The 916,103-nt window shown below is 70.7% G+C and carries 797 protein-coding genes, 8 tRNA genes, 16 pseudogenes and 2 riboswitches (2 of these 823 cut by a window edge); of the genes and pseudogenes, 476 read left to right on the top strand and 345 right to left on the bottom strand.

Going from position 1 to position 916,103, the window contains the following annotated elements:
• Together OG510_RS13760 and OG510_RS13755 are read right to left on the bottom strand one after the other, a co-directional pair.
• Window positions 1-128, bottom strand: partial view of an ATP-binding protein gene (locus OG510_RS13760; RefSeq protein WP_406137052.1) — the start only. Its footprint begins 1,399 nt before the window's first position; only the first 128 of its 1,527 coding nucleotides appear in the window; it begins with the start codon at window positions 126-128; its stop codon lies off the left edge, out of view.
• Window positions 129-221: 93 nt separating this feature from the next.
• Window positions 222-809, bottom strand: coding sequence for a signal peptidase II (locus OG510_RS13755; protein ID WP_406137051.1), 588 nt, complete (start codon window positions 807-809; stop codon window positions 222-224).
• A 257-nt stretch (window positions 810-1,066) separates the two neighbouring features.
• Between OG510_RS13755 and OG510_RS13750 the strand changes: the two genes are divergently transcribed.
• The 11 genes from OG510_RS13750 (at window position 1,067) to OG510_RS13700 (ending at window position 13,442) form a co-directional block, all read left to right on the top strand.
• Window positions 1,067-2,461, top strand: coding sequence for an amidohydrolase (locus OG510_RS13750; protein ID WP_406142387.1), 1,395 nt, complete (start codon window positions 1,067-1,069; stop codon window positions 2,459-2,461).
• A gap of 152 nt (window positions 2,462-2,613) precedes the next feature.
• Entirely contained in the window at window positions 2,614-3,672 is a 1,059-nt protein-coding gene (locus OG510_RS13745) for a BMP family protein (protein WP_406137050.1), read from the top strand.
• A 170-nt stretch (window positions 3,673-3,842) separates the two neighbouring features.
• Window positions 3,843-5,570, top strand: a complete 1,728-nt coding sequence (locus tag OG510_RS13740) for an ATP-binding cassette domain-containing protein (RefSeq protein ID WP_406142386.1) — start codon at window positions 3,843-3,845, stop codon at window positions 5,568-5,570.
• Window positions 5,567-6,697: an ABC transporter permease gene (locus tag OG510_RS13735; protein ID WP_406137049.1), complete on the top strand. Its 1,131-nt coding sequence runs from the start codon at window positions 5,567-5,569 to the stop codon at window positions 6,695-6,697. The genes OG510_RS13740 and OG510_RS13735 overlap by 4 nt, the downstream gene beginning before the upstream one ends.
• A complete protein-coding gene (locus OG510_RS13730; RefSeq protein ID WP_164258447.1) occupies window positions 6,694-7,983 on the top strand; it encodes an ABC transporter permease in 1,290 nt (429 codons plus the stop codon). Before OG510_RS13735 ends, OG510_RS13730 begins: the two co-directional genes overlap by 4 nt.
• A complete protein-coding gene (locus tag OG510_RS13725) occupies window positions 7,980-8,369 on the top strand; it encodes a cytidine deaminase (RefSeq protein ID WP_406137048.1) in 390 nt (129 codons plus the stop codon). The genes OG510_RS13730 and OG510_RS13725 overlap by 4 nt, the downstream gene beginning before the upstream one ends.
• A gap of 129 nt (window positions 8,370-8,498) precedes the next feature.
• Window positions 8,499-9,776 (top strand): thymidine phosphorylase, encoded by a 1,278-nt coding sequence (locus OG510_RS13720; RefSeq protein ID WP_406137047.1) that lies wholly within the window; start codon window positions 8,499-8,501, stop codon window positions 9,774-9,776.
• A 62-nt stretch (window positions 9,777-9,838) separates the two neighbouring features.
• Window positions 9,839-10,168: an STAS domain-containing protein gene (locus OG510_RS13715; RefSeq protein ID WP_406137046.1), complete on the top strand. Its 330-nt coding sequence runs from the start codon at window positions 9,839-9,841 to the stop codon at window positions 10,166-10,168.
• 203 nt (window positions 10,169-10,371) lie between these two features.
• Window positions 10,372-10,956, top strand: coding sequence for a GNAT family N-acetyltransferase (locus tag OG510_RS13710; protein WP_406137045.1), 585 nt, complete (start codon window positions 10,372-10,374; stop codon window positions 10,954-10,956).
• Between the two features lie 159 nt (window positions 10,957-11,115).
• Window positions 11,116-12,129 (top strand): hypothetical protein, encoded by a 1,014-nt coding sequence (locus OG510_RS13705; protein WP_406137044.1) that lies wholly within the window; start codon window positions 11,116-11,118, stop codon window positions 12,127-12,129.
• Window positions 12,126-13,442, top strand: coding sequence for an MFS transporter (locus OG510_RS13700; RefSeq protein WP_406137043.1), 1,317 nt, complete (start codon window positions 12,126-12,128; stop codon window positions 13,440-13,442). The genes OG510_RS13705 and OG510_RS13700 overlap by 4 nt, the downstream gene beginning before the upstream one ends.
• Window positions 13,443-13,474: 32 nt before the next feature.
• Here the strand turns inward: OG510_RS13700 and OG510_RS13695 are convergent, their stop codons facing one another.
• Together OG510_RS13695 and OG510_RS13690 are read right to left on the bottom strand one after the other, a co-directional pair.
• A complete protein-coding gene (locus OG510_RS13695; protein WP_406137042.1) occupies window positions 13,475-14,449 on the bottom strand; it encodes a sigma-70 family RNA polymerase sigma factor in 975 nt (324 codons plus the stop codon).
• Window positions 14,450-14,577: 128 nt separating this feature from the next.
• A complete protein-coding gene (locus OG510_RS13690; protein ID WP_406137041.1) occupies window positions 14,578-15,840 on the bottom strand; it encodes an MFS transporter in 1,263 nt (420 codons plus the stop codon).
• 62 nt (window positions 15,841-15,902) lie between these two features.
• Here OG510_RS13690 and OG510_RS13685 point away from each other — a divergent pair, with 62 nt between their 5' ends.
• The gene (locus tag OG510_RS13685; protein WP_406137040.1) at window positions 15,903-16,856 is read left to right on the top strand and encodes a LysR family transcriptional regulator; all 954 of its coding nucleotides are present in this window, start codon (window positions 15,903-15,905) and stop codon (window positions 16,854-16,856) included.
• Between the two features lie 75 nt (window positions 16,857-16,931).
• Here OG510_RS13685 and OG510_RS13680 read toward each other — a convergent pair.
• Window positions 16,932-17,642 (bottom strand): annotated as a pseudogene (locus tag OG510_RS13680) (nuclear transport factor 2 family protein); the annotation flags it as partial.
• Between OG510_RS13680 and OG510_RS13675 the strand changes: the two are divergent.
• Window positions 17,615-18,160, top strand: a pseudogene (locus OG510_RS13675) (LysR substrate-binding domain-containing protein); the annotation flags it as partial. The pseudogenes OG510_RS13680 and OG510_RS13675 overlap by 28 nt on opposite strands.
• Window positions 18,161-18,306: 146 nt before the next feature.
• Here OG510_RS13675 and OG510_RS13670 read toward each other — a convergent pair.
• A complete protein-coding gene (locus OG510_RS13670) occupies window positions 18,307-19,068 on the bottom strand; it encodes an alpha/beta hydrolase (RefSeq protein ID WP_406137039.1) in 762 nt (253 codons plus the stop codon).
• Between the two features lie 103 nt (window positions 19,069-19,171).
• Here OG510_RS13670 and OG510_RS13665 point away from each other — a divergent pair, with 103 nt between their 5' ends.
• Together OG510_RS13665 and OG510_RS13660 are read left to right on the top strand one after the other, a co-directional pair.
• A complete protein-coding gene (locus tag OG510_RS13665; RefSeq protein WP_406137038.1) occupies window positions 19,172-20,326 on the top strand; it encodes an adenosine deaminase in 1,155 nt (384 codons plus the stop codon).
• Window positions 20,327-20,463: 137 nt separating this feature from the next.
• A complete protein-coding gene (locus OG510_RS13660; protein WP_164258418.1) occupies window positions 20,464-20,793 on the top strand; it encodes an ATP-binding protein in 330 nt (109 codons plus the stop codon).
• A gap of 198 nt (window positions 20,794-20,991) precedes the next feature.
• Here the strand turns inward: OG510_RS13660 and OG510_RS13655 are convergent, their stop codons facing one another.
• The 5 genes from OG510_RS13655 to afsQ1 all read right to left on the bottom strand — a co-directional run bounded on the left by OG510_RS13655 (window position 20,992) and on the right by afsQ1 (window position 24,756).
• Window positions 20,992-21,192: a PspC domain-containing protein gene (locus tag OG510_RS13655; protein ID WP_164258416.1), complete on the bottom strand. Its 201-nt coding sequence runs from the start codon at window positions 21,190-21,192 to the stop codon at window positions 20,992-20,994.
• A 91-nt stretch (window positions 21,193-21,283) separates the two neighbouring features.
• Complete coding sequence (locus OG510_RS13650) at window positions 21,284-21,832, bottom strand: VanZ family protein (protein WP_406137037.1); 549 nt, start codon at window positions 21,830-21,832, stop codon at window positions 21,284-21,286.
• A 133-nt stretch (window positions 21,833-21,965) separates the two neighbouring features.
• A complete protein-coding gene (locus OG510_RS13645; RefSeq protein ID WP_406137036.1) occupies window positions 21,966-22,550 on the bottom strand; it encodes a hypothetical protein in 585 nt (194 codons plus the stop codon).
• 23 nt (window positions 22,551-22,573) lie between these two features.
• Window positions 22,574-24,082, bottom strand: a complete 1,509-nt coding sequence (locus OG510_RS13640; protein WP_406137035.1) for an ATP-binding protein — start codon at window positions 24,080-24,082, stop codon at window positions 22,574-22,576.
• Entirely contained in the window at window positions 24,079-24,756 is a 678-nt protein-coding gene (gene afsQ1 / locus OG510_RS13635; RefSeq protein WP_343234946.1) for a two-component system response regulator AfsQ1, read from the bottom strand. The genes OG510_RS13640 and afsQ1 overlap by 4 nt, the downstream gene beginning before the upstream one ends.
• 306 nt (window positions 24,757-25,062) lie before the next feature.
• Here afsQ1 and OG510_RS13630 point away from each other — a divergent pair, with 306 nt between their 5' ends.
• Window positions 25,063-25,821, top strand: coding sequence for a SigE family RNA polymerase sigma factor (locus tag OG510_RS13630; RefSeq protein WP_406137034.1), 759 nt, complete (start codon window positions 25,063-25,065; stop codon window positions 25,819-25,821).
• Between the two features lie 218 nt (window positions 25,822-26,039).
• Here the strand turns inward: OG510_RS13630 and OG510_RS13625 are convergent, their stop codons facing one another.
• Complete coding sequence (locus tag OG510_RS13625; RefSeq protein ID WP_406137033.1) at window positions 26,040-26,951, bottom strand: DUF5753 domain-containing protein; 912 nt, start codon at window positions 26,949-26,951, stop codon at window positions 26,040-26,042.
• A 101-nt stretch (window positions 26,952-27,052) separates the two neighbouring features.
• Window positions 27,053-27,289, bottom strand: coding sequence for a DUF397 domain-containing protein (locus OG510_RS13620; RefSeq protein WP_406137032.1), 237 nt, complete (start codon window positions 27,287-27,289; stop codon window positions 27,053-27,055).
• A 263-nt stretch (window positions 27,290-27,552) separates the two neighbouring features.
• Between OG510_RS13620 and OG510_RS13615 the strand changes: the two genes are divergently transcribed.
• The 4 genes from OG510_RS13615 (at window position 27,553) to OG510_RS13600 (ending at window position 30,806) form a co-directional block, all read left to right on the top strand.
• Window positions 27,553-28,101, top strand: a complete 549-nt coding sequence (locus OG510_RS13615) for an ATP-binding protein (protein WP_406137031.1) — start codon at window positions 27,553-27,555, stop codon at window positions 28,099-28,101.
• 59 nt (window positions 28,102-28,160) lie between these two features.
• Entirely contained in the window at window positions 28,161-29,120 is a 960-nt protein-coding gene (locus tag OG510_RS13610) for an SAM-dependent methyltransferase (RefSeq protein WP_406137030.1), read from the top strand.
• A gap of 146 nt (window positions 29,121-29,266) precedes the next feature.
• Entirely contained in the window at window positions 29,267-30,262 is a 996-nt protein-coding gene (locus tag OG510_RS13605) for a zinc-binding alcohol dehydrogenase family protein (RefSeq protein WP_406137029.1), read from the top strand.
• A 127-nt stretch (window positions 30,263-30,389) separates the two neighbouring features.
• Entirely contained in the window at window positions 30,390-30,806 is a 417-nt protein-coding gene (locus OG510_RS13600; RefSeq protein WP_406137028.1) for a maleylpyruvate isomerase N-terminal domain-containing protein, read from the top strand.
• Window positions 30,807-32,036: 1,230 nt separating this feature from the next.
• Here the strand turns inward: OG510_RS13600 and OG510_RS13595 are convergent.
• A complete protein-coding gene (locus tag OG510_RS13595) occupies window positions 32,037-32,693 on the bottom strand; it encodes a uridine kinase (protein ID WP_406137027.1) in 657 nt (218 codons plus the stop codon).
• 137 nt (window positions 32,694-32,830) lie between these two features.
• Here OG510_RS13595 and OG510_RS13590 point away from each other — a divergent pair, with 137 nt between their 5' ends.
• Window positions 32,831-33,211 (top strand): hypothetical protein, encoded by a 381-nt coding sequence (locus tag OG510_RS13590; protein WP_406137026.1) that lies wholly within the window; start codon window positions 32,831-32,833, stop codon window positions 33,209-33,211.
• A 103-nt stretch (window positions 33,212-33,314) separates the two neighbouring features.
• On the opposite strand, the gene OG510_RS13585 is transcribed toward OG510_RS13590, so the two are convergent.
• From OG510_RS13585 to OG510_RS13570, 4 genes are all read right to left on the bottom strand, one after another.
• The gene (locus tag OG510_RS13585; protein ID WP_406137025.1) at window positions 33,315-34,211 is read right to left on the bottom strand and encodes an aldehyde dehydrogenase family protein; all 897 of its coding nucleotides are present in this window, start codon (window positions 34,209-34,211) and stop codon (window positions 33,315-33,317) included.
• Complete coding sequence (locus OG510_RS13580; protein ID WP_406137024.1) at window positions 34,211-35,689, bottom strand: aldehyde dehydrogenase family protein; 1,479 nt, start codon at window positions 35,687-35,689, stop codon at window positions 34,211-34,213. The genes OG510_RS13585 and OG510_RS13580 overlap by 1 nt, the downstream gene beginning before the upstream one ends.
• Window positions 35,690-35,694: 5 nt before the next feature.
• Window positions 35,695-36,717, bottom strand: a complete 1,023-nt coding sequence (deoC, locus tag OG510_RS13575; RefSeq protein WP_406142385.1) for a deoxyribose-phosphate aldolase — start codon at window positions 36,715-36,717, stop codon at window positions 35,695-35,697.
• Between the two features lie 163 nt (window positions 36,718-36,880).
• Window positions 36,881-37,834: a LysR family transcriptional regulator gene (locus OG510_RS13570; protein WP_406142384.1), complete on the bottom strand. Its 954-nt coding sequence runs from the start codon at window positions 37,832-37,834 to the stop codon at window positions 36,881-36,883.
• Window positions 37,835-37,937: 103 nt separating this feature from the next.
• Between OG510_RS13570 and OG510_RS13565 the strand changes: the two genes are divergently transcribed.
• Window positions 37,938-38,831 (top strand): NAD(P)H-binding protein, encoded by an 894-nt coding sequence (locus tag OG510_RS13565; protein WP_406137023.1) that lies wholly within the window; start codon window positions 37,938-37,940, stop codon window positions 38,829-38,831.
• Window positions 38,832-38,947: 116 nt separating this feature from the next.
• Complete coding sequence (locus OG510_RS13560) at window positions 38,948-39,313, top strand: darcynin family protein (RefSeq protein ID WP_406137022.1); 366 nt, start codon at window positions 38,948-38,950, stop codon at window positions 39,311-39,313.
• 68 nt (window positions 39,314-39,381) lie between these two features.
• Here the strand turns inward: OG510_RS13560 and OG510_RS13555 are convergent, their stop codons facing one another.
• Window positions 39,382-40,029, bottom strand: coding sequence for a PH domain-containing protein (locus tag OG510_RS13555; protein WP_406137021.1), 648 nt, complete (start codon window positions 40,027-40,029; stop codon window positions 39,382-39,384).
• A gap of 169 nt (window positions 40,030-40,198) precedes the next feature.
• On the opposite strand from OG510_RS13555, the gene OG510_RS13550 reads away from it, so the two are divergent.
• On the top strand, window positions 40,199-41,473 hold the full coding sequence (locus tag OG510_RS13550; protein ID WP_406137020.1) for an amidohydrolase: 1,275 nt from the start codon (window positions 40,199-40,201) through the stop codon (window positions 41,471-41,473).
• Between the two features lie 219 nt (window positions 41,474-41,692).
• Window positions 41,693-43,351 (top strand): hypothetical protein, encoded by a 1,659-nt coding sequence (locus OG510_RS13545; protein ID WP_406137019.1) that lies wholly within the window; start codon window positions 41,693-41,695, stop codon window positions 43,349-43,351.
• A 16-nt stretch (window positions 43,352-43,367) separates the two neighbouring features.
• On the opposite strand, the gene OG510_RS13540 is transcribed toward OG510_RS13545, so the two are convergent.
• Both OG510_RS13540 and OG510_RS13535 read right to left on the bottom strand, forming a co-directional pair.
• Entirely contained in the window at window positions 43,368-44,828 is a 1,461-nt protein-coding gene (locus OG510_RS13540) for a carboxylesterase/lipase family protein (RefSeq protein WP_406137018.1), read from the bottom strand.
• A 78-nt stretch (window positions 44,829-44,906) separates the two neighbouring features.
• Entirely contained in the window at window positions 44,907-45,860 is a 954-nt protein-coding gene (locus OG510_RS13535; protein WP_406137017.1) for an MBL fold metallo-hydrolase, read from the bottom strand.
• A gap of 155 nt (window positions 45,861-46,015) precedes the next feature.
• Here OG510_RS13535 and OG510_RS13530 point away from each other — a divergent pair, with 155 nt between their 5' ends.
• Window positions 46,016-46,873 (top strand): helix-turn-helix domain-containing protein, encoded by an 858-nt coding sequence (locus OG510_RS13530; protein ID WP_406137016.1) that lies wholly within the window; start codon window positions 46,016-46,018, stop codon window positions 46,871-46,873.
• Here OG510_RS13530 and OG510_RS13525 read toward each other — a convergent pair.
• Window positions 46,864-47,742, bottom strand: a complete 879-nt coding sequence (locus tag OG510_RS13525; RefSeq protein WP_406137015.1) for an SDR family oxidoreductase — start codon at window positions 47,740-47,742, stop codon at window positions 46,864-46,866. The genes OG510_RS13530 and OG510_RS13525 overlap by 10 nt on opposite strands.
• Before the next feature lie 144 nt (window positions 47,743-47,886).
• On the opposite strand from OG510_RS13525, the gene OG510_RS13520 reads away from it, so the two are divergent.
• The gene (locus OG510_RS13520) at window positions 47,887-48,291 is read left to right on the top strand and encodes a winged helix-turn-helix transcriptional regulator (protein ID WP_406137014.1); all 405 of its coding nucleotides are present in this window, start codon (window positions 47,887-47,889) and stop codon (window positions 48,289-48,291) included.
• An 86-nt stretch (window positions 48,292-48,377) separates the two neighbouring features.
• Here the strand turns inward: OG510_RS13520 and OG510_RS13515 are convergent, their stop codons facing one another.
• The 4 genes from OG510_RS13515 to OG510_RS13500 are packed head-to-tail and all read right to left on the bottom strand — an operon-like array spanning window position 48,378 to window position 49,622.
• Window positions 48,378-48,833 (bottom strand): VOC family protein, encoded by a 456-nt coding sequence (locus OG510_RS13515; RefSeq protein ID WP_406137013.1) that lies wholly within the window; start codon window positions 48,831-48,833, stop codon window positions 48,378-48,380.
• A gap of 44 nt (window positions 48,834-48,877) precedes the next feature.
• Window positions 48,878-49,186, bottom strand: coding sequence for a hypothetical protein (locus OG510_RS13510; RefSeq protein WP_406137012.1), 309 nt, complete (start codon window positions 49,184-49,186; stop codon window positions 48,878-48,880).
• Window positions 49,183-49,365 (bottom strand): hypothetical protein, encoded by a 183-nt coding sequence (locus OG510_RS13505; RefSeq protein ID WP_406137011.1) that lies wholly within the window; start codon window positions 49,363-49,365, stop codon window positions 49,183-49,185. The genes OG510_RS13510 and OG510_RS13505 overlap by 4 nt, the downstream gene beginning before the upstream one ends.
• Window positions 49,359-49,622 (bottom strand): hypothetical protein, encoded by a 264-nt coding sequence (locus OG510_RS13500; protein WP_406137010.1) that lies wholly within the window; start codon window positions 49,620-49,622, stop codon window positions 49,359-49,361. The genes OG510_RS13505 and OG510_RS13500 overlap by 7 nt, the downstream gene beginning before the upstream one ends.
• Window positions 49,623-49,725: 103 nt before the next feature.
• On the opposite strand from OG510_RS13500, the gene OG510_RS13495 reads away from it, so the two are divergent.
• From OG510_RS13495 to OG510_RS13480, 4 genes and pseudogenes are all read left to right on the top strand, one after another.
• Window positions 49,726-50,556 (top strand): helix-turn-helix transcriptional regulator, encoded by an 831-nt coding sequence (locus OG510_RS13495; protein ID WP_406137009.1) that lies wholly within the window; start codon window positions 49,726-49,728, stop codon window positions 50,554-50,556.
• Window positions 50,553-50,762 (top strand): DUF397 domain-containing protein, encoded by a 210-nt coding sequence (locus OG510_RS13490; protein WP_406137008.1) that lies wholly within the window; start codon window positions 50,553-50,555, stop codon window positions 50,760-50,762. The genes OG510_RS13495 and OG510_RS13490 overlap by 4 nt, the downstream gene beginning before the upstream one ends.
• Before the next feature lie 34 nt (window positions 50,763-50,796).
• Window positions 50,797-51,006, top strand: a complete 210-nt coding sequence (locus tag OG510_RS13485; RefSeq protein ID WP_406137007.1) for a DUF397 domain-containing protein — start codon at window positions 50,797-50,799, stop codon at window positions 51,004-51,006.
• Window positions 51,007-51,085: 79 nt separating this feature from the next.
• Window positions 51,086-51,413 (top strand): annotated as a pseudogene (locus OG510_RS13480) (GNAT family N-acetyltransferase; N-acetyltransferase); the annotation flags it as partial.
• A 23-nt stretch (window positions 51,414-51,436) separates the two neighbouring features.
• On the opposite strand, the gene OG510_RS13475 reads toward OG510_RS13480, so the two are convergent.
• Window positions 51,437-52,288 (bottom strand): hypothetical protein, encoded by an 852-nt coding sequence (locus OG510_RS13475; protein ID WP_406137006.1) that lies wholly within the window; start codon window positions 52,286-52,288, stop codon window positions 51,437-51,439.
• Between the two features lie 267 nt (window positions 52,289-52,555).
• Here OG510_RS13475 and OG510_RS13470 point away from each other — a divergent pair, with 267 nt between their 5' ends.
• Both OG510_RS13470 and OG510_RS13465 read left to right on the top strand, forming a co-directional pair.
• Complete coding sequence (locus tag OG510_RS13470) at window positions 52,556-53,134, top strand: RNA polymerase sigma factor (protein ID WP_406137005.1); 579 nt, start codon at window positions 52,556-52,558, stop codon at window positions 53,132-53,134.
• The gene (locus OG510_RS13465) at window positions 53,131-53,781 is read left to right on the top strand and encodes a hypothetical protein (protein WP_406137004.1); all 651 of its coding nucleotides are present in this window, start codon (window positions 53,131-53,133) and stop codon (window positions 53,779-53,781) included. Before OG510_RS13470 ends, OG510_RS13465 begins: the two co-directional genes overlap by 4 nt.
• 60 nt (window positions 53,782-53,841) lie before the next feature.
• Here OG510_RS13465 and OG510_RS13460 read toward each other — a convergent pair.
• Window positions 53,842-54,188, bottom strand: a pseudogene (locus OG510_RS13460) (hypothetical protein); the annotation flags it as partial.
• A 250-nt stretch (window positions 54,189-54,438) separates the two neighbouring features.
• Between OG510_RS13460 and OG510_RS13455 the strand changes: the two are divergent.
• Genes OG510_RS13455 through OG510_RS13445 form a run of 3 tightly spaced genes read left to right on the top strand, consistent with a single transcriptional unit; the run spans window position 54,439 to window position 58,017 of the window.
• Window positions 54,439-55,740 (top strand): hypothetical protein, encoded by a 1,302-nt coding sequence (locus OG510_RS13455; protein ID WP_406137003.1) that lies wholly within the window; start codon window positions 54,439-54,441, stop codon window positions 55,738-55,740.
• Window positions 55,737-57,359: a histidine kinase gene (locus OG510_RS13450; RefSeq protein ID WP_406137002.1), complete on the top strand. Its 1,623-nt coding sequence runs from the start codon at window positions 55,737-55,739 to the stop codon at window positions 57,357-57,359. Before OG510_RS13455 ends, OG510_RS13450 begins: the two co-directional genes overlap by 4 nt.
• Window positions 57,360-57,363: 4 nt before the next feature.
• Window positions 57,364-58,017 (top strand): response regulator, encoded by a 654-nt coding sequence (locus tag OG510_RS13445; RefSeq protein ID WP_406137001.1) that lies wholly within the window; start codon window positions 57,364-57,366, stop codon window positions 58,015-58,017.
• Between the two features lie 93 nt (window positions 58,018-58,110).
• On the opposite strand, the gene OG510_RS13440 is transcribed toward OG510_RS13445, so the two are convergent.
• The gene (locus OG510_RS13440; RefSeq protein WP_406137000.1) at window positions 58,111-58,941 is read right to left on the bottom strand and encodes a helix-turn-helix transcriptional regulator; all 831 of its coding nucleotides are present in this window, start codon (window positions 58,939-58,941) and stop codon (window positions 58,111-58,113) included.
• 101 nt (window positions 58,942-59,042) lie between these two features.
• Here OG510_RS13440 and OG510_RS13435 point away from each other — a divergent pair, with 101 nt between their 5' ends.
• Complete coding sequence (locus tag OG510_RS13435) at window positions 59,043-59,750, top strand: SDR family NAD(P)-dependent oxidoreductase (protein WP_406136999.1); 708 nt, start codon at window positions 59,043-59,045, stop codon at window positions 59,748-59,750.
• Window positions 59,751-59,793: 43 nt separating this feature from the next.
• Here OG510_RS13435 and OG510_RS13430 read toward each other — a convergent pair whose 3' ends face one another.
• The 3 genes from OG510_RS13430 to OG510_RS13420 all read right to left on the bottom strand — a co-directional run bounded on the left by OG510_RS13430 (window position 59,794) and on the right by OG510_RS13420 (window position 62,957).
• Window positions 59,794-61,437: a phospho-sugar mutase gene (locus tag OG510_RS13430; protein ID WP_406136998.1), complete on the bottom strand. Its 1,644-nt coding sequence runs from the start codon at window positions 61,435-61,437 to the stop codon at window positions 59,794-59,796.
• Between the two features lie 138 nt (window positions 61,438-61,575).
• Window positions 61,576-62,406: a purine-nucleoside phosphorylase gene (locus tag OG510_RS13425; protein ID WP_406136997.1), complete on the bottom strand. Its 831-nt coding sequence runs from the start codon at window positions 62,404-62,406 to the stop codon at window positions 61,576-61,578.
• 113 nt (window positions 62,407-62,519) lie between these two features.
• Window positions 62,520-62,957, bottom strand: coding sequence for a gamma-glutamylcyclotransferase (locus OG510_RS13420; protein WP_164266553.1), 438 nt, complete (start codon window positions 62,955-62,957; stop codon window positions 62,520-62,522).
• Between the two features lie 271 nt (window positions 62,958-63,228).
• Here OG510_RS13420 and OG510_RS13415 point away from each other — a divergent pair, with 271 nt between their 5' ends.
• Entirely contained in the window at window positions 63,229-64,668 is a 1,440-nt protein-coding gene (locus OG510_RS13415) for an NAD(P)H-quinone dehydrogenase (RefSeq protein WP_406136996.1), read from the top strand.
• A gap of 168 nt (window positions 64,669-64,836) precedes the next feature.
• Entirely contained in the window at window positions 64,837-65,805 is a 969-nt protein-coding gene (locus OG510_RS13410; RefSeq protein ID WP_406136995.1) for a DeoR/GlpR family DNA-binding transcription regulator, read from the top strand.
• A gap of 122 nt (window positions 65,806-65,927) precedes the next feature.
• On the opposite strand, the gene OG510_RS13405 is transcribed toward OG510_RS13410, so the two are convergent.
• Window positions 65,928-67,682 (bottom strand): acetyl/propionyl/methylcrotonyl-CoA carboxylase subunit alpha, encoded by a 1,755-nt coding sequence (locus OG510_RS13405; RefSeq protein WP_406136994.1) that lies wholly within the window; start codon window positions 67,680-67,682, stop codon window positions 65,928-65,930.
• A 477-nt stretch (window positions 67,683-68,159) separates the two neighbouring features.
• On the opposite strand from OG510_RS13405, the gene OG510_RS13400 reads away from it, so the two are divergent.
• Complete coding sequence (locus tag OG510_RS13400; protein ID WP_406136993.1) at window positions 68,160-68,594, top strand: hypothetical protein; 435 nt, start codon at window positions 68,160-68,162, stop codon at window positions 68,592-68,594.
• Between the two features lie 37 nt (window positions 68,595-68,631).
• Window positions 68,632-69,594: a LysR substrate-binding domain-containing protein gene (locus OG510_RS13395; RefSeq protein ID WP_406136992.1), complete on the top strand. Its 963-nt coding sequence runs from the start codon at window positions 68,632-68,634 to the stop codon at window positions 69,592-69,594.
• Between the two features lie 9 nt (window positions 69,595-69,603).
• Here OG510_RS13395 and OG510_RS13390 read toward each other — a convergent pair whose 3' ends face one another.
• The 6 genes and pseudogenes from OG510_RS13390 to OG510_RS13365 form a co-directional block, all read right to left on the bottom strand.
• On the bottom strand, window positions 69,604-70,632 hold the full coding sequence (locus OG510_RS13390; RefSeq protein ID WP_406136991.1) for an amidohydrolase family protein: 1,029 nt from the start codon (window positions 70,630-70,632) through the stop codon (window positions 69,604-69,606).
• A 2-nt stretch (window positions 70,633-70,634) separates the two neighbouring features.
• Window positions 70,635-71,156 carry a 3-hydroxyanthranilate 3,4-dioxygenase gene (locus tag OG510_RS13385; RefSeq protein ID WP_406136990.1) on the bottom strand — a complete coding sequence of 174 codons (522 nt, stop codon included), beginning with the start codon at window positions 71,154-71,156 and terminating at the stop codon, window positions 70,635-70,637.
• Window positions 71,153-71,629, bottom strand: a complete 477-nt coding sequence (locus tag OG510_RS13380) for a RidA family protein (protein WP_406136989.1) — start codon at window positions 71,627-71,629, stop codon at window positions 71,153-71,155. The genes OG510_RS13385 and OG510_RS13380 overlap by 4 nt, the downstream gene beginning before the upstream one ends.
• A complete protein-coding gene (locus OG510_RS13375) occupies window positions 71,626-72,390 on the bottom strand; it encodes a 2-keto-4-pentenoate hydratase (protein ID WP_406142383.1) in 765 nt (254 codons plus the stop codon). Before OG510_RS13375 ends, OG510_RS13380 begins: the two co-directional genes overlap by 4 nt.
• A gap of 141 nt (window positions 72,391-72,531) precedes the next feature.
• Window positions 72,532-73,335: pseudogene (locus OG510_RS13370) on the bottom strand (2-keto-4-pentenoate hydratase); the annotation flags it as partial.
• 44 nt (window positions 73,336-73,379) lie between these two features.
• Window positions 73,380-74,885 carry a 2-hydroxymuconic semialdehyde dehydrogenase gene (locus OG510_RS13365; protein ID WP_406136988.1) on the bottom strand — a complete coding sequence of 502 codons (1,506 nt, stop codon included), beginning with the start codon at window positions 74,883-74,885 and terminating at the stop codon, window positions 73,380-73,382.
• A gap of 205 nt (window positions 74,886-75,090) precedes the next feature.
• Here OG510_RS13365 and OG510_RS13360 point away from each other — a divergent pair, with 205 nt between their 5' ends.
• Window positions 75,091-76,347 carry a carboxylesterase family protein gene (locus OG510_RS13360; RefSeq protein ID WP_406136987.1) on the top strand — a complete coding sequence of 419 codons (1,257 nt, stop codon included), beginning with the start codon at window positions 75,091-75,093 and terminating at the stop codon, window positions 76,345-76,347.
• A 62-nt stretch (window positions 76,348-76,409) separates the two neighbouring features.
• Here OG510_RS13360 and OG510_RS13355 read toward each other — a convergent pair whose 3' ends face one another.
• Together OG510_RS13355 and mmpB are read right to left on the bottom strand one after the other, a co-directional pair.
• A complete protein-coding gene (locus tag OG510_RS13355; protein ID WP_406136986.1) occupies window positions 76,410-77,012 on the bottom strand; it encodes a nucleoside triphosphate pyrophosphatase in 603 nt (200 codons plus the stop codon).
• A gap of 64 nt (window positions 77,013-77,076) precedes the next feature.
• Window positions 77,077-77,205, bottom strand: coding sequence for a morphogenic membrane protein MmpB (gene mmpB / locus OG510_RS13350; RefSeq protein WP_275402786.1), 129 nt, complete (start codon window positions 77,203-77,205; stop codon window positions 77,077-77,079).
• A 168-nt stretch (window positions 77,206-77,373) separates the two neighbouring features.
• Here mmpB and OG510_RS13345 point away from each other — a divergent pair, with 168 nt between their 5' ends.
• A complete protein-coding gene (locus tag OG510_RS13345) occupies window positions 77,374-78,771 on the top strand; it encodes an amidohydrolase family protein (protein WP_406136985.1) in 1,398 nt (465 codons plus the stop codon).
• Between the two features lie 19 nt (window positions 78,772-78,790).
• Here OG510_RS13345 and OG510_RS13340 read toward each other — a convergent pair whose 3' ends face one another.
• A complete protein-coding gene (locus OG510_RS13340; protein ID WP_406136984.1) occupies window positions 78,791-78,997 on the bottom strand; it encodes an acyl-CoA carboxylase epsilon subunit in 207 nt (68 codons plus the stop codon).
• A gap of 56 nt (window positions 78,998-79,053) precedes the next feature.
• Entirely contained in the window at window positions 79,054-80,637 is a 1,584-nt protein-coding gene (locus OG510_RS13335; RefSeq protein ID WP_406136983.1) for an acyl-CoA carboxylase subunit beta, read from the bottom strand.
• Window positions 80,638-80,756: 119 nt separating this feature from the next.
• Between OG510_RS13335 and OG510_RS13330 the strand changes: the two genes are divergently transcribed.
• The 4 genes from OG510_RS13330 to OG510_RS13315 all read left to right on the top strand — a co-directional run bounded on the left by OG510_RS13330 (window position 80,757) and on the right by OG510_RS13315 (window position 85,215).
• Window positions 80,757-81,608, top strand: coding sequence for a biotin--[acetyl-CoA-carboxylase] ligase (locus tag OG510_RS13330; RefSeq protein WP_406136982.1), 852 nt, complete (start codon window positions 80,757-80,759; stop codon window positions 81,606-81,608).
• Between the two features lie 198 nt (window positions 81,609-81,806).
• A complete protein-coding gene (locus OG510_RS13325; protein WP_203599741.1) occupies window positions 81,807-82,970 on the top strand; it encodes an adenylate/guanylate cyclase domain-containing protein in 1,164 nt (387 codons plus the stop codon).
• A gap of 186 nt (window positions 82,971-83,156) precedes the next feature.
• A complete protein-coding gene (locus tag OG510_RS13320; protein WP_406136981.1) occupies window positions 83,157-83,981 on the top strand; it encodes an enoyl-CoA hydratase/isomerase family protein in 825 nt (274 codons plus the stop codon).
• Window positions 83,982-84,072: 91 nt separating this feature from the next.
• Complete coding sequence (locus OG510_RS13315) at window positions 84,073-85,215, top strand: diguanylate cyclase domain-containing protein (protein ID WP_406136980.1); 1,143 nt, start codon at window positions 84,073-84,075, stop codon at window positions 85,213-85,215.
• Window positions 85,216-85,289: 74 nt separating this feature from the next.
• On the opposite strand, the gene OG510_RS13310 is transcribed toward OG510_RS13315, so the two are convergent.
• On the bottom strand, window positions 85,290-85,547 hold the full coding sequence (locus OG510_RS13310; protein WP_406136979.1) for a hypothetical protein: 258 nt from the start codon (window positions 85,545-85,547) through the stop codon (window positions 85,290-85,292).
• Between the two features lie 132 nt (window positions 85,548-85,679).
• On the opposite strand from OG510_RS13310, the gene OG510_RS13305 reads away from it, so the two are divergent.
• The 5 genes from OG510_RS13305 to OG510_RS13285 all read left to right on the top strand — a co-directional run bounded on the left by OG510_RS13305 (window position 85,680) and on the right by OG510_RS13285 (window position 90,707).
• On the top strand, window positions 85,680-86,042 hold the full coding sequence (locus OG510_RS13305) for a hypothetical protein (RefSeq protein WP_164264721.1): 363 nt from the start codon (window positions 85,680-85,682) through the stop codon (window positions 86,040-86,042).
• A gap of 225 nt (window positions 86,043-86,267) precedes the next feature.
• Window positions 86,268-87,536, top strand: coding sequence for an Ig-like domain-containing protein (locus OG510_RS13300; protein WP_406136978.1), 1,269 nt, complete (start codon window positions 86,268-86,270; stop codon window positions 87,534-87,536).
• A 194-nt stretch (window positions 87,537-87,730) separates the two neighbouring features.
• On the top strand, window positions 87,731-88,288 hold the full coding sequence (locus OG510_RS13295; RefSeq protein WP_406136977.1) for a DinB family protein: 558 nt from the start codon (window positions 87,731-87,733) through the stop codon (window positions 88,286-88,288).
• Window positions 88,289-88,452: 164 nt separating this feature from the next.
• Entirely contained in the window at window positions 88,453-89,937 is a 1,485-nt protein-coding gene (locus OG510_RS13290) for an ABC transporter permease (RefSeq protein WP_406136976.1), read from the top strand.
• An 83-nt stretch (window positions 89,938-90,020) separates the two neighbouring features.
• A complete protein-coding gene (locus OG510_RS13285; protein ID WP_406136975.1) occupies window positions 90,021-90,707 on the top strand; it encodes an ABC transporter ATP-binding protein in 687 nt (228 codons plus the stop codon).
• 86 nt (window positions 90,708-90,793) lie between these two features.
• Here OG510_RS13285 and OG510_RS13280 read toward each other — a convergent pair whose 3' ends face one another.
• Window positions 90,794-91,654, bottom strand: coding sequence for a helix-turn-helix domain-containing protein (locus OG510_RS13280; protein ID WP_406136974.1), 861 nt, complete (start codon window positions 91,652-91,654; stop codon window positions 90,794-90,796).
• Window positions 91,655-91,811: 157 nt separating this feature from the next.
• Here OG510_RS13280 and OG510_RS13275 point away from each other — a divergent pair, with 157 nt between their 5' ends.
• Window positions 91,812-92,858, top strand: coding sequence for an NAD(P)-dependent alcohol dehydrogenase (locus tag OG510_RS13275; RefSeq protein ID WP_406136973.1), 1,047 nt, complete (start codon window positions 91,812-91,814; stop codon window positions 92,856-92,858).
• A 31-nt stretch (window positions 92,859-92,889) separates the two neighbouring features.
• Here OG510_RS13275 and OG510_RS13270 read toward each other — a convergent pair whose 3' ends face one another.
• A complete protein-coding gene (locus OG510_RS13270; protein WP_406142382.1) occupies window positions 92,890-94,392 on the bottom strand; it encodes a hypothetical protein in 1,503 nt (500 codons plus the stop codon).
• Window positions 94,393-94,479: 87 nt separating this feature from the next.
• Window positions 94,480-95,685 carry a PucR family transcriptional regulator gene (locus OG510_RS13265; protein ID WP_406136972.1) on the bottom strand — a complete coding sequence of 402 codons (1,206 nt, stop codon included), beginning with the start codon at window positions 95,683-95,685 and terminating at the stop codon, window positions 94,480-94,482.
• Between the two features lie 108 nt (window positions 95,686-95,793).
• Between OG510_RS13265 and lysA (OG510_RS13260) the strand changes: the two genes are divergently transcribed.
• Genes lysA (OG510_RS13260) through OG510_RS13250 form a run of 3 tightly spaced genes read left to right on the top strand, consistent with a single transcriptional unit; the run spans window position 95,794 to window position 99,799 of the window.
• The gene (gene lysA, locus OG510_RS13260; protein WP_406136971.1) at window positions 95,794-97,047 is read left to right on the top strand and encodes a diaminopimelate decarboxylase; all 1,254 of its coding nucleotides are present in this window, start codon (window positions 95,794-95,796) and stop codon (window positions 97,045-97,047) included.
• A gap of 41 nt (window positions 97,048-97,088) precedes the next feature.
• Window positions 97,089-98,528 (top strand): amino acid permease, encoded by a 1,440-nt coding sequence (locus OG510_RS13255; protein WP_406136970.1) that lies wholly within the window; start codon window positions 97,089-97,091, stop codon window positions 98,526-98,528.
• An 8-nt stretch (window positions 98,529-98,536) separates the two neighbouring features.
• Entirely contained in the window at window positions 98,537-99,799 is a 1,263-nt protein-coding gene (locus OG510_RS13250; protein ID WP_406136969.1) for a serine hydrolase domain-containing protein, read from the top strand.
• Between the two features lie 79 nt (window positions 99,800-99,878).
• Here the strand turns inward: OG510_RS13250 and OG510_RS13245 are convergent, their stop codons facing one another.
• Window positions 99,879-101,111, bottom strand: a complete 1,233-nt coding sequence (locus tag OG510_RS13245) for an Ig-like domain-containing protein (protein ID WP_406136968.1) — start codon at window positions 101,109-101,111, stop codon at window positions 99,879-99,881.
• 277 nt (window positions 101,112-101,388) lie between these two features.
• On the opposite strand from OG510_RS13245, the gene OG510_RS13240 reads away from it, so the two are divergent.
• Together OG510_RS13240 and OG510_RS13235 are read left to right on the top strand one after the other, a co-directional pair.
• Complete coding sequence (locus OG510_RS13240; protein ID WP_406136967.1) at window positions 101,389-102,045, top strand: hypothetical protein; 657 nt, start codon at window positions 101,389-101,391, stop codon at window positions 102,043-102,045.
• Window positions 102,046-102,145: 100 nt separating this feature from the next.
• The gene (locus OG510_RS13235; protein ID WP_406136966.1) at window positions 102,146-102,325 is read left to right on the top strand and encodes a hypothetical protein; all 180 of its coding nucleotides are present in this window, start codon (window positions 102,146-102,148) and stop codon (window positions 102,323-102,325) included.
• A gap of 601 nt (window positions 102,326-102,926) precedes the next feature.
• Here the strand turns inward: OG510_RS13235 and OG510_RS13230 are convergent.
• A complete protein-coding gene (locus OG510_RS13230) occupies window positions 102,927-104,207 on the bottom strand; it encodes a Shedu anti-phage system protein SduA domain-containing protein (RefSeq protein ID WP_406136965.1) in 1,281 nt (426 codons plus the stop codon).
• 43 nt (window positions 104,208-104,250) lie between these two features.
• Between OG510_RS13230 and OG510_RS13225 the strand changes: the two genes are divergently transcribed.
• Entirely contained in the window at window positions 104,251-105,735 is a 1,485-nt protein-coding gene (locus OG510_RS13225; protein ID WP_406136964.1) for a recombinase family protein, read from the top strand.
• A gap of 90 nt (window positions 105,736-105,825) precedes the next feature.
• On the opposite strand, the gene msrA is transcribed toward OG510_RS13225, so the two are convergent.
• From msrA to OG510_RS13210, 3 genes are all read right to left on the bottom strand, one after another.
• Window positions 105,826-106,491, bottom strand: coding sequence for a peptide-methionine (S)-S-oxide reductase MsrA (msrA, locus tag OG510_RS13220; protein ID WP_406136963.1), 666 nt, complete (start codon window positions 106,489-106,491; stop codon window positions 105,826-105,828).
• A 55-nt stretch (window positions 106,492-106,546) separates the two neighbouring features.
• The gene (locus OG510_RS13215) at window positions 106,547-106,669 is read right to left on the bottom strand and encodes a hypothetical protein (protein ID WP_406136962.1); all 123 of its coding nucleotides are present in this window, start codon (window positions 106,667-106,669) and stop codon (window positions 106,547-106,549) included.
• Between the two features lie 69 nt (window positions 106,670-106,738).
• Window positions 106,739-107,851 carry a hypothetical protein gene (locus OG510_RS13210; protein WP_406136961.1) on the bottom strand — a complete coding sequence of 371 codons (1,113 nt, stop codon included), beginning with the start codon at window positions 107,849-107,851 and terminating at the stop codon, window positions 106,739-106,741.
• A gap of 60 nt (window positions 107,852-107,911) precedes the next feature.
• On the opposite strand from OG510_RS13210, the gene OG510_RS13205 reads away from it, so the two are divergent.
• Window positions 107,912-109,069 (top strand): cystathionine gamma-synthase, encoded by a 1,158-nt coding sequence (locus tag OG510_RS13205; protein WP_406136960.1) that lies wholly within the window; start codon window positions 107,912-107,914, stop codon window positions 109,067-109,069.
• Window positions 109,070-109,104: 35 nt separating this feature from the next.
• Here the strand turns inward: OG510_RS13205 and OG510_RS13200 are convergent, their stop codons facing one another.
• The 3 genes from OG510_RS13200 to OG510_RS13190 are packed head-to-tail and all read right to left on the bottom strand — an operon-like array spanning window position 109,105 to window position 110,516.
• On the bottom strand, window positions 109,105-109,356 hold the full coding sequence (locus OG510_RS13200) for a hypothetical protein (protein WP_406136959.1): 252 nt from the start codon (window positions 109,354-109,356) through the stop codon (window positions 109,105-109,107).
• Window positions 109,353-109,970: a sigma factor-like helix-turn-helix DNA-binding protein gene (locus OG510_RS13195; protein ID WP_406136958.1), complete on the bottom strand. Its 618-nt coding sequence runs from the start codon at window positions 109,968-109,970 to the stop codon at window positions 109,353-109,355. Before OG510_RS13195 ends, OG510_RS13200 begins: the two co-directional genes overlap by 4 nt.
• Window positions 109,971-110,012: 42 nt before the next feature.
• Entirely contained in the window at window positions 110,013-110,516 is a 504-nt protein-coding gene (locus OG510_RS13190) for a MarR family winged helix-turn-helix transcriptional regulator (RefSeq protein WP_203600737.1), read from the bottom strand.
• Window positions 110,517-110,684: 168 nt separating this feature from the next.
• On the opposite strand from OG510_RS13190, the gene ilvA reads away from it, so the two are divergent.
• The 3 genes from ilvA to OG510_RS13175 all read left to right on the top strand — a co-directional run bounded on the left by ilvA (window position 110,685) and on the right by OG510_RS13175 (window position 114,082).
• Window positions 110,685-111,914 carry a threonine ammonia-lyase gene (gene ilvA / locus OG510_RS13185; RefSeq protein ID WP_406136957.1) on the top strand — a complete coding sequence of 410 codons (1,230 nt, stop codon included), beginning with the start codon at window positions 110,685-110,687 and terminating at the stop codon, window positions 111,912-111,914.
• 219 nt (window positions 111,915-112,133) lie between these two features.
• Window positions 112,134-113,231: an ATP-binding cassette domain-containing protein gene (locus OG510_RS13180; protein ID WP_406136956.1), complete on the top strand. Its 1,098-nt coding sequence runs from the start codon at window positions 112,134-112,136 to the stop codon at window positions 113,229-113,231.
• Complete coding sequence (locus OG510_RS13175) at window positions 113,228-114,082, top strand: ABC transporter permease (RefSeq protein ID WP_406136955.1); 855 nt, start codon at window positions 113,228-113,230, stop codon at window positions 114,080-114,082. The genes OG510_RS13180 and OG510_RS13175 overlap by 4 nt, the downstream gene beginning before the upstream one ends.
• Before the next feature lie 108 nt (window positions 114,083-114,190).
• Here the strand turns inward: OG510_RS13175 and greA are convergent, their stop codons facing one another.
• Both greA and OG510_RS13165 read right to left on the bottom strand, forming a co-directional pair.
• Window positions 114,191-114,688, bottom strand: a complete 498-nt coding sequence (gene greA, locus OG510_RS13170; RefSeq protein ID WP_406136954.1) for a transcription elongation factor GreA — start codon at window positions 114,686-114,688, stop codon at window positions 114,191-114,193.
• A 259-nt stretch (window positions 114,689-114,947) separates the two neighbouring features.
• The gene (locus OG510_RS13165; RefSeq protein ID WP_406136953.1) at window positions 114,948-115,352 is read right to left on the bottom strand and encodes a DUF4307 domain-containing protein; all 405 of its coding nucleotides are present in this window, start codon (window positions 115,350-115,352) and stop codon (window positions 114,948-114,950) included.
• A 97-nt stretch (window positions 115,353-115,449) separates the two neighbouring features.
• Here OG510_RS13165 and mca point away from each other — a divergent pair, with 97 nt between their 5' ends.
• Both mca and OG510_RS13155 read left to right on the top strand, forming a co-directional pair.
• Window positions 115,450-116,331, top strand: coding sequence for a mycothiol conjugate amidase Mca (mca, locus tag OG510_RS13160; protein WP_164267106.1), 882 nt, complete (start codon window positions 115,450-115,452; stop codon window positions 116,329-116,331).
• Between the two features lie 2 nt (window positions 116,332-116,333).
• Window positions 116,334-116,561: a hypothetical protein gene (locus OG510_RS13155; RefSeq protein ID WP_406136952.1), complete on the top strand. Its 228-nt coding sequence runs from the start codon at window positions 116,334-116,336 to the stop codon at window positions 116,559-116,561.
• A 182-nt stretch (window positions 116,562-116,743) separates the two neighbouring features.
• Here OG510_RS13155 and OG510_RS13150 read toward each other — a convergent pair whose 3' ends face one another.
• A complete protein-coding gene (locus OG510_RS13150) occupies window positions 116,744-119,953 on the bottom strand; it encodes a tetratricopeptide repeat protein (RefSeq protein ID WP_406136951.1) in 3,210 nt (1,069 codons plus the stop codon).
• A 302-nt stretch (window positions 119,954-120,255) separates the two neighbouring features.
• Between OG510_RS13150 and OG510_RS13145 the strand changes: the two genes are divergently transcribed.
• Window positions 120,256-122,283 (top strand): thioredoxin domain-containing protein, encoded by a 2,028-nt coding sequence (locus OG510_RS13145; protein ID WP_406136950.1) that lies wholly within the window; start codon window positions 120,256-120,258, stop codon window positions 122,281-122,283.
• Window positions 122,284-122,308: 25 nt separating this feature from the next.
• Here the strand turns inward: OG510_RS13145 and OG510_RS13140 are convergent, their stop codons facing one another.
• Complete coding sequence (locus OG510_RS13140; RefSeq protein WP_406136949.1) at window positions 122,309-124,846, bottom strand: CBM35 domain-containing protein; 2,538 nt, start codon at window positions 124,844-124,846, stop codon at window positions 122,309-122,311.
• Window positions 124,847-125,191: 345 nt separating this feature from the next.
• Window positions 125,192-125,860, bottom strand: coding sequence for a hemolysin III family protein (locus OG510_RS13135; protein WP_406136948.1), 669 nt, complete (start codon window positions 125,858-125,860; stop codon window positions 125,192-125,194).
• A gap of 259 nt (window positions 125,861-126,119) precedes the next feature.
• Between OG510_RS13135 and OG510_RS13130 the strand changes: the two genes are divergently transcribed.
• Window positions 126,120-127,973: a phosphoenolpyruvate carboxykinase (GTP) gene (locus tag OG510_RS13130; RefSeq protein ID WP_406136947.1), complete on the top strand. Its 1,854-nt coding sequence runs from the start codon at window positions 126,120-126,122 to the stop codon at window positions 127,971-127,973.
• 272 nt (window positions 127,974-128,245) lie between these two features.
• Here OG510_RS13130 and OG510_RS13125 read toward each other — a convergent pair whose 3' ends face one another.
• The 4 genes from OG510_RS13125 to OG510_RS13110 all read right to left on the bottom strand — a co-directional run bounded on the left by OG510_RS13125 (window position 128,246) and on the right by OG510_RS13110 (window position 133,026).
• Window positions 128,246-128,632 (bottom strand): hypothetical protein, encoded by a 387-nt coding sequence (locus tag OG510_RS13125; protein WP_406136946.1) that lies wholly within the window; start codon window positions 128,630-128,632, stop codon window positions 128,246-128,248.
• Window positions 128,633-128,725: 93 nt separating this feature from the next.
• On the bottom strand, window positions 128,726-129,937 hold the full coding sequence (locus OG510_RS13120; RefSeq protein WP_164262923.1) for a pyridoxal phosphate-dependent aminotransferase: 1,212 nt from the start codon (window positions 129,935-129,937) through the stop codon (window positions 128,726-128,728).
• A gap of 117 nt (window positions 129,938-130,054) precedes the next feature.
• Entirely contained in the window at window positions 130,055-131,659 is a 1,605-nt protein-coding gene (locus OG510_RS13115; protein ID WP_406136945.1) for an amidohydrolase family protein, read from the bottom strand.
• 62 nt (window positions 131,660-131,721) lie between these two features.
• Window positions 131,722-133,026, bottom strand: a complete 1,305-nt coding sequence (locus tag OG510_RS13110) for an amino acid deaminase (RefSeq protein ID WP_406136944.1) — start codon at window positions 133,024-133,026, stop codon at window positions 131,722-131,724.
• A gap of 191 nt (window positions 133,027-133,217) precedes the next feature.
• On the opposite strand from OG510_RS13110, the gene OG510_RS13105 reads away from it, so the two are divergent.
• The 5 genes from OG510_RS13105 (at window position 133,218) to OG510_RS13085 (ending at window position 137,776) form a co-directional block, all read left to right on the top strand.
• Window positions 133,218-134,339, top strand: a complete 1,122-nt coding sequence (locus OG510_RS13105) for a sugar kinase (RefSeq protein ID WP_406142381.1) — start codon at window positions 133,218-133,220, stop codon at window positions 134,337-134,339.
• Window positions 134,336-135,130, top strand: a complete 795-nt coding sequence (locus OG510_RS13100) for an IclR family transcriptional regulator (RefSeq protein WP_164262931.1) — start codon at window positions 134,336-134,338, stop codon at window positions 135,128-135,130. Before OG510_RS13105 ends, OG510_RS13100 begins: the two co-directional genes overlap by 4 nt.
• Entirely contained in the window at window positions 135,127-135,537 is a 411-nt protein-coding gene (locus OG510_RS13095; protein ID WP_164262933.1) for a RidA family protein, read from the top strand. The genes OG510_RS13100 and OG510_RS13095 overlap by 4 nt, the downstream gene beginning before the upstream one ends.
• A 206-nt stretch (window positions 135,538-135,743) precedes the next feature.
• Window positions 135,744-137,213: a GntP family permease gene (locus tag OG510_RS13090; protein ID WP_406136943.1), complete on the top strand. Its 1,470-nt coding sequence runs from the start codon at window positions 135,744-135,746 to the stop codon at window positions 137,211-137,213.
• Window positions 137,214-137,338: 125 nt separating this feature from the next.
• Window positions 137,339-137,776, top strand: coding sequence for a cytidine deaminase (locus OG510_RS13085; RefSeq protein WP_406136942.1), 438 nt, complete (start codon window positions 137,339-137,341; stop codon window positions 137,774-137,776).
• Window positions 137,777-137,845: 69 nt separating this feature from the next.
• Here OG510_RS13085 and OG510_RS13080 read toward each other — a convergent pair whose 3' ends face one another.
• The 7 genes from OG510_RS13080 to OG510_RS13050 form a co-directional block, all read right to left on the bottom strand.
• Complete coding sequence (locus tag OG510_RS13080) at window positions 137,846-138,346, bottom strand: hypothetical protein (protein WP_406136941.1); 501 nt, start codon at window positions 138,344-138,346, stop codon at window positions 137,846-137,848.
• The gene (locus OG510_RS13075) at window positions 138,343-138,642 is read right to left on the bottom strand and encodes a hypothetical protein (RefSeq protein WP_406136940.1); all 300 of its coding nucleotides are present in this window, start codon (window positions 138,640-138,642) and stop codon (window positions 138,343-138,345) included. The genes OG510_RS13080 and OG510_RS13075 overlap by 4 nt, the downstream gene beginning before the upstream one ends.
• Before the next feature lie 42 nt (window positions 138,643-138,684).
• Entirely contained in the window at window positions 138,685-141,558 is a 2,874-nt protein-coding gene (locus tag OG510_RS13070; protein ID WP_406136939.1) for an NHLP bacteriocin export ABC transporter permease/ATPase subunit, read from the bottom strand.
• 1 nt (window position 141,559) lies between these two features.
• On the bottom strand, window positions 141,560-143,953 hold the full coding sequence (locus OG510_RS13065; protein ID WP_406136938.1) for an NHLP family bacteriocin export ABC transporter peptidase/permease/ATPase subunit: 2,394 nt from the start codon (window positions 143,951-143,953) through the stop codon (window positions 141,560-141,562).
• Complete coding sequence (locus OG510_RS13060) at window positions 143,950-144,756, bottom strand: HlyD family efflux transporter periplasmic adaptor subunit (protein ID WP_406136937.1); 807 nt, start codon at window positions 144,754-144,756, stop codon at window positions 143,950-143,952. Before OG510_RS13060 ends, OG510_RS13065 begins: the two co-directional genes overlap by 4 nt.
• A gap of 106 nt (window positions 144,757-144,862) precedes the next feature.
• Complete coding sequence (locus tag OG510_RS13055; protein ID WP_164262946.1) at window positions 144,863-145,078, bottom strand: type A2 lantipeptide; 216 nt, start codon at window positions 145,076-145,078, stop codon at window positions 144,863-144,865.
• A 391-nt stretch (window positions 145,079-145,469) separates the two neighbouring features.
• Window positions 145,470-146,453, bottom strand: coding sequence for a LuxR family transcriptional regulator (locus OG510_RS13050; RefSeq protein WP_406136936.1), 984 nt, complete (start codon window positions 146,451-146,453; stop codon window positions 145,470-145,472).
• A 159-nt stretch (window positions 146,454-146,612) separates the two neighbouring features.
• Between OG510_RS13050 and OG510_RS13045 the strand changes: the two genes are divergently transcribed.
• From OG510_RS13045 to OG510_RS13035, 3 genes are all read left to right on the top strand, one after another.
• Window positions 146,613-148,025 (top strand): aminopeptidase P family protein, encoded by a 1,413-nt coding sequence (locus tag OG510_RS13045; protein WP_406136935.1) that lies wholly within the window; start codon window positions 146,613-146,615, stop codon window positions 148,023-148,025.
• Between the two features lie 171 nt (window positions 148,026-148,196).
• The gene (locus tag OG510_RS13040; RefSeq protein WP_406136934.1) at window positions 148,197-149,024 is read left to right on the top strand and encodes a trypsin-like serine peptidase; all 828 of its coding nucleotides are present in this window, start codon (window positions 148,197-148,199) and stop codon (window positions 149,022-149,024) included.
• A gap of 125 nt (window positions 149,025-149,149) precedes the next feature.
• The gene (locus tag OG510_RS13035) at window positions 149,150-149,662 is read left to right on the top strand and encodes a hypothetical protein (protein ID WP_406136933.1); all 513 of its coding nucleotides are present in this window, start codon (window positions 149,150-149,152) and stop codon (window positions 149,660-149,662) included.
• An 87-nt stretch (window positions 149,663-149,749) separates the two neighbouring features.
• On the opposite strand, the pseudogene OG510_RS13030 reads toward OG510_RS13035, so the two are convergent.
• Window positions 149,750-150,631 (bottom strand): annotated as a pseudogene (locus OG510_RS13030) (chitinase); the annotation flags it as partial.
• Window positions 150,632-151,099: 468 nt separating this feature from the next.
• On the opposite strand from OG510_RS13030, the gene OG510_RS13025 reads away from it, so the two are divergent.
• From OG510_RS13025 to OG510_RS12970, 12 genes are all read left to right on the top strand, one after another.
• The gene (locus OG510_RS13025) at window positions 151,100-151,957 is read left to right on the top strand and encodes a hypothetical protein (RefSeq protein WP_406136932.1); all 858 of its coding nucleotides are present in this window, start codon (window positions 151,100-151,102) and stop codon (window positions 151,955-151,957) included.
• On the top strand, window positions 151,954-152,667 hold the full coding sequence (cpaB, locus tag OG510_RS13020; RefSeq protein WP_406136931.1) for a Flp pilus assembly protein CpaB: 714 nt from the start codon (window positions 151,954-151,956) through the stop codon (window positions 152,665-152,667). The genes OG510_RS13025 and cpaB overlap by 4 nt, the downstream gene beginning before the upstream one ends.
• Before the next feature lie 7 nt (window positions 152,668-152,674).
• Window positions 152,675-154,285, top strand: a complete 1,611-nt coding sequence (locus OG510_RS13015; protein WP_406136930.1) for a CpaE family protein — start codon at window positions 152,675-152,677, stop codon at window positions 154,283-154,285.
• Window positions 154,286-154,515: 230 nt separating this feature from the next.
• Window positions 154,516-154,875: a TadE/TadG family type IV pilus assembly protein gene (locus OG510_RS13010; RefSeq protein ID WP_406136929.1), complete on the top strand. Its 360-nt coding sequence runs from the start codon at window positions 154,516-154,518 to the stop codon at window positions 154,873-154,875.
• Window positions 154,872-156,209: a CpaF family protein gene (locus OG510_RS13005; RefSeq protein ID WP_406136928.1), complete on the top strand. Its 1,338-nt coding sequence runs from the start codon at window positions 154,872-154,874 to the stop codon at window positions 156,207-156,209. The genes OG510_RS13010 and OG510_RS13005 overlap by 4 nt, the downstream gene beginning before the upstream one ends.
• Before the next feature lie 9 nt (window positions 156,210-156,218).
• A complete protein-coding gene (locus OG510_RS13000; RefSeq protein WP_406136927.1) occupies window positions 156,219-157,157 on the top strand; it encodes a type II secretion system F family protein in 939 nt (312 codons plus the stop codon).
• Between the two features lie 17 nt (window positions 157,158-157,174).
• Window positions 157,175-158,065, top strand: a complete 891-nt coding sequence (locus tag OG510_RS12995) for a DUF5936 domain-containing protein (protein ID WP_406136926.1) — start codon at window positions 157,175-157,177, stop codon at window positions 158,063-158,065.
• 343 nt (window positions 158,066-158,408) lie between these two features.
• Window positions 158,409-158,636 carry a hypothetical protein gene (locus OG510_RS12990; RefSeq protein WP_406142380.1) on the top strand — a complete coding sequence of 76 codons (228 nt, stop codon included), beginning with the start codon at window positions 158,409-158,411 and terminating at the stop codon, window positions 158,634-158,636.
• On the top strand, window positions 158,633-159,235 hold the full coding sequence (locus OG510_RS12985) for a pilus assembly protein TadG-related protein (protein ID WP_406142379.1): 603 nt from the start codon (window positions 158,633-158,635) through the stop codon (window positions 159,233-159,235). Before OG510_RS12990 ends, OG510_RS12985 begins: the two co-directional genes overlap by 4 nt.
• Window positions 159,236-159,248: 13 nt before the next feature.
• A complete protein-coding gene (locus OG510_RS12980) occupies window positions 159,249-159,842 on the top strand; it encodes a hypothetical protein (protein WP_406136925.1) in 594 nt (197 codons plus the stop codon).
• 3 nt (window positions 159,843-159,845) lie between these two features.
• Window positions 159,846-160,484, top strand: a complete 639-nt coding sequence (locus OG510_RS12975; RefSeq protein ID WP_406136924.1) for an OmpA family protein — start codon at window positions 159,846-159,848, stop codon at window positions 160,482-160,484.
• A 78-nt stretch (window positions 160,485-160,562) separates the two neighbouring features.
• The gene (locus tag OG510_RS12970; protein ID WP_406136923.1) at window positions 160,563-161,435 is read left to right on the top strand and encodes a DMT family transporter; all 873 of its coding nucleotides are present in this window, start codon (window positions 160,563-160,565) and stop codon (window positions 161,433-161,435) included.
• A gap of 19 nt (window positions 161,436-161,454) precedes the next feature.
• Here OG510_RS12970 and OG510_RS12965 read toward each other — a convergent pair whose 3' ends face one another.
• The 10 genes from OG510_RS12965 to eccD all read right to left on the bottom strand — a co-directional run bounded on the left by OG510_RS12965 (window position 161,455) and on the right by eccD (window position 186,508).
• Window positions 161,455-162,990 carry a hypothetical protein gene (locus tag OG510_RS12965; RefSeq protein WP_406136922.1) on the bottom strand — a complete coding sequence of 512 codons (1,536 nt, stop codon included), beginning with the start codon at window positions 162,988-162,990 and terminating at the stop codon, window positions 161,455-161,457.
• A 124-nt stretch (window positions 162,991-163,114) separates the two neighbouring features.
• Entirely contained in the window at window positions 163,115-179,134 is a 16,020-nt protein-coding gene (locus tag OG510_RS12960; protein ID WP_406136921.1) for an EndoU domain-containing protein, read from the bottom strand.
• Window positions 179,135-179,147: 13 nt separating this feature from the next.
• A complete protein-coding gene (locus OG510_RS12955) occupies window positions 179,148-179,474 on the bottom strand; it encodes a hypothetical protein (RefSeq protein WP_406136920.1) in 327 nt (108 codons plus the stop codon).
• On the bottom strand, window positions 179,467-179,988 hold the full coding sequence (locus OG510_RS12950; protein WP_406136919.1) for a YbaB/EbfC family nucleoid-associated protein: 522 nt from the start codon (window positions 179,986-179,988) through the stop codon (window positions 179,467-179,469). Before OG510_RS12950 ends, OG510_RS12955 begins: the two co-directional genes overlap by 8 nt.
• Entirely contained in the window at window positions 179,988-182,069 is a 2,082-nt protein-coding gene (locus tag OG510_RS12945) for a hypothetical protein (protein WP_406136918.1), read from the bottom strand. Before OG510_RS12945 ends, OG510_RS12950 begins: the two co-directional genes overlap by 1 nt.
• 183 nt (window positions 182,070-182,252) lie before the next feature.
• Window positions 182,253-182,684, bottom strand: a complete 432-nt coding sequence (locus tag OG510_RS12940; protein WP_406136917.1) for a hypothetical protein — start codon at window positions 182,682-182,684, stop codon at window positions 182,253-182,255.
• 2 nt (window positions 182,685-182,686) lie between these two features.
• The gene (locus tag OG510_RS12935; protein ID WP_406136916.1) at window positions 182,687-182,971 is read right to left on the bottom strand and encodes a hypothetical protein; all 285 of its coding nucleotides are present in this window, start codon (window positions 182,969-182,971) and stop codon (window positions 182,687-182,689) included.
• A gap of 99 nt (window positions 182,972-183,070) precedes the next feature.
• Window positions 183,071-183,421: a hypothetical protein gene (locus OG510_RS12930; protein ID WP_406136915.1), complete on the bottom strand. Its 351-nt coding sequence runs from the start codon at window positions 183,419-183,421 to the stop codon at window positions 183,071-183,073.
• A gap of 107 nt (window positions 183,422-183,528) precedes the next feature.
• Window positions 183,529-185,031, bottom strand: coding sequence for a type VII secretion protein EccB (eccB, locus tag OG510_RS12925; RefSeq protein ID WP_406136914.1), 1,503 nt, complete (start codon window positions 185,029-185,031; stop codon window positions 183,529-183,531).
• A gap of 88 nt (window positions 185,032-185,119) precedes the next feature.
• The gene (gene eccD, locus OG510_RS12920) at window positions 185,120-186,508 is read right to left on the bottom strand and encodes a type VII secretion integral membrane protein EccD (protein ID WP_406136913.1); all 1,389 of its coding nucleotides are present in this window, start codon (window positions 186,506-186,508) and stop codon (window positions 185,120-185,122) included.
• Window positions 186,509-186,726: 218 nt separating this feature from the next.
• On the opposite strand from eccD, the gene eccCa reads away from it, so the two are divergent.
• Window positions 186,727-190,881, top strand: coding sequence for a type VII secretion protein EccCa (gene eccCa, locus OG510_RS12915; protein WP_406136912.1), 4,155 nt, complete (start codon window positions 186,727-186,729; stop codon window positions 190,879-190,881).
• Window positions 190,882-190,894: 13 nt separating this feature from the next.
• On the opposite strand, the gene OG510_RS12910 is transcribed toward eccCa, so the two are convergent.
• From OG510_RS12910 to OG510_RS12895, 4 genes are all read right to left on the bottom strand, one after another.
• Window positions 190,895-191,305, bottom strand: coding sequence for a DUF3592 domain-containing protein (locus tag OG510_RS12910; protein ID WP_406136911.1), 411 nt, complete (start codon window positions 191,303-191,305; stop codon window positions 190,895-190,897).
• 144 nt (window positions 191,306-191,449) lie between these two features.
• Window positions 191,450-192,664, bottom strand: coding sequence for a S8 family serine peptidase (locus tag OG510_RS12905; protein ID WP_406136910.1), 1,215 nt, complete (start codon window positions 192,662-192,664; stop codon window positions 191,450-191,452).
• Window positions 192,665-192,884: 220 nt separating this feature from the next.
• Window positions 192,885-196,181, bottom strand: a complete 3,297-nt coding sequence (locus OG510_RS12900; protein ID WP_406136909.1) for a right-handed parallel beta-helix repeat-containing protein — start codon at window positions 196,179-196,181, stop codon at window positions 192,885-192,887.
• Between the two features lie 136 nt (window positions 196,182-196,317).
• Window positions 196,318-196,695 carry a VOC family protein gene (locus tag OG510_RS12895; RefSeq protein WP_406142378.1) on the bottom strand — a complete coding sequence of 126 codons (378 nt, stop codon included), beginning with the start codon at window positions 196,693-196,695 and terminating at the stop codon, window positions 196,318-196,320.
• Window positions 196,696-197,258: 563 nt separating this feature from the next.
• On the opposite strand from OG510_RS12895, the gene OG510_RS12890 reads away from it, so the two are divergent.
• The 3 genes from OG510_RS12890 (at window position 197,259) to OG510_RS12880 (ending at window position 199,353) form a co-directional block, all read left to right on the top strand.
• Window positions 197,259-197,636, top strand: coding sequence for an STAS domain-containing protein (locus OG510_RS12890; protein WP_406136908.1), 378 nt, complete (start codon window positions 197,259-197,261; stop codon window positions 197,634-197,636).
• 152 nt (window positions 197,637-197,788) lie between these two features.
• Complete coding sequence (locus tag OG510_RS12885; protein ID WP_406136907.1) at window positions 197,789-198,547, top strand: class I SAM-dependent methyltransferase; 759 nt, start codon at window positions 197,789-197,791, stop codon at window positions 198,545-198,547.
• A gap of 86 nt (window positions 198,548-198,633) precedes the next feature.
• Window positions 198,634-199,353 carry a prepilin peptidase gene (locus OG510_RS12880; RefSeq protein ID WP_406136906.1) on the top strand — a complete coding sequence of 240 codons (720 nt, stop codon included), beginning with the start codon at window positions 198,634-198,636 and terminating at the stop codon, window positions 199,351-199,353.
• 170 nt (window positions 199,354-199,523) lie between these two features.
• On the opposite strand, the gene mgrA is transcribed toward OG510_RS12880, so the two are convergent.
• Window positions 199,524-200,609 carry an L-glyceraldehyde 3-phosphate reductase gene (gene mgrA, locus OG510_RS12875; protein WP_406136905.1) on the bottom strand — a complete coding sequence of 362 codons (1,086 nt, stop codon included), beginning with the start codon at window positions 200,607-200,609 and terminating at the stop codon, window positions 199,524-199,526.
• 168 nt (window positions 200,610-200,777) lie between these two features.
• Between mgrA and OG510_RS12870 the strand changes: the two genes are divergently transcribed.
• The 4 genes from OG510_RS12870 (at window position 200,778) to OG510_RS12855 (ending at window position 206,047) form a co-directional block, all read left to right on the top strand.
• Complete coding sequence (locus OG510_RS12870) at window positions 200,778-201,539, top strand: isoprenyl transferase (protein WP_164264530.1); 762 nt, start codon at window positions 200,778-200,780, stop codon at window positions 201,537-201,539.
• A 456-nt stretch (window positions 201,540-201,995) separates the two neighbouring features.
• A complete protein-coding gene (locus tag OG510_RS12865) occupies window positions 201,996-203,318 on the top strand; it encodes a PhoH family protein (protein WP_406136904.1) in 1,323 nt (440 codons plus the stop codon).
• A 494-nt stretch (window positions 203,319-203,812) separates the two neighbouring features.
• Entirely contained in the window at window positions 203,813-204,523 is a 711-nt protein-coding gene (locus OG510_RS12860) for a transglycosylase SLT domain-containing protein (protein WP_164264528.1), read from the top strand.
• 111 nt (window positions 204,524-204,634) lie between these two features.
• The gene (locus tag OG510_RS12855) at window positions 204,635-206,047 is read left to right on the top strand and encodes an AI-2E family transporter (RefSeq protein ID WP_406136903.1); all 1,413 of its coding nucleotides are present in this window, start codon (window positions 204,635-204,637) and stop codon (window positions 206,045-206,047) included.
• Window positions 206,048-206,125: 78 nt separating this feature from the next.
• Here OG510_RS12855 and OG510_RS12850 read toward each other — a convergent pair whose 3' ends face one another.
• Together OG510_RS12850 and OG510_RS12845 are read right to left on the bottom strand one after the other, a co-directional pair.
• Complete coding sequence (locus OG510_RS12850) at window positions 206,126-206,662, bottom strand: alkyl hydroperoxide reductase (protein WP_164264526.1); 537 nt, start codon at window positions 206,660-206,662, stop codon at window positions 206,126-206,128.
• Window positions 206,663-206,674: 12 nt separating this feature from the next.
• Window positions 206,675-207,229: a peroxiredoxin gene (locus tag OG510_RS12845; RefSeq protein WP_164264525.1), complete on the bottom strand. Its 555-nt coding sequence runs from the start codon at window positions 207,227-207,229 to the stop codon at window positions 206,675-206,677.
• A 131-nt stretch (window positions 207,230-207,360) separates the two neighbouring features.
• Here OG510_RS12845 and OG510_RS12840 point away from each other — a divergent pair, with 131 nt between their 5' ends.
• Window positions 207,361-208,320: a hydrogen peroxide-inducible genes activator gene (locus OG510_RS12840; protein ID WP_406136902.1), complete on the top strand. Its 960-nt coding sequence runs from the start codon at window positions 207,361-207,363 to the stop codon at window positions 208,318-208,320.
• Between the two features lie 49 nt (window positions 208,321-208,369).
• Here the strand turns inward: OG510_RS12840 and OG510_RS12835 are convergent, their stop codons facing one another.
• From OG510_RS12835 to OG510_RS12815, 5 genes are all read right to left on the bottom strand, one after another.
• The gene (locus OG510_RS12835) at window positions 208,370-210,673 is read right to left on the bottom strand and encodes an ABC transporter permease (RefSeq protein WP_406136901.1); all 2,304 of its coding nucleotides are present in this window, start codon (window positions 210,671-210,673) and stop codon (window positions 208,370-208,372) included.
• On the bottom strand, window positions 210,670-211,356 hold the full coding sequence (locus OG510_RS12830) for an ABC transporter ATP-binding protein (protein WP_406136900.1): 687 nt from the start codon (window positions 211,354-211,356) through the stop codon (window positions 210,670-210,672). The genes OG510_RS12835 and OG510_RS12830 overlap by 4 nt, the downstream gene beginning before the upstream one ends.
• The gene (locus tag OG510_RS12825) at window positions 211,353-211,877 is read right to left on the bottom strand and encodes a PadR family transcriptional regulator (RefSeq protein ID WP_406136899.1); all 525 of its coding nucleotides are present in this window, start codon (window positions 211,875-211,877) and stop codon (window positions 211,353-211,355) included. Before OG510_RS12825 ends, OG510_RS12830 begins: the two co-directional genes overlap by 4 nt.
• Before the next feature lie 128 nt (window positions 211,878-212,005).
• On the bottom strand, window positions 212,006-214,330 hold the full coding sequence (locus OG510_RS12820; protein ID WP_406136898.1) for an FtsX-like permease family protein: 2,325 nt from the start codon (window positions 214,328-214,330) through the stop codon (window positions 212,006-212,008).
• On the bottom strand, window positions 214,327-215,019 hold the full coding sequence (locus OG510_RS12815; RefSeq protein WP_406136897.1) for an ABC transporter ATP-binding protein: 693 nt from the start codon (window positions 215,017-215,019) through the stop codon (window positions 214,327-214,329). Before OG510_RS12815 ends, OG510_RS12820 begins: the two co-directional genes overlap by 4 nt.
• Before the next feature lie 278 nt (window positions 215,020-215,297).
• Here OG510_RS12815 and OG510_RS12810 point away from each other — a divergent pair, with 278 nt between their 5' ends.
• Complete coding sequence (locus tag OG510_RS12810) at window positions 215,298-217,661, top strand: transglycosylase domain-containing protein (RefSeq protein ID WP_406136896.1); 2,364 nt, start codon at window positions 215,298-215,300, stop codon at window positions 217,659-217,661.
• Window positions 217,662-217,751: 90 nt separating this feature from the next.
• Here the strand turns inward: OG510_RS12810 and OG510_RS12805 are convergent, their stop codons facing one another.
• The 4 genes from OG510_RS12805 to OG510_RS12790 are packed head-to-tail and all read right to left on the bottom strand — an operon-like array spanning window position 217,752 to window position 222,655.
• Complete coding sequence (locus tag OG510_RS12805) at window positions 217,752-218,867, bottom strand: XdhC family protein (protein ID WP_406136895.1); 1,116 nt, start codon at window positions 218,865-218,867, stop codon at window positions 217,752-217,754.
• On the bottom strand, window positions 218,860-221,034 hold the full coding sequence (locus OG510_RS12800; RefSeq protein WP_406136894.1) for a xanthine dehydrogenase family protein molybdopterin-binding subunit: 2,175 nt from the start codon (window positions 221,032-221,034) through the stop codon (window positions 218,860-218,862). The genes OG510_RS12805 and OG510_RS12800 overlap by 8 nt, the downstream gene beginning before the upstream one ends.
• Window positions 221,031-222,023, bottom strand: coding sequence for an FAD binding domain-containing protein (locus OG510_RS12795; RefSeq protein ID WP_406136893.1), 993 nt, complete (start codon window positions 222,021-222,023; stop codon window positions 221,031-221,033). The genes OG510_RS12800 and OG510_RS12795 overlap by 4 nt, the downstream gene beginning before the upstream one ends.
• Complete coding sequence (locus OG510_RS12790) at window positions 222,020-222,655, bottom strand: (2Fe-2S)-binding protein (RefSeq protein ID WP_406136892.1); 636 nt, start codon at window positions 222,653-222,655, stop codon at window positions 222,020-222,022. The genes OG510_RS12795 and OG510_RS12790 overlap by 4 nt, the downstream gene beginning before the upstream one ends.
• A 196-nt stretch (window positions 222,656-222,851) precedes the next feature.
• Between OG510_RS12790 and OG510_RS12785 the strand changes: the two genes are divergently transcribed.
• Entirely contained in the window at window positions 222,852-223,448 is a 597-nt protein-coding gene (locus OG510_RS12785; protein WP_406136891.1) for a TetR/AcrR family transcriptional regulator, read from the top strand.
• Window positions 223,449-223,669: 221 nt separating this feature from the next.
• Here OG510_RS12785 and OG510_RS12780 read toward each other — a convergent pair whose 3' ends face one another.
• The 5 genes from OG510_RS12780 to OG510_RS12760 form a co-directional block, all read right to left on the bottom strand.
• Complete coding sequence (locus OG510_RS12780; protein WP_406136890.1) at window positions 223,670-225,136, bottom strand: catalase; 1,467 nt, start codon at window positions 225,134-225,136, stop codon at window positions 223,670-223,672.
• Window positions 225,137-225,340: 204 nt separating this feature from the next.
• On the bottom strand, window positions 225,341-227,173 hold the full coding sequence (locus OG510_RS12775; RefSeq protein WP_406136889.1) for a SpoIIE family protein phosphatase: 1,833 nt from the start codon (window positions 227,171-227,173) through the stop codon (window positions 225,341-225,343).
• 187 nt (window positions 227,174-227,360) lie between these two features.
• Window positions 227,361-228,026, bottom strand: coding sequence for a DUF402 domain-containing protein (locus OG510_RS12770; protein WP_406136888.1), 666 nt, complete (start codon window positions 228,024-228,026; stop codon window positions 227,361-227,363).
• A gap of 112 nt (window positions 228,027-228,138) precedes the next feature.
• Entirely contained in the window at window positions 228,139-229,527 is a 1,389-nt protein-coding gene (locus tag OG510_RS12765; RefSeq protein ID WP_406136887.1) for a class II fumarate hydratase, read from the bottom strand.
• A 118-nt stretch (window positions 229,528-229,645) separates the two neighbouring features.
• Window positions 229,646-231,310: a fumarate hydratase gene (locus OG510_RS12760; RefSeq protein ID WP_406136886.1), complete on the bottom strand. Its 1,665-nt coding sequence runs from the start codon at window positions 231,308-231,310 to the stop codon at window positions 229,646-229,648.
• Between the two features lie 268 nt (window positions 231,311-231,578).
• Here OG510_RS12760 and OG510_RS12755 point away from each other — a divergent pair, with 268 nt between their 5' ends.
• Both OG510_RS12755 and OG510_RS12750 read left to right on the top strand, forming a co-directional pair.
• Window positions 231,579-232,247 carry a DUF1707 domain-containing protein gene (locus OG510_RS12755; RefSeq protein WP_406136885.1) on the top strand — a complete coding sequence of 223 codons (669 nt, stop codon included), beginning with the start codon at window positions 231,579-231,581 and terminating at the stop codon, window positions 232,245-232,247.
• 94 nt (window positions 232,248-232,341) lie between these two features.
• Window positions 232,342-232,710 (top strand): WhiB family transcriptional regulator, encoded by a 369-nt coding sequence (locus tag OG510_RS12750; RefSeq protein WP_164265645.1) that lies wholly within the window; start codon window positions 232,342-232,344, stop codon window positions 232,708-232,710.
• Between the two features lie 174 nt (window positions 232,711-232,884).
• Here OG510_RS12750 and glpX read toward each other — a convergent pair whose 3' ends face one another.
• A complete protein-coding gene (gene glpX / locus OG510_RS12745; RefSeq protein WP_164265644.1) occupies window positions 232,885-233,916 on the bottom strand; it encodes a class II fructose-bisphosphatase in 1,032 nt (343 codons plus the stop codon).
• A gap of 126 nt (window positions 233,917-234,042) precedes the next feature.
• Here glpX and OG510_RS12740 point away from each other — a divergent pair, with 126 nt between their 5' ends.
• Window positions 234,043-234,621 carry a DUF4245 domain-containing protein gene (locus tag OG510_RS12740; protein ID WP_406136884.1) on the top strand — a complete coding sequence of 193 codons (579 nt, stop codon included), beginning with the start codon at window positions 234,043-234,045 and terminating at the stop codon, window positions 234,619-234,621.
• A 70-nt stretch (window positions 234,622-234,691) separates the two neighbouring features.
• On the opposite strand, the gene OG510_RS12735 is transcribed toward OG510_RS12740, so the two are convergent.
• From OG510_RS12735 to OG510_RS12720, 4 genes are all read right to left on the bottom strand, one after another.
• Window positions 234,692-235,282: a malonic semialdehyde reductase gene (locus OG510_RS12735; protein WP_406136883.1), complete on the bottom strand. Its 591-nt coding sequence runs from the start codon at window positions 235,280-235,282 to the stop codon at window positions 234,692-234,694.
• A 305-nt stretch (window positions 235,283-235,587) separates the two neighbouring features.
• The gene (locus OG510_RS12730) at window positions 235,588-235,824 is read right to left on the bottom strand and encodes an exodeoxyribonuclease VII small subunit (RefSeq protein WP_406136882.1); all 237 of its coding nucleotides are present in this window, start codon (window positions 235,822-235,824) and stop codon (window positions 235,588-235,590) included.
• A gap of 251 nt (window positions 235,825-236,075) precedes the next feature.
• Window positions 236,076-237,305, bottom strand: coding sequence for an exodeoxyribonuclease VII large subunit (gene xseA, locus OG510_RS12725; RefSeq protein ID WP_406136881.1), 1,230 nt, complete (start codon window positions 237,303-237,305; stop codon window positions 236,076-236,078).
• A 228-nt stretch (window positions 237,306-237,533) separates the two neighbouring features.
• Complete coding sequence (locus tag OG510_RS12720; protein WP_406136880.1) at window positions 237,534-238,952, bottom strand: APC family permease; 1,419 nt, start codon at window positions 238,950-238,952, stop codon at window positions 237,534-237,536.
• Between the two features lie 165 nt (window positions 238,953-239,117).
• Between OG510_RS12720 and OG510_RS12715 the strand changes: the two genes are divergently transcribed.
• Window positions 239,118-240,149, top strand: a complete 1,032-nt coding sequence (locus OG510_RS12715) for a 4-hydroxy-3-methylbut-2-enyl diphosphate reductase (RefSeq protein ID WP_406136879.1) — start codon at window positions 239,118-239,120, stop codon at window positions 240,147-240,149.
• A gap of 137 nt (window positions 240,150-240,286) precedes the next feature.
• On the top strand, window positions 240,287-241,024 hold the full coding sequence (gene ppgK, locus OG510_RS12710) for a polyphosphate--glucose phosphotransferase (RefSeq protein ID WP_406136878.1): 738 nt from the start codon (window positions 240,287-240,289) through the stop codon (window positions 241,022-241,024).
• A 121-nt stretch (window positions 241,025-241,145) separates the two neighbouring features.
• Here the strand turns inward: ppgK and OG510_RS12705 are convergent, their stop codons facing one another.
• A complete protein-coding gene (locus OG510_RS12705) occupies window positions 241,146-241,664 on the bottom strand; it encodes a DUF6542 domain-containing protein (RefSeq protein ID WP_406136877.1) in 519 nt (172 codons plus the stop codon).
• A gap of 191 nt (window positions 241,665-241,855) precedes the next feature.
• Between OG510_RS12705 and ychF the strand changes: the two genes are divergently transcribed.
• The 11 genes from ychF (at window position 241,856) to OG510_RS12650 (ending at window position 255,444) form a co-directional block, all read left to right on the top strand.
• Window positions 241,856-242,944, top strand: coding sequence for a redox-regulated ATPase YchF (gene ychF / locus OG510_RS12700; protein WP_406136876.1), 1,089 nt, complete (start codon window positions 241,856-241,858; stop codon window positions 242,942-242,944).
• Between the two features lie 279 nt (window positions 242,945-243,223).
• Window positions 243,224-243,508 (top strand): hypothetical protein, encoded by a 285-nt coding sequence (locus OG510_RS12695; protein ID WP_382465301.1) that lies wholly within the window; start codon window positions 243,224-243,226, stop codon window positions 243,506-243,508.
• Complete coding sequence (locus OG510_RS12690; RefSeq protein ID WP_406136875.1) at window positions 243,490-243,903, top strand: DNA-binding protein; 414 nt, start codon at window positions 243,490-243,492, stop codon at window positions 243,901-243,903. Before OG510_RS12695 ends, OG510_RS12690 begins: the two co-directional genes overlap by 19 nt.
• A 376-nt stretch (window positions 243,904-244,279) precedes the next feature.
• The gene (locus OG510_RS12685) at window positions 244,280-247,348 is read left to right on the top strand and encodes an AAA domain-containing protein (RefSeq protein ID WP_406136874.1); all 3,069 of its coding nucleotides are present in this window, start codon (window positions 244,280-244,282) and stop codon (window positions 247,346-247,348) included.
• Window positions 247,349-248,373: 1,025 nt separating this feature from the next.
• Window positions 248,374-249,663, top strand: a complete 1,290-nt coding sequence (locus OG510_RS12680; protein WP_406136873.1) for a flavin-containing monooxygenase — start codon at window positions 248,374-248,376, stop codon at window positions 249,661-249,663.
• 18 nt (window positions 249,664-249,681) lie between these two features.
• Entirely contained in the window at window positions 249,682-250,164 is a 483-nt protein-coding gene (locus OG510_RS12675; protein ID WP_406136872.1) for a RidA family protein, read from the top strand.
• A complete protein-coding gene (locus OG510_RS12670; RefSeq protein WP_406136871.1) occupies window positions 250,161-250,835 on the top strand; it encodes a DUF1028 domain-containing protein in 675 nt (224 codons plus the stop codon). The genes OG510_RS12675 and OG510_RS12670 overlap by 4 nt, the downstream gene beginning before the upstream one ends.
• A gap of 59 nt (window positions 250,836-250,894) precedes the next feature.
• Window positions 250,895-252,043: a M20 family metallopeptidase gene (locus OG510_RS12665; RefSeq protein WP_406136870.1), complete on the top strand. Its 1,149-nt coding sequence runs from the start codon at window positions 250,895-250,897 to the stop codon at window positions 252,041-252,043.
• Window positions 252,044-252,267: 224 nt separating this feature from the next.
• Entirely contained in the window at window positions 252,268-253,638 is a 1,371-nt protein-coding gene (locus OG510_RS12660; RefSeq protein WP_406136869.1) for an MFS transporter, read from the top strand.
• 129 nt (window positions 253,639-253,767) lie between these two features.
• Window positions 253,768-254,724 carry a LysR family transcriptional regulator gene (locus OG510_RS12655; RefSeq protein WP_406136868.1) on the top strand — a complete coding sequence of 319 codons (957 nt, stop codon included), beginning with the start codon at window positions 253,768-253,770 and terminating at the stop codon, window positions 254,722-254,724.
• Window positions 254,725-254,898: 174 nt separating this feature from the next.
• Entirely contained in the window at window positions 254,899-255,444 is a 546-nt protein-coding gene (locus tag OG510_RS12650) for a YciI family protein (RefSeq protein WP_406136867.1), read from the top strand.
• Window positions 255,445-255,469: 25 nt separating this feature from the next.
• Here the strand turns inward: OG510_RS12650 and OG510_RS12645 are convergent, their stop codons facing one another.
• Window positions 255,470-256,510, bottom strand: a complete 1,041-nt coding sequence (locus tag OG510_RS12645) for a transmembrane transport protein (RefSeq protein ID WP_406136866.1) — start codon at window positions 256,508-256,510, stop codon at window positions 255,470-255,472.
• The gene (locus OG510_RS12640; protein ID WP_406142377.1) at window positions 256,507-257,478 is read right to left on the bottom strand and encodes an ABC transporter ATP-binding protein; all 972 of its coding nucleotides are present in this window, start codon (window positions 257,476-257,478) and stop codon (window positions 256,507-256,509) included. The genes OG510_RS12645 and OG510_RS12640 overlap by 4 nt, the downstream gene beginning before the upstream one ends.
• A gap of 344 nt (window positions 257,479-257,822) precedes the next feature.
• Between OG510_RS12640 and OG510_RS12635 the strand changes: the two genes are divergently transcribed.
• Complete coding sequence (locus OG510_RS12635; protein ID WP_406136865.1) at window positions 257,823-259,001, top strand: sensor histidine kinase; 1,179 nt, start codon at window positions 257,823-257,825, stop codon at window positions 258,999-259,001.
• Complete coding sequence (locus OG510_RS12630; RefSeq protein WP_164264121.1) at window positions 258,998-259,654, top strand: response regulator transcription factor; 657 nt, start codon at window positions 258,998-259,000, stop codon at window positions 259,652-259,654. The genes OG510_RS12635 and OG510_RS12630 overlap by 4 nt, the downstream gene beginning before the upstream one ends.
• 2 nt (window positions 259,655-259,656) lie before the next feature.
• On the opposite strand, the gene OG510_RS12625 is transcribed toward OG510_RS12630, so the two are convergent.
• Window positions 259,657-260,619 carry a TRIC cation channel family protein gene (locus OG510_RS12625; RefSeq protein ID WP_406136864.1) on the bottom strand — a complete coding sequence of 321 codons (963 nt, stop codon included), beginning with the start codon at window positions 260,617-260,619 and terminating at the stop codon, window positions 259,657-259,659.
• A 166-nt stretch (window positions 260,620-260,785) separates the two neighbouring features.
• The gene (locus OG510_RS12620) at window positions 260,786-261,703 is read right to left on the bottom strand and encodes a cyclase family protein (protein ID WP_406136863.1); all 918 of its coding nucleotides are present in this window, start codon (window positions 261,701-261,703) and stop codon (window positions 260,786-260,788) included.
• A gap of 229 nt (window positions 261,704-261,932) precedes the next feature.
• Between OG510_RS12620 and OG510_RS12615 the strand changes: the two genes are divergently transcribed.
• A complete protein-coding gene (locus tag OG510_RS12615; RefSeq protein ID WP_406136862.1) occupies window positions 261,933-262,538 on the top strand; it encodes a TetR/AcrR family transcriptional regulator in 606 nt (201 codons plus the stop codon).
• Between the two features lie 90 nt (window positions 262,539-262,628).
• Here the strand turns inward: OG510_RS12615 and OG510_RS12610 are convergent, their stop codons facing one another.
• Window positions 262,629-262,985, bottom strand: coding sequence for a MerR family transcriptional regulator (locus OG510_RS12610; RefSeq protein WP_406136861.1), 357 nt, complete (start codon window positions 262,983-262,985; stop codon window positions 262,629-262,631).
• Between the two features lie 237 nt (window positions 262,986-263,222).
• On the opposite strand from OG510_RS12610, the gene OG510_RS12605 reads away from it, so the two are divergent.
• Entirely contained in the window at window positions 263,223-264,128 is a 906-nt protein-coding gene (locus OG510_RS12605; protein ID WP_406136860.1) for an NADP-dependent oxidoreductase, read from the top strand.
• A 75-nt stretch (window positions 264,129-264,203) separates the two neighbouring features.
• On the opposite strand, the gene OG510_RS12600 is transcribed toward OG510_RS12605, so the two are convergent.
• Together OG510_RS12600 and OG510_RS12595 are read right to left on the bottom strand one after the other, a co-directional pair.
• Entirely contained in the window at window positions 264,204-265,124 is a 921-nt protein-coding gene (locus OG510_RS12600; RefSeq protein WP_406136859.1) for a transglutaminase-like domain-containing protein, read from the bottom strand.
• A gap of 36 nt (window positions 265,125-265,160) precedes the next feature.
• A pseudogene (locus OG510_RS12595) lies at window positions 265,161-265,492 on the bottom strand (YkvA family protein).
• Between the two features lie 141 nt (window positions 265,493-265,633).
• Between OG510_RS12595 and OG510_RS12590 the strand changes: the two are divergent.
• The 8 genes from OG510_RS12590 to OG510_RS12555 all read left to right on the top strand — a co-directional run bounded on the left by OG510_RS12590 (window position 265,634) and on the right by OG510_RS12555 (window position 273,618).
• Window positions 265,634-266,095, top strand: coding sequence for a MarR family winged helix-turn-helix transcriptional regulator (locus OG510_RS12590; RefSeq protein ID WP_406136858.1), 462 nt, complete (start codon window positions 265,634-265,636; stop codon window positions 266,093-266,095).
• 98 nt (window positions 266,096-266,193) lie between these two features.
• Complete coding sequence (locus OG510_RS12585; protein ID WP_406136857.1) at window positions 266,194-267,705, top strand: MFS transporter; 1,512 nt, start codon at window positions 266,194-266,196, stop codon at window positions 267,703-267,705.
• An 8-nt stretch (window positions 267,706-267,713) separates the two neighbouring features.
• Window positions 267,714-268,265, top strand: coding sequence for an isochorismatase family protein (locus tag OG510_RS12580; protein WP_406136856.1), 552 nt, complete (start codon window positions 267,714-267,716; stop codon window positions 268,263-268,265).
• Between the two features lie 314 nt (window positions 268,266-268,579).
• Window positions 268,580-269,332 (top strand): GntR family transcriptional regulator, encoded by a 753-nt coding sequence (locus OG510_RS12575; RefSeq protein ID WP_406136855.1) that lies wholly within the window; start codon window positions 268,580-268,582, stop codon window positions 269,330-269,332.
• Window positions 269,333-269,631: 299 nt separating this feature from the next.
• Window positions 269,632-269,814 (top strand): SPOR domain-containing protein, encoded by a 183-nt coding sequence (locus OG510_RS12570; protein WP_164264130.1) that lies wholly within the window; start codon window positions 269,632-269,634, stop codon window positions 269,812-269,814.
• A 122-nt stretch (window positions 269,815-269,936) separates the two neighbouring features.
• Entirely contained in the window at window positions 269,937-270,341 is a 405-nt protein-coding gene (locus OG510_RS12565) for a (deoxy)nucleoside triphosphate pyrophosphohydrolase (protein WP_406136854.1), read from the top strand.
• A 203-nt stretch (window positions 270,342-270,544) separates the two neighbouring features.
• Window positions 270,545-270,949 carry an ATP-binding protein gene (locus tag OG510_RS12560; protein WP_406136853.1) on the top strand — a complete coding sequence of 135 codons (405 nt, stop codon included), beginning with the start codon at window positions 270,545-270,547 and terminating at the stop codon, window positions 270,947-270,949.
• Between the two features lie 155 nt (window positions 270,950-271,104).
• Window positions 271,105-273,618 (top strand): SpoIIE family protein phosphatase, encoded by a 2,514-nt coding sequence (locus OG510_RS12555; protein WP_406136852.1) that lies wholly within the window; start codon window positions 271,105-271,107, stop codon window positions 273,616-273,618.
• 285 nt (window positions 273,619-273,903) lie between these two features.
• On the opposite strand, the gene OG510_RS12550 is transcribed toward OG510_RS12555, so the two are convergent.
• Complete coding sequence (locus tag OG510_RS12550; protein WP_406136851.1) at window positions 273,904-275,385, bottom strand: MFS transporter; 1,482 nt, start codon at window positions 275,383-275,385, stop codon at window positions 273,904-273,906.
• A 129-nt stretch (window positions 275,386-275,514) separates the two neighbouring features.
• Here OG510_RS12550 and OG510_RS12545 point away from each other — a divergent pair, with 129 nt between their 5' ends.
• Window positions 275,515-276,078, top strand: coding sequence for a TetR/AcrR family transcriptional regulator (locus tag OG510_RS12545; protein WP_406136850.1), 564 nt, complete (start codon window positions 275,515-275,517; stop codon window positions 276,076-276,078).
• Window positions 276,079-276,151: 73 nt separating this feature from the next.
• Here OG510_RS12545 and OG510_RS12540 read toward each other — a convergent pair whose 3' ends face one another.
• The gene (locus OG510_RS12540; protein ID WP_406136849.1) at window positions 276,152-277,033 is read right to left on the bottom strand and encodes a LysR family transcriptional regulator; all 882 of its coding nucleotides are present in this window, start codon (window positions 277,031-277,033) and stop codon (window positions 276,152-276,154) included.
• 152 nt (window positions 277,034-277,185) lie between these two features.
• On the opposite strand from OG510_RS12540, the gene OG510_RS12535 reads away from it, so the two are divergent.
• The 3 genes and pseudogenes from OG510_RS12535 (at window position 277,186) to OG510_RS12525 (ending at window position 279,693) form a co-directional block, all read left to right on the top strand.
• Window positions 277,186-278,532 carry an MFS transporter gene (locus OG510_RS12535; RefSeq protein ID WP_406136848.1) on the top strand — a complete coding sequence of 449 codons (1,347 nt, stop codon included), beginning with the start codon at window positions 277,186-277,188 and terminating at the stop codon, window positions 278,530-278,532.
• 123 nt (window positions 278,533-278,655) lie between these two features.
• Window positions 278,656-279,502: pseudogene (locus tag OG510_RS12530) on the top strand (helix-turn-helix domain-containing protein).
• Window positions 279,484-279,693, top strand: coding sequence for a DUF397 domain-containing protein (locus OG510_RS12525; protein ID WP_406136847.1), 210 nt, complete (start codon window positions 279,484-279,486; stop codon window positions 279,691-279,693). The pseudogene OG510_RS12530 and the gene OG510_RS12525 overlap by 19 nt, the downstream one beginning before the upstream one ends.
• On the opposite strand, the gene OG510_RS12520 is transcribed toward OG510_RS12525, so the two are convergent.
• Window positions 279,694-281,301, bottom strand: a complete 1,608-nt coding sequence (locus tag OG510_RS12520) for a TPM domain-containing protein (protein WP_406136846.1) — start codon at window positions 281,299-281,301, stop codon at window positions 279,694-279,696.
• Between the two features lie 163 nt (window positions 281,302-281,464).
• Here OG510_RS12520 and OG510_RS12515 point away from each other — a divergent pair, with 163 nt between their 5' ends.
• Window positions 281,465-282,556, top strand: coding sequence for a hypothetical protein (locus tag OG510_RS12515; RefSeq protein WP_406142376.1), 1,092 nt, complete (start codon window positions 281,465-281,467; stop codon window positions 282,554-282,556).
• Window positions 282,557-282,729: 173 nt separating this feature from the next.
• Window positions 282,730-283,101, top strand: a complete 372-nt coding sequence (locus OG510_RS12510; protein ID WP_406136845.1) for a hypothetical protein — start codon at window positions 282,730-282,732, stop codon at window positions 283,099-283,101.
• A gap of 17 nt (window positions 283,102-283,118) precedes the next feature.
• Here OG510_RS12510 and OG510_RS12505 read toward each other — a convergent pair.
• Window positions 283,119-283,265, bottom strand: a pseudogene (locus tag OG510_RS12505) (ATP-binding protein); the annotation flags it as partial.
• A gap of 405 nt (window positions 283,266-283,670) precedes the next feature.
• Here OG510_RS12505 and OG510_RS12500 point away from each other — a divergent pair.
• The 3 genes from OG510_RS12500 to OG510_RS12490 all read left to right on the top strand — a co-directional run bounded on the left by OG510_RS12500 (window position 283,671) and on the right by OG510_RS12490 (window position 286,037).
• Window positions 283,671-284,198, top strand: coding sequence for a hypothetical protein (locus OG510_RS12500; protein ID WP_406136844.1), 528 nt, complete (start codon window positions 283,671-283,673; stop codon window positions 284,196-284,198).
• Between the two features lie 68 nt (window positions 284,199-284,266).
• Window positions 284,267-284,923, top strand: coding sequence for a hypothetical protein (locus OG510_RS12495; protein WP_406136843.1), 657 nt, complete (start codon window positions 284,267-284,269; stop codon window positions 284,921-284,923).
• 400 nt (window positions 284,924-285,323) lie between these two features.
• Window positions 285,324-286,037: a phosphotransferase gene (locus OG510_RS12490; RefSeq protein WP_406142375.1), complete on the top strand. Its 714-nt coding sequence runs from the start codon at window positions 285,324-285,326 to the stop codon at window positions 286,035-286,037.
• A 123-nt stretch (window positions 286,038-286,160) separates the two neighbouring features.
• Here OG510_RS12490 and OG510_RS12485 read toward each other — a convergent pair.
• The 3 genes and pseudogenes from OG510_RS12485 to OG510_RS12475 all read right to left on the bottom strand — a co-directional run.
• A pseudogene (locus OG510_RS12485) lies at window positions 286,161-286,460 on the bottom strand (Mu transposase domain-containing protein); the annotation flags it as partial.
• 511 nt (window positions 286,461-286,971) lie between these two features.
• Window positions 286,972-287,244 (bottom strand): hypothetical protein, encoded by a 273-nt coding sequence (locus tag OG510_RS12480; RefSeq protein WP_406136842.1) that lies wholly within the window; start codon window positions 287,242-287,244, stop codon window positions 286,972-286,974.
• The gene (locus OG510_RS12475) at window positions 287,237-287,644 is read right to left on the bottom strand and encodes a hypothetical protein (protein WP_406136841.1); all 408 of its coding nucleotides are present in this window, start codon (window positions 287,642-287,644) and stop codon (window positions 287,237-287,239) included. The genes OG510_RS12480 and OG510_RS12475 overlap by 8 nt, the downstream gene beginning before the upstream one ends.
• 122 nt (window positions 287,645-287,766) lie before the next feature.
• Here OG510_RS12475 and OG510_RS12470 point away from each other — a divergent pair, with 122 nt between their 5' ends.
• A complete protein-coding gene (locus OG510_RS12470; protein ID WP_406136840.1) occupies window positions 287,767-288,360 on the top strand; it encodes an ArsR/SmtB family transcription factor in 594 nt (197 codons plus the stop codon).
• A gap of 34 nt (window positions 288,361-288,394) precedes the next feature.
• Here the strand turns inward: OG510_RS12470 and OG510_RS12465 are convergent, their stop codons facing one another.
• Both OG510_RS12465 and def (OG510_RS12460) read right to left on the bottom strand, forming a co-directional pair.
• On the bottom strand, window positions 288,395-288,607 hold the full coding sequence (locus OG510_RS12465; protein ID WP_406136839.1) for a hypothetical protein: 213 nt from the start codon (window positions 288,605-288,607) through the stop codon (window positions 288,395-288,397).
• 286 nt (window positions 288,608-288,893) lie between these two features.
• The gene (def, locus tag OG510_RS12460) at window positions 288,894-289,553 is read right to left on the bottom strand and encodes a peptide deformylase (protein ID WP_406136838.1); all 660 of its coding nucleotides are present in this window, start codon (window positions 289,551-289,553) and stop codon (window positions 288,894-288,896) included.
• Between the two features lie 107 nt (window positions 289,554-289,660).
• Between def (OG510_RS12460) and OG510_RS12455 the strand changes: the two genes are divergently transcribed.
• Window positions 289,661-290,224, top strand: a complete 564-nt coding sequence (locus OG510_RS12455) for a helix-turn-helix domain-containing protein (protein ID WP_406136837.1) — start codon at window positions 289,661-289,663, stop codon at window positions 290,222-290,224.
• Here the strand turns inward: OG510_RS12455 and OG510_RS12450 are convergent.
• From OG510_RS12450 to OG510_RS12390, 13 genes and pseudogenes are all read right to left on the bottom strand, one after another.
• Window positions 290,193-292,460 (bottom strand): tyrosine-type recombinase/integrase, encoded by a 2,268-nt coding sequence (locus OG510_RS12450; protein WP_406136836.1) that lies wholly within the window; start codon window positions 292,458-292,460, stop codon window positions 290,193-290,195. The genes OG510_RS12455 and OG510_RS12450 overlap by 32 nt on opposite strands.
• A 255-nt stretch (window positions 292,461-292,715) precedes the next feature.
• Entirely contained in the window at window positions 292,716-293,861 is a 1,146-nt protein-coding gene (locus OG510_RS12445) for a tyrosine-type recombinase/integrase (protein ID WP_406136835.1), read from the bottom strand.
• 110 nt (window positions 293,862-293,971) lie between these two features.
• Window positions 293,972-294,511 (bottom strand): tyrosine-type recombinase/integrase, encoded by a 540-nt coding sequence (locus OG510_RS12440; RefSeq protein WP_406136834.1) that lies wholly within the window; start codon window positions 294,509-294,511, stop codon window positions 293,972-293,974.
• Window positions 294,499-294,852 (bottom strand): hypothetical protein, encoded by a 354-nt coding sequence (locus tag OG510_RS12435; protein ID WP_406136833.1) that lies wholly within the window; start codon window positions 294,850-294,852, stop codon window positions 294,499-294,501. Before OG510_RS12435 ends, OG510_RS12440 begins: the two co-directional genes overlap by 13 nt.
• Window positions 294,773-296,116: a hypothetical protein gene (locus OG510_RS12430; RefSeq protein ID WP_406136832.1), complete on the bottom strand. Its 1,344-nt coding sequence runs from the start codon at window positions 296,114-296,116 to the stop codon at window positions 294,773-294,775. The genes OG510_RS12435 and OG510_RS12430 overlap by 80 nt, the downstream gene beginning before the upstream one ends.
• On the bottom strand, window positions 296,116-296,403 hold the full coding sequence (locus OG510_RS12425; RefSeq protein ID WP_406136831.1) for a hypothetical protein: 288 nt from the start codon (window positions 296,401-296,403) through the stop codon (window positions 296,116-296,118). The genes OG510_RS12430 and OG510_RS12425 overlap by 1 nt, the downstream gene beginning before the upstream one ends.
• 20 nt (window positions 296,404-296,423) lie before the next feature.
• Window positions 296,424-297,347, bottom strand: coding sequence for a tyrosine-type recombinase/integrase (locus tag OG510_RS12420; RefSeq protein ID WP_406136830.1), 924 nt, complete (start codon window positions 297,345-297,347; stop codon window positions 296,424-296,426).
• Window positions 297,348-297,660: 313 nt separating this feature from the next.
• Window positions 297,661-297,952, bottom strand: a pseudogene (locus tag OG510_RS12415) (IS21 family transposase); the annotation flags it as partial.
• Window positions 297,953-298,264: 312 nt separating this feature from the next.
• On the bottom strand, window positions 298,265-299,464 hold the full coding sequence (locus tag OG510_RS12410; RefSeq protein WP_406136829.1) for a glycoside hydrolase family 1 protein: 1,200 nt from the start codon (window positions 299,462-299,464) through the stop codon (window positions 298,265-298,267).
• A 66-nt stretch (window positions 299,465-299,530) separates the two neighbouring features.
• On the bottom strand, window positions 299,531-300,379 hold the full coding sequence (locus tag OG510_RS12405) for a carbohydrate ABC transporter permease (protein ID WP_406136828.1): 849 nt from the start codon (window positions 300,377-300,379) through the stop codon (window positions 299,531-299,533).
• Window positions 300,376-301,377 carry a carbohydrate ABC transporter permease gene (locus tag OG510_RS12400; RefSeq protein ID WP_406136827.1) on the bottom strand — a complete coding sequence of 334 codons (1,002 nt, stop codon included), beginning with the start codon at window positions 301,375-301,377 and terminating at the stop codon, window positions 300,376-300,378. Before OG510_RS12400 ends, OG510_RS12405 begins: the two co-directional genes overlap by 4 nt.
• Window positions 301,378-301,382: 5 nt before the next feature.
• Complete coding sequence (locus OG510_RS12395) at window positions 301,383-302,627, bottom strand: sugar ABC transporter substrate-binding protein (protein WP_406136826.1); 1,245 nt, start codon at window positions 302,625-302,627, stop codon at window positions 301,383-301,385.
• Between the two features lie 312 nt (window positions 302,628-302,939).
• Complete coding sequence (locus OG510_RS12390) at window positions 302,940-304,157, bottom strand: IS110 family transposase (RefSeq protein ID WP_406136825.1); 1,218 nt, start codon at window positions 304,155-304,157, stop codon at window positions 302,940-302,942.
• Window positions 304,158-304,481: 324 nt separating this feature from the next.
• Here OG510_RS12390 and OG510_RS12385 point away from each other — a divergent pair, with 324 nt between their 5' ends.
• Entirely contained in the window at window positions 304,482-305,564 is a 1,083-nt protein-coding gene (locus OG510_RS12385; protein ID WP_406136824.1) for an acetylxylan esterase, read from the top strand.
• A 113-nt stretch (window positions 305,565-305,677) separates the two neighbouring features.
• On the opposite strand, the pseudogene OG510_RS12380 reads toward OG510_RS12385, so the two are convergent.
• From OG510_RS12380 to OG510_RS12360, 5 genes and pseudogenes are all read right to left on the bottom strand, one after another.
• Window positions 305,678-306,718, bottom strand: a pseudogene (locus OG510_RS12380) (LacI family DNA-binding transcriptional regulator); the annotation flags it as partial.
• 259 nt (window positions 306,719-306,977) lie between these two features.
• Complete coding sequence (locus OG510_RS12375) at window positions 306,978-307,748, bottom strand: succinate dehydrogenase/fumarate reductase iron-sulfur subunit (RefSeq protein WP_406136823.1); 771 nt, start codon at window positions 307,746-307,748, stop codon at window positions 306,978-306,980.
• The gene (locus OG510_RS12370; protein ID WP_406136822.1) at window positions 307,745-309,991 is read right to left on the bottom strand and encodes a fumarate reductase/succinate dehydrogenase flavoprotein subunit; all 2,247 of its coding nucleotides are present in this window, start codon (window positions 309,989-309,991) and stop codon (window positions 307,745-307,747) included. Before OG510_RS12370 ends, OG510_RS12375 begins: the two co-directional genes overlap by 4 nt.
• A 14-nt stretch (window positions 309,992-310,005) precedes the next feature.
• On the bottom strand, window positions 310,006-310,830 hold the full coding sequence (locus OG510_RS12365; RefSeq protein WP_406136821.1) for a hypothetical protein: 825 nt from the start codon (window positions 310,828-310,830) through the stop codon (window positions 310,006-310,008).
• Window positions 310,831-310,861: 31 nt separating this feature from the next.
• The gene (locus OG510_RS12360) at window positions 310,862-311,179 is read right to left on the bottom strand and encodes a hypothetical protein (protein WP_406136820.1); all 318 of its coding nucleotides are present in this window, start codon (window positions 311,177-311,179) and stop codon (window positions 310,862-310,864) included.
• A 343-nt stretch (window positions 311,180-311,522) separates the two neighbouring features.
• Here OG510_RS12360 and OG510_RS12355 point away from each other — a divergent pair, with 343 nt between their 5' ends.
• A complete protein-coding gene (locus OG510_RS12355; protein WP_406136819.1) occupies window positions 311,523-313,823 on the top strand; it encodes an ABC transporter substrate-binding protein in 2,301 nt (766 codons plus the stop codon).
• Between the two features lie 340 nt (window positions 313,824-314,163).
• Entirely contained in the window at window positions 314,164-316,035 is a 1,872-nt protein-coding gene (gene typA / locus OG510_RS12350) for a translational GTPase TypA (RefSeq protein ID WP_164263001.1), read from the top strand.
• 71 nt (window positions 316,036-316,106) lie between these two features.
• Here the strand turns inward: typA and OG510_RS12345 are convergent, their stop codons facing one another.
• Both OG510_RS12345 and OG510_RS12340 read right to left on the bottom strand, forming a co-directional pair.
• Window positions 316,107-316,310, bottom strand: a complete 204-nt coding sequence (locus OG510_RS12345; protein ID WP_406136818.1) for a hypothetical protein — start codon at window positions 316,308-316,310, stop codon at window positions 316,107-316,109.
• 57 nt (window positions 316,311-316,367) lie between these two features.
• On the bottom strand, window positions 316,368-316,829 hold the full coding sequence (locus OG510_RS12340) for a GNAT family N-acetyltransferase (RefSeq protein WP_406136817.1): 462 nt from the start codon (window positions 316,827-316,829) through the stop codon (window positions 316,368-316,370).
• Window positions 316,830-316,888: 59 nt separating this feature from the next.
• Here OG510_RS12340 and OG510_RS12335 point away from each other — a divergent pair, with 59 nt between their 5' ends.
• A complete protein-coding gene (locus tag OG510_RS12335) occupies window positions 316,889-317,503 on the top strand; it encodes an AAA family ATPase (protein WP_406136816.1) in 615 nt (204 codons plus the stop codon).
• Window positions 317,504-317,595: 92 nt separating this feature from the next.
• Here the strand turns inward: OG510_RS12335 and OG510_RS12330 are convergent, their stop codons facing one another.
• The 5 genes from OG510_RS12330 to OG510_RS12310 all read right to left on the bottom strand — a co-directional run bounded on the left by OG510_RS12330 (window position 317,596) and on the right by OG510_RS12310 (window position 323,708).
• Window positions 317,596-318,615, bottom strand: a complete 1,020-nt coding sequence (locus OG510_RS12330; protein WP_406136815.1) for an ABC transporter ATP-binding protein — start codon at window positions 318,613-318,615, stop codon at window positions 317,596-317,598.
• Between the two features lie 27 nt (window positions 318,616-318,642).
• Complete coding sequence (locus OG510_RS12325; protein ID WP_406136814.1) at window positions 318,643-319,680, bottom strand: ABC transporter ATP-binding protein; 1,038 nt, start codon at window positions 319,678-319,680, stop codon at window positions 318,643-318,645.
• A gap of 58 nt (window positions 319,681-319,738) precedes the next feature.
• Complete coding sequence (locus OG510_RS12320; protein WP_406136813.1) at window positions 319,739-320,719, bottom strand: ABC transporter permease; 981 nt, start codon at window positions 320,717-320,719, stop codon at window positions 319,739-319,741.
• 108 nt (window positions 320,720-320,827) lie between these two features.
• Window positions 320,828-322,594, bottom strand: a complete 1,767-nt coding sequence (locus tag OG510_RS12315) for an ABC transporter substrate-binding protein (RefSeq protein ID WP_406136812.1) — start codon at window positions 322,592-322,594, stop codon at window positions 320,828-320,830.
• A gap of 79 nt (window positions 322,595-322,673) precedes the next feature.
• Window positions 322,674-323,708: an ABC transporter permease gene (locus OG510_RS12310; protein ID WP_406136811.1), complete on the bottom strand. Its 1,035-nt coding sequence runs from the start codon at window positions 323,706-323,708 to the stop codon at window positions 322,674-322,676.
• Window positions 323,709-324,076: 368 nt separating this feature from the next.
• Here OG510_RS12310 and OG510_RS12305 point away from each other — a divergent pair, with 368 nt between their 5' ends.
• The 5 genes from OG510_RS12305 (at window position 324,077) to OG510_RS12285 (ending at window position 330,034) form a co-directional block, all read left to right on the top strand.
• Entirely contained in the window at window positions 324,077-325,708 is a 1,632-nt protein-coding gene (locus OG510_RS12305; RefSeq protein ID WP_406136810.1) for an ABC transporter substrate-binding protein, read from the top strand.
• An 82-nt stretch (window positions 325,709-325,790) separates the two neighbouring features.
• Entirely contained in the window at window positions 325,791-326,714 is a 924-nt protein-coding gene (locus OG510_RS12300; protein ID WP_406136809.1) for an ABC transporter permease, read from the top strand.
• Window positions 326,707-327,681: an ABC transporter permease gene (locus OG510_RS12295; RefSeq protein ID WP_406136808.1), complete on the top strand. Its 975-nt coding sequence runs from the start codon at window positions 326,707-326,709 to the stop codon at window positions 327,679-327,681. Before OG510_RS12300 ends, OG510_RS12295 begins: the two co-directional genes overlap by 8 nt.
• Before the next feature lie 12 nt (window positions 327,682-327,693).
• On the top strand, window positions 327,694-328,671 hold the full coding sequence (locus tag OG510_RS12290; protein ID WP_406136807.1) for an ABC transporter ATP-binding protein: 978 nt from the start codon (window positions 327,694-327,696) through the stop codon (window positions 328,669-328,671).
• Window positions 328,661-330,034 carry an ABC transporter ATP-binding protein gene (locus OG510_RS12285; RefSeq protein ID WP_406136806.1) on the top strand — a complete coding sequence of 458 codons (1,374 nt, stop codon included), beginning with the start codon at window positions 328,661-328,663 and terminating at the stop codon, window positions 330,032-330,034. Before OG510_RS12290 ends, OG510_RS12285 begins: the two co-directional genes overlap by 11 nt.
• Window positions 330,035-330,056: 22 nt before the next feature.
• On the opposite strand, the gene OG510_RS12280 is transcribed toward OG510_RS12285, so the two are convergent.
• Entirely contained in the window at window positions 330,057-331,202 is a 1,146-nt protein-coding gene (locus OG510_RS12280; protein ID WP_406142374.1) for an ABC transporter ATP-binding protein, read from the bottom strand.
• Between the two features lie 342 nt (window positions 331,203-331,544).
• Complete coding sequence (locus OG510_RS12275; protein ID WP_406136805.1) at window positions 331,545-333,680, bottom strand: prolyl oligopeptidase family serine peptidase; 2,136 nt, start codon at window positions 333,678-333,680, stop codon at window positions 331,545-331,547.
• Window positions 333,681-333,908: 228 nt separating this feature from the next.
• On the opposite strand from OG510_RS12275, the gene OG510_RS12270 reads away from it, so the two are divergent.
• From OG510_RS12270 to OG510_RS12235, 8 genes are all read left to right on the top strand, one after another.
• Complete coding sequence (locus tag OG510_RS12270) at window positions 333,909-334,103, top strand: hypothetical protein (RefSeq protein WP_164263029.1); 195 nt, start codon at window positions 333,909-333,911, stop codon at window positions 334,101-334,103.
• Between the two features lie 130 nt (window positions 334,104-334,233).
• A complete protein-coding gene (gene mshB / locus OG510_RS12265; RefSeq protein WP_406136804.1) occupies window positions 334,234-335,190 on the top strand; it encodes an N-acetyl-1-D-myo-inositol-2-amino-2-deoxy-alpha-D-glucopyranoside deacetylase in 957 nt (318 codons plus the stop codon).
• Window positions 335,187-335,612 (top strand): DUF6113 family protein, encoded by a 426-nt coding sequence (locus OG510_RS12260; protein WP_406136803.1) that lies wholly within the window; start codon window positions 335,187-335,189, stop codon window positions 335,610-335,612. The genes mshB and OG510_RS12260 overlap by 4 nt, the downstream gene beginning before the upstream one ends.
• Window positions 335,613-335,776: 164 nt before the next feature.
• Complete coding sequence (locus OG510_RS12255; protein WP_406136802.1) at window positions 335,777-337,864, top strand: hypothetical protein; 2,088 nt, start codon at window positions 335,777-335,779, stop codon at window positions 337,862-337,864.
• 164 nt (window positions 337,865-338,028) lie between these two features.
• Window positions 338,029-338,952 (top strand): ABC transporter ATP-binding protein, encoded by a 924-nt coding sequence (locus OG510_RS12250; protein WP_406136801.1) that lies wholly within the window; start codon window positions 338,029-338,031, stop codon window positions 338,950-338,952.
• Window positions 338,949-339,689: an ABC transporter permease gene (locus tag OG510_RS12245; protein ID WP_406136800.1), complete on the top strand. Its 741-nt coding sequence runs from the start codon at window positions 338,949-338,951 to the stop codon at window positions 339,687-339,689. Before OG510_RS12250 ends, OG510_RS12245 begins: the two co-directional genes overlap by 4 nt.
• A complete protein-coding gene (locus OG510_RS12240) occupies window positions 339,686-340,852 on the top strand; it encodes a sensor histidine kinase (protein WP_406136799.1) in 1,167 nt (388 codons plus the stop codon). Before OG510_RS12245 ends, OG510_RS12240 begins: the two co-directional genes overlap by 4 nt.
• A complete protein-coding gene (locus OG510_RS12235; protein WP_406136798.1) occupies window positions 340,849-341,454 on the top strand; it encodes a response regulator transcription factor in 606 nt (201 codons plus the stop codon). Before OG510_RS12240 ends, OG510_RS12235 begins: the two co-directional genes overlap by 4 nt.
• Window positions 341,455-341,540: 86 nt before the next feature.
• Here the strand turns inward: OG510_RS12235 and OG510_RS12230 are convergent, their stop codons facing one another.
• Window positions 341,541-342,020 carry a DUF2000 family protein gene (locus tag OG510_RS12230; RefSeq protein ID WP_406136797.1) on the bottom strand — a complete coding sequence of 160 codons (480 nt, stop codon included), beginning with the start codon at window positions 342,018-342,020 and terminating at the stop codon, window positions 341,541-341,543.
• 49 nt (window positions 342,021-342,069) lie between these two features.
• Between OG510_RS12230 and OG510_RS12225 the strand changes: the two genes are divergently transcribed.
• A complete protein-coding gene (locus tag OG510_RS12225; RefSeq protein WP_406136796.1) occupies window positions 342,070-342,903 on the top strand; it encodes an AraC family transcriptional regulator in 834 nt (277 codons plus the stop codon).
• On the opposite strand, the gene OG510_RS12220 is transcribed toward OG510_RS12225, so the two are convergent.
• Together OG510_RS12220 and OG510_RS12215 are read right to left on the bottom strand one after the other, a co-directional pair.
• Entirely contained in the window at window positions 342,896-343,738 is an 843-nt protein-coding gene (locus OG510_RS12220) for a transglutaminase-like domain-containing protein (protein ID WP_406136795.1), read from the bottom strand. The two genes, OG510_RS12225 and OG510_RS12220, sit on opposite strands and share 8 nt — an antisense overlap.
• Window positions 343,739-343,755: 17 nt before the next feature.
• Window positions 343,756-344,775, bottom strand: coding sequence for a GNAT family N-acetyltransferase (locus tag OG510_RS12215; RefSeq protein WP_406136794.1), 1,020 nt, complete (start codon window positions 344,773-344,775; stop codon window positions 343,756-343,758).
• 113 nt (window positions 344,776-344,888) lie between these two features.
• On the opposite strand from OG510_RS12215, the gene fdxA reads away from it, so the two are divergent.
• Both fdxA and dapC read left to right on the top strand, forming a co-directional pair.
• The gene (gene fdxA, locus OG510_RS12210; protein ID WP_164267011.1) at window positions 344,889-345,209 is read left to right on the top strand and encodes a ferredoxin; all 321 of its coding nucleotides are present in this window, start codon (window positions 344,889-344,891) and stop codon (window positions 345,207-345,209) included.
• 91 nt (window positions 345,210-345,300) lie between these two features.
• On the top strand, window positions 345,301-346,401 hold the full coding sequence (gene dapC / locus OG510_RS12205; RefSeq protein WP_406136793.1) for a succinyldiaminopimelate transaminase: 1,101 nt from the start codon (window positions 345,301-345,303) through the stop codon (window positions 346,399-346,401).
• A gap of 100 nt (window positions 346,402-346,501) precedes the next feature.
• Here dapC and OG510_RS12200 read toward each other — a convergent pair whose 3' ends face one another.
• Entirely contained in the window at window positions 346,502-346,918 is a 417-nt protein-coding gene (locus OG510_RS12200; protein WP_406136792.1) for an ATP-binding protein, read from the bottom strand.
• A gap of 423 nt (window positions 346,919-347,341) precedes the next feature.
• On the bottom strand, window positions 347,342-348,283 hold the full coding sequence (locus OG510_RS12195; RefSeq protein WP_406136791.1) for a hypothetical protein: 942 nt from the start codon (window positions 348,281-348,283) through the stop codon (window positions 347,342-347,344).
• Window positions 348,284-348,321: 38 nt separating this feature from the next.
• Between OG510_RS12195 and dapE the strand changes: the two genes are divergently transcribed.
• Both dapE and OG510_RS12185 read left to right on the top strand, forming a co-directional pair.
• Complete coding sequence (dapE, locus tag OG510_RS12190) at window positions 348,322-349,401, top strand: succinyl-diaminopimelate desuccinylase (RefSeq protein WP_406136790.1); 1,080 nt, start codon at window positions 348,322-348,324, stop codon at window positions 349,399-349,401.
• A gap of 66 nt (window positions 349,402-349,467) precedes the next feature.
• Window positions 349,468-350,223, top strand: coding sequence for a TIGR00730 family Rossman fold protein (locus tag OG510_RS12185; RefSeq protein ID WP_406136789.1), 756 nt, complete (start codon window positions 349,468-349,470; stop codon window positions 350,221-350,223).
• A 120-nt stretch (window positions 350,224-350,343) separates the two neighbouring features.
• On the opposite strand, the gene folP is transcribed toward OG510_RS12185, so the two are convergent.
• Complete coding sequence (gene folP / locus OG510_RS12180; RefSeq protein ID WP_164267083.1) at window positions 350,344-351,204, bottom strand: dihydropteroate synthase; 861 nt, start codon at window positions 351,202-351,204, stop codon at window positions 350,344-350,346.
• 115 nt (window positions 351,205-351,319) lie between these two features.
• On the opposite strand from folP, the gene OG510_RS12175 reads away from it, so the two are divergent.
• Together OG510_RS12175 and OG510_RS12170 are read left to right on the top strand one after the other, a co-directional pair.
• Complete coding sequence (locus tag OG510_RS12175; protein ID WP_406136788.1) at window positions 351,320-351,649, top strand: DivIVA domain-containing protein; 330 nt, start codon at window positions 351,320-351,322, stop codon at window positions 351,647-351,649.
• Window positions 351,646-352,287 (top strand): DNA-3-methyladenine glycosylase I, encoded by a 642-nt coding sequence (locus tag OG510_RS12170; protein WP_406136787.1) that lies wholly within the window; start codon window positions 351,646-351,648, stop codon window positions 352,285-352,287. Before OG510_RS12175 ends, OG510_RS12170 begins: the two co-directional genes overlap by 4 nt.
• Window positions 352,288-352,309: 22 nt before the next feature.
• On the opposite strand, the gene OG510_RS12165 is transcribed toward OG510_RS12170, so the two are convergent.
• Entirely contained in the window at window positions 352,310-353,110 is an 801-nt protein-coding gene (locus OG510_RS12165) for an enoyl-CoA hydratase/isomerase family protein (RefSeq protein WP_406136786.1), read from the bottom strand.
• Between the two features lie 318 nt (window positions 353,111-353,428).
• Here OG510_RS12165 and OG510_RS12160 point away from each other — a divergent pair, with 318 nt between their 5' ends.
• Window positions 353,429-353,596, top strand: a complete 168-nt coding sequence (locus OG510_RS12160; RefSeq protein ID WP_003966491.1) for a DUF3117 domain-containing protein — start codon at window positions 353,429-353,431, stop codon at window positions 353,594-353,596.
• Between the two features lie 82 nt (window positions 353,597-353,678).
• On the opposite strand, the gene OG510_RS12155 is transcribed toward OG510_RS12160, so the two are convergent.
• A complete protein-coding gene (locus OG510_RS12155) occupies window positions 353,679-354,344 on the bottom strand; it encodes an O-methyltransferase (RefSeq protein WP_164267087.1) in 666 nt (221 codons plus the stop codon).
• A gap of 127 nt (window positions 354,345-354,471) precedes the next feature.
• Between OG510_RS12155 and sigE the strand changes: the two genes are divergently transcribed.
• The 5 genes from sigE to OG510_RS12130 all read left to right on the top strand — a co-directional run bounded on the left by sigE (window position 354,472) and on the right by OG510_RS12130 (window position 359,523).
• On the top strand, window positions 354,472-355,245 hold the full coding sequence (gene sigE, locus OG510_RS12150; RefSeq protein ID WP_203600723.1) for an RNA polymerase sigma factor SigE: 774 nt from the start codon (window positions 354,472-354,474) through the stop codon (window positions 355,243-355,245).
• The gene (locus tag OG510_RS12145) at window positions 355,242-356,204 is read left to right on the top strand and encodes an anti-sigma factor family protein (protein WP_406136785.1); all 963 of its coding nucleotides are present in this window, start codon (window positions 355,242-355,244) and stop codon (window positions 356,202-356,204) included. The genes sigE and OG510_RS12145 overlap by 4 nt, the downstream gene beginning before the upstream one ends.
• Before the next feature lie 933 nt (window positions 356,205-357,137).
• On the top strand, window positions 357,138-358,229 hold the full coding sequence (locus OG510_RS12140) for a S1C family serine protease (RefSeq protein ID WP_406142373.1): 1,092 nt from the start codon (window positions 357,138-357,140) through the stop codon (window positions 358,227-358,229).
• Window positions 358,230-358,331: 102 nt separating this feature from the next.
• Window positions 358,332-358,829 (top strand): sec-independent translocase, encoded by a 498-nt coding sequence (locus OG510_RS12135; protein ID WP_164265909.1) that lies wholly within the window; start codon window positions 358,332-358,334, stop codon window positions 358,827-358,829.
• Window positions 358,830-358,911: 82 nt separating this feature from the next.
• On the top strand, window positions 358,912-359,523 hold the full coding sequence (locus OG510_RS12130; protein WP_406136784.1) for a hypothetical protein: 612 nt from the start codon (window positions 358,912-358,914) through the stop codon (window positions 359,521-359,523).
• A 160-nt stretch (window positions 359,524-359,683) separates the two neighbouring features.
• Here OG510_RS12130 and OG510_RS12125 read toward each other — a convergent pair whose 3' ends face one another.
• The 3 genes from OG510_RS12125 to OG510_RS12115 are packed head-to-tail and all read right to left on the bottom strand — an operon-like array spanning window position 359,684 to window position 362,760.
• Complete coding sequence (locus tag OG510_RS12125; protein WP_406136783.1) at window positions 359,684-360,817, bottom strand: Mrp/NBP35 family ATP-binding protein; 1,134 nt, start codon at window positions 360,815-360,817, stop codon at window positions 359,684-359,686.
• A gap of 43 nt (window positions 360,818-360,860) precedes the next feature.
• Window positions 360,861-361,379 carry a DUF1003 domain-containing protein gene (locus tag OG510_RS12120; RefSeq protein ID WP_164265912.1) on the bottom strand — a complete coding sequence of 173 codons (519 nt, stop codon included), beginning with the start codon at window positions 361,377-361,379 and terminating at the stop codon, window positions 360,861-360,863.
• Entirely contained in the window at window positions 361,369-362,760 is a 1,392-nt protein-coding gene (locus OG510_RS12115) for a magnesium transporter MgtE N-terminal domain-containing protein (RefSeq protein ID WP_406136782.1), read from the bottom strand. The genes OG510_RS12120 and OG510_RS12115 overlap by 11 nt, the downstream gene beginning before the upstream one ends.
• Before the next feature lie 174 nt (window positions 362,761-362,934).
• On the opposite strand from OG510_RS12115, the gene OG510_RS12110 reads away from it, so the two are divergent.
• Complete coding sequence (locus tag OG510_RS12110) at window positions 362,935-363,672, top strand: hypothetical protein (RefSeq protein ID WP_406136781.1); 738 nt, start codon at window positions 362,935-362,937, stop codon at window positions 363,670-363,672.
• Between the two features lie 115 nt (window positions 363,673-363,787).
• Here the strand turns inward: OG510_RS12110 and OG510_RS12105 are convergent, their stop codons facing one another.
• Window positions 363,788-364,297, bottom strand: coding sequence for a hypothetical protein (locus OG510_RS12105; protein ID WP_406136780.1), 510 nt, complete (start codon window positions 364,295-364,297; stop codon window positions 363,788-363,790).
• A gap of 58 nt (window positions 364,298-364,355) precedes the next feature.
• The gene (locus tag OG510_RS12100) at window positions 364,356-365,471 is read right to left on the bottom strand and encodes a magnesium and cobalt transport protein CorA (RefSeq protein WP_164265916.1); all 1,116 of its coding nucleotides are present in this window, start codon (window positions 365,469-365,471) and stop codon (window positions 364,356-364,358) included.
• Window positions 365,472-365,905: 434 nt separating this feature from the next.
• Between OG510_RS12100 and OG510_RS12095 the strand changes: the two genes are divergently transcribed.
• The gene (locus OG510_RS12095; protein WP_406136779.1) at window positions 365,906-366,511 is read left to right on the top strand and encodes a suppressor of fused domain protein; all 606 of its coding nucleotides are present in this window, start codon (window positions 365,906-365,908) and stop codon (window positions 366,509-366,511) included.
• A gap of 22 nt (window positions 366,512-366,533) precedes the next feature.
• Here the strand turns inward: OG510_RS12095 and OG510_RS12090 are convergent, their stop codons facing one another.
• Window positions 366,534-367,766 (bottom strand): MFS transporter, encoded by a 1,233-nt coding sequence (locus OG510_RS12090; RefSeq protein ID WP_406136778.1) that lies wholly within the window; start codon window positions 367,764-367,766, stop codon window positions 366,534-366,536.
• A 181-nt stretch (window positions 367,767-367,947) separates the two neighbouring features.
• On the opposite strand from OG510_RS12090, the gene OG510_RS12085 reads away from it, so the two are divergent.
• The 3 genes from OG510_RS12085 (at window position 367,948) to OG510_RS12075 (ending at window position 370,530) form a co-directional block, all read left to right on the top strand.
• Window positions 367,948-368,583 (top strand): DUF6758 family protein, encoded by a 636-nt coding sequence (locus OG510_RS12085; RefSeq protein WP_406136777.1) that lies wholly within the window; start codon window positions 367,948-367,950, stop codon window positions 368,581-368,583.
• Between the two features lie 192 nt (window positions 368,584-368,775).
• On the top strand, window positions 368,776-369,657 hold the full coding sequence (locus tag OG510_RS12080) for a PHP domain-containing protein (protein ID WP_406136776.1): 882 nt from the start codon (window positions 368,776-368,778) through the stop codon (window positions 369,655-369,657).
• A gap of 267 nt (window positions 369,658-369,924) precedes the next feature.
• Complete coding sequence (locus tag OG510_RS12075; RefSeq protein WP_164265921.1) at window positions 369,925-370,530, top strand: MarC family protein; 606 nt, start codon at window positions 369,925-369,927, stop codon at window positions 370,528-370,530.
• 125 nt (window positions 370,531-370,655) lie between these two features.
• Here the strand turns inward: OG510_RS12075 and OG510_RS12070 are convergent, their stop codons facing one another.
• On the bottom strand, window positions 370,656-370,808 hold the full coding sequence (locus OG510_RS12070; RefSeq protein ID WP_328319488.1) for a hypothetical protein: 153 nt from the start codon (window positions 370,806-370,808) through the stop codon (window positions 370,656-370,658).
• A gap of 291 nt (window positions 370,809-371,099) precedes the next feature.
• Between OG510_RS12070 and OG510_RS12065 the strand changes: the two genes are divergently transcribed.
• Entirely contained in the window at window positions 371,100-371,987 is an 888-nt protein-coding gene (locus OG510_RS12065) for an NYN domain-containing protein (RefSeq protein ID WP_164265922.1), read from the top strand.
• Between the two features lie 57 nt (window positions 371,988-372,044).
• Here the strand turns inward: OG510_RS12065 and OG510_RS12060 are convergent, their stop codons facing one another.
• Both OG510_RS12060 and OG510_RS12055 read right to left on the bottom strand, forming a co-directional pair.
• Window positions 372,045-372,899: an alpha/beta fold hydrolase gene (locus OG510_RS12060; RefSeq protein WP_406136775.1), complete on the bottom strand. Its 855-nt coding sequence runs from the start codon at window positions 372,897-372,899 to the stop codon at window positions 372,045-372,047.
• Between the two features lie 200 nt (window positions 372,900-373,099).
• Window positions 373,100-374,839: a DEAD/DEAH box helicase gene (locus OG510_RS12055; protein ID WP_406136774.1), complete on the bottom strand. Its 1,740-nt coding sequence runs from the start codon at window positions 374,837-374,839 to the stop codon at window positions 373,100-373,102.
• 537 nt (window positions 374,840-375,376) lie between these two features.
• Here OG510_RS12055 and OG510_RS12050 point away from each other — a divergent pair.
• Window positions 375,377-376,102, top strand: coding sequence for a ferritin-like fold-containing protein (locus OG510_RS12050; RefSeq protein ID WP_406136773.1), 726 nt, complete (start codon window positions 375,377-375,379; stop codon window positions 376,100-376,102).
• A 45-nt stretch (window positions 376,103-376,147) separates the two neighbouring features.
• Here OG510_RS12050 and OG510_RS12045 read toward each other — a convergent pair whose 3' ends face one another.
• The 4 genes from OG510_RS12045 to OG510_RS12030 all read right to left on the bottom strand — a co-directional run bounded on the left by OG510_RS12045 (window position 376,148) and on the right by OG510_RS12030 (window position 378,000).
• Window positions 376,148-376,414, bottom strand: a complete 267-nt coding sequence (locus tag OG510_RS12045; RefSeq protein ID WP_406136772.1) for a hypothetical protein — start codon at window positions 376,412-376,414, stop codon at window positions 376,148-376,150.
• 205 nt (window positions 376,415-376,619) lie between these two features.
• Window positions 376,620-376,847 (bottom strand): DUF3107 domain-containing protein, encoded by a 228-nt coding sequence (locus OG510_RS12040; protein ID WP_266853361.1) that lies wholly within the window; start codon window positions 376,845-376,847, stop codon window positions 376,620-376,622.
• A gap of 128 nt (window positions 376,848-376,975) precedes the next feature.
• The gene (locus OG510_RS12035) at window positions 376,976-377,617 is read right to left on the bottom strand and encodes a TetR/AcrR family transcriptional regulator (protein WP_164266269.1); all 642 of its coding nucleotides are present in this window, start codon (window positions 377,615-377,617) and stop codon (window positions 376,976-376,978) included.
• A 140-nt stretch (window positions 377,618-377,757) separates the two neighbouring features.
• Window positions 377,758-378,000: a hypothetical protein gene (locus OG510_RS12030; protein ID WP_406136771.1), complete on the bottom strand. Its 243-nt coding sequence runs from the start codon at window positions 377,998-378,000 to the stop codon at window positions 377,758-377,760.
• A gap of 111 nt (window positions 378,001-378,111) precedes the next feature.
• Between OG510_RS12030 and OG510_RS12025 the strand changes: the two genes are divergently transcribed.
• The 13 genes from OG510_RS12025 (at window position 378,112) to OG510_RS11965 (ending at window position 394,647) form a co-directional block, all read left to right on the top strand.
• Window positions 378,112-379,095 (top strand): alpha/beta fold hydrolase, encoded by a 984-nt coding sequence (locus OG510_RS12025; RefSeq protein ID WP_406136770.1) that lies wholly within the window; start codon window positions 378,112-378,114, stop codon window positions 379,093-379,095.
• Between the two features lie 8 nt (window positions 379,096-379,103).
• On the top strand, window positions 379,104-380,480 hold the full coding sequence (locus OG510_RS12020) for a DUF3152 domain-containing protein (protein ID WP_406136769.1): 1,377 nt from the start codon (window positions 379,104-379,106) through the stop codon (window positions 380,478-380,480).
• 328 nt (window positions 380,481-380,808) lie between these two features.
• A complete protein-coding gene (locus OG510_RS12015) occupies window positions 380,809-382,542 on the top strand; it encodes an ABC transporter substrate-binding protein (RefSeq protein WP_406136768.1) in 1,734 nt (577 codons plus the stop codon).
• Between the two features lie 2 nt (window positions 382,543-382,544).
• Window positions 382,545-383,537 (top strand): ABC transporter permease, encoded by a 993-nt coding sequence (locus OG510_RS12010; RefSeq protein WP_406136767.1) that lies wholly within the window; start codon window positions 382,545-382,547, stop codon window positions 383,535-383,537.
• A gap of 2 nt (window positions 383,538-383,539) precedes the next feature.
• Window positions 383,540-384,529, top strand: a complete 990-nt coding sequence (locus OG510_RS12005) for an ABC transporter permease (RefSeq protein WP_406142372.1) — start codon at window positions 383,540-383,542, stop codon at window positions 384,527-384,529.
• On the top strand, window positions 384,526-386,247 hold the full coding sequence (locus OG510_RS12000; RefSeq protein WP_406136766.1) for a dipeptide ABC transporter ATP-binding protein: 1,722 nt from the start codon (window positions 384,526-384,528) through the stop codon (window positions 386,245-386,247). Before OG510_RS12005 ends, OG510_RS12000 begins: the two co-directional genes overlap by 4 nt.
• Before the next feature lie 200 nt (window positions 386,248-386,447).
• On the top strand, window positions 386,448-388,232 hold the full coding sequence (locus OG510_RS11995; protein ID WP_406142371.1) for a DUF3492 domain-containing protein: 1,785 nt from the start codon (window positions 386,448-386,450) through the stop codon (window positions 388,230-388,232).
• 259 nt (window positions 388,233-388,491) lie between these two features.
• The gene (locus OG510_RS11990; protein WP_406136765.1) at window positions 388,492-389,640 is read left to right on the top strand and encodes a hypothetical protein; all 1,149 of its coding nucleotides are present in this window, start codon (window positions 388,492-388,494) and stop codon (window positions 389,638-389,640) included.
• 151 nt (window positions 389,641-389,791) lie between these two features.
• Complete coding sequence (locus OG510_RS11985) at window positions 389,792-390,754, top strand: NAD(P)-dependent oxidoreductase (RefSeq protein WP_164266911.1); 963 nt, start codon at window positions 389,792-389,794, stop codon at window positions 390,752-390,754.
• Window positions 390,742-391,497 (top strand): spherulation-specific family 4 protein, encoded by a 756-nt coding sequence (locus tag OG510_RS11980; protein WP_406136764.1) that lies wholly within the window; start codon window positions 390,742-390,744, stop codon window positions 391,495-391,497. Before OG510_RS11985 ends, OG510_RS11980 begins: the two co-directional genes overlap by 13 nt.
• Window positions 391,498-391,559: 62 nt before the next feature.
• On the top strand, window positions 391,560-392,738 hold the full coding sequence (moeZ, locus tag OG510_RS11975; RefSeq protein WP_406136763.1) for an adenylyltransferase/sulfurtransferase MoeZ: 1,179 nt from the start codon (window positions 391,560-391,562) through the stop codon (window positions 392,736-392,738).
• Between the two features lie 173 nt (window positions 392,739-392,911).
• The gene (locus tag OG510_RS11970; protein WP_406136762.1) at window positions 392,912-394,036 is read left to right on the top strand and encodes a PP2C family protein-serine/threonine phosphatase; all 1,125 of its coding nucleotides are present in this window, start codon (window positions 392,912-392,914) and stop codon (window positions 394,034-394,036) included.
• Window positions 394,037-394,155: 119 nt separating this feature from the next.
• Window positions 394,156-394,647 (top strand): hypothetical protein, encoded by a 492-nt coding sequence (locus tag OG510_RS11965; protein WP_406136761.1) that lies wholly within the window; start codon window positions 394,156-394,158, stop codon window positions 394,645-394,647.
• 48 nt (window positions 394,648-394,695) lie between these two features.
• Here the strand turns inward: OG510_RS11965 and OG510_RS11960 are convergent, their stop codons facing one another.
• Entirely contained in the window at window positions 394,696-397,338 is a 2,643-nt protein-coding gene (locus tag OG510_RS11960; RefSeq protein WP_406136760.1) for a flippase-like domain-containing protein, read from the bottom strand.
• A gap of 512 nt (window positions 397,339-397,850) precedes the next feature.
• Here OG510_RS11960 and OG510_RS11955 point away from each other — a divergent pair.
• The 5 genes from OG510_RS11955 to nudC all read left to right on the top strand — a co-directional run bounded on the left by OG510_RS11955 (window position 397,851) and on the right by nudC (window position 407,738).
• Complete coding sequence (locus tag OG510_RS11955; protein WP_406136759.1) at window positions 397,851-398,210, top strand: MGMT family protein; 360 nt, start codon at window positions 397,851-397,853, stop codon at window positions 398,208-398,210.
• A 207-nt stretch (window positions 398,211-398,417) separates the two neighbouring features.
• Entirely contained in the window at window positions 398,418-401,720 is a 3,303-nt protein-coding gene (locus tag OG510_RS11950; RefSeq protein WP_406136758.1) for an ATP-dependent helicase, read from the top strand.
• Window positions 401,721-401,759: 39 nt separating this feature from the next.
• Window positions 401,760-405,215 (top strand): ATP-dependent helicase, encoded by a 3,456-nt coding sequence (locus OG510_RS11945; protein WP_406136757.1) that lies wholly within the window; start codon window positions 401,760-401,762, stop codon window positions 405,213-405,215.
• 10 nt (window positions 405,216-405,225) lie between these two features.
• Complete coding sequence (locus tag OG510_RS11940; protein WP_406136756.1) at window positions 405,226-406,629, top strand: dipeptidase; 1,404 nt, start codon at window positions 405,226-405,228, stop codon at window positions 406,627-406,629.
• A gap of 203 nt (window positions 406,630-406,832) precedes the next feature.
• Window positions 406,833-407,738, top strand: a complete 906-nt coding sequence (gene nudC / locus OG510_RS11935; RefSeq protein WP_406142370.1) for an NAD(+) diphosphatase — start codon at window positions 406,833-406,835, stop codon at window positions 407,736-407,738.
• Between the two features lie 207 nt (window positions 407,739-407,945).
• On the opposite strand, the gene OG510_RS11930 is transcribed toward nudC, so the two are convergent.
• Window positions 407,946-408,257 carry a trypco2 family protein gene (locus OG510_RS11930; protein ID WP_406136755.1) on the bottom strand — a complete coding sequence of 104 codons (312 nt, stop codon included), beginning with the start codon at window positions 408,255-408,257 and terminating at the stop codon, window positions 407,946-407,948.
• Between the two features lie 92 nt (window positions 408,258-408,349).
• On the opposite strand from OG510_RS11930, the gene OG510_RS11925 reads away from it, so the two are divergent.
• The 5 genes from OG510_RS11925 to OG510_RS11905 all read left to right on the top strand — a co-directional run bounded on the left by OG510_RS11925 (window position 408,350) and on the right by OG510_RS11905 (window position 416,345).
• Entirely contained in the window at window positions 408,350-410,200 is a 1,851-nt protein-coding gene (locus tag OG510_RS11925; protein WP_406136754.1) for a trypsin-like peptidase domain-containing protein, read from the top strand.
• A 649-nt stretch (window positions 410,201-410,849) separates the two neighbouring features.
• Window positions 410,850-412,481 carry a tetratricopeptide repeat protein gene (locus tag OG510_RS11920; RefSeq protein WP_406136753.1) on the top strand — a complete coding sequence of 544 codons (1,632 nt, stop codon included), beginning with the start codon at window positions 410,850-410,852 and terminating at the stop codon, window positions 412,479-412,481.
• Window positions 412,415-413,848 (top strand): VWA domain-containing protein, encoded by a 1,434-nt coding sequence (locus OG510_RS11915; RefSeq protein WP_406136752.1) that lies wholly within the window; start codon window positions 412,415-412,417, stop codon window positions 413,846-413,848. The genes OG510_RS11920 and OG510_RS11915 overlap by 67 nt, the downstream gene beginning before the upstream one ends.
• Window positions 413,845-415,074 (top strand): hypothetical protein, encoded by a 1,230-nt coding sequence (locus OG510_RS11910; protein WP_406136751.1) that lies wholly within the window; start codon window positions 413,845-413,847, stop codon window positions 415,072-415,074. Before OG510_RS11915 ends, OG510_RS11910 begins: the two co-directional genes overlap by 4 nt.
• 23 nt (window positions 415,075-415,097) lie before the next feature.
• Window positions 415,098-416,345: an extracellular solute-binding protein gene (locus OG510_RS11905; protein ID WP_406136750.1), complete on the top strand. Its 1,248-nt coding sequence runs from the start codon at window positions 415,098-415,100 to the stop codon at window positions 416,343-416,345.
• A gap of 39 nt (window positions 416,346-416,384) precedes the next feature.
• Here OG510_RS11905 and OG510_RS11900 read toward each other — a convergent pair whose 3' ends face one another.
• A complete protein-coding gene (locus OG510_RS11900) occupies window positions 416,385-416,624 on the bottom strand; it encodes a mycoredoxin (protein ID WP_406136749.1) in 240 nt (79 codons plus the stop codon).
• 269 nt (window positions 416,625-416,893) lie between these two features.
• Here OG510_RS11900 and OG510_RS11895 point away from each other — a divergent pair, with 269 nt between their 5' ends.
• The 4 genes from OG510_RS11895 (at window position 416,894) to OG510_RS11880 (ending at window position 420,390) form a co-directional block, all read left to right on the top strand.
• Complete coding sequence (locus OG510_RS11895) at window positions 416,894-419,071, top strand: ATP-dependent DNA helicase UvrD2 (protein WP_406136748.1); 2,178 nt, start codon at window positions 416,894-416,896, stop codon at window positions 419,069-419,071.
• 214 nt (window positions 419,072-419,285) lie between these two features.
• Window positions 419,286-419,564: a hypothetical protein gene (locus OG510_RS11890; RefSeq protein ID WP_406142369.1), complete on the top strand. Its 279-nt coding sequence runs from the start codon at window positions 419,286-419,288 to the stop codon at window positions 419,562-419,564.
• Window positions 419,565-419,695: 131 nt separating this feature from the next.
• Window positions 419,696-420,064, top strand: a complete 369-nt coding sequence (locus OG510_RS11885) for a WhiB family transcriptional regulator (RefSeq protein ID WP_164267422.1) — start codon at window positions 419,696-419,698, stop codon at window positions 420,062-420,064.
• The gene (locus tag OG510_RS11880; protein ID WP_164267423.1) at window positions 420,061-420,390 is read left to right on the top strand and encodes a hypothetical protein; all 330 of its coding nucleotides are present in this window, start codon (window positions 420,061-420,063) and stop codon (window positions 420,388-420,390) included. The genes OG510_RS11885 and OG510_RS11880 overlap by 4 nt, the downstream gene beginning before the upstream one ends.
• 293 nt (window positions 420,391-420,683) lie before the next feature.
• Here OG510_RS11880 and OG510_RS11875 read toward each other — a convergent pair whose 3' ends face one another.
• Both OG510_RS11875 and OG510_RS11870 read right to left on the bottom strand, forming a co-directional pair.
• Window positions 420,684-422,207, bottom strand: a complete 1,524-nt coding sequence (locus tag OG510_RS11875) for an ABC1 kinase family protein (RefSeq protein ID WP_406136747.1) — start codon at window positions 422,205-422,207, stop codon at window positions 420,684-420,686.
• A gap of 41 nt (window positions 422,208-422,248) precedes the next feature.
• Window positions 422,249-423,406, bottom strand: a complete 1,158-nt coding sequence (locus OG510_RS11870) for a ThiF family adenylyltransferase (RefSeq protein WP_406136746.1) — start codon at window positions 423,404-423,406, stop codon at window positions 422,249-422,251.
• A 198-nt stretch (window positions 423,407-423,604) separates the two neighbouring features.
• Here OG510_RS11870 and OG510_RS11865 point away from each other — a divergent pair, with 198 nt between their 5' ends.
• From OG510_RS11865 to OG510_RS11850, 4 genes are all read left to right on the top strand, one after another.
• Window positions 423,605-424,201 carry a M48 family metallopeptidase gene (locus OG510_RS11865; RefSeq protein ID WP_164267426.1) on the top strand — a complete coding sequence of 199 codons (597 nt, stop codon included), beginning with the start codon at window positions 423,605-423,607 and terminating at the stop codon, window positions 424,199-424,201.
• Between the two features lie 237 nt (window positions 424,202-424,438).
• Window positions 424,439-426,205 (top strand): TerD family protein, encoded by a 1,767-nt coding sequence (locus tag OG510_RS11860; RefSeq protein ID WP_406136745.1) that lies wholly within the window; start codon window positions 424,439-424,441, stop codon window positions 426,203-426,205.
• 11 nt (window positions 426,206-426,216) lie between these two features.
• Window positions 426,217-426,897 (top strand): AIM24 family protein, encoded by a 681-nt coding sequence (locus OG510_RS11855; RefSeq protein ID WP_406136744.1) that lies wholly within the window; start codon window positions 426,217-426,219, stop codon window positions 426,895-426,897.
• Window positions 426,898-426,913: 16 nt separating this feature from the next.
• A complete protein-coding gene (locus tag OG510_RS11850; protein WP_406136743.1) occupies window positions 426,914-427,669 on the top strand; it encodes an AIM24 family protein in 756 nt (251 codons plus the stop codon).
• A gap of 123 nt (window positions 427,670-427,792) precedes the next feature.
• Here OG510_RS11850 and OG510_RS11845 read toward each other — a convergent pair whose 3' ends face one another.
• The gene (locus tag OG510_RS11845; protein ID WP_406136742.1) at window positions 427,793-428,341 is read right to left on the bottom strand and encodes an NUDIX hydrolase; all 549 of its coding nucleotides are present in this window, start codon (window positions 428,339-428,341) and stop codon (window positions 427,793-427,795) included.
• Entirely contained in the window at window positions 428,338-429,837 is a 1,500-nt protein-coding gene (locus tag OG510_RS11840; protein WP_406136741.1) for a zinc-dependent metalloprotease, read from the bottom strand. The genes OG510_RS11845 and OG510_RS11840 overlap by 4 nt, the downstream gene beginning before the upstream one ends.
• 241 nt (window positions 429,838-430,078) lie before the next feature.
• On the opposite strand from OG510_RS11840, the gene OG510_RS11835 reads away from it, so the two are divergent.
• The 4 genes from OG510_RS11835 (at window position 430,079) to OG510_RS11820 (ending at window position 433,402) form a co-directional block, all read left to right on the top strand.
• Complete coding sequence (locus tag OG510_RS11835; RefSeq protein ID WP_406136740.1) at window positions 430,079-431,191, top strand: SDR family oxidoreductase; 1,113 nt, start codon at window positions 430,079-430,081, stop codon at window positions 431,189-431,191.
• A gap of 212 nt (window positions 431,192-431,403) precedes the next feature.
• Entirely contained in the window at window positions 431,404-431,862 is a 459-nt protein-coding gene (locus tag OG510_RS11830; protein WP_406136739.1) for a molybdenum cofactor biosynthesis protein MoaE, read from the top strand.
• 165 nt (window positions 431,863-432,027) lie between these two features.
• Entirely contained in the window at window positions 432,028-432,213 is a 186-nt protein-coding gene (locus OG510_RS11825) for a hypothetical protein (protein ID WP_406136738.1), read from the top strand.
• Between the two features lie 79 nt (window positions 432,214-432,292).
• Window positions 432,293-433,402: a PDZ domain-containing protein gene (locus OG510_RS11820; protein ID WP_406136737.1), complete on the top strand. Its 1,110-nt coding sequence runs from the start codon at window positions 432,293-432,295 to the stop codon at window positions 433,400-433,402.
• A 74-nt stretch (window positions 433,403-433,476) separates the two neighbouring features.
• Here the strand turns inward: OG510_RS11820 and OG510_RS11815 are convergent, their stop codons facing one another.
• Window positions 433,477-434,037, bottom strand: a complete 561-nt coding sequence (locus tag OG510_RS11815; protein ID WP_164266593.1) for a PPA1309 family protein — start codon at window positions 434,035-434,037, stop codon at window positions 433,477-433,479.
• A gap of 136 nt (window positions 434,038-434,173) precedes the next feature.
• Between OG510_RS11815 and OG510_RS11810 the strand changes: the two genes are divergently transcribed.
• From OG510_RS11810 to OG510_RS11795, 4 genes are all read left to right on the top strand, one after another.
• Window positions 434,174-437,050: a UPF0182 family protein gene (locus tag OG510_RS11810; protein WP_406142368.1), complete on the top strand. Its 2,877-nt coding sequence runs from the start codon at window positions 434,174-434,176 to the stop codon at window positions 437,048-437,050.
• A 108-nt stretch (window positions 437,051-437,158) separates the two neighbouring features.
• Window positions 437,159-437,232 (top strand) — tRNA-Met (locus OG510_RS11805).
• Between the two features lie 250 nt (window positions 437,233-437,482).
• The gene (locus tag OG510_RS11800; RefSeq protein ID WP_406136736.1) at window positions 437,483-439,273 is read left to right on the top strand and encodes a tetratricopeptide repeat protein; all 1,791 of its coding nucleotides are present in this window, start codon (window positions 437,483-437,485) and stop codon (window positions 439,271-439,273) included.
• Window positions 439,274-439,436: 163 nt separating this feature from the next.
• Window positions 439,437-439,510: transfer RNA gene (locus tag OG510_RS11795), tRNA-Met, on the top strand.
• A 66-nt stretch (window positions 439,511-439,576) separates the two neighbouring features.
• On the opposite strand, the gene OG510_RS11790 is transcribed toward OG510_RS11795, so the two are convergent.
• The 4 genes from OG510_RS11790 to OG510_RS11775 all read right to left on the bottom strand — a co-directional run bounded on the left by OG510_RS11790 (window position 439,577) and on the right by OG510_RS11775 (window position 443,053).
• Entirely contained in the window at window positions 439,577-440,710 is a 1,134-nt protein-coding gene (locus OG510_RS11790; protein ID WP_406136735.1) for an ABC transporter substrate-binding protein, read from the bottom strand.
• A 63-nt stretch (window positions 440,711-440,773) separates the two neighbouring features.
• Window positions 440,774-441,637: an ABC transporter permease gene (locus tag OG510_RS11785; RefSeq protein ID WP_406136734.1), complete on the bottom strand. Its 864-nt coding sequence runs from the start codon at window positions 441,635-441,637 to the stop codon at window positions 440,774-440,776.
• Window positions 441,634-442,452 (bottom strand): ABC transporter ATP-binding protein, encoded by an 819-nt coding sequence (locus OG510_RS11780; RefSeq protein WP_406136733.1) that lies wholly within the window; start codon window positions 442,450-442,452, stop codon window positions 441,634-441,636. The genes OG510_RS11785 and OG510_RS11780 overlap by 4 nt, the downstream gene beginning before the upstream one ends.
• A gap of 184 nt (window positions 442,453-442,636) precedes the next feature.
• Complete coding sequence (locus tag OG510_RS11775; RefSeq protein WP_164267312.1) at window positions 442,637-443,053, bottom strand: Fur family transcriptional regulator; 417 nt, start codon at window positions 443,051-443,053, stop codon at window positions 442,637-442,639.
• Between the two features lie 127 nt (window positions 443,054-443,180).
• Between OG510_RS11775 and OG510_RS11770 the strand changes: the two genes are divergently transcribed.
• Window positions 443,181-444,650: a catalase gene (locus tag OG510_RS11770; protein WP_406136732.1), complete on the top strand. Its 1,470-nt coding sequence runs from the start codon at window positions 443,181-443,183 to the stop codon at window positions 444,648-444,650.
• 173 nt (window positions 444,651-444,823) lie between these two features.
• On the opposite strand, the gene OG510_RS11765 is transcribed toward OG510_RS11770, so the two are convergent.
• Together OG510_RS11765 and hisN are read right to left on the bottom strand one after the other, a co-directional pair.
• Entirely contained in the window at window positions 444,824-445,228 is a 405-nt protein-coding gene (locus OG510_RS11765; RefSeq protein ID WP_406136731.1) for a cyclic nucleotide-binding/CBS domain-containing protein, read from the bottom strand.
• A gap of 157 nt (window positions 445,229-445,385) precedes the next feature.
• Entirely contained in the window at window positions 445,386-446,180 is a 795-nt protein-coding gene (hisN, locus tag OG510_RS11760) for a histidinol-phosphatase (RefSeq protein WP_406136730.1), read from the bottom strand.
• A 166-nt stretch (window positions 446,181-446,346) separates the two neighbouring features.
• On the opposite strand from hisN, the gene OG510_RS11755 reads away from it, so the two are divergent.
• A complete protein-coding gene (locus OG510_RS11755) occupies window positions 446,347-446,943 on the top strand; it encodes a TetR family transcriptional regulator (RefSeq protein ID WP_406136729.1) in 597 nt (198 codons plus the stop codon).
• A gap of 27 nt (window positions 446,944-446,970) precedes the next feature.
• Here OG510_RS11755 and OG510_RS11750 read toward each other — a convergent pair whose 3' ends face one another.
• Window positions 446,971-448,662: an ABC transporter family substrate-binding protein gene (locus tag OG510_RS11750; protein ID WP_406136728.1), complete on the bottom strand. Its 1,692-nt coding sequence runs from the start codon at window positions 448,660-448,662 to the stop codon at window positions 446,971-446,973.
• A gap of 289 nt (window positions 448,663-448,951) precedes the next feature.
• On the opposite strand from OG510_RS11750, the gene OG510_RS11745 reads away from it, so the two are divergent.
• From OG510_RS11745 to OG510_RS11735, 3 genes are read left to right on the top strand one after another with little or no spacing between them, the layout of a single operon-like run.
• Window positions 448,952-449,935, top strand: coding sequence for an ABC transporter permease (locus OG510_RS11745; RefSeq protein WP_164266804.1), 984 nt, complete (start codon window positions 448,952-448,954; stop codon window positions 449,933-449,935).
• 14 nt (window positions 449,936-449,949) lie between these two features.
• Window positions 449,950-450,885, top strand: a complete 936-nt coding sequence (locus OG510_RS11740; RefSeq protein WP_406136727.1) for an ABC transporter permease — start codon at window positions 449,950-449,952, stop codon at window positions 450,883-450,885.
• On the top strand, window positions 450,882-453,101 hold the full coding sequence (locus OG510_RS11735) for a dipeptide ABC transporter ATP-binding protein (RefSeq protein ID WP_406136726.1): 2,220 nt from the start codon (window positions 450,882-450,884) through the stop codon (window positions 453,099-453,101). Before OG510_RS11740 ends, OG510_RS11735 begins: the two co-directional genes overlap by 4 nt.
• Window positions 453,102-453,141: 40 nt before the next feature.
• Here the strand turns inward: OG510_RS11735 and OG510_RS11730 are convergent, their stop codons facing one another.
• The 4 genes from OG510_RS11730 to OG510_RS11715 form a co-directional block, all read right to left on the bottom strand.
• The gene (locus OG510_RS11730) at window positions 453,142-453,465 is read right to left on the bottom strand and encodes a multidrug efflux SMR transporter (RefSeq protein WP_164266801.1); all 324 of its coding nucleotides are present in this window, start codon (window positions 453,463-453,465) and stop codon (window positions 453,142-453,144) included.
• A gap of 98 nt (window positions 453,466-453,563) precedes the next feature.
• Window positions 453,564-454,574: a ribosome small subunit-dependent GTPase A gene (gene rsgA / locus OG510_RS11725; RefSeq protein WP_406136725.1), complete on the bottom strand. Its 1,011-nt coding sequence runs from the start codon at window positions 454,572-454,574 to the stop codon at window positions 453,564-453,566.
• A 4-nt stretch (window positions 454,575-454,578) separates the two neighbouring features.
• Window positions 454,579-455,919, bottom strand: coding sequence for a 3-phosphoshikimate 1-carboxyvinyltransferase (gene aroA, locus OG510_RS11720; protein ID WP_406136724.1), 1,341 nt, complete (start codon window positions 455,917-455,919; stop codon window positions 454,579-454,581).
• A gap of 45 nt (window positions 455,920-455,964) precedes the next feature.
• The gene (locus OG510_RS11715; protein ID WP_406136723.1) at window positions 455,965-456,651 is read right to left on the bottom strand and encodes a M50 family metallopeptidase; all 687 of its coding nucleotides are present in this window, start codon (window positions 456,649-456,651) and stop codon (window positions 455,965-455,967) included.
• A 49-nt stretch (window positions 456,652-456,700) separates the two neighbouring features.
• On the opposite strand from OG510_RS11715, the gene OG510_RS11710 reads away from it, so the two are divergent.
• From OG510_RS11710 to OG510_RS11655, 12 genes are all read left to right on the top strand, one after another.
• Window positions 456,701-457,615: an SOS response-associated peptidase gene (locus OG510_RS11710; protein WP_406136722.1), complete on the top strand. Its 915-nt coding sequence runs from the start codon at window positions 456,701-456,703 to the stop codon at window positions 457,613-457,615.
• 13 nt (window positions 457,616-457,628) lie between these two features.
• The gene (locus OG510_RS11705) at window positions 457,629-458,282 is read left to right on the top strand and encodes an alpha/beta family hydrolase (RefSeq protein WP_406142367.1); all 654 of its coding nucleotides are present in this window, start codon (window positions 457,629-457,631) and stop codon (window positions 458,280-458,282) included.
• 246 nt (window positions 458,283-458,528) lie between these two features.
• On the top strand, window positions 458,529-459,185 hold the full coding sequence (locus OG510_RS11700) for a sigma-70 family RNA polymerase sigma factor (RefSeq protein ID WP_250297961.1): 657 nt from the start codon (window positions 458,529-458,531) through the stop codon (window positions 459,183-459,185).
• Complete coding sequence (gene rsrA / locus OG510_RS11695; RefSeq protein ID WP_164267908.1) at window positions 459,182-459,496, top strand: mycothiol system anti-sigma-R factor; 315 nt, start codon at window positions 459,182-459,184, stop codon at window positions 459,494-459,496. The genes OG510_RS11700 and rsrA overlap by 4 nt, the downstream gene beginning before the upstream one ends.
• A 395-nt stretch (window positions 459,497-459,891) precedes the next feature.
• Window positions 459,892-461,442, top strand: a complete 1,551-nt coding sequence (locus OG510_RS11690; protein ID WP_406136721.1) for an HD domain-containing phosphohydrolase — start codon at window positions 459,892-459,894, stop codon at window positions 461,440-461,442.
• Window positions 461,439-462,731, top strand: coding sequence for an HD-GYP domain-containing protein (locus OG510_RS11685; protein ID WP_406136720.1), 1,293 nt, complete (start codon window positions 461,439-461,441; stop codon window positions 462,729-462,731). Before OG510_RS11690 ends, OG510_RS11685 begins: the two co-directional genes overlap by 4 nt.
• Before the next feature lie 135 nt (window positions 462,732-462,866).
• The gene (locus OG510_RS11680; protein WP_406136719.1) at window positions 462,867-463,850 is read left to right on the top strand and encodes a tetratricopeptide repeat protein; all 984 of its coding nucleotides are present in this window, start codon (window positions 462,867-462,869) and stop codon (window positions 463,848-463,850) included.
• Between the two features lie 84 nt (window positions 463,851-463,934).
• On the top strand, window positions 463,935-464,564 hold the full coding sequence (gene def / locus OG510_RS11675) for a peptide deformylase (RefSeq protein WP_406136718.1): 630 nt from the start codon (window positions 463,935-463,937) through the stop codon (window positions 464,562-464,564).
• An 810-nt stretch (window positions 464,565-465,374) separates the two neighbouring features.
• The gene (locus tag OG510_RS11670) at window positions 465,375-465,764 is read left to right on the top strand and encodes an SCP2 sterol-binding domain-containing protein (protein ID WP_406136717.1); all 390 of its coding nucleotides are present in this window, start codon (window positions 465,375-465,377) and stop codon (window positions 465,762-465,764) included.
• A gap of 118 nt (window positions 465,765-465,882) precedes the next feature.
• Window positions 465,883-467,100, top strand: coding sequence for an acyl-CoA dehydrogenase family protein (locus tag OG510_RS11665; RefSeq protein WP_164265194.1), 1,218 nt, complete (start codon window positions 465,883-465,885; stop codon window positions 467,098-467,100).
• Between the two features lie 29 nt (window positions 467,101-467,129).
• Window positions 467,130-468,176, top strand: coding sequence for a hypothetical protein (locus tag OG510_RS11660; RefSeq protein ID WP_406136716.1), 1,047 nt, complete (start codon window positions 467,130-467,132; stop codon window positions 468,174-468,176).
• Window positions 468,176-469,108 carry a ThiF family adenylyltransferase gene (locus tag OG510_RS11655; protein WP_406136715.1) on the top strand — a complete coding sequence of 311 codons (933 nt, stop codon included), beginning with the start codon at window positions 468,176-468,178 and terminating at the stop codon, window positions 469,106-469,108. Before OG510_RS11660 ends, OG510_RS11655 begins: the two co-directional genes overlap by 1 nt.
• Before the next feature lie 102 nt (window positions 469,109-469,210).
• Here OG510_RS11655 and OG510_RS11650 read toward each other — a convergent pair whose 3' ends face one another.
• Window positions 469,211-469,819 carry a TetR/AcrR family transcriptional regulator gene (locus OG510_RS11650; protein ID WP_406136714.1) on the bottom strand — a complete coding sequence of 203 codons (609 nt, stop codon included), beginning with the start codon at window positions 469,817-469,819 and terminating at the stop codon, window positions 469,211-469,213.
• 104 nt (window positions 469,820-469,923) lie between these two features.
• Here OG510_RS11650 and OG510_RS11645 point away from each other — a divergent pair, with 104 nt between their 5' ends.
• From OG510_RS11645 to OG510_RS11635, 3 genes are read left to right on the top strand one after another with little or no spacing between them, the layout of a single operon-like run.
• Window positions 469,924-472,338, top strand: a complete 2,415-nt coding sequence (locus tag OG510_RS11645; protein ID WP_406136713.1) for an MMPL family transporter — start codon at window positions 469,924-469,926, stop codon at window positions 472,336-472,338.
• Window positions 472,339-472,363: 25 nt separating this feature from the next.
• Window positions 472,364-472,519, top strand: coding sequence for a hypothetical protein (locus tag OG510_RS11640; RefSeq protein ID WP_203599821.1), 156 nt, complete (start codon window positions 472,364-472,366; stop codon window positions 472,517-472,519).
• Window positions 472,520-472,557: 38 nt separating this feature from the next.
• On the top strand, window positions 472,558-472,830 hold the full coding sequence (locus OG510_RS11635; RefSeq protein WP_406136712.1) for a DUF4190 domain-containing protein: 273 nt from the start codon (window positions 472,558-472,560) through the stop codon (window positions 472,828-472,830).
• 71 nt (window positions 472,831-472,901) lie between these two features.
• Here the strand turns inward: OG510_RS11635 and OG510_RS11630 are convergent, their stop codons facing one another.
• The 5 genes from OG510_RS11630 to OG510_RS11610 all read right to left on the bottom strand — a co-directional run bounded on the left by OG510_RS11630 (window position 472,902) and on the right by OG510_RS11610 (window position 479,546).
• Entirely contained in the window at window positions 472,902-473,936 is a 1,035-nt protein-coding gene (locus tag OG510_RS11630; RefSeq protein WP_164265200.1) for a ribonucleotide-diphosphate reductase subunit beta, read from the bottom strand.
• Window positions 473,927-476,284, bottom strand: coding sequence for a ribonucleoside-diphosphate reductase subunit alpha (locus tag OG510_RS11625; RefSeq protein ID WP_406136711.1), 2,358 nt, complete (start codon window positions 476,282-476,284; stop codon window positions 473,927-473,929). The genes OG510_RS11630 and OG510_RS11625 overlap by 10 nt, the downstream gene beginning before the upstream one ends.
• Window positions 476,285-476,410: 126 nt before the next feature.
• A riboswitch (cobalamin riboswitch) is annotated at window positions 476,411-476,542 on the bottom strand.
• Between the two features lie 115 nt (window positions 476,543-476,657).
• Window positions 476,658-478,289 carry a monocarboxylate uptake permease MctP gene (mctP, locus tag OG510_RS11620; RefSeq protein WP_406136710.1) on the bottom strand — a complete coding sequence of 544 codons (1,632 nt, stop codon included), beginning with the start codon at window positions 478,287-478,289 and terminating at the stop codon, window positions 476,658-476,660.
• Window positions 478,286-478,528, bottom strand: coding sequence for a DUF3311 domain-containing protein (locus tag OG510_RS11615; protein ID WP_164265203.1), 243 nt, complete (start codon window positions 478,526-478,528; stop codon window positions 478,286-478,288). The genes mctP and OG510_RS11615 overlap by 4 nt, the downstream gene beginning before the upstream one ends.
• A gap of 253 nt (window positions 478,529-478,781) precedes the next feature.
• Window positions 478,782-479,546, bottom strand: coding sequence for a GntR family transcriptional regulator (locus OG510_RS11610; RefSeq protein WP_406136709.1), 765 nt, complete (start codon window positions 479,544-479,546; stop codon window positions 478,782-478,784).
• Between the two features lie 303 nt (window positions 479,547-479,849).
• Between OG510_RS11610 and OG510_RS11605 the strand changes: the two genes are divergently transcribed.
• The 4 genes from OG510_RS11605 to OG510_RS11590 all read left to right on the top strand — a co-directional run bounded on the left by OG510_RS11605 (window position 479,850) and on the right by OG510_RS11590 (window position 484,551).
• Window positions 479,850-481,130 carry an extracellular solute-binding protein gene (locus OG510_RS11605; RefSeq protein ID WP_406136708.1) on the top strand — a complete coding sequence of 427 codons (1,281 nt, stop codon included), beginning with the start codon at window positions 479,850-479,852 and terminating at the stop codon, window positions 481,128-481,130.
• Between the two features lie 83 nt (window positions 481,131-481,213).
• Window positions 481,214-482,200 carry a carbohydrate ABC transporter permease gene (locus tag OG510_RS11600; protein WP_406136707.1) on the top strand — a complete coding sequence of 329 codons (987 nt, stop codon included), beginning with the start codon at window positions 481,214-481,216 and terminating at the stop codon, window positions 482,198-482,200.
• A complete protein-coding gene (locus tag OG510_RS11595) occupies window positions 482,197-483,027 on the top strand; it encodes a carbohydrate ABC transporter permease (protein ID WP_164265207.1) in 831 nt (276 codons plus the stop codon). Before OG510_RS11600 ends, OG510_RS11595 begins: the two co-directional genes overlap by 4 nt.
• A 9-nt stretch (window positions 483,028-483,036) precedes the next feature.
• Window positions 483,037-484,551: a glycoside hydrolase family 3 protein gene (locus OG510_RS11590; protein WP_406136706.1), complete on the top strand. Its 1,515-nt coding sequence runs from the start codon at window positions 483,037-483,039 to the stop codon at window positions 484,549-484,551.
• Window positions 484,552-484,627: 76 nt separating this feature from the next.
• Here OG510_RS11590 and nagB read toward each other — a convergent pair whose 3' ends face one another.
• Window positions 484,628-485,413 (bottom strand): glucosamine-6-phosphate deaminase, encoded by a 786-nt coding sequence (nagB, locus tag OG510_RS11585; protein ID WP_406136705.1) that lies wholly within the window; start codon window positions 485,411-485,413, stop codon window positions 484,628-484,630.
• Between the two features lie 439 nt (window positions 485,414-485,852).
• Between nagB and OG510_RS11580 the strand changes: the two genes are divergently transcribed.
• A complete protein-coding gene (locus OG510_RS11580; protein ID WP_406142366.1) occupies window positions 485,853-487,319 on the top strand; it encodes a histidine kinase N-terminal domain-containing protein in 1,467 nt (488 codons plus the stop codon).
• Between the two features lie 186 nt (window positions 487,320-487,505).
• On the opposite strand, the gene OG510_RS11575 is transcribed toward OG510_RS11580, so the two are convergent.
• Window positions 487,506-487,763 carry a WhiB family transcriptional regulator gene (locus tag OG510_RS11575; RefSeq protein ID WP_004937597.1) on the bottom strand — a complete coding sequence of 86 codons (258 nt, stop codon included), beginning with the start codon at window positions 487,761-487,763 and terminating at the stop codon, window positions 487,506-487,508.
• 320 nt (window positions 487,764-488,083) lie between these two features.
• Complete coding sequence (locus OG510_RS11570) at window positions 488,084-489,052, bottom strand: diacylglycerol/lipid kinase family protein (protein ID WP_406136704.1); 969 nt, start codon at window positions 489,050-489,052, stop codon at window positions 488,084-488,086.
• A gap of 82 nt (window positions 489,053-489,134) precedes the next feature.
• Here OG510_RS11570 and OG510_RS11565 point away from each other — a divergent pair, with 82 nt between their 5' ends.
• Window positions 489,135-489,560, top strand: a complete 426-nt coding sequence (locus tag OG510_RS11565) for a hypothetical protein (RefSeq protein WP_406136703.1) — start codon at window positions 489,135-489,137, stop codon at window positions 489,558-489,560.
• A gap of 68 nt (window positions 489,561-489,628) precedes the next feature.
• Here the strand turns inward: OG510_RS11565 and OG510_RS11560 are convergent, their stop codons facing one another.
• From OG510_RS11560 to OG510_RS11550, 3 genes are all read right to left on the bottom strand, one after another.
• Window positions 489,629-490,555, bottom strand: a complete 927-nt coding sequence (locus OG510_RS11560) for an RNA polymerase sigma factor SigF (RefSeq protein WP_406136702.1) — start codon at window positions 490,553-490,555, stop codon at window positions 489,629-489,631.
• On the bottom strand, window positions 490,552-490,965 hold the full coding sequence (locus OG510_RS11555; protein ID WP_164265750.1) for an anti-sigma regulatory factor: 414 nt from the start codon (window positions 490,963-490,965) through the stop codon (window positions 490,552-490,554). The genes OG510_RS11560 and OG510_RS11555 overlap by 4 nt, the downstream gene beginning before the upstream one ends.
• A gap of 298 nt (window positions 490,966-491,263) precedes the next feature.
• Complete coding sequence (locus tag OG510_RS11550) at window positions 491,264-491,524, bottom strand: UBP-type zinc finger domain-containing protein (RefSeq protein ID WP_406136701.1); 261 nt, start codon at window positions 491,522-491,524, stop codon at window positions 491,264-491,266.
• A 44-nt stretch (window positions 491,525-491,568) separates the two neighbouring features.
• Between OG510_RS11550 and OG510_RS11545 the strand changes: the two genes are divergently transcribed.
• Complete coding sequence (locus OG510_RS11545; RefSeq protein ID WP_406136700.1) at window positions 491,569-493,170, top strand: Na+/H+ antiporter; 1,602 nt, start codon at window positions 491,569-491,571, stop codon at window positions 493,168-493,170.
• A gap of 49 nt (window positions 493,171-493,219) precedes the next feature.
• On the opposite strand, the gene OG510_RS11540 is transcribed toward OG510_RS11545, so the two are convergent.
• The 3 genes from OG510_RS11540 to OG510_RS11530 all read right to left on the bottom strand — a co-directional run bounded on the left by OG510_RS11540 (window position 493,220) and on the right by OG510_RS11530 (window position 496,103).
• Window positions 493,220-494,155 (bottom strand): 1-aminocyclopropane-1-carboxylate deaminase/D-cysteine desulfhydrase, encoded by a 936-nt coding sequence (locus tag OG510_RS11540; RefSeq protein WP_406136699.1) that lies wholly within the window; start codon window positions 494,153-494,155, stop codon window positions 493,220-493,222.
• Between the two features lie 121 nt (window positions 494,156-494,276).
• Window positions 494,277-495,494: a globin domain-containing protein gene (locus tag OG510_RS11535; RefSeq protein ID WP_406136698.1), complete on the bottom strand. Its 1,218-nt coding sequence runs from the start codon at window positions 495,492-495,494 to the stop codon at window positions 494,277-494,279.
• Between the two features lie 162 nt (window positions 495,495-495,656).
• Window positions 495,657-496,103 carry an RrF2 family transcriptional regulator gene (locus OG510_RS11530; protein ID WP_406136697.1) on the bottom strand — a complete coding sequence of 149 codons (447 nt, stop codon included), beginning with the start codon at window positions 496,101-496,103 and terminating at the stop codon, window positions 495,657-495,659.
• 176 nt (window positions 496,104-496,279) lie between these two features.
• Here OG510_RS11530 and OG510_RS11525 point away from each other — a divergent pair, with 176 nt between their 5' ends.
• From OG510_RS11525 to OG510_RS11475, 11 genes are all read left to right on the top strand, one after another.
• Window positions 496,280-497,686 carry a family 2B encapsulin nanocompartment shell protein gene (locus tag OG510_RS11525; protein ID WP_406136696.1) on the top strand — a complete coding sequence of 469 codons (1,407 nt, stop codon included), beginning with the start codon at window positions 496,280-496,282 and terminating at the stop codon, window positions 497,684-497,686.
• A gap of 111 nt (window positions 497,687-497,797) precedes the next feature.
• Window positions 497,798-498,838 carry a family 2 encapsulin nanocompartment cargo protein polyprenyl transferase gene (locus tag OG510_RS11520; RefSeq protein ID WP_406136695.1) on the top strand — a complete coding sequence of 347 codons (1,041 nt, stop codon included), beginning with the start codon at window positions 497,798-497,800 and terminating at the stop codon, window positions 498,836-498,838.
• 118 nt (window positions 498,839-498,956) lie between these two features.
• Window positions 498,957-499,550 carry a GNAT family N-acetyltransferase gene (locus tag OG510_RS11515; protein ID WP_406136694.1) on the top strand — a complete coding sequence of 198 codons (594 nt, stop codon included), beginning with the start codon at window positions 498,957-498,959 and terminating at the stop codon, window positions 499,548-499,550.
• A gap of 311 nt (window positions 499,551-499,861) precedes the next feature.
• A complete protein-coding gene (locus OG510_RS11510; RefSeq protein ID WP_164265759.1) occupies window positions 499,862-500,287 on the top strand; it encodes a DUF6304 family protein in 426 nt (141 codons plus the stop codon).
• Between the two features lie 194 nt (window positions 500,288-500,481).
• On the top strand, window positions 500,482-501,420 hold the full coding sequence (locus OG510_RS11505; protein WP_406136693.1) for a DUF1648 domain-containing protein: 939 nt from the start codon (window positions 500,482-500,484) through the stop codon (window positions 501,418-501,420).
• Window positions 501,420-501,770 (top strand): GntR family transcriptional regulator, encoded by a 351-nt coding sequence (locus OG510_RS11500; RefSeq protein WP_406136692.1) that lies wholly within the window; start codon window positions 501,420-501,422, stop codon window positions 501,768-501,770. The genes OG510_RS11505 and OG510_RS11500 overlap by 1 nt, the downstream gene beginning before the upstream one ends.
• 166 nt (window positions 501,771-501,936) lie before the next feature.
• On the top strand, window positions 501,937-503,367 hold the full coding sequence (locus tag OG510_RS11495) for a ricin-type beta-trefoil lectin domain protein (RefSeq protein WP_406136691.1): 1,431 nt from the start codon (window positions 501,937-501,939) through the stop codon (window positions 503,365-503,367).
• Window positions 503,368-503,733: 366 nt separating this feature from the next.
• On the top strand, window positions 503,734-504,174 hold the full coding sequence (locus OG510_RS11490) for a carboxymuconolactone decarboxylase family protein (RefSeq protein WP_406142365.1): 441 nt from the start codon (window positions 503,734-503,736) through the stop codon (window positions 504,172-504,174).
• A gap of 16 nt (window positions 504,175-504,190) precedes the next feature.
• Complete coding sequence (locus OG510_RS11485; RefSeq protein WP_406136690.1) at window positions 504,191-504,610, top strand: DUF952 domain-containing protein; 420 nt, start codon at window positions 504,191-504,193, stop codon at window positions 504,608-504,610.
• Window positions 504,611-504,637: 27 nt separating this feature from the next.
• Complete coding sequence (locus OG510_RS11480) at window positions 504,638-505,444, top strand: tyrosine-protein phosphatase (protein ID WP_406136689.1); 807 nt, start codon at window positions 504,638-504,640, stop codon at window positions 505,442-505,444.
• 22 nt (window positions 505,445-505,466) lie between these two features.
• Window positions 505,467-507,455, top strand: coding sequence for an ATP-binding protein (locus OG510_RS11475; protein WP_406136688.1), 1,989 nt, complete (start codon window positions 505,467-505,469; stop codon window positions 507,453-507,455).
• A gap of 159 nt (window positions 507,456-507,614) precedes the next feature.
• Here the strand turns inward: OG510_RS11475 and sodN are convergent, their stop codons facing one another.
• Window positions 507,615-508,010 (bottom strand): superoxide dismutase, Ni, encoded by a 396-nt coding sequence (gene sodN / locus OG510_RS11470; protein WP_164266635.1) that lies wholly within the window; start codon window positions 508,008-508,010, stop codon window positions 507,615-507,617.
• Window positions 508,011-508,152: 142 nt separating this feature from the next.
• On the opposite strand from sodN, the gene sodX reads away from it, so the two are divergent.
• Window positions 508,153-508,578, top strand: coding sequence for a nickel-type superoxide dismutase maturation protease (gene sodX, locus OG510_RS11465; protein WP_406136687.1), 426 nt, complete (start codon window positions 508,153-508,155; stop codon window positions 508,576-508,578).
• Here the strand turns inward: sodX and OG510_RS11460 are convergent.
• The 4 genes from OG510_RS11460 to OG510_RS11445 all read right to left on the bottom strand — a co-directional run bounded on the left by OG510_RS11460 (window position 508,482) and on the right by OG510_RS11445 (window position 512,043).
• On the bottom strand, window positions 508,482-509,111 hold the full coding sequence (locus OG510_RS11460) for a CGNR zinc finger domain-containing protein (protein WP_406136686.1): 630 nt from the start codon (window positions 509,109-509,111) through the stop codon (window positions 508,482-508,484). The two genes, sodX and OG510_RS11460, sit on opposite strands and share 97 nt — an antisense overlap.
• 261 nt (window positions 509,112-509,372) lie before the next feature.
• Entirely contained in the window at window positions 509,373-510,134 is a 762-nt protein-coding gene (locus tag OG510_RS11455) for an amino acid ABC transporter ATP-binding protein (protein WP_164266632.1), read from the bottom strand.
• Window positions 510,131-511,066 carry an amino acid ABC transporter permease gene (locus OG510_RS11450; protein WP_406136685.1) on the bottom strand — a complete coding sequence of 312 codons (936 nt, stop codon included), beginning with the start codon at window positions 511,064-511,066 and terminating at the stop codon, window positions 510,131-510,133. Before OG510_RS11450 ends, OG510_RS11455 begins: the two co-directional genes overlap by 4 nt.
• Before the next feature lie 29 nt (window positions 511,067-511,095).
• Window positions 511,096-512,043 carry an ABC transporter substrate-binding protein gene (locus OG510_RS11445; RefSeq protein ID WP_406136684.1) on the bottom strand — a complete coding sequence of 316 codons (948 nt, stop codon included), beginning with the start codon at window positions 512,041-512,043 and terminating at the stop codon, window positions 511,096-511,098.
• A gap of 561 nt (window positions 512,044-512,604) precedes the next feature.
• On the opposite strand from OG510_RS11445, the gene OG510_RS11440 reads away from it, so the two are divergent.
• Window positions 512,605-513,819: an NADP-dependent malic enzyme gene (locus OG510_RS11440; protein ID WP_406136683.1), complete on the top strand. Its 1,215-nt coding sequence runs from the start codon at window positions 512,605-512,607 to the stop codon at window positions 513,817-513,819.
• A 375-nt stretch (window positions 513,820-514,194) separates the two neighbouring features.
• Window positions 514,195-515,160, top strand: a complete 966-nt coding sequence (locus OG510_RS11435; protein ID WP_406136682.1) for a zinc-binding dehydrogenase — start codon at window positions 514,195-514,197, stop codon at window positions 515,158-515,160.
• A 100-nt stretch (window positions 515,161-515,260) separates the two neighbouring features.
• On the opposite strand, the gene OG510_RS11430 is transcribed toward OG510_RS11435, so the two are convergent.
• Both OG510_RS11430 and OG510_RS11425 read right to left on the bottom strand, forming a co-directional pair.
• Window positions 515,261-516,472 carry a helix-turn-helix transcriptional regulator gene (locus OG510_RS11430; RefSeq protein WP_406136681.1) on the bottom strand — a complete coding sequence of 404 codons (1,212 nt, stop codon included), beginning with the start codon at window positions 516,470-516,472 and terminating at the stop codon, window positions 515,261-515,263.
• A 1-nt stretch (window position 516,473) separates the two neighbouring features.
• The gene (locus OG510_RS11425) at window positions 516,474-517,325 is read right to left on the bottom strand and encodes a DUF4097 family beta strand repeat-containing protein (RefSeq protein WP_406136680.1); all 852 of its coding nucleotides are present in this window, start codon (window positions 517,323-517,325) and stop codon (window positions 516,474-516,476) included.
• 152 nt (window positions 517,326-517,477) lie between these two features.
• Here OG510_RS11425 and OG510_RS11420 point away from each other — a divergent pair, with 152 nt between their 5' ends.
• Entirely contained in the window at window positions 517,478-518,287 is an 810-nt protein-coding gene (locus tag OG510_RS11420; RefSeq protein WP_406136679.1) for a hypothetical protein, read from the top strand.
• Between the two features lie 240 nt (window positions 518,288-518,527).
• Here OG510_RS11420 and OG510_RS11415 read toward each other — a convergent pair whose 3' ends face one another.
• From OG510_RS11415 to OG510_RS11395, 5 genes are all read right to left on the bottom strand, one after another.
• Window positions 518,528-518,713 carry a DUF6104 family protein gene (locus OG510_RS11415; protein WP_164267593.1) on the bottom strand — a complete coding sequence of 62 codons (186 nt, stop codon included), beginning with the start codon at window positions 518,711-518,713 and terminating at the stop codon, window positions 518,528-518,530.
• A gap of 130 nt (window positions 518,714-518,843) precedes the next feature.
• Window positions 518,844-522,689 carry a multifunctional oxoglutarate decarboxylase/oxoglutarate dehydrogenase thiamine pyrophosphate-binding subunit/dihydrolipoyllysine-residue succinyltransferase subunit gene (locus OG510_RS11410; protein ID WP_406136678.1) on the bottom strand — a complete coding sequence of 1,282 codons (3,846 nt, stop codon included), beginning with the start codon at window positions 522,687-522,689 and terminating at the stop codon, window positions 518,844-518,846.
• Window positions 522,690-522,958: 269 nt separating this feature from the next.
• Window positions 522,959-524,125, bottom strand: coding sequence for an ATP-binding protein (locus OG510_RS11405; protein ID WP_406136677.1), 1,167 nt, complete (start codon window positions 524,123-524,125; stop codon window positions 522,959-522,961).
• A complete protein-coding gene (locus OG510_RS11400) occupies window positions 524,122-524,859 on the bottom strand; it encodes a response regulator transcription factor (protein WP_406136676.1) in 738 nt (245 codons plus the stop codon). The genes OG510_RS11405 and OG510_RS11400 overlap by 4 nt, the downstream gene beginning before the upstream one ends.
• A gap of 132 nt (window positions 524,860-524,991) precedes the next feature.
• Window positions 524,992-525,678: a spermidine synthase gene (locus OG510_RS11395; RefSeq protein ID WP_406136675.1), complete on the bottom strand. Its 687-nt coding sequence runs from the start codon at window positions 525,676-525,678 to the stop codon at window positions 524,992-524,994.
• Between the two features lie 164 nt (window positions 525,679-525,842).
• Between OG510_RS11395 and OG510_RS11390 the strand changes: the two genes are divergently transcribed.
• A complete protein-coding gene (locus OG510_RS11390) occupies window positions 525,843-526,709 on the top strand; it encodes a rhomboid-like protein (RefSeq protein ID WP_406136674.1) in 867 nt (288 codons plus the stop codon).
• Between the two features lie 82 nt (window positions 526,710-526,791).
• Window positions 526,792-529,194: an endopeptidase La gene (gene lon / locus OG510_RS11385; RefSeq protein ID WP_406136673.1), complete on the top strand. Its 2,403-nt coding sequence runs from the start codon at window positions 526,792-526,794 to the stop codon at window positions 529,192-529,194.
• A 93-nt stretch (window positions 529,195-529,287) separates the two neighbouring features.
• On the opposite strand, the gene OG510_RS11380 is transcribed toward lon, so the two are convergent.
• Window positions 529,288-530,121, bottom strand: coding sequence for a lysozyme (locus OG510_RS11380; RefSeq protein WP_406136672.1), 834 nt, complete (start codon window positions 530,119-530,121; stop codon window positions 529,288-529,290).
• Between the two features lie 223 nt (window positions 530,122-530,344).
• Here OG510_RS11380 and OG510_RS11375 point away from each other — a divergent pair, with 223 nt between their 5' ends.
• The gene (locus OG510_RS11375; protein ID WP_406136671.1) at window positions 530,345-530,827 is read left to right on the top strand and encodes a MarR family winged helix-turn-helix transcriptional regulator; all 483 of its coding nucleotides are present in this window, start codon (window positions 530,345-530,347) and stop codon (window positions 530,825-530,827) included.
• Between the two features lie 92 nt (window positions 530,828-530,919).
• Here OG510_RS11375 and OG510_RS11370 read toward each other — a convergent pair whose 3' ends face one another.
• Complete coding sequence (locus tag OG510_RS11370; RefSeq protein WP_406136670.1) at window positions 530,920-531,702, bottom strand: hypothetical protein; 783 nt, start codon at window positions 531,700-531,702, stop codon at window positions 530,920-530,922.
• Between the two features lie 376 nt (window positions 531,703-532,078).
• Between OG510_RS11370 and OG510_RS11365 the strand changes: the two genes are divergently transcribed.
• From OG510_RS11365 to OG510_RS11345, 5 genes are read left to right on the top strand one after another with little or no spacing between them, the layout of a single operon-like run.
• Window positions 532,079-534,757 carry a nitrate- and nitrite sensing domain-containing protein gene (locus OG510_RS11365; RefSeq protein ID WP_406136669.1) on the top strand — a complete coding sequence of 893 codons (2,679 nt, stop codon included), beginning with the start codon at window positions 532,079-532,081 and terminating at the stop codon, window positions 534,755-534,757.
• Window positions 534,754-535,239: a roadblock/LC7 domain-containing protein gene (locus OG510_RS11360; RefSeq protein WP_406136668.1), complete on the top strand. Its 486-nt coding sequence runs from the start codon at window positions 534,754-534,756 to the stop codon at window positions 535,237-535,239. The genes OG510_RS11365 and OG510_RS11360 overlap by 4 nt, the downstream gene beginning before the upstream one ends.
• On the top strand, window positions 535,236-535,625 hold the full coding sequence (locus OG510_RS11355) for a DUF742 domain-containing protein (protein ID WP_323183639.1): 390 nt from the start codon (window positions 535,236-535,238) through the stop codon (window positions 535,623-535,625). Before OG510_RS11360 ends, OG510_RS11355 begins: the two co-directional genes overlap by 4 nt.
• Window positions 535,606-536,232 (top strand): GTP-binding protein, encoded by a 627-nt coding sequence (locus OG510_RS11350; RefSeq protein WP_406136667.1) that lies wholly within the window; start codon window positions 535,606-535,608, stop codon window positions 536,230-536,232. The genes OG510_RS11355 and OG510_RS11350 overlap by 20 nt, the downstream gene beginning before the upstream one ends.
• A 14-nt stretch (window positions 536,233-536,246) precedes the next feature.
• On the top strand, window positions 536,247-537,482 hold the full coding sequence (locus tag OG510_RS11345) for a styrene monooxygenase/indole monooxygenase family protein (protein WP_406136666.1): 1,236 nt from the start codon (window positions 536,247-536,249) through the stop codon (window positions 537,480-537,482).
• Between the two features lie 78 nt (window positions 537,483-537,560).
• Here OG510_RS11345 and OG510_RS11340 read toward each other — a convergent pair whose 3' ends face one another.
• The 3 genes from OG510_RS11340 to OG510_RS11330 all read right to left on the bottom strand — a co-directional run bounded on the left by OG510_RS11340 (window position 537,561) and on the right by OG510_RS11330 (window position 540,155).
• Window positions 537,561-538,778: an NlpC/P60 family protein gene (locus tag OG510_RS11340; protein WP_406136665.1), complete on the bottom strand. Its 1,218-nt coding sequence runs from the start codon at window positions 538,776-538,778 to the stop codon at window positions 537,561-537,563.
• 200 nt (window positions 538,779-538,978) lie between these two features.
• Entirely contained in the window at window positions 538,979-539,356 is a 378-nt protein-coding gene (locus tag OG510_RS11335) for a hypothetical protein (RefSeq protein ID WP_406136664.1), read from the bottom strand.
• Window positions 539,357-539,423: 67 nt separating this feature from the next.
• Window positions 539,424-540,155 (bottom strand): TetR/AcrR family transcriptional regulator, encoded by a 732-nt coding sequence (locus OG510_RS11330; RefSeq protein ID WP_406136663.1) that lies wholly within the window; start codon window positions 540,153-540,155, stop codon window positions 539,424-539,426.
• A 159-nt stretch (window positions 540,156-540,314) separates the two neighbouring features.
• Here OG510_RS11330 and OG510_RS11325 point away from each other — a divergent pair, with 159 nt between their 5' ends.
• Complete coding sequence (locus tag OG510_RS11325) at window positions 540,315-541,658, top strand: FAD-dependent monooxygenase (protein ID WP_406136662.1); 1,344 nt, start codon at window positions 540,315-540,317, stop codon at window positions 541,656-541,658.
• 35 nt (window positions 541,659-541,693) lie between these two features.
• Here OG510_RS11325 and OG510_RS11320 read toward each other — a convergent pair whose 3' ends face one another.
• The gene (locus OG510_RS11320; protein WP_406136661.1) at window positions 541,694-542,134 is read right to left on the bottom strand and encodes an ATP-binding protein; all 441 of its coding nucleotides are present in this window, start codon (window positions 542,132-542,134) and stop codon (window positions 541,694-541,696) included.
• 163 nt (window positions 542,135-542,297) lie between these two features.
• Here OG510_RS11320 and OG510_RS11315 point away from each other — a divergent pair, with 163 nt between their 5' ends.
• Window positions 542,298-543,176 (top strand): helix-turn-helix domain-containing protein, encoded by an 879-nt coding sequence (locus OG510_RS11315; RefSeq protein ID WP_406142364.1) that lies wholly within the window; start codon window positions 542,298-542,300, stop codon window positions 543,174-543,176.
• Entirely contained in the window at window positions 543,173-543,382 is a 210-nt protein-coding gene (locus OG510_RS11310) for a DUF397 domain-containing protein (RefSeq protein ID WP_406136660.1), read from the top strand. The genes OG510_RS11315 and OG510_RS11310 overlap by 4 nt, the downstream gene beginning before the upstream one ends.
• 96 nt (window positions 543,383-543,478) lie before the next feature.
• On the opposite strand, the gene OG510_RS11305 is transcribed toward OG510_RS11310, so the two are convergent.
• The gene (locus OG510_RS11305; RefSeq protein WP_406136659.1) at window positions 543,479-544,255 is read right to left on the bottom strand and encodes an alpha/beta hydrolase; all 777 of its coding nucleotides are present in this window, start codon (window positions 544,253-544,255) and stop codon (window positions 543,479-543,481) included.
• A 335-nt stretch (window positions 544,256-544,590) separates the two neighbouring features.
• On the opposite strand from OG510_RS11305, the gene OG510_RS11300 reads away from it, so the two are divergent.
• Complete coding sequence (locus OG510_RS11300) at window positions 544,591-545,496, top strand: hypothetical protein (RefSeq protein ID WP_406136658.1); 906 nt, start codon at window positions 544,591-544,593, stop codon at window positions 545,494-545,496.
• A gap of 140 nt (window positions 545,497-545,636) precedes the next feature.
• Here the strand turns inward: OG510_RS11300 and eno are convergent, their stop codons facing one another.
• Window positions 545,637-546,944 (bottom strand): phosphopyruvate hydratase, encoded by a 1,308-nt coding sequence (gene eno, locus OG510_RS11295; protein WP_406136657.1) that lies wholly within the window; start codon window positions 546,942-546,944, stop codon window positions 545,637-545,639.
• A gap of 227 nt (window positions 546,945-547,171) precedes the next feature.
• Here eno and OG510_RS11290 point away from each other — a divergent pair, with 227 nt between their 5' ends.
• A complete protein-coding gene (locus OG510_RS11290) occupies window positions 547,172-547,594 on the top strand; it encodes a MarR family winged helix-turn-helix transcriptional regulator (protein ID WP_406136656.1) in 423 nt (140 codons plus the stop codon).
• Here the strand turns inward: OG510_RS11290 and OG510_RS11285 are convergent.
• A complete protein-coding gene (locus OG510_RS11285) occupies window positions 547,591-548,202 on the bottom strand; it encodes a TetR/AcrR family transcriptional regulator (protein WP_406136655.1) in 612 nt (203 codons plus the stop codon). The genes OG510_RS11290 and OG510_RS11285 overlap by 4 nt on opposite strands.
• A gap of 130 nt (window positions 548,203-548,332) precedes the next feature.
• Between OG510_RS11285 and OG510_RS11280 the strand changes: the two genes are divergently transcribed.
• Window positions 548,333-549,191, top strand: a protein-coding gene (locus tag OG510_RS11280) for an IS5 family transposase (protein ID WP_371628382.1) whose coding sequence is annotated in 2 segments (ribosomal slippage) — window positions 548,333-548,688 and window positions 548,687-549,191 — 861 coding nt in all. Because the reading frame shifts where the segments join, the coding sequence is not laid out codon by codon here.
• A 329-nt stretch (window positions 549,192-549,520) separates the two neighbouring features.
• Here OG510_RS11280 and OG510_RS11275 read toward each other — a convergent pair.
• Together OG510_RS11275 and OG510_RS11270 are read right to left on the bottom strand one after the other, a co-directional pair.
• Window positions 549,521-550,504, bottom strand: a complete 984-nt coding sequence (locus tag OG510_RS11275) for an amidohydrolase family protein (protein ID WP_406136654.1) — start codon at window positions 550,502-550,504, stop codon at window positions 549,521-549,523.
• Between the two features lie 63 nt (window positions 550,505-550,567).
• Entirely contained in the window at window positions 550,568-551,269 is a 702-nt protein-coding gene (locus OG510_RS11270; RefSeq protein WP_406136653.1) for an SDR family NAD(P)-dependent oxidoreductase, read from the bottom strand.
• Window positions 551,270-551,393: 124 nt separating this feature from the next.
• Between OG510_RS11270 and OG510_RS11265 the strand changes: the two genes are divergently transcribed.
• Entirely contained in the window at window positions 551,394-551,972 is a 579-nt protein-coding gene (locus OG510_RS11265) for a TetR/AcrR family transcriptional regulator (RefSeq protein ID WP_406136652.1), read from the top strand.
• A gap of 421 nt (window positions 551,973-552,393) precedes the next feature.
• On the opposite strand, the gene OG510_RS11260 is transcribed toward OG510_RS11265, so the two are convergent.
• The 5 genes from OG510_RS11260 to OG510_RS11240 form a co-directional block, all read right to left on the bottom strand.
• On the bottom strand, window positions 552,394-553,050 hold the full coding sequence (locus OG510_RS11260; protein WP_406136651.1) for a hypothetical protein: 657 nt from the start codon (window positions 553,048-553,050) through the stop codon (window positions 552,394-552,396).
• 36 nt (window positions 553,051-553,086) lie between these two features.
• On the bottom strand, window positions 553,087-553,617 hold the full coding sequence (locus OG510_RS11255) for an alpha/beta fold hydrolase (RefSeq protein WP_406136650.1): 531 nt from the start codon (window positions 553,615-553,617) through the stop codon (window positions 553,087-553,089).
• A 669-nt stretch (window positions 553,618-554,286) separates the two neighbouring features.
• The gene (locus OG510_RS11250) at window positions 554,287-554,811 is read right to left on the bottom strand and encodes an SMI1/KNR4 family protein (protein ID WP_406136649.1); all 525 of its coding nucleotides are present in this window, start codon (window positions 554,809-554,811) and stop codon (window positions 554,287-554,289) included.
• On the bottom strand, window positions 554,763-559,232 hold the full coding sequence (locus OG510_RS11245; protein ID WP_406136648.1) for an RICIN domain-containing protein: 4,470 nt from the start codon (window positions 559,230-559,232) through the stop codon (window positions 554,763-554,765). The genes OG510_RS11250 and OG510_RS11245 overlap by 49 nt, the downstream gene beginning before the upstream one ends.
• Before the next feature lie 384 nt (window positions 559,233-559,616).
• A complete protein-coding gene (locus OG510_RS11240) occupies window positions 559,617-560,549 on the bottom strand; it encodes a diiron oxygenase (protein ID WP_406136647.1) in 933 nt (310 codons plus the stop codon).
• A 139-nt stretch (window positions 560,550-560,688) separates the two neighbouring features.
• Between OG510_RS11240 and OG510_RS11235 the strand changes: the two genes are divergently transcribed.
• Entirely contained in the window at window positions 560,689-561,789 is a 1,101-nt protein-coding gene (locus OG510_RS11235) for a ferritin-like domain-containing protein (RefSeq protein WP_406136646.1), read from the top strand.
• Between the two features lie 34 nt (window positions 561,790-561,823).
• Here the strand turns inward: OG510_RS11235 and OG510_RS11230 are convergent, their stop codons facing one another.
• From OG510_RS11230 to OG510_RS11210, 5 genes are all read right to left on the bottom strand, one after another.
• A complete protein-coding gene (locus tag OG510_RS11230) occupies window positions 561,824-564,580 on the bottom strand; it encodes a SpoIIE family protein phosphatase (protein ID WP_406136645.1) in 2,757 nt (918 codons plus the stop codon).
• 23 nt (window positions 564,581-564,603) lie between these two features.
• Window positions 564,604-565,803 (bottom strand): amidase family protein, encoded by a 1,200-nt coding sequence (locus OG510_RS11225; protein WP_406136644.1) that lies wholly within the window; start codon window positions 565,801-565,803, stop codon window positions 564,604-564,606.
• 43 nt (window positions 565,804-565,846) lie between these two features.
• The gene (locus tag OG510_RS11220) at window positions 565,847-567,304 is read right to left on the bottom strand and encodes a penicillin-binding transpeptidase domain-containing protein (RefSeq protein WP_406136643.1); all 1,458 of its coding nucleotides are present in this window, start codon (window positions 567,302-567,304) and stop codon (window positions 565,847-565,849) included.
• Window positions 567,301-568,680, bottom strand: a complete 1,380-nt coding sequence (locus OG510_RS11215) for an FtsW/RodA/SpoVE family cell cycle protein (RefSeq protein WP_406136642.1) — start codon at window positions 568,678-568,680, stop codon at window positions 567,301-567,303. The genes OG510_RS11220 and OG510_RS11215 overlap by 4 nt, the downstream gene beginning before the upstream one ends.
• Window positions 568,681-568,760: 80 nt before the next feature.
• Window positions 568,761-569,072, bottom strand: coding sequence for a zinc-ribbon domain-containing protein (locus OG510_RS11210; RefSeq protein WP_164267723.1), 312 nt, complete (start codon window positions 569,070-569,072; stop codon window positions 568,761-568,763).
• A 100-nt stretch (window positions 569,073-569,172) separates the two neighbouring features.
• Between OG510_RS11210 and OG510_RS11205 the strand changes: the two genes are divergently transcribed.
• Both OG510_RS11205 and OG510_RS11200 read left to right on the top strand, forming a co-directional pair.
• A complete protein-coding gene (locus OG510_RS11205; RefSeq protein ID WP_406136641.1) occupies window positions 569,173-570,033 on the top strand; it encodes an NERD domain-containing protein in 861 nt (286 codons plus the stop codon).
• Between the two features lie 31 nt (window positions 570,034-570,064).
• Window positions 570,065-570,190 (top strand): annotated as a pseudogene (locus OG510_RS11200) (NERD domain-containing protein); the annotation flags it as partial.
• A gap of 39 nt (window positions 570,191-570,229) precedes the next feature.
• Here OG510_RS11200 and ligD read toward each other — a convergent pair.
• Window positions 570,230-571,120, bottom strand: a complete 891-nt coding sequence (ligD, locus tag OG510_RS11195) for a non-homologous end-joining DNA ligase (RefSeq protein WP_406136640.1) — start codon at window positions 571,118-571,120, stop codon at window positions 570,230-570,232.
• A 111-nt stretch (window positions 571,121-571,231) separates the two neighbouring features.
• On the opposite strand from ligD, the gene OG510_RS11190 reads away from it, so the two are divergent.
• From OG510_RS11190 to OG510_RS11165, 6 genes are all read left to right on the top strand, one after another.
• Complete coding sequence (locus OG510_RS11190) at window positions 571,232-572,422, top strand: Ku protein (RefSeq protein ID WP_406136639.1); 1,191 nt, start codon at window positions 571,232-571,234, stop codon at window positions 572,420-572,422.
• A 269-nt stretch (window positions 572,423-572,691) separates the two neighbouring features.
• Window positions 572,692-573,405 (top strand): VC0807 family protein, encoded by a 714-nt coding sequence (locus OG510_RS11185; RefSeq protein WP_406136638.1) that lies wholly within the window; start codon window positions 572,692-572,694, stop codon window positions 573,403-573,405.
• A 537-nt stretch (window positions 573,406-573,942) separates the two neighbouring features.
• The gene (locus tag OG510_RS11180; RefSeq protein ID WP_406136637.1) at window positions 573,943-574,257 is read left to right on the top strand and encodes a hypothetical protein; all 315 of its coding nucleotides are present in this window, start codon (window positions 573,943-573,945) and stop codon (window positions 574,255-574,257) included.
• A 322-nt stretch (window positions 574,258-574,579) separates the two neighbouring features.
• The gene (locus tag OG510_RS11175) at window positions 574,580-576,430 is read left to right on the top strand and encodes an MFS transporter (RefSeq protein ID WP_406136636.1); all 1,851 of its coding nucleotides are present in this window, start codon (window positions 574,580-574,582) and stop codon (window positions 576,428-576,430) included.
• Between the two features lie 202 nt (window positions 576,431-576,632).
• The gene (locus tag OG510_RS11170) at window positions 576,633-577,205 is read left to right on the top strand and encodes a DUF6461 domain-containing protein (RefSeq protein WP_406136635.1); all 573 of its coding nucleotides are present in this window, start codon (window positions 576,633-576,635) and stop codon (window positions 577,203-577,205) included.
• Between the two features lie 289 nt (window positions 577,206-577,494).
• On the top strand, window positions 577,495-579,006 hold the full coding sequence (locus OG510_RS11165) for a hypothetical protein (RefSeq protein WP_406136634.1): 1,512 nt from the start codon (window positions 577,495-577,497) through the stop codon (window positions 579,004-579,006).
• A 78-nt stretch (window positions 579,007-579,084) separates the two neighbouring features.
• Here the strand turns inward: OG510_RS11165 and OG510_RS11160 are convergent.
• Window positions 579,085-579,156, bottom strand: a tRNA-Arg gene (locus OG510_RS11160).
• 56 nt (window positions 579,157-579,212) lie between these two features.
• Between OG510_RS11160 and OG510_RS11155 the strand changes: the two are divergent.
• From OG510_RS11155 to OG510_RS11035, 25 genes and pseudogenes are all read left to right on the top strand, one after another.
• Window positions 579,213-579,771, top strand: a pseudogene (locus OG510_RS11155) (response regulator).
• A gap of 55 nt (window positions 579,772-579,826) precedes the next feature.
• Window positions 579,827-580,834 carry a DALR anticodon-binding domain-containing protein gene (locus OG510_RS11150; protein WP_406136633.1) on the top strand — a complete coding sequence of 336 codons (1,008 nt, stop codon included), beginning with the start codon at window positions 579,827-579,829 and terminating at the stop codon, window positions 580,832-580,834.
• Between the two features lie 12 nt (window positions 580,835-580,846).
• Complete coding sequence (lysA, locus tag OG510_RS11145; protein WP_406136632.1) at window positions 580,847-582,238, top strand: diaminopimelate decarboxylase; 1,392 nt, start codon at window positions 580,847-580,849, stop codon at window positions 582,236-582,238.
• A gap of 94 nt (window positions 582,239-582,332) precedes the next feature.
• Window positions 582,333-583,688, top strand: coding sequence for a homoserine dehydrogenase (locus tag OG510_RS11140; RefSeq protein WP_406136631.1), 1,356 nt, complete (start codon window positions 582,333-582,335; stop codon window positions 583,686-583,688).
• A gap of 6 nt (window positions 583,689-583,694) precedes the next feature.
• Entirely contained in the window at window positions 583,695-584,768 is a 1,074-nt protein-coding gene (thrC, locus tag OG510_RS11135; RefSeq protein ID WP_164264302.1) for a threonine synthase, read from the top strand.
• A gap of 438 nt (window positions 584,769-585,206) precedes the next feature.
• The gene (thrB, locus tag OG510_RS11130; RefSeq protein ID WP_406136630.1) at window positions 585,207-586,124 is read left to right on the top strand and encodes a homoserine kinase; all 918 of its coding nucleotides are present in this window, start codon (window positions 585,207-585,209) and stop codon (window positions 586,122-586,124) included.
• Between the two features lie 350 nt (window positions 586,125-586,474).
• Window positions 586,475-588,592, top strand: coding sequence for a transcription termination factor Rho (gene rho, locus OG510_RS11125; protein WP_406136629.1), 2,118 nt, complete (start codon window positions 586,475-586,477; stop codon window positions 588,590-588,592).
• A 419-nt stretch (window positions 588,593-589,011) separates the two neighbouring features.
• Window positions 589,012-590,115, top strand: coding sequence for an LCP family protein (locus tag OG510_RS11120; protein ID WP_406136628.1), 1,104 nt, complete (start codon window positions 589,012-589,014; stop codon window positions 590,113-590,115).
• Window positions 590,116-590,317: 202 nt separating this feature from the next.
• The gene (gene rpmE, locus OG510_RS11115; RefSeq protein ID WP_164264305.1) at window positions 590,318-590,545 is read left to right on the top strand and encodes a 50S ribosomal protein L31; all 228 of its coding nucleotides are present in this window, start codon (window positions 590,318-590,320) and stop codon (window positions 590,543-590,545) included.
• Between the two features lie 106 nt (window positions 590,546-590,651).
• On the top strand, window positions 590,652-591,731 hold the full coding sequence (gene prfA, locus OG510_RS11110; RefSeq protein ID WP_164264326.1) for a peptide chain release factor 1: 1,080 nt from the start codon (window positions 590,652-590,654) through the stop codon (window positions 591,729-591,731).
• A 24-nt stretch (window positions 591,732-591,755) separates the two neighbouring features.
• Window positions 591,756-592,601 (top strand): peptide chain release factor N(5)-glutamine methyltransferase, encoded by an 846-nt coding sequence (gene prmC, locus OG510_RS11105; protein WP_327295228.1) that lies wholly within the window; start codon window positions 591,756-591,758, stop codon window positions 592,599-592,601.
• A 68-nt stretch (window positions 592,602-592,669) separates the two neighbouring features.
• On the top strand, window positions 592,670-593,317 hold the full coding sequence (locus OG510_RS11100) for an L-threonylcarbamoyladenylate synthase (RefSeq protein WP_406136627.1): 648 nt from the start codon (window positions 592,670-592,672) through the stop codon (window positions 593,315-593,317).
• Entirely contained in the window at window positions 593,314-593,961 is a 648-nt protein-coding gene (locus OG510_RS11095) for a protein-tyrosine-phosphatase (RefSeq protein ID WP_164264308.1), read from the top strand. The genes OG510_RS11100 and OG510_RS11095 overlap by 4 nt, the downstream gene beginning before the upstream one ends.
• A 109-nt stretch (window positions 593,962-594,070) precedes the next feature.
• Window positions 594,071-595,342: a serine hydroxymethyltransferase gene (glyA, locus tag OG510_RS11090; RefSeq protein WP_406136626.1), complete on the top strand. Its 1,272-nt coding sequence runs from the start codon at window positions 594,071-594,073 to the stop codon at window positions 595,340-595,342.
• Between the two features lie 106 nt (window positions 595,343-595,448).
• Entirely contained in the window at window positions 595,449-596,819 is a 1,371-nt protein-coding gene (locus OG510_RS11085; RefSeq protein ID WP_406136625.1) for an MraY family glycosyltransferase, read from the top strand.
• 260 nt (window positions 596,820-597,079) lie between these two features.
• A complete protein-coding gene (locus OG510_RS11080) occupies window positions 597,080-597,517 on the top strand; it encodes a hypothetical protein (protein WP_406136624.1) in 438 nt (145 codons plus the stop codon).
• 207 nt (window positions 597,518-597,724) lie between these two features.
• Window positions 597,725-598,564 (top strand): F0F1 ATP synthase subunit A, encoded by an 840-nt coding sequence (atpB, locus tag OG510_RS11075; RefSeq protein ID WP_406136623.1) that lies wholly within the window; start codon window positions 597,725-597,727, stop codon window positions 598,562-598,564.
• 69 nt (window positions 598,565-598,633) lie between these two features.
• The gene (locus tag OG510_RS11070) at window positions 598,634-598,882 is read left to right on the top strand and encodes a F0F1 ATP synthase subunit C (protein ID WP_406136622.1); all 249 of its coding nucleotides are present in this window, start codon (window positions 598,634-598,636) and stop codon (window positions 598,880-598,882) included.
• Window positions 598,883-598,922: 40 nt separating this feature from the next.
• Window positions 598,923-599,465, top strand: coding sequence for a F0F1 ATP synthase subunit B (locus OG510_RS11065; RefSeq protein ID WP_406136621.1), 543 nt, complete (start codon window positions 598,923-598,925; stop codon window positions 599,463-599,465).
• Window positions 599,462-600,277 (top strand): F0F1 ATP synthase subunit delta, encoded by an 816-nt coding sequence (locus OG510_RS11060; protein WP_406136620.1) that lies wholly within the window; start codon window positions 599,462-599,464, stop codon window positions 600,275-600,277. Before OG510_RS11065 ends, OG510_RS11060 begins: the two co-directional genes overlap by 4 nt.
• A gap of 98 nt (window positions 600,278-600,375) precedes the next feature.
• On the top strand, window positions 600,376-601,971 hold the full coding sequence (gene atpA, locus OG510_RS11055; protein WP_406136618.1) for a F0F1 ATP synthase subunit alpha: 1,596 nt from the start codon (window positions 600,376-600,378) through the stop codon (window positions 601,969-601,971).
• 20 nt (window positions 601,972-601,991) lie between these two features.
• The gene (locus OG510_RS11050; protein ID WP_406136617.1) at window positions 601,992-602,921 is read left to right on the top strand and encodes a F0F1 ATP synthase subunit gamma; all 930 of its coding nucleotides are present in this window, start codon (window positions 601,992-601,994) and stop codon (window positions 602,919-602,921) included.
• A complete protein-coding gene (gene atpD, locus OG510_RS11045; RefSeq protein WP_406136616.1) occupies window positions 602,922-604,373 on the top strand; it encodes a F0F1 ATP synthase subunit beta in 1,452 nt (483 codons plus the stop codon). It begins immediately after the preceding gene.
• A 166-nt stretch (window positions 604,374-604,539) separates the two neighbouring features.
• Entirely contained in the window at window positions 604,540-604,914 is a 375-nt protein-coding gene (locus tag OG510_RS11040) for a F0F1 ATP synthase subunit epsilon (RefSeq protein WP_164264317.1), read from the top strand.
• Between the two features lie 118 nt (window positions 604,915-605,032).
• Window positions 605,033-605,479, top strand: a complete 447-nt coding sequence (locus tag OG510_RS11035; RefSeq protein WP_266853019.1) for a DUF2550 domain-containing protein — start codon at window positions 605,033-605,035, stop codon at window positions 605,477-605,479.
• Between the two features lie 216 nt (window positions 605,480-605,695).
• Here OG510_RS11035 and OG510_RS11030 read toward each other — a convergent pair whose 3' ends face one another.
• The gene (locus OG510_RS11030) at window positions 605,696-606,268 is read right to left on the bottom strand and encodes a cob(I)yrinic acid a,c-diamide adenosyltransferase (protein ID WP_164264319.1); all 573 of its coding nucleotides are present in this window, start codon (window positions 606,266-606,268) and stop codon (window positions 605,696-605,698) included.
• 394 nt (window positions 606,269-606,662) lie between these two features.
• On the opposite strand from OG510_RS11030, the gene OG510_RS11025 reads away from it, so the two are divergent.
• From OG510_RS11025 to OG510_RS11015, 3 genes are all read left to right on the top strand, one after another.
• Entirely contained in the window at window positions 606,663-607,511 is an 849-nt protein-coding gene (locus OG510_RS11025) for a 3-hydroxyacyl-CoA dehydrogenase family protein (RefSeq protein ID WP_406136615.1), read from the top strand.
• A 146-nt stretch (window positions 607,512-607,657) separates the two neighbouring features.
• Window positions 607,658-607,981, top strand: coding sequence for an STAS domain-containing protein (locus OG510_RS11020; protein WP_164264323.1), 324 nt, complete (start codon window positions 607,658-607,660; stop codon window positions 607,979-607,981).
• A 246-nt stretch (window positions 607,982-608,227) separates the two neighbouring features.
• Window positions 608,228-610,828, top strand: a complete 2,601-nt coding sequence (locus tag OG510_RS11015) for an ATP-binding protein (protein WP_406136614.1) — start codon at window positions 608,228-608,230, stop codon at window positions 610,826-610,828.
• A gap of 93 nt (window positions 610,829-610,921) precedes the next feature.
• On the opposite strand, the gene nucS is transcribed toward OG510_RS11015, so the two are convergent.
• A complete protein-coding gene (gene nucS / locus OG510_RS11010; RefSeq protein ID WP_164267471.1) occupies window positions 610,922-611,593 on the bottom strand; it encodes an endonuclease NucS in 672 nt (223 codons plus the stop codon).
• Window positions 611,594-611,807: 214 nt separating this feature from the next.
• Here nucS and OG510_RS11005 point away from each other — a divergent pair, with 214 nt between their 5' ends.
• Entirely contained in the window at window positions 611,808-612,200 is a 393-nt protein-coding gene (locus tag OG510_RS11005; RefSeq protein ID WP_164267472.1) for an SCO5389 family protein, read from the top strand.
• 105 nt (window positions 612,201-612,305) lie between these two features.
• On the opposite strand, the gene OG510_RS11000 is transcribed toward OG510_RS11005, so the two are convergent.
• Entirely contained in the window at window positions 612,306-613,337 is a 1,032-nt protein-coding gene (locus OG510_RS11000; protein ID WP_406136613.1) for an LLM class flavin-dependent oxidoreductase, read from the bottom strand.
• Window positions 613,338-613,587: 250 nt separating this feature from the next.
• Here OG510_RS11000 and OG510_RS10995 point away from each other — a divergent pair, with 250 nt between their 5' ends.
• Window positions 613,588-613,920 carry an ATP/GTP-binding protein gene (locus OG510_RS10995; RefSeq protein WP_164267474.1) on the top strand — a complete coding sequence of 111 codons (333 nt, stop codon included), beginning with the start codon at window positions 613,588-613,590 and terminating at the stop codon, window positions 613,918-613,920.
• A 105-nt stretch (window positions 613,921-614,025) separates the two neighbouring features.
• Here the strand turns inward: OG510_RS10995 and OG510_RS10990 are convergent, their stop codons facing one another.
• From OG510_RS10990 to mce, 7 genes are all read right to left on the bottom strand, one after another.
• Window positions 614,026-614,892 carry an ABC transporter permease subunit gene (locus OG510_RS10990; RefSeq protein ID WP_406136612.1) on the bottom strand — a complete coding sequence of 289 codons (867 nt, stop codon included), beginning with the start codon at window positions 614,890-614,892 and terminating at the stop codon, window positions 614,026-614,028.
• Window positions 614,889-616,007, bottom strand: a complete 1,119-nt coding sequence (locus OG510_RS10985; RefSeq protein ID WP_406136611.1) for an ABC transporter ATP-binding protein — start codon at window positions 616,005-616,007, stop codon at window positions 614,889-614,891. Before OG510_RS10985 ends, OG510_RS10990 begins: the two co-directional genes overlap by 4 nt.
• Before the next feature lie 152 nt (window positions 616,008-616,159).
• Window positions 616,160-616,927: an ABC transporter permease subunit gene (locus OG510_RS10980; RefSeq protein WP_406136610.1), complete on the bottom strand. Its 768-nt coding sequence runs from the start codon at window positions 616,925-616,927 to the stop codon at window positions 616,160-616,162.
• Window positions 616,928-616,929: 2 nt separating this feature from the next.
• Entirely contained in the window at window positions 616,930-617,943 is a 1,014-nt protein-coding gene (locus OG510_RS10975; RefSeq protein WP_406136609.1) for an ABC transporter ATP-binding protein, read from the bottom strand.
• Between the two features lie 255 nt (window positions 617,944-618,198).
• The gene (locus OG510_RS10970; RefSeq protein ID WP_164267514.1) at window positions 618,199-619,137 is read right to left on the bottom strand and encodes a cellulose-binding protein; all 939 of its coding nucleotides are present in this window, start codon (window positions 619,135-619,137) and stop codon (window positions 618,199-618,201) included.
• A 114-nt stretch (window positions 619,138-619,251) separates the two neighbouring features.
• Window positions 619,252-622,971 (bottom strand): polarized growth protein Scy, encoded by a 3,720-nt coding sequence (gene scy, locus OG510_RS10965; protein ID WP_406136608.1) that lies wholly within the window; start codon window positions 622,969-622,971, stop codon window positions 619,252-619,254.
• 176 nt (window positions 622,972-623,147) lie between these two features.
• Window positions 623,148-623,618, bottom strand: coding sequence for a methylmalonyl-CoA epimerase (mce, locus tag OG510_RS10960; RefSeq protein WP_406136607.1), 471 nt, complete (start codon window positions 623,616-623,618; stop codon window positions 623,148-623,150).
• Window positions 623,619-623,752: 134 nt separating this feature from the next.
• Between mce and OG510_RS10955 the strand changes: the two genes are divergently transcribed.
• From OG510_RS10955 to OG510_RS10945, 3 genes are all read left to right on the top strand, one after another.
• Complete coding sequence (locus OG510_RS10955) at window positions 623,753-624,952, top strand: acetyl-CoA C-acetyltransferase (RefSeq protein WP_406136606.1); 1,200 nt, start codon at window positions 623,753-623,755, stop codon at window positions 624,950-624,952.
• 64 nt (window positions 624,953-625,016) lie between these two features.
• The gene (gene meaB / locus OG510_RS10950; protein WP_406142363.1) at window positions 625,017-626,015 is read left to right on the top strand and encodes a methylmalonyl Co-A mutase-associated GTPase MeaB; all 999 of its coding nucleotides are present in this window, start codon (window positions 625,017-625,019) and stop codon (window positions 626,013-626,015) included.
• A 288-nt stretch (window positions 626,016-626,303) separates the two neighbouring features.
• Window positions 626,304-627,704, top strand: a complete 1,401-nt coding sequence (locus OG510_RS10945) for an MFS transporter (RefSeq protein WP_406136605.1) — start codon at window positions 626,304-626,306, stop codon at window positions 627,702-627,704.
• Here the strand turns inward: OG510_RS10945 and OG510_RS10940 are convergent.
• Window positions 627,643-628,257 carry a PepSY domain-containing protein gene (locus OG510_RS10940; RefSeq protein WP_406136604.1) on the bottom strand — a complete coding sequence of 205 codons (615 nt, stop codon included), beginning with the start codon at window positions 628,255-628,257 and terminating at the stop codon, window positions 627,643-627,645. The genes OG510_RS10945 and OG510_RS10940 overlap by 62 nt on opposite strands.
• 118 nt (window positions 628,258-628,375) lie before the next feature.
• Between OG510_RS10940 and OG510_RS10935 the strand changes: the two genes are divergently transcribed.
• Both OG510_RS10935 and OG510_RS10930 read left to right on the top strand, forming a co-directional pair.
• Window positions 628,376-629,038, top strand: coding sequence for a response regulator transcription factor (locus OG510_RS10935; protein WP_406136603.1), 663 nt, complete (start codon window positions 628,376-628,378; stop codon window positions 629,036-629,038).
• Window positions 629,035-630,525, top strand: a complete 1,491-nt coding sequence (locus OG510_RS10930) for a sensor histidine kinase (protein WP_406136602.1) — start codon at window positions 629,035-629,037, stop codon at window positions 630,523-630,525. The genes OG510_RS10935 and OG510_RS10930 overlap by 4 nt, the downstream gene beginning before the upstream one ends.
• A gap of 15 nt (window positions 630,526-630,540) precedes the next feature.
• Here OG510_RS10930 and OG510_RS10925 read toward each other — a convergent pair whose 3' ends face one another.
• The gene (locus tag OG510_RS10925) at window positions 630,541-631,197 is read right to left on the bottom strand and encodes a TetR/AcrR family transcriptional regulator (protein WP_406136601.1); all 657 of its coding nucleotides are present in this window, start codon (window positions 631,195-631,197) and stop codon (window positions 630,541-630,543) included.
• 117 nt (window positions 631,198-631,314) lie between these two features.
• Here OG510_RS10925 and OG510_RS10920 point away from each other — a divergent pair, with 117 nt between their 5' ends.
• Together OG510_RS10920 and OG510_RS10915 are read left to right on the top strand one after the other, a co-directional pair.
• Window positions 631,315-632,283 carry an NAD(P)-dependent alcohol dehydrogenase gene (locus tag OG510_RS10920; protein WP_406136600.1) on the top strand — a complete coding sequence of 323 codons (969 nt, stop codon included), beginning with the start codon at window positions 631,315-631,317 and terminating at the stop codon, window positions 632,281-632,283.
• A 189-nt stretch (window positions 632,284-632,472) separates the two neighbouring features.
• Window positions 632,473-633,888: a hydrolase gene (locus OG510_RS10915; protein WP_406136599.1), complete on the top strand. Its 1,416-nt coding sequence runs from the start codon at window positions 632,473-632,475 to the stop codon at window positions 633,886-633,888.
• A gap of 17 nt (window positions 633,889-633,905) precedes the next feature.
• Here OG510_RS10915 and OG510_RS10910 read toward each other — a convergent pair whose 3' ends face one another.
• The 4 genes from OG510_RS10910 to OG510_RS10895 form a co-directional block, all read right to left on the bottom strand.
• Window positions 633,906-634,379 carry a MarR family winged helix-turn-helix transcriptional regulator gene (locus OG510_RS10910; RefSeq protein ID WP_406136598.1) on the bottom strand — a complete coding sequence of 158 codons (474 nt, stop codon included), beginning with the start codon at window positions 634,377-634,379 and terminating at the stop codon, window positions 633,906-633,908.
• 164 nt (window positions 634,380-634,543) lie between these two features.
• Window positions 634,544-635,320 carry an AIM24 family protein gene (locus OG510_RS10905; protein WP_406136597.1) on the bottom strand — a complete coding sequence of 259 codons (777 nt, stop codon included), beginning with the start codon at window positions 635,318-635,320 and terminating at the stop codon, window positions 634,544-634,546.
• Complete coding sequence (locus tag OG510_RS10900) at window positions 635,317-635,967, bottom strand: AIM24 family protein (RefSeq protein WP_406136596.1); 651 nt, start codon at window positions 635,965-635,967, stop codon at window positions 635,317-635,319. The genes OG510_RS10905 and OG510_RS10900 overlap by 4 nt, the downstream gene beginning before the upstream one ends.
• Window positions 635,967-636,605 carry an AIM24 family protein gene (locus OG510_RS10895; protein ID WP_164266647.1) on the bottom strand — a complete coding sequence of 213 codons (639 nt, stop codon included), beginning with the start codon at window positions 636,603-636,605 and terminating at the stop codon, window positions 635,967-635,969. The genes OG510_RS10900 and OG510_RS10895 overlap by 1 nt, the downstream gene beginning before the upstream one ends.
• A 191-nt stretch (window positions 636,606-636,796) precedes the next feature.
• Here OG510_RS10895 and OG510_RS10890 point away from each other — a divergent pair, with 191 nt between their 5' ends.
• From OG510_RS10890 to OG510_RS10855, 8 genes are all read left to right on the top strand, one after another.
• The gene (locus OG510_RS10890) at window positions 636,797-637,144 is read left to right on the top strand and encodes a DUF3817 domain-containing protein (RefSeq protein WP_406136595.1); all 348 of its coding nucleotides are present in this window, start codon (window positions 636,797-636,799) and stop codon (window positions 637,142-637,144) included.
• A complete protein-coding gene (locus tag OG510_RS10885; RefSeq protein WP_406136594.1) occupies window positions 637,141-637,434 on the top strand; it encodes an MTH1187 family thiamine-binding protein in 294 nt (97 codons plus the stop codon). Before OG510_RS10890 ends, OG510_RS10885 begins: the two co-directional genes overlap by 4 nt.
• Before the next feature lie 120 nt (window positions 637,435-637,554).
• Entirely contained in the window at window positions 637,555-638,061 is a 507-nt protein-coding gene (locus OG510_RS10880; protein WP_406136593.1) for a MarR family winged helix-turn-helix transcriptional regulator, read from the top strand.
• A gap of 118 nt (window positions 638,062-638,179) precedes the next feature.
• A complete protein-coding gene (locus OG510_RS10875) occupies window positions 638,180-638,518 on the top strand; it encodes a DUF3817 domain-containing protein (RefSeq protein ID WP_406136592.1) in 339 nt (112 codons plus the stop codon).
• Window positions 638,519-638,624: 106 nt separating this feature from the next.
• Window positions 638,625-640,325: a methylmalonyl-CoA mutase gene (locus tag OG510_RS10870; RefSeq protein WP_406136591.1), complete on the top strand. Its 1,701-nt coding sequence runs from the start codon at window positions 638,625-638,627 to the stop codon at window positions 640,323-640,325.
• Window positions 640,326-640,447: 122 nt separating this feature from the next.
• The gene (locus tag OG510_RS10865) at window positions 640,448-640,903 is read left to right on the top strand and encodes a MarR family winged helix-turn-helix transcriptional regulator (RefSeq protein WP_406136590.1); all 456 of its coding nucleotides are present in this window, start codon (window positions 640,448-640,450) and stop codon (window positions 640,901-640,903) included.
• Complete coding sequence (locus tag OG510_RS10860) at window positions 640,900-641,949, top strand: ABC transporter ATP-binding protein (protein ID WP_406136589.1); 1,050 nt, start codon at window positions 640,900-640,902, stop codon at window positions 641,947-641,949. Before OG510_RS10865 ends, OG510_RS10860 begins: the two co-directional genes overlap by 4 nt.
• A complete protein-coding gene (locus OG510_RS10855) occupies window positions 641,909-642,766 on the top strand; it encodes an ABC transporter permease (RefSeq protein ID WP_164261811.1) in 858 nt (285 codons plus the stop codon). Before OG510_RS10860 ends, OG510_RS10855 begins: the two co-directional genes overlap by 41 nt.
• Window positions 642,767-642,879: 113 nt before the next feature.
• Here OG510_RS10855 and OG510_RS10850 read toward each other — a convergent pair whose 3' ends face one another.
• Together OG510_RS10850 and OG510_RS10845 are read right to left on the bottom strand one after the other, a co-directional pair.
• The gene (locus OG510_RS10850; RefSeq protein WP_406136588.1) at window positions 642,880-644,355 is read right to left on the bottom strand and encodes a sensor histidine kinase; all 1,476 of its coding nucleotides are present in this window, start codon (window positions 644,353-644,355) and stop codon (window positions 642,880-642,882) included.
• Window positions 644,352-645,083, bottom strand: coding sequence for a response regulator transcription factor (locus OG510_RS10845; RefSeq protein ID WP_406136587.1), 732 nt, complete (start codon window positions 645,081-645,083; stop codon window positions 644,352-644,354). The genes OG510_RS10850 and OG510_RS10845 overlap by 4 nt, the downstream gene beginning before the upstream one ends.
• Before the next feature lie 64 nt (window positions 645,084-645,147).
• Between OG510_RS10845 and OG510_RS10840 the strand changes: the two genes are divergently transcribed.
• Both OG510_RS10840 and OG510_RS10835 read left to right on the top strand, forming a co-directional pair.
• Window positions 645,148-646,281 carry a UDP-N-acetylglucosamine--N-acetylmuramyl-(pentapeptide) pyrophosphoryl-undecaprenol N-acetylglucosamine transferase gene (locus OG510_RS10840; protein ID WP_406136586.1) on the top strand — a complete coding sequence of 378 codons (1,134 nt, stop codon included), beginning with the start codon at window positions 645,148-645,150 and terminating at the stop codon, window positions 646,279-646,281.
• On the top strand, window positions 646,278-647,291 hold the full coding sequence (locus OG510_RS10835) for an SDR family NAD(P)-dependent oxidoreductase (protein ID WP_406136584.1): 1,014 nt from the start codon (window positions 646,278-646,280) through the stop codon (window positions 647,289-647,291). Before OG510_RS10840 ends, OG510_RS10835 begins: the two co-directional genes overlap by 4 nt.
• Before the next feature lie 125 nt (window positions 647,292-647,416).
• Here the strand turns inward: OG510_RS10835 and OG510_RS10830 are convergent, their stop codons facing one another.
• Complete coding sequence (locus OG510_RS10830) at window positions 647,417-648,046, bottom strand: TetR/AcrR family transcriptional regulator (protein WP_406136582.1); 630 nt, start codon at window positions 648,044-648,046, stop codon at window positions 647,417-647,419.
• Window positions 648,047-648,484: 438 nt separating this feature from the next.
• Between OG510_RS10830 and OG510_RS10825 the strand changes: the two genes are divergently transcribed.
• From OG510_RS10825 to OG510_RS10800, 6 genes are all read left to right on the top strand, one after another.
• Complete coding sequence (locus tag OG510_RS10825; RefSeq protein WP_406136581.1) at window positions 648,485-649,462, top strand: tetratricopeptide repeat protein; 978 nt, start codon at window positions 648,485-648,487, stop codon at window positions 649,460-649,462.
• Between the two features lie 611 nt (window positions 649,463-650,073).
• Entirely contained in the window at window positions 650,074-650,718 is a 645-nt protein-coding gene (locus OG510_RS10820; protein WP_406136580.1) for a DUF6230 family protein, read from the top strand.
• Between the two features lie 93 nt (window positions 650,719-650,811).
• Window positions 650,812-651,399, top strand: coding sequence for a DUF6114 domain-containing protein (locus tag OG510_RS10815; RefSeq protein ID WP_406136579.1), 588 nt, complete (start codon window positions 650,812-650,814; stop codon window positions 651,397-651,399).
• Window positions 651,389-652,765: a hypothetical protein gene (locus OG510_RS10810; protein ID WP_406142362.1), complete on the top strand. Its 1,377-nt coding sequence runs from the start codon at window positions 651,389-651,391 to the stop codon at window positions 652,763-652,765. The genes OG510_RS10815 and OG510_RS10810 overlap by 11 nt, the downstream gene beginning before the upstream one ends.
• Before the next feature lie 234 nt (window positions 652,766-652,999).
• Entirely contained in the window at window positions 653,000-653,773 is a 774-nt protein-coding gene (locus tag OG510_RS10805; protein ID WP_406136578.1) for a hypothetical protein, read from the top strand.
• A gap of 83 nt (window positions 653,774-653,856) precedes the next feature.
• Window positions 653,857-654,423, top strand: a complete 567-nt coding sequence (locus OG510_RS10800) for a dihydrofolate reductase family protein (protein WP_406136577.1) — start codon at window positions 653,857-653,859, stop codon at window positions 654,421-654,423.
• Window positions 654,424-654,520: 97 nt separating this feature from the next.
• On the opposite strand, the gene pyk is transcribed toward OG510_RS10800, so the two are convergent.
• The 3 genes from pyk to pta form a co-directional block, all read right to left on the bottom strand.
• On the bottom strand, window positions 654,521-655,954 hold the full coding sequence (gene pyk / locus OG510_RS10795) for a pyruvate kinase (RefSeq protein WP_406136576.1): 1,434 nt from the start codon (window positions 655,952-655,954) through the stop codon (window positions 654,521-654,523).
• 81 nt (window positions 655,955-656,035) lie between these two features.
• Window positions 656,036-657,241, bottom strand: a complete 1,206-nt coding sequence (locus tag OG510_RS10790; RefSeq protein ID WP_406136575.1) for an acetate kinase — start codon at window positions 657,239-657,241, stop codon at window positions 656,036-656,038.
• The gene (gene pta / locus OG510_RS10785) at window positions 657,238-659,337 is read right to left on the bottom strand and encodes a phosphate acetyltransferase (protein WP_406136574.1); all 2,100 of its coding nucleotides are present in this window, start codon (window positions 659,335-659,337) and stop codon (window positions 657,238-657,240) included. Before pta ends, OG510_RS10790 begins: the two co-directional genes overlap by 4 nt.
• A 230-nt stretch (window positions 659,338-659,567) precedes the next feature.
• Here pta and OG510_RS10780 point away from each other — a divergent pair, with 230 nt between their 5' ends.
• Window positions 659,568-660,593: an ATP-dependent 6-phosphofructokinase gene (locus OG510_RS10780; RefSeq protein ID WP_406136573.1), complete on the top strand. Its 1,026-nt coding sequence runs from the start codon at window positions 659,568-659,570 to the stop codon at window positions 660,591-660,593.
• Between the two features lie 87 nt (window positions 660,594-660,680).
• Here the strand turns inward: OG510_RS10780 and OG510_RS10775 are convergent, their stop codons facing one another.
• The 6 genes from OG510_RS10775 to OG510_RS10750 form a co-directional block, all read right to left on the bottom strand.
• On the bottom strand, window positions 660,681-661,355 hold the full coding sequence (locus OG510_RS10775) for a helix-turn-helix transcriptional regulator (RefSeq protein WP_406136572.1): 675 nt from the start codon (window positions 661,353-661,355) through the stop codon (window positions 660,681-660,683).
• Window positions 661,356-661,451: 96 nt separating this feature from the next.
• Window positions 661,452-662,297, bottom strand: a complete 846-nt coding sequence (locus OG510_RS10770; protein ID WP_406136571.1) for a carbohydrate ABC transporter permease — start codon at window positions 662,295-662,297, stop codon at window positions 661,452-661,454.
• Complete coding sequence (locus tag OG510_RS10765) at window positions 662,297-663,190, bottom strand: carbohydrate ABC transporter permease (RefSeq protein WP_406136570.1); 894 nt, start codon at window positions 663,188-663,190, stop codon at window positions 662,297-662,299. Before OG510_RS10765 ends, OG510_RS10770 begins: the two co-directional genes overlap by 1 nt.
• Window positions 663,187-664,554: an extracellular solute-binding protein gene (locus OG510_RS10760; protein ID WP_406136569.1), complete on the bottom strand. Its 1,368-nt coding sequence runs from the start codon at window positions 664,552-664,554 to the stop codon at window positions 663,187-663,189. The genes OG510_RS10765 and OG510_RS10760 overlap by 4 nt, the downstream gene beginning before the upstream one ends.
• 132 nt (window positions 664,555-664,686) lie before the next feature.
• Window positions 664,687-665,361: a response regulator gene (locus tag OG510_RS10755; RefSeq protein WP_406136568.1), complete on the bottom strand. Its 675-nt coding sequence runs from the start codon at window positions 665,359-665,361 to the stop codon at window positions 664,687-664,689.
• Window positions 665,358-666,935, bottom strand: a complete 1,578-nt coding sequence (locus tag OG510_RS10750; RefSeq protein ID WP_406136567.1) for an ATP-binding protein — start codon at window positions 666,933-666,935, stop codon at window positions 665,358-665,360. The genes OG510_RS10755 and OG510_RS10750 overlap by 4 nt, the downstream gene beginning before the upstream one ends.
• A 181-nt stretch (window positions 666,936-667,116) precedes the next feature.
• Between OG510_RS10750 and OG510_RS10745 the strand changes: the two genes are divergently transcribed.
• On the top strand, window positions 667,117-668,508 hold the full coding sequence (locus tag OG510_RS10745; protein ID WP_406136566.1) for a cation:dicarboxylate symporter family transporter: 1,392 nt from the start codon (window positions 667,117-667,119) through the stop codon (window positions 668,506-668,508).
• 40 nt (window positions 668,509-668,548) lie between these two features.
• Here OG510_RS10745 and OG510_RS10740 read toward each other — a convergent pair whose 3' ends face one another.
• Window positions 668,549-669,130, bottom strand: coding sequence for a DNA-3-methyladenine glycosylase I (locus OG510_RS10740; RefSeq protein ID WP_406136565.1), 582 nt, complete (start codon window positions 669,128-669,130; stop codon window positions 668,549-668,551).
• 428 nt (window positions 669,131-669,558) lie between these two features.
• Here OG510_RS10740 and OG510_RS10735 point away from each other — a divergent pair, with 428 nt between their 5' ends.
• Window positions 669,559-670,590 (top strand): alcohol dehydrogenase, encoded by a 1,032-nt coding sequence (locus OG510_RS10735; protein WP_406136564.1) that lies wholly within the window; start codon window positions 669,559-669,561, stop codon window positions 670,588-670,590.
• 20 nt (window positions 670,591-670,610) lie between these two features.
• On the opposite strand, the gene OG510_RS10730 is transcribed toward OG510_RS10735, so the two are convergent.
• On the bottom strand, window positions 670,611-671,237 hold the full coding sequence (locus OG510_RS10730) for a TetR/AcrR family transcriptional regulator (RefSeq protein WP_406136563.1): 627 nt from the start codon (window positions 671,235-671,237) through the stop codon (window positions 670,611-670,613).
• 137 nt (window positions 671,238-671,374) lie between these two features.
• Between OG510_RS10730 and OG510_RS10725 the strand changes: the two genes are divergently transcribed.
• The 4 genes from OG510_RS10725 to OG510_RS10710 all read left to right on the top strand — a co-directional run bounded on the left by OG510_RS10725 (window position 671,375) and on the right by OG510_RS10710 (window position 676,284).
• Window positions 671,375-672,967: an MFS transporter gene (locus OG510_RS10725; protein WP_406142361.1), complete on the top strand. Its 1,593-nt coding sequence runs from the start codon at window positions 671,375-671,377 to the stop codon at window positions 672,965-672,967.
• Between the two features lie 82 nt (window positions 672,968-673,049).
• Window positions 673,050-673,481 carry a MerR family transcriptional regulator gene (locus OG510_RS10720; RefSeq protein ID WP_406136562.1) on the top strand — a complete coding sequence of 144 codons (432 nt, stop codon included), beginning with the start codon at window positions 673,050-673,052 and terminating at the stop codon, window positions 673,479-673,481.
• Window positions 673,478-673,810, top strand: coding sequence for a thioredoxin (gene trxA, locus OG510_RS10715; protein ID WP_406136561.1), 333 nt, complete (start codon window positions 673,478-673,480; stop codon window positions 673,808-673,810). Before OG510_RS10720 ends, trxA begins: the two co-directional genes overlap by 4 nt.
• Window positions 673,811-674,019: 209 nt before the next feature.
• The gene (locus tag OG510_RS10710) at window positions 674,020-676,284 is read left to right on the top strand and encodes a HelD family protein (protein WP_406136560.1); all 2,265 of its coding nucleotides are present in this window, start codon (window positions 674,020-674,022) and stop codon (window positions 676,282-676,284) included.
• Between the two features lie 73 nt (window positions 676,285-676,357).
• On the opposite strand, the gene glgB is transcribed toward OG510_RS10710, so the two are convergent.
• The 4 genes from glgB to OG510_RS10690 form a co-directional block, all read right to left on the bottom strand.
• Window positions 676,358-678,571 carry a 1,4-alpha-glucan branching enzyme gene (gene glgB, locus OG510_RS10705; RefSeq protein WP_406142360.1) on the bottom strand — a complete coding sequence of 738 codons (2,214 nt, stop codon included), beginning with the start codon at window positions 678,569-678,571 and terminating at the stop codon, window positions 676,358-676,360.
• Between the two features lie 110 nt (window positions 678,572-678,681).
• Window positions 678,682-680,115, bottom strand: a complete 1,434-nt coding sequence (locus OG510_RS10700; protein WP_406136559.1) for a maltokinase N-terminal cap-like domain-containing protein — start codon at window positions 680,113-680,115, stop codon at window positions 678,682-678,684.
• A 259-nt stretch (window positions 680,116-680,374) separates the two neighbouring features.
• On the bottom strand, window positions 680,375-682,081 hold the full coding sequence (treS, locus tag OG510_RS10695) for a maltose alpha-D-glucosyltransferase (protein WP_406136558.1): 1,707 nt from the start codon (window positions 682,079-682,081) through the stop codon (window positions 680,375-680,377).
• The gene (locus OG510_RS10690) at window positions 682,078-684,126 is read right to left on the bottom strand and encodes an alpha-1,4-glucan--maltose-1-phosphate maltosyltransferase (protein ID WP_406142359.1); all 2,049 of its coding nucleotides are present in this window, start codon (window positions 684,124-684,126) and stop codon (window positions 682,078-682,080) included. Before OG510_RS10690 ends, treS begins: the two co-directional genes overlap by 4 nt.
• An 806-nt stretch (window positions 684,127-684,932) precedes the next feature.
• On the opposite strand from OG510_RS10690, the gene glgP reads away from it, so the two are divergent.
• Both glgP and OG510_RS10680 read left to right on the top strand, forming a co-directional pair.
• On the top strand, window positions 684,933-687,560 hold the full coding sequence (glgP, locus tag OG510_RS10685; protein WP_406136557.1) for an alpha-glucan family phosphorylase: 2,628 nt from the start codon (window positions 684,933-684,935) through the stop codon (window positions 687,558-687,560).
• Window positions 687,561-687,783: 223 nt separating this feature from the next.
• Window positions 687,784-689,031: an alginate lyase family protein gene (locus tag OG510_RS10680; protein ID WP_406136556.1), complete on the top strand. Its 1,248-nt coding sequence runs from the start codon at window positions 687,784-687,786 to the stop codon at window positions 689,029-689,031.
• A gap of 15 nt (window positions 689,032-689,046) precedes the next feature.
• Here OG510_RS10680 and OG510_RS10675 read toward each other — a convergent pair whose 3' ends face one another.
• The gene (locus tag OG510_RS10675) at window positions 689,047-690,375 is read right to left on the bottom strand and encodes a sensor histidine kinase (protein ID WP_406136555.1); all 1,329 of its coding nucleotides are present in this window, start codon (window positions 690,373-690,375) and stop codon (window positions 689,047-689,049) included.
• 263 nt (window positions 690,376-690,638) lie between these two features.
• Between OG510_RS10675 and murJ the strand changes: the two genes are divergently transcribed.
• Entirely contained in the window at window positions 690,639-692,207 is a 1,569-nt protein-coding gene (murJ, locus tag OG510_RS10670) for a murein biosynthesis integral membrane protein MurJ (protein ID WP_406142358.1), read from the top strand.
• A 16-nt stretch (window positions 692,208-692,223) separates the two neighbouring features.
• On the opposite strand, the gene OG510_RS10665 is transcribed toward murJ, so the two are convergent.
• From OG510_RS10665 to OG510_RS10650, 4 genes are all read right to left on the bottom strand, one after another.
• Complete coding sequence (locus tag OG510_RS10665) at window positions 692,224-692,895, bottom strand: response regulator (RefSeq protein WP_406136554.1); 672 nt, start codon at window positions 692,893-692,895, stop codon at window positions 692,224-692,226.
• Window positions 692,896-693,017: 122 nt separating this feature from the next.
• The gene (locus OG510_RS10660; protein ID WP_406142357.1) at window positions 693,018-694,592 is read right to left on the bottom strand and encodes a M4 family metallopeptidase; all 1,575 of its coding nucleotides are present in this window, start codon (window positions 694,590-694,592) and stop codon (window positions 693,018-693,020) included.
• Between the two features lie 246 nt (window positions 694,593-694,838).
• Window positions 694,839-696,869, bottom strand: a complete 2,031-nt coding sequence (locus OG510_RS10655; RefSeq protein ID WP_406136553.1) for a M4 family metallopeptidase — start codon at window positions 696,867-696,869, stop codon at window positions 694,839-694,841.
• Window positions 696,870-697,030: 161 nt separating this feature from the next.
• Entirely contained in the window at window positions 697,031-697,975 is a 945-nt protein-coding gene (locus tag OG510_RS10650) for a TetR/AcrR family transcriptional regulator C-terminal domain-containing protein (protein WP_406136552.1), read from the bottom strand.
• Between the two features lie 113 nt (window positions 697,976-698,088).
• Between OG510_RS10650 and OG510_RS10645 the strand changes: the two genes are divergently transcribed.
• The 7 genes from OG510_RS10645 (at window position 698,089) to OG510_RS10615 (ending at window position 705,392) form a co-directional block, all read left to right on the top strand.
• Window positions 698,089-699,654 (top strand): MFS transporter, encoded by a 1,566-nt coding sequence (locus tag OG510_RS10645; protein WP_406136551.1) that lies wholly within the window; start codon window positions 698,089-698,091, stop codon window positions 699,652-699,654.
• Window positions 699,655-699,761: 107 nt separating this feature from the next.
• On the top strand, window positions 699,762-700,694 hold the full coding sequence (locus tag OG510_RS10640; protein WP_406136550.1) for a sulfurtransferase: 933 nt from the start codon (window positions 699,762-699,764) through the stop codon (window positions 700,692-700,694).
• A gap of 61 nt (window positions 700,695-700,755) precedes the next feature.
• Window positions 700,756-701,265, top strand: a complete 510-nt coding sequence (locus OG510_RS10635; protein ID WP_406136549.1) for a DinB family protein — start codon at window positions 700,756-700,758, stop codon at window positions 701,263-701,265.
• A gap of 310 nt (window positions 701,266-701,575) precedes the next feature.
• Window positions 701,576-701,755 (top strand): CopG family transcriptional regulator, encoded by a 180-nt coding sequence (locus tag OG510_RS10630; RefSeq protein WP_406136548.1) that lies wholly within the window; start codon window positions 701,576-701,578, stop codon window positions 701,753-701,755.
• A 1-nt stretch (window position 701,756) separates the two neighbouring features.
• The gene (locus OG510_RS10625) at window positions 701,757-702,101 is read left to right on the top strand and encodes a VOC family protein (RefSeq protein ID WP_406136547.1); all 345 of its coding nucleotides are present in this window, start codon (window positions 701,757-701,759) and stop codon (window positions 702,099-702,101) included.
• Between the two features lie 21 nt (window positions 702,102-702,122).
• Window positions 702,123-702,980, top strand: a complete 858-nt coding sequence (locus OG510_RS10620; RefSeq protein ID WP_406136546.1) for a class I SAM-dependent methyltransferase — start codon at window positions 702,123-702,125, stop codon at window positions 702,978-702,980.
• Window positions 702,981-703,547: 567 nt separating this feature from the next.
• On the top strand, window positions 703,548-705,392 hold the full coding sequence (locus OG510_RS10615) for a sulfatase-like hydrolase/transferase (protein ID WP_406136545.1): 1,845 nt from the start codon (window positions 703,548-703,550) through the stop codon (window positions 705,390-705,392).
• Between the two features lie 79 nt (window positions 705,393-705,471).
• On the opposite strand, the gene OG510_RS10610 is transcribed toward OG510_RS10615, so the two are convergent.
• The 4 genes and pseudogenes from OG510_RS10610 to OG510_RS10595 all read right to left on the bottom strand — a co-directional run bounded on the left by OG510_RS10610 (window position 705,472) and on the right by OG510_RS10595 (window position 713,906).
• Window positions 705,472-706,416, bottom strand: coding sequence for a hypothetical protein (locus OG510_RS10610; RefSeq protein ID WP_406136544.1), 945 nt, complete (start codon window positions 706,414-706,416; stop codon window positions 705,472-705,474).
• Between the two features lie 150 nt (window positions 706,417-706,566).
• Entirely contained in the window at window positions 706,567-708,783 is a 2,217-nt protein-coding gene (locus OG510_RS10605; RefSeq protein ID WP_406136543.1) for an MMPL family transporter, read from the bottom strand.
• A 1,243-nt stretch (window positions 708,784-710,026) separates the two neighbouring features.
• Window positions 710,027-711,924 (bottom strand): annotated as a pseudogene (locus OG510_RS10600) (ABC transporter ATP-binding protein).
• On the bottom strand, window positions 711,921-713,906 hold the full coding sequence (locus tag OG510_RS10595) for an ABC transporter ATP-binding protein (protein ID WP_406136542.1): 1,986 nt from the start codon (window positions 713,904-713,906) through the stop codon (window positions 711,921-711,923). Before OG510_RS10595 ends, OG510_RS10600 begins: the two are co-directional and overlap by 4 nt.
• A gap of 233 nt (window positions 713,907-714,139) precedes the next feature.
• Between OG510_RS10595 and OG510_RS10590 the strand changes: the two genes are divergently transcribed.
• The 4 genes from OG510_RS10590 to OG510_RS10575 are packed head-to-tail and all read left to right on the top strand — an operon-like array spanning window position 714,140 to window position 717,882.
• Window positions 714,140-715,042: an ATP-binding cassette domain-containing protein gene (locus tag OG510_RS10590; RefSeq protein WP_406136541.1), complete on the top strand. Its 903-nt coding sequence runs from the start codon at window positions 714,140-714,142 to the stop codon at window positions 715,040-715,042.
• On the top strand, window positions 715,039-715,824 hold the full coding sequence (locus OG510_RS10585; protein WP_406136540.1) for an ABC transporter permease: 786 nt from the start codon (window positions 715,039-715,041) through the stop codon (window positions 715,822-715,824). The genes OG510_RS10590 and OG510_RS10585 overlap by 4 nt, the downstream gene beginning before the upstream one ends.
• A gap of 35 nt (window positions 715,825-715,859) precedes the next feature.
• Window positions 715,860-717,251: a sensor histidine kinase gene (locus tag OG510_RS10580; RefSeq protein WP_406136539.1), complete on the top strand. Its 1,392-nt coding sequence runs from the start codon at window positions 715,860-715,862 to the stop codon at window positions 717,249-717,251.
• Entirely contained in the window at window positions 717,241-717,882 is a 642-nt protein-coding gene (locus OG510_RS10575) for a response regulator (protein ID WP_406136538.1), read from the top strand. Before OG510_RS10580 ends, OG510_RS10575 begins: the two co-directional genes overlap by 11 nt.
• A 157-nt stretch (window positions 717,883-718,039) precedes the next feature.
• On the opposite strand, the gene glgX is transcribed toward OG510_RS10575, so the two are convergent.
• The gene (gene glgX / locus OG510_RS10570) at window positions 718,040-720,376 is read right to left on the bottom strand and encodes a glycogen debranching protein GlgX (protein WP_406136537.1); all 2,337 of its coding nucleotides are present in this window, start codon (window positions 720,374-720,376) and stop codon (window positions 718,040-718,042) included.
• A 150-nt stretch (window positions 720,377-720,526) separates the two neighbouring features.
• Here glgX and OG510_RS10565 point away from each other — a divergent pair, with 150 nt between their 5' ends.
• From OG510_RS10565 to OG510_RS10530, 8 genes are all read left to right on the top strand, one after another.
• Window positions 720,527-721,729 (top strand): Ig-like domain-containing protein, encoded by a 1,203-nt coding sequence (locus OG510_RS10565; protein ID WP_406136536.1) that lies wholly within the window; start codon window positions 720,527-720,529, stop codon window positions 721,727-721,729.
• A 218-nt stretch (window positions 721,730-721,947) separates the two neighbouring features.
• Window positions 721,948-723,198 (top strand): Ig-like domain-containing protein, encoded by a 1,251-nt coding sequence (locus OG510_RS10560; protein WP_406136535.1) that lies wholly within the window; start codon window positions 721,948-721,950, stop codon window positions 723,196-723,198.
• Window positions 723,199-723,301: 103 nt separating this feature from the next.
• On the top strand, window positions 723,302-724,069 hold the full coding sequence (locus OG510_RS10555; protein ID WP_406136533.1) for an enoyl-CoA hydratase/isomerase family protein: 768 nt from the start codon (window positions 723,302-723,304) through the stop codon (window positions 724,067-724,069).
• Window positions 724,070-724,290: 221 nt separating this feature from the next.
• Window positions 724,291-724,806 (top strand): ATP-binding protein, encoded by a 516-nt coding sequence (locus OG510_RS10550; protein WP_164265777.1) that lies wholly within the window; start codon window positions 724,291-724,293, stop codon window positions 724,804-724,806.
• Window positions 724,807-725,079: 273 nt separating this feature from the next.
• Window positions 725,080-725,874: a polysaccharide deacetylase family protein gene (locus tag OG510_RS10545; protein ID WP_406142356.1), complete on the top strand. Its 795-nt coding sequence runs from the start codon at window positions 725,080-725,082 to the stop codon at window positions 725,872-725,874.
• A complete protein-coding gene (locus OG510_RS10540) occupies window positions 725,871-727,079 on the top strand; it encodes a YncE family protein (protein ID WP_406136532.1) in 1,209 nt (402 codons plus the stop codon). Before OG510_RS10545 ends, OG510_RS10540 begins: the two co-directional genes overlap by 4 nt.
• 56 nt (window positions 727,080-727,135) lie before the next feature.
• The gene (locus OG510_RS10535; RefSeq protein ID WP_406136531.1) at window positions 727,136-727,348 is read left to right on the top strand and encodes an EF-hand domain-containing protein; all 213 of its coding nucleotides are present in this window, start codon (window positions 727,136-727,138) and stop codon (window positions 727,346-727,348) included.
• A gap of 120 nt (window positions 727,349-727,468) precedes the next feature.
• Complete coding sequence (locus tag OG510_RS10530; RefSeq protein ID WP_406136530.1) at window positions 727,469-728,191, top strand: ANTAR domain-containing protein; 723 nt, start codon at window positions 727,469-727,471, stop codon at window positions 728,189-728,191.
• Window positions 728,192-728,274: 83 nt separating this feature from the next.
• On the opposite strand, the gene OG510_RS10525 is transcribed toward OG510_RS10530, so the two are convergent.
• From OG510_RS10525 to OG510_RS10515, 3 genes are all read right to left on the bottom strand, one after another.
• Window positions 728,275-729,480 carry a glycoside hydrolase family 64 protein gene (locus OG510_RS10525; protein ID WP_406142355.1) on the bottom strand — a complete coding sequence of 402 codons (1,206 nt, stop codon included), beginning with the start codon at window positions 729,478-729,480 and terminating at the stop codon, window positions 728,275-728,277.
• A gap of 587 nt (window positions 729,481-730,067) precedes the next feature.
• Window positions 730,068-730,625, bottom strand: coding sequence for a glycoside hydrolase family 25 protein (locus OG510_RS10520; protein ID WP_164259241.1), 558 nt, complete (start codon window positions 730,623-730,625; stop codon window positions 730,068-730,070).
• A gap of 82 nt (window positions 730,626-730,707) precedes the next feature.
• On the bottom strand, window positions 730,708-731,931 hold the full coding sequence (locus OG510_RS10515; RefSeq protein WP_406136528.1) for a beta-ketoacyl-[acyl-carrier-protein] synthase family protein: 1,224 nt from the start codon (window positions 731,929-731,931) through the stop codon (window positions 730,708-730,710).
• Between the two features lie 55 nt (window positions 731,932-731,986).
• Between OG510_RS10515 and OG510_RS10510 the strand changes: the two genes are divergently transcribed.
• Window positions 731,987-732,601 (top strand): TetR family transcriptional regulator, encoded by a 615-nt coding sequence (locus OG510_RS10510; RefSeq protein ID WP_406136527.1) that lies wholly within the window; start codon window positions 731,987-731,989, stop codon window positions 732,599-732,601.
• A gap of 114 nt (window positions 732,602-732,715) precedes the next feature.
• Here the strand turns inward: OG510_RS10510 and OG510_RS10505 are convergent, their stop codons facing one another.
• Window positions 732,716-733,546 (bottom strand): SAM-dependent methyltransferase, encoded by an 831-nt coding sequence (locus tag OG510_RS10505; protein ID WP_406136525.1) that lies wholly within the window; start codon window positions 733,544-733,546, stop codon window positions 732,716-732,718.
• Window positions 733,547-733,884: 338 nt separating this feature from the next.
• Here OG510_RS10505 and OG510_RS10500 point away from each other — a divergent pair, with 338 nt between their 5' ends.
• The 3 genes from OG510_RS10500 to OG510_RS10490 all read left to right on the top strand — a co-directional run bounded on the left by OG510_RS10500 (window position 733,885) and on the right by OG510_RS10490 (window position 735,860).
• Window positions 733,885-734,541, top strand: a complete 657-nt coding sequence (locus OG510_RS10500) for a sigma-70 family RNA polymerase sigma factor (RefSeq protein WP_406136524.1) — start codon at window positions 733,885-733,887, stop codon at window positions 734,539-734,541.
• Window positions 734,542-734,544: 3 nt separating this feature from the next.
• Window positions 734,545-735,120 carry a hypothetical protein gene (locus tag OG510_RS10495; protein WP_406136523.1) on the top strand — a complete coding sequence of 192 codons (576 nt, stop codon included), beginning with the start codon at window positions 734,545-734,547 and terminating at the stop codon, window positions 735,118-735,120.
• Window positions 735,121-735,230: 110 nt separating this feature from the next.
• Entirely contained in the window at window positions 735,231-735,860 is a 630-nt protein-coding gene (locus OG510_RS10490) for a dihydrofolate reductase family protein (protein WP_406136522.1), read from the top strand.
• A 74-nt stretch (window positions 735,861-735,934) separates the two neighbouring features.
• Here OG510_RS10490 and OG510_RS10485 read toward each other — a convergent pair whose 3' ends face one another.
• Entirely contained in the window at window positions 735,935-737,326 is a 1,392-nt protein-coding gene (locus tag OG510_RS10485; RefSeq protein WP_406136521.1) for a S41 family peptidase, read from the bottom strand.
• A gap of 410 nt (window positions 737,327-737,736) precedes the next feature.
• Between OG510_RS10485 and OG510_RS10480 the strand changes: the two genes are divergently transcribed.
• The 3 genes from OG510_RS10480 (at window position 737,737) to OG510_RS10470 (ending at window position 741,359) form a co-directional block, all read left to right on the top strand.
• Entirely contained in the window at window positions 737,737-738,261 is a 525-nt protein-coding gene (locus OG510_RS10480; protein WP_406136520.1) for a GtrA family protein, read from the top strand.
• A 131-nt stretch (window positions 738,262-738,392) separates the two neighbouring features.
• Window positions 738,393-739,358 (top strand): phosphatidylinositol-specific phospholipase C, encoded by a 966-nt coding sequence (locus tag OG510_RS10475; RefSeq protein ID WP_406136519.1) that lies wholly within the window; start codon window positions 738,393-738,395, stop codon window positions 739,356-739,358.
• An 84-nt stretch (window positions 739,359-739,442) separates the two neighbouring features.
• A complete protein-coding gene (locus OG510_RS10470; protein WP_406136518.1) occupies window positions 739,443-741,359 on the top strand; it encodes an SMI1/KNR4 family protein in 1,917 nt (638 codons plus the stop codon).
• A gap of 43 nt (window positions 741,360-741,402) precedes the next feature.
• Here the strand turns inward: OG510_RS10470 and OG510_RS10465 are convergent, their stop codons facing one another.
• The 4 genes from OG510_RS10465 to gcvT form a co-directional block, all read right to left on the bottom strand.
• The gene (locus OG510_RS10465) at window positions 741,403-742,770 is read right to left on the bottom strand and encodes an L-serine ammonia-lyase (RefSeq protein ID WP_406136517.1); all 1,368 of its coding nucleotides are present in this window, start codon (window positions 742,768-742,770) and stop codon (window positions 741,403-741,405) included.
• A gap of 172 nt (window positions 742,771-742,942) precedes the next feature.
• On the bottom strand, window positions 742,943-744,205 hold the full coding sequence (gene glyA / locus OG510_RS10460) for a serine hydroxymethyltransferase (RefSeq protein ID WP_406136516.1): 1,263 nt from the start codon (window positions 744,203-744,205) through the stop codon (window positions 742,943-742,945).
• 17 nt (window positions 744,206-744,222) lie between these two features.
• Window positions 744,223-744,603 (bottom strand): glycine cleavage system protein GcvH, encoded by a 381-nt coding sequence (gene gcvH / locus OG510_RS10455; RefSeq protein ID WP_406136515.1) that lies wholly within the window; start codon window positions 744,601-744,603, stop codon window positions 744,223-744,225.
• A gap of 67 nt (window positions 744,604-744,670) precedes the next feature.
• Window positions 744,671-745,786 carry a glycine cleavage system aminomethyltransferase GcvT gene (gene gcvT / locus OG510_RS10450; RefSeq protein ID WP_406136513.1) on the bottom strand — a complete coding sequence of 372 codons (1,116 nt, stop codon included), beginning with the start codon at window positions 745,784-745,786 and terminating at the stop codon, window positions 744,671-744,673.
• Window positions 745,787-745,927: 141 nt separating this feature from the next.
• Window positions 745,928-746,023: riboswitch (glycine riboswitch) on the bottom strand.
• 149 nt (window positions 746,024-746,172) lie between these two features.
• Between gcvT and OG510_RS10445 the strand changes: the two genes are divergently transcribed.
• From OG510_RS10445 to OG510_RS10395, 11 genes are all read left to right on the top strand, one after another.
• Window positions 746,173-746,913, top strand: coding sequence for an AAA family ATPase (locus OG510_RS10445; RefSeq protein WP_406136512.1), 741 nt, complete (start codon window positions 746,173-746,175; stop codon window positions 746,911-746,913).
• Window positions 746,914-747,005: 92 nt separating this feature from the next.
• Entirely contained in the window at window positions 747,006-747,755 is a 750-nt protein-coding gene (locus OG510_RS10440; RefSeq protein ID WP_406136511.1) for an enhanced serine sensitivity protein SseB, read from the top strand.
• Window positions 747,756-748,007: 252 nt separating this feature from the next.
• Window positions 748,008-748,778: an enhanced serine sensitivity protein SseB C-terminal domain-containing protein gene (locus OG510_RS10435; RefSeq protein ID WP_406136510.1), complete on the top strand. Its 771-nt coding sequence runs from the start codon at window positions 748,008-748,010 to the stop codon at window positions 748,776-748,778.
• A 337-nt stretch (window positions 748,779-749,115) separates the two neighbouring features.
• On the top strand, window positions 749,116-750,114 hold the full coding sequence (locus OG510_RS10430) for an ABC transporter permease (RefSeq protein WP_406136509.1): 999 nt from the start codon (window positions 749,116-749,118) through the stop codon (window positions 750,112-750,114).
• 46 nt (window positions 750,115-750,160) lie between these two features.
• On the top strand, window positions 750,161-751,906 hold the full coding sequence (locus OG510_RS10425; RefSeq protein WP_406136508.1) for an ABC transporter substrate-binding protein: 1,746 nt from the start codon (window positions 750,161-750,163) through the stop codon (window positions 751,904-751,906).
• A 95-nt stretch (window positions 751,907-752,001) separates the two neighbouring features.
• Window positions 752,002-753,012, top strand: coding sequence for an ABC transporter permease (locus tag OG510_RS10420; protein WP_164259204.1), 1,011 nt, complete (start codon window positions 752,002-752,004; stop codon window positions 753,010-753,012).
• Complete coding sequence (locus tag OG510_RS10415) at window positions 753,009-754,178, top strand: ABC transporter ATP-binding protein (RefSeq protein ID WP_406136506.1); 1,170 nt, start codon at window positions 753,009-753,011, stop codon at window positions 754,176-754,178. Before OG510_RS10420 ends, OG510_RS10415 begins: the two co-directional genes overlap by 4 nt.
• A gap of 113 nt (window positions 754,179-754,291) precedes the next feature.
• The gene (locus OG510_RS10410; RefSeq protein WP_406142354.1) at window positions 754,292-755,557 is read left to right on the top strand and encodes an ABC transporter ATP-binding protein; all 1,266 of its coding nucleotides are present in this window, start codon (window positions 754,292-754,294) and stop codon (window positions 755,555-755,557) included.
• 105 nt (window positions 755,558-755,662) lie between these two features.
• Window positions 755,663-757,054 carry a M1 family metallopeptidase gene (locus OG510_RS10405; protein WP_406136505.1) on the top strand — a complete coding sequence of 464 codons (1,392 nt, stop codon included), beginning with the start codon at window positions 755,663-755,665 and terminating at the stop codon, window positions 757,052-757,054.
• Between the two features lie 46 nt (window positions 757,055-757,100).
• On the top strand, window positions 757,101-757,763 hold the full coding sequence (locus OG510_RS10400; RefSeq protein ID WP_406136504.1) for a trimeric intracellular cation channel family protein: 663 nt from the start codon (window positions 757,101-757,103) through the stop codon (window positions 757,761-757,763).
• 23 nt (window positions 757,764-757,786) lie between these two features.
• Window positions 757,787-758,623 carry a thioesterase family protein gene (locus OG510_RS10395; RefSeq protein WP_406136503.1) on the top strand — a complete coding sequence of 279 codons (837 nt, stop codon included), beginning with the start codon at window positions 757,787-757,789 and terminating at the stop codon, window positions 758,621-758,623.
• Between the two features lie 146 nt (window positions 758,624-758,769).
• On the opposite strand, the gene OG510_RS10390 is transcribed toward OG510_RS10395, so the two are convergent.
• The gene (locus tag OG510_RS10390) at window positions 758,770-759,396 is read right to left on the bottom strand and encodes a TetR family transcriptional regulator (RefSeq protein WP_406136502.1); all 627 of its coding nucleotides are present in this window, start codon (window positions 759,394-759,396) and stop codon (window positions 758,770-758,772) included.
• A 131-nt stretch (window positions 759,397-759,527) separates the two neighbouring features.
• On the opposite strand from OG510_RS10390, the gene OG510_RS10385 reads away from it, so the two are divergent.
• The 3 genes from OG510_RS10385 (at window position 759,528) to OG510_RS10375 (ending at window position 761,242) form a co-directional block, all read left to right on the top strand.
• Window positions 759,528-759,701, top strand: coding sequence for a hypothetical protein (locus OG510_RS10385; RefSeq protein WP_203599084.1), 174 nt, complete (start codon window positions 759,528-759,530; stop codon window positions 759,699-759,701).
• Between the two features lie 33 nt (window positions 759,702-759,734).
• A complete protein-coding gene (locus tag OG510_RS10380; protein WP_406136501.1) occupies window positions 759,735-760,007 on the top strand; it encodes a DUF4190 domain-containing protein in 273 nt (90 codons plus the stop codon).
• A gap of 71 nt (window positions 760,008-760,078) precedes the next feature.
• Window positions 760,079-761,242: a cysteine desulfurase family protein gene (locus OG510_RS10375; RefSeq protein WP_406136500.1), complete on the top strand. Its 1,164-nt coding sequence runs from the start codon at window positions 760,079-760,081 to the stop codon at window positions 761,240-761,242.
• Between the two features lie 115 nt (window positions 761,243-761,357).
• On the opposite strand, the gene OG510_RS10370 is transcribed toward OG510_RS10375, so the two are convergent.
• Complete coding sequence (locus OG510_RS10370; protein WP_406136499.1) at window positions 761,358-762,020, bottom strand: N-acetylmuramoyl-L-alanine amidase; 663 nt, start codon at window positions 762,018-762,020, stop codon at window positions 761,358-761,360.
• Between the two features lie 61 nt (window positions 762,021-762,081).
• Here OG510_RS10370 and mnmA point away from each other — a divergent pair, with 61 nt between their 5' ends.
• Entirely contained in the window at window positions 762,082-763,272 is a 1,191-nt protein-coding gene (gene mnmA, locus OG510_RS10365) for a tRNA 2-thiouridine(34) synthase MnmA (RefSeq protein WP_406136498.1), read from the top strand.
• 53 nt (window positions 763,273-763,325) lie between these two features.
• On the opposite strand, the gene OG510_RS10360 is transcribed toward mnmA, so the two are convergent.
• Window positions 763,326-763,649 (bottom strand): DUF427 domain-containing protein, encoded by a 324-nt coding sequence (locus OG510_RS10360; protein WP_406136497.1) that lies wholly within the window; start codon window positions 763,647-763,649, stop codon window positions 763,326-763,328.
• 61 nt (window positions 763,650-763,710) lie between these two features.
• Between OG510_RS10360 and OG510_RS10355 the strand changes: the two genes are divergently transcribed.
• Both OG510_RS10355 and OG510_RS10350 read left to right on the top strand, forming a co-directional pair.
• Entirely contained in the window at window positions 763,711-764,250 is a 540-nt protein-coding gene (locus OG510_RS10355) for a TIGR00730 family Rossman fold protein (RefSeq protein ID WP_164259181.1), read from the top strand.
• A 7-nt stretch (window positions 764,251-764,257) separates the two neighbouring features.
• On the top strand, window positions 764,258-764,956 hold the full coding sequence (locus OG510_RS10350) for an SDR family oxidoreductase (protein ID WP_406136495.1): 699 nt from the start codon (window positions 764,258-764,260) through the stop codon (window positions 764,954-764,956).
• Between the two features lie 47 nt (window positions 764,957-765,003).
• Here the strand turns inward: OG510_RS10350 and OG510_RS10345 are convergent, their stop codons facing one another.
• The gene (locus OG510_RS10345; RefSeq protein ID WP_406136494.1) at window positions 765,004-766,386 is read right to left on the bottom strand and encodes a PQQ-binding-like beta-propeller repeat protein; all 1,383 of its coding nucleotides are present in this window, start codon (window positions 766,384-766,386) and stop codon (window positions 765,004-765,006) included.
• A gap of 98 nt (window positions 766,387-766,484) precedes the next feature.
• On the opposite strand from OG510_RS10345, the gene OG510_RS10340 reads away from it, so the two are divergent.
• From OG510_RS10340 to OG510_RS10305, 8 genes are all read left to right on the top strand, one after another.
• Window positions 766,485-767,489 carry a methionine synthase gene (locus OG510_RS10340; protein WP_406136493.1) on the top strand — a complete coding sequence of 335 codons (1,005 nt, stop codon included), beginning with the start codon at window positions 766,485-766,487 and terminating at the stop codon, window positions 767,487-767,489.
• A 33-nt stretch (window positions 767,490-767,522) separates the two neighbouring features.
• Window positions 767,523-769,703 carry an NAD-dependent DNA ligase LigA gene (gene ligA, locus OG510_RS10335; RefSeq protein ID WP_406136492.1) on the top strand — a complete coding sequence of 727 codons (2,181 nt, stop codon included), beginning with the start codon at window positions 767,523-767,525 and terminating at the stop codon, window positions 769,701-769,703.
• 294 nt (window positions 769,704-769,997) lie between these two features.
• Window positions 769,998-772,163: a putative bifunctional diguanylate cyclase/phosphodiesterase gene (locus tag OG510_RS10330; RefSeq protein ID WP_406136491.1), complete on the top strand. Its 2,166-nt coding sequence runs from the start codon at window positions 769,998-770,000 to the stop codon at window positions 772,161-772,163.
• Window positions 772,164-772,531: 368 nt separating this feature from the next.
• The gene (gene gatC / locus OG510_RS10325; RefSeq protein WP_164259168.1) at window positions 772,532-772,828 is read left to right on the top strand and encodes an Asp-tRNA(Asn)/Glu-tRNA(Gln) amidotransferase subunit GatC; all 297 of its coding nucleotides are present in this window, start codon (window positions 772,532-772,534) and stop codon (window positions 772,826-772,828) included.
• Between the two features lie 3 nt (window positions 772,829-772,831).
• Window positions 772,832-774,331 (top strand): Asp-tRNA(Asn)/Glu-tRNA(Gln) amidotransferase subunit GatA, encoded by a 1,500-nt coding sequence (gene gatA / locus OG510_RS10320; RefSeq protein WP_164259166.1) that lies wholly within the window; start codon window positions 772,832-772,834, stop codon window positions 774,329-774,331.
• Window positions 774,332-774,336: 5 nt separating this feature from the next.
• The gene (locus OG510_RS10315; protein WP_164259261.1) at window positions 774,337-774,570 is read left to right on the top strand and encodes a hypothetical protein; all 234 of its coding nucleotides are present in this window, start codon (window positions 774,337-774,339) and stop codon (window positions 774,568-774,570) included.
• A gap of 16 nt (window positions 774,571-774,586) precedes the next feature.
• Window positions 774,587-776,095, top strand: coding sequence for an Asp-tRNA(Asn)/Glu-tRNA(Gln) amidotransferase subunit GatB (gene gatB / locus OG510_RS10310; protein WP_406136490.1), 1,509 nt, complete (start codon window positions 774,587-774,589; stop codon window positions 776,093-776,095).
• A 160-nt stretch (window positions 776,096-776,255) separates the two neighbouring features.
• Window positions 776,256-777,512 carry an SLC13 family permease gene (locus tag OG510_RS10305; protein ID WP_406142353.1) on the top strand — a complete coding sequence of 419 codons (1,257 nt, stop codon included), beginning with the start codon at window positions 776,256-776,258 and terminating at the stop codon, window positions 777,510-777,512.
• Window positions 777,513-777,607: 95 nt separating this feature from the next.
• Here OG510_RS10305 and OG510_RS10300 read toward each other — a convergent pair whose 3' ends face one another.
• A complete protein-coding gene (locus tag OG510_RS10300) occupies window positions 777,608-777,994 on the bottom strand; it encodes an RNA-binding S4 domain-containing protein (RefSeq protein WP_406136488.1) in 387 nt (128 codons plus the stop codon).
• A gap of 163 nt (window positions 777,995-778,157) precedes the next feature.
• Here OG510_RS10300 and OG510_RS10295 point away from each other — a divergent pair, with 163 nt between their 5' ends.
• The 8 genes from OG510_RS10295 to OG510_RS10260 all read left to right on the top strand — a co-directional run bounded on the left by OG510_RS10295 (window position 778,158) and on the right by OG510_RS10260 (window position 787,486).
• Window positions 778,158-780,434, top strand: coding sequence for an MMPL family transporter (locus OG510_RS10295; protein WP_406136486.1), 2,277 nt, complete (start codon window positions 778,158-778,160; stop codon window positions 780,432-780,434).
• Window positions 780,412-780,966 carry a GNAT family N-acetyltransferase gene (locus OG510_RS10290; RefSeq protein WP_406136485.1) on the top strand — a complete coding sequence of 185 codons (555 nt, stop codon included), beginning with the start codon at window positions 780,412-780,414 and terminating at the stop codon, window positions 780,964-780,966. Before OG510_RS10295 ends, OG510_RS10290 begins: the two co-directional genes overlap by 23 nt.
• A 35-nt stretch (window positions 780,967-781,001) precedes the next feature.
• Window positions 781,002-781,619, top strand: a complete 618-nt coding sequence (locus OG510_RS10285) for a hypothetical protein (protein WP_406136483.1) — start codon at window positions 781,002-781,004, stop codon at window positions 781,617-781,619.
• 295 nt (window positions 781,620-781,914) lie between these two features.
• Window positions 781,915-782,046 (top strand): hypothetical protein, encoded by a 132-nt coding sequence (locus OG510_RS10280; protein WP_406136481.1) that lies wholly within the window; start codon window positions 781,915-781,917, stop codon window positions 782,044-782,046.
• A complete protein-coding gene (locus OG510_RS10275) occupies window positions 782,043-782,903 on the top strand; it encodes a TIM barrel protein (protein WP_406136480.1) in 861 nt (286 codons plus the stop codon). The genes OG510_RS10280 and OG510_RS10275 overlap by 4 nt, the downstream gene beginning before the upstream one ends.
• 39 nt (window positions 782,904-782,942) lie before the next feature.
• Window positions 782,943-783,818, top strand: a complete 876-nt coding sequence (locus OG510_RS10270) for a deoxyribose-phosphate aldolase (RefSeq protein ID WP_406136479.1) — start codon at window positions 782,943-782,945, stop codon at window positions 783,816-783,818.
• 267 nt (window positions 783,819-784,085) lie between these two features.
• Complete coding sequence (locus OG510_RS10265; RefSeq protein WP_406136478.1) at window positions 784,086-784,259, top strand: hypothetical protein; 174 nt, start codon at window positions 784,086-784,088, stop codon at window positions 784,257-784,259.
• A 128-nt stretch (window positions 784,260-784,387) separates the two neighbouring features.
• A complete protein-coding gene (locus OG510_RS10260; RefSeq protein ID WP_406142352.1) occupies window positions 784,388-787,486 on the top strand; it encodes an AAA family ATPase in 3,099 nt (1,032 codons plus the stop codon).
• Here the strand turns inward: OG510_RS10260 and OG510_RS10255 are convergent.
• The 3 genes from OG510_RS10255 to OG510_RS10245 all read right to left on the bottom strand — a co-directional run bounded on the left by OG510_RS10255 (window position 787,471) and on the right by OG510_RS10245 (window position 790,114).
• Window positions 787,471-787,785: a DUF6191 domain-containing protein gene (locus tag OG510_RS10255; protein WP_406136477.1), complete on the bottom strand. Its 315-nt coding sequence runs from the start codon at window positions 787,783-787,785 to the stop codon at window positions 787,471-787,473. The two genes, OG510_RS10260 and OG510_RS10255, sit on opposite strands and share 16 nt — an antisense overlap.
• 65 nt (window positions 787,786-787,850) lie before the next feature.
• Window positions 787,851-789,062 carry a PQQ-dependent sugar dehydrogenase gene (locus tag OG510_RS10250; protein ID WP_406136475.1) on the bottom strand — a complete coding sequence of 404 codons (1,212 nt, stop codon included), beginning with the start codon at window positions 789,060-789,062 and terminating at the stop codon, window positions 787,851-787,853.
• A 59-nt stretch (window positions 789,063-789,121) separates the two neighbouring features.
• Window positions 789,122-790,114, bottom strand: coding sequence for an aldo/keto reductase (locus OG510_RS10245; protein WP_406136474.1), 993 nt, complete (start codon window positions 790,112-790,114; stop codon window positions 789,122-789,124).
• Between the two features lie 46 nt (window positions 790,115-790,160).
• Here OG510_RS10245 and OG510_RS10240 point away from each other — a divergent pair, with 46 nt between their 5' ends.
• The 7 genes from OG510_RS10240 to OG510_RS10210 all read left to right on the top strand — a co-directional run bounded on the left by OG510_RS10240 (window position 790,161) and on the right by OG510_RS10210 (window position 800,550).
• Window positions 790,161-791,099, top strand: a complete 939-nt coding sequence (locus tag OG510_RS10240; protein ID WP_406136473.1) for a 2-hydroxyacid dehydrogenase — start codon at window positions 790,161-790,163, stop codon at window positions 791,097-791,099.
• A 298-nt stretch (window positions 791,100-791,397) separates the two neighbouring features.
• The gene (locus tag OG510_RS10235; protein WP_406136472.1) at window positions 791,398-794,250 is read left to right on the top strand and encodes a putative bifunctional diguanylate cyclase/phosphodiesterase; all 2,853 of its coding nucleotides are present in this window, start codon (window positions 791,398-791,400) and stop codon (window positions 794,248-794,250) included.
• Window positions 794,251-794,465: 215 nt separating this feature from the next.
• A complete protein-coding gene (locus tag OG510_RS10230) occupies window positions 794,466-796,352 on the top strand; it encodes an acetolactate synthase large subunit (RefSeq protein WP_406136470.1) in 1,887 nt (628 codons plus the stop codon).
• A 20-nt stretch (window positions 796,353-796,372) separates the two neighbouring features.
• Window positions 796,373-796,900, top strand: coding sequence for an acetolactate synthase small subunit (ilvN, locus tag OG510_RS10225; RefSeq protein ID WP_164259146.1), 528 nt, complete (start codon window positions 796,373-796,375; stop codon window positions 796,898-796,900).
• 153 nt (window positions 796,901-797,053) lie between these two features.
• On the top strand, window positions 797,054-798,055 hold the full coding sequence (ilvC, locus tag OG510_RS10220; protein WP_164259138.1) for a ketol-acid reductoisomerase: 1,002 nt from the start codon (window positions 797,054-797,056) through the stop codon (window positions 798,053-798,055).
• Window positions 798,056-798,275: 220 nt separating this feature from the next.
• Window positions 798,276-799,868, top strand: a complete 1,593-nt coding sequence (gene serA, locus OG510_RS10215) for a phosphoglycerate dehydrogenase (protein WP_406136468.1) — start codon at window positions 798,276-798,278, stop codon at window positions 799,866-799,868.
• A gap of 100 nt (window positions 799,869-799,968) precedes the next feature.
• A complete protein-coding gene (locus tag OG510_RS10210; protein ID WP_406136467.1) occupies window positions 799,969-800,550 on the top strand; it encodes a TetR/AcrR family transcriptional regulator in 582 nt (193 codons plus the stop codon).
• A gap of 104 nt (window positions 800,551-800,654) precedes the next feature.
• Here OG510_RS10210 and OG510_RS10205 read toward each other — a convergent pair whose 3' ends face one another.
• From OG510_RS10205 to OG510_RS10195, 3 genes are all read right to left on the bottom strand, one after another.
• Complete coding sequence (locus OG510_RS10205) at window positions 800,655-801,155, bottom strand: nucleoside deaminase (RefSeq protein ID WP_406136466.1); 501 nt, start codon at window positions 801,153-801,155, stop codon at window positions 800,655-800,657.
• A 59-nt stretch (window positions 801,156-801,214) separates the two neighbouring features.
• Window positions 801,215-801,685, bottom strand: coding sequence for a cyanase (gene cynS, locus OG510_RS10200; RefSeq protein ID WP_406136465.1), 471 nt, complete (start codon window positions 801,683-801,685; stop codon window positions 801,215-801,217).
• Window positions 801,686-801,802: 117 nt separating this feature from the next.
• Window positions 801,803-802,396: a carbonic anhydrase gene (locus OG510_RS10195; RefSeq protein WP_406136464.1), complete on the bottom strand. Its 594-nt coding sequence runs from the start codon at window positions 802,394-802,396 to the stop codon at window positions 801,803-801,805.
• Between the two features lie 123 nt (window positions 802,397-802,519).
• On the opposite strand from OG510_RS10195, the gene cynR reads away from it, so the two are divergent.
• Window positions 802,520-803,425, top strand: a complete 906-nt coding sequence (gene cynR / locus OG510_RS10190; protein ID WP_406136463.1) for a transcriptional regulator CynR — start codon at window positions 802,520-802,522, stop codon at window positions 803,423-803,425.
• A gap of 80 nt (window positions 803,426-803,505) precedes the next feature.
• On the opposite strand, the gene OG510_RS10185 is transcribed toward cynR, so the two are convergent.
• Entirely contained in the window at window positions 803,506-804,732 is a 1,227-nt protein-coding gene (locus tag OG510_RS10185) for a PucR family transcriptional regulator (RefSeq protein WP_406136462.1), read from the bottom strand.
• Between the two features lie 181 nt (window positions 804,733-804,913).
• On the opposite strand from OG510_RS10185, the gene OG510_RS10180 reads away from it, so the two are divergent.
• From OG510_RS10180 to OG510_RS10145, 8 genes are all read left to right on the top strand, one after another.
• Complete coding sequence (locus tag OG510_RS10180; protein ID WP_406136461.1) at window positions 804,914-805,840, top strand: proline dehydrogenase family protein; 927 nt, start codon at window positions 804,914-804,916, stop codon at window positions 805,838-805,840.
• Between the two features lie 52 nt (window positions 805,841-805,892).
• On the top strand, window positions 805,893-807,533 hold the full coding sequence (gene pruA, locus OG510_RS10175) for an L-glutamate gamma-semialdehyde dehydrogenase (RefSeq protein ID WP_406136460.1): 1,641 nt from the start codon (window positions 805,893-805,895) through the stop codon (window positions 807,531-807,533).
• Between the two features lie 378 nt (window positions 807,534-807,911).
• The gene (locus tag OG510_RS10170) at window positions 807,912-808,526 is read left to right on the top strand and encodes a DUF4291 domain-containing protein (protein ID WP_406142351.1); all 615 of its coding nucleotides are present in this window, start codon (window positions 807,912-807,914) and stop codon (window positions 808,524-808,526) included.
• A 138-nt stretch (window positions 808,527-808,664) separates the two neighbouring features.
• Window positions 808,665-811,247, top strand: a complete 2,583-nt coding sequence (locus OG510_RS10165) for an NACHT domain-containing protein (RefSeq protein ID WP_406136459.1) — start codon at window positions 808,665-808,667, stop codon at window positions 811,245-811,247.
• Between the two features lie 114 nt (window positions 811,248-811,361).
• Entirely contained in the window at window positions 811,362-812,612 is a 1,251-nt protein-coding gene (locus OG510_RS10160) for an LAETG motif-containing sortase-dependent surface protein (protein WP_406136458.1), read from the top strand.
• A 153-nt stretch (window positions 812,613-812,765) separates the two neighbouring features.
• Window positions 812,766-813,443, top strand: coding sequence for a hypothetical protein (locus tag OG510_RS10155; RefSeq protein ID WP_406136457.1), 678 nt, complete (start codon window positions 812,766-812,768; stop codon window positions 813,441-813,443).
• Complete coding sequence (locus tag OG510_RS10150; RefSeq protein ID WP_406136456.1) at window positions 813,434-814,456, top strand: hypothetical protein; 1,023 nt, start codon at window positions 813,434-813,436, stop codon at window positions 814,454-814,456. The genes OG510_RS10155 and OG510_RS10150 overlap by 10 nt, the downstream gene beginning before the upstream one ends.
• A gap of 380 nt (window positions 814,457-814,836) precedes the next feature.
• Window positions 814,837-814,974: a hypothetical protein gene (locus tag OG510_RS10145; RefSeq protein ID WP_203599203.1), complete on the top strand. Its 138-nt coding sequence runs from the start codon at window positions 814,837-814,839 to the stop codon at window positions 814,972-814,974.
• A 66-nt stretch (window positions 814,975-815,040) separates the two neighbouring features.
• Here the strand turns inward: OG510_RS10145 and OG510_RS10140 are convergent, their stop codons facing one another.
• Complete coding sequence (locus OG510_RS10140; protein ID WP_406136455.1) at window positions 815,041-816,630, bottom strand: purple acid phosphatase family protein; 1,590 nt, start codon at window positions 816,628-816,630, stop codon at window positions 815,041-815,043.
• 129 nt (window positions 816,631-816,759) lie between these two features.
• Between OG510_RS10140 and OG510_RS10135 the strand changes: the two genes are divergently transcribed.
• Window positions 816,760-817,800 carry a 3-isopropylmalate dehydrogenase gene (locus OG510_RS10135; protein WP_406136454.1) on the top strand — a complete coding sequence of 347 codons (1,041 nt, stop codon included), beginning with the start codon at window positions 816,760-816,762 and terminating at the stop codon, window positions 817,798-817,800.
• Window positions 817,801-818,028: 228 nt separating this feature from the next.
• Window positions 818,029-819,135 (top strand): branched-chain amino acid aminotransferase, encoded by a 1,107-nt coding sequence (locus OG510_RS10130; protein ID WP_164260037.1) that lies wholly within the window; start codon window positions 818,029-818,031, stop codon window positions 819,133-819,135.
• A gap of 81 nt (window positions 819,136-819,216) precedes the next feature.
• Here OG510_RS10130 and OG510_RS10125 read toward each other — a convergent pair whose 3' ends face one another.
• Window positions 819,217-820,428 carry an amidase gene (locus tag OG510_RS10125; protein WP_406136453.1) on the bottom strand — a complete coding sequence of 404 codons (1,212 nt, stop codon included), beginning with the start codon at window positions 820,426-820,428 and terminating at the stop codon, window positions 819,217-819,219.
• 11 nt (window positions 820,429-820,439) lie between these two features.
• Window positions 820,440-821,888 (bottom strand): cytosine permease, encoded by a 1,449-nt coding sequence (locus OG510_RS10120; protein ID WP_406136452.1) that lies wholly within the window; start codon window positions 821,886-821,888, stop codon window positions 820,440-820,442.
• A 143-nt stretch (window positions 821,889-822,031) separates the two neighbouring features.
• On the opposite strand from OG510_RS10120, the gene ureA reads away from it, so the two are divergent.
• The 6 genes from ureA to cimA all read left to right on the top strand — a co-directional run bounded on the left by ureA (window position 822,032) and on the right by cimA (window position 829,555).
• Entirely contained in the window at window positions 822,032-822,727 is a 696-nt protein-coding gene (ureA, locus tag OG510_RS10115; RefSeq protein WP_406136450.1) for an urease subunit gamma, read from the top strand.
• A complete protein-coding gene (locus OG510_RS10110; protein ID WP_406136449.1) occupies window positions 822,724-824,388 on the top strand; it encodes an urease subunit alpha in 1,665 nt (554 codons plus the stop codon). Before ureA ends, OG510_RS10110 begins: the two co-directional genes overlap by 4 nt.
• Window positions 824,389-824,483: 95 nt before the next feature.
• Complete coding sequence (locus tag OG510_RS10105) at window positions 824,484-825,503, top strand: agmatine/peptidylarginine deiminase (RefSeq protein WP_406136448.1); 1,020 nt, start codon at window positions 824,484-824,486, stop codon at window positions 825,501-825,503.
• A gap of 63 nt (window positions 825,504-825,566) precedes the next feature.
• Window positions 825,567-826,178: a TetR/AcrR family transcriptional regulator gene (locus tag OG510_RS10100; RefSeq protein WP_406136447.1), complete on the top strand. Its 612-nt coding sequence runs from the start codon at window positions 825,567-825,569 to the stop codon at window positions 826,176-826,178.
• A 97-nt stretch (window positions 826,179-826,275) separates the two neighbouring features.
• On the top strand, window positions 826,276-827,607 hold the full coding sequence (locus OG510_RS10095; protein WP_406136446.1) for an MFS transporter: 1,332 nt from the start codon (window positions 826,276-826,278) through the stop codon (window positions 827,605-827,607).
• A gap of 340 nt (window positions 827,608-827,947) precedes the next feature.
• Window positions 827,948-829,555, top strand: coding sequence for a citramalate synthase (gene cimA / locus OG510_RS10090; RefSeq protein WP_406136445.1), 1,608 nt, complete (start codon window positions 827,948-827,950; stop codon window positions 829,553-829,555).
• 116 nt (window positions 829,556-829,671) lie between these two features.
• Here cimA and OG510_RS10085 read toward each other — a convergent pair whose 3' ends face one another.
• The 3 genes and pseudogenes from OG510_RS10085 to OG510_RS10075 all read right to left on the bottom strand — a co-directional run bounded on the left by OG510_RS10085 (window position 829,672) and on the right by OG510_RS10075 (window position 832,503).
• Window positions 829,672-830,190: a MarR family winged helix-turn-helix transcriptional regulator gene (locus OG510_RS10085; RefSeq protein ID WP_406136444.1), complete on the bottom strand. Its 519-nt coding sequence runs from the start codon at window positions 830,188-830,190 to the stop codon at window positions 829,672-829,674.
• 340 nt (window positions 830,191-830,530) lie between these two features.
• Window positions 830,531-831,151, bottom strand: a pseudogene (locus tag OG510_RS10080) (pyridoxamine 5'-phosphate oxidase family protein); the annotation flags it as partial.
• The gene (locus tag OG510_RS10075) at window positions 831,148-832,503 is read right to left on the bottom strand and encodes a globin domain-containing protein (RefSeq protein WP_406136443.1); all 1,356 of its coding nucleotides are present in this window, start codon (window positions 832,501-832,503) and stop codon (window positions 831,148-831,150) included. The pseudogene OG510_RS10080 and the gene OG510_RS10075, both read right to left, overlap by 4 nt.
• 307 nt (window positions 832,504-832,810) lie before the next feature.
• On the opposite strand from OG510_RS10075, the gene OG510_RS10070 reads away from it, so the two are divergent.
• The gene (locus OG510_RS10070) at window positions 832,811-833,977 is read left to right on the top strand and encodes a PP2C family protein-serine/threonine phosphatase (protein ID WP_406136442.1); all 1,167 of its coding nucleotides are present in this window, start codon (window positions 832,811-832,813) and stop codon (window positions 833,975-833,977) included.
• 33 nt (window positions 833,978-834,010) lie between these two features.
• Here OG510_RS10070 and OG510_RS10065 read toward each other — a convergent pair whose 3' ends face one another.
• Both OG510_RS10065 and OG510_RS10060 read right to left on the bottom strand, forming a co-directional pair.
• Window positions 834,011-835,168 carry an adenosine deaminase gene (locus tag OG510_RS10065; RefSeq protein WP_406142350.1) on the bottom strand — a complete coding sequence of 386 codons (1,158 nt, stop codon included), beginning with the start codon at window positions 835,166-835,168 and terminating at the stop codon, window positions 834,011-834,013.
• A 170-nt stretch (window positions 835,169-835,338) separates the two neighbouring features.
• Complete coding sequence (locus OG510_RS10060) at window positions 835,339-836,085, bottom strand: GntR family transcriptional regulator (RefSeq protein ID WP_406136441.1); 747 nt, start codon at window positions 836,083-836,085, stop codon at window positions 835,339-835,341.
• 606 nt (window positions 836,086-836,691) lie between these two features.
• Here OG510_RS10060 and OG510_RS10055 point away from each other — a divergent pair.
• Window positions 836,692-838,086, top strand: coding sequence for an MFS transporter (locus tag OG510_RS10055; RefSeq protein ID WP_406136439.1), 1,395 nt, complete (start codon window positions 836,692-836,694; stop codon window positions 838,084-838,086).
• 43 nt (window positions 838,087-838,129) lie between these two features.
• On the opposite strand, the gene OG510_RS10050 is transcribed toward OG510_RS10055, so the two are convergent.
• From OG510_RS10050 to OG510_RS10040, 3 genes are all read right to left on the bottom strand, one after another.
• Window positions 838,130-838,876, bottom strand: a complete 747-nt coding sequence (locus OG510_RS10050; protein WP_406136438.1) for a hypothetical protein — start codon at window positions 838,874-838,876, stop codon at window positions 838,130-838,132.
• Window positions 838,877-839,093: 217 nt separating this feature from the next.
• Window positions 839,094-839,678: a GNAT family N-acetyltransferase gene (locus OG510_RS10045; RefSeq protein WP_406136436.1), complete on the bottom strand. Its 585-nt coding sequence runs from the start codon at window positions 839,676-839,678 to the stop codon at window positions 839,094-839,096.
• A 75-nt stretch (window positions 839,679-839,753) separates the two neighbouring features.
• On the bottom strand, window positions 839,754-840,803 hold the full coding sequence (locus OG510_RS10040; protein WP_406136435.1) for a zinc-binding dehydrogenase: 1,050 nt from the start codon (window positions 840,801-840,803) through the stop codon (window positions 839,754-839,756).
• 92 nt (window positions 840,804-840,895) lie between these two features.
• On the opposite strand from OG510_RS10040, the gene OG510_RS10035 reads away from it, so the two are divergent.
• Window positions 840,896-841,453 (top strand): TetR/AcrR family transcriptional regulator, encoded by a 558-nt coding sequence (locus OG510_RS10035; protein ID WP_406136434.1) that lies wholly within the window; start codon window positions 840,896-840,898, stop codon window positions 841,451-841,453.
• A 66-nt stretch (window positions 841,454-841,519) separates the two neighbouring features.
• Here OG510_RS10035 and OG510_RS10030 read toward each other — a convergent pair whose 3' ends face one another.
• From OG510_RS10030 to OG510_RS10020, 3 genes are all read right to left on the bottom strand, one after another.
• Entirely contained in the window at window positions 841,520-841,942 is a 423-nt protein-coding gene (locus OG510_RS10030) for an STAS domain-containing protein (protein WP_406136433.1), read from the bottom strand.
• Between the two features lie 88 nt (window positions 841,943-842,030).
• Window positions 842,031-842,264 carry a DUF397 domain-containing protein gene (locus OG510_RS10025; protein ID WP_406136432.1) on the bottom strand — a complete coding sequence of 78 codons (234 nt, stop codon included), beginning with the start codon at window positions 842,262-842,264 and terminating at the stop codon, window positions 842,031-842,033.
• A complete protein-coding gene (locus OG510_RS10020; protein ID WP_406136431.1) occupies window positions 842,261-843,085 on the bottom strand; it encodes a helix-turn-helix domain-containing protein in 825 nt (274 codons plus the stop codon). The genes OG510_RS10025 and OG510_RS10020 overlap by 4 nt, the downstream gene beginning before the upstream one ends.
• A 111-nt stretch (window positions 843,086-843,196) precedes the next feature.
• Between OG510_RS10020 and OG510_RS10015 the strand changes: the two genes are divergently transcribed.
• The gene (locus OG510_RS10015; protein WP_406136430.1) at window positions 843,197-843,619 is read left to right on the top strand and encodes an ATP-binding protein; all 423 of its coding nucleotides are present in this window, start codon (window positions 843,197-843,199) and stop codon (window positions 843,617-843,619) included.
• Window positions 843,620-843,732: 113 nt separating this feature from the next.
• Here OG510_RS10015 and OG510_RS10010 read toward each other — a convergent pair whose 3' ends face one another.
• Window positions 843,733-843,939: a 4-oxalocrotonate tautomerase family protein gene (locus OG510_RS10010; protein ID WP_406136429.1), complete on the bottom strand. Its 207-nt coding sequence runs from the start codon at window positions 843,937-843,939 to the stop codon at window positions 843,733-843,735.
• A gap of 83 nt (window positions 843,940-844,022) precedes the next feature.
• Window positions 844,023-844,763 (bottom strand): SDR family oxidoreductase, encoded by a 741-nt coding sequence (locus OG510_RS10005; protein WP_406136428.1) that lies wholly within the window; start codon window positions 844,761-844,763, stop codon window positions 844,023-844,025.
• Window positions 844,764-844,868: 105 nt separating this feature from the next.
• Here OG510_RS10005 and OG510_RS10000 point away from each other — a divergent pair, with 105 nt between their 5' ends.
• Window positions 844,869-845,582, top strand: a complete 714-nt coding sequence (locus OG510_RS10000) for a TetR/AcrR family transcriptional regulator (protein WP_406136427.1) — start codon at window positions 844,869-844,871, stop codon at window positions 845,580-845,582.
• A gap of 118 nt (window positions 845,583-845,700) precedes the next feature.
• Here the strand turns inward: OG510_RS10000 and OG510_RS09995 are convergent, their stop codons facing one another.
• Window positions 845,701-846,483, bottom strand: coding sequence for an SDR family NAD(P)-dependent oxidoreductase (locus tag OG510_RS09995; protein WP_406136426.1), 783 nt, complete (start codon window positions 846,481-846,483; stop codon window positions 845,701-845,703).
• 86 nt (window positions 846,484-846,569) lie between these two features.
• Here OG510_RS09995 and OG510_RS09990 point away from each other — a divergent pair, with 86 nt between their 5' ends.
• On the top strand, window positions 846,570-847,421 hold the full coding sequence (locus OG510_RS09990) for a helix-turn-helix transcriptional regulator (protein ID WP_406136425.1): 852 nt from the start codon (window positions 846,570-846,572) through the stop codon (window positions 847,419-847,421).
• A gap of 131 nt (window positions 847,422-847,552) precedes the next feature.
• Here OG510_RS09990 and OG510_RS09985 read toward each other — a convergent pair whose 3' ends face one another.
• A complete protein-coding gene (locus OG510_RS09985) occupies window positions 847,553-848,161 on the bottom strand; it encodes a YceI family protein (RefSeq protein WP_406136424.1) in 609 nt (202 codons plus the stop codon).
• A 268-nt stretch (window positions 848,162-848,429) separates the two neighbouring features.
• Between OG510_RS09985 and OG510_RS09980 the strand changes: the two genes are divergently transcribed.
• The 4 genes from OG510_RS09980 to OG510_RS09965 all read left to right on the top strand — a co-directional run bounded on the left by OG510_RS09980 (window position 848,430) and on the right by OG510_RS09965 (window position 853,637).
• Window positions 848,430-848,948: a hypothetical protein gene (locus OG510_RS09980; RefSeq protein ID WP_406136422.1), complete on the top strand. Its 519-nt coding sequence runs from the start codon at window positions 848,430-848,432 to the stop codon at window positions 848,946-848,948.
• A 281-nt stretch (window positions 848,949-849,229) separates the two neighbouring features.
• Window positions 849,230-851,560 (top strand): polysaccharide lyase 8 family protein, encoded by a 2,331-nt coding sequence (locus OG510_RS09975; RefSeq protein WP_406136421.1) that lies wholly within the window; start codon window positions 849,230-849,232, stop codon window positions 851,558-851,560.
• Between the two features lie 224 nt (window positions 851,561-851,784).
• Window positions 851,785-853,368, top strand: coding sequence for an acyl-CoA carboxylase subunit beta (locus OG510_RS09970; RefSeq protein ID WP_406136420.1), 1,584 nt, complete (start codon window positions 851,785-851,787; stop codon window positions 853,366-853,368).
• Between the two features lie 65 nt (window positions 853,369-853,433).
• Complete coding sequence (locus tag OG510_RS09965; protein WP_406136419.1) at window positions 853,434-853,637, top strand: acyl-CoA carboxylase subunit epsilon; 204 nt, start codon at window positions 853,434-853,436, stop codon at window positions 853,635-853,637.
• 134 nt (window positions 853,638-853,771) lie between these two features.
• Here OG510_RS09965 and OG510_RS09960 read toward each other — a convergent pair whose 3' ends face one another.
• From OG510_RS09960 to OG510_RS09925, 8 genes are all read right to left on the bottom strand, one after another.
• On the bottom strand, window positions 853,772-854,353 hold the full coding sequence (locus OG510_RS09960) for an ATP/GTP-binding protein (RefSeq protein WP_014048542.1): 582 nt from the start codon (window positions 854,351-854,353) through the stop codon (window positions 853,772-853,774).
• Entirely contained in the window at window positions 854,334-854,891 is a 558-nt protein-coding gene (locus tag OG510_RS09955) for a DUF742 domain-containing protein (protein WP_406136418.1), read from the bottom strand. Before OG510_RS09955 ends, OG510_RS09960 begins: the two co-directional genes overlap by 20 nt.
• 89 nt (window positions 854,892-854,980) lie before the next feature.
• Window positions 854,981-855,394 (bottom strand): roadblock/LC7 domain-containing protein, encoded by a 414-nt coding sequence (locus tag OG510_RS09950; RefSeq protein WP_164260062.1) that lies wholly within the window; start codon window positions 855,392-855,394, stop codon window positions 854,981-854,983.
• A gap of 10 nt (window positions 855,395-855,404) precedes the next feature.
• On the bottom strand, window positions 855,405-858,626 hold the full coding sequence (locus OG510_RS09945) for a nitrate- and nitrite sensing domain-containing protein (RefSeq protein ID WP_406136416.1): 3,222 nt from the start codon (window positions 858,624-858,626) through the stop codon (window positions 855,405-855,407).
• Window positions 858,627-858,993: 367 nt separating this feature from the next.
• Window positions 858,994-859,575: an ATP/GTP-binding protein gene (locus tag OG510_RS09940; protein WP_164259978.1), complete on the bottom strand. Its 582-nt coding sequence runs from the start codon at window positions 859,573-859,575 to the stop codon at window positions 858,994-858,996.
• On the bottom strand, window positions 859,556-859,963 hold the full coding sequence (locus tag OG510_RS09935; RefSeq protein ID WP_164259976.1) for a DUF742 domain-containing protein: 408 nt from the start codon (window positions 859,961-859,963) through the stop codon (window positions 859,556-859,558). The genes OG510_RS09940 and OG510_RS09935 overlap by 20 nt, the downstream gene beginning before the upstream one ends.
• 117 nt (window positions 859,964-860,080) lie before the next feature.
• A complete protein-coding gene (locus OG510_RS09930) occupies window positions 860,081-860,494 on the bottom strand; it encodes a roadblock/LC7 domain-containing protein (protein ID WP_164260060.1) in 414 nt (137 codons plus the stop codon).
• 9 nt (window positions 860,495-860,503) lie between these two features.
• Window positions 860,504-864,511 (bottom strand): nitrate- and nitrite sensing domain-containing protein, encoded by a 4,008-nt coding sequence (locus OG510_RS09925; RefSeq protein WP_406136415.1) that lies wholly within the window; start codon window positions 864,509-864,511, stop codon window positions 860,504-860,506.
• Between the two features lie 589 nt (window positions 864,512-865,100).
• Between OG510_RS09925 and OG510_RS09920 the strand changes: the two genes are divergently transcribed.
• The 9 genes from OG510_RS09920 to OG510_RS09880 all read left to right on the top strand — a co-directional run bounded on the left by OG510_RS09920 (window position 865,101) and on the right by OG510_RS09880 (window position 868,970).
• Window positions 865,101-865,295 carry a hypothetical protein gene (locus tag OG510_RS09920; protein ID WP_406136414.1) on the top strand — a complete coding sequence of 65 codons (195 nt, stop codon included), beginning with the start codon at window positions 865,101-865,103 and terminating at the stop codon, window positions 865,293-865,295.
• Between the two features lie 88 nt (window positions 865,296-865,383).
• The gene (locus tag OG510_RS09915) at window positions 865,384-866,169 is read left to right on the top strand and encodes a fumarylacetoacetate hydrolase family protein (RefSeq protein ID WP_164265348.1); all 786 of its coding nucleotides are present in this window, start codon (window positions 865,384-865,386) and stop codon (window positions 866,167-866,169) included.
• The gene (gltX, locus tag OG510_RS09910) at window positions 866,162-867,640 is read left to right on the top strand and encodes a glutamate--tRNA ligase (protein ID WP_406136413.1); all 1,479 of its coding nucleotides are present in this window, start codon (window positions 866,162-866,164) and stop codon (window positions 867,638-867,640) included. Before OG510_RS09915 ends, gltX begins: the two co-directional genes overlap by 8 nt.
• A 25-nt stretch (window positions 867,641-867,665) precedes the next feature.
• Window positions 867,666-868,385: an HAD family hydrolase gene (locus OG510_RS09905; protein WP_406136412.1), complete on the top strand. Its 720-nt coding sequence runs from the start codon at window positions 867,666-867,668 to the stop codon at window positions 868,383-868,385.
• 87 nt (window positions 868,386-868,472) lie between these two features.
• A tRNA-Gln gene (locus OG510_RS09900) sits at window positions 868,473-868,544 on the top strand.
• Window positions 868,545-868,591: 47 nt separating this feature from the next.
• Window positions 868,592-868,664: transfer RNA gene (locus tag OG510_RS09895), tRNA-Glu, on the top strand.
• A gap of 61 nt (window positions 868,665-868,725) precedes the next feature.
• A tRNA-Glu gene (locus OG510_RS09890) sits at window positions 868,726-868,798 on the top strand.
• Between the two features lie 8 nt (window positions 868,799-868,806).
• A tRNA-Gln gene (locus OG510_RS09885) sits at window positions 868,807-868,878 on the top strand.
• Between the two features lie 19 nt (window positions 868,879-868,897).
• Window positions 868,898-868,970 (top strand) — tRNA-Glu (locus tag OG510_RS09880).
• Window positions 868,971-869,082: 112 nt separating this feature from the next.
• Here the strand turns inward: OG510_RS09880 and OG510_RS09875 are convergent.
• Entirely contained in the window at window positions 869,083-869,724 is a 642-nt protein-coding gene (locus OG510_RS09875; protein ID WP_406136411.1) for a MerR family transcriptional regulator, read from the bottom strand.
• A 104-nt stretch (window positions 869,725-869,828) separates the two neighbouring features.
• Between OG510_RS09875 and OG510_RS09870 the strand changes: the two genes are divergently transcribed.
• Window positions 869,829-870,344 carry a DUF4188 domain-containing protein gene (locus OG510_RS09870; protein WP_406136410.1) on the top strand — a complete coding sequence of 172 codons (516 nt, stop codon included), beginning with the start codon at window positions 869,829-869,831 and terminating at the stop codon, window positions 870,342-870,344.
• A 164-nt stretch (window positions 870,345-870,508) separates the two neighbouring features.
• On the opposite strand, the gene ndgR is transcribed toward OG510_RS09870, so the two are convergent.
• Entirely contained in the window at window positions 870,509-871,225 is a 717-nt protein-coding gene (gene ndgR, locus OG510_RS09865; protein ID WP_164265352.1) for an IclR family transcriptional regulator NdgR, read from the bottom strand.
• 173 nt (window positions 871,226-871,398) lie between these two features.
• Between ndgR and leuC the strand changes: the two genes are divergently transcribed.
• The 4 genes from leuC (at window position 871,399) to OG510_RS09845 (ending at window position 874,554) form a co-directional block, all read left to right on the top strand.
• The gene (leuC, locus tag OG510_RS09860) at window positions 871,399-872,823 is read left to right on the top strand and encodes a 3-isopropylmalate dehydratase large subunit (protein ID WP_406136409.1); all 1,425 of its coding nucleotides are present in this window, start codon (window positions 871,399-871,401) and stop codon (window positions 872,821-872,823) included.
• A 5-nt stretch (window positions 872,824-872,828) separates the two neighbouring features.
• Window positions 872,829-873,422 carry a 3-isopropylmalate dehydratase small subunit gene (gene leuD / locus OG510_RS09855; protein WP_164265354.1) on the top strand — a complete coding sequence of 198 codons (594 nt, stop codon included), beginning with the start codon at window positions 872,829-872,831 and terminating at the stop codon, window positions 873,420-873,422.
• Window positions 873,423-873,526: 104 nt separating this feature from the next.
• Window positions 873,527-873,772: a hypothetical protein gene (locus OG510_RS09850; protein WP_164265355.1), complete on the top strand. Its 246-nt coding sequence runs from the start codon at window positions 873,527-873,529 to the stop codon at window positions 873,770-873,772.
• 125 nt (window positions 873,773-873,897) lie between these two features.
• Window positions 873,898-874,554, top strand: a complete 657-nt coding sequence (locus tag OG510_RS09845; RefSeq protein ID WP_406136408.1) for an HU family DNA-binding protein — start codon at window positions 873,898-873,900, stop codon at window positions 874,552-874,554.
• 147 nt (window positions 874,555-874,701) lie between these two features.
• Here OG510_RS09845 and OG510_RS09840 read toward each other — a convergent pair whose 3' ends face one another.
• Together OG510_RS09840 and cofC are read right to left on the bottom strand one after the other, a co-directional pair.
• Window positions 874,702-874,920, bottom strand: a complete 219-nt coding sequence (locus tag OG510_RS09840) for a hypothetical protein (RefSeq protein WP_406136407.1) — start codon at window positions 874,918-874,920, stop codon at window positions 874,702-874,704.
• 29 nt (window positions 874,921-874,949) lie between these two features.
• Entirely contained in the window at window positions 874,950-875,615 is a 666-nt protein-coding gene (cofC, locus tag OG510_RS09835; protein ID WP_406136405.1) for a 2-phospho-L-lactate guanylyltransferase, read from the bottom strand.
• 138 nt (window positions 875,616-875,753) lie between these two features.
• Between cofC and OG510_RS09830 the strand changes: the two genes are divergently transcribed.
• From OG510_RS09830 to OG510_RS09820, 3 genes are read left to right on the top strand one after another with little or no spacing between them, the layout of a single operon-like run.
• Entirely contained in the window at window positions 875,754-876,506 is a 753-nt protein-coding gene (locus tag OG510_RS09830; RefSeq protein ID WP_406136404.1) for a lysophospholipid acyltransferase family protein, read from the top strand.
• Window positions 876,503-877,504: an NAD(P)H-dependent glycerol-3-phosphate dehydrogenase gene (locus tag OG510_RS09825; RefSeq protein ID WP_406136403.1), complete on the top strand. Its 1,002-nt coding sequence runs from the start codon at window positions 876,503-876,505 to the stop codon at window positions 877,502-877,504. The genes OG510_RS09830 and OG510_RS09825 overlap by 4 nt, the downstream gene beginning before the upstream one ends.
• A 34-nt stretch (window positions 877,505-877,538) precedes the next feature.
• Window positions 877,539-878,702 (top strand): D-alanine--D-alanine ligase family protein, encoded by a 1,164-nt coding sequence (locus OG510_RS09820; RefSeq protein ID WP_406136402.1) that lies wholly within the window; start codon window positions 877,539-877,541, stop codon window positions 878,700-878,702.
• Between the two features lie 20 nt (window positions 878,703-878,722).
• On the opposite strand, the gene OG510_RS09815 is transcribed toward OG510_RS09820, so the two are convergent.
• Window positions 878,723-879,193 carry a DUF3515 domain-containing protein gene (locus OG510_RS09815; RefSeq protein ID WP_406136401.1) on the bottom strand — a complete coding sequence of 157 codons (471 nt, stop codon included), beginning with the start codon at window positions 879,191-879,193 and terminating at the stop codon, window positions 878,723-878,725.
• Window positions 879,194-879,212: 19 nt separating this feature from the next.
• Window positions 879,213-879,446 (bottom strand): Lrp/AsnC ligand binding domain-containing protein, encoded by a 234-nt coding sequence (locus OG510_RS09810; RefSeq protein ID WP_164265363.1) that lies wholly within the window; start codon window positions 879,444-879,446, stop codon window positions 879,213-879,215.
• Between the two features lie 283 nt (window positions 879,447-879,729).
• On the opposite strand from OG510_RS09810, the gene OG510_RS09805 reads away from it, so the two are divergent.
• Together OG510_RS09805 and thiD are read left to right on the top strand one after the other, a co-directional pair.
• Window positions 879,730-880,695 carry a thiamine-phosphate kinase gene (locus tag OG510_RS09805; protein ID WP_164265364.1) on the top strand — a complete coding sequence of 322 codons (966 nt, stop codon included), beginning with the start codon at window positions 879,730-879,732 and terminating at the stop codon, window positions 880,693-880,695.
• The gene (gene thiD, locus OG510_RS09800) at window positions 880,692-881,483 is read left to right on the top strand and encodes a bifunctional hydroxymethylpyrimidine kinase/phosphomethylpyrimidine kinase (RefSeq protein WP_406136399.1); all 792 of its coding nucleotides are present in this window, start codon (window positions 880,692-880,694) and stop codon (window positions 881,481-881,483) included. The genes OG510_RS09805 and thiD overlap by 4 nt, the downstream gene beginning before the upstream one ends.
• Window positions 881,484-881,674: 191 nt before the next feature.
• Here thiD and rpmB read toward each other — a convergent pair whose 3' ends face one another.
• Window positions 881,675-881,860, bottom strand: coding sequence for a 50S ribosomal protein L28 (gene rpmB / locus OG510_RS09795; protein WP_015036441.1), 186 nt, complete (start codon window positions 881,858-881,860; stop codon window positions 881,675-881,677).
• Window positions 881,861-882,105: 245 nt separating this feature from the next.
• Here rpmB and OG510_RS09790 point away from each other — a divergent pair, with 245 nt between their 5' ends.
• The 10 genes from OG510_RS09790 to mutM all read left to right on the top strand — a co-directional run bounded on the left by OG510_RS09790 (window position 882,106) and on the right by mutM (window position 892,433).
• Window positions 882,106-883,797, top strand: a complete 1,692-nt coding sequence (locus OG510_RS09790) for a DAK2 domain-containing protein (RefSeq protein ID WP_406136397.1) — start codon at window positions 882,106-882,108, stop codon at window positions 883,795-883,797.
• Window positions 883,798-883,872: 75 nt separating this feature from the next.
• Window positions 883,873-886,083 carry an ATP-dependent DNA helicase RecG gene (gene recG / locus OG510_RS09785; RefSeq protein ID WP_406136395.1) on the top strand — a complete coding sequence of 737 codons (2,211 nt, stop codon included), beginning with the start codon at window positions 883,873-883,875 and terminating at the stop codon, window positions 886,081-886,083.
• A 59-nt stretch (window positions 886,084-886,142) separates the two neighbouring features.
• On the top strand, window positions 886,143-886,727 hold the full coding sequence (gene rsmD, locus OG510_RS09780) for a 16S rRNA (guanine(966)-N(2))-methyltransferase RsmD (RefSeq protein WP_406136394.1): 585 nt from the start codon (window positions 886,143-886,145) through the stop codon (window positions 886,725-886,727).
• Window positions 886,728-886,753: 26 nt separating this feature from the next.
• Window positions 886,754-887,245 (top strand): pantetheine-phosphate adenylyltransferase, encoded by a 492-nt coding sequence (coaD, locus tag OG510_RS09775; protein ID WP_203600772.1) that lies wholly within the window; start codon window positions 886,754-886,756, stop codon window positions 887,243-887,245.
• A gap of 131 nt (window positions 887,246-887,376) precedes the next feature.
• Window positions 887,377-888,465 (top strand): ATP synthase F0 subunit B, encoded by a 1,089-nt coding sequence (locus OG510_RS09770; RefSeq protein WP_406142349.1) that lies wholly within the window; start codon window positions 887,377-887,379, stop codon window positions 888,463-888,465.
• A gap of 212 nt (window positions 888,466-888,677) precedes the next feature.
• A protein-coding gene (locus tag OG510_RS09765) for an IS5 family transposase (RefSeq protein WP_371628382.1) occupies window positions 888,678-889,536 on the top strand; the annotation gives its coding sequence in 2 pieces (ribosomal slippage) (window positions 888,678-889,033 and window positions 889,032-889,536; 861 coding nt in all).
• A gap of 200 nt (window positions 889,537-889,736) precedes the next feature.
• Window positions 889,737-890,381: a DUF177 domain-containing protein gene (locus tag OG510_RS09760; RefSeq protein ID WP_239074971.1), complete on the top strand. Its 645-nt coding sequence runs from the start codon at window positions 889,737-889,739 to the stop codon at window positions 890,379-890,381.
• Window positions 890,382-890,383: 2 nt separating this feature from the next.
• Window positions 890,384-890,557, top strand: a complete 174-nt coding sequence (gene rpmF / locus OG510_RS09755; RefSeq protein ID WP_030753522.1) for a 50S ribosomal protein L32 — start codon at window positions 890,384-890,386, stop codon at window positions 890,555-890,557.
• A gap of 19 nt (window positions 890,558-890,576) precedes the next feature.
• Window positions 890,577-891,380 carry a ribonuclease III gene (rnc, locus tag OG510_RS09750; RefSeq protein WP_164267209.1) on the top strand — a complete coding sequence of 268 codons (804 nt, stop codon included), beginning with the start codon at window positions 890,577-890,579 and terminating at the stop codon, window positions 891,378-891,380.
• 120 nt (window positions 891,381-891,500) lie between these two features.
• Window positions 891,501-892,433: a bifunctional DNA-formamidopyrimidine glycosylase/DNA-(apurinic or apyrimidinic site) lyase gene (gene mutM / locus OG510_RS09745; RefSeq protein ID WP_406136393.1), complete on the top strand. Its 933-nt coding sequence runs from the start codon at window positions 891,501-891,503 to the stop codon at window positions 892,431-892,433.
• A 27-nt stretch (window positions 892,434-892,460) separates the two neighbouring features.
• Here the strand turns inward: mutM and OG510_RS09740 are convergent, their stop codons facing one another.
• A complete protein-coding gene (locus OG510_RS09740) occupies window positions 892,461-893,288 on the bottom strand; it encodes a CAP domain-containing protein (RefSeq protein WP_406136392.1) in 828 nt (275 codons plus the stop codon).
• Between the two features lie 145 nt (window positions 893,289-893,433).
• On the opposite strand from OG510_RS09740, the gene OG510_RS09735 reads away from it, so the two are divergent.
• The 4 genes from OG510_RS09735 (at window position 893,434) to OG510_RS09720 (ending at window position 900,090) form a co-directional block, all read left to right on the top strand.
• Window positions 893,434-893,715, top strand: coding sequence for an acylphosphatase (locus OG510_RS09735; protein WP_164267868.1), 282 nt, complete (start codon window positions 893,434-893,436; stop codon window positions 893,713-893,715).
• A gap of 389 nt (window positions 893,716-894,104) precedes the next feature.
• A complete protein-coding gene (locus OG510_RS09730) occupies window positions 894,105-894,320 on the top strand; it encodes a hypothetical protein (protein WP_164267867.1) in 216 nt (71 codons plus the stop codon).
• A 218-nt stretch (window positions 894,321-894,538) separates the two neighbouring features.
• Window positions 894,539-898,540: an AAA family ATPase gene (locus OG510_RS09725; protein WP_406136391.1), complete on the top strand. Its 4,002-nt coding sequence runs from the start codon at window positions 894,539-894,541 to the stop codon at window positions 898,538-898,540.
• Between the two features lie 131 nt (window positions 898,541-898,671).
• Complete coding sequence (locus OG510_RS09720; protein WP_406136390.1) at window positions 898,672-900,090, top strand: sugar porter family MFS transporter; 1,419 nt, start codon at window positions 898,672-898,674, stop codon at window positions 900,088-900,090.
• Between the two features lie 27 nt (window positions 900,091-900,117).
• On the opposite strand, the gene OG510_RS09715 is transcribed toward OG510_RS09720, so the two are convergent.
• Together OG510_RS09715 and OG510_RS09710 are read right to left on the bottom strand one after the other, a co-directional pair.
• Window positions 900,118-901,098, bottom strand: a complete 981-nt coding sequence (locus tag OG510_RS09715) for an LLM class flavin-dependent oxidoreductase (protein WP_406136389.1) — start codon at window positions 901,096-901,098, stop codon at window positions 900,118-900,120.
• 61 nt (window positions 901,099-901,159) lie between these two features.
• Entirely contained in the window at window positions 901,160-902,629 is a 1,470-nt protein-coding gene (locus OG510_RS09710) for a purine-cytosine permease family protein (protein WP_406136387.1), read from the bottom strand.
• A gap of 191 nt (window positions 902,630-902,820) precedes the next feature.
• On the opposite strand from OG510_RS09710, the gene ftsY reads away from it, so the two are divergent.
• On the top strand, window positions 902,821-904,041 hold the full coding sequence (gene ftsY, locus OG510_RS09705) for a signal recognition particle-docking protein FtsY (protein ID WP_406136385.1): 1,221 nt from the start codon (window positions 902,821-902,823) through the stop codon (window positions 904,039-904,041).
• Window positions 904,042-904,186: 145 nt separating this feature from the next.
• Here ftsY and OG510_RS09700 read toward each other — a convergent pair whose 3' ends face one another.
• Window positions 904,187-904,843, bottom strand: a complete 657-nt coding sequence (locus OG510_RS09700; protein ID WP_164266381.1) for a bifunctional DNA primase/polymerase — start codon at window positions 904,841-904,843, stop codon at window positions 904,187-904,189.
• 428 nt (window positions 904,844-905,271) lie between these two features.
• Here OG510_RS09700 and OG510_RS09695 point away from each other — a divergent pair, with 428 nt between their 5' ends.
• The 5 genes from OG510_RS09695 to ffh all read left to right on the top strand — a co-directional run bounded on the left by OG510_RS09695 (window position 905,272) and on the right by ffh (window position 912,973).
• Window positions 905,272-906,747 (top strand): hypothetical protein, encoded by a 1,476-nt coding sequence (locus OG510_RS09695; protein WP_406136384.1) that lies wholly within the window; start codon window positions 905,272-905,274, stop codon window positions 906,745-906,747.
• A gap of 362 nt (window positions 906,748-907,109) precedes the next feature.
• Complete coding sequence (locus tag OG510_RS09690; RefSeq protein WP_406136382.1) at window positions 907,110-908,468, top strand: ammonium transporter; 1,359 nt, start codon at window positions 907,110-907,112, stop codon at window positions 908,466-908,468.
• A complete protein-coding gene (locus OG510_RS09685; RefSeq protein ID WP_164266378.1) occupies window positions 908,465-908,803 on the top strand; it encodes a P-II family nitrogen regulator in 339 nt (112 codons plus the stop codon). Before OG510_RS09690 ends, OG510_RS09685 begins: the two co-directional genes overlap by 4 nt.
• 42 nt (window positions 908,804-908,845) lie before the next feature.
• A complete protein-coding gene (locus OG510_RS09680) occupies window positions 908,846-911,293 on the top strand; it encodes a [protein-PII] uridylyltransferase (RefSeq protein ID WP_406142348.1) in 2,448 nt (815 codons plus the stop codon).
• A gap of 138 nt (window positions 911,294-911,431) precedes the next feature.
• Window positions 911,432-912,973: a signal recognition particle protein gene (gene ffh / locus OG510_RS09675; protein ID WP_164266518.1), complete on the top strand. Its 1,542-nt coding sequence runs from the start codon at window positions 911,432-911,434 to the stop codon at window positions 912,971-912,973.
• A 112-nt stretch (window positions 912,974-913,085) separates the two neighbouring features.
• Here the strand turns inward: ffh and OG510_RS09670 are convergent, their stop codons facing one another.
• Window positions 913,086-913,937, bottom strand: coding sequence for a methyltransferase domain-containing protein (locus OG510_RS09670; protein WP_406136380.1), 852 nt, complete (start codon window positions 913,935-913,937; stop codon window positions 913,086-913,088).
• A gap of 220 nt (window positions 913,938-914,157) precedes the next feature.
• Here OG510_RS09670 and proS point away from each other — a divergent pair, with 220 nt between their 5' ends.
• A complete protein-coding gene (gene proS, locus OG510_RS09665) occupies window positions 914,158-915,612 on the top strand; it encodes a proline--tRNA ligase (protein WP_406136378.1) in 1,455 nt (484 codons plus the stop codon).
• Window positions 915,613-915,900: 288 nt separating this feature from the next.
• Window positions 915,901-916,103: the 5' portion of a hypothetical protein gene (locus OG510_RS09660; RefSeq protein WP_164265902.1), read on the top strand. 391 nt of this gene lie beyond the right edge of the window; 203 of the gene's 594 nt are visible here — the first part of the coding sequence; the start codon lies at window positions 915,901-915,903; its stop codon lies off the right edge, out of view.

Below are 916,103 nucleotides of genomic sequence, written 5' to 3'. Positions count from 1 at the left end.
GACTTGCCGTAACGCCTGCGGCCGGAGAGCAGCCCCAGTCGCAGTTGCGGGTCGTCGGCTGCCAGGAATTGGTTCAGGATGCGCCATTCGCGATCGCGGGCAAGCACTCGGGCGGGCTTCTCCAGCAACCGGGCCACCTCATTCGTATAACTCCAGATATACGAATCAGTATAAGTCGAGGAGGGGAATGGGTGCCCCGGGGCGGGGCCGGACCGCCCCCGTCACTCGGCGCCGCCCCCCGGCTGCTCCTTGACGTTCACGGTTCCGTCCAGCCCCCGCCCGCGGAAGGCGAGGATCACCATCAGGGCGCCGCCGCAGGAGATCGCCCAGTCGGCCAGGTTCATCACGCTGAAATCGCGGACCGCGATGAAGTCGACGACCGCTCCTCGCAGGCCGCCAGGCGAGCGGAAGAGGCGGTCCGTCAGGTTGCCGAGGGCGCCGCCGAGCAGCAGCCCCAGCGCGATCGCCCACGGGCCGCTGTACAGGCGGCGCGCCACGCGGATGATCACCAGGGCGATGGCCACCGCGATCACCGTGAACAGGATGGTCGTCGCCCCGCCGATGCCGAACGCCGCACCGGGATTGCGGATCGCGCTCAGCTCCAGCCAGCCGCCGATCACCTTGACGGGGGCGTGGCCCTCCAGCTTCGCGACCACGGCCAGCTTGCTGCCCAGGTCGACGGCGTACGCGATCCCCGCCACGGCCAGCAGCAGCGAGGTCCGCCGTCTGCCCCGCACCCCCTCCTCCGCCCGGACGTCCTGCTGCGCTTCCGCGTCCGGCACCGGATTCGTCACGTTCAGCCACCTCATGTCTGCCGTCCGGTCGCATCCCGGCTCACGGCCACGGTCACGGCGGCCCCGGTACGGGAACCGCCTCCCCACCAGCCTAGGGAAAGCCCTGCGGCCCCTCGGGCCCGCCCGGACCGGAGCGGCCCCCTGCATTACCCACCAAACCCTCACTCCAAGCCCGCCGCACCATGATTCTTTCGCCTAAGCGGCTGAACTTTTGTTGATCGATGGTTAGTTGAGCAGTGAAGGGGCCTAACCTTGAACGGGTGAACCAGTTGATGTCCCGTGAGTCCGATGCCGAGCAGCCCGGCCCCTCCGACGGTGCCGGTGATGCCCATGGCGGTGGTGATGCCCTCGCCGGTGGCCGCCCCGCCTCCGACGTGGCCCTGCCCGGTGTGCTGCCCGCCGACCTCCGTGCCGAGCTGATCGCCTTCCGCCGTGATCTGCACCGGCACCCGGAGCTGGGCAACCAGGAGTTCCGTACCACCGCCGCCCTCAAGGCGCGGCTGGAGCTGGCCGGGCTCGCGCCCCGCGTGCTCAACACCGGGACCGGCCTCATGTGCGACATCGGCATCGATGGCGCCGACGGCATCGATGGTGCCGATGGCGTTGATGGCGCCTACGGGGGTGGCAGCGGTGACGGGGGTGACAGCGGTGGCGACGCCCCCGGGGCTCACGGTGGCGCCGCCCCCCGCCCCATGCTCGCCCTCCGTGCCGACATCGACGCGCTGCCCATCCCCGACACCAAGGCCGACTGCGACTACCGCTCCACCGTGCCCGGTATGGCCCACGCCTGCGGGCACGACGTGCACACCACCGCCGTGCTCGGCGCCGGGCTCGTGCTCGCCCGGCTGCACCGTGCCGGGCAGCTGCCGTACCCGGTGCGGCTGATCTTCCAGCCCGCCGAGGAGGTGCTCCCGGGCGGCGCCCCCGACGCCATCGAGTCCGGGGTGCTCGAAGGCGTCGGCCGGATCATCGGGGTGCACTGCGACCCCAAGGTCGACGCCGGGCGGATCGGGCTGCGGGCCGGGCCCATCACCTCCGCCTGCGACCGGCTCGAAGTCAGTCTGGACGGGCCCGGCGGGCACACCGCGCGGCCCCACCTCACCACCGATCTGGTGACCGCCGCCGCCAAGGTCGTCTCCGAGGTCCCCGCGCTGCTGGCCCGGCGGGTCGACGCCCGCGCGGGGCTCGCCGTGACCTGGGGGCGGATCGAGGCCGGCCACGCCTGCAACGTCATTCCGCAGCACGCCGAACTCTCCGGCACCGTGCGCTGCCTCGACCTGGACGCCTGGCGGGCCGCCCCCGACCTGGTGCACGCGGCCATCGCCGAGGTGGCCGACCTGCACCGGGCCAAGTCGGTGATCAATTACGTACGCGGGGTGCCGCCCGTCGTCAATGACGGCGCCGTGGCCGAGCTGTTGCGCGACGCGATGACCGCGCGCCGCGGACCGTACTCGGTCGAGGACACCGAGCAGAGCCTGGGCGGCGAGGACTTCTCCTGGTACCTGGAGCAGGTGCCGGGCGCGATGGCCAGGCTCGGTGTGCGTACGCCCGGCGACAGTGCCCGAGGCGACCTGCACCGGGGCGACTTCGACCCCGACGAGGCGTCGGTCGAGGTCGCCGTGGAACTGTTCACCGCGGCCGCGCTGCTGGATGGACACCGGATGTAGGCACACAGGTCACCGGACGGGCCCGGCCCCGTTCGCGTCGATCCGATAACAGGTTCCGAACGGGCCTTTACCTGACATCTACGCGCGTTACGATCCTCGCGAAAACCAGCGCCGGAAGAGGCGCTCCAGGTTTGGTTTGAAGGGACCTCCTCTTGCGCCGGGTAACCAAGATCGCCGCGTCTGGCATAGCCACCGCTGCTCTCGCTCTCTCCGTCTCCGCCTGTGGCAGCACGTCGACCCAGCAGGAGGACTCCAAGTCCTCCTCGTCCGGCTCGTCCAAGGGCGTCAAGGTCGGTGTCGCGTACGACGTCGGTGGCCGCGGGGACCACTCCTTCAACGACTCGGCCGCCCGCGGAATGGACAAGGCGAAGAAGGAGTTCGGCGGCAGCATCAAGGAACTCACCGCGAAGACCACCGACACCGAGGCCGACCGCATCCAGCGGCTCACCGACCTCGCGGACGCGGGCTACAACCCGATCGTCGGCATCGGTTACGCCTACGCGAACTCGATGAAGCAGGTCGCCGCGAAGTACCCGAAGGTCACCTTCGGCATCGTGGACTCGGTCGTCGACGCCAAGAACGTCGACAACATCGTCTTCACCGAGGAGCAGGGCTCCTACCTCGCGGGTGTCGCCGCGGCGCTCAAGTCCAAGACGCACCACGTCGGCTTCATCGGCGGTGTGGACGTCCCGCTGATCAAGAAGTTCGAGGCGGGTTACGTCCAGGGCGTCAAGGACACCAACAGCAAGATCAAGATCGACCGGCAGTACCTCAGCCACGGCTCGGACACCTCCGGCTTCGCCAGCCCCGACAAGGGCAAGGAGGCGGCGCAGGGCATGCTCGACAAGGGCGCGGACGTCGTCTACTCGGCGGCCGGCTCCTCCGGCAACGGCGCCATCGAGGCCGTCAACGGCAAGAAGGGGGCCTGGGCGATCGGCGTCGACTCGGACCAGTACAACATCGCCTCGCTGGCGAAGTACAAGTCCTCGATCCTGACCTCGGTCGTCAAGAACGTCGACATCGGCGTCTACGACCTGGTCAAGTCGGTCAGGGCGGGCAAGCCGATGACCGGTACGCACACCTACTCGCTCGCCGAGGGCGGGGTCTCGCTGGCCACCAGCGGTGGCTTCATCGACGACATCAAGACGCAGCTCGACGCCGCGCAGAAGAAGATCGTGGACGGCAAGGTCAAGGTCAAGACGACCCCCTGACCGCCCGACACCTGGGCCCGGTGCGAGGGTTGCGTACCTCTCGCCGGGCCCATAACAATGTGTCAACTCTACGCGTGTAGCGCGTAGTTGACGCGTTAGCGTCTCACCGCATCCCCGCCTCCGCCGGGGCTCCGCCGCCCCATCGCTCCTTCTCCCGAGGAGAGTGCGCCATCAACGCGTCCAGCCCTCCCGCCGTCGAACTGCGCGGCATCACCAAACGATTCCCCGGTGTCGTCGCCAACCGCGACATCGACATCACCGTCCGCAAGGGCACCGTGCACGCGCTGTGCGGTGAGAACGGGGCCGGCAAGTCGACCCTGATGAAGATCCTCTACGGCATGCAGAAGCCGGACGAGGGCACCATCGCCGTCGACGGCGACCAGGCCGTGTTCGCAAGCCCCGCCGACGCCATCGCCCGCGGCATCGGGATGGTGCACCAGCACTTCATGCTCGCCGACAACCTCACGGTCCTGGAGAACGTGGTCCTCGGCGGCGAGAAGCTGTACGGGATCGGCACCAGGGCCCGCAAGAAGATCCGGGAGATCTCGGACGCGTACGGCCTGAACGTCCGCCCGGACGTTCTCGTCGAGAACCTCGGTGTCGCCGACCGCCAGCGGGTGGAGATCCTCAAGGTCCTCTACCGCGGCGCCCGTACGCTCATCCTCGACGAGCCGACCGCGGTCCTGGTCCCGCAGGAGGTCGACGCGCTCTTCGACAACCTCCGCGAGCTCAAGTCCGAGGGCCTGACGGTCATCTTCATCTCGCACAAGCTCGGTGAGGTGCTCTCCGTCGCCGACGAGATCACCGTCATCCGGCGTGGCACGACCGTGGGCAGCGCCGACCCGGCGACCACCACGTCGAAGCAGCTGGCCGAGCTGATGGTCGGCAGCGAGCTGCCCTCGCCCGAGACGCGCGAGTCGACGGTCACCGACGCGCCGATGCTCACCCTCGACGGCCTGAAGCTCACCGCGGTCGACACCGACGGTGTCGTACGTGAGGTGCTCTCCGGGATCTCCTTCACCATCCACCGGGGCGAAGTCCTCGGCATCGCGGGCGTGGAGGGCAACGGCCAGGCCGAACTCGTCGAAGCGATCATGGGCATGCGGGACCCCGACGGCGGTGTCATCACCCTCGACACCACCGACATCTCGCACGCGCCCACCCGCAGGCGCCGGGAGAGCGGCGTCGGCTACATCCCCGAGGACCGCCACCGGCACGGTCTGCTCCTGGAGGCGCCGCTCTGGGAGAACCGGATACTCGGCCATGTCACGGAGCGGCCCAACTCCCGCCGCGGGCTGATCGACGCCAAGGCGGCGCGCGCCGACACCGAGCGGATCGTCGCCGAGTACGACGTGCGTACGCCCGGGATCGACGTCACCGCGGCCTCCCTCTCCGGCGGCAACCAGCAGAAGCTGATCGTCGGCCGCGAGATGAGCCACCGCCCCAAGCTGCTGATCGCCGCACACCCCACCCGGGGTGTGGACGTCGGCGCGCAGGCCCAGATCTGGGACCAGATCAAGGAGGCCCGCCGCGAAGGGCTGGCCGTCCTGCTGATCTCCGCCGACCTGGACGAGCTGATCGGCCTGTCCGACACGCTGCGGGTGATGTACCGCGGACGGCTGGTCGCGGACGCGGACCCCGCCACGATCACCCCCGAGGAACTGGGCTCGGCGATGACCGGAGCCACGGGCGGCCACCTGGAACACGGCGAGAACGCCCGGCCCGACGGGACGGACGCCCCGAAGACCTCCGGCGCCCCGAAGACCTCCGGCGCCCCGAAGACCCCGGGGATCCCGCAGCCCCGCAGGACCCGGGAGAGCCCCACGACCCGGGACACCCCGGAGACCCCGGAGACCCCGGACACCGCCGGCGGCGAAGCTGGGGGAGAGGACCGATGAAGAAGTACACCTCGCGCATCGACCGGGAGCGGCTGCTCCTCGGGATAGCGGCCCCCCTGCTCGCGGTGGTGGCGGCCCTCGTCGTCACCGCCCTGGTCATCCTGGCCACCGGCAAGAACCCGCTGTCCGCGTTCAGCGACATGCTGACGTACGGCTCGGCCAGCGACAGCCAGATCTACATCCTCAACAAGGCGACCACCTACTACCTCGCCGGTATCGCGGTGGCCGTCGGCTTCCGGATGAACCTCTTCAACATCGGCGTCGACGGCCAGTACCGGATGGCCGCCTTCTTCGCCGCGGTCGTCGGCGGCGCGCTGACGCTGCCCGGCATCGTCCAGATCCCGCTGATGATCGTCACCGCCATGCTGGTCGGCGCGATGTGGGCCGGTATCGCGGGCGTACTGAAGGTGACCCGGGGCGTCAGCGAGGTCATCTCGACCATCATGCTGAACTCGATCGCCACCGCGGTCATCGCCTATCTGATGCAGCCGGGCCGGCTCGGCCAGCTCGACGACGCGGGCACCCTGGTCTCCACCAAGCCGCTGCCGAAGTCCTCCTGGTTCTTCTCCATCGACACCGGCCCGGCCGGGATGCTCTGGGGCTTCATCTTCATCGCGGCGCTGGCCGGTGTGGCGTACTGGTTCGTGCTGGGCCGCACCCGCTTCGGCTACGACCTGCGGGCCGTCGGCCAGTCCGAGTCCGCGGCGTCGGCCAGCGGTGTCAGCGTCAAGAAGATGGTCGCCACCAGCATGATCATCTCGGGTGCGATGGCCGGTCTGATCGGGATGCCGACGCTGCTCAACGACAGCCACATGTACAGCAACGACTTCCCGCTGGGCATCGGCTTCACCGGGATCGCCATCGCGCTCCTGGGCCGCAACCACCCGGTCGGCATCGCGCTCGGCGCGCTCCTGTGGGGCTTCCTGGAGCGCACCACCAACCACCTCGAATTCATGGGGTACGACAAGGAGATCCTCGGCGTGATCCAGGGCGTCATCGTCCTGTGCGTCGTCATCGCCTATGAAGTCGTGCGCCGTTACGGACTCAAGCGCCAGCAGCAGAAGGTCGGCGCCGAACTCGCCGCGCAGGCCGCCGCCCACTCGAACCAGCAGGAGGTGACGGCATGACCGCGACCATGACCGAGACTCCGCCGCCAGCGGCTCCCAAGGCGGCGAACGCCAAGTCCGGCCGCTCCAGGCTCTCGCTCCCGAAGATCCTGCTGATCGTCGCCGGCGCCCTGGTCCTGCTCTCGCTGGTGCGGATCGTCACCGGCGCCGACCAGCTGACGTCCGAGGGCCAGATCAGCGCCTCGCTCGGACTCGCGGTGCCGATCGGCCTCGCCGGTCTCGCCGGGCTCTGGTCCGAGCGGGCCGGTGTGGTCAACATCGGCCTCGAAGGCATGATGATCCTCGGCACCTTCGGGGCCGGCTGGATCGGCTGGCAGTCCAGCCCCTGGCTCGGACTGCTCGCGGGCATCACCTTCGGGATGCTCGGCGGGCTGATCCACGGGATCGTCACCATCACCTTCGGCGTCGACCACATCGTCTCCGGTGTGGCGATCAACCTGCTGGCGCTCGGCCTCACCCAGTACCTCGCGAAGATCTTCTTCAACCACGGCGCCGCTGCGGCCGCCGGCGGCAACCCGAAGCAGTCCCCGCCCGTCGACTCGATGCCGAACGTCACCGTGCCGGGTCTCTCGGACGGGCTGTCCTCCGTCGAGAAGCACCACTGGTTCTTCGTCTCCGACCTGGCCGGTGTACTCGGCGGCCTGGTCACCGATGTGTCGGTGCTGACGATCATCGCCGTGCTGCTCTTCGTGGGCACCTGGTGGGTGCTGTGGAAGACCGCGTTCGGGCTGCGGCTGCGCTCCTGCGGCGAGAACCCGATCGCCGCCGAGTCGCTGGGCGTCAACGTCTACACGTACAAGTACGCGGCGGTCGCCATCTCCGGCGGTCTCGCCGGGCTCGGCGGTGCCTTCCTCGCGATGGTGCCCACCCACATCTATCTGGAGAACCAGACCGGCGGCCGCGGCTACATCGGTCTCGCCGCGATGATCTTCGGCAACTGGCGTCCGGGCGGACTCGCCATGGGCGCGGGCCTGTTCGGCTTCTCGGACGCGCTCCAGCTGCGCAACGGCGGCGAGACCGTACACGCCCTGCTGCTGCTCATCGTGGTGCTCCTCGCGCTGCTCGCCGGCTGGAAGCTCTACCGCAAGGCGGTGCTGCAGGGCGCGATCAGCGCGGTCATGGCCGTACTCATCCTGGTCTGGTACCTGTTGACCGACGATGTCCCGTCCGACTTCGTGGGAGCCACCCCCTATGTGGTGACCCTGCTGGTGCTCTCGCTCTCCGCGCAGCGGCTGCGGATGCCCAAGGCGGACGGCATGCGCTACCGGAAGGGCCAGGGCAAGTGACAGAGGTCGACTGGGACGTACTGCGGGAGGCCGCGCGGGACGCGATGTCCCGTGCGTACGCCCCGTACTCGAAGTATCCCGTCGGTGTCGCGGCCCTGGTGGACGACGGGCGCACGGTCGTCGGCTGCAACGTCGAGAACGCCTCGTACGGCATCGGGCTGTGCGCCGAGTGCGGTCTGGTCTCCCAGCTCCAGGCGACCGGCGGCGGCCGGCTGACCCACTTCACCTGTGTCGACGGCGCGGGCGCGGTGCTCGTGCCGTGCGGGCGCTGCCGCCAGCTGCTGTACGAGTTCGGCGGGCCCGGGCTGCTGCTCGAAACCCCCGAAGGGGTGCTGCCGCTCTCCGAGATGCTGCCGCAGGCGTTCGGCCCGCAGCATCTGAACTGACGGGCGCCCATGGCCCTTCCACCGCGTGGAAGGGCCATGGGCCACCCCTCTCGCTCTGCTCTCTATGCGCGTAGAGTCGTGCGTCACGCATCACGTCATGAACCCCCTGCCGGAAGGAACGCCAACTCCATGGACGTCATCTCTGTCATCCGCACCAAGCGGGACCGGGGCGAGCTGAGCCCCGAGCAGATCGACTGGGTGATCGACGCCTATACCCGCGGTGCGGTCGCCGACGAGCAGATGTCGGCGCTGGCGATGGCGATCCTGCTCAACGGCATGAACCGCACCGAGATCGCCCGCTGGACCGCCGCGATGATCAACTCCGGTGAGCGGATGGACTTCTCGGCGCTGTCCAGGCCGACCGCCGACAAGCACTCCACCGGCGGCGTCGGCGACAAGATCACACTGCCGCTCGCCCCGCTGGTCGCCGCGTGCGGGGCCGTCGTACCGCAGCTGTCCGGCCGCGGCCTCGGCCACACCGGTGGCACGCTGGACAAGCTGGAGTCCGTGCCGGGCTGGCGGGCGCTGCTCTCCAACGCCGAGATGATGGACGTCCTCGACTCGGTCGGCGCGGTCGTCTGCGCGGCGGGCGACGGTCTGGCCCCCGCCGACAAGAAGCTGTACGCGCTGCGCGACGTCACCGGCACCGTCGAGGCGATCCCGCTGATCGCCTCCTCGATCATGTCCAAGAAGATCGCCGAGGGCACGGGGTCGCTCGTGCTCGACGTCAAGGTCGGCTCCGGCGCCTTCATGAAGAACCTGGACGACGCCCGCGAACTCGCGTCGACCATGGTCGGGCTCGGCACCGACCACGGGGTCCGCACGGTGGCGCTGCTCACCGACATGGCGACCCCGCTCGGTCTGACCGCGGGCAACGCCCTCGAAGTGCGCGAGTCCGTCGAGGTGCTCGCGGGCGGCGGCCCCGCCGACGTCGTGGAGCTGACCCTCGCGCTGGCCCGCGAGATGCTGGACGCGGCCGGTCTGAAGGACGCCGACCCGGCGAAGGCGCTCGCCGACGGCTCCGCGATGGACCACTGGCGGCGGATGATCGCCGCACAGGGCGGCGACCCGGACGCGGCGCTTCCGGTCGCCCGCGAGCAGCATGTCGTCACCGCCCCTTCGAGCGGGGTGCTGACCCGGCTCGACGCGTACGACATCGGGGTCGCTGCCTGGCGTCTCGGTGCGGGCCGTGCCCGCAAGGAGGACCCGGTGCAGGCGGGCGCGGGCGTCGAGCTGCACGCCAAGCCCGGTGACACGGTGACCGGGGGGCAGCCGCTGCTGACCCTGCACACGGACACTCCGGAGAAGTTCGCGTACGCCCTGGAGTCGCTGACCGGCGCCTACGACATCGCGCCCGCGGGCACCGCGTTCACCGCGAACCCGATCGTCCTGGACCGCATCGCCTGACCGGACGGTCGCCTGGCAAGACGACCGCGCGACCGTACGGACGGGTGGGGCCGGCGCCGGCGATGAGTTCCGGGCGCCTCGCCGGTCTCCCTGATGTGGATGTCACCGAGCCGCTCGTGTTCGTGGTCACCGGCCCGGTCGGCCGGGCCGATGTCCCGCGCCTGTGCGAGGAGCTGCGGCGGCTGCTACACGGCGCCGGGGCGGCCGGGCGGACGGCGGGCGCGGTCGACTGCGACGTGGGCGGTCTCGTCAGGCCCGGCCTGGCCGCCGTGGAGGCGATCGCCGGGCTCAGGCTCACCGCACTGCGGTACGGCAGCCGGATACGGCTCCGCAACGCGTCGCCCGCGCTGACCGAACTGCTGGCCCTGACCGGCCTCGCGGAGCCCCGGTAGTCGTGACGTGCCCGTAGCGTCTGACGGGGGCGTACTGGGCCGGCCAACTCCCTGCCCGCACGCGCGCCCGCACGGGAACGGGACTGTTCGGCACGGGGACTGTTCGGCACGGGAACGGGACTGTTCGGCCCGAGCGGGGAACTTTTCCACCGAGTCGATCATCGAATCCTGTGATGCGAAAAACAGAGACCGCGGAACCCGCAGTGACCGCAGAAACCATCGACGACATACGCCGCCGCTTCTTTCCCGTGCGGCTCCCGGGCGCGGGCAGCGGAGTCGGCCGGTGCGTCGACGAGGCGACGTTCCGGGAGGCGGTCGGCGAGATCTACGCGTCCGTCTTCCCCGACCGGGACGCCTACCCGTACCGCCCCAAGTCGCAGGAGCTGGTCACGGAGTACCGGACGCTCCACCAGGAGCGGATCCTCATGGAGGACGGCGACGGAAAGGTCATGGGGTGGCTGAAGGGCCGGATGGCCGACCCCGACACCTTCTACCTGGGCACCAGCGGAATGCTGCCCGAATACCGCGCGCAGCGCGTCGCCGCGCTCTGTTACGTCAAGCTCCTGGAGTACCTGCGGGCGGTCGGATACGAGCGGGTGACGTCCGAGCACCACCCGAGCAACCGCACCGCGATGATCTTCCAGTTGAAGCACGGGTTCAGCATCGAGGGCATGAGCCTGGACGAGCGCTGGGGGCCGATGGTCAAGATGGTGCGCTTCTTCGACAAGGACCGCCAGGAGGAGTTCGACCGGCGCTTCGGCTTCGAGCAGTACCCGAAGGTCGCCTGACCGCGCCCGCCCCCCGCCAGGACGCCCCACCACCGACTGCCTTGAAACGAGCGACGGTTCCGTACGGAGCCGCCGCCCCGAGGCGTGTCCGGCACCAGGCGTGTCCGGCATCAGGCACGGCCACGCCCCGCCCCCCACTCAGCGACCCGATGAGGAAGCGTGCACATCACCTACCTGCTCGCCACCGGCAGCAACGCCATCTACGACGGAAAGTACAGCCGGCACGGGCGCTTCCACACCTACGGCCAGCACAGCTTCGTCCTCGACCTGATCCGGACCATGAGCAGAGCGGGCCACACCGTCCGGCTCGTCGTCGACACCCCCTCCAGCTTCGCGCTGACCTCGACGTTCCGCGACATGGAAGCCGTCACCGTGACGGAGGAGAAGGAGACGGACCCGTCGGACAAGACCGATCTGATCCTGGTCGACGAGGTGCCCGACGAGATGCTGATGCGGTTCGACGCGCACATACCGGCGTTCAGGATCGTCCACCACGCGGGGCGCCGGTCGTCCGACTACCTCGTCTCGCGCTGCGAGCGCTTCCTGTGCATGACGGAGAACGCGCTGTCACTGCAGCGCAGGTACCTCCCACCGGGCCGGGCGGTCCTCGCCCACCAGGGTGTCGACCTGGAGCGCTTCCCCGCCGTCCTCACCAGGAGCGGCGCGCGGCGGCCACGGGTCCTGCTCTACTGCCGGCTGGACTCCGGGCGCGAGGCCCTCCTCGGGCGGATCATCGAGAACATCGACCGCGACGAACTCCTCGTGTACGTGGCGGGCGACGGCCCGGGATTCTGGGACATGAGCGACCGCTTCGGCAGCGAGATCATCCTCATCAACCATGTGCCGTGCCAGTCGATCCCCCACCTCCTCGGGGAGATGGACGTGGTGATCTCCCTCGGGCGCGGCGCGATGGAGGCCATGGCCACGGGGATTCCGACCCTCTGCGCGGGCCACCACTACGCCGGCCCCATCACGGCGGACAACATCGACTCGCTCCTCCGGTACAACCTCACCGGCGCCGACAGCGACCGCCACCCGTCCCTCGTCATGGCGGACATCCGCGAGGCGCTGGACGGCGACCGGCGGGCCGTGCGGGCGCTGGCGGAGGAACGGCTGTCGGCCGACGCCTTCATGGAAGGTGTGTCCGACCTGTACGCACAGGTCGCCGGATGACGGACGGGGCGGTCAAGACGTCGCCCGGGCTTCTCGCGTCCCGTAATCCACGGCTCTACTACGCCGGGCTGACCGTCTCCCAGATCGGCACCAACACACAGCTCGTGGCCCTGGGCTGGTTCACCTACCGGCTCAGCCACAACGCCATCGTGCTCGGTGTCGTCACCGCGGCACCGATCTTCACGATGCTGCTGTTCAGCCAGGTGGGCGGGCTGGCCGCCGACCGCTTCCCGCCGCGCCGGGTGCTGCTGTGCACCCACGCCCTGCTCGCCCTCATGGCCCTGCTGCTCGGCCTGTTGGCGTACAGCGGCTCCCTCGCGGTGTGGCACCTCGTGGTCAGCGCGCTCTGTATCGGCAGCATCAACGCGATCGGTCTGCCGACGGAGCAGGTCTTCGTATCGGAAGTCGCGGGCGACACCCTGCTCAGACGGGCGGTCACGCTCAACAACGTCATCCTCAACCTGTCGTTGGTCGTCGGCTCCTCCCTGGCGGGCCCCCTCATGGGGGCGCTGGGCCTGGGCGGGGTGGCCCTGCTCAACGGGCTCTCCTATCTGACGATGCTCACCGCGCTCCTCCTCGTCAGCCCGGCGCAACTCCATGTCCGTCCCCGGCGAACGGGCGGGCGGCCCCGGGTGCGCGGCGCCTGGGGATACGTGCGGCACAGCCCCGGCCTCGTCCTGCTGCTGCTCGTCATCGGCACCGTGGGCCTCTTCGGTACGAGTCTCCCCTCGCTGCTCCTGCTGCTGACGTCCGGCGAACTCGCCGGGCAGGCCGGGGCGTACGGCATCCTGCTCGCCGTCATCTCCGTCGGCTCCCTCATCGGGGCCTGGCTGACCTGGCGCACCAAGGTCGTGCTGGGCACGGTGCTGATCGGCAGCCTCCTGCTCGGGATCCTCGAACTCGCCACCGCGGCGATGCCGTCCCTGCTGACCCTGGGTCTGGTGCTGCTGCCGGTCGGCATGGTCTCGCTCGTCCTGCGGGCGGGCCTGCTCAGCCTGGCGCAGCTCCAGACGCTGCCGGAGTTCCGCGGCCGGGTGATGGCGATCTTCCAACTCGTGTACCGCGCGGGCTGGTTCCTCGGCACCCTGGCCGCGAGCTGGGTGGCGCAGACATGGGGGCCACGTCCGGCGATCGCCTGGGGCGGGGCGGCGGTGACGCTGTCCGTCACGGTGATCGTCCTGGTGATGACGGCGTGCCGCGCGATGTCGGTGTCGCTGGTCCCGAGGCGCGTGCCCCGGGTCAGCATCGCCCTCGCACCGCAGCCCGAGGGCCGCCACCGGCGGCCCCCGAGGCACCTGGCGGCAGACACCTGAGCACGCCTGAGGACGGCTAAGACCCTGTCTCGCTACTCCTCCAGGCGCTTCGGCAGGTCGAAGAGCGGGAACCAGCGCTCGGTGTCCAGGAACGAGGTGATCCCGGCGACCCGGCCGTCCGTGATCTCGATGACCATGAGCGCCCAGGGGTCGAACCCGCCCGCCTCGCCCGGGTGGTAGTGGGCGAAGGCCGGGGTCCCGTTGGCCACGGTCGGGACGAGCCGTGAGCCGCGGCAGACCGAGCCGACGCCCAGCATCCAGCCGACGATGTTGTCGTGGCCGCACAGCCACAGGTCGTACGGCGGCATGGACAGCGTGGCGTCCTCGTGGAGGAGAGCGGTCAGCGCCTCCATGTCGTACCCCTCGAAGGCCGCGACATAGCGGGCGAGCAGCTTCTGCTGCTCCTCGTCCAGCGGATCGGCCGCGTCCGTGTCGGCGGGCGCGCACTCGGCGAGCGTCGAACGGGCGCGCTGCAGCGCGCTGTTGACCGAGGCGACCGTGGTTTCGAGCAGCTCGGCGACCTCGCTCGCCTTCCAGGCCAGCACCTCGCGGAGGATCAGCACCGCCCGCTGCTTGGGCGGCAGATGCTGGAGCGCGGCCACGAAGGCGAGCCGGATCGTCTCCCGCTCGACCGCCTTCTCCGCCGGGTCCACCAGGGACGGCAGCACCCGGCCGTCCGGCACCGGCTCCAGCCAGGCCGCCTCGGGCCGTGCGTTGAGCGCCGCTCTGGCCACCGGGGTGGCGTCGGACAGGTCCATCGGGCGGGCCCGTCTGTTGCCCGCGGACAGCATGTCCAGGCAGACGTTGGTCGCGATCCGGTAGAGCCAGGAGCGCAGCGACGAGCGGCCCTCGAACCGGTCGAAGCTCCGCCAGGCGCGGACCATCGTGTCCTGCACGGCGTCCTCCGCCTCGAAGGACGAACCGAGCATCCGGTAGCAGTAACCGGCGAGCTCCGTCCGGTGTCTCTCCAGACGTGCGTCGAGGTCTGTCGCCGCCAGGTCGCTCATGGGGTGCCCCCTGCTTGTTTCCCGATTCGCACCAGCGATTCCGAAACTACAGGGGCCCACTGACAACGGCATGCGGATCGGCCGCCGACCACCTTTTCGGGGCCGGGCCGCCGGTCAGACGCCGCCGGTCACCGCACGCCGGGAGGGGCGGTCCGCGCGCTGTGCGACCCGTACAGCGTGATGGCCAGGACGCCGCCGACCGCGAGCAGCCCCAGCGCCACCGTGCCCGCCCAGCCCTCGGCGTGGAACGCGGCGGCGCCCAGCGCGCCGCCCGCGCTGCTGCCCAGGTAGTACGCGGACTGGTAGAGCGCCGAAGCCTGGGCGCGGCCCGTCTTCGCCGTGTGGCTCACCGACGAGGAGGCGACGGCGTGCCCGGCGAAGAACCCGGCGGTGATCAGGACGAGGCCGAGCAGCACCGCCGCGATCGTGTCGGCCAGCGAGAGCAGCAGCCCCGCCGCTGTCGTCGACACCGCGAGGTAGAGCGCGCCGCGGCGCCCCAGCCGGCCGACGAGCCGGCCGGCCGTCGCGGAGGAGACCGTACCGACGAGATAGACCAGGAAGACCGAGCCGACCAGCCCCTGCGGGAGGCTGAACGGCGCGCCCACCAGCCGGTAGCCGATCACCGTGTAGACCGCGCCGAACACCGTCATGAACAGCGCGCCGATCGCGTACAGCCTGCGCAGCAGCGGGTCGCCGAGATGGGTGGCGACGGTACGGCCCAGGGCGCGCGGGTCGAGCGGGACCGCGGTGAAGTTCCGGGCGCGGGGGAGCAGCAGCCGGAAGACGACCGCGCAGAGGACCGACAGGACGCCGATCGCGCCCAGTGCCGTACGCCAGCCCGCCGCCTGGGCGACCCAGCCGGCCAGGATCCGGCCGCTCATGCCGCCGATGGAGTTCCCGGCGACGAACAGCCCGATCGCGGCGACCAGCGCCTTGGGCCGCACCTCTTCGGCGAGGAAGGCCATCGCCGACGCCGGGAGCCCGGCGAGCGCGGCCCCCTGCACGGCGCGCAGCACGATCAGCGAGCCCACGTCCGGCACGAAAGGCACCAGCAGGCCGATGGCCACCGCGACCGAGAGGGACGCCGTCATCATGGTGCGCCGCCCGAGCCGCTCGGACAGGGCGCTCAGCGGCAGTACGAACACGGCGAGCCCGCCGGTCGCCGCCGAGACCGTCCAGCTGGCCTGCCCGGCCGTGGCACCGAGACCGGAACTGATCGCGGGCAGCAGGGCCTGGGTCGAGTAGAGGAGGGCGAAGGTCGCCATGCCCGCGGAGAAGAGCGCGAAGCTCATACGGCGGTAGCCGGGGCGGCCCGGTTCGAGCTGCCCGGACGGGGAGGGCGCGGCGGCGGCACTCACGGTGGTGAGTGCCCCGGTACTGGCAGGAGGCATGCTCCGAACGTAGGTCCGGGAGTCTGATGCGTCCAATGCATGAACTGGCCATAATCGTTCCCATGGCGCATCAGCACAGCTCACAGCCGCGGCTGTCACCCAGTAGTCACGAAGAAGACATCCGGCTCCTGCTCGCGCCCCGGCTGGCGTACTTCGAGGCCGTCGCGCGCCACGAACATGTCACCCGGGCCGCGCAGGAGCTGTCGGTGCCGCAGTCCACGCTCTCGCGCGCCATCGTCGGGCTCGAAGCGGACCTGGGCGTTGCGCTGTTCGCCCGCAGCGGCCGCTCCGTCTCGCTGACGCCCGCGGGCCGTACCTTCCTGTCGAGCGTGGAGCGTGCGCTCGCCGAGGTCGGCCGGGCCGCCGACTCCGTACGGGCGGACGCCGATCCGGCGTCCGGCCGGATCACCTTCGGCTTCCTGCACACCCTGGGGTCCGAGACGGTGCCAGGACTGATCCGCGCCTTCCGGGCCGACCACCCGGGGGTGCGGTTCCAGCTCGTCCAGAACTACGGCGAGGCGATGATCAAACGGCTGCGCGCCGGGGAGCTCGACCTCTGTCTGACCTCACCGGTGCCTGACGCCCCCGGTCTGGTCGCCCGGCGGCTGGACGAGCAGCGGCTGCGGCTGGTGGTGCCGGACGACCACCGGCTCGCGGGCCGCAGACGGATCAGGCTCGCCGAGGCCGCCGACGAGACCTTCGTGACGCTGGAGCCGGGGTTCGGGCTGCGCCGGATCACCGACGACCTGTGCGCCGAGGCCGGGTTCACCCCGCGGATCGCCTTCGAGGGCGAGGAGGCGGAGACGCTGCGCGGGCTGGTCGCTGCGGGGCTCGGGGTGGCGCTGCTGCCACCGCCCGCGGTGGCCAGACCGGGGGTGGTCGAGCTGGCGGTGACCGCGCCGCGGGCGGTACGGGAGATCGGCGTCGCGTGGCTGGACGGCCACCCGGACACGGCCCCGGTGGCCGCGTTCAAACAGTTCCTGCTGGCACGCCGGGGACGGCTGCTGCCGGGTTAGCGGTACGGACGCGTACGCCCGTGCTGCGTACGCCCGTGCCGCCGGGCTCCCCGCCCTCCCTCCCCTCAAGACTCCTCAGGAGTGCCGGTGGTACGCCTTGTTGGCGATACGCCGGCCGTCGTCGGCGCGGACCAGCAGGAAGATGTCGGTGAATGTGTCCGGGCCGTGCGAGAGCGTCATGGTCGCGGTCGCGACGGTGCCGTGGACGTCGACAGCGTCGATGCGGCGGGAACGGGCCGGTTCGTCCGGGCTCGGCCGGCCGTCGAAGAGGGCGCAGTACTCGTCCAGGCGCCACGAGACGAACACGCCGTCACGGAGCCCCTCGATGTGGGCCGTGGGAAGAAACGCGGCGCGGAAGTGCGCGGGGTCACCGGTCGCGTGCCCGCGGATGTAGGCGCGCAGCGGCGCGAGCACGGCCTCTTCCACCGCGGGGGCCGTGGCGGCGACGGCGATGTCGGCTTCCGGGGCGACAGGAGCGCAGGCCGGTCCTGCCGCGCTGCGCAGGGGTGTGTCCGACGCGGCGGCCAGCAGAGCCAGGTCCTTGGCCAGCGCGCCGACCGTGAATTCGGCCGGCACCGGGGCCGGCCGGCCGGTGAGGAAGGCGCGTTTGCGCGCCACGAGCCCGCCGAGCTGGCCGAGTTCGAGGACGTCCAGCACCTGCGCGCGGGGACCGAGCGCGTCGGCCTGCCGCAGGGAGTCGCGCAGCGCGAGGACAGCGCCGGAGAGGCTGTTGTTGGCGATCAGCTTGAGCGCAGCGGCGGTGGAGCCTGCTGCCCGGTCCGAGCGCGCAGCTGCACGACCGCGTGACCGCCGGCGACCTCGACATCGCTGTCGTCACCGACGCCCCGCCGGGGCTGCCCCAGGACCCGCGGGTCGAGCGCCGGTTCCTCGGTCTGGACGAGATGGTCGTCGCCGTGCCCGTCGGTCATCCGCAGGCCGGGCGCGGCCCGGTGCACATGGGGGCGCTGGCCGACCAGATCTGGGCCGAGGACAACGACGGTTCGGAGGCGCTGCTGCGCCGGCAGGCCGCCCGCGCCGGAGTCAGCCCGCGCATCGACCTCGCCGCGGCGGATCTGCCCGGCAAGCTGGCCCTGGTCGCGACGGGGCACGCCATCGCGCTGATACCCGGGGTCCTGGTGTGCGCGCTGCGGGCCGACGTCACCACGGTGGTCCTTGTCGATCCTCCGACCCGCGGCATCTACACGCTCGCGCCACGCCGTGGCCCCCACCCCTCGGCGGCACCTCTGCGCGACCAGCTCGCGACGGCCTTCGCCCCGGACGGCCGGGGCGGCCCCCGGGCCCCTGACGTACCAGCCTCCCCGCGCCCTGATCGACCGGACGGCTGTGGTCCGGACGGCTGTGGTCCGGACGGCGTCAGCCTTGACAGCCTCAGCCCGGACACCACCAGCCCGGACAGCCTCAGCCCGGACACCACCAGCCCGGACAGCCTCTAGCGGAGCGTCCTGCCGAACCCCGCCGCCAGCGGCATCCGCAGCCCCAGCGGTGGCGGCGCCGCGAAGGCGTCGGTCAACGGCCGTGCGTACGCGTGCGAGAACAGCGCACCCCGTACGAAGTCCGTTGCCAGTGCCACCACTTCGGACCGGTGCTGGCGCAACGAGTGCCCGTCGGAGTGGACTTCGAAGCGGCAGGTGTCACGGTTGGTCTTCTTGGCGCGCTCCGCCAGCCGGTAGGAGAGTTCGGGGTCGGAGCGTGCGTCCGTGGTGCCGTGTACGAGGAGGACCTGACGGCCCACCAGCTGCTTGACCGGTTCGGGCTCGGCGGCCACATCGTCGTCGGGCAGCCAGGGCGCGACGGCCAGCACCGATGTGACCGCGTGGTGGCCCGCCGCGTGCAGGGCCGCCCGGCCGCCCATGCCGTGGCCCGCCAGGCAGACCGGGACGTCGCCGTACCGCCGCAGCGCCTCGTCCACCGCCCAGGACGCGTCCTCGGCGAGGTGCGCGTCCGTGCCGTTCCAGCCGCGGAAGCGGTAGCGGACCACATGGGCCGCGAGCCCGTCGCCGCGGCCCGCGCGGGCCAGTCTGCGGGCCGGCGGGCGCAGGGACGCGTACGGCAGGGGGGAGGACCGGCGCCTGGAGACCGGGTCGCCGTCGGGGAGCAGCAGGACCACACCGCTGACCGCGGACTGTGTCCCGCCTGCCCCAACTGCCGGTCCCAGCCTGGCCTCCGGCAGGGCTGGTGCTTGCTGTGCCATAACGGAACAGTCTCAGAAGCGGAGGTGTACTCCACCCTTCCGAACGGTCACTGTTACATATCGACGGAGCACGTTCTACGCGCGTAGGGGCTAAAGTACGCAGATGACGAGCCAGACCAAGCAATCGCCCACCACGGATCAGATCGGCCGAGCTCCGAAGGTGCTCCTCCACGATCACCTCGACGGGGGCCTGCGCCCCGGCACGATCGTCGAGCTCGCCCGCGCCAACGGGTACACGGCCCTCCCCGAGACGGACGCCGACAAGCTCGGCATCTGGTTCCGCGAAGCGGCCGACTCCGGTTCGCTGGAGCGCTATCTGGAGACCTTCGCGCACACCTGTGCCGTCATGCAGACCCGCGAGGCGCTGGTGCGCGTCGCCGCCGAGTGCGCCGAGGACCTGGCCAAGGACGGCGTCGTGTACGCCGAGGTGCGGTACGCCCCCGAGCAGCACCTGGAGGGCGGGCTCACCCTCGAAGAGGTCGTGGAGGCCGTCAACGAGGGCTTCCGCGAGGGCGAGCGGCTGGCCAGGGAGAACGGCGACCGGATCAGGGTCGGCGCCCTGCTCACGGCGATGCGGCACGCGGCCCGCGCCCTGGAGATCGCCGAACTCGCCAACAGCTACCGGGATCTGGGCGTCGTCGGCTTCGACATCGCGGGCGCCGAGGCCGGCTTCCCGCCCACCCGCCACCTGGACGCCTTCGAGTATCTGAAGCGGGAGAACAACCACTTCACCATCCACGCCGGTGAGGCGTTCGGCCTGCCGTCGATCTGGCAGGCGCTCCAGTGGTGCGGCGCCGACCGGCTCGGCCACGGGGTGCGGATCATCGATGACATCGAGGTCGCCGACGACGGCACGGTGAAGCTGGGGCGCCTCGCCTCGTACGTACGGGACAAGCGGATCCCGCTGGAGATGTGCCCCACGTCGAATCTGCAGACCGGCGCCGCCGACTCGTACGCCGGGCACCCCATCGGCCTGCTGCGGAAACTGCACTTCCGCACCACGGTCAACACGGACAACCGGCTGATGTCGGGCACCACCATGAGCCGTGAATTCGCGCACCTGGTCGACGCGTTCGGCTACACGCTCGACGACATGCAGTGGTTCACAGTCAATGCGATGAAATCCTCATTCATTCCTTTCGATGAACGCCTCGCCATGATCAACGACGTCATCAAGCCCGGATACGCGGAACTCAAGGCCGAGTGGCTGTTCCGGCAGACCGCTGTGACCAGTGGTTCCGCGGCCGGGGCGCGCTGAGCGCAGCGACGGATCCGCCGCAGGGGCGGCCGGGAGCGGTGCTTCCGGCCGTTTCGGCGCGTTTGCGGGGGAGCGGCCCGGCTGGCTACCTTGCGTAGCCGCTCGATTACCTCTCCCCCCGCAAGGACGTTTTCCTGATGAAGCAGTCTGCTGCCAAGACCCTCGGTGCCGCCGTTCTCGGTGCCGCTTTCGCCGCGGCCGCCGCCGGTTCCGCCTCCGCGGCCGTCGCCCCGGTGACGCCGGACGTGACGGGCACGCTGGGTTCGGTCACCAGCACGCTCCCGCTGGACAGCGTGACGTCGAAGATCCCGGCAGGCAAGGGGAACTCGGTGCAGTCCGGGCAGCACGCGACCGGTGGCGCGAAGCGGGCGCTGCAGGGCGGCAGTGGCGCCCAGGGCAACAAGGGCCTGCTCGGCGGGCTGCCGACCGGGACCGTGACGAACGCGGTCAGCGGCATCGGCCACTGAGCACCGGCTGACGGCCACCGGCTGTGAGCACCGGCTGAGGCCACTGGCCGGCCCTCGGCCACCGCCGGCCCGGCCCCCGCACAGCGAAGACGGGGCGCACACTCATCCCCAGGGTGTGCGCCCCGTCCGTCGTGTACGGATCAGGCGCCGGGCCGTGTACGGATCAGGGACCCGGGCCACCGGCCGCGGTCCGCCGGACTACCAGGCGGCCGACGGCGACTTCTCTCCCGGCAGCAGGATCCACAGCGCCAGATAGAGCAGGAACTGCGGACCGGGCAGCAGACAGGAGACGACGAAGATCACGCGCATGGTGGTCGCAGAGGTGCCGAAGCGCCGAGCCAGCGCTGCGCACACTCCGCCGAGGACACGGCCTTCACGGGGGCGGGCAAGTGCGGACATGTGGGGCTCCTTCGCGAGGCGTCACGGGAGCGGCTCTGTCGCGCTCCCTGTATATCCATCATGACGCGCGGTGGCGGAACGGAGCATCGCTCTACGGGGCGACCCCGACCCTGGGAATCGTCGGGGTAGGACCCTGGGGGACGTCCTCCCGGAGGACGGCGGCCCGCTCCGCCCGCTGTACCCCCCTGCGCCGCAGCCGGTGCCGCACGGCGGGCACCACGAGCACGTGCGCCAGCGCCACCCCCGCCGTGTTCAGCAGCAGCGAGTCCACATCGACCACCTGCCCCGGCACTCCGGTCTGCAGCAGTTCGATGGCCAGCGAGATCAGCGCGCCCGCCGCGACCGTACGGGCCAGGGAGGCCCAGGGCGACACCCGTGGCCGGCCGCCGGCCAGCGGCAGCAGCACCCCCAGCGGGGCGAGCAGCAGCAGCGCCTCGCCGATCCGGCGGGTGGCCTCCACGGCGCCCAGCGCCAGATCCGCTCTGATCCCGGCGAACGGCGTGAAGTTCGAAGCGGTCACCCACATCACGTCCAGCGGGCGCAGGGTCAGCCAGCCGACAATCAGGAGATGCGCGGCGAGGAGGACAACCCCCACGACGCGAAAACGGATGACGGAACGACCGCCCGTACCTTGACGCACATCCCCCAAGACGCGGTTACCGGTGGAATCGGTTCCGCCGACTTTGTCACCGTGCCGTCACCGAATCCCCACGGGGTCCGCACGACCGCCCCGCGCCTCGCCCGAAGGCAAGCACGGCACAGCACAGCGCGGCCTAGCGTCGTACGTCCCCCAGCTCCGGGTCCGCGTCCGGGCGGGTCTTCAGCTGCTGGGTGCAGGAGTACGCACGCGGCGGGTCCCCGTCCGGGCCGCCGAGCACCACCGAGCCGTCCGTCTCCGCCGCCGCGCTCTCCGCGTACGTACAGACGATCTGGGCCAGCGCGTTGGCCGGCAGGTCCGCCGGGTCGCGGCTCAGCCGCAGTGCACCGGCGGGGTCGCTCTTGCGCCCGGCGCTCACGGAGAGGGAGCCCTGCACATCGGTGCTGAACCCGGCCTCCCGCTCGGACGCGCCGGGCTTCTCCCGCAGCTCGTCGAGGAGCTTCTCCGCGACCCGCTCGCCGTCCGACAGCGTGCGGCCCTCGGCTATCTGCACCGTACGGTCGACGGGTACGAGGCGGCTCCCGCAGACCAGGTAGACGCGGACCGGGATGCCCTGGAATCCTTCGCCACCGCCGTCGTCGGCCGGGAGGTCGCACGGCACCCGCGACGGCGCCGCGCCGGCGTCCACCGGTACGGAGGTGTTCCGGATGCCGCACCCGGCCGTCAGGGCGCACAGCGCGGCCAAACCCGTCAGGACCACCGCGGCTCTCGACCGCCGGGCCCTCACGACGCGTCGCCTTCCTGGCCGTCCCGGTCCGGGTCTGCCGGGTCCACCGGATCGCGCGGCAGCCGCAGCTCGAACACGGCGCCGCCGTCGGCCGCGTTCGCCGCGGTGATGTCGCCGCCGTGGATGTGCGCGTTCTCCATCGCGATGGAGAGGCCGAGTCCGCTGCCCTCGGAGCGGGGCCGGGACGCGCTCGCCTTGTAGAAGCGGTCGAAGACGTGCGGGAGCACGTCCTCGGGGATGCCGGGGCCGTGGTCCTGCACGGCGATGACCAGATCACCGCCGTCGATCCGTACGGCGACCCTGACCGGTGAACCGCCGTGCTTCAGCGCGTTGCCGATCAGGTTGGCCAGGATCACGTCGAGGCGGCGCGGGTCGAGGCGCACCATGATGCCGCGGTCCGCGTCCAGCTCCACCGCGTCGAGCCAGGCGCGGGCGTCGATGCAGGCGGTGATCTGGTCGGCGATGTCCACGTCGTCGAGCACCAGCCTGGCCGTGCCCGCGTCGAAGCGGGTGACCTCCATCAGATTCTCCACCAGCGTGTTCAGCCTGCGGGTCTCGCTCACCACCAGCTGGACCGCGGGCGCGATCATCGGATCGAGGCTGTCCGCCTCCTCCTCCAGGACCTCCGAGACGGCGGTGATCGCGGTCAGCGGCGTCCGCAGCTCGTGCGACATGTCGGCGACGAAGCGGCGGCTGGCCTCCTCCCGCTCGCTCATGTTGCTGACCTTCTCCTCCAGCGCCGCGGCCGTCTTGTTGAACGTCCTGGACAGCTCGGCCAGCTCGTCGGTGCCCGAGACCCTGAGCCGGGTGTCGAGCTTGCCCTCACCGAGCCGCCTGGCCGCGTCCCCGAGCCGCTGCACGGGCCGCAGCACCGTCGTCGCCGCGGCCTGCGCGAGCAGCGCCGAGCCGATCAGCGCCAGCGCGGTGGCGATGGCCAGCGACCAGCCGAGCGAGCTGAGATCCTGCCGCTCCTGGTCCAGCGAGGTGAGCATGTAACCGGTGGGCCCGCCGCCGGTGACCTTCGTACCGCCCACCAGATACGGCGTCCCGTGCAGCGTGACGCGCTGCCAGAAGAGGTGGTACGCGGAGTGCTCGTCGGAGCCGACCTTCTGCTGCTTGGCCACCGCCTCCTGGAGTCGGCGGGGCACATCGGTGAGCGTGAAGGCGTCCAGGTCGGAGTAGCCGATGACGGGCTTGCCCTTGGCGCGCTCGCCGACGAGCAGCACGTCGTAACCGGGGTTGCTGGACGCGGCCATCCGCCCCGCGGCCGTCTGCAGCTCGCTCTGCGTGGGCTGCAGCGGCAGCGAGGACGCCCGGTTCTGCATCTCCTGGCGGAAGTCCTTGAGCGCGGAGTCCTGCGTACGGGTCAGCACCGCCTCGCGGTTGAGCCAGTACGCGATGCCGGATGCGGAGACGGCGGCCGTGAGGGCGACCAGGGCGAAGACGACGACGAGGCGCAGCCGCAGGCTGGTGAGGCGCAGCCCGTGGAAGGACGGACGGGTCACTGAGGCGTGTCCAGCCGGTAGCCGACACCGCGGACCGTGCGGATCAGGGTCGGTGAGGACGGCACGTCCTCCACCTTCGCGCGCAGCCGCTGCACACAGGCGTCGACGAGGCGCGAGTCGCCGAGGTAGTCGTGCTCCCAGACCAGCCGCAGCAGCTGCTGGCGGGAGAGCGCCTGCCCCGGCCTGCGGCTCAGTTCGAGCAGCAGGCGCAGCTCGGTCGGGGTGAGCTGGAGGTCCTCGCCGTTCTTCGTCACGGTCATCGCCGAACGGTCGATGACCAGGCTCCCGAAGGCGGCGGAGTCGGTGGACTCGCGCTCACCGCGGCGCAGCACGGCGCGGATACGGGCGTCGAGCACCCGCCCCTGCACCGGCTTGACCACATAGTCGTCGGCGCCGGATTCGAGCCCGACCACCACATCGATGTCGTCGTTGCGCGCGGTCAGCAGGATGATCGGCAGCTGGTCGGTGCGTCTGATCCGCCGGCACACCTCAAAACCGTCGATTCCGGGCAGCATCACATCCAGCACGATCAGATCGGGCCGCTGTTCGCGCAGCAGCTGAAGACCGTCCTCGCCGGTGGCGGCTGTGGCCACCTGGTGCCCCTGGCGTGACAGAGACAGCTCAAGAGCCGTACGGATGGCGTCGTCGTCCTCGATCAGCAACAGGAAAGGCACGGAGGTCATTCTGGCCCATGGGACAGGGGAGTTCGACCTCTGGAGCGGTTACGGGCCACCTTGTGACTCTGCGTGGAGGTGACCGTCACCACCCGCCAGCCACCGTCGAGGGCCGCCCCTGAGGCCGCTGCCGGCCCCGCGCCGAGCCCCGCGGCGCCGCCTCTGTGACCTCTGCTGTCACCCAGGTCACGTCCTGCCCCGCCCCTTGTGACGCGCCTGTGACAGTCGGCAGACAACCCCATGAAACTGCGCAGGCAAGCTCTTCATCAACAGACCGAAGCACGACTCCACGGCGGGGGGCGCGAGATGAACACACTGCACAGCAACAACTCCGGCGCAGTAATCACGCGGCTCCACGACGTGGTGACCGCACGCACCATCGAGAAGTCCGGTGCCGCGGGAGGGCGGGGGTGCTCTCGTGGCACCGGGCGTCAGCACCCGTCGTACATGACGGTCGTTGACGCACCGGCGGCGGTCGCGAAGCCGGTCGTGCCGAGCCAGGCGGTGGCGCACGGGGAGACCTCGGGGGAACGGCCCTCCGCGTCGGAGGCGGAGTTCACCGCCTACGTACAGGAGCGCCGCGCCTCCCTGTACGCCACCGCCTACCACCTGACCGGTGACCGTTTCGAGGCCGAGGACCTGCTGCAGAGCGCGCTCTTCTCGACGTACCGCGCCTGGGACCGGATCAGCGACAAGGCGGCGGTCGGCGGGTATCTGCGCCGCACCATGACCAATCTGCACATCAGCGCCTGGCGCCGGCGCAAGCTCAACGAGTACCCGACCGAGCAGCTCCCGGAGACGGTGGGCGACACGGACGCGATGCGCGGCACCGAACTGCGCGCGGTGCTCTGGCAGGCACTGGCCCGGCTGCCCGAGACGCAGCGCACGATGCTGGTGCTGCGGTATTACGAGGGCCGTACGGATCCGGAGATCGCGGACATCCTCGACATCAGTGTCGGCACGGTGAAGTCCAGCATCTGGCGCTCCCTGCGCCGGCTGCGCGAGGACGACGTCCTCAGCTTCGGCCGTGACGAGCAGGAGTCCTTCGGCGAACTCGTCGCCTGAGGGACCGGGGGGAGGGGCCGCCGTTTCGGGGGAGACGGCGGGTGCCCACGGGGGTGGGGGCACGGGGGAACAAGGGGGGAGCACGGGGGAGAACACGGGGGAAGCGGAAGAGGGCCGGACAGGCCGGGGGGGGCCTGTCCGGCCCTCTTCCCGTGCCGACGTGTCTCCCGGTGCCGACGTCTGCGCCTCTGCCTGTGCCTGCGCCGGTGTGACAGCCCCTAGAGCTGGTCGAGGAGCTTCTTGATGAAGACGCGGGCGTCCTGCGGCGGGTCCGCCTCGGTGACCAGGCGGTCCATGATCAGCGAGTACTGGTCGATCTCCTCCTGCTTGTCCAGGTAGACCGCGCCGGTCAGCTGCTCCAGATAGACCTTGTCCGGCAGGTCGGGTTCGTTGAACCGCAGGATCGTGATGGGCGTACCGGCCGCGGCCATCGCGCCCACGCTGAACGGGGCGATCTGCAGCGTGACATTGGGCAGTTCGGATGCTTCGAGGAGGTATGCGAGCTGGCCGCGCATCACATCGGCCCCACCGAAGGGGCGGCGCAGGACGGCCTCGTCCACGACCGCCCACAGGGTGGGCGCCTCCGGGCGGGTGAGCAGCTTCTGGCGCTCCATACGGAGGTCGACCAGGCGGTTCACCCTGGAATCGGGCGCGTTCGGGTATCCGAGGCGGGTGACGACCCGGGCGTAGTCGGGTGTCTGGAGCAGCCCGGGGAGGAACTGGACCTCGTACGTGCGGATGAGCGACGCGGCCTCTTCCAGGCCGACGTGCAGCTCGAACCAGCTCTCCAGGACGTCGTTGTACCGGTGCCACCAGCCCGGCAGGTTGGCCTGCCGGGTCATCTCCAGGTAGTCGGCCCGGGAGTCCTCGTCCAGGACGCGGTAGAGGGTCAGCAGGTCGACGACATCGCGCTGTTTGAATCCGACCTGGCCGCGTTCGAGCCGGGTGATCTTGGCGTCGGACGCCCTGATCGCCCTGCCCGCGTCCACGCGTGAGACATCGCGGTCCTGCCTGAGCCGGCGCAGCCGTGCCCCCAGCAGGATGCGCAGGGCCGTCGGCCCGATGTGCTCGGTGCCCAGGTACCGCCTTATCGAAAGCTGTTCACTGCTCGGCCGCTGTATGGCGGTCATGCCAACTCCCGTAAGGCGACTGGACGGACACGAAGAGTGCCAGTGTTCCATCCGACCCCGGGTCGCGTACAGCAGGATGGTTCCTGCCGCTACCGGGGGCCTCAGGTGGACAGTGCGTCGAACTCGCCGTCCTTGGCCCCGGCGAGGAACGCGGCGATCTCCGCACGCGTGTAGACCAGCGCGGGGCCCTGGGGATGGCGGGAGTTGCGCAGCGCGATGCTGCCGTCGGGGAGCGCGGCGACCTCTACGCAGTTGCCCCCGGGGGCGCTGTGTCGACTCTTCCTCCAGTTTGCATTTTTGATCAGGTCGGATCGTGTTCCGTTCTCGATCTGTCCCATCTTGACCGCTCCTCGTCGTGGTGCGCATGCCTGACCAGGCATCATGCATATGCAATTGCAGCTGCACTTGCCGGAGCAATTGCGTCAGCCGGAACTGTAATTGCAGATGCAGTTGCGACACCATCCCTCGGAGGGGGATAGTGGTCGCCGATCACCCGCTCGTGACGTCTGGCTGCTCCTCGGAGATCGCGATGACATCCCGCTCGACCGGACCAACAGGTGCCTTACCTGGGCCGACTGTCCACCGACTGCTGGGCCGTGCGTTGCGCGACGCCTTCCGGCACGAGGAGACGGATGCCGCTTCCGTCGGCTTCACGGCCTGCGCGCTGCCGGCCGGTGGCCAGGCGGTCGGTGAGGGACGCCGGTTCACCGGATCGCTGCTCCACGACTGGTCGTTGAGCCCACTCGTCGACAACGCGGCGCTGATCGTCTCCGAACTCCTCAGCAACGCGCTGCGGTACGGAATCGGGGCCCTGCCCGCCTGGTCGGGACCCGGGCAGGCGGTCTGGCTCGGGATGCTGCGGCGGCGCGGGACCGTACTGTTCGCGGTCTGCGACCCCAGTACGGCCGTCCCGCGCATCAAGGAACCGGACTTCCTGGCCCAGTCGGGCCGCGGCCTGCACATCATCGACTGCCTCAGCGAGACCTGGGGCTGGACGACACCCGATGGCGACGGGAAGGCGGTCTGGGCCGCGGTCTCGTGCCCGTCCGCACCGGGTGTCCCGGACAGCTCACGGCCCGTCGCACGGGCGGTGGCCGAACCGTGGCCGGTATCCGCCGTCGGCTCGGTCGCCGTGCGGCGAACCGTCTAGGGTCGGGCGGGAGCCGGCTTCACGGGCAGCCCGGTTGCACAGCACGGGAGCGGGATCTGATGGGCCGGGACCTGATGGGCGGTATGCCGGAGCGGCCGACGCAGGCGGATGCGCGGGCCCCGCTCGACCTGAGGACCGACCGGCCGCACGCCGCGCGGGTCTACGACGTACTGCTGGGCGGGAAGACCAACTACGCGGCGGACCGCGCCATGGCCGAACAGGTCCTCGTGAACCTGCCGTCGGCCAGGTCGGCGGCGCTGGCCAACCGGTCGTTCATCCACCGGGCGACGCGGTACCTGGCGGCGGAGGCCGGTGTCCGGCAGTTCCTCGACATCGGCACCGGGATACCGACATCGCCCAATCTGCACGAGGTCGCGCAGGGCGTGGCCCCGGACAGCCGGGTGGTGTACGTGGACAACGACCCGATCGTGCTGGCCCATTCACGTGCGCTGCACATCGGCCATCCTTCGGGCCGCACCGCGTACATGGAGGCCGACGCGGCCGACCCGGAGGCCATTCTCGCCTCCGGCGTGCTGCGCGAGACGCTGGACCTCGGCCGGCCGGTGGCGCTGAGCATGTGTCTGCTGCTGCACTGGCTGCCGGCGGACTCCGACCCGTACGCGGTGGTGCGGCGGCTGATGGAGGAACTGCCGCCGGGGAGCCACTTGGTGATCACCCATCTCGCCCGCGACCTCGACCAGGCGGGCTCCGGCGGCCTGGAGTCCGACTTCAAGGCATCGGGCTCGCAGCTCAAGGCCCGCACCAAGGACGAGGTGGCGCGCTTCTTCGACGGCCTGACACTGGTCACCCCGGGCCTCGTGCCACCACACCGCTGGCGGCCGGGGCGGCTGGTGGCGGTCGGGGGCACGGCGGGTGGTCAGGGCGCGGCGGGCGATGCGGCCGGGCTGGGTGATACGGCCGAGTCGGGTGGTACGGCCGATACCCCAGAGTCGCGCCAGTCGGCCGAGGAGTTCACCGCCCCGGTCTGGGCGGGCGTCGCGGTCAAGGGCGGCTGCTGAGCTGACGGAGCACCCCGGGACTGACGTAGCGCCCGGGCATCACGCCGAGCCTCCGAGCCGCTGATGCGGCAGCGCAGCCTGGTGGTGCCACGCCCAGGATGAGGAGGCACTGCCCGTTGTGCCGTCGTGACGGCAGGATCGGTGACATGAACAGCAGCAGCGCGCAGATGAAGGCAGTGACCATCCCCGAGTTCGGCGAGGCCGATGTGCTCCGCGTCGCCACCGTGCCGGTCCCCGAACCCGGGCCCGGCCAGGTCGCCATCGATGTGGCGTACGCGGGCGCCAACTTCGCCGAGATCCTCTACCGGCGGGGCGTCGTCGACGTACCGCTTCCCTTCGTGCCCGGTATCGAGGTGGCGGGGCGGATCCGCGCCGTCGGCGAAGGGGTCGAGGGCCTGCGTGTCGGGCAGCCGGTGGCGGCACTCACCATCGTCGACAGCGGGGGCTACGCCGAGGTGGTGCTCACCTCCGCGAGCCTGGTCGCACCGCTGGACGGTCTCGGTTCCGGGCCCGGCGTCGGTCTGGGCGTCGCCGCGGCGCTGCCGTCCAACAGCACCGCCGCGTTCCTCGTGCTCGACCGGGTGGCCCGTATCGAGCCCGGCGAGAGCGTCCTGGTCCACGCGGCGGGGGGCGGTGTGGGAAGCCAGCTCGGCCAGGCTGCTCACCTGCTGGGCGCGGGGCGCGTGGTCGGAACCGTCGGCAGCGAGGCCAAGATCGATATCGCCAAGGGCTTCGGATACGACGAGGTGATCCTGCGCGAACAGGCCGCCGAAGCAGGCGAGTTCGACGTCGTGGTCGACATGGTCGGTGGCCCCACCCGCCGCGCTTCCCTCGACCTGCTGTCCCCGATGGGACGCCTGGTGGTGATGGGCAACGCCTCAGGCGCCGAGGACGTCGGTATCCCGGCCAACGAACTGTGGTTCACCAACAAGACCGTCTCGGGCTTCAATCTGGCCGCCTTCTCCGCCGCCTTCCCCGAGGAGACGGGCAAGGCGCTGCGCCGCGCGGTGGCCGCGGCGGCGGCCGGGGAGCTGCGGGTGCAGGTCGAGACGCTGCCGCTCGACCAGGCAGTCGAGGCGCACCGCCGCATCGAGTCGGGCACGACCACGGGCAAGCTGGTGCTTGAGGTCGCGGCGTCGTGACCCGCGTCCTCCCCTCCGGCCCGCTGGATGCCGCCGGCCTTCGGGGACGAGGGCGGTGGGGGCTGCTGAGGTGTGACAGTGAGGGCACTGGCCCGACCCGACACATCCACGACGAGGAGGTGGCAGCGTGACAACCGATGCCCACGCCGGCTTCGACCCCGCTGCCGTACTGGAACAGATCGATGCCGCGACGGAGCACCTGGTGCACACCGCAGCCCGGTTCACCGACGCCGACGTACGTGCTCCGTCGCTGCTGCCGGACTGGTCGCGGGGTCACGTCCTGACCCACCTGGCCCGCAACGCCGACGGTGGCCGTCGACTGCTCACCTGGGCCCGGACCGGAGTACAGGCGCTGGAGTATCCGAGCCTGACCGCCCGGGACGAGGAGATCGAGAACGGAGCGGGCCGCAGCGCCGATGTCCTGGTGGCCGACCTGCGTGACAGCGCCGCCGTACCGCATCAGCGGTGCTCGGCCGGTGCCGGAGATCCACGGCGCGGAGAGCTCACTCCTCGGATGGCTGATGGGGCGTACCTCGGGCCATGACCTCCGCGTAGAGAACCGCGCGGTGCTACCCGAGCCACCCTTCCTCTACTGATCGCGGCCGGGTGCGTGAACAGAAATTGCTGGTAAGTCGTCCCAACTTCGTCTATTGGCAGGCGGGTTAGCGGCTCTGTGGCACGGTAGGGTCGGCGCGGCATTGGGGTGAGCGCAGTGAAAGGCAAGACGGTATGTCGATAGGCGCGGCGACGTTCCTGCTGGGCGCCGGTGCGGCGTTCGCGGTGACGGCCGTCGTGGATGAGAGCCCGAAGGTGACCGTCCAACCGGAGTCCGCAGTTACCGCTGACATCCCGCAGACACGCGAAGGGCTCGTCACCGCGTGGACGGCCGACGAAGGACTTCGATCCGGGCATGGCCAGGCGGGGCTGAATTCGGTGGAGGACGAAGAGGTGCCGGGGCCCCTGGCCTGTTCGCCATTCAGCCTCCGGGGGGCGGTTCCGTCCGTCCGTACCGGCCGGGGCGTCGGCCTGGCACACCCTGTGGATTCGCTTGGCCGACCCGTGCGGAAGCCCCCGTTGTGCACGTATGGGTACACGGCGGGGTGCGCAGAAGCGCAGCCAGAAACGGCCCGCCAGGCGTCTTGGCGGGCCGTTTCGAGAGGTCGGGTTTATCTGATGGCCCGTTGGCTATTCCGACCTTTCTGCTGACTCTTCATGTATTTCCATGAAACCGTCGCGAGGAAAAGAGATACGCAACCGATCGCTATGAGTACCCATCGCGTGGTGATGCCGTTGTTGGTGATGGCTCCTATGAATCCGGCCAATGTTCCACCACAGCCGAGCAGAAGCGCTCGCCACCCGAGGAACATGTCGCTCAAGCCGTCGGCGGAGCCCCTGAGAAATCCACCGCCCTTGAGGGATTCCCGCTTGTTTTCCCTATTCGTCATGTCATCACGCTCACGCGGTCGGAGGTTCATGTGAAGGGCGGTTGAACGGACCGGGTTCGACGGATCGGACCGGGCCGCCTTGCGGGAGGATATATTCCACGCGCCGCGACGCAGCCAAGGGCGCCAGGGCCGCTGCGGCCTCCGCGCTGAAGGCGGCCGACAACCGCTGCTGGCAGGGTGGTTGCCTCGACGCCACCACTGCCAAGGCGGGCGCCCTTCGGTACCTTCTCGCTGCTCGGCGCGCGGCGTGCGCCTACGGCCTTTGGATCGAGCCAGACCGGTCGGTGTCCGGGTGACATATCGGGCGTAGGCGAGAGGCGACTGCGCGCTCAGACCGGCCGTGCCGACCTCACCGGCCGGGCCGGCCCACGGGTTTCGGAGTGTGTGCCCGCCGCCGCCAGGCGGGTCAGTGCCTCCGGGCCCGCGCACGGGTGTGCGCCCAGATCCGACTGCCGTGCCACGATGCCCCGTTCGGCGCGCATCAGCCGCCAGCCCCGGCGCAGCAGGAACGGCACCGACTTCCGGCCCTCGCGCAGGTCCCGCAGCAGCCGCCGCCGGAACGTCGTGGACGGGCGGCCGCGCAGGCAGAGCGCGTCGGCCAGTACGCCCAGCTCGGCGCACCGCCCCACGATGTCCGCGGCGAAGATGCCCTCCGCGATGAACAGGGCCGCCGGGCCGATGTCCAGCGTTTCGCGGTCGACGCGGGCGCTGGCGGAGAGGTCGTACAGGGGCACCGTCGTCCGGCCCGTCCCGCACAGTTCCCGGATCGCGGTGACCGCCGCGTCCGCGTCCCACGACAGCGGTGAGTCCCAGTCGATGTCCGCGCTGCCGGGGACCTGCGGCAGCGTCGGGTCGTCGCCCTCCTTGTAGAAGTCGTCCAGGCGCAGCACGGGCAGGCCCGAACGCTCCGCGAGGGAGGACTTGCCGGATCCGGAGGGGCCCGCGAGCAGGACGACGCGGGTCGGTATGGGCTGGGAGGAACTCACGGGAGAACATTCTCCCGCATTCGGAGCCGCGGGCTACTCCCAGGAGTGAGGTTGCCGCGGTCCTTTGGAACGGATCCCGCTCAGCAACTACGCTTCGTACCTGTCTGCTTACTCTGCGAGTCAGGAACCCCCATCCCATGGCATCACATGCAGCCCCCAAGCCCCGGCGGAACTCCCTGCTCCGTATCGGCCTCACCGTCTCCGTGGCCGGTGCGGCGCTCGGTATGGGCGGCGCGGCCGCACAGGCCGCCACGCCCGCGGCCACCGGTTCCAGCGGCCCCGCCGCGGCTCTCGGCCACCTCGGTCCTTCGCCGGTCCGGGTCCTGACCGGTGCGGTCGGTTACGCCACCGCTCCGGTGGCCGACCTCCAGCTCGACCCGCTGGCCAAGACCGGTGTCGACCCGCTCGACAACGCCGTCGGCACCCAGGTCGCCGACTTCAAGCCCGTCTCGACAGCCCTGCTCACCTCCCCGCTGACCAGCGGCGGCGCGCTCAAGGACCTGCTGCCCGGCGGCTGAACGAGACGCGGAGGCCCCCGGCCGCCGCTGGACACGGAGTTCAGCGGCGGCCGGGGGCCTCTCGTACGGCAGGCGGGGACGGCGGGGGCGGCGGGGGGCGCGGTCAGTACGACGAGCCCGATACGCCCAGGGCGCCAGTCGGGTGCCAGACCGTCTTCGTCTCCAGGAACGCCGTGAGCCGCTCCGTGCCGGGCGTGGCCGAGAAGTCCACAGCCTGTGGACGCAGCACCCGCTTGAGGTTGTCCGCAGCCGCGATCTCCAGTTCGCGTGCCAGCTCGGTGTCCGCACCGGCAAGGTCGATGGCGTTGACGTCCTGGTGCGCGGCGAGCGGCGCGGCGATCTCCGCCGTCCTCCCCGACAGCACATTGACCACGCCGCCCGGCAGGTCCGACGTCGCCAGCACCTCGCCGAGCGAGAGCGCGGGCAGCGGGGACTTCGCGGAAGCGATGACGACCGCCGTGTTGCCGGTCGCGATGACCGGCGCGACGACCGACACGAGACCCAGGAACGACGAGTCCTGCGGGGCGACGACCGCCACCACACCGGTCGGCTCCGGGGTCGAGAGGTTGAAGAACGGGCCCGCCACCGGGTTCCCGCCGCCCACGATCTGGCCGATCTTGTCGGTCCAGCCCGCGTACCAGACCCAGCGGTCGACCGCCGCGTCCACCACCGCGCCGGCCTTCTGCCGGGAGATCCCGTCGGCGTCCGCCACCTCGCGTACGAACTGGTCCCGGCGGCCCTCCAGCATCTCGGCCACCCGGTAGAGGACCTGGCCCCTGTTGTACGCGGTCGCGCCCGACCAGCCGCCGAACGCCTTGCGCGCGGCGACGACCGCGTCCCGCGCGTCCTTGCGGGAGGACTGCGGGGCGTTGGCCAGCCAGTTGCCCTTGGAGTCGGTCACCTCGTACACGCGCCCGCTTTCGGAGCGGGGGAACTTGCCCCCGACGTACAGCTTGTAGGTCTTGAAGACGCTCAGCCGGTTCTGCTGCTCGGTGCTCATCAGCGCTTGCCCTCCGGGCTCGACGGGGCGAGGTACGCCTCCAGGCCGTGCCGGCCGCCCTCGCGGCCGTAGCCCGATTCCTTGTATCCGCCGAAGGGCGAGGTCGGGTCGAACTTGTTGAACGTGTTGGCCCACACCACACCGGCCCGGAGCTTGTTCGCCACCGCGAGGATGCGTGAGCCCTTCTCCGTCCAGATGCCGGCGGACAGGCCGTACTGCGTGTTGTTGGCCTTGGCGACGGCCTCGTCGGGCGTACGGAACGACAGCACCGAGAGCACCGGGCCGAAGATCTCGTCGCGCGCGACGGTGTGCGCCTGGGTGACGCCCGTGAAGAGCGTCGGTGCGAACCAGTAGCCGGACGTGGGGAGTTCGCACGCGGGCGACCAGCGCTCGGCGCCCTCCGCCTCGCCCGTCTCCACCAGCTTCTGGATACGGGCCAGCTGCTCGGCCGAGTTGATCGCGCCGATGTCGGTGTTCTTGTCGAGCGGGTCGCCCAGGCGCAGCGTGGACAGCCGCCGCTTGAGCGCGTCGAGGACCTCCTCCTGCACCGACTCCTGGACCAGCAGCCGTGAGCCCGCGCAGCAGACCTGGCCCTGGTTGAAGAAGATGCCGGTGACGATGCCCTCGACGGCCTGGTCGACGGGCGCGTCGTCGAAGACGATGTTCGCGCCCTTGCCGCCCAGCTCCAGGGTGACCTTCTTGTCGGTCCCCGCGACGGAGCGTGCGATGGCCTTGCCGACGGCGGTCGAGCCGGTGAAGGCGACCTTGTTCACGTCCGGGTGCTCGACCAGTGCGGCGCCCGCGTCCCCGTAACCGGGAAGGATGTTGACGACACCCTTCGGCAGGCCCGCCTGGCGGCAGATGTCGGCGAAGAACAGCGCGCTCAGCGGGGTCGTCTCGGCCGGCTTCAGCACCACGGTGTTGCCGGTGGCGAGGGCCGGGGCGATCTTCCAGGCGAGCATCAGCAGCGGGAAGTTCCACGGGATGACCTGGCCCGCGACGCCCAGCGGCCGGGGGTTCGCGCCGAACCCGGCGTGGTCCAGCTTGTCGGCCCAGCCCGCGTAGTAGAAGAAGTGCGCGGCGACCAGCGGGAGGTCCGCGTCGCGGGTCTCCTTGATCGGCTTGCCGTTGTCCAGGGTCTCCAGGACGGCCAGCTCGCGCGAGCGCTCCTGGATGATCCTGGCGATACGGAAGAGGTACTTGGCGCGCTCGGAGCCGGGCAGCGCCGACCACTTGGTGAACGCCTTGCGGGCCGCCTGTACGGCGCGGTCCACATCGGCGGTGCCCGCGCGGGCGACCTCCGACAGGACCTCCTCGGTGGAGGGGCTGACGGTCTTGAAGACCTTGCCGTCCGCCGCCTCGGTGAACTCGCCGTCGATGAAGAGCCCGTACGACGGGGCGATGTCGACGACGGAACGCGACTCGGGGGCCGGTGCGTACTCGAATGCGGATGAGAGAGCCGCGGATGAAAGTGCCATGGTGATCAGTCCACCGTCACGTAGTCGGGACCGGAGTAGCGGCCGGTGCTGAGCTTCTGACGCTGCATCAGCAGGTCGTTCAGCAGGCTGGAGGCGCCGAAGCGGAACCAGTGGCTGTCCAGCCAGTCGGCCCCCGCGGTCTCGTTGACCAGCACCAGGAACTTGATCGCGTCCTTCGTGGAGCGGATCCCGCCCGCGGGCTTCACTCCGACCTGGACGCCGGTCTGCGCGCGGAAGTCGCGGACCGCCTCCAGCATCAGCAGGGTGTTGGCGGGGGTCGCGTTGACCGCCACCTTGCCGGTCGACGTCTTGATGAAGTCGGCGCCCGCCATCATGCCGATCCAGGAGGCGCGGCGGATGTTGTCGTACGTCGACAGCTCACCGGTCTCGAAGATGACCTTCAGCCGGGCGGTGGTGCCCCCGGGGCGTACGCACTCGGCCTTGACGGCCTGGATCTCCTCGAACACCGACAGGTAGCGGCCGGACAGGAAGGCGCCCCGGTCGATCACCATGTCGATCTCGTCGGCACCCGCCGCGACGGCGTCCCGCACATCGGCGAGCTTCACCGGCAGCGCGGCCCGGCCGGCGGGGAAGGCGGTGGCGACGGACGCGACCTTCACATCCGCGCCGTTCAGCGCGGCCTTCGCGGTGGCGGCCATGTCCGGGTAGACGCAGACGGCGGCCGTCATCGGGGTCGTACGGTCGGTCGGGTCGGGGTGGACGGCCTTGGCGGCGAGCGCCCGGACCTTGCCCGGGGTGTCGGCGCCTTCGAGCGTCGTCAGGTCGATCATCGAGATGGCCAGGTCGATGGCGTACGCCTTCGCCGTGGTCTTGATCGAACGGGTGCCGAGGGCGGCGGCGCGCGCTTCGAGGCCGACGGCGTCGACGCCGGGCAGCCCGTGCAGGAAGCGGCGCAGCGCGCTGTCGGATGCGGTCACGTCGGCGAGACCGCCGGCGGAGGGGGCGTCTCCCGGGCGGGAGGCAGATCCTTCGCTGGGGGCGCCGGGGGAGGGGGCGGTGGTGGGCATGGTCACCAGAGGAGCATATCTACGCGCGTAGCGACCTGTACAGGGGGCAACCGACCGCAGCCCGCCGTCGCTCCTGGACGGGGTGCCGTGCGGTCGTATCGGGCAGCCGGGCCGGGTGGTCGGGCCGGGTGGTCGGATCAGGCGGTCGCATCACGCGGTCGGATCAGGCGGTCGGGTTCGTGGGCGTACGCAGGATCCGGCGGACGGCGTCGCGGAGCCAGCGGTGGGCTCCGTCAGCTGCGTGCCGGGGGTGCCAGGCCATGCCGACGGTCAGCGGGGGCAGGGCCAGGGGGATGTCGAGGAGGCGCAGTCCGAGCGCGGTGGCGTTGTCGGTGAGGGGCGAGGGGGCGGCGCCGGGAAGGGCGGCGGGTACGAGACAGACGACGTCGCTGTGCGCGGCGAGGGTCATCGCGGCCAGGTGGCCGGGGAGGGTGATGGTGACCCGCCGGTGGAGGTTCTGCTCGGCCAGCGCCGTGTCGAGGGGGCCGCTGAACCGGCCGCGGCGGCTCACCGCGACGTGAGGGGCTGCGGCGAGTTTGGCCGGGGTCAGGGGGCCTTCGGTGAGGGGGTGGCCCGGCCGGACTGCCGCCATCATGCGGAGGCCGACCAGCTCTTCGACCTGGGTCTCGGGGTCCACGTGGTCGATGGATCCGATCTCCAGGTCGATCCGGCCGTCGCGCAGGGCGGTTCCGGCCTCCAGTTCCTCGGCCCGGAAGCGGAACGAGACGCCCGGCGCCTCCTGCCGGCCCAGCCGCAGCAGCCCCGGGGCCAGTGCCGCGCCGACCAGGTCGGCGGCCTGGAGGGTGAAGGTGCCGCGCAGGCCGGCGGGGTCGACGCCCGTGCCGGGGCTGAGCAGCGCTCGGAGGCTGCCCACCACTGCGGCGGCTTCCTCGCGCAGAGCCTGGGCGCGCGGGGTGGGGACCATGGTCTGCCCGGCCCTGACCAGGAGGGGGTCCTGGAGGGTGCGGCGCAGGCGGGCGAGGGTGCGGCTCATGGCGGCGGGCGATGTGTGCAGGCGTGCGGCGGCGCGAGTGACGCTGTGCTCCGCCAGCAGGGCGTCCAGCGCGATGGCGAGATTGGCGTCGAGGACCGGATCGGGGCTGCTCACCAGGGTTATTCCATTTCCGTCAATGATTGCGTGCTGAAGTTCCCATTGTGGCAACACCGTGATCCTTCGCAGGATGGGGGCGTTCCACTCCGGCACGACCTGCGAGGTTTTCATGATCGTCATTACCGCTCCCACCGGGAACATCGGCCGCCCCCTGCTCTCCCGGCTCCTGGAGTCCGCCCCCGCCGCGGGCGAGGAACTTCGGGTGATCGTGCGCGACCCCGCACGGCTGCCGGACGCGGCGCGCGGACGCGTCGATGTCGTCACCGGCTCGCACGGGGACGCCGAGGTCCTCGACCGGGCCTTCGAAGGTGCCGACGCCGTCTTCTGGCTCGTTCCCCCGGACTCGTCCCTGACCCCGCAGGACGCTTACAGCGGCTTCACCCGCCCCGCCGTCAGGGCGCTCGCCGCCCACGGCGTCGGCCATGTCGTCGGCGTCTCGGCGCTCGGCCGCGGCACCCCGCTCGCCGACCGTGCCGGACTGGTCACGGCCTCCCTCGCCATGGACGACCTCATCGCCGGTACCGGTGTCGCCTACCGGGCCCTGGCCAACCCGTCCTTCTTCGAGAACCTCCTGGAGGAGTCCGAATCGATCCGTGACAGGGGCGTCTTCACCGACTCCGTCGACGCCGACCGCAAGGCGCCCCTCGTCGCTGTGGCCGACATCGCGGCCGTCGCGGCCGGCCTGCTGCTGGACCGCTCGTGGACCGGCACCGGCAGCGTCCCGGTCCTCGGCCCCCAGGACGTGTCCCCCAACGACCTGGCCCGCATCATGACCGCACAGCTCGGCCGCCCCGTCCGCTACGTACGCGAGCCGCTCGACGAGCTGCGCACCACGCTGGTCGGTTACGGCCTGAACGAGGCGTTCGTCCAGGGCATCGTCGACATGAAACGGGCCAAGGACCAGGGTCTGGACGCCGGTGTCGCCCGCACCCCGGACACCGCCTCACCCACGAGCTTCGAGCAGTGGTGCGCCCGGACTCTCAAGCCCGCCGTTCTCTCCTGAGGGGCCCCGGGCCGTTCGCCTCCAGCCGCACCTCCACCTTCACGTCCACCTTCACGTCCACGTCCACTTCCACTTCCACGTCCCCTTCCACCTGCACCGTCCTTGGAGACACCCTGATGCCCGCTGCGACAACCGAACCGCCGGTCACGGCGTTCATGCTCGTCAAGACCACACCCGAGTGGCTCGCTCTGACCGTCCAGGAACGTGTGGACGCCTTCACCACCCAGGTTCTGCCCGTGATCGAGGCCAGGACCAGCGGCGTCCGGTCACGCTTCTACGACACGGAGTTCTACTCCGCCCGCGTCACCGACGTATGGGTGTGGGAAGCCGAGGACCACCACGCGTACCAGCTGCTCATCGACGCCCTGCGCGAGACCCCGTTCTGGGACCGCTACTTCGAGGTCGTCGACCTCCTCGTCGGCACCGAGAACGGCTACGCCCGCACCTACGGCCTCGACCCCGTCGCCACGGTCAGCACCTGACCCACGGCACCCACGGCACACACCGCCCACCCCCTGTGGGGGAGGGGCGGTGCTCCCGGCGGTACGGGTCAGCCCACGGCGAGCAGGACCGCGAGCAGCACGGCGCCCGCCACACACGGCGCCATGATCTCGTAGGCCCAGCGGACCTCGGGTGAGCCCTGTGCCGTCGGCCGGCCGCTGCCGCGCTCCGACAGTTCGCGCAGCTCGACGACGGTCTGGTCGGAGGGCGCGCGGCCCTGGTCGGTGTCCGCGCCCTGGGCGAAGGGATTGCGGTTCTGGCGCTGCTGGGCACCGGGCGTGGACGCCCGCATCTGCTGGATGTTGGCCCGCTTGCGGCGCCGCAGCGAGACCGGCACGGCCCAGAGCTGGTACTTGCTGCCGCCCGCGAACGCCTCGGTCGAGTACGCCGCGCGGATGTCGTCGACGCACGCCCAGGGGAGGGTGATCGAACGGAAGGGGTTACGGATCCTGAGCCGGTCGTCGTTGGCGTACACGGCGGGCCGCAGGGTGAAGGCGATCACCAGCGGAAGCACGAAGAGCAGTCCGGCGAGCGCCAGCCAGGGGGTGTTCCCGTGGCCGCTGACGAGGGCGTCGATGCCCAGCCAGAGCGCGAGGGCGAGCAGCAGCACGCCGCCCGCGAGCCCGGCGAGTGACCGGTAGACACGGTCGGCGTACACCGGGTCGGGAGGCTTGGGCGTGGAGTGCTCAGGGGTCATGCACCGATTCTGCCTGACGGGCCGGGCGGGACGGCACGGCGGTGGTCGGTGAAGCGGAAGTGCGCTGGAGGTCCGCTGGAGGTGACAGCCCGGCCGGAGGGCGCACACGATGGTGGGGCACCGATCCGTTGTCCATGCCCACGCCTCTCGGCCTTCGGGAAGGATCACCATGACCAGCACTTCCGGCGCAGACGAGGTCCTCGGTGGTCTGGACGGTATCCGCGCCGATCTCGAAGACTTCTACCGGGACCTCCACGCCCATCCCGAGCTGGGCCTGGCCGAGCGGCGGACCGCGGCGCGGGTGGCCGAGCGGCTGCGGGACTGGGGGTACCGGGTGACCGAGGGCATCGGCGGCACCGGAGTGGTCGGTGTCCTGGCCAACGGCGACGGCCCCACCGTGCTGCTGCGCGCGGACATGGACGCGCTGCCGGTCGAGGAGGACACCGGGCTGCCGTACGCGTCGACGGTGACCACCACGGACGCCGACGGGGTGGAGCTGCCGGTGATGCACGCCTGCGGGCACGACACCCATGTCACGTGCATGCTCGGCTTCGCCCGGCTGATGGCCGCGTCCCCGAAGGCGTGGCAGGGCACGCTGACCGTACTGTTCCAGCCATCGGAGGAGAACGGCGACGGCGCGGACGCGATGGTCGACGACGGCCTCACCGACCGGATCCCCCGCCCCGACGTGGCCCTCGGCCAGCACGTCCTGCCGTACCCGGCGGGCTATGTGGGGGTGCGCTCCGGCTCGTTCCTGTCGGCGGCGGACAGTCTGCGCATCACGCTGTACGGGCGCGGCGGCCACGGTTCGATGCCGCAGTTCGCCGTCGACCCGGTGGTGCTCGCGGCGCTGTGCGTGGTGCGGCTCCAGACGGTCGTCTCCCGCGAACTGGCCGCCACCACACCGGCCGTGCTGACGGTCGGCAGCATCCGGGCGGGCACAGGCCCGAACGTCATCCCGGACACCGCCGTCATCCAGCTGAACGTGCGGACGTACGACGAGAAGACCCGCCGGCAGGTGCTGGACGCGATCGGACGGTGCGTCCGGGCGGAGGCGGTCGCGTCGAACGCGCCGAGGGAGCCGCTGATCGAGCACATCACGTCGTTCCCGGCCACGGTGAACGACGCGGATGTCGCCGCACGCCTGGCGAAGGCGTTCGCGGCGCACTTCGGTGACGACGCGGGCACGATCGAACTCCAGACGGCCAGCGAGGACTTCAGCAGTATCCCGCGCGCCTTCGACGCGCCGTTCGCCTACTGGGGCTTCGGCGGCGCGGACCCGGAGAAGTTCGCGAAGGCGGTCAGGGAGGACACGGTGGCCGAGGACATCCCGGTCAACCACAGCCCGCACTTCGCCCCGGTGGTCCAGCCGACCCTGGACACCGGCGTCGCGGCACTGACGGTCGCGGCGCTGGCGTGGCTGGGGGCGGGAGGCCCGGAGTGAGGGGGCCGCGGTGCTGTGCACCGGTGCATCCCGCGCGGCCGCGCTGCGCCCCTGGCCTCGCCCCGCGCCCTGCGCGAGATGAGCGAGGTGTGCGAGGTGAGCCGAGAAGCGTCTTCCGTGAGGCAGGAAGACAGACGATACTTCAGGGAGGGCAACGCCCCTCCGGATGCATCGACTTGCCCCGCGCCCGGTGTCAGCACGAGCATCGAGAGGATACCGGTGAGTAGCACCAGTTTCGACGAGCGTACGCGCCAGCCGGCCGCTCCACGGCCCCGCCCCGTCTCCCGCAGTGTGGAGCACCTGGCGGGGGCGCCGGATCTGCGCGGCATCGGACCGATGATGGGGTCGCTGCAGGCGCTTGCCGGAAACAGGGCCGCGTCCGCCGTTGTCCAGCGTCTCGCGACGGGCAGCGAGGTGACGGGCGGTGAGGTGACGGGCGCTGCGGTGACGGGCGGTGAGGTCACGGACACTGCGGCGAAGGTGTCCGGTGACGGGACGGGCAAGCCGGAGGCGAAGGCGTCCCGTAGCGGGCTGAACATCCGGGAGCGGATCTCCGCCGCGCTGGAGCGGGCCAACAAGCACCTCGACGTCCTCGACACCCTGGTCTCGCGCGGTCTGAGCCCCGCGGGCGCTGAGATGGGCTGGAAGGCGTCCCAGACCTCCGACACGCGGCTGGCGGAGCAGGTGCACACCTCCTCGACCGTGGCCGGCGCCGAGAATGCCGTCACCGACGGGGTCACGGCGGTCAACAACGTCATCGACGCGCGGAAGGCGTACAAGGAGTCCAAGGAGAACCCGACGGGACCCGCCTCCCACGCCCCGCACAAGAAGTTCTCCTCCAAGACGCTCGACGCGATCCAGAACCTGGCGTCCTACGGTTCCGATGTCATCGGCCTTGCCAAGAACTCCCTGCCCGCCGAGGCCATTGTGACGGCGGCGAGCCTCGGTGAGGCCGGGGGCGGGGTGGTCGGTGCCGTCGCGGGTGTCAAGACCGTCCGTGGGGCGCGGCGAGTCGGGCTGACGACGCGCAAGTACCGGGCCGTCAAGAAGATCGATGTGCCCGCCCCGGTGGACGACCCCGAAATCGCCCGGCTCCGCGAGGCGGAGGTGGAGAGCCACTGGGCGCTCGCGCAGGCCTACGTCGAGTTGGAACGCGCCCACGACGGTGACGAGGACGGCCTCTCGGACCGGCTGGGTGCCGCCCTGGACCGCGCCAGTGGCGCCTTCTCGACCATCGAGAAGGCCGCGGGGGACGTCCAGCGCGCGAAGGACATCAACGTCCTCAACACCACCCGGGATTACGCCCTGGCGAAGCAGCGCAACAAGCTCTGGAAGCAGGGGGTCGGCGCGGTCGGAGACAGCGTGAGAACCGCTGGCGGCGCGGTGACGATCGCAGCGGCCGCCACCGGGGCGCTGGCGAGCAACCCGGTCGGCTGGGGCCTGGCCGCGACAGCGGCGGGGCTGCTGCTCTCGGTCACCGCGTACAAGGCCGGGCGGGCCGGTCAGAAGCGCTATGAGGGCGCCCGACACCCCGACCGCTGGGCCCCGCCCAAGGAAGAGGGCGACCCGGCCACTGCCGAGCCCGCCTCCCGCCCGGACGCCCTCAAGGAAGCGCTGAAGTTCTGGAAGAAGGTCGAACACAGCAAGCGTGATGCCATGGCGCGTACTCTTTTCGGCCTCGCCGCAGGCCCCGAGGTCCCGGCCGGGCAGCGGACCTCGCCCGAGTTGCGTGCCTCGGCCCGAGAGCTGCTCGTCGCGCTGAAGGCGGGCCCCGCAAACCTGCACATGACGGTGGAGGACTGGGAGAAGTCCCTGAACGACCCCGCCGATGCCGAGAAGTGGCAGAAGGAGATCGCCAACCAGCTCGCGTCGAGCTGAGAGCCGCCGAGGACTTTCACCGAGGACTGTCGGCGACGACTTCACCGAGGGCTTTCACCGAGGGACGCTGCGGGGTGTACGGAGCCCAGCCGGGGTCCCCGGTGCTGGCGAACGCCGCCCAGGCGCCGTGTACGTGGGCGGCGAGTCCCGCCGGCGCGGGGCCGGGGCCCAGCAGGCGGGTGTCTCCGTGCAGCCAGGGTTCGTCGGCGTTGTCGAACACGAAGGGCAGTTCGACGGTGTGGGCGGCGCCGAGCCGTCCCTCCAGGGCCGTCGAGCGGTACCCGAAGGAGTAGACGTACGTACGGCCGCCCGAGATCCGTGCGTGCGCCTGCGCCATGCGCGCTGTACCGTCCTCGAACAGGGCCTGCCCGAGCACGGCGGAGCGCAGCTCGCCCGGTGTTCCGTGCGGCCGCGCCGCGCGGTGCGTGGCGAGGGCGGCCTCCGGGTCCGTATGGACCTGAGCGGCGACGGCGATGACGTCGGCTTCCGTGGTGGACTCCAGTGCGCCCTGCGGCGCGAGGTAGAGGTTGCCCTCCTGTGTGTTGGTGCCGATCAGCAGGTCGACGTCGGCCGCTGGTCCTTCGGCGAGAGCGTCGGCGGGCTGGACCGGCAGGACCAGGCTGAAGGGGCTGAGCCCGGCGAGCGGGTCCGTGGCGGTGCTGGTGCGGAGGCCGAGGCCGGCCAGCGCGGGCAGGACCGTCAGGAAGCGCTCGTCCGGGACCGGGGCGAACGCCTCGGCGGTGGGCTCCACCCCCAGTGCGGCGGCCGCCGCGGCGGTGACCCGTCGTGCTTGTTCCGGGGTGAACGCGCCGGTGCCGTTGCCGCTCTGGACGATCGCCCGCCGGAACAGCCCGCGCGCCCGCGGCGTCGCGAGCAGCGCGCCCGTGAGCGTGGCGCCCGCGGACTGGCCGAAGACCGTGACGTTCTCGGGGTCACCGCCGAATGCCGCGACGGTGTCCTGTACCCAGCGGAGCGCAGCGAGTACGTCGAGCAGTCCGCGGTTGGCCGGAGCGCCCGCCAGATCGAGGAAACCGGGGATGCCGAGCCGGTAGTTGACCGTGACGAGGACGACGCCGTCGCGGGCGAACGCGCTGCCGTCGTAGAGCGCGGCGCGGTTCGAGCCGGTGACGAAGCCGCCGCCGTGCACGAAGACCATGACGGGGCGCCTGCCGCCGTCGGCCGCGGGTGTGCGGACATCGACGGTCAGATACTCCTCGCCGGGTACCCAGCCAGGCCCGAAGTAGGGGGTCATGTCGAGCCGGCCGAAGTCGCGGGCCGGCTGCGGAGCCGTGGGGGAGGGCCGGGTGCCGTCGCGGATACCGGACCAGCCGGGGTGCGGTACGGGTGCGGCGAAACGGCCGGCGCCGGTGGGGGCCGCCGCGTAGGGGAGGGCGCGGTAGCGCTCGCCCGATCCGTCACGGATGCCCCGTACGGCACCTGTTGGGATTTCCACGACGGGATCTGCCTGTCGGAACATGGGACATGCTTCCTTTCAGGGATTCAGAAGCTGAGAAGTTCAGAGGCTGGAGGGGATCTCAGGACACTGGAGGGGACGTCAGGACATGCGGGAGTAGCCCGCCCACTCCTTGATCGCGAACTTCGAGCCGCTGCGCGCGACCTCCGCGGCGCCCCGGCCGCCGAAGTGCGCCGGAAAGACGAGCGCGTTGTTCTCGGCGGCGCGGCCGAGCAGCTTGTGCCGGGTGGCCCGGGACTCCGCCGGGTCCTCGCAGAAGCAGGAATTGGTGTCCGGCTCCGCGATCTGCAGCGCCGTATGCACCAAGTCCCCCACGAACAGGGCCTGATCGCCGCCGGACTCCAGGGTGAGCACGGACGAGCCCGGAGTGTGCCCGGGGGCGGAATCGAGACGCAGGTTCTTGTCGATGCGGTACGACCCCTCCCACAGGTGGGCGAGTCCGGCCCGGTGGACCGGCGTGACGCTGTCCTCGAAGACGTTCTGATTGCCGCGGCCGAGCACGCTCTTGTGCTCGTTGGCCGGGTTCCAGAAGTCGAAGTCCCGCCGGGGCATCAGATAGGTGGCGTTCGGGAAGGTCGGCACCCAGGACCGCCCGTCGAGGCGGGTGTTCCAGCCGACGTGATCGATGTGCAGATGGGTGTTGACCACGATGTCGACGTCCTCGGGCCGCACCCCGGCGGCGGCGAGCCGGCCGAGGTAGTCCGTGTCCAGGCGGTTCCACACCGGCGCGTACGGCCGGTCCTTGTGGTTGCCCACGCCGGTGTCGACCAGGATCGTGCGGCCCTCGCTGCGCAGCAGCCAGGACTGGATCGCCGTATGACACTCGTCCGTCCGCGTATTCCAGAAGTCGGGTGCCAGCCAGTCGCGGTGCTTGTCCCACGACCCGTGGGGGCTGTCCGGGAAGAACTGCTCCGGAGACATCTCCGACGAGCCGTAGAACTCTCTGACACGGCTGACGGTGACGTCGCCAAGGGTGATCTGCTCCGGGCTCTGCTCCGTGCTCTGATCCGCGTTCTGCTCAGCGCTCTGATCCATGTGGTCCGTCCTCGGGTCCTGGGCTCGGGTCCTGGATTCGGGTCGTTGCCGAATGAGACCGAGCCTGGTCACCTGGGCGGGTACGCACCACTCCCTGCTTGTCCTACCCCTCGCAGGGTGTGGCTGGGCCGGGCCGTCCACCGAATACTGGAGTGATGAACGGACCCGGCCCGCTCGGCACCTTCCTCCAGGCCCGACGGGCGCGGCTGCGCCCCGGGGACGTCGGCCTGCGCGAGCTCGGGCCCCGCAGACGGGTGGCCGGGCTCCGGCGTGAAGAGCTGGCCCAGCTGGCGGGCGTCAGCGTCTCGTACTACGCACGGCTGGAACAGGGGCAGTCCCGCGGCGCCTCGGCCGAGGTGCTCGACGCGATCGCCCGCGCTCTCCAGCTGGACGGCCAGGAGCGCGAGCACCTCGACCGGCTCGCCGGCGCCGCCCGGCACACGCCCAGGCCGCGCCGCCCGCGCCCCGAGAAGCTCGCAGAAGAAACACGCGACCTGCTCCGCGCCGTCGACGGCGTCCCGGCGGTCGTGCTGGGCCGCCGTACGGACGTGCTGGCCTGGAACACGCTCGGGCACGCCCTCCTGGCAGGGCACCTGGACTTCCACCGCCCGGACGACCCGGCGCGACGCCCGAACATGAGCCGGATGGTGTTCCTCGACCCGCACTGCCAGGAGCTGTACGCGGACTGGAAGCGCAAGGCACGCACGGTGGTCGGCAACCTGCGCATCGCCGTCGGCAGGCACCCGGACGACCCGCTGCTCGCGGAGCTGATCGGTGAACTGTCCATGAAGAGCCCGGAGTTCGCCGCTCTGTGGGCGGATCACCGGGTGACGCCGTGCGATGCGGCGTCCTACGAGCTGCGCCATCCCGTCGTCGGCACGGTGACGGTGACACAGCAGACGCTGTCGGCCGCCCGTTCACCGGAGCAGGCACTCATCGTGTGCACCACTCCCGCCGGGTCCCCGTCCGATGAGGCCCTCGCACTTCTCCGGCAGACGCTGTGTCAGCGTTGATCCGTCAGGGCGGCCGCGAGTGCCTCGGCCAGGGTCACGGGCGGGCGGCCGATCAGGCGGTGCAGGTCGCCTGAGTCGGTGTACATCTCGCCGCGGCTCATGCCGTGGTCGGCGTCGGCGAGGACCTCTGCCAGCTCGGCGGGCAGTCCCGCGGTGGTCAGTACCTGGGCGAAGTCGGGCACCGGGAGGTCGGCGTACGTGACCTGCTCTCCGGCCGCGGTGGAGATCGCGGCGGCGAGCTCGGTCAGGGTGAAGGATGCGTCGCCGCCGAGCTCGTACACGGCGCCGGTGTGGCCCTCGGTGGTGAGGACGGCCGCTGCGGCCTCGGCGTAGTCGGCGCGGGAAGCGCCGCTGATCCGCCCCTCGCCCGCGGCGCCGACGACCGCGCCGTTCTGCAGGATCTGCGGCAGCTGGCCGGTGTAGTTCTCCAGGTACCAGCCGTTGCGCAGCAGCACGCTGGGGATTCCGCGGTCCCGCAGGTACTCCTCGGTCTCGCTGTGCGTGGCACCGATGACGGTGGTGGCCGTGTCCGCGTGCGTCGTGCTCGTGTACGCCACCAGCGACACGCCTGCCGATGCCGCGGCGTCGATCACGCGGCGGTGGTTGGCGACCCGCTCGGCCACCGGGACCGAGGCCGATATCAGCAGCAGCCGGTCCGCCCCCGCGAATGCCTCGGCCAGGCTGCCGGTGTCCGCGAAGTCGGCGCGGCGTACCGTGACGCCCCGGTCGGCCAGGTCCTTGATCCTCGCGATGTCCCTCCCGGTCGCGATGATGTCCGGGGCCGGGATCCCGCGCCGCAGCAGTGCCTCGATGGTGAGCCTGCCCAGCTGGCCGGTGGCTCCAGTGACGACGATCGGCATGATGGTCATTCCTTCCTTCCGCGCGTGCCTCGCACGCCTGCCGCAGTCCGTCTGCGGTGGGGTGGAACCCAGAATGACCTGGACACTCTCCGATGGGGAGTAGCCACTTCTTGGTAAGGTACTTACCGAGCCGATAGCAATGAGGTGAGCCGTGTGACCGCTGTCGAGAACGTGACCGGGCCCATACCGTCGTTCGATCCGTACGAGCGCGGCTGCCCGTCGCGGGACCTGCTCGACCAGATCGGCAGCAAGTGGGCGGTCCTCGTCCTGGGCGAACTCGGCCGGAACGGCACCTCCCGGTTCGGCCGGCTCCGGCAGACGCTGGCGGGCGTGAGCGAGAAGATGCTCACCCAGACGCTGCGCACCCTCGAACGCGACGGGCTGGTCAGCCGGACCGTCTACCCAGAGGTGCCACCGCACGTGGAGTACGAGCTGACCGCGCTCGGCCAGACGCTGCGGGAACCGCTGAAGGCGCTCACGGAGTGGTCCGTGGTGCACATCGAAGAGGTCATCACCGCCCGCGGGGAGTACGACGACCGCGCTGAGCGCACCCGGTAATCGGCGGCGGCGGCGGCCAGGCGAAACTTGCCCGTTTGCCCGCCGCCGGAGGCGAGTGGCTGTGACCAGTACCGTCGCAACGGCCCTCAGACGACGTCGAATTCGTTGCCCTCGGGGTCCTGCAGGGCGGCGGCGTAGAGCCCCATGGCCGGCTCGTCCTTGGTCCGCAGCACGGTGGCACCGGCTGTGACCAGCCGTTCCACCGCAGCCTTGACCCGCTGTGTGCGGACCTCCAGTGGGACGTCACGGCCCCCGCCGGCCTTCAGGTCGAAGTGCCACCGGTTCTTGGCGACCTTCGGCTCCGGAACCTGCTGGAACCAGACCCTCGGTCCACGGCCCGCGGGATCGATGATCGACTCCGGAACATCCCCGGCACCGCCCGGCAACTCCGCCTCGGGCACGCCCGCCGCCACCCAGTAGGCCCGCCATGTGGCGTGCCCGCCCGGCGGAGGCTCAGGCACATAGCCCAGGGCCTCGGCCCAGAAGGCCACCATGCTCGTCGGATCGGAGCAGTCGATCGTCAGCTGCACTGTCATCTCCATGCTCGGAGCATCCCAGGCAGGTCTGACAGACGGTCCACGGTCGGTCAGGCCGCGTGGCCGTTGTTCCCGGAACCGACCAGGTTCCGGAGGTGATCGACTGCCGTGCGGAGGGCTGCCAGCTCGGCCATGCGTTCCGCGTTCCGCTCGGCGAGCGCGGTGTTCAGGCCCGCGAAGAACCGTGTGCGGTACGCCAGGTCCGCCTCGATCCTCTGCAGTTCGGCGAACAGGGTGGGCAGCTCGGGCTGCCGTTGTGGAGTGAGCAGGCGCAGGCGTGCCATGCGGGGGAAGTACCGCCGCAGGAGGGCCTGTACGACTCCTGCGGCGAAGACCAGCCGGACCAGCGAGAGCGTCATGACTGCTGCCCTCCGTGGTCGGCCTGCTGGTGGCGTCTGCGCAGCACGCGGCAGTCGGTCTCCCTGCTCGCGTCGTGCTCGGCCCTGGCGACGGCTTCGTCGAGGTCGAACTCCTCGCACGTCCGGCATGGTTCGGCGTCGGTCGGCCGGCGCGGTGGGGGTCCGGGGGGCGTCACCATCCTGTACCCCTGCGGCTCCGGGCGTTGATCCGTGCGTTCTCGGCGGTCAGCCGCTCCGCCGGTGTCGGGGGCCGTACCTGCTCGGGGGCGGCTTCCCATTCCGGGCCGCCGATGACCGGCCGCAGCGACCAGTAGGGGCCCGCGAGCCCGCGGAACTCCCCGGTCCGGTTGCCGTGCCCGGTGTCCACCATGAGCGTGCCGAGCGCCGGGATGTATGTGGGGTCCTGCCTGTCCGGGGTGCTGTTCTGTGCAGCCACCGCCACTCCTCTCCGTAGTCATTCCACTACCAAGGCGGCTCAGCGTGGCCTAGTCTCAAGGGACCTTCAACCTCCGGGTAGTTGAATGAAGGAACGGTGAAGTGTGGCTAATCGCAAGGAACTTGACCCCGAGAAGGGGCCGCGGGCTGCGTTCGGGGACCGTCTCCGCAGGCTGAGGGAGGAGCGAGGCTGGACCCAGGACGATTTGGCAGACCGCACGGGGTACTCGGCGTCGCACATTTCGGGCGTCGAAACTGGGGCCCGAAATCCAACTGCCAAGTTCACTGAGAGCGCGGACAAGGCGCTCGGTACCGGTGAAGCGCTCGTCCGGCAAGGAGCGGCCGTCCGCGACTCGGCCATACTCGACGGCTTCCCGGAGTTCGTCGGGTTCGAGGGCAAGGCGTCGGAGATCCGCCTGTTCGAGCTGGGGATCATTCCGGGGCTGCTCCAGACGCCGGAGTACGCCGCCGCCATCACCACGGGTGCGGTGCGGCGCGGGGCGATCACGGAGCAGCAGGCAGATGAACGGCTTGAGCTGCTGGCCCGACGACAGCAGTCGGTCGGGCGGACGCCGCCTCCGCAGATGTACGTCCTGCTCGATGAGAGCTGCATCAGGCAACGGGTGGGCGGGCCCCGAGTCCTGGCGGAACAGCTGGGCCGCCTCCTGGAAATCGCGGACATGCCCAACACCGTTGTGCAGGTGGCCCCGTACGAGCTGGGCGAACGCCGCTCCTTCTACACCCCGGTCACGCTGGTCACCCTGTCCGACGGCTCCTGCATGGCCTACGCGGAGTCCGCGCACTCCGGCCGTTTGGAGCGCGATACACGGTTGGTTCGGCCGCTTTTCACGGCCTACCATCAGCTACAGGCTGAGGCGCTCTCACAGACGGAGTCCGTAGCCATGATCAGTCAGGTGAGAAAGGGCATCCTGTGACAACCGATTCGCTCAACTGGTTCAAGTCCTCCTACAGCGCCAATGGTGGCCAGTGCGTTGAGGTCACCGCCGACCTGATCGACTCGTGCGGCGTGGTCCCTGTCCGTGACTCCAAGAACCTCGGCGGCCCGGTCCTGGGCATCCCCGCCGGTGCGTTCGACTCTTTCGTGGCGGGCGTCAAGGGCGGGGAGTTCGGCGCCCTCTGACCGCCATGTCCGGTGCGACACGAAAGGGCACCCCATGACGACCGAATCTCCCCGTTGGTTCAAGTCCTCGTACAGCAGCAATGGTGGCGAATGCATCGAGGTCGCTACCAATCTGGTCGCCTCGTGCGGCACGGTTCCCGTCCGTGATTCCAAGAACCCGTTCGGTCCTGTCCTGGACGTCACCGCCGGTGCGTTCGCTTCGTTCGTGACAAGTGTCAAAGCCGGAGGGTTCAGCGCCGTCTGACCGGGCGGCCGACCGGCACCGGTTCGAAGCAGCCCCATCGTGCACCGCCGCACGGTGGGGCTTCTCGCTGTCTGCGGCGACGGGGTTCGCGCTGCTGCCCATCCAGTGCTGCGATGAAGGCGACTTCATCGGCTCCTGCGGGTTGATCATCGGCCGCTCCGCCGTGGAGGAGCCGGAAAACGCGTATGAGCTGTTCCAGCGCGCGCATAAGCGTGGTTACGCCACCGAGGCGGTCGGCGCTGTGCTCGATGTGGCTGTGGCGACCGGGCGGAAGCGGCTCTGGGCGACCGTCGGCCGTGTGGAACGCACCGACGTTCCGTGTCCTGGAGAAGCTCGGGTTCGAGCGGGATCACGTGTCCACGGAGGACAGCGGCGACGTGGTGTGGCTCACCCGCTCATTGCCGTGATGCGGGGTCGCACTGCCGCTGCGTCATGTCGAGCGAAGGCGCCCGCCCTGTTGTTCCTGTGGGGTAAGCAGGTCCCACGGCATCAGCACGGTGGCGCCCTTCACCCGGCTCAGGTACGCGAGGTGTACGGCAGGCGTCCCCGAGCGGGGGTCGCGGCACAGCATCCAGTGGGCGACGTCGGTGCTGCCGACGCGGATGCCGTACTCCTTGAGGAGCCGGTCGAGTTGGGTGATGTAGCCGCCGGGCAGGGAGGCGCGGATGCCGGCAGGGTCGATCGTCTCGAACGAGCTGACCAGGACATCGAGGTCGCCGAACCGGCGTACCTGGCAGGAGATTTCTCCCCCCTCGGGCCCACACGTGTGCACTCGCAGCACCTCGTCGTGAACCTCCTGGCTCTTCAGCACCGACCAGTTGGAATGCGTGTCGAGTTCGGGCAGATCCCGCTCCACTCGTGCGATGTGGCCCGTCATCAGGTCTGCCGCCCACGGGCGGACTTGCTCGGTGGGCCGTGGGGCGTCTCCGCGGGATCGGGACACGACGCCGGTGACGACCCCCTGGGCGATGTTGACAATCGTGTCCTGACCGGCCGGGAACCTGGGGTAGAACCAGCTGAAGGCAGAGGAGAACGAGGCCGGTAGTCCGTCGCTCACGACCACCGGCCGAGCGGATGCCGCCTCGCGCCGCCCTCGCAGCCGTCCGAGCAGCCCCCTGCGGGGCCGCGCCGTGCGACCGGCCGACTCCCCGCCACCCACGAAGCCGCTGACGGCCTGCGAGCCACCGAACATCAGGTCCGCGCGCTCGCTGTTGCTCGGCGGCCCGATCAGATCGGTGACCTCCTCGCGCGTCATTCCCCTCTGGACACCGGTCGTTGACATGGGTTCCCCCTTCTTCGCACGGTCACGGCAAGGTACTGCCCACTGCCTCAGCCTGTCAGTCCGGCCAGAACAATGTCAGGCGCTCTCAAAGACAGAGTCTCCCGGACGTCACCGCCGGTGCGTTCGCTCCGTTCGTGACAACCGTCGGCCGCTCCGTGCTCGGGGGCGGAGGACGACCGGCGGACCGCGGATGTAACGCTTTCGGGCGCCTCGGACTAGTACCGGGTGTAAGGCATCGCACCTATGACCTGTCCTGAGGAGCCATCCGTGCCAGCGGAGCATCCGACAGCACCACCCACGCGGGACCCGGCCGGGTTCGCCGCGTTCTACGAGCAGCACTTCGACATGGTGCTCGGTTTCGTCACCCGGCGCGTCGACAGCGCGCACCTGGCCGCCGATCTGACGGCGGACATCTTCGTGGCCGCCCTGGAGGGCGCGCACACCTACGACGCCCGGCGCGGCGCGCCCGTCGCCTGGCTCTACGGCATATCCCGCAACGTCATCCACGCCCACTTCCACGGCACCGCCCGTGAGCAGCAGGCGGTCGCCCGGATCAGCGGGCGGCGGCTGCTGGACGACGAGGACGTCAGCGCCATCGAGGCGCGGATCGACGCGGACCGTACCGTCCGGCAGTTCGCGTCCGCCCACGCCGCGCTCTCCGACCCGCTGCGGCAGGTGCTCGACCTGGTGGTCCTGGACGGGCTCACGGTCCGCGAGGCAGCGCAGGCCCTGGGGATCAGCTCGGCCACCGCCCGCGTACGACTGCACCGCGCCCGCAAGATCCTGCGTACCGCCCGGACGACCCACGCCGCCACCCACGACGCCCTTCTGGAGGCCGCCCAGTGAACGCCCCCGTGCACTTCAAGCAGCAGCTCGCCGACGAGCTGAGCGCTCACGCGGCCTCCCTGTCCGCCCCCACCGGTCACCGTGCCCTGCTCCGGCTGCCCACGCCGCGCCGCTGGGTTCCCGTCACCGTGGGCCTCGCCGCGGCAGCCGCCGCCGTGGCTGTCGCCGTCCCGCTGGTGTCCGGGTCGCCGGGCGCGCAGCAGGCCGCGCAGACACCGCACGGCGCCGCGGGCACCGGCCCTGGCGCGTCGGCCGCTCCGGCGTCCCCGGGCGCCGGCCTGCACATCGTCAACGCCGACTACGCCGTGCAGTCCAGGCCGGGCGGCACGGTCTCGGTGCAGCTGTTCGACTCGAAGGGCATACGCGGCCTGCAGGCCGCGCTGGACAAGGCGGGCATCCCGGCGAAGGTGATGGTGCCCTCGGCCTCCTGCCGCACCACCGGCCACACCGACAGCAAGCCGCACGGCAGCCTCCTGAAGGTGATGCCGCAGTCCGGCTTCCACAGCAACGGGGTCCACGACATCAAGCCCAGTGCCATCCGGCCCGGGGACCACCTGCTGTTCATCGCGGAGACCGGGGGCAGTTCGTCGGGGGTGCTGGCCACCAGGCTGGTGCACCAGGTGCCCAGCTGTATCCCGGCCGACTAGCTGCGAGCCCATCAGCATGCGGCCGGTGCCCGGCATGACGGGCGGGCTCAGAAGGAACCGCCGGGTGGCAGCGGGGGCGTGGTCGTGGTCGCGGGTCATGCCGGCGACCACGCCGAGGCGGTGGACGAGCCGCTCACGGGCAGAGATGTAGCCCCACTCGGAGTCCTCGACGGGCACCCGAGCGAGCTGGTCGACCGTCCCCCGGTGGGCCCGCTCGACGAGCGCGTCTCCCTGGATCAGCCAGCCGGCACACGCGTCGGCGAGGTCACCCGGCACACCCTGGCGATGCGCAGATCGTTGCCGGGGCACGGGTCGCCATGCAGCAGCGCATCGTCGAACGGAAGCCGCTTCAGCATGCGGGCGAGACTAGCTGTAACTCCGTACGCATGCGGAGGCCATGGCCTGTCGCAGTCCGGCGTGGCAGCAGGAGCGCCCGCCGCCCGGCGTCGTGCCGGCTGCAATAGGCGCGCCGCACGGACTTCGTCATGTCGGAGTCGAGGCTCGGCATGCGCACCGGTCGGCCGGGCCGGGCCACCATGGTGACCGCGCGCGGTTCGCCGATCGGACGGGGAGTGTGGACGATCGGCCGACGCGGCGGTGATGCGGGGGCGCCTAGCGTTCATCGGGCCAGGTCACCACAGGTTGAGGGGAACATCGATGGGAAAGCCAGGGACGACCGGGACAGCCGACGACACGGCTGTGATCGGGGCGGCCACCGAGTTCGAGCCGGACGTCATGGACCTGCTGGTGGAGACCCTGCGCCAGGCGGGCAGGCGAGAGTTGACGTACGTGGGGACGGACACCCTGCTGGGGCAGCTCGTGCTGGGGGACACGGACGCCGGTGCGGCGATCGCCCCCGGAATGCGGAAGGCCGGCTCGCTCAGCGGGGTGATATCCGGCCGCGCGGGCCGTGGCTGGGCGAGCGACGACCTCGCGCCCCCTACGCAGGCCGGTGCCGGTGCCGGTGCCGGTGCCGATGCCGATGCCGATGCGGGAGCCGATCACGTGGCCGACGGGGCAGAGGTGGACGCCGCCTGGCGTGAGGCGCGGTGGCGCGTCGGCTCCGGTTCGCGCGGACCGGCCACGGGCAGCAGCCCGGCGCTGCCCCCGATGAGCGGGGCGCTGCGCGCGTGCCTGCTGCTGGCGATCGGGTCGGCCCGCGCCGAGGGGACGATCTCCGTGCGCTGCAGACATGTGGCCCGTGCGCTGCTGGACCTGCCCGACACCAGGGCGCGGGAAGCCCTGCTGCTGCGGCAGGCTGACCTGGCTGCCGCGTCGGCCGCGCTCGACCGGCTGGACGCGAGCGCCCCGGCGGAGACCGAGCGGCCGGAATCCCGTGGCGTCACCCTCCTCCGCCGGGCGGGCACGCTCGGCAGGAGCGGCAACGTCCTGACCCGCGCGCTGACTTCATGGGCCTCGGGCAGCACGGAAAACGGCTCACCCGTCCTGTTCGCGGTGTCCGTCGAGGCCATGAGGCAAGCGGTACGGTGCGGGCGCGCCACCGTGGAGCCGGTGGACCTGCTGCTGGGGATCCTGGCGCTGGACCGGGCCCTGTACGTGGCCGGGCGCGCGCTCCCCGCGGGTCTGGAGTCCGCCAACTCCGCTCCGTCCCTGCTGCGTCGGCACGGCGTACGGCAGGTTTCGCTGTTCTCGCTGGTCTCGTCGGCTTCGGCGGCCCCGCCCGCAGCTGACCCCCGGCCCACCGATGGCAGCGACGCCGGCCGTGTGCGGCGGTCCGCCGCTGTCGAGCGGGTCACCGCGAAGGCCGAGCTGTCCGCCGCCGAGCACCGGTCGCCCACGGTCGGTACGGTCCACCTGCTGTCCGCGCTGCTCGACGAGCCGGAGACGGCGGACAGCAGCGCGGACACCGGAACCTGTGGCGCGGTCACCGCGCTGGCCGCCGAGCGGGTGGACGTGACAGCGCTGCGGGCAGAGCTGACCCTCCGGTTGAGCGCATGACAACCGGGCCCGCCGGGCGCCACCTCCTGGCCGGACTGGCCGGACTGGCCGGAGCCCCGCGCCGGCTGCACCGCGAGGCGCTGGAGACCTGGGCCGCCGTCCGTGCCGCCGAGCCCCGTACGGTCGTGACCGAGGCGCTCGTCTGCGCCCTGGTGGCGGCTGTCGGCCTCGTACCGCTGCTGCTGGTGCCCCCGCACCGGCCCGGGTGGGCCGTGCTGGAGGCGCTGTGGGCGGCCGGGCTCGTCCTCGCCCGGCGTGGGCGGCCGGGCGCCGCGGTCCTGGCGTCCGCCGTGCTGGTCGTGGGCGACAACGTGTGGACCCTGGCGGTGGCGCCGCTGGTCGTGCTGTCCGCCACCCGCCGTATCGCACCGCAGCGCCGGGTGTGGCAGTTCGTCGGAGCGGCCTGCGCCGCCGTCGGCGTCCTGACTCTCGCCATGGCCCTGGCCGGGTCCGGGGCACTGCTGCCCCAACTGGCCGGAAACGCCGCATCGGCCGTGCTGCTCCTCGTGCTTCCCGCGCTGGCCGGCACCCTGCTGGGGCGGCGCCGCCCCCTGAACACCCTGCTGCGGGAACGCAACGCCTATCTGGAGCAGGCCCGTACGCTGACCGCGGCGGCGGCCCGGCTGGAGGAGCGGACCCGGATCGCGGGGGAGATGCACGATCTCCTCGGCCACCGGCTGAGCCTGATCTCCGTACACGCGGGCGCGCTCGAACTCGGCGCCGCCCGGCAGGCACCCGCCCTGGCAGGACAGGCCGAGCTGCTCCGTACGACAGCCGGTACGGCCATGGAGGAACTGCGCGAGATCCTCGGTGTCCTGCGGCACACGGAACACGTGGACCACCTGGGACACCTGGGACACCTGGACATCAGCGGCAGGGCCGACCGGTCCGCCGACGAGAGGGGAACCCGCGAGGACATCACCGCGCTGACGGAGGAGTCCCGCCGGACAGGCAGCACCGTCGCGCTGGACTGGTCCGTCCCCGACACGGCCGGGCTGAGCCCCCGCACCCGCCAGGCGATCCACCGGGTGGTCCGCGAAGGACTCACCAACGTGCTGAAACACGCGTCCGGCGCGCCCACCACGGTGGTGGTACGCAGCACGGGCGCCGGGGTCGACGTGTCCGTCGCCAACGAGGCACCCCGTACGCCCGGCCGCTCCCGGGGCGGAACGAACAGCGGGCTGGCCGCCTGCCAGGAGCGGGTCTCGCTGCTCGGCGGCACGTTCCGGGCGGGCGCCGCGGCGGACGGCGGATTCCGCGTGGCCGCGTGGCTGCCCGCGCACGGGAACGAGCCGGTGCCCGCGCCCGAGCCCGCCTCCGTGCCCGCGCCCGCGAGCGAGCCGGTGCCCGCGCCCGCGAGCGAGCCCCTGCCGTCGCACGGCAACGGCAACCGCCCCGGCCCCGGTATCGGCAACCGCACAGGCACCGGCACGGACAACCGCCCCGGCACCCGCACCGGCCCCGGCCCCCGCCCCGAACCGAGAGGCGCACGACCCCCGTTGCCGGACGAGATCCTCACCTGGCCGCGCGTTCTGGCATCGGGCTGCGTGACCCTGCTCGTGGTTCTGCCCACGGCCGTCTTCCTCGTCGTGCTGCTGGTCTACGCGGCCCTAGGATGAGCCGATGATCCGAGTCCTGGTCGCCGACGACGAGGCGCTGATGCGCGTGGGAATCCGGCTGATCCTGGAGAACGCCGAGGACATCGAAGTGGTCGCCGAGGCGGGCGACGGCTACGCGGCCGCCGCGGCGTGCCGTACCCAGGACATCGATGTGGCCCTGCTCGACATCCAGATGCCGGAGCGCGACGGAGTCGCCGCCGCCGAGGACATCGCCCGTATCTCGCCCCGTACCTGCGTCGTGATGCTGACGGCGTTCGGTGAGGAGGCGAGCGTGACCCGCGCCCTGCGGGCCGGCGCGAGCGGGTTCCTGCTCAAGGACACCGGCCCCGCCGACCTGATCCGCGCCGTGCAGCGCGCCGCCGGAGGCGAACCGGTCCTGGCGCCCCGGATCACCCGGCAACTGCTCGACCGTCAGCTGGAGTCCGGCCGGAACACCGAGGCCGCGCTCCGCAGAACCGCAGAACTGACCCCGGCCGAACAGGACGTCCTGCGGCTGCTGGGCACCGGGCTGTCCAACGCGGAGATCGCCGGTCAGCTGTATCTGAGCGCCGGCACGGTCAAGGCGCACATCAGCCGCATCCTGACCCGCACCGGCTGCGCCAACCGCGTGCAGGCCGCCGTCCTCGCCCACGACGCCGGGCTGCTCTCCGACCGCTGAGCGGGCGGCCCGGCCCGGTCCTGCCCGGTGTGAGGCGCGCGGTGTGCGGTGTGAGGGGTGAGATGCGCGCCGGCTCCACGCGAGTGGGAACCCCTAGCCGACCAGCGCCTGGGTGCCGAGGACGGTGAGCAGCGCGAGCTGTTCGGCGTCCCTGGTGCCTGGCTCCGTCGTGTAGATCATGATGCGCAGGTCACTGCCCGCCACGCTGAGCACGTCACAGTCCAGCGTCACGGAGCCGATCCGTGGATGGTCGATCGTCTTGTGCGAGACGTCGTGCCGCTCCACGCCCCCGGAGTCCCACAGTTCCGCGAACCGGTCGCTGCCGGACCGCAGTTCGGCGATCAGGCGCCGCAGCCGCTGGTCCGCCGGATACCGGGCCGCCGTCGCCCGCAACCCGGCGACCTGCGAGGTCTCCAGCGCGCGCCGGGACTCCGGTGTCTGGCGGGCGCGTGTGCCAGAGCCGAGGAAGTTGCGCCACACCGCGTTGCGGTCCTTGCCGTGCCACTCGCCCATCAGTGCCGTGTACAGCGGGTTGGCCAGCAGCAGCGTCCACGCCGCGTCGTAGACCGCGACAGGTGTGCCGGTCAGCCGGTCCAGCATCCGCTGGACGCCGGGCGTGATGTACGCGGGCACCGTGCCCCGCCCCGGCGGTACGAGCCCGGCGGCCGCGAACAGATGCTCGCGCTCGGCCCCCGACAGACGCAGCGCCCGGCCCAGCGCCTCGACGACCTGCACCGACGGGTTGGCGGCCCGGCCCTGTTCGAGACGGGTGACGTAGTCGACCGAGATCCCGGCCAGCAGGGCCAGCTCCTCGCGGCGCAGCCCGGCCGCACGCCGGTGACCGCCGACGGGCAGCCCGGCCGCCTCCGGGGAGACCCGGTCGCGCCAGCGCCGCACCGCCTGTCCGAACTCCGTGGTCGCCATGACACCACTGTGCCCCGGACCGTGCGGATCGTCCTGGTACCGGCAGTCCCAGGAAGACGGGACGCCTGGCTGACCCACCGTCCCCGCCGCATCGTGGAGGCATGACAACAACACTGATCACCGGAGCGAACAAGGGTCTCGGCCACGAGACCGCCCGCCGCCTCATCGCCGCGGGCCACACCGTCTACCTGGGCAGCCGCGACGCCGAACGAGGGCGCCTGGCCGCCGATGAGCTGGGCGCGCGGCTGGTCGTCATCGACACCACCGACGACGCGTCCGTCGCGGCCGCCGTGCGGGCCGTCGCGGCCGACGGCGGTCTGGACGTACTCGTCAACAACGCCGGCATCGAGGAGCGCGGCGCGGACAACACCGTGATCGGCGCCGCGGACGTGACAGCCGACACGATGCGCAGCACGTTCGAGACGAACGTCTTCGGCACCGTGCGCGTCACCCACGCCTTCCTTCCCCTGCTGCGGCGCTCGGCCGCCCCGGTGGTGGTCAACGTCAGCAGCGGTCTGGCCTCACTGACCGGGGTCGCCACGCCGGACACCCCGGCGTACGCCTACCCGGGGGTCGCGTATCCGGCGTCCAAGACCGCCGTCAACATGATCACCGTGCAGTACGCGAAGGCGTTCCCGCAGATGCGGATCAACGCGGTGGAGCCCGGCTTCACCAAGACCGACCTGAACGGGAACACGGGCATCCAGACCGTCGAGCAGGGCGCCGGGATCATCGTGCGGATGGCGCAGGTGGGCCCGGACGGCCCGACCGGGGGCTTCTTCGACGCCGAAGGCCCACTGCCCTGGTGATACCGGACAGCGGGCCATCGGGGTGCCGAGTGGCTCGACGGGCCTACAGACCCGCCGCCTGCGACAGGTCCGCCTTGATCGCCGTCAGGAGCCCGTCCGCCCGGGTCCTGGCCGCCGGGACGTCGCCGATGGCCTCCACCGGGAGCACCACCTCCAGATAGCACTTGAGCTTCGGCTCGGTGCCGCTCGGGCGGACGATCACCCGGGCGCCCTCCAGGTGGTAGCGCAGGCCGTCCGTGGGCGGCAGGTGCTCCGTGCCGTTCGACAGGTCCTCGGTGCTCGTGACCTTGAGGCCCGCCAGCTCGGCCGGCGGCTGTTCGCGCAGCCGCCGCATCGCGTCCGCGATCACCGACAGGTCGTCGACGCGCACCGAGAGCTGGTCCGTCGCGTGCAGCCCGTGCCGGACGGCCAGTTCGTCGAGCAGGCCGAGCAGCGTGCGGCCCTCGGCCTTCAGCACCGAGGCCAGTTCGGCGACGAGCAGGGCCGCCGTGATGCCGTCCTTGTCGCGTACGCCGTCGGGGTCGACGCAGTACCCGAGCGCCTCCTCGTACCCGTACCGCAGGCCGTCGACGCGGGCGATCCACTTGAACCCGGTCAGCGTCTCCTCGTACGGCAGCGAGGCCGCCTCGGCGATCCGGCCGAGCAGCGACGACGACACGATCGACTCGGCGAACGTGCCGGTCACCCCGCGCCGCACCAGGTGCGCGGCGAGCAGCGCGCCCAGCTCGTCGCCGCGCAGCATGCGCCAGTCGCCCTCGTACGGGACGGCCACCGCGCAGCGGTCCGCGTCCGGGTCGTTGGCGATGACGAGGTCGGGCGTCGCGCCGCGGGCCGTCGCGAAGGCGAGGTCCATCGCGCCCGGCTCCTCCGGGTTGGGGAAGGCGACCGTGGGGAACGCCGGGTCTGGCTCGGCCTGTTCGGCGACGAGCACCGGCGCCGGGAAGCCGGCCCGGGCGAACGCGTTGAGCAGGGTCTCCGTGCCGACCCCGTGCATCGCCGTGTAGACGGTGCGGGCGGTGCGGGGGGAGCCGGGGGTCAGTACGGCGTCCGTACGGGCCAGATAGGCGTCCAGGACGTCCTCGCCGAGGGTCTCCCAGCCGCTGTCGGGGCGCGGTACGTCGTGCAGGCTCCGCACCGCGTCGATCCGCGCGGCGATCCCGGTGTCCGCCGGGGGCACGATCTGCGAGCCGTCCCCGAGATAGACCTTGTAGCCGTTGTCGCGGGGCGGGTTGTGGCTCGCGGTGACCTCGACGCCCGCGACCGCGCCGAGGTGGCGGATGGCGAAGGCGAGGACCGGGGTGGGCAGCGGGCGCGGCAGTACGGCCGCGCGCAGACCGGCGCCCGTCATCACGGCCGCGGTGTCCCGGGCGAAGTCCGCGGACTTGTAGCGGGCGTCGTAGCCGACGACGACCAGGCCGCCCGCCTGTCCCTGCGCCTTGAGGTAGGCGGCGAGGCCGGCCGCCGCGCGTATGACGACGGCCCGGTTCATCCGCATCGGGCCCGCGCCCAGCTCTCCGCGGAGGCCGGCGGTGCCGAACTGGAGGGTGCCGCTGAAGCGGGCGGCCAGCTCGGTGGTGTCACCGGAGGAGGCGGCTGCCTCGATGAGCCGTGCCAGCTCCTCGCGGGTGTCGGGGTCGGGGTCCTCCGCCTGCCACGTCCTGGCGCGGGTGATCAGGTCCTGCTGCACGGTGGTTCTGCCTTTCGTTCCTCATGGGGTGGGGGCTCCGCCCCCAGGCCCCCGCTCCTCGATCGCCGGAGGGGCTGGGGTTCGTGCCGGTGCCCGGCACGAACAAGCCCGTCCGGCGGAGGACACCTGGGGGGCGCTTCAGATCCGTTCCAGGACCTTCGAGAGCAGCGAGCCCATCCGTGTGGCCGAGTCGCGGCCCGCCTGCAGTACCTCTTCGTGGTTCAGCGGCTCACCGGTCAGCCCGGCCGCCAGGTTCGTGACCAGCGAGATACCGAGCACCTCCGCACCCGCCTCACGCGCCGCGATGGCTTCGAGCACCGTCGACATGCCGACCAGGTCGCCGCCGAGCACCCGGACCATGTTGATCTCGGCGGGCGTCTCGTAGTGCGGGCCGGGGAACTGGACGTACACGCCCTCTTCCAGCGTGCTGTCCACCTCCTTGCAGAGCGCCCGCAGCCGCGGCGAGTACAGGTCGGTGAGGTCCACGAAGTTGGCGCCGATGATCGGCGATGTGGCCGTCAGGTTGATGTGGTCACTGATGAGGACCGGCTGGCCGGGACGCATCCCGGGGCGCAGGCCGCCGCAGCCGTTGGTCAGGACGACCGTCTTGCAGCCCGCGGCGACGGCGGTGCGCACGCCGTGCGAGACGGCGGCCACCCCGCGGCCCTCGTAGTAGTGGGTACGGCCCAGGAAGACCAGCGCGCGCTTGCCCCCGACGGCGTACGAGCGGATGCGTCCGCCGTGGCCCTCGACGGCGGGCGGCGGGAACCCGGGCAGTTCGGTCACGGCGAAATCGGCCACGGGGGTGCCCAGCGCGTCGACGGCGGGGGCCCAGCCGGAGCCCATCACGAGGGCGACGTCGTGGGTCTCCGCGCCGGTGAGCTCACGCAGGCGGGTGGCGGCGGCGTCGGCGGCGACAGTGGGGTTGTCGGCGGCGCCCTGGAGGTCCGGGTTAACTGAAGCGTTCACGCCGAAGAGGGTAACCGCATTCGGCCTACGCGCGTAGATGTTGTGGCCGACGGAGTTGGGATCGTTGTCTTGTCGTTTCCGACGAACGCCGCGTCCCGCTGGGCCTGCCCGCCTCAGCAGGGGCGTTTGCGCAGCTCCATCACATAGTCGTGCGGCGCGCCCGCCGACTCGGCCGCGTCGGCCAGCTCGCCCAGGTAGCGCGCCGACGGCAGGCCGCCCTCGTACCCGTTCAGTACGTAGATCCAGGCGGGCTCCTCGCCCTCCAGGGTGTCCACCCTGACCCGCATCCGCCGGTATATGTCGAGGCCGACGCCCTCCCAGCGGTCCATCGAGTCCTGGTCCATCGGGGCGATGTCGTAGAGGGCGACGAAGACCTGTGAGCGCGGGGCCTCCACCAGGGTGGCGAGGGCGCCCTCCCAGCCCATCTGCTCCCCGCCGAAGGTCAGCCGCCAGCCGTTGAGCCAGCCGGTGCCGCGCAGGGGGGAGTGCGGGGCGCGGCGACTCATCAGCCGCGCGTCGAGGTTGCCGGCGTACGCGGCGTAGAGCGACATGCTGTCGAGGGTACGACAGTGGCATTTCGGGGCCGGGTCACTTCGCCGCGACAACCGCCCTCAACCGCCTCGGCGGGCGGGCCCGTGAGGGTGCCCCGGGTCACATCGAAGACCTCCGTGGGGCCTCGGTGGGGCCCGGTGGAGCCCCGGGGGTGAAGCATCTTGAAGAGTGCGGGACAATGAAGCACGTACTGCATTCCCCGGGGGCTCCCCCCGGACCCCCGGCCGGGGCGGCAGTGCGGCCGGGGTGACAACGCGAGGCGGATTTTTCGTGACCCGGATCGTGATCATCGGCGGCGGACCTGGCGGATATGAGGCCGCGCTGGTCGGCGCCCAGCTCGGCGCGGAGGTGACCGTCGTCGACTGCGACGGTCTCGGCGGGGCATCCGTGCTCACCGACTGCGTGCCGTCCAAGACTCTGATCGCCACGGCCGAGGTGATGACGACCTTCGACTCTTCGTACGAGGAGTTGGGCATCATCGTCGCCGACGACACCCCACCGCTGGAACAGGCGGCGCGGGTGGTCGGTGTGGACCTCGGCAAGGTGAACCGACGGGTCAAGCGGCTCGCGCTGGCCCAGTCCCACGACATCACCGCATCGGTCACCAGGGCCGGTGCCCGGGTGATGCGCGGCCGCGGCCGGCTCGCCGGGCAGCAGGCCATGGACGGCTCACGCCAGGTGATCGTCACCGCCGCCGACGGCACCGAGGAGACCCTGACGGCCGACGCCGTCCTGCTCGCGACCGGCGGCCACCCCCGGGAGATCCCGGACGCGCAGCCGGACGGCGAGCGCATCCTGAACTGGACGCAGGTGTACGACCTGGACGAGCTCCCCGAAGAGCTCATCGTGGTCGGCTCCGGTGTCACGGGCGCCGAGTTCGCGGGCGCCTACCAGGCGCTCGGCTCACGCGTCACGCTGGTCTCCAGCCGTGACCGGGTGCTCCCCGGCGAGGACCCGGACGCTGCGGCCGTCCTGGAGGACGTGTTCCGCCGCCGGGGCATGAACGTGATGGCCCGCTCGCGCGCGGCCTCCGCCAAGCGGGTGGGCGACCGGGTGGAGGTCACCCTGGCCGACGGCCGGGTCATCTCCGGTACGCACTGTCTGATGGCGGTCGGCGCCATCCCCAACAGCGCGGGCATGGGCCTCGATGAGGCCGGTGTCCGGCTCAAGGAGTCGGGCCACATCTGGACCGACAAGGTCTCCCGCACCAGCGCCCCCGGCGTCTACGCGGCCGGTGACGTCACCGGGATCTTCGCCCTCGCGTCGGTCGCGGCCATGCAGGGCCGTATCGCGATGTACCACTTCCTCGGTGACGCGGTGCAGCCGCTGAACCTCAAGACGGTCTCCTCCAACGTCTTCACCGACCCGGAGATCGCCACGGTCGGTTACAGCCAGGCCGAGGTCGACTCGGGCAAGATCGTGGCGCGCGCCGTCAAGCTGCCGCTGCTGCGCAACCCGCGCGCCAAGATGCAGGGCATCAGGGACGGTTTCGTCAAGATCTTCTGCCGTCCGGGTACCGGCATCGTGGTCGGGGGAGTGGTCGTGGCTCCCCGGGCCAGCGAGCTGATCCACCCGATCTCGATCGCGGTCGACAACAACCTGACGGTGGAGCAGATCGCGAACGCCTTCACCGTGTACCCGTCGCTCTCCGGCTCGATCGCCGAGGTGGCGCGGCAGTTGCACACCCGGAAGATGGCCGGCGAGGACTGACGGGACCGGCGGGGCGGCTGACCGGGCGGCCGACGGTCGGGGGCGCGGGCGGGGGCGTGGATGGCGAGCGCGCCCCGTATACCACCTGCTGGTGCAATCTGTGCGCAATTTCTGTTATTCGGCGCAAAGTGCTGAGAACGATCGGCCGGTCAGGTTACTGTCTGTTTCGTGTTCGCTGCTGAACGTCGCCAATTGATCCTTGAAATGGTGCGTGCCAACGGGGCCGTGTCGCTCCGTGAGCTCGCCCGTGTCGTCCAGACCTCCGAAGTGACCGTACGGCGGGACGTGCGGGCGCTGGAGGCAGAAGGACTCCTCGACCGCCGTCACGGCGGTGCGGTACTGCCGGGTGGTTTCACGCGAGAATCCGGCTTTCCGCAGAAATCCCATCTCGCGACCGCCGAGAAGACGGCCATCGCCGATCTCGCCGCGGGGCTCGTCGAAGAAGGCGAAGCCATCGTGGTGGGCGCGGGGACGACCACGCAGGAGCTGGCCCGCCGGCTCGCACGCGTCCCCGGGCTGACGGTGGTCACCAACTCCCTGCTGGTCGCCCAGGCGTTGGCCCATGCCAACCGGGTCGAGGTCGTGATGACCGGCGGCACCCTGCGCGGGTCCAACTACGCCCTGGTGGGCAGCGGTGCCGAGCAGTCCCTCCAGGGGCTCCGGGTCTCCCGGGCCTTCCTCTCCGGCAGCGGGCTGACCGCCGAGCGCGGCCTGTCGACCTCCAACATGCTCTCGGCCAGCGTCGACCGGGCACTGGTGCAGGCCGCGGCCGAGGTGGTGGTCCTCGCCGACCACACCAAGCTGGGCACCGACACCATGTTCCAGACCGTGCCGACGGATGTGATCACCCGGCTGGTCACCGACGAGCCGTCCGCCCAGGACGACCGTGCGGCAACGGAGTTGCAGGCGCTCGCCGACCAGGGCGTGCAGATCGCGGTGGCGGGGCAGAGCGGTACGGGTCCCGGAGCGGGCGGTGAGGCCGTCCCCGCGGGGCGGCCGCAGCGCAGGGACATGCCGCTCCCCGGGCAGCGGCGTACGCACCCGGGCGGTCCGCAGCCGCTGCGCAGCGCGGTCTCCCTCGCCGAGCAGCAACAACAGCAACAGCAGGCGCGGGTGGCCGACATGCGCCGCCGCTAGAGCCTTTTCGGCCCCGTTCTCACGCTTCACGCTGCACAGCTACGGGGCGGGCCCCCGGCCGGTTGCTGTCCGGCCGGGGGCCCGCCCCGTAGCTGTTGGCCGTGCGGCTGCCGGCCCGGTCGTCAGTCCTTGATCTCGCAGATCATGGCGCCCGACGAGATGGAGGCGCCGATCTCGGCGGTGAGGCCCTTGACGGTGCCGGAGCGGTGCGCGTTGAGCGGCTGCTCCATCTTCATCGCCTCCAGGACGATCACCAGGTCGCCCTCCTTGACCTCCTGGCCCTCCTCGACCGCGACCTTGACGATCGTGCCCTGCATCGGGGACGCGAGCGAGTCGCCCGAAGCGGCGGAGCCGGACTTCTTGGCCGCCCGGCGCTTGGGCTTGGCGCCCGCCGCCAGACCCGTACGGGCCAGGGTCATCCCCAGCGAGGACGGCAGCGAGACCTCAAGACGCTTGCCGCCGACCTCGACGACGATCGTCTCGCGCCCGGACTCGTCCTCGTCCGCGTCGCCGCCGGCCGGGGCGAACGGCGGGATCTCGTTGACGAACTCGGTCTCGATCCACCGGGTGTGAATCCGGAAGGGGTCGGCCGTGAAGGCCGGATCCCTGACGACCGCGCGGTGGAAGGGGATGGCGGTGGCCATGCCTTCGACGGTGAACTCGTCCAGGGCGCGGGCGGCCCGCTGGAGGGCCTGCTCGCGGGTGGCGCCGGTGACGATCAGCTTGGCGAGCAGCGAGTCCCAGGCGGGGCCGATGACCGAGCCGGACTCGACGCCCGCGTCGAGGCGGACACCGGGGCCGGTCGGCGGGGCGAAGGTGGTGACGGTGCCCGGGGCGGGCAGGAAGCCGCGGCCCGGGTCCTCGCCGTTGATACGGAACTCGAAGGAGTGACCGCGCAGCTTCGGGTCGTCGTAGCCCAGCTCCTCGCCGTCGGCGATACGGAACATCTCGCGCACCAGGTCGATGCCGCTGACCTCTTCGGTGACGGGGTGCTCCACCTGGAGGCGGGTGTTGACCTCCAGGAAGGAGATGGTGCCGTCGAGGCCCACCAGGAACTCGACGGTGCCCGCGCCGACGTAGCCGGCCTCCTTGAGGATGGCCTTGGACGCGGCGTACAGCTCGGAGTTCTGCTCCTCGCTCAGGAAGGGCGCGGGCGCCTCCTCGACCAGCTTCTGGTGGCGGCGCTGGAGGGAGCAGTCACGGGTGGAGACGACGACGACGTTGCCGAACTTGTCGGCCAGGCACTGGGTCTCGACGTGCCGCGGCTTGTCCAGGTAGCGCTCGACGAAGCACTCGCCGCGCCCGAAGGCGGCGACGGCCTCGCGGACCGCCGAGTCGTACAGCTCGGGGATCTCTTCGAGGGTGCGGGCGACCTTCAGGCCGCGGCCGCCACCGCCGAAGGCCGCCTTGATGGCGATCGGCAGGCCGTTCTCCTCGGCGAAGGCCACGACCTCGCCGGAGCCCTCGACCGGGTCGGGGGTGCCCGCGACGAGGGGCGCGCCCGCGCGCTGTGCGATGTGCCGGGCGGCGACCTTGTCGCCGAGGTCGCGGATGGCCTGCGGCGGCGGGCCGATCCAGGTGAGCTGTGCGTCCAGGACGGCCTGGGCGAATTCGGCGTTCTCCGAGAGGAAGCCGTATCCGGGGTGAATGGCGTCGGCGCCCGAGTCCTTCGCCGCCTGGAGGACCTTGCCCATGTCCAGGTAGCTGGTGCCCGGGGTGTCACCGCCCAGGGCGAACGCCTCGTCGGCCGCGCGTACGTGTGGTGCGTCCCGGTCCGGATCGGCGTAGACGGCTACGCTCGTGATCCCGGCGTCCCGGCAGGCCCGTGCGACACGGACAGCGATCTCGCCACGGTTGGCGATGAGCACCTTGTGCACGATGGCTCCCTCCTTGCGGTGTTTTCCCCGCTCGCACCCGAGCCGGGTTTACTCGGCAGGTCATCGTGCCGAAGAGTTCGCTGAAACATGCTGAGTTTAGGGACTGCCGACACCGTGTTTCGACCTGTCCCCATGGGTGAGCTTCCCCACACACGGTGTGACACGAGCGTCGGCGATGCCGCGAATTCCCTTGTCACACCACGGTACGGAGGGTTCCCGGAACCCACAGTAGCCCCGCCATGTGGGTTAGGTCTCTGTCGGTCGGGACCGCTGCGGCTCGCGATTCTTTGTGGAGTCCCTACGAAGGGCCGGGCGATTCTTTGCCGCCCGTTCCGATCCCTCCGCCCCCCTTGTCCCGGCGAGTACCCGTTAGTAGCCTGCGCGTGTCGCACGTACTTGCGGTAACAGCGGTAACGCGCGGCATCCGGCGGAGATCTGACTGAGTACTCACTGGCGTACTCACTGGGGGGTGGGCTCATGGCGCGCAGGCCGGTGGCCTTGGTGGCTGCGATCGTCCTCGTCCTCGAGGCGTTCGGGATCGCCTTCGTGAATCTGATACTCGGCAAGGTGGCCGACAACCAGAACATGTCCCTGGCGGGCCTGCGGCCGAGCGCGATAAGCACCGGCTCCTGGATAGCCGGGGGTCTCTTCGGTGTCTATCTGCTGCTCTGCGCGTTCTTCCCGCTGCGCGCCGGCATCACGGACCGCGGGCCGGGCCGCTTCGGCCGGATCCTGCTGATCACCTGCGCGGTGGTGCACGGCGTGCTCGGCGCGCTCACCCTGGGCCTGGTCGGCTGGCCCGCCTTCGCCGCGATGATCGTGGTGCTCGGACTGATCGTCCTGACCCTGGTGGCGTACGACGGGGGCCGCCCGGAGCCCGTGGTGGCCGAAGGCACCCCAGCGGCCGTCTGATGCCCCTCGCGAGGTGCCAGGCTCTAGGGTCGGCCGGGTGAAGATCCCCCGCCTGCTCGACGGCCGGCTGAAGTTCCGTCATCTGGTCCTCGTCGACGCGCTCTCCCGCCGGGGCAGTGTGGTCGGCGCCGCCGCCGAACTCCATGTGACGCAGCCCGCGGCCACCCGCAGCCTGCACGAGCTGGAGGACATCCTCGGCGTGCCGCTCTTCGAGCGCGGCCCCCGCGGTGTCACGGCGACCGTCTTCGGTGAGGCGTTCACCACCCACGCCCGTACCGTGCTGGCCGAGTTGACGCAGGCGGGCCGCCATGTGGTCGAGCTGGCCGATGCCGACCGCGGCACGGTGATCGTCGGCACCCATCTCGCCGGGTCGAACGTGCTGCTCCCGCGCGCCATCGCCACCGTCAAGAAGGTGCGCCCCCAGCTCACCGTGGTCGTCCGGGAGGCTTCGCCCGAAGCGCTGCTCCTCGAACTGGAGGCCGGACGCGTCGACTTCATCGTGGGGCGGCTGACCGTGGCGTCCGACGAGCACACCGTGCGCCGCAAGCTGTACGACGAGTCGGTCGAGCTGGTCGTCAGGGCCTCGCACGCGCTCGCCGGGCAGCGGGCGGTGGATCTCGCGGAGCTGGCGGACTACCCGTGGATCCTGCCGGGCGCGGAGACCGCGCTGCGCCGGGAGATCGAGGAGTTCTTCGCCCGGCACGGGATCGCCCTGCCGGTGAACCGGGTGGAGACCACCTCGTTCCTGACCGTGCGCCAGCTCCTCCTGGAGACCGATGTGGTGGCGGCGCTGCCCAGCCTCATCATCCGCGACGACCCCAGGATCGTCCGGCTCGACGTCCCGCTGGAGCCGATCGGCCACAGCGTCGGACTGACGCTGCCCGCCGCCCGTACCCCCAGTCCATCGGCGCGGGCGCTGATCCGGGGCCTGGAGGACGTCGCCGCCGGTATGGCCCCGCTGAGCGGTGACGGCGACGGCTCCGGCTCCCAGCGGGCCTGAAGCGCTCCTTCAGCCGGCTGCGCCTGCTGATCCCGCTGCTCCGGTTGCTCCCAGGAAGCGTTCCGCGTTGCCGTGGGTGATCAGCGCGCGGTCCGCGTCGGTGAGGAAGCCGCTCTTGCGTACGACGTCACCGACCGGGCGTTCGCCCAGCGGGTACGGGTAGTCGCTGCCCACCATCACCCGGTCGGCGCCGACCGTGTCGACCAGCAGCCGCAGGGCCCGGTCGTCGAAGACCACCGAGTCGACGTAGAACCGGCCGATGTAGTGCGACGGCGGGAACCGCGAGGTGCCGATGACGTCGTGGCGGCCGTGCCACGCGTTCTCCATCCGGCCCAGCCAGAAGGCGAACGACCCGCCGCCGTGCGCGAAGCAGATCTTCAGCCGGTCGTCGATCCGGTCGAAGACCCCGCCCAGGATCATCGCGAGGATCGACAGATGGGTCTCCGCGGGCATCGCGGTGAGCCACTGCGCCATCCAGCGGTCGAGCCGGGGCGAGCCCGCCATGTCCCAGGGGTGGACGAAGACCGGCACATCCAGCGACGCGCAGTGCTGGAAGAAGGTGACGACCCCTTCGCTGTCCAGGTCGAGGTCACCGACGTGGTTGCCGATCTCCACGCCCCGGTGGCCGTTGGCGATGCTGCGTTCCACCTCGCGGCAGGCCGCGTCGGTGTCCTGGAGCGGCACCTGGCAGAAGGGGATCAGCCTGTCCTGCGCCGGGGCGACGATCTCCAGGGCCAGATCGTTGAAGATCCGCGCGATCCTGGCGGCCTCGGCGCCGCTGCGGCCGTACTGGAAGAACGCCGGGGTGGGGGAGACCACCTGGGTCCCTACGCCGTCCTTGTCCATGTCGCGCAGCCGGGTCTCCGCGTCCCAGCAGTCCTGCTGGATCCGGCGGAACTCCCGGGTGCCCGTCATGATCATGGCCTCGGACTCGGACTCGATCCGCAGCCAGGGCGCGTCGGGTCCGGCGTCGGCCGCCAGATCGGGCCAGCCGCGCGGTACGTAGTGGGTGTGGATGTCGATCGTACGGTCGTCCACGGTCAGCCCTTCCCGGGGTGGAGAGCGCCGCACCGCGGGCAGCCCCGGGCCTTCTCGTCGTCGTAGAACCCGGCGAACACCGGCGGCAGATCGGCGACGATGTCCCGGACCTGGAGTTCGGTCTCATGGACGAGGGCCGCGCAGTCGGGGCAGTACCACTGGAAACGCTCCAGGGTCCCTTCCTCGCGTACCCGCTCGATGACCAGCCCGATCGAGGCGGGGTCGGGCCGCTGCGGGGAGTGCGGGAGGTTACCGGGCAGCAGCCATGCCTCGCCCTCCTTGATGTGCACGGTCCGCGGGCCGTCCTCGGCCATGACGTTGACGTGCATATCGCCCTTGACCTGGTAGAACCACTCCTCGTACGGGTCGAGGTGGTAGTCGGTCCGCTCGTTGGGGCCGCCGACGATCTGGACGATGAAGTCCTCGCCGAGTGACATGGTCCTGTTGTTCACCGGGGGCTTGAGCAGGTGCTCGTGCTCGGTGATCCAGCCCTGGAAATCGATGACCGGGGGGATGGCGGTCATGAGAGCACCTCCGTGCCGTGTGAATCTGTGCCGTGTGAATCCGTGCCGTGCGAATCTGTGCCGTGCGGCAGATGGGCCACCGCCTGGATCTCTATCAGCAGATGCGGGTGCGGCAGCTGGTGTACGGCGACCGTCGTCCGGGTCGGCCCCTGCTCGTCGAAGTACTCGCCGTAGACCTCGTTGTAGCCGCCGAAGTCGTTCATGGAGACCAGATACGTGGTGAGCTGGGCGATGTCCGACAGCTCCGCGCCGACCTCGGCGAGGATGGCCCGGATGTTCTCGATCACGGCGCGGGTCTGCGCCCTGATGTCCAGCCGGGTGGTGCCCAGTTCGTCGGCCTCGGCGCCCACGAAGGTGTTGTCCGGCCTGCGCGAGCTGGTGCCCGACACATAGACGACACCGCCGACGACCTTCACATGCGGGAACCTGCCGCGCGGAGTGGCCCGGCCCTTGATCACCTGTGCGCCGCTCATCGGACTCCCTTCAGTGACACCGAGCCGAGCCCGGCGACGTCGCAGGTGGTGACCCCTGCGGTCAGTGGGACAGCGGCTGTTGCCGCTCCCGCCAGCACGACGTGGCCGGCCCGCAGCGGGATGGAGCGGCGGCGGCACATGTCGAGGAGTGCGTGCAGCGCGCGCACCGGGTCGCCGAGAACGGCGGCCGTCGAGCCGGTCGCCTCGGCCGTGGCGGTGCGCAGCCGGACCGCGCGGTTGGCCGCCTCGCCGACGGGGCGCCAGGGGCCGATCGCGTAGCCGGCGGCCGATGTGTTGTCCGCGACGACATCGCCGTAGGTGAACCGGAAGTCCCGGTAACGGGAGTCGATGATCTCGATCGCCGGTGCCATCGCGTCCACACAGGACTCGATGTCCGTCAGCGGGTCGTCCGGGTCGACGTCGCGGCAGAGCCGGTACGCGACCTCAGGCTCCGCCTTGGGGTGGATGAAGCGGTCGAGCGCCACGTCCTCGCCGTCCACGATCCGCATCGCGTCGGTCAGCCGGCCGACGATCACGTCGGACACGCCCATCTGAGCCATCTTCGCCTTGCTGGTGAAGCCCAGTTTCACGCCGGTGACGCGCTCGCCGCGCGCCTGCCTGCGGGCCAGCAGCGCCGCCTGCACCGCGTACGCGTCGTCGATGCCGAAGGTGTGGGTGTCGGCGAGGCTCGGTGTGTCGGCCCGGGAGGTCTGCGCCGCGTCGAGCCGTGCGGCCAGACCGTCCACGGTGGCAGCGTCGATGCGCTGCTCCGGGCCTGCGGTGGTCCCGGCGGCGGCCACCGGCCGCTCCCGCCCGCCGGTTTCCTCGGCCTTCTCGGTCTTCCCGGCCTTCTGGGGCGTCTTCGCCGTGCCCGTGCCCGTGCCCGTGGCCGTCTCCGCGGTCTCGGCCGCCTCCTCGATGACGGCCTCGACCTCGCCCAGCCCGTCCAGGAGGAGCCGGAACCGGCCCGGCCCGCCGACCGGCACCATCGGGCCGAGCGCGCCGGACATGACCACGTCGCCCGCGCGCAACGGCCGCCCGCGTTCGATGAGTTCGCGTGCCAGCCAGGCGACCGCGACGGCCGGTGAGCCGAGGCAGGCGTGACCGGCGCCGAACGCGACCGGCTCGCCGTCCCGCTGGAGCGTCATCCCGACCCGCGCGAGGTCGAGGCCGGCCGGCGAGTACGGGGTGGCACCGAGGACGACCGCGCCGCTGGAGGCGTTGTCCGCCACCGTGTCCGCGAGGGACAGGTCCCAGCCGGCGATCCGGGAGTCCACGATCTCGATGGCGGGGAGCACGAACTCGGTGGCCCGCAGGACATCGGCGACGCCCGCGCCCGGCCGGTCGATGTCGCGGCCCAGCACGAAGGCGATCTCGCCCTCGGCGCGCGGCTGGAGGAACCGGCCGAGCGGCAGGGGCTCGGTGTGGGCGTACACCATGTCGTCGAAGAGCACCCCGAAGTCCGGCTGGTCCACGCCGAACTGCTGCTGTACGACAGGGGCGGTGAGCCCGATCTTGGCGCCCACGACCCGGGCACCGGCCGCGCTCCTGGCGTCGCCGAGCCGCCGCTGCACCTCAAGGGCGGCGTCCAGATCCGTACCGCCGATGAACTCCCTGACGGGCGCGCACGGCGTACGGGTGGCTGCGGCTCCGGCGAGCCGCGCGACCGCGGAGCCGATCCGGTCGGAGAGCTCAGTGCCGGCCAGGGCGGGCGGCTCCGTGCCGGCCCCGGCGGGGGAGTGGTGATCGTTCACAGCTGTACGCACACATTCGTCGGCTCGGTGTAGAAGTGCATCGATGACGCGCCGCCCTCCCGGCCGATGCCGGAGAGTCCGGTACCGCCGAAGGGGGAGCGCAGGTCGCGCAGGAACCAGGTGTTGACCCAGGCCATGCCGGTGTCCATCGCCTGGGCCACCCGGTGGCCGCGGCGCAGGTCGTTGGTCCAGACGGAGGCCGCGAGGCCGTACTCGGTGTCGTTGGCGAGCGCGATGGCCTCCTCCTCGGTGTCGAAGGGGATCAGCGCGGCCACCGGGCCGAAGATCTCCTCGCGTACGGGGCGGTCCGCGTGGGTCAGCCCCGTCCAGAGCGTCGGCTCGATCCAGGAGCCGCCCGAAAGCTCCGGGCCCAGCTCCGGCACCCCGCCGCCGGTGAGGACCTTCGCCCCGGCCTGTTCGGCCAGGTCGAAGTAGCCCAGCACCTTGGCGCGGTGGGCCTGTGAGATCAGCGGTCCCGTGGTGGTCCGTTCGTCGCCCGGTGCGCCGAGGCGCAGGGCGCGGGCGCGCTCGGCCAGCCCGTCCGCGATGTCCGCGAACACCGAACGCTGGACGTACACCCGCTCCGTACAGAGGCAGACCTGCCCGGTGTTGGTGAAGACGGACCGGGCCAGTCCGGTGAGCGCCTCGTCGGTGTCGACGTCGTCGAAGACGATGGCGGCGTTCTTGCCGCCCAGTTCGAAGGAGACCGGGCGCACGCGGGGCGCGACGGTCTTCATCACCTGCGATCCGGTGGCGGACGAACCGGTGAAGGTCACCCCGTCGATCCCCGGATGGGAGGTCAGATACGCGCCCGCGGAGTCGGCGCCGAAGCCGTGGACCACGTTGTACACCCCTGCGGGCAGGCCGGCTTCGGCCAGTACATCGGCCAGCAGCGCCGCGGTGGCGGGTGTCTCCTCGCTGGGCTTGACGACCACCGCGTTGCCGCAGGCGAGCGCCGGGGCGACCTTCCAGGTCAGCAGCAGGAGCGGCAGGTTCCACGGCACGATGACCGCGACGACGCCGAGCGGCTTGCGCACCGCGTAGTTGAGGGCCTGCCGGCCGCCGGGGAGGTCGGTGAGGAAGGACTCCTGGCCGGCTGCGGCGACCACATCAGCGAAGCTGCGGAAGTTCGACACGGCCCGTGCGACGTCCAGCGACCGTGCCTGGGTCACCGGCTTGCCGGTGTCGGCGACCTCGGCGGCCACGAACTCGTCGAAGCGCGCCTCGATCCGGTCGGCGGCCCGCCGCAGCAGCGCGGTCCGCTCCGCGACCGGCGTGCTCGCCCAGCCGTCGTGGAGGGCCCGCCTGGCTCCCCGTACGGCCCGGTCGACCAGCGATCTGTCCGCCTCGTGCACCCGGGCGAACACCCGGCCGGTCGCCGGGTCCACCTTGTCGAAGCCACGGACCGTGCCCTTGGGGCCCTCCGGGTCCACATACCGTCCGTCCACGAAGTTGCGGATCCACCGCCCTGCATCTGCCGCATCCGCCGTATCTGCCGTCATGCGTCCCACTGTGATCCGCCCAGCCATGCCGGACAAATGCACTTCCTGTGCCAGGCCATAAGCAGATGGGTATACCTGGATGCGCTATACCCGGGCGGCTATGGGCCACCCCGGTTCCGGTATTGGTGTGTCATGGCGTACGGCGTCACGATCCACAGAGCATCCACGGATGTGTCCACGGATGTATCCACGCAGGAGGTATGAGATGACGCGCTCCGGTACGGGGCCGACCGGGACCGGGCTGCCGGGAGCGGAGCTGATCAGGTCGGGCCCCATCCGTTATGCGACGGCGGAGCGCTTCGGGCGGCCGCGCGCCGTGGCGGCAGGGGACACCCGCCCGGCCCGGGGCGAGATCTGCCCCCAGCCGCCCTCGCGGCTCGACGCGGTGATGGGCCCGCCCCACGACCGCCGCCCCCAGGGCGAGGACTGTCTTCAGCTGACCGTCACCACCCCGGCCAGGGACGGCGGGGCCCGCCCGGTGCTGGTCTGGTTCCACGGCGGCGGGTTCAGCAGCGGCGCCGGGCTCATGGACTGGTACGACGGCGGCGCGCTCGCCGCCGAGGGCGATGTGGTGGTCGTCGGCGTCAACTACCGGCTGGGCGCGCTCGGTTACCTCTGCCTCGACGGGGTCAGCGAGGGGAACCTCGGCCTCTACGACCAGCTCGAAGCGCTCCGCTGGGTGCGGGAGCACATCGCCGGGTACGGCGGCGACCCCGGCAGCGTCACCGTCTTCGGTCAGTCGGCCGGCGGTATCTCGATCCGGCTGCTCATGGAGATGGACGAAGCCCGGGGGCTGTTCGGCCGGGCGGTCCTGCAGAGCGCCCCGCCGGCACTCGCCGAACGCTCCCGTGAGGACGCCGAGGCGCTCGGGCGGATCTTCGCCGAACACCTCGCCGCGCGGGGCGAGTCCCCGTCGACGGCGGGCCACGCTGCGCTGCTCGACGCGCAGCGGGAGACCGCGGTGGCCCATGGGCGCAGGTCGGGCAGCACTCTGGAGCCTCCTTTCGGCCCGGTCGCCGGCGTGCTCGGCCGGGACGGCGCGGCCTTCGGCCGGAACGTCCGGGGCCTCGATGTCCTGTACGGCTGGAACGCCGACGACATGACCGCCTTCCCCGGCGAGCAGGGCGACCCGGCGGAGCTGACCGCGCTGACGTACGCGGCCCCGCTCGCGGAGCTGGGCGGCCGGCTCGTACGGGCCGGGGCGCGCGTGCACGCGTACCGTCTCGACTGGCGCCCGGCGGGCTCGGCCCTCGGTGCGACGCACTGCGTGGAGCTGCCGCTGCTGCTGGGCGGCCGGGACGCCTGGCGGGGCGCGCCGATGCTGGGCGACACCCCCTGGGAGGAGGTCGCCGCGCTCGGCGCCGCACTGCGTGCCACCTGGCTCGGCTTCGCACGGACCGGGGTCCCCGGGGCGGCGCCTGAGCCGCTGCGCTGCGCCGAGGGGCCGGTTCCGGTTCCCTGAGGGGAGTTACTTGAGGGGAGTCCCTGGAGGGTGATCGGTGCGCGGGTACGGCGGGCCGCCGCTCAGACCCAGAGGTCCGTCATCGACACGTCGAGTCCGGCCAGCAGCCTGCGCAGCAGCGGCAGGGAGAGGCCGATGACATTGCCGTGGTCGCCCTCGATGGAGTCGATGAACGGCGCGGAGCGGCCGTCGAGGGTGAAGGCCCCCGCGACATGGAGCGGTTCGCCGCTCGCCACATAAGCGGCGACCTCGGCGTCCGTCGGCTCGCCGAAGCGGACCGTGGTGGAGGCGGTGGCCGACACACTGCGCCCCGTCGCGGTGTCGATGACGCAGTGGCCGGTCTGCAGGACGCCCGCGCGGCCGCGCATGGACATCCAGCGCGCGGTGGCCTCCTCGGCGTCGGCGGGCTTGCCGAGCGCCTCGCCGTCCAGTTCGAGCACGGAGTCGCAGCCGATGACCAGGGCGCCGGCCGCGGCGTCCCGGGCGGCCACCGACCGTGCCTTGGCCTCGGCCAGGACGAGGGCGAGTTCGGCGGGGGTGGGGGCGCTGATCGCGTCCTCGTCCACACCGCTGACGATCACCTCGGGGTCGAGTCCGGCATTGCGGAGCAGTCCGAGGCGGGCGGGCGATGCGGAACCGAGCACGAGGCGGCGCTGAGCAGTCATGGGGACATCGTATGACCGCGCATCGGGGAGCCGGGACGGCCGGAACGGGACCGGGCCCGCCGGGTCAGCGCAGCCCGGCCACGGCCATCACCAGAATCACCGCCGCGGCGAGGACGAGACCCGCACGGCGCAGCATCGCCTGTACGTCTCGCAGCTCCTTGGGAGGTCTGTCCTCCGGGTCGGACCACAGCATGCATTCGATGGTGCGGCCGCGGAGGGGTCCGGCGCCTGAGTACGGGTACTCAGGCTGCCCGGACGAGTCGGACTCCTCCCCTTGCATGACGGCCCGTCAGTTGGCCGGAAGCCGCCTTACGGTGCTGTGTCCTGACCGGGATATAAAAATGGAATGAACTTTCCGAAAATGAGCCGACGTAGCGTTCTCGCAGGTCTGGGCAGTGTTCCGCTGGCGGCAGCCGCCGGGTTACCGGCCGCCGCCCGCGATCGGCCGGGCGGCCACAGCGAGCGGCCGGGCGAGCGGCGTACCACGGTGCTGCGCGGCGCCGACCTCGTCCTGACCATGGACCCCGGCGTCGGCGAAGGCGTCCTGGGCACGATGGAGGGCGGCACCGACGTCCTGCTGCGGGACGGGAAGATCGCCGCTGTGGGGAGAGGGCTCGATGTGCCGCACGGCGCACGGGTCGTGGACGCCACCGGCAAGCTGGTCCTGCCTGGCTTCGTCGACATCCACAACCACCTCTGGCAGTCGAGCATCCGCGGCGGCTGCTCCGACCAGGACGTGACCGGCTGGCTGGCGGCCTGCAACCGGACCGTCCTGCCGAAGATCGACGCCCAGGACATGTACGGCTTCGTCCATCTCGCGGCCCTGGACGCCCTGCAGACCGGTGTGACCACCGTCGTGGACTGGGTGCACCCCATCCCGTACGACACGAGCGAGCGCTATGTGCGCGCCCTGCACGACTCGGGGCTGCGGTTCGTCTACGCGATGACGCAGAGCGGCGCCGACCGCCATCTGATCCCCGAGGTGAAGAAGGACTTCCTCGATCCGCTGCCGCTGGCCTCCGCCCAGGTCGCAGTGCACGCCGGCATGGCCGAGATCAAGGATCTGCGGCTGCTGCACGAGGTCTCACGCGACCTCGGCCTGATGATCAACTCCCATGTGCTGGAGAACAGGAACGACCGCGAGGACGAGCAGATCCGCGCCCTGCGCGAGGTCGGCGCCTTCGGTCCCGAGCTCCTGATGAACCACGCCATCCACCTCACCGACGACGAGATCGCGCTGACCGGCGACCACGATGTGCGGGTGGCGCACTGCCCGCTCAGCAATATGCGGCTGGCCTCCGGCATCATGCCGCTGCCCGCGATGCACCGGCGCGGCATCCGGGCCGGCCTCGGCCACGACGGCGGCACCAACGACACATCCGACATGTTCAACGTGATGAAGGCGGCCGTCGGGCTCCAGCGGGCGCTCCACCAGGACGCCGAGATCCACCCGACCATCCCGGCCGTGCTGCGGCTCGCCACGATGGGCGGCGCCGAGTGCATCGGGATGGCGGACCGGATCGGATCACTGACACCGGGCAAGCGCGCCGACGTACTGGTCCTGGACCCCGGCACGCTCAACTTCGCCCCGCGCTTCGACTGGATCAGCCAGATCGTCCTCAACGGGCAGCCGCCGAACGTCAGCGAGGTCTTCATCGACGGCTGTCTGCGCAAGTCGGGCGGCGAGCTGCTGAACGTGGACACCGAGCGGGTGGTCCGCGCGGCGGAGCGGGCGGCGGCGCACGTACGCGCCGCCTGACCCGCCCGGCCGGTAGCCGCTATCCCGGCCAGTAGGTGCGTGCCCAGGCCCGCGGTCCCGGCTGCTGTATCCGGTGGCGGGCGATGCGCGCCGGGTCGGACCACTCCTCGGGCGGCAGCGGCGGTCCTGACGGTACGGAGGCTGCCGCGGCGGCACGCGCCTGGACCACCGCCACCGCGGCGGCCAGCTCCTCCGGGGTCGGGTTTCCCCGTACGACCTTGATCATCGTCGAGCCCTTCGTGGGGATGGGTAGAGGGTGGACAGCGGGTCGGGAGGCGGAGCCTAGAGGGGGATGTTGCCGTGCTTCTTCGGCGGCAGCGACTCCCGCTTCGTACGCAGCTGACGCAGCCCCCGCACGATGTGCCGACGGGTCTCGGACGGCATGATCACCGCGTCGACATAGCCGCGTTCGGCCGCGACGTACGGGTTGAGCAGCGTGTCCTCGTACTCCTGGATCAGCCCGGCCCGGGTCGCCTCGGCGTCGTCCGCCGCCGCGATGGTGCGCCGGTGCAGGATGTTCACCGCGCCCTGCGCGCCCATGACGGCGATCTGCGCGGTCGGCCAGGCGACGTTGAGGTCGGCGCCCAGGTGCTTGGAGCCCATCACGTCGTACGCGCCGCCGAACGCCTTGCGGGTGATCACCGTGATCAGCGGCACCGTGGCCTCCGCGTACGCGAAGATCAGCTTGGCGCCGCGCCGGATGATGCCGCCGTACTCCTGGTCCACACCCGGCAGGAAGCCGGGCACGTCCACGAAGGTGATGACCGGGACGTTGAACGCGTCGCAGGTACGGACGAAACGCGCCGCCTTCTCCGACGCGTTGATGTCCAGACAGCCCGCGAACTGCATCGGCTGGTTGGCCACGATGCCGACCGGATGCCCCTCGACCCGGCCGAAACCGGTCAGGATGTTCGGCGCGAACAGGCTCTGGGTCTCCAGGAACTCGGCGTCGTCCAGCACATGCTCGATGGCCGTGTGCATGTCGTACGGCTGGTTCGCCGAGTCCGGGATGAGCGTGTCCAGCTCCCGGTCCACGTCCGAGGTCTCCAGGCCCGCCTCCTCCGGGAAGGCGGGCGCGTCGGAGAGGTTGTTCGAAGGGAGGTAGGAGAGCAGCGACTTGACGTACTCGATCGCGTCCTTCTCGTCGCCCGCCATGTGGTGCGCCACACCGGACGTGGTGTTGTGCGTACGGGCGCCGCCCAGCTCCTCGAAGCCGACGTCCTCACCCGTGACCGTCTTGATGACGTCGGGCCCCGTGATGAACATGTGCGAGGTCTGGTCGACCATCACCGTGAAGTCGGTGATCGCGGGCGAGTACACGGCGCCGCCGGCGCACGGGCCGACGATCAGGCTGATCTGCGGGATCACACCCGACGCGTGGACGTTGCGGCGGAAGATCTCGGCGAACAGCCCGAGCGCGGCCACACCCTCCTGGATCCGGGCGCCGCCGCCGTCGTTGATCCCGATGATGGGGCAGCCGGTCTTCATGGCGAAGTCCATGACCTTGACGATCTTCTCGCCGTAGACCTCGCCGAGCGAGCCGCCGAAGATGGTGAAGTCCTGCGAGTAGACACAGACCGGGCGGCCGTCGACCGTGCCGTACCCGGTCACCACTCCGTCGCCGTACGGGCGGTTCTTCTCGATGCCGAAGTTGGTGGAGCGGTGCCGGGCGAACTCGTCCAGCTCCGTGAACGACCCCTCGTCGAGGAGCAGTTCCACCCGCTCACGGGCGGTCAGCTTGCCCTTGGCGTGCTGCTTCTCCACCGCACGCGCCGAACCGGCGTGTGTCGCCTCTTCGATGCGGTGCTGAAGATCCGCGAGCTTCCCCGCGGTGGTGTGCACGTTGATCTCTTCCGGCTCGGACATCGGGATGCGGCTCCCTGGGTGCTCAGGCGTATGACAGGGCGTTTCGGCTACTTGCACGTAGCGTATCGGCGCTGGTGCGCCTCGGCAGTGCGTCGTTTGCCACACCTACTGTGGGTTGCATGACGTCATCCGATGTACCTGACAACCGCTGGTCGGACCTGGAACGGCCGCCGCTGAACGCGACGGCCCTGCGCCGCGCGCTGGTTCGGCCGGGATCGCTGTGGACCTCACTCGACGTGGTCGCGTCCACCGGGTCCACCAACTCCGACCTCAGGGAGCGGGCCGCCGGTCTTGACGAGGGCGCGGTGCTGGTGGCCGAGGAGCAGAGCGCGGCCCGCGGGCGGCTGGACCGCGTCTGGTCGGCGCCCGCGCGGTCCGGGCTCTTCGTCTCCGTACTCCTGCGGCCCTCCCCGCGGATCCCGGCCGAGCGCTGGGGGTGGCTGCCGCTGCTCACCGGGGTCGCGGTGGCCGCAGGTCTCTCCCGGGCGGCCGGGATCGACACCGCGCTGAAATGGCCGAACGACCTGCTCGTCACCGTCGAAGGCGCCGAGCGGAAGGCGGGCGGCATCCTCGCCGAACGCACCGCCGACGGCGCCGTCGTGATCGGTTTCGGCCTCAACGTCTCGCTCCGCGCCGAGGAACTGCCCGTCCCCACCGCGGGCTCCCTGGCACTCGCCGGGGCGGTCACCACCGACCGCGACCCGCTGCTGCGCGCCGTACTGCGCTCCCTGGAGCAGTGGTACGGAGAGTGGCGCGCCGCGGACGGCGACCCGGCGGCCTCCCGGCTCCAGGAGGCGTACGCGGCGGGCTGCTCCACCCTGGGCCGCACGGTGCGGGCCGAGCTGCCCGGCGGCGCCTCGCTGACCGGGGAGGCCGTCGCCGTCGACGGTGACGGCCGGCTGGTCCTGGCCACCGAGAACGGGGTGCAGCCGGTCGGCGCGGGTGACATCGTGCATCTGCGGCCGGTCTGATCACCGGCTTTCCGTCCGGCGCCGGTTTCCGTCCGGCACCGGCCTTCCGGCGGGGCGGGCACCGGTTCCACGGCCGGTGCGCGGCCGGTCCGAGCTGCGCCAGCACGTGAGCTACGGCACACCTGCCGTATGGTTGAGGCGATCCGCGGGCAGATCAGCACGGAGCGTCGGCCAGATCGGCAGGGCAGTGCGCAGGGAATGGGCAGGAGGCGGCAGGTGACCGTCGACAACATCTCGTCGGGCGCGGACGAGGAGCCCCCTTTCTCTCCGTACCGCACCCCCCACCATGAGGTCGATCACACCGCGGAGCCGACCAACGATCCGCTCGCGATCCGTCTCGAACAGCTGATCCTCGGCGCCGACCGCCGCTACACGCCCTTCCAGGCCGCCCGTACGGCCGGAGTCTCGATGGAGCTGGCGTCCCGCTTCTGGCGGGCCATGGGCTTCCCTGACATCGGCCAGGCCAAGGCGCTCACCGAGGCGGACGTGCTGGCGCTGCGCCGCCTCGCCGGACTCGTGGAGGCCGGGCTGCTGAGCGAGCCGATGGCCGTCCAGGTCGCGCGGTCGACCGGCCAGACCACCGCCCGCCTCGCCGAATGGCAGATCGACTCCTTCCTGGCCGGGCTCACCGAGCCCCCCGAGCCGGGGATGACCCGCACCGAGGTCACCTACCCGCTGGTCGAGCTGCTGCTGCCGGAGCTGGAGGAGTTCCTGCGCTATGTGTGGCGGCGCCAGCTGGCGGCCGCCACCGGACGGGTCGTGCAGGCCGCGGACGACGAGGAGATGGTCGACCGCAGGCTCGCGGTGGGCTTCGCCGACCTCGTCGGCTTCACCCGGCTGACCCGGCGCCTGGAGGAGGAGGAGCTGGGCGAGCTGGTCGAGGCGTTCGAGACGACCTGCGCCGACCTGGTCGCCGCGCACGGCGGCCGGCTCATCAAGACCCTCGGCGACGAGGTGCTGTACGCGGCGGACGACGCCGGGACGGCCGCCGAGATCGCGCTGCGGCTCATCGAGACCATGAGCAACGACGAGACCATGCCCGAACTGCGGGTCGGAATCGCCTTCGGCACCGTCACGACCCGGATGGGTGATGTGTTCGGCACGACGGTCAACCTGGCGTCCAGGCTCACCTCGATAGCGCCCAAGGACACCGTCCTGGTGGACGGCGCGCTCGCCGAGGAACTGGGGCGCCACGGTGACGCCCCGGTCTCCGAGTCGGAAGCCGCGGCCGAGACCGAGCGCGCGGAGAAGGACGGCGAGGAGCCGCCCGTCTACCGCTTCGCGCTCCAGCCGATGTGGCAGCGGCCGGTGCGCGGGCTCGGCGTGGTCGAGCCGTGGCTGCTCACCCGCCGTACGACCTGACCGTGCCGTGCCGTGCCGTGCCGTGACGTGACGTGACGTGACGTGGCGGGGCCGGGCGTACGGGACCGGGCAGGCCGGTACGGCGTGACGCGCTCCGGTTGCCGTACGGCGTGATGCGCTCCGGCGTGCGGGGCCGGCCGCCGCCGGGGGCTGACGCCCGTACGGTCCGCGGCCTATCGTGCCCGGATGACCTCAGAAATCTCAGATACTGGAACGGGCGCCGCGGACGAGCGGCGGTTCGGCGAGTACGTCGCCGTGCGCCGGCACGGCCATGTCGCCGAGCTGGTCCTGGACCGGCCCAAGGCGATGAACGCCGTGTCGACCGCGATGGCCCGGTCCATCGCGGCGGCCTGCGACGCGCTGGCCGCCGACCCGTCGGCGCGGACCGTGGTGCTGACCTCCACCCACGACCGGGCCTTCTGCGTGGGCGCCGACCTCAAGGAGCGCAACTCCCTCACGGACGCCGAGCTGGTGCGCCAGCGCCCCACCGCGCGCGCCGCGTACACCGGCGTACTGGAGCTGCCGATGCCCACCGTGGCCGCCGTGCACGGCTTCGCGCTGGGCGGCGGGTTCGAGCTGGCACTCTCCTGCGATCTGATCGTCGCCGACGGGACCGCCGTGGTCGGTCTGCCCGAGGTGTCGGTCGGGGTGATCCCCGGCGGCGGCGGTACGCAGCTGCTGCCGCGCCGGGTCGGCGCCGCCCGCGCGGCCGAGCTGGTGTTCAGCGCCCGGCGGGTGGAGTCGGCCGAGGCGCGCGAGCTGGGCCTCGTCGACATCCTGGCCGACGACGCCCGCACCGGAGCCCTGGAGCTCGCGGGCCGTATCGCGGCCAACTCGCCGGTCGGGCTGCGGGCGGCCAAGCGGGCGCTGCGGCTGGGGCACGGGCTCGATCTGCGCGCCGGTCTTGAGGTCGAGGACGCGGCCTGGCGGTCGGTGGCCTTCTCCGGTGACCGCGCCGAGGGCGTGGCGGCGTTCAACGAGAAGCGGAAGCCGCAGTGGCCCGGCGAGTGAGGGCCCGCGGGGGACAGGCCCGTACGGCTGTCTGTCACTGCCTGTAACGTATAACTACTCAAAAGCCGCACATCGTCCTTAAGCTGATGCAATGGGTGACGATGTGCGGCTGCGGGCCGTGGTGACGCTGGCACAGGCCATGGCGTCGGCGCAGACGCCGCGTGCGTCCTGGCGGGCGGCCACGCTCGGTGCGTGCGAGGCGCTGGGCGGCAGTTTCGCCGCGCTGTCGGTCTGGGAGCGGGAGCTGGGGCGGCTCAAGGTGCTCGCCAACGTGGGGGAGCGGGTCGAGGACGAGGCCGAGTTCCCCGACGCCGAGACCTATCCGGTGAACCACTTCCCGGAGATCGCCGAGTTCCTGCACGAGCGGTGGGCGAGCGGCGGTGAGCCCAACGCCTGGGTCGAGACGGCCGACGGGCCCGCCGAGTCATCGGCCGGCTACTGCCACCAGCGGGTGGCCGCACTGCGCAGGCGGGGACGGGGCAGCTGTGTGGTGGCGCCGATAGTGCTGAGCGGCCGGGCCTGGGGCGAGCTGTATGTGGCCAGGCCGGTGGGGACGCCGGTCTTCGACCGGGCGGACGCGGACTTCGCGACGGTGCTGGCCGCGGTGGTGGCCGCCGGGCTCGCGCAGACCGAGCGCCTGGAGGAGGCCAGGAAGCTGGCCTTCACGGACCCGCTGACCGGGCTCGCCAACCGGCGCGCGGTCGATATCGGGCTCGACGCCGCTGTGGACCGCTTCCTGACCGACGGGACGGTCGTCAGCCTGGTGGTCTGCGACCTCAACGGTCTGAAGCGGGTCAACGACACCCATGGGCACGCCGTCGGCGACCGCCTCCTGGAGCGTTTCGGCTCGGTCCTCTCGGTCTGCGGCGCCATGCTGCCGGGTGCGCTGGCGGCGCGGCTCGGCGGCGACGAGTTCTGTCTGCTCTCCGTGGGGCCTTCGGCGGACGCGGTGATCGCGGTCGCCGACGAGCTCTGCGTACGGGCGGGCGAACTGGAGCTGGGGGACGGGGTGGCCTGCGGGGTCGCGTCCACGGGCGATCCGATCGGCCGGCTGAAATCCGCCCGCAGGCTGTTCCGGCTGGCGGACGCCGCGCAGTACCGGGCGAAAGCCGCCAGGTCGGTGAAGCCGGTGGTGGCGGGCCGGGACGGTGCGGTGATGCGGCTGGCCGACACGCCTCCGCCGTCCGGCGACCGCCGCCGGCTGCGGGGCAAGCGGCCCGCCTCGGACGCGTGACCGTACGTCTTGTCCTGCGCGTCTTGTCTTGTACGTGTCGTGCGCGTCGTGCAGGAGGCGGCCCGCAGGCCCGGTCAGCCGCTGTGGGTCCGGCGGCCGACGTAGACGACCGAGGCCGCGCCGAGCCCCAGGAACAGCGAGCCGCCGACCACGTACCCGGTGGTGTCCGCTCTCCCGTCCGCGGCCGGGAGAGCGGTGGTGTGCCGCTGCCCCGTGTGCGCGGGGGCGCCGGGCCGCCGGGCGTCGGTGGTGTGCGCCGACGGTACGAACCACAGGGCACAGAGCAGGGCCCCCGCCGATACGGCGGTCAACAGTGGCCGGCGAGCTGACACAGGATCGATCTCCCTTGCTGCAAACCTGAATTGGCGCCCGTGCGCGCCGATGATAGTGCCGCGGCGACGGCACCGGTGAAAGCAGCGGGTCGCAGGAAAGCCACAGGCGCCGGGAGCCTTACGCTCCGTCGCATGACCATCGAAGAAAAATCCCGCTATGTACGTCTCAAGGTCGAATTGGTGATGGAGGTGCACGACGCCCCCGCGCTCTGCGAGGCCGCGCTCGAACGGATCGCGGACGACGCCGAGGGCGTCCAGCCCGGCATGCTCGGCGAGGACCGTACGCATGCCGAGGCCGCTGTCAGGGAAGACGCTGCAGAAGCGGTCGCCCACCTGGTCGACCCGCTCGATCTGCTCGGCGAGGTGCCGGGCGTCGAACTCGTCCAGGCCGGGTGGTCGAGCGAACAGATCGACTACGACCCCGATTCGCTTGAATGGGACCTGGACGAGGAAGATGAGCCCGGCGACGATGACGATGCGGACGTGACCGTGTAACTCCGTTGTGCGGCAAGGCGTCCACGGGGAAGCGGGACGGGATCCCGGAGTGCGGAACGGCACTCCGGGAGGCCGGGAGCTTCCAGAACCGCACGTGTTGTTTCACACATCTTCACCGGATGTGGAACCGACACATCAGTACAGATGTTCTTAAAGGGCAGTGCGGGCACACAGTCACGGCGCTCAAGGTGACCTGCTCGGGGATTTTCGGGGTATTCGGCAACGATGGAGAAGCGTGTGATGACGGAAAGTAGGCGGCGCAAGAGCCTGATGGCTGCGTCCGCTCTGCTCGGCGGCGTACTGGTGCTGTCGGCCTGCAGTGGTGGCGACAGCAAGGCCGACGGCTCGGACGGTGCGAAGAAGTCGTCGCAGAGTGCGGTCGACGCGGCCGCGGCGAAGGACACGTCCGACGCCCGAATAGCGATCACGCCCAAGAGCGGCGCCGACAACGCGGGCATCAACAAGGACGCCAAGGTCTCCGTCACCTCGGGCAAGCTGACCCAGGTGGCGATGACCAGCTCGACGGGCACGACCGTCAAGGGCACCATCTCGGCCGACGGCGCCAGCTGGAAGCCGGACGCCCCGCTGGAGCGCTCGACCACGTACAAGATCGCTGTCACGGCCAAGGACTCCCAGGGCCGTCAGGCGCACGAGAACTCGTCGTTCACGACGGTCTCGCCCGCCCACAGCTTCATCGGCAACTTCACGCCCGAGGACGGTTCGACCGTCGGCGTCGGTATGCCGGTCTCGATCAACTTCGACAAGCCGATCACCAACAAGAAGGCCGTCGAGGACGCCGTCAAGGTGACGTCGAGCAGCGGCCAGCAGGTCGTCGGCCACTGGTTCAGCTCCACGCGGCTCGACCTCCGCCCCGACCAGTACTGGAAGGAAGGGTCGACCGTCACCATGAAGCTGGCCCTGGACGGGGTCGAGGGCGCCAGCGGCGTCACCGGCGTCCAGGACAAGACCGTCAGCTTCAAGATCGGCCGCAACCAGGTCTCCATCGTGGACGCCGCGGCGCACACGATGAAGGTCACGCAGGACGGCAAGACGATCAAGACCATCCCGATCTCGGCCGGCTCCCCCGAGCACACCACGTACAACGGCCAGATGGTGATCTCGGAGAAGTACAAGCAGACCCGGATGGACGGCTCCACGGTCGGCTTCACCAACGCCGACGGCAAGGGCGAGTACGACATCAAGGACGTCCCGCACGCCATGCGGCTGTCCAGCTCCGGCACCTTCATCCACGGCAACTACTGGGGCGCCAAGTCGCTCTTCGGCTCGTCGAACACCAGCCACGGCTGTGTCGGTCTCTCCGACACCAAGGGCGCCAACGACCCGAACACCTCGGCCGCGTGGTTCTACAACCACTCGCTGATCGGTGACGTGGTCGTGGTGAAGAACTCGCACGACAAGACGATCCAGCCGGACAACGGCCTCAACGGCTGGAACCTGAACTGGTCGGCCTGGAAGGCCGGTTCGGCCGCCTGACAGGCTCTGGCCCACCCCGCCCCGCCTTGCACGAACGGCGGCCCGTCCCCCGCGGACGGGCCGCCGTTCGCGTTCCGGCGGCCGGTGCGGCCCGGATACCCCCGGTGCGTCGCGTATAAAGGCCAGCCGCTGACCTAGATCGCCTCTAGCGTGTTCCTCGCCCAGGGGGAAAAGACCGAGAGAAGGCAGAAACCATGATCGTCAACGAGCCCGCGCCCCGCGACCCGGCTGGTTCCACGGATGTCACCGGCGAGCGCGCCGAGCTGCTGGAGACGCTGGCCAAACAGCGGTACTTCCTGCGTTTCACCACCCGCGACCTCACCGACGAGCAGGCCGGGCTGCGGTCCACCGCAGGCGAGCTGTGTCTGGGCGGTCTCATCAAGCACGTCACCGCGGCCGAGCGGAACTGGCTGGGCTTCATCCAGGAAGGCCCCTCGGCCATGATGGACTTCGCCTCGATGACCGAGGACGACTTCGCCCGCCGCGCCGACGAGTTCCGGCTGCTGCCCGGTGAGACGCTCGCGGGGGTGCTGGCCGACTACGCCGATGTGGCGGGCCGGACCGAAGAAGTGGTCGCCGCCCTGCCCGACCTGGACGCCTCCCACCCGCTGCCGAAGGCCCCCTGGTTCGAGCCCGGCGTACGGTGGTCGGCCCGCCGGGTGCTGCTGCACCTCATCGCGGAGACCTCCCAGCACGCCGGCCACGCCGACATCCTCCGCGAGTCGATCGACGGCGCCAAGAGCATGGGCTGACCGGCGGGTCCGGCCACAACTGACGGCACAGAGCGCGGAGTCCCGTCCTCCGCGCTCTTCCGCGGGTCCCGCGCCGCTCAACACCGCGCTCCGGGCGGGCCCTTCTCATCCCGCTCTCACGCCGGCCTTATCCCGCCATCACAGGCGGGTCCTACTTTCACCCCATGTTCTTCACCTACCTCCGGCGCGAGCTGCGCCGCCGCAGAAAGGCGGCGCTCGTCGTCGCCTCGGGGCTCGCCCTCGGTATTGCGCTGGTCATCGTCGTCAGTTCGGTCTCCGCCGGGATGGGCCAGGCGCAGGACAAGGTCCTGCAGTCCCTGTACGGCCTCGGCACGGACATGACCGTCACCAAGGCCGAGGCTCCCGCCGGGACCACCGGGGGCAACGCCCGGCCCAAGTTCCAGTTCGGTGCGAAAGGCAGCGGCGACGACTCGAAGCAGAGCAGCGACCGGGTGACGGTGCAGGGCTTCCAGACCCTGTCGTCGGCGACCGTCGGCAAGGTCGGCGAGCAGAGCGGTGTCTCCAGCGCTGTCGGCGGACTGAGCCTGAACGTGCTCAAGGTCGACGGCCAGTTCAAGCGCGGTGAGTTCAAGCAGCGGTCGGGCGGCGGCTCCGCCACCGGCCGCCGGGGTGCCGGCGGCGGGGCCCCGCAGGGCGAGGTCCAGGGCGGCGGCGCCAACTTCGACGTCGACTCGTACACCGTGTACGGCACGGACGTCGCCCATCTCGGCATCGGCCCGCTGACCTCGTCGAAGATCACCTCAGGTCGTACCTTCACCAGTGCCGAGAGCAATGCCGAGGTCGCCGTCGTCGACGCCTCGTACGCCAAGAAGAAGAAGCTCAAGACCGGCTCCACGGTGACGGTCAAGTCGGTGAAGTACAAGATCGTGGGCGTCGCCACCCCGGACAGCGGGGACGCGGCCGCCAACCTCTATCTGCCGCTGAAGCAGGCGCAGACGCTCGCCGGTGCCAAGGACAAGGTCACCACGGTGTACGTGAAGGCGACCGGCTCCCAGCAGATCTCCGGCGTGAAGGCGGCCATCCAGAAGAACGTGCCGGGCACCACGGTCACCACATCCGCCGACCTCGCGGACACCGTGTCCGGGTCCCTCTCCACCGCGTCCAACCTCGCCACCAACGTCGGCAAGTGGCTGTCGATCGCGGTCCTCATCGCCGCCTTCCTGGTGGCCGGGCTGCTCACCTCGTCGGCCGTCAGCCGCCGGGTGCGGGAGTTCGGCACACTGAAGGCGCTCGGCTGGAAGAGCGGCCGCGTCACCCGCCAGGTCGTCGGTGAGGCGCTGGTCAACGGGCTGCTCGGTGGTGTCATCGGGATCGCGCTCGGGCTGGCGGGCGCGTACATCGTGACCGCCATCAGCCCGACCCTCTCCGCGTCGGTCGGCTCCACCGGCGGCGGAGGACAGGGCGGCTTCGGCGGCGGTGGCTTCGGTGGCGGCATGCGGGCCGGCTTCGGCGGCGGCAGGCAGGCCGCGTCGAAGGCACTCGACATCGCGCTCACCGCGCCCGTCTCGGTCTCCACCATCGGCATCGCGGTCGCACTCGCGGTGGCCGGCGGGCTCATCGCGGGCGGCTTCGGCGGCTGGCGCGCCGCACGGCTGCGCCCCGCGGACGCCCTGCGCCGTGTCGAGTAGCGCGGCCCCGGCCGCCTCACCGGCCGCGCCATCCGGCCGTACCCCCTTCCCCTTTCCGTACAGCAGGAGTTGAGACCCGTCCCATGTACGAACTCAGCGGAGTCAGCAAGCGCTACCAGCGCGGCAAGAAGACCATCGACGCACTCGCCGGAGTCGACCTGACCATCGAGGACGGCGGCCGGCTGGTCATCCAGGGCCCCACCGGCGGCGGCAAGTCCACCCTCCTCCAGATGCTCGGCGGCCTCGACCGGCCGACCGAGGGCAGTGTCGTGCTCGACGGGGTGGACCTCGGGAAGCTCAGCGAGGCCAAGCTCACCAAGGTGCGCGCGGAGAACATCGGCTTCGTCTTCCAGTCCTTCAACCTGATACCGACGCTCACCGCACAGGAGAACGTCGAGACGGCGCTGGTCCCGCTCGGCCTCAAGCCGTCCGTACGGCGCGGCCGGGCCGCCGACGCCCTGGAGTCCGTCGGCCTCGCCGAGCGCTTCGGGCACCTCCCGTCCGAGATGTCCGGCGGCCAGCAGCAGCGCGTCGCCATCGCCCGCGCGCTGGTCAAGAACCCCAAGGTGCTGCTCGCCGACGAACCGACGGGCAACCTCGACGAGGGCATGCGCGACGAGATCATGGAGGTGCTCGAAGTGCTCTGGAAGGAGCACGGGCTGACCTTCATCATGGTCACCCACGACACGGCGCTCGCCCGCAGGGCGCCCCGGCTCGCGACCATCCGCAAGGGCAAGGTCACCATCACCGAGAACGCGGCCGCCGCATAGGGCGGGCTGTACGGCGGGAACGGCGCGGCCGCACAGGGGGCGGCCGCACCGGGGACCCGGCTACCCCCTGCCCGCGGGTTACGGGCCTACCGGCTGAGGTGCGGTGCCTCGTCCACGCCCCAGGACGCCAGCAGCCGCAGGGTCTCCACGGCGTCGGACCCCGGCTCGGCGTGGTAGGTGATCAGGCTCTGGTCCTGGTCGCCGGGGAGGTTCAGCGCCTCGGCCGCCAGCCTCAGCTCACCCACCAGCGGATGGTGCAGCCGCTTGACGCAGTGCCCCTTGTCCCGCACGGTGTGTGCCGCCCACAGCACCCGGAACTCGTCGCTCTTCACCGACAGCTCGCCCACCAGCGCGGACAGCTGCGGATCGTCGGGGAAGCAGCCCGCGAACAGCCGGAGCGAGCTCACCATCTCGGCCGCCACACACTCCCACTCGGTGTACAGATCACGGGAGTTGGGGTCGAGGAAGACGATCCGCGCCATGTTGCGCTCCTCGGGCGGCAGCGCCGTGAAGTCGCCGAACAGCGCCCGCGCTAGCCGGTTCGAGCCGAGGATGTCCATCCGCCGCCCCAGGACGTACGCCGGCACCCCCTCCATCGCGTCCATCAGATGCTGGATCTCGGGCCGCATCCGCTGGGACCTGGCCGCCGCCGCCCGCTTCTTCCGCGGCCTCGGCCCCGCCAGATGCGTCAGATGCGCCCACTCCGCGTCCGAAAGACGCAGCGCCCGCGCCACCGAGTCCAGCACGTCGCTGGAGACATTCGAGCCGTGGCCCTGTTCGAGCCGGGTGTAGTACGCCACGGACACCCCGGCGAGCTGCGCCAGCTCCTCGCGCCGCAGCCCGGGGACCCTGCGGTGCCTGCCCAGAGCGGGCAGCCCCACGTCCTGCGGCTGGAGGCGGGCCCGGCGGGAACGGAGGAATTCGCTGAGTTCGGCACGCTGGTCCATGCCACCAGTATCCGTGGTCGTACGCGGAACATCCTGACCCTGCCAGTAGTACGCACAGTGAGCGTAGGCACAGCAGGGAGACGGCCGGATATGTGTGAAACCCGGACCATCAGGCAGGGTGGAAGAACCACCCCATTTCTGAGGAGAACCTTTCCGGATGACCGTCACCACCGTCGCCGCGTACGCCGCCCCCACCCCGAAGGCCCCGCTGGAGCGCACCACCGTGCCGCGCCGGCCGGTCGGCGAGCACGACGTACTGATCGACATCAAGTTCGCCGGTATCTGCCACTCCGACATCCACCAGGCGCGCGAGGGCTGGGGCAAGGGCATCTTCCCGATGGTCCCCGGCCACGAGATAGCCGGAATCGTCGCCGAGGTCGGCCCCGGAGTCACCAAGTTCGCCGTCGGCGACCGGGTGGGCGTCGGCTGCATGGTCGACTCCTGCCGGGAGTGCGACAACTGCAAGGCCGGCCTCGAGCAGTACTGCGCCAACGGCAACACAGGCACGTACAACGCCCTCGACAAGCAGGGCGAGCCCACCTACGGCGGCTACTCCACGCACATCGTCGTGGACGAGAACTACACCCTGCGCATCCCCGAGGGCATCGGGCTCGATGTGGCGGCGCCGCTGCTCTGCGCCGGCATCACCACGTACTCGCCGCTCGCCCACTGGAACGCGGGCCCCGGCAAGAAGGTCGCCATCGTCGGCCTGGGCGGTCTCGGACACATGGGCGTCAAGATCGCGCACGCGATGGGCGCCGACGTGACCGTGCTGAGCCAGTCGCTGCGCAAGCAGGAGGACGGGCTGAAGCTGGGCGCCGACCACTACTACGCCACCAGCGACCCGAAGACCTTCGACGAGCTGCGGGGCACCCTGGACCTGATCGTCTCCACGGTCTCGGCGCCGCTCCCGCTCGACTCGTATCTGAGCCTGCTCAAGACGGACGGCGCGATGATCAACGTCGGCGCCCCCGAGGAGCCCGTCTCGCTCAACCTGTTCTCCGTGATCGGCGGCCGCAAGACCCTCGCGGGCTCCGGCATCGGCGGTATCCGCGAGACCCAGGAGATGCTCGACTTCTGCGCCGAGCACGGCCTCGGCGCGGAGATCGAGGTGATCCCGGCCGACCGGATCAACGAGGCGTACGAGCGCGTGCTCAGCAGCGATGTGCGCTACCGCTTCGTGATCGACACCGCGACGATCTGACGTACGGCCGGCTCGCTCCGGACGGGCCCGCTCAGCCGAGCAGCGCCCGGTACCCGGAGCCGAGCCGGTAGTCGCCCGGGTGCCGCACGGTCAGCCCGGTCCACTCCCCGCGCCGGTGCAACGACCCGCCGTCGCTCGCCCGCAGCCAGGGCGAGTACGCGACCCTCACGGTCACCGTCCCCGGCCGCGGCACATGCACCACCAGCCGGGCGTCCCCGCCGCTGACCACGCTCGCCGGCGCCTCCACCAGCGGCTTCGCCCCGCTGACCCGGAAGATCCGCCAGTGGGCGTCGTGCCAGACCGGCGTCAGCCAGTGCGGGCCCGACCGTACGAGAGCGGCCTCGCCCTCCGCCGGGCCGTCGGGGCGCCCGTCGTGCAGGACGACGTACCCGACGGCGAACCGGTCCAGCCAGGCCCGGTACGTGTCCGCGGTCAGCGAACCGTCGTAGAAGAGCCGCCCGCGCTCCACGTCGAGCTGGCGGTTCCAGCCGCGGGCCATGTTCACGTGCGGGGCGAGCACCGTGGCCTCGCGGTGGTCGCGGGCGGGCACCACCTCGACCCGGGTGCGGTCGGCGCGCAGCCCGTCCAGTGCGGCGACGACCCCCTTCGTATCGGCGGCCCAGGAGGGCACCGTGGTGGAGACCCGCAGGTCATCGGCTGTCTTGTCGGCCAGCCAGTAACAGTTGACGCAGAGCGCGGCGATCAGCACGGCGCGCCGCACCCGGGTGTGCTCGGCGAGTACCGCGACCAGCAGCACGACCGGCCCCACCAGACCGACGAGCCGCTCCACGTTCGTCCCGATGGGAGAGGGGATCAGATACGTCAGGACGACGCCGGCCCCGTACACCAGCGCGCTGTACCGGGTGACCCGGTGCCGCGCGGCGATCCCCAGCGCCGCGCACGCGGCCAGCGGCATCCACAGCTTCCCGGCGGCCATCGGCATCTCGCCCTGGAACGGGAAGACCAGCGTGGTCGCACCGACCACCACGAACGGCGGCAGCGCCAGAGCGAGCCCCCTGCGCCACTGCCGGTCGAGCAGCAGCGCACCCGCGAGGACCACCAGGAAAAGACCGGCGACCGGACTCGCCATGGTCGCCAGCGCCGCACACACCGGCGCCGCGACCCTGCGGTCCAGCCACAGCACGGCGAGCAGCCCGACGGCCACCCCCACCGCGAAGGTGGTCCGCCCGGAAGCGACGTTGCACCAGAGCGCGAGCGCCCCGAGCACCGCGGGCCCGAGCGGCCACCGCACGCCGGTCCGTACGACGAGGCAGCCCAGCACCCAGGTCCCGCCGAGCCCCGCCAGCACCGAGACGGTCCTGGCCCCGAGCCCGGCCATCAGATACGGCGTCAGCAGGCTGTAGTTGGCGGTATGGATCCCGCCGTACCAGAACAGGTTGTACGCCGACGCCGGATGCCGGGACGCGAAACCGGCCCAGGCGAACTGGGCCGCCAGGTCCCCGCCCCCGGTGGCCAGCAGCGCGGCCCACACCGCGTACAGCGGCAGGACGCAGCCGGTGGCCACCAACGGCACCGACCACCACCGGGCGGCGGGCTGGACGGACCATGCGGTTCCTGCGGCGCGCAGCCGAACGCTCTCTGTTATCCCCACAGGGAAACCCTAGCGTTCTGTCCCGAGGCGCAGTTGAAGCCAGCAGGACAGCCGGTCATCGGGGTGGTCCAGGTCGAGTCCGAACAGCTCCCGCACCCGTCCGAGCCGGTACTTGAGGGTGTTGGGGTGGCAGCCCAGGCCGTCCGCTGCCCGGCCGGTGTTGCCGACCGCGTCCAGCCAGGCCAGCACGGTGGCCGCGTACGAGGTGTGCTGCTCCCGGTCGTGTTCGAGCATCGCGGTGATGGCGGGATGCCGGAGCCGGGGTTCGCGCGCCAGGGTGTCACCGACGTGCGCGAGGAGCACACGGGCGTGGGTGTCTTCGAGGGCGGCGACGGGCGGGGCGGCGGGGTCGGTCGTGGTCACCCGGAGGATGTCGTCCACTTCCGAGCGCAGGGCGGGGAGCTGCTCGGGGGCGATCTCGCTTCTGCTGATCGCCCCGCGCAGCGGGGTGTCCCGCGGCCGGGACAGGGCGGTGGCGGCCTGTTCGGCCAGCCGCCTGACCGCGGCCGCCGACAGCTCAGGCAGCAGTACGTACACCGTCCGGCCCAGGGTGGTGACCGCTGCTTCGGTGTCCACGGCGGCGAAGTGCCGCACGGCGGACACCCCGAGCCTGACCACGGGCAGTGACTGCCTGCCCGCCACGCGCAGAGGCGCGAGTCCGACGAGGGTGAACCGCGGCCGGTCGGACAGACCGAGGCGGAACCGGGCCTCGGCCGCGGAGCCGCTTCCGTTCAGAGCGCCCCGCAGGGCCTCCTGCCGGGCGTGCAGGTCCAGTTCGGCGGCGCTGCGGCGGCGCAGCATGTGCAGGGCGGCCAGGCGCGCCCCGTCCAGCAACGCCTGTTCACCGGCGGAGTCGAGCCCCTGCGGGCCGTCGATCGCCCAGATGGAGCCCAGCGGCAGATCGCCGGCCCGGATCGCGACCGCGACCCTGGGCAGTTCACCCTCGGCCAGCGGCGGCAGCCGCACCACCCCCCGCGCTTCGAGCACGGAACGGTACTGACGCAGCTGTCTGGGCTCGTCGGGGACCTGGCGGTTCAGGATGCCCTCGCGCCGCAGGTCGTCGATCAGCTGGTCGGGCAGCGTCGAGTAGGCCAGAACCCGGCGGTCCAGATCCTCGACGGCGACCGATCCGCCGACCACGGCGGCGATGGCGGTGGCCAGGGCGAACAGCTCCTCGCTGGTCCCTTCCCCCATGGGCGATTTCATGCGCGTCATGGCCGAACCTTAGGCGGATTCGCCAAAGACCGGCCGGGGCGTCCGGCTCAGCATGGTGTGCACCGCTGGAGAGCGGAGAAGCACGCCATCGCGTCCGGAAGGCCCCCTGTGAACGACCTGCTCAGCCTCTTCCCGCCCGGAACCGGCCTCACCCCGGACGGCCAGATCATGATAGGGGGGTGCCCGGTCGAAGAGCTGGCCGGCACCTACGGAACACCGGCCCTGCTGGTGGACGAGAACGCGCTGCGACAGCGTGCCCGCCGCTACACCGACGGCCTGGCCGCACGGTGGCCCCACTCGCGGGTCACCTTCGCCTCCAAGGCGTTCCCGTGCACCGCCGTCTACCGGCTGCTGTCGGAGGAGGGGTTGGGCATGGACGTGGCGAGCGGAGGCGAACTGACCCTGGCGCTGGCGGCCGGAGCCGACCCGGCCGGCCTGGTGGTGCACGGCAACGCCAAGACGGACGAGGAACTACGGCTGGCCGTCGACGCCGGCGCCGGGCTGATCGTCATCGACAACTTCGACGACATCGACCGCCTCGAACGCATCGTGCCCGCAGGCGGCGCACAGGGCGTACTGGTCCGCGTCACCCCCGACGTACGGCCCGACACCCACGCGGCCATCTCCACCGGGCAGGCCGGAAGCAAATTCGGCCTGCCCCTGCCCCAGGCCCGCCGGGCCGTCGCACGGCTCGGCGGGAGCGACCGGCTGCGGCTGGACGGCGTGCATGTGCACATCGGCTCGCAGATCATGGACACCAAGCCCTTCAAACAGGCCGTGGAGGCCATCGCCGGCCTCGGCGAGTTCGCCGTCTACGACCTCGGCGGTGGGCTCGGGGCCCGCTACACCTACAGCGACGACCCGCCGAGCGTCGAGGACTACCTGGACGCCCTGGTGGACACCGCGCGGGAACTGCTGCCCCCGGCCGCCCGGCTCCTGATCGAGCCCGGCCGCTCCCTCGTCGCCGAAGCCGGCGTCTCCCTCTACCGGGCCGTCACCGTCAAGCCCGGCGGGACGACCTTCGTCGCGGTGGACGGCGGCATGGGCGACAACCTCGAAGTCTCGCTGTACGGCCAGCGCTTCGAGGCCACCGTCGCCACCCGGGTCGGTGGCGGACAGCCCTGCACGCTGGTCGGACGCCACTGCGAGTCGGGCGACACCCTCAGCGCCGGCGTCCCCCTCCGGGACCCGCGGCCCGGCGATCTGATCGCCGTCCCCGCGACCGGCGCCTACACCTACTCCCTCAGCAACAACTACAACGGCGCCCGGCGCCCACCCGTTGTCTTCTGCCGCGACGGCCACTCCCGTGCGGTGGTCCGTCGGGAGACCTACGACGATCTGATGCGCCGTGACCTGCCCTGACCCCGCCCGGCTGATCCCTGCATCCGAGAGGTGCTCCTCCCATGCCACCTGCCTCGCCCATCCGCAGACAGCTCCTCAGGCGCAAACCTCTGGCCTCATTCCAGGAGGACGCCGAGAACGGCCAACTGCGGCGCACCGTCGGCCCGTTCCAGCTCACCATGATCGGTATCGGCGCCACGATCGGCACCGGCATCTTCTTCGTGCTGAACTCCGCCGTCCCCGAAGCCGGACCGGCCGTCATCGTCTCCTTCGTCATCGGCGCGATCACCGCCGCGCTCACGGCCCTCTGCTACGCCGAACTCGCCTCCGCCGTCCCCGTGTCGGGCTCCTCGTACTCCTACGCCTACGCCACCCTGGGCGAGTTCGCGGCCTACGCGGTCGGCTGGTGTCTCCTGCTGGAGTACGCGGTCTCCGGCGCGGCGATCGCGGTCAGCTGGGGCCAGTACCTCAACGACTTCACCGACCGCCTGTTCGGCTTCCGGATCCCGTCCGCGATAGCCGCCCCGCCCGGAGCCGGCGGCTACGTCAACCTGCCGGGCGCCGTCCTGATCCTGCTCTGCTGTCTCCTGCTGGTCCGCGGCGCGAAGGAGTCGGCCGTCGTCAACACCGTGATGGTGCTGGTGAAACTCGCCGTGCTCGCCCTGTTCGTGGCGCTCGCCGTGACCGGCTTCCACTCCTCGAACCTGCACCCCTTCGCGCCCATGGGCATGGCGGGCATCGGCGCCGCGGCCTCCACCGTCTTCTTCTCCTTCATCGGCCTCGACGCCGTGTCCACCGCGGGGGAGGAGGTCAAGAACCCGCGCCGCACGCTGCCGCTGGCCATCATCTGCTCGCTGGGGGTGATCACCACGGTGTACGTACTCGTGGCGCTGGTCGGTGTCGGCGCGCAGCCCTGGCGCGCGTTCCGCGGCCAGGAAGCCGGCCTCTCGGCGATCCTGACCCAGGTCACAGGGGACAGCTGGCCGGGCGCGCTGCTGTCGGCCGGAGCGGTCCTGTCCATCGTCAGCGTGGTGCTGGTCGTGCTGTACGGCCAGAGCCGCATCCTGTACACGATGGGCCGCGACGGCATGCTGCCCGCGCTCTTCCACCGCGTACGCCCGAGTTCGGGCACCCCGGTGGCCGGGACCGTCGCGGTCAGCGTGCTCGTCGCCGCCCTGGCGGCGGCCGTCCCCCTGGACGAGCTGGCCGACCTCACCAGCATGGGCACCTTGGTGGCCTTCACCGTGGTGGCGAGCGGCGTGCTGATCCTCCGCCGCACCGCACCCGGCCTGCCGCGCGGCTTCAGGGTGCCCGGCTACCCCGTCGTCCCGGTGCTCTCCGCCGTCTTCTGCATCTACCTGATCTGCAAACTCCCCACCCACACCTACCTGTTGTTCGCCGGATGGATGGTCGCGGCGACGGCTGTGTACCTGCTCTACAGCCGTCACCACTCCCGCCTCCAGCCGAGCGAGACGGAACCCGAACACGCCTACCAGGATTGAGGGCTGACATGCAGGCGAAAATCTGGCGCACATCCGCAGCAGTGGTCACCATCGCGGTACTCGGCATCGCCGGTACCGCCGCGGGCCCGCCGGCCTCGGCGGCACGGCCGTCGGCGCACCCCGGCGCGGTCGAGCGGACCGGGACCCTGAACAAGGCACTCGACGCGGCGCTCACCAAGGCCACCGCCGACTCACCCGGCCAGGGCGTGCAGGCGGTGCTGCTCCGGCACGGCCGCCTCGTCTGGTCCGCCGACCGGGGCACGGCCGTCAACAACATCCACCCAGCGGTGCCGGTGGACGACAGCACGCTCTTCAACTACGGCAGCTTCGGCAAGCTGCTCCTGGGGGTGTTCGCCCTCCACCAGGTCGAGAAGGGCGAACTGCACCTCGATACACCGATCTCGACGTACGTCGGGGACGCCGTCGCCGGATCGCACCGCATCACCCTGCGCATGCTGCTGTCCCAGACCACCGGCTACGACAACGTCTACGCGGACCCCCAGGTCAGTCCGCTGTTCCCGCCCGGCACCGAAGGCGCGCCGCCCGGCACCGGGCCCAACCGCTACCGGCCGGACACACCCTTCACCTTCGCCCAGCTGAACGCCGGCATCCACCAGCCCGCCGAGCCGGGCGCACGCTACGAGTACCAGGACACCAACTTCATCGTGCTCCTGCAGGTGCTGGTGAAGAGGCTCGGCGGCCGGGCCGCGGTCCAGCAGCAGATCGCCAGGTTCTTCAGCGCGGCCGGATCCGTGGCGCCGGAGAACGGCAAGCGGATCACACAGGACCGGTACGCGCGCACCACACTCCGCCACTTCGCCCACGGATACCATCCGCTGACGGACGGGCTCGGCCTGCAGGACTACAACACCGCCTACGGCGCCACCGGAGTGCCCACCGACGCCTTCGGATTCCCCTTCGGCGACGGCTCGTTCGCCGGGACCGCTCTCGGCGCCGCCCAGGTCCTGGACGCTCTGTTCACGCGCGGCAAGCTGCTTGAGCGCGCCACGGTCGACGAGATGACCCGGCCCACGAAGCAGGCGCTGGCCGCCGGTTCGACGTACGGTCTCGCCACCGAGAGGACCGTCGTCGACGGTGTGACGTGGCAGGGCCACCCCGGCACCTTCGGCGGCTTCACCTCCAGCTCGTACACGGACATCGGGCACGGGGCCACCCTGGTGGTCCTCACCAACCGCGACGAGCCTTCCCCGACCGTCTCGGACAAGATCTGGACCTCGCTCGCCCGGGCATACGCCTCGAATCGCCCGTAGGGCAGGGCTCGGAAACGGAGCGAAACCACCGGCCCCGCCCCGGCGCCGCCAGGGCGGGGCCGGGGCGGGCCCGGTGCCGTCACTTCAGCGCGCTGCCGGCCGTCCACTTGTCCCAGGGGAGGTTCCAGCCGTTGATGCCGTTGTCGGGGGCGACCTGGCCGCCGCCCGCGGAGTTCTTCACGATGACCACGTCACCGATCAGCGAGTTGGTGTAGAACCAGCCGGCCGGGGTGGAGGTGTCCGTACCCCCCTGGGCGTCCCGCATACCGACGCACCCATGGCTGGTGGCCTGCGAGCCGAACGTACTCGGCGCGGCCCAGTAGTTGCCGTGGATGAAGGTCCCCGAACGGGTCAGCCGCTGCGCGTGCGGCACATCCGGGATGTTGTACTCGCTGCCCAGGCCGACCGTCGTGCTGTCCATCTTGGTCTGCTGGTACTTCTCCGAGATCACCATCGTGCCGTTGTACGTGCCGTGCGCGGGGGAGCCGCTGGAGACCGGGATGGTCTTGAGCGGACTGCCGTCGCGCACCACGGTCATCGACTGCTTCGCCGCGTCCACGGTGGAGATCTGCGACCGCCCGACGGTGAACGAGAACGTCTTGTCCTGCACGCCGTACACCCCGGGGGAGACCTTGACCCCGGCCAGCTTCAGCCGCACCTTCACGACCGACCCCGGCGTCCAGTACTCCCGCGGCCGGAAGTCCAGCCGCTGGGGGTTGAACCAGTGGCCGACGGCCTGTTCACCACCGCTCGATGTGATGGTGACGGCCGACTCGACGGCCTTCTCGTTCTTCACCGGCTTGTCGAGGTTGAAGGAGACCTCCATACCGACACCGACCTTGGTGTCGGGCTCGGGGGTGAAGAAGGCGATCACCGAGTTGCCCTCGGAGACGGTGGTGAAGTGGGCGATCTTCGCCAGGGTCTTGCCGCCCGGGTCCTTGGCCTTCGCGGTGAGCACATACGGCGTGCCGCGCTCCAGGCCCTTCGCCGGCCGCCAGGACACCTTGGACGCGGCCATCGCACCTGTGACGGCCTTGCCGGTGTTCTGGTTGGTCAGGGTGACCGACGTCAGGGTGCCGTTCTGCACGGCGGCCCGGATGTCACCGGTGTTGATGCCGACGTTCTTGGCCCCGTCCCCGGGCGTGGTCGTGAGCCTGGCCCGGGGCGTGCTCGTGCTGGTGGGCTGCGGGGTTTTCGTACCGCCGCTGCCGCCGCCGGACCCGGTGGAGCAGGCGGCGAGCGCCAGCGCCCCGACGGTGAGCAGGGCCAGGAGGACGGCCCAACGGATCCGAGGACGGCTGTTCGGTATCAAGGCTCCCGCCTCCACTGCGACGAGGGAGGGCCGGGTGGATTGCCCGGCCTTGCTGCGAACTGTCAGCTTTCGCCGACTCTCTGTCTGCAGTCTGCGGCAGTGAACGCGGAGTGACACCTCTGATTGCGCTTACCGGGGGGTGCCGGGGGCCGGAGGCGGGCCTGGGCGGGGTCTCCGGCGGGACTGGTCGGGGTGAAAATGTGCCGGCTTTGGTGATGGAGACGGGTCGTCCCGCCTGGAGGTGGGTGACCGATTCAATTCGACTCAGGAGCACCAGATGCCCGAAGAGATGCGCGGCGAGAGCTCAGCATCCCTCGAAACACCTGTGCGGACGACGACCGAAGAGCGTGAGCCCATCGCCGCCGGGGCGCCGCGTGGACACTCGGACGAGACGCGCGACCAGCTGGCGCGCGCCGTGGAGCAGTCCGGGAGGCATGTCGCGCGGATGGCCCGGAAGGCCGGCCGGCCGATGGCGGAGGACATGTGGCAGAAGATCCTCGTCGGTCTTGAACGCAGGCTGGTGAGGCATGGCCCGGTCGACGACCTGGACCCGTACCTCAACAGCTGCGTGACCAAGGCACTGGGCAGGCTGCGGGCCGCGATCGAGGTGCTGGTGGGTGACGAGACGCTGGATGTCCTGCGGCAGCGGCAGCACGACGACCAGCAGCTCGACAGCATGATGCTGCACAACACCGAGCTGGTCGAAGCCGCACGCGGGGTCATCGAGTCCGGTGTTCTCACCAGGCAGGAGGCCCAGGTCTATGTCGTGGCCCAGGTGCTCGGCGAGGACAACGCCGTCGTTGCCGAGTGGCTCGACCCGCCGACCACGGTCAGGGCTGTCGCGCAGGCGAAGTACCGGGCGGTGCGGAAGGTCAACAGGGCCTACCGACAGGGGAAGTTCCGGCATCTCGGCTACGAGCCCCCGCGCGCCTAGGAGGAGTACTGGAGCGCCCCGCCCCCCCACGGCCCGGCGAGCCCGGTCCGTAGAGGGGCGGGGGGAACCAGCACCCCTTTATCGACAAGGAGCGCAAAGGATGCCAAACCCAGTGGTCAACGTGATCACGGCACTCGGGGCTGCATGGAGCAGCTTCGTGTCGTGGTGGATCGGGCTCATCACACCGGAGCCTGTGGTCAAACTGCCTCAGCTCGCCCTGGTCCTGGACACCGATACGTCACTTCATACAGATCTGTCCGGCCGGGTCGCTGGACGGTAGGCAGCTCACGGGCTGGTGATCGCAGAGCGTCATGGGGGTACGCCCTGCGATTCAGGAAGGGCCCCCGGTGATCGGGGGCCCTTCCTGCGCCCGGAAGCCGGTACAGGGGCTCGCCGAACCGACGAGTCCCCCGATACCGAGGTTGATGATGAACGGCTTGATCTCCGGTCTTCTCGCTCAGGGTGCGCCTTGGGAGGCCGTTTTCCCGCTGCTGCTTCTCATCGGGCTGATCCTTTTCGTCAGGGCTACCGCCGCCGGCATCGCCACTGTGATCAAGGCGATGCACCCGGGCCACTCCGCAGATGCGGTCCGTATGCAGTCCAATCGCATCCACCACCGTCAGTTCAAGGCCCGGCGCCGCGACCGGAACCGGCGCGCCCGGCGAGCTCACATCCGTGCCGTCGGCCGCGCGCCGTTCCACCGGTGCGGTGCCTGCTGTGCCGAGGGTCCGCCCCCGGAGTTCGTGCTGCCCAGCCTCGTCATCCCACCGGACGAGCCGCCCGTACTCTTCCGCACTGGGCGGGGCCGCGCTCCCCGAGGGCAGCTGCCGGCCCGGTGACGACAGTCCGGTCGTCCAAGGCGGGTGGAGAGGCCGCGGGGCTCAACACCAGCCTTCCAAGGCGCGATCGGCGTTGTCGACCAGCTCCTTGTAGGTCACCACTTCGACGCGGTTCAAATGGGTGTTGAGCGTGCGTAGGGCTTCGGTGATGTCTTCCTCGGCTGCGTCCGGCTGCAGGGCCGGGTGTCCGATCAAGACGAGGGCGCTTGCCCGTCGGGTCTCAAGACCCAGTTCATCCCGGATGCGCAGCCGGTGTTCGTCCAAGCCGACCAGATAGTTCACCGCTTGGCTCACGGCATCGTGTACTTCAGCTGTCGGTACCCAACTTCCTCGGTGTCTCTTGACGAGGGAACCGCGGAGGCTCATGGAGCGCTTCAGCTCGACGATGTGGAGTGCGCCGTCTCCCCGTATGAGCGGGATGTCGACCTCGTCTCCCGGAACCAGCCTGCGCAGGACCGCTTGGCTCGCGAACTGTCCGCCGAAGATCCAATGCTGTCCGTCCAGGGCCCGTTGAAGGTCGCTCTCGCGGGCTTCCGGGTCTTCTATCGCCTTGCGCAGTGCTTTCAGGTCACGCCGTCGCCGCTGGACCTCTGCGGCCTGCAGCAATAGCTGACCCTCCTTGTCCGCCGCCAGAATCGCCAGGGAGCCGGGGGACATCACGATGCGCCGGGCGGCGGTCTCCGGGTCTTCCACATCAACCCGTTCGTGGAACACCTGCTCAAGCCACGCGGCCACTTCGGCACTGCCGCGAAGGATCCGGTACCGGCCGGGGCTTTCCTCCGACTGCTGCATGTACCGTGCGTCCTTGCCCACGGACTCGACATGGGCCAGGACCTCGGCCGGCTTCGCCTCGGGATGCTGGGCGAGGTAGTCGTTGCCCACTTGTGTGAAGTAATGGAGCACCCCGGAGAGCGTTCGCGCCAGGTAGTCCTGATGCGAACTCAACGGCTCCGTCGATCGCTGGAACAGCCGGTACCGTTCCTCGAAGTCCGGCCGGAGTATTCGCCCCTCGGCGTAGTCCAGAGAGTCCTGTACCAGCCGCACGACCTGCCACTCATCCGTCGCTGCTGCTGTTGAGCGCACTTTCTCCAGAAGGGTGACGAGCGCTCGGCCTCCTCTGTAGGAGCTCTTGCCGCTGGCCATGTGCTTGAAGACTGCCTCGATCGTGTCCTTGATCCGGGAATCGACGGCCTGCTCAGCGACGTGGTTCAACTGCAACTTGAGCGCAAAGTCAGATCTCACATCCATGGGCACGATTGTGGTGCCCGCCACTGACAGTGGTACTTCCGCCGATTTCTTGTCCAGATACTGCTGAAGCGTCAATTTTTTTGCGTAGAATTAGTGACTCTTCGTAAAGGGGTGGGAAGTGAACGAAGCAGCACCTGCGATCCCGGTTGTCTCGTACGCGCGCATCTCCGCCGACACGGCCAGGGACGGTCACGGCGTCGAGGACCAGCACAAGGCGAACGGGGAGACGGCGGCCCGTCTCGGCTGGACGATCGTGCACCGTTACACCGACAACGACCTGTCGGCGGCAAAGGCGGCGGTGGTGCGTCCGGACTTCGAGGCCATGGTGAAGGCCCTCAAGTCCGGCCACATGCCGGACGGGCAGCCTGTACGCGGCGTCATCGTGGTCGCGGACGACCGGCTCACACGCCGGGCGGGCGACTACGAGCGTTTCGTGGACGCGCTCACGTACGAGGAAGGGCGGCTCTACGCGGATGCCAAGGGTTCGAAGAACCTCTACAGCGAGGACGTGGAGTCCATGGGGCTCTTCGGCGTCGTTATCTCCAAGATGGAGGTACGCAAGATGCAGCGGCGTGCACGCCGCTCGCATCGCGCTCGCGCGGAGCTGGGCATCCCGGTCGGTGGAAAGCGTCCGTTCGGCTGGCAGGGCGACAAGCTCGCCCTGGAGCCCGAGGAAGCGGCGTGGCTGGCGAAGGGCGCCCGCGAGGTGATCGCGGGCAGGTCCCTGCATTCGATCCTCCGTGAGTGGCGGGAGGCCGGCGTCCGCACGATCAACGACAAGGAATGGGCGAGCCGCTCGCTCAAGCTCGCGCTTTGGAACCCGCGGCTGTGCGGCTGGCGGAAGCACAACGGTGAGCTGGTGCGTGATGCCAACGGCATTCCGGTGGTGGGCCTCTGGGAGCCCGTCATCACGCCCAAGGAATGGATGGCCATCGACGCTATCTTCTCGGCCCGTGTCGGACCCAACGCGAAGGCTGACGGATCGGTCACGGACTACCGCACCCCCTCGTACCTCCTGACGGGAATCCTTCGGTGCGGAAAGCCTCGTGGGGACGGTCAGCTCTGCAATTCGCCCCTCAGAGCAACCGCAAGAGCAGACCTCTCCGGGGGCTACCTCTACCAGTGCCCCAGCAAAGAGATGGGCGGGTGTGGGGGCACCGGACGGAACGGTTCCAGGATCGATGAATCCATCACGGAGGCCGTGCTCTCAAAGCTGGAGGAGAGAGCGGCCGGGGTGACGCGCACCGACGCGGAGTGGGGAGGGGAGGAAGAACTGGCCCGCCTGATGGCCAAGCAGCGCAAGCTGCTCCAGGCGTGGCAGGAGGACCAGGTCTCCGATGAGCTGTTCTTTCCCCAGAACCAGAAGATGGAAGCGCGGGTCAAGGAGCTCCGGGCGGACAGAACGCGGCACGTCCTGAGCCGGCAGCGGGCCGCCGAAGCTCCCGGCGACGTACGCGAACGCTGGACCTCGGGCAGGCTCGACCTGGCACAGAAGCGCGCCCTGATCAGGGAAGTGCTGCACGCCGTCATCGTGCTGCCGGTGGGAGGCGGAGGCAGGCGACCCTTCAACCCTGAGCTGCTGGTACCGAAGTGGCGGGACTGACGAGCTGAATCCACCCGCGGACGCGGCCGGGTGGGCTTCCTGCGCGACAGTGGGACAGCCGTCGACGGCGACTCCCGCGAAGCCGGGGGCTTACTCGCTGTCGGCCGGGGCGACACCGATCGGGCACGAGACGCCCGTCCCGCCGATCCCGCAGTAGCCGTTGACGTTGCGGTCCAGGTACTGCTGGTGATAAGGCTCCGCAGGATAGAAGTCGCGGCCCTCCGCCGGCTGGATCTCCGTGCTGATCGTGCCGTATCCCGAGCCCGTCAGGACCTGCTGGTACGCGTCGCGGGACGCGGTGGCCGCGGCTGCCTGGGACGGGGAGTGGGTGTAGACCGCCGAGCGGTACTGGGTGCCCACGTCGTTGCCCTGGCGGAAGCCCTGGGTCGGGTTGTGGGACTCCCAGAAGATCTTGAGCAGCTTCGTGTACGGGACGACCTCCGGGTCGAAGACCACCCTGACCGCCTCCGTGTGGCCGGTGAGGCCAGAGCAGACCTCCTCGTACGCCGGGTTGGGCGTGGAGCCGCCCTGGTAGCCGACGAGCGTCGTCCAGACGCCCTCCGTCTGCCAGAAGATGCGCTCGGCGCCCCAGAAGCACCCGAGGGCGAAGTCGGCGGTCTCCAGCTGGGCCGGGTACGGGCCCGACAGGGGGTTGCCCAGGACCGTGTGGCGGGCGGGCAGCTCGAACTCCGGGGTGGCGCGGCCCTTCAGGGCCTGGTCCGGGGTGGGGAGCTGGGGGGTGCGGTTCAGGAACATCGGCTGCGGCTCCTCGGGGAGTATGGGTGCACTCCGTGCAACGCACGGGCCCCGGTCAGGATTCCTGCCGGTCCTCGGGGGACGTCCTGCGCTCCAGCCATGCCGCCGTCTTCCTTCTGGAGCGGAGCCAGAAGTAGGCGCCGAAGCCGATCATGACCAGCGGTATGAGGCGTGTCATCGGGCTCGCTCGTTCCTGTTCCTCTGCGGGGCCCCGCGCCGGAGGGGCGATGGGTGGTCGTCAGCCTACTCAGCGGGGGAGGCCGGCCGGACTGCCGCCGTTCGCCTCGTACCCCGCGACCGCCAGCGCCCGGTACACCGCGTACACCGCCGCCGGGTCCTCGTCGAGCGTCCACGGCAGCGCCCCCACATGGCCGTCGATGCGGACCAGCTGGTGCATCGCCTCCTGCCAGCGCTCGGACCTGACCAGGAACAGCACCAGCAGATGCCGGACGTGCGCCAGCATCGGGTCGTCGGCGCGGGCCGTGTGCACCGCGTGCATCGCCCCCTCCACCGCCCTGGTGACGACCGCGCTCTGGTAGAAGCCGTGCACCAGCATGACCTCGGGCAGATGCTCGTACACCGCGAAGAGCGGCAGCGCGGCCAGCAGCGAACCGCGGGGCGCGCGGGCCGCCGCCGCGTGTGCGAACTCGTCCGCCCGGTCACGGGAGCCGTGCCACTTCTCGCACCAGTAGTGCAGCGCGGCCAGATGCGCCCCCATGTGCTCAGGGGCGCGGTCGATCACCTTGGCCCACACCTCCTCGAACTGCGGCTCCGGGTAGGCGAGTCCACGGCCGACGGCCAGTTCCACGATGTACGGGACGGGGTCGCCGGGGGCGAGCAGCGCCGCTTCGCCGCAGACCGTGCGCGCCTCCTCCAGGATGATCCGGAAGTCGTCCGTCCGGGCGTCGGCGGGTGACTTCGAGCGCCACGCCTGCTGCACCAGGAACTCGGCGTGCACCTGGGCCGCGCCCGCGTCCTTCGGGGCCTCGGAGCGCCAGTTGCGCAGCCAGGCCCCGCCCACGCCAGGCCGCTGGGCCAGCTCCAGGGATGCCGCCCCGGCGAACGCCTGTACCCGCTGCCAGCGCAGCTCGCCCGATTTCCCGGTGCCGGCGAGCAACTGGGCGGCGGGCCGCCAGTTCTGGGTGTGCTGTACGACCTCCAGGACGTCGAGCAGATCCTGGTCGGGGCCCGGCAGCCGTATGTCCAGGTCCTCCTGGCGCAGGAACCCGTACGCGTCGGGGTCCGCGGCGTCCGGGGAGCCGGGCAGCACCTGGCGGATGCCGCCGCGCCGGCGCAGCAGGTACGGGCCGAGCACTGCCGCGAGCATGCACATCGCGAGCAGGAACCAGAGAATCTCCATGGGTCAAGCGAACCAGACACGACCGACATCTGACCACCGCGCTCGGTACGCTCGGTGCCCATGAGCGACGATCACAGCGTGCACCAGAGTTTTGAGACTCTCGCCATTCACGCAGGCAACACCGCCGACCCCCTGACGGGTGCGGTGGTTCCCCCGATCTACCAGGTCTCCACGTTCAAGCAGGACGGCGTGGGCGGGCTGCGCGGCGGTTACGAGTACAGCCGCAGCGGCAATCCGACCCGTACCGCCCTGGAGGAGAATCTGGCGGCCCTCGAAGGTGGCCGGCGCGGGCTCGCCTTCGCCTCGGGTCTCGCCGCCGAGGACTGCCTGCTGCGTACGCTGCTGGCCCCCGGCGACCATGTGGTCATCCCGGACGACGCGTACGGCGGCACCTTCCGGCTCTTCGCCAAGGTGGTGTCCCGCTGGGGCGTCGAGTGGTCGGTCGCCGACACCACGGACCCGGCGTCGGTGCGGGCCGCGCTGACCCCGCGTACCAAGGTGATCTGGGTGGAGACGCCCTCCAACCCGCTGCTGGGGATCACGGACATCGCGGCGGTCGCCGACGTGGCGCGTACGGCGGGTGTGAAGCTCGTCGTCGACAACACCTTCGCCAGCCCGTATCTGCAGCAGCCGCTGGCGCTCGGCGCGGATGTCGTCGTGCACTCGATGACGAAGTACATGGGCGGCCACTCGGACGTGGTCGGCGGTGCGCTGGTCGTCAACTCGGACGACATCGGCGATGAGTTGGCGTACCACCAGAACGCGATGGGCGCGGTCTGCGGGCCGTTCGACGCCTGGCTGGTGCTGCGCGGGATCAAGACGCTCGCGGTACGCATGGACCGGCACAGCGAGAACGCCACCCGGATCGCGGAGATGCTGACCCGGCACCCGAAGGTCAGCGGTGTGCTCTACCCGGGGCTGCCCGACCACCCCGGCCACGAGATCGCGGCCAAGCAGATGCGGTCGTTCGGCGGGATGGTCTCGTTCCGGGTCGGCGCGGGCGAGGAGGCCGCGGTCGCGGTCTGCGACCGGGCGAAGCTGTTCACGCTGGGTGAGTCGCTCGGCGGGGTGGAGTCCCTGATCGAGCACCCGGGGCGGATGACGCACGCGTCGGTGGCCGGTTCGGCGCTGGAGGTTCCGGGGGATCTGGTGCGGCTGTCGGTGGGTATCGAGTCGGCCGACGACCTGCTCGCCGATCTGCAGCAGGCGCTGGGCTGAGAGAGACGTCACCGGCCCGGACCCCGCTCAGTGCCTCAGTACCCCTCCACCGGCGGGGTCGTCCGGGCCGGGGGCGGGGCCCAGGGCTGGGTCAGCGCGGCCCAGACCACGAATCCGGTGAGCGCCGTCGCCAGCAGCAGCCACGCCAGTCTCCGGCCGGCTGTGCGGCGGCGCCGTATCCGGGCGCCGCGTTCGGCCGCGCGGAGCGCCAGGTCGGCGGGGACCGGCGGGTGCGGCCCGGCGAGCATCCGGCGGACCATCTCCTCCTTGCGGTCCGGCAGGCTCACGGGGTCGCCACCTCGGGCCGCCGGGGCGCTGCCCCCTGCGGGGTGCTGCGCAGGGTCGCCGTCGCGTGGGCGCAGAGCGCGCGCACCCGTTCCGCGGGCAGGCCGACGGCTGCCGCGACCTGCTCCTCGGCGATCCCTTCGTACAGCCGCAGCACCACGATGAGGCGCTCCTGCGGTGTCAGCCGGGCCAGCAGGCTGCCGCCCGCCCGGTTCGGGGATCCGGCTCCCCGCCAGGCTCGGACCAGCCGGGCCGGCAGCTGTGGCCGGTGGTGGCGCCAGGCGGTGCGGGCGAAGTGGGCGGCCAGCTCCTGGCGGGTGTGCTCGTACGGGTCGTCGCCGCGCAGCCGGTCCCAGTGCGCGTACGTACGGGAGAGCGCGGCGAGCAGCAGCCGCTCTGCCTGTGGGGTGGCTCCGAGGGTGCCTGTGACTCCCGTGGCGCCTGTGTCGTTGGTGCTGCCTGTGCTGTTCGTGTCACCTGTGCCGTCGGTTGTGCCGTCGGTGGGCTCGGCCGTCAGCAGGACGGCCGCATGGAGGAGCCGGCCGGCCGCGCCCGCGACGAAGGACTCGAACTCCTCGTCGCGGCGGCGTTCCCGTGCTGCTGTCCGCTCCCGCACAGTGCCTCCCTGCTCTCATCTGAGAGCAGGCCGGCGCACCGGTCAAGAGGTCGGCGCCGCCGGCTCCTGGGGTGCTGCCGTACGGCCGGAGAGCGAGGAGTTGAAGCGGGTCAGCAGGGTGCAGAAGGCTTCGCGGTCCTCCTGCGTCCAGCCCTCGGTGACCTGGGCCATCAGCTCGCGGCGTGAGGAGCGCACCTCTTCCAGGCGGGTCTGGCCGCGCGGCGAGAGCTGCAGGACGACCGCCCGGCCGTCCTCGGGGTGCGAGGTGCGCTTGACCAGGCCGGTGTCGACGAGCGGGGCGACCTGCCTGGTCACCGTCGAGGAGTCGATGCCCATGCCGGCGGCCAGCGCCTTCACCCCCATGGGGCCTTCCCGGTCCAGCCGGTTGAGCAGCAGATAGGCGGCGCGGTCCATCGAGTTCCGCACCTGCCCGACGCCCCCCATCCGGGTCTGTTCGGCGCGGCGGGCGAAGAGGGCCACCTGGTGCTGGAGGGCATCGAGGAAACCGGGGTCGATATCAGAAGTCATGTCCTGAGAAAGGGGCATGGCCGGGGGCTCTCTTCGTACGGTGGGCGGACAGTGGGGGACAGAGTACGCGGCCGGGAGCGGCACCGTACCGGCGCTGCTTCAACCGTTGCGAACATGAGGGTCCAGCCGTTGCCGTGCCGTGGGCTCGGGCGGCCCGGCCGGCGCGGAGCTGCGAGACTTGACGCCATGAGCTTCGGTACGTCACACCCCCTGCCGCCGCTGATCCTTGACGACGTCCTCGGAGCGCAGAAGATGCTCTCCGGAGTGTCACGGACGACGCCGATCGAGGGCAGCAGGCATCTCTCGCGTCTTGTCGGGTCACCGGTCCGTTTCAAGTGCGAGAACCTCCAGCGCACCGGTTCGTTCAAGCTGCGCGGCGCCTATGTCCGGATCGCCGGGCTCACCCCCGAGGAGCGGGCCTCCGGGGTCGTCGCGGCCAGCGCGGGCAACCACGCGCAGGGTGTCGCCCTCGCCTCGTCGCTCCTCGGGGTGCGCTCCACGGTCTTCATGCCGCTGGGGGCGCCGCTGCCGAAGGTCGCCGCGACCCGTGAGTACGGCGCCGAGGTGCGGCTGCACGGGCAGGTCGTCGACGAGACCCTCGCCGCGGCCCAGGAGTACGCGCAGCAGACGGGCGCCGTCTTCATCCACCCCTTCGACCACGCCGACATCATCGCCGGGCAGGGCACGGTGGGCCTGGAGATCCTGGAGCAGTGCCCGGAGGTGCGGACGATCGTCGTCGGGATCGGCGGCGGGGGGCTGGCCGCGGGTATCGCGGTCGCGGTGAAGGCGCTGCGGCCGGACGTGAAGGTGATCGGTGTGCAGGCGGCGAACGCCGCCGCGTACCCGCCCTCGCTCTCCGCGGGGCGCCCGGTGTCGGTCGAGGCGCAGGCGACCATGGCGGACGGCATCAAGGTGGGCCGCCCCGGCGATGTGCCGTTCGGGATCATCCGGGAGCTGGTCGACGAGGTGCGTACGGTCTCCGAGGACGAGCTGTCCAGTGCGCTGCTGCTCTGTCTGGAGCGGGCCAAGATGGTGGTGGAGCCGGCCGGGGCCAGTCCGGTCGCCGCGCTGCTGAGCGACCCCGGGGCGTTCGAGGGGCCGGTGGTCGCGGTGCTGTCGGGCGGCAATGTGGACCCCCTGCTGATGCAGCGCATCCTCACGCACGGGATGGCGGCCGCGGGCCGCTTCCTGTCGCTGCGGCTCCGGCTGACCGACCGCCCCGGCGCGCTCGCGACGCTGCTGGGTGTGCTGTCGGTGGCCGACGCCAATGTGCTCGATGTGAGCCATGTGCGGACCGATCCGCGGCTCGGTCTGACCGAGGCCGAGGTGGAGCTGCACCTGGAGACGAAGGGGCCCGAGCACTGCGTCGAGGTCAGTGCGGCGCTGCGGGACGCGGGGTACACCGTCATCGCGTGAGGCGCCCGGGGCGCCGGGCGGGACCGGCAAGGCCCGGGAGCCGGGGGCAGAGAGAGTCCAGGAGCCGGGGAAATCCACGGAACCGGGAAATCCCTCTGCACAGACGCGATACATCGCGATAGCCTCTGTGGTGCGCGTCACCCGTCGTGGGGCGGTATGGTCGCGCCAAATTTACGATGTGTGCGTAAAAGCGCCCAAAAATCCATCTGGGGGAGCCCTATGCCTGGCGCCATTTACGCCGAAGGTCTGGTGAAGACCTTCGGCGACGTAAGAGCACTGGACGGCGTGGATCTCGACGTGCCGGAAGGCACAGTCCTCGGCCTGCTCGGGCCCAACGGCGCCGGCAAGACGACGGCCGTCCGCGTCCTGACGACCCTGCTGCAGCCCGACAGCGGGCGGGCGGTCGTCGCGGGGATCGACGTGCTCAGGCACCCGACGGAGGTACGCAGGTCGATCGGTCTCTCCGGGCAGTTCGCCGCGGTCGACGAGTACCTCACCGGCCGGGAGAACCTCCAGATGGTCGGGCAGCTCTACCAGATGTCCGCACGCGACGCGAAGCGGCGTGCGGTCGAGCTGCTCGACCGCTTCCACCTCGCCGACGCGGCCGACCGCCCCGCCAAGACGTACTCCGGCGGGATGCGCAGACGGCTCGACCTCGCCGCCGCGCTCGTCGTGTCGCCGCCCGTGATGTTCATGGACGAGCCGACCACCGGGCTCGACCCCCGCAACCGCCAGCAGCTCTGGGAGGTCATCCAGGACCTGGTCGCGGGGGGTACGACGCTGCTGCTCACCACCCAGTACCTCGAAGAGGCCGACCACCTGGCCCACGACATCTGTGTCATCGACCACGGCAAGGTCATCGCCCGCGGTACGTCGGACCAGCTCAAGGCCCGCACCGGTGGCGAGCGCGTCGAGGTCGTCGTCCACCAGCCCGACCAGATCGGCCCCGCCCGCGAGGTGCTGACGGCCCTGGGCAAGGGGCCGGTCGCCGTCGTGGAACACACCCGCAAGCTGACCGTCCCGGTGACGGGCGGCGCCAAACTGCTCGCCGAGGTCATCAGGGACCTGGACGGGCGGGGCGTCGAGATCGACGACATCGGGCTGCGCCGCCCCACGCTCGACGACGTGTTCCTCTCGCTCACCGGCCATGTGGCCGAGGCGGCGGACGGGACCGAGCCCGATCCGGACCCGGACTCCGACCCGGGCCGGGACCCGGGGAGCGGTGGCCCCACACCCGGCGGCCCGGCCTCCGGTGGCCCCACGCCCGGCAGTCCCACCACCCGTACACCGTCGAGCGCCGAGGAGGCCGGCGAATGAGCGCCGTCACGGATGCCGCACCCAACCCGCTCGCCCCGCGGCCGCGCGGCGGGATCTTCCAGTCGGTCAACGACTCGCTGGTCATCGCCAAGCGCAATCTGATCCGGATGACCCGTATCCCCGAGATCGTGGTCTTCGGGCTGGTCCAGCCGATCATGTTCGTGGTGCTCTTCAGCTACGTCTTCGGCGGGTCCCTGGTCGTCAACGGCTCGACCAGCGCGGTCGGTTACCGCAACTTCCTGATGGCGGGCATCTTCGCCCAGACCGTCACCTTCGCCACCGCCGGTGCCGGCGCGGGTATCGCCGACGACATGCACAAGGGCCTGATCGACCGGTTCCGCTCGCTGCCGATGGCCCGGGGCGCGGTGCTCACCGGACGTACGATCGCCGACCTGGTCCAGACGGCCCTCACCCTGGTGGTGCTGTCGATCGTGGCCCTGCTCGTCGGCTGGCGCACCCACGAGAACATCGGGAAGGTACTCGGCGGCTTCGGGCTGCTGCTTCTGCTCGGATACGCCTTCTCCTGGATCGGCGCGCTGATCGGCCTCTCGGTCCGCACCCCGGAAGCGGCCACATCGGGCGGGCTCGTCTGGCTCTTCCCTGTGACCTTCGTCTCGAACGCGTTCGTGTCGACGGCCATGATGCCCGGCTGGCTGCAGCCGATCGCCGAGTGGAACCCCTTCAGCGCGACCGTCCAGGCGTGCCGGGTGCTCTTCGGGAACCCGGGCGTGTCGACGTCGGACGCCTGGCCCATGCAGCACCCGGTGTGGGCCTCGCTGCTCTGGTCTCTGCTCATCTTCGCGGTCTTCCGCACGCTGGCGGTCCGCAAGTACCGGTCGGCGGCGGCCTGACCCCGGCCCCTGACGCAGGGCCCCGGGGCCCGCTCGCACGACTGAGCCCCCGGCCGCCGTCACGGCAGCCGGGGGCTCAGTCGGTGTGTACAGGGGTCAGCCTTGAGGTCAGTCCTTGAACGGCTCGGCCTTGAGGATCTTCACCGTCGCCGTCTTGCCGTTCGGCAGCTCGTAATCGGCGTTCTCGCCGACCTTCTTGCCGATCACGCCAGTGCCCAGCGGGGACTGGGGGGAGTACGTCTCGAAGTCCGAGCTGGCGTACTCGCGGGAGGCGAGCAGGAACGTCATCGTGTCGTCCTCGTCGCCGTCGAAGGCGATGGTCACGACCATGCCGGGAGCCGCTTCGCCGGAGGCCGCCGGGGCCTCGCCGACCTTCGCGTGTTCGAGCAGCTGGGTCAGCTGGCGTACGCGCAGCTCCTGCTTGCCCTGCTCCTCCTTGGCCGCGTGGTACCCGCCGTTCTCGCGCAGGTCACCCTCCTCGCGGGCGGCCGCGATCTTGGTGACGATCTCCGAGCGTGCGGGACCCGACAGATACTCCAGCTCAGCCTTCAGCTGGTTGTACGCCTCCTGGGTCAGCCAGGTGACGTTTTCGCTGGTCTGGGTCACTGGTGCTCCTCGTAGGTACCGGAAATACAAAGCATCGCCCTACCCAGAAGGATGTTCCTCCAGGGGCGGGCGAAACCACGAGCCTAACAATTCGAGAGCGGAAGGGGGAGGACCGAAGCGTCACGAGGTGCGGGGGCCGACCGGGAGGAGCAGGCGCACCAAGCCCCGACCGGGCTGGATCATGCGGGACCGGCTGGATCAGGCCGGACCAGTCTGGATCAGGCGGGACCGGGAGGACCGGCCGGGCCAGGGGGCCGGATCAGGAGGTGGGCTGGCAGCCGACGAGCTCGACGCTGGTGGCCCTCGACGTGGTCCGTACGGTCACGACCTGGTCGATCCGCTTCTTGTCCTGGTCGAACCTGGCGTCCTTACGGCCGACCTCGTCGCCGTCGGTGGCCCGCAGCCGCAGGGTGCAGGTGCCGTGGAGCCCGGCGTCCTTGCTGACTGTCAGATGGACGTCCACCGCGTGGTCCGACGCGATGTTCCAGGTGATGACCTCACCGCTGATGGACTTGCCGCCGAGGGACTCGTAACCGAACCAGCCGACGACCGCGATCACCACGGCACCGAGCACCGCTCCGATGATCTTCAGCTTGCGATCCGCGCGCTCGTCCGCGGAGCGGCCGTAGCGGCCCTCGGGAAGCTGTTCGGCAACCGCCGTCATGATCGTTCCTCCAGAGCAGGGGATCCCGGAATTTTCCGTCCCCTCAGTCGGTCACTATAGAAGCCGCCGATTGCGACGAATCACTGAGGATCCTGTCTTGTCTGAGCAGCTTCGCCTGATGGCCGTCCACGCCCACCCCGACGACGAGTCGAGCAAGGGTGCGGCGACCATGGCCAAGTACGTGTCCGAGGGGGTGGACGTGCTGGTCGTGACCTGCACCGGAGGCGAGCGCGGCTCCATCCTCAATCCCAAACTCCAGGGTGACGCCTACATCGAGGAGAACATTCACGAAGTCCGCAAGAGGGAGATGGACGAGGCCCGCGAGATCCTCGGGGTCGACCAGGCGTGGCTGGGCTTCGTCGACTCGGGCCTGCCCGAGGGCGACCCGCTGCCCCCGCTGCCCGAGGGCTGCTTCGCACTGGAGGACGTCGATGTGGCCGCCGGGCGGCTGGTGCGGCTGATCCGGGAATTCCGGCCGCAGGTCATCACCACGTACGACGAGAACGGCGGATACCCGCACCCCGACCACATCATGACCCACCAGATCTCGATGGTGGCGTTCGATGCGGCGGCGGACACCGAGAAGTACCCCGAGGCCGAGTTCGGCCCGGCCTTCCAGCCGCAGAAGCTCTACTACAACCAGGGCTTCAACAAGCCGCGCACCGTGGCCCTGCACGAGGCACTGCTGGCGCGCGGCCTCGAGTCGCCGTACGGGGACTGGCTGGAGCGCTGGAAGCAGTTCGAGCGCGCCGAACGCACGCTGACCACGCATATTCCGTGTGCGGACTACTTCGGGATCCGGGACAAGGCGCTCATCGCGCACGCCACCCAGATCGACCCCGACGGCGGCTGGTTCCGCGTCCCGATGGATCTCCAGCAGGAGGTCTGGCCGACGGAGGAGTACGAGCTCTCGAAGTCGCTCGTGCCGACATCCCTCCCCGAGGACGACCTCTTTGCGGGCATCCGGGACAATGCCTAGTTATGAGCGCTAGCCAGGCATTGACGCACCTCGTCCCTCTGGCCGAGGTCGACGACAACAAGGTGACTCCAGGGCTTCTCGGCTTCCTCGTCTTCGCGGCTCTGGCCGTGGGGGTGTGGCTGCTGATGAAGTCGATGAGCCGGCACATGGGCCGGGTGGCCTTCAAGGAGGCCCCGGAGCCGCAGGCGGAGCCCGCCGGGCCCGCGGGGACCGAGGGCAAGAAGGGCTGAGGCCGGCCGGAGCCCGCTGAGGCCCGCGGGAGCCCACTGGACCCGGGGGCCTCTCAGGCTCCGGCCGGACCCGGTCACCGGACGGGCCGGACCTCACAGGCCCCGCCCCCGTTCACCGGACAGGCTGCGAGTGCGCCTGTCCGGTGAACGGCGGTGCGCCGTCGCGCCCGGAGCCCGGTGGCCTACCGCCGTGCCCCTGTCATCGGTACGCCCATGATCTCCCGGGCGTTCCGGCCCGGCACCATGCCGAGCAGCCATGCCTGCCAGCCGTCGTCCAGGGACACCCCGCGCTCCAGCATCAGGGCGTACGCCTCCGCGCACTCGGCCAGACCGGGGTCGCGGGCCGGATGCTCCGCCCTGATCAGCTGGGACAGCTCCTCCGCGGCCACCGCCGTGCCCACCTCGGAGCCGCCGGGCGACGCGTACGGCAGCAGCGTGCAGCGCAGGAAACGGGCCCAGTCGCCGCCCCTCCCGTCGTCGTACGACGCGAAGAGCGCCGCCGCCTCGTCGCAGAGCTGGAGCGCCTGGGCGGCCCGGTCGTTGCCCGCGTCGATCAGGGCCAGCTCCAGTGAGGTCCACGCCTCGCCGTGCGCCACCCCGATCCGGTGGAAGTCGGTCCGTGCGTCGACCAGCAGCTGGCGGGCGAAACCGCTGTTGCGGAGGTTGCCCGTCTGCGCCGCCCGCTGGTCGCGGGTGACCCGCCCCGAGTGGTGGCGGGCGCAGGCCAGCCCGTACACGTCGCGCATCCGCGAGAACATCGTCCGGGCCCGCTCCAGCTCCCGTACCGCCTGGTCGCGGTCGCCGCGCTCCTCCAGGGCCTGGCCCAGGTAGTAGAGCGTCCACGCCTCGCCCCGGGCGTCCTCGCTGTCCCGGTGCCGGGAGAGCGCCTGGCGGAGCTGGTCCACCGCGACCGCCGCGTCACCGTCGACCAGCCTGGCCCGGGCCAGCTGGGTCATCGCCCAGGCTTCACCCCGCCCGTCCCTGGTCTGCCCGTACGCGTCGAGCGCCGTCCGCAGCTCCTCCTCGGCCCGCACCACGTCGCCCAGGCGCAGACAGAGCTGGCCCAGCTGGAAGTGCGTCCACGCCTCGCCGTGCAGCGAGTCGCTCTCCTGGTGCAGGGTGAGCGCCGTCGAGAGCAGCGTCAGCGCCTCCGGCAGATTCGCCAGATCGCGCTCCACCGCCGCCAGCGCGTGCAGCGACCAGGCGCGGTCCGCGGCCAGCTCGGGCGCGGCCTGGAGCGCGATCGCCTCCCGCAGCCGGGCCGCCGCCTCCGTCAGATTGCCCTGGTGGTGCAGGGTGATGCCGAGCGAGCAGAGCGCCAGCGCCTCGCCCGGCCCCTGCTGCGCCTCGTGGTAGAGGCCGACGACCGAGGTGAGGGTCGTACGGGCCTTGTCGAGCTCGCCGAGCTGGCGGGCCGCGATCCCCGTACGCCACTGCACCGACCTGGCCAGCAGTCCCTGCCCGACGGCCTGCGTCAGCTCGCTGATCTCGCCCAGCCGGTAGAGGTCGCCGCGCAGCAGGCAGTAGTCGCAGAGCGCGCCCAGCAGATGCAGCACCACGTCCTGGTCGACGCCCTCCGCCTGGCGCAGCGCGGAGGTGATGAAGCTGGACTCCTCGTCGAGCCAGCGCAGCGCCGCGTCCAGCGAGGTGAAGCCGTGCGGGCCGAACTGGCCCGCCCGGGTGGAGAGTTTGCCGTCCACCAGGCGGATCACCGCGTCCGCGAGTTCCGCGTAACTCTGGATCAGCCGCTCCTGCGCCGCCGTCCGCTCCTGCGGCTGCTCCTCGTCCTCCAGCCTGGCCTGCGCGAAGGCCCGCACCGTGTCGTGCAGCCGGTAGCGGCTGCCGCGTACGTGGTCGATCAGACCGGCCCTGGACAGCAGGGTCAGCAGCCGCCGCGCCTCCTGGTCGTCGGCGCCCAGCAGCGCGGCCGCGGCGGCCGCGCCCAGACTGGCCCGCCCGGCCAGCGCGAGCCTGCGCAGCAGCCGGCGCCCCTGCTCGGGCTGGTCGCTGTAGCGCAGCGCCAGCGCGCGCTCGACCGGGGGGAGGTCGCGGTACGAGCCGAGGTGGGCGGCGAGTTCACGCGTCGACCGCCGGCCGAGCGAGGAGCCGGCCACCCGCAGCGCCAGCGGCAGCCCGCCGCACAACTCCGCGACCTGATCGGTCGCTTCGGCGTCGTACGGGTTCTCCGGCTCCTCGGCGGCCTCCCGCAGCAGCTCGTCCGAGCCCGCCGCGTCCAGCGCGTCGACCGGCAGCTGGTGCACCCAGGCGCGGAGGTCGCCGGGCAGTTCGAGCGGGGCGCCCGACGTCACCAGGACCAGGCCGTCGGAGCGCTCCGGTACGAGGGCGCGCACCTGCGCCGGGTCCGACGCGTCGTCCAGGACGACAGTGACCGCGAGGCCGGTCAGATGCTGGTGGTACAGCTCGCTCAGCCGCTTCAACTGCTGCTCGGGCGAGGAGCGTTCACGGAAGAGCAGCTGTTCGCGGGGTGCGCCGAGGCGGTTCAGCAGATGGAGCAGCGCGTCCCTGGTCGACAGCGGCGGCTCGTCGCGGGTCGCACCGCGCAGATCGACGACGCACGCACCGCGGAACTGGTCCTTCAGCTGGTGCGCTGCGCGGACGGCGAGTGTGGTGCGCCCGGAGCCGGGGGCGCCGTGCAGCACCACGACCGTCGGCCGGGTCTCGGTGGAGGCGCGGGCCGCGTGCACCCACTGGGTGATCTGCGCCATCTCCTGCCGCCGGCCCGCGAACGGCCCGCCCGCGTCCGGCAGATGGCCGAACGACTGGTCGAGCGTGGACCGCCTGCGCGCCGCCGCGCTCTTGTCGGTGCCGCGCAGCTGCGGCGGCACCGTGCTCTTCGTCTTCTTCTGCGGCACGGCGAGCATCCGCTGCTGGTCCAGATACGGGCGGATGCCCCGTACCTCCAGCGCCGTCAGCCACTGCAGCCGCAACTGCTCGGTCCCGCCGGGCTGCCCCTGGGCCCCGGCTCTGCGGTGGGCGGCGGGCCAGTGCGCGGCCGTCACCCTGGCGACGGTGGTGGCCGCACCGGCGACGGCGACGACCACGCCCGAGCCGACCGCGGTGGACCCGCCGGCCCCCATGACGAGGTCCGCGCCGCACGCGGCGATCGCGGCAACGACCGTGACCAGCGCGGGTGTTGCGAGGGACGCGCGATTGAAGTGCGCGGAGAGCGGATGCTGCTCGGCTGCCGCCGCGTCGAGTGCGCGGGTGTACGCGGCGTACTCGTCGGCGGCGCTCTCGGCCAGCGCGTCGAGCGCACCACGCCCCCGCGCCAGCAATGTCCCCGCATCGGCCCGGCCGCCCGCCCGCCGCACCTCTTCCTCCACGGCGCGCACCAACAGCCGCTCTGCTTCCGCCCGATGGCCGTCCCGCATATGCATTCCCCCTCCGGGATACTCCGTTCGGAATGCAAGTGTCCTGCGCGGGGCGACGGAACGCGAGGGAACGGGGCCGTGGACCGGGAAACGGGGCAGGAGAGAGGGGCGGCCCCGCGCAGTGGCGTGTCTCGCGGATCGAGCGGGGCCGTATCGCGGGCCAGGACGTACTCAGCCGGTTCGCCGTCGCACTGGGAGGCCCCCTCCACCAGGCCGTCCACTTCGATGACGGAGACATCGCGGCCCTCGCCTGAGGCGGGGTATACGTGGCCCGGCGGGGTCGGCATGGGAGGGTTGGGCCCATGCCGAATCGCCTGGCCCACGAGACGTCCCCCTATCTGCTCCAGCACGCCGACAACCCGGTCGACTGGTGGCCCTGGTCGGCCGAGGCGTTCGAGGAGGCGCGCAGGCGTGGGGTGCCGGTGCTGCTCAGTGTCGGGTACTCGTCCTGCCACTGGTGTCACGTCATGGCGCACGAGTCCTTCGAGGACGGGCCGACCGCCGCCTACCTCAATGAGCACTTCGTCCCGGTCAAGGTCGACCGGGAGGAGCGTCCTGACATCGACGCCGTCTATATGGAGGCCGTGCAGGCCGCCACCGGGCAGGGCGGCTGGCCCATGACCGTGTTTCTCAATGCCGAGGCCCAGCCCTTCTACTTCGGTACGTACTTTCCGCCCGAGCCACGGCACGGCATGCCCTCCTTCCGGCAGGTGCTCGAAGGGGTCACCGGCGCCTGGACCGGGCGGCGCGGTGAGGTGGACGAGGTCGCCGCCAAGGTGGTGGAGGATCTGGCCGGCCGCACCCTCACCCACGATGCCGCCGTGCCGCCCGGTGCGGACGATCTCGCGGGGGCGCTGCTCGCGCTGACGCGGGAGTACGACGCCAAGAACGCTGGGTTCGGCGGGGCGCCCAAGTTCCCGCCGTCCATGGCCGTCGAGTTCCTGCTGCGCCACCATGCCCGTACCGGCTCCGACGGCGCCCTCCAGATGGCCGCCGACACCTGTGAGGCCATGGCGCGCGGCGGGATGTACGACCAGCTCGGCGGCGGGTTCGCCCGGTACTCCGTGGACCGGGAGTGGCGGGTCCCGCACTTCGAGAAGATGCTCTACGACAACGCCCTGCTCTGCCGCGCGTACACCCACCTCTGGCGGGTCACCGGGTCGGATCTGGCGCGCCGGGTGGCCCTGGAGACCGCCGACTTCATCGCCACCGGACTCCGAACCCCCGAGGGCGGATTCGCGTCGGCGCTGGACGCCGACAGTGAGGACGCCGACGGGCGGCACGTCGAGGGCGCCTACTACGTGTGGACCCCGGACCAGCTGCGCGAGGTGCTGGGCGACGCCGACGGCGAGCGGGCCGCGCGGCTGTACGGGGTCACCGATGAGGGGACCTTCGAGGAGGGCGCGTCCGTCCTCCAGCTGCCCGGCGACGACGTGCCCGCCGAGCTGCGCGCCCGGCTGCTCGCCGCGCGGAGCCTGCGGCCCGCGCCCGGCCGGGACGACAAGGTCGTCGCCGCGTGGAACGGCCTGGCCGTCGCGGCACTCGCCGAGACCGGCGCCTGCTTCGACCGCCCCGACCTGATCGAGCGCGCCACCGAGGCCGCCGACCTGCTGGTGCGGCTGCACATGAACGACGGCGCCCGTCTCTCCCGTACGTCCAGGGACGGCCGGGTCGGCGCCAACTCCGGTGTCCTGGAGGACTACGCGGATGTCGCCGAGGGCTTCCTCGCGCTGGCCGGGGTCACCGGGGAGGGGGTCTGGCTGGAGTTCGCCGGGTTCCTGCTCGATCTCGTACTCGACCTGTTCACGGGTGAGGACGGCACGCTCTATGACACCGCGCACGACGCCGAGCCGCTGATCCGCCGCCCCCAGGACCCGACCGACACCGCGACCCCTTCGGGCTGGACCGCCGCCGCCGGGGCGCTGCTCTCGTACGCCGCGCACACCGGCTCCGAGGCCCACCGCACCGCCGCCGAACGGGCGCTCGGTGTGGTGAAGGCGCTCGGTCCGCGTGCGCCGCGCTTCATCGGCTGGGGGCTCGCGGTGGCGGAGGCCGCCGTCGACGGGCCGCGTGAGGTGGCGGTGGTCGGGCCCGCGGGTGACGCCGGGACGTCGGCCCTGCACCGCACCGCCCTGCTGGCGACCGCCCCGGGCGCGGTGGTCGCGGTGGGGGAGAGCGGCAGCGACGAGTTCCCGCTCCTGGTGGACCGGCCGCTCATCGACGGGCGCGCCGCCGCGTACGTCTGCCGGAACTTCACCTGCAGCGCGCCGACGCCCGACCCGGCCGTGCTGGCCGGGCAGTTGGGCGCGGTGCAGGGGGAGGACGCGTAGGCGCCGGCGGCGGGCGCTCCGGCCGTCAGGGCGTGAGGGTGATGACCGCCCGGCCGGTCGCCGCCGCGGTGACGGCGACCGTGAAGAGCCCGGTCGACGGGGTGTGGGTGACGGCTCCTGCGCTGCCGGTGGTGGCGGTAACGGTCGGCTTGCGGGGCGCGTAGCCGTGCAGGGTCACCGGTCCTTCCCCGGCGGCGAAGGCGACCGTGGCGTGCACGCGGCCGTCGTCGCTGAGGTGCGGGATGCGCTTGGCGCCGTGCGGGACGAACTTCCCGGCGTCGCCGAGGAAGGCGATGCCGGAGCGGCCCACCGGGGCGATGACCCAGTACGTCCCGTCGCCGACGGTGGCGTGCACGCGGCCGCCCGCGCCGACCGGCTTGCCGGTGCCCGCGTAGTAGTCGTAGACGTAGGCCCGGCCGGTCACGCCCACGTCGGACAGGCCGAACGAGGTCCGCTGGGACATGCCGGTCGCCACGGCGCCCCGGGTGACGCCGAGCCAGTCGATGTTGCCGCCGCTCGATCCCGTGGTCGTCGTGCGTACGGTGTTCGCGCCCGCTGTCAGTGTGACGGTCAGGCCCACGACGCTCCATGACGTCCACCAGCCTGTCGAGGGGAACGACAGGGTGCGGGGGTCGCCGCCGTTCACCGTGACCGCGAGCGGGCGGTCGGTGAACGACGCGTTGGCGTAACGGAATTGCAGCGTGTAGGTGCCCGCGGCCGGGGCCTGGACCGTCCACTCCACGTAGTCGCCTTCGTCGTGCTGGAAGTCGGCGAAGCCCCGGCCGGTGTATCCGGAGTTGTCCGTGCCGACGACCGCCCCCGACAGCGTGGCGTCCTCGGCCTGGTGGACCTGTTGCGGGGTGACGAACTGCCGTGCGTACGAAAAGACATAACGGTACGTCAGGTCCGGCGCGTGGGTGACATGGGTGGAGGCCACCATGGCGGGCAGCTTTCCGGCCGCCTCGCCGACGTAGGTCGCGTCGGTGGGGACGATCGGTACGTCCGGCTTGACGATGACCCCGTCGGGCCGCACCACCTGGGACAGATGGCCCGCGTTCACCTTACCCAGCGCGTCGCCGACGCCGACCGGTCCCGCCGACAGGTTCGCCAGCAGCAGGTTGTTGATCTCGCCGCTCAGGAAGACGTCCGCCCACGGCCACACCCCGAGCGAGGCGGCGAGCTGGGAGTCGTAGAGGAACATGTCCCACTTCGGCCGGTCGAAGCGGTCGTCGCTGACCCGCATGGTCGTCAGGTTCGGGTAGCGGGTGCTCTGCAGATAGTCGCGCGGCAGCCCCATGCAGTACTGGAGGTCCAGGCCGTCGGCCGCCGCGTGGCGGGCCATGTTGTCGAAGAACGTGTCGGCGTCGGTGAGGTTCTCGGCGGGCTTGGCCTTGTTGCAGAGCCAGTCCTGCTCGTAGACGACGACCCCGGCGTCGCGCAGATAGTCCATGACGCTCTTCCAGAACGCCGGGTCGGTGATGACGTCGTCCGAGAACGCGTACTGGCCGTGGTACGGGCTCGACTTGTCCATCCACCGGGCGTGGGTGACCAGCGGCAGCCCCAACTTCTTCTGGAACGCGGCCAGTCCGTCGGGGAACAGCTCCTTGTCCGCCTCGTAGCGGGAGGTGCCGTCCGGCAGGTCGTTCCAGTCGTTGTCGGGGCCCTTCGGGTACCACCAGCTGTCGAGCTGCATATAGCCCATCGGGATCCGCTGGGACGCCCACTCGTCGCGTACGGCCAGCAGGGTGCCCGTATAGCCCTTCGGCTGCTCGTACGTGTAGTAGTAGTCAGCCCCGTTGTCGGTCCAGTAGCCGAGCGTGTTGAGGACCGGGCCGGTGTCGTTGGCGGGCAGGCGCTTGCCCGCGAGCCGCGTCAGCGCACTGCCCCAGGCGCGGTGGGCGGCGCCGACACCCGCCCGGGGCGACAGGATGGTCCGCCGGGTGTAACCGGCCGGCAGGGTGGCTATGGAGCTGAGTACTCCGGCTGCGATCGAGCCGTCGGGGGCCAGCGTGGTCTGGGCCTCCTGGAAGTGGTCCGCCGCCGAGAGGACGAAGGTGTTGCCCGCGTTGTCGAAGAACACCCATGGGCTGTCGGACGCGCCCGCGAAGGTGTTGAACTGGAATCGTCCGAAGCAGTCGCTGTGGCTCAGCCGGTGCGCGAGTTCCGGGTAGCGGGTGAAGGTCGGGAACGGGCCGCTGTTGGCGGCCGCCTCGACATAGGTGTCGGTGAAGACGACGGACGACGCACCGTCGTACACGCGGATGCCGCCCTTCCGGGCGCCCGACCTGAAGGTGAACTTGGTCTCGGTGTACGGGCCCAGCGCGTCCGCTCCCCGCGCGGTGGCGATCCCGGTCGCCGCCGAGCCGACCGAACCGCCGAAGGTCCAGCCCAGGGCGGTCGCGGTCACCTGCCAGGCGCCCGAGGCGTGCACGGTTGCCCGCAGCACCGCCGGCCGGGCGTCGCTCGCGCCCGCCCGGATCACCCCGCCCGTCAGTGGCAGGGCCAGGGCCGCGGACCCGACACCGGTGACCCTGAGGAAGTCGCGACGGTTGAACCCGGTCATGAGGTGCTCCTCGTCTCGTTGCGGTGCAGCGTGGAGGCGCCGTTCGCTCGGTGGGGGAGATGACGCTCAGTGTGCGGTCGTGTCGCTTTTGAGGTCAACACTCAAGACGAAGAAACATTTCCCAGCATCGTCCATGTATCTGAATTGGCGGGTAACGGGAGGGACTTATGGCGGGTCGGGCCCCGCGTGAAGCTGTGTTGATGTTCATGGCTCAGGTCGTCATTCACGGATACGACCGAGAGCTGGACGCCTCGGAGGCCGGCCGACGTCGCGGCGGAGCGGGCGGCGGGGCCGCGGGGCGCAGGGCTGTGGGGCGGCAGGGCGGCGGAGGCGCAGGGCCCCGGGTCAGTAGGCGACCAGTGAGATCGCCACGTACTGCGTGATGAACGCGGCCAGGGTCAGCGAGTGGAACACCTCGTGGAAACCGAACCAGCGCGGTGATGGGTCGGGCCGCTTGAGCGCGTAGATGACGCCGCCCGCGCTGTAGAGCAGTCCGCCGACGATGACGCAGACGAGGACGGCCACCCCGCCCGCCCGCATGAAGTCGGGCAGGAAGAAGACCGCCGCCCACCCCATCGCGATGTAGCAGGGCGTGTACAGCCAGCGCGGCGCACCGACCCAGAAGACCCGGAAGGCGATCCCGGCGAGCGCCGCGCCCCAGACCGCCCAGAGCAGCGGCGCAGCCGTCGACCCTGGCAGCAGAAGCAGGGTCAGCGGGGTGTAGGTGCCCGCGATGATCAGGAAGATGTTCGCGTGGTCGAGCCTGCGCAGTACGGCTTCGCCCGTGCGGCCCCAGGTGCCGCGGTGGTACACGGCGCTCACCCCGAAGAGCATGCAGGCCGTGAGGATGTAGATCGCGCAGGCGATGCGTGCGCGGGTGGAGTCGGCGAGGGCCACGAGCGCGAGCCCCGCGACGATCACGGCCGGGAACATCCCGGCGTGCAGCCAGCCGCGCAGCCGCGGTTTCACCGGTGCCGGGTGGGGCGCGGTCGCTTCTGGGGCGGCGGAAGTCATATGCCGATGCTACCTACGTACCCGTAGGTTCCCGGCCGCCAGGTAGGCCGACCGGGACGGTGGGCGCGCGCGGGGGCGCGTGAGGGCGGGTGATGACGAGTGGCGACGCTCACGTGAGAGACCCTCTGGACAGATGGGCGGAAGGCGCGGATCATCAGATGAGTGCGAGCGGTACCGGATGAGCGGCTACGAAGCATCCGGGCCGTAGCCCCCAAGGGGCAAAACCCTCAAACCATCACATACGTGCATTGGAGCAATCGTGGCGCGCGACATCGCGGCTCCCCCTGTCCTCCCGACCCAGCACCAGGAACTGATCTCGTGGGTCAACGAGATCGCCGAGCTGACGCAACCGGACAGTGTGGTCTGGTGTGACGGATCCGAAGCCGAGTACGAGCGCCTCTGCGGCGAACTCGTGGCCAAGGGGACGTTCAAGAAACTCGACCCGATCAAGCGCCCGAACTCCTACTACGCCGCGTCCGACCCGTCGGATGTCGCGCGCGTCGAGGACCGTACGTTCATCTGCTCCGTCAAGGAGGAGGACGCGGGCCCGACGAACCGCTGGAAGGCCCCGGCGGAGATGCGCGAGATCTTCTCCGGCTCCGGCGGACAGGGCGGCGTCTTCCGCGGTTCGATGCGCGGCCGCACGATGTACGTCGTGCCCTTCTGCATGGGCCCGGTGGGCTCGCCGCTCTCCGCGATCGGTGTGGAGATCACCGACTCCGCGTACGTCGCGGTCTCGATGCGCACGATGACGCGCATGGGCCAGGAGGTCCTGGACGAGCTGGGCTCCGACGGTTTCTTCGTGAAGGCCGTCCACACCCTGGGCGCCCCGCTCGCCGATGGCGAGGCCGATGTCCCGTGGCCGTGCAACTCCACCAAGTACATCTCGCACTTCCCCGAGGACCGGGAGATCTGGTCGTACGGCTCCGGGTACGGCGGCAACGCCCTGCTCGGCAAGAAGTGCTACGCGCTGCGCATCGCGTCCGTGATGGCGCGGGACGAGGGCTGGCTGGCCGAGCACATGCTCGTACTGAAGCTGACGCCGCCGCGCGGTGAGGCGGAGGCCCCCAGGTACATCGCCGCCGCCTTCCCTTCGGCCTGCGGCAAGACGAACCTGGCCATGCTGGAGCCGACGATCTCCGGCTGGACCGTGGAGACCATCGGGGACGACATCGCCTGGATGCGCTTCGGCGAGGACGGCCAGCTGTACGCGATCAACCCGGAGGCCGGTTTCTTCGGGGTCGCGCCCGGCACCGGCGAGCGGACCAACGCCAACGCGATGAAGACGCTGTGGGGCAACTCGGTCTTCACCAACGTGGCGCTGACCGACGACGGTGACGTCTGGTGGGAGGGCATGACCGAGGAGACGCCCGCGCACCTGACGGACTGGAAGGGCAACGACTGGACGCCCGAGTCCGGCACCCCCGCCGCCCACCCCAACGCCCGTTTCACCACCCCGGCAGGGCAGTGCCCGATCATCGCGCCGGAGTGGGAGGACCCGAAGGGCGTGCCGATCTCGGCGATCCTCTTCGGCGGCCGCCGCGCCTCCGCCGTCCCGCTGGTCACCGAGTCCTTCGACTGGAACCACGGCGTCTTCCTCGGTGCGAACGTCGCGTCCGAGAAGACGGCCGCAGCCGAGGGCAAGGTCGGTGAGCTGCGCCGCGACCCGTTCGCCATGCTGCCGTTCTGCGGCTACAACATGGGCGACTACATGGGCCACTGGGTGAAGGTCGGCAGCGACGCCGCGCGGGGAGGAAGCCCGGCGAAGCTCCCGAAGATCTACTACGTCAACTGGTTCCGCAAGAACGAGGCGGGCAAGTTCGTCTGGCCGGGATTCGGCGAGAACAGCCGCGTCCTGAAGTGGATCGTCGAGCGCCTGGAGGGCAAGGGCGAGGGCGTCGAGACCCCCATCGGCATCCTGCCGGCCAAGGGCGCGCTCGACACCACGGGTCTGGACGTCTCGGAGGCCGACATGGACTTCCTGCTCACGGTCGACAAGGAGGTCTGGCGCGAGGAGGCGGCGCTGGTCCCTGAGCACCTCAACACGTTCGGCGACCACGCGCCGAAGGAACTGTGGGACGAGTACCGGTCGCTGGTCAAGCGCCTGGGCTGACGCCCGCCCCGCACCCCGGCAGCACGCCGTCCCTCGGCCGCTGAACGCTGAGCCGCGCGGCGGGTCCGTCCGACGTCCGCCCTGACCTGTGGGAGTCATCCCCGGCCCGCCGCGTACGGCCCGGCCCCGGAAGCCAGTTCTGGCTCCCGGGGCCGGGCCTTCTGTCTACTCGCGCGGAGATGCGTACATGGAGACGTGTACATGGAGACGTGTACGCGGAGTTTTGGTGGCGCCCGGTTCGCGCGCCTCCGCGGCCCGCGAACCGGGGCCGATCAGTGGGCGCCGGCGAGGTGCCGTGCTGCCAGGTGGGCGTCCATCCGCTCCGCCGAGAGGATCGCCGCCGCGGTGTCCGCGCGGGAGGCCGCGACCAGGAGGGCGCGGCCCGCCAGATGGTGGGCCCGGGTGTGCAGGTCCGCGGGGGAGGCGTTGGTCAGGCCCGCGTGCCGGGTCGGCGGGGTGCCGCGCAACCTGGCCACCTGCTCCGCGATGCGGTCGCCCTCGGCGGCCAGCCCCAGCTCGTCCGTCACCGCGAGGAGTGCGGCCAGATGGCCCGCGAGCTGGATGTCCAGCTCCTCGTCGCGGCTTCGGCGGGGGTAGCCGGTGGCCGCGGACTCCTCGGCCACCGTGTGGACCGACTTGGTGCGGATCGGTTCGTACATGGGATGGCCTCCTCCTCGCGGGCAGGACTCCATCCTAGCGTCCTAACTTAGATTCTGTCTAAAGTTGAGTCCGGTCGCGAATCGCACCCGGTTTCACCGCTGTGAGTAACCGTCCAGGAAGGTCCCGATCCGCGTCACCGCGTCCTCCAGCTCCTTCGCCGTGGGCAGCGTCACGATGCGGAAGTGGTCGGGCTCCGGCCAGTTGAACCCGGTGCCGTGCACCACCATGATCTTCTCGGCGCGCAGCAGGTCGAGGACCATCTGCCGGTCGTCCTTCACCTTGTAGACCTTCGGGTCCAGGCGCGGGAAGAGATACAGCGCCCCCTTGGGCTTGACGCAGGTCACGCCCGGGATCTGCGTCAGCAGCTCGTACGCCGTGTCGCGCTGCTCCAGGATGCGGCCGCCCGGCAGCACCAGGTCCTCGATCGACTGCCGGCCGCCGAGCGCCGTGGCCACCGCGTGCTGCGAGGGCATGTTGGCGCAGAGCCGCATGTTCGCCAGGATCGTCAGGCCCTCGATGTACGAGGAGGCGTGCGCCTTCGGGCCGCACACCGCCATCCAGCCGGAGCGGAACCCGGCCACCCGGTAGTTCTTGGAGAGGCCGTTGAAGGTCAGCACCATCAGATCGGGGGCGATGGCCGCCGTCGGGGTGTGGGTGGCGCCGTCGTAGAGGATCCGGTCGTAGATCTCGTCCGAGCAGATCGTCAGGGAGTGCCGGCGGGCGATGTCGGCGATGCCGCGCAGCAGCTCGTCGTCGTACACCGCGCCCGTGGGGTTGTTCGGGTTGATGATCACGATCGCCTTGGTGCGGTCGGTGACCTTGCGTTCGATGTCGGCGAGGTCCGGCATCCAGTCGGCCTGCTCGTCGCAGCGGTAGTGCACGGCCGTGCCGCCCGCCAGCGAGACCGAGGCGGTCCACAGCGGGTAGTCGGGGGCCGGTACGAGCACCTCGTCGCCGTCGTCGAGCAGCGCCTGCATCGACATCTGGATCAGTTCGGAGACGCCGTTGCCGAGGTAGATGTCCTCGACGCCCAGCTCGATGCCCTTGGTCTGGTAGTGCTGCATCACCGCGCGCCGCGCGGACAGCAGCCCCTTGGCGTCGCCGTAGCCGTGCGCGTCGCCGAGGTTGCGGAGCATGTCCTCCAGGATTTCCGGCGGGCACTCGAAGCCGAAGGCGGCCGGGTTGCCGGTGTTGAGCTTGAGGATGCGGTGACCTGCTGCCTCCAGCCGCATTGCCTCGTCGAGCACCGGGCCCCGGATCTCGTAACAGACATTGGCGAGCTTCGTTGACTGGATCACCTGCATGTCCGCAACCCTACGGTGACACAACGGCGACGGCCTGGTGTTTTCCCCCACAGGAGTGGGAGCGGCCCGCCCTGCCGGGGGAAGCAGGGCGGGCCGCGGTCGGGGGCGGGGCGCTGCTCAGGCCCCGCCGGGTGTACGCCGTACCGAGCGGCCCGCGAGCACATCCGTGCGCCGGCCGTCCTCGATCACGAAGCGGCCGTCGATGAGGACGTGCGGGATCCCGGTCGGCAGGGTGCGCGGGACCTCGAAGGTGGAGCCGGCCGCGACCGTCTCCGGGTCGAAGAGCACCAGGTCGGCCCGGTAGCCCTCACGGACAAGACCGCGGTCGGGCAGCCGCAGCCTGGCCGCCGGGCGCGAGGTGAGGTGCGCCACGCACTCCTCCAGGGACAGCACGCCCAGCTCCCTGACGTACCGGCCCAGGTACTGCGGGAAGGTGCCGTACGCGCGGGGGTGCGGCTTGTCGCCCTGGAGGATGCCGTCGCTGCCGCCGGTGTGCACCCGGTGGCGCATGATCTGCCGGACGTTCTCCTCGTGGCCGACGTGCTGGAGGATCGTCGAGCCGAGCCGGTCCTCGATCAGCAGCCGGCGCGCGGTCACCCACGGCTCCTCGCCGCGCTCGCGCGCACTGGCCGCGACGCTCCGCCCGACGTAGCCGCTCATGGCCGGGTCGGACACCCCGGAGATCTCGATGGCGTCCCACTGGATGGGCACCCCGTGACACCCGTCGGCGCCCTCCACCTCCATGACCTGGCGGATCTTCCGGGCCGTCTCCTCGTCCCGCAGCCGCCCCATGATCGCGTCGGGGCCGCCCTCGCTCGCCCAGCTGGGCAGCATGGCGACCAGCGTCGTACAGCCCGGGGTGTACGGGTAGGTGTCGAGGGAGATGTCCGCGCCGCCGTCCAGCGCCTCGTCGAGGAGGGCGAGCAGCTCGGGCGCCTTCCCCTTGTTCACACCGAAGTTCATGGTGGCGTGCGCGAGATGCAGGGCGCAGCCCGCGGCCCGGGTGAGGCCGACCATCTCCTGGTACGCCTGGAGGGCGCCCGCGCCGTAACTGCGGTGGTGCGGGCAGTAGTAGCCGCCGTAGGAGGCCACCACCCGGCACAGCTCGGTGAGTTCGGCGTCGTCCGCGTACATGCCGGGGGTGTAGGTGAGCCCGGACGACATACCGACGGCGCCCTGCTCCATGCCCTCGGCCACCAGCTGCTTCATCCGCTCGGTCTCGGCCGCGGTGGCGGGCCGGTCGTCCCAGCCCATCGCGTACATCCGCAGGGTGCCCTGCGGGATCAGATACGCCGCGTTCACCGCGATGCCACGGTCGAGCCGGTCCAGATAGCCGCCGACGGTGTGCCAGTCGAAGTCGATGTCCGAACCGTCGCCGTTCCACCCGGTGATGGCCCGGCGGACCTCCTCGCGGGTGCGGTCGTCGACCGGGGCGTACGAGAGCCCGTCCTGGCCGAGCACTTCGAGCGTCACGCCCTGCGCGGCCTTGGCCTCGTGGCCGGGGTCGCGCAGCAGCGCCAGGTCGGAGTGGGCGTGCATGTCGATGAAACCGGGGGACAGGGCCAGGCCGTGTGCCTCCACCACCCGTTGCCCGCCCGGCCGTTGGCCTGACCCCTCGCGGACGATGGAGGTGATGCGGCCGCCGTCGACGGCGACGTCGGCGCGGTACGAGGCGCCGCCGGTACCGTCCACGACCCGGACGTCGCGGATGACCAGATCCATGACTGTTGCTCCCTTGCCCTGTTCCCTGTGGTGCGTGCTGCCCGGCCCCCGGTCCTGCCCGCTCAGAAGTACGTGCGGATGTAGTCCGTCACCGTGCCGTCCGCCTCGACGAGCGGGATCAGCTGCCACTTGTCGAAGGAGGTGCAGGGGTGCGAGAGCCCGAGCCCCACCCAGTCGCCGACGTCGAGGCGCGCCTCGTCGGTGGTGCGCAGCCAGCCGTGCTGGTCGGAGAGGCCGGTGAGGGTGACGCCGGTGGCGGGGCGCACCTCGCCGGTGCGGGCGTCGCGGACGGCCTGCGCCTGCGGCAGGTCGATGTCGTACGCCGCGTCCCGCTTGCCCGCGTTGACGAACGCCTGCTCCCCTGTGGGCCGGGAGACGACCTGCGCCCAGAGCCGGAAGGCGGGCTGGAGCGCGCCTTCGGACGGCACCCGGTTGAAGGGCGTCAGATGCTTGTAGTGGCCGTCGTCGTGCGAGACATAGGCGCCGGAGCGCAGCAGCTTCAGTACGGGAGCGGAGAGCGCGGGCACCTCGGCGAAGACATCGGCCACCGCGTCGAACCAGGCGCTGCCGCCGGCGCTCAGCACGATCTCGTCCAGGCCCGCGAAGCGGCCGGCCCGGTCGAAGTCGGCGGCCAGCGCGACGAGTCGGCGCAGCCAGGCGCGTACCTTCTCGCCGTCGGCGTCGGGCACCTCGCCCTCGTAACCGGCGACACCCACCAGCCGCAGGGTTTCCGTGGCGGCCACCGCGTCGGCGACGGCCGCGCACTCGGCAGCGGTCCGTACGCCGGTCCTGGCGCCGTCGCCCGCGCCCAGCTCGACCACCACGTCGACGGGCCTGGCGCAGCCGCGCAGCGCCTCGTCCATCAGCTCGACACCGCGTACGGAGTCGACGTAGCAGATGAAGCGGAAGCCGGGGTCGGCGGCCAGCTCGGCGGCGATCCACCGCAGCGCGGGCGCGTCCACGATCTCGTTGGCGACGAAGACCCGCCGCACCCCGAAGGCGCGGGCGACCCGCACCTGGTGCGGTACGGCGAGGGTGATGCCCCACGCGCCGTGCTCGGCCTGCCGGTCGAAGAGCTGCGGGGCCATCGACGTCTTGCCGTGCGGGGCGAAGGCGAGGCCGTGCCGTGTGGAGTACGTCTCCATGAGGGCGAGGTTGTGCTCGACGGACTCGGCCGAGAGCGCGAGCACGGGGGTGGTGAAGCCGTCGGTGAAGAGGTTCCGGCGCTCGGCGGCCAGCTCGGCGACGGTCAGCCCGTCGGCGCCGGGCGGCAGCCCCTTGAAGCGGTGGTCGACGACTTCCGCACCGATGGTCTCGCGTGCGTCCGCCGCGCTCTTCGCGCCCGCCGTGCCTGCCGCGCCCGCCATGGAACCTCCCAGAGAGTTCGCGTTGCATCATGTGCAACGCTCATTGCGCATATCGCTCACCGCTGTCTAACATCCGAGCCATCGCCGGGTCAACGGAGCCCCCGGCCGCCCATCACCGAGGAGCGAGAGCGATCGTGACCGCCCAGCACACCCCAGTGCCCCCAGTGGACGTCGTCTGTCTCGGCGAGTCCATGGTCACCTTCCTGCCCTCCCGGCCCGGCCGCCTCGCCGACGTCCCCTCCTTCGACCGGGGCATCGGCGGCGCCGAGTCCAATGTGGCGTGCGCGCTGGCGGCCGCCGGGCACCCGGCGCGGTGGATCAGCCGGGTCGGCGCCGACGGCTTCGGTGACCATCTGACCGGGACCGTCGCGGCGTACGGGGTCGACACCTCGGCCGTCCAGCGTGACCCGCACCGCCCCACCGGGATCTACTTCCGTACGGCCGACGACCGCGACGCCGCTCACCACGAGGTCCTCTACTACCGCGCCGGGTCCGCCGCGAGCGCGATGGCGCCCGGCGTCCTGGACCGCGCGGCCCTGTGGTCCGGGCAGGTGCTGCACCTCTCCGGGATCACGGCCGCGCTCTCGCCGGGCTGTCTGGCCCTGCTGCGCGAACTGACCGCGCCCGCGCCCGGCCGCCCGCTGGTCTCCTTCGACGTGAACTTCCGGCCGGGGCTGTGGCGTGACACCGGTGAGGCGGGCCCCGGAGTCCTGCTGGAGCTGGCGCGCGGGGCGGACGTGGTCTTCGTCGGCGAGGACGAGGCGGAGTCGGCCTGGGGTGTACGGGGCGCTGCCGCGATCAGGGCCGCGCTGCCCGAGCCCGCGGTGCTGGTCGTGAAGCGGGGGTCCGCCGGGGCGACCGTCTTCTCCCGTCCCGAAGGCGCCGACGCCGAGGCCGGCACCGACGTCGACACCGGAACCGGCACCGATACCGGCACGGGCGCCGACACCGTCACCACCGTCCCCGCGCTGCGCGTCGATGTCGTGGCGCCGGTCGGCGCGGGCGACGCCTTCGCCGCCGGGTTCCTCTCCGGCACCCTCCGCGGGCTCCCGGTCCGCGACCGCGTCCGGCACGGCCATCTGATGGCCGCCGCCGCCCTCACCGTCCACGGCGACCTGGCCGACCCGCCGCCGCGGGACCTGGCCGACCGCCTCGCGGCTCTCGACGACACCGCCTGGGGCACACTTCGGATCGGCCCCGGCTGGACCGGGACCGGGACCGTGTCCGGCGTGACCGGTGCGGACGGGGCCGCCCACGGCGTCGCCGACGAGGTCACCGCCGGGGCCGCCGACGAGGAGGTACGTACGCCATGAGCCAGACCGTAGACCGCGCGCTCTCCATCCTGCCGCTGCTCGCCCGCGGGCCCGCGGACCTCGGGCAGGTCTCGGAGAGCCTCGGCGTCCACAAGTCGACCGCGCTGCGGCTGCTGCGTACCCTCCACGAGCACGGACTCGTCTACCGCCAGCAGGACCAGCGCTACCGCCTGGGCACCCGGCTCTTCGCGCTCGCCCAGGAGGCCGTCGAGAACCTCGACGTACGGGAGATCGCCCACCCTCATCTGGCGCGGCTCAACGAGGAGTGCGGGCACACCGTGCACCTCGCGGTGTACGAGGAGAACGAGGTCCTCTACATCGACAAGGTCGAGAGCCGCTACCCGGTCCGGATGTATTCACGGATCGGCAGGCCCGTCGCCATCACCGTGGCGGCCGTCGCCAAGCTGCTGCTCGCCGATCTCCCCGAGCCGGAGCGGCGCAGCGTCGCCGAGCGGCTCGACTACCCCACCTACACGGCCCGTTCGACACCGAACGCCGGCGCCTTCCTCAAGGAGCTGGCCACGGTGCGCGAACAGGGCTGGGCCACCGACCTCGGTGGCCACGAGGAGTCCATCAACTGCGTCGGAGCCCCCATCCGGGGCGTGGACGGCCGGGTTGTCGCCGCCATGTCGATGTCGGCGCCCAACGTGGTCGTGACCGCAGAGGAACTCCTCACCCTGCTCCCGCTGGTGCGCCGCACGGCCGACGCCATCAGCGGCGAGTACGCGGGCACCGCACCGCAGCCGAAGACCGTCCCCCCGCACCACCCCCCGAAGGAAGCAAGGGCATGACCGAGAAGACCGCTCTCACCCCCGCCACCCACACGACGCCGCCCGCGAAGTTCTCGCACGGCGTCCGCAAGGGCAACATCCTCCAGGTCGCCGGCCAGGTCGGCTTCCTGCCGGCCGTCGACGGCCAGGCGCCCACCCCGGCGGGCCCGACCCTGCGCGAGCAGACCCTCCAGACCTTCGCCAACGTCAAGGCGATCCTGGAGGAGGGCGGCGCGACCTGGGACGACGTGATGATGATGCGCGTCTACCTCACGGACGTCGCGCACTTCGCCGAGCTGAACGAGATCTACAACGCGTACTTCGAGGAGCAGGGTCTGACCCAGCCGGCCTCGGCCCGTACGACCGTCTACGTCGGTCTGCCGCCCGGCCTGCTCATCGAGATCGACGCGCTCGCCGTACTCGGCTGACACGACCGCTCCACCGCACACCCGCTCCACCGCACACCCGCTCCACCGCACCACCACGAAACCGCACCACCGCACCACGGCACGGCGCCCCATCCCCCTTCCGGGGCGCCGTGCCGTACCCCGGCCTGCCCGGACGCCCCTCCGGGCCTCCCGCCGCCCTGCCGTCCCCCGCCCTGAAGTCCCCGAGGAAACAACGGAGTTCCCCCATGTACTTCGCCGCTGAGACCACCGCACCGCCACCCCACACCGGCGGACTGCTCGCCATCGTCGGGGGCACCACCGGTCTGCTGACCGTCGCCGTCCTGGGCATCGCGCTGCTGCTCTTCCTGATCATCAAGGTCAGGCTCCAGCCGTTCGTCGCGCTGCTCGGTGTCTCCATAGCCGTCGGCCTCGGTGCCGGGCTCTCCGTCACCGAACTCTTCGGCACGGTCCAGAAGTCGTCGTCCGTCTCGATGATCGAGTCGGGTATGGGCGGCATCCTCGGGCATATCGCGATCATCATCGGCCTCGGCACGATGCTCGGCTCGATCCTCGAGGTCTCGGGCGGCGCCGAGGTGCTCAGCTCCCGGCTGCTGAACCTCTTCGGTGAGAAGCGGGCCCCGCTCGCGATGGGGCTCACCGGCCTCATCTTCGGTATCCCGGTCTTCTTCGACGTCGGCATCTTCGTCCTCGCGCCGATCGTCTACGCGGCCGCCAAGCGGTCCGGCAAGTCCATCATCCTGTACGCGATGCCGCTGCTCGCGGGCCTGTCGATGACCCACGCGTTCCTGCCGCCGCACCCGGGTCCGGTCGCCGCCGCCGCGCTCTTCCACGTCTCGCTGGGCTGGATCATCGTGATCGGCGCCGCCTGCGGCATCCCGGCCGTGCTGGCCGCCTGGGTGTACGCGGCGTGGATCGGCAAGCGCCTCTTCGTCGCCGTACCGCAGGACATGGTCGAGGCCGCCGAGGAGGCCAAGGCCGCGGTGGTCGCCGAGCAGCAGGCCCAGGGCGTCAAGCCGCAGGAGAAGCCGGTCCCGCTGGGTACGGTACTCGCGATCATCGGGACCCCGCTGATCCTGATCCTGCTGGCGACGTTCTCCTCGATCGCGCTCGACCCCTCGACGCTCCGCTCGGTCCTGGAGTTCTTCGGCCACCCCTTCGTCGCCCTGACGATCGCGCTCTTCCTCTCGTACTACCTGCTGGGCATCCGCCGCGGCTGGTCGCGCAAGTCCCTTGAGGCGGTCTCGACCGCGTCGCTCAAGCCGGTCGGCAACATCCTCCTGGTGGTCGGCGCGGGCGGCATCTTCGGCGCGGTCCTCAGCGGCAGCGGTATCGCCGACGCGCTGGCCAAGACCTTCAACGACGTGGGTCTGCCGGTCATCCTGCTGGCGTATCTGATCTCGCTGGTGCTGCGGGTGGCCCAGGGCAGTGCGACGGTGGCGATCGTGACCACGGCGGGCATCGTGCTGCCGCTGGTCGACGGCCAGCACCTGTCGCAGCCCCACCTCGCGCTGATCATCATGGCCATCTCGGCGGGCTCGATCTTCGCCTCGCACGTCAACGACGGCGGCTTCTGGATGGTCGCCAAGTACTTCGGCATCTCGGAACGCGACACGCTGAAGTCCTGGACGGTACTGGAATCAGTCCTGTCGGTGGCGGGCTTCGTGGTCGCCGCACTGCTCAGCCTGGTCATCTAGGGTTTGGAGCCCGGATCGGGCCGGCCCGATCCGGGCTCGCGGGGGCCGCCCCGGCCGGCCCGGGCCCCGGCGGCGATCCGTAAAAGGGGTTTCAGTACGCCGATCCGGCCTGGCAGGATGCCCCGATGAAACTCGACCAGACGCTGGTGGACGCCGCGATCGCACAGATGGACCGCCGCTGGCCGGGGCGTGCGGAGGCCGGGGCGGCCGCCGTCTATCTCGACGACGGTCAGATCCTCACCAGCGTCTGCTTCGACAACCTCAACGCGGGTGTGACGCTCTGCCACGAGGTCGGCGCGTACTGCCAGGCGTACACCCTGGACCGCCGGGTCACGGCGTCGGTGTGCGTCAACCGGATCGCCGGCCGGCTCACCGTCCTCGCGCCGTGCGGGATCTGCCAGGAGCGGCTCGCCCTGTGGGGGCCCGGCGTCGAGGTGGCGGTCGCCGCTCCCGGCGAGCCGGGCGGCTGGCAGGCGCGCACCCTCGCTGAGGTCAACCCGTACTACTGGGGCCGCCAGTTCGCCGACGGCGCCTGGCCGTCGGCCGAGGTGCACACGGGCTGACGCCGGGGCGCCCCTGCGGTGGGCGGGCCCCCTACGCCAGCTGGCGCCGTACCAGTTCGTGCAGGCGGATCACAAGGTGACGCGCTTGCCGGACATGAACTCCGCGAGGCCCGAGACGGGGAGGATCCGGATGCTCTGTTCCGCTTCGGTCAGAGCGTCCCGGTAGGCCACGAGGTCGCGTACGTCCGAGGTCACGACCACGCTGCTGACGTGGCGGGCGGCGATGACCATGGCGAGGGCATCCACCGCGTCGGGGCGTTTCTCGGCGGGGATGGCCGCGTGTGTGAGCAACTGCCCGGCGCGCCTCGCGTCGCTTTCGAGATGTCCCACGTCGCAGGGGCCGCACCCCGCGACCCGGGCCTCCCGGGTGCCGAAGACCGTGCACTGGGGGACACACCGACTCAGCGGTGTCCAGCGTCCCGGGCGCCAGACCTGGGCCAGCACCGGGAGAGGCACCACAGGGGGATGGTCCAGCCGGGTCAGCGCCTGATGGAAGGTATGCGCAGTGCGGTCCTGGCGGTCGAGCGCGATGAGCATGCCTGCGTCGTAGACGAAGGCCGGGTGGCTCACGCCGCTTCTTCCGACGAGGGCGCGAGAGCGTGGGCGATGCCTGCGAGCGCTGCCGTGATCTCGGCGTCGTCGATCCCGGTCTCCGCGCCCTCGGGAGCAGGCAGGGTCTCGGTCGCGGCGATGTCCGCATCGATCGCCGCGAAGCGACGGGCGATGACGGCGTCCTCCTGCATCTGCTTCTGCACGGCGAGGGTCACATAGCGCGTCACATCGAGCTCCGCTGCCTGTGCGTGCTCCTTGAGGGAGGCTTTGAGCTCGGGGTCCATGCTGATGCTGAAGCGTTCCTTGGGCGCCATGACTCAAGCGTAGCACTGCGTGTTACGCCATTGGTCGAGCCCCTACGCCAGCTGGCGCCGTACCAGTTCGTGCAGGCGGCCCGTCGTGTCCGCGAGGAGTTGGGACGGGGGGCCCTGCTGGACTATGTGGCCGTCCGCCATGACGAGCACCCGGTCCGCGTCCATGACCGTCGACAGGCGGTGCGCGATGACCACCCGGGTCGCGTTCAGCGCACGCGTGCTGTCGATGACGGTGCGCTGGGTCTCGTTGTCCAGCGCGCTCGTGGCCTCGTCGAAGAACAGGATGCGGGGGCGGCGGATCAGTGCCTGCGCGATCATGAGGCGCTGGCGCTGGCCGCCCGAGATTGCTCCGCCCCCGGCGATCATCGTGTGCAGCCCCATCGGCATCCGCTTGATGTCATCGGCGAGCCCCGCCAGTTCCGCCGCCTCCCACGCCTCCTCCTGCGTGAACACCTCGGCACCGCAGATGCAGTCCAGGATCGAACCGGTCAGCGGCTGCGCGTTCTGCAGTACGACCCCGCACTGGCGGCGCACCGCCGCCTGGTCGAGCGCCGTGAGGTCCTGGCCGTCGTACAGCACACCGCCCGTGACCGGCCGGTCGAATCCGATGAGGAGGCGCAGGAGCGTCGACTTGCCGCAGCCGCTCGGCCCGACGACCGCGACGAACTCGCCCGGGCTGATGGACAGCGACACGTCGTCGAGGACGAGCGGGCCGTCGTCCGTGTACCGGAAGGACACCCCGCGCGCCTCGATCTCGCCCGTCAGGGCGCCCGGCTGGGTGCTGGCGGCGCGTACCTCGGGTGCCTCGTCGAGTACCGGCTTGATCTGCTCGAACATAGGCAGGACCGCGGCCGCCGACAGCGCCGCGCCGGTGAGCTGGGTGACCGAGGTGAGCAGCATCGTCACCGCGGTGCTGAAGGTGAGGAAGTCGCCCGCCGACATGCTGCCCCGTGCCGGGCCCGCGAGCAGCATGAACATCACCAGCGAACAGAGCGGCAGATAGACGGAGTTGAGGACCGTGGTCAGGTTCTTGATGCGCCCCGCGCGCCGCTGGAGCTCCCGGCTGCGCGCGAACTCCCCGGCCCACGCGGCGTACGCGAAGCTCTCCGCGCCCGCGACACGCAGCTTGGGCAGGCCGCGCAGCGTCTGGAACGCCTGGTTGTTGAGCTTGTTGCCGAGCACCACGAGCCGCCGCTGCCAGCGCAGCTCCAGCAGCCCGAGGGTGAGGAAGACGGCGGCGATCACGGCCAGCATGCCGAGGGCTGCCAGGGCGAGGGGCACGCTGTAACAGAGCAGCAGGACGAGGTTCATCGCGCCGACGGTGCCCGACTGCACCACCACGGGCCCCACCCCCGACAGAAGCCGGCGGATCGAGCTGATGCCCATCGCCGCACTGGCCAGCTCGCCCGTGGAGCGGGACGCGAAGAAGCGGGTCGGCAGCCCCAGCAGCCGGTCCCACACGGCCGGTTGCAGAGTGCCCTCGATCCGGCCCTCCATCCGCAGGATCGTCAGGTTCTGCAGCAGCATGAACGCCGCCGACACGATGCTCGTCACCATCACCGCGAGGGAGACCTGGACGATCAGGTCCGACTCGGCGTTCGGTACGTAATCGCCGAGTACCCGCCCGGTCGCGACCGGCACCAGGGCGCCGATCACCACCGTCACCAGCCCGGCCCCGAGCAGGTTCCGTACGTCGGCGCGGGTGCCGCGCGCACTGAACCGCAGCAGCCGCAGCGGGCCGAGCGGCCGGTCGGGCAGCGGCCGGTACAGCATCACGGCCCGCGGTTCGAACTCCTCCGCGTTGTCCTCGCCGATCCGGGTGCGCCGCCCGCTGGTGGGATGCACCGCCTCGTACCCGCCGCGCCGCCACAGGAGCGCGACGGGAGCGCCGGAAGCGGCCCGGTGGCCCACCAGCGGCCCGGTGTTCTCGCGCCACCAGCGGCCGTCGAGGCGGACGGCGCGGCTGCGGATCCGCGAGGCGACCGTGATCTGCTCGACCGGGTCCGTCCGCTCGCTCACGGCGCCGCCCCCGGCGGGCCCGGTGAGCGTGATCCCGGCCGCGTCGGCGACCAGCTTGCACGCGGCGTACGTCGTGTCGTCAGGGCTCCCGGACGGCGGGCGCCGCGAACTCCCCCTGCCCTGGCGGCCGATCGACGCGATCAGGGTACGGTCGGCGTTCTCGCGTACGGTCTCGCCCGCCTTGATCCCGGCCGCCGTACGGGTCTCGTGCGCACTCTCCAGCCGTTCGATCCACCGGTCGAGTGCCGAGAGCAGCCGGAACTGCTGATTGACCATGCGCTGCCACATCGCCCCGTCGACCAGCAGGTCGCCGGCCGCGTCCGCGCTGTACGACGCCCCGTACTGCACACTGCCCGGCATCACCGGCAGCCACAGGATGTCGTCGTCGTCGCCCGCCGTGTCGTCGCCCGCCGTGTCGTCGCCGGCCGTCCTGCCGTCGAGCGGGGCCTCGAACAGCACCCGCTGACTGCGGCCCACCCCCAGCGCGAAGGCGTGCTCCAGCAGGCTCAGGGCCGCGTCCTGGGTGTCGTACTGGCTGAGGTACTGCTGGTCGTACGCCCACGCGTCGTCGCCGTAGTCGGGCCGCTGCAGCTCCCGCAGCGCGATACGGCGCAGCGCGCAGCCCCGCAACGGCCGCCCCACCAGGGTGTGCTGCGGGCCATCGACCGGACCGAGGAGCAGTGTCCCCGCCTCCAGCCGGCCCAGGAAGTGCCAGTGCCCCTGCGCGGCGGCGTCCACCGCGAACAGGTCGAGCGCGCCCCCGACGACGAGCCAGAGCACCTGGGGCCCGTCGAGGGACAGGCTGCGCAGGCCGGTGCAGTCCACCGGCGCGCCGAGCGCGCCGAACGCGGCGGTCACCTGGTCGCCCGCGGCGTGCTCCGGGTGGGTGTGCGTCACGTCAGTGCTCCCTGACCAGTTCGGCGTACGGCCCTCCGGCGGCGACCAGCTCCTCGTGGCGGCCGCGCTCCACGACCTGGCCGTGGTCGAGCACCACGATCTCGTCGCTGTCGCGGACCGTGCTGAGGCGGTGGGCGATGACCACACAGGCGCAGCCGCGGCGCCGCAGATTGTCGATGATGACGTGCTCGGTCTCGGCGTCCAGGGCGCTGGTCACCTCGTCGAGTACGAGGACACTCGGCCGTCTGACCAGCGCCCGCGCGACTTCGAGCCGCTGGCGCTGCCCGCCGGAGAAGTTCCGCCCGTCCTGCTCGACCCGGCCGTGGATGCCGCCCGGCCTGCGCGCCACGACGTCGTACAGCGCCGCGTCCTTGAGCGCGTCGACGACCGCCTCGTCGGGGATCGACGGGTCCCAGAGGGCGACGTTGTCACGGACCGTGCCCTCGAAGAGGAACACCTCCTGGTCGACGAAGGACACCGACGCGGTCAGCGCGCCCCGCGGGATGTCGTCGAGACGCTGCCCGTCGATGCGGATCGTGCCCTCCCAGGGGGTGTACAGACCTGAGATCAGCCGGGAGACCGTCGACTTGCCGCTGCCCGAGCCGCCCACGAGGGCGACCTGCTGTCCGGGCCCGACGGCCAGCGAGAAGCCGGTGAGGAGGGGCTTGTCGAGCGGGCTGTAGCCGAAGGTGATGGCGTCGAGGGTGACGTGCCCCTTGAGACGGCGGGTGCTCGCGGCCGACGGCCCGGCGCGGTGGCCGTCGGAGCGCGTGTGGTCGGAGCGCGTGCCGTCCGGGCGCGTGCCGTCCGGGCGGGCGTCGTCGGAACCGGCCACGCCGGAGCGGCCGTCGTCGGAGCGCCCGTCGTCCGAACCGGCCACGCCCGAGCGCGCGTTGTCCGCGCGGGTGTACACCGCGTCGGCGGGGAAGCTCTCGACGTCCTTCAGCCGCGTCACATCGGCGGCGAAGTCCTGGATACGGCCCGCCACCCCGTTGAGCCGGGTGATCGGCGCGGTGAAGCGGACCACGAGCGCCTGGAACGCCACCAGGAGCCCCACCGACAGATGCCCGTCGACCGCGCGCAGCCCGCCGATCCACAGGATCAGCGCACTGTTCAGCGTCGCCAGGGTCGGCGCCACGACGCCCAGCCACGCGCTCGGCACCCCGAGGCGCTGCTGCTCCTCCAGCGTGGTGGCGTGCTGCCCGGCCCAGCGCCGGAAGTAGCCGTTCTCGCCGCCCGTCGCCTTCATCGTCTCGATCAGCTGAAGGCCCGTGTACGAGGTGTTGGTGAGCCGGGCCGTGTCCGCGCGCAGCTTCTGCGTACGGGTGGCACGCAGCCGGACCACGATCCGCATCGCGACGACATTGCCGAGCGCGATACCGACGCCGACGAGCGTCAGCTGGGGGTCGTACGTCCACAGCAGCGCCGCGTACAGCAGCACCACCACACCGTCCACCCCGGCGGCGGTCAGATCGCGGGCGAGGGTCTCGGCGACCGCGTCGTTCGACTGGAGGCGCTGCACCAGGTCGGCCGGGCTGCGCTGCGCGAAGAACGTCACGGGGAGCCGCAGCAGATGGCCCAGGAACCGCGCGCTGCTGAGCGTCGACGAGATGATGCGCCCACGCAGCAGATTCGCCTGTTGGAGCCAGGTGAGGACGGCGGTGAGCCCCACCATCGTGGCCATCGACGCGAACAGCGCCCCGAGCAGCGAGGTCTGGTCGCCGATCAGGAACATGTCGATGTACGTGCGGCTGAGCGCGGGCAGCGCCGCGCCCGTCACGACCAGGAGCAGGCTGGCGATGAGCGCGGCGAGCATGGTACCTGTGGTGCCGCGCAGGCGCGCGGGCAGTGCCCGCAGGACGCCGGGCCTGCGTCCGCCCGCGTGGAAGTCGTCGCCCGGTTCGAGGACCAGGACGACACCGGTGAAGCTGCTGTCGAACTCCTCGGCGGGCACGAACCTGCGGCCCTTGTCCGGGTCGTTGATGTGGACACCGCGCCGCCCGAAGCGCCGGCCCATGCCGTCGTGGACGACGTAGTGGTTGAACTCCCAGAAGAGGATCGCGGGCGCCTTGACCTCGGCCAGCGCCGCCGGCTCCATCTGCATGCCCTTGGCGGTCATGCCGTAACGGCGCGCGGCCTTCAGGAGGTTGCTGGCCCGCGAGCCGTCGCGCGAGACACCGCAGGCGATACGGAGCTCTTCGAGGGGGACGTGCCTGCCGTGGTGGGCCAGCACCATGGCCAGCGCGGCGGCGCCGCACTCGACGGCCTCCATCTGGAGGACGGTGGGGGTACGGACCCGCCGGTGGCGTATCCGCGGCCGGGGCGCGGGGCGTGCCCTGCGGCGGCCGTGGCCGGCCGGCGGCAGCTTCTGCTGGGCGGCGGGGGAGGGGCTCACGGAAGCAGCCAATCGATCGGGCGCTGCTCGGCGAGGTGCACGGCGCCGGAGGCCGGGGTCATGGAGTCGAGTGCGTACGGCGGTCCGCCCGCGGACGTCCACGCGTAACCCGACTTCGTGGCGGACGACGCGACCAGCCTGACCAGGACCGCGACGGCCGGGCCGCTCTTCGTGAACTGGCCGGCCAGCTCCTTGTCACCGAGGAAGGCGGCTATCTGCTGCGGGGTCTGCGCACCGCGCCCGACCTGCTGCACGCGGCCGCGCAGCATCCCGTACTGCTGGGCGGGCGCCGACTGGACGGTGAGGTCGACATCCGCGCCGACCGGCACGGTCGCAGCCCTGTCCGCCGGGACGTACACCAGGGCGAGCAGGGGGTCCTTGGTGCTGCGGGTCTTCTCGACGGTGGCGACATCGGCGCCGGTGGTGACCACCGCGCCGATCCCGGCGTCGAGCGTGGTGACCCGGCCCGCGTCGATGGTGCGGACGAGCCGGTCGCCGTGCGCCGTACGGACCTTGAGGACGGGTGCGTCGGCGGCCAGGCGCTGTCCTTCCTTGGCGAGCACACCCGTGATCTGACCGGTGACGGGGCTCTGGAGGACGTAACTGCCCTGTGCGTGCGTGAGGATGCCGGGTGCGCGCAGCGTGGACGCCACCGATCCGGTGACCGCCCACACGGTCGCGGCGGCCATCACGACGACCGTCACCACCAGGGCGAGCAGCCCCTGCGGCCGGGCGAGGCGCACGGGAAGGTCGAGTTCCTCGGGCGACTGCAGCTTGGACAGGGCCTGTTGGCGGAACTGCACGGCGTTCTTCCCTTACGTCGCGGAGCCGGCGGGCCGACAGGCCCTGACATCGCCGTCAGGCCCCGGAACCCTGGGGAAGGTTCCGGGGCCTGTGTGGAGCTGTGGCTCAGGCGCCGGCGATGAGGCCGGTGACGGCGCCGGTGTTGACACCGGTCAGGCCCTCGACCGTGCCGGTGACGGTGCCGACGAGGCCGGAGACCGGGGCGACGGAGTCGGCCGTGCCGGTCACGCTGCTGACGAGGCCGCCGACGAGACCGCCGGAGACGTTGTCGAGGTCGGCGTCGGAAATCTCGAGGGTCTCGACCTGGGGAGTGGTGTTCATGATCTGAGCGGGCCCTTCTCTTGGTAATGCGAGCGGGCGGGAATCAATGGTGCAACTCCCGCGGTGCGGAGGATCAAAGCACGATGACGCCTCGTACATCCACCCGGAAGCGGGCCGGTCAGGCGTTGTGCGGTGATGGAATTGCGGCCGGGTGCAGGTCCGTTCACCGGGCCGGGACAGCGCCTTCACTTGCTCCACAGGTCCGTAGGGAAAAGGGCACTGCGAATTTCAGCAAAATGGACACCCCCGTATTTATGACCAAGGGCGATTATCCGGTTCGTGCCTGTTCCCGGGACACCGTGACCGGCCTGCGCATTCGGTGTGGAGGTTTACTGACGGTGCTTGCCGGCACCGGTCCACCGCTCCGTCGGCCCGTTTCACCCGCGCCCGGTCACAGCCATCCGGAGCGCTGTGCCTGCAAGGCCATTTGGAAGCGGTTCGCCGCGCCCAGCCGGGCCATCAGGATCTGCAGCCTGCGGAACAGCGTGCGGCGACTGATGCCCAGCTCGCGGGCGATGACGTCGTCGCCCGCGCCGCCCGCGAGGAGCCACAGCAGACGGCGGTCGGCGGGCGGCAGGCCGCCCGGGTGGGTGGTGCGGCCGTGGAACGGCAGGGCGTTCCGCCAGGACTGCTCGAACAGCGCCATGAGCGCCGAGAGCAGTCCGCACGGCTGCACGACCAGCATGGTGTTGTGCACGTCGGCCTCTTTGATCGACAACGACACGAGCGCGTACGCCTCGTCGATGATCACGAGCTTGACCGGCACCGACGGCAGCACCCGTGCCTGCTCGCCCGCCCTGATGCACGGCTCGACGACCTCCTTGAGATGGCCCGGATGCTCCAGTGACGCCCGCGAGTACACGACACGCTGCGTCACCCCGCGGGCCAGCGTGGCCAGCGCGTCGTCGGTGGCGCCGGTCAGCGGGAAGTACGGCGGTGACTCGAACTGCCGGATCTGGTCGCGGGCGCTCGCCCACGCCTGGCGGATCCTGGGGCCGACGGCCTCGCCGGTCACGACCTCGACCAGATGGTCGTTGTACGCGGCGAGCCGCTGACGCCGGAACGACTCGAACGCGCCCCCGACGCTGATGCGCGACTCCTCGACCTCGGCCGCCCGGTGCCGGGCGAGGATCTCCAGACCCGCGGCCGGCGGGACCGGCGCCACCACGTCACCGCCCGACCCGGCGGCACTGGCCAGACCGGCGTCGACCAGCGCGCCGTACGCCGTGGTCAGCTCCGCGCCGTCCAGACCGGCGGCGGCGCCGACGGCGCTCAGCGGAGCCGGGGCCAGTTCGAGCAGGGCCAGATAGGTCCGGACCGCCGAGTGATCGATTCCCAGGAGCCGCAGGGCATCGCCGAGCTTCGCGTTCGTCATATGCCCCATTATCGGCGGCTCCCGCCGGGGCGCCTGGCCGATCTGTGCCAGTGGCGCTCCTGGGCCCCGGGCGCGCGGGGTGCGGGCTACCGTCCGGGGGCCGCCGTCGACCGGTGGCGGCGAGAGGCCCGTCCGGAGCGAAGAGGAAGGTGCACGACCGTGGCAGAAGGCCGAAGGAACAGTCTCTACCCGAGGATCTCCGACGAGCTGTCCGCTCTGATGCGGACGGGCTGGGCGGACACCGAGCGGCACGACCTGACGCTCGCCGAGCAGTCCCCGCACGCGGCACGCCGCCGCGCGGCGCTCTCCGCGCGCTTCCCGGGCGAACGCCTCGTGATTCCCTCCGGGAACCTCAAGGTCCGTTCGAACGACGACACTTACCCCTTCCGGCCGTACTCGGGCTATGTGCACATGACCGGGGACCAGGTCCGCGACGGCGCGCTCGTCCTGGAACCCCGCGCGGACGGCGGCCACGACGCCTACTGCTACCAGCTGCCGCGCGACAGCAGGGACAACAACGAGTTCTGGACCGGCCCCACGGCGGAGCTGTGGATGGGCAGGCGCCGCTCACTCGCCGAGTCGGAGCTCGTGCTCGGCCTGGAGTGCCGCGACATCCGCACGGCCGCCGAGGACCTGGCCGCCGCCCCCGCGGTGCCGACCCGGATCGTCCGCGGCGTCGACCCGGCCCTGACCGCCGCCGTGACCACCGACGCGGCGCGTGACGCCGGACTTGACGAGGCGCTCAGCGATCTCCGCCTCGTCAAGGACCCGTGGGAGATCGCCGAACTCCGCAAGGCCGTGGACTCCACCGTGCGCGGATTCACCGATGTGGTCGGTGAGCTCTCCACGGCGATCGCGTCGTCCGAGCGGTGGATCGAGGGCACGTTCTTCCGCCGTGCGCGCCTGGAGGGCAATGCCGTCGGCTACGGCTCGATCTGCGCCGCGGGCGAGCACGCCACGATCATGCACTGGACGCACAACGACGGCCCGGTGCGCCCCGGCGACCTGCTCCTGCTCGACGCGGGCGTCGAGACGAACACCCTCTACACGGCCGACGTCACGCGCACGCTGCCCATCAACGGGACCTTCACACCCGTGCAGCGCACGGTCTACGACGCGGTGTACGAGGCCCAGGAGGCGGGCATGGCCGCCGTCGGGCCGGGCGCCGCGTACCGCGACTTCCACGAGGCGTCCCAGCGCCATCTGGCGGCCCGGCTGGTCGAGTGGGGCTTCATCGACGGCCCGGCCGACCGCGCGTACGAACTCGGTCTCCAGCGCCGCTTCACCATGGCCGGTACCGGTCACATGCTCGGCCTCGACGTCCACGACTGTGCGCAGGCCAGGCAGGAGGAGTACGTCGGCGGCGTACTGGAGCCCGGCATGGTGCTCACCGTCGAGCCCGGTCTGTACTTCCAGCCGGACGATCTGACCGTGCCCGAGGAGTGGCGCGGCATCGGTGTCCGCATCGAGGACGACCTTCTCGTCACCGACGACGGCAACGAGAACCTGTCGGACGGACTGCCGCGGTCGGCGGACGAAGTCGAGGCGTGGATGGCCCGCTTCGCCGGCTGAGCGAGGCCGAGTGGGGCCCGAGCGAGGCTGAGCGAGGCCGAGTGAAGCCGCGTGAGGCCGAGCGAGCCGCGACCGCAGGTCACCGGATGTGCCCTTCCCCGTCACCCCCTCTTGCGTTAAGAATGCGCATGTCAAACCGGAAGAACTTCGGTCACAGAGGGGACCCCCCACATGAAGAAGCCTCTCGTCGGCGCACTGCTCGCCCTTTTCCTCATGGGCGCGGCAGCGACACCCGCGGTGGCGGCCACCAGCCGTCCCGCGGCCAAAGCAGCCGACTTCGCGGGAACGGTGGCGCTGAGCAACTGCTCGGGCTCCGTCGTCCGCGTGCCGGACTCCCAGCCGGACGACCCCGCGCTGGTGCTGTCCAACGGCCACTGCCTGGAGACCGGCTTCCCGGCGCCCGGTGAGGTCATCACCGACCAGCCGTCCAGCCGTACCTTCTCGCTGCTCGACGCCGCGGGCAGTTCGGTCGCCACGCTCAAGGCCGACAAGGTGGCCTACGCGACGATGACCGACACGGACATCTCGCTGTACGAGCTCTCCTCCACCTACGCGCAGATCCAGAGCAAGTACGGCATCTCGGCGCTGGAGCTCAACGCGGACCACCCGGCGCAGGGGACCGCGATCAGCGTGGTCTCCGGCTACTGGAAGAAGATCTACAGCTGCGACGTGGACGGTTTCGTCTACCGCCTCAAGGAGGGCGACTGGACCTGGAAGGACTCGCTCCGCTACACCTCCGCCTGCGACACCATCGGCGGCACCTCGGGGTCGCCGGTGGTCGACACCGCGACCGGCAAGGTCGTCGCCGTCAACAACACGGGCAATGAGGACGGCGAGCGCTGCACGGAGAACAACCCGTGCGAGGTGGACGAGTCCGGCAACGTCACCGTCCACAAGGGCATCAACTACGCCGAGGAGACCTACGGGATCGTGCCGTGCGTCGGCACCGGCAACAAGATCGACCTGAGCCGCTCGGGCTGCACCCTGCCCAAGCCGTAGGGGCTGTACGGTCCGGTCACGGAGGCGTCCGCCGGGGGACCGGTGGGCGCCTCCGTGCGTTCCGGCGCTCCGGTCATACGCTCCGGTCATACTGGGCGGTGAACCGAGAGCAGGAGGGCCCGCACATGGCATGGACCGGGCAGCAGGGCGGCGCGTCGCCGGGACCGTACCCCGCCTATCCGCCGCAGCCGCCGCAGCCCTATTCACCGCAGCCGCAGCCGCAGCCGCAGCCGCAGCCGCAGCAGCCCCCGCCTCCGCAGGGGTTCGGGCCGCCGCCCCCGCTGTACGCCCCGGCGCCTCCTCCGGTGCAGCAGCAGCCCGCGGGCCCCGCGCCCCACGGAGACTTCGCGGGCGGGCCCGACTTCCTCGCCACTGACCGGCGGAACGCCGTCGTGGTCGACAGTCAGGGGGTCTCCTTCGAACTGGACGGGCGGACCGCCGACTTCGGCTGGAGCCAGATCCGTTCGGTGCCGTACAAGGGGTCCTTCGGAGGCACCACGCTCATGGTGGCGGTGGTGCTGGCCGACGGCGTGTTCTACGAGTGCGCGGTGGAGGCCCGCAGCGGCGCCTCGCTCCAGCAGTGGTTCGCGGAGCTGGCCCCGGTGCTCGGGTACTACCTCGGGGGCCGCCCGCAGTAGCCACCCGGCCCGGTACGCACGGCGGCAGCGCCACCGGGGGAGCGGCGGCGCTGCCGAGCTGGGTGCCGGTGTGGGTACCGGTGCCGGCTACAGGCTGTGGACGTGCGGTCCGACCGCGCCGGACCAGGCGTTTCCGGCCGTGGCGTCCCAGTTGGTCGACCAGGTCATCGCGCCGCGCAGACCCGGGTAGGTCTTCGAGGGCTTGAAGGAGCCGCAGTTGCTGCCCTTGGTGAGGCAGTCGAGTGCGTCGTTGACGACGCTCGGCGCGACATAGCCGCTGCCCGCCGCGCTCGACGACGCCGGGACACCGAGGCCGACCTGCGAGGGGTCGAGGCCGCCCTCCAGCTGGATGCAGGCGAGCGCGGTGAGGAAGTCCACCGTGCCCTGGGAGTAGACCTTGCCGTCGCAGCCCAGCATGGATCCGCTGTTGTAGTACTGCATGTTGACGACGGTCAGGATGTCCTTGATGGCGAGCGCCGTCTTGAAGTACTCGGCCGACGTCGACTGCATGTCGATGGTCTGCGGGGCCATGGTGATGACCAGGCCAGAACCGGCCTTCGCGGAAAGCGACTTGAGCGCCTGGGACATGTACGTGGAGTTGACGCCGTTCTCCAGGTCGATGTCGACGCCGTCGAAGCCGTACTCCTGCATCAGTGAGTAGACGGAGTTGGCGAAGTTGTCCGCCGACGCCGAGTCGCTCACCGAGACCGTGCCGTTCTGGCCGCCGATGGAGATGACGACGGACTTGCCCGCCGCCTGCTTGGCCTTGATGTCGGCCTTGAACTGGTCGGCGGTGTAGCCGCCGAGCCCGGCCGAGTCCAGATTGAAGGTGACGGCGCCCGGCGAGCTCCCGGTGTCGGCGAAGGCGACCGCGATGATGTCGTAGTCGTCCGGTACGTCGCTGAGCTTCTGGACGGCGGCGCCGTTGTTGAAGTTCTGCCAGTAGCCCGTGACCGCGTGGGCGGGCGGTGCGGCCGTGTGCACGGTGGTGGCCGCGGTGGTCCTGGACGCTGTGGGGGCTGTGTTGCCGGCGGCCTGGGCCGTCGTCCCGGCGAGGGAGAGGGCCGCGGCCGCGAGGACGGCTACGGCGCCGCCCAGCCAGGCTCGGGTGGATCGTGCGGATGTCACGTACGGCCTCCAGGTGTGGGGGGTGGGGGCTGGGATACGGAAAGAGCTGAGGTACGGGGAAGAGCTGAGGGGAAGAGCTGAGGTACCGAACGGTGGCCACCGCCGCATGCCACCAAGCTGGTCCAGACCAATTGCAATGTCAAGGGATCTGTCAGGACGGGCCACGCTCTCCACCGTTTCTCCGCCTCCCGCGGCCCGTTGCTCATCGGCCAAGATCCAATGAATCTTGGGCAGTTGTGGTTCTTCCGGCGTGCCCCCTGGATACAGTGCTGAGGCAGGAGCAACCCGCTGTGAACGGGGGACCACGACGTGCCGACCGCCATAGCTGTCACCAGCGGCGATCTCGCGCTGCCGCCGTCCGACCGGCACACCCCGCTCGCCGCCGTGCTCCAGCCGCCGTCGGCGCAGTCGTTCGAAGCCTCCATCACGGAGCTGCACGCCCTCCTCGAACAGCACGGATACGTCGTCGTGCCCTATGCGGCTGCGCTGCCCGCCGCGTACGTCCAGCGGCTGCACGCCGTCCGTTCGGTCCTGGAGAGCGACCGCATCGCCCTGCTGCCCGTCGAACTGCCGCCGCTCGGCGTCGCGGTGCTCGCCCGTCAGCTGCGCCAGCTCTCCGTCTGCGACTTCAGCCCCGGTGTGCTCGCCTCCGCCGCCCGGCTGCTCGCCCACTACATCTACGCGGGCGCGCTGCTGCCGACGGTCACCCGGCTCGACCACGTACCGGTCTCCCTCACGGCGCACGCCAGATCCTGGATGCCCGGCTCCCAGTTCGCCGTACTCGCCTCACCCACGCCGCACTTGGCCAAGGTGACCGGTGCCGAACCCGGCCTGCTCGAAGGGCCGTCGTTCGCGACCCGGCTGCTCGTCGCCAGGGGACAGCTCCAGTCCGACTGGGTGACCACCGTGCTCGCCCCTGCCTGGCAGGTGCAGGGCCATCTGGAGACCGCGCTGCCCGCCGATTCGGCGGGCTGGTGGGCCACACCCCGGCTGGTGGAGTTCGCCGCCGCCATCCCCGAGCTGTCCGTACTCCACCAGCTGGTCTCCTCCGTACGCCGTGAGCTGTGCCGCTGGTGCGGGCTCGAACTCATCGGAGACCGCTGCGGGTTCTGCTCCGCACCCTTCGCCGATCCGCACGCCCAGCTCGAGAGGTTGCCCGCCCAGTGAACTCCCGCCAGCGCCGCGGCGTCGTCCTGCTGATCCTGTCGGCCGTGTGTGCCGTCGCCGCGATCATCGGCGTGCTCTCGGTCATCCGCGACGTGAACGCGAAAGTCGGCCCCGAGGTCACCGCGTACCGCGTACGCGACGACATAGCCCCGTACAAACAGCTCACCCCGGGCGACTTCGAGGAGACCCGGATGCCACGGCGCTGGCTCTCCGCGAACGCGGTGACCGATCTCGCCCAGGTGCGCGGCAAGATCGCCGTCACCCAGCTGCGCAAGGGCTCGCTGCTGCAGAGCGACATGATCGTCCGGCAGCCCGAACTCACCGCGGGCGAGCAGGAGATCGCGATCATGATCGACGCCTCCACCGGGGTGGCGGGCAAGATCACGCCGGGCTCCAGCGTCAACATCTACGCGACCTTCAAGGGCGACGACAAGGGAGTCCCCGACACCTCCAAGGTCATCGTCTCCGGTGCCCGGGTCGTGGACGTCGGCAAGCTCACCGCACTCGACCCGGACCAGAACGAGAGCGACCGCACCCGGCAGGCCACCGACGCCGTCCCGATCACCTTCGCGCTCAAGACGCTCGACGCCCAGCGCGTCGCGTACGCCGAGTCGTTCGCGACCCATGTCCGGCTGGCGCTCGTCGCGGCCGGCGGCAGCGCGGACGTACCGCAGCGCGACCGTACCTACACCCTCGACGGCGACAAGTGAGGGACAGATGACGACTCGCATCCTCCCGGTGGCCGGTGACCCGGACGCGGCGCGCGCGGTGCTCACCCTGCTCAGCCAGCTCCCCGACGCCGAACCCTTCCCGCCGGTCGCCGACTCGACCTCGCTGCTCGACCTGCTCGCCCGGCTGGCCGCCGATTCGCTCGACGAGCTGCCCGAGGTCGTCCTCGTCCACGAACGGATCGGCCCGGCCCCCGCGCTGGAGCTGATCCGGGAGGTCGCGCTGCGCTTCCCTGCGGTCGGCGTCGTCCTCATCACCGCCGACATCAGCCCGCTGCTCTACACATCGGCGATGGACGCGGGCGCCCGCGGTCTCGTCGGACTGCCGCTCGGTTACGAGGAGCTGGCGGCCCGGGTGCAGAACGCGGCCTCCTGGTCCACCGGCGTACGGCGTCATCTCGGCGGCGGCCCCGACCCGGCCGCGGGCCCCGGCGGCACGGTCGTCACGGTCACCGGGGCCAAGGGCGGGGTCGGCGCCACCGTCACCGCGGTCCAACTGGCGCTGGCCGCACGGGCGTCCGGCAGATCCGTCGCCCTGGTCGACCTCGACCTGCAGTCCGGTGACGTGGCCTCGTATCTCGACGTACAGTTCCGCCGCTCCATCGCCGACCTGGCGGGCATCGCGGACATCTCGCCGCGGGTCATCCAGGACGCGGTGTACGCGCACCCGACCGGTATCGGGCTGCTCCTCGCGCCGGGCGACGGCGAGCGCGGCGAGGAGGTCACCGACCGGGTGGCCCGGCAGGCGATCGGCGCCCTGCGCAACCGGTACGAGATCGTGGTCGTGGACTGCGGCACCCAGCTGACCGGCGCCAACGCCGCCGCGGTCGAAATGGCCGACCACGCACTGCTCCTGGTCACCCCCGACGTGGTGGCCGTACGGGCGGCCAAGCGGATGGTGCGGATGTGGGACCGGCTCCAGGTCCGCAAGGCGGAGGAGACGGTCACCGTCGTCAACCGGGCCACCAGGAGCGCCGAGATCCAGCCGCCGCTGGTCGAGCGCATCACGGGTACGAAGGCGGCACGTGCCGCGATCCCGGCCGGGTTCAAGGAGCTCCAGGCCGCGGTGGACGCGGGCCGGATGCAGGACCTGGACAGCCGCTCCACGGTCAAGCAGGCGATGTGGGCCCTGGCCGGGGAACTCGGCCTGGTGAAGGCGCCCGCTTCGGCCTCCCACGGCAGGGGCGCCCGCACCGGGCTGCTGCGTGGCCGGGCCGCCCGCCTCGACAGCGACCGGGGCTCCGCCCTGGTCGAGTTCGCCGGGATGGCCCCGCTGATCGCCTTCGTCCTGGTGGCGATGTGGCAGTGCGTGCTGTGGGGCTACACGTTCTCGCTGGCGGGCAACGCGGCGGACGAGGCGGCGCGGGCGGCCACGGCCTCGTACGCGGTGGACGGCACGACCGCGGGCTGCCGGGAGGCGGGCCTGAAACGCCTGCCGGCCAACTGGCGGGGCGCGGCCCGGGTCGACTGCGGTGCGGCGGGGGACCTGATGAAGGCGACGGTCCAACTGCGCACCCCGGTGCTCTTTCCGGGGGCCGGGAACTTCCCCTGGTCGGTGGACGGGAGTGCGGGGGCTGCGCTTGAGGGGGACGGAAGATGAGCGGGGCCGCGCGGCGCAGCGTTCACGGGGCTCCGCCCCGGACCCCGGTCCTCAATCTCCCCCAGACTCCGTCCGGGGGGACCCCCAGGACGGGCTTGACTTTGCCCGGCGTCCGGCACAATCAAGCCCGTCCGGCGATTGAGGACCGGGGGCCCGGGGGCGGAGCCCCCGAAACCCGCCGCCACCCCCGCCACGACGACCGTGGCACGGCCATCCTCGAATTCACCGGCATGCTCCCCCTCCTCCTCTTCATCGGCATGGCAGCCATCCAGCTCGGCATCGTCGGCTACACGGCCAACCAGGCCGGCACCGCGGCCAGGGCCGCCGCCCGTACCGAAGCGCTGGACGCCGGCACCGGCGCCGCCGCAGGACAGGATGCCGTGTCCGGCTGGCTCCAGGGCAACACCCACGTCGAGGTCGGCGGCGGCGACACCGTACGCGCGACCGCCACCATCACCGTCCCGTCCGTCCTGCCGGGCATCCACCTCTTCGGCCCCGTCCACCGCACCGTCGCCATGCCGAACGACACCACGGACCGGAGCGCCGCACCCGGGAGCCTCGCACCCCGGAGTGCGAGGGAGGCACCATGAGCCTGCGGTCCCGCATCGCCACCCCCGATGAGCCCGGCGGCGGCCGGGAGGACGGCCACCAGGTCGCCGTCTACCGGGCCAAGCTCCTGGAGGAGATCGACCTCGCCGAGATGTCCTCGCTGGCCGCAGCCGACCGGCGCGCCAGACTGGAGCGGGTGCTCGGCCACATCATCAGCCGTGAGGGCCCCGTGCTCTCCACAGCCGAGCGCTCCCAGCTGATCCGCCGGGTCGTGGACGAAGCGCTCGGCCTCGGCGTGCTGGAACCGCTCCTGGAAGACGCCTCCATCACCGAGATCATGGTCAACGGCCCCGACGCGATCTTCGTGGAGCGGGCCGGACGCGTCGAGCAGCTCCCCATGCGCTTCGCGTCGACCGAGCAGCTGATGCAGACCATCGAGCGCATCGTGTCGACCGTCAACCGCCGTGTGGACGAGTCCAATCCGATGGTCGACGCCCGCCTGCCGTCCGGCGAACGCGTCAACGTCATCATCCCGCCGCTCTCCCTGACCGGCCCCACCCTCACCATCCGCCGCTTCCCCCGCGCGTACCGGCTCCAGGAGCTGATCGCGCTCGGCACGCTGGACGAGCAGATGCTGCTGCTCCTCTCCGCCTTCGTCAGGGCCCGCTTCAACGTGATCGTCTCCGGCGGCACGGGCTCGGGGAAGACCACCCTGCTCAACGCGCTCTCCGGCCTTATCCCGGAGCACGAGCGCATCATCACCGTCGAGGACGCGGCCGAACTCCAGCTCCAGCAGGCCCATGTCGTACGTCTGGAGACCCGGCCGGCCAACGTCGAGGGCAACGGCAGGATCACCATCCGCGACCTCGTACGCAACTCGCTGCGGATGCGCCCCGACCGCATCATCGTCGGCGAGGTGCGCGGCGGCGAGACCCTCGACATGCTCCAGGCGATGTCGACCGGGCACGACGGCTCGCTCGCCACCGTGCACTCCAACAGCGCCGAGGACGCGCTGATGCGGCTGCAGACCCTGGGGTCCATGTCCGAGGTGGAGATTCCCTTCGAGGCGCTGCGCGACCAGATCAACAGCGCCGTCGACGTCATCGTCCAGCTCACCCGGCACGCCGACGGCTCGCGCAAGGTCAGCGAGCTGGTGCTCCTCGTCAGCCACGGACGTGAGAGCTTCCGGCTCGCCACCGTCTCCCGCTTCCGCGCCCGGCCGATGAACGCCGACCGGGTGGTGCACGGCCAGTTCGAACACCTGCCGCTGCCGCGCGGGATCGCGGAGCGGCTGTACCTCGCGAACGAGGCGCTGCCGCCCGCGTTCGGCGTGGTGGAAAGCGTCGACCCGCTCAACACGAGAGAGGCGAGGTAGGGCAGCACCATGACCGACACCGCTCTGCTGGCGATCGGCGGCACGCTGCTCTGCGGTGTGCTCGCCGTCACCGGTATCCATGTGTACGCCAGGGGGAAGGCCCAGCGCGAAGCCCTGGTCGACCGGCTCTCGCACAGCGGGCCGCCCCCCGAAGGGCTGCGCGTGCGCCGCTTCGGCGGGGTCGACCGCAGACTGCGCGGGACGGCCTTCGGCAAACGGCTCCAGCTGCGGCTGGCCGCGACCGGCCTCGACCTGACGGCGGGCGAGTTCGCCGTGTACGTCGTCGGGGGCGTCGTCGCGCTGTGGCTGGTCGCGTCGGCGGCGCTGGCACCGTTCTTCGGCCCGGTGGCCGGTCTCGTCGCGCTCTGGGCGGGCAACACCTTCCTCAACTGGCAGCGTCAGAAGCGCATCGAGGCGTTCATCAACCAGCTCCCCGAGCTGTCCAGGATCCTGGCCAACGCGACCGCGGCGGGGCTGGCCCTCCGTACCGCACTGGGCATGGCGGCGGAGGAGCTGGAGGCCCCGGCGGGCGAGGAGCTGGCCACGGTCACCGCCCAGCTGGCGCTCGGCAGGTCGATCGACGAGACCCTGGGCGAGCTGGCGGCCCGGCTGCCCTCACGGGAGCTGGTCGTCCTCGTCACCACCCTGGTCCTCTCCAACCGCGCGGGCGGCACGGTCGTGGGCAGCCTGCGCAACCTCACCGAGACCCTGGAGGAGCGCAAGGAGACCAGACGCGAGGTGGTCACCATGCTCTCCGAGGTCAACGCCACCGCGTACACCCTGCCGCTGCTCGGCCTCGGCGCCATGATCATGCTCAACTCGATGGACTCCGGCTCACTGGCCCGGATGACCGGTCACCCGCTCGGCCAGGCGGCCGTGCTCGTCGCACTCGGTCTGTACGCCGTCGGGTTCATCGGCATGCGGCGCCTCGGCAAGATCGAAGTCTGAGGGGGGGGACCACAGCCATGCTGGGACTGCTGCTCGCCCTCGCGCTCGGCGCGGCCGTCGCCGGGATCTTCCAGGGCGTCCGGATGTACCGCTCCGACGTGAAGATCCCCAGCGATCTCGCCGTCGCGCTCGAAGTGGGCTCCACCCGGGTGCGCGGCGCCGAGGCCGCCGTCGACCGTGCCGGGATGCGCTTCGCGCCCGCCGTGCTCCGGGCGATGGGGCCCAGGGCGGTGGAGAGGAAGCGCCGCAGGATCGACTCGGCGGGGAACCCGGGCGGCCTGACCGTCGACCGCTACGCGGCCCGCCGCGCGGTGTACGGCATCTTCGGCGGCCTGGCGGGCCTCGCGCTGCTCACCAACGGCAGCTGGATCTTCGCCGTCTTCGCCTTCGCCTACGGGGCGTTCGCCGCCGACGCGACGATCTGGCAGGCCATCCGTAAACGCAAGGACATCATCGAGCGGACCCTGCCCGACTTCCTCGACGTCCTCGCGGTCGTCGTCAGCGCGGGGCTCGGCTTCCGGCAGGCGCTGGAGCGGGTCGCCGAGAAGTACGAGGGGCCCTGGGCCGACGAACTGCGCATCACGCTGCGCCAGATGGACATGGGCGTCAGCCGCCGGCAGGCGTTCGACGAGCTGCGCAGGCGCAACGAGTCCGAGCAGGTCTCGCAGTTCGTCAGCGCGCTCCAGCAGGGCGAGGAGCTGGGCGCGCCGATCGCGGACACGCTCATACAGATCGCCAACGACATGCGCCGCACCGACGCCCAGAACTCGCGCCGCCGGGCCGCGAAGGCGATCCCGCAGGCCACGGTGGTCACGCTGATCACCATGGTCCCGGCAACGCTCATACTGATCGTGACGAACATGTTCCTGGGCTCCACCACCGACTTCGGCTCGCTGTTCGGGAACTGAGCGATGACACCGGGGTGGGCACCGTTGATACGGAGGGTGGGTTCCGGCCACTTTCTGGCAGCCGCTTCGGGGCCGCGATCCTTTGTGCCACCCTCTCCCCAGGGATATGACTTCGGGCCGAGTCCGAGGGAGGCGGAGGTCATGCACCGCACCGCCCCCGGCATGAGCACAGCTCCACCCGAACCAGCACCAACGGCCGTACCGCGCAGGCGATATGGCTGGGTACGTCCGCGCGGGAGCCCGGCCGCCATGGCTGAATCCATACGCGGTGAGGGAAGGCGGGGCGCCGCGTACGGCAGCCCTGCCGCAGAGACGGAGTCGTACGTTCCCGAAGGGGCAGAGCATGGCGAAGGACATCGCGCTCAAGGCGTATCTGGTACTCGGCACCTGGCGCGACACGGTGGTCTCCCGGATGAGCAGGCGGGCGGGCGACAGCGGCGCGAGCATCGTGGAGTACGGCGGGCTGCTGGTGATCGTGGCGCTGATCGTGGTGGCGGTGCGGGGGCTCGGGCTGCAGAACATCATCTCGAAAGCGATCGGTACCGCCGTCAACTCCATCACCGGCGGCTGAGGCCGTGCCACGCCGAGCGTGACCGGGGCCAGACCATCCTGATCTACGTCGTCGTGGTGGGCGGACTGCTCTTTCTGGCGTTCGCCTATTTCGCCTTCGCGCAGGCCGCCGTGGCCCGCAACGGCGCGCAGTCGGCCGCGGACGCCGCGGCGCTGGCCGCGGCTCAGGATGTCCGGGACCAGATGGCGGACGGGCTGACCGCCTCGCTGGGGCAGCAGGACGCCTGGACGGGCTGGCTGCTCGGCGACCACCCCGTCGCCGGTACGGGAAGCGCGGCAGCGGCCCGGCTCGCGGGCGACAACGACGCCACCCTCGACGGCCTCACCCCGACGACGGTCAAGGGGTACCCGGCCTTCGAAGCCAGCGTCACCACCCGGTTCACCGTCGGTAAGTCCGTCATCCCCGGCACGGAGAGCAGGCACGCCAAGGCCCACGCCGTCGCGATGATCGAACCGCGCTGCTCGGCCACACCGTCCGATGACCCGAAGCTGATCACCTTCGAATGCGACGGCCGGCCCTGGAAGATCGACCCGAAGAAGCCCGACACGATGGAACTGCCCCAGCCGAAGGACCTGTTCGCTGTCCACCTGGCGGAGTGAGGATGAGTAGCAGATGAGCATGCGGCGCACCGTGAAGGCCCGCAGGGCGCTGGTCACTGTGGCTGTCACAGCGGGCCTGGCACTCACCGTCGCGGGCTGTGGAGGCGACGGCGGCGGCCAGGGCAAGGGGACCGCGTCTCCCCCCGCGGCCGGTGCGAAGGGGAACGGGAACACGGCCCAGCCGTCCCCGAGCGCGTCGGCCGGCAAGACCCTCGCGCAGGTCAAGGGCGGCGCCGACATCACCCTGACCATCACCTCGGCCGTCCGCGACACCGGCGGCTTCCTCACCGTCAGCGGAACGGTGAGGAACGGCGGCGGCAAGTACTGGATCGAGCCCAGCTGGGCGGGGGACGAGAAGGAACTGGCCGCCAACTCCACATCGATGGCCGGTGCCGCCCTGGTCGACCAGACGGGCAAGAAGAAGTACCTCATTCTGCGCGACACCGACGGACGGTGCCTCTGCACGAAGTTCAGCGGCGGGATCCAGGCCGACGAGGAGAAGCCGTTCTACGCCCAGTTCCCCGCCCCGCCCGCCAGCACCAGGTCCGTGGAGTTCCAGATCGGCGACATGCCCCCCGCCACCATCGACATCTCCGACGGGCAGTGACCCATGAGACGACCCCGCCGCCCCGCGGCCACCCTCGCCGTCACTCTTCTGCTCACCGGGCTGTCCGTCACCGGGGCGCAGGCCGCCGACCCCACCCCCAGCGCGCCCCCGGACAGTACGACGTCCTCGCCGCCGCCCACGATCGATCCGGCCGCCCCCGGGCTGCGGCTCGGTGACGGGGCGACACTCGCCGCCCCGCACGTCCTGGACATCAAGTCCGTCGTCGAGGATCTCGGCGGAGAGGAGCGCCGCGAGGACACCAATGCCGACGTGACCTTCGCGCTCCAGGCCGAAGTCCTCTTCGCCAAGGACAGCCCCAAGCTCAACCCCGAGGCCAGGGCGCGTATCAAGGCCATCGCCGACGAAGCACTCGCCCAGCACGCCACCAAGGTCCGGGTCTTCGGGTTCACCGACAACCTCGGGTCGTACGAGCACGGCAAGGTCCTCTCCAAGCGGCGCGCCGACGCGGTGCAGCAGCAGCTGGCCACGTCGCTCGGCTCCGATGTCACCTTCGACATCCGCGGCTACAGCGAGGACTATCCGATCGCCTCGAACGCCACCGAGGAGGGCCGGACGAAGAACCGCCGCGTCGAGATCTCCTTCCCGCGCGGCGAGAAGCCCGGGTCCGGGACCACCTCGTAGCCCGCCGCCGGACGCCCGGCGGCGCGGCCGGGCCGGGCAGGTCCCCGCTTCGTATACCCCGGCGTCCATCATGGACCGGTGATCAGTGTCCTCTTCGCCGTGCTCACCGCGCTCAGTAACGGCGCCGCATCCGTGTTCCAGCGCCGCGCCGCCGCGAAGGTGCCCGACGACGAGGCGATGCACGTGTCCCTCTTCGGGTATCTGATCCGGCAGCGGGTGTGGCTCGCCGGGGTCGGCCTGGTGATCGTCGCGGCCGTCTGCCAGGCCGTCGCGCTGGCCACCGGGCCGATCGCCGTGGTGCAGCCGATCTTCGTCATCGAGCTGCCCGCGACCCTGCTGCTCGCCGGTCACCTCCTGCACGTACGGCTGCCCCGCACGGTCTGGTTCGGCGTGGCCGCGGTCACCCTGGGGCTCGCGCTCGGGATGGCCACCGCGGCGCCGGGCGGCGGTGGCGAGACCGTGAGCGGCCTGCGGTGGATCCCGGCCCTGGTCCTCACCGGGATCTTCGAGGTGGTCCTCATCGGCGCGGCCCTCAAGACCCGCGGCAACCCACGCGGCGCCCTCCTCGGCCTGGCCGCAGCCTGCGGCTACGCGCTGACCGCCGCGCTCATGAAGGACGCCATGGCACGGCTCAGCGACGCGGACGGGTGGGTGGAGCTGCTGAAGGCGTGGCAGCTCTACGGCACGGCGGCCGCCGGTGTGGGCGCGCTCTTCCTGCTGCAGAACGCCCTCCAGGCGGGCACCCTGGTCGCGGTCCAGCCGATGCTCACGCTCGGGGACGCGCTCATCAGCATCCTGTACGGCGTGACCCTGTTCGGCGAGACCCTGCGCACCGGCTGGTGGCTGGTGCCGGAGCTGGCCGCACTCGCCCTGGTCGCCCTCGGCTGTGTGGAGCTGGCCCGCTCCCCGCTGGCGTCCGGCAACACCGGCTCGCCGTCCAGGGTGAAGTGAACGGCGGGCCGGGGCGCTGTCAGGCCGTGCACTCCACCCGGACCGAGGACACCGCATGGTGGGCGTTGTCCCGGGACGAGCTGCTCCAGTCGTCCCCGCGGTCGTGGAGTTTGACGGTCAGCAGGCCCTTGGAGATCTTGTACGTGGAGGCGCCGACCCACTGCCCCCGGTGGCTCACCTGGGTGATCCGGAAGCTGCCCAGCTGGGTGTCGTTTCCCGTCGTCCCGTCGTGGACCGTGTAGTACGAGGGCTGCCCGCCGACATGGCGGACCACGCCGTCGTCCGGGATGTAGACGCTGACCTTGCAGCTCCCCGATGTCACCTTCCCGGTGTGGAAGACCCAGATGACGCTGTTGTCGGAATCCTTGGAGCTGCTCCCGGACATCGGCATCGAACGGTAGCGGCCCGTGCAGCCCCCCGACGCGTACGAGCCGTCGTGGGTGGTCCACCCCTCCTGGTCGTCGGTGTAGGCGCCGCGCTCCTCGTAGGTGACGGAGCTGCTGGAACAGTGCGGGCCGCCGACCGCCGAGAAGAGCATGGCCGAACTGACCTGGGAGCCCTGGGCGGAGGTGCCGCTTCCGCTGCCACCGCTGCTGCCGGAGCCGGAGCCGGACGTCTTGCCGTCGCTGCCCTTCTCCGACGTGGTGTCCTTGCTGTCGCTCCGCTGACCGTCCTTCTTGCCGTCGGCGGGCTTCCCGCCGGGCCCGCTCACACTGTCCGCGGACGCGGCCTCCGTGATCGGGGGCGCGCCCAGACCGCCTGTGGAGCCGGAGCGCTTCGAACCCCCCGGCACGACGGGCCCCTTGGTGGCATCGGCGCCCGGGACGTATCCGTCGGCGCCCTGCCCCGGGTCGGTGTAACCGGCAGCGGAGTTACGGGAGTTGTGCTTCGGGCCGTCGCCGCCCGTGGCCGAGGCGACGACGAAGGGGAGCGACAGCAGGACGACGCCGCCGATGGCGGCAGCGGCGACCATCGGCCGGGACACCTTGCCGGGAGCCCCGGGTCCGCCGCCGTTCACGCCGTTGCCCTCGGGTCCGTCGCCCGCGCTGTCACCGGCGGCGGCCGCGGTGCCGGACGAGCCGGGTGCGGCCTCGGTGGCCGATGACGTACGGGTACGGGTGAGGCCCGCCAGCGCGGCGACCAGCGCGGGGCGCTTGCGCGGTGCGGCGGTGGAGGCCGTGGCGGTCCGGCCCGAGTCGGCCTGGGAGGCTGCGGTGCCTGCGGTGCCTGTTGCGTCCGCTGCGGATTCCGTGGCCGGTGGCGCCGCCGCAGGCTGCTCCCCGGCGGGCTTTGCCGCCGGTGTCTTCGTGGCCGGCTCCACCGCGGTGGTCCCGCCCGCGCCTATCACCCCGCTGACGGCCGACGACGTGACGCGGCGCGGTGCGCCCGAGCCGGACTCCGTGACGGGCGGCTCCGCCGCGCCCTGCACCGCGCCGTCGGCCGGATCCTGCTCCGCCGCGTCGCCGGCCGGCTCCTGCAGGGCCTCCGCGGCCTCCTCCGACGTCTCCGCAGCAGCGGACACCTCGCTGCCCGACTCGGGTTCCGTGCTCGCCATGGCCGCCTCGCCTCTCCTGCTGTCGTGCTGCTGTCGACTCTCGTACTGCGGGTGTATCCGGGGTGTATCCGGGTGGATCCGTGCTTCCGTGTGTATCGCGGTCCGCGCGTCGTGCGCCGTCGCGTCAGTCGTCCGTGCCGGACAGCACGGAGATGATGTCCGTGGACAGTGTCACGGGCGGGCCGTCGTCCTCGAACACGCCCCCCTGGTACCAGAGGTCCAGCAGCGCCAACTGGTCCTGGATGTCCCGGTCGCGCCGGGCCAGGGCCTCCCGCAGTTCCTGGGGGAGGGGCGCTCCCGCCCGCTGGGTGAGCTCCACGGTGAGGAGCAGTTCGGCCTGGCGTGCCGCCTCAGCGCGCGGGTCGAAGGCCGGGGGCATCCGGCCGGCTTCGCCGTGCGTGTTGTCGTGCCAGTGCTCCACCAGCTCGCGCAGACGCTGGTCGGGGAAGACGTCCAGGCCCAGATGCGCGACCGTGGACCAGTGCATGAAGGAGCGGAACCGCTCCTGCGCGTGGGCGGATTCGCTGCCGGGCAGTTCGTCGGCGATGGCGTGGAACCGTGTGCGGTCGCGGGCGAGGCGAAGGTCTTCCTGTCGGGTGAGTTCTCTGTCGCGGTACGTCTGCCCCAGGGCCTCGGGCGACAGGGGCTGCTGCCAGAAGGACTTGTCCTCACCCAGCTTGCTGACCTCCCCCGGGCGTACGCGGAGGGTGGTGGCCAGCCGTTCCAGATAGTTCGGGTGGACGCCCAGGTCATGGGCGTGCTCCGCCGTCTCACGCGGCACGGTCGGCAGTGGGCTGGTACGCGAGTTGTTGAGCAGGTGCCGGGCCCCGGCCAGGTCCATGGCGACCACGTCGGACAGCAGGCCCTGCCGGGAGTGCAGATACGACCCGAAGCGCCACCACTCGGATATCGGCGAACCGATTTCCGTCATCCGCCGGACGAACGCGCCGGTGGCCCCGGCCTCCAGACGGGCGGCCAGCCGGCCGAGTGCGTCGAGCGCCGGGCGGAGCGGGGCGGAACCCCGCAGGACGAGCTCGATACTGGTGAGATCGGCGGGAGCCAGCCCGAGGGCGTCGGCCGCCGCTGCCCTGCGGCCGGTCAGCAGGTCCGCGCCCGCGCCACCCGCATGGATGGCCGCGTCCGGCGGCGGTACGGACAGCTGCCGACTTCTGTGCTGGGTCAACAACGCCTGTACGCCCGGCTCTTCGAGCATTCCGGCCGGAGTGTTGCGGTGCAGCGACACCGTGACGTCCGACGTCCAGACCGGGTCCTGCTCGTGGTGCGGCTGCCCCTGCGGGCCCTGCCAGCCGGCCGGTGTCTGCGGCACCGGAGGCAGCACGGTGGCGACACCGGCAAGGAGGTTGTCCAGAGCCGACGGCTGAGTGGTGTCGACCGTCATCAGGTCCGCCAGGAGGTCCATGTCCGTGTTGTCCATCATGATCTGGAACAGCGCCGAGCGCCGCGAGAGCGCCACCGCCGGGTCGTCCACCGGCGACAGCTCGACGTCGAAGGTGGCCCAGCTCAGTTCGCGGCGCCGGTACGGGTCGGGCCGGTTGAACGCGGCGGCCAGCTGTTCGCGCACCGCAGGCAGCTGCCGGTCGACGAGCCGGCGGCGCATCTCCGCGTCCAGCGAGGGATGTGTCAGGACCCGGGTGACGCGCATCCCCAGCGTGCCGTCCCGGTGGATCACCCGCTGGGCGTGGAACAGGGCCTGCCCGCCGCCCGGTTGAGGCAGGGAGAAGGGTACGGGAGGGGTGACAGCGAACACCTCGGAGAGGCTCGGCCGCAGCGGCGGCTGGTACGAGGAGGGCCGGACCCAGAGCTGCTCGCCGTCGCGGACGTGTCCGTGCATGCGTACGTCGCCGGACACGCCCTCCCAGACGTAGCCGCCCTCCGGGACCTCCACCCAGGAGCCGGAGGCGCGCGCGTTGCGGTGGGCCACGACGATCGCTCCCCAGAGGTGGTGCGTCGGCCAGGAGGAGGGGAAGAGCAGATGGCCGACGGACGTCGAGCCGTCGGCGCCGAGCAGGGGCCCGTTCTCCCGGTCGCCGAGCTGCGGGGCGCCCTTCGGGTCCATGAACCAGACCGTGGCCCACCGGGTGCCGTTCTGGTGCGCCTCCCACAGCGGGTGGATCACGACGCCCTGTTCGTACTGTGGGCCGCCGGGCCCGGGAGGACCGGGCATCGCATAGTGCACGCCGGTCCTGTCGCGCGTGGAGCCGTACGTGAGGAAGTGCAGCGTGCTCTCACCGATCGCGGCGTCGTCGGTGAATCCGGGCGGCGCTTCGAGATACCTGAACGCGGCGGGCAGTCCGGGAAGGACCGGCTGTTCGAGGTGGAGGGGTGTCTCCAGATCGGTCTGGTCGGGGTGGGGCGCGAAGTCGGTGATGGTGCCAGTGCCGTCGACGGTGCCCTTGATCCGCACACCCTGGTAGTCACCGGTGAAGTGGTAGTTCCCCGGCTCGATTCCGCGGGCACGCGTGGTGGGCACGAGACGGCCGGCGGCCTGCTCGTGAAGATAGACCTGCCGGACGGCGTACAGCGCCTCTTCGAGGGTCCAGTGGTCAGGGAACACCGTGCGCACACTGCCGTCGGGGTTGGTGCCCGCCCGGTAGGTGCCGTTGGGATTGCGTGAGCCGGTGGTGGCCACCGGGCGGGGCCGGTCGGCGGCGCCGTGCGGGGCGAGCAGCCCGACGGCTCCGGTGCGCGGGTTGCCGCGCAGGACGCGCTCCCGTACGTCGAGCGGGATATGGACGGTGGCCCGCGGCGCGTCCCGGAGCGCCGCTCCGATCGAGGTGCCCAGCACCATGAGGTCGCGGGGCATGATCCGCAGATACGGTGACGTGGCGGACGGAAGAGGGAAGTTGTTGTCGGACGTGATCCGGCCGAAGAGCGGGTCGGCGTAGTTGCCGCCCATCAGCGCGTGCTCGTCGTAGACCGGCCAGGGCCTGTGCCCCGGCAGGGGATCCCGGTAGTAGTCCCACAGGCCCATGAGGTGTCCGATCTCGTGGGGCGGCATGTGCGACTGGGAATCGAGGGTGTCCATGGAGAGGTGCCAGTTCGCGCTGTGGCTGCGGCCGTTGCCGTCGTGGTCGAGGTCCAGCGCGATGGTGTGGTGGGCCCGGTCCGGGTCGTCGGTGAACTCGGCCGTCACCCGCAGCAGATCACCGTTCGGCAGCCGGTGGTCCGGGTCGTTGTAGTACTTCTTGATGCCGCGGGTCGCCATGTCCTTGGTGGCCTGGAGGAGTTCGGCGGTGACACCGTCCTTGGCGACCAGATGGATGCGTACGGTGATCTCGGTCTGGGCGGTACCGTTCGGCAGCTCGGTACGGCGGGCGCTGAACTGGCGTTGCCAGCCGGGTCCCGTGTGGCCCGCGCTGGTCAGGTACGCGCTCGACGGCCGGGGGATCTCCACAGGCGGGACCGGGACCTCTACAGGCGGGACCGGGACCTCTGCAGATGGGACCGGGGCCTCCCCTGGCGGGATCTGGATCTCCGTCTGCGGGGCCGGGCTCTGCGGGAGGACGGCGGGCGGGGACTGGTGGGGCGGCTGCGGTGCCGCGGGCGGCGTCACGGCCGGGCCGTCGTTCCGGGACACGCCTCCCACGTACCGCGCGTCCAGCTGCTTCAGCCGGGCCTTGATGCGCGCGTCATGGCTTTCCAGGGCCTCTTCCCGGTCCGGGTCCAGGAGCGGCGCCGACGTGTCGGCCAGATGGAGCAGCTCGGCATACCGCTCCCGCTCCTCGAACGGGTCGTAGTCCTCGGGCACCTGGCCGGTGCCGTCATTCGTCTCCACCCGCCAGTGCTCCACCAGCTCGCGCAGACGCTGGTCGGTGAAGAGGTGCAGCCCCTCGCCCGCGACCTCGGACCAGTGCATGAAGGAGCGGTATCGCGCGTCGGCGAGGTCGGGGTCGCTGCCCAGCAGTTCGTCGGCGACCGCGTCGAACCTGGCCCGGCCGCGGGCGAAGCGGGCATCCTCCAGCGTCTGGTGGTTGTCGATCCAGTAGGTGCGCGCCAGGGCCTCGGGCGAGTGGGGCTGCTGCCGGAAGGTCTCGTACGTACCCAGGCCGGTGACGTCCTCCGGCGCCAGGTGGAGGGCGTCGGCCAACCGCTGCAGATAGTTCGGGTGCATGCCAAGCGTCGAGGCCAGGAACCGGGTGTCGTCCGGGACACGCGGCAGCGGTTCGGCGCGCGAGTCCTCGTACAGCTTCCTGGCCCTGGCCGGATCCATGACGGCCACCTTGGACATCGTCTGCCCCTTGGTGTGCAGATACGACGAGAAGTGCCACCACTCGGAGAGCGGCACACCGATACCGGTCATCTGCTTCACGAGCTCGCGCGTGGAGTTCCCGACGCCCATCCGGGCGGCCAGCTGCCTGAGCGAGGTGAGGGCCGTGCGGAGGGGGACGGTCCCCCGCAGGGCGGCCTGGACGCTGGTGAGGTCGGCGGGCCGCAGCCCGAGTGCCCGGGCCGCTGCGGCCGTGCGGTGGGGGCTGATGCCCGTGTCCGGGCCGGTGTTCGTGAGCGGGCCCGGCGTGTGCCGGCCCCGGTGCTGGGCCAGCAGCTCCCGTACGCCTGGCTCGTCGAGTATTCCGGCCGGGGTGTTGCGGTGCACCGAAGTCGTCACGTCCGACTCCCAGGCCGCCTTGAGGACGGGGTTCTGTGCGGCGTCACCGGCCTGCTGGCCCTGCCAGTCGGCCGGCCGGTCCGACAGCGGCGGCAGCAGGTCCGTGATGCCGTGCAGGAAGGCGTCCATGGCGGCTCCGTCGGCCGAGTCGACCGTCATCAGCTCCGGCAGGAGGGGGCTCAGGTCCTCGTCGGACTGGGCGAGCTTGACCAGTTCGGAGCCTTCTCCGAGTTCCATCGCCGGATCGTCGGTCGGTGACAGCTCGATGTCGAAGGTGACCAGGCCCAGTTCACGGCGTCCGGTGGGGGAGAGCTGATCGAATCCGTTGGCCAACTGCTCACGTACGCCCGGCAGCAGGGTGTCGCGCAGGTGGTCGCGGAACTCGTCGGCCAGCGGGGGATGCGGCAGGACGCGGGTGATGTGCAGCCCCAGGGTGCTGTCCTCGTGGATCACCCGCTGGACGCGGAACGGCGCCGGAGCGCCGTCCGGTGTGGTCAGGGAGATGTGCACGGGAGCGGTGACCGCGAGCACGTCGGTGGACGTGGGGGAGAGCAGCGGTTGGTGCGTCGAGGGCCGGACCCACAGGTGTTCGCCGTCGCGGACGTGCCCGTGCATCCGTACGCCGTTGTGCACGCCCTCCCAGACATAGCCGCCCTCCGGGACATCCACCCATGAACCGGTGGCGCGTGCGGCGCGGTGGGCTCCGGTCACCGCCTCCCGGAGATCGGACGGCGACCAGTGGTAGGGGAAGAGGAGCTGACCGGTGCCCGTCACGCCGTCGTCGGTGAACACGGTCCCGTTCTCCCGGTCGCCGTGCTGCCATTCGAGCGGCGGCGGGGCGCCGTTGGCTGCGGCCTGCGCCGTCCGCCCCCGCAGATTCGGGTCCCTGAACAGGACCGTGGCCCACTGGGTGCCGTTCGGGTGGGCGGGCCACAGCGGTTCGATGAAGACGCCGTGTCTGCCCTGCGCGAGGGTCCCGGCGTCATCCGGCAGCGTGTAGTGGACGCCGGTTCTGGCGGAGGCGGAGCCGAATGTCAGGAAGCGCAGTACGGCGTCCCCGTACGCTGGTTCGTCGGACGGGCCGCGCGGCGGTGGCGGCTCCAGGTGGGTGGGCGGCCGCAGGCCGCTCTGGTCGGGGTGGGGCGCGAAGTCGGTGATGGTGCCGGTGGCGTCGGCGGTGCCGGTGATGCGTACGCCCTGGTAGACGCCGTCGAATGTCCTGCGCCCGGAGCGCACGGGGCGTCCGTGGCGTTCGGACCGTACGGTGTCGGCGGTGAGGCTGCCGGTCCTGATGTGGTCGAGGTAGACCTGGCGGACGGCGTGCAGGACTTCGTCGGGGCTCCAGTGGTCGGGGAACATGGTCTGCTCGCTGCCGTCCGGGCGTCTGCCCGCCCGGTAGGTGCCGTTGGGGTGCAGCGGCCCGGTGGCTTCGGGGCGGAGACGCCCGGAGGGGCCGCGGGGGGCGAGCAGACCGGTGGCGCCGGTGCGCGGGTTGCCGCGCAGGACCCGCTCCCGTACGTCGAGCGGGATGTGCGCCCTGGTCCCGGCGTGCGGGGCCTCTCCCACGCCGGGGGTGTGCGCCCAGGCGTGGTCGATCGCGGTGGAGAGCAGCAGCAGGTCACGGGGCATGATCCGCAGTGACGGAGAGAGGCGCCCGGCGCCGGCCGGGTGATCCATGCTGAACTGCACGAGACCCGCGTCGTCCATGCCGAAGCCGGACATCAGCGAGTGGTCGTCGTGCACCGGCCGGAGCGGCACGTCCTCCCTCGACTCGCGGTACTGGTCCTGGAAGCCCAGGAGGTGGCCGGTCTCGTGCGCGATGACGTACGACTTGTCGACGGCGTTCTCGCCGCTCTCCGTGACGTACCAGGTGGCGCTGTCGTCCCGGCCGTCCCTGTCCGGGTCGGGGTGCAGCTCCACCGTGTGGTGCGCCTGTGCGGGATCACCGACGAACTCCACCCTCACCCGCAGCAGATCCCCGTTGGGGAGACGGTGCTCCGGGGCGTTGAAGTACGTGTCGATGCCGCGCTCCGCCATGTCCTTGGCGTGCGTGACGTGGTCCTCGGTGGCGCCCGGCTGGAGATCCAGATGGATGCGCACGGTGAGGTCGGAGCGCACACTGCCGTCGCTGAGCAGGACGCGTTCCACCGCGAACCCGCGCTCCGCTACGGAAGCGGCGGCCCCGCCCATGGCCATGGTCAGGTCACTGGGGGGCTGGATCTCGGCCGTGCCCAGCGAACGGACCTCGGTGGCCGGCTGGGGGCGCGGAGCCGGGGGGAGTTCGGCGACCGAGTAGTCGGCGGTGGGCGTGGGAGCGGGCGTGGTGGGCGTGGGAGTGGTGGGCGCGGGGACGGGGCTCTGCGGGCGGGCCGGTGCGGGGGGCCCCTGCGCGCTGGTGTGCCGCGTCGTCGGCAGAGGCGCGTTCGGCGAATGGCCCGGGATGCCGGACGACTGGGTGCGCGGACGGGGGGCGGCCGGCTCCGTCGTGCCGTCGAAGTGCGAGCCGTTGCGCCGGAGGTGTACGGAGAACGGCGCACCGCTCCCCGGCGGCGGCCGGAACCGGTCCGTCCCGCCGGGGCCTCCGCCGGGGCCTCCGCCGGGATTCCCGCCGGACGGCGCGGTGTGCACGGTGATGTCCACCCCGAAGGTCCCGGCCAGCAGTGGCAGGAAGCTCGTCGACCAGCGGGAGTCCCCGCTGTGCTCCCAGGCGGCGACGGCCGACGTGACCTCCTTGAACAGGAGGTTCTGGGCCCGGTGCGCGGCGCGCGGGTTGCCCCGGGTGAACTCCGGGAGGAGACCGGGGAGCAGTTCGGCGAGCCCCTGGGGGCCCAGGTCCCGCACATGGGCGTGCACGGCCTCCTTCATGCCGAGCACCAGGGTGTGCAGATCCTGGTGGTGCTCGACGCCGGACGCGGCGGACGCGGCGGCGCGCAGCCGGCCGGGTGAGCCGACCAGGTCCCGCAGCCTCGGCCCGATGTGGGGGAGCTTCGGGCTGACCGCAGCGGGGGCGCTGACCAGCAGCGAAGCGAGCTGCGCATAGCCGTCCTGCGGCACCTTGAGCACCGGGCGGGACGTACCGGGCTCGGGCCCGAGGTCGGACCCCTCGTCGGACCCGTCTTCGGAGCCGTCGTCGGACACGGAGCCGTCGTCGGAAACAGACACGGTGTCGGAAACAGACATGGTGTCGGCGTCGTCGTCGGACGGCGGATCCTGCGGCGGCCTCAGATCCCTGGCCCGGTCCACATGCCGGTAGTGGCCGTCCTTCAGCAGCAGTTCGACCCCGTCGGCGCCCTCGCCGCCCGTGGCCTCGCTCCCGTCGGGCATGAACGTATGGCGCCTGCCGTCCACCAGCACCGTCACCGGCACACCGAACAGCCGGGCGGCCAGCGGCGGGTAGAGGTCACCGGCGCTGTACTCGGCCGCGGTCTTCTCGTCGGCGGGCCGCTCCGTCTGCGATGCGGCGAGCGCGGTCCGCTGCTCCGGGGGCAGTACCGCACGATGGTGTTCGCTCGGAACACCCGCCGAGTGCGGGATCCACTTGCCCTCCCTGTACTCCCGGCTCCGGGCGTCCGTGCCGTCCACCAGGCTCCCCAGCCCGGCCGCGCGGACCTCTTCCTCCTCGAAGGTGTCGGTGAGGTCCGGGTGGGTGTAATCGGCCAGCGGGCTGTTCCCGCTCTCGCGGAGGGTCCGGCCGAACAGGGTGCGCAGCTCGCCCGCGACCCCCGACAGGTCGTGGCCGGTGGGTACGGTGATGCCCTGCTGCTCCAGCAGGTCCGGGTCGATCCGGACCAGGTGTTCCGCCAGGGAGTGGAAGAAACCGTTGCCGTCGTGCGCGACCGGGCCGACCGGATGGATCCGCCCGGACGCCAGGTCCTCCAGACCGGTGATCTCCCCCTGCTCGTCCGTGGACTCGGTGTACTCGGCCGGGTGTTCCGGCTTCTCCACGCCGTGGTCGTGCTCCACGGACGCGTCGTAGGGCCGTACGTCGGGCTCCGTCGTGGAGCGCTCGCTCTCCGGGAGCCGGTACCAGTCGTTGAGGGCGTCGGCTGCCGACCGCAGCGCGTGGTACTGCTCGCCCGCGGCCTTCAGCTTCCGCTCCAGCGCGTCCAGCTCGGGCCTGACCGTCTCCCGTACCGACTCCAGCTCGGCCCGTGCCGCGCGCAGCGCCTGTTCCGCCGTCTGCCGTGCCTCGGGAGTGGCCGCCGAGTTCCGCCGGTGCTGCGCGTCCCGCACCGCGAACGCCAGGTCGGTCAGCGGGCGGTACGCGTTCCAGTACGCGTCGTGGTTCGCCTTCCACGCGTTCCACCCCTTGGCCGTGTCGTCCCACTGCCTGGACAGCTTCGGGGGGTGGTTCTGCGGGGTGATGAGCCCCAGGCCGCGGGCCACGTCCTCGCGGATCCAGGCGAGCACCTCGGTGTCCGTCTCACCGGCCTGGACGCCCGGCGGGTCGTAGCCGTTCCAGGTCGTACCGCGGGTCACCAGCCGGCCGAGCGAGCTGTCCTTGACATGGCGGTGCACCCCGGCGACGGCCAGCCACTTCGTGGGTACGGAGAAGAGGAACGCCCGACCGGTGTTCGGCTTCATATTGATCTTGGCGGCGGTCGCCTCGTTGAACTTGAACTCCTCCGACGAGCCGACGCCTGGTGCGATGAGCGGGGTGACCTGATAGGTCGTCTTGTACGAGTCGGCCCCGATGGCGTCACCGCCCAGCCCGCTGTTCTCGCTGCCGGACCGCCCCTCGGCCACATCGAAACTCTCGCCCGTGCCGGTGCCGTACTCCATCCGTACGTCCGCCGTCGCCAGGAGCTCGGCCCCCGACAGGTCGAAGGCCGGATGGAGCTGGAGGGTGCCGGTGGCACCGCCGAAGAACGTGGTCTCGGTCAGGCCGAGCGGCCGGTAGCCCTGGTCGCCCAGCGCGGAGCCGTCGATGAGTGAACCGGTCAGGGAGAGCTCGTTGGTGCCGGCCGTCAGCGTGTCGCCGCTGCCCTTGCCCGGGGAGAGCAGGCTGATGTTCGCGGCCTTGGTACGGGCCTCGGTCAGCCCGTCACCGGTGAGCTGCCCCTGGGTCTCGGGACCCTTGCCCGCGTGACCGCCGTTCAGGCTCACGTTCCCGGCCTTCGCCAGGGTGATGTGGGCCAGATCCCCGACGTTCGCCGAGCTCAGCACGCGGGTGAAGTGCACCCCGTTGCCGGGGACCAGCTGGGCCGGGCGGTTGCTGCCGGACCGGTGATCCGTGAGACGTGTACGGACCCAGTCCGGCGTCGTGGTGCTCGAAGGCCACACGTGCACGGCGGCGGGCGGCGGTGTGTGGACATCACCCTCGCGCTCCCCGCCCGGCCTGAGCAGCGCCAGCGGCTCCTGGCTCTTTGCGCTGCCCGCGGGCCAGGTCTGTTCCAGTACGACCGCGCCCTTCTTGTCCAGGACAGTGACCACGACGTCGTACGAGGTCGAGACGGTGGCGATGGGGCCGGGGATGACCGTCGTCTGCGACACCGTGTCCGCGTCGGAGCCGGTCTGGCCGCCGTTCTTCCCCCCTGAGCCACCGGTGTTTCCCACCGGGCCGCCCAGCGAACCGTTCGGCCCGGTGACGCGTTCCGCGGCGTTCGCGGAGATGCCGCGGGAGCGGGTCACGGCCCGCGACGCGCTGGTGTTCGTGGTGACGGACTGGCCGCTCTCCACATCGCCGAAGCCGAAGTCCTCGACCGTGCGCCTGCCGGGGACCTGCTTCACCGTGACCCGGTATTCCTTGCCCCCGAGCGGGAGGCTGTCGGTGAAACCGCGCCAGGGTGCGCGGCCCCGGTACTGCTGCGGAATGCCCGACTCGATCATGGCCTGCCCGTGCCGCTCCGACAGCAGGGTCCTGACCGACTCCAGGCTGTTGCGGGTGAACCGCAGACCGCGCAGGGTCCGCATCAACTGCGCCCGGTTCAGGTGGTCCTGGCTGGGGGCGGACACCGGGACGACCCCGAGCGGGCTCTCCTTGAACCACGCGTGGTGCGACCAGGTCCCGGCCCCTTCGGCGAGAGCGGCCACCTTCGGGATGCCGGTGTCGAACAGATTCAGCGCGTGAGCCGCCTGTTCCGAGACCAGCCCGCGCCAGGCGTTCGCCTTGTTGACCAGCTGCCCGGTCCACGCGGGGAGCTTCGAGCGGAACGGGGTGAGGACACCGAGCTTGTCGCCCGACATCTCGAAGCGGTACTCCGCGTCCGCCGTGACCGGGACCCAACGGCCGTTCTCCGGTACGACGTTGACGGACCGGCTGGTGGTGCGGCCGCCGCCCTTCGAAGTCATGCTGGAGCGCTGGTACGGGGTGAATCCGAAGCCGTAGCGCGTCGTGGTGGGCACCGGTGTGTCCTGTGCGGGGAAGTGCCCCGCCGTCAGGTCGAACGACAGCACCCAGCCCTTGCCGTCGCCGCCGGACACCGCGAGGTCCAGGCTCTTGTTCTGCTCCGGCTTGAGGTCGACGGGACCGCTCACGGCGGTCGGGTTCCCGCGCCGCCCGACGAGACGTATGCCGCCCGTCGCGCCGTACAGGAAACCGGGGGCGCGCAGGTCGTCGAGGTGTTTGCCCATCGGGGAGAACACCTGGTCGGCGTCGGAGGTCAGCGCCGTCGAGCCGAAGGCGTTCCTCATCCGCTGGTGCTGGCTGGTCCCCGGGGTCGTCAGCGACCACTCACCGCGGGTCGCCCGGTCCGCGACCAGGGGGCCCGCCGCCAGGATGTGCTCGTCCGTCGGCACGAAGAGGGTGACGACCGGGATGTTCCTGAGCGAGTCGCCGCGCTGCCACTCCGACGGCGCCCACAGGTCATCGGCCAGGTCATCGGTGCCGGTCAGCGGCTCCGATGTGGTCGGGCGCCCGGAGGCGTACGGATTGACCGCGCCCTCCGCGTGCGGGTCGAGCTTCGGCATGTGCTGCTCCGAGAGATGGAGCTGCACACTGAATTCGCCGAGAGTGGCGCCGGGGCCGCCCACGGTGGCCGGTTCGTGGATCTTGCGGCCCGCCCGGCCGAGCGTGACGGCCTGGAACGGGGCGTGCCACTGGTGCGCGCCCACCAGTTCGGCCCTGAAACGGCCGGTCGCCCGGAAGGAGTGCACCCCGGCCGGGGTGGCCGTGGCGTCCTCACGGCCCGCCGTCGACAGGGTGCCGTTGCTCCGGTTGTGCTGACGGGTCGCACCGGCCCTGACCCCCAGCACGCCGATGTGGTCGGGCGTACCGGTACGGAACGTCTCGTCCGAGCGAAGCTCGACGGTGCCGCCCGCCTGGACGCCGAAGGTGCGCGTGGTGCTGTGGGCGTTTCCCACCCGCTCACCGGCGTTGTTGACCTGGCGGGTCATCCCGTCGCGGTCGGTGCCCCGGTACACCGGCCGGTCGAGGTCGGCCTTCAGATTCAGTTCGAAGAAGCGCTGCTTGGTCAGGTTGGTGCCGAACAGCTTGACGGACAGCCCGTCGTGCGCGAGTTCGTTGAGCGTGGTCGCCAGGTTCCGCTCGTCGAACTTGGCCATGATGATGCGGGTGTTCTGCTCCGCCCGCCGGCGCTCGCCGCTGATGGCCTGCGTGAACTTGGTCCAGTGACCGCGCAGATTGGCCCTGTCCGTCCCCGGGCGGGGGGTGACCAGCACCGAATCGCCGTGTGTCGTGCTGATCCAGTCGAGTACCCGGTCGATGAGCACGTTGGGGGAGGCCGGGTTCCTGTCGTGGGCGCCGCCGATGACGAGGTCGGTGGCCCTGGTGTGCGTCAGGTCGTAGTCGCCGTCGCGCCAGTGCGCGGGCAGCGGCGGCTCACTGCCCTCCGGCCGGGTGTGGATGTCGGGGTCCCAGCCCGCCCGCTCGCGCGCCTCGCGCACCGGCAGCCGTACGAGACTCCAGGTGTCGAAGGTCTCCGTACGGCCGTCGAAGGTGACGGGGACCTTCAGCTCCTGGAGGTAGAGGGCCGTCGGACTGCCCTTGACCCGCCCGGTGATCTTGCGGCCCACACTCCCGCCCTGGAGCGTGACCTCGCTGGAGTCGTGGCTGTACTGCAGCGTCAGCCCGAGCTGCATGAAGATGTGCGGGGCGTGCTCGGTCGGGATGGCGAACCGCGAACCGCCGAAGAAGGCCACCACATAACGCCGGTTGTCCTGGACGAGGATCTCGCTCTTCACGGTGATGGCATCCGTGATGCGCATCTCCGCGTCGTCCACGACCTCGATCAGATGGTGCTCACCGGATTGCGCCCTGCCCACCTGGAAGCTGCCGGCCGATGTGCCGTTGCGCCGGCGTACGTCGAGCGGCGGCAGCGGCCCACGGGCCATCTCGTCGGACCTGCCGTGGAAGTGGTCCGTGCTGAAGTAGTCGCTGAGCTGCTTGTGCTTGTACCCGCCCGGCCTGGCGCCGACCCGCTGGACCGCCCAGTCGAAGATGCCCTTCACCGGTCCGAAGCCCTCGGTGCTCGGGGAGCCGAGCGGCGAGCCGGCTGGCGGGGTGAAGTGGTGCGGGACGCGCAGCGCCGTCTCCTTCGGCACGGCGGAGCCCTTGGAGACCCGGGTCGTCATCCCGTTCCTGACGCCCGCACCGAAGGACTCGATGCCCGCGTGCTCGTGGAACTCGACCTGGTAGTAGACGTCCTGCCGGAAAAGCTCGGTGCCGCCCGTCGTACGGGTCTCACGCTGGTACGTACGCTGGTCGTGGCCGCCGACGACATGCTTCTGGTTGTGGCCGGCGCCCCCGCGGAGCTCCACCAGCACCCGGGTGGCGGACGGCAGGGCCCCGGTGGAGAGCGCCACTTGAGCACTGGTGCCCCGGGACGTGCCGGTGTTCGTGCCGGTCTGCTGCTGGAACTGCTGTGAGGTGTCCAGCTTGTGCGGGTCACGGGCGTCGGGGTCGGGCCGGTCCGGGTCGTCGCTCTTCAGGTCGGGGTGGTGGGTCCACACGTCGGCGTACGGGATGGCCTTGACGGTCATCACGGTCCGCTTGGCCCTGGTGAGGCTCACCTTGAGGGAGTGGGGGACGCTGTGCTTGATCACGAAGCGGTGGCCCTCGCCGAGGAACGATCCGGGGTTCCTGGCCAGCGCGTCGTCGATCTGCCCGATCACGGAGGAGTCGGCGCGCTCGCGGCCGAGCCTGCTGCTGAGCCGGCCGTACAGGATGCTGCCGATGCCGGCGCCGTCGGAGGGCTGGTGCAGTTCGGTGCGGCTGTGGCCCGCGGTGGAGCCGGTGGGGAGCGCCTCCCGGGCGCCGGGATTCTTGACGTACTGACTCACGTCGTGCTGCCAGAGGGGCGGGCGCGGGCCGTCCTCCGGGACCTGCTTGGGGCCCTGCGCGGGGGGTGTCAGGGCGGGGTCGTGTGCGGGGGCGTCACCCGGGTTCTGCTGGTGCTGGTCCGACTGCTGGTTGGTCTGCTGGTCCGTCTGCTGGTTGGTCTGCTGGTCCGTCTGCTGGTGCTGGTCCGACTGCTGTGCCTGTGCGGTCTGTTGTTGTCCGGTCTGCTGGTGCTGCTCGGTGGAGACGAGGGCGTCGTGGGGCAGCGGCTCCACCGGGGATGCCGTATCCGTGACGGCCTCGGTGATCTCGTCCGCCGTGTCCGTGTGGGTGACCTGTTCGGTGGTCTGCGTGAGCGACGCGTCGAACGGGCTGGGTACGGGCTCCGCCGATGTCGTCGGACGCGGCAGTGGTTTCAGCTCGATGCTGCTGCTTCCGCCGTTGTCCGGCAGCGGCGGGGACTGGTTCGGGCGGGGCCGCACGGGCGGCACATGGGGCGTGTTGGCCGTCGGTGTCTGCGAGGGCGACGGGTTCGGCGGGGTGGCCGATGCCGGGGTGGCCGGGGGTACGGAGGTGTTCGAAGTGGCCGTGGGCTGCGCGACATTGGGGTGCTGCGTGTCGTTCGTGTGCTGCGCGAGGTTCGTGTGGTCGACGGTCCGGAGCGTCGTGTCCGACGAGGTCGTCGCCACGGGCTTCACCGGTACCACCGGGTCGTGGGAGGTGACCGTGTGACCGCCGTACAGCGACTCCGTGTCGCTGTCGCTGTCGCTGTCACTGAGGCTGTCGCTGTCGCTCAGGTTGAAATAGTCGGGGTCGTCCTCCACATCGAGATGGTCGAGGCCGTCGTCCTGGTTCCTGTCCAGACCCGGATCCAGGTCCAGATTCTTGCCCAGGCCCTTGTCGAACCCGCCGTCGAGCCCCGACAGGTCGAAGTGGTGGGACACGGCGTGCACGACGGGATGGACGAGGTAGACGTGTCCCGCGTGGCTCAGCCCGCCGGTCAGCATGCCCGCGACGAACGTGTCCCACGACGTGGAGAAGCCGTCCTGGTAGATCAGGTTGTAGAAGCCCTCACCGAGGTTCTGGCCGATGGACTCGACGAGCAGCCCACTGCCCACCTCGCCCAGCCGGAAGCGTTTGTTGCCCTGGTATCCCGCGTGCATCAGGGCCTGGGGCATGTCGTCGGCGAGCGCCTTCAGCGCGGTCTTGTCGACCTTGCCGCTCAGTTCCTTGGTGAGTTCCTTGCTGAGCGCTTCCGCTGCACCCTCGGCCGGGCCCGACCAGTGCTCGGTGACGGTCTTGGCCCAGGTCTTCCCGACCTGACGGGCCTCCTCCTTCGTCAGCCCGTTGAAGGGGGATTTGGCGAACTCCTTGCCCATGTTGTTGATGAAGCTCTCGCTCGCCCCCTTGGAGACCTCTTTGCCGCCGACCTTCGTGAAGCCCTTGGTGAGGTTGAGGTCGTGGTCGGCCAGGAGCTTGGCCACGTTCCCCGCCAGGTCGCCCGCGCCCTTGCCCCCGACCTTCTCCAGGGTCTTGAAGGCCGTGTTCAGCTCCTTGGTGAGGATCTTCGACAGGCCCGTGCCGATCTTGTTGCCCAGCCATTTGCCGAGCCCCGGGGCGAGCAGGCTGAGCGGGCCGGTGACCAGGCCCTGGATGGCGCCGAACTTGACCGCGTCCAGCAGCAGCTTGTTGTCGAAGCTGTCCCGGTGGCCCTCGCCCATCTGGACCAGCTGGATGATCCGGTCCATCGCTATGCCCATGCCGACACCGAGCGCGACGTGCTGGGCGATCCGCTTGATCAGCTCCTTGATCAGCGCCTTGAGGAACAGCCGGGTGAAGAGGGTGCGCCAGCTCAACTCCGACATCAGGGCCTCGCCGAGGCCGGGCACCCACGAGAACGCCATGGCGTACATGAACTCGGCCAGCAGCTCGATGAGCTGGGCGAGCATCATCCACTTCGTGTACTCGGCCTGGTTCGCGGTGTCCCGGGCGGCCTTCGCCATGGTCTGGGACTGTTCGGCCGCCGCGTCGAGGAACGAGTCGTCGCCGCCCGCGATGACCTGGCCCAACTGGAGGAAGGCGTTGGCCGCGTCGCCCTCGAAGTTGTTCTGGATGCTCTGGAGCAACAGCACGAGCTGGTCGTCGAGCTGTTTGTAGTCCTCGCCCACGGAGTCGTAGAGATCCGCCGCGTTCCGCAGCTCGTCCTCGTTGGCCTGTGGCCACTTCATGCCGGTGAGGGCATGCATCACCCACTCGACCGCGGGATCGGGGGTCAGCATCCGCGCCGCCGCATCATGTGGCGTCGCTCTGCCAGCTGTTCGCCAGGTCCTTGGCCTCGTCCTCGACCCGGTCGAACAGGCCCATCACGTCGGATCCCGTGTACCCGACCTGGTCGACCAGGGTCTTGAGCATGGCCAGCAGGTCGCGGAGATGGGTCATACCGGGGTCGATGGTCTCGTGGTACTGCTTGGCGATGTCGTCGTCCTTGCCGCCGCCCTCAATATTGATCTTGTCGATCTGGTCCAGGTAGTCGCCGATCTGCTTGATCAGCGTCCCGATCTGCGGGTACTGCGCGAACTGCTGCTTGAGCTGGTCGATGGTGGTGATCTGCTCAGCCATCGGCGGTACCGCCCTTCCCCTTGGCCGCGGGGTTCTGGCCGGCGCCCTTGCCCGTGCCTGTGCCGTTCCCGCCCGCGCCCCGGCCCGTGCTGCCGCTGCCGCCCGGTGCGGAGCCGCCGGCGCCCGCGGGTCCCGCCCACATGTCGCGCAACGGGCCCATCAGATCGTCCAGTTCACTGCCGCCGGTCATCGACCTGCGCAGCGCGGCGCCCGCGCCCTGGAACGGCGACGCGGTCTCGCGTACCTTCTGCCCTGCCTGCTCCCTGGCCTGCCCGATGACCTCGACCAGCGCGGCACCCAGCTCGGCCGGGGCCATGTCGCGGTAGCCGTCCGTATGGAACTTGATCTCCCGTACGTCACCCTGGGCGCCCGCGACGACCGTCACCATCCGGTCCTTCGACTGCACGGTGACGGTGTACTTGGCCAGCTCGCGCTGGGCGGCGACGAGGGAGTCGCGGTGCTCCTGGAGCTTGCCCATCATCTCGTCGAGCTGTGACTGGAATCCGGAATCCATCAGCCGATCACTCCTGGTGCGGCTTGCTGGGACGTACCCCAGGTCTCCTCGTCCTCGGCGAGCCAGGTGCGGCGCTCGCGGTCCCGCCCGCCACCGCCCCCGCCGCCTCCGCCGCCCCCCATGGGCGGCATCATCGGCTGGCCGTTGGACGACGTACGGTTCATCGCCGATGACTCCCTGACCGCGGTCTCGGCGGCGAGATCGGGCTCCGCGCCGGACGAGGTGCGCGTCCGGACGCGGTCGGACACCGCGGTGGAGGGCTCGCCGGTGGCCCGGCTGCCGGGGAACTTCTCGGCGGCCCGGGGCGGCGGCTCCTCCAGGTTCAGCTTGTTCCTGCCGCCGCCCCCGGTCCCGTAACCATTGCTGCTGGTCTCGGTACGGGCCTGGCCGCGGACGTGGGAGAGGGCCTGCTGGTAAGCCTTCTCCTGCTCGACCTCCTGGGCCTCCTGCGCCTTCCGCTGCTTCAGCTGCTTCTCCTGCAGGTCCTGCTGCTCCCTCAGCTGCTGCTGCTGGTTGGACTTCTGCTGTTTCAGCTGCTGTTGCTGCAGTTCCTGCTGTTCCTTCAGCTGCTGCTTGCTGGTGCTGCCGCTGTTGCCTGTCGTGTAGCTGCTGCTGCCGATGTGGGAGTTCGGCGGCGCCACGACGGGCTTCTTGTCGGCGCCCAGCAGCAGCTTGCCGTCGGGCCCGGTGATCGTGCCGTCCTTGTTGATGTGGGAGCCGGGCGGGATCTGGGTCTCGTTGCCCTTCGAGTCCTTGATCGCCTGGTTGTTCTTGTCGAGCAGCGTGTTGTTCGCGCCGGTGTTGTCACCGTCGGTCTGCGGCGGGCCGTCCGTCTTCGACTGCGGAGGCGGGGGCGGGACGTTGGATTCGGTCTTCGGCGGCCCGTCGACCTTCGAGGTCGGGGGCGGCGGAGCCTGCGTCGTGTCGTCGCCGCCGGGAGGCGCGTCGGTGTCGTTGCCGGGCGGGGGTACGTCGGTGTCGTTGCCGCCGGGCGGCGGCGGGACGTCCGTGTCGTTACCGGGCGGTGGCGGGGCGTCGGTGTCGTTGCCGGGTGGCTTCGGCGCGTTGAGATCGCGGTACGGCGGCATGGTGATGGCCGTCGGCGGGATCACGTCGATCGCGGCCTGGTAGGCGGTCTGTACGTAACCCATCTGCGGCTTGGCGACGGTGTCGAGCGAGTCCGCCACCCCCTTCAGCCAGGAGTCCTTCGACTTCTGCTCCAGCGTGGACCAGAAGTCCGGCTTCGTCGGATCCCCGAGACCCGGCACATCGAGAAAGGGATCGCCGGCCGCGTCGAACTGGAGCTTGGCGGTGGCGAGCGCACCGAAGAAGGTGTCGTGGACATGGGTGGCGGGCCAGGCGCCCGGGGCGTTGCGGTAGGCGTCGGCCGCGTTGACCAGCGCGAGCATCGCCTCGTGGATCTTGACCCGCGCACTGTCGATGAGAGTCGGGATGTCCCCGTAGCTCATCACCTCCTGATGGAGGTAGGCCACCTGCTGCTGTACGGCCACGAGGACCCGCCTGAAGGCCCCGGCCGCCGTGCCCTGCATCTCGGAGTCCGGCACGTTGATGTCCTTGACCCAGGACTTGATGTCGTTCTCGACGAAGTCCATATGGTTGAGGACGTTGCGCAGCATCATCGCACCGTCGTCGAAACTGCCCACGCTGATCGAGGAGTTGCCGATCAGGGTGTTCAACGGCGGGCCGATGATGGCCCAGGGTTCGTGGATGAACTTGGACAGCGCGGTGTCCGGGCCGTTCTCCCCGACTTCGGGCGTCAGGCTGAACCCGATCTGGTACGTGTAGTCCGTGGTGGTCGACCCGCCGCTCCCCGTGGTGGTGGGCTGCACGTAGCTGGTCCTGCTCCAGCCCTGCGACCAGCCGTAGTCATAGCCGCCGGGGTTGCCCGCATCGCGATGAGACAGGGGATTGACCACGTGATCGGCCTTGAACCACGGGTCCTTGGTGACATCCGCGCGGTTGGTCACCTTGGCCAGGTCGCCGTCCTTGGGAGCGACGAACGCGAGTGCCTCCTCCCACTTCCGGTCCGGGAACGAGTCCTCCGGCTTCGGGTCGGCCATGGTGGATTCCTTACGGTGCGATGCAGACGGTCGAGCGGGCGGACGGTCGAGCGGTGCGGACGGTGGAGCGGTGCGGAGGCCGGGCGGTTGGGTGGCCGGGCAGTCCGGAAGGCCGCGCGGCGCCGGGCGGGCCGGCACCGCCCGGCCGTGACGCCGGGCGGTGCCATTGGCGGCGTACGGGAGTTACGGTCCTGGCGGGGCGGTCGTGGACGTGCCGCCGAACGCCTTGAGCGCGCTCGCCAGCTCCATGTTCATCTCCGCCGCCGTCAGGGCGGCGTCGTCCTCGCTGTCCTGGAGGATGGTGTCGACGGTCGCCATGTCGATCGACAGGGTGTTGAAACCGTTCCCCAGGGTGTCCAGCTGTGTCTTGAAGCTTGAGCAGAGCTGGGTGAACATCTTGTGCAGCGTCGCGTCGGGGCCCAGGGTGCCCGAGCCCGCGAGGAGCCCCTTGTGGACGCCGGACTCCGTCGCGTATTCGCCCAGCGTCGCGTAGTCGGGGCCCGTCTGGAGCAGGTCCCGGAGGCCGAGGACCTTGGTGCGGGCCTCACCCTTGAGCCAGCCCTCGGTCACCTTGAAGGTGCCGGTGCCGTCGTCGTCGCTTTCGTCCTTGGCCATGGTCAGAACATCCCGGAGCCGCGCTTGTCACCCGCGACCTGGCCGTCGACCATTTCCTTCAGGGACTGCGCACCCGTGCCGAACTGCGAGTTCATCGTCTCGATGGCGGCGTTGGCCTGGTTCTGGAAGTCCGTGTAGACCGTCGCGGTCTGACCCGAGAAGGACGCCTTGAGGGGGCCGAGCTGGCTGAGCAGTTCGGTGAGCGCGTTCACCATGTCCGTGTTGGCCTTGACCATGTCGTCGATGGCCGCGTTGGCGCGCTGGACTTCGAGTGTGACGTCCGCCATGTCCGGTCGTCCTTTCGGGAGGTGGGGAGGGAGGGGAGGCAGTGCTGTACGCGATCCGGCCGGGGATCAGCCTGGGAACAGCCGCAGATCAGCCGCAGATCAGCCGGAGAGTGCCTGGTAGTAGCCGTTGCCGCCGCCGTCCCACGCGCTCGCGTACTGGGAGGCGTCCATCTCACTGGTGTTGTGGATGGAGTCGGCCGCCACCAGCGAGGCGTGCAGCGCGTCGACCTTGCCCTTGACGTCGTTGTAAGCCTGCATCCACTGCTGGAGCTTGCTGCTGAAGATGCTGGACGAGTCGGCCACGTAGGCCATGCGCACGTCGTCGTGGATCGCCGACACCGTCGCGCCCGCGCGGGCCATGGTGGCCACGTGGTTCTCCAGAGCCGCGCGGGCCTTGTCGACGTCCACTTGCTGCCGGTTGAACAGTCCAGGCGTGCTGCTGTCACCCATGGTCGGCCTCATTCAATCAGGATTCGGACATGTGTCGCCACGATACTCATCAGAGTGCTCAACTGACCCTGCCGGAACAATATTTGATCTTCACTTGAGCTTTGGCCTCAATTGTTGACGCATCGTTCATTGGATTGTTTCCCCGCACCTGCGGCCCTTTCGCTCCCGGCGCCTTTAGCGGCGGATTGCCCGGCCCGTACGATTCCGCCCGTCGCCAGCGCCTGCGGATCGAGGGCGGGCCCGGCCGGCAGCAGGTCGAGCAGCGGCGCGGGCAGCCGTACCGCGTCGCCCGCCGGGTAGCCGAGCTGCTTGAGGGCGTCGTCGTCCGGCACCGGGTACGCGGCGCCCGCGTCGGTGACCAGATAGCGGGTGGAGCCGGTCCCGGCCGTCGAGTGGGCCGTCACCAGGGCGCCCGCGCCAGGCCGCACCCAGATACGGTCCGCCGTCAGGCACCCCGCCTGTACGCCGGGTTCGGCGTCGGGCGCCCCGCCCGGCACCTGCGCGGCGGCGACCAGCGCCACCGTCGTGGTGTGCCCCGGGCCAGTGGAGGCGACCCGCGCGCACACGTCCTGACCTGCCGCGGCCGGCACCACGTGCGGTGCGGTGGCGGGCAGGTCGGCGGCGAGCGAGGCACCGGCCGACGCCGGGACCTGATGGGCGGCCAGGTCGGCGGGTCCGACCGGCCGTTCACGTACCGCTCCGCCGCCGTACGCCTGCGCCTGGGTGCGCGGATCGCCGAGCAGCAGCCGGTGCAGGGTGTCGGTCAGCGGTACGAGTCCGTCCTCGCGCAGCAGATAGTGCTGGCCGCCGTCGGCGGTGAACAGCTGGCCGGTCCGGCTCGCCGCCCCTTCGATCCGCGGTCCCGCCCCGCCCCGGCCCGGCACCTCGGGGGCCGCCAGGTCGGGTCCGGCGGCGAGTGAGGCGAGGAAGGCGTCGCCGACCGGGTACGGGGCGGTGCCCGCCCAGCCGAGGGCCGCGGCCCCGCCGTGCTTCGTGTCGACCGCGAACCTCCGCCCCTGCCAGAGGATCTGGACCCCGCCACTGGGTGAGGACACCAGCACGCCGTCGTGCGCGCCCAGTCCCTCGCCGCCCGGCTCCGCGCCGATCACCACGGAGGTGACGGTGCCGGTGGCACCGGTTCCGGTGTCCTTGCGTCCCGCGCACACCGACCAGGTGCCCCGGTCCAGCGCGCCCTTCGGCAGCCCGTCGGGCGCGCCCACGATGCCGAGCGGCGTCCCACGCGGGGTGTCCCCCAGCGAGGCCGCCGCGACCTGCTGGACGGTCATCCTGTCCCCGGCCAGCAGCCGCGCCGACGCCTCGTTCAGTACGGGATGCAGGGTGCCGCCGACGTAGACGTAACGGGCCCCCGAGTCCTTCACCACCACGAGCGCCCCATCGGTGCGCCAGGACGTCGCGCCGCCGGGCGAGATCAGCCCGTACAACGTCGTGACCAGCGCGGCGAGAGCGGCGGCCAGCAGCCCCCACATGATGCCGCGCCAGGTACGGGCGGTCGGGGTCTCCGGTGCGTCCGGCTCGGCGCGCTGCATACCGGAGGAGAGCCGGCCCATGATGAACATATGGGCCTGGACCTGGTCACGCCTGGACTGCATGCACGTTCCTCACTGGACTCACCACGGGCCTGGCCCACTTGGGGCCCGGCTCCCTACGGGTTTCACGGATCTCGTCGCCGGCGGGCCGTCAGCCCCAGATGCCGCGCAGTGTGCCGAACACCCCGGCCAGCAGCAGCGCGAGCGGCAGCAGCACGAGTGCGGCCAGGCTGTGCAGGATGTCGGCCGCGCGCCCCCAGTACGGCACCAGCCTGCGGCCGGGCACCGTCCAGGCGGCGATCATCGCGGCCGCCGCCGTGACCGTCAGGACACCGGTGACCTCCAGCCGGCCCGGCATCCCGGCGCCGACCGCGTCCGTGCAGGCCACGAGGGCCAGGGCGTACGCACCCGGCACCGCCAGGAGCAGCCGCTGCCAGGCGCCGCCGACGGTCCGGGTGTGCAGGAGCAGCAGCACACCGAGCGCCACCCCGAGGACCGGCGCGGGCCAGCCGTCCGACGCGGGGCCGGTGAGCAGCGCCGTCACACAGCCCGCCAGGACCAGCCCGAGCGCCGCCGAGCAGCCGGTGGCGTACGCGTCGGCCAGCCGGGCGCGCACCCGGACCCGTTCGGCCTCGAAGGGCTCGATGCCCTCCTGGAGTTCGTCGGCGCTGGACGGCAGCGGCGGCAGCCGCAGCCCCGCCAGCCGGAAGGCCAGACCCGGTACGAAACTGCCGGTGGCGATCGCGCCCACGGCCAGATATCCGGCCGTGTGCGACAGCGGAACACCGGCCGCGCAGACCATGCCGCCGACCGCGGTGAACAGGGCGACGGTGAAGGCGCCGAGGAACAGCGGGGCGAACGCGCCGACCGCGGCCAGCGCGAGGACCGCGGCGCCCGCCGCTGCCGCGCCACCCGCCAGCAGCCGGGGCCCGAACACGTCCTCGCCGTGCGCCGCGGTGGGCAACAGCGCACCCGCCAGGGCCAGATAGGGCACAGCCGTCAGTCCGAGAGCGGCGCCCGCCCCCGCGTCCCCGACGGCCCGCGACGCGGCCGTGGCCCCGGCGAGCAGCAGCACGGCGAGTACGGCGGCCGCGCCGGCCCGCCAGCCGACCGGGCCCGGCAGCGCGACGGTGAACAGGGCCGCCGTCAGCCCGGCGACGGCCAGCCCGATCAGCAGCCGTCTGGTCAGCGCGGGGCGCCAGGTGTCGGGCCGGGCCCGCAAGGTCTCGCCGATGCCGTCGACCAGATCGTCGAAGTCCACCTCGGGCAGCGACTCGTGACGGGCCCGCAGATACAGCGTCTCGCCGTCGCGCAGCTCCAGCGACTGCGGAGTCCCCTCCTCGTCCAGGGGCGCGGCGCCCAGCCGCTGGAGGGTCCAGCCGCCCTGGGCCGAGCCCTCCTCGTGGAGGTTTCCGCCCGCGTACTCGACGAGTACGGGAACGAGATCGGCGAGCGGTACGTCGACCGGGACGCCCAACTCATAGGAATTTTCGGGCGCTCTTACAGTTATTCGGCACAATCCGACGGTGGTGTCGCTCACGGCGTTTCGATTCTCTCCCGTCCGGGGGTGCGGGTCGACCCGGGAACGGGGCGAACACTATCGTGAGTTCGAACCGATCATCGGATCAACCATTCCGCCCGCAATGCTGGGTGGCCGATGAAATTGTTCTGCGGCAACAACGGACAACTGTTTCTTATCCGCCCGTTGACCCACAGGTAATTCCACCTGTCTCCTTGGACGAGGAAGGCCCAGACCTCTTGAGCACCGTCACGTTCCGGCGTCCACCGCGCCGGCCGGGCCCGCAGCTGCCGCAGGGTGAGCTGACCCTCCAGGAACCGCCCGCGCTGCCCGAGTCCCAGGGAGCCATGGGCGGCGTCGTCACGTATCTGCCCATGGCCCTCAGCTCGCTCGGCATGGTGCTGATCTTCATCAGGCCGGGCGAGAGCAGCGGCGTACTGATGTGGGTCGCCATCGGGATGATGATGCTGTCCGCCGTCGGCATGCTGGTCAGCCAGTTCATCCGTGCGGCCGGTGACCGCAAACGGCGGCTGCGCGGCGAGCGGCGCGACTACCTGCGCTATCTGGCGACCAGCCGCCGCCGGATCCGCAAGGCCATCGACGAGCAGCGCAGGGCGGACGCCTGGCACCACCCCGAGCCCGGCTCGCTCGTCTCCCTGGCGCGTGGCGGCCGGCTCTGGGAGCGGCGCACCACCCATGAGGACTTCGCCGAGGTCCGGGTCGCCACCGGCACCCGTCAGCTCGCGCTGACCCTCAACCCGCTCTCCACCAAGCCCGTCGAGGACCTCGAACCGCTCTGCGCCCACGCGCTACGCCGGTTCATCCGGGCGTACTCGACGGTGCCGGGACAGCCGATCGCGGTCCGGCTGCGCTCCTTCGCCCGGGTGGTCCTGCTGCCGGGCGGCGTGGGCGGGTCCGGCGGTACGAATGGGCCGGGCGGCGTGAACGGGTCCGGCGGTACGAGCGAGTCCGGCAGCGCGAACGGCCCCAGCAGTGCGAACAGCCCCGGCGGTACGAGCGGCTCCGGCAGTACGCGCATCTCCGGCGCCGATGAAGCCACCGCGGCCGCACGCAATCTGGAGGCGGCGCGCGGTCTGGCCCGCGCCGTGGTCGGCCAGCTCGCCGTCCTGCACGCGCCCGAGGACCTCGCCGTGGTGGTCGTCGCCGACGGCGGCGCGCTCCCCGCCTGGGAGTGGGTGAAGTGGCTGCCGCACGCCCAGCACCAGTCGGACACGGACGGCGCGGGCACCGCACGGCTGGTCGCGGAAGCCGTATCGGAGCTGGAACCGCTGCTGGGCGAGGAGTTCGGCGGGCGTCCGCCCTTCGAGCCGGGCGCCGAGCCGAGCCGCGACGAACCGTACACCGTGATCGTGCTGGACACGGCCGCGGTCCCCGCCGGGGCCCGTATCGCCGAGCACGGCTACCGCAACGCACTGGTCGTCGATGTGCGCGGAGCCCTGGACGGCGCCGCCCCCGCACGCGGCACCCTGCGCTTCCGGATCACCGCGGGCGACCTCGCGATGGTCACCACCGACCCGGACGGCAAGGCCACCGAGACCTCGATCGGCCGCCCCGAGACCCTCGGCCCGCGCGCCGCCCGTGCGCTGGCCGCCGCGGTCGCCCCCTACCGGCTGGGTGTCACCGCACGCTCCGAGCAGCCGCTCCAGGAGGACCAGGAGCTGACCGGGCTGCTCGGCATCCACGATCTGCACTCCGCCGACCTCGCCCGGCTGCACGAGCGGCGCGCACCCGGCGACCGGCTGCGCGTCCCTGTCGGCCTGGCCGCCGACGGCAGCCAGGTCACCCTGGACATCAAGGAGTCGGCGCAGGGCGGCATGGGCCCGCACGGCATGCTCATCGGCGCCACCGGCTCCGGAAAGTCCGAGCTGCTGCGCACCCTGGTGCTCGGCCTCGCGCTCACCCACTCGTCCGAGACGCTCAACTTCGTACTCGTCGACTTCAAGGGCGGCGCGACCTTCCTCGGCCTCGACCGGCTGCCGCACACCTCGGCCGTCATCACCAACCTCGCCGACGAGACGGCGCTCGTGGAGCGCATGCGGGACGCCCTGCACGGTGAACTGATGCGCCGGCAGGAGCTGTTGCGCAAGGCGGGCAACTACGCCTCGGTGCTGGAGTACGAGAAGGCCCGCGAGACCGGCACCGCCCTCGCCCCGCTGCCCACCCTCTTCGTCGTCGTGGACGAGTTCAGTGAACTCCTCGCCGCGCACCGGGACTTCCTCGACCTGTTCGTGATGATCGGACGGCTCGGCCGGAGCCTCGGCGTGCATCTGCTGCTCGCCTCGCAGCGGCTCGACGAGGGCCGTATCCACCAGCTGGAGTCCCATCTCTCCTACCGGGTGGGGCTGCGGACGTTCTCCGCGATGGAGAGCCGCGGTGTGCTGGGGGTCCCGGACGCGTACGAGCTGCCGCCGCAGCCGGGCAGCGGCCTGCTGAAGAACGACGTCGGCACCCTCACCCGGTTCAAGGCCGCCTTCGTCTCCGGGCCCTACCGGGTGGTCAGGCCCGCGGCCCGCCAGGCGGTCGTCGCCGGGCAGGTCGTGCCGTTCCACGCGGGCTGGGTGCCGCCGCGGCAACTGCCGCGGGCCGAGCCCGACACGGCCGCCCCCGAAGCCGGTTCACCGGCCTCTCCCGGCGAGGAGGCCGCTGCCGCCAGCCTGCTCAGCGTCGCCGTCGAACGGCTGGAGGGCTCCGGCCCGCACGCCCACCAGGTGTGGCTGCCCCCGCTCACCGAACCGCCCACGCTCGACCTGCTGCTGCCCCCGCCCGGCTCGGCCGCCCCGCGCCGCCCGCTGACCGTGCCGGTCGGCATCGTGGACCGCCCCTTCGACCAGCGCCGCGACGAGCTGACCGCCGATCTGTCGGGGGCGGGCGGCCACGTCGGGATCGCCGGCGGCCCGCAGAGCGGCAAGAGCACCCTGGTCCGTACGGTCATCACCGCCATCGCCCGCACCCACACCCCGCGCGAGGTGCAGTTCTACTGCCTGGACCTGGGCGGCGGCGCGCTCTCCGCGCTCGCCGGCCTCCCGCACGTCGGCGGTGTCACCGGCCGTCTCGACCCGGAACGGCTGCTCCGTACCGTCGCCGAGATCACCGCGCTGATCGCCCGCCGCGAGCGGCAGTTCGCCGAGCACGGCCTGGGCTCCATGGCCGACTTCCGGCGCAGGCGAGCGGCCGGTGAGTTCGCCGACGACGCGTACGGCGACGTCTTCCTCGTCGTGGACGGCTGGAACACGATCCGCCAGGACTTCATGGACCTGGTGCCGACCTTCACGCTCATCGCGTCCCGCGGACTCAACTTCGGTGTCCACCTCATCGTCGCCGCGACCCGCTGGGGCGAGATCGGCAGCGCCCTGCGCGACCAGCTCGGCACCCGCTTCGAGCTGCGGCTCGGTGACCCCGTCGACTCCGCGATCAATATGCGGGCCGCCGCGACCGTACCGAAGACCCCCGGCCGCGGACTCACCGACGAGCGGCTGCACTTCCTGGCCGCGCTGCCCCGGATCGACGGTGACGCTTCGGTCGACACCCTCTCGGACGGGGTGGACGCCCTGGTCCGCGAGACGGCCGCCGCGTGGGACGGCCCCGCCGCCCCGCCCGTACGGATGCTGCCGCTCACCCTGCCCGCGTCGGAACTGCCCGCACCGGACGGCGACCTGCGCGTCCCGATCGGCCTGCGGGACGTCCAGCTGGACGTCTTCCGGCACGACTTCGACGAGCACCCGCACCTGGTCGTGGTGGGGGACGCCGAATCGGGCAAGACCAACCTGCTCGCGATGGTCTGCGACGCCATCACCCGGCGCTACGGGCCCACCGAGGCCCGCGTCATGGTCACCGACTACCGCCGCCGCCTCGCGGGCGCCGTACCGGAGGCGCACCGCCTCGGATACGCGGTCGGCCCCGCCCAGCTGCAGGAGATGGTCGGCGGCTCGGCGCGCGCCATGGCCGACCGGGTGCCGGGCCCCGACATCGCACCGGAGCGGCTGGCGAAACGCGACTGGTGGAAGGGCCCGCGGCTGTTCGTCGTCATCGACGACTACGAGCTGATCGGCAGCGGCGGCCCCGACGCGTTCGCCCCGCTGCTTCCGTACCTCGCGCAGGGCACGGAGGTCGGGCTGCACATCATCGTGGCCCGCAGCGCCAACGGCGCGTCCCGCTCGATGATGACGGACCAACTGCTGCGCCGTCTCGTCGAGGCCAACACCCCGGTCCTGCAACTGTCCTGCCCGCCCACCGAGGGCCAGATCATCACCGGCACAAAGCCCCGCCTGCTCCCGCCGGGCCGCGGCCTGTACATCACGCGCCGCAGCACGGTGCAGATACAGACGGCGCTGCGCGACGAGCGGGCGGCGGAGGAAGGGCAGGAACAACTCTGAACCGGACGCTCCGTCACGCCACCGTCGACAGCAGTATCCGCAGGCCCATCACGAAGATCACGGCTCCGAAGATACAGAAGACGACCATGCTGCCGCCGCCGGAGTAGCCGTCGATGGCCATCCGCTGCGGCTTGGCCGGGTCGTAGAGGATGGTGACGGGTGTGCCGGGGTGGAGGCTGGTCCTCCTGCTCTTCCCGAGCGAGGACCTGACCTCCATCGTCCGTCCGTTACCGGTCGTGTACTGCACCACCGGGTGGTAGCTCGTCCCGCTCTCCCCGGAACTCCGGGCCAGCCGGACGACGGTGCCGCAGGCCCGTGCCCCGTGGCGCCGGAGCCAGTGCGTCTTGAACAGGATCGTGCCGCCTACGGCCCCGAAGATCAGGCCGAACGCCATGATGGATATCGCCCCTTGTTCAGGACCCATGAACTCTCGTCTCCCTCGGCTGCGTGCCACACGGATCGACCGGACGGGGCCGTTCCGTCTCACCGTGGAAGGACGCGGGACAGGAAGGCGCGGTTCTCCAACACCCACGTGCCGACGCCGGGGACGTGCCTCATGACGCCCGGTTCAGACCCCCGGGCGCCAGCCCCGGCGCCGTGCGCGGGGCAGCACCACCGCGAGGAACGCCGTCAGCGCGACGAGCCCCGCCGCCCCGCCCGCCACCGCGAGCGCGCCCGCGTGGGCGCTGTGCCCGGTACTGGCCGCGAGTCGCGGTGCCGGTTCGGGCCGGGCGGGGCGCGGCGCGGACGTGGGCAGTACGGCTGTGACCGCGCCCGCCGGGTCGACCGTTCCCGCGCCGGTCAGTGACCGGCTGCCCGCCGCCCCCGGGTACGCCGTCGACGTGAGCCGGTCGGTGAGCTGCTGGACGGTCAGACCGGGACGGTAACTGTCCACCAGCGCGGCCGTACCCGTCACGAAACCGGTCGCCAGGTCGGCGCCGCTGCCGCTGAAGTGCCCGCTGCCGCCGGGGCCGACGCTCATGAGGCTGGTGCCGGGGGCCGCGACAGCGGGGGCCGTCGCGGGCGCGGCCTTCTGGTCGGAGCCGCCCCCGGGCGCGAGCCCGGCGACGGCCAGCACCCCGGGCACCGCTGCCGGGTAGGCGGCCGGGGCCGCGTCCCCCGACACGGTGCTCGTTCCGTACGCCGGGGCCACCACCAGGACGTCGTGCCGTACCGCATCCCGTACGGCCGAGGTGAGCGAGGCGCTGCCGCGGTTCAGCGCCAGCGGCACGTCCACCACCCGCGCCCCGCCCGCCACCGCGGCCCGGATCCCGGCCGCCACATGGTCGGCGCTGGCGGAACCGTCCTTACCGGTCACCCGGACCGCCAGGATCTTCGCCGCGGGCGCCACCCCCGCGAAGCCGACGCCTGGCTTCTGCGCGGCCGCGACGATCCCCGCCACGAACGTGCCGTGCCCGATGCAGTCCTTCCCGGCGGCCCCGCCCGACACGACATCGGGCCCGGCCGTCACCCGCCCGGCCAGCGCGGGAGCCCCGCCGGCATCGACCCCGGTGTCGACCACGGCCACGGTCACCCCCGCGCCGCGCGCCGACGGCCAGGCCCTGGAGGGCGCGATGTACCGCTGCGGCCAGGGCGTCAGATCGGAGTGCTTCTTCGACGGCCGGACACAGCCGCCGGCCGCGGGTGGGGCGGAGGAGACCGCGGGCAGTGTCGCGGAGCCGTCGGCCACGGCGGGAGCGGCCGCTCCCACGGTGGTGGCGGCACCCGCGATGAGCACGACGAGGGCGGCTGCGGCCGGGAGTTGTGCGGGGCGGGGCGACATGCTCATGATCCTATCGACCGGGCCGGATCGGTCGGACGCGGTCGACTCCGGTCGAGTCACCTCCGGTCCGGTCGGCCGGGTCAGCTCCGGTCCGGTCGGGCCATGTCGGGCCAGGTCATGTCCGGTCGGGTCAGCGGGTCACCTCCGGTCCAGTCAGCTCCGGATCGGCCGGTCCGGCAGCCGCCCCCCGGAGACGAGCCCCCCGCAGACAACCCCCGCCTCACACCACCAAGTCCTCCGGCAGCAGCATCCGCAGTGCCGCCGCGCCCGCGTCCGGTTCCCGGCTCAGACGGCCCGCCTGTCGCGTCATCATCGACTCCAGCACCTTCCGCGCGAACCTCGCGTTGCCGAAGTTCTCGTCGCGCTCCACCTCGTCGAAGTGCCGCCTGAGCCGCGCCACCGTCTCCGGCGCGCAGTCGTACCCGTCGCGTTCGCACTGGCGCCGCACGATCTCCACCAGATGTTCCGCCGAGTACGCGCCGAACGTCACCCGGCGCGAGAAGCGGGAGCCGAGACCGGGGTTGGAGCCGAGGAAGCGGTCCATCTCGCGCTCGTAGCCCGCGACCACCACGGCGGTGTCGTCCCTGTGGTCCTCCATCAGCTTCACCAGGGTGTCGACCGCCTCCTGCCCGAAGTCCGAGCCCGAGCCGCCCGCCGGGGTCAGCGCGTACGCCTCGTCCACGAAGAGCACACCGCCGCGCGCCCGCGCGAAGACCTCCTGGGTGAGCTGCGCGGTGTGCCCCACATAGCGGCCCACCAGGTCCGCCCGCGCCACCTCGATCAGCTGGCCGCGCGGCAGCACCCCCAGGGCGCCGAGGAGTTCCCCGTACAGCCGGGCCACCGACGTCTTCCCGGTGCCGGGCGGGCCGGTGAAGACCAGATGGTGGCCGACCGAAGGAGCGGGCAGCCCGGCCGCCTGCCGCCTGCGGGCCGTCGCCAGCAGATTGACCAGGTCCTGCACCTGCGACTTGGCGTCGTCGAGGCCCACCAGCGACGCCAGTTCCGCCATGACCGCGTCGATCCTGGCGGTATCGGCGGGACCGCTCTCGCCCGCGCCGATCGCCGCCGCCGCCTGTTCGCCCACGTCCGACGGGAGCAGCGTCGTCAGGTCGTCGTCGGAGACCTCCGGCATCGCCGCGAGCCGCAGCGCCTGCCGGTCGATCAGCTCCTCGAAGACCTTGCGGGCGGCGCGCGCGTTGCCGAACGAGGCGTCCTTGTGCATCCGCTCGAAGTGCACGGCCAGCGCCCGCTCGGTCTCGTCGCCCAGCGTGTAGCGGTTCTGCTCGCACAGCATCCGGACGATGGTGATCAGCTCGGGGACCGTGTAGTTCTCGAACTCGACCGTACGGTTGAAGCGGGACGCCAGACCCGGGTTGGAGGCCAGGAAGGTGTGCATCTCGGACGAGTAGCCGGCCGCGATGACCACCACGTCGTCCCGGTGGTCCTCCATCAGCTTCACCAGGGTGTCGACCGCCTCACGCCCGAAGTCCGCACCCCCGCCCGATGAGCCGCCCTGGGTCAGCGTGTACGCCTCGTCGATGAACAGCACACCGCCCAGGGCCTCTTCGAAGACCTCGGTGGTCTTGATGGCGGTGCCGCCGACGACCTTCGCCACCAGGTCGGCGCGGGCCACCTCGACCAGATGGCCGGACCGCAGGACCCCCAGTGCCGCGAGGATGCTCCCGTACAGTCGCGCCACACTGGTCTTGCCGGTCCCCGGCGGGCCCGCGAACACCAGATGGCGGGCGGTGGCCGGGACGGGGAGCCCCGCCTCGCGGCGCCGCTCGGCCAGCCGGTTGAGGTTGACCAGGGTGGCGACCTGCTCCTTCACGGCGCGCAGCCCGACCAGTTCGTCCAGCCGGGCCAGCGGGCCGCGCGGGTCGGCGGTGGCGCCGCCCGGCCCGCCGCCCTCGCCGGTGATGTCCGCCTCGCCGTTCTCCTCGCTGGTCAGCCGGTCGAGCACCAGCTCACCCGCGGTGGACACGCGGCGGACGCCCGCGCCCTTGTTCCCGGTGACCGTGCACCCGGCTGCGCGCACCCGCAGTCCGCTCACCGTCCGCAGCCCGTCCCCGCCGCCCGCCGTGCACGCGCACTCGGTCAGCTCGGCGCTCGCGTCCGCCCCGATGCTCACCCCGTGCCGTCCGGAACCGCGTACTCGCACCCGGACCGCCGTCAACTCGGCTCCGCTGCCGTCCACTTCGAGACCGTCCGTACCGGAGGTCTCGACCTCGCAGTCGACCAGCCTGACCGAGCCGCCCGCCAGGACCGAGACCCCGGCCCGCGCCGCGGACCGTACGGCCGTGCCCTGGAAAGCCGGGCCGGAATCCGCGGCGCGGATGCCGCAGCCGCCCGCCGACGTCACCGTGCACGCCTCGGCCTTCCCGCGGGCCCCGTCCCGTACGTCGATGCCGTGCCCGCCGGTGTCCGCCACCGCGACCCGGCGCAGCACCGGGTCCGCACCGCCCGCGACGACGATCCCGTGCCCGTCGGCGCCCGTCACGGTGACCCGGTCGAGCCGGGCGGTGCAGGCGCCGGTGAGCAGGATGCCGTCGGCCGCGCCCCCGGCCACCTCGGTACGGATCAGTACGGTGGACGAGCCGTCCTGAACGAGGACGCCGGCCGAACGGGCCCCGGACACCCGGGCGTCGGTGAACGTGCCGCGCGAGCGTCCGGTGACCGCGATGCCGTGCCCGCCGGGCCGGTCGACACGCAGCCCGGTCAGCTCCGGGTCCGTGCCGCCCGACAGGGTGACGCCGTGGGTGGTGGCGCCGGTGGCCGCGCAGTCGGTCAGGACGGTCTGCGCGGCCGTCGATATGTGAAAGCCGGTCACGCAGTCGACGGCCCGCACCCGGGTGAACCGCGTCGTCGCGTTCTCCTCCACGGCGACACCGGGCTTCACGGTCCGCTCCACGGTGACATCCGTGAACGTGCCACGCGCCCGGCCGTTGGCCAGTACGCCGTTGCCCCCGGCGTCCCGGACCGTACAGCCGCGCACCTCGGTGGCCGCGTCCTCGCCCAGCACGATCCCCGAACTCCCCAGCCGCTCCAGCACACAGTGCTCGACGACGCTGGTGCGCGACGACAGGTCGACGATCCCGGCGCCCGCCGGATTGCACACGGTGGTGTCACGGATCGCGAGCGACCCCTCGTCCCTGGAGAGCAGGGCGGCCCAGGAGTTGCCGAACACCTCGCACCCCTCAAGGGCCGCCTGACCGCGCGGTACATCGACCACCGGCTCGTCCTCGTCGCCGCCCCCGCCCGCCACCAGCCGCAGCCCGGAGAGCTTCACGGCCTCGGCGAGCACCTGTACGGCGCTGCCGCTGCGCGGTGCGATCTCGACGGCGCCGCCCGGCTCGTGGGCCACGACGGTGACCAGCTTCGTGACGACCAGGTTCTCGTCGTACCGCCCGGCCCTGACGCTGATCACCGAGCCGCCGCGCGCCGCGTTCAGCGCCTCGCCGATGGTGCGGTGGTCGCCCGCGCCTGCCGGGTCAACGACGATCAGATGGCGCGCCACAGGGGCTCCCTCGTACTCGGTACTCCGGTCGGCCGACGGCCGCCCGACCGGAACCATCATGCCAAGGGAGCGAACGGCGTGAGCTGCGCCCCGCGTCCGGCGGACCGTGGCTGTCGGCCGGACGCGGGGCCCCGGATCAGGGCGTGTTGCCGTACGGCTGCGTGATCACTTCCATGGCGTGCCCCGAGGGATCCACGAAGTAGACGCCCCGGCCGCCGAAGAGGTGGTTGATCTCGCCCGGCTGCTTCTTGTGCGGGTCGGCGTAGAAGTCCGTACCGGTGGCCCGCATCCTGGCGAAGATCCCGTCGAAGGCTTCCTCGGGGACGAGGAAGGCGTAGTGCTGGAGGGGGAGCGGCGCCCCCGGCGGTACGGTCGCGAAGTCCAGCGTGACGCCGTTGCTCAGCTCCACCGGGACGAAGGGGCCCCATTCGGCCCCGGCCCGCAGACCCAGCACGGTGGCCAGGAACTCGGCGGACTCCCGGTTGTCCCGGGCGGGAACGATGGTGTGGTTCAGCTCGACGGGGAAGGGCCGGGATGCCGGATCGGCCCCGGCCTGTGATGCTGGTTCCGGTACCGCTGTCCCTGTTGTTGCCGCTTCTTCCGCTGCTGCTGTCTCTGTTGCTGCTACTGCTTCTGATTCCGACACTGTGGAATGCCTCCAACGGGCATCTCACGGGCTACCTCCACGTCTCACCCGGCCGGTGACCGACGCGCGATGCCGTACGGACCAGCCTAAGGTCCGGGCCGTGCGCCGGTCCACACCCACCTGCTGCGCCCACCTGCCACACCCACCGGCTCACGCCCGCCCGCCACACTCACGCGCTGCGCCCACCGCCACGCCCGTCCGCCACACTCACGCGCCGAACCGTGCCGGCCGGCCGCGCGAGCAACTCGTCTCCGGCAGGCGGCCGTTCACGGCTGCTTCACCCGGCCAGGTGAATCACGGCAAGCATGCACGTTTCTGCACCGCGGCGCTTCCTATGGTGTGTCACGTCGCCCCGGCCCCCGCCGACCGGCCGTTGCCGCCGGCCGTACCGATATCGAGCGACCGACCGACCGACTGACCGGGGGTCCGTCATGGATGCGAAGGACAAGCACACGGAGCAGACCGAGAACACCGAGAACGGCCCCGCCGTGCGCAGTTACACCGCGGGGCGCTTCACCGTGGTCGAACTGCGCGGCGAGATCGACCTCCTCGCCGCCGGCCGCATCCGCGAGTGCACCGACGCCGCCACCGCACCCGATGGCGCCCGCGTGATCGTCGACCTCCGCCCCGCGACCTTCATCGACTGCGCCGCACTGGGGCTGCTCTGCCGCGCCAGACGGCGGGTGCTCGACCGGGGCGGTTCGATCGACCTGGTCTGCACCCGCGCCCTGCATCTGCGGATGCTGCGGGTCACCGGTCTCGCGGGCTACTTCCCGAGCAGCCCCACCGTGGCCGAGATCTCTGCGTGAGGGCTCCGGGCTCTGGGCTCCGGGTGCCGGGGGGCTCCGGATGCCGGATGCCGGACGCACCGGCCGGAAGCGGCGCACGGAAGCGGCGCCCGCGCCCGCGGCCGGTAAACGCGCTGGCGGGGCCGCTGTCCGGCCTGCCAGACTCGGTGTCCATGTCCAGGACCTTTGAAGAGCTGGTGGCCGAGGCCGACTCCGTATCCGTCGACGGCTGGGACTTCTCCTGGCTGGACGGGCGCGCCACCGAGGAGCGCCCGTCGTGGGGCTACGCCCGTGCGATGGGGGAGCGGATGGGCCGGGCCTCGGCCGCCCTCGACATCCAGACCGGCGGCGGTGAGGTGCTGGCCGGGGTGCCGGAGCTGCCGCGGCTGACCGTGGCCACCGAGGCATGGCCGCCGAACGTGGCCAGGGCCACCGCCCTGCTGCATCCGCTGGGGGCCGCCGTGGTGGCCGACCCGGACGAGCCGCCGCTGCCCTTCGCCGACGCGGCCTTCGACCTGGTCGTCAGCCGGCACCCGGTGAAGGCCCACTGGGAGGAGATCGCCCGGGTGCTGGCGCCCGGCGGCACCTACTTCTCCCAGGAGGTCGGCCCGGCCAGCGTCTTCGAACTCGTCGAGTACTTCCTCGGCCCGCAGCCCGAAGCGCGCAAGGGCCGCGACCCGGAGGCCGCGCGTGCGGCGGCGGTGGCGGCGGGCCTCGACGTGGTCGATCTGCGGCTGGAGAGCCTGCGCACCGAGTTCTTCGACATCGGCGCTGTCATCTACTTCCTGCGCAAGGTGGTCTGGATGGTGCCCGGCTTCACCACCGAGGCGTATCTGCCGCAGCTGCGGGCCCTGCACGAGCAGATCGAGGCCGAGGGGCCGTTCCTCGCGCACACGACGCGCTTCCTGATCGAGGCCCGCAAGCCGCGGTGACGCCCTGGGCCCCAAGCCCCTGCGGCTGCCCGCCCCGAGCAGGCCGACGCCCACCCCCCTTGACCCGTGCGGTCTAAACTCGCCGGGTGTCTGCCGCGCTGATCGTCGTACTCGCCGCCTGCTTCGGCGCCGCCGTGGGGACTCTGCTGCCGCGCCCCGCCTACCGGCTCGCGGTGGCCGCCGGGACCCCGTGGCACGACAGCACGCCGTCCGGGCGGCCCATCGCGGGCTGGTTCGGCCCGGCGCGCGGAACCGAAGGGTGGTACGGGCCCAGTACACCCGTCACCGCCACGGTCACCGCCCTGTGCTGCGCCGCGCTCGCCGGCGCGGCCGGACCCGTACCCGAAGCGGCCGTCTGGGTGCTGCTGGCGCCCGCCCTCGTCCTGCTGGCCCTCGTGGACCGTGCGGTGCAGCGGCTGCCCGACGTCCTCACCCTGCCCATCGCCGCGGTGACCGCGGCCCTGCTGGGTGCCGCGGCGCTGCTGCCCGGCGCGCGGGGCTCCTGGACGGGCGCACTGCTCGGCGGACTCGCGCTGGGCGGCGGCTACTTCGTGCTCTTCCTCATCAACCCGAACGGCATGGGCTTCGGCGACGTCAAGCTGGCGGCCGGTCTCGGGCTTGCCCTCGGCTGGTACGGCTGGGGGGTCCTGCTGCTCGGCGCCTTCGCGGGGTTCGTCTACGGCGCGCTGTACGGGGTGGGGCTGATCCTGCGGGGGCGCGCGGGCCGCAAGAGCGCGATGCCGTTCGGCCCCTTCATGGTGGCGGGCGCCCTCACCGGTCTGCTGCTCGGCGGTTTCGGAGCGTAATCCCGGAACACCCGGGGCACGGCGTGGCCCCAACACGACTTACGAAGGGTTATGGTGGAAACCCCCCCTCGGGCCGGTCCGTATCCCCCCCCACGGACCGGCCCGTTTTTTTCTGCCCCCGTGCCCACCGGGCCGGCCGGGCCCCGTGGCCCCCCGTGCCCCAGGAGCTGTCAGCTCCGGCCGGCCCAGATGTTGGTGCCCGCGGTGTCCACGGCGAACGAGTCGATCTCCGTCAGCTCGTCGGCGGTGAGCGGGGCCGCGGCGAGGGCCGCCACGTTCTCGTCCAGCTGCTTCACGCTGGACGCGCCGATGAGCGCCGAGGTCATCCGCGGATCGCGCAGCACCCAGTTGAGCGCCAGCTGCGCCAGGGACTGCCCGCGCCGCTTCGCGATCTCGTTGAGCCCGTTGAGCCGGCGCACGACCTCGTCCGAGAGCAGCTGCGGGTCGAGGGACTTGCCCTGGGTGGCGCGCGAGCCCTCCGGGATGCCCTGCAGATACTTGCCGGTGAGCAGGCCCTGCGCGAGCGGGACGAAGGAGATGCAGCCCATACCGGCCGTCTCCAGGGTGTCGAGCAGCCCGTCGTCCTCGGTCCAGCGGTTGATCATGGAGTACGAGGGCTGGTGGATGAGCGCGGGGACACCCATCTCCTTGAGGATGCGGGCCGCCTCCGCGGTCTGCTCACTGTTGTACGAGGAGACCCCGACGTACAGGGCCTTGCCCTGCTGCACGGCGGACGCCAGCGCGCCCATCGTCTCCTCCAGGGGAGTGTCCGGGTCGAAGCGGTGCGAGTAGAAGATGTCGACGTAGTCCAGACCCATCCGCGAGAGCGAGGCGTCCAGCGAGGACAGCAGGTACTTGCGGGAGCCCCACTCGCCGTACGGGCCGGGGTGCATCAGATAACCGGCCTTGGTCGAAATGACCAGTTCATCCCGGTACGGTGCGAAATCCTGCGCGAAGAGCTTGCCGAAGTTGAGCTCGGCGGAACCAGCCGGCGGACCGTAGTTGTTCGCCAGGTCGAAGTGGGTGACGCCGGTGTCGAAGGCACGGCGGAGGATCGCGCGCTGCGAGTCGAGCGTGCGGTCGTCGCCGAAGTTGTGCCACAGGCCGAGCGAGACAGCGGGGAGTTTCAGCCCGCTGCGGCCGCTGCGCCGGTACTCCATGGAGTCGTATCGGTCATCAGCGGCGGAATAACGAAGGGAATCAGTCACAGGGCCCTCCCTATCACGGACTTGTGACAGACCGGGTTGGGCTGTCATGACCCCTGCGCAGTACTGTGGCGGCTCGGGCGATTGCCACCGCACGGAGCTCTGGACTCGGTGCTGTGCCTTCCCGGGGGGCGCCTCCCGGGACCCCCAGCCGGTGCAGCACAGCCGGAAAAGCACGTCGGGCAGGGCGTCCGGCACGACATCGCGAGGTGAATCGCAGTGAACTTGCGCGACCTGGTGTACGGGCTCTACGCACGTCGGGTGGAAGGCCGCCTCGACCACGACCAGGTGCCCAAGCACATCGGACTCATCCTGGACGGCAACCGGCGCTGGGCCAAGGCATCCGGAGGCACCGCCGCACAGGGCCACAAGGCCGGGGCCGACAAGATCACCGAATTCCTCGGCTGGTGCGCGGAGACCGAGGTCGAGGTCGCCACGCTCTGGCTGCTGTCCACGGACAACTTCGACCGCCCCCAGGAGGAGCTCACCGCGCTCTTCGGCATCATCGAGGACACGGTCAGGGGTCTCGCGGCGGACGGCCGCTGGCGGGTCCATCACGTCGGCGCGCTGGATCTGCTCCCGGCCCACACCCAGGCCGTCCTCAAGGAAGCCGAAGAGGCGACCACGGGCAACACCGGGATACTCGTCAATGTCGCGGTGGGCTACGGCGGCCGCCAGGAGATCGCCGACGCGGTCCGCTCGCTCCTCCTCGAGCACGCCGAGAAGGGCACGTCCTTCGAGGAGCTGGCCGAGACCGTCGACGTCGAGCGCATCTCCGAGCACCTCTACACACGCGGCCAGCCCGACCCGGATCTGGTGATCCGCACCAGCGGGGAGCAGCGGCTCTCCGGGTTCATGCTCTGGCAGAGCGCACACTCCGAGTATTACTTCTGCGAAGTCTTCTGGCCCGCCTTCCGCAAGGTCGATTTCCTGCGGGCGCTGCGCGACTACGCGGCCCGCCACCGGCGCTACGGCGCCTGAGGCCCCGGCGCCCGCGCCTTCCGGGCCCGTCGCGCCCCCTCGTACGTACGCGGTGCACCCTTTCGGGTGATGGCCTGAACCCTTCGCTTTCCTGTAGTGGATGCCCGGTGGCGTCCGGACGTCGTGCCGGTCAGCCACGGGTGAAGCACGGGTGAAAACCTCCCCGTACGGACGGCCACTGGCAGGAACCGGTCGTACGCCATGGCATGGCGGCGGGCGTTCGCGGGAATACCCCTTCCAGGTCGACGTCCGGTCCACGGATGTCGTATCTCAGTGAGCGGCCCGGTCCGCTCGCCCGGGAGGCCCTTTGCACCAGGAAGACCGCGCGGTGAGTGCGGGCGACGTGGAGGGCCGGGTCCGGCTTCCGCGCTGGTGGAGGCCCGCCCCGGTCCCAGCAGCCCGCGACGCCTTCGCTCCCCGACCTCAGGCTTGTGTCCAAAGGGGGTACGTCCTTCCGTGGTGACCAGTACTAAGCGCCGCATGCCCGACAGGCGCACTTACGTTCTTGACACCAGCGTCCTGCTGGCCGATCCCAACGCCATGACCCGGTTCGACGAGCACGAGGTCGTGCTCCCGATCGTCGTGGTCACGGAACTGGAGGCCAAGAGGCACCATCCGGAGCTCGGCTACTTCGCCCGGCAGGCCCTGCGCCTGCTGGACGACCTCCGGGTGAGGTACGGACGTCTCGACGCCCCTCTTCCCATGGGCGAGCTCGGCGGGACCCTCCGTGTCGAACTCAACCACTCGGATCCCAGCGTGCTCCCGGCCGGCTACCGGCTCGGGGACAACGACTCACGCATCCTCGCCGTCGCCCGAAACCTCCAGGCCGAAGGGTTCGACGTCACCGTCGTCTCCAAGGACCTGCCGCTGCGTATCAAGGCGTCGTCCGTGGGGCTCCTCGCCGAGGAGTACCGCGCCGAACTGGCGATCACGGACTCCGGCCACACGGGGATGAGCGAACTGACCCTCTCGCCCGACCAGGTGGACCTCCTGTTCTCCGAGGACACCCTGTACGTACCGGAGGCCGCCGAGCTGCCCGTGCACACCGGTCTGGTGCTCCAGTCCGAGCGCGGCAAGGCGCTGGGCCGGATCACGGCCGAGGGCAATGTGAAGCTCGTACGGGGCGACCGCGAAGCCTTCGGGCTGCACGGCCGCAGCGCCGAGCAGCGCATCGCGCTCGATCTGCTCCTCGATCCGGACATCGGCATCATCTCGATGGGCGGCCGGGCCGGCACCGGCAAGTCGGCACTCGCGCTCTGCGCGGGGCTCGAAGCCGTCCTCGAACGCAGGCAGCACCAGAAGGTGATGGTCTTCCGTCCGCTGTACGCGGTCGGCGGGCAGGAACTGGGCTATCTGCCCGGCTCCGAGTCCGAGAAGATGGGGCCCTGGGCGCAGGCGGTCTTCGACACCCTCTCCTCGGTGACGAGCCGGGACGTGATCGAGGAAGTGGTCGGCCGGGGCATGCTCGAAGTCCTGCCGCTCACGCACATCAGGGGCCGCTCACTCCATGACGCGTTCGTCATCGTGGACGAGGCCCAGTCACTGGAGCGGAACGTCCTGCTGACGGTGCTCTCCAGGATTGGCTCGAACTCGCGGGTCGTGCTGACCCACGACGTCGCCCAGCGGGACAACCTGCGGGTGGGCCGGTACGACGGAGTGGTCGCCGTCGTGGAGAAACTGAAGGGGCATCCGCTCTTCGCCCACGTCACGCTCACGCGCTCCGAGCGTTCACAGATCGCCGCACTGGTGACCGAAATGCTGGAGGACGGACAGCTCTAGGGGCTGTCCGACGGGCTGTCCGACGGGCTGTCCGACGGGGTGCCCGACGGGGTGCCCGACGGGGTGTCCGGCGGACAGACTTCGTCCGGAGTATTGCCAGACACCCGCCGTTACGGTAGGGGCCGTTGAAGCCGCCCGGCAAGGCGCAGGAGCCTAGCCGGGCGGCTCTCTGTTGCGCAGCAATCTCCAGAAAACTCGTGCGCCAAACGGGGTGTGAGCTTTAACACTCGGCCGACGTTTGCCTTGAAGCGTGGGGTTCGGGCAGAGTCTTGCTTCCGTCAGGCCCCGCATACGGCACACGTACACCCTCAGGGGTGCAGCACCACACAACTCAACACTTGCCGCCGTATGCCGCCCGAGTACCACGCGCCACTTCCGTAAGGGAGTTGCTCACCGGGTCAGTGCCTCCCGTGACCTGTACGCCAGGGAGGACCGCGCCAGGGGCACGATTGCGTCCGCGAGGTCACGAGCGGTCGCTGCTGGAAGGAAACCGTGTGAGCCGGATTTCGGTCCGGGGATTCGCGGTGGCGTCAGCCACTGCGGTCACCACCGTAGGAGCAGTTGTCGGCGTCGCATCGGGCAGCACGATGCCCGCAGGCGACAACATCGATGCAGCCTCCGCCGCGGACACGACGACTCTCGCAGACATTCCTGACGGCCAGCAGGCCCAGGTTGCGTCGCTGACCGAGCAGGCAGACACCCAGGCGGTGCAGGCCGACGCGGCAGCGAAGAAGTCCGCGGAGGAGTCGGCCCGTATCCAGGCCGCCAAGGACGCCAAGACCAAGAAGGAAGCCGCCGACGAGGCGGTTGCCAAGGCCAAGGAAGCCGCGAAGAAGCGTGCCGAGGAGAAGAAGCTGGAATCCAGCCGCTCCTCGGTCCGTGACGCCAGCAGCTTCTCGTCCCAGGGGTCGTACACGGCCGCACAGGTCCAGGCCATGGCACGGCAGATGATGCCGTCCGACCAGTTCCAGTGCTTCAGCAACATCGTGAGCCATGAGTCCGGCTGGAACTACAAGGCGGTCAACGCCGGTTCCGGTGCCTACGGTCTCGTCCAGGCTCTGCCCGGTTCGAAGATGGCGTCCGCGGGCGCCGACTGGCAGACCAACCCGGCCACGCAGATAAAGTGGGGCCTGAACTACATGAACAGCCGCTACCAGAGCCCCTGTGGTGCGTGGTCGTTCTGGCAGGCCAACAGCTGGTATTAGAGCGGCTCGTCCGCTCAACTCCATGGAGCCCCCCGCCGTCCTTCGGTGGGGGGCTCCATGCATGTACGGTCGGCTCCGGATGAGGCGCGCGGTCGGGGGAAGAGGAACAGCATGTCGAAACTGCCTGACTGGCTGGAACGTGTGGGCTCTGAACTCACCCACCTGGGTGAAAAGTTGGAGGAACGCCGCTCTGTGGACGAAGCGGACGGCGTCGCCGCCGGAGCGCCGGGCCCGCACACCGCAGGCGGGGCCGACAGCCATCCGGCGCCCGGCCAGGTGCCGCCGCCCCCGGACTACGCGCCCGCCGTCGCCGCCCGCCCCGATCCGGTGGCCGCCGTGCCGTGGGGCATGCGGGTGGCGGCCGAGGCCGGCTGGCGGCTCCTCGTCCTCGCGGGCACCCTCTGGGTGCTGATGCGGGTCATCAGCGCCATCCAGCTGGTCGTCCTCGCGTTCGTCGCCGCGCTGCTCGTCACCGCGCTGCTCCAGCCGACGGTCGCCAGGCTGCGGCGGCACGGCCTGCCGCGCGGCCTCGCCACCGCGCTGACCGCGATCCTCGGCTTCGTCATCATGGGCCTGGTCGGCTGGTTCGTGGTCTGGCAGGTGATGGAGAATCTGGACACCGTCTCCAGCCGGGTCCAGGAGGGCATCCAGGAGCTGCGGCGCTGGCTGCTGCACAGCCCCTTCCATGTGACGGACAAGCAGATCAATGAGATCGCCAAGAACCTGAGCGACACCGTCGGCACCAACACGAACGAGATCACGTCGGCCGGTCTGCAGGGCGTCACGGTGATGGTGGAGTTCCTCACCGGATCGCTGCTGGCGATGTTCTCGACGCTCTTCCTGCTGTACGACGGGGCGCGCATCTGGCAGTGGATGCTCAAGCTCGTCCCGGCGCAGGCGCGTCCGGGGGTCGCGGGCGCCGGGCCGCGCGCCTGGCGGACGCTGACCGCCTATGTGCGCGGCACGGTGATAGTGGCGCTGATCGACGCCATCTTCATCGGGCTGGGGCTGTTCTTCCTCGATGTGCCGCTGGCCGTGCCGCTGGCCGTCTTCATCTTCCTGTTCGCGTTCATCCCGCTGGTGGGCGCCGTGATGTCCGGCGCGCTCGCGGTGGTCGTCGCGCTGGTCACCCAGGGCCCGTTCACGGCGCTGATGGTGCTGATCGTGGTGCTCGCCGTGCAGCAGATCGAGGGCCATGTGCTCCAGCCGTTCATCCTCGGCCGGGCGGTGCGGGTCCATCCGCTGGCGGTGGTCCTCTCGGTGGCGGCGGGCGGCATGATCGCCGGAATCGGCGGAGCGGTGGTGGCGGTCCCGCTGGTGGCGGTGACCAATACGGTGGTCGGCTACCTCCGGGCGTACAGCACGGAGACCGCCATGAGGGCGGCGCCCCGCCGCCCGGACGACACCCCGCCGGCGCCGTCTTCCGCACCGCGGGAGTCCGATCCCGCCGCGGAGCCGGCGCCGGCCCCGGAGCCCGCGGCGGATGTCACGGCGCCGGTGCTCGGGACCGAGATCCCCGAGTGAGGCAGGGGTGGCGGCAGCAGGCGCGAAAAAGCCCCGGTGGTGCGTTTCCGCACATCACCGGGGCTTTCGCGGACTCCGTTACTGCTGGGCCAGTACGGCCTCGGCGTCGAGTGTCACGCCGACCGCCTGCAGGACGGCGGCGATCTTGAACGCCTCCTGGATGGTCTCGCGGTCCACGCCCGCCTTGCGGAGCACCTGCTCGTGCGAGTCGAGGCACTGGCCGCAGCCGTTGATCGCGGAGACGGCGAGCGACCACAGCTCGAAGTCGGCCTTCTCCACACCGGGGTTGCCGATGACGTTCATCCGCAGACCCGCGCGGAGCGTCCCGTACTCCGGGTCCGACAGCAGGTGCCGGGTCCGGTAGAAGACGTTGTTCATCGCCATGACGGCCGCCGCGGACCGGGCCGCGGTGTACGCCTCGGGGGAGAGGTTCGCCTTGGCCTCGGGCTCCAGCTCGCGCAGCACCAGCGGCGAGCGCGAGGCGATGGCGCAGGCGAGGACGGTGCCCCACAGCTGCTGCTTCGGCAGGTCGCTGTTGCCGATCACCGAACCGAGGTTCAGCTTCAGGTCCTTGGCGTAGTCCGGTACGGCGGACTTCAGTTCGTCGAGTGACATCGTGGAATCAGCTCACTCGCCCGAGAGGAGCGCGACCGGGTCCAGGGTGTTCTCGCCCTTGGTCCAGTTGCAGGGGCACAGCTCGTCGGTCTGCAGGGCGTCGAGGACCCGCAGGACCTCCTTGGGGTTACGGCCCACGGATCCGGCGGTCACCATCGTGAACTGGATCTCGTTGTTCTGGTCGACGATGAAGACGGCGCGCTGCGCGAAGCCGTCCTCGCCCTCGATGCCGAGGTCACGCATGAGCTCGTGCTTCGAGTCGGCCATCATCGGGAAGGGCAGGTCGGTCAGGTCCGGGTGGTCCTTGCGCCAGGCGTGGTGCACGAACTCGGAGTCACCGGAGAAGCCGAGGACCTGGGCGTCGCGGTCGGCGAACTCCTCGTTCAGCTTGCCGAAGGCGGCGATCTCGGTCGGGCACACGAAGGTGAAGTCCTTGGGCCACGCGAAGACGATCTTCCACTTGCCTTCGTAGGTCTTGTGGTCGATCTGCGCGAACTCCTTGCCGCTCTCCAGCGACACACAGGCGGTCAGGTCGAACTGGGGGAACTGGTCACCGACAGTGAGCACGTACTCTCCTTGCAGCTGCGGAATTCCCTTTTGGGGCGTTCCTGCGGGGTTGGACGGGTTACAGAGTGACACAGGATCCATTGATCACAGAAATAGCTAGACTTGGTTCCCGTGATCGGAGGTACCTATCAGTGACCCACATATATACGGGCGGAACCGCCCCCAAGGGGAAGCAGCCCACCGTGGCGCAGCTGCGTGCCTTCGCGGCCGTCGCGGAGCATCTGCACTTCCGGGACGCGGCCGCCGCGATCGGCATGAGCCAGCCCGCCCTGTCGGGTGCCGTCTCGGCGCTGGAGGAGGCGCTCGGCGTACAGCTGCTTGAGCGGACCACCCGCAAGGTGCTGCTCTCGCCCGCGGGGGAGCGGCTCGCGGTGCGGGCCGGGGCGGTGCTCGACGCCGTCGGCGAGCTGATGGACGAGGCCGACGCGGTACGGGCGCCCTTCACCGGGGTGCTCAGGCTCGGCGTGATCCCCACGGTCGCCCCGTATCTGCTGCCGACCGTGCTGCGGCTCGTCCACCGCGAGTATCCGGACCTCGACCTCCAGGTGCATGAGGAGCAGACCTCCTCGCTGCTCGACGGGCTGACCGCCGGGCGGCTCGACCTGCTGCTGCTCGCGGTGCCGCTGGGGATGCCGGGGGTCGTGGAACTGCCCCTGTTCGAGGAGGAGTTCGTCCTCGTCACCCCGCGCGAACACTGGCTGGCCGGGCGGGCGGACATCCCGCGGGACGCCCTGCGCGAGCTGGATCTGCTGCTGCTCGACGAGGGGCACTGTCTGCGGGACCAGACGCTGGACATCTGCCGGGAGGCAGGCCGCGCCGACGGCGTACCGGTGACGACGACCGCCGCCGGGCTCTCCACCCTGGTCCAGCTGGTGGCCGGCGGGCTCGGTGTGACGCTGCTGCCGCGTACGGCGGTACGGGTGGAGACCGGGCGCAACGAGCAGCTGGCCACCGGGTACTTCGCGGAGCCCGCGCCGATGCGGCGGATCGCGCTGGCGATGCGGGCCGGGGCGGCGCGGCAGGAGGAGTTCACCGCGTTCGCCGCGGCGCTGCGGGAAGCGGTGCGGCCGCTGCCGGTCTGGCTGGCCTGAGGGGCGGGGCCGCACCGGTGCAGCGGCCCTGCCCCTCAGGACCTGGCGGCTACTCCGTACGCAGTCCCTCCGGCCGCATCAGCCGCCACAGCGGCGGCAGGCTGAGCAGCGTCACCAGCACGACCACACCACCGCCGATCCCGGCCATCGCCGCGACCGCGGCCCAGTTGACCGTGACCGGGTGACCCACCATGTCGAGCAGGACCGAGCCGAGCCCCAGGCCCACCCCCGTGGCGAGCACCAGACCCAGCGCGACCGGGACCGCCGTCTGCCAGAGCACCGACCAGCTCATCGTGGAGCGGCGGGTGCCGAAGGCCGTCAGGGCGGCCAGCAGCTTTCTGCGGTCGCGCAGCTGCTCCAGGACCGAGACCAGCAGGCTGGCGCCGATCAGCAGGAGCACCGCGGCCGCGCCGATGTACAGGCCCTTGCGGACGCTCGCGAAGCGGTTGTCCTCGCGTACCTCGTGCAGGGCGTCGACCGAGGTCAGCGGGTCGACCTTCGCCGCGCTGTTGCGGACCAGGTCGCTCGCTTCCGGCTGCGAAGGGTCGAGCGAGATGTAGTCCGTGTTGACCAGGGGAAGGTGCCGCAGCGCGGGGAGGGCCCCCGGCGTGAGCAGTATGCCGCCCGCGCCGGATTGGCCGGCCGGGTCGGCCGTGACCTGCACCGTGCGGGTCCTGGCCGGGACGGTCCAGGTGAGGGTGCGCTTGCTCCGGTCACCGAAGGGCGAGTTGACGAACAGCCGCCTGCCGGGCTCGGCGATCTTCGTGAGGTTGTCGTCCCAGCCGCCGGTGGCGATGAACGCGTCGCCGTTCTCGCAGGACGGGAGAGCGGCCAGGGCCCGGAGCGCCGCGCAGTCGCCGGTGTACAGATCGCTGGTCTCCTCGGCGTTCTTCGTCCCCCCGGCGATGGCCCTGCTGACCGTGAGCACCTCCCGTACACCGCGCGTGGAGCGCAGCGCGTCGGCCGTCCGGGCCTTCGTGAAGTCGCTCTGGACGATCATCTGGGCGCGTGAGGTGTCGGCCCCGGTCTCCTTGCTGTAGTCGCCGTCGATCCCCGCGAACAGCATCTGGAGCGCGATGGCCCCGGCGACCGCGACGGCGATGCCGTTGACCAGCCTGGCGGCGGTGCCGCTCGTCATCTGCAGCCTGCGGACGGCCAGTTGCCAGGCGGTGGTGCCGCCACCCAGGCGGTTCACCACGGCCTCGATCAACCAGGGCAGCAGCGCCGTCACACCGACGAGCAGCAGCACGCTGCCACCGATCACCAGGGTGCTGTTGAAGTGGCCCGAGTCGCGGCCCTTGCCCAGCATCGGCACCAGCAGGGCGAGTCCGGCGACCGGCGGGAGCACCCGCCACCAGACCCGGCGGCGGCGCGGGACCGAGGTCCGTACGACACCCAGCGGCTCGATGACCACACCGCGCAGTGCGAGCAGGGTGACCGCGACGGCCGCCGCGGGCACCGCGAGGACGACCAGTACGGCCAGCGCCGCGCTCGGGTCCAGGTCGGCGGGGAAGAGGTTGATCCCCGCCACGTCGATATCGCCGACGAACGCCCGGCCGGTCAGGAAGAACCCCGCGCCGAAGAGCACCCCCAGCAGGGAGCCCGCCAGCGCCTCACCGGCCGCGATACGGCGGGTCATCCGGGAGTCCGTACCCACCAGCCGCAGCGCGGCGAGCCTGCGGTCCCTGCTGTCGCTGCCGAAGCGCACGGCCGCCGCGATGAAGACACCCACCGGCATCAGCAGCACCACGAAGATGATCACGACGAGCAGCCGCAGGACCGGGTCCATGGCGTCATGGGGCGGCAGATGCGCGAAGCCGGTGATGCGCCGCACCGAGCCGGCTTCGTCCAGGGCGAGGTGCTTGTCGCCCGCGTAGTAGGCCAGTTCGTTCGGGCCGCTCAGACCGGCGTCGGCGATGGTGCCGGTGATCCGGTACGGGAGGCGCTCCCGCAGCAGCGCGCCCTTGTCCGACGCCAGCAGCCTGCGCAGCGCGGGCGACGCCAGCATCTCGTGGTCGCCCGGCAGCGTGTGCGTGCCCGGGGGCAGCGGCGCATCGGGGCCCTCGGCGCGCACCAGCCTGCCGCGGACGTCGGCACCCTTGTACTCGGTGTCCGAGACGCCGAGGAGCATGGTGTTGTCGGCCGCCTTGTCGATCATGGTCGCGCCGAAGTCGTTGCGGTTGTCCTCCCGCGCGTCCCGGGCGGCGAGTGCGCTCGGTATCGAGGTGGTGATCAGCAGCAGCGCCACACCGAGGCCCACACCGACCGCGGTCAGCAGCGTCCTGGTCCAGCCCTCGCGGCCCCCGCCGACAGCGAACTTCATGCCCATCGTGAGGTCTTGCGTCCAGCTCATACGAGGTGCTCCAGATCGCGGGACCTGCCGTCGCGTACGACGACCTCACGGTCCGAGTAGGCGGCCACGCGGGGCTCGTGGGTGACGAGGACGACCGCCGCGTTCGTGGAGCGGGCCGCCTGGGTCAGCAGTTCCATCACGCGCTCGCCGTTGAGGGAGTCGAGTGCGCCGGTCGGCTCGTCGGCGAAGACCACGCGCGGCCCGGTCACCAGCGACCGTGCCACGGCTACCCGCTGGCCCTGTCCGCCGGAGACCTCGCCGGGGCGCTTGTGCCCGATGTCGGCGACCTCCAGACGGTCCATCCACTCCTGCGCCGTGCGCTCGGCCTGCTTGCGCTTGACGCCGTTCAGCCGCAGCGGAAGCGCGACGTTCTCCGTGCAGGTCAGCTCGGGGACGAGCCGGCCGAACTGGAAGACGAAGCCGAACTCGCCGCGGCGCAGGGCGCTCCGCTCGGCGTCCGGCATCGCGGACAGCTCCCGGCCCTGGTACGTGACGGATCCCGAGTCGGGGCGGACGATCCCGGCGAGACAGTGCAGCAGCGTCGACTTGCCGGAGCCCGAAGGCCCCATGATCGCGACCACTTCGCCCGCGTGGACGGAGAACGCGGCGCCGTCGAGCGCGGCGGTCGGACCGTACGCCTTGTGCAGGGCGTCGGCGTACAGCAGCGAACCGGCGGGGGTCATGGGCCGACCTCCTCGGCGAGCTGGCCGAGGCGTGCCGCGGTCAGTTCGAGCCAGCGCAGATCGGCTTCGAGGTGGAAGAGGGCGTGGTCGCAGATCAGCTGGTCGGCGAGGTCCCCGCGGCGCTTGCGGTCGGTGAGGACGCGCATCAGCCGCAGATGCTCCGCGCGCTGGGTGTCCAGCAGATCGGCGGCCGGGCGGCCGGTGAGCAGGGCCAGTACGACCTTGGTGTAGAGCGTCGACTGGAGGTACGGCTCGGGCTTCTCCGGTGTGGCGAGCCACTGGTCGACATCGCTGACGCCGGCGTCGGTGATCGCGTACCGCTTGCGCTCGGGACCGCCGCCGGCCTCCATGGCGTCGACCTCGACGAGACCGTTCTTCAGGAGCCGGGACATGGTCGAGTAGACCTGCCCGTAGTGCAGCGGCCGGTCGTGGCCGAACTTCTCGTCGAAGGCGCGCTTGAGGTCGTAGCCGTGGCGCGGCCCCGACTCCAGGATGCCGAGCAGGGTGTGGCCGATGGACATGTCGGATGGCCTTTCTTCTGCGGTACGGAGTCTTCGGTACGGGTGCAGAGCTTCGGTGCGGGTCTTGTCCGGTACGGGGTTGATCCGGTACGGGTCTTATTCGGTACGGCTCTTGGTCGGTGCGGGTCCTATTCGGTACGGAGGCCGTCGGGGCGCATCAGGCGCCACAGCGGAGGAAGGCTCAGCAGTGTGACGAGCAGGATCAGCGCGCCCCCGGCACCGGCCAGCGGGACGAAACCCCACCAGTCCGTCACGGACTTGCCGATCAGCCGCAGCAGCGCGAAGCCGAGCCCGAGACCGCCGGCGACGGCGAGCGCCAGGCCGAGCACCACCGGGATCGCGGTCTGCCAGAGCACCGACCAGCCCAGGGTGGGGCGGCGGGTGCCGAAGGCCACCAGGACCGACAGCAGTTTCCTGCGCTCGCGCAACTGCTCCACCTGGGAGACCAGCATGGAGGCGGCGATCAGGGCCATGGTCGCGGCCGCGCCCGCGAGCAGCCCGTTCTCGATGCTCGCGTAACTCTTGTCGCGGTCGACCACCGTGAGGTCCCACACGCGCATGACCGGGTCGATGCGGGCCGCGGTGTTCCGTACGTACTCCGCGGCGTCCGGCACCGAGTGGTCGACCTTGACCAGGGCGCGCGTCTCGGCTTCCGGGAGCCGGTCGGCGCTGATCGCGGACGGTGTGACGAGGATGCCGTTGCGCTTCTCGCCCATCGGGTCGGGGCGTGCGAGCACGGTGGGGGAGTCCTTCGGGAGCGTCCACAGGACCGGCTTGTCGTCGCGGCCCACGTTGAGCTTGCCGCCCGGCCGTACGGTCTTGTCGACCCAGTCGTTCATCTCCCGCTGCCCCTCGACGTGGGCGACGAAGGTGTCGCCGTCCGTGCAGGACGGCAGGCGGGCCAGCTCGCGCAGGGTCGGACAGTCGCCGACGGTGACGATGGTGGTGGGCCAGGGGCCCATCGCGTTCGGGTCGGGGTCGCCGCCCGGCTTGTCGGCGTAGGACTCGATGGTGCCGATGACCGCTTCGACGCCCTGGGTGTCCCGGAAGGCGCGGATCATCTGCCGGGCCCGCACGGCGCTGGGATAGCTCGCGTCGATGTGCATCTGGGCGCGTTGCGGGTCCTGGTCCGTGGTCTTGTTGAAGTCGTCGTGCAGACCGGCGAAGTACATCTGGAGCGCGACCGCTCCGGCGACGGCGACCGTGATGCCGCTGACCGCGCGGGCCGCCGATCCGCTGCTCAACTGGAGCCTGCGGGTGGCCAGCTGGAACGGGACGGGGCCGCCCCGCAGCCGGGCGACGACCGCCTCGACCACCCAGGGCAGCAGCGTGGTCAGCCCGGCCAGCACCAGCAGGGCGCCGACCGTGATCGGGTACGGATTGACGGAGGCGTCCGCGCCGGTGATCCGGCCCGCGGTCAGCAGCACCCCGAGACCGAGGACCGGCATGACCGGCCGCCACCAGAAACGGCGGCGCCGGGTGGCGCCCTGCCGGGCGACACCGAGCGGCTCCACGGTCACCGACCGCATCGCGAGCAGCGTGACGAAGACCGCCGACACCGGTACCGCGAGCGAGATCAGCGCCGCGAGCGCGGGCATCGGGGCCAGGTCGGACGGGAAGGCGGACATCTTCCAGAGCCGGACACCGCCGATGAACTGCCGGCCCGCCAGGAAGACCACCCAGCCGAGCAGCACCCCGATGACGGCCCCGGTGAACGCCTCGCCCGCCGCGATCCGCCGGGTCATCCGGACGTCCGCGCCGACCAGCCGCAGCGAGGCGAGCCTGCGGTCACGGCGGTCGCCGCCGAAGCGCACCGCCGTCGCGATGAAGATGGCCACCGGGGTGAGCAGGACGACGCAGCCCAGGATGGTGAGCACGACGAGCTGGGGGGAGAGCGGCGGGCTCAGCGGTCCGCCGCCGAAGTGCGCGATCCGGTGGGCCCCGGTGTGCGTCGTGAGGGTGGAGCTGCCCGCGTAGTAGTACAGCTCGCCCGGATCGCTCAGCCCGGAACGGCCGATGGTGCCGGTGATCCGGTACGGGAGGCGCTCGCGCAGCAGTTTGCCGTCGCCCGAGTCCAGCAGGTCCTTGAGAGCGGGCGAGACCAGCATCGTGCCGGGGGCGGGGATGGCGGCGGTACCGGGCGGGAGGATCGGGTGGCCGCCGTCGGCGCGCAGCAGATAGCCGTTCAGGGCCTCGCCGTGGTACTCGCTCTCGGCGTGCCCGTACAGCAGTGTCGTGTCACCGCGCGGGACCGGCTTCGTGGGTGCCGACAGGGTGCGGGCGTGCTCGCGCGCCGACTGGGTGCTCACCGCGTTCGGCAGCGAGGACGCGGCGAGGAGCAGGGCCACCCCGAGCGCCACCCCGACGGCGGTGAGCGTGGTGCGCACCCAGGTCTCCCGGCCGCCGGTCACCGCGAACCGGACCCCCAGGGCGAGGTCGCCGGTCCTGCTCATGCCGTGTACTGCGCGAAGCGGTCGCGGGACTTGCCGTCGCGTACGACGACCTCACGGTCCGAGTAGGCGGCGACCCTGGCCTCGTGGGTGACGAGGACGACGGCGGCGTCGGTGGAGCGGGCCGCCTCGGTGAACAGTTCCATCACGCGCTCGCCGTTGAGGGAGTCGAGTGCGCCGGTCGGCTCGTCGGCGAAGAGCACGCGCGGGCCGGTGACCAGGGAGCGGGCGATGGCGACGCGCTGGCCCTGTCCGCCGGAGACCTCGCCGGGGCGCTTGTGCCCCAGCTCGGCGACCTCCAGGCGCTCCATCCACGCGCGGGCCGTGAGCTCGGCGTCCTTGCGCTTCACGCCGTTCAGCCGCAGCGGCAGTGCGACGTTCTGGACGCAGGTCAGCTCCGGGACGAGCTGGCCGAACTGGAAGACGAAACCGAAGTCCGTACGGCGCAGGGCGCTGCGGCCCACGTCGTTCATCGCGGTCAGGTCGTGGTCCGCGTACCGCACGGTCCCGGAGTCCGGGCTCACTATCCCGGCCAGGCAGTGCAGCAGCGTCGACTTGCCGGACCCGGAGGGGCCCATCACCGCGACGATCTCGCCGGGCGCGATGGCGAAGTCCGCGCCGTCCAGGGCGGGAGTCGATCCGTAGACCTTGTGAAGATCGGTTGCGCTGAGCAACGCAGGGTGGGGTGGCATGGCCAGGACTATACGCACTACGTATACCTGCTGTGTATACCGGGGGTGCATAGTGCCAAAAAATCAGGGCAATCCGGGGTTATCCGGTCAACTCGCAAGGGAGATCGGCCCGATGTGGCAACCTTGCGGGCCTTCTGATCGTCGGTTCCCTATGACACAGGTGCTGATTGTCACGTGCGGAAAGGGCCCATTGGGGCACTCCCTGTCCAAAGGTGCTCAGGAAGCGGTGTTAGCTTTCGACAGCTGGTCTGGGTGAGAGAAGGCGGAGTCACAGAGCGATGGGCCGTGCGGACGATCGACGAGCCCGGCAGCGCGGGGCGCGCCGGGCCAAATCCACGAAGAGCGGGATACGCCGCTTCTTCACCTGGAAGAAGGTCCTGGGCGGCTTCTTCGTGTTCTGCCTGCTGGTGATGGGCGCGTTCGTCGCGTTCTATCTCTATGTGCCGGTGCCGACGGCGAACGCCGACGCCGAGCTGCAGAGCAACGTCTACAAGCTCAGCAACGGCAAGGTGATCGCCCGTACGGGCAAGGTGAACCGGGAGAAGGTCGACCTCGCGCAGGTCCCGCTCGACGTTCAGCACGCCTTCGTCGCCGCCGAGAACAAGACCTTCTACCAGGACCACGGAGTCGACTTCAAGGGCACCGCCCGAGGGCTCTACAACACCGTCCAGGGCCGGAAGCAGGGTGGCTCGACGATCACCCAGCAGTACGTCAAGAACTACTACCTCAGCTCCGACCAGACGGTGACCAGGAAGCTCAAGGAGCTGGTGGTCTCCCTCAAGATCGACCGGAAGTTCTCCAAGGAGAAGATCCTCGCCGGGTACATCAACACCAGCTACTACGGCCGGGGCGCGTTCGGTATCCAGGCCGCGTCCCAGGCGTACTACGGGATCGACGCCAGGAAGCTGAACGTGAGCCAGGGCGCGTACCTCGCCTCGCTGCTCCAGGCGCCGAGCCAGTACGACTGGTCGTCCGCGACGGCCGAGGGCAAGAAGCTGGTCCAGGAGCGCTGGGCGTACACGCTGAACAACATGGTCGAGAAGAAGTGGCTCGACCCGGGCAAGCGCGCCGAGCAGAAGTTCCAGATCCCGCAGAAGCCCAGGCCCGACAAGGGGCTGAAGGGCGAGACCGGATACCTGGTCAAGGCCGCCAACCAGGAGTTGGAGGCCCAGGGCATCTCCGAGGCGCAGATCGACGCCGGCGGCTGGACGGTCACGCTCAGCATCGACCCGAAGAAGCAGGCCGAGCTGGAGAAGACGCTCAGGAAGCAGCTGACCGACAAGCTGCACCCGAAGCAGAACGTGGTCGACGCCGACATCCAGGCGGGCGCTGTCTCGGTCAATCCGCACACGGGCGCGGTCGAGGCGCTCTACGGCGGCCAGGACTACCTCAAGCACGAGTACAGCAACGCCAAGCGCGTCGACTACCAGCCCGCCTCCACCTTCAAGCCGCTGATCCTGGCGGCGGCCCTGGAGTCCGGCGCCAAGACGCAGAAGAACCTGCCGATCCAGGCGAACACCATCTACGACGGTGACAGCCGCCGCCCGGTGGTGGACGCCAACGGCAACAAGGTCGGCTTCGCGCCGCCCAACGAGGACAACCAGAACTACGGCCCGATCACCGTCCAGACGGCCATGAACAACTCCGTCAACTCGGTGTTCGCTCAGATGGGTGTCGATGTCGGCCTCGACAAGGTCAGGAAGCTCGGCGTCGACCTCGGCATGAGTTCCCTGAAGAACGCGCAGGCGGTGCCCGCGATGACACTGGGCTCCTACGGCGCGAGCCCGATGGAGATGGCCGGGATCTACGCGACCTTCGACAACCACGGCAAGAAGGTCACCCCGACCATCGTGAAGTCGGCCACCCACCCCAACCGGGAGCCGTTCAAGCCGCAGAAGGCGATCGGCGACCAGGTGATCAGTCCGCAGACGGCGGACGCGGTGACCTCGGTCCTGACGGGCGTGGTCGACGAGGGCACCGGTGCGGTCGTCAAGAACAAGGCGCAGCAGGTCGCGGGCAAGACCGGTACGTCGGACAACAACAAGTCCGCCTGGTTCACCGGCTACACCCCGAACCTGGTGACATCGGTCGGCCTCTTCGGTGAGGCGGCCAAGCCACGCGTGGAGGACGGCAAGAAGATCCAGGCGGGCGCCCAGGTCACCATCAGTGGCGCTGCGGGCAGCGGCACCCGGGTCAACGGTGGTGGTTTCCCCGCCGAGATCTGGGCGGCGTACACCTTCGGTCTCGACCTGAAGCCGAGCAAGTTCAGCCTGGACACCGACCAGGGTGCGGCGGTCCAGCCGACCGCGCCGCCGTCCCCGTCCACGCCGCCGCCGTCCCCGTCGACCCCGCCGCCCAGTCCGTCGACCCCGCCGCCGTCGTCCCACGCACCGCCGCCGTCGGGCAGCCCCGACCCGTCCCACAGCGGTCCGGACACGGGCGGTACGGATTCCGGGACCGGCACGAACAACGGCGCCTCGTCCACCGGAGGCGGCGGCGACCCGGCGACCGACGGCGGTACGAACAGCGGTACGTCATCGACCGGGGGCGGCGGTGACCCGACGACCGGCGGCAACACGGACTCCGGTACGTCGAACGGCACCAGCAACGGCACCTCGAACGGGACGCTGGGCGGCTGGTAGGACCGACGACGGAGCAGGACCGAACAGGGAGACGGAGCAGGACCGGCCCGGCCGGTCCTGCTCCGTCTCCCTGTTCGGTCTCTCTGTCCGCTACGCCGCCCCGTGGATCGGCCCCCTGCCACCGCTCAGCGGCACCCCGCTGCCGCCCCGGAGCACGGCGACGATCTCCGCACCGATGGAGACGGCCGTCTCCTCCGACGTACGCCCGCCGGTGTCCAGGCCGATCGGGGAGCGCAGCCGCGCCAGGTCCCGCTCGCCGACCCCGGCCTCCCGCAGCTTGCTGAGCCGGTCCTCATGGGTGCGGCGCGAGCCCATCGCGCCGACGTACGCGACCGGCAGCCGCAGGGCGACCTCCAGCAGCGGCACATCGAACTTGGAGTCGTGCGTGAGCACACACAGCACCGTGCGCTCGTCGGTGACGGTGTCGCGCAGATAGCGGTCCGGCCACTCGACCACCACCTCGTCCGCATCGGGGAACCTGGCCGGCGTCGCGAACACCCCGCGGGCGTCGCAGAGGGTCACATGGAAGCCGAGCAGTTTGCCCACCCGCACCAGCGCGGCCGCGAAGTCCACCGCCCCGAACACGATCATCCGCGCGGGCGGCACCGACGACTCCACGAACAGGGTGACGTCACCACCGCACCGCGCCGAACTCTCCGGCACCGCACACGTCCCGGTCCGCCCGAGGTCGAGCAGCGCCCGGGCCTGCGCGGCGAGCCCGGAGTCGTCGGCCGAGCCGAGCGCGCCATCGGCCGTACCGTCGGGCCGCACCATCAGTACCCCGCCGTTGGCGGCGGTCTGTCCCGGCCCGTCGAGTACCCGGGCCAGCGCCACCGCTTCGCCGCGCGCCGCGACCGCAAGCGCCGTCTCCACCGCCGTACGGCACGGCGCGTCGGCCCGTACCGGAACGACGTGCACCTCCACCGTCCCGCCGCAGGTCAGCCCGACGGCGAACGCGTCGTCGTCGCTGTACCCGAACCGCTCACGGCGCGCCGTCCCGTCGTGCAGCGCCTCGACGCACAGCTCGTACACCGCGCCCTCGACACAGCCGCCGGAGACCGAGCCGATGACCTGTCCCGCGGCGTCGACGGCGAGGGACGAGCCGGGCGGGCGGGGTGCGCTGCCGGTCACCGATACGACGGTGGCGACGGCGAACTCCCTGCCCTGCCCGGCCCATTCGCTCAGCTCGGCGGCCAGATCAAGCATGCCGCTCTTCTCGCCGGGCCTCCGCGGTGATCACGCGGTCGGGCCGGATCGGCAGATCGCGGTGGCGCACACCGGTGGCGTGCCACACCGCGTTGGCGATGGCGGCCGCCGTGCCGACGATGCCGATCTCGCCGAGGCCCTTGATGCCCACCGGGTCGTCCGGGTCCGGGTCGTCGACCCAGTCGGCCTCGATGGCCGGCACATCGGCGTTCGCGGCGAAGTGGTAGCCCGCGAAGTCCGCGCCGACGTGCCCGCCGGACGCCTGGTCGCGTACCGCCTCCTCGTGCAGCGCCATGGACAGCCCCCACGTCATACCGCCCACCAGCTGGCTGCGCGCGGTCAGCGGGTTGATGATGCGGCCGGCCGCGAAGACGCCGAGCAGCCGCCGCACCCGTACCTCGCCGGTGGTCACGTCGACGGCGGCCTCGGCGAACTGCGCCCCGAACGAGTGCCGTTCCTTCTGGGCGAGCGCGGCGATGAGCGCGCCGGTGTCGGCGTGGGCCATGAGACCGTCCTCCGGGATCTCCCCGCCGGTCAGCGCCAGGCGCTCGCGCAGCTCACGCGCCGCGGACATGACGGCCCAGCCCCAGGAGCGGGTGCCCATCGAACCGCCGGCGACCCAGGCGGGCCCGAAGTCGCTGTCGGCGATGCGGACATGGACCTGTCCTGGGGTCACGTCGAGCGCGTCGGCGGCGATGAGGGTCAGGGCGGTCCGTGCGCCGGTGCCGACGTCGGCCGCGGTGATACGGACGGTGAAGGTGCCGTCGGGCTCCGCGGTGACCGAGGCCGTCGAGGGGACCGCGCCCGCCTGATAGGTGGAGGCGGCGACACCGGTCCCCAGCAGCCAGCGGCCCTCGCGGCGTACGCGCGGACGGGGGTCACGGCCGGCCCAGCCGAATCGCCGGGCGCCCTCGTCGAAGCAGGCGAGCAGGTTACGGCTGCTGAACGGCAGCCCGGACACCGGGCCGAACGCCGGCTCGTTACGGGCGCGCAGCGCGATCGGGTCCATACCGAGGCGCTCGGCGAGCTCGTCCAGCGCCGACTCCACCGCGAACGAGCCGGGCGCCTCGCCGGGCGCCCGCATCCAGGTGGGGGTGGCGACATCGACGGGCACGACGCGGTTGACGGTGTGGTGCGCGACGGCGTCGTACATGACCCGTCCGTACGCGGCGCTGCTCTCGACGAACTCACGCAGGTTCGATGTGAGCGACTGGTTGTCGTGCGCGAACGCGCGCAGCCGCCCGTCCTCGTCGGCTCCCAGCCGCACCCGCTGGGTGGTGGGGCTGCGGTATCCGGTGATCGCGAACACCTGGCGCCTGGTCAGGGCCACCCGGACCGGACGGTGCAGCTCCGTCGCGGCCATCGCGGCGGCGACGTGGTGCGAGCGCAGCCCCTTCGAGCCGAAGGCGCCGCCGACGTGCTCGGAGCGTACGTGCACGGCGGACTGGTCGAGCGAGAACAGCTGGGCGAGGTCGTCGGCGAGCCACTTGCTGCCCTGGTTGGAGTCGTGGACCTCCAGCCGTCCGTCGTGCCAGCGCACCGTCACGGCATGGGGCTCCATGGCGCAGTGGTGCTGCTCGGGTGTCGTGTACCTGGCGTCCAGGACCACCGCGGAAGCGGCGAGTTCGGCGTCCAGGTCGCCCTTGGTGCTCTCCGCGTCCTGCGGGGTGTAGACGCCGTCCTTGTCCGCGTGGAAGCCGACGTCGTGCGGCTCCTCGTCGTACTCGACGACGAGCGCCTCGGCGGCCTCGCGCGCCTGCTCCGACGTCTCGGCGACGACCAGCGCGACGGGCCACCCGGCGTGCGGTATCCGGTCGTGCTGGAAGACCTCGACGATCGGGTCGGGGCGGCCGAGCGCCCCGACGACGTCGTCCCGCACCCGTGGCGCGGCGCGGTGGTGCAGGACGGTGAGCACGCCGGGCATGGCGCGCACCGCGTCCTCGCCGATCGAGCGGATCCGGCCGCGGGCCACGGTCGACAGCACCAGCCAGCCGTGGGCGAGTTCGGTGAAGGGGACCTCGCTCGCGTAGCGGGCGGCGCCGGTGACCTTCTCGATGCCCTCGATACGGGTGTGGGAGACACCGACCGCGTCCGGCCTCGGCGTGACGGGCGCCGTGGGCGCTGTGGGTGCTGTGCGCACTGTGGGCACCGTAGGGACCGTAGTCATCGGCGCGCCTCCTGTTCCAGCTCGGTGAGGAGCGCCACGACGAGATTGCGCATCAGTGGCACCTTGTACGCGTTGTGCGGCAGCGGTGACGCGGCCGCCAGCTCGGCGTCGGCCGCGGCGGCGAACGACGCGCCGTCCGCGGGCCTGCCCAGCAGTTCCCGTTCGGCGGCCCCGGCCCGCCACGGCCGCGACGCGACCGCCCCGAGGGCGATCCGTACGTCGTGCACGACCCCGTCGCGTACCTCGAGCGCGGCGGCCACCGATCCGATGGCGAAGGCGTACGAGGCGCGCTCGCGCACCTTGCGGTAGCGGGAGCGGGCGGCGACCGGCGCGGGCGGCAGCGTGACGGCGGTGATGAGGGCGCCCGCGGGCAGCGCGGTCTCCAGATGCGGAGTGTCGCCGACCGGCCGGTAGAAGTCGCCGAGCGGCAGCTGCCCGGCACCGTCGGCGGTCTCGTACTCCACCACGGCGTCGAAGGCGGTGAGCGCGACGCCCATGTCGGACGGGTGCACGGCCACACAGTGGTCACTCGCGCCGAGGATCGCGGCGTTGTGGTGCTCGCCTCCGACCGCGGGGCAGCCACTGCCCGGCACCCGCTTGTTGCAGGGCTTGCTCACATCGGTGAAGTAGCCGCAGCGGGTGCGCTGCAGCAGATTCCCGCCGACGGTCGCCATATTGCGCAGCTGGCCGGACGCCCCGGCCAGCACGGCCTGGGTCAACGCCGGGTAGTTGCGGCGGACTTCGGGGTGCGCGGCGAGGTCGCTGTTGGTGACGGTGGCCCCGATGCGCAGGCCGCCGTCGGCGGTCCGCTCGACCAGGTCCAGGGGCAGCTCCCGTACGTCGACGAGGCGCGCGGGCCGCTCGACGCCGGCCTTCATCAGGTCGACCAGGTTCGTGCCGCCGCCGAGGAACCGTGCCTCGGGGTCGGCGCCGAGCACGGCCACCGCGCCCGGTACGTCGTGCGCCCGCTGGTACTCGAACTCCCTCACGCGACCTGCTCCTTCACTCCGCCGGCCGGCTGGGTGCCCGGCCGGGTGGATGGCTGTGCGGACGGCTGTGCATATGCCCGTGCGGCCGACTGCTCGGCCGCCCGGGCGACCGCCCGCACGATCGACACATAGGCGCCGCACCGGCACAGATTGCCGCTCATCCGTTCCGCGATCTCCTCCGGAGTCAGCGGGGGCGGCCCGGCCTCCGGCCGTACGTCATCGGTCACGGCGCTCGGCCAGCCGGCCGCGTGCTCCTCCAGGACGCCGAGGGCCGAACAGATCTGCCCGGGGGTGCAGTAGCCGCACTGGTACCCGTCGAGTTCCACGAACGCCTGCTGGACGGGGTGCAGTCCGTCCGGCGAGTGACCGTCCGCGACACCCTCGATGGTGGTGATCTCGCGGCCTTCGGCCGCGACCGCGAACTGCAGACAGGAGACGGTCCTGCGCCCGTCGACCAGCACCGTGCAGGCGCCGCACTGTCCCTGGTCGCAGCCTTTCTTCGTGCCGGTCAGATCGAGCCGCTCGCGCAGGGCGTCGAGCAGTGTGGTGCGGTGATCGACGGGCAGGGTGTACTTGTCTCCGTTGATGTGCAGCGTGACCGCACTGGAGGTGGACATGCCCGCTGGGGCCATGAGGGGGCCTTCTTTCGGGATCCTGTGGCGAGGAGAATCGGCGCCGTATGCGGGAGGGGCGCCGGGACCGGCGGACCGTGTCCGCCGCCAGGGTGGTGAAGGCGAAACGGACAGCTGTCCGTTCCAAGGTCCCGACCGTAGTGGACAACTGTCCGCCCAGCAAGGATGATTCCGCGTCACGACCGGAGGAGGACGAGTGCGACACCCCGGAAAGCAGGCGGCGCTGCGCTCGGACGCACAGCGCAACCGTGAGCGCATCCTCGAAGTGGCGCTGGCCGAGCTGACACACGCGGCGGACACCCCGCTGAGCACCATCGCGCGGAAGGCGTGCGTCGGGCAGGGCACGTTCTACCGGAACTTCCCCAGCCGGGAGGCGCTGGTCCTTGAGGTGTACCGGTACGAGGTGGAGCACGTCGCGGAGGCCGCGGGACAGCTGCTGTGCACCCGGCCGCCGCAGCTGGCGCTGCGCGAGTGGATGGACCGCCTCGCGCGGTACGCGATGGCCAAGGCGGGCCTCGCCGAGGCGCTGCGCGAGGCGACGGCGGCCCGCGGCACCATGAAGAGCCTCGCGCACGGCCCGCTGACCGAGGCGGTCACGCTGCTGCTCACCGCGAACGAACGGGCGGGGACCATCCGCCCCGGCGTGACCGCGGACGACTTCATGCTGGCGATCGCCGGCCTGTGGATGATCGACCCGCACGGCGACTGGCAGCCCCGCGCCGACAGACTGCTGAACCTGGTGATGGACGGGCTGCGGTCGGGGGCGCCGGACGGGCCCCGGCGGGCATCCTGACGGGAGGGCGGTCCCGGCCCCCGGCCCCGGCGGGCACCCTGACGGGAGGGCGGTCCCGGCCCCCGGCCCCGGCGGGCATCCTGACGGGAGGGCGGTCCCGGCCCCGGCGGGCGTCCTGACCGCAGGGGCGGCCCGAGGGCACGCAAACGGCTCCGGCCTGCTGTCACCCACCGTCCACAGCACACCGGAGCCGGTCGGCTCCACCTCATGGGCCGGCGTCCTCAGGCCGGTTTGGCCTTCGCCGCGATCCGGTCGCCGGTCGCCCGGTCGATGTTGCGCCAGTACTCCAGCGCCCGGTCGAGGACCGGAGCCGAGACGCCCTGCGCCAGATGGCCGACGACATTGTCGACGAGCCGTGTGCGCTGCTCGTCGTTGAGTACCTGGCGCACCATCGTGCCCGCCTGTCCCCAGTCGTCGTCCTCGCTGTGCAGTGTGTACGCCTCACGGACCATCTCGCCCGCCGCTGTCTGCCAGCCCGCGGGCTCGCCGTAGCGGGCGGTGTCGGCCGCCGGGCCGCCGTACGAGTTGGGGGCGTACGGCCTGGACGCCGTGGACGGCTCGTACCGCATGGGCCCGTCCTTCGCGTACGAGTTGACGGGCGAGCGCGGCCTGTTGGGCGGCAGCTGCATGTAGTTCGGCCCGATCCGGTAGCGGTGCGTGTCCGGATACGAGAACAGCCGGCCGAGTAGCATCTTGTCCGGCGATGGGCCGATGCCGGGCACCATGTTCGACGGCTCGAAGGACGCCTGCTCGATGTGGACGAAGTGGTCGGGCGGGTTCTTGTCGAGCGTCATCCGGCCGACGTCGATCAGCGGGTAGTCGCTGTGCGGCCACACCTTGGTGAGGTCGAACGGGTTGAAGCGGTAGTCGGGGGCGTCGTCGAACGGCATCACCTGGACCTTGAGCGTCCACGAGGGGGCGTTCCCCGACTTGATCGACTCGAAGAGGTCCCTGCGGTGGTAGTCCGTGTCGCACCCGGCCATCGCGTCCGCGTCGGCCTGGCTGAGGAAGTCGATGCCCTGGTCGGTCTTGAAGTGGTACTTCACCCAGAACTTCTCGCCCCCGCCGTTCACCCACATATAGGTGTGCGAGCTGTAGCCGTTCATGTTGCGCCAGGTCTTGGGGATGCCCCGGTCGCCCATCAGCCATGTCACCTGGTGCGCGGACTCGGGCGAGAGCGTCCAGAAGTCCCACTGCATGTCGTTGTCGCGCAGCGCGCTGTCCGGGCGGCGCTTCTGGCTGCGGATGAAGTCCTGGAACTTGATCGTGTCACGGACGAAGAAGACCGGCGTGTTGTTGCCGACCATGTCGTAATTGCCGTGCTCCGTATAGAACTTGAGCGCGAAACCACGCGGGTCGCGCCAGGTGTCGGGGGAGCCCATCTCGCCGGCGACCGTCGAGAAGCGGGCCAGCATCTCGGTCCGCTTGCCCGGCTGGAAGAGGTCGGCCTTGGTGAACTGGCTGACGTCGTTGGTCACTTCGAAGGTTCCGTACGCGCCGGAGCCCTTGGCGTGCACCACCCGCTCGGGGACCCGCTCGCGGTTGAACTGCGCCATCTTCTCGATCAGATAGGCGTCCTGCAGCAGGATCGGACCGTCGGCGCCGATGGTGAGCGAGTGCTCGTCGCTCTCGGCCGGGATTCCCGCGTTGGTGGTGGTGTAGGGGGCCTTCTGGGATGCCTCGCTCACGAGCGTCTTCCCATCGTTCGAGGGGGTTGTGGTCGCTTCGTCCGCGTGCCCCAGTGAACATCTCCGACACTTGGTCGGCAACATTTGATTCCGTTGGGAGTACGGGCCCGGACAGCGCTGAACCCGGTGGGGCCTCCGGAGCTTCCGGAGGCCCCACCGGGTTCAGCGGCCGGGACCGCCCGGCAAAGATCGGCCGGACAGGTCCTAGTCGCCCGTCGCGGCCGGCACCTGGATCTCGAACCAGACGACCTTGCCGGTGGAGAGCCGGGTCGCCCCCCACCGCCGGGTCAGCCGGTTCACCAGGAACAGCCCGCGGCCGCCCTCGTCGGTGTCCCGGGCCCGGCGCTGGCGGGGCAGCTGCGGGGAGTCGTCGCCGACCTCGCAGCGCAGTACGTCGGTACGCAGCAGCCGCAGCGTCACCGGCCGCTCCGCGTACCGCACCGCATTGGTCACGACCTCGCTGACCAGCAGCTCCACCGAGTCCGACATCTCGTCAAGACCCCAGCGCTCCAGCGCCCTGCGCACCAGCCGACGGGCACGGCCCGGCGCCTGCTCCTCCGGGTCGAGGAACCAGTACGCGACATCGCTCGGCGCGATCCCGTCGAAGCGGGCCGCGAGCAGCGCGATGTCGTCGTCCCGGTCACCGGGGCCCAGCATGTCCAGCACGTCGTCGCAGAGGGCCTCCAGCGGCGGCGAGTGGTCCGGGCCCGTCAGCTCGGCGGTGGCGGCCAGCCGCTCCCGCAGCTGCTCGATCCCGGTCCAGACATCCCGCAGCCGCGACTCGACCAGGCCGTCCGTGTAGAGCAGCAGGGTGGCGCCCGCCGGCGCGTCCAGCTCGACCGCCTCGAAGTCGACCCCGCCCACCCCGATCGGGGCGCCCGGCGGGACCCGCAGGACCTCCGCACGGCCGCCCAGATGCAGCAGGACGGGCGGCGGGTGACCGGCGTTGGCGATGGTGATCCGGTGCGCCACCGGGTCGTACACGGCGTACAGGCAGGTCGCCATCCGGTCCGAGCCGAGCCGCTGGGCCTGTTCGTCCAGATGGTGCAGCACCTCGGCCGGCGGCAGGTCCAGCTGCGCCAGCGTCTGGGCCGTCGTCCTGAGCTGGCCCATGATCGCGGCCGATGTCATGGAGTGCCCCATCACATCGCCCACCACCAGCGCCACCCGGCTGCCGGGCAGCGGGATCGCGTCGTACCAGTCGCCGCCCACCCGGGCGGTCTCGGCCGCCGGCAGATAGCGGGACGCCAGCTTGACGCCGGTCGGCTGGGGCAGCGAGTCGGGCAGCATGGTGCGCTGCAGCTCGTCGGCGATGTACGCCTCGCGCCCGTACAGCACCGCCTTGTCGATCCCGAGGGCCGTATGGGTGGCCAGCTGGGCGGCTACCAGCAGGTCGTTGGGCTCGAACGCGGGCCGGTCGGGGCGGCGGACGAAGACCGCGGCGCCGATCACCCGGCGTCTGCCCCGCAGCGGGGCGAGGATCGTACGGTGCCCGTTCGGTACGGTCCGGTCGGGCCCCAGCAGTTCGGGCAGCGCGGCACGGGCCGCGGCGGAGTCCCCGAAGACCGGGCGCACGCCCCGGAGCACTTCGGCGAGCGCGCCGCCGGACGCCACTTCGCACAGCTGGGCCGCGAGCGGCTCCGGCGGCTCGTCGGAGTCCTCCTCGTCCACCAGACGCAGCCGGTCGGTGCGGCGCAGCCGCAGTACGAACGGGACGACCGGGCGCTCGTCGCCCACCGGCAGCGGATCGCGGAGGAAGACGAGTATCGCGTCGGAGAACGTCGGCACGGTCGCCCTGCACAGACCGAGGACGATCTCGTCGAGGTCTATGCCCCGGGCGATACGCCGGGTGGCAGCCCCCACGAACCGGAGTCTGTCGCCCTCGCTGCGTCCGGGCGAGACCGCCGGCGCGGGCGGGGGAGCGGGGATGGCACCCGCGGCCGCCACATCGGCGTCCTGCTGCCGGGGGCGCGCGGGTTCGTGCGGCCGGGCAGCGGTGGGCTGCCGGCCGTCGTGGGAGGTGGTGTGCTCCGTCACGCGAGGGATTCCGTCCGTCCGAGGCAGGTGTGCGATGCAACCGCTTCGAGGGGTCGTATACCCGCTGTCATGGCTGCACCCCCCTGTAGTGACATTCGGTCAGTTCAGCTGCGGCTTGGGATCGTTGTAGGGCGCAGTCTTGCGGAGGACGATCCTACGTTTGATCCCCGGGGGCGCATCAAGGGTCTCACGACGGCACGTACGCGGGCGTGCGGTCCCAGTCGTCCGGAAGGACGGGAACCGGCCACCGCGGGTCGGGCCGCCACTCCTCCCAGCCGTCGGCGAACGGCGGCCCCCAGGACTCGATCCGCCGGACCGCTCGCCGGCCCGCCCGCCGCACCCGCGCCGCCTGCTCCGCGTCCATCAGCCCGGCCTGCTGGGCCTGGGCGAACTCGTCCTCGTCCAGCCACTGCCAACTGCGGTCGGGCAGCACCGAGATGTCCAGGAAGTGATCCTCGGAGTCGACGCCGCCGGCCCACCGCAGCTGCGGCTCCTCCAGATTCACGTACCAGCTCTTGAAGCGCCATCCCCGGTCCCACCACAGCCACACCGACCAGGGCTCACCGGGCCGCGCCAGCTTCAGCACACCCATGCCCCACCAGCGGTCACGGACGACCGTGCGGGGCTTGGTGTAGCGGGTGGCCAGCGGCTCCCGGTGCACGGGGGTGCCGTCGGCGAGCGCCGGTCTCACACACTCGGTACCGGGCGCCAGCCAGACGGCGAGCAGCTCGTCGGTGTCCTGCACCACGGTGACCGGGCGGCAGATGTGCAGGTGCTCGGACGCGTTGCCGCGGTAGCGCCAGAGAATGTGGTCCCCGGGCGCCCAGTGTTGTGTTCCTCCTGCACCTGTCATGCGGAGATCTTAGGAGTACGAGAGGTACAGCGCAGCGATCCGGGTCACGCGGACCGTCGCGGCGGGGCACAGTTCACGGCCGCGTCATGTTCGGGACCACTGCCGCCGCGTGTCACGGCCGCGTCATGCTCAGGACGTCCAGCGCCGCGTCCAGTTCCTCCGCCGTCAGGTCGCCCCGCTCCACATACCCCTCGTCCAGCACGACCTCCCGGATGGTCCTGCGTTCGGCGATCGCCCGCTTGGCGACCTTCGCGGCCTCCTCGTACCCGATGTACTTGTTCAGCGGGGTGACGACCGACGGCGAGGACTCCGCGTACTCCCTGGCCCGCTCCGCGTCGGCGGTGATCCCGTCGACCGTGCGGTCCGCGAGCAGCCGCGAGACGTTGGCGAGCAGGCGCACCGACTCCAGGACGTTCTTGGCGATCACCGGCAGCATCACGTTCAGCTCGAAGTTGCCCGCGGCCCCGGCCGCGGCGACCGTCGCGTCGTTGCCCGTGACCTGCGCCGCCACCATCAGTACCGCTTCCGGGATCACCGGGTTGACCTTGCCCGGCATGATGGACGAACCGGGCTGCAGGTCGGGCAGCGAGATCTCCGAGAGGCCGGTGCGCGGGCCGGAGGCCATCCAGCGCAGATCGTTGGAGATCTTCGTCAGCCCGGCTCCGATGGTCCGCAGCTGGCCTGACGTCTCGACGATCCCGTCCCGCGCGCCCTGCGCCTCGAAGTGGTTGCGGGCCTCCGTCAGCGGCAGCCCCGTCGCCGCGGCCACCTCGGCGATGACGGCAGCCGAGAAACCCGGCGGGGTGTTGATGCCGGTGCCCACCGCCGTACCGCCCAGGGGCAGCTCGGCGAGGCGCGGCAGCGAGGCGTTGAGCCGCTCGACGCCGTACCTGACCTGCGCCGCGTAACCGCCGAACTCCTGGCCCAGGGTCACCGGAGTCGCGTCCATCAGATGCGTACGCCCGGACTTGACCACCTCGGAGAACTCCCCGGCCTTGCGTTCCAGCGCCTCGGCCAGGTGGTCGAGCGCCGGGATCAGATCCCGGGTGACGGCGGCCGTCGCCGCGATGTGGATCGAGGAGGGGAACACATCGTTGGACGACTGCGAGGCGTTCACATGGTCGTTGGGGTGCACCGGGCGCCCCAGCCGCTCGGTGGCGAGCGTGGCCAGGACCTCGTTCATGTTCATGTTGGACGAGGTGCCGGACCCGGTCTGGAAGACGTCCACCGGGAACTCGCCGTCCCACCGCCCGTCGGCGACCTCGGCCGCCGCCTCCTGCACCGCCTGCGCGAGATCCGCTTCGACGACCCCGAGCCCGGCGTTGACCTTGGCGGCCGCTGCCTTGATCCGGGCCAGCGCCTCGATGTGGGCCCGTTCCAGGGTCCGGCCCGAGACGGGGAAGTTCTCCACGGCGCGCTGGGTCTGGGCGCGCCACTTGGCGCCGGCCGGGACCCGTACCTCGCCCATGGAGTCGTGCTCGATCCGGTACTGCTCAGTCATCGTCGTACCTCCTTATCGGACAGCAACGTCTGACGGAGAGGTGTTCCCGGGTCCGGGAAGAAGATCACCCCTCACCGCCGGCAGGCCGTGAGGGGTGATCGGGGGGCTTCCGCGGCTGCTACGCCTGGCCGGGGGCGCGCACCGGGATGCTGAGGATGGTGGGGGACTCGGCGGGCGCCCGGAAGAAGTCATTGCCCTTGTCGTCCACCACGATGAACGCCGGGAAGTCCTCGACCTCGATCTTCCACACGGCCTCCATGCCCAGCTCCTCGTACTCCAGGACCTCGACCTTCTTGATGCAGTCCTGGGCGAGCCGCGCCGCCGGGCCGCCGATCGAGCCGAGGTAGAAGCCGCCGTGGCTGCCGCAGGCGTCGGTGACCTGCTGCGAGCGGTTGCCCTTGGCGAGCATCACCTTGGAGCCGCCCGCGGCCTGGAACTGCTCCACGTACGAGTCCATCCGCCCGGCGGTCGTCGGGCCGAACGAGCCGGACGCGTACCCCTCGGGGGTCTTCGCGGGGCCCGCGTAGTAGACCGGGTGGTCCTTCAGGTACTGCGGCATGCCCTCGCCCGCGTCCAGCCGCTCCTTGATCTTGGCGTGCGCGATGTCGCGCGCCACCACCAGCGGCCCGGTCAGCGAGAGCCGGGTCTTGACCGGGAACTTGGTCAGCTCGGCGAGGATGTCGTCCATCGGCCGGTTCAGGTCGACGGATACGACGTCGGCGTCCTCCAGGTGCTCGTCCGTGGTGTCGGGCAGGAAGCGCGCCGGGTCGGTCTCCAGCTGCTCCAGGAAGACGCCCTCGGCGGTGATCTTCGCGACGGCCTGCCGGTCGGCCGAGCAGGAGACGGCGATGGCGACGGGCAGCGAGGCGCCGTGCCGGGGCAGCCGTACGACGCGGACGTCGTGGCAGAAGTACTTGCCGCCGAACTGCGCGCCGATGCCGATCTTCTGCGTCAGCTCGAAGACCTTCTGCTCCAGCTCCGTGTCGCGGAAGCCGTGCCCGGTCGGGGAGCCCTCGGTGGGCAGCTCGTCCAGGTAGTGCGCGGAGGCGTACTTGGCGGTCTTCAGGGCGAACTCCGCCGACGTACCGCCCACCGTGATCGCCAGGTGGTACGGCGGGCACGCGGCCGTCCCCAGGGAGCGGATCTTCTCCTCCAGGAACTTCATCATGGACGCCTCATTGAGGACGGCCTTGGTCTCCTGGTACAGGAACGACTTGTTGGCGGAGCCGCCGCCCTTGGCCATGAAGAGGAACTTGTACGCGCCGCCGTCGGTGGCGTACAGCTCGATCTGCGCGGGCAGGTTCGAGCCGGTGTTCTTCTCCTCCCACATGGTGAGCGGAGCCATCTGCGAGTAGCGCAGGTTCAGCTTGGTGTACGCGTCGAAGATGCCGTGCGACAGGGCCTCCTCGTCACCGCCCGCGGTCAGCACGTTCTGGCCGCGCTTGCCCATGACGATCGCGGTGCCGGTGTCCTGGCACATCGGAAGGACGCCCGCGGCCGCGATGTTGGCGTTCTTCAGCAGGTCGAGCGCGACGAACTTGTCGTTGGACGACGCCTCGGGGTCGTCGACGATCTTGCGCAGCTGGGTGAGGTGGGCCGGGCGCAGATAGTGCGAGATGTCATGCATGGCCGCGGCGGCGAGCGTACGCAGCGCCTCGGGCTCGACCTTGAGGAACGTACGCCCGTCGGCTTCGAAGGTGGAGACGCCATCGGCGGTCACCAGCCGGTACGGCGTGGTGTCCGCTCCCACAGGAAGCAGATCGGAGTACGCAAACTCTGGCATGACGGCCATTCCTCACTCGGCAGACGCGGGCTGGCCTCCATCGGCACAGCATTCACCAGCGTAGAACCACCGGGGGAGAGCGCGGTGGTGAGGTAGGACTCACCTTCTGCGGGGACTTATCTCCTGTGAGGTGTGGCGCGGGGGCTTCGCCGGGTTGCTCCGTTACTCGGCTGCTCGGCTGCTCGGCTGCTCGGCTGCTCGGTTACTCGCCGAGCCGGAAAGGCCCTTGCACTAGTCGCGATCTATCGCGTTTGGGTACGCTGGGCCGGTGGACCTCGAAAAGCACCCCCAGCAGCCGCGGCCCGTCGGCATCCGCGCGTCCGACGCCGACCGCGACCGGATCGCCGACATCCTCAGGGACGCCCTGGCCGAGGGGCGCCTCGACGCCGACGAGCACTCCGAACGGATCGAGTCGGTCTACCGCGCGAAGACGCTCGCCGAGCTGGAGCCGCTGGTCCAGGACCTGCCGGCTGCCACGGGCAGCCGTCCCGACCCGGGCGCCGCCGCGTACGCGGCAGCGGATGACCCGGACACCCCGGTCACCGCGGAGAACCTGGTCGCGGTCTTCTCCAGCTCGACACGGAAGGGCCGTTGGCGCATCGGCCGCAGGACGAACGCCTTCTCGCTCTTCGGCAATGTCGAGATCGACCTCACCGAGGCGCTGTTCGAGCAGCGTCTGACGGTCATCAACGCCACCGCGATCTTCGGAAATGTCGAGGTCAGGGTCCCGGAGAACATCACGCTGCGCGGCAGCGGCACCGGGATCTTCGGCAACTTCGAGGTGGACACGATCGAATCGGAGAGCCCGGAGGCGCCGGTCGTGGTGGTGAACGGGTACTCGGTCTTCGGCAACATCGAGGCCAAGCCGAAGCGGGGCAAGCTCGTGGCGGATCTGCGCGGCATGGTGGACAAGAAGCTCCGCAAGCACCTCGGGTAGACCGCGGGCCGGAACTCAGTGCATAGGCGTGCGCACAGCGGGTAGGGACTGCAGCATCGTCTCTCGCTCGCGAAGCCGTCGTCAGGAGTAGACCGTGCTGCATCCGCCGCATCAGTCCCTGCAGGTCGCTGCCGTACCACCGCAGCGTGCCCCGGCACGGGAGGATCAGGCCGGGCCCTGGCATTCGGAGGCGGTGTGCCGCCGGGACGAGGCGGGGCTCTTCTTCGCGCCGTCCAAGGAGCCGACCGCCGCCAGGCTCGCCCGTGAGGAGGCGGCGAAGCGGGTCTGTGCCCGCTGTCCTGTGCTGGTGGAGTGCCGCGAGCACGCACTGGTGCAGCCCGAGCCGTACGGGGTCTGGGGCGGGCTGACGGCCGCCGAGCGCCGTGTGGTCCTCGCCCGGCGCAGGCGCCGTGAGGTGGAGCTCAGGAGCACCGTCCAGGACCCCATGGCGCAGGCGGGCTGAGCGCACACGTCCCACACGTCCCACACGTCCCACACGTCCCACACGCAGGCATACGGAAGGGGCGCCCCCAGCCGCACACGGGGGGCGCCCTTTCCTGCTTGTTGGCTTGTCGAGTTGTTGGCCTGTTGGCTTGTCGGGCCCCGGATCCGGCCGGTTCGCCGCCGGGCCGGTCTCCTACTTGGCCCGGTCGAAGTCCACCGTGCTGTAGGCGCGCAGCTTCGACAGCCGGTGCGTCGAGTCGATCTGACGGATCGTGCCCGACTTGGAGCGCATGACCAGCGACTGGGTGGTCGCGGTCTCGGCCCGGTAGCGCACCCCGCGCAGCAGTTCGCCGTCGGTGATGCCGGTGGCCACGAAGAACACGTTGTCGCCGCTGACCAGGTCGGTCGTGGAGAGCACCCGGTCCAGGTCGTGGCCCGCGTCGATGGCGCGCCCGCGTTCGGCGTCGTCCTTCGGCCAGAGCTTGCCCTGGATCGTGCCGCCGAGGCACTTGATCGCGCAGGCGCTGATGATGCCCTCGGGGGTGCCGCCGATGCCCATCAGCAGATCGACGCCGGTGCCCTCCCGTACGGCCATGATCGAGCCGGCGACGTCACCGTCCGAGATGAACTTGATCCGGGCGCCGGTCTCCCGGATCTCCTTGACGATGCCCTCGTGGCGCGGGCGGTCGAGGATGACCACGGTCACGTCGTCGGGCGAGGAGTTCTTCGCCTTGGCGACCCGGCGGATGTTGACCGATACGGGGGCGTTGATGTCGACGAAGTCGGCGGCCTCCGGTCCGGTGACCAGCTTGTCCATGTAGAAGACGGCCGACGGGTCGAACATGGAGCCGCGGTCGGCGGCGGCCAGCACCGCGATCGCGTTCGGCATGCCCTTGGCGTTGAGCGTGGTGCCGTCGATCGGGTCGACGGCGATGTCGACCTCGGGGCCGGTGCCGTCACCGATGTGCTCTCCGTTGAAGAGCATCGGGGCTTCGTCCTTCTCGCCCTCGCCGATGACGACCACGCCGTTCATGGAGACGGTCGAGACGAGCGTACGCATCGCGTTGACCGCGGCACCGTCGGCGCCGATCTTGTCACCGCGCCCGACCCAACGGCCGGCGGCCATCGCGGCGGCCTCGGTGACCCGGACGAGCTCCAGGGCGAGGTTGCGGTCGGGGGCCTCCGGGGAGACCTCCAGCTGGGAAGGGAGATGATGCTCGGTCATCGGCACGCACCTTTCTGATACGACGACGGCCGTATGTAGAGGGTTCGTTCGATTCTATCGTCCGGTCGATAAAATGAGCACCAGGGCCCACGCATGAGCAGCGGAGGGACCTGAGACCATGGGGCCGTGGCAGGTACGCGAAGCAAGCAGACAGTGCGCGGAATGATCCAGTCGATGGCGGTCATCCTGGCCGCCGTCGCGGTTATTTACGTGTTCGTTCCGCACGGTGGCACTTCGGAGCCGGTGAAGACCGTCGACTACCGCGTGGAACAGCTCACGGCGCAGCGCGCGGCGCCGTATCCGGTGCAGGCGCCGGTCGGGCTCCCGAAGGGGTGGAAGGCGACCTCGGTCTCGTACGCCCAGAGCAGTGGCCATGCGTGGCACCTGGGGTTCCTGGACCCGGAGGAGCAGTACGTCGCGGTGGAGCAGGGCACCGGGCCGTCGGACAAGTTCGTCGCGACCGTCAGCAAGGACGCGTCGAAGACGTCGCAGACGCAGCAGGTGGGCGGCGAGACCTGGCAGCGCTGGAAGGGCCCCAAGTACAACGCGCTCGTACGCCAGGAGCACGGCTCGACGACGGCGGTGACCGGGACGGCGCCGTACGGGCAGCTGGCGCAGATGGCGGCGGCGCTGAAGGCCGAGAAGGCGGAGAAGCCGGCCGCGGCGGAGTCGGAGACCGGGAAGCCGGAGGGTGCTGCGAAGTAGTGGCCCCATGACATGGAGAGGCCGCCGCACCCTCGGGTGCGGCGGCCTCTCCATGTGCCGTGCGGGTGGCTCAGACGGTGGTGATGACCTCGTCGAGCGAGAGGCGCGGGGAGCGCGGGAACCAGGCGTCCTCGCCCGGCTTGCCGATGTTGACGATCATCAGCGGGGTGTGGTCGTCGTCCAGGAACTCCTTCTGGACACCGGCGAAGTCGAAGCCCGTCATCGGACCCGCGGCCAGACCGGCGGCGCGCACGCCGACGATGAAGTAACCGGCCTGCAGGGTGGCGTTGAGGTGGGCGGCCTGCTCGCGGGCCGGGCGCTCCGAGAAGAACGCGTCCTTGGCCTGCGGGAAGTGCGGGAACAGCTGCGGAAGCTCCTCGTGGAACTCGTTGTCCGCGGAGAGGATCGCGACCAGCGGGGCGGTGGCGGTCTTCGGGCGGTTGCCCTCGGCCATGTGCTGCACCAGGCGCTCGCGGGCCTCGGGGGAGCGGACCAGGGTGATGCGCAGCGGCGACTGGTTGAAGGCGGTCGGCCCGAACTTGACCAGGTCGTAGATCGCCTGAACCTGCTCCTCGGTCACCGGCTCGTCGGTGAAGGTGTTCGCGGTGCGGGCCTCACGGAAGAGGAGGTCCTGGGCGGCGGGGTCAAGAACGAGCGACATCTTTCGTACCTTCCGGACATGCAGTGGATCAAGGGATGTCTCGACTGTACGACCAAGATGTATTAAGTTTCAACTAAATCCGCCCCGACGTGATCGGCCTCACAGGAGTGGTGCGACGCCGGCTTCGCCGGGGGCGGCCGCGGAAGAGACAGGGGACGCCGGCGGAGGGCAGGAGCGCCGATAGGCGGCACGACACTGCCAGGGGCAGGGCACCGGCAGGGGTAGGACGCCGGCAGGGGCAGGGGCAGGGGCACTGCCGGGGTCGGGGCAGGGGCACCGGCACGGGCTCGCACCGGGGCGCGGGGTCAGCCCTCGCCCGGTTCCGTACCTTCCGCCAGCGCCGCGTCCAGCCGGGCCCGCGCGCCTTCCAGCCAGCCGCGGCACACCTTGGCCAGCTCCTCCCCACGCTCCCACAGCGCCAGGGACTCCTCCAGGGTGGTCCCCCCGGTCTCCAGCCGCCGTACGACGTCGATCAGCTCGTCGCGCGCCTGCTCGTACCCGAGGGCCGTCCCGTCCGCCTTCGTCTGCTTCGCCTCTGCCATGTCATCCACCCTGATCTCATCCACGCTGGTCTCGTCCACCCTGTTCTCACCGGCGCCGGATCTCACCCGCGCTGATCCCGTCCGGGCTGATCCCGTCCGGGCCGGAAGTCACCCGCGCCGGATCTCACCCGCGCTGATCCCATCCACGCTGATCCTGTCGGTCCCGGATCCCGCTCGGGCCGGATCCCGTCCGCGCCGGATTCCGTCCGGGCCGGATCGCATCCCCACGCTGACCCTTTCCGTGCCGGATCTCACTCCCCGGCCTCGTGCGGCCGTGCCGCGACCGTCACGCCCAGTTCGCCGCCCGCGACCCTGGCCCGCAGCGGCTCCCCGTCCGTGACCTCGCCGGGTGCCCGGACCACCGCTCCGTCCTCCCGCTGGAGCACCGCGTACCCCCGCTCCAGCGTCGCCGCCGGGGAGAGCGCGACGACGCGGGCGCGGGTGTGGGAAAGCTCCGAGTCCGCCCGGTCCAGCAGATGCCGCAGCGTCCGCCTGCTGCGCTCCACGAGGGCGTCGACGACCTCTTCGCGCTCCTCGACCATCCGCTGCGGCCGCTCCATCGAGGGCCTGGCGAGCGCGGCGGCCAGCCCGCGCTGCTCCCGGTCGAGCAGCCCCTGCAGGGTCCGCAGTGACCGGTCCCGCAGCAGCCGTACGCGCTCCAGCTCCTCCCCGACGTCCGGTACGGCCTTCTTGGCGGCGTCCGTCGGCGTGGACGCCCGGACATCAGCCACCAGGTCGAGCAGTGGCGCGTCCGGCTCGTGGCCGATCGCCGACACCACCGGCGTACCGCACGCGGCCACGGCCCGGATCAGCTGTTCGTCGGAGAAGGGGAGGAGATCCTCCACGCTGCCGCCGCCGCGCGCCACGATGATCACGTCCACATCCGGCAGCGCGTCCAGCTCCTGTACGGCGTCGATCACCTGGGGCACCGCGCGTACCCCCTGCACCGCCACATTCCGCACCTCGAAGCGGACGGCGGGCCAGCGCCGCCGCGCGTTCTCCAGGACGTCGCGCTCCGCAGCGCTCGCGCGGCCGGTGACCAGGCCGATCAGCTGCGGCAGGAAGGGAACGGGCCGCTTGCGGTCCAGCGCGAAGAGCCCTTCGGCCGCCAGGGTCCGCTTCAACTGCTCCAGCCGCGCGAGCAGTTCACCGATACCGACCGGCTTGATCTCCACGGCCCGCAGCGACAGCTGGCCGCGCGGCGCGTACCACTCCGGCTTCGCGTGGACCACGACCCGCGCGCCCTCCGACACCACGTCCGCGACCGCGTCGAAGACCTGGCGGAAGCACGTCACGGACACCGAGATGTCGTACGAGGGGTCGCGCAGCGTCAGGAACACCACCCCGGCCCCCGGCCGGCGTGAGAGCTGGGTGATCTGCCCCTCGACCCACACCGCGCCGAGCCGGTCGATCCACCCCCCGATGAGCCGCGACACCTCGCCGACGGGCAGCGGCGCGTCCGCACTCGTATTCAGAGCCATGTACGCAGGTTAAGCGCTGCCACCGACAGCCCGGCCGCCCTGCGCGGCTGCGCTGCCTCGTACGAAACGCACAGCGCGCCCCGGGCTGCCCCGTACGACCACCCGCCACGCATCACGCCCGCCCGCGCCCCACACCTCGTACCGGCCTCACGCCCCATACCTCACGCCCAGCCCTCACGCCCCGTACCGCACACCCAGCCCTCGCACCTCACGCCCCACACCCGCCCCTCACGTCTCGTACCCGGCCCGGCGGTTCCGCTGCACCGCGAACACCACGAGCCCCGCCACCAGCCAGATCAGCCCGACCCACTGGGCCGCGCTCGTCGCCTCCACGATCACCGCGATCGTCACCCCGGCGCCCACCACCGGCACCAGCACATGCCGCCACCAGACCGGCGGCCCCTCCGCCTTCCGCACCGCGAACCAGCCCACCACCGACGCGTGCAGCAGGAGGAACGCGGTCAGCGCCCCGATGTCGACCACCGAGACCAGCCGGTCGAGGCCGTCGTCGCGGCGCGCCGCCCACACCGCGGCGATCAGCGTCACCACCGCGGCGAGCAGCACCGCGAACCGCGGCACCCCGGACGGGCCGTCCACCTTGGCGAGCGCGTGCGGCAGCCGCCGGTCGCGGCCCATCGCGAAGAGCAGCCGGCCCGCCGCTGCCTGGCCGGCGAGGGCGGCGAAGGCGGCGCCGATCGCCTTGCTCACCGCGACCAGGTCGTGCAGCCAGCTGCCTACGGAGGCGTCCACCGTGTCGTAGAAGGCCGAGCCCTGCGCGACCGGCTTCGCGGCCAGCTGGGCGGACGACATCGGCTCCAGGACCGCCGCCAGATACGACTGCACGATGAAGAGGACACCCGCGAGGACCAGGCAGAACAGCACTGCCCTCGCGACCTTCGCCGATCCGCCCGTGACCTCTTCGGCGAACGAGGCGATCGCGTCGAAGCCCAGATACGACAGCACCGCGACCGACACCGCCCCGAGCACCGCGGTCAGCGAGAACCCCCCGTCGCCCGAGAAGGGCGTCAGCCAGCCGCGCTGCGCGCCGTCCCTGGCGAGCACCACGATCGCGGCCACCACGAACACCCCCAGGACCGCGATCTCCAGCATGAGCACCGCGAAGCCGACCCGGGCGGCCGCCCGTACGCCCCACAGGTTCAGCGCCGTGGTCACCACCACGGCGATCGCGGTCCACACCCACCGTGAGACCGAGGGCACCAGCGAGTTCATCGCGATCCCCGAGAAGAGATACGCGACGGCCGGAATCAGCAGATAGTCGAGCATCGCCATCCACCCGGCGATGAAGCCCGGCCCCTGGCCGAGCCCCTTGCGGGCGTACGCGAAGACCGAACCGGCCAGCGGCACGACCCGCACCATCTGCGCGTAACTGAACGCGGTGAAGGCCATCGCGATCGTCGACACGATATAGACGAGCGCGACGGCGCCGTGCGACTTGGCATCGAGGGTGCCGAAGATGCCGACCGGGGCCATCGGGGCGATGAAGAGCAGCCCGTACACGACCAAGTCCCGGAACCCAAGATTCCGATGGAGTTCCGGCGCCTTGGCGCTACTGCCCGCGCCACTGCCCGCACCGTTGTCCGCACTACTGCCCGCACCACTGCCCGCGGGCGTCTCGTCAGAAGTCATGGCATCAGTCTTCCCACAAGTACGGAGCCCGTCCCGGCTGACGCGGCCCGGGTTCCGCCGCGACCGGCGGCGGGCCCCGGCTGACGCGGCCCGGGTTCCGCCGCGACCGGCGGCGGGCCCGCCGACCCACGGTCCGCCGCGGGGCAGGCCGTTACGATGGACGGCATGACTGCTACGCCCAGCCCGTCACCCGCCGCCACCCCGACCGGAGACGCCGCGCGGGGCAGCGGCGCCCGCCGTGTCCTGCTGGCCGCCCCGCGCGGGTACTGCGCGGGTGTGGACCGCGCCGTGATCGCCGTCGAGAAGGCCCTCGAGCAGTACGGCGCACCGGTCTACGTCCGCAAGGAGATCGTCCACAACAAGTACGTCGTACAGACCCTGGAGAAGAAGGGCGCCGTCTTCGTCGACGAGACGGAGGAGGTGCCCGAGGGCTCCATCGTCGTCTTCTCGGCGCACGGCGTCGCCCCTGTCGTCCACGACGAGGCCGCCCAGCGCAGCCTCGCCACCATCGACGCCACCTGCCCCCTGGTGACGAAGGTCCACAAGGAAGCCGTCCGCTTCGCGAACGACGACTACGACATCCTGCTGATCGGCCACGAGGGCCATGAGGAGGTCGTCGGCACCAGCGGCGAGGCGCCCGAGCACATCACGCTCGTCGACGGCCCCGAAGACGTCCCCAACGTCACCGTGCGCGACGAGTCGAAGGTCGTCTGGCTCTCCCAGACCACGCTCTCCGTGGACGAGACGATGGAGACGGTCGACGCGCTCAAGGAGAAGTTCCCGCAGCTGATCTCGCCGCCCAGCGACGACATCTGCTACGCCACGCAGAACCGCCAGACCGCGGTGAAGCAGATGGGCGCCGACGCCGACCTGGTCATCGTGGTCGGCTCCAAGAACTCGTCCAACTCGGTACGGCTGGTCGAGGTCGCCCTCGGCGCCGGCGCCCGCGACTCGCACCTGGTGGACTTCGCGGACGAGCTGGACGAGGCATGGCTGGAGGGCGTCACCACGGTCGGCGTCACCTCGGGCGCCTCCGTCCCGGAGATCCTGGTCGACGGCGTACTGGAGTGGCTCGCCGCCCGGGGCTTCGGCGACGTGGAGATCGTGAAGGCGGCCGAGGAGTCGATCACCTTCTCGCTCCCCAAGGAGCTCCGCCGCGACCTGCGCGCCGAGGCCGCCGACCTGTCGGGCAAGTAGCCGCGGGCGCGTCGGACACGCCGGGCGCGCCGGACGCACGGTGACCGGTGGCCGGGGAGACCCGGCTGCCGTCCCGGCGCGTGACGGAGGACCCGCTCCACCGCGTGACGGAGGGCTCCACGCCGTAACGTGGAGTCATGCAGATCTTCGGTGTGGATATCGGCGGATCCGGGATCAAGGGCGCTCCCGTTGACCTGGACCGCGGAGACCTGGCGCAGGAGCGCCACAAAGTGCTGACCCCCCATCCGGCCACGCCCGACGGTGTGGCCGACGGGGTCGCCGACGTCGTCAAGAACTTCGACTGGTCGGGCACGGTGGGGATCACCTTCCCCGGCGTGGTCACCGACGGCACGGTCCGTACGGCGGCCAATGTCGACAAGAGCTGGATCGACGTCGACGCGGGCAAGCTGATCGGCGGCAGACTCGGGCTCCCGGTGACCGTACTGAACGACGCCGACGCCGCCGGCATCGCGGAGATGACCTTCGGAGCGGGCCGCGACCGCAAGGGCACGGTCATCCTGCTCACCTTCGGTACGGGAATCGGCTCGGCGGTCTTCCGTAACGGCGCCCTGGTCCCCAACACCGAGCTGGGCCATCTCGAACTGCACGGCCACGACGCCGAGACGCGCGCGTCCACCAAGGCCAAGGAGGACGAGGACCTGAGCTGGCACCACTGGGCGCACCGGGTGCAGAAGTATCTGGAGCACGTGGAGATGCTGTTCTCGCCCGAGCTGTTCATCATCGGCGGTGGCGTGAGCCGCAAGGCCGACAAGTTCCTGCCCCTGATCGAGGGGGTCAGGGCCGAGATCGTGCCCGCCCAGCTGCAGAACAACGCGGGGATCGTGGGCGCGGCGATGGCGGCGTCGAGCCGCTGAGCCGGGGGCGGGACGGGGCGGGGCGGGGTTGGCCGGGCTGGGCCTGGGGCGGCGCGTCGTCTGACCGCCCAAGCCGGGCCGGGCCGGGGCGGCGCCTGACCGCCCCACCTGGCCGTCCGGTTCAGCGGTAACGCCGCCGGATCATCCGGACCTTCCGTACGGTGGCGATCACCCCGGCGATGAGCGTCCCGCCGTACAGCCAGCCGGCATTCAGCGCGAGTGTCGTGACCACGGCGACGATACGGCCGCCGGCCCCACCGGTGCCCCCGGCGATCGGCAGCGCACCGACGGCGAACGAGATCGGCACGCTGATCGGCGCGGTGACCAGGTCGGCGGGGCGCACCCAGAGCGCCGTCAGCGCCGCGACCGGCAGGAACAGCAGTCCGTACATCAGCGGCCCGCCGTCGAACAGCAGCCAGTCGACGCAGCCGAGCAGGAACATCACCGCGGCGCCGAAGATCCCGCCGCCGAGACCGGTCAGCCGGGGGTTGGGGAACCGGCGCAGCGCGATCACCACCGGCGCCGGACGGGCGGCCCGCACCGGGGCCGCCCGGTAGACGGCCGCCGGCGCGGACCCCGCGATGCTGCTCTCGGACGGACCGTCGGCCTGAGTCGTACGAATCCTGGGTCGCTGCTCCACGTGACCAAAGTAGGTCGCAAGGCGGGAGGAATCCGGCGTTGGACACGCGCTTTGGGCGAGCTTGGCGATCAGTTCGATCCGACGGGGCGCCGGGACCCGTACGACACGCCCGTAAACTGGGGGATCGGCCCACCCCCGGGCCGGTACATCAGCTCTCGCTACGGGAGCTCTCGCTACGGGAAGTCGCCAACGTGTCGCTCACGATCGGAATCGTCGGTCTGCCGAATGTCGGCAAGTCGACCCTGTTCAACGCCCTGACCAAGAACGACGTGCTGGCGGCCAACTACCCGTTCGCCACCATCGAGCCGAACGTCGGCGTGGTCGGAGTCCCCGACAGCCGCCTCGCCGTGCTGGCCGAGGTCTTCAGCTCGCAGAAGGTCATCCCGGCGACGGTCGACTTCGTCGACATCGCGGGGATCGTCCGGGGTGCGAGCGAGGGCGAGGGACTGGGCAACAAGTTCCTCGCCAACATCCGTGAGTCCGATGCGATCTGCCAGGTCATCCGGGCCTTCAAGGACGAGAACGTCGTTCACGTCGACGGCAAGGTCTCGCCCAAGGACGACATCGAGACGATCAACACCGAGCTGATCCTCGCCGACCTCCAGTCGGTGGAGAAGGCGGTGCCGCGCCTCCAGAAGGAGTCCCGTCTCCAGAAGGAGAAGGTCGCGGTACTGGCGGCCGTCGAGGAGGCCCAGAAGATCCTCGAAGCGGGCACCACGCTCTTCGCGGCGGGCATCACGGCCACCACCGAGAAGGGCCGCCTCCTCCACGAGCTGCACCTGCTCACCACCAAGCCCTTCCTGTACGTCTTCAACGTCGACGAGGACGAACTGGTCGACGAGGACTTCAAGAACGAGCAGCGCGCCCTGGTGGCCCCCGCGGAGGCGATCTTCCTGAACGCCAAGATCGAGTCCGAGCTGATCGAACTCGACGACGCGGAGGCACTGGAACTCCTCCAGTCGATGGGCCAGGAGGAACCGGGCCTGGCCACCCTGGGCCGCGTCGGCTTCACCACCCTGGGCCTCCAGACCTACCTGACGGCAGGCCCGAAGGAATCCCGCGCCTGGACGATCAAGAAGGGCGCCACGGCCCCGGAGGCGGCCGGCGTCATCCACACGGACTTCCAGAAGGGCTTCATCAAGGCCGAGGTGATCTCCTTCGCCGACCTGGTGGAAACGGGCTCGGTGGCCGAGGCCCGCGCCAAGGGCAAGGCCCGGATGGAGGGCAAGGAGTACGTGATGCAGGACGGGGATGTGGTGGAGTTCCGCTTCAATGTGTGACGGGTGACGTAACACCACGTCGCTGATCTGGCAAACATGCAGGTCAGATGGGTCCGGCTCTTCGGGGTCGGGCCCTTGGTTTTTTTCCGGTGCTGGGATGGTGCTGGGATAGCTGACCCCTCGCCACCTGTCGTCATCCCTGGTCATCCGTACTGTGCTGGGATCGTGCTGGGACGTGGATGTGGTGCCGGTGCTGGGATTTGCGCGGGTCCGGCGCTGGTCGAGCGTGAAGGTAGTGCGGACATGGCGCTTTTCCTACTCGTTTGACACAATCGGGGTATGGCTGAGACGACGTACAGCATCGGGGAAGGGCCGGCGACGCGGGTGAGCCTGTCACTTCCCGAGGGGACCGCGGAGGCGATTCGGGCCCGGGTGGGCAAGCGGGAATTCTCCGCGTTCATCGCCGAGGCGGTCGAGCGTGAGCTGCGCGGGCAGGTTCTGGACGAGTACCTGGCGGACTACGAGAGCCGCAAAGGGCCGGTTTCCGAGCCGGCTCGTCAGCGGGCGCGGCAGGTGTTCGACGAGGTGTTCGCCGAGGAGACCGAGTGGCCCGCCGCAGGCTGAGTCACGAGGGGACGCTGGTCCTCGACAGCGAGGGACTGTCGAAGCTGCTTGCCGACGACGAGCAGGTGGTGGCTCTGATCGCTGAGGCACGCTCGCGCGGCATGGAGGTCGTGATCAGTGCGCTCACCATCATCGAGGCCATCCATGCCCGTACGAACAAGTCCCGCCTGAACTGGGTGCTTTCCGGGCTGCGGGTCGTCCCGGTCGGTGACGAGGAGGCGAGGGCTGCCTCGAAGTTGCTGATGAATGTCGGGTTGCACGGACACAAGTACGCGATCGATGCGGCCGTCGCCGAGGCCGCGCTGCGACAGCACCGCCCCGTGGTCATGCTGACTTCCGACATCGACGACATGGCCGAGCTCTGCGGTGACCGGGTGCGGCTAGTGGGGATCTGAATGCCTCTGACCCCGGTGCTGTCTTCCGGCCGAAACCCGCAAGGATGGGATTGGGACGCCGCACCTTGGCGGGATTGCCAGTGGTGAACGCGAGTCCGGACTGGTACCACTGATCAAGGTCCGGGCAGCGCGGTTTTAGCGGGGGAACGTGGGCTGGCAGGAAGAAGTCGTCTCGGCGCTGGACGCCTGGGTGGCACACGAGGGCGTAGCTGCTCGCGAGCCACGGTGGCGCCCCCTGGGGCGAGCGGTGCGGGGCCGGAAACCTGGGGAGTACGTAGTCGACGTGCGCGGGTCCGAAACCGGGACGGACCAGCTTCAGGGGGACAGTCTGCGACTGGCCGGACCTGATGAGGGCGACATTGACGCAGGTCACTCCGTGCTCGATGTGTACAGGGACGGCACCGCGCTTCGCGTGCATGTTCCGGAGTTCGTAGACCCGGCGGATCCCTGTCTGTGGATGAAGCCGCAGCCCACCGGATTCCTCGTCAAGGCGCTGCGGGAAGGCATGGCCTCGCTCGCCGATGCTCCGCTGGCCCATCTCATGGCCCGAGGCGAGGCGGGTACGGGGCGGCTTGCTGCCATTGGACTGCCGCCCGGCACGCTCTTGCCCACCCAGGATCGCGCCTATCGGGCATGCATGGGCGAGGGCCTGTGGCTGGTGTGGGGGCCGCCGGGTACTGGTAAGACCACAGTTCTCAAACGCGCCATCAGCGATCTTGTTGCCCGGGGGAAGCGGGTCCTGTTGGTCTCGGCCACCAATATCGCTGTGGACAACGCCCTGTGGGGCGTGGTGAAAGAGCAACGACATGGCGATGGCGAACTCGTCCGCGTGGGACCACCTCACCTGAGGGAGATCGCGGAAGACGCGAGTGTCTGCCTGACGCTGATGGTGCGCCACCGATTGACCGAAACCGATGAGCGCCGCCGTGCTGTCGCCGCTCAACTGGTGGAGACTCGGGAGCGGGCCAGGCAGTTGGAGGACCTGGAGCGGAGCCTCACGGACTTCGATGCTGTGGCGTACGCCTCGGACCGTGTCCGACTCGACGACCCTGCGCGAGCTTCCGCGGCTTTGGAGCAGACGCGCGTTCAAGCATGCCGGGATGCCAAGGACGCGAAGGACACTGCCGTACGACTGGAGCGGTCCCACCTGGCCGCGCTCGAAGCGGTGAGGGTGACGAAGAAGGCTCAAACTGACTGGAAGTCGTACGACGAGTATCAGGAAAGCCTGGACCGACTCCGTCGGGCGGTGACCGACTTGGAGGCGAAGGCACTCGTCGCCGACAGGGAGTGTGTGGCGTCTCAGGAGCTCGTGGACGGCCTTGAACAGCTGAAGGGCTTTGCGAGGCGCCGCGCAAAGCGGGAACGGGAAACTGCGCGCATTCGACTGGAGACAGCGCGCGCTGACGCGTACCAGGCCGGTCAGAAGGCGGTGGACGCCCGGTCGGTCCTGGCCCGGCAGGAGAATGCCGTCGCGACGCGGCTGGCGGAACTCGGGGCTCGGATTCCGTTCAGCAAGCAGGAAATCGCGCTCCGGCAGTGGAGTCTGCAGAAGGTGGAGAAGGCCCTGGAACGGGCCCGGCGACACCATCTGGCAGCGGGCGCCAACCTGGCCGTTCTCGCCAGGGAACTTGGGCTTTCCCAAGCGGCTGAAACTCGTGTCGAGGAGGCCGACAGACTCGGCCACCCTCGACGCCATGCACAGGTGGCGGACCTGAAACCTCGTGTGGCGGAGGACCAAGAGCGCCGGTCGGCGCTGGAACGCCGTCATCGCGAACTCCAGGAGGAGTACGACAAGCTTGCGCGTGACGCCCAGGGCGAGATCATTCGCGGTGCCAAGGTTGTTGCCACCACTCTTGCACGGTTCCGTACCACGAAAGCGGTTTTCGAGGGTGAATACGACGTTGTTCTGGTCGACGAGGCCGGAGCCGCAACCCTGCCCGAGGTCCTCCTGGCCGTAGGAAAGGCGAAGACCACTGCGGTCCTCCTTGGGGACTTCATGCAGCTCGGCCCCGTGCTGCCGCAACTCGACGGAAGCAAGAGGCCCGACGTTGCCCGCTGGATACTGCGCGAGGTCTTCGAGCACTTCGATATCGAGTCCCCTATGGCGGCTGTGAATCACCAAGGCTGCGTCGTACTGGATGTCCAGCACCGCTTCGGTCACGACGTCATGCGTCTGGCGAACTCACTCGCGTATGACGGCGTATTGAAGCCCGGTCCAGGTATTGAGCAGCGTGCAGCGCGGCGCGCCTCGGACGACCCCGAGATCGTGATCATCGACACCGACGGGCTGCAGAACCTCGCCCAGGTCCACCGCACCGGCCGTCGCAAGGGATGGTGGCCGGCCGGTTCCCTACTGGCACGAGCCCTGATCGACCTGCACGCGGAGGACGGTGAGGCGGCCGGTGTCGTGACGCCGTATCCGGTACAGGCCGAAGCCACCTTGGAGGCTCTCCGGGACAACGAGGGTGCCAGCAGTCGGCTCGCCGAAGTCGGAACGGCTCATCGGTTTCAGGGCCGCGAGTTCCCCGTAGTCATCTTCGACACCGTGGAGGACGACTACGGTGACGGCCTCTGGATGTCCCGGGCGTCCCGGGCACCTGGGGCGTCCGCCTGGGAGCGCAATGGGGTACGACTCTTCAACGTTGCCGTCACCCGCGTTCAGACCAGGCTTTACGTTGTCGGAAGCCGAAGGCGCATTCTTGCTGCGGGTGAGCACACCGCCATGGGCAGGCTTGCTGCCCTCATCGGCGACCGACGCGTCCGCACGGTTCCGGCCACTCAGCTGATCGCCCCCGGGGAGCGGCCGGACATCCCTCTCGGTCCGTTCGGCACGCGTCTCGCCGACGTCCTCTCCCGCCATGTCGAAGTCTCCGACGTCGACGACGAGATCTCGTTCTACGAGACGTTTGCCGCAAGGCTGGCCGAAGCGCGCAATTCCTTGTGGATCTGGTCTCCGTGGACTGCGACACGTCTCATCGGGCTTCTGCCGGTGCTGGACGAGGCCGTGCGTCGAGGAGTGCGTGTGACGGTCTTCGTCCGTGATCCCTACGACACGGGTCAGAAGAAACAGGCCGACCTGGTCAGGCAGCTTCGGGCAGTGGTGCAGACGGTCGTCCCCGTCAATGTAATGCACCAGAAGATCGTTGTGATCGACGAGCACACGGTTCTGCTGGGCAGCCTCAACTCCCTCTCGCAGAGCCGCTCACGTGAGGTCATGCTGACTATCAAGGGCAGCCACTTCGCACGCAAGATCCTGACTCACGAGCATGCGGAGGACTTTGCCAAACCTCCTCGGTGCGATGCATGCAAGGGGGAGGAAGTGGACCTGCGCCGCCGGGCCAACGGTTCCTGGTACTGGCGATGCTTCAACCGGATATGTCCAGCGCGGCGAGGGAGTCGGGCGTGGGAGAAGGCTGTTCGGCTGAAGTCAGGGGCGCGGCGCTAGCTGGTTCAACCTCAACGAGGGCACTGGCGTCATCGCTTGAACCGGTCGTGGTGATGATCTTCTTCCCGCGGACGGCGCCGGTGACGCCGAGCTCGCGCCTGAGGCGTTCGGCCGTGCACCGGGCCACGAGGTGGAGCGGCACAGCGCTCACGGATGGACAAGGCCCGGCTCACGCTATGTTGGGCCGGAGCCGGGCCTGTGCTCAGTCCGCAGTCAGTCCGCAGGACACCCGTAAACGGCCGTCGGCAGCCAACGCATGCCAACGAGGAAGCCCCAGGTCAGGGATCTCGACGGGGCTCCGTCGCAGGTCAGGATCGGTCCGCAGACATTCCGCTCAACGTGTGATCGCGGAATCTCTGTGCAGTGACGTGGCTTCCCGGGCGTGCCGGTTTGGCCGGATGTGCGCCCGGTAGCTTGCGGCACTTCTTCGTTCGACGGCATTCGACGGCACTGGCCAACGCTGGCTGCCGCCTGCCCCGGCAGGTCCTGAGCGCTGTCCTGTGCAGGGCCCGCTGCGCGATCCGGGCGGCTGGCGATGACCGGCCGGGCCGCGGCTGTGTAAGGCGGTCATGGCCGTGTTCGTGACGGAGTCGGGGCTGACCGACACGACGCCGTGAGCAACCCTTGTTCCCCGTGGTTCCCCGTAGTTCCCTGCGGTGCGGGCCAGGGCGGGGAGGCGGGGTAGCCCCCCGGTAGGGCGCGTCCGCGGCGAACTCGTTCGTCAGGAACAGCAGGTCGCCCAGCGTCGCCGGATGGTCGACCAGTACCTCTCGGGGACCGTGACCCCCGCCGGCCCGGGCAAGCAACGCCGCCGCTCCGCCTGAGGTGTTCGACGCACCTCGGGTGGTGCGGGCCTCGGTCCGTTCGGCGGGGAGTTCTGACCTTTGCATCTATAAATCAGATCGCCTGCAACTAAAACATCTGTTGGACAGAACTCAGGGCGCGCCCCCAGGATTCCTCACGCGGTAGCTCGTAGCACGGTCGACGCGACACCGGGACGGACTGCCGCAGGAGTGGAGGTTGAAGTGCCGAGTGAAGAGACCGAAGTGGTCGTCGTCGGGGCGGGCCAGGCGGGTGTGGCCATGAGTGAGCACCTGGGCGTTCACGGTGTGCCGCACGTCGTTCTGGAGCGGCACCGGATAGCCGAGCGGTGGCGTTCGGAGCGGTGGGATTCTCTGGTCGCGAACGGGCCCGCGTGGCACGACCGGTTCCCCGGGCTGGAGTTCTCCGGTGTCGACCCTGCCGCCTTCGCCTCGAAGGAACAGGTCGCGGAGTACTTCGCCGCGTACGCCGAGAAGATCGGTGCCCCGGTCCGGTGCGGGGTCGAGGTGACCTCGGTGCAGAAGCACGAGGGGCGGCCCGGTTTCCGGGTCGAGACGTCGGAAGGTTCCATCGACGCGCGCTACGTGGTGGCGGCGACCGGACCGTTCCAGCGGCCCGTGATCCCGCCCATCGTCCCGGACGGCGCCGTCCCCGTACAGATCCACTCCAGCGGGTACCGCAACCCGGAGCAACTGCCCGATGGCGCCGTCCTCGTGGTCGGGGCCGGGTCGTCCGGGGTGCAGATCGCCGACGAGCTGCGCCGGTCCGGGCGCCGGGTCTTCCTCTCCGTCGGCCCGCACGACCGTCCGCCCCGCGAGTACCGCGGGCGGGACTTCTGCTGGTGGCTCGGTGTGCTCGGGCGCTGGGACGCGGAGACGCCTCCGCAGGGGGCCGAACACGTCACCATCGCGGTCAGCGGCGCCCGCGGCGGCCACACCGTGGACTTCCGCGCGCTGGCCGCCGACGGCATCGAGCTGCTGGGCATGACCGGCTCCTACGACGACGGCGTACTGCGCTTCGCGCCGGATCTCGCCACGAACATCGCGCTGGGCGACGCCAAGTACCTCGAACTCCTGGAGGCGGCCGACGCGTACGTCGCACGCAACGGCCTCGACCTTCCCGCTGAGCCGGAGGCCCACGTCCTCGGCCCGGACCCGCAGTGCGTCACCGAACCCCGGCCGGAGCTCGATCTGGCCGGAGCCGGCGTCACCTCCATCGTCTGGGCGACGGGCTTCGCCGCCGACTACAGCTGGCTGGAGGCCGACGCGTTCGACGAGAACGGCCGGCCGCAGCACCGACGCGGCGTGTCGCCCGAACCCGGCGTCTACTTCCTGGGCCTGCCGTGGCTGTCCCGCCGCGGGTCGAGCTTCATCTGGGGTGTCTGGCACGACGCCAGGTACATCGCCGACCACATCACCACCCAGCGGGGCTATCTCGCGCACGGCGCCCAAGGCCGGCCCTGTGCCGTGCCCGCGACAACGCAGAAGAACTGAAGAACTGAGGAGCCGTTGATGACCTCCACGAGTGAGGGCCGTTCCGCGAACCGCCCGGTGAAGGCCCCGATCGTCGCCGGTGGGCACACCCGGATCCGGCCGTTCAACACCCGCGACACCTACCCCGAGCAGAACCTCTCCAACGACCTCTGCCAGGCCGTCGTGGCCGGTAACACCGTCTACGTACGGGGGCAGATCGGCCAGGACCTCGACACCAGCGAGTCGGTCGGTGTCGGTGACGCCGGGGCCCAGGCCGAGCAGGCCATGGCGAACATCAAGATGCTGCTCGAAGAAGCGGGCAGCCGCATGGAGCACCTCGTCAAGCTGACGATCTATCTCATCGACCCGCGCTACCGCGAGGCGGTGTACCGCGCGGTGGGCCGCTGGACCGAGGGCGTGCATCCCATCTCCACCGGCCTGGTCGTGTCGGCCCTGGCCCGTCCGGAGTGGCTGTGCGAGATCGACGCCATCGCGGTGATCCCCGAGGAGGTGCAGGCATGACGTTCTCCCTGGTGGTGCGGGACGGTGAGCGGTTCGGTATCGCGGTCAGCTCGTCGAGTCCCGCGGTCGCGGCCCGCGTCGTCCATCTGAGCCCCGGTGTCGGCGCGGCGGCTTCGCAGAACGTCACCGACCCCACGCTCGGCACCAGCCTGCTGGCCGGACTCACCGAACACGGTGATGCGCAGCGCGCCCTGACCGATGTCACCGGTGCGGCGCGCCACGCGAAGACCATCGAACACCGGCAGCTCACGGTGGTCGGCCGCTCCGGCCCCGGATGCGCCTACAGCGGCTCGGGGACGCTGGGCACCTACGCGACGGCCACCGCGGACGGTGCGGTCGCGGCGGGCAACATGCTGGCCGGTGAGCACATCCCGCAGGTGCTTCTCGACGCCTACGCGGCGGCCGGCGGCGAGCTGGAGGAGCGGCTGGTCGCCGCTCTGCGTGCCGCCGTCGAGGCCGGCGGCGAGGTGGGGCCCGTGCACTCGGCGGGCCTGGCCGTCGTCGCGGACGTGGGCTGGCGGGTGACCGACCTGCGCGTGGACTGGGCCGACGACCCCGTCGACCGGCTCGCGGAACTGCTCGACGTGTGGCTGCCGCAGCGCGACGACTACGTACGGCGCGGACTCGACCCCGCGGCTGCCCCCTCGTACGGCGTCCCGGGTGATCTGTGATGGGCGCGTCCAGGTCCGTGCCGGGTACGTCCAGGTCCGTGCCGGGTACGTCCACGTCCGTGACCGGGACGCTCAAGGCGGCCGCGCGGTGTGAGATCGACCGGCACACCGACGAGTTGATCGGTCTCTCCGAGCGTCTGCACGCCGATCCGGAGACGGCCTGGGAGGAGCACCGGGCAGCCGCCGCCGTGCCGGAACTGCTGGACCGTGCCGGCTTCCAGGTCACCTCTTCCTACCTGGGCCTGGACACGGCGTTCCTGGCGCGGTTCGGCAGCGGGCCCACCCGGATCGCGCTGTGCGCCGAGTACGACGCGCTGCCCGGCCTCGGTCATGCCTGCGGGCACAACCTCATCGCGGCGAGTTCCGTCGGCGCCGCGCTCGGGCTCGCTGCCGTCGCCGACGACGCCGGCCTCACCGTCGAGGTCTACGGGACACCCGCCGAGGAGGGCGGCGGCGGCAAGATCGAGATGCTCGACCGCGGGGCCTTCACCGGGGTCGACCTCGCCATGATGGTGCACCCGGCGCCGGTGGACGTCGCGGAGGCACAGCCCTTCGCGGTCAGCCACTCCAAGATCTCCTACACCGGCAAGTCCGCCCACGCCGCCGCCTACCCGGAAGCCGGGATCAACGCGGCCGACGCCTTCACGGTGGCCCAGGTCGCCATCGGCCTGCTCCGCCAGCAGCTCCCGGCCTCGGCCCGGGTGCACGGAGTGGTGACGCACGCGGGCAGCGCCCCGAACGCCATCCCCGAGCTGGCGACCGGACGTTGGTACGTACGGGCCGAGACCCTCGCCGAGCTGGCCGAGCTGGAGCCCCGTGTCATGCGGGCCTTCGAGGCGGGGGCTCTCGCGACCGGGACCAGTCTGGAGATCGAGCCGGAGAGCAAGCCGTACGCGGAGTTCCGCGCCGACGAGACGGCGCTCGGCCACTACCGCCGTAACGCCGTCGCGCTCGGCCGTCAGTTCGCCCCGCCGGGCCAGGCCGCCCGGATGAACCGTGCCTCCACCGACATGGGCAACGTCTCCCAGGTGGTTCCGGCGATCCACCCCTACATCGGGATCGGCTCGCTGCCCGCCACCAACCACCAGCACGAGTTCGCCGCGTTCTGTGTGGGCGGAGAGGCGCAGCGGGCCCTGCTCGACGGTGCGGTCGCGCTGGCCTGGACCGGGATCGACCGGGTCGTGCCGGACCAGCTGGGCCAGACCTAGTTGTGCCCGACCTCGTTGTGCCAGGTCCGGCCGTGCCGGGAGGGGGCGCGCCGGGATGACGGGGGCGCTCGCCGCTCCGTCGGCCTGATCCCTCCGTCGGCCTGACCCCTCCGTCTCCGTCTCCATGCCCGCTCCGTCTTCCCGACGGGCCTGCCCCCGCTCCGACGGTCCCGCCGCCGCAGCCCCCGGCTCCTGCTTCTTCCCCCATCCCCAAGGAGGCGCGAATGCCCGCCCCTAACACCGGCGCCAGGACGACCGAGGCCGAGACGGCCACCGACGTGGTCGCCTTGCGCAGAAGCGTTGCCGCGGGCGCCATCGGCGTGTTCGTGCACTGGTTCGACTGGGCCGCGTACGCCTATCTCGCCGGTACGGTCGCCACCGTGTTCTTCCCGGCCGAGGACCGCACCACCGGACTGCTGGCCGTGTTCGGCGTGTTCGCCGTGTCGTTCGGCATCCGGCCGATCGGCGCCATGGTCTTCGGACCGCTCGGCGACAGGATCGGCCGCAAGCGCACCCTGTCACTGGTCATCTTCATGATGTCCGGTGCCACCCTGACCATCGGCCTGCTTCCCGGTTACGCGACGATCGGCATCGCCGCCCCCGTACTCCTGCTGGTGCTGCGCCTGATCCAGGGATTCGCCGCGGGCGGCGAGTTCGGCAGCGCGGCGAGCTTCCTCGCCGAGAGCGCCCCGCGGCGCCGTCGTGGATTCGGCGTCAGCTGGCTGGAGGTCGGCTCCCTGCTGGGGTTCCTCTCCGGCTCGTTCGTGTTCCTGCTGCTGTCGGCGGGGCTCGACGACCACCAGCTGACCTCCTGGGGCTGGCGCATCCCCTTCCTCGTCGCCGCGCCGCTGGGCATCATCGGCTTCATCATCCGGAACAAGATCGAGGACACCCCCGAGTACCGGTCGCTCGAAGCGCATGACACGGTCCCCCGCAGCCCCGTACGGGAACTGCTCCGCTCGGAGAAGCGCCAGTTGCTGCAGGCGGCGGGCCTGATGACCGCCATGCATGTGCCCTTCTACACGGTGCTGACGTACCTGGTCACCTACGAGACCGACCACCTGGGCCGCTCGGCCGACAGCGCCGCCCTGCTGACCACCGTGATCTCGCTGCTCGGGCTGGTGCTCGTCCCGGTGTTCGGGCATCTGTCGGACCGTGTCGGACGTAAACCGGTCTTCGTCGGGGCGACGGGGGCCCTCCTGGTCGCCGCCGTCCCCGCCTTCCTCGTCATGCGGACCGGACCCGCCGGGACCTGGGTGGGAGGTCTGCTGCTCGGTGTGATGCTGGCGGCGATCCTCGGCACCTACGCGGTGTGGTCGGCGGAGCTGTTTCCCACCCGGACCCGGCAGAGCGGTCTGTCCATCGCGTACAACATCACCGCCGCTCTCTTCGCGGGCACGGTGCCCTACGTGATGACCGTGCTCATCTCGGCGACCGGTAGCACGCTGCTGCCCGGTTTCTATCTGATGGTGTTCGCCGTCGTCGGGCTCGTCGCGGCCCTGTCCCTCCGGGAGACCGCCGGTTCCGCCCTGCTGCGTCCCGAGGACGTACCCGACCGGGCCGCCGAGAAGGCGCAGGACCGGGTCACGCTCTGAGGGCGGGCCGTACCGTCCCGGACGGGAGCGTCCGGAACGAGCGCGTCCCGAATGGGAGGGGCCCGGCCCGGCTGCCGCCGCCGCATAAGCTCAGGGGCGGACACGGACCGCGAGGCGCAGGGAGCACACATGACGTCACCGGTGGGCTTCACCCTCGTCCAGCTCCGCTACTTCCTCGTGGCGGCGGAGCGCGGCTCGATGACCGCGGCGTCGGCCGAGCTGAACATCGCGCAGTCGGCGGTCTCCACTGCCATCCACAATCTTGAACACGACCTGCGGGTGCAGCTGTTCATCCGCCGCCGAGGCCGGGGGCTGGTCCTCACACCGGCGGGGGAGAGGCTCCAGCACCAGGCCCGTGAGCTGCTGGCCCGCGCGCGTGAGGTCGAGGGGGAGGCGCGCGGCAGTGGGGAGACACTGTCGGGGCCGGTGACCGTCGGGTGCTTCGTCACGCTGGCGCCGTTCTATCTGCCCGCCCTGTTCAGCGCATGCACCCGCCGCTATCCGGCGATCGAGATGGACGTGGCCGAGGCGGAGGCCGAGCAACTCCTCCAGGCACTGCACGCGGGACGCATCGACTTCGCGCTCACCTACGACCTCGGCCTGTCCGCGGATCCGGGACTGCGCGGGGAGACCATCGCCCGCTTCCCTGCCTACGCCATCGTCCACGCCGGTCACCCGCTGGCCGGCCGCGGCACGGTGAAGCTGGCCGAACTGACCGCCGAGCCGCTGGTCCTGCTCGACCTCCCCTACACACGCGACTACTTCCGGGCGCTCGTGGCCGACAGCGGCACCGCACCGGACGTGCGCTACCGCACGCAGAGCTATGAGACCGTCCGCTCGATGGTGGCCGAAGGGCTCGGCTACTCGGTGCTGAACCAGCGGCCGGCGACCGGGCAGACCTACGGGGGCGAGGTCGTGGAGCTGGAGCTGAGCGACAGACGCCCGCCGCTGGAACTGAAACTGGCAACGGTGCAGGGCGTGACGCAGACCCCCCGCGCCCGCGCCGTCATGGAGCTGCTGCGCGGGATCGCGACCCGACGCGGCGCGCGACGACCTGACGCGGGCCGGGCCGGCCAGGACGGGTGATCCGCACGTGAGCGGGCGCGCGGGTGGGCATGTGCGCGATCGTGATCGGGAGGGGGCAGCTCTTCCCCCGCCGAGTGCCGTGCGCCCGGTGCCGTGTTGTGCTTCCGGTGCCGTCTTCCCCCTGGTGGTCGAAACCCGCTCGATCTGGTCGGCTCCTTGCGGAGATCCTTGAGCATGGAATTTCTCTGCTACCACCGAGACCGGCCCGAATCCCTGCCGCTGCGCGAGCAGTTGGGGGAGGAGCACTGGGCGTACATGGACCGGTACGAGAAGGAGATGGTCGCCCGGGGCCCGACCCTCGCCGACGACGGCGCCCCCACCGGCAGCATGCACATCGTCAGCCTGCCCGATCCCGCCGCAGCCCGGTCGTTCGCCTTCGACGAGCCGAACTACCAGGCCGGTGTCTACCGGGACGTACTGCTGCGGCGGTGGCGCAACACGCTGGGGCGCACCATGTGGGAGTTCCCCGGCGGCCGGACCGGCGGACACCGGTATCTGGTGCTCGGCCTCGGTACCGGCCCGGCCGCTGACCTCGCGGTGCCGTCCGGCCGGGACGAGCTGATCGCCTACGGGCCGCTGCTGTCCGACGACGGCGACACCTGGCTGGGTACGGCGGCTCTCGTACGGGCGGCGGACCCGGAGGCGGCGCGGGCCGTCCTGACGCGGGACCGGTACGCCGCCATCGAGGTGCACAACTGGCAGTTCGGCGGGCGGCCGTGACAGCAGGGGCCCCGGACCCCGGGGGTCACAGCAGCCGCTTACGGCCCCGGACGACGACGAACGCGACGACCGCGGCCGCGACGGCGAGCATGATGCCCGCTCCGAGCCACTGCATCGTGTGCATCTGGGACACGGGGAGGTAGTCGATGGACCAGCCGACGACGTGCTTGGACTCCAGGCAGGCGGTGTGCGCCTTCTCGTTGTCCGGCGCGTCGAGACAGGTGGTCCAGTCCAGACGGCCGCCCGAGCTGGTGGCGAAGTAGGTGCCCTGGCCCAGCTGTTCCGCCTGTGCGGGCAGCTTCGGCCGCGGGGCACCGGGGCCGACGCCCTTGTCGGTGCTGACGGTCACGACGTGCCCCAGGTCCAGCCGGAACCGGTCCCAGACCACGTCGATCGCCACGACGACGCCGAGCGTGACCACCATCGACACCAGGGTGCGGCGCAGGACCATGCCGACCGCAGCGCCCACGGTGAACGTGAGCAGGGCGTAGGCCACCGGCGTGACCCCGGTGACGTTGAAGAAGGAGGTCCAGACCAGGGTCTCGGCACGCCCCTTGACCGGGCTCCACCACCAGTCGAACACCGCGCCCAGCACAGCGGTGGACAGGGCGAGCAGCGCCGCGGGCATGGCGAGCTTCATGGTGAGCCACCGCAGCCGGCTGACGGACTGCGAGGTCACCAGCTTGGCGGTGCCGGACTCCAGGTCGCCCGCGATGAGCGGGGCGCCGAGAAGGACACCCGCCAGGACGGGTACGTACCCCAGATAGCTCCCGAAGCTGAACAGCCGGTCCGTGTACTTCTCGAAACCGGGGGGCAGGCCGGTGGAGTTGTGCGAGGACGCGTCCTGGGTGTTGACGTAGTCCATCATCTGGCCGCGCAGCAGGACCATGACGACCACACCGACGAGGGTGAGCGCGATGAGGGTCCAGAACGCGGCGCGGTGCTGACGCCAGACGAGCCAGGCCGTACCGCGGAGCCGGGGGCCGGTCTGCCGGGGTGCCCGTCCGTTCCGCGGCCCCCCGTCGGGCGTCGGGCGGGCCGGGTCGTGAGTGAGCGTGGTGGTCATGCGGTCACAGCCTTCTGCCGGTCGCGGGTGAGGATGTCGTGGATGTCGCCGACCTGGGCGCTGGGGGCGATCAGCGGGGGTGCGTCGGGCGAGCGCAGATAGGCGAGCAGCAACTCCTCCAGGGTGGGAGGCTCGCCCCGGCCGTTGTCCTGGCCCTGTCCGCCGAGACGTACGAGGACACCCGGCCGGTTCCCGTCGCTGTGGGAGTCGATCACCGTGTGGGGTGCGACGGCGGGGTACGGGCCGCCCGGCGGGGCCGCGAACAGGGCGTGTGCGGCGCGCAGTTCGTCCACTTCGCCCGCCAGACGCAGACTGCCGTTCGCGATGACGAGGAGGTAGTCGCAGATCGAGTCGAGCTCGGCGAGCATGTGTGAGGACACCAGCACCGTCGTGCCGTGCTGGGCGGCCTCCGCCGTCAGTGCGGCCATGAGTTCGCGGCGGACCAGCGGATCCAGATCGGACATCGGCTCGTCGAGGATGAGCAGGTCAGGGCGTTTCCCGAAAGCGAGCGCGAAGGCGACGCGGGTGCGCTGACCGCCGGACAGCGTCCCGGTCTTCGCCGTCATCGGCACCTGGCCCGCGCGGACGATGCCCTCGGCGACCTCCTGGTCCCAGCGGGGGTTGAGTTCCCGGCCCAGGCGCAGGGTCTCGGCCACGGTGAAGCGCCGGAACAGCGGCTTCTCCTGGGTGAGGAACGCGGTACGCAGGACCGCCTCCGTCGACCCGGGCTCAGCGCCGAGCACCCGCAGGGAGCCGGTCGTCGGCCGGATCATGTGGGTGGCCAGGCCCATCAGGGTGCTCTTGCCCGCGCCGTTGGGGCCGACGAGGCCGCACACCCGCCCGGCCGGCAGCCGGAAGGAGACCTCCCGCAACGCCCAGCCGCGCCGGTACTTCTTCCCGAGCCCCCGGGCCTCGATCGCCGGACCGGCGGCGGGGTGTACGAACCCCGGTCCGGTTCCGAGGTGCATCGCCGCGTGGGGCATCCCTGCGTGGTCCATGTGCGGGCTCCTGTGTGTGGGGACGTGGGTACGTGGGCGGGCGGGGGCGCCTGGGCGTAGGAGGGCACGCCTGGGCGCGGGAGAACAGCCACCCCGCAGCCGGCCGGAGTCCCGGCCGGAGTCCGGCCGGAGTTTGACGCCGCCCGGGGAGGGTGATCGGATCACTCGTGCGCCGCCCGGTGGACACGACTCTCCTCCGCCGCGTCCTGCGGCGGATCGGGCGAAAGACAGATCATGCGCGGCCGGATCCGACTTTCGGCCGGTCGGCGGGAGGGACAGGGAACGGGATGGCGGAGGTGGCGGACGGAGCAGCCGTGCCCACGGGCCCACAGGGCTGGGGGCGGTTGCGGGTACTGCCTGTCACGGTGTGGCTGCTGCTGGTCGGGGTCCTGCTGGGCCTTGTCCTGCTCGATCTGGGGGCCGGCTTCTACTGGATCGCGCACCACGGCCCCGCCAAGCTGATCGGCGCGCTGCTGGCCGTCGGTCTCGTCGTCGCCTCGCCCCGGCTCGGCAGCCGGGCGCTGCCGATGGCCGCCTGCGCGCTCGCGGTCGTATCGCTGGGTCTCTCGTTCTGGCTGCACCTGGAGATGCGGGCCAGCTCGCAGGCGATGGGGTTCGCCGAACCGGCGTCGCTGGTATGGCTGTTGCTGCTCGTCGCCCGGCGGGGCAAGCCGTCATGGGCGGCGTCGGCCGTCGTGGCGCTGTCCATGGCGATCGTGCTGCGGCCGGTGTCGGTCTCGGTGCGGCAGTCCACCACCATCCTGGCGCTGCTCTTCGCCCTGGCGGCGGTCACGGCGTTGGGCATCGGCCTCGGGACGCGCCTGCTCCTCGTCGACCGGCGGCGGCAGGCGGCCGCTCTCAGGCTGGAGCAGCGGACCGAGTTCGCCAGGGACCTGCACGACTTCGTCGCCCACCATGTGACCGGCATCGTCGTCCAGGCACAGGGAGCACAGGCGATGGCGGGCAAACGGCCCGAACTGGTGCCGCCCGCGCTGCAGCGCATCGAGCAGGCGGGCTCCGAGGCGCTGACATCCATGCGGCACATGGTGGGGATGCTGCGCGACGCCGACGGGGACGTGACGCTGACACCGCTGGCGGGCATCGGCGAAGTACGGTCGCTCGTCGAGGAGTTCTCGGCCGTCGGCGGTGCCCGGGCCCGGCTCGAACTGGAGGGGACCTTCGACGATCTGCCGGTGGAGGTGTCCACCACCGCGCACCGGGTCGTCATGGAGGCCCTCACCAACGTACGTAAACACGCCCAGGGATGCACCGATGTACGGGTGCACGTGGGCCGCGCCGGAGACCGGGTCACCGTACGGGTCACGGACGACGGGCGGCAGCGCCATGTCTCCCACAGCGGCTTCGGGCTGAAGGGCCTGGCCGAGCGGGTGGGTCTGATCGGCGGCAGTGTCCGGGCGGGCCCCGTGACGGCCGGCGGCTGGGGCGTCGAGGCGGAGCTCCCGCTGGCCGCGGCAGGGGTGGCGGCCTCATGACGATCCGGGTGCTGATCGCCGACGACCAGGCCATGGTCAGGGCCGGGTTCGCGATGATCCTCGCGGCGGAGGACGACATCGACGTGGTGGGCGAGGCGGCGGACGGGGTGTACGCCGTGGAACTCGCCGAACGCCACCGGCCCGACGTGGTGCTGATGGATATCCGTATGCCGCGGATGGACGGGCTGGAGGCGCTGCGCAGACTGACTCGGCCCGGCACGGTGAATCCGCCGAAGGTCGTGGTGGTCACGACGTTCGACGACGACGAGTACGTCCAGCGCGCCCTGAGCGAGGGCGCCTCCGGCTTTCTGATCAAGGACTCGGGGCCCGCCCTGCTGGTCGAGGCCATCAGGGCGGCCGCCTCCGGCGAGGCGCTGGTGAGCCCGGCCATCACCGTCCGGCTGCTGCGGCGCCTCAACAGCGCCGCGCCCGCGCCCCGGGAGCCGCACACCGCGCTCTCCGTACGGGAGAAGGACCTGGTACGTCTGGTGGCCCGCGGGCTGACCAATGCCGAGATCGCCGCCGAACTGTCCATCTCGGTGGGCACGGTGAAGACCCACCTCGGCAATGTGCAGATCAAACTGTCCGCCCGCAACCGGGTGGAGATCGCCGCCTGGGCCTGGGAGTCCGGCCTGGTCGACGGGCGCGGATAGCCTCAGCGGGGGCGGGCTGTCCCGTCCGGTGCGGGGAGCCGCAGTTGGACGGTGCTGTCGGACAGCGGCAGGCCCGGATTCCCGTGGACCTGGCGGGGACGCGCGGTGCGGGGCAGGCAGATACGCAGCGGGGGCTCGGGGTCGCGCAGGCCCGGCGGGCGCGGGGGCGCGGAGGCACCGGCAGCCGTACGGGCACCGGGCAGAGCCGGGTCCGGGGCCCGCGTCGGACCCGGCTCCCGAGCTGTACCCGGGGCCCACACCGGCCCCGGCTCCCGATGCGTACCCGGGACCCACGCCGAGTCCGGAGCCAGGGCTGGACCCGGACCCGTACCCGGAGCCGCCCGCCACATGAGGGACCGGGGCGACCGCCAGTGGTAGCGGAGTGTGAGCAGACGCAGCGCGAACGCCGCGATGCCGGTACCCAGAGCGGTGGTCAGCGACAACATCCCCGCCGCATGCAGAGCGGTGACCCCGACCGCCCCGGCCACCGCGGGGGCGGCGGCGAGATCCTGGTCCCAGCGCAGGACAGCGGGGATCTCCCGGGTCAGTACGCTGCTGACGGCTCCTCCGGCGACGGCGGTGGCGATCCCCAGCGCGCACGAAGGCAGCGGCGCGAATCCGTGGTGCAGGGCCTTGAGCGTGCCGGTCACGCTGAACAGCGCGACGGCCGCGGCGTCCAGGACCTCGCACACCATCGGATTCCGCTGGGCGGCGTGGCTCGTGTACGCGAGGGCCGCCGCCACCATGGGCGCCAGGGCGTATCCGAGGTCGGTGAACGCGACGGGCGGCACCCCGAGCACCGTGTCGCGGAACAACCCACCGCCAAGACCGGTGATTTCGCCGAGCACGACGGTCCCGAAGATCCCGAAGTCCTTGCGGATGGCGAGAAGACAGCCCGACAGCGCGAAGGCGAAGATGCCGACGAGATCCAGCGGATAGTGCACATCTGCGTTCAGTTGATGCATGGGGCCTTTCCGGGAGGAGCGGTCTTCGGCGCGCGTCAGGGGGAGTTGGTTCTCTCCCTTTGATACACGGCGGGCCGAGTTGGTTCGCTCTCTTCAAGACCTGGTGCGTACGGGGCGCGCGAGCCCCGCGCGGTGAGCAGCGGATCCGGCGCCCCGGGCGGGTGGTTCAGCGGACGGCCACCGGGCTGACGGGGGAGCCGACCCCGCCGCTGATGCGCAGGGCGGTGGCCGTGAGGAAGAAGTCCCAGGTGCCGTCGGCGGCGCAGGCTTCGGAGAGTTCCTCCAGATTCCACATCTCGCCGAGCATCATGCCCATGTCCCTGATCAGGACGGCGTGCAGGGGCACGAGACCGTCCGTAGCGGGCAGGACCTCGACCCCCCAGTTGTCGCTCGCCACCATCGCCAGTTCGCGGTCGTGGATCCAGGTCGCGCACTCCGGCGCGAGTCCCGGCTCGGCGTTCAGCCAGCCGCGCCAGCCCTCGGTGAGCCCCTTGCGCAGCCAGCCGGTGCGGACGAGCAGGGCGTCGCCGCTCCCCAGCCGGGTTCCGGTGGCTTTCTCGGCGCGCTCCAGGTCGGCGATGGTGATGGCGCGGCCGGGCTCCAGCCACGGCCCGCCGTCGAGTGAGGCGACGTCGAGGAGGACGCCGCGGCCGGTGAAGCCGGGGAGCGTGGCGTCGATGGCGTTCCGGGTCGCTCCGCGGCCCGGGGTCACCGCCTCGACCGGTACGCCGTTGTAGAAGGCGCCGTCGTAGCCGACATGGGTGAGCCCGTCGAGCTGGGTGCCGGACTGGAGCGGCATGGTGATGAAGTCGTCGCTGATGACGACGCCCTCCGGCGCGGAGAAGTCGTACGGGGTCATCGTCATGGTGTGCACGGGGTTGATCCGCCTCAGCCAGCCGGTCTGCGGCCCGCTGTCACCCACCGGGATGCTCAGCTCGTACCGCAGGCCGGTCCGTACGGCCTTCAGTGCCTGCTTCACGGTGTCCGGGGTCACGAAGTTGAGGGTGCCCCTCTCGTCGTCGTCGCCCCAGCGGCCCCAGTTGGACAGTTTCCGGCCGGTCTCTTTGAACGCGTAGTCAGCCATGTCGTGCCTTTCTCGTCGGGGGCCTGTGGTGCTCGTGGTGGTACGGACGCCGGGCCCGGGAGCCATCCAAGTGCACTCATTGCACTCTCGGCGCGAGAGTACTCTGGGGGTGCAATGAGTGCAAAGGACCTGCTGGGTGGCTTCGGCACCGCGACACGCACGTCGGCGGACACCCTTCGCCTTTCGGCAGGCACCTCGACACATCCCGACACCTGGACAGGACGGAAGCGTGACTGAATCCCGGCGACAGGAACCGAGCCGGCGCGAGTACCGGAAGCGGGCGACCGCCGCGCGGCTGCGCGATTCGGCCACCAAGCTGGCCGGCGGACAGGGGGCGGACCGGGTGACCATCGACGAGATCTGCGCCGACGCCGGAGTCTCCCGCCGTACGTTCTTCAACCACTTCGCGACCAAGGACGAGGTCTTCCTCGCCTGGGACGCGTCCGACGACGCCTACATCGCGGGCCTCATCGTGGACAGGCCCCGGTCCGAGAGCGCCGTGCGCGCCGCGGTGTGGGCCATGACGACCACCGCTTTCGCCCCCGAGCCCGGCGGCAGGGCGACCGTCGTCAGGGAGGTCATGGCCAGCCATCCGGATGTGGCCGCGCAGGCCACCCAGCTCACCCGCAAGGTGGTCAGGGCCGTCGAAATGGGCATCGCCGAGCGCCTCGGCCTGCCCGTCGACGCCCACATCGTGCGGCTCGGCGCCGTCACCGCCGTCGCGGCGCTCACCGTCACGATGAACCCGACGGACACCGGCGAAGCCGAACGCGGGCGGCTCCTGGAGGAGACCTGCCGCATCCTGGACCAGGGGTTCATGGGCGTCCAGCCCTGAGGGAGCCTCCTGCCTTGGGGGCTCTTCCCCTGGCAGGCCGGTGCTCAGCGGGCGCGGACGGGCCGGGGCCCGCCCCTCGCCGCGGGCTGCTCAGTCCTGCACCACGTGCGCCGCGGTCACATTCTCGATCACGTGGCCGAGTTTGGTCTTGGCCCGGGTCAGGTCCTGGATGCGTGCGGCGATGCGGTCGCGTTCGACGGTGAGCTGGTCGAGCATGGCGGGGGTCGCGACGCCGGTGCTCACGCACGGCAGGAGTTCGACGACCGTACGGCTGGAGAGGCCGGCCGCGAAGAGGTCCTGGATGAGCTGGACCCGCTCCAGGGCTTCGTCGGGATAGTCACGCTGCCCGCCGGGCGTCCGCGACGATTCCAGGAGCCGCTGTTCCTCGTAGTAGCGCAGGGCCCGCACGCTGACCCCCGACCGCCTGGCAAGCTGCCCGATACGCATGACGCAGGCCGCTCCCTTCCCGCCGGTACCTCACATGGACGTCAGGTTCAGGCTAGCAATACCGGCTCCAGCGCCCCCATGCTCACCCCCGCCCGCTCGGCAACCTCACCCATCCTCGCCTGCCCTTCTCCGACCGGGCGGCAGTTGCGACTTGCACCTCACGTCAACGTCAGGTTTTAGAGTGACGGGCGTCGGACGAACACGTCATTCCGGCCCGTCAAAGTGAGGCAGACGATTATGCGCGCAGCCCGATTCCACGCATACGGCGCAGCGGAGAACCTGGTGATCGAGCAGGCCCCCGATCCCCGCCCCGGCCCCGGTGAGATCCGTGTCCGCGTCACGGCGGCCAGTGTCAATCCCATCGACTGGAAGCTGCGCGCCGGCGCCCTGCACCAGCTGATGCCGCTGGAGCTGCCCGCCATTCCCGGGCGCGACGGAGCCGGTGTGGTCGACGAGACCGGTGACGGGGTGCAGGGGGTGAGGATCGGCGACCGCGTCTTCGGACTGGGCGGCGTCACCGGCGCGACCGCGGAACTGCTGGTCCTCTCGGCCTGGGCGCACACCCCCGCCACGTGGAACGACGAGCAGGCCGCCGGTGCCGGTCTCGCGTCGGTGACCGCGATGGGAGGGCTCGACGCGCTCGGCTCCCTCGCGGGGCGCACCCTCCTCGTCGAGGGCGCCGCCGGGGGCGTGGGCAGCGCGGCGGTCGAGATCGCGGTAGCGCGGGGTGCCACGGTGATCGGGACAGCAAGCGAACGCAACCACGCGTTCCTCACCGCACTCGGCGCTGTTCCCACCACCTACGGCCCCGGCCTCGCGCAGCGGCTGTCCGCTCTCGCCCCGCACGGAGTCGACATCGCGCTCGACACAGCGGCCTCCGGATCGCTGGACGACCTCGTCGCGATCACCGGTGACCCGAAGCGCGTCGCGACGGTCGCCGACCATGCGGGCGGGCAGCGCCTGGGTACGCATGTGGCCAACGCGGAGAACGACTCCGCTCTCCTGTCCGCGGCGGCGGAACTGGGCGGGCAAGGCCGCTACACACCCCGTATCGAACAGACCTATCCCCTGGAGCGGATCGCCGACGCCCACGCGCACGCCGAGCGCGGGCGCACCCGAGGGAAGATCGTGATCTGCATCTGAACAGGCCGGTCTCCGCGGCTCCTTCAGGGCCCGCCCTTCTGGACTCGCCCTTCCGGACTCGCTCGGCGTACCCCGTCAGGCCCGCAGCTCCACGTCGTGCGGTCCGTTGAAGGCCGCCAGGCACCGTACGGTCCTGGGGGTGCGCAGGCCGTCGTTCCCGGCGAAGAGTTCGCGGGCCGCTTCGTACCTGACCTCGTTGCCCGCCACCCGCGCCGCTTCGTCGTACAGGTCGCGGAGCGCGTCCGTCATGCCCGCGTCGTCGTCCGCGCCCGCTCCCCAGATGTCCCACAGCAGGGTCTCGGTCCGGTTCAGTGCCGCCAGGTCCAGGCGTACGTTGCCCGCCACGAACCACGCGCCGGTCAGTGTGGCTTCCGGGATCAGCAGTCCGAACGTCGTCGGGTCGGCCTCGCCCGCGCGGATGGCCTGCCAGGCCGCTCCTGCCACCAGGAAGCGGTCGCGTGGCACATCCATCGGGTCGAACGGCACCGCGTAACGCGCCGCGATCGCCGGGTCGGTGAGTTCCGCGTCGGCCAGCAGCCAGCCCCGCCGGGCGTCCCAGTACTCGGTGACGACATGGTCGTGGTGGAAGCCGTCCGTGCCGAAGTAGTCGGCGAACCCGGACCGCAGCCTGGCCGGTACGCCGACGTGGCGCAGGAACGAGCAGTGCAGCAGCGCGATGTCGCGGCAGATCCCGACGAATCGGTCCCCGGGCGCCCGCGGTTCGGTCAGCGGTGCGCTGTTCCGGTCCGTGATGATGCGCAGGATGTCGTCGATGTAGCGCGTCTCGGCGTCATGGTGAAGGCGGTCCTCGGGGATCGCGTATCCGAAGGCGTCGCCTTCCATCCGATGGATCGTCAAGTCCCTGGCGATCCTGCCCAGTTCACCGGGGTCCGCCGGAAGTGCGGCGTACAGCGGCGCCAGTTCGCCGGGGCCGGAGAAGGTGCTCTGGGTGGTGTAGTACGCGGCGGCATCCGGTGCGAGGCGGGCGGACGGCATGGTGGGACCCCTTCACGGATTCGGCCACGTGTTCGATTATGGGCCCTGCGGCCCCACTGTGCCGAATTTCCCCGCCGAGTGTCCAGGTTTCGGTGCGGTTCCCCGGCGCGCGGCCCGTTCCAGTGTGTGCAGCGCGAACAGCAGGACGCCGATGTCGTCTAGATAGACCGGGTCGGTAGCAGGTCCACCGGGCTGACGGTGTAGATCAGCGCGCCCCAGAAAGCGAGCTTGTTCTGGAGGGGGATGCCCGCGTCCCGCAGGAAGCGCCGGGCGCGGAACAGGCGTACGGCGAGGACGACCGTGAGCGCCACCGTCGCCAGGAGTACGAGCGCGATGACCGCCAGCAGCGCCTTCGAGTGGAAGTCCATGGCTGTACGGGTACCCGGCGGCCGGAACGCCACGCGCGGGGCGGGGGCCGTCAGGGTGCGGCGCGGCGCGGTGGGGTGGGCGGGCGGATAGGTGGACAGGGAAACTTGCAAGGCTTCCTGTCTATCTCTTACGGTGGCGCCATGGCCACCTCCCCCCACCACGAACCGAGCCCCGAGGAACCGAGCCCCGAGCAGATCGCGGCGGAGCTCTCGGTCGTGCTCGGACGCGTGTCGCGGCGGCTGCGGAGAACGTCCCCCGGGCTTGAGCTGACGCACTCGCAGCGGTCGGCGCTGTCCCTGCTGGACCGGGAAGGGCCGATGACCACGGCGGCGCTGGCCCGCGCCGAGCTGGTCAGACCGCAGTCGATGCGGCTGACCGTCACCGCCCTGGAGACCCGGGACCTGGTGGAGCGGACCCCCGACCCGACCGACGGACGGCAGCACGTCATGTCGGTCACCGATCTCGGCCGCCGCACGCTCGAAGGCGTACGCGCCGACAAGCAGGGCTGGCTCGCGCTTGCCATCGGCGAGGAACTGGACCCGGCGGAGCGGCGCACGCTCACCGACGCCGTCGCGCTGCTCGAACGGCTGGTGCAGAGGTGACGGCGCCCGGCGAGACGGATGCAGGTCGGGGCGCGGGCACGGGTGCGGGTGCTGGTACTCGTACTGGGACGGGTGCACCGTCGGGTACGGGTAAGGGTGTGCCGTCGGCCACGGGTACGGGCACGGGTGCGGATCCCGGTCAGGGGCCCGGCACCGGCCCGGACGCCGGTGCCGACCCCGACATAGCCGCCGACCCCGACGTAACCTCCGCCCCCGCCCCCGGTACAGCCACCGGCACGGCCGCCCCCGACGCGGGGTTCGGGGCCCGGCTCACCGCCCCGCTGCTGCTCGGCTCGCTGCTCAATCCGCTCAACACCACCATGATCTCCACGGCCCTGGTGTCGATCGGCCACCACTTCGGGATCGGCGCATCCAGCACCGTCTGGCTGGTGTCCGTGCTCTATCTGGCCAGCGCCGTCGCCCAGCCCGTCCTCGGCAGGCTCGCGGATTCCATCGGCCCGCGCCGCGTCTTCCTCGCCGGGCTCGCCGTCGTGGCCGCCTCGGGGCTCGTCGGTGCGGCCGCACCCGGGTTCGGCTGGCTGATCGCCTCCCGGCTGCTCCTCGGGATCGGCACGTCCGCCGCCTACCCGGCGGCCATGGCCGTACTGCGCTCCGAGTCGCGCAGGCTCGGCCGTCCCACCCCCCGGCCGGTCCTCGGCCGTCTCTCCTTCGCCGGGCTCGGCAGCGCCGCGGTCGGCCCCACCCTCGGCGGACTGCTCGTCGCGACCTGGGGCTGGCGGGCGATCTTCGCCGTCAACGTGCCGCTCGCCTGCGTCGCGTTCGTCTGCGCCATGTGGTGGATCCCGAAGGACGACGGCCGACGCGCGGCCGCGGGCGGCGCGCGTGAACCCGCCGGGCTCGACCCGCTCGGCATCGTGCTCTTCACCGGCACCCTCACCGCCCTGGTCTTCTTCCTCCTCGACCTGGCCCACCCGGCGTGGTGGCTGCTCGGCCCCGTGGCCGTCCTCGCCGCCGTCCTCACCTGGTGGCAGCTGCGGTGCCCGCGCCCGTTCATCGACCTGCGGATGCTCGGCCGCAACCACGCGCTCGCCCGCACCTATCTGCGGCACGGCCTGAGCTATCTCGTCATCTACTGCGTGATGTACGGATTCACCCAGTGGCTGGAGGACGGCCGCGGCTTCTCCTCGCTGCACACCGGGCTGCTCATGCTCCCCATGTCGGTGGCCGCGCTGGTGTGTTCGCTGCTCGGCGCCCGGACGAAGGGGATCCGGGCCCCGCTCACCATCGCCGCCGTCCTGGTCACCGCGGGCAGCGCCCTGCTGATCCTCACCACCGGCGCCACCCCGGTCGCCGTACTGCTCATCACCGGCGCCTGCTTCGGCATCCCGCAGGGGCTGGTCGGCACCGGCAACCAGGCCGCCGTCTACCAGTACGCCCCCGCCGACGCCATCGGCTCCGCCGCCGGTCTCCAGCGGACCGCCCAGTACATCGGCGCCATCACCGCATCGAGCCTCATCGCCCTCGCCTACGGGCAGCGGGCGAGCGACGGCGGGCTGCATCTGATGGCCGCCGTCTCCGTTGTCCTCGGTCTGGTGCTCGTCGCACTGACCGTCTCCGACCGGGCGCTCCGTGCCCGTAACCGAAAGTGAGCCATGCCATGACAGCCACCACCCTCGACAGCCGGACCGCGCTGATCCTCGTCGACCTGCAGAAGGGCATCGTCGGCCTGCCGACCGCGCACCCCGCCGGCGAGATCGTCGAGCGGGCCGCGCGGCTGGCCGACGCCTTCCGCGCGCACGACCTGCCGGTCGTCCTCGTACGCGTCACGGGCGGCGCGCCCGGCCGCAACGAGTCGCCCGCCCCGCAGGGCACACCCCCGGCGGACTGGGCCGACCTGGTGCCCGAACTGAACCAGCAGGACAGCGACATCGTCGTCACCAAGCAGACCTGGGGCGCCTTCTACGGCACCGACCTCGACATGCAGCTGCGCCGCCGCGGCATCACGCAGGTCGTCCTGGCCGGTATCGCCACGGCCATCGGCGTCGAGTCGACGGCCCGGTCGGCGCAGGAGCACGGGTACCACGTGACCGTCGCCACCGACGCCGTCACCGACATGGACGCGGAGGCCCACCGCAACGCTGTCGAGCGGATCTTCCCGCGCCTCGGCGAGACCGACACCACCGACGCGGTCATCAAGCTGCTCGGCTGACCCGCGCTCGACCACACTCCGCCTGATCACACCCCGCCCCGATCACACCCCGCGGACGCGGCGCACAGCAGGACGTGCGCCGCGTCCGCGCATGCGTGCGTATGTGGCCGGGCGTTCTCCCGTGCCGCCCCCGCTGCCGCGCTGTCCCGTGCGCTCCCGCTGACCGGATGCGATTCGACCAGCTGTGCCCTCCCGCTGAACGGTTTCGCCGGACGTCCTTCATCACTTCGGGTGAAACTCTGGCCCCTGCTTGCGGTCAACAACCCACGGTTGCCACGCTGTTGCGGTCTGTCAACCTGTATAGGGAGTGGCCAGTGACTTTCGGTGAGCAGCCGGCCTATTTGCGCGTCGCGAGTGATCTTCGCCAGAAGATCACCGACGGCTCGCTGCCACCGCACACGCGACTGCCCTCCCAGGCGCGTATCCGCCAGGAGTACGGGGTCTCCGACACGGTCGCCCTCGAAGCGCGCAAGGTGCTGATGGCCGAGGGCCTGGTCGAGGGCCGCTCCGGATCGGGTACGTACGTCCGGGAGCGGCTCGTGCCGCGCCGGATCGCCCGCTCCGGCTACCGGCTGCCCGAAGGGGCGACGCCGTTCCGCCAGGAGCAGGCCGACGAGAGCATGCGGGGCACCTGGGAGTCCAGCAGCGAGCAGGAGGTCGCGGACACCGACATCGCGCTGCGCCTCGGAGTCCCGGCGGGCGAGGGGGTCATGCGCACGCGATACGTCTACCGCGACGCAGGCGAAACGATGATGCTGTCCACCTCGTGGGAGCCGCTGGCGATCACCGGGCGCACCCCGGTGATGCTCCCCGAGGAGGGCCCGCTGGGCGGCTGTGGCGTCGTCGAGCGGATGGCCGCGATCGATGTCGTCGTGGACAACGTCGTCGAGGAGGTCGGCGCCCGGCCGGGTCTGGCCGAGGAACTGCTCGCGCTGGGCGGGGTGCCCGGCCATGTGGTGGTCGTCATCTCCCGTACGTACTACGCGTCGGGGCGGGCGGTGGAGACGGCGGACATCGTCGTTCCGGCCGACCGTTACCGCGTCGCGTACCACCTGCCGGTGAAGTGAGCCGCAGGCTCCGGGCCGCTCCCTGACGGGGAGTTGGGCCGGGCCATGCCCGAACTCCGCTTCGAGAGCCGCTCCCTCGGGTGGCCGAAGTGTGGAGGTCGTGTGCCCATGATGTGCTCAGCGGTCATCTGACGCCCCGTCTCGTACTCAATGGAAATTGCAGAGTGGCTTGATGCGTACCTCTTTGTGAAAACACGTAATCGCTCAGTAAGGGTCAGGCGTACGCTCGGGCATATGCGGACTGCGGTTTCCTGGAGATCAGAAATGACCTGCACGCCGGCGTACGACGGGGGCGCGCGATGACGGACAGCGGGAGCGCCACGCTGCCTTGGCAAGTGATACGTGAGGACGACAACGGCAACCGCTATCGCGTCGGAAGGTACGCGACGAGGGACGAGGCGCAGAAGACCGCCGACACGCTGGGCGCCCGGGGGCACCGGCAGATGTACTGGATCGAACGCATCAGCCAGAGCGTGCAGTAGCGGCTCCAGGCCCCATGGCGGCGATGGCGGCGACAGCGGCGATGGCGGCGACGGCAACGACGGTGGCGACGGACGCGGCGGGCGTGGGCGGGAGCCCCGCGGGGCCTCGATAGGCTCGCGTCATGGCTGATCGCGTCGTCGTGGGTGGAGCGTTGTACGACCAGGGGCGGCTGCTCGCCGCACGCCGCAGCGCCCCGCCCGAACTCGCCGGGCGCTGGGAGCTGCCCGGCGGGAAGCTGGAGCCGGGGGAGAGCGCCGCGCAGGCACTGGTGCGGGAACTGCGCGAGGAGCTGGGCGTCGAGACGGAACCTCTGGAGCGTATTCCTGGAGCGTGGCCGCTCGGCCGTGGCCTCGTCCTTCATGTGTGGGCCGCGCGGCTGGTCTCGGGTGAGGTGCGCCCGCTGGAGGACCACGACGCGTTGCGCTGGCTCGGCCCGGACGAGATCGACACCGTGGACTGGCTGGACCAGGACCGCCCCGCGGTGGCCGAGGCGGCGCGCCGGCTGCGGGCCGGACTGCACGGATGACACGGGCCGTGCGGCCCAGATGAAACGGGCCGCCGTGCGGACGGAATGGTCCGTGCCGCGCCGACGAAACGGACCCGATGTGCGCCGTTCGTGCCCCAGTGCGTCATATCGCACGGCGTAGTCGATATCTACGCCCGATACAGGGTATGTGCTGGTTAGTACCTATTGATTCAGTGCGCATGTCCGTGGTTCGGCCTGGGGAAGTGATCGGCTTGATCGACACCGAAGGCGGATGCGCCGAGTGGACCTTCCCCGCCGAGCCCGATGCCGTACGCGTCGCGCGCCGCGCGGTTCGGGACACCCTGCGCACCTGGGAGCTCGACGGCGCGTTCGGTGACGTCGCCACGCTGCTCGTGAGTGAGCTGGTCACCAACTCCATGCGGCATGCGTCCGGGCCCATCGGCGTCAGGGTCGCGCGACTGGATCAAGCCACGCTGCGGGTGGAGGTTTCGGATCCGCTCCCGGATCCGCCCCGCGAGCGGACGGCCGGGCCCGACGACGAGGGCGGCCGGGGGCTGCAGCTCGTGGCCTGCTCGGCGCAGCGTTGGGGGACGGCGCGCGGCAGATCGGGCAAGACGGTGTGGTTCGAGCTGGCCCAGCCTGGTTAGGAGAGGGGTGGGACATCGATCGCGGGCGGAGTGTCCGAAAGTGACTGAGACCGTGCTGTGATCGTGAACGCCGTGCCGGTTCGGTCCGTAGTGCTGAATACTGCGGGTGCCACCTTGGTCGGTTCGGTGCGTGGTGAGCTGGAGGGGACGGTCGCGTGAGCGATATATCCGGTGCGACGGGCGATGTCGTATGGCAGAGCAGTCCGCCCGGCTCGATCTATGACTACATCAGGGTTGCGTCGTTCTCGATCGGGGCCGACGGGCTGGTGGAGCAGTGGAGCAAGCGGGCCGAAGAGCTGTTCGGAGTGGATGCCCGCGATGCCGTGGGCGTGGATCCGGTCGAGGTCTTCCTGCCGGTCGAGGTGCGCGGCAGAGGACACGGCAGGGTCACCGAAATCCTGGACGGCAAGGAGTGGACCGGTGTGGTCCCCTTCCGGATGCCGGGCCGGCCCGAAGCGCAGGGGCTCGCCGAGCTGTATGTGATGCCCACGGAGACGGCCGACGGCGGACGGGCCGCCGTCTGCATCATTGTCGACGTCAGAGTGCTGCGGCGCATCGAGAGCGACCTCGCCTCCTCGCAGGCCATATTCGGCCAATCTCCGTTCGGCTTCCTGCTGTTCGGTACGGACCTCACGGTGCGGCGGGTCAACAAGCGGTTCGCGGAGCTGTTCGGTGACGAGGTCGAGGAACACCGCGGCCGTACGGTCCACGACTATCTGGCCCGCGCGGAGGCCGACCGGATGACCGCGGCGCTCAAGCGGGTCCTGGAGACCGGACGCTCCGTCACCGACCTCCAGCTGATCGGCTCCGCGCCCGGCAGCACCGAGCGCCGGCACTGGTCGGTCAACCTCTACCGCGTACACAGCGGGTCCGGCGCCCCCATCGGTGTCGCCGGGCTCGGCACCGATGTCACCCGCCGTCATGTCGCGGCCCGCGAAGCCGCCAACGCCCGGCGCAATCTCGCCCTGCTCAACGAGGCGGGCGCCCGGATAGGGAACTCGCTCGACCTGGAGACCACCGCGCGTGAACTCCTCGACGTGTCCGTCCCCGGCTTCTGTGATCTGGCGTCCGTCGACCTGTACCAGGGGCTGCTGGCCGGTGACGAGTCACCGAAGGGCAGTGCCGACGGCAGCGCCGAGCTGCGCCGGGTCGCCTATGCCAGTGCCGTCTCCGACGTCCTGCTGAAGGACTCGGACGACGGGCCCGCGCTCGGCGCCGTCCACCGCTACGCCTTCCACTCGCCGTGCGCGAGCGCCCTGCGCACCGGTAAGGTGCGCTCGGTGCCCGGCGCCCAGGGCAGCCATGTCCAGTCCACCCTCGCCGTGCCGATGGTCGCCCATGACACGGTGGTCGGTCTGGTGCAGTTCTCCCGTACGAAGGGGAGCGAGCCGTTCGGGGAGCGGGACCGTTCGCTGGCCGTGGAGCTGGCCGCGCGCGCCGCGGTCTGTATGGACAACGCCCGGCTGTACCGCCGCGAACACGAACGGGCCCTGATACTGCAGCGTTCCCTGCTGCCGCCCGGCGACCCCGAGGCGGCCGGGCTCGACATCGCCTGCCGCTATCTGCCCGGCAACACGGCGAGCGAGGTGGGCGGCGACTGGTTCGACGTCATCGAGCTGCCCGGACACCGTACGGCGCTGGTCGTGGGCGACGTCATGGGTCACGGGCTGCGGGCCGCCGTCGCGATGGGTGAACTGCGCACCGCCGTACGCACGCTGGCCCTGCTGGACCTGGAGCCCGCGGAAGTCCTCGAAGCGCTGGACGAGATCGCCCGCGGCCTGGGCACCCCGAGCGGCACCCAGCAGGCGTCGCGCGCCGCGCACAAGACACGTGAGGCGGACCTCTCCGAGGTCTATCTCGCGACGGCCGTCTACGCGGTGTACGACCCGGTCACCCGGCGCTGCACCTTCGCCAACGCCGGGCATCTGCCGCCCGTCCTGGTCGAACCGGGCGAGCAGGCGCTGCTGCTCGACGTACCGCCCGGCATGCCGCTGGGCGTCGGCGGCGAGCCGTTCGAGGAGGTCGAGGTCGAGATCCCCGAGGGCGCCCTGCTCGCGCTCTACACCGATGGCCTGGTCGAGTCACGCGAACACCCGCTGGACGAGGGCCTGAGCGCCTTCCGCGACGCTCTGACCCACTCGGAGCGCCCGCTCGAAGACGTCTGTGACCATGTGCTCAACACGCTGGACACCCAGCACGGCGAGGACGACATCGCCCTGCTGATGGCCCGTATCCAGGGCCTGCCGTCCGACGCGGTCGGCGACTGGCGGCTGCCCCGCGAACCGCGCTCGGTGGGCCGGGCCCGCGAACTGGCCCGGCAGCAGCTGGTCGCCTGGGGCCTGGAGGATCTGGTCGACACGACGGAGCTCCTGGTCAGCGAACTGGTCACCAACGCCCTGCGGTACGGCGAGGGCGAGATCAGGCTCCGGCTGCTCCTCGACCGGACGCTGGTCTGCGAGGTCTGGGACGCGGGCCTGGTCCAGCCGCGCCGCCGCCGCGCCCGCGACACGGACGAGGGCGGCCGGGGGCTCCAGCTGGTCGGGATGCTGAGTGCGGCCTGGGGCTCCCGGCGGACCCCGCGCGGCAAGACGGTCTGGTTCGAACTCGCCCTGCCGGACGGCGCGTCGGCGCCCGAGCTGAGTGTGGAGCAGCTGCTGAGCATGTACTAGGGCGTGTCCGCGAAGTCGCGTCGTCGCCCGCAGGGCGGGCGCGCGGCGTCCGGTGCGTTCCCCCAAGCTCTGCGAGCAGGGGGTCCCCCCACTCGGCGTGCCGGGCGGAAGTCCTCGTACGGGGCCGTACTCGGGCTTTCGCCCGGTGCGGCGAGAGTGCGTGCCGGGCTGGGGCCGCAGGGTGCGTTGACAGGCACGGGTGGCATCTTTCCGCTTGATGGGACGAGGGGGTGGAGCGCCGGGTCCACCGGAGGGTCGGTGGGAGGCGGCATGGTGCTCTCTGGCTCAGGCGGAGCGGCGCGTGCTCGCTGCTGCTGTGCTGGGGGACGTCTTGAGGCCCGGGGCCAGGCCGGCGGTGACGAGGCTGAGGACGGCGATGGCGTAGAAGGCGATGCGGTAACCGTCCAGGACTGCCGTGCTGCCGCCGTCAGCGCTGCGGCTGGTGACGGTGGAGGCGATGGTGACCAGGATCGCCAGGCCCAGCGCGGCGCCGAGCTGACGGCACATGTTGATCAGCCCGGAGGCGACGCCGGCGTTTTGCGGGTCGACACCGGTGGTCGCTGCGACGATGGCCGGCATCATCGTCAGACTCGTACCCGCACCGACCACCACGGTGGGAAGCAGAAAGTGCATCACGTAGTCGAAGTGAGCGGGAAGCTGTCCTACCCAGACCAGCCCCACGGCGGCGATGATCCCTCCGATCACCACCAGGCGGCGCGCTCCGATGAGCGGGATCAGCTTCTGCGAAAGGAGCACTCCGACGCTGATGACCATGGCCATCGGGAGCAAGGACAGTCCGGTTCGTACGGCGCTCTGGCCCAGCACCTGCTGCAGATACAGGGACAGGAAGAACAGTGGCGCGGTGATGACAGCACCCATGCACAGAGTGAGAACGTTGCCCATACGCACGTTGGGGATGGAGAAGATCCTCAGCGGCACCAGCGGATTGCTGCTGCGGCGCTCAATGCCCGCAAAGGCCACGAGGAAGAGCACGCCGGCCACCAGGGCAACGATCACCCGGGGCGCGCTCCACCCTGAGTCAGGGGCGGCCGAAACACCGTAGACGAGAGCCGCGGCCGCGAGCGTTACGGTGATCGCGCCGGGCAGATCGATCCGCGTACGCCGCTGCCCGGACGGGGTCGGGGCCAGATACACCAGGCCGGCGATGAGCAATCCAGCGCCGACCGGCACGTTGACCAGCATCACCCACCGCCAGCTGGCCTGGGCCAGTAGCCCGCCGACCACGATGCCGGCGGCTCCGGCGCTGGATGCCGCGACACCCCACCAGGTCATCGCGCGCGTGCGCCGGCCGGGCTCGGTATGACTGGCGGTGATCAGGCTCAGGCTGGAAGGAGCCAGCGCCGCCGCTCCGGCCCCCTGCACCGTTCGGGCGGCCAGCAGCATCCAGCCCTCCTGCGCCAGCCCGCCCACCAGCGAGGCCAGAGAGAAGACGACCAGACCGATCTGGAAGACACGACGGCGCCCGTACAGATCGCTCGCCCGTGCGGCGAACAGCAGCAGACCGCCGAAGGCGACCAGATAGCTGTTGACCACCCACTGCTGCGCAGATGTCGACAAGCCCAGACCCGACTTCATGGACGGAAGAGCCACATTCACGATGGAGGAGTCCAGCACGACCATGAACTGCGCCACGCACGCCACGGCCGCTACGGCGCCAAGTGCTACTCCGTGCTTGGCGACCCCGTGCGAGTAATCGGGCGGTGCGGTCGCGTCGGCATGGGGGACGACAAGCGGACGGTGGGGCATGATGAGGCTCCTCACAGTTCCGGATAGGCTGTCCGCCAACTGTAAAGCGATTCCGGATAGGCTGTCCACTTGAGGGTGGCGGGTGCCGTCCGAGCAAGCGCTGAGTGGGGACTGGGTAGGGAGAGGTCCATGGAGGCAGGCAAGACGGCGTTCCCCAGGCGGCGGGCCGCCGCGGAACGCAACCGCGACAAGATTCTCGACGCGGCCCGAGAGGCGTTCGCCGACCCCGCACCCGAGATCTCCATGGCAGAGATCGCCCGCCGGGCCGGAGTGGGCATGGCCACGCTGTACCGGAACTTTCCCGGCCGCCAGGAACTGCTGGAAGCCCTCTACGCGGACGAGGTCGACCAGATCTGCGCCGCCGCCATCACCGAGCCCGGCCAGAGCCCCGAATCAGCACTCGTCGCCTGGCTGCGTCTGCAGATCGCCTTCATCCCGCACAAGCGGCTCATCATCAGCGAGCTCCTGGAACACACGGAAAGAGAAGGGATCGCCACGCACCGCGCCCGGGCCATAGACGCAGGGCGCCACCTGCTGGCCGCAGCTCAGGAGGCCGGACAGATCCGCGCCGACCTCGCCATGGAGCAGATCTTCGACCTGATCGTCGCCATCGCCAAGATCAACGAATCACCCGGCTACCTGCAACCACTCTTCGAAACCGTCCTCGACGGCCTGCGCGTCGAAGCGACGTGAGGAGCCGGAGGAGCCCGTGTAGTGCTCGGACGGGAACTGACACAGCCACGCAAGGCCCGCCGCGAGAACTGGACTAGGGCGCGTCCGGGGTCCGTTCCCGCAGGAGCTGGAGGAAGGCCCGGGTCGCCGGTGACGCCCCCGAGGTGCGCCACGCGGCCTGTACGGACCGGGGCGGCACACCGGTCAGCGCCACCGTGCTCACCCCGCGCATACGGGCGGCCGTCGGGGCGGAGACCAGCCCGGTGCCGAGGCCGCGCGCCACCAGCTGCTCCAGCAGCCCCATCGCGTCCGCCTCGAACGCGACCGTCCGGACGATCCCGGCCGCGGCGAAGGCGGCGTCGTTGTGGCGGCGGATCCCGGAGCCCGGCGGCATGTCGACCATGGGCTCGTCCGCCAGCCCGGCCGGACCGACCCGGGACACCCCGGCCAGCCGGTGGCCGTGCGGGACGATCGCGACCAGCTCCTCGTGCGCGAGGACCCGCACGTCGAGCCCGGCCGTGCTCTCCGGCCTGCTGTCCACGAACGCGATGTCGCACGTGTGCTCGCGCACCTCCCGCAGCAGGTCCCTGACCAGCCGGGCCCGGAGAGTGACCCGTACCGCCGGATACCTGTCCCGGTAGGCGGCGAGCAGATCCGGCAGGTCCACGGCGGCCAGCGGGGTGATGGTGCCGATGCTCAGCCGGCCGCGCACCTCGCTGCCGCACGCGAGCACTTCGCCGCGCGCCCGCTCCACGGCCGCCAGGGCTTCCCTGGCCGGGCCCAGGAACGCCTCGCCCGCGGGCGTGATCTGCACCCGGCGGCTGGTGCGTTCGAAGAGGCGGCTCCCCAACTCCTCCTCCAGCCGGGCGATCTGGTGGCTGAGCGCGGACTGCACCACGAAGCACCGGTGCGCGGCGCGGGTGAAGCTGCCGGTCTCGGCGACAGCGACGGCATAGGTGAGCTGGCGGAGTTCCATCGATTCATCGTGATACGAGATCGCTGTCATGGCAACCATCTGTTGGACTCATCATCGCTGCTCGGCCAGCATGAACGGGAGCCCAGACCCGCCCCGCTCCGCGAGTGCTGTGAGACAGCCCGCGTACGAGCGCTCCCCGGAAGGAAACGGACGTGGCTTCCTCCCCGCCCCCCTCACCGCTGCCCCCGTCCGACATCGCGGACCCCCGTCCTGGCGCCGACACCACCGACGGCGCGGGACGCGGCACGCTCCTGCTGATGTCGGTGGCCGTAGGGCTGTGCGTGGCGAGCAACTACTACGCCCAGCCGCTCCTCGACACCATCGCCCGCGATCTGCGTCTGTCGTCCACCGGCGCCTCACTCGTGGTGACGGTCGCCCAGGTCGGCTACGCCCTGGGACTCGTCCTGCTGCTCCCGCTGGGCGACCTGCTGGAACGCCGCCGCCTGGTGTGCGGGCTGACCCTGGCCACGGCCTTCTCGCTGGCCCTGACCGCGACCGCGCCCAACACCGGACTGCTCCTGGCCGGCACCGCGCTCACCGGTCTCCTCTCGGTGACGGCGCAGGTCCTGGTGCCGTTCGCCGCCGACCTGGCGGCCCCGCACCAGCGCGGCAGGGCCGTGGGTACGGTGATGAGCGGCCTGGTGCTCGGCATGCTGCTCGCCCGTACCGCGTCCGGCGCACTGGCCACCGTCGGCGGCTGGCGCACGGTGTACTGGGCCGCCGCCGTGGCGATGCTCGTCCTGACCGCCGCACTCCACCGGGCGCTCCCGCAGTACCGGGGAAACGCCGGGCTGAACTACCCGCAGCTGCTGCGCTCCACCGCCCGCCTGCTGGTGGAGGAACCGGTGCTGCGGGCACGGGCGTTGATCGGCCTGCTGGCCTTCGCCTGCTTCAGCGCGCTGTGGACCTCCCTCGCCTTCCTGCTGTCAGGACCCGGCTACCGCTGGTCGGACGCCGAGATCGGACTGCTCGGCCTGGCCGGGGCCGCGGGCGCGATCGCCGCCCAGCTGGCCGGCCGGCTGGCCGACCGCGGCCGGACCACCCTGACGACGGTGGCGAGCGCGCTGCTGCTGCTCGTCTCCTGGGGGCTGCTGGCCCTGGGGGCGCACAGCCTGGCCGCGCTGATCGCCGGAATCGTGCTCCTCGACCTGGCGCACCAGGGCGTCCACATCACCAACCAGTCGCTGATCTACGCACTGCGGCCGGACTCCCGGGGCCGCATCACCTCCGCGTACATGACCTGCTACTTCGTCGGCGGCGCGATCGGCTCGGCCCTGGTCGGCGCGGTCCACGCACACGCGGGCTGGAACGGGGTGTGCGTACTGGGCGCGGTGATGGCGGCCCTGCTCTGCCTGGTGTGGGCGTGCAGCACGCCCAGGGCGCGGAACTGGGGGCGCGGCCGCCCCCGGCTGAGGGCGCTGTGGGCGGTCACCGCTGCCGCGTGCATGGGGATGGCCGTACTCCTGCTCATCGCCCTGGCGATCCGCCTCCCCGGGTGACGCCTCGGGAGTGCGGTGCCGGGCGGTTCCGCTGACGGGCTCTCCGGGCATGAACTACGGTGCGTAGCTGGGGCGTTACGGGAAGAGCCGTCCGAGCGGGACGGGCGCCCCGGAAGGAGCGCCATGCCGCAGCGACGCCTCGTCACCAGCCGCAGCCAGGAACCGCGCCGGCGGTTCGCGGAGGAGCTGAGGAAACTACGCGCCGAACGGGGCCTCACCCTGCGGCAGTTCGGTGAGCGGCTCGGCTGGGACTACTCGCTGTTCGGCAAGATGGAGAAGGGCGAGACGCTGGGTGGGCCCGAAGTGATCCAGGCCCTGGATCATTACTTCGGCACGCAGGGGATGCTCCTCGTTCTGTGGGAGCTGGCGTCGAAGGACCGTACACAGTTCCGCGAGCGGTACCGGCAGTACATGGCTCTGGAATCGGATGCGACGAGCCTGTGGCACTTCGCGGTGAGTGTGCTGCCAGGACTGTTGCAGACACGCACCGGGGTACGCGCGGGAGGTGCTGGCGGCCGGTGGGATCAGAGAGCCGGAACTGACGCAGCAGGTTGAGGCTCGGATGGGGCGGCGGGAACTGCTGGAGGGAGCCGAAGCTCCGCCATTCCGAACGATCCTGTCCGAGGCAGTACTGCGCACGCCGCTGCGTGACCTGGGCGCGTGGCGGGCCCAGTTGGAGTACTTGGCGGAAATGGCGGAGCGGGACAATGTGACCGTTCAGGTGTTGCCGTTCCTGGCGGGGCCGTATGGGCTGGACAGCACCGACGTCTGGTTCCTGCGTCTGCCCGGTGGACGTACCGTGGCCTACACGGAGAACGCCTACCGAGGTGAACTCATCGAAGAGGACGGGCCTGTCGAGCGGCTGCAACGTGCTTACGATGCCGTACGTGACTTGGCCTTGTCCCCGGCCGATTCGCGGAAGTTCATCCTGCGTATGTTGGAGGAAGTACCGTGCGATCCCTCAACCTGAGCGCCGCGAATTGGCGTAAGAGCTCCTACAGCAACTCCGATGGTGGTGCGTGCGTCGAGGTCTCCGACGACTTCGCCACCGTCGTCCCCGTCCGCGACAGCAAGGTCCCGCACGGCCCCGTGCTCGCGTTCGCCGCGTCCGGCTGGGGTTCATTCGTCTCTGCCGTGAAGCGCGGTGACATGCGCGGCTGATCAGTGGTCGGTGCCCATCCGGCCGCGTGTTCCGCTGCCGCCGAAGCGGGCCGGGGCGCCCCCCGCCCCGAGCACGATCCCGCCGAGCACCGCGCCGGCCGCGCCGTCGCCCGGATCGCCGCCGTGCCGGCTCGCGTAGGTCCGTACGTCCTGCTCGGCCAGGTACTGGGCCTGCCCGGCCAGTGAGCCCGCCTGCTGGGCCCCGGACAGGGCGCCCCGCGGGTCGGTGCCGGCGTGGCTGCCGGACTCCTCCAGGTGGCGCCGCGCCTCCGACAGCCTGGTGCGGGCCTGGCGGCCGACCGCGCCGCGGTGCGTCGTGATGTAGTCGGCCGCCGCTGCGGTCGTGCAGCGCGCCGTCAGCATGGCGGCTTCCAGGAGTTCGGCGGCCCTGCGGGGGCCGGGAGCGTTCTTCGCCAGTGCCCCGTCCAGCGACGCGTCCGCCTCCGCGACCCGGCGCAGCGCGTCCACCGGGTCGTACGGCCCCAGCTCCCGCTCCTGCCGTACGCCCGCCGCGACCGCCCCCGCCCTGGCGATCCGGCTCTGGAAATCGGCCCCGGCGGCCCCCGCTGCCGTGGCGGCGGGCAGGGCGCGGGCCTCCGCCAGGTCCGCCTCCGTCTCGGTGAGCGCGCCGGTCAGCCGGACCTCCGCCTCGGCCGCCTCCCGGGCCATCCGGTCGACCGCGTCGATGAGCGTGGCCGCCTGGTCCACCGCGCTCTCCGCCGCCCTGATGTGCAGCGCGGCCCGCGCGTGATCCCCGGTGTCCACCTCCTGCCGGGCCCGGTTGAGGCCGTTCGTCGCGAAGAGGAGCCGGTCCCTGGCCTGTTCGACGTTCCCGGCGACCGGCGCCGATACCGAATCCGCGTACCGCTCCCGCAGCGCGGCAAGCGTGGAAGCAGCAGCTCCGGTCCGCCCCGCGACCGTGCGGAAGGCGCTCTCCGCCGCCGCCAGCTCCTGCGGCGCGTCCCGTTCCAGGGCGCGCAGCCCGTCGAAGCCCGCCGACTCCTCGTCGAGCCGCCGCCCGGCCTCCGTACACCGCGCGACGATCTCCTCCAGCAGCTGCCGCCTGGCCGTTCCGCCCTCGGGCGACGAGTCGTCGAGCTGCTGGCTGAGCCGGAACGCCGTCGCCAGCTCGCTCCTGGCATAGGTCAGCGCCGCCGCGTACGGCTCGGCGGCCCGGTCCCCGAAGCGCGCGGTGGCGAGGCCCAGTTCCTCCGTACTGGTGTGGACGGCGTCATCGGTCGCCACCAGCAGCTCGCCGGCCTCCGTGTCGAGCCGCGCCGTCGCGATCCGCTCGGTGCCCGCGCCGGTCCAGCCCTGCTGCTGTCCGCTGCCCGCGGGGGTGGTCCTGGTCTCGGCGCGCCGCCTTCTGCGGGTGTACGTGTAGATCGCCAGGCTGCCGACCACGACCACCAGCGCGAGCGGCACCAGCAGGGCGCCGTCGCCCATGTCGACTCTTCTGCCGGGGCCGGACAGGTCGAGCGCGTGCACCTGACCGTCCGCGTGCGCGGCCGGTACCGGCGCCACCAGCAGGAACACCGCGATGAGCGCGGCGGCCCGAGCGGCGAGACCGGCGCTGTGCGGCCGTGCGGGTGGCTCGTGCGGCGTCACATGGGGGAGCGTATGACCGTCCGGGGCACCCCGCGACCGCAGCTACGCTGTGGGGCCTACCCGTACTAGCTCGTGGGGGGCATGGGTGCGAGTACGTCACTGGGACGCCCGGAACTGGCCAGTCCGGAACTGGACCGTCCGGATACGGCGCGCGGTGGCCGGCCTGCTGATCCGGATCGCACCGCACGACAGACCGGAGCGAGGCCCGGAACGCGAGCCGTCGCGAGGGCGGGTACGAAGACCGGCGCGCGGTCCGCTGCGCACCTGGCTCCGGCGGGCCGCACTCGGAGCCGCCGTGCTCGTCCTCGTCCCCGTGCTCACCGCCGGCATCGCCCTGCGCGCCGACTACGCGGGCGACTACCGCGACGGCACCCGCACCCGCGGCCGTGACGCCCTCTGGCTCGGCCACGCCTGGGTCGACGGCCGCAAGAAGGACAGCGACGTGGACGCCCTCGCCGCCCGGCTGCGGGGAACCGGCCTGCGGGACCTCTATGTGCACGCGGGGCCCTTGGAGGACGACGGGACCCTGCCGCCCGCCCGGTACGCCGGGGCCAAGTGGCTCATCGGCGCCGTGCACCGCGAGCTGCCCGGCGTACGCGTCCAGGCATGGCTCGGCGACCAGCTGGCCACCGAGAGCCCGGACGGACTCGACCTCACCCGGGCCGCCTCCCGCACCGCCGTCGTCGGCTCCGCGCGCGCGATCATCGACGCGGGTTTCGAAGGGACGCACTTCGACCTGGAGCCGCTGCACTCGGGCGACCGCGACTATCTGGCGCTGCTCGACCGGCTGCGCACCCTCACCAGGGCCCGGGGCGTCCTGCTGTCCGTGGCCTCCCACCAGATAGACCCGCTGCCCGCCCTGCACACCGTCGTGGGCGCGCTCAGCGGGCACCCCAAGTACTGGTCGCAGGCGTACTTCGGTGAGGTGGCCCGGCGGGTGGACCAGATCGCCGTCATGTCGTACGACACCGCGCTGCCGCTGCAGAGCCTGTACGGCGGCTATGTCGCGGAGCAGACCGCACTGGCCGTCGAAGTCACCCCGGAATCAACCGACGTGCTGATGGGGCTGCCCTTCTACCACGAGACGAAGCCAGGACACCTCGCGTCCGCCGAGACGGTCGCGGCGGCGGTGCGCGGGGTACGGCTCGGGCTCGGCAGGAAGGACCGTGACCGGGAGCACTTCGGGGTCGCGCTGTACGTCGACTTCGCGGCGACCGACGCCGACTGGACGGCGTACCGGAAGGGCTGGAGCTGAGGGACGGGCACCCTGGCTGCGTAGGTCAGAAGCAGGGACGGTTGTCGACACGTTCTGGGAACGACCACGGGTCGACGATCGCGAAGATGTTGATGAGAAGTAGGAACAGCGCAGCCGCCGTAGGCGGCTGCGGGCTGGACCGCTGGGGATTGTCCATGGGGGATGATCCCCTCATGGACAGAGTTGTTGATCTCGACGAGGTGGCTGTCGTTCTGGCTCAGCGGACGGCGGGCTGGACGTCGGCGGGCCTTGAGGTGGGCCAGGCGACGTGGAGGGATGCGGAGGCTTCCTGGCCTCAGCCACTGGAGACCGACAGGGCTCGGGTTCGTGATCCGGACTCGGTTGGCGTGGTCATATCCGGTCCGGCGGAGGCCGTGCTGTCGGTTGTGCTGTTCCGTGGTGGCTGGGCCGATGTGGACTTCGTCGCTGACCTTGACGACGCTGGTTGCCTGCCGGCCTCGGGGATTACCTCGCCGTCGGACTTCAGGGCCCGAATGGATCAGTGGGTCACTCTTGTCTTCGGGAGCCTTGGCAGCGGTGGATGAGGGCTGCGTCGCCTTGCTCACGTGGCTGCCTGCTGTTCAGCCCGAGCGCGGGTGGTGGCGAGGCGGTAGGAGTCGGTGCCGGTCTCGATGATGTTGCCGCCGAAGGTGAGGCGGTCGACGATGGCCGCGCAGAGGCGGGGGTCGGTGAAGGTCTTGGTCCAGCCAGGTGTGGGAGAGGCATGGGCAAGAGGCAGCGGGACTGCGTCGGCTGCGGGGCGCCGGTCGGCTTCATCGACCGGCAGCACTGCTGCCGCTGCACGGCCCGGATGAAGGACGAGGCTGCCCGCGCGTCCTGCCCTGCCTGCGGGAGGTCACGCGTCCTGCAAGCTGACACCGGACGGTGCACCACCTGCTCGCGGACCTGCGCGGGCTGCGGACGCCCGGTCCGCTCGCCGACCGCAAGCCACTGCGGGATCTGCCGACGCGAAGCCGACCGGCAGGCCGCGAAACGGGTCTGTCCGCACTGTCGGCGGCCTGGCTTCCTGCAGGCCAGCACCGGATGGTACGGCCACTGCTCGCGCCAGCGGCAGACCAAGCAGCCTCCGCGGCAGTGCGCCGGCTGCGGCCAGGTGCGGCGCCATGCCGGACTCGGACTCTGTTCGGCCTGCTGGCAGAAGCACCCCGACCGACCCTTCATCGCCGCCGAGAACCTGGCCGCACGGCTCGCCGAGCCCGTGCCCTGGCTGGGTGACTTCGCCGGTCATCTCGCCGAACGGCACTGCGCGAGTCGCGCCTGCACCATGATCAGCACTCTGGGCAGGCTCTTGGAGGACGAACAACCCAACCACCCCCAGGCCCTGCTGGACCGAACCCGCCGCCCCAGCCGGTCGATGGGCTCCCTCGCCCGCGCGCTCGAAGGCTTCTTCACCCAGCGCGGCCTCGCCCTTCCCACCGACCAGGCGCAACGGCTCGCCGCCGGACGCCGCCGACGCCGCATCGACGCCACCCCACTCGCGCTTCGACCGCAGGTCCAGGCGTTCGCCGAGTCCATGCTGCGAGCACGCGAGCGCGCTCTGAAAGCCAGCACCCTGCCGCGAACCGACAGCACCATCGACGCGGCCCTGGCCATCGTCCGCGACACCTCGCCCGTTTCCTGACCGCCACGCGCAACAAGCAGGACTGGGCCCTGACCGACGTCCACGACGTCGAAGCCTTCCTGGCGACCATGCCCAAGGCCCGCCAACGCCGACTGACCGTGCTGCGACAGTACTTCCGCTTCGCCCGATCCCGCAGGGTCGTGCTCATCGACCCCACCCGGGGAGTGAAGGCCGAAGGCCCATCGGGATTTAGCGGCACCACCGTCGCCGTCGACCAGCAGCGCCAGCTGTTCCGCCGCTGGACCACCAGCACCGACGCGCACCCGCACGAGGCACTGCTCGGAATCCTGGCCCTCCTCCACGCGGCCTCCAGCAGCGAGGTCCGGCTCCTGCGCGTGGACGACCTCGACCCCACCAACCGCACCATCCGCCTGGGCAAACGGCCGCATCCGGTGCCCATGGACCCGGCCAGCTGGTCGGCACTCCAACGCTGCCTGGCCCACCGCGCGGACCAGCACACCGACAACCCCCACGTGATCGTCACCAAGATCACCAAATCCGGCCGGGCAGCGGCGTCGACCGCCTACGTCAGCCACATCCTGGACCCCTGCGGCGTTCCTCCCCGGACTTTGCGGTGCACCCGCCTGGCCGACTTGGTGAACACTCTCGACCCCGAACTCGCCGCCGCTGTCCTCGGCATGGACCCCGAAGGGGTCATGATCTACCTCGCCGACCGAGTCGATCCAGGCCGCGAAACGGATCTGCCCACGCAACGGCGAACGTGATCTGTTGCACGGCATGCCGCAGTTCCTTGGAGGCCGCTGATCCTCAGGCGGACAGCCCAGGTCAGAGATAAGGCGATCGTGGTGCGACCGCCTCCTGGTAGCGTCCCCTTGTGGCTTGATCTCAGGCGCATCCCGCCTGCAACGCATGAACCAGCGCCGTAGTCTACGGCGACGTCTTTCGCATGCCTGGAGATCAGCTTCTGATGCCATCCCACGACGCCCCTGGGCCGTCCCTCATTCCTGAGCGCACCGACCCGGAGGCTGCGCGCCTCGTACTGGCCGACGCCAACCGCACGCACGGCACCACCTATCACCTGGCGAAGCCGTTGAACGGCGGCTTCCAATCCGGGACCTGGCTCCTTCGCAACGGCAGGAATGAGGACGCAGCCGCCGTCCTTAAATGGTCTCCCCACCGGAAATCGGCACCGCAGATCCTGCGGGCGGGCCGCGCGGTGGAGCGAGCCCGAGCAGCCGGCTATCTCACTCCTGCCTGGCTCGCCGCCAGCGTATCCGAGCTCGGGTTCCCGTACCACATCCAGCAGTACGTGCCAGGAGCTCGCCTCGCCGCCTCAGGGCCGAGGTCACCGAACGGCTCATCCCTGTGCTGGAGCACCAGCGCGGCCTGGACATCGATCCCCAGCACTGCTGGTCGCAGTACGCACGCGACCGACTGGCCGGCGGATGGGATCACGCGCGGAAGGCCATGGCCAGTCCAGGCCCGCAGGGGCTCGGGTTCGTCGCGTCCATCGACGCGCTCTTCACTTCCTTCGGGCAGGTCGAGCTGCCGACCGGAGACCTCGTGCACGGCGACTTCCGGCTGGACAACATCTTGCTCGGTTCCAACCGAGTGGCTGCGGTTATCGACATCGAAGCGCTCGGCAGTGGTACCCGCGCATTCGACTACGCAACGCTGCTGACCGTGGACGATGTCGATCCAGCGGGCTGGGAACTGACACGGCTCGCCGGCGAACAGGTCGCCGGCCCAGGCGTATTGGCGCACTGCTTCGCTCTGGTGGCTCTCGACCTCGCGGACTTCGTCCGTCAACGTGTCCCCGAACGGCTGCCCTTCATCCTCGGTCCTCTGAGAGACCGGGCCGAGGCCCTCTTGCCTTGACCCGCCTGATTTCTGCAGGCCGGCTCGGGCAGGTGTCGCGGCAGACCGCCACGCCATCGGCATGCCGAGATATCGGCACCGGACGACGCAGGCCGAACCTGTGATGTTTCGGGTGGCGCCGCGGGCGATGAGCCTTTCGTGGCGGGCGACTTCTTCGCGGCCGTCATAGACCACCAGCTCGGAGGCGTGGAGCATGACGCGGACGGTCCGTCCGATCAGCCGGACCGGGACCGAGTAGCGGTTCATCCGGACGCAGATCTGGCTGTAGCGGTCGATCCGGGGAGTGGAAAGCCGGCCCGTCTCGAAGGGATCTTCCGGCAGCGGCGCCAGCAGCGGCTGTTCCGTCGCGAAGTACTCGCCGATCGTGTGAGTCCGGGAGCGGATGCGGCGGGCGTCGTCCTCCTGGTCCCATCGGTCGATCATCGCGTTGAGCTCGGCGAGCCTGTCGACTTCGGGGACCGGAACGAGGTGGTTGCGGCGGAACCAGCCGATCTGGCCCTCGACTCCGCCCTTCTCGTGGGCGCCACGGATGCCGGGCTGGCAGTAGAAGGCCTACAGGCCGTAGTGCGACCGGAAAGCGGTCCAGCGTTCGGCCTCCACCCGGCGCCGTGAGAGCCCCAGCACCTGGGCGACGGCAGCTCTAAGGTTGTCGTAGCGGACCTTCCCGGTCGGCACTCCGCCCAGCACGTTGAGAGCGTGAACGTGGCCCTCGAAGAACGCCTCCTGCCCCGCCGAGGCAAAGACGCTTCTCTGCACTAACCAGCAGCGTTGGGTGAGTGGCTCATCCGCTGATGAGCTCATAACGGGAGTGAGCGTCCATGCGCGACGCACATCTTCACTCTCAGCTCCGCCTTGTTCGACCGGTCGCTATGAGAACCCAGCTCTATGGACCGAGTGAGATCGACTGGCAGGGGAGGGCTTGGTCCACGGACCATCAACGGCGGCGTGCGGTCAGCAGCCAGGCGAGATCTATCACCGCGATCGCTCCCCAGATCCAGCAGACGACGGCGCTTTCGCCCGGCGCCAGAGCCGTGGCAAGCGCGCCCAATCCGACTGTGCCCAGCACTAGCCTGGTGCTCCGCCTCAAAGCCAGTGACGCGCGCAGTGGCCCCGGTTCGGCCAGCCTGTCCGCCAGGTAGGCATCGAACGCCTCCGCGACCTGATCGTCGATCTCGTCCCGCATCTGGGCATCCAGTGATTCAGACATGGGCGGCCACCCGTAGCACCGCAGTTGCCTGAACAGAAGCCACCACCGGTGGCCGCAGCGCGACAACAGCACACAATGCCGCCAGGGGGAGTTCCAGCGTGCACGCCAATGCCAGCGAGAGGACGACATCGTGTCCAGCCGTCATGACGTCGAACCATGCGTCGACCAGCAACAACACCGCTGTCGCGATTGACGCCAGCGGCGCCCGGTGGTCACCACGCCGGACCAGCACCGCCGACGTCAGCAGGCCGGCTATCTCCAACGCATCGAAGCCGACCCAGACGACCCGCCAGTGCTGTGCCGGATAGGGGTCCGGCAGTGTCGTCCACAGCACCACTAGCCATGGCACCAGCGCCAGCCCTGCGGCCAGTAACAGCCTCCCGACCAGGTTATTTCGCATCTCGACCCCCGAGCCTCCCGGCGCCTGCTGGCGCCCTCGTGAACCAAAGTAGCTATTGCAGAGGTATTCTGCAAATAACCTCTGCGATGGCTGCAGAGAGTCTCTGCAGTACGCTGGTCGGCATGGTCGAGCGCCCCGAGAAGAGAGTGCTCACCGGCCCGGACCTCAAAGCCTTCTATAAGGCACTGTCCAACCCGGTGCGCCGCGACATCCTGAGCTACCTCGGCGAGCATGGCGAAGCGAACTCCACCAGCGTGGCCAAGGCCCTCGGTGAAAGCACCGGCACCACCAGCTACCACCTGCGCAAACTCGCCGACCTCAAGCTGATCGCTGAGATCGAGGAGCGGTCCACCGGCCGGGAACGCTGGTGGAAATCACTCATGACGGACATCTTCACGCCGCCGGGCCTGGAGCTGACGGTCGACGAACGCGAGGCCGCAGTGAAGATCGGCGCCCTCAAGATGACCCATGACCTGAACCTGGTCGTGAGCGCATACACCGGGTACGACTCCTCCGCAGGCTGGAACCAGATCTACCGCGCCGGATTGCGCATGAGTAAGGAGCAGGTCGCCACGTTCGTCGAGGAGTACCAAGCGCTTCTACGCAAATACCTGACGGGACCCGGTGACCACCCACCCGACTCACGGCACATGGCCGTACGCCTGGTAGTTGTGCCCGACGAGGGCCCCCGGCCCACCCTGCCGGACGACGATTAGCGCCGCACCAGACGACAGAATCCTGGCATCGAGGTCAGCCCAGGGCAGTGACGCCGCCCTCGCCTCGGCCGGCTTGGGCTCGCAGGCGTTCGGCCTGCTGTTTCTTGTCGGTGATGTGCCGCAGGCTCTCCTGCAGGCCGGCGACCTCGCCGAGCCACTGCATCCGCTGGGCCTCTCCCAGGCGCTGGCGGGTGTTGGTCTCGATCTCCAGCAGCCGGGGCTCCTGGGCCAGGTCCAGCCGGAGCATGGGGCACCTCACACAGGCTTATCCGAACTAACCCAGCATGAAGACGGGTTGGGGTTCCAGGCCGCGCCCACCACAGAACGTAGTGGTGGACAAGTTGGACGACCGGGCCCTGCCGGGCGTGTCGCGAGTCCAGGAGGATCACCCCTCTCACTTGGCCTGCGTCCCGGCGAGACCCTGGCAAACAGGAAGACGTGGAGGAAGAGCGGACATAGCTCAACGCTCGCTGGAGTAGGCGGGATCGGCGGTTCGTCAGTCGGCGACATCACTGAATATGTGGGGAACGGTGTTACTTGCCCAGTTTCTTGGCCAGGGCGGCACGCCGGGCGAACATCTCGTCCTTGGACGCAGCCATCTCGCGGAGGGCTGCCTTTCGTTCCCGCTGGGCAAGCCGGTCCAGATACAGGTGACCATGAAGGTGGTCTGTCTCGTGCTGCAGGCACCGGGCGAAGTACCCTCTGCCTTCGATCACGAGCGGCTTGCCGTTCTTGTCACGGCCTCGCACGACAGCACGGTCGAGGCGGGGCACCACCCGGTAGGGGCCGGGAACGGACAGACAGCCTTCGGATTCTTCGACCAGCCTGCGCTGCTCGGTCGGCACCTCGTCCAGGACGGGGTTGGCGATGTGCCCGACGTGACGCACCCCCCACTCGTCCGTAATGTCCCACATGAACAACTGCAGGTCCACGGCGACTTGGTTGGCGGCAAGCCCCGCGCCCTCCGCCACCTGGTTCGTAGCGAACATATCGTCCACCAGCTGTGACAGCTCCGGCGTACCGAACTGCGTGACCTCCCGGCACCGCTGCCGCAGAATCTCTTCCCCGACGAAGGTGATGCGGCGCACCGAACCCCGTTCGACCTCCGGCGCGAGCCGCGGATAGGAATCGACGGGTTCACCCAGCACGCGCACCCGGTGGTCCTGCGAGGTGTCACCGAACCCAATAGCCATGAAATATCAACGCCTTCCGCACATGCCTCAGTCGGCCAGGGCTGAGGCCCCGGCCGGCCCGCGGCCCAACTTGACCGAATGCTTTGCAAAGTAGCACCCTTTGCAAAATGAGCGATGAAAACCGTCAAGCCGCGTCCACGGACCCACTGCCGCATCGCGCCCGGCAGCAACTTCCCGACCATCCCGTGCGCGTCGCCTTGCTGGACCTGCTCGCCGAGATCGGCACAGTCACGTCGACCCAGGCCGCCGCCCGCCTTGGCCACAGTTCCGGCCTCTGCTCCTTTCATCTGCGCCAACTCGCCCGGCATGGCCTCATTGAAGAAGCGCCACACAACGGCGGCCGGGCACGGCCGTGGCAGTTGCGCTGGGCGTCCTCAGATCAGTCCGACCGGGAAGCGCCGGAAGAGTTCGGCGCGCTCGCGCGTGGACTGGAAGATGAGAGCTATCAACATTGGCTGGCTCAGCGAGAGCAGGCGCCGAGCGAGTGGCAGCACGACGAGTCCTTCAGCGCCGTGATTCACCTCACTCCAGCGGAAATGGCCGAACTCGCCACGTCCATCCGCTGCCTACTGGCTGACTATCGCGAACGGGACCAACGACCCGCCGCGCGGCCGGCAGGCACCGCAGCCGTAGCTGCGGTCACCCGGCTGTTCCCCCTCCTTGGTCGGTGAGCCTGCCGGCAGCCGTGCGGATGTCGGGCATGCCGAGGTGGACGGTGGACGGCTGGGCTGCACGGTCGCGCATGGCCTCCAGCTTCTGCGCGGCGGCGGCCATGGTGGTCTCGATGGCGGCGACCTCGCCGATCCAGCCCTGGTCCTTGGCCTCCTGGAGGCGGTCGACGAGGTTGGCGTGGATCTCCTGGAGGCGTGGCATCTGGGCCGGGTCGACGAGCAGTAGGGGACATCTGACACAGGCGTTTTCATGCTGGCACGGGGTCGCGTAGTCGCGGCCGCAGGTCCCCAAGGCAACCTTGCGCAGTTCGAAGTGGGCCAGGAACTCGTCCCACTCGGTGGCGGTGAGCTCGCGGTACTCCTCGCTGGGCCGCTCGGTTCTGCGGCGGGCAATGAAGGCCCGGTGATGGGAGATCACGTCCTCCGGGTAGATCGCGGCATAACCCATGGTGGTGTCCAAAGCGGTGTGGCCGCAGATCTTCGCCGCGATGTGCGGCGGCAGGCCGGATCGGATGGCGTCGGTCACGAAGATCCTTCTGAAGTCATGGGGGCGCCATTCGAGCGGGTCGCCGGCCAGGGTGATCTGGGCGGACTGCGAGGTGGCGACCAGGCACTCGCGGATGTAGCTGCGGGTCAGCGGCCGGTCCTCGGTGCCGTACCGGCGTTGGAACAGGAACGGCATGGGCGGGCTCCAGGTCTGCTCGAAAACGTCGTAGGCCGACACCAGCGGCAGGGCGGCGTTCCCGGCCCGGACCCGGAAGATGACCGCGGTCAGCACCTCCGCCAGTTCCGGGGAGACCAGCAGCAGGCGCTCCGCATCGGTCTTGGACGGGGCGACCTGCAGCATCGGCACCACCTCGCCGGTGGTGGGCAGGGTGTAGGCGATGAAGCTGTGGTGGGTGAGCTCCAGCATCTCCTCGATCCGGATGCCGGTGTGCCGCAGCACCTCCACCGTCGCCCAGGACCAGAACGCCGCCTCCTCCTCGTGGGTCAGGTTCCGCCGCCTGCCGGTGGCCACCTCGGTGACGTAGACGCGGCGGGCCTGACCGGGCCCGCAGCGCTCAAACTCCTGTCCGGCGACGAGGAACCGATCTCCGGTCGGTGTCGCGCGGGCCGTGGTGATGCGGGCCATGGTGTCCTTGCGCTGCCGGTCGACGGCGCGAAGCAGGGCGGGCAGCAGCGGCAGTTGGGTCCTGGTTCGCTGGTCCATCCGGGACTTGACCCTGGCCTTGGACTTCTTCGTCGCGCACTCGTTCGCCTTGATCGGACACGGCGCGACCCAGGGTGCCCACCGTGCCGGATCGTCGGCGGCCCAGCGGGCGATGTCCTGGTAGAACGCCCGGACGAACACCAGCTCGCTGCGGAAGTTCACCCGCGGCCGCACCGGGTGGCCCTGGAGGTCACGGATGAAGGCCAGGCGTTCCTTCCACGCCTGCGCGACCTCAGGTGTCAGCCGCAGCGAGTCGATGCCGGGATGGTGGATCTCCAGGTCGCGCCAGAACAACCGGCACAGGTTGCGGGCGATGGAACGCAACGAGACGTGGTCGAGCTCGGGAGCCCGCTCGGTGAAGTACTCGACCAGCAGGTCACGGACGGCCCGGCATTCAATGCCGTACGCGTCGACGATCTGCTCGACGCTGCGGCGGCCCTCGATGCGAAGTGCCCGCAGCCGCAGCGGTGCGCTGGCCGGGAGCACGCCGGTCTCCTTGAGCAGGACGTAGAACAGCGGCCGGCCCGCGCTGCCCCGGAAGTGGTGTTCCTCCAGAGCGGCAGTCAGCTCGATGCAGTCGCCGACGGTGATGTCGCTGACCAGGCCGCCCTTTCGGATCACGATCCAGGTGAGCTTGTTCAGCGCGTCGGACCTCGCTGTGGCTGTCGCATGCTGAGCCAGCTGTTCGAGCCGCTGGAAGGCATCGGGGTCGCTGGCGGCCCGGGACTCGGCGAGCATCACCGTCACGCGCTGCCGCAGCAACCACGGGTAGCTGGGGCGGATCGCCTGCCCGGCGACCAAGAGCACCAGTCCCGTGGCCAGTTCATCGCGCCAGTGGCTCTTGGGCGTGCCGCGTGCCTGCAGGAGCAGATCGGTCCACTCGAAGCCGGCGTCGTCCGCCCCGCTGGCCATCCAGCGATCCTGCCAGGTCTCTCCGGGCTGGCCTTCGAGCCAGTCCAGCAGCTTCCCCAGGCCCCGTCGCCGGGTCTTGTCGCGGGTCAGGCCCGCACCGGGGTCGGTGAACAATCCCAGCAGCCGCTGGACCAGGCTCTCCCGGCTCTAACGGGTCTGCCACCAGCTCGCTTCGCCGACTCGCGGTTCCCACTCCAGCGCTTTGTCTACCTCAGGTGACTCGACGGTCCTGGCAACGTCGACGTTCGCGGTCGGGTTCACCGGCTTTCGCCGCCCGCAGCCGAGGTACCGAACAGCGCTGCCAGCACCTCGGGGCGGTAACCCGGCGCCGACGGGGCCGGCGGCTTGGCCTGCTCGGCGCGCTGTCGCTCATGGTGGGCCAGGACGTGGGCGATGACCTCGTCGGGCGTGGGAGCTGATGTAAATTTCCGTGGTGGTGATGTGGGCATGTCCCATGACCCACTGCACGTCGGCGAGGGTCAGGTTCGGATCGCGGACCATCCTCTTGGCCGCGCTGTGCCGAAGGTCGTGCAGGGTCCAGTTCGCGCCGAGCAGCTGGTTGGCACGGGTGAAGACCATCCGGGCCGCGTCGTACTCCAGTGGGCGGAAGGGCCGCCGCAGCGTCCACCACAGCGGTTCCGACGGGTGCTTGGGGACCATGCGGCGCAGTTCTTGCTGGTAGAGCCGCAGCCACACGAACGCGTCGGCGGAGGCGGGAAGGTGTTGCAAGACCTGGTTGCCCTTGCGGACCACGCCGATCGTCTGGTCCCCGGGAGCGACCAGACCCTGCAGGACGCCGAGCAGTTCAGAGGCGCGGGCGCCGGTGGAGATGTAGAACGCGATCAGGGCCCTGTCCCGGTTGTACTTCAACCCGGCGAACAGGTCGTTGAATGCCTGCTCAGGAATGATCCTCGGGGTCGGCTTGGGCTCCTTGGGCTGATAGGTGCCCCGGCGCGAGGGCTGCCGGAACGGCTGCATCGGGTTGTGATGTGCGTTCGGACTCCCCTCGTCGGCAGCCCCGCCCTGCGGGAACGGGTTGATCAGCGGTCGGCCGTGGGTCCCGCGGTGGTACTCGTAAAACGAGCGGATCACCGCGCGAGCGTGCCGTCTGGTCCGAGCGGCATAGTTCTCGCCGGGCGTGGCCTTCCCCGTGACCGGGTTCACCGAGCCCGGGGCGGGTGCGTCGGGACGGCGCCGCCGCGGCGGCTTCTTCGTGGTCTTCAGCCACAGTGCGAAGTCACGGGCCTCGACGCGGCTCGCCAGATGCCAGGGAACGTCCACGGCGCGTAAGAACCGGACCCACGCCAACAACTCATAGGCGTAGGACCGCAGTGACGTCGGACTCGCGTCGTCGGCGAGCATGTGGTGCAGGAATTCACTGACCGCCGCCACCTCGGTGCCATCAGCGTCTACGAGCCGGAACGGCCGCAGAGGGTCATCGGTCTTCTCGACGCGGCCGACCCTCGCCACCTTCAGCGTCGCCACGTCCCGGACCGTCGTGCTCTGCTCTGGCATCCATACCTCCACGGGCCGACCTACTCGACGACACGCGATGAAACCAGATCCACCACCACACGCGCAGTTGCCGCCACCCGCCAGTAGGGGCCACAACCCCCTTGTCGGCACTATGAGTTGACCTCGAAGGGAGCCCAATCTAGTTCGGTCAACGGGACGTTTTCATGCTGGCAAGGGGTCCCGTAGGGCCGGTCGCAGGTGCCGAGCGCGACCTTGCGGAGGCTGAAGTGGTCGCGAAAGTCCTGCCACTCGGTGTCGCTGGGCTCGCGGTACTCCTCGCTGGGACGGTGCGTTCGGCGCTGGTCGACGAACTGCCGGTAGTGGCGGATCACTTCCTCGGGATAGACCGCGACGTAAGCCTGAGTGGTGTTGAGATCGAAGTGGCCAAGGAGCTTCGCGGCGATGTGGATCGGCAGGCCGCCGTTGACGGTCTCCGTCGAGAAGATTCTGCGGAAGTCGTGCGGTGTGAACCTCAGCGGTGTCCCGTCGACGTCGACGATGCCGGCCCGCAGCGCAAGCTCGGTGAGGAACTCGCGGATCCGGTGGGGGGAGATGACCTGCAGTCGGTGCTGGGAGGGGCACTGAAACAGGTGCGGCATCGGTGGGCCGAAGACCCGCTCGTAGCCGTCGTACCGGGTCAGCAGCGGCACTTGATGCGGCGAATGATCCGGGCGAGGACCGCGACCAGGTCCGGGTCGGCGGGGATGACGCGCTCGCGGTCGGTCTTGGACGGGCTGATCTGCAGCAGCGGCACCGTCTCGCCGGTCGGCGCCTGGTACTGACGCGGACTCAGGTGGGTGAGCTCCAGCAGTTCCTCGATCCTGGCCCCGGTGCGTCGCAGAACTTCGATGCTCGCCCAGGTCCAGAACGCGTTGTTCTCCTCGCATTCGGCATCGAACCGCGGCCCCGGTTCACCGACGGGGGCGAGGAACAGCGCGGTGGGACGCCAATGGCTGCCGTCCCTGCCGGTGTCGATACTGCGAGCCCTCAACGGTGAACTCCTCACCAGGCTCAGCGGAGTGGGCTGCCTGCAGCAGCAGCGTGGCACGTTGCAGCCGGGCCTCGGCAGCGCGGACGAGCTGCGGCAGGACGGGGGCCAGGGTGCGGGTGCGCTGCTGCATTCGCGCCTGCCGGTGCCGGGTTTCCTTGATGTAGCCGCGGATGTCGGCCTCGCTGATCGGGCAGGGTGCCGCCCAGGCCGCCCAGCGGGCAGGGTCCTCCATCGACCACTGCGAGAGGTCCAGGTAGAAGGAGCGGACGGCCAGGAACAGGGCGTAAGCGGTGCGGCGAGGTCTCCCGTCGGGCAGGACCCGGACGCGTTGCTTCCATGCCTGGGCCACCTCGTCGGTCAGATTGAGCGAAAAGATCGTGGGGTGGTGGCGTTGCAGGTCGCCCCAGAATACGGCCAGCATCTGGGCGTGGTTGACCAGGGAGCCGTAGTCCAGGACGGCGGATCGCTCGGCGAGGTAGTGGACGAGCACATCGCGGACCGCGCGGTTGGCGATGGGATGGCGGTCGATCAGCTCGGCGGGGGTGAGCTGGCCGCGGGCCTGGGCCTCGCGCAGGGTCGGTGGTGAGTCCTTGAGGCCGCCGACGGCGTGAAGGATGTCGTAGGCGAGGGGCAGGGCCGTCACTGTGCGGCCGTTGTCCCGATGGGCCCGGGCGTAGTCGGTGAGGTCCTCCAGGTCGAAGGTCATGAGGTCTTTGCCGGTGACGATGCTCATGCGGGTGAGCACGTTCAGGGCTTCGGTCGCGTGCTCGTCGCAGCGCTGTCCGCCGGCGCGCTGCTTGAGTTCGGCAAACAGCGCCGGCTGGTTGTGTCGACGGTAGGCGTCGTAGACGCCCAGGAGGCGGCTGCCGAAGAGCCAGCCGTAGGAGGGCCGGATCACCTGGAGGACGATCAAGGTGCCGAGACCGGCGGTGAACCGCGACCGGGTGCCCGCGCTGAGCCCTTGCGGCCCCCAGCCGGAGCCCAGGTCGTCGGAACCGCTCAGCAGCCAGCGGTTCTGCCAGGTGTCGGCGGGGAATCCGTCCAGCCAGTCGAAGATGCGCGTCAGCGAGAGCTGCTGGCGCCAGAGGTTGCGGACGGTCGGCTCGCGCTGCAGGCTCTCGGCCAGGCTGGCGAGCTCATCGCGATGCGCCGTCGCCCGTTCGCTGCTGCGGGTCGTGCTCCTCTGTTCGGGGAGCACAATGGTGAGGAGGGCGGGGTCGCGTGGGCTGACCGGGGTACGGGCGACCCGTCCGTGCCGGGTCATCAGCGGTTCCCGAACACGTCGGCGAGGTCGTCTGGGTCATACGTCCAGCCGGTCAGGGGCTGCGGTGGCGGTTTGGGGCGCGTGTAGTGCTCGTGGACCTTGGTGATGACTTCGTCGATCCTGGGCCTCAGGTAGGTGCTGGTCGTGGTGATGTGTCGGTGGCGCATCACCTGCTGGGCGTCGACCAGGGTGAGGGCCGGGTCTTCGATCAGGCGCAGACACAGGGTGTGCCGCAGGTCGTGCAGCGTGATGTTCGCCCCGATCCGGGCGTTGATCCGGTTGAGCACCGCTCGCAGGGCTGGGTAGGTCAGCGGGTGCGTCGGGCCGCGCAGGGTCCACCACACCGGCTCGTCCGGGGCGGGCCGATGGCCGTCCTGGGCCAGCTCACCGAGGTAGAGGCCAGCCAGGAGAAGGCGTCCGGGGAGGCCGGGCATGCTTCCTTCACCCCGCCAAGGCCCTTGGTCTGCACGTAGATCCGGCCTTCACCCGGGTGGACAACGCCGATCGTCATGCCCAGCATCTCGGCGGCCCGTGCGCCGCTGGACAAGAACATGGAGAACAGTGCCCGGTCGCGGTGGCAGCCCAGCGAGGTGAACAGGTCCTCGACGACATCGTCGGGGACCGCCCGGGGCTCGCGGTCGACCTGCTTCTGCCGGTAGGCGCCCCGGCGGTGCAGCCGGAACGGCTCCAGCGGGTTGTGATGCGCCTCCAACCGGCGCCCGTCACGCGACTGCGGTGGCACCGGGGAGACCAGCGGCCCCTGCCCGGTCTGCAGATGATGGTCGTAGAACGCCGCCAACACCGAGACCGCGTGGTTGATGGTTGCCGGGGCATAGCCCGACTTCAGGTACGGCTTGCCAGTGCGCGCGTTCAGCGGCCCCGGCGCGGGTGCGTCCGGGCGGTGCCGGTCCCGCGCCGGGTTGTGGCACGTCCGCAGCCACAGGACAAAGTCGCGTACGTCCACGCGTTTCGCACGGCTCCATTCGACATCCACCGCGGCGAGGAACCGGAACCAGCGCAGCAGGTCAAAGGCATAGGACCGGCAGGAAGCCGGAGTGTCGCCGCAAGCCAGCAGCTCCCGAAGAAACTCGCTTGCCGGTGTGATCGGCCGCCCGGCGCCATCGAGCACCACCCAGGGCAGCGTGGCGGCAGTGGTGGCCTCCACGCCGCCGACCCGTGTCACCACCAGGCCCGACACTTGGCGTTCGGGTATCACTACACCGTGATCCATCGCATCTCCGTCTCATCGGGCACATCCCAAACGGAGACTCCTCGCCCTCACCACACCGACACGTAGGACACGCCGGTAGTGCGGTCAACGGGTCGGTGGACGGCCTTGCCCGAGTACGACATCCGGAAAGCGAACAGGTAGCAGGTCACCAGCTCGCCGGCCAGTTTGACCGTGACGTCCCCGAAGTCGACCTCGGCCTCGGCGCCTGGCCTGTGGGTCTGCGGGATAAATGCGTCGACCACACCCTTGCCGGCTTCCAACCGGATCTCCTGGCGGCGGGCAGCGACGTAGCCACGGACCATCTGGTAGGAGATGTCGGCGCCATGCTCGTCCAGCAGCCGGTCGTAGATTCGCTTGACGGTGTGCCGCTGCTTGCGCGGTGCGGTCAGATCGGCCGTGAGGATGCCGTCGATCACAGGCTTGTAAGGGTCCAGCCGTGTCTCCCGCGGCTCCATCTTCTTCCGAGGCTCTGGTAACGCCGAGATCAGGGCCTTCTGCACGGTCTCGAAGCCGACGCTGTACTTCCGCATGAGCGCCCGCAACGACATGCCGCCCCTGGCGTCACGGCGGATCGCCGCGTACAGATCGACCCTGGACTTCGGCAACACCCGGGCCCCCTCGTCGTGCAGAGCACAACCATGGTCCCGAAGCAAGCACCGAGGTGTTCTCGAAACTCGGCGACACCACTCTCCCGTGAAACCGGGCGTTCCTGCCGTTGAGCATCAGACGCTCTTGAAACTCACCAACAAAGCCAGGCACCCGCCGCCCGGTGAAGGGCGCGCAGGCGGGGAGAGGGCTGGGGGGAGAGACAGAGAGACCCGGCGCACCGGCGGAAACAGGCGGAGACCCGGCGCAGACAGGGAGAGAGCCGGCGGCGTCAGGACCGCCGGCTCTCCCGGTTCGTGGTGCGCGTCCCGTCAGGCGGCGACGCGCGGCAGCTCACGGCCGGCGGCGAGCCCGCCCAGCCAGACCGCGGACGGCTTGGCCGTACGGGCGAAGGTCTCCGGGTCGACGGAGATCAGGCCGAACGTGGGCCGGTAGGAGCCCCACTCGTAGTTGTCCAGCGCGCTCCAGGCCAGATAGCCCGCGACGTTCACCCCGTCCTCGATGGCCGCGCCCACCGCGCTGAGCGCTCCGGTGTAGTAGTCGATCCGGCGGGTGTCGTCGGCGGTCGCGATGCCGTTCTCGGTGACCACGAGCGGGATGTCACCCGCGATCTCCGCGGTGTGGCGCAGCGCGTGCCCGACGGCTGCCGGGTAGTACTCCCACTGCGTCAGGGTCCGCTCCGCGTCGTCCGGCGCCGGGACCGGGCCGTCCTGGCCGATCATGGTCCGGGTGTAGGACTGCACACCGATCCAGTCGTCGCCGCGCGCGGCCTCGATGAAGACGTCCTCGCGCGGGTGGCGGTAGGCGGCCGTGACGTCCTCGGCGCCGGGCAGCGCCTGGTAGACCTGGTTGGCGACGGTCCAGCCGGCCTGGATCTCCGGGTTGATGGCCTTGACCTCCCGCACGGCCGCGTGGTGGGCGGCGATGACCGCGTCCGTGGTGTCGGCGTCGGGCGTCGGCAGACCGGCCGGCGGGAAGCCGTCGTTGCCCGACTTGGCGAGCCCGGCCATCACGGCGATCATGTTCGGCTCGTTGATGGTGCAGACGTGGCGTACCCCCGTACCGATCACGGGCGCGGTGGCCGCCACGTACCGGGCGAAGAGAGCGACGGCGCCATCGGCGGTCCAGCCGCCGCGCTCCTCGAACCAGCGCGGCACGGTGAAGTGGTGCAGGGTCACCATCGGGCGCAGGCCGCGCGCGATCGCGCCCTCGACCATCCGCCGGTAGTGGGCGATCTCGGCCCGCGAGAAATGGCCTTCGGCGGGCTCGATCCGGGCCCACTCGATGCTGAACCGGTAGTCGGTGAAGCCGAGTCCGGCGAGCAGGTCCATGTCGTCGGACCAGCGGTGGTAGCTGTCGCACGCGTCCAGGCTCGGCTGCTCGACGTGCTCGGTGGCACTGTGCTCCTTGGCCCACCAGTCGCTGTTGGTGTTGTTGCCCTCGATCTGGTGGGCGGCGGTGGAGGCCCCCCACAGGAAGCCCTCGGGGAACGGGGTCGGGGTGTGCGTCATCGCTCTGTCTCTCTTGTGCGTACGTGAGGGGGGTGGGGGAGCCGGTGTCGGCCGGGACGCGGCGGGCTACTTCATCCCGGCGGTCGCGATGCCCTGGGTGAAGTGCCGCTGGAGCACGGCGAAGACGAGCAGCACGGGCAGCACCACCAGGAGGGACCCGGCCATCAGCATGCCGTTGGAGCCCGCCGACTGGTTGGGGTCGGTGGCGAACGTCGCCAGGGCCACCGGCAGCGTGTACTTCCCGGGGTCGTTGGTCGCGATCAGCGGCCAGACGAAGTTGTTCCAGGAGCCCAGGAAGGTGATGATCGAAAGGGTCGCGAGGGCGGGCTTGACCAGCGGCATCACGATCCGCCAGAAGATGTACCACTCGCGGGCGCCGTCCATCCGGGCCGCTTCGAGAAGCTCGTCCGGGATCGACTGCATGAACTGGCGCATCAGGAAGACCCCGAAGGCGCCGGCGGCGAAGGGCAGGACGAGACCCGCGTACGAGTCGATCAGATGCAGCTTGCTCATCAGCACGAAGAGCGGCAGCAGCATCAGATTGCCGGGCACCATGAGGGCGCCGAGTACCAGCGCGAAGACCTTGCTGCGTCCGGCGAACCGCAGCTTCGCCAGCGCGTAGCCGAGCATCGAGCAGAAGACCAGATTGCAGACGGTGACCAGCACCGCCACGATCAGCGAGTTGAGGAAGTAGAGCGGCAGGTCCAGCTTGTCGAGCAGCTCGCTGAAGTGGGTCAGCGTCCAGGTGGTCGGGATCCAGACCGGCGGGCTCGCGCCCAGCTCCTTGTTGGTCTTGAAGGCGGAGAGCGCCATCCACAGGAAGGGCGCCGACATGACCAGCAGACCGGCCGAGAGCAGCACGTACACGAACGGCTTCTTCAGGCGTGCGCCGCCTGTGGCACGGATGTCGCTCACTTGGTGTTGTCCTTCAGCAGTCGGAGCTGGAGCACCGTGATGCCCATGATCACAACGAAGAGGACATACGCCATCGCGCTCGCATAACCCATGTGGAAGAAGTTGAAGCCCTCGCGGTACATGTCCAGCGAGACCGTCAGGGTCGAGTCCGAAGGACCGCCCTGGGTCATCACGAACGGCTCCTCGAACACATTGAGATAGCCGATGGTGGTGATCACGGTCGCGTACAGCATTGTCGGGCGCAGCAGCGGCACGGTGATCCGGCGGAACTCCTGCCACATCCCGGCGCCGTCCAGCTTCGCGGCCTCCCGCACATCGGCGGGGATCGCCTGGAGCCCGGCGATGAAGAGCACCATGACCGTGCCGACGTTGCGCCAGACGGCCATCGCGATCAGCGAGGGCATCGCCAGCTTCTGGGAACCGAGGAAGTCCGGTGCGGTCAGGCCCACTTCGGAGAAGAGGCCCGAGATCAGACCGTCCGACGGGTCGAGCACGAAGCGCCACACGACGGCGACGGCCACGATGCTGGTGACCACCGGCGCGTAGAAACCGATCCGGAAGAAGGTCCGCGCCCGGTCGATGCCGTTGTTGAGCAGGACGGCGACGGCGAGGCCCAGCACGATCGTCAGCGGCACCCCGATGACCACGAAGTACGCGGTGTTGAAGAGCGACGTGAGGAACTTGTCGTCGCTGAAGAGGTGCGTGTAGTTGTCGAAGCCGATGAACTTCGCGCTGAGCGGGTCGGTGACATTGCGCAGCCCGAAGTCGGTGAAGCTCATGACGAGCGTCGCGACGATCGGGAAGGCCATGAAGACGCCGAACAGGACGAGGAACGGGGTGGAGAACAGCCAGCCCGCCGCGTTCTGCACGCCCATGGCCCGGCGCCTGCCGCCCGGCCGCCGCCCCGACGGCCCGGCGGCCGGGGAGCCCGGCCGCGCGGCCCCCGGTCCCGCCTGCTTGCCGGCCGTCTCGGCGGCCGGACCGGTCGTGGTGCTCATGTCGCCTACTTCACGAGACCTTCGATGTCGGAGTGGGCCTTCTTCGCGGCTTCCTCGGCGGACGCCTTGCCCTGGGTGACGGACTCGATGGCCGTGTCGACCTTCGAGGTGATCTCGGTCCACTTGGGCTGGACCGGCGACGACCGCGCCGTCTTCATCTGCTCGCCGTAGACCTTCAGGCTCGGGTCGGTGGCCAGCTCACCGGTCTGCCACGCCGAGGTGTTGGCGGGCAGGTCCTTGGACCGCTCGAACCAGTCGGCCTGGCCCTTGGTGCCCGTGAGGTACGAGATGAACTCCTTGGCCGCCGCCTTGTGGCCGCTGTCCTTGGAGATCGTCAGGCTGGAGCCGCCCGCCATCGAGACCGACGCCTTGTCGGCGGGGATCTTCGCCACGGCCCACTTGCCCTTGAGCTGCGGCTGGCCCTCGTCGATCATGCTGGTCTGCCAGGGGCCGCCGAAGAACATCGGCACCGAGCTGTTGCCGAAGTCCTTGATGACGTCGTAGCCGGGCTGGACGCTCTTCTTGATGAGGCCCTTGCTGAAGTACGAGCCGTATTCCTTGAAGGCCCGGACCGAGGCGGGGCTGTCGATGACGATCTTGCCCTGGTCGTCGACGATGCCGCCGCCTGCCGAGTACAGGAACGGGTAGAAGCTCTGCACCGTGTCCAGGCCGCTCGGCTGCGCGTAGAGGCCCCACTTCGTGCCGGCCTTCTGCTGGTAGGCGGAGGCGAGTTGCTCCATTTCCTTCCAGGTGGCGGGGGCCTTGGTGATGCCGGCCTTCTTCGCGAGGTCGGTGCGGTAGTAGAGGACGCGGGTGTCGACGTACCACGGCACGCCGTACGCGGTGTCGTCGACGACGCCCTGCTTCCAGGAGGCGGGGAAGAAGTCGCCCTGCTTGAAGGTCTTGGTGTCCACCGGCTCCAGCACACCGAGGTCGGCGAACTCGCCCATGTAACTGCCGCCCATCTGCGCGATGTCCGGCATGGTGCCGGCGGCGGCAGCGGAGACCAGCTTCTGGTGGGCGACGTCCCAGCCGACGGGCGTGACCTTCACCGTGATGTTCGGGTGCGCCTTCTGGTACACCTTCGCGACGTCGGCGAGCTTCTCGCCCTCGGCGCCCATGGCCCAGACGGTGAGCGTCTGCTTCTTGTCGGCGGCGACGCTCCCGCCACCGGAACTGCCGCATGCGGCAAGAGTGAAGGCCGACGCGATGGCGACGGCGGCCGATGCGGTTCTGGCGGCGCGGTGCATGGACGGCTCCTCCTTGAGCTTCCCGATGTATGCGCTGTCTGTAAGCGCATACATAACTGTGTGGCACGGGCCTGGCGGGTGGCAAGGGGGGATCTGGTCACACTCGCGTAACGGGCGCGGCGGCCGGGGGGCTGTGCTTTAAGTAAGTTATGCCGGAACTTTGCACATTAAAAGCAATAGTGACCGATTTCGCTTTTGGTGGGGGTGGGGTGGGGGTGTTGGTGTTGGTGGGAGGTAGGGAGCGGGGGGGTGCCTCTATGTCTTTCGTCAAGGCACTCCTGCCGGGTTTGGGGTGGTTCGGGGTTGCTGGGGTTATGCGGCGAGTTCGATGTTCTTCGGTGTCCGGGGTTCGTAGAAGGTGCCGTCGCGGAGCATGGCGAACAGGACGCTGATGCGTTGGCGGGCGAGGCGGAGGAGGGCCTGGGTGTGGGTCTTGCCGCGGGCCCGTTGCCTGTCGTAGTAGGCGCGGGAAGCCCGATCGGCGTTCATGCAGGCGAAGGCGGACAGGAACATCGCCCGTTTGAGTTGCCGGTTGCCTCCTCGGGGTGCGTGTTCGCCGTGGATCGAGGTGCCGGACTGCTTGGTGGTGGGGGCGAGTCCGGCGTAGGAGGCGAGGTGGGCGGCGGTGGGGAAGCTGGTGCCGTCGCCGACGGTGACCAGCAGGACTGCGGCGGTCCTGACGCCGACGCCGGGCATCGACGTCAGGACCGGGGAAAGAGGGTGAGCCTCCAGCAGGGTGTTGATCTGGGCTTCCATCGCCCGGCGCTGGGTGTGGACGGCGGTCAGGGAGGCGGCCAGAGAAGGGATGACGATGTCGAGGGTGCCGGTGCCGGGGACCACGACGGTCTGTTCGTCGAGGGCGTCGAAGACGTCGTCGATCAGCCGCTGGGCCATGCGCGGGGCTCTCGGGCGGATCAGCTCCACGAGTCTGCGTCGGCCGGCCTTGCGCAGGGCGGCCGGGGATCCGTAGCGCTCCAGGAGCCAGGTGACGGCCTGGTGGTCGAGGCGGGGACCCAGAACGCGCTCCAGGCTGGGGTGGAACTGGGTGAGCAGGCCGCGTATCCGGTTGGACGTGCGGGTGGCCTCGGCGGCGAGGTCCTGGTCGAAGCCGACAAGGACCGTGAGTTCGGCGGTGATCTCGTCGGTCAGCTCCAGCGAGCGCAGGGTGTGCGGCATGGTGCGGGCCGCGTCCGCGATCACGGCGGCGTCTTTCGCGTCGGTCTTCGCCTCGCCCGGGTAGAGGTCGGCGATCCGCCGCATGGCCAGGCCGGGCAGGTAGGCGACGCGGCAGCCCGCGTCCCTCGCGACGGTCAGCGGCAGGGCGCCGATGGAAGCGGGCTGGTCGACAACGACGAGGACGGTGCCGAACTTCGCGGCCAGTTTGTCGAACACGGCCCGCAGCCTGGGTTCGCTGTTGGGCAGGGGCTTGTCGAAGACCTTCTTCCCGGCCGGGGTGAGTCCGTGGCCGTGATGGGCACTTTTGCCGACGTCCAGGCCCAGGAATACGCCGACATTTTCAATCTCGGACATCGTGCCCTTTCCGGGGTGTTGACGGTGCCGGCCTCGGCTCGGGTGTCGTGCTCGCGCATCCACGTTATGCAGACCTGCCGCCCGCGAACTGTCCGGCATTGCGCCGGGCCGGACGGTGGCCGGACCTCTGATCAGCGTCTCCGACGGACACCTCTCGGGCCCGGTGAACACCACCCCCCAGGTCATGCCTTCGACAGGGGGCAACAGTCATGCCGGGCCCGGAGGCCAGCGGCCCCATTGCGGAGCCGCGGAAAACATAACGGGGCAGGGGTCGGGGGACACGGGGACGGGGCAGCGGGTGTCGAGGTCGTTAGGGTCGCGCGCATGGGTGCTCACTTCACGCACGACTTCCCCTTCGACCCGGCGTACGGCCACAGCCTGGACGACCTGCGGCGCGTCGGGGTCCCGGCGGCGCCGGGGGACTTCGACGCGTTCTGGCGGTCCAGGTACGAGGCCGCCCTCCGGGTCGACCCGGCGCCGGAGGCCGGCCGGCTGGAGGAGGAGCGGGACGGCGTACGGATCTTCGCCGTGACCTACACGTCGGTCGGCGGCGTCCGGATCGGCGGGCGCCTGGTGCTGCCCGCCGAAGGCCCGGTGGAGCACGGCTTCGTCATCGGTCATGGGTACGGCGGACGGGACGCGGCGGGCCCCGACGTACCGCTGCCGTTGCCTCGGTCGGCCGCGCTGCTGCCCTGTGTGCGCGGGATGGGGGACCGGAGCCTGCTGCCCGGGATCCCCGCGACGGCCGACGCGCACGTACTGCACGGGATCGGGTCGCGGGACACCTATGTCATCGGCGACTGCGTGGCGGACCTGTGGTGTGCGGCGTCGGCGCTGCTCGCGCTGGTGCCGGAGCTGGACTCCCGGGGCGGGCCTGGGCTTGGCTCCGGGCCTGGTCCTGGCCTCAGCCCCAGCCCTAGCCCTAGCCCTGGCCTCGGCTCCAGTCCTGACCCCGTCCCCGTCCCCGGCCCCCGGCTCGGATATCTGGGGGAGAGCTTCGGCGGTGGGCTAGGGGCGCTCGCGCTGCCCTGGGACGCGCGGTTCGCGGCGGGCCAGCTGACGGTCCCGACGTTCGGCAACCACCCGCTGCGGCTGACGCTGCCGTGCGTGGGGAGCGGCGAGTCGGTCCGTACGTACCACCGGTCGCACCCCGAAGTCACCGGCGTACTCCGGTACTTCGACGCGGCGACCGCGGCCACGCGGATCCGGGTTCCGGTCCTGGTGGCGGCGGCGCGCTTCGACCCCTCGGTGCCGCCGCCGGGACAGTTCGCGGTCGTCAACGGGCTGGCGGAGCAGGGGGAGTTGCGGGTGCTGTCAGCAGGACACTTCGAGCACCCGGGCGCCGAGGCCGAGGCGCGGGAACTCGCCCTGGCCAAGCGGGAGTTCTTCGCGAGGCAGGCGGTCTGAGGCGGCTGTCCTGTCCCTCAGCCGGCCGGGCTCTCCGGGGTGCGGGAACCGGCCGGGCCGGAGGCCGCTGTCGTACCGGAGACCGCTGCCGTACCGCCGGAGACTCCTGCCGGGCCGCAGCCGCAGCTCTCGCGGTGGACCGGCGTGACCGGCAGCATCAGCGACATCGGCTCGTCGCTGTCCGCCCCGGTGAGCCGGCGCACCAGCCGTTCCACCGCCTCCTCGCCCATCCGCCGCATCGGCTGCCGCACCGTCGTGAGCGCGGGACGGACCAGTCTGCTGAGCGGGATCCCGTCGAAACCGGTCACCGCCACATCCCCGGGCACCCGCACCCCGCGCCGCTCCAGGGCGTGCAGGGCGCCCGCCGCCATCTGGTCGTTGGCGAAGAGCATGGCCTGCGGCGGACCCGCACTGTCACGGTCGAGCAGCACGCCGGCCGCCCGCGCGCCCTCCGCCTGCGTCATCATCGGGACCCGCAGATCGGGCTCGTCGGCCACCGGCAGACCGGCCGACCTGCACGCCTCCTGATATCCGCGGAAGCGGGCCTCGGCGTCCGGCGAGTCCCGCTCGCCCGCGATGAAGGTGAGCCGCCGCAGCCCGTGGTCCTCGATGAGGTGGCGCGTCAGCTGCCGCTGGCCGTCGGAGTTCGCGGCCTCGATGTGGTCCAGGTGGTCTATCTCGCGGGGCCCGGCGAGCATCACCACCGGCAGCCGCCGCGAGATGACCTCCAGGTCCTCGGTCGGCACGGTCCTGGCCAGGACGGCGAACCCGTCGACCCGCCCCGCCACCTTCGCGACCAGGCTCTCCGGGCCGCCCTTGAGCGAGGCGGCGATCAGCAGCGCGTACCCGTGCCGCCGCGCGGCCCGCTCCATGCCGCGGATGATCTGGTCGGAGTAGAGCATCGCGGCGTTGTCGTCGGTCTCGTCGTCCGCCCCGGTGTCGGTGTCCGGGTCGGCGTAGTCGGGGAAGCAGAGCCCCAGCACCCCGGTGGAGCGGCTGGCCAGGCCCCGGGCGTTCCCGCTCGGTACGTACCCCAGCTCGCGGGCCGCAGCGAGCACCCGCTCGCGGGTCTGGGCCCGCACCGAATCCGGGTTGCGGTACACCCGGGACACGGTCGCGATGGAGACACCGGACCGCTCGGCGACGTCGTACACCGTAGGGGCTGTGCTCACCCGATCGACCGCCTGATCCTCGTCCCGGCACCGGTCCGCCCGGTGCCCCGGGCGCTGGGCGGACGCTCAGCGCCCGTGGGGCCTGTCCGCGGTCCGGGACATCTCGTCCGGATCATGGAATGGTCCCACGCATGAAAGCGCATTCACCCTAGGCGCGGACCCGGCGCCCGGGCAAGCCCGGACCTGCGGTCTCCGGCCCCGCCCGGCCGCCGGGACCGTACTCACTCGTGAGGGACCGTCCTCACTCGCGGCGGCGTCCGATCTTGTTCCCCAGCCAGACCAGCGGGTCGTACTTCCGGTCCACGGCCCGTTCCTTCAAGGGGATCAGGGCGTTGTCGGTGATCTTGATGCCCTCCGGGCAGACATCCGTGCAGCACTTGGTGATGTTGCAGTAGCCGAGCCCGTGCTCCTCCTGTGCGGTCCGTTTGCGGTCGAGTCCGGCGTCCGCCGCGGCATCCAGCGGGTGCATGTCCAGTTCGGCGACCCGCATCAGGAACCGCGGGCCGGCGAAGGCCGCCTTGTTCTCCTCGTGGTCGCGCACCACGTGGCAGGTGTCCTGGCAGAGGAAGCACTCGATGCATTTGCGGAACTCCTGCGAGCGCTCCACGTCCACCTGCTGCATCCGGTACTCGCCCGGCTTCACCCCCTCGGGCGGTACGAAAGCGGGCACCTCGCGGGCCTTCGCGTAGTTGAACGACACATCCGTCACCAGGTCCCGGACGACCGGGAACGCCCGCAGCGGGGTCACGGTGATCGTGTCCGTCCGCGCGAAGACGGACATCCGCGTCATACACATCAGCCGTGGCCGGCCGTTGACCTCCGCGCTGCACGAACCGCACTTGCCGGCCTTGCAGTTCCAGCGCACCGCCAGATCGGATGCCTGCGTCGCCTGGATGCGGTGGATGATGTCGAGGACCACCTCGCCGTCGTTCACCTCGACGGTGAAGTCCCTCAGCTCACCGCCGTCCGTGTCCCCGCGCCAGACCCTGAAGCGTGCTTCGTACGAACTCACTCGTACAACTCCTCTTCGGCGAGGTACTTGACCAGCTCTTCCCGCTCGAAGAGGGCGAGCAGGTCCTGACGGATCGGCACGGTCTGTTTGCGGACGAGCACGATCCGGCCCGCGTCCGGCTCCGCCGGGGGCTGACCGGCGGTCGCCTGGGCCTGACCTGCGGTCGTCTGGGCTTGACCTGCGGTCGTCTGGGCTTGACCTGCGGTCGTCTGGTCCTGTCCGGCGGCTGTCCGGGCCGGTCCGGCTGCCGCAGGACCGGCCAGCCGGCACAGCAGATTGATCCCGCGCCAGCTGTGCTCCATGGCGGGGAAGTCCTCGCGGGTGTGGCCGCCGCGGCTCTCGGTCCGTTCCAGCGCGGCCCGTGCGACGCACTCGCTGACCAGCAGCATGTTCCGGAGGTCCAGCGCGAGATGCCAGCCAGGGTTGAACTGCCGGTGCCCCTCGACCCCGGCCCGCCCTGCACGTATCCGCAGCGCCGCCAGTCTCTCCAGGGCCTGCTCCATCTCGGCCTCGCGGCGGATGATGCCGACCAGGTCGTTCATGGTCTGCTGGAGTTCCTGGTGGAGGGTGTACGGATTCTCCGCCGCAGCCCGTGCCGCAGCCCGTGCCGCAGCCCCTGCCGCAGCCCCTGGCCCTGCCGTCGTATCCGTCCCGCTTCCCGCGTCGGGGCTCTCGGCGCTGAAGGGCCGCAGCGCCTCGGCCGCCGCCGCGTCGATCCGGGCCTCGTCGACCTGCGGCCGTACGGGGAGTGACGCCGAGTGCCGCGCGGCGTGGAGCCCGGCCCGGCGGCCGAAGACCAGCAGGTCGGAGAGGGAGTTGCCGCCGAGCCGGTTGGACCCGTGCATCCCGCCCGCGACCTCGCCCGCCGCATAGAGCCCCGGCACACCGAGTGCCGCCGCGGTCTCCGAGTCCACCGCGATCCCGCCCATCACGTAGTGACAGGTCGGTCCGACCTCCATCGGCTCGGCGGTGATGTCGACATCGGCCAGCTCCCTGAACTGGTGGTACATCGAGGGCAGTCGGCGCTTGATGACCTCGGCGGGCATCCGCGTCGACACATCGAGGTAGACCCCGCCGTGCGGCGAGCCGCGGCCCGCCTTCACCTCGGAGTTGATGGCGCGGGCCACTTCGTCACGCGGCAGCAGCTCGGGCGGCCTGCGGTTGCTGTCCGGGTCCTCGTACCAGCGGTCGCCCTCCTCCTCGGACTCCGCGTACTTCTCCTTGAAGACATCGGGAATGTAGTCGAACATGAACCGCTTGCCCTCGCTGTTGCGCAGCACCCCGCCGTCGCCGCGCACCGACTCGGTGACCAGCAGCCCCTTCACCGAGGGCGGCCAGATCATCCCGGTCGGGTGGAACTGCACGAACTCCATGTTCAGCAGGGGCGCGCCCGCGAGCAGCGCCAGCGCGTGGCCGTCGCCGGTGTACTCCCAGGAGTTCGACGTGACCTTGAACGACTTGCCGATACCGCCGGTGGCGAGGACCACGCTGGGCGCTTCGAGGACGAAGAACCGGCCCGACTCGCGCTGGTAGCAGAAGGTGCCCGCGACCCGTTCGCCCGTGGGGGAGCCGCCGTCCGGCGTGGCCGCGGCGTCACCCGCTGCGCCACCGGCGGCGCCACCCGCAGTGGATCCGCCGTCCGCAGTGGATCCGCCGTCCGCCGCGGCCCCGTCCTCCGCCGCGGGCCCGTCCTCTGCCGCCGTGGTGAGGATCCGGGTGACCGTGCACTCCTGGAACACCTTCAACCGCGCCTCGGGGTCGCCGCATTCACGCGCGTCCTCCTGCTGGAGCGAGACGATCTTCTGCTGGAGGGTGCGGATCAGCTCAAGGCCCGTCCGGTCGCCGACGTGGGCGAGGCGCGGATACTCATGGCCGCCGAAGTTGCGCTGGGAGATCTTCCCTTCCGGGGTGCGGTCGAAGAGCGCGCCCCAGGTCTCCAGTTCCCAGACCCGGTCGGGCGCCTCCTGGGCGTGCAGTTCGGCCATCCGCCACTGGTTGAGGAACTTCCCGCCGCGCAGGGTGTCGCGGAAGTGCACCTGCCAGTTGTCGCCCGAGTTCACATTGCCCATGGAGGCCGCGATCCCGCCCTCGGCCATGACCGTATGGGCCTTGCCGAAGAGCGACTTGCAGATCACGGCGGTCCTGGCGCCCTGTTCGCGGGCGGCGATGGCGGCGCGCAGCCCGGCGCCGCCCGCGCCGACGACCACGACGTCCCACTGCTGCCGGTCGAGCTGAGTCGTCATCCAAAAAACCTCATCTAGAAGAACCTCGGATCGTCGAAGACACCGGAAGCGACGAGATAGACGTAGAAGTCGGCGACCGCGATGCTGATCAATGACGCCCAGGCGAGCTGCATATGACGGGCATTCAGCTTGCTGACCCAGCCCCAGAGCCGGTAGCGCACGGGGTGCCGCGAGAAGTGCTTGAGGCGGCCGCCCACGATGTGCCGGCAGGAGTGGCAGGAGGCGGTGTACGCCCAGATCAGTGCGGCGTTGACCACGAACACCACCGAGCCGAGGCCCATATGGCCCCAGTGGTAGTGCGCGTCGCGGAAGGTCAGCACCGTGTCGTACGTCAGGATCCCGGCGATGACCACGGCCGCGTAGAAGAAGTACCGGTGGATGTTCTGCATGATCAGCGGGAAGCGGGTCTCGCCGCTGTACTTCTTGTGCGGCTCGGCCACCGCGCAGGCCGGCGGGGACGCCCAGAAGCCCCGGTAGTACGCCTTGCGGTAGTAGTAGCAGGTCAGCCGGAAGCCCAGCGGGAAGACCAGGATCAGGATGGCGGGGGAGATGCCCCACCAGCTGCCGAAGAGGTCCCAGTCGGGGCCGTGCCGCATGGGTACGCACTTCTCCGCCAGGCAGGGGGAGTAGAAGGGCGAGACGTAGGGCGCCGTGTAGTAGTCGGCGTTCGCGAAGGCCCGCCACGTCGAGTACACGACGAAGAGGAGCAGCCCGGCCGCGGTGGCGGCGGGCGAGAGCCACCAGCGGTCGGTCCGCAGATGGCGGGCCGCGATGGCGGCGCGCGAGGCGTCGTGGACGCCCGTGCCGGGGCTGGGCCGGGGTTCCGTGCCAGTTGCCAACGGGGACTCCACTTCGTCGGCCGATCCGGGATCAGGGGGCGTGCCGGTCGCGGGCGCCGATCCCCTCGTCGTCCACGTAGTCGCCGGTCGCGGATGACGCGGCGGCCGACCAGAGCGTGGTGTCGTACGGGGCATCGGAGATGGTGACCAGATCGGGGCAGCCGGCCGCGGGGCCCGCGGCCGGTACGGCTTCGCGCAGCAGGGCGAGGCTCTCGCGCAGATGACCGGCGTCGGTACGGACCCGGCGGATCTCCAGACCGCCGCCGAGCCGCTCCTCCAGCGGGCCGAGCGAGCGGACCAGCTCATCGAGACAGCGCTGAGCGGCGGTCACATCGTCGTGCAGGGGCATGACTTGCCTCACTTCCGCCGGTGCGGACGGCAAACGAGCGCGCGTCGGAGAGTGTCGCGCGTCACATCACGCTTGTGAAGGGATACGGACGGATCCGCCGGGAGCCGGGGGCGCACCCCGGGGGCGTGTGTCCGTACGAGCGCCCCCTCATTGCTCCGCACGGGTGGGGTTCGGGCGGTGTCCCGCCGTGTCTCCCACGGGCGGTGCGGGGTCTCCCCTTCAGTGAAGGGGTCATAGGTGTGATCAACATGAAATGCCACCAAACCCGAAGATTCGCGTTCATTCCCAGCAGGGACGGGATTCCCGGCAGGGATGAGCGGGGTCGGCCCCGGAGGTATCAGCCATGTCCCACGTCGGCGTCCCACACGGGAGAGCGAAGCGTCGCAGCGTCGCGCTCCTCGCCACCGGTGTACTCGCGCTGCCCGTGCTGGCCGGGTGCGGTTCGAGTGATGAGCACGGCAGCAGCGCGAAGGCGGTGGGCCCCGACATCGCGACGGCTTCGCGGGCCCGGGTCGCCGACGGCGGCACCCTGCGCTGGGCGGTCGACACGATGCCCGCCACCCTGAACACCTTCCAGGCCGACGCCGACGCGTCCACCTCGCGGATCGCGGGCGCGGCGCTCCCCGCGCTGTTCACGCTCGACCGCTCGGGGAAGCCGCAGCTGAACGGCGACTATCTGGAATCGGCCAAGGTCATCAAGCAGGAGCCGAAGCAGGTGGTCCGCTACCGGATCAACCAGAAAGCGGTCTGGAGCAACGGCCGGGAGATCGGGGCTCCCGACTTCGTGGCCCAGTGGCGGGCGCTCAGCGGCAGGGACTCGGGGTTCTGGACCGCGCGCAACGCCGGGTACGACCGGATCGAGAAGATCGAGAAGGGCAAGAACGACCTGGAGGTGGAGGTCACCTTCAACAAGCCGTACGCGGACTGGCGTTCGCTCTTCACGCCGCTGTACCCGAAGGAGGTCATGAGCACCCCCGACGCCTTCAACGACGGGGCGCGCAAGAAGCTCACGGCGACGGCCGGGCCCTTCAGCATCAAGAGCGTGGACGCGGGGGACAAGAAGGTCGAGCTGGTACGCAACCCGCACTGGTGGGGGCAGCCCGCCAAGCTCGACTCGCTCGTCCTGACCGCCGTACCGGCCGAGGAGCGCACCGCTGCCCTCACCGCGGGCTCCCTCGACCTGGCGGACATCAGCGGCCCGGACGCCGGCCGGATCACCCTCGCGGACAAGGACGGGAACAACGGGCAGCCGCTGACCCACGGCCCCGGCAGCGAAGTACAGCCGGCCGACGCCCTGCTGAACTGGGCGGCGGCGCACGGCGCGGACGGCCCGCAGGCCGAGGAGGCCGCGAGCCGGGCCGCCGAGCAGACCCGCAAGGACCGCCAGGAGTACGCCAGGCAGCAGAAGGCCCTGCACGGCTATGTGATCCGCAAGTCCCTGGAGCCCGCCTTCACCCAGCTGGCCATGAACGGCAGCTCGGGCCCGCTCGCCGACGAGCGGGTCCGCCGGGCGGTCGCCAGGGCGCTGGACCGCAAGGAGATCGCATCGGACGTACTGAAGCCGCTCGGGCTGCCCGCCCTGCCGCCCGGCAGCCATCTCGCGCTGGCCGGCCAGGAGGACTACGCGGACAACAGCGGGGCCATCGGTGACCACAACCCGCGGCAGGCCCAGGCGCTACTGGCCGACGCGGGCTGGAAGCCCGGGGGTGCGCGCGAGACGGGGCAGGGCACCAAGGCCGGAAGCAAGCCGGAGGCATCGGGCAAGCCGGCGGAGTCCGGGAAGCCCGCGGAATCGGGGAAGCCGGAGGCGTCGGCCAAGCCCGCGGAATCGGGGAAGCCGGAGGCGTCGGGGAAGCCGCAGGCATCGGCCGAGCCCGCCGCGTCGAAGTCACCGGCGGGCTCGCTCGATGATTCCAAGTCCGACTCCAAGTCCGACTCCAAGTCCGACTCCAAGTCCGACTCCAAGTCCGACTCCAAGTCCGACTCCAGGTCCGACTCCAAGTCCGGAGCCGCGTCCGGTGACGAGAAGCACCAGGTGGCGGGCGCGTACGCCCCCAAGGGCACCGCCGCCCCGGCCGCCGCCGCACCCGCCGCTGTGCTCGCCAAGAACGGCAAGCCGCTGACGCTGCGCTTCGTGCTTCCCTCGGGCCCCGGCTCCGAGGTGCTCAACAGCGTCGGCACCAAGATCACCCAGGAGCTGGACGCGGTCGGTATCCGTACGGTGGTCAGCAAGGTCGACAGCGCCGGCTACTTCAAGGACCACGTCGCGTCCGGCGACTACGACCTGGCGCTCTACTCCTGGCCCGCCACCGCCTACCCGGCCACCGACGCCCGGCCGATCTACGCCAAGCCGGGTGTCGCGTCCGACGGCTCACTCATGGTCGACCAGAACTACACCCGGGTCGGCACCGAGCGCATCGACCAGCTCTTCGACCGGGCGTCCGGCGAGTTGAACGAGAAGGCCGCACGGGACCTGGTGAAGCAGGCCGACGCCCATATCTGGGCCACCGCCGGATCGATTCCGCTCTATCAGCGACCGGAACTCGTCGCCGCGAAGCGCGGTGTCGCGAACGCCGGAGCCTTCGGTTTCGCCGCCCCCGTGTACCAGGACATCGGCTTCCTGAAGTCCGCCAAGAAGTCCTGAGCGGCCACAGCCGACCGGCCCCGAACCCGGCTGGGACTGCGCATCACCGCAGGTCGTCGCGGTGATCCCGGGTCCTGGACGGGGGCCGGACCCGACCACTCCACTTGCCCGCCGGCCTTGCCGGCGGGCAAGCTGGTGTCCCGCGCCGCAAGCCGGCCCGCGAGACCCGCCCCGCCCCCGCGTGACCCTTGGCACACAGGGGCCGGGGGCCGGTAACCAGCGCCCGGGAAGCCCCGGGCGCGCAGGCCCCGTACCATGGGACTGGCCGTGGCGCGTCCGCCCGGCGGGCGTACCAGGACAGACGCCGCATCCCACGAGCTGAGAGAAGCGCAAGCCACCCATGCCCACGCGCCACGACATCCGTAACGTAGCCATCGTCGCCCACGTCGACCACGGCAAGACCACCCTGGTCGACGCCATGCTCAAGCAGGCCGGCGCCTTCGCCGCGCACGCCGCCGAGCACCTCGACGACCGCATGATGGACTCGAACGACCTGGAGCGTGAGAAGGGCATCACGATCCTGGCCAAGAACACGGCCGTGAAGTACCACCCCAAGGATGGCGGCGACGTCATCACGATCAACATCATCGACACCCCCGGCCACGCCGACTTCGGTGGTGAGGTCGAGCGCGGTCTCTCGATGGTGGACGCGGTCGTTCTCCTCGTCGACGCCTCCGAGGGACCGCTGCCCCAGACCCGCTTCGTGCTCCGCAAGGCCCTGGACGCCAAGCTGCCGGTCATCCTCTGCGTGAACAAGACGGACCGCCCGGACTCCCGGATCGACGAGATCGTCAACGAGACGTACGACCTCTTCCTGGACCTGGACGCCGACGAGGACCAGATCGAGTTCCCGATCGTCTACGCCTGCGCGCGTGACGGCGTCGCCTCGCTGACCAAGCCCGACGACGGCACCGTCCCGCAGGACAGCGACAACCTGGAGCCGTTCTTCTCCACGATCCTCTCCAGCGTCCCGGCGCCGGAGTACGACGCGGACGCCCCCCTCCAGGCGCACGTCACCAACCTCGACGCGGACAACTTCCTCGGCCGTATCGCACTCTGCCGTGTCGAGCAGGGCGAGCTGCGCAAGGGCCAGACCGTCGCGTGGATGAAGCGCGACGGCACGATGTCCAACGTCCGCATCACCGAACTGCTGATGACCGAGGCGCTCACCCGCAAGCCGGCCGAGAAGGCCGGTCCCGGCGACATCTGCGCCATCGCCGGTATCCCGGACATCATGATCGGCGAGACCCTGGCCGACCCCGAGAACCCGATCGCGCTGCCGCTGATCACGGTGGACGAGCCGGCCATCTCGATGACCATCGGTGCCAACACCTCGCCGCTGGTCGGCAAGGGCGGCAAGGGCCACAAGGTCACCGCCCGGCAGATCAAGGACCGCCTGGACCGCGAGCTGGTCGGTAACGTCTCGCTCCGCGTCCTGGACACCGAGCGCCCCGACGCCTGGGAGGTCCAGGGCCGTGGTGAGCTCGCGCTCGCCATCCTGGTCGAGCAGATGCGCCGCGAGGGCTTCGAGCTGACCGTCGGCAAGCCCGAGGTCGTCACCAAGCAGATCGACGGCAAGACGCACGAGCCGATCGAGCGCATGACGATCGACTCGCCGGAGGAGCACCTCGGCGCCATCACCCAGCTGATGGCGACCCGCAAGGGCCGTATGGAGACCATGACGAACCACGGTTCGGGCTGGGTCCGTATGGAGTGGATCGTGCCGTCGCGCGGCCTGATCGGCTTCCGTACGGAGTTCCTCACGCAGACCCGTGGCACCGGCATCGCGCACTCGATCTTCGAGGGCCACGAGCCGTGGTTCGGTGACCTGCGGACCCGCCACAACGGCTCGCTCGTCGCGGACCGCGCGGGCGTCGTGACGCCGTTCGCGATGGTCAACCTCCAGGAGCGCGGTGTCATCTTCACGGAGGCCACCACGGAGGTCTACGAGGGCATGATCATCGGTGAGAACTCGCGCGCCGACGACATGGACGTGAACATCACCAAGGAGAAGAAGCTCACCAACATGCGTGCCGCCTCCGCGGACACCACGGAGAACGTGGTGCCGGCCAGGAAGCTGTCGCTCGAGCAGTCGCTGGAGTTCTGCCGCGACGACGAGTGCATCGAGGTGACCCCGGAGACCGTGCGTATCCGCAAGGTCGTCCTGGACCAGAAGGAGCGCGGCCGCAGCGCCTCACGCGCCAAGCGCTGACCCCGCCCCGCCGGGGCCTGCCCCCGGACCCCGCCCGGCCCTCCACCACGACTGGTGGGGGGCCGGGCGTCTTACGTTCTGATCAGAGTGCCTGGTCGCCCGAGCTCATTGAGCTGGTTGCGGATGCGGCGGACTGTTCCTTCGTGACGCTTGGAAGGGCTCACCATGGCGAGGAACGGTCCGCTGGGGCCGATCTCGACCTTCCAGGATCCCTCCAACTGCTCGGCATACGCAGTGAGGTCCTCGGCGATCGCGCGCATCGTCGCGTAGTCCATGTCCGAAGCGTAGTGAGAGCGGCGCCCGGACATCCGCTGTTCCTGGCCGGTCCGCCGTCAGGCCGGTCCCCGGTACCGGTGCACCATGACCGCTGGGTCCTGGCTCCAGGGTGCGTGGACCGTGGCCGTGCGGGTCCAGCCCAGGCGTTCGTAGAGCGCGACCGCCGCGGTGTTGGCGGTGACCACGTCCAGGACCGGCCGCAGGCTCGACTCCCTTGCCGCACGGGTGGCCTGGTCCATCAGCAGTTCGCCGAGCCGGTGGCCGCGGGCGGCCGGGGAGACGTACAGCCGGTTCACCTCGCAGGTACCCGCCCCCTCACCCGGCGACAGCACCGCGTGCCCGGCCACCTCTCCGCCGACCGCGGCCACCCAGGCGCCGAGCAGCCCGTCCGGCGTGAGCCAGCCGGCCGGGTCGGCCGGCCAGTGGACGGGGTAGCCGTCCACGGCGTGCACGTCGGCGAGGATCCGGACACACGCGTCCAGGTCCGAGTCGTGGCGGGGACGGACATGAGCAGTCATCGGAGCCATCGAAACACATGTCGCTTGCACGGCGGGAGCCCGGACTGTTGGGTGAGCGGATGACGAGTGGCACCGATCACCGCAGCCCTGGCCGTACGCATGCGCCCACGGGCGGAAAGGTCATCTTCCTGAACGGCACGTCCAGTTCGGGCAAGTCGAGCACCGCCACCGAACTGCTGCGCATCCTGGACGGCCGGTACTTCCATCTCCCGGTGGACGCCTTCCACGCGATGCGTTCGAAGCGGGAGATCCCGCCGCACGAGCTCCAGGACGTCATCGACAGCACCTGCCGCGGCTTCCACCGGGCCGCCGCGGGCATGGCGGCCGGAGGCAACAACATCGTGGTGGACCATGTGTTCAGCCGGAGCTGGCGGCTGGCCGACTGCCTCTCCGTCTTCGTACCCGAAGATGTCCTCCTGGTCGGGCTCCGCTGTCCGCTCCCGGAGCTGGAGCGGCGTGAGCGGGAGCGCGGCGACCGTACGCCGGGGCAGGCGGCCATGCAGTACGACCAGGTCCACGCGCACGGCCTGTACGACATCGAATGCGACACCGGTGTGCTGAGCCCGCTGGAGTGCGCGGAGCGGATCAGGGACCTGCTGCCCGTCAGCCCGCGTCCGACCGCCTTCCAGCAATTGCGGGACCGGCTGCTGACGCGGGACGCCCCGCACGGATAGCGGGGCACAGCACAGCGCCCCGCACAGCCGTGCGGGGCGCTGTCAGGGCCCCCAGGGGGCGGCCGCGGCCCCGGAGGGCCGTGGTGGGGTGGTCAGGGCGCGGCCGGGGCGTCCTCCGGGAAGTGGCAGGCGGTGAGGTGGCCGGGCTTGCTGTCGGTCAGCTGGACGAGCGGCGGCTCGTCCGTGGCGCACTTCTCGGTGGCCTTCCAGCAGCGCGTACGGAACCGGCAGCCGCTCGGCGGGTTCAGCGGCGACGGGACGTCGCCGACCAGCCGGATGCGGTTGTCCTCCTTCACCGTGCCCTCGTCGGAGACCGTGGCCTCGGGGACGGCGGAGAGCAGCGCGCGCGTGTACGGGTGCCGGGGCGCGCTGTACAGCGTCTCGCGGTCGGCGACCTCGACGATCTTGCCGAGGTACATGACGGCGACGCGGTGCGAGAAGTGCCGGACGATCGCCAGGTCGTGGGCGATGAAGAGGAAGGAGATCCCCATCTCGCGCTGGAGTTCCTGCAGGAGGTTGACGACCTGGGCCTGGATGGAGACGTCGAGCGCGGAGACCGGCTCGTCGGCCACGATCAGCTTGGGTTCCAGGGCGAGGGCGCGGGCGACGCCGATGCGCTGGCGCTGGCCGCCGGAGAACTCGTGCGGGAAGCGGTTGTAGTGCTCCGGGTTGAGACCGACGATCTCGAGCAGCTCGCGGATGCGGTGCTCGCGGCCGCCCTTGGGGTTGATGTTGTTGATCTCCATCGGACCGCCGACGATCTTGCCCACGGTCTGCCGGGGGTTGAGCGACGAGTAGGGGTCCTGGAAGATCATCTGGATCTCGGAGCGGACCGGCGCCAGTTCCTTGCGGGAGGCGTGCGTGATGTCCTTGCCCTGGTAGCTGATCTTGCCGCCGGTCGGCTCCATCAGACGGGTTATCAGCCGTCCGGTGGTGGACTTGCCGCAGCCGGACTCGCCCACCAGGCCGAGTGACTCGCCCTGGTGGACGGCGAAGTCGAGGCCGTCGACCGCTTGAACGTCCGCGACCTTGCGCTTGAACGGGAATCCGCCCATCACCGGGAAGTACTTGGTCAGGCCGGTGACTTCGAGCAGGGGGGTGTCGGTGGTCATGTTGGTTCGTTTCCCTTTGGCTCTGGGTCAGCTCAGCCGGGGCTGGATCTGGTCGGCGAAGATGTCCTTCTTCTGGGCTGGGCTGAGGTGGCAGGCGGAACCGCGCCCCGCGGCGATCTCCAGAGGCGGCCGCTGAGTGGAGCAGCTGTCCCCGTCGACCTGGTCCTTGAAGGTGCACCGGGGGTGGAAGCGGCAGCCCGTCGGCGGGTTCAGCAGGCTGGGCGGGGTGCCCGGGATCGGCATCAGCGGGATGTCGACCGGGCCCTTCAGGCTCGGCATCGAGCCGAGCAGCCCCCAGGTGTACGGGTGCTGGGGCGCCCGGAGCACCTCACGCTTGGTGCCGCGTTCCACACAGCGGCCGCCGTACATCACCAGCACGTCGTCCGCGATGTCGGCGATCACGCCGAGGTCGTGGGTGATGAAGACGATGGCGGTGCCGAACTCCTGCTGGAGGTCCTTGAGCAGGTCCATGATCTGCGCCTGCACGGTGACGTCCAGGGCGGTCGTCGGCTCGTCCGCGATCAGCAGTTCGGGGTCACAGACCAGCGCCATCGCGATCATCGCGCGCTGCCGCATACCGCCGGAGAACTGGTGCGGGTAGTCGTCGACCCGCAGGTCGGGCTGTGGAATGCCGACCCGGGTCAGCATCTCGACCGCCCGCTTCCGGGCCTCCTGCTTGGAGGCGCCGGTGTGCTTCCGGTACGTCTCGCTGATCTGCCGGCCGACGGTGTGGTACGGCGACAGCGAGGCCAGGGCGTCCTGGAAGATCATCGCCATCTTGTTGCCGCGCAGCCGCTCCAGCTCCCGCTCACTGGCGCCGAGCAGCTCGGTGCCGTCGAGCCTGATCTCGCCGGTGATCTCGGTGCGGTCCCGGTCGTGCAGGCCCAGGATCGTCAGGTTGGTGACGGACTTGCCCGAGCCGGACTCGCCGACGATGCCGAGAGTCTTGCCCTTCTCCACGTCGAAGGAGAGGCCGTCGACGGCCTTGACTGTGCCGTCCTCGGTCGAGAAGTGGACCTTTAGGTCCCTGACAGAGAGGAAGGGCTGCTGATCGGTGCTCGTCACGAGGACGCTCCAGGAAGTGTTGCGGGGATCGGGGGTGGGGCAAGGCGGCGGGAGCGGGTCAGGCGAGACGGATCCGCGGGTCGATGAGGCCGTAGATGGCGTCCACGAAGATGTTGAAGAAGACGATCGCCGCGGCTGCCACGAGCGTGACACCCAGGAGCATGGGCAGATCGCTTCTGTTGACGGACTGCACCGCGAGCTGGCCGATCCCCTGGATGCTGAAGACCTGTTCGGTGATGATCGCGCCGCCGATCAGCGTGCCCAGGTCGATACCGAAGATGGTGACGATGGGCCCCATGGCTCCGCGCCAGGCGAAGCGGAAGAAGACCGAAGCCCGGGAGAGGCCCTTGGCGCGCGCCGTTCTGACGTAGTCCTCGGTGAGCTGTTCGACCAGCTGCGAGCGCGTCATACGCGTGTAGTTCGCCGTGAAGATGATGGAGAGCACCAGCCATGGCAGCAGCAGTCCGGACGCCCACTTGACCGGGTTTTCCGTGATCGGCGTGTACGAGGGCTGGTCGAGCAGCCCCATCTGCTGGACCAGGATGAACATCGCGATGTAGCCGACGAAGTAGATCTGCAGCGAGGAGCCGAGCAGCGAGACGGAGCTGGCGATCTTGTCGAGCGCCTTGCCCTGCTTGACGGCGGCGATCATGCCGGCGCCGACACCGATGACGAGGAAGAAGACGGCGGAGCCCAGCGCGAGCGAGATCGTGAGCGGCAGCCGGTCCAGGATCGTGCCGAGGACGGGCTGGCGGTTGGTGAAGGAGTAACCGAGGCAGGGGGCCGGGCAGTGGCCGTAGTTCCCGTAGTCACGGCCCGCGAAGATGCCGACCAGCCAGTGCCAGTACTGGACGGGCATCGGGTCGGCAATGCCCAGGTTGTGCCGGATCTGAGTGAGCAGCTCGGGCGTGCAGGTCTTGCCGCAGGCCATGCGTGCCGGGTCACGGGGGATCGCGTAGAAGAGGTAGAAGACGATGGCGCTGATGACCAGCAGGATGACGATAGCGCCGGTCACGCGGCGGAGAAGAAATCGAAGCATGGGGTCGTGACTTTCCGAGTGGGGCGCCGTCGCCGAGGTGTAGGGAGCGGGGAAGGGCCGGGGCCGGGGGAGGGCAGCCGATCGGGCCGCCCTCCCCCGGATGACGTGCTACGCCTTGATGTAGAGCTTGGTCAGCGAGATGCCGGTGTTGCCCAGGTCATAGACCAGGCCGCCGACCTTGGAGCCGTGCATCCAGTTCCGGATCGGCCAGTAGTCCGGGACGACAGCCGCCAGTTCCATGATCTGGCGGTCGATGGCGCCGAATGCCTTGTCGGCCGCTTCCGGGTCGGTGATCTTGGCTGCGGCGTCGATGGCCTTGTTGACGCTCGCGTTGTTCAGCTGCGGCCAGTTCGAGGAACCGTTGGCGATCACGCGGCCGTCGAAGGTGGGCTGCAGAGCGGTGTAGCCGCCCGGCCAGTCCGCGGACCAGCCGGCGGAGAACATGTCGTAGGTGTTGTCGAGCTGGGCGATCTGCGTGTAGAAGGTCGTCTTGTCGACCTGCTTGGTCACCGGGGTGAAGCCCGCCTTGGTGAGCGCGTTCTTGATCGCGACGGCCTGCTTGACGGCGTTGTCGGACTGCTGGAAGGCGATGACGACCTTCTGCCCGAGCTTGCCCGCCTCCTTCAGCAGTGCCTTGGCCTTGACCGGGTCACCGGTGGGCTTGGCCTTCTTGCCGTAGAGGTCGAAGTTGCTGTGTCCCGGGGTGAGCGGGCTGATGATCGTGGTGGCGATCTCGGAGGAAGCGGTGCCACCCCGGATCAGCTGGGTCTGCTGCAGCGGCCACGCGTAGTTGAGCGCCTGGCGGACCTTGACGTCCTTGATGCGCGTGGTGTTGATCGCGTAGTAGTAGGTCGCCGTGTCGAGGTGCGTCAGCACCTGCTTCTTCAGCTTCGCGTCGCCGAGCACCTGCTGGATGCGCTCGGGGGCGACCTCATTGGTCAGCGACACCGTGTGCTGGTCGTTGCCCTGGTTCGCGATGTAACGGTCTGTTGACGCCAGTGCCTGGAAGCCGAACTGGAACTTGAACATGTCCGGGTAGGCGTTACGGATCGGGTCGGTCTTGGCGTCCCAGTGCGGGTTGCGCGAGCACGTCATCGACTTGCCGACCTGACGGCTGTCGATCTTGTACGGACCGCAGGAGAACGGCTTCTTGTCGTAGTCCTCCTTGGTGTCGTGCTTCTTCGGCACCAAGGAGAAGGCGCGCATGCCGAGCATGAAGTTGAAGTCGCCGCGCGGCTCATTGAGATGGAAGGTGACGGTCTTGCCGCTGGTCTCGATCGAGTCCAGGTGCTTGCCCTCGTACGGGCCCTTGTACTTGTCACCGCCGACGAGCCAGGTCTGCGGGTAGCGCGGGCCGTACGTGATGAAGCTGGCGAAGAGCCGCTCGAAGGTGTGGCGGACGTCCTCGATCGTGACGTCGGAGCCGTCCTCCCACTTGGCGCCGTCCTTCAGCGTGAAGGACCACGTCTTGCCGCCGTCCTTCATCGTGCCGGCGTCGGTGGCGAGGTCGCCCACGAGGGTGGTGGTGCCGTTGTCCGCGACCTTGTAGCCGACCAGGCCGCGCATGATGATCGATGTGCACCAGCCCGTATAGGCCTCCCAGACCTGCGCGGGGTCCAGGTGGTCGTTGTCGATCAGGTCCATCGTATAGACGGTGCCGCCCTTGGAGGCGCCCTGGACCTCGGGGGCAGGGCCGGTGGAGTCCGCCTTGGTCCCGACCTCGATCTTGCCTATGTTGCCCTTGCTGACGTTCGGGGTGTCCTTGCCACCACTGCCGTCGCCGCCGCCACCGCCGCCGCTGCATGCGCTGAGGACGGAGGAGCTGGCGGCTGCCACCCCGGTGGCGATGAGGAAGTTTCTACGGGAGAAAGACATGGCGTATCGGTCCTTGGGATCGGTGGACGAGGCAGGTGCGACAGGCCGGACCACAGCGGCCGGGCTGTTGGAGCGGAGGTCAGCGCTTCGACTTGGGGTCGAGCGCGTCGCGTACCGAGTCGCCGAGCAGATTGAAGGCGAGCACGAAGATGACCATGGAGATGCCCGGGAAGAGCATGAAGGTGATGTCGTCCGTGTAGTAGGACGAACCACGCGCGATCATGACGCCCCAGTCCGGGGTCGGGTCGATCATGCCGACACCGAGGAAGGCGAGACCCGCCTCCGCGGTCACCATGGCGGGCAGCGCCAGGGTGGACTGGATCAGGATCGGCGTCCAGAGGTTCGGAAGCAGCTCCTTGAAGATGATCCGCGCAGGGGATGCGCCGGTCACCTTGGCCGCCTCGACGAACTCCCGTTCACGCAGGGCCAGTACCTGCCCGCGCAGCAGACGTGCCATCGAAGCCCAGCCGAAGCCCGCGAGGACGATGATCAGCGAGATCGCTCGCAGCGAGGTCGGAATGTCGTCGTCCGGGCCCACGAAGAGCCCGTACATCACCGGCATGAAGGCGATGAAGAACAGCGTCGACGGGAACGACAGCAGGATGTCGATGATCCGGCCGATGAAGTAGTCCGTCTTGCCGCCCAGATAGCCGGCGGTGATGCCGACGACCACACCGACGACGGTCAGGAGGATCGTGATCGCTGCGGCGATCATCAGCGAGGTGCGGATTCCGTAGAGCAGGAACGTGAAGACGTCCCGCCCCAGCGACGGCTCGAGGCCGAACCAGTAGTCGCTGCTGATGCCGCCGTTGGGCTTGACCGGATAGCCGAAACCGTTGAGCAGCCCGGGGTTGTCCTGGCCGTACGTGTCGTACGGGTTCTTCCCGTACAGCTTCGCGATCAGCGGTGCGGCAATGGCGATCACGAAGAAGAACACGACGATGCAGGCGGATATGAAGCCTGTCTTGTCGCGCTTGAAACGCCGCCAAGCCAGTTGGCTCGGGCTCCGGGCGTCGGCGCCCTTGTTCGGGCTGTCGGGCTGCCGGGACCCCTCAACGATATCGGTGGCAGTGGTGTCCACCGGAACGAGGGGGGCCGGGGATGGCGTGGTCATCGAACTCCTGTCCCCGTACGGAAAGCGGCATCCTCCGGGCAGGAGGAGCTAAGGGGTTGGAACGGACCCAATCAATCGAGTTGACAACGGTCAATGCGCGTAGCAACTCCACACCTGGTCTTTAGGTTCTTGACCTTGTTTTGAGAGAAAAAAGATGACCTCTGGGTGGACATCGGATTTACGAAAACCGCAAATCATGCGATCTCGGACAGCTGCGTCCGGTCAAAGGTGTGTCCATTTCGTTATGCGGGGCATCCGGGCGTTTCTGGTGACGGATGGACACAGACGGCCGTAGAGAAGGTGCATTGGTGCTGCTATCCAGTGATATTGGGCCCTAAGCGGTATTTAGGACCTAGAGGAGGCACTCCATGCGCGGAGCCACACACGCCAAGTGGGCCGCATGCGCGGTCGCCGTCGCCCTCGCGGCGACGGCCTGCGGCGGCGGAGGAAGCAGCGGCGGAAGTGGCGGGGCGAACGGAGTACTCAGCTCTTCCTGGGGCGATCCGCAGAACCCGCTGGAGCCGGCGAACACCAACGAGGTCCAGGGCGGCAAGGTCCTCGACATGATCTTCCGGGGCCTCAAGAAGTACGACCCGAAGACCGGCAAGGCCGAGAACATGCTGGCGTCCGGCGTCACGACCAGCGACTCGGTCAACTTCAAGATCACGCTCAAGAAGGGCTGGACGTTCAGCAACGGCGAGAAGATCACCGCCAAGTCCTTCGTCGACGCCTGGAACTACGGCGCGGATCTGAAGAACAACCAGAAGGACGCCTACTTCTTCGCCTACATCGACGGCTACGACAAGGTCCACCCCGACTCGGGCAAGGCCACGGCGACCAAGCTCTCCGGGCTCAAGGTGGTCAACGACAACACCTTCACGGTGAAGCTGAACCAGAAGTTCTCCACGTTCCCGGACACGCTCGGTTACCCGGCCTTCGCCCCGCTGCCCACGGCGTTCTACAAGAACCACTCCGCCTGGCTGTCCAAGCCGATCGGCAACGGCCCGTACACCGTGCAGTCGTACACCAAGGGCTCGAAGATGAGCCTGCGCAAGTGGAGCAAGTACCCGGGCCCCGACAAGGCGCAGAACGGCGGCGTCGACCTCAAGGTCTACACGGACAACAACACCGCCTACACCGACCTGACCGCGGGCAACCTCGACCTGGTCGATGACGTCCCCGCCGCGCAGCTCAAGAACGTCAAGGCCGACCTCAACGGGCGTTACATCAACACCCCCGCCGGCATCATCCAGACGATCGCGTTCCCCTTCTACCGCCCCGAGTGGAACACCGCGGGCGCCAAGAAGGTGCGGGTCGGGCTCTCGATGGCGATCAACCGCCCGCAGATCACCAAGACGATCTTCCAGAACACCAGGACCCCGGCCACCGACTGGACGTCCCCGGTCCTCGGCGCCAGCGGCGGATACAAGGCGGGGCTCTGCGGCGCCGCCTGCACGTACAACCCCACCGAGGCGAAGAAGCTGGTCAAGGAGGGCGGCGGCATCCCCGGCGGCCAGCTGAAGATCTCGTACAACGCGGACACCGGCTCGCACAAGGAGTGGGTCGACGCCATCTGCAACAACATCAACAACACCCTCGGCAACGACAAGGCGTGTGTCGGCAACCCGATCGGTACGTTCGCCGACTTCCGCAACCAGATCACCGCGAAGAAGATGACGGGCCCGTTCCGGGCCGGCTGGCAGATGGACTACCCGCTCATCCAGAACTTCCTGCAGCCGCTGTACTACACCAACGCCTCGTCCAACGACGGCCACTGGACGAACAAGCAGTTCGACACGCTCGTCAACCAGGCCAACGCGGAGACCGACAAGGCGAAAGCCGTCAAGAAGTTCCAGGACGCCGAAGGGGTGCTCAAGGACAACATGCCCGCCATCCCGCTCTGGTACCAGAACGGCAGCGCGGGCTACTCCGACCGCGTCTCGAACGTCGCGCTGAACCCGTTCAGCGTGCCGGTCTACAACGAGATCAAGGTCCACTGACGCCTGAGGAAGCGAGGCCCGGCGTGCGCCCAGCGCGCCGGGCCCTTGAATCTTCCCGGAACGACGACCCCCGGAGCCCCTCATGGGACGTTATGTGATCAGGCGTCTGCTGCAGATGATCCCGGTCTTCATCGGCGCGACGCTGTTGATCTTCCTGATGGTGAACGTGATGGGCGACCCGGTCGCCGGCCTCTGCGGCGACCGCGCCTGCGACCCCGCGACGGCCGCCCAGCTGCGCAGGGAGTTCGGCCTCGACAAGCCCGTGTGGCAGCAGTACCTGACCTACATGGGCAACGTCTTCACCGGAGACTTCGGGACCGCGTTCAACGGTCAGAAGGTCACCGACCTGATGGGCAGCGCCTTCCCCGTCACCATCCGGCTCACCATCGTCGCCATCATCTTCGAAGTGATCATCGGCATCGCCTTCGGTGTGATCACGGGGCTCAGGCGCGGCCGCCCGGTCGACTCGACCGTCCTGCTGCTCACCCTGATCGTCATCTCCGTACCGACCTTCGTCACCGGCCTGCTGGCCCAGCTGCTCCTCGGGGTGAAGTGGGGGCTCATCAAGCCCGCCGTCTCGCCTGAGGCCCCGTTCAACGAGCTGATCCTCCCCGGGCTCGTCCTCGCGTCCGTGTCACTGGCGTACGTCACCCGGCTGACCCGCACCTCGATCGCGGAGAACCGGCGCGCCGACTACGTCAGAACCGCCACCGCCAAAGGGCTCCCGAGACGCCGCATCATCATCCGGCACCTGCTGCGCAACTCGCTGATCCCCGTCGTGACCTTCATCGGTACGGACATCGGGGCCCTGATGGGCGGTGCCATCGTCACCGAGCGCATCTTCAACATCCACGGCGTCGGCTACCAGCTCTACCAGGGCATCGTCCGCCAGAACAGCCAGACCGTCGTCGGCTTCGTCACCGTCCTCGTCATCGTCTTCCTGGTGGCGAACCTCATCGTCGACCTCCTCTACGCCGTTCTCGACCCGAGGATCCGGTATGCCTGAGCCGCAGAATTCCGACGAAGCCATCTCCGCGGCGGGGGCCGGCGGGGCCACGGACCTCGCCATGAGCGAGGGCACCACGCTGGAGAACCAGCGGGGCGACGGCGGGCCGGGCCCCGACGAACAGGCCCGCAGCCTCTGGTCGGACGCCTGGCGCGATCTGCGCCGCAACCCGATCTTCATCATCTCGGGGCTGATCATCCTGTTCCTCGTGGTGATCTCGATCTGGCCCCAGCTCATCGCCGACCAGAACCCGCTCGCCTGCAACCTGGACAAGGCCCAGGAAGGCCCCCAGCCCGGACACCCCTTCGGCTTCACCGGACAGGGCTGCGACGTCTACACCCGTACCGTCTACGGCGCCCGTCAGTCCGTGACGGTCGGTGTCTGCGCGACCGTCGGGGTGGCCCTCATCGGCAGCGTCCTGGGCGGTCTCGCGGGCTTCTTCGGCGGCGCGGGCGACGCGATCCTCTCCCGTATCACCGACATCTTCTTCGGCATCCCGGTGGTGCTCGGCGGTCTGGTGCTGCTGTCCGTGGTCACCAGCAGCACCGTCTGGCCCGTGATCGGCTTCATGGTGCTCCTCGGCTGGCCGCAGATCGCCCGTATCGCGCGCGGCTCGGTCATCACCGCCAAACAGAACGACTACGTCCAGGCCGCGCGGGCGCTCGGCGCCTCCAACTCCCGGATGCTGCTGCGCCACATCGCGCCGAACGCGGTCGCCCCGGTGATCGTCGTGGCGACCATCGCACTCGGTACGTACATCTCGCTGGAGGCGACCCTGTCCTTCCTCGGCGTCGGCCTGAAGCCCCCCACCGTCTCCTGGGGCATCGACATCTCCGCCGCTTCGCCGTACATCCGCAACGCCCCGCACATGCTGCTCTGGCCGGCCGGTGCCCTGGCGATCACCGTGCTCGCCTTCATCATGCTCGGCGACGCGGTGCGCGACGCCCTCGACCCCAAGCTGCGCTGAGGAGTCCGGACCATGCTGCTCGAAGTACGCGATCTGCACGTGGAGTTCCACACCCGCGACGGGGTCGCGAAGGCGGTGAACGGCGTCGACTACACGGTGGACTCCGGCGAGACGCTCGCCGTCCTCGGCGAATCCGGCTCGGGCAAGTCGGTGACCGCCCAGGCCATCATGGGCATCCTCGACGTACCACCGGGGAAGATCGCGGGCGGCGAGATCCTCTTCCAGGGACAGGATCTGCTCAAGCTCAAGGAGGAGGAGCGGCGGAAGATCCGTGGCGCGAAGATGGCGATGATCTTCCAGGACGCCCTCTCCTCGCTCAACCCGGTGCTCAGCGTCGGCGAGCAGCTCGGTGAGATGTTCACCGTCCACAAGGGCATGTCCCGCAAGGACGCCAAGGCCAGGGCCGTCGAGCTGATGGACACGGTGCGGATCCCGGCGGCCAAGGAGCGGGTCGGCCAGTACCCGCACCAGTTCTCCGGCGGGATGCGCCAGCGCATCATGATCGCCATGGCGCTGGCCCTGGAGCCCGACCTGATCATCGCGGACGAGCCGACCACCGCACTCGACGTGACCGTGCAGGCGCAGGTGATGGACCTGCTCGCCGAACTCCAGCGGGAGTTCAACATGGGGCTCATCCTGATCACCCACGACCTGGGCGTGGTGGCGGACGTCGCGGACAAGATCGCGGTGATGTACGCGGGCCGGATCGTGGAGACATCACCGGTCCACCAGATCTACAAGGCCCCGGCCCACCCGTACACCAAGGGCCTGCTCGAATCGATCCCGCGTCTCGACCAGAAGGGCCAGGAGCTCTACGCGATCAAGGGCCTGCCCCCGAACCTGCTGCACATCCCGCCCGGCTGCGCCTTCAACCCCCGCTGCCCGCTGGCCCAGGAGGTGTGCCGTACCGACGTACCTCCGCTGTACGAAGTGTCCCCGGAACGCCGGAGCGCCTGCCACTTCTGGAAGGAGACGCTCAATGCACGCTGACCACTCGCGGCGCCACGCGGCACGTGACGAGGCGCGTGACGAGGCCGAGGCCCGGCGCGACCTGATGGAGAAGTCGCACGCCGAGGTCGCCTTCCACGAGAAGGAGCCCATCCTCGAGGTCCGCGACCTGGTCAAGCACTACCCGCTCACCCAGGGCATCCTCTTCAAGAAGCAGGTCGGCGCGGTCAAGGCCGTCGACGGGGTGTCGTTCGCGCTCAGCCAGGGCGAGACGCTCGGCGTCGTCGGGGAGTCCGGCTGCGGCAAGTCGACCGTGGCCAGGATGCTGGTCAACCTGGAGGCGCCGACGGCCGGTTCGATCCGGTACAAGGGCGAGGACATCACCAAGATGTCCGGCCGCGCCCTCAAGGCCGTACGCCGCAACATCCAGATGGTCTTCCAGGACCCCTACACCTCGCTGAACCCGCGGATGACGGTCGGCGACATCATCGGGGAGCCGTACGAGATCCACCCCGAGGTGGCGCCCAAGGGCGACCGGCGGCGCAAGGTCCAGGACCTGCTGGACGTCGTGGGGCTCAACCCGGAGTACATCAACCGCTATCCGCACCAGTTCTCCGGCGGCCAGCGACAGCGCATCGGCATCGCGCGCGGCCTCGCGCTCAACCCCGAGATCATCGTGGCCGACGAGCCGGTGTCCGCGCTCGACGTGTCCGTACAGGCCCAGGTCATCAACCTGCTGGGGCGGCTCCAGAAGGAGTTCGACCTGGCGTACGTGTTCATCGCGCACGACCTGTCGATCGTCCGGCACATCTCCGACCGGGTGGGGGTGATGTACCTGGGGCGGATCGTGGAGGTCGGCTCGGACGCGGAGATCTACGAGCACCCCACCCACCCGTACACCCAGGCGCTGCTCTCGGCGGTCCCGGTGCCCGACCCCGAGGCGCGGGACGCACGCGAGCGGATCATCCTGGTCGGCGATGTGCCGTCGCCCGCGAACCCGCCGTCGGGCTGCCGCTTCCGCACCCGCTGCTGGAAGGCGCAGGAGCGGTGCGCGCAGGAGGTACCAGCGCTCGCGGTGCCCGAGGTGTTCCGGACGACGGAGGGGCCGGTGCACCACGACTCGGCCTGCCACTTCGCCGAGGAGATCCAGGTCGTGCCGGACACCAACGGCGGGTCCGACGAGGGCGGGGCAGGACCCGCCGCCGGCACGGGGCCGTCCGGTCCCTGGTCCTCCGGTCCTGGGTCCTCCGGTCCGGGGCCTGCCGGTACGCCGGGGTCTGGCACGGGGCCCGCCGGTGGTACGCCGGGGCCGTCCGGCGCGACGCCCGCGGGCCCGGCGGCGCCCCCGGGCGGCGGGCCTGCCGGGCCCCCCGCCGGTCCTTCGACGGGTGCGACGCCCGCCTAGGTGTCATGGCCGTCCGGGGCGCCTACACGCTCTCCGTCCCCGGTGCGCCCGGACCGCCCGGGTCCGACTCCAGTTCGCGCAGCGCCGGGTCGAGGATGATCTCCGACTCGCGCTCCGTCGTCGGGGCCTCCGGGAAGTGGCAGGCCGTCAGATGTCCGTCCTGGCTGCCGTCGACCCGTACCAGCGGCGGCTCCTCGGTCGCGCATTTGTCCTGCGCCTTCCAGCAGCGGGTACGGAAACGGCAGCCGGACGGCGGTGAGATCGGGGACGGCACATCGCCCGCGAGCCTGATGCGTTCATGGACGGCGCGCTCGTCGTCGCTGATCAGCGCGGGCTCCGGGACGGCGGAGAGCAGCGCGTGCGTGTACGGGTGGCGCGGCTGCTGGTAGATCGAGTCCCGGTCGCCGACCTCGACGATCTTGCCGAGGTACATGACGGCGACCCGGTCCGAGAAGTGCCGGACGACCGCCAGGTCGTGCGCGATGAACAGGAACGCGATGTCCATCTCGCGCTGGAGTTCCTGGAGGAGGTTGACGACCTGGGCCTGGATGGAGACGTCGAGCGCGGAGACCGGCTCGTCCGCGACAATCAGTTTCGGCTCCAGGGCGAGGGCGCGGGCGACGCCGATGCGCTGGCGCTGGCCGCCGGAGAACTCGTGCGGAAAGCGGTTGTAGTGCTCCGGGTTGAGACCGACGATCTCGAGCAGCTCGCGGATGCGGTGCTCGCGGCCGCCCTTGGGATGGATGCCGTTGATCTCCATCGGGCCACCGATGATCTTTCCGATGGTCTGGCGGGGGTTGAGCGACGAGTACGGGTCCTGGAAGATCATCTGGATCTCGGGGCGGATCGGCGCCAACTGCCGCCGCCCCGCGCGGGTGATGTCCTGCCCCCGGTAGACGAGCCGGCCGGCGGTCGGTTCGAGCAGCCGGGTCAGCACCCGTCCTGTGGTGGACTTTCCGCACCCCGACTCGCCCACAAGACCGAAGCTCTCGCCCGTGTGCAGGGAGAGGTCGATGCCGTCGACGGCCTGGACCGCGCCGATCCTGCGCTTGAAGGGAAAGCCGCCCATGATGGGAAAGTGCTTGGTCAGCCCCTCGGCGGAGAGAAGTACCTCACCCTGGCGGGGCGCCTTGTCGCGGGGAGCGGGAATGGTGGCCTCGTGCGCCATGTCGTATCGCTTCCTCGGTGTGGTGTCCTGGCCCCGGCCGGTGGGCCCGGTCGTGGCTTGATCCATCAACTCCCTTGCCAGCGGTGCGCTATGGGCTCTTCGGTACGGGGCTCTTCGGCCCGCTGCCCCCGCTGTGTGGAACATCGCAGCTGAGCGGAGCGTGGCCCGGCGCCACGACGCGAGTCAAGGGCCCGGGCAGCCGGAGTTCTTTTCACAATGCGGCAACTCCGCTGTCGTGGAGCCGATATGCGGGACCGCCAGACTGGGCAGCTACGGGGCCGTGCGGGTGCCGTGGACCGGCCGGGGCGACATGTCGCCCCGGCCGGTCGCCCCATGCTCCACTCAGCGCGCCACAGGCAGATTCAGGGACCGCCGGATGAAGTCGACCTGGAGCAGCAGCAGATTCTCCGCCACCTGCTCCTGCGGCGTCATATGGGTGACACCGGAGAGCGGCAGCACCTCGTGCGGGCGGCCCGCGGCGAGCAGCGCCGACGAGAGCCGCAGGGTGTGGGCCGCGACGACGTTGTCGTCCGCCAGGCCGTGGATGACCATCAGCGGCCTGGCCGGGTTCTCCGGAGCCGAGAGCCCGTCGTCGGTGACGAGCGCGCTCGCCGCGTACACCTCGGGCCGCTGGGCCGGGTCGCCGAGATAGCGCTCGGTGTAATGCGTGTCGTACAGCCGCCAGTCGGCGACCGGGGCGCCCGCCACACCGGCGTGGAACACATCGGGGCGGCGCAGCACCGCGAGCGCGGCCAGATAGCCGCCGTACGACCAGCCGCGGATGGCGACCCGGTCCAGGTCGAGCGGGAAGCCCTGGTCGGCCAGCCCGTGCAGGGCGTCGACCTGGTCGTCGAGCGTGAGCGTGAAGTCGCCCTTGACGGCCTTCTCCCACGCGGGGGAGCGGCCCGGGGTTCCCCGGCCGTCCGCGATCACCACCGCGAAGCCCTGGTCCGCGAACCACTGGGACGTGAGGTACGCGTTGTGCGCGGCGACCACCCGCTGGCCGTGCGGGCCGCCGTACGGGTCGAGGAGCACCGGAAGCGCGCCGTCGGATTCCTGGTGGCCGCTGGGGAGCAGGACGGCGCACGGAATTTTCCGTGCGCCCCCCTCGGCGAACGTCACGCGGGGGGTGAGGCCCGGAGCCTCCGCGTACGAGGCGACCGTGGCTACCTCCTTGCCGCCCCGCAGCACCCGGACATCCGTGCCGGGACGCTCCGTCCGGGCCGAGAGGAGCACCGTGACACCGCCCGAGCGCACCGCCGAGTGCACCCCTGGCCCCTCCGAAAGACGTTCCACGCCCAGCTCGTTGACCCGGTAGACATGGATCTCACCGGTCTCGGGAGCGGCGGCGACCTCGCCCGCGGACGCCGAGACCAGCACGTCGTCAACCGAGATGTCCAGCACCGCCCGAACGTGCAACTCCGGCCCGGTGAGCAGCCGGTCGCCGACCGCGAGCACCCGTGCGCCGCCCTCGTCGGCGATCCGGACCAGACCGCCGGCGGGCGCCCAGGCGGGCACCCCGGGGAACAGGTCGAGCCACACCGGGTCCTCGTCGACATGCACGGTCCTGGTGGTGCCGGACTCCGTGTCGACGCCCAGATAGCGCTGGCTGCGCTGGTCACGGGCCTGGACGAGCAGCAGCGGAGCGCCGTCGGACGACCAGTGCACGGCCGCCAGATACGGGTGGCGGGCGCGGTCCCAGACCACCTCGGTACGCGTCCCGTCCAGGGCGTAGAGGAAGAGCCGCACCTCCGCGTTGGCGGTGCCGGCCGCCGGATATCCGACCTGCGCGGGCTCCTGTTCCGGATGCGCCGGGTCGGCGATCCACCAGCGCTGTACGGCGCTGTCGTCGGCCCGCGCCACCAGCAGGCTCCGTGAGTCCGGCGCCCACCAGTAGCCGCGCGAGCGCTGCATCTCCTCGGCCGCCACGAACTCGGCCACCCCGTACGTGACGTGGGCGTCCTCCGGCTCGGCGAGCGCCCTGTCGTCCTCCCCCTCCGCGCCCACCACACGCAGCGCGCCGCCGGTCACATAGGCGATACGGCTGCCGTCAGGGGACGGCCTGGGGTCGATGACGGGGCCCGGAACCCGGATCTCACGGGTGCCGGCCGCCCGCAGCCCGGCCGTGAACAGCCGTCCCGACAGGGCGAAAACGGCCAGCTCGGCCGCCTCGTCGACGGCGTACCCGACGATGCCGGCCGAGCCCTCCCTGCTCCGCTCGCGGCGCGCCCTCTCCCCGGCCGAGAGCTGCTCGTCCGCGCCACCGAGCAGCGCCTCGGGGTCGGCGGCGACGCGCTCCTGTGCGCCCTGCCCGATGTCGAGCACCCAGAGCCGGTTCGCCCGGTCGGTTCCGGTGGGGGAGCGCAGGTAGACGACCCGGTCGCCGTCGGGCGACACCGTGAAGGCGCGCGGGGCACCGAGCGTGAAGCGCTGGGTTCTGGCGAACCGGCGGGGAAAGGAGTGTTCGTTCGATGTCATGCGACCGAACCTAGAGCCTTTCCTGTGGGCGGGGCGGGGTGGACCGCATCCGACTGCGGGCATGTGCCGCCCGGTTCTGCCGGGGGCGTACGTCCATGCGCCCCTCGTGCTGCCGTGCATCGATCATGCACGCCGCTGGATAGTTATGATCCGTAGCGCTAGGTGGGTATGACGCTACCGGCAGTTGTGGCATGCCCCTGGACCGTACGCAAGTGGAGGTGAACCGTCATGGCGCTCTCGATCTCGGCGGTGGTGCTGCTGACGATCATCGTCGTGCTCATGGTCAGGAAATCGGGGCTCAAAGCGGGGCACGCGGTGGTCTGCGCGCTTCTGGGCTTCTACCTGGCCAGCTCGTCCGTGGCGCCCACCATCCACTCGCTCACGACCAATGTGGCCGGGATGATCGGCGGTATCAAGTTCTGAGACCACGGAGACCACGGAGACCACGGAGATCGCTGATATCTCTGAGCCACTGAGGTCACTGGGACAGCGGGGACGGCCGGGCCGCCGGTCGGGCGGCCCGGGGAGCGCACACGGCTCGTAGGCTGTTCCCATGACGGACCTCCCCGACCGGCGCCTGCTCCTGGTGCACGCGCACCCCGACGACGAGTCGATCAACAACGGCGCCACCATGGCCGCGTACGCCGCCGAGGGTGCCCACGTCACCCTGGTGACGTGCACTCTCGGCGAGGAGGGCGAGATCATCCCGCCCGGACTCGCACATCTGGCGTCCGACCGCGAGGACGGTCTGGGCGCCCATCGCATCGGTGAACTGGCCGCCGCGATGCGGGAGCTGGGCGTCACCGACCACCGCTTCCTCGGCGGCCCCGGCCGCTTCCGGGACTCCGGGATGATGGGTGTCGAGCAGAACAGCCGCGAGGGCGCCTTCTGGAACACACCGGTGGACGAGGCGGCGGCGTATCTCGTCGAGGTGATCCGTTCGGTACGGCCGCAGGTCCTGGTGACGTACGACACCCACGGCGGCTACGGCCACCCCGACCACATCCAGGCGCACCGGGTCGCGATGCGCGCGGCCGGACTCGCGGCCGAGCCCGCCTTCCGTCCTGAGCTGGGCGAGCCGCACACGATCGCGAAGATCTACTGGAACCGGGTGCCGCGCTCGGTGGCCGAGGAGGGCTTCGCCCGGCTGCGGGCGGCCGGTGCCGGCTTCCCCGGTGTCGCGGACATCGGCGATGTGCCGGGGGTCGTGGAGGACGAGGTCATCACCGCGGAGATCGACGGCACGGCGTACGCGGCGGCCAAGTCGGCCGCGATGCGCGCGCACGCCACCCAGATCGCGGTGGACGGCCCCTTCTTCGCGCTCTCCAACGACCTGGGGCAGCCGCTCTTCGCCCGTGAGTACTACGAACTGGTGCGGGGCGCTTCGGGCGCACCGGAAGGCGAGCGCGAGACGGATCTCTTCGCGGGCGTCGCGGTGGGCGCCGCACCGGGCAGCGCAGCGAGCACGACGACGAGCACCACGTCGGGCAGCACAGGAGCGGACGAATGAGCATGAACCAGGGTCGTACGGGCGCGGGCGCGGGCACCGGCCTCGCGGCGCCGCTGAACCCCCGCCGTATCGCTGCCTACTTCGGGCTGGTCGTCCTCGGCGCGCTGACCGGTCTCGCGGGGGCGCTCGTACAGAGCGGCTGGTCCCCCGGCGGTCTGGTGCTCGCCCTGCTGGGCAGTGCGGCCGTCTTCTACGGGGGCCGGGTGGCGACCGGGACGGCGATCGGGGTCGGCGCCCCCGCCGTCGGCTGGCTGGTCGCCGTCATGCTGCTGACCGCCACCCGCCCCGAGGGCGACTTCGTCTTCGCCGCGGGCACGGGGTCGTACGTCTTCCTGCTGGGCGGGATGGTGGCCGCTGTGATCTGCGCCACCGTGCGCAAAGTGCCGCAGCCGGGGCCGGATTCCGCCCGACCTGGCAAGTGATGTGCCGCTTCGCCCGGTGAACCGGGCGCGGCCGCGGGCCGGTCGGAACGTTGCATTCCGCTGGGTGGGGGGTGCGATCGCGCCGTGCCCAGTATGGTGGTGCGCGCCGCCGAACCTCCCGCACAAGTAAGAACGGGCGGCGGAGCCAACCGGGAGAACCTGCCTTGAGTCGTGAAACTGACAGTTCGTCCACCGGCGCCCAGGGGCGTGGCGGGGCCGCGTACCCCTCGGGTACGCCGCCGTACGGAACCCGCCAGTCTTCTGAGGACGCCGCAGCGCCGGCCCCCGAGCCGCAGCCGGACGAGCCGAGGACCGAGACCACGCTGACGACGCGTATCCGGATCAACATCCCTGGCTCGCGGCCGATTCCGCCGGTCGTCATGCGGACGCCCATGGGGGAGAGCGAGCCGGTCGACGGCCGCTCCGACCAGGAGCGCACGAGCGCGATGTCCCTGCCGCCCGAGCCCGACCCGGAGCCGGAGCCCGATGAGCCGCCGGCCGAGCGGCCCACCAGCGACTGGTTCGCGCCGCGCAAGCCCGCGACGCCGTCCGCTCCTTCCGTGCCCTCGGCGCCCGCCGCGCCCTCCGGTCCCGACGGGTCGATCGGAGCGCCGCGTTCCGGTGCGCCGTCCGGGCCGGGCGGACCCGGGGCGCAGGACGGCGGCGGCCCCCGCTCCGACCTGCCGTACTTCGCCGAGCGGCCGCAGCAGGGCACCGGCGGTACGGGCGCGCCCGGTACACCTGGCACATCCGGAACGGCCGGTACATCCGGTGTGTCCGGTACCTCCGGTATGTCCGCGCCCTCCGGTCCTCCCGGGGCGCTCGGCTCGCTCGGGCCGCTCGGTTCCGCCGGGCTCGCCGGCCCCTCCGGGCCGACCACCGGCCCCGCGACCGGCACCAGCCCGCTGACCCCGCCGCTCGGCGACGGCCCCGCCACTTTCGGGGGCGCCGGGACGCCGCTGTCGGACGACACCGCCGTACTGACACCGCAGCAGCCCGCACCGGAGTTCGGCACCGGCACCGGCGGCCAGGGCGGCCCGCCCGCAGGCGGCAACGTCTCCGGGTCCACCCTCAGCAGCGGTGTCCCGGTGGCGTCGTCCGACCGCCGTGCACCGTTCCCGCCCGGCCCCGGCGGCGGTACGGGCCCGGTTCCTGGCATGGACCACCACGACGGGGCGCCGCGGCTCTCCGACGGCCCCTCGCCGTACAGCCCGTCGGGCCCGTCCGGCCCCGCCGGTCCGTCCGAGCACCCGGGCGTGGTCCCCACCCCGGCGCCCGCTCCGGTCCGGTCCGCCGCGCCGGCCAAGAAGGGCCGCTCGAAGCTGGGCCTCATCGGTGTCGGCATCGTGGTGCTCGCCGGTGTGGCGTACGGCGCGGGGCTGCTGATGAACCACTCCGACGTACCCAAGGGCACCACCGTGCTCGGCGTCGACATCGGCGGCGGCACCCGGGACGAGGCCGTCAACAAGCTCGACAGCACGCTCGGCACCCGGGTCAACTCCCCGATCCAGCTGAGCGTCGACGGCCGCAGGACCGAGCTCAGGCCGGCCACGGCGGGGCTCACCCTGGACACCCAGGCCACCGTGCGCGGTGCCGCCGGCAGTGACTACAACCCCGTCTCGGTGATCGGTTCGCTCTTCGGCGGCCAACGCCAGGTCGAGCCGGTCCTGCCCACCGACAACGAGAAGCTCGGCGTCGCGCTCACGGACCTTGCGGGTGCGTCGGGCTCCGCGTCCGATGGCACGATCAAGTTCGAGCCGGGCAAGGCCGTTCCCGAACCGGGCAAGGCGGGCAAGGCGCTGGACGTCAACAAGTCGATGGTCGCCGTCCGGGACGCGTTCCGTGCACAGGTCCAGACCGGGCAGCCGCACACCGTCCAACTCCCGGTCGTGGCACGGCAGCCGACGATCTCCCAGGCCGAGATCGACCGGGCTATGAAGGACTTCGCCAAGCCCGCGATGTCCGGCCTGATCACGATCAAGGCGGGCAACAAGCAGATCCAGTTCGGCCCGGAGAAGTCGCTCCCCAAGATCCTCTCCATGAAGCCCGTCAACGGCAGGCTCGAACAGGTCTACAACCGGACCGCGATCAACCAGCTGCTCGAAGGTGTCTTCGACGGCATCATGATCACCAAGGGCGACGGCCAGAAGCACCAGGTCTCGTCGACCGACGTGGCACAGGCCATGCAGACCGCGCTGCTCGGAAAGACGCCGGCCGAGCGCGTCGCCACGATCAGCCTCAACCCGAGCTGACCGGGCCGCGGCCACGCCGTACCGGCAACCCGGCCCCCGCCGACCACATCGGCGGGGGCCGCGCTGTGGCACAGCCCGTCATGAATCCCCTATGACATCTGTCATCGTCGACTCACGACAGGCGGCTCTGCCGCGGGGCACCTCCGGTGAGCGACGCTGTTCCCATGACGAAGACGACCGCACCGCCCACCACCGTGGCGAGCTTCGAGCAGGTGAACAAGACCTACGGCCAGGTACGCGCCGTGGCCGACCTCACCCTCGATCTGCACCCCGGCGAGACCGTCGCACTCCTCGGCCCCAACGGGGCGGGCAAGTCGTCGACGCTCGACCTCCTGCTCGGACTGCGCAACGCCGACTCGGGCACCGTCCGGGTCTTCGGCACCACCCCCGAGCAGGCCATCAGGGACGGCCGCGTCGGCGCGATGCTGCAGAGCGGCGGCCTGATGGAGGAGGTCAAGGTCCGCGAGCTGGTCCAGCTGGCCTGCGATCTGCACCGCCACCCGCGCCCGGTCGCCGATGTGCTCGACCGCGCCGGCATCACCCAGATCGCCGACCGCATGGTCAACAAGCTCTCCGGCGGCCAGGAGCAGCGCGTCCGCTTCGCGCTGGCGACAGCCGGGGACAACGACCTGATCGTCCTCGACGAGCCGACCACCGGGATGGACGTCTCCGCCCGGCACGCCTTCTGGGCCACCATGCGTGAACAGGCCGACCAGGGCCGTACGGTCCTCTTCGCCACGCACTACCTGGAGGAGGCGGACGCCATCGCCGACCGGGTGCTGGTCCTCCACAAGGGCCGGCTGCTCGCCGACGGGACCGCGTCCGAGATCAAGGCCAAGGCCGGTGCCCGGCGGATCGCCTTCGACCTGGAGGGCGCCATCGACGAGGGCGCGCTGCGCGGCCTCCCGTTCCTGACGGCCTTCGACGTGTCGGGCCGCACCGTCCGTATCCAGTCGTCCGACGCCGACGCCACCGTCCACGCGCTGTACGGACTCGGGCTCTACCCCCGCAATCTCGAAGTCGCGGGCCTCGGCCTTGAGCAGGCATTCGTCGCCATCACCGAGGCCGAGGAGGCCAAAGCAGCATGAGGACCCTGGTCAAGCTCGAAATCACCCGGACCCTGCGGAACAAGAAGTTCATGTTCTTCTCGATCCTCTACCCCTCGATGCTCTACCTGATCATCGCGAGCGGGGCGTCGTCGACCGACAAGGTGGGCGGCACCGGCCTCACCCTGCAGAACTTCTACGTGGTCGCGATGGCCTCCTTCGGCGCGCTCACCGCCGTCCTCATGGGCAACAGTGAGCGCATCGCCAAGGAGCGCGAGAAGGGGTGGGTGCGCCAGCTGCGCCTCACCGCGCTGCCGGGCCGCGGCTATGTCATCGCGAAGATCGGCAGTGCGGCGGTGGTCACGCTGCCGTGCATCGTCGTCGTCTTCATCGTGGCGGCGCTCGCCAAGGGCGTCCGGTTCGACGCCTGGCAGTGGCTCGCCCTGACCGGGGTCATCTGGGCCGGCAGCCTGGTCTTCGCCGCGCTCGGGGTCGCCATCGGATACATCGCCAGCGGTGACGCGGTCCGGCCGATCACGATGATCATCTACTTCGGCCTGTCCATCCTCGGCGGCCTCTGGCTGCCCACGACGTCCTTCCCGACGTGGCTGCAGAACATCGCGGAGTGGCTGCCCACCCACGCGTACGCCGGTCTCGGCCAGTCCATCGAGGTGGGCAACGCCCCGCACATCAAGGACGTGGCCATCCTCTTCGTGTACTTCCTGATCTTCGCGGGCGGCGCCGCCTGGCTGTACCGGAAGGACACACTGAAGGCGTGAAGGAGGAAAGAGCGGTCGGTATCGGCCGAGTACCCGAGAACCGCCGGGAGGCCGCCAGGAAGATGCTCTGGATCGGCATCTGGCTGGTCTTCCTGGGCACCCCGCTGAACGCACTGCTCGACGGCCGCTACTCGGCCGCCGAGCAGGTGCTCGGCTGGGCCGGGCTGGTCGTCTTCGTCGGCACGTATCTCGTCATGGTCTTCCGGCACACCAGCCGCTCACGCCATCCCGAGTACGTCAGCAGTGCCCTGGCCGCCGCCCTCGGCGTCATCGCCGTCGGGCTCAACCTCGCCCTCGGCTCCCCCTGGCTCGTGCTCTTCGTGTACGTCGCCGTGAACTGCGGCGCGGTCCTGCCGCTGCGCCGGGCCAGCTGGGGGATTCTCGGGTCCACGGTGCTGCTCTGTCTCCTCGCCGTCCGCAGCGGTGATCTGGAGCAGCAGGCCGGGCCGCTGCTCATCCCCACCCTGCTCGGCGGATTCGCGATGACCGGGGTACGGCAGCTGATCCGTACGACGGTCGAGCTGAAGGAGGCCCGCGCCACGGTCGCCCAGCTCGCCGCGAACGAGGAGCGGCTGCGGATGGCCCGCGACCTCCACGATCTGCTCGGCCACTCCCTGTCGCTGATCACGCTCAAGTCCGAGCTGGCCGGCCGGATGCTCCCGGACCACCCGGGGCAGGCGGCCGCGCAGGTCGCGGACATCGAGCAGGTCAGCAGGCAGGCGCTGACGGACGTACGGGAAGCGGTCACCGGCTACCGGCGGCCCACCCTGCCCGGCGAACTGGCGGGCGCCCGCACCGCGCTCTCGGCCGCGGGCATCGTGGCCGACGTCCCCGTCGACGTGCCCGCGGACTTCGAGGGCGCCGACCTGGACGAGGAGCGGGAGGCCGTCCTGGCCTGGGCGCTGCGCGAGGGCATCACCAATGTCGTACGCCACAGCGGCGCCCGCCACTGCACGGTCGCGCTCGGCGCCCGGCAGACCCTGGACGGCCGCAGCCTCGAACTGGTGGTGCGTGACAACGGCAGGGGCGCGGCGGCCGGTCCGCACGGCAACGGGCTCATCGGCCTGGCCGAGCGCCTCGCCAAGGCCGGCGGCACCCTCGATACCCAGGCCGGTCCTGGCTTCACCCTCACCGTCCGCGTCCCCATAGGATCCGGTGCATGATCAGGCTCTTGCTCGCGGAGGACCAGGCCATGGTCCGGGAGGCTCTGGCCGCGCTGCTCGGCCTCGAGCCCGATTTCGAGGTCGTGGCCCAGGTGGCCCGCGGCGACGAGGTCCTGGCCGCCGCCCGGGACCGGTCCGTCGATGTCGCGCTGCTCGACATCGAGATGCCCGGCATGACCGGCATCGAAGCGGCCGCCCAGCTCCACCGCGAGCTGCCCGCGCTCAAGGTCGTCGTCCTCACCACCTTCGGCCGCCCCGGCTATCTGCGCCGGGCCATGGAGTCCGGCGCCCACGCCTTCCTGGTCAAGGACGCCCCCGCGGCCCAGCTGGCCACCGCGGTACGGAAGGTGCTCGACGGGGAACGGGTCATCGACCCCACCCTGGCCGCGGCGGCGCTCTCGGACGGCGCGAACCCGCTGACGGACCGGGAGCGCGACGTGCTGCGCGCGGCGGCGGACGGCTCGACCAACGCGGAGCTGGCCGCGGCGCTGCACCTGTCGCAGGGCACCGTCCGCAACTACCTCTCGACGGCGATCCAGAAACTGACGGCTCGCAACAGGGCCGAGGCCGTACGGATCGCGCGCGAGAAGGGCTGGCTCTGATCCGGCCGCGGTCCGGCCGCGGTCTCCTGAGCCCCGGGCCCCCGCGTATCACCTCCACAGGTGCCCCTCCACAGGTGCACCCCGCTTCACGGGTGCATCCTGGCCCCCTTGAGTACCTTGTCCACCGCGTTGCGCGGTCCGTACACCGCGAGGCCCACCAGATCGAGCCGGTCGCGCCCGACCGCACGGACCGCGGCGCGGTTGTCCCGGTCGTTGCCCGTACCGAACAGATCACGGGTGAAGACGGCCCGGGGGAGCGCCCGGGACAGGACGCGTGCGTGCGCGGCGGTCAGCGTCTCGCCGGAGCCCTCGAAGACCAGCACCGGCTGCCGGAACATCGGCAGATAGGCCGTGTCGTCGGCATCCGCGTACGGTTCGCCGATCACCTCGGGCACCGTCGGGCCGAGACCGCTGACCAGGAACGCCGTCACATTCAGCCGCTGCCAGGTCGCCAGGTCCTCGTGCAGCAGCACGGCGATCTTGGTGTCGAAGCGGACCGGTGCGCCGTCGCCGAAGCCGGCGGTGGACGTGTAGGTGCTGGGGGCGGAGGCAGTCTCAGTACTCATGCTCCGAGACTGCCGAACGGTTCTGAGTAGCGTCTTGTACGTTGTTTGCATGGTGCCCGAGCCGGAGATCTCCGCATGGCGCCCGCCCGTAGCGGGTGTCGTGGAGGTCTTCCACGCCCACTTCACCGAGCACGCCTACCCGATGCACGTCCATGACGCCTGGACCCTGCTGATCGTCGACGACGGCGCGGTGCGCTACGACCTCGACCGCCATGAGCACGGCACCCCGCACGACACCGTCTCGCTGCTGCCCCCGCAGGTGCCGCACAACGGCTCACCCGCCACCCCGGAGGGCTTCCGCAAGCGGGTGCTCTACCTGGACATGACCCAGCTCGACGCCGGATACATCGGCGCCGCGGTGGACCGGCCCGACCTGGTCGACCCGGTGCTGCGCAGCAGCGTCGGCCGGCTGCACACGGCCCTGGCCTCCCGGGGCGACGAGCTGGCGGCGGAGAGCGGCCTGGCCCTGATCAGTGAGCGGCTGCGCGGACATCTGCGGCCCGGCACCACGGTGCGCCGCCCGGCGCGGGACGGCAGGACCGTCGCCCACCGGCTGCGGGCGCTGCTGGACGAACGGCTGGTCCAGGGCGTGACCCTGCAGCAGGCAGCGGCCGAGGTGCACGCCCACCCCGCCCATCTGGTACGGGCGTTCGGCGCCGCCTTCGGTATCACCCCGCACCAGTACCTGACGTCCCGCCGGATCGACCTGGCCAGGGGACTGCTGCTTGAGGGCAGTCTGCCCGGCGATGTCGCGGTGGCCACCGGGTTCTACGACCAGTCCCATCTGACACGGCACTTCAAGCGTGTGGTGGGTGTGGCACCGGGCCGGTACGCCCGCACGGGAGCGGCGCGGGCGCCCGCTGGTCCGCCGCCCCTCAGTTGAGCATCGCGCGGGCCGATCTGGCCCGTCCGCGTACCGACTCGGCCGTTGCCGGGTCTACCGTGGCGACCACCTCGGCGTACTCCTCCATCTCCACCGCGCCGCGCATGAAGTCGCCGCGCTCCACCAGGAGTTGGGCGTGTTCGTAGCGCAGTTGGGCCGGGTGTGCGGGCAGCAGCAGGGAGAGTTCGACGGCCCAGAGCTGGACGTCGGTGCGCTCGGGGCGGGCCGCGGCCCAGGCGCGGATGTTGTTCAGGACGCGCAGGACGATCTCCAGTGGGTCCGCCGGGACGAGCATGGCCGGATCGAAGGGCGCGCCCGTCGCCCCGGCGACCAGGGCGCCCGCGTCATCGCCGCTGAGCAGCCGGCCGCCCCCGAAGGGATCGGCGAGCACCTGCTCGTCCCGCGGCCCGGCCGGATCGCCGAAGCCGACCACGAAGTGGCCCGGCAGCGCCACCCCGTACACCGGCGCTCCGGCCCGCCGCGCCACCTCGATCCACACCACCGAGAGCAGGATCGGCAGCCCGCGCCTGTGCCGCAGCACCTCGTGCAGCAGCGAGGACTCCAGCCGCTGGTAGTCGGCGGCGCCGCCCCTGAAGTCGTGCCGCTCGCCGAGGAGTTCACCGAGGGCGGCGGCCCAGGCGCAGGCCCCGGTGAGCCCGTACGGCAGCATGCCCGCCAGCCGGTCGAGTTCGATCTCGGCGGTGTCGATGCCGTCCTGGCCGAGCGAGGGGTCGGCCTCCGTGCCCACCAGCAGACACAGCAGCGCGAGATCGGGCCGCTCGGAGCGGGCCTCGTCGGCGAACTGCCGGCGCCAGTCGGTGGATTGCTCGTCCATATGACTCTCGTACCCGCCTATGCCGTGGGGATGTGCTGCCGGTAGTGGTGGTAGCTGTGATGGGTCCTCAACCCCATGCCGTCGTAGAGCGCGCGGGCCCCGGCGTTGTCCTCCTCGACCTGGAGCCAGGCCGCCGAAGCGCCCTCGTCGAGTGCCCGGCGGGCCAGCGCGGTCATCACGGCGCTCGCCAGGCCCTGGCGGCGGGCCGCCGGGTCCACCTCGACGGCCATGAAACCGGCCCACCGGCCGTCGGTCACACAGCGGCCGATCGCCACCGGCACCCCGCCGGTCCCGGCGACCGAGGCGAACCACGTCGAAGGGCCGCTGCCGAGCACTTCGAGCACGGCCGGATCCGGGGTCGTGAAGCGCTGGTAGCGGGCCAGCCAGGACGCGTCGCAGGACCGGGAGAGCGTGACCCGGGAGACCGCGTCCTCCAGCGGGCGGCCCGGATCGCCCAGCGGAGCCAGCGCCCCGGTCCGTACCAGCGCGGTCACCTCGCGGGTCCAGCCGCGCTCCTCAAGACTCGCGGCGAGCACCTCCTGAGTGCCCTCGTACCCGGTGGCGAGCTGCATGTACGCGGGCAGGCCGCGCTCCGCGTACCAGGCGTGCACCCGCTCCAGCGCCTCGTCCAGCGGCCGGCCCGGATCGCCGAGCGGCAGTACGGAGTTGGCCCGGCGGGTGAATCCGGCGGCGGCCCGCAGCTGCCAGTCGCCGAGCTGCTCGCTCTCCACCGGCTGCCAGGCGCGGGCCATCGCCCGCGCCAGTTCGGGGAAGGTCGCGGACGGGCCGCGCCTGCGCGCGGGAGCCGCGGGGACGGTCTTGCCCGCGACGAGCGCCGATTCCGGGATACGGACCGACACGCCCGACCGTTGTGTGATGGACAGCACACCCGCGTCCCATGATGTGAGAACACCCACCGTGTCGGTGAACTTCGCACCTGGTGCGGCCTCGTTGGCCAGCTGCCTGACTGATACCCGTTTGCCCACGTCAACAGGTGTAATTCGGACCTCGAGCCGTCCGCCGGTAGTGAATTCCACAGCTCTCTCCGCCCCTCCTGTTCGGATCGCGCCCAGGAACGGAGATACTAGGTGCGGGCATCGACGACGCCGCGCTCCCGCGCAGAGCAGCCCTACCGAGGAGGAACGACAGCGTGACTTACGTCATCGCGCAGCCTTGTGTCGACGTCAAGGACAAGGCGTGCATCGAGGAGTGCCCCGTCGACTGCATCTACGAGGGCTCCCGGTCCTTGTACATCCACCCGGACGAATGCGTCGACTGTGGTGCCTGTGAGCCGGTCTGTCCGGTGGAAGCGATCTTCTACGAGGACGACACCCCGGAGGAGTGGAAGGACTACTACAAGGCGAACGTCGAATACTTCGACGAGCTCGGCTCGCCCGGTGGCGCCTCCAAGCTCGGCCTGATCGAGCGCGACCACCCCTTCATCGCGGCGCTTCCTCCGCAGAACGGCTGATCCCGTAGCGACCCGGTCCCGTACGGCGTCTTCGCCGTACGGGACCGCGGCATTTCTTGTGAAACCCCGTACGTACGAGAAAGTGAAGCCCGTGTCCGCACTCTCATCGCGTCTCCCCGCCTTCCCCTGGGACAAGCTGGAGCCGTACAAGGCGACGGCCGCAGCCCACCCGGACGGCATCGTGGACCTCTCCGTCGGCACACCGGTCGACCCGGTCCCGCCGGTCGTCCGCGAAGCGCTCGCCGCGGCGGCCGACTCGCCGGGGTATCCGACGGTGTGGGGGACCCCCGGGCTGCGCGACGCGATCAGCGGCTGGTGCGAGCGCAGGCTCGGTGCCCGCGAGGTCGCGCACACCAATGTGCTGCCCGTCGTCGGCTCCAAGGAACTGGTCGCCTGGCTGCCCACCCAGCTCGGCCTGGGGGCCGGTGACCGGGTGGCGTACCCGCGGCTCGCCTACCCGACGTACGAGGTCGGCGCGCGGCTCTGCGGCGCGGAGCCGGTCGTGTACGACGACCCGACGGAGCTGGACCCCGAGGGGCTCAGGCTGCTCTGGCTCAACTCGCCGTCGAACCCGACGGGCCAGGTCATCGGCGCGGACGAACTGGCCCGGATCGTCGCCTGGGCGCGGGAGCACGGTGTGCTGATCGCGAGCGACGAGTGCTACTTCGAGCTGGGCTGGGAGGCCGAGCCGGTCTCCGTGCTCCACCCGGATGTCTGCGGCGGTACGTACGACGGCCTGATCGCCGTCCACTCGCTCTCCAAGCGCTCCAACCTGGCCGGTTACCGCGCCGCGTTCATCGCGGGCGACGCCGCGGTGCTCGGCGAGCTGCTGCAGATCCGCAAGCACGGCGGGATGATGACGGCCGCGCCCGTACAGGCCGCGGTGGTCGCCGCGCTCGGCGACGACGCCCATGTGACGGAGCAGCGCGAGCGGTACCTGGCCCGGCGCGCCGCCCTGCGGACCGCGCTGGAGGCGCACGGCTTCCGGATCGAGCACAGCGAGGCCAGCCTCTACCTGTGGGCGACCCGCGACGAGGCGTGCTGGGACACCGTCGCCCACCTCGCCGAGCTGGGCATCCTGGTGGCGCCCGGTGACTTCTACGGGGTCGCGGGCGAGCGCTTCGTCCGGGTCGCGCTGACGGCCACGGACGAGCGGGTGGCCGCCGCGGTGAAGCGGCTGGGCGAGCAGTAGCCGGCCGCACCGCGATCCGCGTACGGGAAGGGCCCCGGGGAGCGAACTCCCCGGGGCCCTCGCCGTGTGTGCCGGGCGATGTCCGGCACGCCGGTGTGCCTTACCGGCCGAGCGGCAGGCCGTTGACCGGCAGCTTGCCCGTGGCCGGCAGGGCGCCGCCGGCGCTCTGCGCGGTGCCGCCGACCAGGGTGCCTGCGCTGCCCGCGGTGTCGCCCGCGGCCTTCTGGGCGGCCGGGGCGGCGGTCTTGCCGACGGCGCCGACGGTCTTGCCCGCGGCCGGGACGGTCTTCTTGACGGCTTTGCTGCCGGTGTCACCGGCCATGCCGGTGGTGGTACGGGCCGCACCGTCGACGGAGTTGCCCAGGCCGGCGCCGTCGAGGGCGGTCACGCCGCCCAGGTTCGGGGCCTGCGGGAGTTCCGCGGCGCTTGCGGCGCCGGCCGCACCGACCACGGGGGCCGCGCCCGCCGCGATCAGCAGCGCGGTACGGGCGATCCGACGGGTCAGGGAGAGGGACATGGTGCTCCTTGAGCGGGAGGGGACTTGACTGTCCGGCGTTCGGACGCTGTGACAACCGCTCGGGGGGAGGGGGAAGTTGCGGTGACCCCGGGTAAAGAGTGGGCAATGTGTCGCATTATCGGTTTCGGATAAAAACGGACAAACGGTGGTGCGTCGATATGCCTGCTGAACCGTCACTTCCCAGGGCCCCCATGGGGTCACCGAAGCGCGGTCGGGGGCGCCCGGAGGGGGTGTGGAAGGCGCGCCGGGGAGGCCGGGGGAGCCGCTTCCGGGTGACAGGTCGCGCGTCTGTACGGGGCGGTTGGGGGCTGCTTCAGGGGTGCGGCGCGGACGGGGTCACTCCGTGAGCGCGCCGACGGTCGGCGTCACTTCGTGAACGGGACGACGGACGGGGGCACTTCGTGAGCGCGGCGACGGACGGCGTCACTTCGTGAGCGTGATGCGGACTTCCGTGCCGCTCGCCCCGCCGCTCCGTGACGCCGACGCGGCCCGCACGGTGTCCGTCCTGCGCCAGGGCGCGTGGTTCGTCGACGCGGTCCACTCCTGGCCCGCGTAGGAGACCTGCCTGATGTGCAGCGCGGCCGAGTTGGCCACCGCCCAGTGCGCCAGCTCCCAGCCGCGCTGCTGCGCGGACGCCCCCGCGCCCGACGCCCCGCCGGCCCGCCCCGTGGCCGTACGGACCGGCAGCAGCACCTCCGACGGCTTCGCCGCCTTCCCGGCGGGCAGCACCCCGGCCCCGAAGTCCCGCTTCAGCGCCGCCCGTACCGTGGCGGTGTCGCCCGCGAGACTGCTCTTCGTCGCCGCGCAGGAGAACGAGGCGGGCGCCCGGCCGGTCAGCGCGTCCGCCAGCAGTGTGGCGTCCGGCTCGTGCTTCGCGTACGCCTGCGGGAAGCCGCTGCGCTGGACCTCCTGGGCGGCGACCGTCAGCGGCAGCTGCGTGTAGCCGTGGATCTTCTTGAGGTGGTCGTAGAACTTCCCCGCCGCGTAGACCGGGTCCATGACCTGCTCGGCCGTGCCCCAGCCCTGTGAGGGCCGCTGCTGGAAGAGGCCGAGGGAGTCCCGGTCACCGTGGTCGAGGTTGCGCAGCCCTGACTCCTGGAGCGCGGTCGCCAGCGCGATGGTCACCGCGCGCTGCGGCATGCCGTGCGACGTTCCCACCGCGGAGATGGTCGCCGCGTTGACGGCCTGCTCGGGGCTCAGCCCGTAGCTGCTCCCGTCGTCGGCCTGCGCGGTGCAGCGGGGGCCGCTGCCGCCTCCGCTGATGTACTGCACCAGGACATAGCCCGCCAGCGCCAGCAGTACAGCGAGGGCGGCCACGATCCGGAAGAAGCGACCGCGGCGTGGCGCGGCAGTGGGCTGGGGCACAGGCCACACCGTACTGGAGCCGGGTTAGGGTCTGAGCCATGTCAGAGACCCCGCTTGACCTCACACTCGACGCCCCGGCCCTGACCGCACAGCTGGTCGATTTCCCGTCCGTGAGCGGGACCGAGAAGCCCCTCGCCGACGCGGTCGAGGAGGCCCTGCGGGCCCTGCCGCATCTGACCGTCGACCGGTACGGCAACAACGTCGTCGCCAGGACGCGGCTCGGCCGCGCCGAGCGGGTCGTGCTGGCCGGACACCTCGACACCGTGCCGATCGCGGACAACGTCCCGTCCCGGCTCGACGAGAACGGCGTCCTGTGGGGCTGCGGCAGCTGTGACATGAAGTCGGGCGTCGCCGTACAGCTGCGCATCGCGGCGACGGTGCCCGAGCCCAACCGGGACCTCACCTTCGTCTTCTACGACAACGAGGAGGTCGCGGCCGAGCTCAACGGCCTCAAGCACGTGGCCGACGCGCACCCCGACTGGCTCGCGGCGGACTTCGCCGTACTGCTCGAATCGTCCGACGGCGATGTCGAGGGCGGCTGCCAGGGCACGCTCCGCGTCATCCTGCGCACCAAGGGCGAACGCTCCCACTCGGCGCGCGCCTGGATGGGATCCAACGCGATCCACTCCGCCGCCCCGATCCTGGCCAGGCTGGCCGCGTACGAGCCGCGCAAGCCGGTGATCGACGGGCTGGAGTTCCACGAGGGCCTCAACGCCGTACGGATCGAGGGCGGCGTCGCCAACAACGTCATCCCGGACGCCTGCACGGTGGTGGTCAACTTCCGTTACGCGCCCGACCGCAGCGAGGAGCAGGCGCTGGCGTACGTGAAGGAGTTCTTCGCGGACTGCGACATCGACGAGTTCATCGTCGACGACCACACCGGCGGCGCGCTGCCCGGTCTCTCGCACCCGGCGGCCGCGGCCTTCATGGCGGCGGTGGGCGGCGAGGCCCGCCCGAAGTTCGGCTGGACCGACGTGTCGCGCTTCAGCGCGCTCGGCGTCCCCGCGGTGAACTACGGCCCCGGGAACCCGCTGCTCGCGCACAAGCGTGACGAGCGGGTGGAGATCACGAAGATCTCACAGACCGAGGAACGACTCCGCTCCTGGCTGACGGCCTGAATTTCCTCATTCGTCACATGTGCAGACCTAGGCTGTGTGAACAACGCACAGCGGAGGGAGCACAACATGGGCAACCCTGAGGGAGCACCGGCGCCTGAGGAACAGCGGCTCGGCCCGGTGGTGCGCCGCCGGGACCAGGTCCAGGCCGGCACCACCGACCAGCGGCTGCTCGACACCCCGGAGAAGGGCTCCGCGGACTGGCTGCACACCGACCCCTGGCGGGTCATGCGGATCCAGTCGGAGTTCGTGGAGGGCTTCGGCGCGCTGGCCGAACTGCCCAGCGCGATCAGCGTTTTCGGATCGGCCCGCACCGCGCCGGGCTCCCCGGAGTACGAGGCGGGGGTGCGGATCGGCCGCACACTGGTCGACGCGGGCTTCGCGGTGATCACCGGCGGCGGCCCCGGCGCGATGGAAGCGGCGAACAGGGGCGCCAGGGAGGCCAACGGCGTCTCGGTCGGGCTCGGGATCGAGCTGCCCTTCGAGCAGGGGCTCAATCCGCACGTCGACATCGGTGTGAACTTCCGCTACTTCTTCGTCCGCAAGACGATGTTCGTGAAGTACGCGCAGGGCTTCGTGGTCCTGCCCGGCGGCCTCGGCACCCTGGACGAGCTGTTCGAAGCACTGACCCTGGTGCAGACCCGGAAGGTGACCCGGTTCCCGATCGTGCTCTTCGGTACGGAGTACTGGGGCGGCCTGGTCGACTGGCTGCGCGGCACGGTCGTGGCGCAGGGCAAGGCGTCGGAGCGCGATCTGCTGCTGTTCCACGTCACGGACGACGTGGACGAGGCAGTGGCCCTGGTGACCAAGGAGACCGGGCTGTAGCGCCTGCGGGCGCGGTGGGGTTTTTGCGCGGGGCGTGGTGGGGCCGCGGGCCGCGGTGGGGCTGCGGCTCGCGGTGGGGCTTGCGGACGAGTTCGCGGGCGCAGGCCCCACCGCCCCCGGTCACGCCAGGCCCCGCCGGGCCACCGCGGGCGCCCGGTGGCCCGCGATCGTCGCGACCATGTCCAGCACCTGCCGGGTCTCCGCCACTTCGTGCACCCGGTACACCTGCGCCCCCAGCCACGCCGAGACCGCCGTCGTGGCCAGCGTCCCGAGCAGCCGCTCCTTGACCGGCTTGTCGAGGGTCTCGCCCACGAAGTCCTTGTTGGACAGGGAGACCAGAACCGGCCACCCTGTCGCGGTCATCTCGCCCAGCCTGCGGGTCGCCTCCAGCGAGTGGCGGGTGTTCTTCCCGAAGTCATGACCGGGGTCGATCATGATGCCGTCGGGCCTGACGCCCAGCGCGACCGCCCGCTCCGCGAGACCGACCGTGACCCGCAGGATGTCGTCCATCACATCGTCGTAGGTGACCCGGTGCGGCCGGGTGCGCGGCTCGGCGCCGCCCGCGTGCGTACAGACCAGGCCCGCGCCGAACCGGGCGGCCACAGCGGCCAGTTCGGGGTCGACCCCGCCCCACGCGTCGTTCAGCAGATCCGCGCCCGCCTCGCACACCGCCGCGCCGACGTCATGGCGCCAGGTGTCCACGCTGATCACCACATCGGGGTGGCGCCGCCGCACCTCGGCGACGAAACCGACCGTGCGCCGCGCCTCCTCCTCGGCACTCACCTCATCGCCCGGGCCCGCCTTCACCCCGCCGATGTCGATGATGGCCGCCCCTTCGGACACCGCCTGCTCCACACGCGACAGCGCGGGCTCGTCGCGGAAGGTCGCCCCCTGGTCGTAGAACGAGTCCGGGGTCCGGTTCACGATCGCCATGATCACCGGTTCGTGCGCATCGAACTCGCGCCGTCCCAACCGCAGCATCCGCCTGCTCCTCCAGCTTTCCGAGTTCACGCCGAGTCGCCTGCGACCCTAACCGCCGGCCACGCATGGCACGATCGGACCCGCACGGTTCCGCTGTCCGGGGAGAGGCTCACTCGTGTTCTGGTTCTTGCTGATCGCGATGGTCGTGGTGGTTGCCGCGGTCACCCTCGGGGTGATCGGCGGCAGTGACGGCGCCGTCCTGTCCGATGTGCCCCCCGAACTGCCCGTCGATCCGCTGCCCGCGGCCCGGCCGGTGGGCCGCGCGGACATCGAGGCGCTGCGGCTGCCCATGGTGGTGCGCGGCTACCGGATGGCCGACGTGGACGACGTACTGGGCAGGCTGGGCGCCGAACTGGCCGAGCGCGACGCCCGGATCGCCGAGCTGGAAGCGGCGCTCGCCGGGGCCCGCGCCACGGCAGTCAGCGACGAGGATCCCGGGCGATGAGCTCGGACGCCGTCCCGGGGGACGACGGGAAGCCGCGCTGTCCATGGGCGGTGTCCACCGAGGACTACGTCGCGTACCACGACGGCGAGTGGGGCCGTCCGCTCCACGGCGACGACGCGCTGTACGAGCGGCTCTGCCTGGAGGCGTTCCAGTCGGGGCTCTCCTGGATCACCATCCTGCGCCGCCGCGAAGGATTCCGTAAGGCGTTCTCCGGGTTCCGCATCGCCGAGGTGGCCGCCTTCACCGACGCCGACCGGGAGCGGCTGCTCGCCGACCCCGGGATCATCCGCAACCGCGCCAAGATCGACGCGAGCCTCGCCAACGCCAGGGAACTCGTGGGCTGGGAGCCGGGCGAGCTCGACGCCCTGATCTGGTCGTACGCCCCCGATCACGCCACCCGCCCGGCGCCCCGCCACATCACCGACATCCCCGCCGTCACGCCGGAGTCCACGGCGCTGGCCGGTGAACTCAAGAGACGCGGCCTGCGCTTCGTGGGCCCGACCACGGCCTACGCCCTGATGCAGGCGTGCGGCCTGGTCGACGACCACCTGGCGGACTGTTTCGTCAGAAGGACCCCCGGAAGGACCTCGGGAAGGACCAGGGGAAGGACCCCAGGAACGGCCCCGGCGGGCGGCTGACCTGCGGCGAAGCCGAAGCCGCTCAGCGCCCCAGATACCGCGGCTTCGTCTTGCCGACGAAAGCCTCCACCGCGATCAGGTGGTCCTCCGACGCGCCCGCACGTGTCTGGAGTTCGTCCTCCTTCTCCAGCGCCTCGCGGAGCGGGTGGCCCGCCCCGTACGCGAGGGACTCCTTGATCGCCGCGTACGCCACCGTCGGCCCATCGGCGAGCGCACGGGCCACCGCCAGCGCCTCCGACGCCAGATCGGCCTCCGGCACCAGCTTGTTGGCGATGCCCAGGTCGTACGCCTCCTGCGCGCCGAACGAGCGCGGGAACAGCAGCAGATCGGCAGCCCGGCTCTGGCCGATCAGCCGCGGCAGCGTCCAGGAAACGCCCGAGTCGGCGGTGAGCGCGACACCCGCGAACGACGTGGTGAATTTCGCGGTGTCGGCCACGACCCGGTAGTCGGCGGCGAGCGCGAACCCGAGGCCCGCACCGGCGGCGACGCCGTTGACCCCGGCGACGACCGGCTTCGGCATCTCCGTGAGGGCCCGCACGATCGGGTTGTAGTGCTCCTGCACGGTCGACATGGTGCGCCCGGTGCCCGCCTCGCGGTCGGCCGTCAGCGAGGAGATGTGCTCCTTGAGGTCCTGCCCGACGCAGAAGGCGCGCCCGGTGGCGGTGAGCAGTACGGCCCGTACCTCCGAGGCGGCCGCCGCGGTCCGCACCGCGTCCCGCAGGGCCACTTTCGCCTCGGTGTTCATCGCGTTCATGGAGTCGGGACGGTTGATGGTGACCGTCGCGAGTCCGTCGGTCACCTCGTAGAGCACGGTGTCCGCCATGGGGCCCTCCACTGCTGGGTGTCGGCTGCTGATGGTGCTGATTCGTCGTCCGCAGCTCAGCATGCCGGAGATCATCGGCGGCGAACATGTGACCTGCGTCAAACAATGCCGGCCGGGATGGGCGTGTGAAGCGGCGCAGTATCGCAGGGGGAACGCCGAATTGAGTGGTTTTGAGGAAGTGCGTTGCGCAAGCGATGCAGACCGATGTTGGTCATCGGGTCCTGGGATGCGGGATAATGGCTGGGAAGCAATATGTTCGATGCCGGTGACACCTGGGTTGTCGGCTGCGATGAGCTGGTTTCAGGAAGGGGAACGAGCATGGCGGCCATGAAGCCGCGGACGGGCGACGGCCCGCTCGAGGTGACCAAGGAGGGGCGGGGCATCGTCATGCGCGTTCCGCTCGAAGGCGGCGGACGACTTGTTGTCGAGCTGACTCCGGACGAGGCCGATGCACTCGGCGACGCGCTGAAGAAGGTCGTCGGCTGACGCGGACGCCCCCAATGTTCTCTCCACTGCCCCGGCTCCGGCCGGGGCAGTGGTGTGTCGTGTGCCGGGGGACGGCCGGTGTTCAGCGCAGGCGTACGGCGCAGAGCAGCCCGTCGCCGACCGGCAGGAGCGAGGGCAGCAGCTCCTGGCTCTCCCGCACCGTGCGCAGCAGGTCCCGCAGGTGCAGTACTTCGGCGGGCTGCGCGGCGGAGTCGACCGTGCGGCCGTCGGCGAAGACCCCCTCGAAGCAGACCAGTCCGCCCGGCCGCAGCAGGCGCAACGATTCAGCGAGCACATCGAGCGACTCGAGCCGGTCGCCGTCGCAGAACACGAGGTCGTAACCGCCGTCCGCGAGACGCGGCAGTACGTCGAGGGCCCGGCCGGGAATGAAGCGCGACCGGTTCGCTGCGAAGCCGGCCGAGCGGAACGCCTGCCGGGCGAAGCCCTGGCGCTCGGGCTCCGGGTCGACGGTGGTCAGCACGCCGTCGGGCCGCATGCCCTGGAGCAGATAGATGCCCGATACGCCGGTCCCGGTGCCGATTTCGGCCACCGCCTTGGCGTCCGTGGTGGCGGCGAGCAGCCGCAGTGCCGCGCCGGTGCCGGGCGAGACCGAGGGCAGCCCTGAGTCGCGGGCCCGGTCGCGGGCCCAGCGCAGGGCTTCGTCCTCGGCGACAAAAGCGTCGGCGAAGGCCCAGCTCGTCTGCCGGTTGGCGGTAATGGCCCTCTCCTGTCCCCGTAGTTGGCGCACTCGTGACTGTATCCGCTGCGCCCGGGAACCCGCAGATGGGACCGGGCGTTGTAAGAGGGCAGGGGGGATGCGGATGTACGAGGATTCCGGCAATCAGTCTTATCCGGAGCTAACGGGCGAGGTGACTATGGTAGGTGCTCCACTGGACACCACCAGAGCCGACAGGGGAGGTGCGGCTGCGCCTGTGGATCGGGGAGGAGTGCTGCGGCGCTTTCTCAGGTCGGCGGGTGAGCCGAAATCCGTGACCGACATTGCTGACAGCTCCAGCGCTGCTGACTCCGTACAGACCGCGACCTTCGCCTCAGACGCGGACGCGCAGACATGGACTCCGCCCTCGTGGGAGGAGATCGTCAGCACGCACAGCGGCCGGGTCTACCGGCTCGCCTACCGCCTGACCGGCAACCAGCACGACGCCGAGGACCTCACCCAGGAAGTCTTCGTCCGCGTCTTCCGCTCGCTGTCGACGTACACCCCGGGCACCTTCGAGGGCTGGCTGCACCGCATCACCACCAACCTCTTCCTGGACATGGTCCGCCGTAAGCAGCGGATCCGTTTCGACGCCCTCGGGGACGACGCGGCCGAGCGGCTGCCGAGCCGTGAGCCGTCACCGCAGCAGGTCTTCCACGACACCCACTTCGACGCGGACGTCCAGCAGGCGCTGGACACCCTCGCCCCTGAGTTCCGCGCGGCAGTGGTCCTCTGCGACATCGAGGGCCTGTCGTACGAGGAGATCGCGGCGACGCTGGGCGTCAAGCTCGGCACCGTCCGCAGCAGGATCCACCGCGGCCGCTCCCACCTGCGCAAGGCGCTCAAGCACCGTTCGCCCGAGGCCCGCCGCGCCGAGCAGCGCGCGCTGGCCGGGGTGGCACCCGGCCTGGACGGAGAGGATGGGACCGCGTGAGTGGATCCAGTCCGACCCCGGCCGAGCAGCACCTCGGGGACCGGCTCGCCGCACTGGTCGACGGTGAGCTGAAACACGATGCCCGTGAGCGGGTGCTCGCGCATCTGGCCACCTGCGCGAAGTGCAAGAGCGAGGCGGACGCGCAGCGCCGGCTGAAAAGCGTCTTCGCCGAGACCGCGCCCCCGCCGCCCTCCGAAGGGCTGCTCGCCCGTCTCCAGGGGCTGCCCGCCGGGCCCGGCGGCGACGACCCCGGCCGGCGCGGACCGTTCGGCGGCCGCTTCGCCGACGAATTCTTCGGACCCGCCAGGCCGTCCGACGGGCGCCCGTCGGACCCGCGGATCGACACCTTCGGCTATGTGCCCGAAGGGCCCCACGCCACCACGCTGCCGCCCGGCGGACCCGACAGCGGATTCCGGATCCATCCCGTCGGCCATCCCGTGAGCCGGAGCGACCAGGAGCGGTCGGCCTGGCGCGGCCGGAGGTTCGCCTTCGCCGCGGCCAGCGCGGTCTCGCTGGCGGCCATCGCCCTCGGCGGCACGCTGCCGTTCGACGGGGCGGGCGAATCCCCTGCGCACACCGACGGCCCGCCCAACAGCGTGACCCCGATGAGCGCCACGGACCCGGTCGGTTTCGGCGACCCGGACCCGCACCGCCGCCGCACCGCCCAGGGCCTCCCGGTGGACCGCAGCGGGCGGCCCCCGGTGCTGCCCACCGCCTTCGCCGCGCGGCACTCGGCGTCAGCCCCCGACGCGCGTGCGGCCCGGCAGTCGGTGTACTCGCTCACCACCCCGCTGGTCACCGTCTCGTCGTTGGCCGCCGTCCGTCCCCCGCTGGCCGCCGCCACCCCACCCGCCGAGCCCGCACAGCCGGGCGACCGGCCGAGCCCGGCTGCCACCCCGCCGGCCGCCCCGCTCGCCGCTCCCAACACCTCGGGTCTGCCGGCTTCCGCCCGGCACTGAGCGGGCTCCATCCCCCTGGAAACCTGGTTGAATCCCTGAAAGGCTGCCCGCTACAGGGCATGCGGAGCATGGGGCAGGTGCGGGGAGAGCATGGACGACGGGAAGCCCACCGAGCAGGACGCGATGGGGTGGAGCAGGCCCGCACCGGGCCACCCGGCGCCGAGCAGCCCAGCACCACAGCCTGGCCCGCGGCCGGACCCGGGCCCCCGGCCGGACCTTGTCGCCCGGCTTGACCCCGGCGCCCGACCGGTCCCCGGGGCGCAGGCCGGAGCCCTGTCGGGGCACATATCCGGGCCCGGATCGCCGCTGCGTGAGCCGCTGCCCCAGCTCAGGTCCGATGTACCGCCCCAACCGTTGTCCCAGCCGTTGTCCCAGCCGCTGCCCCCACCGCTGCCCCCACCATCGCCCCAGCCGGAGACCCCCGCGGGCTCCACCGTCACCCCAGCCGTGACGGCCGACACTCCTGCCGCCCGCCCGCGGACGCTGCACGACCCCGACCCCTACGGCACCCCGCCCTACGGCGGACCGGGCCCCTGGGCCCCCGCCCCGCCCGTCCAGCGGCCCGTTCCCACGCCCGGCGGCGGCACCTACGTCCCACCGCACGCCACAGGCGTCGTGCAGCCTCCCCAGCACCACGTACCGCAGACCCACCACCAGCCCCTCCCGCCCCAGCAGCCTCTCCTGTCCCACCCTCAGCCCCACCTCCAGGAACCACAGACCCAAGCGCAGCCACAGCCGCAAGCGCAGCCACAGCCGCAAGCGCAGCCACAACCGCAAGCGCAGCCACAACCGCAGGCCCAGCCGCCGTCGCAGTGGCTGCGTTACGACCCGTGGGGCACGCCACCCGCATCGACCCCGGCGGGATCCCCGCCGCTGCCATCGCCCCTGCCCGGTGGCGGTGAGAAGCGGCGCCGCCGTGGAGCGGTCGTGGTCATGGTGGTGGTCGCGCTGGTCACCGGCGTCATCGGCGGCGGCCTTGGCGCGTACTCCGTGCTGAACGGTTCGTTCGCGGACGTCCGGCTCCCGCAGGCCGGCAAGGAGAGCCCCGCCCGCGCCCCGGGCACCGTGGCGGGGATCGCGGCGAGCGCGCTGCCCAGCGTGGTCACCCTGCACGTAAGCGGCAGCGGCGTGGCGGACACCGGCACCGGCTTCGTCCTCGACCGCGAGGGGCGCATCCTCACGAACAACCACGTGGTCGAACCGGCCGGCTCAACGGGCGACATCACGGTCACGTTCAACGGCGGCCAGAGCGCCAAGGCCCAGGTCGTCGGCAGGGACGCCGGTTACGACCTGGCCGTGGTCAAGGTCAGCGGAGTCTCCGGGCTCACCCCGCTGCCGCTGGGCAACTCCGACAACGTGCAGGTGGGCGACCCGGTCGTGGCCATCGGCGCCCCCTTCGACCTGCCCAGCACCGTGACCGCGGGCATCATCAGCGCCAAGGACCGCCCGATCACCTCGGGCGACGGCAAGAACCAGGGCAGCGACATCAGCGACGTCAGCTACATCGACGCGCTCCAGACCGACGCCCCGATCAACCCGGGCAACTCGGGCGGCCCACTGGTCGACGCCAAGGCCCGCGTCATCGGCATCAACAGCGCCATCCGCGCCGCCGACGACAGCAGCGCGGAGTCGGGCGGTGGCCAGGGCGGCTCGATCGGGCTCGGGTTCGCCATCCCCATCAACCAGGCGAAGCGCGTCGCCGAGGAGCTGATCAACAACGGCAGGGCCGCCCACCCCGTGATCGGTATCACACTCGACATGAAGTACGCGGGCGACGGCGCCCGGGTGGCGGCCCGGGCGAACGACGGTGGTCCCGCGGTCGCACCGGGGGGTGCCGGGGCCGGTGCGGGCATCGGCGCGGGGGACATCATCACAGGTGTGGACGGTGAACCGGTGCACAGTTCCCAGGAGCTGATCAGCAGGATCCGGGCACACCGCCCGGGCGACAGGCTCGCCCTCACCGTGCGCAAAGACGGCCGGGACCGGGCTGTGACCTTGACTCTTGGATCGGCCGACGGCACATGAAAGACCGGTGGAAGGTACCGTCCGGGCAGCTTGGCCGGGTACCGTGGTCGGGGCCCGGACCACACCCCGACCTGCGGGCCGCGGAGAACACCAGGAGCAAAAGTGTTCAATGACGTAGGCCCCCTCGAGATCGTGACGCTCGTGGTGCTCGCCGTGATTGTTTTCGGCCCGGACAAGCTGCCGAAGGTCATCCAGGACGTCACCCGCACGATCCGGAAGATCCGCGAGTTCTCCGAGAGCGCCAAGGAGGACATCCGTACCGAACTGGGCCCCGAGTTCAAGGACTTCGAGTTCGAGGACCTGAACCCGAAGACGTTCGTGCGCAAGCAGCTCATGGACGGCAGTGACGAGCTGGGGCTCAAGGAGATCCGGAGCAGCTTCGACCTGAAGAAGGAGATCTCCGAGATCACCGATGTGGTGAACGGCAGGTCGAGCATCGCCGATGACGACACGGAGACCGCCGCCGAGATCGCCCCGAGTAGCGCCAATGGCTCATCGACAGGCCCGGACCTGCTGAAGAAGAGCGGCCCTGACCTGCAGAAGAAGAGTGTGACGGTCGACACCGACGAGCGTCCGCCGTTCGACGCCGACGCCACCTGAGTATCCTCCATCTGTCCGGCAGCGAGGGCGCCCGTGGGGGTGGGCCGCTTCGGACGCTGAGGATCGAGGAGGCGGCCGGCACATGGAGACGACGAGTCGGACAGGGACCCACGCGGTCGACGACTATCTGAAGGCGCCCTTTTCCTGGTACGGACTGGACGAGGCGTTCACCGGCCAGCGGCGGCTGATGCAGGTGGGTGTCGCGGCCGACGGCACGGTCCAGCACGGCTCGCTGGGCCACGGTGACGAGCCGTCGGTGAGACCCGACGCGCAACCGGACAAGGACCACTTTGCCGCCGTGGTGACCATCGCGTCCAGCCCTGTGCGGCGCAGCGGAGACGGTACGGGCGTACTGGAGGCCACCTCGGTCTCCTCGGCGGCCTGGCTCGCCGGGTCCGGCCTGCTCGCCTGCACCTGGCCCGCCCAGCTGGACCACACCCTGCGCGACGACTGGGTCGACCAGCAGACCGAGGCCGCGTTCGAGCTGGCCGACGACCTGTCAGGCCCTGAGTGGTCGGAGCTGACGCTGCCGGTGGACGGGGTGCCGACGCCGTTCGCCTACCGCGAGGCCGAGTTCGGCTGGGTGCTGGCCGGGGCCACCGGGACCGGGGTGCACCTGGGGGCGTACGGGCGCGGGATGAGCGCGTACGGGCTGGGCTTCGCGGTGGTCAAGAACATCACCGCGTACGTGTGACGCGCCGGCGCACGGAGTCGGCACGCCGCGCCGGCGCACTGAACCGGCGGACAGCCCCGGCACACCGCGCCGGCGGACAGACCCGGCACCCGTAGGGACAGCAGACGGACCCGGGGGCGGCCGCCGAAGCGGACCGCCCCCGGGTCCGTCTGCTGTCCCGCTAGAACTTGTTGCGCGGGGTGACCCCCAGCGACATGCCCGCCAGACCGCGCTGACGGCTGCTCAGCTTGCCCGCGATCTCGCGCAGCGCGGCGCCCGCCGGGGAGTCCGGGTCGGTCAGCACGACGGGCTTGCCCTCGTCGCCGCCCTCGCGCAGCCGTACGTCGATCGGGATGGAGCCGAGCACCGGTACCGTCGCGCCGGTGGTCTTGGTGAGGCCGTCGGCGACCTTCTGGCCGCCGCCCGTGCCGAAGACGTCGACCATCTCGTCGCAGTGCGGGCAGGGCAGGCCCGACATGTTCTCGACGACACCGACGATCTTCTGGTGCGTCTGCACGGCGATGGAGCCGGCCCGCTCGGCCACCTCGGCCGCGGCCTGCTGCGGGGTGGTGACCACCAGGATCTCGGCGTTCGGCACGAGCTGCGCCACCGAGATCGCGATGTCCCCGGTGCCCGGCGGCAGGTCGAGCAGGAGCACGTCGAGGTCGCCCCAGTAGACGTCGGCCAGGAACTGCTGCAGTGCGCGGTGGAGCATCGGTCCGCGCCACACCACCGGGGCGTTGCCCGGGGTGAACATACCGATCGAGATGACCTTCACACCGTGCGCCGACGGCGGCATGATCATGTTCTCGACCTGGGTGGGGCGGCCGTAGGCGCCGAGCATCCGCGGCACGCTGTGCCCGTAGATGTCCGCGTCGACCACGCCTACCTTCAGACCGTCGGCGGCCAGCGCCGCGGCCAGGTTGACCGTGACCGACGACTTGCCGACGCCGCCCTTGCCGGAGGCGACCGCGTACACCCGGGTCAGCGAGCCGGGCTTGGCGAAGGGCACCTCGCGCTCGGCCGTGCCGCCGCGCAGCGAGTCGGCCAGCTCCTTGCGCTGTTCGTCGCTCATCACGTCCAGCTCGACGCTGACCGCGGTCACGCCCTCGACCCGGGCGACTGCGTCGGTGACGTTGGTGGTGATGGTCTCGCGCATCGGGCAGCCGGAGACGGTGAGGTAGACCGTGACAGCGACCGCCCCGTCCGCTCCGATGTCGACCGATTTGACCATGCCCAGTTCGGTGATCGGACGGTGGATCTCGGGGTCGTTCACTGTCGCCAGTGCTTCACGCACCGCGTCTTCCATAGCCATGCGTCGATGGTACGGCGCCCACCGCTGCCCCGGGAAAGAGCGGTCAGTGGTCGGCTTCGTCACTTTCCCGCGGGAATACCTGACCGCGCTCCGCGAGGTCCTTCACCAGATCCTGGAGTTCGGACCTGATCCAGTCACGGGTGGCGACCTCGCCCAGCCCCATCCGGAGCGCGGCGATCTCCCGGGTGAGGTACTCGGTGTCGGCGATGGACCGTTCGTTCTGGTTGCGGTCCTGCTCCAGGTTGACCCGGTCCCGGTCGTCCTGGCGGTTCTGCGCGAGGAGGATCAGCGGGGCCGCGTACGACGCCTGCAGCGAGAGCACCAGGGTCAGGAAGATGAAGGGGAACGGGTCGAAGCGCAGCGCGTGCGGCGCCCAGGTGTTCCACACCACCCAGATGACGATGACGACGGTCATCCAGACGATGAACCGCCCGGTGCCCAGGAACCGCGCCACACGCTCCGACATCCGGCCGAAGGACTCCGGGTCGTACTCCGGCAGCCAGCGCCGCCGCGGCGCGAGCGGCTGGTCGAGCCGGCCCCTGGACGTCTGCTCAGCGGTCATCGGCTGCCTCCGCGTGGCTGCCGTCAGGACCGGCCGGGGAGTCCGGGCCCGCGGGCGCGTCCGGCGGGGGCCGGCCGTCGTCCTCGGCGGGCCGGTCGTCCTCCGCCGGCCGGTCGTCGGGCACACCGGAGTCCTGGTGGAAGTCGGTCTCGCGCCAGTCGCTCGGCAGCAGATGGTCGAGTACGTCGTCGACGGTGACCACCCCGAGCAGTGAGCCGCTCTCGTCCACGACGGGCGCCGCGAGCAGGTTGTACGCGGCGAGATAGCTGGTCAGCACCGGCAGGGTGGCCGACGGCGGCAGCGGCGGCAGGTCGCTGTCGACGATCGCGCCGACCAGGGTGAACGGCGGGTCGCGCAGCAGCCGCTGGAAGTGCACGGCGCCCAGATACTTCCCGGTCGGTGTCTCGTCCGGCGGCCGGCAGACGTACACCTGCGCGGCCAGCGCGGGGGAGAGGTCCTCCTTGCGTACGCGGGCCAGCGCGTCGGCGATCGTCGCGTCCGGGCGCAGCACGATCGGCTCGGTCGTCATCAGACCGCCCGCGGTCCGCTCCTCGTAGGAGAGCAGCCGCCGCACATCGGCCGCGTCGTCCGGCCGCATCAGCGTCAGCAGCCGCTCCTTGTCCTCCTCGGGCAGCTCGCTCAGCAGATCGGCGGCGTCGTCCGGGTCCATCGCCTCCAGGACGTCGGCGGCGCGCTCCTCCTGGAGCTTGCCGAGGATCTCCACCTGGTCGTCCTCGGGCAGCTCCTCCAGGACGTCGGCGAGCCGGTCGTCGTCCAGGGCGGCGGCCACCTCGGCCCTGCGCTTGGGCGACAGATGGTGCATCACATTGGCGAGGTCGGCCGGGCGCAGCTCCTCGAAGGTGGCGACCAGGCTCTCGGCGCCCTGCCCCTCCTCCTCCAGCGAGAAGCCGGTGACCCCCGACCACTCCACGGTCAGCGTCTCGCCCTTGCGCCGCAGCGCGCCGCCCTTCCCCTTCCGTACGAAGACCTTGTCGATCTCCCAGTCGCGGCGGGCGGGAAGCTGCTGCACGGACACGTCCAGGACGGTCACCTGTTCGTCGGTGCCGGTCAGCCGCACCCGCCGGTCGAGGAGCTCGCCGAGGACGAGCCGCTCGGTGGGGCGCTGTTCGAAGCGGCGCACATTGACCACGCCGGTGGTGATGACCTGCCCCGACTCGATACCGGTGACCCGGGTCATCGGCAGGAAGATCCGGCGGCGGCCGACCACTTCGACGACGAGCCCCAGCAGCCGGGGCGGACGCGTACCGACCCGCAGCATCGCGACGAGGTCACGGACGCGGCCGACCTGGTCGCCGTTCGGGTCGAAGACGGAGACCCCGGCGAGGTGCGAGACGAAGATCCGGGGGACGCCTGCCGCCATCCGCGCCTCCTCCTCGTACGTGCCGTGCCGTGCCCGCTCCGGGCCTCACGTTAGCCCGTCCCGTTCCGCGCCGCCCCGGCAGCGGGTCCGGATGGCTGTCTTCCGGTTCGTGCGGGGGAGCCGGGTACGCTGCGGTTTCCTGGTGAGGACACTCGTATGAGAGGCAGTGCGTACGTGGCTGCATTTCCCCCGGCCGCCCGGGCCCGCAGGGCAGGACTCGCAGGCGTGCTGTGCGCCGCTCTCGCGGTGTCGTCGGCGGCCTGTTCGGGCGACCCGGACGCGGGCACCAACGGGGTCGGCAAGCTCTCCGCGAAGGAGATCGAGACGAAGGCGCGCACGGCGGCGGACGCGGCCAAGGCGGTACGGGTCTCCGGCACGCTCATCGGCAAGGGCGGCACGTACCAGCTGAACATGCGGCTCAACGCGGACGGCGGCACCGGCTCGGTCACCTCGAAGAGCAGTACGTTCGCGCTGCTGCGGATCGGCGACGCGCTCTATGTGAAGGCCGGCGCGGGCTTCTGGAAGCAGACCGGCGGCAAGAGCGGCGCAGCGGCGGCGGGCAAGCTGGACGACAAGTACGTCAAGGTGCCGAAGAAGGACCCGGCGTACGCGCAGTTCCGCGGGTTCACCGATATGCACACCCTGCTCGACGGGCTGCTGGGGCTGCACGGCTCGCTGGGCAAGGGCGACAGGACCAAGGTGGGCGGCGCCCCGGCGATCCAGGTCACCGGCGGCGACGGCCGGGGCGGCACGCTCGACGTGTCGCTGAAGGGGACCCCGTACCCACTGAGGTTCGAGCGGGCGGGCGGCGCGGGCACGCTCCAGCTGACGGAGTGGAACACGGACGTCGTGCTCAAGGCGCCGGACAAGAGCGACACGGTGGACTACGGACCTGAGCTGCCCGCGTCATGAGTCCCGAGGCGCCGGTCACCGGCGAGCGGGGCCGGGCCGTCGGCGCGTGAACTCTGGGCCGCCGGTCACCGGCGTGCGGGCCCGGGTGACCCGCGTGTGCGCCCCACGCCACAGGTCACCGGCGGCGTTTGCGCCTCAGCAGCAGCTTCGGGAGTGCCGCCGGGATCTCCTGACGGGTCGTCGCCGGGGTGGCCAGGGGTGCGGCGGCGAGCGATCCGTCGGGCAGCTCCGCGTGGGTCCCGTCCGGGACGAGCCGCACCACCCGGCACTCCCGCGCCCAGCGCTCCACCATCGCCTCACCGTCCGGGGCGTTCAGCCGCTTGCCCTTGAGCTCGGCGACGGCCGCCTCCCACGCCTCCGAGCGGGGCGCGAGCTCCGCCGTCACCGCGGCCCAGACGACCAGCCGGCCGCCCTTGTCCTTGCTACGCACGGTGACTTCGGCCGTCCCGCCGTCGGCCAGCCCGGGCAGCGGCTGCTCCCCGGGGCCGTCCCCGACGAGCAGCGCGGCGCCGTCGTGCCAGACGTGCCAGAGCGCCCGCGCCGGGCCGGTGCCCCGCACCCAGATGAGGCCGGACTTCTTGGTGGCCTCCTCGACGAGGGCCCGCTCAAGGAAGGTCTGTGTCATGCGCCCAGGGTAAGGGCCGGGTGCGGGCCGCTCTCCTTGCCGGTGGGCGACGGCTCCTTCAGAGCCAGCCGTTCCGCTTCAGGGTGCGGTGGATGCCCACACACAGGGCCAGGATCCCCACCATCACCATGGGGTAGCCGTACCGCCAGCGCAGCTCGGGCATGTGATGGAAGTTCATGCCGTACACGCCGGTGATCATCGTCGGTACGGCGATGATGGCCGCCCACGCGGTGATCTTGCGCATGTCCTCGTTCTGCGCGACCGTCGCCTGCGCCAGGTTCGCCTGGAGGATCGAGTTCAGCAGGTCGTCGAAGCCGACGACCTGTTCCTGGACCCGCGCCAGGTGGTCGGCGACATCACGGAAGTACTTCTGGATGTCCGGGTCGACCAGCCGCATCGGGCGCTCGCTGAGCTGCTGCATCGGGCGCAGCAGCGGGGAGACGGCCCGCTTGAACTCCAGCACCTCACGCTTCAGCTGGTAGATGCGTCCCGCGTCGGTGCCGCGCGAAGTCCCCTTCGCGGGCTCGGAGAAGACGTCGATCTCGACCTCGTCGATGTCGTCCTGCACGGCGGACGCGACCGCCAGATAGCCGTCGACCACCTGGTCGGCGATGGCGTGCAGCACGGCGGACGGGCCCTTGGCGAGCAGTTCGGCGTCCTCCTGGAGCCGGTGGCGCAGCGCGCGCAGCGAGCCCTGGCCGCCGTGCCGGACGGTGATGACGAAGTCCCGTCCGGTGAAGCACATCACCTCGCCGGTCTCGACCACCTCGCTGGTGGAGGTCAGTTCGGCGTGCTCGACGTAGTGGATGGTCTTGAAGACGGTGAAGAGGGTGTCGTCGTACCGCTCCAGCTTCGGCCGCTGGTGGGCGTGTACGGCGTCCTCGACCGCGAGCGGGTGCAGCCCGAACTCGGCGGCGATACCGGAGAACTCCTCCTCGGTCGGCTCATGGAGCCCGATCCAGGTGAAACCGCCGGACTCATGGGCGCGCTTCAGCGCCTCGCGCGGTGTCAGGCACTTCTTGCCCGCTTCGCGTACGCCGTCCCGGTAGACCGCGCAGTCCACGACGGCGCTGCTCGCCGACGGGTCGCGGGTGGGGTCGTAATTGCTGTGCGTGGAGCTGCTCTTGCGCAGGGAGGGACGGACCGCTGCGCGCAGGTCACGGATCATCGACATGGCGGGGCTCCTTCACGGAGAGGCCGTCGGCGGGCGTGGCACTGCCCGGAATGGGGGCGTATCGAGGTGGAGTTCTCATACGTCCGCAAAGCGGGCGGAACCGCGGCGTCGCGGTGACGGCGTTCGCTACAGACACGGATCAGACAGAAGCGAGGTGCTCTTCCGGCGTGCGAAATACCATGAGACTCAGGAGGTTTCCCGGTGTGGCGGCCGGGTATGCAGGGTCTCAGGTCACAGAGAACACGAGCAGTGCGCGGAAGAGCGGCTTGTACTGCACGGTCGACTCGGATCTCGATCCATCGCAGTCCCACCTCCTCCGGCCGGTCCCCCGTAGGGGACAATGATGCTGCCCTGACCAGCGGCCAAGACTATCAGCCGACTGAAGCGTCAAGCCCCCACTTTGCCTGTTCGATACGCGCTCTATGCTCGGGCTCATGGCAGATGTTCTCGCTCTGGTCGAAGCCCGGCTGCGCTCAGCGCTGGGCGAGCCGGACGCCCGCGCGGCTGTGACGTTCCTCGGCACGGACCGGATCGAGGTGCTGCGCTTCGTGGCCGCCGGTGACGACACCCGGGATCCGGCCGTCGTCCGCTACGCCACGCTCGGGATGTCCGCGTACCCCATGGCCGATCCCACGGCCTCGCTCGCCGACCCGGTGCAGGGCCCGCGCGCCGAGCTGGTCCTCTCGGTGCGCGCCGGGCTCGCCGACACCGACAAGGTGCTCCGCCCGCTCGCTGTGCTGGCCGCGTCGCCGCAGGTCGAGGGCGTCGTCGTGGCGCCGGGCGCCTCGCTCGACGTCGGCGAACCGCTGTGGAGCGGCGCCCCGTTCAGCTCGGTACTGGTCGCCGAGCCCGGCGGGCTCGTGGAGGACCTGGAGCTGGATGCCCCGCTGGACCCGGTCCGCTTCCTGCCGCTGCTGCCGATGACGGACAACGAGGCGGCGTGGAAGCGGGTGCACGGCGCCGCGGAACTCCAGGAGCGCTGGCTGGCACGCGGAACGGACCTGCGCGATCCGCTGCGCAGGTCCGTTCAACTGGACTGACGTCCGGGCCCGTCCGTTCAGTTCAGTTCACGAAGGCGGACACGCCGTCCTCGGTCGCGTGGACCGGTTCCAGCTCCTGGGCCTCGTGGGTCAGTGCCCCGCGCCGTACCCATACGACCAGCGCGCCGACCACCGCGGCCGCCGCGGCCACCACGAAGGGGATGTGGATGTTCGTCCAGCCCTCGATGTGCGGGGCGAGGAAGGGCGCAGCGGCCGCCGCGAACCAGCGGACGAAGTTGTAGCCCGCGCTCGCCACCGGGCGTGGCGCGTCCGATACGCCGAGCGCGAGCTCCGTGTAGACGGTGTTGTTGAGGCCGATGAAGGCGCCCGACAGGATCGTGCAGACGATGGCCGTGGTGTGGCTGCCGTAGCCGAGGACCACCAGGTCGGCGGCGAGCAGCACCAGGGAGGCCCCCAGCACCTTGAGGGTGCCGAAGCGCTCCTGGAGCCGGGGCGCCACCAGTACGGAGAACACCGCGAGCAGCAGGCCCCAGCCGAAGAAGACCGCGCCCGACTTGTACGGCGTCATGTTCAGCACGAACGGGGTGAAGGCCAGGACCGTGAAGAACGCGTAGTTGTAGAAGAACGCCGATCCCGCCACGGACGCGAGCCCGCCGTGGCCGAGCGCCCTGATGGGGTCGAGCAGCGAGGTCTTCTTCGCCGGCTTGGGCTGTTCCTTGAGCAGGAACGAGATGCAGATGAAGCCGATGGCCATCAGGGCCGCGGTGCCGAAGAACGGATAGCGCCAGCTGGCGTTGCCGAGCAGCGCGCCGACCAGCGGCCCGCACGCCATTCCGAGGCCGAGGGCCGATTCGTACAGCAGGATCGCGGCGGCGCTGCCGCCGGCCGCGGCGCCGACGATGACGGCGAGCGCGGTGGAGACGAAGAGCGCGTTGCCGAGGCCCCAGCCGGCCCGGAAGCCGACCAGTTCACCGACGGAGCCCGAGGTGCCCGAGAGGGCGGCGAAGACCACGACCAGGGCGAGCCCGGCCAGCAGCGTCTTCTTGCCGCCGATCCGGCTGGAGACCCAGCCGGTGACCAGCATCGCGACGGCGGTGATCAGGAAGTAGGAGGTGAAGAGCAGCGAGACCTGGCTCGGTGTCGCCTGCAGACCCTTGGCGATGGACGGCAGGATCGGGTCGACGAGCCCGATCCCCATGAAGGCCACGACCGAAGCCCCCGCCGTGGCCCATACGGCCATCGGCTGGCGCAGGATGCTTCCGGCCCCTTCGTCGAACGGATCCTTTCCTGGCATGGGACGCCCTCACTCTCGGTTGGATCGTTGTGTTATACACACAATAAGTTAGTGAGGCTAATGAATGCAACATGCATCTAGTTTCGGGTGGTGCCGTGCCGAGGGGGAGCGGCGGGCGGGTGCGCGGCGGACGGGTGATCGTCCTTGACGTGGTGACAACCGGGGAGGACCGTTGGGAGGTATGAGGGGCGAACCCAGTTGCCCGAAGTGCGGCGGCCGGGTCAGGGCACCCGGCCTCTTCGCCGACGCGTGGCAGTGCGACGTGCACGGCGTGATTCATCCGCTGCAGCCGGTTCTCCCGCCGACGGTCGAGGCGCTGGAGGTCGTGGCCTCGCGTGCGCGGGTGCCCGTCTGGATGCCGTGGCCGCTCCCCGTCGGCTGGCTCTTCACCGGCGTGGTCAGCGCGGGTGACGACCGCAGCGGAGGCCGCGCCACCGCCGTCGCCTGTTCGGGACCCGGCCCGCTCGAAGGTCCGGGGGAGCTGCTCCTGGTGGCCGAGGAGCCGGCCGTCGGTCTCGGCGCGCGCTATGCGGGCGTCGAGGGCCCCGACCCCGGCCAGTACATCGACGTCGGCAAGCCCCCGCAGGCCAAGGTGCTCGCCGCGGGCCGCCCCACCCCGCTCTGGCGCATCGAGTCGCCCACCGACCGCGCGGTCTTCGCCGGGGAGGCGCGCGGGCTCTGGCTGTGGGCGATCCTCTGGCCCGAGCAGTCGGGCCTGCTGATGTACGACGAACTGGTCCTGACGGACCTGCGGGACGTGGGCACCGAAGTGGAACTGCTGCCCTGCGGGGCGCTGTCGCCGCGCATCCTGGGCTGACCGCGCATCCTGGGCCGACCGCGCGTCCGTAGCCGACGGGCTGCCTTCGGCGGCGGGCCCTCCCTGAGGTGGTGCCGCACTGTGCGCTGTCCAGGATCCGGCCCGGCCCGGACAGCTCCGTACGCCGGTTACCCTTGAACGTCCCCCGATGGACGGACCGTCTTACGTCACCGAGCTCCGGAGTCCCGCGTCGTGCGCATCGATCTGCACACCCACTCCATGGCCTCGGACGGTACGGACACCCCGGCCGAGCTGATGCGTAACGCGGCGGCCGCCGGACTCGACGTCGTCGCGCTCACCGATCACGACTCCACCCGCGGCCATGCGGAGGCCCGTGCGGCGCTGCCCGCCGGGCTGACCCTCGTCACCGGCGCCGAGCTGTCCTGCCGGCTCGGCGGCGCCGGGGAGGCCGAAGGTATCGGCCTGCACATGCTCGCGTACCTCTTCGACCCCGACGAGCCCGAGTTCCTGCGCGAGCGCGAACTCGTACGGGACGACCGCGTCCCGCGCGCCAGGACCATGGTCCGCAAGCTCCAGGAGCTGGGCGTCCCGATCACCTGGGAGCAGGTGGCGCGCATCGCGGGTGACGCCTCGCTGGGCCGTCCCCACATCGCCACCGCCCTGGTGGAGCTGGGGGTCGTCGAGACCGTGTCCGACGCGTTCACCGCCGAGTGGCTGGCCGACGGCGGGCGCGCGTACGCCGAGAAGCACGAACTCGACCCCTTCACCGCGATCCGGCTGGTCAAGCAGGCCGGTGGCGTCACCGTCTTCGCCCACCCGCAGGCCGTCAAGCGGGGCAGGGTGGTGCCCGAGTCCGTGATAGCGGATCTGGCCGCCGGCGGACTCGACGGCATCGAGGCCGACCACATGGACCACGACGAGCCCACCCGCGTCCGGCTGCGCGGGCTCGCCGCCGACCTGGGGCTGCTGGTCACGGGCTCCAGCGACTACCACGGCAGCCGGAAATTCGTGGAGCTCGGGGCGTGTACGACGCACCCCGAGGTCTACGGCGAGATCACCCGGCGCGCGACCGGCGCCTTCCCGGTGCCGGGCGCCGGCGGACACTCCGCCTAGCGGCTCCGCCCGGCCCGCCGGAGGCTCCGTACGGGCTGTCGCCCTCGATCCGGGCCGCCTGGACGGACCCGCCCGGCTGGGCTCGCCCGGATCGTGGGCGGAAGCCCGTACGGGCGAGGTGCCAGGTGCCCGGCGCCACCGCCTCCCCCCGTTCTGTCACCTTCCGGTGTGCCGCGCTCCGTCGTGCCACCGTCCGGTGCCGGCCCGCGTCCGCGGTCCGGTACCACCGTCCCCGCTCACTCTCTCCACGCAAGCAAGGCCCTCACTGTGTTCGACGTCGCCGTTTTCGGATCCCTCTTTGTCACGCTTTTCGTGATCATGGACCCCCCTGGGATCACTCCGATCTTCCTCGCCCTCACCGCCGGGCGCCCCGCCAAGGTCCAGCGCCGGATGGCCGGACAGGCCGTCGCGGTGGCCTTCGGGGTGATCGCCGTCTTCGGTCTGCTGGGTCAGCAGATCCTGGACTACCTGCATGTCTCCGTACCGGCGCTGATGATCGCCGGCGGCCTGCTCCTGCTGCTGATCGCGCTCGATCTGCTCACCGGCAAGACCGACGAGCCGACGCAGACGAAGGACGTCAATGTGGCGCTCGTACCGCTGGGCATGCCGCTGCTGGCGGGGCCGGGTGCGATCGTCTCGGTGATCCTCGCGGTGCAGCACGCGTCGACCGCGACCCAGCAGGTCTCCGTGTGGGCCGCCATCGTCGCCATGCATGTGGTCCTCTGGGTGACCATGCGGTACTCGCTGCTGATCATCCGGGTGATCAAGGACGGCGGTGTGGTGCTGGTGACCCGGCTCGCCGGGATGATGCTGTCCGCGATCGCGGTGCAGCAGATCATCAACGGCATCACGCAGGTGATCAAGGCCGGCTGAGCACACCTTCAGGGCATCAAGGCCGGGCTGAGGGCACCTAGGGCACCTTCCGCCGGGCCCGGCCGGAACGCACAGCGCCCCCGTGCATCCGCACGGGGGCGCTTCCTCAGGAAAATCTTCCGGTGTTACGAAGCCGATGTGTCGGCCGGGCGGATGTAGATGCGCTGGCCGATTGCGGCGGCCTGCTGCACGATCCGGTTGACGGAGGCGGCGTCTACGACGGTGCTGTCCATGGCGGAGCCATCGACATCATCGAGTCGCATGATTTCGAAGCGCAAGGCTTCTCCCTTCGTCTGATCCTCCTGCTAGGAGAACTACTGGTGCGGGCTCTGAACAGTCTTGTCCCGCGCTGCGTCCGGACGGTTGCCCGTCCGTTAAGTGGGGATTGCGTGTTGAAGTGTGCAAACACGTTCCGTAGGTGACAACGAGTTGCTCCCGGCAAACATTCCCTACGCTAAAGAAAATTTTCGCGAGCCTAACGACCGATGGTTCGGGCGGCCGGTGAGCCGGGTGGCCGGGCAGGCCGCAGGTTGTGCTCACTCCGGGTGGCCACAGAGAATGAACCCCGTATGAACGATCCTGATATCAGCGCCCAGCTGGAGCGCACGAACGCGCTCCTCCAGCGCGTGCTCTCCGAGGTGTCCAAGACACCCTCCACGCACGCGATCTTCGTCGACGCCGGATACGTGTACGCCGCGGCCGGCCTGCTGGTCACCGGGAGCGAGGACCGCAGATCGTTCGACCTGGACGCGGAGGGCCTGATCGAGGCGTTCATCGACAAGGCGCGGACCATCTTCGCGGACAGCAGGCTGCTCCGCGTGTACTGGTACGACGGCGCCCGGCGCCGTATCCACACCCCCGAACAGCAGTCCATCGCCGAGCTCCCGGACGTCAAGGTCCGCCTCGGCAACCTGAACGCCAACAACCAGCAGAAGGGCGTCGACTCCCTGATCCGCACGGATCTGGAGTCGCTCGCCAGACACCGTGCGATCAGTGACGCCGCACTGGTCGGCGGGGACGAGGACCTGGTCTCCGCCGTCGAGGCGGCCCAGGGGTACGGAGCGCGCGTCCACCTCTGGGGCATCGAGGCGGGCGAGGGCCGCAACCAGGCCGACCCGCTCCTCTGGGAGGTCGACAGCCAGCGGACCTTCGACCTGGAGTTCTGGAAGCCGTACGTGGGCCGGCGGCCGGTCACGGTGTACGAGGAGGGGACGCCGCTGCCGTCCCGCGAGGACGTCCGCTTCGTCGGCGCGCAGATCGCGGCGACCTGGCTCTCCGAACGGGGCCGTCAGACCCTGGCCGAACTGCTGCCGGGCCGCCCCTACTTGCCGGGCCCGGTCGACCAGGATCTGCTGGTCGAGGCGGAACGGCTGCTCCAGCGGTCGCTGCGCGGCCACGGCGACCTGCGCCGGGCGCTGCGGGACGGCTTCTGGAACCACCTGCAGTCGCAGTACTGACCGGCCGCGGGCCTCCGCGCCCGGGCGCCCGCTCCCCGGCCGGCTCCGCCGAGCGGCTCAGCCCTGTGCGTCCCAGAACGCGGCCAGCGCCTCGGCCGTCCGCTCCGGCCGGTCGGTGTTGGGGGAGTGCTCGGCGCCCGCGATGACACTCCGTACCGCCCCGAGCCGTACGGCCATCTCGTCCAGCAGCGGCACCGGCCAGGCGTCGTCGCTCTCGCCGGACATGACATGCAGGGCGAGCGGGAGGGCGGCGAGTTCGCCGACGCGGTCCGGCTCGGTCGCCAACTGCCGTCCGGTGGCGATGAGCTGAGCCGGGTTGTGCATCAACCAGCGCCGCCGCAGGGCCGGTTCGTCCCCCGCGTCGGCGTCCTGCGGCGGGCCCATCGCACGCATCGCCTCCCACACCTGCGCCATCTCCAGCCGGGTGAGTGCGTCGCTCAGCAGCTTGAGCTTCTGCTTCTGGACGTCGGCGACCTCGGCGGGACCGGAGGAGATCAGTGTCAACGACGCGAAGGGTGCCGGGTCGAGCAGGACCGCCGCGCGGGCGATATGGCCGCCGAGCGAGTGCCCGACCAGATGGACGGGGGTGTCGATCGCCGCCGCCTGAGCCAGTACGTCCCGGGCCAACTCGCCCTGGGCGTACGCCTCTTGGTCGTCCGGGCCGGGGGTCTCGTACTGCCCGCGGCCGTCCACGGTGACGACACCGTAGCCCGCGGCGGCGAGCGGCTGGAGCATCGCGGTGAAGTCCTCCTTGCTCCCGGTGAACCCGGGGAGCAGGAGCGCGGTGGGCCTGGGGGTGGAGGTCGCGGGCCCGGCGGCGGGGGTCAGCAGCGCGGCGAAGGCGCCGCGGGAGGTCTGCAGCGGGGCGCTCCGGGTGCCGGGCGGCGGGGTGAAGGTGAGGGGCCTGCTCATGCCATGAGGCTAGTGCAGCGGCAGCCGGTGCTGACCGCCCGGGCGCCGCCACTTCGGGCGCGCACCGGCCCCGGGCAGGCAGCGGTGTCCGGAGGTCCGCCGCCGGCGCCCCGCTGCCGGCCGTGAGCCCCCGCCGTCGGCCGGACACACCGGTGGCCCGGACCCCGCGTGCGGGATCCGGGCCACCGGTGCTGTCGGTCTCAGCTCTCGGGCTGTGCCGCCTTCGGCGCCCTCGTGCGGCGGCGCCTCGGCTTCGCCTCGGCGGTCTCCGCCTCGGCCACCGGGGCCTCGGCCGCGACCGTGCGGGTCCTGGTCCGCTTCGGCTTGGTCACGGCGGCCGCCTCGGCGACCGGTGCCTCGGCCACCGGGGCATCGGCCTCGGCGGTCTTCGCGGTGGACTTGGCCGTCCTGGTCCTCGTCCGCTTCGGCTTGACCGCGGCGGGCTCGTCCGTGACGGCGGGACCGGCCACCGGTGCGGCCGGAGCCACGACCGCAGCCTCGGCCACCGCGGTCTGTGCCGCATCCGCGCTGCTGGAGCGCGTACGCCGACGGCGGCGCGGGGCGCGTGCCTCGTCGGCGCTCTCGGCCGGGGCGGACGGCTCGGTCACGGCCTCCGTCACGGGTGCGGCGGCGCCGGACTCGGTGAGCGGTGCGCCGTTGCGGGTACGCCTGCGCTGGCGGGGCGTACGCGGGGCGCGCTCCTCCTTGACGGCGGGCGCGGGCACGGACGCCTTGCGGCCACGGCCGCCGGTCTCGCCCAGGTCCTCGACCGCTTCGGCGCCGAGCCCGGCACGCGTACGCTCCGCGCGCGGCAGGACGCCCTTCGTGCCGGTGGGGATCCCCAGCAGCTCGTAGAGGTGGGCCGAGGTGGAGTAGGTCTCCTCCGGCTCGTCGAACGGCAGGTCGAGCGCCTTGTTGATCAGCTTCCAGCGGGGAATGTCGTCCCAGTCGACCAGGGTGATGGCCGTACCCGACTTGCCCGCGCGGCCGGTGCGGCCGATGCGGTGCAGATACGTCTTCTCGTCCTCGGGGGACTGGTAGTTGATGACATGTGTCACATCGTCCACATCGATACCGCGGGCCGCGACGTCGGTGCAGACGAGAACGTCGACCTTGCCGTTGCGGAAGGCGCGCAGCGCCTGCTCGCGGGCGCCCTGGCCGAGGTCACCGTGGACCGCGCCCGAGGCGAAGCCGCGGGTGGCGAGCTGCTCGGCGATGTCGGCCGCCGTCCGCTTCGTACGACAGAAGATCATCGCCAGGCCGCGGCCGTCCGCCTGGAGGATGCGCGAGACGAGCTCGGGCTTGTCCATGGAGTGCGCGCGGAAGATGTGCTGCGTGATGTTCGCGACCGTCTGGCCCTCGCCGTCGGGCGAGGTGGCGCGGATGTGCGTGGGCTGCGACATGTAGCGCCGGGCCAGACCGATGACCGCGCCGGGCATGGTCGCCGAGAACAGCATGGTCTGGCGCTTCGCCGGCAGCATGCTCATGATGCGCTCGACGTCGGGGAGGAAGCCCAGGTCCAGCATCTCGTCGGCCTCGTCGAGGACGAGCGCGCGGATGTGGCCCAGGTTGAGCTTCTTCTGGCCCGCCAGGTCGAGCAGCCGGCCGGGGGTGCCGACGATGATGTCGACGCCCTTCTTCAGGGCTTCGACCTGCGGCTCGTAGGCCCGGCCGCCGTAGATGGCGAGCACCCGGACGTTACGGACCTTGCCGGCGGTCTGCAGGTCGTTGGTGACCTGCTGGCACAGCTCGCGGGTGGGGACGACGACGAGCGCCTGCGGGGCGTCGGTCAGCTGGTCGGGCCTGGCCCGGCCCGCCTCGACGTCCGCGGGGACGGTGACGCGCTCCAGGAGCGGCAGTCCGAAGCCGAGCGTCTTGCCGGTGCCGGTCTTGGCCTGGCCGATGACGTCGGAGCCGGAGAGCGCGACGGGGAGCGTCATCTCCTGGATGGGGAAGGGGGACGTGATGCCGACAGCTTCTAGGGCTTCGGCGGTCTCGGTGAGAATACCGAGGTCTCGGAACGTAGTCAGGGTGCTGCCTCTTCTGTGAGACGCGGACCGAGGCGAACAAGGGGGTCGTACCGTGCCGTACAGGCGCGGGACCACTGCCATCGCTCAAGCGCTCGTGCCGCTGAGGGGGCCCCTCACATCGAATCGGTGAGGGCGGTCAGGTGGAGCCGATCGGGCCACCGACCGGGCATCCTCATTCGGATGGCATGCCAAAACATTTGGCAAGCGCATTACCACTGTACCCCTAAATCGCGCAGGTGCGTTGGGTGAATTCATGAGGAGACCGAGGCCACACCGGTCTCCCGGTGTCACACGGGCCTTTCCCGGCCCCCGTTTCCCGCCGGTCACAGGGCCCCCGCCCGGTCTCCGCCCGATTCTCACCGGGGACGCACGCGCGCCCCGCGCACATCGCGCCTGGACCGCGCTCGGCAATTCATCCCCGGCGGGCGGAGCGCTATTGTGCGGTCCATGCAGACGCCTGACACCGCCAAGGAACAGACCGGTATCGCCGCGCAGAACTGGGACACGGCGTCGGCCGACCCGAGGTACCACGCCGCGGTCGTGGACCTGCTCGGCGCGCTCGCGTACGGCGAGCTGGCGGCCTTCGAGCGCCTCGCCGAGGACGCCAAGCTCGCGCCGACCCTGGCCGACAAGGCGGCGCTGGCGAAGATGGCGTCCGCCGAGTTCTCCCACTTCGAGCGGTTGTCCGACCGGCTGGCCGCGATCGATGTGGAGCCCACGGCGTCCATGGAGCCTTTCGCGCAGGCCCTGGACGACTTCCACCGCCAGACCGCACCCTCGGACTGGCTGGAGGGGCTGGTCAAGGCGTACGTCGGCGACTCGATCGCGAGTGACTTCTACCGCGAGGTCGCGGCCCGTCTCGACACCGACACCCGCGAGCTGGTGCTCGGCGTGCTCGACGACACGGGCCACGGCAACTTCGCCGTCGAGAAGGTGCGCGCCGCGATCGAGGCGGAGCCCCGGGTCGGCGGGCGGCTCGCCCTGTGGGCGCGACGTCTGATGGGCGAGGCCCTGAGCCAGGCCCAGCGGGTGGTGGCCGACCGGGACGCGCTCTCCACGATGCTGGTGGGCGGCGTCGCGGACGGCTTCGACCTGGCGGAGGTCGGCCGGATGTTCTCCCGGATCACCGAGGCCCACACCAAGCGGATGGCCGCACTGGGCCTGGCCGCCTGACGACAGGTCCCTGGTCGGCGGCCGGGGCGGGCCGGCGGGCGCGGGCTACACCGCGGCCGACCGCCGGATGCGGTGGACCGGGCGCACCAGCAGGGAGAGCACGACCGCGCCGATCACCACCGCGCCCAGCAGGACCACCGGGCCGTGGCCGGGGCCGAGTGCCGAGCGGGTGAGGAAGGCGCCGAACAGGGCGCCGACCGGGCCGGTGGCCAGGACCACGTGCCGGGACGGCAGGCGGGTGGGCAGCTTGCGTGTCGCGTACCAGGCCAGCGCCAGGCCGAGCAGTACTGATGCGAAGGCTTCCCAGAGCATGTCTTCCCTTCCGCGCGCCGCTGCGAATCGTGTGAACCAGCTGTGAGCTGACTGATCCTTTACTGATTCCGGTCTTACCCGGCGGCCGCGGGACGCAATCCTTGCCACTGCCGGACCACACGCACGGGGACGGCCCGGCGGTCGTGTTGACCGCCGGGCCGTCCCCGTCGTTCGTCCTGCTGTTGTGCTGCCCGCGGAGCGCCGGTTACAGCGCGCCGAACCCGACCCTGCGGGTCGCGGGCTCGCCGAGCTCCACGTAGGCGATGCGGTCGGCAGGCACCAGGACCTTGCGGCCCTTGTCGTCCGTGAGGCTGAGCAGCTGCGCCTTGCCGGCCAGCGCGTCGGCAACCGAGCGCTCGACCTCCTCGGCGGACTGCCCGCTCTCCAGAACGATCTCCCGGGGTGCGTGCTGAACCCCGATCTTGACCTCCACGGCTATGTCCCTCCGACGGTCGTGCGGTGCGCGGTCAGCCGCGCCGTACGCAGCACACATTAGCCGGGCCGGGCGGCCCGCAGGACGTCAGCACCGCACGCCCGCAGCGAACACCGCCCAGGACCGGGTCAGCTCTGGTCGCTGCCGTGCAGCGGGAAGCCCGCGATGCCGCGCCAGGCCAGCGAGGTGAGCAGCTGCACCGCGGTGTCGCGCGGGATGCCGGACTCACTGGAGAGCCAGTACCTGGCCACCACCTGGGAGACGCCGCCCAGGCCCACGGCCAGCAGCATCGACTCGTCCTTGGAGAGCCCGGTGTCCCCGGCGATGACGTCCGAGATCGCCTCGGCGCACTGGAGCGACACCCGGTCCACGCGCTCGCGCACCGCGGGCTCGTTCGTCAGGTCGGACTCGAAGACCAGGCGGAACGCGCCGCCCTCGTCCTGGACGTACGCGAAGTAGGCGTCCATCGTCGCCGCCACGCGCTGTTTGTTGTCCGTGGTCGACGCCAGCGCCGTACGGACCGCCTGGAGCAGCGACTCGCAGTGCTGGTCGAGCAGGGCCAGATAGAGATCGAGCTTGCCCGGGAAGTGCTGGTAGAGCACGGGCTTGCTGACACCGGCACGCTCGGCGATGTCGTCCATCGCCGCAGAGTGGTAGCCCTGCGCGACGAACACCTCCTGGGCGGCGCCCAGCAGCTGATTCCGTCGTGCGCGGCGCGGCAGCCGCGTACCCCGCGGACGCGCTGCCTCGGTCTGCTCGATGGCTGTCACGCCGCCTCCCAATGATTGAACAAGCTCAGTTGAACAAGCACACGCTGGTGCGTCGCTGCCCGCCATCGTACTTTTGGGTAACCCGGCTGTGTGTGGTGCGGACGCAGAATTTCATGGACCGGACAGCTGGGGAAGCGCTTTCAGCGGTAGTCGTCCTCGTCGACGGGGACCACCCGGGCCTGTTCCGCGGCGTCCGCCTCATTGGCTTTCGCCGGATCGATGCCGGTCAGCGGGTCGTCCTCCTGCGGTGTGAGGTCCTTGCGCTGCTCCGCGCTGTCGGCCGGATCGGCCTCCGCTTCCCCGTCTTCCCCGGGGGCCGTGGGGTCCTCGGTATCGGCATCGCTGTGGCGGGGGTCCGCGCTGTCGCTCGGTTCGGTCGGCATAGTCGCTTCCCTTCCCTCTCTACCGAGAGTAGGAGCCCGCGCCCCGGAGCGCGATGTGTCTGTGACAGCGAACACACGGATACCCGCGTGATCGTCTCGTAACATCGCCTTATGTCTTCGACCGAGCTGCCGGGAATCGCGGCCGCCACTCCGGCCACCGGAGCGAGCGCCGTACGGATCGCGGAGGGAGAGGAACTGCGGACCGTCACGCTTCCCGGGCTGACGCTGGCCCTGCGCTCCCGGCCCCCGGCCCGGTCCGGGCTGCCGCCCGCGTTCTATGTGCACGGGCTCGGCGGCTCCTCGCAGAACTGGTCGGCGCTGATGCCCCTCCTCGACGACGTCGTGGAGAGCGAGGCGCTCGACCTGCCCGGTTTCGGCGACTCGCCGCCGCCCGACGACGGGAACTACTCGGTCACCGGCCACGCCCGTGCGGTCATCCGGGTGCTCGACGCGAGCGGCCGCGGCCCGGTCCACCTCTTCGGGAACTCGCTGGGCGGCGCCGTCACCACCCGGGTCGCCGCGCTCCGCCCCGATCTGGTGCGCACCCTCACCCTGATCTCACCGGCCCTGCCCGATCTGCGCGTACAGCGCACGGCCGCGCCCACCGCGCTGCTGGCGGTGCCCGGTGTCGCCGGTCTCTTCCAGCGGCTCACCAGGGACTGGACACCCGAGATGCGTACCCGCGGCATGCTCGGGCTCTGCTACGGCGACCCGTCGCGCGTCAGCGAGGAGGGCGTGCGCAACGCGGTCGACGAGATGCGGCGCCGCCTGGAACTGCCGTATTTCTGGGATGCCATGACCCGGTCGGCGCGGGGCATCGTCGATGCGTACACACTGGGCGGGCAGCACGGGCTCTGGCGTCAGGCGCAGCGGGTGCTGGCCCCTACGCTGCTGGTGTACGGGGTCAGGGACCAGCTCGTCTCGTACCGTATGGCCCGCAAGGCGGCAGCCGCGTTCCGCGGTTCCCGGCTGCTGTCACTGCCCGATGCCGGGCATGTGGCGATGATGGAGTACCCGGAGCTGGTCGCGACTGCCTTCCGGGAGTTGCTGGACGACAACACGTCGCGGGACGACAACGACACCAGTGGGAGCTGATCCGGGGAGTGGGACGTCACAGCCGTCGGGACGGTGCGCCTCGGGGCGTGGAAGACACCTCGGGCGATAACGCCGGCAGCGGCGCGGACACCGGGACCCAGGCGCGTGCCGAGGCCGGAACCGGTCGCCGCAGGCGGACCGCCGCCGGGGCGGCGACGCCGCAGGCACCACAGGTGCCACAGGTGCCACAGGTGCCACAGACATCACAGACATCACAGGTGCGCGGCGGTCATCCCCAGCAGTCCGAGTGGGACGCACCGGGGCCCGAGCGGTACGGGTCCTGGCAGGGCATCGGGCGTGGGCCCCAAGTGCCCGGTCCCCGCAAGGAGTTCGTGGATGCCTTCACCGATCTGCCCGCCCGGGGTCCCGGCCGTGCCGTCAGCTCGGGCACGCTGAGCGCATCGGACACCGCAGAAGCGGAAACCGTGGCTCCCGCCGGTGGCGCTGATACCGGTGGCGCTGATACCGGCGGTGCCGGAACCGGCAGCGCCACGGCCGGTGATTCCGGCGCCGGGCAGGGCGGCACGGGCGGTACGGACGGCGCCGACGGCTCGGGCGCGGCGGGCAGTACGGCGGGCAAGGGCGGCCGGGGCCGTACCTTCGCCGGGATCGCCGCCGCAGCCGTGATCACCGTCCTCGCGGTCGTGGTCGCGGGTCAGGTCGTCGGCGGAGGCGACAGCCACCACGACGCCGACGCCGCGGGCCCGGCCAAGCGGGGGGCCGCCGCAGGAGCCGCGTCCCGCGACGGCAAGCGGGTGACGCCGAAGGCCGCCCCGGTGCCGCTGACCTACACGCAGAAAATGTCCAAGCTCTATCCGCTCGCCCCGAAACTCAAGGCGTCCGGTGATTTCTCCGTGGTGCCGGGATCGGCCAAGGCGCCCGGCCACGGCACCAAATACCGCTACCGGGTGGATATCGAGAAGGGAATGGGGCTCGACGGTGTGCTGTTCGCCGACGCGGTCCAGAAGACCCTGAACGACAAGCGGAGTTGGGCGCACAACGGCGCCAAGACCTTCGAGCGTATTTCGTCCGGGCACCCGAATTTCGTGATTACGCTGGCCAGCCCGGTCACCACCGCCGACTGGTGCGCCAAATCCGGTCTCGACACGCTCGAAGAGAATGTGTCCTGCGATTCGGCGGCCACCGACCGCGTCATGATCAATGCCTACCGCTGGGCCCAGGGATCGCCCACCTACGGGGACAGCAAGATCTATCCGTACCGGCAGATGCTCATCAACCACGAGGTGGGCCACCGGCTCGGCCACAACCATGTGAGCTGCCGCACCCCCGGCGCCCTCGCGCCGGTCATGCAGCAGCAGACCAAGTCGCTGGACATCGACGGGATCAAATGCCGGGCCAACCCCTGGGTCTATCCCGAGGGCTGAGACGGCTGTCTCGTTCCGGCGTCCACCCACGTTGACATCGGTGGGCGGGTCGTTCATATTTCTCGGCATGCCGCGCTGCCCCGAGTTCTCCGATCACACCGCCTTTGAGCTGGTGCTGTTCGGCGTGACCGGGCACTGCGTCGCCGACATTCTCTGTAGCTGACCCGCCTGCCCCGGCGTGTGTCGGCTGTTTCCCCCCTGCCGCGCCCGGGCCTCTTCCACCCGCAGGCGCGGCATTTCTGTTTTCCCCGGTGCTCCCTTCCGGCGCTGCTGCCTGCGCGGACCTCTGTCACATTCCGCGTACAGCACACCGAGAGGTGCTTTTCCGATGCGTCATCTGTCCCCACGCACAGCGTCCGTGGCGGCCGCGAGTCTGGTTCTGGCCCTGGGCGCTGCCGCCTGCGCCGGGCCCAAGGACAGCGGCAGCGCCACGTCCGGAGCCCACGGCACGCCCCGCAAGGGCGGCAAGCTCACCGTCCTCAACAGCCAGCCGCAGACGGACTTCGACCCCGCGCGCCTCTACACGTCGGGCGGCGGCAACGTCCCCTCGCTGGTCTTCCGTACGCTCACCACCCGCCACCGCGCCAACGGCTCCGCCGGCGCGAAGGTCGTCCCCGACCTCGCGACCGACATCGGCAGGCCCAGCAAGGACGCCACCGTCTGGACGTACACCCTCAAGAAGGGGCTGCGGTACGAGGACGGCACCCCCATCACATCCGCCGACATCAAGTACGGCATCGAGCGGTCCTTCGCCGCCGAGCTGTCCGGCGGGGCGCCCTATCTGCGCGACTGGCTGATCGGCGGCGCCCAGTACCAGGGCCCGTACAAGGCCGGGGCCGACGGCAAGAAGGGCAAGGGCCTCGACTCCATCGTGACGCCCGACGCCCGGACCATCGTCTTCCATCTCAACAAGCCCGAGGGGGAGTTCCCCTATCTGGCCACGCAGACCCAGACGACCCCGGTGCCGAAGGCCAAGGACACCGGCACCAAGTACGAGGAACACCCGCTCTCGTCGGGCCCGTACAAGGTCGTCAAGAACGAGAACGACGGCGAGCGGATCACCCTCGCACGCAACACCCAGTGGTCGGCGAAGACCGACAGCGAACGCAAGGCGTACCCCGACACCATCGACGTACGCTCCGGGCTCGACTCCTCGGTCATCAACCAGCGGCTCGCCAGCTCCCAGGGCGCGGACGCCGCCGCCGTGACCACCGACACCAACCTCGGCCCGGCCGAACTGGCCAAGGTCACCGGCGACAAGAAGCTCGCCTCGCGCGTCGGCACCGGGCACTTCGGCTACACCAACTACCTCGCCTTCAACCCCAAGGTGAAGCCCTTCGACAACCCGAAGGTGCGCCAGGCCGTCGCCTACGCGGTCGACCGCTCATCGGTGATCAACGCGGCGGGCGGATCCGCGCTCGCCGAACCCGCCACCACCTTCCTGCCCGACCAGAAGTCCTTCGGCTACACGCCGTACGACGACTTCCCGGCCGGCAGCACGGGCAACGCGGCCAAGGCCAGGGCGCTGCTGAAGCAGGCCGGTTACGCCCACGGCCTGACCATCACCCTGACGCACTCCGACGCCAAGGACTTCGAGACCAGCCCGGAGATCGCCACCGCCATGCAGGAATCCCTGAAGAAGGCGGGCATCACCGTCAAGCTCCAGGGCCTGGAGGACAACGACTACAAGGACAAGACCAAGAACGCGAAGACCGAGCCGGGCCTCTTCCTCGCCCACTGGGGCGCCGACTGGCCCTCCGGCGGGCCCTTCCTCGCCCCGATCTTCGACGGTCGCCAGATCGTCGAGGGCGGCGCCAACTTCAACTCCGGTTTCCTGAACGACCCTTCGGTCAACAAGGAGATCGACGCGATCAACAAGCTCACCGACCTGAACGCGGCGGCCCGCCGCTGGGGCGCGCTCGACAAGAAGATCGGCGCGCAGGCACTGACCGTGCCGCTCTTCCACCCGGTCTACCAGCGGCTGTACGGCGAGGACATCAAGAACGTCGTCATCAGCGACTGGACCGGTGTGCTCGACATCTCGCAGGTAGCGGTCAAGTAACCATGTCGGAAGCCTTGTTGGCCGAAGGAGCGGGGGCCGTGCGCACGGCCCCCGCGTCCGGGGCCCGTCAGTTCTGGCGGCGGCTGCGCGGACAGCGCGCCGCCACCGTGGCGGCCGTCGTCGTCGCCCTGCTCGTCCTGGTCGCGCTCGCCGCGCCCCTGCTCACCGCGCTGGAGGGCCAGGACCCCAACGTCTACCACCCGGCGCTCATCGACTCGGCGCGCGGCGGTGTCCCCGTCGGGCCGCTCGGCGGTATGAGCGCCGGCCACTGGCTCGGGATCGAACCGCAGACCGGCCGCGACCTCTTCGCCCGGCTGGTCTACGGGGCCCGGGTCTCGCTCTCCGTCGCGTTCGCCGCGACCCTCGTCCAGGTGCTGCTCGGCGTCGTCTTCGGGGTCGCCGCCGGGCTCGGCAACAAGCTCGTCGACGCCGTCCTGAGCCGGATCACCGACGTCGTCGTGGCGATGCCGCTGATGGTGCTCTCGCTCGCGCTGATGGCGATCGTCCCCGACACCTTCCCGCGCCCGGTGCTGGTGGCACTCGTCATCGGTCTCATCGGCTGGGGCGGTACGGCGAAGATCGTCCGGGCCGCGACACTGAGCCTCAAGTCGCTCGACCATGTCGCGGCGGCCCGGCTCAGCGGCTGGAACCAGTGGCAGATCGCCCGCCGCGAACTGCTGCCGTCGCTCGCCGCGCCCGTCATCACGTACGCCGCGCTGCTCTTCCCCTCCAACATCTCGGCCGAGGCCGCGCTGTCCTTCCTCGGCGTCGGCGTCAAACCGCCCACCCCTTCCTGGGGACAGATGCTCACATCGGCCGACGTCTGGTACCAGGCCGCGCCGCAGTATCTGCTGCTCCCCGCCGGGATGCTCTTCCTCACCGTCGTCTCGCTGACGGTGCTCGGCGACGGCGTGCGCACCGCACTCGACCCGCGCGCCGCGTCCCGGCTGCGCATCGGCACCGGACGCAAGCGCGAGAAGGAGGCCACCGCGTGAACATGACCGGCTTCCTGCTGCGGCGCCTCATCGGCGCCGCCGTCACCCTCCTCGCGATCTCCGTGATCATCTACGCGGTCTTCTACGTCGCCCCCGGAAACGTCGCCCAGATCACCTGCGGCCCGCGCTGCTCACCGGTCCAGGTCCACCAGGTCAGCGAGCAGCTGCACCTCGGCGACCCCCTGTACGTGCAGTACGGCCACTTCCTCCAGGGCATCTTCGCCGGCCGGGACTTCTCCACCGGCACCTCGGTGCTGCACTGCCACGCGCCCTGCCTCGGCCTCTCGTACCGCACCGACCAGCAGGTCACCCAGCTGATCCTCACCAAGCTGCCGGTCACCGCCTCCCTCACGCTCGGCGCGATGGTGATGTGGCTGATCCTCGGCGTCGGCACCGGGATGCTCTCCGCCTGGCGGCGCGGCCGCCCCACCGAGCGGCTGCTCACCGGGATCACCCTGGCCGGCAACGCGACGCCCGTCTTCGTCATCGGCCTGGTGCTGATGATCGTGGTGTGCGGGACGCTGGGCTGGCTGCCGTATCCGCAGTACGTACCGTTCACCGACGACCCGCAGCAGTGGGCGTGGAACCTGCTGCTGCCCTGGTTCTCGCTCGCCCTGATCGAGTCCGCCAAGTACGCCAGGCTGACCCGGGCCTCGATGCTGGAGACGCTGGCCGACGACCATGTGCGGACCTTCCGCGCGTACGGCGTCGGTGAACGCCGCATCATCGGACGGCACGCGCTGCGCGGGGCAGTCGCCCCGATCATCGCGCTGAACGCCAATGACTTCGGCTCGATGTTCGGCGGTGCCGTACTGACCGAGTCGCTCTTCGGCATCCCCGGCATCGGGCGTGAACTCGTCCACGCGGTCAACGTGGTCGACCTGCCGGTGGTGGTCGGCATGGTGCTGGTCACCGGCTTCTTCGTGGTCATCGCCAACGCCGCGGCGGACGTGCTGTACGCGGTGGCCGACCGAAGGGTGGTCCTGTCATGAGCCTGGTCGACGTCAAGGACCTCGCGGTCACCTTCGACGGATCCGTACGGGCCGTCGACGGCCTGTCGTTCACGCTGGAGGCGGGCGGCGCACTCGGCGTCGTCGGCGAATCCGGCTCGGGCAAGAGCGCGTCCGCCTACGCCCTGCTCGGGCTGCACCGGGGGAGCGGCGCGCGGGTCACCGGGTCGGTCACGGTGGCCGGGGTGGATGTGCAGGCCGCGTCCGACGCGCAGCTGCGCGGGCTGCGCGGTGGTGAGGCCGCGATGGTCTTCCAGGACCCGCTCTCCTCGCTCGACCCGTACTACGCGATCGGCGACCAGATCGCCGAGGTGCACCGGGTCCATGTGAAGACCTCCCGCAGGGCCGCGAGGGCACGCGCGGTCGAGGTGCTCGACCGGGTGGGCATCCCGGACGCCGCCCGGCGTGCCAGGGCGCGGCCGCACGAGTTCAGCGGCGGGATGCGCCAGCGGGCGCTCATCGCGATGGCGCTGGCCTGTGAGCCGCAGCTGCTGATCGCGGACGAGCCGACGACCGCGCTGGACGTCACCGTGCAGGCGCAGATCCTCGATCTGCTGCACGGGCTGCGGCAGGAGACCGGGATGGGGCTGCTGCTGGTCACCCATGACGTGGGGGTCGCGGCGGAGTCGGTGGACGAGGTGCTGGTGATGAAGGAGGGGCGGGCGGTGGAGCGGGGGCCGGTGACCGAGGTGCTCGGCTCACCGCGCGAGCCGTACACCAGGGCGCTGCTCGCGGCGGTGCCGAGGGTGGAGACCGGGCGGGCCGAGGCCGGGCGGACGAGGGCCGGGGCTGTGGCGGCCTCGCGTACGGAGGCTCCGCTCAAGGGGGGCCGGCTTGCGGAGGCTCCGCTCGTGGGCGCTCTGCGTACGGGCGCTCCGGAGCGGATCGCGGCCGGGGGCGGCTCGGAGCGGGTGGCCGCGGGCGACGAGGGTGCGCCGCTGGTCGAAGCCGTCGATGTCCGGCGGGTGTTCGGCCGGGGAAGGGCCGCCTTCGCTGCGGTCGACGGGGTGTCCCTCGCCGTCCACCGGGGCGAGACCCTCGGCATCGTCGGCGAGAGCGGCAGCGGCAAGACCACCCTCGGGCGGATGCTCGTCGGGCTCCTCGACCCCACATCCGGTCGTCTGCACCGCGCGGCCCGGGTGCAGATGGTCTTCCAGGACCCGGTGTCCTCGCTCAACCCCCGGCGTTCCGTGGGGGAGTCCGTCGCGGACCCGCTGCGGGCGCGCGGCGACCGGGACGAGTCGCTGATCCGGGACCGGGTCCGCGACCTGCTGGGCCGGGTGGGTCTCGACGCGGCCCAGTACGACCGCTATCCGCACGAGTTCAGCGGCGGTCAGCGCCAGCGGATCGGGATCGCGCGGGCGCTCGCGGCCGAGCCGGAGCTGATCGTCTGCGACGAGGCGGTCTCCGCGCTCGATGTGACGACACAGGCCCACGTCACGTCCCTGCTGGCCGAGTTGCAGCGGGAGCTGGGGCTCGCCCTGGTCTTCGTCGCGCACGACCTCGCCGTGGTGCGGCAGGTCAGCGACCGGGTCGCGGTGATGCGGCAGGGCCGGATCGTCGAGGAGGGCGACGCGGACACCGTGTACGGGGCTCCGCAGGACCCGTACACCAAGCAGCTGCTGGCCGCCGTCCCCACGCTCGATCCGGTGCTCGCCGCGGTGCGCCGCGCCGCCCGTACGGAGTCGGCCGTGGTCTGAACCGGCCCCACCCCGAGTAACGGAAAGGCACCGTAGCGCCACAGAACGCTACCGGTGGGAGAAAGTTACGACGGTTCACCCCTTCTGGTGGCGCGATGGACAACCGTCCATCGCGCCACCTCTCTGTCCGCTTACGGTCGTCCCGCTGCGAGTCGCCGTCACCAACGGCGACTGCCTGAAGGGAGACCGGGGGTGTGCTCGTGCGGACAGGACTGCTTACGGACGGTGGTTATCCGTATGCGACAGGTGAGTCGCGGCTCTGGTGCGACCGGCTGGTGCGCGGTCTCGGCCGGCACGAGTTCGATGTCTACGCCCTGAGCCGCAGCGCGCAGCAGGAGGCGGCGGGCCGGGTGGAACTGCCGCCCCAGGTGCGCCGGGTGCGCACCGCGCCGCTGTGGACCGCGCCGGTGGCGGGCCGTCGGTACGGGCGTCGCGACCGGCGCCGCTTCGCCGGGCACTTCGGTGACCTGGCGACCGCGGTCTGCGGCGGCGGACCGGGCTTCGCGGCCGGCCTCTACGGTCTGGCCGAACTGGCGAGGGAGCGCGGCGGGCTGCATACGGCGCTCCGCTCCGAGACCGCCGTGCGCGCCCTGGAGTCCGCCTGCCGTGCGCCCGGCGCGAGCCGCACGGTGCAGGCCGCCGGGGTCCCCGACCATCTCGCCTTCGCCGATCTGCTGGAACGCGCGCTGCGGCCGCTCTCCCTCGACTGGTACACCGAGGACGGCCTGGGGTCGGCCGACCTCTGCCATGCCACGGCGGGCGGCACGGCCGCACTGCCGGGGCTGCTGGCCAAACGCTTCTTCGGGGTGCCGCTGCTGGTCACCGAGTACGGGGTCCAGCTCCGCTCGCACTTCCTCGCGGGCGGCGACCGGAGCGCGCCGGTACGGGCGCTGCTCGCCGCCTTCCACCGGGCGCTCGCGGCCGAGGTGTACGGGCAGGCCGCGGTGATCACGCCCGGCAATACGCACGCCCGCCGCTGGCAGGAGAAGTGCGGCGCCGACCCGGCGAAACTGCGCACGGTCTACCCGGGCATGGAGGCCGACCGCTTCGCCGCCGTCGGGGAGGGCGCGGACACCGGCGATCCGGAGACCCTGGTGTGGGTCGGGCGCATCGAGCCGGCCAAGGATCTGGTCTCGCTGCTGCACGCCTTCGCCGATGTGCGCAGGGAGCGGCCGGGCGCGGTGCTGCGGATCGTCGGTGCGCCGGCCGAGGGCGCCGAGAGCGTGGCCTATCTCGCCCACTGCCGGGCGCTGGCCGCGCAGTTGTTCCCGGACGAGGCGGCCGGGGCGCACGCCGTCGGCTCCAACCCGGTGGCCTTCGACGACATCGGCGGCCCGGAGACCCCCGACCTCGCTGATGCCTACGCGGGGGGAGCGGTCGTCGTGCTCTCCAGCGTGGTGGAGGGGTTTCCGGTGAGTCTGGTGGAGGCGATGTTCTGCGGCCGGGCGACGGTCTCCACGGATGTCGGGGCCGTGGTCGAAGTCATCGGCGGTACGGGGCTCGTGGTGCCGCCGCGCAATCCCCGGGCGCTGGCCGATGCCTGCCTGGCGCTGTTGCGCGACCCCGCGCGCCGGGAGCGGCTGGGGGCGGCGGCGCGTGCGCGGTCGCTCGAACTCTTCACGGTCCAGCAGAATCTGACGGCATTTCACGGCATTTACCTCGACCTGATCTCGCACTGCCCGGTCCGGCGTGCGCCGGAGCACGACACCGGGGCGCCCCGGCCGTTCGCGCATCCGGCGGAGTCGCATGTCCCGGGCAACTGGACGGCGGGGGGCGGCGCCGGTCTCGCGGTCCGCACCCCGAGCTGGGCGGAGCCGGAGCCGGGCGCGGGCCCGCACTCCATGACCGGGGCCGGGGCCGGGGCCGGGGTTGAGGCTGAGGCTGACGCCGGGGGCCTGCTGTCGGCGGATGCCTTGTCTGCGGGGGCCGCGCGGATGTCGCGGGCGGCCGGTGCGGTGGCCGCGGTGGGGGAGGGCGGCCGATGAGCGGGGGCCGGAGGGCGTCGATAGCTGAGGGGGCGCAGGCATTGGGGGGCGTACGCCGGAGCGTATGCCGCTGCCGCGGTGCCGATCGCGCCGCCGGAACAGGCCCCCGCACGCCCTGCTCACCGCTCCGGCGCATGCCCCGTCTTGCGGCGCCCCTGCCCCGTACGCACGCGCCGTCCCAGTGCCTCCGTCCCCTTCCTCCCTTCCGTCTCCTCCGTCTTCGGCCCCCACTCCCCTGCCAGCGCCGAGAGGCCGCCGTATGAGCACCCCCCGTACCACCGAGTCCCAGCCCCCCGACGGGCCGCGTCCGCCTGTGGGTGCCGATGCGTGGGACGACCGTTCCGAAGCCGTGCTCGGTGCGACGGCCGGACTGCCCGGGCCGCCCGCGCGCAAGGGTGTGCGAGGGCCCGCCGACCCCGTACGCGCGCTGATGCACCGCCACCGCGAGCTGTGCGAACAGGCCGTCGACCCGCTGGAGATCGCCGCCGGGCTCGAAGCGCACGGGATCACCGACCGGACGGCGGCCCGTTTCCGCCACCGGGACGTCTTCTCGCTCGCCGACGAGCTGTACGCCCGGGTCCCCCGGGGCGCGGAGGCCGACGGAGCCGAACCGGCGCACGCTCCGGCCGCCGCCGTTCCGCGCGCCCCCTTCGACGGACTGCTGCCCGGCGCCTGCGCCGTCGCGACCGTCGCCGGCGCCGGGCTGACCCACGGCGGCGGCAGGCTCGCGGCCGCGGCGGCCGGTGCCGCCCTCACCGGGCTCGCGCTCGCCGTCACCCTGCGCCGTGGCCCGCTGCACGCCAGGGGGCGCACAGTGCCCGCCGCGCGCCTGTACGTCTGCTGGCTGCTCGGCTACGCCCTCTGCGGCGACGGGCTCCTCGACCAGTTCGTGCGGGGCGGCCCCGACGGGCCGTGGCCGCTGTCCGGTCTCGCGGTGGCCGGTCTCGCCGTCGCCGTCGCGCCCGCCGCCTGGTGCGTCCGGCTCTTCGCCCTGCTGGCCGGCCGGAAGCTTGCGACCAGCCGCGGAACCGCCGAGTTCGCCGCACGCACCAGGCCGCTGGTGGCCCTGGTGACGCTGCTGTACGCGACCGTGCCCGCGGCGCTGCTGTTCGTCCCCGGCTTCGGCCCCGGAGCGGCGGCCCTCGCCGTTCTGCTGCTGCTCTCCCGGCTCCTCACCGTGCACGGCCTGCCCGACGGCGCGGCCGCCGCGCTGGCCACCGCCTGTGCGGGGGAGGCGCTCGCCCTGGCGTCCGTCCTCATCGGCCGCCTCCCCGGCTGCCGCTTCGTCGCCGCCCCCGTGGACACCCTGGGCGCCGCGGCCGTATCCGCCGTCGTCTGCGGGGCGGTGGCGCTCGCCCTGCTGGCCCATGCCACCCGCGCGCTCTCCCGCGCATCGGCGCACACCTGAAGCGGCGGTCCCGCCACCCGCAGGACCGCCCCCGAAACTCCCGCGGAGCCGACGCCGCGGGCCGACCACCCGGTAACACCTCAGAAGGAGAACGAAAAATGAGCCCCGAATCTCCAGCACCGACCCGTCGGTATCGAGAGGCGGCCGCGCGATGAGGGTGCTGCTGCTCGGAGCCAACGGATATCTCGGCCGCTATGTGGCCGACCGCCTGCTCGCCGACCCCGCCGTGCACCTCACGGCCCTCGGGCGCGGCGACGACGCCGACGTCCGCTTCGACCTCGCCAGCGGCAGCCCGGGAGCGCTCACCCGCTTCCTGGACGCCGTCCACCCCGGGGTCGTCATCAACTGCGCCGGTGCCACTCGCGGCGGCGCCCGCGATCTGACCCGGCACAACACCGTCGCCGTCGCCTCCGTCTGCGAGGCGCTGCGCCGCAGCACCTGCAACGCCCGGATGGTGCAGCTCGGTTGCGCCGCCGAGTACGGACCGAGCCAGCCGGGCTCGTCCACCGCCGAGGACGCGGTCCCGCGCCCCGGCGGCCCGTACGGGGTCTCCAAGCTGGCCGCCAGCGAGCTGGTGCTCAACTCGGGGCTCGACGCGATCGTCCTGCGGGTCTTCTCACCGGTCGGCCCCGGCACCCCCGCGGGCTCCCCGCTGGGCCGGCTCGCCGAGGCGATGCGCCGTGCGATGCAGGCGGGGGACAAGGAGCTGAAGCTCTCCGGGCTCGGCGTCCAGCGCGACTTCGTCGACGTACGGGACGTGGCGCGCGCCGTCCACGCGGCGTCGCTCTCGGCCGCCCAGGGCATCGTGAACATCGGCACCGGCCACGCGGTGAAGCTGCGCGACGCCGCCGCCGTCCTGGCCAGGGTCGCCGGGTTCGGCGGCACGCTCCACGAGCTCGACGCACCCCAGCACCGCCACTCCGGCCTGGTGGCTCCGCGCCCCTCCGAGCCGGTCATGGACCACCTGGCCGCGCCGTCGCCGTACCCGGACGGCTGCGGCGGCTGGCAGCAGGCGGACGTGCGCACCGCCCGCGACCGCCTCGGCTGGCGCCCGCGCATCAATCTGGAGGAGTCGCTCGCCGACATCTGGATGGAGGCGGCATGCCGCATCTGACCCCGGCCGCGACGCTCTCGGCCGAGCTGGGCTTCGGCGTACCGGGCTACGCGCACCCGCTGGTCGCCCCGGTCGAGTGGGCCGAACTGACCCGGCCCGGCACGCCGTTGCACTGGGTCGTGCTCAATGTGGCCAACGGCCCCGGCGCCAGGCCCGACCCGCACTGCCTGGCGGCGTCGGGCCGGATCCGGAACACGGGGACGCGGGTGCTCGGCCATCTCGACATGGCGCACGGCACCCGCCCGTTCGGCGAGCTGATCGCGGAGGCCCACCGCTTCACGGACTGGTACCGCACCGACGGCTTCTTCCTCGACCGGGCCCCGGCCGGGCGCCCCGATCTGCCCGAGACCCGGCGGATCGCGGACGCCCTCAGGTCGGTGACGGGGACCGGATGTCATCTGGTCCTCGGGCACGGCGTCCATCCGTACCCCGGATACGCCGAGACCGCCGACCAGTTGGTCACCTTCAGCGGACCGTGGACGGACTACCGCTGGTCGCAGGTGGCGGAGTGGACGGCCGAGTACGACCCGTCCCGTTTCGCCCACTTCGTGCACGGCGTTCCGCGCACCCATCTGGAGGAGGCCGTCCGGATCGCCCGCTGGCAGGGGGCCGGCACGATCTTCTTCACCGACCGGACCGACGCAGGCAGCGGCAGTGCGCTTGAGGAGAACGCGCCGTTCGAGGCGCTGCCCGGCTACTGGGACGAAATCGTCTCGCGGATCGGACCTGGTGTCTCGGAATGAGAAGGGGCGTGGCAGTGTTACGGAAGAACCATCGTACGTAGATACCGACCAACGGAGTCCCCGTGTCGCTGCCACCCCTGGTCGAGCCAGCTGCTGAACTCACCGTCGACGAGGTCCGCAGGTACTCCCGCCACCTGATCATCCCCGACGTGGGGATGGACGGGCAGAAGCGGCTGAAGAACGCCAAGGTGCTCGCCGTGGGCGCGGGCGGCCTCGGCTCCCCCGCCCTCATGTACCTGGCCGCGGCCGGGGTGGGCACGCTGGGCATTGTGGAGTTCGACGAGGTCGACGAGTCGAACCTGCAGCGCCAGATCATCCACAGCCAGGCCGACATCGGCCGCTCCAAGGCCCAGTCGGCCAAGGACACGGTCCTCGGGATCAACCCCCTGGTGAATGTGGTCCTTCACGAGGAGCGGCTCGAGGCCGAGAACGTGATGGACATCTTCTCCCAGTACGACCTGATCGTGGACGGCACGGACAACTTCGCCACCCGCTATCTGGTCAACGACGCGTGCGTGCTGCTCAACAAGCCGTACGTCTGGGGCTCCATCTACCGTTTCGACGGCCAGGCGTCCGTCTTCTGGTCCGAGCACGGTCCGTGCTACCGCTGCCTCTACCCGGAGCCGCCGCCCCCCGGCATGGTCCCCTCCTGCGCCGAGGGCGGCGTGCTCGGCGTGCTCTGCGCGTCGATCGGTTCCATCCAGGTCAACGAGGCGATCAAGCTGCTCGCCGGCATCGGCGACCCGCTGGTCGGCCGGCTGATGATCTACGACGCCCTGGAGATGCAGTACCGCCAGGTCAAGGTCCGCAAGGACCCCGACTGCGCGGTCTGCGGTGAGAACCCCACCGTCACCGAGCTCATCGACTACGAGGCTTTCTGCGGCGTCGTGTCCGAGGAGGCCCAGGAGGCGGCGGCCGGTTCGACGATCACTCCCAAGCAGCTCAAGGAGTGGATCGACACCGACGAGAAGATCGAGATCATCGACGTCCGCGAGCCGAACGAGTACGAGATCGTCTCGATCCCGGGCGCGAAGCTGATCCCGAAGAACGAGTTCATCATGGGCTCCGCCCTGTCGGACCTCCCGCAGGACAAGAAGATCGTCCTGCACTGCAAGACGGGCGTCCGCTCGGCCGAGGTGCTGGCCGTGCTGAAGTCCGCGGGCTTCGCCGACGCCGTCCACGTGGGCGGCGGCGTGATCGGCTGGGTCAACCAGATCGAGCCCGAGAAGCCGGTGTACTAGACCGGAGCGCATGACTGACCGCGTCATCGGAGGGGCGGCCCGCACGGGAAGTGCGGGCCGCCCCTCCGCTGTGTGCTCCGGGGTGCGGAGATGCGGCTGTGCGGCCGCCGGGTCGGCGCTACTGTGTCGGAGAGGGAGACAAAAGCCGCATATCCGCCAGATGGGATCTCTCCATGCCGCTCGCCCGCAGCCTCTCGCGTGTGCTCGTGGAGCGGAAGACGACGCGTAGGGAGCGCGCGGGGTTCCTCACGTTCCTGCTCGTCGTGCTCGCCGTGATCGTCGCCGTGGAGTCCGTCACCCCCGGTGACCTGCGGGTGGTGCTGTTCGCGAGTCTGGTCCCGCTGGTCGGCGCCCTGGTGCTGAGTGTGCTGACCACCGCGGTGCTGGCCACCCTCGCCGGTGTCTGCATCGCCGGTTCGTACCCGCTCTTCGCACCCCATGAGCGCGACCCCGGCCAGATGGCGGTCGTCCTCGCCGCGACCTGGGCGGTCGGGCTGCTCGCGCTGCTCATCGCACGGCTCGGCTCCCAGCGGCAGTCCCTCCTGGAGCACACCCGCGGCGCGGCCGAGGCGGTCCAGCTCGCGCTGTTGCGGCCGTTCCCGCTGCGTACCAAGGACTTCGAGGCGTACGGGGTCTATCTCGCGGCGGACGAGTACGCACGGGTGGGCGGCGATCTGTACGAGCTGATCGAGTCGCCCTTCGGGACCCGGGTGCTCGTCGCCGACGTACGCGGCAAGGGACTCGACGCGATCAACGCGGGGGCGGCCGTGCTCAGCGCGTTCCGGGTGGCGGGGTACGAGGAGCCCGGCCTCTCGGATCTGACCCGGCGCATGGAGAACATACTGGACCGCTACAACGAGTACGCCGAGACCATCGGCCAGGAGCCGCGCCATGTCACCGCGCTCCTCGCGGAGTTCGCCCCCGACCGGCAGCGGATGCGGCTGGTGAACTGCGGCCATCTGGAACCGTTCACCGTCAGCGAGGCAGGTCCGCGCCAGATCTTCCTGGGGGAGGCCGGGCTGCCGCTGGGCCTCGGCTTCCTGGTCCCCGATGAGGAGCGGGCGCGCACGGTCGTGGAGACCCGACTGCCGTACGGGGCACGGCTGCTGCTCTTCACCGACGGGGTCACGGAGGCCCGCGACAGCCATGGGGTGTTCTACCCGCTGGCCCGGCGGCTGCGGAACTGGACCGGCCTGGAACCGGCCGCCCTGGTGCGGGAGATCGAGCAGGACCTCCACCGGTACGTCGGCGGGCGGCTCCACGACGACGCGGCGATCCTGGTGATCACGGCCCGCTGAGTCTGCCGTGGCCCCGGGACATTTGTCCTGCCGGAGTGCGGACGGTTCGCTCTGCCGCCCGGGGTGCCCGGCGCGGGAAGCTTCTCGTGTCGGAAACGAAGCCTCAGGGGGAGCAGAAAATGACCGCAGTGAGCACGGAACAGATCACGGCACAGGACATGGCCGAGAGCACGGCCGGGACCACGGCCCGGCCCACCGCACCGGTGGCGGCGTGTCCGGTGGACATCAAGCCGCTGCCCAACTGGTACTTCCCGATCGTCGGCACCTTCGCGGGCATCTTCGACGTCGCACGGGCCTACCCGGCCGCGTACTGGCTGATCCCGGTCGTCGCGGCGCTGAACCTGACGCTGTCGCTCACGGTCCTGCGGACCCGGATGCGCTTCATGAGGGCGCTCTGGAAGAACAAGCGCACCCGGCTGCTGGCCGTCGGCCTGGTCGCGCTGCGGTTCGCGGTGCGCGGTCTGCTGGGGCTCGCCGGATTCGCCGTGGGGGCAGCCGTCGGCAGCGTCCTGATCGGGGTGGTGATGGCCGTACTGGGCACGGCGATGGCCTGGGGCGACCAGTGGCTGATCCTGCGGACACTGGAGCGGACCCGGACACAGGGCGCTTGAACGGCGGGGGGAATCCCCGGGGGTGCCCGGCCGCGGGGCGGGCAGTCCCTACAGCGCCCCCCGGCGCGTCAGATAGTTGAAGCACAGCCAGCCCGGCAGCACCGGAAGCCAGAACGTCAGCAGCCGGAAGAGCAGCACGGCCGCGGCAGCGGTCCCCGGGTCGACACGGGCGATGATCAGCGCACCGGTCAGCGCCGTCTCGACGGCACCGACCCCGCCGGGCGTCGGCACGGCCGACCCCACCGCGTTCGCGGTCAGGAAGACCACCGCGATGCTCGCGTAACTTATCGTCGAGCCGCCGCCGAAGGCCCGGATCGACGCGTCGAGGCACATCACGAACGTACCGGTCAGCAGCAGCATCCCGCCGATACCGGTGAGCAGCTTGCGCGGCTGCTGGAGTACGTCGAGCATGCGCGGCACCACACCGGCGAACAGCGAACGCACCCGTGTGACGACGAACTTCCGCAGGAACGGCACCGCCGTCACCACCAGGGCGAGCACCGCGGCCGTCAGCAGACCGGCGATCACCGTACGGGACGGCGTCAGCGACGGGGTCTGCTCGGTGCCCGTCACATAGCCGAAGACCATCAGCAGCAGGATGTGGCTGGCGAGGCCGAAGAGCTGCGAGGCCCCGACACTGGCCACCGCGAGCCCCGGGCGCACGCCCGCGCGCTGCAGGAAGCGGGTGTTCAGCGCCACACCGCCGACCGCCGCCGGCGCCACCAGCTTCACGAAGGACCCGGCGACCTGCGCGGACACGGCCCGCAGGAACGGCACCTTCTCCGGCACGAAGCCGAGCAGGCTCATCGCCGCCGCCACGTAACTCAGCGCCGAGAACAGCACCGCCATCGCGACCCAGCCCCAGCGCGTGGTGGTGATCAGCTGGTGGTACGGGATGTTGGCGAGCTGCGAGAGCAGGAAGTACGCGGCGACGGACCCGGCGATGACCGTGAACAGGGTGCGGAGCTTGACGCGTTCCAGCCGTACCGGTTCGGCGTGCGCCTGCGGCCGGATCAGCAGCACCTGGTGGCGGATCTGCGAGAGCAGGTCCTCCTCGCGCGCCCCGTCCAGCGCGTCGTCGATGGCCTCCTTCTCGGCCTTCTTCTCGGCACGGGCGGCCTTGCGGCTGTCGCCCGGCGCCTCGTCCGCCCCGGCCTTCGCCCGCTTGGCGGCCTCCGACGCCTCGATCACGGCTTCCCGCTCGCGCTGCGCGCGTTCACGCGCCAGCTGGCGCAGGGTCGCCCGGGTCGAGCGGCTCAGCGCCAGCGGCTGGAGCAGCGGCAGACTGTCGGCGACCTTGTCGGGACCGATGACGGCGACGGCGGACGTCACCGAGCGTTCGGCCCCGGCCCGCAGCCCCAGCGTGGTGAGCAGCTGCGCGATGTCCATCCGCAGCACGATGTCGCTCGCCGCGATCTCACCGCCGCGCAGATCGGTGAGGATCACCCGGCCCGACTTGTCCACCAGGATCGCGTCGCCGACGAGCCTGCGGTGCGCGATACGCCGGGACTGCAGAGCCTGCATCTGCCGCCAGGCGTTCTGCATCAGCTCGTCGGTGATCTCCTCGTCGGGCAGCGAGTCGAGGGAGCGCCCGCCGGTGTGCTCGTACACGAGCATCACCGCGTCGGGGCCCAGCTCGGATGTGGCGATCAGCTTCGGCGCGTTCGCCCCGGCGGCGATGGCCGCGTACGCGAGGAGCGCCTCCTGCTCCAGGGCCTGGCGCAGCGACTGGATGGAGCGGCCGGTGGAGATGGAGCGCAGGGTGAGGCGGCGCCACACCCGGTAGAAGAAGCCCTGGGCCTGCTGCTCCCGGTCGACGACGGTGACGTCGAGCGGCGCGCCGTCCTCCAGCGTGACGAAGTAGCGCCGGCCGCGGTCGCCCTGTTCGGCCGAGTCGGGGATGTCCTCGGCGCGCATCGCGCTGACCGGGTTGAAGCCGACGTGCCGCAGTCCGGCGAGCAGCTGGCGGCCGGTGGGGCGGACATTGGGCGAGCCGACGGCGTACAGGGTGCCGTAGGCGACGGTCCAGCCCAGCAGGATCGTCACGATGATCGAGAAGGGTGTGGTCTGCCGGCCGACCAGCACGGCGAAGGAGTTGACCAGCAGGACCACCCAGAGCGCCACCCGCCAGCGTGGCCTGCGGGCCATGCCGACGGCCGTCATATAGGCGATGACTGGGGCGAGATAGCCGTGCACCGGGTCGGTGAGTGTGCCGTTGCTGAGGGACTGGGTGAGCGCCTCGGTGATCGACTTGGGTGCGGCTTTGGCGACCCAGAGATCGGTGGCGAGCGCCGCACCGTGGGCGAGGACGGCGGCCAGCACCCCGTCCGCGATCCGCAGGCCGTCCCGTTTCACCAGCCGTTCGATCGCGAAGGCGACCGGCAGGATCAGTATGGCGATGGACGAGAAGAGCCCGGCGAGCTTGAGCAGCAGGTCGGGCGTCTCGACGGTGCCGTTGTGGATGTCCTCGGCGAGACCGGATGTCGTGCCGTGGGCGAAGGCGGCGATGGCCAGGACCAGCGCGATGGCCAGGATGCCGGTGAGCAGACGCAGCAGATCGGACGGGCGGTGCACCCGGGCGGCGAGCAGCGGCTCGTCACCGGAGACCCGGTCGATGGCGGTGGCGCCGCCGAACTCGGGCGGCGAATCCTGGCCGGGGGCGGGTCCGGTGCCGGGGCGGGATCCGGGCACCGGGTGCGATCCCGTACGGGGGCGTGAGCCGGAACCGGATTCGGTGCCGCGCGAGCCTGCCCCGGGCTCGGTGCGGCTGGAGCCCTCGGGCTCGGTGCTGCTGGAGTCGCCGGACTGTGTGCTGTGGGAGCCTGCCCCGGGCTCCGTGCCATCGCCGTCAGGACCTGGGCCGGCCCCCGGCCCGTCAGTGCCGCGACCGCCCGGCCCGCCCCCCGGTTCCGGAACCGTCTCCGGCTCGCCCGGAGGGGTTTCGGAGTCGGGGGCGTTCGCCGCCTCCGGTGGCTCCTGCACGCCTGGCCCCTCCGTCGGTTCCTTCTTGTCTCGTATCACTGCGTTCCACCTCGGGATGCTGGGCCCGTGGGCAGAGCGGCCGGGCGCTGCCCGCGGGAAGCCCGGTCACCGCCCGGACGATGGTGGCATGTCCGGGCGGTGCGGGCGGGCATCAGGGGCCCTTTGTGGGAAATGGCCCGCTCTGCGGCGGGCCCGGCGCGTTGTCGGCGCTGTGGTGCAGGATGGACCGGATGAGTGCTGAGCTGCCGGAGTACGCGGAACGGGTGCTGGACGTCGCGGAGCTGATCCCGCCCGGCCGCGTCATGACGTACGGGGACATCGCCGAATGGCTGGGGGAGGGCGGCCCCCGCCAGGTGGGCCGGGTGATGGCCCTCTACGGCGGCGCCGCCCCGTGGTGGCGGGTGGTGCGCGCGGACGGCGCGCTGCTCCCGGGCCACGAGTTGCGGGCCCTGGAGCACTACCGGGCGGAGTCCACCCCGCTGCGGGACGCCCCACGGGCCGCCCGTGACACGGACGGCCATCTGCCCCGCCTGGACATACGGCGGGCGCGATGGGACGGGGGCGGTGGGGCTCATGTCTGACAGCTTCCGCCATTCGGCCCTCCCGCGGGCGGTCTGAGACCCGTACGGAGTACACGGAGTACGCAGCGGGGCCCCGGCCCCCGTCGTCGGAGGCACCCCGCCCGACGGCGTAGCGTCGGCGGAACACCGCGGGCACGGCGGCGCGCCCTTCGTCCCCGCTCCGCCCGCCCGCACATCCACGCACCTCTCCCAGGACCGGCGATCCACGTGAGCACCTCCACTTCCCACCGGGTAAGGCCCCGGGCCCCGGGCGCGTACCGGCTGGTGCGCACTCCGCCTGGCACGGCGGATCCACCCGTACTGGACGCACGGCAGCGTGCGGTGGTTGACCACCGCACCGGGCCGCTGCTGGTGCTGGCCGGGCCCGGCACGGGCAAATCCACCACGCTGGTGGAGGCGGTGGCCCGGCGTATCGCCGAGGGGACCGACCCGGAGCGGATCCTCGTCCTCACCTTCAGCCGCCGGGCCGCGGTGGAGCTGCGCGACCGGATGGCGGTGAGGATCCAGGGCGGCGGAGCCAGGATCGGCACGTACGGCCCGCAGGCGACCACCTTCCACTCCTTCTGTTACGCCCTGGTCCGCGCCCACCAGGACGCCGACCTCTTCGCCGAGCCGCTGCGGCTGCTGTCAGGACCCGAGCAGGACGTCGCCGTACGGGAACTGCTCGCGGGCCAGCTCGACCTGGGCCGGATCCGCTGGCCCGACGAGCTGCGGGCCTGTCTGACGACCCGCGGCTTCGCGGACGAGGTGCGCGCGGTCCTCGCCCGCAGCCGGGAGCTGGGGCTCGGCCCGGAGACCCTGGCCGCGTTCGCGCGGCGCACGGGCCGCCCCGACTGGCATGCGGCGGCCGGGTTCCTCGCCGAGTATCTGGACGTACTGGACGCGCAGGGCGTCGTCGACTACGCGGAGCTGGTGCACCGCGCGGTGCCGCTGGCCGAGCAGGCCGATCTCCGCTACGACGCGGTCTTCGTCGACGAGTACCAGGACACCGACCCGGCCCAGGTCCGGCTGCTGCACGCGCTGGCGGGCGGCGGCCGGACCCTGGTCGCGTTCGGCGACCCCGACCAGTCGATCTACGCGTTCCGCGGCGCCGATGTGAACGGCATCCTGGACTTCCCCGACACCTTCCCCCGTACCGACGGCCGTCCGGCCCCCGTCGAGGTGCTGACCACCTCGCGCCGCTCCGCCACCACCCTGCTGACCGCGACCCGGCTGCTCACCCAGCGCATGCCGCTGCCCCGGCTGCCCACCGCCCAGGTCCGCGCGCACCGGGAGCTGTCGGCGGTACGGGCCGGGGGCCGGGTCGAGGCGTACACCTACCCGACGGCCGGCACCGAGCTGGACAACATCGCGGACATCCTGCGCCGGGCCCATCTGGAGGAGGGCGTGCCGTGGAACGACATGGCGGTCCTGGTCCGCGCGGGCGGACGTTCCATTCCGGCCGTACGCCGCGCGCTGACCTCGGCCGGGGTTCCGCTGGACATCGCGGGCGACGACCTGCCGCTGCGCCACGAGCCCGCGGTCGTCCCGCTGCTGACGGCGCTGCGTGCGGTGGCGGAGGCGGCGCTGGCCGGTGGTGCCGCCTCCGCCACCGGTGACGAGGACCCGGCAGCCCCGGCAGCGGGGAAGGCCGCGGCCCGGCTCTCCACCGACGCGGCGCTCGCGCTGCTCTCCTCACCGCTCGGCGGCATGGACGCCGCCGATCTGCGCAGGCTCGGCCGCGCCCTGCGCGACGAGGAAAGGGCGGGCGGGAACCGCCTCCCCGCGCCGTCCGACGAACTGCTCGCCCGCGCACTCGCCGAGCCCGGACGGCTGATCGCGCACGACCCCGCGTACGCCAGGGGCGCGCAGCAGCTGGGCAAGCTCCTGAGCAGAACCCGCGCGCTCCTGGAGAACGGCGGCACCGCCGAACAGGCCCTGTGGGAACTGTGGACCGGCACCAACTGGCCCCGGCGCCTGGAGCGCGCGACGCTGCGCGGCGGAGCCGCCGGGCGCAACGCCGACCGCGATCTGGACGCCGTCTGCGCGCTCTTCGACACCGCGGCCCGCGCCGAGGAACGCACCGGCGGGCGGGGCGCGCTGAACTTCCTCGAAGAGGTCGACGCCCAGGACATTGCCGCCGACACCCTCTCGAAGCGGGCCGTGCGCCCCGAGGCGGTCCGGCTGATGACGGCGCACCGCGCCAAGGGCCTGGAGTGGGGCCTGGTCGTCGTCGCCGGTGTGCAGGAAGGGCTGTGGCCCGACCTCAGACGCCGCGGCTCCCTGCTCGAAGCGGACCGGATCGGGCGCGACGGGCTCGCCGAACCGCTCAGCCCCGGCGCGCTCCTCGCCGAGGAACGCAGGCTCTTCTACGTCGCGGCCACCCGCGCCCGCGACCGGCTCGTCGTGACCGCGGTGAAGGCACCGGCCGACGACGGCGACCAGCCGTCGCGCTTCCTCACCGAGCTGGGTGTGGAGCCCAAGGACGTCACCGGCCGCCCCCGGCGCCCCCTGGCGGTCGCCCCGCTGGTCGCGGAGCTGCGCGCCACGACCGTCGACCCGAAAGCCTCCCCCGAGCTGCGCGAGGCGGCCGCCCACCGGCTCGCCCGGCTGGCCGCGCTCACCGACGAGGAGGACCAGCCGCTGGTGCCCGCGGCGCACCCGTACCGCTGGTGGGGGCTGTACGAGCCGACGCACTCCGCCGCCCCGGTCCGCGATCCTGCACAGCCGGTCGCGCTCTCCGGCAGCGCCCTCGACCAGCTCGCCCACACCTGCTCCCTCCAGTGGTTCCTGGGCCGCGAGGTGAAGGCGGACGCGCCCGCCACCGCCGCCCAGGGCTTCGGCAATGTGGTGCACGTCCTCGCGGACGAGGTGGCGTCCGGGCGTACCCCCGCCGACCTGGCCGTCCTGATGGAGCGCCTCGACTCGGTCTGGAACTCGCTGGCCTTCGACGCCCCCTGGAAATCCGGCCAGGAGAAGGAGAACGCGCGCGCCGCGCTGGAACGCTTCCTGCGCTGGCATGTCATGGACCGCGCGGGCCGCACCCCGGCCGCCACCGAGCACCCCTTCGACGTGACCCTGGAGGCCGGCGAGTACCAGGTGCGCATCCGGGGCTCCATGGACCGGGTCGAACAGGACGCGGAGGGCCGCGCGTACGTGGTCGACTTCAAGACCGGCAAGCAGGCACCGACCAGGGACGAGGTGGCCCGCCATCCGCAGCTCGCCGTCTACCAGCTCGCCGTCCGCGAGGGCGCGGTGGACGAGGTGTTCGGCGGCCTGCGTCCCGAAGCGGGCGGCGCCGAACTCGTCCAGCTGCGGCAGGCCGCGGCGAAGAAGGAGGGCGGCGACGCGCTGCCCAAGGTCCAGTCCCAGGAGCCGCTCGCGGGGGAGTGGGTCGGCGACCTGCTGGCCACCGCCGCCGGGAAGGTGCTGGACGAGCGCTTCACACCGACGACCGGCAGCCACTGCACGCACTGCGCGTTCCGCGCCTCCTGCAGCGCCCTGCCGGAGGGGCGTCACATCGTGGAGTGACGGCGGTACGACAGCGGTACGCGAGCGGGCCGGGCGGGGATGTCACAGGGCGCCGTTAGCCTTTCTGAGGTGACCCCGCCCATCACCGGACCCGAGCAGCTCAAGGAGCTCCTCGGCATCCCCTTCACCCCGGAGCAGACGGCCTGCATCACGGCGCCGCCCGCCCCGCAGGTCATCGTGGCCGGAGCCGGTTCAGGCAAGACCACGGTGATGGCCGCGCGGGTGGTGTGGCTGGTGGGGACGGGGCAGGTCGCGCCGGAGCAGGTGCTCGGGCTGACCTTCACCAACAAGGCGGCGGGCGAGCTGGCCGAGCGGGTCCGCAAGGCGCTGGTGCGCGCCGGGGTGACCGACCCGGACGCCGGCCCGTCCCACCGGGCACCGGGCGGCGGCCACCCCTCGGTGCCGACGGTGAGCGCCGACCCGTACTACTCGCCGGGCGAACCGCGCATCTCGACGTACCACGCCTTCGCCGGACAGCTGCTCACCGACCACGGGCTGCGGATCGGCCTTGAGCCGTCCTCCCGGCTGCTCGCCGACGCCACCCGCTACCAGCTGGCGGCCAGGGTGCTCAAGGAGGCGCCGGGCCCCTATCCGGCGCTGACGAAGTCGTTCTCCTCGCTGGTGAGCGACCTGCTGGCGCTGGACGGCGAGCTGGCCGAGCATCTGGTGACCCCGCAGGCGCTGCGCGCGTACGACACCGAGCTGCTGGCCGCTCTGGAGGGCGCCAGGCTCTCCAACGCCGAGCTGCGCAAGGTCCCGGAGGCCGCCGGGGCCCGCCGCGAACTGCTCGACCTGGTGAGCCGCTACCGCGCGGCCAAACGCAGCCGTGACCTGCTGGACTTCGGCGACCAGATCGCGCTCTCGGCCGAACTGGCGCTGACCAGGCCCGAGGTGGGCACCATCCTGCGGGACGAGTTCCGGGTGGTCCTGCTCGACGAGTACCAGGACACATCCGTCGCCCAGCGGCTGCTGCTCTCCGGACTCTTCGGGGGCGGCAGCGGCCACGCGGTGACCGCCGTGGGCGACCCCTGCCAGGCGATCTACGGCTGGCGCGGCGCGTCCGTCGCCAACCTGGACGACTTCCCCGAGCACTTCCCGTACGCCGACGGGCGCCCCGCCACCCGCTTCTCGCTGAGCGAGAACCGGCGCAGCGGCGGCCGCCTCCTCGACCTGGCGAACGGCCTGGCCGCCCCGCTGCGCGCGATGCACGCGGGCGTCGAGGCGCTGCGGCCCGCGCCGGGCGCCGAGCGGGACGGCATGGTGCGGTGCGCCCTGCTCCGTACGCACGAGGAGGAGATCGGCTGGCTGGCGGACTCGATCGCGCATCTGGTGCGTACCGGCAAGGACCCGGGCGAGATCGCGGTGCTCTGCCGCACCGCCGGTGACTTCGCGGAGATCCAGGGCGCGCTGGTGGCGCGGGACGTACCGGTCGAGGTGGTCGGCCTCTCCGGGCTCCTGCACCTTCCCGAGGTGGCCGATCTGGTCGCGGTCTGCGAGGTGCTCCAGGACCCGGGGGCCAACGCCTCGCTGGTCCGGCTGCTGACCGGGCCGCGCTGGCGGATCGGCCCCCGCGACCTGGCGCTGCTCGGCCGCCGGGCGCGGCTCCTCGTGCGGTACGACAGCGCGGCGGGCGGTGAGGACGCCGACCCCGACCAGCGGCTCGCCGAGGCCGTCGAAGGGGTCGACCCGGCCGAGGTGGTCTCGCTCGCGGACGCGCTGGACACGTTCCTGGCCGGCGGCGCGGGCCAGGAGGCGGGCTTCCCCGACGGGCCGGACGACGGGCTCGCGTTCTCCGCCGACGCCCGGGTGAGGTTCGCCCGCCTCGCCGCCGAACTGCGCGATCTGCGGCGCTCGCTGGCCGACCCGCTGATGGACGTACTGCACAGGGTGCTCGCCACGACCGGGCTGGAGGTCGAGCTCTCGGCATCGCCGCACGCCCTGGCCGCGCGCCGCCGCGAGACCCTCTCCCACTTCCTGGACATAGCGGCGGGCTTCGCGTCGCTGGACGGTGAGGCGAGCCTGCTGGCCTTCCTGGCCTTCCTGCGGACGGCCGCCCAGTACGAGAAGGGCCTGGACAACGCGCTGCCCGGCGGCGAGAACACCGTGAAGGTCCTCACCGCGCACAAGTCCAAGGGCCTCGAATGGGACGTGGTCGCGGTCCCCGGTCTGGTCGCCAGGCAGTTCCCGAGCGAGCAGTCCCGTGAGTCGTGGACGGCGCAGCCGAAGGTGCTGCCGCACGCCCTGCGCGGCGACGCGGCGACGCTCCCCGGGGTCGGGGCGTGGGACGCGAAGGGCATCGCCGCTTTCAAGGCGGCGATGAAATCCCACCAGCACACGGAGGAACTGCGCCTCGGCTACGTCACCTTCACCCGCCCGCGCTCGCTGCTGCTCGGCTCGGCCCACTGGTGGGGCCCGAGCCAGAAGCGACCGCGCGGCCCGTCGGACTTCCTGCTCGCGCTGCAGGAGCACTGCGCGGCGGGGTACGGCGAGACGGAGGTCTGGGCGGACGCCCCGGAGGAGGACGAGGAGAATCCGGCGCTGCGGGACGCGGCGGCGGACCACGCCTGGCCGCTGCCGCTGGACGGGACATCCCTGACCCGCCGCAGGGCGGCGGCGGACCTGGTCCTGGACCAGCTCAACGATATTCAGGCCCGCCCCGGGGAGACCGAGGACCGGGGTCAGGGGCAGCGCCCCGTGACCACGGACCCGCAGGACGGCTCCGCCCCGCACGGCGCTCCGGCCCCCGCATCCGCACCCGTGCCGCACGCCCGGGCCCCGCTCACCCCCGAGGACGCCCGCACCCTCGCCTCCTGGGACCGCGACCTCGACGCGCTCACGGCAGAACTGCTCCGTGCCCGGCGCACCGTGCGCGACGTCCCCGTACCGCTCACCCTCACCGCGACCCAGCTGCTGCGCCTCGCCGATGACCCGGACGCCTTCGCGCACGAGCTGGCCCGCCCCATGCCGCGCCCCCCGCAGCCGGCGGCCCGCCGCGGCACCCGCTTCCACGCCTGGGTCGAGTCGCGCTTCGACGCACTGCCGCTGCCCATGCTCGGACCCGACGAACTGCCCGGCGGTGACGACGACGAACCGGAGATCGCCGACGAGCGCGATCTGGCCGAACTGAAAGCGGCCTTCGAGCGCACCCCGTACGCCGGGCGCACGCCCCACCGGGTCGAAGCCCCCTTCACCCTCACCCTCGCGGGCCGGGTGATCCGCGGCCGGATGGACGCCGTCTACCGCACCTCCCGCGACACCTACGAGATCGTCGACTGGAAGACCCACCGCACCCACACCGCCGACCCGCTCCAGCTGGCCGTCTACCGGCTGGCCTGGGCCGAGCAGCACCACATCCCGCTCAGCTCGGTCACGGCCGCTTTCCTCTACGTACGGACCGGAGAAGTGATCAGGCCCACACCGCTGCCGGGCCGGGCCGGTCTTGAGCGGATCCTGCTGGGAGATCCGCCGGACGAGCCACCCCGACCGGCCGGTTAGGCTCGATGGCATGAGCGACACCCCGGACAGCGCTGTCCGCACGTACCTGGACCAGCACCGCGAGCACTTCCTCGAAGACCTGGCCGACTGGCTGCGTATCCCCTCCGTCTCCGCACAGCCGGAGCACGCAGCCGATGTACGCCGCAGCGCCGACTGGCTGGCCGCCAGACTCAGGGAGACCGGCTTCCCTGTCACCGAGATCCTCGATACGCCCGGGGCCCCCGCGGTCTTCGCCGAGTGGCCTTCGGACGACCCGCAGGCGCCGACCGTCCTGGTCTACGGCCACCACGACGTCCAGCCCGCGGCGGCCGAGGACGGCTGGCACACCGACCCCTTCGAGCCGGTCGTCAGGGACGGCCGGATGTACGGCAGGGGTGCGGCGGACGACAAGGGCCAGGTGTTCTTCCACACACTCGGTGTCCGCGCCCACCTCGCCGCCACCGGCCGTACCGCGCCCGCCGTCCATCTCAAGCTCCTCGTCGAGGGCGAGGAGGAGTCCGGCTCCCCGCACTTCAGGGAGCTGGTCGAGCAGCAGGCCGAGCGTTTCGCGGCGGACGTGGTGATCGTCTCCGACACCGGTATGTGGTCCGAGACGACGCCGACCGTCTGCACCGGTATGCGCGGCCTCGCCGAGTGCGAGATCACCTTCGACGGCCCGGACCAGGACATCCACTCCGGCTCGTTCGGCGGCGCCGTCCCGAACCCGGCCACCGCGGCGGCCCGGCTGGTCGCCGCGCTGCACGACGCCGACGGCCGGGTCACCGTGCCCGGTTTCTACGACGGGGTCGCGGAGCTGACCGAGACCGAGCGCGAACTCTTCTCGGAGCTGCCCTTCGACGAGGCCGAGTGGCTGCGTACGGCCAAGTCCCGTGCGACGGCGGGCGAGCGGGGCCTCAGCACCCTGGAGCGGATCTGGGCCCGTCCGACCGCCGAGGTCAACGGCATCGGCGGCGGCTACCAGGGCCCGGGCGGCAAGACGGTCGTCCCGTCGTCGGCCATGGTGAAGCTCTCGTTCCGGCTGGTCGCCGGCCAGGACCCGGTGCGTATCGAGCAGCTGGTCACCGAGTGGGCGGCGGGCCGGGCCGAGCCCGGGATCCGGCAGGGGATCGCGTTCAGCGCCGGCACCCGGCCGTGTCTGACCCCGCTGGACCACCCGGCGCTCCAGTCGGTCGTACGGGCCATGGGCCGGGCGTTCGGCGAGAAGATCCGCTTCACCCGTGAGGGCGGCTCGGGCCCCGCGGCCGATCTCCAGGACGTGCTCGGCGCGCCGGTGCTCTTCCTGGGGATCTCCGTACCGTCCGACGGCTGGCACGCGCCCAACGAGAAGGTCGAACTCGACCTGCTGTTCAAGGGCGTGGAGACCACCGCCTATCTGTGGGGCGACATGGCCGCCGCCCTGCGCCGGGAGAGCTGAACCGAACCGAATGCCGAACCGAACGCCGAACCGACGACTGCCGAACCGAACCGAATGCTGAACGGAACCACCCAGTCCATGAGGGGGAGTTGGAAGCACCTGTGAGCAACTTCAGCAATGCCACCGAAGGCCGCGCGAGCGAGAGCGGGACCGGCGCCGAGACCGGCGCCGAGGCCGGCCCGGCGACGGATCCGCACCGGCCGATCGGTCTGACGGCACCGAGCGGTATCGACCGGGCCGCGCACCACCGCCTGGACGAGGCGTGGCTCGCGGCGGCCTGGAGCCACCCGACGACCCGGGTGTTCGTGGTCTCCGGCGGCCAGGCACTGATCGACGAGACGCCCGACGGCCGTACCGAGCTGCTCAAGACCCCGTCGTTCGAAGCCCCCCTCACCGAGGAGCACCGCTACTTCCTCGGCACGGACGCGGACGGAGTGCGGTACTTCGCGCTCCAGAAGGACACCCTCCCCGGCCGGATGGACCAGTCCGCCCGCCCGGCCGGTCTGCGCGAGGCGGGCCTGCTGCTCTCGCCGCTCGACGCCGCGCTCCTGGTGCACGCGGTGGCGCTGGAGAACTGGCAGCGGCTGCACCGGTTCTGCTCCCGCTGCGGCGAGCGCACTGTCATCGCGGCCGCCGGTCACATCCGGCGCTGCCAGGCGTGCGGGGCCGAGCACTACCCGCGTACCGACCCGGCCGTGATCATGCTTGTCACGGACGAGCACGACAGGGCACTGCTGGGCCGCCAGGTGCACTGGCCGGAGGGCCGGTTCTCCACGCTCGCCGGTTTCGTCGAGCCGGGCGAGTCCATCGAGGCCGCGGTGGCGCGTGAGGTGTTCGAGGAGGCGGGTGTCACGGTCGGCACGGTGCAGTACGTCGCCAGCCAGCCCTGGCCCTTCCCGTCCAGTCTGATGCTCGGCTTCATGGCGCAGGCCACGTCGTCCGAGATCACCGTGGACGGCGAGGAGATCAGCGAGGCCCGCTGGTTCTCGCGGGACGACCTGCGTACGGCGATCGAGGCGGGCGATGTGCTGCCTCCGGCGGGCATCTCGATCGCGGCCAGGCTGGTGGAACTCTGGTACGGCAAGCCGCTGCCGAAGCCGCAGGTCTGACCGGACAAGTAGTCTGACCGGCCGACTCGCCCGCCTGGCCGACTCGCCCGACCGGCCGGCAGGCGTACGGACCGGCCGGCAGGCGTACGGACCGGCCGGCAGGCGTACGGACCGGCCGGCAGGCGTACGGACCGGCCGGCAGGCGTACGGAACGGACAACAGCCGGACGAACCGGTCAACAGGAGGACGGAGCGGCCCCGCAGGGCCCTACTGGCGGCTCACCGGGATCCAGCCCGGAGTGTCGTCCTGGTTGCGGGGCTGCAGTTCGACCTTGATGTGGTGCGTGTTGTCGCGTGTCACCGACCCGCTGCCGCCCACGGTGACCACCCCGATCCGCAGCTTCCCCTCGCCGTCGGCCTCCCGGCTCACCTGCACGGCGATCTCCAGGGTCACCCGCTCCACGCTGAGCCGCAGCGTGCTGTCCCCGATCCGGCGCTGTGCCTCGGCCAGCTCGTTCCTGACCTGGCTGATCAGGTCCGCCAGCCCCGCCACTGGTGCGGCTCCCGTCCCGTCGTTCATTGCTCCCCCTTGTGCAGCCCGGGTCCCATTGTCGCGTCCTGCCCCTACTCTGGGGAAGCATGGAGGGGGAGCCGATACGGCTCAACATGCTTATGGATCAACAGAGTTGGCGGCTGCGCCTGCATGCGGAGCTGCCCGGGGGCGAGCCGGGGGACGTGCTCGGCGCCGGAGTCCTGCTGGGGCAGGATCTGGTGCTGACCTGTGCCCATGTGGTGCCGGGCCCCGCCGTGCCGGTACGGGTCGAATTCCCCGTCCTGACCGGGGAGTCCAAGGGGGTGTCACGCTCCGCGCGGGTGATCGAGGGTCATTGGGTGGAGCGGTACGGGCGGGACGAGGGGGATCTCGCGCTGCTGCGGCTCACCGAGCCGGCCCCGGTGGCCTCCACGGCCGTACTCCACCGGGACCCCGTGCCGTACGACACCCGTGTGACGGTGGACGGGTTCCCGAGGAACCGCTCGGGCGGGCTCTGGGTGGACGCGGTGCTCAAGGGGCCCGGGGGCCACGGCGACGAGTGGGTGCAGATCAACCCGGTCGACTTCCACGAACGGAACCCCCGCGGTTTCAGCGGGGCCGGGGTCTCCGAGGCCGGGACCGGGCGGCTGCTCGGGATCATGGTCGCCGTGTACGACACCCCGGCCGACCGGAGTCCGTTCTTCCACTTCTATATGATCCCGGCCGCCACCATCGCCGGGCATCTCCCGCTCGTCGCCGAACACCACATGACGGGTCCCCGGGTCATCCCGCCCCAGCTGTCGGTGGCACCCGGAGACCAGCGGACCGGCCGGCCGCTCGGCCTCCAGCAGACCCTGACCTGCTGGCTGAACGCCGAGACGGACAGCTGGGACATCGAGACCGTCTTCCTGCGCGAGGGCGACGACGAGGCCGATGTCGCGCTCCGGACGACCCTGGGCCTGGCCGACCGGGAGCGGTCGCCCGGGCTCTCGACCGCGGCGAGCAGCCGTCCCGGCGGCCCCGCGGTCCCGCGCCGCGGCAGCATCAGCCTGGCGGTGGCCGCGGCCGGGCGCTCCAGGGACGAGCTGGCCCAGGACCTGGACCCGCAGCCCGCACGGCAGCTGACCTCCGTCGTGGTCACGCTGCCCGACCGGGCGGACGCGGATCCCGGCGAGACGGCCGTGCTGCTGCGCCGGCTGGCGGACCGCGGGGCGCGGCTCCTCCTCGTCCTGCACGGCCCGGCTCCCGTACTCACCGGTGAACTGCTGCCCGCCGGGCGGGCCGCGCAGTGGCTGGCGCGGCTGACGGACCGCGCCGACCGGCTCTCCGGCACCGAACGCACCGTCAGAGACCTGTTCCGGAGACTGGAGCCCCGCGTCACCGGGCTGCCGGGTCCGCCCGCCCGGCACGGCGACCGGGCCCAGCTGTGGACCGCGCAGCTCGCGGCCGAACTGGAGCGGACGCGGGCCAGGGAAGCCCCGCAGGAACCACCGCAGGAGGCCCCGGCCCCACCCCCGGGGAGCGGGGCCGCCGCGCTTCTGCAGATGCTGTCGTACGCCGAACAGTCCGTCCTGGGCGCCCTGTTACGGGCCGAGGACGTCGAACGGCGGCTGCGCGCCGCCCTCGACCGGATGCTGGACCTGCGCGGCCTGCTCGCCGCCGAGCAGGCCAGGCTCGCCGACCACCGGCGGGCCGAGGACGCCGTGGCGGCCGGCCAGTACCGGCGGGCGCAGCAGCTGCTGACCGAGGGGCCGAGCAGCCTCGACGATGTGGAGCGGGCGGTCACGGCGTTCGTCACGACCGTCCACGCGCGACTGGACGACCACGGCACCGGCACCGGCCTCGGCACTGGCACCGGAGAAGCCGACGGGCGAGCCGCCGGGAAAGCCGCTGGGAAACCCACCGGGGAAGCCGCCGGAGAAGCCCCCCGGAAGGCAGCAGGCGGCGATGGCGCGGCGGCCGCCGCCACCGGAGAGGAGCGGACCCCGTGAACCCGTGCCCCCACCCCGGCTGCGGCAGCCGGGTCACCCCCGCCGGCTACTGCCAGCGCAGCGGCCGCCGCGTCGACTCCGCGACCGGACGCCACGCCGGAGGCGCCCGGCCGCCAGGCCCGCGCCCCGCGCCGTCCGACGCGCCGTCCGACGTGCCGCGGACCGCCGCCGTGCTGCTCCCGCCGCCCGACAAGGACCGCGACCCGCTGGTGCTCCCCGAGGTGCGGCCGGCGGCACCGGTGGCGGGCCCGTACGACGCCGCCCGGCTGCGGGGCCTCGGCCTGGGCCCCGACCGGATGCTCGCCGGTCAGTACCGGCTGCTCCGGAGCATCGGATACGGAGGCATGGGCGAGGTCCACCTCGCCGAGGACACCCGGCTGGAGAACCGCCCCGTCGCGCTCAAATTCCTGCACCAGCAGCACGACGGCGACCCGGACAGCGCGCGCCATCACGACATCAGGCTCGGTGAGAAGGCGATGCGCGGCGAACGCCAGGAGCTCGTCGCCCTCAACCACCCCGACCTCATCAGGGTGTTCAACTACGGCAGCCACGACCCGGCCGGCGAGTTCCTGGTACTCGAATACGCGAACGGCCTGACCTCGAAGAGGTCCGGGTCCGGGTCGTCAACGACCCCGGATCCTTCGGCGGGGTGCGCTTCCACGAGTTCGTACTCGGATACGGCATCCGCATCCTCAACGCCCTCAGCTACCTCCATCAGCGGAAGGGGAAGGTGTACGGCGACCTCAAGCCGCACAACGTCATGCACTGCGGCACCGAGATCAAGATCGTCGACGTGGGGAGCGTCCGCCAGGAACGGGCCGAAGGACCGGTCACCCCCGGCTACTTCGCGCCCGGCGTCGGCCAGGACGGGGAATCCCGTTTCCAGGACGACCTGTACAGCCTCGGGGTGACCCTGCGCGAACTCAGCGCCGCGGCACCGCCCGCCCAGGGACTGGGGCCCGAGTCCCTGCGCAGGGCCCTGGACCGTGCCACCCACGCCGACCGCAGAGCCAGGTTCGCCACGGCCGACGAGATGGCGCTCCAGCTGCGCGGGGTGCTGCGTGAACTGCGCTCGCTGCGCACCGCGAGGGAGTCCTTCGAACCGTCCCCGCTCTTCGTCCAGTCCGCCCACGCCCTCGACGGGGCGATCGGCTCCCCGCCGCCGCTCAGCCGCTGGGCGAGCGGGGCCGCGCCGCCCGCCCCGCTCGGCCCGGTGCCGCCCGAGCCGGGCGAGATGGCGTGCGGACTTCCCGTACCGAAACCCGATCCGCACGACGGGAACGCGCCCCGGCTCGACCGGCTCGCCGAGGACGACGCGACCGCGCTGCTCCAGCGCACCAGCGGCTGGGACCCCTCGCCCGAACTGCATCTGCTGCGCTGCCGCCTGTATCTGGCGCTCGCGGTCACCGCCGGTGACACCCGGACGCTGCGCCGGGCGTACGCGGAGATCAGCCGGGCCCGGCGCGCCATCGCCCCGGGCTGGGCACCGTACGACTGGCGGATCGACTGGCATCTGGGGCTGCTGGCGCTCGCGGCCGGGGACACCGGAGGGGCGGCCCTGCGGTTCGACGCCATCTATGACGCGATCCCCGGTGAGTACGCGCCCAAGCTCGCGCTCGGCTACTGCGCGGAGCTGGAGCAGGACCGGCCGCAGGCGCTGCGGCTCTACGACGCGGTCCGGCGCCGCAACCACTCGCTCGGCGGTGCGGCGTTCGGCTGCGCCCGGGTGCTGCTGGCCGGGGCGAGCGGCACACCGGACGCCGCCCTGGCCGCGCTGGAACTCGTCCCGGCGCACTCGCGCCATCTGACCGCGGCCCGGACCGCCATCGTCCGTATCAAGGCGGCCAGGGCGCGGAACTCGCCGCCCGACGACGACGCGCTCAAGGACGCCCTGCACCGGCTGGGGCCGCTCTTCCACGAGCACGGCCTGACCGACCACCGCGGCCGCCACCGCCTGGAGACCGAGCTGTGGGAGACGGTTCTCGAACGGGTCCCGCACCGGCCCCTGGCCGATTTCACCGCGCAGCTGGACGGGCGGCTCACGGCCCCGGAGAGCCCCCGGGAGCTGGCCGACATGCTGTCGCTGCTCTACCGCGGCCTCGCCGACCAGGCCAGACGCTCCGACCTGCCGGACAGCAATGAGATCGCGGAAGCCCTCATCGACCGGGCCAACAGCGTCCGTCCGCTGGGCTTCCGCCACGACAGGAGGCACCCATGGCTGGGGAAGGCACACCGGCAGCGCATCCGGGACCGGCTGAGCCCACGGTCTTCCTCGAAGTGAGCCAGGTCCCCGAACTGCCGGTACCGGAACCGGGACACGAGGCGCGGATGTACGCCGTCGTCACCGTGACCGTCCGGCGCCCGGCCGGCCGGGGGAGCGGGCCGGCCGCACCGCAGGGCCGGGGACCGCGCCATGCCGTGGTGTTCCTCATCGACCACTCGTCGTCGATGGTGAGCCCGCCCACCCGGCTGGCGGCCGCCAGGAACGCGGCGGCCGCCGCCGTGCAGGCGGTGCCCGACGGCGCGTACTTCGCGGTCGTCGCCGGCCGCGACCGGCCGGGCACCGTCTACCCGAAGCAGGAGCCCGGCGGCCGGCGCACCCTCGCGGTCGCCGGTGACGCGACCCGGCGCGCGGCGGTGGACGCCCTGCGCGCCTGCCACCCCGGCGGCGGTACCGCGATCGGCAGCTGGCTGGGGCGGGCCGGCGAGCTCTTCGCCGGACTCCCGGGCGGCGGCGCCGACTTCGTACGCCACGCCCTGCTGCTCACGGACGGCAGGAACGAACCGGGCTACGAGTCCAGGGAGGAGCTGACGGCCCGTATCGCGGACTGCGCCGGGCAGTTCACCTGCGACGCGATCGGTATCGGTGACGGCTGGGACACCGATGAACTGCTCCTGATCACCAGCGCGCTGAACGGCACGGCGCACGCCTTCGAGGAGACAGGCCCGGCTGGTCCACCGGGTCCACCCGGTGCGGCTGGTCCACCCGGCCCGCTGCCCGGCAGACTGCGCGACCTCACCAGACAGGCCGCAGCACGCGACCTCACCGGACTGCGGCTGCGCCTCTACCGCAGCGACAACGCCGAACTGCGCTCCTTCGGCCAGGTCCACCCCACACGGCGCCCCCTGCGGCCGGTCGAGGAGACCGAGTATCTGCGGGAGTACGCGACCGAACCCTGGGGCGACGAGACCCGCTCGTACCTGCTCTCGCTCAGCGCCCGCCACACCGCTGAGGCGGAGGGCACGGAGCTGATGCTCACCGAGGTGGAGCTGGTACGGGACGGCGCCGGCCGGCCACCGGTCGGACTGCCGCCGTCCCGGCCGGTCGTGGTCCGCTGGTCGGGCGACCACGGGCTGTACAGCAGGGTGCACCCCGACGTCGGCCACTTCCTGCACCAGGAGGATCTGGTCCGGTGCTTCGAGGAGGGCTGCGCCGCGCTGCGGGCCGGTGACACCGGGGCCGCCCGTCGCTCGCTCGGCCGGGCCTGGCAGCTCGCGGTGGAGGTCGGCGACGACGCGATGCGGGAGCACCTGGAGAAGCTGGTCGAGCCGGGCGCCGGCGGCGAGGTGGAACTGCACGCCCGCATCCGGCGGTTCGACATCGAGACCGCCAGGATCCGCACCAGCTACACGACGAGCCACCGGTGAGGGACACGGACCGGGCGCTCCCGGCGCTCCGGGTGCCCGTGGTGCTCCGACGGGTGCTCGCGGCGCTCCGCAGGCTGCTCTGCCTGGCGCCCGTACCGGCCGGACAGAGCCCCGCCTTCCTCCGCGACCGGCTGATCGTGCTGCCGCTGCTCACGGTGGTCGCGTTCGGAGCGCTGTCGACGGCGTACGGGGAGGTGCACGGCGACTCGTCCCGGATCGCCGACCGCACGGGCCCCGCCCTGGTGGAGCTGACCCGGGCCGAAATCGCCCTGGACCAGGCCCAGAAGGAAGCCGACTCGGTCCTCCAGGGGCCGGAACTGATCGGACTCGGCCAGACCTATCCGACCCTGCTCACCAGGGCCACCCAGAACCTCAACGAGGCCGCCCAGTCGCCCGCGCTCAGCGCCTCCCAGCGCCAGGGTCTCCAGGTGGTGTCGGGCCTGGTGGTCGACTACAACGGCTACATCGGCACCGCCGACCGCAACAGGGACGACCCCACACTCAAGAAGGCGTATCTCTCGTACGCGCTCAGCATGCTCTGCGAGACGACGGGCGGCGCGGGCGGTGCGGGAAATGCGGGTGGCGCGGATGTGAGCGGGACCGGTGGCACTGAGGGTGCGGGCGCCCCGGCGCACTGCGCCGACCGGACCGTACACACCGTCCATGGCTATGAGGCCACCACCATCCAGGACCGCATCGGCTCGCTGGAGCGGAGTCTGCGCGCGGATCTCGACCGTGAGGCGGGGTGGGGCACCGCGCCCGTGGTGCTCGCCGCCGTCGCCTGCGCCGCGTATGTCCTGCTGGTGGTCGGGCTGTTCCGCACCCTCGGCTTCCTGAGGGCCAGGTTCAGGCTGCTGAGCCTGCCGCTGGCGGCCACGGTGCTGCCGCTGCTCGCGGTGCCCGTGCTGGTACTGGGCACCGTGCAGGTGCAGCACGGCCAGGCGGCCGTCCGGCGGATCGCCGACGGCGAGCTGGCCCGGGTGTCCGCCACCGCGCCCGCGGTCCAGCCGGCGCCGGCCACGGGAACGGCGGCCGCACCGGGCTCGGTCGACGCCCTGCAACAGCGCGTCGACGGCGCCATGCGCGGGGCGCACAGCGCGGGCTGGGCGTCGGTGACCGGGTTCATTCTGCCCGTCGGGCTGCTCGGCGCCGCCGTCACCGGCTGGGCGCTCCTGGCCTACCGGCACGACTACGTACGGGTTCCGCGGCGGGAGGACTTCCAGTGAGGGGGAAGAGGCCGATGAGGGCGATGCGGACCGCAGCCGGTCTGCGCCTGCTGCTGGCCGGCACACTGATCGCGCTCGCCGCAGCGCTGACCGGTGGCTGCTCCGGCGGCGGCAAGCAGACGGTCGTGGTCCTCGGTCCGTGGACGGGGAACGAGGCGGCCGCGTTCACCAGGACACTCGACCGGCTGGACGACGGCACCCCGTACATCTACAGCTACCAGGGCACCAGTTCGCTGCGGGAGACGCTGGTCGCGCAGCTGGAGGCGGACGCGCCGCCGGACGTGGCCATCCTCAACAGCCAGGGGGAGCTCCAGGAGTACGCGCGCGAGGGTGCGCTGACCCCGCTGACCGGAGACCTGGCGAGCAGGGCCTACCCGCCGTGGGCCCCCGAGCTGGTCGTCAACGGCAGCAGGCACACCTACTGGGTCCCGCTCAAGGTCGACATCAAGAGCCTGGTGTGGACGAGGACGGACCAGCCGGTCAGGCCGCACAGCTGGTGCCTGGGCATGAGCGCACAGGCCACGACGGGCTGGCCGGGCACCGACTGGATCGAGGACATCCTGCTGCACCGCTCGGGCCCGCAGAAGTACGAGCAGTGGGCCACCGGCGCGCTGCCGTGGACCAGCCGGGAGGTACGGGACGCGTGGACCACCTGGGCCGCACTGATGGACGGGCAGAACACCAGGAGCGCGCTCGACATCCCCTACACGGGGGCAGGCGGCAAGGGGCTGCTCAACTCCGGCACCTGCACGGAGGAGCACGCGGGGACCTTCATCCGCTATCTGTACGGCCCGGACATCACCTTCAAGCCGTCGGCCGACACCATTCCCGGGCTCGGCGGCCACAAGGACGCGTACGAGGTGTCGGCCGACATGGCCGCCGTGTTCCGCGACAGCCCGGCGGCGATGGGACTGCTGAGCAGACTGGCCGGACCCGAGGGGCGCAAGATCTGGCTGGCACAGGCCGCTCCGCAGCTGAAGCCGCACTTCCCCAGCGCGTCGGACCCGCGGCCCACCGACCCGCTGGGCCGCAAGGCGGCGACCCTCCTCACCGGAGGAACGAGCGAGGCGCCGACGCACGAGCTGTGCTTCGACGCCTCGGACACCATGCCGCCCACCCTGCGCGACGCGTTCCAGCACGCGGTGCTGAAATTCCTCAGCACACCGGACAGCGCCACCCAGGACCGGCTGCTGGCCCAGCTGGAACAGGAACGCCGCAGACTGGCGGGTGCGCCCGCACTGCCGGGGGTGTGCGGCAGCCCGGCGGCCTAGACCCCTGGACCGCTGGACCCGGGCAGGGACCGGTGGAACCTAGGAGATCTTCTGCTTCACCTGGGCCAGCGACGGGTTGGTCAGGGTCGAACCGTCGGGGAAGAGGACCGTGGGGACGGTCTGGTTGCCGCCGTTCGCCTTCTCCACGAAGGCCGCGGAATCGGCGTCGTGCTCGATGTTCACCTCGGTGTACGCGATGCCCTCGCGGTCCATCTGGCCCTTCAGCCGGCGGCAGTAGCCGCACCACGTAGTGCTGTACATCGTCACAGTGCCCGGCATGTCTCTCGCGCTCCTCTGCTGCTGCGTCGCCCGCAGCCTTCTGTGCTGCTTCGTCCGAAACAGTTCGTTCGATACGTTTCGTTCAAATACGTTCGATACATTCGGTACATAGGCATTCCCGGGGGACGGCCCCGGGAAGTCACATGCCGTAGAACGTACGAGACCCGGCAGCCATTCCCCCCAGCAGCCCCCCGCAGTAAGTACGACTGCGACCCGGTCCCTGTGGACAACGGATCGGCGGCTCCCGCGGGACCTGGCAGCATGGCGGGGTGACACCAGCAACGCACGCCTCTCTCTTCCCGCAGGTTCCGGACTCCGCGGACGCGGTGCTCGACGGGCTCGACCCCGAGCAGCGCGAGGTCGCGACCGCCCTGCACGGTCCGGTGTGCGTGCTGGCCGGAGCCGGCACGGGCAAGACCCGCGCGATCACGCACCGCATCGCGTACGGGGTGCGCGCAGGCATCCTGCAGCCCTCCACGGTGCTCGCCGTCACCTTCACCAACCGCGCGGCCGGCGAGATGCGCGGCCGGCTGCGCCAGCTCGGCGCGGGCGGTGTCCAGGCGCGTACGTTCCACTCGGCGGCGCTGCGCCAGCTCCAGTTCTTCTGGCCCAAGGCGGTCGGCGGCGAGGTACCCCGGCTCGTCGAGCGCAAGGTCCAGCTGGTCGCGGAGGCGGCCGGCCGCTGCGGCGTCCGGCTCGACCGCAACGAGCTGCGGGACGTGACGGGTGAGATCGAGTGGTCCAAGGTCACCCAGACCGTGCCGGCCGACTATCCGGCGGCCATCGCGAAGTCGGCCCGCGAGGCACCCCGCGGCCCGGCCGAGATCTCCCAGATCTACGCGATGTACGAGCAGCTCAAGCGGGACCGCGGGGTGATCGACTTCGAGGACGTGCTGCTGCTGACCGTCGGCATCCTCCAGGACCGGCACGACATCGCCGACCGGATCCGCAGCCAGTACCAGCACTTCGTGGTCGACGAGTACCAGGACGTCAGCCCGCTCCAGCAGCGGCTCCTGGACCTGTGGGTGGGGGACAGGGAAGACCTCTGCGTCGTGGGCGACGCCAGCCAGACCATCTACTCCTTCACCGGCGCCACCCCCGACCACCTGCTCAACTTCCGGGTCCGCCACCCGCAGGCCACGGTGGTGAAGCTGGTCCGGGACTACCGCTCGACCCCCCAGGTCGTGCACCTGGCCAACGGACTGCTGGCGCAGGCCCGCGGCCGCGCCGCCGAACACCGCCTGGAGCTGGTCTCGCAGCGCTCCCCGGGGCCCGACCCCGTCTACAAGGAGTACGGCGACGAGCCCACCGAGGCCGAGGGGACCGCACGCCGGATCCGGGACCTGATCGCGGCGGGTGTCCCGGCGTCCGAGATCGCCGTGCTGTACCGGATCAACGCCCAGTCCGAGGTCTACGAACAGGCGCTGGCCGACGCGGGAGTGCCCTACCAGCTGCGCGGGGCCGAGCGGTTCTTCGAACGGCCCGAGGTGCGCGAGGCGGGCGTCGCGCTGCGCGGCGCCGCCAGGGCCGGAGGCAACGACCCGCTCCTCGACGACGCGGTGGACCTGCCGTCCCAGGTGCGGGCGGTGCTCGGCACCAAGGGGTGGCGGGCGGAGCCCCCCGCGGGATCCGGGGCGGTCCGGGACCGCTGGGAGTCGCTGGCCGCGCTGGTGCGCCTGGCCGAGGACTTCGCCGGGGCCAGGGAAGGCGCGACCCTCTCGGACCTGGTCGCGGAGCTGGACGAGCGGGCGGCCGCGCAGCACGCCCCGACCATCCAGGGCGTCACGCTGGCCTCGCTGCACTCGGCGAAGGGCCTGGAGTGGGACGCGGTGTTCCTGGTGGGGCTGACCGAGGGAATGATGCCGATCACCTACGCCAAGACCGAGGAACAGGTCGAGGAGGAGCGCCGGCTGCTCTATGTGGGGGTCACCAGGGCCCGGCTCCACCTCACGCTCTCCTGGGCGCTGTCCAGGTCGCCGGGCGGCAGGGCCTCCCGCCGCGCCAGCCGTTTCCTCAGCGGGCTGCGGCCGGGCTCGGCGGCCGCCGGGGCGCGCGGTGCCGCCGGGGGCGCGGGCGGGATCGAGCGGGGCGCGGCGGCCCGCCGCAAGCACCGCGGCCCCGTGCGCTGCCGCGTCTGCGGCAAGACCCTGACCGACGGCGGCGAGATGAAGCTGATGCGCTGCGAGGAGTGCCCGTCCGACATGGACGAGGCGCTGTACGAGCGGCTGCACGAGTGGCGGTCGGTCCAGGCGAAGGAGACCGGGCAGCCCGCGTTCTGTGTGTTCACCGACAAGACCCTGATGGCCATCGCGGAGGCGGTGCCGTCCGACGAGACCGAGCTGACACGCATCGCCGGTGTCCCCGCTCGTAAGATCGCGCGGTTCGGAGCCGATGTGCTGAAGATCTGTGCAGGCCAGGAGCTTACGGACGACGAGAAGGAAGACTGACCGAAACTCGTCGAGAAAATAGTTTGCGCAGCCCCCGGGAACCCCCTTAGGTTCTTAACCACGGGAACAGCGACTTCTCTGAAGCCCTGGTTCCGTGCTGTACTTGATCCACAGCTGTACTGACCTACATACGAATGGGACAGGGCCCCCGGGCCCCAACTCCCCGAGACGCCGAGAGGAGGCGAGACCAGTGGCAACCACGACGAAGACCAAAATGACCGACCGCTCGGTCGTCGCCACCTGCCTGCTCGGCTCCTCTCTCCGTGGAACCGGTCTGTCCGGCGTCTCCGCCGTCAGCCCTGTTTCCCTGGCGAGCCTTCCCATTCGGGACCGTAATGAGCGACCGACCAAGGCACCGGAAGCAGCAGTAGCAATCGCGGGGATGCCGTCCTATGCGTTTGCGGCAGTCGGTGCCGAGTTCGGGACGCAGGCAGCGCAGCACCACACGATGTGGGCCTTCCGTGGGCTCGAACCCTGGAGTGATCCAGTCTGATTCAGCATCAGGCAGGCGCCTTCAGGGCCGCGGAACCCCACCCGGGATCCGCGGCCCTTTTGTTTGTACTGGGCCACCAGACGACCTTCGGTCAAACAGACCGGAACGACCAGACGAGGAATGAAATCACCGTGCAAATCGAAGCGCACGCCCCGTCCGCACCGCCCTCACAGACACTCTCGCCCCCTGTTGCCCCGGAGGATCCCACCGTGTTCCCGCTCACCGCTCTGACCGTTCTCGACGACGCCATCGAGAACCTCGAAGCGCCCGTTCCCTGCCGTGCCTACGACCCGGAGGTCTTCTTCGCCGAGACCCCGGCCGACGTCGAGTACGCCAAGTCGCTCTGCCGTACCTGCCCGCTCGTCGAGGCTTGCCTCGCCGGCGCCAAGGAGCGTCGCGAGCCGTGGGGCGTCTGGGGTGGCGAGCTCTTCGTCCAGGGCGTAGTCGTGGCCCGCAAGAGGCCGCGTGGCCGTCCCCGCAAGAACCCGGTCGCGGCATGAAACTCACCGGCTCCGGAACGATTGACCGCCCCCACAAGCACGATCCCCAGAAGCAGGACCCGATGACCTCTTCCACCAGCGAGCCGTCCGGCTCCGCAACACCAGTCGTCACCACCATCGGCGCGACCGAGTCGCGTCAGAACAGGACCCGCGAGATGCAACTCATCCCAGAAGCCATGGCTCGTGCTCATATGCACGAGCGCCGCAGGGAGGCCGACATCGAACGTCAGGCTCTGCGCCTGGTGGCCGCCCGCCGTATGCAACGCCGCGCCGAGCGCGTCTCGTTGCGAGCCCGCCGCGCGCTCGCCATGGCGGTCATGCAGTAGAACGAAGCAGGAACAGAGCAGTCCCACGCGGAAGACAACGGGGGCCGGTCACCCGACCGGCCCCCGAGGCATGATGGGGCCCTTGGCGTGACCGGGCTCCGGGGCATGACGGGCTCCGAGGCTGGCCTGCCCCCGAGGGACCGGGCTCCGAGGCTGGCCGGGCCCGTGGCATGACCCGGCTCCCGAGGCCGACCGCGGCCCGGGTGGTGACAGGGCTCCCGTGCGAGACCGGCCCCCCGAGGCCCCAGGTGAGACCGGGTCCGGGGGCGTGCCACGGCCCTGGACGTGACCGGTCAGGCGTGGGCCTGGGCGGGAGGCAGCTCCTGTTCCGCGGCCTGTTCCGGGAGTTGTTCGGTGAGGTGCTCCGCAAGGTCGGCCTCCACCGCCTCCGGCAGGAACCCCGGCATCCAGTCCTCGAGTTCGTCCCGGAGCCGCACGGTCGCACCCAGCTGACAGAGCACTCCGATGGTGCTCAGCGTCACCCGGTGGATCAGCAGATAGGACGGCGGCAGATTGAGCTGCTTGCCCAACTGGTGGGCGGGGGAGCGGGGATCGGCGATCCTGGCCGCCTGCGCCCGCATCCACCCCCGGCTGAACGTGAACGCGTCGGCCTGCACCGGCTCGATGATCGGGACCAGATACTCCAGCACCGCATCCGGATCGAGATCGATGGACTCCTTGACGAACCCCTCCTCGCAGAGCATCTCGTAGACAGCGGCCGCCTCGGCCTCGATCGTCATCCGCAGGGCGTGGCCGATCGTGGCGGGAAGCCCACCCGGCAGCCGGTCCACCGTCCCGAAGTCGAGCACCCCCAGCCGCCACTGCGCGGCGTCCCCCGGACCTGCCTCATCGACCTCAGTCCCAGCGCCCTCAACGGCCCCGGTCTCACCGGTCTCAGCCCCGTCGATCTCAGCCCCGGCGGTCTCAACCCCAGCGCCCTCAGCCGGCAGCAGTCGGAAGTTGCCGGGGTGCGGGTCGGCGTGCAGCAGTCCTGTGCGGGCCGGGCCCGAGAAGAGGAACCGGGCGAGCAACTGCCCGGCCCGGTCACGCTGCTCGTCCGTGCCGTCCGAGATCACGTCGGCCAGCGGGATCCCGTCGATCCACTCGGTCACCAGGACCTGGTCGCTCTGATAGACCACATCCGGCACCACCACATCCGGATCCCCGGCGAACTCCTCCGCGTGCTCCCGCTGGGCATCCGCCTCCAGCTCGTAGTCCAGCTCCTCGGACACCCGGTCGCGCAGTTCGGCGATGAGCGGCTTGATATCCATGCCGGGGATCAGCGGCCCGAGCAGCCGGGCGAAACGGCTCAGCTGCGTGAGGTCCGACAGCAGCGCCTCACCGGCCCCCGGATACTGCACCTTCACCGCGACCCGGCGTCCGTCGTGCCACACCGCACGGTGCACCTGACCGATGGACGCGGCAGCCGACGGCTTGTCGTCGAACTCGGTGAACAGCTCGCGCCACTCCGCACCCAGCTGCGCTTCCAGCACCCCGTGGACCGTCTGCACCGGCATGGGCGGGGCGGATTCCTGGAGCTTGGTCAGCGCCGCCCGGTAGGGCCCGGCGATCTCCTCGGGCAGGGCCGACTCGAAGACCGACAGGGCCTGCCCCATTTTCATTGCCCCGCCCTTCAGCTCGCCCAGGACCTTGAAGAGCTGCTCCGCCGTCCGCTGCTGCACCTCGCGCGCCACGATCTCCGCGGATCTGCCGCCGATCCGCTTGCCCAGGCCCCAGGTGGCGCGACCGGCGAAACCGAGTGGGAGTGACGCCAGCTTGGCGGTACGTGTGACCGCTTTCCGGGGAAGATCAGACATGCGCCCCTCCAAATCCCAGACTGCCGTGGAGCGTACGGCGGTTACCCGGCCATTGTGTCGTGCGCGGACCCGGCCTCCGAGGCGCGCACCCCTTCAGTGTGCCCACCCGCGCCGCACCCGCAGTCGGGGTGGGGTGTGATACGAGCCGGTCGCCAGTCGAGCAGCGGCAGTGAAGCCTCCCACCGCGAGCCCGTGGACGCGGGCAGCTCACCGTCGAGAAATGCCAGGGCGTGTGCGGCCGCCAGCCCCGCCGCCGCTGTGGCCAGCCCGAGATCGCAGGCCGGTACGGCGCCGCGCCTGCCCGAGCGCCACTGCGCGACCATCCGGGGCCAGCCGGGATCACGCTCGGCGCGCCCCAGCGCCAGACAGCCCGAGCACGCCGTCCCTCCCGGCAGGACGAGCGGTCCGACCACCCCTGTGCCTTCGATCACTCCCGTATAGAGATGGGGGGTGCCCGACGTGATCCACTCCGCTGAGAGTGCCGGATCCGGCACATAGGCATCGAGCCCGTCGCGCGGCGCCACGACGATCAGCGACAGCCCCGGCCCGCCGTCGCCGCCCGGCCCGCTGCCGCCCGGTGCGGCAGCCGAGGCGCGGGGTGGTGGGCCAGGTGCGACACGCCGGACCAGCTGACGCGCCGCCGCATCCCGCCGCTCTCCGACAGCCTCCGGCGGGAAACCGCCCGGTGCCACGTCCCCCGGGAGGACGGAGCCGCCGTCGAGCACCTCGACCCGGCCCACCCCGGAGGCCGAGAGCAGCGCCGCCACCGTGGCTCCGACCCGGCCGGCACCCCGTACCTGGACCCGTATGGCACGCCGGGCCGCGAGGCGGGCCGCACCGGCGCCCGGTTCGGGATGGACCAGCGAGAGCGATGCCAGATCGGGGCGCAGCCGGTCCAGGGTGCCGGGCCGGTTCCGTAACGCTTCGACCGCTGGGCCGCCGGCCGTCGCATCATCGATCAGCCCCGCCTTGGCCAGCCGGGCGACCAGTTTGTCCACCTGGCCGTCCGGCAGTCGCATGGCCTGTGCCTCCTTCCGCAGCAGCTCCATCCCGCGGGTGCCGTCCAGGAGCCCGAGGAGGCAGCCCGTGGCCGGGTCCACCGGGCCGAGCACCACCGCCTGTGCCGGAGTCACCCCGAACTGCACGGCCTGCCGGTCCCGCCAAGCGCGCTGTAGCGCAGGCTTCACCATCGGATGCATCGCACGCCCCCGTTTCACCGTCCGCCGGGCTGTCCCGGCGGCTCTGTAGTCAGAATGCCCTCAGGTCACCGAGGGTGCGGAAAGTTATCCACAGGGTCGGTGTGCTGATACTTCGAATGCTGCACTCTGTGGAATGGATCAAGGTTCAACCGCCATGGGCGCGGGACTTCCCGCACTGACAGCGGGTAACGTCGAAGCGTGCCCGTCGACCCTCTGCACACCGCCGGAAGTCCACCGCGCAGCGCGAAGAACCAGCCGCCCCGCGGCCCGGCGACGAGCCCGGTCGAGGTCCGCAGGAGTGCCCGGCGCAACAGAACGGTCTCCGCCTACCGGGAGGGGGACCGGACCATCGTCCTCATCCCCGCCCGGATGTCGGACGCCGAGGAACGGCGCTGGGTGACCGTGATGCTCGACAAGCTGGAGGCGCAGGAGAGCAAACGCGTCCTCGGCGACTCCGAGCTGGCGGACCGCGCGGCGCGGCTGTCCGAGCAGTACTTCGCGGGCCGGGCCCGCCCCGATTCGGTGCGCTGGGTGACCAACCAGAACACCCGTTGGGGCTCCTGCACCCCGGCGGAGGGCAGCATCCGGCTCTCGCACCGGCTCCAGGGCATGCCGGAGTACGTCGTCGACTACGTACTGCTTCACGAACTGGCCCACCTTCTGGTGCCCGGGCACGGCCCGCGCTTCTGGCGGCTCCTGGAGGCGTATCCCCGCACCGAGCGCGCCCGCGGCTACCTCGAAGGGGTGGTGGCGGCCGAGCGGCTGCCGCATCTGCCCGCCGCCCGCGGCGAGTAGCAGCTCCACCCACCAGCTCCACCCACCAATTCCACCCGCCACCGCCACCGCTCACCGGCCTCGGCGCCGTGATGCCCGTTGTCGCACACCGGCGCTCCCGGGGCGCTCCCGGCGGCGGGCCCTCCGGAGTTGTGTACCGGCTGCGTACCGGGTCCGTCCCGGCTTGGCCGGATGTCGGTCCCAGCCGTTAGCCTGACGCGACGGAAACACATTCGGGATGGGGGACGGTCGTTACGTATGGCCAGGCAATTCCAACGCGGCCACAAGGCCAGGATCAGTGACCTGACAGCGGGCACGGACCTGTACGTGGGTGTACAGATCGCGGGCGCCGGACTGACCTTCGACATCAGCTGCTTCGGACTCGACGCCGACGAACAGCTCTCCGACGACCGGTATTTCATCTTCTTCAACCAGCCGAAGTCGCCCGAGGAGTCGATCCAGCTCCTCGGCCCACAGGCCGGTGACACCGAATCCTTCCGGGTCACGCTCGACCGCATCCCCGCAGCCGTCCAGAAGCTCTCCTTCACCGCGACACTCGACGGCGCAGGCCAGATGTCGCAGATCGGGCCCGGATACATCCGGATCGTCGCGGGCGGCGAGGAGGTCGTCCGATACGCCTTCACCGGCTCCGAATTCACCACGGAGCGCGCGGTCATGCTGGGCGACTTCTATCTGAAGGACGTCTGGCGGTTCGCCGCCGTCGGCCAGGGCTTCGACGGTGGACTCGACGCGCTGCTGAGGAACTTCGGCGGTGAGGTCGCCGACGAGGAGCCCGCCGCACCGCAGCAGGCCGAGCCTCCCGCCTTCGGTGCACCCGCTTTCGCCCCGCCCGCCGGTGCCCCCGAGCCGGCCCCCTCCTTCGGCGCGCCCGCCGCTCCTCCGCCCCAGTCCCCGCCGGCCCAGCAGTCCCCGCCGGTCCAGGCGCCGCCCGCTCCGGCGCCGCAGCCCCCGCCTTTGCCCTCGCCGGGCGGGGCGACCCCGCCGCCGCTGCCCGCACCCACCCCGCCGCCCCTGCACTCGGCGCCGACCATGGCCGCGCCGATGCATCTGCAGGGCGGGGCCACCCCGCCACCCGCTCCCGCTCCGTACGCACAGCCGCCCCAGCTTCAGCAGCAGCAGCAGCAGCAGCAGCAGCAACAGCAGCAGCAACAACAACAGCCGCCGCAGTTCGGCCAGTTCCCCGGACAGGCCCAGCCGCCGGGCGCACCGGCCCCGTACGGCGGGCAGCCGGGTCAGCCGGGTCAGCCGGGCCCCTACGGCCAGCAGCCGCCTCCCGGCCAGCCCGCTCCGTACGGTCAGCCGCCGCAGCCTGCTTCCTACGGACATCAGCCGACCGTCGCGGGCCCCGGCCTGCAGGCCGCCTTCCAGAAGTACCGCGAAACGGACACAGGGCAGCGCTGGACCCCGCAGAACAAGTACCTGATGCGGGCCGACCTGACCGTCAGTGACACCCCCGTCCTCGCCCGCCAGGGCAGCATGGTGATGTACCAGGGCAAGGTCGACTTCAGCTACAAGGGGGCCGGTTTCGCGGGGCGGATCGTGGGCCATGCGACCGGCCAGGAGATGCAGCTGATGCGCTGCACCGGCCGTGGACAGGTCTTCTTCGCCGAGAACAGCGCCCATCTGCACCCCATCGAGCTCCAGGGCGACGGGATCTGTGTCTCGTCGGAGAGCGTGCTCGCCTTCGACGAGACCCTGCAGTACGAGGTCCGCAGGATCGAGGGGCACGGCATTCCCGGCGGAGCGCTGTTCACCATGCAGTTCCAGGGCACCGGCACCGTGATCGTCAAGACGCACGGTGCGCCGGTCGTCCTGCCGGTCACCCCGACCACCTTCGCCGACTGCAACGCGGTCGTCGCCTGGTCGTCAGCCTCGCAAGTGATCGTGGCCAGCCAGGTCAGGCTGCGGCAGAACGCCTACGCGGGCGACAGCGGCGAGAGCGTGAACCTCCAGTTCCGGGGCGCCCCCGGGAACTTCATCATCGTCCAGCCGTACGAGGTCTGAGGGAGCCCGTCATGAACCAGCAGCTCGCGGGCTTCGCCCCGACCCCCGTCACGGCCCGCATGGAGAACCACGGCAGCAAGATGCTGAAGGTCGCCATGCAGACAGGACAGGATCTGCTCGCACGCACCGGATCGATGGTCGCGTACGAGGGCTTCGTGCAGTACGAGCCGAATCCGCCGGCCGTCCGCCAGATCGCCCGTGACTGGATCACCGGTGAGGGTGCTCCGCTCATGAAGTGCTCGGGCGACGGCCTGCTCTACCTCGCCGACTACGGCGCGGATGTCGTCGTCATCAACCTCAACAACGACGCGCTGTCGGTCAACGGCAGCAATCTGCTCGCCTTCGACGCGAGCCTCACCTGGGGGGTGGAGCGGGTCAAGGGCATGGCGAAGTTCGCGGGCCAGGGCCTGTGGAACATCCAGGTGTCCGGCAGCGGCTGGGTCGCCATCACCTCGCGCGGTACGCCGATCGTCGTCGACTGCGGCAGTGGCGAGGACGAGACCTATGTCGATCCGGACGCCCTGGTCGCCTGGTCGCCGAACCTCAAGGTCAAGGGCAAGCGCAGCTTCAAGGCCGGTTCGCTGATCGGCCGGGGCAGCGGGGAGGCGTACCAGATGGCCTTCTCCGGGCAGGGCATCGTCGTCGTACAGCCGAGCGAGGACAGCACCGACCGTCTGCGGATCCGGAGCTGAGGGGAGCCAGAACACCATGCAGAGCCCGCTTTTCACCTATACGGAACAGCAGACCCAGGACCGGTACACGGTGCAGAACCCGCAGTTGCTGCGGGTCGCGCTGACCGGGCACGACGACGTACTCGCCCGCAAGGGCGCCATGGTCGCGTACCAGGGGCTGATCGAATTCGACGGCGAGTACCAGTCGGACCAGCAGCGGCGTGCGCGGGCCCACACGGGCGAGGGACTGGACCTGATGCGCTGCCACGGGCAGGGCACGGTCTACTTCGCCAACCTGGCGCAGCACGTGCATCTGGTCGACGTCGACCAGGACGGGCTGACCGTGGACAGCGCCTATGTCCTGGCGATGGACTCGACCCTGAACCACACGGTCGTCGCGGTCGACAGCCAGTACGGCATCTCGGGGTCGGGCAAGTACCAGCTCCACATCACCGGCCGGGGCAAGGTCGCGCTGATGACCTCGGGGCAGCCGCTGATGATGCAGGTCACGCCGGACAGGTACATCAACGCGGACGCGGACGCCGTCGTGGCCTGGTCGTCAGGTCTGCGGGTGCAGATGCAGGCGCAGACCCACTCGTCGGGGGTACGGCGGCGGCGCGGCAGCACCGGTGAGGGCTGGGAGCTGAGCTTCCTGGGCCAGGGCTTCGCCCTCGTCCAGCCCAGCGAGGTGATGGCGCCGCAGCACGCGAACATCGGGGACGGCGTGCTGGCGCAGTTCGGCATGGGCCAGCAGGGCGCGCACGGCCAGAACCAGGGCAACGTCTGGAACTGAGCACCGCGCCCACTGAATGCACCGCGAGCATTGAATGCCGCGGGCGGCGAGAGGCACTGGACGGGGGCGGTCTTTTCGGAGACCGGGAGACCGCCCCCGTCCGTCAGCAGGTGTCGCCGCTGTTCAGACGGCCGCTTTCCCGAGCGCCGTGCGGGCGGCCTCCACCAGCCGCCGGACCGACAGGTCGGCGACGTCCGCCACCTCGTCGTAGTCGAACCACCGCAGGTCAAGCGACTCGTCGCTGATCAGCTCCACCGCTCCCGGCGGGATCAGGGCGGCGTACTGCACATCGAAATGCTGGGTGCAGGGCGCCGGAATCGCGTGCCGGTCCAGCCTCAGCGGGCCGCCCGGCAGCAGCGTCAGCCCCTCGATGCCGGACTCCTCGGTCGCCTCGCGCAGCGCGGCGCCCGCCACCGTCGTATCGCCCGGTTCGCAGTGCCCACCCATCTGGAGCCACATCCGCAGCTTCTTGTGCAGGGTGAGCAGCACCTGCCCGCGCTCCGGGGCCAGCACCAGAGCGCTCGCGGTGAGATGCCCGGCCCCGCAGGACTTCCACATCCCGTCCGGGTGGGCCGACAGATGGTCCAGATAGCTCTGGCGCAGCTCGTCCTGGCCTTCGTGCCCCTTCAGTACGCGGACGGCGTCGTCCCGGATGGTGCCCTGCTGTGTCACTGGCCGGGGTCGTCCTTCTTCTCGTCGGTCTCGGTCTCGTCGGTCTGGTCAGTCCGGTCGGTCTGGCGCGACTTGTCCGTGTCGTCCGGTCCGGTGTCGGTGCCGCCCTTGCTGAGATCGGTCTTGCCGGGGCCGCTCCTGTCGCCGCCCGCGGCCTCACCGAGCATCTTGTCCAGCTCGGAGAAGTCCAGATGCTCGTGGTGGACGAAACCGTCCGGGTCGTCCAGGTCGGAAGCGGTCGGCAGCATGTCCGGGTGCTCCCACAGGCCGTCGCGGCCGTCGACACCCCGGGCGTCCGTGAGCGAGGCCCACAGCCGCGAGGCGTCCCGCAGCCGGCGCGGACGCAGCTCCAGGCCGATCAGTGTGGCGAAGGTCTGCTCGGCGGGACCACCGGAGGCCCGGCGCCTGCGCAGTGTCTCGCGCAGGGCGTCCGCCGAGGTCAGGCGGGTCTTCGCGGCCTCGTGCACCACGGCGTCCACCCAGCCCTCGACCAGCGCGAGCGCCGTCTCCAGCCGGGCCAGCGCAGCCTTCTGCTCCGGGGTGTCCTCCGGCTGGAACATGCCCTGCTGAAGGGCTTCCTGCAGCTGCTCGGGATGCGAGGGGTCGAGCTGGCCGACGACGTCCTCCAGCTTCGACGTGTCGACCTTGATGCCCCGGGCGTACCCCTCGACCGCGCCGAACAGATGCGAGCGCAGCCACGGCACATGCGCGAAGAGCCGCTGGTGGGCGGCTTCGCGCAGCGCCAGGTAGAGCCGCACCTCGTTCTTGTCGATGCCCAGGTCCTTGCCGAAGACCTCGATGTTCAGCGGGAGCAGCGCGGCCTTGCCGGCCGGGCCGAGCGGCAGACCGATGTCGCTGGAGCCGACCACCTCGCCCGCCAGGACGCCGACGGCCTGTCCGATCTGCTGGCCGAACATCGCGCCGCCCATGGACCGCATCATGCCGAGCAGCGGGCCCGCCATGGCCTGCATCTCCTCGGGCAGCACCCCGCCCATGGCCGCTCCGACACGCTCCGCGACCGGGTCGACGAGCTCCTTCCACACCGGCAGGGTCGCCTCGACCCACTCGGCGCGGCTCCAGGCGACGGCCGTACCCGCCCCGGAGGGCAGTGAGGTCGCGCCGTCCAGCCACAGGTCGGCCAGGCGTACGGCCTCTTCGACCGCCGAACGCTCGGCCGGGCCCACGCTGGTGTCCTTGGTGCCGTCGGATGTGCCCTGGGCGACCGTCTGCCGCGCGATGTCCTTGGCCATGTCCCAGTTGACCGGGCCGCCCTCGTAGCTCAGCATCTGGCCGAGCTGCTGGAAGGCCGCGCCCAGGTCGTTCGGGTTCATCGAACCGAACATCGCCGCGAACGGATTGTCACCGCCGCTGCCGGGGCCGAACCCGAGTGGATTCTGCGGGGAGCTTCCGCCACCCTGGCTGCCCTTGCTCTTGCCCTCGTCGCCGTCCTCCGGCTCCTCCGGCGGAAGGCCGAATCCGAATGGAGTGTCACTCACGGGTTTCCTCGGCTCGTAGGGCCGTCGGCCGACTGGCCGACAGCGATTGCCCGACAACACCACCCAGGGTAGGGGGTGACCGCCCGGTCAGGCCGGGTCCGACCGGGCGGCTCTCCACAGACACCGGTGCCCGACAAGGGCTCAGTGCTTGGCTGACGCATGGGCTGCGGCAGGATGGACGCCACCTGGTCCGTACGTGTCAGTTCGCGTACGTACTGAAGACAACCGCTGGAGACGCCCGGTGAGTTCCCCAGATCCGCAGGTTCGCGCAGCGCGAAACCTTTCAACCAAGTCCTCCCGAGGGCCCGTCGTCGCGGTCACCGGAGCCGCCTCCGGTACCGGTGCGCTGCTGACCCGGCGGCTGGCCGAGTCCGACGAGGTCAAGCAGGTCGTGGCCATGGACGAGCGGCGCGGCGACGTGGCCGAAGCCCAGTGGCACATCCTTGACGTGCGCGATCCGGCGATCGCCGAGAAGCTGCGCGGCGCGGACGTCGTGGTGCATCTCGCGCTCGACCTCGATCTGGAGACCGACGCGGCAGCACGTTCCGCCTACAACGTCCGTGGCACTCAGACCGTCCTGACCGCCGCCGCGGCGGCCGGTGTCCACCGTGTCGTGCTCTGCACATCGGCGATGGTCTACGGGGCGCTGGCGGACAACGACATCCCGCTCTCCGAGGACGCGGAGCTGCGGGCGACCGCCGAGGCCACGGGTGTCGGCGACCTCCTTGAGATCGAGCGCCTGGGCCGCCGTGCGCCGCGCGCGCACCCCGGTCTGAACGTCACCGTGGTCAGGCCGGCGATCCTGGTGGGCGGTACGGACACCGCGCTGACCCGTTATTTCGAGTCCCCCCGGCTGCTCGTGGTTGCCGGTACCCGCCCCACCTGGCAGTTCTGCCATGTGGACGACCTGGTCAGCGCACTGGAGTACGCCGCGCTCGAAAAGGTCGACGGGGAGTTCGCGGTCGGCTGCGACGGCTGGCTGGAGCAGGACGAGGTCGAGGAGCTCAGCGGTATCCGCCGGATGGAACTGCCGTCGGCCGTCGCCCTGGGCGCCGCCGCCCGGCTGCACCGGATCGGTCTCACTCCGTCACCGGCCGGTGACCTGGCGTACACCATGCACCCCTGGGTGGTCAGCGTCGGCAGGCTGCACGACGCGGGCTGGCGCCCCCGATGGACCAACGAGGACGTCCTCGCGGAACTTCTCGAAGAGGTCGCGGGCCGGCACACCGTCGCGGGCCGCAGGCTCGGCCGGAAGGACGCCACGGCCGCAGGGGCGGCGGGGGCGACGGTCGCACTGCTCGGTACGGCGGCGCTTGTGCGACGGGCACGGCGGGCGAGGCGCGGCCGCATCTGACGGCATCGCTGACCTCATCTCCGACCGCATCCAGCGGCATCCTGCGGGTCCGACGGCGCCGGGACCGTTCCCGCGCCCATGCCCGCGCCCGTACCGGCACCCAAGCCCGCAGAGCGCCCCCGCTCTGTAGTAGGACGCTCCAAGGGCCACCCGCAGGTACCGGTCGAAAGGGCCATTCCGCGCTGTCGGCCCCGTACGGCACCATGGACGGCATGGCACTCACCGACGACCACCCCGGCGAACACGCGGCTCAGGACCCCATCCGGCTGCTGGAGATCCGCGAGACCCCGCTCAGCATCGACGAGGTGTTCAAGGTCGTGGGGGACGAGGCGGCCGGCGGCACGGCGCTTTTCGTCGGTACGGTGCGCAACCACGACGGCGGCACCGATGTCGACGCCCTCGGCTACTCCTGCCACCCCTCGGCCGAGGAGGAGATGCGCCGGGTCGCCGAGCGGGTGATCGAGAAGTTCCCGGTGCGGGCGCTGGCCGCTGTGCACCGGGTGGGCGATCTCGCCGTGGGGGATCTCGCCGTGGTGGCCGCCATCTCGTGCGCGCACCGCAACGAGGCGTTCGAAGCGTGCCGGATGCTCATCGACGATCTGAAGCGTGACGTGCCGATCTGGAAGCACCAGACGTTCTCGAACGGCACGGAGGAGTGGGTCGGCATCTGAGGCCGTGCCCGGCCGCCACGGGCCGCGCCACCTCGACCGGGGTGGCGTCGTTAGGCCATGTGCTCGATTTGCGTAACCGCCCCCCTGCCGCGAGCGTTGGAGCAGCAGAAGACTAATCTGCTGATCAGCCGGTTCGCGGCTGTTCACGGGGGTCCGGAGGTCGGTATGGGTGCACTCGCCTGGCTGCTGATTCCGCTTATCGCCGCGGTCGGAGCCGCCCTGTGGGGCAGGTGGGCCACGCGGCGGCGTACGTCGGGTGACGGCGCCGAACTCGCCGGCTACGCCCGGTTCCGGGAAGCCATGGAGAAGGAAGCCATGGAGAAGGCCGGCACCGGCTCGGACGTCCTCTGACTCCGGGTGCCCGGCCCGGTCATGACCTGAGCTCCGGCCCCGAGCGGTGCGCCACAGACTGGTCCCGTACTGTCGTTCCATGCCACGCCGCACCCTGACGCTGCTCACGTCCACTCTCGTGCTGATCGCGCTGCTGTGCGGCGGAGTCTTCCTGTCCGTCCCGTACGCCGAGATGAGCCCGGGGCCGACCGTGAACACGCTCGGCAAGGCGGGCGGCCAGCCCGTTCTGCAGATCTCCGGACACAAGACGTATCCGACGAGCGGTCACCTCAACATGGTGACGGTCAGGGTCACGCGGTCCGACTACAGCATGAACCTGGTCGAAGCGGTGTACGGCTGGCTCGCACACGACAGTGTGGTCGTTCCGCACAACACCCTGTACCCGGACGGCACGACCGAGCAGCAGTCGACCCAGCAGAACGCCGAGGAGTTCAGCGAGTCCCAGGAGAACGCCAAGGTCGCGGCCCTGGACGAGCTGGGCATCCCGGTGAAGGCGCGGACCGTGGTCGCCACGGTGCTCAAGGACAGCCCCGCACAGGGGAAGCTGCACGCGGGCGATGTGATCAAGGCGGTGGACGGCCAGGCCGTCAAGGAGCCCGGTGACGTGGCGAAGCTGGTCACGAAGCACAAGCCGGGCCAGTCGGTCGTCTTCACGGTCGTGCCGGCCGCGACCGCGGCGGCCGCGGAGAAGAAGAGGACCGAGCCGAAGGGCACGAAGGACGTGTCGATCGTCACCGCCAAGGCGCCCGCGACGAAGGCGCCCACTCCTGACCCGGGCCGCGCCATCGTCGGCATCTCGGCCGGTCCCGACTACACCTTCCCGTTCCACATCGACATCAAGCTCGCCGACGTGGGCGGTCCCAGCGCCGGGCTGATGTTCTCGCTCGGCCTCGTCGACAAGCTGACGCCGGGCGATCTGACCGGCGGCAAGTTCGTCGCCGGCACCGGCACGATCGACGACAAGGGCGTGGTCGGGCCGATCGGCGGCATCGAGATGAAGCTCGTCGCCGCCCGCGACGCCGGCGCCCAGTACTTCCTGACGCCCAGCGACAACTGCGCGGCGGCGGCCGCCGACACCCCGTCGGGCCTCCACCTGGTGAAGGTGAAGGCGATGAAGGACGCGAAGCAGGCGCTGGACAAGATCCGCACCGGGAAGACGGCCGGACTGCCCAGCTGCTCCGCCAAGTAGCCACGTCCCCTGCCGGGTCCGTGGCCGCCAGGCGGAACAGCGGGGCGCGGCCGGCCCGGCCTGTCCGGGGAGTCCTACGCCTCGAACGTCACCGACAGCGCGTCGGCGAGGCCGGGGACCAGCTCCGAGCCGGTGAGCACCTCGTTCGGTGAGTCCTTCGCGCGCAGCCGCAGCGCCGACTCACGGGTGCCGTCCCGCAGCACCGCCACGGTCATCCGCACCTCCTGCCGGTCCGGGTGCTCGGCCACCCAGGCCGTCAGCTGCGCCTCGTCCATGCCGTCAGGCACGGACGCCTCGGCCGACGGCGGCAGCATCAGCCGCTCCACCGTCATCGCGCAGCCGGCCACGGCGTCGGGCCAGGCGATGGTGGCGAGGAACTCGTCGAGCGGGGTGGTGTCCGGGATCTCGTCCTGCTCGACGGGGGTCAGCGACGCGGCGGGCTCGCCGTCGTCGAGGCCGAGCTGGGCGGCGAGTCCCGGTTCCTGGGTACGGAGCTTCGCGGTGTCCACGAGTGCGAAGAGCCGGGCGGGCTGGTCCCAGCCGAGGCCGGACGCGTACTCGTCGATCTCGAGCACCGCCACGGTGAGCGGACTGGCGGCCATCGGAGGGCCTGAGGGCGAAGAAAGGTTGGGCATGGGCAATATCCTGCCCTCTTCCACCCCGGGAACGGGAACTGGGTAAAGCCTCAGTAAGTTGCATGAGTGGGCCCTACGATCGCGGGGCCTGCTCCACACGACCGCAGACTTCGAGGTGCGCACGTTGGCTTTCCAGATGCCGGACCGCGGCGGAGGCCCGACCGGGCCACGGATCAGAGCGGCACGGCCGTCCCGCCGCGCCCGGACCCTGCTGATGACACTGGGCGTCCTGATCGTCCTGGCCATGGCGTTCATCATGTTCGCCGGGTTCTGGACCGACTGGCTCTGGTACCGCTCCGTCCACTACTCATCGGTCTTCACCACCACCCTGTGGACGAAGATCGGCCTGTTCCTCGTCTTCGGCGTGCTGATGGGGGCCGCCGTCGGCCTGAACATCTGGCTGGCGCACCGGCTCCGGCCGCCGCTGAGCGCGATGTCGCTGGAGCAGCAGAATCTCGACCGCTACCGGATGGGCATCGCCCCGTACAAGAAGTGGCTGCTGCTCGGGATCACGGCGGTCGTCGGGCTGATCGCGGGCGCCTCCGCCACCGGCCAGTGGCGCACCTGGCTGATGTTCGTCAACGGTGTGCCGTTCGGTCAGAAGGACCCCCAGTTCAAGCTGGATGTGTCCTTCTACACCTTCGATCTGCCCTGGTACCGCTTCCTGCTGGGGTTCGGCTTCGCCGCCGCTGTGCTCTCGCTGATCGCCGCCGCCCTGGTGCACTACCTCTACGGCGGGCTGCGCGTCACGAGCCCCGGCGCGCGCGCCACATCGGCCGCGACCGGCCATCTGTCGGTGCTGCTCGGTATCTTCGTGGCGTTCAAGGCCGTGGCGTACTGGCTCGACCGGTACGGACTCGCGGTCAAGTCCAGCGACTTCAAGGCCACGGGCAACTGGACGGGCCTGCGGTATGTGGACGCCAACGCCTATCTCCCGGCCAAAACGATCCTGTTCTGCATCGCGGTCATCTGCGCCCTGCTGTTCTTCGCGACGCTCTGGCGCCGCACCTGGCAGCTGCCGGTGATCGGCTTCGGTCTGATGGTGCTCTCCGCGATCCTGATCGGCGGGCTCTACCCGGCGATCGTGCAGAAGTTCACGGTCGAGCCGAACGAGCAGGCCAAGGAAGCGCCGTACATCCAGAAGAACATCAACGCCACGCGCCAGGCGTACAACATCGCCGATACCGATGTGGACGACTACTCGGGCAAGAGCAACACCAAGGACACGACCAAGCAGCGTGACGACGCGAACTCGGCGGCCAGTTACCGGCTGATCGACCCGAACGTCGTCTCGCCGACTTTCCAGCAGCAGGAACAGAAGCGGAAGTACTACGGCTTCCCCGCGACGCTGGACGTGGACCGCTACAAGGGCCAGGACACCGTGATCGGCCTGCGTGAGCTGAACATCGCGGGCATCCCCAAGCACAACTGGATCAACGACCACTTCACCTACACCCACGGCTACGGCGCCATCGCGGCCAAGGGCACGGCCACGGACAGCAACGGCGCCCCGGTCTTCACCGAGTCGGGTCTGCCGGCCAAGGGCACTCTTCCCACGTACAAGCAGGAGATCTACTACGGCGAGAAGACCACCCAGTACTCGATCGTCGGAGGCCCGCAGAAGGAGCTCGACTACGAGAACAACGGTGAGAAGACCACCACGTACAAGGGCAAGAGCGGGGTGGACATCTCCAACCCGCTGAACCGCGCCGCGTACGCGGTGGCCTTCAACGAGCCGCAGATCCTCTACTCGGGAGCGATCGGCAAGGGTTCGAAGATCCTCTACAACCGCACGCCGAAGCAGCGCGTCGAGGCGGTCGCCCCCTGGCTGACCATCGACGGCGACTCCTACCCGGCGGTGGTGAACGGACGTATCCAGTGGGTGGTCGACGCCTACACCACGACCAACGGATATCCGTACGCCTCGCGTACGACGCTCGGTGACAGCACGGCCGACTCGCTGACCGACAACCAGCGGGCGGTGGTCGCCCAGCAGAACCGGGTCAACTACATCCGCAACTCGGTGAAGGCCACGGTCGACGCCTACACCGGCCAGGTGAAGCTGTACCAGTGGGACACCAAGGACCCGGTCCTCAAGACCTGGATGAAGGCGTTCCCCCACACCGTCAAGCCGAAGGCGGACATCCCGGCGCAGCTGCAGGAGCATCTGCGCTATCCGCAGGACATGTTCAAGGTGCAGCGCGAGCTGCTGGCGCGCTACCACGTCACCAACCCGAAGCAGTTCTACAGCGGCAGTGACGCCTGGCAGGTGCCCAACGACCCGACCACCAGGGACAACAGAGCGGTACCGCCCTACTATCTGTCGCTGAAGATGCCGGACCAGAAGAGTGACAAGCAGCAGTTCTCGCTGACCACCACGTTCACGCCCAGCGGGCGCCCCAACCTGGGCGGCTTCATGGCGGTGAACGCGGACGCGGCGAGTCCCGATTACGGCACGATCAGACTCCTCAGAGTCACATCCGAAGTGCCGGGTCCCGAACAGGTGCAGAACAAGCTCAACGGTTCGTCGAGCGTGGGCACCTTCGTCCGGGACATGAAGGGCGCCGACTCGGACATCGAGTACGGGAACCTGCTCACGGTGCCCCTGGACGGCGGGTTCCTCTACGTCGAGCCGGTGTACGCCCAGGGCCGCAACGCGCACTATCCGCTGCTGAAGAAGGTGGCCGTGTCGTTCGCGGACGCCGACTCCCCGGACGGAGACACGACCGCGTTCGAGAACACCCTGGGCGAGGCGCTGAACAAGGTCTTCGGGGTGGACGGTCAGGAGACCAACCCGCCGTCGACCGGGAACACCACGAGACCGCCGGCCAACGGCACGGTGAAGAAGGCCATCGCCGAAGCCCAGAAAGCGTACGACGAGGGCCAGGCCGCGCTGGCGGAGAAGCCGCAGGACTGGACCGCCTACGGCAAGGCGCAGAAGGACCTGCAGGACGCCCTCCAGCGGGCGGCCGACGCGGGAGCCAAGGTCAAGCCGAGCGGCAAGACCGGCTGACCACCTGTCGCCGGGTACGGGCCTGGTCGGGGCAAAAGCCCTGATCAGGCCCGATCGCGGGCCGGTGAAGCGGCCCTCGGTACCGTGGTACAGTTACGAACACAACGGCGCGGGGTGGAGCAGCTCGGTAGCTCGCTGGGCTCATAACCCAGAGGTCGCAGGTTCAAATCCTGTCCCCGCTACTGAAGTCGAAGGCCCGGATCTCGAAAGAGATCCGGGCCTTCTTCATGCGTGAGTATGTGGCGATATGTCCCGGTCCGAAACGTCTGCCCGGCTTCCCGTCCGTGCGACTCCTGTGAAGAAGGCGCCGCCTACGGGAAGTTGGGACTGGTTCATGTTTCACTTACCGCGCTACGGGAAGTCGACAAAACGCTGTAGTGACCTAGTCGACTGCGATATACCAGGTGTGCGCGAGTTGCACGTAGTGGGACGATGGTGCTTATGGGGGACAGGGCAACTCTGTTGGAGACAGGGCGGTTTGTGCAGAAGCACGCCGATGACGGACATGATGCCGTCGACGCTGAGGAATCGGCCGACGCCGAGGCCCGGCACCGCAGCGGTGCCGAGAGCGGCGAAGCCGCGTCGATGAGCGTGCTCGGCGCACTGCTGCTGCGCCGCGGGGATCTCGACGGCGCCGAGCGCTGGCTGCGCGCCGCCACCGGCGAGGGGGACCGGGCGGCGGCCAACAATCTGGGCGTACTGCTGCACCAGCGTGGTTACGCGGACGAGGCGGCCGGCTGGTGGCGTATCGCCGCCGTCGCCGGCTCCGCCGCCGCGGCCCACGCGCTGGGCCGGCACTACCGGGAGCGCGGGGACGAGCCCGCCGCCGAGTACTGGTTGCGCCAGTCCGCCGAGTCGGGCCATGCGCTGGGGGCGTACGCCTTCGCCGACCTGCTGGAGCACCGCGGCGACATCGGCGCTGAGCGCTGGCTGCGCGCCGCCGCCGAGCAGGGCCACCGCGAGGCCGCCTACCGGCTGGCGCGCGCGCTGGACCGTGCGGCCGCGGGGAAGGACCCGGCGGCCGAGGCCGAGCGCTGGTATCGGCAGGCCGCCGCGCGCGGCCACCGGCGCGCCGCGCTGCACCTCGGCGTGATCCTGGAGAAGCGCGGCGACCTCAAGGAGGCCGGCCGCTGGTATCTGACGTCCGCCAAGGACGGCGAGGCCCGCGCGGCCTGCGCGCTCGGCTTCCTGCTGCGCGACGCGGGCGACGAGGAGAGCGCCGCCGTCTGGTGGCTGCGTGCGGCCCAGGAGGGCGACGGGAACGCGGCCAACGCCCTGGGCGCCCTGCACGCCGCCCGCGGCGAGCAGCAGACCGCTGAGCGCTGGTACCGGGCCGCCATGGACGCGGGCGACGTCAACGGCGCGTACAACCTGGCCCTGCTCTGCGCGGCCCAGGAGCGGACGGCGCAGGCCGAGCAGTGGTACCGCCGCGCCGCCTACGCCGGGCACCGCGAGGCGGCCAACGCCCTCGCCGTGCTGCTCCTGCAGAACGGCGACCCGGCGGGCGCCGAGCCGTGGTTCTCCAAGGCGGCCGAGGCGGGCAGCGTCGACGCCGCCTTCAACCTGGGCATCCTGCACGCGGGCCGGGACGACGACCGCGGCGCCTTCGTCTGGTACGAGCGGGCGGCGGCGGCCGGGCACACCGAGGCCGCGCTCCAGGTCGGCATAGCGCTGCTCAGGGACGGCGAGGAGCACACGGCTGAGCGCCATCTGCGCTGCGCGGCGGGCGGCGGCAGCACCGAGGCGGCCTTCCGGCTCGGCGCGCTCCTCGACGCCAGGATGCCGCCGCCGGGCCCCCCGGTGCTCGGCGAGCCCGTCACCGAGAAGAGCGAGTGCGAGGAGTGGTACGAGCGGGCGGCCGAACAGGGGCACCGCCGCGCCCAGGTCCGGGTCGGCATGCTCGCCGCCTCCCGCAACGACGTCGAGGCCGCGGCGGGCTGGTACCGCGAGGCCGCCGAGGCGGGCAGCCGCAACGGCGCCTTCAACCTCGGGCTGCTGCTGGCCCGCGAGGGCAACGAGCGCGAGGCCGGTCTCTGGTGGGCCAGGGCCGCCAACGCCGGGCACGGCCGGGCCGCCCTGCGTCTCGCGCTGCTCGCCATCCGCCGCAGCGAGCTGGGCGAAGGGCAGAAGTGGTGCAACCGGGCCGTGGAGCTCGGCCCCGCCGAGGTCGCCGAGCGCGCGGCGCGGCTCAGCGAGGCGCTGCGCCAGGAACTCACCGCGTGACGTGTGCGGCCTGCCGGTCCCCCCGGCAGGCCGCACACGCCCCCGGCGCACCGCACCCCTCACGCACCCCGCGTCCCTCACGCACCCCGCACACGTCCGGGCAGGACCGCGGGAACGGATTTGCACTGGTCGGCGGCCCCACGTACAGTTACGAACACAACGGCGCGGGGTGGAGCAGCTCGGTAGCTCGCTGGGCTCATAACCCAGAGGTCGCAGGTTCAAATCCTGTCCCCGCTACTGAAGACCGAAGGCCCGGACTCGGAAGAGTCCGGGCCTTCGGCATGTTCAGCGTCTTCGGCATGTTCAGCCTTTGTGCCCGACCGCCTCCTCGTACAGCGCGCGGTCCACCACCTTGTCCTCCGGTATCGGGTCGCCCTGTGCGACCCCGGCGTCCCGGTACGCCTTCTGCAGCCGGTCCGTCGTGCCCTTGCGGATCTCCCAGTCCATCCGGAGCGACGGCGTCGACGTCAGCACCGACTCGTCGGTCTTGAGCAGCTTGGCCAGCGAGGCGGTGAAGCCCTTGTCGGCCTTGTAGTCGCCGGAGAAGTAGGTGTCCACGGTCCGGATGTAGGCGCGCAGGAAGGCGACGCCGGCGTCCGGGTCCTTGGTCAGCAGATTCGGGCCGAAGAGCAGCCCGCCGAGCGGTTCGCCCAGCGGCTGGCCGCCCAGGAAGGTGTACTTCGCGTTCCCGTCGACCTTGCGCCAGACCGGGTCGAGCAGCCAGGCCGAGTCGACCCCGCCGTTCTGCAGCGCTGTCAGGACGTCCGCCGAGCCGAGCTGCTGGAAGCCGATGGAGTCGAGCCCGCCGCCGTGCTTCTGCAGGGCCTTCTCCATCGCATAGGTGACGACCGAGCCCTTGCCGATCATCGTGCCCATCTTCCGGCCCTTCATGGTCACCGACGAAGGGGTCTCACCGTCCTTGAGCCGGGCCCACAGGCCGCTCTTGGACGCCGGGTCGGGGGAGAAGTTCCCGGCGACCCACTTGATGTCGAAGCCGCCCCTGATGCCGTTCATCACGGCTGCCTCCGGCGCCGCCCACTGGGCGTCGATGTCGCCCTTGGCGAGCAGCGGGAGCGCGTCGGGTGTCGGCAGCACCTTCAGCTGGACGTCCAGCCCCTCCTTCTTGAACTCGCCCTTCTCGACCGCCACTTCGAGCGGGGCCACATACTCCGCCGCCAGTGTGCCGGTGGCGAGGACCAGCTTGCGCTTCTTCGCCAGCGGCCGGGGAGCGGGCGCGCCCTTGACGCAGCGGGCCGGTGCACGCCCGGGGGCGAGGTCGGCCGGGTCGGTCCAGCCCTTGGCGCAGCCCGCGACGGCTCGCACCGGGCGGGGTTTCGGGGCGGCCGCCGGGCCACCGGCGCTGTGTTTCGCGCACCCGGCGGAGGCGAGCAGGGAACCGGCGACGAGCAGGGTGGTGCAGAGCGTGCTGATACGCATGGAGCCTCCGTACGTACGGACATCGGGGCTGTGAGTGGCGGGCCGCGTCGGGAACGGGCCGGTTCAGGACTGGCTGCGGCCGCGGTCGCGCGGGGCCCAGGGGGTGAGCAGCCGTCCGGCGATCCGTACCAGTTCGGAGAAGAGCACCCCGAGCACGGCCACACAGACGATCCCGACGAACATCACGTCGTTCTGGAAGAGCGCGCGGGAGTCGAAGATCAGATGGCCGAGGCCGTTGTCCGCCGCGATCTGTTCCGACGCGACGATGACGAGCACGGCCACCCCGGCGGCGATCCGCGCGCCGACCAGCACCGCGGGCAGTGAGGCAGGCAGCAGGACGTGCCGGAACATCTGCCAGGGCGACGCGCCGAAGACCTGCCCCGCGTCGCGGTGACCGGCGGGCACGGCGAGCACCGCCGCCATCGTGGAGATCCAGACGAAGAAGAAGACCGTGGCGGCGACCAGCGCGATCTGCGGACCCTCGCCGAGGCCGAACATGTTGAGGAAGACCGGCAGCAGGGCGAGCTTCGGGACCACGTACAGCGCGTCGAGGAGCGGTTCGAGTGCGGCCCGTACGAGGGCCAGCGAGCCCATCAGCAGGCCGAGGACGTACCCCGATACCGTGCCGATCGCATAGCCGCCGAGCACCCGCTTGAGCGTGGCCCACACATCGGGCCAGAGCACGCCGCGGGCCGCGCGGTCCCAGCCGTCGGAGAGGATCGTGGAGGGCGCGGGATAGACGCGGTCGTCGATCCAGGACCCGTCAGCCGCCAGCTGCCAGAGCAGGATCAGGACGACGGGTACGGCGACGGCCAGCGCCAGTTCCAGGGTGCGGCGCCTGCGGTGGGTGCGGACGGGGTGCAGCTCCTGCGGGCCCGGCCGTCTGACCAGCAGGCCGTCCTTCGGTGCTCTGACCGCGGTGCTCATACGGGGACCGCCTCTCCGCGTACCTCGCCGCGCAGCAGCTCCCACAGCTCGGACTTCAGCCCGGTGAACTCGGGCGCCGAGCGGATGTCACCGGTCCTGGGCCGGGGGAAGGGCGGCCGGCGCTCGGCGATGATCCTGCCGGGGCGTGCGGACATCACCAGGACGCGGTCGCCCAGGACGATCGCCTCTTCGAGGCTGTGGGTGATGAAGAGGGCTGTGGTGCGGGTGGTCTGGGTGAGTTCGAGCAGCTCGTCCTGGAGGATGGTCCGCAGCTGTGCGTCGAGGGCGGCGAACGGCTCGTCCATCAGCAGGATTTCGGGCTCGACGGCGAGCGCGCGGGCGATGGCGACGCGCTGGCGCATACCGCCGGAGAGGGCCGCGGGGTAGGCGTCGGCGAAGTCGGCCAGGCCGATGCGTGCCAGCCAGTCGCGGGCGCGGCGGTCGGCCTCCTTGCGCGGGACGCGCTGGATGTCGAGGCCGAACCTGACGTTGGCCAGGACGTTCTTCCAGTCGTAGATGCCGTAGTCCTGGAAGATCATCGCGGCCGGGCGGGCGGAAGCGGTACGGATGGCCAGCTCGCCGGTGCTGGGGCGCAGCAGCCCGGCCGCGATGCGCAGCAGGGTGGACTTGCCGCAGCCCGACGGGCCGACGATGCAGGTGAACTCGCCGGGGGCGATGTCCAGATCCACCGGTCCGAGTGCGTCCAGGGCGGTGCGGCCGCGGCCGAAGGTGCGGGTGAGGGACCGGGCGCGGAGTTTGGGCGGTCTGTCGGGCGCCGGTCCCGGGGTGGGTGGGGGCGGGTGCGGGTCTCCCACGGTTTCTCCTTGCGGAGGTGGTGAACGGGTGATCGCCGCAGAGGATATGACGGGGCGTCAGATACTGGAAGGGGCGTGCACACGGCGGAAGAGCACCGGAAGGGTGTGTGCACGCGACGGAGCCCCGGGGGTGTTCGCCCCGGGGCTCCGTCGGATGTGTGGGTGTGGGTCGGTCGGGGACCGGTCAGGCTGACGCGCAGGCGGGGCAGATCCCCCGGTACGTCACCTCGACGTTGGAGATCGTGAAGCCGAAGCGCTCCGTGTCCGGCAGGTCCCGCAGCGGGTTGCCCGCCGGGTGTACGTCCCGGATGGAGCCGCACTGGGCGCAGACCAGGTGCTGGTGCGGCCGGTGGGCGTTCGGGTCGTACCGCTTGGCGCGGCGGTCCGTGGAGACCTCGATCACCTCACCGAGGACGACCATCTCGCCCAGGGTGTTGTAGACCGTCGCCCGGGAGATCTCCGGCAGCCTCGATACGGCGCGGGCGTGCACCTCGTCGGCGGTCAGATGAACGTGGTCCCCGTCGAGGACCTCGGCCACGACGCGACGCTGGGCGGTCATCCGCCAGCCGCGGTCGCGCAGGCGTTCCAACAGGTCACTCATAAGGTCCAGCCTAACAGGAGAAGGGGTCGAGTCCCGAATGGATGTGACTTTGGACTATCACTTGACTTAGACAAAGTCCATCGTAGGATCGGGAACGGCACACGCCAAGGGACAGGACAGACCAGGAATGACGCAGGAGGCGCTCGTGACGCAGGGACCACTCACCACGGAGACCGGAGCTCCGGTGGCCGACAACCAGAACAGTGAGACCGCGGGCGCCGGCGGTCCGGTCCTGGTGCAGGACCAGCTGCTCCTCGAGAAGCTCGCGCACTTCAACCGCGAGCGCATCCCGGAGCGCATCGTGCACGCCCGCGGCGCCGGCGCGTACGGCACCTTCACGCTGACCCGCGATGTCTCGCAGTGGACGCGTGCGAAGTTCCTCTCCGAGGTCGGCAAGCAGACCGAGACCTTCCTGCGCTTCTCCACCGTCGCGGGCAACCTCGGCTCGGCGGACGCGGTGCGCGACCCCCGTGGTTTCGCGCTGAAGTTCTACACGGAGGAGGGGAACTACGACCTCGTCGGGAACAACACGCCCGTCTTCTTCATCAAGGACGCCATCAAGTTCCCCGACTTCATCCACACCCAGAAGCGTGACCCGTACACCGGTTCGCAGGAGGCGGACAACGTCTGGGACTTCTGGGGCCTCAGCCCCGAGTCGACCCACCAGGTGACCTGGCTCTTCGGTGACCGCGGTATCCCGGCGACCTTCCGCCACATGAACGGGTACGGCTCGCACACGTACCAGTGGAACAACGCCGACGGCGAGGTCTTCTGGGTCAAGTACCACTTCAAGACCGACCAGGGCATCAAGAACCTCACCACCGACGAGGCCAACCGCCTCTCGGGTGTGGACCCCGACAGCCACCAGCGCGACCTGCGCGAGTCCATCGAGCGCGGTGACTTCCCGTCCTGGACCGTGCAGATCCAGGTCATGCCGGCGGCCGACGCGGCCACGTACCGCTTCAACCCGTTCGACCTGACCAAGGTCTGGCCGCACGAGGACTACCCGCCGATCGAGATCGGGAAGCTGGAGCTCAACCGCAACCCGGAGAACATCTTCGCCGAGGTCGAGCAGTCCGCCTTCTCGCCGGCCAACTTCGTTCCCGGTATCGGTCCTTCGCCGGACAAGATGCTCCAGGGCCGTCTCTTCGCGTACGGCGACGCGCACCGCTACCGCGTCGGCATCAACGCCGACCACCTGCCGGTGAACCGCCCGCACGCCGTCGAGGCGAACACCAACTACCGGGACGGCGTCCTCTACGACGGCCGTCACAAGGGCACCAAGAACTACGAGCCGAACAGCTTCGGCGGCCCCTTCCAGACGGACCAGCAGCTCTGGAAGTCCACCCAGGTCAGCGGCGTCACGGGCAACCACCCGGCGCCGAGCCACGCGGAGGACAACGACTTCGTCCAGCCCGGCAACCTCTACCGCCAGATGAACGAGGACGAGAAGGGCAGGCTCATCGAGAACCTGGCCGGCTTCATCTCGCAGGTCTCGCGGGACGACATCGCCGAGCGCGCGGTCAACAACTTCCGCCAGGCCGACGGTGACCTCGGCAAGCGGCTCGAAGCGGCGGTCCAGGCCCTGCGCGCCTGAACCGCTGTCGTAAGCCGGCGCGCCGGTGAGCGGCGAGCCTGAGGAGGGCCGGATCCCCGCCGGGGTCCGGCCCTTCTGCGCGCCCGGCTGTGTGTCCGGCTGTGTGTGTCTAGCCTTCTGCGTGTCCGGCCGCCCTGCTGGTCCGGCCGGTCGCGCGTGTCCGGCCGCCCGCGTCAGGAGGAGACCAGCGCCGCGCTCTCGCTCCGGTCCGGGGCCCAGCACCGGATGATGTCGCGCACCGACACGATGCCGACCGGGCCGGCGCCGTCGAGCACGATCAGATGGCGGAAGCCGCCGTTCGACATCGCCTCGGCCGCGTCCTCCAGGGTCCAGGAGGGTGCGGCGAAGACCACGTCCATGGTGGTGTGGGTCCCCGCGGTCTCCCGGTCGGGGTCGAGGCCGCCGCCGATGGCGTCGAGGATGTCGCGCTCGGTGAGGATGCCGACTCCGCAGGTGTCGGGGTCGAGGACGACGGCCGCGCCGATACGGCGGGCCGACATCAGGGCGGCGGACTGGCGGAGTGTGTGGGCGGGCCCGATGGTGAGGACCACCGTGCTCATGGCGTCGCGGACGAACATGGCGAGTGCCACCTCCTGGGGAATCCAGCATGCGCGTGAATTCACAAGTTCACAAGTGGGGGGACTCCCAGAGTCGCATCAGCTCGTGAACCCGGCAAGGGCCCGGGAGGGTGAAGTCCTGGGCGACTGTGCGGTGTTCACCCGCGTTCAGCCGTGTTCAGCCGCGCAGATAGCTCAGCAGCTCTCCGTGGAGCAGTCCGTTGGACGCGGCCGCGTTGCCGCCCTCGACACCGCGCACCCCGTTCAGGCTGGTGAACTCGCCACCGGCCTCCTGGACGACGATGGCCGTGGCCGCCATGTCCCACAGCGACAGCTCGGGCTCCGCGCACATGTCGACCGAACCCTCGGCGACCATCATGTACGGCCAGAAGTCCCCGTACCCCCGGGTACGCCAGCAGTCCCGGGTCAGCTCCAGGAAGCCGTCGAGCCGGCCCTGCTCGTCCCAGCCGCCCAGGGACGAGTACGCGAACGAGGCGTCGGGGACCTTGGAGACCTTGGAGACCTGCAGCCGGGTGGCCGACGTCAGGCTGCGCCCGGTGTACGCGCCGCCGCCCTTCGCCGCCCACCAGCGGCGGCCGAGCGCGGGCGCCGAGACCACGCCGACGACCGGTTCGTGGCCGTCCTCGCCGGCCACGGCCAGTGCGATCAGGGTGGCCCAGACGGGGACACCGCGTACGTAGTTCTTGGTGCCGTCGATCGGGTCGATGATCCAGCGGCGCGGGCCGGTGCCCGACAGGCCGTACTCCTCGCCGAGGATCGCGTCGCGGGGCCTGGCCCGCTGGAGCTGTCCGCGGATCAGCTCCTCGGCGCCCTTGTCGGCCTCCGTCACGGGGGTCATGTCCGGCTTCGTCTCGACCTTCAGGTCGAGGGCCTTGAACCGGTCCATGGTCGCCGCGTCGGCGGCGTCCGCGAGGACATGGGCGAGGCGCAGATCATCGTGGTAGTCGGGCATGGTCGTCACAGTATCCACCGGGCCCCCGATCGAGCCACAGGGCCCTGCCGGGCGTGCGTCCGCGCGAGGTGCCGGCACGGGTATTGACACTCCCGCGGCCTCCGTCAACTCTGAGCGCAGAGCCGTACCGCTCCGAGCGCGGAGCCGTACCGCCCGGGAGGCGACGATGCCCGCAGCGCGCGAATCCCTGCTCGACTCCGCTCTCGCGGCCCTCACCGACCGCGACTGGTCAGGGGTGCGCATGGTGGATGTGGCGGCTGCGGCCGGGGTCTCCCGGCAGACCCTCTACAACGAGTTCGGCTCCAAGGACGGCCTGGCCCGCGCGCTGGTGCGGCGCGAGGCCGACCGGTACCTCCGGGGCGTCGACCGGGCGCTGGCCCGTCCCGCCACGGAGCGCGAGCGGATGGTGGCCGTCGCCGAGTGGACGGTGGCGGCCGCCCGTGCGCATCCGCTGGTCCGGGCCCTGTTGACCGGCTGCTGGTCCGGGCGGCTGCCCGCGCCGGGGCCCTCGCGCCGGTCCGCCGGGCCACGGCCGCCCGCCCAGCGCTGTGCGGATCCGGGGCCGCCCGCGCCCGGCGAGCTGATCGCGGCGGTACGGCACCGGGCGGCCCTGGCGCTGACCGCGGGGCATCTGGAGGCGGAGGCGGCCGATCTGGTGTACCGCTGCGAGGTGGCCGTACGCCTCGCGCTCTCGCACATCGTCGCACCCGGTGATCTGACGCTCGATCACCTGGTGCGCGACGCGGTGGTACGGGCGGCGTGAGCGGCGCGGACGGGGGCTCGGCGCGTACTACTTCTTGAGCCAGCCGACCTTGGTGTAGTCCTCGTCGGCGAGGCCGAACGCGCCGTAGTTGGCCAGGCCCTTGCGGACGGCGGAGATCTCCGGGCGCTGGTACAGCTCGATCGAGTGGCCGAGCTTCCAGATCTCCACGTCGGCCTCGTTGTAGAGCTTGACGGCCTGGGCGTGGTCGGTGGCCTCGCCGGCCTTCTTCATCAGGGCATCGATCTTCGGGGAGCCGATCGAGCCGAAGTTCTGGAAGAGGTTCTTGCCCTGCGGCTCCTGGAACACCGGGTAGAGCTTGCTGGTGTACGCCTCGTCGACGTTGCGGAAGCTGGCGAGGTCGAAGTTGCCGGTGTTCACGAACTTGGTGAAGTAGTCATTGGCCGGGACCTTCTTGATCTCGACCCGGACGCCCACGGCGGCGTACATCTGCTGCACCAGTTCGGCCTGGTCCGTCGAGGCCGAATTGCCGCCCGCGCTCAGCACGTAGTCCAGAGTGAGCTTCTTGCCGTCCTTGGTGCGCGGCTTGCCCTCGCCCGCGCTCTTCCAGCCCGCCGCGTCCAGCAGCTTCTTGGCCTTCTCGGGGTCGAACTTGTCGAACTCGCTGGTGTTGTCCTGGTAGCCCTGCTGGTTGGGCATGAAGAAGTGGTTGTCCAGCGGCTTCAGCTCGAAGGAGAGGTCCTTGGCGAAGCTCGCGTTGATGCCCTTGCGGTCGGTCGCCTCCTGGAGGGCGTTGCGCACCCTGACGTCCTTCAGCGGGCCGCGCCCGCCGTTCAGCGTGATGTGCACCTCGTCCCAGCGCGCCCCGCGCCGGATGGCGGTGTCCGGGTCCTTGACCAGCCGCTTGTAGTCCTCGGGCAGCAGCGCGGGTGTCTCGTCCACCTCCTTGTTGAGGTAGGCGTCCGTCTGGGCGCTGAGGTCGAGGACGCGGAAGACGAGCGAGGACAGCTTCGGCTTGGTGCCCCACCACTTGGGGTCGGGGACCAGGGTGATGGTCTGTCCGGTCCTGTCGTACGAGCCGACCTTGAACGCGGCACCGGTGACCGGGGCCTTCTGCAGCCAGCCCGTGTTGAACTTCTTCGGGGTGTCGATGTACGCGGCCGGGTACAGCGGGTCGAACAGGCGCTGCCAGTCGGCGTACGGCGTACCGAAGGTGATCTTCACGCTGTGCGCGCCCGAGCCCTGCTCGACCTTGGATATCTGGTCGTAGCCGGTGGTGTCGGCCGCCTCGTACGCCTTGTCCCTGCCGTTCAGCGCCGTCCACTGGGCATGGAAGTCCTTCCAGCTCAGCGGCTTCCCGTCGGACCACTTGGCCTTCGGGTTCAGCTCGTACGTCACCACCTGCGGGCTGGTGGAGGTGACCTTCGCCGAGACCACGAAGTTCGGGTTGGGGTGGCCGATCCCCTTGGCGTCGGCGTCGAAGAGGTCGGGCAGGATCGCCCCGGCGATGGAGGCGCCGTCACCCTGCTGACCGTCGACCTGGTTGACGTTGTACTGCGTGATCCACTGGTCGATCGCGAACCGCAGTGACCCGCCCTGCTTCAGATCGCTCAACGGATGCGCGTTGATGTTCTCGCTGTCCACCTGCGGAGCCGCCTGCTTCTTGGCCGCGGTGCCGCCGCCGTCGGAAGAACTGCAGCCCGCCACCGCCAGGGTGGCCGACAGTGCTGCGGCGATGGCGACAACGGTGGTTCTGCGCATCGGTGTTCTTCCTCCGGTTCAAGGTGGCCTGATCGAGGCCACAGGCTCCCGAGACGGTAAGTCGATCCCTGGGGCAAAGGGAGACCAGCGGTGATGCTGTTATGCATTCTTTGCATGCGCGCAACAAACACTGGTCAAGCTGTATCAACAAGCCGACGAAAAGCACCCGATGAACGACGCCGGAAGATCGACACCGATCAATACCGGACAAAGGCACCGATGGGGCCTGCCGCGGCCGTGATCCCACCACGATCCCCAGCGACCGAACCCCAGCGGAGGACCAACACCCGTGGCCGCCTTCCTGGCCAAGCGACTCGGCTACTACGCCGTCCTGTTGCTTGTCGCCATCTGTCTGTCGTATCTGCTGGCCTCACTCGCGCTCGATCCGCGCGCGTACTACGAGGGCCGCCAGCCGCCCCTCTCGCCCAGCTCCGTCGACCACCACCTCACCGCGCTCGGCGTCAACGACCACACACCGCTCCTCAGCCGCTTCGCGACCTGGGCGGGACACGCCCTGCGCGGCGACCTCGGGCAGACCATCGACGGGACGTCCGTGGGCGCCGAGTTCGGCCGGCGGATCGGGGTCAGCCTGCGGCTGCTGCTCCTCGGCAGCATCCTCGGCACGGTCGTCGGCGTCCTCGCCGGCGCCTGGACCGCCGTACGCCAGTACCGGTTCTCCGACCGCACGGTGACGCTGATCTCCTTCGTGCTGCTCTCCACACCGGTGTTCCTGCTCGCGGTGCTGCTGAAGATCGGCGCCATCTGGTTCAACCAGAAAGCCGGCAGCGACGTCATCGAGTTCACCGGCGAGAAGACCCCCGGCCTCGACTCCGGCTTCCTCGCCGTGCTGAAGGACCGCTCGGTGCATCTGCTGCTGCCGACGGTCTCCATCGCGCTCGGCACCATCGCCGGCTACAGCCGCTACCAGCGCTCCACGATGCTCGACGTCCTCGGCTCCGACTATCTGCGCACCGCGCAGGCCAAGGGCCTCACCCGGCGCACGGCCCTGCTCAAACACGGGCTGCGGACCGCGCTCATCCCCATGTCGACGTACTTCAGTTACGGATTCCTGGCGCTGTTCACCGGAGCCACCTTCACCGAGACGATCTTCGGCTGGCACGGGATGGGCGAGTGGTTCGTCTCCTCGATCGGCAAGAACGACGTCAACTCGGTCGTCGCGGTCAATGTGTTCGCCGCCGTGCTGGTGCTGCTCTCCGGCTTCCTCGCGGACGTCCTGCACGCCGCGCTCGACCCGCGCATCCGGAACGCCTGAGGAGTACGGACACCATGACCGCTGTCGTAGAGACCGCCGCCGCCGACGCGGCCGGCCAGGGTGCGGAGCCGATACGCCCCGCAGGGCGCGCCGGTGTGGTGCTGCGCCGTTTCGTACACAACCCGGGTGCGCTCACCGGGGCCGTCATCCTGCTGCTGCTCTTCGTGCTGGCCTTCGCGGGCCCGCTGATCAGCCAGTGGGACTACAGCCACATCGACTACACCGCACTGCGGGAAGCGCCGAACGCCCAGCACTGGTGGGGCACCAACCGCATCGGGCAGGACGTCTTCGCCCAGACCATCCGCGGACTCCAGAAGTCCCTGCTGATCGGGCTGCTCGTGGCGCTGTTCTCCACCGTCCTGGCCTCGCTGACCGGCGCCTGCGCCGGGTACTTCGGCGGCTGGACCGACCGGATCCTGATGTTCTTCGTGGATCTGCTGCTGGTCTTCCCGTCCTTCCTGATCATCGCGATCATCTCGCCGCGGCTGCGGGACGGCGGCTGGTTCGCCTTCGTCGGGCTGCTCGCCGTCTTCGGCTGGATGATCACCGCACGGGTGGTCAGGTCGATGACGCTGTCGCTGAAGGAGCGCGAATTCGTGCGAGCGGCGCAGTACATGGGTGTCGGACCCTTCCGGATCATCTGGCGCCACGTGATGCCGAACATCGCCTCCTTCCTCATCATCGACGCGACCATCGCGGTGGGCGGAGCGGTGATGAGCGAGACCGCGCTGTCGTACTTCGGGTTCGGCGTCCAGTCGCCCGACGTCTCGCTGGGCACGCTCATCGCCTCATCGACGGGCGCGGCCGTCACCTACCCCTGGATGTTCTTCTTCGCAGCGGGGCTTCTGATCATTTTCGTACTCGCGGTGAACCTGGTGGGCGACGGGCTGCGCGACGCGCTGGACCCGACCTCGCGCAAGCGCCGCAGCCGCAAGGGGGCAAAGCGATGACCTCGGAATCCGGTACGCCGGTACTCGAAGTGAGCGGTCTGGAGGTCGACTTCGACGGCGCGCCCGCCGTCCGCGGGGTGGACTTCTCGCTGCGGCGGGGCCAAGTGCTCGGTCTGGTGGGGGAGTCGGGGTCGGGGAAGTCCGCGACCGCGCTCGCCGTCCTCGGGCTGCTGCCGGGGAACGCGGCCGTACGCGGCTCGGTCAGGCTCGACGGCACGGAGCTCGTCGGCGCCTCCGACCGCGAGCTGTCCGCGGTGCGCGGCAGCCGGATCGGCATGGTCTTCCAGGACCCGCTGTCCGCCTTCACCCCCGTCTACCGGATCGGTGACCAGATCGCCGAGGCGGTCCGGGCGCACCAGGACGTGTCGCGCGAGCAGGCCGGGGCGCGCGCCGTGGAACTGCTCGACCTCGTCGGCATCCCGGAGCCCGCGGTCAGGGCGCAGTCGTATCCGCACGAGTTCTCCGGCGGGATGCGCCAGCGCGCCATGATCGCGATGGCGATGGCGAACGACCCGGACGTGATCCTCGCCGACGAGCCGACCACGGCCCTCGACGTCACCATCCAGGCGCAGGTGCTCGATGTGCTGCGCACCGCGCAGCGCGAGACCGGCGCCGCGCTGGTGCTTGTCAGCCATGACCTCGGGGTGATCGCGGGGGCCGCGGACCGGGTCGCGGTGATGTACGCGGGGCGCATCGTGGAGAGCGCGTCGGCCGTGGAGCTCTTCGAGCGGCCCCGGATGCCGTACACGCTGGGGCTGATCGGGGCGGTGCCCCGGCTGGACACCGCGGGCGAGGTGCTGGTGCCGATCCCAGGATCGCCGCCCACGGCCGGGAACACCGGGCCCGGCTGCCCGTTCGCGCCGCGCTGCCCGCTGGCCGGGGAGCCCTGCCTGACGGAGGAGCCCGCACTGCTGACCGTGGAGGGGGACGGGGACGGAGGCGTAGACCGCGACGGCGACGGGGCCGGGCACGCGGCCGGGCACACGGTCGCGTGCGTACGTGCCGACGAGATCGCCCGGAAGCGGCTCGGACCGCTCGATGTGTTCCCGGTCCCGGAGATCCCGCCGATGGCCGCGGCCGTGGCACCGGCCGGAAAGACCGGCGCCGAAAGCGCTCCGGGCGGCTCAGGTCCGGGCGGCTCAGGCCCCGACAGCACCGCGCCGGACGACGGCACCGCGCCGGACGACGGCACCGTCCCGGACGACGGCACCGTGCTGACCGTGCGCGGGCTCGTCAAGACGTTCCCCGTGCTGAAGGGCAGCGCCTTCAAACGGCGGGTCGGCACCGTGCACGCCGTGGACGGGGTCGATCTGCGGATCCGCCGCGGCGAGACCCTCGCCCTCGTCGGGGAGTCCGGATCCGGAAAGTCGACCACGCTCTTCGAACTGCTCAACCTGGCGCGCCCCGAGGGCGGCGAGATCGAGCTGTTCGGGCAGTCGCTCGACCGGCTCGGCAAGTCCGCCCGCCGGGCGCTGCGCGGGCAGGTGCAGATCGTCTTCCAGGATCCGATGGCCAGCCTCGACCCCCGGATGACGGTCGGTGACATCGTCGCCGAGCCGCTGCGCGCCCAGGGCACGGACCGCAGGACAGCGGCCGGACGCATCCCGGGGCTCCTCGCACAGGTCGGCCTCGACCCGGCGCACGCCACCCGCTTCCCGCACGAGTTCTCCGGCGGCCAGCGCCAGCGCATCGGCATCGCCCGCGCCCTGTCGGTCGGACCGAAGCTGCTGGTCCTGGACGAACCGGTGTCCGCGCTCGACGTATCGGTCCAGGCAGGCGTCCTCAACCTGCTGCAACGGCTCAAGGCCGAGCTGGGACTCGCTTACCTCTTCGTCTCGCACGACCTGTCGGTGGTGCGGCACATCGCGGACCGGGTGAGCGTCGTCTACCTCGGGCGCACCGTCGAGTCCGGGACGGTCGACGAGGTCTTCGAGCGGCCGCGGCACCCGTACACCCAGGCGCTGCTCTCCGCCGTACCGCTGCCCGACCCGGTACGCGAACGCGAGCGGCAGCGCACCAGGATCCTGCTGCCCGGTGACCCGCCGAGCCCCACCCAGCGGTACGAGGGCTGCCGCTTCCGGGCCCGCTGCCCGGTCTTCGCGCGGCTGGGCGCGGACGAGCGGACCCGCTGCGAGAGCGAGGTGCCGGTGGACCGGGAGCACGCGGCCGGCCATGTGGCGGCCTGTCACTTCCCGGCGGTACGCGAGGTGGTGTGAGCGGCGCGGCCCGATGCGCCGGCCGGGCGAGCGGCCCCGGTCAGTGCGCCGAGCCGGAGATCTGCAGCCCGATCACGCCCACGATCACGAACGCGATCGAGACGAGCTTGAGCGTGGAGACGATGTCACCGAGGAAGATCATCCCGTAGATGGCGGTGCCCGCCGCGCCGATGCCGGTCCACACGGCGTAGGCGGGCCCGACGTCCAGCTTCCGCAGCGAGAGCGTCAGCAGCCCGAAGCTGCCCAGCGCGAACGCGGCGAAGGCGATCGTCGGCCAGAGCCGGGTGAATCCGTGCGAGAGCTTGAGACACACGGCAAAGCCGGTTTCGAGAAGTCCCGCGACCACGACCAGCAGCCACGCCATTCAGTGCCTCCCCTTGGGGCCTGTCGTCCGGATCAGGCCGGGCTCGCTTTCAGCGATTATGCATTCAGCCAGGTCGGCCGGGCGGTAAACCGGGTGGATCAGTCGCCCTCGCGCCGCTCCCGGGTCGCCAGCAGCCTGCGCAGCGACTCCAGCCGCGCCGGGTCGGCATGTCCCCCGGCCACCCAGGCGTCCAGGGCGCACTCCGGCTCGTCGTGGCTGCAGCCGCGCGGGCACTCCTCCGTACCGGGCACCAGATCGGGGAAGGCGAGGATCACCCGCGACGGGTCCACATGGTGCAGTCCGAAGGAGCGCACCCCCGGGGTGTCGACGACCCAGCCGCGTCCGTCCGGCAGGGGGAGCGCCAGGGCCGATGTGGTGGTGTGCCGGCCGCGTCCGGTGACCGCGTTGACATGGCCGGTGCTGCGCCGGCGGTCCTCCGGCACCAGCGCGTTGACCAGGGTCGTCTTGCCGACGCCCGAGTGACCGACGAACGCGGTGACCTTGTCGTTCAGGAAATCCCTGACCCGGTCGGCCGCCTCGCCCTTCGCCAGCTCGTCGCGGCTGGTCACGACGTACGGGATGTCGAGCGCCCCGTACGAGGCGAGCAGTTCGTCCGGCGACGCGAGGTCCGACTTGGTGAGGACGAGCAGCGGCGACAGACCGCCGTCGTACGCCGCCACCAGACAGCGGTCGATCATGCGGGGGCGCGGTTCGGGGTCGGCCAGGGCCGTGACGATCGCCAGCTGGTCGGCGTTGGCGACGACCACCCGCTCGAAGGGGTCGTCGTCGTCGGCCGTGCGGCGCAGCACCGAGGTGCGCGGCTGGATGCGCACGATGCGCGCCAGGGTGTCCTTGGCGCCGGAGAGATCCCCGACGATCATGACCTGGTCGCCCACGACGGCGGCCTTGCGGCCCAGCTCACGGGCCTTCATCGCGGTCACAGCGCGCCCGTCGACCAGACAGGTGAGCCGGCCACGGTCGACCGTGAGGACCATGCCCTCGGCGGCTTCCTCGTGCTTCGGGCGGATGTTCGTACGGGGGCGGTTGCCCTTGGGGTTGGGGCGGACGCGGATGTCGTCCTCGTCGGGGTTCTTGCCGTATCGGCGCATCGCGTCAGACCTTGAGCATTTCGGTCCACATCTCAGTGAAGTCGGGGAGCGTTTTGGCGGTTGTCGCCACATTCTCGATCTGTACGCCGTCGACGGCGAGCCCGATGATCGAACCGGCCGTGGCCATGCGGTGGTCGTCGTATGTGTGGAAGACGCCGCCGTGCAGCGGGCGCGGGCGGATCCGGAGCCCGTCGTCGGTCTCGCTGACATCGCCGCCGAGCCCGTTGATCTCCGCGGTCAGCGCGGCCAGCCGGTCGGTCTCGTGCAGCCGCAGATGGGCCACGCCGCGCAGCGTGGACGGGGAGTCCGCCAGCGCCGCGACGGCCGCGATGCCCGGGGTGAGCTCGCCGACCTCGCTCAGATCGACGTCGATGCCGTGGATCCGGCCCGACCCGGTGAACTCCAGACCGCGCTCGGTCAGCTCGCAGCCGCCGCCCATCGCGGTGAAGATCTCCCGCAGCGCGTCCCCCGGCTGGGTGGTGTGCGCGGGCCAGTCGGGGATGGTGACCCGGCCGCCGGTGACCAGGGCGGCCGCCAGGAACGGCTGGGCGTTGGAGAGGTCGGGCTCGACCGTCAGATCCCGGCCGAGCACGGCGCTGGGGGAGACCCGCCAGACGTTCGGCTCGCCGCCCGTCTCCGGCTCGTCCACCTGGGCGCCGACCGCGCGCAGCATGTCCACGGTCATCCGGATGTGCGGCAGCGAGGGCAGCGTGGCACCGGTGTGCCGCACCTCGACGCCCTGGTTGAAGCGCGGCGCGGAGAGCAGCAGCGCCGAGATGAACTGGGACGAGGACGACGCGTCGATCTCGACGCGGCCGCCGTCGAGCGCCCCGCCGCCGTGCACCGTCAGCGGCAGCGCCCCGCGTCCGTCGTCGTCGATCCGGGTCCCGAGGGCGCGGAGCGCGTCGACGACGCCGTGCAGGGGGCGCTCGTACGACCTGGGGTCGCCGTCGAAGCGGACGGGGCCGTCGGCGAGCGCGGCGACCGGCGGCAGGAAGCGCATGACCGTACCCGCGTTGCCCACGTCGATGGTGGCCGGGCCGTGCAGCCCCGCCGGGATCACCCGCCATGCCTCGCCGGTGCCGCCCGTCGCCCCGACCGCTGCGGAGCTGGACGACACGGTCTCCTCGATGCGCACGCCCAGGGCCCGCAGGGCGTCGGCCATCAGGAGCGTGTCGCGGGAGCGCAGCGGGCGGCGCAGCCAGCCCGGCTCGGCGGCGAGGGCCGCCAGCACGAGACCGCGGTTGGTGACCGACTTCGATCCGGGCACGGTCACCGTCGCGTCGACGGCTCCCGACGCGTACGGGGCGGGCCAGTGAGCGGTGTGCACGGAACTTTCGGTCATGGCCCTCACTTTACTGATGGCCGGGGGACCGGGGCGCCGCCCGTCTCACAGGCCAAGCAGCCAGCGTCCGCCGCCGATGAGCGAACAGAGCGAGACGACGTGGAAGAGCAGCAGCCACACCGTCGGCGGGACATGGGTGAGCCGGCCGAGCTGGTCGGCGTCCGAATCGCCCGCGTGGCCGCGCACCCGCTTGCGCTGGAGCTCGAAGGCCGGGCGCACCCCGCCGACGAGCAGGAACCAGACAGCCGTGTACGCGAAGGCCGCCTGCACCTCGGCGCTGGTCAGCCAGGAGATCAGGACGAACGCGGCGCCCGTGACGATCACGGTGAGCGCCCCGTACGCGTTGCGGATCATCACCAGCATCGCGAGGAGCAGGACGCAGGCGGCCCACAGGAAGAGCGTGATGTGGTCGGCGGCGAGCAGCCAGGCGCCGCCGAGTCCCAGCAGCGGCGGCGCGGTGTATCCGGCGCCCGCGGTGAGGATCATGCCGAGCCCGGACGGCTTGCCGCGGCTGACGGTGAGACCGCTGGTGTCGGAGTGCAGCCGGATGCCGTCGAGGCGGCGCCCGGTGAGCAGGGCGATCAGACCGTGGCCGCCCTCGTGGGCGATGGTCACGGCGTTGCGGGTGAGCCGCCATATGCGGTGCGGGAGGACCGCGAGCAGTGCGACGACGCCGGTGACGATCACCAGCCACTGGTCGGGGTCGGACTGAGCGGCGAAGACGCGGTCCATGGGGGGAAGGGGCTCCTCGGAAGATGGCGGTCGTGGCAGTCTGGCAAATATGTGCGGACGGTTTGCAGCGAGTCGTGGACCCGAGGATCTCGCAGGGGTCTTCGGGGTGGAGCAGGGGGACCCCACCGAGACGGTGGTCCCCGACTGGAACGTGGCACCGACGAAGACGGTCCAGGTGGTTCTGGAGCGTCCACTGAAAGACGCGGTATCGCGCCGTCCGGTTCGGCAGCTGCGCCATCTCAAGTGGGGACTCGTGCCGTCCTGGGCGACATCGCCCGAAGGCGCCGCCCGGATGATCAACGCACGGGCGGAGACGGTCCAGGAGAAGCCGTCCTTCCGCCGGGCCTTCGCCGCCCGCCGCTGCATCGTCCCCGCCGACGGCTACTACGAGTGGATGACCGAGCCGGACGAGCGGCGCCTGGAGGTCGAGGGCAAGAAGAAGCGGGCCAGGAAGCAGCCCTACTTCGTGACGCCCGCCGACGGGTCGGTGATGGCCTTCGCCGGTCTGTACGAGTTCTGGCGGGACCCGGCGCTGCCAGGCGACCACCCGCAGGCGTGGTGGGCGACCTGCACGATCCTCACCACCGAGGCGGAGACCACCCCGCTCGCAGGGCAGGGCCCGGAACAGGGCGCAGGGCCGGACGCCGGGCCTGCCGAAGCCGGGCCTGCCGAAGCCGGGCCTGCCGAAGCCGGGCCGGAGCAGCCGGCGCGGACCGGTGCCGACGGCCCCAGGTCGCTGGCCGCGATACATCCCCGGATGCCGCTGATACTGACCCCGGACCGCTGGGACGACTGGCTGGACCCCGGGCACACGGACCCGGCACGGCTGGCCCCGCTGCTCGAACCTCCGCCCCCCGGACTCGTACGGGCGTACCCCGTGTCCACGGCGGTCAGCAATGTTCGCAACAACGGCCCGGAGCTGCTGACCGCACTGGAGGCCCCCGAGGAGGGCACACTCTTCTGATGTGACTCAGAGCATGATCGTGGAGAGTGTCGACACCCCAGCCGGTGAAGCCCGCATCACCTGGCATCCCGCCGCCCGCCCGCACCTCTTGATCGCCCTAGGCCATGGCGCCGGCGGCGGGATCGAGGCCCGCGACCTCCAGGCGCTGGCCGCCGCGCTGCCGCCGCTCGGGGTGGGCGTCGCACTCGTCGAGCAGCCCTGGCGGGTGGCGGGCCGGAAGGTCGCACCCGCGCCGAAGACCCTGGACACCGGGTGGCGCGCCGTCTGGCCCGCGCTGCGCAGACCCGGACTGCCGGTGGTCGCGGGCGGGCGCAGCGCCGGGGCGCGGGTGGCCTGCCGGACGGCGGGGGAGCTGGGCGCCCGCGGAGTCCTGGCGCTGAGCTTCCCGCTGCATCCGCCGGGGAAGCCGGAGAAGTCCAGGCAGCGTGAGCTGACCGGGGCCGGGGTCGGCACGCTGGTCGTCCAGGGCGAGCGGGACCCGTTCGGGAAGCCCGCCGAGTTCCCCGGCGCCGCCGAGTTCACCGCGGGGGACTTCGAGCTGGTGGGGGTCGCGGACGCCGATCACGGCTTCGCCGTGCCGAAGCGGGCCGCGACCGGCCAGGAACAGGCGCTGAAGACCATCACCGACGCGGTGGCCGGATGGGCGGTGCGGCTGCGGGAATGCTGAGCCGCGGAGCGCTGTTGTCGGAACACACCGGTACTGGACGCCGGTACCGAGAAGCTTGTTCGTGGAGAGGGAGTCCGTCGCATGGGTTCGACCATCTGCCCGCGCCGCCCGCACACCGCTGACCTGGAGTGGACCGTGCTTCCGGCAGACCGGAGCGCTCCTTCCCGGGCGGCGGGCGGACCGGATCGTCGTCTATCCTCCGATTCGAGTGGGTCCGCATTCGGATCCGCCACGGCGTTGGAGGAGGTGGGTCCGGTCACTGGGACCGACACAGGGACCGAAGACGGCCATGCGGAAGAGACGGCCGCGGAGCGCAATGCGCGCTTCGAGCGGGATGCCCTCGGCTACCTCGACCAGATGTACTCGGCCGCGCTGCGCATGACGCGCAATCCGGCCGATGCCGAGGACCTGGTGCAGGAGACCTATGCCAAGGCGTACGGCTCGTTCCACCAGTTCCGTGAGGGGACCAACCTCAAGGCGTGGATGTACCGCATCCTCACGAACACGTTCATCAACTCGTACCGCAAGAAGCAGCGCGAACCTCAGCGCAGTGCCGCCGAGGAGATCGAGGACTGGCAGCTCGCACGCGCCGAGTCGCATATGTCCACCGGGCTGCGTTCCGCCGAGTCGCAGGCGCTCGACCACCTGCCCGACTCGGATGTGAAGTCCGCACTGCAGGCGATCCCCGAGGAGTTCCGCATCGCGGTGTATCTCGCCGATGTCGAGGGCTTTGCGTACAAGGAGATCGCAGACATCATGGGGACACCCATCGGGACGGTCATGTCCCGGCTGCACCGGGGCCGCCGTCAGCTGCGCGGCATGCTGGAGGACTACGCACGCGACCGCGGGCTTGTCCCGGCGGGCGCCGGAGAGTCGAACGAAGCGAAAGGTTCGGGCTCATGAGCTGCGGAGAGCCGCACGAAACGGACTGCTCCGAGGTCCTGGACCATCTTTACGAGTTCCTCGACCACGAGATGCCGGACAACGACTGCACCAAGTTCGAGGTGCACTTCGAGGAGTGCTCCCCGTGCCTGGAGAAGTACGGCCTGGAGCAGGCCGTCAAGAAGCTGGTGAAGCGCTGCTGCGGCAGTGACGACGTACCGGCGGACCTCCGGTCCAAGGTCATGGGACGCATCGATCTGATCCGCTCCGGACAGACGGTGCCCGACCAGGACATCACCGTCACCGACCGGTCGGCGGCCACCCAGGAGTGACCCGCTGCCGCACGGCACGGGCCTCGCGGCCGCGCCCCCGGCGCACCACATCACGACCTCCACAGCGGGACCACGGCGCGCGCCGTGGTCCCGCTGCTGTGCGTGCGCGGCCGACCGGCTCGGGCGGTGGCCGCGGTGTGCGTACGCGGTGGCGATGTGCGCGGTGGTGATGTACGCGGCCGTGATGTGCGCCGTAGCGATGTGTGCGATGCGCGCGTCGTGCGTGGGCCGGTCCGCGCCCGGCTTCCGCTCCGTGCGCTCCGGTTTCGGCCCCCGCGCTGTCACCCGATGGGCTGCTGATCCGCCGATGCGGCCCCCCGGCCGCCCGCCCGCGCCTATTCTCCCCAACCTGTACGGACGCCGGAGCCGTGCGGATCCCGGAGGAGGAGGCCGCCATGCGGGCACTGCCGCCGACGGCGCGCGCCTGCGTCCTGTGCGCGGTCCTGGCCGCCGCCTGGTGTGTGCTGCCCGCCCTCACCGACCCCGGCACCCCCTGGACCGCCGTCGCGCTGCTCGCCGCGGTGTACGCCGGATGCGAGCTGCTCGCCCGCAGATCACCGGGGAGCGGGTCGTTCTTCGCCGTGCTCATCGCCGCCGCTCTGCTGCTGCCGCCCGCGGCCGCCGCGCTCACCGCGGTGCCCGGTGCGCTGCTCGGCCCGGCCGAGCACCCTCCGTACGGCGTCCGGCGCCTCTGGCACGCCGCGCAGCTCGCGCTCGCCGTACGGGCCGCTGCCGAGGTCCCCGCCCTCCTCGGCGGCCCCGGCAGGACCCCCGACTTTCCGTACGCCCTGCTGCCGGCCCTCGCCACCGCCCTGGTTCTCTGTCTGGCCCTGACCGCGCTGGACGGCGCCGTACGCGCCACCGCCGAGCGGCTGCCCGCCCGCACCTCGGGCGGCGCGCTGCTGCGCTCACTGGCCCCGCACACCGTGCACGGGCTGGCCGCGCTGATGATGGCGGTCCTGTGGCGCAGCCCCTACGGCCCGCCGGCCTCCCTCTTCGTGCTGCTGCCCATGTACATCTCCAGCTGGGTCTTCGCGCAGTACCACCGCGAGCGCGCCGCCCACCGGGCGACGATCCGGGCCCTGGTGCAGGCCGTCGACATCAAGGACCAGTACACCCGCGGCCACAGCGAACGCGTCGGCCAGGCGTCCGCGATGATCGCCGGCGAGCTGGGCATGGCCGGTGACCGTCTCGAGGCGCTGCGCTTCGCCGGGATCCTGCACGACGTGGGGAAGCTCGGGGTACCCACGCGGCTGCTCAGGAAGGACGGGCCGCTGACCCCCGACGAGCGCCGCGTCATCGAGCTGCACCCCGAGTACGGGCACGAGATGGTCCGCGGCATCGGCTTCCTCGGCGAGGCCAGGGCCGCGATCCTGCACCACCACGAACGGCTCGACGGCTCCGGTTACCCGTACGGGCTCTCCGGGCGGCAGATCCCCGAGTTCGCCCGGGTCGTCGCCATCGCGGATGCCTTCGACGCCATGACTTCCACCCGCTCCTACCGCCGCGCCAGACCCGTCGACGCCGCCCTGCGGGAGCTGCTGCGGTGCGCGGGCACCCAGTTCGACCCGCTGATGGTCCAGGCGTTCGTACGGGCGCTCGCCCGGCACGGCTGGCGCCCCGCCGTCACCGCCGACGAACCGGACACCTGCCCTTCCGGTCCGCACCCGGCCGAACCGGCTACGGCCCAGGCCGGCTCAGCCCAGTCCAGCCCCGCCCAGACAGGCCCCGCCCAGTCAGGCGCAGCCCACCCAGGTACGGCCCAGGCCGGCTCAGCCCAGTCCAGCCCCGCCCAGACAGGCCCCGCCCACCCAGGTACGCCTCAGTCCGGTCAAGCCCACCCAGGTACGCCCCGGCCAGGCCCGGCCCAGTCAGGCCCCGTTCCGTCCGCCCGTGCCACGGCGGCCGCTCCCCGCCCGCCCGCCGATCTGGAGCACCCCGCGTGAGCGCCGCCCGTACCCCGTGCGCCGTGCGCCTCGTCCACGGCGCCGCCGCACTCGTCGCCGCGGCCGGGCTCGGCTGGACCCTCTGGTACGGCGTCGGCGACGGCGACACCGCGCTCGCCTTCGGGATACTCGTCGCGGCGGGCGAACTCACCCGCCGCACCGGCCCTGGCAGCGAGCGTGAACCCGCCCCCCTCGGCACGGCAGGAGCCCTCGCCTACGCCCTGCTCGGCCAGAACGCCGGCCACCCCACCGCCCACGGCGTCCCCCAGGTCGTCGCCGTCGTCGTGGCGGGCGCGCTCGCGGGCACCGCGCCGCACATCGCGCGCGGCCGCGGTCCCACCGCCGACCACATGGCCCGCCGGGTGCTCACCGTCGCCTTCGCCGCCGCCTGCTTCCAGCCGCTGTGCGGATCCGGGCGGACAGCGGCCTGGGCGGTGCGCGGCCCCTCGTACGCCATGGTGCTGCTGCTCCTGCTCGGCCTCACCGCCCTCTGCGACGCGGTGCTGGCCGCCGCGATGGCACACGCCCGCACCCGCTGCCCCGCCCCCGGCTCCCCGCACCGCCCCGGCCGGGGCGTCCCCATCGGGCCGCTGCTCGGCGAGGAACTGCGCGCGCTGGCCGGTATCGGCTCCGCGGTCTGCGCCACCGGCGTCGTGATGGCGCTGGGCGTCGCGGTCGCCGGGCTCTGGGCGCTGCCCGTCTTCTCCGTGCCGCTGCTGCTGACCCAGCTCTCCCTGCGCCGCCACACGCTGGTCCGCACGACCTACCGGCAGACCATCACCTCGCTCGCCCGCGCCACCGAGATCGCCGGATACACCCCGCACGGCCACGCCCGCAGGGTCGCCGGGCTCAGCCGCGCCGTCGGCCGGGAGCTGGGTCTCGCCGAACCGGCGCTGACCGTCCTGGAGTACGCGGGCCTGATGCACGACATCGGCCAGCTCTCCCTCGTCGACCCCGTCCCCGGCGGCGCCACCGCACCCCTGCCACCCGCCGAACAGCGCCGGATCGCGCTGCTCGGCGGCGCCGTGGTCCGCCAGACCGGGGTCGACGCCAAGGTGGCCGTGATCGTGGAGCGGCAGGCGGATCCGTACCGCGAGCAACCGCTCACCGCCCGCATTGTCCGGGCGGTCAATGCGTACGAGGACCTGGCCGGGGAAAACGAAGAGGTAAAGGGTGCGGGCGGTCCACTGGGCGCCCTGGAGCGGCTGCGCCTCGGTACCGGCCACGACTACCAGCCGGAAGTCGTGGAGTCACTCGCCCGTGTGCTCGCCCGGGGCGGCGCCGCCTGAATCCGGGCCGGGAGCGGGTAACCGATGGGTAATGAGCGCCGCTCCGACTGGGCATGGTTGGATGCGAAGAGAGGGTGTCCGGGGGAATCGGAGCCCGGGTAGCAGAGTCTTTTCAGCGACCGGCAGGCGGGAATCGTGAGGATCTTCGGGAAGGTACGGCATCGGCCCTCCGCATCCTGGCGGCAGGCCACGGACCGCGCGTTCACGCTGATCGGCGACGGTCGGTACGAGGACGCGGGAGCCCTGCTCACCCGCGCCGCCGATCTGGAGCCGTGGCTGTCCGAGTCCTGGTTCAATCTGGCCCTGCTGCACAAGTTCCGGCACGACTGGGACCGCGCACGGACCGCGGGGCTGCGCGCCGTCGCGCTCCTGGACCGCGAGGCGGGCGCCCCTGACTGGTGGAACGTCGGGATCGCGGCCACCGCGCTGCAGGACTGGCCGCTGGCCCGCCGTGCCTGGCAGGCGTACGGGCTGCGGGTCCCCGGCGAGCCCGCGGCCAGCGGTGAGCCGGTCGGCATGGACCTCGGCTCCGCAGCCGTGCGGCTTTCCCCTGAGGGGGAGGCCGAGGTGGTCTGGGGCCGCCGGCTCGACCCCGCCAGGATCGAGGTGCTCTCCATCCCGCTGCCCTCGTCCGGCAGGCGCTGGGGCGAGGTCGTCCTGCACGACGGTGTCCCGCACGGCGAGCGCGTCACCGCAGCGGGCCCCTCCTACCCGGTCTTCGACGAGATCGAGCTGTGGGCGCCCTCGCCCGTACCGACCTGGGTGGTGCTGCTCGAAGCGGCGACCGAGGCCGACAGGGACGCCCTGGAACAGCTCGCGGCCGACGCGGGATTCGCCGCCGAGGACTGGTCGTCCTCGGTCCGGCTGCTCTGCCGTGCCTGCTCCGAGTCGCAGATGGAGAGCGACGAGGGCGACGGCGAGCAGCGCCCCGATCCGCACGACCACAGCGAGCCGGGCCACCCGGGACCGCTCGGCCACCGCACGGCGGGCGGGCTCTGGGTCGCGGAGCGCGAGTGCGGGATAGCCGCCCCGGCGGGGCTGGTGCGCGGACTCCTCGACGGCTGGGTCGCGGACAGCCCGGACAGCCGCGAGTGGCGGGACCTCGAAGAGGTCTGCTGAGCCGCTGGAGCCGCCCTTCCCACCGGTCCGCCCGTTAGGCTGTACGGGATCGATCCGGGTTTTTGAGGAAGGCGTACGGCGGACATGTCGCAGCAGCAGACGGACCAGCAGGTCAATGACGGTTTCGTCGTGGACACCGAGGACTGCGAGGAGCGCGAGGAGGCCCACCGCGCCCGCGGCACCGCCCGTCCCATCACCGTCGTGGGCAACCCGGTGCTGCACCGGGAGTGCAGGACCGTCACCTCGTTCGACGCCGAGCTGGCCCAGCTGATCGACGACATGTTCGCCAGCCAGAAGGCCGCCGAGGGCGTGGGCCTGGCCGCGAACCAGATCGGTGTGGACCTCAAGGTCTTCGTCTACGACTGCCTCGACGACGACGGCAAGCGCCATGTCGGAGCCGTCTGCAACCCGGTGCTCACCGAGACCCCGGCCGAGCGCCGCCGGCTCGACGAGTCCAACGAGGGCTGCCTGTCCGTCCCGACCGCGTACGCCGAACTGGCCCGCCCGGACTACGCGGAGGTCACCGGCCAGGACGCGGAGGGCAACCCGGTGAAGGTCCGCGGCACCGGCTACTTCGCCCGCTGCCTCCAGCACGAGACGGACCACCTGTACGGCTACCTCTACATCGACCGGCTCTCGAAGCGCGACCGCAAGGACGCCCTCCGGCAGATGGAAGAGGGCACCCCGCGGTACGAGACGGTCCCCAACCTCTGAGAAGCGCGGCGGTGCACGGCACCTGACGGGGCGTACGCAGGAGTATTCGGGCGTGGTGGAGACTTTTTCCGCCACGCCCGAATACTGTTTTCCGCCACTGCGCGGCGCATCTCGTCCGTACATGTCGCCGCCGTAGGTATCAGCGCATCAAACGTTCGATAGACCCTGTACGAAAACCAATACCTGCTCAATGACTGACTTGCAGTCGCTGACTGGCTGGCAGTAGCATTCAAGCGTGGTACAGCGCAGCGAGGCTTCTCTTGTTCTCGGTGAACGGATGCCGGGGCGGACCAGAGGGAAGCATCATCACGGGGGAGTGCGGACATGTGCGAACCAGCGATACCGGTCTCGTGCCGTTTTCAGGTGACGATTCATCAGTTCCTGAATCCCATGGGCACGATCGGCAGCAGGGTCGCCATGCGATGTCGCTGTACGGCACCCTCCTTCGCATACCGCTCCAGACCACGCACGACAGCCGCGGCCTCTCTTAGGCGCGGCCCGGTGACAGTTCCTTACTGCCCGGTAGTAGTTCCTGCCCGGTAATAGCCCCTGACTGAGGGGGCTATCACGCCCATACGTTCTCACCCCTACGCCCACTGCGTCCGCGCTGTCTCTTCCGGCGTCTGACGCACATCTCCCCATGGATTCATTCCCCTCCATGGGTTCATTCCGCCGTGCATGACGTCGATTTCGGTCAGGCGCGGACCATTTCGTGACGCCATGTATTCCGGCGCGCCGAAATGCTCCGTGCCCGCCGGTCGACGTCTTCTTCGGCGGTCTCCTTCACACCACACCACACGGAGTTTCGTCATGCCGGTTTTCAGCTCCTCCGAACAGGCCAGTGAGGTCTTCAGCGGCCTGTTCAAAATCCTCATCAAGGACGAGGGGTTCGCACGCCGTATGCGTGATTCCCAGATCTCCTTGCATCTCATCCAGACCAAGCCGGAGTTCGAGCTGTACGTCACGCCCGACGACGTCACAGCGGGCGCCCCGGAAAGCCCGGCTGCGATCCGTATCAAGATGAGCAGCGACACCGCCCACAGCCTCTGGCTCGGCAAGCTGCTCATGCCGGTCGCGCTGGCGACGGGCAAGGTGCGCATCAAGGGCAATGTGTCCAAGGTCCTCGAATTCGTCCCGCTGCTCCAGCCGGCCTTCGACCAGTACCCGGAGATCGCCAGGGCCGAAGGGCTCCCCGCCTGACCGCGCGGACCGCCCCGAAGCGCCCGTCCCGCCGGGCACCCGCGCCGCGCGGCCCGGCAGGTCCCACGCACAAGAACACCTCTTTACGCACAAGATCACGTCAAGAGCCTGGAGAACCGTGAGCACCACGACAGAGCACACCGCGTCCGCCGACTTCCTCGCCGAGCCGCCGCACATCCGGGAGCTGCGGCAGCGGGTCCGGGAGTTCGTCGACAAGGAAGTAAGGCCCCGCGTCGCGGCCAACGACCGTGCCGAGCACGATGACTTCGACCTGGAGCTGGTGCAGCGCGGCCACGAGGCGGGACTGCTGCGGCTGGTCGTCCCCAAGGAGTACGGCGGCCTGGGCCTGGGCGTCCTCGGCGTCGCCGTCGCGCTGGAGGAGATAGCCAAGGCGTGTGCGGGGACGGCCCTGATCTTCGGAGCGACCCTGCTGGGCCAGGCCCCGATCCTGCTGTCGGCCGACACCCGGCTGCAGTCCCGCTTCCTGCCGCGGTTCTCCGGCGACACCGCCGTGCTCGCGTGCAACGCCATCACCGAGGACGCGGCGGGCTGCGACCTCCTCATCCCGGAGAACGCCGAGCACGCCACCGACGTCGTACGGGCGCGCCGCCAGGGCGACCACTATCTGCTGACCGGCCGCAAGCGCTTCATCACCAATGCCAAGGTCGCCGACTTCGCCTGTGTGTACGCGAACATCGAAGGACATCCGGGAGCCACCGGCCTCACCGCTTTTATCGTTCCGCTGGACACCCCCGGAATCACACGTGGGCCCGTCGCCGACAAAATGGGCTACCGAGCGTGCCTCGGCAGTGAATTGCTGCTCGACGATGTGCAGGTCCCGATGGAGAACATCGTCGGTGGCGAAGGCAACGGCATGCTCATCAACGTCCAGCAGATGAACATGGCGCGTGCCACGGTCGCCGCCATCTCCACCGGTATCGCACAGGGCGCTTTCGATCTGGCGAAGCAGTGGTGCGAAGACCGTGTGCAAGGTGGTGTTCCGCTGTACATGCACCAGTTCACCGCGCGCAAGCTCGCCGAGATGTCATCGAAGACCGACGCGGCACGGCTGATGTATCTCAAAGCAGCCCAGACGACCGACACCGCCATGCCCGCCCCCGCTTACGAGCCCGCCACAGCGAAACTCTTCGCCGACCGCGTCGCTATCGAGGTCGCTCAGGAAGCCATGTCCCTCATGGGTGCCCGCGGGTATCTCCGCGAGTACGGCATGGAGAAGTTCGTCCGTGAATCCTTCGGCGCCCGTATCTACGAAGGCACACCTGAGGTTCTCGCCCTCGCCATCACTGAGGCTCTCTACTCGGATGACGACTTCTGAGCCCCACCGCTTCAACAAGAGGAGCCCCTATGGACGGGATCACTCTGCCCGCCGTCGGCGCGGCAATTCCATGGCATGTTCCCCGCGGTATCCCCTACCAGAAGACATCCGGTGCGCAGCCTGCTCAGGCCGGACCGGTGGAAACCACGGCACCGGTGACCGATTCCGCGATCAGCCGAATACGCCGTCGTTATATCCGTGACATTCTCGACATGCAGGAACGGCTCAGCTTCCGCGGCCTGTCCGGCGAGTTGGAACAGAGCGGGAAGTACCTCTACCGCGCGGACCGCGGCCAGGGTGTGACGGTCACGGCAGCGCTCACCGAACACATTCCGCGCCGCTATCTCATGGGCCTCGGAGTGTTCCGGCTCTCCCAGTACCTCCAGGCCGGGTTCGCGAGCCCGGACATCGTCTTCAACCGGTCCTTATTCTGCGAGCCGATCCAGGGATTCGGTGACGCGGACATCCATGTCATCGCCACCGACACCGAGACCGGCAGGATCCTCGGATACGTCTCCCTCGCGCACAGTGGAGACCCCGAACCGCAGCCGGCGTCCGCCCCGGAACGCGTGCTCTTCCCCTGTGAGCAGGCACACGGCATGCGGCTGATCTCGCTGCTGCCCGGGTCGGCCGGCCTCTCCACCCATGCGATACGCGAGGTGAAGCGCTTCGTCCACGACCACGCCATGACCGACAGGACCCAGCGGCTCCGCGTCACCCTCGAGCTGCTGTCCGGGATCACCGGGGCCCTGTGCCACCCGGACTCCCGTACCACGATGCTCGTCGGAGACGTCGAACGGCACGTGGCACTGCGGCACTTGATGCTGCTCGGCCTGGAAGTGCACCTGGTGGAAGGCACCACACCCGACCTGGGCCCCACCGACCTGATGCACCCCATGTACGTCACACGCGAGAAGGTGCTCCCGTTCATCGCGGTCCTTCCCCCGCGGGAGGAAGCGGTACGGCGTGCGGCACTGGTCGAGCGGGCGGCCACGGCGCCCGCACCGTTCCGCGCGGTACGGGACCTGATGGGCAGTCTCGCCGGAACCGTGCACAGCATCGAGGTGGCGGCCTGATGACGACGCAAGCAGCGCCGCCGGACTTCTACGCGGACCTGACCGAGCGCAACCGCGGTTTCGTCTCGGACCGCGCACAGTCCGAACTGGGCCGTTCCCGGCTGCTGATAGCCGGCTGCGGCTCGACCGGCGGGGCCGCAGTGGAGCCTCTGGTCCGGCTGGGCGCGCAGGACTTCGTCCTCGCGGACAACGGCACCTTCGAGCTCAACAACCTCAACCGCCAGCACGCGGTGTTCACCGACATCGGCAGCAACAAGGCGACCGTGGCCGCCGGGCGCGTGACGGCCATCAACCCGTACGCCAAGGTCGAGGTGGTCACCGAGGGCATCACCGAGAAGAACGTGGAGCGCCTCGTCGCGGGCTGCTCCCTGGTGATCGACGGCGTCGATGTCACCGAGCGCGCCGGATGGCGGGCGAAGTATCTGCTGCACGCCGCCGCGGCCCGGGAGCGGCTGCCCGTACTGACCGGTTACGACATGGCCGGCACCCAGTACATCCGTTTCTACGACTACCGCAGAGCCGGGTCCCGCCCGTTCGACGGGAAGATCACCGAGGCCATGACCGAGCAGGCGATGGTGTGGTCCCTGCTGTTCAAGGTGATACCGGTACGCCATATCCCGCTGGAGATGCTGGTCAACGCCCGTGAGCATCTGGCGGACACCGAGTACAGCGTTCCGCAACTCGTGTACGCCTCACTGCTGTTCGGGGCGCTGAGCGCACGGATGACCGCCGAGATCCTGGCCGGGGAGCCGGTGCGCCGCAATGTCGCGGTGGATGTGCACCGGGCCACCCGCCGCCGGGCGGGCCGGTGGGCGGCTGCCGTGCAGCGGCCTCTCGTACTCCTGGGCGGGCTGCGGGAGCTGGCGGCCCGCAAGCGCGCGTACGCCCCGCTGCCGGCCGCGCCGGTTCCTGAGGAGGGAAGCACCGGCTGACCCCGTGCGGTGACTGGCTTCTGTGACCCCGGCCGCGGCGGCGGCCGGGGTCACAGAACCGCCTGCGTGATGGTCCGGACGGGCACGCCCGCACGACCGCCTTCAGGACTCCGTGGACTTGCGCAGCCCCGAGAGCAGATGGACGACGACCTGTCCTGCCTCGCGGGCCGCCTTCTTCGGGTTGCGGGCGAAGGCCACCGATGTCGCGGCCTCGCAGAGCATGCCGAAGATGACGGTGGCCGCGGTGTCCAGGTCGACCGGCTGCAGCTCACCGCGGTTCTCCAGGACCTCCAGCAGGAAGCGCATCTGGGGCAGGGCCAGCTCGTCGTCGATCTCACGGCAGCGCTCGACACCGAGGACCCCGGCGGACTGCCGCAGCAGGGACCGCTTGTCCGCGTCGATCTCGAAGCTGTGCAGGAAGGCGCGGACCGACGCCTCCGCGATCGCCCAGGGGGACTCCTGGCCGGACGCCGCGGCCTCGGCCACGTGCGCCATCACGGCCTGCTGACTCTCGCGGAACACCTCGTCGAAGATCGTCCGCTTGTCGGGGAAGTGGTAGTAGACGGCGCCCTTGCTCACCCGTGCGGCGGCCGCGATGTCATCCACCGACGTGGGGCCGAAACCTTTCGCCACGAACAGCTCTGATGACGCCTCCAGCAACGCCGCTCTGGTCAGAGCCGCGTACTCCTCGCGTCGTGACTTGACTGTCATAGTACCTCCAAGGATACTCACCGACTGTGAGTATGTAAGTGAACGCGAGTTGCTTTTAGTATCCCGCGAATCTGTCGACTTCTCCAGGCATCGGGAGCCACCTCATGACCGAGCATCATTCCTCCTCGCCGCCCCGGGCCGGGCGCCAAGAGGCCGCGGGCGGGTCCGCGGGCCGGCGTGGGGTGGCGGCAGCCGCGGCCCGGTTGACCTCCCGGCTGCGCTGGCCCCTCCTGGTCCTGTGGATCGTCGCGCTGGCCGTGAGCGGCACCGGCGCGATGTCGATCGCCGACTCACTGAGCGGCGGCGGGTGGTTCGTGAGCGGATCCGACTCGGACAAGGCCGCGGCCCGGCTGGAGCACGGCTTCACCGGCCGCGGCCAGGTCACGGTCACGCTCGTCGTCCACGACAGGCGGTACGGCGCGACGGCGCCGCAGTTCGAGCAGCGCGTGCGGTCGGTGGCGAAGGCGGTGACGGCCGAACCGGCCCTGAAGGCCACCGACAGCTACGGATGGACCACGCTCTCCCGGCAGAACCGCACCGCGTTCCAGGGCAAGGACGGGCACACCGCCACGGTCTCGGTCGCGCTCGACCGCGACGACGGCTCGGCCCGCCGTGAACTGCCCAAGGTCCAGAAGGACCTGACCGGCCGGTTCGACTCCCAGGGCCTGGACGTCTCGCTGGTGAGCCCGGCGTCCTTCTGGGGAGAGATCAACACCCTGAGCCAGCAGGGCCTGATGAAGGCCGAGCTGATCACGCTCCCGCTCATCGTGGTGATCCTGCTCTATCTGTTCCGCGGTGTGGTCGCGGCACTGGCCTCGCTGGCCGTCGGCATCACGGCGATCGTCCTCACCCTCGGCGTGCTGGCGCCACTGGCCGCCCAAACCGAGCTGTCGGTCTTCGTGGAGAACGCGGCGACGATGCTGGGGCTCGGCGTCGGCGTGGACTACTCGCTCTTCATGATCACCAGATTCAAGGAGGAGCTGGCGGCGGGGAAGGACGTCGAAGCCGCGGTGGCGGAGACCCTGCGCACCTCGGGCCATACGGTGGTCGCCTCGGGCATCACCATCGCGATGGCGATGTGCACGCTGTTCCTGATCGACCTAAACGTGATCTTCTCGATCGCGCTCGGCAGCGTCGTCGTCGTGGCGTTCTCGGTCCTCAGCTCCGTGCTCTTCCTCCCGGTGCTGCTGCACTTCCTCGGCCACCGCGTCAACAACGGCCGGGTGCGGATGCCCTGGCGTTCGCGTACCCGTGCGTCCGGCAGCCGGGACATGACGTCCGACCGCTGGTACCGGACCGCCGTGCGGGTGATGAACCGCCCCGTCCTGTTCCTGGTCGGCACCACCGTCGTCCTGCTCGCCATCGCGTCGCCCGCCGTGCAGCTGCGGACCTTCTCGCCCGACTCGCGCATCATCCCGCACTCCTCGCCGGTACGGGTCGGCTACGACGAGGTCCAGAAGCAGTTCGGTGTCGGCACCACGTCCCCGGTGCAGGTGGTGGTCACCTCCTCCCGCCCGTTCCAGGACCTGCCGCAGTCGGACCAGCTGCTGCGTCTGCGCGACGACCTGAGCGCGCTGCCGCACGTGGCACATGTCGAATCGGGCATCGACACGCTCAAGAAGGTCTCGCCCCAGGCACCCTTCGCGGCGCTGGCCGGCCCGCGTCTGGCGCAGCTGCCCCCGGACGCCCGTAACACCGTCCGGCACTATGTCGCGGCCGACAACCGGGTCACGGTGCTCGAAGTGATCCCGGACGACCGCTCGTCCAGCGACGCCGTACGCACGCTGCTGCACGACGTACGGGAGAGGTCGGGCACCCTGTCGGGGCCGCTGCACGCCGTGGTCGGCGGTGAGGCCGCCGAGGGCATCGACGCCAACCAGGTGATCCAGGACCATCTGATCGAAGTCATCGGGCTGATGCTGGTGGCCGTGTTCATCGTGCTGATGCTGGCGTTCCGTTCACTGCTGCTCCCGGTCAAGGCCATCGCCATGAACCTGCTGTCGATCGGGGCGACGTACGGAGTGCTCGTCCTGGTCTTCCAGAAGGGCTTCGGCACCGGGCTGCTCGGCTTCCAGAAGACGGACTACCTGCAGAACTTCGTGCCGGTGCTGCTGCTGGCGCTGCTCTTCAGCCTCAGTACGGACTACGAGGTGTTCCTGCTCGGCCGGGTCCGTGAGGAGTATCTGGTGAGCGGTGACAACACGGCGTCCGTGGCCCGGGGTCTGACGCGTACCGCCCCGCTGATCTCCGGTGCGGCGGCGCTGATGGTCGCCGTGTTCGGGGCGTTCGGGTTCGCCGGCATCGTGCCGATCCAGCAGCTCGGCTTCGGTATGGCGATCGCGGTCCTGCTGGACGCGACGCTCGTACGGCTCGTCCTGGTCCCCGCCGCGATGCGGCTCATGGGCCGCTGGAACTGGTGGATGCCGGGACGCCCCGACCCGGGCGGTTCCGCCGCCGACGACGGTACGGACGGCGCCGCCTCGCGCGGCGGACACCCAGCTGAGTACGCCGGGCGCTGAGCGCGCCCCGACCGAAAGGACACCCATGCTTCCCTTCGAGATCGTGCTCGTGCTGTTCGGTGTCCTGCTGGGTGCCGTCACACAGATCCCGGGCCACATCAGCCTTGTCGCGCTCGGGGTCATCGGCTGCTGGCTGGTGGTCTTCGCCATCCGCGAGCGGTACCCGCGCACCCGGCGCTGAACGCCCCCGCCCAGCCGAACCGGAACAGGAGCCCCGCTATGGACGCCGTCAGTACTTCCCCCACCCGTGGCCACGGCAGGGACGCCGACGGGATGGCCGTCGCCTCGTTCGTGCTCGGGCTTCTCGGGCTGCTGGTGATGAACGTGTTCCTCGGCCCCATGGCGATCGTCCTCGCCTCGATGGCGCTCTGGTACCGGACCGCGCGCCGGGGCAGGGCGCTGTTCGGTCTCGCCCTGGGGGTGGCCGATCTGGCGGTCATGGCGATTCTGGTCACCTTGCACGGCACGGTCATCTGGAACTTCACCGGCTGAGCTGAGCAGTGCAGGAGAAGAGTGTGGGGCCGTCCCGGAGGTGATCCGGGGCGGCCCCACAGTCCGTTCGCTCAGAAGTCGTCGTCGAAGGAGACCGAGCCCTCGACCGCGACCTGGTAGGCCGAAGGCCGGCGCTCGAAGAAGTTCGTCAGCTCCTGCACGCCCTGCAGTTCCATGAAGGAGAACGGGTTCTCCGAGCCGTACACCGGCGCGAAGCCCAGCCGGGTCAGCCGCTGGTCGGCGACACACTGGAGGTACTCGCGCATCGACTCGGTGTTCATCCCCGGCAGCCCGTCGCCGCACAGGTCCCGGCCGAACTGCAGCTCCGCCTCGACCGCTTCGCGCATCATGTCGGTGACCTGCTCGCGCAGCGCGTCGTCGAAGAGCTCGGGCTCCTCCTTGCGGACCGTGTCGACCACCTCGAACGCGAAGTTCATGTGCATGGTCTCGTCACGGAACACCCAGTTGGTGCCGGTCGCCAGACCGTGCAGCAGCCCCCGCGAGCGGAACCAGTACACGTACGCGAAGGCCCCGTAGAAGAACAGCCCCTCGATGCACGCGGCGAAGCAGATCAGGTTCAGCAGGAAGCGGCGGCGGTCCGCCTGGGTCTCCAGGCGTTCGATCTTCTCGACCGAGTCCATCCACCGGAAGCAGAACTGCGCCTTCTCCCGGATGGAGGGGATCTCCTCGACCGCGTCGAAGGCGGCCGCGCGGTCCTCCGGGTCGGGCAGATAGGTGTCGAGCAGCGTCAGATAGAACTGGACGTGCACGGCCTCCTCGAACAGCTGGCGCGAGAGATACAGCCGCGCCTCGGGGGAGTTGATGTGCTTGTAGAGGGTCAGCACCAGGTTGTTGGAGACGATCGAGTCACCGGTGGCGAAGAACGCGACCAGCCGGCCGATCATGTGCTGCTCACCCGGTGAGAGCTTGGCCAGGTCGGTCACGTCCGAGTGGAGGTCGACCTCCTCGACCGTCCAGGTGTTCTTGATCGCGTCGCGGTAGCGCTCGTAGAAGTCCGGGTAGCGCATCGGACGCAGCGTCAGTTCGAAGCCCGGGTCGAGCAGGTTCTTCGCGTTCTTCTGGGGTTCGTCACTCATTACTGGCATGCCTCGCAGGACTCGGGGTTCTCAAGGGAGCAGGCGACGGCGTCCGCGTCGGCGGCCGGTGGAGCCTGCTGCGCGGGGACGGACGCGGAACGCGCCGCCCGCGCGATGCGCGTCGCCGGGCGCGAGCGCAGGTAGTACGTGGTCTTGATGCCCTGCTTCCACGCGTACGCGTACATCGAGGAGAGCTTCCCGATGGTGGGCGTCTCCAGGAACAGGTTCAGCGACTGGCTCTGGTCGATGTACGGAGTACGGGCCGCGGCCATGTCGATCAGACCGCGCTGCGGGATCTCCCACGCCGTGCGGTACAGCGCCCGGACCTCGTCGGGGATCCAGCTGAAGCCCTGCACCGACCCGCTGGCCTCGCGCAGCGCCTCACGGGACTGCGCGTCCCAGACGCCGAGCTGCTTCAGCTCGTTCACCAAGTAGGCGTTGACCTGGAGGAATTCCCCCGAGAGCGTCTCGCGCTTGAAGAGGTTGGAGACCTGCGGCTCGATGCACTCGTACACCCCCGCGATCGAGGCGATGGTCGCGGTCGGCGCGATCGCGAGGAGCAGCGAGTTACGCATCCCGGTCTTCGCGATCCGGGCGCGCAGCGCCTCCCAGCGCTCCGGCCAGGCGGACTCGGTCGTGTAGTGGTCGGGGTGCAGCACACCGCGCGCCGCGCGGGTCTTCTCCCAGGCGGGCAGCGGGCCGCTCTTCTCGGCGAGCTCGCAGGACGCCTCGTACGCGGCGAGCATGATCCGCTCGGAGATCCGGGTGGAGAGCGCCCTGGCCTGCGGCGAGTCGAAGGGCAGCCGCAGCTGGAAGAAGACGTCCTGGAGCCCCATCAGGCCCAGGCCCACCGGACGCCACTTGGCGTTGGAGCGGCCCGCCTGCTCGGTCGGGTAGAAGTTGATGTCCACGACCCGGTCGAGGAAGGTGACCGCGGTGCGGACGGTCGCGTCGAGGCGCTCCCAGTCGAGCGAGTCGCCGGAGACGAACGCGCCGACGTTGACCGAGCCCAGGTTGCAGACCGCGGTCTCGCCGTCGTCCGTCACCTCCAGGATCTCGGTGCACAGGTTCGACGAGTGGACGACAGCGCCGGGCTCGGCGGTCTGGTTGGCCGTACGGTTCGACGCGTCCTTGAAGGTCATCCAGCCCTGACCGGTCTGGGCGAGGGTGCGCATCATCCGCCCGTACAGATCCCGTGCGGGGATGGTCTTCCTGGCCAGCCCTTCGGCCTCCGCCCTGCGGTACGCGGCGTCGAAGGCGCCGCCCCACAGATCGGTCAGCTCCGGCACATCGGCGGGCGAGAACAGCGACCAGTCGGAGTCGGTGCCGACCCGGCGCATGAACTCGTCGGGCACCCAGTGGGCCAGGTTGAGGTTGTGCGTACGCCGCGCGTCCTCACCGGTGTTGTCGCGCAGCTCCAGGAACTCCTCGATGTCCGAGTGCCAGGTCTCCAGGTAGACGGCGGCCGCACCCTTGCGCCGGCCGCCCTGGTTCACCGCGGCGACCGAGGCGTCGAGGGTCTTGAGGAAGGGGACGATGCCGTTGGAGTGCCCGTTGGTACCGCGGATCAGCGAACCGCGGGAGCGGATACGGGAGTACGAGAGCCCGATGCCGCCCGCGTGCTTCGACAGGCGGGCCACCTCGTGGTAGCGCCCGTAGATCGAGTCGAGCTGGTCGAGCGGCGAGTCCAGCAGATAGCAGGACGACATCTGCGGGTGCCGGGTGCCGGAGTTGAAGAGCGTGGGGGACGAGGGCAGATAGTCGAGGCGGCTCATCAGCCCGTACAGCGCGGACACTTCGTCCACGGCACCGGCGGAGTCGTCGGCGGCGAGACCGCAGGCGACCCGGAGCATGAAGTGCTGGGGCGTCTCGATGACCTGGCGGGTGAGGGGGTGGCGCAGCAGATAGCGGCTGTAGAGGGTGCGCAGCCCGAAGTACCCGAAGCGGTCGTCGGCCGCGGTGTCGACGGTGGCGTCGAGCCGCTCCGCGTGGAGCCGTACGAAGGCGGCCGTACGGTCGGCGATCAGGCCCTCGCGGTGTCCGACGGCGACCGATGAGGAGAACGACACCGCGCCCTCGCCCGCCGCCTCGTCCGCGATGGTGCGGGTGAGCAGCCGGGCGGCGAGCCGCGAGTACGCGGGGTCCTCGGAGATCAGACCCGCGGCCGCCTCGGTCGCCAGCTCCCGCAACTCGGCCTCGTCCGACGCCGCGTTGCGCCCGCGCAGGGCGGCGGCGGCGACCCGGCCGGGGTCGGTGTCGGTGAGATCGGCGGTGAGGTCGGTCAGGGTCCGCAGCAGTACGGTTCCCGGGGCGTCCGCCACCTGCTCGGAGACAGGTGCGGTGGGCGCGATGGTCACGGTGCGCTCTCCCTCGCTCGGCTGGGGCCGGCGGGAGGACGGGCGCGTACGGGCACAGCAGAGCAGCACACCGACAGCGTCCGCAGGCCCTACCGCGAGGCCCGGACGTTTCCCATCCGGTTCGGTCGAGCCGGATGCGCCGTCGGCAGGTCCTCGGACTCCACGGTGCGCGAAAGCGCACTGATCACACCGTTGCGGGACAGTTCCGGATTCGCACCGGATTCCCCTGCGGCGACAGCGAGCATGAGCATACATGTGGGGTGCCCGTCGGAAAGCACCCCCCATATGTTGTGTCGTGCACGGCGAAAGGGCCGCCGTATCTCCCGGGAGGAGACATGGCGGCCCTGTCGGCCGATGGCGGTGGCGGCCTGGTTCAGGCGCCGGCCGGGCTGCCCGCCGTGGCGGGCGGGAGCTCCACCTGGACGCCCTCGTCACCGGCGTCGGCCGTGTAGTCCTCCGGGGAGGTCTCGTCGATTCCGGCGGGTGCCTTCACCGCGTTGAGCACGAGGGTGAGCACCAGGGTGACGACGACGTTGAGCACGAACGCCGTCAGACCGATGTAGCCGATCTGGCCGATGCCCGGGATCTCCTTGGACGAGCCGCCGAAGTGCGCCTGGGTCGGGCTGGCCACGCCGTACGCGGCGAGCGTGCCGTACACCATGCCGACCGCCCAGCCCGCGAGCAGTGCCCAGCGGTGGAACCAGCGGGTGAAGAGCCCGCCGACCAGCGCCGGCATCGTCTGGAGGATCCAGATGCCGCCGAGGAGCTGGAAGTTGATCGCCACCGTCGGGTCCATGGCGAGCACGAAGAGCAGCGCGCCGACCTTCACCACGAGCGAGACCAGCTTGGAGACCTTGGCCTCCTGGGCGGGGGTCGCGCCCGGTTTGATGAAGTCCTTGTAGATGTTGCGGGTGAAGAGGTTAGCCGCCGCGATGGACATGATCGCGGCCGGGACCAGCGCGCCGATGCCGATGGCGGCGAAGGCCACACCCGCGAACCAGTCGGGGAACATGTTCTCGAACAGCTGCGGGATCGCCAGCTGGCCGTTCTTCACCTTGATGCCCGCGGCGATCGCCATGAAGCCGAGGAGCGCGAGCAGCCCCAGCATCAGCGAGTAGAGCGGCAGGATCGCGGTGTTGCGGCGGATCACGTTGCGGCTGCGCGAGGAGAGCGTCGCGGTGATCGAGTGCGGATACATGAACAGCGCGAGCGCCGAGCCGAGCGCCAGTGTGGCGTAACCCCACTGACCGGCCGCTCCCGGCGCGAGTGCCCCGCGCGGCAGGCCCGTCGCCGGGTTCTTCTGCGCGAAGGCGTGGCCTGCCTTGGCGAAGATGTCGTCGAAGCCGCCGAGCTTGATCGGGATGTAGATGATCGCCACCAGGATGACGATGTAGATCAGCCCGTCCTTGACGAAGGCGATCAGCGCGGGCGCCCGCAGCCCCGACGAGTACGTGTACGCGGCGAGCACCGCGAAGGCGATCAGCAGCGGGAGGTCCTTGACGAACCAGTTGCTGCCCTCGCCGCCGACGCCCATGACGTCGAGCACCGCCTGGATGCCCACCAGCTGGAGGGCGATGTACGGCATGGTGGCGAGGATGCCGGTGACCGCGACGGCCAGCGAGAGCCCCTTCGAGCCGAACCGCCCCCGGACGAAGTCCGATGTGGTGACGTACCCGTGCTTGTGCGAGACCGACCAGAGCCGCGGCAGGAAGGTGAAGATCAGCGGGTAGACCAGGATCGTGTACGGCACGGCGAAGAACCCGGCCGCGCCCGCCGCGTAGATGGCCGCGGGGACCGCGACGAAGGTGTACGCGGTGTACAGGTCGCCGCCGAGCAGGAACCAGGTGACCCAGGTGCCGAACGACCGTCCGCCCAGGCCCCATTCGTCGAGGGTGGCGGCGTTGTCGGCGCGGCGCCAGCGGGCGGCCAGGAAGCCGACGACCGTGACGGCCACGAAGAAGAAGATGAAGACGCCGAGCGCGACTCCGTTCACACCGTCCTTCATGCGGACGCACCCCCCTTGCGGGCGCGCTGGTCACGCTGCCACAGCTTGTACGCGGTCATCGTGAGCGCCGTCGAGATGAGCACCCAGAGCATCTGGTACCAGTAGAAGAACGGGATACCGATGAAGGCCGGGTCCACCTTCGCGTACGAACTCACCCAGAGCATGGCGACAAAGGGTGCGATCAGGCATACCGCGATGATCACGCGCACCGGCGTGACCACCGGTCTTTTCTCGGGCATGGTGCGGTCCGTCCCCTCACTGAGCACCTGGTACAACGCGCAGGAAATCTAGGCGAGGATGCTCATGTGACGTAACCCCTATCCGCATACCGGAACGGCAACACCGTTCGTACGGGGGGATTTCGGTGAAGAGTCCCGATTTCGTGGGGGGCTGCGGGGGATCGGTGCAGACCTGCTCCCGGCCTCAGTCGGTCGGCCGCCGCAGTCGCGCGACGCTGTGTCTGCCCGGGGGGCAACCCCCGGACCCCCGGCCTCAGTCGGTCGGCCGCCGCAGTCGCGCGACGAACTTGTAGCGGTCGCCGCGGTAGACCGAGCGCACCCACTCCACCGGCTCGCCCCGCTCGTCGATCGAGTGGCGCGAGAGCATCAGCATCGGCAGCCCCACGTCCGTGCCGAGCAGCCCGGCCTCCCGAGGGGTGGCCAGTGAGGTCTCGATCGTCTCCTCGGCCTCCGCGAGCCGGACGTCGTACACCTCGGACAGTGCGGTGTAGAGCGAGGTGTACTTCACGAGCGAACGGCGCAGCGCGGGGAAGCGTTTCGCCGACAGGTGCGTCGTCTCGATGGCCATCGGCTCACCGCTCGCGAGCCGCAGCCGCTCGATGCGCAGCACCCGCCCGCCGGCCGTGATGTCGAGCAGCCCGGCGAGGGTGTCGTCCGCGGTGACATAGCCGATGTCGAGGAGCTGGGAGGTGGGTTCGAGGCCCTGGGCCCGCATGTCCTCGGTGTACGAGGTGAGCTGCAGGGCCTGCGAGACCTTGGGCTTGGCCACAAAGGTGCCCTTGCCCTGGATGCGTTCCAGCCGGCCCTCCACGACCAGCTCCTGGAGCGCCTGCCGCACGGTGGTGCGCGAGGTGTCGAACTCGGCGGCCAGGGTGCGCTCCGGCGGCACCGGGGTGCCCGGCGGCAGCGTCTCCGTCATGTCGAGCAAGTGCCGCTTGAGACGGTAGTACTTGGGCACCCGGGCGGTGCGTCCGGGTGCCGCACTCTCCGTGTCGGCGGTCCCCCCACTGGTGCTCATGGCCTGCCTTCCCGAGTGCTGCGCTGCTGCCGTCACCGGCTCCTCCGTCTGTCGCGGCTCACATGGTGGCACGGTCCGGTCACGGGACGTCGCCCTCCCTCAGGTGTCGGTCCGATAACGGACACGACAGCCTTTCTTATACACCCTTGACACCCCAATAGGTCTAGGCCAAGCTCCCGGTACTGGTCTAAACCATTAAAGACCAGGTCCCAGCCCCACGGGCAGTACCGGTCGCACTTGTTGCGGCAGAACGGCGTTCTCGGGTGGTGGGGGGAAGTTTTTTGCATCCCTGAGGAGGGTGTCGTGAAGCGCGGACTCATCGCGGCGATCGGTGTGGCGGCAATGCTGGCAAGCGTCGCGGCCTGTGGCTCGGACAGCAGCAATGACAGCAAGAAGGCGGGGGCCGACGGCTACAAGGGGCAGACGCTGACCGTCTGGGCGATGGACGGCTCGACGCCTCCCGGCTGGACGAAGGACCTCAAGGCCGCCTTCAAGAAGAAGACCGGCGCCACGGTCAAGTTCGAGACGCAGAAGTGGGACGGGATCCAGCAGAAGATCACCACCGCTCTCTCCGAGTCGACCCCGCCGGACGTCATCGAGGTCGGCAACACCCAGACCCCGGCCTACGCCGCGACCGGCGGCCTCGCCGACCTCAGCGACCTGAAGAGCGAGATCGGCGCCGACTGGACGCCTTCGCTCAGCAAGTCCTCGGTCTACCAGGGCAAGTCGTACGCCGCGCCCTGGTACTTCGCCGACCGCGTCGTCATCTACAACAAGAAGGTCTGGGCGGACGCCGGCATCACCGGCACCCCGAAGACCCGCGCCGAGTTCTTCAAGGACCTCGACGCGATCAAGAAGAAGGGCCAGGCCGAGCCGATCTACCTGCCCGGCCAGAACTGGTACTTCTTCGACGGCCTCACCATCGGCCAGGGCGCGGACCTCGTCAAGAAGGACGGCGACAAGTACGTCTCCAACCTCGCCGACCCCAAGGTCACCGCCGCCATGGAGCTCTACAAGAAGTACCAGGCGTACTCCAAGGCGCCCAAGGACAAGGACGAGGCCACCCCGCAGCAGGCCGAGGTCTTCGCCAAGGGCGACGTCGGCGCCTTCATCGGCATGGGCTGGGAGGCCGCCACGGCCATCGCGGCCAACAAGAAGATCGAGAAGGACATCGGCTACTTCACCATCCCCGGTGAGACGGCCGCCAAGCCCGAGGGCGTCTTCCTCGGCGGCTCGAACCTCGCGGTGGCCGCGGCCAGCAAGAAGCAGGACCTGGCCAAGGAGTTCCTGAAGATGGCGCTCGGCGACAAGTTCGAGGGCGCCCTCGCCAAGGAGAGCGGCATCGTCCCGAACAAGGCGTCGCTCGACTCCAACCTCAAGGGCAACGCGGCCGGCGAGGCCGCCGCACCCGCCGCCGCGACGTCCGGCGGCACCACCCCGCTCATCCCCGAGTGGGCCTCCGTGGAGAACGAGCCCAACCCGATCAAGAGCTATATGACCTCGGTCCTCTCCGGGAAGTCGCCGGCCGCCGCCGCGGCCGCCGTCGAGGGTGAGATCAACAAGCGCCTGGCGCAGAAGAGCTGACCGCAGGCGCCGGGGGGCGGGCCACCGTCCCCCGGCGCTCCCGCATGGATCTCGACCGTACGGCTCAAGAAGAGATGGCGAGCATGTCAGTGCAGACCGAACAAGCGGACTCGGTCCACCGGGCCGGCCCCCGTAAGGAAGACGCGCCACCGGGCGGCCCGGCGGCGGCGCCCAGGAGGAGAGCAGGGAGCGCGGGCCCCTATCTGCTCCTCCTGCCCGCACTGCTCGCCACCGTGGTGCTGCTGGGGTACCCCCTGGTCAAGAACGGCATGCTGTCGTTCCAGAACCTCAACCCGCGCCAGCTGATCCTCCACCTCACCGAGTGGAACGGCTTCTCCAACTACCAGGACGTCCTGGGCGGCTCGGACTTCTGGAAGGTCGTCGAGCGGTCGATCTTCTTCACCGCGGCCAACGTCGTACTGATCATGGTCTTCGGTGCGCTGATCGGCCTGCTGCTCGCCCGCCTCGGCAAGAAGATGCGGCTGCTCCTCATGCTCGGCCTGGTGCTCGCCTGGGCCATGCCGATCATCGCCGCCACCACCGTCTACCAGTGGCTGTTCGCCCAGCGCTTCGGGGTCGTCAACTACGTACTCGACGCCCTCGGCTGGCACTCGATGGCCGCCTACAACTGGACCGGCGGCCAGTTCTCCACGTTCTCGGTGGTGACACTGCTGATCGTCTGGCAGTCGATCCCCTTCGTGGCGATCAACCTCTACGCCGCGTCGACGACCATCCCCAAGGAGCTGTACGAGGCCGCGTCGCTCGACGGCGCCGGGACCTGGAAGAGCTTCACCTCGGTGACCTTCCCGTTCCTCAAGCCGTTCCTGCTGGCCACGACGTTCCTCGAAGTCATCTGGGTCTTCAAGTCCTTCGCCCAGCTCTTCGCGATCAACGGCGGCGGCCCGGACCGGCTCACCGAGACCCTGCCCGTGTACGCCTTCGTCGAGGGCGTCGGCAACCAGCACTTCGGCATGGGCGCGGCGATCTCGTTCCTGACGATCATCGTGCTGCTCGCGCTGACCGGCTACTACCTTCGCACCGTACTGAAGCAAGAGGAGGACGAGCTGTGAGGCGCTCACTGTTCGGCCGGTTCTGGCCCAACGCAACCGCGATCATCCTCTTCCTGGGCTTCGCCTTCCCCGTCTACTGGATGTTCAGCACGGCCTTCAAGCCGACCGGCGACATCATCACCGACACCCCCGTGTGGTTCCCCACGGACTTCACCTTCTCGCACTTCAGCAAGGTCGTCGCCGCGGACCACTTCTGGACGCTGGTGCGCAACTCCGTGCTGGTCACCGTCATTTCGGTGTTCTCGTCGCTGGTGATCGCGCTCCTCGCCTCGTTCGCCATGGCGCGGATGCGCTTCAAGGGCAAGCGCGGGGTGCTCCTGACCTTCATGATCGCCCAGATGGCGCCCTGGGAGGTCATGGTCATCGCGGTCTACATGCTGGTCCGTGACGCTGACATGCTGGACAGCCTGGTCCCGCTGACGGTCTTCTACATGATGATGGTGCTGCCCTTCACGATCCTGACGCTGCGGGGCTATGTGGCCGCGGTGCCCAAGGAGCTGGAGGAGTCCGCCATGGTCGACGGCTGTACCCGGCCCCAGGCGTTCGTGAAGGTGATCCTGCCGCTGCTCGGCCCCGGGCTGATGGCCACCTCGCTCTTCGGCTTCATCACCGCGTGGAACGAGTTCCCGCTGGTGCTCATCCTCAACAAGGACATCGGCTCGCAGACGCTCCCGCTGTGGCTCTCCCAGTTCCAGACGGCGTTCGGCGACGACTGGGGCGCGACCATGGCGGCCTCCTCGCTCTTCGCCATCCCGATCCTGATCCTCTTCGTCTACCTGCAGCGCAAGGCGGTCAGTGGTCTCACCTCCGGCGCAGTGAAGGGATAACGGCGCTCCATGACCACCATCACCACGGGCACGGACCAGCTCACCCGCGACGCGCTCGCCGTCCTGCAGCCCGGCTTCGCCGGCACCACGGCCCCCGACTGGCTGCTGCGCAGGATCGGCGAAGGGCTCGCGTCCGTCGGCCTGTTCGGCCGCAACGTCACCAGCGCGCCCCAGGTCGCGGCGCTCACCGCGCGGCTGCGGGCCGAGCGGGACGACCTCCTCGTCGCGATCGACGAGGAGGGCGGCGACGTCACTCGCCTCGAAGTGCGTACCGGATCCTCCTTCCCCGGCAATCTCGCGCTCGGCGCGGTCGACGACCCGGAGCTGACCCGGGCCGTCGCCCGTGAGCTGGGCCGGCGCCTCGCCGAGTGCGGGGTCAACCTCAACTGGGCCCCGTCCGCCGACGTCAACTCCAACCCGGACAACCCGGTCATCGGCGTACGGTCCTTCGGCGCCGACACCGCACTGGTCGCCCGGCACACCGCCGCGTACGTCGAGGGGCTCCAGGCCGCCGGAGTCGCGGCCTGCACCAAGCACTTCCCCGGCCACGGCGACACCGCGGTCGACTCGCACCACGCGATGCCCCGTATCGACGTGGACCTCGCGACGCTGCACGCCCGCGAACTGGTGCCCTTCCGGGCGGCGATCGCGGCCGGTTCCAAGTCGGTCATGAGTGCGCATATCCTGCTTCCCGCACTCGATCGCGAGCGCCCGGCGACGCTGAGCCCGCAGATCCTCACCGGTCTGCTGCGCCGCGAGCTCGGCTACGAGGGGCTGATCGTCACCGACGGTATGGAGATGCGCGCCATCGCGTCGACGTACGGCATCGAGCGCGGCAGCGTCCTCGCGGTGGCGGCGGGCGCCGACGCCATCTGTGTCGGCGGCGGCCTCTCGGACGAGGGCACCGTACTGCGGCTGCGCGACGCCCTGGTGGCGGCGGTACGGGCGGGCGAACTGCCCGCGGAACGGCTGGCGGACGCCGCCGCGCGCGTACGTGCGCTCGCGGGGTGGACACGCCGGGCCAGGGGGGATTCGGAGCCGGGCGCGGCGTCGCAGGAGGGGACCGCGCCCGGCACCGATATCGGGCTCGTCGCGGCCCGCAGGGCGCTCAGGGCCACACCGTCCGACCACCGGCCGCTGACCTCCGCCCCGTATGTCGCCGCCTTCACACCGGGGTCGAACATCGCGGTCGGCGACGAGACCCCGTGGGGTATCGCCGCCGAACTGGCCGCACTGCTGCCCGGCACCGTGACCGGCGGGTACGGCGCGGACAGCGCACCCGCCGATGTGCTCTCGGCGGCGGGGGAGCGCACGATCGTCGCGGTCGTCCGCGACGCCCACCGCCACCCGTGGATGACGGACGCGCTGGACGCGCTGCTCGCGGCCAGGCCCGACACGGTCGTGGTCGAGATGGGGGTCCCGCGGGCTCAGCCGCGCGGGGCGCTGTATCTGGCGACGCACGGCGCCGCCCGGGTCTGCGGGCGCGCGGCGGCCGAGTTCATCACGGGCGCGGGCGGGCGGTAACCCACAGGACCGATCACCGAGCGAGGGCCGGACACCCATCGGGTGCCCGGCCCTCCTCCGTTCTCCGTACCGCTTCCTACAGCCCCTGCCACTCCGGCTTGGACGCGTACGTCGCGCGGAAGTAGTCGGCCAGCTTCAGCTTGGACGCGGCCGCCTCGTCCACGACGACCGTGGCGTGCGGGTGCAACTGGAGTGCGGAGGCGGGGACGACGGCGGCCACCGGCCCCTCGACGGTCTGTGCCACGGCCTCGGCCTTGCCCTCGCCGGTGGCGAGCAGCACCACATGGCGGGCCTCCAGGATCGTCCCGATGCCCTGGGTGATGACGTGGTGCGGCACCTGGTCGATGTCACCGTCGAAGAACCGCGCGTTGTCGACGCGGGTCTGCTCGGTGAGCGTCTTGATCCGGGTGCGGGAGGCGAGCGAGGAGCAGGGCTCGTTGAAACCTATGTGCCCGTCCGTGCCGATTCCCAGCAGCTGCAGGTCGACCCCGCCGGCCTCGGCGAGCGCCCTGTCGTACGCGGCGCAGGCGGCCGGGATGTCCTCGGCCGAACCGTCGGGCCCCATGAAGGAGGCTTCGGTCAGCCCGAGCGGTTCGACGACCTCACGCAGTACCACCGAGCGGTACGACTCGGGGTGTCCGGCCGGCAGCCCCACGTACTCGTCGAGCTGACAGATCCGGGCGCGTCCCGCGTCGACGGCCCGCGCGGCCACCTTGGCGACCAGTGCCTGGTAGACGGGCAGCGGGGTCGATCCGGTGGCGACACCGAGCAGAGCGTCGGGCTTGCGCCGCAGCAGGCCGGCCATGGCCTCCGCGATGACTTCGCCGCCTGCCTTGGCGTCCGGGACGATGACAACTTCCACGCTGAGCCTGCCGATCTGGAGAGTGCGAAGATGTGGTATAGACCAATCTAGCAGAGCACGCCTCTCCGGTCGGCGGTTCCCCCTCATCTCATGGTCGGCCGAAGACGCGCGGATCGCATGCGGGTCGAGCGCTGTGTACGGGAGGCGCGGACACGCCCCCGGAAACGACTGCGGGCCGCGGCGCCGGTCCGGTCGGGACCCTCGGCCCGGCCGTACGGCACCGCAGCCCTCAGCTGCATCGGCCGTCAGGTGTGCGGTTCCCGGCGGCCGTGGGGAGGACTTGGCGCAGTCAGGGCAGAGAGCGCCGCGTACCTCGTCTCCACTCTCCTGTGCGGGGAGAGCGGAAGTCTTTGCACGCACATTGTGGACTAGACCATTCGCCGCTGTCCATGCGTACGACAGAAAGAATCCGGCGGGTACGCTCACACACGTGCCCTCCATGAACGATCTCGTACGCCAGCACACCGCTCTGAGTGACACCGACCTCGAGTGGCTGCACCTGCTGGTTTCGGAGTGGCAGCTGCTCTCCGACCTGTCCTTCGCCGACCTGGTGCTGTGGGTGCCCACCCGCGACGGCACCCGCTATGTCTCCGTGGCGCAGATGCGGCCGAACACCGGCCCCACCTCCTACCAGGACGACATGGTCGGCCATCTCGTTCCGCGCGGCCGGCGGCCGCTGCTCGACGCCGCGCTCGACGAGGGGCGCATCGTGCGCGAGGGCGACCCGGAGTGGCGCGAGGAGGTGCCGGTGCGGGTCGAGTCCATTCCCGTACGCCGGGAGGGGCGGGTGCTCGGGGTGATCGCGCGCAACACCAATCTGCTCACCGTACGCACCCCTTCGCGCCTCGAACTCACCTATCTCCAGTCGGCTTCCGACCTGGCCCAGATGATCGCCGCGGGGTCGTTCCCCTTCCCCGGCCAGCAGGTCGACATGGACGCATCCCCCCGGGTCGGGGACGGGATGATCCGTCTCGACGCGGACGGTGTGGTCCTCTACGCAAGCCCCAACGGCCTCTCCGCCTACCACCGCCTCGGGCTCGCGTCCGACCTGGTGGGCCAGCACCTCGGCCAGCTGACCACCGACCTCGCGCCGTCCCGCGGCCCGGTCGACGAGGCCATGGTCAAACTGGCCAGCGGCTACGCGCCGAGGGAGACCGAGGTCGAGGGGAACGACGGGGTCATCCAGCTCCGCGCCATCCCGCTCTCCCCGAAGGGCGCCCGGATCGGCTCGCTCGTGCTGCTGCGCGACGTCACGGAACTGCGCCGCCGAGAGCGCGAGTTGATCACCAAGGACGCCACCATCCGGGAGATCCACCACCGGGTGAAGAACAACCTCCAGACGGTGGCGGCACTTCTGCGCCTGCAGGCCAGGCGGATGGACTCGGACCGCGGCAGGGAAGCGCTCAACGAGGCGGTGCGGCGGGTCGGTTCCATCGCGATCGTGCACGAGACGCTCTCGCAGAACCTGGACGAGCGCGTCGAGTTCGACGAGATCGCCGACCGTGTCATCGCGATGGTGTCCGAGATCTCACCCGGCAAGGTCGACTGCCGCCGTACGGGCCGCTTCGGCATCCTGGACGCCGAGGTTGCCACCCCGCTCGCGATGGTGCTGACCGAGGTCCTGCAGAACGCCCTGGAGCACGCCTTCGGACCGGGCGAGCTGGGCACCGTCGAGGTCTCCGCCGTCCGCGGCGGGATGCGCGAGGACGCCAGGCTGCTCATCACGGTGCGGGACGACGGGCGCGGACTGCCCGAGGGCTTCGACGCGCAGACGGCGGGGAATCTGGGGCTGCAGATCGTACGGACGCTGGTGGAGGGAGAGTTGGGCGGCTCCTTCGACATGGTCCCGGCTCCGGCGCGCGGCACCCAGGTGGTGCTCGACATACCGGTACCGGCCGACACATAGCCCCCGTCCGCAACAGGACGTCCCACGCACACAGCGATGAGCCCCGGACCACTTCGGTCCGGGGCTCATCGCTGTGTATCTCTTATTGCGTGCGCATCGGGGGTACTGCGCGCTGCGTTTCGGGGGCGACGGTGGTGCGTACTCGCTGTACGCGCGCCGCCTGGCTCAAGCTCGTGAACAGGGTGGTCAGGCGGTCGCGTTACGCGCCCGGTTGCGAGCGGCACGGCGCTTCATCGCGCGGCGCTCGTCCTCACTGAGGCCACCCCAGACGCCGGAGTCCTGGCCGGACTCGAGCGCCCACTGCAGGCACTGCTCCATGACGGGGCAGCGGCGGCAGACGGCCTTGGCTTCCTCGATCTGCAGCAGCGCGGGACCGGTGTTGCCGATGGGGAAGAACAGCTCCGGGTCTTCCTCACGACAAACGGCGTTGTGACGCCAGTCCATGGCTGCTACCTCTCTTAGGGTGTTGCGTGCAGGTTGCTTGTGAATGTGAACGCTTTCACGAATCCCCCCGCAAGTGAAGGGCCGACTGCCAGATGACCTGGTTGCGGTCCTGTGTGTTGAGGAGGGGTTCTGGCTTTCAGGGAGGCCGGTGTTGCGGGCCGTCCCGAGCGCCATGTAGAGATTCGCAAACCTCGGCGGCGGATACAACCCCTTCTGGAAAGTTTTTTTTGATTCCTCGGTGTCGGCTAGGTCACAGCCGTACTTCCATGGGGTGGATCCCAGCCCAAACGTTCGAGTTAAAGGACTTTGGCCCCTTCCACTCACACAATCACACGCAGTGCACGGCGTACGCCTGTGAACGTCACGCTGGTACGCAGCCCCAGGTGGTCGCCGTCCATCTGGAAGGGGAGTCGGACCTTGGAATGCAAGGAGAAGTCCGTCAGGTCGTGCAGTGAAACCGCGTGTTTTCCGTGGGGGCCACGCTCGGGCGTCGACGTGAGCAATTGAGTAGCGAAACGCGTCACATGAGCGGGTGACATTTTCGACAGCCCCAGCACATCGAGCGCGGTGTCGAAGGACGCCTCGGGTGAGGCGTACATCGGGCGATTGCCCAGGTAGGTATAGGGAGACGTGTTGCAGATTATGGACATCACGAGGTCCGTCACCGGGTCCTCCCCGGGGCGTTCCAGGGTGATCGCGCCATGCCTGCGGCTCGGCTCGTCGAGGAACTGCCGGACCACCTGACGCACATAGAGCGCGTGCGTGGACCGCTTTCCGCGTTCCCGCTGCTGTTCGACCCGGCCGACGACACCCGCGTCGAAACCGAGACCGGCGCAGAACGTGAACCAGCGCGAGGGCACCCCCTCGTCCGCGGTGCCCGGGGTGCCGGCCGCCAGGCCGAGTCCGACCGTCCGCTCGCGGTGCTCACGCAGCGCGTCCAGGAGGGCGCCGGTCGCCTCCACCGCGTCATTGGGCAGGCCGAGCGCACGGGCGAAGACATTGGTGGAGCCGCCGGGGACGACCGCCAGGCCGGGCAGTCTGTCGGGGTCGGGGCCGTGGTGGAGCAGCCCGTTGACCACCTCGTTGACCGTGCCGTCGCCGCCGAGGGCGACCACGAGGTCGATGTCGTCGCTCTCCGCGGCCCGTCTGCCCAGGTCGCGGGCGTGCCCGCGGTACTCGGTCGTGACGGCCTCCAGCTTCATCTCGCTGGCCAGGGCGTGCAGCAGTACGTCACGAGTGCGGGCACTGGTGGTGGTTGCTGCCGGATTGACCACGAGGAGTGCGCGCATGACCAGAAGATTACCTACCGCTTGGTACCGGGCCCAGCCCCGGCCTCGATCGGCGCCCCGGGGTGCCCGATACCCTGCAGGGGTGAGTACCGACCAGACCGCAGAGCCCAGCGGACCCCGCCCCGCCCGTCTGACCGCCGCCGCGGCGCTGGCCGCGCTGGAAGGTGCGGCGATGGCCGCCGGGGGACTGTATGTGATCGGCAAGGGCGTGTTCGCCGACGGCGACAGCCCCGAGCAGTCGGTCCTGGCCGGTCTGACGCTGATCGTGCTCGCCCTCATCCCGCTGCTCGCGGCCCGCGGACTGCTGCTCCGCCGCAGCTGGAGCCGGGGCCCCGCGATCGTCACCCAGATCATCGCGCTGCCCGTGGCCTGGACGCTGCTCTCGGCGCAGGGCGTGCTGATTCCCGCGGGGGTGGTGCTCGCGGTGGTGGCCCTGGTCGCGCTCGTCCTGCTGGTGAACCCGACGACGGCCAAGGCGCTCGGCATCAGGAGCGCACGGGGGGCCTGAGCCGCACTGCCCCAGCCCCCCCGGCTTCCGCCCGCTCGCCGGGGCTCCGCCTGCTCCCCGGCTTCCGTCTACTCCTCGACCAGCAGCCGTTCCCGCAGCTGGGCCAGTGTCCTGGCCAGCAGCCGTGAGACATGCATCTGCGAGATCCCCACTTCCTGGGCGATCTGCGACTGCGTCATGTTCCCGAAGAACCGGAGCAGCAGGATCCGCTTTTCCCGTGGCGGCAGATCTTCCAGCAGCGGCTTGAGCGACTCGCGGTACTCGACGCCTTCCAGCGCCTCGTCCTCCGAGCCCAGGGTGTCCGCCACCGCAGGCGACTCGTCGTCCGTGTCGGGAACGTCCAGCGAGAGGGTCGAGTACGCGTTCGCGGATTCCAGGCCCTCCAGGACCTCTTCCTCCGAGATGCCGAGCCGCTCGGCCAGCTCATGGACCGTGGGCGCCCGGCCGTGCTGCTGGGAGAGCTCGGCGGTGGCCGTGGTCAGCGACAGCCGCAGCTCCTGGAGGCGGCGCGGCACCCGGACCGCCCAGCCCTTGTCCCGGAAGTGCCGCTTGATCTCGCCGACGACCGTCGGTGTCGCGTACGTGGAGAACTCCACCCCGCGGTCCGGGTCGAACCGGTCCACCGACTTGATCAGACCGATCGTGGCGACCTGCGTCAGGTCGTCCAGCGGCTCCCCGCGGTTGCGGAAGCGGCGGGCCAGATGCTCGACCAGCGGCAGATGCATCCGCACCAGCCTGTTGCGCAGTTCGGCCTTCTGGGGCGAGCCGTCCGGGAGCTCGCGCAGCTCGATGAAGAGCGCCCGCGCCCCGCTGCGGTCCCGCGGGTTGTGCTGCTCGTGGTGCTCGTGGTGCTGCTCGCTCATGAGGCCCGCCTGATCCGCCGACTCCAAAAGACCTTCCACCGGATGCGGCCGGGCCTGTTGCTCCGGGATGTCCCCCGTGCCCAGCGCCCGCGCGCTGCGCTCGTCGTCCCGCACCGGTCCGTCCCCGTTCACGCCGGTCCAGGTCCAGCGCCGCGCTGTTTGTACAGACTGATGCTGACCGTACGGTCATCGGCCACCGTCGACTCGACCTTGCCCGCGAGTGCCGAGAGCACCGTCCAGGCGAAGGTGTCGCGCTCCGGTGCACGGCCGTCCGTGGTGGGCGCCGACACCGTCACTTCGAGGGAGTCCTCGATGAGGCGGAAGACGCAGCTCAGTACGGAGCCCGGCACGGCCTGCTGAAGCAGGATCGCGCAGGCTTCGTCGACCGCGATGCGCAGATCCTCGATCTCGTCGAGCGTGAAGTCCAAGCGTGCTGCGAGACCGGCCGTGGCCGTACGCAGCACCGACAGGTAGGCACCCGCAGCGGGCAGCCGGACTTCCACGAAGTCCTGGGTCCCGGGCTCGCCTGCGATCTGGGACACCCTCACCTCCAAGGTGGCACAAGCTCGTTCATGGTCGGGGAAATACTGCTCCCGCAACCGTGCGTGACATGGTCGCTTCCTGACGCCGTGACGCTATCGCGATCCAAGGTTCCCTGTCGCCAGGACCCCCACCCCACGACTGTCACTCATGGTAAGCCCATGAGTACATACGGTCGCCAGGGGTGTGCACATCCGATTGTGGCGCTGTGATTCTCCGGAATGTCCGGCGGCTCCGCGGGGTTCCCGGGATGCTTCGGCCAACTGGAAAGACGCAGCGAACGGTTGACGTACCCAGAGCTCAGACGATCGAACCGTCGACAAAGCACCACCGCCAGCTCTCTCCCGGCTCGAAGCTCCGCATCACCGCGTGCCCGGTGTCCTCGAAGTGCCCGGTGGCGTGCTGGTACGGGGACGAGTCGCAGCAGCCCACATGCCCGCACGCCAGGCAGAGGCGCAGCTGTACGGGATGGCTCCCGATCGCCAGGCACTCCGGACAGGTGTCGCTCAACGGGGCCGGCTCGGGGCGCGGCAGTTCTGCAACATGCTGGCACTCGCTCATGATTGCCAGGTTACGACGGACCTTGACCGAGGGCGGGGAGACCCATGGACGCATTGCCGCTGGTGGCACTGGTGGCGGGCAGCGCGGCGGTGGCGGGCGTCGCACGTCGGACACCCGTGGCGGCGCCGCTGCTGCTGGTCGCCGTCGGTCTCGGCGCCGCGTATCTGCCGGGGGTGCCCGAGTACACCCTGGACCCGGGTGTCGTCCTGCCGCTGGTGCTGCCGCCGCTGCTCTACACGGCGGCCGTCGACTCCTCGTACCTGGATCTGCGGGCCAATCTGCGGCCCGTGGCGCTGCTCTCGGTCGGCTATGTGCTCTTCGCGACCGTCGTGGTGGGCTGGCTCGCCTATCTGATCGTGCCGGATCTGCCGCTCACCGCCGCCCTGGTCCTCGGCGCGGTGATCGCGCCGCCCGACGCGGTGGCGGCCACGGCCATCGCCCGGCGCCTCGGGCTGCCCTCCCGGCTCACGACGGTCCTCCAGGGCGAATCGCTCGTCAACGACGCGACCGCGATCACCGCCTACAAGGTGGCGCTGGCGGCCGCGGTGGGCGCCGGGGTCTCCTGGGCGGAAGGGCTCGGTGAATTCGCACTGGCGTCGGTCGGCGGAATCGGCGTCGGCCTGGTCCTGATGGTGCCGCTGCACTGGCTGCGTACACATCTCAAGGAAGCGCTGCTGCAGAACACCCTCTCGCTGCTCATTCCCTTCGTCGCCTATGCGGCGGCGGAGCGGGTGCACGCTTCGGGGGTGCTCGCCGTGGTCGTCGTCGCGCTCTATCTCGGACACCGTTCCTGGCAGGTCGACTTCGCCACCCGGCTGCAGGAGGAGGCCGTTTGGAAAATGGTCTCCTTCATTCTGGAATCGACGGTCTTCGCGCTGATCGGACTGCAATTGCCCTTTGTGCTGCGCGGACTCGGCACTTACGGGGGAGGAGAGGCCGCCTGGTACGCGGTGGCTGTTTTCGTGGTGGTCGTGGTGGTGCGCTTCGTCTGGGTCTTTCCGGCCACTTTCCTGCCGCGGGTGATCTCCAGCAGGATCAGGGAACGCGAACCCGATACGGACTGGACCGCGCCGGTCGTCGTCGGCTGGGCCGGAATGCGCGGTGTGGTCTCGCTGGCCATCGCCTTCTCGATCCCGCTGACCGCACACGGCGCACCGTTCCCCGCGCGGAATCTGGTGCTCTTCCTGACCTTCACGACGGTGATCGCCACCCTGGTCGTCCAGGGTCTTTCCCTGCCGCCGCTGATCCGGCTGCTGAGGATCCCGGGCCGCGACACACACGCCGAGACGCTCGCCGAGGCACAGGCGCAGAACGAGGCGTCGCAGGCCGCAGAGAAGCTGCTGAACTCGATGCTCGCCGACGAGGACAACGAACTGCCCGAGCCGCTCGCCGACCGGTTGCGCACGGTGATGGCACGGCGCAGGAACGCGGTCTGGGAGCGGCTCGGCACGGTGAACGAGCACACGGGTGAGAGCGCCGACGACACCTACCGGCGGCTCGCGCGGGCGATGATCGGCGCCGAGCGCTCCGTCTTCGTCGAGCTGCGCGACCGGCGGCGTATCGACGACGAGCTGCTCAGGACGCTGCTGCGCAGGCTGGACCTGGAGGAGGCGGCGGCCTACCGCGAGGAGGAGGGGGACTCCTGACGGAGGAGGGGGACCGCCGACTCCGATGGCGTGGGGCGTCGGGGGCCGGCTACCCCGGTGCGGTGGCGGGCCGGCCGGTGATGACGGCGGCCACCCGGGTGCCCGGCGGGAAGGCGCCGTCGGCGGCCAGCCGCGTCAGCCCGTACAGCATCTTCGCGACGTAGATCCGTTCGACGGGGATGTGGTGCAGCTCCTCGAATCCGGCGGCGAAGGCTTCGAGCTCCGGTGCCGTGCGCGCGTATCCGCCGAAGTGGAAGCGGTCGTCGAGCCGCCAGTCACCGGTCCGCGCACCGAACGCGGCCTGCTGGAGCGCGGCGACGTCGCCGGTGAGGAAGCCGCCCCTGAGGACGGGGAAGCCGATGGCGCGCTGGCCCGCGGTGAGGCCGGCCGCGAGGCCGGCGGGCGTCCCGCCGGTGCCGATGGCCACCGCGACGGTGTCGGCGAGCCCGTGCAGCTCCCGGCCGAGCGCGCGGCAGCCGTGCACGGCCGCGGTGTTGCTGCCGCCCTCGGGGACGACGTACATCCCGGTGGTGTCGAGACCGGCCGGTACCGCTTTGGCGCGGTAGGCCCCGCGGTCCACGAAGTACAGCCGCATGCCGTCGGCCGCGCACTGCGCGAGGGAGGGGTTGAGCGGGCGGTGGGCCAGCTCGTCACCGCGTACGACGCCGATGGTCGGGAAGCCGAGCAGCCGGCCGGCGGCGGCGGTGGCCCGCAGATGGTTGGAGTACGCGCCGCCGAACGTCAGGACGGTCCGACCGGCCGCGGCCGTCAGGTTCGGCGCGAGTTTCCGCCATTTGTTGCCCGGCAGATCCGGATGGATGAGGTCGTCACGTTTGAGCAGCAGCTGTACGCCGTGCCGGGCGAAGCGCTCGTCGTCGAGCGGTTCCAGCGGCGACGGCAGCAGCGGGCGCAGCCGGCCGGGGTCGGAGCCGGTGGCCTGGCCGGAGTCGGGAGCCTGGCCGGGGCCGGGGACTGCAGGGGGCATGGGGTCATTGTCCGTCCCCGGCGTCCGGTGCGCCGGGGCGGCCCGCATCCCGCATCCCGCATTGCCCCGATCCTTCATCCCGTCCTTTTCATCCCGCGTCTCAGCTCTCAGCTCTCAGCTCTCAGCTCTCGGCGAGCCAGAGGTCCGGGCCGAACACCTCGTAGTGGATGTCAGCGGCCCGTACGCCGCGGGCCAGCAGCTGGGTGCGGACGGAGCGCATGAAGGGCAGCGGCCCGCAGAGGTAGGCGCGGGTTCCCGCCGGTACGGGCAGCCCGCCCAGGTCGACGCGGCCGGTGCGGTCGGCCGGATGACCGGGCGCCGGGTGCTCGTACCAGAAGTGCGCGGCGGCGTCCGGCAGCTTCTCGGTGAGGAGGGCGTGTTCGGCGCGCAGGGCGTGGTCGGCGGGGGCGCGGTCGCCGTGCACGACGGTGACCGGGGCGGGGTGCCCGGTGTCCGCGAGGTGTTCGAGCATCGCGAGCATCGGGGTGCAGCCGATCCCGGCGGACGCGAGCAGGAGCGGGGCGTCCGCCACGTCCGGGCCGATGACGAGATCGCCGTACGGGAGGGAGACCTGGAGCAGGTCGCCGGTCCGCACCCGGGTGTGCAGGTGGTGCGATACCTCGCCGTCCGGGGCGGCGCGGTCAGGGAAGGTGCCCTCGTGCACGCGTTTCACGGTGATCGAGTGGAGCCGGCCGCCGGGTGCGCCGGAGAGGCTGTACTGCCGGATCTGGCGGGCGCCGTCGGGGAGCGGGACCTGGACGGACACGTACTGGCCGGGCCGGAAGTGTGGGGCGGGCGAGCCGTCGGCGGGGCGGAGCCTGAAGGTGGCGGTGTCGGCGGTCTCCTCGGTCCTGGACACCACTTCCCAGGTGTGCCAGACGTCCCCGGCGGCGACCTCCCGTTCCGCGTACAGCCGGGCCTCCAGGGCGATCAGCGCGTTGGCCATCAGCCAGTAGACCTCGTCCCAGGCGGCGGCGACCTCCGGGGTGACCGCGTCGCCCAGGACTTCGGCGATGGCGGCGAAGAGGTGGGTGTGCACGACGTCGTACTGGGCGGGCGTGATCCCGAGTGAGGCGTGTTTGTGGGCGATGCGGCCGAGCATGACGTCCGGGCGGGTGTCCGGGTCCTCCACCAGCCGGGCGGCGAAGGCGGCGATGGAACCGGCGAGGGCCTGGCGCTGGGCGCCGGATGCCTGGTTGCCGCGGTTGAAGAGGTCGCGCAGCAGGTCGGGGTGGGCGTCGAACAGCTTGCGGTAGAAGAGCCCGGTGATGTCCTCGATGGCGGCGCCGACGGCGGGGAGGGTGGCGCGGACGATACGGGTCGACGGTTCGCTGAGCATCGGTGACTCCTGGCTCTGGAATTGGTATATGAGATGCGTATTTTTGGGTGTGGGGAGGTGAGGCGTGTGGGCGTGCGGGGTTGCGGGCTACGGGACTTGGGGTGCCGCTCGGGTGTGGTGCTGCCCACGGGGGCCGGGGCTTTGGGGTCGGCGGCGCCTCGGTCAGCCGTCGTCGGGGCGGCTGCCTATGCCGATCAGGAGGGGGCCGGTCGGGGAGGCGACCAGGTCGGCGACCGTGAGCGGGTCCAGTGACACGTAGAACGCCTCCTGCGCCCGGCGCAGGGCGCCGCGCAGGAGGCAGTCCGAGCGGAGCGGGCACGGGGTGGAGCCCTCGCACTCCACGACGTCGCCGGGGCCTTCGAGTTCGCGGACGAGTCCGCCCACGGAGGCGGAGCGGCCCGCTCCGGTGAGGCTGAGTCCGCCGCCGCGGCCCCGGCGCGCCTCGACCAGGCCGAGGTGCTGGAGGCGGGCGACGATCTTCGCCGCGTGGCTGTACGGCACCCGCATGGCCGCCGCGACCTCCTTGGTCGCCGGTGCCTCGCCTTCCTCCGTGACGGCGAGGCGCATCAGGACGCGCAGTGCCACGTCGGTGAATCTGGTCAGCCGCATGGGCGTCACGCTAGATAACTTGCACAAAAGATGCAAGTTCTGATCGCTCTGGACAACGAACGACAACGTGCCCACCCCAAAGCCCAATTAGTCACACTCTTTTGTGTAATGGCGCGCCGCCGGTCTCCGCTGAAAGGCTCTTCACGCACGTCAGTCGATGATCGAGAGGACGACAGATGTCCGTTGGTGAAGAGGTTCGCGACACGCAGGCACCGCCGCAGCAGAGTCTTGGCACGGCAGCTGCGCGGAACCTCGCAACGACCACCAAGTCCGCGCCGCAGATGCAGGAGATCACCTCACGGTGGCTGCTGAAGATGCTCCCGTGGGTCCAGGTACAGGGTGGTACGTACCGGGTGAACCGGCGGCTGAGTTACTCGGTCGGTGACGGCCGGGTGACGTTTGTCCAGACCGGCGACCGTGTGCAGGTGATCCCGGCCGAGCTGGGTGAGCTGCCCGCCCTGCGGGACTACGCGGACGAGGCGGCCCTGACCGAGCTGGCGCAGCGTTGCACGCAGCGGGAGTTCGCGGAGGGCGATGTGCTGGCCGCCGCGGGTGACACGGCGGACCGGGTGTTCCTGCTGGCCCACGGCAGGGTGCAGAAGATCGGCACGGGGCCCTACGGGGACGAGACCGTCCTCGGTTCGCTGGCCGACGGGGCGTACTTCGGAGATCAGGCACTGCTGGACGAGGGCGCCACCTGGGAGTACACGGCCCGCGCCGACACCGCGTGCGTCGCACTGGAGCTGACCCGGGCGGATGTGCTGAACCTCGCGGAGCGCGCCGATTCGCTGCGGCAGCATCTGGCGGGGGTGGCCTCGGTGCCCGCGCAGCGCACGAACAGTTACGGCGAAGCGGCGATCGACCTCTCGGCGGGCCACAGCGGAGAGGCGCTCGTCCCGAACACGTACGTCGATTACGAGGGCGCGCCCCGCGAGTACGAACTGAGCGTCGCCCAGACCGTGCTGAAGGTCCACAGCCGGGTCGCCGATCTGTACAACCAGCCGATGAACCAGACCGAGCACCAGTTGCGGCTGACCGTCGAGGCGCTGCGCGAGCGCCAGGAGCACGAGCTGGTCAACAACCGGGAGTTCGGTCTCCTCCACAACTGCGACTACGGCCAGCGGCTGCAGCCGCACGACGGGGTGCCGAGCCCGGACGACATGGACGAACTGCTGTCGCGCCGGCGCGGATCGAAGCTCTTCATCGCGCACCCGAAGGCCATCGCCGCGTTCGGCCGCGAGTGCAACAAGCGTGGTCTGGTGCCGGAGAGTGTCGATGTCGGCGGCCAGCACGTGCCGGCCTGGCGCGGGGTGCCGATCTTCCCGTGCAACAAGATCCCGGTCAGCGACGCCCGCACCACGTCGATCATCTGCATGAGGACCGGCGAGGACGAGCAGGGCGTCATCGGGCTCCAGCAGAGCGGCATCCCCGACGAGATCGAGCCGAGCCTGTCGGTCCGCTTCATGGGGATCGACGAGAAGGCGATCATCTCCTACCTGGTGACGGCCTACTACTCCGCGGCAGTCCTGGTGCCGGACGCGCTCGGCGTGCTGGAGAACGTCGAAGTCAGCCGCTGGCGGTGAGGCGGCGTCCCGGACGGGCGGGCCCGGACGGCGGTCAGGCTGCCGCGGGGACCTGCGCGTCCGGGACGTCCCTGGCGACCACGCCGTACGCACGCCGCAGAGGAAGTGACCATGACCATGACCAGAACGGACGCCGCGACCGAGGGACATGAGGCCGCAGCGCTCCTGGAACGCACCCGCACCGTCGTCGACCCGGAACTACGCTCCGCGCTGGAGTCCCTGCCCGGTCCCATGCGGAGCATCGGGATGTACCACTTCGGCTGGGAGCAGCCGGACGGCTCCCCGGCCGCGGAGCAGGCGGGCAAGGCGATCAGACCCGCGCTGGTCCTCGCCGCGGTCCAGGCACTGAACGGAGACCTGCGGCAGGCGGTACAGGCAGCCACCGCGGTGGAGTTGGTGCACAACTTCACGCTGCTGCACGACGACGTCATCGACCGGGACGCCACCCGGAGGCACCGCGCGACCGCCTGGACGGTCTTCGGCATACCCGACGCGATCATAGCCGGGGACGCGATGCAGGCACTGGCCCTGCGGCTGCTCGCCGATGACCCCCACCCCGCGGCGCAGGCCGCCGCCGGGCGGCTCGCCGCCTGTGTCATCGAGCTCTGTGCGGGCCAGCAGGCGGACTGCGCCTTCGAGGCCCGTACGGAGGTCTCCCTCGACGAGTGCCTGACCATGGCCGAGGCCAAGACCGGGGCGCTGCTCGGCTGCGCCTGCGCGATGGGCGCGCTCTACTCGGGGGCGGGCCAGGAAGAGGCGGCGGCTATGGACGCGTTCGGCCGGGAGGCCGGGCTGGCCTTTCAGCTGATCGACGATCTGATCGGCATCTGGGGCGAGCCGTCCCACACCGGGAAACCGGCCGGAGCTGATCTCGCCGCCCACAAGAAGTCGCTGCCGGTGGTGGCCGCGCTGAGCTCGGGCACGGCTGCGGGGGCGGAGCTTGCGGAGCTGTACCGCGGCCCGCTCGACGCGGAAGGCATCAGGCGGGCGGCCGACGCGGTCGACCGGGCAGGGGGCCGGGACTGGGCGCAGGCCGAGGCGGCCGACCGGATGGCCAGAGCCGTCGGCCATCTCTCCCGGGCGGTCCCCGACCTGGCGGCGGCGGGAGGTCTGCTCTCCCTCGCGGAGTATGTGACGCGGCGCAGCCGCTGAACCGCACCGCCCATGGTCGGGTCCGGTCAACTCTAGGATCACGTCTGCGAGTTATGGATGGACAGTCGTTCATTCATCGGCCGAGCGACGTGAACGGCGAGAGAAGAGGGACCGGACCATGGGCGTGGCGATACGGCAGGCGGGCGAGGCGGACCGCGAGGTGCTCGTACGGCTTCTTGACGAGTCCTTCATGCAGGACCCGGTGAGCACCTGGGTGTTCCCCGACGAGGCGCACCGCAGGAATGTGCACGGCAAGTTCCTCGGGGTCTTCATCGATGTGGCCCTCGCCGAGGGCCGGGTCGACCTCACCGAGGACCATACGGCGATGGCTCTCTGGCTCGACATCCCCGCCGGTGTGCCGGAGGGGGAGGACGACACACCGGCCCTGATGCGGGAGACGGCCGACCCGGAGAACGAACGGGCCGAGCTGGTCGGGCGGTTGATGGGCGAGGTCCATCCGCACGATCGGGCACACGCCTATCTGCTGATGATCGGGGTGAAACCGGAGCGGCAGGGCGAGGGCCTGGGCACCGAACTGATGGCCCCCGTACTGGAACGCTGCGACCGCGAAGGGATTCCGGCCTATCTGGAGGCCAGCAGTGCGCGCAGCCGGGGGCTGTACGAGCGGCTGGGGTTCGTGTTCATGGGGACCGCGGTCCAGCTGCCCGACGGTCCGCGGATGTGGCCGATGTGGCGTGAGCCGCGCGGCTGATCCGCGAGCGGGCCGGGCGGCGACAGGCAGGGCCGCGACGGGCCGGGCAACCGACGGGCCGGGCGACGACGGGGCACGTGTGGCCTGGCCGGGGGCGGTGGCTCACCCGTTCGGTGGCCAGGCCGGTCACTCGTATGTGCGCTCGTACGTGCGCTCGCCGGGTGGCACGGGACGGGTGAGGAGAGGGCTAGGTGGGGCCTGTCGGGCCGTCAGGAAGGGGATGCCGGGGGCCAAGTACACCAGGAACCAGTAATTCCGGACTTGATCACTCTTGGTGACGCCGGGCTGGTGACGGCGCTACAGTCGCGCTCATGACACCACAGTCATGGGCCGGCTGGTACCGGGACAGCCATGGATCAGATGCCCTAGTGATCAGCGCAGTAGAGCGTCAACTCCGCACCCGGATCAGGGGAGTCGACTACGCGGGAGATTCGTTCGACTCCTTCGCCCCGGTGGGCGACGGGCCGGAGGGGGCGGAGCCGTTGAGCGACTGCGTCCTGGAGTGGGACATGCCGCTCCCGGTCGTCGCCGATGACAGTACGGCCCATCAGGCCACGCTGAGCTGCCTGTTGGCTCTGCGCCGCCCGGCCACCGATCTCGGGGTCACGCTGCACTACGGCGGCACGAGCTATGTATCGGGCAATGACCAGGGCGACTTCGGCGCCGCGGTCGCCCTGATCCAGGAACAGCTCCCACCCGGCTCGATCCTCCAGGCCCCCTTCGCGGCAGCCGTGTAGCCCACGGCTGCGAGGCTCGCGGTCGGCCGGCTCCCACCAGTGGCTCCTCACCGGTTTCGCTACTCGAAGCCGGTGAGGAGCCACTGTCCTTGACGCCTTGTGCTCCTATTGTTCTACTTGGATGCGAACAATAGGAGAAACCGCAGAGGACCGACCCGACAGAAGAACCGCCGGGAGAGGCACGGGGGGAATCGATGAGGGAAACCATGGGGCACGGCCGCATCAGGCGCGCGACAGTCGCCGGGCTGCCCTTCCTGCTCGCCTACGTCGTGGACCTGGTGGTCTTCATACGGCTGCGGGACCGGCTGCCGTACCGCCTGGCCAGCCACTTCGGCAGCAGCGGCCGCCCGGACGACACCGCAGGTCAGTTGGAGTACGTCCTGGTCACCACCGCCCTGCTGATCGGCCTTGGCGTGATCTGGATGCTCATCGCCCGCGGGGCGCGGTCCCTGATCGTCATGGGCTGGGTGCTCGCCGGCATCGTCGGTGCGCTGATGGCCGAGGTCCTGTACGCCAACCTCCACACCCCGGCCGTGTTCCCCTTCTGGCGGGTCGCCATCGGTGCCGGGGTGGGGGCAGTGGCCGGCGGGGCCGGCTGGTGGATGGCCCGTTTCGCGCCCTCGCTGCCGGCGCCACCCGCGGAGGGGCCCGTCGAGCGGATCGACCTCGGGGCCGGTGAGACGGCCGGCTGGGCGCGCCACGCCGGCGCCCGCCCACTGCTGGTGCTCACGGTCGCCGTCGTCGTCACCGGTGCCGTGCTGCTCGCGGTCTCCGGCTGGCAGGACGCCGTGGCCCCGGTGGCGGTCGGCCTGGTGCTGATGGTCTTCGCCAGGCCGTACGTCACCGTGGACCGCAGGGGCCTCACCGTCTCCACGGGACGGCTGCCCTGGCCGCGTATCCGGGTGCCGCTGGGTGAGATCGAGCAGGCGACCAGCCGCGACATCAATGCCCTGAAGGACTTCGGTGGCTGGGGCTACCGGGTCCGGGCCGGCCGCTCCGGGCTCATTCTCCGCTCAGGTGAGGCCATCGTGGTCCGGCGCAGGAACGGCCGTGACTTCGCCGTCACCATCGACGGCTCCGCCGACGCCGCCGCGCTGCTCAACACCCTGGCCGAGCGGCAGGCGACCCGCTGATGCTCTTCCGGATCGACCCGTCGTCCGCGATCCCGCTGGGGGACCAGATCGCCGCCTGTGTCCGGGGCGCCGTGGCGGACGGCCGGGTGGCGGCGGGCGAGCGGCTGCCCGCCGCCCGCGTCCTCGCGGACTCGCTCGGGGTCAACGTCCATACGGTGCTGCGCGGTTACCAGCGGCTGCGTGAGGAGGGCCTGATCGAACTGCGCCGGGGCAGGGGCGCGGTGGTCGTCGGCGGGCCGTCCCAGGCGCGGGCGCGGCTGCTCGTACGGGTGCGGGAGCTCGCGGCGGAGGCGAAGGGGCTGGGCCTCACGGACGAGGCCGTGCTGGCACTCGTACGCGAGGCGCTGTGAGGCCGCGAGCCGACAACCGGACCTGATGGCCTCGGTGCAGGTGGGCGGGCAGCGGCGGGCGTGGTCCGCGCGGCTCGCGAAGGGCAGCCGGAGAGGCTGCTCAGGGCAACAGGTCTGCCCTGCCTCCTGGTGACAAGGCATTATGCCGGTGACTAGTGTCCGGCGCGTGAGCATCTGGACCTCTCTGGAGCCTGCGTCCACCACGGTGGACCCCGGCAGTACGGCCACCGTGCGGCTACGGCTGCGCAACACGGGCGACGTCGTCGACGAGTACCGGTGCGTACCCGTCGGTGATCTGGCCCCGTACGTGACCGTCGAACCACCGACCATCCGACTCTTTCCCGGCACCACCGGCACCGTGGACCTCACGTTCGCCCCGCCGCGTACCCCGGACGCCGTCGCCGGCCCGAACCCGTACGGCGTCCAGGTCATCCCGACCGAGCACCCCGAGGCGACCACGGTCCCCGAGGGCAACGTCACGATCACCCCGTTCTCCGAGATCCGCGCGGAACTGGTGCCCCACACTGTCAAGGGCTGCTTCCGCGGGCGTCCCAAGCTCGCGATCGACAACCTCGGCAACACCAAGCTCACCGCGTCCGTCAACGGCAGCGAGAACGGCGACCAGCTCTCGTACGAGGTCCACCCGGCCAACGTCCAGATCGAGCCCGGCCGCGCCGCCTTCGTACGCGCCACGCTCCGGCCCCGCCAGATCATCTGGTTCGGCCGCAAGCAGGACCGCCCCTACAAGCTCGCGATCCAGCGCTCGGGCACCAAACCGCTCAACGTCGACGGGACCTACGTCCAGCGCGGGTTCCTGCCCCGCTGGCTCGCCACCCTGTTCGCGGTGTTCATGGCCATCGCCATCGTCTTCATCATGGCCTGGTTCACCCACAAGCCCACGGTCGCCACCGCGGCCCAGCCGAAGGTCGAAGAGGCAGGCGCCATCGCCACCCCGACCCCCACGCCGAGCCTCCCGCCGCCCGCGGCGAGCGTGCCCCCGCCCACCCCGTCAGCTCCTGTCAACCCGGACGCGGGCAACAGCGGCGGAGGCGGGGGCGGCGGCGGAGGCGGAGGCGGCGGTGCCAAGAAGAAGGATCCGGCGGACCGTAAGAATGTCCTGATCCGTAACCCGGTGACCAAGCTCTGCGCCGAACTTCCCGGCAGGGACAAGGGCAAGCTCAACGGCCCGGTCCAGGAGAACGACTGCAACCCCACGGACGCGGACAACCAGGTCTGGAACCTGGAGGTCCAGCGCGCGCACGCGGGCCCGAACAACAACAGTCTCTTCCAGATCCGCAACATCAAGGACCAGCTCTGCATGGACCTGCCGGACAGGGCCGGCGCGAAGGCAGAGACACATATCACCGAGTTCACCTGCGCCGGCACCCAGCCCGACAACCAGCTGTGGTGGCTCGACAAGCAGCCGGACGGGCACTACTACATCCGCAACGTCGCGAGCAACGACCTCTGCCTGAACGTTGACGGGTTCAGCCCTCCCGGTAAACCCGTCACCACCCAGAACCTGCTCTCGCTGCAGGACTGCGCCAACAATGACGACCGGGAGTGGGACATCCTCGACGTCAGCAATGAGCTGTAACGCGCGGATCCGCCCGGCAGTTCTGTGAACCGATCACCGGAGGCCGCCGCCCCGCCACGTCCATGGGACGCGGCGGGGCGGCGGCCTTCCGTCCGGCAGGCCCCGTCCGGCAGGCCCGTCCGGCCCACCCCGTACGGTCACCTTGCGCGGCTGCTCCGTACCCGATGGGCAGCCCGGAACGGAGCAGCCATGAGCACCCAGAGCGATCCGGCCACCCCGGACACCGCCACGGAACTCCCGTCCGCCGATGCCCGCGAGACCCCGGATACCCGCGACACCTCGGATGCCCGCGACACCCCCGGTGTCCACGGCGCCCCTGATGCCCACGACGCTGCCGAGACCCGGCAGGACCGGTTGCAGCGGGGGATGGGGATGCTCGACCGCGTCGTCGGTGAGGGCGGCCGGCAGGTCATCGATTCGCTGGCCGACATCTCCCCGGACCTGGGGCATCACATCGTCGCCTGGGCCTTCGGAGATATCTACACCAGGCCCCAGCTGGCCCTGCGGGACCGCCAGTTGGTCACGCTCGGCATGCTCACGGCCCTCGGCGGCTGCGAACCGCAGCTCGACGTCCACATCAACGCCGCGCTCAATGTCGGCCTCAGCGCGGAGGAGATCGTCGAGGCGCTGCTGCACTCCGCCGTCTACTGCGGTATGCCCAAGGCGCTCAACGCCACCGCTGTGGCCAAGAAGGTCTTCGCCGAACACGGCCTGCTCACCGGCCCGGAGAAGCCCGACGACGCGGCGCACGGCGTTCCCGAGCAGAGGTCCCCCGGAGGGGATCCCGGGGCAGGCGGGCCCGGGTAGCGCCTAGCGTTGTCCCATGACCGAACTGCTGCACATCACCGAGCGCTCCCTGTGGGAGGCGGCCCGCGCGACCGGTACGTACGAGATGTCGACCCGCGGCCGCACCCTCCAGGAGGAGGGCTTCATCCACTGCTCCACCCGCGCCCAGCTCCTCGCGGTCGCCGACTTCCTCTACGGGAGTGGCGGCGGCAGTGGCAACGGCGGCAGTGGGGGTGGCGGCGGGACGGAGAGCGAGGGCGGTCACGGCGAGCTGGTGGTGCTGGTCATCGACAGCGACCTGCTCTCCGTACCGCTGCGCTACGAGGCCCCCGCGCCCGGCGCCGATGTGTTCCCGCACATCTACGGGCCGCTTCCGGTGGACGCAGTCGTCACAGTGGTGTCCTGGCAGGACGGTTACGGGCTGGACCGGTTGGACGGACAGACAGGAACAGGCTGACGCCCGCTGCCGATAGGCTCCGCCGTCATGAATGGACCCCTGCCTTTCCTGCGCCTGCACAACTTCCGTGACCTGGGCGGCTGTCCGGGCGATGGCGGCCGGGCGGTGCGCACGGGCCGGCTGTTCCGCTCCGACTCGCTGGCCAAACTCGGCGGCGCGGACTGGGAGCGGTTCCTGGCGCTGGGCATCGGTACCGTCATCGACCTGCGCTACTCCTGGGAGATCGACGCCAAGGGCCGTGTTCCCGAGCACCCGTCCTTCACCTACCACCACCTCAGCGTCGAACACCGTCCCTACGACCAGCCGAGCCTCGGCCCGTCCGTCGCGGCCGGGCCGTATCTCGCCGAGCGGTATCTGGAAGTCGCCCACGACGGTGTCGCCGAACTGAGCCGGGCCATCGAGGTGATCGCCACCGCCGGGGACCGTCCCGCCGTCTTCCACTGCACATCGGGGAAGGACCGCACCGGCCTGCTGGCGGCGCTCGTGCTGACGCTGCTCGGGGTGTCCGAGTCCGGCATCGTCGAGGACTTCGCCCGCACCGGGCTCGCGAGCGAACGCCTCCTGGCCGACTGGCGGGCCGAACACCCCGGCAGGGGGCCGGTCTGGCCGGGCTACGGACGCGCGCCCGAGGAAGTGATGCGCCTCTTCCTGGCGGCCCTGACCGAGCGGTACGGGTCCGTACGCGGCTACATCGACGAACAGCTGGACATCGACGAGACGGTGATCGCCGCGCTGCGGAAGAACCTGCTGGAGCCGCACGCCGGGGAGGGGACGGTCGGGGGAGAGGAGCGGCGGCAGGGGCAAACCTCCCCCAGCCGGGGGCTGTTGAGCTAGGAGGATGCGCTAGAAAGAGAGGATGAACCAGTCGTCCAACGACCTGAGCGGAACCGTGACCGGGACAGTCGTCCAGGCCGGTCACGTGGGGGAGTTGCACCTCGCGTCGCCGGTGCCGACGGCCCTGGCCGGTCTCCCTCCGGCCGCTCCGGAATTCACCGGCCGTGAGACGGCTCTGCGGACCGTGGCCGATGCGCTGCGGTCCGGTGCCGACGGCGGCACGCCGGTCGTGGTGCCCACGCTGGTGGGCACGGCGGGCGTCGGCAAGACGGCGCTGGCGCTGCGCGCCGCCCATGACGCACTGGCGGCCGGGTGGTTTCCGGGCGGGGTGCTCTTCATCAACTTCCAGGGCTACGACGAGGACCGCAGGCTGCGGACCGATGTCGCCCTGTCCGTCGTCCTCAGCGCACTCGGCGTCCCCGACGAGCACTTCCCGCCCACGCTCCAGGGCCGGCTGTCGCTCTACCACTCCAAGCTGGCCGACCTCGCCGCCCAGCGGCGTGCGGTGCTCGTGATGCTCGACAACGCCGCGTCGACGGACCGGATCGGCGCCCTGCTGCCGGGGCCCGCCTGCCACCGTGCCCTGGTGACCAGCCGTCACACCCTCGGGGATCTGCCCGGTTCGCGGATCGTCGACCTCGGCGTACTCGATCCGCCCGAGGCGGGCGCGCTGATAGCCCGTACGCTCCGTATGCGGCGCCCCGACGACACCCGTACCGAGGACGAACCCGGCGCCGTGCGCGACCTCGCCGGGCTGTGCGGCCATCTCCCGCTGGCCGTCGCCGTCGTGGCGTCGATCCTCGCCGGCGACCCGGACCAGTCGGTCGGCGAACTCACCGCGGCGCTGCGCGACCGTGCGACCCGCCTGGCGGAGCTGTCGTACGGGAGCGGCCGTTCCGTCACCGCCGCCTTCGACCTGTCGTACGCCACACTCGGCCCCGACGAGGCCCGTACCTTCCGGCTGCTCTCCCTCAACCTCGGGCAGCAGGTGAGCGCCGAGGCCGCCGCCGCGCTCACCGGCCTCCCCGCACCACGGGTCCGCAAGCTGCTCGGCGCGCTGCGTGCGGCGCACATGGTCGAGCCGGGCAGGCCGCGCGGCTGGTTCCGCCTGCACGACCTGCTGCGCCTGTACGCCGAAGGGCTGCGCCGCGAACAGGACGACGAGGAAGCCACCGGAGCGGCCATCGACCGGCTGCTGGCGCACTACCGGGACTCCGCCAGGGACGCCACCGGGAGGATCGTGGAGGCCGCGCGCCACGGCCTGCGTGACGACGCGTCGGAGCGCTGGCTCGACACCGAGCGGACGAACCTCAGGACCGCCCTGTACCTCGCCCGGACGCACGGCCGCTACACGGCGGGCCTGCCGCTCGCGCACGACGTGAGCTGGTTCCTGCGCCGCCAGCAGGACTGGGCGGCCGGCCTGGAGGCGTGCGACATGGCGGTGAGCTTCGCGCGCCGCGGCACCGACAGCGGGCAGGAGGCCCTGGCCCTCTACAACAAGGGCGACTTCCTCAAGCACAAACAGGACTACGCCCTGGCCCTGCACACCTTCGCGGAGGCGCTGGACATGTACCGCCGGATCGGCGACCGCGCGGGTGAGGCCCTCACGCTGCACAGCATGGGCACGGCCGCCCGGCGCAGGGGCCGGTACGCGGAGGCGGAGACGCACTACCGCGCCGCACTGCCGCTCTTCCGCGCGGGCGAGGACGAACAGGCGGTGGCCCACACCCTGTACAACCTCGCCACGACCGCCCGTCACCAGGGCGACCACGACGCGGCCCACGACCACTACCACCGCGCGCTGGCCACCTACCGGGCGCTCGGCCACCCCGTCGGCGAGGCACGCACCCTGCACCACCTGGGCCTCCTCGCGCTTGCGGCGGACCGCCCGGACACGGCACGCGAGCACTGGGAGCGGGCCCGGACCGCGTACGAGGAGGCGGGCTTGCCACAGCCCGCCGGCGAAGTGACGGAGCTGCTGGACCGGTTGACGGGACCGGGGGCCGGATAGGGCCGGTGCCGCACAAGACCGGACAGGGCCGGTGCCGCACAGGGAAAGACCGCACCCGGCTCGCCATGGCCGCCTGTTACGGCGGCCTGCGGGCCGGGTGCGGTCACTTGGGCGGTCACGGACCCGCCACGTGCGCGGGTCGGGCCGTCCAGCCGTGGATCAAGCCTTCTTGGTCTCCCAGAAGATCTTGTCGATCTGGGCGATGTAGTCCAGCGCCTTCTGGCCCGTGGCCGGGTCCGTCGAGCCCTTGGCCGCCGACAGCGCCTTGAGGGCGTCATTGACGAGCTGGTGGAGCTCGGGGTACTTCTCGAAGTGCGGCGGCTTGAAGTAGTCGCTCCACAGCACCGATACGTGGTGCTTGGCGAGCTCCGCGCGCTCTTCCTTGATGACCGTGGCACGGGCACGGAAGTGCGGGTCCTCGTTGGCCTGGTACTTCTCCTGGACGGCCTTGACGGACTCGGCCTCGATACGGGCCTGGGCCGGGTCGTACACGCCGCAGGGGAGGTCGCAGTGGGCGCTGACCTTCACCTTGGGGGCAAACAGGCGGGAAAGCATGGAGCTGTCCTTCCTCGTGATCGTCTTCTCGGGTGGGACATTACTCCGTGAGAGGCCCGATTTCGCGAGTGCCCCCTGGGGCTTAGGACAAAAGTCCAGGGTCAGTATGGGACTGGTGGACGATCGGACCGGGAGGTGCCGGATGACGGATCAGGGGCGGGAGACGCGGGCTCCGTTGGGTGTGGCGGAGGTGACGGGGCCGTCCATGGTGCCCACCCTGCTCCACGGTGACCAGCTGCTGGTGCACTACGGCGCCGAGCTCAGGCCGGGGGACGTGGCCGTGCTCCGCCATCCGCTGCAGCAGGATCTGCTGATCGTGAAGCGCCTGATCGAGCGGCGCGACGGGGGCTGGTGGGTGCTGGGGGACAACGCGCACGCCGAAGGCGTGGACAGCCGCGCGTTCGGCACCGTGCCCGAGGACCTGCTGCTGGGGAGGGTGCGGGCCAGATACCGGCCCATCACACGGGGCCGTCAGCGCTCGGCCGCTGTGCTGCTCTCCTGGCTGGCCTCGGCGGTGCGGCCGGTGCCGGCCGACCGGGCCGTCTCCAGGCGCTTGCGCGCGCGGTAGGCGGCCACGTTGGCGCGGGTCGCGCAGCGGTCCGAGCAGTAGCGCCGGGATCGGTTTGTCGATGTATCGAGATAGGCGTTGCGGCACGGCGCTGCCTCGCACAGGCCGAGCCGGTCCACCCCGTACTCGGTGAGATGGAAGGCCAGCCCCATCGACGCGATCGCCGCGTAGCCGGATGTCGCGTTGGACGGGTGGTCGGCCAGGTGCATGTGCCACAGCGGACGGCCGTCGTCGTCCCGGTGGTCGTGGCCCGAGATCTGCGGCGAGACCGGGAACTCCAGCAGCAGCGAGTTCAGCAGGTCCACCGCGAGCGTCTCGTCCCCTTCGTCCGCTGCCGTGAACACGGCGCGCAGCCTGCCCCGTACCGAGCGGAAGCGGGTGACGTCGGCGTCCGTGGCGCGCCGGGCCGCCGACGCGTTGGCCCCGAAGAGGTCGCGCACCGCGTCGACCGAGGTCAGGGAGTCCTTGTTGCGGGCCGGCTCCTCGGTGTTCACCAGGCGCACGGCGTAGTCCGAGTAATAGGCCAGTTCCACTTTTAGTCCTTACGGAGGCGGTCCGGTGTCGACGGTCGGGCGGCCGTAATGGCTGCTCATCCTTCGAGGGTATTACTTGAGCGCCTCGCCGTCGGGCACCCCGGTGCCCGCCGTGAAGCAGTCCCCGGCGCGGCGGCGGGGGTGGTGGCGTGGCGCGCGAAGGGCCTTCGGGATGAAAAGGATGAAAAGGGCGGACAGGGTGAAGAGGGGGTACGGGCCGGGTCGGCCCGTACCCCCTTCACGTACGCCTGCTGCGACGGCTCACAGCACCTTCGACAGGAACGACTTCGTCCGCTCGTGCTGCGGGTCGGTCAGGACGTCCCGCGGGTGGCCCGACTCGACGACCACGCCGTCGTCCATGAAGACCAGCGCATCGCCGACCTCCCGGGCGAAGCCCATCTCATGGGTCACGACGATCATCGTCATGCCGTCCTCCGCGAGGCCGCGCATCACATCCAGGACATCGCCCACCAGCTCCGGGTCGAGCGCCGACGTCGGCTCGTCGAAGAGCATCAGCTTCGGCTCCATCGCCAGCGCGCGGGCGATCGCCACCCGCTGCTGCTGGCCGCCCGACAGCTGCGTCGGATAGCTGCCCGCCTTGTCGGAGAGCCCGACCCGGTCCAGCAGCCGCTCGGCGCGGGCGCGCGCGACGGCCTTGGCCTCGCCGCGCACCTGGACCGGCGCCTCCATCACGTTCTCGATGGCCGTCATGTGCGGGAAGAGGTTGAAGCGCTGGAAGACCATGCCGATGTCCCTGCGCTTCAGGGCGACTTCGCTGTCCTTGAGCTCGTAGAGCTTCTCGCCCTTCTGCCGGTAGCCGACCAGGTCCCCGTCGACGTACAGCCGTCCCGCGTTGACCTTCTCCAGGTGGTTGATGCACCGCAGGAACGTCGACTTGCCTGAGCCCGACGGGCCGATGAGGCAGAACACCTCACGCGGGGCGACCTCCAGGTCGATCCCCTTGAGCACCTGAGTCGGCCCGAAGGACTTGTGGACGCCCTCGGCCTTCACCATCGCCGTCATGCGGACACCCCCGAACGGTTGCTGAAGGAAGCCAGATTCGCCTTGACCCGCTGGAACGGGGTCAGCGGCAGGCTGCGGCTGGAGCCGCGCGCGTAGTAGCGCTCCAGATAGAACTGGCCGATGGAGAAGAGCGTCGTGAGCACCAGATACCAGGCGGCGGCCAGGAACAGCATCTCCACCGCGGCCCCGGACGTCTGCCCGATGTCCTGGGCGGTCCGGAGCAGTTCGTAGAACTGCACGGCGGCCACCAGCGAGGTGGTCTTCAGCATGTTGATGACCTCGTTGCCGGTCGGCGGCACGATGACCCGCATCGCCTGCGGCACCACGATCCGCGCCAGCGTCTTGGCCTGGCTCATACCGAGCGCGTGCGCCGCCTCCGTCTGGCCCTCGTCGACCGCGAGCAGGCCCGCCCGGCAGATCTCCGCCATGTACGCGGCCTCGTTCAGGCCGAGCCCGAGCAGCGCCGTCAGCAGCGGCGTCATAAAGCTCGACCAGTAGTCCTTGTAGATCGGACCGAGGTTGATGTACTGGAAGACCAGGCCCAGGTTGAACCAGACCATCAGCTGGACGAGGACCGGGGTGCCCCGGAAGAACCAGATGTAGAACCACGAGATCGACGCGGTCACCGGGTTCTTGGACAGCCGCATCACCGCGAGGATGACGCCCCCCACGACACCGATCACCATGGAGAGCACGGTGAGCAGCAGCGTCTGGCCGACGCCGTGGATGATCCGGTGGTCGAAGAAGAAGTCCGGGATCGCCCCCCAGTTGATCTTGCCCTGGGAGAAGGCGTAGATGATCGCCGCGAGCAGGGCGACGGCGACGACCGCGGCGACGTACCGCCCGTAGTGCCGGACGGGGATGGCCTTGATGGCCTGCGGCGCGGTGGGCGGCGCGTCGACGGCGCCGGCCTTTTCCATGTCAGCAGTCATAGGTGATACCTCTCAGCTCCGGCGTCCGGTCAGGATCCGCCGTTGAGCTTGGCCGTGGTGACCGCGCCCTGCTCGGCGCCCCACTTGGCGAGGACCTTGTCGTACGTGCCGTCCTTGATGATGGCGTTCATCGCCTGCTGGATGGCCTTGGTGAGCTGGTCGTTCCCCTTGGCGATGGCGATGCCGTACGGGGCCGCCTGGACCGTGGGGCCGACGACCTGGAAGTCCTTGCCGCCGCCCGAGGTCTTCACGGCGTACGCGGCGATGGGGGAGTCGGCCGAACCGGCGTCGGCGCCGCCCGAGCGCAGCCGGGTCTGGGCCTGCTGGTCGTCGTCGAAGGGCTGGATGGTCAGCTTCTTGCCGGCCGGACACTTCTTGGCCTGCGCCTTGGCGAGGTCGTGGGAGACCGTGCCGCGCTCCATGACGACCGTCTTGCCGCAGAGGTCGCCCCAGGTCTTGATGCCCTCGTCCTTGCCCTTGCGGGTGTAGATCGAGACACCGGCGGAGTAGTAGTCGACGAAGTCGACGCCCTCGCCGACCTTCTTGCCGTCGGCGACGCCGTTCTGCCGGTCCTTGGTGTCGGTCATCGCGGACATCGCGACGTCGTAGCGCTTGGCGCGCAGACCGGTCACCAGGCTGTCGAACGTGCCGTTCTCGAACTGGAACGTCACCCCGAGCTGCTTGCCGAGCGCCGCCCCGAGGTCGGGGTCGATCCCGGCGACCTTGCCCGAGCTGTCCTTGAACTCGACGGGCGCGTACGCGATGTCCGAGCCGACCCTGACGGTGCCCTTGTCCCGGATGGCCTGCGGCAGCAGATGCGCGAGCGGCGCGGCCGAGGAATCGCCGCCCTTGGGGCCGTCGTTCTTGGTCTGGTCGCCGCAGCCGGTCAGCAGCAGCGCGCCGGCGACCGCGATCGCGCCGACCGCGGCTGTCCGGGACTTCATTGCGGCCGTGCGGCGAGTGGAGCGTGCGGTCATGGTGGTGGTCCTCCGGCGGATCAGAGACAGCTGAATGCTGGAGCCGCGGCACACGGTGTTCCGGTGCCACGACCATGTGTGGATGACGGCATCTTGCCAGCCGCACTGGTCCAATCAGGTCGCTGGTCATGTCAAAATCGGGTAACGGGTCACCCCCGTTCTCCACTTGGCCGGTACGGCACGACCGGACCATCTGCTGGCAAACGCACCTTCCGCCGGAGGATCTCCGGTGCGCCCCGCACCGTTCCGGGGCGCGTCTCGAAGGATGGACTTGTGCCGCGGCACCGGGCCGACCAGGCCGGATATCCCGCTATGAGTCATCTCACCGCGTCGGTGCGGACTCGATATGGACTCGTCCGATGTGCGGTCCATCCGGTAGAACAGACGGTTACACCCCTCATCCGGGGCTCAGGGCGCGTGTGCGGCGCGCCCGCGCGTATGTACCTCCCCCCGCCCGGCGGGCCAACCGGCCGGCGCGGGGCACATAGGCGGTGCCCGCCCACCCCTCCTCAACCAGGAGTGGCCACCCTCAACTGATGAAGACTTAAGGGGTAACAACCAATGGCAGCGGAGATCGTCAATCCTCGCAGCGAAAGTTTCAGCACTTCCTCGCAGGACGAGGAGACCTTCGACCCGGTGTTCGCCCTGCATCGCGGCGGCAAGATGGCAGTCCAGGCCACGGTGCCGGTGCGCGACAGGGACGACCTGTCCCTCGCTTACACGCCCGGTGTCGCCAAGGTGTGCAGCGCCATCGCCGAGAAGCCGGAGCTGGTCCACGACTACACCTGGAAGTCGCAGGTCGTGGCAGTCGTGACGGACGGTACAGCGGTGCTGGGGCTGGGTGACATCGGCCCGGAGGCGTCCCTTCCGGTGATGGAGGGCAAAGCCATCCTCTTCAAGCAGTTCGGCGGCGTCGACGCCGTGCCGATCGCGCTGGCGACCACCGACACGGACGAGATCATCGACACCGTCGTGCGGCTCGCCCCGTCCTTCGGCGGCGTCAATCTGGAGGACATCTCCGCGCCGCGCTGCTTCGAGATCGAGCGCAGGCTCCAGGAGCAGCTGGACATCCCGGTCTTCCACGACGACCAGCACGGCACCGCCGTGGTCACCCTGGCGGCCCTGCGCAACGCGGCCACCCTCACCGGACGCTCGCTGGGGCAGCTGCGTGCGGTGATCTCGGGTGCGGGCGCCGCGGGTGTCGCCATCGCGAAGATCCTCATCGAGGCCGGGATCGGCGATGTCGCGGTGTGCGACCGCAAGGGCATCGTCTCGGCTGACCGCGACGACCTGACCGAGATCAAGCAGGAGGTCGCCGGCTTCACCAACAAGGCGGGGCTGACCGGCTCGCTGGAGACCGCGATGTCCGGTGCGGACGTCTTCATCGGGGTTTCGGGCGGTACGGTCCCCGAGCCGGCCGTCGCCTCGATGGCAGAGGGTTCGTTCATCTTCGCGATGGCCAACCCGAACCCGGAGATCCACCCCACGGTCGCCGCCAAGTACGCGGCGGTCGTCGCCACCGGGCGCAGCGACTTCCCGAACCAGATCAACAACGTGCTGGCGTTCCCGGGGATCTTCGCCGGGGCGCTCCAGGTGCGGGCCTCGCGGATCACGGAGGGCATGAAGCTCGCCGCGGCGGAGGCGCTGGCGGCCGTGGTGGCCGACGAGCTGAGCGCGGACTGTGTGATTCCGTCGCCGTTCGACGAGCGCGTCGCCCCGGCGGTCACCGCCGCGGTGGCGGCCGCGGCCCGCGCGGAGGGTGTGGCCCGGCGCTGAGGGTCTCCGGGGGCGGGGACGGGGGTGGAGGAGTGAGGCCGGGCGGTCCGTGCGATGCGCGGGCCGCCGGAGCCTCGTCTCCCCTCTTCTTCTTCGGGGCTCGGCCGTCCGGTGCCTCGCCCGGCCGGTCTGTTGCGGCGCGGAGCCTCGCTCTCCAGGCGCGTTGCTCTTCCGGCGCCTTGCTCTTCCGGTGCCTCAGGGGTGGGCGTCTCGCTTTCCCGGCGCCTCGTGGGCCGGTGCCTTGCGCCCGGCCCGTGCTTCGCGCGCCGGCTCGAGGGCCGGCCCTCGCGGGCCGGTCCCGGCCCGGCCAAATGCAGGCAGCGTCACACTCGTGGCCGGTTCCCTTGCGGAACCGGCCACGCCTATCGTCGGGGCATGTTCGCCGCCTACGCAGCCCGCATCGACCGTGACCACCCGCTCAACGGCCTTGAGCTGGGGGAGCGTCCGGCCCCCGAGGCCAGGCCCGGCTGGACGACGGTCGACGTCAGAGCCGCCTCCCTCAACCACCACGACCTCTGGTCGCTCCGTGGTGTGGGGCTCGCCGCCGACAAGCTGCCGATGATCCTGGGCTGTGACGCCGCCGGGGTCGACCAGGACGGCAACGAGGTCGTCCTGCACTCCGTCATCGGGCAGACCGGTTACGGGGTCGGGCCGAAGGAGGGGCGGTCCATCCTGACCGAGAAGTACCAGGGGACGTTCGCCGAGCGGGTCACCGTCCCCGAGTGGAACGTGCTCCGCAAGCCGAAGGAGCTGAGCTTCGAGCAGGCCGCCTGTCTGCCGACCGCCTGGCTCACGGCCTACCGCATGCTCTTCACCAACGCCGGTGTGCGGCCCGGCGACTCCGTACTCGTCCAGGGCGCGGGCGGCGGTGTGGCGACGGCCGCCGTCGTACTCGGGAAGGCCGCGGGCCTGCGCGTGTACGCGACCAGCCGGGACGAGGCCAAGCGGAAGCGGGCCGTCGAGCTCGGCGCCGTGGACGCTTTCGAGCCGGGTACGCGGTTGCCCGAGCGGGTGGACGCCGTCATCGAAACGGTCGGGGCCGCCACCTGGTCACACTCCGTCAAGTCGCTGAAGCCGGGCGGCACTCTGGTCATCTCGGGCGCCACGAGCGGCTCCGACCCGGTGTCGGCCGAGCTGACGCGGATCTTCTTCCTGGAGCTGAAGGTCGTCGGCTCGACCATGGGGTCCAAGGACGAGCTGGAGGACCTGCTCGCGTTCTGCGCGGCCACCGGGGTGCGGCCCGTCATCGACGAGGTACTGCCGCTCGACCGGGCCCGCGAGGGCTTCGAGAAGATGGCGTCGGGCGAACTCTTCGGCAAGATCGTGCTGACCGCGGGCTGATCGCGGCGGACGGCCCAGCAGCCGCCGGACGGCGGCCGTGGTCGCGCCCGCCCCCGGGGTGCCGGTGGGGGCGGGCGCGATTCTCCCTTGTGAGGGAGTGTCAGGACCGGGGCCCGCGCAGCGCGGCGCCGATGTGTGCCGCCGCTGCCGACAGATGCCGCCTGGCGTCCCTGAGCTGGCTGTCCGTCACTCCGTGGTCGCGTGCCGCGTCCCTGATGTCGTCGCGGAAGCGGTCGAGCAGCCGGTCCAGGTCCCGGGCCGGGTTGCCGGACGGCTCCTCGTGCGCCCACTCCGGCTCGGGCGCCGGACGGCTGCCGCCCTTGTCGAGGTCGACGGGCGTCGCCGGGTCCGTACCTGCGGCGTCGGCGCCCGTGGCGGCGCCCGCGCCTGCCTCCGTACCGGAAGGCGTGTCGGTGCCCGCGCTGGTGCCCGTGCCCCACTCGGTACCGGAACCGGCGTCCGTACCGGAGCCCCCGTCCGTACGGGAATCCGAGCCCGCGCCGGAACCACCCGAGCCCGCCCCCGGCTCCGCGGGGCGTCCGAAGCGGCCCAGTTCCCGGGTGAATTCGGCGAGCCCCTCGCGTACCCCGGCGGGCCAGTCGCCGCGAGCGAAACGGTCCTGGACCTGCTCGGCGACCCGCTGCAGCTGCTCACGTGCGTAGTCCTGGGCCTCCCTGGCCTGGCGCCGTGCCTGCTGGGCGTCCTCGCGGGCCCGGCGCGACTCGTCCTTCGCCCGGCGCGCCTGCTCCTTCCACTCCTGCTTGGCGCGCTTGAAGTCCTCCTTGGCCTGGCGCCAGCCCTCCTTGTCGGTCCAGCTCCCGTCGAAGAAGTCGGAGGCTTCCGGGAATCCGGGGAACGGCCGCCCCGCACCGGAAGCGCCGCCGCCGGAACCGGGGCCCGCCGCGCGGCCGCCGCCCGACGCCCCGCGCGCCTCCTTCGCCGCCTGGCGGATCTCGCGCCGCAGGTCGTCGGCGGACCCGCTGACGTCGGCCCGGATCTCCGCGGCGAGTTCGGAGACCGACTCGCGGATCTCCAGCTCCAGATCGGCCAGTTCACCGCTGCGGCCCGCCAACTCCGCGCGGCCTGCCTCGGTGATCGAGTACACCTTCCGGCCGCCCTCCGACGCGTGGGTGACCAGCCCCTCCGCCTCCAGTTTGGCGAGGCGCGGATAGACGGTGCCCGCGCTCGGCGCGTACAGCCCCTGGAAGCGCTCCTCCAGGAGCCTGATCACCTCGTAGCCGTGGCGCGGGGCTTCGTCCAGCAGCTTCAGGAGGTAGAGCCGCAGTCGGCCGTGGGCGAAAACGGGGGCCATGTCAGAGCACCTTCTCGGCGATGTCGTCCTGTGCGGGCCTGCGCAGCAGGGCGATGGCCCCGCTCACGGTGGTCGCCCTGAGGCTGCCCGTGCCCGCGCCGTGGGTACCGGTGATCTTCTTGGCACCCCACTGGCCGCTGACCCGCAGATCCTCGAAGGCGTTCGACACGGCGCCGCTCGTGGTGTTCGCGCTGACCTGCGCGTCCGTCGGCTGGGCCAGCCGGATGGCGACCTCGCCCGAGACGGTCGTGAGGGCGATATCGGTCGGCTCGCCCGCCGCGTCGAGGTCGACGACCATGTCGCCGCTGACCGATTCCGCCCGTACGGACGAGCCGGTGCCCTCGATCACGGTGAGGTCACCCGAGACCGAGTGGAAGCGCAGGTTTCCGCTGACGGCCTGGGCCTCGACGTTCCCCGACACGGTCTCGGCGAGCACCGTGCCGGAGAGGCCGACCAGGGCTGTGTCACCGGTGACCCCGCGGACCTCCGTACGCCCCCGGACCCCGGCGACGACCGCGCCCGCGCCCACCACACCGACCTCGACCCGCGCCGATGCGGGCACCGCGACCGAGACGACGGCCCTTCGGTGCCAGCCCCTGCGGTCGAGCCACTTCAGGAAGCCCTTCCAGGGCAGGTCCTCGTAGGCCACCGTCAGCGTGCCGTCCCGCAGCGTCACCACCAGCGGAGGCCCCTCGATCTCGGAGACCTCCAGCCGGGCACCGCCCTGCTCGGTCAGCACGGCGTCGTCGGTGCCCACGACATTGACCGTGCCGTTCACGACGCGCACGTTCAGTGCCGTCACCGGTTCGTCGAAGGAGAGCTTCTGGGGCTCCGCCACTGACCTCTCGGACATGGGACTGACCTCCATGGGTCGGCTGATGGGCCGCGGGCCGGGTCGGCCGGCCGCGACGCAACATATCGCGTCTTCTGCAGAACACGATATATCGCGGTTGGGTGAAGTCAAGCGCGCGGGTGGAACATCAGGATTTGTCCTAGCGTGGTGCTATGTCAGAGAACGCCACAGGTGCCCTGCTGCTCTGCCGGGCTGACCCGGCCGCCGTACGAACCCGGGCCCGGGCGCTGGGGGAGCAGCTGCTCATCGCCCCCGCGGGCGAGCAGTGGAGTGTGCTGGTCCCCGAGGAGAAGCCCTGGCTGCACGGGGACGAGCCGGTCGACCGGGTGGCCGGCGGCTGGGTCACCACGCTCGCGGTCTCGTCCGACTGGCCGGTGCTCGCCCTCTGGTGGGACTGCGACAGGTCGGGGCTCACGCTGGCCTCCGGCTTCCGGCGGCCGGTCGGCTATGTATGGCGCGCGGACGGCACCCCGGTCGGTGAGGACGGGGCGATGCGCACGTTCGGCGCACGGCTGCGGCTCGATCCCGTACTGGATCTCCAGGCGCTGACCGAGCTCACCCTCCCGGACCCGCTCGCCGACTCGCACTCCCGGCTGACCGGCCTCACCGCGGTCCTGGAGCGGGCCGGCCTCGCCCTGCCCACCGGCCTCACCCCAGGCGACCCCGCCGACCGGCTGCGCGAGGTGGCCAGGATCCACCCGGCCACCGGGCGGATCGAGCCGACGGGTCTGCGGGAGGCCGTACGGGCGGAGCTGGCCGCTTTCGAGGACGGCGCGCTCGGCCCCTGGCTGCGCGGACCGCGCGCCCGTGCGCTGGGTGCGGTCCAGCTGGCGGCGGGTGTGCCGCTCGCGCTCTGGGGCTTCAGCCGCCGCAGTGGCGGCTGGACCACGGCGGCCGCGCTGTTGATGGCGCACGGGGTGCTCGGCCTCGCGTACGACCGGATGCGGGCGGCGGGCAGCTGAGCCGGCGCTTGGCTACGGCAGCTCTGTAACGGCGCCCGGCTTCCGCAGCGCTGTGCCGGCGCCCGGCTTCCCCAGCTCTGTACGGGCGGCCCGGCCCCGCACAGCGCTGTACAGGCGCCCGGGGCTCCCACAGCGCTGTATCGGCGCCCGGCTCTCGCAGCGCAGAGCCGACGTCCGGCCCCCGCAGCCCCCTGTGCCAGGCGGCCCGGCTCCCGCAGCCCTGGTACGCCCCCCTGCGCCTCAGTCGTCGTCCTCGTCCTCGTCGTCCAGCCGGGCCAGCCAGGTCGCCAGGCGCTCGACCGGAACTTCGAAGTCCGGGTTCAGGTCGACAAACGTACGCAGCTGCTCGGCGAGCCACTCGAAGGTGACCTCCTCCTCGCCCCGCCGCTTCTCCAGTTCCTCGATGCCGCGGTCGGTGAAGTACACGTGTCGCTCCTGATGCGTTCCGGATGTTCCGTTTCCAGATTATGCGCGGTGGCGCCGCCCGGAGACGCCGAGGGGCCCGGACGCATCGCACGACGCGTCCGGGCCCCTCGGGCGTTCCCGCTGGTGCTGCCTAGGCTTCGAAGACCTCGGCGACCAGCTGGGCCTGCTCGGCCTGGTGGCGCTTGGCGGAGCCGACCGCCGGCGACGAGCCGTGCGGCCGCGAGATGCGGCGCAGGCGCTCACCGTGCGGGACGTCGGCGCCGACCGCCAGGTCCAGGTGGTCGATCAGGTTGAGCGCGATGAACGGCCACGCACCCTGGTTCGCCGGCTCCTCCTGCGCCCAGAGGTACTTCTCGGCGTTCGGGAACTTGGCGATCTCCGCCTGCAGTTCGGCACCCGGCAGCGGGTACAGCCGCTCCAGACGGATGATCGCGGTGTCCGTGACGCCGCGCTTGGTGCGCTCCGCGTCCAGGTCGTAGTAGACCTTGCCGGCCGTGAAGACCACCTTGCGCACGGCGCTCGGGTCGACGCTGTCGTCCCCGATCACCGGACGGAAGCCGCCCGTGGTGAACTCGTCCGCCTTCGACGCGGCCGCCTTGAGGCGGAGCATCGACTTCGGGGTGAAGACGACCAGCGGCTTGTGGTGCGGGTTGTGCACCTGCCACCGCAGGAGGTGGAAGTAGTTCGACGGGAGCGTCGGCATGGCGACCGTCATGTTGTTCTGCGCGCACAGCTGGAGGAAACGCTCCGGGCGGGCGGACGAGTGGTCCGGGCCCTGGCCCTCGTAGCCGTGCGGGAGGAGCAGGGTGACGCCGGACGTCTGGCCCCACTTCTGCTCGGCGGCCGAGATGTACTCGTCCACCACGGTCTGCGCGCCGTTGACGAAGTCACCGAACTGCGCTTCCCACATGACCAGCGACTCCGGGCGGGCCAGCGAGTACCCGTACTCGAAGCCCATCACCGCGTACTCGCTGAGCAGCGAGTCGTAGACGTTGTAACGCGCCTGGTCGTCGGAGAGGTAGAGCAGCGGGGTGAAGTCCTCGCCGGTCTTGCGGTCGATGAGCACCGCGTGGCGCTGGCCGAAGGTCCCGCGGCGCGAGTCCTGGCCGGAGAGGCGCACCGGGGTGCCCTCCAGGAGCAGCGAGCCGATGGCGAGGGTCTCGCCCATCGCCCAGTCGATCGTGCCGTCGTCGATCATCGCGGCCCGGCGCTGCACCTGCGGCAGCAGCCGCGGGTGCACGGTGATCCGGTCCGGGATGTTGACCTGCGACTCGGCGATCCGCTTCACGACCTCCTGGGAGATCGAGGTGTCCACGGCGACCGGGAACTCGGCCTGCGGGACCGGCACCGATGCCTCGGCCGGCTCCGACGTGGCCTCGCGGACCTCCGCGAAGACCTTCTCCAGCTGGCCCTGGAAGTCCTGGAGCGCCTGCTCCGCCTCTTCCAGCGTGATGTCGCCGCGACCGATGAGGGACTCGGTGTAGAGCTTGCGCACCGAGCGCTTCTTGTCGATCAGGTCGTACATCAGTGGCTGCGTGAACGAGGGGTTGTCGGCCTCGTTGTGACCGCGGCGGCGGTAGCAGATCAGGTCGATGACGACGTCCTTGTTGAACGCCTGGCGGAACTCGAACGCGAGGCGCGCGACGCGCACCACGGCCTCCGGGTCGTCGCCGTTCACATGGAAGATCGGCGCCTCGATCATGCGGGCCACGTCGGTGGCGTACATCGAGGAGCGCGACGACTCCGGGGCGGCGGTGAAGCCGACCTGGTTGTTGATGACGATGTGCACGGTGCCGCCGGTGCGGTAGCCGCGCAGCTGCGACATGTTGAGGGTCTCGGCGACGACGCCCTGGCCCGCGAAGGCCGCGTCGCCGTGCAGCGCCACCGGCAGCACGGTGAAGTCCGTGCCGCCCTTGTTGATGATGTCCTGCTTGGCGCGTGCGATGCCCTCGACGACCGGGTCGACGGTCTCCAGGTGCGAGGGGTTGGCGGCCAGCGAGACCTTGATCTGCTCGCCGTCGAGGCCGGTGAAGGTGCCCTCGGAGCCGAGGTGGTACTTCACGTCGCCCGAGCCGTGCATCGACTTCGGGTCGAGGTTGCCCTCGAACTCGCGGAAGATCTGCGCGTACGACTTGCCGACGATGTTGGCCAGCACGTTGAGACGGCCGCGGTGGGCCATCCCGATGACGACCTCGTCGAGGCGCGACTCGGCCGCCGAGTCGATGACCGCGTCGAGCAGCGGGATGACGGACTCGCCGCCTTCGAGCGAGAAGCGCTTCTGGCCGACGTACTTGGTCTGCAGGAAGGTCTCGAACGCCTCCGCCGAGTTCAGCCGGCGCAGGATGCGCAGCTGCTCCTCGCGCTCGGGCTTGGCGTGCGCGCCGCGCTCGATGCGGTCCTGGATCCACTTGCGCTGCTTGGGGTCCTGGATGTGCATGAACTCGACGCCCGTGGTGCGGCAGTACGAGTCGCGCAGGACGCCCAGGATGTCGCGCAGCTTCATCATCGACTTGCCGGCGAAGCCGCCGACGGCGAACTCGCGCTCCAGGTCCCACAGGGTGAGCCCGTGCTCGATGATGTCCAGGTCGGGGTGCTTGCGCTGCTTGTACTCCAGCGGGTCGGTGTCGGCCATGACGTGGCCGCGGACCCGGTAGGAGTGGATCAGCTCGAAGACGCGGGCGGCCTTGGTGACGTCATTGTCGTGCGAGACGTCGATGTCCTTGAGCCAGCGGACCGGCTCGTACGGGATGCGCAGCGCCTCGAACAGGTCGTCGTAGAAGCCGTTCTCGCCGAGCAGCAGGTTGGCGAGGATCCGCAGGAACTCGCCGGAGGCGGCGCCCTGGATGACCCGGTGGTCGTAGGTCGAGGTCAGGGTCATGACCTTCGAGATGCCCAGCCTGTTCAGGGTGTCCTGCGACGTGCCCTGGAACTCGGCCGGGTAGTCCATCGCGCCGACGCCCATGATGAGGCCCTGACCGGGCATCAGACGGGGCACGGAGTGGACGGTGCCGATGCCGCCGGGGTTGGTGAGCGACGCGGTGACCCCGGTGAAGTCGTCCATCGTCAGCTTGTTCGCGCGGGCGCGGCGGACGATGTCCTCGTACGCCTGCCAGAACTCGAAGAAGTTGAGCGTCTCGGCCTTCTTGATGGCCGCGACGACGAGCTGGCGGTCGCCGTTCGGCTTCACCAGGTCGATGGCGAGGCCGAGGTTGACGTGGGCCGGCTTGACCAGCGTCGGCTTGCCGTCCTTCACCGCGAAGGAGTGGTTCATCGACGGCATGGCCTTGAGGGCCTGCACCATCGCGAAGCCGATGAGGTGGGTGAAGGAGACCTTCCCGCCCCTGGCGCGCTTCAGATGGTTGTTGATGACGATGCGGTTGTCGAAGAGCAGCTTCACCGGGACCGCGCGGACGGACGTGGCCGTCGGCAGTTCGAGCGAGGCGTTCATGTTCTTCGCGACGGCGGCGGACGGGCCGCGCAGCGTCACCAGCTCGGGGCCGGCCGGGGCCTCGGGCGCGGCGGCGGGCTCGGCCTTCGCCGCGGGCTTCGCGGCGGCGGGCTTCGCGGTGGCGGCCGCGGGCTTCGCTGCGGCAGGCGCGGCCGGAGCCTGGGCCTGCGGCGCTGCGGGCGCGGCAGCCTGGGGAGCAGGGGGCGCGGCCTGAGCCGCTGGCGTGGTGGGAGCAGCCCCCGCGGCTGCGCCACCCTGCGTGGCGGCCACCCGGCCGCTTTCGCCCGACTGGTGTGGAGGGCTCGCGCTCACCGGGTCCGCACCCGCGGTGGGAGCACCGGCAGAACCTGGCTTGTAGTCGGCGAAGAAGTCCCACCAGGCTCGGTCGACCGAATTCGGGTCCTGGAGGTACTGCTGGTAAATCTCGTCGACGAGCCACTCATTGGGACCAAAAGCGTCGGCAGGACTCTTGCCCTGCTCCTCCTGGTCGGTCGAGATGCTCGAATTACTGGGGGACTGAGACGACACGGCGGCAACCGCCCTCTTCCGCTTCACAAGGTGATGGACAGCGGAAATAAAGGCTACGCCTCCCTGGCCTGGAGGTGCAGGCTGGGCGGGTCAACGTCGTGCAAGTCACACTTGAAAGCTGGTTTCGGGGCTTGAAATGGCGGGAAACAAGCGTGGTTCCGCACCATGGGGGTATGACGCATCACAGCTACCGCCCCATGGCCGGCACCCTCTGACGTGCTTACCCGCGGGTTCCGTGCGGAACCCGAGCTTCCGCTGAAGACTTTACGTCAACTTGGTGTTCTCGATACGCCCGGAAGAGTGACGCGTATCCGGCAGCCACGGGATGATTCGGCCACCCCGATGCGCCCGCCGTGCAGATCGACCGCCCAGCGGGCGATGGCGAGCCCGAGTCCGGTGCCGCCGTCACTGCCGGGGCCGTGCGGGGACGGTGCGTGGCCGCGGTTGAAGCGCTCGAAGACCCGGTGCCGCTCGGACTCGGGGATACCGGGGCCCTCGTCCATGACCTCCAGGTCCAGCGACTCCGGCTGCGGGCCGCGCCGGGCGCGGACCGTGACCCGGCCGTGCGGCGGGGAGTGCTTGACCGCGTTGTCGATCAGGTTCGCGACCACCTGATGGAGCCGCTCGGCGTCCGCGTGCGCCGTCAGCTCGGGCGGCGAGACATCCAGATGGAGGTGGACGTCCGTCCGGGTGTGCCGGCCGCCGGAGCCCGTCGCGCCCGCGCGCTGCACGGCTGCGAGATTCGCCTCCTTCAGCACGCCCGAGAGATACGGCCACACCTCGAAGCGGCCCGCCTTGAGCGGCACCACCCCGTTGTCCAGCCGGGACAGGTCGAGCAGCGTCTCGACCAGCCGGCCGAGCCGCTCGGTCTGTTTGAGCGCCGTACGCATCGTCTCGGGGTCGGCGGCCGACACCCCGTCCACGACGTTCTCCAGCACCGCCCGCAGCGCCGCGATCGGGGTCCGCAGCTCATGGGAGACGTTCGCGACCAGCTCCTTGCGGTGCCGGTCCACCGCCTCCAGGTCCTCGGCCATGCGGTTGATGGTCGTGGCCAGATCGCCCAGCTCGTCCCGGCGGTCGGCGCCGCTCACCCGCCGGGTGTAGTCACCGTGCGAGATCGACCGGGCGACCGTGTTCATCTCGTCCAGCGGCGAGGTCAGGCTGTGCGCGACGAACTGGGTGATCAGCATCGAGGCGATCACCGAGAACACCGTGATGAACCGCAGCTCCGTCTTGGTCCGCAGCGCCACCAGCAGCAGCCCCGTGGTGATGAAGACCGACACCACCACCAGCGTGCCGAGCTTGGCCTTGATCGAGACCGGGAAGGGCCGCTGCCGGTTCCACGGCCAGGGCCTGGGCAGCGCCCGGGCCAGCTCGCGGCCCAGGTCCCGGGGCCAGGTGGCGCTCCAGGTACGCCGGTACCGCGGACGGTTCATGGTGCCGGGGTCTCCAGCGCGTACCCGACGCCGTGCACCGTACGGATACGCTCCGCGCCGATCTTCCGGCGGAGCGCCTTGATGTGGCTGTCCACGGTCCTGGTGCCGGAGGCGTCGGCCCAGTCCCAGACCTCGGCGAGCAGCTGCTCGCGGGAGAGGACGGCACGCGGGGTGTTCGCCAGGCAGACCAGCAGATCGAACTCGGTGGGCGTCAGATGCACGTCGTCGTTGCGCACCCGCACCCGCCGCTGCGCGTGGTCGATCTCCAGCTCGCCGAGGCGCAGGATGCCGCTGCGCGGGGTCGACGCGGCGATGGTCGCCCGCTCCACCCGCCGCAGCAGGACATGGACCCGCGCCGCCAGCTCGCGCATCGAGAACGGCTTGGTCATGTAGTCGTCGGCGCCGACGCCGAGCCCGACCAGCATGTCGGTCTCGTCGTCGCGTGCCGTCAGCATCAGGACCGGTACCGGCCGCTGCGCCTGCACACGACGGCAGACCTCAAGGCCGTCGAAGCCCGGCAGCATCACGTCGAGGACCATCAGGTCCGGCTGCCAGCCCTGGGCCGCGTCCACCGCGGCGGGGCCGTCCGTGGCCGTCTGCACCTGGAAACCCTCGGCCCGCAGCCGTGCGGCGATGGCGTCGACGATCGTCGGGTCGTCCTCGACGACCAGCACCCGGCGCTGGGCGCCCGGGGTGGCCGCGACGCCGCTGTGGGTGGTGTGTGTCTGCTCCATCGCCCGCCCCTGGAAGTGCGCTCATGGTGTGCGTTCTGCTGCGTACGCGGCTGAAGCCCAGCTGCGTTCTTGGACAAGGCGTCCACATCTCATCTGCCGGTCAGCAGACTAGATGCCCGGACGCCGTCCCGGCTACGCAGGGCGAACACCGAGATGGACCACGTCAGGCACGCCCCGGGCAACTGGGATCTCTTCCGTCCTTACCCTGGTGAACCCGGCATTCCGCAAGGCTTCCTCAAAAGTCGCCGAGGGCTGAGCCGACCAGACGGCCAGGATTCCTCCCGGTTTGAGGCGTTCCATACACGCTGTGAGGCCGCTCGCGGTGTACAGACCGCCGTTGTCATCGGTGACCGTCCACCCCGGTCCGTTGTCGATGTCCAGGCACAAAGCGTCATATGCCGATGTGGATCCGTGCATGTGTGCGACCAGATCGGTGGGCAGGATCACAGTCCGGGGATCGGCGAGAGCCGCGCCGGAGATCCGGGCGAGCGGGCCCTCCCGGTGCCAGTCGATGACGGCCTGCTCGCGTTCGACGACCGTGATCGGGCCCCAGCGGGGGTCGGCCGCAGCGTGTGCGAGTGAGAATCCGACGCCGAGTCCGCCGATGAGTACGGAGGGACGGTCGCGGCCGGCGGGCAGCCCGGCCAGCGCCACGTCGATCAGCAGCCGCTCCGAGCGGCCGTCCGACGTGTCCATCAGGAAACACCCGTTGGCGATGATCTCGAAGTGCTCCCCGCGCCGGCGCAGCACGACCTCGCCGTACGGGCCGTCGCGCCGGTCCAGCGTGCGTACGTCCTCGATGTCGCTGACGCTGCTCATGGTGGTGGGATCTCTCCTCCCGGGCCGGCCCCGGACGCCACGGGGGGTGCGGGGGTTGCTTCGTGTGGTACGCGTCATAGGCGCGATCGGAGGCTATCCCGGAGAGTGAACACCAGGGGAAGCGGAGTCCAACGGACAGACCGACGGCCGACGGGACGGACAGAGTGCACCACATACCGCGGACAGGGAGCCCGGCCGGTGGCCCCGGCCGCACCCTGGCGCGCGTGCTGCGGCTGCTGCCCACCCCGGCCGGAACGCCCTTCACCTTCGGTTACGTCCTGGTGCTCGTCGCCACCTCGCTCTTCGCCGAGCACGCCGACCCGCACACCGTCACCGCCCTGCTGCGCGACTCCAGTACGGACATGGCGCACCTGGCCCGTACCCCGCTGCTCGTCCTGGTCGGCAGCGCCCTGTGGATAGCGGGCGGCCTGCTCTCGGTGTCCACGCTCGGCCTGCTGCTCGTGCTCACCGCCCTGGAGCGCCGGATCGGCGCGCTGCGCACCGGCGCCGTGTTCCTGGCGGGGCATGTGCTGGCGACGCTGGCGACCGAGATCCCGGTCGGTGTCGCGGTCGCCGCCGGCCATCTCCCCGACTCCTCGCTCCACCGTTTGGACTACGGCATCAGCTTCGGGCTGATGACCGGTGTCGGGGCCCTGGCGGGACTGCTGCCGCCGCTGCTGCGCTGGCCCCTCCTGGCGGTCGTCGCCACGGCGCTCGGCCAGGCGCTGCTGACCCTCGGCGACCCGCTCACGGACTGGGGCCACCCGCTCTCGCTCGGCATCGGTCTGGCGTCCTGGCCGCTGGTGCGGCGCTGGGAGGCCGACAGAACCGGCCGGGCGCCCGCCTCGCAGGCCATGCCCGCCCCGCAGGCTGTGCCCGCCTCACCGGCGATGCCCACCCCGGCGGCCATGCCCGCCGGGCAGCCCCCGGCGCCCCCGCCGCCCGCCACGGTGCAGCCCCTGGCGCCGGAAGCGGCCGGTGCGGGCCCCGCCGACGCCCTCTCCGGTGGCCTCCACCGACCCGATCGCTGAGAGCGAACGCCCGCCCGGGAACACCAGGACCCTTCTTGGCATTGAGTCTGCATAGCTCAACTTCACTGCCTAAGGGGAGATCATGGCTGACACGTCCACACCGCTCACCCTGCCCGTGCTGCCGCTCGACGACGAGGTCGTGCTGCCCGGAATGGTGGTGCCACTGGACCTTTCCGACGCGGACGTACGCGCCGCCGTGGAGGCCGCCCAGGCGTCCTCCGCCCGCTCCAGTGGCAACAAGCCGCTGGTCCTCCTCGTTCCGCGCCTCGACGGCAGCTATGCGAGCACCGGCGTCCTCGGCACCGTCGAACAGGTCGGCAGGCTCTCCGACGGAGACCCGGGCGCCCTGGTACGCGGCCGTGGCCGGGTCCGTATCGGCGCGGGCACCACAGGCCCCGGCACCGCCCTCTGGGTCGAGGGGATCCGGGTCGACGAGACCGACCCCGAGCCGCTGCCCGGCGCCGTCACCGCGCTGGTCAAGGAGTACAAGGCGCTGGCCACCGACTGGCTGAAGAAGCGCGGAGCCTGGCAGGTCGTCGACCGCGTCCAGCAGATCGAGGGCGTATCGGCGCTCGCCGACAACTCCGGATACTCGCCGTTCCTCACCCTCGCCCAGAAGACCGAGCTGCTGGAGACCGCCGACCCGGTGGCCAGGCTGAAGCTCGCCGTCCAGTGGCTGGGCGAGCACCTCGCCGAGCAGGACGTCGCCGAGTCCATCGCCAAGGACGTCCAGGAGGGCGTCGACAAGCAGCAGCGCGAGTTCCTGCTCCGCCGCCAGCTGGAGGCCGTACGCAAGGAGCTCTCCGAGCTGAACGGCGAGGCGGACGACGAGTCCGACGACTACCGCGCCCGGGTCGAGGCCGCCGCTCTCCCCGGATACGTCAGGGAGGCCGCGCTCAAGGAGGTCGAGAAGCTGGAGCGCTCGTCCGACCAGAGCCCCGAGGGGTCCTGGGTCCGCACCTGGCTGGACACCGTCCTCGAACTGCCGTGGAACGAACGCACCGAGGACGAGTACGACATCAGGGGCGCCAAGGCCGTCCTGGACGCGGAGCACTCCGGGCTGGAGGACGTGAAGGAGCGCATCACCGAGTATCTGGCGGTGCGCAAGCGCCGTGCCGACCGCGGTATGGGTGTCGTCGGGGGCCGCCGCGGCGGCGCCGTACTGGCGCTCGTCGGCCCGCCGGGCGTCGGCAAGACCTCACTCGGTGAGGGAGTGGCGCACGCCATGGGCCGGAAGTTCGTCCGTGTCGCGCTCGGCGGCGTACGGGACGAGGCCGAGATCCGCGGCCACCGGCGTACCTACGTCGGCGCGCTGCCCGGGCGGATCGTGCGGGCCATCAAGGAGGCCGGCTCGATGAACCCGGTCGTCCTGCTGGACGAGATCGACAAGGTCGGCTCGGACTTCCGGGGCGATCCGGCGGCCGCCCTGCTCGAAGTGCTCGACCCGGCGCAGAACCACACCTTCCGCGACCACTACCTGGAGGTCGAGCTGGACCTCTCCGATGTGGTGTTCCTGGCCACCGCGAATGTGCTCGAAGCCATCCCGGAGGCGCTGCTCGACCGGATGGAGCTGGTCAGGCTCGACGGCTACACCGAGGACGAGAAGGTCGTCATCGCCCGCGACCACCTGCTGCCCAGGCAGCTGGAGCGCGCGGGTCTCGAACCGGGCGAGGTGACGCTCGACGACTCCGCGCTGCGCAAGCTGGCGGGGGAGTACACCCGCGAGGCGGGCGTACGGAATCTGGAGCGGGCCGTCGCCAGGCTGCTGCGAAAGGTCGCGGCCCAGCACGAACTGGGCGAGCAGCGGCTGCCGCTCACCGTCACCGACGCGGAGCTGCGGCCGCTGATCGGGCGGCCCCACCATGTGCCCGAGTCCGCCCAGGACCCGGCGGAGCGCCGTACCGCGGTGCCGGGGGTGGCCACCGGGCTCGCGGTCACCGGCGCGGGCGGCGACGTCCTCTTCGTCGAGGCGTCGCTGGCCGACGCCGAGACCGGTGCGGCGGGGCTGACGCTCACCGGACAGCTCGGCGACGTCATGAAGGAGTCGGCGCAGATCGCGCTCTCCTTCCTGCGCTCGCGCGGCGCCGAACTGGAGCTGCCGGTCGCGGATCTCAAGGAGCGCGGGGTGCACATCCACTTCCCGGCGGGCGCGGTGCCCAAGGACGGTCCGAGCGCCGGTATCACCATGACGACGGCGCTGGCCTCGCTGCTCTCCGGACGGCAGGTCCGTACGGACGTGGCGATGACCGGTGAGGTGTCGCTGACCGGGCGGGTGCTGCCGATCGGCGGCCTGAAGCAGAAGCTGCTGGCCGCGCACCGGGCGGGCATCACGACCGTGGTGATCCCCAAGCGGAACGAGCCCGATCTGGACGATGTGCCCGCCGAGGTGCTCGACACCCTGGAGGTGCACCCGGTGACGGACGTCCGCCAGGTGCTGGAGATCGCGCTGTCCCCGGCGGAGGTACGGGTTCCGGCGGCCGCCTGACGGCTGCGGCTCAGGGCCCCCGGCGCGGTGCCGGGGGCCCTGAGCAGGTCATGGCGTACGTCGTGCTGTTCGGTGGCCGTGGAAGCCGGGGCGTCAGCCGTTGGCGAGTGCCTGCACCCGGTCCAGCGCGCCGTTGAACTTGTCGTGGTCACCGACGGTCGGTCCTGACGAGGTGTACTGCCACATCGTCTGGAAGCCCCAGCCCGCGGGCAGCGCGCCGGGCGCCGAGGCGTAGCGGGCGATCCAGAGCGGGTTGGTGGCCCCGAAGCCGCTGTTGTTGCCCGTGCACTGCGTCCACCAGCTGGTCGCGGTGTAGATCACCACGTCGCGGCCGGTGAGCGACTTGTAGGTGTTGGCGAAGTCGTGGATCCAGGCGACCATCGATGCCGCGCTCAGGCCGTAGCAGGCGTCGCCGTACGGATTCCACTCGATGTCCAGCACGCCCGGCAGGGTCTTGCCGTCGCGGGACCAGCCGCCGCCGTGGCTGACGAAGTAGTTCGCCTGGTTCGCACCGCTGGAGTCGTTCGGGGTGGCGAAGTGGTACGCGCCGCGGATCATCCCGACGTTGTACGAGCCGTTGTACTGCTGCGTGAACGAGGGGTTCGTGTAGTAGTTGCCCTCGGTGGCCTTGGTGTAGGCCCAGCGGACACCGCTGCCCCACAGCGTCGCCCAGTCGACGTTCCCCTGGTAGCCGGAGACGTCGACGCCCTCGGTCTGGGCCGCGCGGGTGCCGATGGGGGCGCCGCCCTGGCCGTCGTGGGCGATGACGCCCATCCCCATGGTGGCCGTGCCGCGGGCCGGCGTGGCGGGGGTCTCGGTGGCCGAGGCGGAGCCGGGCAGGGCCAGCAGGGAGGTGAGGAAGGCGAGAAGGATCCCGACTGCGGCGATACGTCCGCGTCGGGCCGTTCCGGATCTGAGCACGGGCATGTGCGTGCCTCCGAAAGGCTCGGTGGGGGAGCTGGGAGAAGTCTCCGGCATGTCGTGGTGTGGACATGTCAGCGGTGACGACGCTACGCACGTAGACCCGTACGGCGGAAGGGGGCCCGGGTGCTGCCGTTGGTCTACTCCTGCGAAATACTGGTTCAGCTGCGGCGATGGCAGACGCTGAAAGAAACTTTCAGGATCGGGAAAGCTCGTAAGGGGTGCTGACGTGCACGACAGCGGTACTGGAAGTGAACTCCCCGTCCCACCCGAGAGTGGTGTGGACCATGAATTCCTCGCACTGGAGCGGGAGTTGACCGTCTTCCTGCGCCGCGCGCGGGCCTCGTCCGGCGAGATGTCCCGTGCCGTCCACCCCGACCTGGAGGCCGCCGCCTACGGACTGCTGGTCTGCCTCGACGAGTGGGGCGGGCAGCGCGCCACCGATCTGGCCGCCTATATCGGGGTCGGCCGGGCCACCATGAGCCGTCAACTGCGCTCCCTGGAGAACCTCGGACTGGTCACCCGGGAGCAGGACCCAGGCGACGGCCGGGCGTTCCTGGTGCAGCTCACCGTCGAAGGGCGCGAACGGATGCGCCGGGTGCGGGACGCGCGCCGGAGCGAGTACGTACGCAAGCTGGACGGCTGGGACAGGTCCGAGGTCGCGGAACTGGCCCGGCTGCTGCACCACTTGAACGCGCGCGCCGAGGACTGAGCCGAACGCACGCGCCGAGGGCCGAGTATCAGGGGGCTTGGGCCGGCCCGGAGCGGCCGGAAGCCGCGCCGGCCGCAGGCGGGCCGTACGTCCTACAGCTCCAGCAGTACGGCCGAAGCGTCGTCGTGCGTCTTGCTGTTCCGCAGGAAGGCGCGGTCCGTGTCCGCGTCCTCCAGCGCCCGCACCCGCCCGATCAGCGCCTGTGGCCCCTCCTTGCGCAGCACCGCGAGGCACTGCGCCCAGTCGCCCTCCCGGAACACCTCCACCCAGCGGCTCGCCCCGTCGCTGAGCGCGGCCAGCGCCCGTACCTCCGCAAGGGGGGTGCGCCCGGTCACCGCGCGCGCCGCCACCGTGGGATCGGCGGCCGCGGTGAAGAACCCGCCCTCCTGGTTCCGTGCCGCGTCGGCCGTCGCCTCGGTCGCCAGCACCTCGCGCGGCAGCCGGTCGAGCCGGTCGTCCAGCACCGCGCGTACGGCCCCCGAGGCGTCCTCCACCAGCAGCACCGAGTCGGACAGCACCAGGTGTTCCAGGGTCTCGGCGGACCAGCGCGCCATGACGACCGTCGCCTGCGGGGTCCGTACGTGAGAAAGGTCACAGATTGAGTCATGCGTTCCGGCGGTAAGGCGGATCGCCTCCGCGAGGACCTCACGCAGGGTCATATCCCGCCGCGAACCGGACAGTTCGACCAGGGAGCCGCCGAGCCGGGCGGTGAACCACGGCACGCCGTGTACACATCCGTCCGTCCCCGCCGGTGGAGTCACGCCGTCGAGCAGCACGAGCAGCCCGCCTTCTCCCGAGGCAGGCAGGACCGCACCTGTCCAGTCCTCGTTGGGGCGTTCGGGGGTGCCGGGGGTGGAGGCGAGTTCGATCCGCATACCGGTCAGTCTGCCCGAGGTCTTCACGACGGGCGCACAGCCACGGGCGAAAGGTACGGACCGCCGTCCGCGCCGTGAAACTTGGCACGGAATGTACGAGTCCGTGACCGCCCCGGGGCTCTGCGGGCGGGCATCCTGCCAAAGCCCGTCCGGAAGTTCCAACCGGCGCTCCGTGCGCGCCCCGCGTGCGCGGGTCGCAGAGTTGTTCGCCAACTTGCAGTTGATGTTCACTCGTTCAGGTGGCTGACCTGGTGATGCGCACTCCCCTCCCAAAACCACTGGAATGGTCAGAAGCCGTACCAGAGGCGGGAGCGCATCCTTGTGATCGGTCATCACCTCGGCGTCATGCGTGGACGAGTCAAGATTGTGAGCACCGGTGCAGAACAAGCGGCTTCGGGGCAACAGGGGCGTGCCGCCCGAGCGGACCACCCGGGTACGCAGGCGCCTGGTCGCCGGCGTGGCCGTCGTCGGCCTCGCCGTGCTCGCGGCGAGTGCCCCCTCGGTCTACGGCGCGTCGGCCGAACTGACCGACGCCCAGCACCTGGTCACCCTCTCCGGCCTGGACCAGCAGACCGTCTCCCTGGCGCACGACCTCGCGGACGAGCGGGACGACGTCACGGTCTACATCGCGGGCGGGCGCGCCAAGAAGGACAAGCTGGCGGCCGACCGGGCCACCCGGGTCGACAGCGACATCGAGGAGATCGGCACGGCCGCACCGGCCGCCCTCCGGCATGACCTCGCCACCCTGCCGTCCGTCCGCAGGACCGCCCTCACCGGCAAGAGCACCGCGCTCGAAGCCAACAAGGCGTACTCCGACCTGATCGACAAGGTCCAGCAGACCTCGGCCCAACTCGCCGACCGCACACCGCCCGAGGCCGCCGCCGCGACCCGCGCCGTGGTCGACCTCGGCCGGGCGGTCGGACAGGCGTCCCAGACCCGCGGGCTGCTGCTCGGCGCGCTGGCCGTCCCGCGCCCGTCGGCCACCACCGTGTACGACCAGGCGACCGGCACCTACGTCCAGCAGCAGGGCGTCGCCGTCGGCGCGGACGGCCGCACCAGGGACGGACTGAGCGCGGCCGCCCAGCAGGCCAGGGTCCGCGAACTCGCCGCACTGGCCGACTTCGACCAGGCGGCGGACCCGGCCGACCAGGAGTCGCTGGCCTCCACGGTCTCCGGCTCCGAGGTCAGCAGCGCCGAGAGCTACCTCGCGCGCCTCGCCGAACAGCCCACGCTCTCCACCGCCGACCAGCAGACCGACCCGACGAAGCTCGGTACGGCGCTGAGCGCGCGCACCGACCAGATGCGCGGCGTCGAGGCATCACTCGCCGCCCGCCAGGACAAACGGCTCGCCGCGCTCCGCGACGACGCCGTGACCGCGCTCGAACTGCGCATCGCCCTCGCCGGAGTGCTGTTCCTCCTCACGATCGGGGTCGGCGCAGCCGTCGCCCGTACGCTGACCCGCCCGCTCGCCGTGCTCCGGATCGGCGCCGCGCGCCTGGCCGGCGCCCCCGAGTCGGAGGAGCCGATCGTCTTCACCGGCCGCAACGACGAGTTCGCCCAGGTCGTCCGGTCCATCAACGCCCTGCACAGCAGGGTGCTGACCGCCGGCGCCCGCGCCGAACGCCTCGCGGGCGACCACCGCGATCTGCAGGGCGGCCGCGACCGGTTCGACGCCGAGCGCGCCATGCTGGAGGCGGACACCGCCGAGGTCACCGCCCAGCTCGACCGGCTGCGCCACACCGTCAGGGCGTCCTTCGTCAACCTCTCGCTGCGCTCCCTCGGCCTGGTCGAGCGTCAGCTCACCGTCATCGAGGGCCTGGAGGAGCGCGAGCAGGACCCCGAGGCGCTCGCCACCCTGTTCAAGCTCGACCACATGGCGACCGTGCTGCGCCGCCACAGCGAGAACCTGCTGGTCCTCGCGGGCACCGAGCACGGCCACGGCCAGGCCGGCGGACCTGTCCCCCTGGTGGACGTGCTGCGGGCCTCGGTCAGCGAGATCGAGCGGTACGAACGGGTCGCCATCCAGGCGCTGCCGCCGCGCTCCCAGGTCGCAGGCTTCGCCGCCGACGACATCAGCCACCTCGTCGCCGAGCTGCTGGAGAACGCCACCGCGTTCTCGCCGCCCGAGGCCGATGTCCAGCTCTCCGGCTGGCTCCTGGAGAACGGCGAGGTGATGCTCTCCGTACAGGACGAGGGCATCGGCATGTCGCCCGGCCGGCGCACCGAGCTCAACGCGCTGCTCGCCGACCCCGACGCGTCCCGTCCGGGCGCGCCCGGCGACGAGCAGTCCGGGCTCGGCCTCCACGTGGCCTCGCTGCTGGCCAAGCGGCACGGCGTACGGGTCGAGCTGCGCGAGCAGAAGCAGGGCGGTGTGGCGGCCGTCGTCGTGCTGCCCAGCGCGCTGCTGCCGGACGAACCCCCGGCCACGCCCCCGCACTTCGCACCGGACGCCGGGTCGGCGCCCGTGCTGAACCTGCCCGGCTCGATGGCCGAGGCCAACTCCAACACGATCCCGACCAGGTCGCGTTACGAGATAGGGGCCGACGCCCACGAGCGCACCGCCGACGAGGTGGACGAGCCGACCTTCACGATGCGGCGGCCCGCCCCCGTACCGGATCCGGAGACCGTGCCGGAGCCCGGCACCGCCTCGGAGCCCGGTACCGCCCCGGAGCGGGCGCCCCTGTCCGAGCCCATGAGCGGGCCAGGACAGGCCGCAGCGGCCCCGGGACCTGAGCTGGGCCCTGACCCGGTCCTGGACCAGGACCCCGCCGCCACCGGCGGTGTCCCCGTCGGCGGTATCCCCGAGCAGGGGGCCGGCCGCGTCACCGACAAGGGGCTGCCCAAGCGCGTCCCCAAGGTCACCAAGCCCGAAGGAACAGCCCCGAAGCAGCGCACCGGCAGTGTCGACGCCGCGGCCCTGCGCAGGAGGCTCGGCGGCTTCCACCAAGGAGCCAAGGACGGCCGTAAGGACGTCGAAACGGAGATCTCGGAGCAGAGATCGGATGTTGTACGTACCGATGACGCGGGGGACAGTGTCGAGGAGGCACGCAGTTGACTGCGCCCAGCACATTCGGACTCAGCAGTGAGGCCAGGAACCTGCACTGGCTGTTGAAGGATCTCGTGGAGGAGGTCCCAGGGCTCCGTTCCGTCGCCGTCGTCTCGTCCGACGGTCTGATGCTGCTCTCCTCGGACCCCGAGGTCTCGGCAGCCGGTCAGGCCACGCCCGTCCGGCGAAGCGGCCCCAAGGGGTCGGCCGCCGATCTCGCCACCATCGTCTCCGGCATCGGCAGCCTCACCATCGGCGCCGCGAAGCTGATGGACGGCGGAGGCGTCAAGCAGACGATGGTCGCCATGGAGGAGGGCAGCGTCTTCGTGATGTCGATCAGTGACGGCTCGCTGCTGGGCGTGCACGCCACACCGGACTGCGACATGAGCGTCGTCGCCTACCACATGGCGCTCTTCGTCGGCCGCGCCGGTCATGTCCTCACCCCCGAACTCCGCAGCGAGCTGCGCAAATCGATGGAGAGCGCCCAGTGACCCCGGCCCTTCCGGTCCGTAACCCGGATCGCCGCCCCGCGCGAGTGCGCCCGTACTCGCTCACCGGCGGCCGCACCAAATTCGGCCACATCCTCTTCGTGGAGACCTTCGTCGCCGCGATCGAAGCGTCGCCCGAGCGCCCGGAGCTGGCCAACGGCCCCGCGCGCCTCATGCCGGAGATGCGCGCCATCGTCGAGATCTGCCGCCGGATGCGTACCGTCGCGGAGATCTCGGCGCTGCTCAAGATGCCGCTGGGGGTCGTCCGCGTCCTGCTCAGCGACCTCGCAGACCAGGGAAAGATCCGTGTGTACGGTACGGGGCACGGCGAAGGCCAGCCCGACCGCGCGTTGCTCGAAAGGGTACTGAGTGGACTCCGCCGTCTCTGAGACGCTGATCCCCGCCGAGGCCGACGAGGCCGTCCAAGCCTGGCAGAACGACCGCACCCGCGCCCCCATATCCACCAAGATCGTGGTGGCGGGCGGCTTCGGAGTGGGCAAGACGACCTTCGTCAGCTCCGTATCGGAGATCACCCCGCTCCAGACCGAAGCCCTGATGACCCAGGCGAGCGAGGAGACCGACGACCTCAGCGCCACACCGGACAAGCTGACCACCACGGTCGCGATGGACTTCGGCCGGCTGACGCTCGACGACGACCTCGTGCTCTACGTGTTCGGGACGCCCGGGCAGCAGCGCTTCTGGTTCATGTGGGACGACCTGGTGCGTGGCGCGATCGGCGCGATAGTGCTCGCCGACACCCGCAGGCTCGCCGACTGCTTCCCCGCGCTCGACTACTTCGAGAGCTGCGGGCTGCCGTACATCGTCTCGGTCAACCACTTCGAGGGCACACCGGCCTTCGAGCCGCAGGACGTGCGGGAGGCCCTGACGATTCCTCCGCACGTGCCTGTACTGATCATGGACGCGCGTAACAGAATGACGGTGGTCGAGTCCCTGCTGGCCCTGGTGGGCCACGCACTCGACACCACCCCCGAATAGGAGAACAACCCGCCATGCGGAAGATACTCATCGTCGGAGCCGGCCAGTCCGGGCTCCAGCTGGCTCTCGGCCTCCAGACCCAGGGCTACGAGGTCACGCTCATGTCCAACCGCACGGCCGATGAGATCCGTTCCGGCAGGGTCATGTCCACGCAGTGCATGTTCCACACGGCGCTCCAGCACGAGCGGGACCTCCAGCTCAACTTCTGGGAGTCCCAGGCGCCGAGGATCGAGGCCCTCGGAGTCTCGGTGGCCGCCCCCGACTCCTCCCGCGCCATCGACTGGGTCGGCACACTGGACGGCTACGCCCAGTCCGTCGACCAGCGCGTGAAGATGGCCGGCTGGATGGAGACCTTCGCGCAGCGCGGCGGCCAGCTGGTCATCCACGGTGCGGCAGTCTCCGACCTGGACTTCTTCGCCCGGACGTACGACCTGGTGATGGTCTCGGCCGGCAAGGGCGAGCTGGTCTCGATGTTCGGCCGGGACGCGGCGCGTTCGCCGTTCACGGTGCCGCAGCGTGCGCTGGCGGTGGCTTACGTACACGGCATGGGCGTACGCCCCGAGCACCCCGACTTCGACGCGGTGCGCTGCAATCTGGTCCCCGGCGTGGGCGAACTCTTCGTGATGCCCACCTTCACCAACAGCGGCCGCGCGGACATCCTCTTCTGGGAGGGCATACCCGGCGGCCCGCTGGACGCCTTCCAGGGCATCAAGGACCCCTCCGAGCACCTGGCCCTCACGCTCGAACTGATGGAGAAGTTCACGCCCTGGGAGTACGCGCGGGCGACCGAGGTCGAGCTGACCGACGCGGGCGGCACACTCGCAGGCCGGTACACCCCCACGGTCCGCAACCCCGTCGGCCGGCTGCCCGGCGGCGGTCTGGTGCTCGGCGTCGCCGACGTGGTCGTGGCCAACGACCCGATCACCGGGCAGGGCTCCAACTCGGCGTCGAAGTGCGCGGCCGCCTATCTCGGCTCCATCGTCGAGCGGGGCGACCAGCCCTTCGACGAGGCGTGGATGCGGCAGACGTTCGACCGCTACTGGGAGACGGCGCAGCACGTCACCAAGTGGACCAACGCGATGCTGGGCGTCCCCCCGGAGCACGTACTGAACCTGATCGGGGCCGGAGGCCAGCTCCAGCCGGTGGCCGACCGCTTCGCCAACGGGTTCAACAACCCGGCCGACTTCGAGAACTTCTTCTACGACCCGGAGAAGACGAACGCGTATCTGGCGTCGGTTGCCGGGGCCTGACCGCCGCCGCCCCTTTCACCGCCACCTGGGCCCGGCACACCGCCATGGTCCTGCCCGGCCGGGCCCGCTCCGGCTCGTTCAGGCGTCCGGGCGGACCGCGCCGAGGATCGGGTTCGACGCGACGGGCGAGACCTTCACGGTGGCGCCGGGGCGGGGAGCCTGTACGACCTTGCCGTCGCCGATGTACAGCGCGACATGGGTGGCCTTCGGGAAGTAGACGATCAGGTCACCGGGGCGCAGCGACCGCAGCGAGACCCGGTGCAGCCGGCGCCACTGCTCCTGGCTGGTGCGGGGGATCGTGCGCCCGGCGTGCGCCCAGGCCCGCCAGGTAAGCCCGGAGCAGTCGAAGGAACGCGGGCCCTCCGCGCCCCAGAGGTACGGCTTGCCGACCTGGGCGAGCCCGAACGCCACGGCCCTGGCTCCCCGGGTCGACGCCGATGCGGGCGGTCCGCTCAGCGCCCCGGAGGCGTCGAGCGCGTGCTGGGCCGCGCTGGTGTCGGCGTCGTCCTGGGCCTTCACGTCGGATGCCTGGTCGGGGGAGAGCCCGGCGAGCAGCGCCTCCGCCTGGTGCAGCCGGTCCTGGGCCGTCCGGTACTGCTTCTTCTGCCGGGCGGCGAGCGCCTGCTTCTTCTGCAGTGCGGCACGCGACGCGGTGTCGAGGCTCCCGGCGTGCTTCTCGGCCTTCTTGAGCTGTGCGGCCCTGGCCATCAGATCGGCCGAGGCCCGCTGGATCTGGTGGCCCGCGTCGAGCGCCTGCTGGGGGTCGCCGCCGAGCATCAGGCTCAGGTAGGGGGAGAGGCCGGACTGCTGCTGGTACTGCTCGCGAGCCAGCCGGCCGGCGGCGTTGCGGCTCTTGGCCAGCTCCATCCGCGCTTTCACCAGACCGGCGCCGACGCTCTTCGCCTTGGCCTGCTGGCGCTTGAGCGCCTCCGTGGTGGCGCGGTAGGTCTGCCCGGCCTGTTCGGACTGCTGGTAGAGGGTCCGGAGCCGGTTGAGGGTGGCCTCGGCCTGCGTCTGGGGGGCGGCGGGCGCGGCCTCACCACGGGCCGGGGCGGCCGGGTCCGGATGCGCCGGGCCGGGCCGGCCGGTGGCCGGGTCCGCCGTGGGGGCGGCCGGGGTGCCGGCCGCGTCGGGGCCGGCGGGGGCGGCCGGTCCTGCGGGGGGCGGCGACGCGGCCGGGCCCGGCTCCGGAACGGGGCTCCGGAGGCCGACCGGATCGGCGAGTGCGGGGGTCGCGCCGACGACCACCGTGGCCAGCGCCGTCGTACAGATGAACCGCAGCAGTCTGCCTGACACCACATCACCTCTGCTTCCGGGGCGGGCCGTCCGCCCCGGGCCGAGCATGCGGCGAAGCCGCCGGTGTCACATCCGGGGTGGGCGGATCGGCGCAATCCGGTCACCCTTACAGGGCGGATCTGATGCGGAGTCAATTTCGGTGTGGGTGGGGGAGGGGGTGGGGCGGGGGCCCTGGTCGGTACGGGGGAGTGGGCGGCGCGCTACTCGGCCCCGCGGTCCGGCCAGGCCCGGCCATCCCGACCGGAACCAGGCTCGTCATCAGGCGCTTCATCAGGCGCTTGATCAGGTTCGGAATCAGCCTCTGGAGCTGGCTTCACATCCGGTTTCGACCAGGGCCACTTCAGCGTGCGGGGCCGGCCGTCCGGTGCGTACACGTACGTCCAGCCGCGCTGGATGCCCAGCCGTTTGGTGTGGCCGGCCGGGGTGCGGACGTAGACCAGTACGGTCGGCGGCCCGCCCGCTGCGTCCGGGACCGGAACCTCGTACACCTTGGGCGGCTGGCCGGTCGGGCCGAGCAGGACGGGCAGGATCCGCCCGTCCAGCGGACCGCCCTCGAACAGGGTCTCTTCGCTCTTCACCCGGCCAGTCTGACGCAGCGGCCAGGCCGCCCCCTGACACCCGCTGGCTCCGACGCGGCCGCCCGGGTCAGACGCGGCCCAGCAGCCGGGTCGCCTCGTCCACCACGGGCAGCAGCCGGTGGGCCAGGACCCCGACCGCGCCGTCCGGCTGCTCACCGGCGAGCGCGGCCGTGACCACAGCGGCGGTCTGACGGTCCGTGGCGGCCGTGGCGGCGAGCAGCGCGATGAGGTGGTCGATGAGCCAGTCGCGCAGTTCGCCGACGGGCGGCTGCTTCTCCTCGTCCAGCCAGATGAGCGAGGCGGCCTCGACAGCGGCGATCCAGGTCCGCACCATCATGCGCAGCCGCGGCCCCGGCGCACCGACCCCGAGGTGGACGAGGATCTGCTCGGCCGCGGCCCGCCGCACCTCGTCCACGATGGCGCCGGTCCGGGACGTCTCGGCGACGCTGCCGCCCTGGAGCAGCGCGGAGAACCCTGCGTCGTGCTCGTCCACGAAGGCCAGATACCGGTCCAGGACCTGCGTCAGCCGTACGGTGAGCGGGCCGCTCTGCGGCTCGGCGAAGCAGAGTTCGAGTTCGTCGGCGGCCGAGCGCAGCGCCTTCTCGTACAACTGCTGCTTGCCGCCGGGGAAGTAGCGGTAGACGAGCGGCCGGGAGACACCGGCCGCCTCGGCGACATCGTCCAGCGACACCTCGTCGGGCGCCCGGTGCGCGAAGAGCGACAGGGCCGCGTCGAGAAGCTGGACACGGCGCTCCTCGACGCTGAGACGTCGGTACGCGGGGATCGCTGCGGGGGTCATGACCGCAGCGTAATCCCGGTGTTCACGGTGGGGCACGTTCCGGGGAGTCCCCCGCGGCCGACCGCGGAGGGGCCACCGCCATACTGCGACTGATCGTGTCGGCAGTTACGGCAGCTCCAGCAGTTCCGGCCTGTGCCCGAACCCGAAGGGAACCCCCACGTGCCATCGGCTCTTCCCGTCCTCACGCACACCTCCGTCGTCGTCATAGGAGCGGGCCCCGCAGGGCTCGTCGTGGCGAACCGGCTGCACGACAGCGGCGTCGACTGCGTACTGCTGGAAGCGGAGAGCCGGGAGTTCATCGAGCGGCGGCCACGCGCCGGGTTCATGGAGGAGTGGGCGGTACGGGCGCTCGCCGGGCACGGACTGGCGGAGCGGATCCTCGTACAGGCCGAGACGCAGGGCGAGTTCGAGTTCCGGTTCGAGGGCGAGCGGCACACCGTACCGACGGCCGAGCTGTCCGGGCGGAGCCACTTCGTCTATCCGCAGCCGCGGCTGGTCACCGATCTGCTCGCCGCGTACGTGGACAAGGGCGCGGGTGACGCCCGCTTCGGCGTCCGGGACGTACAGCTGGACGGCATAGGGGGTACAGAAGGCATAGAGGGTATAGAGGGCACCGACGGCACCCATGGCACCGGGGACACCGACGGCACCCATGGCACCGGGGATACCGACGGCACCCATGGCACCGGCGGCGACCGGCCGGTGGTCTCGTACACCGATCCGCTGACCGGCGCCCGGCACCGCGTCGTGTGCGACTACGTCGCGGGCTGCGACGGCGCGCGGGGCGTGACGCGACAGGCGATACCCGACGGCCGTGTCACGGTCAGCCGCCGCGACGACGGGGTCGCCTGGCTGGCGCTGCTCGCCCAGGCGCCGCCTTCGGCGGACGGCGTGGTGTTCGGCATCCACGAGCGCGGCTTCGGCGCACATATGGCCAGGAGCCCCGAGGTCACCCGGTACTACCTCCAGGTCCCGCCCGGTGACGCCCCGGAGAACTGGCCGCACGAGCGCGTCTGGCACGAACTGCGCACCCGGCTCGCCGCGGACGGGGCCCGGCCGCTCACGGAGGGGCCGCTCGTCGAGAAGGTGGTCCTTGACATGCACAACTACGTGGTGGAGCCGATGTCCTACGGTCGCCTCCACCTCGCGGGCGACTCGGCGCACCTGGTCGCACCGATCGCGGCGAAGGGGATGAACCTCGCGATCCACGACGCGCTGCTGCTCGCGGACGCCCTGATCGCGGCCGCGCCGGGCCGGAACGGGGCCGACGGGGACGGCGGGGACGGCGGCACGGGTCTCGCGGGGTACTCGGAGGCGGCGCTGGAACGCGTCTGGCAGTACCAGGAGTTCTCCCAGTGGCTCTCGGACGTCCTGCACGGGGCATCGTCCGGCGACCGCTTCCGGGCAGCCACGGCACGGGCCCGCCTGCGCCGGATCCTGGCATCGGGCATCCCGGCGCGAGCGTTCGCGGGTCTGTACATGGGGGAGGAGAGCGGGCGCTGACCGGGTCGTGGGTCCCCGCGACCCGGTGGCGGCGGTCACCGTACGAGGTCGATCTCCGCCCACACCACCTTGCGGGGGACGGGCCCCGGGGCCACACCCCAGCGGTCGGCGAGCGCTTCGACGATCAGCAGACCGCGCCCGGACTCGGAGTCGTCGGCGGGCGGGGCGGCGCTGCCGGGCCCGGTGGGCGGCAGCCGGTCGCCCCGGGTGTCGGTCAGCTCGATCCGCAGCAGCGTGTCGCCGTACACGGCAAGGCTCAACTGGAAGTCCCTGCCCGGGACTCGGCCGTGGACGACGGCGTTGGCGGCCAGCTCGGCGACGATGTGCGCTGCCGTCTCCGCCCGTAGCCCCCAGTCGCCCAGATGCGCCACGGCCAGCAGCCGGGCGAGCCTCGCGCCCCGGCGGGTGGGGGAGAGCAGCACGGTGAACTGCCGGGTGGGAGCGGAACGTTCGGTTCGGGTGATTTCTTGAGTCACATCACTCAGCGTGGCCGCAGCCGCCTACCGTGAACAGTGACACGACGCCTACGTACGGTGACTGTCCCGGGCTTGTCCCGTGCTGTCCCGGCTGTCCGGGGTGACGTGCTGGGGACGAACAGGGTTGAGCCAGAACGGCACTGACGTCGGAAGCGGGGCACGGATGAGCGTGGATGAGGCCGGCACGGAGCGAGGGACCGGCGGAGCGGACGAACCCGGCTGGGACGTCGACCCTGACGACGAGTCCGGCGCGGCGGTGGTCGCCGCGGTGGGCCGCCAGCTCAAGGCGTGGCGGGAGTCGGCGGGGCTGCGGGCGAGCGAGTTCGGCGGAGCGATCGGGTACGGGGAGGACCTGGTCTTCAAGGTGGAGGGCGGGCGGCGCATCCCGCGCCCGGAATTCCTGGACCGGGCGGACGAGGTGCTGGGCGCGGGCGGGAAGATCGCCGCGATGAAGAAGGACGTGGTGGAGGTCCGGTATCCGAAGAAGATCCGGGATCTCGCGAAGCTGGAGGCGCGGGCGGTCGAGGTCGGGGTGTACGCCGAACACGGCATCCATGGCCTGTTGCAGACAGAGGGCCATGCGCGGGTGTTGCTGGAGACGCGACAGCCTTCGTACTCCCGTGATGAAGTGGAGCGAGGCGTGGCAGGCCGGATGGCCCGGCGCTCGATCTTCGACCGGTCACCGGCGCCCGCGCTCAGCTTCGTCCAGGAAGAGGCTGCCCTGCGGCGCCCCATCGGGGGCAGAATGGAGTGGCGCCGTCAGCTCGAACGACTTCTGGAGGTGGGCCGACTGCGAAACGTTTCACTCCAGGTCATGCCTCTCAAAGTCGAGACCCACCCAGGGCTGGGCGGCGGGATCGAGGTGCTCAAGTTCGGAGACGGCACGGCCGTGGGACGATCGCCTGGCGCGTTTAACGGTCGCCCGGTATCCGATCCAAAAAGCCTGCGGATCCTTGAACTTCGTTATGGCATGATCCGGGCCCAGGCTCTTACACCAAGGGAGTCGCTGGCCTTCATCGAGCAAGTGCTGGGAGAGACATGATCCGCAAGCCCGCTGCCGGGGATGCTGCCGAGCTGGAGTGGTTCAAGAGCAGTTACAGCGACAGCAGTAGTGGCAACGACTGCATCGAGGTGGCCTCCGCGCCCGCCACGGTCCACGTCCGCGACTCGAAGAACGTCCCGGGGCCGGGCCTGGGCTTCACCCCCGGCGCGTGGGCGGATTTCGTGGCGTACGCGTCGGAGGGCTGACCGCGCTGAGCTCCCTACGAAGGGTGGCCTCCAGGTCACTCCCAGGGGCGGGCCCGCGGCGCCCGGCCGACAAGCGGGGCGCCGCAACCGCGTACGTCAGGCCGGAGCGGCGACGGTTCCCGGAGAAGCGAGGTGCCGGGCGAAGAACCGGACCGCGCTGTCGGCCTCGAAACGGGGCAGCTCCTTGTGCCTGCCCGAGTTCACATGCAGCGACTTCTCCTTCGATGCGAAGGCGTCGAACAGCGCGAGACCTTCCTCGCGCGAGATGTGCTCGTCGTCCCACTGCATGTCGAACTCGATCGGGACGGTGATCCGCTGCGCCTGCTCGGCCAGTACGTCGGGCCAGTGCTGGCCGAAGACCGCGGCCGTGACTCTGGGTTCCACCGCTACGAACGGCACGCCGATCGCCGTACCCATGTTGATGCCCCAGTAGCCGACAGGACCGTCGGTGCCGATCTCCGGGAGTTCCTGGAGGGCGTCCAGGGTCGCCCGGTACTCGGGTACGGCGAGCTGTGCCAGATGGTCGTTGTAGCGCACGACGATCGGGCCTTCCGGCTCGCCCGCCGCCCTCGCCCGGAACAGCTCGGCGATTTCCGCCTCGTCGTGCGCCGTACGCGGCCGGTCGCCGTGCCCCGGCGCGTCGATGACAGCGACGTGGAAGCCGCAACCGGTTACGAGGCGCTGGGCGCGGCCGGACATCGCCGGGTGCTTCTTGTGGTTGCCGCCGCCGTGGCCCATCAGGACGAGGGGCGCCCGACCGGCGGCGGGTTGGGAGGCCGGTGACCAGAGAACTCCGGGGACGTCCCCGATGGTGAAGTCGCGCTCGAGCACGCCGTTCGACGAGGACTCGGCGGTGAACTGCAAAGAATGCATGGGCGTTGCCTTTCGGGAGTGCCTAGTGGTCGAGGAGCTCCCGGCGACACCTGCGTCAATCGCCTGACCGTGACAAGAAGGAGAGCACCCACAGGGAACCAGCGTTCATGGGTCTCACCTCCTCAAACAGCGCCGCGGTCGTCGAACGGAAAGCTAGCAGCCGGACGATGATCCTTTCCATCTTTATTCCTCTTCGGTACGGGAAGCAGGCCGCCTACTCTGTGAGCGGCATTGCCGTCCCTCCGACCCGCTAGGAGTGCCAGGGCGTGGATGTTGAGATATCTCCGCATGTGCGCGACACCGCAGCACAGTTGGGGGCAGGTGTTCCCTACGCATTGAAAGTCATCAGCGCCCGGCTCGCCGACGACCCGGACATGGGTCTGCCTTCGGGGCTGCCCGGCATCCTCACGGTGACGGTGGCCGGAGACCTTTTCGAGGGCTGTCCCGCCCTGGCCATCGGCTACATCCGTGAGCCTGAGCGGACCGAGATCCGGTACGTCGCCCTGGACCCTTCCGCCGAGGCCGCCACGGACACGCAGGACCAGCGTGGCCAGCGGGACCGGGAACACCAGCAACAGGAGGAGAAACAGGGGCAGTCCTCGGATCCCGCCTCGGTCGCGATCACCGTACGGCAGGTCGCCGACGCCTGGCATCGCATCACCGGTTGGCTCCAGAAGAACGCACCCGACTCGTACGCCGCGCTCCGCGCGGGGGCCGACCCCGGCGCCCTCGCCGCTCTGGAAGACGACCTCGGCGTTCGGATACCCGTGGAGCTGCGCGTGCTGTGGATGCTGACCGCGGGTGACGACGGGGTGAACGGCTCGGGGTGCCTTCCCGGCAACCACACTCTGATGCCCCTGGACGAGGTGGCCGCCGTCCACCGGATGAAGACGGACGCCCAGACCCACCACGCCACCCTCGACGCCGGCCGTCACGAAGACGAAAGGATCACTGTGTGGGAACCCACCTGGATTCCGGTGGTTGCCCTGGGCGCAGCTGACAGCACGTCGGGCCTGTACCTGGACACCGAGACCGGCTGCCTCGGCCCGTGGTCCCGCTACGGCGAGTATGGCGGCGACGTACTCGACACCCTGGTCACGTACCTGGAAGAGGCCGCCGACATGCTCGAAGCCCCTGCCCTGGCGACCCGTGACGAACCCGGCTTGATCGGTGGGGCGTTGGTGTGGCTCAGCCGCATCGACCCCGCGCAGCAAGGCCAGTGGAAGTCCCTGACGGGCTGACGGGCCGACCGGCTGACCACTGACGGGAGCAGGAGGGCTGAGTTGTCGCATCCCGTCAGCGGCGGTCAGCGGCGGTCAGTGACAAGGCAGTCGGGCAGGGCCTCTGCCTTGACCGCTACCTCTGTCTGCCGTTCGTGTGCTCACGCCCGGCGCAGTGCGGAGCGACCCGCGAAGCGTGCCGCGTCGCCCAGTTCCTCCTCGATCCGGATCAGTTGGTTGTACTTCGCCGTGCGGTCGGACCTGGAGAGCGAGCCGGTCTTGATCTGGCCGCACCCGGTCGCCACCGCCAGATCCGCGATGGTGGTGTCCTCCGTCTCGCCCGAGCGGTGGGACATGACGGCCGTCCAGCCCGCCTGGTGGGCCGTGGCGACCGCGGCCAGGGCCTCGGTCAGGGTCCCGATCTGATTGACCTTGACCAGGACCGAGTTGCCGACACCGGTACGGATGCCCTCGCGCAGCAGTGTCTCGTTGGTGCAGAACACGTCGTCGCCGGTGAGCTGGCAGCGGTCGCCGACACGGGCGGTCAGCTCGCGCCAGCCGTCCAGGTCGTTCTCCGCCATCGGGTCCTCGATGGAGACGACCGGGTAGGCGTCGATGAGCTTGGCCAGGTAGTCGGCGTGCTCGGACGGGGTGCGGCGTACCCCCTCGCCGGTGTAGTCGTACACCCCGTCGCGGAAGAACTCCGACGACGCCGGGTCCATGATCAGGCCGATGTCCGCGCCGGGGCGGTACCCGGTGCGCTCGATGGCGGTCATCACGAAGTCGAGCGCCTCTTCCGCCGTACGGAGCGCCGGCGCGAACCCGCCCTCGTCGCCGACGCCCGTGGAGTGCCCGGCGGTCAGCAGGTCGCGGCGCAGCGTGTGGAAGACCTCGCTGCCCATGCGGACGGCTTCGGCGAAGGTGTCCGCGCCCACGGGCGCGATCATGAACTCCTGGAAATCCAGCGGATTGTCGGCGTGGGCACCGCCGTTGACGATGTTCATCATCGGCAGCGGCAGGAGATGGGCACCGGCGCCGCCGAGGTAGCGGTAGAGGGGCTGACGGTGGGCCGCCGCTGCGGCCTTGGCGGCGGCGAGGGAGACGCCGAGGATCGCGTTGGCGCCGAGCCGGGACTTTGTGGCGGTGCCGTCGAGGGCGATCAGCGTGGCGTCCAGACCCGCTTGGTCCGCCGCGTCCCGGCCGCGTACGGCCGCCGCGATCTCCTCGTTGACGTGGGTCACCGCGCGGTCGACGCCCTTGCCGTGCCAGCGTGCGGAGTCTCCGTCGCGCAGTTCCACGGCCTCCCGGGCGCCGGTGGACGCGCCGGAGGGGACGGCCGCGCGCCCCAGGGAACCGTCCGCCAGGACGACGTCGACCTCGACCGTGGGGTTGCCCCGGCTGTCGATGATCCGGCGGGCGGTGACGGTCTCGATGACGGTGTTGATGGTTCCGACTGCTTCTGCGGACATGGGAATTCCTCCCGTTGTCGTATGTCGTGGCCCCGGCTGCGACAACGCTGGCGCTGAGCCCGACAAGCACAAACCATACAGCAATGCTGCTCAGTTTGGCTGTACAGCATTGCTGTGCAGGGTGGCTGCGCAGGGCGGCTGTGCAAGACGGCGTGCAGGGGCAGGTGTGCAGGTCAGGTGTGCAGGTCGGCTGCGCAGCAATGCTGACCAACGGGGTAAAGTGCCCTATGCCCACCTCGGAAGCCGCCGCCATCGCCGCAGAACTGCGCACCGCGATGGGCAAGCTCACGCGCCGCGTCAAGCACGAGGACCGCATCCCGCTGGGCCAGGTCGCCGTACTCGGGACGCTCGACCGCAACGGCGCCATGACCACCAGCGACCTCGCCGCCGATCAGCGCGTACGCCCCCAGTCGATGGCGAGGGCGGTGGGGCTGCTCATGGAGCAGAACCTGATCACGCGCCGGGCGCACCCCACGGACGGCCGCAAGTCGCTGGTCGAGCTGTCGGATGCGGGCCGGGTCGCGCTGGAGGCGGAGCGCGGCCGCAGGGCCGGCTGGCTCGCGCAGGCCATCGAGGCCGAACTCACCCATGAGGAGCGGGCGTTGCTGGCCCGGAGTGCCGCCCTGCTGGAGCGGCTCGCCACCCGCTAGTGCTGTGACCGCATGGGTTCGCCGGGGGTCTGCCAGCCGCGGAGAATCGCGCTGAGGGCCTGCTCGGCGAGTCGTTGTGCGTGTTCGGTCCCGACCGTGCCGAGAAAGCCGAGCGAGGCCATGCCGTACAGCGTGCCCCACACGATCTCGCAGGCTTCGTCGCGGTCGGCCAGGTCCACGCCGTGCGCGTCCGACCAGGCCGTGAGCAGCTCCTTCAGGACGTCGATGGCCGGTTCCGCGGCGCGTCGGCGCTCATCCGCGTCCACCGCGGTGCCGTTCATCGCCTCGTAGAGGTGAGGGTGATCGCCTGCGAACCGTACGTACTCGGACGCGGCCCGCAGCATGCGCCGGTCGATGTCGGGCTCCTCGACCACCTGCCTGAAGCGGGCCAGCAGCCGGTCGTAGCCGTGCACGACCAGCCGCAGTACGAGTGCGTCCTTGTTGGCGAAGTGCTGGTAGACGACCGGAGCGGTGTACTCCACTTCAGCCGCGATGCGCCGGATGGTCAGCGCGGCGACGCCCTCGCCCTCCAGGACGCGCAGTGCGGCCTCGATGATCCGGTCGTGGGTGCTGGCCCGTTCGCGGGCGCGTCGTGTGCTGTTCGGCATGTTCCGTCACTTCGCTGCTTCGGTGGCTTCCCGGACAGTAGCCGCTCCTTCTTGGCAGGGCTGTTCCCGCCCAACTGGAGTTAACGCTCCTAGGCCGTGTCTTCAAAGCTGTTTTAGGTGTTGAGGGATCATGTCGGTTGTGGTGCGTCGTCATGAGCTGTCGGATGCTGAGTGGGCTGTCCTGTCGCGGTTGTTGCCGAGTTCGGGGACGGCGGGGCGGCCGCGGTCGGATGACCGCGTGGTGCTGAACGGGATTGTGTGGAAGTTGCGCACGGGGTCGGCCTGGCGGGATGTGCCGGAACGCTACGGCTCCTGGCAGACGCTCTACACGCGTTTCCGCAGGTGGGCACTGGATGGCACGTTCTCTCGCATGCTGCGGGCTCTGCAGGCGGAGAAAGATGCGGCCGGGGACATCGACTGGCTGGTGTCGGTCGATTCCACGATCGTGCGGGCCCATCAGCACGCCGCCGGCGGCAAAAGGGGTCACCGAGGGGGACGAAGCGGGTGATCACGCCCTCGGTAGATCCCGAGGCGGACTGAGCACCAAGCTCCACTTGGTCTGCGACGGACACGGCCGCCCACTCGCCTTCGTTCTGACCGGCGGGAACGTCAACGACTGCACTCGCTTCGAGGAGGTCCTGGACGCCATCTGCGTTCCCCGCATCGGTCCAGGCCGGCCACGCACCCGGCCCGACCACGTCATCGCGGACAAGGGCTACAGCTCCCGTAAGATCCGCGCCTACCTGCGAAAGCGCGGCATCCGCCACACGATTCCCGAACGCATCGACCAGGCCAGCGGCCGCCTACGCCGAGGCTCACGTGGCGGCCGACCACCGCGTTTCAACAGGGAGGTCTACCGACTCCGCAACGTCGTCGAGCGCTGCTTCAACCGGCTCAAACAATGGCGCGGCCTGGCCACCCGCTACGACAAGACCCACGAGTCGTTCCAGGCCACCGTCACCATCGCCTCAATCCTGTTATGGATCTGACCTTTGAAGACACACCCTAGGAAACATAACAACGTTAGAAGGTGGGAGTCAGGGATGATTTACCACATCAACCGCGGAACCGGCTGACGGCCCGCACTTCGGCCCGACCGCCCCCGCTCCCGGCCTCGACGTCGCCGTCCGCGGCCAAGTCGGCGCGACCACGGGCTGGCCGGGCCCTGACCGGGACGTAGCGAGAACGCGCTTCCCTCCGGATCGGTCATTACGACGCAGCACGACGCAGCACGATGTAGCAGGACATAGCCGTCGGCGCGGCCCGGCCAGTGGCATCCAGGTGGCATCCAGGTGGCATCCAGGGAGGGGCAGGTGATTCAGCCCAGCCGGAAGAGCGTTTCCGCGTTCTCGGAAGCGATCCTGGCGCGGTCCGAGGGGTCGTGGATGGTGGCGAAGAACTGCTCGATCGCCGCCGCGTCGGGCCGGTGGAAGGGGTAGTCGGTGGAGAACAGCACCTTGTCGGCGCTGGTGAAGTCGAGAGTGTGCCGCAGCAGCCGCTCTTGGAGCATGCCGCTGCTGGTGATGTGGATATTGGTCTTGATGTAGTCCGAGACCCGGCGTTCGAGGTGCTTGGCGACACCGGAGAGGCTGTCGACGCGGTCCATCCAGAACAGCAGCATTTCGCCCCAGTGGCCGAGGACGAGCTGAAGACCGGGGTGCCGGTCGAAGGTGCCACGCAGGATCAGCCGCAGGGCGGACAGCCCGGCGTCCAGGTGCCAGCCCCAGCCGAAACTCGCCAGCGCGAGGTCGGTCAGCGGGTCCAGGCCCCGGTACGCGGCGTCGCGCAGTTCGTCCGAGGGGATCTGCGGGTGGATGAAGACGGGCCGGCGCAGGCGGGCGGCGGTGGCGAACAGGTCGTCGTAGGCGGGATCGTCCAGCGGGCGGGCGCCGGTTCGGCCGTGGACCATCGCGCCGACATGCCCCAACTCGGTGGCGCACCGTTCGAGTTCCGCCGCTGCGGCCTGCGGATCGCTGGTCGGCAGGGTCGCGAACGCGCGGAGGCGGTCCGGGTGCGCGCGGACGGCTTCCGTGGCCTCGTCGTTCGCTTCCCGGGCCAGTGCGATGGCCTCAGGGGCGGGCAGTGCCTGGGTGGCGGGCGTGACGACGGAGAGGATCGAGATGTCGATCCCGGCGGCGTCCATCGTCTCGATACGTCCCTGGCCGATGTCCTCCAGCCGGGCCTGGTTGTCGCCCATGGTGTTGAAGGCGACGCTTTCGTCCCGCGCTCCGGCGGGCAGGCGGTCGAGCGCCTCGCGGATGGCGACGCTGTTCCAGTGCTCTTCAATCGCGATGATCTTCATGTTGCTGTTCCCGGGAGTCGAATTCTGCGGTCGTGGATTCCGGCCGTCCGCCGTCCGTACGCGTCACCAGCGGACGGTCTGCCCCTGGTAGTCGAGGAACTGCAGCCCGCCCCTGCCTGCCTGGGCCTCGACGGTGTCGACCACGCCGGGGATGCTCTGGTCGACCGTCAGACGCGCGTCGGGGCCGCCCAGGTCGGTCCGCACCCAGCCGGGCGCCATGAGCAGCAGCGTGCGCGGGTCGTCGGCATGGCGTGCGGCGAAGCTGCGCATCAGCTGGTTCAGTGCGGATTTGCTCGGCCGGTAGATTTCGAAGCCGCCCTTGTCGTTGTTGGCGACACTTCCCTGGCCCGATGACATCACTGCCATCGTGCCGTCCGGGACGACCAGATCCTGCAGTGTCTCCACCACCCGCATCGGGCTGAGCGCGTTGGTCACCATCAGCCGTACGAAGGTGTCCGTGGACACGTCGGCGACGGTCTCCGTGGGGTCGTTCGTCGTCCCGGCGTTGACGAAGAGCAGGTCGAACGCCGTCCGTGCCAGACGCTCGTGCAACGCCGCGACCTGCTCGGGAACCGTGATGTCGACGCTCTCCACGACGAGCCGGCCGCCCGAGGACTCGGCCAGGTCGTGCAGACCGGTCCGCTTGGCTCCCCGCACCGTCGCGGTCACCTGCCAGCCGCGCTTCAGGTACTCGCCGGCCAGCGCGTACCCCAGTCCCCGTGACGCGCCGATGATCAGAGCGGTCTTGCCGGTGGGTGTGGTCATGGGACCCTCCTCCGTTGTCGATGGCGGGCGGCGGGCTCTCGGCGCCGCACATTCGCTCATCGCCTGTTGAGTCAACGCTACACGATGTGATCCTCTCCCGCTCAACGGATGTAGAGTGAATGGTGTGAGTGAGCCGAGAAGCAGGGCCGAAAGGCGAGCGGCGACCGCACAGCGCATCCTGGAGGCGGCGCGTGCGGAGTTCGGGGAGCGCGGCCTGGAGGCGACGACCATCCGCCGTATCGCCCAGCGCGCGCACGTGGACCCGTCCCTCGTCATGCAGCACTACGGCTCGAAGGCCGCGCTCTTCGCCGTCGCCATCGAAATGGGGGAGTCCGCTCCGGAGGAGGTGGAGGCTCATCTGCACGATGTCCTGGACGTCCGGATCGGGGCCCTGCCGCCGGAGACCAAGGCTCTCGTGCGGTCCATGCTGACCGCACCCGAGGCGGAAGCCTCCATGAGGGCGTTCCTGGACGAGCGGGTCGCCAACCTGAGCGGAGCCATGGGCGGCGAGGACGCCGAGCTGCGGGCAGCGCTGATCGTCAGCAGCATCCTCGGCCTCACCGTCGCGCGCCACTTCCTGAAGCTCGACGCGTTCGCGGACGCCTCCGACGCCGACATCGCCCGCGTAGCCCGGCCATGGGTCACGACCGGGGTCGACCCCGCTTCCGGGCAAGAGCCCCCGACACCCACAGAGGCGGACTGAGCGGCGCCGGCGCCCGACCGGGGCGATCGCGGTGGTGGGCACCGGAGGCACTTCTCTCCACCGGTCGCCTTCAGATTGGTGTCTACAGTTCCTGGTCTCCCTGCCAGGTGACTGACGTCAGAGGAGAGATCCCCCTGTTCGCCAGGCCCCTGTAGGTCACCGTCCGCTCGGGGCCGAGTTCGTGGGCGACTTGTTGTGCCAGGTCATGTCCTTCGGCACGGAGCGGGCCGGATTCGAACTCGCCCTCGAACGGTGATGTGTACGGGGGACGGTGGCGGCCTGCCGTGGGTGTCGCGTTCCCGGTGGAGGCGGTCGCAGCTCCATCCCATCCACTTCGCGGTCTTGTGGGGCTCGTCCCAGTAGCGCACGGCGCGCGAGGGCCCGAGGTGTCTGGCCAGGCGCCGAAGTGTGCCGCCCGGTGCTATGCCCGGGGTGTGCCGTCCCAGCGCCATGAGGTCGGACGCGGGCGGCCGTGCAGTTCGGCGCGTCCGGTGGCCCACAGCAGGGTCGGCCAGGGATCCGTGGACTCCGGGGCGTTCGGAAACAGCCGGGTGAGCGCGCGTGAGCACAGGTCGGCGGGTGGGTTCCAAGCAAGCCCGAGCCCTTGGGCCAGGTCATACGTATGCACCAGGGTCTCCACGATGCCCATCGCGGCGAAGCCCTCGGGGTCGGAGATGCCGAATGCGTGGTGGGCGCGGACCTGTGGGGCAGTCGTGCGGACCATGGCGACCAGCAGTGCGCCACTTGCCTCCAGCACCTGCAACAGGCCGGTGGGCCCCGCTCCACGGTCCGCGTGAATGGCGTTCGCGGGCCCGCCGGGCCGCCGGCTCTCCCATACGAAGGGCACCTCGCCGTCCAAGGGCGGTGTTCTGGGGCCCAGTTGCGCGGCGTAGGCGAAGAGGTCGTCGCTCAGGTGCTCGACGGTCTCCCAGCAGTCCCATTCCAGCGAACCCGCCTTTTCGCTCCACACGGCTGGGGGCGCCGTGCGAAGGACCGCCAGAGCGAGCTGCACGGCAAGGTCGAGGTCGTCCGCGGTGACGGGGGACGAGGAGGGGCCAATCTCGGCTGATCGGGACATGGCAGGACCGTATCCCGGCTCGGAGAAGTCACGGGGCTACGCCTTCCCTTCGATGGTGCCGGGCCGGCGACGGATCATCTCCTCTGCGTGCCGGGGCGGGACGACCGGGCTGTGACTGCCCCGTACGACCATCAGCGGCTGCTTGGCGCTGGTGAAGTCGTCCCACCAGTCGCCCCGGACCGCGGCCTTGGCGGCCTGGATCTCGTCCGCCCGCCACAGGAACCGCCAGCCCTCCGGTTCCAAGGAATCTCGCAGGTAGGCAATGAGATCACCTGTCGACACTCCGTCCCAGTCGGCTCCAGGCACCTCAGCGTTGATGACCTCATAGCGCTCCCCAGACAGCTCGTGGACCAGGACCTGACGGCTCGTTGCATCCAGGGCATCCACCCGCAGGCGGACGGAACCGTGCGTGAGCGACGGGAACATGTTGCGCAGTACCTCATCCGCATGGAGGCGATGCAGAAGGTTCCATTGCCTCCGGTGGAAGTCGGACGACAGGAGCTCAGACCACTGCAATGGGGTGAGCTCCCCGACTTCGAGCGCCCTGGCAAATTCGCCGAGCTCCATGAACTCGAATCTCGCCCTCAGCTCGTCTAGCGGCATATCTCCACGCCATGCGGCGACCGCCACCACGAGGAGCCCAAGATCGTCCGTCCGGCGCCAACCTCCCAACTGAACCCTGGTGCATCCCTCGTGAACCCAGGGACAAGGACACACACCCGGAAGAGACGCTCCTTGGGCTCAGCATGAACCAAGACGAACCCCCTTGCCGTCTCAACGCTGATGAGGTCGGCACCCCAAGGTGGCAGGCCGATGTCGCATTCGCGCAGCTCAGCTGCCTCTTTCATGGCTGATCCAAGATTGCCCGAAGCCGTCACGTCCTAGTACGGATCTTCCCGATTGATATCCATATTCGACCTCCAGCGAGAGCAGTAACTGATGATCGATCTCTTCACGGGCGGAAGTTCTCCCTTCGGCCCCGATAGATCCGTCATATCGGTCAGGGGGTCAGTCGCATGGGACTATCTGGACCCGCCGGTGAGTCGAATTTGATCGAATCCCAGGGGCGTTGACAAGCAGGGTGTCGGTCACCAATACCCGGCACAGCAAGAACCCTGTACGTTCAGTCGTACGAGACTCTGCACGTTCACATGTGCTCCGACGTCAGGCGCGGTTATCGAAACTACGGGGGCGGGCGGAAGGAATTCTGCCCGCCCGCCCCCGATGTACCTGCCTCTATGTACTCATGGCTCGCTGACACTCCTCCAGGGCGAAGGACCCAAAGTCTCCTCCGACCCTCTCCATGCTGTCACGATCTGGGAGTCCGGGATTCCAGGCGAACACCGGGAACTCGCCGTCCTGGTCTCTCTGGGAAGTGTCGAGGACAACGAATGCCCATACGTCATCGACCATGACGACCATCAGGTCGGCCGGCAGACCGACCTGACGACGAGCCTCTAGGGTTTGGTCGACCGTCCCCAACAGGGCGTCGCCTCCGGCAGGCGACTTGTATACGCCAAGGAACTCCTTTCCCGCGATTTCCCAGGTGCCGAATTCTTCGAGGAGGCGCCGGTAGGACGGAGGGAATGCGAGGCCCATCTCACGCTCCGCAGCATCCAGCATCCCGACGTCACAGCCGTCGGCATGGTTCGCACTGTCCTCGTTGTCACGCACCAGCGCGATCACCTGTTCACTTGCCTCGACGGCTCTTGTCATTGACTGAATCCCTTCGCCCTGTTTTTCCAGTACAGCTTCTTCCACTTGTCGAACTCTGGGCGGTCGATTCCGCTCGGAATCTTGCTGCCTGACTTCCAGTGGAGCTGGTGGTAATTCTCGCCGATATGCATCGTCTGCGTCACCTCGGCCATGGGCCCGTCCTGGGTTTGGAGCATGTGATGGAGGTTCAGAGGATTGTCGTCCGGCCCCATTGGCGCCAAACCCTGCTGCATCCGCTTGAGATTCGTACGAGTGTACTTGTCCTTGGGTGATACGTAGTCAGGGCGTATCAGATCGTCCCGTTGGTACACGCGCTGTCCCTCGAAATCGGCCAGCTTCCAGAACTTGCAAGGAGGTCCAGCAACCGTCGCTGTCGCTCTTGTAAGACTCGGCGCTTCGACGGCCTGACAGGCCGCTTGGACGTCCTCCTCGTACGCCGACAAAGTGCGATCAATGTTGGCTAGTGTTGCGGGGTTCACGCCGTCAAGGGCTTTGAGCGCCTGATAGGCGTCCTTTACTCCGATCCCGGTACGCAGCGAAGCGTCAATGGCCTTGATGGCATCCACGATGGTCTTGATGGCCTTGCCGCCGAAAATGGCGGTTCCGATATCGAAGGCCGCCCAGGCGCATGCACCCCAGCTACCGTCCGCGCCACCCGGTGCGATTTTCTGGCCACACTTGATGAAGTCCTCGAGGAGGATCTTCACTGGGTCGATGCCCTGATTGAACTCGAGCATTGAGATGGTATGAGTGACCGTCTTGCTCTGCTTTTCGAGGGGCTGGCTACCGAGAAACAGCGTCTCCTGTTCTGGGCATCCGGATTGTGTGGCGGGCATGTCCAGCGCCGTGCAAAGGTAGATATCGATCACGGGTCGAAATGTGATTTTTGCGGTGATCTTGCAGTCCCCGATATGGCCGATTGGGTTGCAATTTTCCTTCTTCACCTCCTCCGGCTCGCCAATCAGTTCCGTACTGGGGACGTAGAACAGGTTCCCGATGCCGGTGGTGGCCCCGTTCGTAATCTGGTCGTTGTTGCCTTTCGCCTCGGTGCGTGCCGCTGCTTCCTGCGCGTCCTTGGCGTACTTGTCAGCGTCCTTCGCGGCCTGTTCGGCCTCGGTCGCTGCGGTGTCGGCGCGGTCGGCTGCTGCTCGTGCGTCCTTCGCGTCCTGTTCGGCCTGGGTGGCGGCGGTGCGTGCTGCGGAGGCGTCCAGTGCTGCCTGGTCGGCGGAGTCGCGGGCGTTCTTGGCGTAGCCTTCGGCGCGGCCTGCTGCCTTGTCGGCGGCGGTTGCGTCGGTGGTGGCCTGGTTGTCGTAGGTGATGGTGCGGGCCAGTGATGCGGTGGCCTTGGACGCTGCGGTGGCTGCGTCGGCTGCGTAGCCGAGGGCGTCCTTGGCGTAGGTGCGGGCGTCGGCCGCGTAGCCGGCGGCGTTGGCGGCCGACTGGTAGGCGGCCTTGGTGTCAGCTCCTGCCTTGTCGGCCAGGGCCTTGGCGGCGGCGGCTTCCTCCTGTGCGTTCTTGGCGTGGGCGTCGGCGACGGCCTTCTGCTGCTCGGCGATCGTCTTGGATGCCTGCCCGGTCAGCACGACCAGGCTCGCGGCCGAGTCCGTGGTGACGTAGGGGGAGCCGAGCTGGATGGCGTCGTTGGCGGGCTTGGCGACCTGCGCGGCTGCGTTCCCCGCGTCCTCGGCTGCCTGTGCGGTGACGTGGGCGAAGCCTGCGGCCTTCGCTGATGCCGCGAGTGCCTTGGCTGCTTCCTGGCTTGCCGTGTCCGCCTGGGTCTTGGCGGTCTTGGCCTGTGCTTCGGCCTCGTCGGCCAGCTTGACGGCTGTCCTGGCTTCCGATGCGGCGTGCTGTGAGGCCGCGATGGCGTCGGCTGCGGCGCTGGTCGCGGTCTTCACCGCGGCATCGGCCTTCAGCTTCGCCGCCTGTGCCCCGTCTGCGTCCGAGCGGGCCCGCTTCGCGGCTGCCTCGGCGCGGGTGGCTGCCGCGTCCGCGTCAGCGGCTGCCTGGGTCGCGGCGTCGGCCTCGGAACGCGCCTTCCCTGCTGCCGCCTCGGCGTCGTCCGCGTGCTTGTCGGCCTCATTGGCAGCGGTACGGGCAGCATCCGCCGCGTCACCGGCGTCGAGGGAATCGGCGTAGGCGCCCTTCGCGTCCGCCTTGGCGCGCGCCGCGTTCGCCTTCTCCTCGGCGTCCCACGCGTCGTCCCGCTTCGCCTTCGCAGCATCGCGGGCCTTGACCGCAGCGTCCCTCTTCTCGACCGCGGTCGCTTCGGAGGCTTCTGCCTTGCCCTTGGCATCCTTCGCCTTGGCCGCCTCACCCTCCGCGTTCTTCTTGTGCTCCGCGGCCTCGGCCTGCTTCGCCGCGGCGGTTTCCTTCTCCGCCTTGGCCGTCTTCTCCTCGGCTTCGGCGGCGAGCCGCTTGGCGTGGGCCTGCGCGGCTGCCGTTTTGGCGTCGCTCTCGGCCTTCAGGGACTCGGCGAGCTTGGCCTCAGCTTCCTCCTTGTCCTTCTTCGCGTTGTCCCGGTGCACCTTCGCCGCATCGGCTGCGGCCTTCGCCTGCAACTCGGCGCTGTGCGCGGCTTCCTTGCGGAACTCCGTCTTCACCTGCGCGGCCTGGGCCAGCGCACGCTGCGCGATGGTCTCGCTGTCCCCACCGGATGCACGGGTGGCGGCCTCGGCTGTCTCGCCCGCCTTCACCATCGCCGCCAGAGCGGCCGACGCCCCCTGGGTGACCTGCGCCTTCTGCTCTCCGACCAGCAGACCACGGCCCCGGGGCGCACCGTTCTTGTCCGCGATGGCATACGCGGCGTTCTCGGCGGTGTCCGAGGCGGTAGCGGCCGTCTGCGCCGCGGTGGCCTGCGCCTTGAGCGCGGTGAGCTGCTTCTTCGCGGCCGCCTGGGCGTCGGTGACGCCCTTCTTCGCCTGGTCGAACTGGGCCTTCGGCGGAACCGTCCCGGTGTGCCCGGACGGCTTGATGTCGAACTGCTGGGCCGCGGTGTTGTTGCACGTGTACAGCTGCGAGTTGAGACCGTCGGTGAACGTATGCAGATCCAGGCACTTACCTGTGCCCACGTTCTTCAGACTCGTGGTCGCGTGGAGGTTGTACTCCCAGGTCTGCGCCGGGTTTTCGTGGCACCCCCAGATCTGGATCTGCGTACCGTTGACCGCGGCGTTCCCGTTCACGTCCAGGCACTTGTTGGAGTTCACGTTCTGCAGGTGAAGGCCCACATCGTCGCCGTAGACCCGCCACGCCTGCGCCGCGGTGCCGTTGCACTTGTACACCTGGACCGGGGTGCCGTCGGTCTTCGCGGCGCTCTGGACATCGAGGCACTTGCCCTTCGCCGCGTGCACCTCGATCACCCCCGGGGCGTCACCGACCCACCCCGCACCGCCCGCCGACCAGTAGTCCTGCCAGCGGGCCAGGTGGTCGGCGATCCAGGACTGGCCCAGCAGTTCCCCCAGCGCCTTCGCCCCGGTGGCGAGGGCCTTCGTGGCAGTGGTGCTCGCGTCCAGGACCTGGTTGCGCTGCACCTGCTGGGAGGCGATCTCCTGCTGCCATTCCGCGGTGGCAGCGGCAGTGATGCCCCCGAGGACCTTGTCCGGATCGATCGGATCGCGCCACGCGCATCCGGCGAACCGGGATTTGAGGTCCTCGACCGCGATCCGGTACTCCGCGCTCCCCGGCTGCGGAGCCGTGTGCGGGAAACCGCCGGACGCGAGGACGATGCGGGCGTCGTCCGCGCCCGCGCTCTCACCCGGCTGTCCTTGCAGCCACTCGAAAGCATCGTGTTCGGCAACCGCACGGTTCCACTCGTCCGGCGACAGCCCGGTCGGATCGGGGTCCTTGCCGTAGAGCGGGGTGCCCACACCATCGACGGCCTTCAGCGTCTTCGCATCAGCCTTGGGGGTGGAGTCCTGGTAGAAGTCGCTCTCGTCCTTCCAGAACCGGTCGGCGACCCATGGGCTCAGACCCGTCTGACCGTAGAAGTCGTCCTTCCCGTCCCCGGGCGATCCCGGAGGCCACTGGAAGTCGGCCTCGGTGAAACCGGCCGGCGATGTCAGGCCCGAGAGCGGCTTCTGCCACGCGGCCGGCCGGGCACCAAGGGTGTCCAGTTCCTTGCCCGCCGCGTCCCGGTCCGCCGTGTACGCGGTGGCCAGCGGAGTCTTCTGCCAGTACTGCCGGTCAGCCAGTACCCGAAGCCGGTCCGGCGTCTGATTGAGGCCACCCTGCGCGGTCTTGGCCATCGACGGCCCGCCCAGCCGCAGTACATCGGTCATCAAGCACTGGTCCTGCCGCAACTGCTCGGCAGACGTGTCGGTGTACCAGTCGTACGCATCACTCGCCGGCTCGGTGCCGCGTCCGAGATCCAGCAACTCGGGGCGGACGGCGAGCCCGCCGAGAACGGCAAGAGCGGCAACGGACGTGACCACGGGGGCCAGAATTCCGGATCTTCGAAAACCGGGCATACGGAACCACGGTCTGGGGCGCAACGGAGTATCCCTTCGGAGGATGAAGGGCACACCGAAGGGAAAGGAACGGACCGCTGGGAACGAAGCGAGCCATCAGATGCTGTGCGGCACCCCCCGGCATGCCAGTCCGGTCAACGCCGACAGCGGGGCGGTCAAGATCCCCGCCGAGGCGCGGCACGCACCATAGACACAGGTCAACGGGGTGTTACAAGGGGCGATCACGGTGGCGGCCCGAACACGTCGGTCGGCTGCCGGACCTCAGTGGGCGGGCAACTTCTGTGTGTGAGCTACGAGTTATCTGTGAGTGAGTTGTGAAGGAAGCGTGATGCGGGCGCGCCGACGCGGACGGATTTGGCCGAAACTCGCACTCCCGCCCCCGCCCTACTTCGCCAGCAACCCCGAACTCACCCACAGCCTGCGCCCCGCGCCCCGCAGTACGCCGATGTCGTCCAGGAAGTCCGTCAGGCGCCTGGCGCCGTTCTGCATGACCTCCGCGCGGTGGCCGCTCGCCTTTACCTGGGCGACGGCCTCCCGGCGGTCCAGGCCGGTGTTCGTGTACACCTGGGGGTTGATGAAGCAGGTGGAGAAGACCCGCGCCGCCTCGCCGCAGCTGAGCCGGGTCACGTGCTGCTCCCAGCGCGGTGCCGTGACCATCTGGCGGCGCAACTCCTCCCGGGCGTAACGGACATGGCGGGCCTCCTCCACCACGTGGATACGTGTCACCCCGCGGACCAGGGTCTGTACCCGCTCGTCGGGAAAGGTCAGCCGCTGCATGTAGTCGAGGATCTCCTCGCCCAGCAGGGTCGCGGCGAAGGAACCCGGAGTCGTGGACGCGGTCTTCAGGATCCGGGCCAGGTTGTGGTAGATCCGCGGGACCGGGTACGACGGCGCCCCGCCCTTCTGGATCATCCTGGCGAACATCATCGAGTGCCGGCACTCGTCGGCTATCTCGGTGAGGGCGTACCGCACATGATTGCTGGTCACGGACTTGTCGTAGATGTGGCGTACGAGCAGCTGCATCAGGATGATCTCGAACCAGATGCCGAGCGAGGCGAGGGACGCCGCCTCGTGCCGGGCGAGTTCCATCCGCTGGTCCTCGGACATCTTCCGCCAGAGCGGGGTGTCGTAGAGCGATACGAGCTCCGGCGGCCAGAACCACTTGCCGTCCTCGATCGGCGCCGCCCAGTCCAGTTCCCTGTCCGGGTCGAACGAGTGCTTGGCGGACGATTCGAGGAGGCGCTCGGCCACCTGTTCGCGGTCCTTGAGCAGGCCGAGGGCGTCGCGGAGCACTTCGCGTTCGGTCGCTGTCGTCATCTCTGAGGCACCTCGCGCTTGGGTTACCGGCGGTCACGTCGACGGTCTCCCGCTATCAGACTGCGCGTCAGTAAGCCGCGTCAATCCCTTGTGCGCGACTTGTTGACTCGGCGTCTACCAACGTGTGAGCCTGCCAGGTATGTCGACGCATGAGCTCTACACCAACACGCAGGTCGAGCCCAACTGGCAGATACCGGCGTCGGGTTCGGCCCGGTTCAGCTGGGAGTACGACGAGGGGCGCGACCGTCTGCTCGCCCTGTACCAGAAGGGCAAGGACAAGCAGTGGGACGGTGCGAAGCGCATCGACTGGTCGCTCGAAGTGGACCCGTACGATCCGCTCGGCACCCCCGACGAGGCGATGACCCTCTACGGGACGCCCCACTGGGCGAAGATGACCGACCGCGACCGGGGCGAGCTGCGCAAGCACTACACGTCCTGGCAGTTCAGCCAGTTCCTCCACGGGGAGCAGGGCGCGATGGTGTGTGCGGCCAGGATCGTGGAGTCCGCACCCGACATGGACGCCAAGTTCTACTCGGCCACCCAGACCATGGACGAGGCCAGGCACGCCGAGATCTACGGCCGCTTCCTGCACGAGAAGATCGGGATGCTCTACCCGATCAACGACAACCTCCAGGCCCTGCTCGGCGACACGCTGCGCGACTCCCGCTGGGACATGCCGTATCTGGGGATGCAGGTCCTCATCGAGGGGCTGGCGCTCGCCGCCTTCGGCATGATCCGCGACACCACCGACAAACCATTGCCCAAGCAGATCCTGGCGTACGTCATGCAGGACGAGGCCCGCCATGTGGCCTTCGGGCGGATGGCGCTGCGCGACTACTACAAGCAGCTCACGGACGCCGAGCTGCGGGAGCGCGAGGAGTTCGTCATCGAGGGCTGCTATCTGATGCGCGACCGGCTGCGCGGCGTGGAGGTCTTGGAGAACTTCGGCATCCCCCGCAAGGAGGCGGAGGAGATCTCGGAGCAGTCCGAATTCCTCACGCTCTTCCGGCAGTTGCTCTTCAGCCGGATCGTGCCGTGCGTCAAGGACATCGGCCTCTGGGGCAAGCGGCTGCAGAAGGCGTACGTCGACATGGGCGTCTTCGAGATGGGCAACTCGAATCTGGATCTGCTGATGTCGCAGGACGAGGAGATCGCCGAGCAGCTCGACCGGGAGCGGTTCGCGCAGGAGGAGCAGGAGCGGGTCGCCGAGGTGGAGTCGGCGATCGCGGACGGAGCCTGAGGACGGTCGTGCCGCCGGAGCCGGCCCGGCGCCTTCATGGGTCGGGGCCCTCCATCCCCTCCAGATCGTCCAGGTCATCCAGGTTGTCCAGGTCCACGGACCACTGCTGTGGCTGCGGCTGTGGTCCGGTGAGGAGCTGCTCGGCCCAGATGATCTTTCCGCGCGGCGGATATCTGGTGCCCCACCGCTCCGCGAACTGCGCGACGAGATAGAGGCCGCGCCCGCCCTCGTCCATCTCCGCCGCCCGTTTCAGATGCGGTGAGGTACTGCTGTTGTCCGCGACCTCGCAGGTCAAGGTCCCGCTGTGGAGTATGCGCACCCGGATCGGAGCGGTGCCGTAGCGGACCGCGTTGGTGAGCAGTTCGCTCAGGATGAGCTCGGTGTTGAACGCGATCTCGTCCAGCCCCCACTCGCTGAGCCTGCGGGCCGCCTCGGACCGTACGGTGGCGACCGCGGCCGGGTCCGCGTCCATCTCCCAGTCCGCGACGGACTGCGGGTCGAGCAGCCGGGTCCTGGCGATGAGCAGGGCGGCGTCGTCCTCCCGGTGCGAGGGCGCCAGCGCGTCGAACACGCTCCGGCACATCTCCTGCGGTTCCGTGTCGAGCCCGGCCTGTTCCTCCAGGGTGGTGCGCAGCATTTCGAGCCCGGCGTCGATGTCCCGGCCGCGCTCCTCCACCAGGCCGTCGGTGTACAGCACCAGGCTGGTGCCCGCCGCCAGGTCGAGCACCGCGGTCTCGAAGGGCAGATTGGCGGTGCCCAGCGGCGGCCCCGCGGGGACGGCGGGGAACCGCACCGCTCCCTCCGGGTCGACGAGCGCCGGCCCGAGATGCCCCGCGCTGGCCACCGTGCAGCGGCCCGAAACCGACTCGTAGACCGCGTACATGCAGGTGGCGCCGGTGACGCCCATGCCGTCGCCCAGCGAGCTGTTGCCCTCGTCCATGGTGAGGACCAGGTCGTTGAGATGGCCGAGGATCTCGTCGGGCGACAGGTCGAGCGAGGAGAAGTTGTGCACGGCCGTACGCAGCCGGCCCATGGTCACCGCCGCGTGCAGACCGTGGCCGACGACATCGCCGATGACCAGCGCGACCCGGGCACCTGGCAGCGGGATCACATCGAACCAGTCGCCGCCCACCCCGGCCCTGGCGGGCTCATAGCGGTGGGCCAGGTCCAGGGCCCGGTTCTCCGGCAGGTCGTGGGGGAGCAGGCTCTGCTGGAGGGTGACCGCGGTGGTGTGCTCGCGGGTGAACCGGCGGGCGTTGTCGACGCTCAGCGCCGCTCGCAGGGCCAGCTCCTCGGCGAAGGAGAGGTCGTCCTCCTCGTACGCGTCGCGCTCCAGGGCCCGCCAGAAGCTCACCAGGCCCAGCACGACACCGCGCGCCGTGAGCGGCATCCGGATCAGGGAGCCGAACCCTTCCTCCACGGCCCGCAGACCGCCCGAAGGGTCCTGCTGCCGCCAGTCGTACGTACCGGGCAGATCGGCCTCAAGCGTGGCCTCACCGGCGGCCAGATACTGCGCCAGCGGGGTGCCGGGCTCGACGTCGATCCGGGTGCCCGCCGGGTCCAGCGCCTCGCTGTCCCGGACGCCCCGCACGGCGGCCCGGCGCATCGAGGTGAAGGCGCCGCCCGGCTCCCCGCCGGACAGCACGGGCTCCGTGAGGTCCACGGTGACGAAGTCGGCGAACCGCGGCACGGCCACTTCCGCCAGCTCCTCGGCGGTCCGTACGGCGTCCAGCGATGTGCCCACCCGCCCGCTCGCGTCGTACAGCAACTGCAGCCGTTCCCTGGCCACTTCCGCCCGGCCGGTCAGGGCGCGCAGCTCCGTCGTGTCGCGCAGGGTCACCACCCTGCTGCCCAGTCCCGCACGGGTCCGGGTGAGCCGCAGGTTGACCGCGAGCAGCCGGTCCCCGGTCAGGTGTACGGCGTCGGTCACCGGCTCGCCCGAGGTCAGCAGCCGCTCCGTGGCGGCGGCCAGACCGAGGTCCGCGACCAGGCCGAGTTCCGCGTCCGGCGGCAGTGAGAGCAGCCGGCGCGCCTCGTCGTTCGCCAGCAGGACCTGACCGTCGCTGCCGATGATGAGGACGCCCTCGCGCACCGCGTGCAGAACGGCGTCGTTGTGCTCGTACATCCGGGTCATCTCGGCAGGCCCGAGCCCGTGTGTCTGGCGGCTCAGCCGTCTGCTGACCAGGGCGGCCCCGGCGGTGGCCACGGCGAGTGCGGCCGCTGCGGTGCCGAGCAGGAGCGGCAGTCTCCTGCTGACCAGATCGGTCACATTGTTGATCTGGATACCGGCAGAGACCAGGCCGATCACCCGGCCGTGGGCATCGGTCACGGGGACGACGGCACGTACGGCGTCGGACGGGGCCCCGTTGAAGATCTCGGTGAAGGGGTGCCCCGCGACGGCCCTGCTCAGATCGCCCGTGGCCCGCTTGCCGATCAGCGGGCGCTGGGGATCCGTGATGCGGATCCCCCGGGTGGTCATCACCGTGATGAAGTCGACCTGGCCCCCTTTGCGCGCGGCCTCCGCCGCCGGTTCCAGTGCGGCCGTCGGGTCTCGTGAGCGCAGGGCCTGCGGCAGCCCGGGCGCGTGCGCGAACGCCTCGGCCGCGGCCAGTGAGCGGCTCCGCGCCGCACGCTCGCTGTCGGACCTGGACTGCAGCACCAGCACCACAGCGGCGGCGACGACCAGCAGGACGATCAGGACCACCTGCATGGCGAACACCTGCATGGCGACACTCCGGCGCAGCCCCCAGCGGGACGGGTGCGGCACGGGGCTCCGGCGGTGTGCGGTCACTCTCGTTTCATAGCATTGATCGCCTAGTGGGGCGAAGCGGGCCAAAGGCTTCTTTCCGTGATCATCTCGGCGGCCCTGGCCATCTCCACCAGCGAGGCGTCCTGCCCGTGTGCCGCCACGATCTGCAGCCCCACCGGGCACCCGTCCGGGTCGAACCCGGCGGGGATGCTCACCGCCGGATGGCCGCTGAGGTTGAAAGCCCAGGTCAGCGAGGTCGAGTACCGTTCGCCCGGCCCTTCGTGACCATGCGGCCGGTTCGGGGTCACCGGGGTGAGCAGCAGCGGGGTGCGGGCGAAGAGCGACGCGAGCCGGTGGTCGTTCTCCGCGCGGAGCGCCGTGGCCGGGCCGGGCTGCCCGCCCCGCACGGCGAGCCAGGCGTCGCACGGGTCGAGCAGGTCGTACGAGGTGGCGTCGAGGCGTACGAGGCCGGCCGCCGCCATACGCCGCACCGCCCGCATCGCGACCCGCTCCACCTCGTCGTCCACGTCGGCGAAGCCCAGGTCGGCCGACCAGACCGCGGGCACCGGGAACTCCGGCAGGGACGGCTCGTAGCAGCCCGTCACCGAGCGCAGATACGCCTGCGCGCCCGCGGCGTCCGCCGCCAGGACACCGGCCGACGCCAGTCCGGTCCTGTCCGGCGACGGCAGCAGCCCCGCCGTCGTCCTGAGCCCCAGCACCCCGCACCACGCGGCCGGTATCCGCACCGACCCTGCGCCGTCGCTCCCGGTGGCCAGCGGGACCATCCCGGTGGCGACGGCCACCGCCGATCCGGCGGACGAGCCGCCCGGGGTGCGGTCCGGGCGCCACGGGTTGCGGGTGGGGCCGTGTGCGCCGAGGCCCCAGGTCTGCCAGTGCGTGCCGGGCCCCGGCACCGCCGTCGAGCCGACCGGTACGGCGCCCGCCGCCCGCAGCCGCCGGGCCGCGTACCCGCGGATACCGGCCGGCCCCTTCACCGCGAACGGCACCCCGGAGAGCGGCCGGGTGCCGCCGGGGTGCTGACTGCCCGGTTGTCCACTGTCCGGTTGCCCCCTGTCCGGGTGTCCGCTGCCCGGGCTCCCCCTGCCCGGTGGCGCGCCGTCCGGGGTACCGCCGCCCTCCGGTGCGCTGCCCCGCACCCCGTCGCCCTCCGGTGCCTCGGGCCAGACCTCGGTGAAGGCGCTCAGAGCGGGGTCCAGCCGCGCGATCCGTCCGAGCGCTTCCGCCACCGTCACCGTCGTCTTCATCCGCACCCCGTCATCCCCCGTCCCCGTCGCCCGCAGGCACTGTTCAGTGTTCCAGCGCCGCCCGCATGACCGCCCGTGCGATCGGGGCCGCGAAGCCACCGCCCGAGATGTCCGCCCGGTGCGCCGACGCGTCCTCGACGACCACCGCCACCGCGACCGCCGGCTGGCTCGCGCCGTCGGCCTTCGCCCAGGAGATGAACCAGGCGTACGGCGTACCGGCGTTCTTGACCCCGTTCTGGGCGGTGCCGGTCTTGCCGCCCACCGTCGCGCCCGGGATCGCCGCGTTGGACCCGGTGCCCTGCGTCACGACGTCGACCATCATCTGCTGGAGCTGGACGGCCGTCGAGGCGTCCATCGCCCGCCGGTAGGACTTCGAGCCCGTGCGGCTGACGACCCGGCCGCCCTTGGCCCGGGTCTCGTCGACCAGATGCGGGTACATCAGCTCGCCGCCATTGGCGACGGCGGCCGAGACCATCGCCATCTGCAGCGGTGTCGCCGAGGTGTTGAACTGCCCGATCGAGGAGAGCGCCAGCTGGTCCTCGCTCATATCGGTGTCGAAGTTGCTCCTGGCCACCCCGGAGGGAATCCGCAGCCCTGCGTCGTTGAAGCCGAACTTCCCGGCCGCCTCGTCCATCCCGCTGAGCCCGACCTCGACCCCCAGGTTGGCCATCACGGTGTTGCAGGAGACCTCGATGGCGTACGCGAGCGAGGCGTTGCCGCAGCCGCTCGCCTCGTTCGGCAGGACCGTCGTGGTGTGGGGGAGGGTGTACGGATCGGGGGTGTCGGTGTCCGCGTTCATATCGGTGACCACCCCCGCGTCGAGGGCGGCCGCCGCCGTCACGATCTTGAACGCCGAACCGGGCGGATAGGTCTGCCGGATGGCCCGGTTGAGCATCGGCTGGTCCGCCGACGCGTTCAGCCGGGACCAGGCGCCGGTGACCGAAGGGCCGGTGCCCGACAGGACGCCCGGATCGTACGAGGGGCTGCTGACCAGCGCCAGGATCTTGCCGGTCGACGGCTCGATCGCGGCGACCGCGCCGCGCCGGTGGCCGAGACCGTTGTACGCGGCCTCCTGCATCGACGCCTTGATGGTGGTGGCCACGCTGCCGCCCGGCTGCTGGGCGCGGGTCAGTTCGTTCCAGAGCGGGAAGGGGGCGAGCATCGAGTCGGTGCCGGAGAGGATGCCGTCCTCGGCGTTCTCGATCAGGGTGGTGCCGTAGGTCTGCGAGGCGTAGCCGGTGACCGGCGCGTACAGCGGCCCGTCGCGGTACGTGCGCTCGTACCGCAGCTGCTGGCCGGTGTCCTTCGACCCGGTGACGCTGTGCCCGCCGACCAGGATGCTGCCGCGCGGCTCGTGGTAACGGGCAATGGTCAGGCGGCGGTTGGCCTGGTTCTTGTCCAGCGAGTCCGCCTGGAAGACCTGGATCCGGGCGGCGTTGGCCAGCAGCGCGATCAGGAGCAGGAGACAGCAGGCGGCGGCGCGCCGGATGTAGCGGATCACGACTCGTCCTCCACGATCGGAGCGATGATCCCGGTCTCCACGAGCCCGGGGTCCGGTCTGCGCGCCGAGTCGCTGATCCGGATGAGCAGCGCCACGATCACCCAGTTGGTGACCAGCGAGGAGCCGCCCTGGGCGAGGAAGGGCATCGCCATACCCGTCAGCGGGATCAGTCCCATCACGCCGCCCGCGATCACGAACACCTGGATCGCCAGGATCGAGGAGAGGCCGATCGCCAGCAGCCGCCCGAAGGAGTCGCGGAGCGCGAGCCCCGCCCGGTAGCCGCGGGCCACCACCAGGGCGTACAGCAGGAAGAGCGCGGAGAGCCCGGCGAGCCCCAGTTCCTCGCCCGCCGTCGCCAGGATGAAGTCGGACTTCACCGCGAAGCCGATGAGGATCGAGTGGCCGAGCCCGAGCCCGGTCCCGAGGATGCCGCCCGCCGCGAAGGAGAAGAGCGACTGGGCGAGCTGGTTGGCGCCCTGGCCCGCGTCGATGGAGGCGAAGGGGTGCAGCCAGTCCTCGACACGGCCGCGGATGTGGGGTTCGAGGCTGCCCACGACGAACGCGCCGAACGCGGCCATCACCATGCCGATGGCGATCCAGCTGAGCCGCCCCGTCGCCACGTACAGCATGATCACGAACAGCCCGAAGAAGAGCAGCGACGTCCCGAGGTCGCGCTCCAGGACGAGGACGCCCACACTGATCACCCAGATCGCGAGGACCGGTGCCAGTACGCGCATGGTGGGGAGTTGGAGCCGCCAGATCCTGCGGCCGGTGTACGACAGGGCGTTGCGGTTGGCGGAGAGGTACGCGGCGAAGAAGACCGCGAGCAGGATCTTGGCGAACTCGCCGGGCTGGATGGAGAAACCGCCGACCCGGATCCAGATCTTCGCGCCGTTCACCGCGGGGAAGAAGATCGGGATGATCATCAGGACCAGGGCGGCGGCGACCGAGAGATACGTGTACTGCTGGAGGATCCGGTGGTCACGCAGGAAGAGCACACAGCAGATGAAGAGGGCCACCGCGAGTGTGGACCAGATCAGCTGGGCGGGGGCCGCGGTGTTGCCCGGCGTCTCCAGGTCGAGCCGGTAGATCAGTACGAGCCCGATGCCGTTGAGCAGTACGGCGATCGGCAGCAGCAGCGGATCCGCGTAGGGGGCCCGGAACCGCACGGCGAGATGGGCGAGCAGCGCGAGCAGGCCGAGCCCCGCACCGTACTTCAGGGTGTCCGCCGGTACGGCGTCGTTCTTGGCGAGTCCGACGTTGATGTAGCCGTAGACGGAGATCAGTACGGCGCCGATCAGCAGCACCAGCTCGACGCCCCGACGCTTCGGCAGACGTAGTTCGGGCGGGGGAGCGTCCGCCGTCGTTGCGGTCATGCCAGGCAACGTAGCAAGACGGTGACGCTATGTCCGTTAATGTCACAGCGAACCGGTGGGAAGCCGGTGCCGGCCGCGGTTCACTGCTGGTACGGGTTCTGCCCCTGCTGCTGCGGCGCGGGCTGACCGTATCCCTGCTGCGGGCCCTGCGGCTGACCGGCGCTCTGCGCGAGGAGCTGCTCGGCCTGCTCCTTGGTCGTCCGGTTCTCGACCCCGCAGAAGGTGCACTGCGTCGCGTACTTGGTGGAGAACGGGAAGAGCGGCACGAAGAACAGCGTGAACTTGGTGACGCGCTTGCGGAGCGTGTGGGCGGACGGATTGCCGCACTGTCCGCACACCAGCGTCAGGATGGCCAGCTGGTAGATATAACCTCTGCTGCCAAAAATGATCATGAATAGTCCCCTCCTGGTCGGTAATCGCGGTACACCGTAACCGGGTTCTTGCCCCCGCGGCGCCCGGACTGTTCCCATGGCCGGGGTGGGGTGATGCGCTATGCCGGAACTCAGGGTCACACCGGGGCGGTACCAGGGCCGGACCCGGCTGTACGTGACGCTGCCCGCGGGCCGGGCCGCGGCCTGGTACGACCGGGAATCGGGACAGGTCGGCCTGGTTCTCGACGAGTACCGGGCCGAGGTGCTCGCGGCCCTCGCGCCCTATCTGACCGGGGAGCCCGAGGTCGGCCCGCCGCCGGTGCCCACCCCGGCCGAACTGGCGCTGCTCACGCTGCACCCCGACGACGACCTGGCGCCCAACCGGCCGGGCGAGGCGCTGCACGCCGCTCTGGCGGGGACCGCGGTCTCCCGCTTCCGGCCGGCTCCCCGGCGCGCCGCCCGTACGGCACTCGCCGCCCAGGAGGCGCTGGGGGCCGAGCTGGACACGCTGGAGGGCGCGGGGTGGCGGGTGCTGCACTCGGTGCCGCTGCCCGGCGGCGGGCACATCGGGCATCTGCTGATCGGTCCTGCCGGGGTGCTGTCGGTGCGGACCCTGTACGCCGGGAAGCGGCCGGTACGGATCGCGGACCCGCTGGTCGCCGCCGGGCGGGCACGGCCGGAACCGCAGCTGCGGTGGGCCCGTCACGAAGCGGAACGGGCGTCGCTCGCCCTGGCCACCGCGGTACGCCCGGTGCTCGGGGTCGTCGGGGCGTCCCGGGTCGAGTGGGCGGGGCGGGACGGTGCGGGCTCGGGGCATTCCGGCGGGGCCGGCGGGGTCGGTGGGTCCGGTGGGGCCGGTGGGGCCGGTGGGGCCGGCGGGGCCGGTGGGGTCCGGTGGTTTCAGCAGTTCCGGTGGTCCTGGTGGAGCCGGCAGTCCCGGTGGTCCCGGTGGTCCCGGTGGTCCCGGTGCGTGGCCGGGTGAGGCGTGGCTGCTGCGGGACGACGGGCAGGTGGGTGTACGGCTGCTGCGCGACGGCGAGGCGGGGGCGCTGGCCGGGCTCGGCGGCGTACTGAAACCGGCGGACATCGAGGCGCTGTACGTGACGGCCCGCGACCGGAGGAACTGGCTGCGGGTGTGAGGCGGGCCGGTACCGGAAGACCGCCGGGCCGCCGCCGGGTCAGGTGCGGGGCAGCGGCCTGGCCCGGTTGCGGTTGATCAGCGGGCCCAGCAGATCGCCGTACCGCCCGAGCCTGGGGCCGATGTCGTCGATCCTGAAGACCAGGCCGGCCGGGTCCGTGCACCCCTCGACCTCCTCCCAGGTCACCGGTGTGGAGACGGTCGGCTCGTCCCGTGCGCGCACCGTGTACGGCGTCGCCGTGGTCTTCGCCGCCGCGTTCTGGCTGTGGTCCACGAACACCTTGCCCGGCCGCAGCGCCCGTTTCATCCGGTGCAGGGCCAGGCCGGGCAGCGCCGCCTCGGCCTCGACCGCGAGCGTCCTGGCGTACGCCGACACCTCGTCTGAAGGCGTCGGCTCCAGCGGTGCCAGCAGATGGAGCCCCTTGGCGCCCGAGGTCTTCGCGTACGCGGTCAGCCCGTCCGCCGACAGCCGCTCACGCAGCCACCGCGCCACGGTGCAGCACTCGACCACGGTGGCGGGATCCCCGGGGTCCAGATCGAGGACGAGGCGGTCGGCGAGGGCCGGTGCGTCGGCCTGCCACTGCGGGGTGTGGAACTCGACCACCAGATTGGCCGCCCACATCAGGCTCGACAGGTCCTGCACCAGCACCTGGCGGGCGTCCCTGGTCCTGGAGCGCGGCACCTCGGCCGTACGCACCCAGGAGGGGGTGCCCGGCGGCACGTTCTTGGTGAAGAACCGCTGGCCACCGGGGCCGTCCGGGTACCGCAGAAAGGAGACGGGGCGGCCGTACAGATGCGCGAGCAGGGCCCCCGCCGTACCCGCGTAGTAGTGCAGGACCTCGCCCTTCGTGGTGCCCGTGGCCGGATAGAGGACCTTGTCGAGGTGGGTGAGCGGCAGCCGCCGCCCCTCCACCTCGGTGATCGGCGACATACGATGAGAATCCCACGAAATGCGAAGAATGCGATAACCAGCAGCATGGAGCTACAGGAGCTACAGCGGCGACAGAGTCGTGCCGAGCCGTACTGACGGACGGGAGCCATCGTGCGATCCATCTGGAACGGGGCCATCTCCTTCGGCCTGGTCAGCATCCCGATCAAGCTGGTGAACGCCACCGAGAACCACTCGGTCTCCTTCCGCCAGATCCACACCGCCGACGGCGGCCGTATCCGCTACCGGAAGGTCTGCGAGCTGGACGGCGAGGAGCTGACCGCCGACGAGATCGGCAAGGCGTACGAGGCCGACGACGGCTCCATGATCCCGATCACCGACGAGGATCTGGCGGAGCTGCCGCTGCCGACGGCGAAGACGATCGACATCGTGGCGTTCGTGCCGCTCGACTCGATCGACCCGTTGCAGATGGGCTCGGCCTACTACCTCGCCGCGGGCGGGCCGACGGCCGACAAGCCGTACACCCTGCTGCGCGAGGCGCTCAAGCGCAGCCGCCGGGTCGCGATCGCCAAGTTCGCGCTGCGGGGGCGGGAGCGGCTGGGGATGCTGCGGGTCGTCGGCGATGCCATCGCGATGCACGGGCTGCTCTGGCCGGACGAGATCAGGTCGTACGAAGGGGTCGCGCCGGAAACCTCCGTCACGGTGCGCGACGCCGAACTCGACCTGGCCGACACCCTGATGGACACACTCGGCGAGGTCGAGATGGACTCGCTGCACGACGACTACCGGGAGGCGGTCGAGGAGCTGATCGCCGCGAAGACGTCCGGTGCCGAGACGCCCGCGCAGCCGGCGGCCGAGGCGGGTGGAGGCAAGATCATCGACCTGATGTCGGCGCTGGAGAAGAGCGTGCAGGCGGCGAAGTCCTCCCGCGGTGATGAGGGGGCCGATGGCGAGGCGGCGGACGCGGACGAAGACGGAGACGAAGGGGAGGACGCCGAGGTCAGGGAGCTGCACCCGGGCGGAAAGCGGAAGGCGGCGGCGAAGAGCGGGGGCGGGGGCTCGCGGCCGGGGTCCGGGTCCGGTTCCGGATCCGCCAAGTCCGCGCCGAAGAAGGCGGCTTCGGGCCGTGCGGCGCCGAAGAAGACAGCTGCCAAGAAGAGCACCACGCGCAGGACGGCTTCGGGCGGAGGCGGCGGGACCTCATCGGCCAAGGGCTCCACGGCGAAGAGGGGCTCGGCGAAGAAGAGTGCGGCGGGTGGGACGTCGGCCAGGAGCAGTACGTCCAAGAAGAAGGCAGCGGCCGGCGGACAGGGGTCCGGGGGAAAGAAGCGCGCATCGGCGTGACGGCCCCCGGCCCCGCCCCGTGGCTTCCCCAGGCCCCATCACCTCTGGCCCCATCACCTCTGGCTCCATCACCTCTGGCTCCATCACCTCTGGCTCCACCACCTCTGGCCCCACCACCTCTGGCCCCACCACCCCCGGTCCCACCATCCCGGCCCGGGATGGGCCCGGTTGGCCGCACCGCGTCATGCTCCCGGCACTGACAAATGTCCTGCCCGGTACAGGACAGCTGCCTCTGCCGGGGACCCCTCCCGTTTCGCGAGGCTGGACGCATGGAGAACGCGACGGAGAACCGGAAGAAGAACCTGAGCCCGCTGGTCGTGGATGTCGTCATCCCGATGGGCGCCTACTACCTCCTCAAGCACGAGGGCATGGGCACGGTCGCCGCCCTCGCCTGGAGCAGCGCACTGCCCGCCGTACGCGCGGTGTGGGGCATCGTCAGGGAGCACCGGGTCAACGGTCTCGCCCTTCTGATCCTCTTCGTCAACGTCGTCGGGCTGGCGCTCACCGCGCTCTCCGGTGACCCGCGGCTGATGCTCGTCAAGGAGAGTGCGGCCGGCAGCGCGGTCGGTATCGGGGTGCTGATCTCCGTACTGCTCGGAAAGCCGTTGATGACCGCCGGTCTGAAGCCCTGGGTCGTCAAGAGCAGCCGGGACAGGACCCGGGCGTGGGACAGGCTCTCGGCGGGATCCGCGCGCTTCCGCCGTCTGGAGTCGCTGTTCTCGCTGGTGTGGGGGATCGCCCTGCTCGCCGAGTGTGTGATCCGGGTGGTCGCCGTGTACTCGCTGCCGGTCGACACGATGGTCTGGTTCGGCAACGTGATCATGGGGTGCTGTGTGGTCCTGGCGATGCTGGTGGGCGGCGCGCTCGCGGCCGCGCCGATGGAGCGGCTGGTGGCGGCGGAAGCGGCCGCCGGCGCACCGGATGCCGCAGCCCCGGCCCGCCCCGTTCCCGCCACGACCACCGACACGGCCCGAGCGGCCTGACCCACTCAGCGGCCGACGGGCTGCGTGACATCCTGCTCGACTGCGCCGACCGCGCGGAAGCGGTACGGCGGACCGGCGCCGAAACCGTCTGTGTCACCGGCTGCGAGATCACCCTCTTCAACCACGGGTTCTTCGCAGGGGAGACCCTGTTCGAGCGGATGGCGACGCTCAGGGGAGCAGCCGGGGGAGACAGCCGGGCGCTGTACACGGAGGCGATGGAGAGGCTCGGCGGATTCCTCCGGGAGGTGGCCGCAGCCGTACGCCCGCGCTTCGGCGGCCGGTTGAGCTATGCGTCGGGCCCGTGGGAGCGGATCGACTGGGCGCCCTTCGACATCGTCGGCGTGGACGCCTACCGCGCCGAGCACAACCAGGAGCGCTTCCGGGACGAGGTCCGCGGACATCTGGCCCACGGAAAGCCGGTGGCGGCAACGGAGTTCGGCTGCTGCACCTACCGGGGCGCCGGCCTGCGGGGCGGCACCGGCTGGATGATCGTCGACGAGCAGGCGCAACCACCCGCGCTCGACGGGGAGTACGTCCGTGACGAGGGGGGAGCAGGTCCGCTACGTCGACGAACTGCTCACGGTGTTCGAGGAGGAGGGCTTCGACGCGGCCTTCTGGTTCACCTTCGCCGGTTACGGAGCACCGCACCGCGCCCACGACCCCCGCCACGATCTGGACATGGCCGCGTACGGCGTGGTGAAGATGCTGGACGGGCCGGCGTCGGCACCACCGCGGCCGGACACGCCCACACCGGCAGGGGCCGACTCGGGCGCCGCCCGCACGGGGCTGGGCCGGGAGCCCAAGGAGGTCTTCCATGCGAGGGCCGCTCGCTATGATCTGAGTCACAAATAAAACGTGCGTTCTGTTCGGGGGTGAACTGCACGCCCCGTGTCCACGCCCCGTCCGATTCCGCGGAGCGCCGGGGCGCGCACCGCCTGACGTGCTGCTTTCCTGGAAACTCCGCGCTTTGCGCCCGCGCACCGCTGTCCGTGACCCCTGGGACACAAGGGGTGAGGGTGGCGGAAGGCCCGGTCCGGGAGTCGATCTTCCGGCCGCCACGAAATGTGGATGCCACGTACAAGAGTTAGATTGCTTGCGTCAACTAACGACCCGTGTCCACCGGGTGTGTGTCGGCGGGCAGGGGTGCGCGCAGAGGGGAACGTGCATTGTGGGCATGACCGGTCGAATACCCGTGGAGTCGTCGCCCCCGGCCGGACCGGGGGAGCACTACAAATGGATCGCACTGTCGAACACCACGCTCGGCGTGCTGATGGTGATGATCAACCAGTCCATCGTGCTGATCGCGCTTCCGGACATCTTCCGTGGCATTCATCTCGACCCGCTGGACTCCGCGAACACCAGCTATCTGCTCTGGATGCTGATGGGCTTCATGGTGGTCACCGCGGTGCTGGTGGTCACCTTCGGCAGGCTCGGCGACATGTTCGGCCGGGTCCGTATGTACAACCTCGGCTTCGCCGCCTTCACGCTCTGCTCGGTCATGCTCTCGGTCACCTGGATGGACGGCAGCGCGGGCGCGCTCTGGCTCATCGGCTGGCGCATCGCGCAGGGGATCGGCGGAGCACTGCTCTTCGCCAACTCCACGGCGATCCTGACCGACGCCTTCCCGGCCAACCAGCGCGGTACGGCGCTGGGCATCAACTCCATCGCCGCCATCGCCGGTTCGTTCCTCGGGCTGATCCTGGGCGGCGTGCTGGCTCCGGTGAACTGGAAGATGATCTTCCTGGTATCGGTGCCCTTCGGGGTGTTCGGCACCATCTGGGCCTATGTGAAGCTGCATGACACCGGCGTACGGGCCAAGGCGCGCATGGACTGGTGGGGCAATGTCACCTTCGCCGTCGGGCTGATCTCGGTGCTTGTCGGCATCACGTACGGCATCCAGCCCTACGGCGGCAGCACCATGGGCTGGCTCAACCCGTGGGTGCTCACCGCGCTCATCGGCGGCGTGGTCGTGCTGGGGGCGTTCGTCTGGATCGAGATGAAGGTCGCCGAGCCGCTCTTCCGGCTCTCGCTCTTCCGGCTGCGGGCCTTCACCGCGGGCAACATCGCCAGTCTGCTGACCGCGCTCGGACGCGGCGGGCTCCAGTTCATGCTGATCATCTGGCTCCAGGGGATCTGGCTGCCCCTGCACGGCTACAGCTTCGAGAAGACCCCGCTCTGGGCCGGCATCTACATGATCCCGCTGACCGTCGGCTTCCTTCTGTCGGCCCCGCTCTCCGGCTGGCTCTCGGACCGTCTCGGGGCACGGCCGTTCACGGTCGGCGGCGCGCTGCTCACCGCGGTGAGCTTCCTGGCGCTGATGACACTGCCCACCGACTTCCACTACTGGATCTTCGCGCTGCTGCTGCTGGTCAACGGTGTCGGCTCCGGTCTCTTCGCCTCGCCCAACCGGGCCGAGATCATGAACGCCGTCCCCGCCCAGTCGCGCGGCGCCGGATCCGGAATGACCGCGACGTTCCAGAACTCCGCGATGGTCCTGTCGATCGGCATCTTCTTCAGCCTGATGATCGCGGGCCTCTCGCACACCCTGCCGAGTGCGATGCACGACGGTCTGGTGGCGCAGGGCGTGCCGGGCGCCGAAGCGACACAGGTGTCCCAACTCCCGCCGATCGCCGTGCTCTTCGCGGCGTTCCTCGGCTACAACCCCCTCCAGCAGTTGCTCGGGGACCATCTGACCAAGCTGCCGGACGGCGGCAAGCACCTCACCAGCAAGGAGTTCTTCCCGCACCTGATCTCCGGCCCCTTCCACCAGGGCCTGGTCATCGCCTTCTGGTTCGCCGTGGCCGCCTGTGTGGTGGCCGCGCTCTCCTCGCTGCTGACCGGCAGGGTGGGGCGCAAGCACCGGGTGCGGCCGTCGGAGTCGCTGGGTTCCGAGCTGGCCGGGGTCTCCGGAGGCGCGGGCCTGGGGCTGAGCGAACCGGTCGTACCGGACGGCGAGGGCGCCCACCCGGCCACGCCGGGCCGCGGGACCACATCGGCGGGGCAGGGCGGTTCACCGCGCACCTGACCGAGCGGCGGTGAGGGTGTCCCCGGCCCGCCCGGCCGGGGGCACCGGCGGTCGACGCCCGCCCCCGCCGGATCCCGGGCGGCGCCGGCGCACCGTACAACCGCACACGCCCTGGGCCTCGTTGGCCCTTGCCGGCCCTCGTGCCGACCGCGCGCGGGGCAGGGGTCGCACGGCGGGGCCTCCCGCAGTACCGTCTGTCGGCATGCTGGATCTCGATGAGCGGTACGGCGAGGGCTGGTGCGTCACCCTGGCCCGGCGCCCGCTGACGGAAACCCTCGCGATCATGGGGGTGGAGCCCGGCCGCCAGGGCGCCGTGGACGCCCTCGACGGCGAGGGCGACGAGGCCGAACCGCCCGCACGGCTGACCGGCCGCGCGCTGCCCGGCGCGTGGTCACTGGTGGTGGAGACCTCCGGTATGACGGGCTGGGTCGGCACCCGGAACGAGGTGCTGGTGGCGCTCTCGGCCGGTGGTGGCGCGGCCTGCTCGCTCACGGCCGGCCTGGGGCAGGACGAGGTCCTGTACGCGGAGGACGGCCGGATGCTCATCTGGTTCGAGCCGGTCACCGCGAGTCTGGCCGGTGAGGGCGCGGACCGGTTCCGGGGGCCCCTGGAGCGGGCTGGATTCCGGCCTGACCCCGACGGGCGCCTCGACGCGGCCCTGGAGCCGCTCCCCGGGTCGCAACTCCTGGTGATCGCCGTGGAGATCGTCACCGGGCTACGGCTCACGGCCGAGGCGTTCGACGGGCCGTGGCGGGGCGGAGTATCGGCGCTCTGATGACTTTCGGTCAACTTGCCCCGCACGGCGGCCCCGTGCCCCTCCCGGGGGCATACCGGCCCAGGTGTGCCTTCATGGGGCCTTCACTTGACATGCCCATTATCTAACTGACTGAACCGGCTGTTGCCCCGCCACGAGCCGAGTGCTAGCCCCCTGCGCCGGTCTTCTCCCCGTCCTAACGTGCCCCACGACTCAGCACCATCTTCAGGGGGAAGACATGAGACACCGGAACCGCCGTCGCTTACTCCGATCCGCAGGGGCGGCGCTCGCCGCCGGTGTGCTGATCGGCGTGGCGTCCACGACGAGTTCGGCCGCACCGGCTCCGGCCGCCGGACCGTTCCGTACGGACACATCGACACCGGTATCGGCACCAGCACAGGCATCGGCACCAGCACAGGCATCGACGGCGTCGTCGGCGGCGAAGACGCCATCGGCCGACCAGGCCGTCACTGTCAACGCCGGCATCTCCGCCGCCGACCTGGACCGCCTCCACAAGGGCGAGAAGCCGAAGGGGGGCCTCAAGGCCGTACCCCTGCCATCGGCGAGGAGCACCCTCCCGAAGGAGACGTTCCAGCAGGCGGCCGACGCCGCCCGCGCCCGGATCAAGAGCCAGGCCGCCACCCGGCTCGCCGATGTGCCGCCGTCGTCCACACCTCCGGCGCCGATCAAGGAGGACCCGAACCCGGAGCTGCTGCGCCAGTGCCTCGACGGCACGGAGAGCGGCCCGTACGGCCACTACATCAACCGGTACGCCTTCTGTCTGAGCCAGCAGGTGACGGTGCGGTACTACGTCATCCACTCGGACGCGCCGCCCGAGTACCACGCGACCACCCGGTTCACGTACCAGCTCTTCGCCCAGGGCGACAACCACTACCGGCACATCCGGGTCTGGGGCCGGATGAAGCAGGGCTCAGCCGACTACGACTGGCCCTGGTGGGACGACCTCTGGCAGACGCCGAAGATCGTGCAGCTCTCCATGTCGGGGGAGTGCGACGGGGCGGAGCTGGAGTGCAGCGGCACCTCGGGGACCGTGACGCTGCCCTTCAACTCCTGGGACCACGACCCCAAGTGGAACCACTTCGACATCGCCGACTCGTCCGACAGCTTCGGCTCGGCACAGGGGCGCGACCAGATCGCGTACCACCGCTGGTTCCTTCAGTTCACCTCACAGGGTGAGGGGTACAGCACGCTCGTACCCGGCCGCGGGGCGGCGACCCGGATGCGCTGCGACTCGGCGAAGTACATCTCGGCGGGCCAGCAGAAGTCCTGCCTCTTCTCCGACTCGCTCCCGGTGCTGAACTACTACGCGACGCCCGGCTCCCCGACCGAGATGGTCGCCAAGCACATAGGGGACGCCCAGTACCACCCCGACACCACCTACCCGCTCACGGCTCCGCCCGGCACACCGGACCCGCGCTCGAAGCAGATACCGGGCGCGGTGCTGAACGCGCCGCTGCACCGCATCAAGAACACCGACGCCGCCTGGAAGGAGAACCAGCGGCACAAGGACATGGCCTGCAAGGACACCGGGGACTACAAGGGCCTGGGGCTGCCCCCGGACAAGCAGCCTGACAAGAGCAAGCAGGAGCAGTGCGACGAGTACCCGTTCCGGGCCACACTCGAAGGCGCGTCCAGCCCTGACTGGGACTTCTCCGTACGAGCCGTCCCGCGCTCCGACAACGCCAGCGCGGGAAGCCGTCTGAAGCTCTACTACCTGCACGAGCGGATCCTGTCCTGGGACCCGACACTGCCCGACCCGGCCGACTCGAACGACTGGTACTGGGTCAACATCAACCACTAGCGGGGACACCTGCTCCACCGCGCACGCAAAAAAGGCTCTGGCCAGCATTTCTGCTGGCCAGAGCCTTTGTTCCGGAAGTGCCCCCGGCAGGATTCGAACCTGCGCACCCGGCTCCGGAGGCCGATGCTCTATCCCCTGAGCTACGGGGGCGTATCGCTGCGGTAAGCGGCGACGGGTAGAACCCTACCAGCTCAGCGGGGGTGGCCATGAACAGGTTTCCGCGGTGGGCGGGCGCTCGGAGTCCGCACGGGGTGGAAGTGGGCAAAACCCGGACGCGGCGGTGGCCGCGGTTCTACGCTCGTGGGTGTGTCAGGCACGTACGGCAGGGTGCTCGTTGTCGACGACAACAAGGTCATCCGGCAGTTGATCAGGGTCAATCTCGAACTGGAGGGCTTCGAGGTCGTGACCGCGGCCGACGGTGCCGAATGTCTGGAAGTCGTCCACCGCGTCGCCCCCGATGTGATCACCCTCGACGTCGTGATGCCGCGGCTCGACGGACTGCGCACCGCCGCCCGGCTCCGTGCCGACCCGCTGACCAGCCGGCTGCCGCTCGCGATCATCAGCGCCTGCTCGCACCAGGAGGTGGAGAGCGGGCTCGCCTCCGGCGTCGACGCCTTTCTGGCCAAGCCCTTCGAGCCGGCCGAGCTGATCCGGCTCGTGGCGCGGCTGATGCGCCGCGAGCAGTCGCCCTCCGGCGGGCCGGGCCGGAGCACCCCCGGCGGTGGCAGCAGGCCCGCCGGGTGGGCCGGGAGCACCCTCGGCTGACCGGATGGCGAAACCGGTTCGCGAAGTGGCCCCCCTTCTCCCATACGCTGGTCCTGTGACTCCCGCAGAGCTCTCCCGTACCGTCGCGCGCGCCGTGCGCCGCGCGGTCGACGAGGGTGCCCTGTCCGTGCCCGTCCCCGAGCGGGTCAGGGTCGAGCGGCCCAGGCCCGGCGGGCGCGGCGACTACGCGACCAGCGCGGCGCTCCAGCTGGCAGGCCCCGCGGGGATGGCGCCCCGGGCGGTCGCCGAGGCCCTGCGGCAGCGGATCGCCGGTACGCGGGGTATCGAACGGGTCGAGATCACCGGGCCCGGGTTTCTGAACTTCACGCTGGTGCCGGACGGCTCGGGCACCGTCGTACGCACCGTGCTCGCGCAGGGCCTCAGGTACGGGACGGCGAGCGGCGGCACGGAGCCGGCCGGCAGCCCTGGCCCAGGCTCAGGCCCCAATCCCGGCCCGAATGCCGGCCCCGGCCCCGCGCAGGCCCCCGCTCCCACCGACTGTCCCGGCCGCGACGCCGCCCGCTGGGGTGCCCTCTTCGGCGGCGGGGGCGACGAACTGCTGGTGCGGCGTGAGAGCAATCCGCTGTTCCGGGTGCAGTACGCAAACGCCCGCAGCCGCGCCCTGCTCCGTAACGCCCGGGATCTCGGCTTCCGTGCCGCCCGAGGTGACGAGTACGACGCGTCCTGCGAGCGGGACCGCGAGGCCGCCGCGCTGGTCGCCGCCCTCGCCGACTACCCGGCGGCCGTCGAAGCCGCTGCCGGGCGCGGCCCCCGCCCCGGTGGGGCCGCCCCCCGCGTCTCCGCGCCCCAGGCCCCCACCCCGCATGACTCCACCCCGTATGACCCCACCCCCACCGCGTCCTTCGGTGCCGGTCACCGGATCGCGCGGCAGCTCGTCGTGGTCGCCGATGCCTTTCTGGCGTTCCATGTCGCGGTGCTCCCTGTCGGGGACGAGAAACCCTCGGCCGCCCACCGCTCCCGGCTCGCCCTCACCGAGGCCGCCGGGACGGTGCTGGCAGGCGGCCTGTCCCTGCTCGGTATCAGCGCACCCGAACACATCTGAAAGAGCGAAGAGATGAGCCGTTCCGCACACCCCGCCGGGCCCCGGCACGCCGATGTCTACACCGAGGGCCACTACTCCGCCCCCGCCGACGACCTCAACTCCCTGGACGAGAAGGTCTGGTCGCGTACGGTCGACCGGAACGCGGACGGCGTCGTCACCGTCGGCGGCATCGAAGTGACCCAGCTGGCCGAGGAGTTCGGCACCCCCGCCTACTTCCTCGACGAGGCCGACTTCCGGGCCAGGTGCCGGGCCTGGGCGGACGCCTTCGGGCCGGACGCGGACGTGTTCTACGCGGGCAAGGCGTTCCTCTCGCGCGCCGTCGTGAAGTGGCTCCAGGAGGAGGGGCTCAACCTCGACGTCTGCTCCGGCGGCGAGCTGGCCACCGCGCTCGCCGCGGGCATGCCCGCCGAGCGCATCGCCTTCCACGGCAACAACAAGTCCGCCGACGAGATCGAGCGGGCCGTCGAGGCCGGTGTCGGCCGTATCGTGCTCGACTCGTTCCAGGAGATCGTCCGGGTCGCCCACATCGCGCAGAGCCGCGGAGTGCGCCAGCGGGTCCAGATCCGGGTGACCGTCGGCGTCGAGGCGCACACCCACGAGTTCATCGCCACCGCGCACGAGGACCAGAAGTTCGGGATCGCCCTCGCCGAAGGACAGGCTGCCGAGGCCGTCCGCAGGGCGCTCAAGCTCGACGGGCTCGAACTCATCGGTATCCACTCGCACATCGGCTCGCAGATCTTCGACATGGCGGGCTTCGAGGTGTCCGCCCGCCGCGTCGTGCAGCTCCTCGCCGAGGTACGCGACGAACACGGCGTGGAGCTCCCCGAGATCGACCTCGGCGGCGGCCTCGGCATCGCGTACACCTCCGAGGACGACCCCCGCGAGCCGCAGGAGATCGCCAAGGCGCTCGGCGAGATCGTCACCCGCGAGTGCGAGGCGGCCGGTCTCGCCACCCCGCGCATCTCCGTCGAGCCGGGGCGCGCCATCGTCGGCCCCACGGCCTTCACGCTGTACCAGGTCGGGACCGTCAAGCCGCTCGAAGGGCTGCGTACCTACGTCAGCGTCGACGGCGGGATGTCCGACAACATCCGGACCGCCCTGTACGACGCCGAGTACAGCGTGGCCCTCGTCTCCCGCACCTCCACCGCCGAGCCGATGCTCTCCCGGGTGGTCGGCAAGCACTGTGAGAGTGGCGACATCGTGGTCAAGGACGCGTTCCTGCCCGCGGACCTCGCGCCGGGCGATCTGCTCGCCGTCCCGGCCACCGGCGCCTACTGCCGCGCCATGGCGAGCAACTACAACCACGCGCTGCGCCCGCCCGTCGTCGCCGTCAGGGACGGCGAGGCCCGGGTGATCGTCCGGCGTGAGACGGAGGAAGATCTTCTGCGTCTCGATGTCGGCTAGTGAAATAGTCATCTCAGAATCCGGACGGGGGACAGAAACCCCCGTCCGGTGAGTGAGACTGGTCCAACCGTAGAAGTATGAGAAGCGAGGTCGGATGATGCGTACGCGTCCGCTGAAGGTGGCGCTGCTGGGCTGTGGAGTCGTCGGCTCAGAGGTGGCGCGCATCATGACGACGCACGCCGACGACCTCGCGGCCCGGATCGGTGCCCCCGTCGAGCTCGCCGGCGTGGCCGTCCGCCGCCCCTCCAAGGTCCGTGAGGGCATCGACCCCGCACTCATCACCACGGACGCGACCGCCCTGGTCAAACGCGGCGACATCGACGTCGTGATCGAGGTCATCGGCGGTATCGAGCCCGCCCGCGGACTCATCGCCGCCGCCTTCGAGCACGGCGCGAGCGTCGTCTCCGCCAACAAGGCGCTGCTCGCCAAGGACAGCACCGCGCTGCACGCGCTCGCCGCCGAGCACGGCAGGGACCTCTACTACGAGGCCGCCGTCGCCGGCGCCATCCCGCTCGTCCGCCCGCTGCGCGAATCGCTCGCGGGCGACAAGGTGAACCGGGTCCTGGGCATCGTCAACGGCACCACCAACTTCATCCTCGACAAGATGGACAGCACCGGCGCCGGCTACTCGGAGGCGCTGGACGAGGCCACCGCGCTCGGTTACGCCGAGGCCGACCCCACGGCCGACGTCGAGGGGTTCGACGCCGCGGCCAAGGCCGCGATCCTCGCCGGAATCGCCTTCCACACCCGGGTACGCCTCGACGACGTCCACCGCGAGGGCCTCACCGAGGTCACCGCGGCCGACATCGCCTCCGCCAAGCGCATGGGCTGCACCGTCAAGCTCCTCGCCATCTGCGAGCGCGCCGCCGACGGCAAGTCCGTCACCGCCCGCGTCCACCCCGCGATGATCCCGCTCAGCCACCCGCTGGCCTCGGTGCGCGAGGCGTACAACGCGGTGTTCATCGAGGCCGAGGCCGCCGGACAGCTGATGTTCTACGGCCCCGGCGCCGGCGGCTCACCCACCGCCTCCGCGGTCCTCGGCGACCTGGTCGCGGTCTGCCGCAACAGGCTCAACGAGGCCACCGGGCCCGGCGAGTCCGCGTACACGATGCTGCCCGTGAGCCCCATGGGCGATGTCGTCACGCGCTACCACATCAGCCTCGACGTGGCCGACAAACCTGGCGTTCTCGCCCAGGTGGCCACGGTCTTCGCCGAGCAGGGCGTATCGATCGACACGGTACGCCAGCAGGCCAGAAATCCAGGCAGCGGTGACGAAGTCACCACCGAGCAGGGTGGCGCCGGGCGACGGGCGGGCGGAGGCGGCGAGGCATCCCTCGTCGTCGTCACCCACCGCGCGCCCGACGCGGCCCTCTCCGGGACCGTCGAGGCGCTGCGCAAGCTCGACACCGTGCTCGGTGTCGCCAGCATCATGCGTGTTGAAGGGGAGTAAGGACCCATGACCACCAAGGGCACCCACCAGTGGCGCGGCATCATCGAGGAGTACCGGGACCGCCTCCCGGTCACGAGCACGACACCGGTCGTGACACTCCGTGAGGGCGGTACGCCGCTCGTCCCCGCGCAGGTCCTTTCCGAGCGCACCGGCTGCGAGGTGCACCTCAAGGTCGAGGGCGCCAACCCCACGGGGTCCTTCAAGGACCGGGGCATGACCATGGCGATCACCCACGCCAAGGAGCAGGGTGCGCAGGCCGTCATCTGCGCCTCGACCGGCAACACCTCCGCGTCGGCCGCCGCCTATGCCGTACGGGCCGGGATGGTCTGCGCCGTCCTGGTGCCGCAGGGCAAGATCGCCCTCGGCAAGATGGGGCAGGCGCTGGTGCACGGCGCGAAGATCCTCCAGGTGGACGGCAACTTCGACGACTGCCTGACGCTGGCCCGCTCGCTGTCGGACAACTACCCGGTGGCGCTGGTCAATTCGGTCAATCCCTCCCGTATCGAGGGCCAGAAGACCGGCGCGTTCGAGATCGTCGACGCGCTCGGCGACGCCCCCGACATCCATGTGCTGCCCGTCGGCAACGCCGGTAACATCACGGCGTACTGGAAGGGTTACAAGGAGTACGCGGCGGACGGCCCGGCCTCCCGTACCCCCCGGATGTGGGGTTTCCAGGCATCGGGCTCCGCCCCCATCGTGCGCGGTGAGATCGTCAAGGACCCGTCCACCATCGCCACGGCGATCCGGATCGGGAACCCGGCCTCCTGGCAGTACGCGCTCGACGCGCGCGAGGAGTCGGGCGGCTTCATCGACGAGGTCACCGACCGTCAGATCCTCGCCGCCTACCGGCTGTTGGCCTCGCAGGAAGGCGTCTTCGTGGAGCCCGCTTCGGCCGCTTCGGTCGCCGGTCTGCTGAAGGCTGCGGACGAGGGCAAGGTCGACCCGGGCCAGACGATCGTCTGCACGGTCACCGGGAACGGCCTCAAGGACCCGGACTGGGCGGTCGCGGGAGCCCCGCAGCCGGTCACCGTGCCGGTCGACGCCGTGGTGGCCGCCGAGCGGCTGGGCCTCGTCCCGTAGCTCCAGGCCCGTGGCTTCAGTTCCGTAGCTTCCGCCCGCCCGGGGTGCCGTCCTCACGGACCTGATCCCCGGGCCGACCGGGCCGCGCCCCTGGTGTGCCCCGCCCGTGCCCCGGTCCGCCGCGTCACCCGCGGGGCGGACCGTCCGGCGGTCAGGTCCGACCTGGAGCGCATGGGTAGCGTGCGACACGCATCGTGCGCCTCCTGTGCGCCCTATGTCGCGACAGAACCTTCCTTCGATAAGCTGTAGGCAACCCACCCCGCCGCATGTGCCGCGGTGTTGCTGCTGTGATGGCCCGCAGGCCCCGTTCGGCCTGTCGGGGTTGTCCGGTCCAGGGGATCCGGGGGAGTGTTCTCCCGGACAGCACAGCCGAATTCCCCGTAACAATCCCGCGGTCGAAACCAGACTCGCAGTCTCACAAGGAGAGTCGTCAGAGCGATGGCCGGTCCCGCGTTCCGTGCCGCCGCCGTCCGGGTGCGCACCCCTGCCACCAGCGCCAACCTCGGACCGGGCTTCGACGCCCTCGGTCTGTCGCTGGGGCTGTACGACGACGTGGTCGTCCGGGTCGCCGACACCGGGCTGCACGTCGACATCGCAGGTGAGGGCGGTGAGACCCTCCCGCGCGACGAGAGCCATCTCCTCGTGAGGTCGCTGCGCACCGCCTTCGACCTGCTCGGCGGACAGCCGCGCGGCCTGGAGGTCGTCTGCGCCAACCGCATCCCGCACGGCCGCGGCCTCGGTTCCTCGTCCGCCGCCATCTGCGCCGGCATCGTCGCCGCCCGTGCCGTGACCATAGGCGGCGCCGAGAAACTCGACGACGAGGCCCTGCTCGAACTCGCCACCGAGATCGAGGGGCACCCCGACAACGTCGCCGCCTGTCTGCTCGGCGGCTTCACCCTGGCCTGGACCGACGGCGGAGCGGCCCGCGCCATCAGGATGGATCCGGCGGAATCCATCGTTCCGGTGGTCTTCGTCCCCGGCCGGCCGGTGCTCACCGAGACCGCCCGCGGCCTTCTTCCCCGGTCCGTCCCCCATGTGGACGCGGCCGCCAACGCGGGCCGCGCGGCCCTGCTCGTGGAGGCGCTGACCAGGCGCCCCGAGCTGCTGCTCGCGGCCACCGAGGACCGACTGCACCAGGAATACCGTGCTCCGGCGATGCCCGAGAGCGTGGCCCTGGTCAACCGGCTGCGGGCGGACGGCGTCCCCGCGGTCATCTCCGGCGCGGGCCCCACAGTGCTCGCGCTGGTCGAGAACGGTGCGGCCGACAAGGTCGCACGGCTGGCCGGCGAAGGGTGGGCGGCCAACCGGCTGCCGCTCGACGCCTCCGGTACGAGCGTCCTGCCACTGGGTACGTAGGGGCGCGTCCGGTTGCCGGTGAACGAGAGGGGGAATATTTGTTGGACCCGGTAGTGTTAACCTCAAGTCTGCACTCGACGCCTTTGCGGCGCGGTGCTCAGTGTCCCCATCAGGGACCGCCTTTTCTTCCGGGAGCCTCCCAAACTGCCTGACAGCCTGCCTGAGCAGTTTCGAGCACGCTCCGGAACCGGCCTCTGCCGGACCCTAAAGCACGTCTTGCCCTCCGCCGTACCCCGGCGGACCACCGCCCCGGCGTCGGTCGCGATCAGTCAAGATCAGAACCGCAGTCGGACAGCACAACCGGTCGCCGAGCCAGACAGGCCGACGCCCGCTCCAGGGAAGGACCCTTCGTGAGCGACACCACCGATCTGATGGGCGTGACTGCCGACAACTCTGTCGAGGCCGCGCCCGCCGCCGGTGCTGCCACCGGCAGCACCGCACGGCGCCGCCGCTCCGGCACCGGCCTCGACGGCATGGTCCTGGCCGAGCTGCAGCAGGTCGCGTCCGGCCTCGGCATCAAGGGCACTGCGCGGATGCGCAAGAGCCAGTTGATCGAGGTCATCAAGGAGGCGCAGGCCGGTTCGTCCGCGCCGAAGAGCGCCAAGACCGACGCAGGCGGCTCCGACGCGGCCGAGACCAAGCCGAAGCGCCGCGCCACCTCCAAGTCCCGTACGGGCGACGAGGCCGCAGCGGCCGAGAAGTCCGCCGCCCAGCAGCAGATCGACATCCCGGGCCAGCCCGCCAGCGACGAACAGCCCGCGGGTGAGCGGCGCCGTCGCCGTGCCACCGCGCAGGCCGGCAGCCCCGAGCCCGCGTCGTCCGCAGCCGGCACCAAGGCCGTCAAGGCCGAGGCCAAGGCAGAGACGCAGTCCGTGGCCACCGGTGTGAAGACCGAGGCGCCGGCCGATGCCAAGGACGCGAAGGACTCCAGGGAATCGAAGGACTCCAGGGACGCCAAGGCCGACGCGGGCACCGACACCGCCGAGGGCCGTCGCGGCGACCGTGGGGACCGCGGCCAGCGCGGTGACCGCCGTGAGCGCGGCGACCGCCAGGACCGCGGTGACCGCCAGGACCGTGGCGACCGCGGTGACCGTCAGGACCGCGGTGGCCGTGACCGCCGTGACCGCGGCGGCAAGGGCGACGACCAGCAGGGCGGCGGCCAGCGCACCCAGCGCCAGGGCAACCAGAACAACGGGCCCCGCGCCGACGAGAACGACGACGACTTCGAGGGCGGCCGCCGCGGCCGCCGCGGCCGCTACCGCGACCGCCGTGGCCGCCGCGGTGAGCGCCAGGAGTTCGGTGACGCTCCGCAGGTCGCCGACGACGACGTCCTGATCCCCGTCGCGGGCATCCTGGACATCCTCGACAACTACGCGTTCATCCGGACCTCCGGCTACCTGCCGGGCCCCAACGACGTGTACGTCTCGCTCGCCCAGGTCCGCAAGAACGGCCTGCGCAAGGGTGACCACGTCACCGGGGCCGTCCGCCAGCCCAAGGACGGCGAGCGCCGCGAGAAGTTCAACGCGCTCGTCCGCCTGGACTCGGCGAACGGCATGGCGGCCGAATCCGGCCGCGGGCGCCCCGAGTTCCAGAAGCTGACCCCGCTGTACCCGCAGGACCGGCTCCGCCTGGAGACCGACCCGGGTGTGCTGACGACCCGGATCATCGACCTGGTCGCGCCGATCGGCAAGGGCCAGCGCGGTCTGATCGTGGCCCCGCCGAAGACCGGCAAGACCATGATCATGCAGGCCATCGCCAACGCGATCACGGTCAACAACCCCGAGTGCCACCTGATGGTCGTCCTCGTCGACGAGCGTCCCGAAGAGGTCACCGACATGCAGCGGTCGGTGAAGGGCGAGGTCATCTCCTCGACCTTCGACCGCCCCGCCGAGGACCACACCACGGTCGCCGAGCTGGCCATCGAGCGCGCCAAGCGCCTCGTGGAGCTGGGTCACGACGTGGTCGTGCTGCTCGACTCGATCACCCGCCTCGGCCGTGCGTACAACCTGGCGGCCCCGGCCTCCGGGCGCATCCTCTCCGGTGGTGTCGACTCGACCGCCCTCTACCCGCCGAAGCGCTTCTTCGGTGCCGCGCGGAACATCGAGGACGGCGGCTCGCTGACCATCCTCGCCACCGCGCTGGTGGAGACCGGCTCGCGCATGGACGAGGTGATCTTCGAGGAGTTCAAGGGCACCGGCAACATGGAGCTCAAGCTCGACCGCAAGCTCGCCGACAAGCGCATCTTCCCCGCGGTGGACGTCGACCCGTCCGGTACGCGTAAGGAAGAGATCCTCCTCAACGCGGAGGAGCTCGCCATCGTCTGGAAGCTGCGCCGGGTGCTCCACGCGCTCGACTCGCAGCAGGCCATCGAGCTGCTGCTGGACAAGATGAAGAAGACCAAGTCGAACGCCGAGTTCCTGATGCAGATCGCCAAGACGACACCTGCGTCCGGCAACGGCAACGACTGACCTTCCGTCACGGAACGTCAACTGGCCCGCCCCGTCACGGAAGTGACGCGGCGGGCCAGTCGTGTGTCGCGGGCCGGCCGACGGGCCGGCCGTCCGCCGGCACCTTCACGCACTGCCTCCACACCCCGCTCACGTGCCGCGCACCCGGCCGCCGCTCCGCTTCCGGGGCCGCAGAGATCTTCGCCACAGCACACCCCGGGAACCGATCGCGGACAGCCCGCCGCACAGAGGGAAAAACCCCTGGTCGGGGCCGCTTTTACGGAGTACGGCCGGCTACCGTCCGTGACGCCGGGGCGGCTCCGGGGTCACAGCGCGTTGTGCAACGCTTTCGCGAGAAACGTCGTCTCACAGGGGACGACAGACCGCGCCTGAACTTCGGGGCAGGGGGTAGCGGGACCACCGAGAAAGCTGGAGGGGACATGGGCGAGCCGCAGAAGGGCAGCCGAATACGGGGCAGCGGCAAACGCCGCAGAAGGGCCACCACGCGCCGGAAGGCGCTGGTGATCACGGCATGGGTGGCCGCCGGAGTGGTCGTGCTCGGCGGCGGCGGCCTCGGCTTCCTCTACTTCAAGCTCGACGGAAACCTCAAGAGCGTCAACATCAACGCCCAGCTCGGCACCGACCGTCCGCACAACGTCGACAACGGCTCGATGGACATCCTGGTGCTCGGCTCCGACTCACGGGCCGGCGCCAACTCCAAGTACGGCAAGGACGAGGGCGGCGCACGCTCGGACACCGCGATGGTCGTCCACGTGTACAAGGGCCACAAGAAGGCCAGCGTGGTCTCGATACCGCGTGACACCCTCGTCGACCGCCCCGACTGCACCACGTCCAAGGGCGCGGACGCCCCCGGGGCCCAGCACGCCATGTTCAACACGGCGTACGAGAGCGGTGGCCCGGCCTGCGCGGTGAAGACCGTGGAGAAGATGTCCGGGATCCGGATGGACCACTATCTGGAGGTCGACTTCGCCGGTTTCCAGAAGCTCATCGACGACCTGGGCGGCGTTCCGGTCACCACCAGCAAGGCGATCAACGACGACAAGAGCCATCTGCATCTGAAGGCCGGCTCCCACACCCTCAACGGGCAGGACGCGCTCGGTCTCGTACGCACCAGGCACGGCGTCGGTGACGGAAGTGACCTCGGGCGAATACAGCTCCAGCAGGCATTCGTCAAGGCGCTTATCAGCCAGGTGAAGCACGTGGGTGTCTTCACCAGCCCCAAGAAGCTCTACAGCCTCGCCGACACCGCGACGAAGACCGTCACCACCGACTCCGACATCAACTCGGTGAAGAGCCTGGCCTCCTTCGCCGACAGCCTCAAGGGCATCGGCGCCGGCTCCACGAAGATGGTGACGATGCCGGTCGAGTACGACCCCACGGACCTCAACCGGGTCATCCCGCTGCAGGCCGAGTCCCAGCAGGTGTGGTCCGCGCTCAAGCAGGACAAGCCCATTCCGGCCTCCGCCACCAAGGGCTCCGCCGGTGACAAGGGCTCCGCCGGCAAGGTCGTGACGAGCTCATGACCGGCGGGCAGCGGCCCCGCACGGGGCGGCAGCGGCCCGTCACCGGGCGGCGGGCGGAATAGATCCCGTCCACCACCGGTTCACCGACTGTCCGAAATTTTGACGGGCGGGCCACTCCTGGCAGACTGGTCCGCTGGCCCCGGTTCACGTACGGACAATTCCGTCCGCACGACCCGGCGCCCTCCCGGAACTAGGAGACACCTTGAAGCGCGACATCCACCCCGAGTACCACGAGACCCAGGTCAGCTGCACCTGCGGTGCCTCGTTCACCACCTTCAGCACCCTCGCCGAAGGCACCATCCGTGCCGAGGTCTGCTCCGAGTGCCACCCGTTCTACACGGGCAAGCAGAAGATCCTCGACACCGGTGGCCGTGTGGCCCGCTTCGAGGCCCGCTTCGGCAAGAAGGCCGCGGACTCCGCCGCCAAGTAGCGAGCTACTGCGCCGGTCCCCGGACGCTCCTCACCGGAGCGCCCGGACCGGCGCTTTTGCCGTCCCGGAAGCTCCCTTCTTGACGTACGAAAGCAGGAAAACCCCGATGTTCGAGGCGGTCGAGGAACTGATCGGCGAGCACGCCACCCTCGAGGAACAGCTCGCCGACCCGTCGGTCCACGCCGACCAGGCCAACGCGCGCAGGCTCAACAAGCGCTACGCCGAGCTGACCCCGATCGTCTCCACGTACCGTTCCTGGAAGCAGACCGGCGAGGACATCGAGACGGCGCGTGAACTCTCCTACGACGACCCGGACTTCGCCGCCGAGGTCAAGGTGCTCGACAAGCAGCTCGAAGCGCTGACCGAGAAGCTCAGGCTGCTCCTGGTGCCGCGCGACCCCAGTGACGACAAGGACGTGCTCCTGGAGGTCAAGGCGGGCGCGGGCGGTGACGAGTCCGCGCTGTTCGCGGGCGACCTGCTGCGGATGTATCTGCGCTACGCCGAGCGCGTCGGCTGGAAGACCGAGATCATCGACGCCACCGAATCCGAACTGGGCGGCTACAAGGACGTCCAGGTCGCGGTGAAGACCAAGGGCGGCAACGGTGCGACCGAGCCGGGCCACGGCGTCTGGGCGCGGCTGAAGTACGAGGGCGGTGTGCACCGGGTGCAGCGCGTGCCCTCCACCGAGTCCCAGGGCCGCATCCACACCTCGGCCGCCGGTGTGCTCGTCACGCCCGAGGCCGAGGAGGTCGACGTCGAGATCCACTCCAACGACCTGCGGATCGACGTCTACCGTTCGTCGGGCCCCGGCGGCCAGTCGGTCAACACCACCGACTCCGCGGTCCGCATCACACACCTGCCGACCGGTGTCGTCGCCTCCTGCCAGAACGAGAAGAGCCAGCTCCAGAACAAGGAGCAGGCGATGCGCATCCTGCGTTCCCGGCTGCTCGCCGCCGCCCAGGAGGCCGCCGAGCAGGAAGCGTCCGACGTGCGCCGCAGCCAGGTGCGTACCGTCGACAGGTCCGAGAAGATCCGGACGTACAACTTCCCGGAAAACCGGATCTCCGACCACCGCGTCGGCTTCAAGGCGTACAACTTGGACCAGGTGCTCGACGGCGACCTGGACGCAGTGATCCAGGCGTGTGTGGACGCGGACTCCGCGGCCAAGCTCGCCGCCGCCCAGTAGTAGCCGCCCGTACTGGAGAACCGCATGAACCTGCTGCTTGCCGAGGTGGCCCAGGCCACCCAGCGGCTGGCCGACGCCGGCGTGCCCTCCCCGCGCTTCGACGCGGAGGAGCTCGCCGCCTTTGTGCACGGCGTCAAGCGGGGCGAGCTCCACAACGTCAAGGACGCGGACTTCGACGCCCGCTACTGGGAGACCATCGCCCGCCGCGAGGCACGTGAACCGCTCCAGCACATCACCGGGCGCGCGTTCTTCCGCTATCTGGAACTCCAGGTCGGCCCCGGAGTGTTCGTGCCCCGGCCGGAGACCGAGTCCGTCGTCGGCTGGGCCATAGACGCCGTACGCGCGATGGACGTCGTCGAGCCGCTGATCGTGGACCTCTGCACCGGCTCCGGCGCCATCGCGCTTGCCATGGCCCAGGAAGTGCCGCGCTCCCGTGTGCACGCCGTGGAGCTGTCCGACGACGCGCTGCGCTGGACCAGGAAGAACGCCGAAGGGTCCAGGGTCACCGTCCACCAGGGCGACGCGCTGAGCGCCCTGCCCGAACTCGACGGCCAGGTCGACCTGGTCATCTCCAACCCGCCGTACATCCCGCTCACCGAGTGGGAGTACGTCGCACCCGAGGCCCGTGACCACGACCCGGAGATGGCCCTCTTCTCCGGCGAGGACGGCCTCGACACGATCCGCGGTATCGAGCGCACCGCCCACCGTCTCCTCGTGCCCGGCGGCGTCGTCGTCATCGAGCACGCCGACACCCAGGGCGGCCAGGTCCCGTGGATCTTCACCGAGGAACGGGGCTGGGCCGACGCGGCCGACCACCCCGACCTGAACAACCGGCCCCGTTTCGCCACGGCCCGCAAGGCCCTGCCGTGACGATCGCAGGACCGGTTCCGCACCAGATTTCTCAGGCTCTGCAGGCTTTGCTCAGGGAGGCTCGCTAAATGGCACGGCGATACGACACCAACGATGCGACCGACCGCACCACCGGTCTGCGTGAGGCCGCGTCCGCCGTCCGCCGCGGCGAGCTCGTCGTACTTCCGACGGACACCGTGTACGGCATCGGCGCCGACGCCTTCAGCTCCGAGGGCGTGCGCGATCTGCTGGACGCCAAGGGGCGCGGCCGCAATATGCCCAGCCCCGTGCTCATCGGCTCCCCGAACACCCTGCACGGCCTGGTCACGGACTTCTCCGAGCAGGCGTGGGAGCTGGTCGACGCGTTCTGGCCGGGCGCGCTGACGCTCGTCGCCAAGCACCAGCCGTCGCTCCAGTGGGACCTCGGGGACACCCGCGGCACCGTCGCGGTGCGCATGCCGCTGCACCCGGTCGCCATCGAGCTGCTCACGGAGGTCGGCCCGATGGCCGTCTCCAGCGCCAATCTGACCGGCCACCCGGCGCCGGAGGACTGCGACGCGGCGCAGGAGATGCTCGGCGACTCCATCTCCGTCTACCTGGACGGCGGCCCCACCCCCGGCATCGTCCCGTCGTCGATCGTCGACGTCACCGGCGAGGTCCCCCTCCTGCTCCGCGCGGGCGCGCTCTCCGCCGAGGAACTGCGCAAGGTGGTACCCGACCTTGAGGTGGCCAATTGACAGCCCCTGAGGGGCGTGGCATAGGCGCGTCCGCCTCCGGCGGCACGTTCAGGATCCTCCACGTCAGCACCGGCAACGTCTGCCGCTCGCCGATCACCGAGCGGCTGACCCGGCATGCCCTGTCGGACCGTCTGGGCACCGGGCTCGCCGACGGCCTGATCGTGGAGTCCGCGGGCACCTGGGGCCACGAGGGCGCCCCGATGGAGGCCAACGCGGCGACCGTGCTCGCGGACTACGGCGCGGACGCCGGGGGCTTCCTCGGCCGCGAACTGCTCGACGACCATGTGATCCGGGCCGATCTGGTGCTCACCGCGACCCGCGACCACCGGGCGCAGGTCATCTCGATGGGGCACTCGGCGGGGCTGCGGACCTTCACGCTGAAGGAGTTCACCCGGCTGGTGCGGGCCATAGACCCGGCGACGCTGCCGGATCCGCTGGACGACGGTGTGGTGGAGCGGGCCCGGGCGCTGGTCAGGGCCGCTGCCGCGCTCCGGGGGTGGCTGCTGGCGCCGACGGTCGAGGCGGACGAGGTGAACGACCCGTACGGGGCGCCGATCACCTTCTTCCGGTCGATCGGCGACGAGATCAACCAGGCGCTCGACCCGGTGGTCACGGCGCTCACGGGGGTCGCGGCGCCGCACTGAGCGCCGGTACGCACCGCGGCGCCGCCGAGCGGTGCGCCGTACGGCAGCACACCGGCAGGCGCCCCCGCGCGGCCCGTCCTACATTGGACGGGACGCCGAGGAGCCCACGATGCCGGTCACCACCACCGCCCCCCACCCCGCCGGCTCGCACTCGGCCGGCCCCCACTCAGCCGGTTTCGACGCCCTGCGCAGGCAGGACCCCGAGATGGCCGATGTACTCATCGGCGAGGACGAGCGGCAGGCCACCTCGCTCCAGCTGATCGCGGCCGAGAACTTCACCTCACCCGCGGTACTGGCGGCGCTCGGCTCCTCGCTCGCCAACAAGTACGCCGAGGGCTATCCGGGCGCCCGCTACCACGGCGGCTGTGAGCTGGCCGATCTCGCCGAGCGGATCGCCTGTGAGCGGGCCGCAGCGCTCTTCGGAGCCGACCACGCGAACGTCCAGCCGCACTCGGGCTCATCGGCCGTCCTGGCGGCGTACGCGGCCCTTCTGCGGCCCGGTGACACCGTGCTGGCCATGGGACTTCCGCACGGCGGCCATCTCACGCACGGCTCGCCCGCCAACTTCTCCGGCCGCTGGTTCGACTTCGTCGGGTACGGCGTGGACGCGGAGAGCGGGCTCATCGACTACGACCAGGTCCGTGCCCTGGCGCGGCAGCACCGGCCCAGGGCGATCGTCTGCGGCTCCATCTCGTATCCGCGCCACCCGGACTACGCGGCCTTCCGGGAGATCGCCGACGAGGCGGGCGCCTATCTCATCGCGGACGCGGCCCACCCGATGGGCCTGATCGCCGGGGGAGCGGCGCCCAGCCCCGTGCCGTACGCGGATGTGGTCTGCGCCACCACCCACAAGGTGCTGCGCGGGCCCCGTGGCGGTCTCATCCTCTGCGGGGACGAGCTGGCCGACCGGATCGACCGGGCCGTCTTCCCCTTCACCCAGGGCGGCGCCCAGATGCACACGATCGCGGCCAAGGCGGTGGCCTTCGGCGAGGCCGCGGCCCCGGCGTTCGCCGCGTACGCGCACCAGGTGGTGGAGAACGCCCGGGTGCTCGCCGCCGGGCTGGCCGCCGAGGGCTTCGCCATCACCACCGGGGGGACCGACACCCACCTCATCACCGCCGACCCCGCGCCCCTGGGGACCGGCGGGGCGACCGCCCGCTCCCGGCTGGCGTCGGCCGGAATGGTCCTGGACACCTGCGCACTGCCCTACGGTGACGAGCGGGGCATCCGCCTGGGCACCGCCGCCGTCACCACGCAGGGCATGGCGGCGCCGGAGATGGCCGAGATCGCCGGGCTCTTCTCGGCCGCACTGCGTGAAGAGCGGGGGACCCGTGAAGAAGTCCGTGAACTCGCCAGGAGGTTTCCGTCGAATTCGGGCTAGAGCAGTACTCGTGCAACCATCGGAGCTACCCGTGTGTCCTCTACCTCATGCAGGCCGAAGCTAAGGTGTGGGGCTGAGATGGCCAGCGATATCTGTGGGGCAGCCCGTGCGTGAATACCTGCTGACGCTCTGCGTCACGGCCGCGGTGACGTATCTCCTGACCGGGCCGGTGCGGAAATTCGCCATCATGGCCGGGGCGATGCCGGAGATCCGGGCCCGTGATGTGCACCGTGAACCGACGCCGCGGCTCGGCGGCATCGCCATGTTCGGCGGCCTCTGCGCGGGGCTGCTGGTCGCGGCGCATCTGCAGAACCTCGGCAGCGTCTTCACGCTGTCGAACGAGCCGCGCGCGCTGCTCTCCGGCGCCGGACTGATCTGGATCATCGGTGTCCTGGACGACAAGTTCGAGATCGACGCCCTGATCAAGCTCGGCGGCCAGATGATCGCGGCGGGCGTGATGGTCATGCAGGGGCTGACGATCCTGTGGCTGCCCATCCCCGGTGTCGGCACCGTCTCGCTCACCCAGTGGCAGGGCACCCTGCTGACCGTCGCGCTGGTGGTGATCACCATCAACGCGGTGAACTTCGTGGACGGCCTGGACGGTCTCGCGGCCGGCATGGTCTGCATCGCGGCCGCCGCCTTCTTCATGTACGCGTACCGGATCTGGTACGGGTACGGGATCGAGGCCGCCGCCCCGGCGACCCTCTTCGCCGCGGTGCTGATGGGCATGTGCCTGGGCTTCCTGCCGCACAACATGCATCCGGCCCGGATCTTCATGGGCGACTCGGGGTCGATGATGATCGGCCTCGTCCTCGCGGCCGGCGCCATCTCGGTCACCGGCCAGGTCGACCCGGACGCGATGAGCCTGAACCTGGGCGGCGGGCGTGAGGCCACTCACGCGATGCTGCCGGTCTTCATCCCGCTCCTGATGCCGCTGACGATCATCGCGGTCCCCTTCGCGGACCTGGTGCTCGCGATCGTCCGGCGTACCTGGAACGGCCAGTCGCCGTTCGCCGCCGACCGCGGACATCTGCACCACCGGCTCCTGGAGATCGGGCACTCGCACAGCAGGGCGGTGCTGATCATGTACTTCTGGTCGGCCCTGTTCGCCTTCGGCGCCCTGGCCTACTCGGTGCGCTCCTCGTCCACCTGGATCCTGCTGGCGGTCGTCGCGCTGAGCGCGGTCGGTCTGGCGCTGCTGCTCATGCCGCGCTTCACCCCGCGCGCCCCGAAGTGGGCCCAGGGCTTCGTCCCGCCGCGCTACCGCAGGAGCGGCCGCCGGGCTTCCGGAGCGGAACCGGAGACAGCCGTTCCGGCAGAATGCGACGAGTCGGGCAATTCACGTGAAATGGAAGATTCCGCACCGCTCATTGCCGTGAGCGAGAGCGAGCCGATTCCCGCAGGCGTCAACGGGGCGACAGCAATTGGTCCCCGATCCGGGCTTCCCGATCGCCGTCAGGCCGGTACCTGGCGTTGAGCATTCCGCTCAACAGGCCCCAATATCAGGCATAACGACGGCCCGCATGCACAGACGCGCAAGTTCCCACTCATGTGTGACGGGCAGCACACTCCCATGGTAAAGACCTCATCAAATAGTTTGTGATACCGTTCACGAAACCCGGCGATGAAGCCGAAGGGCCGTAGTGCGACGGCTCTTTGGCCCGAGATTCCGTCTCGGACCGGGCCTACGCTCGTCCATGACGACACCCTGCCCCCACCCGAAGCGGAGCTGCCGCCATGCCCTCCAATGACGCCCGAACACTCCTCCAGACCGCAGTACCCACCGCTGCAGTCGGCGTTGTCGCCGCTGCGGTCAGCGGTGTGGTCGCGGGTGGCAAGGGGGCGATCGGCGCTCTCGTCGGCACGGTGGTCGTGATGGTCTTCATGGGGATCGGACTTGTCGTCCTGAACCGCACTGCGAAGTCCCTGCCGCACCTGTTCCAGGCCATGGGGCTGATGCTCTATACCGCACAGTTGTTGCTGCTCTTCATTTTCGTCGCGGTGTTCAAGAACACCACCTTGTTCAACCCAAAGTCTTTTGCCATCACGCTGGTTGTGGCGACGGTTGTCTGGATCGCGGCTCAGGCGCGGGCATATATGAAGGCCAAGATCCTCTACGTCGAACCGGACTCCGCCGACGGGCGCCAGCCCGAGAAGACGGGTTCGTCGAAGTGAAGGGTAGGGGCGGGATAAGCGGGCGTTCTGGATCCTGCTATCGTCCGGTTCCAACTGCGGCACTGCGGGCGCGGGCATCTGAGCTGACGCCTGCACCATCGCGAGGCTCACTGCCTGCCAGCCGCCCCCACATCCGTAACACCAGTCCAGTGCCGAACCGCGGCTGTTCGCCGCGCCGACACAACGAGGTTGCCGTACCTATGCGCCATGTTGAAGGAGCCCGCGGTGAGTGCTGACCCGACGCAGGTGCTCGCCTTCGAGACCGACTGCCACATCTTTGACGGCTGTGGATTCCCGGCTCCCGGCCTGCACTCGTTCCTGTTCAAGCCCCTGTGGGGCGACGGGGACAGCAACTTGTACTTCAACAAGACGATGCTGCTGGCACTGCTCGGCACGGTCGTCATCGTTGGGTTCTTCTGGGTAGCTTTCCGCAACCCCAAGGTTGTCCCCGGAAAGGTGCAGATGGTCGCCGAGGCCGGCTACGACTTCGTGCGCCGCGGAATCGTTTACGAGACGATCGGCAAGCGCGACGGCGAGAAGTACGTTCCGCTGGTCGTCAGCCTCTTCTTCTTCGTCTGGGTGATGAACCTCTGGTCGATCATCCCGGTCGCCCAGTTCCCCGTGACGGCGATTATTTCGTACCCGGCCGCGCTCGCTCTGATCGTCTATGTGCTGTGGGTCAGCCTGACGTTCAAGAAGCACGGATTCGTCGGCGCCTTCAAGAACTTCTCCGGCTACGACAAGTCCCTCGGTGCGGTCCTCCCGCTCTCGATGACCATCGAGCTCTTCTCCAACCTGCTGGTCCGGCCGTTCACTCACGCGGTCCGACTGTTCGCCAACATGTTCGCGGGCCACACGCTGCTGCTCCTCTTCACCATCGCCAGCTGGTACCTGCTGAACGGCATTGGCTTCGCTTATGCAGGCGTCTCGTTCGTGATGACGATCGTGATGACCGCTTTCGAACTCTTTATCCAAGCTGTCCAGGCCTATGTATTCGTACTGCTGACCTGCAGCTACATCCAGGGCGCTCTGGCCGAGCAGCACTGAGTACCCCACCTCCCTGAATCATCCGGTGGCCATCCCCCACCGGTCCATGAAAGAGAAGGAAGAACCGGCATGTCTGTTCTCCAGACCCTCGCCGCTGGCGTCGAAATCAAGGGCAACCTCGGCTCCATCGGTTACGGCCTCGCAGCCATTGGTCCCGGCGTCGGCGTCGGCATCATCTTCGGTAACGGTACTCAGGCACTCGCCCGTCAGCCTGAGGCTGCCGGTCTGATCCGCCAGAACCAGATTCTCGGCTTCGCCTTCTGTGAGGCGCTCGCCCTCATCGGTCTGGTCATGCCGTTCGTCTACCCGAGCTCCTGACCTCGGTCGCGAACAGCCCCATTAGACGGAAGGCACTGACGTGAACCCTCTGGTTCAGCTCGCGGCCGAGCAGGAAAACCCGCTCATCCCGCCGATCCCTGAGCTCGTCATCGGCTTTATCGCCTTTGTCATCGTCTTCGGTTTCCTCGCCAAGAAGCTGCTTCCGAACATCAACAAGGTTCTGGACCAGCGTCGCGAGGCCATCGAAGGCGGTATGGAGAAGGCGGACGCCGCCAAGCTCGAGGCCGAGAGCGTGCTTGAGCAGTACAAGGCTCAGCTCGCCGAGGCCCGGCACGAGGCCGCGCGGATGCGCCAGGAGGCGCAGGAGCAGGGTGCCGCGCTCATCACTGAGATGCGTGCGGAGGGCCAGCGTCAGCGTGAGGAAATCATCGCTGCCGGTCACACCCAGCTCGCGGCCGACCGCAAGCAGGCCGCGCAGTCGCTGCGCCAGGACGTGGGCAAGCTCGCCACCGACCTGGCAGGCAAGCTCGTCGGCGAGTCCCTCGAGGACCACGCCCGGCAGAGCCGCACGGTCGACCGTTTCCTCGATGAGCTTGAGGAGAAGGCCGAGGCTGCTCGATGAACGGCGCGAGCCGCGAGGCACTGGCCTCCGCACGTGAGCGTCTCGACGCGCTGACCGACAGTCCGTCGGCCGACGCGGCGAAGCTCGCCGACGAGCTGGCCGCTGTCACCGCGCTGCTCGACCGCGAGGTCTCGCTGCGCCGGGTCCTCACCGACCCGTCGCAGGCCGGTGAGGCCAAGGCCCAGCTGGCCGGACGGCTGCTCAGCGGTCAGGTCAGCGGGGACACCGCCGACCTGGTGGCCGGGCTTGTCCGGTCCCGCTGGTCGCAGTCCCGCGACCTGGTCGACACGGTCGAGGAACTCTCGGCCACCGCCGACCTCACCGCGGCCCAGCAGGCCGGCACGCTGGACGACGTGGAGGACGAGCTGTTCCGGTTCGGCCGGATCGTGACGTCCAGCACCGAGCTGCGGGCCGCGCTCACCGACCGCACCGCATCGGCCGGCGCCAAGAGCGAGCTGCTGCGCAGCCTGCTCGGCGGCAAGGCCGACGCGGTCACCGAGCGTCTGATCGTGCGCCTTGTGACCCAGCCGCGCGGACGTAGCCTGGAAGCGGGACTCGAGTCCCTGTCCAGGCTCGCCGCGGAGCGCAGGGACCGCACGGTCGCTGTGATCACCTCGGCGGTGCCGCTGAGCGACGGCCAGAAGGAGCGCCTCGGCGCCGTACTGGCCAAGCTGTACGGCCGCCGTATGCACCTCAACCTGGACGTGGACCCCGCGGTCCTCGGCGGGATCCAGGTGCGGGTCGGCGACGAAGTCATCAACGGCTCCATCGCTGACCGTCTCGACGAGGCGACTCGTCGGATGGCCGGCTGACCGGCTGACTCAGCCACCAACTCAACAGTACTGATAACGGCCCGAGTTGGGCCGACAAGTAATTGATTCGGGCCCAACAAGGAGAGCAGGGAACCCAGATGGCGGAGCTCACGATCCGGCCGGAGGAGATCCGGGGCGCACTGGAGACGTTTGTCCAGTCGTACCAGCCGGACGCGGCCTCGCGCGAGGAGGTCGGTACGGTCAGCGTGGCCGGCGACGGTATCGCGAAGGTCGAGGGTCTTCCCTCGGCCATGGCGAACGAGCTGCTGAAGTTCGAGGACGGCACGCTCGGTCTTGCGCTGAACCTTGAAGAGCGCGAGATCGGCGCGATCGTTCTCGGCGAGTTCAACGGGATCGAGGAGGGCCAGCCGGTGCAGCGCACCGGCGAGGTGCTCGCGGTCGGTGTCGGCGAGGGCTACCTCGGCCGCGTCGTCGACCCGCTCGGCAACCCGATCGACGGCCTCGGCGACATCGAGACCGAAGGCCGCCGTGCGCTGGAGCTCCAGGCTCCCGGCGTCATGGTGCGCAAGTCCGTGCACGAGCCGATGCAGACCGGCTACAAGGCCGTCGACGCCATGGTGCCGATCGGCCGCGGCCAGCGTCAGCTGATCATCGGCGACCGGCAGACCGGCAAGACCGCGCTGGCTGTCGACACGATCATCAACCAGCGCGACAACTGGCGCACCGGCGACCCGTCGAAGCAGGTCCGCTGCATCTACGTCGCCATCGGCCAGAAGGGCTCCACCATCGCGTCCGTACGCGGTGCGCTGGAGGAGGCGGGCGCCCTGGAGTACACGACGATCGTCGCTGCTCCGGCTTCCGACCCGGCCGGCTTCAAGTACCTGGCGCCGTACACCGGTTCGGCCATCGGCCAGCACTGGATGTACGCGGGCAAGCACGTCCTGATCATCTTCGACGACCTCTCGAAGCAGGCCGACGCCTACCGTGCCGTGTCCCTGCTGCTGCGCCGCCCGCCGGGCCGTGAGGCGTACCCGGGCGACGTCTTCTACCTGCACTCCCGTCTGCTGGAGCGCTGCGCGAAGCTCTCCGACGACATGGGCGCCGGCTCGATGACGGGTCTCCCGATCGTCGAGACCAAGGCGAACGACGTGTCGGCGTTCATCCCGACCAACGTCATCTCCATCACCGACGGCCAGTGCTTCCTGGAGTCCGACCTGTTCAACGCCGGCCAGCGGCCCGCGCTGAACGTCGGTATCTCGGTCTCCCGTGTCGGTGGCTCCGCCCAGCACAAGGCCATGAAGCAGGTCTCCGGCCGGCTCCGTGTCGACCTCGCCCAGTACCGCGAGCTGGAGGCGTTCGCCGCCTTCGGTTCCGACCTGGACGCGGCGTCGAAGGCGTCGCTGGAGCGCGGTAAGCGCATGGTCGAGCTGCTGAAGCAGGGCCAGTACGAGCCGATGCCCGTCGAGGAGCAGGTCGTCTCCGTCTGGGCCGGTACCACCGGCAAGATGGACGACGTCCCGGTCAACGACATCCGCCGCTTCGAGACCGAGCTGCTGGAGTACCTGCGCCGCGAGCGCAAGGAGCTCCTCACCTCGATCGCCGAGGGCGGCAAGATGTCGGACGACACAGTGACCTCGATCGCCGACGCGATCACCGCCTTCAAGCGGCAGTTCGAGACCTCGGACGGCCAGCTGCTGGGCGAGGACGCGCCGGCCGTCAACGTCTCCAAGTGACGACGGAAGGGACCTGACTCATGGGAGCCCAGCTCCGGGTCTACAAGCGTCGCATCCGATCCGTCACCGCGACCAAGAAGATCACCAAGGCGATGGAGATGATCGCCGCCTCGCGCATCGTCAAGGCGCAGCGCAAGGTGGCGGCATCGATGCCGTACGCGACCGAGCTCACCCGCGCGGTGACCGCGGTGGCGACCGGCTCCACGACCAACCACCCGCTCACCACCGAGGCCGAGTCCCCGGTCCGTGCCGCGATCGTGCTCATCACGAGCGACCGCGGTCTGGCCGGCGGGTACTCCTCCAACGCCATCAAGGCGGCGGAGCGGCTCACCGAGCGGCTGCGCGGCGAGGGCAAGGAGGTCGACACGTACATCGTCGGCCGCAAGGGTGTCTCGTACTACGGCTTCCGCGAGCGCAAGGTCGTGGAGTCGTGGACCGGGTTCACCGACAGCCCGACCTACGCGGACGCCAAGCGGGTCGCCGCACCCCTGATCGAGTCCATCGAGCGGGAGACGGCCGAGGGTGGCGTCGACGAACTGCACATCGTCTTCACGGAGTTCGTGTCGATGATCACGCAGAGCGCGGTCGACAGCCGGATGCTGCCTCTCTCCCTCGACGAGGCCGCTGAGGGCGGTACACCCACGGACAGCGCGAAGGGCGAGATCCTTCCGCTGTTCGACTTCGAGCCGTCGGCGGAGGACGTCCTCGACGCCCTGCTGCCGCGCTACGTCGAGAGCCGTGTCTACAACGCACTGCTTCAGTCGGCTGCTTCCGAGCACGCCGCCCGTCGCCGTGCGATGAAGTCGGCCACCGACAACGCCGGGGACCTCATCAAGAATCTCACCCGGCTTGCCAACGCGGCCCGCCAGGCCGAAATCACCCAGGAAATCAGCGAGATCGTCGGTGGCGCGAGCGCCCTGGCCGACGCGACCGCGGGGAGTGACAGGTAAATGACGACGACTACCGAAAGCGCCGTGACGGCCGCCGCCACGGGCCGCGTTGCCCGGGTCATCGGCCCGGTCGTCGACGTGGAGTTCCCCGTCGACGCGATGCCGGAGATCTACAACGCCCTCACCGTCCAGGTCGCTGACCCGGCCGAGGAAGGCAAGCTCAAGACGCTGACGCTCGAAGTGGCCCAGCACCTGGGCGACGGCGTGATCCGCGCGATCTCGATGCAGCCCACCGACGGTCTGGTCCGCCAGGCCCCGGTCACGGACACCGGCGACGGCATCACCGTGCCCGTCGGTGACATCACCAAGGGCAAGGTGTTCAACACCCTCGGTGAGATCCTGAACAAGCCCGAGGCCACGTCGGAGATCACCGAGCGCTGGCCGATCCACCGCAAGGCGCCGGCCTTCGACCAGCTCGAGTCGAAGACCAAGATGTTCGAGACCGGGATCAAGGTCATCGACCTTCTCACCCCGTACGTCACGGGTGGAAAGATCGGCCTGATGGGTGGTGCCGGTGTCGGCAAGACCGTCCTGATCCAGGAAATGATCTACCGCGTCGCCAACAACCACGACGGTGTGTCGGTGTTCGCGGGCGTCGGTGAGCGTACCCGTGAGGGCAACGACCTCATCGAGGAAATGGCCGAGTCCGGCGTCATCGACAAGACGGCGCTCGTCTTCGGTCAGATGGACGAGCCCCCGGGCACCCGTCTCCGTGTCGCGCTCGCCGGTCTGACCATGGCGGAGTACTTCCGCGATGTGCAGAAGCAGGACGTGCTCTTCTTCATCGACAACATCTTCCGTTACACCCAGGCCGGTTCCGAGGTCTCCACACTGCTCGGCCGTATGCCGTCCGCGGTGGGTTACCAGCCGAACCTGGCCGACGAGATGGGTCTGCTGCAGGAGCGCATCACCTCGACGCGTGGTCACTCGATCACCTCGATGCAGGCGATCTACATCCCCGCGGACGACCTGACCGACCCGGCGCCGGCGGCCACCTTCGCCCACCTGGACGCGGTCACCGTGCTGTCGCGTCCGATCTCGGAGAAGGGCATCTACCCGGCGGTCGACCCGCTGGACTCGTCGTCCCGGATCCTGGACCCCCGGTACATCGCGAAGGACCACTACGAAGCGGGTATGCGCGTCAAGGGGATCCTCCAGAAGTACAAGGACCTCCAGGACATCATCGCGATCCTCGGTATCGACGAGCTGGGCGAGGAGGACAAGCTCGTTGTCCACCGTGCCCGTCGTGTCGAGCGCTTCCTGTCGCAGAACACCCACGTCGCCAAGCAGTTCACCGGCGTGGACGGTTCGGACGTGCCGCTCGACGAGTCGATCACCGCGTTCAACGCGATCTGCGACGGTGACTACGACCACTTCCCCGAGCAGGCGTTCTTCATGTGCGGTGGCATCGAGGACCTCAAGGCCAACGCCAAGGAGCTCGGCGTTTCCTGAGTCGTACCGGCTCGGTCACACCCATCCGTGACCGGGCCGGACCGGCTCGTGTGAGTCATCCGACTCGAGTGAGAGGGGCGGGCGCGTCCCGTCCCTCTCCTCACGCCCATTAGACTTTGACCCAACACCCGGCAGCAGTGCCGGGTGGTGACCCGAGGAGCCACCCTTGGCTGCTGAGCTGCACGTCGAGCTGGTCGCGGCGGACCGTAGTGTCTGGTCCGGCGAAGCGACACTGGTTGTCGCGCGCACCACGTCCGGCGACATCGGCGTCATGCCCGGTCACCAGCCGCTGCTCGGTGTGCTGGAATCGGGCCCGGTGACCATTCGTACGAGCGAGGGCGGGACGGTCGTTGCCGCTGTGCACGGCGGTTTCCTCTCGTTCGCCGACAACAAGCTTTCGCTGCTGGCCGAGATCGCTGAGCTGGCGGACGAGATCGATGTCCAGCGCGCCGAGCGTGCGCTGGAGAGCGCGAAGTCGGAGGATGACGCCGTCGCCGAGCGACGCGCCGACGTCCGACTGCGTGCGGTGACGGGGAACTGACGCCTCCCACCGAGATTTGACCTCAGCCGCGGCCCGTCCGGAACCATCCGGACCGGGTCGCGGCTGAGGCGATGCAGAACCAGTTCCCTTACGGCATGAGGCGAGGAGGTCGGTGTAGATGATCCTCGCTCTGCTTGTGTGCGGCCTGGTCGTCGTACTGGTAGCGGTGGGACTCTTCGTCTTCGGCCTGCGCCGGCGGCTGATCCAGCGTTCCGGGGGCACGTTCGACTGCAGTGTCCGCTGGGACCTGCCGGAGAAACCGGACGTGTCCGGCAAAGGCTGGGTGTACGGGGTGGCCCGGTACAGCGGCGACCGCATCATGTGGTTCCGCGTCTTCTCCTACGCCCCGCGCCCGCGCCGCACGCTGGAGCGCCAGTCCATCGAGGTCGTGTCCCGGCGTACGCCGGAGGGCGAGGAGGAGCTGGCGTTGCTCTCCGATGCGATCGTGCTCCGATGTTCGCACCAGGGCGTCCGTCTCGAACTCGCGATGAGCGAGGACGCCCTGACCGGCTTCCTCGCCTGGCTGGAAGCAGCACCACCGGGCCAGCGGGTCAATGTGGCTTAGAAAATAGGGGCCTCGCTGGATGGGGGTCCCCCCGGACGGAGTCTGGGGGAGGGTCAATGTGGCTTAGAAAATAGGGGCCTCGCTGGATGGGGGTCCCCCCGGACGGAGTCTGGGGGAGGGTCAATGTGGCTTAGAAAATAGGGGCCTCGCTGGATGGGGGTCCCCCCGGACGGAGTCTGGGGGAGGGCCAATGTGGCTTGAGGCGGGCTCCGCTGTTCACCGCTCGCCGCCCGGGACCCACAGCACGTCCCCGATCTCCTTGTTCGCGGTGCGGGCCAGGATGAACAGCAGGTCGGACAGCCGGTTCAGATAGGTCGCGGTGAGCGCGTTCATCACCTCGCCGTGCACTTCGAGCGCCGCCCAGGTCGACCGCTCGGCCCTGCGCACCACTGTGCACGCCTGGTGCAGCAGCGCGGCCCCCGGTGTGCCGCCCGGCAGAATGAAGCTCCGCAGCTTCTCCAGGTCATCGAGGAAGCGGTCGCAGTCGGCCTCCAGCTTGTCGATGTACGACTGCTCCACCCGCAGCGGCGGGTACTCCGGGTTCTCCACCACGGGCGTGGACAGGTCGGCCCCCACGTCGAACAGGTCGTTCTGGACCCGGACGAGTACCTTCACCACCTCGTCGGACAGAGCGCCGAGCGCGACGGCGGTGCCGATGACCGCGTTGGCCTCGTTGGCGTCGGCGTACGCGGAGATCCGCAGATCGGTCTTGGCGGTCCGGCTCATGTCGCCGAGCGCGGTGGTGCCCTTGTCGCCGGTACGGGTGTAGATGCGCGTCAGATTGACCATGGAGCCGAGCCTAACGGGGCGCGGTCAGCCACCGGTCCCGCGGACGACCGGCTTTTTCATGACGGAGCCCCCGGCGGCGATGTGACGGGGGTGTTCTGGAACGAGGCGAACCGCCGCCGTCCCTCGTTCCGTACGGCCGTGAGGGTGATGACGGACTGCCTCGTACCGTCTGGGTCGTCGTACGGCCGGCGAGCCCCGGATCTCCCGGGCGGCACGGAAGAGGTCCAGGGGGAGAAAGTGCTCAACTACGCAGTAAGGGCCTGAGGATGACGCCCCGGAGTGTGATGTCCGCCATGTGGGACGTGACGCGCATCTCTTAGCCACCACAAGGCGGCCCGCTCCCTATAGCCTCCGCCCCAGAGCCGTTTGCAGAATGCCGTTGAAGGGGTGCCAATTGGCCAGGAAGCTCGCTGTCATCGGAGCCGGACTCATGGGTTCCGGAATTGCGCAGGTGTCGGCTCAGGCCGGCTGGGACGTTGTTCTGCGTGATGTCACCGATGCGGCCGTGACCCGCGGCACCGACACCATCAAGGCGTCCTACGAGCGGTTCGTCGCGAAGGGCAAGCTGGCGGCGGACGAGGCCGAGGCCGCGCTCGCGCGGATCACCACCACCACCGATCTGGACGCGGCCGCCGACGCGGACATCGTGGTGGAGGCGGTCTTCGAGAAGCTCGAGGTCAAGCACGAGATCTTCCGCGCCCTGGACAAGCTCGTACGGGAGGACACGGTCCTCGCCTCCAACACATCGGCGATCCCGATCACCAAGATCGCGGCGGTGACGGAGCGCCCGGAGCGGGTCGTGGGCGCGCACTTCTTCTCGCCCGTTCCGATGATGCAGCTGTGCGAACTGGTCCGCGGCTACAAGACGAGCGACGAAACCCTCGCCACCGCACGGGAGTTCGCCGAGTCCGTCGGAAAGACCTGCATCGTGGTCAACCGTGACGTGGCCGGCTTCGTCACCACCCGGCTCATCTCCGCGCTCGTGGTCGAGGCGGCGAAGCTGTACGAGTCGGGTGTGGCCACCGCCGAGGACATCGACACCGCCTGCAAGCTCGGATTCGGCCACGCCATGGGGCCGCTGGCCACCGCGGACCTGACCGGTGTCGACATCCTGCTGCACGCCACGGGCAATATCTACACAGAATCCCAGGATGAGAAGTTCGCTCCGCCGGAGCTGATGCGCCGAATGGTCGACGCGGGTGACATCGGCCGAAAGAGCGGGCAGGGGTTCTACAAGCACTGAATCGACAGCTTGCCCCCGCGATCACCCGGTTGGGTGAATTCGGTATCGGTTCGCTTACGGACGGCAACTTCTTTCCCGGCGGGGCAGTCAGTTCAGTGACAGACGTGAAAGACGTGACGGAGTCCGAGAACTCTCGGGGAGCGCATATGCATATCAGGGGCGACCACGTCGAGCTGGTCGTCGGGGGCCGCCTCGACGTCCGCAGCGCGGCGGACGCCCGTACGGTCCTGCACTCGGCAGTCGACGACGGTGTCGGCGATCTCGTGCTCGACCTGACCGAACTCGACTCGTGGGACGCCACCGGGCTCGGGGTGATCATGGGCGTCCACCGGCGCGCCGGGAGATGCGGACGCCGGCTGGTCCTGCGCGGGGTGCCGCCGCAGATGCAGCGCCTCCTGGTGGCGACCCGGCTGCACCGCATTCTGGCCATTGAGGGCGGCATCGCCGCCGAGTGCCTGCCGCGCGTCTGACGCACCCGCGAACCCGACCACCCGCGAGCCCGACCGTCCGAACCGTTTCCGCCGCACCGGGGGCGCTTCCGCCGTACCCGCCGCACAGGGACCCCGAGTGGTGACGGATACTGGCCCAAGGTCTAGGGTTCGGTCGCCTACTGATTGACGAACCCATGTGCGGTAGGCACCGGACCAGAAGCGACAGCGTGGTGTGCGAGGCCGGGAAGGCAGACCGCGCGCAACGCCAGCTGGGGGCTTTCACCTATGGACCCGAAGAACAGCAGACCGGACGAGTACGGCCAGGACCCCGGCCACCGCCCGGCGCGGCCCGCTGGTCCGGCGTCGCCCCGGCAGCCGCGGGACCCGCTCGCACCCGACTTCGGGCAGCAGGCGCCCGCCCGCGCCCGCACCGTGCGGCTCGTCACCGGTGACTTCCTGGTCACGGTGAACCCGGTCGACGGCAGTGAGATCGAACACTGCCCGCCCGGCGAACACCCCGGCACACCCGCCAGGTACAGCCCCGAGGAGCGCGCGGACCTGCTGCGCGCCGCGGGGCCCCCGGTGCCGCCGGGCCCCGCGGGGCCCGAACTCCCGCTGCTCGAACGGCAGGAGGAGCACGAGCGGCTCGTACGCCTGCTGGCGCGCGGCCGTTCCGTCCGGCTGACCGGCGCGGCAGGCTCCGGCCGTACCTCGCTGCTCGACGCCGTGGCCCGGGACTGCGCGGGCTTCGCCCCCGACGGGGTCGTACGGCTCTCCGGATACCACCGCACCCCCGCCGACCTGCTGTACGGGCTCTTCGCCGCCGTCCACCGCGCCCCCCTGCACCGGCCCGCCAGGGCCGAGCTGCTCACCCTGGTACGCGGGATCGGCGCGATCGTCGTCCTGGACGACCTGGAGTTCGGCGGAGCGGCCCTGGAGGAGCTGCTCGACGCCACTCCCGAGTGCGCCTTCCTGCTCTCCGTCACCCCCGACGTGGCCGCCCCGCTCCCCGAGTCCCTCCTGGAGGAGGTCTTCCTCGGCGGTCTCGGGCGCAGCGCATCGCTCGACCTCCTGGAGCGCGCCGTGGAGCGGCCGCTCACCGAGGAGGAGGCCAACTGGGCGGGCGACCTGTGGTTCGAGTCCGAGGGGCTGCCGCTGCGCTTCGTCCAGGCGGGCGCACTGCTGCGCCGGCGCGCCCTGCCACCTGCGGCACCGGGCGCGTACCCCGGGCCGGGCGCCGACGACGGCTTCACCGCCGGGACCGTTGCCACCGGCGGCCCGGCCGCTGACACCCCCGACGTACCGCTGCCCACCCTCGGCCAGGGCGCCGCGCCCGCGCAGCTGCTCGCCGAGGGGCTGAGCGATTCGGCACGGGCCACCCTGGCCTTCGCCGTCGCGCTCGGCGGCGAGGTGCCGCACCAGGCCCATCTGCCCGCACTGGTCGGTGACACCCACGCCGACACGGCGGTGGGGGAGCTGGCCGGGTCCGGGCTGCTCTCCCCGGCCGGCTCGCACTACCGGCTGGCCGCCGGGGTCGTCCAGCAGCTGGAGGCCGGGGGATACGCCGACGACTCCACCGGGCACGCGCTGACCGCGGCCCAGCACTACGCGTGGTGGGCCGGGCACCCCTCGGTGGCACCCGAGCGGGCCACCGCCGAGGCGGACGCCGTCCTCGCCGCGATGACCGCACTCGTACCGGGCACCGAGGCCGGACACCCCAGCGCCGCCGTGCTGCTGGCCCGCAGCGCCGCTCCCGCCTTCGCGGCCGGACTGCACTGGAATGCCTGGGAGCGCGCCCTGCGGACCGGCCAGGAGGCCGCCAGGCTCTCCGGCGAGGTCGCCGAAGAGGCGTACTTCCACCACGAGTTGGGCGTACTGGCGCTCTGCACCGGCAATCCGGACCGGGCGCTGGCCGAACTGGAGGCGTCGATAGCGCTGCGCGGCGCGCTGGCCGACAAGGCGGGCACGGTCGCGGGGCGCAGGGCGCTCGCGCTCATCGCCGACCGCTCGGGAGCCGCGTCGCTCGGTGGCTATGTGCCCGGCGCTCCTGGCGACACCCCGCCGCAGGGGGCCGGGACCGTGACGCCCGCGTACGAGGTCACGCCCCCGCCGCCCGTCGGCTCGGGCGCGGCAGGCGCCGTCGTCTCGCTCTCCCCGGTGCCGCCCGACGACCACATCACCCTGGCCACCCCGCAGGTGACCCCGGCGAGCGCCGCTCCGCAGAGCCGGCGCCGTACGGTACTCGGCGGCGCCCGCCGCAATCTGGTCGCGGCCGGAGCCGGTGTGCTGCTCGCCGGAGTGCTGGGCACCGTGGTGACCCTCGGCGCGACGGGTGACAGCGACTCCGGGCCCGGCGACACCGGTCCCGGCCGCTCGGTCAACGACAACAGCGGCAAGGACGGGATGAGCGCGGACGAGCCCACGCTGTCCACACCGGGCACATCGGACGGCTCGACCGGCAGCGGTGCCACCGGCCCCGCCACGTCTTCCGGCCCGAGCGCCACCGACAGCGACCGGCCCACCGGGAGCAGCACACCGTCGGACGGAGCGTCGACACCGGGCGACAAGCCCTCGTCACCGTCGGACAAGCCGTCCGACTCCGGGAAGCCGCCCACGCAGCCGTCGCACACGCCGCCGACCAAGCCCTCGCACTCACCGCCCAGCAGCCCGTCCACGCCGCCGAGCGACCCGCCCAGCAGCCCGAGTCCCAGCCCGTCGGACTCCACGCCCGACGACCCGCCGCCGGCGGACTCGCCCTCGTCCACGCAGAGCGTCATGCGGCCCTCCACGGCCTCCAGTGGGCCCGTGGACAGCGGGAGCCCGTCCACGCCTCCCGCGGACACGTCCGCGTCCCCCTCAAGCGCCTCGGACCCCGCGGCGGACTGACCGGGCCTACACACGCGCGTACAGCACGTGCCTACTGCAGAAGCCCCGGCGGACGAGCTGTCCGCCGGGGCTTCTGCAGTGCCGTGCCCGTTCCTAGAAGAGCCGCAGCTTGTCGTCCTCGATGCCACGCATCGCGTCGTAGTCGAGCACCACACACTCGATCCCGCGGTCCGTCGCCAGGACCCGTGCCTGCGGCTTGATCTCCTGCGCCGCGAACACGCCCTTCACCGGGGCCAGATGGGGATCCCGGTTCAGCAGCTCCAGGTAGCGGGTGAGCTGCTCCACACCGTCGATGTCGCCGCGCCGCTTCAGCTCGACGGCCACGGTCCCGCCGTCCGCGTCCCGGCAGAGGATGTCCACCGGGCCGATCGCCGTCATGTATTCACGCCGAATCAGAGTGTGGCCCTCACCGAGGGTTTCGATCCGGTCGGCGAGGAGTTCCTGGAGGTGGGCCTCCACACCGTCCTTGATGAGCCCCGGGTCGACGCCCAGCTCGTGCGAGGAGTCGTGGAGGACCTCCTCCATCGTGATGATGAGCTTCTCGCCCGCCTTGTTCACGACCGTCCACTGACCGGTGTCGTCCCCTGTCCCCTCCTTCAGAGTGCAGGGCGGAGACATCCAGTTGAGGGGCTTGTACGCCCTGTCGTCCGCATGAATCGAGACGCTTCCGTCGGCCTTGACCAGAATCAGGCGCGGAGCGGACGGGAGATGGGCGGTGAGGCGGCCCGCATAGTCGACGGAGCAGCGGGCGATGACGAGACGCATGGTCGGCAACGCTACTCGACATCGCGGCTTGTACGCGATTCGCCCTGAACAACCCCGTTCGTTATTGGCCGGTTGTGTGCCCATTCTCCTGGTGCGGGCGCCTGCGCACGCATACCGTGGAAGCAGGAGGTTGTCGCGCGTGTACTCTGCGTCGCGATTCTCCCGTCCCTGCCCGTAAGGCCCCGGTCCCTCCGGGGTCGCGAGAGGAGAACCCATGTCGCTCGACGTCTCACCGGCCCTACTCGAACAGGCCGAGCGAGGCGAGGTCGATGAAGCCGACTTCATCGACTGCGTCCGGACCTCCCTGCCCTACGCATGGGAGATGATCAGCTCTCTGGCGGTCCAGCTGAAGGTCGACGGCGGCGAGTTCGCCGACAACCAGACGCCTCCCCCCAATGAGCAGGCGCGCGGCCAGCTGCTGCGCGCACTCGCGAGTGACGCGATACGAGGAGCGCTGCAGCGGCATTTCGGAGTGCGCCTGGCATTCCAGAACTGCCACCGTGTGGCGGTCTTCCCGCTGGATCCCTCGGTCGATGAGCGGCTCGGCCGTTTCACCTCGATCAGGGGCCAGCTGCTGAACCAGTCTCCGGAACTCAGGGACTGCTGACGCGCCGGGCTGCCGCTCCGCACCGCTGGAGGTGTCTTGGCTGCTGGAGCGGCAGCGTCCGGTTCCACCGATCAGTGCGACAGCCGGATCAGCGCAACCGCCGGATCAGTGCAACCGCGGGAGGACTTCGGCTCCGATCAGCCGGAGGTTCTCCTCGGTGGCCGCTACATCGCCCGAACCCTCCACCAGCATCGCGAACCGTGTGATGCCGGTCCTCTCCGCCGTGGCCGCGAGCCGGTCGGCAGCCAGACGGGGAGGGCCCACGGGGTGGATCCCGCAGAGCATCTCCGTGTACGCGACCGGGTCCCGCATCGCACGGTGCCTGCCGTCGACGGTCACATGGGCGTCAAGTCCCTGTTTGAGCCACCCCGGCATGGCCTTCACCAGAGTCTCCACCGCGTCGGCCTCGCGGTCCGCGATCTGCGCCACTCCGGCCGCCACATGCCCGGGATCGGCCACGGTGTCGGGCGCAATTCCCGCCGCCCGCGCGTGCGTTCGCCACAGGGCGACCATGTCGGCCTTCTCGGTGTCGTCCGAGTGCATCCCGAGCAGCATCGGCAGTCCGCGTCCCGCGGCCAGCCGCACACTGGACGGCGAGGTGCACGCCACGACGACCTCGGGGCCCGGCACTTCACCGCACCGCAGCTCCTGCGGCCTTGGTACGACCGGGACTTCACGGAAACGGAAGCGCTCACCGTCCGCCGCCACCCGGGACTCGCGCAGCCACCGCAGCAGCAGGTCGAGGGATTCCGGGAAGCCGCTCTCGTACGCGCCGAGCCCCGCGCCGAAGACCTCCAGGTCCACCCAGGGCCCGCCGCGCCCCACACCGAGGCTGAACCGTCCGCCCGATGTGATGTGCAGCAGCGCCGCCTGCTCGCCCAGCGCGACCGGGTGCACGGTCGGCAGCACACTCACCGCCGTACCGACCCGGATCCGACGGGTGCGGCCCAGCATCATCGCGGCCAGCGTCACCGCCGACGGGCACACTCCGTACGGGACGAAGTGGTGCTCGGCCAGCCAGACCGCGTCGAGCCCGGACTCCTCGGCGACCTCGGCCGACCGCACCGCGCGGTGCAGTGCCTCTTCCTGCCCCTGCCCCGGGAACTGGGCTGCCAGTACAAATGCCCCAACACGCATCGCCTTCTGCCTCCTTGCGGCCGACGCGACTCTCCCCTTACTGGCAACAACGCCTGACACGTGCCAAAGGCACGGCCCATCGCAAAGGTGTTGTGATTTTCCGGTAAGCCCGACTTGTGTATGGGGGCGGCTGAAGGAGCGGGGGCTCCGGGCTTTCACGTTCTCACGGTGAGCGGTACGGATGTGGCGTTCCGCTGCCCGTAGGCTGGACGGAGCGAGAAACTGTCCGGTCTGCCCCGTGAGGTGTTACGTGTCCCCGCGCCGCAACCGCCCCCGTGGGGGCGAGAAGCCGAGCGAGCCCGTCGGCGGAGGCGGGGGACCCGACCGCTTCGGCCTCCAGGCCACCGAGTCCTGGCAGGGCGAGGAGTGGTCGGTCCGCATGGTCAGCGGGGCGAGCGCGCAGGGCAAGCGCTACCGCTGCCCCGGCTGCGACCAGGAGATTCCCTCCGGGGTGCCGCATGTGGTGGCCTGGCCCGAGTACGGCGGGGTCGACGACCGCAGGCACTGGCACAAAGCCTGCTGGAACGCGAAGGACCGCCGCACCTCCCGGGTGCAGCGGTCCCGCAACGCGCCGCGCTACTGACCGGCCGGCCCGTGCACCGGCCGGCCCGGCTCAGGCGCCGCGGTCTCAGACGTCGCGCTCTGTGGCACGGCGGTCTGTGACGCAGAGCTCTCCGACGCCGCGCTCTCAGACGTCGCGGTTGCCGAGTACGGCGAGCGCGCCCGCGTACACCACCGCTGTCACCCCGAGCAGGATCCACAGGGGCTGCCAGCCGGACGGGCCCGTGCTGGAGACCGAGGTGCTGTAGAAGGCGCTGAGCTGGTTGGGGATCGAGTACTCGAAGAGCTTGTCGCGCAGACCGGACAGCGACCGCGCGAACATGAAGAGCGCCAGCACCAGCGGCAGCAGTACCACCCCGAGCATGACCGTGATCGCGCCGGCCGAGTGCCGGATCAGCGAGCCGACGGCCAGCGACAGCAGCCCCAGCAGAGCGACGTAGAGGCTGACGCCGAACGTCGCGCGGATCCACTGCCCGCCGTCCGGCGCCCCGGCGCCGGTTCCCTTGAGCATGGCGTACTGGAACATCGCGACCAGCGAGGTCGTCACCAGCAGGATCACGAACGCCAGCAGGAAGAAGACGATCGCCTTCGCGGTGAGCACCCGGGCCCGGCTGGGGCAGGCGGTCAGGGTGGTGCGGATCATGCCGGTGCCGTACTCGGAGGCCACCGTCAGCACGCCGAGCGTGACGACGCACATGGAGCCGAGCAGCACACCGAAGAAGCCCATGCTCAGCACCGGGGTGCCGTTCATGGTGGAGCCGGACGACCTGATCGCGACCGTCGACAGCAGGCCGATGCCGAAGACGAGCACGATCAGCACGCCGAGCGTCCACACCGTGGAGCGGACCGACTTGATCTTCGTCCACTCGGAAGCGATGGCATGCCCGATGTGCGCGTCGGTCACCGGGATCGGGGAGACGTAGGACGGCGTCTGCGGGGGCCGGGGCGGCTGCTGCTGCGGCGGCTGGAACGGCGCGGGTGCGGGGGTCGTCATCGGGGGTCCTCGGGGGCGTGAGCGGGCGCGGGGGCGGCGGCCTGCGGCGCGGTGGGGCCGGTGGCGGGCGGCGCGGGAACGGCGGCCGGGGGAGCGGCGTACGGATTCTGTCCGGGCGGCGGCGGGGCGTACCAGTCCTGCTGCGGCACCTCGGGCGGCGCGGGCAGCGGGTGACCGGGCTGCTCGAAGCCGGACAGCTGGTCGGCCGTGGAGCGGTAGTCGACGGCGCCCTGCGTCATCCGCATGTACGCCTCCTCCAGCGAAGCCTGGTGCGGGGAGAGCTCCCACAGCCGTACGTCCGCGTCGTGCGCGAGGTCACTGATCCGCGCCAGCGGCAGCCCCGTCACCCGCAGCGCGCCGTCCAGCTCCGGCATGACCTGCCCGCCGGCCTCGGTGAGCGCGGCCGTCAGCTTCTCGCGCTGCGGCACGTCGGGGGTGCGGACCCGCGCGAAGTCCGCCGAGTTGTGCGAGATGAAGTCCTTGACGCTCATGTCCGAGAGCAGCTGGCCGCGGCCGATCACGATCAGATGGTCGGCGGTGAGGGCCATCTCGCTCATCAGATGCGACGAGACGAAGACGGTACGGCCTTCCGCGGCAAGGGACTTCATCAGATTGCGGACCCAGAGGATGCCCTCCGGGTCGAGGCCGTTGACCGGCTCGTCGAAGAGCAGCACCTGCGGGTCGCCCAGCAGCGCGGCGGCGATGCCCAGGCGCTGCCCCATCCCGAGCGAGAAGCCCTTGGAGCGCCTGCGGGCCACGTCCTGGAGGCCGACGACACCCAGCACCTCGTCGACCCGGGAGGCCGGGATACCGGAGAGCTGCGCCAGCGACAGGAGATGGCTGCGCGCGCTGCGGCCGCCGTGCACCGCCTTGGCGTCGAGCAGCGCGCCGACCTGGCGGGGAGCGTTGGGCAGCTTGCGGAAGGGGTGGCCGCCGACCGTGACATGGCCGGAGGTCGGCTGGTCGAGGCCGAGGATCATGCGCATGGTGGTCGACTTCCCGGAGCCGTTGGGCCCCAGGAAGCCGGTCACCATGCCGGGCCGTACCTGGAAGGAAAGGTTGTACACGGCTGTCTTGGCGCCGTAGCGCTTCGTCAGGCCGACTGCCTCGATCATTCTCCAGCCCCATCGACGGTTTTCGTGTCGTCGGGGCCTGGCCGCGCGCGGCCGAACACCCCCGTATGAGTGAGGAGGATATCCAGCCCTTGACGGTTCCAGCCAAGTCGCGCCGACCGGCGGTAACCGGCCACCGCTGCCGTGAACGGCCGTCAGGCGTCGCGCTTCTTCAGCAGGACGTAACCCGCGAGCACCGCCGCCACCACCCACAGGGCCATGATGCCCAGCCCGCCCCAGGGCCCGTACGGGGCGTCATTGCTGTTCGACACCACCTGGGTGATCTTGCTCCCGGCCTGGTCGGGAAGGTACTGGCCGACCTTCTTGGTGGCGGAGACGCTCCCCAGGATGTTGGAGATCAGGAAGAAGAACGGCATCAGGATGCCCAGCGACAGCATCGGACTGCGCAGCAGCGAGGCGATCCCCATCGAGAACATCGTGATCAGTGTCATGTACAGCGCGGCGCCGATGACCGCCCGCAGCACACCGGGGTCACCGATGTGGGAACGGTGGCTGCCGAGCAGCGCCTGGCCGAGGAAGTACGTCGCGAAGCTCGTCACCACACCGATGACGAACGCCAGGACCGTGGCCACCACGATCTTGCTGAAGTAGAAAGTGGCGCGCTGCGGCACGGCCGCCAGCGACATCCGGATCATGCCGGTGCTGTACTCGTTGGACACCACCAGTACCCCGAAGACGATCAGCGCGAGCTGACCGAGCACGATCCCCGCGAAACTCACCGACGTCGGGTCGAAGGTGAGCCGGTCCGAGCGGCTCATATTGCTGAACTGCGAGTTCGAGAGGGCGCTGAACAGCGCCCCGAACGCCACCGTCACCACCAGCGCGCTCGCCAGTGTCCAGACGGTGGACTGCACCGAGCGGATCTTGGTCCACTCCGACTTCATCACCTGGGCGGCCGCCATGGTCAGGCCCCCCTCTGCGGGTTCTGGCCCCAGCGGGGCGGCTGCTGCGGGTTCTGACCCCACCCGGGCTGCCCGCCCTGCTGGGGTGATCCCGGTGGCGGGCCGTTACTGCCGTCGTGTGCGTGGTACTCCACCGACTCCGCGGTGAGCTGCATGAACGCCTCTTCGAGTGAAGCCTGCTGAGGACTCAGCTCATGCAGGACGAGCTGGTGCCGGGCGGCGAGTTCGCCGATGTCGGCCGCGGCCGTGCCGTCCACTTCGAGCGTGCCGTCGCCCGCCGAGACCGGCTTGTACCCGGCCTCGTGCAGGACGTCGAAGAGCTGCTCCTGCTGCGGGGAGCGCAGCCGCACGTACGACCGCGAGTTCTCCGCGATGAACTGGGCCATGCTGGTGTCGGCCATCAGCCGCCCCTGCCCGATGACCACCAGATGGTCGGCGGTGAGGGCCATCTCGCTCATCAGGTGCGAGGAGACGAAGATGGTGCGGCCCTGCCCGGCGAGCGACTTCATCAGGTTGCGGATCCAGTGGATGCCCTCCGGGTCCAGACCGTTGACCGGCTCGTCGAACATCAGGATCTCCGGGTCGCCGAGCAGCGCCCCCGCGATACCGAGCCGCTGCCCCATGCCGAGTGAGAAGCCCTTGGCGCGCTTCTTGGCCACCGCGGAGAGGCCGACGGTCTCCAGGACCTGGCCGACCCGGGACGCCGGGATGCCGTTGCTCTGGGCGAGGCAGAGCAGATGGTTGTAGGCCGTGCGTCCGCCGTGCATGGTCTTGGCGTCGAGCAGCGCGCCGATGTGCCGCAGCGGGTTCTTCAGGTCCGCGTAGTGCTTGCCGTCGATCCTGACGTCGCCCCCCGTGGGGTTGTCCAGGCCGAGGACCATCCGCATCGTGGTGGACTTGCCGGCGCCGTTGGGCCCCAGGAAGCCGGTGACGATGCCCGGCCGCACACTGAAGGTCAACTGGTCGACGGCCGTCTTCTCGCCATACCGTTTGGTCAGCCCCGAGAGCTCGATCACTGCGTTCCGCCTCGTCGTTTCGGGTATTCGCCTGGCCTTCCCCCTGCCCCCGGCCGGGCCGCGGAATCCTGAGGGCAGCTCGGTGGCCAGGCTAGGCGCACAGCAAGCCCCCCGCCACCGGAATGACGGGGGGCTTGCTGTGCGGTACGCGGGACCGCGGACGTACGGAGACGCGGCCCCGGGGGAGAGGCGACGTATCAGCAGACCGTCAGGTCAGCGGGCCCGTGGCTCAGGCCCGTACTTCTGGCCCGTAGCTCAGCGGGTCTGCTGCGCCGGGACTCCGCGGGAGGCCGGCTCCTCGTCGGCCGGGGTACCGGCGGCGGCGACCGCGGCACCGGTCAGCGTGGCCAGCATCTCGCGGACGTTGGTCAGCTGCGCGTTGATCGAGTCGCGGCGGTTGGTGAGCGCCGCCAGCTCGCGCTCCGATTCGCTGCGGATCCGGTCGGCCTTGGCGTTCGCGTCGGCCACGATGTCCTCGGCCTGGCGCTGAGCCGTCTCCACCGTCTGACGGGCGCGGCGCTCGGCGTCCGTACGCAGCTTCTCCGCCTCCAGACGGAGCTGCTCGGCGCGGTGCTCGATCTCGGCCAGACGCTTCTCGGCCTTGGCCTGACGCGAGGCCAGGTCGCGCTCCGACTGCTCGCGGCGCTTGGCCAGGTTCGTCTCGAAGTCCGCGGCGGCCTGGGCGGCCTTGGCGCGGGTCTCCTCGAAGAGCGCGTCGGCCTCCTCACGCTTGGACTGCGCGTCCTTCTGGGCCTCGGAACGCAGCGTGGACGCCTCGCCCTTGGCCTTCTCGACGATCCGGACGCCCTCGTCCTCGGCCTTGGCCTTGCGCTCGGCGGCGAAGGACTCGGCGTCGTTGCGGACCTGCTGGGCGGCCGACTCGGCGAGCTCACGGTGCTGCTCGGACGCGCGGCGGGCCTCCTCACGGAGGTCCTTCGCCTCCTCCTCGGCGAGCCGGAGGATCTTCTCGACGCGCGCGCCGAGACCCGCGTACGACGGCTCCGCGTCGTTGACCTGGGCCTGCGCGTTCTGCGTCTCGAGGTGGAGTTCCTCGATGCGCTTTTCCAGAGAGGTGATCCGTGCCAGAGCGCTGTCACGGTCGGCGACGAGCTTGGTAATGCGGTCATCCACCTGACCGCGGTCGTAACCACGCCGCACGAGCTCGAAGCCGAATGGGGAGGAAGTGTCGCTCATGGGGTTCCTGTCGAATGAGACCGGTGAGGTGATAGAGGGAATCCTAGGGGCCGAAGCGGCGTGTCATCGAGCGGATGCCCGTTTGATCTGGAGAATGTCCAGCCTTTTGAGTGGCTAGCCATCAGATGGCTTGCCACTCGAACGAGTTCCTCCCGCTGCCGCACCGGCCTTGACGCCGTCTGCCGCCTTGCCGCCACCGGTCGGCGCCTCGAAGGATTCCAACGCCTCCAGCACGTCCTGGACACGGGAGATCTCGGCCTGGATGTCCGCCCGACGGCGCATCAGTACATCGTGCTCGTGGGTGGCTTCCTCGATGAGGTGGTCCGACTCGGCCACGGCGTCCGCCTTGAGCTGCTCGGCCTCCTGTATCAGGCCGGCCTTCTTCTGCTCGGCCTCCTTCAGGAGGGCCTCGGCCCGCTTGACGGCGGCGATCCGCACACTGGCCGCCTCCGACTCGGCGTCGGCCACCAGCTCCTTGGCCTTCTCCCCGGCCTCGGCCTGCTGGTCGGCGGCCGCCTTCAGCAGCTTGTCGACGCGTTCCCCCGCCGACTTCAGCTGCTCGGCGGTCTCCCGGCGGGCCCGCTCGTGCAACTCCTCGATCTCGGCCGTCACCCGGTCCCGCAGCTCCTCGGACCGCTCCCTTATGGCGGTCGCGTCCCGGCGTGCGCCGACGAGCAGTTCATCGGCGTCCGTACGGGACCGCTCCACCAGGCTGTTGCCCTCGACGGTCGCATCGGCGGTGATCCGGTCGGCCTCCTGGCGGGCCGCCCCGACCATCGTGTCGGCCTGTGTCTCGGCCTCGGTGGCGGTGCGCAGCGCCTCCTCCTGGGCCTTCGACATCAGCTGGTCGGCCTGTTCCGCCGCGTCGGCGCGGCGCTTGGACGCGACCTCGCGGGCCTCGTCCAGCAGCCGGTCGGACTCCGACTGGGCCTCGGCGCGCAGTTGTTCGGCGGCGGCGGCGGCCTCGGTCCTGACCCGCTCGGCCTCCGCCCTGATCCGCTCGGCGGCCTGCTGGGCGGAGCCGACCGTCTCGGCCGCCTCGGCCCGCATCCGCTCCGACTCGCCGGAAGCCTCCGAGATCAGCGCGTCCGCCTGGCCCGCGGCGTCCGACCTGATGCGGTTGGCGTCCTCGCGGGCGTCCGCCCTGGCGCGGGCCGCGTCCTGCTCGGCCGACGCCACCGCGTCGGACGCCTCGGTCCGCATCCGCTGGGCGTGCTCCGCGGTGTCCGCGCGCAGCTTGTCCGACTCGGCGATCGCCTCCGAAACGGTGCGCTCGGCCAGCGACTTGGCGGCCTCCGCCTCCTCCTGGGCGATGCTCCGGATGCGGCTCGCGTCCTCGGACGCGCGCTCCCGCTCGGCGTGCGCGTCGGAGCGGACCCGGTCCGCCTCCTCCTGCGCCTCGGTCCTGGTCCGCTCGGCCGCGTGCTCCGCTGCCGAACGAAGCCCGGTGATCTCCTGCTCGGCCTGGTCCTGGAGCCCGGCCACGGAGTCCCGTACCTGCTGGGCGGTCTGTTCGGCCGCCGACACCAGCTCGCCGGCCCTGCGGTCCGCCTCATCGACCAGCCGGGCGGCCTCGGCCTGCGCCTCCTCCACCCGCTTGCGCGCGGACGCCAGCAGCTCCTCGCTCTGGCCGCGGGCCTGGACCCGCTCCTGCTCGGCCTCGGCGCGGGCCGACGACAGGGTCTCATCGGCCTCCCTGCGGCGCCTGTTGGCCTCCTCCTGGGCGGCGGCGAGCGCCTCCTGCGCCTCCGTGCCCACGCGTTCGGCGGCGGCGGCCGCCTCGGCGCGCATCCGGTCCGCGCTGTCCTGCGCCTCGGACTTGAGCCGCTCGGCCTCGGCGGTGGCCTCACCGCGCAGCCGTACGGCGATGTTCTCGCCCTCGGCACGTGCCTGCGAGGCGTCGGCCGCGGCCTCGTCGCGCAGCCGCTCGGCCTCCTGCTCGGCCTGCGCACGCAGCGCGCGGACCCGCTCGGCCGCGTCGGCGCGCAGCCGCTCGGTCTCGTCCGCGGTCTCCTTGCGGAGCCGCTGCGCCTCGGTGCGGGCGTCCGCAAGCGCCGTCTCGGCGCCGCTCAGCCGCTCCTCGGCCTCGGTGTGCAGCCGGGCCAGCTCATCGGCCGCCTCGGCCCTGCGGGCCTCTATGCCGCGTTCGTTGTCCTCGCGCAGCGCACCGGCGGCCTCCTCGGCCTGGGTGCGGGTCTCTTCGGCGTGCTCCTCGGCCTCGGTGGCCAGCCGCTCCGCCTCGGCGCGGGTGCGCTCCAGCGTCTCCTCGGCCTGGGTGCGCAGCGTCGTGGCGCGCTCGACGGCCTCGGCGCGCACCCGCTCGGACTCGGCGGTGGCGCCCGAACGCACCTCGTCCGCGTCGGCCTTGGCCTTGGCCAGCAGCTCCTCGGCGGTCCGCGCCGCCTCCTCGATCTGCTGTACGGCCTCCCGGCGCGCCTCACCGCGGATCCGCTCGCCCTCGGCGACCGCTTCGGCCCGCAGCTGCTCGGCCTCGCCGCGGAGCCTGCGTGCCTCCTCCTGCAGCTCGACCGTCTTGGCCCGGTACTCCTTGGTGTCGTCCTTGGCGGCGCCCTTGAGCTGCTCGGCGGACTCGGCGGCCTCGTCGCTGAGCCGCGCGGCCTCCGCCTCGGCCTCGTGCCGGATCCGCTCGGCCTCGTCGGCCGCTGCCCTGGTGGTCGACTTGGCGTCGTCGGACGCCTTCGTCAGGATTTCCTCGGCGGTCCTGGCGGCCTTGGCCAGCTGGGCGGCGGTGTCCTCGGCCGCCGCCGTACGGGCCTTGTCGCTCGCCTCGGCGACCATCCGCTCCGCGGTGCCGCGGGCGTCGTCGAGAGCCTGCTTGGCCTCCGCCTTGAGGGCTTCGGCGTCCTTCGTCGCCTCGCCGACGAGCCGGGCGATCTCGGCCTTCGCCGTGCGGGTGCGCTGCTCGTTGACCGACTCGGCCGTGGTGAGCTGCTTGGCCGCGGTGTCCTTCGCCTCGGTGAGCACCTTCTCGGCCTCCGCCCGCGCCTCGCGCAGCGCCCGCTCGGCCTCCTGCACCCGCTGCTCGGCGCCCCGGCTGAGCTCGGCGGCCTCCTGGCGGGCCTGGTCGGACTCGGCCGTCGTGGACGTACGCAGCTGCTCGGCGTGGGTGGTGGCCTCCTGCGCCTGGGTGGAGGCGGCCGTCAGCAGCCGCTCCGCCTCGGCGCGGGCCCTGCGCAGGATGCTGTCCGCCTCGCCGCGGGCCGAATCGGCCTCGGAGCTGAGGCGCTGGCGGGCCTCGGCGACCAGCCGCTCGGCCTCGGCGCGGGCCGCGGACAGGGACTGCTCGGCCTCGGTCCGCGACTCGTCCATGAGCCTGCGGGCCTGCGCCTCGGTCCGGGCGCGCAGCTGCTCGGCCCAGGCCACGTTCTCGTTGACATGCGACTCGACGGTCTGCCGGCGCTCGGCCAGCTCCTGGTCGAGGCGCTGGCGCCGGGTGACCGCCTCGCTGTGCAGCTCGGCCTGGAGCCTGGCCTGGTGCTCGGCGTGCTCCTGGAGGATGCGCTGCGTCTGGGCGCGCGCCTCGCGCAGCTCGCGCTCGGCGTCGGTGCGCAACTGGTCGGCCTGCACCTGTGCGTTGCGCAGCAACTGCTCGGCCTGGTAGCCGATGTCCGCCTGGTCGTAGGCAGGACGGGACGCCAGATTGCGGCGCGCCTCGTGGAGCTTGGCGCGCAAGACCTCGACCTGGTAACCGAGGTCCTCGGCGTGCTGTACGGCCTTCTCCCGATCGGTCTTCAGCCGGTCCATCTCGGCCTCGAACCGCGAAAGATGGTCGTCTTCAGCCCGGTGGCTCTCCTGGCGTTCGTAGCCCCGCACTGCGCGGTCCCATCCGTCCCCTGGTCGCAACACACTCTTCCCGTACGAGCGCCGCCGTCTCGGCGATGACGGGCCCCCGGGGGAATGGTGTCAGATCAACGACGAGGCATGGGTCACAGGCCCCGATCCGGCCCCGGACCGGAGCCGCCCACTCTACCGGCCCGGGTATCCGGAGGTCAGTGCTCCTTACGCGCCAGTGGGGCAGCTTCTCCGGGTCCGGTGTGCGGTGCGGCGGCCGTGACCAGTTCCGTCAGCACCCCGTGGCAGTCCTTGGGGTGCAGGAAGGTGATGCGGGAGCCCATGGACCCGGTGCGCGGCTCGTCGTACAGCACCCGGACCCCCTTGTCCCGAATATCCTGGGAGTCGCCGTCCACGTCCGCGGTGCCGAAGGCGATGTGGTGCACGCCCTCGCCGTTCTTGGCCAGCCACTTGCCCACCGCGGAGTCCTCGCGGACCGGTTCGAGCAGCTGGAGATAGGAGGCGCCCCCGTCGGATGTCTCATTGATCTTGAGCATGGCCTCCCGGACGCCCTGCTCCTCGTTGACCTCCGTGTGGAACACCTCGAAGCCGTATGTCGCCCGGTAGAACTCGACAGTTGCGTCGAGGTCGAAGCAGGCGATCCCGATGTGGTCGATTCGCGTCAGCATTCCCCCAGTGCAGCGCGCCGACACATGGTTACGCAACGTGCGCGCGATCACATGGGCAGGGCGATGACGAGCGGGAGACCGCTCAGTACATTCGAGTAAACCCTCGTTCACTCTCTTCCAAGGGGCCGCGCCTCATGTCTGGAACGAACAGCAGTACCTCCGTGATCGTCGCCGGAGCCAGGACCCCGATGGGCCGGCTCCTCGGCTCGCTCAAGTCCTTCTCCGGCGCAGACCTCGGCGCCTTCGCGATCAGGGCCGCGATGGAGCGCGCCGGTATCGGCGGAGACCAGGTGCAGTACGTGATCATGGGCCAGGTGCTCCAGGCCGGGGCAGGGCAGATCCCGGCACGCCAGGCCGCCGTCAAGGCGGGCATCCCCATGAACGTCCCGGCGCTGACCGTCAACAAGGTCTGCCTCTCCGGGCTCGACGCCATCGCACTCGCCGACCAGCTGATCCGCGCCGGTGAGTTCGACGTGGTGGTGGCCGGCGGCCAGGAGTCCATGACCAACGCGCCCCATCTGCTGCCGAAGTCCCGTGAGGGCTACAAGTACGGCGCGGTCGAGATGCTCGACTCGATGGCGTACGACGGCCTCACCGACTCCTTCGAGTCCATCCCGATGGGTGAGTCCACCGAGAAGCACAACACCCGTCTCGGTATCGACCGCGCCCCGCAGGACGCCTTCGCTGCCTCCTCCCACCAGCGGGCCGCCGCGGCACAGAAGAACGGCCTGTTCGAGGCCGAGATCACGCCCGTCGAGATCCCGCAGCGCAAGGGCGACCCGGTCCTCTTCTCGCAGGACGAGGGCATCAGGGCCGAGACCACGGCGGAGTCCCTGGGCAAGCTGCGCCCGGCCTTCGCCAAGGACGGCACGATCACCGCGGGCACCTCGTCGCAGATCTCCGACGGCGCGGCCGCGGTCGTGGTGATGAGCAAGGCCAAGGCGCAGGAGCTGGGCCTCGACTGGATCGCCGAGATCGGCGCGCACGGCAATGTGGCCGGGCCCGACAACTCCCTCCAGTCCCAGCCGTCCAACGCCATCGAGCACGCTCTGGGCAAGGAGGGCATCGGCGTCGACGACCTCGACCTCATCGAGATCAACGAGGCGTTCGCGGCCGTCGCCGTCCAGTCAATGAAGGACCTCGGCGTCTCGCCGGAAAAGGTGAACGTGAACGGCGGCGCCATCGCCCTCGGCCACCCCATCGGGATGTCGGGCGCCCGGGTGGTCCTGCACCTCGCGCTGGAGCTGAAGCGGCGCGGCGGCGGGGTCGGCGCCGCCGCCCTGTGCGGCGGGGGCGGGCAGGGCGACGCCCTGATCGTGCGCGTACCCAAGTAGGAGCGGTCCGGGGCGGCGGGCACCCGGATACGGAATCGGACTGAGCGGAGCTGTGAACGTGGACATGGACGTCCCCACCCTGGTCGAACAGGCCCGTGAGGGCAGGCCCAGGGCCGTCGCCCGGCTGATCTCGCTGGTGGAGGGGGCGTCCCCGCAGCTGCGCGAGGTGATGGCGCGGCTGGCTCCGCTGACGGGCGGCGCGTACGTCGTCGGGCTGACCGGTTCGCCGGGTGTCGGCAAGTCGACTTCCACGTCGGCGCTCGTCTCCGCGTACCGGCGGGCGGGCAAACGGGTCGGCGTGCTCGCGGTCGACCCGTCGTCGCCCTTCTCCGGGGGCGCGCTGCTCGGCGATCGGGTCCGGATGTCCGAGCACGCGTCGGACCCGGGCGTCTACATCCGCTCGATGGCGACCCGCGGCCATCTGGGCGGCCTCGCCTGGGCCGCCCCGCAGGCGATCCGGGTGCTGGACGCCGCCGGGTGCGACGTGGTGCTGGTGGAGACGGTCGGCGTCGGCCAGTCCGAGGTGGAGATCGCCTCGCAGGCCGACACGTCGGTGGTGCTGCTCGCGCCCGGGATGGGCGACGGGATCCAGGCCGCCAAGGCCGGCATCCTGGAGATCGGCGATGTGTACGTCGTCAACAAGGCGGACCGGGACGGCGCCGACGCGACCGCCCGCGAGCTCAACCACATGCTGGGCCTGGGCGAGGCGCGCGGCGCCGGCGACTGGCGCCCGCCGATCGTGAAGACCGTCGCGGCACGCGGCGAGGGCGTCGACGAGGTCGTCGAGGCGCTGGAGAAGCACCGGGCCTGGATGGAGGAGCACGGCGTCCTCGCCGAGCGCCGCAGGGCCCGCGCGGCACACGAGGTGGAGACGATCGCGGTGACGGCCCTGCGCGAACGCATCGGCGACCTGCGCGGCCACCACCGCCTCGACGCCCTGGCCGAACGGATCGTCACGGGCGCCCTGGACCCGTACGCGGCGGCGGACGCACTGGTGGCGGCGGTGACGGAGGGGACGGCGGGGACGCCGGGGACGGCGGGGCCGGCGGACTCCTCGGGCTGAGGGCGCTGGGCCCCCTCGGGCTGAGGGGAGCCGTGGACTCCTTCGAGCTGAGAGGGGTGCTGGGCTTCCTCGGGCTGAGCGTGTGAGGGGGTGGCGGCCGGCGCGCGGGGCTGTGGCGGCCGAGGCGGTGGCATCCGGGACGGGTGCCGTCCGGGGCGGGCTGCGTGCGTGGCCGGACGGCTCTCCGTGCGCCGGTGCCCCTGCTACCGTGACCGCATGTTCCTCCCCCGTGCGTAGGACCCGGCCGACCACCCGGTGTCCTGTCCGTGCCGCTTCCGAGGAACCCCCATGCCGTCCTACGCCGCTGTCCTGCGGCTCCCGTACGCCCGCCGCACCTTCGGTGCCGCCCTGATCGGCCGTCTCTCCTACGGGATGGTCTCCCTCTCCCTCGTACTCGCCGTCAAGGACGCCTCGGGCTCCTTCGCCGTCGCGGGTACCGCCATGGCGCTCTTCGGGGCGACCAGCGTCTGCCTCTCGCCCGCCCGGGCCGCCCTCGTCGACCGCTACGGCCCCCGCCGCGCGCTCACGCCGATGGCCGGCTGTTACGCGGTGCTGCTTCTCGCGCTCGCCGTCGTCACGCGGTACCCCGGTACGCCTGGTCCGCTGACCGCCGCACTGGCCGCGGCCGCCGGTGCGGGGACGCCTCCGCTCGGGCCGACGATGCGGACCCTGTGGCGGCGGCTCGTCCCCGGACGTGAGCTGCTGCAGTGCGCGTTCAGCCTGGACGGGGTGGCGGAGGAACTGCTCTACGTCGCAGGGCCGTTGCTCGTCGGCGCCCTGGTGGCCTGCGCCTCCCCGTCGGCCGGGGTCGCCGTCAGCGCCCTCCTGGTGCCGGCCGGGACGCTGGCCCTGGTGACGTCACCGGTCGCGGACGCGCCCCGCGAGAGCGCCGGCGTCCCGGCCACGGAACGGCCGCCCGCCGGGCCTTCGCCCGCCGGACTGCCGTCCGCCGAACTGCCGCCTGCCGGACTGCCGTCCGCCGGACTGCCGCCCACCGGCGCCGAACCGGCGGACTCGCCGTCAGGCGCCGCCCGGCCCGCGGACGTACGGTCCCGGTGGTCCTGGCAGCCCGTGGTGGTGGCCGCCGGGGTGGGGCTGGCGCTCGGCGGCCTCGATCTGCTGGTCGTCGCCGACGCGGGACGGCACGGCCGACCGTCCGCCGTTCCCTGGGTACTGGCCGCGGTCTCGGCGGGCAGTGTGGTCGGCGGACTGGTCAACGGGGCGGTCGGCGGGCGCGCCCCCGGCCGGCTGCGTCTCGGGCTGCTCGCCGCGGGCCTCGGGATCGCGCTGGCCGGCGCCGGGCTCGCCCCGGATCTCCCGGCGCTGGGTGTCGCCGCGGCCCTCGCGGGTCTGTTCGTCGCGCCCGCGCTGACGACCGCCTATCTGATCGCCGACGAGAGCGCGGCCCCCGGCGCCCGCACCCGGGCCGGGGCCTGGGTCAACACCGCGGTGAACGCCGGGTCGACGGCCGGTACGGCTGCTGTCGGGGTTCTCGTCGGGCGGGCTCCGCTCGGCTGGTGTTTCGCGCTGGTGGCGGCTCCCGTCCTGCTCTCGGCGGCTCCCGCGCTGCTCTCCGCGGGCTCAGCCCTGTTCTCGGCGGGCTCCGTACCGCCGGACCGGCCCCGGGTCAGTCGTCGTCCCCGTCGTCGTCGCCGTCGTGCTGGTGCCGGTTCAGGTGCTCGGATGTGACCTTGCCGGTGGTCAGGTCGATGTAGACCTCGTGCCGGGCGCCGTTGTGCGCTGTCACCTCGGCCTCCCAGCGGCCGTTGTCCAGTTCGACCGACGTGACCGTGCCCGCGACGGCTCCGCGGGCCGCTGCCGCGGCGCGGACCGCGGTGACCGGGGCGCCCTTGCGGTCGTCCTGGTCGCCGCCGTCCGTGCGGGACGCGATGACCTTGCCGGTGCCGCGGTCCAGATGGATCTCGTGCCAGACCTTGTCCTTGCCGTAGAGGTCCACCTCCCAGCGGCCGTGGTCCAGCTCGGCCGAGGTGACCGTGCCCGGTTCGGACGCCTGGGCCGCGTGGACCACCCGGTCGACCGTGGCCACGCCGCCGCCGGAGCCACCCGTGTTCCCCGCGGGCGTCCCCGTCCGGGCGGAAGCCGTTGTGGCGGTGGCCGCCCCCGACGAGCCGGTGCCGGTGCCGGTGCCGCCGCCGTCCGCGAGGGCGACCCCGGTGGCCGTGCCGCCCGCCGCGAGGACCGCCGCGGCGGCGATGCACGCGATCACGTAATTGCGCTTCATGAGGTTCCTCCGTAATGAGAGTGCGTCACCGGACAGCTCCCAATCTGCCGCGGGCAGGCTGAACGCAGCCTGAAGCCCCCTGAAGATCCCTTCAGCTTCGATTTGGGAAGCTGTCCCCATGCGCCTGTTGATCGTGGAGGACGAGAAGCGGCTCGCGGTGTCACTCGCCCGCGGACTCACCGCCGAGGGTTTCGCCGTGGATGTCTCGCACGACGGGCTCGAAGGGCTGCACCTGGCCAGTGAGGGGCCGTACGACCTGGTCGTGCTCGACATCATGCTGCCCGGCATGAACGGCTACCGGGTCTGCGCGGCCCTCAGGGCGGCGGGCCACGACGTACCGATCCTGATGCTGACCGCAAAGGACGGCGAGTACGACGAGGCCGAGGGGCTCGACACCGGGGCCGACGACTACCTCACCAAACCGTTCTCCTACGTAGTCCTCGTCGCCAGGATCAGGGCGCTGCTGCGCCGGCACGCGGCGGGACGGCCGTCGCCCGTGCTCACCGCGGGCAGCCTCACGGTCGACACCGCCACCCGCCGCGTACACCGCTCGGGCAACGAAGTCACCCTCACAGCCAAAGAGTTCGCGGTCCTCGAACAACTCGTCGTGCGCCGCGGGGAGGTGGTCGGCAAGCCGGAGATCCTGGAACACGTCTGGGACTTCGCCTACGAGGGCGACCCGAACATCGTCGAGGTGTACGTCAGCGCGCTCCGCCGCAAGCTGGGCGCCGACCTCATCCAGACCGTGCGCGGCGCCGGTTACCGGCTGGTCACCGGGTGAGGCGCATCTTCGGCTCCGTACGCGCCAGGGCGGCGCTGGGCGCGACGGCGGTCGTCGCCGTCGCACTGATCGCCGCCGGGGTCTCCCTCCTGCTCGTCCTGCGGTCGAACCTCACGGGACAGACCGATCTGCGCGCCGAGATCGCCGCCCAGAACGTCGCGTCGCAGGTCGCCCTCGACGTCCCGTACCACAAATTGCATCTGCCCGACTCCGACGAGAACCCGGTGCAGGTGGTCACCGAGGACGGCCGGCTGCGCGCCGCAAGTGACGACCTGGACGCGGTCACGGGGACGGCGACCACCGCGGTGCATCCGGTGCCGGCCGAGCACGACGACAGCGACGACCACGACGACGACGATCACGGCAGCAGCGACGACCCGCCGCGCGGCAAGGTCTCGCACGACCACGCCCACTTCAGCGCGGGCACGGCGACCGTGGACGGCGACACCGCCGACTACCGGTTCGCCTCCGTCGAGGTCACCAACGGCAGCGACGACACCCTGATCGTGTACGCGGGAGCCCCGCTCACCACCGAGCAGAGCGCCGTCAGCACCGTCCGCGGTGCGATGCTCATCGGGCTGCCCGCCCTGCTGGTGGTCGTCGCGGGGGTCACCTGGCTGGTCACCCGCCGCGCCCTGCGCCCCGTCGAGGGGATCAGGCGGGAGATGGCGGCGATCACCGCGTCCGAGGATCTGGCCCGGCGGGTCCCTGAGCCCGGTTCGCACGACGAGGTCGCTTGGCTGGCCCGTACGACCAATGAGACCCTCACCGCCCTGGAGAAGTCCGTCGACCGGCAGCGCCGCTTCGTTGCCGACGCCTCGCACGAACTGCGCAGCCCCATCGCGAGTCTGCGCACCCAGCTGGAGGTCGGCGCCGCGCACCCGGAGCTGCTGGACGTCGACGGGGCGGTCGCGGACACCGTACGGCTCCAGGAGCTGGCCGCCGATCTGCTGCTGCTCGCCCGGCTGGACGCGGGGGAGCGGCCGGGTGCGGCACGGATCGATCTGGGGGAGCTGGTGCGCGAGGAGGTGTCGCGGCGGCAGACGGGCCGGGTGCCGGTCACCGTCCACGCCGTCGGCGGACTCGAGGTGGACGGCTCGCGCGGACAGTTGGCGCGGGTCATCGGAAACCTCCTGGACAACGCCCAGCGCCATGCCCGCGCGAGCGTCGAGGTGTCCGTGCGCCGGCGCGACGGGCGGCTCGTCACCGAGGTCGCCGACGACGGGCCCGGGGTGCCGCCCGAGGAGCGTGAGCGGATCTTCGAGCGGTTCGTACGGCTCGACGACGCCAGGACCCGTGACGACGGCGGCGCCGGTCTCGGCCTGGCCATCGCCCGCGACGTGGCGCACCGGCACGGCGGGACCCTCACCGTCGGCGACGGCTCCGTCTTCGCCCTGGACCTGCCCGCGCCGCACACGGGGGACCGCACCGGGGACCGCACGGGGGACCGCACCGGGGCGCGGTCAGGCCGGCCCGGTCCGGCCTGACCCCAGCCGCGTGCCCTACGGCCGGCCGGCCGCCATCGGGAAACCGCGCAGCGCCAACGAAGCAGGCGGTGGCAGGGGCCCGTCGGCCGCATCGGCCCGGAACGACTGGAGCAGAAAGGCCACCAGACGCCGGGAGGCCGCTGCGTCGTCCGGCAGCGCCGTCACCAGACCGCAGTGGGCCACCAGGACCACGGCGAGGTCGGACGGGTGGAAGTCGGCCCGCAGCGCACCCGCCGCCTGGGCTCTGCGTACCAGGGTCATCAGGTCCCGCTCGGCGCGCTCCCGGGACCGCGCGTGGTCCGCGGCGGTGTCGGGGAAGGCCGCCACGAACGCGGCCGGGAACCCCCGCTCCTCCCGCTGAAGCCCGCAGACCGTCTCGACCAGCCGCCGGAAGCCGCGCCACGGGTCGGGGTCGGCCAGCGCGTCGGTGAGCGCACGCCCGCAGGTCTCCATCTGCTGGGCGAACGCGCCCCGCACCAGGGCGTCCCGGGTCGGGAAGTGCCGGTAAAGCGTCGCCACGCCGACCCCGGCCCGGCGGGCCACGGCCGCCATCGGCGCCTCGATCCCCCGCTCGGCGAAGACCGCACGGGCGGCGACGAGAACATGGTCCCGGTTGCGCCTGGCATCCGCCCGTACCCCGCCTGAGCCGCTGATCCGAGAGGATTCCGCCATCGCTGTCTCTCACTTCCGGGCCATGTGGACGGTCTCGTCCGGTCACGAGCCTACGGTCGACGCCGGACACCTCCCGTACAACACCTCCCGTACGACCCCGGCGGCAAAGGCAGAACGATGACCGATCGCATGATGAAGGCAGTGCTCTTCGACCGCTACGGCGCCCCCGACGTGCTCTACGTGGGCCGGGTGGCACGCCCCGAGCCCGCACCGGGCGAGGTCCTCGTGCGGGTGCACGCCTTCAGTGTCAACGGCGGTGAACTGGCGGCCAGGTCAGGCCGCGTCCGCCTGCTGACCGGCCGGAAGTTCCCCCAGCGCGTCGGGCTGGACTTCACCGGCGAAGTCACCGCGCTCGGCGCCGGAGCGGCCCGGGTCGCGGTCGGTGACCGGGTGTGGGGCGTCCTGGGGCGCACCTCCGGGTTCGGCAGCGCCGCCGAGTACGTGACGGTGCCCGCCGGGCGGCTCGGCCCGGTCCCGGACGGCCTTGACCTGGTGGACGCGGCCGCGCTGCCGGTGGCCACCACGGCCGTCACCGCCCTGCGGGACAGAGCCGGGCTGCGCGCCGGCGAACGCCTCCTCGTACGGGGTGCGGCGGGCGGCGTCGGCAACGCCGCCGTACAGCTCGGGCGGGCCTACGGCGCCGATGTCACGGCACTCGCACGCGCCGCCAACCACGACTTCGTCCGCGGTCTCGGCGCTCACCGGGCCGTCGACCACCGGGCCGTCCCGCCGGGGGAGTTGGGCCGCTTCGACGTGGTCGTGGACACCGTGGGGAGCGACCTGCGGACTTTCCGGCAGCTGCTGAACCCCGGCGGGCGCATGGTCACCATCGCCTTCGACCTGGCCCGGCCCGCCGCGTCGCTCGGCTATCTGGTGGCCAGTACGGTGCACGGACGCGGCCGGGTGCGCTTCTTCAGCGGCAACCCCGCACGGGAGGATTTCGACGACCTCGCCCGCCACGTGACCGAGGGGAAGCTGAGCCCGGCGGTGGACACCGTCTTCCCGCTGGAGGAGACGGCGGCGGCACACCGCGCCCTCGAAGCGGGCGGCGTGCAGGGGAAGTACGTGGTCAGGGTCGCCCGGTAACCGCGACCAGGGGCTGCTCTACACCCGTGAAGGGTCCCCGCCGTACGTCCGGGATCAAACCGGGGCCCGCCGGAGGGGAGAAGGGCAGTTGCCGCCGTACCGTGAGGGCAGCCCGGCACGTCCGCCGGGTCACCGACTGTGTCCCCCGGCCTGCTGACCGGGCATCTGCTCTGCCGGTATTTTCGTACGGTGAGCCTATGGACTTCCCTTGAGCCGGCGTCAACCACCGTAGACGCGGGCAGTACAGCCACGGTACGACTACGTCTTCGCAACACCGGCGACGTGGTCGACGAGTACCGCTTCGTCCCCGTCGGCGACATCGCGCCCTACGTCACCGTGGAGCCGCCGGTCCTCCGGCTCTACCCGGGCACCACCGGAACCGTCCAACTCACCTTCGCGCCGCCGCGTACCCCGGACGCCACCGCCGGGCCCAACCCGTACGCCGTGCAGATCCTTCCGACGGAGCACCCCGAGGCGACCACGGCCCCCGAGGGCAACCTCACCATCACGCCGTTCATCGAGATGCGGGCCGAACTCGTCCCGCACACCGTCAAGGGGCGCTTCCGGGGACGGCCCAAGCTCGCCATCGACAACGTCGGCAACACCACGCTCACCGCCTCCATCGCGGGGAACGACAACGGCGACCAGCTCTCGTACGACGTCCACCCCGCCAACGTCCAGATCGAGCCGGGGCGCGCCGCCTTCGTCAAGGCGACGCTCAGACCCCGTCAGCTCATCTGGTTCGGCCACAAACAGCAGCGGCCCTACCGCCTGGCCGTACGCCGTTCCGGCACCACGCCCCTCGACATCGACGGCACGTACATCCAGCGTGGATTCCTGCCCCGCTGGCTCGCCACCGTTCTCACGCTGCTGATCACTCTCGCCGTCGTCTTCCTCGTCCTCTGGTTCACCAAGGCGGCCGCTGTCACCAGCCAGGCCACCGCGCGGGCCTCGCAGCCCGCCGTCACCACTCTCCCCCCGCCGCCCACCTCGGTGCCCCCGACGCCCAGCGACACACCGTCCCCGTCACCGACCGGGACGCAGGGCGAGGCCGGAGGCGGTGGGGGAGCGCCGGCCGGGCCGAAGGCGAAGACGGGGCCGAAGACAAAGCCCAAGCCGGACACCGCGTCGGTCGCTGTCACCGAGCTGAACGACAAGGACCCGGGCCGGCACGTCTGTTACCGGGCCTACGTGGCCGACATCGGCTGGCAGCACCCGGTGTGCGACGGCGACATAGCCGGTACGCAGAACGAGGGACGCTCCATCGAGGCCGTCAACATCGCCGTGTCCGGGAGCAGAGCCACATCGGGCAACGCGTTCATGGAGACGGTCGGTTTCCCGCCCTCATGGACGTCCGCCGCGGAGAAGAAGGACCTGACGGTCGGAACCCCCGGCAAGGCCCTGCAGCTCGACCAGTTCACCATGAGCCTCAGTGACGGCGTCATCTGCGGCAACGCCTTCATCGAGAGGGACCAGTGGCAGGGAAAGCAGTGTGACAACCCGGGCGGCCCTGGCCATTGGATCAGTGTCGGGGTCACGGGCAAGACACTCCACCTCGAAGCCTTCCAGCTCAAGATGGACAACCTGGACGGCGTGGACAACTAGGGCTTGTCCGGCCGGTCCTAGCCCTTGCGGAGCCCCCGGAGCTGATCGGCGACCGGTGTCAGTGAGGCCCGCAGTCCGGCCAGTGCCTCGGGCGTCAGCATGTCGATGAAGTGCCTGCGGACCGAGGCGACATGGTGCGGTGCGACCTTCTGCATGGTCTCGCCGCCGAGGTCGGTGAGGACGGCGAACAGCCCGCGCCGGTCGGACTCGCAGTTCTCCCTGCGGACCAGCCCGGCCTTCTCCATCCGGGTGATCTGGTGCGAGAGACGGCTCTTGGACTGGAGCGTGGCGGCGGCGAGGTCGCTCATCCGCATCCGCCTGTCGTCGGCCTCGGAGAGATTGACCAGGATCTCGTAGTCGTTCATCGTCAGGCCGAACGGCTGGAGGTCCCTCTCCATCTGGTACGTCAGCAGCCTGTTCACGTCCAGGTAGGTGCGCCAGGCGCACTGCTCCGCGTCGTTCAGCCAGCGGGTGGCCGTCTCGGTCTCCATAATGAGAATTCTACCTAAGAAGTTGAATGTTGGACAATTGTGGGGAGTGTCACCCTCCGGCGCGCACCGCGCCGTCGCACCGCGATCCCGATCGCGACGGCGATCCGGTCCGGTGCGCATGCCGGGGGTTCAGATGTTCGACGTTACACTCCGCAGGCTATCGCTTACAGCCCGAAGCGGCGCTGAAGATCCCCGACCTGGCCGGGAAAGCGCGATCCTGGGCCGTTTTGGCCGGAACGGGGCCCCTGTCCCCCGGGAATGCCCGGTTCATCCGGCAAGGAGCCGGTCGGCTTCTCGGGCAGCAGCGCCTCGGTCGACTGCAGCAGCACCGTCCCCGCACCCACGAACTCGAACTGGTGCTCCTCGCCCGATACGCCCCCGAGACCGGTGAACGACCGGATCCCGCCCAGCACCCCCGTCATATACGCGTGGTCGTAGTGGTGGCACGGCGAAGGGCAGTCGGCCCAGCCGACCAGCGCCTGCGGGTCGACCCGGATCGGCGGCTCCATGAAGACGACGGGACCGTTCGACGCGGCCACGAACTTCCCCGTACCGATCAGGGTCAGGAAGCCGGGCACGATCGACTGCTTCAGGGACAGCGACGGCTCGAACGCCAGCAGATTCCCCGAGCGGATGGTGAGGTTGCCGTCGTCCAGGTCGAACGAGTTCACATCGAAGGCCCGGTCCGCGAGCAGCATCTTGCCCGAGCCCTCCGCCACCATCCAGTCCGCCGCGTGCAGCGGGGAGTGGAAGCTGCTGCGCAGCAGATGGTCGAAGCGGCCGTTGCCGAAGCCGTTGTAGTCGATCCGCCCGTAGTAGGCGATCATCTTGCCCTTCTGCAGGAACCACTGGCTGCCGCTGAGTTCCACACAGAAGGTGTACTTGTTGACGTTGTCGTTGGCCGGCAGCGTCATCGGGTCGTGGACCACCGGTCCCGTCACAGCTTCTCCTCCGATGCCTGCACATAGACCGCGCCGCTGCCGGACAGTTCGAGCTGGAACGCCTCGCCCGAGCCGCGCCCCACCATCTCCCGCCAGCCCAGCGCCGCCGACAGCTTGTTCCGTACGTCCCCGTGGTGGGCGACGTACGCCTGCGGGTCCACATGCACAGGACCCTGCGGGGTGATCGGCAGCTCCACGACCCCGCCGTGCGCCATCACCGCGACCGCGCCGTGGCCCTTGAGCGTCGTGGTGAACAGCCCCTGCCCGGTGACCTGGCCGCGCACCATCCCCATGACCCCGCCCTGCGAGCCCATGAACATCGTGCCCTGCTGGAGCGAACCGTCGAAGGCCAGCAGCCGGTCCGCCTCCACATAGAGGGTGTCGCCGGCCAGCGAGATCACCTGGATGTGGTGGCCGCCGTGCCCGAACATCACCGTGCCCTGCCCCTCCACCGTCATCAGCGGCGTCGCCTCATTGGCCACCCGCCGCCCGATCATGGACATCACACCGCCCTGACCGCCCTGGATGTTGGGGGTGAAGGTCACCTCGCCCCGGTACGCCAGCATCGCCCCGCGCTGGCTGTAGAGCTTCTGGCCGGGCACCACCGTGGCCTCGACCATCTTCGAGTTGATCTCGGTGAACGGCATCAGATCTCACCCCCGACCGTGCTGCGCTCGCTGGGCTGCACATAGACGAGCCCCTCGCCCTCGAACCGGATCTGGAAGGACTCGCCCGACCCCTCGCCCATGAACGTCCGGAAGCTGACCCCGGTCTGGAAGTGCTGCTGGAGACTGCCGGTGTGCGCGATGTACGCGCCCGGGTCGACGAGCAGCGGGTACTGCGGGCTGACCCGCAGGACGATCGCGGGGCCGTCCGACATCACCGCGGCCTGCCCGGTGCCCTCCACGGTCGTGGTGAACAGGCCGTTGCCCTGGGACGCGCCCCGCAGCCCGGTGAAGGTCGTGCCGGTGCGCAGCCCCGCGTCCGTGCAGAGGAGGTTGCTCGCCTCCACATGGAGCTTCTCGCCGTGCAGGGCGACGAGGTTGATCTCGGTGGCGCGGTCGGCGAAATAGCAGGTGCCCTTGCCCCGTACCTCCATCACACTCATCTGCTCGCCGGTGAGGCGCCGGGTCACCATCCCGCGGAGACCCTCACCGCCGCCGGACATCTTTTTGAAGGTCATCTGGCCGTCGTAGGCGACCATCGAGCCGTTCTTCGCTTTGACGGCATCGCCTGTCATGTCGACGGCGAGCATCTTGCTGCCTTGGAGTCGGAACTGAGCCACGGTCCGAAGGTAACGGGCCGGGAGGGGGCGCGCACAGGGGTCCTGAGGCGTAGACGCACCCTGAAAGAGCCCTGATATGCGGGGCTGCCACAATGGTTCCGAGTTTGTGCGCACTTTCACAAGATCACGCTTCCGTGTGATCGTTGGCGCACGGTCCCGTTTCCCGCCGCCCGCTGCCGAAGGTTTCCTCCGTGGACATCAAGACCGCATCCGCAATCCGCCGCCTCCGCCTGGTCTCCGCCCCCGAGGCGGTCTCCTTCCTGCTGCTGCTCATCTGCTCGGTCCTCAAGCGGACCACGGACTTCAACGCGGTGCCGGTCATGGGCATGGTGCACGGGGTCCTCTTCGTGCTGTACGTGATCTTCTGGGCGGACGCCTGGAACCGCACCAAGTGGTCCGCGGGCACCGGCATCCTCTACTTCGTGCTCTCGGTGCTGCCCACCGGCGGCTTCTTCGCGGAGCGCAAGCTGCGCCGCGAGGCGGAGAACGCGGTCATCGCCTCCCGCGCGCGCCGCGAGGGCGTGGTGGAGACGTCATGATCGTCGCCTTCTCGGTCTCCCCGCTGGGTGTCGGTGAGGACGTCGGTGAGTACGTCGCCGACGCGGTCCGTGTCGTACGCGAATCGGGCCTGCCGAACCGCACGGACGCCATGTTCACCTCCGTCGAGGGGGAGTGGGACGAGGTGATGGACGTCGTCAAGCGCGCCGTCCAGGCCGTCGAGGCGCGTGCGCCCCGGGTCTCGCTCGTACTCAAGGCGGACATCAGGCCGGGCGTCACCGACGGCCTGACCTCCAAGGTCGAGACGGTCGAACGGCACCTGGCGCCCTGACCCGGCTCTGGCCCTGGCCACCCGCCCGGCCACCCCGCCCCGCCGTCCCGCCCTCCGGCCCGCGGACCGAAGGGCGAGACGGGGCTGACCGTCATATGACCGGCCGGTAGGGTCGATGCCGTGCCAAAGCCGCTCAGCCTTGCCTTCGATCCCATCGCGCGCGCCGACGAACTCTGGCAGCAGCGCTGGGGCCCCGTGCCCTCGATGGCCGCCATCACCTCGATCATGCGCGCCCACCAGATCCTGCTCGCGGAGGTCGACGCGGTCGTCAAGCCGTACGGGCTGACGTTCGCGCGCTACGAGGCGCTGGTGCTGCTCACGTTCTCCAAGGCGGGCGAACTGCCGATGTCCAAGATCGGCGAGCGGCTGATGGTGCACCCCACATCGGTGACGAACACCGTCGACCGGCTGGTGAAGTCGGGTCTGGTCGACAAGCGCCCCAATCCGAACGACGGGCGCGGCACGCTGGCCTCCATCACCGACAAGGGCCGTGAGGTCGTCGAGGCGGCCAGTGCGGACCTGATGGCGATGGAGTTCGGGCTGTCCGCGTACGACGCGGAGGAGTGCGGCGAGATCTTCGCGATGCTCAGGCCGCTGCGGGTGGCGGTGGACGACTTCGAGGAGTAGCGCGGGGTCCCGCCGGGGGTCCGGCCCGCGGGTTCGGCCTGGGGCCCCGGCCTGCGGGCCCGGCCGAAGTGGCAACCCCGCCGAAGATCGCCCAAAGCGCCCGGATACGCTCGACTCCATGAAACGAAGCGTGCTGACCCGCTACCGCGTGATGGCCTACGTCACCGGTGTGCTGCTGGTCCTGCTGACCCTCGGCGTCATCGCCAAGTACCTGCTGGACATCAACGGGGCGACCGGTTTCGTCAGCATCGTCGGCATCGCGCACGGCTGGCTGTACGTGGTCTACCTGATCTTCGCCTTCGACCTCGGCTCCAAGGCGAAGTGGCCGGTGGCCAAGCAGATCTGGGTGCTGCTCGCCGGCACGGTCCCGACCGCGGCCTTCTTCGTCGAGCGGAAGATCTCCCGCGAGCTGGAGCCCCGGATCACCCAGCCGGCGCCGGTCGCGGCGAAAGCGTAACCGCGAAGGCGCCGCAGGGCGTGTTACGGCGTCATACCGCCGCCCGCACGATGTGCGGGCGGTCTCCCATCGACATTTACTAGGACGTCCTAGTAAATTCGAGGGTATGGACGCTCACGCCATTGAAGAAGGCCGCCGCCGCTGGCAGGCCAGGTACGACAAGGCACGCAAGCGGGACGCCGATTTCTCCACCCTGTCCGGCGACCCGGTGGACCCGGTGTACGGGCCCAGGCCGGGCGACACGTACGAGGGATTCGAACGGATCGGCTGGCCCGGTGAGTATCCGTACACCCGCGGCCTGCACCCCACCGGCTACCGCGGCCGTACCTGGACGATCCGGCAGTTCGCCGGGTTCGGCAACGCCCGCCAGACGAACGAGCGCTACAAGACGATCCTCGCCAACGGCGGCGGCGGTCTCTCGGTCGCGTTCGACATGCCGACGCTGATGGGACGCGACTCGGACGAGCCGAAGGCGCTCGGCGAGGTCGGCCACTGCGGGGTCGCCATCGACTCTGCCGCCGACATGGAGATCCTCTTCCAGGACATCCCGCTCGGCGACGTCACCACATCGATGACGATCAGCGGCCCGGCCGTCCCGGTCTTCTGTATGTACCTGGTCGCCGCCGAGCGCCAGGGCATCGACCCCGCGGTGCTGAACGGGACCCTCCAGACCGACATCTTCAAGGAGTACATCGCGCAGAAGGAGTGGCTCTTCCAGCCCGAGCCGCATCTGCGGCTGATCGGCGACCTGATGGAGCACTGCGCCGCCGCGATCCCCGCGTACAAACCTCTCTCGGTGTCCGGCTACCACATCCGTGAGGCGGGCGCGACGGCCGCGCAGGAGCTGGCGTACACCCTGGCGGACGGCTTCGGCTACGTCGAGCTGGGCCTCTCGCGCGGGATGGACGTGGACGTCTTCGCGCCCGGCCTGAGCTTCTTCTTCGACGCGCATGTCGACTTCTTCGAGGAGATCGCCAAGTTCCGCGCGGCGCGCAGGATCTGGGCGCGCTGGATGAAGGACGTCTACGGCGCTCGGACCGACAAGGCGCAGTGGCTCCGCTTCCACACCCAGACGGCCGGGGTCTCGCTGACCGCGCAGCAGCCGTACAACAACGTCGTCAGGACCGCGGTCGAGGCGCTCGCGGCCGTACTCGGCGGCACCAACTCGCTGCACACCAACGCCCTGGACGAGACGCTCGCGCTGCCGAGCGAGCAGGCCGCCGAGATCGCCCTGCGGACGCAGCAGGTGCTGATGGAGGAGACGGGCGTCGCCAATGTGGCGGACCCGCTGGGCGGCTCCTGGTACATCGAGCAGCTCACGGACCGCATCGAGGCCGACGCGGAGAAGATCTTCGACCAGATCAAGGAGCGCGGCCTGCGGGCCCACCCGGACGGGCAGCACCCGATCGGCCCGGTCACATCGGGCATCCTGCGCGGCATCGAGGACGGCTGGTTCACCGGCGAGATCGCCGAGTCCGCCTTCCAGTACCAGCGCTCGGTCGAGAAGGGCGACAAGCACGTCGTCGGCGTGAACTGCCTGCACGGCTCGGTCACCGGCGACCTGGAGATCCTCCGGGTCAGCCACGAGGTGGAGCGCGACCAGGTCCAGGAGCTGGTCGGCCGCAAGGCGGCCAGGGACGACGCCCGGGTACGGACCGCGCTGGACGCGATGCTCGCGGCCGCCAGGGACGGCTCGAACATGATCGAGCCGATGCTGGCGGCGGTCCGGGCCGAGGCGACGCTCGGCGAGATCTGCGGGGTGCTGCGGGACGAGTGGGGCGTCTACACGGAGCCGCCCGGGTTCTGACCCGGGAGCGCGGCCGGGCCCGGGAGTCCCTCCCGGGCCTTTTCCGTGCCCGGACGCGGGGCCGGTTTCCGTGCCCGGACGCGCACTGGTGGTTACCTCTGCGACAGAGCTAAAATGGCCCCGTGGCCACGGACGAGTTCCCCGAATCGCTCGCCGATGTACTCGCCGGTGTGCACCGGCTGGTACGGCGGCGGTTGCGGCGCGGGCTCACCACGCCGCCCCTGCGGGGAGCCCAGGCGGAGCTGCTGCGGCTGGTCGGCGGGCGGCCCGGGATCCGGGTGTCCGAGGCGGCCCGAGAGCTGTACGTGGCGGGCAATTCGGTCTCCACGCTGGTCAACCAGCTGAGCAGAGCCGGGTATCTGACCCGGGAGAGCGACCCCGACGACCGGCGTTCGGTGCGGCTGCGGCTCACCCCCGCGGCCCACGAACGGCTGCGTGACTGGCAGACGCGGCGCGGCGAGCTGGTCAGGGCCCAGGTGGCCCGGCTGTCCGACGACGACCGGGCGGCCCTGGCCGCGGCGCTCCCCGCGCTGCGCCGGCTCGCCGGGAACCTGCACGAGGAAGTGGAGGGCTCATGACTGCGACCCGGAGCGACGGCGAGAGCGGCGGCGAGAGCGGCGGCGACACCGGCGGTGCGGCGGCAGGGGGCCGCGGGGGTGCGGCGGGGACCGGCGGTGCGGCGGGGACTGGCAGGGGCGCGGCCGAGACCGGCGGCGCGGCGGGGACCGGCGGTGCGGCCGAGCACGACAGTGGCGGTGCGGCCGTCGCCTGCAGCGGACTCGAGTACGCCTTCGGGGAGACCAGGGCCGTCGACGGCGTGGACCTCTCGGTCCGCGCGGGCGAGGTCTTCGGTCTGCTCGGGCCGAACGGCGCGGGCAAGACCACCGTCATCCGCTGCATCACCACCCTGCTGCCCGTCCCGGCAGGCCGGGTGCGGGTGTTCGGACACGACGCGGCGAAGGAGCGCATGGCGGTGCGGCGCCTGCTCGGCTACGTACCGCAGCAGCTCTCCGCCGACGCCGGGCTGACCGCACGGGAGAACGTCGCGTTGTTCGCGCGGGTCTTCGACGTCTCCCGGCGCGAACGGGCCGAGCGCGTCGGCCAGGCACTCGCCGCCGTCGGCCTCGACGGCACCGCCGACCGGCTCGCCAAGACGTACTCGGGCGGCATGATCCGCCGCCTCGAACTCGCCCAGGCGCTGGTCAGCGCACCCCGGCTGCTGATCCTCGACGAGCCGACCATCGGCCTCGACCCGATCGCCAGGACCAGCGTGTGGGAGCACATCGACGCCGTACGCGAGGCCACCGGGATGACCGTGCTGGTGACCACGCACTACATGGACGAGGCCGAGCAGTACTGCGACCGGCTCGCGCTGATGCACCAGGGCCGGGTACGGGCGCTCGGCACCCCCGAACAGCTCAGAGCCGACCTGCGGGAGCGCCGCCGTACGCAGAGCGCCGGCTCCGCCGCCGGTGCCGCGGCCGCCCCCGCCCACCACGGCAACGACACCGAGCCCACGCTTGAGGACGTCTTCCGGGACGTCGCGGGCAGCGGGCTCGACGAGCAGGGAGGCGAATTCCGCGATGTCCGTTCCACCCGCCGCACCGCCACCCGCGTCGGCTGAGACCGGCCGGGCCGGGCTCGGGCTGCTGCTCGTCCCGCCGAAGGCGCGCACCGGCTGGCGGATGGTGCCGGCCAGGGCCGGGGCCATGTGCCTGGTCGAGCTGCAGAAGCTGCGCCACGACCGCACCGAGCTGTACACCAGGGCCGTCCAGCCCGCCCTCTGGCTGCTGATCTTCGGTGAGACCTTCACCCGGATCAGGGCCATCCCGACCGGCGGCATCCCGTACATCGACTATCTGGCGCCCGGCATCATCGCCCAGTCCGCGATGTTCATCGCGATCTTCTACGGCATCCAGATCATCTGGGAGCGGGACGCCGGGATCCTCACCAAGCTGCTGGTCACACCGACCCCCAGATCCGCCCTGATCACCGGCAAGGCGTTCGCCGCCGGGGTGAAGGCGCTGATCCAGGCGGTGGTGGTGATCGTCATCGCCGCGCTGCTCGGGGTCGCCCTGACCTGGAACCCGCTGCGGCTGCTCGGGGTCGCCGTGATCGTGATCCTCGGCTCGGCGTTCTTCTCCTGTCTGTCCATGACGATCGCCGGGATCGTGCTGACCCGCGACCGGCTGATGGGGATCGGACAGGCCATCACCATGCCGCTGTTCTTCGGCTCCAACGCCCTGTACCCGGTCGCGATCATGCCCGGCTGGCTCCAGGCGATCAGCAAGGCCAATCCGCTGAGCTATCAGGTCGACGCCCTGCGCGGGCTGCTGCTGGGCACCCCGGCCCATCTGGGCCTGGACTACGCGGTACTGGTGGTCGCCGCCGCGCTCGGCGTGCTCGCCGCTTCGTCGCTGCTGGGGCGCCTGGCGCGGTGACGCGCTTCAACTCCCGGGCTGCGGTGCCTCACCCGGTGACGCGCCTCAACTCCCGGGCCTCGCCGCCTTGTCCGGCGACGCCCCGCCTCGCCCGGTGACGCGCCGCCCCCGCCTCACGGCAGGCTCAGCCGGAACAGCGCCCCGCCGCCCGGTGCCTGCTCGGCGGTCAGCTCCGCCCCGTGCGCGCGGGCGATCTGGCGGGCCATCGCGAGACCGAGCCCGGAGCCGGGCAGCGCACGCGCGGCGCGGGCCCGGTAGAAGCGGTCGAAGACATACGGCAGGTCGTCGGGGGCGATCCCGGGCCCGTGGTCACGTACCGTCAGCTCGGCCGAGGTGAGGACGAGCTCGACCGCACCCCCCTCACCGGAGAACTTCGCCGCGTTCGAGAGCAGATTGGCGAGCAGCCGGGAGAGCCGCGCCGGTACGCCGTTCAGCACCGGGTCCGCCACGAGTTCCAGGGTGAAGGCCAGTCCCGGCCAGTGACCGCGGGCCGCCGCCACCGCGTGTTCGGCCAGCGGGGCCAGCCGGACGCTCTCCACCAGCGGTACGGGCTCCTCGTCGCGGGCCAGTTCGATCAGGTCGTTCACCAGCGTCGTCACCTCATGGATCTGCCGGGTGAGGGCGCCGGAGGCCCGGTCGCGCTGGGCGGGCGTCAACCTGTCCGACCTGGCGAGCAGTTCGGCGTTGGTCCGCAGCGCCGTGAGCGGGGTGCGCAGCTCGTGCGAGGCGTCCGCCACCAGCCGGCGCTGGGCGGTGACCGACTGCTCCAGCTCACCCAGCATGGTGTTGAACGTGGTGGCCAGCCGGGTGACCTCGTCCTCCCGGGTCGCGGGCCCGGGCGGCAGCTCGATGCGGTGGCGCGGGTCCCGGGTGGCGGCGATCCGCTCGGCGGCCCGGGTGAGCCGGGCCACCGGCGCCAGACCGGTGCGCGAGACCCAGTAGCCCAGCGCCGCCGCGATCAGCACCCCGGCGCCGCCGACCGCGGCGAGCAGCTGGGCCGTGCGCCGCACGCTCTTCTCCACCGGGTCGGCGCGCAGGGCGACCTGCACCGCCTCACGGTGGCCGAAGGTGGTGGTGAGCATCCGGGTGGGGCGCCCCTCCAGAGTGATGTTGCTGAAGTACGGGGCACGGGTGCCCGCTGCGACCTCACGGACCGGGCCCGACACCGGGAGGAGATAGGGCTTGGCGGGGTCGGCCGACGGGTCGGCCGGCACGATCTGTGAGCAGGCCGGTGACGCCAGGAACTGGCACTGGCCCTCGACGACCCCGGGTGTCCCGCCCCCGCGCCCGCCGCCGGACACCGACGCCGACTGGATGAGGTTCAGGTCCAGCTGGTGGTAGATCTCGTACCGCTGGACGAAGAACGCCGCGGCGCACACCCCGAGCGCCACCAGGGCCACGGCCGCCGAAGCGGTCAGGGCCAGCCGGGTGCGCAGCGGACGGCGGCGGCGCCAGCGCGCACCGAGCCGGTGGGAGTGCGACCGGCGCGGGCCGGTCCGGCCCGCACGGTTTCCCCGGCCGTCACGACTGCCCCTGTCGCCCTGGTCGCCCCTGTCGTCACGGCCGTCCCGGCCGGCCGGGGTGCTCATGCCGTGTCCAGCCGGTAGCCGACCCCGTGCACGGTGTGGACCAGGCGCGGTTCGCCCGCGGCCTCCAGTTTGCGGCGCAGGTAACCGACGTACACCGCGAGGGAGTTGGAGTCGGGGCCGAAGTCCTGCCCCCAGACCCGCTCCAGGATCAGCTCCCGGGTGAGGACCTGCCCGGGATGGCGCAGCAGCAGATCGAGCAGGGCGAACTCGGTCCTGCTGAACTCGATGGGGCGCCCCGCCCGGCGCCCGGTGCGGGTCACCGGGTCCACGGTCAGATCCCCGTACGACAGCGCGCCAGGCTCCTCCTCCACCGGCGCGGCCCGCCGCAGCAGCGCCCGCACCCGGGCGATCAGCTCGTCGAGCGCGAACGGCTTCACGAGATAGTCGTCGGCGCCCGCCTCCAGGCCGTCCACCCGCTCGCTCACCGAGTCCAGCGCGGTCAGCACCAGTACCGGCGTACGGTCGCCGACGGCGCGCAGCCTGCGGCAGACCGCGAGGCCGTCGAGGACCGGCATCATCACATCGAGCACCACCGCGTCCGGCTGCCAGGAGGCGACGGCCGACAGCGCGTCGAGACCGTCGGCCGCGCCCCGCACCTCGTACCCCTCGACGCTGAGACCGTCCTCGACCGCCACCCGGACCTCCGGCTGGTCGTCCACGACCAGGATCTTTCTCGGCCGGGGGCTCGCGGGCGGCGGCTGCGCGTGCGAGTGCGGATACGGGTTCATGGAGCAAAGCCTGCCAAACCCGCCTCTTAGAACCTTCTTACCCCGCGCGACGAGTGTGCCGCTCATGCGCACACCACTCTCCGTCGTGATCGGTGCGGGCGGCACCGGCGGTCATATCTACCCCGGCCTGGCCCTCGCCGACGCCCTGCGCCGGGCCGTACCCGGCGCGGTGATCTCCTTCGTCGGCACCGAACGCGGCCTCGAATCCACGCTCATACCCGGCGCCGGATACCCGCTGCACACCGTCGACATGATCCCCTTCGACCCGGCGCTCGGCGCCCGCCGCTATCTGCTGCCCGCCGCCCTGCTGAAGTCCGGCGTGCAGTGCCGGACGATCCTGCGCGAGCAGCGGGCCCAGGTCGCGGTCGGCATGGGCGGCTACCCCAGCGCGCCGGTGGTGCTCGGCGCCCGGATGGCCGGTGTGCCGAGCGTCATCCACGAGTCCAACGCGGTGCCGGGCCGCGCCAACCAGTTCGCGGCCCGGCTCACCCCGCATCTCACCGTCGCCTTCGACCGCAGCCGGGCCCATCTCGCGGGCGGCGAGAACGCCGAGACGGTCGGGATGCCGATCGCCGCACCGATCGCGTCACTCGACCGCCCCGCGCTGCGGGCACAGGCCAGGCACGCGCTCGGTGTGCCCGCGGGGGCGCGGCTGCTCCTCGTCAACGGCGGCAGCCTCGGCGCCGCCCGGCTCACCGCCGCCGCGGTCGGGCTCGCGGCCCGCTGGCAGGGGCGTACGGACGTCCATCTGCTCATCAAGACCGGTCCTGCCGCACTGGAGGCGGCCCGCACCAGGCTCGCCGACGAGGGCGGCTGCCGGATCGCCCGCGCCGTCCCCTATCTGGACCGGATGGACCTGGCGTACGCCGCTGCCGACCTGGTCGTCTGCCGGGCCGGCTCCGCCACCGTCGCCGAGCTGGCCACCACCGGGGTGCCCGCGGTCCTCGTGCCGTATCCGCACGCGCCGGGCGACCACCAGACCCACAACGCCCGCGTCCTCGGCGACGCCGGGGCCGGGGTGCTGATCGCCGACGAGGAGACGACGGCGGAGCGGCTCGCGGAAGTGGCGGGCCCGCTCCTCGCCGACCCGGCCAGGCTCGCCGCGATGAGCGGTGCGGCCGACCCCTCCACTCACGCCCGGGCGGCGGATCTGCTCGCCGCCCGGGTCCTGTCCCACGCGAAGGAGTTCACCTCATGACCACCTCACCGGCCGCGCAGGCCACCATCTGGCAGAACCGCACCGTCCTCGTCACCGGGGCCGAGGGCTTCATCGGCTCGGCCCTCGTCGACCTGCTGGTGGAGCAAGGGGCCCGGGTCCGGGCGTTCGTGCACTACAAGCCGTACGGCGAGAAGGGCCACCTGGCCCGCCATCTGGGCAGCTCCCGGGTGGAGATGGTGGCGGGCGACGTCCGGGACGCGGGCCGGGTCGACGACGCCGTCGCCGGCTGCGACACGGTCTTCCACCTCGCCGCGCTGATCGGCATCCCGTACAGCTACGACGCCCCCGGCGCGTACGTCGCCACGAATGTCACCGGCACCGAGAACATCGCCGAGTCCTGCCGCCGGCACTCCGTACGCCGGCTGCTGCACACCTCCACGAGTGAGGTGTACGGGACCGCGCTCACCGCCCCGATCAGTGAACGGCACCCGCTCCAGCCGCAGTCCCCGTACTCCGCGTCCAAAATCGGCGCCGACATGATGGCGCTGTCGCACTGGCACGCGTTCGAACTGCCGGTGACGGTGGTACGGCCCTTCAACACCTACGGGCCCCGGCAGTCCGCGCGCGCCGTCATCCCCACCATCCTCGCCCAACTCCACTCCGGGGCGCGGGAGATCAAGCTCGGCTCGCTCACCCCGACCCGAGACTTCACCTATGTCACGGACACCGCGCGCGGCTTCCTCGCACTGGCCGACTGCGACCGGGCACTGGGCGAGAGCGTCAATCTCGGTACCGGGCAGGAGATTTCGATCGGGGATCTGGCGCAGGCGCTGATCGCGGCATCCGGCCGGGAGGCGGAGGTCGTCGTCGACCCGGCCAGGCTGCGGCCTTCGGGCAGCGAGGTCCAGCGGCTGCTGTCGGACAACTCGCGGGCCAGGGAGTGGGCGGGCTGGCAGCCGGAGGTCCCGCTGGCCGAGGGGCTGAAGCACACATCGGAGTGGATCGCGGAGAATCTGCACCTGTTCGCGGCAGACCGCTACCAGGTCTGAGGCGAGGGCTGCTACCAGGTCGGAAAAGAGGGCCGCCGGGCCGGAAGAGCACCCGGAGCCGCGCCTGAGTGTCACGCGGGCGGTGGCCGGGCCGGTGTGTCACGCGGGGCGGCCGCGCCGGGGCGTCACACCGGCGGAGGCTGGGCCGGGGCGCTGAGCCCGGTGCAGAGCAGCAGGGTGAACTCGCGCGCCCACTCCTCGTCCACCGGCTCCGCGCTCACCAGCGCCCGGTGCACCACCGCGCCCGCGACCACGTCGAAGATCAGGTCGGTGTGCCGGGCCGAGGTCTCGGGGTCGTCCTCCAGGGGGAGTTCACCCCGGGCCTGTGCCCGCTCGCGGCCGATCGTCACCAGCCGCTTCTGCCGGTCGACGATCGCCGAGCGGATCCGGGCGCGCAGCGCTTCGTCGCTGATCGACTCGGCGACCACCGCCATCAGCGCGGTCTTGGTCTCGGGCCGGGCGAGGAGCGCGGCGAACTGGAGCACCACGCCCTCGATGTCGGCGGACAGACTGCCGCGGTCGGGCAGTTCCAGCTCGTCGAAGAGGACCGCGACGGCGTCCACGACCAGCTCGTTCTTGTGCGACCAGCGGCGGTAGAGCGTCGTCTTCGCCACCCCGGCGCGGGCCGCCACATCGCCCATGGTCAGCCGCGACCAGCCCAGGTCGACCAGCGCGGCTCTCGTCGCGACGAGGATCGCGGTATCGGCCTCGGTGGAGCGTGGGCGACCCGTTCGGGAGGGCTTGCTGAGCGGCATGCCCGCGACCATACCGGTCAGTAGCTCAGCCGCCGTGAGTCAGATCACGGGAAACCGCCGGAGAATTTTCGCCCGCTGTTCCCGGTCGACCAGTTACGCTACGAGTCGTAGCGTAAAGAGGCGCGCACGTGCCCCTTTCCTGCGGCCGCGGCACGAGCACAGGACGAGCACGGCGCGTGCACAGTACGAGCACGGCACCACGCGATGACCACGCGACAACCGGGTGACAAGAACAGCACGACAGCCACTGGCGTCAGGGTGGGGACCCCGGCGCCTGTCCCAGGGCCCGCGATCGGGCCGAAGGACCGCGTCCGGCCGTACGCCCCGCATCCGGCGGGGGGTGTACGGACGGGCCGGTCCCGTACCACCGGCGGATTTCGCCGACAGCTTTCCCGAACGGCTTTCCTGAACGAGTGGTGGAGGGGGGAGGATGTACGTATGCAGCCTAGGAACATGTCCATGAGCGGCGTCGTCGACCTCGCCGCAGTGAAGGCCGCCGGCGAGGCCCGGCAGAAAGCGGAGCAGGCGCGCGCCGAGACCGCGAGGCAGGGCGGTGCCACGCCGGTCTCGCCCGTCTCGCTGGTGATCGATGTCGACGAAGCCGGCTTCGAGCGCGATGTCATCCAGCGCTCCGCCGAGGTCCCGGTCGTCATCGACTTCTGGGCCGAGTGGTGCGAGCCCTGCAAGCAGCTCGGCCCCCTCCTCGAACGCCTCGCCGTCGAGTACAACGGCCGCTTCCTGCTCGCCAAGGTCGACGTCGACGCCAACCAGATGCTGATGCAGCAGTTCGGGATCCAGGGGATTCCCGCCGTTTTCGCCGTCGTGGCCGGGCAGGCGCTGCCGCTCTTCCAGGGTGCGGCGCCCGAGGCGCAGATCCGGCAGACCCTGGACCAGCTGATCCAGGTGGGCGAGGAGCGTTTCGGTATCACCGGCATCCCGGTGGACCCCGACGCCGCGCCCCCCGCCGATGACGCCGAGCCCGCCGAAGTGCCGGCCGGTCCCTATGACGCGCTGCTCGAAGCGGCCGTACAGGCGCTGGACGCCAATGACTTCGACGGCGCGATCCAGGCGTACCGCAACGTCCTCTCGGACGACCCGGCCAACGAGGAGGCCAAGCTCGGCCTCGCCCAGGCCGAACTGCTCGGCCGGGTCAAGGACCTGGACCCCCAGCAGGTCCGGAAGGACGCGGCCGACAAGCCCGCCGATGTCCCGGCGCAGCTCGCCGCCGCCGACCTCGATCTGGTCGGCGGTCATGTCGAGGACGCCTTCGGCCGTCTGGTGCAGACCGTGCAGCGCACGGTGGGCAGTGACCGCGAGGCGGCCCGGGTCCATCTGCTCCAGCTCTTCGAAGTGATCGGATCCGAGGACCCGAGGGTGACCGCCGCCCGTTCCGCCCTGGCGCGTGTGCTGTTCTGACGTTGGGTCTGAACAGTCACTAAACGCGCGGTGTCGGCGGGTTGGCCCGGACGATTTGGCGACACAGCGATAACCGACGGCCGTACTTTGCCAAAACTTGGCAATTGCGGCCGTCTGTTACTCCGAGTAAATCCAGTACCTCCTTCTGCCCGGTTATGGGTGGCTACCGGCCGATGTAGCGCCGGCGTCGGGTCCACCCTGTGTGCCCGCGTGATATCGGCGGGTCGCGGTTCGGTTATCAGGCCGTTACTAGCCGGTAACGAGCCCCTTGTGTCACGGCCGCGAATGCACCACGATCGGCCACGCTCGGTCCAATAACGCACCAGCGCGACATCCGGTCGCGGCGTGGCCGCTTGGGTCCCCACCGAGCCGGTCGGCGGCAGTGGCGCCGGCTGCGGGACAGGGGGGTTCCTGCCACCCGGCGGGGCCTGTCCAGCGGTTGCGCGAAGGCGTGGCCAGTGGTTGTCGCTCGGGGGTGATCGCCGGTGCTTCGGACGCGGTTCGCGCTTCTGAACCGGGCGCTCTCCTTCCCGAGGACGTAGCACTTCTCCCATCCCAGGACGGGCTTCGAACCCGATCCGGAGATGTACGTCCGAGAAGGAGGAAACTAAGTGAGTTCCCAGGTACGTGGCGGAACCAGATGGAAGCGGTTCGCGCTGGTCATGGTGCCGAGCGTGGTCGCCACCGCTGCGGTGGGCGTCGGCCTCGCGCAGGGTGCGCTCGCCGCTTCGTTCAGCGTGTCCGGCCAGAGCTTCAAGGTCAGCGCCGACCAGCTGGTCGGCCAGGACTTCGTCCAGTACGGCAGTGTCGCGACCGGCAAAGACCTGAACGGCAAGAGCGCCGCGCACGCGGTGGCCGTGTCGGGCTTCAGCAGCGCGACGATCAACAACATGTGCCAGTCGGTCGTCACGCCCAACCTGCCGTTCGGTCTGGGCAGTGTCACCCTGCAGCTGCACGCGGGCACCGACGCCAAGAAGCCGGTCGAGGCGACGAACCTGTACCTCGACGTCGCGAGCCTCGACGCCGATGCGACGTTCAAGAACATCGACATCGGTGTAGCGGCCGGTGACCCGTCCAACAAGACGGGCATCGAGCACGGCACGGAGAAGGCCGTCAACCCGAACGGCTTCGCGCAGCGCGCCGACGAGGCGACGCTGCAGCACGTGAAGCAGACGGCGTGGGCGACCACGGCCGGCACCTTCAAGCTCAGCAACTTGAGCCTGAGGCTCAAGCCGGGCGTCAAGGAGTGCTACTAAGCACGCCCGGGTGGCCGGAGCGCCTTGTGGCGCTGCGGCCGCCCGAACCCCCCTACTTCTCAGAGCAACACCGGTACCAGGGAGCTGTTTTCCATGAGCGCCGAGTCCACAGGTTCCCGCGATTTCACCTACTGGCGGCTTCGCTTCCGCGCCTGGCGGGGGAACCGACCCTTCTGGGCGGGCCTGTTCACCATGGTGGGAGGCGTGCCGATCGCCTACTTCCCGTACGCCAACATGCACCTCGGCAATGTGACGCTGGCGATGTCCACCACTGCGGGCGCCGGGTCGCTGATCATCGGCGTGCTGCTCGTCACGCTCGGTGTGACCATGTGGTTCCACGGTGCCGTCCGGGTGTTCGCGGGGATAGCGGCGATCCTGCTGGCGCTGATCTCCCTCCCGGTGGCCAACATCGGTGGCTTCGTCGTCGGCTTCCTGCTGTCGATGATCGGCGGGGCGCTCTCGCTCTCCTGGGCACCGGCGAAGCCGAACGCCGACCCGGCGGTGCCCGCGCAGGGCGGCTCCGCCGACGGGACTCCGCACGGAAGTACGCCCGAAGGCACCGCTCCGGCGGACGAGTTCTCCCCCTTCGGTCACGCGCCTGGCATCCCTGAGCAGAAGTCGGCTGCGTATGACAAGGACACGACAGTGGATGCCAACGGTGGGAGGCACCGTGCGGGGTGACGAAGCGCAGCTGGATACCACCGAAGGCGACGACTTCCCGGAGAGAAGAGGGGGCCGTCACGCGGCCCCGAGGAAGTCGCTGCTGACGAAGCTGCACATACCCGCGAGCAAGGCGATAGCCCTGGCGGCCATGCCCACCGCGGTGTTCGTCGGGATGGGACTCACCCCCAAGCTGGCGATGGCCGACGACCAGGGTGACGTCCCGTTCGCAGCCGGTCCCTGTGTGTCCCGCTCCGACGACCCGAGCCCGTCCGCGAAGCCCTCGGACTCTCCGAGCCCCTCGGCCAGCGCGTCGGACGACGCGAAGGACAAGGCCAAGGACGCCAAGGACAAGGCCAAGAAGGACGACAAGGCGGCCGGCGCATCGGACACGCCCTCTCCTTCGGCCACCCCTTCGGCGGGCGGGACCGGTTCCGCCAAGAAGGACACCGCGTCGCCGTCCGGTTCGTCCGCGGGCGACCCGTCGCCGAGCGCGACCGAGTCGAAGAACCCGCTGGACCCGCTGGGTGTGGGTGACGCGCTCAAGCACCTGTTCAACCCGGACAAGGACAAGGCGAGCCCGTCCCCGGACCCGTCGTCCTCCGCGACATCCGAGAAGACGGCCGCCGAGAAGACCGCAGCCGAGAAGAAGGCCGCGGAGAAGAAGGCGGCGGAGAAGAAAGCCGCTGAGAAGAAGGCGGCCGACAAGAAGGCGGCCGACTCCGCTGCGAAGACGGCCGGTCAGGTTACCGGCGCGGCGAAGAGCACGGCCGACAAGACCGCCGAGAAGATCCGCGAGGCGGCCGCCGAGGCCGGCAAGTCGGTCAAGGAACTCCCCTCGGACGTCAAGGGGCTCGACCCGAAGAAGGACACGGACATCCCGGACGGCGCCAAGCCGTCCTACCCGTGCCCGACCCCCGACCCCAAGGCGCTCGCCGCGGCCGATCTGGAACAGGGCATCCCCGCCCTGCCCGACGACCCGTGGACGCTGAAGAGTTCGATGCTGACCCTCAAGGGCCTCGACTACAAGGGCATCGTCGAGGTCAGGACGGCCAGCGGCAAGATCAAGAAGGTCCTGAAGTTCACCTCGTCCTCGCTGGACATCAAGGACCTGCACCAGATGACCGTCGGCCCGAACGGGTCCACCGGCCATGTGAAGGGCGCACCGGGCTCGACGTCGACCATCCGCGACGGCCAGGTCACGATGTACACGGAGTCGCTGAAGGGCAACCTCTTCGGCCTCATCCCGATCACCTTCAGCCCCGACACCCCGCCGCCGATCAACGTACCGTTCGCGTTCTTCACGGACGTCACGGTGAAGCAGGCAGGGCAGTTCGGCGGCACGCTCCACATCCCCGGTCTGCAGAACTACTTCACGGGCGCCTGACCCCCCGGCGCGCGAACTTCCGGGAGCCGCGGAAACGGCTGTGGCCCGCCCCCTCGAAACAGAGGGCGCGGGCCACAGCCGTTTCCGCGGGACGGGACCGCGGTCCGGCCGGGTGCCGTGGACGGGACGGTGCCGTGAGCGACGGCCGGACGCCCCCGCTTCCGGCCGGTGGGGCAGAATCGCCTGAGCCGTACGGATGTCCGAAGCCGGGCGGAGACCGTGGGGGAGTGAGCGGTGGGGGCTGTCGACGGCTGCCGGGCGACCGGCGACGAGGGCGTGCCCGCCGGGCGCGTGGGCATACAACCGCGCCCCGCCGCAGGCGGGTTCACCGCGTACGGCAGGAGGCTGCTGCTCGGCGAGTGGCGGCGGATCGTGGTCGAGCCCGCACGCGCCTGCCGGCGGCGCGGGGTGGCGGGGGTCGCCCTTGGGGTGCTGGCCGTCCTCGCGGTGATCGTCGTGCACGAGCTGATACGGACCCGTACGGGCGCCGTCGCGATACGGCTGACCGGCGAGGTCCGGGGCGATCTGCCCCTCCCGCTGGTCCTGCTGCGTACCCCCGTCTCGCTGGTCCTCACGGACCCCGGGCTGCCCGTGTGGGCCGGGCTGCCCCGGCTGTTCCTCGCCTTCGCGCTCGCCGAGCTGGCCATCGGCCGCACCCGGACCCTCCTGATCGCCTGCGGCACATCCCTCGCGGGCACGCTGGGCGCCCGGGCGATGATCGCCCTGGGCCACGGCCCGTTCGGGCTGCCGCCCGGCACCGCGCACGTCCTCGACACCGGACCGTCCGCCGCTGTGGCCGGGCTCCTCGCCTATCTGGCCGTGGTCAGGCGCGCGCCGGTGTTCGCCGTACTGACCAGCGGGGTGATCGTCGTCCAGTCGGCGCTCAGGCCGAATCTGGCGGGGCGTGAACATCTGCTGGCCGTGGGGGTGGCGCTGGTCATCGGGGCCGCCGCATCCGTACGCGCCCGGCGTGCGCGCGGCACGACTGCCGCCACTGTGGCGGGGTGACGGGGTTTCCGGGCGCCGCGGGCGTATTCTCCGGCCGCCCGCGGCATTCCGCCGGGCCCCCGCCGACCCCTGTGAGGACCGCGATGCGAAAGATCATCCTGATGATGTCGGTGTCCCTCGACGGGTACATCGAAGGCCCCGGCAGGGACATCGGCTGGCACCGGGTGGACGACGAACTGCACCGCTCGCTCAACGCGTATCTGGCGACGATGGGCGGCTTCCTGGACGGCCGGGTGACCCATGAGCTGATGGCCGGGTACTGGCCGACCGCGGACGCCGACCCGGCCGCCGCCGAGACCGTGAAGGAGTTCGCGGAGATCTGGCGCGAGATGCCCAAGACCGTGTACTCCAGGACCCTGGACCGGACCGACTGGAACACCACCGTCGTACGGGAAGTGGTCCCCGAAGAGGTGCGGGCGCTCAAGGCCCGCCCCGGCGGGGACCTGTCGCTCGGCGGCGCGAATCTGGCCGCGTCCTTCATGGCGCACGGGCTGGTCGACGAGTTCCGCATCTACGTCCACCCGGTGCTCATCGGCGGCGGCACACCGCTCTTCCCGGTGGCGGGGGCCACCGTCGGACTCGACCTCGTGGAGTCCCGCACCTTCGGCAACGGCGTCGTCCAGCTGCACTACCGGCGCACCCCGGAGTGACCGGCGGCCGGTGACCGCCGGAAACAGGGCTGTGGCCCGCGCCCCCTCCGGAGGGGGCGCGGGCCACAGCCGTACGGCGGGAGACCGGGGGAGCGGGTCAGCTCCGGTTGTCCTCGCCGCCCAGGTGGTGCACCCGGACCATGTTGGTGGTGCCGGGGACGCCGGGGGGCGAGCCGGCCGTGATGATCATGCGGTCGCCGTCGCTGTAGCGCTTGAGCTTCAGCAGCTCGGCGTCGACCAGGTCGACCATCGCGTCGGTGTTGTCCACGTGCGGGACCACGTACGACTCGACGCCCCAGCTCAGCGCGAGCTGGCTGCGGGTCGCCTCGTCGGTGGTGAAGGCGAGGATCGGCTGGCAGGTGCGGTAGCGGGAGAGGCGGCGTGCGGTGTCGCCGGACTGCGTGAAGGCGACCAGCGCCTTCGCGTCCAGGAAGTCCGCGATCTCGCAGGCCGCACGGGCCACCGAACCGCCCTGGGTGCGCGGCTTCTTGCCGGGCACCAGCGGCTGGAGGCCCTTGGAGAGCAGCTCCTCCTCGGCGGCGACCACGATCTTCGACATCGTCTTGACGGTCTCGACCGGGTACGCGCCCACGCTCGACTCGGCGGAGAGCATGACCGCGTCGGCGCCGTCCAGGATGGCGTTGGCGACGTCGGACGCCTCGGCGCGCGTCGGGCGCGAGTTGGTGATCATCGACTCCATCATCTGGGTCGCGACGATCACCGGCTTGGCGTTGCGGCGGCAGAGCTCGATGAGGCGCTTCTGCACCATCGGGACCTTTTCGAGCGGGTACTCGACGGCCAGGTCGCCACGGGCGACCATGACCCCGTCGAACGCCGCGACGACGCCCTCCATGTGGGCGACCGCCTGCGGCTTCTCGACCTTGGCGATGACGGGGACCCGGCGGCCCTCCTCGTCCATGATCTTGTGCACGTCGATGACGTCGCTCGCGTCGCGCACGAAGGAGAGCGCGACCAGGTCGCAGCCCATCCGCAGCGCGAACCGCAGGTCGTCGATGTCCTTCTCGGACAGGGCCGGGACGTTCACCGCCGCGCCGGGCAGGTTGATGCCCTTGTGGTCGGAGATGACACCGCCCTCGATGACGATGGTCCTGACCTCGGAACCCTCGACCTCGACGACCTTGAGCTCGACGTTGCCGTCGTTGATCAGGATCGGGTCGCCCTTGACGACATCGCCGGGCAGGCCCTTGTAGGTGGTGCCGCAGATGGTCTTGTCGCCCGGGACGTCGTCGGCGGTGATGGTGAACTCGTCACCGCGCACCAGCTCGACGGGGCCCTCGGCGAAGGTCTCCAGGCGGATCTTGGGGCCCTGCAGGTCGGCCAGCACCCCCACGGCGCGGCCGGTGTCCTGGGACGCCTTGCGGACGCGGTGGTACCGCTCCTCGTGCTCAGCGTGGGACCCATGGCTCATATTCAGACGGGCCACATTCATGCCGGCTTCGATGAGCGTCTTCAGCTGCTCATAGGAGTCGACGGCTGGGCCCAGTGTGCAGACGATTTTGGAACGGCGCATGAGGCGGATCCTATCGGTTTGTTTCGCAACGGAATATTCCGTCTGGCGGAAAGTACAAATGGGCGGTACGGCGCTCAGGTGTCAGTCATTCACCAAGGCGTATACCTGCTGCGCGATTTCACGTTCCTCGTCCGTCGGAACCACGGCCACAGCCACCCGGGACCCCTCCGGGGAAATCAGCCGGGCCTTGTCGGAACGTACGGCATTGAGCCCCGCGTCGACCGTGAGGCCCAGCCCCTCCAGGCCCGCGGCGGCCGCCGCACGCACCGGAGCGGAGTTCTCACCGACCCCCGCGGTGAACGCCACGGCGTCCACCCGGCCGAGTACCGCGGTATAGGCCCCGATGTACTTCTTCAACCGCTGTACGTAGATATCGAAGGCCAGTTCCGCACGCTCGTCGCCCTCTTCGGTCCTGCGGACGATTTCCCGCATGTCATTGTCCCCGCAGAGCCCGACAAGACCGCTGTTCTTGTTGAGCAGCGCGTCGATCTCGTCGATGGACATTCCGGCCACCCGGGTGAGATGGAAGATCACCGCCGGATCGATGTCACCGGACCGTGTCCCCATCACCAGCCCCTCCAGCGGCGTCAGCCCCATGGAGGTGTCCACACAGACCCCGCCGGCCACCGCGGACGCCGACGCCCCGTTGCCGAGGTGCAGCACGATGACGTTGACCTCTTCGGGCGTCCGGCCCAGCAGCGCAGCGGTCCTGCGCGAGACGTACGCGTGGGAGGTGCCGTGGAAGCCGTACCTGCGGATGCGGTGGGCGTCCGCGGTCGCCACGTCGATCGCGTACCGGGCCGCGTACTCCGGCATCGTGGTGTGGAACGCCGTGTCGAAGACGGCCACTTGGGGCAGGTCGGGGCGCAGCTCGCGGGCGGTGCGGATACCGATGATGTTCGCCGGGTTGTGCAGCGGCGCCACCGGCACCAGACGCTCGATCTCCTGGAGCACCGTGTCGTCCACGACGGTCGGAGCGGTGAACCGCAGCCCGCCGTGCACCACCCGGTGGCCGATCGCCGCCAGTTCGGGAGAGTCCAGGCCGAGGCCGTCGGCGTCCAGCTCGGCGGCGACGGCCTTCAGCGCCGCCGAGTGGTCGGCGATATGGCCGCTCTGCTCACGGGTGGAGCCGCCCGGCGTCAGCAGGGTGTGCACACAGCGCGAGGCCGCCTCACCGATCCGCTCGACCAGGCCCATCGCCAGCTTGCTGCCGTCCGCCATGTCCAGGAGCTGGTACTTCACCGACGAGGAGCCGGAGTTGAGAACGAGAACACGGGTGGCGGTCATACGGATCCCTCCTGGGCCCTGCTCCGGCCCACGCCCTGAGCCTGGATCGCGGTGATCGCGACGGTGTTGACGATGTCCTCGACGAGCGCGCCCCGCGACAGGTCGTTGACCGGCTTGCGCAGCCCCTGGAGCACCGGGCCCACCGCCACGGCGCCGGCCGAGCGCTGCACGGCCTTGTAGGTGTTGTTGCCGGTGTTGAGGTCGGGGAAGACCAGCACGCTGGCCTGCCCGGCGACCGCCGACCCCGGCAGCTTGGTGGCGGCCACGGACGGCTCCACCGCCGCGTCGTACTGGATGGGCCCCTCGATCAGCAGATCGGGTCTGGCCGCCCTGACCAGCTCGGTGGCCCGGCGCACCTTGTCGACGTCCGCACCGGAACCGGACGTGCCGGTCGAGTACGAGAGCATCGCGATGCGCGGCTCCACCCCGAACTGGGCGGCGGTCGCGGCCGCCTGCACCGCGATGTCCGCGAGCTGTCTGTCGTCCGGGTCCGGGTTGACCGCGCAGTCGCCGTACACGAGCACCTTGTCGGCGAGACACATGAAGAACACCGACGAGACGATCGACGCGTCCTCCTTGGTCTTGATGATCTCGAAGGCGGGCCTGATCGTCGCCGCCGTCGAGTGCACCGCGCCCGAGACCATGCCGTCGGCCAGGCCCTCCTGGACCATCAGCGTGCCGAAGTACGAGGCGTCCGCGACCACGTCGTGGGCCAGCTCCACGGTGACGCCCTTGTGCGCCCGGAGCTTCGCGTACACCTCGGCGAACCGCTGGCGCAGCTCCGACGTCACCGGGTCGACGACATCGGCCGCCGACAGGTCGATGCCCAGGTCGGCGGCCTTCTTGCGGACGGTCTCCGGATCGCCCAGCAGCGTCAGGTCGCAGACCCCGCGGCGCAGCAGCACGTCGGCGGCGCGCAGCACCCGCTCCTCGGTGCCCTCGGGCAGCACCACCCGGCGGCGGTCCGCCCGGGCGGTCTCCAGCAGCTCGTGCTCGAACATCATCGGGGTGACCCGGCCGCTGCGCGCCACCGAGAGACGCTCCAGCAGCTCGGCGGTGTCCACATGGCGCTCGAAGAGGCCGAGCGCGGTCTCCGCCTTGCGCGGGGTCGCCGCGTCCATCCGCCCCTCCAGGGCGAACAGCTCACCCGCCGTCGGGAACGACCCGCCCGTCACGGCGACCACCGGGGTGCCGGGTGCCAGCCGGCCCGCCAGCCGGAGGATCGCCTCGCCCGGACGCTCGTCCAGCGTCAGCAGCACACCGGCGATCGGCGGGGTGCCCGCGCTGTGCGCGGCGAGCGAGCCGACCACCAGGTCGGACCGGTCGCCCGGGGTCACGACCAGGCAGCCGGGCGTCAGCGCGTTCAGCAGATTCGGCAGCATGGCCCCGCCGAACACGAAGTCCAACGCGTCCCTGGCCAGCCCCGCCTCGTCACCCAGCAGGACCGTGCCGCCCAGCGCATGGCTGATCTGGGCGACCGTCGGCGCGGCCAGCGCCGGCTCGTCGGGCAGCACCGAGCACGGCACCGGAAGCTGCGCGGCGAGCTGTGCGGCCAGCTCGGCGCGGTCGCCCGGGGCCACCCGGTTCACCGCCATCGTGATGACGTCGCAGCCCAGCACCTCGTACGCCCGGTAGGCGTTACGGGTCTCGGACCGTACGGACTCGGGCGGCTGGCCCTTGCCGCCGACCACCGTGATCACCGAAGCGCCGAACTCATTGGCCAGCCGGGCGTTCAGCGCCAGCTCGTCGGGGAGCTGCGTGGCGGCGAAGTCGGTGCCGAGGACGAGCACCACCTCGTACGCGCGGGCCACCTCGTGGAAGCGGCCCACCAGGTGCGAGACCAGCTCGTCCGTGCCCTGCTCGGCCTGGAGGGCGGACGCCTCGTGGTAGTCCATGCCGTACACCGACGCCGGGTCCTGGCTCAGCCGGTAGCGCGACCGCAGCAGCTCGAACATCCGGTCGGGACCGTCGTGCACCAGCGGCCGGAAGATCCCGACCCGGTCCACCTGACGGGTGAGGAGTTCCATGACCCCCAGCTCGACGACCTGGCGGCCGTCGCCGCGGTCGATCCCGGTCACGTACACGCTGCGCGTCACGCGTGCTCTCCGTCCTCTGCCTCGTCGTCTGCTACTCGTTCCTGACGGGGGCCGCGTGATCGGCGGGCCCCGTGGCGGCCCTGCGCGCCTTCTTGACAGTACCCTCGGGGCTGGCTACGCCGCCTGTCCACGCCCTGCGTACGGGACGGCGGCGAAGGCCCCGCGGCCCACCGGCCGTGGAAGAATCGGCACGGCTCGCAGGTACCACTAGGAGCAGGAGAATCAGCACGATGCGCATCGGAGTCCTCACCGCGGGCGGCGACTGCCCCGGCCTCAATGCCGTCATCCGGTCGGTCGTGCACCGTGCCGTTGCCGGGCACAACGACGAAGTCATCGGCTTCGAGGACGGCTTCAAGGGCCTGCTCGACGGCCACTACCGCCCCCTCGACCTCAACGCGGTCAGCGGCATCCTCGCCCGCGGCGGCACCATCCTCGGCTCCGCCCGCCTGGAGCGCGCCCGGCTGCGCGAGGCCGCCGAGAACTGCGCGGAGCTGACCGAGCGCTACGGCATCGACGCGCTCATCCCGATCGGCGGCGAGGGCACCCTCACCGCGGCCCGGATGCTCTCCGACGCCGGGATGCCCGTGGTGGGCGTCCCCAAGACCATCGACAACGACATCTCCGGCACCGACCGCACCTTCGGCTTCGACACGGCCGTCGGCGTCGCGACCGAGGCGATCGACCGGCTGAAGACCACCGCCGAGTCGCACCAGCGTGTGATGGTCGTCGAGGTCATGGGCCGGCACGCCGGATGGATCGCCCTGGAGTCCGGCATGGCCGGCGGCGCCCACGGGATCTGCCTGCCCGAGCGCCGCTTCGAGGTCGACGACCTGGTCAAGATGGTCGAGGAGCGCTTCGCCCGCAGGAAGCGGTTCGCCGTCATCTGCGTCGCCGAGGGCGCCCACCCGGCCGAGGGCTCCATGCCGTACGAGAAGGGCGTCATCGACCAGTTCGGCCACGAGCGCTTCACCGGCATCGGCACCCGCCTCGCCATCGAGCTGGAGACCCGGCTCGGCAAGGAGGCCAGGCCGGTCATCCTCGGCCACGTCCAGCGCGGCGGCACCCCCACCGCGTACGACCGGGTCCTGGCGACACGCTTCGGCTGGCACGCGGTGGAGGCGGTGCACCGCGGCGACTTCGGCAATATGACGGCGCTGCGCGGCACGGACATCGCGATGGTGCCGCTGGCGGACGCGGTGACCCATCTGAAGACGGTCGACGAGAGCCGGATGTACGAGGCGGAGTCGGTCTTCTAGCGCCGTTCGCCCCGGCTCGGCGCGTTTCGCTCGGCGCGTGTCGGCTCGGCGCGTGCCGCTCACCGCCTGTCACCCGGCGTCTCCCGTTCAGTCCCCGACGAGCTCCCAGAAGCGCACCACGATCGAGTCCAGGAACGCCTGCCCCGCGTCGCCCGTGCCCGCCTCCTCCGTCGACCCCCAGTTGAGGGTGGCCACCATCAGCGCCTGGTAGTCGGAGTGCAGCCGCTCAAGCACCCGCTCCAGCTCGGGGCGGGGCAGCGGTACGAGCTTGGCCGTGGCTTTGACGTGGGCCTGCCATCGGGTGGTCACCGCGCTGGTCAGGATCCCGGCCAGCTCCCCGTCACGGCCCGTCGCCGTGAGGAAGGCAGCCGGGCTCAGCGAGAGGGCGTCGGCGAGCGCCGCCGACTGGCGTTCGTTGCCGCGCCAGCGCCCCGACTCCTCGACCTTGACATAGGCCCCGGTGTCCATACCGACCCGCCGGGCCACGTCGTCCGGTGCCATGCCGCGCGCCAGCCGGTGCTCGCGCAGGGTGACCGCCTCGACCAGCAGATCGCCGGGGGAGCACCACAGCACCCCGGCGAGCGCGGTCAGCTCACGTGCGGTCGGTGACTGGAGACCGCGTTCCCAGGCGGCCACCACATCCGGGGTGACGAGGAGTCCGTACTGGGCGCGCAGCCCGTAGGCGACATGGCCGGGCGCCATGCCCAGCGCTTCGCGGAGACGGCGTGCGGCGGGGGCATCGAAGGGCGGGGTCTGGTGCACGGGCACACGGTAAGGGCAAGGGGGGTCCCGCGAATACGGTTTGTTCACACAGTCTCGGTATGTGGAGAAACGTATGGGAGACCGGTCACCCCGCCGTCATCCCTTGACGGCCCCGCCCAGAGCGAAGCCGCCGCCCAGCCGCCGCGAGATCAGGATGTACAGCATCAGAACAGGTGTGGAGTAGAGGATCGAGAAGGCCGCCAGCTGGCCGTAGGCCACCGATCCGTAGTTGCCGAAGAGGGTGAAGATGGTGACGGAAGCGGGGAGTTGGTCCGGGCTGAGCAGCAGCATGAACGGGACGAAGAAGTTCCCCCAGAGCATGATGAACGTGTAGATCATCACGACCGCGGCCCCCGGCCCCATCAGCGGCAGCACCACCCGCCGCAGGGTCTGCGGCATGGACGCCCCGTCGGTCCAGGCCGCCTCCTCCAGGACCTTCGGGACCCCGTCCATGAAGTTCTTCATGAGCCAGATGGCGAACGGGAGCTGGGACGTGGCGAGGAAGAGGGCGGTGCCGTACACCGTGTCGACCAGGTTGACCTGCACGAAGAGTCCGTACACCGGGACCATGACCGCGGTGATCGGCAGACAGGTCGAGAAGAGGATCGTGAGCAGGTACGGCCGGTTGAACCGCGAGCGGTAGCGGGACAGCGGGTACGCGGCGAGGACCGCGCAGACCACCGTCAGCACGGTCGCGCTGCCGCAGAGCACCAGGCTGTTGAGCATCGGTGTGAAGGTGATCTCGTCGGTGAGGACCGCCGAGAAGTTGTCCAGGGTGGGCGACGCGGGGACCCGTACGCGCAGGTTCGCGCTGCTGTCGAACGAGGCCAGCACCAGCCAGGCGAGCGGCAGCACGAAGGCGGCCGCCACCACCAGCAGCGCCGCGTCCGCCGCCAGCCTGCGCCGGGTACGCCGGGCCGGCGCGGTGTGCACCGGGCGCATCAGACCTCCACCTTCATCAGCCGGAGATAGACGACCGAGAAGAGCGCCCCCACCAGGAGCAGCAGCAGGGCCACCGCGGTGCCGTAGCCGATGAGGCTCTTGGTGAACGCCTGGTCGTACATGAAGACCGGCAGTGTCTGGCTGCGGTCACCCGGGCCGCCGCGGGTCATCGCCCAGATCAGACCGAACACCGAGAGGGTCTGCAGAGTGTTGAGCATCAGATTGGTGCCGATCGAACGCCGGATCATCGGCAGCGTGATGTGCCACACCGCCCGCCGGCCACTCGCGCCGTCCATCTCGGCGGCCTCGGTGATCTCGGCGGGGATCTCCGCGAGCGCCGCCGAGTAGATCAGCATCGAGAAGGCGGTGCCGCGCCAGACGTTGGCGAACGACACGGCGAGGATCGGCAGGGTGAACAGCCAGTTCTGGCCCGGGAGATGGAGCCAGTGCAGCACCGCGTCGAGGGTGCCCTCGCGGCGGAAGAACGCGTACAGCAGAAAGGCCGCGACGATCTCCGGCAGCACCCAGGCCGTGATGACCAGGGCGCCGGTCAGCGTACGGGCGGGGCGCGAGGCGCGGCGCATCAGACCGGCCAGCGCCAGCCCCAGCGTGTTCTGGCCGACGACCGACGAGAGGAAGGTGAAGACCAGCGTCAGCCACACCGCGTTGCGGAACCGTGCGTCGGACAGCGCCTTGCGGAAGTTGGCCAGGCCCACGAAGTCCGTGTGGGAAGCGCCGGTGAGCTGCATGTCGGTGAAGGCGATATAGACGCAGTAGCAGATGGGGCCGGCCAGGAAGAGCAGCAGCAGAAGTGTGGCGGGGGCCAGCGGCAGCCAGCGGGCCGGCTGCCGCCGCACTCGGGGCGCGGCGCCCGTCCCGCCCTGGGCGCTCATCCGGTCCTGTCGACGACCGCGCCGCCGGTGACCGACTTCAGCTGGCCGTCGTACGACGTCGCCGCGCCGGCCGGGGTGGAGTCACCGGTGGTCACCGACTCCAGGGCCTCGCCGATCGCGGACGACACCTGCGGGTAGACCGGCAGCGCCGGCCGGTAGTGGGTGTTCTTCACCAGGGAGGTGAAGAACTTGATGCCCGGCATGGAGTTCAGGTACTTCGGGTCCGCCGCCACGTCGTCGCGCACCGCGATCTGGGCGTCGGCGATGTCCCACCTGACGGCGTTCTCCTTCTGCTGCAACTGCTGGATGAACTCCCAGGCGAGCGCTGCGTTGTGGGACTTCTGCGGGATCGCCCACGTCCAGCCGCCGGACATCGAGACCTCGCCCGGGGACTGCCCGTGCTGGGTCGGCATGGGCGCCTGCCCGAGCGTGGTGCTCCACTCGGGCCATTTCTTGGTGCCGTTGCCGAGCCAGAGCTGGCCGAGCCAGGACCCGTCCAGATCGATGGCGAGCTTGCCCTCGGGCAGCAGCTCGGTGCCCACCGTCGTATTGATGTTGGCGTCGAGGGCGTCCGACGGGTCGGGGCCCAGCTTCTCGCCGTACACCGTGTGCACGAAGTCCAGCGCGTCCTTGAAGCCCTTGCCCCCGGCGACCCACTTCTTCGCCGCCTGGTCGTAGAGCGGATTGCCGCCGGTGCCGTACAGCAGCATCTCGAAGCCCTGCATCACCGCGACCTCACCGGGTGCCTTGCCGGTGTAGACGTTCAGCGGGATGACGCCCGGGAGCTTCTTCTTGATGGTGCGGGCGGTGTCCAGCACATCGGCCCAGCTCTTCGGATGCCAGTCGGCGGGCAGCCCCGCCTTGGCGAACAGCTTCTTGTTGAACCAGAGCCCGCGGGTGTCCGTGCCGTCCGGGACGCCGTACGTCTTCCCGTCCGCGGCCTTCGCCGCCGACTTCGCGGTGTCCACGAAGTGGTCCCAGGCCGGCCACTTCGCCAGATAGTCGTCCAGCGGCCGCAGATACCCCGCCTTGATGTCGGAGTTGATCCGGAAGGTGTCCTCGTAGACGAGGTCGGGTGCGGTCCTGGGGGAGCGCATCATCTGCTGCACCTTGGTCGCGTAGTCGTCGTCCGGTGCCTGGATGGGGACGAGTTCGATCTTCTTGCCGGGGTGGGCCTTCTCGAACTGCTTCTTCATGGAATCCAGGAACTGGTCCTTGAAGCGGACGTTGTTGTCCGTGTTCCTGTTGTAGGCGACCTTGACGGTGTCCGGATCACTGCCGGACCCACTCCCGCAGGCGGTGAGGGACCCTGCGGCGATGACGGTGGCTGCGGCGGCGAGGATGAGCGGGGCGGTGGGGCGCACGGGCACGACCTCCTCTGGCGCGAACCGCGGTCAGCGGCTGCCCGGCGAAGGTATGGCGGTCCGCAATTCAAGGTCAATGCCCGTGCATGACAACGTTGTTGGGGCGGCGGAACGAAGGGCCCGCGCGGTCCGCTACGGGCTGCTCAGCCACCGGTACTGCAGTTCCGGTCGCCCGATCTGACCGTACTGCGGGCGGCGCACCGCCCGGCCCGTCGTCACCAGGTGTTCCAGATACCGGCGCGCCGTGATCCGTGAGATACCGACCGCCTCGCCCGCCGCGGTGGCCGTCGTCCCGTCCGCCGCCGTCCGCAGGGTGCGGGTCACCGCCTCCAGCGTCGGTGCGCTCAACCCCTTGGGGAGCGAGGCCGGTTCGGGTGTACGCAGGGTGGCGAGCGCCCGGTCCACCTCGTCCTGGCCGCTGGCCTCGCCCGCCGCCGCCCCCCGGAAGTCCGCGTACCGGACCAGACGGTCGCGCAGCGTGGCGAAGGTGAACGGTTTCAGCACGTACTGCACCACACCGAGCGAGACCCCTTCCCGTACGACGGCCAGGTCGCGCGCCGAGGTCACGGCGATGACGTCGGCCGTGTGCCCGGCGGCGCGCAGCGACCGCACCAGCTGCAGGCCGTGGCCGTCCGGCAGGTGCAGATCGAGCAGCAGCAGATCGACGGGCGTACGGTCCAGGATCCGTACCGCCTCCGCCCTGGAGTGGGCCTTCGCCGTCACGCCGAAACCGGGCACCCGGCCCACGTACAGCTCGTGTGCGTCCGCCGCTACCGGGTCGTCCTCGACCACCAGCACCCTGATCACGCCGGCGTCACCTCCTGTCGGACCGGCAGCCGTACGACGAACTCCGGGCCCGCCGCCGTGACCGTACCCCCGCCGCGCAGAACGGTCTGTCTGACCAGGGCCAGGCCGAGGCCGCGTCCGGTGCTCTTGGTCGACCAGCCGAGCCGGAACACGTCGTCGCCCGGCGCGACACCGGGGCCGGTGTCGCGGACCCGGATCAGCAGCTCACCCTCCGCCGCGCGCACCGTCACGGTGACCCGGGCGCCTTCGCTGCCCTGCGCGGCGTCGACCGCGTTGTCGATGAGGTTGCCGAGGATCGTGACCAGGTCACGGGCGGGCAGCAGCCCGTCGTCGAGGACGCTGTCGTCGGCCAGCACCAGCTCGACCCCGCGCTCATTGGCCTGCGCGGCCTTGCCGAGGAGCAGTGCGGCCAGCACCGGTTCGTCCACGGCGCCCACCACCCGGTCGGTGAGGGTCTGCGCCAGTTCCAGCTCGCCGGTCGCGAACTCGACCGCATCCGCCGCCCGCCCCAGTTCGATCAGCGAGACGACCGTGTGCAGCCGGTTGGCCGCCTCATGGGCCTGTGCGCGCAGCGCCTGGGTGAAGCCGCGCTCCGAGTCCAGCTCGCCCGAGAGCGCCTGGAGTTCGGTGCGGTCGCGCAGGGTGACGACCGTGCCCCGGTGCTCGCCCGACGAGACCGGGCGGCTGTTGACGACCACGACCCGGTCGGCGGTCAGATGCACCTCGTCCACCCGCGGCCCCTCGGCGAGCAGCAGCCCGGTGAGCGGCGCGGGCAGCCCCAGCTCGGCCGCACCGCGCCCCACCACGTCGTCGCCGAGCCCCAGCAGCTCCCGGCCGCCGTCGTTGATGAGCGCGATACGGCGGCCGCTGTCCAGCATCAGCAGCCCTTCCCGTACGGCGTGCAGGGTGGCCTGGTGGTAGTCGTGCATCCGGCTCAGCTCGGCCGGGTTCATCCCGTGCGTGTGGCGGCGCAACCGTGCGTTGATGACGTACGTACCGATGCCGCCCAGCGCGAGGGCGACCCCGGCGAACCAGAGCAGCACGCTCACCTGCGCCTGGAGCTCCGCGTCGATCCGGTCCACGGTGATGCCGGCGCTGACCAGCCCGGTGACCTTGCCGTGCGTGCCGCCGTCGGCCCGGACCGGGGTGACCACCCGGGCCGACGGGCCGAGCGTGCCGGTGTACGTCTCGGCGTACGTCCTGCCGTGCAGGGCCTCCGCGGTGTGGCCCAGGTAGTGCTCACCGATCCTGCCGGGATCGGGGTGCGTCCAGCGGATCCCGTGGACGTCCATGATCGTCACGAAGGCCACCCCGGTGGAGCGGCGCACCTGCTCCGCGTACGGCTGGAGCACCGCCGACGGGTCGTCCGAGACGGTCGCCCGGCGCACGGAGGGGGAGAGGGCCACGGCGGTGGCGGCGGCGGTGGCCTGGCGCCGTGCGGCCGCCTGGGCCTGGCGCTGGTCCGACACATAGCTGAACACCGCGCACCCGGCGACGATCACCGTGACCAGCACGACCTGCATCGCGAAGAGCTGGCCGGCCAGGCTGCGGGGCCGCGGGGCGCGTATGTGCATGGCCGACAGTCTGCACGCTGCGAAATGCGTGAACGAAATGCACGCAAGGGTGACCGCGGTCACAGGCTGATGGAGAGTCTCGGGGATCCACCGCGATGGTCAGGGATGTGGATCGGACGTGGACCGGGCGTGGACCGGTCATGGATCGGTCGGTGTACCGGTCCTGTACGAGGAGGCAAGCGTGGCCGCAAAGAAGCGGGACCGTACGCACTATCTGTATCTCGCGGTGATCGCCGCGGTGGTGCTCGGCATCGTGGTCGGCTTCGCCGCACCCGGGGTCGCCGTCGAACTCAAGCCGCTGGGCACCGGGTTCGTGAATCTCATCAAGATGATGATCTCGCCGATCATCTTCTGCACGATCGTGCTCGGGGTCGGCTCGGTCCGCAAGGCGGCCAAGGTCGGCGCGGTCGGCGGTCTGGCGCTCGGCTACTTCCTGGTGATGTCGACGGTGGCGCTGGCCATCGGGCTGGTCGTCGGGAACGTACTGGAGCCGGGCTCGGGGCTGCATCTGACGGAGGCGGTGCGGCACGCGGGCGCCGCGCAGGCCACCGGCGCGGGGGACTCCACCGCGGACTTCCTGCTCGGGATCATCCCGACGACCATGGTCTCCGCCTTCACCGACGGCCAGGTGCTGCAGACGCTGCTGATCGCGCTGCTCTCCGGCTTCGCGCTCCAGGCGATCGGCCCGGCGGGGCGGCCGGTGCTGCGCGGTATCGAGCACATCCAGCGGCTGGTGTTCCGCATCCTCGCCATGATCATGTGGGCCGCCCCGGTGGGCGCGTTCGGCGCGATGGCGGCTGTGGTCGGCGAGACCGGGGTGGACGCGCTGAAGTCGCTGGCCGTCATCATGATCGGCTTCTATCTGACGTGTGCGCTCTTCGTCTTCGTCGTGCTCGGCGCGCTGCTGCGGCTGATCGCCGGCATGAACATCTTCATGCTGCTGAAGTACCTGGGCCGGGAGTTCCTGCTGATCCTCTCCACCTCGTCGTCGGAGTCGGCGCTGGCCCGGCTGATCGCGAAGATGGAGCACCTGGGGGTGAGCAGGCCGGTCGCCGGGATCACGGTCCCGACCGGATACTCGTTCAACCTCGACGGCACCGCGATCTATCTGACGATGTCGGCTCTCTTCGTGGCCAACGCGATGGACAAGCCGCTGAGCGGCGGTGAGCAGATCTCGCTCCTGCTCTTCATGATCGTCGCGTCGAAGGGCGCGGCGGGCGTCACCGGCGCGGGCCTCGCCACGCTCGCCGGTGGCCTCCAGTCGCACCGGCCCGATCTGGTCGACGGAGTCGGCCTCATCGTCGGCATCGACCGCTTCATGAGCGAGGCGCGGGCGATGACGAACTTCGCCGGGAACGCCGTCGCGACGGTCCTGGTCGGCACCTGGACGAAGGAGATCGACAAGGCGCGGGCCGTGGAGGTGCTGTCCGGGCGGCTGCCGTTCGACGAGGCGTCGCTGATGGACGACCGGCCGGACGCCGCCGCGGACGGCGAGGACGCCGGGCCCCGGGAGCAGCAGGACGTGCCCGCGTCCCGGGACGGCGGCAAGGAGGAGGCGGCGGCCAGGAGCTGAGTCCGGAGTCTCCGGAGTCTCTGGAGTCTTCGTGCCCGGCTCAGCCCGGCAGCGGCACCGCCCCCGCTGCCGGGCAGCCCGTCCAGTGGTCGTCGACGACGCCGACGGCCTCCAGATAGGCGTAGATGATGGTGGTGCCGACGAAGGTGAACCCGCGCCGCTTCAGATCCTTGCTGATCCGGTCGGACAGCTCGGTACTGGTCGGCAGCGGGTCGCCCGGCCCCGGCCGGCTGACGACCGGCTTCCCGTCGGTCCACTGCCAGAGGTACGCGTCGAACGACCCGAACTCCCGCTGGACGGCGAGGAAGGCCCGGGCGTTCTTCACGAGCGATGCGACCTTCAGCCTGTTCCGTACGATGCCCGGATCGCCGAGCAGTTCGGCCAGCTTGTCCTCGTCGTACGCGGCGATCCGCACCGGGTCGAACCCGTCGAGCAGCCGCCGGTAGTTGGCCCGCTTGTTGAGCACGGTCGACCAGGAGAGCCCGGCCTGGGCGCCCTCCAGGACGAGGAACTCGAAGAGGTAGCGGTCGTCGTGCGAGGGGCGGCCCCACTCCTCGTCGTGGTAGGCGGCCATCAGCTCGGAGCTGTCCGCCCAGGCGCAGCGGTGTTCGGCGTGCTTCATACGGATTCCCTGGGGTGCGGGGGTGCGGGGGTGCGGTCGGGGTACGGAGGCGGGTGTTCGGACTCGGACGACGGACAGGGAGCAACGGGAACGGGAGCAACGGGAACGGGAGCAACGGGCACGGGAGCAACGGACAACAGCAAGCAGGACCGACAGACGACAGACAGCAGGAGCGACAGCTACAACAGCAGCCGACCCGCTTCACATGCTGTCACCGACCACTGACAACGGGCCCGCGAGCCGACACCGCGCACCCGGCTCCCCTCCGGCACACCCCCACTGACCAGGGACGATCCACCGCCCGCGGCCGCACCCCCGGGCGCGCGTGCCGATGCGGCGGACAGTGCCCACACTGGAAGAAGCGGTCAGCACTCCGCCGCCCGAGCACTCCTCGTACGCCCGACCCCGCGGAAGGCAAGGAAGCTCCCATGACATCCACGCCCACGTCCCCCCGCGCCATGCAGGTCGCCGAGCCGGGCGGCCCCTTCACGCTCGTACACACCGAACTTCCCGAACCGGGGCCGGGCCGCGTCAGGATCGCGGTGGAGGCGTGCGGAATCTGCCACTCCGACGCGATGATCACCGGCGGAATGCTGCCCGGAGTGACGTTCCCGGTGACCACCGGCCATGAGATCGCGGGCCGCGTCGACGCGCTGGGCGCCGGCGTCGACGGCTGGCAGGCCGGGGACCGGGTCGCCGTCGGCTGGTACGGCGGCAGCTGCGGCCACTGCGAGGCGTGCCGGTCGGGCGACGCCATCAACTGTGCCCGGCTGGAGATCCCCGGCGCCGCCTACCCGGGCGGCTACGCCGACACAGTCGTCGTACCCGCGGTCGCGCTGGCCCGTGTTCCCGACGAACTGACCCCGGTCGAGGCCGCCCCGCTGGCCTGCGCGGGCGTCACGGTCTTCAACGCGCTGCGGCGCAGCGCGGCCGTCCCGGGCGATCTGGTCGCGGTCCTCGGCATCGGCGGCCTCGGTCACATGGGCGTGCAGTTCGCGGCGAAGATGGGCTTCCGTACGGTGGCGATCGCCCGCGGCGCGGAGAAGGCGAAGCTCGCGTACGGCCTCGGAGCCAGGCACTACATCGACAGCACGGCGGAGAACGTCGCGGACGCACTCCAGGAGCTGGGCGGCGCGAAGGTCGTCCTCGCCACGGTCACCAACGGCCCGGCGATGACGGCGACTTTCGACGGCCTGGGCAGGCGTGGCGAACTGATCGTGGTCGGCGCGACCCCGGACGAGATGACGTTCAGCGGGACGCAGTTCATCAACGGTACGAAGAAGGTCTACGGCCACGCGTCGGGCACCGCGGTGGACACCGAGGACACCCTGCGCTTCGCCGCACAGACGGGCGTCCGCTCGTGGACCGAGGAGGCCCCGCTGGAGGAGGCGGACGAGGCGTTCGCCCGCATGCTGTCGGGCTCGGCCCGCTTCCGCATGGTCCTGACGACGGGCCGCTGATACCGGCTCAGGCGCGGCGGTCACCCAGGACCGGCCCCCCGCCCCAGCGCCACGTCCACCACCGCCGTCGCCCGTGCCGCCGGTACGCCCGCTGTCATCAGCAGGGTGTGGGCTGCCGCCGCTCCGCCCTCGGGGGCCGGGAGCGCGCCCTCGTTGACCGCCTCCATCAGGCCGAACAGCGCCTGTTCATGGACGTACGCCAGAGCCGCCGCGGTCAGCGGTGAGGTGAACGCGCCCTCGTCCAGGCCCCGTTGGATCAGTGCTGTGCACGTCTCGCGTACCGGGGTGAGGCGTTGTTTGATGCCGGCCATCGTGACGCTGCGCTGGGCCAGTGCGACCAGCAGGCGGTAGCGGTCGGCGATCTCCCAGACCGCGAGGGTCGCGCGGGCCAGCGCCTCGGCCGGGTCGCTGATGCCCGCGCGGCCGGTGGCGTGTGCCTCGACCACGGCGGCCGTCGCGTTGTCGACGAGAGCGGCGATCAGTGCCTCGCGGCTGGGGAAGTGGCCGTAGACCGTGCGGCGTACGACCCCGGCCGCGCGGGCGATCTGGTCCATCGAGGCGTCCGGGTCGTGCAGCAGCTCGGTGAGCGCCACATCCAGGATGCGGCGGCGGTTGGCGTCTGCTCGTCCGGAAGTCACGGGCCCCATTTTGCACCGCGCCGGGAAGCGCGCTAAATTGCACAGCAGTGTGTAATTGCACAGGCTTGTGCAAGTCGGTGTGCGCACGGAGCCATGCGCCGGCAGGTGTGCGCGTGGGCGTGCGAGTAGTGGAGTGGTGGAACGTCATGAATCTCGTGGTGAGAGAGCCGGTCGCCGAGATGGCAGGGCCGTACCGGCGCCGCTGGTGGGCGCTGCTGGTTCTCTGTCTGAGTCTGCTGATCATCGTGATGGCGAACACCGCCCTGACGGTCGCGGCCCCCGACATGACACAGGATCTGGGGCTCAGCAGCGCTGACCTCCAGTGGGTCATCGACGGCTACACCGTCCCGTACGCCGCGCTGATGCTGCTGCTCGGCGCCATCGGCGACAAGTACAGCAGGCGCGGCGCGCTCGTCCTTGGGCTCGTCGTCTTCGGCGGCGGAGCGGTCGCGGGTTCGCTGGTCGGCAGCGCGACGGGTGTCATCGCGGCCCGCGCCGTCATGGGAGTCGGCGCGGCGATGATCATGCCCGCCACGCTCTCGCTGCTCGCCGCCAGCTTCCCGCGCGCCGAGCGGGCCAAGGCGATCGTCCTGTGGACGGCCACCGCCGGGCTCGCCATCGCGGCCGGCCCGCTGGTCGCGGGCGCGCTGCTCCAGCACCACGGCTGGGCCTCGACGTTCCTGATCAACGTGCCGATCGCGGTGCTCGCCATCATCGGCGCCTTCGTCCTCGTACCGCCGTCCAAGGCCGGTCACCACGACCGGATCGACTATGTGGGCGGGCTGCTCTCGGTGGTGTCCGTCGGCGCCCTCGTCTACATGATCATCGAGGGGCCGCACTTCGGCTGGGGGGCCAAGGCGGTCACCGCGGCCGTCGTGGCGGGCATCGGATTCGTGGTCTTCGTGCTGTGGGAGCTGCGGCACCCGCGCCCGGTGCTCGACGTACGGCGCTACCTCGACCGCGGGTTCGCCGGGTCGAACCTCGCCGTCGCGCTCTTCTTCCTCGCCGTGTTCGGCGCGTTCTACTACCTGACCCAGCACCTCCAGTTCGTCCTCGGCTTCGACGCCTTCGAGACCGGCGTACGGATGCTGCCGCTGGCCGGCGCGGTCTTCGTCGGATCGGCGCTGACCGGGATCCTGACCCCGCGGCTCGGGATGCGTGTCACCGTCACCGCCGGCATGGTCGGCGGCACGGCGTCGCTCGCACTGCTCGCCCGTATCGACGCGGCTTCCGGGTACGGCGAGTTCGTCCTGCCGCTGGTCCTGCTCGGTCTGGCCATCGGCCTCGCGCTCTCGCCGTGCACCGACGCGATCATGGGCGCGTTCCCGGAGTCCGAACTCGGTGTCGGCGGCGCCGTCAACGACACCTCGATCGAGCTGGGCGGCTCGCTGGGCATCGCGATCCTCGGCTCCGTACTCTCCGGCGCGTACTCCTCGCACCTCGCGGACGCGGCCGGCGGCAAGCTGCCCGCCGGCGCCCTGAGCACCGCCCAGGACTCGGTGGGCGCGGGCCTCGCCGTGGCCCGCAAGGCCGCCGCCACGGCGGGCCCCGAGCAGGGGCGTGCCCTGGCGGACGCGGTGGACGGCGCCTTCTCGCAGGCCGTCGCCCACACCAGCCTGATCGGTGCGGTGATCCTCGGGGTGGGCACGGTGCTGGTGGCCGTCCTGATCCCGGGGCGCCGTCGGCGTACGGAGTCCGGGGCGTCGCCGCAGGAGGAGCCGGTGACCACCCAGGTCTGAGAGCCCGGCCCGTGCCTCCGCGCCCCCGCGCCCGCCCCTTCGCTCTTGCCTTGACGCCGACGTCAAGGATTACCGTCGGGGCATGCGAATCGGCGAGCTGGCGGAGCGGGCCGGTACCACCACCCGTGCTCTGCGCTACTACGAGTCCCGGGAACTGCTGCCCGCCCGGCGGGCGGTGAACGGCTACCGGACCTACGACGAGGACGATCTGCGGCTGCTCCAGCAGATCAGGACGCTCCAGGACTTCGGCTTCGACCTGGAGGAGACCAGGCCGTTCGTCGAGTGCCTGCGCGCCGGGCACCCGGCAGGGGACGTCTGCCCCGCCTCACTCGCCGTCTACCGCCGCAAGCTGTCCGAGCTGGACGCCCTGATCGGGGAGCTCCAGGGCGTCCGCGCCCGGGTGGGTGCGGAACTGGCCCGCGCCGAGGCGGAGTTGCCCGGCGGCCCCGAGCCGCGCTGCGAACTGTCCGGCGGAGCCGTGCCGGAGAACGAGTGGGAGGAACAACCGAGATGATCCACACCGAGGGCGTCGATGCCGTGACCGACGCCGATTTCGACAGCGAGGTGCTCGCGGCCGGACTGCCCGTCCTGGTCGAGTTCACCGCCGACTGGTGCGGGCCGTGCCGCCAGCTCGCACCCGTGCTCAGCGCCGTGGCGGAGGAGGAAACCGGACGGCTCAAGGTCGTCCAGCTCGACGTCGACAGCAACCCGGAGGTCATGGTCAGGTACGGCGTGCTGTCGATGCCGACCCTGATGGTCTTCCGCGACGGGGAGCCGGTGAAGTCGATGGTGGGCGCCCGCCCGAAGCGCCGGCTGCTCCAGGAGCTGGCCGACGTGCTCTGACGCGGGGACGGGGCAGGGGCAGAGGCCGGTGCTGGTACGCGCCGGCGCTGGAACCGGCCGGTGACCGTACGGGAAAGACCGCACAAAAAATACCCCGGGCGAATTGGCGTCCGGGGTATTGCTGCGCGTACAGTGAGAGCTTCTTGTCTTTGCGCAGAGCAGAACAAGAAGAACTCTTATAACGGCACCGTATCGCGTCAGGAGCTGCATTGTCAACCGAGGAATTGCAGAACGAGCAGCAATTCGTCTCACGGCTCTACGGGCGGCTGGACGCGCTCAGGGAGCGCGCCGAAGCCGCTGTCCAGGGCTCGTTCGCCCAGGTGGGCAAGGGGCTTCAGGCGCGGGTCGAGCGCGATGTGCTGGTCGCCGAACGGTCCGGGCTGCTCAGCGCGCTGAATTCGGTGGAATCCGGACTCTGTTTCGGCCGTATTGATTTCACCGACGGATCCCGCTACCACATCGGCCGTATCGGAATCCGCGAAGAGGCGGACGAGAACAACGAACGCGTCCCACTGGTGATCGACTGGCGGGCCGAGATCGCGCGGCCTTTCTACCTCGCCACCGGGCATTCCCCGATGGGGCTGCGCCGCCGCAGGCACCTCACCACCGAGGGCCGTACCGTCACCGCGCTGCACGACGAGATCCTCGACCTCACCGACACCGAGCGGACCGGACACGAGGGCTCCGACGCCGACGCGGTGCTCCTCGCGGCACTGGACTCCGCGCGCACCGGCCGGATGCACGACATCGTGCAGACCATCCAGGCCGAACAGGACGAGATCATCCGCGCCCCGCACCACGGGATCCTCGTCGTCGAGGGCGGCCCCGGCACCGGCAAGACCGCGGTCGCGCTGCACCGTGCCGCGTACCTCCTCTACGCACACCGCGACCAGCTCGCCCGCAGGGCCGTCCTGGTCGTCGGCCCCAACCCGGCCTTCCTCGGCTACATCGGCGAGGTGCTGCCCTCGCTCGGCGAGACGGGCGTGCTGCTCGCCACACCGGGGGAGCTGTTCCCCGGCGTGACCGCCACCGGTACGGACACCCCGGCGGCCGCCGCCGTCAAGGGGCGCACCGGCATGGCGGACGCGCTGGCCGCCTTCGTACGCGACCTCCAGCGCACGCCTGAACCCGGTGAGCCCCTGGTCATCCCGCACGACGACGGCGATCTGCTGCTCGACTGGACCATTGCCGACGCCGCCCGTGAGCGGGCCCGCGCGACGCTGCTGCCGCACAACCTGGCCCGCCCGCACTTCGCGTTCCGGATCATCGACGACCTGACCGCGCAGCTGGCCGACCGGCTCGGCGCCGACCCGTACGGCGGGCCCAACTTCCTGGGCCCCGACGACCTCGCGCAGATCGGCAAGGCGGTCGCCTCCAGCCCCGAAGTGCACGCGGCCATCGAGGAGTTGTGGCCCACCCTCACCCCGCAGCAGGTCGTCGCCGACTACCTCACCGACCCGGTGCACCTGCCGGACGCCGACGCCGAGGCCATCCGCCGCAAGAGCGGCGACTGGACGCCCGCCGACGTCCCGCTGCTCGACGAGGCCGCCGAACTGCTCGGCGAGGACGACTCCGCGGTACGCGCCGCGGCCGAGGCCGCCCGCCAGGAGCAGGTCGCGTTCGCCCAGGGTGTCCTCGACCTGTCGCTGGGCTCCGAGTCCTTCGAGTTCGAGGACGAGGAGTCCGAACTGCTCGCGGCGCACGACATCATCGACGCCGAGCGGATGGCCGAGCGCCACGAGGAGGCCGACCACCGCAGCGCCGCCGAACGCGCGGCGGCCGACCGCACCTGGGCCTTCGGCCACATCATCGTGGACGAGGCGCAGGAGCTGTCGCCGATGGTGTGGCGGCTGCTCATGCGGCGCTCGCCGACCCGCTCGATGACCCTGGTCGGCGACCCCGCGCAGACCGCGGAGCCGGGCGGCGTGGGCGACTGGGCGACGATGCTCGCCCCGTACGTCGATGACCGGTACGAGCAGGTGCGGCTCGGCATCAACTACCGCACCCCCGCCGAGATCATGGAGCTCGCGGCCGCGGTCCCGGCCGCCGCCGACCCGTCCTTCCGGCCGCCGCGCTCGATCCGCTCCACCGGCGTACGCCCCTGGGTGCGGGCCACCGACGACCTGCCGGGCGCCGTCGCCGCCGCGGTCGCGGAGGAGCGCGCCGACGAGCGCAGGCTCGCGGTGATCGCCCCGGCCGTGCTCCACCGCGAACTGGCCGCCGCGCTTCCGGACGTCGAAGGGGGCGAGCCCGATCTGCACCGGCCGGTCGTGCTGCTCGATCCCCGGCAGGCGAAGGGGCTGGAGTTCGACACGGTGATCGTGGCCGAGCCCGGACTGATCCTCTCGGGCTCGCCGCGCGGCACCAGCGATCTGTATGTGGCGCTGACCCGGGCGACCCAGCGAGCCGGCATCGTGCACACGACAGGCGCGCTGCCGGAGTGCGTCGGGGAGGCGGCGGAGCGCCGCCCGTGACGGCGGGAGGGCGCGGTGGCGTGGACCTTCGCACGCCGCCGCGCCCCCGGGGACACCTCTGCGAACAGTGGCCTCAGGGCCTGAGCCACACCGTCGCCAGCGGCGGCAGCGTCAGCCCGATGCTCGAAGCGCGCCCGTGGTACGGCACCGGCTCCGGCTTCAGCGGCTCCGTGTTGCGGATGTCGCCGCCGCCGTAGAGACCGGTGTCGGTGTTGAGCACCTCGCGCCACTCCGGCACCGAGTCCGGCACACCGAGCCGGTACTCGTGCCGCACCACGGGCGAGAAGTTGGAGACCGACAGGAGCGGTGCGCCCTGCGCGTCGTAGCGCAGGAACGCGAAGACGTTGTCCTCCGCCGCGTCGCCCGCCACCCAGTCGAAGCCGCCCGGGTCGGTGTCCCGCTGCCACAGCGCGGGGGCCGCGGCATACACCGCGTTCAGGTCGCGCACCAGGTCCCGTACCCCGCGGTGGTCGTGCGCCGCACCGTACGACGGGTCGAGCAGCCACCAGTCGGGTCCGTGCGCCTCCGACCACTCGGCGCCCTGGGCGAACTCCTGCCCCATGAAGAGGAGTTGCTTGCCCGGGTGGGCCCACATGAAGCCCAGATACGCGCGGTGCGTGGCGCGCTGCTGCCACCAGTCGCCCGGCATCTTCGAGACCAGCGCCTGTTTGCCGTGCACCACCTCGTCGTGCGAGATGGGCAGGACGTAGTTCTCACTGAACGCGTACACCATCGAGAACGTCATCTCGTTGTGGTGGTACTTGCGGTGCACCGGCTCCTTCGCCACGTACTCCAGCGAGTCGTGCATCCACCCCATGTTCCACTTCAGCCCGAAACCGAGCCCCCCGAAGCCGCCCGCGCCGACCTGGTCGGTGGCGCGCGTGACGCCGTCCCAGGCGGTCGACTCCTCGGCGATCGTCACCACCCCGGGGTTGCGGCGGTAGACCGTCGCGTTCATCTCCTGGAGGAAGGCCACCGCGTCCGGGTTCTCCCGGCCGCCGTGCTCGTTCGGCGACCACTGGCCTTCCTCGCGTGAGTAGTCCAGATAGAGCATCGAGGCGACGGCGTCCACCCGCAGCCCGTCGATGTGGAACTCCTCGCACCAGTAAGTGGCGTTGGCGACCAGAAAGTTACGCACCTCGGTGCGGCCGTAGTCGAATTCGAGCGTGCCCCAGTCGGGGTGCTCGGCGCGCGCCGGGTCGGAGTGCTCGTACAGCGGCCGGCCGTCGAACCGCGCCAGCGCCCAGTCGTCCTTCGGGAAGTGCGCGGGCACCCAGTCCATCAGGACACCGATACCCGCACGGTGCAGCGAGTCCACCAGATACCGGAAGTCGTCCGGTGTGCCCATCCGGGACGTCGGCGCGTAGAAACCGGTGACCTGGTAGCCCCACGAGCCGCCGAAGGGGTGCTCCGACACCGGCATCAGCTCCACATGCGTGAAGCCCAGGTCCTGGACGTACGCGGGCAGCTGCGTCGCCAACTGGCGGTACGTCAGGCCGGGTCGCCAGGACGGCAGATGCACCTCGTACACCGAGAAGGGCGCCTGGTGGACCGGACGGTCGGCCCGGTGCGCCATCCACTGCGCGTCCTGCCAGCGGTGGTGGGACTCGGTCACCACGGACGCGGTGGCGGGCGGCACCTCGGTGCGCCGCGCCATCGGGTCGGCGCGCAGGGTGTGGCTGCCGTCCGGGCGCATCAGGTCGAACTTGTAGAGCGCGCCCTCGCCGATGCCCGGCAGGAACAGCTCCCACACCCCGGACGACCCGAGCGACCGCATCGGATACGCGGTGCCGTCCCAGTAGTTGAAGTCACCACTGACCCGCACCCCGCGCGCGTCCGGCGCCCAGACGGTGAAGCGGGTGCCGGTGACGCCCTGCACGGTCATCGGCTGCGCGCCGAGCGCCTTCCACAGCTCCTCGTGGCGGCCCTCGCCGATCAGATGCAGATCCAGCTCACCGAGGGTGGGCAGGAAGCGGTACGGGTCGTGGAGCTCGGTCTCGGCTCCGTCGTACGCGACGAGCAGCGCGTACTCCGGGACGGTGCGCAGCGGCAGCAGCCCGGAGAAGAAGCCGTCGCCGTCGTCGTGCAGTTCGGCACGGAGCCCCTTCCCGACCACGGTGACGGAGCGGGCGTACGGCCGCAGCGCCCGGACGGCGATACCGCCGCTGACCGGATGGGCGCCGAGCAGCGCGTGCGGGTCGTGGTGACCGCCGCTGAGCAGCCGCTCCCGGTCGGCTGCGCCGAGTGTCTCGGCCGGGCGTACCCCGCCGGTCGGCTGGGACGGCAGAACGGCCGCGGGCTCGGTGCTGTGGGTGGTGTCCGCGGTGGCCGTGGTGTCCGTGGACGGGGCGGGCTCGGGTTCGGCGGGCGACGGAGTGCGGGACGGGGGACGGGCGGTCACTGGGGCGGCCTCCTCGGCAGCTTCGGCGCACGGTGGAAAACAGGGGGTTCGGGCAGTGAGAGCCGCTCGATCGCGGCCATCGGGACGGGCAGCCAGTCGGGGCGGTTCCTGGCCTCGTAGAGGACCTCGTACACCGCCTTGTCGGTCTCGTAGGCGCGCAGCAGCTCCGGCTCGGCGCGCGGGTCGGCGCCGGACACCGACGCGTACCCCTCGCAGTACGCGTCACGGCAGCCGGTCGCCCACTTCGGGGACCAGGGCCGGTGGGTGCGCGCCGCGTAGTCGAAGGAGCGCAGCATCCCCGCCACGTCGCGGACCACGGGCTGCGGGCGGGTGCGTTCGGCGAGCGGCCTGGCCGGTTCGCCCTCGAAGTCGATGACCGACCACTCGCCGTCCCTGGCCCGCAGGCTCTGGCCCAGATGCAGATCGCCGTGGATGCGCTGGGCGGCCCAGGTGCGGCCCGCGTGGCCGAGGTCGGCGATCGCGTCGAAGGCGGTGCGCAGCCCCGCCACATACGGCGCCAGCGCGGGGACCGCCTGAGCCGTCAGCTCCAGACGCTCCGTCATCTCCGCGGCGAGATGCTGTATCTGCCGCTTGCGCAGGACCGCGGTGGGCAGCGCGGACGCCAGCGTCCCGTGCACCTCGGCCGTCGCCCGGCCCAGCGCGCGGGCGCCCGCCGCGAAGTCGTGGCCGTCGGCGAGCGCGAGCAGTGCCAGCTGCCAGCCGTCCTCGGACCCCGAGAGGAACGGCTGGAGCACCCCCAGCGTGGCGGGCTCAGGCTCCGTGGTCTCGTACCAGGCGACGGGCGCCGGGACCCGGGCGCAGCCGGCCTGGGCCAGCGCGAGCGGCAGCTCCAGGTCCGGGTTCGAGCCGGGGTGGACCCGGCGGAAGACCTTCAGGATGAACGTATCGCCGTAGACCAGCGAGGTGTTGGACTGCTCGGCGCCCAGCGGTCTGGCGGGCAGCCCGGCGGGGATGTCGGCGTTCGGGTCGCGGTCGAAGCGCAGCGCGCCGATGCGGCCGGGCGCGCGCAGCCGCTCGAAGAGCAGCCCGGTCAGCCGGGGGTCGAGCAGCGCGTCGTACAGCACGGACCCGGCCAGCGGTCCGGTGCGGGCCCGGCCGATCAGCGCGGCGGCCAGGCGCGGCGGCAGTGAGGTCCGTACGCCGAGCAGCAGCTGGTAGCAGTCGCCGGTCGCGGGGGAGTCCTGGTCGGCACGGATCAGCAGATGGAGCAGGCCGGGTGCGGCGCCGACCGGCAGCAGTTCGGTGGCCGAGACCAGGGTGAAGGAGGTGACGGGCCGGCCCTTGCCCGCGAACCAGCGCTGCCGGGGCAGCCACTCGTGCAGCAGGGGGGCGAGCGAGTCGAGGAGGCGGAGGGGGCCGGACGACCCGGCGGAGCGCGCGCTGTTCCGGGTGGATGCAGCCTTGGACATGGCATCGCGTCCTTTCCCGGGCACACCACACGATGCGCAGAGTGTCCCGGATTGCGTGGGGTCGCCTCCCATGCTGAACGCAATGGGGGCGGGAATCCGGCTGTGCGGGACGGTGCGGGTGAGGATGGACCAGATGGACTACGGCCCTGATCCGATCGAAAGGCCCTACGGCTCTGTGGGCCGGGTGCTGGTGCCGCGGTACCAGTGAGAAGGGTGCCCGGGGCGGGGCGGCGGAAACCGGCCCGCCCCGGGCCCGCCGTCACACGGTGGGGGCGTCCTTGCGCAAGCGGAACCAGTAGAAGCCGTGCCCCGCGAGGGTCAGGAGATACGGCAGTTCACCGATCGGGGGGAAGCGCACCCCGCCGATCAGCTCGACCGGATGGCGCCCGGTAAAGGTGCCCAGATCGAGCTCCGTCGGCTGTGCGAACCGGGAGAAATTGTGCACGCACAGCACCAGGTCGTCCTTGTACTCCCGGAGGAAGGCGAGGACGGCCGGGTTGGACGACGGCAGCTCGGTGTACGAACCGAGGCCGAAGGCCGGGTTCTGTTTACGGATCTCGATCATCCGGCGGGTCCAGTGCAGCAGTGAGGCGGGCGAGGCCATGGACGCCTCGACGTTCGTCACCTGGTAGCCGTAGACCGGGTCCATGATGGTCGGCAGGTAGAGCCGTCCCGGGTCGCTGGACGAGAAGCCGGCGTTCCGGTCGGGGGTCCACTGCATGGGCGTACGGACCGCGTCCCGGTCACCGAGCCAGATGTTGTCGCCCATGCCGATCTCGTCGCCGTAGTAGAGGATCGGCGAACCGGGCAGGGAGAGCAGCAGCGCGGTGAACAGTTCGATCTGGTTGCGGTCGTTGTCCAGCAGGGGTGCGAGCCGCCTGCGGATCCCGATGTTGGCCCGCATCCGCGGATCCTTGGCGTACTCCGCGTACATGTAGTCGCGCTCTTCGTCCGTGACCATTTCGAGCGTCAGCTCGTCGTGGTTGCGCAGGAAGATGCCCCACTGGGCGTTCTTCGGGATCGCCGGGGTCTTGGCCAGGATCTCCGACACCGGGTAGCGGGACTCCCGGCGCACCGCCATGAAGATGCGCGGCATCACCGGGAAGTGGAATGCCATGTGGCACTCGTCGCCGCCCTTCTTGAAGTCGCCGAAATAGTCGACGACGTCCTCCGGCCACTGGTTGGCCTCGGCGAGCAGCACCGTGTCCGGGTAGCCCGCGTCGATCTCGGCGCGCACCCGCTTCATGAAGGCGTGGGTCTGCGGGAGGTTCTCGCAGTTGGTGCCCTCGACCTGGTAGAGGTACGGGACCGCGTCGAGGCGGAATCCGTCGATGCCCAGGTCGAGCCAGAAGCGCAGCGCCGAGATGATCTCCTCCTGCACCACCGGGTTCTCGTAGTTGAGATCCGGCTGGTGGGAGAAGAACCGGTGCCAGTAGTACTGCTTGCGCACCGGGTCGAAGGTCCAGTTGGAGCTCTCCGTGTCGACGAAGATGATCCGGGCGTCCGCGAACTGCTTGTCGTCGTCGGCCCAGATGTAGTAGTCGCCGTACGGTCCGTCCGGGTCCTTGCGCGACTCCTGGAACCACTCGTGCTGGTCGCTCGTGTGGTTCATGACGAAGTCGATGATCACGCGCATGCCGCGCTGGTGGGTGGCGTCGACGAACTCGACGAAGTCGGCGAGGTCGCCGAACTCCGGCAGCACTGACGTGTAGTCCGCCACGTCGTAACCGCCGTCCCGCAGGGGCGACTTGAAGAACGGCGGCAGCCAGAGGCAGTCGACGCCGAGCCACTGGAGGTAGTCCAGTTTGGCGGTGATGCCCTTGAGGTCACCGACACCGTCCCCGTTGCTGTCCTGGAACGACCTGACCAGGACCTCGTAGAAGACGGCGCGTTTGAACCAGTCGGGGTCACGGTCCTTGGTGGGAGTGTCCTCGAATTTGTCGTGGACAGGCTCATTGACAATCATGATGTGGGTGACCCTCCGATCGGCGGGGACGGTCGCAGCACCAGGATGTGCGCGGGCGTGCTGCCCGGCTCCAGACGCACATAGTTGGCCCTGCCCCAGTGGTAGGTCTCGCCGGTGAGCTCGTCGCGCACCGGGACGGATTCGTGCCATTCCAGGCCGAGATCCGGCATGTCCAACGAGACCGTGGCCTCCTGGGTGTGGTGCGGGTCAAGGTTGACGACAATCAGAACCGTGTTCGAACCAGCGGGGTCTCCGCCCGGCGTGGAGACCGCCGTGGAGCCCGCCGTGGAGTCCGGCACGGACACCGATTTCGAGTACGCGATGACCATGTCGTTGTCGGTGTGGTGGAAGTGCACCGACCGCAGCTGACGCAGCGCCGGATGGCGCCGCCGCAGCTCGTTCAGTGTGGTGATCAGCGGGGCGATGGTCCGCCCCTCCCGCTCGGCGGACTCCCAGTCGCGCGGTCGCAGCTGGTACTTCTCCGAGTCCAGATAGTCCTCGCTGCCCGCCCGGGCCGTGCTGTTCTCGCACAGCTCGTACCCGGCGTACACCCCCCACGACGGTGCCATCGTCGCCGCGAGCACCGCACGGACCTCGAAGGCCGGGCGGCCGCCGTGCTGGAGGTACGCGTGCAGGATGTCCGGGGTGTTCACGAAGAAGTTGGGCCGCATGGCCGCGGCCGACTCCCCGGCCAGCTCGGTGACGTACTCGGTCAGCTCCTGCTTCCCGGTCCGCCAGGTGAAGTACGTGTACGACTGCTGGAACCCGACGGCGCCCAGGGTGTGCATCATCGCGGGCCTGGTGAACGCCTCGGCCAGGAAGACCACGTCCGGGTCCCGGCCGTTGACCTCGGCGATGACCTGCTCCCAGAACACCACCGGCTTGGTGTGCGGGTTGTCCACCCGGAAGATCCGTACGCCGTGCTCCATCCAGAAGCGCAGGATGCGCACGGTCTCGGTGACCAGCCCCGCCATGTCGCGGTCGAAGGCGATCGGGTAGATGTCCTGGTACTTCTTCGGCGGGTTCTCCGCGTACGCGATCGTGCCGTCCGCCCGGTGGTGGAACCACTCGGGGTGCTGTGTCACCCAGGGGTGGTCGGGCGAGCACTGCAGCGCGAAGTCGAGCGCGACCTCCAGGCCCAGCTCACCGGCGCGCCCGACGAAGTCGTCGAAGTCCTCCAGGGTGCCGAGGTCCGGGTGGACGGCGTCGTGACCGCCGGCCGGTGAGCCGATGGCCCAGGGCACGCCCACATCGTCGGGCCCCGCGGTCAGCGCGTTGTTGGGGCCCTTGCGGTGGGTGGTGCCGATGGGGTGGACCGGCGGCAGATAGACCACGTCGAACCCCATGGCCGCGACCGCCGAAAGCCGCTTCGCCGCTGTCCTGAAGGTGCCGCTGACCTGCGGCTTCCCCTGCTCGACCACGGCGCCTTCGGAGCGCGGGAACAGCTCGTACCACGAGCCGTACAGCGCCCGTTCACGCTCCACGAGCAGCGGCAGCGGCTCGGAGGCGCTGACCAGTTCGCGCAGCGGGTAGCGGGCGAGCGCCGCCACCGCCTCCGGCGCGAGCGCGGCCGCGAGACGGCCGGCGGCCGGGGCCGCGGTGTCGCCCAGCGCCTCCGCCACCGCGAGCACCGCCTGCCTGCCCCTGCTTCTGGGCACTCCGGCGGCCGCACGTGTATACAGCGCGGCGCCGTCGGCGAGCACCAGCTCCGTGTCGATGCCCGCCGGGACCTTGATCCGGGCGGTGTGCAGCCAGGTGGCGACGGGATCGCTCCACGCCTCGACCGTGTACGTCCACCGGCCCTCGCGGTCCGCGGTGACGTCGGCGCCCCAGCGGTCGGTGCCGGGGGCCAGCTCCCGCATCGGCGCCCACGGCGCTGTCCTGCCGCGCGGGCCGCGCAGGACGACATTGGCGGCGACGGCGTCATGGCCCTCACGGAAGACCGTCGCGGTGACCTGGAAGGTCTCACCCGTCACGGCTTTGGCGGGCCTGCGCCCGCCGTCGACGCTCGGCCGCACATCGAGCACCGGGATACGGCCGATCAGCTGACCGGTGGGCGGCCGCTTCGGTGGCTTCGGGGACTTGGGCGGCTGAGGGGACGTCTGAAGAGTCCCTCTGGCCGGCTTGTCCGATGATGGCTTGCGGGCTGCGGGCATGACCGCTCCTGTCCGCGTTCACTCAGGCTGTGGTGAGGGGTGGGGGCGCGCTCGGGCGGATACCGGAGGAGCCTTCCCCCACTCCTCGGGTGGGCAATCCGGCTCCTGAGTTAAGTACTCGTGCGTAATGTGCAAGGCAAGGACCAGGCGGGCCGCGCGTCGCGGACGGGCCGTGCCCGGCCGTGCGGGCGTCCGAGGTTTCACACCTTTGGCTGAGACCGACCGGCAAATGGAGGTGGCCGCCGCCGCGGCCGGCCGGACCTGACGGAGCGCGCCGCACGGGGCGCGCACGGCGCACGGCGGGTGCCGGTCGTGCACCGCGTACGGGAGGTGCGGACGGCGCCTCATGGGGCGTACCGCTCCCGGCAGATGACGGACCGTTCCATCCGGGCACGCTCCCTTCCGCTCCGGGTCCCACCGACCCGCTCCAGTTCCCCCAGGCCCGCTCCGGGCCTCACCGAGCAGCCTCACCCGCGGTGCGAAGTGCCACAAGCCCACGCGAGGGGGGAGAACCGGCCATAGCGCCCGCAGTGACACGCGCGGGCGCGCCACCCGGCGGGGCCGCACCGGCGCGCGCCGCCGCCGGCCTCGCGCCGTGGTTGCCGGGAGTGCCGGCGGTTACCTTCGGGGTGAAGTGCGGACGTACACCGCTGTGCGTCCCCTGGATGCGCATCTCCCCTGCGAAGGTGGAACACGTGAAGGCCATTCGTCGATTCACCGTCCGCCCCGTCCTCCCCGAGCCGCTGCGTCCTCTGGGCGAGCTCGCCCGCAACCTCCGCTGGTCCTGGCACGCCGGGACCAAGGACCTGTTCAGAGCCGTCGACCCCGATGGCCTCCCGGCGGCCGGCGGTGACCCCGTCCGGCTGCTCGGTACGGTGTCGGCCGCCCGGCTCGCCGAGCTGGCCGCCGACCCCGGCTTCCTGCGCGACCTGACCGAGGCCGCCGACGGCCTCGACACCTATCTGCACGGACCGCGCTGGTACCAGGAACAGCCCGCCGGGCTGCCCGCAGCCATCGGCTACTTCTCACCCGAGTTCGGCGTCACCGCCGCGCTCCCGCAGTACTCGGGCGGCCTCGGCATCCTGGCCGGCGACCATCTCAAGGCGGCCAGCGACCTCGGCGTACCGCTCATCGGGGTCGGCCTGCTCTACCGGCACGGTTACTTCCGCCAGTCGCTCTCCCGCGAGGGCTGGCAGCAGGAGCACTACCCGGTGCTCGACCCCGACGAGCTGCCCGTCACGCTGCTGCGCGAGGCCGACGGCTCACCCAGCCGGGTCGTCCTCACCCTGCCCGGCGGGCGCTCCCTGCACGCCCACATCTGGCAGGCGCAGGTCGGCCGCGTGCCGTTGCTGATGCTCGACTCCGACGTGGAGGAGAACGAACCGGCCGAGCGGGGCGTCACCGACCGGCTCTACGGCGGCGGCAGCGAGCACCGGCTGCTCCAGGAGATGCTCCTCGGGATCGGCGGGGTACGGGCGCTGCGCTCGTACTGCCGGATCACCGGCCACCCGGACCCCGAGGTGTTCCACACCAACGAGGGCCACGCCGGCTTCCTCGGCCTGGAGCGCATCCGTGAACTCGGTGGCGCGGGGCTGGACTTCGACGCCGCGCTGGAGTCCGTACGCGCCGGAACGGTCTTCACCACCCACACCCCCGTCCCCGCCGGCATCGACCGCTTCGACCGCGATCTGGTCGCACGCCACTTCGGGGACGACGGCGAACTGCCGGGCGTGGACGCCGGACGCGTACTCCAGCTGGGTACCGAGACCTATCCGGGCGGCGAGCCGCGCCTCTTCAACATGGCGGTGATGGGACTGCGGCTCGCCCAGCGCGCCAACGGGGTCTCCACGCTGCACGGCGCCGTCAGCCGGGAGATGTTCGCCGGGCTGTGGCCGGGATTCGACCCCGACGAGGTGCCGATCACCTCGATCACCAACGGGGTGCACGCGCCGACCTGGGCGGCGCCCGAGATCACCCGCACCGCCGTCCGCGGGATCGGCGCCGAACGCACCGAGCACGCGCTGTCGGTGGGCGGCTCCGACCGCTGGGACGCGGTGGCCGACATCCCCGACGCGGAGGTCTGGGAGCTGCGCCGCACCCTGCGCGAACAGCTGGTCGGCGAGGTGCGGACCAGGCTGCGCGCGTCCTGGCGCGGGCGCGGCGCCTCCGACGCCGAACTGGGCTGGATCGACGGGGTGCTCGACCCGGGCGTGCTGACCATCGGCTTCGCCCGGCGTGTCCCCTCGTACAAGCGCCTGACGCTGATGCTCCGCGACCGCGACCGGCTGACCGAGCTGCTGCTCCACCCGACGAGGCCGATCCAGATCGTCGTCGCGGGCAAGGCGCACCCGGCCGACGACGGCGGGAAGCGGCTGGTGCAGGAGCTGGTGCGGTTCGCCGACGACCCACGGGTGCGCCACCGCATCGTCTTCCTGCCGGACTACGGCATGGCGATGGCGGAGCGGCTCTACCCGGGCTGCGACGTCTGGCTGAACAATCCGCTGCGCCCGCTGGAGGCGTGCGGTACGTCAGGGATGAAGGCGGCGCTCAACGGCTGCCTCAACCTCTCGGTGCTCGACGGCTGGTGGGACGAGTGGTTCGAGCCGGACTTCGGCTGGGCCATCCCCACCGCGGACGGCGCGGGCCTGGACGAGGACCGGCGCGACGAGCTGGAGTCGGCGGCGCTGTACTCGCTGATCGAGGACCGGGTCGCGCCGCGCTTCTACGACCGCACGGCCGACGGTCTGCCCGAGCGCTGGGTGTCCATGGTCCGCTCCACGCTGACCACCCTGGGGCCGAAGGTGCTGGCGGGGCGGATGGTGCGCGAGTACGTCGAGCGGCTGTACGCGCCCGCCGCTCTCGCCCACAGGTCGCTCGGCCCCGAAGCGGCCCGGGAGCTGGCCGGGTGGAAGGCGCGGGTGCGGGCGGCCTGGCCGGAGGTCCATGTCGACCATGTGGAGGCGGTCGCGGCGACCGCGGCCGACGGCACGGCAGAGCTGGGCTCCACCCTTTCGCTGCGGGTCCAGGTCGCGCTCGGTGCGCTGGGGCCCGACGACGTGGAGGTGCAGGCGGTTTCGGGCCAGGTCGATGAGCAGGACCGGATCGCCGACGCGCGGACCGTGGCTCTGAAACCGGCGGGTGGGCCCGACCTGGAGGGGCGGCTGCTGTACGAGGGGCCGCTCGCCCTGGACCGTACGGGCCCCTACGGCTACACGGTCCGGATCCTGCCCGCGCACGAACTGCTCGCGACCGGCGCCGAGCTGGGGCTCGTGGCGGCGCCGACGGCCGCGACGGGGGAGGGAGCGGGCGTCCTCCTGAGGTGACACACGCTCAGAGGTCACACGCTCAGAGGCCACACGCTCAGAAGGTTCAGCGAGGGTCCGGTGTCCGTCTCCGCGGCGCCGGGCCCTTTCGTTTCCCGAACACAACTCTTGACGTGCTCATGAGATGCCTTTAGGTTCCACATCCACAACGGAGTTCATCAGTGCAAGAGTTATTCATATCCATGAACTCCGGGAGGATTTCCTACCGGAAGGCACCCCCCACATGCGTACCGGAACCACCTCGCACCGATCGCCCCGCCGCCGCAGAGTCCGGTCGACCGGCGTGGCCGCCGCGCTCGCCGGCGTCCTCGGCCTGGTCCTGATGGACCCGGCCATGGCCGCGAGGCCCGCCACCCCCACGACCGCACCGGCGGCCGTGGCGGCACCCGCGGCCTTCACCCACCCCGGCGTCCTCGTCAGCGGCCCGCAGCTCGACTTCGTCCGCGGAAAGGTCCAGGCGGGCGCCGAGCCCTGGAAGAGCGCCGACGCCCAGATGATGGCGAGCAAGTACGCCTCGCTCTCCCGGACTCCCGCCCCGCGCGCCGACGTCGAGTGCGGCTCGTACTCGAAACCCAACAACGGTTGTACGGACGAGCGCGAGGACGCCATCGCCGCGTACACCGACGCGCTCGCCTGGTACATCACCAGGGACGACCGGTACGCCAAGAAGTCCATCGAGCTGATGGACGCCTGGTCGGCCGTGATCAAGGAGCACACCAACAGCAACGCACCCCTGCAGACCGGCTGGGCCGGGTCCGTCTGGCCGCGCGCCGCCGAGATCATCAAGTACACCTACACGGGCTGGCCCGGCGCGGACCGGTTCGCCACCATGCTGCGCGACGTCTATCTGCCCGAGGTCATCAAGGGCTCCCAGTCCAACGGCAACTGGGAGCTGTCCATGACGGAGGCGGCGATCGGCATCTCGGTCTTCCTGGAGGACCGCACCTCCTACGACAAGGCGGTCGCGACCTTCCGCGGCCGGGTGCCCGCGTACATCTACCTCAGCTCGGACGGCGCCCTGCCGAAGGTCGCACCGGGCAGCGGCCTCAGCGGACGCGACGCGATCGTCAAGTACTGGCAGGGCCAGTCCACTTTCATGGACGGACTCACCCAGGAGACCTGCCGCGACCTGACACACACCGGCTACGGCCTCTCGGCGATCTCCCACATCGCCGAGACCAGCCGTATCCAGGGCCAGGACCTCTACCCGGAGATCCAGGAACGGCTGCGCCAGGCACTGGGCCTCCAGTCGAAGTACATGATGGGCGCGGCCGTCCCGTCCACCCTGTGCGGCGGCTCCCTCAAGGACAGCCTCGGCCCGGTCACGGAGGTCGGCTTCAACGCCCTGCACAACCGCCTGGGCATCGCCATGACGAACACCCAGGCCCTGACCGAGAAGCAGCGCCCGGCCGGCACGGACAACCTGTTTGTGGCCTGGGAGACCCTGACGCACGCGGACAATCCGGCCTGAACCGGGCTCCGCCGGTCAGCGGGTGGCGAGTCCGACGGCACCGATCAGTACCCCGAGTGCGGCGGTGGCGGCCAGCGGGACCCAGATCGCCTGCTTCAGCCGCCGCCGCACCTGCTGTCTGGCGCGCGCCAACTCCTCGGCTGATGAGGGGCGTTCGGGATTGATCGCCGGGGGCGTGCCAGGAGTCGGAGGCAGGGTGGCGCGCACTTCGAAACCGCCGCCGGGCAGTGGTCCGTGACGCAGGACCCCGCCCGTGAGACGGATCCGCTCGTCCAGGCCGACCAGCCCCGTGCCACCGGCCGAGCCGCCGGGCGGATCCGCCGCGTCCGCCCTGCCGGAATCCGCCGACCGGTCCGATGAACGGCCGGGCGGTGCGGCCCCGCTCGTGACGGTGACGGTCAACGACCCGTCCGACCGTACGAGCCGTACCGTCACCGGCGCGCCCGGAGCGTGTCTGGCCGCGTTGGTGAGCGACTCCTGAACGGTCCTGTGGACCGCGCGACGGGTCATCGGGGCCAGCGCGCCCGCCGTACCTTCGTCGGTCAGCTCCACGTCCATTCCCGATCCGCGGGCCCGCTCCACCTGTTCCGCCACGGTCTCGCCCGACGGTGCGGGCGGCGCCGCTCCGTCGTTCTCCCGCAGGACCCCGATGATGTCGTGCAGCCGTGCGGTGGCGTCCCCCGCGGCTGCCCTCAGCTCACCGGCCGCACTCTGCTGGTGGCCGTCCAGCGCGGGGTCGAGCTCAAGTGCCGCCGCCCGCAGGGCGATCAGCGACAGATCGTGGCCGAGCGAATCGTGCATGTCGCTCGCGATCCTGCCGCGTTCGAGCAGCCGCGCGCGGTCGGCGGCGACGCGCTGTTCGCGCTCCAGCCGGCCCGCCAGCAGCCAGCCGGTGTCGACGAGTTGCACGTACTGCCGCACATATCTGCCGAGCAGCCACGGCACCATCACCGCGAAGGCCAGGGTGGACAGCTCCACGAGCCAGGTCCAGAGGTCCAGGCGGGCGGCCAGCGTGATCAGCAGACCGGCCGCGGCCGTCCCGGCGAACGCGTACAGCGCGGGCCGGGCGAGCGCCGTCCGCCGGCCCGCCAGATAGCCGAAGACCACCAGCGCCGCCGCGTACTGCGGGGTCCAGAGCCCGGGTGCCACGGTCAGACCCATGGCCACCGTGAGCAGCAGCGCGGCGAGCGGCCGGTTGCGCGACAGCCCGACGCCCGCCCCGAGGACGGCGATCCCGGCCGGGGCCCGCCACCACGCACCCCCGCCGCCCACCAGCGCCGCGATCAGCACCGGCGCAGCGACCAGCGCCCAGAGTGCCACGTCGGTGATCCGCTCTCTCCGCATGCGTCCAGCTTGCCGGAGCAGGCCGCTTCCCGGACCCCGACGAAAGTCGGGGGTGGTGCCTGCCTTTCGCCCCATGAACCCGGCCCGCCGCGCTGCCTACCGTCGGCGCAGCGCGGAACAGCACGGAGCGAGGGGGAGACAGCGTGGAGGGGACGGACCCAGCGGCAGTGACGCGGGCCCGCGGGAGGGCCGCCCGCGGACGGCATGCCGCCGTCAGGAAGCCCGGCCCGGCCCGCCGCGCGCTGCGGCGCCCCGCCCTGCTGATGGCGGCCGGTACCGTGGCGTCCCGGGCGACCGGCCTGGTCAGACAGGTCCTCCAGGCCGGGGCACTCGGTACGGGGCTCCTCGCCACCACCTACAACCAGGCCAACACCGTCCCCGCGAGCCTGTACTTCCTCATCATCGGCGGGGCGCTGAACTCGGTGCTCGTGCCACAGCTGGTCCGCGCCCGGCTGGAACAGCCGGACGGCGGCCGCGCCTTCGAGCAGCGGCTCGTCACGCTCACGCTGGCCGTTCTCGGGACGGGGTCCCTGCTCGCGGTCTGGGCCGCGCCGCAGATCATCGGCGTGTACCAGAGGGACACGCCGGGCAATCACGCCGCGTTCGAGCTGACCGTGGTCTTCGCCCGTTTCCTGCTGCCGCAGATCTTCTTCTACGGGATGTACGGCATCCTGGGCCAAGTGCTCAACGCCCGGAACCGGTTCGGGGCGATGATGTGGACGCCGGTGCTCAACAACCTCCTGCTGATCGCCGTGTTCGGCTGGTACGCCGGGGCCATGACGGCGGCTGACGGGGTGCACGGCATCACCCCGGCACAGGTGACGCTGCTGGGCGCGGGCACCACTCTGGCCCTCGCCGTTCAGGCCGTCGCCCTGGGGCCGTTCGTCCGGGCCGCCGGATTCCGCTTCCGGCCGCGCTTCGACTGGCGCGGCACCGGGCTGCGGGCAAGCCTCGGAGCGGCCCGCTGGACGCTGCTGTTCGTCCTGGCCAACCTGGTGGCGGCCACGTTCGTGACCCGTTACGCGACCGCCGCCGACCGGGCGCTGCCCCGGGCCGGAGTCGGCTTCACCGCCTACACGTACGCGCAGACCATCTGGTCACTGCCGCAGTCCGTCGTCACGGTCACGCTGGTCACCGCCCTGCTGCCCCGGATGAGCCGGGCCGTTGCCGAGCACCGGGAGGACGACATGCGCCGCGACCTCTCCCACGCCCTGCGGACCAGCGGTGTCGTCATCGTTCCTGTCGCCTTCTTCTTCCTCGCGCTCGGACCGCAGCTGGCGCAACTGCTCTTCGCGCACGGCGCGGCCGACGCCGCCGCCACTCGGCCGCTGGGGCGGATGCTCCAGGCGTTCGGGCCCGGACTGATCCCCTTCTCGGCGCAGTATGTGCTGCTCCGCGGCTTCTACGCCTTCGGGGACACCCGCACCCCGTTCCTGATGGCCCTGTGGACCGGCGCGGTCCAGGTGGCGCTGGCCACCGGCTGCCATCTGCTGCTGCCCGCGCGCTGGGCGGTCACGGGTATGGCCGCCGCCTACGGGATCGCCTACGCGGTCGGGCTGCTGCTCACCGCGCGGCTGCTGCGCCGGAGGATGGCGGGGCGGCTGGATGCCAGGAGGGTCGTGGGCGCCTACGGAAGGCTGGTCGGGGCGGCCCTCGTGGCCGGTGCGGCCGGCCGGGTGGCGGCAGCGCTCTGTCCCGCGCCGCCCGGCTCGCCCGCCGTCGCCGCCGCGCTCTCCCTGGCTGCCGGCGGCGGAGCCATGCTGCTGCTCTTCCTGCTGCTCGCCCGGGTGTGGGGGAGCGTCGGGCCGCGCGGGCTGCCGGGGCCCCGGTGACGGCGGGTACGGTCCGTCAGCCGGTGCTGGTCACCAGCCCGGCCTCGTAGGCCAGGACGGCCAGTTGGACGCGGTTCCTGAGGTCCAGCCGGGCGAGGACGGAGCTGACATGGGCCTTGACGGTGCCTTCGACGACGTGCAGTTCCGCCCCGATCTCCGCATTGGAGAGGCCCGCCCCGACGCGGGCCACCACCTCGCGTTCGCGGTCGGTGAGCGGGCCGAGCCGGGTGCGGGCGTCCGCCGCCCGGGAGAGCCGTCCGGCGCCGAGATGGGTGAGGACCCGCCGGGCCACATCGGGGGAGAGGAAAGCGGCGCCCCCGGCCACGGCCCGTACCCCTGCGATCAGCTCCCGCGGATCGCCCGACTTCAGCAGGAAGCCGCTGACACCGCTGTCCAGGGCCCGCGCGATGTACTCGTCGTCGGAGAACGTGGTCAGCATGGTGAGTGCGGTGCCGGGCGCCGCCGTCCGCAGTTGTCGGGCGGCCCGCAGACCGTCGAGACGTGGCATCCGGATGTCCAGCAGGGCGACGTCCGGCCGGTGCTTCAGGGCCAGTTCGACCGCCTCGTGTCCGTCGGCGGCCTCCGCGACGACCTCGATGGCGGGGTCGGCGGCGAGGACCGCCCGGATCCCCGCGCGGATCAGCGGCTCGTCGTCGGCGAGCAGGACGCGTACCCGTGGTTCCGTCATGGCGTCAGCCTATGGCCGTGACCGGCGGCCCCGGCAGGGACCCGGCGGCGGGGGACAGCGGAAGGCCCCGCCCCCACACCGAACTGCGGTGTGGGGGCGGGGCCTTCGCCGGGGTGCGGGTGTTACTTGACGTTGATGCCGGTCCAGGCTGCGCCGACCGCCTTGTACTCGGCGCTGTCCGCGCCGTACAGGTCACTCGCCGCCTTGAGCGTCGCCGTGCGGGCCGCCGCGTAGTCGGTCGTCGAGGTCATGTACGTCGTCAGCGCCTTGTACCAGATCTGGATGGCCTTGTCCCGGCCGATGCCGGTGACGGTGGAGCCGTCCGAGGTCGGGGAGTCGTAGTCGACGCCGTTGATGGTCTTCTTGCCGCTGCCCTCGCTGAGCAGGTAGAAGAAGTGGTTGGCCGGGCCCGACGAGTAGTGCACGTCGAGGTCGCCGAGGCTGGACGACCAGTAGTCGGCCGAGGCGCCGTCCTTGCTGGGCTTGTCCATGTAGCGCAGCGGGGTGCCGTCGCCGTTGATGTTGATCTTCTCGCCGATGAGGTAGTCGCCCGGGTCCGACGCGTTGTCGGCGTAGAACTCGACCGAGGTGCCGAACATGTCCGACGTCGCCTCGTTGAGCCCGCCGGACTCGCCCGTGTAGTCGAGGTTCGCGGTGGCCGCGGTGAGGCCGTGCGACATCTCGTGGCCCGCGACGTCGATGGCGGTCAGCGGGTCGGCGTTGCCCTCGCCGTCGCCGTACGTCATGCAGAAGCAGCTGTCGTCCCAGAAGGCGTTGACGTACGAGTCGCCGTAGTGGACCCGGCTGTAGGACGCCTTGCCGTCACCGGCGATGCCGTTGCGCTTGAGGACGTCCTTGTAGAAGTCCCAGGTCTCGGCCGCGCCGTAGTGCGCGTCCACCGCCGCGGTCTCCGGGTTCTTGGCGGTGCCGTCGCCCCAGGTGTCGGTGGTGTTGCTGAACAGGGTGCCCTTGCCGGACGTCCCGTTGTCCAGGTTGTACGTCTGGTGGCCGCCGCGGTCGGCGTCGTTCAGGGTGAAGTTCGACCCCGACTTGGTGGTGCCCAGGGTGACCTTGCCGCTGTACTCGCTGGTGCCGGTGCCGGTCTCGACCGCCTGCCACTGCGAGAGCTTCTTGCCGGTGGCCGCGTCGGTGACGACGTGCAGCTTGCTGGGGGTGCCGTCGTCCTGGAAGCCGCCGACGACCGTCTCGTAGGCCAGGGTGGGCTTGCCGGTGGCCGCCCAGATGACCTTGCGCGGGGCCTGGTCGGCCGAAGCCTTGTCGGCGCCCGCGGACTTGGCGGCGCTGAGCGCCTTCTGCTGGGCGGTGGCCGGCTTCACGGCGGCGGTGGTACCGGCGACCTTGATGGTGGCCTTGGTCGCCTTGGTGACGGTGGCCGCCCCCGACTTCGGCGTGTGGACGACCAGATCGCCGCCGAGCACCGGGAGTCCGGCGTAGGTGCGCTCGTACCGCGTGTGCGTCGTGCCGTTGGCGTCCTTGATGACGTCCCGGACGACCAGCTTCTCCTGGCTGCCGAGGCCGAGCTTGCCCGCGGTGCTCGCGGTGTTGGCCGCCGCCGTGCGGAGCAGGGCCGCGTGCTGGGACGAGGAGAGGGCGAGCGCCTGCGCGGCCGGCGCGGCCGGTGTCGGGGCGGCGCCCGCGGCACCGGAGGACAGGGAGGTGAGGCCGGCGGCCAGCATCGCCGCGACGGCGATGGAACCGGCGATGCGCTGCGAACGCGATATGTGAGAGGTCACTCGATTTTCCCTTTCAGAGGTGGGGGGTTGGAAAAGTGCGGGTGACGTGCGGGTGGTGGCGCCGCCCGGGGGAGATTGGGGTCCCCCGGGCAGCACTGTCCTGTTGAACAACCGTGCGGTCGAACGAAGCTTCTGTGAAGCGCCGTTCAGTGGAACATTAGTGCGGCCGGGCAGCTTTGTGGCGGGAAATCAGAAGGTCAGTTTCCAGCTGTTCAGCGTTCCGGTGTCCTGTCGGGCGACGTCCTGGACCTTCAGCTTCCAGGTGCCGTTGGCCGTCTCGGTGGACGCGTTGACCGTGTACGAGGCCACCACGTTGTCCGCCGAGTCGGACGGGCTCGAGTTCTTCAGCCGGTACGTCTTCCCGCTCGGTCCGACCAGGTCGATCACCAGGTCGCCGCGCCAGGTGTGGCTGATGTCGACGTCCACCTTGAGCGTGGCCGGTGCCTTGCCCGTCACACCCGTGACCGCGATCGGCGAGGTGACCGCCGAACCGCCGTCCGGGATGGCGAGCTTGGCGGTGGACCGGAAGACGGTGCCCGTGCCCGGGTCTCCGCCGCCGGGCCTGGCGCCGACGTTGATGGCGGCCCAGGCGTCCGCGACCGACTTGTACTCGGCGCTGCTCGCGCCGTACAGCTCACTCGCGACCGCGAGCGTCCCGGTGCGGGCCGCGGCGTAGTTGGTCGTCGATGTGAACTTCTCGGTGAGCGCCTTGTACCAGATCAGCTGGGCCTTGTCCCGGCCGATGCCGGTCACCGGCAGGCCGTCGGACGTCGGCGAGTCGTAGCTGACGCCGTTGATGGTCTTCTTGCCGCTGCCCTCGCTGAGCAGGTAGAAGAAGTGGTTGGCCGGGCCCGACGAGTAGTGGACGTCGAGTCCGCCGAGGCTGGAGGACCAGGCGTCCTTCGACGCGCCGTCCTTGCTGGGCTTGTCCATGTAGCGCAGCGGGGTGCCGTCGCCGTTGATGTCGATCTTCTCGCCGATGAGGTAGTCACCGGGGTCGGCGGCGTTGTTGGCGTAGAACTCGACCGACGTACCGAAGATGTCCGACGTCGCCTCGTTCAGCCCGCCGGACTCACCGCTGTAGTTGAGCCCCGCGGTGGCCGCGGTGACACCGTGCGACATCTCGTGGCCCGCGACGTCGATGGCGGTCAGCGGGTCCGCGTTGCCGGCGCCGTCGCCGTACGTCATGCAGAAGCAGCTGTCGTCCCAGAAGGCGTTGACGTACGAATTGCCGTAGTGGACACGGGAGTAGGCGGCGACGCCGTTGCCCGCTATGCCGGTCCGGCCGAAGACGTTCTTGTAGAAGTCCCAGGTCTCGGCCGCGCCGTAGTGGGCGTCGGCGGCCGCGGTCTCCGAGTTGGAGGCCAGGCCGTTGCCCCAGGTGTCCGTGGTGTTGGTGTACAGGGTGCCCTTGCCGGACGTCCCGTGGTTCAGGTTGTACGTCAGATGACCGCCGCGGCCGCCGTCGTTCAGGGTGTAGTTCGACCCCGACTTGGTGGTGCCGAGGGTGACCTTGCCGCTGTACTCGGTGTTGCCCACGCCGGTCTCGATGGCCTGCCGCTCGAAGAGCTTCTTGCCGGTGGTGGCGTCGGTGATGACGTGCAGCTCGCTCGGGGTGCCGTCGTCCTGGAAGCCCCCGACGACCGTCTCGTAGGCGAGCACCGGGGTGCCCTGGGCCAGCCAGACCACCTTGCGGGGCGCCCCGTCGGCCGCGGTCCTCGCGGACCCACGGCCGGCCGCCACCTTCAGCGCCGACTTCTCGGCTGCGGCCGGTGCCACGGCCGCGCTGGTGTTCACGTTCTTCAGTTCTGCGCGGGACGCCTTGGTGACGCCCTCGGTCGCCCCTGACTTCGACGAGTCGACGACCAGGTCGCCGCCGAGGACGGGGAGTCCGGCGTAGGTGCGCTCGTACCGGGTGTGCGTCGTGCCGTCCCGGTCCTGGGTGACGTCGTGGACCAGGAGTTTCTCCTGCGCTCCGAGACCGAGACTCCTGGCGGTGTCCGCCTTGGTGGAGTTCGCCTCGCGCAGCAACTCGGCCCGCTGGGAGGGCGAGAGGGCTGCCGGGGCGGCGGCGGGGGCGGACTTGCCGGTGGCCGCGGCGGGCGCGGCCGTGTTCCCGGGTGATGCGGAGGCTGTGCCGGCCTGTACTCCTACGGCGAGCAGTGCCGCAGCGGCGACGAGGGCGCCGGTGGCGGTGGCACGACGGTGCGTGGGTCTCACGCGGACTCCTTCTGCAAGGGTGGACAGAGCGACCTGGTGAGCCGCCCTGACGAGCAAGCAGTGCGCAGAACGGGGAGAGAGTGACATCTGTGAGGACCCTGTGTCAGGACCGCGTCAAAAGGTTGGCCGGAAATCGTCCGTTGTCCGCAGGGTCATGTTCGCTATACGGAATGTTTGCTGAGGAGTACCGCGACGCCGTCCAGGATCCGGGACAGCCCGAACTCGAAGACCTGCCCGAGGTCCAACGCGAAGCTCTCGTGTCCGGCGAGCGAATTGAGATGCGGGTAGGCGCCGGTCGCCCCGAGGGCCGAGAACTGTGTCTCGTTCCTGGCCATCCACTCGTCGCTGGAGAGCCCGGTGTCCTGGACCGCCTGCCCTTCGAGGTCGGTGGCCGTCGCCAGCCCCTGGACATGGCCGAACAGTGTGAGATGCAGATGCATCACCTGGTTCTTCGACAGTCCGGTGTCCGCACCGGCCCGCAGCATCCACTCCGTGTACGCCATCGCGTTCGGCGCCGGGGTGGGGCGGGTGAAGGAGGCCATCGCCCGCGCCATCCACGAGTGCCGCCGGTGCGCCTCCCACAGCCACCGGGTGCCGAGCTCGAACCTGGCACGCCAGTGGGCCGGCTGGACCGCGGGCAGCGGCCGCTCCCCGTACACGGCGTCCGCCATCAGCTGTACGAGCTCGGCCTTGCCCTGGACGTAGCGGTACAGCGCCATGGTGGACAGCCCGAGTTCGGTGGCCATCCGCCGCATCGACAGCTCGGCCAGGCCCTCGGCGTCGGCGAACGCGACGGCTGTACGGACGATTCGGGCACGGGCCGGCCCCTGCGCGGCGGAACCCGCAGGGGCGTTGCCCTGCGCGGCGGGCGTGCCGGGACCCCCGCCCGGGGGCGCGGCGACGACCGTGCCGATGCCGGGCACCGCCCGTACCAGCCCCTCCTGCCGCAGCGCCGCCAGCGCCTTGGTGGCGGTCGCCATCGCCACCCCGCACTCCCGGACGATCTGCCGGGTCGAGGGCACGCGGTCGCCGGGCGCCAGCTCGCCCGACTCGATCCTGCGGCGGATCCCGGCGGCGGCGCGCAGATAGGGCGGCTGGCTGCTCATCCCGCCACTGTACTAGTGCGGTTGGCGGCGAAAACCCTGTTCAGCGAAGGACCGCACCAGGGTGCACCAGCAAGCTGTTTGCGGCGTACACCGGGCGCTGTTTCGCTCCCGGCATGACCCCTGCAGCGCACACTCCAGTACCCGACCCCGTACCCGAACCAGCCCCCACGGCAGGACCAACAGCGGGCCGCCGGGAGTGGATCGCACTCGCCGTGCTGATGCTCCCGCTGCTCCTCGTCTCCATGGACGTCTCCATCCTCTACTTCGCCATCCCGTACATCAGCCGGGACCTGGAACCGAGCGCCACCCAGCAGCTGTGGATGCTCGACATGTACGGCTTCGTACTCGCCGGGCTGCTGATCACGATGGGCGCGCTCGGCGACCGCGTCGGACGCCGCCGGCTGGTGCTCGCGGGCGCGGTGCTCTTCGGCACGGCATCGGTCGCCGCCGCCTACGCCCACAGCGCCGGACAGCTCATCGCCGTAAGGGCGTTGCTCGGTGTGGGCGGAGCCGCGCTGATGCCGTCGACCCTCGCGCTGATCCGCCACCTCTTCCGCGACGAGCGGCAGCGGGGCAAGGCGGTCGCCCTGTGGACGGCGGTGATGACCACCGGTATCTCGCTCGGCCCTGTGGTCAGCGGACTGCTGCTCGCCCACTTCTGGTGGGGCTCGGTCTTCCTGGTCAACCTGCCGGCCATGGCGCTGCTGCTGGTCCTCGGCCCGCTGCTGCTCCCGGAGTTCAGAACACCGGCCCGCGGCCGGTTCGACCTGCTGAGCGCGGTGCTCTCGCTCGCCACGCTGCTGCCCGTCATCCGGGGCGTCAAGGAGCTGGCGGCGCACGGATACACCCCGCTTTCCGCGCTCAGCGTCATCGCGGGCCTGGTCGTCGGTGTCGTCTTCGTACTGCGTCAACAGCGCCTGGAACACCCGATGGTGGACCTCGCACTGCTGCGCCGCCCCGCCTTCTGCGGCTCGCTGCTCGCCAACCTGCTGGCCATGTTCGCGACGGTCGGGTTCGCGGTCTTCCTCACCCAGTACCTGCAGAGTGTGCTGGGCCTGAGCCCGCTCACGGCGGCGCTCTGGTCGCTGGTGCCGATGGCGGGTGTGGCGGTGCTCGCACCGGCCGGGGCCGTGCTCGCCAAACGCTTCGACCGGGCGTACGTGATGGGCGCGGGCTTCACGGTCTCGGCGTGCGGGTTCCTCTGGCTGAGCCGGGTGCACGGTGACTCGCCGCTGTGGTTCACGCTCGCGGGCTCGGCGGTGTACGCGGGCGGCCTGGTCGCCGCGATGACGCTCGCCAACGAACTCGCTCTCGGCGCGGCCCCGCCCGAGCGCGCGGGGTCGGCGGCCGCCGTCCTGGAATCCGGGCAGGAACTGGGCGGGGCCCTGGGCATGGCCATCCTGGGATCCATCGGGGCCGCCGTGTACCGCAGCGACATGGCGGGCGCACCCGGCGCCGCCCGCGAGACACTGGGCGGCGCGACCGCGGTGGCCCACGGCGCCCTGCTCACCTCGGCGCACCGCGCGTTCGTGCACGGCCTGGACTTCGCGGCGGTCGGTGCGGCGGTGGCGATGGCGGGAGCGGCGGTACTCTCGGTCGTCCTGCTGCGGGGCGCACGCGCGGCGGGGGAGGCGGACGGCAGCGCCGCGGGGCAGCTCCCGGCAGCTGCGCGGGCATAGACGGCGGCCGGCGACCGGGCCGGCGATCGGTCCGGCAACCAGGCCGCCGAGCGGGGCGTACGGACGTACGGATCCTGCCGGATCCACGGTGGTACGGGGGGTACGGGATGAGTACGGTGAACGCGTCGTCGGAACAGGCTCTGCCGCCGGCCTGCGGGGTGCCGGGGCCGCTGGTCGGCGTCGACTGGCTCGCGGCCCGTCTCGGCGGGCCGGGCCTTGTCGTCCTCGACGCGTCGGTCGGCGCGCACCGGGGTATCGCACCCGGTACGTCCCGCGTACGGGAGGACTGGACGGGAATCCCGGGCGCCCGGTGCTTCGACATCGACGGGGCGCTCTCCGACCGCACGAGCCCGCTGCCGCACACGATGCCGGGCGCAGGCCGTTTCACCGACGAGCTGCGGGCGCTGGGTGTGAACGACACCGACACGGTCGTGGTCTACGACGCGGTGGGCATCCACTCCAGCGCCAGGGCCTGGTGGATGCTCCGGGCGATGGGCTTCGAGCGGGCCGCCGTGCTCGACGGCGGGCTGCCCGCCTGGACGGCGGCGGGGCTGCCGGTCGAGAGGGAAGGGCCCGGACCGGCAGCCCGGCCGGGCGAGTTCACCGCCCCTCCCGGCGACTTCACCGCCCGTCCCCGTACCGGCCTGGTCGTCGGCAGCGCGGAGGTCACCGCGGCGCTCGCCGGCCCAGAGGTGGCCGTCCTGGACGCCCGCGCTCGCGCCCGGTTCTCCGGCGAGGCCGCCGAACCGCGCCCGGGGCTGCGCGGCGGCCATATGCCGGGAGCGGCGAACCTGCCCTTCACGGAGATCCAGCAGAGCGGCCGGATGTCCCCGGCGGCCGAACTGCGTACGGCTTTCTCCCGGGCCGCGGGCGGACGTGAACGGCTGGTGTTCAGCTGCGGATCGGGCGTCACCGCTTGTGTGCTGGCCCTGGGGGCCGAACTCGCCGGATACCGCGATCTGTCCGTGTACGACGGGTCCTGGAGCGAGTGGGGCCTGCCGTCGGACCGGCCGGTGGAGACCGGCGACGGCCGGGGGTGAGCCGCGCCGGCTGCCAGACTGGCCGGACAAGGCAGTACACGCACGGATGAGGAGCCCAGCGGTGACCACCGACCATCGTGCGGGACCGCCCAGTTGTGGCAGCGAACGCGACACGCTGCGGGCTTTCCTCGACTACCAGCGGACCACCCTGGCGATGAAATGCGAAGGACTCACCGACGAGGACCTGCGGCAGCAGTCGATGCCGCCGTCGGCCCTGTCGCTGCTCGGCTTGGTGCGACACCTGGCGGAGGTGGAACGCGCCTGGTTCCGCCGGGTGTTCGAGGACCACGATGTGCCTCTGGTGTGGTCCGACAGGACCGATTTCCAGGTGGCGTACGACGCGAGCACCTCGACCCGGGCGGAGGCGTTCGCCGCCTGGGAGGCAGAGGTGGAGCACTCACGCCGTATCGAGCGGGCCGCTGGGTCGCTCGACCTGACCGGGTATCAGCCGCGCTGGGAGGAAGAGGTCTCGCTGCGGATGGTGAGGGTGCATGTGCTCCTGGAGTACGGCCGGCGCAACGGGCACGCGGACTTCCTGCGTGAGGGCGTCGACGGGACGGTGGGCGCCTGAGCGGGCCGGGGCGATCCGTCTTCCCGGGTTGGCTCTTGGTTGTGGCCCGGACCGTCGTCGCGTGCCTCGGCGCCAACGATTCGCCCGTGCGGACCGGGCCGGGGCCGCTGCTCGCCGGGCCCAGGACGGGGCTGGACGAGTTCGGCCCCCGGCCTCTGATGCCGCACCCGGCCGGTAGCGGGGTCCGCCGCTGCACCGTCCGGCGAAACCGCCATGCCGACGACCGGCGCCTACGCGCCGCGGCCGACAGGACGAACGTCGCCCGACACGGCGCTAGCTTGCTAGCACACTAGGATGCTAGCATCGTGTGGTGAGTGGCGAAGAGGTCAAGCAGTTCAACGTGTACTTGCCGGTCGAGCTGATCAAGCAGGTCAAATATCACGCCATAGAGTCGGGCTCGTCCCTCTCGGCGCTGGTCGCGGACGCCCTGCGCGCCTACCTCGACGGCACCCAAGCGCAGCGACAGCAATCGTCCGAGAAGGAGACCTGATATGGCGACCGAAGGCATCGAGGCCGTCTTCCTGACGACCCACAACTGGGGCAAGGCGGCGAAGTTCTTCCAGGCGCTGGGCTACGAGCTGGAGTTCGCGACCGATCACAGCTCCGGTCAGCTCCGTAATGGTGACGGCCCCTACGTCTTCATCGCCGAGGTCCCCGAGGACCAGGAGCCCGAGACCCGGATCGTACTGAAGGTCCCGGACGCCGCCGCCTTCCGTCCCGATCCCGCCGTCGAGGTGGTCACGCCGTTCGGTGGCACCCATCACGGGACCGAGGAAATGACCGTCCGCGACCCCGACGGCCGGCTCTGGAGCCTCCAGGCTCCGGCCAGGGACTGACCGAGACGAAGGAGGAGCACCATGGCTGACGAACAGACCGGGGCGCCGGACAGCACAGCGGTGCGTACGGCTCTCTGGCGGGCGATGCACGTACAGGTCGACCCGCCGCCGCACGTGGTCGAGGACGAGGTCGGACTGCGGCTGGTGGACCCCGGCGCGGAGTGGCGGCGGCGCCCGGACATGGACCCGCACGCCACCAGCGGGTTCCGGGCGGCCATCGTGGCCCGTGCCCGTTTCATCGAGGACCTGGTCGTCGAGCAGGCCGGTCACGGCGTCACGCAGTACGTCGTCCTGGGGGCCGGGCTCGACACCTTCGCCCAGCGCAGGCCCGAAGTCGCCTCCCGCCTGCGGGTGTTCGAGATCGACCAGCCCGGCACCCAGGCATGGAAGCGACGGCGCCTGATCGACCTCGGCTACGGGATCCCCGACTGGCTGCGACTGGTACCGGTCGACTTCGAGGCGGGCGGCGACTGGTGGCAGCAGTTGTCCGACGCCGGATTCGATCCCCGCCGCCCGGCGGTCGTCGTCTGCACCGGCGTCACCATGTACCTCACCAAGGACGCCACCGCGGAGACCCTGCGCCGGCTCGCCGGACTGGCCCCCGGCTCGACGCTCGCCATGACGTTCATGCTGCCGACCGAACTCATCGATGACGCCGACCGCCCCGCACTCGAGGCGACCAAGCCACAGGCGCAGGCGGCCGGAACGCCGTTCATCAGCTTCTACACCCCGCACGAGATGCTGGCACTGGCCCGTGACGCCGGCTTCGAGAACGTGCGCCATGTGCCGGGAACCGCCCTCGCAGAGCGGTACTTCGCCGGTCGGGCCGACGGCCTCCGCCCGTCGAGCGGCGAGGATCTGCTGGTGGCCACCGTCTGACGCCTTCGGCCACTGCATGCCGCCGAAAGGGGAATCACGCGGAGCCGCCGCCCCCTGCAGGGCCCGTGTTTCGATGAGCACGGGGTTCTGTGGGAACGCGCGATTCCACGCCCGATGGGCACTGATTCTGTCGGTGTTGCGTGGGCATTCGGCGCGCTCCGACTGCCGCCGGGGCAACGGTGCGTAGGGACAGTGCTGGCGCGTCGCAATCATATGAGCGCAGCCTGGCGATTGGCCCAAGTCGCGTGAAGGGGCCAGGGCGAGGTCTCTCCGGTAGACAATCGGGCGGGCGCAGAGCTGCGTCGGCCCCCAACGAGCTCGCGGCCTGTCAACGGCCGTGATACGGGTGGCGTAGATGCGGTGGGCCTTGCGCTCGGCGGGCCCCGCCGTAACCCGGGGACTATTGCTCGCCCGTGTGCGTAACCGACTGGCTGAGGAAACGTTGTAGCGGACGTGGGGGCGCGATCTCTCGCCTCCGCGCCGTCACAGGCGCCTCCGCTGCGCCGCTTTCACCGGTTGGACGTGGCTGGGACGGGCTGGGGCAAGTTCACGGGGGAGCCGGATTCGTTGGGTCTGACCGATCTGGTGCGTGAGAGCGCTGTCGCCATGACGTTCACGACCGTGGTCCGGGGGGTCAAGCTCCGCGGCCACGCCGCCGCGCGGCCTTCGTTGACAGACGCGTTGTGGGCGGCGGTCCTCGGGCCGCTGCCTTTGGTCGCAGACCGGGCGGGTGGTCCTGTCGCTCTGGCGGCGGTCTCGCTCGCGCTTCTGGTCACGTACGTCCTGGTCCTGGTCGACACCGTGCTGTGGCGGGCGTTCACCATGGAGTTCGGTCCGCGTGTGGCCGCAGAGGTGATGCTGTCGGGAACGGCCCGCGAGTCGACAGGCATGGGGCGGCTGCGGGTCTTCTTCCTGGAGAACCGCGCTTTCCTTCTCCTTCCGGGGGTTCTCGTCGCGTGGCTCGCCTCGCCGCTCCTGGGCCCGCAGGCCGCGAGGGCGACGGAGGCCACGGTCGTGCTGGCCTTGGCCACCGGCATTGCGGTGGGACCGGTGCGGGAAGTCCTGTGCGTCTGGGCCGGGCCGTCAGTGGCGCTGGTCTGCCTGGCTGTGGGCGGGCCGCGGCCGTCGGCAGGCGTCGCACTGGGCGGAGCTCAACTCCTCCTTGCCGGCGGCTTGGCGGCGAGCCGCCCACTGCAGCGGCGGTGGTCGCTGCGTTCGTCCCTGATGGGCGACTTCCTCTTGGCGCGGGTCCGGCCGGCTACGACCACACACCAGCCGTTGGAACCGGGCGAGCAACGGCTGCACGCTCTGACCGAGCGTCCGGCCCGCCGGTCGCTTCGGTTCGGCGCGTTGCGCGGCCGGGACGTCCTCTTGATCACCCTGGAGTCCGTGGGGCGGGACCATCTCGCCGTGTTCGATTCCCGGGGCGCGCGGACGCCGTTCCTCGAGGGCGTCTTCGCCGACGCAGTCGTGTCGCGGTGTCACTTCTCCCTGTCACCACGCACCACCAACGCCCATCTGCTTCTGGCGCACGGACGGTACAGGCCCGCCGGCGCCTCGCACATCGCCCACCTGGCGGCGGCCGGCTTCCGCACCGCATATCTGACGTCCTACGACACCCGGTACTTCGGGCTGGGCGCGGTCCTGGAGGAGGCGGGCTACGACAGGATCATCGACCGCCGGGACCTCGGTCCTCAGACCTGCGACCGCGACTTGTCGACTTTGGGTATGGAGCTCCTGGGGCGGTTCTGGGACGACCACGGCGCCGGTCGCGCGCCACGGTTCCTGCACGTCCACACCAGCGACACTCATGTCCCCTACCGCGTTCACAGGCCCCTGCCCGACCGGCCCGACCGGCATGGTGACCGCGCCCGGTTCCTCGACGCCGTCGAGGAGTCGGACGAGCACCTGGCGCGCCTGCATGCCGCGCTCACGAGTTCGGGTCTCCTGCATGACCCACTGGTCGTGGTGACCAGCGACCACGGGCAGGCGTTCGGGACACTCGGATACCTCACCCACGGCAGCGCCGTGACCGCCGAGCAGACCATCGTGCCGTTCGCCCTGTCCCATCCGGACCTGCCGTCCGGAGAAGTGACCCACTCCTCGCACCTGGACGTCATGCCCACCGTGTTGGACCTGCTCGGCCTGGATCCGGCGCCGTGCCACGGCGAGTCGGTGTTTCACCTGGACCGCCCGAGCGAACTCGTCCTGTGGGCGGGCCACTCGGCGCGTTCGACCACCGCCTGCTACGGGGCCGTCATCGGCCCGCGGAAGGTCATGCTGGACCTGGTCACCGACCGCTGTCTGGAGATGGACTGGGACGACCGTGACGTCCGTGTCCTCACGTGCGCCGAACGACGCCACACCGAAGCGGTCGTCACTGCGGCTCTCCTGCGCCTCGGCCTGGACTGACAGTGATGATGTGTGGTGGCTTCTTCGGTTGTCGAGGCACCATGGTCCCCTCGGCGCCGGCCCCTCGCGCGGGACGGTCTCACAGCCCGTCGGCGACCAGGACCGCGTAGCGGTCCTCGATCCGGCAGCCGAGCCGGCGTTTGATGTCGGGGAGCCCCTTGCCCAGGAGGAGACCCTGCTTGCCAGCGGATGTGGCCCAGGCCACGGTCCGCAGGTACGCGTGGAAATACAGGTCTTTGCGGGCCCCCTCCTCTGCGGGGACGATTCCCCACCGGTGGACCACCGGCCAGGTGGGGTGGTCGATGAGGGTGAACGCGGCCAGCATCCTCCCGTCCGCTTCGTGGTACGAGAGAGCGCGGACATCCCGGCGCCGGAACAGGCCGCGCAGCCAAGCGTCGGACATGCGGCTTTGATGGCGGGGCCCGTTGTACTTGACCTCGTTCAACCGGATCAGCCGGATCAGGGCGTCGGCGTCGAGGTCGCCGACGGGCCCGTCAGCCAGGCGCAGGCCCTCGTCGCGCGCGACAGCCCTCGCCGTTGCCCGCAAGGTCCTGCGACGCTTGGACGACAGCGTCCTCAGCCACCCTTCCTCGTCACTCCACTCGATGGGCAGCAGCGCGACCGGGTTGATCCGGCACTTGAAGCGGACGCCGCCCAGAGCGACGGCCCGGTCCCGGTCGAGTTCCCGCCACAGAGTGCCGAGGACCGGGAACCCGAGCTGCGCGCGCAGCCCCCGCGCGAGAGACCGCGGCACTGCGGGGGACGGGACCGGGTCCGCCGTCCACCAGCTCGGCTGTGCGGTGCCGCCCAGGGGCCGTACGTCGGCCACGCCACGATTGCGGCGGGCCACCGCCGCGGCAACGACATCCTCGCCGTCGAACGCCACGGCGACGGCGGACGGGGGCGCCAGCCGGAGCAGGTCCCAGTCCCAGGGCACGTGCAGGCCTGCGGAGTGGCGGAACGCCTCCCACCATGGTGGCCGCTCATCGCGGCGGGGATCGAACGTCTCGACGATCAGGGGCACGGATGTCCTCCGGACGGGGGCGGCGGTTTCGGGCTCGGAAGGCTGGAACCGCCGGAGTAGTCCAGCCCGCGGATCCAGGCCCCTCGACGGGCATCCCACCGGCATCGGAAACCGTCGGGCGCCGGCCTGGTGGGAAACCCTCGGATCATCTCAACGAGGCACCCCCACGCGGTCCGTGTCCGAGGCAGGCGCCGTCGGATCCGGTCGGCCCGGCCGGCCGGTCGGCCACCAGTTGGCACGGCCGACGAGCGTCATGGCGGCCGGGACGAGGACGACGCGCACCAGCGTCGCGTCCAGCAGGATCCCCGCGAACAGTCCTACACCGACCTCCTTGAGGGCGATGACACGGCTCGTGGCGAACGCCGCGATGACGACCAGGAACAGGGCGGCAGCCCCCGTGATCACCGGGCCGGTGCGGCGCAGTCCGGTGGCCACGGCCTCCGTGTTGTCCCCGGTACGCCGGTACTCCTCGCGGACGCGGGCTAGGAGGAAGACCTCGTAGTCGAGGGAGAGCGCGAACAAGACCATGAGGACGACGGCTGGCTGCGTGGTCTCGACGTAGCCGAGCGGGGCGAAGTCCAGGACATGAGAGAGGTGCCCGTCCTGGAAGACGAGGACCATCATGCCCAGCCCCGCTGCCGTGGACAGCGCGCTCGTCGCCACCGCCTTGAGCGGCACGAGGAGCGAGCGGAAGGCGACGAGCAGCACGACGAAGGTGACCGTTGCGACGAAGGCGACCACCAGTGGCAGGCGTGAGCGCAGCGCGTCGACCTGGTCGAGGTCGGCGGCGGCAGGGCCGCCGACCAGGACGCCACCGCCCGCCGGCGGCGCCAGCGCGCGCAGGCGCCGGACGGTGGCGCGATAGTCGGCCGGGCCGCCCGCGCTCAAGACCGTCACCAGAGCAGCGTTCCCTCGGGTCGCCGCCACCTTCGGGCGGAGCACGGAGACAGGCGGCGCCGCGGCTCGCGCAATCCAAGCGGCGAGTTCCCGGCGACCGGCAGGCGAGTCCGTGTCCTGGCCGAGGTCGACCACCGCCTCGATGGTCGCGCCCCCCGAGGCCGGCAGCGACTCCTCCAGGTAGCGGGTGACCTGACGGGTCTGCGAGGAGGCCGGCAGTGTGGTCTCGCTGATCCCCGCCACACGCAACTGCAGGGCGGGCACCGCCAATGCGAGCAGCACCGCGCCGGAGGCGGCAAGCCACATGGCCGACCGACGGGTCACGGCGTGGGCGATCCGCAGCCAGACCAGGCCGTCGCCCGCGTCCTTCCACCGTCCGCGGGGCCTCGCGCGGCGTTGCCTCGCGTGTGGCCGACACCGCGCGGGCCGGGACGGCGCAGCGGCGGCGATCCTGTGGCCGAGCACGGCGAGCAGCGCCGGGAGCAGTGTCAGCGCGACCGCGGCGTCCACGGCGACGACAGCGATCCCGCCCATGGCGAGGGAGCGGGTGAACGTCAGCGGGAACAGGGCCAGGCTGGCGAGGCCGGCGGCAACCAGGAAGGCGGACGTCGCGACGGTGCGACCGGCGGTGCGGACCGCGGTGGCCAGCGCCGCGGCGTCCGGCAGTCCCGTCCGCTCCTGGCGGTAGCGGGTGATGATCAGCAGGCCGTAGTCGACTGCCAGCCCCAGGCCCAGCATGCTGACCAGGTTGACCGCGAACACGGACACGTCGGTGAACTCGGACGCCAGCCGGAGCGCGGCGAGCGCCCCGATAGCTGCCACCGCCCCGCAGACCAGTGGCAGCGACGCCGCCCACAGGCTCCGGAACACGAGCAGCAGGAGCAACAGGAGCACCGGCGCGGCAATCAGTTCGGCGTGGACGAGGTCGTGCTGGGTCCTGGTGGCGGTCTCCTCCGCGAAGGCCGCGGACCCTCCGAACAGGACCTCGGACCCGGTCGGGGGCCGAATCGTCCGGCGCAGTTCGGCGAGGCTCGCGCGCTTGGCCGCCGTGGTGTCGCCCCGGAGGAAGACCGGCACGGCGACGGCGGGGCCGCTGTCCCCCGAGGCCACGGCGCCGCCCGCTTCGGCGGGGACGGACGCCAGCGACGTGAAGCGCGGGTCGGTCACGGTCCGCTGCACAGCGGGGGCGAGATCGGGAACACCGGTGTGGGGTGCGGCCCCGATGCGGCGGAACAACAGCACGGCGTCCGGGCTCCGGTCGTGGAACAGGCGCTGGACCTCGGCGTTGGCGGTGGCCGACGGCGCGTCGGCGGGGGTGAACCCACCGCCGACAAGCCGGTCGAAGACCCCGCCAGCAGCGACCGCGCACACCATCGATACCAGCACCCAGCACAAGACCACGACGCGCGCGTTGCGAGCCGCCCACGGCGCGTCCGCACCGCGGGAAGGCGGGGCGTTGTTGTCGGTCATGGGCGCGATGTCAGTGCACGGGCGCCGGCGTGAAATCCAGCGACGGCGCGTGACCGCATCTTGCGCTGCAGAGGGCGTTGCTCTCGCCGTACGCTCGCAGGCATCCCGAGCCGCCTTCCATGGTTCACCCACTGGAGACGGGATTTGTTCTCAGCCGGGACGAACCGGAGTCCGAAGGACGGGAGAAGGGCATCCACGCACGGCCCGAGTTCCACCCGCGCGTAGCCGTCGGCCCCTTCCACCAGGCCCAGGCCCAGGCACCGGTCGCCGCTCTCGGCGGAGTTGCGCAGGTACCCCCAACGTTCCCCTTCCGCGCCCTCCTCGCTCTTGGGCGTGAAGGGGAAGCGCTGCGCGGCCTCCCCGGAATCGCGGGGCCGCAGGACGACAGCCCTGCAGCCAGGGGCAATCGACGAGGGCCGTTCTGCCTCGGCGCACAGCGTCGGCTCGCTCGAGGGGTGATCGTGGACGACCCCGAAGCCTCAGGAAGCGTTACTACGCCCGCCGCAGGCATCTGTGCGGTGGCGCCGAAAGCGAGCAGCCGGGACAGAGACCTCGCCATGACTCTCCTCCTTCGGACAGGCGCCGTGCCAGCACCGTGACTAACAACGTGGGGGAGCGCGGAGGGTTACGCCTGCCGCCTCACTGCCCATGCGAACGACTGCGAGGGGTTGTCCGGCGCCGGTGCAGAACGGTACAGGGGGCAACGGCGAGATTGATCTTGGAACTCGGGCAGGGGTCCAGTGCGCTGGATGACTAGGTCACCGTGCGGCTCTGAGCCGGCGGCCTGGTCGGCCTTCTCGGTGTCGGCGAGCTGGTTCTGGCTTGGCAGACATGACGGGGCTGTTCTCGGCCGGCGGGGTCAAACACTCCGCCCAATGAGCCAGGACGGGCCCGCGCACCCTTTCGAGACCCGGCCGGTTCGACGGCGCGCTCCTGTCGCCGATGCGTACCGGCCCGAATGGTGGGTCTGCCCGTTCACGGATCGAAACGTTCGCCATGGCACTGACCAGGTAAAATCGGTCGACGCTGCCTGAAGGGGATCGCCCGCACGGACGACTCGTCGTACCGGACCCGTACCGCAGGCTCTGTGCGCGCTCTGGGCGCGCGGGTTGGACTTTGAACTGCCGTGCCGAAGACCATAGTTACTGTCCGGAGCCATTGCCCGCAGAACCCTGGAATTGCCCACTCATTGTCCATTCTGTGCAGGCACTGTCCGTTTTGCCGTGGAACCTACAGCCCCCGGTCACCCCACCACGCTCTCCCGCCAGGCCGGTGCAGGCCCGCGAACTGGCCGCTTCCGCCGATCAGCGCGTCCGGTGTGCCGTCCTCGACGATCCGGCCGCCCTCCATCACCAGTACCCGGTCGGCGATCTCCACCGTGGAGAGCCGGTGGGCGATCACCACAGCGGTGCGGCCGTGCAGCACCGTGTCCATGGCGTGCTGCACCGCCCGCTCGCCGGGAATGTCCAGTGAGCTGGTCGCCTCGTCCAGGATCAGTACCGCGGGGTCGGCGAGCAGGGCGCGGGCGAACGCCACCAGCTGCCGCTGGCCCGCGGAGATCCGGCCGCCGCGCTTGCGTACGTCCGTGTCGTACCCCTCGGGCAGCGCGCTGATGAAGTCGTGTGCGCCGATCGCCTTCGCCGCGCGCTCGATGTCGGCGGGGGTGGCCTCCGGACGGCCGATGGCGATGTTCTCGGCGATGGTGCCGGAGAAGAGGAACGCCTCCTGCGTCACCATGACGACCCCGCGCCGCAGCTCGGGCACGTCCAGGTCGTCCAGGCCGACCCCGTCGATCCGGACCTGGCCTTCGGTCGGGTCGTAGAACCGGGCCAGGAGCTTGGCGAGGGTCGACTTGCCCGCGCCGGTCGAGCCGACGACCGCGACGGTCTGGCCCGCCGGGATGGTGAGGTCGAAGCGCGGCAGCACCTCACCGCCGGTGCGGTAGGCGAAGCGGACACCGTCGAACACGACCTCGCGGCCCGGGTGTTCCGATGCGAGGGCGGGCAGCGTACGCGGGGAGACCGGAGCCGGGACCGTCGGCTCCTGGGCCAGCAGGCCGGCGATCTTCTCCAGCGAAGCGGCCGCCGACTGGTACGAGTTGAGGAACATGCCCAGCCGGTCGATCGGGTCGTACAGCCGCCGCAGATACAGCACCGAGGCGGCCAGCACACCGAGTTCGAGCCCGCCCTGGGTCACCCGGTAGGCGCCCCACAGGACGATGCCCGCGACCGCCGTGTTGGCGACCAGGCGGGAGCCGGTCACATAGCGGGCCATCTCCAGCATGGAGTCGCCGTTGGCCCGCTCGTGGTGGTGGTTGAGCCGCTCGAACTCCGCGTCGTTGGCCCGCTCCCGGCGGAAGGCACGCACCGGCCTGATCCCGTTCATCGTCTCGGCGAACTTCACGATGACCGCGGCGATCGCCGTGGAGCGCCAGCTGAACACCACGGTGACACGGCGCCGGTAGCGCCGGATCAGCAGATACAGCGGTACGAACGACAGCACCGCGACCGAGCCGAGCCCGGGGTCCAGCCAGAGCAGCATCGCGCAGATGTAGACGGCGGAGAGCACGACCCCGATCAGCTCCTGGAGGCCGTCGCTGAGCAGTTCGCGCAGCGACTCCACATCGCTGGTGGAGCGGGAGATCAGCCGGCCCGATGTGTAGCGCTCGTGGAAGTCCACACTCAGCGCCTGCGCATGGCGGAAGATCCGGCCCCGCAGGTCCAGCAGGGCGCCCTGGTTCAGGCGGGCCGAGACCTGGACGAACGCGTACTGCAGGCCCCCGGAGAGCAGCGCGCTCGCGAGGTAGCCGACGCCCACGGCGATCAGCGGGCCGTGGTCGTGGTCGCGGAAGGCGGGGACGCCGGTGTCGATGGCGTACGCGACGAGCAGCGGCCCGGCCTGCACGGCCGCCTGCTGGATCAGCATCAGTACGGCGGAGACGATCGCCGCCGTGCGGTGCGGCGCGATGAGCGAGCGCAGCAGGGCGCCGGTCGCGCCCGGCGGAGCGGGCAGGGCGTCCTTGTCGAACGGGTCGTCACCGGCCCGCCCCGGTCCGGCCGCGGTGCCCGCTGCGGGCCCGGCGGCGTGCGCGTCCCCCGGGTCCGGCTCCACGGCCTCCCGGCCGTCGACTGTGGTGGTCATCGGGTCCCGTCCCCTTCGGCGCCGGACATCAGCCAGGCGTACTCGGCGTTGCTCTGCAGGAGTTCGTGATGGGTGCCGACCGCAGCGATGCGCCCGTCCGACAGGAGCGCGACCCGGTCGGCGAGCAGCACGGTGGACGGCCGGTGCGCGATGACGAGCGCCGTCGTCTCCGCGAGCACCCGGCGCAGGGCGGCCTCGACCAGCGCCTCGGTGTGCACGTCGAGCGCGGACAGCGGATCGTCGAGCACCAGGAACCGGGGCCGGCCGACGACCGCCCTGGCCAGCGCGAGCCGCTGGCGCTGCCCGCCCGACAGGCTCAGCCCCTGCTCACCGACCTGGGTGTCGGGGCCGTGCGGCAGCTGGTGTACGAAGTCGGCCTGGGCGGTCGCCAGGGCGCGCCGCAGCGCGTCGTCGTCCGCGCCCGCGTCACCCATCCGGATGTTCTCGCCGACGCTCGCGGAGAAGAGGGTGGGCTCCTCGAAGGCGACCGACACCAGCTCGCGCAGCCGCTCACGGGGCATGGCGGTGATGTCGTGACCGTCGAGGGTGATGCGGCCCCCGGTGATCTCGTGCAGCCGCGGTACCAGCCCGGTGAGCGTGGTCTTGCCCGAACCGGTGGCGCCGACCAGGGCCAGGGTCTCGCCCGACCTGATGTGCAGATCGATGCCGCCGAGGACGGGCGGGGTGCCGGGGGCGGCGTCGGGGTACCGGAACTCGACGCCCTCGAAGCGGAGGCCGCCCGTGGGGGAGGGGGCGGGGGCGGGGACGGGGGCGGTCCCGGCTGTGTCTGCGTCGGGCGTACCGGCACGGGCGGGGCTGCCGGCCGCCGTACCGGCACCCGCCGTTCCTCCATCTGTCGTTCCGCCATCTACCATGCCCGCAAAGGCAGTTGCACCGACCAGGGCAGGCACGGCCGCCGACCCCGCCGACCCCGCCGACCCCGCCGACCCCGCCGACCCCGCCGACCCCGCCGGCGCCGCCGCGTCCGACTCCTCGGCCACGTCGATCACCTCGAAGTACCGCTGGGTGGCGGTCGAAGCGTCCTGGCTGATCGCCAGCAGGAAGCCGATCGACTCCACCGGCCAGCGCAGGGCGAGCGCCGTGGAGAGGAAGGCGACCAGGGTGCCCGCGGAGAGATGCCCGTCGGCGACCTGGACCGTACCGAGGACCAGGGCCGCGCCGATCGCCAGCTCGGGAATGGTGGTGATCACCGCCCAGATGCCCGCCAGCAGCCGGGCCTTGACCAGTTCCGTCGAGCGCAGCCGCCCCGACAGCTCGCGGAAGGCCAGGGCCTGGCTGCGGTGGCGTCCGAAGCCCTTGATGATCCGGATGCCGAGCACGCTCTCCTCGACGACCGTGGTGATGTCTCCCACCTGGTCCTGGGAGAGCCTGGCGACCTTGGAGTACCTCGTCTCGAAGATCTTGCAGATGATGACCAGCGGGATCGCCGGAGCCAGCAGCACCAGCCCGAGCGTCCACTGCTGCACCAGCAGAATGACGAAACCGACCACGATCGTCACCCCGTTGACCAGGAGGAACGTCAGCGGGAAGGCGAGGAACATCCGCACCATCATCAGATCGGTCGTGCCGCGCGACAGCAGCTGGCCGGACGGCCACCGGTCGTGGAAGGCCACCGGGAGGCGTTGCAGATGCCGGTAGAGGTCGGCCCGCATCGACGCCTCGACCCAGGACAGCGGCCGGGCGACCAGCCACCGCCGGAGACCGAAGAGCAGCGCCTCGGCGACCCCGAGCCCGAGCAGCATCAGCGCGCCGAGGAGGACCCCGCGGGTGTCCCGGCCGGCCACCGGGCCGTCGACGATCCACTTCAGTACGAGCGGGATGACCAGGCTCAGACAGGAGGCGATGACCGCCACGAACGCCGCGGTGGCCAGCCGTCTTCGCACCGGCCGCACGTACGGCCAGAGCCGCAGCAGTGAACGTACGCCGGAGAGTTGTCTGTCTGTTGCATGTGTTTCGGGCATCGCGCGCGAGCCTACGGTTCGGCACTGACAGTGCCCACCGGATTTCGCGGCGGCCCCCACGTCTGCGCCAGGTCCGCCCGTACGTCCGCCCCTACGTCCGCCCCCACGTCTGCGCCCAGGTCCGCCCGCACGTCCGCCCGCGAGGTCGTACCCCGGCATCAGCCGATCGGCTGATGCCGGTTCGAGCGCGATGGCGGATGCCGCCGGACTCCGTTCCCCGGGAGCCTGTGGATATGGCAATCATCGAAGTGGACGGGCTGCGGAAGGCGTACGGCGGCAGGCACGCCGTTGACGGGGTGTCCTTCGCCGTCGAGGTGGGGGAGATCTTCGGGATTCTCGGGCCGAACGGCGCGGGGAAGACCACGACAGTCGAGTGCATCGGGGGGCTGCGGGTGCCCGACGAGGGCGTGGTGCGGGTGGCCGGATTCGATCCGGTCGCCGACCACGCCCGGGTGACGCGGATCCTCGGCGCCCAGCTCCAGGAGAGCGAACTCCAGCCGAAGATCACCGTCCGTGAGGCGCTGGAGCTCTACTCGTCCTTCTACCCGTACCCGGCCGACTGGCGGCCGCTCGCCGAGCGGCTGGGTCTCGCCGAGAAGGCGGACTCCCGCTTCGCCAAGCTGTCCGGCGGCCAGAAGCAGCGGCTCTCCATCGCGCTGGCGCTCATCGGCAACCCCAAGGTGGTCGTGCTCGACGAGCTGACGACCGGGCTCGACCCGCGCGCCCGCCGCGACACCTGGGAGCTGATCGAGGACGTCAGGGACGGCGGAGTGACCGTCCTGCTCGTCACCCACTTCATGGAGGAGGCCCAGCGCCTCTGCGACCGCATCGCCGTGATCGACCGGGGGCGGGTCGCCGCGCTGGACACACCCGCCGGACTCATCCGCCGCTCGTCCGGCTCGACCGTCATCTCCTTCACCCCTTCGCAGCCGCTCGGCGACGGTGAACTGGACGCCCTGCCCGGCGCCGTCTCCGTACAGCACCGGGACGGCGCGCTGGTCATCGAGGGCACCGACGAGACGGTCAACGCCGTCATCACCCTGCTCGCCAGGCACCACATCACCGCCCACCAACTCCGGGTCACCGACGCCACGCTCGACGACGCGTTCCTGGACCTGACGGGAGCAGCAGCATGAGCACAGCGACCGCGACCACCCCGGCGAAGGCCACCACGCGGACCGGCGCGTCCGCCGCCGTACTCCGGACCGAGCTGCGGCTCTTCCGCCGTGAACCGGCCACCATCTTCTGGGTCATGGTGTTCCCGACCATCCTCCTGGTGATCCTCGGCTCGATCCCCTCCTTCCGGGAGCACGACTCGTCCATCGGCGGCCAGACGCTCGTCAGCGCCTATGTCCCGGTCACCGTGCTGCTCGCGATGATCATGGCCGGGCTGCAGGCGATGCCCCAGGTGATCACCGGATACCGCGAGCGCGGCATCCTGCGCCGGATGTCCACCACACCGGTCAGGCCGCACGCGCTGCTCACCGCGCAGATGGGCCTGCACGGCGCCGCCGCGCTCGTCTCGGCCGTGCTCTCGCTCACCGTCGCGCGGATCGCCTTCAAGGTCGCCCTGCCCCAGCAGATCCCCGGCTATCTGCTCTCGCTCGCGCTGTCGATCTGCGCCGCGCTGGCGCTGGGCTCGCTGGTGGCCGCCCTGTCGCGCAACCAGAAGGTGGCGAACGCGATCGGCTCGGCCGTCCTCTTCCCGATGATGTTCTGCGCCGGGGTCTGGCTGCCTGTCCAGGCCATGCCGGACGCCCTGGCGCACATCGTCGAGATGACCCCCTTCGGCGCGGCGGCGCAGGCACTCAACGGGGCCGCGACGGGCAGCTGGCCCGGCTGGACCCACCTGGGTGTGCTCGCCGTGTGGACGCTGCTGCTGTCGGCCGGTGCCAACCGCTGGTTCCGTTGGGAGTGACGGTGGCCAGCGGCCGGTACGGGCAGACTGGATGGATGACATCGGACCTGACGGGCCCCGCCGCCCGGCCCGGCCCGGAGGCCGCGCCCCTGGCCGCCGCGCCCCTGGCCGAGTCTCCGGCCGCCGAGCCCCTGGCCGGCGAGTCCCTGACCGCCGGCCCCCCGGCCGCCGCGCCCCTGGCCGGCGCCAGGGTGGGCACCGGGTGGGCGGCCTTCCACCGCTACGGCCCGTACGCGCTGCTCGGCATCGCCACCCTCGCCGCCTGCGCCACCGCCCGCGCGCTGCACATGAGCCGGTACGAACTGGCCGCGGCCGCGGCCCTCACCGTCGCCGGTGCCGTGCTCCAGCTGTGGTGGGGCCACGCGGCCCGCACCCGGCCGGAGCCCTCGAAGGCCGGTGCCTGCTACTACGCGCTGCACTGGGCGCTCGCCTTCGCGCTGACCTGGCTGAACCCCTTCTACGCGTTCTACGCGGTCACCGGCTACTTCGGCGCGGAGCGGCTGCTGCCCCGCCGGCTGGTACGGATCGGGCTGCTCGCCACCGCCGTCACCATGTCGGGCTCCCAGTCCGGTGGGCTGCCGCCCGACGGCCCCGTGGGCTGGGTGGTCTTCGGCGCGCTCTTCGGCGTCAACGTCACCCTGGTCATCGTCTTCACCCATCTCGCAGCCCTGGAGGACGAGCGCGCCGTGGAGCAGGCCGAGACCATCCGCGAGCTGGAGCACACCAACGTCCGCCTCCAGCAGGCGCTCGACGAGAACGCCGCCCTGCACGCCCAGCTCCTGGTCCAGGCACGGGAGGCCGGCGTCGCCGACGAGCGCCGCAGGCTGGCCGCCGAGATCCACGACACCATCGCGCAGGGGCTGGCCGGCATCATCACCCAGCTCCAGGTGGTCTCTGTCACCAGGACCCCCGACGCCGCCCGCGAACACCTCGCCCGCGCCCAGGAACTGGCCCGCCACAGTCTGGGCGAGGCCCGCCGCTCCGTGCAGAACCTCAGCCCGGTCGCCCTGACCGACGACTCACTCCCGGAAGCGCTCAAGAAGCTGGTCGCCCAGTGGTCGGCGGAGACGGGCGTCCGCGCCGGGTTCACCGTCACCGGCACCGTCGAACCGCTCCACGACGAGGTGGAGGCCACCCTGCTCCGGATCGCCCAGGAAGCCCTCGCCAACACCGGACGGCACGCCGGAGCGGCCCGGGTCGGGGTCACCCTCTCGTACATGGACGGCGAGATGACCCTGGACGTACGCGACGACGGCCGCGGTTTCGACCCGCTCGCCCTGCCGCCGCGCAGCGCCGAAGGCGGCTTCGGCCTCGGCGGGATGTGCGCCCGCGCCGAACGGATCGCGGGCACGGTCGCGGTCGAGTCCGAATTGGGGCACGGCACAGCGGTGTCGGCTCGCGTACCTTTGGTCCGCCATGAACTCTGACGTCATCACCCTGCTGATCGTCGACGACCACCCGGTGGTCCGGGACGGTCTGCGCGGCATGTTCACCGACGCCCCCGGCTTCCAGGTGCTCGGCGAGGCCGCCGACGGCGTCACGGCCGTCGAGCTGACCGGACGGCTCGACCCCGACGTGGTCCTCATGGACCTGCGGATGCCGGGCGGCAACGGCGTGGACGCCATCGCCGAGCTGACCCGCCGCGGCAGCCGCGCCAAGGTGCTCGTCCTGACGACGTACGACACGGACTCCGACACCCTCCCGGCCATCGAGGCGGGCGCCACCGGCTACCTCCTCAAGGACGCCCCGCGCGACGAACTCTTCACCGCGGTACGGGCCGCTGCCGACGGCCGTACGGTGCTGTCCCCGGCGGTCGCCTCCCGGCTGGTCTCCCGGGTGCGCACCCCGGCGGCGCCGGGCCACGACGCGCTGAGCACCCGCGAACGTGAGGTGCTCGTGCTGGTCGCCAGGGGCACGTCCAACCGCGACATCGCCCGTGAGCTGTTCATCAGCGAGGCGACCGTCAAGACCCATCTGACCCATATCTACGGGAAACTGGACGTCAAGGACCGGGCGGCGGCGGTCGCGGTGGCGTACGACCGCAAGATCCTCGGCTGAGACCGGGACCGGGACCGGGACCGGGACCGGGACCGGCACCGGCACCGGCACCGGCACCGGCACCGGCACCGGCACCGGCACCGGCACCGGCACCGGCACCGGCACCGGGGCTGGGACTCAGGCCGAATCCGGGCGGGCCCGCCCGGCACGGCCCGCCTCAGGTCCGCACCTTCAGCAGCAGCACCGACCGGGCCGGGACCGTGAGTACGGCGCCGCCCCGGTGCAGGGTGCCGGGCGCCGCGCTCTGGTCCTCCAGCGAGGTGTCGACGAGCAGTTCGTAGGAGTCGGCCCACGGGGCCCCGGGCAGCAGGAAGTCCACCGGGTGCTCCGCCGAGTGCAGCACCGTCAGGAAGCTGTCGTCGGTGATCCGCTCGCCCCTGGCGTCCCGGCCGGGGATGTCGCCCCCCGAGAGATAGACGCCGAGCGTGGCCGTGGGCGCGTACCAGTCCTGCTCCGTCATCTCCCGGCCGTACGGGGTGAACCAGGCGAGGTCGCGCAGCCCGTCCACCGCCCGCGCCCCGGAGAAGAACGCCCGGCGCCGCAGCACCGGATGGGCGTGGCGCAGCGCCAGCAGCCGGGACGTGAGGCCGAGCAGCATCCGCGGACCCGGCTCGTCGAGCAGGCTCCAGTCGACCCAGCTGACCTCGTTGTCCTGGCAGTACGCGTTGTTGTTGCCGCCCTGCGTCCGCCCCATCTCGTCACCCGCGACGAGCATCGGCACCCCGGTCGACACCAGCAGCGTCGTCAGCAGCGAACGCAGCTGGCGCCGGCGCAGCGCGCCGACCTCCGGGTCGTCGGTCCCGCCCTCGGCGCCGCAGTTCCACGACCGGTTGTCGTCGGTGCCGTCCCGGTTGTCCTCGCCGTTGGCCTCGTTGTGCTTGTGCTGGTACGAGACCAGGTCGCGCAGGGTGAACCCGTCGTGCGCCGTGATGAAGTTGATGGACGCCTGCGGCCGCCGCCCGCCCCACGCGTACAGATCGCTCGATCCGGACAGCCGGTACCCCAGATCACGTACGTCGGGCAGCGCGCCCCGCCAGAAGTCCCGCACCGCGTCCCGGTAGCGGTCGTTCCACTCCGTCCAAAGCGGCGGGAAGGCGCCCACCTGGTAGCCGCCGCTGCCCACGTCCCACGGCTCGGCGATCAGCTTCACCCGCCGCAGCACCGGGTCCTGGGCGATCACCGCGAGGAACGGCGAGAGCATGTCGACGTCGTGGAAGGACCGGGCCAGCGCCGCCGCCAGATCGAAGCGGAAGCCGTCCACGCCCATCTCGGTGACCCAGTAGCGCAGCGAGTCCGTGATGAGCCGCAGCACATGGGGCTGCACCACCTGCAGGGTGTTGCCGCAGCCGGTGTAGTCGGCGTACCGGCGCGGGTCGTCCTGGAGCCGGTAGTAGCCGCGGTTGTCGATCCCGCGCAAGGACAGCATCGGGCCCAGCTCGCCCGCCTCAGCCGTGTGGTTGTAGACGACGTCGAGAATGACCTCGATCCCGGCGGCGTGCAGCGCCTGCACCATCCTCTTGAACTCGCCGACCTGCTCGCCGCCGGCCCCGGACGCCGCGTACCCGGCGTGCGGGGCGAAGTAGCCGACCGAGTTGTAGCCCCAGTAGTTCCGCAGCCCCCGCCGCAGCAGATGGTCCTCGTGCGCGAACTGGTGGACCGGCAGCAGCTCGACCGCCGTCACCCCGAGCCGTACGAGATGGCCGATCGCCGCCGGGTGCGCCAGACCCGCGTACGTCCCGCGCAGCTCCTCCGGGACCCCGGGGTGCCGTTTGGTGAAGCCGCGCACATGCAGTTCGTAGATGACGGTGTCCGCCCAGGGCGTCTTGGGCCGCAGGTCGTCCGCCCACTCGTCGCCCGGGGTGTCGTCGTGGACGACGACGCCCTTGGGGACGTACGGCGCTGAGTCCCGCTCGTCGCGCACGGTGTCGGCGACCGCCTGGTCGGGCCAGTCCCTGACGTGTCCGTACACCTCGGGCGGCAGCCGGAACTCGCCGTCCACGGCGCGCGCGTACGGGTCGAGGAGCAGTTTCGCCGCATTCCAGCGGGCCCCCGTCCACGGATCCCAGCGGCCCCTGACCCGGTAGCCGTACCGCTGCCCGGGCCGCACCCCGGGCAGGAACCCGTGCCAGATCTCATGGGTCAGCTCGGCCAGCTCGCAGCGGGTCTCACGGCCCGCGCTGTCGAAGAGGCAGAGCTCGACGGCTTCGGCGCCCCCCGCCCAGAGCGCGAAATTGGTCCCCGCGACCCCGTCGGGGCCCACCCGGTAGCGCGCGCCCAGCGGCACGGGCGTACCGGGCCACACGGTCACCGCGTCCTGCCCTGCGGCAGACACCGTCCCCGGCCCGGCGGAAGGCCCCAGGTCCGGCACGGTCACGGTGTCGGGCACCGCCCCGGTCGCGGCCTCCCGCACCACGTCGGGCTCCCCTTCGGGCACCGCATCGGGTACGGCCCGCACCGTCTCCGGTACGGTCTCCTGCTCGGCTGCGCTCGACACCTGTCGGCCTCCCGCGGCTCATCGGGACCGGCGGCGCGTCGGGCCACGGCGTCCCGGCCGCGGCTCCTCGCATGGTCCTCGCTCTTGTTCTGCCCGCAACAACCGGCAATCTCACGTTTCCCTCGCAGGGGGGTGGTCGTTGAGCGGTCCGTGAGACAACTGACAAAGCGGACACGGGCGGGCGTCGCTGCCACGCTGGTATGGGCGGCACTGATGGCCGGTACGGCGGGATGCGACTCCTTCTCCGACGGAAAACCGCGCGCCCCGGAAGACGCGATCCAAGTGATGCCGGACGACGGCGCGAAGAACATCGGCGCGCGCGACAAGGTCGAGGTACGGGTACCGGACGGGCGGCGGCTCGAACAGGTCACGGTCTACAGCGTCATGGACGGGCACCGCGAGGTGCTCCCCGGCAGCCTCTCGGACGACGGCAGGAGCTGGAAGCCGGACGGCGGCCGGCTGGGCCTCGCGTCCGAGTACTCCGTGGACGCGGTGGCATCCGACGGGGACGGCCACACCCTGGCCCGCCACACCACCTTCACCACCTTCGTCCCGCCGCACCGCTTCATCGGCTACTTCACACCGGAGAACGCCTCGACCGTCGGCACCGGCATGATCGTTTCCTTCAACTTCAACCGGCCCGTCGAGAACCGGGCGGCCGTGGAGCGGGCGATCCACGTCACCGCCACCCCTTCGGTACCGGTCGGGGGCCACTGGTTCGGCAAGAGCCGGCTGGACTTCCGTCCGAGCGCGTACTGGAAGCCGGGCACCCGGGTCTCCGTCGGGATGCGGCTGCGCGACGTACAGGCGGCGCCCGGGGTGTACGGGATCCAGCAGAAGACCATCGGCTTCACGGTGGGCCGCTCCCAGGTCTCGCTGGTCGACGCCGCGGCGCACACCATGACGGTACGCCGCGACGGCGCGGTCCTGACGACTCTGCCAGTCACCGCGGGCGCCGCCAAACACACCACGTACAACGGCAGGATGGTCGTCATGGAGAAGCACGCCGTGACCCGGATGAACGGCCGGACGGTCGGCTTCGGCGGCGAGTACGACATCCCGGACGTCCCGCACGCGATGCGGCTGACCAACTCGGGGACCTTCCTGCACGGCAACTACTGGGCGCCCGCCCGTACCTTCGGCACCTCCAACACCAGTCACGGCTGCGTCGGGCTGCGCGATGTGCGCGGCGGCAGCGCCAGTTCCCCGGCCGGCTGGCTCTACGACCACACGCTGATCGGCGATGTGGTCGAGGTCGTCAACTCACCGGACACGAAGGTCGCCCCTGACAACGGGCTCAGCGGCTGGAACCTGGACTGGGCCCACTGGAAGTCCGGCTCCGCGCTCGGCTAGGGCGTGATCCAGGTCAGGTGCGTACGGTCCCCGCTGCGCCTGCCCGGCGTACCCCCATGACCTGCGCGCCCGCGCCCGGTTGGAACGGAACGGTGACATTGCCGGGGAGACCGGTGGGCCCGTGCTGCGATTATTCTGTGCCCCAGTGCGCGCGGACACGGCGCGCGGGGGTACGTGCACCGGCGGCGCCGGGATGTGCGCGAGGGGAGACCACCATCTTGAACGGGCGACCGATATCGGGGACATCGGCCGGCGGGCGGCCCGCGCGCGGGCCGTGGCGCGCGGGACGCGCACTGCCGGCTCTGCTGCTGGGCACGCTGCTGCTCGTCACGGCGTGCGGCGGTTCGGGCGGCGGCAGCGGTGACAAGGCGGAACAGGGCGCGGCCAAGGAGGCGGAGTCCACGGCATCGCAGGCCGTCGTGACGGTGTCTCCGAAGGACGGCGCCGAGTCGGTGGCCACCAGCGACGCGCTGAAGGTCACGGCGGACAAGGGCCGGCTGACCTCCGTCACGGTCAAGGACGCCAAGGGCAACGAGGTCCCGGGCCGGATCGCGGCGGGCGGCGCCGGCTGGCAGCCGCTCCAGCATCTGCCCGCCGCCACCAGGTTCAAGGTGCACGCGGTCGCCAAGGACGCCAAGGGCCGGGAGTCGGCGAAGGACACGTCCTTCACCACGCTGGTGCCGAAGAACACCTTCGTCGGGCAGTACACACCGGAGGACGGCGCGACGGTCGGTGTCGGGATGCCGGTCTCGATCCACTTCACCCGGGGGATCACGCACCCCGCGGACGTCGAGGACGCGATCAAGGTGACGGCCGATCCCGCCGTGCCGGTCGAGGGCCACTGGTTCGGCAACGACCGCCTCGACATCCGCCCCGAGAAGTACTGGGCGGCCGGCACCAAGGTGACGGTGAAGCTGAACCTCGACGGGGTCGAGGGCCGGCCCGGCGTGTACGGGAAGCAGACCAGGACCGTGAAGTTCACCGTGGGCCGCTCCATGGTCTCCACGGTGGACGCGGACAAGCACACCATGAAGGTCGTCAAGGACGGCAAGCTGATCAGGACCATCCCGATCAGCGCGGGCGCCCCGGCGACCACGACGTACAACGGCCAGATGGTCATCAGCGAGAAGTACGCGGTGACCCGGATGAACGGCGCCACGGTCGGCTTCGGCGGTGAGTACGACATCAAGGACGTGCCGCACGCGATGCGCCTGTCGGACTCCGGCACCTTCGTGCACGGCAACTACTGGGCGGGGACCAGCACGTTCGGCGCCGCCAACACCAGCCACGGCTGTGTCGGCCTGCACGATGTGCGCGGCGGCTGGAGCAAGGAGACCCCGGCGGCCTGGTACTACAACAGGTCGATCGTCGGTGACGTGGTGATCGTCAAGAACTCGCACGACCGGACGATCCAGCCGGACAACGGGCTCAACGGCTGGAACATGTCCTGGGCGGACTGGAAGAAGTAACACGCGCGAAGCAACACGCCGGAGGCGAACCCTCCCCGCGGCCCGGTGCACTGTGACCAAGTGCACCGGGCCGCACCGCGTTAGCCGCCGTTAACCTGCTGTCATGACAGTCACCCTCGAAGTCTCCGAAGGCGTCGGCACCATCCTTCTGGACCGCCCGCCGATGAACGCACTCAACGTCGCCATCCAGGACCGGCTCCGCGAGCTCGCCGAAGAGGTGTCCCACCGCGACGACGTACGCGCCGTGGTGCTCTACGGCGGCGAGAAGGTGTTCGCCGCCGGAGCGGACATCAAGGAGATGCAGGTCATGGACCATGCGGCGATGGTCGTACGCTCCCGGGCCCTGCAGGAATCCTTCACCGCGGTGGCCCGCATCCCCAAGCCCGTGGTCGCCGCGGTCACCGGCTACGCGCTGGGCGGCGGCTGCGAACTGGCGCTCTGCGCCGACTTCCGTATCGCGGCCGACAACGCCAAGCTCGGCCAGCCGGAGATCCTGCTCGGTCTGATCCCCGGCGCCGGCGGCACCCAGCGGCTCTCCCGGCTGATCGGCCCGTCCAAGGCCAAGGACCTGATCTTCACCGGCCGTCAGGTCAAGGCGCCCGAGGCGCTCACTCTCGGTCTGGTCGACCGGGTCGTCCCGGCGGCCGAGGTGTACGAGCAGGCGCACGCCTGGGCGGCCCGGCTCGCCCAGGGCCCCGCCATCGCACTGCGCGCCGCCAAGGAATCCGTCGACGCGGGCCTGGAGACGGATCTCGACACCGGACTCGCCGTCGAACGCACCTGGTTCGCCGGTCTCTTCGCCACGGAGGACCGCGAACGCGGCATGCGCAGCTTCGTCGAAGAGGGCCCCGGCAAGGCCAAGTTCCGCTGACGCGTACCCGGTTGGGTGGATTAGCTGCGCCTTAAGAGAACCTTAAGGAGTGAGTGATCTTGGTCCTTGAATTTCGTTCATGAGGATGGATCCTTCGCAGCTCAGGGCGGGTGTGACGGCCCTTGCAATGCCAAGCGCATATGCCAGAGAGTAGGGTGCCCGACCCCGGAATGCAGTTGCGGATTCCCCCGGAACGGCCCCGGAGGCCGCTTCGGCCCGCCATGATGGGGGGCATGGCGGGCCTGGAGGGTGTGGAACAACCGCGGCAGCGCGCTCGTGCGGATGTCGCGCGATGCGTACCGGCCGTTGAGGACGAACAGGCTCTGAAGGCACTGGAGTTGTTCGGCAGTCCAACGGAGGGCGAGGTGCGTCTGGCATCCCGCCCGGAGTCCGCGGCGACCGCGCGGCGGCTCACCCAGGGCGTCGTACTGCGTCAGTGGGGGCTCTCGCCGCAGACCGCCGAGCACGCGGTGTTACTGGTGTCGGAGCTGGTCGGAAACGCGGTCCGCCATACCGGCGCCCGGGTCTTCGGGCTCCGGATGCTGCGCCGCAGGGGCTGGATCCGGGTCGAGGTGCGCGATCCGTCGCGCGGGCTGCCCTGTCTGATGCCGGTCCAGCCGATGGATGTCAGCGGCCGCGGTCTCTTCCTGGTCGACAAGCTCTCGGACCGCTGGGGGGTGGACCTGCTGCCGCGCGGCAAGACCACCTGGTTCGAGATGCGGGTCGTCGACCGCTAGCCGTGCCGACTCGGGCGAGCCCTGTGGCCCGGGCCGCTCACCGCCGGTGTGCCACCCGGTTGCACCCAAGCCGGACCCCGGCGTGGCTACTGCGAATCTCAGGTGAAGTGGGCATTCCGCCTGTAAATCTACGAACGCGTGCGGGGCGGGGTGGCTGAATTGTCGGATCCGGTCGCGGTTGGCCGCGTCTGAGGGTCTCGTGTCACCGGCCGAGGGGGACGGGCAAAAAGGGCTGGTTCAGGCGATTCCTCATTAAATGGTCGCGTGACTGAGATGAGCCGCCGCAGCGCACTGCGGGCAGGAGCCGGCGTGGCCGTCGCCGGGACGTTCGCCGCCGGGTGTTCCGGTGGCGGCGCACCCGCCGCGGCGCCGTCCCCGGCCGGGGCCCGCCCGTCGAGTTCCCCCTCAGGGCCCGCGAAATCCGCGGCCCCGCTGCACGCCCCGGCCCCCCTCGCCTTCACCGGGCAGCCGGTCCAGATCGCGAACGGCCCGCGCGGCCGCCCCCGGGTCGCGCTCACCTTTCACGGCCAGGGGGATCCCGGCGTCGCCAAGTCCGTACTCGCCGAGGCGGAACGGGCCGGTGCCCACGTCACCGTCCTCGCCGTCGGCACCTGGCTCGACGCGTACCCGGCGATGGCCCGCCGGATCCTCGACGGCGGCCACGACCTCGGCAACCACACGCTCCACCACACCTCCATCTCGGCGATGAGCGAGCGTGAGGCGTACGCCGAGATCACCGGCTGCGCCGACCGGCTGCGGCGGCTCACCGGCTCCATCGGCACCTGGTTCCGCCCCTCGCGCACCCAGTACGCGACCCCCCTGGTCCAGCGGCTCGCGGGACGTGCGGGCTATCCGCACGTGCTCTCGTACGACACCGACTCGCTGGACTACACCTCGCCCGGCACCGCGGCCGTCGTCCGCAACGTCACCGGTGCGGTACGGCCCGGCTCGGTGGTCTCGATGCACTTCGGCTACGCGGACACGGTCGCCGCGCTGCCCGCCATCCTCGACGCCTTCGACCGCCGCGGGCTGCACGCGGTGACCACTACGGAGCTGCTGACCTCATGATCACCACACGCACCACAGGGCTCTTCGCCGCCGCCGTCGCCACCGGCCTCACCGTCGCCCTCGCCGGCTGCGGGTCGTCCGGCGGGACCGGCCGCCACGCACACCCGGCCGCCACCACGACCACCAGGGCGGCCGCAGCGCCGCGCGGCACCGCGGTGCGGTCGGCGCACCCCGCGCCGCTGGCCGGTATGCCGCCGGTCCTCGACCCCAAGGACCTGTACGCGGCGGACCGGCCCGGCAAACTCTCGCCCGTCGTGCGGAAGTTCCCGTCCCTGGTCTACGTACCGAACACCGAATCCAACACGGTCAACGTGATCGACCCCAAGACGTACAAGATCATCCGCACCATCCCGGTAGGGGTGGAGCCGCAGCACGTCGTGCCCTCCTGGGACCTGAAGACCCTCTGGGTCAACAACGACCTCGGCAACTCGCTCACCCCGATCAATCCGGCGAACGGCAAGGTGGGGAAGACACTCGCCGTGCACGACCCGTACAACCTCTACTTCACGCCCAACGGCAAGTACGCCATCGTCATGGCCTCGCAGGACCGCCAGCTCGTCTTCCGGGACCCGCACACCATGAAGATCAAGAAGACCGTCCCGGTGACGTGCGCGGGCGTCAACCACGCGGACTTCTCGGCCGACGGGCGGTTCTTCATCGTCTCCTGCGAGTTCTCCGGCGAACTGCTCAAGGTCGACACCGAGAAGATGAAGGTGGTCGGCCAGCAGAAACTGCCCTTCAAGGGGGCGATGCCGCAGGACGTGAAGATCTCGCCGGACGGCCGGACCTTCTACATCGCGGACATGATGGCCGACGGGATCTGGGTGCTCCCCGCGGACAAGTTCACCACCCCGAAGCTGATGCACACGGGCAAGGGCTGCCACGGGCTCTACATCAGCCGTGACTCCAAGGAGATGTACATCTCCAACCGGGGCGAGGGCACCATCTCGGTTTTCGGCTTCCCGCAGAACAAACTCATCAAGAAGTGGTCCCTGCCCGGCGGCGGCAGCCCCGACATGGGCGGTGTGTCGGCCGACGGCAAGGTGCTCTGGCTGACCGGCCGCTACAACGCGGAGGTGTACGCGATCGACACCACCAGCGGCAAGCAGCTCGCCCGCATCCCGGTCGGCAGCGGCCCGCACGGACTCGCGGTCTACCCGCAGCCCGGCCGCTACTCGCTGGGCCACACCGGGATCTTCCGCTAGTGCCGTCCGGGCTAATCTGACTTCCGTCAGACATGTACCGGGAAGGGATGGACCCAGTGGCGGACATAGAAGAGGCCCGCAAGGCGTTCGAGCGGCTCGACGTGGACGGCGACGGCCGGATCACGGCGAGCGAGTACAAGAGCGTCATGGCGCAGCTCGGTGACTTCCACGTGACCGAGACCGTGGCTCAGTCCCTCATCAGGTCCAAGGACGCCAACGGCGACGGCAGGCTCTCCTTCGACGAGTTCTGGGCGGCGCTGAACAAGTAGCACGTCTGTACGCGGCCCCCGGCGCCAACGGTGCCGGGGGCCGTCGTGCTGTACGGCCGCAGCGCACCGCCTCCGCGCACCGCCCCCGGGCACGGTCAAGCCTGGGTAATCTGGCCCGACATGGACCGGGAACAGCAGTGGATGCGCAGCGCCTACGGACTCGCTGTCGTCGCGGCCGACGCGGCACGGGCTCCTTCTCTCCTGCGGGAGTTGGGCCGTGAGTGCGCCGGGCTGCTGGAGCTCTCGGCGGCCGCAGTGCTGCCGGCCGGGGCCGACGGGACTGCCGGGACTGTGGGGACCGACGGGACCGACCCGGCCGGCCGGGCTCTCACCGGCGAGCAGGCCGCCGAGTGTCTGCGCGACGACCGCGTGCTGCCCAACATCGACGTACGGGAACAGGCCCCGCGCCGCCCCGGGTTGACCGGAAGCGCGCCGGACGGCGGCCGCACTCTCGTCACGCTGCTGCCGCTGCACGACAGCGCCGGCCGCCCACGCGCCGTGCTCCAGCTGTTCAGCGGTGACCGTGAGCTGTCCGTGACCGAGATCGAGGCCGCCCGGCAACTGGGCGACCTGGCCATGCTGCTCCGGGAGCAGAGCGACGAACTCCACGGCCTGCGGGAGACCGCAGGCCAGCTGAGCCGGGCACTCGACAGCAGAGTCGTCATCGAGCAGGCCAAGGGCATGCTCGCCGAACAGCTGCGGACCGGCACCGGGGAGGCGTTCGACGTCCTGCGCGGCCACGCGCGGTCCCACCGGCTGAAGGTCGCCGACGTGGCCCGTGCGGTCGTCGGCCGCGAACTGCGCCTGGGCGGGCCGCCCCCGGACCGGGCCGACACCGGATGACGGGCAGGGAGAAGGGCGCGGTCCCGGGGGTGTCCCCGCCGGAGTCCGCGCCCCTCTCCCGTCCCGTCATCCGTACCGGCAGGTCAGGACCCGACGGACACCGTGAACCGGACCGGATTGCCGTCGTTCGCCGCGCCCGACACATCGGGCTGGCCGTCGGGGACCACGTCGTCGTACGGGAAGGCGTACCCGATCGGCGAGTTGGCGTGCAGCACCCGCGCCCAGTGGTTGGTGACGTCGCCCTGGTAGTAGTCGGCGGCTGTCGTGCCGTTCGGCTGGCTGGGGTGGGTGAGCATGATCGACCGGTTGAACCCGGCGGCGATCCTGGCGAGCAGCGCCTTCTTGTCGTCCGGGTCGCCCGGGTTGTTGGCGAAGGGGCCGTCGTTGCAGGTGAAGATGGCCTTCGAGTCGGGCTTGCCGAAGGTGTGGCCGCCGTCGAAGGTCAGGGTGTCGCCGCTCACCCGGCCCTTCAGACTGCCCTTGCCGCCCTGCAGGTCGATGGTGAGGTCGGTGGAGCTGTACTTCTCCCAGACCTGGTCCACGTACCCGGTCCACAGGTCGCCGAACGGCATCGCGTCGGGGGAGGCGGACGCCATCAGGTTCTGCGGCGAGATCACCCGCAGCACCTTGCCGTCCGAGCCGCGGATGACCAGCTTGTCCCAGGGCTGGCCGTCCTTGGCCGCCTGGTCCGTGAGATCCGCGGCGATCTTGTCGACCGCGCCGTCGGGGAGCGGCGCGACGGTGTGATCGGCGTCGCCGGTGAGGGAGAGCCCGATGGGGACCGAGGTCACCAGGTCGACGTAGGAGATGTTGGCGTACAGCTGGTCCGGGTTGAAGGTGAACTCGCAGAATGACCAGGTGCGGCCGTAGTTCGGGTCCGCCTGGGTGGCGAAGGCCGGTTCGACCAGGGCGGGGCCCGGGTTCAGGAAGAAGTCGAGCTTGTCGTCCCGTACGAAGTAGACGCGGGCGCCGTACATCTGAGGAAGCGTCAGGGTGACCGCTCCCGCGCCCGCGGCTTTCAGCGGGATGGCGCAGTCGACGGGCAGCGGGGTCTGCGGGGCCGACGGCGACTCGGGGTGGTAGACGCTGCCGTCGGCGCGCAACAGGACCCACTGGTCGGTGCCCTGTTCGTGGCCGGTGACATACGCGTTGACGTTGCCGGGCAACGACTTGTTCTCCAGGGCCAGTTCACATGTGGCGGCGGAGGCCGACGCGCGGGGACTCAGTGCGCTTCCCCAGGCGGGGTAGGTGAGGGCGGTGGCGGTCGCCGCGGCGCCGGTCAGGAACATTCTGCGGGATATCACGCATGTCTCCTGTGGTCTGTGGGGGGCGGAGCACGGGAGGCGGGTGGAGCTGTGGGGGGTGGCCTCCCGTTGGCCCATACTGTTGCGACGCCAGGGGAGTTGGTCAAGACCTATGGCTGAGAGCGCTCTCATATTCTTCTCCGCCTTCACCACTTGAAGGCGGAGAAGGCAGGCATCCGGGCGGGAAGCGGGCAGGGCATCCGGGCGTGCGGGCACGGCATCGGGGTCTGCGGGCACGGCATCCGGGCGTACGGGTGCGGCGTCGGTAGGCGAATGCACGCATGCCGGTGCGCGGGCGGCAGGCGCGGGCGCCGAGTGCGGGCGGGATCGCCAAGGCGCTCGCCGCTGCCCCGCGCGAGCGCCCCGCTGCCTTCCGGGTCCCGATCCGCATCGATTCCTAGGGCGTGTCCGCAAAGTCGCGTCGTCGCCCGCAGGGCGGGCGCGCGGCGTCCGGTGCGTGCTCTCGGCGTGCCGGGCGGAAGTCCTCGTACTGGACGTACTCGGGCTTTCGCCCGGTGCGGCGAGAGTGCGTGCCGGGCGTCGCGCGCCAGACGCGACTTTGCGGACACGCCCTAGGGCGTGGCCCACTCCTTCAGGGCGCTCTTGCTCGCGAAGCGTGAGTTGGCCACGTTCTTGTCGAGCGGGTTGTCGGTGTACTGGTGGAAGGTCCAGGCCGCCTTGATCCTGGGCTTGCCCGCCGTCGTGTAGTCCGCGATCCACAGCCCGTCACCGGCGTACGAGGTGGTGTCGTGGTTCAGCCAGTAGTCACGGTTCGTGTACAGCAACACCCGGTTGTGCGGCCGCAGTTTCTTCACCGCGCGGATGAAGCTGTCCTTCTCGGCGTTGCTGGCCCGGGTCTGATCGCCGGTGGTCTCCCAGTCCACCGCGAGCAGATCGCCCCCCTTCTCGGGGGCCTTGCTGACGAAGTACTCGGCCTGCGTCTGGATGTTCCCGGGCCACAGGAAGTGGTAGAAGCCGACGACGCAACCGCCGTCCCGCGCCAGCTTGGTCTGCGCGGTCAGCCGTGGGTTGACGTAGGTGTGGCCCTCCGACGCCTTGATGAACACAAAGGCCAGCCCGTCGGTGTCGAACGACGACTGGTACGTACTGACATCGATGCCGTGGAGCATGTGCACCGCCTTCCGGTGGGTCGTTGGGACTCAGGTATCCCACGTTCCACTTACCCACTCCGGCGGGCTCGACCGCATTCGCTCACCTGGGCGATGTCAGAACCAGGGACACGTTGTGGCCGCCGAAGCCGAACGAGTTCGCCAGCGCCGCGTCCCAACGCCCGCTGCGGGCACCGCCGGTGACGACATCCAGCGGGATCCGGTCGTCGATCCTGGTCAGGTTCCGGGTCGGCGGTACGGTCCCGTCCCGCAGCGCCAGGAGCGCCGCCATCGCACCCAACGCGCCGGAGGCGCCGAGGAGATGGCCGGTCATGGACTTGGTGGCCGTGACCACCGGGTGGGTGCCGACGGCGGCGGCCACCGCCTCCGCCTCGGCGAGATCGCCCTGCGGGGTGGACGTGGCATGGGCGTGGACGTGCCCGATGTCCCCGGGGGCGAGCTGCGCGTCTTGCAGCGCCTTACGGATCGCCCTGGTCTGGCCGTCCGGGTCGGACGCGGTGATGTGACCTGCGCTGGATGTGGTCCCCGCGCCGGCCACCGTCCCGTGGGCACGCGCGCCGCGTGCGCGGGCGTGCGCGGCGCTCTCCAGGACCAGTACGGCGGCGCCTTCGCCGAGCACGAAGCCGTCGCGGTCCGCGTCGAAGGGGCGTGAGGCGCCGTCCGGATCGTCGTTGGACGCGGACAGCGCCCTCATCTGCGCGAAGGCGGTCAGCGGCAGCGGATGCAGGCTCGCCTCCGAGCCGCCCGCCACCACGATGTCGGCCCGCCCCGCCCGGATGAGGTCGAGGCCGTGCGCGATGGCCTCCGCCCCCGAGGCGCAGGCGCTCACCGGGGTGTGGGCCCCGCCCTTGGCCCCGAGGTCGATGGAGACCCAGGCGGCGGGGCCGTTGGCCATGCGCATGGGGACGGTGTGCGGGGAGACCTTCCTGGGGCCCGACTCCTCCAGGACGCGGTTCTGCCCGAGCAGCGAGAGCACGCCGCCGACCCCCGTACCGATCACGACAGCAAGCCGCTCCGGATCGACGCCGGGTGCTCCGGCGTCCTCCCATGCCTCACGGGCGCTGACGAGTGCGGCCTGTTCACACCGGTCGAGCCGGCGTGCCTCGGTGCGCTTGAGTGACTCCGCCGGGTCCCGGCGCATCCGGGCCGCGATCCGCACCGGCAACTCCCGGGCCCAGTCGGCGCCGTCCAGACGGCCGATCCCGTTCTCGCCCGCGGTCATCGCCGCCCAGGTGCTCGGCACATCGCCGCCGAGAGGTGTGGTGGCACCCAGCCCGGTGACCCGGACTTCTGTTCTTGTCGCCATGCCGGGGACCGTAACCAACCATCCAGTTGGTTGGCAACCCGTCTATGATCACCCCATGACGAGAAGCGCCCGCGCCGAAGGGACCCGCGCCCGCCTGCTGGCGGCCGCGCGCACGGAGTTCGCCGAACACGGGATGAGCGGCGCCCGCGTCGACCGCATCGCTGTGCGGGCGGGGGCCAACAAGGAGCGGATCTACGGGTACTTCGGCAGCAAGGAGAAGCTGTTCGCCGCGGTCGTCGCGGATTCGCTGGACGATCACGCGGTGCGGGTCGGGCTGCCGGACGGCGACCTGGGCGCGTACGCGGGACGGCTGTACGACTTCCACCGGAGCAACCCCGAGCTGACCCGGCTGATGATGTGGGAGGCCCTGCACTACGGCGAGGGGGCGCTGCCCGACGACGACGTACGCACCGCGCACTACGCGCAGAAGGCGGCCGCGCTGGCGGAGTCCACCGGCGGGCGGCTCACCGGTGACGCCGCCGCCCTGTTCCACGCGCTGATCGGTATCGCGGTCTGGCCGCTGGCGTTCCCGCAGATGGCGCGGCTGGTCCTGGGTGCGGGACAGGGGCAGGGGCAGGGACAGGGGCCGCAGGACGCCGACGCGCTGCGTGCCCATGTCGTGGAGACGGCCCGCGCGCTGGCTCCGCCCGGTTCCGGCTCCCCGGGGTGATCCGGGGCGAGCCGGAGTGGGCCGGGGCGAGCCGGGGTGAGTTTGGGCGGGCTGGAGTGAGCCGGCGTGAATCAGTGTGAATCTGTGTGAGCCGGTCCGAACCGGCCCCGTCCGTCAGGGTTTCCGGGCCACGGCCACATAGCAGGCGGCGTCGGCGTCGCTGACCTGGCCCGACTCCCGGGGGTCGTCGGGCCGCCACCGGTAGGACACCGTGACGCCCGGGTCGACGAGTTCCCAGCCGTCGAAGAAGCGGCTGAACTCCTCCCGGGTCCGGAACTGCAGCGGCGTCCCGGCCGCCGTGTAGATGTCGATCATGCGGCTCATGGTCTCCGCGTCGAAGTCGGGGGTGGCGTGCGACAGGGCGAGCGTGCTGCCCGGGGCGAGCGCTTCCTTGTACCGCTGGATGATCGAGTAGGCGCCGTCGGCGTCGGTGACGAAGTGCAGCAGCGCGTTGAGGCTGAGCGCGACGGGCCGGCTGAGATCGAGGGTGTCGCGCAGGGCGGCCGCCTTCAGCAGAGTGTCGGGATCCGTGGCGTCGGCCTCCACGTAGGCGGTCCGGCCCTGCGGGGTGCTGCGCAGCAGCGCCTGGGCGTGGGCGAGCACGATGGGGTCGTTGTCCGCGTACACCACACGCGCCGCCGGCACGGAGAGCTGGACGACTTCGTGGAGGTTGGGGGAGGTGGGGATACCCGTGCCTATGTCGAGGAACTGGCGCAGCCCGTGCTCCGCCGCCCACCGGGTGGCGCGGTGCATGAACTCCCGGTTCGTCCGCGCCGCGATGCGCACACCGGGGAACGCGGCGAGCACCTTGCCGACCGCCTCCCGGTCCGCCGTGAAGTTGGTGGTGCCCCCCAGGTAGTAGTCGTACATCCGGGCCGAGTGCGCCCGGTCCAGCTCCAGATCGACCGCACCCGTGCCGCGCGCCCGTTCACCGCGGTCCGCCATGACTGCCTCCCCTTGTCGGTCCCGTAGGTCCCTGTCGGCCATTGTCGCCACGCCACTCCTGACCACCATGCCCGTCACGTCACACGGAAACTCCGGCCGACAGCGGTCAACTCCGGTCCAAGACGGTCGTGTCCGGGAATCGGAAGCGGCCGACTGTATTTTCGGGTACACACATACGAGCCCAACGTAACGAGACGAACACCGATGGCAGCTTCTGTATGCGTCACGGCGCGGAAGTGCGGACCATGGTGTGTGCCGGTGCGCGGGGGCGTATCCCTTTCACCGGAGGCCGGTTCCAGCAGGGGGCCGGTGCGGGGCACAGCGGAGCAGGTACGTGTATGCGTCGGACAACCGCGGTGGACACCACCGTCTTACGGGCGTTGACGGCCGGTCTGTCGGCGCGCCGACTGCACATGGTCTGCGAGGCGTTCTGCGCCGAGCACCACGAGGAGTGGCAGTCGTACGCCTTCCTCCAGGTGGGCGAGAGCGCGACGGCGCACGCTCTGGTCGGTGAACTCAAGGCCCGGCTCACGCTCCACTGGGAACACGCGCTGCGTCAGGAGTCGGTCGAGGGACACGCCTGGAAGATCTTCAAGGAGATCATCTTCGAGTGGCTGGACGAGCGCGGCCTGGAACCGGCACTGAGCCGGATCGCCGCGCCCGCCCGGGTGTACGAGCACATCCTGGGCACCTGCGCCCCACCGGCGCCCGGCCCGGAACCGGTGCGGGAGATGCGGGAGATGCGGGAGGTACGGGAGAGGCGGGAGCCGAGAGAGACGCGGGAGGCGCGACGCGGGCTCTACGCGGCCATCGCCGGCCTCCCGGAGCGCCAGTACGATGTGCTGCTGCTCCGGTACGTACTGGAATACGACGAGGCACGCACCGCGTTCCTCATGGGCGTGCCCCAGGAGACGGTCCGCTCGCAAGTCCGGTACGCGAAGCGGAAACTGGCCCTGGACCTCGGCATCGACGGGGCGCCAGGCCCGGGGGAGTAGCGCATGGACCCACAGCACGGGAAAGCCCCCGGCAGCGAAGCCGCAGGCCCGCCCCCCGCCGCTCCGGCCCCCTACCCGACGGCGTACGAACAGGCAGCACACGAACTGGGCCTGGCCTGCGCCCTGGTGCTGAACGCCCCGCAGGCGGCGGCCGCCCTCGCCCGGCTGGTCGACGAGGAGCACCCCGACCCCGAGGGCGCGCTGGTCCTGGCCGCACTGCTGCACATCTCCGGCAGATACGACGCGGCCTGCTCCTGGTGGCGGTTCGCCGCGGGCGCGGGCAACAGGACCGCCGCGTACACACTCTTCCTGGACCACCGCAGGCGCGGCGAATACCGGGACGCCAAGTACTGGCGCACCCAGTCGGCGAAACTGACGACTTCCCGCACGGCCCCCGACCCGGAACGGCCGGAGACGGCACACCCTCGCCCGGAAGTCCGTCCCCCGGAGCTACGCCCGGACCTCCTCCCGGAGGAAGCCCGCCACAGCCTGCTGGCCCAGCTCCACCACGGCCTCCCACCCCACCTGCCCCGCGCCCTGGCAGAGGTGGCGGACCGGCTGTACACGCGGGGGACCTGAGGGCCACAGGGCCCAGACTGCCGAGGACTGTGCGCCCGGCGATGAGTTCTCGTCGGTCCGGGAGTCACCCTTCGTACAGGCAGATTCATCCCCCGGAAGGCAGCAGCACCATGAGCAAGCTGATCGTCACCGCGTTCGTCACTCTGGACGGCGTCATGCAGGCCCCGGGCGGACCGGGCGAGGACGCCGACGGGGGCTTCGAGTACGGGGGCTGGCAGGTCCCTTACACCGACCAGGACTTCATGGGCATCATGCAGACCGCCTTCGAGCAGTCCGCCGACCACCTCCTGCTCGGCCGGAAGACCTATGACATCTTCGCCGCCTACTGGCCTCGCGTGACCGACGAGAACAATTCGATCGCCGTGAAGCTCAATGGCATGCCCAAGTACGTCGCCTCGCGCACCCTCAGCGGTCTGGAGTGGCACAACTCCCATCTGCTGAAGGGCGACGCCGCGGAGTCCGTCGCCGAGCTCAAGGAGCGGCTCGACGGCGTGATCATGACGCAGGGCAGCAGCGACCTCATCCGCACCCTGCAGCGGCACGACCTCGTCGACGAGTACCGGCTGCTCGTCAATCCCGTGGTCATCGGCACCGGCAAGCGGCTCTTCGCCGAGGGCGCCGCCCCCGTCGCCTGGAAGATCACGGAATCCCGTGTCACCGGCGCGGGCGTGCAGTACTGCGCCTACGAGCGGGCGGGGAAGCCGGAGTACGGATCCTTCCTCCTCGACGAGGAGGGATGAGGGCGCACCGCTGACCGGCCGGCCGGCATTCGCCGGACGGTCAGCGGTTGTGGACGGTCAGGCGTCGTGGACGGTCACTGGCCGCGGAGCGTCGTGACCGCCGTGTCGAAGGCCGAGTCGCGGTCCATGGCGAACTCCTCCTCGGTGAACACCGGCGTGTGGATGTGCGGAGGGATGCCGGTGCCGTCGAAGGTCCGTCCCGAGCCGGTCAGGAACTCCTCGTTCGGGAGCCAGACCTCCATGCCGTTGGGGAGCGCGCGTTCCAGGACGTCGGAGAAGACCCCCTGCGTGGGCTCGCCGATGCGTACGGTCCTGCCGGGCCGGTCGATGAGCGCCTGGGTGAAGGTCTCGCCCGCGCTGACCGTCGTACCGGCGGTGAGCACCGCGACCGGGCCTGTGTAGCGGGGCACACCCCGAGCAGGCTCTACGGGAATGGGCTGCGGGCGGGTGTACTGGGTGCGTTTCCGGTACGCGACGTACGGGCTGTCCGTCAGACGTCCGGCGATGTGCAGGCCCAGGGAGTCGGAGCCGCCGCCGTTCAGCCGCAGATCGATGATCAGTCCCTTGAGGGTTGCCGTGCGCCCGGCGGTCAGGACGGTGTCCAGCGCTCGGTCGAGCTCGGCGAGCTGCGCCGCGTACGTCGGATCCTGCTTGTCGTACGCGGCGAAGCCGGAGATGCGCAGATAACCCTGCCCGCCGGGCAGATCCGCGTAGCTGATCCGGCCGCTCCCGAATTCCTGTGGCGCCTCGCCCTTGAGGTCGCGTCGCACGATGTACTTCTTGACCCGGGTGTCCAGTTCCTGGCTGAGCATGGTCGTGCCCGGGCGTACCTGCGCGAAGTGGCGGTCGCCGTCGAGCACGGCGACATGCGCGTCGTACAGCGGCCTCACCATGTCGCTGAAGAGGGCGAAGAGTTCGTCCCTGGTCGTGTCGGCGTGCACCCGCGGGCGGTAGGTGTCCCGTACGGCATGCCAGTCGATGCCCTTGGCGGCGAAGAAGGGGTAGTTGTCCTCGAAGGACTGCCAGAAGACGTCGAACGTCGTCACCGGGTCATCGGGCATGGAGTGCTCACACCCCGCGGGGAGCGCCGCGATCCGCCGCAGCTCCTTGTACCCCGGTGAACCGGCCTCCCGCAGCGACCCCTGCTCTTGTGCCGGTCCCGCTTCCTGCGGTGATCGCGCCGACCGGACGGTGAGCTCCGTCCCGTCAGCGGTGCGGTACACACCTGGCGCCGTCCGGTTCGCCGAATCGCCCTTCAGACAGCTGACGGCCGTCGTCTGGTACTCCCGCAGCCGTCCGTCCGCGATCGACAGGACGGTGCCGTAGCCTTCCACGCGCCATACGCCGTCGACAGCCGGTCGTTCCACCGCCGATGCGGGCGCCACCGCCCCGCCCGCGAGGGTCAGCGCCACGGCCGCCGTCGCCGCCGTCGTCGCCTTGGCCGTCCTGGAACTCGTGTGTCGCACCGGTCTTCCTTCCTCTGCGCGCGCCCTGCGCCAGGGAATGACGATCGCCGACCTGACCGCCCGGCGAACATCCGGCGGGCAGGTGAATCAGCACGGGGGACATCCCCACCACCCGACCGGTCCACCGGTCCACCGGTCCACCGGTCCACCGGTCCACCGGTCCACCGGTCCACCGGTCCACCGGTCCACCGGTCCACCGGGAGCCATGAGGCCGACCGACCCTGTACCGATCCGGTCGTTTCTTGATCGCCTTGACACTCCGGCTCCCGGTGGGAGCCTGGAGGAGACGGCAGCGCGTGGCACCCCAGGGGCCGCCACCAGCAGCGCAGCCGCTGCCGGCCGCCGCCCGCGGCTCCTCACCGCCCGCGCGGCCCTTGCAGCCTCCACCACCCTTCGAAGGAACTGCGCCCATGGCTGTACGAGGCGAGCAAGCGGTACCAGTGACATCGCCGCCTCCGAAGGCGCGGGAAGTCGTGAAATTCGCAGCCGTCGGTGTCTCCGGGGTGGCGGTCAATCTCCTGGTGTTCAATCTCGTGCGCCACACCACCTCGATTCCGGTGGTGAGCGCGAGCGTGATCGCCACCGTCGTCTCGATCGTCTTCAATTACGTGGGATTCAGGTACTTCGCCTACCGGGACCGGGACAAGAGCGGCTGCACCCGTGAAATGGGGCTCTTTCTGCTGTTCAGCGCCATCGGTCTGGTGATCGAGAACGGTGTTCTCTATCTGGCGACGTATGGTTTCGGCTGGGACAGCCCGCTGCAGAGCAACGTATTCAAATTCCTCGGCATCGGTGTCGCCACCCTCTTCAGATTCTGGTCCTATCGCACTTGGGTGTTCCGTGCGCTGCCCGCGCCCCCTTCCGCACCCGGATCCCCATCTGCTCCCGCGCCGTCCGACGGCGGCCGTCGCGTACCGGAGGCCCGTCGGCGGTAACGGTCCACAGCCGGCCCACCGGCGCCCACGGGCGGCCCACGGTCAACCTCGGGCCATCCGGATCGGCGGCGCGCACGCGTCACAGGGCGCCCGAGGTTGCGAACGCCTTCCGACGGGGCAGGAACCGCCCCATGACACTGAGCCGTCGCTCCCTCATACGTTCCGCCGCCGCAGTCACCACCGCCGCCCTCGTGACCGGCGGTGGCACCGCGCACGCCGCGACCGCCCGGCGCGCGGCCGCGACCACCGGCAGCGCGGTTCCCGCCGACTGGATGGCCGCGCTGCCGGACGCGCTGTCCCTGCTGCGGATGACGATCCCCGGCACCCACGACTCCTGCTGCACCAATCCGGCCAACGGCACCGAGTGGTCGCACACCCAGAACTGGGGGATCACCGAACAACTCCAGCGCGGCATACGGTTCCTGGACATCCGGGCCAACGGGCTCCAGGACCACATGGACGACACGTTCGGGATCTACCACTCCGGGTTCTACCAGGGCATCACCTTCGACGGGGTGCTCACCCAGTGCCGCGACTTCCTGCAGCAACATCCCGGCGAGACGATCGTGATGCGGCTGAAGAAGGAGGACGGGACCAACAACGACGTCGGCGCGGGCTTCAAGGACGTCCTGAACGGCTACCTCGACACCAAGGGCTGGCGCCCCTGGTTCCTCCTCACCGACCGGGCACCGTCGCTCGGCGAGGCACGCGGGCGCATCGTCCTGATCGCCCAGTTCGACAACGACCTGCCGATCCTGCAATGGCCGGGCGGTGACAACGATTTCCTGTCCAACGAGTGGTTCTCGCTCCAGGACATCTACGAGGGGCTGACCCTGCCGTCGTCGAAGACCGCGAAGGTCACCCAGCAGTTCGACAACGTTGCCGCGGACCAGAACTCGGCGCTGATGTACATCAACTTCACCAGCTACGCGGGCGGCGGCTGGCCCAAGACCAACGCGGACGCGATCATGCCCGGCGTACAGAGCTATCTGAACGGCCGGCTGTCCGACACCACGCACCTCGGCGTCGTCCCCATGGACTTCCCGGACTTCCACTCGGACACGCTGAGCACCCTCATCGACTGGAACTGGCACTGACGCACACCCCGGCCCGCACCGCAGGGCGGGGTGCGTAAGCGCTGGTCAGGCCGATTGTCAGTGCCCGGTGCCAGGATCACCGGCATGGACGAGAAGACGTTTGACTGGCAGCGGTTCCTCACCCGATGGAGCGAGGAGTGGGCCGACGCCCAGGGCCGCTCGGCGGACTTGAGCCCGGACGATTTGGAGGACCAGCAGCGCAGATGGCTCGGGGCCGCGCCTGCGACCGATGCGGACTTCGTCCGTATGAAGGCGCGGCTCGGGTGCGAAATGCCGCCGTCCTACCGGGAGTTCTTACGGGTCAGTGACGGCTGGCGGCACGCGGGCGGTTTCGTCTGGATGCTGGCCGGCACCCGCGAGGCGGACTGGCACGAGGACGCGAGCGGTCTCGGTGGGAACTTCGACGAGTTCTGGGGCGAGGAGGCCAATCCGGAGGAGATACGCGCGCAGGTCGGCCTGTGGTCCCGCGGGCTGCAGCTGGATGTCCAGTCGGACGCCACCTATGTGCTGCTCGACCCGGAGGACGTGGGGCCGGACGGCGAGTGGGCGGTGCGGGTGTGGTCGTCCTGGCGGGCCTCGGACCCCGAGCGGTATCCGTCGTTCGCGGATTTCATGGTCGCCATGTACCAGGAGTTCCACCAGCTGGAGGCCGGCCGGGACGGAGAGGAGGGCGCCGCCGCTTTCGTCAACGGGACGACGCGCGCCCAGGACGCCGCCGTGGCCCGGGCCCGGGTCGCAGCGCTGGGCGGGCGGTACGAAGAGGCGGCCGGACTGCTGAGAGAGGCCCAGCGGTACGGCCGGCCGCGCGCGACCGAACTGCTGCAGCAGATCGGCCGGCTGGGCGGGCCGTACGGGGCGGGCGGACGGCCGCCGCACCCCGGCGACCCCTGCTTCCTGACGGAGCTGCTCCCGCTGCACGCTGTCGATCTCCTCGGCAGTCGTCGCCCCGTGGACGGCCTGCGCTTCGCCGACGCCGACAGCTTCCCCGAAACCGCACGGGCGACGGTGGACATCCTGCGCGAGATGAGCGCGGGGACCTTCCGCTACCGGCCGGGCGGCGCGTTCGGCGAGGCGGTGGACGAGGCCCGGGAGGAGGCGCGGTGGGGCGACACCGACACCGCCTGGCGGATCCTGCGGGCCGCGGTCCCGCTGTGGGAGCCGCTCGGCCCCGACCACATCGCCCCGGTGGGACTGCTCGCCGACCCCGTACTCGCTCCCGTACTCACCGCCGAACGCCGCCTGGAACTGCTGGCAACCCCACGCGGCGGCGAGCAGGGTCCCGCTCCCGCCCGCGTCGGCGACCAGGATCCCGGCGGCCTGTCCTGGCTCGTACGGGACGGAGGGCTGCGCCCGGGCCGGCCATCGCCGTGCGGCTTCCGCATGGTCCTGGTCGAGGGGGCCACCCCGGACGAACTGCCCGCCCTCCTCGGCTCGTCGCCGGACACGTCGCTCGCCCCACCGCTGCGACTCTGGGACACCAGCGGCCACCACCGGCCCGGTCAGCGGGTCTTCTCCAGCTACGACGACAAGGCGCTGCTCAGTGTCGGACGGGCAGGAGCGAACTGGAGCTTCGGACTGGAGGGGTCCCCGCCCTTCTTCTCCGCCGACCGGTTCGTCTCTCCCGCTCAGGCGGCCTCCGCGGGCGGCGGCCGGGCGATCGTGGTGTGGACCGAGTGGAGCCGGCCCACCCCGCTCTTCCATGTGTCGGCCGCCCGGGGCGGAACACCGCTGTACGCGTTCACGGTGCGGGACGGGGAGATCGAGGACATCTCAGGCACCGTCCCGGCCGAACTCGCCCCGGCCGCCCTCGGTTTCGGCACCCCGGACCTGACGGCCCAGGAGTCCGCGGCGGCCCGTGCGCTGGACGCCCTGACCGACGGCTACGGCGTCGGTCTGCCGCGCCTCGCCCTCACGGAGGGTCGACTGCACTCCTTCGAGTCGGTGTCCTGGAAACGCCCGCCCGCCCCCGGGGAGAAGCACCTGACGATCACCATGGGCTGACGCCCGGCCGGGACGTCACACCGGGCGACTGAGCGCTCTGCTCTCAGCACTCGATGATGTTCACCGCGAGCCCGCCCCGCGCCGTCTCCTTGTACTTGACCGACATGTCGGCGCCGGTCTCCTTCATCGTCTTGATGACCTTGTCCAGGGACACCTTGTGGCTGCCGTCCCCGCGCATCGCCATCTTGGCCGCCGTGACCGCCTTGACCGCCGCCATGCCGTTCCGCTCGATGCAGGGGATCTGGACCAGGCCGCCGACCGGGTCGCAGGTCAGGCCGAGGTTGTGTTCCATGCCGATCTCCGCCGCGTTCTCCACCTGCTCGGGGGAGCCGCCCAGGACCTCGGCCAGGGCACCCGCCGCCATCGAGCAGGCCGAGCCGACCTCGCCCTGGCAGCCGACCTCGGCGCCGGAGATCGAGGCGTTCTCCTTGAAGAGCATGCCGATGGCGCCCGCGGAGAGCAGGAAGCGGACGATGCCCTCCTCGTCGGCGCCCGGGATGAAGTTGATGTAGTAGTGCAGAACGGCCGGGATGATGCCGGCCGCGCCGTTCGTCGGGGCGGTGACGACACGGCCGCCCGCCGCGTTCTCCTCGTTCACGGCCATCGCGTAGAGCGTGATCCACTCCATGGCGCGGGCCAGCGGGTCGCCCTCGGCGCGCAGCTGGCGGGCCGAGTTGGCCGCGCGGCGGCGGACCTTGAGGCCACCGGGGAGGATGCCCTCGCGGGACATACCGCGGGCGACGCAGGACTGCATGACGCCCCAGATGTCCAGCAGCCCGGCGCGGATCTCGGCCTCGGTGCGCCACGCCTTCTCGTTCTCCAGCATCAGCGCGGAGATGGACAGACCCGTCTCCCGGGTCAGCCGCAGCAGCTCGTCGCCCGTGCGGAAGGGATGCTTGAGCACGGTGTCGTCGAGGACTATGCGGTCCTCACCGACGGCGTCCTCGTCCACCACGAAGCCGCCGCCCACCGAGTAGTACGTCTTCTCCAGGAGCGGCGCGCCCTCGGTGTCGTACGCGAAGACCGTCATCCCGTTCGCGTGGTACGGCAGCGCCTTGCGCCGGTGCAGGATCAGGTCCGCGTCGTAGTCGAAGGGGATCTCGTGCGCACCGAGGACGCTGATGCGGCCGCTGGTGCGGATCTGCTCGATGCGCGCGTCGGCGTGCTCGACGTCGACCGTGCGGGGGGACTCGCCCTCCAGGCCGAGGAGCACCGCCTTCGGGGTGCCGTGTCCGTGCCCCGTGGCGCCCAGCGAGCCGAAGAGCTCGGCGCGGACCGAGCCGGTGTGGGCCAGCAGGCCCTCGTTCTTCAGGCGCGCGGCGAACATCCGGGCGGCCCGCATGGGGCCCACCGTGTGGGAGCTGGACGGGCCGATGCCGATCGAGAAGAGGTCGAAGACCGATATGGCCACAGGGAGACTCCTTGGTGTTGGTAGACGCCGTTGTCTGCCGGGGTGGTGCAGAGAAAGCGCGGTACAGCGGTGAGCGAGGTGCGCACGTGGTGCGGGGCACCCCGCTCACCGTCCAGTGTGCGGGGTGCCCCGTGGTTCGTACAAAACCGGACCGAACCGGACCGACCGGGTCCTACTTCAGCCCGGGGTAGAGCGGGAACTTCTCGGCCAGCGCGGAGACCCGGGCGGCCAGCGCCTCCCGGTCGTACGCGGGCTTCAGCGCGGACGCGATGATGTCCGCCACCTCCGAGAAGTCCTCGGCCTGGAAACCACGGGTGGCCAGGGCGGGCGTACCGATCCGCAGCCCCGATGTGACCATCGGCGGGCGCGGGTCGTTCGGGACCGCGTTGCGGTTGACCGTGATGCCGATCTCGTGGAGGCGGTCCTCGGCCTGCTGGCCGTCCAGCTCCGAGTGGCGCAGGTCCACCAGGACCAGGTGCACATCGGTGCCGCCGGAGAGGACCGAGACACCGTGCTCGGTGACATCGGCCTGCACCAGACGCTCGGCCAGGATCCGCGAACCGTCCAGGGTGCGCTGCTGGCGCTCCTTGAACTCGTCCGTCGCCGCGACCTTGAAGGAGACCGCCTTGGCGGCGATCACATGCTCCAGCGGGCCGCCCTGCTGACCGGGGAAGACCGCGGAGTTGATCTTCTTGGCGAGCTCGGCGGTGGAGAGGATCACACCACCGCGCGGGCCGCCCAGCGTCTTGTGCGTGGTCGTGGTCACGACATGCGCGTGCGGGACCGGCGACGGGTGCAGGCCGGCGGCCACCAGGCCGGCGAAGTGCGCCATGTCGACCATCAGGTACGCGCCGACCTCGTCGGCGATCGCGCGGAACGCGGCGAAGTCCAGCTGGCGCGGGTAGGCGGACCAGCCGGCCACGATCAGCTTCGGCTGGGACTCCTTGGCGAGGCGGGCGACCTCGGCCATGTCGACCTCGCCGGTCTCCTCGTCGACGTGGTAGGCCACCACGTTGTAGAGCTTGCCGGAGAAGTTGATCTTCATGCCGTGGGTCAGGTGACCGCCGTGGGCGAGGTTCAGGCCCATGATCGTGTCACCGGGCTTGAGCAGCGCGAACATCGCGGCCGCGTTCGCCTGGGCGCCCGAGTGCGGCTGGACGTTCGCGTGCTCGGCGCCGAAGAGCGCCTTGACGCGGTCGATCGCGATCGTCTCGACCACGTCGACGTGCTCACAGCCGCCGTAGTAGCGGCGGCCCGGATACCCCTCGGCGTACTTGTTGGTGAGGACGGAGCCCTGGGCCTCCATGACCGCGACCGGAGCGAAGTTCTCCGAGGCGATCATTTCGAGGGTGGACTGCTGGCGGACCAGCTCGGCGTCGACAGCGGCGGCGACGTCCGGGTCGAGCTCATGGAGGGAGGAATCAAGAAGTGACATCAATAGTCCCTAGGTCCCTAGTTGCCGGCGGAGAAAGCGGCGTACTCGTCGGCGGAGAGCAGGTCGTCCGGCTCGCCGGTGACGCGCACCTTGAACAGCCAACCGCCCTCGTACGGGGCGGTGTTCACCAGCGACGGGTCGTCGATGACGTCCTGGTTGATCTCGGTGATCCCACCGGAGACCGGGGCGTACAGATCGCTGACCGACTTGGTCGACTCCAGCTCGCCGCAGGTCTCGCCCGCGGTGACCGTGTCACCGACCTCAGGGAGCTGGGCGAAGACGACATCACCGAGCGCGTTGGCCGCGAAATCCGTGATGCCGACCGTCGAGACGCCTTCGTCGGCGACCGACAGCCACTCGTGCTCCTTGCTGTAACGCAGCTGCTGGGGGTTGCTCATGACCTGATTCTCCTGGATGCGGGGGAGTGCTGGTGAACGGTGGTCTTACGGGCTGAGATGGTGTGGGTCACTTCTGCCGCTTGTAGAAGGGGAGTGCCACGACCTCGTACGGCTCATGGTTACCGCGGATGTCCACACCCACACCGGCCGTACCGGGCTCCGCGTGGGCCGCGTCGACGTACGCGATGGCGATCGGCTTGCCCAGGGTCGGCGAGGGGGCGCCCGATGTGACCTCGCCGATGGCCTTGCCGTCCGTGACGACCTGGTAGCCCGCGCGGGGGACGCGGCGGCCTTCGGCGACGAGGCCGACGAGCTTGCGCGGCGGGGCCGCGGCGGCGCGCTCGGCGGCGGCCTCCAGGGACGCGCGCCCGACGAAGTCGCCCTCCTTCTCGAACTTGACGACCCGGCCGAGACCGGCGTCGAAGGGCGTCAGCGCGGTGGTCAGCTCATGCCCGTACAGCGGCATGCCGGCCTCCAGGCGCAACGTGTCGCGGCAGGAGAGCCCGCACGGCACCAGACCGGCCGGCGCACCCGCCTCGGTGAGTGCCTGCCAGAGCTTCTCCGCGTCGGCGGGGGCGACGAACAGCTCGAAGCCGTCCTCGCCCGTGTAGCCGGTCCTGGCGATGAGCGCCGGGACACCGGCGACGGTGCCGGGCAGGCCCGCGTAGTACTTCAGCCCGTCCAGGTCGGCGTCCGTGAGCTGTTTCAGGATGCCGGAGGATTCCGGGCCCTGTACGGCCAGCAGGGCGTACGCGTCGCGGTCGTCCCGTACGACGGCGTCGAAGCCGCCCGCGCGGGCGGTCAGTGCGTCCAGGACCGTCTGCGCGTTGCCGGCGTTGGCGACGACCATGTACTCCTGCTCGCCGAGCCGGTACACGATCAGGTCGTCCAGGATCCCGCCGTCCTCCTGGCAGATCATGGTGTAGCGGGCGCGGCCGTTGCCGACGGTGCTGATGTTGCCGACCAGCGCGTAGTCGAGCAGCCGCACGGCCTCCGGGCCGCTCACGGTGATCTCGCCCATGTGGGAGAGGTCGAAGAGGCCGGCGTGCGTCCGTACGGCGTTGTGCTCGTCGCGCTCACTGCCGTAGCGCAGCGGCATGTCCCAGCCCGCGAAGTCGGTCATGGTCGCGCCCAGCGACCGGTGCAGGGCGTCGAGTGCGGTGAGACGTGGCGTGGGGCTCATATGCGGTACTCCCGAGGCATGACAGACGAGGACAATCCTCCCCATCTGTCATCGGAACCTGAGAGGTTCGCCGGCGCCTGTCGAGAGGGCGCGGCTTGCACCTTGGGTGGGACCGCGGAGCGGCCCGCTTTTCAGATCTGCCTCGTCCGCGCGGTACGGGGCCTGAGAGATTACAAGGGAGGGACTTGCTCCTTCGGCGCCCCGGCCGGTGGCCGGGAACTCTCCCGCGCGGATTCGAACGGCCTGTATGGAGTTGGCGCGCACATCATCGCATGCCGGGCGGCCGGCATCTCACGGGCGTCGCATTACTCTCTCTTTACGCTTCGTCGGCGGGGGTATAGCAGGGGTACGCGGGGATGCGGGGTGGCCCGACAGGGGGAGTGGCCATGGTGGGGCAGAAGTGGCGTGCGGATACGGATACGGATGCGGACACGGCCGCGGGTGTGGGGGCCGGGGGCTCCGAGGCGGTGCCCGTCCAGGACTTATGGCTTTCCGGGCCCGGGCGGCGGTCAGGACCGGGCCCGGCGACAGCGGGGGGTACGCCGCCCGTGGTGCGGGACCTGCGCAGGCGGGCCGGCCGCAGTCCGCGGCGCCTGGTGTTCGCCGCCGGTGATGTGGTGGTCCTGTCCGGGCTGCCTGGCAGTGGGAAATCCACCCTGCTGCGCAGGGCCGCCGGGGCGTACGGAGTCGACTCGCAGGACACCCGGGACCGCTGGGAGCGGCGGCTGCCGCGCGGGCTGCCGTACTGGAGCTACCGCCCGCTGGTGCGGGCCGCCCACTACGCCAGGCTGTGGCGCGTCCTGCGCTCGGGCGCCGGGATCGTCGTGCACGACTGCGGTACGCACTCCTGGGTGCGCGCCCTGCTGGCCCGGGCGGTGCGCCGGCGCCGGAGCACCCTGCATCTGCTGCTGCTCGACGTGGCGCCCAGGGTGGCACTGGCCGGCCAGGCGGAGCGCGGCAGGAAGGTCTCCGCGTACGCATTCGCCCGGCACCGCAGGGCGGTCGCCGGACTGGTCGGGGACGCGGAGCGGGCCCGGCTGCCCGCGGGGTGCGGCTCGGTCGTCCTGCTCGACCGCGAGGCGGCGGCCGCACTGCGCCGGATCGGGTTCGGGGCGGCGGCGGTGTGACGGCCGCGGTCCTTATCGTGGGGGTGGCCGTTAGGGTCGGTCTTCAGGTGAACTCAGCAGGTGAACGGTGAGAAGGGGATACCTCGGTGGACATGGCATGGCCGGGAAATGAGCTCGAAGAGGTGCTGGCCGCATCGGTCGGGAACCCCGCCGCGGGCGGCCGGCTGATCGAGGTGCTGGGGCGCAGCAACCTCTGGGTCCCGCTGCCCAACGGCGGTGGGCAGGACAGCGGTTCGCTCGATCTGCCCACCGTGGACATCGAAGGCGGCGCCTATGTCCCCGTCTTCAGCTCCGAGGCGCAGTTCCTCCAGTGCGTCGGCTCGCACTACTCCTTCGCGGTGGCCCCGGCGGTCGAGTTCGCCCGGGGGCTGCCGCCGCAGCTGGGTGTCGCGGTGAACCCGGGCGGTGCGATCGGTATGCCGCTGCCGCCGCCCGCCGTGGCGGAACTCTGCCGCAGCGGCCGTACGTCACTCGACGGCCCCGCGACCGGCGGCCGGGTGCGGCTCTTCGAGCCGGACTGGCAGGAGGAGCCGGTGGACTTCCTCGCCGCGGCCGCTGGAGAGTTCGAGGAGTCGGGTGTGGTCCGCTCGGCCCGCCGGGCCCTCGCCTCCATCGAGGGCGGCGACCCGGTCCTCTTCGTCGGGGTCGAGTTCGCGACGTGGGACGGCGCGGGCCGCAACGCCCCGATGGACGCCCTCGGGCGCGCCCTGCACCGGGTCGAGGTGCCCTGGCCGGTCAATCTCGTCCTGCTGGACGTGGCCCAGGACCCGGTCGCCGACTGGATGCTGGACAAGGTCAGGCCGTTCTACGTGAGGACCGAAGCCGTGGGACCGGTGCTGTAGGGCGCCGCCCGCGCGGGGAACCGGAGCCCGGTGCCGTTCGGGCACCGGGAACCAGCGGCGCCCTAAGCTGGTCTGATGCAGAGGCGGCCGATACGCGGATTGGCCGGAATCGCACGGAGCGGACCGGACGGACCGGACTGACCGAGCGGACCGGGCAGGCCGTGCGGACCGGCCCGGTGGCCGGACGCCGCGGGTCGGGCGCCGGTGCGTGGAACGTCAAAACGGGTGGATCGAAGAGGGGCGGAAACAAGGGTGAGCGCGTCGGGCACGGCGGCCGGGCAGGTCGAGCAGATGCTGCTCCAGGTGACCCCCGGGCGGTACGACGCCTACGAGGCGCTGCTGCAGGCACTCGCCGACAGCCAGGTCTGGATGCTGCTCTGGCACGGCCAGGCCGGGTCGCCCGACGCCCAGTACGGGAACATGGAGATCGAGGGTCTCGGTTACGCCCCGTGTGTGACGTCCGCACAGGAACTGGCCGTCTCCGGCTGGAACCGTTCGCACGAAGTGGTCACAGGCCGTGACATCGCCCGCTCCCTCTACCCCGACCACTGGGGAATCTGGCTCAATCCGCATGCCCCCGGCGGCGGCGTCGGGATCCCCTGGACCGATCTGCGGCGTATCGCCACCGGCCTCGACCGGATGCCGGCCGGACCGCTGCGGCTGTCCGAGCCCGCCATCGAGATCCCGCAGTTCTACGCGCTGCTCACGCAGAGCGCCCACCACACCCCGGCCGTCCGCTCGTTGAGCCGGGCCTGGGTGCAGCCCGCGCTCGGCACCCCGTACCTGGCCATCGGGCTCGATCTGTACGACACGAGCCAGCAGTCCGTGGATTCGGTGCGGGCGATGATGCAGCAGTCGATCGCCGCGGTGCCCGAGGGGCTGCCCGTATCGACGGTGGCGCTGTCGGACGCGTACGACCCGGTCGGCATGTGGCTGCGGGCCAACTCCCGGCCCTTCTACGACCGTGAGGCCCACGCGGCCCCCTCTCCCGCGGCGGGATACGGCTACCCGCCGGTAGGCTGAGTGCACCAATTCAGCCGTCAATAGCGGCTGTTGGGCGTGATGTCCGAACTAGCGCATTGGTGAGGAAGTTTTCCGCTCAGCCGGTCCCGGCGTCCGGATAACGGAAGCTCATTAACCGCATCACGGTTGCGCAAACATTCACCTTCAGGTCTGGCGGGTGATCGCAACCGCAATGAAGACTCCCCGCTACGAGCATCGTCGTGTCCTTGTGCGACGTGCGATGAGTACATTCCGTCACTTCAGCACAGTGGCATCACCCGATGCGCTTGATGCACAGCAGCCGCCACCGCGGCAGGTACGGGCCGGCCACCGCCGGCCGGGAGGGGTCAAAGGCACTGTGACCGCACCGATCGAGACCACCGGATCGACTGCCGAAGCGCAGCCGGAGGCAGTACTCACGGGGGCCACGCAGAGCCAGATCGAGGGCCGTTCACTCGGCCGGATCGCCTGGACGCGTTTCAAGCGGGACAAGGTCGCCATGGCCGGCGGGATCGTCGTGATCCTGCTGGTGCTGGTCGCCATCCTGTCCAAGCCGATCCAGGCGATGTTCGGGCTGGACCCCAACGACTTCCACCAGAACCTGGTCGACCCGGCTCTGCTGGCGCCCAAGGGCAGCTTCGGCGGGATCAGTTGGAGTCACCCGCTGGGTGTGGAACCGCAGACCGGCCGGGACATCCTCGCGCGCATCATCGAGGGCTCCTGGGTCTCTCTGGTGGTGGCCGCAGGGTCGACGCTCCTCTCGGTCGTCATCGGCGTGGTGATGGGCGTCGTGGCCGGCTTCTACGGCGGCTGGGTGGACAGCGGCATCAGCCGCCTGATGGACACCTTCCTGGCGTTCCCGCTGCTGCTGTTCGCGATCTCCATCTCGGCCTCGCTGCAGGGCAACGCGTTCGGCCTGAACGGTCTGACACTCCGTATCTGCGTGCTGATCTTCGTGATCGGCTTCTTCAACTGGCCCTACATGGGCCGCATTGTTCGCGCGCAGACGCTCAGCCTGCGTGAACGCGAGTTCGTCGAGGCCGCCCGCTCCTTGGGCGCACGCGGCCCCTTCATCGTCTTCCGCGAACTGCTCCCCAACCTGATCGCGCCGATCCTCGTCTACGCGACGCTCCTGATCCCCACCAACATCCTCTTCGAGGCGTCCCTGAGCTTCCTCGGCGTGGGCATCCAGCCGCCGCAGGCTTCCTGGGGCGGCATGTTGTCCACCGCGGTCGACCTCTACCAGGTCGACCCGATGTTCATGGTCATCCCCGGCGTGGCGATCTTCATCACCGTGCTGGCCTTCAATCTGCTGGGGGACGGGCTGCGCGACGCACTCGACCCCCGTGGCAAGTAATCGCGGCCGTGCCGCACACCGGACAACCGAGGGGGCTTTCCTCAGCATGAAGAGCAGAAAGACGGCAGCGGCAATAGCCGCGACGGTAGCGCTGGGGCTCGCTGCCACCGCTTGCGGGAGCAGTGACAGTGGCAGCGGGGGCGGCCACGCCAAGGCCGACGCAGCTCTGACCAGCATCGTCAACAAGACCGACAAGAAGGGGGGAACGGTCACCTACGAGCACGCCAGTGGCCCGGACTCCCTGGACCCCGGCAACACGTACTACGGCTGGGTGCAGAATTTCTCCCGGCTCTACGCGCGTGCGCTGGTGACCTTCAAGCCGGCTCCCGGCAAGGAAGGGCTCAAGATCGTGCCCGACCTGGCGACGAGCCTCGGCAAGGCCACGCCGGACGCCAAGACCTGGACGTACCACATCCGCAAGGGCGTGAAGTTCCAGGACGGCAGCGTGATCACCTCGAAGGACGTCAAGTACGCCATCGAGCGGTCCTTCGCGCGTGAGGCGCTGTCCAACGGGCCGACGTACTTCAGCACGTACCTCAAGGACGGCGACAAGTACAAGGGTCCCTACAAGGACAAGTCGGCCGACGGTCTCAAGTCCATCGAGACCCCGGACGACTCCACGATCGTCTTCCACCTGGACAAGCCGTTCGCGGACATGGACTACCTGGCCTCGTTCTCGCAGACGGCGCCGGTCCCGCAGAAGGCCGACAAGGGCGCTTCGTACGTCCAGAGCATCGTGTCGTCCGGCCCGTACAAGTTCGCCTCGTACAGCGAGAGCCGCGGCGCGACGCTGGTCCGCAACCCGCAGTGGGACCCGAAGACGGACCCGATCCGCAAGGCGCTGCCGGACAAGATCAAGCTGAACTTCAACGTCCAGCCGACGACCGTCGACGAGCACCTGCTCAACGACACCAGCACCGCGGACATCGCCGGTACCGGTCTGCAGTCCAAGACCCAGCCGAAGGTCATCACCAAGGCGTCCGAGAAGGCGAAGACGGACGACCCGTACGCCGGCGCGCTGCAGTACCTCGCGCTGAACGTGCACGTGAAGCCGTTCAACAACGCCGACTGCCGCAAGGCCGTGCAGTACGTCGCGGACAAGGCCGACATGGTCGACGCCATCGGCGGTGAGGTCCGGGGCGACCCGGCGACGACCGTCATCCCGCCGGGTGTCTCGGGCTACAAGAAGTTCGACCTGTACCCGTCTGCCGGCAACAAGGGCAACGTTGCCAAGGCCAAGCAGTACCTGGCCAAGTGCGGTAAGCCCAACGGCTTCAAGACGACGCTGACCGCGCGCTCCGACCGTCCCGACGAGGTCACCAGCGCCACCCAGCTGCAGCAGAGCCTGAAGAAGATCGGCATCGTCGCCGACATCAAGACGTTCCCGTCGGACAAGTACTTCACCGACTTCGCGGGCGTCCCGGACTGGGTCCACAAGAACAACGCCGGAATGATGATGATGGCGTGGGGCGCCGACTGGCCGGCCGGCTTCGGCTACATCGACCAGATTGTCGACGGCAAGGCCATCAAGGGCTCCGGTGGCACCAACCTGATGGAGCTCGACGACCCGAAGATCAACGCGGAGATCGTCAAGGGCATCGGCACGCTGGACACCACGAAGCGCAACGCCACCTGGGGCAAGGTCGACCAGATGGTGATGGAGAACGCGTCGCTCGTGCCGCTGTTCTACCGCAAGAACCTGCTCTACCGCCCGGACTCGGCGGCGAACGTAACGGTCAGTCAGGCGTACCTCGGCATGTACGACTACGCGCTGATGTCCTCGACCAAGTAACAACACCTGTTCATCGACAGCACCCCCTGAAAGGCAGGTGAAGGCGCCGGGACGGACGGGCCTACCCCGTCCGTCCGACCCGGCGCCGCACGGCTGTGGCTGCGTACATCATCCGACGCGTATTCGCCGCGGTGTTGCTGCTGCTGGTGGTCAGCGCAGTCACCTTCGCGATTTTCTTCCTCGTCCCCCGCCTCGGCGGGCAGACGACCGACTCCATGGCCGCCCAGTTCGTGGGCAAGAGCCCCGACCCCGCGACGCTCGAAGCGGTCAAGAAGAACCTGGGGCTCGATCTGCCCCTCTACGAGCAGTACTGGCACTTCATCAAGGGCATCGTCGTCGGCGCGAACTACCACTTCGGGCCCGACCCCGCGGTGTGCCACGCGCCGTGCTTCGGCTACTCCTTCAAGACCCACTCCGCGGTCTGGCCCGAGATCGAGCAGCGTGTCCCGGTGACGCTGTCGCTCGCGGTCGGTGCGGCGGTCATCTGGGTCGTCACCGGTGTCGCGACCGGTGTGGTCTCCGCGCTCAAGCGGGGCACCATCATCGACCGGCTGGCGATGGGCGTGGCCCTGGCCGGCGTCTCGCTGCCGATGTTCTTCACCGGTCTGGCCTCGCTCGCCCTGTTCAGCTTCCACTGGACGATCTGGGGGGATCTGCGGTTCGTCCCGCTCTCGGACAATCCGGCCGAGTGGGCCTGGAACCTGATCCTGCCCTGGTGCACTCTCGCCTTCTTGTACTCGGCGCTCTATGCCCGGCTCACCCGGGCCGGAATGCTGGAGACCATGGGCGAGGACTACATCAGAACCGCGCGGGCCAAGGGGCTGCGGGAGCGGAACGTGGTCGTCAAGCACGGCCTGCGCGCCGCGCTGACCCCGCTCGTCACCATCTTCGGCATGGACTTCGCGCTGCTCATCGGCGGCGCGGTCATCACGGAGACCGTCTTCTCCTTCCAGGGGATGGGGGCCTACGCCATCCAGGGCGTGACCCGCAGCGACCTTCCGATCGTCATGGGCGTGACGCTGGTGGCCGCCTTCTTCATCGTTATCTGCAACCTGCTGGTGGACCTTGTGTACGCCGCGATCGACCCCCGGGTGAGGCTCTCATGAGCGACGTGCGCAAGAAGGGTTCCGACGAGCCCGCGAAAGGCGAGCCCGCGAAGGGGAAGCCGACCAAGGGGGAGCCGGCCAACGAGGCGCCCGCGAAGGGCGAGCCCGCGAAGAGCGCTCCGGCGGGAGCGCCGTCCGCGGACGGCACGAGCTTCCTTTCGGTCCGGGACCTGCGGATCCACTTCGACACCGACGACGGCCTGGTCAAGTCCGTCGACGGCGTCAGCTTCGACCTGAAGGCCGGTCAGACGCTCGGTATCGTCGGCGAGTCCGGCTCGGGCAAGTCCGTGACCTCACTGGGGATCATGGGCCTGCACAACTCGGACCGCGCCCGGATCTCCGGTGAGATCTGGCTCGATGGCGAGGAGCTGATCGGAGCGGGGCCCGAGCGGGTCCGTAACCTCCGCGGCCAGAAGATGGCCATGATCTTCCAGGACCCGCTGTCGGCGCTGCACCCGTACTACAGCATCGGCGCGCAGATCGTGGAGGCGTACCGCGTCCACAACAAGGTCGACAAGAAGACCGCGCGCTCGCGTGCGGTCGAGATGCTCGACCGGGTCGGCATCCCCGAGCCGCACCGGCGCTTCGAGGACTATCCGCACCAGTTCTCCGGCGGTATGCGCCAGCGCGCGATGATCGCGATGTCCCTGGTCAACAACCCCGAACTGCTCATCGCCGACGAGCCGACGACCGCCCTGGACGTGACCGTCCAGGCGCAGATCCTCGACCTCATCCGCGATCTGCAGAAGGAGTTCGGCTCGGCCGTCGTCATCATCACCCACGACCTCGGCGTCGTCGCCGAGATCGCGGACGAGCTCCTGGTGATGTACGCGGGCCGCTGCATCGAGCGCGGCACGGCCGAGAAGGTCTTCTACGAGCCCCAGCACCCGTACACCTGGGGGCTGCTGGGCTCCATGCCGCGCATCGACCGTGAGCAGACCGAGCGCCTGGTGCCCGTCAAGGGCTCCCCGCCCAGCCTGATCAACGTGCCGTCCGGCTGCGCCTTCCACCCGCGCTGCCCGTACGCCGACGTGCCCAAGGACGACCTCACCCGCACCGAGCGTCCGGAGCTGCGGGAGAGCACGGAGGGGCACTTCTCCGCGTGCCACATGACGAAGGCCCAGCGGGAAAAGATCTGGACCGAAGAGATTGCGCCGAAGCTGTGACTGATCAGAACAAGAAGGCTCCGCAGGCTCCCGAGGCTCCGAAGGTTCCGCAGCAGACGTCCAAGTCCGAGGACGTCGCGGCGGCTCCCGCCAAGGACGCCGGGGCTGAGCCGCTGCTCAAGGTCACCGACCTGGTCAAGCACTTCCCGATCACCAAGGGCGTGCTGAAGCGCAAGGTGGGCGCGGTCCAGGCCGTGGACGGTCTGTCGTTCGACGTGTACCCGGGGGAGACCCTGGGCGTCGTCGGCGAGTCCGGCTGCGGCAAGTCGACCATGGGCCGGCTGATCACGCGGCTGCTCGAACCGACCGGCGGCAAGGTCGAGTTCGAGGGCAGGGACATCACGCATCTGTCCGCCGGGCAGATGCGGCCGATGCGCCGCGACGTCCAGATGATCTTCCAGGACCCGTACGGCTCGCTGAACCCCAGGCACACCATCGGCGGGATCGTCGGCACCCCCTTCAGGCTCCAGGGCGTCGAGCCCGAGGGCGGCGTGAAGAAGGAGGTCCAGGGCCTGCTGGAGCTGGTGGGCCTCAGCCCCGAGCACTACAACCGCTACCCGCACGAGTTCTCCGGCGGACAGCGCCAGCGCATCGGCATCGCCCGCGCGCTCGCGCTGCGGCCCAAGCTCGTCGTCGCGGACGAGCCGGTCTCGGCGCTCGACGTATCGATCCAGGCGCAGGTGGTCAACCTGCTGGACGACCTGCAGAGCGAACTCGGCCTGACCTACGTGATCATCGCGCACGACCTCTCGGTCATCCGCCATGTCTCGGACCGGATCGCGGTGATGTACCTCGGGAAGATCGTCGAGCTGGCGGACCGCAAGTCGCTGTACGAGTCGCCGATGCACCCGTACACCAAGGCGCTGCTCTCGGCGGTGCCGGTGCCCGACCCGCGGCGCAAGGGCGTCAGGAGCGACCGGATCAGGCTGGAGGGCGATGTCCCTTCGCCGATCTCGCCGCCGGCCGGCTGCCGGTTCCACACCCGGTGCTGGAAGGCGACGGAGATCTGCGGGGTGCAGGAGCCGCCGCTGCTGACGCTGCGGACCGGACACCAGGTGGCCTGCCACCACCCGGAGAACGCGCCCGACCAGGCGCCCGGCGAGGAGCGGCTGCCGCAGGCGCGGGAGGCGGCCGAACTGGTCTCGGTCGCGAAGCCCGAGGCGGCGGCGGAGCCCGATGCGGCCGTGGAGTCCGAGGCGGTCGTGGAGGCTGAGGCGGCCGTGGAGTCCGCTGCGGATGCGAAGCCCGAGCAGGCAGAGCCCGAGCAGCCCGAGAAGAAGCAGCCCGAGAAAAAGCAGTCGGCCCAGAAGCAGGCGGCCGAGAAGCAGTCGGACAAGAAGCAGGCGGACAAGAAGCAGTCAGGCAAGGACAAGAAGTAGTGCAGGCTCGGTCATGACGAGTTAGTAAATTCATGTACATGCCTAAACGGGAGAGTGCAGAGTCAGCGTGTCCGTAACAACGGCGCACGCACGAAGGGCAGACTCTTGGCGCTCTCCCGTTCGGCACGTCTGGCCGCCCTCGCCACCGCGACGGCCGCCCTCTGTGTCATCGCTGCCGCCCCGGCACCCTCACCGGGTTCGGCCGGAATCGGCGACCCCTACTTCCCTCAGCTGGGCAACGGCGGCTTCGACGCCCTGCACTACGGCCTCGATGTCGCGTACAACCCGGACACCGGCCGGCTCGACGGCCGTACGACGGTCACGGCGCGAGCCACCCAGAACCTCTCCTCCTTCGATCTCGACCTCCAGAAACTGACGGTCGCGTCGGTCGAGGTGAACGGCAGGCACGCGCGCTTCACCCGCTCCGGCGACGAGATACGCATCACCCCGGCAGACCCGCTGCACAAGGGCCGCACCTTCACCGTCCGGGTCGTCTACGGCGGTGTGCCGCAGGCGCTCAGCGGCCCGATCGTCTTCGGTTCCGACTACGGCTGGATGAAGACCAAGGACGGGGTCTTCGTCGCCTGCGAGCCCAACGCCGCCTCCACCTGGTTCCCTTCGAGCGACCACCCGTCCGACAAGGCCGCCTTCGACATCACCATCAAGGCGCCCAAGGGTCTCACCGGGGTCTCCAACGGGCGGCTGCTCTCCACCCGTACCCAGGGCGCGTCCACCGTCTCGCACTGGCGCGAGTCCCGGCAGATGGCCACCTATCTGGCCACCGCCTCCATCGGCAAGTTCGACGTCAGAACCGGCCGTACGCCCGCCGGAACGCCGATCTATGTGGCCATCGACCCGGTGCTCGCCCACAGCAACGCCGTTGATGTGTACGCCGTGACGGCCGAGGCCACCGACTACTGGTCGAAGCTCTTCGGCCCCTACCCGTTCGAGGAGACGGGCGCGGTGGTCGACGACATGCCGCAGGCGGGCTTCTCGCTGGAGACGCAGTCCAAGCCGAGCTACTCCGCCGTACGCAACGAGTCGACGATCGTGCACGAGCTGGCCCACCAGTGGTTCGGCGACTCCGTCTCGGTGAAGCAGTGGAAGGACATCTGGCTGAACGAGGGCTTCGCCACATACGCCCAGTGGCTCTGGGACGAACACCAGGGCAAGCGCTCGGCCCACGACGCCTTCATCGCCGAGTACAACGCCACGCCCGCGAGCTCCGACTTCTGGCGGACGAAGGTCGCCGACCCGCAGCGCGACACGATGTTCGCATCGGCCGTCTACGACCGGGGCGCGATGACGCTGCAGGCGCTGCGCGAGCGGATCGGGGACAAGGCGTTCTTCCGGCTGCTCCCGGCCTGGACGAAGGCGCACCGCTACGGCAACGCCGACACCGGGCAGTTCACCGCGCTCGCCGAGAAGATCTCCGGGCAGCGGCTCGGCGCCTTCTTCGACGCATGGCTGCGCAGCTCGGACAAACCGGCGCTGTAGGGGCGGAGTGCCGCTGGTGTACGTGCGGCGGGGGTAGAACTGTCGGGTGCTCCATGATCTGTTCAACACCTCCGTCCAGCACGCGCTCGACCTCGTCGGGATCTTCGTGTTCGCGATCTCCGGCGCGCTCCTCGCCGTCCGGAAGAACTTCGACGTCTTCGGGATCGCGGTGTTCGCCGAGGTCACGGCGCTGGGTGGCGGGCTGTTCCGCGACATCGTGATCGGCGCGGTGCCGCCCGCCGCCTTCACCGACCTCGGGTACTTCATCACCCCGCTGATCGCGGCCGCGCTGGTCTTCTTCCTCCACCCGGAGGTCGAACGCATCCAGGCCGGCGTGAATGTCTTCGACGCGGCCGGGCTCGGACTCTTCTGTGTGACCGGCACCACCAAGGCGTACGACTACGGGCTCGGCCTCACCGCATCCGCCGTCATGGGCCTCGCCACCGCGGTCGGCGGCGGTGTGCTCCGTGACGTCCTGGCCAACGAGACGCCGTCGCTGGTGCGCTGGGACCGCGATCTGTACGCCGTGCCTGCCGTGGTGGGGGCGACGATGGTGGCCCTCTTCATCCGGTTCGACGTGCTGAGCACCACCACGGGCTGCGTCGCCGCGCTCACCTGCTTCGTGCTGCGGCTGCTCGCGCTGCGCTTCCACTGGAGGGCGTCGCGGGCCTGGAACAGGCGTTCGTCGGCTGTCTCTACCGACGAGTAACCTTGCGGTGTACGGTGCAGGTTATGGCACAGGTATCCATCGGGGACAGCGAGTTCGACCGCGACACCGCAGTCACCCGTCGTGAAGAAGGCGTCTACGACGCGGAGCTCTCCGCCGGGTGGACCATCATCCAGGCGGTCAACGGCGGCTATCTGCTGGCCCTGATCGGCCGCGCGCTCGGTGACGCGCTCCCGCACTCCGACCCGTTCTCGGTCTCCGCGCACTATGTGACCGCCTCCCGCCCCGGGCCCGCGGTGATCCGCACGCAGACCGTCCGCAGCGGCCGCACGCTCTCCACCGGCCAGGCGTCGCTGTTCCAGTACGCGGAGGACGGCACCGAGGTGGAGCGGATCCGGGTGCTCGCCTCGTACGGTGATCTGGATGCGCTCTCCGACGATGTGCGCACCACGGCCAAGCCGCCGTCGATACCGCCCATCGAGCACTGCCTGGGCTCGGACGACGGCCCGGCGCCCATCCCCGGCTCGTCCGCGATCACGGACCGCCTGATGCTGAAGCTGGACCCGGCCACCTGCGGCTGGGCGGTGGGCGCACCGTCCGGAAAGGGCGAGATGCGGGCGTGGTTCGGTCTCTCGGACGGCCGCGACGCGGATCCGCTCTCGCTGCTGCTGACGGTGGACGCGCTGCCGCCGACCGCCTTCGAGCTGGGGCTCAAGGGCTGGGTGCCCACAGTCGAACTGACCACGCACATCCGGTGCCGCCCGGCGCCCGGCCCGCTGCGGGTGTCGATCGTCACGCGCAACCTCGCCGGTGGCTTCCTGGAGGAGGACGCGGAGGTGTGGGACAGCGCCGACCGCCTGGTGGCCCAGTCCCGGCAACTGGCCCTGGTCCCGCGGGGGTAGGGGACGCCAGGGACGACGGCCACGGGGATGGCGCCCGCGGGGCCGGCGCCTGCGGGGATGGGGCCCGTGGGTGCGGCGCCTGAGGGGATGACGGCCGCGGGGATGGTGCCCGCGGGGATGGCAGGCCGCGAGGCCCGGCCACTGGCTCAGTCGAGCCAGTGGCGCCGCCCCAGGCTGACCAGCCGCATCTGCCGCCGGGCCGTCTCCTGTGCCCGCTCCGAGGCCGCGGGCCCCTCCTCCGCCGCCTCCAGCAGGACCGAGGCGGTCATCACCATGTGGTCCACATAGAGGCCCGCCAGCATCAGCAGGTCGTCCTCGCTCCACCGGGCCGCCCCGGGTTCGGCCGCGAACGCGGCCGCCACCTCCGTGGTGAACAGCCGTAGTTGCGCCGCTATCGCCGCGCGCACCGGCTGGACGCCGCCATGCCGTTCGCGGGCGATGAACCGGACGTGCGCGGGGTGGGTGCGGACCAGAGCGGCGATCAGGTCGACGGTCGTACCGATCCGCACCTCGCTGTCGCCGGTCTCCGCGAGCGTCGCGGCGATCAGCCCGTGCAGCGAGCCCAGAGTCTCCTCGACGAGCGCGACGCCCAGATCGGCCGTGTCCCGGAAGTGCCGGTAGAAGGCGGTCGGCGCGACGCCCACGGCGCGGGTCACCTCACGCAGGCCCAGGCTGGACAGGCTCTGCTCCTCCAGCAGGCCGAGCGCCGCGTCCAGGAGGGCCTGGCGGGTCTTCTGCTTCTGGGCCTGACGGATGCCCACGGTGTGACTCATGCCATTCAGTAAACAACCGTTCTCCGCCGAAGGGAAGAGTAGACTCAGTGGTCAGTGAACAGTCGTACTCACAATTGTTCACTCAACCCGATCCGTACGTGCGCCGCACAGGGTGCACCGAAAGGACAGTGATGATTGCCCTCGTCGCGCTTCTCCTCGTCTTCGGAGTCGTGCTGGGTGCCGTGGCCCACTTCCCGCTCTCCGTCTCCCTGATCGCTGCGGCCGTCATCGGCTGCTGGCTCGCCGTGTTCGCCGTGCGCGAGCGCCTCGGCCGCGGGCGCGTCGCCGAGCGCCTGAACAAGTAACCGAGCGCCTCACCACGTCAAGGGAGCTGCATCATGGAACTCACCGCATCCGCCCGCACCAGGACCGGCACCCGCGACGCCGACGGCATGGCCGTCGCCGCGTTCGTGCTCGGCCTGCTGGGTCTGCTCGTACTGAACATCGTTCTCGGCCCCACGGCCATCGTGCTGGCCGCTCTCGCCCTCTGGCGCGGCACCGCCCGCCGCGGCCGCGCCCTGCTCGGCCTCGCGCTCGGCGTGGCCGACCTCGTGGTCCTGGCCACCGTCTTCACGTCGAGCGGTGCCGTGATCTGGAACTTCGGCGGCTGACCGGCCCTCGGCCGCCCACCGGGGACGCGCGGCGGGGAGGCCGCCCCGGGACTCGTAGAATCGTCGGCACCATGGCATACCTCGACCACGCTGCGACCACTCCCATGCTTCCGGAGGCGGTCGAGGCGATGACCGCCCAGCTCACCGTCACCGGCAACGCCTCATCGCTGCACGCCGCCGGGCGACGGGCCCGGCGTACCGTCGAGGAGGCCCGAGAGGCTCTCGCGGATTCACTCGGCGCACGCCCCAGCGAGGTGGTCTTCACCGCGGGCGGCACCGAGGCCGACAATCTCGCGGTCAAGGGCCTCTTCTGGGCCCGCCGTGACGCCGACCCGCGCCGGAACCGGGTGCTGGTCAGCCCGGTCGAGCACCACGCCGTCCTGGACGCCGTGGACTGGCTGGGCGAGCACGAGGGCGCGACGGTCGAGTACCTTCCGGTCGACAGTTACGGCCGGGTGCACCCGGAATCCCTCCGCGAGGCGATCGAACGGGACCCGTCCGATGTCGCGCTGGCCACCGTGATGTGGGCCAACAACGAGATCGGCACGGTCATGCCGGTCCGCGAACTGGCTGATGTCGCGGCCGGGTTCGGGATCCCGCTGCACGCCGACGCGGTCCAGGCGTACGGCCAGCTCCCCCTGGACTTCGCCGCTTCGGGCCTGGCCGCGATGACGGTGTCGGGCCACAAGATCGGCGGCCCCTACGGGATCGGCGCGCTGCTGCTCGGCCGTGAGTACTCCCCGGTCCCCGTCCTGCACGGCGGTGGCCAGGAGCGCCACGTACGCTCCGGGACCCTGGACGCCCCCGCCATAGCCTCCTTCGCCGTGGCGGGAACGCTGGCCGCCGAGCGGCGCGAGGTCTTCGCCCGGGAGATCGGCGCACTGCGCGACGGTCTGATCGCGGCGGTACGGTCCGCGGTCCCCACGGCCATCCTGGGTGGCGACCCGGCCGACCGCCTCCCCGCCAACGCGCACTTCACCTTCCCCGGCTGCGAGGGCGACTCCCTGCTGCTCCTCCTGGACGCCCAGGGCATCGCCTGCTCCACCGGCTCCGCCTGCACGGCGGGGGTGGCACAGCCCAGCCACGTACTCCTGGCCACGGGCACCGACCCGGACCTGGCCCGCGGCACCCTCCGCTTCTCCCTCGGGCACACCTCGACCGAGGCGGACGTGGCCGCGGTGGCGGCCGCGATCGGCCCGGCGGTGGAACGGGCCAGGTCAGCCGGGCTGAGCTGAGGCTGCCCGGCGGGGCGGACGGGGCAGGCGGGTTCAGGGGCGCTCGGGCCGCGTGCCGGGCCGGGCCGGGCCGGGCCGAGCTGGGCGTCACGGGCCCGTCGTCACGGTTCCGGCGTTATGGGCGGGACCCCTCCCGGGCCTTACGCACCAGCCGTACGTACCAGGCCCAGTCCCAGTAGGGCCCCGGGTCCGTGTGGTCGGCCCCCGGGACCTCCACATGCCCGATGATGTGCTGACGGTCGACGGGGATCTCGTACCGCGCACAGATGTCCGCGGTCAGCCGGGCCGACGACCGGTACATGGCGTCCGTGAACGACGACGCCCGGTCCACGAACCCTTCGTGCTCTATCCCGATGCTGTGTTCGTTGTAGAAGCGATTGCCGGCGTGGAACGCCACGTCCAGCTCCCGTACCGTCTGCGCCACCTTTCCGTCCCGGCGTACGACATAGTGCGCGGCGGCCGCGTGGGCGGGGTCGGCGAAGACCCTGAGCGCCATCGCGTAACTGCCCTGGACGGTATGGATGACGACCCGGTCGATCGCATAGTCATGGGGCCGGTCGGCCGACCGGTAATTGGCCGGGGAGGCAGCAGCCCACTGGGCTCCGGTGAAATCCACCGCCCCGTCCACCGTGTCTTTCCCGTGCGGCGTCCCGCCACCGGACAGGTGGTCCCAGATGCCCCTGCCCAGCGCCGCTGCACCCGCCGCGGCGCCGAGCCCGCCGATCAGCAGGCCCCGCCGGCCCAGGTGCCGGTCCCTGTCGCCGCCCATACCTTCCATATGTGCCTCAACGCATCCGTGCGAGCGCGGGATTCCCCCGTGCCCGTACCCTGGTACGGCTATGACTCAGACACCCCAGAGCCCCCGCCCCCGACCCCTCCGGGTACTGGCCGCGATGTCCGGCGGTGTGGACTCGGCCGTGGCCGCCGCCCGCGCCGCCGAGGCCGGACACGACGTGACCGGTGTGCACCTGGCCCTCTCCGCCAATCCGCAGTCGTTCCGCACCGGCGCGCGGGGCTGCTGCACCATCGAGGACTCCCGCGACGCCCGTCGCGCGGCGGACGTCATCGGCATCCCCTTCTACATCTGGGACCTGGCCGAGCGGTTCCGCGAGGATGTCGTCGACGACTTCGTCGCCGAGTACGAGGCCGGCCGCACCCCCAACCCGTGTCTGCGCTGCAACGAGAAGATCAAGTTCGCGGCGCTGCTCGACAAGGCGCTCGCGCTCGGCTTCGACGCGGTCTGCACCGGTCACTACGCCACGGTCGTGATCACCGAGGACGGCTCACGCGAGATGCACCGGGCCTCGGACATGGCCAAGGACCAGTCGTACGTCCTCGGGGTACTGGACGAGCGCCAGCTCGCACACGCCATGTTCCCGCTCGGTGACACCCTCACCACCAAGGACGAGATCAGGGCCGAGGCCGAACGGCGGGGTCTGGCCGTCGCCAAGAAGCCCGACAGCCACGACATCTGCTTCATCGCCGACGGCGACACCCAGGGTTTCCTCGCGTCCCGGCTCGGCACCGCGGACGGCGACATCGTCGACGAGGCGGGGACGAAGATCGGCAGCCACGAAGGTGCCTTCGGCTTCACCATCGGCCAGCGCAAGGGTCTGCGCATCGGTCACCCCGCCCCCGACGGCAAGCCGCGGTACGTCCTCGACATCTCTCCGGTGGACAACACCGTCACGGTGGGACCCGCCGAGGCCCTGGACGTCACCGCGCTCACCGCGATCAAGCCCCGCTGGTGCGGCGACGCCCCGGTCGGAGCCGGTACGTACACCGCCCAGCTGCGTGCCCACGGCGGCGAGACACCGGTGACCGCCGAGCTGGTGGACGGCGTCCTCAACGTCACCTTCGACGAGCCGGTACGGGGCGTGGCGCCCGGCCAGGCGGTCGTGCTCTACGACGGCACCCGCGTCGTCGGCTCGGCGACGATCGCCACGACCGCCCGGACCGGCACGCCCCGTGCGGCAGCGGCGCAGACGGCCGCGGCGCAGACGGCCGCGCCTCGGACCGTCGAGGCTTAGCCGGCCGCGCCTCAGATGGTCGCCCTTAAGGCTGCTCCTCGGACCGTCGAGCCTCAGACCACTTCGGTGTCGTAGAAGCAGAAGTGGTCCTTGATGTGCGCGACTTGGGCCAGCGGCTCCGGGTACGCCCAGACGAGGTCGGCGGCCCCGGGGAGTGACCAGTAGGACGCGTCGCCCTTGAAGGGGCAGTGGGTGTGCGTGTCCGAAGGGGTCAGCAACTCGGTGTGCACATCCTCCGGCGGGAGGTAGTAGCGCACCGGGAGCCCTGTCTCGTGCAGCAGCAGGGGGCGGCGGCTCTCGGCCAGAAGGCGCCCGTCGCGGACCACTCGTACATGCTCGGTACCTTGCTCGATGGTGATGCGGTGTCCAGTCGTCATATGGGATTCAGCGCATCAGGCCCGGAACTTCTTCCCCGCGGGCTGCCTCTACCGTGGACGCATGAACATCTGTGTCTTCCTCTCTGCCGCCGATCTCGACGAGCGCTACACCCGCCCCGCCCGTGAATTCGCCGAACTGCTCGGCCGGGGCGGCCACACCCTGGTCTGGGGCGGCTCGGAGAGCGGTCTGATGAAGGTGGTTGCCGACGGCGTCCAGGAGACCGGCGGACGGCTCGTCGGGGTGTCGGTGGACTTCCTCGCGGCCAAGGCCCGTACCAACGCGGACGAAATGGTGATTGCCTCCGATCTGGCGGAGCGCAAGGCGCTGCTGCTCGCCAAGGCCGACGCGGTGGTGATCATGGTGGGTGGTACCGGCACCCTCGACGAGGCCACCGAGATCCTGGAGCTGAAGAAGCACGGGAAGACCACCAAGCCGGTGGTGCTCCTCAACGCGGACGGCTTCTACGACGGCCTCAAGCAACAGTTCCAGCGGATGGAGGACGAGGGGTTCCTTCCCATTCCCCTCACTGACCTGGTCTTCTTCGCCGAGGACGGGGTGGCCGCACTGGCGTACCTCGAGGAGTCGCAGGGCGTCCAGTAGTGCGACGATGGGGCCCATGGCTACACATGTGATCACTGGTGCTGGTTCCGGCATCGGCGCGGCTGTCGCGCGCCGCCTTCATGAGCGCGGCGACCACCTCGTCATCGTGGCGCGCGACGCGGGGCGCGCCAAGGAACTCGTGGGACGCTTCCCCGGCGCCGAGACACTCGTCGCCGACCTGGCGAACCCCGACCGCATCTCCTGGGCGCTCGACAAGCAGACGATGCCGGAACAGGTCGACTCGCTGCTGCACATCGCGGGCATCGTCGACCTCTCTCCCGTCGCGGAACTGCGTCCCCCGACCTGGCACCAGCAGCTCAACACCAACCTCATCGCTCCGGCCGAGCTGACCCGGCTGATGCTGCCGCAGCTGCGGACAGTCCGCGGCCAGGTCGTGTTCGTCAACTCCGGCGCCGGCCTCAACGCCCATGCCGAGTGGGCCGCTTACGCCGCCGCCAAGCACGGTCTGAAGGCCCTGGCCGACGCCCTGCGCCAGGAGGAGCACGCCAACGGTGTCCGGGTCACATCCGTCTACCCGGGCCGCACCGCGAGCCCCATGCAGGCCAAGATCCACTCGCAGGAGGGCAAGGAGTACCGCCCGGAGGGTCTGATCGACCCCGAGTCGGTCGCCATGACCATCCTGACGGCCCTGGACCTGCCGCGCGACGCGGAGATCAACGATGTGACGGTGCGGGCAGGGCGCTGACAGCGGGGGCCGGGCGGGCCGGGCGGGTGGCCCTGCCCGGCCGGACGCTAGTCGGCCAGGCTGACTTGCGCCGCTGAGGCCACAAAACCGGTCCAGCCGACCCTGACCACGCCGTAGCCTGCGCCGAGCACCGCCATCGTGCCCGTACCGACGTCGTCCGTGCCCTCGTAGAGGGAAGCGGGCAACACAGTCCGGTGCAGTTCGTGACCGCTCCGCGCGTCCAGCACGAGCAGTTGGGCCGCCCCGGGGTCCTGGTGCGTCGGCGGCGCCGTCAGCCTCTCGTAGCGAGGTATGTACACCCGGCCGTCGGCAGTCCGCGGCAGGCCCAGCTCGTACCCCTTGCCCGCCTTCACGGTCCAGAGGGCCTTGCTGCTGCTGTCGTCGCCGACCTGCCGTGCGGTGAGCGACGTGTCGTCCTTGGAGCCGATGAGGACCATGCCGTCACTGATGCCGCGCAGATGGGCATCGTGCGACAGGGCGGTCATATGTATCTGGGGCCGGGCGCCCGACACATCCGCCGTGACCAGTGAGCCGGACAGTGTCAGGGAGACCAAGGTGTGGTCCCCGAGACGGCCGTAGCCGATGGACTCGTCCTTCAGGTGCCAGTGGGTCCTGCCGCTCGCCGGATCGACTCCGTACAGCTCCTTGGCGTACGCCTCCGTTCTTGAGCACTCCGTGGCGTCGAACGCCTCGGTTCCGGACAGGTCGACCGGCGCCCGGGTGTCCCACTCCTTGCACCCCGTGGGCGGAGCGATGGACCAGAGCTGCTTTCCGCTGCGCGCCGACAGGCCGGTCAGCCTGTTCTGCCGGCTGATGATCACGGTGTCCCCGGCGTGCCAGACCCGGCCGCCGGATTCCGAGCGGACCTTTCGGGCCACCTTCGTGTGCCAGCGGGGCTTCCCGCTCCGCAGTTCCACCGAGACCACGAGTCCGTCGTCGTACCAGAGGACGACAGCGTCGCCGACGAGTGACTCGGCCAGCAGAGCGGCCTTCTCCCGTCCGTAGTGCCAGTAGCTCTTGCCCGTGCGGACGTTCGTGGCCACGGTGCCGTCCGACTGCTCGTTCAGCACCAGCCCGCCGACTATCCCCGCAGGGGTGCTGTCCCCACTGGTCAGCACCCGGCCTGGCCGCTTCGGCGCGGTGGTGCCGAGGGCGGCGGGAAAGTCGCCGTGCGGTCCGCTCATCTGCTCGTGGAAGCGGGTGACGTAGTCGTACGTCTGCCAGCCGCCGACCGCGAGGACCAGCACCGTCACGGAGACCGTCAGCTTGATCCAGCGGGCGCGGATCCAGGCAGCAGCGGCCCGCGCCGACTGGGCGGGCGTCCGCCGTATCCGCGGAACGGCATACCGGCCCCTGCCCGGGGGCTCCGGATCCGCCTCCGCGTCACTGTCGCCGGATTTCCATGTCCAGCCGTCCAACTGGTCCTTCATCGGTCTCCCCCTCGAACTCCGTCCGCGATGGTGCTCATCGATACATACACCGCCCGGCCCGTCCCGGTTCCGCCCGGGCCCTCTCGTACCCTTCGGGGGTGAGCGAGAAGAGCAAGTTCAGTTGGGGTCCTGCCACCGGGATCGGGTCCATGCCGGGCATCGACGCACGGGAGAGCGCGAAAACCGTCATCGGGTCCTTCGAGAGTTTCCCCTGCCTGCCGGAGCTGCCCGCGCGCGGCCCCGGCGCCGACATGCTGGGGCGCACCATCGGGATGCTCGTCGAGATGTACGCGCACGTCGAGCCGAGCGGCTGGCGGGTGAGCGACCGGCCCGGGCGCGACACCAGGCGGGCACGCTCCTGGCTCGGTGAGGACCTCGACGCCCTGGAGGAGTTCACCCAGGGGTACCAGGGACCGCTCAAGGTCCAGGCGGTCGGCCCCTGGACACTGGCCGCCGGACTCGAACTGCGCGGCGGCGAGGCCGTGCTGGGGGACCCCGGAGCCTGCCGGGACCTCGCCGCTTCGCTCGCCGAGGGCCTGCGCACCCACCTCGCGGAGGTGCGGCGGCGGGTGCCCGGCGCCCAGGTGGTGCTCCAGCTCGACGAACCGTCGCTCGTCTCCGTACTGCGCGGCGGGGTCAGGACCGCCAGCGGATACCGCACGCACCGGGCCGTGGACAGGCAGGTGGTGGAAGGCGCGCTGCGCGACGTGATGGCTGTCGGCGACGGACCGGCGATCGTGCACACCTGCGCACCCGACGTGCCGTTCGCCCTGCTGCGGCGGGCCGGTGCCTCCGGTATCTCGTTCGATTTCAGCCTCCTCACCGAGCGTGACGAGGAGGCGGTGGGGGAGGCCGTGGAGGGCGGTATCCAGCTCTTCGCCGGTGTGGTGCCCGGCACTGACAGCGCATTGTCGGACCCTGCCGGTAGCGTCATGGGTGTCAGGACGCTGTGGCGCAGGCTGGGGCTGAATCCGGGGACTCTCGCCGAGTCGCTGGTGCTCACCCCGGCGTGCGGGCTCGCGGGCGCTTCACCCGAGTACGCCCGTACGGCACTTGCCCACTGCGCCCGCGCGGCGAGGTCACTCGCCGACAACCCTGAGTAGCGGGATCGGTTTCATCAACGGGAGGACGAGACGGTGGCTGTCGAACAGCAAGGTGCGGTGCCTGCGGAGGCACGGGAGAACCACGCCCAGCTGGCCGAGCAGATCGAGGAGCACCGCTTCCGGTACTACGTGAGGGACCAGCCCGTCGTCAGCGACGCCGAGTTCGACACGCAGCTGCGTGCGCTGGAGGCCCTGGAGGACCAGTATCCGGAGCTGCGCACCCCCGACTCACCGACGCAGAAGGTCGCCGGGGCGTACGAGACGGAGTTCACCTCCGTACAGCACCGCGACCGCATGCAGTCGCTGGACAACGCCTTCGACGACGAGGAGCTGGCCGCCTGGGCGGAGCGGGTGGCGCGCGAGGTCGGCTCCCCGGGCTACCACTTCCTGTGCGAGCTCAAGGTCGACGGCCTGGCGGTCAACCTCACGTACGAGCACGGCAGGCTGGTCCGCGCCGCCACCCGCGGCGACGGCCGCACCGGCGAGGACATCACCCCCAACGTCCTGACGATCGCCGACATCCCGCACCGGCTGCACGGGGAGCGCATTCCCGAACTCGTGGAGATCCGCGGCGAGGTGTACTTCCCGATGGAAGCCTTCGAAGGGCTCAACGCCCGCTTGGTGGAGGCCGGGGACAAACCCTTCGCCAACCCGCGCAACGCCGCTGCCGGTTCGCTGCGCCAGAAGGATCCGAAGATCACCGCGACCCGCCCGCTGCACATGGTCGTCCACGGCATCGGTGCCCGCGAGGGCTTCGACATCGACTGCCTGTCGCACGCCTACGAGCTGCTGCACGAGTGGGGACTGCCGACCGCCAAGCACAACAGAGTGGTGGACGACCTGGCGGGCGCCCGGGACTTCATCGCCCACTTCGGCGAGAACCGGCACTCCGTGGAGCACGAGATCGACGGGGTCGTCATCAAGCTGGACGAGATCCCGCTCCAGGGCCGGCTCGGCTCCACCTCACGGGCGCCGCGCTGGGCCATCGCCTGGAAGTACGCGCCGGAGGAGGTCAACACCAAGCTCGTCAACATCCGGGTCGGCGTGGGGCGTACGGGCAGGGTCACGCCGTACGCACAGGTCGAGCCGGTCACGGTGGCCGGCTCCGAGGTCGAATTCGCGACGCTCCACAACCAGGACGTGGTGAAGGCCAAGGGTGTGCTCATCGGGGACACCGTCGTGCTGCGCAAGGCCGGCGATGTCATCCCCGAGATCCTGGGCCCCGTGGTGGATCTGCGGGACGGCAGCGAGCGGGAGTTCGTGATGCCGGCCGAATGCCCCGAGTGCGGGACGGCCCTGCGGGCCATGAAAGAAGCGGACATCGATCTCCGCTGCCCCAACGCCCGCTCCTGCCCCGCCCAGTTGCGCGAACGGCTCTTCTACCTCGCGGGCCGCAAGTCCCTGGACATCGAGAACTTCGGCTATGTCGCCGCGGCGGCGCTCACCCAGCCCCTGGAGCCGGCCGAGCCGCCCCTGAAGGACGAGAGCGACCTCTTCGACCTCACGATCGAGCAGCTGCTGCCGATCAAGGCGTATGTCCTCGACCAGGACAGCGGACTTCCCAAGAGGGACCCGAAGACGGGCGAGGAGAAGATCGCCACGGTCTTCGCCAACCAGCAGGGCGAGCCCAGGAAGAACGCCCTTGCCATGCTGGAGAACATCGCGGCGGCGAAGGAGCGCCCGCTCGCCCGGGTGATCACCGGCCTTTCGATCCGCCATGTGGGCCCGGTGGCCGCGGAGGCGCTGGCACGTGAGTTCCGTTCGGTGGAGCGGATCGAGCAGGCCACGGAGGAGGAGCTGGCCGCGGTGGAGGGCGTCGGCCCGACCATCGCCGCCTCGCTCAAGCAGTGGTTCGAGGAGGACTGGCACCGCGAGATCCTCCGCAAGTGGCGGGCGGCCGGGGTCCGGATGGAGGACGAGGCCGGTGAGGACCAGGGCCCGCGACCGCTGGACGGACTGACGGTGGTGGTCACGGGAACGCTGGAGCACCACACACGGGATGGCGCGAAAGAGGCCCTCCAGAGCCTCGGAGCGAAGGTGACCGGTTCCGTTTCGAAGAAGACGGCGTTCGTCGTGGTCGGGGACAGCCCGGGCTCGAAGTACGACAAAGCGATGCAGCTGAAGGTTCCGGTTCTGGACGAGCAGGGCTTCGCTGTCCTGCTCGAACAGGGTCCTGACGCAGCCAGGGAGGCAGCGGTACCGGTGGAGGAGTAGCGGAGGAGCGGGGGCGGGCGGTGGGGCCAAGCTCACCCGTTCGGCCCATAGCAGATGGTTCGGGACGGTCGGGTCGCATTCGGGCAAGACCTGCAGAGCGCTGCCCGTCGGACCCTTCTGCGGCCTACTGTTGAAGAGTGCGCCCGTCCCGCACGGCTGCAATGGGCCTGCCCTGCTCTTCTGGAGATGCTTCCTCTGGAGTTTCTTCCCGAGTCCGGGACAAGATATGAGCCGTGACGGCATGACAGCGGGCCATCACGTGCATGGGCACTGCCGGCTGTGAGAGGGACGGGCATGAAACCGACCGAGAGCGCCGATCCGGGGTCGCGGGTGCGCGGTTTCGCGCAGCTCGCTCACTCCGTGGCGCGGCTGCCCGTTTTCCCGTTCGTCGTGGGACTGGCCGCAGTCGTCCTGGTGACCGGATTGTTAGAGGCGGTCAGCGACGGCCGCGCGCTGTTCCCCGACGGTACGGCGGGCTGGGCGCTCGCCGTCCTCACCGGCATCATCGTGGGGCATCTGGTCGCGCTCGGCCGTGACCGATGGTGGGGCGGCACCGGTTCCGGCGCCGCCCTCACGCTCGCCGTCCTGCTGCTGTACGGCTGGCTGCCCGCGGCGCTGGTCAGCCTGGCCGTCGTCGTCCTCGTGGGGGCTGCCCGCAGCCACCGCTGGCGGCAGGGGCTGCTGCACGGCGCGTCCGACATCCTGGGCATCGGCGCCGCCGCCCTTGTCCTCGCCGCCTTCGGCGAGACCCCGACGGTCGAACACCCCTGGCAGCCACCCGACTGGGGGATCGGCTCCGCGGCGGAGATCGTACTGGCGGCCGTCGCCTATCTGGTCGTGGCACGGGTGCTGCTCTGGTCCGCGGCGGGCCCGTCCAGTCGCGGGCTGCCGACCGTCGCCCGAACCGCACTGGTCAGGCAGGGGCTCGTGGGCGTCGCGCTGCTCGGCATCGCCCCGCTGATCTGCGTGGTCGCGATGTCCCTGCCGCTGCTGCTGCCGCTCTTCGCGGTGCCGCTGGTCGCCCTTGACTCCACGCTGTGGATCGCCAGGGCCCGTGCGGAGGAGCAGCTGCGCGACCCGCTGACCGGGCTGCCCAACCGCCAGTGGCTGCTGGAGCGGACCTGGGCCGCACTGGCGGAGGCGGAGAACGGCGGATTCAGGTCGTCGCTGGTGCTGATCGACCTCGACCGGTTCCGTTCGGTCAATGACACCCTCGGGCATCTCGCGGGTGACCGGCTGCTGTTGCAGATAGCGGAACGGCTGCGGTTCGCGCTGCCGCGCGGCGCGGAGGTCGCCCGCCTCGGCGGCGACGAGTTCGCCGTGCTGCTCCCCGCTGCCGACTCGGCGACGAGCGTGATGCGCATCGCCCGGTTCCTGGTGGCCGAGCTGAGCTCTCCGCTCGACCTCGACGGACTGACACTGGTGCTTGAGGCGAGCGCAGGCGTCTCGGTCTTCCCCGACCACGCGCTGGACGCCGAGGGGCTGCTCCAGCGCGCCGACGTGGCGATGTACCAGGCCAAGCGGGACCGCACGGGTGTGGAGGTGTACGAGTCGAAGCGGGACTCCAACACCCCTGACCGGCTCGGTCTGCTCGGCGATCTGCGGCGCGCGCTGGACGCGGGCGATGTGGAGCTGCACTACCAGCCGAAGGTCCGCTTCGACGGACAGGTGGCCGGGCTCGAGGCGCTGGTCCGCTGGGTGCACCCGGAGCGGGGCAGGGTCCCTCCGGACGAGTTCATCGCCATCGCCGAGTCGTCGGGGCTGATGCCGCACCTCACCGAGTACGTCCTGGAAACGGCTCTGGCCCAGGTCGCCAAATGGCGCCTCCAGGGGCTGAAGGTCCCGGTGGCGGTCAACGTCTCGCCGCGCGATGTGCACACCCCCGGGTTCGCCGGCGCGGTGGCGGCGCGGCTGGCCAGGCACGGGGTGCCGCCGGGCGCCCTCCAACTGGAGATAACCGAGCACGTCCTGCTGGAGGACCCGCAGCGGGCCGCCGACACCCTGGCCGGGCTGACCGCGCACGGCGTGAAGATGTCCCTGGACGACTTCGGCACCGGGTACTCCTCGCTGGTCCATCTGCGGCGGCTCCCGGTGAGCGAGCTGAAGATCGACCGGTCGTTCGTGGCCCGGCTCGCGGTGGACAACGAGGACGCGGAGATCGTCCGTTGCACGGTCGACCTGGCCCACTCGCTCGGCCTGATCGTCGTGGCCGAGGGCGTCGAGGACGACGAGACCTGGGAGCGGCTCCGCGACCTGGGCTGTGACGCGGTGCAGGGCTGGCTGGTGGCGGCTGCGATGCCGCCGCACGAGGCGACGGCATGGCTGCTGGCCCGGGGATCCCGAGGCTGGCAACGGCCCGCGGAGCTGGCCGCCGCGGCCGCCGCGGAGAAGGAGAAGCTGCCGTCCGGCCAGGTGGTGCTGCACAGCCGGCCGGGGCCGCGGCAGGAACCGCGCGCGTAACCCAGGGGTTCCGCCCGCGGGGTTCGCCCATGATCACGGCGTGACGGTGTTACGGCATGCCTGCGTCACACCGACCCCCCCCCGGGATCCCGCACTCCCCGGTCCCCACCCGTTTCCCGATCCCCGCCCGTCGGTTCCGATCAGCGTCGGGCCTGAGGCGGTTCAGCAGCGGGCGTGCGGCGGGTCAGCAGCGGGCCGCGGCGGTGCGTGACGCGTCTTGGCCACCCGGCTGAGCGGCTTCCGGGAGGGTGGAAAGCGGGGGCTGAAACCCTCCCGCTGCCCTCCCCGGTGAAACCGTTTAGTGGCCACGGCCCCCCGCCCCATAGGATTGGGCCAAAATCCACACACTCACCCCTGAGGATCGCTGCATGCCTGGCATCACGCGCGAGGAGGTCGCCCACCTCGCACGGCTGGCACGTCTGGAGCTGAAGGACGAAGAGCTCGAGCACTTCGCCGGACAGCTCGACGACATTCTCGGCGCGGTCGCCCGCGTCTCCGAGGTCGCCGACCAAGACGTACCGCCGACCTCCCACCCGCTGCCGCTGACGAACGTCATGCGCGCGGACGAGGTCCGTCCGTCGCTCACCCCGGAGCAGGCTCTCTCCGGCGCCCCAGCCCAGGAGCAGCGGCGTTTCAAGGTGCCGCAGATCCTGGGGGAGGACTAAGTCATGACGGACATCAACATCATCAAGCTCACCGCGGCCGAGATCGCCGGGAAGATCGCTTCAGGCGAGCTCACGGCCGTCGAGGTCACCGAGGCGCATCTCGCCCGGATCGCGGCCGTCGACGAGAAGGTCAACGCCTTCCTGCACGTCGACCGTGAGGGCGCGCTCGCCCAGGCCCGTGCCGTCGACGCCAAGCGGGCCAACGGCGAGAAGCTCGGACCGCTGGCCGGTGTGCCCCTGGCGCTGAAGGACATCTTCACCACCGAGGGCGTCCCGACCACGGTGGGCTCCAAGATCCTCGAAGGCTGGCTCCCGCCGTACGACGCGACCGTCACCAAGCGCCTCAAGGCCGCTGACGTCGTCATTCTCGGCAAGACCAACATGGACGAGTTCGCCATGGGGTCATCGACCGAGAACAGCGCCTACGGCCCCACCGGCAACCCCTGGGACCTCTCCCGGATCCCCGGCGGCTCCGGCGGCGGTTCGTCCGCGGCGCTGGCGGCCTACGAGGCACCGCTGGCCATCGGCACGGACACCGGCGGCTCCATCCGCCAGCCCGCCGCCGTCACCGGCACCGTCGGCGTCAAGCCGACCTACGGCGGGGTGTCCCGCTACGGCATGGTGGCGTTCTCGTCCTCCCTCGACCAGGGCGGCCCCTGCGCCCGTACGGTCCTGGACACGGCCCTGCTGCACGAGGCCATCGCCGGGCACGACCCGCTCGACTCGACCTCCATCGACGCCCCGGTCCCGCCGGTCGTCGAGGCCGCCCGCAACGGCTCGGTCGCCGGGCTGCGCGTCGGTGTGGTCAAGCAGTTCCGCGGCGAGGGCTACCAGGCCGGGGTCATCCAGCGTTTCGACGAGTCGGTCGAGCTCCTCAAGGGCCTCGGCGCCGACATCGTGGAGCTCGACTGCCCCTCCTTCGACCTGGCGCTCTCCGCGTACTACCTGATCGCCCCCTCGGAGTGCAGCTCCAACCTGGCCCGCTTCGACGCCATGCGGTACGGCCTGCGGGTCGGCGACGACGGCACGAAGTCGGCCGAGGACGTCACGGCGCTCTCCCGCGAGGCCGGATTCGGCGACGAGGTCAAGCGCCGCATCATCCTCGGTACGTACGCGCTCAGCTCCGGCTACTACGACGCGTACTACGGCAGCGCCCAGAAGGTCCGCACACTCATCACGCGGGACTTCGAGAAGGCGTTCGAGCAGGTGGACGTCATCGTCTCGCCGACCACGCCCACCACCGCCTTCCCGATCGGCGAGCGCGCCGACGACCCGATGGCGATGTACCTGGCGGACCTGTGCACCATTCCGACCAACCTGGCCGGCAACTCCGCCATGTCGCTGCCCTGCGGCCTGGCGCCCGAGGACGGTCTGCCGGTCGGCCTGCAGATCATCGCCCCCGCCATGAAGGACGACCGGCTGTACAAGGTCGGAGCTGCCGTCGAGGCCGCCTTCGTGGAAAGGTGGGGACACCCGCTGCTTGAGGAGGCTCCGTCGTTGTGAGTGCCATGACCAAGAAGGCCAAGAACTTCAAGAAGTCCAAGACCGGCGTCTACGTGTCCCTGGGTTCCACCGCTTTCGGTGCGCTCAGCGTCGCCAAGCAGGCCAAGCTGGCCCGCCAGGAGAACGACACGCTCAGGCTCGTGGACGCCGCCATCTCGGCTGCGGCGATCGTCACCGGACTGGCGATCCTCTACCGCGAACTGAAGCGCCTCGGCGACGACGACGTACTGCTGGGCTGAGAGGGAAAGTCTCATCGTGACCGTCACTGAACTTGCGTCGTACGAGGAAGCCCTCGCGACGTACGACCCCGTCATGGGCCTGGAGGTCCATGTCGAGCTCGGCACCAGGACCAAGATGTTCTGCGGCTGCTCCACCGAGCTGGGGGCCGAGCCCAACTCGCAGACCTGCCCCACCTGCCTGGGCCTGCCCGGCTCGCTCCCGGTCGTCAACGCGATCGGCGTCGAGTCGGCCATCAAGATCGGTCTCGCGCTGAACTGCGAGATCGCCGAGTGGTGCCGCTTCGCCCGGAAGAACTACTTCTATCCGGACATGCCGAAGAACTTCCAGACCTCGCAGTACGACGAGCCGATCGCCTTCGACGGCTATCTGGACGTCCAGCTGGAGGACGGCGAGACCTTCCGGGTGCAGATCGAGCGCGCCCACATGGAGGAGGACACCGGGAAGTCGCTGCACGTCGGCGGTGCCACCGGGCGGATCCACGGCGCGTCGCACTCGCTGCTCGACTACAACCGCGCGGGCATCCCGCTCATCGAGATCGTCACCAAGCCGATCGAGGGAGCGGGCGAGCGTGCCCCCGAGGTCGCCAAGGCGTACGTCGCCGAGCTGCGCGAGCTGATCAAGGCGCTGGGCGTCTCCGAGGCCCGGATGGAGATGGGCCAGATGCGCTGCGACGTCAACCTGTCGCTGCGGCTGCACGGCGTCGAGAAGCTCGGTACGCGCTCCGAGACCAAGAACGTCAACTCGCTGCGCTCGGTCGAACGCGCCGCGCGTTACGAGATTCAGCGGCACGCCGCGGTGCTCACCTCCGGCGGATCGATCGTGCAGGAGACCCGGCACTTCCACGAGGAGGACGGCTCCACCACGGCCGGCCGCATCAAGGACAACGCCGAGGACTACCGGTACTTCCCGGAGCCCGACCTGGTCCCCGTCGCGCCCGCGCGCGACTGGGTCGAGGAGCTGCGCTCCGCACTGCCCGAGCTGCCGCGCGTACGCCGCAACCGGCTGCGCGAGGAGTGGGGCGTCACCGAGTTCGACATGCAGTCGATCCTCAACGCCGGTGCGCTCGGCCCGATCCTGGCCACCATCGGCGCGGGCGCCCCGTCCGACCAGGCCCGCAAGTGGTGGATGGGCGAGCTGGCCCGTAACGCCAACGAGACCGGCCGCGAACTCGCCGCGCTGCCCATCACGCCCGAGCAGGTCGCCCGGGTCGCGGAGCTCGTCGCGGCCGGTGACCTCAACGACAAGCTGGCCCGCCAGGTCATCGACGGGGTGCTCGCCGGTGAGGGCGGCCCCGACGAGGTCGTCGAGAAGCGCGGTCTGAAGGTCGTCTCCGACGACGGCGCGCTCGGCGCCGCCGTGGACGAGGCCATCGCGGGGAACGCCGCCATCGCGGACAAGATCCGCAGCGGCAAGTTCGCGGCAGCCGGTGCGCTCGTCGGCGCGGTCATGAAGGCCACCCGGGGCCAGGCGGACGCCGCGCGCGTCCGCGAGCTGATCCTGGAGAAGCTCGGCGTCGAAGGCTGACCCGCCCACGCACGGTCGCACGGGGCCGCGCACCGGAACCTGTTCCACAGGTGCCGGGGGGAAGTGACCGCAGGCCCGGCCTGCGCTCATCTCCCCCCGGCGCCGCAGGACACGGTGGTCCGGGGCGCGGCCCCGGCCCGCTTCCCCCACGGAGCACGCCCTGAACACCGTCCCCGCCGAGATCCTCTCCGTAGCGCTGCTCCTCGGCGTACTCGCCTTCGCCGTCACCCGTCCGCAGGGCCGGCCGGAAGCGGCAGCCGCCGTGCCCGCGGCGGCACTTGTGGTGCTGCTGGGCGCGGTCTCGCCGTCCGAGGCGTGGGACCAGACGCGCACCCTGCTGCCCGTGGTGGCCTTCCTCGCCGCCGTGCTCGTCCTCTCCCAGCTCTGCGCCGACGACGGATTGTTCGACGCCGCGGGCGACTGGGTGGCGCGGGTCTGCGGCGGACGGCCGGTGCGGCTGCTCGGCGGGGTCTTCGTGGTCGCCGCCGTGGTGACCGCCGTGCTCAGCCTGGACGCCACCGTCGTCCTGCTCACCCCGGTGGTCTTCGCGACAGCCGCACGGGTCGGCGCCAGGCCCCGGCCGCACGTCTACGCCTGCGCGCACCTCGCCAACTCCGGGTCCCTGCTGCTGCCTGTCTCCAATCTGACCAATCTGCTGGCGTTCTCCGCGAGCGGTCTGACCTTCACCCGGTTCGCCGGTCTGATGGCCGTGCCGTGGCTGGCGGCCGTGGCGGTCGAATACGCCGTCTTCCGTAGGTTCTTCGCCGCCGACCTGGCCGCGCCCGCGCACATGCCCGACGAGGCGGAGCGGGCCGAGATGCCGGTGTTCACGGTGGTCGTGGTCGCTCTGACGCTCGTCGGCTTCGTGGTCACGTCCTTCGCGGGTGCCGAACCCGTCTGGGCCGCGCTCGCCGGTGTCCTGGTCCTCGGCGTCCGCGCGCTGCGCCGCAGGCGGACCGCCGTCATGGGGCTGGTGCGCGACGCCAACCCGTTCTTCTGCCTGTTCGTGCTCGCTCTCGGAGTCGTCGTGCGGGCGGTCGTCGACAACGGACTCGGCGACGGGATCGGCAAGTTGCTGCCGGGTGGCACCGAACTGCCCGCGCTCCTGGCGGTGGCCGGGGTCGCCGCGGTCCTGTCCAACGCCATCAACAACCTGCCGGCGATCCTGGCGCTGCTGCCGGTCGTCGGCCCCGCGGGACCCGGGCCGGTGCTCGCCGCGCTGATCGGTGTGAACCTCGGCCCGAACCTGACGTACGTCGGCTCGCTGGCGACCCTGCTGTGGCGCCGCATCATGAACGACTACGGACAGGACCCCAGGCTCGGCACCTTCTCCCGGCTCGGCCTGCTGACCGTACCGGCGACGCTGGCCGTGTCGACCGTCGCACTGTGGGGGGCCCTGCGGGTCGTCGGAGCGTGAGTCGGCGCCGTCGGCCTGTGCGGAGGCGAGTCAGCGCGCCGCCCGCCTGTGCGCAGGCGGAGGTATCGCCTCCGGACAGGCGGCGCGGGCGCCGGTCAGCGCAGCCCGATGTCGCCGCGCAGCTGCTCCAGTTCCCGCCGGTCGCGCTTCGTCGGCCGTCCCGTGCCACGGTCACGGACCGGGATGTCGAGCACGGCCTCCCGGGGCGGGGGCGGCGGGCTGTTGTCCACATAGCACTCGGCAGCGACCGGCGGCCCCACCCGCTTGCGCACCAGCCGTGACACCTCGACGATCCGCTCGCGTCCCGCGTGGAACAGCCGCACCTCGTCGCCCGCCTGCACCGCGTGGGCCGGCTTGACGCGCTCGCCGTTGAGTCGGGCATGACCGGCCCGGCAGGCGGCGGCCGCCTGCGCGCGTGTCTTGGTGAGCCGCACCGACCAGATCCAGGTGTCGAGCCGTACGGTCCCCTCTTCAGCAGCCATACCCCGACTTTACGGCCGAGCGCACCCTTGTGACTAACCCCACGAAACAGTCAAAAGATCACGTTTCGATGCCAGAGTGATGCGCCAAAGGGCTGCGCTCTTTACGGTCTATTCCGGATAAAGACTGATGAACCACGCAGGTCGACCCCGAGGGAGCAGTCCGTTGGCAGCCATCGCGCGATGGTGCATCAGGCACCGCCTTCCGACTGTTCTGCTCTGGCTCCTGGCCCTCGGCGGAACCGCAGCGGCCGCGGGCTTCGCCGGGTCCGCGTACTCCAACGACTACGAAGTGCCGGGTACGGAGTCCGGGCGGGCCACCGCCCTGCTCGACCAGGGGTTCCACGGCCAGGGCGGCGACAGCGACACCATCGTCTGGCACACCGCGCACGGCAGCGTCCGCGCTTCGGGCGTCGAGCAGCGGATGTCGCAGACCCTCAACAAGATCGACGACCTCCCCGGGATCTCCTCCGTCGGGGCGCCGCGCATCAGCGCCGACGGACACACCGCCTACGCCGTGTTCACCTTCGCCGCGCAGTCCGACGAGATCCCCGAGCCGCAGGTACGGACCGTGGTCGACACCGCGAAGGCGGCCGAGGCCGACGGACTCCAGGTCGAACTGGGCGGCAGCGCCATCGCGCTCACCCAGACCACCGGGGTCCATCTCAGCGAGGCCATCGGGGTCGCCGTCGCCGCTGTGGTGCTCTTCCTCGCCTTCGGCGCCTTCGCCGCGAGCCTGCTGCCCATCGCCACCGCCCTCGTCAGTGTCGGCACCGCGTACGCGGGCATCGAACTGCTCGGCCATGTGATGACCGTGGCCGACTTCGCGCCGATGCTCGGGATGCTGATAGGGCTCGGCGTCGGTATCGACTACGCGCTGTTCATCGTGACCAGACACCGCAAGGCGCTGCGCCGCGGCCTGCCCGTCGCGGACGCGGTGACCCACGCGGTGAGCACGACCGGCCGCGCGGTCGTCTTCGCCGGGGCGACCGTCTGTATCGCCCTGCTCGGCATGCTCATCCTGCGGCTGGACTTCCTCAACGGCGTCGCCATCGCGGCCTCCCTCACGGTCGTCCTGACCGTGGTCGCCTCGGTGACGCTGCTGCCGGCACTCCTCTCGTACATCGGCATGCGGGCGCTGAGCCGCCGTGAACGGCGACGGCTCGCCGAGCGCGGCCCGCAGCCCGACCCGCCCACCGGCTTCGCCGCCCGCTGGTCGGCCTTCGTGGAGCGGCACCCCAGAGCGCTCGGCGCACTCGCGGCCGCGGTGATGCTGGTCCTCGCGCTGCCGACCCTCGGCCTCCATCTGGGCACATCCGACCAGGGCAACAGCCCGGCGGGCTCGACCACCCGCAAGGCGTACGACCTGATCGGCGAGGGGTTCGGGCCGGGCGCCAACGGCCCGCTCACCCTGGTCGCGAAGCTGGACGGGGCGGGAGACCGGGTGGCGCTGGACGAGCTGCCGGCCCGGCTGCGTACGACCGAGGGTGTCGCGTCCGTGAGCCCGGTCAGCTACAACGGCAGCGGCGACACGGCCTTCGTGACGGTCGTCCCCGACTCGGCCCCGCAGTCGCAGAAGACCAGCGACCTCGTCGACCGGCTGCGTACGGAGGTCCTGCCCCGGGCCGAGAACCGGACCTCGCTCGCCGTCGAGGTCGGCGGTGTCACCGCGAGCTACGACGACTTCGCCGAGGTGATCATCGGCAAACTGCCGCTGTTCGTCGGTGTGGTCATCGCGCTCGGCTGTCTGCTCCTGCTGCTGGCGTTCCGCTCGATCGGTATTCCGCTGAAGGCCGCCGTGATGAACGTGGCCGCGGTGGCGTCCGCCTTCGGCGTCGTCGTCGCGGTCTTCCAGTGGGGCTGGGGGAGCGAGCCGCTCGGGCTGGGCAGCGCGGGACCGATCGAGCCCTTCCTGCCGGTGATCATGGTCTCGGTGCTCTTCGGGCTCTCCATGGACTACCAGGTGTTCCTGGTCAGCCGGATGTACGAGGAGTGGCGCGAGACCGGCGACAACCGGCGGGCCGTCCGGGTGGGCCTCGCCGAGACCAGCCGTGTGATCAACTCGGCGGCCGTCATCATGATCTCGGTCTTCCTCGCCTTCGTCCTCAGCGGCGACCGGGTCATCGCGATGTTCGGGATCGCACTCGCCGCGGCTGTCGCGCTCGACGCCTTCGTGCTCCGTACGCTCCTGGTCCCCGCGCTGATGCACCTGCTGGGCCGGGCGAACTGGTGGCTGCCCGGCTGGCTGGACCGGCGGCTGCCCCGCATCAGCATCGAGGCGCCCGCCCCGGGAGCCCGTGCGAAAATCCCTCCGAAGCGCACACCTGTGGTGGAGCCGGAGCGCACACCCGTGATGAAGCAGATCAAGCAGATGAAGCAGTTGGAGAAGCTGGGGCCGTTGGACCAGCTCGAGGAGGAGCATGTTCGCGATATCGCTCGGTGACGGAGCGGAGCTGGGGCTCCTGGAGCCTTGGCAGGCCGGGGACTATCTGGCCCACATCGACCGGGGGCGCGAGTTCATCGGCCAGTACATCGGGCTCGCCGACGCGGCCGAGGATCTCGCCGAGGCGCGTGCGTTCCTCCAGTCGTACGCGGACAGGCAGGCGGCGGACACCGGCCGGATCTTCGGCATCCGGCTGGACGGCACGCTGGTGGGAGGGGTGCTGTTCCCGCACTTCAACGCCGCGACCGGCTGCTGCGAGGTCGGCTGCTGGCTGGAGCCCGCAGCGGCGGGCCGTGGGCTGGTCACACGCGCCGCCCGGCTGCTGATCGACTGGGCGGTGGACGAGCGCGGTATGCACCGCGTCGAGTGGCATGTCGACCCGGAGAACACCGGCAGCATCAACGTCGCGAAGCGGCTGGGAATGGTGCGCGAAGGCGTACTGCGGCAGAACCATCCCCATCGGGGAACCCGGCACGACACCGAGGTCTGGTCGGTCCTGGCCGACGAGTGGAAGACACACAGAGAGCATTAAGCCGACTCTCAGAAAGCACCCCTAGCGTGCGCCGTATGAACGCCACCACCAAGACCGACACGACCGACGACTCCGCCGCCAAGGTGCAGGACGCCGAGGCCGATGAGGCCGCGGCGGAGGCGACCGCTGAGGACACGGACACCGACATCGACGCGGACGACGCCACGGCGGAAGCCGCAGCCGAGGAAGAAGCCGCGGAGGCCGAACTGGCCGGCGGCAGCCCCGCTGCCGCCCGCTCCGGGATCGGCACGGGCGCGGCGGCCGTCGTCGCCGCCGCGCTGGGCTTCGTCGGGCTCTCCGGCAGCTGGATGGGCAAGGTGCTCTCCGAGCGCGAGACCCTGACCGGCCAGCTGAAGCTCTCCCAGAGCGCCAGCGCCTCCCAGCAGATCCACGAGGTCTACGCCGACTCCTGGCACACCACCGCCCTCGTCAACGGCGTCTTCGCGCTGCTGGCGCTGGTCGTCGGCGCCCTCGTACTGGCCCGCCCCTTCTTCAGCTCGCCCGTCCGCCCGCAGGCGGTCTGGGTCCGTGCCGTGGCCTGGGGCGCCGTCGGTGTCGCCGTCATCGGCCTGATCGTCGCCGTCGGTATGTACTTCGACCTGTTCGCCGCGCTGCCGACCGCTCCGGCCACCGCGCCCGCCCCGACCCAGTAGGACCTGAGCGACCTGGTGCCCGATGAACGGTGGACCTGCCGGTGTGGCAGGCCGCCGTTCGTCGGGCATCAGGTCGTTACGGGGCCCGGCCGGTTCACAGCTGGTTCGGCCCGGCCGCTCCATCAGCCGACAGCTGACAGCCGGCAGAGATCACCCTGGGGCAGTACTTCCTCGTAATATGACGCGCCACGCACCGGGCGTATCCCGTGATGACAGCACAGACTCTTGACCGGACAACGGAAGCAGGAGTGAACTCACGGGCCACCGTGACCCCAGCACGGAAGGTGTGCCGCACATGCGAATCGCAGCTATCGGTACCGGCCGGATCGGCGTCTTCCGCGCCGGTACGCTCGCCGGTCTTCCCGTCCTGTCCGGCGCCCTCGTGCGCACCGAGGAGGTGGCGGCATGGGAGAAGGCGGCCGCATGATGAGGGTGGCCGGCGCCCCCATCTCGTGGGGGGTGTGCGAAGTGCCGGGCTGGGGACACCAGATGTCCGCCTCCCGGGTGCTGGACGAGATGCGGGAAGCGGGCCTGACAGCAACGGAGTTCGGGCCCGAAGGGTTCCTCCCGGCCGACCCCGCGGAGCGTGCCGCACTGCTGGCGGGGCATCAGCTCTCCGCGGTCGGTGGCTTCGTGCCCGCCGTACTGCACGAGAGCGGCCACGACCCGCTCCCCGGCGTGGAGCGGGCGCTGAACGGATTCGGGGACGCCCGCACCCTGGTCGTCGCCGCGGCCACCGGCGCGGACGGATACGACTCGAAGCCGCACCTGGACGGCGACGGCTGGCGCACCTTGCTGGCCAATCTCGACCGGATCGTCAGCCGTGCCGCGCGGGCCGGGGTGGAGACGGTGCTGCACTCGCACGTCGGCACCATGGTGGAGGGCCCCGACGAGATCGACCGGGTGCTGGACGGGTGCGGGGTCCCGCTCTGTCTGGACACCGGACACATGCTCGTCGGCGGCGCAGATCCCGCCGGGATCGCCCGCCGGGCGCCGGAGCGGGTCGCGCACGTCCATCTCAAGGACGTGGACGCCGGTCTGGCCCGGCGGGTGCGGTCCGGGCGGACGGCCTACACCGACGCGGTGCGCGAGGGGATGTACCGCCCTCTCGGGGCGGGTGACGTGGACATCGAAGGCATCGTGGACGCCCTGAGCACGTCCGGCTACGCGGGCTGGTACGTGCTGGAGCAGGACACCGTACTGGACGGGGAACCACCCGCGGGCCAGGGCCCGTTGACCGATGTGCGGACCAGTCTGGACTATCTGTCCCGGCTCGCCCGATGACCGGCGTGGCCGAGCACCACCCGGCCGGGGCGGTCCAGCATGCGTGACGCGGCCCTGCGGTCCCTCATCGAGACCAGGGCGCGCCACCCCGAGGCGGTGCTCGACGCCGCACGCGGCAGGCAGCGCTGCTCGCTGCTCGGCGACCGCGGCCGGCTGATGCTGGTCGCCGCCGACCACCCCGCGCGCGGTGGGCTGAGCGTCGGCGGCCGGGCGGACGCCATGGCCAACCGGGCGGATCTGCTGGACCGGCTGATGACCGCCCTGGACCGGCCCGGCGTGGACGGCGTGCTCGGAACCCCGGATGTGCTGGAGGATCTGCTGCTGCTCGGCGCCCTGGAGGGGAAGGTCGTCATCGGCTCGATGAACCGCGGTGGCATCCCGGGCACCGCGTTCGAGATCGACGACCGGTTCACCGCCTACGACGCGCAGGCCATCGACGCGATGGGCTTCAACGCGGGCAAGATGCTCCTGCGCATCGACCCCACCGACCCCGCATCGGTGAGCACACTCAGCGGCTGCGCCGAAGCCGTGTCGGAACTGGCGTCCCGCCGGCTGATGGCGATGATCGAGCCGTTCTGGGTGCGCCGCCTCTCCGACGGCAGGACCGTCAACGATCTGCGGCCGGAGGCGATGATCCGGGCGATGGCGGTCGCGCAGGGCCTGGGCCGCACCTCCGCCTACTCGTGGCTGAAGGTACCGGTCGTGCCCGACATGCAGCGGGTCATGGAAGCGTCCACCCTTCCCGCGCTACTGCTGGGCGGCGATCCGGCCGGAACCCCGCAGGAGACCTACGCCGCCTGGCAGGAGGCACTGCGACTGCCCACGGTACGAGGGCTGGTGGCGGGCCGGGCACTGCTGTATCCGCCCGGCGACGACGTGGCCGGCGCGGTGGACACCGCCGTCGGTCTGCTGTGAGGGGAGCCGAAGCGACTGCGGCAGCAGGGAAGTGAGTACGCCGACAGTGAAGTGAGTACGGCAATGAAGTGAGTACGGCCGCGAAGTGAGTACGGAGTCGACGTGACCAACTGGCCGTCGGCTCCGGGTAAGGCGTCATGGCCGTGGGCTAAGTCCCTCTCGGCCCTGAGGATATGGCACTCGCCCCATGTGGCGGACCCCCCTGGGAGACCAAGGTGGAGGGACCGCAGGAAGCCGCGACCGGCTTCCGTCACAGGGGAGAACACGATGATCCAGCTCGATCTCCAGAAGGCCCACGCCGCCGAACTCGCCCGCAGGGCAGAGGCCGGGCGGCTCTCCGGCCAGGCACTCAGGGCCCGCAGGGCCGCCCGCCGTTCCGGGCGGCACGATACGCGGGGGGCGGTGAGATCGCTCCGCGACCGGTTCGTCCGCGCTGCCTGATGAACGGCGCCAAGCCGCGTACGAGCAGCGAGGCAGGGGCAGCGGCAGAGGCAGGCAGTGGGGCGGGGGAAGCCGCACCGGCAGGCGGCGCCCGTAAATCGGGTGCCGCGCTGTCGGACCGCTGTGCGATGCTCGGCGCTGTGGAGTCCACCTCAGTCAGCCCCGTGTTCGTCGGCCGAGCCGAAGAGTTGGCCACCCTCGGAGAAGCGCTCTCCCGTGCCATCGGAGGGGAGCCGCAGGCGCTGCTCATCGGCGGGGAGGCCGGTGTCGGCAAGACCCGGCTCGTCGAGGAGTTCATCGAGACGGCCGGCCGCGCGGGTGCCGTCGTCACCGTCGGCGGCTGTGTCGAGATCGGCGCCGACGGCCTGCCGTACGCCCCGTTCTCGACCGCGCTGCGCGCGCTGCGCCGTCAGCTTCCCGACGAGACCGACGCGGCGGTCGAGGGCCAGGAGGGCGAACTGGCCAGGCTCCTGCCCGAACTGGGCGACACCAGCCGCCAGGCGCACCACGAGGACGGCACGGCCCGGCTCTTCGAGCTGACGTCCCGGCTCCTCGAGCGGATAGCCGCCGACCGTACGGTGGTGCTGGTCCTGGAGGATCTGCACTGGGCCGACGCGTCGACGCGCCATCTCCTCGCCTATCTCTTCCGGACCCTGAGCAGGGGCCGCCTCGTGGTCGTCGCCACCTACCGCGCCGACGACATCCACCGGCGCCACCCGCTGCGGCCCCTCCTGGCCGAACTGGACCGGCTGCGCACCGTCCGCCGGATCGAGCTGGCCCGTTTCACCCGGTCCGAGGTGCGCCTCCAACTGGCCGGTATCCTCGCCGCCGAGCCGGAGGCCGCACTGGCCGACGAGATCTTCGCCCGCTCCGACGGCAACGCCTTCTTCGTCGAGGAGCTTGCCGTCTGCAGCGGCACCTGTTCGGTCTCCGGGATCAGCGACTCACTGCGCGATCTCCTGCTGGTCCGGGTCGAGGCACTGTCCGACCACGCCCAGCGCGTCGTCCGGTTCGCAGCCGAGGGCGGCTCGACCGTCGAGTACCCCCTTCTCGCCGCCGTGACCCGGCTCTCCGAGGACGAGCTGATCGAGGCGCTGCGGACCGCGGTCGGGGCCAACATCCTGATCGCGGCGCCGGACGGCGCCGGCTACCGCTTCCGCCACTCGCTGGTGCGCGAGGCCGTCAGTGACGATCTGCTGCCGGGCGAGCGCTCCCGTATCAACCGCCGCTGCGCGGAAGCCCTGGAGGCCGACCCCTCGCTCGTACGGGCCGACGCGCGCACCACGCGGCTGGCCGGTTACTGGTACTACGCGCATGACGCGGCGAAGACCCTGCCCGCCGTGCTGCTGGCGTCGGCCGAGGCACGCCGGCGCCATGCCTACTCCGAGCAACTGCGGCTCCTGGAGCGGGCGATGGAGGTCTGGGACAGTGCCCCGGCCGAGGTGCGTGATGCGCTGCGGCCAATGGATTCCGCCGATGCCTACCCGGCCGGCGGATGCACGACAGGCCAGGTCGGGCCTCCCGCGCTGCGCTATCTCGACCTGCTCGCCGAAGCGGTGGTGGCGGCGCGCTGCTGCGGTGAGCGCGAACGGTCCCTGAAGATCGCCAAGAAGGCCCTGCGCCTCATCGACGGTGGCGCCGACGACGCACTGCGCGCCGCGTGGTTCTGGACCGAGCGGGCCAAGCTGGAGCAGAGCCTGGCCCGGGGCAACGGCTGGCGCGAGATCGCCACCGCCCAGGAGCTGGTACGCGGGCTGCCGCCGTCGGCAGTCCACGCCCAGGTGCTCGCCACCGCCGCGGGCTGGGCGATGCTCCATGAACCGGGGCCCGACAGCCTGCTGGCGGCCGAATGCGCCGTGGACTACGCCCGGCTGGTGGGCGCGGAGGAGATCGAGCTGAGCGCCCGCCTTACCCTCGGCGGCCTCCTGATCGACTCCGGCGACATCGATACCGGGCTGACCACCATGCGGGCCGCCCTCGAGCGCACGGCCGAACTCGGCCTGGTCGCCGACGCCTGCCGTGCGCACACCAATCTGATGTCGCACCTGGAGGCCATCGGCCGCTCCGCCGAGGCGGTCGACGTGGGGGCCGCCGGGACCGCCCTCGCGGGCAAGTACGCCCTGCGGGACCACGAGGCGTGGGTCCGCGGCAATATGACCGACTCGCTCTTCGCCCTGGGCCGCTGGGACGAGGCGTCGGCCTGCGCTCAATGGGTCCTCCGGTGCGGGCAGAGCGCCAAGCCCCTGGGGAACGTCTGCCTGCGGCTTGTCGATATGGCGCTGCTCCGCGGGGAGCAGGACGAGGCGGCCGGACACCTCGCCTCCGCCCATGCCCACTTCGGCACCCATGACCCCATGCCCCAGCACTCCATCCCCCTGGCCAGGCTCAGCCTGGCGACCCTGGCCGCCCGCGGCAGACTGGACGAGGCCCGTGAGGTCCTCGCCGGGGCCGTGGAAGCCGGTTTCCCTCCCGGTACCCAGCGCTACGGCTGGCCCCTGATACTGGCGGCCGCCACCGCCGAGGCCGACACCCGCGGCCTGCCGGCCGCCGAACCGGGCCGCACACAGGCCCTGACCCTCATCCGCTCGGTGGCCAAGCGGATGGCCACCCCCGTACCGCTCTGGCATGCCTACGCCCTCCATGTCAGCGCCGAGCTGGCCCGAGCCGACGGCCTCGATCTGCCCGAGCACTGGAACGCCGCCGCCGACGCGCTGGAGCCGCTGGAACGCCCCTACGAGCTGGCGCAGGTACACCGGCACTGGGCGGCCGCCCTGCTCGCACACGGCGCGGACCGGGAACACGCGGCGGAGCTGCTCCGCGCCGCCCTCGCCACGGCCGACCGGCTGGGCGCCCGGCCGCTCGCCGAGGAGATCCGGCTACTCGCGCAGCGCGCCCGGCTCCCGCTCACGGAAACCACGGGGCACCACCGCGCCACCGCACCGGAAGACGTACGCAGCCCGGTCGACGACTTCGGCCTCACCAGCCGTGAGCAGGACGTCCTGCGCCTGGTCGCCGCGGGCCGCACCAACCGCCAGATAGCCGAGACGCTGTTCATCGCCCCCAAGACGGCGAGCGTGCATGTCTCCAATATCCTGGCCAAGCTCGGTGTCACCGGCCGGGGCGAGGCGGCCGCGCTGGCCCACCGGCTGCATCTCTTCACCGACGCGGCGGGGTATGTCTCCGGGGCCGCGGAGACTCCCGAAGCCGTCGTTCAGGAGGCTGTCTGAGCCCGGTCCTGGCCCTGGTCCCTGCCCTTGCCCTGGCCCCGGTCTTGGCCCCGGCCCTTGCCTTGGCCCCGGTCCCGGGCCTGGTCCTCTTGGCCTTGACCCTTCCGGCCTTGATCCCTCTGCTCTTGGTGCGGGCTCTGATCCTGGGACCGGATGATGACTGTGCCCGAGTCCAGATCTATCGGGCCGCGGCCCGGATCGCCGTCGTTGAGGTCGACGCGGGACAGCTCCAGCCGCTTGTTCTCGTCCTCGGTGTGTTTGCGTCCGGGTGCGAAGAGCTGCTCTATCAGGTTGAACATCAGACCCCCTGTGACGAGCCCCGGCTCGGCTCCCGTGCGGTGAGCCCACCCCAGCGTAACCCTCGCTACTTCACCTCCAGCTGAAGGATCCGGTCGTCCCCGGCCTTGGGCCTGCCCCGGGAATCGGTGTTGCTGGTGACCAGCCACAGCCTGTCGCCGCCCGCCGAGACCACTGTGCGCAGCCGCCCGTACTTGCCCTGCAGGAAGGCTTGCGGCTGAGCGGACGGTTCGGCCCCGTCGAGCGGGATCCGCCACAGCCGCTCACCTCGCAGGGAAGCCATCCATATGGATCCCTCGGCAAAGGCGATCCCGCTGGGTGAGGAATCCGCCGGTTTCCACTGCTCCACCGGGTCGGTGAAGCCCGGTTTCTTCGCCTTGCCCTCCACCTCGGGCCAGCCGTAGTTCTTGCCGGGGCCGATCAGGTTCAGCTCGTCCCAGGTGTCCTGGCCGAATTCGCCGGCCCACAGCCGCCCGTCCTTGTCCCAGGCCAGCCCCTGCACATTGCGGTGGCCGTAGGAGTAGACGACGGAGTCCGCCCAGGGGTCCCCGTGGACCGGCTGACCGTCCGGTGTCATCCGGAGGATCTTGCCGCCCAGTGACTTCTTGTCCTGCGCCAGGCCCCGGTCGCCCGTTTCCCCCGTGCCCGCGTAGAGCATCTTGTCCGGCCCGAACGCGATCCGGCCGCCATTGTGCAGGGTCCCCTTCGGGATGCCCTTGAACACGGTGTCCGGTGCCCCCAGCTGCTGCCCTGGCGGCTGCTTCTCGTCGTAGAACATGCGGGCGATGCGGTTGTCGGACGTGGTGCTGAAGTACGCGTAGACCAGGTGGTCGGAGGCGTACGAAGGGGAGACAGCTATCCCCAGCAGCCCGCCCTCACCCGCCGGCGCGACCCCCGCGACCTTCCCGAGCACGGTCTTCCGGCCGGTATCCGCGTCGACCTTGGTGATCGTCCCCCGGTCGCGTGAGGAGACCAGCAGGTCCCCCTCCGGGAGCACCGCCACCCCCCACGGCGAATCGAGGCCCGTGGTGAGCGTCGAGACGACCTTCACCGCCCCCTCGGCCGGTGGCACGGACCGGGAAGGAGAGGGCGAGGCGGACGCGGCCGTGTGCGGCCCGGGGGCGCGGGCCGTGCCGAGGGGGCTGCCGCCGTCCCCGGACGAGCACCCCACGGCCGACAACAACAGGGCCGAGGCCAACACGGCTGTCACAGCTGGACGTTGCGCAGTTGGACGTTGCACGGTTCCGATCCCTTCGACGACGGCACAGCTACTGTTCATACACCGCAGGTCCGCCGCCGGTTCCCGTTCACGCCCGGCAGTACACGATCCAGGACGGCTCAGTCCCAGGAACCCCGTGCGGGCGGCAGCGCCGCGATTTCCCCGAGATCCTCCGCCGTCGGCACCACTTCCGCGGCGCGGGCGTTCTCCACCGCCCACCGCTCCTGCTTGGTGCCCGGCACCGGCACCACATGCGGCCCCTGCCGCAGCACCCACGCCAGCGCCACCTGGGCCGGCGTCGCCCCGTGCCGCTCCGCGACCCGCCGCAGCCCCGCCACCACCGGCTGGTTCGCCGCCATCATCTCGGCCGTGAACCGCGGATGCCTGGCCCGCACATCGTCCGGCTCGAAGCCCTGCCCCGGGGTGAGCGTGCCCGTGAGGAAACCGTTCCCCAGGGGCATCGCCGCCAGAAAGCCGACCCCGCGGGACTCGCACCACGGCAGCAGCGAATCGAGGGCGTCACGGGACCAGACGGAGAGCTCGGCCTGTACCGCGCTCACCGGGAACACCTGCTGCACCCGGTCCAGTTGCCCGACCGTCGCGTCATGCAGGCGCGCGCCGGAGCGCCTGGAGGCGCGGGCGCCCACCGCGCAGAACCCGAGCGCCCGCACCTTCCCCGCAGCGACCAGTTCGGCCATCGCCCCCCAGGTCTCCTCGACCGGCACCTCGGGGTCGGCCCTGTGCAGCTGGTAGAGGTCGATCACATCGGTCTGCAGCCGCCGCAGCGAGGCGTCGCACGCCCGGCGTATGTACCCCGGCCTGCCGTTGGCCACGATGTGCTGTTCGCCCGCCAGGAGGCCACACTTGGTGGAGAGAAAGGCATCGGCCCTTCGCTCCTTCAGGATCCGCCCCAGCAGCAGTTCATTGGTGAAGGGACCGTACATATCGGCTGTGTCGAGCAGGGTCGAACCGGCGTCGAGTGCGGCGTGCACGGTACGCGACGAACGGTCCCCGCGCTGCTGAGATCCGGTGTAAGCCCAGCTCATCGGCATGCAGCCGAGCCCGATGGCGCCCACTTCGAGCGCTGCCGCCCCGATTGTCCTGCGCTCCACTTGGCCGCGTCCTCCCTCTTCCGCCCCTCAAACTAACCTCCAGGTCATGACTGCTGATGTGTGGCTCCCCTTCCCGCCCGACAAGATCGACGGGCTGCCCGGCGGCCTCCGTTACCGCTTCTGGAACGGCGGCCCCGACTACCCGGCCGATCCCGCGGACTGCGCCTACTACGTGGTCCCCTACATGCAGGGCATGGACGTCGCCCTGCGCCCGCTCGGCGCGATGACGAATCTGCGCGTCGTGCAGACACTCTCGGCCGGTGTCGACCACGTACGTCCGGGACTTGACGGGCTCCACGCGGGCGTCCGGCTCTGCAACGCACGCGGCGTGCACGAGGCGTCGACCGCCGAACTCGCCCTCACCCTGATCCTGGCGTCGCTGCGCGGCATACCCGACTTCGTGCGCGGTCAGCAGCGTGAGGAGTGGCAGTCCGGTTTCCGCCCGGCGCTCGCCGACAAGACCGTACTGATCGTCGGCTACGGGTCGATCGGCGCTGCCATCGAGGACCGGCTCGTTCCCTTCGAGTGTGCGCGGGTGGCGCGCGTCGCGCGCTCCTCTCGCACTACGGAGCGCGGTCGAGTGCACGCATTCACCGATCTGCCCGAACTGCTCCCCGAAGCGGACGTCGTCGTCCTCTCCACACCGCTCACCGAGCAGACCAGGGGACTGGCCGGCGCGGAGTTCCTGGCGGCGATGAAGGACGGTGCGTTGCTGGTGAACGTGGCGCGGGGCCCGGTCGTCGACACCAAGGCGCTCCTCGCCGAGCTGGAGTCGGAGCGGCTGCACGCGGCCCTCGACGTCACCGACCCCGAACCGCTGCCCGCCGGGCACCCGCTGTGGCATGCGCCCGGCTGCCTCATCAGCCCCCACGCGGGCGGCCCCACCTCGGCGTTCATGCCGCGCGCCAAGCGGCTGCTGGCCTCGCAGCTGACCCGGTTCGCTGCGGACGAGCCACTCGACAATGTCGTCCTGACGACCGAATAGGCACGTTCTGCAGGCATTTGAATGCGCTGTGTGTCCACAACTCTCCTGCTCGTAACGGAGCGTAGAGATGCTATGTCCCTGAGTGACCGTACTGGTGTATCGTCCGGTTGGGGGCTCCGCCGTGCAAGGTCACGGTGCGGGGGAGCGTACAGAAACCGAGGGGGCGACGGGCGATGCACGGCCAATGGACGAACCAGCTGACGCGGCGGGGCCATCGACGGCGTTTCCGGCGGCCCCCCGTGTGCAGATCCGGTGCCCGCGGGGCGATGCCGCGGCCGGCGGCTCCGGGGGAGGAGCGGTGAGTGTGTCGGGAGCGCTGCTCGCCCGGCGGCCGGTCTCCGGCGGTCCGGGGGGCCTGCTCTCCCAGCTCCTTCTCGCCGTCGTGTGCGGGGGATACGCGGTCGGCTCGGCCTTCGACTGGGGCTCCGAGCAACTGGCTCTCGTGATGGGTGACTTCGGCCTCAGCTTCGCCGCGGCCCTGGCCGCGGTCTCCTGCTTCTTCTACGCGCGTACCAGGGAGATCAGGTTTCGGCCCGCCTGGCTGCTCTTCTCGGTCTCCTCCGCGATGGCCTCCTGCGGAAACGCGGTATGGGGCTGGTACGAGGTCGTGCTGCGGGTCCCGGTGCCCAGCCCCTCCCTCGCCGATCTCTTCTTCCTCTGCTTCGCCCCGCCCGCCATCGTGGGGCTCCTGGTGCTCGCCAAGCGACCCGTCACCAGGGCCGGCTGGGTCTGCCTGGCGCTGGACGCCTGGCTCATCGGCGGCTCGCTGCTGACGCTCTCCTGGAGCCTCGCCCTCGCACACACCGCACGGCTGGAAGGCAGGCACGAGAGCGTGGCCCACGCGGCCCTCTCGCTCGCCTATCCGCTCCTCGACATCGTGCTGGTGTCCATGGTGCTCGCCCTGCACTTCCGCAGGTCCAACGCCAACCGTTCGGCGATCAACACCGCCATCGCCGGGCTCGCCCTGACCGTCCTGTCCGACGCCCTGTTCACCTCGCCCCTGCTGCGTGCGAGCTACCACTCGGGCCAGCTGCTGGACGCGGGGTGGTTCGCGGGCTCGCTGCTCCTGGCGTACGCGCCCTGGGCCGCACGGCTGGGGGCCACCGGATTCACCGGCGCCGACCCGGTGCCCGCGCCGCGCGGGATCCGTCACGTCGGCCGGCCCAGCCGCCCGATCGCGGGCTCGCTCGCCGCGCTCACGCCGTATCTCGCCGCCGCCGTCTGCACCCTCGGCATCCTCGACAACGTGATCGACGGCCGCAGAGTGGACCGGGTGGTCGTCTTCACGGGCTGTACGGTCGTGCTCGCCCTGGTCGTACGGCAGGGCATCATGCTCGTCGACAACATCGCGCTCACCCATGAACTGGCCCAGAAGGAGAACCACTTCCGGTCCCTGGTGCAAGGGTCGAGCGACGTCATCATGATCGCCGCACCCACCGGCATCCTGCGCTACGTCAGCCCCGCGGCCGCCGGTGTCTACGGACGGGACGCCGAAGAGCTCATCGGTTCGGAGCTCGCCTCCCTCATCCACTCCGAGGATCTGGGGCGCGTCGTCCACGAGGTACGGCGGTTCCTGGCCGCCTCACCCGCCACCGAACCCACCACCCGGATCGAGTGCCGCTTCAGATCAGGCACCGGCGACTGGCTCAATGTCGAGTCCACGGTCAACCGCCACCAGGGCGGCCTGATCTTCAACAGCAGGGACGTGACCGAACGGGTCAGGCTCCAGGCCCAGTTGCAGCACAACGCCGAGCACGACCCGCTCACCGATCTGCCCAACCGCGCTCTCTTCACCGACCGGGTCCGCAAGGCCCTGGTCGGGCGCAGGGCGACGGACCACGGCACCGCGGTGCTCTTCATCGACCTGGACGGCTTCAAGGCGGTGAACGACACCATCGGCCACCAGGCCGGGGACGAGCTGCTGATCCAGGCGGCCCGCCGCCTCCAGGAATCGGTCCGGGCCGCGGACACGGCGGCCAGGCTCGGTGGCGACGAGTTCGCGGCCCTGATCATAGGGAACGGCGGCCAGGACCAGCCCGCCCGTGAGTGCCAGGTCCACGAGATCGCCGACCGGCTGCGGCTGCGGCTCTCCGAGCCGTACCGGATCGAGGGCAGCGAGGTGCGGGTCGCGGCCTCCATCGGGGTCGCCTTCGCCGAGTCGGCCATCACCCCGACCGATCTGATGCGCAACGCCGACCTCGCCATGTACCGGGCCAAGGCCGGCGGCAAGAACCGGGTCGAGCTGTACGCGCCTCAGATGCAGGCCGAGGTCGTCCGCCGGTCCGAGCTGACCGCCCGGCTCCGTACCGCGCTGCACGACGGGGAGTTCGCCCTGCTGCACCAGCCGGTGGTGAACCTCACGACCGGCCGGATCGCCGCGGTCGCCGCCCAGGCCCGCTGGCGCTCCACACAGGGCATCCTTTTCACCCCGGCCGAGTTCCTCCAGGTCCAGGAGAGCGGGGACATGGCCGAGGGCGCCCGGACCGGCGAGCTCGGCCGCTGGCTGCTCGAAGAAGCCGTCGAGCAGGCAGCCGACCGTGGGGGCGCCGGACACCAGGTGCCGGTGGCCGTGCGCCTCTCCGCCCGCAGGCTGCTGGACAGGTCCATGCCGCTGGGCTCCATCGAGGCGCTCCTCGCCCGGCACGGGCTGCCCTCGGGCGCCCTGGTCATCGAGATCGCCGACAGCGACCCGCGGATCGCCTTCGAGGAGCTGGAGCGTCGGCTGATGGTCCTGCGCAGGCACGGCGTGCGGATCGCCCTGGACGGATTCGGCCGGGGCTATGCCGCGATAAACGCCCTGCGGCGGCTGCCCGTCGACGTACTCAAACTGGACCGCGGACTCGTCGAGGGCGTCGTGGAATCGGCGCGGCTGCATAAAATCACCAGTGGGCTGCTGCGTATCGCCTGCGATCTGGGTATGCAGTCGGTCGCGGACGGGGTCGACTTACCCGAACAGGTGAGCGCGCTGCGCGCGATGGGGTGTACGCACGGACAGGGCATGGCGTTCTCCGGGCCGCTCGACGAGTACCGGCTGCGCCGCTCGCTGAGCCGTTCACGCTTCCCGCTGCCGGGGAGCGCGGCCAGGCCCGTACTGCTCGGTACGCGCTCCTTCGCCGGTTCAAATAATGAGACGTCAGTCCCACCCACTTGACAGTCACCGGGGGCCGGGAGGAAGGTCAGTGCCATGACCACCCGAATTCTCGTACTTGGAAAGCGCGTCGGCTGAAGCAGAGCTCCTCACCAGCTCCGCTCAACGCCCCGACGCGCTCCCCTCGCTTGCCTCACGGCACGGGGGGTTTTTTGTTGCACCAGCACCACCCGAAAACCGCGAAAATCCCCGCAAAAACCCTCAGCTTCGAGAAGAGAATGCCGATGACCGAGCAGGCCACCGGGGCCCACCACCCGCAGCCGCGGGCCCGTAACGGCGGACCGTCGTCCACCACCGTCGAGCACGTCACGGGCGCGCAGTCCCTCATCCGTTCTCTTGAGGAAGTCGGGGCCGATACGGTATTCGGCATTCCTGGCGGTGCGATCCTCCCGGCGTACGACCCGATGATGGACTCGACCCGGGTGCGTCACATTCTGGTCCGGCACGAGCAGGGCGCGGGCCACGCGGCCACCGGTTACGCACAGGCCACCGGGAAGGTCGGGGTGTGCATGGCCACGTCGGGGCCGGGTGCCACCAATCTGGTCACGCCGATCGCCGACGCGCACATGGACTCGGTGCCGCTGGTCGCGATCACCGGTCAGGTGGCCGCCGCCTCCATCGGTACGGACGCCTTCCAGGAGGCGGACATCTGCGGCATCACGATGCCGATCACCAAGCACAACTGGCTGGTCACCGACGCGGCCGACATCCCGCGGGTGATCGCCGAGGCGTTCCACGTGGCCTCGACCGGGCGCCCGGGCCCGGTGCTGGTGGACATCGCCAAGGACGCGCTGCAGGCGCAGACCACCTTCTCCTGGCCGCCGCAGCAGGAACTGCCCGGCTACCGGCCGGTCACCAAGCCGCACGCCAAGCAGATCCGGGAGGCCGCCCGGCTGATCGCCCAGGCCAAGCGCCCGGTGCTGTACGTCGGCGGCGGTGTCATCAAGGCACACGCCACCGCGGAGCTCAAGGTGCTCGCCGAGCTGACCGGGGCACCGGTCACCACCACGCTGATGGCGCTCGGCGCGTTCCCCGACAGCCACCCGCAGCACGTGGGCATGCCCGGGATGCACGGTGCGGTGACCGCGGTGACCGCACTGCAGAAGTCCGACCTGCTGATCGCGCTCGGCACCCGCTTCGACGACCGGGTCACCGGCAAGCTGGACAGCTTCGCCCCGGACGCCAAGGTCATCCACGCGGACGTCGACCCCGCCGAGATCGGCAAGAACCGCCTGGTGGACGTGCCGATCGTCGGGGACGCCCGCGAGGTCATCGCCGATCTGGTCCAGGCCGTCCAGGCCGAGCACACCGAAGGCACCATGGGCCCCGCCGCGCAGAAGCGGTACGCGGACTGGTGGACGGACCTGAACCGCTGGCGCGACACCTATCCGCTGGGCTACGACCTGCCGACGGACGGCAGCCTCTCGCCGCAGCAGGTCATCGAGCGCATCGGCCAGGCCGCCGAAGGGGACGCGATCTTCGCGGCGGGCGTGGGCCAGCACCAGATGTGGGCCTCGCACTTCATCAACTACGAGCACCCGGCGACCTGGCTGAACTCGGGCGGCGCCGGCACGATGGGCTACGCGGTCCCGGCCGCGATGGGCGCCAAGGCCGGTATGCCCGACCGGATGGTCTGGGCGATCGACGGTGACGGCTGCTTCCAGATGACCAATCAGGAACTGACCACCTGCGCGCTCAACAACATCCCGATCAAGGTCGCGATCATCAACAACGGTGCGCTCGGGATGGTCCGCCAGTGGCAGACCCTCTTCTACAACCAGCGCTACTCCAACACGGTGCTGCACTCCGGTCCCGGGGCCGACGGCGTCGCGACGGACGGCAAGGCCAGCGGCGGCACCCGGATCCCGGACTTCGTGAAGCTGTCCGAGGCCATGGGCTGTGTCGCGCTGCGCTGCGAGCGTCCGGAGGACCTGGACAAGGTCATTGCCGAGGCGAACGCGATCAACGACCGCCCGGTCGTGGTCGACTTCATCGTCCACGAGGACGCGATGGTGTGGCCGATGGTGGCCGCCGGTACCTCCAACGACGAGGTCATGGCCGCTCGCGGCGTCCGCCCCGACTTCGGCGACAGCGAAGAGAACTGAGACAGAGAGAGACCGACGACATGTCCACCAAGCACACGCTCTCCGTCCTGGTCGAGAACACGCCGGGCATCCTCGCCCGGATCGCCGCCCTGTTCTCCCGCCGCGGCTTCAATATCGACTCGCTCGCCGTGGGCGTCACCGAACACCCCGACATCTCCCGCATCACCATTGTGGTGAGTGTCGAAGACCTGCCGCTGGAGCAGGTGACGAAGCAGCTCAACAAGCTGGTCAACGTCCTGAAGATCGTCGAACTCGAGCCCGGCGCTGCGATCCAGCGCGAGCTCGTCCTGGTGAAGGTCCGCGCCGACAACGAGACCCGCTCCCAGATCGTCGAGATCGTCCAGCTGTTCCGCGCCAAGACCGTGGACGTCTCACCGGAGGCCGTGACCATCGAGGCCACCGGCGGGACCGACAAGCTGGACGCGATGCTGAAGATGCTGGAGCCGTACGGCATCAAGGAGCTCGTCCAGTCCGGGTCCATCGCCATAGGCCGAGGCGCGCGCTCCATCACCGACCGCAGCCTGCGGGCGCTCGAACGCAGCGCCTGAGCGGTCTTCGGGGGGCCGTCCGAGCCGGTGGGCACCGCGCGTTCCCGCGGATCACGCGGTGCCCGGCCGCTCGTATGGCGAGACCCGTGAACCTTCCCTTCCCCGCCCGCCGTACGGTGGGCCGTAACACCTGCACACCAAGGAGATATCCCAGTGGCCGAGCTTTTCTACGACGACGATGCCGACCTGTCGATCATCCAGGGCCGCAAGGTCGCAGTCATCGGATACGGCAGCCAGGGCCACGCCCACGCGCTGTCGCTGCGTGACTCGGGTGTCGACGTCCGTGTCGGTCTGCACGAGGGCTCCAAGTCCAAGGCCAAGGCCGAGGAGCAGGGCCTGCGCGTGGTGACCCCCGCCGAGGCGTCCGCCGAGGCCGACGTCATCATGATCCTCGTCCCGGACCCGATCCAGGCCCAGGTCTACGAGGAGTCCATCAAGGACAACCTGAAGGACGGCGACGCGCTGTTCTTCGGCCACGGTCTGAACATCCGCTTCGACTTCATCAAGCCGCCGGCCGGTGTCGACGTCTGCATGGTCGCCCCGAAGGGCCCGGGTCACCTGGTCCGCCGTCAGTACGAGGAGGGCCGCGGCGTTCCGTGCATCGTGGCCGTCGAGCAGGACGCCTCGGGCAAGGGCCTGGCGCTGGCGCTCTCGTACGCGAAGGGCATCGGCGGCACCCGCGCCGGCGTCATCAAGACGACGTTCACCGAGGAGACCGAGACCGACCTGTTCGGTGAGCAGGCTGTGCTCTGCGGTGGTACCGCGGCGCTGGTCAAGGCGGGCTTCGAGACGCTGACCGAGGCCGGTTACCAGCCGGAGATCGCGTACTTCGAGTGCCTCCACGAGCTGAAGCTGATCGTGGACCTCATGTACGAGGGCGGTCTGGAGAAGATGCGCTGGTCGATCTCGGAGACCGCCGAGTGGGGCGACTACGTCAGCGGCCCGCGCATCATCACCGACCAGACCAAGGTCGAGATGAAGAAGATCCTCGGTGAGATCCAGGACGGTACGTTCGCCAAGAACTGGATGGACGAGTACCACGGCGGTCTGAAGAAGTACAACGAGTACAAGAAGGCCGACGAGAACCACCTCCTGGAGACCACGGGCAAGGAGCTCCGCAAGCTCATGAGCTGGGTCGACAACGACGAGGCGTAAGCCTTGAGGCAGGGGGCCGTCCGCACGGGCGGCCCCCTGCCCACCGTGGCCAACCCCGTACGGGTGATCCTTCCGTACTGGCGGAATATGTGGGCCGCAACGCCACTACACTGCTCAGAACATACGCGTCAGGCCCACAGCGTCGTGCGTCTTTCACGCGCCCAGCCCCTCCGCCTGCGGCCGTCGGGACGGCCCTCCGCAACGGACTTGTGAGGACTACGTGAGCTCGAAACCTGTCGTACTCATCGCTGAAGAGCTGTCGCCCGCCACGGTGGACGCGCTGGGACCCGACTTCGAGGTCCGGCACTGCAACGGCGCCGACCGCGCGGAGTTGCTGCCCGCCATCGCCGATGTCGACGCGATCCTGGTGCGCTCGGCCACCAAGGTCGACGCCGAGGCCGTCGCCGCGGCCAAGAAGCTGAAGATCGTCGCCCGCGCCGGTGTCGGCCTGGACAACGTCGACGTCTCCGCCGCCACCAAGGCCGGCGTCATGGTCGTGAACGCACCGACCTCCAACATCGTCACCGCCGCCGAGCTCGCCTGCGGTCTGCTGGTCGCCACCGCGCGCAACATCCCGCAGGCCAACAGCGCGCTCAAGAACGGCGAGTGGAAGCGCTCGAAGTACACCGGCGTCGAGCTGAGCGAGAAGACCCTCGGTGTCGTCGGCCTCGGCCGGATCGGCGTCCTGGTCGCGCAGCGCATGTCGGCCTTCGGAATGAAGATCGTCGCCTACGACCCCTACGTACAGCCCGCGCGCGCCGCGCAGATGGGCGTCAAGCTGCTCTCGCTCGACGAGCTGCTCGAGGTCGCCGACTTCATCACGGTGCACCTCCCGAAGACCCCCGAGACGATCGGCCTGATCGGCGACGAGGCGCTGCACAAGGTGCAGCCGCACGTCCGGATCGTCAACGCCGCGCGTGGCGGGATCGTGGACGAGGAGGCGCTCGCCTCGGCCCTCAAGGAGGGGCGCGTCGCCGGTGCCGGTCTTGATGTGTACTCGAAGGAGCCCTGCACGGACTCCCCGCTGTTCCAGTTCGACCAGGTCGTCTGCACCCCGCACCTCGGTGCCTCCACGGACGAGGCCCAGGAGAAGGCGGGTGTCGCGGTCGCCAAGTCCGTCCGCCTGGCCCTCGCCGGTGAGCTCGTCCCCGACGCGGTCAACGTCCAGGGCGGTGTGATCGCCGAGGACGTGCGTCCGGGGCTGCCGCTCGCGGAGAAGCTCGGCCGGATCTTCACCGCGCTGGCGGGCGAGGTCGCGGCCCGGCTCGACGTCGAGGTGTACGGCGAGATCACCCAGCACGACGTCAAGGTGCTCGAACTCTCCGCGCTCAAGGGCGTGTTCGAGGACGTCGTGGACGAGACCGTCAGCTACGTCAACGCTCCGCTCTTCGCGCAGGAGCGCGGCGTCGAGGTCCGTCTGACGACCAGCTCCGAGTCGCCCGACCACCGCAATGTCGTCACCGTCCGCGGAACCCTCGCGGACGGCGAGGAGGTCTCGGTCTCCGGCACGCTGGCCGGTCCGAAGAACCTCCAGAAGATCGTCGCCGTCGGTGAGTACGACGTGGACGTGGCGCTCTCCGACCACATGGTCGTGCTGCGTTACGCGGACCGCCCGGGTGTGGTCGGCGCCGTCGGCAAGATCCTCGGCGAGGCAGGGCTGAACATCGCGGGCATGCAGGTCTCGCGGGCTGCCGTGGGCGGCGAGGCGCTGGTCGTCCTGACCGTCGACGACAATGTGCCGCCGGCCGTGCTGGCCGAGATCTCCGAGGAGATCGGTGCGGCCTCGGCCCGTTCGGTCGACCTGACCGACTGACCGCCGCCTAATCACTCGCTGATCTCCGCACGTCAGCGCCGTACCCGGCTCGTAGACACACGTCTTACACAGGCGTCTGCGAGCCGGGTACGCTGCTGTCATGGGACATCGTGAGGATCTGCTCGAAGGCGCCAAGCGCTGCCTGCTGGAGAAGGGGTACGCGCGGACGACGGCCCGCGACATCGTCGCCGCCTCCGGCACGAATCTGGCCTCCATCGGCTACCACTACGGTTCCAAGGAGGCCCTGCTCAACCTGGCCTTCCTCAAGGTGACCGAGGAGTGGGGCGACACGGTCGGCGAGGAGTCGGGCGTGGATCCCACGGCCTTCACCGATCCGTACGAGCGCTTCGAGGCGGTGTGGGGGAAGGTGATCGACTCCTACGACGTCAGCCGGGCGCTGTGGAAGCTCCAGCTCGAAGTGATCTCGCGCATCGACGACGAGCCGGACCTGCGCAAGGCGATCGCCGGGCCGCAGCAGGAGGGCCGTACCGGGCTGGCGCAGAACTTCCAGGGCATCGACGAGAACGCCGAACCGGAGAAGGCCAGGACGGCCGGTCTCGTCTACCAGGCGCTGCTCGCCGGGGTGATGGTCCAGTGGCTGGTGGATCCGGCCACGGCGCCCTCCGCGCGGGACCTCACGGACGGCCTCAGGGCGATCCTCGGGGACGACCGGACCGAGTGACCGACTGCCTGCTTTGCCTGGCTGACTGACGGGAACAGCCCCGCCTGACGGAAGCAGCCCCGCCCGGCGGAACCGCGCCCGCCCGACGGGGCTGTGCCGTGGTGTCAGCCGGCGGTGGGGGCGCCGGCCACGCGGCGCTCGCCGCCGTTCAGTTCCTGCCAGAAGCGGTAGACGTCGACCGCGCCGTCATGCGTCTCATGGCGCATCGGCAGCCGGCGCTCGGTGTAGTCCTTGGCGAACTCGGCGTAGAAGGTGTCGAGTTCGAAGTACTTGCGGTCGTCGACGTAGTGCGGCTCGTAGGCGTCCCGGGTGGTGAGGAAGACGACCTCGTCGGGGGAGCAGTAGTACAGCGCCCCGAGGCACATCGGGCAGGGGTGGGCCAGGACGTAGATGGTGGTGCCCGAGAGATGCTCGGTGCCCAGCTTCACGCATGCCTCGCGGATGGCGAGGACCTCGGCGTGCGCTGTCGGGTCGTTCGTCTGGGCGACCTTGTTCGGGCTCTCGGCCAGGACCGCGCCGTCCTTGACGATGACGGTGGCGAACGGTCGCCCGCCCTCGGCGACGTTCTGCCGGGCGATGTCGATGGTGCGCTGTGCGAAGTCCATGAGGATCCTCCAGGGTGCGGAACGCGGTTACGGGTTACGGAATGCGGGCCGATGGCCCGTCAGAAGGGCTTGGTGGGCAGGTACTTGCCGTCGAGGGTGATGACGGCCCGCTCGCCGCCCTCGGGGTCGGCGACCTTCCGTACATCGAGCCGGAAGTTGATCGCGCTGATGATGCCGTCGCCGAACTGCTCGTGGACCAGGGCCTTGAGCGTGGTGCCGTAGACCTGGAGCATCTCGTGGAAGCGGTAGATGGTCGGATCGGTCGGGATGCCGCCGGGGATCGAGCCCCGGGTCGGGATGGTCTGCAGGAGCATCACGGCGTCGTCGTCCAGGCCGAGCAGGGCGGCGACAGCCTGCGCGGCCTCGGCCGGCAGGGCGTGCTGGCCGAGAACGGCGGCTGTGGTGAATGCCGTCGACAGTCCGGCGGCATCGGCGATCTGCTGCCAGGACAGGTCCTTGCGGGTCTTGGCCTCGACAGCGGCGACGGCCAGGTCCTGGCGGGCGGTGGGGTCCAGCTGGGCGTGCGGCATGAGCAGGGTTCCTCTCGGGTTGTTCTCCGGTGGGTGGTGATCTCCCGCGTATCCGCGCGGTGTTCCTCGCGTATCGCTTCGGCAGGTGCTGCTTCGGCGGGGATCAGGGGGTGCGGGTCAGGCCGCGAGGGCGGTGCCGCGGCCGGTCATGGGGTCCAGCTCTTCGACGGTGCCCGTGGCGATGTCGTAGACCCAGCCGTGGAGGGTGATCGCGCCCGTGGCGAGGGCGCGGGCCACCGAGGGGTGGCCGGCCAGGTTCGCCAGCTGTACGAGCACGTTCCGGCGTATCAGCGCGTCCACGGTGTACGTACCGGCCGCGGCCGGGGAGACGTCCGCGTGCCGCAGCCAGCCCGCCACCGCGGGGGCGCCGGTCAGGTCGTGGCCATCGGCCACGGCGGTCATCGCGCCGCAGGCGGAGTGCCCGCACACCACGACGGCGGAAACGCCCAGTACGGCGACGGCGTACTCGACGCTCGCCGCGATTGCGTCGGCGCCGGGGGAGTGGGGCGGGACGAAGTTGCCCGCCGTGCGGATCACGAACAGTTCCCCCGGTTCGCTGGCGCAGATCAGCTCCGGCACGACCCGTGCGTCGGAGCAGCCGATGAACAGCGTCGTCGGCCTGTGGTGGCCGGCGAGACGGGCGAAGAGCTCCGCCCTCGGCGGAAAGAGGTGCTGCTTGAAGCGCCGTACTCCCTCGGTGAGGTCGTCCATGGCCCCTCCCTTCGATGGATGCCGAGCCGGTGGGCTGACCGGATCCACTGTGCATGAGCTGGTGCTATAGCGTCCAAGACGTAATATCCATACGTCCTATTGCTGCCATCTATAGTGGTGGGTATGGCCCTGGAACTGCGTCACCTGCGCTATCTGCTCGCCGTGGCCGAGCACGGCAGCTTCACCCGCGCGGCCGAAGACCTGCGGATCTCCCAGCCCACGCTGTCCCAGCAGATCAAGCAGCTGGAGCGCGGGGTCGGGGTGCAGCTGCTGGACCGGACCGGCCGCGCCGTGCGCCTCACCGATGCCGGTGAGGCGTATGTGCACTACGCCCGCCGCGCGCTGCGTGACCTGGCGGCCGGTGAACGGGCCGTCGCCGACGTCCAGGACCTCTCCCGGGGCAGCCTGCGCCTCGCGGTGACCCCGACCTTCACCGCGTACCTGATCGGCCCGCTGATCGCCGAACTGCACACCCGTCATCCCGGTATCGCCCTGGACGTCAGGGAGATGACGCAGGATCAGGTCGAGTCGGCGCTGCTCGCCGACGACCTCGACCTCGGGATCGCCTTCGACGGACCTCATCTGTCCGGTATCGCCGCGACCGCCCTGTTCACCGAGACCCTCAGTCTCGTCGTCGGCGCCGGGCGGCCGGACGCCGGTCTCGGGCGGCCGCTGCCCGTGAGTTCCCTCGCCGAGCGTCATCTCGCCCTGCTCAGCGATGACTTCGCCACCCGCGGCCATATCGACGCCTACTTCGCCCAGCAGCGGGTCAGTCCCCGCATCATGGTGGAGGCCAATTCCATCCAGGCGCTCACCGAGATCGTCCGGCGCACCCCGCTGGCCACCGTCCTGCCCGACGCCATCACGCACGACCACCCGCATCTGCACCCCGTCCCCCTGGACCCGCCCCTTCCGCGGCGCACCGTCGCGCTCCTCCGGCGTGAGAGTGCCTACCGGAGCGCCGCGTCCCGCGCCTTCACGGACGTCGTCCAGCACCTGCTCAGGGCCCGCGGCTACGCGCCCGCCTGACGGAGCCGCGCGAGCGCCTCGGCGGTGGGCGAACGGGTGGACGGGCGGGCAGCGGCGCAGACGGCCGGGCCGCGCCGCCGCTACAGGCGGGCCCCCTTCAGGGCCATGTGCAGCAGCAGCCGGTCCTCGCCCTCGTCCAGGTCCAGTCCGGTCAGCTGCTCGATCCGGGAGAGCCGGTAGTAGAGGGTCTGCCGGTGGATGCCGAGCGCGGAAGCCGTACGGCCCGCCTGGCCGGCGCAGTCGAGGAACACCTCGGCGGTGTGGGCCAGTTCGGTATGGACCGGTGCCAGGAGATTCCGTAGCACCGTGTCGTGCGCGCGCCCCGGGGGCAGCGCGGTGAGCAGGCGGTACGGGCCGATCGACGCCCACTCCGCGACCGGGCCGAACCGTGGCTCGGCGGCCGCGGCGCGGGCCGCCGCTGTGGACTCCTGCCAGGACACCGACAGCTCGCCCAGACCGTGCCGGGCCGGTGCCACACCCGCGGTCGCACCGGCGCCCGCCAGCTCCGTGAGGCGGGACGCGGCACTCAGCGCCGGGTCGAGGGTGCCCGCGCTGCGCACCCTGATCAGGGCGGCCAGGGCATAGGGAGCGCCCTCGGCGGCCGGGGCTCCGCCGCTACCCGGGACGCCCGGGACGCCGGTGCCGGTGCCGGTACCCGCGCCGCCCTGACCCGCGTGCGAGGCCGTCGCCGGCAGGGTGCACAGCGCGGCGGCCGCGGGGACGGGGCGCACCGGGCGGTCCTCGTCGGGCCAGGGCGCCACACACACCATGGCGTGCAGCCCGTCCGCGCCCGGCCCCAGCGCCGTACGCAGCGCGGCCACCGCCATGTCGCGCGGCCAGCCGCTCTCGGAGGTGAGCACCGCCCGGAACTCACGGGACAGCCCGGCGCCCGCCTGCGCCTCGTCGAACAGCAGGTCACCGATGCGGGCGGTCACCTCCATGGCCGCCGCCAGCCGGCTGTCGGTGGGGCCGGGGTCGGAGTCGAGCAGCCAGACATAGCCGTACACCGTGCCCCGATGGCGTACCGGCAGACAGATCCGGCCACGGAAGACCCCGGCCTCCGGCGCCGCGGGGATACGGACCGGGCCGGTGGCACGGGCGATGCCGAAGTCCTCGAACCAGGAGCGGACGGCCGGGGTGGAGCGCCGGGTGAGGATCGAGCGGGTGCGGACCGGGTCCATCTCGCTGTCGTCCTCGCTGTTGTGCGCCCCGAAAGCGATCAGCCCGAAATCCCGGTTCTCCAGGGTCGCGGGGGCGCCGAGCAGCGCCGAGATCTCGTCGGCCAGTTCCTGGTAGTCACCCTTCACCCTGGCATTCTCCCACCCCCTTCAGACATATGTCTGAGATCCAGTCCACGGATGCGTGACAGCTGTCGATGGCAGAACACCGGAGGGGTCCTTAAGTTTCGAAGTGGTTCTCCGTGCTGTACCGGTCCGATTCGGTCGTGCCGCTACGGTCCTCGTTCGTACTTCTGGTTGGAGGTGCCCCGTGCTGGCTCCCGTGATCCTCGCCGCGGCGCGAAGTGACAAGATGCGCCGATTCATTTCGGCCGCCCCGGGTACCAAGCAGGTCGTCGACCGCTTCATCGCCGGTGAGACGGTCGAACAGGTCGTCCCGGTCATCGAGGACGCCGCCGACAAGGGCCTTGAGGTCACTCTCGACGTGGTGGGTGAGGACATCACCACCCCCGCGCAGGCCACCGCCGCCCGTGACGCCTACCTGGAGCTGGTCGGCCGCCTCAAGGACCTCGGCCTGGGCGAGAAGGCCGAGATGTCGGTCAAGCTGTCGATGTTCGGCCAGGGCCTGGAGGGCGGCCACGAGCTGGCGCTCGCCAACGTCCGCCGGGTCGTCGAGGCCGCCGCGGCCATCGGCACCACGGTTACGCTGGACGCAGAGGACCACACCACGCTCGACTCGATGTTCGCCATCCACGAGGAGCTGCGGAAGGACTTCCCGCAGACCGGCTGTGTCATCCAGGCATATCTGTTCCGCACCGAGGACGACGCCCGCAGGCTCGCCGCGGCCGGCAGCCGGGTCCGCATTGTGAAGGGCGCCTACAAGGAGCCCGCATCCGTCGCGTACCAGGTCAAGGCCGAGATCGACAAGGCGTACGTCCGGATCCTGAAGATCCTCATGGACGGCGACGGCTACCCGATGATCGGGTCCCACGACCCGCGTCTGATCGCCATCGGCCAGGAGCTGGCCCGCAGGGCCGGGCGCAAACTGGATGAGTACGAGTTCCAGATGCTGTACGGCATCCGCAGCGACGAGCACATCCGGCTCGCGGCCGAGGGCCACCGGATGCGCGTCTACACGGCGTACGGCACCGACTGGTACGGCTATTTCATGCGCCGCCTCGCGGAGAAGCCGGCCAACCTGCTGTTCTTCGGCCGCTCCGTGCTCACCAAGGGCTGACCTGCCGCCCGGCTGACCACCCCACCTCAGACATCAAGGAGACAAGGCACTCATGGACGCTGTGACCCAGGTCCCCGCGCCGGTCAACGAGCCGGTTCACTCCTACGCGCCGGGCTCCCCGGAGCGCGCGCGTCTCGAAGCCAAGCTCAAGGAACTGGCCGAGAACCCCATCGACCTCACCATGACCATCGCCGGTGAGAAGCGGATGGGCGGCGGCGAGCCGTTCACGGTCGTCCAGCCGCACGACCACCGGTCCGTCATCGGCACCGGTGCGCACGCCACGCAGGCCGACGCCCAGGACGCGATCGACGCCGCGCTGGCCGCCGCTCCCGCCTGGCGCGCGATGTCCTTCGACGACCGCGCCGCGATCATCCTGCGCGCCGCCGAGCTGCTCTCCGGCCCGTGGCGCGAGACGATGGCCGCCTCGACCATGCTCGGCCAGGGCAAGACGGCCCAGCAGGCCGAGATCGACACCCCCTGCGAGCTGGTCGACTTCTGGCGCTTCAACGTCAAGTACGCCCGTGACCTGCTGGCCGAGCAGCCCCCGGCCAACTCCGCGGGTGTCTGGAACCGGCTGGACCACCGGCCGCTCGAAGGCTTCGTCTACGCGATCACGCCGTTCAACTTCACGGCCATCGCGGGCAACCTGCCGACCGCCCCGGCCCTGATGGGCAACGTGGTCGTCTGGAAGCCGTCCCCGACGCAGACCCACGCGGCCGTCCTGCTGATGGAGCTGCTCACGGAGGCCGGCCTCCCCAAGGGCGTCATCAACCTGGTGACGGGCGACGGCATCGCGGTCTCCGAGGTCGCGCTGAACCACCGTGACCTCGCGGGCATCCACTTCACCGGTTCCACCCCCACCTTCCAGTACCTGTGGAAGACGGTCGGCGAGAACATCGGCAAGTACCGCACCTACCCGCGCCTCGTCGGCGAGACCGGCGGCAAGGACTTCGTGGTCGCGCACCCCAGCGCCGACCGCGCCGTGCTGAAGACCGCGCTGACCCGCGGCTCGTTCGAGTACCAGGGCCAGAAGTGCTCCGCGTCCTCGCGGGCGTACGTCCCCGCCTCGATCTGGAACAGCGGCTTCCGTGAGGAGTTCGCGGCCGAGGTCGACGGCATCGCCGTGGGCGACGTCACCGACCTGTCGAACTTCATGGGCGCCGTCATCGACGACCGCGCGTTCGCGAAGAACAAGGCCGCGATCGACCGCGCCAAGGCCGACCCGACCTGCACGGTCGTCGCGGGCGGTACCTACGACGACTCCGTCGGCTACTTCGTACGGCCCACGGTCATCGAGTGCACCGACCCGGCGAACGAGGTCTTCACGACCGAGTACTTCGGCCCGATCCTCGCGATCCACGTCTACGACGACAGCCAGGACGGCTCGTACGACGCCATGCTGGAGCAGATGGAGTCGGCCTCCGACTACGCGCTGACCGGCTCGGTCATCGCCTCGGACCGTGCCGCCGCCGCGCACACGATGGAGAAGCTGCGCTACGCGGCGGGCAACTTCTACATCAACGACAAGTCGACCGGTGCCGTGGTCGGCCAGCAGCCCTTCGGCGGTGGCCGCGCTTCGGGCACCAACGACAAGGCCGGCGCCCCGCAGAACCTCCAGCGGTGGACCCTGACCCGGGCCATCAAGGAGACCCTGGTCCCGCCGACCGAGTACACGTACCCCCACCAGGGCTGATCACCGGCCCGCCCCTGAGACACCGCCCCCTCCCGGTCCCCCGCCGCGAGGGGGCGGTTCCATGCCGGGCGCCGGGTCCCCATGGACGGCCGGTGCGCTGTCCGGTGTGCCCGTCGGTCTTCAAACCGGTGGCCCGCACGGGCGGTGACGGCGCACTCTTGCGGCATGGCAGAACAGACGACAGGGCACCGCGCCGCCACGATGCCCACCACGACACCGCCCACGGCCGAACCGCCCACCGCCGAACCGCCCACGGCCGAACCGCCCACGGCCGAACCGCCCACGGCCGAACCGCCCGCCACGACACCGCCCGCCGCCGAACCGCCCACGGCCGAGGCGCCCACCACCACGCCGCCCGCCGCCGAGCCGAAGCACCGCATCCGTGCGCTGCACACCGAGTCGACGGTCACGGTCTACCAGGCGTACACCCCGGCGATCGGCGTCCCGGCGGCCCGCGACGGGCGGTTCCCCGCGGCCTGGAAGCGGGACCGGATGACCTGGGTCAAGCCCTCGTTCCTGTGGATGATGTACCGCTGCGGCTGGGCGGCGAAGGAGGGCCAGGAGACCGTACTGGCCGTCGAGATCAGCCGGTCCGGGTTCGACTGGGCGCTGCGCCACGCCTGCCTCTCCTCGTACGAGCCGACCGTCCACGCCGACCAGGCCGTCTGGAAGCGGGAGTTGAAGCAGTCCCCGGCACGGGTGCAGTGGGACCCCGAACGGGACCTGTGGCTCCGGCCGCTGCCGCACCGCTCGCTGCAGCTCGGACTCTCCGGTGACGCCGCCCGCCGGTACGCCGACGAGTGGACCGTGTCGATCACCGATGTGACCCCGCTGGTCCACCGGATCCACGGGCTGGTCCTGGCCGGTGACGAGAGCGGCGCGGCCGCGCTGCTGCCCCCGGAGCGGCCGTATCCGTCGCACGACGGGCTGCTGTCGGCGGTGCTTCCCGGCGGTGCGGGCACCCCCGGTACCCCCGGTCCGGGCAGCCGGTAGTCCCTAACAGGGGGCGTACGGTGAACCGTTCGGGGCGCGCGTGGCGTCCTTCACACCGGGCGCGCGCCCGCCGCATCCGGGCGCCCCGCCCGCCCGCCGGTCTGTCGGCCGGTGCGTCGCAGTCAGGGGGAGAACGCTGTGGAGCCCGCAACACTCGCCACCAAACTTGCCTCAAGTGTCGTCGTACCACTGGTGAAGAAGCTCTTCGTCCAGGAGGGGCCGGGCGCGGGGGTGGTCGACCGTCCCGTACGCGTCTCCGGCCTGGTCTCCTTCCGGGGCGAGAAGCGGACCCTGAGCCGCCGTGATCTCACCGCACTCGCGCAGACCCTGGTCGAACGCGCGCTGCGGTCCGCGGGCCCCGGGGAGCGGCCCATCGGCGCGGACGAGGAGCAGGCGGTCGCCGACGCGGTGTCCAGGACCCTCGGCGCGCTCGGCACGATCGAGATCGACGACCTGCAGGCGGTGCGGCTGGGCACCAGGGAGTTCGCGGGGCTGCTCACCGCAGCCGAACCGGGGGCCGGCCGCGAGCTGTCCGCCGACGCAGCGCGGTTCCACGCGGCTCTCGTGGAGACCGCCTGCCTGCACATCCTGCACTTCTTCACCCAGCGCTCCACCTTCGTCGCGTCGTCGCTCGTGGAGCAGACCCGCCAACTGGGGCTGCTGAGCGAGCAGATGGATGTGCTGGCCCGGCGCTTTCCCGGCCGGTCGGCCGAGGACGCCGCGTTCGAGGAGAGGTACGCCCGCGACATCATCGCGGGCCACAACCACCTCACCATCTTCGGGATAGAGCTCGCCCACTCGCCGGACAGCTGGCCGCTGGACACCGCCTACCTCAGCCTGGAGGCGGAGTTCGGCGCCACCGAGGCCGCCCCGCCGCAGCCCGCGCTCCCCGCCGAGCAGGCGCTGTCCGGCCGGGACCGTGTGCTGCTGCGCGGGGTGGCCGGCTCCGGGAAGACGACCCTCGTGCAGTGGCTGGCGGTGGCGATCGCACGGGACGCCCTGCCCGCGAAGCTGGCCGGGCTGCACGGCCGGGTGCCTTTCGTGCTGCCCGTACGGCGGTTCGGCGACGGCGGGTTCCCGGCGCCCGACGACTTCCTCTCCGCCGCCCGCTACCCCGGCGCGGGCTCCCAGCCCGCCGGCTGGGCCGACCGCGTCATGTCCGACGGGCGTGGGCTGCTCCTGGTCGACGGCATAGACGAGTCGTCCGAGGCGGACCGCGAGCAGCTCCGCCACGAACTGCGCAGGCTGCTCGCCCTCTACCCGGGCAATGTCTGGCTGCTGACCTCGCGGCCCTCCGCCGTACGGGAGAACTGGCTGGCGTCCGAAGGCTTCACCGAACTGGTGCTCTCGCCGCTCAGCCGCGAGGGCGTCGCCGCGTTCATCCAGCGCTGGCACCGGGCGGCGCGGGAGGGGGCCACCGATCTCGACCGGCTCGAGAACTACGAGCAGACCCTGCTGGGCGCGGTCCGGCTCAACCGCGATCTGGGCCGGCTCGCCACCAACCCGCTGATGTGCGGGCTGATCTGCGCCCTGCACCGGGACCGCCGCGGCTATCTGCCGCGCGGCCGCAAGGCGCTGTACGACGCGGCTCTGTCCATGCTGCTCGAACGGCGCGACCGGGAACGCGACATGCACCCCACCGACGGCATCGACCTCACCCAGGAGCCGAAGGTCCAGCTGCTCCAGAAGCTCGCCCACTGGATGCTGGTCAACGGCCGCTCCGAGATGGACCGTTCGGTCGCGGTGGACACCCTCGCCCAGCATCTGCCGTCCATCCCGCACGCCGCCGAGCAGGGTGGCCCGGAGGAGATCTACCGCCATCTGCTCAACCGGACGGGGCTGTTGCGTGAGCCCACACCAGGGTCGGTGGACTTCGTGCACCGGACCTTCCAGGACTATCTGAGCGCCCGCGCCGCGGTGGAACGGCACGACTTCGACTTCCTGATCAACCACGCCCACCAGGACGACTGGGAGGAGGTGGTCCGGATGTCGGTGGCACTCGCCAGGCCCGACGAGTGCGCCTATCTGCTGGACGGACTGATCGCCGCACGCAAGGGCGCGCGCCCCGTGGAGTCCCGGCACCGCAAACTGCTCGCCGCGGCCAGCCTCGAACACGCGACGGAGCTCGACCCCGCCGTACGGGCCAGGGTCCACCGCTACACCCGGGACCTGGCCAGGCCGACCACGCTCGAAGGGGCCCGCGCGCTCGGCTGGATCGGGCCGATCGTCCTGGAGATGCTCCCCGACCCGGCCGCGGTCTCCGACGACGAGGCGCACCGGCTCGCGGTCACCGCGACATCGGTGGCGGACGACCGGGCCATCGGCTATCTCGTGCGGATGCGGGACCGCTCGTCCTGGGCCGTGCGCTCCCAGCTCGCGGGGGCCTGGCGGCGCTATGACACCGACACGTACGCGGACGAGATCATCGCCCATCTCGACGAGGACGGGCTCGACTTCCCGGTGTCGGACGTGTCGGAGCTGCATGCGCTGCGGCGGCTGGGCGGACGGCCGCGGGTGCAGATCTCCGGGATGTTCACACCGGACCAGCTGCTGGAGGGGATCGTCGCCGAACGGCTGACGGGGCTGTGGCTCGCGTACGACCTGGGGGTGGGCCTCGACTGGCTGAGCGCGTTCCCGCACCTCACCACGCTCCGGGTGAGCGAGGGCGTGGTGCGGAGCCTCGACGGCGTACCCGACGGGATCGAGACCGTCACGGTGTGAATGTGACCATGAGGTGCCGCAATAGTGATGGTCCGGTGTCCACGCGCAACTTCGTTCACCTTTCGCGCATCCAAGTGTTGATACGCGTTCATGACCTCATACAGGAGAATCATTTTGCGTCACCGCATCAGCTCCGTGTCCGCCGTCGCGGCCGCCCTGCTTGCCGTAACCCTCGCACCGGCCGTCCAGGCGCAGGCCGCTGACGCGGCAGGCCCGTCCCTCGTGGTGTCCGAGCTGTCCAGCGATCCCTGGAAGCCGGGCGAGGTCCGGACGGACTCCCTGACCTTCACCAACCAGGGCGACGCACCCGCGGACGGTGTCACGATGCGCCTGCGGATCACGCGCGGTCTGGCCTTCCCCGAGCACGCCGCCGGCTGTACGTACTCCACCGACAGCGACCAGGTCTCCGTGGCCGTCTGCCACTTCGACAAGGTGCTGGAGCCCGGTCAGCACTTCACGGCGCCCGTCGACTTCAAGGTGCTGCCGAAGGCGCTGCTGGAGAACGTGGAGTACGGCACCGGCACCGCGGGCGGCGACCCGGCGTCCGGGTCGACCGACACCAGCTACCGCTCGCTCCCGGTCACCGCCGACAACACGGCCGACCTCGCCGCGGTCGGCGACACCGCGAAGGGCAAGCCGGGCGACCAGGTCACCGTCACGGCCGGCCTTCGCAACGACGGCCCCGGCTGGATCGACGACAACACCAGCGACGACCAGCCCGCCGTGATGGTCAACATCCCCGAGGGCACGACGGCCGTCGAGGTCCCGAAGGACTGCATGCCATTCGGCATCGACGGCCCGAGCGGGCCCTCCGCACCGGGCAAGCGGAAGTACGTCTGCCTGCCGCCCGAGCACATCTACGAGGTGGGCTCGCTCAACTCGTACAAGTTCGTGCTGCGGATCGAGAAGGGCGCGAAGGACACGTCGAGCGAGGTCAAGGCCACGTCGGTGTACGACATCCACCCGGCCTTCGACAAGAACCCCTCCAACGACAAGGCGAAGCTCACCCTCGACGTCACGGACCCCGCATCGGGCACCGGCTCGGGCTCCGGTTCGTCGGGCAGCACCAACGGCGGCTCGTCGACGGGCGGTTCGTCCTCGGGCACGACGACGGGCGGTACGCACACCACAGGCACAGCCACACAGAGCGGAACCCACACCCAGTCCACCGGCGGCACGGGCACCTCGGGCTCCGCATCCACGACGGGCGGCGCCACGACGGGCGGCGACGCGACCGGCACGATGGCGTCGACCGGCGCCTCCAGCAACACCCCGCTGCTCACAGGAGCCGGCGTGGCCGCGGTGGCGGCGGGCGGCGCCCTGGTGTTCGCCCTGCGCCGCAGGAACGCGGCCAAGGTGCAGTAGCCCGCACTTGGCACGCCCTCAAGGAGGTCACAGGCGCGAAGCCGACACCGAGTGGCGGTTTCGCGCCGGGCCGATGGGCTGAACCCCGGTGGCGCACTGGTGCTAGTACGATCCTCTGACTCGAAGAACCCTCGCCCTCACCGGGAGTTACCAGTGAATCGCAGTCGTGTCCTGCCTGCCGCCGTCTCGTTCGCGGCGGCCGCTGCCCTGTTGCTGACCGGATGCGGGGGTGGGGGCAAGGGATCGGGCAACGACAAGGTCGAGGGCGCGGACGCCGGGGGAGCGAAGAAGACTGCGGCCCCGAGTAAGTCTGAGGCGAGTAAGGCTCCCGCTGTCGACCGGCCGGATGTGAGCCTTCCTGGAGACGTCAAGTTCATTTTCACCACGCCCCATTTGAAGGATCCGGTTCAGACTGCGGCTCTGGGAGACGCGGAGAACTTCATTCGTGCCATCGAGCACGGAATCGTCAAGCAAAACAAGAACGACCCTGCTTACAAGTTCTACTCCGAGTTCCAGAGTCCCGCCCAGGAGTATGCGCGGGATCAGATCACTCAGCATGCTGACGCGGGGATGACAGTCACCGGGGAGCGGAAATACTACGACCCCAAGGTGCAGTCGGTCGAAGGCAAGAAGAGCGTTGTTGTCACTTTCTGCAGTGACGGATCGAAGCTCTACAGCAAGAAAGTCACGAGCGGACAGGTCACCCGAACCACCAAGAGCGTCAAGGACTTCTACTTCTGGCAGATCGGCATGAGCGCTGCGGACGGTGTCCATGGCCTCTGGCGTGCCAAGGAGATCAAGGTGCAGGGGGAGGCCGCGCAGTGCATGTGACGGGGATACGTAAGCCGGTCCTGGTCTCGGTTATCGGTTGCTCGCTGCTTTGGGTGATCGCTGTTCCTGCTCGTGCTGAAGACTCCATCAGTTCTGGATCCAAGGGCACCGAGCACCCCAACAAGACCATCGGCTCCCAGGTATCCATCAAATACAGTTCCTCCGGCAGCAGCGGTGGCGGCTCCGGTCGGTTGGCGTCCACCGACTCCAACTGGACCCCGCCCGCGTGCTGGTACGCCCCCGAGTGGTCCGCCACGGAGTTCCAGCAGTTCCGGCAAGGCGTCTACGTGTCTGCCGTCCACGACCCGGATCTCCCCAACGATGTCCGGGGCGAAATCTCTGACCAGAACCAGAAATACGCCGGCGACAACTACAACATCGACAAGGAGAAAGAGGGGATGTGGTGGGGGCCCCAGTTCAACGACGATGCCTCACTCGCGGACCAGATGAAGTGTGACAAGGACCCGTTCTGGGTCAAGAAGGGGGAGACCCCCGACGTCCCGCAGGCCATCAAGCCCGAGACGCTCGCCGGGCTCGCCTATCAGCAGATGCAGGTCCCGGGGACCAAGGTCAGTCTCGCCCCGGCCGGTGCCAGCAAGGTGAACCTGCCGACCTGGGCATGGCTGGACAAGGCCGACTTCAAACCCGTCTCCGTCACCGCCTCACTCGACGTCGCCGGTTTTCACGCCGAGGCCACCACTACGGCTGAGCCGGACGCGCTCCGGCTTGACCCCGGCACCGATGACGCGCAGGTGCTTCCCGCGTCCGGTCAATGCGCCATGGAGAACGGCTCCATCGGTGAGCCGTATGCGCCGGGCAAGGCCAATCTGACTCCGCCGTGCGGCGTTGTCTACCAGCGCTCCTCGGGAGATGGCACCTTCGATCTGCGGTCCACCGCCACCTGGAAGATCAGCTGGACGGGGACCGGTGGTGCGGGAGGTACCCTGCCCGATGGTGAGTACGGCGACGATCAGCCCGTCAGGGTCCAGGAGATCCAGGCCGTCAACCGCTGAGCAGCGTTGGGCCTTTCCGGATCCGGACAGGAGCCTGTAGGTCTCTCCCCGGCTCGGGGGCTGCGCTGTCCGTCGCACTGGACAGAGCAGCCCGCCCTCGATCTCGCCCGGCCCCGAGGCCGCGCGCGTGCCGCCGGTGAGGCAGCGGAGAGGGCGAGGATGCCGTGCCCGTTCATGATCGCGTCTCAGATAGTAGGAAGTCCGAGTAATTGTGGAGACAGAACGGCCCGGCTCCCCTAGCTTTATAGAAGCCGAACGTCTCGCTCGACCCAGCGACTGGCGGTCGTGAGCAGTGCCCCCGTGCAGGTAACCCCTGCGGCGCCCGCTCCCCGCCTCCTCCGGCGCATCGATATCCCCCTTGCTTCAAGGAGTCGATCCCCATGGCCGAGACGACAGTCCGCCGCGTCCGTCACACCGCCCGCGCAGCACGTTCGGGCGAGTCCGACCGCAAGAACGCGGCAGCAGCCCTCCAGCGTGCACTCGACCGCCGTGACAACGGCGGTTCCACCGGGCACTGAAGCCGCCCCGCGCCTTACGGCACAGGGCGGTTCTGAAGGTACTCGCCGGGGCCGTTCGCTGAGCGGTCAGTAACCTCGGCGGATCTCGAAGTGGTCGATGCGTTCGCCCGATTCGGCGAGCGCGCTGACCTTGAGCGCCGCCTGCCGGCCGGTCGTCACCTCCACCGCGAGGAACGAGTAGCCGGTGTAGCGCACCCGCGACCACTCCACGGTCTCGGTCGCCTTCGCGCCGCCCTTCACCCAGTGATAGGTGGGCACGCTCTCCTGCTCGTGGAGGTGGCCCTCGTAGCTGTCGGGCGCCGGGAAGTCGTACAGCGACTTGCCCGCACCGCCCGCGGTCACATACACGATGCCGTCCCGCGTCGGGTCCGTCCGCTCGCCGATCGGCACCTTGCGCGCGACCTTGTTCCGCAGGATCGCGTCCGTGCGCTCGTACACATGGTTGTGGCCGTTGATGACCAGGTCCACCTGGTGTTTCTCGAAGAGCGGCACCCACTCGTCCCGCACCCCGCCCTCCGACGCGTGCGAGTTCGTCGTCGAGAACGCGCAGTGGTGGAAGAAGACCACGACGAAGTCGATGCCGCGGTTCGCGCGCAGTTCTGCCAGGCGGCGGTCCAGCCAGCGGGTCTGCTTGCCGCCGCTGATGCCGTAGTTGGCGGGGATCTCGTACGAGACGTCGTTGGCGTCCAGCGCCACGACCCCGACATTGCCGTGCACGAACGAGTACACACCGGGCTGGTTGACCGGGTCGGGGCCGTTGTCCGGCAGTGTCCAGCGGGCGTTCTGGCCGCCGTAGCCGTCGGGGGAGTACCAGGCTTCCATGTCGTGGTTGCCGGTGGTCACCATCCACGGCACCGTCTTCGCGACGGTCTCCGTCTGCGCCAGGAACTGGTCCCAGGTGCGCGCGTCATAGGCGTCCGTCTCCTGGCCCGAGCCCGACGGGTCCGCGTAGCAGATGTCGCCCGCGTGCAGGTGGAACGCCGGGTTCTGGCCCAGGAGCAACTGGTCGTTGCCGAGCGCGTGGTAACTGACGCCCTGGTCGCCGAAGGCCGTGAAGGTGAAGGACTCGGCGCGGGACGGTGCGGTGCGGAAGGTGCCGAGCGTGCCCAGATTGCGGCGGTCGGCCGGGTCGAACCCGTCGTGCCCGACGCCGTAGTAGTACGTCGTCCCCGCCCGCAGCCGGTCGAGTCCGGCGTGTACGTAGAACTGCTCGGCCGCGGCGATCTTGCCGCCGTTCAGGCTGGGCGTCGTCAGGTGCCGCACCTCGGTGCTGATCTTCCGGCTCAGGTCCCAGGGCGAGGTACCGATCCGGATGTACGGCCGCTTCACCGCGAACGGGACCTGCCAGGAGACCCGCATCTGCGTCCTGGGGTCGGCGCCGTAGGCGAGGTGCCTGCCGAACGGCGCGACCAGCGAGCCGTCGACGGCCGGCGTGGAGTGGGTGGGGCGGTGCGCGGGCGCGGACTGCGGGGAAGCGGCGTACGCGGGCTGCGCGCCCAGCGCGGTGCCGGCACCGGCGACGGTGACCGCGGCGCCCGCCGCCGTCGTACGGAGCACCCCGCGCCGGCTGAGCCGGGTGCGGAGGTACTCGTGCTGCTCGGCCATACTCATCCGGCCGGCGAGCTTCTCGGGGATACCGAAACGGGGTGTGTCCATGGCCGCCAAGGTGCCCGGTCCGGCTGACGGGCTCCTGCCGCACGGGTGAACGGCGCCCGTACAGCAGATCACATGTCCGGATACTGGACACGGCATGTCATCCCCTGGGACGCGCAGTAGGGTGCCGTCATGTCTCGCAGCCTCAATCTCGCAGTGATCCCCGGTGACGGCATCGGCCAGGAAGTCGTGGCCCAGGGCCTCAAGGTCCTGAACGCGGTCCTTCCTCAGGATGTGAAGCTGGAGACCGAGGAGTACGACCTCGGCGCCCAGCGCTGGCACCGCACCGGTGAGACCCTCCCGGACGCCGAACTGGAGTCGCTGAAGCGGCACGACGCGATCCTGCTCGGCGCGATCGGTGACCCATCGGTGCCGTCGGGTGTCCTGGAGCGCGGTCTGCTGCTCAAGCTCCGCTTCGCCTTCGACCACTTCGTCAACCTCCGCCCCTCGAAGCTGTTCCCGAACACCGCGACCCCGCTCGCGGGCCGCCCGGACATCGACTTCATCGTGGTCCGTGAGGGCACCGAGGGTCCGTACACCGGCAACGGCGGCAGCCTCCGTACCGGCACGCCCGCCGAGATCGCGACCGAGGTCAGCGTGAACACGGCGTACGGCGTCGAGCGCGTCGTCCGCGACGCGTTCGCCCGCGCCCAGGCGCGTCCGCGCAAGAAGCTGACGCTGGTGCACAAGAACAACGTCCTCGTCTACGCCGGCCACATGTGGAAGAACATCTTCGACAAGGTGAGCCAGGAGTTCCCGGACGTCACCACCGACTATCTGCACGTCGACGCCGCGACGATCTTCTTCGTCACCCAGCCCGAGCGCTTCGACGTCATCGTCACCGACAACCTCTTCGGCGACATCCTGACCGACCTCGCCGCTGCCGTGACCGGCGGCATCGGCCTGGCGGCATCCGGCAACATCAACCCGACGGGCGCCTTCCCGTCGATGTTCGAGCCGGTGCACGGTTCGGCGCCCGACATCGCGGGCACCGGCAAGGCCGACCCGACGGCCACGATCCTCTCCGTCGCCCTGCTGCTGCGCCACCTCGGCCACGAGTCCGAGGCCGCCCGCATCGAGGACGCGGTCTCCGCCGACCTGGCGGAGCGCGGTACCCAGCCGCGTACGACCGACGAGATCGGCGACGCGCTCGCGGTACGAGTAGCGGGCTGACCCGTCGACTGACACACCACAGCCGCCGGGTCTCCCAAGACACCCGGCGGCTGTGTTTTGCGGTCCCGGGTGCGACCATCGAAGCCTGGACCGCATTCACGCCTTTCATCCGCGGCCATCCACGAGCGATAATCGGACGTGGGGCCGCGGTATGTGGGGAAGCTCGGACGTCCTAGTAGTGGCGTGAGCGCGGTCCGTCACAAACAACCGGTGAAGGACATACCACTCATGACGACGCTCCCGATCGAGCTCAAGCCCTCTTCCAACCCGTTGTCCGACGCGGAGCGGGAGGCGCTGCTGGCCCATCCCGGATTCGGCCGCCATTTCACCGACCACATGGTCACCATCAAGTGGACCGAGGGGCGCGGCTGGCACGACGCCCAGCTCGTGCCGTACGCGCCGCTCTCCCTGGACCCGGCGAACATGACCCTGCACTACGGGCAGGAGATCTTCGAGGGCCTCAAGGCGTACCGCCAGCCCGACGGATCCGTGGCGACCTTCCGCCCCGAGGCCAACGCGAAGCGCTTCCAGCTCTCCGCCCGCCGTCTCGCCATGGCCGAGCTGCCGGTCGAGATCTTCCTCGACGCGTGCGACGCGCTGGTCCAGCAGGACAAGGCATGGGTCCCGCCGCACGGTGGCGAGGAGTCCCTCTACCTGCGCCCGTTCATGATCGCCACCGAGGTCGGTCTCGGTGTGAAGCCCGCCAACGAGTACCTCTTCATCGTGATCGCCTCGCCGGCCGGCGCCTACTTCGAGGGCGGCGTCAAGCCGGTCTCGATCTGGCTGTCCGAGGACCGGGTGCGCGCCGTGCCCGGCGGCATGGGCGAGGCCAAGACCGGCGGGAACTACGCCGCCTCCCTGCTGGCCCAGGCCGAGGCCGCACGGCAGGGCTGCGACCAGGTCGCCTACCTCGACGCCGTCGAGCACAAGTGGGTCGAGGAGCTGGGCGGCATGAACCTGTGCTTCGTGTACGGGGGTGGCGAGGGCCGCAAGCCGAAGATCGTCACGCCGCGGCTCACCGGCTCGCTGCTGGCGGGCGTCACCCGTGACTCGCTGCTCTCCGTCGCCCGTGACCTCGGCTACGAGGCCGAGGAGGGCCGGGTCTCCATCGACCAGTGGCGCCGTGACACGGAGAACGGCTCGCTGACCGAGGTCTTCGCCTGCGGTACGGCGGCGGTCATCACGCCCGTCGGCACGGTGAAGTCGGCCAGCGGGGAGTGGACGCAGGGCGACGGTACGCCCGGTGAGGTCACGCTGGCTCTGCGGGCCGCGCTGCTCGATGTTCAGCGGGGGATCGGCGAGGACAAGCACGGATGGATGCATCCGCTGGGCTGAGCGCTCTTGTTTCCGGGGCGCTGCCCCGGACCCCGCTCCTCAATCGCCGGAGGGGCTTGACGTGCTCCTCCGGCGATCAGATCACCCCTCCCCGAGCGCCGTCTCGATGGCCGTGCCCCAGGCCAGTACCCGTTCGTCGTCCCCCGCCGCCCCCACGCACTGGAGGCCCAGCGGCAGTCCGTTGCCCGCGTGGCCTGCCGGGAGGGTCAGGGACGGCAGGCCGGCGTTGCTCCAGGGCAGGCACATGACGGAGCTGCCCGTCGTGGTCAGGCCCAGCGGGGCCGGGCCCGTCGCCGACGGGGTGATCCACAGGTCGGCGTCGGCCAGCGCCGCCGCCATCCGGTCCCGGAACGCCACCCGCTCCCGCTGAGCCCGCACGTACTCCACCTCCGTGATCAGTTGGCCCTCCCGGATCGCCCGTACCGTCTCCGGCCGGTAGCGGTCCCCGTACTCGGCGAACCAGTCCGCGTGCGTACGGGCCACCTCGTAGCGGTTCATCGTGAAGAGCTGGGCCCTGACCTGCTCGAAGTCGGCCATCACGGGGATCCGCCGCACCGTGAACCCGGCCGCCCGCAGCCGCTCCACCCGGGTCGCGAAGACATCGAGCGCCTCCGGTTCGGCGCGTTCCAGATACGGGCCTTCGGGGACCGCGAGCACCGGCAGCTCCGGTGAGCCGTGGGCCGGGTCCGCGGGCGGCTCGTGCGGGTGCCAGTTGTCGCAGACCACCGCCAGCGCGGGCAGCAGCCCCGCCACATCCGGGGCGAAGAGGCCGAGGGTGTCGAAGCTCGGGGCGTTCGCGATGACGCCGTCCACCGGGATGCGCCCGTACGTCGGTTTGAAGGCGGTCACCCCGCAGTACGCCGCGGGGCGGATCATCGAGCCGACCGTCTGGGTCCCCACGGCCAGCGGCACCATCCCGGCCGCGACCGCCGCCGCCGAGCCGCTGCTCGAACCGCCCGGGGTGTGTGCGAGGTTGCGCGGGTTACGCGTCGGACCCGGGGCCAGCACCGCGAACTCGGCCGTCACCGTCTTGCCCGCGATCACCGCCCCCGCCGCGCGCAGCCGGTCGACGACCGTGGCCTGCCGTCCGGCGATGGCCTCCGGCGGGAGGGCCGAACCCGCCCTGGTGGGCAGGGAGTCGACATGGATGATGTCCTTGATGCCGACCGGGACGCCGAAGAGCGGCGGCCGGTCCGTGGGGTCGGGCCAGCGGGCTGTGACTGCCGCCGTCTCGGCCGCGATCCGTTCGGTGCGGCCCGGTTCGGGGACGAAAGCCTGTATCTCACGCTCCATGGGCCACGACGCTACAACTCCGCGAGCGCTCCGGCAGGGGTCTCGGAAGGGTCGGCCGGGTCCGCCGTGCGGCTGCCGGCCGGGGCCGTGCGGGCGGTCAGGGCCGCGTAGACCAGCCCGCCGACCGCACCGGAGAAGAGGAAGCTGCAGTCCACCCCGCCGGTGAGGTGCAGCAGGGGGCCCTCGTAGAAGGGGGTGGAGACCGCGCACAGTCCGACGGCGGCGCCGGCCGCCCACGCCACGGACGCCCGGACGTTCCAGCCCGAGCGGTACCAGTAGACGCCGCCCACGGACCGGCGGTTGAAGACCTGGAGGGCCTCGGAGTCGTACTGCCCGCCGCACCGCACGTACCCGATGACGGTGATCACGGCCCAGGGCGTGCCGATGGCGGTGAGCAGCAGGACGAACGAGGTCATCGCCGACTGCGCGTCCCAGGCGAAGTGGCCGACGAAGACGAAGAAGGTGGCCACGGCGGCCACCACCAGGGTCGCCCGCGCCCGGGTGGCGCGCGGCAGGATGGCGTCCAGGTCGAGGCCCATCGAGTAGAGCATCAGCCCGGCGTTGCCGACCGAGCCGGCCGAAGCGGCGAGCAGCAGCGGGATCAGGTACCAGAAGGGCGACGCGGTGACCAGCGGCCCCGCGAAGTCGACGGCCGAGCGGGCGGCGAGCGCGGTGTACGTGCCGAAGAGCTGCGGGACCAGCAGCCCGAGTATCAGGCCGCAACAGGTGGCGGTCAGGACGGCGCGGGAGGTGTGGCGGCGCGGTGACACATAGCGGGTGTAGTCGCCGAGCAGGGTGATGAAGGCGATGGGACCGCTGAGCCCGGCGGCGACGGCCGAGAGGAACCAGGTGGGCCAGAAGGAGCCGAGCAGATACCCGGTGTGCGGGGCGGCGGCCGTGGTGAAGTCGGGGGCGTACGCGAAGAGTCCGAGCACCAGCAGGACCGTCATCCCGATGGCGAGCGCCTTGCTGAGGCGCAGCAGGATCCGGTAGCCGTACACCGCGCCGGTGACGGTCAGGGCGGCGAGCAGCGCGTAGACCAGGGCGTGCATCAGGCCGTTGTCCGGCAGTCCGGTGAGCCGGGACAGTGTCCCGATCATCACGTCGCCGCCGGTCCACAGGGTCAGCGCCGTGTAGCCCAGCGAGAGCAGCAGTCCGACGATCGAGCCGATGAGCCGGCCGCGTACGCCGAACTGGGCGCCGCTCGATGTGGAGAGATTGGTGCCGGTCCGCAGCGACACCAGGGCGAGCGGCGCGGTGAGCAGCGTGCCGACGACCGTGCCGGAGACTACGGAGGTGACCGCCGGCCACAGCCCGAGGCCGAAGGAGACCGGCAGCCAGCCGAAGATGATCACTCCCAGGCAGAGGTTGGACCCCAGCAGGATGCTGATGAGATCGCGCGGACCGCTGGTGCGCTCCGCGTCCGGGATGGTGTCGACTCCGCGCTGTTCGATCGGCACGAGGTACCTCTCCGCTCGTCTGTTTGAGTGCCGCTCAATCTGATGTCCTCCGGTTTGGCGTGTCAATGGTTTCGGGTCTTTCTATAGGCGATGTTTAAAGTTAGAGTGGCGTTCTAATCGATGATCAATGGAAGCGAGTGGGCGTGAGACTGACCCCGACGGAGCGCGACCGGCTGCTGCTGTTCGGCGCCGCTGAGCTGGCGCGGGCGCGCCGGGCGCGCGGGCTGCTGCTCAATGTTCCGGAGGCGACCGCGCTGATCGCCGACACGGTCTGTGAGGCGGCCCGCGACGGGCGCCGGCTGGCCGAGGCGATCGAGGCGGCGCGCGCGGTCCTCGGCACCGGCGATGTGCTGCCCGGTGTCGCCGATGTCGTCACCGAGGTGCATGTCGAGGCCGTCTTCGACGACGGTTCACGGCTGGCCGTGGTCAGCGACCCCATCGGCGGCGGCTCCCTGGGCGATGAAGCACCCGGCGCCGTGGTGTCCGGGCCCGGCTACCCCGACCCCGTCCCCGAGGTGACGCTGACCGTGCGCAACACCGCGTCGGTGCCGGTCAGCGTCACCTCCCACTTCCACTTCTTCGAGGCCAACCCCCGGCTGGACTTCGACCGCGCCGCCGGTTACGGCATGCGGCTGTGCGTGCCCGCCGGCTCGTCCGTACGGTTCGGGCCCGGCGAGAGCGCCGATGTGGAGCTGGTCTCCATCGGCGGAGACCGGATCGCGATCGGGTTCGCGGGTCTTGTCGACGGGGCGCTGGACGCGCCCGGCGCGAAGGAAGAGGCCCTGCGGCGCGCGGCGGCCTGCGGATATCTGGGAGCCGAACCGGGAGCAGGACGATGAGTGAGTACGCAGCCGTGCACGGCCCCAGGGCCGGTGACCTGGTCCGCCTCGGTGACTCCGGGCTGACCGTCCGCGTCGAGTCCGACGCACAGCGCCCCGGCGACGAGTTCCTGGCCGGATTCGGCAAGACCGCACGCGACGGCCTGCACCTCAAGGCGGCCGCCGTACGCGAGACCTGCGACGTCGTGATCAGCAACGTGCTGGTCATCGACGCGGTGCAGGGCATCCGCAAAGTCTCCATCGGCATCCGGGAGGGCCGGATCGCGGCGATCGGCCGGGCCGGCAACCCCGACACCCTGGACGGCGTCGACGTCGTGGTCGGCACCGGCACGTCGATCGTCTCGGGCGAGGGGCTGATCGCCACCGCCGGAGCCGTCGACGCACACGTCCATCTGCTCTCGCCGCGCATCATGGAAGCCTCGCTCGCCTCCGGGGTGACGACGATCATCGGGCAGGAGTTCGGCCCCGTCTGGGGCGTCGGCGTCAACTCGCCCTGGGCACTGCGCCACGCCTTCAACGCCTTCGACGCCTGGCCGGTCAACATCGGCTTCCTGGCCCGCGGTTCGTCGTCCGACCCGGCCCCGCTGGTCGAGGCGCTCGCCGAGGGCGGCGCGTCCGGCTTCAAGGTGCACGAGGACATGGGCGCGCACACCCGCGCCCTGGACACCGCGCTGCGCGTCGCCGAGGAGTACGACGTCCAGGTCGCCCTGCACAGTGACGGCCTGAACGAGTGCCTGTCGGTGGAGGACACCCTGAGCGTCCTGGAGGGCCGCACGATCCACGCCTTCCACATCGAGGGGTGCGGCGGCGGCCATGTGCCGAACGTGCTGAAGATGGCAGGAGTCCCCAACGTCATCGGCTCGTCCACCAACCCGACGCTGCCGTTCGGCCGGGACGCGGTCGCCGAGCACTACGGGATGATCGTCTCCGTACACGACCTCAAGACCGACCTGCCCGGCGACGCGGCCATGGCCCGTGACCGGATCCGCGCCGGGACGATGGGCGCCGAGGACGTGCTGCACGACCTGGGCGCCATCGGGATCACCTCGTCGGACGCCCAGGGCATGGGCCGCGCCGGCGAGACCGTGCGCCGTACCTTCGCGATGGCCGGGAAGATGAAGGCCGAGCGCGGCGCGGAGGGCGACGACGACAACGCCCGGGTGCTGCGCTACATGGCGAAGCTGACCATCAACCCGGCCATCGCACACGGTCTCGCCCATGAGATCGGGTCCATCGAGACCGGCAAGCTCGCCGACATCGTGCTGTGGCGGCCCGACTCCTTCGGCGCGAAGCCGCAGCTCGTCCTCAAGTCGGGCTTCCCGGCGTACGGAGTGACCGGCGACCCGAACGCCGCGACCGACACCTGCCAGCCGCTCGTCCTGGGACCGCAGTTCGGTTCCTACGGGGCGACGGCGGCCGACCTCGGTGTCGCGTTCGTGGCGCAGGCCGCCATCGACCTGGGCAGCGACCACATGCCGACCCGCCGCAGGCGCGTCGCCGTGCGCGGCACCCGGGGTATCGGCCCCGCCGATCTGCGGCTCAACTCCCGTACGGGGCAGGTGGATGTGAACCAGCGCACCGGTCTGGTCACGCTCGACGGCGACCCGCTGGAGTCGCGGCCCGCCGAGTCCGTCTCGCTCAACCGCCTGTACTTCCTGTGATCCGCCGTACCGCATGCCGTTGAACCGCGATCCGGCGGACCGCCGTACCGCTGCCCGTGTCAGTGCCCCTACCGACCGATCTCCCCGGAGGACCCATGTTCCGTATGCCGCCCGAGTGGGCCCCGCACGAGCGCACCTGGATGGCCTGGCCCGGCCCCAACCCCACGTTCGACGACGCGGACGGCCTGGCGCGGGCGCGCGAGGCGTGGGCGGCCGTGGCGCGTGCGGTCCGCCGCTTCGAGCCGGTGACGATGGTGACGGGACCGGGGCAGTCCGCCGGCGCCCGTGCGCTGCTCGGCCCGGACGTCGAGCTGGTGGAGCGCGAGCTCGACGACGCCTGGATGCGCGACATCGGCCCGACCTTCGTCACCGACGGCGAGCGGCTGGCCGCGGTGGACTGGACGTTCAACGGCTGGGGCGCCCAGTCCTGGGCCCGCTGGGGGCACGACGCCAAGATCGGCGCGTATGTCTCCGACCTGGCCGGGGCGCGGACCCACACGTCCGAGCTGGTCAACGAGGGCGGTGCGATCCATGTCGACGGCGAGGGCACCGTCCTGCTGACCGAGACCGTGCAGCTCGGCGCCGAGCGGAACCCCGGCTGGACCCGGGAACAGGTCGAGGCCGAGATCCACGCCAGGCTCGGCACCACCAAGGCGATCTGGCTGCCGCGCGGACTCAGCGGTGACTACGGCGAGTTCGGGACCCGGGGACATGTCGACATCGTGGCCGCCTTCGCGCGCCCCGGTGTGGTCGTCGCCCACACCCAGCCCGACCCCGCCCACCCCGACCACGAGCTGTGCAAGGGGATCGTGGCGCGGCTGCGCGCGGAGACCGACGCGAAGGGCCGCCCGCTGGAGGTGGTGGAGGTCCAGGCCCCGACCGTCCTGGAGGCCGACGGCGGCTGGGCCGACTACTCGTACATCAACCACTACCTCTGCAACGGCGCGGTGGTGCTCTGCTCCTTCGACGACCCCCGCGACGCCGAGGCGGCCGCGGTCTTCCAGCGGCTCTTCCCGGACCGCACCGTCGTCCAGGTCGACGCCCGGACGATCTTCGCGGGCGGTGGCGGCATCCACTGCATCACCCAGCAGCAGCCGCTGGTGGGCCAGGGCTAGAGCCTCCCGGTGGACCAGGACGGGCCCGAAGGGGCCGCCGGCGCATCCCATACTCTGGGCGGCATGAACGAACCGGCGGCCCGCGCGCGCAAGAACGCCCCGCCCCGCGAGAGCCTGCTGGCCGCGGCCATGGCCAGCATCGCCGACGGCGGCCTGGAGAAGCTCACCATGGCGGGGCTCGGCCGCGAGGTCGGCATGAGCAGCGGGCACCTGCTGTACTACTTCCGCACCAAGGACGAGCTCCTGCTCCAGACCCTCGAATGGAGCGAGGAGCTGCTCGGCATGGAGCGCCGTGCGGCGCTCGCCCGCCAGGTGCCGGTCCGCGAACGGCTCGACGCCTATGTCGACCTGTACATCCCCGCAGGCCCCCGCGACCCGCACTGGTCGCTCTGGCTCGAACTGTGGAACCGGGCGCACGGCGTCGACGACGACACCCGCGCCCGGCTGCTCGACATCGAGCTGTCCTGGCACCGCGATCTGGTCGCCCTGCTCGTCGAGGGGGCGTCACGCGGTGAGCTGCGGCCGGTCGACACCGAGCGGTTCGCGACGCGGATACGGGCGCTGCTGGACGGCTTCAGCACCCATGTGGCGATGGCGCTGCCCGGTTCGGGGCGGCCCCAAGTGCTGGCGCACGTCAGCGAGTTCATCGATGACGCGCTGGCCCCGCAGGGGTGAGGGGGCCGGCCGGGGAACGCAACGCACACAAGTACGCGTGATCGTTGCGTGCGGCCCTCTTGTGGGCCGTCGGGCCCCTGCGCCACCGTGACTCCCCATGGGACGAGAGCAGTGGAAGAAGGTCTGGGTCGGCTCGGCCGGCAACATGGTCGAGTGGTTCGACTGGTTCGTGTACGCCACCTTCGCGGTGTACTTCGCCGACGCGTTCTTCCCGAAGGGGAACGAGACCGCGAACCTCATGAACACCATGGGCATCTTCGCCGTCGGGTTCTTCATGCGGCCCGTCGGCGGCTGGCTGCTCGGCCGGATCGGCGACCGCAGGGGACGCAAGGCCGCGCTGACCCTGACCGTCACCCTGATGTCGGCGTCGGCGATCCTGATCGCGGTCGCCCCCACCTACGCGGTCGCCGGATACGGCGGTGTCGCCGTCCTGCTGGTCGCCCGGCTGCTCCAGGGGCTGTCCGTCGGCGGTGAGTACGCGGCGAGCGCCACCTACCTCACCGAGGCGTCCGCGCCCGACCGGCGCGGATTCGCCTCCAGCTTCCAGTACGTGTCGATGACCGCGGGCCAACTCGTGGGCCTGGGGCTGCAGATCGTCCTCCAGCGCACCCTGTCCGAGGACGCGCTGCACAGCTGGGGCTGGCGCATCCCGTTCATCGTGGGCGCCGTCGGCGCGGCCATCGTCTTCTATCTGCGGCGCTCGCTCCTGGAGACCGAGGTGTACGCGGAGTCCGGCGCGGCGGCCGACGAGAGCCGGGGCACACTCAGGGCGCTCTGGGCGCACCGCCGGGAGGCGGTGCTGGTGATGGCCCTCACGATGGGCGGCACCGTCGCGTACTACACGTACACCACCTACCTCACCAAGTTCCTCTCCTCCAGCGCCGGTCTGACGAAGCCGACCGCCTCGCTGGTCAGCTTCTGCGCGCTCTTCGTCTTCATGTGCGTCCAGCCGCTGGCGGGCCTCCTCTCGGACCGGATCGGCCGCCGTCCGCTGCTGATCATGTTCGCGGTCGGCTCGACGTTCCTGACCGTGCCGATCATGACGATGCTCAAACACGCGGGCACGTTCTGGCCGGCCTTCGGCCTGGCGCTGCTCGCGCTGCTCATCGTCACCGGCTACACATCGATCAACGCGTGTGTGAAGGCGGAGCTCTTCCCGACCGGGATCCGCGCGCTGGGCGTGGCGCTGCCGTACGCGATCGCCAACGCGCTCTTCGGGGGGACCGCGGAGTATGTGGCGCTCTGGTTCAAGAAGGCCGGGGCCGAGTCGGGCTTCTACTGGTACGTGGCCGGGTGCGCGGCCGTCTCGCTGGTGGTGTATCTCACGATGCGGGAGACCCGGGACATCGATCTGAACCGGGGTTCCGTCGCGGGCCCGGCGGCCAGGACGCCGGAGGGCCTGGGAAAGACGAGCCCGTCGGCCCTGTGAGGGCCGGTTCCGCGGGGGCGCGGTCCGCGCCGCGCCCCCGCCGGAGCTTGACCGCATCGTGAGATTCCCTCTACGGGGAGTGGACGGTATGGCAGACTGCGACCGTGTCCTCGTTCGCCATGATTATCGGCAGCAGGCGCGCCGGTCCGCAGTGACCGCACCCGTACCAACCCGTACGGCGCGGCCACCGTGCCCCAGACCCGCGCGCTAACCCTTCGCACCCGCGAGGGGTTTTTTCGTTTCCAGGCCCCACCTCGGCCGGGAACGAGGCGCACGCGAAGATGGGGGCAAGTGGAGCCAGACATTCCGGATCCACCCATCCGACAGGAGTCAGATCAGCATGACGACAGAGGCCAAGGCCACGGACGACAGTTTCCATGTCTTCGACACGACGCTGCGCGACGGGGCACAGCGCGAAGGCATCAACCTCACCGTCTCGGACAAGCTGACGATCGCCCGGCACCTCGACGACTTCGGCGTGGGATTCATCGAGGGCGGCTGGCCCGGCGCCAACCCCCGCGACACGGAGTTCTTCGCCCGTGCGCAGCAGGAGATCGACTTCACCCACGCCCAGCTGGTGGCCTTCGGCGCCACCCGCAGGCCGAACACCCCCGCCGCCGATGACCCGCAGCTGAAAGCGCTGCTGGACTCCGGCGCCCCGGTGATCACCCTGGTGGCCAAGTCCCACGACCGCCATGTGGAACTGGCGCTGCGCACCACACTCGAAGAGAACCTGGCGATGGTGCGCGACTCCGTCTCCTACCTCCGCGCGCAGGGCCGCCGCGTCTTCCTCGACTGCGAGCACTTCTTCGACGGGTACAAGGTCAACCCGGAGTACGCCAAGTCCGTCGTACGCGCGGCCGCCGAGGCCGGCGCCGACGTCGTCGTCCTCTGCGACACCAACGGCGGGATGCTGCCCGCCCAGGTGCAGGCCGTCGTGGCCACGGTCATCGCGGACACCGGCGCGCGCCTGGGCATCCACGCCCAGGACGACACCGGCTGCGCCGTCGCGAACACCCTGGCCGCCGTCGACGCGGGCGCCACCCATGTGCAGTGCACGGCGAACGGTTACGGCGAGCGCGTCGGCAACGCCAACCTCTTCCCGGTCGTCGCCGCCCTGGAGCTCAAGTACGGCAAGACCGTCGTCCCCGAGGGCGCGCTGCCCGAGATGACCCGTATCTCGCACGCCATCGCCGAGGTCGTCAACCTCACCCCCTCCACCCACCAGCCGTACGTGGGTGTCTCGGCCTTCGCGCACAAGGCGGGGCTGCACGCCTCCGCGATCAAGGTCGACCCGGACCTCTACCAGCACATCGCCCCGGAGCAGGTCGGCAACACCATGCGGATGCTGGTGTCCGACATGGCGGGCCGCGCCTCGATCGAGCTCAAGGGCAAGGAGCTCGGCATCGACCTGGGCGGCGACCGCGAGCTGGTCGCCCGCGTCGTCGACCGCGTCAAGGAGCGCGAACTCCAGGGCTACACCTACGAGGCCGCCGACGCCTCCTTCGAACTGCTGCTCCGCGAGGAGGCGGAGGGCCGCGCCCGCCGCTACTTCCGGATCGAGTCCTGGCGCGCGATCGTGGAGAACCGCCCCGACGGCACCCACGCCAACGAGGCGACGGTGAAGCTGTGGGCCAAGAGCGAGCGGATCGTCGCGACGGCGGAGGGCAACGGCCCGGTCAACGCGCTGGACCGGGCGCTGCGGGTGGGCCTGGAGCGGATCTACCCCCAACTCGCGAAGCTGGAGCTGACGGACTACAAGGTCCGCATCCTGGAGGGCAGGCACGGCACGGACTCCACCACCCGCGTGCTGATCACCACCAGCGACGGCGAGGCGGAGTGGTCGACGGTGGGGGTCGCGGAGAACGTGATCGCGGCGTCCTGGCAGGCGCTGGAGGACGCGTACACCTACGGTCTGCTGCGGGCCGGGGTGGAACCGGCCGAGTAGCAACTCCACGCGGGCCGGGCCCGGTCGCGGGCCCGGCCGGAGACCGGGGCCCAGGAGGAACGGGCGGGCCAAGGGGGAACGGGCGGGCCAAGGGGGAACGGGCGGGCCTGAAGGCTCTAGGCCGACATCCCGTGGCCCTGGTCCCGGGCGCCGGTCCTGTCCTGTGCCGTGACGGGGGCTGTGGCCTCCAGGGCGTGCCGGAAACCGGCCAGGCCGTCGACCAGTGCCTGCCGGGCGGCGGCGGGCATGGCGGCGATGGACGCCAGCAGGGCTTCCTCCCGCCGGGCCCGCAGATCCCGCAGATAGGTCCGGCCCTGCGCGGTGAGTCTGAGCTCCAGCTCCCGCCGGCTCACCGGGCTGGGGGCGCGCTCCACGAAGCCCAGCGCCTGGAGCCGGTCGCACAGCCGGCTGACGGACGAGGGCGCGGCGCCCAGCACTTCACCGAGCGACCGCTGGTTGATGCCTTCCTCCCGGTCCAGCGTGTACAGCACTCTCAGCTGGGAGGTGGAGACGGGCGCGGGGGAGACGGCGTCCCGTCCGTGCTCCCAGAGGACTTCAAGCAGCTCGATGACCTCGGATGCCACGTCAGCGGCCTGCTGGGGCCGTGGGTCCGAGGCTTTACCGGGCAGAGCCATGGCGCCAGTGTTTCATGCGCCCCGGCGCTCAGCGCAGAAGCTTCAGCAGGCGCTCCCGCCGCGTCTGGGCGGGGGCCCGGGGCGAGGTCTCGTTCCCGGTGGCGGCGTGATGTGCGGGCGGAGCGGAGGCCGGGGGAGCGGGGGGCGCGGCGGGGTAGGCCGGCTCCGCCGGGTACGCCTGGTCCGTGGGATAAGCCTGGTCCGCGGGGTACGCCTGCTCCGCGGGGTACGCCTGGTCCGCGGGGTAAGCCTGTTCCGTCGGGTACGCCGAAGCTGTGGGGTAGGCGGAAGCCGTGGGGTAGGCGGCGGGGTACGCCGGAGCCGGCGGGTAAGCGGGCGACGCCGGGGGCCCGGGCGGGGCCGCAGGGCGGCGTTCACCGGTGAAGTACTCGGAGTCCTTGGGCCGCTCCCCGGGCGAGACACGCGGCCGAGGCGCCGGCTCCAGGTGGGGGATGTGCTTGGAGCAGTGGATGTACGCCTCTTCGACCGACAGATGGATCCACATCTGCGGCTGCCTGCCGGGCGCCGGGTCGGCGGGCAGATGCGGATAGAGGGCGTAGTGGTCGTGCGCCGAGTACACCTGGGCCCGGCCGTTCACATGCAGCCCTATGTGGTGGTCGGTGAAGTCGATGAAGAGCATCCCGAGGTGCGGGTTCTCGGTGATGTTGCCCGCGCTGGCCACCACACCGTTGCCGCGGTACTCGGGATAGGTCAGCGTGTGATTGTCCAGCGAGACGACGAACCCGGGCGGCCCCGAACGGAAGCTCGCGTCGCACTCGCCGTGCGCGTCCGCCGTCGACAGGAACACCATGTACTGCCGTGCGATGAAGTCACGCATGGCCGGGGTGAGACAGGGCCGCATCTGCCGCTCGTAGAATCCGGCGGCCCGGTCAGCCGTCCCGAGCGCTTCCTGCAGCAGCCGCTCCCCGGGGGAGCCGAACGTCTCGTCATAGGTCGTCACAGCTGATCGTCTTCCTCCTGGGCCAGGGCGCGGGCACGGCGCAGCGACGAGGCGAGTGCGGGTGCACCCCATGGGTCGTAGTGCAGCTTCCCCGGCGGGAGTCCGCGCCGGAGCAGGACATCGGCAGCCGCGGAGATCATCTGCTGGGGCCCGCTGAGATACGCCTCGTGCCGGTCCCAGGGGCCGAACTCGGCCAGCACCTGGGGAAGGGAGCCGGTACGGCCCACGATGTTCTGTTCGGAGACCGCCGCCCGGACGGTGAGCCACGGGTGGCGCTGGGACATCCGGAGCATGTCGTCGAGCCCGTACAGCTCCTCGGCCGTTCTGGCGCCGATGAACACATCCACACTGCGCCGGTGCGAGATGCCGTGCCGGGCCACCTCCTCGACCAGGGCCCGGATGGGGGCCAGCCCGGTGCCGCCCGCCACGAAGAGCAGGTCGTCGCGGGACGCGGGATCGATGGCCATGTCCCCCTGGGGCGGGCCGATCCGTACGTAGTCGCCGACCGTCGTGTGGTCGACCAGGGCCTGGCTGACCCGGCCGCCCGGAACCGACCGGATGTGGAAGGTGAGCATCGAGTCGTCCCGCGGTGCGTGGGAAGGCGAGTAGTGGCGCCACTCCTTGGGCCACCACGGCGACTCGACACTCAGATACTGGCCGGCGGTGTAGGGGTACGGCTGGTCGGGCTGCACGGTGATTTCCGCGATGCCGCTGGGGTGGCGTACATGGGCGATGACCCGGGCGTTCCAGGCAGCCGGGCTGTGCCGGGCGTTCTGCTCGGCCGCCCGCACCATGATGTCCGCGACGGCCCCGTACGCACGCTCCCAGGCGCCGGCGATCTCCGGCGTCCAGGCCGGGCCCGCGAAACGGGCCAGCGCTTCGAGCAGGCACTCACCCACGGCCGGGTAGTGGGCACTCTGCGTACCGAACTTGCGGTGGTCGCGGCCCAGATGTGAACAGAAACGCGTCAGGCTCTCGGGGTCGTCGACGAGTTCGACGATCCGCAGGAGCGCCCGGAGCAGCCGGTCGCGCTGCACATCCATGTTGGCGGGGAAGAGATCGCGAACCGTGGGATAACGGGCGAAGAGGATCGCGTAGAAGTAGACCGCGACTTCCTCGACCTGCGACTCGATCACCCCGAGGCTGGCCCGGATCAGCGCGGTGTCCTGTGCGGCGTCGGGGCCCGGGGCGGGCGTCGGCGCGGGCGCCGGTGCGGGCGTCCACTGCGGGGCCGCGTACTGCGCGCCGGGCGGCGGGGGCGGCCCGGGGGCGGGCACACTGTGCGCCTCGGGCTCGGGGGCGGTGGAGCCTCGGCGGAACCATTTGCCGCCGCTGGGCGGCGAGTCCCTCACCGTGCGCCGGTTGTGTGCCGCGACGCCGACGGGCCTTCGGCCTCGTCGCGTATGCCGGTCGGACCAGGTCTGTCCCTCATGTCCCGAACTCCTCGGTTCCGTGGTGGTCCTGCGGGGCTTGCCGACCGCAGGGCGGATCCAAGCAGCGACAGTTCCAGTTCCTTTGCGGCAGCCATTACAGCGAGGGCTTGATCGTGGCGCAAGCCGTGTACGGAGGCACGCCGTCCGCATAGTGGACAGCTCGCCTGTCCGCAGGGCCTTCGCCACAAGGGGCAGCTGGTCGTGCGTGTGTGCGATCATCACGACTGTGGACAGTTTCACAGCTGTGGAGCGCGAACTCCGCGCAGCGGCCCCGCACCTGCTGGTCGATGTCGTCACCGAAGCTCTCCGTGAGCGGTGCGGTGCCGTGAGTGTCGTGCTGCGCATGGCCGATTACGCCGTGACCTCACTGCAGGTGGTCGAGGCCGTCCCCCTCACCACGCCGCCCGTGCCGGTCCACGACAGCCCGCAGGGCCGCGCGTTCGGCGCGCAGGAGCCCTTCCTGGAGCGCGCCGGGGGCGGTGGGCTCGTGGTGGTCCATCTGCCCGTCACCATTCGCGGTGACCGGATGGGAACGCTGTCGGTGAGCATCCCCGGCGAGCGGTACGACGAGGCCGTGCTGCCGGAGCTGGTGCACATCTGCGAAGCCCTCGGACACGAGATCCTCGTCGCGGAGCGCGACACCGACCTGTATCTGCTGGCCCGCCGCGCCACCCGGCTGACGCTCGCCGCCGAGGTGCAGTGGCAGCTGCTTCCCGGCCGGTCGCTCGACCGCCCCGAGTTCTCGCTGGGCGCCCATCTGGAGCCCGCGTACGCCATCTTCGGCGACAACTACGACTGGACGGTCTCCGCCGGCACCCTGACGCTCACCGTGACCAACGGCTGGGGCACCGGGATCGACGCGGCGCTGCTCACCAGCCTCGCGACCAACGCCCTGCGCAACGCGCGGCGCGCGGGTGTGGGCCTCGCGGACCAGGCGTACCTGGCCGACCAGGCCGTCCACGCGCAGTACAGGGGCGAGGCGTATGTCGATGTGCTGCTGATGCGTTTCGACCTGGCGACGGGCGATGTGGAGGTCGTGGACGCCGGTTCGCCCCGGCTGTGGCGGATGCGCGCTCGTACCGTCGAACAGGTCTGTTTCGAGGCGCAGTTGCCGCTCGGCATGTTCGAGGACACCCAGTACACCAGCGAGCACTTCCAGGTACTGCCCGGTGACCGTCTGCTCTTCGGGAGCGACGGCGTCTACGACACCCGGTCGGCGGGCGGTGAGCCGTACGGGGAGAAGGCCCTGGCCCGGTCGATGAGTTCGACCCGTTTTCTGCCCCCGTCGCAGGTGCCGCGTGCCGTGCTGCGGGAACTGGCCGCGTACCGCAGCGATGTGCCGCTCGCCGACGACGCGCTGGTGGTCTGCCTGGACTGGGCGGGGCGCGGCTGACCGGGCGGAGGGCGGGGCCCTCCGCCCCCGCCGTTACGCGGAGAGCCCGGCCGGGGCCGGAAGGTGGCTGAGGCTCCGGTTGCGCAGCCGGGCGTAGCCGGGACGAATGGTCTGGTGGATCAGGGCGAGGCGCTCGTCGAAGGGGATGAAGGCGGACTTCATCGCGTTCACGGTGAACCACTCCATCTCGTCCAGGCCGTAGCCGAAGGTGTCGGCCAGGTGCTGGAACTCCTGCGACATCGTGGTGCCGCTGACCAGCCGGTTGTCCGTGTTGACGCAGACGCGGAACCGCAGCCGGCGCAGCAGGTCGATGGGGTGCCCGGCGTACGAGGAAGCCGCGCCCGTCTGGAGATTGGAGGTCGGGCAGACCTCGAGCGCGATGCGGTGATCCCGTACATAGGTGGCGATCCGGCCGAGCGTGACCGAGCCGTCGGCGGCGACGGTGATGTCGTCGGTGATCCGGACGCCATGGCCGATGCGGTGGGCGCCGCAGCGCTGCACCGCCTCCTGGATGGAGGGCAGGCCGACGACCTCGCCCGCGTGGATCGTGACGTGCGCTCCGGCGGCCCTGAGATGGTCGAAAGCCTCGATGTGCCGCTCCGGCGGATTGCCGATCTCGGCCCCGGCGATGTCGAAGCCGACCACACCCGAATCGCGGTGGGCGAGCGCGAGTCCGGCGATCTCCCGGGAGCGCTCGGCGTGCCGCATGGCGGTCAGCAGAGTGCCGACGCGGATGGCGCGGCCACGCGCGGCCGCGCGGCGCTCGCCCTCGCGGAAGCCGTCGTTCACCGCCTCGACGACCTGCTCCAGGCTGAGGCCGCCGTCGAGGTGCTGCTCGGGCGCGTAGCGGATCTCGGCGTAGACGACACCGTCGGCTGCCAGGTCCTCGGCCGCCTCGGCCGCGACGCGGTACAGCGCCTCGCGGCTCTGCAGGACGGCGCAGGTGTGCGCGAACGTCTCCAGATAGCGCTCCAGGGACCCGGAGTCGGCCGCGTCGCGGAACCAGCCGCCGAGCTGTGAGGTGTCGGTGGTCGGCAGCCCCGAGTAGCCCGCGTCACGGGCGAGTTCGACGATGGTGGCGGGGCGCAGACCGCCGTCCAGATGGTCGTGCAGAAGAACCTTCGGCGCCTGCCGTATCTGCTCCTGGCCGAAGCTGCCGGTCCTGACGGTGTGCGCGGTACGGGGAGACATGTTGTCTGACAAGTGCATGGGAGGGGAGTGTAGCCGCGCTGTTCCGGAACGCGAACGCGGGCCGTCCGGGGGCGTGCGGCCCGGTCGTGACCGGTCCCGGGGCCGTGAGCGGCACCGGCCCCCAGCGCAGGGACCGCGAGCGGTACCGCGCCCAGCACCGGGACCGTCCCTCAGCGCGACTGCCAGACCGGCAGTGCCGGCGCCCCCGTGGGCAGCATGTACTTGGCGGCCAGGACTGGGGTGCGCCCGGCGTGGATCACCTGGGTCACCAGGACGGCCGGGGTGTCCGACGGTCGGTCGAACTGGGCGCCGCGACGGCTGCCCAGCATCGTGGCGACCATGGTGGACGACCCCTTCAGCGCCATGCCGCGCCCGGATTCCAGCAGCAGCTTGAGCATGGTCGACGGGGCGCCCGGCGCGGAGTCGAGCGCCTGCGCGGGGTCGAGGCCGAGACCTGTGAGGGTTTCCCCGGTGGCCGCCCACTCGTGGGCGAGGCAGGACGGCAGCGAGTTGACCTCGATCATGCTCTCCCAGAACCTGACCTCCCCGTGGGCGGGGAGCAGCAGATGCTGTGCGGAGAAGTCGGTCGGCTCCTCCAGGGTCTGCGCCAGCCGTACGGTACGGACCGCCGCGCCCGCGCCGAGCAGGTCCTCCATGGGCTTGAGGGTCTCGAAGCCGCGCTGCGGCGGGTGGTGGTTCACGGTGCGGCCCACTCCGCGCCGCACCGTGATGACCCCGTCCTCCTGGAGCAGGATCAGCGCCTCGCGCAGCGCGGGCCTGCTGACGCCCAGGTCGGCGGCGAGCCGGGGCTCGGTCGGCAGCTGTGACCCGGGCGGATAGACGCCCTGGTGGACCGCTTCCACGATCCGCTCGTACAGGACGACGACCGGACGCCGCTGCTGTTGTCTGTCAGCCATAGCCCTCTCCTGGGGTGTGTGCGGGCTGCCGCCGCCCGGCCGCTCAGCCTACGCATGGCCGCTGCGCGCTGCGGTGTTGCCGCTCGGCGGAGAAGGCCGGCGCGGCAGGCCCGGGGGTGCGGGCGGCGCTTGACAGCTCTTCGAGCGCGGGGGTAGACCAGACCTTCATCACGCCTTGTCTGACAAGTAATCGGAATCGTGTGACGGGCGTCCCGGGCGCGGTGCTGCTGCCCTGGGCGCGCCTGCCCGCCGTACCGCCGCACACATCGGCGGAACCGGCCGTCGGCGACGGACACCCGGGCACCCCCGGCGCCGCCACCCCCGGCGCTGCCACCCTCGCGCCAGGCTCTCGCCGTACCCCGACGGCGGGCTCGGATCAGGCCCGGCGCTGGTCCTTCCCGGTCTGTCCTGGCGCGTCCCGGTCCGGTCTTGGTCCTTCCCGGTCCGCTCCGGTCCGGTCCTCAGACCCGGGTCCGCTCCGTACTGCCGCCCCGACCCGCCTTCCCCCTCCAAGGAGCCCGCCATGCCGACGTGTGCTGACCACCCGGAGATGCCACGGTCCGCCCGGTCACGGTCGACGGGTCACGGTCCGACCGGCGGCCCGGGATGCTGCCGGCCCTGGCGCTGGCCGTGCTGGGCTATCAGCTCAACGCCACCATGCTCAGCCCGGCCCTCCCCGACGTCATGCACCGGCTGCACACCACCAGCGGCCTCGTCGGGCTCGCGCAGACCCTCTTCTTCCTGTTCGCCGCGATCGGCCAGGTCACGCTGGCCCGCCTCAGCGACTACCGGGGCCGCAAGCCGATGATGATGCTGGGCTGCTTCCTGGTCATCGCGGGCGACATCGCCTGCGCGGCGGCCCCCGACATCGGGGTGTTCCTGGCCGGGCGGGTCCTCCAGGGCTTCTCCGCCGCCCTGTTCACCCTGGCGTTCCTCACCCTGGACGACACCCTCTCGGCCAAGGGCTTCGGCCGCGCGGCCGGCATCATCACCGCCGTCAACGGCGGATTCGCGGGCGTGGACGCGGTGTTCGGCGGGCGTCTGGCGGACACCGTCGGCTTCCGTGGCATCTTCCTGGCCGGTCTCGTGGTGTCGGTGGCCGGGACCATCGCCGTGTACCGGACCGTCCCCGCCACCCCGCCGACCGCGACCGGCCGCATGGACTGGCGCGGTACGTCCCTGCTGGCCCTCGGGCTGACGGGGGTGCTCATCGGTCTGGCGCAGGGCGAGTCCTGGGGCTGGCTGTCCGTGCCGACCGCCGTCTGTGTGCTGGGCGGCATCGGCTGTCTGGTCCTCTTCGCCCTGGCCGGCCGGGGCACCCGGGACGCCGTCATCGACACCGGGCTGCTCGTCTCGCGCCGCGCCTGGCCGCTGCTGGCCACGACCGTACTGACGCTGGCCGGTGCGTTCGGCGCGCTCACGCTCACCGTGCCGCTCTTCACCCAGGACCCGCAGGCCGGTTACGGCATGAGCGCGACGCACTCGGCGCTGCTGTTCGCGACACCCGCCCAGGCCATCGGTGTGGTCGGCGCCCCGATCGCGGGCATACTCGGCCCGCGGATCGGCTGGCGCCGCAGCGTGGTCATCGGCTCGGCGGGCTCGCTGATCGCCTTCGCCGTCGCGGTGCCGTTCATGACCCACCAGTGGATCTTCGCGGCCGCGCTCGCGGTGCTCGGCATCACGTACAACGGGCTGAGTGTGACCGCGCTCAACGGCCTGGCCGTCCTCTCGTCCCCGGCGGAGCAGAAGGGCGCGCTGCCCGGTCTGAACGGCGCCTGCTTCGGCATCGGCGCGTCACTCGGGACGGCCCTCGCCTCCGCCCTGATCACGGTCGCGGCGAGCGGCGGCGCGCACGGCGCCGACCGGTACGCGCCCGCCCTGTGGGCCTCGGGTGGGCTGCTCGCCGCCGCGATGGTGACGACCGTGGTGATCAGGGCCGTACCGAAGGGCGCGGCGGAGGCGGACGGCGGCCGGGTCACGGTGCCCGCCCTGCACGGGTGAACACGGCGCCGCACCCGGGCAGTTGTCCGGCGGGCGGTGGCGGCTACGCGTGGGCGCTGAGCACACCACCGGCGCTGAGCACCATGTAGATGCCGTTGGCGTCGAGCCCCTCGTCGTGCCCGTCGGCGTCGAGGGTGGCGGCCACCCCGTCATGCCCGATGATCTGGGCGCGGTAGTGGTCTTCGCCGGGCTTCGTGATCTTGACCTTCCAGTCGCCCGCGACGGTGAACGTGCCCGGGCCCTGGTGTCCGCCGCCCATCCAGGAGTGGAGCGAGCCGTCGATCCCGAGCACGATGAACATGTCGTTGAAGTCGAGCCCGGCGTCGGTGTCGTGGGTCTCCATCGAGCCCAGGACCGAACCGTGGCTGACGATGTCGGCGCGGTACTTCTGGGCACCCACCTGGTAGATCCTGGCCGTGCTGCCGTCGGGCAGGGTCCGGTTGTGGGCCGGGGACGACCCCGCCTTGGAGGTCACCCCGGTCTTGTCCGCGATGTTCTGGTCGCCCCCGGCCTTCGAACTGCCCGCCTGCGAACCGCTGGAGGAGCTGCCGGTCCGGGAATCGTCGGGCTTGGGGCCGCCGGCCTTCGAGGCATCGGCCTTGGAGTCGCTCGCCGCACCGGCGTTCCCGGTGGAGTGGGACGCGGAAGCGGCCGCAGAGTCCTGCGTGCCGTGGCCCGCGGCGTCGCTGTCCCCACTCCCGCAGGCGGTCAGCGAGAAGGCGGCAGCGGCGGCAACGGCCACCAGCCCGGCGGAACGAACGGTACGGCGTGCACGGCGAGTGGTGTTCATGGAAAGTCCCCCAAGGGCTGTGGTCAGAATCCGGGATCCGGCTCTCCGCCTGCTCCCGCAGGGCGGCGGTTGTCCGGATCTCCTGTTCGCTACACCCTGTGTGATGGGGACCCGGCGGCAGTTGTTCGCCTGGTTCTGTCCGCACTTGGTAACAGCCGACGCGAGGCTCCCCGCCCGCCTCACGTGCAAGCGCGCGGGGGCGCCCGGGGGAGGGGCGTCAGCCCTCCTGGCGGACGCGGCGAAGGTCCAGCAGGTAACAGACCTTGTCGTAGCGGCTGGTGCCGACGGCGACGAAGCCGGGCAGCCGGCCGTATTCGCTGAAGCCCAACGACCGGTAGAGGCGGTGGGCGGTGCTGTTGTCGCCGCGGGCGTCCAGGGTGAGGACCTCGATTCCGGCCCGCCGGGCGTCGGCGATCAGGGCGGTGGTGAGCGCCCGGCCGATGCCGCGGCCGTGGGCGGCGGCGTCCACCGCGATCTTCTCCACGTCGGCGTGCGGGCGATGGGTCGGCCGTGCGTAGCGCAGCCAGTACCCCAGCCCGACCAGCCGGCGGCCGAGGTACGCCGCACGCAGCGCCCCGTCCCCGGCGTGCGCCGCGGAGATCACGTGGTCGAGGAGTTCCGACACCTCGTCGCGCGAGGGAGGTTCGACCCAGCCGATCGCGGCGCCTCCCCGCACCAGGTCGGCCAGAACCTGGTGGGCCGACTCCGTGAACCGGGCCCCGAGGTCCGGATCGGACGCCAGCTCCGCCGCGTCGAGGATGACGGGCTCGGAGGCCCCGCTGCTGGTCGTAGGCGTAGTCATGACCAGCAGCCTAGGAGGTCGCTTCTGTCCGCTCCTTCTGGTCCTCGGTCCTTCCGGTGTCTCGCCGGACGGGGCTCAGGGGTGCATGACGATCTTTCCCACGTGGCCCCTGCGGGAGAGTTCCTCCTGCGCCCTGGCCGCCTGCTCCAGTGGGAAGGCCGCGGCGATGACGGGCTGGACCTCGGCCCGGCGAGCCAGGTCCATGAGGAGTCCGAAGTGTGTGGGCGTGTGCATCGCGGACCCGATGACCTGGGCGTTGTGCAGGTAGAGACGGCGTACGTCGAAGGTCACGCCGTATCCGCCGAGCGCGCCCGCGATGACCCACCGGCCCCCTTCGCGCAGCAGCGGCAGCCCCTCACTCACCAGCTCGCCGGCCACGACGTCGAGCGCGACGTCGATGCCCTCGGGGGCGGCGGTGCGGATCTGCCCGGCGACGTCCCCCGCGCGGTCGACGACTCCGTGCGCGCCTGCTTCCCGCACCGCGTCGATCTTGGACCCGCTGCTGATGGCGACCACGCGTGCGCCGCGCGCGCGGGCGATCTGCACCAGCGCGAGGCCGACGCCGCCGGACGCTCCCGAGACCAGGGCGGTCTCGCCCTTCCGCAGCCGGCCGCGCTCGATCATGCCCAGCGCCGTGCCGTAGGCGGTCGGCAGTGCCGCGAGCTGGTCGTCCGTGAGCGGGGAGCGCGTCACGTCATGCACGCGCTTCACCGGCGCCGTCACGTACTCGGCGTATCCGCCGTCGCGTTCGCTCCCCATCAGGCCGACCGGGTTGGCGTCCGGCCCGTCGCTGTCGTAGATCGCGGGGTCGACGACCACCCGGCGTCCGACGAGGCTGCTCTCGGCTCCGGCCCCGACGCCCACGATCCGGCCGGCCACGTCGGCGCCCTGGATCCGCGGGAAGCCGACCGGGCCGCGCCAGCCCGACTTCGCCTTCGGGTCCCCCGGACGCCCGTAGGCGCCCTCACGGGTCCACAGGTCGGTGTTGTTCAGGGCCACGGAACTGACCTGGACCAGTACCTCACCGGCTCGCGGCGCGGGGACGGCGACCTCCGCCGCCTCCAGAACCTCCGGTCCTCCGTGCCCTGTGATCCGCACCGCTCGCATGAACTGGGGCGCACTCATCGCTTGAACCTCCTCGCCGGTATACTGATCTGTGAACATCTCCCACCGTACACCGATCAGTGAAGGGGCTCGCAGTGCAGGAAGCGCGGTCCGTGACGCCGGCCGGCCGCCGCATCGTGGCGGCCGCCGAGGAACTGTTCTACAACCGCGGGATCACAGCGGTCGGCGTGGATCTGATCGCTGAGCACTCAGGGGTGACCAAGCGGACCCTGTACAACCAGTTCGGTTCGAAGGACCACCTCGTGGCGGCCTATCTCACCGGCCGCGACCAGCGCTGGCGGTCGCTCGTCCGCGCCGCAGCCGACGCATGCGATACGCCCGTCGACGCGGTCACCGCCCCCTTCGATGCGCTGCGGGCCTGGAGCAGGACCAACCACCGGGGCTGCGCCTTCATCAACGCACTCGCCGAACTCCCGGACCCCTCACATCCAGCCCACCGCATCGCAGCGAACCAGAAGCTCTGGCTGCTGAACCTGTTCGAGGAACTCGCCACCACGGCGGGCTGCTCACACCCGGCGACTCTCGCCACCCAGCTCCTGGTGCTGCATGAGGGCGCTGTCGCCACACAGCCCCTCTCGCGCAACACCCTTCCGGAGAGCACCGACTTGGCCCGAGCCCTGGTCGGAGCCGACGTAGCGCCCGGCCGCTAGGTCTGTTGATCACGAGCGTGTTCACAGGCGCGTTTTCGACAAGGCACTCTGCCGTGCGGGCGCCGTTCAGCGCCCCTCGGAGTTGAGCACTGAGGCATCACGCTTCTCGTCCGCGGGTGCGGCGGCGCGTGCCGCGAGCAGCAGGGCCTCGGCGCGGGTGGCGGCTGTGCTGAAGATCCCGTTCACGCCGGTGACGTCGAACAGGCGCTGCACCTGCTGCTGGACCGGGCCCGCGAGGTAGAACGTCCCGCTGCTGTTGGCCCAGAGCAGCAGGTTCAGCGCGCTGGAGTCGGCGAACGTGACCTGCGAGAGGTCAAGCACGACCGGCCTCCGGGCGCCGAAGGCGCCTGCGACGGCCTCCCGGATCGGTGGGGCCGCGTCGATGTCGACGTCTCCGACCGGTACGACCACCGTGACGGCGCCCTCCTCGAAGCAGGACACATCCCTCGGCCGGCCACCCTGGCCCGGAGGCACGCTAACAGTTGTCATGCGGCAATGATCGCATGATCGCCCTGTCTTGGCGAGACACGTCCGGCCGTGCCTCGGCGGTGAGGGGTGTGGGTGTGACGCCTGCGCCTCAGCGCTCGGCGAGGAAGGCGGCCCAGGCGTCCGGGGCGACGGTCAGGATGGGGCCGTCGGTGACTTTGGAGTCACGGACGTGGATGGCGCGGGGGTGGGCGGCTACTTCTACGCAGTCGCCGCCCTCGCTGCCGCTGTATGTGGACTTGTGCCAGTTACAGGCGACTTCTACGCAGTTGCCGCCGGTGTCGGCGCTGTAGCTCGACTTGCGCCAGGTGAGTTCGGTAGTCATGAGTCTCCTAGCAGGGAGTCCAGCAGGCCCATGCTGTCCTGTACTGAGAGGGCCTGCGAACGCAGCATCCCATATTTCTGCTGGTAGACGCTGACCTGGTCCGGATCGTCAACTAGGAAGCTCGCGTAGTGCGCCTCCAAGTAGGCGAGGTGATCGTGCTCGGCGGTCTCCAGCACTACGAAGGGCCCTGCCAGCCCGGCGTGAAGCCCTTGCTCCACCGGCATGATCTGGAGTCCTAGAAAAGGAAGTTCGGCGCATCGGCGCAGATGCCTGATCTGCTCCCGGATGATCGAGTCTCCGCCTAGTCGCCGACGCAGGATCGACTCCTCGATCAGGAAGTTCATCATGGGTGGCCAAGGAGTGCGGTCGAACAGCTTCTGCCGGGCCATTCGGGCAGCGACGTTCTCCTCCAACTCCTCTGACACCAGAGGCGGGTAGAGGGAGGCGAAAACGGCGCGCGCGTACGCCTCAGTCTGGAGCAGCCCGGGCACGACGAGGCTCTCGTACGAGAGCAGCGTGCGCGCCCCCGCCTCGTAGTCGATGAAGTCCTGCACGAACACGGGAAACCGCTCCCGGTCCGGCATCTCCTCCACCCCGACCCCCAGCGCCCCGCCCGTCTCCAGCGCGCGGTCCAGTCGGTCGGCCAGGTCGGGCTGTAGTGGCCGCCGCCCCTGTTCGATCGATGCGATCGTGTCGGAGTGGACGTTCACCGTGTCGGCCAGCTGCGGCTGCGTCAGCCGGGCCCGTTTGCGGAAGTGCCTGAGCTGCGCACCGATCAGGTGCCAGGACGGGTTCTTCTTGCGCTTGTTCGCCGGGTGCATGGGGTCTGCCTTCCCGCCCGTGGCCGTAAATGACCGGTTTCGCGGCGTACCAGCAATCTGTACGCCTTCACTCACTGGCTCACCCTAGTCACATTCCGTAACTGTTGGCATATGAACCAAGAACTCCAACTCCCCTTCTTCCGCGAGGCGTTCTACCGCAAGGAGCGCAGGTCCGTCCCCCGGGCCAGGAAGTTCACCGCCGATGCGCTCGCCGACTGGGGTGGTACGGCCCGTACGGACGAGGTGCTGCTCTGTGTGAGCGAGCTGGCGACCAACGCGCTGCTGCACGGCGTTCCGCCCGGCCGGGGATTTCGGCTGCATCTCTACTTGGAGCGCGACGGGCTGCTTCATGTGGAGGTCCACGACAGCGGGCCGGGCGAGGTGCGCGTACCGCAGGAGTGCCCCGAGGCGGACGGCGGGCGGGGGCTGCTCCTCGTGGCGGCCCTGGCGGACAAGTGGGGGGTGGGGGAGCGGAACCCGGGCAAGACGGTGTGGTGCGAATTCAGTGACTGCCTGCCCGGGGGAGGGCCTTGAGCGGGGGTGGGCTCCCCGGGCTCCTCGTGCGGCCCGGGCGGCCCGGGCGGCGGGGCGGCGGGGCGGCGGGGCGGCGGGGCGGACGCGGTGACGCCCGCCCCGCCGGCGGGTGGTCAGCTCCTGCCGAGCATCTCGGCGGTGAGGACCGTGCCGCCCACGCCCCAGCCCCCGTCGGGGACTTCGTCGATGACCACCAGGGTGGTGGCCCGGGCGCGCTCGCCGTAGACATCGGCGTAGGCGTCGGTCACGGCGTCGATGAGCTTCTTCTTCGACTCCTGCGTCAGCGTTTCCGCGGGCACCTTGAGGTTGGCGAAAGGCATGGTGATTCCTGCTCTCCGATGGGGTGTTGAACAAGCTTGGGAAGGTGTGAGGGTGACGGGTCCGGACGGCGGCCGCCGACGGGTCAGACGATCCCGCCGTTGGCGCGCAGGACCTGTCCGTTGACCCAGTGCCCTGCGGGGCCGGCCAGGAAGGCGACGACCTCGGCGATGTCCTCGGGGGTGCCGAGCCGCTCCAGCGGGGGCTGCTCGGCCAGGCGCTCGATGGTGGCCTCGTCCTTGCCCTCGAAGAACAGTTCGGTGGCCGTGGGGCCGGGGGCGACCGCGTTGACCGTGATGTCGCGGCCTCTCAGTTCGCGGGCGAGGATGAGCGTCATCGCCTCGACCGCGCCCTTGCTGGCGGCGTAGGCGCCGTACTGGGGAAACTGCAGGCCCAGCACCGACGTGGACAGGTTGACGACGGCGCCCCCGTCGCGCACGCGGCGGGCGGCCTCCCTGGCCACGACGAAGGTGCCGCGGATGTTGGTGCGGTACAGGTCGTCCAGGACGCCGAGATCGAGGTCCGCGATGGGCGAAAGGCCCATCCGGCCCGCGGAGTTCACCACGACGTCGACGCCGCCGAACTCCTTTTCCGCCGCGTCGAACGCGGCCGCGACCGCGTTCTCGTCGGCCACGTCCGCCTGCACCGGCATGGCCCGGCCCCCGGCGGCCGTGATGGTCTCGGCCACCTCGCGGGCGGCATCGGCCGACCCGGAGAATCCCACGGCGACGGCATGGCCGCGGGCGCCGAGGAGGATCGCTGTCGCCCGGCCGATACCGCGAGAACCGCCCGTGACTACGGCGACACGCTGCTCTTGCATGACCATGACCCCTCCTTTCGTATCGTCGATACCGACTGTCGGAATCAACGATAAGGCGAAGCTAACACGAACCCTTTATCGACGCTAGCCATATCGCGTATCGTGGATTTCATGGATACGGACGCGACGATCCGCGCGGCGATGATCGAGGCCGCCCTGCGGCAACTGACCGGCTCTTCGGACCACGACGTGGCCACCCGGGCGGTCTGCGAGGCCGTCGGCGTCACCCAGCCGGTGCTCTACCGGCTGTTCGGCGACAAGCGGGGACTGCTCGACGCGGTGGCCGACCACGGCTACGAGCGGTACGCCGCGCTCAAGGACGCCCAGGAGCAGACCGGCGCCCCGGTGACCGACCTGCTGGCGGGCTGGGACGGCCACATGGCCTTCGCGCGGGAGAACCCGGCGCTCTACCAGCTGATGTTCACGCCCCGGCCCTGGTCGCACTCCACCGCGCGGCAGCGGGTCTTCGATCTGCTCGTCGCGGCGCTCGTCCGGTGCGCGGCGGTCGGGGCCCTCAAGGTCGAACCGAGGACCGCCGCCGAGCTGATCCTCTCCGCGAACGTCGGCATCGCGCTCCACCACATCGCGGTCCCGGAGCTGTTCAAGGACGCGACGGCCTCCCATCTCATGCGCGATGCCGTGTTCGCCGGGGTGCTCACCCGGCCTGCCGGACAGGACGAGGGCGACCCCCTGCAATCGGCCGCGCTGCGGATGCGGGCCCAACTGGAGCTGACCGGCACGGATGCCCTCGAATCCGAGGAGACCGCCCTGCTGCTCCGCTGGCTCGCCCGCATCACGGAGCCGGGCTCCCGGCAGGGCGGCTGAGGAGACCGCGACCAGCTCGCCGCCCGCGCGCTGGGCGAGGTCTTCGCGGCCCACGGCGCCGCCACCGCGTCAGCCGCGAACGGGCTGCTGCGGCGCCATGTCCCGGGGGTCCCTGCCGTCAGGCGCCGGCCCCGCCATCCACCGGAAGCACCGCGCCGGTCACCATCGAGGCGCGGTCGCTGAGCAGCCACGCGGCGGCCTCCGCGACCTCGCGCGGCTGCGCCATCCGCCCCAGCGGGACCGACGCGGTCACCTGCGCCTTGATGCCGGGAGTCGACGCCTCCCACGCGTCGATCATCTCGGTGTCGGTGCCGCCCGGGGTAATGGCGTTGACGCGGATACCGTCGCGAGCCCAGCTCACCGCGGCGGTCTCGGTGAGACTGTTGAGCGCCCGCTTCATCGCGCCGTACGCCGGCAGGGCCGGATTCGTGCGGCGGCTACCGATGCTCGATGTGTTGACGATGGCGCCACCGCCGCCACGCCGCATGAGGGCCGCCTGCGCGTTCATGGCCGTCCAGTGCGCGCGGAAGTTCACGGCGAACTGCTCGTCGATGTCTTCGTCGCTGGTCGTGTCGAGCGGGCCGGGACGCTGGACCGTCGCACCGTTGTTGAAGGCGCCGTCCAGCTTTCCGTGCAGCTCCTCGACGCGGTCGACGGCCGTGCGGATGCTCACGCGGTCGGCGAGGTCCATGGGGACGGCGTGGGCGACGCCGCCGTCAGCACGAATACCGGTGACGATCTCGTCGAGGGCGCTCGTCCCACGGGCCGCGAGGACCACGGCCGCCCCTTCGCGGGCGAAGAGCCTGGCCGCAGCGGCGCCGATGCCGCGGCTGGCGCCGGTGATGAAGACGACCTTGCCGGTGAGCAGGCCGATCGGGTCGAAGTCCTTGGTGTACGTCATGACAACAGTCTTGGACCGACGGCCGGACCGGATACAGGCACAAGCTGTACCAGGATGGGCCGCCGTACCCCGTGCACACTGGAGGCATGGACAAGCAGGAACTGGGCGCGTTCCTCCGCAGCCGTCGCGAGCGGCTCGCACCGCAGGACGTCGGTCTCCCCTCCGGACCGCGCCGGCGAACCCCCGGGCTCCGCCGTGAGGAAGCCGCGGTCCTCGCGCACATCTCCACGGAGTACTACATCCGTCTGGAACAGGGCCGCGCGCCCCGGCCCTCGGGCGAGGTCCTCGCCGGAATCGCGAATGCGCTGCGGCTCACGGACCGCGAGACCGACCACCTCCACGTCCTCGCGGGCACCGCGCGGACCCCTGACCGGCGGCACCAGCGGGAAGTCCGGCCGAGCATCCTCGCACTCCTGGAGCGACTGCCGCAGACGGCGGGTCTGGTCGTGTCCGCCACGTTCGAGGTGCTCGCGTGGAACGGCCTCGCCGCGGCTCTCATGGAGGATTTCGCGGCCGTCCCCCGCGAGGAACGCAACCTGGCCCGCCTCGCGTTCCTCGGGAAGCGAGGGACCGGCCACACCATGTACGGGGTGTCCGACGCCTCCGAGTTCCGCCACAACGTCGTGAGGGAGCTGCGCGCCACCGCGGCCCGCTACCCGGCCGACCCCGATGTGACCGGCCTGGTCGATGAACTCCGTGAGGGCAGCCCGGACTTCGCCCGGCTGTGGGAGCGGCACGACGTCAAGGCCGCCCCGACGCTCACCAAGACCTTCCACCACCCCGTCGTCGGCGAGATCACCGTGACCTGCGACAACCTCGCTCTCACCGACAGCGACCAGCGTCTGGTGCTCTACAGCGCACCGCTGGGCTCGCCCGACGCCGAGGCGCTGGCCCTGCTGAACGTGCTGGGTACCGAGGTCATCGACTACCAGCTATGACGCGTACCCCAGCCTCCGGCGCCCCTGGCGACCCGTAGGTGTGCACATCGCCAACGCGCCCGCGCCGGTGCGCCACCCGGGAGCGGGTCGCGGCGCACCGGCGCGGGCGAGGGGCGTCAACAGCCCTGTGATCAGGCGGTCTTGATCGCCGAGATGTCGAAGGCGAGCTTGACCTTGTCGCTGACCATGACGCCGCCGGTCTCCAGTGCGGCGTTCCAGGTCAGGCCCCAGTCGGAGCGCAGGATTTCGGCGCTGCCCTCGAAGCCGACGCGCTGGTTGCCGTAGACGTCGGTGGCCGAGCCGTTGAACTCCAGGTCGATGGAGAGGGGCTTCGTGACGTCCTTGATGGTCAGGTCGCCGACGATGCGGTACGTGTCGCCGCCGAGCTGCTCGGCGTGCGTGGAGCGGAACGTCATGTGCGGGAACTTCTCGGCGTCGAAGAAGTCGCCGCCGCGCAGGTGTCCGTCGCGGTCCGCGATGCCGGTGTCGACGCTCTCGATCCGGATGTCGATGGCCGCGGTGGACTTCGCCGGGTCGGAGCCGTCCAGGTGCAGTGTGCCCTCGTGCTCGGCGAAGGAGCCGCGCACGTTGGTCACCATGGCGTGGCGCACGGTGAAGCTGATGGCGCTGTGTGCCGGGTCGATGCTGTAGTCACCCGACAGGGCGGCCAGGGCGGGGTCCACCGGGAGGGTGGCGGTGGTGACCGGGGCTGCGGTGGACTTGCGGTTGAACAGAGCCATGGCTCCTCCTCGGGTGGGTGCTGGTGTGCGGGATCGCGGCACAGCTGGCGTTCAAGGTTGTTTAACCTTCAACGAGATTCACTGTAGAGGCATCTGGTTCAAAATTCAACATTCTTGTCGGTCCCTCCGCCGGGCCGTGTGCGGCGCGTGCTGTCGGCCCTCTGGCGGACGCGCGTAGAACTACGGCACCATCTGTCCCGCTTCACCTGCACAGCCGACCCACGGACAACGCGGTCATCACGGTCATCAGCAGGAGGGAATCCCCCACATGAGAACCCCATCGGTCCGTCGGGTGCTCGCCGTACTTGCACTCGTCCTCGGCGTCCTCTTCGCGCCGGGCGTCGGCGTCATCGGCGGCGCCACCGACGCCTCCGCCGCGACGAAGATCAGCCACGCGACGGCCACTTCCATGTTCAGCTCGTCCGGCATCACCTGGTCGTCGTCCGGCGGCTGTTCCGACCGTAACGTCGCGACCTGCACCTCCTTCGACCAGCTCAACCTGGCCACCGCGCAGGGCGCCCAGACCCTCAAGGGCGCGCTCGGCTGCGCCATGAACATCACCGGGGGCACCGAGACGGGCCACGCCTCGGGTACATACTCGCACTGGAACGGCTACAAGCTCGACATCGGCAAGACGACCTGTCTGACGAACTACGTCAAGAACACGTTCACCTACATCGGTCTGCGCGGTGACGGCTATCCGCAGTGGAAGTCCGGCGCGGGCAACGTCTACGCGGACGAGGGCAGCCACTGGGACGTCACCTTCTATAACTGCGGCGGCTGCTGAGTCCCGGGCCGCCGAGGTGGCGGAGGTGAGGAAGGCGGCAAGGGCAGTGAAGGTCCTGACGGCTTGAGAAAGCGCTTGCTCCCGGTTCGGTACGATCCGGGAGCAAGCGCTTTCTGTTCATGTTGTCCAGACCATTGCCCGGCCTGTTGAGGCCCTGCTACACCAGCGGTTAGCAGATCCACGCCCCCTGTCTCCGGGAGTCTCCTGTGCCCTCGCTGCCCCCTTGGTCCCGTCGAGCCTTTCTCGCCACCGCGGGCGCAGGTGCGCTCAGCCTGACGGCCGTGCCGTACGCGAACGCCGCCCCGTCGGCACCCTCCGCCACCGGGTCGGCGGCGACCACGGCCACCGCCGCCGGTGCGGGCTCCGACGACGAGTTCGCGACGCTGCGCGGCCGCTGGCTGGACCTGGCACTCGGCACCGGCTACGACGCGACCGCTGAGCCGTACGCGACCCAGCTCAAGGCGACCGGCCAACTCGCCACGCAGTTCCGGACGTCGATGGCCCCGGCCGACAAGTCCCTCTGGCCGGACAGCCCGTTCGACCCGCCGGCCGGTATCACCCAGAGCTACACCCGGCTGTGGACGATGACCGAGGCGTACCTCCAGGACGGCACCGGGCTCACCGGCGACGCCGGGCTGCTCGCCGATGTGATCACCGGTATCGACCATCTCTCCGCGAAGATCTACAACCCCGCCACGACCGTCTACGGCAACTGGTGGGAGTGGCAGATCGGCAGCCCCCGGCTGCTGATGGACCTGGTGGCGGCCCTCTACGACCACCTCACGGATACTCAGATCCAGGCCGCCTGCGCGGCCGTCGACCACTTCATCCCCGACTCGGTGCTCGCCGACTACTCCGGCACATCGACCGGCGCCAACCGGGTCGACCTCTGCCGCTCCGTCGCCATGCGCGGAGTGAACGGCCGCTCCGCGGAGAAGGTCGCGCTGGCCCGCGACGCGCTCTCGCCCGTCTTCCCGTACGTCACCACGGGCGACGGGCTCTACCCCGACGGCTCGTTCATCCAGCACACGACCATCGCCTACTCGGGCACGTACGGCCAGGTCATGCTGGACGGCCTCGGCCGGCTCTTCACCCTGCTCGCCGGCTCCACCTGGGACGTCACCGACCCCAACCGGCAGATCATCCTGGACAGCGTCGAGCACGCCTACGCGCCCATCATCTACAACGGCCTGGCCATGGACAGCGTCAACGGCCGTGCGGTCAGCCGCGGTTACCTCGCCGCCGACGACCAGCACGTGATGCGCAGCGACCACTTCCACGGCAAGGGGCTGATAGCCGCCATGGCGGTGATAGCCGGCGGTGCGCCCGATGCGGAGCGGCTGCGCTGGCAGGGGATGATCAAGGGCTGGATCGAGCGGGACACCACGGCGCCCGTCCTCACCTCGCCGCAGTTCGGCGTCGCCGACCTCGCCCGGCTCCGGGCGGTCGCCGACGCCCCGGTGGCCGCGGCCCCCGAACCGGTCGCCCACCGGCTCTTCGCCTCCATGGACCGCGCGGTGCACCGCCGCCCCGGCTGGGCGGCGAACATCTCGATGTCGTCCGAGCGGATCTCCTACTACGAGTGCGGCAACGGCGAGAATCTGCACGGCTGGCACACCGGCGCCGGAATGCTCTACTGGTGGCCGGGGCAGCAGGCGAACGACCAGTACACGGACTGGTTCTGGCCGACCGTCGACCCGTACCGGATGCCGGGAACCACCGTGTCGACCAAGCGACTTGCCGACAACGCGGGCGGCGAGTGGGGCGAGGCCAAGCCCGCCGTGCAGTGGGTGGGCGGCGCGAGCGACGGGGAGTTCGCGGCCGTCGGCCAGCACGTCAAGGGGCTCCTCTCCACCCTCCAGGCGCACAAGTCCTGGTTCTGTGTGGCGGACACGGTGATCTGTCTGGGCGCGGGCATCACCGCCACCGACGGCGTCCCGGTCGAGACGGTGGTCGACAACCGCAACCTGGGGGCCGCAGCCAAGGGCGCGTTCACCCTGGACGACCGCCACCGGCCGCGCTGGGCCCACCTCGCCGGGCACGGCGGCTGGGTCTTCCCCGGCGGCACCGACGCCCTGCACACCCTGCGCGAGGCCCGCACCGGGGCCTGGCACGACATCAACACCACCAGCTCCACCGAGCGGCAGACCCGGACCTTCCAGACCCTCTGGCTCGACCACGGCACGGACCCGGTGGACGCCTCGTACGCGTATCTGCTGATGCCCGGCGCCTCCCGCCGTACGCTCGCGGCCCGTGCGGCCGACCGCGGCTGGCTGGAGGTACTGGCCAATACCGCGGCACGGCAGGCCGTCGCCGTCCGCTCGCTGGGACTGACCGCGGCGAACTTCTGGCAGCCGGGTACGGTGGGGCCGCTGACCGTCTCAGCCCCGGCGAGCGTGCTGGTGCGGCGCAAGCAGCGCACCGCCACCCTGCACATCAGCGAGCCGCCGCGGACCGGGAAGCCGGTGGAGATCGTCTGGAAGCAGCCGGTACGCCGGGTGACCAGCGCGGATCCCTCCGTACAGGTGATCTCGACCGGACGCTCGCTGCGGCTGCGGGTCACCCCGGGCACGGCGGGCGCCACCCACACCTGCGAGGTCGTCACCGGCTGACCGCCCGGCCCCGGTCCGGCCCCGCGCCGCAGGCCCGGCCGCGCTCCCGCGCCGTCTTGGCGCCGCCCCGAGGCGCTTGTGGGAAGTCCACAACCCAGGGTGGTCCTGGACTGGCACTTCGGCTGCGCTGCCGGGCCCTTCTGTCCAGGGCGGCCAGGAAACTGGCCCGGAGACTGTACGAAGTGCACTGCGCGTTTTCTTGGTGCAGTTCGTAGGGTCGGAACATGACCGTTTTGGACGAGACCACGGGCGAGCCCACCGACGCACGTGGACGGGTGGCCGAGCTGCTGGCACTGCGCGAGCAGGCCAGGCGCGGGCCCAGCGAGCGAGCGACCGAGGCCCAGCATGCGAAGGGCAAGCTGACCGCGCGCGAGCGCATCGAGCTGCTGGTGGACCCGGGCTCGTTCAAGGAGGTCGAGCAGCTGCGCAGGCACCGGGCGACCGGGTTCGGCCTGGAGGAGAAGAAGCCGTACACCGACGGTGTGATCACCGGCTGGGGCACGGTCGAGGGCCGTACGGTCTTCGTCTACGCGCACGACTTCCGGATCTTCGGCGGCGCCCTGGGCGAGGCCCACGCCACGAAGATCCACAAGATCATGGACATGGCGATCTCGGCGGGTGCCCCGCTGGTCTCGCTGAACGACGGCGCCGGCGCCCGTATCCAGGAGGGCGTCTCGGCGCTCGCCGGATACGGCGGTATCTTCCAGCGCAACACCCGCGCCTCCGGTGTCATCCCGCAGATCAGCGTGATGCTCGGCCCGTGCGCGGGCGGCGCCGCCTACTCCCCGGCGCTCACCGACTTCGTGTTCATGGTCCGTGAGACCTCGCAGATGTTCATCACGGGCCCGGACGTGGTCCGCGCGGTGACGGGTGAGGAGATCACCCAGAACGGGCTCGGCGGCGCCGATGTGCACGCCGAGACCTCGGGCGTCGCGCACTTCGCGTACGACGACGAGGAGACCTGCATCGCCGAGGTCCGCTACCTGTTGTCGATGCTGCCGTCGAACAACCGGGAGAACCCGCCCTCGCACCCCAGCGACGACCCGGCGGAGCGCCGCGCCGACGCGCTCCTCGACCTGGTTCCCGCGGACGGCAACCGCCCCTACGACATGCACCAGGTCATCGAGGAGCTCGTCGACGACGGCGACTTCCTGGAGATCCACGAGCGCTGGGCCCGCAACATCATCTGCGCCCTGGCCCGGATGGACGGCCAGGTCGTCGGCATCGTGGCGAACCAGCCGCAGGCCCTGGCGGGCGTCCTGGACATCGAGGCGTCCGAGAAGGCGGCCCGCTTCGTCCAGATGTGCGACGCGTTCAACATCCCCATCATCACGCTCCTCGACGTGCCCGGGTTCCTGCCGGGCGTGGACCAGGAGCACGGCGGGATCATCCGGCACGGCGCGAAGCTGCTGTACGCGTACTGCAACGCGACCGTGCCGCGGATCTCGCTCATCCTGCGCAAGGCGTACGGCGGCGCGTACATCGTCATGGACTCCCAGTCCATCGGCGCCGACCTCACCTACGCCTGGCCCACCAACGAGATCGCGGTGATGGGCGCCGAAGGCGCCGCCAACGTCATCTTCCGCAAGCAGATCGCCGAGGCCGAGAACCCCGACGCCATGCGCGCCCGCATGGTCAAGGAGTACAAGGCCGAACTGATGCACCCCTACTACGCGGCCGAACGCGGACTCGTGGACGACGTCATCGACCCGGCCGAAACCCGCGAGGTCCTCATCGCGTCACTGGCGATGCTGCGCACGAAACACGCGGACCTGCCCTCGCGCAAGCACGGCAACCCGCCGCAGTGAGCCGCAGCACGTCCGCGTACGACTCCCGGCACATCTCCGAGCACGTCTCAGTAAGGGAAAAGACCTTGAGCACTCCCACCGCCGCATCGCTGCTCCGCGTCGAGAAGGGGCACGCGGAGCCGGAGGAACTGGCCGCGATCACCGCGATCCTGCTGGCCCGCGCCGGCAACCAGCCCGACGCACCGGTGCACACACCCCGCTCCACGGCCGGCTGGCGCCGCCTGGAGCGCACCCCGGGCTTCCGTGCCCCGCACTCCTGGCAGGGCTGAACCGAAGAGCCCCAGGCCCCGCCTGCGGCCTCGCCGCGGCATCCCGGCACAGCACAGCAGAAGGCCCGCACGCTCTCCGGAGGGTGCGGGCCTTCTGCTGTGCGCCGGAAGACCGGCCTGATCGGAACCGGGAGCTAACGCAGACGTGCCATCAGTGCGTGCTCGACCAGTGTGATCAGCGCGCTCTTGGCGTCTGCGCGGTGTCGTGCGTCGGTGGTGAGGATGGGGGTGTCGGGGCCGATCTGGAGGGCTTCGCGTACTTCGTCGGGGGTGTAGGGCTGGTGTCCGTCGAAGCCGTTGAGGGCGATGACGAAGGGGAGTCCCGAGTTCTCGAAGTAGTCCACCGCGGGGAAACAGTCGGCGAGACGCCGCGTGTCGACCAGGACGACGGCGCCGATGGCGCCGCGTACGAGGTCGTCCCACATGAACCAGAAGCGGTCCTGTCCGGGGGTGCCGAACAGGTAGAGGATCAGGTCCTGGTCGAGGGTGATGCGTCCGAAGTCCATGGCCACCGTGGTGGTGGTCTTGTCCCCGGTGTGTGTGAGGTCGTCGATGCCCGCTGAAGCGGACGTCATGACTGCCTCGGTACGCAGCGGGTTGATCTCCGAGACGGCGCCGACGAACGTGGTCTTGCCCACGCCGAAGCCCCCTGCCACCACGATCTTCGCGGAGGTAGTGGAGCGGGCTGCACCGCCGCTAGAGCTTGCGAAGTCCACTGAGCACCCTTTCGAGCAGTGTCACGTCTGGCTGGCCGCCGGCGGCATCGTCGCCGCCGGGCTGATGGATGGCGACAAGCCCGGCCTCCGCCAGATCGGCGACGAGGATCCGGGCGACGCCGAGAGGAATCGTAAGAAGTGCCGAGATCTCGGCAACAGACTTGATCTCGACACAGAGCCGGCAGATCCGCTGGTGCTCGGGCAACTGCCCTTGCAGCTGTGACGGTTCTGCCGTCGTACTGACCAGCGCCTCGATGGCGAGCTGGTAACGCGGCCTGGTCCGGCCGCCGGTCATGGCGTACGGGCGTACGAGGGGATTGCGGTCCTGAGCCGGAGACGGGTCGGCCTTCGGCTTCCAGTGCGGCTGCACCGGCTGGATGCGCGGCGGCTCGTCGTACGGCGACGAGGGCTGCGGCTGCTGGTGGGGCTGCCTGCCGTGTCTGCCGGGCGTGGAGGGAAAGTCGAAACGGTCCTGGTCGAACTCGCCCGGAACCTGCTGACCACCGTAGTAAGGGTGACCGCCTGGGGGTGTTGCCACGTTTCCTCCTCCGACTGCCCGTCGCTGTTCCTGTGGAGCCGCGCCACCGCACCTTATGGCGCGGTGGCAAGAAACGCACTGTCTGTTTGCTAGTTGAGAAGACTGCCCTGCAGTTCGGCACGGAGATCCGGGGTCAGGACGCTGCCCGCGCGGTCCACCAGAAGAGCCATCTCGTACCCCACCAGACCGATATCGGCCTCGGGGTGAGCGAGGACGGCCAGCGAGGAACCGTCCGAGACGGACATGATGAAGAGGAAGCCGCGCTCCATCTCCACGACGGTCTGGTTGACATGACCGCCCTCGAAGATCCGGGACGCCCCCGCGGTGAGCGAGGTCAGCCCGGAAGCTACGGCCGCCAGCTGGTCGGCACGGTCACGCGGGAAACCCTCGGACATCGCCAGAAGGAGTCCGTCGGCGGAGACCACCACTGTGTGGGACACCCCGGGGGTGTTGTCCACGAAGTTGGTGATCAACCAGTTCAGGTTCTGCGCCGCCTGGCTCATCGGGCTCACACTAACGCTCCTGGTTGTAGGTGCTGTCAGGACCGCCGTGGTTCCCGGTGGCCTGACTGTTCGTGTCACTACCTTCGTTGCGCCCCCGCAGGACTCCGCGGCGCAGGTTGCTCAACCTGACCCCGACGTCCTCGGGTGCACGGGAGACCTGGGGGCCGCCCTGCGGGGTCTGCTCGGCCTTGCCCTCGACCAGGTTGGCCTTGGGCACCCGCCGGGGGAGACCGGAGGGAGTGACCCCGCCGGCCTTCGGCTCGCGCAACCCTTCCGCCCGCTGCCAGCGCTCGTCGTTCGACGAACGCCAGTCGTCCGGCAGGAGGTTGCTGTCCCCGCTCTCTTCCCCGTCGTTCTGCTCCTCAGGATTCCGCTGTCCGGCCTGGGGCGGGCCGGAATTCTGCTGACCGGACTGATGTGCTCCGGGGGCCGGCTTCGGGGCCTGCTGCGGACCGCCGCGGCGGGGAAGGCCGGCATCGGTCAGTTCGTGTGAGGTGCTCGGAGACGGTCCCGGACGGTCGAAGCCTACGCGTTCGGGAGCGGCTGCGGGAGCGCCCTGTGCAGATTCCGCCGCCGGCTGGTAAGCCGACCGGAAACCGTCCTGGTACGTGGCCTGACCAGCCCACTCGTCCTGCCGGCCGGAACCGTCGAACGCGCTGTCGTACCCCTGCTGACGGCCGTCGGGCACCGGGTGGCCGGAGGCCGGGTGGGCCCCGTCCCGGTAGCCGTCCTGAGCCCCGTGCGCCGCGTAGCCGTTCTGGTCGAACGACGTCTGCTGCGGCTCCTGGCCGTACTGCGCGTAGCCGTTGTCCTGCTGCGCGGGATGCTCCTGCCGCGGATACTGCTGACCCTGCGCCTGATGCCGGTCCTGCGCCTGCGCCTCGTCGCGGAACAGCGGCCTGCCGTCGTCGTGGTGCGTGCCGTCGAGCGCCGCACGGCGCTCGTCACGCATCAGCGAGCGGTTGACCGGGTCGAGACGGCGCGGCTCGCTCTCGCCGTAACGGGTGTCGTCGAAGCCGAGTTCGGCGGCCGTCCGCTGCGGGGCCTGCGGGAAGGACTGCTGCTCCCGCGGCTGCTGCTCCGGGATGATCGAGGAGACGCTGAAGTCGTCGGCGGGCAGCTGGTCGCCGCCACCGCCGTGTGTGATCGCGTCCGGGAGCATGACCAGCGACGTGGTGCCCGCCTGCTCGCCCGACGGCCGCAGCTGCACGCGTACGCCGTGCCGGTCGGCGAGGCGGCCGACCACGAACAGCCCCATGCGCTGCGAGATCGCCGCGTCCACGGTCGGCGGGTTGGCCAGCTTGTGGTTGATGTCCGCGAAGTCCTCTGCGGTGAGGCCGATGCCCTTGTCGTGGATCTCGATCATCACCCGGCCGTCCGGCAGCCGGGTCGCCGTGACGCGCACCTTGGTCTGCGGCGATGAGAACGTGGTGGCGTTCTCCAGCAGCTCGGCCAGCAGATGCACCAGGTCGGTGACGGACTGCCCGTGGATGTCGGTCTCGGGCACCCCGGTCAGCTCGATGCGCTCGTACGACTCCACCTCGGACGAGGCGGCCCTGAGCACATCGACCAGCGGGACCGGCTGGTTCCAGCGCCGGCCCGGCTCCTCGCCCGCCAGCACGAGCAGGTTCTCGCCGTTGCGGCGCATCCGGGTCGCGAGGTGGTCGAGCTTGAAGAGGCTCTCCAGCTGCTCGGGCTCGGCCTCGTTGTTCTCCAGGTCGGTGATCAGCGTCAGCTGGCCCTCGATGAGCGACTGGTTGCGCCGCGAGAGGTTGGTGAAGATCGCGTTGACGTTGCCCCGCAGCATGGCCTGCTCGGACGCCAGCCTGACCGCCTCGCGGTGCACCTGGTCGAACGCGCGAGCCACCTCGCCGATCTCGTCCTGGGTGTGGATCGGGATGGGCTCGACCCGGGTGTCGACCCGGCCGGGCTCCGTACGCGAGAGCTGGTCCACGAGCATCGGCAGCCGCTGCTCGGCCACACCGAAGGCGGCGGTGCGCAGCCGGCGCATCGCCCGGCTCATCTGGCGGGCCATCATCCCGGCCAGGATGAAGGCGATCAGCAGGGCCACGAGGACCACGGCGCCATTGGTGATGGCGTCGTTCTTGGCGTTGTGCGAGATGGCCGCCGCGTCCCCGACCGCCTTGTCGATCAGATGGTTCTCGACCGTGCTGTAGCCGTTGAACCTGGTGCCGGCCGCGATGGACCAGGACTCGGAGTCGATGCCCTCGGCCTTCAGCGCCGCCGGGGTCCGGCCCTTGCCGATCTCGGCCGCGATGCCGTCGAACATCGACCCGCCCTTGGCCGGCGGGGTCACATAGCGCTTCTTGTCGGCCTTGGCCGTCTCCTTGTCGCGGGAGACGTAGTTCCTGGCGCTGGCGGCCTGGGCGGCCATTTCCCTCTTCAGCGCGGCGGCGTCCGCGTCGGTGCCGCCGGAGACGTACTCCTGGAGGGCGATCTGCTCCAGATAGTTGTACGAGTTGAACGCGACGACCTGCGCCTGGAAGGTCGTGGGGTCCTGGCTCGGGCGTACCAGCAGATGCGTGCCGATGGAGCGCTGAAGCGATTCTGCGGCCTGGGCCAGCTGGATCGCGTAGACCGTGCGGCCGTAGCTGGTGATGTTGCCGGTGCCGAGGCCGAGTTCATTGGAGAACTCCATCAGCGAGTGCTGGACCTTGACGTAGCCCTCTTCGGTCTTCACCGGGTCCATCGCCTCGGCGTACGCCGTCTTGCGCAGCGTGGCGAGGGACGGCTCCTCGGCGCGGAAGAGCTGGAGGCGGCGCTGGAGGCCCTTGGTCTTCGGCAGCTGCTTCACCGCGGTGTCGAAGGACTTCGCGGCGGCGTCGGTGTGGTTGTAGGCATCCTTGACGTTGAAGTTGCCGGTGCGCTTGTTCTGCAGCAGCGGCTCCGCGCTGATGTCGCGCTCCGCCAGCAGTGCCTGGCTGTACGCCGAAGCCGATCGCACGACAAGTGCAACCCGTTCGGCGTCCCGTGCGTCATTCCAGGTAGTGATCGAACTCTTGACCTGGAATCCGCCCATGACAAGGCCGACGATCACGGGGATCAGCAGAATGGCGTTGAGCTTGGTCGGCACGCGCCAGTTGCGCGGCGCGAGCCGGCTGCCGCCACCGGCGGCTGCGGAGCGGCCGGCAGGAGACGTCGCCGACTGCGGCGGCGGCGTGAAGTTCCCCCGCGTCTGCTCCGCCGCGGAGCTCTTCCTGCTTCGCCTCACTCGACCAACAACCTCTCGGCGTCGGCACCCACGGTGTGCCGTCTATCGTTCAGAGCCGTACTCGGACCGGCCGTCGAACGTTGCCGGTCCTACTCGGGAGTTCGCCGAATTCCAGCACGTCGGGCGGCGTGGCTCCAAACAGCTGGAACCCGCCGCTCCGAGTGGCGTATGCCTCAGATAAAACGGTCAAAAAGAGCGAGGCGCGCCAAAAGCAGGGACTGATGTGAGCGGAGCGGCACCAGGCGGATGCAACGGGTGTCCGCGGTCGATGAATTCTCTGTCGAAACGTTATGAACACGGGGGCGGATCGTGTCAAAGACCACAGTCCGCCCCAGAACGGGCTACGACAACTGCCGTAGTGGGACGACTACTTGAGGCGTGCCATCAGTGCGTGCTCGACGAGTGTGATGAGTCCGCTCTTGGCGTCTGCGCGGTGTCGTGCGTCGGTGGTGAGGATGGGGGTGTCGGGGCCGATCTGGAGGGCTTCGCGTACTTCGTCGGGGGTGTAGGGCTGGTGTCCGTCGAAGCCGTTGAGGGCGATGACGAAGGGGAGTCCCGAGTTCTCGAAGTAGTCCACCGCGGGGAAACAGTCCGACAGCCTGCGGGTGTCGACCAGGACGACGGCGCCGATGGCGCCGCGTACGAGGTCGTCCCACATGAACCAGAAGCGGTCCTGTCCGGGGGTGCCGAACAGGTAGAGGATCAGGTCCTGGTCGAGGGTGATGCGTCCGAAGTCCATGGCCACCGTGGTGGTGGTCTTGTCCCCGGTGTGTGTGAGGTCGTCGATGCCCGCTGAAGCGGACGTCATGACTGCCTCGGTACGCAGCGGGTTGATCTCCGAGACGGCGCCGACGAACGTGGTCTTGCCCACGCCGAAGCCCCCTGCCACCACGATCTTCGCCGAGGTGGTCGATCTGGCCGCCCCGCCGCTAGAGCTTGCGAAGTCCACTGAGCACCCTTTCGAGCAGTGTCACGTCCGGCGTGCCGCCGGCCTCTCCGTTGCCCGGCTGGTGGATGGCCACCATGCCCGCCTCCGCCAGGTCGGCCACGAGGATCCGGGCCACACCCAGCGGCATCGAGAGCAGCGCCGACACCTCGGCCACCGACTTGACCTCACGGCACAGGTGGCATATCCGCTGGTGCTCGGGGAGCAGGCCCGCGAGGTGCACCGGGTCGGCCGTGGTGCTCACCAGCGCCTCGATGGCGAGCTGGTAACGCGGCCTGGTCCGGCCGCCGGTCATGGCGTACGGACGTACCAGTGGCTGGTCGCCCTCACTGTCGTACGACGCGTCGTGCAGCACGCCGTACGGATCGTGCGAGGCGGGGGGCGGGGTCATGGATCCTCCGGGCGTGACAGCAGTTGGTCGGAGTGCCGTCTGATGTGGCCGGTGGGGGGCGGGATGCGGCCGGACGGTTGGTGATGAACGTACGGGCTGAACCTGTGGGGGGCTTGTCTAGTGGAGCAGGCTCCCCTGGAGTTCGGCGCGCAGGTCCGGGGTGAGGACGCTGCCCGCACGGTCGACGAGCAGAGCCATCTCGTAACCGACCAGGCCGATGTCGCAGTCCGGGTGGGAGAGCACGGCCAGCGACGAGCCGTCCGACACCGACATGAGGAAGAGGAACCCCCGCTCCATCTCCACCACCGTCTGGGCGACTTCGCCGCCCTCGAAGATCCGGGAGGCGCCCGCGGTGAGCGAGGTCAGCCCGGAGGCGACGGCCGCCAGCTGGTCGGCACGGTCACGCGGGAAACCTTCGGACATGGCCAGCAGAAGTCCGTCGGCGGAGACCACCACTGTGTGGGACACCCCGGGGGTGTTGTCCACGAAGTTCGTGATCAACCAGTTCAGATTCTGCGCCGCCTGGCTCATCGGACTCAACTAGTGCTCCTGCTGGTGAGAGGGGCCGGTTCCGGCCTGGCGACCCTGTTGGATGCCACGCCGGAGATTGGTCAGCCGGCCGCGTACGTCGTCGGGCGCACGCGAAACCTGCGGACCGGCCTGGTGGGCCTGCTGCTGTGCGGTGCCGGGCACCAGATTGGCGCGCGGTACGCGTCGGGGCAGACCGGATGTGGTGACACCACCGGCAGCGGGCTTCTTCGCCCGCTCGGCCTGCCGTACGAGTTCGTCGTTGGGCGATGCCCGCCAGTTGCTGCCGGGGGCAGTCTGGGCCATGGGGTCGCGGGTCGGCGCCGCGGGAGCGGCCGGCTCGGGTTGCTGGGGAGCGTCCGGTTGCTGCGGCTCCGCGGTCCTCCCGGACTGCGGGCCGTGGAACCAGTTGGTCTCCAGGGTGTCGTAGAGCGGGGTGCGCCCGTCGCCCGGGTCTGCGGCCGGCGGCAGCGCGTCGTACTGCGGCTGCGCGGGCAGGCTCTGCGGCGCGGGCGGACGCGGCGCACCGAAGTCGGCCTCGGCACGGTCACGCTGGTGCGGGGCGCCGGCGGGACCGTCCGAAGGGGCGGGCGGGCGCGGGGAGTCGAAGCCGCCGAATTCCGGCAGCTCCGCCCGCGGGAACTGCGCCGCGGACGCCGGGTCCTGCGGCTGCTGCGGGCGGCCCTGGAAGGGGTCCTGCTGCTGCGGCTCCGGGTAACGGCCGTCCTGGTACCGCTCGTCCTGATAGCGGTCGTCCTGGGGCCGCTCGTCCGGGAACCGGCCGGTCTGCTGCTGGTCCTGCGGTATCTGCGGCACCTGGGGTATCTGCGGGCGCCGCTGCGGGCCGCGGACATCGGGGCGCTCGAAGACGTCGGCACGCTCGAACCGGCCGGTGTCGCCGGGCGGCGGGCCGTTGAAGTCCGGGCGCTGGAACTCGGCGGTGGAGCCGGGGCCCTGGCGCTCGGCGGAGGGCCGGTCGTCGGCCTGGCGGTCGTTGCCCGGCCGCTCACCGCCGAACAGGCCGCCGCCGAACCGGTCGTCAGCGGGGGAGCGCTCGCCGGACTGACGCAGCGGGCGCAGCGGCGGGCGGTACTGGGCACCTGAGCCGCCCGTAGCCGGTCCGCTGGTGCCGGTGCCGCCCGGGCCGGAGAGGCCCGAGAAGTCCGAACCCGCCCCGTCAGTGCCGGGCCCGAAGGCGCCGGTGTCCGGCTCCTCGTGGCCGCGCGGCATGTCCTGGGCCGCCGGGACGGCCCGCCGGGGCAGTTCATTGCCCCAGCTGGTGGTCTGCGGGCGCTGCGGAGCCTGCGGCTGCTGGGGGCTCTCCGGCTGCTGCGGACGCTGCGGCACGGGGTTGCCGCCGGGCAGCTCGGCGCGCGGGCCACCGGTCGGCGGCAGCTGCTGCTGACGTCCGGCCGGGGGCTGGAACATGCTGTCCCCGGGCTGCTGCGGGCGCTGCGGACCGTTGCCGCCGCGTCCGGGACCCTCGCCGGGGCCGCCACGACCGCCCTGGGCGGCCCTGCGGGGCATGGGCGCCCCGGCGCCGAAGGCGTTCACCGATGAGGCGGGGGCGGGGCCGCCCTGCGGCAGACCCTGCTGCTGCGGGCCGCCGGGCTGGATCGAACGGTCACCGTCGCGGGCGGGCAGCGCGGCGCGCGGACCCGTACCCGACACCTGACCGCGCGGGGCGCCGGCACCGGCACCCGCACGGCCCGGGGCACCCGCGCCCTGCGGCGACTGGCCGAGCTGCGACTGTCCCTGCGGCGACTGCCCCAACTGGGACTGCCCCTGCGGCGACTGGCCCAGCTGCTGCTGCGGCTGCTGCTGGCCACCGGGCATCCCCGGCTTGGCCGGAGCCTTCTTGCCGCCCTGGGCGACGTCGACGGGCAGCATGACCAGCGCGGTCGTACCACCGGAGTCGGAGGGGCGGAGCTGGATACGGATACCGTGGCGCAGCGAGAGCCGGCCGACCACGAACAGGCCCATGCGGCGGGAGACGGAGACATCCACGGTGGGCGGCGAAGCGAGCCGCTCGTTGATCGCGGCGAGGTCCTCGGGGGAGAGGCCGATACCGGTGTCGTGGATCTCGACGAGCACCCGCCCGTCGGGCAGCGCGTGACCGGTCACCCGGACCTTGGTCTGCGGCGACGAGAACGACGTGGCGTTCTCGAGCAGCTCGGCGAGCAGGTGGACGAGGTCGTTGACGACGCGGCCGGCGACCTCGGTCGCGGGGACCGCCGCCAGCTCGATGCGTTCGTACTGCTCCACCTCTGACGCGGCGGCGCGGAGCACGTCGACCAGCGGCACGGGGCGGGTCCACCGGCGGCCGGGCTCCTCACCGGCGAGGACCAGCAGGTTCTCACCGTTACGGCGCATACGGGTCGCGAGGTGGTCGAGCTTGAAGAGCGAGGACAGCTGGTCCGGGTCGGCCTCGCGGGACTCCAGTTCGGAGATGAGCGAGAGCTGGCGCTGGATGAGGCCCTGGCTGCGGCGCGAGAGGTTGGTGAACATCGCGTTGACGTTGCCCCGCAGCATGGCCTGCTCGGAGGCGAGCCGGACGGCCTCGCGGTGCACGTCGTCGAAGGCCGTGGCGACCTTTCCGATCTCGTCCCGGCTGTGCACACCGACGGACTCCACGGAGGTGTCGACGTCCTGCGGGTCGGTCTCGGAGAGCTGCTTGACCAGCTCGGGGAGGCGCTCACTCGCGACCTTGGTCGCGGTGTCCTGGAGCCGCCGCAGCGAGCGGATCATGGACCGGGCCACGACATAGGCGCCGACCAGCGAGACACCCAGGACGAGCACGATGAGCGCGGCGTTGATGATCGCCTCGCGCTCGGCGTCGTTGCGCAGCTCGCGGGCCTTCTGCTCCATCTCGCCCAGCAGCGTGGCCTCGATGGTCTTCATGGCCGTGATGCGGTTGCTGTCCGAGTCGTACCAGTCCTTGTACGAACGCGGGGTCTGGCTGTCCAGACCGCCCTGGTTCTCCAGGACGTGCTTCGCGTACAGGTTGGCGGCGGTGATCTCCGGGTTGCCGGTGTCCAGCGGGGCGGTGAGGGCCGCAGCGTTGCCCGCGTAGACCAGCTTGAAGGACTTGAGCTCGTCCTCCTCGCTCTGCATGGCGGACTTGGCGAAGAGCCGGTCGCTCTCCTTCAGGTCGCCGTGGCCCTTGTTGCTCGTCGGCAGCGCGGCGGCGATGACGGCCCGCTGGATCGACGCGTACTCCTTGGCGGACGAGAAGGCCGCCAGGGCGCGGGTCCGCTTGATCATCTCGGGGTTGGCGGTCGCCTGGGCCATGTCCTGCGAGAGGCCGAGCAGCGAGTCGATCAGCTCGCTGTACTCGGTGACCGTCTGCGAGGTGGTGGCGCTGCCCTGGTAGGCGTCGGCGCGGATGGCCTTGAGACGGGTCAGCTTGGTGGCGATGCCCCGGAGGCTGCCGCGGATCGACTCGATCGAGTCGTCGCGCTTCGCGTTGTCGAAGTCCGCGGTGCCCTTGAGGAACGCCTGGTCGGCCAGGTCGGTCTTCTTGCGGGGCTCCTCGACGTTGAAGTCGCTGGCCTTCGCACCGTGCGACAACGGACCCGCGGACTTGTCGCGCTCCTCCTGGAGCGCGGCCGCCAGCTCGGTCGCCTGCTTGGTCATCTGGGTGAGCAGCTGCATGTGGTCCAGCTGCTGCATCTTGTCCATGGAGTCGTTGATGCGCAGCCCGCCCAGGGTGGTCGCGGCGACCACGGGCAGGGCCAGCAGGGAGACGAGCCTGGTACTGATGCGCCAGTTGCGCAGAGCCATGCGTGAGCCCGTGCTGCCCTGGCCCTTGGGCTTCGGAGCAGCCGCGGGGGCGGCCGCGGACTCGCCGCCTCCTGCCGGACCCGGGCGGTGGTTCTGGGCGGTCGGGGGGGTCTGGGCGTGCTGGGCCGAGGAGCCGCGGTCGGAACCGCCGCGAGGCTCCTGTTCAGCCGCGGCTTCCCCTCGACCCTGGCGGGCCTGGGGAGACCCCGTGCCATCCCTCTTGAAACGTCCCTGCACTAGCGTCGCAACCTCTGGACCAGGCGTTCCCCCGCACAGGCGGCGGAACGGTGTCGAGTCGTGGGGCGCGGCGCGCCCCATGGTGGTCGTCAGTGACCGGCGTGTTCTCCCCCTTTACCGCCGCCACTCGGCGCTGCGTCGCGCCCTTCGTGCGCCGGCCTGCCTGTGTTTTCACAAAGACTGCGCGGCAGTGCGTGGAATTCCAGCACAGCGACGGATCTCCAACAAGGCCCGTGTCCTGGGATGTGACCTTATTGACACGGCGTGAGCGGCGCATCACCTGGCGTAGAAATTGTTCCCGGATGAATCGGACTTTTGTTTACGTACTGCTTACGGGACAGGGGTGTCCCAGTCGCGATGATCAGGGGCGGAATGAGGGGTTCCAATGTGTAATGTCCGCTTGCTGAAGGGGTGTTGGCTGACCGTAATGCCCTAAATATCGTGCAACTCGTGAGCAAACTCACACCTAGATCGTTGCCCGGGTCACGCTTCGGCGGGGAATCAGATGTTTAGCCTGACGCTTTACAGGGATGGCGAATCCGACAACCGGCGCCCCGGCGCCGCCCGACCGACAGGGCCTCACGAACAGATGAAGACGACGACGTTGTTCCGCAACACCGCCAACCCGCGCCGCACCACGCTCGCCCACCTCACGGACGCCGGGCAGCTGCAGCACCCCGAGCGGCCGGAGCACACCGTGACCCTGCCCGCCGTGACGGCCAACCCGCGCCGCACCATCCTCATGGAGGCGCCCGAGGGGCCGCAGGTCACCGCCGCCGAGTGACGCGGGGTAATGGCACCGCGGCCCCTCGCCACCCGCGTTAGCCTGGAGCGTCAGAACTCCAGCCAGTAAGTGAGGGGCGACAGCACTCGTGCGCATCGCCAGATTCTCCATCGACGGCAATGTCGCCTTCGGCGTGGTCGAGGGCGAGGGCTCCGATCTCTCGGGCGACCTCGTCCTCGACATCATCAAGGGCATTCCGTACTCGGACTTCGAGCTCTCCGGTGTCAAGGTCCCGCTGAGCAAGGTCAGGCTGCTGCCCCCGGTGCTCCCCAACAAGGTCGTGGCCTTCGGCCGCAACTACGCGGAACACGCGGCAGAGCTGGGCAACGAGGTCCCGGACGTGCCGTTCGCCTTCCTCAAGCCCACCACATCGGTGATCGGCCCCGGCGACGCCATCGAGTACCCCTCCTTCTCCAGCGAAGTGCACCACGAGGCCGAACTGGCCGTGGTGATCGGCAGGATGTGCCGCGAGGTCCCGCACGACCGCGTCAAGGACGTCATCTTCGGCTACACCTGCGCCAACGACGTCAGCGCACGCGATGTCCAGAAGCGCGAGAAGCAGTGGGCCAGGGCAAAGGGCTTCGACACCTCCTGCCCGCTCGGCCCCTGGGTGGAGACCGACCTCGACCCGTCCGACCTGACCATCCAGGCCACGGTCAACGGCGACCAGCGCCAGCTCGGCCGCACCAGCGAGATGATCCACTCCATCGCGGATCTGATCGTCAACATCTCCGACGCCATGACGCTGCTCCCCGGGGACGTCATCCTGACCGGCACCCCGGCCGGCGTCGGACCGCTCAACGTCGGCGACGAGGTCGCCGTCTCCATCGAAGGCATCGGCACTCTCACCAACAAGGTGATCAAGCGTGGCTAACGCGAAACCCCGCGTCCGTTTCTGTCCGTCCCCGACCGGCAACCCCCATGTGGGACTGGTCCGAACCGCCCTGTTCAACTGGGCCTTCGCCCGGCACACCGGCGGCTCCGTGATCTTCCGTATCGAGGACACCGACGCGGCGCGGGACTCCGAGGAGTCGTACAACCAGCTGCTCGACTCGCTGAACTGGCTCGGCCTCGACTGGGACGAAGGGCCCGACGAGAAGGGCGGCCCGCACGCGCCGTACCGCCAGTCGCAGCGCATGGACATCTACGCGGACATCGTGAAGAGGCTCCAGGCCGCCGGCCACGCCTACGACTGCTACTGCACCACCGCCGAGCTCGACGAGCGCCGCGACGCCGCCCGCAAGGCCGGCCGCCCCTCCGGATACGACGGCCACTGCCGCGACCTCAGCGCCGCGCAGATCGAGGAGTACCGGGCCGAGGGGCGGACCTCCATCGTCCGCTTCCGGATGCCCGACGAGACGATCACCTTCGACGACCTGGTCCGCGGCGAGCTGACCTTCACTCCGGAGAACGTGCCCGACTACGGCATCGTCCGGGCCAACGGCGCACCGCTGTACACCCTCGTCAACCCGGTCGACGACGCGCTGATGGAGATCACGCACGTCCTGCGCGGCGAGGACCTGCTCTCCTCCACCCCGCGCCAGATCGCCCTCTACAAGGCGCTGATCGACATCGGCGCCGCCAAGGAGATCCCGCTCTTCGGGCACCTCCCGTACGTGATGGGCGAGGGCAACAAGAAGCTCTCCAAGCGTGACCCCGAGGCGTCCCTCAACCTCTACCGCGAGCGGGGCTTCCTCCCCGAGGGGCTGCTCAACTACCTGTCCCTGCTGGGCTGGTCGTTCTCGGCCGACCAGGACGTCTTCTCGATCGGCGAACTGGTCGAGAAGTTCGACATCGCGGACGTGAACAGCAACCCGGCCCGCTTCGACCTCAAGAAGGCCGAGGCGATCAACGCCGACCACATCCGCCTGCTTGACGTACGGAGCTTCACGGAGGCATGCGCCCCCTGGCTGCGCGCCCCGCACGCCAACTGGCCGCAGGAGAACTTCGACCAGGCGGCGTGGGAGGCCATCGCCCCGTACGCGCAGACCCGCCTCACGGTCCTCTCGGACATCACGGCCAACGTCGACTTCCTCTTCCTGGACCGGCCGGTCGACGACGAGGCGTCCTGGGCGAAGGCGATGAAGGGCGACCCGGTGGCCCTGCTCACCACGGCCCGCGCCCGGCTCGCCGAGGCGGACTGGACCAGCCCCGAGGCGCTCAAGGCGGCCGTCCTGGCGGCGGGCGAGGAGCACGGCCTGAAGCTCGGCAAGGCGCAGGCCCCGGTCCGCGTCGCGGTCACCGGCCGTACGGTCGGCCTGCCGCTCTTCGAGTCCCTGCAGATCCTGGGCCGGGACCGCTCCCTGGAGCGGATCGACGCCGCACTGGCGAAGCTGGCCGCCTGAACCGCAGGCTGCCTAAACTGAATACATGCCCATCCGTGCGGTCCTCTGGGACATCGACGACACGATCTTCGACTACACCCACGCGGACCGCACGGGGCTGCGAGAGCACCTGAAGACCGAGGGCCTGCCCGACGGATACACCTCCGTCGAGCAGGCCCTCGTGCGCTGGCGGGAGATCACCGACCTGCACTGGGCGAGGTTCGCGGCGGGGGAGACGGACTGGGAGGGCCAGCGCCGTGAACGGGTCAGATCCTTCACAGGCACGGACCTGAGCGACCAGGAGGCCGACGCCTGGTTCGCCCGGCACCTGGCGCACTACGAGGCCGCCTGGTCGCTCTTCCCGGACGCGGTGCCGGTGCTCGACGCCCTCGCGGCCGACTACCGGCACGGCCTCCTCTCGAACTCGGCCGCCCACAACCAGGACCGCAAGCTGCGCACCCTGGGCGTACGCGACCGGTTCGAGGTGCTGGTCTGCGCGGCCGACCTCGGGGTGGCCAAGCCCGCGCCCGGCGCCTTCCACGCCGCCTGTGACGCCCTGCGGCTGGATCCGCCGGAGGTCCTGTACGTGGGAGATCATCCGGACATCGACGCGGCGGGGGCGCTGGCGGCGGGACTGCGGGCGGTCTGGCTGGACCGGGCGGACCGCGGCGGACGGCCCGAGCTGGAACGGATCACCACGCTGGACCGGCTTCCCGGGCTGCTGCGGGGCGATACCCGTTTTGGAGCGCCGTCCACCTTCGGGTAATGTTCTTCTTGCGCCGCCCGAGCGGGCCGGAAGGCCGGAGCGGACAGCGCGAGCGGAACAAAACCTCTACAAGGGGTTGCGTTTCATTGGGCTATGGTGTAATTGGCAACACAACGGTTTCTGGTACCGTCATTCTAGGTTCGAGTCCTGGTAGCCCAGCGCAGGATCAAGCAGTAACCCATCTTGCAGTACATGTCGCAGTACAAGCCCCCGTTGTGTAGCGGCCTAGCACGCTGCCCTCTCACGGCAGTAGCGCCGGTTCGAATCCGGTCGGGGGTACAGATCCTTCCCGTGAGTTGACCAGGGTCGCACCCGGTCAGCTTGATGCAGGATCGCTAGGGCCCCCGTTGTGTAGCGGCCTAGCACGCTGCCCTCTCACGGCAGTAGCGCCGGTTCGAATCCGGTCGGGGGTACTCCACCATGGGCTATGGTGTAATTGGCAACACAACGGTTTCTGGTACCGTCATTCTAGGTTCGAGTCCTGGTAGCCCAGCGCAACACCTGTTGTACAAGCCCCCGTTGTGTAGCGGCCTAGCACGCTGCCCTCTCACGGCAGTAGCGCCGGTTCGAATCCGGTCGGGGGTACAAGACAGGGAAGGTCCTTCACTCCGGTGAAGGGCCTTTTTGCATGGCCCGTCCGGTGAGGGGCCTTTTGCCTTTTGCGCGGCCCGGCAGGTCCTGGCCAACTCCCGCCGTCTCACAGCCCGTAGCGCCGCGCCGACTCCTCCTCCTGCGCCAGCCTGTGCAGCGACGCCAGCAGCGGCTCATGGAGGACGGTGGCCACCACGGCCGCCTCCACCTGCTCCTTCTCCGAGGGGTATGTCTCCATCATGTCCAGGTCCTGCCGGGCCACTTGGTGCATCAGCCGGGCCTGCTGCACCAGATATCCGGTGTCGCACGGATAGCCGAGCCGCAGCAGCGTGGCCACCGACGCGACCAGCGAACGGTGCACCGGGGAGAGCTCGCCGATCTCCCGTACGCTCGCCCAGCCCAGCTCGTCGAGCAGCCGGTCGACCTCGGTGCGCGCGGCGGCCGTCTCCGGTGCCCCGTCGTCCGGTTCGGGCCCGTGCGGCAGCGACCAGAGCGCCGCGCCCAGTCGGATCGTGCGGCCCAGCGACGCGTCGTCGACATGCCCCAGCACCTCCCGCGCCGTCGCCACCGGGAGCCGGCCGACCTGGATCAGCGCCCGCACCAGCCGCAGCCGGCGCAGATGGCTCTCGTCGTAGTCGGACTGGGTCGCGCTGATCCTGTTGCCGGACGGCAGAAGCTGCTCCCGCAGGTAGTACTTGATCGTCGCGGTCGGTACCCCGCTCCGCTCACTCAGTTCCGACAGTCGCATTCCGGTGCCTTCCCTTGCGCCGCCCCCGCGGCGGTGCCACTATCCCATCACTGGATAGTGCTGCTATCCAACATCACCGTCCTGTACGGCGAAGGGGGAACCGTATGTTCGCGAAGCCGATTCCGGGCCGGATGACCGCGGCCGCCGAAGGCGATGTGGTCGTCCTGCTGATCGGGATGCGCATCAACCACTTCTGGGGAGTGCACCACTGGCTGCCGGTCCTCATGGCGATGCCGCGCATGCTCAGGGAGTTGGGCCGGGACAAGAGCCGGGGACTGCTCGGCTACACCCTGCTGACCGGCTCCCCGCGGACGTACTACGTCGTCCAGTACTGGGAGTCGAAGGAGAAGCTGTACGCGTACGCGGCCGCTCCCGACATGTTCCACCGCACGGCCTGGGCCATGATCAACCGCAAGGAGCGGAAGTCCCGGCAGCACGTGGGGCTGTGGCACGAGACGTACATCGTGCCGGAAGGCTCGTACGAATCCATCTACGCCGATATGCCGGCCCACGGGCTGGCGGCGGCCACGGGGGTGCTCCCGATCCAGGGGCGGGGCCGCTCGGCGGCCGACCGTCTCGCCCATCGCTCCGGCGCGCGTTCAGGGCCCGAGGCGGGCTGAACGGGCCGGGCCAGGGCCGCCACGACGCTGGGGCGGCCTGTTGTCCGGAGTGACTGCGGGGCTGTGACGGAGGCTGTCCCTTGAAGGGTCTGTCCCTTGAGGGGCGGTGCCTGGAAGGTCTGTACTGCGAGGGGCTGTGCTTCGGGGGTCTGCGCCGAGCGGTGTCAGCTGGTGCGGCGCAGGGCCTCGGAGAGGCGTCCCGCGGCGTCGATGACCGCCTGGGCGTGCATCCGGCCCGGGTGGCGGGTGAGCCGTTCGATCGGGCCCGACACCGAGACGGCCGCGACCACCCGGTTCGAGGGTCCGCGCACCGGGGCGGAGACCGATGCCACGCCCGGCTCGCGCTCGCCGATCGACTGGGCCCAGCCCCTGCGCCGTACGCCGGAGAGCGCCGTCGCGGTGAACCGGGCGCCCTGGAGCCCGCGGTGGAGCCGCTCCGGCTCCTCCCAGCCCATCAGGATCTGCGCCGAAGAACCGGCCTTCATGGTGAGCGTGGAGCCGACCGGGACGGTGTCCCGCAGCCCGGAGAGCCGCTCGGCCGCCGCCACACAGATCCGCATGTCGCCCTGCCGGCGGTAGAGCTGGGCGCTCTCGCCGGTCACATCGCGCAGATGTGTCAGTACCGGTCCTGCCGTGGCGAGCAGGCGGTCCTCGCCCGCCGCCGCGGCCAGCTCGGAGAGCCGGGGGCCGAGAATGAACCGGCCCTGCATGTCCCTCGCCACCAGCCGGTGGTGTTCCAGTGCCACGGCAAGGCGGTGTGCCGTGGGTCGTGCGAGCCCGGTCGCCGCGACCAGCCCGGCGAGGGTGGCCGGGCCGGACTCCAGAGCACTCAATACCAGAGCTGCCTTGTCGAGAACGCCGACGCCGCTAGAGTTGTCCATGCAACGATACTCGCGTCTCACTCTGTGAAACGCAAGTTCAATTTTCCAGGGAACTTGCCAACCTGTAGGGGCGGCCGTACAACGGCTCGCAGTCGCCCGCCCGGTACGGGGGTCCGGACGGGGACGCCCGATCTCTAGTTGGGCCGGCGAAGACGCCGGCCGGAGGGAAAGCGATGGGTAGGACACTCGCGGAGAAGGTCTGGGACGACCATGTCGTCAGGCGCGCCGAAGGCGAGCCCGACCTTCTCTTCATCGATCTGCACCTGCTGCACGAGGTGACGAGCCCGCAGGCTTTCGACGGCCTGCGGCAGAACGGCCGGCCGGTGCGGCGCCTCGACCTCACCATCGCCACCGAGGACCACAACACCCCGACCCTCGACATCGACAAGCCGATCGCGGACCCGGTCTCCCGCGTCCAGCTGGAGACGCTGCGCAAGAACTGCGCGGACTTCGGCGTACGGCTGCACCCGCTGGGCGACGTCGAGCAGGGTGTCGTCCATGTCGTGGGACCGCAGCTGGGCCTGACCCAGCCGGGCACCACCGTGGTCTGCGGTGACAGCCACACCTCCACCCACGGCGCGTTCGGCGCGCTGGCGTTCGGCATCGGCACCTCGCAGGTCGAGCATGTGCTGGCCACCCAGACGCTGCCGATGGCCCGGCCCATGACCATGGCCATCACGGTGGAGGGCGAACTGCCCGACTCGGTCACGGCCAAGGACCTGATCCTGGCGATCATCGCCCGGATCGGCACCGGCGGCGGACAGGGCTACATCCTGGAGTACCGCGGCTCCGCCATCGAGAAGCTCTCGATGGAGGCCCGGATGACCATCTGCAACATGTCGATCGAGGCGGGCGCGCGGGCCGGCATGATCGCCCCCGACCAGACCACCTTCGACTACCTCAAGGGCCGTGACCACGCCCCGCAGGGTGCGGAGTGGGACGCGGCGGTCGAGTACTGGAAGACCCTGCGCACCGACGACGACGCGGTGTTCGACGCCGAGGTGTTCATCGACGGCGCCGAGCTGGCCCCGTTCGTCACCTGGGGCACCAACCCCGGCCAGGGCGCACCGCTTTCCGCGAGCGTCCCCGACCCGGCTTCGTACGAAGACGCGTCGGAGCGCCTCGCCGCCGAAAAGGCCCTGGAATACATGGGGTTGACCGCCGGACAGCCGCTGCGCGACATCAGGGTCGACACGGTCTTCGTGGGTTCCTGCACCAACGGCCGCATCGAGGACCTGCGCAGCGCGGCCGCCCTGCTGAAGGGCCGCAGCGTCGCCGACGGTGTGCGGATGCTGGTCGTCCCCGGCTCGGTACGGGTCGCGCTGCAGGCGGTCGAAGAGGGCCTGGACAAGGTCTTCACGGCCGCGGGCGCCGAATGGCGGCACGCGGGCTGCTCGATGTGCCTGGGCATGAACCCCGACCAGCTCACGCCCGGTGAGCGCTGCGCCTCCACCTCCAACCGCAACTTCGAGGGCAGGCAGGGCAAGGGCGGCCGTACCCACCTGGTCTCCCCGCAGGTGGCCGCCGCCACCGCGGTGCTGGGGCATCTGGCCTCGCCCGCCGACCTGTCCGACGCCCCGACTCTCGTGGAGGCATGAGTCCCATGGAAGCTTTCACCAAGCACACCGGCCGGGTCGTCCCGCTGCGCCGCGGCAACGTCGACACCGACCAGATCATCCCGGCGCACTGGCTGAAGAAGGTCAGCCGCGACGGTTTCGAGGACGGGCTCTTCGAGGCGTGGCGCAAGGACCCCGAGTTCGTCCTCAACCGTCCGGAGCGCGCGGGCGCCTCGGTGCTGGTCGCGGGCCCCGACTTCGGTACGGGCTCCTCGCGTGAGCACGCGGTGTGGGCCCTGCAGAACTTCGGCTTCAAGACCGTCATCTCGTCCCGGTTCGCCGACATCTTCCGCGGGAACTCGCTGAAGAACGGTCTGCTGACCGTGGTTCTCGACCAGAAGGTCGTGGATGCCATCTGGGCGCTGACGGAGGCCGACCCGACCGCCGAAGTCACCGTGGACCTGGAGGGCCGGCAGGTCCTCGCGGAGGGCATCACCGCCGACTTCGAGCTGGACGAGAACGCCCGCTGGCGGCTGATGAACGGCCTGGACGACATCAGCCTCACCCTTCAGAACGAAGCGGACATCACGGCTTACGAGGCGGCCCGACCGGCCTTCAAGCCACGCACAATTGAGGTCTGAGCAGCACGTTTTCAGGTCTGCGCCCCCTGCCGCCCGGCAGGGGGCGCAGTCGCTTGTTGAGCCCCCGCCGGGCGACAACTCGCCCCAGATGGCACAATCGGCGCATGGAACGCGACAACCAACTCAAGCTTTACGCGGAAGTCGCCGAACAATTGAAAGAAGCGCACGCAAGGGTGCGTGAACTGCAAGTCCCGGAGGGCGTAAGGATGGCGCTGTCCCGGAAGCTGTTGGTCATCACGGCCGCGGCGAAGCACGATCTCACCGATGCAGCAACGCGGCTGGATCGGCTGATGAAGGACCTCGACGAGGGTCGATTCCCCGATGGCAACTCCCTTGGTGGATCTCCGTGACGGTTGAGTTCGTTGCGGCACAAGGGTGATTAGACCGTTTCGTGTTTGATTTGCGGTATATATCTGCCTAACGTGCGAAAAAGCCTGAACAGTTTCGTTCGGGCAATGTCTCCGAAGGGGAAGACGTGAACAAGGCGCAGCTCGTAGAGGCCATTGCCGACAAGGTCGGTGGCCGCCAGCAGGCCGCAGACGCCGTCGATGCCGTACTGGACGCGATCGTCCGCGCAGTTGTCGGCGGTGACCGGGTCTCGGTCACCGGCTTCGGCTCGTTCGAGAAGGTCGACAGGCCGGCCCGGTACGCCCGCAACCCGCAGACGGGTGAGCGCGTGCGGGTCAAGAAGACCTCGGTGCCGCGTTTCCGCGCGGGCCAGGGCTTCAAGGACCTCGTCAGCGGCTCGAAGAAGCTCCCGAAGAACGACGTGGCCGTGAAGAAGGCCCCCAAGGGCAGCCTCTCGGGCGGTTCTTCCACGCGTACGACCGTCAAGAAGGCCGCGGCCAAGAAGGCCACCGCCGCCAAGAAGACGGCCGCGAAGAAGACCACGACGGCGAAGACCGCTGCCAAGAAGGCGACCGCGAAGAAGGCGGCGCCTGCGAAGAAGGCCGCAACCGCCAAGAAGACGGCCGCGAAGAAGGCGACCCCGGCGAAGAAGGCCACCACCGCCAAGAAGGCGACCGCGAAGAAGACGGCGCCGGCGAAGAAGGCCGTGGCGAAGAAGGCTCCCGCCAAGAAGACCACGGCGCGCAAGACCACCGCCAAGAAGGCCACCGCCAGGAAGAAGTAAGCGGCAGGGCCACCCACGCGTCGGGCCGGACTCCCCCCGGGGAGTCCGGCCCGCGGTGCGTTTCCGGGTCCGTCCGGGATGCGACCGCCGGCCGTACGGCGCCGCGCACCGGACGTCAGGACGTCAGGACGCGAGGACGCCAGGACGTCAGAACGTCTGGAGGGTCACCAGCGTGATGCGCGGGGCTCCGTCCCCGTCGCCCCCGTCGCCTTCCGCCGTCTCGATCCGTACGCGCTGCCCGGCCCGCAGCAGCCGCAGGCCCCCCGCGTCGAAGGCCGCGGCGTCGAAATCCACCGGGGTGCCGTCGTCGAGCAGCACACTGCCGCTGCGGGTCTCGGGGTCGTACGTGTACGCGGTCGCCTGCATGTGCGCAGCTTACGGCGTCCCGTGCCGCCTCAGGACGGGCTCTGCTCCCCGGCCACGGCCGGGTATCTGCGGGCCGTGTGGGGGCCGAGACCCAGGGCCGCTGCGGCCAGCAGGTCGTCTCCGGTGTCCACGTCCTGGCGGACCGAAAGCACGTCCCCGAGCAGTATTTCCACCGCCCCCGACGCGGAATGCCGTGCCCGTGACAGCCCGCCGAATGCCGGGCTCAATTCCGTACCGCCACGCGCGGTCAGCAAAGTCGTACCGATTCCGGCGGCGTCCGTCAGAAATGCGCGGGGGAATTCGGCCGCCCGGTCGAGCACCCGTCGCAATTCCGCCGGGCGCAGGGCGGGCAGATCGGCGTTCAGCGCGGCCACGGCGGCCCCGGGCCGCAGCGCGCGGACCGAGCGCGCCCCGTGCGCCAGCGCGGGGTTCAGGCCGGACGCCGCCGTATCCGGCACAATCCGGGCACCCAGCGCGGCCAGTTCGGCCGCGGCCAGTGCGTCGTTGGTCACGACGGCCACATCCCGCACGGCGGAACAGGCAAGCGCCGCCGCCACGGTGTCCTGCGCGAAGGCCAGTGCGAGCCCGGGACGCACCGCGTCGGAGGCCGTCGGCGAGAGTCGGCTCTTCGCCAGGGCCAGCGGCTTCAGAGGTACGACCAGGGACCAGTTGGGGATCCGCTCGGTGTTCGGCATCGGCCTCATTGTCGCCCGAGCCCGCGATACCGGGCGGGCCGGGCCGGGCGTACGGTGTTCTCGACAGAGTAGGGGCCTGGGGCGACAGATGACGTTCGGCAGCCAGGCAGCGTTGAGGGTCAAGAGGAAGGTGTCCGAGTGTCCGGCCGCAGAATCGGCTTCTGGTACCGCCTGGCGGCGGTCATTGCTAAACCGCCGCTGCTGGTTCTGTTCAAGCGGGACTGGAGCGGAATGGAGCACATTCCGGATGACGGTGGATTTATCACCGCCGTCAATCACAACTCATATCTCGACATGTTCTCCTACGGACACTTCCAGTACAACACGGGCAAGGTTCCCCGGTTCCTGGCCAAGGCGGCGCTCTTCGATGTGCCCGTCGTCGGGATACTGCTGCGCGGCACCGGACAGATCCCCGTCTACCGGGAGTCCTCCAACGCCTTCGGCGCCTTCCGGGCCGCCGTGACCGCCGTGGAGAAGGGGCAGTGCGTCGCCTTCTACCCCGAAGGCACCCTCACCCGCGACCCCGGCCAGTGGCCGATGACCGCCAAGAGCGGGGTCGCACGGGCGGCGCTGCTCACCAAGGCGCCCGTCATCCCGGTGGCCCAGTGGGGTGCGAACCTCGCCATGCCGCCGTACGCGAGCGCGAAGAAGATCCGCTTCTTCCCGCGCAAGACCCTTCAGGTCAAGGCCGGGCCGCCGGTCGACCTGGCGCGGTTCTACGGCAGGGAGCCGACGCCCGAGGTGCTCAGGGAGGCGACCGAGGCCATCATGGCCGCCGTCACCGCCCTGTTGGAGGAGCTGCGCGGCGAGCAGGCCCCCGCCGAACCGTACGACCACCGCAAGGCACGCGCCGCAGAGCGCCGCAAGGCCGCAGGAGAGGGCACCAAGTGACGCGAGCAGCCGTCTTCGGCAACGGATCCTGGGGCACGGCCTTCGCCATGGTCCTCGCCGACGCGGGGTGCGAGGTGGCCCTCTGGGGCCGCCGCGCCGCTCTCGCCGAGACCATCAACACCACCCGCACCAACCCCGACTATCTGCCGGGGATCGAACTCCCCGCCTCGGTACGGGCCACCGCCGACGCGGCGGAGGCCGCCCGCGACGCCGAGTTCACGGTGCTCGCCGTGCCGTCGCAGACGCTGCGCGCCAACCTGGCGGACTGGACCGGGCTGCTGCACCCCGGCACCGTCCTCGTCTCCCTGATGAAGGGCGTCGAACTCGGCACGGCCAAGCGGATGAGCGAGGTCATCGAGGAGGTCGGCAAGGTCCCCGCCGAGCGCGTCGCCGTACTCACGGGACCCAACCTGGCCAAGGAGATCGCCGGCCGGATGCCCGCGGCCGCCGTCGTCGCCTGCCAGGACGAAGCGGTGGCCCAGCGGCTCCAGACCGCCTGCCACACCGCGTACTTCCGTCCCTACACCAACACCGACGTCGTCGGCTGCGAACTGGGCGGCGCCGTCAAGAACGTGATCGGCCTCGCCGTCGGGATCGCCGACGGCATGGGACTCGGGGACAACGCCAAGGGCTCGCTGATCACCCGGGGACTCGCCGAGACCACCCGTCTGGGCCTGGCGATGGGCGCGGATCCGCTGACCTTCTCCGGACTCGCCGGGCTGGGCGACCTGGTGGCCACCTGTTCGTCGCCGCTCTCCCGCAACCACACCTTCGGCACCAACCTCGGCCGCGGCATGACGCTCCAGGAGACCATCGCGGCCACCAGCCAGACGGCCGAAGGCGTCAAGTCCTGTGAGTCGGTGGCGGATCTGGCCCGCAGGCACGGTGTCGAAATGCCCATCACGGAAACGGTTGTGGACATCGTCCACAAGGGGAAGGCGCCGGTCGTCGCGCTGAAGGAACTGATGTCGCGCAGCGCCAAGGCCGAGCGACGCTGACTCGGTACGTACCAGCAGGTACCCTCAACGCGATATGAGCAGCGAGAACTCATCCCAGAGCCCTGAGCAGCAGCGTCGTAAGCCGCGTGTGGCGGTTGTCTTCGGCGGGCGCAGCTCCGAACACGCCATCTCGGTGGTCACAGCGGGTGCCGTCCTGCGCGCCATCGACCGGACGAAGTACGACGTACTGCCCATCGGCATCACCACGGACGGCCGCTGGGCGCTGACCGCCGACGATCCCGAGCGGATGGCCATCAGCGACCGCGCCATGCCGTCCGTGGAAGCGATCGCCGAGGGTGCCGACGGCGCCGTGGTGCTCTCCGTCGACCCCGGCAACCGCGAAGTCGTCTACAGCGAGCCGGGCTCGGTGCCCAAGGTGCTGGGCGACGTGGACGTGGTCTTCCCGGTGCTGCACGGCCCCTACGGCGAGGACGGCACCCTGCAGGGGCTGCTGGAACTCTCCGGAGTGCCCTACGTCGGCGCGGGTGTCCTCGCGTCCGCCGTCGGCCAGGACAAGGAGTACATGAAGCGGGTGTTCCTCTCCTACGGGCTGCCGGTCGGCCCGTACGAGGTGATCCGTCCCCGCGAGTGGACCCAGGACCCGGCGGCCGCCCGCAAGAAGATCGTGGACTTCGCGGGTGAGCACGGCTGGCCGCTCTTCATCAAGCCCGCACGCGGCGGTTCGTCGATGGGCATCACCAAGGTCGACTCACTGGCCGGTCTCGACGACGCCGTCGAAGAGGCCAGGCGGCACGACCCCAAGGTGCTCGTCGAGGCGCTGCTGCGGGGCCGCGAGATCGAGTGCGGGGTGCTGGAGTTCGATGACGGGCCGCGGGCGAGCGTGCCCGCCGAGATCCCGCCGGTCACCTCGCACGACTTCTACGACTTCGAGGCGAAGTACATCCCCGGTGAGTCGGCCCAGGGCATGGTGCCCGCCCCACTGACCGCCGAGGAGACCGCCGAGGTGCAGCGGCTCGCCGTCGAGGCGTTCGACGCGGTGTCCTGCGAGGGCCTGGTGCGGGCCGACTTCTTCCTCACCGATGACGGCGGGTTCGTCATCAACGAGATCAACACCATGCCGGGCTTCACACCGATCTCGATGTACCCGCGCATGTGGCAGGAGAGCGGTGTGGGCTACCCGGAGCTGGTGGACCGGCTGGTCCAGGCCGCGCTCAGCCGCTCGACGGGACTGCGCTGAGACCGTGCGCCGGCCGGCCCTCAGAGGCTGGACGGATCCGTCTTCCTGATGGCGCTCGCGAAGTCCGAGAGCGGGGTGACGTCATGGGCGTACTTCGGGCCCAGGGTCACCTCGACGTATGCCTTGCGGTACGTGGTCGTGAACCGGGGTCCGCTGTCCCGCTGCTCCAGCAGCCAGTTGACCCCGTTCGCGTCCACGGCCTTCGCCTGGGCGTCGTCCATCTCGGCGGGCCGCGGCACCCCGCAGCGCAGTACGATCGCCGCGTCCCCCCAGGCGGCGGTCAGTTCGGACTTCGGCTCCGGATCGCCGCGGGTCAGCCCCGCGACGGTCTTCGGCAGCTCCTTGTCGAGCGCCCGGCAGAGCGTGACCTGTGCCGCGGGCGGCTCGGGAACCCCGACGGACGCTGTGCCGTCCGTCGAGGAACAGCCCGCGGCCGCCAGCAGCAGGGCGGCGGCGGAAAGGGACAGGAGCCGGCGGCGATCGGTCTTCACCGGCTCAGCGTAGAGGGGGCTACAGATGGACGACCGGGCAGGTCAGGGTGCGGGTGATGCCGTCCACTTGCTGGACTCTGGCGACCACCATGCGGCCGAGTTCATCGACGGTGTCGGCCTGTGCGCGCACGATCACGTCGTACGGACCGGTCACGTCCTCGGCCTGGATGACCCCGGGGAGCTTCCCGACGAGCCCGGCGACCGCTGTCGCCTTGCCCACTTCGGTCTGGATGAGGATGTACGCCTGTACCACGGAACCTCCAAGGCGGCCACGAGGATCATGTGGGGGAGAGAAAGGGACGCCACGGTATCGCGTCGTTCCGGGCGGCGGGGAGACCCGCGCACCCGGCAGTCACACGCGTACGAGGCGTATGGGATACAGAGTTGACGTACCTGATTGACGGTACCCACGGCAGTGGGAGCCCGCGAGCGCTGGGCGACCGGGGCGTACCGGGTATACGGGGCATCTCCCCTGGCAGACAGGCCGGCGGACAGCCCGGACACGAGGTCCGGATCATGAGGAGAGGCGACGGGCGATGAAGGGCACTGTGGGGGAGCTCGGGGAGTTCGGGCTGATCAGAGAGCTCACCTCCCGGCTCACGACGACCCCGGCGGTACGGCTGGGGCCGGGCGACGACGCCGCGGTCGTGGCCGCTCCCGACCGGCGGGTCGTGGCGAGCACGGACATCCTGCTGGAAGGACGGCACTTCCGGCGCGACTGGTCCACCGCGTACGACGTGGGCCGCAAGGCCGCGGCGCAGAACCTCGCGGACATCGCGGCCATGGGAGCGGTCCCCACCGCGATACTCCTGGGGCTCGTCGTGCCCGCCGAGCTCCCGGTCACCTGGCCCACCGAACTCATGGACGGGATCCGCGACGAGTGCCAGGTCGCGGGGGCCGCCGTGGTCGGAGGCGATGTCGTACGAGGAGAGACGATCACCGTCTCCATCACCGCACTCGGTGATCTGCGCAACCATGAACCGGTCACCAGGTCCGGCGCCAGGCCGGGCGACGTGGTGGCCGTCACCGGATGGCTCGGCTGGTCCGCCGCCGGCTTCGCGGTGCTCTCCCGCGGGTTCCGCTCGCCCCGCGCCTTCGTCGAGGCGCACCGGCGCCCCGAACCCCCGTACCATGCGGGCCCCGCGGCCGCCGGACTCGGCGCCACCGCCATGACCGACGTCAGCGACGGCCTGGTGGCCGACCTCGGCCACATCGCCGAGGCCAGCAAGGTCCGGATCGACCTGCGGGCCGGGCTCATCGACATCCCCACGCAGATGAGCGACATCGGCCAGGCCGTCGGTGTGGACCCGCTCCAGTGGGTGCTCACCGGGGGAGAGGACCACGCGATCGTGGCGACGTTCCCGCCGGAGGTGAAACTGCCCGCACGCTGGAAGGTGATCGGCGAGGTGGTCAACCCCTCGGCGCTGCCGCATGTGACGGTCGACGGGGCGCCGTGGACCAGCAAGGGCGGCTGGGACCACTTCGGGGAGGACCCGTCGTGAACGCACCACCGCTGGTCCTCACCGTCGCCGGATCGGACTCCGGCGGCGGCGCGGGCATCCAGGCCGACCTGAAGACGATGCTCGCCCTCGGGGTGCACGGCATGAGCGTGCTCACCGCGGTCACCGCACAGAACTCGCTGGGCGTGCAGGGCGCGTGGGAGCTGCCCGCCGACGCCGTACGCGCCCAGTACCGCGCGGTCGTGGACGACATCGGCGTCGACGCGGTGAAGACCGGGATGCTGTCGTCGGCGGAGCTGGTGGAGACCGTGGCCGGGCTGCTGGCCGCGACGGACGCCCCGGTGGTCGTCGACCCGGTGGGGGTCTCCAAGCACGGCGACCCGCTGCTCGCCGCTTCGGCGCTCGACTGCGTACGGCAGCTGCTGCTGCCGACGGCCACCGTCGCCACCCCCAACCTGGACGAAGTGGCCCAGCTCACCGGGGTACAGGTGGAGAAGGAGGCCGATCTGCCGCGGGCGGCCGCGGCCGTGCTCGCCCATGGTCCGACATGGGTGCTGATCAAGGGCGGCCATCTCGCGGGTGACGCGGTGGACCTGCTCACCGACGGCAGCGAGGAGCACTGGCTGCGGGCGCCCCGGCTCGACAACCGCCATACGCACGGCACCGGATGCACCCTCGCGTCGGCGATCGCGGCGCAGCTCGCGCGGGGCCTTGCCGTGCCCGAAGCGGTGGCGGCGGCCAAGGAGTACGTCACGGGCGCCATCAGGGCCGGATTCGCACTGGGTTCGGGTATCGGACCGGTCGACCACGGCTGGCAGTTCCGCGGGTGAGCGGCCGGGCCGCGCCGATGTCATCCGGCATCGGCGCGGCTCAACGGGTGCTCACGGCGTACCACCGGTACGGGAATGCGAAAAAGCCGGCCCACCGAGGTGGACCGGCTTTTCAAGGCAACCGCAAGGGGCTGCGCTACGACGAAACGTCGGCGGGGCCAATCCCCGCACAGGCGGGGAGCAACCACAAATTAGCGCGAGACCTTGCCGGCCTTGATGCACGAGGTGCAGACGTTGAGCCGCTTCGGCGTCCGACCGACCACTGCACGCACGCGCTGGATGTTGGGATTCCAGCGACGCGGAGTACGGCGGTGCGAGTGCGAAATGTTGTTGCCGAAGCCCGGCCCCTTGCCGCAGACGTCGCAGTTGGCAGCCACGGGTCACTCCAAAGACTTCAGGTGCACTTACAGTGAATTCCGGCGCGCCGGAATCATTGACTGAAGTGGCGGTACCGGAGGAATGGCCCGATTCTCATCGGGCAACCGAAGCAGCATACAACGACTGCGCCGGTGGAACGAAACTACCATGGTTGGCACCGCCTCCCTCCCCGCCCGGGTGCACCGTCCGGCTGCCCGGCCGAGGGCTACCCTGCGGTTCAACCCCGCTGCTCAAGGAGGTTCAGGTGCCCCAGCCGCCCGACGCCATGGATGCCGTCGTGGTCCGCACCTGGTGCTCGCTGGCGCTGGAAGCGCTGGGCAGGGACCGCGAGGAGATCGACGCGATCAACGTCTATCCGGTCGCCGACGGGGACACCGGGACCAACCTCTATCTGACCGTGGAGTCCGCCGCCCAGGCGGTCGAAGCGGTCTTCGTCGCCCACGGGACCGTGGCCGGCGCCGGAACCGCCGACGGATCCGGCCCGACGGCATCGGTGCCCGCGCTGGCCGACGCGGTACGGGCGATGGCACACGGGGCGCTCATCGGGGCCCGCGGCAACTCGGGCACGATCCTGGCCCAACTGCTGCGCGGCATGGCCGAGGTGCTCGGCGCACCGGCAGGTGATGATGATCACGCGGAACTGCTCGGCGCTGCCCTCCGCCGGGCGGCGGACTCGGCGTACCAGGCGGTCGCGCACCCCGTGGAAGGCACGGTCCTGACGGTCGCCACCGCCGCGGCCGAAGCGGCCGCGGCCGCCGCGGGTACGGACACCCCGCCCCCGGCCGGTGCCCGCGCCCGCTGCACAGCGGTGGCCCGCGCGGCATACGAAGGGGCGCGCACGGCGCTGGACGCGACCCCCGGACAGCTGGCCGTACTCGGCAGGGCGGGCGTCGTGGACGCGGGCGGCCGGGGCCTGGTGGACGTACTCGCCGCGCTGGCCGGGGCGTTCTCGGGCGAGACCCCGGCCGCCGAGCGGCGGCGGGTGCCCACCGTGCTGCCCCCGCACTTCACCGACGACTGCCCGGCCGACGGCGGCCCCGCCTTCGAGGTGATCTACCTCCTGGAGGCCGGTGACGACGCCGTGGCCCGGCTGCGTACCCGGCTGGACGGCATCGGCGACTCACTGGTCGTCGTCGGCGGCGACGGCCTCTGGAACGTCCATGTCCATGTGGACGACGCCGGGGCCGCCGTGGAGGCCGGGGTCGACGCGGGACGCCCGTACCGGATCCGCATCAGCCACTTCGGCGCCACCGGGACCCCGGCGCCCGAACAGGTCCAGCGCGCGGTGGTCGCCGTCGTCCCCGGCGAGGGGCTGGCCGCCCTGTGCCGGGAGGCGGGCGCGACCACCGTGCTGGCCCGCCCAGGGGAACCGCCCGCCAGCGGCGAACTGGTCGAAGCGATCCGGCGCGCGCACGCCCGTGAGGTGGTGCTGCTGCCCAACGACGCCGAACTGCGCCACACGGCGGCCGCGGCGGCCGAACAGGCCAGGGCGGAAGGCGTACGGGTGGCCCTGGTGCCCACCAGGGCCGCCGTCCAGGGCGTCGCCGCGCTGGCCGTGCACGAGCCGGAGCGGCGTTTCGACGAGGACGTCGTCGCGATGACCGCGGCCGCCGGCGCCACCCGCTACGCCGAACTGGCCGTCGCCGAGCGGCAGTCGTGGACATCGGCCGGTATCTGCCAGGCCGGCGACGTACTGGGCCTGATCGACGGCGATGTGGCGGTGATCGGCGCGGACCTGATCACCACCGCGGAAACGGTGCTGCACCGGATGCTCTCCGCGGGCGGCGAACTGGTGACGCTGGTCCTGGGCGACGGTGTGCCGGACACGCTCGCCGACCGGCTCGAGGAGTTCGTACGCGGCGGGCACCTGGCGGTCGACACCGTGGTCTACGACGGCGGCCGCCAGCCGGCGCCGCTGCTGATCGGCGTCGAGTAGCGGGCAGGGCTCGCGCCGCCCGTACAGCGGGGGAGCGGCGGCGAAATACCCCCGCTGTCGGACCCATGGTGTGCAATGGACCGCGTGCCCGCGCTCGATGAACCTCTCAAGAACACGCTCGGCGCCCCCACCGCCAAGGTGATGGCCGAGCACCTCGACCTGCACACGGTCGGCGACCTCCTGCACCACTACCCGCGCAGATACGCGGAGCGCGGCGAGCTCACCCAGCTCGCCGAGCTGCCCCTGGACGAACACGTCACCGTCTTCGCGCAGGTCGCCGACGCCCGGGTGCTCACCTTCAACCAGGGCAGGGGGCGGCGCCTGGAGGTCAACATCACCGACGGCAGCGGCCGGCTGCAGCTCGTCTTCTTCGGCAAGGGCATCCACAAGCCGCAGAAGGAGCTGCTCCCGGGCCGCCGCGCGATGTTCGCGGGCAAGGTCTCCAAGTTCAACCAGCGGTTCCAGCTCGCCCACCCCACGTACGAACTGCTGGACGCCGACACCGACGCGGGAGCCGTCGAGGCATGGGCGAACGAGCTGATCCCCATCTATCCGGCCTGCAAGGGGCTGGAGTCCTGGAAGATCGCCAAGGCGGTCGACGCCGTACTGCCCGCGGCGCAGGAGGCCGCCGACCCGCTGCCGCCCGCCCTGCGCGACGGACGCGGGCTGACCACGCTGCCCGACGCGCTGCGGAAGGTACACCGCCCGGGGACGAAGGCCGATGTCGCGGTGGCCAGGGACCGGCTGAAGTGGGACGAGGCGTTCGTCCTCCAGGTCGCGCTGGCCAGACGGCGGTACGCCGAGACCCAACTGCCCGCGGTGGCAAGGAGACCGGTCCCCGGCGGACTGCTCGACGCCTTCGACGCCAAGCTGCCCTTCACCCTCACCGAAGGGCAGCAGAAGGTCACCGGGGAGATCTTCGCCGAACTGGCGACGGAGCACCCGATGCACCGGCTCCTCCAGGGCGAGGTCGGCTCCGGCAAGACGATGGTCGCGCTGCGCGCGATGCTCGCCGTCGTCGACGCCGGCGGCCAGGCCGCCATGCTCGCGCCCACCGAAGTGCTCGCCCAGCAGCACCACCGCTCCATCACCGAGATGATGGGCGAGCTGGCCGACGGCGGGATGCTCGGCGGCAGCGAGCAGTCCACCCGGGTCGTGCTGCTGACCGGCTCCATGGGCGCGGCCGCCCGCCGCAAGGCGCTGCTCGACCTGGTCACCGGTGAGGCCGGACTCGTGATCGGCACCCATGCGCTGATCGAGGACAAGGTGCAGTTCCACGACCTCGGTCTGGTCGTCGTCGACGAACAGCACCGCTTCGGGGTGGAGCAGCGCGACGCCCTGCGGGGCAAGGGCAAACAGCCGCCCCATCTGCTCGTCATGACGGCCACGCCCATTCCCCGTACGGTCGCCATGACCGTCTTCGGGGACCTGGAGACCTCCGTACTCGACCAGCTCCCCGCGGGCCGTTCGCCGATCGCCACCCATGTCGTACCGGCCAAGGACAAACCGCACTTCCTGGCCCGCGTCTGGGAGCGGGTGCGCGAGGAGACGGAGAACGGCCACCAGGCGTACGTGGTGTGCCCGCGCATCGGGGACGGCGAGGACGAGCCCAGGAAGCGGAAGCCCGCATCCGATGAAGCGGAGGCGGCGGCGGACGCCGAGGGGGACAAACGGCCCCCGCTCGCGGTGGTCGAGACCGCGGAACAGCTCAGGAACGGCCCGCTGAAGGGGTTGCGCGTCGAGCTGCTGCACGGGCGGATGGCGCCGGACGACAAGGACGCCGTCATGCGCCGCTTCGCGGCGGGCGAGGTGGATGTGCTGGTCGCGACGACGGTCATCGAGGTCGGGGTCAACGTGCCCAACGCCACGGTCATGGTGATCATGGACGCCGACCGGTTCGGCGTATCGCAGCTGCACCAGCTGCGCGGCCGGGTGGGCCGGGGCTCGGCGCCCGGTCTGTGCCTCCTGGTGACCGAGGCCCATGAGGCGGGCCCCGCCCGCGCCAGGCTCGGCGCGGTGGCCGCCACCCTGGACGGCTTCGAGCTGTCCCGTATCGACCTCGAACAGCGCCGCGAGGGCGATGTCCTGGGCCAGGCCCAGTCCGGTGTGCGGTCCTCGCTGCGGATGCTCGCGGTCATCGACGACGAGGAGGTCATCGCGGCGGCCCGTGAGGAGGCCGCCCAGGTCGTCGCCGCCGACCCGGAGCTCACCGGGCTGCCCGCCCTGCGCACCGCCCTGGACGCCCTCCTCGACCAGGAGCGCGAGCGGTATCTCGACAAGGGCTGAGAGACTGGCCGCAACAGGAGCCCCGCCAGCACCGGCTCCGCACACCGAGAAGGACTGAGATGACCCGCGTGATCGCCGGCACGGCCGGCGGGCGCCGCCTCGCCGTACCGCCGGGCAACGGCACCCGCCCCACATCCGACCGCGCGCGCGAAGGGCTCTTCTCCACCTGGGAAGCGCTGCTCGGCACCCTGGACGGGGCCCGGATCGCCGATCTGTACGCCGGGTCGGGCGCCGTCGGCCTGGAGGCGCTGTCCCGTGGCGCGGCGCACGCGCTGCTCGTCGAGGCGGACGCACGGGCGGTGGCCACGGTCCGCGACAACGTCCGCACGCTCGGTCTCCCGGGAGCGGAGGTGCGGACCGGCAAAGCGGAGCAGATCGTGACAGGACCGGCGCCGGAAGCCCCGTACGACGTGGTCTTCCTCGATCCGCCGTACGCCGTCACCGATGACGATCTTGGCGAGATCCTGCTCACACTCCGTGCCCAGGGGTGGCTCACCGGCGATGCCCTCGTCACGGTGGAGAGGAGCACACGAGGCGGAGAGTTCAAGTGGCCCGGGGGATTCGAGCCGCTGCGGGCCCGCCGTTACGGCGAGGCCACGCTTTGGTACGGTCGCGCCGCCTCTCCGTGCGAAGACGCACTATGACCGGACCCGGGAGCGAGGGACTTCAGTTGCGCCGCGCCGTCTGTCCGGGGTCATTCGACCCCATCACCAATGGACACCTCGACATCATCGCCCGCGCCTCACGGCTGTACGACGTCGTGCACGTGGCCGTGATGATCAACCAGTCGAAGCAGGGTCTCTTCTCCGTCGACGAGCGGCTGGACATGATCCGCCAGGTCACGGCCGACTTCGGGAACGTGGAGGTCGAGTCGTTCCACGGCCTTCTCGTCGACTTCTGCAAACAGCGCGACATCCCGGCCATCGTGAAGGGGCTCCGCGCGGTCAGCGACTTCGACTACGAGCTGCAGATGGCCCAGATGAACATCGGGCTCTCCGGCGTCGAGACGCTGTTCGTGCCCACCAACCCGACCTACAGCTTCCTCTCCTCCAGCCTGGTCAAGGAGGTCGCGACCTGGGGCGGGGACGTCGCGCATCTGCTGCCGCCGCTGGTGCGCGAAGCCCTGACACAGCGGCTCGCGGAGAAGCGGGAAGCCGGCTGACGGCCGCGTGGCAGTCCTGGTGACGGCAGCGCACTGAACTGACGAACCGTCACCAGGTGTCGGGCGGGCGCCGACTGGCCGTACAGTCGTCCCCGTCCGTCTCCAGGCCGGAAGAACAGGTGGCGCACACGGTGGACGTGCAGAAGAAGCTCGACGAGATCGTCGACACGGTCGGCAGTGCCAGGTCCATGCCCATGTCCGCCTCCTGCGTGGTCAACCGCGCCGAGCTGCTGGCGATGCTCCAGGAGGTGCGCGACGCCCTGCCGGGCTCCCTGGCGCAGGCCGAGGAGCTGATCGGCGGCCGGGAGCAGCTGGTCGAGCAGGCCCGGGACGAGGCCGAGCGGATCATCGAGGCGGCGCACGCCCAGCGCGGCACCCTCATCTCCGACACCGAGGTCGCCCGGCAGTCCCAGGACGAGGCCGACCGGGTGCTCGCCGAGGCCAGGCGGGAGGCCGAGGAGATCCGCGCCGAGGCCGACGACTACGTCGACTCCAAGCTGGCGAACTTCGAGGTCGTCCTCACCAAGACCATCGGCTCCGTCGACCGGGGCCGCGAGAAGCTGCTCGGCCGGGGCCCGGGGCTGGACGACGAGGGTTACGAGGACCCGGAGGCCCCGGAGCGCAGCCACGATCCCGAGACGCTGCGGATGCGCGCCGACGAGTATGTCGACACCAAGCTCGGAGCCTTCGAGGCCGTGATGGCCAAGACGCTCGAAGCGGTGGGGCGCGGCCGGCAGAAACTGCACGGCCGGGTCGCGTCCGACGAGCTGGGTGTGCACATGGCCGAGCAGGACGAGATGGGCCGCAGGCACAGCAGCGACGCGGACTTCCTCTCGGACCTGGCCGAGCCGCAGGCCCCGGCCGCCGGCCGGCCGCAGGCCCAGGAGCCCGCCCCGATGGCCGCGCAGCTGCCGCCCGAGACGGCGCCGCAGCACATCCCGGACGTGCCGGTCCAGCAGATGTACGACCCGTACGGATACCAGCAGCCCCAGGACCCCTACGCCTACCAGCAGCAGCAGTACGCGTACCAGCAGGACCCGTACGCGTACCAGCAGCAGGTCCAGCAGCAGGACGGCTACGGCTACCCGGGGCCCGACCAGATCCAGCAGCCCCAGCAGCCGCCCCACCCGCAGCAGCAGGGCGCCCTCGACGAGACCAGCCTCTTCGACACCAGCATGATCAACCTGGATCAGCTGCGCGAGTACGAGCAGGGGCGCTAGGGCGTGTCCGCAAAGTCGCGTAGTCGCCCGCAGGGCGGGCGCGCGGCGTCCGGTGCGTGCTCTCGGCGTGCCGGGCGGAAGTCCTCGTACTGGCCGTACTCGGGCTTTCGCCCGGTGCGGCGAGAGTGCGTGCCGGGCGTCGCGCGCCAGACGCGACTTTGCGGACACGCCCTAGGCCGTGTCTTCAAAGCTGTTTTAGGTGTTGAGGGATCATGTCGGTTGTGGTGCGTCGTCATGAGCTGTCGGATGCTGAGTGGGCTGTCCTGTCGCGGTTGTTGCCGAGTTCGGGGACGGCGGGGCGGCCGCGGTCGGATGACCGCGTGGTGCTGAACGGGATTGTGTGGAAGTTGCGCACGGGGTCGGCCTGGCGGGATGTGCCGGAACGCTACGGCTCCTGGCAGACGCTCTACACGCGTTTCCGCAGGTGGGCACTGGATGGCACGTTCTCTCGCATGCTGCGGGCTCTGCAGGCGGAGAAAGATGCGGCCGGGGACATCGACTGGCTGGTGTCGGTCGATTCCACGATCGTGCGGGCCCATCAGCACGCCGCCGGCGGCAAAAGGGGTCACCGAGGGGGACGAAGCGGGTGATCACGCCCTCGGTAGATCCCGAGGCGGACTGAGCACCAAGCTCCACTTGGTCTGCGACGGACACGGCCGCCCACTCGCCTTCGTTCTGACCGGCGGGAACGTCAACGACTGCACTCGCTTCGAGGAGGTCCTGGACGCCATCTGCGTTCCCCGCATCGGTCCAGGCCGGCCACGCACCCGGCCCGACCACGTCATCGCGGACAAGGGCTACAGCTCCCGTAAGATCCGCGCCTACCTGCGAAAGCGCGGCATCCGCCACACGATTCCCGAACGCATCGACCAGGCCAGCGGCCGCCTACGCCGAGGCTCACGTGGCGGCCGACCACCGCGTTTCAACAGGGAGGTCTACCGACTCCGCAACGTCGTCGAGCGCTGCTTCAACCGGCTCAAACAATGGCGCGGCCTGGCCACCCGCTACGACAAGACCCACGAGTCGTTCCAGGCCACCGTCACCATCGCCTCAATCCTGTTATGGATCTGACCTTTGAAGACACACCCTAGGGCTTACGGGTCCGAGGCCCGAAGGGGCCGATTGGGTCTACGGCGGCCGGTCCAGTATCCTGGCTCTTCGGTCGCCCGTACCTCCGCGATCTGTGCTGCCCGTTCCGATGGTCTCCGGACGGTTCCCGACGCGGCGGCGCCACATTCCCAGTCTTCAGCGATCCGAAAGCAGGAAGAGCCCTGAACGCCCGCCTCGACCACCGCAACCCCCTCGTGTTCGACACACACGAGCTGGGCCGGCGTCCCGGTGCGCTCCAGCGGCTCTCCCGCTCGGTCGCAGCGCCCAAGGACCTCGGCATCGACGGGGTCATCGGAGTGCCGGAAGGCACTCCCGTAGAACTGCAGCTCCGCCTTGAGTCGGTCATGGACGGGGTGCTTGTCACAGGCACCGCCCGTTCAACCGCCAAGGGGGAGTGCGTAAGGTGTCTGGAGCCGCTGGAGCGAGAGCTCGAAGCGGATTTCCAGGAGATGTTCTCGTACCCCGAAGCCGACGACCGGGGCCGCAGCAAGAAGGCGGACCCGGCTGACAGTGCCGACGACGAGGACGAGGAAATCACCCCCCTTGAGGACGGCTTGTTCGACCTCGAACCCGTGCTGCGTGATGCGGTGGTGCTCGCACTGCCGATGCAGCCGGTGTGCCGGGAGGATTGCGCCGGTCTGTGTTCCGAATGCGGAATCAGGCTGGACGACGAACCCGGCCACCACCATGACGCCGTCGACGCACGTTGGGCGGCACTGCAGGGACTCGTCGGGACCGGCCAGGTCGGCGAGAAGGACAACGTTGACGGCGCCGAACCTGGCGTCGACGAGAAGCAGGAGAAGTAGCCGTGGCTGTTCCGAAGCGGAAGATGTCGCGCAGCAACACGCGCCACCGCCGGTCGCAGTGGAAGGCTGCGGTCCCCACCCTGGTTGCGTGCGAGCGCTGCCAGGAGCCGAAGCTCCAGCACATCGCGTGCCCGAGCTGCGGCACCTACAACAAGCGCCAGGTCCTCGAGGTCTGAGCGGCTGGTGAGAGGCGCAATGTCTGACGTCAACAAGACGGACAATGCCTCGTCCCACACGCTTCTGGAAGGGCGGCTCGGGTACACACTCGAGTCCGCCCTTCTGGTGCGTGCGCTGACCCATCGTTCGTACGCGTACGAGAACGGCGGTCTGCCCACCAACGAGCGGCTGGAGTTCCTCGGGGACTCCGTGCTCGGCCTGGTGGTCACGGACACGCTCTATCGCACCCACCCGGATCTCCCGGAGGGCCAGCTGGCCAAGCTCCGGGCCGCGGTGGTCAATTCGCGTGCGCTCGCGGGAGTGAGCCGTGGGCTCGAACTCGGTCTCTTCATCCGGCTCGGCCGGGGCGAAGAAGGCACGGGCGGGCGGGACAAGGCATCCATCCTCGCCGACACACTGGAAGCGGTGATCGGCGCCGTCTACCTCGATCAGGGCCTCGAAGCGGCGTCCGAGCTGGTGCACCGGCTCTTCGACCCCCTCATCGAGCTGTCCTCCAACCTCGGTGCGGGCCTGGACTGGAAGACCAGCCTCCAGGAACTCACCGCAAGCGAAGGTCTCGGGGTCCCGGAGTATCTGGTCAGTGAGACCGGTCCGGACCACGAGAAGACCTTCACCGCTGCTGCTCGCGTCGGTGGTGTCTCGTACGGCACCGGCACCGGCCGCAGCAAGAAGGAAGCGGAACAGCAAGCGGCGGAGTCCGCGTGGCGCGCGATCAGCGCCGCGGCGGAAGAGCGCGCGGGCGCGGCCGATACCGCCCCCGCCGCCCACGGAGAGGACGCCGACACCTCTTCGGCTCCGGCCGCCGGCACGGCCTCGGCCTGACGCCGGTTCTTTCCCCGCCCGTCCCCTCCGGGGGGCGGGCGGTTCTTTTCATGAGCCTTCACACCATGGTCCCTCTCAGCCTCTTCACCGCTCGCCGGTGAACCACCCCTGAGGAGCAGCGTGCCCGAGTTGCCCGAGGTCGAAGTCGTACGGCGCGGACTGGAGCGCTGGGTCTCCGGCCGTACCGTCGCCGATGTGCAGGTGCTGCATCCCCGTGCCGTACGCCGTCACACCGCGGGCGGCGACGACTTCGCCGCCGCGCTGCGCGGGCGCAGGTTCGGGGTGGCACGCCGGAGGGGGAAGTACCTCTGGCTGCCGCTGGAGGACCCGGCCGCGGACGGGGCGCCGGGCGCGGGCACGGGCGCCGGAGGCGGGGCGTCCGGGGCCGGGTCCTCCGCCGCGTACTCGGTGCTCGGCCATCTCGGGATGAGCGGGCAGCTCCTGGTCCAGCCCGAGGCGGTGCCCGACGAGAAGCATCTGCGGATCCGTATCCGGTTCGACGACATCGCGGGGACCGAGCTGCGCTTCGTCGACCAGCGGACCTTCGGCGGGCTCTCGCTGCACCCGAACACTCCGGAGGGGCTGCCCGATGTCATCGCGCACATCGCCCGTGACCCGCTGGACGAGGAGTTCGACGACGCCGCGTTCCACACGGCGCTGCGGCTGCGCCGCACCACCATCAAACGCGCCCTGCTCGACCAGTCGCTGATCAGCGGCGTCGGCAACATCTACGCGGACGAGGCGCTCTGGCGCGCGCGGCTACACTACGAGCGCCCCACCGCCACCCTCACGCGCCCCCGGACCCAGGAACTCCTGGGCCATGTACGGGATGTGATGAACCAGGCCCTCGCCGTCGGCGGGACCAGCTTCGACAGCCTCTACGTCAATGTGAACGGCGAGTCCGGCTACTTCGACCGGTCGCTCGACGCCTACGGGCGGGAGGACGAGCCGTGCCGCCGCTGCGGCACCCCGATACGCCGCCGCCCCTGGATGAACCGGTCCAGCTACTTCTGCCCGCGCTGCCAGCGCCCGCCGGCCGGACCGCGCGGCTGACACCGGCGGCGCCGAGCGGCGGCCGGGTCAGTAGCCGAAGTCCTGCGTCCACCAGGGCCCGCCCGCGCCGAAGTGGACGCCGACGCCGAGCGTGGTGAAGTCGCAGTTGAGTATGTTCGCGCGGTGGCCCGGGCTGTGCATCCAGGAGTCCATCACGGCCGCCGCGTCGGCCTGGCCGCGCGCGATGTTCTCGCCGCCCAGCCCCCGTACGCCCGCCTTGTCCGCCCGGTCCCAGGGAGTGGCCCCGTCCGGGTCGGTGTGGTCGAAGAAGCCACGGGACGCCATCTCGTCGCTGAAGGCGCCGGCCAGCGAGGCGAGATCCGCGTCGGCCCGCACCGGTCGGCAGCCGGCCTGGGCCCGCTGATGGTTGACCAGGTTCAGTACCGCGGTGGCCGCGGTGGTCTCCGCTCCGCCGGCCGCCTCGGTGTGGGCGGCCTCGGTGTGCGCGGGCGCCGCGGAGGGCTGCGCCGTACGCGCCCCCGCCGTGCTGGGCGACGCGCTCCGTGCGGTGGCCGGGCCGCTCTTCTTCCGCTGCGAGGGGACCGCGGATGCCTTCGGCCGGTGCGGGGAGGGTGAGGTGGACGGGGCGTGCGCCCGGGCGGCGGCCGAACCGGCCGGCGCGGAGGGCGTGGCCGGTGTGGGGGTGGCGGACGATCCGCCCTGGGTCTGGAGGTCCGGCACACCGTCGGCGCGGACCCGGTCGCCGCCGCCCGAGCCGCCCACCGTGTAGGTGTCCCCGCCGGGCAGCAGCCCCGACGCCATCGCCACGGCGCCCACCGCGACGGCCGCCGACACCCCCAGCAGCCCGGTGCGTACGGGCGTGGCCCCCCGGCTCCTGCCGCTGTGGCGTCCCATGCGCGGTGCCCTCCTTGTGCCCGGCCCTCGTGGCCGGCGTCGACCTGACTCACCCGTACAGGTGAAGTTCATTGGCTCGGGACTGTAGCCCATGGGGGGTCGGGGCGAAGTGCTGCCGGGGCAATCGGCCGGTTAGCGTGCAGACATGAACGAAGATGTACGGCTGGCCGCCTGGGTGCGCGGCAAGGTCCAGGGTGTCGGTTTCCGCTGGTTCACCAGGGCGAACGCCCTGCGGATCGGCGGGCTCACCGGATTCGCCCTCAATCTGGAGGACGGCAGGGTGCAGGTCGTCGCCGAGGGGCCGCGCGAGAGGTGCGACCTTCTCCTGGAGTGGCTGCGGTCGTCCGACACACCCGGCCGCGTCGACGGTGTCACTGAGATCTGGGACACTCCGCGCGGGATCTATCAGAGTTTCGAGATCCGCTGACGCGCCCCGTTCAGGGGATGGCCGCAGGGGCCCGCCGATCTGCCTCTGGCATATCCGCGAGGCAGAAAATGCCTGGTGGTTGCCAAGACGCGCGCTCCGTGCCAGGCTGCCGCAGTAGGAATGATCTCCACGCCCCCTGGGCCCCGCAGGAGAGCCGCCCCGGACACCGTCCGGCGTGTGCCCCCGGGTCTGCCCATCGATACGGGGTGTGATCGTGTTGACCGTCAAACTTTTTGGTGAGACTCTGGAAGCCCCGCGCACCTCAGCTGCTCGGCAGCGAGAAACGCAGAGAAAACAGCACAGACAGAGGCTGCCGAGTTCCGCGGGTGCGATTCCCCCTACGACCCACCACTCTTCGGTCGGTCACTCAGTGTGGAGGACCATCCATCATGGCAAAGGCGCTTCTCGGTTACGTCGGCGGTTCCGACCCGCGACTTCTCTCCGAGATGCGACGGCTCCAGCAGCGCGTCCAGGACCTCGAATCCGAGCTCGTACGGATCCAGTCCGAGAACGACGCGCTGGCCGCCGCAGTCCAGCACCACGGAGACTCGTTGCTCGACGGTATCGACATGGACGTACCCCAGGCGGAGCCTGCGCTCACCTGACCCACACCCCACAAGGGTACGGGCCGGGCTGATCCGTAAAGCCGCTTGAGATCCAATGCGCAAGGATATGCAAGGGACGCTTCGGCGTCCCTTCTTTCTGTCCGCTCTTTCCCCCTGGCTCTTCCCCGCTCACGCACTGCCGTGCGGTTTCCTTTACCGTCTGATGTGCCCTGCACCTTCATGGGCGAAACCGGCAGTGAAAGGTAGAGTCCGGCGGCGTGCACCTCAAGGCCATGACCCTCCGCGGGTTCAAATCCTTCGCCTCGGCCACCACCCTCCGGTTCGAGCCCGGCATCACCTGTGTCGTGGGACCCAATGGATCGGGCAAGTCCAATGTGGTCGACGCGCTCTCCTGGGTGATGGGGGAGCAGGGTGCCAAATCGCTGCGCGGCGGCAAGATGGAGGACGTCATCTTCGCCGGGACGACCGGCAGGCCGCCGCTGGGCCGCGCCGAGGTCTCGCTCACCATCGACAACTCCGACGGTGCGCTGCCCATCGAGTACGCGGAAGTCACCATTACCCGGATCATGTTCCGCAATGGTGGCAGTGAGTACCAGATCAACGGCGACACCTGCCGGCTGCTCGACATCCAGGAGCTGCTCTCCGATTCCGGCATCGGCCGCGAAATGCATGTCATCGTCGGCCAGGGCCAGCTCGACTCCGTCCTGCACGCGGATCCGATGGGCCGCCGGGCCTTCATCGAGGAGGCCGCCGGCGTACTGAAGCACCGCAAGCGCAAGGAGAAGGCGCTGCGGAAGCTGGACGCGATGCAGGCCAACCTCGCGCGTGTGCAGGACCTCACCGACGAACTGCGCCGTCAGCTCAAGCCGTTGGGGCGGCAGGCCGCGGTCGCCCGGCGCGCCGCCGTCATCCAGGCCGACCTCAGGGACGCACGGCTGCGGCTGCTCGCCGACGACCTGGTGACGATGCGCCGGGCGCTGCGGACCGAGATCGCCGACGAGGCCGCGCTGAAGGAGCGCCGGGAGACGGCGGAGACGGCGCTCAGGGCGGCCCTGTCGCGTGAGGCCGGTCTTGAGGACGAGGTGCGGCAGCTGGCCCCGCGCCTGCAGCGGGCCCAGCAGACCTGGTACGAGCTGTCGCAGCTGGCCGAGCGGGTGCGGGGCACGGTCTCGCTGGCGGACGCCCGGGTGAAGAGCGCGTCCGCGGCGCCCGAGGAGGAGCGGCGGGGCCGCGACCCGGAGGACATGGAGCGCGAGGCGGCCAGGATCCGGGAGCAGGAGGCGGAGCTGGAGGCCGCGCTGGAGTCCGCCGAGCGCGCACTGGAGGACACCTCGGCGCACCGGGCCGAACTGGAACGGCAGCTGGCCGCCGAGGAGCGCGGGCTCAGGGACGCCGCGCGCGCCATCGCCGACCGGCGCGAGGGGCTCGCCCGGCTGCACGGACAGGTCAACGCGGCGCGCAGCAGAGCGGGTTCGGCGCAGGCCGAGATCGACCGGCTGGCCGAGGCGCGGGACGGGGCGCGGGACCGCGCCGAAGCGGCCCAGCAGGAGTACGAGCAGCTCAAGGCCGAGGTCGACGGACTCGACGCCGGTGATCAGGAACTCGCCGGCCGGCACAGCGCGGCGAAGTCCGCGCTGGCCGATGCCGAGACCGCGCTCAGTTCGTCCCGTGAAGCGGCCACGGCCGCCGAGCGCGAGCGTGCCGCGCTGGCGGCCCGGCACGAGGCGCTGGCGCTCGGACTGCGCCGCAAGGACGGCACCGGTGCGCTGCTCGGGGCCGACGACCGGCCGGACGGCCTGCTGGGTCCTGTCGCCGAACTGCTGACGGTGTCCGCCGGATACGAGGTGCCGGTGGCGGCCGCGCTGGGGGTGGCGGCCGACGCGCTCGCGGTGCGCGACACCGCCACAGCGGCGGACGCGATCCGCAGCTTGCGCAAGCAGGACGCGGGCCGGGCGACTCTGCTGCCCGGCGTGGTCCCCGTACCGCCGTACGAGTCCGGCGCCGCTGGGCTGCCCGGCCAGGTGCGTACGGCCGCGCCCGAGCGGGCGGGCGGCGGGGCCGCGGATGTGCCCGAAGCCCGGCACGGCGACGGTACGGACGGCGCCACCGTGGCTGCTTCGGATGGGCATGCGGGGGGCCGTCCCGGGGCCCCGGCGTCCGGCGCCCCGACGGGGGCGTATCCGGAGGGGACCGAGGACAGCGGCACCGGTCTTTCTCCGTCAGGCGGGCCCGTGCCGGGGCAGGGCCAGGGACCGGGCCAGGGCCAGGGGCAGGCACCGGGACCGGGCGAGGGGCAGGGACAGAGGCAGGCACCGGCACCGGGACCGGGCGAGGGCCAGGCACCGGGACAGGGGCAGGCACAGGGGCAGGGCCAGGCACAGGCACCGGGCCAGGGCCAAGCACCGGGCCAGGGCCAGGGGCAGAGCCACGCACCGGACCGTGCCGCCGTCGCGCTCGCGGCTCCGCGCGCCGTCGATCTGGTCGGCGGCCCCGCCGAACTGCTCCCCGGAGTCCGGCGGCTGCTGCGCGACATCGTCGTCGTGGGAACCCTGGAGGACGCCGAGGAACTGATCGCCGAGCACCCCGCGCTGACCGCTGTGACCGCCGACGGCGACGTCCTGGGCGCGCACTTCGCCCACGGCGGGTCCGCCGGAGCGCCCAGCCTGCTGGAGGTGCAGGCGTCCGTCGACGAGGCCGCCGCCGGGCTGGCGGAGCTGGCCGTACGGTGCGAGGAGCTGGCCGGAGCACAGCGCGCGGCGGCCGGCCGGCGGGCGGAGTGCGCGGCGCTCGTCGACGAGCTGGCCGAACTGCGGCGCACCGCCGACCGGGAGAAGTCCGGTGTCGCCCAGCAGCTCGGGCGGCTCGCCGGGCAGGCGCGGGGCGCGGCGGGCGAGGCCGAGCGGTCGGCGGCTGCCGCAGCCAAGGCCCAGGAGGCCCTGGAGCGCGCGACCGGGGAGGCCGAGGAACTGGCCGAACGGCTGCTGGTGGCCGAGGAGTCACCGGTGGAGGAGGAGCCGGACACCTCCGTACGGGACCGGCTCGCGGCCGACGGCGCCAACGCCCGGCAGACCGAGATGGAGGCCAGGCTCCAGGCCCGTACCCACGAGGAGCGCGTCAAGGGGCTCGCGGGACGGGCCGAAGCACTCGACAGGGGAGCGCGCGCCGAGCGTGAGGCACGGGCGCGCGCCGAGCAGCGCCGCGCCCGGCTGCGCCACGAGGCCGCGGTCGCGTCGGCCGTCGCGGACGGGGCGCGCCAGCTGCTCGCCCATGTCGAGGTGTCGCTGGTCCGCGCCGAGCAGGAGCGGGCCGCTGCCGAGGCCGCGAAGGCCGGGCGCGAGCAGGAGCTGGCCGCCGAGCGCAACCGGGGCCGTGACCTCAAGGCCGAACTCGACCGGCTCACCGACTCGGTGCACAGGGGCGAGGTGCTCGGCGCCGAGAAGCGGCTGCGGATCGAGCAGCTGGAGACCAGGGCGCTGGAGGAGCTGGGGGTGGAGCCGGCCGGTCTGGTGGCCGACTACGGGCCCGACCAGCCGGTGCCGCCGTCGCCCGCCGCCGAGGGGGAGGAGCTGCCCGACGACCCGGACCATCCGCGGAACCAGCCGGTGCCGTTCGACCGGGCCGGGCAGGAGAAGCGGCTCAGGTCGGCCGAACGGGCGTACCAGCAACTCGGAAAGGTGAATCCGCTCGCTCTGGAGGAGTTCTCCGCGCTGGAGGAGCGGCACAAATTCCTCTCCGAGCAGCTGGAGGACCTGAAGAAGACGAGGGCCGACCTGCTGCTGGTGGTCAAGGAGGTCGACGAGCGGGTCGAGCAGGTCTTCACCGAGGCGTACCGCGACACCGCGCGTGAGTTCGAAGGGGTGTTCGCCCGGCTCTTCCCGGGCGGCGACGGACGGCTGATCCTGACCGACCCCGGCAATATGCTCACCACCGGTGTGGACGTCGAGGCCAGGCCGCCCGGCAAGAAGGTCAAGCGTCTCTCGCTGCTCTCCGGCGGGGAGCGGTCGCTGACCGCCGTGGCCCTGCTGGTGTCGATCTTCAAGGCCAGGCCGAGCCCGTTCTATGTGATGGACGAGGTGGAGGCGGCGCTGGACGACACCAACCTCCAGCGGCTGATCCGGATCATGGAGGAGCTCCAGGAGAGCTCCCAGCTCATCGTGATCACTCATCAGAAGCGGACGATGGAGGTGGCCGACGCGCTCTACGGGGTCTCCATGCAGGGCGACGGCGTCTCCAAGGTCATCAGCCAGCGCCTCCGCTGAGCCCGCCCCGGCCCCGGCTGATTGGCCCTCAGGCGGGCCGGTCCCCAAGTGGTGGGCGCACGGAAGCTGTGCGCAACTGGAGGGGCTCGTATCCCCATGGCCGTCATCGCGGACGGGCCCGAGGAGCTCATGTGACCAGTACGGCGAACACACCGCAGGCCGGTGGCAGCCCCGCTGCCCCGGACCATCTCGCGCATGTCATCTTCATCACCGCGGCGGCCGCGATGGGCGGGTTCCTGTTCGGCTACGACAGCTCGGTGATCAACGGAGCCGTCGAGGGCATCCGGGGCAAGTACGACGTCGGTTCGGGGACCCTCGCCCAGGTCATCGCCGTCGCCCTGATCGGCTGTGCGATCGGCGCGGCGACGGCCGGCCGCATCGCCGACCGCATCGGGCGCATCCGCTGTATGCAGATCGCGTCCGTCCTGTTCACCATCAGCGCCGTCGGCTCGGCGCTGCCGTTCGCCCTGTGGGACCTGGCCCTCTGGCGCATCATCGGCGGTTTCGGCATCGGGATGGCGTCGGTCATCGGCCCGGCCTACATCGCCGAGGTGTCCCCGCCCGCGTACCGCGGCCGGCTCGGGTCCTTCCAGCAGGCGGCGATCGTCATCGGCATCGCCGTCTCACAGCTCGTCAACTACGGCATTCTGCAGACGGCCAACGGGAACCAGCGCGGCAAGCTGCTGGGGATCGAGGCATGGCAGCTGATGCTCGGGGTCATGGTCATCCCGGCCGTCATCTACGGACTGCTGTCCTTCGCCATCCCCGAGTCGCCCCGCTATCTGATCCAGGCGGGCAAGCCGGACCGGGCCAGGAAGGTGCTGTCCGAGGTCGAAGGCACCCACATCGACCTCGACGCCCGGGTCGAGGAGATCCGGCTCGCCATGAAGCGCGAGCACAAGTCGACGTTCAGGGACCTGCTGGGCGGAGGCTTCTACTTCAAACGCATCGTCTGGGTCGGCATCGGCCTCTCGGCCTTCCAGCAACTGGTCGGTATCAACGTCGCCTTCTACTACTCGGCGACCCTGTGGCAGTCGGTGGGCATCGACCCGTCGACCTCGTTCCTGTACTCGTTCACCACCTCCATCATCAACATCATCGGCACCGTGGTCGCCATGGTCCTGGTCGACCGGATCGGCCGCAGGCCGCTGGTGCTGATCGGCTCCGTGGGTATGGTCATCGGGCTCGCCCTGGAAGCCTGGGCGTTCTCGTACCATCTGGTCGGCGGCAAGCTGCCGAGCCTCCAGGGCTGGGTGGCGCTCATCGCCGCCCACTGGTTCGTGTTCTTCTTCGCGATGTCGTGGGGTGTCGTCGTCTGGGTCTTCCTCGGCGAGATGTTCCCCAACAAGATCCGCGCCGCCGCCCTCGGCGTGGCCGCTTCGGCCCAGTGGATCGCCAACTGGGCCATCACGGCCAGCTTCCCGAGCCTCGCCGACTGGAACCTCTCGGCGACGTACGTCATCTACACCCTCTTCGCCGCGCTCTCGATCCCCTTCGTGCTGCTGTTCGTGAAGGAGACCAAGGGCAAGACGCTGGAGGAGATGGGCTGAGGTCCTGCCCCCTTCGCCCGCTCCGGCTCAGCTCTTGAGCCGGGGCAGCACGTCTTCCGCGAACAGCCGCAGACTGCGCCAGCCCTCGTCCACCGGCATCCCGCCGCACAGCGGGTGCAGCACAAGACTGCCGGCGCCGCCGTCGGCCAGGGCCACGCACTCGTCCGGGGTGACGATCCGGTAGATGCCCTCCGCGCGCAGCGCGTCCACCGTGTCCGCGGCCGAGCGGACCGCGGAGTGGATGTCGGACGACTGCCAGGAGGAGTACGTACGCGCCTCGTGCAGGAAGTAATCGCCGTACTCGGCCCACGCCCGGTCGGGATCCTCCGCGAGGTGCAGCAGCGGCGTCTCGGCCTCCGGCATCATGCAGAAGCCCTCGGTCCCGTGCTCGGCGCGCTGCTGGTGGTAGTACGCCTCGAGATCCGGCAGATACGCGCTCGGGAACAGCGGCAGCCCCAGCCGGGCCGCCCGGCGCGCCGCCGCCCTGGACGATCCGCCGACGAGCAGCAGGGGGTGCGGGTCGGTGTACGGGCGCGGGGTGACCCGGACCGTGCGCCCCCGGTACTCGAACGGCTCGCCGGTCCACGCGGTCAGCAGCGTTTCGAGCAGCTCGTCCTGGAGCCGGCCGCGCCTGGTCCACTCGACGCCCTGCTGGGCGTACTCCTCGGGCCGGTAGCCGATGCCCGCCACCGTGGCCAGCCGGCCCGCGCTGACCAGGTCGAGCACCGCGATGTCCTCGGCGAGACGCAGCGGGTCGTAGAGCGGGCCGATGATCGCGGACACGGTGACCGCGATCCGGCGGGTGGCTCCGAAGACGGCGCCCGCGAAGACGAACGGGGAGGGCAGCCAGTTGTTGCCGACGCCGTGGTGCTCCTCGGTCTGGACGGTGTCGACGCCGTGGCCGTCCGCGTAGGCGGACATCTCCAGGGCGGTGCGGTAGCGGGCGGAGAGTGACTCGGGGGTCGCCCGTGGATCGACGAGATTGAACCTGACGACTGTGAAGGCCATGACGGGAAATCCCCCTTCGCCGGGTGGGAGCTGGCGAAGGGGGACGGTAGCTGACAGAGCGTCAGATAGGTAGGGTCGCGGGCTCACGGTCCGTGCCGGGGCCCTGTCCCGCAGCGCCGGCCCGCGGCTTCGGCTTGGGGAGTACGGCGTAGAGCACGCCCGAGACCAGGATGGTGACCACCCAGCCGAGGCCGTTGCGGCCCAGCCAGCTGTCCGCGAACGGGCCGCTGAACCAGGCGGAGCCCGCCGTGCCCGCCGTGGTGAACAGCATCCCGGTGACCAGCGCCGCGAGCCACGCCACGACGGCGGCCGGGCTGAAGCCGCCCCTGTACCAGTAGGCGCTGGTCCTGGTGGTGTCCATCAGAGCCACCGGGTCGTAGGTGCGGCCGAGCAGCATGTCGGCCCCGAAGACCCCGATCCAGGCGGAGAAGGCCACCGCGAGCAGCGACAGGAAGGCGACGAAGGACCCGAGGAAGCTGGTCGCCGCCAGCATCAGGACCAGTCCCAGGACCACGCTGATCACGGCGTTCACGGAGACCGCCCAGGCGCGCGGCACCTTGATGCCCAGGGTCAGTGCGGTGAAGCCGGCCGAGTACATCGACATCGCGTTGATCAGGACCATGCCGACGACGGCGATCAGCAGATACGGCACCGCGATCCACATCGGCAGGACCTTGCCGAGGAAGGAGACCGGGTCGGACGCGTTCGCGAGGTCCGGGGTGGAGACCGCCATCACGGCGCCCATCAGTACCATCGGCAGGACCACGATGCCGGCGCCCCCGATGGACGCGCCGACCATGCCCGTACCGGAGGAGCGCCGCGGCAGATACCGCGCGAAGTCCGGCCCTGACGGGACCCAGCTGAGGCCGCCGGCCGCGATCAGGCCGATGCCCGCGACCAGGGAGGCGGTGGTGCCGGCCGGCTTGGCGAACACGGCGGACCAGTCGGTGTCCGCGATCAGATAGACGAGCACCAGGACGGAGAAGATCCCGAAGAGATACGTGGACCACTTGTTGCACAGGTGCAGGGCGTTGATACCGAGGCCCGAGATCAGGAACGTGGCCGCGACGAACAGCAGCAGGGTCACGACGATCAGCGGTGTGCTGCTGTGGACGCCGAAGCAGATGTCGAGCACGGTCAGCAGCGCATACGCACCGGTCACCGCGTTGATCGTCTCCCAGCCCCAGCGGGCGATCCAGATCAGTGAGCCGGGCAGCAGATTGCCGCGCTGGCCGAAGACCGAACGGGACAGTGCCATTCCGGGGGCGCCGCCGCGCTTGCCCGCGATGCTGATGAAGCCGACCAGTCCGTAACTGATCACGGGGGCCACGAAGGCGGCGATCAGCGCCTGCCAGAAGTTCAGCTTGTCGGCCACGACGAGGCTCGCGCCCATCGCGAGCAGCAGCACACTGATATTGGCGGCAACCCAGGTCGGGATCAGGTCGCGGACACGGCCTTTGCGTTCGTTGTCCGGGACTGGTTCGAGACCGCGGGTTTCCACCGCGCCTTCGACGTCGGAGGCGTGGGGCATGGGGTACTCCGTGCACGTGTGAGGGGAGTTGGGGACGGGGAAAAGACGATGTGACGCGCGTAGATAGCGACATCATGGTAGGGCGGCCGCGAAAATTTCAAATAGAGGATTTAGTCCCTTGTGCGATCCGACGAAGCTGACGCGGCCGGGCTGTGAACGATCACTGAGCCGTGACTGATACTGGGTGGGTTATGGAAATCGTCATCCTTGCTGTAGTCATCGCCCTGGTCGCGGTCGGCGCGATCAGCGGGCTCGTGGTCAGCAGCCGCAAGAAGAAGCAGCTGCCCACGGCACCGCCGAGTGCGCCGACCATCACAGCGCCGCCCGCCGAACCCCAGGTCGGCGAGGACGCTGCCCCACCGCGCGACGAGTCGCGCCGCACCATCGAGGAGGTTGACCTCCCGCCCGCGGACGAGGCCGTGGGCGCTCCTGCTGCCGTCGAGGACCCCGTCGTCGCGGAGCCCGTCGCCCCCAGCATCGAGATCCCGGAGCCGACCGAGGGCCGTCTCGTACGGCTGCGCGCCCGGCTCGCCCGCTCGCAGAACTCGCTCGGCAAGGGACTGCTCACCCTGCTCTCCCGGGACAACCTCGACGAGGAGACCTGGGAGGAGATCGAGGACACCCTGCTCACGGCCGACGTCGGGGTCGCTCCGACGCAGGAGCTGGTCGAGCGGCTGCGCGAGCGGGTCAGGGTGCTCGGCACCCGCACACCGCAGGAGCTGCGCACGCTGCTGCGCGAGGAGCTGCTGAATCTGCTCGGTACGGACTTCGACCGTGCGGTCAAGACCGAGGGCGGCCTGGAGACTCCCGGCGTCGTCATGGTCGTCGGGGTCAACGGCACCGGCAAGACCACCACCACGGGCAAGCTCGCCCGGGTCCTGGTGGCCGACGGCCGCAGTGTGGTGCTCGGCGCCGCCGACACCTTCCGCGCCGCCGCCGCCGACCAGCTCCAGACCTGGGGCGAACGGGTCGGGGCGCGCACCGTGCGCGGCCCCGAGGGCGGCGACCCGGCGTCGATCGCCTACGACGCGGTGAAGGAAGGCATCAAGGAGAGCGCCGATGTCGTCCTCATCGACACCGCGGGGCGGCTGCACACCAAGACCGGCCTGATGGACGAGCTCGGCAAGGTCAAGCGGGTCGTGGAGAAGCACGGCCCGCTGGACGAGGTGCTGCTCGTACTGGACGCGACGACCGGGCAGAACGGCCTGGTGCAGGCGCGGGTGTTCGCCGAGGTGGTGGACATCACCGGCATCGTGCTGACCAAGCTGGACGGGACGGCGAAGGGCGGCATCGTGATCGCGGTCCAGCGCGAGCTGGGCGTGCCGGTCAAGCTGGTGGGCCTCGGCGAGGGTCCCGACGACCTGGCGCCCTTCGAGCCTGAGGCGTTCGTGGACGCGCTGGTCGGGGACTGATCCCGTACCGGACCGAACCGGTCCGCCCAGGACCGGCCCCGTACGGGACTGACCCGTGACGGACGAAGGGCCCCGCCACACGGTGCAGATGTGGCGGGGCCCTTCGCGCGCTCCCGCACCGGCGCCGGCCGGCACGGGAGGCGCGTCAGGCGGGAACGTGGCGGTGGCAGATGTACGCCAGGGTGCCGAGCAGCAGCCGGGCCTGCGGCGGGCCGCTCGCCGTCTCCAGCGACGGCGGCCGCAGCCAGCGGGCCGGGCCGAGGCCCGCGTGGTCCGACGGCGGGGCGGTGATGTGCTCGCCCGGGCCGAGGCCGTGCAGGTCGAGATCCGCGTCGTCCCAGCCCATCCGGTAGAGCAGCTCGGGCAGTTCACGAGCGGCGCCGGGGGCCACGAAGAACTGGGCCCGGCCGTCCGGGGTCGCGCTCACCGGGCCGAGCGGGAGCCCCATCCGCTCCATCCGGACCAGGGCCGTGCGCCCGGCCGGTTCGGCTACGTCGATGATGTCGAAGCAGCGGCCGACCGGCAGCAGCACCGCGGCGCCCGGTGTCCTGGCCCAGGCGCTCGCGGCCTCACCGAGGGTGGCGCCCGCCGGCACCGCGGGCGCGAACCCGAGCGGGTGGGCGCCCGGGGACGCGCACCCGGCCTCGCCGCAGGAGCAGTTGCCCGCCGCCGCACGCGCGCCGGGCACCACGTCCCAGCCCCAGAGCCCGGTGAACTCGGCCACCGTCGTGCACTCCGATGTGCGGCCGCGACGCCGGGTGCCGGAGCGGATGTCCCGGATGCCGCCGATAGTGAAGCCCATGCCCCCTCCAACGGGTCGTGCGCGACGGTGGTTACGACCTGGAGCCTCTCCGTCACCCTGCGTCGCAAACGCCCTGGTCGGGGAGGCGTGGGGTGACGTTGGGGGTGGTGCGGAACGATTCGCGCGCCCCGGCGTGCACCGCTCCACCCGATCCTGATCGCCGAGTGTCAAGTGAATCGCGCCTGGCGGCAGGCGCGTTCATTCGAAGGGGTGGCGAATGGTGGCGTTTCCGGGATCGCCCTCGCCGGGTGCGTGATCGTAGGATTACTTTCGGTGCATGAACCCTCGGGTCGGATGCACTCACGGGTATGCCGGGGGCAAGCCGGTTCTCTGTTCGATGGGGCGCAAGCGCCGGACAGGGGGCCTCAACTCACGGCATTCTGATATGGGTTGGCGTAATGAGGCTTCAGCGGGATGGGGGCGTTCCAGTGGGCGGCAGTGGCGACGGCGAGACAAGTGCCGGCAAACGCCCGAACGAGCGGCTCGGTTCGTGGTTCGTGCGCAGCGGCTGGTCCAAGGGTGAGCTGGCGCGCCAAGTGAACCGCAGGGCAAGGCAGATGGGCGCGCACCACATCAGCACCGACACCTCACGGGTGCGGCGCTGGCTGGACGGCGAGCAGCCGCGTGAGCCCATTCCGCGCATCCTCTCGGAGCTCTTCTCGGAACGCTTCGGCAGTGTGGTCGCCGTCGAGGACCTCGGGCTGCGCGCGGCCCACCAGTCACCTTCGGTGTCCGGGGTGGACATGCCCTGGGCGGGCCCGCAGACGGTCTCGCTGCTCAGCGAGTTCTCCCGAAGCGACCTGATGCTCGCCAGGCGCGGCTTCCTCGGCGCCTCGCTCGCGCTGGCCGCGGGCCCCACGCTCATCGAGCCGATGCAGCGCTGGCTGGTGCCCACGCCCGCGGGCGAACCGGCCGCCGAACTGCCCGCCGACCACGCGCGGCGCCCCTCCAGGCTCTCCCGGCCCGAGCTGGAACTGCTGGAGTCCACCACGGTGATGTTCCGCCAGTGGGACGCCCAGTGCGGCGGCGGGCTGCGCCGCAAGGCGGTCGTCGGCCAGCTGCACGAGGTGACCGACCTGCTGCAGGAGCCGCAGCCGGGCGCCACGTCCAAGCGGCTGTTCCGGTGCGCGGCCGAACTGGCCGAGCTGGCCGGGTGGATGAGTTACGACGTCGGTCTCCAGCCCACCGCCCAGAAGTACTTCGTGCTCGCCCTGCACGCGGCCAAGGAGGCCGGGGACAAGCCCCTCGGCTCGTACATCCTGTCGTCGATGAGCCGCCAGATGATCCACCTCGGCCGCCCCGACGACGCCCTGGAACTCGTCCATCTCGCCCAGTACGGCAGCCGTGAGTGCGCCACCCCCCGCACCCAGGCGATGCTGTATGCGATGGAGGCCCGCGCCTACGCCAACATGGGCCAGCCGAGCAAGTGCAAACGGGCCGTGCGGATGGCCGAGGACACCTTCTCCGACGCGGGTGCCGACGGCGAGCCGGAGCCCGACTGGATCCGCTTCTTCTCCGAGGCCGAGCTGAACGGCGAGAACGGCCACTCGTTCCGCGATCTCGCCTATGTGGCGGGCCGCAGCCCCACCTACGCGTCGCTCGCCGAGCCGGTCATCGACGACGCGGTCGCGCTCTTCGAGAAGGACGAGGAGCACCAGCGTTCGTACGCGCTGAACCTGGTCGGGATGGCCACCGTCCACCTGCTGAAGCGCGAGCCCGAGCAGTCCACCTCCTACGCAACGCAGGCCCTGCACATCGCCAAGCGGGTCCGCTCCGAGCGCGTCAACACCAGGCTCCGCAAGACCGTCGACACGGCGGTCAGGAACTTCGGCGAGGTCCCGGCGGTCATCGACCTCACCGAGCTGCTCGCGGAGCAGCTGCCCGAGACCGCCGAAGCGGTCTGAGGCGGCGCACCCGCCCGCCCGTACCGGCGGGTACAGCCGCACCAGCGGCGTCCCACAGGCCCCGGCCACGACAGTCACCGTGATGCCCGACTCGGCTCCCCCACGCCAGGTCAACAGGGTGACCGTCGTGGCCGGTTTTCGACCCGCCCGCCGATGCGCACGGGGCCCGCCGGGACCTCCGGGCCGCCCCCGCACGTCATCCGGGCGTAACACACGGCACCTCTTCGTCACCGCGGTGAAACACCACACGGCATCGGCGGAAACGGCGCGCAGCCAGTCTCTGAAGACATGACCGGCCGCTGTTCCGCCGCTCTCCACAGCCCCCGCCCGCAGGTGGCCGCACCGACGACGAGGAGACGCCGATGCCCTCAGGCATCATGACCCTTGCTGCAGACGCCCCGAAGCTGTCTTCCGCCAACACCGGGTTCATGCTCATCTGCTCGGCCCTGGTGATGGTCATGACTCCGGGCCTCGCCTTCTTCTACGGAGGCATGGTCCGGGTCAAATCCACCCTGAACATGCTGATGATGAGCTTCATCAGCCTCGGGATCGTCACGGTCCTCTGGGTGCTCTACGGATTCAGCATCGCCTTCGGACCGAGCGGATCGGGCAACGGATTCTTCGGCTGGTCCAAGGACTACATCGGACTCAGCGGTATCGGACTGACCCAGCTGTGGCCCGGCTACACCATCCCGGTCTATGTCTTCGCCGTCTTCCAGCTGATGTTCGCGATCATCACCCCCGCGCTGATCAGCGGTGCGCTGGCCGACCGCGTGAAATTCACCGCTTGGGCGCTGTTCATCGTGCTCTGGGCCACGGTCGTCTACTTCCCGGTCGCCCACTGGGTCTGGGCGTCGAACGGCTGGCTCTTCCAGAAGGGCGTCATCGACTTCGCCGGCGGCACTGCGGTGCACATCAACGCCGGTGCCGCCGCCCTCGGCGTGATCCTGGTGACCGGCAGACGCGTCGGCTTCAAAAAGGACCCGATGCGCCCGCACAGCCTCCCGCTGGTGATGCTCGGCGCGGCCCTCCTGTGGTTCGGCTGGTTCGGATTCAACGCCGGATCGTGGCTGGGCAACGACGACGGCGTGGGCGCGGTGATGTTCATCAACACCCAGGTCGCCGCGGCGGCCGCGATGCTGGCCTGGCTCGCGTACGAGAAGTTCCGGCACGGCTCCTTCACCACGCTCGGCGCGGCCTCGGGCGCCGTGGCCGGTCTGGTCGCCATCACCCCGTCCGGCGGCGCGGTCAGCCCGCTCGGTGCCATCGCCGTCGGCGCCATCGCCGGAGTGCTCTGCGCCATGGCCGTCGGCCTCAAGTACCGCTTCGGCTTCGACGACTCGCTCGACGTCGTCGGCGTCCACCTGGTCGGCGGCGTCATCGGCTCCCTGCTCATCGGCTTCTTCGCCACCGGCGGCGTGCAGTCCGACGTGGCGGGCGTCTTCTACGGCGGCGGCTTCCACCAGCTCGGCATCCAGGCCATCGGGGTCTTCTCCGTACTCGGCTACTCGCTGGCCGTATCGGCCGCACTGGCCTTCCTGATCGACCGGACCATGGGGATGCGGGTCACCGAGGACATCGAGGTCGCCGGCATCGACCAGGACGAACACGCCGAGACCGCATACGACTACAGCGGAGCGGGCGGCGGCTCCCGGACGGCAGCGGCCGGCCCGGGACCCGCGGCCAAGGCGGGCCCCGCGAACAAGAAGGTGGACGCATGAAGCTCATCACCGCCGTCGTGAAGCCGCACCGGCTGGACGAGATCAAGGAGGCCCTCCAGGGATTCGGAGTCCAGGGCCTCACCGTCACCGAGGCCAGCGGCTACGGCCGCCAGCGCGGGCACACCGAGGTCTACCGGGGCGCCGAGTACACCGTGGACCTGGTGCCGAAGATCCGGATCGAGGTGCTGGCCGAGGACGCGGACGCCGAACAGCTCATCGATGTGGTGGTGGCGGCCGCCAGAACCGGCAAGATCGGGGACGGCAAGGTCTGGAGCGTCCCGGTCGAGACAGCGGTCCGGGTCAGGACCGGCGAACGCGGCCCTGACGCGCTCTGAACGACGAGAGACGGGAACTGCCCGGTGACGAGTGCCGACGAGATGACCGGTCAGACGGACGACCCGGGACCCAGCGGCTACGCGGCGGCCCGGCTGCGCCTCCTCCAGGAGAAGGCAGAGCCGGGGCCGCCGCGCCGTTCGGCGCTCGCCCGGCTGACCGACGCGTGGATGGGCGCCCTCTTCACCTCGGCCGCCGAGGCCGCCGGTGTGCACGGCGCGGCCCTGGTGGCGGTCGGCGGATACGGGCGCGGTGAGCTGTCGCCCCGCAGCGACCTGGACCTGCTCCTGCTGCACGACGGAAAGGCGGACCAGGCCGCCATCGCCTCCCTCGCCGACCGGGTCTGGTACCCGGTGTGGGACCTGGGCCTCGACCTCGACCACTCCGTACGGACCTCAGGCGAGGCACGCAGGGCGGCGGGCGACGACCTCAAGGTCCAGCTGGGGCTGCTCGACGCCCGGCATGTCGCCGGTGACCCGGTGCTCACCACCGGGCTGCGGACGGCCGTACTGGCGGACTGGCGCAACCAGGCACCCAAGCGGCTGCCCGAGCTGTACGAACTGTGCCAGGAGCGCGCCGGGCGCCAGGGCGAGCTGCAGTTCCTCCTGGAACCCGACATCAAGGAGGCCAGGGGCGGACTGCGGGACGCCACAGCGCTGCGGGCCGTCGCCGCCTCGTGGCTGGCCGACGCGCCGCGCCAGGGGCTCGACGGCGCCCGCAGACGGCTCCTCGACGCACGGGACGCGCTGCACCTGGTGACCGGGCGCGCCACCGAGCGGCTCGCGCTCCAGGAACAGGACCAGGTCGCAGCCGAACTCGGGCTGCTGGACGCCGATGTGCTGCTGCGCGAGGTGTACGAGGCCGCGCGCACCATCTCGTACGCGGGTGACGTCACCTGGCGCGAGGTCAACCGGGTGCTGCGCGCACGCTCCGCGCGCCCCCGGCTGCGCGCCCTGCTCGGCGGCGGCGCAGACCGGGCCGCGGCGGCCGGGCGCACCCCGCTCGCGGAAGGCGTGGTGGAACAGGACGGCGAGGTGGTGCTGGCCCGCACCGCCAGGCCCGAGCGTGACCCCGTACTGCCGCTGCGGGCGGCCGCGGCGGCGGCGCAGGCCGGGCTGCCGGTCTCACTGCACGCCGTACGCCGGCTGGCAGCGGGCACCCGCCCGCTGCCGGTGCCCTGGCCCGCCGAGGCCCGCGAACAGCTGGTCACGCTGCTCGGCGCGGGCGGATCCACCGTGCAGGTCTGGGAGGCGCTGGAGGCCGAAGGGCTGATCAGCGCGCTGCTGCCGGACTGGGAGCGGGTGCGGTGCAGGCCGCAGCGGAACGCCGTGCACACCTGGACCGTCGACCGGCACCTCGTCGAGACCGCCGTACGGGCCGCCTCGCTGACCCGCCGGGTGGGCCGCCCCGACCTGCTGCTCGTCGCTGCCCTGCTGCACGACATCGGCAAGGGCTGGCCAGGCGACCACTCGGTGGCCGGCGAGACCATCGCACGGGACGTGGCGGCCCGGATCGGCTTCGACCCCGCGGACGCCGAGGTGCTCGCCACGCTCGTACGCCACCATCTGCTGCTCGTCGAGACGGCGACCCGGCGCGATCTGGACGACCCGGCGACCGTCGCGTCGGTCGCCGCGGCGGTGAAGTCCGCCGCCACCCTGGAGCTGCTGCACGCGCTGACCGAGGCCGACGCACTGGCGACCGGGCCCGCGGCCTGGTCGTCCTGGCGGGCGTCGCTCGTGGACGAGCTGGTCGCCCGGGTCGCCGCCGTCCTGGCGGGCGGCACACCGGACGAGCCCGACCCCGGCGTGCCCGGGGCCGAGCACGAGCGGCTGGCCATCGAGGCGCTGCGCACCGGCGGCCCCGTCCTGGCCCTGCACGCCAGGGCCGAGGAGCCGCAGGAGGACGGCGCCCCGGAACCGGTGGGTGTGGAACTGCTCATCGCGCTCCGCGACCGCCCCGGAGTCCTGCCCGCCGTCGCGGGTGTCCTGGCGCTGCACCGGCTGACCGTACGGGCGGCCGATCTGCGCGCCGTCGAGCTGCCCACCGAACTGGGCCGGCAGGCAGCCGTGCTGCTGCTGACCTGGCGGGTTGCGGCCGAGTACGGATCGCTGCCGCAGGCCGCGCGGCTGCGCGCCGATCTCGTACGGGCGCTGGACGGCTCGCTGGACATCCGCGCCAGACTGGCCGAACGGGAGGCGGCCTACCCGCGCCGCCGCGGTGTCCAGGCGCCGCCGCCCCGGGTGCAGGTGGCCCCCACCGGTTCCCGGCTGGCCACCGTGATCGAGGTACGCGCCCACGACGCACCTGGCCTGCTGCACCGGATCGGCCGGGCGCTGGAGACGGCCGGCGTGACGGTGCGCAGCGCGCATGTCTCCACGCTGGGGGCGAACGCGGTGGACGCCTTCTATGTGACGGGACAGAACGGGGAGCCGCTCCCGCCGGACGACGCGGCCGGGCTGGCCCGGCAGCTGGAGGCCGAGCTGCGCGAGTGACCCGGGGGCGCTCCGGCAGCCCGGATCCTGCCTCGCTCCTGGCACCTGTCGGGGGCAGGGGCAGACCCGACCCACCACGTCCGGATACCCTGGGGTCCAACCGTCCCCCCGCCCCCGACCCGAGGATCCGCGACCGCCGTGTTCGATACCCTCTCCGACCGCCTTGCCGCGACTTTCAAGAACCTCCGGGGCAAAGGGCGCCTCAGCGAGGCGGACATCGATGCCACCGCGCGCGAAATCCGCATCGCCCTGCTCGAGGCGGACGTCGCGCTGCCCGTCGTCCGCGCCTTCATCAAGCAGATCAAGGAGCGCGCGGCCGGCGCCGAGGTCTCCCAGGCGCTGAACCCGGCGCAGCAGGTCATCAAGATCGTCAACGAGGAGCTCATCGGCATCCTCGGCGGCGAGACCCGCCGTCTGCGCTTCGCCAAGCAGCCGCCGACCGTGATCATGCTCGCGGGCCTCCAGGGCGCGGGCAAGACGACCCTCGCCGGAAAGCTCGGCCTCTGGCTCAAGGGCCAGGGCCACACCCCGCTGCTCGTGGCGTGCGACCTCCAGCGCCCCAACGCCGTCAACCAGCTGAGCGTCGTCGCCGAGCGCGCGGGTGTCGCCGTGTACGCCCCCGAGCCGGGCAACGGCGTCGGTGACCCGGTCAAGGTCGCCCAGGACTCGATCGAGTTCGCCAAGTCCAAGCAGTACGACGTCGTCGTGGTCGACACCGCCGGCCGGCTCGGCATCGACCAGGAGCTGATGCAGCAGGCCGCGGACATCCGCGACGCCGTCAGCCCCGACGAGGTCCTCTTCGTGGTCGACGCGATGATCGGCCAGGACGCGGTCAACACCGCGGAGGCGTTCCGCGACGGCGTGGGCTTCGACGGAGTGGTGCTCTCCAAGCTCGACGGCGACGCCCGCGGCGGCGCGGCCCTCTCGATCGCCCATGTCACCGGCCGGCAGATCATGTTCGCCTCCAACGGCGAGAAGCTGGACGAGTTCGACACCTTCCACCCGGACCGCATGGCGTCCCGGATCCTCGGCATGGGCGACATGCTCAGCCTGATCGAGAAGGCCGAGCAGACCTTCAGCCAGGCCGAGGCCGAGCAGATGGCCTCCAAGCTGGCCAGCAGCAAGGGCAAGGACTTCACGCTCGACGACTTCCTGGCGCAGATGGAGCAGGTCAGGAAGATGGGCAGCATCTCCAAGCTGCTCGGCATGCTGCCCGGCATGGGGCAGATGAAGGACCAGATCAACAACATCGACGAGCGCGACGTGGACCGCACCGCCGCGATCATCAAGTCGATGACCCCGGCCGAGCGGCAGGACCCGACGATCATCAACGGCTCGCGCCGGGCCCGGGTGGCCAAGGGCTCCGGCGTCGAGGTCTCCGCCGTGAAGAGCCTGGTGGAGCGGTTCTTCGAGGCCCGCAAGATGATGTCGCGGATGGCCCAGGGCGGCGGCATGCCGGGGATGCCCGGGATGCCGGGCACGGGCGGCGGCGCCGGCCGGCAGAAGAAGCAGCAGAAGCAGGCCAAGGGCAAGCGCAAGAGCGGTAACCCGATGAAGCGCAAGGCCGAGGAGCAGGCCGCGGCCGCCCGCCGTGAGCAGGGCGGCGTCCCGGGCCTGCCGTCAGGTGAGGACGCCAAGAACTTCGAGCTCCCCGACGAGTTCAAGAAGTTCATGGGCTGACCCGGCCCGTTCAGACCCGCCCCGTTCCGGCCCTGTCACGGCCGGCCCGGCACGGACGCGGAGCGGCCCGTACCCCTCGGACATCCGGGGGTACGGGCCGCTTCTTATGTGCTCAGGCCGTCCGGGCGACCACGTAACGGAAGATGTTCGGCATCCACACCGTGCCGTCCCGCCGCAGATGGGGGTGGAGCGCCTCGGCGACCTCCTTCTTCACCTGGTCCCGGTCGGTCGCCCGTATCGCCGCGTCGAACAGCCCGGTCGACAGCAGCCCCCGCACCGCGCTGCGCATGTCCGCGTAGCCGAACGGGCAGGCCACCCGGCCCGACCCGTCGAGCTTCAGCCCGGCCCGCGCGGCCACCTCCTCCAGATCGTCCCGGCGCGGCTGGCGCACGGCATCGGCCAGCCGGGTGGCGACCCGCAGCACGGCCGAAGCCGCGCAGCGCTCGGGCGGCCCCCAGCCGGTCAGCACCACCGCACTGCCGCGCTCCAGCAGCGGCACCGCGTCCTCGACGGCGGGCGTTAGCCCGTCCGGGTCACCCGTGACGCCGCCCAGCGGCTCGAAAGCCGTCAGTAGGTTGTACGGGGCCGCCGTGACCGCGGAGGCGTCGGCGGGGCTGCCGTGCACCAGCCGTGGCCTGCCGCGCCGCGCGCCCGGCGCGGCGTCAGGGCCGTCCGGGCTGTCGGGCAGCAGCCGCTCCCGGGCCAGCGCGATGCGCTCGGCGTGTGTGTCCACACCGGTGACGCTCGCGCCACGGGCCGCGGCCATGAGCAGGGCGAGCCCCGAGCCGCAGCCGATGCCCAGCAGCCGGGTGGCGCTGCCCGCGTCCAGCCGTTTGTAGACCGCGTCGTAGAGCGGCACCAGCATCCGTTCCTGGATCTCGGCCCAGTCGCGGGCACGGGCGACCGCTTCCTCAGTGGGAGTCGCAGCCGCGGACCGGTGGTTCCGGACGAGCGTTGATGACATCGAAGCGCCCCAATTCGCCGAGAGATCAGTTGTGCCCTGTGTGCAAAACCCCCGTGCAGATGTGCGCGCACTGTCCCGTTGCCAGAGAACTCCGCATCCGCGCGCAAGTCCAGGGGTGGTGAGGCAATGCTTGCGTTCCCGGAATATGCATCCCGACCGTGCGCCTCCGGGCGCGAAAATCAATCACGCTTCCGGAGGTACTCGCCGTACGATTCGCGCCATGAAAAAGGCTCCCGTTCTCACGCCCCGGGCGGACGACTTTCCCCGCTGGTACCAGGACTTGATCAACAAGGCCGAACTCGCGGACAACGGTCCGGTGCGGGGCACCATGGTCATCCGCCCGTACGGCTACGGGCTGTGGGAGCGGATGCAGCAGGAACTGGACGCCCGCATCAAGGCCGCGGGCGCTCAGAACGCCTACTTCCCGCTCTTCATCCCCCAGTCTTACCTGACTCGCGAAGCTGAGCATGTCGAGGGATTCGCACCCGAGCTCGCCCTGGTCACGCACGCCGGTGGCAAGGAGCTCGAAGAACCGGTGGTCGTCAGGCCCACATCGGAGACGATCGTCAACGAATACTTCTCGAAATGGGTGCAGAGCTACCGCGATCTGCCGCTGCTCATCAATCAGTGGGCCAATGTGGTCCGTTGGGAGATGCGGCCCAGGGTGTTCCTGCGCACCACGGAATTCCTGTGGCAGGAGGGGCACACCGCCCACGCGACCCGCGCCGAGGCCCATGACTACGCCGCGCACATCCACCGGAACGTCTACGCGGACTTCATGGTCAATGTGCTCGGCATCGATGTCGTACTCGGCCGCAAGACCGCAGCCGAACGGTTCGCGGGCGCCATCAACACCCTGACGCTCGAAGCCATGATGGGGGACGGCAAGGCCCTCCAGATGGGCACGAGCCATGAACTCGGCACCAACTTCGCCAAGGCGTTCCACACCGAGTACCTCTCCAGGGACGGCGCGCAGGAACTGGTCTGGCAGACCTCCTGGGGCGCCACGACCCGGCTGGTCGGCGGGCTGATCATGTCGCACGGCGACGACAGCGGCCTGCGGGTGCCGCCCCGGCTCGCGGCCGTGCAGGCCGTGGTCGTCGCGATCAAGGGGGACGAGGCGGTGGCGAAGGCCCGCGAGGTCGGCGCGCGGCTGGCGGCGGAGGGGATCAGGGTCCGCGTCGACGACCGCACCGACATTCCCTTCGGCAGGCGGGCCGTCGACTGGGAGCTCAAGGGGGTCCCGGTACGGATCGAGATCGGCCCGCGGGACCTGGCGGAGGGCACGGCGGTGCTGGTCCGCAGGGTGGTGGATCCGCACGGCCCCGGCGGTCCGGGGGGTCCCGCGGGGCCCGGCGGCAAGGAGTCCGTACGGGTGGACGAGCTGCCCGGGCTGCTGCCCGCGGTGCTCGAAGAGGCGCAGAGCCTGCTGCTGCGGGAGTCGCGGGAGCGCCGTGAGGCCCGTACCAGCGAGGTGCGGACGGCCGGCGAGGCCGCCGAGGTGGCGGCCGCGGGCGGCTGGGCCCGGATCCCGTGGGACCTGCTCGGTCCTGAGGGCGAGGCCGCACTCGCCGGGCAATCGGCCTCCGTACGGTGTCTGGTGGCCGAAGACGGGTCGGTGCCGGAGTCGGACGACGCTCCCGGTACCGTCGCTCTGGTGGCCCGTGCGTACTAGTGCCGCGCGACCAGGTGCCGCGTACCGCAGGCCGGTGACCGGCCGGTGAATCGGCCGGAATGCCCCTTGCGGCGACGGCCGGCCGGGTCCTGACCGGCGTGGGGCCGGGTCCCCGCGCCGGGGCGTACGCGACCCTACGTACCACCTTGGTGTGAGCTGTGAGGCTTCTCCGCAGATCAGCGCACCCGCCCTCGTCCGGACGCATCAAGGGCAACTGACGGGTACGTGCAAATTATTTGGGATGCCCCGGAATAGGAACACAGCGGTACCCCGGCTCGTTGTCACGACGTGAGCACGACACCAACTGTCCTCGCCGCAGAGCTGGCGCAGGCGTGGGCCGATATTCAGCGGTACCACCCCGAGCTGCCGGATCTAGCCGCGCCCGAGTCCCTGATCGGCGAGTCCTCGTCCGCCTGCGGCGCTGAACTCTCCTTCGAGCGACTGCTCCATGAGGCAGTCCACGGCATCGCTGCCGCGAGAGGTGTCCGCGA

This window comes from Streptomyces sp. NBC_01089 (genome assembly GCF_045162975.1).
Lineage (GTDB): Bacteria > Actinomycetota > Actinomycetes > Streptomycetales > Streptomycetaceae > Streptomyces.
The sequence above is the reverse complement of the archived record's forward strand: the minus strand, read 5'-3'. Positions and strand labels throughout refer to the sequence as shown.

Excerpts from the sequence above, each read along its gene's own strand:
- OG510_RS12980 (WP_406136925.1), top strand. The coding sequence starts at position 159,249 with ATGAGCATGCGGCGCACCGTGAAGGCCCGCAGGGCGCTGGTCACTGTG.
- OG510_RS12395 (WP_406136826.1), bottom strand. The coding sequence starts at position 302,627 with ATGCACCGCGCCGCCAGAACCGCATCGGCCGCCGTCGCCATCGCGTCG.
- OG510_RS11580 (WP_406142366.1), top strand. The coding sequence starts at position 485,853 with ATGAACGATCTCGTACGCCAGCACACCGCTCTGAGTGACACCGACCTC.
- OG510_RS13005 (WP_406136928.1), top strand. The coding sequence starts at position 154,872 with ATGAGCCTGCGGTCCCGCATCGCCACCCCCGATGAGCCCGGCGGCGGC.
- OG510_RS09990 (WP_406136425.1), top strand. The coding sequence starts at position 846,570 with ATGGACAAGCAGGAACTGGGCGCGTTCCTCCGCAGCCGTCGCGAGCGG.
- OG510_RS13315 (WP_406136980.1), top strand. The coding sequence starts at position 84,073 with ATGGGTGACGATGTGCGGCTGCGGGCCGTGGTGACGCTGGCACAGGCC.
- OG510_RS12850 (WP_164264526.1), bottom strand. The coding sequence starts at position 206,662 with ATGTCACTCGACGAACTGAAGTCCGCCGTACCGGACTACGCCAAGGAC.
- OG510_RS09920 (WP_406136414.1), top strand. The coding sequence starts at position 865,101 with ATGAAGACGACGACGTTGTTCCGCAACACCGCCAACCCGCGCCGCACC.
- OG510_RS11530 (WP_406136697.1), bottom strand. The coding sequence starts at position 496,103 with ATGCGGCTGACCAGATTCACCGACGTGGCACTGCGCGTCCTGATGCGC.
- OG510_RS12935 (WP_406136916.1), bottom strand. The coding sequence starts at position 182,971 with ATGGCGGACGTCACACTCGAAGTCCAGCGCGCCAACGCGGCCATCGAC.
- OG510_RS12835 (WP_406136901.1), bottom strand. The coding sequence starts at position 210,673 with ATGAGCTGGACGCAAGACCTCACGATGGGCATGAAGTTCGCTGTCGGC.
- mmpB (WP_275402786.1), bottom strand. The coding sequence starts at position 77,205 with ATGCTGTGGTCCGACCCGGAGGACAGACCTCCCAAGGAGCTGCGAGAC.
- OG510_RS12370 (WP_406136822.1), bottom strand. The coding sequence starts at position 309,991 with ATGACGACTCAGCTCGACCGGCAGCAGTGGGACGTCGTGGTCGTCGGC.
- OG510_RS11755 (WP_406136729.1), top strand. The coding sequence starts at position 446,347 with ATGCCCGCAGCGCGCGAATCCCTGCTCGACTCCGCTCTCGCGGCCCTC.
- OG510_RS12990 (WP_406142380.1), top strand. The coding sequence starts at position 158,409 with ATGGCGAAGGACATCGCGCTCAAGGCGTATCTGGTACTCGGCACCTGG.
- OG510_RS13550 (WP_406137020.1), top strand. The coding sequence starts at position 40,199 with ATGACCAGCACTTCCGGCGCAGACGAGGTCCTCGGTGGTCTGGACGGT.
- OG510_RS13235 (WP_406136966.1), top strand. The coding sequence starts at position 102,146 with ATGCCAAACCCAGTGGTCAACGTGATCACGGCACTCGGGGCTGCATGG.
- OG510_RS09680 (WP_406142348.1), top strand. The coding sequence starts at position 908,846 with ATGACCGGTCAGACGGACGACCCGGGACCCAGCGGCTACGCGGCGGCC.
- OG510_RS12455 (WP_406136837.1), top strand. The coding sequence starts at position 289,661 with ATGAGCGATGAAAACCGTCAAGCCGCGTCCACGGACCCACTGCCGCAT.
- OG510_RS10330 (WP_406136491.1), top strand. The coding sequence starts at position 769,998 with ATGAAACCGACCGAGAGCGCCGATCCGGGGTCGCGGGTGCGCGGTTTC.
- OG510_RS13330 (WP_406136982.1), top strand. The coding sequence starts at position 80,757 with ATGACGTCATCCGATGTACCTGACAACCGCTGGTCGGACCTGGAACGG.
- OG510_RS12965 (WP_406136922.1), bottom strand. The coding sequence starts at position 162,990 with ATGGCGAGCACGGAACCCGAGTCGGGCAGCGAGGTGTCCGCTGCTGCG.
- OG510_RS12300 (WP_406136809.1), top strand. The coding sequence starts at position 325,791 with ATGGGACGTTATGTGATCAGGCGTCTGCTGCAGATGATCCCGGTCTTC.
- OG510_RS10790 (WP_406136575.1), bottom strand. The coding sequence starts at position 657,241 with ATGACCGCCACCCGTGTTCTCGTTCTCAACTCCGGCTCCTCGTCGGTG.
- nucS (WP_164267471.1), bottom strand. The coding sequence starts at position 611,593 with ATGCGTCTCGTCATCGCCCGCTGCTCCGTCGACTATGCGGGCCGCCTC.
- OG510_RS13625 (WP_406137033.1), bottom strand. The coding sequence starts at position 26,951 with ATGACCGCCATACAGCGGCCGAGCAGTGAACAGCTTTCGATAAGGCGG.
- cynR (WP_406136463.1), top strand. The coding sequence starts at position 802,520 with ATGGCCCTGGAACTGCGTCACCTGCGCTATCTGCTCGCCGTGGCCGAG.
- murJ (WP_406142358.1), top strand. The coding sequence starts at position 690,639 with ATGGCGGCCGGTACCGTGGCGTCCCGGGCGACCGGCCTGGTCAGACAG.
- OG510_RS12790 (WP_406136892.1), bottom strand. The coding sequence starts at position 222,655 with ATGGCCCCAGCGGGCATGTCCACCTCCAGTGCGGTCACGCTGCACATC.
- OG510_RS11655 (WP_406136715.1), top strand. The coding sequence starts at position 468,176 with ATGACGACGCAAGCAGCGCCGCCGGACTTCTACGCGGACCTGACCGAG.
- OG510_RS10780 (WP_406136573.1), top strand. The coding sequence starts at position 659,568 with ATGCGCATCGGAGTCCTCACCGCGGGCGGCGACTGCCCCGGCCTCAAT.
- meaB (WP_406142363.1), top strand. The coding sequence starts at position 625,017 with ATGGACGTCCCCACCCTGGTCGAACAGGCCCGTGAGGGCAGGCCCAGG.
- OG510_RS11080 (WP_406136624.1), top strand. The coding sequence starts at position 597,080 with ATGCCCTCCAATGACGCCCGAACACTCCTCCAGACCGCAGTACCCACC.
- OG510_RS13475 (WP_406137006.1), bottom strand. The coding sequence starts at position 52,288 with ATGTCAACGACCGGTGTCCAGAGGGGAATGACGCGCGAGGAGGTCACC.
- OG510_RS12735 (WP_406136883.1), bottom strand. The coding sequence starts at position 235,282 with ATGTCGCTCGTTCTTGACCCCGCCGCCCAGGACCTCCTCTTCCGTGAG.
- OG510_RS10040 (WP_406136435.1), bottom strand. The coding sequence starts at position 840,803 with ATGAGTGCGCCCCAGTTCATGCGAGCGGTGCGGATCACAGGGCACGGA.
- OG510_RS11810 (WP_406142368.1), top strand. The coding sequence starts at position 434,174 with ATGCCGGACCGCGGCGGAGGCCCGACCGGGCCACGGATCAGAGCGGCA.
- OG510_RS13515 (WP_406137013.1), bottom strand. The coding sequence starts at position 48,833 with ATGGAGATGACAGTGCAGCTGACGATCGACTGCTCCGATCCGACGAGC.
- msrA (WP_406136963.1), bottom strand. The coding sequence starts at position 106,491 with ATGTTCCTGAACCGCACCCCCCAGCTCCCCACCCCGGACCAGGCCCTG.
- OG510_RS10985 (WP_406136611.1), bottom strand. The coding sequence starts at position 616,007 with ATGATCGAGGCAGTCGGCCTGACGAAGCGCTACGGCGCCAAGACAGCC.
- OG510_RS10110 (WP_406136449.1), top strand. The coding sequence starts at position 822,724 with ATGAGTGAGTACGCAGCCGTGCACGGCCCCAGGGCCGGTGACCTGGTC.
- OG510_RS11600 (WP_406136707.1), top strand. The coding sequence starts at position 481,214 with ATGTCAGTGCAGACCGAACAAGCGGACTCGGTCCACCGGGCCGGCCCC.
- OG510_RS12815 (WP_406136897.1), bottom strand. The coding sequence starts at position 215,019 with ATGCCACCCCACCCTGCGTTGCTCAGCGCAACCGATCTTCACAAGGTC.
- OG510_RS13720 (WP_406137047.1), top strand. The coding sequence starts at position 8,499 with ATGGACGTCATCTCTGTCATCCGCACCAAGCGGGACCGGGGCGAGCTG.
- mgrA (WP_406136905.1), bottom strand. The coding sequence starts at position 200,609 with ATGACAGCCCAACCCGGTCTGTCACAAGTCCGTGATAGGGAGGGCCCT.
- OG510_RS13655 (WP_164258416.1), bottom strand. The coding sequence starts at position 21,192 with ATGTCCGCACTTGCCCGCCCCCGTGAAGGCCGTGTCCTCGGCGGAGTG.
- OG510_RS11785 (WP_406136734.1), bottom strand. The coding sequence starts at position 441,637 with ATGAGCACCGCGGTCAGAGCACCGAAGGACGGCCTGCTGGTCAGACGG.
- OG510_RS10765 (WP_406136570.1), bottom strand. The coding sequence starts at position 663,190 with ATGAGCGCCCAGGGCGGGACGGGCGCCGCGCCCCGAGTGCGGCGGCAG.
- OG510_RS10100 (WP_406136447.1), top strand. The coding sequence starts at position 825,567 with ATGAACGAACCGGCGGCCCGCGCGCGCAAGAACGCCCCGCCCCGCGAG.
- OG510_RS10665 (WP_406136554.1), bottom strand. The coding sequence starts at position 692,895 with ATGACGGAACCACGGGTACGCGTCCTGCTCGCCGACGACGAGCCGCTG.
- OG510_RS11660 (WP_406136716.1), top strand. The coding sequence starts at position 467,130 with ATGGACGGGATCACTCTGCCCGCCGTCGGCGCGGCAATTCCATGGCAT.
- OG510_RS12025 (WP_406136770.1), top strand. The coding sequence starts at position 378,112 with ATGTCTTCGACCGAGCTGCCGGGAATCGCGGCCGCCACTCCGGCCACC.
- OG510_RS11875 (WP_406136747.1), bottom strand. The coding sequence starts at position 422,207 with ATGTCTGATCTTCCCCGGAAAGCGGTCACACGTACCGCCAAGCTGGCG.
- OG510_RS10575 (WP_406136538.1), top strand. The coding sequence starts at position 717,241 with ATGAACTCTGACGTCATCACCCTGCTGATCGTCGACGACCACCCGGTG.
- OG510_RS10260 (WP_406142352.1), top strand. The coding sequence starts at position 784,388 with ATGCTCGGCGCTGTGGAGTCCACCTCAGTCAGCCCCGTGTTCGTCGGC.
- OG510_RS12955 (WP_406136920.1), bottom strand. The coding sequence starts at position 179,474 with ATGGCTGAGCAGATCACCACCATCGACCAGCTCAAGCAGCAGTTCGCG.
- trxA (WP_406136561.1), top strand. The coding sequence starts at position 673,478 with ATGATCCACACCGAGGGCGTCGATGCCGTGACCGACGCCGATTTCGAC.
- OG510_RS13610 (WP_406137030.1), top strand. The coding sequence starts at position 28,161 with ATGGGCCGGGACCTGATGGGCGGTATGCCGGAGCGGCCGACGCAGGCG.
- OG510_RS12645 (WP_406136866.1), bottom strand. The coding sequence starts at position 256,510 with ATGACCACCACGCTCACTCACGACCCGGCCCGCCCGACGCCCGACGGG.
- OG510_RS12910 (WP_406136911.1), bottom strand. The coding sequence starts at position 191,305 with ATGGGTCCTGAACAAGGGGCGATATCCATCATGGCGTTCGGCCTGATC.
- OG510_RS12295 (WP_406136808.1), top strand. The coding sequence starts at position 326,707 with ATGCCTGAGCCGCAGAATTCCGACGAAGCCATCTCCGCGGCGGGGGCC.
- OG510_RS12495 (WP_406136843.1), top strand. The coding sequence starts at position 284,267 with ATGCCCAAGGCCCGCCAACGCCGACTGACCGTGCTGCGACAGTACTTC.
- OG510_RS12280 (WP_406142374.1), bottom strand. The coding sequence starts at position 331,202 with ATGGCGCACGAGGCCACCATTCCCGCTCCCCGCGACAAGGCGCCCCGC.
- OG510_RS13250 (WP_406136969.1), top strand. The coding sequence starts at position 98,537 with ATGCAGGCGAAAATCTGGCGCACATCCGCAGCAGTGGTCACCATCGCG.
- OG510_RS12335 (WP_406136816.1), top strand. The coding sequence starts at position 316,889 with ATGACGAGTGGCACCGATCACCGCAGCCCTGGCCGTACGCATGCGCCC.
- OG510_RS10835 (WP_406136584.1), top strand. The coding sequence starts at position 646,278 with ATGACCACCTCACCGGCCGCGCAGGCCACCATCTGGCAGAACCGCACC.
- OG510_RS10730 (WP_406136563.1), bottom strand. The coding sequence starts at position 671,237 with ATGGGGCCCGTGACTTCCGGACGAGCAGACGCCAACCGCCGCCGCATC.
- OG510_RS10520 (WP_164259241.1), bottom strand. The coding sequence starts at position 730,625 with ATGCTCCACGGCATCGATGTCAGTACGTACCAGTCGTCGTTCGACACC.
- OG510_RS11880 (WP_164267423.1), top strand. The coding sequence starts at position 420,061 with ATGAAACTCACCGGCTCCGGAACGATTGACCGCCCCCACAAGCACGAT.
- OG510_RS10020 (WP_406136431.1), bottom strand. The coding sequence starts at position 843,085 with ATGCACCCGGCGAACAAGCGCAAGAAGAACCCGTCCTGGCACCTGATC.
- OG510_RS12200 (WP_406136792.1), bottom strand. The coding sequence starts at position 346,918 with ATGTCCCTCTCCCTGACCCGTCGGATCGCCCGTACCGCGCTGCTGATC.
- OG510_RS12475 (WP_406136841.1), bottom strand. The coding sequence starts at position 287,644 with ATGCGAAATAACCTGGTCGGGAGGCTGTTACTGGCCGCAGGGCTGGCG.
- OG510_RS12890 (WP_406136908.1), top strand. The coding sequence starts at position 197,259 with ATGGATGCGAAGGACAAGCACACGGAGCAGACCGAGAACACCGAGAAC.
- ndgR (WP_164265352.1), bottom strand. The coding sequence starts at position 871,225 with ATGGACAACTCTAGCGGCGTCGGCGTTCTCGACAAGGCAGCTCTGGTA.
- OG510_RS13105 (WP_406142381.1), top strand. The coding sequence starts at position 133,218 with ATGGTCACCTTCCTGCCCTCCCGGCCCGGCCGCCTCGCCGACGTCCCC.
- cynS (WP_406136465.1), bottom strand. The coding sequence starts at position 801,685 with ATGCCGCACGCCCAGCTGGACCCCACCGCCCGCCAGGACCTGGCCGTC.
- OG510_RS13360 (WP_406136987.1), top strand. The coding sequence starts at position 75,091 with ATGACGCGCTCCGGTACGGGGCCGACCGGGACCGGGCTGCCGGGAGCG.
- OG510_RS10350 (WP_406136495.1), top strand. The coding sequence starts at position 764,258 with ATGGGGCCCATGGCTACACATGTGATCACTGGTGCTGGTTCCGGCATC.
- OG510_RS10045 (WP_406136436.1), bottom strand. The coding sequence starts at position 839,678 with ATGACTACGCCTACGACCAGCAGCGGGGCCTCCGAGCCCGTCATCCTC.
- OG510_RS12995 (WP_406136926.1), top strand. The coding sequence starts at position 157,175 with ATGCTGGGACTGCTGCTCGCCCTCGCGCTCGGCGCGGCCGTCGCCGGG.
- OG510_RS10910 (WP_406136598.1), bottom strand. The coding sequence starts at position 634,379 with ATGGAGACCGAGACGGCCACCCGCTGGCTGAACGACGCGGAGCAGTGC.
- OG510_RS10990 (WP_406136612.1), bottom strand. The coding sequence starts at position 614,892 with ATGACGACCCCCGCACCCGCGCCGTTCCAGCCGCCGCAGCAGCAGCCG.
- OG510_RS10445 (WP_406136512.1), top strand. The coding sequence starts at position 746,173 with ATGGTGGGGCAGAAGTGGCGTGCGGATACGGATACGGATGCGGACACG.
- OG510_RS12545 (WP_406136850.1), top strand. The coding sequence starts at position 275,515 with ATGGAGGCAGGCAAGACGGCGTTCCCCAGGCGGCGGGCCGCCGCGGAA.
- OG510_RS12015 (WP_406136768.1), top strand. The coding sequence starts at position 380,809 with ATGCGTCATCTGTCCCCACGCACAGCGTCCGTGGCGGCCGCGAGTCTG.
- OG510_RS12715 (WP_406136879.1), top strand. The coding sequence starts at position 239,118 with ATGACTGCTACGCCCAGCCCGTCACCCGCCGCCACCCCGACCGGAGAC.
- OG510_RS13485 (WP_406137007.1), top strand. The coding sequence starts at position 50,797 with ATGACGACCGAATCTCCCCGTTGGTTCAAGTCCTCGTACAGCAGCAAT.
- OG510_RS10735 (WP_406136564.1), top strand. The coding sequence starts at position 669,559 with ATGACATCCACGCCCACGTCCCCCCGCGCCATGCAGGTCGCCGAGCCG.
- OG510_RS11955 (WP_406136759.1), top strand. The coding sequence starts at position 397,851 with ATGGACCGGATGAGTGCTGAGCTGCCGGAGTACGCGGAACGGGTGCTG.
- OG510_RS10700 (WP_406136559.1), bottom strand. The coding sequence starts at position 680,115 with ATGTCCAAGGCTGCATCCACCCGGAACAGCGCGCGCTCCGCCGGGTCG.
- OG510_RS13095 (WP_164262933.1), top strand. The coding sequence starts at position 135,127 with ATGACCGAGAAGACCGCTCTCACCCCCGCCACCCACACGACGCCGCCC.
- OG510_RS12045 (WP_406136772.1), bottom strand. The coding sequence starts at position 376,414 with ATGCTCTGGGAAGCCTTCGCATCAGTACTGCTCGGCCTGGCGCTGGCC.
- OG510_RS13300 (WP_406136978.1), top strand. The coding sequence starts at position 86,268 with ATGGAGAAGCGTGTGATGACGGAAAGTAGGCGGCGCAAGAGCCTGATG.
- atpA (WP_406136618.1), top strand. The coding sequence starts at position 600,376 with ATGGCGGAGCTCACGATCCGGCCGGAGGAGATCCGGGGCGCACTGGAG.
- OG510_RS11050 (WP_406136617.1), top strand. The coding sequence starts at position 601,992 with ATGGGAGCCCAGCTCCGGGTCTACAAGCGTCGCATCCGATCCGTCACC.
- OG510_RS12230 (WP_406136797.1), bottom strand. The coding sequence starts at position 342,020 with ATGAGTACTGAGACTGCCTCCGCCCCCAGCACCTACACGTCCACCGCC.
- OG510_RS13565 (WP_406137023.1), top strand. The coding sequence starts at position 37,938 with ATGATCGTCATTACCGCTCCCACCGGGAACATCGGCCGCCCCCTGCTC.
- OG510_RS13450 (WP_406137002.1), top strand. The coding sequence starts at position 55,737 with ATGACAACCGGGCCCGCCGGGCGCCACCTCCTGGCCGGACTGGCCGGA.
- OG510_RS11120 (WP_406136628.1), top strand. The coding sequence starts at position 589,012 with ATGGGCGAGCCGCAGAAGGGCAGCCGAATACGGGGCAGCGGCAAACGC.
- OG510_RS09905 (WP_406136412.1), top strand. The coding sequence starts at position 867,666 with ATGCCCATCCGTGCGGTCCTCTGGGACATCGACGACACGATCTTCGAC.
- OG510_RS13140 (WP_406136949.1), bottom strand. The coding sequence starts at position 124,846 with ATGACCGGGTTCAACCGTCGCGACTTCCTCAGGGTCACCGGTGTCGGG.
- OG510_RS12250 (WP_406136801.1), top strand. The coding sequence starts at position 338,029 with ATGACGAAGACGACCGCACCGCCCACCACCGTGGCGAGCTTCGAGCAG.
- OG510_RS12130 (WP_406136784.1), top strand. The coding sequence starts at position 358,912 with ATGGAGACGACGAGTCGGACAGGGACCCACGCGGTCGACGACTATCTG.
- OG510_RS10370 (WP_406136499.1), bottom strand. The coding sequence starts at position 762,020 with ATGGAAGGTATGGGCGGCGACAGGGACCGGCACCTGGGCCGGCGGGGC.
- OG510_RS09870 (WP_406136410.1), top strand. The coding sequence starts at position 869,829 with ATGTTCGCGAAGCCGATTCCGGGCCGGATGACCGCGGCCGCCGAAGGC.
- atpD (WP_406136616.1), top strand. The coding sequence starts at position 602,922 with ATGACGACGACTACCGAAAGCGCCGTGACGGCCGCCGCCACGGGCCGC.
- OG510_RS10815 (WP_406136579.1), top strand. The coding sequence starts at position 650,812 with ATGAGCGCCGAGTCCACAGGTTCCCGCGATTTCACCTACTGGCGGCTT.
- OG510_RS12165 (WP_406136786.1), bottom strand. The coding sequence starts at position 353,110 with ATGGCGGACACCGTGCTCTACGAGGTGACCGACGGACTCGCGACGGTC.
- glpX (WP_164265644.1), bottom strand. The coding sequence starts at position 233,916 with ATGACCGAGCATCATCTCCCTTCCCAGCTGGAGGTCTCCCCGGAGGCC.
- OG510_RS11380 (WP_406136672.1), bottom strand. The coding sequence starts at position 530,121 with ATGCCCGTGCTCAGATCCGGAACGGCCCGACGCGGACGTATCGCCGCA.
- OG510_RS13355 (WP_406136986.1), bottom strand. The coding sequence starts at position 77,012 with ATGACTGCTCAGCGCCGCCTCGTGCTCGGTTCCGCATCGCCCGCCCGC.
- OG510_RS13175 (WP_406136955.1), top strand. The coding sequence starts at position 113,228 with ATGAGCGCCGTCACGGATGCCGCACCCAACCCGCTCGCCCCGCGGCCG.
- def (WP_406136718.1), top strand. The coding sequence starts at position 463,935 with ATGTCGCAGCAGCAGACGGACCAGCAGGTCAATGACGGTTTCGTCGTG.
- OG510_RS11980 (WP_406136764.1), top strand. The coding sequence starts at position 390,742 with ATGCCGCATCTGACCCCGGCCGCGACGCTCTCGGCCGAGCTGGGCTTC.
- OG510_RS10470 (WP_406136518.1), top strand. The coding sequence starts at position 739,443 with ATGGACGAGAAGACGTTTGACTGGCAGCGGTTCCTCACCCGATGGAGC.
- OG510_RS13275 (WP_406136973.1), top strand. The coding sequence starts at position 91,812 with ATGACCGTCACCACCGTCGCCGCGTACGCCGCCCCCACCCCGAAGGCC.
- mce (WP_406136607.1), bottom strand. The coding sequence starts at position 623,618 with ATGCTGACGCGAATCGACCACATCGGGATCGCCTGCTTCGACCTCGAC.
- OG510_RS11970 (WP_406136762.1), top strand. The coding sequence starts at position 392,912 with ATGCCGCTCGCCCGCAGCCTCTCGCGTGTGCTCGTGGAGCGGAAGACG.
- OG510_RS11610 (WP_406136709.1), bottom strand. The coding sequence starts at position 479,546 with ATGAGCACCAGTGGGGGGACCGCCGACACGGAGAGTGCGGCACCCGGA.
- OG510_RS13290 (WP_406136976.1), top strand. The coding sequence starts at position 88,453 with ATGTTCTTCACCTACCTCCGGCGCGAGCTGCGCCGCCGCAGAAAGGCG.
- OG510_RS10145 (WP_203599203.1), top strand. The coding sequence starts at position 814,837 with ATGGCCGAGACGACAGTCCGCCGCGTCCGTCACACCGCCCGCGCAGCA.
- OG510_RS12565 (WP_406136854.1), top strand. The coding sequence starts at position 269,937 with ATGGCTGATCGCGTCGTCGTGGGTGGAGCGTTGTACGACCAGGGGCGG.
- prmC (WP_327295228.1), top strand. The coding sequence starts at position 591,756 with ATGAACCTGCTGCTTGCCGAGGTGGCCCAGGCCACCCAGCGGCTGGCC.
- hisN (WP_406136730.1), bottom strand. The coding sequence starts at position 446,180 with ATGCCCGACTACCACGATGATCTGCGCCTCGCCCATGTCCTCGCGGAC.
- OG510_RS11485 (WP_406136690.1), top strand. The coding sequence starts at position 504,191 with ATGACCGAACTGCTGCACATCACCGAGCGCTCCCTGTGGGAGGCGGCC.
- OG510_RS10830 (WP_406136582.1), bottom strand. The coding sequence starts at position 648,046 with ATGCCGCTCAGCAAGCCCTCCCGAACGGGTCGCCCACGCTCCACCGAG.
- OG510_RS10270 (WP_406136479.1), top strand. The coding sequence starts at position 782,943 with ATGCGTGACGCGGCCCTGCGGTCCCTCATCGAGACCAGGGCGCGCCAC.
- OG510_RS12285 (WP_406136806.1), top strand. The coding sequence starts at position 328,661 with ATGCACGCTGACCACTCGCGGCGCCACGCGGCACGTGACGAGGCGCGT.
- OG510_RS09670 (WP_406136380.1), bottom strand. The coding sequence starts at position 913,937 with ATGTCATCAACGCTCGTCCGGAACCACCGGTCCGCGGCTGCGACTCCC.
- OG510_RS10130 (WP_164260037.1), top strand. The coding sequence starts at position 818,029 with ATGACGACGCTCCCGATCGAGCTCAAGCCCTCTTCCAACCCGTTGTCC.
- OG510_RS11855 (WP_406136744.1), top strand. The coding sequence starts at position 426,217 with ATGAACCAGCAGCTCGCGGGCTTCGCCCCGACCCCCGTCACGGCCCGC.
- OG510_RS12810 (WP_406136896.1), top strand. The coding sequence starts at position 215,298 with ATGGGCCGTGCGGACGATCGACGAGCCCGGCAGCGCGGGGCGCGCCGG.
- OG510_RS12770 (WP_406136888.1), bottom strand. The coding sequence starts at position 228,026 with ATGACAGGTGCAGGAGGAACACAACACTGGGCGCCCGGGGACCACATT.
- OG510_RS09685 (WP_164266378.1), top strand. The coding sequence starts at position 908,465 with ATGAAGCTCATCACCGCCGTCGTGAAGCCGCACCGGCTGGACGAGATC.
- OG510_RS12620 (WP_406136863.1), bottom strand. The coding sequence starts at position 261,703 with ATGGCTGACTACGCGTTCAAAGAGACCGGCCGGAAACTGTCCAACTGG.
- OG510_RS12510 (WP_406136845.1), top strand. The coding sequence starts at position 282,730 with ATGGACAGAGTTGTTGATCTCGACGAGGTGGCTGTCGTTCTGGCTCAG.
- OG510_RS13445 (WP_406137001.1), top strand. The coding sequence starts at position 57,364 with ATGATCCGAGTCCTGGTCGCCGACGACGAGGCGCTGATGCGCGTGGGA.
- OG510_RS12270 (WP_164263029.1), top strand. The coding sequence starts at position 333,909 with ATGGCGCTCTCGATCTCGGCGGTGGTGCTGCTGACGATCATCGTCGTG.
- OG510_RS10840 (WP_406136586.1), top strand. The coding sequence starts at position 645,148 with ATGCGCACACCACTCTCCGTCGTGATCGGTGCGGGCGGCACCGGCGGT.
- OG510_RS12385 (WP_406136824.1), top strand. The coding sequence starts at position 304,482 with ATGGGTGCTCACTTCACGCACGACTTCCCCTTCGACCCGGCGTACGGC.
- ftsY (WP_406136385.1), top strand. The coding sequence starts at position 902,821 with ATGGAAATCGTCATCCTTGCTGTAGTCATCGCCCTGGTCGCGGTCGGC.
- deoC (WP_406142385.1), bottom strand. The coding sequence starts at position 36,717 with ATGCCCACCACCGCCCCCTCCCCCGGCGCCCCCAGCGAAGGATCTGCC.
- mshB (WP_406136804.1), top strand. The coding sequence starts at position 334,234 with ATGACGGACCTCCCCGACCGGCGCCTGCTCCTGGTGCACGCGCACCCC.
- OG510_RS10955 (WP_406136606.1), top strand. The coding sequence starts at position 623,753 with ATGTCTGGAACGAACAGCAGTACCTCCGTGATCGTCGCCGGAGCCAGG.
- OG510_RS13700 (WP_406137043.1), top strand. The coding sequence starts at position 12,126 with ATGACGGACGGGGCGGTCAAGACGTCGCCCGGGCTTCTCGCGTCCCGT.
- OG510_RS10925 (WP_406136601.1), bottom strand. The coding sequence starts at position 631,197 with ATGGCGGAATCCTCTCGGATCAGCGGCTCAGGCGGGGTACGGGCGGAT.
- OG510_RS13540 (WP_406137018.1), bottom strand. The coding sequence starts at position 44,828 with ATGTTCCGACAGGCAGATCCCGTCGTGGAAATCCCAACAGGTGCCGTA.
- OG510_RS10590 (WP_406136541.1), top strand. The coding sequence starts at position 714,140 with ATGGCAATCATCGAAGTGGACGGGCTGCGGAAGGCGTACGGCGGCAGG.
- OG510_RS13365 (WP_406136988.1), bottom strand. The coding sequence starts at position 74,885 with ATGACGGCAGATACGGCGGATGCGGCAGATGCAGGGCGGTGGATCCGC.
- OG510_RS12260 (WP_406136803.1), top strand. The coding sequence starts at position 335,187 with ATGAGCATGAACCAGGGTCGTACGGGCGCGGGCGCGGGCACCGGCCTC.
- OG510_RS11475 (WP_406136688.1), top strand. The coding sequence starts at position 505,467 with ATGAACCAGTCGTCCAACGACCTGAGCGGAACCGTGACCGGGACAGTC.
- leuC (WP_406136409.1), top strand. The coding sequence starts at position 871,399 with ATGGGTAGGACACTCGCGGAGAAGGTCTGGGACGACCATGTCGTCAGG.
- OG510_RS12330 (WP_406136815.1), bottom strand. The coding sequence starts at position 318,615 with ATGACCACCGACACCCCCCTGCTCGAAGTCACCGGCCTGACCAAGTAC.
- OG510_RS10555 (WP_406136533.1), top strand. The coding sequence starts at position 723,302 with ATGACAGTCACCCTCGAAGTCTCCGAAGGCGTCGGCACCATCCTTCTG.
- OG510_RS12170 (WP_406136787.1), top strand. The coding sequence starts at position 351,646 with ATGAGCTCGGACGCCGTCCCGGGGGACGACGGGAAGCCGCGCTGTCCA.
- OG510_RS11540 (WP_406136699.1), bottom strand. The coding sequence starts at position 494,155 with ATGCCCCCTGCAGTCCCCGGCCCCGGCCAGGCTCCCGACTCCGGCCAG.
- OG510_RS10540 (WP_406136532.1), top strand. The coding sequence starts at position 725,871 with ATGATCACCACACGCACCACAGGGCTCTTCGCCGCCGCCGTCGCCACC.
- OG510_RS11735 (WP_406136726.1), top strand. The coding sequence starts at position 450,882 with ATGACCTCGGAATCCGGTACGCCGGTACTCGAAGTGAGCGGTCTGGAG.
- OG510_RS11070 (WP_406136622.1), top strand. The coding sequence starts at position 598,634 with ATGTCTGTTCTCCAGACCCTCGCCGCTGGCGTCGAAATCAAGGGCAAC.
- OG510_RS13690 (WP_406137041.1), bottom strand. The coding sequence starts at position 15,840 with ATGCCTCCTGCCAGTACCGGGGCACTCACCACCGTGAGTGCCGCCGCC.
- OG510_RS13015 (WP_406136930.1), top strand. The coding sequence starts at position 152,675 with ATGACGACTCGCATCCTCCCGGTGGCCGGTGACCCGGACGCGGCGCGC.
- OG510_RS11870 (WP_406136746.1), bottom strand. The coding sequence starts at position 423,406 with ATGCATCCGATGGTGAAGCCTGCGCTACAGCGCGCTTGGCGGGACCGG.
- OG510_RS10240 (WP_406136473.1), top strand. The coding sequence starts at position 790,161 with ATGACTGCTGATGTGTGGCTCCCCTTCCCGCCCGACAAGATCGACGGG.
- eccB (WP_406136914.1), bottom strand. The coding sequence starts at position 185,031 with ATGCAGTCCAGGCGTGACCAGGTCCAGGCCCATATGTTCATCATGGGC.
- OG510_RS09710 (WP_406136387.1), bottom strand. The coding sequence starts at position 902,629 with ATGCCCCACGCCTCCGACGTCGAAGGCGCGGTGGAAACCCGCGGTCTC.
- OG510_RS10055 (WP_406136439.1), top strand. The coding sequence starts at position 836,692 with ATGCTGCCGGCCCTGGCGCTGGCCGTGCTGGGCTATCAGCTCAACGCC.
- OG510_RS12470 (WP_406136840.1), top strand. The coding sequence starts at position 287,767 with ATGGTCGAGCGCCCCGAGAAGAGAGTGCTCACCGGCCCGGACCTCAAA.
- OG510_RS09970 (WP_406136420.1), top strand. The coding sequence starts at position 851,785 with ATGACCGTTTTGGACGAGACCACGGGCGAGCCCACCGACGCACGTGGA.
- OG510_RS12320 (WP_406136813.1), bottom strand. The coding sequence starts at position 320,719 with ATGCTTCGATTTCTTCTCCGCCGCGTGACCGGCGCTATCGTCATCCTG.
- OG510_RS13670 (WP_406137039.1), bottom strand. The coding sequence starts at position 19,068 with ATGGCACAGCAAGCACCAGCCCTGCCGGAGGCCAGGCTGGGACCGGCA.
- OG510_RS11510 (WP_164265759.1), top strand. The coding sequence starts at position 499,862 with ATGACACCACAGTCATGGGCCGGCTGGTACCGGGACAGCCATGGATCA.
- OG510_RS12600 (WP_406136859.1), bottom strand. The coding sequence starts at position 265,124 with ATGCCGTCCGCCCGCCTCGCACCGGATGCCGCCGCGTACTACACCACC.
- OG510_RS10480 (WP_406136520.1), top strand. The coding sequence starts at position 737,737 with ATGGCTGTACGAGGCGAGCAAGCGGTACCAGTGACATCGCCGCCTCCG.
- OG510_RS11170 (WP_406136635.1), top strand. The coding sequence starts at position 576,633 with ATGCTGGATCTCGATGAGCGGTACGGCGAGGGCTGGTGCGTCACCCTG.
- prfA (WP_164264326.1), top strand. The coding sequence starts at position 590,652 with ATGTTCGAGGCGGTCGAGGAACTGATCGGCGAGCACGCCACCCTCGAG.
- OG510_RS10625 (WP_406136547.1), top strand. The coding sequence starts at position 701,757 with ATGGCGACCGAAGGCATCGAGGCCGTCTTCCTGACGACCCACAACTGG.
- OG510_RS12570 (WP_164264130.1), top strand. The coding sequence starts at position 269,632 with ATGACGGACAGCGGGAGCGCCACGCTGCCTTGGCAAGTGATACGTGAG.
- OG510_RS09820 (WP_406136402.1), top strand. The coding sequence starts at position 877,539 with ATGAGCAGCGAGAACTCATCCCAGAGCCCTGAGCAGCAGCGTCGTAAG.
- OG510_RS12105 (WP_406136780.1), bottom strand. The coding sequence starts at position 364,297 with ATGACACAGACCTTCCTTGAGCGGGCCCTCGTCGAGGAGGCCACCAAG.
- OG510_RS10675 (WP_406136555.1), bottom strand. The coding sequence starts at position 690,375 with ATGCGGAGAGAGCGGATCACCGACGTGGCACTCTGGGCGCTGGTCGCT.
- OG510_RS10935 (WP_406136603.1), top strand. The coding sequence starts at position 628,376 with ATGCGCCTGTTGATCGTGGAGGACGAGAAGCGGCTCGCGGTGTCACTC.
- OG510_RS10440 (WP_406136511.1), top strand. The coding sequence starts at position 747,006 with ATGGCATGGCCGGGAAATGAGCTCGAAGAGGTGCTGGCCGCATCGGTC.
- OG510_RS10060 (WP_406136441.1), bottom strand. The coding sequence starts at position 836,085 with ATGGCTGACAGACAACAGCAGCGGCGTCCGGTCGTCGTCCTGTACGAG.
- OG510_RS09875 (WP_406136411.1), bottom strand. The coding sequence starts at position 869,724 with ATGCGACTGTCGGAACTGAGTGAGCGGAGCGGGGTACCGACCGCGACG.
- OG510_RS13035 (WP_406136933.1), top strand. The coding sequence starts at position 149,150 with ATGGCATGGACCGGGCAGCAGGGCGGCGCGTCGCCGGGACCGTACCCC.
- OG510_RS10800 (WP_406136577.1), top strand. The coding sequence starts at position 653,857 with ATGCGAAAGATCATCCTGATGATGTCGGTGTCCCTCGACGGGTACATC.
- OG510_RS09850 (WP_164265355.1), top strand. The coding sequence starts at position 873,527 with ATGGAACGCGACAACCAACTCAAGCTTTACGCGGAAGTCGCCGAACAA.
- OG510_RS13240 (WP_406136967.1), top strand. The coding sequence starts at position 101,389 with ATGCCCGAAGAGATGCGCGGCGAGAGCTCAGCATCCCTCGAAACACCT.
- OG510_RS10490 (WP_406136522.1), top strand. The coding sequence starts at position 735,231 with ATGAGCAAGCTGATCGTCACCGCGTTCGTCACTCTGGACGGCGTCATG.
- OG510_RS12855 (WP_406136903.1), top strand. The coding sequence starts at position 204,635 with ATGTCGAAACTGCCTGACTGGCTGGAACGTGTGGGCTCTGAACTCACC.
- OG510_RS09840 (WP_406136407.1), bottom strand. The coding sequence starts at position 874,920 with ATGCAGGCGACCGCGTACACGTACGACCCCGAGACCCGCAGCGGCAGT.
- OG510_RS13295 (WP_406136977.1), top strand. The coding sequence starts at position 87,731 with ATGATCGTCAACGAGCCCGCGCCCCGCGACCCGGCTGGTTCCACGGAT.
- OG510_RS11445 (WP_406136684.1), bottom strand. The coding sequence starts at position 512,043 with ATGACCGCACGCTCCACTCGCCGCACGGCCGCAATGAAGTCCCGGACA.
- OG510_RS12605 (WP_406136860.1), top strand. The coding sequence starts at position 263,223 with ATGCGCGCAGCCCGATTCCACGCATACGGCGCAGCGGAGAACCTGGTG.
- OG510_RS11305 (WP_406136659.1), bottom strand. The coding sequence starts at position 544,255 with ATGCATTCTTTGCAGTTCACCGCCGAGTCCTCGTCGAACGGCGTGCTC.
- OG510_RS11630 (WP_164265200.1), bottom strand. The coding sequence starts at position 473,936 with ATGCCAGTAATGAGTGACGAACCCCAGAAGAACGCGAAGAACCTGCTC.
- OG510_RS10010 (WP_406136429.1), bottom strand. The coding sequence starts at position 843,939 with ATGCCTTTCGCCAACCTCAAGGTGCCCGCGGAAACGCTGACGCAGGAG.
- rsmD (WP_406136394.1), top strand. The coding sequence starts at position 886,143 with ATGACCCGCGTGATCGCCGGCACGGCCGGCGGGCGCCGCCTCGCCGTA.
- OG510_RS13505 (WP_406137011.1), bottom strand. The coding sequence starts at position 49,365 with ATGGTGACGCCCCCCGGACCCCCACCGCGCCGGCCGACCGACGCCGAA.
- OG510_RS11645 (WP_406136713.1), top strand. The coding sequence starts at position 469,924 with ATGACCGAGCATCATTCCTCCTCGCCGCCCCGGGCCGGGCGCCAAGAG.
- OG510_RS12115 (WP_406136782.1), bottom strand. The coding sequence starts at position 362,760 with ATGGCGGCAGGCGTCCCCCGGATCTTCGTCTCGCACCTCGCCGGGGTC.
- OG510_RS11940 (WP_406136756.1), top strand. The coding sequence starts at position 405,226 with ATGAGCGACACCCCGGACAGCGCTGTCCGCACGTACCTGGACCAGCAC.
- OG510_RS11175 (WP_406136636.1), top strand. The coding sequence starts at position 574,580 with ATGACCGGTCGAATACCCGTGGAGTCGTCGCCCCCGGCCGGACCGGGG.
- OG510_RS11210 (WP_164267723.1), bottom strand. The coding sequence starts at position 569,072 with ATGATCATTTTTGGCAGCAGAGGTTATATCTACCAGCTGGCCATCCTG.
- OG510_RS12945 (WP_406136918.1), bottom strand. The coding sequence starts at position 182,069 with ATGGCCGACCCGAAGCCGGAGGACTCGTTCCCGGACCGGAAGTGGGAG.
- ppgK (WP_406136878.1), top strand. The coding sequence starts at position 240,287 with ATGCAGATCTTCGGTGTGGATATCGGCGGATCCGGGATCAAGGGCGCT.
- OG510_RS13040 (WP_406136934.1), top strand. The coding sequence starts at position 148,197 with ATGAAGAAGCCTCTCGTCGGCGCACTGCTCGCCCTTTTCCTCATGGGC.
- pyk (WP_406136576.1), bottom strand. The coding sequence starts at position 655,954 with ATGCGCCGTTCCAAAATCGTCTGCACACTGGGCCCAGCCGTCGACTCC.
- OG510_RS11990 (WP_406136765.1), top strand. The coding sequence starts at position 388,492 with ATGAGCACCCCCCGTACCACCGAGTCCCAGCCCCCCGACGGGCCGCGT.
- OG510_RS12125 (WP_406136783.1), bottom strand. The coding sequence starts at position 360,817 with ATGGCTATGGAAGACGCGGTGCGTGAAGCACTGGCGACAGTGAACGAC.
- OG510_RS13510 (WP_406137012.1), bottom strand. The coding sequence starts at position 49,186 with ATGACGCTCTCGCTGGTCCGGCTGGTCTTCGCCGCAGGAGTCGTACAG.
- OG510_RS11005 (WP_164267472.1), top strand. The coding sequence starts at position 611,808 with ATGTCGCTCGACGTCTCACCGGCCCTACTCGAACAGGCCGAGCGAGGC.
- OG510_RS11035 (WP_266853019.1), top strand. The coding sequence starts at position 605,033 with ATGATCCTCGCTCTGCTTGTGTGCGGCCTGGTCGTCGTACTGGTAGCG.
- OG510_RS11290 (WP_406136656.1), top strand. The coding sequence starts at position 547,172 with ATGCCCACCTCGGAAGCCGCCGCCATCGCCGCAGAACTGCGCACCGCG.
- OG510_RS13100 (WP_164262931.1), top strand. The coding sequence starts at position 134,336 with ATGAGCCAGACCGTAGACCGCGCGCTCTCCATCCTGCCGCTGCTCGCC.
- mctP (WP_406136710.1), bottom strand. The coding sequence starts at position 478,289 with ATGAAGGACGGTGTGAACGGAGTCGCGCTCGGCGTCTTCATCTTCTTC.
- eno (WP_406136657.1), bottom strand. The coding sequence starts at position 546,944 with ATGTCCGCAGAAGCAGTCGGAACCATCAACACCGTCATCGAGACCGTC.
- OG510_RS11500 (WP_406136692.1), top strand. The coding sequence starts at position 501,420 with ATGCTCTTCCGGATCGACCCGTCGTCCGCGATCCCGCTGGGGGACCAG.
- OG510_RS12805 (WP_406136895.1), bottom strand. The coding sequence starts at position 218,867 with ATGCTTGATCTGGCCGCCGAGCTGAGCGAATGGGCCGGGCAGGGCAGG.
- OG510_RS13345 (WP_406136985.1), top strand. The coding sequence starts at position 77,374 with ATGAGCCGACGTAGCGTTCTCGCAGGTCTGGGCAGTGTTCCGCTGGCG.
- OG510_RS10000 (WP_406136427.1), top strand. The coding sequence starts at position 844,869 with ATGGATACGGACGCGACGATCCGCGCGGCGATGATCGAGGCCGCCCTG.
- OG510_RS12820 (WP_406136898.1), bottom strand. The coding sequence starts at position 214,330 with ATGAGCAGGACCGGCGACCTCGCCCTGGGGGTCCGGTTCGCGGTGACC.
- OG510_RS12720 (WP_406136880.1), bottom strand. The coding sequence starts at position 238,952 with ATGACTTCTGACGAGACGCCCGCGGGCAGTGGTGCGGGCAGTAGTGCG.
- OG510_RS09935 (WP_164259976.1), bottom strand. The coding sequence starts at position 859,963 with ATGACCCCGCCCCCCGCCTCGCACGATCCGTACGGCGTGCTGCACGAC.
- OG510_RS12640 (WP_406142377.1), bottom strand. The coding sequence starts at position 257,478 with ATGCACCTCGGAACCGGACCGGGGTTCGTACACCCCGCCGCCGGTCCG.
- OG510_RS10210 (WP_406136467.1), top strand. The coding sequence starts at position 799,969 with ATGGGACATCGTGAGGATCTGCTCGAAGGCGCCAAGCGCTGCCTGCTG.
- OG510_RS09985 (WP_406136424.1), bottom strand. The coding sequence starts at position 848,161 with ATGGCTCTGTTCAACCGCAAGTCCACCGCAGCCCCGGTCACCACCGCC.
- mnmA (WP_406136498.1), top strand. The coding sequence starts at position 762,082 with ATGACTCAGACACCCCAGAGCCCCCGCCCCCGACCCCTCCGGGTACTG.
- OG510_RS12975 (WP_406136924.1), top strand. The coding sequence starts at position 159,846 with ATGAGACGACCCCGCCGCCCCGCGGCCACCCTCGCCGTCACTCTTCTG.
- OG510_RS12005 (WP_406142372.1), top strand. The coding sequence starts at position 383,540 with ATGACCGGCTTCCTGCTGCGGCGCCTCATCGGCGCCGCCGTCACCCTC.
- OG510_RS11015 (WP_406136614.1), top strand. The coding sequence starts at position 608,228 with ATGGACCCGAAGAACAGCAGACCGGACGAGTACGGCCAGGACCCCGGC.
- OG510_RS10545 (WP_406142356.1), top strand. The coding sequence starts at position 725,080 with ATGAGCCGCCGCAGCGCACTGCGGGCAGGAGCCGGCGTGGCCGTCGCC.
- OG510_RS10860 (WP_406136589.1), top strand. The coding sequence starts at position 640,900 with ATGACTGCGACCCGGAGCGACGGCGAGAGCGGCGGCGAGAGCGGCGGC.
- OG510_RS13440 (WP_406137000.1), bottom strand. The coding sequence starts at position 58,941 with ATGGCGACCACGGAGTTCGGACAGGCGGTGCGGCGCTGGCGCGACCGG.
- OG510_RS10375 (WP_406136500.1), top strand. The coding sequence starts at position 760,079 with ATGGCATACCTCGACCACGCTGCGACCACTCCCATGCTTCCGGAGGCG.
- OG510_RS11800 (WP_406136736.1), top strand. The coding sequence starts at position 437,483 with ATGGTGCTTATGGGGGACAGGGCAACTCTGTTGGAGACAGGGCGGTTT.
- OG510_RS11750 (WP_406136728.1), bottom strand. The coding sequence starts at position 448,662 with ATGCGCAGAACCACCGTTGTCGCCATCGCCGCAGCACTGTCGGCCACC.
- OG510_RS11925 (WP_406136754.1), top strand. The coding sequence starts at position 408,350 with ATGGATCAACAGAGTTGGCGGCTGCGCCTGCATGCGGAGCTGCCCGGG.
- OG510_RS12940 (WP_406136917.1), bottom strand. The coding sequence starts at position 182,684 with ATGGCCAAGGACGAAAGCGACGACGACGGCACCGGCACCTTCAAGGTG.
- OG510_RS10620 (WP_406136546.1), top strand. The coding sequence starts at position 702,123 with ATGGCTGACGAACAGACCGGGGCGCCGGACAGCACAGCGGTGCGTACG.
- OG510_RS11820 (WP_406136737.1), top strand. The coding sequence starts at position 432,293 with ATGCCACGCCGCACCCTGACGCTGCTCACGTCCACTCTCGTGCTGATC.
- OG510_RS10265 (WP_406136478.1), top strand. The coding sequence starts at position 784,086 with ATGATCCAGCTCGATCTCCAGAAGGCCCACGCCGCCGAACTCGCCCGC.
- OG510_RS12140 (WP_406142373.1), top strand. The coding sequence starts at position 357,138 with ATGGTGGTGGTCGCGCTGGTCACCGGCGTCATCGGCGGCGGCCTTGGC.
- OG510_RS13205 (WP_406136960.1), top strand. The coding sequence starts at position 107,912 with ATGAGCGACGATCACAGCGTGCACCAGAGTTTTGAGACTCTCGCCATT.
- OG510_RS12000 (WP_406136766.1), top strand. The coding sequence starts at position 384,526 with ATGAGCCTGGTCGACGTCAAGGACCTCGCGGTCACCTTCGACGGATCC.
- OG510_RS13210 (WP_406136961.1), bottom strand. The coding sequence starts at position 107,851 with ATGGAGATTCTCTGGTTCCTGCTCGCGATGTGCATGCTCGCGGCAGTG.
- OG510_RS11860 (WP_406136745.1), top strand. The coding sequence starts at position 424,439 with ATGGCCAGGCAATTCCAACGCGGCCACAAGGCCAGGATCAGTGACCTG.
- OG510_RS10650 (WP_406136552.1), bottom strand. The coding sequence starts at position 697,975 with ATGAGCAGCCAGCCGCCCTATCTGCGCGCCGCCGCCGGGATCCGCCGC.
- OG510_RS11730 (WP_164266801.1), bottom strand. The coding sequence starts at position 453,465 with ATGGCGTGGCTGCTGGTCGTGGTCGCGGGACTTCTCGAAACCGGCTTT.
- OG510_RS13560 (WP_406137022.1), top strand. The coding sequence starts at position 38,948 with ATGCCCGCTGCGACAACCGAACCGCCGGTCACGGCGTTCATGCTCGTC.
- OG510_RS11715 (WP_406136723.1), bottom strand. The coding sequence starts at position 456,651 with ATGGACCGCGTCTTCGCCGCTCAGTCCGACCCCGACCAGTGGCTGGTG.
- gcvT (WP_406136513.1), bottom strand. The coding sequence starts at position 745,786 with ATGAGCCCCACGCCACGTCTCACCGCACTCGACGCCCTGCACCGGTCG.
- treS (WP_406136558.1), bottom strand. The coding sequence starts at position 682,081 with ATGATTGTCAATGAGCCTGTCCACGACAAATTCGAGGACACTCCCACC.
- OG510_RS10290 (WP_406136485.1), top strand. The coding sequence starts at position 780,412 with ATGTTCGCGATATCGCTCGGTGACGGAGCGGAGCTGGGGCTCCTGGAG.
- OG510_RS10195 (WP_406136464.1), bottom strand. The coding sequence starts at position 802,396 with ATGGACGACCTCACCGAGGGAGTACGGCGCTTCAAGCAGCACCTCTTT.
- OG510_RS10390 (WP_406136502.1), bottom strand. The coding sequence starts at position 759,396 with ATGAGTCACACCGTGGGCATCCGTCAGGCCCAGAAGCAGAAGACCCGC.
- folP (WP_164267083.1), bottom strand. The coding sequence starts at position 351,204 with ATGCTGCGGTTGGGACGGCGCGAGTTCGATGCGCACGAACCGGTGATC.
- OG510_RS13145 (WP_406136950.1), top strand. The coding sequence starts at position 120,256 with ATGCCGAATCGCCTGGCCCACGAGACGTCCCCCTATCTGCTCCAGCAC.
- OG510_RS13000 (WP_406136927.1), top strand. The coding sequence starts at position 156,219 with ATGACCGACACCGCTCTGCTGGCGATCGGCGGCACGCTGCTCTGCGGT.
- OG510_RS10105 (WP_406136448.1), top strand. The coding sequence starts at position 824,484 with ATGTTCCGTATGCCGCCCGAGTGGGCCCCGCACGAGCGCACCTGGATG.
- OG510_RS11550 (WP_406136701.1), bottom strand. The coding sequence starts at position 491,524 with ATGAGCGAGTGCCAGCATGTTGCAGAACTGCCGCGCCCCGAGCCGGCC.
- OG510_RS12930 (WP_406136915.1), bottom strand. The coding sequence starts at position 183,421 with ATGGGTGACAGCAGCACGCCTGGACTGTTCAACCGGCAGCAAGTGGAC.
- OG510_RS10825 (WP_406136581.1), top strand. The coding sequence starts at position 648,485 with ATGCAGCCTAGGAACATGTCCATGAGCGGCGTCGTCGACCTCGCCGCA.
- cofC (WP_406136405.1), bottom strand. The coding sequence starts at position 875,615 with ATGCCGAACACCGAGCGGATCCCCAACTGGTCCCTGGTCGTACCTCTG.
- OG510_RS13735 (WP_406137049.1), top strand. The coding sequence starts at position 5,567 with ATGAAGAAGTACACCTCGCGCATCGACCGGGAGCGGCTGCTCCTCGGG.
- OG510_RS11285 (WP_406136655.1), bottom strand. The coding sequence starts at position 548,202 with ATGCCGAACAGCACACGACGCGCCCGCGAACGGGCCAGCACCCACGAC.
- OG510_RS11710 (WP_406136722.1), top strand. The coding sequence starts at position 456,701 with ATGTGCGGACGGTTTGCAGCGAGTCGTGGACCCGAGGATCTCGCAGGG.
- sodN (WP_164266635.1), bottom strand. The coding sequence starts at position 508,010 with ATGCTTTCCCGCCTGTTTGCCCCCAAGGTGAAGGTCAGCGCCCACTGC.
- OG510_RS10315 (WP_164259261.1), top strand. The coding sequence starts at position 774,337 with ATGACCAAGAAGGCCAAGAACTTCAAGAAGTCCAAGACCGGCGTCTAC.
- typA (WP_164263001.1), top strand. The coding sequence starts at position 314,164 with ATGCCCACGCGCCACGACATCCGTAACGTAGCCATCGTCGCCCACGTC.
- OG510_RS10900 (WP_406136596.1), bottom strand. The coding sequence starts at position 635,967 with ATGCCGTTCACCGAGATCAACTCGAAGATGGTCGAGGCCACGGTGGTG.
- OG510_RS11030 (WP_164264319.1), bottom strand. The coding sequence starts at position 606,268 with ATGGTCAATCTGACGCGCATCTACACCCGTACCGGCGACAAGGGCACC.
- OG510_RS10415 (WP_406136506.1), top strand. The coding sequence starts at position 753,009 with ATGAGCGACGTGCGCAAGAAGGGTTCCGACGAGCCCGCGAAAGGCGAG.
- OG510_RS10595 (WP_406136542.1), bottom strand. The coding sequence starts at position 713,906 with ATGCCCGAAACACATGCAACAGACAGACAACTCTCCGGCGTACGTTCA.
- OG510_RS10530 (WP_406136530.1), top strand. The coding sequence starts at position 727,469 with ATGGACCGGGAACAGCAGTGGATGCGCAGCGCCTACGGACTCGCTGTC.
- OG510_RS11515 (WP_406136694.1), top strand. The coding sequence starts at position 498,957 with ATGGGCGTGGCGATACGGCAGGCGGGCGAGGCGGACCGCGAGGTGCTC.
- OG510_RS10005 (WP_406136428.1), bottom strand. The coding sequence starts at position 844,763 with ATGGTCATGCAAGAGCAGCGTGTCGCCGTAGTCACGGGCGGTTCTCGC.
- OG510_RS11240 (WP_406136647.1), bottom strand. The coding sequence starts at position 560,549 with ATGACGACAGCGACCGAACGCGAAGTGCTCCGCGACGCCCTCGGCCTG.
- OG510_RS11490 (WP_406142365.1), top strand. The coding sequence starts at position 503,734 with ATGGGGATGCTCGACCGCGTCGTCGGTGAGGGCGGCCGGCAGGTCATC.
- OG510_RS11205 (WP_406136641.1), top strand. The coding sequence starts at position 569,173 with ATGCCGGAACTCAGGGTCACACCGGGGCGGTACCAGGGCCGGACCCGG.
- OG510_RS13380 (WP_406136989.1), bottom strand. The coding sequence starts at position 71,629 with ATGAGCGGCGCACAGGTGATCAAGGGCCGGGCCACTCCGCGCGGCAGG.
- OG510_RS12960 (WP_406136921.1), bottom strand. The coding sequence starts at position 179,134 with ATGCTGACCCCCGATCCCGCGGTCGAGTGGGTGATGCATGCCCTCACC.
- OG510_RS10355 (WP_164259181.1), top strand. The coding sequence starts at position 763,711 with ATGAACATCTGTGTCTTCCTCTCTGCCGCCGATCTCGACGAGCGCTAC.
- glyA (WP_406136626.1), top strand. The coding sequence starts at position 594,071 with ATGCCGGTCACCACCACCGCCCCCCACCCCGCCGGCTCGCACTCGGCC.
- OG510_RS09995 (WP_406136426.1), bottom strand. The coding sequence starts at position 846,483 with ATGACGTACACCAAGGACTTCGACCCGATCGGCCTGCTCACCGGCAAG.
- OG510_RS11985 (WP_164266911.1), top strand. The coding sequence starts at position 389,792 with ATGAGGGTGCTGCTGCTCGGAGCCAACGGATATCTCGGCCGCTATGTG.
- OG510_RS11455 (WP_164266632.1), bottom strand. The coding sequence starts at position 510,134 with ATGACGGCGATGGTGAAGGCCGAGGGCGTCCACAAGTCCTTCGGGCCG.
- OG510_RS12050 (WP_406136773.1), top strand. The coding sequence starts at position 375,377 with ATGCAGACGCCTGACACCGCCAAGGAACAGACCGGTATCGCCGCGCAG.
- OG510_RS12800 (WP_406136894.1), bottom strand. The coding sequence starts at position 221,034 with ATGACTACGGTCCCTACGGTGCCCACAGTGCGCACAGCACCCACAGCG.
- OG510_RS11575 (WP_004937597.1), bottom strand. The coding sequence starts at position 487,763 with ATGGACTGGCGTCACAACGCCGTTTGTCGTGAGGAAGACCCGGAGCTG.
- OG510_RS13305 (WP_164264721.1), top strand. The coding sequence starts at position 85,680 with ATGACCATCGAAGAAAAATCCCGCTATGTACGTCTCAAGGTCGAATTG.
- aroA (WP_406136724.1), bottom strand. The coding sequence starts at position 455,919 with ATGACCGAAAGTTCCGTGCACACCGCTCACTGGCCCGCCCCGTACGCG.
- OG510_RS12225 (WP_406136796.1), top strand. The coding sequence starts at position 342,070 with ATGGTGCCCGAGCCGGAGATCTCCGCATGGCGCCCGCCCGTAGCGGGT.
- OG510_RS13325 (WP_203599741.1), top strand. The coding sequence starts at position 81,807 with ATGGGCAGGAGGCGGCAGGTGACCGTCGACAACATCTCGTCGGGCGCG.
- OG510_RS11650 (WP_406136714.1), bottom strand. The coding sequence starts at position 469,819 with ATGACAGTCAAGTCACGACGCGAGGAGTACGCGGCTCTGACCAGAGCG.
- OG510_RS10510 (WP_406136527.1), top strand. The coding sequence starts at position 731,987 with ATGACGAGAAGCGCCCGCGCCGAAGGGACCCGCGCCCGCCTGCTGGCG.
- OG510_RS10585 (WP_406136540.1), top strand. The coding sequence starts at position 715,039 with ATGAGCACAGCGACCGCGACCACCCCGGCGAAGGCCACCACGCGGACC.
- OG510_RS11670 (WP_406136717.1), top strand. The coding sequence starts at position 465,375 with ATGCCGGTTTTCAGCTCCTCCGAACAGGCCAGTGAGGTCTTCAGCGGC.
- OG510_RS12345 (WP_406136818.1), bottom strand. The coding sequence starts at position 316,310 with ATGGACTACGCGACGATGCGCGCGATCGCCGAGGACCTCACTGCGTAT.
- OG510_RS13085 (WP_406136942.1), top strand. The coding sequence starts at position 137,339 with ATGAAACTCGACCAGACGCTGGTGGACGCCGCGATCGCACAGATGGAC.
- OG510_RS11400 (WP_406136676.1), bottom strand. The coding sequence starts at position 524,859 with ATGGAGCAGACACACACCACCCACAGCGGCGTCGCGGCCACCCCGGGC.
- ligD (WP_406136640.1), bottom strand. The coding sequence starts at position 571,120 with ATGTCGCCGATCACCGAGGTGGAGGGGCGGCGGCTGCCGCTCACCCAC.
- OG510_RS13585 (WP_406137025.1), bottom strand. The coding sequence starts at position 34,211 with ATGAGCACCGAGCAGCAGAACCGGCTGAGCGTCTTCAAGACCTACAAG.
- OG510_RS11425 (WP_406136680.1), bottom strand. The coding sequence starts at position 517,325 with ATGTCCGAGAGGTCAGTGGCGGAGCCCCAGAAGCTCTCCTTCGACGAA.
- leuD (WP_164265354.1), top strand. The coding sequence starts at position 872,829 with ATGGAAGCTTTCACCAAGCACACCGGCCGGGTCGTCCCGCTGCGCCGC.
- OG510_RS13665 (WP_406137038.1), top strand. The coding sequence starts at position 19,172 with ATGACGAGCCAGACCAAGCAATCGCCCACCACGGATCAGATCGGCCGA.
- OG510_RS12030 (WP_406136771.1), bottom strand. The coding sequence starts at position 378,000 with ATGCCGACCGAACCGAGCGACAGCGCGGACCCCCGCCACAGCGATGCC.
- gcvH (WP_406136515.1), bottom strand. The coding sequence starts at position 744,603 with ATGAGCAACCCCCAGCAGCTGCGTTACAGCAAGGAGCACGAGTGGCTG.
- OG510_RS13120 (WP_164262923.1), bottom strand. The coding sequence starts at position 129,937 with ATGCAGGTGATCCAGTCAACGAAGCTCGCCAATGTCTGTTACGAGATC.
- OG510_RS12420 (WP_406136830.1), bottom strand. The coding sequence starts at position 297,347 with ATGGATCACGGTGTAGTGATACCCGAACGCCAAGTGTCGGGCCTGGTG.
- rsrA (WP_164267908.1), top strand. The coding sequence starts at position 459,182 with ATGAGCTGCGGAGAGCCGCACGAAACGGACTGCTCCGAGGTCCTGGAC.
- thrC (WP_164264302.1), top strand. The coding sequence starts at position 583,695 with ATGACCACCAAGGGCACCCACCAGTGGCGCGGCATCATCGAGGAGTAC.
- OG510_RS11345 (WP_406136666.1), top strand. The coding sequence starts at position 536,247 with ATGCGGAAGATACTCATCGTCGGAGCCGGCCAGTCCGGGCTCCAGCTG.
- OG510_RS11275 (WP_406136654.1), bottom strand. The coding sequence starts at position 550,504 with ATGAAGATCATCGCGATTGAAGAGCACTGGAACAGCGTCGCCATCCGC.
- OG510_RS13750 (WP_406142387.1), top strand. The coding sequence starts at position 1,067 with ATGTCCCGTGAGTCCGATGCCGAGCAGCCCGGCCCCTCCGACGGTGCC.
- OG510_RS13115 (WP_406136945.1), bottom strand. The coding sequence starts at position 131,659 with ATGGATCTGGTCATCCGCGACGTCCGGGTCGTGGACGGTACCGGCGGC.
- OG510_RS10250 (WP_406136475.1), bottom strand. The coding sequence starts at position 789,062 with ATGAACAGTAGCTGTGCCGTCGTCGAAGGGATCGGAACCGTGCAACGT.
- OG510_RS10300 (WP_406136488.1), bottom strand. The coding sequence starts at position 777,994 with ATGGCTGCTGAAGAGGGGACCGTACGGCTCGACACCTGGATCTGGTCG.
- OG510_RS10050 (WP_406136438.1), bottom strand. The coding sequence starts at position 838,876 with ATGAACACCACTCGCCGTGCACGCCGTACCGTTCGTTCCGCCGGGCTG.
- OG510_RS10750 (WP_406136567.1), bottom strand. The coding sequence starts at position 666,935 with ATGCACATACGCGCCCCGCGGCCCCGCAGCCTGGCCGGCCAGCTCTTC.
- OG510_RS13265 (WP_406136972.1), bottom strand. The coding sequence starts at position 95,685 with ATGACGCGCATGAAATCGCCCATGGGGGAAGGGACCAGCGAGGAGCTG.
- glyA (WP_406136516.1), bottom strand. The coding sequence starts at position 744,205 with ATGTCACTTCTTGATTCCTCCCTCCATGAGCTCGACCCGGACGTCGCC.
- OG510_RS13400 (WP_406136993.1), top strand. The coding sequence starts at position 68,160 with ATGGCGCGCAGGCCGGTGGCCTTGGTGGCTGCGATCGTCCTCGTCCTC.
- OG510_RS13320 (WP_406136981.1), top strand. The coding sequence starts at position 83,157 with ATGACCTCAGAAATCTCAGATACTGGAACGGGCGCCGCGGACGAGCGG.
- OG510_RS11260 (WP_406136651.1), bottom strand. The coding sequence starts at position 553,050 with ATGTCCCGATCAGCCGAGATTGGCCCCTCCTCGTCCCCCGTCACCGCG.
- OG510_RS12410 (WP_406136829.1), bottom strand. The coding sequence starts at position 299,464 with ATGACGCACACCCCGACCCCGTTCCCCGAGGGCTTCCTGTGGGGGGCC.
- OG510_RS12310 (WP_406136811.1), bottom strand. The coding sequence starts at position 323,708 with ATGACCACGCCATCCCCGGCCCCCCTCGTTCCGGTGGACACCACTGCC.
- OG510_RS12490 (WP_406142375.1), top strand. The coding sequence starts at position 285,324 with ATGGTCTCCCCACCGGAAATCGGCACCGCAGATCCTGCGGGCGGGCCG.
- OG510_RS13180 (WP_406136956.1), top strand. The coding sequence starts at position 112,134 with ATGCCTGGCGCCATTTACGCCGAAGGTCTGGTGAAGACCTTCGGCGAC.
- OG510_RS09735 (WP_164267868.1), top strand. The coding sequence starts at position 893,434 with ATGAACGAAGATGTACGGCTGGCCGCCTGGGTGCGCGGCAAGGTCCAG.
- OG510_RS09730 (WP_164267867.1), top strand. The coding sequence starts at position 894,105 with ATGGCAAAGGCGCTTCTCGGTTACGTCGGCGGTTCCGACCCGCGACTT.
- OG510_RS11690 (WP_406136721.1), top strand. The coding sequence starts at position 459,892 with ATGCGGGCACTGCCGCCGACGGCGCGCGCCTGCGTCCTGTGCGCGGTC.
- OG510_RS13730 (WP_164258447.1), top strand. The coding sequence starts at position 6,694 with ATGACCGCGACCATGACCGAGACTCCGCCGCCAGCGGCTCCCAAGGCG.
- OG510_RS11000 (WP_406136613.1), bottom strand. The coding sequence starts at position 613,337 with ATGCGTGTTGGGGCATTTGTACTGGCAGCCCAGTTCCCGGGGCAGGGG.
- OG510_RS11930 (WP_406136755.1), bottom strand. The coding sequence starts at position 408,257 with ATGAACGACGGGACGGGAGCCGCACCAGTGGCGGGGCTGGCGGACCTG.
- OG510_RS12950 (WP_406136919.1), bottom strand. The coding sequence starts at position 179,988 with ATGGATTCCGGATTCCAGTCACAGCTCGACGAGATGATGGGCAAGCTC.
- OG510_RS13530 (WP_406137016.1), top strand. The coding sequence starts at position 46,016 with ATGAACGGACCCGGCCCGCTCGGCACCTTCCTCCAGGCCCGACGGGCG.
- OG510_RS13755 (WP_406137051.1), bottom strand. The coding sequence starts at position 809 with ATGAGGTGGCTGAACGTGACGAATCCGGTGCCGGACGCGGAAGCGCAG.
- OG510_RS12445 (WP_406136835.1), bottom strand. The coding sequence starts at position 293,861 with ATGCCAGAGCAGAGCACGACGGTCCGGGACGTGGCGACGCTGAAGGTG.
- OG510_RS10525 (WP_406142355.1), bottom strand. The coding sequence starts at position 729,480 with ATGTTCCTGACCGGCGCCGCGGCGACCGCCACCGCCCTCACCTACCCC.
- OG510_RS13435 (WP_406136999.1), top strand. The coding sequence starts at position 59,043 with ATGACAACAACACTGATCACCGGAGCGAACAAGGGTCTCGGCCACGAG.
- OG510_RS10395 (WP_406136503.1), top strand. The coding sequence starts at position 757,787 with ATGGCACAGGTATCCATCGGGGACAGCGAGTTCGACCGCGACACCGCA.
- OG510_RS10030 (WP_406136433.1), bottom strand. The coding sequence starts at position 841,942 with ATGACAACTGTTAGCGTGCCTCCGGGCCAGGGTGGCCGGCCGAGGGAT.
- OG510_RS10230 (WP_406136470.1), top strand. The coding sequence starts at position 794,466 with ATGCCGATGACCGAGCAGGCCACCGGGGCCCACCACCCGCAGCCGCGG.
- OG510_RS13685 (WP_406137040.1), top strand. The coding sequence starts at position 15,903 with ATGGCGCATCAGCACAGCTCACAGCCGCGGCTGTCACCCAGTAGTCAC.
- OG510_RS10275 (WP_406136480.1), top strand. The coding sequence starts at position 782,043 with ATGATGAGGGTGGCCGGCGCCCCCATCTCGTGGGGGGTGTGCGAAGTG.
- OG510_RS13090 (WP_406136943.1), top strand. The coding sequence starts at position 135,744 with ATGTACTTCGCCGCTGAGACCACCGCACCGCCACCCCACACCGGCGGA.
- OG510_RS11215 (WP_406136642.1), bottom strand. The coding sequence starts at position 568,680 with ATGACCGCAACGACGGCGGACGCTCCCCCGCCCGAACTACGTCTGCCG.
- OG510_RS11705 (WP_406142367.1), top strand. The coding sequence starts at position 457,629 with ATGATCGTGGAGAGTGTCGACACCCCAGCCGGTGAAGCCCGCATCACC.
- OG510_RS11255 (WP_406136650.1), bottom strand. The coding sequence starts at position 553,617 with ATGGAGCTCGGCGAATTTGCCAGGGCGCTCGAAGTCGGGGAGCTCACC.
- OG510_RS10495 (WP_406136523.1), top strand. The coding sequence starts at position 734,545 with ATGGACCCACAGCACGGGAAAGCCCCCGGCAGCGAAGCCGCAGGCCCG.
- OG510_RS12090 (WP_406136778.1), bottom strand. The coding sequence starts at position 367,766 with ATGCCAGGAAAGGATCCGTTCGACGAAGGGGCCGGAAGCATCCTGCGC.
- OG510_RS13420 (WP_164266553.1), bottom strand. The coding sequence starts at position 62,957 with ATGTCGCTCTACGCCGCGTACGCCGGCAACCTCGACGCGCGGCTGATG.
- OG510_RS13255 (WP_406136970.1), top strand. The coding sequence starts at position 97,089 with ATGCCACCTGCCTCGCCCATCCGCAGACAGCTCCTCAGGCGCAAACCT.
- OG510_RS12065 (WP_164265922.1), top strand. The coding sequence starts at position 371,100 with ATGAACGATCCTGATATCAGCGCCCAGCTGGAGCGCACGAACGCGCTC.
- def (WP_406136838.1), bottom strand. The coding sequence starts at position 289,553 with ATGGCTATTGGGTTCGGTGACACCTCGCAGGACCACCGGGTGCGCGTG.
- OG510_RS12085 (WP_406136777.1), top strand. The coding sequence starts at position 367,948 with ATGAGGGGCGAACCCAGTTGCCCGAAGTGCGGCGGCCGGGTCAGGGCA.
- OG510_RS11405 (WP_406136677.1), bottom strand. The coding sequence starts at position 524,125 with ATGAACCGTCCGCGGTACCGGCGTACCTGGAGCGCCACCTGGCCCCGG.
- OG510_RS10205 (WP_406136466.1), bottom strand. The coding sequence starts at position 801,155 with ATGGACTTCGCACAGCGCACCATCGACATCGCCCGGCAGAACGTCGCC.
- OG510_RS12905 (WP_406136910.1), bottom strand. The coding sequence starts at position 192,664 with ATGTCGCCCCGCCCCGCACAACTCCCGGCCGCAGCCGCCCTCGTCGTG.
- OG510_RS11740 (WP_406136727.1), top strand. The coding sequence starts at position 449,950 with ATGACCGCTGTCGTAGAGACCGCCGCCGCCGACGCGGCCGGCCAGGGT.
- OG510_RS13135 (WP_406136948.1), bottom strand. The coding sequence starts at position 125,860 with ATGACTTCCGCCGCCCCAGAAGCGACCGCGCCCCACCCGGCACCGGTG.
- OG510_RS12390 (WP_406136825.1), bottom strand. The coding sequence starts at position 304,157 with ATGTCCGAGATTGAAAATGTCGGCGTATTCCTGGGCCTGGACGTCGGC.
- atpB (WP_406136623.1), top strand. The coding sequence starts at position 597,725 with ATGTTGAAGGAGCCCGCGGTGAGTGCTGACCCGACGCAGGTGCTCGCC.
- OG510_RS10850 (WP_406136588.1), bottom strand. The coding sequence starts at position 644,355 with ATGAGCACCCCGGCCGGCCGGGACGGCCGTGACGACAGGGGCGACCAG.
- OG510_RS13050 (WP_406136936.1), bottom strand. The coding sequence starts at position 146,453 with ATGACGAACGCGAAGCTCGGCGATGCCCTGCGGCTCCTGGGAATCGAT.
- OG510_RS10285 (WP_406136483.1), top strand. The coding sequence starts at position 781,002 with ATGAACGCCACCACCAAGACCGACACGACCGACGACTCCGCCGCCAAG.
- OG510_RS13010 (WP_406136929.1), top strand. The coding sequence starts at position 154,516 with ATGCTCCCCCTCCTCCTCTTCATCGGCATGGCAGCCATCCAGCTCGGC.
- OG510_RS12245 (WP_406136800.1), top strand. The coding sequence starts at position 338,949 with ATGAGGACCCTGGTCAAGCTCGAAATCACCCGGACCCTGCGGAACAAG.
- OG510_RS13280 (WP_406136974.1), bottom strand. The coding sequence starts at position 91,654 with ATGGACCAGCGTGCCGAACTCAGCGAATTCCTCCGTTCCCGCCGGGCC.
- OG510_RS11480 (WP_406136689.1), top strand. The coding sequence starts at position 504,638 with ATGAATGGACCCCTGCCTTTCCTGCGCCTGCACAACTTCCGTGACCTG.
- OG510_RS11225 (WP_406136644.1), bottom strand. The coding sequence starts at position 565,803 with ATGAAGACGACGGTGACGGTGGCGGAAGCGCTCGGACGGATCGCGCGG.
- OG510_RS11815 (WP_164266593.1), bottom strand. The coding sequence starts at position 434,037 with ATGCCCAACCTTTCTTCGCCCTCAGGCCCTCCGATGGCCGCCAGTCCG.
- OG510_RS10385 (WP_203599084.1), top strand. The coding sequence starts at position 759,528 with ATGATTGCCCTCGTCGCGCTTCTCCTCGTCTTCGGAGTCGTGCTGGGT.
- OG510_RS10980 (WP_406136610.1), bottom strand. The coding sequence starts at position 616,927 with ATGGCGGCCGCCCAGGTGATGAAGTCGGAGTGGACCAAGATCCGCTCG.
- OG510_RS11020 (WP_164264323.1), top strand. The coding sequence starts at position 607,658 with ATGCATATCAGGGGCGACCACGTCGAGCTGGTCGTCGGGGGCCGCCTC.
- OG510_RS12160 (WP_003966491.1), top strand. The coding sequence starts at position 353,429 with ATGGCGGCCATGAAGCCGCGGACGGGCGACGGCCCGCTCGAGGTGACC.
- OG510_RS13190 (WP_203600737.1), bottom strand. The coding sequence starts at position 110,516 with ATGCCCCTTTCTCAGGACATGACTTCTGATATCGACCCCGGTTTCCTC.
- OG510_RS12290 (WP_406136807.1), top strand. The coding sequence starts at position 327,694 with ATGCTGCTCGAAGTACGCGATCTGCACGTGGAGTTCCACACCCGCGAC.
- OG510_RS10580 (WP_406136539.1), top strand. The coding sequence starts at position 715,860 with ATGACATCGGACCTGACGGGCCCCGCCGCCCGGCCCGGCCCGGAGGCC.
- OG510_RS09715 (WP_406136389.1), bottom strand. The coding sequence starts at position 901,098 with ATGGCCTTCACAGTCGTCAGGTTCAATCTCGTCGATCCACGGGCGACC.
- OG510_RS10475 (WP_406136519.1), top strand. The coding sequence starts at position 738,393 with ATGACACTGAGCCGTCGCTCCCTCATACGTTCCGCCGCCGCAGTCACC.
- OG510_RS12275 (WP_406136805.1), bottom strand. The coding sequence starts at position 333,680 with ATGACATCGAACGAACACTCCTTTCCCCGCCGGTTCGCCAGAACCCAG.
- OG510_RS13155 (WP_406136952.1), top strand. The coding sequence starts at position 116,334 with ATGAGCGCTAGCCAGGCATTGACGCACCTCGTCCCTCTGGCCGAGGTC.
- OG510_RS12540 (WP_406136849.1), bottom strand. The coding sequence starts at position 277,033 with ATGGAACTCCGCCAGCTCACCTATGCCGTCGCTGTCGCCGAGACCGGC.
- OG510_RS11770 (WP_406136732.1), top strand. The coding sequence starts at position 443,181 with ATGACGCAGGAGGCGCTCGTGACGCAGGGACCACTCACCACGGAGACC.
- OG510_RS11615 (WP_164265203.1), bottom strand. The coding sequence starts at position 478,528 with ATGCCCGAGAAAAGACCGGTGGTCACGCCGGTGCGCGTGATCATCGCG.
- OG510_RS09950 (WP_164260062.1), bottom strand. The coding sequence starts at position 855,394 with ATGAGCCAGGCGGCGCAGAACCTGAACTGGTTGATCACCAACTTCGTG.
- OG510_RS11520 (WP_406136695.1), top strand. The coding sequence starts at position 497,798 with ATGACCATGACCAGAACGGACGCCGCGACCGAGGGACATGAGGCCGCA.
- OG510_RS10500 (WP_406136524.1), top strand. The coding sequence starts at position 733,885 with ATGCGTCGGACAACCGCGGTGGACACCACCGTCTTACGGGCGTTGACG.
- OG510_RS11420 (WP_406136679.1), top strand. The coding sequence starts at position 517,478 with ATGTCAGAGAACGCCACAGGTGCCCTGCTGCTCTGCCGGGCTGACCCG.
- OG510_RS11545 (WP_406136700.1), top strand. The coding sequence starts at position 491,569 with ATGGACGCATTGCCGCTGGTGGCACTGGTGGCGGGCAGCGCGGCGGTG.
- OG510_RS12655 (WP_406136868.1), top strand. The coding sequence starts at position 253,768 with ATGACGTCACCGGTGGGCTTCACCCTCGTCCAGCTCCGCTACTTCCTC.
- OG510_RS13620 (WP_406137032.1), bottom strand. The coding sequence starts at position 27,289 with ATGGGACAGATCGAGAACGGAACACGATCCGACCTGATCAAAAATGCA.
- ilvA (WP_406136957.1), top strand. The coding sequence starts at position 110,685 with ATGAGCTTCGGTACGTCACACCCCCTGCCGCCGCTGATCCTTGACGAC.
- OG510_RS10920 (WP_406136600.1), top strand. The coding sequence starts at position 631,315 with ATGACCGATCGCATGATGAAGGCAGTGCTCTTCGACCGCTACGGCGCC.
- OG510_RS12220 (WP_406136795.1), bottom strand. The coding sequence starts at position 343,738 with ATGGACGAGCAATCCACCGACTGGCGCCGGCAGTTCGCCGACGAGGCC.
- pruA (WP_406136460.1), top strand. The coding sequence starts at position 805,893 with ATGGACGCTGTGACCCAGGTCCCCGCGCCGGTCAACGAGCCGGTTCAC.
- OG510_RS13055 (WP_164262946.1), bottom strand. The coding sequence starts at position 145,078 with ATGAACACCACTCCCCAGGTCGAGACCCTCGAGATTTCCGACGCCGAC.
- OG510_RS12590 (WP_406136858.1), top strand. The coding sequence starts at position 265,634 with ATGGCCACCTCCCCCCACCACGAACCGAGCCCCGAGGAACCGAGCCCC.
- gatA (WP_164259166.1), top strand. The coding sequence starts at position 772,832 with ATGACGGACATCAACATCATCAAGCTCACCGCGGCCGAGATCGCCGGG.
- OG510_RS10740 (WP_406136565.1), bottom strand. The coding sequence starts at position 669,130 with ATGAAGCACGCCGAACACCGCTGCGCCTGGGCGGACAGCTCCGAGCTG.
- OG510_RS10380 (WP_406136501.1), top strand. The coding sequence starts at position 759,735 with ATGGAACTCACCGCATCCGCCCGCACCAGGACCGGCACCCGCGACGCC.
- OG510_RS13715 (WP_406137046.1), top strand. The coding sequence starts at position 9,839 with ATGAGTTCCGGGCGCCTCGCCGGTCTCCCTGATGTGGATGTCACCGAG.
- OG510_RS09740 (WP_406136392.1), bottom strand. The coding sequence starts at position 893,288 with ATGGGACGCCACAGCGGCAGGAGCCGGGGGGCCACGCCCGTACGCACC.
- OG510_RS11505 (WP_406136693.1), top strand. The coding sequence starts at position 500,482 with ATGAGGGAAACCATGGGGCACGGCCGCATCAGGCGCGCGACAGTCGCC.
- OG510_RS11525 (WP_406136696.1), top strand. The coding sequence starts at position 496,280 with ATGTCCGTTGGTGAAGAGGTTCGCGACACGCAGGCACCGCCGCAGCAG.
- OG510_RS13455 (WP_406137003.1), top strand. The coding sequence starts at position 54,439 with ATGGGAAAGCCAGGGACGACCGGGACAGCCGACGACACGGCTGTGATC.
- cimA (WP_406136445.1), top strand. The coding sequence starts at position 827,948 with ATGACGACAGAGGCCAAGGCCACGGACGACAGTTTCCATGTCTTCGAC.
- OG510_RS10065 (WP_406142350.1), bottom strand. The coding sequence starts at position 835,168 with ATGTCTCCCCGTACCGCGCACACCGTCAGGACCGGCAGCTTCGGCCAG.
- OG510_RS13580 (WP_406137024.1), bottom strand. The coding sequence starts at position 35,689 with ATGGCACTTTCATCCGCGGCTCTCTCATCCGCATTCGAGTACGCACCG.
- OG510_RS12305 (WP_406136810.1), top strand. The coding sequence starts at position 324,077 with ATGCGCGGAGCCACACACGCCAAGTGGGCCGCATGCGCGGTCGCCGTC.
- OG510_RS09980 (WP_406136422.1), top strand. The coding sequence starts at position 848,430 with ATGAGAACCCCATCGGTCCGTCGGGTGCTCGCCGTACTTGCACTCGTC.
- OG510_RS11790 (WP_406136735.1), bottom strand. The coding sequence starts at position 440,710 with ATGCGTATCAGCACGCTCTGCACCACCCTGCTCGTCGCCGGTTCCCTG.
- OG510_RS13340 (WP_406136984.1), bottom strand. The coding sequence starts at position 78,997 with ATGATCAAGGTCGTACGGGGAAACCCGACCCCGGAGGAGCTGGCCGCC.
- OG510_RS13215 (WP_406136962.1), bottom strand. The coding sequence starts at position 106,669 with ATGACACGCCTCATACCGCTGGTCATGATCGGCTTCGGCGCCTACTTC.
- OG510_RS10875 (WP_406136592.1), top strand. The coding sequence starts at position 638,180 with ATGAAACGAAGCGTGCTGACCCGCTACCGCGTGATGGCCTACGTCACC.
- OG510_RS10720 (WP_406136562.1), top strand. The coding sequence starts at position 673,050 with ATGCGAATCGGCGAGCTGGCGGAGCGGGCCGGTACCACCACCCGTGCT.
- OG510_RS12830 (WP_406136900.1), bottom strand. The coding sequence starts at position 211,356 with ATGACCCCCGCCGGTTCGCTGCTGTACGCCGACGCCCTGCACAAGGCG.
- OG510_RS11430 (WP_406136681.1), bottom strand. The coding sequence starts at position 516,472 with ATGGCCCCCGTTTTCGCCCACGGCCGACTGCGGCTCTACCTCCTGAAG.
- OG510_RS12400 (WP_406136827.1), bottom strand. The coding sequence starts at position 301,377 with ATGAGCACCACGACCGGTCCGGCCGCCGAGACGGCCGGCAAGCAGGCG.
- OG510_RS10125 (WP_406136453.1), bottom strand. The coding sequence starts at position 820,428 with ATGGAGCGTGAGATACAGGCTTTCGTCCCCGAACCGGGCCGCACCGAA.
- lon (WP_406136673.1), top strand. The coding sequence starts at position 526,792 with ATGGCTGACACGTCCACACCGCTCACCCTGCCCGTGCTGCCGCTCGAC.
- OG510_RS11450 (WP_406136685.1), bottom strand. The coding sequence starts at position 511,066 with ATGACTGCTGACATGGAAAAGGCCGGCGCCGTCGACGCGCCGCCCACC.
- OG510_RS10505 (WP_406136525.1), bottom strand. The coding sequence starts at position 733,546 with ATGGCGGACCGCGGTGAACGGGCGCGCGGCACGGGTGCGGTCGATCTG.
- thrB (WP_406136630.1), top strand. The coding sequence starts at position 585,207 with ATGGCCGGTCCCGCGTTCCGTGCCGCCGCCGTCCGGGTGCGCACCCCT.
- OG510_RS09930 (WP_164260060.1), bottom strand. The coding sequence starts at position 860,494 with ATGAGCCAGGCGGCGCAGAATCTGAACTGGTTGATCACGAACTTCGTG.
- OG510_RS11245 (WP_406136648.1), bottom strand. The coding sequence starts at position 559,232 with ATGCCCGGTTTTCGAAGATCCGGAATTCTGGCCCCCGTGGTCACGTCC.
- OG510_RS11830 (WP_406136739.1), top strand. The coding sequence starts at position 431,404 with ATGGCACTCACCGACGACCACCCCGGCGAACACGCGGCTCAGGACCCC.
- OG510_RS10770 (WP_406136571.1), bottom strand. The coding sequence starts at position 662,297 with ATGCGCCCGGTGCACACCGCGCCGGCCCGGCGTACCCGGCGCAGGCTG.
- OG510_RS12580 (WP_406136856.1), top strand. The coding sequence starts at position 267,714 with ATGACAGCCACCACCCTCGACAGCCGGACCGCGCTGATCCTCGTCGAC.
- OG510_RS10095 (WP_406136446.1), top strand. The coding sequence starts at position 826,276 with ATGGGACGAGAGCAGTGGAAGAAGGTCTGGGTCGGCTCGGCCGGCAAC.
- OG510_RS10940 (WP_406136604.1), bottom strand. The coding sequence starts at position 628,257 with ATGAAGCGCAATTACGTGATCGCGTGCATCGCCGCCGCGGCGGTCCTC.
- OG510_RS13335 (WP_406136983.1), bottom strand. The coding sequence starts at position 80,637 with ATGTCCGAGCCGGAAGAGATCAACGTGCACACCACCGCGGGGAAGCTC.
- OG510_RS11140 (WP_406136631.1), top strand. The coding sequence starts at position 582,333 with ATGATGCGTACGCGTCCGCTGAAGGTGGCGCTGCTGGGCTGTGGAGTC.
- OG510_RS12660 (WP_406136869.1), top strand. The coding sequence starts at position 252,268 with ATGCCCGCCCCTAACACCGGCGCCAGGACGACCGAGGCCGAGACGGCC.
- OG510_RS12550 (WP_406136851.1), bottom strand. The coding sequence starts at position 275,385 with ATGCCCCACCGTCCGCTTGTCGTCCCCCATGCCGACGCGACCGCACCG.
- OG510_RS13535 (WP_406137017.1), bottom strand. The coding sequence starts at position 45,860 with ATGGATCAGAGCGCTGAGCAGAACGCGGATCAGAGCACGGAGCAGAGC.
- OG510_RS13525 (WP_406137015.1), bottom strand. The coding sequence starts at position 47,742 with ATGACCATCATGCCGATCGTCGTCACTGGAGCCACCGGCCAGCTGGGC.
- OG510_RS12825 (WP_406136899.1), bottom strand. The coding sequence starts at position 211,877 with ATGTCCATCGGCCACACCCTGCTCGGCATCCTGGAGTCGGGGCCGCGC.
- OG510_RS10135 (WP_406136454.1), top strand. The coding sequence starts at position 816,760 with ATGTCTCGCAGCCTCAATCTCGCAGTGATCCCCGGTGACGGCATCGGC.
- OG510_RS10550 (WP_164265777.1), top strand. The coding sequence starts at position 724,291 with ATGATGGGGGGCATGGCGGGCCTGGAGGGTGTGGAACAACCGCGGCAG.
- OG510_RS11945 (WP_406136757.1), top strand. The coding sequence starts at position 401,760 with ATGTCACAGGGCGCCGTTAGCCTTTCTGAGGTGACCCCGCCCATCACC.
- gatC (WP_164259168.1), top strand. The coding sequence starts at position 772,532 with ATGCCTGGCATCACGCGCGAGGAGGTCGCCCACCTCGCACGGCTGGCA.
- OG510_RS11775 (WP_164267312.1), bottom strand. The coding sequence starts at position 443,053 with ATGAGTGACCTGTTGGAACGCCTGCGCGACCGCGGCTGGCGGATGACC.
- OG510_RS12120 (WP_164265912.1), bottom strand. The coding sequence starts at position 361,379 with ATGACCGCTGAGCAGACGTCCAGGGGCCGGCTCGACCAGCCGCTCGCG.
- OG510_RS11905 (WP_406136750.1), top strand. The coding sequence starts at position 415,098 with ATGCGGACCGCAGCCGGTCTGCGCCTGCTGCTGGCCGGCACACTGATC.
- OG510_RS11570 (WP_406136704.1), bottom strand. The coding sequence starts at position 489,052 with ATGCGCGCACTCCTCGTGGTCAATCCGGCAGCAACCACCACCAGTGCC.
- OG510_RS10885 (WP_406136594.1), top strand. The coding sequence starts at position 637,141 with ATGATCGTCGCCTTCTCGGTCTCCCCGCTGGGTGTCGGTGAGGACGTC.
- OG510_RS13110 (WP_406136944.1), bottom strand. The coding sequence starts at position 133,026 with ATGGCGGGCGCGGCAGGCACGGCGGGCGCGAAGAGCGCGGCGGACGCA.
- OG510_RS11890 (WP_406142369.1), top strand. The coding sequence starts at position 419,286 with ATGACCGACCGCTCGGTCGTCGCCACCTGCCTGCTCGGCTCCTCTCTC.
- OG510_RS12340 (WP_406136817.1), bottom strand. The coding sequence starts at position 316,829 with ATGACTGCTCATGTCCGTCCCCGCCACGACTCGGACCTGGACGCGTGT.
- OG510_RS12055 (WP_406136774.1), bottom strand. The coding sequence starts at position 374,839 with ATGACGCTCCCCGTCGCGCTCTCCGGCTCCGACGTCATCGGCCAGGCC.
- OG510_RS10970 (WP_164267514.1), bottom strand. The coding sequence starts at position 619,137 with ATGAGCGACACTTCCTCCCCATTCGGCTTCGAGCTCGTGCGGCGTGGT.
- ilvN (WP_164259146.1), top strand. The coding sequence starts at position 796,373 with ATGTCCACCAAGCACACGCTCTCCGTCCTGGTCGAGAACACGCCGGGC.
- OG510_RS10345 (WP_406136494.1), bottom strand. The coding sequence starts at position 766,386 with ATGAAGGACCAGTTGGACGGCTGGACATGGAAATCCGGCGACAGTGAC.
- OG510_RS12315 (WP_406136812.1), bottom strand. The coding sequence starts at position 322,594 with ATGTCTTTCTCCCGTAGAAACTTCCTCATCGCCACCGGGGTGGCAGCC.
- OG510_RS11900 (WP_406136749.1), bottom strand. The coding sequence starts at position 416,624 with ATGCCGGGCACTGTGACGATGTACAGCACTACGTGGTGCGGCTACTGC.
- OG510_RS11765 (WP_406136731.1), bottom strand. The coding sequence starts at position 445,228 with ATGTTCGTCCGCGACGCCATGAGCACGGTGGTCCTCACCATCGGGCCC.
- OG510_RS11850 (WP_406136743.1), top strand. The coding sequence starts at position 426,914 with ATGCAGAGCCCGCTTTTCACCTATACGGAACAGCAGACCCAGGACCGG.
- lysA (WP_406136632.1), top strand. The coding sequence starts at position 580,847 with ATGAGCCGTTCCGCACACCCCGCCGGGCCCCGGCACGCCGATGTCTAC.
- OG510_RS10660 (WP_406142357.1), bottom strand. The coding sequence starts at position 694,592 with ATGCTGGCCGCCGGCCTCACCTCCCTGTCCTCCGGTGCCGCGGGCGCC.
- OG510_RS12765 (WP_406136887.1), bottom strand. The coding sequence starts at position 229,527 with ATGACTGAGCAGTACCGGATCGAGCACGACTCCATGGGCGAGGTACGG.
- OG510_RS10085 (WP_406136444.1), bottom strand. The coding sequence starts at position 830,190 with ATGGCTCTGCCCGGTAAAGCCTCGGACCCACGGCCCCAGCAGGCCGCT.
- OG510_RS12670 (WP_406136871.1), top strand. The coding sequence starts at position 250,161 with ATGACGTTCTCCCTGGTGGTGCGGGACGGTGAGCGGTTCGGTATCGCG.
- OG510_RS13605 (WP_406137029.1), top strand. The coding sequence starts at position 29,267 with ATGAACAGCAGCAGCGCGCAGATGAAGGCAGTGACCATCCCCGAGTTC.
- OG510_RS10725 (WP_406142361.1), top strand. The coding sequence starts at position 671,375 with ATGAATCTCGTGGTGAGAGAGCCGGTCGCCGAGATGGCAGGGCCGTAC.
- sodX (WP_406136687.1), top strand. The coding sequence starts at position 508,153 with ATGACGGATCAGGGGCGGGAGACGCGGGCTCCGTTGGGTGTGGCGGAG.
- OG510_RS12060 (WP_406136775.1), bottom strand. The coding sequence starts at position 372,899 with ATGAGCAGGCCCCTCACCTTCACCCCGCCGCCCGGCACCCGGAGCGCC.
- OG510_RS10945 (WP_406136605.1), top strand. The coding sequence starts at position 626,304 with ATGCCGTCCTACGCCGCTGTCCTGCGGCTCCCGTACGCCCGCCGCACC.
- OG510_RS10025 (WP_406136432.1), bottom strand. The coding sequence starts at position 842,264 with ATGACTACCGAACTCACCTGGCGCAAGTCGAGCTACAGCGCCGACACC.
- OG510_RS12610 (WP_406136861.1), bottom strand. The coding sequence starts at position 262,985 with ATGCGTATCGGGCAGCTTGCCAGGCGGTCGGGGGTCAGCGTGCGGGCC.
- OG510_RS12100 (WP_164265916.1), bottom strand. The coding sequence starts at position 365,471 with ATGTCGATGATCCGTGACCTGCGCGCAGCGGTCCGTCCCTCCCTGCGC.
- OG510_RS11825 (WP_406136738.1), top strand. The coding sequence starts at position 432,028 with ATGGGTGCACTCGCCTGGCTGCTGATTCCGCTTATCGCCGCGGTCGGA.
- OG510_RS10140 (WP_406136455.1), bottom strand. The coding sequence starts at position 816,630 with ATGGACACACCCCGTTTCGGTATCCCCGAGAAGCTCGCCGGCCGGATG.
- OG510_RS10515 (WP_406136528.1), bottom strand. The coding sequence starts at position 731,931 with ATGGCGACAAGAACAGAAGTCCGGGTCACCGGGCTGGGTGCCACCACA.
- OG510_RS11535 (WP_406136698.1), bottom strand. The coding sequence starts at position 495,494 with ATGCTCAGCGAACCGTCGACCCGTATCGTCCGCGCCACCCTCCCCGCC.
- dapE (WP_406136790.1), top strand. The coding sequence starts at position 348,322 with ATGTCAGAGACCCCGCTTGACCTCACACTCGACGCCCCGGCCCTGACC.
- OG510_RS10870 (WP_406136591.1), top strand. The coding sequence starts at position 638,625 with ATGGACGCTCACGCCATTGAAGAAGGCCGCCGCCGCTGGCAGGCCAGG.
- OG510_RS13075 (WP_406136940.1), bottom strand. The coding sequence starts at position 138,642 with ATGGCGCCCAAGGAACGCTTCAGCATCAGCATGGACCCCGAGCTCAAA.
- OG510_RS12625 (WP_406136864.1), bottom strand. The coding sequence starts at position 260,619 with ATGCATCAACTGAACGCAGATGTGCACTATCCGCTGGATCTCGTCGGC.
- OG510_RS10360 (WP_406136497.1), bottom strand. The coding sequence starts at position 763,649 with ATGACGACTGGACACCGCATCACCATCGAGCAAGGTACCGAGCATGTA.
- OG510_RS11235 (WP_406136646.1), top strand. The coding sequence starts at position 560,689 with ATGTCGACGCATGAGCTCTACACCAACACGCAGGTCGAGCCCAACTGG.
- OG510_RS12885 (WP_406136907.1), top strand. The coding sequence starts at position 197,789 with ATGTCCAGGACCTTTGAAGAGCTGGTGGCCGAGGCCGACTCCGTATCC.
- OG510_RS12185 (WP_406136789.1), top strand. The coding sequence starts at position 349,468 with ATGGGCAACCCTGAGGGAGCACCGGCGCCTGAGGAACAGCGGCTCGGC.
- OG510_RS10280 (WP_406136481.1), top strand. The coding sequence starts at position 781,915 with ATGCGAATCGCAGCTATCGGTACCGGCCGGATCGGCGTCTTCCGCGCC.
- OG510_RS10255 (WP_406136477.1), bottom strand. The coding sequence starts at position 787,785 with ATGTTCAACCTGATAGAGCAGCTCTTCGCACCCGGACGCAAACACACC.
- rsgA (WP_406136725.1), bottom strand. The coding sequence starts at position 454,574 with ATGCGCCGATACGGCAAGAACCCCGACGAGGACGACATCCGCGTCCGC.
- OG510_RS10645 (WP_406136551.1), top strand. The coding sequence starts at position 698,089 with ATGACCCCTGCAGCGCACACTCCAGTACCCGACCCCGTACCCGAACCA.
- OG510_RS10845 (WP_406136587.1), bottom strand. The coding sequence starts at position 645,083 with ATGAACCCGTATCCGCACTCGCACGCGCAGCCGCCGCCCGCGAGCCCC.
- OG510_RS12480 (WP_406136842.1), bottom strand. The coding sequence starts at position 287,244 with ATGTCTGAATCACTGGATGCCCAGATGCGGGACGAGATCGACGATCAG.
- OG510_RS09805 (WP_164265364.1), top strand. The coding sequence starts at position 879,730 with ATGAAGGGCACTGTGGGGGAGCTCGGGGAGTTCGGGCTGATCAGAGAG.
- OG510_RS11185 (WP_406136638.1), top strand. The coding sequence starts at position 572,692 with ATGGAGAACGCGACGGAGAACCGGAAGAAGAACCTGAGCCCGCTGGTC.
- OG510_RS12010 (WP_406136767.1), top strand. The coding sequence starts at position 382,545 with ATGTCGGAAGCCTTGTTGGCCGAAGGAGCGGGGGCCGTGCGCACGGCC.
- recG (WP_406136395.1), top strand. The coding sequence starts at position 883,873 with ATGGACCGCGTGCCCGCGCTCGATGAACCTCTCAAGAACACGCTCGGC.
- OG510_RS10855 (WP_164261811.1), top strand. The coding sequence starts at position 641,909 with ATGTCCGTTCCACCCGCCGCACCGCCACCCGCGTCGGCTGAGACCGGC.
- OG510_RS13150 (WP_406136951.1), bottom strand. The coding sequence starts at position 119,953 with ATGCGGGACGGCCATCGGGCGGAAGCAGAGCGGCTGTTGGTGCGCGCC.
- OG510_RS13285 (WP_406136975.1), top strand. The coding sequence starts at position 90,021 with ATGTACGAACTCAGCGGAGTCAGCAAGCGCTACCAGCGCGGCAAGAAG.
- OG510_RS11100 (WP_406136627.1), top strand. The coding sequence starts at position 592,670 with ATGGCACGGCGATACGACACCAACGATGCGACCGACCGCACCACCGGT.
- proS (WP_406136378.1), top strand. The coding sequence starts at position 914,158 with ATGAAAAAGGCTCCCGTTCTCACGCCCCGGGCGGACGACTTTCCCCGC.
- OG510_RS13555 (WP_406137021.1), bottom strand. The coding sequence starts at position 40,029 with ATGACCCCTGAGCACTCCACGCCCAAGCCTCCCGACCCGGTGTACGCC.
- OG510_RS11060 (WP_406136620.1), top strand. The coding sequence starts at position 599,462 with ATGAACGGCGCGAGCCGCGAGGCACTGGCCTCCGCACGTGAGCGTCTC.
- OG510_RS12760 (WP_406136886.1), bottom strand. The coding sequence starts at position 231,310 with ATGCCAGAGTTTGCGTACTCCGATCTGCTTCCTGTGGGAGCGGACACC.
- OG510_RS10425 (WP_406136508.1), top strand. The coding sequence starts at position 750,161 with ATGAAGAGCAGAAAGACGGCAGCGGCAATAGCCGCGACGGTAGCGCTG.
- OG510_RS12235 (WP_406136798.1), top strand. The coding sequence starts at position 340,849 with ATGATCAGGCTCTTGCTCGCGGAGGACCAGGCCATGGTCCGGGAGGCT.
- OG510_RS13385 (WP_406136990.1), bottom strand. The coding sequence starts at position 71,156 with ATGACCGCCATCCCCCCGGTCATCGATTTCCAGGGCTGGATCACCGAG.
- OG510_RS11965 (WP_406136761.1), top strand. The coding sequence starts at position 394,156 with ATGACCGCAGTGAGCACGGAACAGATCACGGCACAGGACATGGCCGAG.
- OG510_RS11330 (WP_406136663.1), bottom strand. The coding sequence starts at position 540,155 with ATGACCCCCGCAGCGATCCCCGCGTACCGACGTCTCAGCGTCGAGGAG.
- OG510_RS12095 (WP_406136779.1), top strand. The coding sequence starts at position 365,906 with ATGGCAGATGTTCTCGCTCTGGTCGAAGCCCGGCTGCGCTCAGCGCTG.
- xseA (WP_406136881.1), bottom strand. The coding sequence starts at position 237,305 with ATGGCTCTGAATACGAGTGCGGACGCGCCGCTGCCCGTCGGCGAGGTG.
- OG510_RS10605 (WP_406136543.1), bottom strand. The coding sequence starts at position 708,783 with ATGACCGACAACAACGCCCCGCCTTCCCGCGGTGCGGACGCGCCGTGG.
- OG510_RS11270 (WP_406136653.1), bottom strand. The coding sequence starts at position 551,269 with ATGACCACACCCACCGGCAAGACCGCTCTGATCATCGGCGCGTCACGG.
- OG510_RS12650 (WP_406136867.1), top strand. The coding sequence starts at position 254,899 with ATGGAATTTCTCTGCTACCACCGAGACCGGCCCGAATCCCTGCCGCTG.
- OG510_RS12465 (WP_406136839.1), bottom strand. The coding sequence starts at position 288,607 with ATGCTCCGGCTGGACCTGGCCCAGGAGCCCCGGCTGCTGGAGATCGAG.
- OG510_RS12430 (WP_406136832.1), bottom strand. The coding sequence starts at position 296,116 with ATGACCCGGCACGGACGGGTCGCCCGTACCCCGGTCAGCCCACGCGAC.
- OG510_RS13165 (WP_406136953.1), bottom strand. The coding sequence starts at position 115,352 with ATGACGGCGGTTGCCGAACAGCTTCCCGAGGGCCGCTACGGCCGCTCC.
- OG510_RS11635 (WP_406136712.1), top strand. The coding sequence starts at position 472,558 with ATGGACGCCGTCAGTACTTCCCCCACCCGTGGCCACGGCAGGGACGCC.
- OG510_RS13695 (WP_406137042.1), bottom strand. The coding sequence starts at position 14,449 with ATGAGCGACCTGGCGGCGACAGACCTCGACGCACGTCTGGAGAGACAC.
- OG510_RS11370 (WP_406136670.1), bottom strand. The coding sequence starts at position 531,702 with ATGCGGATCGAACTCGCCTCCACCCCCGGCACCCCCGAACGCCCCAAC.
- OG510_RS13590 (WP_406137026.1), top strand. The coding sequence starts at position 32,831 with ATGGCATCACATGCAGCCCCCAAGCCCCGGCGGAACTCCCTGCTCCGT.
- OG510_RS12730 (WP_406136882.1), bottom strand. The coding sequence starts at position 235,824 with ATGGCAGAGGCGAAGCAGACGAAGGCGGACGGGACGGCCCTCGGGTAC.
- OG510_RS11640 (WP_203599821.1), top strand. The coding sequence starts at position 472,364 with ATGCTTCCCTTCGAGATCGTGCTCGTGCTGTTCGGTGTCCTGCTGGGT.
- OG510_RS09700 (WP_164266381.1), bottom strand. The coding sequence starts at position 904,843 with ATGGGCTTCACTATCGGCGGCATCCGGGACATCCGCTCCGGCACCCGG.
- OG510_RS11310 (WP_406136660.1), top strand. The coding sequence starts at position 543,173 with ATGATCCGCAAGCCCGCTGCCGGGGATGCTGCCGAGCTGGAGTGGTTC.
- OG510_RS11590 (WP_406136706.1), top strand. The coding sequence starts at position 483,037 with ATGACCACCATCACCACGGGCACGGACCAGCTCACCCGCGACGCGCTC.
- OG510_RS12630 (WP_164264121.1), top strand. The coding sequence starts at position 258,998 with ATGACGATCCGGGTGCTGATCGCCGACGACCAGGCCATGGTCAGGGCC.
- OG510_RS11440 (WP_406136683.1), top strand. The coding sequence starts at position 512,605 with ATGGCAGCGGAGATCGTCAATCCTCGCAGCGAAAGTTTCAGCACTTCC.
- OG510_RS12675 (WP_406136872.1), top strand. The coding sequence starts at position 249,682 with ATGACCTCCACGAGTGAGGGCCGTTCCGCGAACCGCCCGGTGAAGGCC.
- OG510_RS11915 (WP_406136752.1), top strand. The coding sequence starts at position 412,415 with ATGGCTGGGGAAGGCACACCGGCAGCGCATCCGGGACCGGCTGAGCCC.
- OG510_RS13125 (WP_406136946.1), bottom strand. The coding sequence starts at position 128,632 with ATGTACGAACCGATCCGCACCAAGTCGGTCCACACGGTGGCCGAGGAG.
- OG510_RS09690 (WP_406136382.1), top strand. The coding sequence starts at position 907,110 with ATGCCCTCAGGCATCATGACCCTTGCTGCAGACGCCCCGAAGCTGTCT.
- OG510_RS13630 (WP_406137034.1), top strand. The coding sequence starts at position 25,063 with ATGAACACACTGCACAGCAACAACTCCGGCGCAGTAATCACGCGGCTC.
- OG510_RS10680 (WP_406136556.1), top strand. The coding sequence starts at position 687,784 with ATGCGTACCGGAACCACCTCGCACCGATCGCCCCGCCGCCGCAGAGTC.
- OG510_RS12360 (WP_406136820.1), bottom strand. The coding sequence starts at position 311,179 with ATGCCCCTGCACGACGATGTGACCGCCGCTCAGCGCTGTCTCGATGAG.
- OG510_RS11395 (WP_406136675.1), bottom strand. The coding sequence starts at position 525,678 with ATGAGCAGCGTCAGCGACATCGAGGACGTACGCACGCTGGACCGGCGC.
- OG510_RS12695 (WP_382465301.1), top strand. The coding sequence starts at position 243,224 with ATGGCTGAGACGACGTACAGCATCGGGGAAGGGCCGGCGACGCGGGTG.
- OG510_RS11315 (WP_406142364.1), top strand. The coding sequence starts at position 542,298 with ATGAGCGTGGATGAGGCCGGCACGGAGCGAGGGACCGGCGGAGCGGAC.
- OG510_RS12355 (WP_406136819.1), top strand. The coding sequence starts at position 311,523 with ATGTCCCACGTCGGCGTCCCACACGGGAGAGCGAAGCGTCGCAGCGTC.
- OG510_RS11435 (WP_406136682.1), top strand. The coding sequence starts at position 514,195 with ATGTTCGCCGCCTACGCAGCCCGCATCGACCGTGACCACCCGCTCAAC.
- sigE (WP_203600723.1), top strand. The coding sequence starts at position 354,472 with ATGGTAGGTGCTCCACTGGACACCACCAGAGCCGACAGGGGAGGTGCG.
- OG510_RS10015 (WP_406136430.1), top strand. The coding sequence starts at position 843,197 with ATGAACCAAGAACTCCAACTCCCCTTCTTCCGCGAGGCGTTCTACCGC.
- rnc (WP_164267209.1), top strand. The coding sequence starts at position 890,577 with ATGTCTGACGTCAACAAGACGGACAATGCCTCGTCCCACACGCTTCTG.
- OG510_RS13660 (WP_164258418.1), top strand. The coding sequence starts at position 20,464 with ATGAAGCAGTCTGCTGCCAAGACCCTCGGTGCCGCCGTTCTCGGTGCC.
- OG510_RS10640 (WP_406136550.1), top strand. The coding sequence starts at position 699,762 with ATGAGTACGGTGAACGCGTCGTCGGAACAGGCTCTGCCGCCGGCCTGC.